The 922,746-nt window shown below is 72.0% G+C and carries 761 protein-coding genes, 9 tRNA genes, 1 other RNA gene, 9 pseudogenes, 3 riboswitches and 2 other annotated features (2 of these 785 only partly in view); of the genes and pseudogenes, 420 read left to right on the top strand and 360 right to left on the bottom strand.

Annotated elements, in window-relative coordinates; translation table 11 throughout:
- Positions 1–494 carry the final stretch of a beta-galactosidase gene (locus OHB01_RS39180; protein ID WP_240971009.1) on the top strand. Its footprint begins 1,504 nt before the window's first position, so only the last 494 of its 1,998 coding nucleotides appear in the window; its start codon lies off the left edge, out of view; the stop codon is at positions 492–494.
- 384 nt (positions 495–878) lie between these two features.
- On the opposite strand, the gene OHB01_RS39175 is transcribed toward OHB01_RS39180, so the two are convergent.
- On the bottom strand, positions 879–1,115 hold the full coding sequence (locus OHB01_RS39175; RefSeq protein WP_142645751.1) for a hypothetical protein: 237 nt from the start codon (positions 1,113–1,115) through the stop codon (positions 879–881).
- A gap of 158 nt (positions 1,116–1,273) precedes the next feature.
- Between OHB01_RS39175 and yicI the strand changes: the two genes are divergently transcribed.
- The 5 genes from yicI (at position 1,274) to OHB01_RS39150 (ending at position 9,732) form a co-directional block, all read left to right on the top strand.
- Positions 1,274–3,556 (top strand): alpha-xylosidase, encoded by a 2,283-nt coding sequence (yicI, locus tag OHB01_RS39170; RefSeq protein WP_328854731.1) that lies wholly within the window; start codon positions 1,274–1,276, stop codon positions 3,554–3,556.
- Positions 3,557–3,576: 20 nt separating this feature from the next.
- Positions 3,577–4,893, top strand: coding sequence for an extracellular solute-binding protein (locus OHB01_RS39165; protein ID WP_142645749.1), 1,317 nt, complete (start codon positions 3,577–3,579; stop codon positions 4,891–4,893).
- 116 nt (positions 4,894–5,009) lie between these two features.
- Positions 5,010–5,924 (top strand): carbohydrate ABC transporter permease, encoded by a 915-nt coding sequence (locus OHB01_RS39160; protein ID WP_142645748.1) that lies wholly within the window; start codon positions 5,010–5,012, stop codon positions 5,922–5,924.
- Positions 5,921–6,760: a carbohydrate ABC transporter permease gene (locus OHB01_RS39155; RefSeq protein ID WP_328710697.1), complete on the top strand. Its 840-nt coding sequence runs from the start codon at positions 5,921–5,923 to the stop codon at positions 6,758–6,760. Before OHB01_RS39160 ends, OHB01_RS39155 begins: the two co-directional genes overlap by 4 nt.
- 41 nt (positions 6,761–6,801) lie before the next feature.
- A complete protein-coding gene (locus OHB01_RS39150) occupies positions 6,802–9,732 on the top strand; it encodes a glycoside hydrolase family 3 C-terminal domain-containing protein (RefSeq protein ID WP_328854730.1) in 2,931 nt (976 codons plus the stop codon).
- Positions 9,733–9,918: 186 nt separating this feature from the next.
- Here the strand turns inward: OHB01_RS39150 and OHB01_RS39145 are convergent, their stop codons facing one another.
- From OHB01_RS39145 to OHB01_RS39135, 3 genes are read right to left on the bottom strand one after another with little or no spacing between them, the layout of a single operon-like run.
- Complete coding sequence (locus OHB01_RS39145) at positions 9,919–11,955, bottom strand: serine/threonine-protein kinase (RefSeq protein WP_328854729.1); 2,037 nt, start codon at positions 11,953–11,955, stop codon at positions 9,919–9,921.
- Between the two features lie 5 nt (positions 11,956–11,960).
- Positions 11,961–13,946: a hypothetical protein gene (locus tag OHB01_RS39140; protein ID WP_328854728.1), complete on the bottom strand. Its 1,986-nt coding sequence runs from the start codon at positions 13,944–13,946 to the stop codon at positions 11,961–11,963.
- 3 nt (positions 13,947–13,949) lie between these two features.
- Positions 13,950–16,061 (bottom strand): protein kinase family protein, encoded by a 2,112-nt coding sequence (locus tag OHB01_RS39135; protein ID WP_328854727.1) that lies wholly within the window; start codon positions 16,059–16,061, stop codon positions 13,950–13,952.
- A 114-nt stretch (positions 16,062–16,175) separates the two neighbouring features.
- Between OHB01_RS39135 and OHB01_RS39130 the strand changes: the two genes are divergently transcribed.
- The gene (locus OHB01_RS39130; RefSeq protein WP_328710692.1) at positions 16,176–17,690 is read left to right on the top strand and encodes a serine/threonine-protein kinase; all 1,515 of its coding nucleotides are present in this window, start codon (positions 16,176–16,178) and stop codon (positions 17,688–17,690) included.
- A gap of 2 nt (positions 17,691–17,692) precedes the next feature.
- Positions 17,693–19,081, top strand: coding sequence for a serine/threonine-protein kinase (locus OHB01_RS39125; protein WP_168065669.1), 1,389 nt, complete (start codon positions 17,693–17,695; stop codon positions 19,079–19,081).
- 408 nt (positions 19,082–19,489) lie between these two features.
- Here OHB01_RS39125 and OHB01_RS39120 read toward each other — a convergent pair whose 3' ends face one another.
- Positions 19,490–20,020, bottom strand: a complete 531-nt coding sequence (locus OHB01_RS39120; protein WP_328854726.1) for a hypothetical protein — start codon at positions 20,018–20,020, stop codon at positions 19,490–19,492.
- Positions 20,021–20,242: 222 nt separating this feature from the next.
- Between OHB01_RS39120 and OHB01_RS39115 the strand changes: the two genes are divergently transcribed.
- Positions 20,243–21,628 carry a hypothetical protein gene (locus tag OHB01_RS39115; protein ID WP_147942834.1) on the top strand — a complete coding sequence of 462 codons (1,386 nt, stop codon included), beginning with the start codon at positions 20,243–20,245 and terminating at the stop codon, positions 21,626–21,628.
- Positions 21,629–21,694: 66 nt separating this feature from the next.
- Positions 21,695–21,949 carry a hypothetical protein gene (locus tag OHB01_RS39110; protein ID WP_142618158.1) on the top strand — a complete coding sequence of 85 codons (255 nt, stop codon included), beginning with the start codon at positions 21,695–21,697 and terminating at the stop codon, positions 21,947–21,949.
- Between the two features lie 170 nt (positions 21,950–22,119).
- Here OHB01_RS39110 and OHB01_RS39105 read toward each other — a convergent pair whose 3' ends face one another.
- On the bottom strand, positions 22,120–22,467 hold the full coding sequence (locus OHB01_RS39105; RefSeq protein WP_142645740.1) for a hypothetical protein: 348 nt from the start codon (positions 22,465–22,467) through the stop codon (positions 22,120–22,122).
- 511 nt (positions 22,468–22,978) lie between these two features.
- On the opposite strand from OHB01_RS39105, the gene OHB01_RS39100 reads away from it, so the two are divergent.
- From OHB01_RS39100 to OHB01_RS39080, 5 genes are all read left to right on the top strand, one after another.
- Positions 22,979–24,190: an ROK family transcriptional regulator gene (locus OHB01_RS39100; protein ID WP_142645739.1), complete on the top strand. Its 1,212-nt coding sequence runs from the start codon at positions 22,979–22,981 to the stop codon at positions 24,188–24,190.
- A 153-nt stretch (positions 24,191–24,343) separates the two neighbouring features.
- Complete coding sequence (locus OHB01_RS39095) at positions 24,344–25,300, top strand: hypothetical protein (RefSeq protein ID WP_328854725.1); 957 nt, start codon at positions 24,344–24,346, stop codon at positions 25,298–25,300.
- Between the two features lie 584 nt (positions 25,301–25,884).
- Complete coding sequence (locus OHB01_RS39090) at positions 25,885–28,722, top strand: glycoside hydrolase family 3 protein (protein WP_328854724.1); 2,838 nt, start codon at positions 25,885–25,887, stop codon at positions 28,720–28,722.
- A complete protein-coding gene (locus OHB01_RS39085; protein WP_142645736.1) occupies positions 28,713–29,720 on the top strand; it encodes a LacI family DNA-binding transcriptional regulator in 1,008 nt (335 codons plus the stop codon). The genes OHB01_RS39090 and OHB01_RS39085 overlap by 10 nt, the downstream gene beginning before the upstream one ends.
- Positions 29,717–31,000, top strand: a complete 1,284-nt coding sequence (locus OHB01_RS39080) for a GH1 family beta-glucosidase (protein ID WP_147942837.1) — start codon at positions 29,717–29,719, stop codon at positions 30,998–31,000. Before OHB01_RS39085 ends, OHB01_RS39080 begins: the two co-directional genes overlap by 4 nt.
- Before the next feature lie 143 nt (positions 31,001–31,143).
- Here OHB01_RS39080 and OHB01_RS39075 read toward each other — a convergent pair whose 3' ends face one another.
- Both OHB01_RS39075 and OHB01_RS39070 read right to left on the bottom strand, forming a co-directional pair.
- The gene (locus OHB01_RS39075) at positions 31,144–32,295 is read right to left on the bottom strand and encodes a low temperature requirement protein A (protein ID WP_328854723.1); all 1,152 of its coding nucleotides are present in this window, start codon (positions 32,293–32,295) and stop codon (positions 31,144–31,146) included.
- Between the two features lie 34 nt (positions 32,296–32,329).
- Positions 32,330–33,388 (bottom strand): isopenicillin N synthase family dioxygenase, encoded by a 1,059-nt coding sequence (locus OHB01_RS39070; RefSeq protein ID WP_142645733.1) that lies wholly within the window; start codon positions 33,386–33,388, stop codon positions 32,330–32,332.
- Positions 33,389–33,603: 215 nt separating this feature from the next.
- Here OHB01_RS39070 and OHB01_RS39065 point away from each other — a divergent pair, with 215 nt between their 5' ends.
- A complete protein-coding gene (locus tag OHB01_RS39065) occupies positions 33,604–34,962 on the top strand; it encodes a sensor histidine kinase (RefSeq protein ID WP_142645732.1) in 1,359 nt (452 codons plus the stop codon).
- A 232-nt stretch (positions 34,963–35,194) separates the two neighbouring features.
- Here OHB01_RS39065 and OHB01_RS39060 read toward each other — a convergent pair whose 3' ends face one another.
- Positions 35,195–35,971 carry a DoxX family protein gene (locus tag OHB01_RS39060; RefSeq protein ID WP_328854722.1) on the bottom strand — a complete coding sequence of 259 codons (777 nt, stop codon included), beginning with the start codon at positions 35,969–35,971 and terminating at the stop codon, positions 35,195–35,197.
- 76 nt (positions 35,972–36,047) lie between these two features.
- A complete protein-coding gene (locus tag OHB01_RS39055; protein WP_328854721.1) occupies positions 36,048–37,637 on the bottom strand; it encodes an MFS transporter in 1,590 nt (529 codons plus the stop codon).
- Between the two features lie 222 nt (positions 37,638–37,859).
- On the opposite strand from OHB01_RS39055, the gene OHB01_RS39050 reads away from it, so the two are divergent.
- The 3 genes from OHB01_RS39050 to OHB01_RS39040 all read left to right on the top strand — a co-directional run bounded on the left by OHB01_RS39050 (position 37,860) and on the right by OHB01_RS39040 (position 44,459).
- The gene (locus tag OHB01_RS39050) at positions 37,860–40,172 is read left to right on the top strand and encodes a hypothetical protein (RefSeq protein ID WP_328854720.1); all 2,313 of its coding nucleotides are present in this window, start codon (positions 37,860–37,862) and stop codon (positions 40,170–40,172) included.
- Positions 40,173–40,295: 123 nt separating this feature from the next.
- Positions 40,296–42,644 carry an AAA family ATPase gene (locus OHB01_RS39045; protein ID WP_328854719.1) on the top strand — a complete coding sequence of 783 codons (2,349 nt, stop codon included), beginning with the start codon at positions 40,296–40,298 and terminating at the stop codon, positions 42,642–42,644.
- A gap of 111 nt (positions 42,645–42,755) precedes the next feature.
- Positions 42,756–44,459, top strand: coding sequence for an ABC transporter family substrate-binding protein (locus OHB01_RS39040; protein WP_328854718.1), 1,704 nt, complete (start codon positions 42,756–42,758; stop codon positions 44,457–44,459).
- Positions 44,460–44,596: 137 nt separating this feature from the next.
- On the opposite strand, the gene OHB01_RS39035 is transcribed toward OHB01_RS39040, so the two are convergent.
- The 3 genes from OHB01_RS39035 to OHB01_RS39025 all read right to left on the bottom strand — a co-directional run bounded on the left by OHB01_RS39035 (position 44,597) and on the right by OHB01_RS39025 (position 47,406).
- Positions 44,597–45,361, bottom strand: coding sequence for a LamB/YcsF family protein (locus OHB01_RS39035; RefSeq protein ID WP_142645728.1), 765 nt, complete (start codon positions 45,359–45,361; stop codon positions 44,597–44,599).
- Positions 45,362–45,423: 62 nt separating this feature from the next.
- A complete protein-coding gene (locus OHB01_RS39030; RefSeq protein WP_142645871.1) occupies positions 45,424–46,926 on the bottom strand; it encodes a hypothetical protein in 1,503 nt (500 codons plus the stop codon).
- Positions 46,927–47,151: 225 nt separating this feature from the next.
- A complete protein-coding gene (locus OHB01_RS39025) occupies positions 47,152–47,406 on the bottom strand; it encodes a hypothetical protein (RefSeq protein ID WP_185948921.1) in 255 nt (84 codons plus the stop codon).
- A gap of 101 nt (positions 47,407–47,507) precedes the next feature.
- On the opposite strand from OHB01_RS39025, the gene OHB01_RS39020 reads away from it, so the two are divergent.
- The 4 genes from OHB01_RS39020 to OHB01_RS39005 all read left to right on the top strand — a co-directional run bounded on the left by OHB01_RS39020 (position 47,508) and on the right by OHB01_RS39005 (position 53,323).
- Positions 47,508–48,074 (top strand): HhH-GPD-type base excision DNA repair protein, encoded by a 567-nt coding sequence (locus tag OHB01_RS39020; protein ID WP_142645727.1) that lies wholly within the window; start codon positions 47,508–47,510, stop codon positions 48,072–48,074.
- A gap of 177 nt (positions 48,075–48,251) precedes the next feature.
- The gene (locus tag OHB01_RS39015) at positions 48,252–50,333 is read left to right on the top strand and encodes a SpoIIE family protein phosphatase (RefSeq protein ID WP_142645726.1); all 2,082 of its coding nucleotides are present in this window, start codon (positions 48,252–48,254) and stop codon (positions 50,331–50,333) included.
- A gap of 218 nt (positions 50,334–50,551) precedes the next feature.
- Positions 50,552–52,240 (top strand): RNA polymerase sigma factor, encoded by a 1,689-nt coding sequence (locus OHB01_RS39010; protein WP_260617124.1) that lies wholly within the window; start codon positions 50,552–50,554, stop codon positions 52,238–52,240.
- A gap of 192 nt (positions 52,241–52,432) precedes the next feature.
- Positions 52,433–53,323 carry a hypothetical protein gene (locus OHB01_RS39005; RefSeq protein ID WP_240971006.1) on the top strand — a complete coding sequence of 297 codons (891 nt, stop codon included), beginning with the start codon at positions 52,433–52,435 and terminating at the stop codon, positions 53,321–53,323.
- Between the two features lies 1 nt (position 53,324).
- Here OHB01_RS39005 and OHB01_RS39000 read toward each other — a convergent pair whose 3' ends face one another.
- Together OHB01_RS39000 and aceE (OHB01_RS38995) are read right to left on the bottom strand one after the other, a co-directional pair.
- Positions 53,325–54,074 carry a YaaA family protein gene (locus OHB01_RS39000; RefSeq protein WP_142645723.1) on the bottom strand — a complete coding sequence of 250 codons (750 nt, stop codon included), beginning with the start codon at positions 54,072–54,074 and terminating at the stop codon, positions 53,325–53,327.
- Between the two features lie 271 nt (positions 54,075–54,345).
- The gene (gene aceE, locus OHB01_RS38995) at positions 54,346–56,802 is read right to left on the bottom strand and encodes a pyruvate dehydrogenase (acetyl-transferring), homodimeric type (protein WP_328854717.1); all 2,457 of its coding nucleotides are present in this window, start codon (positions 56,800–56,802) and stop codon (positions 54,346–54,348) included.
- Positions 56,803–56,873: 71 nt separating this feature from the next.
- Here aceE (OHB01_RS38995) and OHB01_RS38990 point away from each other — a divergent pair, with 71 nt between their 5' ends.
- A complete protein-coding gene (locus OHB01_RS38990) occupies positions 56,874–57,488 on the top strand; it encodes a GntR family transcriptional regulator (RefSeq protein WP_221889870.1) in 615 nt (204 codons plus the stop codon).
- A 43-nt stretch (positions 57,489–57,531) separates the two neighbouring features.
- The gene (locus OHB01_RS38985) at positions 57,532–58,272 is read left to right on the top strand and encodes a GNAT family N-acetyltransferase (RefSeq protein WP_260617122.1); all 741 of its coding nucleotides are present in this window, start codon (positions 57,532–57,534) and stop codon (positions 58,270–58,272) included.
- A 171-nt stretch (positions 58,273–58,443) separates the two neighbouring features.
- On the opposite strand, the gene OHB01_RS38980 is transcribed toward OHB01_RS38985, so the two are convergent.
- Positions 58,444–58,674, bottom strand: a complete 231-nt coding sequence (locus OHB01_RS38980; RefSeq protein ID WP_079312375.1) for a DUF7455 domain-containing protein — start codon at positions 58,672–58,674, stop codon at positions 58,444–58,446.
- Between the two features lie 245 nt (positions 58,675–58,919).
- Here OHB01_RS38980 and OHB01_RS38975 point away from each other — a divergent pair, with 245 nt between their 5' ends.
- A complete protein-coding gene (locus tag OHB01_RS38975) occupies positions 58,920–60,992 on the top strand; it encodes a DNA gyrase/topoisomerase IV subunit B (protein WP_142645720.1) in 2,073 nt (690 codons plus the stop codon).
- 64 nt (positions 60,993–61,056) lie between these two features.
- Here the strand turns inward: OHB01_RS38975 and OHB01_RS38970 are convergent, their stop codons facing one another.
- The 5 genes and pseudogenes from OHB01_RS38970 to OHB01_RS38955 all read right to left on the bottom strand — a co-directional run bounded on the left by OHB01_RS38970 (position 61,057) and on the right by OHB01_RS38955 (position 65,848).
- On the bottom strand, positions 61,057–61,551 hold the full coding sequence (locus OHB01_RS38970) for a beta-class carbonic anhydrase (RefSeq protein WP_142645719.1): 495 nt from the start codon (positions 61,549–61,551) through the stop codon (positions 61,057–61,059).
- Positions 61,552–63,335: 1,784 nt separating this feature from the next.
- A pseudogene (locus tag OHB01_RS40070) lies at positions 63,336–63,605 on the bottom strand (FxsA family protein); the annotation flags it as partial.
- Positions 63,606–63,815: 210 nt separating this feature from the next.
- The gene (locus tag OHB01_RS38965; RefSeq protein WP_142645717.1) at positions 63,816–64,139 is read right to left on the bottom strand and encodes a hypothetical protein; all 324 of its coding nucleotides are present in this window, start codon (positions 64,137–64,139) and stop codon (positions 63,816–63,818) included.
- Positions 64,140–64,154: 15 nt separating this feature from the next.
- Positions 64,155–65,162 (bottom strand): SPFH domain-containing protein, encoded by a 1,008-nt coding sequence (locus OHB01_RS38960; protein ID WP_142645716.1) that lies wholly within the window; start codon positions 65,160–65,162, stop codon positions 64,155–64,157.
- 185 nt (positions 65,163–65,347) lie between these two features.
- Positions 65,348–65,848: a beta-class carbonic anhydrase gene (locus OHB01_RS38955; protein WP_142645715.1), complete on the bottom strand. Its 501-nt coding sequence runs from the start codon at positions 65,846–65,848 to the stop codon at positions 65,348–65,350.
- 139 nt (positions 65,849–65,987) lie between these two features.
- On the opposite strand from OHB01_RS38955, the gene OHB01_RS38950 reads away from it, so the two are divergent.
- Entirely contained in the window at positions 65,988–66,353 is a 366-nt protein-coding gene (locus OHB01_RS38950; RefSeq protein ID WP_142645714.1) for a VOC family protein, read from the top strand.
- 8 nt (positions 66,354–66,361) lie between these two features.
- Here the strand turns inward: OHB01_RS38950 and OHB01_RS38945 are convergent, their stop codons facing one another.
- From OHB01_RS38945 to OHB01_RS38935, 3 genes are all read right to left on the bottom strand, one after another.
- On the bottom strand, positions 66,362–66,640 hold the full coding sequence (locus OHB01_RS38945; protein WP_142645713.1) for a DUF3817 domain-containing protein: 279 nt from the start codon (positions 66,638–66,640) through the stop codon (positions 66,362–66,364).
- 2 nt (positions 66,641–66,642) lie between these two features.
- A complete protein-coding gene (locus tag OHB01_RS38940) occupies positions 66,643–67,137 on the bottom strand; it encodes a hypothetical protein (protein ID WP_328710677.1) in 495 nt (164 codons plus the stop codon).
- A 76-nt stretch (positions 67,138–67,213) separates the two neighbouring features.
- On the bottom strand, positions 67,214–67,390 hold the full coding sequence (locus OHB01_RS38935; RefSeq protein ID WP_328854716.1) for a hypothetical protein: 177 nt from the start codon (positions 67,388–67,390) through the stop codon (positions 67,214–67,216).
- An 86-nt stretch (positions 67,391–67,476) separates the two neighbouring features.
- On the opposite strand from OHB01_RS38935, the gene OHB01_RS38930 reads away from it, so the two are divergent.
- Positions 67,477–68,445 (top strand): GlxA family transcriptional regulator, encoded by a 969-nt coding sequence (locus OHB01_RS38930; protein WP_328854715.1) that lies wholly within the window; start codon positions 67,477–67,479, stop codon positions 68,443–68,445.
- Between the two features lie 172 nt (positions 68,446–68,617).
- Here the strand turns inward: OHB01_RS38930 and OHB01_RS38925 are convergent, their stop codons facing one another.
- Positions 68,618–71,146, bottom strand: coding sequence for a DNA gyrase/topoisomerase IV subunit A (locus OHB01_RS38925; RefSeq protein WP_142645710.1), 2,529 nt, complete (start codon positions 71,144–71,146; stop codon positions 68,618–68,620).
- 221 nt (positions 71,147–71,367) lie between these two features.
- Positions 71,368–71,943, bottom strand: coding sequence for a GNAT family N-acetyltransferase (locus tag OHB01_RS38920; RefSeq protein ID WP_185948920.1), 576 nt, complete (start codon positions 71,941–71,943; stop codon positions 71,368–71,370).
- A gap of 191 nt (positions 71,944–72,134) precedes the next feature.
- Here OHB01_RS38920 and OHB01_RS38915 point away from each other — a divergent pair, with 191 nt between their 5' ends.
- From OHB01_RS38915 to OHB01_RS38905, 3 genes are all read left to right on the top strand, one after another.
- Positions 72,135–72,596 (top strand): ester cyclase, encoded by a 462-nt coding sequence (locus tag OHB01_RS38915; protein WP_168065661.1) that lies wholly within the window; start codon positions 72,135–72,137, stop codon positions 72,594–72,596.
- 64 nt (positions 72,597–72,660) lie between these two features.
- The gene (locus OHB01_RS38910) at positions 72,661–74,772 is read left to right on the top strand and encodes a RecQ family ATP-dependent DNA helicase (protein WP_221889865.1); all 2,112 of its coding nucleotides are present in this window, start codon (positions 72,661–72,663) and stop codon (positions 74,770–74,772) included.
- Between the two features lie 213 nt (positions 74,773–74,985).
- Positions 74,986–75,564 (top strand): hypothetical protein, encoded by a 579-nt coding sequence (locus OHB01_RS38905; RefSeq protein ID WP_142645707.1) that lies wholly within the window; start codon positions 74,986–74,988, stop codon positions 75,562–75,564.
- Positions 75,565–75,673: 109 nt separating this feature from the next.
- Here the strand turns inward: OHB01_RS38905 and OHB01_RS38900 are convergent, their stop codons facing one another.
- Positions 75,674–76,567, bottom strand: coding sequence for a carbohydrate kinase family protein (locus OHB01_RS38900; protein WP_142645706.1), 894 nt, complete (start codon positions 76,565–76,567; stop codon positions 75,674–75,676).
- A 277-nt stretch (positions 76,568–76,844) separates the two neighbouring features.
- On the opposite strand from OHB01_RS38900, the gene OHB01_RS38895 reads away from it, so the two are divergent.
- The 8 genes from OHB01_RS38895 to OHB01_RS38860 all read left to right on the top strand — a co-directional run bounded on the left by OHB01_RS38895 (position 76,845) and on the right by OHB01_RS38860 (position 85,398).
- Complete coding sequence (locus tag OHB01_RS38895) at positions 76,845–79,601, top strand: GNAT family N-acetyltransferase (RefSeq protein ID WP_328854714.1); 2,757 nt, start codon at positions 76,845–76,847, stop codon at positions 79,599–79,601.
- A 110-nt stretch (positions 79,602–79,711) separates the two neighbouring features.
- Positions 79,712–80,305 carry a DUF5998 family protein gene (locus tag OHB01_RS38890; protein WP_142645704.1) on the top strand — a complete coding sequence of 198 codons (594 nt, stop codon included), beginning with the start codon at positions 79,712–79,714 and terminating at the stop codon, positions 80,303–80,305.
- Between the two features lie 87 nt (positions 80,306–80,392).
- Positions 80,393–81,520, top strand: a complete 1,128-nt coding sequence (locus OHB01_RS38885; RefSeq protein ID WP_328855888.1) for a nucleotide pyrophosphatase/phosphodiesterase family protein — start codon at positions 80,393–80,395, stop codon at positions 81,518–81,520.
- Positions 81,521–81,647: 127 nt separating this feature from the next.
- Positions 81,648–82,088 (top strand): MarR family winged helix-turn-helix transcriptional regulator, encoded by a 441-nt coding sequence (locus OHB01_RS38880; RefSeq protein ID WP_142645703.1) that lies wholly within the window; start codon positions 81,648–81,650, stop codon positions 82,086–82,088.
- A gap of 41 nt (positions 82,089–82,129) precedes the next feature.
- Positions 82,130–82,351, top strand: coding sequence for a hypothetical protein (locus OHB01_RS38875; RefSeq protein ID WP_328854713.1), 222 nt, complete (start codon positions 82,130–82,132; stop codon positions 82,349–82,351).
- Complete coding sequence (locus tag OHB01_RS38870) at positions 82,348–83,733, top strand: MFS transporter (protein WP_328854712.1); 1,386 nt, start codon at positions 82,348–82,350, stop codon at positions 83,731–83,733. The genes OHB01_RS38875 and OHB01_RS38870 overlap by 4 nt, the downstream gene beginning before the upstream one ends.
- Before the next feature lie 125 nt (positions 83,734–83,858).
- Positions 83,859–84,443 (top strand): hydrolase, encoded by a 585-nt coding sequence (locus OHB01_RS38865; protein ID WP_328854711.1) that lies wholly within the window; start codon positions 83,859–83,861, stop codon positions 84,441–84,443.
- Between the two features lie 142 nt (positions 84,444–84,585).
- Positions 84,586–85,398 carry a sulfurtransferase gene (locus OHB01_RS38860; RefSeq protein WP_328710674.1) on the top strand — a complete coding sequence of 271 codons (813 nt, stop codon included), beginning with the start codon at positions 84,586–84,588 and terminating at the stop codon, positions 85,396–85,398.
- A 467-nt stretch (positions 85,399–85,865) separates the two neighbouring features.
- On the opposite strand, the gene OHB01_RS38855 is transcribed toward OHB01_RS38860, so the two are convergent.
- Genes OHB01_RS38855 through OHB01_RS38840 form a run of 4 tightly spaced genes read right to left on the bottom strand, consistent with a single transcriptional unit; the run spans position 85,866 to position 90,819 of the window.
- Complete coding sequence (locus OHB01_RS38855) at positions 85,866–88,700, bottom strand: CHAT domain-containing tetratricopeptide repeat protein (RefSeq protein WP_328854710.1); 2,835 nt, start codon at positions 88,698–88,700, stop codon at positions 85,866–85,868.
- Positions 88,697–89,230 carry a hypothetical protein gene (locus OHB01_RS38850; RefSeq protein ID WP_328854709.1) on the bottom strand — a complete coding sequence of 178 codons (534 nt, stop codon included), beginning with the start codon at positions 89,228–89,230 and terminating at the stop codon, positions 88,697–88,699. Before OHB01_RS38850 ends, OHB01_RS38855 begins: the two co-directional genes overlap by 4 nt.
- Positions 89,227–89,754 carry an RNA polymerase sigma factor gene (locus OHB01_RS38845; protein WP_142645697.1) on the bottom strand — a complete coding sequence of 176 codons (528 nt, stop codon included), beginning with the start codon at positions 89,752–89,754 and terminating at the stop codon, positions 89,227–89,229. Before OHB01_RS38845 ends, OHB01_RS38850 begins: the two co-directional genes overlap by 4 nt.
- Positions 89,755–89,799: 45 nt before the next feature.
- The gene (locus OHB01_RS38840) at positions 89,800–90,819 is read right to left on the bottom strand and encodes a S8 family peptidase (RefSeq protein WP_147942858.1); all 1,020 of its coding nucleotides are present in this window, start codon (positions 90,817–90,819) and stop codon (positions 89,800–89,802) included.
- A gap of 192 nt (positions 90,820–91,011) precedes the next feature.
- On the opposite strand from OHB01_RS38840, the gene OHB01_RS38835 reads away from it, so the two are divergent.
- Positions 91,012–91,509: a DUF3145 domain-containing protein gene (locus tag OHB01_RS38835; protein WP_179155579.1), complete on the top strand. Its 498-nt coding sequence runs from the start codon at positions 91,012–91,014 to the stop codon at positions 91,507–91,509.
- A 223-nt stretch (positions 91,510–91,732) separates the two neighbouring features.
- On the opposite strand, the pseudogene OHB01_RS38830 reads toward OHB01_RS38835, so the two are convergent.
- From OHB01_RS38830 to OHB01_RS38780, 11 genes and pseudogenes are all read right to left on the bottom strand, one after another.
- A pseudogene (locus tag OHB01_RS38830) lies at positions 91,733–91,912 on the bottom strand (aldo/keto reductase); the annotation flags it as partial.
- 172 nt (positions 91,913–92,084) lie between these two features.
- Positions 92,085–93,506: an acyl-CoA carboxylase subunit beta gene (locus tag OHB01_RS38825; RefSeq protein WP_142645695.1), complete on the bottom strand. Its 1,422-nt coding sequence runs from the start codon at positions 93,504–93,506 to the stop codon at positions 92,085–92,087.
- 15 nt (positions 93,507–93,521) lie between these two features.
- Positions 93,522–94,754 (bottom strand): beta-ketoacyl-ACP synthase II, encoded by a 1,233-nt coding sequence (fabF, locus tag OHB01_RS38820; protein WP_328854708.1) that lies wholly within the window; start codon positions 94,752–94,754, stop codon positions 93,522–93,524.
- Between the two features lie 99 nt (positions 94,755–94,853).
- Positions 94,854–95,093, bottom strand: a complete 240-nt coding sequence (locus tag OHB01_RS38815) for an acyl carrier protein (RefSeq protein WP_030505676.1) — start codon at positions 95,091–95,093, stop codon at positions 94,854–94,856.
- Between the two features lie 79 nt (positions 95,094–95,172).
- Positions 95,173–96,129 carry a beta-ketoacyl-ACP synthase III gene (locus OHB01_RS38810; protein WP_142645693.1) on the bottom strand — a complete coding sequence of 319 codons (957 nt, stop codon included), beginning with the start codon at positions 96,127–96,129 and terminating at the stop codon, positions 95,173–95,175.
- Positions 96,126–97,022 (bottom strand): ACP S-malonyltransferase, encoded by an 897-nt coding sequence (locus OHB01_RS38805; protein ID WP_142645692.1) that lies wholly within the window; start codon positions 97,020–97,022, stop codon positions 96,126–96,128. Before OHB01_RS38805 ends, OHB01_RS38810 begins: the two co-directional genes overlap by 4 nt.
- A 117-nt stretch (positions 97,023–97,139) precedes the next feature.
- A complete protein-coding gene (locus OHB01_RS38800) occupies positions 97,140–98,342 on the bottom strand; it encodes a PucR family transcriptional regulator (protein WP_142645865.1) in 1,203 nt (400 codons plus the stop codon).
- Positions 98,343–98,598: 256 nt separating this feature from the next.
- Positions 98,599–100,248, bottom strand: a complete 1,650-nt coding sequence (locus OHB01_RS38795) for a DUF2079 domain-containing protein (protein ID WP_168065659.1) — start codon at positions 100,246–100,248, stop codon at positions 98,599–98,601.
- Positions 100,249–100,399: 151 nt separating this feature from the next.
- Complete coding sequence (locus tag OHB01_RS38790) at positions 100,400–100,843, bottom strand: DUF350 domain-containing protein (RefSeq protein WP_142645690.1); 444 nt, start codon at positions 100,841–100,843, stop codon at positions 100,400–100,402.
- Positions 100,844–100,857: 14 nt separating this feature from the next.
- Entirely contained in the window at positions 100,858–102,021 is a 1,164-nt protein-coding gene (locus OHB01_RS38785) for a glutathionylspermidine synthase family protein (protein ID WP_142645689.1), read from the bottom strand.
- 12 nt (positions 102,022–102,033) lie between these two features.
- Positions 102,034–102,435 (bottom strand): hypothetical protein, encoded by a 402-nt coding sequence (locus OHB01_RS38780; protein ID WP_142645864.1) that lies wholly within the window; start codon positions 102,433–102,435, stop codon positions 102,034–102,036.
- A gap of 205 nt (positions 102,436–102,640) precedes the next feature.
- Here OHB01_RS38780 and OHB01_RS38775 point away from each other — a divergent pair, with 205 nt between their 5' ends.
- From OHB01_RS38775 to OHB01_RS38760, 4 genes are all read left to right on the top strand, one after another.
- Positions 102,641–103,657, top strand: a complete 1,017-nt coding sequence (locus tag OHB01_RS38775) for a PHP domain-containing protein (protein WP_221889864.1) — start codon at positions 102,641–102,643, stop codon at positions 103,655–103,657.
- A 69-nt stretch (positions 103,658–103,726) separates the two neighbouring features.
- Entirely contained in the window at positions 103,727–104,185 is a 459-nt protein-coding gene (locus OHB01_RS38770) for a helix-turn-helix transcriptional regulator (RefSeq protein WP_142645687.1), read from the top strand.
- A 97-nt stretch (positions 104,186–104,282) separates the two neighbouring features.
- On the top strand, positions 104,283–104,996 hold the full coding sequence (locus OHB01_RS38765; RefSeq protein ID WP_221889863.1) for a helix-turn-helix transcriptional regulator: 714 nt from the start codon (positions 104,283–104,285) through the stop codon (positions 104,994–104,996).
- Between the two features lie 258 nt (positions 104,997–105,254).
- The gene (locus tag OHB01_RS38760; protein WP_142645685.1) at positions 105,255–105,650 is read left to right on the top strand and encodes a VOC family protein; all 396 of its coding nucleotides are present in this window, start codon (positions 105,255–105,257) and stop codon (positions 105,648–105,650) included.
- A gap of 223 nt (positions 105,651–105,873) precedes the next feature.
- Here OHB01_RS38760 and OHB01_RS38755 read toward each other — a convergent pair whose 3' ends face one another.
- Both OHB01_RS38755 and aceE (OHB01_RS38750) read right to left on the bottom strand, forming a co-directional pair.
- Complete coding sequence (locus OHB01_RS38755) at positions 105,874–107,874, bottom strand: S1 family peptidase (protein WP_260617119.1); 2,001 nt, start codon at positions 107,872–107,874, stop codon at positions 105,874–105,876.
- A gap of 248 nt (positions 107,875–108,122) precedes the next feature.
- Positions 108,123–110,876 carry a pyruvate dehydrogenase (acetyl-transferring), homodimeric type gene (gene aceE / locus OHB01_RS38750; protein ID WP_142645684.1) on the bottom strand — a complete coding sequence of 918 codons (2,754 nt, stop codon included), beginning with the start codon at positions 110,874–110,876 and terminating at the stop codon, positions 108,123–108,125.
- A gap of 566 nt (positions 110,877–111,442) precedes the next feature.
- On the opposite strand from aceE (OHB01_RS38750), the gene OHB01_RS38745 reads away from it, so the two are divergent.
- From OHB01_RS38745 to OHB01_RS38715, 7 genes are all read left to right on the top strand, one after another.
- Positions 111,443–111,637 carry a DUF1918 domain-containing protein gene (locus OHB01_RS38745; protein ID WP_142618036.1) on the top strand — a complete coding sequence of 65 codons (195 nt, stop codon included), beginning with the start codon at positions 111,443–111,445 and terminating at the stop codon, positions 111,635–111,637.
- A gap of 10 nt (positions 111,638–111,647) precedes the next feature.
- A complete protein-coding gene (locus OHB01_RS38740) occupies positions 111,648–112,055 on the top strand; it encodes a secondary thiamine-phosphate synthase enzyme YjbQ (protein WP_142645683.1) in 408 nt (135 codons plus the stop codon).
- Positions 112,056–112,194: 139 nt separating this feature from the next.
- Positions 112,195–112,623, top strand: a complete 429-nt coding sequence (locus tag OHB01_RS38735) for a DUF3052 domain-containing protein (RefSeq protein WP_142645682.1) — start codon at positions 112,195–112,197, stop codon at positions 112,621–112,623.
- Between the two features lie 73 nt (positions 112,624–112,696).
- Complete coding sequence (locus tag OHB01_RS38730; RefSeq protein WP_185948918.1) at positions 112,697–113,152, top strand: peroxiredoxin; 456 nt, start codon at positions 112,697–112,699, stop codon at positions 113,150–113,152.
- Positions 113,153–113,223: 71 nt separating this feature from the next.
- Positions 113,224–113,550 carry a hypothetical protein gene (locus tag OHB01_RS38725; RefSeq protein WP_142645680.1) on the top strand — a complete coding sequence of 109 codons (327 nt, stop codon included), beginning with the start codon at positions 113,224–113,226 and terminating at the stop codon, positions 113,548–113,550.
- Positions 113,547–114,503, top strand: a complete 957-nt coding sequence (locus tag OHB01_RS38720) for an ROK family protein (RefSeq protein ID WP_142645679.1) — start codon at positions 113,547–113,549, stop codon at positions 114,501–114,503. Before OHB01_RS38725 ends, OHB01_RS38720 begins: the two co-directional genes overlap by 4 nt.
- A 15-nt stretch (positions 114,504–114,518) precedes the next feature.
- Positions 114,519–114,590, top strand: a tRNA-Val gene (locus OHB01_RS38715).
- A 286-nt stretch (positions 114,591–114,876) separates the two neighbouring features.
- Here the strand turns inward: OHB01_RS38715 and OHB01_RS38710 are convergent.
- Complete coding sequence (locus tag OHB01_RS38710; RefSeq protein WP_142645678.1) at positions 114,877–115,803, bottom strand: TolB family protein; 927 nt, start codon at positions 115,801–115,803, stop codon at positions 114,877–114,879.
- A gap of 351 nt (positions 115,804–116,154) precedes the next feature.
- On the opposite strand from OHB01_RS38710, the gene OHB01_RS38705 reads away from it, so the two are divergent.
- The 3 genes from OHB01_RS38705 (at position 116,155) to OHB01_RS38695 (ending at position 118,727) form a co-directional block, all read left to right on the top strand.
- On the top strand, positions 116,155–116,277 hold the full coding sequence (locus tag OHB01_RS38705) for a hypothetical protein (protein ID WP_260617117.1): 123 nt from the start codon (positions 116,155–116,157) through the stop codon (positions 116,275–116,277).
- A 132-nt stretch (positions 116,278–116,409) separates the two neighbouring features.
- The gene (locus tag OHB01_RS38700; protein WP_205829865.1) at positions 116,410–116,715 is read left to right on the top strand and encodes a hypothetical protein; all 306 of its coding nucleotides are present in this window, start codon (positions 116,410–116,412) and stop codon (positions 116,713–116,715) included.
- A gap of 299 nt (positions 116,716–117,014) precedes the next feature.
- Positions 117,015–118,727, top strand: a complete 1,713-nt coding sequence (locus OHB01_RS38695; RefSeq protein ID WP_142645677.1) for a hypothetical protein — start codon at positions 117,015–117,017, stop codon at positions 118,725–118,727.
- Positions 118,728–118,916: 189 nt separating this feature from the next.
- Here the strand turns inward: OHB01_RS38695 and OHB01_RS38690 are convergent, their stop codons facing one another.
- The gene (locus tag OHB01_RS38690; RefSeq protein WP_142645676.1) at positions 118,917–119,819 is read right to left on the bottom strand and encodes a VOC family protein; all 903 of its coding nucleotides are present in this window, start codon (positions 119,817–119,819) and stop codon (positions 118,917–118,919) included.
- 438 nt (positions 119,820–120,257) lie between these two features.
- On the opposite strand from OHB01_RS38690, the gene OHB01_RS38685 reads away from it, so the two are divergent.
- From OHB01_RS38685 to OHB01_RS38665, 5 genes are all read left to right on the top strand, one after another.
- The gene (locus OHB01_RS38685; RefSeq protein WP_328854707.1) at positions 120,258–121,466 is read left to right on the top strand and encodes an ArnT family glycosyltransferase; all 1,209 of its coding nucleotides are present in this window, start codon (positions 120,258–120,260) and stop codon (positions 121,464–121,466) included.
- A complete protein-coding gene (locus OHB01_RS38680; RefSeq protein ID WP_169953795.1) occupies positions 121,429–122,733 on the top strand; it encodes an IS256 family transposase in 1,305 nt (434 codons plus the stop codon). Before OHB01_RS38685 ends, OHB01_RS38680 begins: the two co-directional genes overlap by 38 nt.
- Positions 122,734–122,793: 60 nt before the next feature.
- On the top strand, positions 122,794–123,477 hold the full coding sequence (locus tag OHB01_RS38675) for a tetratricopeptide repeat protein (RefSeq protein ID WP_328854706.1): 684 nt from the start codon (positions 122,794–122,796) through the stop codon (positions 123,475–123,477).
- 93 nt (positions 123,478–123,570) lie between these two features.
- A complete protein-coding gene (locus OHB01_RS38670) occupies positions 123,571–124,239 on the top strand; it encodes a HEAT repeat domain-containing protein (protein ID WP_142645674.1) in 669 nt (222 codons plus the stop codon).
- A gap of 6 nt (positions 124,240–124,245) precedes the next feature.
- On the top strand, positions 124,246–125,250 hold the full coding sequence (locus tag OHB01_RS38665; protein WP_142645673.1) for a HEAT repeat domain-containing protein: 1,005 nt from the start codon (positions 124,246–124,248) through the stop codon (positions 125,248–125,250).
- On the opposite strand, the gene OHB01_RS38660 is transcribed toward OHB01_RS38665, so the two are convergent.
- From OHB01_RS38660 to OHB01_RS38650, 3 genes are read right to left on the bottom strand one after another with little or no spacing between them, the layout of a single operon-like run.
- Complete coding sequence (locus tag OHB01_RS38660; RefSeq protein ID WP_142645672.1) at positions 125,228–125,914, bottom strand: hypothetical protein; 687 nt, start codon at positions 125,912–125,914, stop codon at positions 125,228–125,230. The two genes, OHB01_RS38665 and OHB01_RS38660, sit on opposite strands and share 23 nt — an antisense overlap.
- A complete protein-coding gene (locus tag OHB01_RS38655) occupies positions 125,911–127,374 on the bottom strand; it encodes an MFS transporter (protein ID WP_205829864.1) in 1,464 nt (487 codons plus the stop codon). The genes OHB01_RS38660 and OHB01_RS38655 overlap by 4 nt, the downstream gene beginning before the upstream one ends.
- Entirely contained in the window at positions 127,371–127,934 is a 564-nt protein-coding gene (locus OHB01_RS38650; protein ID WP_205829863.1) for a winged helix-turn-helix domain-containing protein, read from the bottom strand. Before OHB01_RS38650 ends, OHB01_RS38655 begins: the two co-directional genes overlap by 4 nt.
- A gap of 187 nt (positions 127,935–128,121) precedes the next feature.
- Here OHB01_RS38650 and OHB01_RS38645 point away from each other — a divergent pair, with 187 nt between their 5' ends.
- The gene (locus OHB01_RS38645) at positions 128,122–128,529 is read left to right on the top strand and encodes an ester cyclase (protein ID WP_240971004.1); all 408 of its coding nucleotides are present in this window, start codon (positions 128,122–128,124) and stop codon (positions 128,527–128,529) included.
- 141 nt (positions 128,530–128,670) lie between these two features.
- Here the strand turns inward: OHB01_RS38645 and pntB are convergent, their stop codons facing one another.
- Complete coding sequence (gene pntB / locus OHB01_RS38640; RefSeq protein WP_142645670.1) at positions 128,671–130,077, bottom strand: Re/Si-specific NAD(P)(+) transhydrogenase subunit beta; 1,407 nt, start codon at positions 130,075–130,077, stop codon at positions 128,671–128,673.
- A gap of 2 nt (positions 130,078–130,079) precedes the next feature.
- Positions 130,080–131,675, bottom strand: coding sequence for a Re/Si-specific NAD(P)(+) transhydrogenase subunit alpha (locus tag OHB01_RS38635; protein WP_142645669.1), 1,596 nt, complete (start codon positions 131,673–131,675; stop codon positions 130,080–130,082).
- A gap of 401 nt (positions 131,676–132,076) precedes the next feature.
- Here OHB01_RS38635 and OHB01_RS38630 point away from each other — a divergent pair, with 401 nt between their 5' ends.
- The 10 genes from OHB01_RS38630 to OHB01_RS38585 all read left to right on the top strand — a co-directional run bounded on the left by OHB01_RS38630 (position 132,077) and on the right by OHB01_RS38585 (position 144,044).
- Entirely contained in the window at positions 132,077–133,318 is a 1,242-nt protein-coding gene (locus OHB01_RS38630; protein WP_328854705.1) for a sensor histidine kinase, read from the top strand.
- Positions 133,315–133,989, top strand: coding sequence for a response regulator (locus OHB01_RS38625; protein ID WP_142645667.1), 675 nt, complete (start codon positions 133,315–133,317; stop codon positions 133,987–133,989). The genes OHB01_RS38630 and OHB01_RS38625 overlap by 4 nt, the downstream gene beginning before the upstream one ends.
- A 537-nt stretch (positions 133,990–134,526) precedes the next feature.
- The gene (locus OHB01_RS38620; protein WP_142645860.1) at positions 134,527–135,327 is read left to right on the top strand and encodes an alpha/beta fold hydrolase; all 801 of its coding nucleotides are present in this window, start codon (positions 134,527–134,529) and stop codon (positions 135,325–135,327) included.
- Positions 135,328–135,377: 50 nt separating this feature from the next.
- On the top strand, positions 135,378–136,490 hold the full coding sequence (locus OHB01_RS38615) for a DUF3500 domain-containing protein (RefSeq protein WP_328854704.1): 1,113 nt from the start codon (positions 135,378–135,380) through the stop codon (positions 136,488–136,490).
- Positions 136,491–136,719: 229 nt separating this feature from the next.
- Positions 136,720–138,528, top strand: a complete 1,809-nt coding sequence (locus tag OHB01_RS38610; protein WP_142645665.1) for a gamma-glutamyltransferase family protein — start codon at positions 136,720–136,722, stop codon at positions 138,526–138,528.
- Positions 138,525–139,409 (top strand): YoaK family protein, encoded by an 885-nt coding sequence (locus tag OHB01_RS38605; protein WP_142645664.1) that lies wholly within the window; start codon positions 138,525–138,527, stop codon positions 139,407–139,409. The genes OHB01_RS38610 and OHB01_RS38605 overlap by 4 nt, the downstream gene beginning before the upstream one ends.
- A complete protein-coding gene (locus OHB01_RS38600; protein WP_142645663.1) occupies positions 139,406–140,806 on the top strand; it encodes an MFS transporter in 1,401 nt (466 codons plus the stop codon). Before OHB01_RS38605 ends, OHB01_RS38600 begins: the two co-directional genes overlap by 4 nt.
- Positions 140,803–142,029: an FAD-dependent monooxygenase gene (locus OHB01_RS38595; RefSeq protein ID WP_142645662.1), complete on the top strand. Its 1,227-nt coding sequence runs from the start codon at positions 140,803–140,805 to the stop codon at positions 142,027–142,029. Before OHB01_RS38600 ends, OHB01_RS38595 begins: the two co-directional genes overlap by 4 nt.
- A 370-nt stretch (positions 142,030–142,399) precedes the next feature.
- Entirely contained in the window at positions 142,400–143,623 is a 1,224-nt protein-coding gene (locus tag OHB01_RS38590) for a hypothetical protein (protein ID WP_260617116.1), read from the top strand.
- Positions 143,624–143,645: 22 nt separating this feature from the next.
- A complete protein-coding gene (locus OHB01_RS38585) occupies positions 143,646–144,044 on the top strand; it encodes a hypothetical protein (protein WP_142645661.1) in 399 nt (132 codons plus the stop codon).
- A 9-nt stretch (positions 144,045–144,053) separates the two neighbouring features.
- Here the strand turns inward: OHB01_RS38585 and OHB01_RS38580 are convergent, their stop codons facing one another.
- The gene (locus OHB01_RS38580; protein WP_142645660.1) at positions 144,054–144,473 is read right to left on the bottom strand and encodes a hypothetical protein; all 420 of its coding nucleotides are present in this window, start codon (positions 144,471–144,473) and stop codon (positions 144,054–144,056) included.
- A 143-nt stretch (positions 144,474–144,616) separates the two neighbouring features.
- Between OHB01_RS38580 and OHB01_RS38575 the strand changes: the two genes are divergently transcribed.
- The 3 genes from OHB01_RS38575 to OHB01_RS38565 are packed head-to-tail and all read left to right on the top strand — an operon-like array spanning position 144,617 to position 147,961.
- On the top strand, positions 144,617–146,644 hold the full coding sequence (locus OHB01_RS38575; RefSeq protein WP_142645659.1) for a sensor histidine kinase: 2,028 nt from the start codon (positions 144,617–144,619) through the stop codon (positions 146,642–146,644).
- Positions 146,641–147,279, top strand: coding sequence for a response regulator (locus tag OHB01_RS38570; protein WP_142645658.1), 639 nt, complete (start codon positions 146,641–146,643; stop codon positions 147,277–147,279). The genes OHB01_RS38575 and OHB01_RS38570 overlap by 4 nt, the downstream gene beginning before the upstream one ends.
- 55 nt (positions 147,280–147,334) lie before the next feature.
- A complete protein-coding gene (locus OHB01_RS38565; protein WP_142645657.1) occupies positions 147,335–147,961 on the top strand; it encodes an FMN-binding negative transcriptional regulator in 627 nt (208 codons plus the stop codon).
- 44 nt (positions 147,962–148,005) lie between these two features.
- Here OHB01_RS38565 and OHB01_RS38560 read toward each other — a convergent pair whose 3' ends face one another.
- Complete coding sequence (locus tag OHB01_RS38560; protein WP_142645656.1) at positions 148,006–148,230, bottom strand: hypothetical protein; 225 nt, start codon at positions 148,228–148,230, stop codon at positions 148,006–148,008.
- Positions 148,231–148,668: 438 nt separating this feature from the next.
- Here OHB01_RS38560 and OHB01_RS38555 point away from each other — a divergent pair, with 438 nt between their 5' ends.
- Positions 148,669–149,763: a winged helix DNA-binding domain-containing protein gene (locus OHB01_RS38555; protein WP_328710647.1), complete on the top strand. Its 1,095-nt coding sequence runs from the start codon at positions 148,669–148,671 to the stop codon at positions 149,761–149,763.
- Between the two features lie 106 nt (positions 149,764–149,869).
- Here OHB01_RS38555 and OHB01_RS38550 read toward each other — a convergent pair whose 3' ends face one another.
- A complete protein-coding gene (locus OHB01_RS38550; protein WP_147943245.1) occupies positions 149,870–150,283 on the bottom strand; it encodes a hypothetical protein in 414 nt (137 codons plus the stop codon).
- A gap of 26 nt (positions 150,284–150,309) precedes the next feature.
- Here OHB01_RS38550 and OHB01_RS38545 point away from each other — a divergent pair, with 26 nt between their 5' ends.
- A complete protein-coding gene (locus OHB01_RS38545) occupies positions 150,310–150,945 on the top strand; it encodes a response regulator transcription factor (protein ID WP_328710646.1) in 636 nt (211 codons plus the stop codon).
- A gap of 261 nt (positions 150,946–151,206) precedes the next feature.
- On the opposite strand, the gene OHB01_RS38540 is transcribed toward OHB01_RS38545, so the two are convergent.
- From OHB01_RS38540 to OHB01_RS38530, 3 genes are all read right to left on the bottom strand, one after another.
- A complete protein-coding gene (locus OHB01_RS38540; protein WP_142645650.1) occupies positions 151,207–152,190 on the bottom strand; it encodes an aldo/keto reductase in 984 nt (327 codons plus the stop codon).
- A gap of 17 nt (positions 152,191–152,207) precedes the next feature.
- The gene (locus OHB01_RS38535; RefSeq protein ID WP_328854703.1) at positions 152,208–153,245 is read right to left on the bottom strand and encodes an NAD-dependent epimerase/dehydratase family protein; all 1,038 of its coding nucleotides are present in this window, start codon (positions 153,243–153,245) and stop codon (positions 152,208–152,210) included.
- Between the two features lie 234 nt (positions 153,246–153,479).
- Positions 153,480–154,301, bottom strand: coding sequence for an alpha/beta hydrolase (locus OHB01_RS38530; protein WP_328854702.1), 822 nt, complete (start codon positions 154,299–154,301; stop codon positions 153,480–153,482).
- A gap of 79 nt (positions 154,302–154,380) precedes the next feature.
- Here OHB01_RS38530 and OHB01_RS38525 point away from each other — a divergent pair, with 79 nt between their 5' ends.
- Positions 154,381–154,842, top strand: coding sequence for a helix-turn-helix domain-containing protein (locus OHB01_RS38525; RefSeq protein ID WP_328854701.1), 462 nt, complete (start codon positions 154,381–154,383; stop codon positions 154,840–154,842).
- Positions 154,843–154,979: 137 nt separating this feature from the next.
- Here the strand turns inward: OHB01_RS38525 and OHB01_RS38520 are convergent, their stop codons facing one another.
- Together OHB01_RS38520 and OHB01_RS38515 are read right to left on the bottom strand one after the other, a co-directional pair.
- Positions 154,980–156,278, bottom strand: coding sequence for an endo-1,4-beta-xylanase (locus OHB01_RS38520; RefSeq protein ID WP_328854700.1), 1,299 nt, complete (start codon positions 156,276–156,278; stop codon positions 154,980–154,982).
- Between the two features lie 157 nt (positions 156,279–156,435).
- Positions 156,436–157,068, bottom strand: a complete 633-nt coding sequence (locus OHB01_RS38515) for a maleylpyruvate isomerase family mycothiol-dependent enzyme (protein WP_142645645.1) — start codon at positions 157,066–157,068, stop codon at positions 156,436–156,438.
- Between the two features lie 144 nt (positions 157,069–157,212).
- Here OHB01_RS38515 and OHB01_RS38510 point away from each other — a divergent pair, with 144 nt between their 5' ends.
- Together OHB01_RS38510 and OHB01_RS38505 are read left to right on the top strand one after the other, a co-directional pair.
- Positions 157,213–157,899 (top strand): TetR/AcrR family transcriptional regulator, encoded by a 687-nt coding sequence (locus OHB01_RS38510; protein WP_328854699.1) that lies wholly within the window; start codon positions 157,213–157,215, stop codon positions 157,897–157,899.
- Entirely contained in the window at positions 157,896–158,939 is a 1,044-nt protein-coding gene (locus tag OHB01_RS38505) for a hypothetical protein (RefSeq protein ID WP_328854698.1), read from the top strand. The genes OHB01_RS38510 and OHB01_RS38505 overlap by 4 nt, the downstream gene beginning before the upstream one ends.
- A gap of 142 nt (positions 158,940–159,081) precedes the next feature.
- Here OHB01_RS38505 and OHB01_RS38500 read toward each other — a convergent pair whose 3' ends face one another.
- Both OHB01_RS38500 and OHB01_RS38495 read right to left on the bottom strand, forming a co-directional pair.
- A complete protein-coding gene (locus OHB01_RS38500; protein ID WP_142645642.1) occupies positions 159,082–160,320 on the bottom strand; it encodes an RNA polymerase sigma factor in 1,239 nt (412 codons plus the stop codon).
- Positions 160,317–160,640, bottom strand: a complete 324-nt coding sequence (locus OHB01_RS38495; RefSeq protein WP_142645641.1) for a YciI family protein — start codon at positions 160,638–160,640, stop codon at positions 160,317–160,319. Before OHB01_RS38495 ends, OHB01_RS38500 begins: the two co-directional genes overlap by 4 nt.
- A gap of 190 nt (positions 160,641–160,830) precedes the next feature.
- On the opposite strand from OHB01_RS38495, the gene OHB01_RS38490 reads away from it, so the two are divergent.
- A complete protein-coding gene (locus tag OHB01_RS38490) occupies positions 160,831–161,601 on the top strand; it encodes a sporulation protein (RefSeq protein WP_260617114.1) in 771 nt (256 codons plus the stop codon).
- A 49-nt stretch (positions 161,602–161,650) separates the two neighbouring features.
- On the opposite strand, the gene OHB01_RS38485 is transcribed toward OHB01_RS38490, so the two are convergent.
- On the bottom strand, positions 161,651–162,703 hold the full coding sequence (locus OHB01_RS38485) for a cation diffusion facilitator family transporter (RefSeq protein ID WP_240971028.1): 1,053 nt from the start codon (positions 162,701–162,703) through the stop codon (positions 161,651–161,653).
- A 21-nt stretch (positions 162,704–162,724) separates the two neighbouring features.
- Between OHB01_RS38485 and OHB01_RS38480 the strand changes: the two genes are divergently transcribed.
- The 3 genes from OHB01_RS38480 (at position 162,725) to OHB01_RS38470 (ending at position 165,592) form a co-directional block, all read left to right on the top strand.
- Entirely contained in the window at positions 162,725–163,057 is a 333-nt protein-coding gene (locus tag OHB01_RS38480; protein WP_328854697.1) for a hypothetical protein, read from the top strand.
- Between the two features lie 365 nt (positions 163,058–163,422).
- Positions 163,423–164,799 carry an FAD-binding oxidoreductase gene (locus OHB01_RS38475; RefSeq protein ID WP_328854696.1) on the top strand — a complete coding sequence of 459 codons (1,377 nt, stop codon included), beginning with the start codon at positions 163,423–163,425 and terminating at the stop codon, positions 164,797–164,799.
- Between the two features lie 10 nt (positions 164,800–164,809).
- Positions 164,810–165,592: a DUF429 domain-containing protein gene (locus tag OHB01_RS38470; protein WP_328854695.1), complete on the top strand. Its 783-nt coding sequence runs from the start codon at positions 164,810–164,812 to the stop codon at positions 165,590–165,592.
- Positions 165,593–165,650: 58 nt separating this feature from the next.
- On the opposite strand, the gene OHB01_RS38465 is transcribed toward OHB01_RS38470, so the two are convergent.
- Positions 165,651–166,406 carry an SRPBCC domain-containing protein gene (locus OHB01_RS38465; protein ID WP_328854694.1) on the bottom strand — a complete coding sequence of 252 codons (756 nt, stop codon included), beginning with the start codon at positions 166,404–166,406 and terminating at the stop codon, positions 165,651–165,653.
- Positions 166,406–167,008: an ArsR/SmtB family transcription factor gene (locus OHB01_RS38460; protein WP_185948917.1), complete on the bottom strand. Its 603-nt coding sequence runs from the start codon at positions 167,006–167,008 to the stop codon at positions 166,406–166,408. The genes OHB01_RS38465 and OHB01_RS38460 overlap by 1 nt, the downstream gene beginning before the upstream one ends.
- Before the next feature lie 185 nt (positions 167,009–167,193).
- Between OHB01_RS38460 and OHB01_RS38455 the strand changes: the two genes are divergently transcribed.
- From OHB01_RS38455 to OHB01_RS38445, 3 genes are all read left to right on the top strand, one after another.
- Complete coding sequence (locus OHB01_RS38455) at positions 167,194–167,811, top strand: hypothetical protein (RefSeq protein WP_142645630.1); 618 nt, start codon at positions 167,194–167,196, stop codon at positions 167,809–167,811.
- 22 nt (positions 167,812–167,833) lie between these two features.
- Positions 167,834–168,118, top strand: coding sequence for a hypothetical protein (locus tag OHB01_RS38450; RefSeq protein WP_147943234.1), 285 nt, complete (start codon positions 167,834–167,836; stop codon positions 168,116–168,118).
- 157 nt (positions 168,119–168,275) lie between these two features.
- Positions 168,276–170,456 (top strand): S8 family serine peptidase, encoded by a 2,181-nt coding sequence (locus OHB01_RS38445; protein ID WP_142645628.1) that lies wholly within the window; start codon positions 168,276–168,278, stop codon positions 170,454–170,456.
- Positions 170,457–170,778: 322 nt separating this feature from the next.
- Here OHB01_RS38445 and OHB01_RS38440 read toward each other — a convergent pair whose 3' ends face one another.
- Positions 170,779–171,048 (bottom strand): DUF1876 domain-containing protein, encoded by a 270-nt coding sequence (locus tag OHB01_RS38440; RefSeq protein WP_142645627.1) that lies wholly within the window; start codon positions 171,046–171,048, stop codon positions 170,779–170,781.
- A 157-nt stretch (positions 171,049–171,205) separates the two neighbouring features.
- Here OHB01_RS38440 and OHB01_RS38435 point away from each other — a divergent pair, with 157 nt between their 5' ends.
- A complete protein-coding gene (locus tag OHB01_RS38435) occupies positions 171,206–172,066 on the top strand; it encodes a universal stress protein (protein WP_142645626.1) in 861 nt (286 codons plus the stop codon).
- Between the two features lie 333 nt (positions 172,067–172,399).
- On the opposite strand, the gene OHB01_RS38430 is transcribed toward OHB01_RS38435, so the two are convergent.
- Positions 172,400–172,831, bottom strand: a complete 432-nt coding sequence (locus OHB01_RS38430) for an Hsp20/alpha crystallin family protein (protein WP_142645625.1) — start codon at positions 172,829–172,831, stop codon at positions 172,400–172,402.
- Positions 172,832–172,932: 101 nt separating this feature from the next.
- Between OHB01_RS38430 and OHB01_RS38425 the strand changes: the two genes are divergently transcribed.
- A complete protein-coding gene (locus OHB01_RS38425) occupies positions 172,933–173,616 on the top strand; it encodes a class I SAM-dependent methyltransferase (protein ID WP_142645624.1) in 684 nt (227 codons plus the stop codon).
- A gap of 40 nt (positions 173,617–173,656) precedes the next feature.
- The gene (locus tag OHB01_RS38420) at positions 173,657–174,055 is read left to right on the top strand and encodes a cupin domain-containing protein (RefSeq protein WP_328854693.1); all 399 of its coding nucleotides are present in this window, start codon (positions 173,657–173,659) and stop codon (positions 174,053–174,055) included.
- Here OHB01_RS38420 and OHB01_RS38415 read toward each other — a convergent pair whose 3' ends face one another.
- Together OHB01_RS38415 and OHB01_RS38410 are read right to left on the bottom strand one after the other, a co-directional pair.
- Positions 174,056–174,598 carry a dephospho-CoA kinase gene (locus tag OHB01_RS38415; RefSeq protein WP_142645622.1) on the bottom strand — a complete coding sequence of 181 codons (543 nt, stop codon included), beginning with the start codon at positions 174,596–174,598 and terminating at the stop codon, positions 174,056–174,058.
- Positions 174,599–174,926: 328 nt separating this feature from the next.
- Positions 174,927–175,217, bottom strand: coding sequence for a hypothetical protein (locus OHB01_RS38410; RefSeq protein ID WP_142645621.1), 291 nt, complete (start codon positions 175,215–175,217; stop codon positions 174,927–174,929).
- 153 nt (positions 175,218–175,370) lie between these two features.
- Here OHB01_RS38410 and ppgK point away from each other — a divergent pair, with 153 nt between their 5' ends.
- The 3 genes from ppgK to hrpA all read left to right on the top strand — a co-directional run bounded on the left by ppgK (position 175,371) and on the right by hrpA (position 180,956).
- Positions 175,371–176,129 carry a polyphosphate--glucose phosphotransferase gene (ppgK, locus tag OHB01_RS38405; protein ID WP_328854692.1) on the top strand — a complete coding sequence of 253 codons (759 nt, stop codon included), beginning with the start codon at positions 175,371–175,373 and terminating at the stop codon, positions 176,127–176,129.
- Positions 176,130–176,330: 201 nt separating this feature from the next.
- Positions 176,331–176,834, top strand: a complete 504-nt coding sequence (locus tag OHB01_RS38400; RefSeq protein WP_142645619.1) for a winged helix-turn-helix domain-containing protein — start codon at positions 176,331–176,333, stop codon at positions 176,832–176,834.
- 72 nt (positions 176,835–176,906) lie between these two features.
- The gene (gene hrpA / locus OHB01_RS38395; RefSeq protein WP_328710635.1) at positions 176,907–180,956 is read left to right on the top strand and encodes an ATP-dependent RNA helicase HrpA; all 4,050 of its coding nucleotides are present in this window, start codon (positions 176,907–176,909) and stop codon (positions 180,954–180,956) included.
- Positions 180,957–181,108: 152 nt separating this feature from the next.
- Here hrpA and OHB01_RS38390 read toward each other — a convergent pair whose 3' ends face one another.
- The gene (locus OHB01_RS38390; RefSeq protein ID WP_328854691.1) at positions 181,109–182,638 is read right to left on the bottom strand and encodes a gamma-glutamyltransferase family protein; all 1,530 of its coding nucleotides are present in this window, start codon (positions 182,636–182,638) and stop codon (positions 181,109–181,111) included.
- A gap of 64 nt (positions 182,639–182,702) precedes the next feature.
- Between OHB01_RS38390 and OHB01_RS38385 the strand changes: the two genes are divergently transcribed.
- Positions 182,703–183,356, top strand: a complete 654-nt coding sequence (locus tag OHB01_RS38385) for an HAD family hydrolase (RefSeq protein ID WP_147943229.1) — start codon at positions 182,703–182,705, stop codon at positions 183,354–183,356.
- A gap of 318 nt (positions 183,357–183,674) precedes the next feature.
- Here the strand turns inward: OHB01_RS38385 and OHB01_RS38380 are convergent, their stop codons facing one another.
- Positions 183,675–184,247 carry a hemerythrin domain-containing protein gene (locus OHB01_RS38380; RefSeq protein ID WP_142645615.1) on the bottom strand — a complete coding sequence of 191 codons (573 nt, stop codon included), beginning with the start codon at positions 184,245–184,247 and terminating at the stop codon, positions 183,675–183,677.
- Between the two features lie 131 nt (positions 184,248–184,378).
- Between OHB01_RS38380 and OHB01_RS38375 the strand changes: the two genes are divergently transcribed.
- On the top strand, positions 184,379–185,440 hold the full coding sequence (locus tag OHB01_RS38375; protein WP_142645614.1) for a LacI family DNA-binding transcriptional regulator: 1,062 nt from the start codon (positions 184,379–184,381) through the stop codon (positions 185,438–185,440).
- On the opposite strand, the gene OHB01_RS38370 is transcribed toward OHB01_RS38375, so the two are convergent.
- Positions 185,424–186,941 carry a serine/threonine-protein kinase gene (locus tag OHB01_RS38370; RefSeq protein ID WP_328854690.1) on the bottom strand — a complete coding sequence of 506 codons (1,518 nt, stop codon included), beginning with the start codon at positions 186,939–186,941 and terminating at the stop codon, positions 185,424–185,426. The two genes, OHB01_RS38375 and OHB01_RS38370, sit on opposite strands and share 17 nt — an antisense overlap.
- Positions 186,942–186,976: 35 nt before the next feature.
- Positions 186,977–188,290, bottom strand: a complete 1,314-nt coding sequence (locus OHB01_RS38365; protein WP_142645612.1) for an SGNH/GDSL hydrolase family protein — start codon at positions 188,288–188,290, stop codon at positions 186,977–186,979.
- A gap of 277 nt (positions 188,291–188,567) precedes the next feature.
- Between OHB01_RS38365 and OHB01_RS38360 the strand changes: the two genes are divergently transcribed.
- Entirely contained in the window at positions 188,568–189,365 is a 798-nt protein-coding gene (locus OHB01_RS38360; RefSeq protein ID WP_142645611.1) for a tyrosine-protein phosphatase, read from the top strand.
- 18 nt (positions 189,366–189,383) lie between these two features.
- Here OHB01_RS38360 and OHB01_RS38355 read toward each other — a convergent pair whose 3' ends face one another.
- Complete coding sequence (locus tag OHB01_RS38355) at positions 189,384–190,169, bottom strand: SDR family oxidoreductase (RefSeq protein ID WP_142645610.1); 786 nt, start codon at positions 190,167–190,169, stop codon at positions 189,384–189,386.
- 101 nt (positions 190,170–190,270) lie between these two features.
- On the opposite strand from OHB01_RS38355, the gene OHB01_RS38350 reads away from it, so the two are divergent.
- Positions 190,271–190,900 (top strand): TetR/AcrR family transcriptional regulator, encoded by a 630-nt coding sequence (locus OHB01_RS38350; RefSeq protein ID WP_328854689.1) that lies wholly within the window; start codon positions 190,271–190,273, stop codon positions 190,898–190,900.
- A gap of 81 nt (positions 190,901–190,981) precedes the next feature.
- On the opposite strand, the gene OHB01_RS38345 is transcribed toward OHB01_RS38350, so the two are convergent.
- Both OHB01_RS38345 and OHB01_RS38340 read right to left on the bottom strand, forming a co-directional pair.
- Complete coding sequence (locus OHB01_RS38345) at positions 190,982–192,088, bottom strand: Gfo/Idh/MocA family oxidoreductase (RefSeq protein WP_142645608.1); 1,107 nt, start codon at positions 192,086–192,088, stop codon at positions 190,982–190,984.
- Positions 192,089–192,135: 47 nt separating this feature from the next.
- The gene (locus OHB01_RS38340; RefSeq protein WP_328854688.1) at positions 192,136–193,041 is read right to left on the bottom strand and encodes a PAC2 family protein; all 906 of its coding nucleotides are present in this window, start codon (positions 193,039–193,041) and stop codon (positions 192,136–192,138) included.
- A 93-nt stretch (positions 193,042–193,134) separates the two neighbouring features.
- Between OHB01_RS38340 and OHB01_RS38335 the strand changes: the two genes are divergently transcribed.
- Together OHB01_RS38335 and OHB01_RS38330 are read left to right on the top strand one after the other, a co-directional pair.
- Positions 193,135–193,536: an ankyrin repeat domain-containing protein gene (locus tag OHB01_RS38335; RefSeq protein ID WP_142645606.1), complete on the top strand. Its 402-nt coding sequence runs from the start codon at positions 193,135–193,137 to the stop codon at positions 193,534–193,536.
- A 168-nt stretch (positions 193,537–193,704) separates the two neighbouring features.
- Positions 193,705–194,598, top strand: coding sequence for a 4-epi-cubebol synthase (locus tag OHB01_RS38330; protein WP_328710632.1), 894 nt, complete (start codon positions 193,705–193,707; stop codon positions 194,596–194,598).
- A gap of 22 nt (positions 194,599–194,620) precedes the next feature.
- Here the strand turns inward: OHB01_RS38330 and OHB01_RS38325 are convergent, their stop codons facing one another.
- Entirely contained in the window at positions 194,621–196,729 is a 2,109-nt protein-coding gene (locus tag OHB01_RS38325; RefSeq protein ID WP_328854687.1) for an ATP-binding protein, read from the bottom strand.
- Between the two features lie 261 nt (positions 196,730–196,990).
- Here OHB01_RS38325 and OHB01_RS38320 point away from each other — a divergent pair, with 261 nt between their 5' ends.
- Positions 196,991–197,158 carry a hypothetical protein gene (locus OHB01_RS38320; RefSeq protein ID WP_167530435.1) on the top strand — a complete coding sequence of 56 codons (168 nt, stop codon included), beginning with the start codon at positions 196,991–196,993 and terminating at the stop codon, positions 197,156–197,158.
- Positions 197,159–197,165: 7 nt separating this feature from the next.
- Here the strand turns inward: OHB01_RS38320 and OHB01_RS38315 are convergent, their stop codons facing one another.
- Positions 197,166–197,660 carry an ATP-binding protein gene (locus tag OHB01_RS38315; protein ID WP_328854686.1) on the bottom strand — a complete coding sequence of 165 codons (495 nt, stop codon included), beginning with the start codon at positions 197,658–197,660 and terminating at the stop codon, positions 197,166–197,168.
- A gap of 4 nt (positions 197,661–197,664) precedes the next feature.
- Positions 197,665–197,859, bottom strand: coding sequence for a DUF5999 family protein (locus tag OHB01_RS38310; protein ID WP_142645856.1), 195 nt, complete (start codon positions 197,857–197,859; stop codon positions 197,665–197,667).
- A 236-nt stretch (positions 197,860–198,095) separates the two neighbouring features.
- Between OHB01_RS38310 and OHB01_RS38305 the strand changes: the two genes are divergently transcribed.
- Positions 198,096–198,467: a response regulator transcription factor gene (locus OHB01_RS38305; RefSeq protein ID WP_328854685.1), complete on the top strand. Its 372-nt coding sequence runs from the start codon at positions 198,096–198,098 to the stop codon at positions 198,465–198,467.
- Positions 198,468–198,570: 103 nt separating this feature from the next.
- On the opposite strand, the gene OHB01_RS38300 is transcribed toward OHB01_RS38305, so the two are convergent.
- On the bottom strand, positions 198,571–199,230 hold the full coding sequence (locus tag OHB01_RS38300; RefSeq protein WP_260617113.1) for a response regulator: 660 nt from the start codon (positions 199,228–199,230) through the stop codon (positions 198,571–198,573).
- A 162-nt stretch (positions 199,231–199,392) separates the two neighbouring features.
- Here OHB01_RS38300 and OHB01_RS38295 point away from each other — a divergent pair, with 162 nt between their 5' ends.
- Positions 199,393–201,210, top strand: a complete 1,818-nt coding sequence (locus OHB01_RS38295) for a DUF4118 domain-containing protein (protein WP_328854684.1) — start codon at positions 199,393–199,395, stop codon at positions 201,208–201,210.
- A gap of 10 nt (positions 201,211–201,220) precedes the next feature.
- Here OHB01_RS38295 and OHB01_RS38290 read toward each other — a convergent pair whose 3' ends face one another.
- The 3 genes from OHB01_RS38290 to OHB01_RS38280 form a co-directional block, all read right to left on the bottom strand.
- On the bottom strand, positions 201,221–202,060 hold the full coding sequence (locus OHB01_RS38290) for a sensor histidine kinase (RefSeq protein WP_168065653.1): 840 nt from the start codon (positions 202,058–202,060) through the stop codon (positions 201,221–201,223).
- A 491-nt stretch (positions 202,061–202,551) separates the two neighbouring features.
- Complete coding sequence (locus OHB01_RS38285; protein WP_315985187.1) at positions 202,552–203,502, bottom strand: ABC transporter permease; 951 nt, start codon at positions 203,500–203,502, stop codon at positions 202,552–202,554.
- Positions 203,499–206,231 carry an alpha/beta fold hydrolase gene (locus OHB01_RS38280; RefSeq protein ID WP_328854683.1) on the bottom strand — a complete coding sequence of 911 codons (2,733 nt, stop codon included), beginning with the start codon at positions 206,229–206,231 and terminating at the stop codon, positions 203,499–203,501. The genes OHB01_RS38285 and OHB01_RS38280 overlap by 4 nt, the downstream gene beginning before the upstream one ends.
- A gap of 164 nt (positions 206,232–206,395) precedes the next feature.
- Between OHB01_RS38280 and OHB01_RS38275 the strand changes: the two genes are divergently transcribed.
- Positions 206,396–207,745 (top strand): hypothetical protein, encoded by a 1,350-nt coding sequence (locus tag OHB01_RS38275; RefSeq protein ID WP_328854682.1) that lies wholly within the window; start codon positions 206,396–206,398, stop codon positions 207,743–207,745.
- Positions 207,746–208,076: 331 nt separating this feature from the next.
- Here the strand turns inward: OHB01_RS38275 and OHB01_RS38270 are convergent, their stop codons facing one another.
- Both OHB01_RS38270 and OHB01_RS38265 read right to left on the bottom strand, forming a co-directional pair.
- Complete coding sequence (locus tag OHB01_RS38270; protein ID WP_328854681.1) at positions 208,077–209,171, bottom strand: copper resistance D family protein; 1,095 nt, start codon at positions 209,169–209,171, stop codon at positions 208,077–208,079.
- Positions 209,168–210,199, bottom strand: a complete 1,032-nt coding sequence (locus OHB01_RS38265) for a copper resistance protein CopC (protein ID WP_328854680.1) — start codon at positions 210,197–210,199, stop codon at positions 209,168–209,170. Before OHB01_RS38265 ends, OHB01_RS38270 begins: the two co-directional genes overlap by 4 nt.
- A gap of 156 nt (positions 210,200–210,355) precedes the next feature.
- On the opposite strand from OHB01_RS38265, the gene OHB01_RS38260 reads away from it, so the two are divergent.
- Positions 210,356–211,669, top strand: a complete 1,314-nt coding sequence (locus OHB01_RS38260; RefSeq protein WP_142645597.1) for a CynX/NimT family MFS transporter — start codon at positions 210,356–210,358, stop codon at positions 211,667–211,669.
- Between the two features lie 161 nt (positions 211,670–211,830).
- Here the strand turns inward: OHB01_RS38260 and OHB01_RS38255 are convergent, their stop codons facing one another.
- From OHB01_RS38255 to OHB01_RS38245, 3 genes are all read right to left on the bottom strand, one after another.
- Entirely contained in the window at positions 211,831–211,956 is a 126-nt protein-coding gene (locus OHB01_RS38255) for a carbohydrate-binding protein (RefSeq protein WP_261985763.1), read from the bottom strand.
- 127 nt (positions 211,957–212,083) lie between these two features.
- Positions 212,084–214,267, bottom strand: a complete 2,184-nt coding sequence (locus tag OHB01_RS38250; RefSeq protein WP_328854679.1) for an alpha/beta fold hydrolase — start codon at positions 214,265–214,267, stop codon at positions 212,084–212,086.
- Between the two features lie 168 nt (positions 214,268–214,435).
- A complete protein-coding gene (locus OHB01_RS38245) occupies positions 214,436–215,446 on the bottom strand; it encodes a LacI family DNA-binding transcriptional regulator (protein WP_079316791.1) in 1,011 nt (336 codons plus the stop codon).
- Between the two features lie 265 nt (positions 215,447–215,711).
- Between OHB01_RS38245 and OHB01_RS38240 the strand changes: the two genes are divergently transcribed.
- From OHB01_RS38240 to OHB01_RS38230, 3 genes are all read left to right on the top strand, one after another.
- A complete protein-coding gene (locus tag OHB01_RS38240; RefSeq protein ID WP_142645595.1) occupies positions 215,712–217,088 on the top strand; it encodes a glycoside hydrolase family 5 protein in 1,377 nt (458 codons plus the stop codon).
- A gap of 22 nt (positions 217,089–217,110) precedes the next feature.
- On the top strand, positions 217,111–220,140 hold the full coding sequence (locus OHB01_RS38235; RefSeq protein WP_328854678.1) for an endo-1,4-beta-xylanase: 3,030 nt from the start codon (positions 217,111–217,113) through the stop codon (positions 220,138–220,140).
- Positions 220,141–220,315: 175 nt separating this feature from the next.
- Entirely contained in the window at positions 220,316–221,884 is a 1,569-nt protein-coding gene (locus tag OHB01_RS38230; RefSeq protein ID WP_328854677.1) for a glycoside hydrolase family 43 protein, read from the top strand.
- Positions 221,885–221,954: 70 nt separating this feature from the next.
- On the opposite strand, the gene OHB01_RS38225 is transcribed toward OHB01_RS38230, so the two are convergent.
- Entirely contained in the window at positions 221,955–222,746 is a 792-nt protein-coding gene (locus tag OHB01_RS38225; protein ID WP_147943215.1) for an SDR family NAD(P)-dependent oxidoreductase, read from the bottom strand.
- Between the two features lie 402 nt (positions 222,747–223,148).
- Between OHB01_RS38225 and OHB01_RS38220 the strand changes: the two genes are divergently transcribed.
- Entirely contained in the window at positions 223,149–224,333 is a 1,185-nt protein-coding gene (locus OHB01_RS38220) for an NAD(P)/FAD-dependent oxidoreductase (RefSeq protein WP_328854676.1), read from the top strand.
- 113 nt (positions 224,334–224,446) lie between these two features.
- Here the strand turns inward: OHB01_RS38220 and OHB01_RS38215 are convergent, their stop codons facing one another.
- Genes OHB01_RS38215 through OHB01_RS38195 form a run of 5 tightly spaced genes read right to left on the bottom strand, consistent with a single transcriptional unit; the run spans position 224,447 to position 230,102 of the window.
- Positions 224,447–225,427, bottom strand: a complete 981-nt coding sequence (locus OHB01_RS38215; protein ID WP_142645590.1) for a phosphatidylserine/phosphatidylglycerophosphate/cardiolipin synthase family protein — start codon at positions 225,425–225,427, stop codon at positions 224,447–224,449.
- Entirely contained in the window at positions 225,424–226,371 is a 948-nt protein-coding gene (locus OHB01_RS38210; RefSeq protein ID WP_168065647.1) for an SCO2521 family protein, read from the bottom strand. The genes OHB01_RS38215 and OHB01_RS38210 overlap by 4 nt, the downstream gene beginning before the upstream one ends.
- Before the next feature lie 26 nt (positions 226,372–226,397).
- Positions 226,398–227,354 carry an SCO2522 family protein gene (locus tag OHB01_RS38205; RefSeq protein ID WP_142645588.1) on the bottom strand — a complete coding sequence of 319 codons (957 nt, stop codon included), beginning with the start codon at positions 227,352–227,354 and terminating at the stop codon, positions 226,398–226,400.
- Positions 227,351–228,265: an SCO2523 family variant P-loop protein gene (locus OHB01_RS38200; RefSeq protein WP_142645587.1), complete on the bottom strand. Its 915-nt coding sequence runs from the start codon at positions 228,263–228,265 to the stop codon at positions 227,351–227,353. Before OHB01_RS38200 ends, OHB01_RS38205 begins: the two co-directional genes overlap by 4 nt.
- Before the next feature lies 1 nt (position 228,266).
- On the bottom strand, positions 228,267–230,102 hold the full coding sequence (locus OHB01_RS38195; RefSeq protein ID WP_142645586.1) for an SCO2524 family protein: 1,836 nt from the start codon (positions 230,100–230,102) through the stop codon (positions 228,267–228,269).
- A gap of 384 nt (positions 230,103–230,486) precedes the next feature.
- Here OHB01_RS38195 and OHB01_RS38190 point away from each other — a divergent pair, with 384 nt between their 5' ends.
- Complete coding sequence (locus OHB01_RS38190; RefSeq protein WP_168065645.1) at positions 230,487–231,452, top strand: 2-hydroxyacid dehydrogenase; 966 nt, start codon at positions 230,487–230,489, stop codon at positions 231,450–231,452.
- A 98-nt stretch (positions 231,453–231,550) separates the two neighbouring features.
- A complete protein-coding gene (locus OHB01_RS38185) occupies positions 231,551–233,221 on the top strand; it encodes a thiamine pyrophosphate-binding protein (protein ID WP_222709490.1) in 1,671 nt (556 codons plus the stop codon).
- A gap of 195 nt (positions 233,222–233,416) precedes the next feature.
- On the opposite strand, the pseudogene OHB01_RS38180 reads toward OHB01_RS38185, so the two are convergent.
- Positions 233,417–234,301: pseudogene (locus OHB01_RS38180) on the bottom strand (MFS transporter); the annotation flags it as partial.
- Between the two features lie 183 nt (positions 234,302–234,484).
- Between OHB01_RS38180 and OHB01_RS38175 the strand changes: the two are divergent.
- Positions 234,485–235,387, top strand: a complete 903-nt coding sequence (locus OHB01_RS38175) for a LysR family transcriptional regulator (protein ID WP_142645583.1) — start codon at positions 234,485–234,487, stop codon at positions 235,385–235,387.
- A 93-nt stretch (positions 235,388–235,480) separates the two neighbouring features.
- Here the strand turns inward: OHB01_RS38175 and OHB01_RS38170 are convergent, their stop codons facing one another.
- The 4 genes from OHB01_RS38170 to OHB01_RS38155 all read right to left on the bottom strand — a co-directional run bounded on the left by OHB01_RS38170 (position 235,481) and on the right by OHB01_RS38155 (position 240,216).
- On the bottom strand, positions 235,481–236,806 hold the full coding sequence (locus OHB01_RS38170) for a HAMP domain-containing sensor histidine kinase (RefSeq protein WP_261985762.1): 1,326 nt from the start codon (positions 236,804–236,806) through the stop codon (positions 235,481–235,483).
- Between the two features lie 229 nt (positions 236,807–237,035).
- Positions 237,036–237,893 carry a GNAT family N-acetyltransferase gene (locus tag OHB01_RS38165; RefSeq protein ID WP_168065643.1) on the bottom strand — a complete coding sequence of 286 codons (858 nt, stop codon included), beginning with the start codon at positions 237,891–237,893 and terminating at the stop codon, positions 237,036–237,038.
- Positions 237,890–239,062: a M20/M25/M40 family metallo-hydrolase gene (locus OHB01_RS38160; protein WP_142645582.1), complete on the bottom strand. Its 1,173-nt coding sequence runs from the start codon at positions 239,060–239,062 to the stop codon at positions 237,890–237,892. Before OHB01_RS38160 ends, OHB01_RS38165 begins: the two co-directional genes overlap by 4 nt.
- A gap of 11 nt (positions 239,063–239,073) precedes the next feature.
- Entirely contained in the window at positions 239,074–240,216 is a 1,143-nt protein-coding gene (locus OHB01_RS38155; protein ID WP_261985761.1) for a dipeptidase, read from the bottom strand.
- Between the two features lie 83 nt (positions 240,217–240,299).
- Between OHB01_RS38155 and OHB01_RS38150 the strand changes: the two genes are divergently transcribed.
- The 7 genes from OHB01_RS38150 to OHB01_RS38120 all read left to right on the top strand — a co-directional run bounded on the left by OHB01_RS38150 (position 240,300) and on the right by OHB01_RS38120 (position 246,623).
- Entirely contained in the window at positions 240,300–241,151 is an 852-nt protein-coding gene (locus OHB01_RS38150; protein WP_142645581.1) for a Nif3-like dinuclear metal center hexameric protein, read from the top strand.
- A gap of 10 nt (positions 241,152–241,161) precedes the next feature.
- A complete protein-coding gene (locus OHB01_RS38145) occupies positions 241,162–241,902 on the top strand; it encodes a zinc ribbon domain-containing protein (protein WP_142645580.1) in 741 nt (246 codons plus the stop codon).
- A gap of 8 nt (positions 241,903–241,910) precedes the next feature.
- Positions 241,911–243,344, top strand: a complete 1,434-nt coding sequence (locus tag OHB01_RS38140) for a bifunctional RNase H/acid phosphatase (protein WP_419197601.1) — start codon at positions 241,911–241,913, stop codon at positions 243,342–243,344.
- Positions 243,345–243,544: 200 nt separating this feature from the next.
- On the top strand, positions 243,545–244,747 hold the full coding sequence (locus OHB01_RS38135) for an erythromycin esterase family protein (RefSeq protein WP_328854674.1): 1,203 nt from the start codon (positions 243,545–243,547) through the stop codon (positions 244,745–244,747).
- An 87-nt stretch (positions 244,748–244,834) separates the two neighbouring features.
- An RNA gene (gene rnpB, locus OHB01_RS38130) (RNase P RNA component class A) lies at positions 244,835–245,227 on the top strand.
- Positions 245,228–245,355: 128 nt separating this feature from the next.
- Positions 245,356–245,811: a hypothetical protein gene (locus tag OHB01_RS38125; protein ID WP_328710618.1), complete on the top strand. Its 456-nt coding sequence runs from the start codon at positions 245,356–245,358 to the stop codon at positions 245,809–245,811.
- A gap of 29 nt (positions 245,812–245,840) precedes the next feature.
- Positions 245,841–246,623, top strand: coding sequence for a DDE-type integrase/transposase/recombinase (locus tag OHB01_RS38120; RefSeq protein WP_328710617.1), 783 nt, complete (start codon positions 245,841–245,843; stop codon positions 246,621–246,623).
- A 665-nt stretch (positions 246,624–247,288) separates the two neighbouring features.
- Here the strand turns inward: OHB01_RS38120 and OHB01_RS38115 are convergent.
- Positions 247,289–248,818 carry an IS1634 family transposase gene (locus OHB01_RS38115; RefSeq protein ID WP_419197557.1) on the bottom strand — a complete coding sequence of 510 codons (1,530 nt, stop codon included), beginning with the start codon at positions 248,816–248,818 and terminating at the stop codon, positions 247,289–247,291.
- Between the two features lie 404 nt (positions 248,819–249,222).
- Here OHB01_RS38115 and OHB01_RS38110 point away from each other — a divergent pair, with 404 nt between their 5' ends.
- The 4 genes and pseudogenes from OHB01_RS38110 to OHB01_RS38100 all read left to right on the top strand — a co-directional run bounded on the left by OHB01_RS38110 (position 249,223) and on the right by OHB01_RS38100 (position 251,746).
- Positions 249,223–249,624 (top strand): hypothetical protein, encoded by a 402-nt coding sequence (locus OHB01_RS38110; RefSeq protein ID WP_328710616.1) that lies wholly within the window; start codon positions 249,223–249,225, stop codon positions 249,622–249,624.
- A gap of 92 nt (positions 249,625–249,716) precedes the next feature.
- Positions 249,717–249,867 (top strand): annotated as a pseudogene (locus OHB01_RS40065) (IS982 family transposase); the annotation flags it as partial.
- A 428-nt stretch (positions 249,868–250,295) separates the two neighbouring features.
- The gene (locus OHB01_RS38105; RefSeq protein ID WP_205829795.1) at positions 250,296–250,853 is read left to right on the top strand and encodes a DinB family protein; all 558 of its coding nucleotides are present in this window, start codon (positions 250,296–250,298) and stop codon (positions 250,851–250,853) included.
- 170 nt (positions 250,854–251,023) lie between these two features.
- Entirely contained in the window at positions 251,024–251,746 is a 723-nt protein-coding gene (locus OHB01_RS38100; protein WP_328854673.1) for a VOC family protein, read from the top strand.
- Positions 251,747–251,807: 61 nt separating this feature from the next.
- Here OHB01_RS38100 and OHB01_RS38095 read toward each other — a convergent pair whose 3' ends face one another.
- From OHB01_RS38095 to OHB01_RS38085, 3 genes are read right to left on the bottom strand one after another with little or no spacing between them, the layout of a single operon-like run.
- Complete coding sequence (locus OHB01_RS38095; RefSeq protein ID WP_328710614.1) at positions 251,808–252,509, bottom strand: response regulator transcription factor; 702 nt, start codon at positions 252,507–252,509, stop codon at positions 251,808–251,810.
- On the bottom strand, positions 252,506–253,843 hold the full coding sequence (locus OHB01_RS38090) for a sensor histidine kinase (protein WP_147942448.1): 1,338 nt from the start codon (positions 253,841–253,843) through the stop codon (positions 252,506–252,508). Before OHB01_RS38090 ends, OHB01_RS38095 begins: the two co-directional genes overlap by 4 nt.
- 6 nt (positions 253,844–253,849) lie before the next feature.
- Entirely contained in the window at positions 253,850–256,117 is a 2,268-nt protein-coding gene (locus OHB01_RS38085) for an MMPL family transporter (RefSeq protein WP_328854672.1), read from the bottom strand.
- 339 nt (positions 256,118–256,456) lie between these two features.
- On the opposite strand from OHB01_RS38085, the gene OHB01_RS38080 reads away from it, so the two are divergent.
- Positions 256,457–257,017: a TOPRIM nucleotidyl transferase/hydrolase domain-containing protein gene (locus tag OHB01_RS38080; RefSeq protein ID WP_328854671.1), complete on the top strand. Its 561-nt coding sequence runs from the start codon at positions 256,457–256,459 to the stop codon at positions 257,015–257,017.
- 120 nt (positions 257,018–257,137) lie between these two features.
- Here the strand turns inward: OHB01_RS38080 and OHB01_RS38075 are convergent, their stop codons facing one another.
- Positions 257,138–257,323, bottom strand: a complete 186-nt coding sequence (locus tag OHB01_RS38075; protein ID WP_147942446.1) for a hypothetical protein — start codon at positions 257,321–257,323, stop codon at positions 257,138–257,140.
- Positions 257,324–257,601: 278 nt separating this feature from the next.
- On the opposite strand from OHB01_RS38075, the gene OHB01_RS38070 reads away from it, so the two are divergent.
- Positions 257,602–258,399: a sensor histidine kinase gene (locus OHB01_RS38070; protein WP_187280536.1), complete on the top strand. Its 798-nt coding sequence runs from the start codon at positions 257,602–257,604 to the stop codon at positions 258,397–258,399.
- Positions 258,400–258,634: 235 nt separating this feature from the next.
- Here OHB01_RS38070 and OHB01_RS38065 read toward each other — a convergent pair whose 3' ends face one another.
- From OHB01_RS38065 to atpB, 3 genes are all read right to left on the bottom strand, one after another.
- Positions 258,635–259,375, bottom strand: a complete 741-nt coding sequence (locus OHB01_RS38065) for a hypothetical protein (protein ID WP_142645527.1) — start codon at positions 259,373–259,375, stop codon at positions 258,635–258,637.
- A gap of 156 nt (positions 259,376–259,531) precedes the next feature.
- The gene (locus OHB01_RS38060) at positions 259,532–259,816 is read right to left on the bottom strand and encodes a YiaA/YiaB family inner membrane protein (RefSeq protein ID WP_142645526.1); all 285 of its coding nucleotides are present in this window, start codon (positions 259,814–259,816) and stop codon (positions 259,532–259,534) included.
- 75 nt (positions 259,817–259,891) lie between these two features.
- A complete protein-coding gene (atpB, locus tag OHB01_RS38055; RefSeq protein ID WP_205829793.1) occupies positions 259,892–260,680 on the bottom strand; it encodes a F0F1 ATP synthase subunit A in 789 nt (262 codons plus the stop codon).
- A gap of 79 nt (positions 260,681–260,759) precedes the next feature.
- On the opposite strand from atpB, the gene OHB01_RS38050 reads away from it, so the two are divergent.
- The gene (locus tag OHB01_RS38050) at positions 260,760–261,566 is read left to right on the top strand and encodes a TetR/AcrR family transcriptional regulator (RefSeq protein WP_205829792.1); all 807 of its coding nucleotides are present in this window, start codon (positions 260,760–260,762) and stop codon (positions 261,564–261,566) included.
- Positions 261,567–261,826: 260 nt separating this feature from the next.
- On the opposite strand, the gene OHB01_RS38045 is transcribed toward OHB01_RS38050, so the two are convergent.
- The 5 genes from OHB01_RS38045 to OHB01_RS38025 all read right to left on the bottom strand — a co-directional run bounded on the left by OHB01_RS38045 (position 261,827) and on the right by OHB01_RS38025 (position 268,918).
- Complete coding sequence (locus tag OHB01_RS38045; RefSeq protein ID WP_328854669.1) at positions 261,827–262,522, bottom strand: type II toxin-antitoxin system PemK/MazF family toxin; 696 nt, start codon at positions 262,520–262,522, stop codon at positions 261,827–261,829.
- Between the two features lie 229 nt (positions 262,523–262,751).
- The gene (locus OHB01_RS38040; protein WP_142645524.1) at positions 262,752–263,762 is read right to left on the bottom strand and encodes an NAD-dependent epimerase/dehydratase family protein; all 1,011 of its coding nucleotides are present in this window, start codon (positions 263,760–263,762) and stop codon (positions 262,752–262,754) included.
- 135 nt (positions 263,763–263,897) lie between these two features.
- Positions 263,898–266,162, bottom strand: a complete 2,265-nt coding sequence (locus tag OHB01_RS38035) for a SulP family inorganic anion transporter (protein ID WP_328854668.1) — start codon at positions 266,160–266,162, stop codon at positions 263,898–263,900.
- A 53-nt stretch (positions 266,163–266,215) separates the two neighbouring features.
- On the bottom strand, positions 266,216–268,189 hold the full coding sequence (locus OHB01_RS38030) for a hypothetical protein (protein WP_328854667.1): 1,974 nt from the start codon (positions 268,187–268,189) through the stop codon (positions 266,216–266,218).
- 183 nt (positions 268,190–268,372) lie between these two features.
- Complete coding sequence (locus OHB01_RS38025) at positions 268,373–268,918, bottom strand: YbhB/YbcL family Raf kinase inhibitor-like protein (RefSeq protein WP_142645521.1); 546 nt, start codon at positions 268,916–268,918, stop codon at positions 268,373–268,375.
- A 178-nt stretch (positions 268,919–269,096) separates the two neighbouring features.
- Here OHB01_RS38025 and OHB01_RS38020 point away from each other — a divergent pair.
- A pseudogene (locus OHB01_RS38020) lies at positions 269,097–269,768 on the top strand (AfsR/SARP family transcriptional regulator); the annotation flags it as partial.
- 1,033 nt (positions 269,769–270,801) lie between these two features.
- On the top strand, positions 270,802–271,068 hold the full coding sequence (locus OHB01_RS38015) for a hypothetical protein (protein WP_328855894.1): 267 nt from the start codon (positions 270,802–270,804) through the stop codon (positions 271,066–271,068).
- Between the two features lie 144 nt (positions 271,069–271,212).
- On the opposite strand, the pseudogene OHB01_RS38010 reads toward OHB01_RS38015, so the two are convergent.
- From OHB01_RS38010 to OHB01_RS37990, 5 genes and pseudogenes are all read right to left on the bottom strand, one after another.
- Positions 271,213–271,800 (bottom strand): annotated as a pseudogene (locus OHB01_RS38010) (ATP-binding cassette domain-containing protein); the annotation flags it as partial.
- A gap of 318 nt (positions 271,801–272,118) precedes the next feature.
- Positions 272,119–273,669 (bottom strand): helix-turn-helix domain-containing protein, encoded by a 1,551-nt coding sequence (locus OHB01_RS38005; RefSeq protein ID WP_328854666.1) that lies wholly within the window; start codon positions 273,667–273,669, stop codon positions 272,119–272,121.
- Positions 273,670–275,268: 1,599 nt separating this feature from the next.
- The gene (gene sepH, locus OHB01_RS38000; RefSeq protein ID WP_328854665.1) at positions 275,269–277,503 is read right to left on the bottom strand and encodes a septation protein SepH; all 2,235 of its coding nucleotides are present in this window, start codon (positions 277,501–277,503) and stop codon (positions 275,269–275,271) included.
- A 500-nt stretch (positions 277,504–278,003) separates the two neighbouring features.
- Positions 278,004–279,296, bottom strand: coding sequence for a D-arabinono-1,4-lactone oxidase (locus tag OHB01_RS37995; protein ID WP_142645519.1), 1,293 nt, complete (start codon positions 279,294–279,296; stop codon positions 278,004–278,006).
- Between the two features lie 150 nt (positions 279,297–279,446).
- Positions 279,447–280,640 carry an MFS transporter gene (locus OHB01_RS37990; RefSeq protein WP_142645518.1) on the bottom strand — a complete coding sequence of 398 codons (1,194 nt, stop codon included), beginning with the start codon at positions 280,638–280,640 and terminating at the stop codon, positions 279,447–279,449.
- 188 nt (positions 280,641–280,828) lie between these two features.
- Here OHB01_RS37990 and OHB01_RS37985 point away from each other — a divergent pair, with 188 nt between their 5' ends.
- Complete coding sequence (locus tag OHB01_RS37985; protein ID WP_260617102.1) at positions 280,829–282,040, top strand: lytic transglycosylase domain-containing protein; 1,212 nt, start codon at positions 280,829–280,831, stop codon at positions 282,038–282,040.
- A 129-nt stretch (positions 282,041–282,169) separates the two neighbouring features.
- Here OHB01_RS37985 and OHB01_RS37980 read toward each other — a convergent pair whose 3' ends face one another.
- Positions 282,170–283,156, bottom strand: a complete 987-nt coding sequence (locus tag OHB01_RS37980; protein WP_328854664.1) for a ferrochelatase — start codon at positions 283,154–283,156, stop codon at positions 282,170–282,172.
- A gap of 86 nt (positions 283,157–283,242) precedes the next feature.
- On the opposite strand from OHB01_RS37980, the gene OHB01_RS37975 reads away from it, so the two are divergent.
- Entirely contained in the window at positions 283,243–285,219 is a 1,977-nt protein-coding gene (locus tag OHB01_RS37975; protein ID WP_328710601.1) for a S9 family peptidase, read from the top strand.
- Between the two features lie 106 nt (positions 285,220–285,325).
- Positions 285,326–286,147 carry an inositol monophosphatase family protein gene (locus OHB01_RS37970; RefSeq protein WP_328710600.1) on the top strand — a complete coding sequence of 274 codons (822 nt, stop codon included), beginning with the start codon at positions 285,326–285,328 and terminating at the stop codon, positions 286,145–286,147.
- Between the two features lie 381 nt (positions 286,148–286,528).
- On the opposite strand, the gene OHB01_RS37965 is transcribed toward OHB01_RS37970, so the two are convergent.
- Positions 286,529–286,693: a hypothetical protein gene (locus OHB01_RS37965; protein WP_167530612.1), complete on the bottom strand. Its 165-nt coding sequence runs from the start codon at positions 286,691–286,693 to the stop codon at positions 286,529–286,531.
- Between the two features lie 241 nt (positions 286,694–286,934).
- Here OHB01_RS37965 and OHB01_RS37960 point away from each other — a divergent pair, with 241 nt between their 5' ends.
- From OHB01_RS37960 to OHB01_RS37940, 5 genes are all read left to right on the top strand, one after another.
- On the top strand, positions 286,935–287,588 hold the full coding sequence (locus OHB01_RS37960; RefSeq protein ID WP_142645514.1) for a response regulator transcription factor: 654 nt from the start codon (positions 286,935–286,937) through the stop codon (positions 287,586–287,588).
- 39 nt (positions 287,589–287,627) lie between these two features.
- The gene (locus OHB01_RS37955; RefSeq protein WP_328854663.1) at positions 287,628–289,112 is read left to right on the top strand and encodes a sensor histidine kinase; all 1,485 of its coding nucleotides are present in this window, start codon (positions 287,628–287,630) and stop codon (positions 289,110–289,112) included.
- A 258-nt stretch (positions 289,113–289,370) separates the two neighbouring features.
- Positions 289,371–289,670, top strand: a complete 300-nt coding sequence (locus tag OHB01_RS37950; protein WP_030505490.1) for a DUF4193 domain-containing protein — start codon at positions 289,371–289,373, stop codon at positions 289,668–289,670.
- A gap of 19 nt (positions 289,671–289,689) precedes the next feature.
- Positions 289,690–290,442 carry a hypothetical protein gene (locus OHB01_RS37945; protein ID WP_260617100.1) on the top strand — a complete coding sequence of 251 codons (753 nt, stop codon included), beginning with the start codon at positions 289,690–289,692 and terminating at the stop codon, positions 290,440–290,442.
- Positions 290,443–290,870: 428 nt separating this feature from the next.
- On the top strand, positions 290,871–292,268 hold the full coding sequence (locus OHB01_RS37940) for an alpha,alpha-trehalose-phosphate synthase (UDP-forming) (RefSeq protein ID WP_142645513.1): 1,398 nt from the start codon (positions 290,871–290,873) through the stop codon (positions 292,266–292,268).
- On the opposite strand, the gene OHB01_RS37935 is transcribed toward OHB01_RS37940, so the two are convergent.
- Positions 292,258–292,575, bottom strand: coding sequence for a DUF4235 domain-containing protein (locus tag OHB01_RS37935; RefSeq protein WP_142645512.1), 318 nt, complete (start codon positions 292,573–292,575; stop codon positions 292,258–292,260). The two genes, OHB01_RS37940 and OHB01_RS37935, sit on opposite strands and share 11 nt — an antisense overlap.
- A gap of 69 nt (positions 292,576–292,644) precedes the next feature.
- Between OHB01_RS37935 and valS the strand changes: the two genes are divergently transcribed.
- From valS to OHB01_RS37905, 6 genes are all read left to right on the top strand, one after another.
- Complete coding sequence (gene valS, locus OHB01_RS37930) at positions 292,645–295,167, top strand: valine--tRNA ligase (RefSeq protein WP_328854662.1); 2,523 nt, start codon at positions 292,645–292,647, stop codon at positions 295,165–295,167.
- Between the two features lie 264 nt (positions 295,168–295,431).
- Positions 295,432–296,760 (top strand): AI-2E family transporter, encoded by a 1,329-nt coding sequence (locus tag OHB01_RS37925; protein WP_328854661.1) that lies wholly within the window; start codon positions 295,432–295,434, stop codon positions 296,758–296,760.
- A 106-nt stretch (positions 296,761–296,866) separates the two neighbouring features.
- The gene (gene dut / locus OHB01_RS37920) at positions 296,867–297,304 is read left to right on the top strand and encodes a dUTP diphosphatase (protein WP_142623350.1); all 438 of its coding nucleotides are present in this window, start codon (positions 296,867–296,869) and stop codon (positions 297,302–297,304) included.
- Between the two features lie 50 nt (positions 297,305–297,354).
- Positions 297,355–298,041 (top strand): DUF3710 domain-containing protein, encoded by a 687-nt coding sequence (locus tag OHB01_RS37915; protein WP_328854660.1) that lies wholly within the window; start codon positions 297,355–297,357, stop codon positions 298,039–298,041.
- A gap of 174 nt (positions 298,042–298,215) precedes the next feature.
- Entirely contained in the window at positions 298,216–298,608 is a 393-nt protein-coding gene (locus OHB01_RS37910) for an OB-fold nucleic acid binding domain-containing protein (protein ID WP_142645508.1), read from the top strand.
- A gap of 16 nt (positions 298,609–298,624) precedes the next feature.
- Complete coding sequence (locus tag OHB01_RS37905) at positions 298,625–299,293, top strand: DUF3159 domain-containing protein (protein WP_142645507.1); 669 nt, start codon at positions 298,625–298,627, stop codon at positions 299,291–299,293.
- Between the two features lie 78 nt (positions 299,294–299,371).
- On the opposite strand, the gene OHB01_RS37900 is transcribed toward OHB01_RS37905, so the two are convergent.
- Together OHB01_RS37900 and OHB01_RS37895 are read right to left on the bottom strand one after the other, a co-directional pair.
- Positions 299,372–300,040 carry a potassium channel family protein gene (locus OHB01_RS37900; RefSeq protein WP_142645506.1) on the bottom strand — a complete coding sequence of 223 codons (669 nt, stop codon included), beginning with the start codon at positions 300,038–300,040 and terminating at the stop codon, positions 299,372–299,374.
- Positions 300,040–300,708: a potassium channel family protein gene (locus tag OHB01_RS37895; RefSeq protein ID WP_142645505.1), complete on the bottom strand. Its 669-nt coding sequence runs from the start codon at positions 300,706–300,708 to the stop codon at positions 300,040–300,042. The genes OHB01_RS37900 and OHB01_RS37895 overlap by 1 nt, the downstream gene beginning before the upstream one ends.
- A 106-nt stretch (positions 300,709–300,814) precedes the next feature.
- Here OHB01_RS37895 and OHB01_RS37890 point away from each other — a divergent pair, with 106 nt between their 5' ends.
- The gene (locus tag OHB01_RS37890) at positions 300,815–302,857 is read left to right on the top strand and encodes an APC family permease (RefSeq protein WP_142645504.1); all 2,043 of its coding nucleotides are present in this window, start codon (positions 300,815–300,817) and stop codon (positions 302,855–302,857) included.
- Positions 302,854–304,122, top strand: a complete 1,269-nt coding sequence (locus OHB01_RS37885) for a class I SAM-dependent RNA methyltransferase (protein ID WP_328854659.1) — start codon at positions 302,854–302,856, stop codon at positions 304,120–304,122. The genes OHB01_RS37890 and OHB01_RS37885 overlap by 4 nt, the downstream gene beginning before the upstream one ends.
- Here OHB01_RS37885 and OHB01_RS37880 read toward each other — a convergent pair.
- On the bottom strand, positions 304,083–304,694 hold the full coding sequence (locus OHB01_RS37880) for a TetR/AcrR family transcriptional regulator (protein WP_328854658.1): 612 nt from the start codon (positions 304,692–304,694) through the stop codon (positions 304,083–304,085). The two genes, OHB01_RS37885 and OHB01_RS37880, sit on opposite strands and share 40 nt — an antisense overlap.
- 119 nt (positions 304,695–304,813) lie before the next feature.
- Here OHB01_RS37880 and OHB01_RS37875 point away from each other — a divergent pair, with 119 nt between their 5' ends.
- The gene (locus OHB01_RS37875; protein WP_328854657.1) at positions 304,814–305,764 is read left to right on the top strand and encodes an NADP-dependent oxidoreductase; all 951 of its coding nucleotides are present in this window, start codon (positions 304,814–304,816) and stop codon (positions 305,762–305,764) included.
- 110 nt (positions 305,765–305,874) lie between these two features.
- Here the strand turns inward: OHB01_RS37875 and OHB01_RS37870 are convergent, their stop codons facing one another.
- Together OHB01_RS37870 and OHB01_RS37865 are read right to left on the bottom strand one after the other, a co-directional pair.
- Entirely contained in the window at positions 305,875–306,573 is a 699-nt protein-coding gene (locus tag OHB01_RS37870) for a TetR/AcrR family transcriptional regulator (protein ID WP_328854656.1), read from the bottom strand.
- A gap of 68 nt (positions 306,574–306,641) precedes the next feature.
- Positions 306,642–307,796 (bottom strand): hypothetical protein, encoded by a 1,155-nt coding sequence (locus OHB01_RS37865; protein ID WP_328854655.1) that lies wholly within the window; start codon positions 307,794–307,796, stop codon positions 306,642–306,644.
- A 92-nt stretch (positions 307,797–307,888) separates the two neighbouring features.
- Here OHB01_RS37865 and OHB01_RS37860 point away from each other — a divergent pair, with 92 nt between their 5' ends.
- The 3 genes from OHB01_RS37860 (at position 307,889) to OHB01_RS37850 (ending at position 313,350) form a co-directional block, all read left to right on the top strand.
- Entirely contained in the window at positions 307,889–308,806 is a 918-nt protein-coding gene (locus tag OHB01_RS37860; RefSeq protein ID WP_142645500.1) for an LLM class F420-dependent oxidoreductase, read from the top strand.
- 315 nt (positions 308,807–309,121) lie between these two features.
- On the top strand, positions 309,122–310,867 hold the full coding sequence (locus tag OHB01_RS37855) for a 3' terminal RNA ribose 2'-O-methyltransferase Hen1 (protein ID WP_328854654.1): 1,746 nt from the start codon (positions 309,122–309,124) through the stop codon (positions 310,865–310,867).
- On the top strand, positions 310,864–313,350 hold the full coding sequence (locus OHB01_RS37850) for a polynucleotide kinase-phosphatase (RefSeq protein WP_328710594.1): 2,487 nt from the start codon (positions 310,864–310,866) through the stop codon (positions 313,348–313,350). The genes OHB01_RS37855 and OHB01_RS37850 overlap by 4 nt, the downstream gene beginning before the upstream one ends.
- Positions 313,351–313,431: 81 nt before the next feature.
- Here the strand turns inward: OHB01_RS37850 and OHB01_RS37845 are convergent, their stop codons facing one another.
- Entirely contained in the window at positions 313,432–314,925 is a 1,494-nt protein-coding gene (locus OHB01_RS37845; RefSeq protein ID WP_142645569.1) for an MDR family MFS transporter, read from the bottom strand.
- A gap of 198 nt (positions 314,926–315,123) precedes the next feature.
- Between OHB01_RS37845 and OHB01_RS37840 the strand changes: the two genes are divergently transcribed.
- A complete protein-coding gene (locus tag OHB01_RS37840) occupies positions 315,124–315,720 on the top strand; it encodes a TetR/AcrR family transcriptional regulator (RefSeq protein ID WP_142645497.1) in 597 nt (198 codons plus the stop codon).
- A gap of 102 nt (positions 315,721–315,822) precedes the next feature.
- On the opposite strand, the gene OHB01_RS37835 is transcribed toward OHB01_RS37840, so the two are convergent.
- Positions 315,823–316,395 carry a TetR/AcrR family transcriptional regulator gene (locus OHB01_RS37835; protein WP_142645496.1) on the bottom strand — a complete coding sequence of 191 codons (573 nt, stop codon included), beginning with the start codon at positions 316,393–316,395 and terminating at the stop codon, positions 315,823–315,825.
- Positions 316,396–316,483: 88 nt separating this feature from the next.
- Here OHB01_RS37835 and OHB01_RS37830 point away from each other — a divergent pair, with 88 nt between their 5' ends.
- Positions 316,484–316,855, top strand: a complete 372-nt coding sequence (locus OHB01_RS37830; RefSeq protein WP_147942427.1) for a DUF4267 domain-containing protein — start codon at positions 316,484–316,486, stop codon at positions 316,853–316,855.
- 74 nt (positions 316,856–316,929) lie between these two features.
- Positions 316,930–317,466, top strand: coding sequence for a G/U mismatch-specific DNA glycosylase (mug, locus tag OHB01_RS37825; protein WP_328710593.1), 537 nt, complete (start codon positions 316,930–316,932; stop codon positions 317,464–317,466).
- A 212-nt stretch (positions 317,467–317,678) separates the two neighbouring features.
- Here the strand turns inward: mug and OHB01_RS37820 are convergent, their stop codons facing one another.
- Positions 317,679–318,617: an alpha/beta hydrolase gene (locus OHB01_RS37820; RefSeq protein ID WP_328854653.1), complete on the bottom strand. Its 939-nt coding sequence runs from the start codon at positions 318,615–318,617 to the stop codon at positions 317,679–317,681.
- Between the two features lie 75 nt (positions 318,618–318,692).
- On the opposite strand from OHB01_RS37820, the gene OHB01_RS37815 reads away from it, so the two are divergent.
- The gene (locus OHB01_RS37815; RefSeq protein WP_142645493.1) at positions 318,693–319,136 is read left to right on the top strand and encodes a MarR family winged helix-turn-helix transcriptional regulator; all 444 of its coding nucleotides are present in this window, start codon (positions 318,693–318,695) and stop codon (positions 319,134–319,136) included.
- 162 nt (positions 319,137–319,298) lie between these two features.
- Here the strand turns inward: OHB01_RS37815 and OHB01_RS37810 are convergent, their stop codons facing one another.
- The 8 genes from OHB01_RS37810 to OHB01_RS37775 all read right to left on the bottom strand — a co-directional run bounded on the left by OHB01_RS37810 (position 319,299) and on the right by OHB01_RS37775 (position 325,433).
- Positions 319,299–319,928 carry a DUF6879 family protein gene (locus OHB01_RS37810; RefSeq protein ID WP_147942424.1) on the bottom strand — a complete coding sequence of 210 codons (630 nt, stop codon included), beginning with the start codon at positions 319,926–319,928 and terminating at the stop codon, positions 319,299–319,301.
- Between the two features lie 104 nt (positions 319,929–320,032).
- Positions 320,033–320,161 carry a hypothetical protein gene (locus tag OHB01_RS37805; RefSeq protein ID WP_260617098.1) on the bottom strand — a complete coding sequence of 43 codons (129 nt, stop codon included), beginning with the start codon at positions 320,159–320,161 and terminating at the stop codon, positions 320,033–320,035.
- An 81-nt stretch (positions 320,162–320,242) separates the two neighbouring features.
- On the bottom strand, positions 320,243–320,881 hold the full coding sequence (locus OHB01_RS37800) for a DUF6879 family protein (protein WP_142645491.1): 639 nt from the start codon (positions 320,879–320,881) through the stop codon (positions 320,243–320,245).
- Entirely contained in the window at positions 320,856–322,070 is a 1,215-nt protein-coding gene (locus tag OHB01_RS37795; protein ID WP_142645490.1) for a hypothetical protein, read from the bottom strand. The genes OHB01_RS37800 and OHB01_RS37795 overlap by 26 nt, the downstream gene beginning before the upstream one ends.
- Positions 322,071–322,576: 506 nt before the next feature.
- Positions 322,577–322,702: a hypothetical protein gene (locus tag OHB01_RS37790; RefSeq protein WP_260617097.1), complete on the bottom strand. Its 126-nt coding sequence runs from the start codon at positions 322,700–322,702 to the stop codon at positions 322,577–322,579.
- Between the two features lie 82 nt (positions 322,703–322,784).
- Positions 322,785–323,894 (bottom strand): ThiF family adenylyltransferase, encoded by a 1,110-nt coding sequence (locus OHB01_RS37785; protein WP_328854652.1) that lies wholly within the window; start codon positions 323,892–323,894, stop codon positions 322,785–322,787.
- A gap of 85 nt (positions 323,895–323,979) precedes the next feature.
- Positions 323,980–324,696 carry a DUF1707 domain-containing protein gene (locus OHB01_RS37780; protein ID WP_328854651.1) on the bottom strand — a complete coding sequence of 239 codons (717 nt, stop codon included), beginning with the start codon at positions 324,694–324,696 and terminating at the stop codon, positions 323,980–323,982.
- Positions 324,697–324,698: 2 nt separating this feature from the next.
- A complete protein-coding gene (locus tag OHB01_RS37775; protein WP_240970910.1) occupies positions 324,699–325,433 on the bottom strand; it encodes a PadR family transcriptional regulator in 735 nt (244 codons plus the stop codon).
- Positions 325,434–325,665: 232 nt separating this feature from the next.
- Between OHB01_RS37775 and OHB01_RS37770 the strand changes: the two genes are divergently transcribed.
- From OHB01_RS37770 to OHB01_RS37760, 3 genes are all read left to right on the top strand, one after another.
- Complete coding sequence (locus OHB01_RS37770) at positions 325,666–326,157, top strand: hypothetical protein (protein ID WP_142645488.1); 492 nt, start codon at positions 325,666–325,668, stop codon at positions 326,155–326,157.
- A gap of 121 nt (positions 326,158–326,278) precedes the next feature.
- Positions 326,279–327,001 (top strand): metal-dependent hydrolase, encoded by a 723-nt coding sequence (locus OHB01_RS37765; RefSeq protein ID WP_328854650.1) that lies wholly within the window; start codon positions 326,279–326,281, stop codon positions 326,999–327,001.
- Positions 327,002–327,289: 288 nt separating this feature from the next.
- Positions 327,290–330,064 (top strand): aconitate hydratase, encoded by a 2,775-nt coding sequence (locus OHB01_RS37760; protein ID WP_142645486.1) that lies wholly within the window; start codon positions 327,290–327,292, stop codon positions 330,062–330,064.
- Positions 330,065–330,236: 172 nt separating this feature from the next.
- Here the strand turns inward: OHB01_RS37760 and OHB01_RS37755 are convergent, their stop codons facing one another.
- Positions 330,237–330,572 (bottom strand): type II toxin-antitoxin system PemK/MazF family toxin, encoded by a 336-nt coding sequence (locus OHB01_RS37755; RefSeq protein WP_328854649.1) that lies wholly within the window; start codon positions 330,570–330,572, stop codon positions 330,237–330,239.
- On the bottom strand, positions 330,553–330,867 hold the full coding sequence (locus tag OHB01_RS37750) for a hypothetical protein (protein ID WP_142645485.1): 315 nt from the start codon (positions 330,865–330,867) through the stop codon (positions 330,553–330,555). Before OHB01_RS37750 ends, OHB01_RS37755 begins: the two co-directional genes overlap by 20 nt.
- Positions 330,868–331,045: 178 nt before the next feature.
- On the opposite strand from OHB01_RS37750, the gene OHB01_RS37745 reads away from it, so the two are divergent.
- The 5 genes from OHB01_RS37745 to OHB01_RS37725 all read left to right on the top strand — a co-directional run bounded on the left by OHB01_RS37745 (position 331,046) and on the right by OHB01_RS37725 (position 337,047).
- The gene (locus OHB01_RS37745; RefSeq protein ID WP_205829786.1) at positions 331,046–331,771 is read left to right on the top strand and encodes a sulfite exporter TauE/SafE family protein; all 726 of its coding nucleotides are present in this window, start codon (positions 331,046–331,048) and stop codon (positions 331,769–331,771) included.
- Positions 331,772–332,407: 636 nt separating this feature from the next.
- Positions 332,408–333,529 carry a sugar ABC transporter substrate-binding protein gene (locus OHB01_RS37740; RefSeq protein ID WP_142645484.1) on the top strand — a complete coding sequence of 374 codons (1,122 nt, stop codon included), beginning with the start codon at positions 332,408–332,410 and terminating at the stop codon, positions 333,527–333,529.
- A gap of 208 nt (positions 333,530–333,737) precedes the next feature.
- On the top strand, positions 333,738–334,514 hold the full coding sequence (locus tag OHB01_RS37735; RefSeq protein WP_030505450.1) for an ATP-binding cassette domain-containing protein: 777 nt from the start codon (positions 333,738–333,740) through the stop codon (positions 334,512–334,514).
- The gene (locus tag OHB01_RS37730; protein WP_142645483.1) at positions 334,511–335,758 is read left to right on the top strand and encodes a sugar ABC transporter permease; all 1,248 of its coding nucleotides are present in this window, start codon (positions 334,511–334,513) and stop codon (positions 335,756–335,758) included. The genes OHB01_RS37735 and OHB01_RS37730 overlap by 4 nt, the downstream gene beginning before the upstream one ends.
- 83 nt (positions 335,759–335,841) lie before the next feature.
- On the top strand, positions 335,842–337,047 hold the full coding sequence (locus OHB01_RS37725; RefSeq protein ID WP_147942419.1) for an ROK family transcriptional regulator: 1,206 nt from the start codon (positions 335,842–335,844) through the stop codon (positions 337,045–337,047).
- A gap of 6 nt (positions 337,048–337,053) precedes the next feature.
- Here the strand turns inward: OHB01_RS37725 and OHB01_RS37720 are convergent, their stop codons facing one another.
- Positions 337,054–337,845: a neutral zinc metallopeptidase gene (locus tag OHB01_RS37720; protein WP_328854648.1), complete on the bottom strand. Its 792-nt coding sequence runs from the start codon at positions 337,843–337,845 to the stop codon at positions 337,054–337,056.
- A gap of 240 nt (positions 337,846–338,085) precedes the next feature.
- On the opposite strand from OHB01_RS37720, the gene dxs reads away from it, so the two are divergent.
- On the top strand, positions 338,086–339,999 hold the full coding sequence (dxs, locus tag OHB01_RS37715) for a 1-deoxy-D-xylulose-5-phosphate synthase (protein WP_147942417.1): 1,914 nt from the start codon (positions 338,086–338,088) through the stop codon (positions 339,997–339,999).
- 66 nt (positions 340,000–340,065) lie between these two features.
- Entirely contained in the window at positions 340,066–341,547 is a 1,482-nt protein-coding gene (locus OHB01_RS37710; protein WP_147942416.1) for an amino acid permease, read from the top strand.
- On the opposite strand, the gene OHB01_RS37705 is transcribed toward OHB01_RS37710, so the two are convergent.
- The gene (locus OHB01_RS37705) at positions 341,513–342,133 is read right to left on the bottom strand and encodes a LysE family translocator (RefSeq protein WP_142645478.1); all 621 of its coding nucleotides are present in this window, start codon (positions 342,131–342,133) and stop codon (positions 341,513–341,515) included. The genes OHB01_RS37710 and OHB01_RS37705 overlap by 35 nt on opposite strands.
- A gap of 494 nt (positions 342,134–342,627) precedes the next feature.
- Between OHB01_RS37705 and OHB01_RS37700 the strand changes: the two genes are divergently transcribed.
- Entirely contained in the window at positions 342,628–344,832 is a 2,205-nt protein-coding gene (locus OHB01_RS37700) for an alpha/beta hydrolase (protein WP_328710585.1), read from the top strand.
- A gap of 150 nt (positions 344,833–344,982) precedes the next feature.
- Here OHB01_RS37700 and OHB01_RS37695 read toward each other — a convergent pair whose 3' ends face one another.
- On the bottom strand, positions 344,983–345,351 hold the full coding sequence (locus OHB01_RS37695; RefSeq protein WP_142645476.1) for a MerR family transcriptional regulator: 369 nt from the start codon (positions 345,349–345,351) through the stop codon (positions 344,983–344,985).
- A gap of 126 nt (positions 345,352–345,477) precedes the next feature.
- On the opposite strand from OHB01_RS37695, the gene OHB01_RS37690 reads away from it, so the two are divergent.
- On the top strand, positions 345,478–346,551 hold the full coding sequence (locus OHB01_RS37690) for an alkene reductase (RefSeq protein ID WP_328710583.1): 1,074 nt from the start codon (positions 345,478–345,480) through the stop codon (positions 346,549–346,551).
- A gap of 196 nt (positions 346,552–346,747) precedes the next feature.
- On the opposite strand, the gene OHB01_RS37685 is transcribed toward OHB01_RS37690, so the two are convergent.
- The 3 genes from OHB01_RS37685 to OHB01_RS37675 form a co-directional block, all read right to left on the bottom strand.
- Positions 346,748–347,080, bottom strand: a complete 333-nt coding sequence (locus OHB01_RS37685) for a DUF6247 family protein (RefSeq protein WP_328854647.1) — start codon at positions 347,078–347,080, stop codon at positions 346,748–346,750.
- 207 nt (positions 347,081–347,287) lie between these two features.
- Positions 347,288–349,393 (bottom strand): 3-hydroxyacyl-CoA dehydrogenase NAD-binding domain-containing protein, encoded by a 2,106-nt coding sequence (locus tag OHB01_RS37680; protein WP_142645474.1) that lies wholly within the window; start codon positions 349,391–349,393, stop codon positions 347,288–347,290.
- Entirely contained in the window at positions 349,390–350,574 is a 1,185-nt protein-coding gene (locus OHB01_RS37675) for a thiolase family protein (RefSeq protein WP_142645473.1), read from the bottom strand. Before OHB01_RS37675 ends, OHB01_RS37680 begins: the two co-directional genes overlap by 4 nt.
- Positions 350,575–350,814: 240 nt before the next feature.
- Between OHB01_RS37675 and OHB01_RS37670 the strand changes: the two genes are divergently transcribed.
- On the top strand, positions 350,815–353,322 hold the full coding sequence (locus OHB01_RS37670; protein WP_187280534.1) for a hypothetical protein: 2,508 nt from the start codon (positions 350,815–350,817) through the stop codon (positions 353,320–353,322).
- A 102-nt stretch (positions 353,323–353,424) separates the two neighbouring features.
- Here OHB01_RS37670 and OHB01_RS37665 read toward each other — a convergent pair whose 3' ends face one another.
- Genes OHB01_RS37665 through OHB01_RS37655 form a run of 3 tightly spaced genes read right to left on the bottom strand, consistent with a single transcriptional unit; the run spans position 353,425 to position 355,636 of the window.
- A complete protein-coding gene (locus OHB01_RS37665) occupies positions 353,425–353,811 on the bottom strand; it encodes a glyoxalase (protein WP_142645471.1) in 387 nt (128 codons plus the stop codon).
- 1 nt (position 353,812) lies between these two features.
- Positions 353,813–355,036 carry an HRDC domain-containing protein gene (locus OHB01_RS37660; RefSeq protein WP_142645470.1) on the bottom strand — a complete coding sequence of 408 codons (1,224 nt, stop codon included), beginning with the start codon at positions 355,034–355,036 and terminating at the stop codon, positions 353,813–353,815.
- 3 nt (positions 355,037–355,039) lie between these two features.
- The gene (locus tag OHB01_RS37655; protein ID WP_142624117.1) at positions 355,040–355,636 is read right to left on the bottom strand and encodes a DUF3000 domain-containing protein; all 597 of its coding nucleotides are present in this window, start codon (positions 355,634–355,636) and stop codon (positions 355,040–355,042) included.
- 567 nt (positions 355,637–356,203) lie between these two features.
- Here OHB01_RS37655 and hemE point away from each other — a divergent pair.
- On the top strand, positions 356,204–357,241 hold the full coding sequence (hemE, locus tag OHB01_RS37650; protein WP_142645469.1) for a uroporphyrinogen decarboxylase: 1,038 nt from the start codon (positions 356,204–356,206) through the stop codon (positions 357,239–357,241).
- A gap of 3 nt (positions 357,242–357,244) precedes the next feature.
- On the opposite strand, the gene OHB01_RS37645 is transcribed toward hemE, so the two are convergent.
- Entirely contained in the window at positions 357,245–358,288 is a 1,044-nt protein-coding gene (locus OHB01_RS37645) for a DUF4349 domain-containing protein (protein ID WP_328854646.1), read from the bottom strand.
- Between the two features lie 248 nt (positions 358,289–358,536).
- Positions 358,537–359,676: a sugar phosphate isomerase/epimerase family protein gene (locus OHB01_RS37640; RefSeq protein WP_142645467.1), complete on the bottom strand. Its 1,140-nt coding sequence runs from the start codon at positions 359,674–359,676 to the stop codon at positions 358,537–358,539.
- A gap of 422 nt (positions 359,677–360,098) precedes the next feature.
- Between OHB01_RS37640 and OHB01_RS37635 the strand changes: the two genes are divergently transcribed.
- Genes OHB01_RS37635 through OHB01_RS37605 form a run of 7 tightly spaced genes read left to right on the top strand, consistent with a single transcriptional unit; the run spans position 360,099 to position 366,685 of the window.
- Positions 360,099–361,241 (top strand): inositol-3-phosphate synthase, encoded by a 1,143-nt coding sequence (locus OHB01_RS37635; protein ID WP_328854645.1) that lies wholly within the window; start codon positions 360,099–360,101, stop codon positions 361,239–361,241.
- Positions 361,238–362,083 (top strand): SCO3242 family prenyltransferase, encoded by an 846-nt coding sequence (locus OHB01_RS37630; protein WP_147942407.1) that lies wholly within the window; start codon positions 361,238–361,240, stop codon positions 362,081–362,083. Before OHB01_RS37635 ends, OHB01_RS37630 begins: the two co-directional genes overlap by 4 nt.
- Positions 362,080–362,934 carry a sugar phosphate isomerase/epimerase family protein gene (locus tag OHB01_RS37625; protein WP_142645464.1) on the top strand — a complete coding sequence of 285 codons (855 nt, stop codon included), beginning with the start codon at positions 362,080–362,082 and terminating at the stop codon, positions 362,932–362,934. The genes OHB01_RS37630 and OHB01_RS37625 overlap by 4 nt, the downstream gene beginning before the upstream one ends.
- Positions 362,894–363,397, top strand: a complete 504-nt coding sequence (locus tag OHB01_RS37620; protein WP_142645463.1) for an EboA domain-containing protein — start codon at positions 362,894–362,896, stop codon at positions 363,395–363,397. The genes OHB01_RS37625 and OHB01_RS37620 overlap by 41 nt, the downstream gene beginning before the upstream one ends.
- Positions 363,398–363,402: 5 nt before the next feature.
- The gene (locus tag OHB01_RS37615) at positions 363,403–364,245 is read left to right on the top strand and encodes a TatD family hydrolase (RefSeq protein WP_142645462.1); all 843 of its coding nucleotides are present in this window, start codon (positions 363,403–363,405) and stop codon (positions 364,243–364,245) included.
- Between the two features lie 2 nt (positions 364,246–364,247).
- A complete protein-coding gene (gene eboE, locus OHB01_RS37610) occupies positions 364,248–365,360 on the top strand; it encodes a metabolite traffic protein EboE (RefSeq protein ID WP_328854644.1) in 1,113 nt (370 codons plus the stop codon).
- Positions 365,360–366,685 (top strand): alkaline phosphatase family protein, encoded by a 1,326-nt coding sequence (locus tag OHB01_RS37605; RefSeq protein WP_147942405.1) that lies wholly within the window; start codon positions 365,360–365,362, stop codon positions 366,683–366,685. Before eboE ends, OHB01_RS37605 begins: the two co-directional genes overlap by 1 nt.
- Before the next feature lie 170 nt (positions 366,686–366,855).
- Here OHB01_RS37605 and OHB01_RS37600 read toward each other — a convergent pair whose 3' ends face one another.
- Complete coding sequence (locus tag OHB01_RS37600; protein ID WP_328710578.1) at positions 366,856–368,034, bottom strand: ROK family transcriptional regulator; 1,179 nt, start codon at positions 368,032–368,034, stop codon at positions 366,856–366,858.
- A 271-nt stretch (positions 368,035–368,305) separates the two neighbouring features.
- Here OHB01_RS37600 and hemG point away from each other — a divergent pair, with 271 nt between their 5' ends.
- The 3 genes from hemG to OHB01_RS37585 all read left to right on the top strand — a co-directional run bounded on the left by hemG (position 368,306) and on the right by OHB01_RS37585 (position 371,452).
- Positions 368,306–369,736, top strand: a complete 1,431-nt coding sequence (gene hemG / locus OHB01_RS37595; protein ID WP_142645458.1) for a protoporphyrinogen oxidase — start codon at positions 368,306–368,308, stop codon at positions 369,734–369,736.
- Between the two features lie 252 nt (positions 369,737–369,988).
- A complete protein-coding gene (hemQ, locus tag OHB01_RS37590; protein WP_142645457.1) occupies positions 369,989–370,690 on the top strand; it encodes a hydrogen peroxide-dependent heme synthase in 702 nt (233 codons plus the stop codon).
- 237 nt (positions 370,691–370,927) lie between these two features.
- Positions 370,928–371,452 carry a hypothetical protein gene (locus tag OHB01_RS37585; protein ID WP_142645456.1) on the top strand — a complete coding sequence of 175 codons (525 nt, stop codon included), beginning with the start codon at positions 370,928–370,930 and terminating at the stop codon, positions 371,450–371,452.
- Positions 371,453–371,455: 3 nt separating this feature from the next.
- Here OHB01_RS37585 and msrB read toward each other — a convergent pair whose 3' ends face one another.
- Positions 371,456–371,857 carry a peptide-methionine (R)-S-oxide reductase MsrB gene (gene msrB / locus OHB01_RS37580; RefSeq protein WP_142645455.1) on the bottom strand — a complete coding sequence of 134 codons (402 nt, stop codon included), beginning with the start codon at positions 371,855–371,857 and terminating at the stop codon, positions 371,456–371,458.
- Positions 371,858–372,267: 410 nt separating this feature from the next.
- Here msrB and ligD (OHB01_RS37575) point away from each other — a divergent pair, with 410 nt between their 5' ends.
- From ligD (OHB01_RS37575) to OHB01_RS37555, 5 genes are all read left to right on the top strand, one after another.
- Positions 372,268–373,263 carry a non-homologous end-joining DNA ligase gene (gene ligD / locus OHB01_RS37575; protein WP_147942403.1) on the top strand — a complete coding sequence of 332 codons (996 nt, stop codon included), beginning with the start codon at positions 372,268–372,270 and terminating at the stop codon, positions 373,261–373,263.
- A gap of 246 nt (positions 373,264–373,509) precedes the next feature.
- On the top strand, positions 373,510–373,677 hold the full coding sequence (locus tag OHB01_RS37570; RefSeq protein ID WP_168065622.1) for a hypothetical protein: 168 nt from the start codon (positions 373,510–373,512) through the stop codon (positions 373,675–373,677).
- Positions 373,678–373,749: 72 nt separating this feature from the next.
- The gene (locus tag OHB01_RS37565; protein ID WP_142645453.1) at positions 373,750–374,031 is read left to right on the top strand and encodes a hypothetical protein; all 282 of its coding nucleotides are present in this window, start codon (positions 373,750–373,752) and stop codon (positions 374,029–374,031) included.
- Between the two features lie 467 nt (positions 374,032–374,498).
- Positions 374,499–374,864, top strand: a complete 366-nt coding sequence (locus OHB01_RS37560) for a DUF2267 domain-containing protein (protein ID WP_142645452.1) — start codon at positions 374,499–374,501, stop codon at positions 374,862–374,864.
- A gap of 164 nt (positions 374,865–375,028) precedes the next feature.
- Positions 375,029–375,904, top strand: a complete 876-nt coding sequence (locus OHB01_RS37555) for a Gfo/Idh/MocA family protein (protein WP_328710575.1) — start codon at positions 375,029–375,031, stop codon at positions 375,902–375,904.
- A 33-nt stretch (positions 375,905–375,937) separates the two neighbouring features.
- On the opposite strand, the gene OHB01_RS37550 is transcribed toward OHB01_RS37555, so the two are convergent.
- Positions 375,938–376,798 (bottom strand): tyrosinase family protein, encoded by an 861-nt coding sequence (locus OHB01_RS37550; RefSeq protein ID WP_328854643.1) that lies wholly within the window; start codon positions 376,796–376,798, stop codon positions 375,938–375,940.
- A 395-nt stretch (positions 376,799–377,193) separates the two neighbouring features.
- Between OHB01_RS37550 and OHB01_RS37545 the strand changes: the two genes are divergently transcribed.
- Together OHB01_RS37545 and OHB01_RS37540 are read left to right on the top strand one after the other, a co-directional pair.
- Positions 377,194–377,931 (top strand): pyrimidine reductase family protein, encoded by a 738-nt coding sequence (locus tag OHB01_RS37545; RefSeq protein WP_185948913.1) that lies wholly within the window; start codon positions 377,194–377,196, stop codon positions 377,929–377,931.
- A 16-nt stretch (positions 377,932–377,947) separates the two neighbouring features.
- Complete coding sequence (locus OHB01_RS37540; RefSeq protein WP_142645562.1) at positions 377,948–379,024, top strand: ATP-dependent DNA ligase; 1,077 nt, start codon at positions 377,948–377,950, stop codon at positions 379,022–379,024.
- A gap of 59 nt (positions 379,025–379,083) precedes the next feature.
- Here OHB01_RS37540 and OHB01_RS37535 read toward each other — a convergent pair whose 3' ends face one another.
- From OHB01_RS37535 to OHB01_RS37510, 6 genes are all read right to left on the bottom strand, one after another.
- Positions 379,084–379,392: an AzlD domain-containing protein gene (locus OHB01_RS37535; RefSeq protein WP_142625312.1), complete on the bottom strand. Its 309-nt coding sequence runs from the start codon at positions 379,390–379,392 to the stop codon at positions 379,084–379,086.
- Complete coding sequence (locus tag OHB01_RS37530; RefSeq protein WP_260617091.1) at positions 379,389–380,258, bottom strand: AzlC family ABC transporter permease; 870 nt, start codon at positions 380,256–380,258, stop codon at positions 379,389–379,391. Before OHB01_RS37530 ends, OHB01_RS37535 begins: the two co-directional genes overlap by 4 nt.
- 102 nt (positions 380,259–380,360) lie before the next feature.
- The gene (gene glgX / locus OHB01_RS37525; protein WP_142645449.1) at positions 380,361–382,481 is read right to left on the bottom strand and encodes a glycogen debranching protein GlgX; all 2,121 of its coding nucleotides are present in this window, start codon (positions 382,479–382,481) and stop codon (positions 380,361–380,363) included.
- Between the two features lie 114 nt (positions 382,482–382,595).
- Positions 382,596–383,024, bottom strand: coding sequence for an OsmC family protein (locus OHB01_RS37520; protein WP_142625310.1), 429 nt, complete (start codon positions 383,022–383,024; stop codon positions 382,596–382,598).
- Between the two features lie 90 nt (positions 383,025–383,114).
- On the bottom strand, positions 383,115–384,725 hold the full coding sequence (locus OHB01_RS37515; RefSeq protein ID WP_142645448.1) for an isovaleryl-CoA dehydrogenase: 1,611 nt from the start codon (positions 384,723–384,725) through the stop codon (positions 383,115–383,117).
- Between the two features lie 111 nt (positions 384,726–384,836).
- Positions 384,837–386,417, bottom strand: a complete 1,581-nt coding sequence (locus OHB01_RS37510) for an ankyrin repeat domain-containing protein (RefSeq protein ID WP_260617089.1) — start codon at positions 386,415–386,417, stop codon at positions 384,837–384,839.
- A gap of 156 nt (positions 386,418–386,573) precedes the next feature.
- Here OHB01_RS37510 and OHB01_RS37505 point away from each other — a divergent pair, with 156 nt between their 5' ends.
- From OHB01_RS37505 to OHB01_RS37495, 3 genes are all read left to right on the top strand, one after another.
- Complete coding sequence (locus OHB01_RS37505; protein ID WP_142645447.1) at positions 386,574–387,266, top strand: DUF1707 SHOCT-like domain-containing protein; 693 nt, start codon at positions 386,574–386,576, stop codon at positions 387,264–387,266.
- Between the two features lie 121 nt (positions 387,267–387,387).
- A complete protein-coding gene (locus OHB01_RS37500; RefSeq protein WP_142645446.1) occupies positions 387,388–387,885 on the top strand; it encodes a SigE family RNA polymerase sigma factor in 498 nt (165 codons plus the stop codon).
- Between the two features lies 1 nt (position 387,886).
- The gene (locus OHB01_RS37495; protein WP_142645445.1) at positions 387,887–388,660 is read left to right on the top strand and encodes a hypothetical protein; all 774 of its coding nucleotides are present in this window, start codon (positions 387,887–387,889) and stop codon (positions 388,658–388,660) included.
- A 41-nt stretch (positions 388,661–388,701) separates the two neighbouring features.
- On the opposite strand, the gene OHB01_RS37490 is transcribed toward OHB01_RS37495, so the two are convergent.
- Positions 388,702–389,175, bottom strand: coding sequence for a GNAT family N-acetyltransferase (locus OHB01_RS37490; protein WP_142645444.1), 474 nt, complete (start codon positions 389,173–389,175; stop codon positions 388,702–388,704).
- Positions 389,176–389,385: 210 nt separating this feature from the next.
- On the opposite strand from OHB01_RS37490, the gene OHB01_RS37485 reads away from it, so the two are divergent.
- Positions 389,386–390,252 carry a hypothetical protein gene (locus OHB01_RS37485; protein ID WP_142645443.1) on the top strand — a complete coding sequence of 289 codons (867 nt, stop codon included), beginning with the start codon at positions 389,386–389,388 and terminating at the stop codon, positions 390,250–390,252.
- Positions 390,253–390,266: 14 nt separating this feature from the next.
- On the opposite strand, the gene OHB01_RS37480 is transcribed toward OHB01_RS37485, so the two are convergent.
- The 5 genes from OHB01_RS37480 to OHB01_RS37460 form a co-directional block, all read right to left on the bottom strand.
- The gene (locus OHB01_RS37480) at positions 390,267–391,013 is read right to left on the bottom strand and encodes a sirohydrochlorin chelatase (RefSeq protein ID WP_260617087.1); all 747 of its coding nucleotides are present in this window, start codon (positions 391,011–391,013) and stop codon (positions 390,267–390,269) included.
- Positions 391,010–391,738: a phosphoadenylyl-sulfate reductase gene (locus OHB01_RS37475; protein ID WP_079314141.1), complete on the bottom strand. Its 729-nt coding sequence runs from the start codon at positions 391,736–391,738 to the stop codon at positions 391,010–391,012. The genes OHB01_RS37480 and OHB01_RS37475 overlap by 4 nt, the downstream gene beginning before the upstream one ends.
- A 65-nt stretch (positions 391,739–391,803) precedes the next feature.
- A complete protein-coding gene (locus OHB01_RS37470) occupies positions 391,804–391,959 on the bottom strand; it encodes an Insertion element protein (protein WP_142563833.1) in 156 nt (51 codons plus the stop codon).
- A gap of 121 nt (positions 391,960–392,080) precedes the next feature.
- Positions 392,081–393,763, bottom strand: coding sequence for a nitrite/sulfite reductase (locus OHB01_RS37465; protein ID WP_142645442.1), 1,683 nt, complete (start codon positions 393,761–393,763; stop codon positions 392,081–392,083).
- 311 nt (positions 393,764–394,074) lie between these two features.
- Entirely contained in the window at positions 394,075–394,209 is a 135-nt protein-coding gene (locus OHB01_RS37460; RefSeq protein ID WP_260617085.1) for a hypothetical protein, read from the bottom strand.
- 305 nt (positions 394,210–394,514) lie between these two features.
- On the opposite strand from OHB01_RS37460, the gene OHB01_RS37455 reads away from it, so the two are divergent.
- From OHB01_RS37455 to OHB01_RS37440, 4 genes are all read left to right on the top strand, one after another.
- On the top strand, positions 394,515–395,429 hold the full coding sequence (locus OHB01_RS37455; RefSeq protein WP_168065618.1) for a YihY/virulence factor BrkB family protein: 915 nt from the start codon (positions 394,515–394,517) through the stop codon (positions 395,427–395,429).
- Positions 395,430–395,531: 102 nt separating this feature from the next.
- Positions 395,532–395,627, top strand: a riboswitch (ZMP/ZTP riboswitch).
- 27 nt (positions 395,628–395,654) lie between these two features.
- Positions 395,655–396,914 (top strand): serine hydroxymethyltransferase, encoded by a 1,260-nt coding sequence (gene glyA / locus OHB01_RS37450; RefSeq protein ID WP_328854642.1) that lies wholly within the window; start codon positions 395,655–395,657, stop codon positions 396,912–396,914.
- A 277-nt stretch (positions 396,915–397,191) separates the two neighbouring features.
- Positions 397,192–398,346 carry a ribosome small subunit-dependent GTPase A gene (gene rsgA / locus OHB01_RS37445; protein WP_142645439.1) on the top strand — a complete coding sequence of 385 codons (1,155 nt, stop codon included), beginning with the start codon at positions 397,192–397,194 and terminating at the stop codon, positions 398,344–398,346.
- Between the two features lie 48 nt (positions 398,347–398,394).
- Positions 398,395–399,066, top strand: a complete 672-nt coding sequence (locus tag OHB01_RS37440; RefSeq protein ID WP_240970979.1) for a phosphoribosyltransferase — start codon at positions 398,395–398,397, stop codon at positions 399,064–399,066.
- Between the two features lie 87 nt (positions 399,067–399,153).
- Here OHB01_RS37440 and OHB01_RS37435 read toward each other — a convergent pair whose 3' ends face one another.
- The 3 genes from OHB01_RS37435 to OHB01_RS37425 form a co-directional block, all read right to left on the bottom strand.
- Positions 399,154–399,468 (bottom strand): WhiB family transcriptional regulator, encoded by a 315-nt coding sequence (locus OHB01_RS37435; protein ID WP_076434697.1) that lies wholly within the window; start codon positions 399,466–399,468, stop codon positions 399,154–399,156.
- 116 nt (positions 399,469–399,584) lie between these two features.
- Positions 399,585–400,490 (bottom strand): sucrase ferredoxin, encoded by a 906-nt coding sequence (locus tag OHB01_RS37430; RefSeq protein WP_142645437.1) that lies wholly within the window; start codon positions 400,488–400,490, stop codon positions 399,585–399,587.
- 379 nt (positions 400,491–400,869) lie between these two features.
- On the bottom strand, positions 400,870–402,381 hold the full coding sequence (locus OHB01_RS37425) for a glycerol-3-phosphate dehydrogenase/oxidase (protein WP_142645436.1): 1,512 nt from the start codon (positions 402,379–402,381) through the stop codon (positions 400,870–400,872).
- Positions 402,382–402,438: 57 nt separating this feature from the next.
- Here OHB01_RS37425 and OHB01_RS37420 point away from each other — a divergent pair, with 57 nt between their 5' ends.
- The 3 genes from OHB01_RS37420 (at position 402,439) to OHB01_RS37410 (ending at position 407,417) form a co-directional block, all read left to right on the top strand.
- A complete protein-coding gene (locus OHB01_RS37420; protein WP_240970908.1) occupies positions 402,439–404,040 on the top strand; it encodes an FAD-binding oxidoreductase in 1,602 nt (533 codons plus the stop codon).
- 19 nt (positions 404,041–404,059) lie between these two features.
- On the top strand, positions 404,060–405,559 hold the full coding sequence (locus tag OHB01_RS37415) for a metallophosphoesterase family protein (protein ID WP_142645435.1): 1,500 nt from the start codon (positions 404,060–404,062) through the stop codon (positions 405,557–405,559).
- A 232-nt stretch (positions 405,560–405,791) separates the two neighbouring features.
- Positions 405,792–407,417: a bifunctional 3'-5' exonuclease/DNA polymerase gene (locus OHB01_RS37410; RefSeq protein WP_142645434.1), complete on the top strand. Its 1,626-nt coding sequence runs from the start codon at positions 405,792–405,794 to the stop codon at positions 407,415–407,417.
- Between the two features lie 25 nt (positions 407,418–407,442).
- On the opposite strand, the gene OHB01_RS37405 is transcribed toward OHB01_RS37410, so the two are convergent.
- The 5 genes from OHB01_RS37405 to OHB01_RS37385 form a co-directional block, all read right to left on the bottom strand.
- Positions 407,443–409,512 (bottom strand): serine/threonine-protein kinase, encoded by a 2,070-nt coding sequence (locus OHB01_RS37405; RefSeq protein ID WP_328854641.1) that lies wholly within the window; start codon positions 409,510–409,512, stop codon positions 407,443–407,445.
- 614 nt (positions 409,513–410,126) lie between these two features.
- A complete protein-coding gene (locus tag OHB01_RS37400) occupies positions 410,127–412,250 on the bottom strand; it encodes a serine/threonine-protein kinase (protein WP_261985646.1) in 2,124 nt (707 codons plus the stop codon).
- Between the two features lie 173 nt (positions 412,251–412,423).
- The gene (locus OHB01_RS37395; RefSeq protein ID WP_328854640.1) at positions 412,424–413,809 is read right to left on the bottom strand and encodes a DUF1116 domain-containing protein; all 1,386 of its coding nucleotides are present in this window, start codon (positions 413,807–413,809) and stop codon (positions 412,424–412,426) included.
- A 34-nt stretch (positions 413,810–413,843) separates the two neighbouring features.
- Positions 413,844–415,265 (bottom strand): FdrA family protein, encoded by a 1,422-nt coding sequence (locus OHB01_RS37390; protein ID WP_328854639.1) that lies wholly within the window; start codon positions 415,263–415,265, stop codon positions 413,844–413,846.
- Positions 415,262–416,167 (bottom strand): DUF2877 domain-containing protein, encoded by a 906-nt coding sequence (locus OHB01_RS37385; protein ID WP_260617079.1) that lies wholly within the window; start codon positions 416,165–416,167, stop codon positions 415,262–415,264. The genes OHB01_RS37390 and OHB01_RS37385 overlap by 4 nt, the downstream gene beginning before the upstream one ends.
- A 483-nt stretch (positions 416,168–416,650) precedes the next feature.
- Between OHB01_RS37385 and OHB01_RS37380 the strand changes: the two genes are divergently transcribed.
- The 6 genes from OHB01_RS37380 to cutA all read left to right on the top strand — a co-directional run bounded on the left by OHB01_RS37380 (position 416,651) and on the right by cutA (position 423,761).
- Entirely contained in the window at positions 416,651–418,228 is a 1,578-nt protein-coding gene (locus OHB01_RS37380; RefSeq protein WP_142645557.1) for a PucR family transcriptional regulator, read from the top strand.
- Between the two features lie 9 nt (positions 418,229–418,237).
- Positions 418,238–418,465: an RNA-binding S4 domain-containing protein gene (locus OHB01_RS37375; RefSeq protein ID WP_167538717.1), complete on the top strand. Its 228-nt coding sequence runs from the start codon at positions 418,238–418,240 to the stop codon at positions 418,463–418,465.
- Between the two features lie 144 nt (positions 418,466–418,609).
- Complete coding sequence (locus OHB01_RS37370; protein ID WP_142645430.1) at positions 418,610–419,992, top strand: uracil-xanthine permease family protein; 1,383 nt, start codon at positions 418,610–418,612, stop codon at positions 419,990–419,992.
- A gap of 27 nt (positions 419,993–420,019) precedes the next feature.
- Positions 420,020–420,895 (top strand): FAD binding domain-containing protein, encoded by an 876-nt coding sequence (locus OHB01_RS37365; protein ID WP_328854638.1) that lies wholly within the window; start codon positions 420,020–420,022, stop codon positions 420,893–420,895.
- Positions 420,892–421,380: a (2Fe-2S)-binding protein gene (locus OHB01_RS37360; protein ID WP_142645428.1), complete on the top strand. Its 489-nt coding sequence runs from the start codon at positions 420,892–420,894 to the stop codon at positions 421,378–421,380. The genes OHB01_RS37365 and OHB01_RS37360 overlap by 4 nt, the downstream gene beginning before the upstream one ends.
- On the top strand, positions 421,377–423,761 hold the full coding sequence (cutA, locus tag OHB01_RS37355) for an aerobic carbon-monoxide dehydrogenase large subunit (protein ID WP_142645427.1): 2,385 nt from the start codon (positions 421,377–421,379) through the stop codon (positions 423,759–423,761). Before OHB01_RS37360 ends, cutA begins: the two co-directional genes overlap by 4 nt.
- Positions 423,762–423,766: 5 nt before the next feature.
- Here cutA and OHB01_RS37350 read toward each other — a convergent pair whose 3' ends face one another.
- Genes OHB01_RS37350 through OHB01_RS37335 form a run of 4 tightly spaced genes read right to left on the bottom strand, consistent with a single transcriptional unit; the run spans position 423,767 to position 426,860 of the window.
- Positions 423,767–424,159: a type II toxin-antitoxin system VapC family toxin gene (locus OHB01_RS37350; RefSeq protein ID WP_142645426.1), complete on the bottom strand. Its 393-nt coding sequence runs from the start codon at positions 424,157–424,159 to the stop codon at positions 423,767–423,769.
- Entirely contained in the window at positions 424,156–424,416 is a 261-nt protein-coding gene (locus OHB01_RS37345) for a type II toxin-antitoxin system VapB family antitoxin (RefSeq protein ID WP_147942388.1), read from the bottom strand. The genes OHB01_RS37350 and OHB01_RS37345 overlap by 4 nt, the downstream gene beginning before the upstream one ends.
- A 57-nt stretch (positions 424,417–424,473) precedes the next feature.
- Entirely contained in the window at positions 424,474–425,385 is a 912-nt protein-coding gene (gene cydB / locus OHB01_RS37340) for a cytochrome d ubiquinol oxidase subunit II (RefSeq protein ID WP_142645424.1), read from the bottom strand.
- An 11-nt stretch (positions 425,386–425,396) separates the two neighbouring features.
- Positions 425,397–426,860 carry a cytochrome ubiquinol oxidase subunit I gene (locus OHB01_RS37335; RefSeq protein ID WP_328854637.1) on the bottom strand — a complete coding sequence of 488 codons (1,464 nt, stop codon included), beginning with the start codon at positions 426,858–426,860 and terminating at the stop codon, positions 425,397–425,399.
- Between the two features lie 509 nt (positions 426,861–427,369).
- On the opposite strand from OHB01_RS37335, the gene OHB01_RS37330 reads away from it, so the two are divergent.
- On the top strand, positions 427,370–428,056 hold the full coding sequence (locus OHB01_RS37330) for an SRPBCC family protein (protein WP_142645422.1): 687 nt from the start codon (positions 427,370–427,372) through the stop codon (positions 428,054–428,056).
- Between the two features lie 192 nt (positions 428,057–428,248).
- On the opposite strand, the gene OHB01_RS37325 is transcribed toward OHB01_RS37330, so the two are convergent.
- Both OHB01_RS37325 and OHB01_RS37320 read right to left on the bottom strand, forming a co-directional pair.
- Positions 428,249–429,436 (bottom strand): FAD-dependent oxidoreductase, encoded by a 1,188-nt coding sequence (locus OHB01_RS37325; RefSeq protein WP_147942384.1) that lies wholly within the window; start codon positions 429,434–429,436, stop codon positions 428,249–428,251.
- Positions 429,437–429,574: 138 nt separating this feature from the next.
- A complete protein-coding gene (locus OHB01_RS37320) occupies positions 429,575–430,222 on the bottom strand; it encodes a PadR family transcriptional regulator (protein ID WP_142645420.1) in 648 nt (215 codons plus the stop codon).
- Between the two features lie 125 nt (positions 430,223–430,347).
- Here OHB01_RS37320 and OHB01_RS37315 point away from each other — a divergent pair, with 125 nt between their 5' ends.
- The 6 genes from OHB01_RS37315 (at position 430,348) to OHB01_RS37290 (ending at position 438,096) form a co-directional block, all read left to right on the top strand.
- Complete coding sequence (locus tag OHB01_RS37315) at positions 430,348–431,010, top strand: DsbA family oxidoreductase (protein WP_328710563.1); 663 nt, start codon at positions 430,348–430,350, stop codon at positions 431,008–431,010.
- A 94-nt stretch (positions 431,011–431,104) separates the two neighbouring features.
- Positions 431,105–433,150, top strand: a complete 2,046-nt coding sequence (locus tag OHB01_RS37310; RefSeq protein ID WP_142645418.1) for a hydantoinase/oxoprolinase family protein — start codon at positions 431,105–431,107, stop codon at positions 433,148–433,150.
- Positions 433,140–434,972, top strand: coding sequence for a hydantoinase B/oxoprolinase family protein (locus OHB01_RS37305; RefSeq protein WP_142645417.1), 1,833 nt, complete (start codon positions 433,140–433,142; stop codon positions 434,970–434,972). Before OHB01_RS37310 ends, OHB01_RS37305 begins: the two co-directional genes overlap by 11 nt.
- Positions 434,973–435,120: 148 nt before the next feature.
- Complete coding sequence (locus tag OHB01_RS37300; protein ID WP_168065612.1) at positions 435,121–435,276, top strand: hypothetical protein; 156 nt, start codon at positions 435,121–435,123, stop codon at positions 435,274–435,276.
- 139 nt (positions 435,277–435,415) lie between these two features.
- The gene (locus tag OHB01_RS37295) at positions 435,416–436,597 is read left to right on the top strand and encodes a CoA transferase (protein WP_328854636.1); all 1,182 of its coding nucleotides are present in this window, start codon (positions 435,416–435,418) and stop codon (positions 436,595–436,597) included.
- The gene (locus tag OHB01_RS37290; protein ID WP_147942380.1) at positions 436,594–438,096 is read left to right on the top strand and encodes a carboxyl transferase domain-containing protein; all 1,503 of its coding nucleotides are present in this window, start codon (positions 436,594–436,596) and stop codon (positions 438,094–438,096) included. The genes OHB01_RS37295 and OHB01_RS37290 overlap by 4 nt, the downstream gene beginning before the upstream one ends.
- Positions 438,097–438,163: 67 nt before the next feature.
- On the opposite strand, the gene OHB01_RS37285 is transcribed toward OHB01_RS37290, so the two are convergent.
- The 6 genes from OHB01_RS37285 to OHB01_RS37260 are packed head-to-tail and all read right to left on the bottom strand — an operon-like array spanning position 438,164 to position 443,059.
- Positions 438,164–438,610, bottom strand: coding sequence for a hypothetical protein (locus OHB01_RS37285; RefSeq protein ID WP_142645414.1), 447 nt, complete (start codon positions 438,608–438,610; stop codon positions 438,164–438,166).
- The gene (locus OHB01_RS37280) at positions 438,607–439,065 is read right to left on the bottom strand and encodes a hypothetical protein (protein ID WP_240970906.1); all 459 of its coding nucleotides are present in this window, start codon (positions 439,063–439,065) and stop codon (positions 438,607–438,609) included. Before OHB01_RS37280 ends, OHB01_RS37285 begins: the two co-directional genes overlap by 4 nt.
- A 10-nt stretch (positions 439,066–439,075) precedes the next feature.
- Positions 439,076–439,867, bottom strand: a complete 792-nt coding sequence (locus OHB01_RS37275) for a carbon-nitrogen hydrolase family protein (RefSeq protein ID WP_328710562.1) — start codon at positions 439,865–439,867, stop codon at positions 439,076–439,078.
- A complete protein-coding gene (locus OHB01_RS37270) occupies positions 439,797–440,852 on the bottom strand; it encodes a DUF418 domain-containing protein (protein WP_142645412.1) in 1,056 nt (351 codons plus the stop codon). Before OHB01_RS37270 ends, OHB01_RS37275 begins: the two co-directional genes overlap by 71 nt.
- Positions 440,853–440,883: 31 nt before the next feature.
- The gene (locus tag OHB01_RS37265) at positions 440,884–441,369 is read right to left on the bottom strand and encodes a hypothetical protein (RefSeq protein ID WP_315985116.1); all 486 of its coding nucleotides are present in this window, start codon (positions 441,367–441,369) and stop codon (positions 440,884–440,886) included.
- Between the two features lie 4 nt (positions 441,370–441,373).
- Entirely contained in the window at positions 441,374–443,059 is a 1,686-nt protein-coding gene (locus OHB01_RS37260) for a RyR domain-containing protein (protein ID WP_328854635.1), read from the bottom strand.
- A gap of 264 nt (positions 443,060–443,323) precedes the next feature.
- Here OHB01_RS37260 and OHB01_RS37255 point away from each other — a divergent pair, with 264 nt between their 5' ends.
- Positions 443,324–444,127 (top strand): alpha/beta fold hydrolase, encoded by an 804-nt coding sequence (locus tag OHB01_RS37255; protein WP_205829782.1) that lies wholly within the window; start codon positions 443,324–443,326, stop codon positions 444,125–444,127.
- An 18-nt stretch (positions 444,128–444,145) separates the two neighbouring features.
- Here OHB01_RS37255 and fxsT read toward each other — a convergent pair whose 3' ends face one another.
- The 3 genes from fxsT to OHB01_RS37240 all read right to left on the bottom strand — a co-directional run bounded on the left by fxsT (position 444,146) and on the right by OHB01_RS37240 (position 452,729).
- Positions 444,146–448,075, bottom strand: a complete 3,930-nt coding sequence (fxsT, locus tag OHB01_RS37250; protein WP_142645409.1) for an FxSxx-COOH system tetratricopeptide repeat protein — start codon at positions 448,073–448,075, stop codon at positions 444,146–444,148.
- A gap of 13 nt (positions 448,076–448,088) precedes the next feature.
- Positions 448,089–450,305, bottom strand: a complete 2,217-nt coding sequence (locus OHB01_RS37245) for an FxsB family cyclophane-forming radical SAM/SPASM peptide maturase (RefSeq protein WP_147942376.1) — start codon at positions 450,303–450,305, stop codon at positions 448,089–448,091.
- Positions 450,306–450,422: 117 nt separating this feature from the next.
- Positions 450,423–452,729 carry a tetratricopeptide repeat protein gene (locus OHB01_RS37240; RefSeq protein ID WP_147942375.1) on the bottom strand — a complete coding sequence of 769 codons (2,307 nt, stop codon included), beginning with the start codon at positions 452,727–452,729 and terminating at the stop codon, positions 450,423–450,425.
- A gap of 504 nt (positions 452,730–453,233) precedes the next feature.
- On the opposite strand from OHB01_RS37240, the gene OHB01_RS37235 reads away from it, so the two are divergent.
- From OHB01_RS37235 to OHB01_RS37225, 3 genes are all read left to right on the top strand, one after another.
- Positions 453,234–454,409: a pyridoxal phosphate-dependent aminotransferase gene (locus OHB01_RS37235; RefSeq protein ID WP_142645406.1), complete on the top strand. Its 1,176-nt coding sequence runs from the start codon at positions 453,234–453,236 to the stop codon at positions 454,407–454,409.
- Between the two features lie 62 nt (positions 454,410–454,471).
- Entirely contained in the window at positions 454,472–454,675 is a 204-nt protein-coding gene (locus tag OHB01_RS37230; protein WP_142645405.1) for a ribbon-helix-helix protein, CopG family, read from the top strand.
- Positions 454,672–455,052 (top strand): type II toxin-antitoxin system death-on-curing family toxin, encoded by a 381-nt coding sequence (locus tag OHB01_RS37225; RefSeq protein ID WP_147942373.1) that lies wholly within the window; start codon positions 454,672–454,674, stop codon positions 455,050–455,052. The genes OHB01_RS37230 and OHB01_RS37225 overlap by 4 nt, the downstream gene beginning before the upstream one ends.
- On the opposite strand, the gene OHB01_RS37220 is transcribed toward OHB01_RS37225, so the two are convergent.
- Positions 455,036–455,677 carry a TMEM175 family protein gene (locus OHB01_RS37220; RefSeq protein ID WP_168065610.1) on the bottom strand — a complete coding sequence of 214 codons (642 nt, stop codon included), beginning with the start codon at positions 455,675–455,677 and terminating at the stop codon, positions 455,036–455,038. The two genes, OHB01_RS37225 and OHB01_RS37220, sit on opposite strands and share 17 nt — an antisense overlap.
- Before the next feature lie 204 nt (positions 455,678–455,881).
- Between OHB01_RS37220 and OHB01_RS37215 the strand changes: the two genes are divergently transcribed.
- From OHB01_RS37215 to OHB01_RS37175, 9 genes are all read left to right on the top strand, one after another.
- Positions 455,882–456,817: a carbamate kinase gene (locus OHB01_RS37215; protein ID WP_261985645.1), complete on the top strand. Its 936-nt coding sequence runs from the start codon at positions 455,882–455,884 to the stop codon at positions 456,815–456,817.
- Positions 456,817–457,923, top strand: a complete 1,107-nt coding sequence (locus tag OHB01_RS37210) for a ring-opening amidohydrolase (RefSeq protein ID WP_147942372.1) — start codon at positions 456,817–456,819, stop codon at positions 457,921–457,923. The genes OHB01_RS37215 and OHB01_RS37210 overlap by 1 nt, the downstream gene beginning before the upstream one ends.
- Before the next feature lie 101 nt (positions 457,924–458,024).
- A complete protein-coding gene (locus OHB01_RS37205) occupies positions 458,025–458,594 on the top strand; it encodes an SseB family protein (RefSeq protein WP_142645401.1) in 570 nt (189 codons plus the stop codon).
- A gap of 388 nt (positions 458,595–458,982) precedes the next feature.
- Positions 458,983–459,693, top strand: coding sequence for a prepilin peptidase (locus tag OHB01_RS37200; RefSeq protein ID WP_147942370.1), 711 nt, complete (start codon positions 458,983–458,985; stop codon positions 459,691–459,693).
- A 92-nt stretch (positions 459,694–459,785) separates the two neighbouring features.
- A complete protein-coding gene (gene aroC, locus OHB01_RS37195) occupies positions 459,786–460,964 on the top strand; it encodes a chorismate synthase (protein ID WP_205829781.1) in 1,179 nt (392 codons plus the stop codon).
- Between the two features lie 23 nt (positions 460,965–460,987).
- Positions 460,988–461,491, top strand: coding sequence for a shikimate kinase (locus tag OHB01_RS37190; protein ID WP_221889855.1), 504 nt, complete (start codon positions 460,988–460,990; stop codon positions 461,489–461,491).
- Positions 461,488–462,564, top strand: coding sequence for a 3-dehydroquinate synthase (gene aroB, locus OHB01_RS37185; RefSeq protein ID WP_147942369.1), 1,077 nt, complete (start codon positions 461,488–461,490; stop codon positions 462,562–462,564). The genes OHB01_RS37190 and aroB overlap by 4 nt, the downstream gene beginning before the upstream one ends.
- Positions 462,561–462,995, top strand: a complete 435-nt coding sequence (aroQ, locus tag OHB01_RS37180; protein WP_079314096.1) for a type II 3-dehydroquinate dehydratase — start codon at positions 462,561–462,563, stop codon at positions 462,993–462,995. Before aroB ends, aroQ begins: the two co-directional genes overlap by 4 nt.
- Positions 462,996–463,009: 14 nt before the next feature.
- Positions 463,010–463,810, top strand: a complete 801-nt coding sequence (locus OHB01_RS37175; protein WP_142645553.1) for an SGNH/GDSL hydrolase family protein — start codon at positions 463,010–463,012, stop codon at positions 463,808–463,810.
- A gap of 40 nt (positions 463,811–463,850) precedes the next feature.
- Here the strand turns inward: OHB01_RS37175 and OHB01_RS37170 are convergent, their stop codons facing one another.
- Positions 463,851–464,105, bottom strand: a complete 255-nt coding sequence (locus OHB01_RS37170) for a hypothetical protein (RefSeq protein ID WP_142645397.1) — start codon at positions 464,103–464,105, stop codon at positions 463,851–463,853.
- Between the two features lie 52 nt (positions 464,106–464,157).
- Positions 464,158–466,254: an ATP-dependent DNA helicase gene (locus tag OHB01_RS37165; RefSeq protein ID WP_142645396.1), complete on the bottom strand. Its 2,097-nt coding sequence runs from the start codon at positions 466,252–466,254 to the stop codon at positions 464,158–464,160.
- 225 nt (positions 466,255–466,479) lie between these two features.
- Between OHB01_RS37165 and OHB01_RS37160 the strand changes: the two genes are divergently transcribed.
- Positions 466,480–467,718, top strand: coding sequence for a hypothetical protein (locus OHB01_RS37160; RefSeq protein ID WP_328854634.1), 1,239 nt, complete (start codon positions 466,480–466,482; stop codon positions 467,716–467,718).
- Between the two features lie 61 nt (positions 467,719–467,779).
- The gene (locus OHB01_RS37155; protein ID WP_142645394.1) at positions 467,780–469,369 is read left to right on the top strand and encodes a Na+/H+ antiporter; all 1,590 of its coding nucleotides are present in this window, start codon (positions 467,780–467,782) and stop codon (positions 469,367–469,369) included.
- Positions 469,370–469,450: 81 nt separating this feature from the next.
- On the opposite strand, the gene OHB01_RS37150 is transcribed toward OHB01_RS37155, so the two are convergent.
- Positions 469,451–469,711, bottom strand: a complete 261-nt coding sequence (locus OHB01_RS37150) for a ubiquitin carboxyl-terminal hydrolase 14 (protein ID WP_142645393.1) — start codon at positions 469,709–469,711, stop codon at positions 469,451–469,453.
- A gap of 152 nt (positions 469,712–469,863) precedes the next feature.
- On the opposite strand from OHB01_RS37150, the gene OHB01_RS37145 reads away from it, so the two are divergent.
- The gene (locus OHB01_RS37145) at positions 469,864–470,664 is read left to right on the top strand and encodes a ferritin-like domain-containing protein (RefSeq protein ID WP_185948912.1); all 801 of its coding nucleotides are present in this window, start codon (positions 469,864–469,866) and stop codon (positions 470,662–470,664) included.
- Positions 470,665–470,669: 5 nt separating this feature from the next.
- Positions 470,670–471,035, top strand: coding sequence for an NAD-glutamate dehydrogenase (locus OHB01_RS37140; protein ID WP_142645392.1), 366 nt, complete (start codon positions 470,670–470,672; stop codon positions 471,033–471,035).
- 27 nt (positions 471,036–471,062) lie between these two features.
- Here OHB01_RS37140 and OHB01_RS37135 read toward each other — a convergent pair whose 3' ends face one another.
- A complete protein-coding gene (locus OHB01_RS37135) occupies positions 471,063–472,535 on the bottom strand; it encodes an MFS transporter (RefSeq protein WP_328854633.1) in 1,473 nt (490 codons plus the stop codon).
- 79 nt (positions 472,536–472,614) lie between these two features.
- Here OHB01_RS37135 and OHB01_RS37130 point away from each other — a divergent pair, with 79 nt between their 5' ends.
- Genes OHB01_RS37130 through OHB01_RS37120 form a run of 3 tightly spaced genes read left to right on the top strand, consistent with a single transcriptional unit; the run spans position 472,615 to position 474,197 of the window.
- Positions 472,615–473,475, top strand: coding sequence for a helix-turn-helix domain-containing protein (locus OHB01_RS37130; protein ID WP_147942365.1), 861 nt, complete (start codon positions 472,615–472,617; stop codon positions 473,473–473,475).
- A gap of 52 nt (positions 473,476–473,527) precedes the next feature.
- A complete protein-coding gene (locus OHB01_RS37125) occupies positions 473,528–473,863 on the top strand; it encodes a YidH family protein (protein ID WP_142645390.1) in 336 nt (111 codons plus the stop codon).
- A gap of 7 nt (positions 473,864–473,870) precedes the next feature.
- On the top strand, positions 473,871–474,197 hold the full coding sequence (locus tag OHB01_RS37120; RefSeq protein WP_142645389.1) for a DUF202 domain-containing protein: 327 nt from the start codon (positions 473,871–473,873) through the stop codon (positions 474,195–474,197).
- Positions 474,198–474,354: 157 nt separating this feature from the next.
- Here the strand turns inward: OHB01_RS37120 and OHB01_RS37115 are convergent, their stop codons facing one another.
- The 3 genes from OHB01_RS37115 to OHB01_RS37105 all read right to left on the bottom strand — a co-directional run bounded on the left by OHB01_RS37115 (position 474,355) and on the right by OHB01_RS37105 (position 477,096).
- On the bottom strand, positions 474,355–475,329 hold the full coding sequence (locus OHB01_RS37115; RefSeq protein WP_328854632.1) for a hypothetical protein: 975 nt from the start codon (positions 475,327–475,329) through the stop codon (positions 474,355–474,357).
- Positions 475,329–475,892, bottom strand: coding sequence for a hypothetical protein (locus OHB01_RS37110; RefSeq protein WP_147942363.1), 564 nt, complete (start codon positions 475,890–475,892; stop codon positions 475,329–475,331). The genes OHB01_RS37115 and OHB01_RS37110 overlap by 1 nt, the downstream gene beginning before the upstream one ends.
- 91 nt (positions 475,893–475,983) lie before the next feature.
- Complete coding sequence (locus OHB01_RS37105; protein WP_142645386.1) at positions 475,984–477,096, bottom strand: ferritin-like domain-containing protein; 1,113 nt, start codon at positions 477,094–477,096, stop codon at positions 475,984–475,986.
- A 105-nt stretch (positions 477,097–477,201) separates the two neighbouring features.
- Between OHB01_RS37105 and OHB01_RS37100 the strand changes: the two genes are divergently transcribed.
- Positions 477,202–477,894: a TetR/AcrR family transcriptional regulator gene (locus OHB01_RS37100; protein ID WP_142645385.1), complete on the top strand. Its 693-nt coding sequence runs from the start codon at positions 477,202–477,204 to the stop codon at positions 477,892–477,894.
- 19 nt (positions 477,895–477,913) lie between these two features.
- Here OHB01_RS37100 and OHB01_RS37095 read toward each other — a convergent pair whose 3' ends face one another.
- The gene (locus OHB01_RS37095) at positions 477,914–478,453 is read right to left on the bottom strand and encodes a transglycosylase SLT domain-containing protein (protein WP_328854631.1); all 540 of its coding nucleotides are present in this window, start codon (positions 478,451–478,453) and stop codon (positions 477,914–477,916) included.
- Positions 478,454–478,771: 318 nt separating this feature from the next.
- Between OHB01_RS37095 and OHB01_RS37090 the strand changes: the two genes are divergently transcribed.
- Positions 478,772–479,260, top strand: a complete 489-nt coding sequence (locus OHB01_RS37090) for a glutathione peroxidase (RefSeq protein WP_142645384.1) — start codon at positions 478,772–478,774, stop codon at positions 479,258–479,260.
- On the opposite strand, the gene OHB01_RS37085 is transcribed toward OHB01_RS37090, so the two are convergent.
- Positions 479,250–480,239 carry a LacI family DNA-binding transcriptional regulator gene (locus tag OHB01_RS37085; RefSeq protein WP_260617063.1) on the bottom strand — a complete coding sequence of 330 codons (990 nt, stop codon included), beginning with the start codon at positions 480,237–480,239 and terminating at the stop codon, positions 479,250–479,252. The genes OHB01_RS37090 and OHB01_RS37085 overlap by 11 nt on opposite strands.
- A 136-nt stretch (positions 480,240–480,375) precedes the next feature.
- Between OHB01_RS37085 and OHB01_RS37080 the strand changes: the two genes are divergently transcribed.
- Complete coding sequence (locus OHB01_RS37080) at positions 480,376–481,596, top strand: ABC transporter ATP-binding protein (RefSeq protein WP_142645382.1); 1,221 nt, start codon at positions 480,376–480,378, stop codon at positions 481,594–481,596.
- 6 nt (positions 481,597–481,602) lie between these two features.
- Here the strand turns inward: OHB01_RS37080 and OHB01_RS37075 are convergent, their stop codons facing one another.
- Positions 481,603–482,751, bottom strand: a complete 1,149-nt coding sequence (locus OHB01_RS37075; RefSeq protein WP_328854630.1) for a hypothetical protein — start codon at positions 482,749–482,751, stop codon at positions 481,603–481,605.
- Complete coding sequence (locus OHB01_RS37070) at positions 482,748–483,872, bottom strand: glycosyltransferase (RefSeq protein ID WP_328854629.1); 1,125 nt, start codon at positions 483,870–483,872, stop codon at positions 482,748–482,750. Before OHB01_RS37070 ends, OHB01_RS37075 begins: the two co-directional genes overlap by 4 nt.
- 211 nt (positions 483,873–484,083) lie before the next feature.
- On the opposite strand from OHB01_RS37070, the gene OHB01_RS37065 reads away from it, so the two are divergent.
- On the top strand, positions 484,084–485,322 hold the full coding sequence (locus OHB01_RS37065) for a nucleotide sugar dehydrogenase (RefSeq protein ID WP_328710551.1): 1,239 nt from the start codon (positions 484,084–484,086) through the stop codon (positions 485,320–485,322).
- 1 nt (position 485,323) lies between these two features.
- Here OHB01_RS37065 and OHB01_RS37060 read toward each other — a convergent pair whose 3' ends face one another.
- Together OHB01_RS37060 and OHB01_RS37055 are read right to left on the bottom strand one after the other, a co-directional pair.
- Positions 485,324–486,073, bottom strand: a complete 750-nt coding sequence (locus tag OHB01_RS37060; protein ID WP_328710550.1) for an SDR family oxidoreductase — start codon at positions 486,071–486,073, stop codon at positions 485,324–485,326.
- Positions 486,074–486,125: 52 nt separating this feature from the next.
- Positions 486,126–486,452: a carboxymuconolactone decarboxylase family protein gene (locus OHB01_RS37055; RefSeq protein ID WP_142645377.1), complete on the bottom strand. Its 327-nt coding sequence runs from the start codon at positions 486,450–486,452 to the stop codon at positions 486,126–486,128.
- Between the two features lie 436 nt (positions 486,453–486,888).
- Between OHB01_RS37055 and OHB01_RS37050 the strand changes: the two genes are divergently transcribed.
- Together OHB01_RS37050 and OHB01_RS37045 are read left to right on the top strand one after the other, a co-directional pair.
- Entirely contained in the window at positions 486,889–487,557 is a 669-nt protein-coding gene (locus OHB01_RS37050; protein WP_142645376.1) for a hypothetical protein, read from the top strand.
- Between the two features lie 13 nt (positions 487,558–487,570).
- Positions 487,571–490,540, top strand: a complete 2,970-nt coding sequence (locus OHB01_RS37045; RefSeq protein ID WP_142645375.1) for an AAA family ATPase — start codon at positions 487,571–487,573, stop codon at positions 490,538–490,540.
- A 264-nt stretch (positions 490,541–490,804) separates the two neighbouring features.
- Here OHB01_RS37045 and OHB01_RS37040 read toward each other — a convergent pair whose 3' ends face one another.
- From OHB01_RS37040 to OHB01_RS37030, 3 genes are all read right to left on the bottom strand, one after another.
- Positions 490,805–492,310, bottom strand: coding sequence for an aldehyde dehydrogenase family protein (locus OHB01_RS37040; protein WP_147942358.1), 1,506 nt, complete (start codon positions 492,308–492,310; stop codon positions 490,805–490,807).
- 38 nt (positions 492,311–492,348) lie between these two features.
- Complete coding sequence (locus tag OHB01_RS37035) at positions 492,349–495,327, bottom strand: helix-turn-helix transcriptional regulator (RefSeq protein ID WP_328710549.1); 2,979 nt, start codon at positions 495,325–495,327, stop codon at positions 492,349–492,351.
- 417 nt (positions 495,328–495,744) lie between these two features.
- Complete coding sequence (locus OHB01_RS37030) at positions 495,745–496,287, bottom strand: DinB family protein (RefSeq protein ID WP_328854628.1); 543 nt, start codon at positions 496,285–496,287, stop codon at positions 495,745–495,747.
- Positions 496,288–496,511: 224 nt separating this feature from the next.
- Here OHB01_RS37030 and OHB01_RS37025 point away from each other — a divergent pair, with 224 nt between their 5' ends.
- The 7 genes from OHB01_RS37025 to OHB01_RS36995 all read left to right on the top strand — a co-directional run bounded on the left by OHB01_RS37025 (position 496,512) and on the right by OHB01_RS36995 (position 506,143).
- Positions 496,512–497,546 carry an SWIM zinc finger family protein gene (locus tag OHB01_RS37025; protein ID WP_328855887.1) on the top strand — a complete coding sequence of 345 codons (1,035 nt, stop codon included), beginning with the start codon at positions 496,512–496,514 and terminating at the stop codon, positions 497,544–497,546.
- Positions 497,543–498,928, top strand: a complete 1,386-nt coding sequence (locus OHB01_RS37020; RefSeq protein ID WP_328854627.1) for a DUF5691 domain-containing protein — start codon at positions 497,543–497,545, stop codon at positions 498,926–498,928. Before OHB01_RS37025 ends, OHB01_RS37020 begins: the two co-directional genes overlap by 4 nt.
- Positions 498,925–499,992: an ATP-binding protein gene (locus OHB01_RS37015; RefSeq protein WP_142645370.1), complete on the top strand. Its 1,068-nt coding sequence runs from the start codon at positions 498,925–498,927 to the stop codon at positions 499,990–499,992. The genes OHB01_RS37020 and OHB01_RS37015 overlap by 4 nt, the downstream gene beginning before the upstream one ends.
- A complete protein-coding gene (locus OHB01_RS37010) occupies positions 499,982–502,522 on the top strand; it encodes a DUF5682 family protein (RefSeq protein ID WP_328854626.1) in 2,541 nt (846 codons plus the stop codon). Before OHB01_RS37015 ends, OHB01_RS37010 begins: the two co-directional genes overlap by 11 nt.
- On the top strand, positions 502,522–503,655 hold the full coding sequence (locus OHB01_RS37005; protein WP_147942355.1) for a VWA domain-containing protein: 1,134 nt from the start codon (positions 502,522–502,524) through the stop codon (positions 503,653–503,655). The genes OHB01_RS37010 and OHB01_RS37005 overlap by 1 nt, the downstream gene beginning before the upstream one ends.
- A gap of 29 nt (positions 503,656–503,684) precedes the next feature.
- Complete coding sequence (locus tag OHB01_RS37000) at positions 503,685–505,040, top strand: MFS transporter (protein WP_328854625.1); 1,356 nt, start codon at positions 503,685–503,687, stop codon at positions 505,038–505,040.
- 107 nt (positions 505,041–505,147) lie between these two features.
- Positions 505,148–506,143 carry an enolase C-terminal domain-like protein gene (locus tag OHB01_RS36995; RefSeq protein WP_142645367.1) on the top strand — a complete coding sequence of 332 codons (996 nt, stop codon included), beginning with the start codon at positions 505,148–505,150 and terminating at the stop codon, positions 506,141–506,143.
- Positions 506,144–506,186: 43 nt separating this feature from the next.
- Here the strand turns inward: OHB01_RS36995 and OHB01_RS36990 are convergent, their stop codons facing one another.
- The gene (locus OHB01_RS36990; protein WP_328710542.1) at positions 506,187–507,713 is read right to left on the bottom strand and encodes an LCP family protein; all 1,527 of its coding nucleotides are present in this window, start codon (positions 507,711–507,713) and stop codon (positions 506,187–506,189) included.
- Between the two features lie 99 nt (positions 507,714–507,812).
- Positions 507,813–509,318: an alpha/beta hydrolase family protein gene (locus OHB01_RS36985; RefSeq protein WP_328854624.1), complete on the bottom strand. Its 1,506-nt coding sequence runs from the start codon at positions 509,316–509,318 to the stop codon at positions 507,813–507,815.
- Positions 509,319–509,445: 127 nt separating this feature from the next.
- On the opposite strand from OHB01_RS36985, the gene OHB01_RS36980 reads away from it, so the two are divergent.
- Together OHB01_RS36980 and OHB01_RS36975 are read left to right on the top strand one after the other, a co-directional pair.
- Positions 509,446–510,546, top strand: coding sequence for an exonuclease SbcCD subunit D (locus OHB01_RS36980; RefSeq protein ID WP_142645364.1), 1,101 nt, complete (start codon positions 509,446–509,448; stop codon positions 510,544–510,546).
- A 115-nt stretch (positions 510,547–510,661) separates the two neighbouring features.
- A complete protein-coding gene (locus OHB01_RS36975; RefSeq protein WP_328854623.1) occupies positions 510,662–514,186 on the top strand; it encodes an AAA family ATPase in 3,525 nt (1,174 codons plus the stop codon).
- A gap of 222 nt (positions 514,187–514,408) precedes the next feature.
- Here the strand turns inward: OHB01_RS36975 and OHB01_RS36970 are convergent, their stop codons facing one another.
- Positions 514,409–515,692: a hydroxyacid-oxoacid transhydrogenase gene (locus OHB01_RS36970; protein WP_221889853.1), complete on the bottom strand. Its 1,284-nt coding sequence runs from the start codon at positions 515,690–515,692 to the stop codon at positions 514,409–514,411.
- An 86-nt stretch (positions 515,693–515,778) separates the two neighbouring features.
- Here OHB01_RS36970 and OHB01_RS36965 point away from each other — a divergent pair, with 86 nt between their 5' ends.
- Positions 515,779–516,561, top strand: a complete 783-nt coding sequence (locus OHB01_RS36965) for a GntR family transcriptional regulator (RefSeq protein ID WP_142645361.1) — start codon at positions 515,779–515,781, stop codon at positions 516,559–516,561.
- Between the two features lie 29 nt (positions 516,562–516,590).
- Here OHB01_RS36965 and OHB01_RS36960 read toward each other — a convergent pair whose 3' ends face one another.
- Both OHB01_RS36960 and OHB01_RS36955 read right to left on the bottom strand, forming a co-directional pair.
- Positions 516,591–516,764 carry a MerR family transcriptional regulator gene (locus OHB01_RS36960; RefSeq protein WP_205829777.1) on the bottom strand — a complete coding sequence of 58 codons (174 nt, stop codon included), beginning with the start codon at positions 516,762–516,764 and terminating at the stop codon, positions 516,591–516,593.
- Between the two features lie 41 nt (positions 516,765–516,805).
- On the bottom strand, positions 516,806–517,516 hold the full coding sequence (locus OHB01_RS36955; protein WP_142645550.1) for a M50 family metallopeptidase: 711 nt from the start codon (positions 517,514–517,516) through the stop codon (positions 516,806–516,808).
- An 84-nt stretch (positions 517,517–517,600) separates the two neighbouring features.
- Here OHB01_RS36955 and OHB01_RS36950 point away from each other — a divergent pair, with 84 nt between their 5' ends.
- Both OHB01_RS36950 and OHB01_RS36945 read left to right on the top strand, forming a co-directional pair.
- Positions 517,601–518,095, top strand: a complete 495-nt coding sequence (locus OHB01_RS36950; protein WP_328854622.1) for a GNAT family N-acetyltransferase — start codon at positions 517,601–517,603, stop codon at positions 518,093–518,095.
- A gap of 201 nt (positions 518,096–518,296) precedes the next feature.
- Positions 518,297–519,388: a magnesium and cobalt transport protein CorA gene (locus OHB01_RS36945; protein WP_328854621.1), complete on the top strand. Its 1,092-nt coding sequence runs from the start codon at positions 518,297–518,299 to the stop codon at positions 519,386–519,388.
- Between the two features lie 114 nt (positions 519,389–519,502).
- Here OHB01_RS36945 and OHB01_RS36940 read toward each other — a convergent pair whose 3' ends face one another.
- On the bottom strand, positions 519,503–520,840 hold the full coding sequence (locus OHB01_RS36940) for a hypothetical protein (RefSeq protein WP_142645359.1): 1,338 nt from the start codon (positions 520,838–520,840) through the stop codon (positions 519,503–519,505).
- 211 nt (positions 520,841–521,051) lie between these two features.
- On the opposite strand from OHB01_RS36940, the gene OHB01_RS36935 reads away from it, so the two are divergent.
- Positions 521,052–523,265 (top strand): thiamine pyrophosphate-dependent enzyme, encoded by a 2,214-nt coding sequence (locus tag OHB01_RS36935; RefSeq protein ID WP_142645358.1) that lies wholly within the window; start codon positions 521,052–521,054, stop codon positions 523,263–523,265.
- A gap of 366 nt (positions 523,266–523,631) precedes the next feature.
- Here the strand turns inward: OHB01_RS36935 and OHB01_RS36930 are convergent, their stop codons facing one another.
- Complete coding sequence (locus tag OHB01_RS36930; RefSeq protein ID WP_328854620.1) at positions 523,632–524,222, bottom strand: TetR/AcrR family transcriptional regulator; 591 nt, start codon at positions 524,220–524,222, stop codon at positions 523,632–523,634.
- A 46-nt stretch (positions 524,223–524,268) separates the two neighbouring features.
- On the opposite strand from OHB01_RS36930, the gene OHB01_RS36925 reads away from it, so the two are divergent.
- From OHB01_RS36925 to OHB01_RS36910, 4 genes are read left to right on the top strand one after another with little or no spacing between them, the layout of a single operon-like run.
- Positions 524,269–525,843, top strand: coding sequence for a carboxyl transferase domain-containing protein (locus tag OHB01_RS36925; RefSeq protein WP_147942348.1), 1,575 nt, complete (start codon positions 524,269–524,271; stop codon positions 525,841–525,843).
- 13 nt (positions 525,844–525,856) lie between these two features.
- On the top strand, positions 525,857–527,827 hold the full coding sequence (locus OHB01_RS36920) for an acetyl/propionyl/methylcrotonyl-CoA carboxylase subunit alpha (protein ID WP_328855886.1): 1,971 nt from the start codon (positions 525,857–525,859) through the stop codon (positions 527,825–527,827).
- Positions 527,827–528,711, top strand: coding sequence for a hydroxymethylglutaryl-CoA lyase (locus OHB01_RS36915; RefSeq protein ID WP_328855885.1), 885 nt, complete (start codon positions 527,827–527,829; stop codon positions 528,709–528,711). The genes OHB01_RS36920 and OHB01_RS36915 overlap by 1 nt, the downstream gene beginning before the upstream one ends.
- A gap of 1 nt (position 528,712) precedes the next feature.
- Positions 528,713–529,861, top strand: coding sequence for an acyl-CoA dehydrogenase family protein (locus OHB01_RS36910; RefSeq protein WP_142645355.1), 1,149 nt, complete (start codon positions 528,713–528,715; stop codon positions 529,859–529,861).
- A gap of 116 nt (positions 529,862–529,977) precedes the next feature.
- On the opposite strand, the gene OHB01_RS36905 is transcribed toward OHB01_RS36910, so the two are convergent.
- Entirely contained in the window at positions 529,978–530,508 is a 531-nt protein-coding gene (locus tag OHB01_RS36905; protein WP_328854619.1) for a GNAT family N-acetyltransferase, read from the bottom strand.
- Between the two features lie 161 nt (positions 530,509–530,669).
- Between OHB01_RS36905 and OHB01_RS36900 the strand changes: the two genes are divergently transcribed.
- Positions 530,670–531,889, top strand: a protein-coding gene (locus OHB01_RS36900) for an IS3 family transposase (RefSeq protein ID WP_328853951.1) whose coding sequence is annotated in 2 segments (ribosomal slippage) — positions 530,670–530,949 and positions 530,949–531,889 — 1,221 coding nt in all. Because the reading frame shifts where the segments join, the coding sequence is not laid out codon by codon here.
- Positions 530,948–531,061, top strand: a sequence feature (AL1L pseudoknot). Its footprint overlaps the gene before it by 114 nt.
- 322 nt (positions 531,890–532,211) lie before the next feature.
- Here OHB01_RS36900 and OHB01_RS36895 read toward each other — a convergent pair.
- The 4 genes from OHB01_RS36895 to OHB01_RS36880 all read right to left on the bottom strand — a co-directional run bounded on the left by OHB01_RS36895 (position 532,212) and on the right by OHB01_RS36880 (position 537,994).
- The gene (locus OHB01_RS36895; RefSeq protein ID WP_328854618.1) at positions 532,212–534,215 is read right to left on the bottom strand and encodes a DUF222 domain-containing protein; all 2,004 of its coding nucleotides are present in this window, start codon (positions 534,213–534,215) and stop codon (positions 532,212–532,214) included.
- Positions 534,194–534,385: a hypothetical protein gene (locus tag OHB01_RS36890; RefSeq protein WP_185948910.1), complete on the bottom strand. Its 192-nt coding sequence runs from the start codon at positions 534,383–534,385 to the stop codon at positions 534,194–534,196. The genes OHB01_RS36895 and OHB01_RS36890 overlap by 22 nt, the downstream gene beginning before the upstream one ends.
- 1,162 nt (positions 534,386–535,547) lie before the next feature.
- Positions 535,548–536,219, bottom strand: a complete 672-nt coding sequence (locus OHB01_RS36885) for a response regulator (protein ID WP_142645352.1) — start codon at positions 536,217–536,219, stop codon at positions 535,548–535,550.
- Entirely contained in the window at positions 536,216–537,994 is a 1,779-nt protein-coding gene (locus tag OHB01_RS36880) for an ATP-binding protein (protein ID WP_142645546.1), read from the bottom strand. Before OHB01_RS36880 ends, OHB01_RS36885 begins: the two co-directional genes overlap by 4 nt.
- Positions 537,995–538,208: 214 nt before the next feature.
- Here OHB01_RS36880 and OHB01_RS36875 point away from each other — a divergent pair, with 214 nt between their 5' ends.
- The gene (locus OHB01_RS36875; RefSeq protein WP_142645351.1) at positions 538,209–539,564 is read left to right on the top strand and encodes a cation:dicarboxylate symporter family transporter; all 1,356 of its coding nucleotides are present in this window, start codon (positions 538,209–538,211) and stop codon (positions 539,562–539,564) included.
- A gap of 57 nt (positions 539,565–539,621) precedes the next feature.
- On the opposite strand, the gene OHB01_RS36870 is transcribed toward OHB01_RS36875, so the two are convergent.
- A complete protein-coding gene (locus OHB01_RS36870) occupies positions 539,622–539,987 on the bottom strand; it encodes a YybH family protein (RefSeq protein ID WP_328710529.1) in 366 nt (121 codons plus the stop codon).
- Between the two features lie 107 nt (positions 539,988–540,094).
- Here OHB01_RS36870 and OHB01_RS36865 point away from each other — a divergent pair, with 107 nt between their 5' ends.
- Both OHB01_RS36865 and OHB01_RS36860 read left to right on the top strand, forming a co-directional pair.
- On the top strand, positions 540,095–540,979 hold the full coding sequence (locus OHB01_RS36865; RefSeq protein ID WP_147944034.1) for a LysR family transcriptional regulator: 885 nt from the start codon (positions 540,095–540,097) through the stop codon (positions 540,977–540,979).
- A 56-nt stretch (positions 540,980–541,035) separates the two neighbouring features.
- Complete coding sequence (locus OHB01_RS36860; protein ID WP_142645348.1) at positions 541,036–541,479, top strand: GNAT family N-acetyltransferase; 444 nt, start codon at positions 541,036–541,038, stop codon at positions 541,477–541,479.
- On the opposite strand, the gene OHB01_RS36855 is transcribed toward OHB01_RS36860, so the two are convergent.
- From OHB01_RS36855 to OHB01_RS36845, 3 genes are read right to left on the bottom strand one after another with little or no spacing between them, the layout of a single operon-like run.
- Positions 541,463–543,595: a hypothetical protein gene (locus OHB01_RS36855; RefSeq protein ID WP_328710528.1), complete on the bottom strand. Its 2,133-nt coding sequence runs from the start codon at positions 543,593–543,595 to the stop codon at positions 541,463–541,465. The two genes, OHB01_RS36860 and OHB01_RS36855, sit on opposite strands and share 17 nt — an antisense overlap.
- A 37-nt stretch (positions 543,596–543,632) precedes the next feature.
- A complete protein-coding gene (locus OHB01_RS36850) occupies positions 543,633–544,571 on the bottom strand; it encodes a carbohydrate kinase family protein (protein WP_142645346.1) in 939 nt (312 codons plus the stop codon).
- Entirely contained in the window at positions 544,568–545,470 is a 903-nt protein-coding gene (locus tag OHB01_RS36845; RefSeq protein ID WP_142645345.1) for a pseudouridine-5'-phosphate glycosidase, read from the bottom strand. Before OHB01_RS36845 ends, OHB01_RS36850 begins: the two co-directional genes overlap by 4 nt.
- Positions 545,471–545,852: 382 nt before the next feature.
- Here OHB01_RS36845 and OHB01_RS36840 point away from each other — a divergent pair, with 382 nt between their 5' ends.
- The 3 genes from OHB01_RS36840 to OHB01_RS36830 are packed head-to-tail and all read left to right on the top strand — an operon-like array spanning position 545,853 to position 549,561.
- Entirely contained in the window at positions 545,853–547,391 is a 1,539-nt protein-coding gene (locus tag OHB01_RS36840; protein ID WP_142645344.1) for a phytoene desaturase family protein, read from the top strand.
- Positions 547,392–547,411: 20 nt separating this feature from the next.
- Positions 547,412–548,131 carry a response regulator transcription factor gene (locus tag OHB01_RS36835; RefSeq protein ID WP_168065602.1) on the top strand — a complete coding sequence of 240 codons (720 nt, stop codon included), beginning with the start codon at positions 547,412–547,414 and terminating at the stop codon, positions 548,129–548,131.
- The gene (locus OHB01_RS36830) at positions 548,128–549,561 is read left to right on the top strand and encodes a sensor histidine kinase (RefSeq protein ID WP_147944032.1); all 1,434 of its coding nucleotides are present in this window, start codon (positions 548,128–548,130) and stop codon (positions 549,559–549,561) included. Before OHB01_RS36835 ends, OHB01_RS36830 begins: the two co-directional genes overlap by 4 nt.
- A 26-nt stretch (positions 549,562–549,587) precedes the next feature.
- Here the strand turns inward: OHB01_RS36830 and OHB01_RS36825 are convergent, their stop codons facing one another.
- Positions 549,588–549,947 (bottom strand): helix-turn-helix domain-containing protein, encoded by a 360-nt coding sequence (locus OHB01_RS36825; RefSeq protein ID WP_142645342.1) that lies wholly within the window; start codon positions 549,945–549,947, stop codon positions 549,588–549,590.
- A 499-nt stretch (positions 549,948–550,446) separates the two neighbouring features.
- Between OHB01_RS36825 and OHB01_RS36820 the strand changes: the two genes are divergently transcribed.
- The 7 genes from OHB01_RS36820 (at position 550,447) to OHB01_RS36790 (ending at position 559,657) form a co-directional block, all read left to right on the top strand.
- Positions 550,447–551,919, top strand: coding sequence for an LVIVD repeat-containing protein (locus tag OHB01_RS36820; RefSeq protein WP_185948909.1), 1,473 nt, complete (start codon positions 550,447–550,449; stop codon positions 551,917–551,919).
- Between the two features lie 133 nt (positions 551,920–552,052).
- Positions 552,053–553,804: a copper resistance CopC/CopD family protein gene (locus OHB01_RS36815; RefSeq protein WP_328854617.1), complete on the top strand. Its 1,752-nt coding sequence runs from the start codon at positions 552,053–552,055 to the stop codon at positions 553,802–553,804.
- 14 nt (positions 553,805–553,818) lie between these two features.
- Positions 553,819–554,571 (top strand): hypothetical protein, encoded by a 753-nt coding sequence (locus tag OHB01_RS36810; RefSeq protein WP_142645340.1) that lies wholly within the window; start codon positions 553,819–553,821, stop codon positions 554,569–554,571.
- Between the two features lie 199 nt (positions 554,572–554,770).
- Entirely contained in the window at positions 554,771–555,529 is a 759-nt protein-coding gene (locus tag OHB01_RS36805) for a YcnI family protein (RefSeq protein WP_147944030.1), read from the top strand.
- A 272-nt stretch (positions 555,530–555,801) separates the two neighbouring features.
- On the top strand, positions 555,802–556,974 hold the full coding sequence (locus OHB01_RS36800; RefSeq protein ID WP_142645338.1) for a bifunctional glycosyltransferase family 2/GtrA family protein: 1,173 nt from the start codon (positions 555,802–555,804) through the stop codon (positions 556,972–556,974).
- Positions 556,971–559,178 (top strand): ArnT family glycosyltransferase, encoded by a 2,208-nt coding sequence (locus tag OHB01_RS36795; protein ID WP_328854616.1) that lies wholly within the window; start codon positions 556,971–556,973, stop codon positions 559,176–559,178. The genes OHB01_RS36800 and OHB01_RS36795 overlap by 4 nt, the downstream gene beginning before the upstream one ends.
- Positions 559,179–559,240: 62 nt before the next feature.
- Positions 559,241–559,657 carry a ferritin-like domain-containing protein gene (locus OHB01_RS36790; RefSeq protein ID WP_142645336.1) on the top strand — a complete coding sequence of 139 codons (417 nt, stop codon included), beginning with the start codon at positions 559,241–559,243 and terminating at the stop codon, positions 559,655–559,657.
- 182 nt (positions 559,658–559,839) lie between these two features.
- On the opposite strand, the gene OHB01_RS36785 is transcribed toward OHB01_RS36790, so the two are convergent.
- The 8 genes and pseudogenes from OHB01_RS36785 to OHB01_RS36750 form a co-directional block, all read right to left on the bottom strand.
- Positions 559,840–560,685: a helix-turn-helix transcriptional regulator gene (locus OHB01_RS36785; RefSeq protein WP_328854615.1), complete on the bottom strand. Its 846-nt coding sequence runs from the start codon at positions 560,683–560,685 to the stop codon at positions 559,840–559,842.
- A gap of 67 nt (positions 560,686–560,752) precedes the next feature.
- The gene (locus OHB01_RS36780) at positions 560,753–560,980 is read right to left on the bottom strand and encodes a hypothetical protein (RefSeq protein ID WP_187280701.1); all 228 of its coding nucleotides are present in this window, start codon (positions 560,978–560,980) and stop codon (positions 560,753–560,755) included.
- Between the two features lie 40 nt (positions 560,981–561,020).
- A complete protein-coding gene (locus tag OHB01_RS36775) occupies positions 561,021–563,018 on the bottom strand; it encodes an acyclic terpene utilization AtuA family protein (RefSeq protein WP_142645333.1) in 1,998 nt (665 codons plus the stop codon).
- Positions 563,019–563,097: 79 nt separating this feature from the next.
- Positions 563,098–563,898: an enoyl-CoA hydratase-related protein gene (locus OHB01_RS36770; RefSeq protein WP_185948908.1), complete on the bottom strand. Its 801-nt coding sequence runs from the start codon at positions 563,896–563,898 to the stop codon at positions 563,098–563,100.
- 524 nt (positions 563,899–564,422) lie between these two features.
- Positions 564,423–566,366, bottom strand: a pseudogene (locus OHB01_RS36765) (acetyl/propionyl/methylcrotonyl-CoA carboxylase subunit alpha); the annotation flags it as partial.
- Positions 566,367–566,448: 82 nt separating this feature from the next.
- The gene (locus OHB01_RS36760; RefSeq protein ID WP_328854613.1) at positions 566,449–568,047 is read right to left on the bottom strand and encodes an acyl-CoA carboxylase subunit beta; all 1,599 of its coding nucleotides are present in this window, start codon (positions 568,045–568,047) and stop codon (positions 566,449–566,451) included.
- A gap of 147 nt (positions 568,048–568,194) precedes the next feature.
- The gene (locus OHB01_RS36755; RefSeq protein WP_328854612.1) at positions 568,195–570,186 is read right to left on the bottom strand and encodes a serine/threonine-protein kinase; all 1,992 of its coding nucleotides are present in this window, start codon (positions 570,184–570,186) and stop codon (positions 568,195–568,197) included.
- 50 nt (positions 570,187–570,236) lie between these two features.
- The gene (locus tag OHB01_RS36750; protein WP_260617056.1) at positions 570,237–571,577 is read right to left on the bottom strand and encodes an FAD-binding oxidoreductase; all 1,341 of its coding nucleotides are present in this window, start codon (positions 571,575–571,577) and stop codon (positions 570,237–570,239) included.
- Between the two features lie 197 nt (positions 571,578–571,774).
- Between OHB01_RS36750 and OHB01_RS36745 the strand changes: the two genes are divergently transcribed.
- Together OHB01_RS36745 and OHB01_RS36740 are read left to right on the top strand one after the other, a co-directional pair.
- The gene (locus OHB01_RS36745) at positions 571,775–574,528 is read left to right on the top strand and encodes an immune inhibitor A domain-containing protein (RefSeq protein WP_142645330.1); all 2,754 of its coding nucleotides are present in this window, start codon (positions 571,775–571,777) and stop codon (positions 574,526–574,528) included.
- Between the two features lie 162 nt (positions 574,529–574,690).
- Positions 574,691–575,620 (top strand): diacylglycerol/lipid kinase family protein, encoded by a 930-nt coding sequence (locus OHB01_RS36740; RefSeq protein WP_142645329.1) that lies wholly within the window; start codon positions 574,691–574,693, stop codon positions 575,618–575,620.
- Between the two features lie 248 nt (positions 575,621–575,868).
- Here OHB01_RS36740 and OHB01_RS36735 read toward each other — a convergent pair whose 3' ends face one another.
- The 5 genes from OHB01_RS36735 to OHB01_RS36715 form a co-directional block, all read right to left on the bottom strand.
- Positions 575,869–576,756 carry an SWIM zinc finger family protein gene (locus tag OHB01_RS36735; RefSeq protein WP_328854611.1) on the bottom strand — a complete coding sequence of 296 codons (888 nt, stop codon included), beginning with the start codon at positions 576,754–576,756 and terminating at the stop codon, positions 575,869–575,871.
- Entirely contained in the window at positions 576,757–579,945 is a 3,189-nt protein-coding gene (locus OHB01_RS36730) for a DEAD/DEAH box helicase (protein WP_328854610.1), read from the bottom strand.
- A gap of 217 nt (positions 579,946–580,162) precedes the next feature.
- Positions 580,163–580,570, bottom strand: a complete 408-nt coding sequence (locus OHB01_RS36725; RefSeq protein ID WP_147944021.1) for a VOC family protein — start codon at positions 580,568–580,570, stop codon at positions 580,163–580,165.
- Complete coding sequence (locus tag OHB01_RS36720; protein ID WP_328710519.1) at positions 580,567–581,007, bottom strand: MarR family transcriptional regulator; 441 nt, start codon at positions 581,005–581,007, stop codon at positions 580,567–580,569. The genes OHB01_RS36725 and OHB01_RS36720 overlap by 4 nt, the downstream gene beginning before the upstream one ends.
- 67 nt (positions 581,008–581,074) lie before the next feature.
- Positions 581,075–581,719 carry a TetR/AcrR family transcriptional regulator gene (locus OHB01_RS36715; protein ID WP_222709591.1) on the bottom strand — a complete coding sequence of 215 codons (645 nt, stop codon included), beginning with the start codon at positions 581,717–581,719 and terminating at the stop codon, positions 581,075–581,077.
- Between the two features lie 90 nt (positions 581,720–581,809).
- On the opposite strand from OHB01_RS36715, the gene OHB01_RS36710 reads away from it, so the two are divergent.
- Entirely contained in the window at positions 581,810–582,958 is a 1,149-nt protein-coding gene (locus tag OHB01_RS36710; RefSeq protein ID WP_142645323.1) for an FAD-dependent monooxygenase, read from the top strand.
- A gap of 54 nt (positions 582,959–583,012) precedes the next feature.
- Here OHB01_RS36710 and OHB01_RS36705 read toward each other — a convergent pair whose 3' ends face one another.
- The 3 genes from OHB01_RS36705 to OHB01_RS36695 all read right to left on the bottom strand — a co-directional run bounded on the left by OHB01_RS36705 (position 583,013) and on the right by OHB01_RS36695 (position 584,865).
- A complete protein-coding gene (locus tag OHB01_RS36705; protein WP_328854609.1) occupies positions 583,013–583,747 on the bottom strand; it encodes a GNAT family N-acetyltransferase in 735 nt (244 codons plus the stop codon).
- Positions 583,748–583,943: 196 nt separating this feature from the next.
- A complete protein-coding gene (locus OHB01_RS36700) occupies positions 583,944–584,273 on the bottom strand; it encodes a GNAT family N-acetyltransferase (protein ID WP_205829774.1) in 330 nt (109 codons plus the stop codon).
- 466 nt (positions 584,274–584,739) lie between these two features.
- Positions 584,740–584,865 (bottom strand): hypothetical protein, encoded by a 126-nt coding sequence (locus tag OHB01_RS36695; RefSeq protein ID WP_260617109.1) that lies wholly within the window; start codon positions 584,863–584,865, stop codon positions 584,740–584,742.
- A gap of 75 nt (positions 584,866–584,940) precedes the next feature.
- On the opposite strand from OHB01_RS36695, the gene OHB01_RS36690 reads away from it, so the two are divergent.
- A complete protein-coding gene (locus OHB01_RS36690; protein ID WP_147944016.1) occupies positions 584,941–585,207 on the top strand; it encodes an MFS transporter in 267 nt (88 codons plus the stop codon).
- 104 nt (positions 585,208–585,311) lie between these two features.
- Entirely contained in the window at positions 585,312–585,575 is a 264-nt protein-coding gene (locus OHB01_RS36685; RefSeq protein WP_142616906.1) for a hypothetical protein, read from the top strand.
- A 154-nt stretch (positions 585,576–585,729) separates the two neighbouring features.
- On the opposite strand, the gene OHB01_RS36680 is transcribed toward OHB01_RS36685, so the two are convergent.
- The 3 genes from OHB01_RS36680 to OHB01_RS36670 all read right to left on the bottom strand — a co-directional run bounded on the left by OHB01_RS36680 (position 585,730) and on the right by OHB01_RS36670 (position 591,258).
- On the bottom strand, positions 585,730–586,131 hold the full coding sequence (locus OHB01_RS36680) for a cellulose binding domain-containing protein (protein ID WP_142645319.1): 402 nt from the start codon (positions 586,129–586,131) through the stop codon (positions 585,730–585,732).
- Between the two features lie 100 nt (positions 586,132–586,231).
- Positions 586,232–588,616: a glycoside hydrolase family 9 protein gene (locus OHB01_RS36675; protein ID WP_328854608.1), complete on the bottom strand. Its 2,385-nt coding sequence runs from the start codon at positions 588,614–588,616 to the stop codon at positions 586,232–586,234.
- A 152-nt stretch (positions 588,617–588,768) separates the two neighbouring features.
- A complete protein-coding gene (locus tag OHB01_RS36670; RefSeq protein ID WP_419197559.1) occupies positions 588,769–591,258 on the bottom strand; it encodes a glycoside hydrolase family 48 protein in 2,490 nt (829 codons plus the stop codon).
- Positions 591,259–591,624: 366 nt separating this feature from the next.
- Here OHB01_RS36670 and OHB01_RS36665 point away from each other — a divergent pair, with 366 nt between their 5' ends.
- Together OHB01_RS36665 and OHB01_RS36660 are read left to right on the top strand one after the other, a co-directional pair.
- The gene (locus tag OHB01_RS36665) at positions 591,625–592,023 is read left to right on the top strand and encodes a phage holin family protein (RefSeq protein WP_142645316.1); all 399 of its coding nucleotides are present in this window, start codon (positions 591,625–591,627) and stop codon (positions 592,021–592,023) included.
- Positions 592,020–593,111 (top strand): DUF3618 domain-containing protein, encoded by a 1,092-nt coding sequence (locus tag OHB01_RS36660; protein ID WP_147944014.1) that lies wholly within the window; start codon positions 592,020–592,022, stop codon positions 593,109–593,111. The genes OHB01_RS36665 and OHB01_RS36660 overlap by 4 nt, the downstream gene beginning before the upstream one ends.
- Before the next feature lie 149 nt (positions 593,112–593,260).
- On the opposite strand, the gene OHB01_RS36655 is transcribed toward OHB01_RS36660, so the two are convergent.
- Entirely contained in the window at positions 593,261–593,827 is a 567-nt protein-coding gene (locus tag OHB01_RS36655; protein ID WP_142645314.1) for a CGNR zinc finger domain-containing protein, read from the bottom strand.
- Positions 593,828–593,916: 89 nt separating this feature from the next.
- Between OHB01_RS36655 and OHB01_RS36650 the strand changes: the two genes are divergently transcribed.
- From OHB01_RS36650 to OHB01_RS36585, 14 genes are all read left to right on the top strand, one after another.
- Positions 593,917–594,429 (top strand): carboxymuconolactone decarboxylase family protein, encoded by a 513-nt coding sequence (locus tag OHB01_RS36650; protein ID WP_205829773.1) that lies wholly within the window; start codon positions 593,917–593,919, stop codon positions 594,427–594,429.
- Positions 594,426–595,331, top strand: coding sequence for a phosphotriesterase family protein (locus tag OHB01_RS36645; protein WP_147944013.1), 906 nt, complete (start codon positions 594,426–594,428; stop codon positions 595,329–595,331). Before OHB01_RS36650 ends, OHB01_RS36645 begins: the two co-directional genes overlap by 4 nt.
- 90 nt (positions 595,332–595,421) lie before the next feature.
- On the top strand, positions 595,422–595,940 hold the full coding sequence (locus OHB01_RS36640) for a MaoC family dehydratase (RefSeq protein ID WP_142645312.1): 519 nt from the start codon (positions 595,422–595,424) through the stop codon (positions 595,938–595,940).
- Positions 595,940–597,100, top strand: a complete 1,161-nt coding sequence (locus OHB01_RS36635; RefSeq protein ID WP_328854606.1) for an acyl-CoA dehydrogenase family protein — start codon at positions 595,940–595,942, stop codon at positions 597,098–597,100. The genes OHB01_RS36640 and OHB01_RS36635 overlap by 1 nt, the downstream gene beginning before the upstream one ends.
- Complete coding sequence (locus OHB01_RS36630; RefSeq protein WP_312845714.1) at positions 597,097–597,531, top strand: HIT family protein; 435 nt, start codon at positions 597,097–597,099, stop codon at positions 597,529–597,531. The genes OHB01_RS36635 and OHB01_RS36630 overlap by 4 nt, the downstream gene beginning before the upstream one ends.
- 25 nt (positions 597,532–597,556) lie before the next feature.
- On the top strand, positions 597,557–598,462 hold the full coding sequence (locus tag OHB01_RS36625; RefSeq protein ID WP_328710514.1) for a haloalkane dehalogenase: 906 nt from the start codon (positions 597,557–597,559) through the stop codon (positions 598,460–598,462).
- Positions 598,463–598,647: 185 nt separating this feature from the next.
- Positions 598,648–599,826: a sensor histidine kinase gene (locus OHB01_RS36620; protein WP_142645309.1), complete on the top strand. Its 1,179-nt coding sequence runs from the start codon at positions 598,648–598,650 to the stop codon at positions 599,824–599,826.
- Between the two features lie 100 nt (positions 599,827–599,926).
- Positions 599,927–600,523 carry a Uma2 family endonuclease gene (locus OHB01_RS36615; RefSeq protein ID WP_142645308.1) on the top strand — a complete coding sequence of 199 codons (597 nt, stop codon included), beginning with the start codon at positions 599,927–599,929 and terminating at the stop codon, positions 600,521–600,523.
- A gap of 110 nt (positions 600,524–600,633) precedes the next feature.
- On the top strand, positions 600,634–601,383 hold the full coding sequence (locus OHB01_RS36610; RefSeq protein ID WP_142645307.1) for a LytR/AlgR family response regulator transcription factor: 750 nt from the start codon (positions 600,634–600,636) through the stop codon (positions 601,381–601,383).
- Between the two features lie 18 nt (positions 601,384–601,401).
- A complete protein-coding gene (locus OHB01_RS36605) occupies positions 601,402–601,836 on the top strand; it encodes a hypothetical protein (protein ID WP_328710513.1) in 435 nt (144 codons plus the stop codon).
- 7 nt (positions 601,837–601,843) lie between these two features.
- On the top strand, positions 601,844–603,358 hold the full coding sequence (locus tag OHB01_RS36600) for a cation acetate symporter (protein WP_312845713.1): 1,515 nt from the start codon (positions 601,844–601,846) through the stop codon (positions 603,356–603,358).
- Positions 603,359–603,553: 195 nt separating this feature from the next.
- Positions 603,554–603,898 (top strand): DUF485 domain-containing protein, encoded by a 345-nt coding sequence (locus OHB01_RS36595; protein WP_185948907.1) that lies wholly within the window; start codon positions 603,554–603,556, stop codon positions 603,896–603,898.
- Positions 603,895–605,505 (top strand): cation acetate symporter, encoded by a 1,611-nt coding sequence (locus OHB01_RS36590; RefSeq protein ID WP_142645305.1) that lies wholly within the window; start codon positions 603,895–603,897, stop codon positions 605,503–605,505. Before OHB01_RS36595 ends, OHB01_RS36590 begins: the two co-directional genes overlap by 4 nt.
- 186 nt (positions 605,506–605,691) lie before the next feature.
- The gene (locus OHB01_RS36585; protein WP_142645304.1) at positions 605,692–606,291 is read left to right on the top strand and encodes a TetR/AcrR family transcriptional regulator; all 600 of its coding nucleotides are present in this window, start codon (positions 605,692–605,694) and stop codon (positions 606,289–606,291) included.
- A gap of 21 nt (positions 606,292–606,312) precedes the next feature.
- Here OHB01_RS36585 and OHB01_RS36580 read toward each other — a convergent pair whose 3' ends face one another.
- From OHB01_RS36580 to OHB01_RS36520, 13 genes are all read right to left on the bottom strand, one after another.
- The gene (locus tag OHB01_RS36580; RefSeq protein WP_142645303.1) at positions 606,313–607,884 is read right to left on the bottom strand and encodes a WS/DGAT/MGAT family O-acyltransferase; all 1,572 of its coding nucleotides are present in this window, start codon (positions 607,882–607,884) and stop codon (positions 606,313–606,315) included.
- A gap of 291 nt (positions 607,885–608,175) precedes the next feature.
- The gene (locus OHB01_RS36575) at positions 608,176–609,255 is read right to left on the bottom strand and encodes an LLM class flavin-dependent oxidoreductase (protein ID WP_142645302.1); all 1,080 of its coding nucleotides are present in this window, start codon (positions 609,253–609,255) and stop codon (positions 608,176–608,178) included.
- Between the two features lie 240 nt (positions 609,256–609,495).
- A complete protein-coding gene (locus OHB01_RS36570; protein WP_142645301.1) occupies positions 609,496–610,836 on the bottom strand; it encodes an NtaA/DmoA family FMN-dependent monooxygenase in 1,341 nt (446 codons plus the stop codon).
- The gene (locus tag OHB01_RS36565; RefSeq protein ID WP_142645300.1) at positions 610,833–611,945 is read right to left on the bottom strand and encodes an LLM class flavin-dependent oxidoreductase; all 1,113 of its coding nucleotides are present in this window, start codon (positions 611,943–611,945) and stop codon (positions 610,833–610,835) included. The genes OHB01_RS36570 and OHB01_RS36565 overlap by 4 nt, the downstream gene beginning before the upstream one ends.
- Before the next feature lies 1 nt (position 611,946).
- A complete protein-coding gene (locus OHB01_RS36560; protein WP_328710510.1) occupies positions 611,947–612,978 on the bottom strand; it encodes an aldo/keto reductase in 1,032 nt (343 codons plus the stop codon).
- A gap of 14 nt (positions 612,979–612,992) precedes the next feature.
- Complete coding sequence (locus tag OHB01_RS36555; RefSeq protein WP_142645298.1) at positions 612,993–614,039, bottom strand: aldo/keto reductase; 1,047 nt, start codon at positions 614,037–614,039, stop codon at positions 612,993–612,995.
- Positions 614,040–614,055: 16 nt separating this feature from the next.
- On the bottom strand, positions 614,056–615,345 hold the full coding sequence (locus OHB01_RS36550; protein WP_205829771.1) for an acyl-CoA dehydrogenase family protein: 1,290 nt from the start codon (positions 615,343–615,345) through the stop codon (positions 614,056–614,058).
- On the bottom strand, positions 615,342–616,364 hold the full coding sequence (locus tag OHB01_RS36545; protein ID WP_328854605.1) for a hypothetical protein: 1,023 nt from the start codon (positions 616,362–616,364) through the stop codon (positions 615,342–615,344). The genes OHB01_RS36550 and OHB01_RS36545 overlap by 4 nt, the downstream gene beginning before the upstream one ends.
- 79 nt (positions 616,365–616,443) lie before the next feature.
- Positions 616,444–617,682, bottom strand: a complete 1,239-nt coding sequence (locus tag OHB01_RS36540) for an LLM class flavin-dependent oxidoreductase (RefSeq protein ID WP_142645296.1) — start codon at positions 617,680–617,682, stop codon at positions 616,444–616,446.
- 10 nt (positions 617,683–617,692) lie between these two features.
- Positions 617,693–619,357, bottom strand: coding sequence for a dipeptide ABC transporter ATP-binding protein (locus tag OHB01_RS36535; RefSeq protein WP_142645295.1), 1,665 nt, complete (start codon positions 619,355–619,357; stop codon positions 617,693–617,695).
- Positions 619,354–620,229: an ABC transporter permease gene (locus tag OHB01_RS36530; RefSeq protein ID WP_142645294.1), complete on the bottom strand. Its 876-nt coding sequence runs from the start codon at positions 620,227–620,229 to the stop codon at positions 619,354–619,356. Before OHB01_RS36530 ends, OHB01_RS36535 begins: the two co-directional genes overlap by 4 nt.
- Positions 620,230–620,248: 19 nt before the next feature.
- Complete coding sequence (locus OHB01_RS36525) at positions 620,249–621,193, bottom strand: ABC transporter permease (protein ID WP_147944003.1); 945 nt, start codon at positions 621,191–621,193, stop codon at positions 620,249–620,251.
- Between the two features lie 64 nt (positions 621,194–621,257).
- A complete protein-coding gene (locus tag OHB01_RS36520; protein WP_147944002.1) occupies positions 621,258–622,973 on the bottom strand; it encodes an ABC transporter substrate-binding protein in 1,716 nt (571 codons plus the stop codon).
- Between the two features lie 398 nt (positions 622,974–623,371).
- Between OHB01_RS36520 and OHB01_RS36515 the strand changes: the two genes are divergently transcribed.
- Complete coding sequence (locus OHB01_RS36515) at positions 623,372–624,442, top strand: LLM class flavin-dependent oxidoreductase (RefSeq protein WP_142645291.1); 1,071 nt, start codon at positions 623,372–623,374, stop codon at positions 624,440–624,442.
- 57 nt (positions 624,443–624,499) lie between these two features.
- Here the strand turns inward: OHB01_RS36515 and OHB01_RS36510 are convergent, their stop codons facing one another.
- Entirely contained in the window at positions 624,500–625,315 is an 816-nt protein-coding gene (locus OHB01_RS36510) for an SAM-dependent methyltransferase (protein ID WP_142645290.1), read from the bottom strand.
- A gap of 235 nt (positions 625,316–625,550) precedes the next feature.
- Here OHB01_RS36510 and OHB01_RS36505 point away from each other — a divergent pair, with 235 nt between their 5' ends.
- Positions 625,551–626,456: a helix-turn-helix domain-containing protein gene (locus OHB01_RS36505; protein ID WP_142645289.1), complete on the top strand. Its 906-nt coding sequence runs from the start codon at positions 625,551–625,553 to the stop codon at positions 626,454–626,456.
- Positions 626,457–626,539: 83 nt separating this feature from the next.
- Here OHB01_RS36505 and polX read toward each other — a convergent pair whose 3' ends face one another.
- The 3 genes from polX to OHB01_RS36490 form a co-directional block, all read right to left on the bottom strand.
- On the bottom strand, positions 626,540–628,225 hold the full coding sequence (gene polX / locus OHB01_RS36500; protein ID WP_142645288.1) for a DNA polymerase/3'-5' exonuclease PolX: 1,686 nt from the start codon (positions 628,223–628,225) through the stop codon (positions 626,540–626,542).
- A 5-nt stretch (positions 628,226–628,230) separates the two neighbouring features.
- On the bottom strand, positions 628,231–629,040 hold the full coding sequence (locus tag OHB01_RS36495) for an alpha/beta hydrolase family protein (protein WP_328854604.1): 810 nt from the start codon (positions 629,038–629,040) through the stop codon (positions 628,231–628,233).
- Positions 629,041–629,230: 190 nt separating this feature from the next.
- Entirely contained in the window at positions 629,231–629,803 is a 573-nt protein-coding gene (locus OHB01_RS36490; protein ID WP_328854603.1) for an N-acetyltransferase, read from the bottom strand.
- A gap of 439 nt (positions 629,804–630,242) precedes the next feature.
- Here OHB01_RS36490 and OHB01_RS36485 point away from each other — a divergent pair, with 439 nt between their 5' ends.
- The gene (locus tag OHB01_RS36485) at positions 630,243–631,076 is read left to right on the top strand and encodes an SAM-dependent methyltransferase (protein WP_142645285.1); all 834 of its coding nucleotides are present in this window, start codon (positions 630,243–630,245) and stop codon (positions 631,074–631,076) included.
- 291 nt (positions 631,077–631,367) lie between these two features.
- Here the strand turns inward: OHB01_RS36485 and OHB01_RS36480 are convergent, their stop codons facing one another.
- The gene (locus OHB01_RS36480) at positions 631,368–632,873 is read right to left on the bottom strand and encodes an endo-1,4-beta-xylanase (RefSeq protein WP_142645284.1); all 1,506 of its coding nucleotides are present in this window, start codon (positions 632,871–632,873) and stop codon (positions 631,368–631,370) included.
- A 644-nt stretch (positions 632,874–633,517) separates the two neighbouring features.
- Between OHB01_RS36480 and OHB01_RS36475 the strand changes: the two genes are divergently transcribed.
- Complete coding sequence (locus OHB01_RS36475; protein ID WP_328854602.1) at positions 633,518–634,816, top strand: TIGR04013 family B12-binding domain/radical SAM domain-containing protein; 1,299 nt, start codon at positions 633,518–633,520, stop codon at positions 634,814–634,816.
- Positions 634,817–634,892: 76 nt separating this feature from the next.
- Here the strand turns inward: OHB01_RS36475 and OHB01_RS36470 are convergent, their stop codons facing one another.
- On the bottom strand, positions 634,893–635,867 hold the full coding sequence (locus tag OHB01_RS36470; RefSeq protein ID WP_147945233.1) for an aldo/keto reductase: 975 nt from the start codon (positions 635,865–635,867) through the stop codon (positions 634,893–634,895).
- A gap of 181 nt (positions 635,868–636,048) precedes the next feature.
- On the opposite strand from OHB01_RS36470, the gene OHB01_RS36465 reads away from it, so the two are divergent.
- The 3 genes from OHB01_RS36465 to OHB01_RS36455 are packed head-to-tail and all read left to right on the top strand — an operon-like array spanning position 636,049 to position 637,453.
- On the top strand, positions 636,049–636,225 hold the full coding sequence (locus tag OHB01_RS36465; protein WP_168065587.1) for a HEAT repeat domain-containing protein: 177 nt from the start codon (positions 636,049–636,051) through the stop codon (positions 636,223–636,225).
- A 27-nt stretch (positions 636,226–636,252) separates the two neighbouring features.
- Positions 636,253–636,627, top strand: coding sequence for a signal peptidase I (locus tag OHB01_RS36460; RefSeq protein ID WP_205829802.1), 375 nt, complete (start codon positions 636,253–636,255; stop codon positions 636,625–636,627).
- A gap of 52 nt (positions 636,628–636,679) precedes the next feature.
- Positions 636,680–637,453: a thioesterase family protein gene (locus OHB01_RS36455; protein ID WP_168065585.1), complete on the top strand. Its 774-nt coding sequence runs from the start codon at positions 636,680–636,682 to the stop codon at positions 637,451–637,453.
- A 12-nt stretch (positions 637,454–637,465) separates the two neighbouring features.
- Here the strand turns inward: OHB01_RS36455 and OHB01_RS36450 are convergent, their stop codons facing one another.
- Together OHB01_RS36450 and OHB01_RS36445 are read right to left on the bottom strand one after the other, a co-directional pair.
- Entirely contained in the window at positions 637,466–638,935 is a 1,470-nt protein-coding gene (locus tag OHB01_RS36450) for a PQQ-dependent sugar dehydrogenase (protein ID WP_142645279.1), read from the bottom strand.
- A 325-nt stretch (positions 638,936–639,260) separates the two neighbouring features.
- The gene (locus tag OHB01_RS36445) at positions 639,261–641,129 is read right to left on the bottom strand and encodes a PQQ-dependent sugar dehydrogenase (RefSeq protein ID WP_328854601.1); all 1,869 of its coding nucleotides are present in this window, start codon (positions 641,127–641,129) and stop codon (positions 639,261–639,263) included.
- A 241-nt stretch (positions 641,130–641,370) separates the two neighbouring features.
- Between OHB01_RS36445 and OHB01_RS36440 the strand changes: the two genes are divergently transcribed.
- Both OHB01_RS36440 and gdhA read left to right on the top strand, forming a co-directional pair.
- Positions 641,371–642,303 (top strand): GNAT family N-acetyltransferase, encoded by a 933-nt coding sequence (locus OHB01_RS36440; protein ID WP_261986030.1) that lies wholly within the window; start codon positions 641,371–641,373, stop codon positions 642,301–642,303.
- A gap of 69 nt (positions 642,304–642,372) precedes the next feature.
- A complete protein-coding gene (gene gdhA / locus OHB01_RS36435; RefSeq protein WP_147945229.1) occupies positions 642,373–643,716 on the top strand; it encodes an NADP-specific glutamate dehydrogenase in 1,344 nt (447 codons plus the stop codon).
- Positions 643,717–643,746: 30 nt separating this feature from the next.
- Here the strand turns inward: gdhA and OHB01_RS36430 are convergent, their stop codons facing one another.
- Complete coding sequence (locus OHB01_RS36430) at positions 643,747–645,138, bottom strand: MFS transporter (protein ID WP_328854600.1); 1,392 nt, start codon at positions 645,136–645,138, stop codon at positions 643,747–643,749.
- 103 nt (positions 645,139–645,241) lie between these two features.
- Between OHB01_RS36430 and OHB01_RS36425 the strand changes: the two genes are divergently transcribed.
- The 4 genes from OHB01_RS36425 (at position 645,242) to OHB01_RS36410 (ending at position 647,659) form a co-directional block, all read left to right on the top strand.
- A complete protein-coding gene (locus OHB01_RS36425) occupies positions 645,242–646,129 on the top strand; it encodes a helix-turn-helix transcriptional regulator (RefSeq protein ID WP_260617050.1) in 888 nt (295 codons plus the stop codon).
- Positions 646,130–646,178: 49 nt separating this feature from the next.
- Positions 646,179–646,541 carry a DUF2203 domain-containing protein gene (locus OHB01_RS36420; RefSeq protein WP_142645276.1) on the top strand — a complete coding sequence of 121 codons (363 nt, stop codon included), beginning with the start codon at positions 646,179–646,181 and terminating at the stop codon, positions 646,539–646,541.
- 115 nt (positions 646,542–646,656) lie between these two features.
- Positions 646,657–647,046 carry a hypothetical protein gene (locus tag OHB01_RS36415; RefSeq protein ID WP_142645275.1) on the top strand — a complete coding sequence of 130 codons (390 nt, stop codon included), beginning with the start codon at positions 646,657–646,659 and terminating at the stop codon, positions 647,044–647,046.
- 1 nt (position 647,047) lies between these two features.
- Positions 647,048–647,659, top strand: a complete 612-nt coding sequence (locus tag OHB01_RS36410) for a TetR family transcriptional regulator (RefSeq protein ID WP_142645274.1) — start codon at positions 647,048–647,050, stop codon at positions 647,657–647,659.
- Here the strand turns inward: OHB01_RS36410 and OHB01_RS36405 are convergent.
- Entirely contained in the window at positions 647,656–648,531 is an 876-nt protein-coding gene (locus OHB01_RS36405; RefSeq protein WP_185948906.1) for a sirohydrochlorin chelatase, read from the bottom strand. The two genes, OHB01_RS36410 and OHB01_RS36405, sit on opposite strands and share 4 nt — an antisense overlap.
- Positions 648,532–648,742: 211 nt before the next feature.
- Between OHB01_RS36405 and OHB01_RS36400 the strand changes: the two genes are divergently transcribed.
- Genes OHB01_RS36400 through OHB01_RS36350 form a run of 11 tightly spaced genes read left to right on the top strand, consistent with a single transcriptional unit; the run spans position 648,743 to position 660,281 of the window.
- Positions 648,743–649,786, top strand: coding sequence for a LacI family DNA-binding transcriptional regulator (locus OHB01_RS36400; RefSeq protein WP_142645273.1), 1,044 nt, complete (start codon positions 648,743–648,745; stop codon positions 649,784–649,786).
- Entirely contained in the window at positions 649,783–650,688 is a 906-nt protein-coding gene (locus OHB01_RS36395; RefSeq protein WP_142645272.1) for a carbohydrate ABC transporter permease, read from the top strand. The genes OHB01_RS36400 and OHB01_RS36395 overlap by 4 nt, the downstream gene beginning before the upstream one ends.
- A 1-nt stretch (position 650,689) precedes the next feature.
- Positions 650,690–651,508 (top strand): carbohydrate ABC transporter permease, encoded by an 819-nt coding sequence (locus OHB01_RS36390; protein ID WP_142645271.1) that lies wholly within the window; start codon positions 650,690–650,692, stop codon positions 651,506–651,508.
- 31 nt (positions 651,509–651,539) lie between these two features.
- Entirely contained in the window at positions 651,540–652,853 is a 1,314-nt protein-coding gene (locus OHB01_RS36385; RefSeq protein ID WP_142645270.1) for an ABC transporter substrate-binding protein, read from the top strand.
- Positions 652,850–653,812 (top strand): ADP-ribosylglycohydrolase family protein, encoded by a 963-nt coding sequence (locus OHB01_RS36380; protein WP_142645269.1) that lies wholly within the window; start codon positions 652,850–652,852, stop codon positions 653,810–653,812. Before OHB01_RS36385 ends, OHB01_RS36380 begins: the two co-directional genes overlap by 4 nt.
- A 6-nt stretch (positions 653,813–653,818) precedes the next feature.
- The gene (locus tag OHB01_RS36375) at positions 653,819–654,832 is read left to right on the top strand and encodes an ADP-ribosylglycohydrolase family protein (protein WP_142645268.1); all 1,014 of its coding nucleotides are present in this window, start codon (positions 653,819–653,821) and stop codon (positions 654,830–654,832) included.
- The gene (locus OHB01_RS36370) at positions 654,829–656,055 is read left to right on the top strand and encodes an ADP-ribosylglycohydrolase family protein (RefSeq protein ID WP_240970896.1); all 1,227 of its coding nucleotides are present in this window, start codon (positions 654,829–654,831) and stop codon (positions 656,053–656,055) included. The genes OHB01_RS36375 and OHB01_RS36370 overlap by 4 nt, the downstream gene beginning before the upstream one ends.
- Positions 656,052–657,416 carry an ADP-ribosylglycohydrolase family protein gene (locus tag OHB01_RS36365; protein ID WP_142645267.1) on the top strand — a complete coding sequence of 455 codons (1,365 nt, stop codon included), beginning with the start codon at positions 656,052–656,054 and terminating at the stop codon, positions 657,414–657,416. The genes OHB01_RS36370 and OHB01_RS36365 overlap by 4 nt, the downstream gene beginning before the upstream one ends.
- Positions 657,413–658,297 carry a ribokinase gene (locus OHB01_RS36360; RefSeq protein ID WP_142645266.1) on the top strand — a complete coding sequence of 295 codons (885 nt, stop codon included), beginning with the start codon at positions 657,413–657,415 and terminating at the stop codon, positions 658,295–658,297. Before OHB01_RS36365 ends, OHB01_RS36360 begins: the two co-directional genes overlap by 4 nt.
- On the top strand, positions 658,294–659,457 hold the full coding sequence (locus OHB01_RS36355; protein WP_142645265.1) for a CaiB/BaiF CoA transferase family protein: 1,164 nt from the start codon (positions 658,294–658,296) through the stop codon (positions 659,455–659,457). The genes OHB01_RS36360 and OHB01_RS36355 overlap by 4 nt, the downstream gene beginning before the upstream one ends.
- The gene (locus tag OHB01_RS36350) at positions 659,457–660,281 is read left to right on the top strand and encodes an HpcH/HpaI aldolase/citrate lyase family protein (protein ID WP_142645264.1); all 825 of its coding nucleotides are present in this window, start codon (positions 659,457–659,459) and stop codon (positions 660,279–660,281) included. The genes OHB01_RS36355 and OHB01_RS36350 overlap by 1 nt, the downstream gene beginning before the upstream one ends.
- Before the next feature lie 73 nt (positions 660,282–660,354).
- Here OHB01_RS36350 and OHB01_RS36345 read toward each other — a convergent pair whose 3' ends face one another.
- Both OHB01_RS36345 and OHB01_RS36340 read right to left on the bottom strand, forming a co-directional pair.
- Positions 660,355–662,511: a VWA domain-containing protein gene (locus OHB01_RS36345; protein ID WP_142645263.1), complete on the bottom strand. Its 2,157-nt coding sequence runs from the start codon at positions 662,509–662,511 to the stop codon at positions 660,355–660,357.
- Between the two features lie 491 nt (positions 662,512–663,002).
- On the bottom strand, positions 663,003–663,731 hold the full coding sequence (locus OHB01_RS36340) for a class I SAM-dependent methyltransferase (protein WP_142645262.1): 729 nt from the start codon (positions 663,729–663,731) through the stop codon (positions 663,003–663,005).
- 89 nt (positions 663,732–663,820) lie between these two features.
- On the opposite strand from OHB01_RS36340, the gene OHB01_RS40060 reads away from it, so the two are divergent.
- The 5 genes from OHB01_RS40060 (at position 663,821) to OHB01_RS36320 (ending at position 667,841) form a co-directional block, all read left to right on the top strand.
- Entirely contained in the window at positions 663,821–663,898 is a 78-nt protein-coding gene (locus OHB01_RS40060) for a putative leader peptide (RefSeq protein ID WP_352239660.1), read from the top strand.
- A 310-nt stretch (positions 663,899–664,208) separates the two neighbouring features.
- Positions 664,209–664,967 (top strand): ABC transporter permease, encoded by a 759-nt coding sequence (locus tag OHB01_RS36335; protein ID WP_261986039.1) that lies wholly within the window; start codon positions 664,209–664,211, stop codon positions 664,965–664,967.
- Between the two features lie 110 nt (positions 664,968–665,077).
- Positions 665,078–666,139, top strand: a complete 1,062-nt coding sequence (locus OHB01_RS36330) for an ABC transporter substrate-binding protein (protein ID WP_142645260.1) — start codon at positions 665,078–665,080, stop codon at positions 666,137–666,139.
- On the top strand, positions 666,123–666,938 hold the full coding sequence (locus OHB01_RS36325) for an ABC transporter ATP-binding protein (protein WP_142645259.1): 816 nt from the start codon (positions 666,123–666,125) through the stop codon (positions 666,936–666,938). The genes OHB01_RS36330 and OHB01_RS36325 overlap by 17 nt, the downstream gene beginning before the upstream one ends.
- Positions 666,939–666,968: 30 nt before the next feature.
- Entirely contained in the window at positions 666,969–667,841 is an 873-nt protein-coding gene (locus tag OHB01_RS36320) for a TauD/TfdA dioxygenase family protein (protein WP_142645258.1), read from the top strand.
- A gap of 30 nt (positions 667,842–667,871) precedes the next feature.
- Here the strand turns inward: OHB01_RS36320 and OHB01_RS36315 are convergent, their stop codons facing one another.
- Complete coding sequence (locus tag OHB01_RS36315; protein ID WP_168065581.1) at positions 667,872–670,724, bottom strand: ATP-binding protein; 2,853 nt, start codon at positions 670,722–670,724, stop codon at positions 667,872–667,874.
- Between the two features lie 1,171 nt (positions 670,725–671,895).
- On the opposite strand from OHB01_RS36315, the gene OHB01_RS36310 reads away from it, so the two are divergent.
- From OHB01_RS36310 to OHB01_RS36300, 3 genes are read left to right on the top strand one after another with little or no spacing between them, the layout of a single operon-like run.
- A complete protein-coding gene (locus tag OHB01_RS36310) occupies positions 671,896–672,861 on the top strand; it encodes a sensor histidine kinase (protein WP_222709762.1) in 966 nt (321 codons plus the stop codon).
- Between the two features lie 2 nt (positions 672,862–672,863).
- Entirely contained in the window at positions 672,864–673,529 is a 666-nt protein-coding gene (locus OHB01_RS36305; protein ID WP_240970894.1) for a hypothetical protein, read from the top strand.
- Positions 673,526–674,242, top strand: a complete 717-nt coding sequence (locus OHB01_RS36300; RefSeq protein ID WP_260617046.1) for a sensor histidine kinase — start codon at positions 673,526–673,528, stop codon at positions 674,240–674,242. The genes OHB01_RS36305 and OHB01_RS36300 overlap by 4 nt, the downstream gene beginning before the upstream one ends.
- A gap of 67 nt (positions 674,243–674,309) precedes the next feature.
- Here the strand turns inward: OHB01_RS36300 and OHB01_RS36295 are convergent, their stop codons facing one another.
- Positions 674,310–675,008: a TetR/AcrR family transcriptional regulator gene (locus OHB01_RS36295; RefSeq protein WP_142645254.1), complete on the bottom strand. Its 699-nt coding sequence runs from the start codon at positions 675,006–675,008 to the stop codon at positions 674,310–674,312.
- A 113-nt stretch (positions 675,009–675,121) separates the two neighbouring features.
- Here OHB01_RS36295 and OHB01_RS36290 point away from each other — a divergent pair, with 113 nt between their 5' ends.
- A complete protein-coding gene (locus OHB01_RS36290) occupies positions 675,122–676,354 on the top strand; it encodes a saccharopine dehydrogenase family protein (RefSeq protein ID WP_142645253.1) in 1,233 nt (410 codons plus the stop codon).
- Here the strand turns inward: OHB01_RS36290 and OHB01_RS36285 are convergent, their stop codons facing one another.
- From OHB01_RS36285 to OHB01_RS36270, 4 genes are all read right to left on the bottom strand, one after another.
- Positions 676,355–677,164 (bottom strand): alpha/beta hydrolase family protein, encoded by an 810-nt coding sequence (locus OHB01_RS36285; protein WP_142645252.1) that lies wholly within the window; start codon positions 677,162–677,164, stop codon positions 676,355–676,357.
- A gap of 93 nt (positions 677,165–677,257) precedes the next feature.
- The gene (locus OHB01_RS36280; RefSeq protein WP_142645251.1) at positions 677,258–679,033 is read right to left on the bottom strand and encodes an FtsX-like permease family protein; all 1,776 of its coding nucleotides are present in this window, start codon (positions 679,031–679,033) and stop codon (positions 677,258–677,260) included.
- A 2-nt stretch (positions 679,034–679,035) separates the two neighbouring features.
- Complete coding sequence (locus OHB01_RS36275; protein WP_240970916.1) at positions 679,036–679,749, bottom strand: ABC transporter ATP-binding protein; 714 nt, start codon at positions 679,747–679,749, stop codon at positions 679,036–679,038.
- Positions 679,750–679,901: 152 nt separating this feature from the next.
- Positions 679,902–680,438, bottom strand: a complete 537-nt coding sequence (locus tag OHB01_RS36270; protein ID WP_142645249.1) for a PadR family transcriptional regulator — start codon at positions 680,436–680,438, stop codon at positions 679,902–679,904.
- A gap of 101 nt (positions 680,439–680,539) precedes the next feature.
- Between OHB01_RS36270 and OHB01_RS40055 the strand changes: the two genes are divergently transcribed.
- On the top strand, positions 680,540–680,854 hold the full coding sequence (locus OHB01_RS40055) for a response regulator transcription factor (protein WP_142645248.1): 315 nt from the start codon (positions 680,540–680,542) through the stop codon (positions 680,852–680,854).
- A 615-nt stretch (positions 680,855–681,469) separates the two neighbouring features.
- Here the strand turns inward: OHB01_RS40055 and OHB01_RS36260 are convergent.
- Positions 681,470–681,703 (bottom strand): hypothetical protein, encoded by a 234-nt coding sequence (locus OHB01_RS36260; RefSeq protein ID WP_328854599.1) that lies wholly within the window; start codon positions 681,701–681,703, stop codon positions 681,470–681,472.
- Between the two features lie 367 nt (positions 681,704–682,070).
- Here OHB01_RS36260 and OHB01_RS36255 point away from each other — a divergent pair, with 367 nt between their 5' ends.
- From OHB01_RS36255 to OHB01_RS36245, 3 genes are all read left to right on the top strand, one after another.
- Complete coding sequence (locus OHB01_RS36255) at positions 682,071–682,238, top strand: hypothetical protein (protein ID WP_328854598.1); 168 nt, start codon at positions 682,071–682,073, stop codon at positions 682,236–682,238.
- Complete coding sequence (locus OHB01_RS36250) at positions 682,217–684,691, top strand: DUF222 domain-containing protein (protein WP_328854597.1); 2,475 nt, start codon at positions 682,217–682,219, stop codon at positions 684,689–684,691. Before OHB01_RS36255 ends, OHB01_RS36250 begins: the two co-directional genes overlap by 22 nt.
- A gap of 509 nt (positions 684,692–685,200) precedes the next feature.
- Positions 685,201–685,419, top strand: coding sequence for a hypothetical protein (locus OHB01_RS36245; RefSeq protein WP_168066320.1), 219 nt, complete (start codon positions 685,201–685,203; stop codon positions 685,417–685,419).
- Between the two features lie 259 nt (positions 685,420–685,678).
- Here the strand turns inward: OHB01_RS36245 and fusA are convergent, their stop codons facing one another.
- On the bottom strand, positions 685,679–687,748 hold the full coding sequence (gene fusA, locus OHB01_RS36240) for an elongation factor G (RefSeq protein ID WP_328854596.1): 2,070 nt from the start codon (positions 687,746–687,748) through the stop codon (positions 685,679–685,681).
- A gap of 665 nt (positions 687,749–688,413) precedes the next feature.
- Here fusA and OHB01_RS36235 point away from each other — a divergent pair.
- Entirely contained in the window at positions 688,414–689,415 is a 1,002-nt protein-coding gene (locus OHB01_RS36235; RefSeq protein WP_142650371.1) for a phosphotransferase enzyme family protein, read from the top strand.
- 308 nt (positions 689,416–689,723) lie between these two features.
- On the top strand, positions 689,724–690,650 hold the full coding sequence (locus OHB01_RS36230) for a sugar phosphate isomerase/epimerase family protein (RefSeq protein ID WP_260617429.1): 927 nt from the start codon (positions 689,724–689,726) through the stop codon (positions 690,648–690,650).
- A gap of 287 nt (positions 690,651–690,937) precedes the next feature.
- Here OHB01_RS36230 and OHB01_RS36225 read toward each other — a convergent pair whose 3' ends face one another.
- The gene (locus OHB01_RS36225; RefSeq protein WP_328710473.1) at positions 690,938–692,374 is read right to left on the bottom strand and encodes a cytochrome; all 1,437 of its coding nucleotides are present in this window, start codon (positions 692,372–692,374) and stop codon (positions 690,938–690,940) included.
- Between the two features lie 132 nt (positions 692,375–692,506).
- Here OHB01_RS36225 and ligD (OHB01_RS36220) point away from each other — a divergent pair, with 132 nt between their 5' ends.
- Complete coding sequence (gene ligD, locus OHB01_RS36220) at positions 692,507–693,715, top strand: non-homologous end-joining DNA ligase (protein WP_142650373.1); 1,209 nt, start codon at positions 692,507–692,509, stop codon at positions 693,713–693,715.
- Here ligD (OHB01_RS36220) and OHB01_RS36215 read toward each other — a convergent pair.
- The 3 genes from OHB01_RS36215 to OHB01_RS36205 form a co-directional block, all read right to left on the bottom strand.
- On the bottom strand, positions 693,700–696,117 hold the full coding sequence (locus OHB01_RS36215) for a GMC oxidoreductase (RefSeq protein ID WP_142650374.1): 2,418 nt from the start codon (positions 696,115–696,117) through the stop codon (positions 693,700–693,702). The two genes, ligD (OHB01_RS36220) and OHB01_RS36215, sit on opposite strands and share 16 nt — an antisense overlap.
- A gap of 36 nt (positions 696,118–696,153) precedes the next feature.
- Complete coding sequence (locus tag OHB01_RS36210) at positions 696,154–697,275, bottom strand: alpha/beta fold hydrolase (RefSeq protein ID WP_142650375.1); 1,122 nt, start codon at positions 697,273–697,275, stop codon at positions 696,154–696,156.
- An 81-nt stretch (positions 697,276–697,356) separates the two neighbouring features.
- Positions 697,357–700,308: a helix-turn-helix transcriptional regulator gene (locus tag OHB01_RS36205; RefSeq protein ID WP_142650376.1), complete on the bottom strand. Its 2,952-nt coding sequence runs from the start codon at positions 700,306–700,308 to the stop codon at positions 697,357–697,359.
- A 230-nt stretch (positions 700,309–700,538) separates the two neighbouring features.
- Here OHB01_RS36205 and OHB01_RS36200 point away from each other — a divergent pair, with 230 nt between their 5' ends.
- The 3 genes from OHB01_RS36200 to OHB01_RS36190 all read left to right on the top strand — a co-directional run bounded on the left by OHB01_RS36200 (position 700,539) and on the right by OHB01_RS36190 (position 704,864).
- Positions 700,539–703,025: a molybdopterin oxidoreductase family protein gene (locus OHB01_RS36200; protein ID WP_328854595.1), complete on the top strand. Its 2,487-nt coding sequence runs from the start codon at positions 700,539–700,541 to the stop codon at positions 703,023–703,025.
- A gap of 115 nt (positions 703,026–703,140) precedes the next feature.
- A complete protein-coding gene (locus OHB01_RS36195) occupies positions 703,141–703,896 on the top strand; it encodes a hypothetical protein (protein ID WP_328710467.1) in 756 nt (251 codons plus the stop codon).
- Between the two features lie 329 nt (positions 703,897–704,225).
- Positions 704,226–704,864, top strand: coding sequence for a TetR/AcrR family transcriptional regulator (locus OHB01_RS36190; protein WP_328710466.1), 639 nt, complete (start codon positions 704,226–704,228; stop codon positions 704,862–704,864).
- A gap of 19 nt (positions 704,865–704,883) precedes the next feature.
- Here OHB01_RS36190 and OHB01_RS36185 read toward each other — a convergent pair whose 3' ends face one another.
- Entirely contained in the window at positions 704,884–706,347 is a 1,464-nt protein-coding gene (locus tag OHB01_RS36185) for an MFS transporter (protein WP_328854594.1), read from the bottom strand.
- 84 nt (positions 706,348–706,431) lie between these two features.
- Between OHB01_RS36185 and OHB01_RS36180 the strand changes: the two genes are divergently transcribed.
- Entirely contained in the window at positions 706,432–706,692 is a 261-nt protein-coding gene (locus tag OHB01_RS36180) for a hypothetical protein (RefSeq protein ID WP_142650381.1), read from the top strand.
- Here the strand turns inward: OHB01_RS36180 and OHB01_RS36175 are convergent.
- Positions 706,663–706,737, bottom strand: a tRNA-Val gene (locus tag OHB01_RS36175). The two genes, OHB01_RS36180 and OHB01_RS36175, sit on opposite strands and share 30 nt — an antisense overlap.
- Positions 706,738–706,762: 25 nt before the next feature.
- Positions 706,763–706,834, bottom strand: a tRNA-Gly gene (locus OHB01_RS36170).
- Positions 706,835–707,020: 186 nt separating this feature from the next.
- Between OHB01_RS36170 and OHB01_RS36165 the strand changes: the two genes are divergently transcribed.
- The 4 genes from OHB01_RS36165 (at position 707,021) to glmS (ending at position 710,591) form a co-directional block, all read left to right on the top strand.
- On the top strand, positions 707,021–707,584 hold the full coding sequence (locus OHB01_RS36165; RefSeq protein WP_142650382.1) for a DJ-1/PfpI family protein: 564 nt from the start codon (positions 707,021–707,023) through the stop codon (positions 707,582–707,584).
- 119 nt (positions 707,585–707,703) lie between these two features.
- Entirely contained in the window at positions 707,704–708,342 is a 639-nt protein-coding gene (locus OHB01_RS36160) for a class I SAM-dependent methyltransferase (protein ID WP_142650383.1), read from the top strand.
- A gap of 147 nt (positions 708,343–708,489) precedes the next feature.
- Complete coding sequence (locus OHB01_RS36155) at positions 708,490–708,765, top strand: hypothetical protein (protein WP_030505148.1); 276 nt, start codon at positions 708,490–708,492, stop codon at positions 708,763–708,765.
- A gap of 8 nt (positions 708,766–708,773) precedes the next feature.
- Positions 708,774–710,591, top strand: a complete 1,818-nt coding sequence (glmS, locus tag OHB01_RS36150; protein WP_142650384.1) for a glutamine--fructose-6-phosphate transaminase (isomerizing) — start codon at positions 708,774–708,776, stop codon at positions 710,589–710,591.
- 52 nt (positions 710,592–710,643) lie between these two features.
- Here the strand turns inward: glmS and OHB01_RS36145 are convergent, their stop codons facing one another.
- Both OHB01_RS36145 and OHB01_RS36140 read right to left on the bottom strand, forming a co-directional pair.
- A complete protein-coding gene (locus OHB01_RS36145) occupies positions 710,644–711,324 on the bottom strand; it encodes an isochorismatase family cysteine hydrolase (RefSeq protein WP_328854593.1) in 681 nt (226 codons plus the stop codon).
- 11 nt (positions 711,325–711,335) lie between these two features.
- A complete protein-coding gene (locus tag OHB01_RS36140; RefSeq protein WP_142650386.1) occupies positions 711,336–712,148 on the bottom strand; it encodes an AraC family transcriptional regulator in 813 nt (270 codons plus the stop codon).
- 340 nt (positions 712,149–712,488) lie between these two features.
- On the opposite strand from OHB01_RS36140, the gene OHB01_RS36135 reads away from it, so the two are divergent.
- From OHB01_RS36135 to OHB01_RS36125, 3 genes are all read left to right on the top strand, one after another.
- Positions 712,489–713,427: a tripartite tricarboxylate transporter substrate-binding protein gene (locus OHB01_RS36135; protein ID WP_142650387.1), complete on the top strand. Its 939-nt coding sequence runs from the start codon at positions 712,489–712,491 to the stop codon at positions 713,425–713,427.
- A 45-nt stretch (positions 713,428–713,472) separates the two neighbouring features.
- Positions 713,473–713,704, top strand: a riboswitch (cobalamin riboswitch).
- A gap of 134 nt (positions 713,705–713,838) precedes the next feature.
- Positions 713,839–716,163: a ribonucleoside-diphosphate reductase subunit alpha gene (locus OHB01_RS36130; RefSeq protein ID WP_142650388.1), complete on the top strand. Its 2,325-nt coding sequence runs from the start codon at positions 713,839–713,841 to the stop codon at positions 716,161–716,163.
- A complete protein-coding gene (locus OHB01_RS36125; protein ID WP_240971885.1) occupies positions 716,160–717,164 on the top strand; it encodes a ribonucleotide-diphosphate reductase subunit beta in 1,005 nt (334 codons plus the stop codon). The genes OHB01_RS36130 and OHB01_RS36125 overlap by 4 nt, the downstream gene beginning before the upstream one ends.
- Positions 717,165–717,309: 145 nt before the next feature.
- Here OHB01_RS36125 and OHB01_RS36120 read toward each other — a convergent pair whose 3' ends face one another.
- Together OHB01_RS36120 and OHB01_RS36115 are read right to left on the bottom strand one after the other, a co-directional pair.
- Positions 717,310–718,887 carry a hypothetical protein gene (locus OHB01_RS36120; protein WP_328710460.1) on the bottom strand — a complete coding sequence of 526 codons (1,578 nt, stop codon included), beginning with the start codon at positions 718,885–718,887 and terminating at the stop codon, positions 717,310–717,312.
- A gap of 334 nt (positions 718,888–719,221) precedes the next feature.
- A complete protein-coding gene (locus OHB01_RS36115; protein WP_328710459.1) occupies positions 719,222–720,493 on the bottom strand; it encodes a DUF5685 family protein in 1,272 nt (423 codons plus the stop codon).
- A gap of 114 nt (positions 720,494–720,607) precedes the next feature.
- Between OHB01_RS36115 and OHB01_RS36110 the strand changes: the two genes are divergently transcribed.
- Together OHB01_RS36110 and OHB01_RS36105 are read left to right on the top strand one after the other, a co-directional pair.
- Complete coding sequence (locus tag OHB01_RS36110) at positions 720,608–721,372, top strand: enoyl-CoA hydratase/isomerase family protein (protein WP_328710458.1); 765 nt, start codon at positions 720,608–720,610, stop codon at positions 721,370–721,372.
- A gap of 131 nt (positions 721,373–721,503) precedes the next feature.
- Complete coding sequence (locus tag OHB01_RS36105; protein ID WP_142650392.1) at positions 721,504–722,007, top strand: hypothetical protein; 504 nt, start codon at positions 721,504–721,506, stop codon at positions 722,005–722,007.
- A gap of 69 nt (positions 722,008–722,076) precedes the next feature.
- Here the strand turns inward: OHB01_RS36105 and OHB01_RS36100 are convergent, their stop codons facing one another.
- Entirely contained in the window at positions 722,077–722,397 is a 321-nt protein-coding gene (locus tag OHB01_RS36100) for a hypothetical protein (RefSeq protein ID WP_328854592.1), read from the bottom strand.
- A gap of 269 nt (positions 722,398–722,666) precedes the next feature.
- Here OHB01_RS36100 and OHB01_RS36095 point away from each other — a divergent pair, with 269 nt between their 5' ends.
- Entirely contained in the window at positions 722,667–727,991 is a 5,325-nt protein-coding gene (locus OHB01_RS36095) for a non-ribosomal peptide synthetase/MFS transporter (protein WP_142650394.1), read from the top strand.
- A gap of 7 nt (positions 727,992–727,998) precedes the next feature.
- Here the strand turns inward: OHB01_RS36095 and OHB01_RS36090 are convergent, their stop codons facing one another.
- Both OHB01_RS36090 and glgC read right to left on the bottom strand, forming a co-directional pair.
- Positions 727,999–728,859: a phosphotransferase enzyme family protein gene (locus OHB01_RS36090; protein WP_142650395.1), complete on the bottom strand. Its 861-nt coding sequence runs from the start codon at positions 728,857–728,859 to the stop codon at positions 727,999–728,001.
- Between the two features lie 25 nt (positions 728,860–728,884).
- Complete coding sequence (gene glgC / locus OHB01_RS36085; RefSeq protein WP_260617430.1) at positions 728,885–730,258, bottom strand: glucose-1-phosphate adenylyltransferase; 1,374 nt, start codon at positions 730,256–730,258, stop codon at positions 728,885–728,887.
- On the opposite strand from glgC, the gene glgA reads away from it, so the two are divergent.
- Entirely contained in the window at positions 730,196–731,386 is a 1,191-nt protein-coding gene (gene glgA, locus OHB01_RS36080) for a glycogen synthase (protein WP_142650396.1), read from the top strand. The two genes, glgC and glgA, sit on opposite strands and share 63 nt — an antisense overlap.
- On the opposite strand, the gene OHB01_RS36075 is transcribed toward glgA, so the two are convergent.
- Positions 731,364–732,404 carry an alcohol dehydrogenase catalytic domain-containing protein gene (locus tag OHB01_RS36075; protein ID WP_142650397.1) on the bottom strand — a complete coding sequence of 347 codons (1,041 nt, stop codon included), beginning with the start codon at positions 732,402–732,404 and terminating at the stop codon, positions 731,364–731,366. The two genes, glgA and OHB01_RS36075, sit on opposite strands and share 23 nt — an antisense overlap.
- 58 nt (positions 732,405–732,462) lie before the next feature.
- Between OHB01_RS36075 and pgeF the strand changes: the two genes are divergently transcribed.
- Positions 732,463–733,152, top strand: a complete 690-nt coding sequence (gene pgeF, locus OHB01_RS36070; protein WP_142650435.1) for a peptidoglycan editing factor PgeF — start codon at positions 732,463–732,465, stop codon at positions 733,150–733,152.
- Between the two features lie 134 nt (positions 733,153–733,286).
- On the opposite strand, the gene OHB01_RS36065 is transcribed toward pgeF, so the two are convergent.
- Positions 733,287–733,745 carry a MarR family winged helix-turn-helix transcriptional regulator gene (locus tag OHB01_RS36065; protein WP_205830802.1) on the bottom strand — a complete coding sequence of 153 codons (459 nt, stop codon included), beginning with the start codon at positions 733,743–733,745 and terminating at the stop codon, positions 733,287–733,289.
- 50 nt (positions 733,746–733,795) lie between these two features.
- Here OHB01_RS36065 and OHB01_RS36060 point away from each other — a divergent pair, with 50 nt between their 5' ends.
- Complete coding sequence (locus OHB01_RS36060; RefSeq protein WP_328854591.1) at positions 733,796–734,188, top strand: VOC family protein; 393 nt, start codon at positions 733,796–733,798, stop codon at positions 734,186–734,188.
- Here the strand turns inward: OHB01_RS36060 and OHB01_RS36055 are convergent.
- Positions 734,182–735,114, bottom strand: a complete 933-nt coding sequence (locus OHB01_RS36055) for a TIGR03564 family F420-dependent LLM class oxidoreductase (protein ID WP_328854590.1) — start codon at positions 735,112–735,114, stop codon at positions 734,182–734,184. The two genes, OHB01_RS36060 and OHB01_RS36055, sit on opposite strands and share 7 nt — an antisense overlap.
- Positions 735,115–735,200: 86 nt before the next feature.
- Here OHB01_RS36055 and OHB01_RS36050 point away from each other — a divergent pair, with 86 nt between their 5' ends.
- From OHB01_RS36050 to OHB01_RS36040, 3 genes are all read left to right on the top strand, one after another.
- Complete coding sequence (locus tag OHB01_RS36050; RefSeq protein WP_142650400.1) at positions 735,201–735,749, top strand: TetR/AcrR family transcriptional regulator; 549 nt, start codon at positions 735,201–735,203, stop codon at positions 735,747–735,749.
- Between the two features lie 216 nt (positions 735,750–735,965).
- Entirely contained in the window at positions 735,966–736,688 is a 723-nt protein-coding gene (locus tag OHB01_RS36045) for a hypothetical protein (protein WP_142650401.1), read from the top strand.
- A 397-nt stretch (positions 736,689–737,085) separates the two neighbouring features.
- On the top strand, positions 737,086–737,853 hold the full coding sequence (locus OHB01_RS36040) for a phosphatase PAP2 family protein (protein WP_142650402.1): 768 nt from the start codon (positions 737,086–737,088) through the stop codon (positions 737,851–737,853).
- 139 nt (positions 737,854–737,992) lie between these two features.
- Here the strand turns inward: OHB01_RS36040 and OHB01_RS36035 are convergent, their stop codons facing one another.
- The 4 genes from OHB01_RS36035 to OHB01_RS36020 form a co-directional block, all read right to left on the bottom strand.
- Positions 737,993–738,700, bottom strand: coding sequence for a hypothetical protein (locus tag OHB01_RS36035; protein WP_205830804.1), 708 nt, complete (start codon positions 738,698–738,700; stop codon positions 737,993–737,995).
- 325 nt (positions 738,701–739,025) lie between these two features.
- A tRNA-Cys gene (locus OHB01_RS36030) sits at positions 739,026–739,096 on the bottom strand.
- Between the two features lie 30 nt (positions 739,097–739,126).
- Positions 739,127–739,198, bottom strand: a tRNA-Gly gene (locus OHB01_RS36025).
- 127 nt (positions 739,199–739,325) lie between these two features.
- Positions 739,326–739,988: an ACT domain-containing protein gene (locus OHB01_RS36020; RefSeq protein WP_142650403.1), complete on the bottom strand. Its 663-nt coding sequence runs from the start codon at positions 739,986–739,988 to the stop codon at positions 739,326–739,328.
- A 102-nt stretch (positions 739,989–740,090) separates the two neighbouring features.
- Between OHB01_RS36020 and dusB the strand changes: the two genes are divergently transcribed.
- From dusB to OHB01_RS36005, 3 genes are read left to right on the top strand one after another with little or no spacing between them, the layout of a single operon-like run.
- Positions 740,091–741,203 (top strand): tRNA dihydrouridine synthase DusB, encoded by a 1,113-nt coding sequence (gene dusB / locus OHB01_RS36015; RefSeq protein ID WP_328854589.1) that lies wholly within the window; start codon positions 740,091–740,093, stop codon positions 741,201–741,203.
- A 34-nt stretch (positions 741,204–741,237) separates the two neighbouring features.
- Positions 741,238–741,864: a heme ABC exporter ATP-binding protein CcmA gene (gene ccmA, locus OHB01_RS36010; RefSeq protein ID WP_328854588.1), complete on the top strand. Its 627-nt coding sequence runs from the start codon at positions 741,238–741,240 to the stop codon at positions 741,862–741,864.
- Positions 741,861–743,381 carry a DUF6297 family protein gene (locus OHB01_RS36005; protein ID WP_328854587.1) on the top strand — a complete coding sequence of 507 codons (1,521 nt, stop codon included), beginning with the start codon at positions 741,861–741,863 and terminating at the stop codon, positions 743,379–743,381. Before ccmA ends, OHB01_RS36005 begins: the two co-directional genes overlap by 4 nt.
- A 13-nt stretch (positions 743,382–743,394) precedes the next feature.
- Here OHB01_RS36005 and OHB01_RS36000 read toward each other — a convergent pair whose 3' ends face one another.
- Complete coding sequence (locus OHB01_RS36000) at positions 743,395–744,273, bottom strand: phosphoribosyltransferase (protein ID WP_328710451.1); 879 nt, start codon at positions 744,271–744,273, stop codon at positions 743,395–743,397.
- Complete coding sequence (locus OHB01_RS35995) at positions 744,263–745,171, bottom strand: DNA-processing protein DprA (protein ID WP_328710450.1); 909 nt, start codon at positions 745,169–745,171, stop codon at positions 744,263–744,265. Before OHB01_RS35995 ends, OHB01_RS36000 begins: the two co-directional genes overlap by 11 nt.
- Positions 745,172–745,321: 150 nt before the next feature.
- On the opposite strand from OHB01_RS35995, the gene OHB01_RS35990 reads away from it, so the two are divergent.
- The gene (locus tag OHB01_RS35990; protein WP_328854586.1) at positions 745,322–745,810 is read left to right on the top strand and encodes a TRAP transporter large permease subunit; all 489 of its coding nucleotides are present in this window, start codon (positions 745,322–745,324) and stop codon (positions 745,808–745,810) included.
- A gap of 38 nt (positions 745,811–745,848) precedes the next feature.
- Here OHB01_RS35990 and OHB01_RS35985 read toward each other — a convergent pair whose 3' ends face one another.
- The gene (locus tag OHB01_RS35985) at positions 745,849–748,350 is read right to left on the bottom strand and encodes a DEAD/DEAH box helicase (RefSeq protein WP_142650440.1); all 2,502 of its coding nucleotides are present in this window, start codon (positions 748,348–748,350) and stop codon (positions 745,849–745,851) included.
- A gap of 137 nt (positions 748,351–748,487) precedes the next feature.
- On the opposite strand from OHB01_RS35985, the gene OHB01_RS35980 reads away from it, so the two are divergent.
- Positions 748,488–749,636 (top strand): sensor histidine kinase, encoded by a 1,149-nt coding sequence (locus tag OHB01_RS35980; RefSeq protein WP_147944094.1) that lies wholly within the window; start codon positions 748,488–748,490, stop codon positions 749,634–749,636.
- A gap of 10 nt (positions 749,637–749,646) precedes the next feature.
- Here OHB01_RS35980 and OHB01_RS35975 read toward each other — a convergent pair whose 3' ends face one another.
- The 3 genes from OHB01_RS35975 to OHB01_RS35965 all read right to left on the bottom strand — a co-directional run bounded on the left by OHB01_RS35975 (position 749,647) and on the right by OHB01_RS35965 (position 751,586).
- Positions 749,647–750,330 (bottom strand): rhomboid family intramembrane serine protease, encoded by a 684-nt coding sequence (locus tag OHB01_RS35975; protein WP_205830806.1) that lies wholly within the window; start codon positions 750,328–750,330, stop codon positions 749,647–749,649.
- Positions 750,331–750,596: 266 nt separating this feature from the next.
- Positions 750,597–750,998: a nitroreductase family deazaflavin-dependent oxidoreductase gene (locus OHB01_RS35970; RefSeq protein ID WP_142650408.1), complete on the bottom strand. Its 402-nt coding sequence runs from the start codon at positions 750,996–750,998 to the stop codon at positions 750,597–750,599.
- 27 nt (positions 750,999–751,025) lie between these two features.
- Positions 751,026–751,586 (bottom strand): TetR/AcrR family transcriptional regulator, encoded by a 561-nt coding sequence (locus tag OHB01_RS35965; protein WP_142650409.1) that lies wholly within the window; start codon positions 751,584–751,586, stop codon positions 751,026–751,028.
- A gap of 104 nt (positions 751,587–751,690) precedes the next feature.
- Here OHB01_RS35965 and OHB01_RS35960 point away from each other — a divergent pair, with 104 nt between their 5' ends.
- A complete protein-coding gene (locus tag OHB01_RS35960) occupies positions 751,691–753,289 on the top strand; it encodes an MDR family MFS transporter (RefSeq protein WP_147944095.1) in 1,599 nt (532 codons plus the stop codon).
- 102 nt (positions 753,290–753,391) lie between these two features.
- On the opposite strand, the gene gndA is transcribed toward OHB01_RS35960, so the two are convergent.
- A complete protein-coding gene (gene gndA, locus OHB01_RS35955; protein ID WP_142650411.1) occupies positions 753,392–754,813 on the bottom strand; it encodes an NADP-dependent phosphogluconate dehydrogenase in 1,422 nt (473 codons plus the stop codon).
- Between the two features lie 125 nt (positions 754,814–754,938).
- Positions 754,939–756,168: a TIGR03118 family protein gene (locus OHB01_RS35950; RefSeq protein WP_328854585.1), complete on the bottom strand. Its 1,230-nt coding sequence runs from the start codon at positions 756,166–756,168 to the stop codon at positions 754,939–754,941.
- A gap of 289 nt (positions 756,169–756,457) precedes the next feature.
- Here OHB01_RS35950 and OHB01_RS35945 point away from each other — a divergent pair, with 289 nt between their 5' ends.
- Positions 756,458–757,333, top strand: coding sequence for a hypothetical protein (locus OHB01_RS35945; protein ID WP_142650413.1), 876 nt, complete (start codon positions 756,458–756,460; stop codon positions 757,331–757,333).
- A 251-nt stretch (positions 757,334–757,584) separates the two neighbouring features.
- On the opposite strand, the gene OHB01_RS35940 is transcribed toward OHB01_RS35945, so the two are convergent.
- The 4 genes from OHB01_RS35940 to OHB01_RS35925 all read right to left on the bottom strand — a co-directional run bounded on the left by OHB01_RS35940 (position 757,585) and on the right by OHB01_RS35925 (position 763,011).
- The gene (locus OHB01_RS35940) at positions 757,585–758,628 is read right to left on the bottom strand and encodes a sulfotransferase family protein (RefSeq protein ID WP_142650414.1); all 1,044 of its coding nucleotides are present in this window, start codon (positions 758,626–758,628) and stop codon (positions 757,585–757,587) included.
- Positions 758,629–758,948: 320 nt separating this feature from the next.
- The gene (locus tag OHB01_RS35935) at positions 758,949–759,467 is read right to left on the bottom strand and encodes an ATP-binding protein (protein WP_240971886.1); all 519 of its coding nucleotides are present in this window, start codon (positions 759,465–759,467) and stop codon (positions 758,949–758,951) included.
- A gap of 138 nt (positions 759,468–759,605) precedes the next feature.
- Positions 759,606–761,132, bottom strand: a complete 1,527-nt coding sequence (locus OHB01_RS35930) for an MFS transporter (RefSeq protein ID WP_328854584.1) — start codon at positions 761,130–761,132, stop codon at positions 759,606–759,608.
- Between the two features lie 616 nt (positions 761,133–761,748).
- Positions 761,749–763,011 carry a hypothetical protein gene (locus tag OHB01_RS35925; protein ID WP_142650416.1) on the bottom strand — a complete coding sequence of 421 codons (1,263 nt, stop codon included), beginning with the start codon at positions 763,009–763,011 and terminating at the stop codon, positions 761,749–761,751.
- A 203-nt stretch (positions 763,012–763,214) separates the two neighbouring features.
- On the opposite strand from OHB01_RS35925, the gene OHB01_RS35920 reads away from it, so the two are divergent.
- Positions 763,215–764,429 (top strand): cytochrome P450, encoded by a 1,215-nt coding sequence (locus OHB01_RS35920; RefSeq protein ID WP_142650417.1) that lies wholly within the window; start codon positions 763,215–763,217, stop codon positions 764,427–764,429.
- Between the two features lie 134 nt (positions 764,430–764,563).
- Here OHB01_RS35920 and OHB01_RS35915 read toward each other — a convergent pair whose 3' ends face one another.
- Complete coding sequence (locus tag OHB01_RS35915; protein WP_328854583.1) at positions 764,564–766,087, bottom strand: LLM class flavin-dependent oxidoreductase; 1,524 nt, start codon at positions 766,085–766,087, stop codon at positions 764,564–764,566.
- A 55-nt stretch (positions 766,088–766,142) separates the two neighbouring features.
- On the opposite strand from OHB01_RS35915, the gene OHB01_RS35910 reads away from it, so the two are divergent.
- Both OHB01_RS35910 and OHB01_RS35905 read left to right on the top strand, forming a co-directional pair.
- Positions 766,143–767,663, top strand: coding sequence for a DNA polymerase beta superfamily protein (locus tag OHB01_RS35910; RefSeq protein ID WP_240971887.1), 1,521 nt, complete (start codon positions 766,143–766,145; stop codon positions 767,661–767,663).
- Between the two features lie 104 nt (positions 767,664–767,767).
- Positions 767,768–768,001 (top strand): hypothetical protein, encoded by a 234-nt coding sequence (locus tag OHB01_RS35905; RefSeq protein WP_142650419.1) that lies wholly within the window; start codon positions 767,768–767,770, stop codon positions 767,999–768,001.
- A gap of 70 nt (positions 768,002–768,071) precedes the next feature.
- Here the strand turns inward: OHB01_RS35905 and OHB01_RS35900 are convergent, their stop codons facing one another.
- The 4 genes from OHB01_RS35900 to OHB01_RS35885 all read right to left on the bottom strand — a co-directional run bounded on the left by OHB01_RS35900 (position 768,072) and on the right by OHB01_RS35885 (position 768,996).
- On the bottom strand, positions 768,072–768,530 hold the full coding sequence (locus OHB01_RS35900) for a DUF5990 family protein (protein ID WP_142650420.1): 459 nt from the start codon (positions 768,528–768,530) through the stop codon (positions 768,072–768,074).
- Positions 768,531–768,736: 206 nt separating this feature from the next.
- Positions 768,737–768,811: transfer RNA gene (locus OHB01_RS35895), tRNA-Val, on the bottom strand.
- Positions 768,812–768,825: 14 nt separating this feature from the next.
- Positions 768,826–768,896: transfer RNA gene (locus OHB01_RS35890), tRNA-Cys, on the bottom strand.
- A 28-nt stretch (positions 768,897–768,924) separates the two neighbouring features.
- Positions 768,925–768,996, bottom strand: a tRNA-Gly gene (locus tag OHB01_RS35885).
- Between the two features lie 150 nt (positions 768,997–769,146).
- On the opposite strand from OHB01_RS35885, the gene OHB01_RS35880 reads away from it, so the two are divergent.
- Positions 769,147–769,959, top strand: coding sequence for an ArsR/SmtB family transcription factor (locus tag OHB01_RS35880; RefSeq protein ID WP_142650421.1), 813 nt, complete (start codon positions 769,147–769,149; stop codon positions 769,957–769,959).
- A gap of 61 nt (positions 769,960–770,020) precedes the next feature.
- Positions 770,021–771,568, top strand: a complete 1,548-nt coding sequence (gene hutH, locus OHB01_RS35875; RefSeq protein ID WP_142650422.1) for a histidine ammonia-lyase — start codon at positions 770,021–770,023, stop codon at positions 771,566–771,568.
- A 73-nt stretch (positions 771,569–771,641) separates the two neighbouring features.
- Here hutH and OHB01_RS35870 read toward each other — a convergent pair whose 3' ends face one another.
- On the bottom strand, positions 771,642–772,502 hold the full coding sequence (locus tag OHB01_RS35870; protein WP_142650423.1) for an NAD(P)-dependent oxidoreductase: 861 nt from the start codon (positions 772,500–772,502) through the stop codon (positions 771,642–771,644).
- Between the two features lie 84 nt (positions 772,503–772,586).
- Here OHB01_RS35870 and OHB01_RS35865 point away from each other — a divergent pair, with 84 nt between their 5' ends.
- The 3 genes from OHB01_RS35865 to OHB01_RS35855 all read left to right on the top strand — a co-directional run bounded on the left by OHB01_RS35865 (position 772,587) and on the right by OHB01_RS35855 (position 775,441).
- Positions 772,587–773,474 (top strand): LysR family transcriptional regulator, encoded by an 888-nt coding sequence (locus tag OHB01_RS35865; protein WP_142650424.1) that lies wholly within the window; start codon positions 772,587–772,589, stop codon positions 773,472–773,474.
- A gap of 95 nt (positions 773,475–773,569) precedes the next feature.
- Entirely contained in the window at positions 773,570–774,595 is a 1,026-nt protein-coding gene (locus OHB01_RS35860) for a chorismate-binding protein (protein WP_142650425.1), read from the top strand.
- Positions 774,596–774,610: 15 nt separating this feature from the next.
- On the top strand, positions 774,611–775,441 hold the full coding sequence (locus OHB01_RS35855) for an aminotransferase class IV (protein ID WP_328854582.1): 831 nt from the start codon (positions 774,611–774,613) through the stop codon (positions 775,439–775,441).
- 4 nt (positions 775,442–775,445) lie between these two features.
- Here the strand turns inward: OHB01_RS35855 and OHB01_RS35850 are convergent, their stop codons facing one another.
- On the bottom strand, positions 775,446–776,825 hold the full coding sequence (locus OHB01_RS35850; RefSeq protein ID WP_221889985.1) for an LVIVD repeat-containing protein: 1,380 nt from the start codon (positions 776,823–776,825) through the stop codon (positions 775,446–775,448).
- Positions 776,826–776,908: 83 nt separating this feature from the next.
- Here OHB01_RS35850 and OHB01_RS35845 point away from each other — a divergent pair, with 83 nt between their 5' ends.
- On the top strand, positions 776,909–777,511 hold the full coding sequence (locus OHB01_RS35845) for a DUF305 domain-containing protein (RefSeq protein ID WP_260617434.1): 603 nt from the start codon (positions 776,909–776,911) through the stop codon (positions 777,509–777,511).
- On the opposite strand, the gene OHB01_RS35840 is transcribed toward OHB01_RS35845, so the two are convergent.
- Positions 777,508–777,924, bottom strand: coding sequence for an SsgA family sporulation/cell division regulator (locus OHB01_RS35840; protein ID WP_036329836.1), 417 nt, complete (start codon positions 777,922–777,924; stop codon positions 777,508–777,510). The genes OHB01_RS35845 and OHB01_RS35840 overlap by 4 nt on opposite strands.
- 465 nt (positions 777,925–778,389) lie before the next feature.
- Between OHB01_RS35840 and OHB01_RS35835 the strand changes: the two genes are divergently transcribed.
- A tRNA-Val gene (locus tag OHB01_RS35835) sits at positions 778,390–778,461 on the top strand.
- 64 nt (positions 778,462–778,525) lie between these two features.
- Here OHB01_RS35835 and OHB01_RS35830 read toward each other — a convergent pair.
- Genes OHB01_RS35830 through OHB01_RS35815 form a run of 4 tightly spaced genes read right to left on the bottom strand, consistent with a single transcriptional unit; the run spans position 778,526 to position 780,933 of the window.
- Entirely contained in the window at positions 778,526–779,206 is a 681-nt protein-coding gene (locus OHB01_RS35830; protein WP_328855884.1) for a site-specific integrase, read from the bottom strand.
- On the bottom strand, positions 779,122–779,799 hold the full coding sequence (locus OHB01_RS35825; protein ID WP_328854581.1) for a hypothetical protein: 678 nt from the start codon (positions 779,797–779,799) through the stop codon (positions 779,122–779,124). Before OHB01_RS35825 ends, OHB01_RS35830 begins: the two co-directional genes overlap by 85 nt.
- A gap of 1 nt (position 779,800) precedes the next feature.
- Entirely contained in the window at positions 779,801–780,043 is a 243-nt protein-coding gene (locus tag OHB01_RS35820; protein WP_142650429.1) for a helix-turn-helix domain-containing protein, read from the bottom strand.
- The gene (locus tag OHB01_RS35815) at positions 780,040–780,933 is read right to left on the bottom strand and encodes a replication initiator (protein ID WP_328854580.1); all 894 of its coding nucleotides are present in this window, start codon (positions 780,931–780,933) and stop codon (positions 780,040–780,042) included. The genes OHB01_RS35820 and OHB01_RS35815 overlap by 4 nt, the downstream gene beginning before the upstream one ends.
- Positions 780,934–781,164: 231 nt before the next feature.
- Here OHB01_RS35815 and OHB01_RS35810 point away from each other — a divergent pair, with 231 nt between their 5' ends.
- The 3 genes from OHB01_RS35810 to OHB01_RS35800 all read left to right on the top strand — a co-directional run bounded on the left by OHB01_RS35810 (position 781,165) and on the right by OHB01_RS35800 (position 785,769).
- Entirely contained in the window at positions 781,165–782,223 is a 1,059-nt protein-coding gene (locus tag OHB01_RS35810; protein ID WP_328854579.1) for an IS110 family transposase, read from the top strand.
- Positions 782,224–782,329: 106 nt separating this feature from the next.
- Positions 782,330–783,552 (top strand): IS3 family transposase gene (locus OHB01_RS35805; RefSeq protein WP_328854578.1). Its coding sequence is split into 2 segments (ribosomal slippage): positions 782,330–782,609 and positions 782,609–783,552, totalling 1,224 coding nucleotides; the frame shifts between segments, so codons are not numbered across the junction.
- Positions 782,608–782,721, top strand: a sequence feature (AL1L pseudoknot). Its footprint overlaps the gene before it by 114 nt.
- Positions 783,553–784,521: 969 nt before the next feature.
- The gene (locus tag OHB01_RS35800) at positions 784,522–785,769 is read left to right on the top strand and encodes an IS256 family transposase (protein WP_419197558.1); all 1,248 of its coding nucleotides are present in this window, start codon (positions 784,522–784,524) and stop codon (positions 785,767–785,769) included.
- A 351-nt stretch (positions 785,770–786,120) separates the two neighbouring features.
- On the opposite strand, the gene OHB01_RS35795 is transcribed toward OHB01_RS35800, so the two are convergent.
- From OHB01_RS35795 to OHB01_RS35755, 9 genes are all read right to left on the bottom strand, one after another.
- Positions 786,121–786,546: a macro domain-containing protein gene (locus tag OHB01_RS35795; protein WP_328854577.1), complete on the bottom strand. Its 426-nt coding sequence runs from the start codon at positions 786,544–786,546 to the stop codon at positions 786,121–786,123.
- Positions 786,536–788,065: an IS1634 family transposase gene (locus tag OHB01_RS35790; protein WP_419197557.1), complete on the bottom strand. Its 1,530-nt coding sequence runs from the start codon at positions 788,063–788,065 to the stop codon at positions 786,536–786,538. The genes OHB01_RS35795 and OHB01_RS35790 overlap by 11 nt, the downstream gene beginning before the upstream one ends.
- A gap of 297 nt (positions 788,066–788,362) precedes the next feature.
- Complete coding sequence (locus tag OHB01_RS35785) at positions 788,363–789,208, bottom strand: macro domain-containing protein (protein ID WP_142652725.1); 846 nt, start codon at positions 789,206–789,208, stop codon at positions 788,363–788,365.
- Positions 789,209–789,244: 36 nt separating this feature from the next.
- A complete protein-coding gene (locus OHB01_RS35780; RefSeq protein ID WP_142652724.1) occupies positions 789,245–789,991 on the bottom strand; it encodes a TIR domain-containing protein in 747 nt (248 codons plus the stop codon).
- Positions 789,939–791,375 carry a hypothetical protein gene (locus OHB01_RS35775; RefSeq protein WP_142652723.1) on the bottom strand — a complete coding sequence of 479 codons (1,437 nt, stop codon included), beginning with the start codon at positions 791,373–791,375 and terminating at the stop codon, positions 789,939–789,941. Before OHB01_RS35775 ends, OHB01_RS35780 begins: the two co-directional genes overlap by 53 nt.
- Positions 791,376–791,857: 482 nt before the next feature.
- On the bottom strand, positions 791,858–792,094 hold the full coding sequence (locus tag OHB01_RS35770; protein ID WP_168066673.1) for a hypothetical protein: 237 nt from the start codon (positions 792,092–792,094) through the stop codon (positions 791,858–791,860).
- Positions 792,095–792,189: 95 nt separating this feature from the next.
- Complete coding sequence (locus tag OHB01_RS35765; protein WP_168066453.1) at positions 792,190–792,336, bottom strand: hypothetical protein; 147 nt, start codon at positions 792,334–792,336, stop codon at positions 792,190–792,192.
- A gap of 18 nt (positions 792,337–792,354) precedes the next feature.
- On the bottom strand, positions 792,355–792,537 hold the full coding sequence (locus OHB01_RS35760; RefSeq protein ID WP_142651218.1) for a hypothetical protein: 183 nt from the start codon (positions 792,535–792,537) through the stop codon (positions 792,355–792,357).
- A gap of 403 nt (positions 792,538–792,940) precedes the next feature.
- On the bottom strand, positions 792,941–794,284 hold the full coding sequence (locus OHB01_RS35755) for an MFS transporter (protein ID WP_240972036.1): 1,344 nt from the start codon (positions 794,282–794,284) through the stop codon (positions 792,941–792,943).
- 358 nt (positions 794,285–794,642) lie between these two features.
- Here OHB01_RS35755 and OHB01_RS35750 point away from each other — a divergent pair, with 358 nt between their 5' ends.
- The 3 genes and pseudogenes from OHB01_RS35750 (at position 794,643) to OHB01_RS35740 (ending at position 797,696) form a co-directional block, all read left to right on the top strand.
- Positions 794,643–795,503, top strand: coding sequence for a class I SAM-dependent methyltransferase (locus OHB01_RS35750; RefSeq protein ID WP_205830986.1), 861 nt, complete (start codon positions 794,643–794,645; stop codon positions 795,501–795,503).
- A 644-nt stretch (positions 795,504–796,147) separates the two neighbouring features.
- Positions 796,148–796,954 (top strand): annotated as a pseudogene (locus OHB01_RS35745) (amino acid permease); the annotation flags it as partial.
- Positions 796,955–796,970: 16 nt separating this feature from the next.
- Positions 796,971–797,696 carry an amino acid permease gene (locus tag OHB01_RS35740; protein ID WP_328855882.1) on the top strand — a complete coding sequence of 242 codons (726 nt, stop codon included), beginning with the start codon at positions 796,971–796,973 and terminating at the stop codon, positions 797,694–797,696.
- Here the strand turns inward: OHB01_RS35740 and OHB01_RS35735 are convergent.
- On the bottom strand, positions 797,628–798,308 hold the full coding sequence (locus OHB01_RS35735; RefSeq protein ID WP_205830985.1) for a TetR/AcrR family transcriptional regulator: 681 nt from the start codon (positions 798,306–798,308) through the stop codon (positions 797,628–797,630). The genes OHB01_RS35740 and OHB01_RS35735 overlap by 69 nt on opposite strands.
- A gap of 160 nt (positions 798,309–798,468) precedes the next feature.
- Here OHB01_RS35735 and OHB01_RS35730 point away from each other — a divergent pair, with 160 nt between their 5' ends.
- From OHB01_RS35730 to atzF, 4 genes are read left to right on the top strand one after another with little or no spacing between them, the layout of a single operon-like run.
- Positions 798,469–799,284 (top strand): urea amidolyase associated protein UAAP1, encoded by an 816-nt coding sequence (locus OHB01_RS35730; protein WP_142651215.1) that lies wholly within the window; start codon positions 798,469–798,471, stop codon positions 799,282–799,284.
- Entirely contained in the window at positions 799,281–799,892 is a 612-nt protein-coding gene (locus tag OHB01_RS35725; RefSeq protein WP_142651214.1) for an urea amidolyase associated protein UAAP2, read from the top strand. Before OHB01_RS35730 ends, OHB01_RS35725 begins: the two co-directional genes overlap by 4 nt.
- A complete protein-coding gene (locus tag OHB01_RS35720; RefSeq protein ID WP_328854576.1) occupies positions 799,889–803,419 on the top strand; it encodes a 5-oxoprolinase/urea amidolyase family protein in 3,531 nt (1,176 codons plus the stop codon). The genes OHB01_RS35725 and OHB01_RS35720 overlap by 4 nt, the downstream gene beginning before the upstream one ends.
- Positions 803,412–805,079: an allophanate hydrolase gene (gene atzF, locus OHB01_RS35715; RefSeq protein WP_328854575.1), complete on the top strand. Its 1,668-nt coding sequence runs from the start codon at positions 803,412–803,414 to the stop codon at positions 805,077–805,079. The genes OHB01_RS35720 and atzF overlap by 8 nt, the downstream gene beginning before the upstream one ends.
- Before the next feature lie 68 nt (positions 805,080–805,147).
- On the opposite strand, the gene OHB01_RS35710 is transcribed toward atzF, so the two are convergent.
- Together OHB01_RS35710 and OHB01_RS35705 are read right to left on the bottom strand one after the other, a co-directional pair.
- Positions 805,148–806,119 carry an alpha/beta hydrolase fold domain-containing protein gene (locus tag OHB01_RS35710; RefSeq protein WP_328854574.1) on the bottom strand — a complete coding sequence of 324 codons (972 nt, stop codon included), beginning with the start codon at positions 806,117–806,119 and terminating at the stop codon, positions 805,148–805,150.
- Between the two features lie 11 nt (positions 806,120–806,130).
- Positions 806,131–806,892, bottom strand: coding sequence for an SDR family NAD(P)-dependent oxidoreductase (locus OHB01_RS35705; protein ID WP_142651210.1), 762 nt, complete (start codon positions 806,890–806,892; stop codon positions 806,131–806,133).
- Positions 806,893–807,008: 116 nt separating this feature from the next.
- On the opposite strand from OHB01_RS35705, the gene OHB01_RS35700 reads away from it, so the two are divergent.
- Together OHB01_RS35700 and OHB01_RS35695 are read left to right on the top strand one after the other, a co-directional pair.
- Positions 807,009–807,575, top strand: coding sequence for a TetR/AcrR family transcriptional regulator (locus OHB01_RS35700; RefSeq protein WP_168066451.1), 567 nt, complete (start codon positions 807,009–807,011; stop codon positions 807,573–807,575).
- Positions 807,576–807,820: 245 nt separating this feature from the next.
- A pseudogene (locus OHB01_RS35695) lies at positions 807,821–808,413 on the top strand (catalase); the annotation flags it as partial.
- Between the two features lie 126 nt (positions 808,414–808,539).
- Here the strand turns inward: OHB01_RS35695 and OHB01_RS35690 are convergent.
- The gene (locus OHB01_RS35690; RefSeq protein ID WP_168066449.1) at positions 808,540–809,376 is read right to left on the bottom strand and encodes a helix-turn-helix transcriptional regulator; all 837 of its coding nucleotides are present in this window, start codon (positions 809,374–809,376) and stop codon (positions 808,540–808,542) included.
- Between the two features lie 74 nt (positions 809,377–809,450).
- On the opposite strand from OHB01_RS35690, the gene OHB01_RS35685 reads away from it, so the two are divergent.
- On the top strand, positions 809,451–810,260 hold the full coding sequence (locus OHB01_RS35685; protein ID WP_328854573.1) for a dienelactone hydrolase family protein: 810 nt from the start codon (positions 809,451–809,453) through the stop codon (positions 810,258–810,260).
- A gap of 127 nt (positions 810,261–810,387) precedes the next feature.
- Positions 810,388–811,692 carry an ammonium transporter gene (locus tag OHB01_RS35680; protein WP_147944715.1) on the top strand — a complete coding sequence of 435 codons (1,305 nt, stop codon included), beginning with the start codon at positions 810,388–810,390 and terminating at the stop codon, positions 811,690–811,692.
- A 109-nt stretch (positions 811,693–811,801) separates the two neighbouring features.
- On the opposite strand, the gene OHB01_RS35675 is transcribed toward OHB01_RS35680, so the two are convergent.
- The 3 genes from OHB01_RS35675 to OHB01_RS35665 form a co-directional block, all read right to left on the bottom strand.
- Positions 811,802–812,983 carry a cytochrome P450 gene (locus OHB01_RS35675; protein WP_328855881.1) on the bottom strand — a complete coding sequence of 394 codons (1,182 nt, stop codon included), beginning with the start codon at positions 812,981–812,983 and terminating at the stop codon, positions 811,802–811,804.
- A 184-nt stretch (positions 812,984–813,167) separates the two neighbouring features.
- Positions 813,168–814,256, bottom strand: a complete 1,089-nt coding sequence (locus OHB01_RS35670; protein ID WP_142651208.1) for a M20 family metallopeptidase — start codon at positions 814,254–814,256, stop codon at positions 813,168–813,170.
- An 18-nt stretch (positions 814,257–814,274) separates the two neighbouring features.
- The gene (locus OHB01_RS35665) at positions 814,275–815,291 is read right to left on the bottom strand and encodes a LacI family DNA-binding transcriptional regulator (RefSeq protein ID WP_142651207.1); all 1,017 of its coding nucleotides are present in this window, start codon (positions 815,289–815,291) and stop codon (positions 814,275–814,277) included.
- 206 nt (positions 815,292–815,497) lie between these two features.
- Between OHB01_RS35665 and OHB01_RS35660 the strand changes: the two genes are divergently transcribed.
- From OHB01_RS35660 to OHB01_RS35600, 13 genes are all read left to right on the top strand, one after another.
- Complete coding sequence (locus OHB01_RS35660) at positions 815,498–816,478, top strand: substrate-binding domain-containing protein (RefSeq protein WP_142651206.1); 981 nt, start codon at positions 815,498–815,500, stop codon at positions 816,476–816,478.
- Between the two features lie 17 nt (positions 816,479–816,495).
- Complete coding sequence (locus OHB01_RS35655) at positions 816,496–817,275, top strand: ATP-binding cassette domain-containing protein (protein WP_168066447.1); 780 nt, start codon at positions 816,496–816,498, stop codon at positions 817,273–817,275.
- Positions 817,272–818,297 carry an ABC transporter permease gene (locus OHB01_RS35650; protein WP_142651205.1) on the top strand — a complete coding sequence of 342 codons (1,026 nt, stop codon included), beginning with the start codon at positions 817,272–817,274 and terminating at the stop codon, positions 818,295–818,297. Before OHB01_RS35655 ends, OHB01_RS35650 begins: the two co-directional genes overlap by 4 nt.
- A gap of 44 nt (positions 818,298–818,341) precedes the next feature.
- Positions 818,342–819,364: a phosphotriesterase family protein gene (locus OHB01_RS35645; protein WP_260617495.1), complete on the top strand. Its 1,023-nt coding sequence runs from the start codon at positions 818,342–818,344 to the stop codon at positions 819,362–819,364.
- A gap of 29 nt (positions 819,365–819,393) precedes the next feature.
- A complete protein-coding gene (locus OHB01_RS35640; protein WP_142651203.1) occupies positions 819,394–820,143 on the top strand; it encodes a glutamine amidotransferase in 750 nt (249 codons plus the stop codon).
- A gap of 1 nt (position 820,144) precedes the next feature.
- The gene (locus tag OHB01_RS35635; RefSeq protein WP_328854572.1) at positions 820,145–821,086 is read left to right on the top strand and encodes a nucleoside hydrolase; all 942 of its coding nucleotides are present in this window, start codon (positions 820,145–820,147) and stop codon (positions 821,084–821,086) included.
- Positions 821,087–821,249: 163 nt separating this feature from the next.
- Entirely contained in the window at positions 821,250–822,191 is a 942-nt protein-coding gene (locus OHB01_RS35630; protein ID WP_147944718.1) for a ribokinase, read from the top strand.
- Positions 822,192–822,341: 150 nt separating this feature from the next.
- Complete coding sequence (locus tag OHB01_RS35625) at positions 822,342–822,812, top strand: lamin tail domain-containing protein (RefSeq protein WP_222709676.1); 471 nt, start codon at positions 822,342–822,344, stop codon at positions 822,810–822,812.
- A gap of 280 nt (positions 822,813–823,092) precedes the next feature.
- Positions 823,093–823,575 (top strand): hypothetical protein, encoded by a 483-nt coding sequence (locus OHB01_RS35620; RefSeq protein ID WP_142651199.1) that lies wholly within the window; start codon positions 823,093–823,095, stop codon positions 823,573–823,575.
- A gap of 496 nt (positions 823,576–824,071) precedes the next feature.
- A complete protein-coding gene (locus OHB01_RS35615) occupies positions 824,072–824,482 on the top strand; it encodes a YchJ family protein (RefSeq protein WP_147944720.1) in 411 nt (136 codons plus the stop codon).
- A 259-nt stretch (positions 824,483–824,741) separates the two neighbouring features.
- The gene (locus OHB01_RS35610; RefSeq protein WP_147944721.1) at positions 824,742–825,131 is read left to right on the top strand and encodes a hypothetical protein; all 390 of its coding nucleotides are present in this window, start codon (positions 824,742–824,744) and stop codon (positions 825,129–825,131) included.
- A 212-nt stretch (positions 825,132–825,343) separates the two neighbouring features.
- Positions 825,344–825,814 carry a hypothetical protein gene (locus OHB01_RS35605; protein WP_147944722.1) on the top strand — a complete coding sequence of 157 codons (471 nt, stop codon included), beginning with the start codon at positions 825,344–825,346 and terminating at the stop codon, positions 825,812–825,814.
- Positions 825,815–825,936: 122 nt separating this feature from the next.
- A complete protein-coding gene (locus tag OHB01_RS35600; RefSeq protein WP_205830983.1) occupies positions 825,937–827,187 on the top strand; it encodes an ROK family transcriptional regulator in 1,251 nt (416 codons plus the stop codon).
- A gap of 96 nt (positions 827,188–827,283) precedes the next feature.
- Here OHB01_RS35600 and OHB01_RS35595 read toward each other — a convergent pair whose 3' ends face one another.
- Positions 827,284–828,102 carry an SAM-dependent methyltransferase gene (locus OHB01_RS35595; protein ID WP_260617494.1) on the bottom strand — a complete coding sequence of 273 codons (819 nt, stop codon included), beginning with the start codon at positions 828,100–828,102 and terminating at the stop codon, positions 827,284–827,286.
- A 163-nt stretch (positions 828,103–828,265) separates the two neighbouring features.
- Between OHB01_RS35595 and OHB01_RS35590 the strand changes: the two genes are divergently transcribed.
- Positions 828,266–828,451 carry a hypothetical protein gene (locus tag OHB01_RS35590; protein WP_142651194.1) on the top strand — a complete coding sequence of 62 codons (186 nt, stop codon included), beginning with the start codon at positions 828,266–828,268 and terminating at the stop codon, positions 828,449–828,451.
- Positions 828,452–828,614: 163 nt separating this feature from the next.
- On the opposite strand, the gene OHB01_RS35585 is transcribed toward OHB01_RS35590, so the two are convergent.
- From OHB01_RS35585 to OHB01_RS35570, 4 genes are all read right to left on the bottom strand, one after another.
- On the bottom strand, positions 828,615–829,196 hold the full coding sequence (locus OHB01_RS35585; RefSeq protein WP_260617493.1) for an ATP-binding cassette domain-containing protein: 582 nt from the start codon (positions 829,194–829,196) through the stop codon (positions 828,615–828,617).
- 66 nt (positions 829,197–829,262) lie between these two features.
- Positions 829,263–830,063, bottom strand: a complete 801-nt coding sequence (locus OHB01_RS35580) for a DeoR/GlpR family DNA-binding transcription regulator (RefSeq protein ID WP_221890004.1) — start codon at positions 830,061–830,063, stop codon at positions 829,263–829,265.
- 426 nt (positions 830,064–830,489) lie between these two features.
- Positions 830,490–832,481, bottom strand: coding sequence for a SpoIIE family protein phosphatase (locus tag OHB01_RS35575; protein WP_142651192.1), 1,992 nt, complete (start codon positions 832,479–832,481; stop codon positions 830,490–830,492).
- A gap of 171 nt (positions 832,482–832,652) precedes the next feature.
- Positions 832,653–833,918: an IS256 family transposase gene (locus OHB01_RS35570; protein ID WP_405396679.1), complete on the bottom strand. Its 1,266-nt coding sequence runs from the start codon at positions 833,916–833,918 to the stop codon at positions 832,653–832,655.
- 194 nt (positions 833,919–834,112) lie between these two features.
- Here OHB01_RS35570 and OHB01_RS35565 point away from each other — a divergent pair, with 194 nt between their 5' ends.
- A complete protein-coding gene (locus OHB01_RS35565) occupies positions 834,113–835,642 on the top strand; it encodes an IS1634 family transposase (RefSeq protein ID WP_419197557.1) in 1,530 nt (509 codons plus the stop codon).
- Here OHB01_RS35565 and OHB01_RS35560 read toward each other — a convergent pair.
- The 4 genes from OHB01_RS35560 to OHB01_RS35545 form a co-directional block, all read right to left on the bottom strand.
- Positions 835,595–835,783 carry a hypothetical protein gene (locus OHB01_RS35560; protein ID WP_328854571.1) on the bottom strand — a complete coding sequence of 63 codons (189 nt, stop codon included), beginning with the start codon at positions 835,781–835,783 and terminating at the stop codon, positions 835,595–835,597. The genes OHB01_RS35565 and OHB01_RS35560 overlap by 48 nt on opposite strands.
- Positions 835,784–835,872: 89 nt before the next feature.
- Entirely contained in the window at positions 835,873–838,035 is a 2,163-nt protein-coding gene (locus OHB01_RS35555) for a glycoside hydrolase domain-containing protein (RefSeq protein ID WP_261985962.1), read from the bottom strand.
- 263 nt (positions 838,036–838,298) lie between these two features.
- On the bottom strand, positions 838,299–840,545 hold the full coding sequence (locus tag OHB01_RS35550) for a glycoside hydrolase family 3 C-terminal domain-containing protein (RefSeq protein ID WP_142651191.1): 2,247 nt from the start codon (positions 840,543–840,545) through the stop codon (positions 838,299–838,301).
- Positions 840,546–840,702: 157 nt separating this feature from the next.
- Positions 840,703–843,060 (bottom strand): glycoside hydrolase family 3 N-terminal domain-containing protein, encoded by a 2,358-nt coding sequence (locus tag OHB01_RS35545; RefSeq protein WP_328854570.1) that lies wholly within the window; start codon positions 843,058–843,060, stop codon positions 840,703–840,705.
- A 322-nt stretch (positions 843,061–843,382) separates the two neighbouring features.
- On the opposite strand from OHB01_RS35545, the gene OHB01_RS35540 reads away from it, so the two are divergent.
- Both OHB01_RS35540 and OHB01_RS35535 read left to right on the top strand, forming a co-directional pair.
- Complete coding sequence (locus OHB01_RS35540) at positions 843,383–844,429, top strand: LacI family DNA-binding transcriptional regulator (protein WP_142651189.1); 1,047 nt, start codon at positions 843,383–843,385, stop codon at positions 844,427–844,429.
- Positions 844,430–844,802: 373 nt separating this feature from the next.
- Positions 844,803–846,062 (top strand): MFS transporter, encoded by a 1,260-nt coding sequence (locus OHB01_RS35535; protein ID WP_142651188.1) that lies wholly within the window; start codon positions 844,803–844,805, stop codon positions 846,060–846,062.
- A 7-nt stretch (positions 846,063–846,069) separates the two neighbouring features.
- Here the strand turns inward: OHB01_RS35535 and OHB01_RS35530 are convergent, their stop codons facing one another.
- Positions 846,070–846,705, bottom strand: coding sequence for a class I SAM-dependent methyltransferase (locus OHB01_RS35530; protein ID WP_142651187.1), 636 nt, complete (start codon positions 846,703–846,705; stop codon positions 846,070–846,072).
- A gap of 264 nt (positions 846,706–846,969) precedes the next feature.
- Between OHB01_RS35530 and OHB01_RS35525 the strand changes: the two genes are divergently transcribed.
- The 4 genes from OHB01_RS35525 (at position 846,970) to OHB01_RS35510 (ending at position 851,623) form a co-directional block, all read left to right on the top strand.
- Positions 846,970–847,803, top strand: a complete 834-nt coding sequence (locus OHB01_RS35525; protein WP_328854569.1) for a peroxiredoxin — start codon at positions 846,970–846,972, stop codon at positions 847,801–847,803.
- Positions 847,804–847,924: 121 nt separating this feature from the next.
- Positions 847,925–849,196 carry a D-arabinono-1,4-lactone oxidase gene (locus OHB01_RS35520; RefSeq protein WP_147944728.1) on the top strand — a complete coding sequence of 424 codons (1,272 nt, stop codon included), beginning with the start codon at positions 847,925–847,927 and terminating at the stop codon, positions 849,194–849,196.
- A gap of 55 nt (positions 849,197–849,251) precedes the next feature.
- The gene (locus tag OHB01_RS35515) at positions 849,252–851,027 is read left to right on the top strand and encodes a glycoside hydrolase family 15 protein (protein WP_328710418.1); all 1,776 of its coding nucleotides are present in this window, start codon (positions 849,252–849,254) and stop codon (positions 851,025–851,027) included.
- Between the two features lie 125 nt (positions 851,028–851,152).
- Positions 851,153–851,623 carry an SPW repeat protein gene (locus OHB01_RS35510; RefSeq protein ID WP_142651183.1) on the top strand — a complete coding sequence of 157 codons (471 nt, stop codon included), beginning with the start codon at positions 851,153–851,155 and terminating at the stop codon, positions 851,621–851,623.
- 86 nt (positions 851,624–851,709) lie between these two features.
- Here the strand turns inward: OHB01_RS35510 and OHB01_RS35505 are convergent, their stop codons facing one another.
- Positions 851,710–852,444: a hypothetical protein gene (locus OHB01_RS35505; protein WP_147944730.1), complete on the bottom strand. Its 735-nt coding sequence runs from the start codon at positions 852,442–852,444 to the stop codon at positions 851,710–851,712.
- 364 nt (positions 852,445–852,808) lie between these two features.
- On the opposite strand from OHB01_RS35505, the gene OHB01_RS35500 reads away from it, so the two are divergent.
- A complete protein-coding gene (locus OHB01_RS35500; RefSeq protein WP_328854568.1) occupies positions 852,809–855,376 on the top strand; it encodes an MXAN_6230/SCO0854 family RING domain-containing protein in 2,568 nt (855 codons plus the stop codon).
- Positions 855,377–855,723: 347 nt separating this feature from the next.
- Complete coding sequence (locus OHB01_RS35495) at positions 855,724–856,452, top strand: GNAT family N-acetyltransferase (protein WP_328854567.1); 729 nt, start codon at positions 855,724–855,726, stop codon at positions 856,450–856,452.
- Positions 856,453–856,513: 61 nt separating this feature from the next.
- On the opposite strand, the gene OHB01_RS35490 is transcribed toward OHB01_RS35495, so the two are convergent.
- A complete protein-coding gene (locus OHB01_RS35490) occupies positions 856,514–856,813 on the bottom strand; it encodes a DUF6295 family protein (protein ID WP_142651174.1) in 300 nt (99 codons plus the stop codon).
- A gap of 12 nt (positions 856,814–856,825) precedes the next feature.
- A complete protein-coding gene (locus OHB01_RS35485; RefSeq protein WP_142651173.1) occupies positions 856,826–857,569 on the bottom strand; it encodes a dienelactone hydrolase family protein in 744 nt (247 codons plus the stop codon).
- Between the two features lie 222 nt (positions 857,570–857,791).
- Here OHB01_RS35485 and OHB01_RS35480 point away from each other — a divergent pair, with 222 nt between their 5' ends.
- The 6 genes from OHB01_RS35480 to OHB01_RS35455 all read left to right on the top strand — a co-directional run bounded on the left by OHB01_RS35480 (position 857,792) and on the right by OHB01_RS35455 (position 866,387).
- Positions 857,792–858,640, top strand: a complete 849-nt coding sequence (locus OHB01_RS35480; RefSeq protein ID WP_147945557.1) for a fumarylacetoacetate hydrolase family protein — start codon at positions 857,792–857,794, stop codon at positions 858,638–858,640.
- 115 nt (positions 858,641–858,755) lie between these two features.
- Positions 858,756–859,493, top strand: coding sequence for an SDR family NAD(P)-dependent oxidoreductase (locus OHB01_RS35475; protein WP_142652751.1), 738 nt, complete (start codon positions 858,756–858,758; stop codon positions 859,491–859,493).
- Positions 859,494–859,657: 164 nt separating this feature from the next.
- Complete coding sequence (locus OHB01_RS35470; RefSeq protein WP_328854566.1) at positions 859,658–860,602, top strand: aldo/keto reductase; 945 nt, start codon at positions 859,658–859,660, stop codon at positions 860,600–860,602.
- Positions 860,603–861,737: 1,135 nt separating this feature from the next.
- Positions 861,738–862,190, top strand: coding sequence for a hypothetical protein (locus OHB01_RS35465; RefSeq protein ID WP_328854565.1), 453 nt, complete (start codon positions 861,738–861,740; stop codon positions 862,188–862,190).
- Complete coding sequence (locus OHB01_RS35460; protein WP_328854564.1) at positions 862,169–864,796, top strand: DUF222 domain-containing protein; 2,628 nt, start codon at positions 862,169–862,171, stop codon at positions 864,794–864,796. The genes OHB01_RS35465 and OHB01_RS35460 overlap by 22 nt, the downstream gene beginning before the upstream one ends.
- A 503-nt stretch (positions 864,797–865,299) precedes the next feature.
- A riboswitch (cyclic di-AMP (ydaO/yuaA leader) is annotated at positions 865,300–865,442 on the top strand.
- Between the two features lie 231 nt (positions 865,443–865,673).
- Positions 865,674–866,387 carry a CHAP domain-containing protein gene (locus OHB01_RS35455; protein WP_147945425.1) on the top strand — a complete coding sequence of 238 codons (714 nt, stop codon included), beginning with the start codon at positions 865,674–865,676 and terminating at the stop codon, positions 866,385–866,387.
- Positions 866,388–866,697: 310 nt separating this feature from the next.
- On the opposite strand, the gene OHB01_RS35450 is transcribed toward OHB01_RS35455, so the two are convergent.
- Positions 866,698–867,345 carry a DUF305 domain-containing protein gene (locus tag OHB01_RS35450; protein WP_328854563.1) on the bottom strand — a complete coding sequence of 216 codons (648 nt, stop codon included), beginning with the start codon at positions 867,343–867,345 and terminating at the stop codon, positions 866,698–866,700.
- A 150-nt stretch (positions 867,346–867,495) separates the two neighbouring features.
- Positions 867,496–868,155 carry a hypothetical protein gene (locus tag OHB01_RS35445; RefSeq protein WP_142648866.1) on the bottom strand — a complete coding sequence of 220 codons (660 nt, stop codon included), beginning with the start codon at positions 868,153–868,155 and terminating at the stop codon, positions 867,496–867,498.
- Positions 868,156–868,498: 343 nt separating this feature from the next.
- Between OHB01_RS35445 and OHB01_RS35440 the strand changes: the two genes are divergently transcribed.
- Positions 868,499–869,293 carry an ArsR/SmtB family transcription factor gene (locus OHB01_RS35440; protein ID WP_142648867.1) on the top strand — a complete coding sequence of 265 codons (795 nt, stop codon included), beginning with the start codon at positions 868,499–868,501 and terminating at the stop codon, positions 869,291–869,293.
- Positions 869,294–869,353: 60 nt separating this feature from the next.
- Here OHB01_RS35440 and OHB01_RS35435 read toward each other — a convergent pair whose 3' ends face one another.
- Positions 869,354–870,637, bottom strand: a complete 1,284-nt coding sequence (locus OHB01_RS35435; RefSeq protein ID WP_328854562.1) for a PHB depolymerase family esterase — start codon at positions 870,635–870,637, stop codon at positions 869,354–869,356.
- Between the two features lie 295 nt (positions 870,638–870,932).
- Here OHB01_RS35435 and OHB01_RS35430 point away from each other — a divergent pair, with 295 nt between their 5' ends.
- Positions 870,933–871,733: an IclR family transcriptional regulator domain-containing protein gene (locus tag OHB01_RS35430; RefSeq protein WP_142648869.1), complete on the top strand. Its 801-nt coding sequence runs from the start codon at positions 870,933–870,935 to the stop codon at positions 871,731–871,733.
- Positions 871,734–871,981: 248 nt separating this feature from the next.
- Here OHB01_RS35430 and OHB01_RS35425 read toward each other — a convergent pair whose 3' ends face one another.
- From OHB01_RS35425 to OHB01_RS35405, 5 genes are all read right to left on the bottom strand, one after another.
- The gene (locus OHB01_RS35425) at positions 871,982–872,947 is read right to left on the bottom strand and encodes a quinone oxidoreductase family protein (protein WP_142648870.1); all 966 of its coding nucleotides are present in this window, start codon (positions 872,945–872,947) and stop codon (positions 871,982–871,984) included.
- Positions 872,948–873,064: 117 nt separating this feature from the next.
- On the bottom strand, positions 873,065–873,424 hold the full coding sequence (locus OHB01_RS35420; RefSeq protein WP_142648871.1) for a hypothetical protein: 360 nt from the start codon (positions 873,422–873,424) through the stop codon (positions 873,065–873,067).
- Entirely contained in the window at positions 873,421–874,284 is an 864-nt protein-coding gene (locus OHB01_RS35415; protein WP_142648872.1) for an extradiol ring-cleavage dioxygenase, read from the bottom strand. The genes OHB01_RS35420 and OHB01_RS35415 overlap by 4 nt, the downstream gene beginning before the upstream one ends.
- Positions 874,285–874,301: 17 nt before the next feature.
- Positions 874,302–875,138: a citryl-CoA lyase gene (locus tag OHB01_RS35410; RefSeq protein WP_142648873.1), complete on the bottom strand. Its 837-nt coding sequence runs from the start codon at positions 875,136–875,138 to the stop codon at positions 874,302–874,304.
- Entirely contained in the window at positions 875,131–876,309 is a 1,179-nt protein-coding gene (locus tag OHB01_RS35405; protein ID WP_142648874.1) for a CaiB/BaiF CoA transferase family protein, read from the bottom strand. The genes OHB01_RS35410 and OHB01_RS35405 overlap by 8 nt, the downstream gene beginning before the upstream one ends.
- Positions 876,310–876,561: 252 nt before the next feature.
- On the opposite strand from OHB01_RS35405, the gene OHB01_RS35400 reads away from it, so the two are divergent.
- The 5 genes from OHB01_RS35400 to OHB01_RS35380 all read left to right on the top strand — a co-directional run bounded on the left by OHB01_RS35400 (position 876,562) and on the right by OHB01_RS35380 (position 887,653).
- Complete coding sequence (locus tag OHB01_RS35400; protein ID WP_142648875.1) at positions 876,562–878,010, top strand: amidohydrolase family protein; 1,449 nt, start codon at positions 876,562–876,564, stop codon at positions 878,008–878,010.
- 81 nt (positions 878,011–878,091) lie between these two features.
- Positions 878,092–878,526 (top strand): group II truncated hemoglobin, encoded by a 435-nt coding sequence (locus tag OHB01_RS35395; RefSeq protein ID WP_142648876.1) that lies wholly within the window; start codon positions 878,092–878,094, stop codon positions 878,524–878,526.
- Between the two features lie 108 nt (positions 878,527–878,634).
- Positions 878,635–879,339 (top strand): 3-oxoacyl-ACP reductase FabG, encoded by a 705-nt coding sequence (gene fabG / locus OHB01_RS35390; RefSeq protein ID WP_142648877.1) that lies wholly within the window; start codon positions 878,635–878,637, stop codon positions 879,337–879,339.
- Between the two features lie 265 nt (positions 879,340–879,604).
- Complete coding sequence (locus OHB01_RS35385) at positions 879,605–886,834, top strand: non-ribosomal peptide synthetase (protein ID WP_328854561.1); 7,230 nt, start codon at positions 879,605–879,607, stop codon at positions 886,832–886,834.
- Between the two features lie 24 nt (positions 886,835–886,858).
- Positions 886,859–887,653: a thioesterase II family protein gene (locus OHB01_RS35380; RefSeq protein ID WP_205830473.1), complete on the top strand. Its 795-nt coding sequence runs from the start codon at positions 886,859–886,861 to the stop codon at positions 887,651–887,653.
- Between the two features lie 58 nt (positions 887,654–887,711).
- On the opposite strand, the gene OHB01_RS35375 is transcribed toward OHB01_RS35380, so the two are convergent.
- A complete protein-coding gene (locus OHB01_RS35375) occupies positions 887,712–888,539 on the bottom strand; it encodes a 4'-phosphopantetheinyl transferase family protein (protein WP_168066083.1) in 828 nt (275 codons plus the stop codon).
- Positions 888,540–888,750: 211 nt separating this feature from the next.
- Between OHB01_RS35375 and OHB01_RS35370 the strand changes: the two genes are divergently transcribed.
- From OHB01_RS35370 to OHB01_RS35340, 7 genes are all read left to right on the top strand, one after another.
- A complete protein-coding gene (locus OHB01_RS35370) occupies positions 888,751–889,563 on the top strand; it encodes an enoyl-CoA hydratase-related protein (RefSeq protein ID WP_142648880.1) in 813 nt (270 codons plus the stop codon).
- Complete coding sequence (gene fabD / locus OHB01_RS35365; protein ID WP_142648881.1) at positions 889,560–891,437, top strand: ACP S-malonyltransferase; 1,878 nt, start codon at positions 889,560–889,562, stop codon at positions 891,435–891,437. Before OHB01_RS35370 ends, fabD (OHB01_RS35365) begins: the two co-directional genes overlap by 4 nt.
- Positions 891,438–891,478: 41 nt before the next feature.
- Positions 891,479–898,366, top strand: coding sequence for a type I polyketide synthase (locus tag OHB01_RS35360; RefSeq protein WP_205830474.1), 6,888 nt, complete (start codon positions 891,479–891,481; stop codon positions 898,364–898,366).
- Between the two features lie 115 nt (positions 898,367–898,481).
- Positions 898,482–900,155 carry an MDR family MFS transporter gene (locus OHB01_RS35355; protein ID WP_142648882.1) on the top strand — a complete coding sequence of 558 codons (1,674 nt, stop codon included), beginning with the start codon at positions 898,482–898,484 and terminating at the stop codon, positions 900,153–900,155.
- 240 nt (positions 900,156–900,395) lie between these two features.
- Positions 900,396–901,295: a DUF6039 family protein gene (locus OHB01_RS35350; protein ID WP_142648883.1), complete on the top strand. Its 900-nt coding sequence runs from the start codon at positions 900,396–900,398 to the stop codon at positions 901,293–901,295.
- 87 nt (positions 901,296–901,382) lie between these two features.
- Entirely contained in the window at positions 901,383–903,710 is a 2,328-nt protein-coding gene (gene fabD / locus OHB01_RS35345; protein WP_328854560.1) for an ACP S-malonyltransferase, read from the top strand.
- A gap of 3 nt (positions 903,711–903,713) precedes the next feature.
- Positions 903,714–904,637: a DUF6039 family protein gene (locus tag OHB01_RS35340; RefSeq protein ID WP_147943990.1), complete on the top strand. Its 924-nt coding sequence runs from the start codon at positions 903,714–903,716 to the stop codon at positions 904,635–904,637.
- A gap of 64 nt (positions 904,638–904,701) precedes the next feature.
- On the opposite strand, the gene OHB01_RS35335 is transcribed toward OHB01_RS35340, so the two are convergent.
- A complete protein-coding gene (locus OHB01_RS35335) occupies positions 904,702–905,070 on the bottom strand; it encodes a VOC family protein (RefSeq protein ID WP_142648886.1) in 369 nt (122 codons plus the stop codon).
- Positions 905,071–905,227: 157 nt separating this feature from the next.
- The gene (locus OHB01_RS35330; RefSeq protein WP_168066085.1) at positions 905,228–905,635 is read right to left on the bottom strand and encodes a DUF3224 domain-containing protein; all 408 of its coding nucleotides are present in this window, start codon (positions 905,633–905,635) and stop codon (positions 905,228–905,230) included.
- Between the two features lie 203 nt (positions 905,636–905,838).
- Between OHB01_RS35330 and OHB01_RS35325 the strand changes: the two genes are divergently transcribed.
- Complete coding sequence (locus tag OHB01_RS35325) at positions 905,839–906,555, top strand: PIG-L deacetylase family protein (RefSeq protein WP_142648888.1); 717 nt, start codon at positions 905,839–905,841, stop codon at positions 906,553–906,555.
- A 254-nt stretch (positions 906,556–906,809) separates the two neighbouring features.
- On the opposite strand, the gene OHB01_RS35320 is transcribed toward OHB01_RS35325, so the two are convergent.
- The gene (locus OHB01_RS35320) at positions 906,810–907,559 is read right to left on the bottom strand and encodes a class I SAM-dependent methyltransferase (protein ID WP_142648889.1); all 750 of its coding nucleotides are present in this window, start codon (positions 907,557–907,559) and stop codon (positions 906,810–906,812) included.
- An 88-nt stretch (positions 907,560–907,647) separates the two neighbouring features.
- The gene (locus OHB01_RS35315) at positions 907,648–909,687 is read right to left on the bottom strand and encodes an alpha/beta fold hydrolase (protein WP_142648890.1); all 2,040 of its coding nucleotides are present in this window, start codon (positions 909,685–909,687) and stop codon (positions 907,648–907,650) included.
- A gap of 208 nt (positions 909,688–909,895) precedes the next feature.
- Here OHB01_RS35315 and OHB01_RS35310 point away from each other — a divergent pair, with 208 nt between their 5' ends.
- From OHB01_RS35310 to OHB01_RS35300, 3 genes are all read left to right on the top strand, one after another.
- Positions 909,896–910,159, top strand: a complete 264-nt coding sequence (locus tag OHB01_RS35310; protein WP_168066087.1) for an acyl carrier protein — start codon at positions 909,896–909,898, stop codon at positions 910,157–910,159.
- Positions 910,160–910,211: 52 nt separating this feature from the next.
- On the top strand, positions 910,212–911,771 hold the full coding sequence (locus tag OHB01_RS35305; protein WP_142648892.1) for an amino acid adenylation domain-containing protein: 1,560 nt from the start codon (positions 910,212–910,214) through the stop codon (positions 911,769–911,771).
- 81 nt (positions 911,772–911,852) lie between these two features.
- Positions 911,853–922,746, top strand: partial view of an SDR family NAD(P)-dependent oxidoreductase gene (locus OHB01_RS35300; RefSeq protein WP_328854559.1) — the 5' portion only. Its footprint extends 10,421 nt past the window's final position; the window shows 10,894 of its 21,315 coding nt (coding positions 1–10,894); it begins with the start codon at positions 911,853–911,855; its stop codon lies off the right edge, out of view.

Here is a 922,746-nt window from a genome sequence, read left to right as displayed (position 1 = left end):
CCGGGGGGCTGCGCGACGTGCTCGGTGTGGCAGTCGAGGAGTTCCACCCGCTCCGCGAACACGAGACCGTCACGCTGCGCTCGCCGGGCTCGCTGGTGCCCGGGGCTACGGGCCGGATCTGGTCCGAGCGCGTACGGCTCGCGGGTGCGGGAGCCGTACGCGAGTTCGCCGACGGGCCCGACGCCGGCCATCCCGCCGTCACCCGGCACGACCTGGGAGCGGGCAGCGCCTGGTATGTGTCCACCGCGCTCGACGGGGAGTCGGGCCTGCGCGACCTCGTCGCGGAGGTGCTCGACCACGCGGGCGTGTCCCGGCCGCGCGGCCTGCCCGACACGCTGGAGCTCGTACGGAGGGGCGACCACCTGTTCCTCATCAACCACGCGGACGCGCCGGTGACGGTCGACGGGGTGACCGGTGCCGGCGTGCTCGACGGCGCCGCGTACGACGGCTCGGCGACGGTGCCGGCCGGAGGCGTCGTGGTCGTCCGCACCTGACGCCCCGGCGTCGTGCCGCACCTGACCTGCGGCACGCTGCCGGGTGACCCGGGGGAGTCCGCTGCCGTCCGCCGGGCTGTACCCCGGATGTCCGGCCACCTCCGCAAGTCAGGCGGCCCGCCAGGAACTTCGGTGTCTGACGGGGCGGTCTCAACAGGCCGGAGGACTACTCGGCGAACAGCTCGTCGGCCGTCGTGATGATGGCGACCTTGCGGGCCCAGGCGTCCAGCCGGTTCATGTCCTCACACCGCTGGACGGTTGCGGATGAGTTCGAGCGGCAGCTCGTGATCGATACCGGGCATGACGGAGACGTTACTGACTGTTGTCTGTCGATTGCCGCGTGTTCTCCAAAATGGCGGTGATTGGCGGCTTTGCTGGGCGGGGTCAGGACTCGGGAACGGCTTCCCACTCGTGGCAGGGGCTGAGCGGGTGGTGCTGGTAGATCACGCCGACGGCGGGGTGAGGCCAGCCGAGGATGACGGTCTCGCGCTCCGTGTGCGGAACCGGCTCGCCGAGGTCGGCGGCGGTGACGGGCTGGCCGCCCGGGCCGCAGACACACTCGGGGCTGCCCTCGTGGTCGATCACGTCGTCGAGCGGCATCACGTGTACGAACCTGTCCATGTCACCTACCTTGACGGGGGATTGCGGTCACATTACCCCAAACAGATACAAACAGGAATAACTTGGACAAATCCGGACTCCTGTCAACCCATTGACGTTTGTTGGGATGGACGGCAAACTAACTCCACAATCGCCGGATGAGCCGATGGAGTGCCGCAATGCCGTACCGTCCCCCATTGATCGCGCGCGAGTTCTTCGTGGCGGATCCTCCAGAGCTTCCGGTGCGCGAGCCGGGCGAGGAGGGCCTGTCCGCGCTGACCAGCGCGGAGGTGGTGGCCTCCGACGGGCAGGGCGTGACGCTCAAGGGCTCCACCACGGCCGAGGAGACGCTCGTCGTGCAGATCACGGTCGCGGGTGAGGGGGTGATCCGGGTGCGTCTGTCGGAGGATCCCGACGCGCGCACCCGGTCTGCCCGCGCGATCTCGATGGTCACCCCCGGTGAGTACGGCGGGGCCGTCGTGGAGGCGAACCACAGCCGTGTGGTGGTCGACGCCGGGTCGCTGCGGGCCGAGGTGCGGCTGAACCCCTGGAGGCTGCGCTTCACCGACCGGGCCGGCCGGACGCTGGTCGAGCAGGACCCGGGCCACCCCGACATCAGCGGCCGGCTGCGCACGCTGCCGTTCGGCCGCTCCTCCGTCGACGGCAAAACCGTCGCCTATCACGAGACGTTCGTGGCCCCGGCCGACGAGGCGTTCGGCGGTTTCGGCGAGTCGTTCACGCCGCTCGACAAGCGCGGCCAGCGCCCGCTCATGTGGAATTTCGACGCGTTCGGCGCCGAGTCGCAGCGCGCGTACAAGAACGTGCCCTTCTACCTGTCCAGCAGGGGGTACGGCATCTGCGTCGACAGCGGCACGCCGGTCGAGTTCGACGTGTGCCAGTCGACGCACAGCGCCGTGCAGATCATCGTGCCCGACGACCTCATCGACTACTACGTGATCGCGGGCCCCACCCCCGCCGAGGTCCTCGACCGGTTCGACGGGCTGACCTGCCGGCCCGAGCTGCCGCCGAAGTGGGCGTTCGGCACCTGGATCTCCTCGGGCTTCTTCCGCGACAGCCAGGAGCGCGTGCTGGAGCGGGCCAGGAAGGTCAGGGAGCGGGGCATTCCATGCGACGTGCTCCACCTCGACTGCTACTGGCAGGCGGACGGGCACTGGTCGGATCTCCAGTGGGACCCCGAGACGTTCCCCGACCCGGCGGGCATGCTGGCCACGCTCAAGGAGCAGGGCTTCAAGGTCTGCCTCTGGATGAACTCCTACATCTCGCACCTCAGCCCGGCCTTCGGGGAGGCGGCGGAGAAGGGCTACTTCCTCAGGCGGCCCGATGGCGAGACGTACGTCGCCGACACCTGGCACGGCTCCTACCCCGCCTGCGGCATCGTGGACTTCACCAACCCGGAGGCGGTGGAGTGGTTCAAGGGTCTGCTGCGCGAGCGCCTGCGTGAGGGCGTGGCGGCGTTCAAGACCGACTTCGCCGAGGGGGTGCCCGCCGACGCCGTGGCCTTCAACGGCATGACCGGCACCGAGCTGCACAACGTCTACACGCTGCTGTTCAACGACATCGTCTCGGACGTGACCCGCGAGGTGAACGGGCACGGCCTGGTCTGGGCCCGTTCGTCCTACCTCGGGGGCCAGCGCCACTCGGCCCAGTGGAGCGGCGACGTCGACACCACCTACTCCGCGATGGGCAGCACGATCAGGGGCGGGCTGTCGCACGGCCTGTCCGGCATCCCCTTCTGGAGCCACGACGCGGGCGGGTTCACCGGCACGCCCAGCCCGGACCTCTACATCCGCTGGTCGCAGTTCGCCGCGCTGTCCCCGCTCGTACGGTTCCACGGCACGACCACCCGGGAGCCCTGGGAGTTTCCGCCGCACGCCGAGCAGGCCGCCATCGAGGCGCTGCGGCTGCGCTACCGGCTCATGCCGTACATCTATTCGGCGGCCGTCACCGCGGCCGAGACGGGCGCGCCGATCCTGCGCGCCCTGTGCGTCGACTATCCGGACGACCCGGTGGCCTGGCAGGCCGACCTGCAGTACCTGCTCGGCACCGACCTGCTCGTCGCCCCGATGACCTCCGCCGACGGCACCCGGAAGGTCTACCTGCCCTCGGGGGTGTGGGTGGACTACTGGACGGGGGAGACCGTCGACGGCGGGCGTTACGTCACGGTGTCGCCGCCGCTCGACCAGATCCCCCTGTTCGTACGGCACGGCTCGCTGATCCCGGTCACCGAGCCGGGCGACACGGTGGCCGACGACCCGCGGGTCTCGCTGCTCGCCTTCGGCCTGCCGGAGCGCGAGAGCCGTACGACGATCAGGGACCTGGACGGGGACACGACGGTCACGGCGGTGCGGGACGGCGACCGGCTGGTCGTCACCGCCGAGGGCCCCAAGCAGATCGACGGCGTCGAGTTCGTCGGCCCCGGCGCCCCGGTCGTCATCAACTAGAAACCCCCTGGAGAAAGACCATGTTCAGAGTAGGCAGGAGCGTGGCGGTGGCGGCGCTGGCCGCGGCCGCGCTCGCGCTCACCGCGTGCGGCGGCTCCTCTTCGGATGGTTCGGGTGGCAGCGGCGGCTCCGCCGAGGGCAGGACCCTCACCCTCTGGCACTACGAGACCGGCAACAGCGCCATGGGCACCGCCTGGGCGCAGGCGATGAAGGACTTCGAGGCCGGCCACCCCGGCGTCAAGGTGAAGTTCGAGGAGAAGGGCTTCGAGCAGATCCAGAAGACCGCGGGCATGGTCCTCAACTCGGACCAGGCCCCGGACATCATGGAATACAACAAGGGCAACGCCACCGCGGGCCTGCTGTCCAAGCAGGGCCTTCTCACCGACCTGACCGAGGAGGCGACCAAGCGCGGCTGGGACAAGCTGCTCAGCCCGTCGCTGCAGACCACCGCGAAGTACGACGACCGCGGCATCATGGGCTCGGGCAAGTGGTTCGGCGTGCCGAACTACGGCGAGTACGTGATGGTCTACTACAACAAGGACATGTTCGATAAGGCGGGCATCAAGGTGCCCACCACGTTCGACGAGTTCACCGCCGCGCTCGACGCGTTCGCGAAGAAGGGCACCACGCCGATCGCCATGGCCGGCGCCGAGTATCCGGCCCAGCAGCTGTTCTACCTGCTCGCGCTGAACAAGGCCGACCGGTCCTGGATCGACTCCTTCCAGCTCTACAAGGGCAAGGTCGACTTCCATGGGCCCCAGTTCACCTACGCCGCGCAGACCTTCTCCGACTGGGTGAACAAGGGCTACATCAGCAAGGACTCGGCCGGCATGAAGGCCGAGGACATGGGTGTGGCGTTCATCGGCGGCAAGTTCCCGATCATGGTGTCGGGCAGCTGGTGGTTCGGCCGTCTCCAGGCGGAGATCAAGGACTTCACGTGGGGCTCGTTCCTGTGGCCCGGCCAGTTCGCCCCGGGATCCAGCGGCAACCTGTGGGTCGTGCCCGAGAAGTCCGAGAACAAGGACCTCGCCTACGACTTCATCGACATCACGATGAAGAAGGAGATCCAGAACCTGCTCGGCAACTCGGGCGGCGTCCCGGTCGCGGCCGACCCGGCGGCGATCACCGACGCGCAGAACAAGGAGCTCATCGAGAACTTCAACAAGCTCTCGACGCAGGACGGCCTGGCCTTCTACCCTGACTGGCCGGCTCCCGGCTACTACGACGTGCTCGTCGCCGGCATCCAGGAACTGATCAACGGCAGCAAGAAGCCCGAGGAGGTCCTGGACGAGATCGCCCAGCCGTACGACGACAACCTGGCCGACATCGGCAACTAGTGACGGGCGGGTCCCGGTGGCCTGAGCACGGCGGGACCCGCTCTCCCCCCGACCCCGGCGGCGGGGCTACCTGACCGGTCTCCGCCGCCGGTCCCCCTCTGGAAAGGTCTGCACACATGGCACCACCCGTCGCGGGCGCGGCCCGCCCGCGCGGGAGGAGCGGCTACTGGCTCTACCTGGTTCCGAGCCTGGTGCTGTTCCTCGCGATCATCGTCGTCCCGTTCCTGATGAACGTGGCGACGAGCTTCACCCGCTGGTCCGGCGTCGGCACCCCGACCTGGATCGGGCTCGACAACTACACGAAGTTGTTCAAGGACGAGCGTTTCTGGGCGTCCTTCGAGCACAACGTCGCACTGATCATCGCGATGGCCGTGGTGCCGACGATCATCGGCCTGGTGCTCGCCGCAGCGCTGTTCGACTACATCGCCAAGCGGTTCGGCGGGCGTACGGCCTCGGCCCTGCGCGCGGCGTTCTACCTGCCGCAGGTGCTGCCCGTCGCGGTGGCCGGCGTCGTGTGGGGCTGGATGCTCCACCCGTCGTACGGCGCGGTGAACGAGATCTTCGGGATCAAGGTCAACTGGCTGGGCGACCCCGACATCGCGCTCGCGACGGTCATGGCGATCATGGTGTGGTTCCAGCTCGGCTACCCGGTCGTCATCTTCATGGCCGGGCTCCAGCGGGTCGATCCCTCCCTCTACGAGGCGGCCGAGATCGACGGCGCCTCGTGGTGGCGCAGGTTCTGGCACATCACGATCCCGCAGATCCGGCCGGAGATCTTCGTGGTGCTGCTGACCTGCACGATCGCGGCGCTCAAGGTGTTCGGACCGATCTTCGTGCTGACCAGGGGAGGCCCCGGCTCCTCGACCATGGTGCCGTCGTACTTCTCCTACCTGAACTTCTTCGAGAAGGTCAACGTCGGCTACGGCTCGGCCATCGCCACCGTGCTCGCCCTGATCATCGTCGTGGTGACCTTCCTCTTCCTGCGGGTCCAGGAAGGCGGCCAGGAGCGTGACCAGGAGAGTGGCTCGTGAACGCCGATCGCACCTTCCGCCAGCCGGGACGATGGGCCGTGCTCGCGGCGCTGGTCGTGCTCGCCGTCGTGATGCTCTTCCCCTTCGTCATCGTCACGCTCAACGCGTTCAAGTCCCCGGCCGAATACTCCGCGAACGGCCCGCTGAGCCTGCCCCACGGGCTCTACCTCGACGGGATCGTCGACTTCTGGAATCGCGTCGACTTCGGCCTGAAGCTCTGGAACAGCTTCCTGATCAGCGGCGTCGTCGCGGTCGCCGCGGTGGTGCTGTCGGTGCTCAACGCGTACGCGCTGGGCATCGGCAGGGTCCGCGGCCGGCTGTGGATCCTCGTGCTGTTCCTGGTCGCCAACACGCTGCCGCAGGAGTCGCTGGTCTACCCGCTCTACTACCTGTCGAAGGAGGTGGGGCTGTACGACTCGAAGCTCGCCGTCATCCTCATCTTCACGGTGATCCAGGCGGCCTTCGGGACCTACCTGCTGTCGTCGGTGCTCGGGCAGTTCCCCCGCGGCATCCTGGAGGCGGCCGAGCTCGACGGCGCGAGCAGGTGGCGCACGCTGTGGGGCATCGTCGTGCCCATCAGCCGCCCGACCCTCTCGGTGCTGCTCATCTTCTTCTTCATCTGGACATGGAACGAGTTCTTCCTGCCGATGGTGTTCCTCATCTCCAACGACAACCAGACCGTGCCGGTCGCCCTGGGCGTCCTGCAGGGCGAGAAGATGATGGACGCCACCACCTCCAGCGCGTCCGCGCTGCTCGGCATCGTCCCCGCCGTGGCCTTCTTCCTCATCTTCCAGCGCACGCTGACCCGTGGCGTCACGGTCGGCGCCATCAAGTAGCACCCCCGAATACACGCGTCACTACCTGACCTGGAGGCGCAATGTCCCATCGCCGTTCGGCGATGCTGTCCGCGTCGGCCGCCCTGGCTCTGGCACTGAGCCTGGGCGCCGGCCCCGCGAGAGCGGCCGGCGACTATCCGTTCCGCGACCCGTCGCTGCCGCTCGCCCAGCGCGTCGACGACCTGCTCAAACGGCTCACGCCGGACGAGAAGGTGGCGATGCTGCACCAGTACGCCCCCGCGATCGACCGCCTCGGCATCAAGCTGTTCAAGACGGGCACCGAGGCGCTGCACGGCGTCGCCTGGTCGACCGACTACACGAACAACGGCGCGGTGGTCACCGCCAAGGGCACCGTCTTCCCCCAGGCGGTCGGCCTGGCCAGCACCTGGGACACCGACCTGATCAAGCGGGTCGGCTCGGCCGTCGGCGACGAGGCCCGCGGCTACCACGCCGAGAACCCCACCGTCTGGGGGCTCAACCTCTGGGCGCCCGTGGTCAACCTGCTGCGCGACCCCCGCTGGGGACGCAACGAGGAGGGCTACTCCGAAGACCCGCTGCTCACCGGCGCCATCTCCGCGGCGTACGGCTCGGGCCTGGAGGGCGACGATCCCGACCACCTGAAGACGGCGCCCACGCTGAAGCACTATCTGGCCAACAACAACGAGGTCACCCGCGACACCTCGTCGTCGGAGCTGCCCCCGCGGGTGAAGCACGAGTATGACGAGGCGGCCTTCAAACCGGCCATCGAGGCCGACGCGGCGACCGGCGTGATGGCGTCGTACAACCTCGTCAACGGCCGGCCCAACACGGTCAACCCCGACCTGAACGACGTGGTCCGCTCCTGGACCGGCCGCACGCTGTTCAACGTCACCGACGCCGGTGCTCCGAACAACCTGGTCAACTCCGAGAAGTACTACGCCACCCAGGCCGAGGCCGACGCCGCGCTGATCAAGGCGGGGCTCGACAGCTTCACCGTGGACGACGCCAACGGCGCGCCGACGGTCGCGGCGGTCAAGGAGGCGCTGTCGAAGGGGCTGCTCACGCAGGCCGACGTCGACAACGCCGTACGGCACCAGCTCGGCATCCGGTTCCGGCTCGGCGAGTTCGACCCCGACGGCGGGCCGTACGGGAAGATCACCAAGGACGTGATCAACAGCCCGGCGAACCGGAAGCTGGCCCGCGAGACCGCGGCCAAGGCGATGGTGCTGCTGAAGAACTCCGGCGGCACGCTGCCGCTGAAGCCGGGCAAGAAGGTCGCCGTGGTCGGCCCGCTGGCGAACGTGCTCTACACCGACTGGTATTCGGGCAGCCTGCCCTACAAGGTGACCCCGCTCGACGGGATCAAGGAGCGGGCGGCGTCGGTGGCGTCTTCGGAGGGCGTCGACCGCATCGCGCTGAAGGACGTCGCGACCGGCAGGTACATCAGCGCCCCCGCGTCCGGCGGTGACCTCAAGGAGAGCGCGACGGCCCTCGGCGACACCGAGCAGTTCGACGCGTTCGACTGGGGTCAGGGCGTGCTGACGCTGCGCAGCGTGGCCAACGGCAAGTACGTCAGCCGGGCCAACTGGGCCACCCTCGCCAACACCGCCGACCAGCCGTCGGGCTGGTTCGTGCAGGAGCAGTTCACGCTCGAGCCGCAGCCGGACGGCACCGTCCTGCTGCGGTACGCCGGCTACGAGACGGCCTACGACTGGTTCGGGCCCGGCAAGTATGTGAAGGCGGAGGCCGACGGCTCGCTCGGCCTGAACACGGCCGACCAGGCCACGCACTACGCCAAGGAGATCGTCTCGCGCGGCGTGGACGACGCCGTCGCCAAGGCCAAGGCCGCCGACGTGGCGGTCGTCGTGGTCGGCAGCATGCCGTTCATCAACGGCCGCGAGGACCACGACCGCACCGACATGAACCTCGCCGAGGGGCAGGAGGCGCTGGTCAAGGCCGTGAAGGCGGCCAACCCCAACACGGTGGTGGTGCTGGAGAACAGTTATCCGACCACCATCAACTGGGAGCAGGACAACGTCCCCGCGATCCTGTGGACCACCCACGCGGGCGCCGAGACCGGGCACGCCCTCGCCGACGTGCTGTACGGCGACGTCAACCCGGCCGGGCGGCTCACCCAGACCTGGTATCGGTCGGCCGACGAGCTGCCGGGCATCCTCGACTACGACATCGTCAAGAAGGACCGGACGTACCTGTACTACAAGGGCAAGCCGCTCTATCCGTTCGGCTACGGCCTGTCGTACACGTCGTTCTCCTACCAGGGCCTCAAGGCCGTCCAGAAGGGCGACGCGTACGAGGTCTCTGTCAAGGTGACCAACACCGGCTCCCGGGCGGGCGACGAGGTCGTGCAGCTCTACACCCACCAGCACCGCTCGCGGGTGAAACAGCCGGTCAAGCAGCTCCGCGCGTTCGAGCGGGTGACGCTGGCGCCGGGGCGGACGAAGACGGTCGCCTTCACCGTCAAGAAGAGCGACCTGGCGCTCTGGGACGTCACGCGCGACAAGTGGACCGTCGAGAACGCCACCCACGACGTGCTCGTGGGGTCGTCCTCGGCGAACATCCGCCAGCGGGCGACGATCAACGTCAAGGGTGAGAACATCCCGCACCGCGACCTGTCGAAGACCACCCGCGCGGTCGACTTCGACGACTACTCGGGCATCCACCTGGTCGACGAGACCAAGGTGCGCGGCGACGCGGTGGCGGGCGCGAACGGCGGCTGGATCGCCTTCAAGGACGTCCAGCTACGCAAGCCCCGCACGGTGACGGCCGGGGTGGCCTCCACGAGCGGCGGGAGCATCGAGGTGCGCCTCGGCTCGCCGACCGGCGCCAAGGTGGCCACGATCCCGGTCGCCGCCACCGGCGGGATCTACAACTGGGCCGCCGCGACCGCTCCCGTCTCCGGCGCGAACGGCGTGAAGGACGTGTATCTGGTGTTCACCGGCGACGTCCGGATCAAGGACCTCGCCCTGAGCTGAGGCTCCCCGCCGAGAACGACGGACGCCCCGGACGACGGACGCCCCGCGTACCTGCGTGGGGCGTCCGTGCCGGTTCAGGGCGCCGGTTCAGGGCACAGGGTGCAGGGTCAGAGTGCAGGGTCAGAGTGCAGGGTCGGAGTGCAGGGCCAGGGCGCCGGGTTCGGAGAGCGCGTTCGGAGAGCGTGTTCAGCCCGGGGTGATGTGCAGGAGCCAGTAGGTGTCCTTCGTGCCCGTGATTTCGGCGAACAGCCGGACCCGCCGGCCGGACAGGTCGACGATGTGGACCCGCCAGGGCGTCGAGCCCTTGTCGAAGACGAGGAGGTGGTCCTCGTTGAACCAGCCCCACAGCGCGCCGTCGGCCGGAAGGGGAAGGCTCGCCCGGCGTCGGCCGGAGTCGGCGTCCACCACGCACGCGCGCCGGTCATCGCCGGGACACAGCGCCGCGAGCAGACGTCCGGAGGGGGAGAAGCCGGCGTCGGCGGTCCAGCGGACGCCGTCGATGGTCCGGCGCGGGGTCCCGTCCAGGTCGTAGACGCGGATGCCGTCCGCCCCGGGGGCCGCCTGCCGGATCACCGCGGACCCGTCGGGCGTCCACCGGTAGACCGGGGCGGCCGCCGCGGGGGCGTTCTTCTCGTCCTCGCCCTCGACCTCGGTGAAGGACACCTTCCTCGCCGGCACGTCGACGACCGCGAAGCCCACCGGCCGGGGATCGCGGTCCGGCTCGGCGGAGACCGTGAGCAGCAGCCGGCGGCTGTCGCGGGACCACTCCGGGGAGCCCGCGAGGAGCGGACGGTCCACCGTGGGGACCGAGAACCGCTCACCGGTCCCGCGGTCGGTGAACAGCACCTGATTGTGCAGGTCCGACACGCGCTGCGGGGTCTGCGCCACCGCCGCGACCAGCCTGCCGTCCGGGGACACGACCGGGTCGAGCAGGCCGTCGAGCTTCTCGTACGCGGCCCGGCCGGGCTCCCGGACGTACGCGGGCTGACTGAACGGACCCGTCTGCACGAGGAACGACGTGACGCGCACCGGGTCGCCGGGCGCCTCGTAGAGCGTGGCCCGCAGCTCCGGCACGGCGACGCGGTCCGCGACCGGCGCGGGCGGGCCGCTCAGGGCGGGACGGGGGCGCGGCGGCGGCACGTCAGGGCGGGTCGCCACGTAGGCCGCCACGCCCGCGCTGAGAACCACTCCCGCGCAGGCGGCCGCGACCGCGCGCCGCACGCTGGTCCGCTTCTCCCCGCCGTCCTTTTCCCCGCCGCGCTGGATTCGGCCGCGCTGGATTCGGCCGCGCTGGATTCGGCCGCCCGGCACGGCGGCCTCGTCCTCCGCGCTCTCCGGACGGCCGGAGGCGGCGTCGGAGCCGCGATGGAGGAGCCCGGCCGTGTCCTCGGCGGGGCGTGCGTCCTCGGCGGGGCGGCCGAGCAACCGGAGCAGTGCCTGCGCCGCGGCCGGACGGGCGGCGGGATCCTTCCGCAGGCACTCGGACGCCACCTCGCGCAGGTCTCCGTCGAGCGCGCCGAGATCGGGCTCCTCCGTCAGCACGCGGCGGATGATCGCGGGGACCGTGTCGTGCCCGAAGGGCGGGACACCGGTGGCGGCGAACACCACGACCCCCGCCCACGCGAACATGTCGGCGGCCGGAGCGGGCGGTGCGCCCCGCAGCTGCTCGGGGGCCATGTAGGCGGGGGTGCCCAGCACTCCCTCGCCGGTGATCTCCACCGCGTTCCCGGGGCCGAACGCGCGGGCGATGCCGAAGTCGATCACCCGCGGGCCGTCGGGGCCCAGCAGCACGTTGGCCGGCTTCAGGTCACGGTGGACGACGCCCGCCCGGTGGATCGCCGCCAGAGCGGTCACCGTGCCGATGGCCAGGCGCCGCAGCTCCTGGCCACGCAACGGACCCCGCTCCGCCACGGCCTGCTGCAGCGTCGGGCCCTCGATGAACTCGCTGACGATGTACGGCAGGCCGTCCGCCGTGCCCACCTGGAGCACCTGGGCCGTGCAGAACGACGCCACCCGGGGCAGCACCTCCGCCTCCCGGCGGAACCTGGCGTCGGCCTCCGGGTCGCCGGTGGCGTGCAGGACCTTCACGGCGACCCGTTCGCCGCGCCCGGACTCCGCGAGGTAGACGACGCCCTGTCCACCGGAGCCGAGCCTGCCCAGGACTCGGTGGCCGCCCACCTCGGACGGATCGCCGGGGCGCGGGGGAGAGACGGCGCCGGGCATGGCGGTCAGCGCGGGGTGAAGGAGAACTGAACCGGCTTGTCCGGACGCTTCCGGGCCTCCGCCAGGACCCTGACCCCCCTGCCCTTGAAATCCGTCACGACCGCACGCACCCGGTCCTCGCCGGCGGGCTCGCTCACGATCAGGTGCTCCTCGTCGTACCAGCCGAGGACGCCGCCGCCCTCGTGACCGGGAACCGTCCTGGCGCGTTCGCCCGTGACGGCGTCCCACAGGCAGACGGCGTTGCGCTTTTCGCACCCCGTGGTGGCGAACAGGCGGCCGGACGGCGAGAACACGTCGCCCGCGCCGACCGAGGGCCCCGTCCAGTGCATGCTGCGCAGCAGCCGCCCGGACAGGTCCCACACCCGGGTGCCGAGGGCCTGCTCGGGTGTGGTGTAGGGGCCGATGACCCCGGCCCCGTCCGGCATCCACCGGAAGTAGCCCACGGCGCGCGCCGACTCCGGCAGCGCCAGGTGCGCCTGGGCGTCCTCGGCGTTGGCCGTCTGGACGAAGCGGGCACGGCGGGTCGCCGGGTCGGCCACGAGGAACCCGGCCGGATAGACCGCGTCCGTGCCCTTGCCGTAGTCGTAGACGGTGAGCAGCAGCCGGGCGCCGTCCCGGGACCACTGGGGGCCCGAGGAGATGTAGGGCGAGCCCAGGCCGGTGACGGTGAACCGTTCGCCGGTCCGCCGATCGGTGAACGCGATGGACTGGCGCTCGGATTCGGCCACGTAGAGCGAGTTCAGCACGGCGAGCCATCTGCCGCCGGGGGACACCTCCGCGAGGACCACGTCGCCGCCGACCGCCGTGAAGCCGCCCTGGGGGAGCCGGGCGTAGGCGAGGTCGGTCCGCCCGTCGGCCGCGGCGTGATAAGAGGTGAGGATCACGGGGTCGGCCGGCTCCTCGTGCAGCGTGAGCCCGGGTGACGCACCGGCGGACACGGCGGACACGGTGGACACGGTGGACGCGGCGGACGCGGCGGACACGGGGGAGGCCGGAGCGGCGCCGGTCACGCCGATCGCATCGGTCGTGGCGGTCGTCGCGGTTGCGGGCGGCTGCCGGGCCTCGCGCGGCGTCAGGGCGTACGCTCCGCCGCCGCACACGAGCGCGATGGCCGTCCCCGCGGCGGCGAGCGTGAGCCACGAACGGCCCGCACGGGACGTGGGCGTCCGGCCGGAGGGTTGCGTGGGCGCTTCCCGCGCCCCTTCCGCGGCCGGCGCGGCCTCGGACAGCTTTTCGGGGATCCACTCGGGGATCTTCTCGGGGATCAGCGTGTCCAGGCCGCCGGAGTGCCCGATCAGGCGAAGCAGGACCTCCTCGGCCCGGGGCCGGGCGCCCGGCTCGGCGGCCAGGCAGTCGGCGACGAGCTGCCGCAGGTCGCCGTCGAGCGGGTCGAGGTTCGCCGCGCCGTGGGCCAGGCGTTCCTCCTCGGTGAAGGGGGCCCGCCCGCTCGCCGCGTACACGACGGTCGCGGCCCAGCCGAACACGTCGGCGGGCGGACCCACCGGATCGCCGGCGGCCTCCTCGGGGGAGCTCCACAGGAGAGGGTTGGGCGCGGCGGAGCCGTCGCAGAGCAGACGGGGACCGTCAGGGCCGAGCACGATCCGGTCGGGCCGCACGTGCCCCGCACGCAGCCCGGCGCGGTGCAGGGCCGCGACCGTGGTCATCGTGGCGATCGCCAGCCGGTGGAGCGCCGGGCCGGAACGCGGGCCCTCGGCGGCGACGTCCTCCTCCAGGGACGGCCCGTCCACGTGCTCGGTCACCACGTAGTCCGGGCCGGAGCCGACCACGAGCGCGGCTCCGACGACGGCGGCTCGCCGCAGCGCCTCCAGCCGCGCCGGGCCGGGACGGGCCGTGGCGGGGAACCGCTTCACCACGACCCGCTCCCCGGAGGGGGACATGGCCGTGTACGTGGCCTCGCCGAGCCGCCCGGTGAGGCGGTAGGGACCGAGCGCGGCCGGGTCGCCCGGACCCGGCGGTGCGACGGTGGGCATCGGTCAGCTCCCTGTGCTGGAGAAGGGGGTGCCGGAGGAGGGGGTGCCGGATAAGGGGGTGTAGGAGAAGATCAGGTCGTCGGTGTCGTCGGCCGGGGCGATCTCGGCGAGCACCCGCTGCTGCCGTCCCCGCTCGTCCATGACGACGACCTCGTGGTTCTTCCGGGTCGGGTCGATCAGGAGAAGGTGCGCGTCGTCATACCAGCCGAGGAACACGGCGCCGGAAAAGAAGATCGCGATCGAGTGCCTGCGGACGCCGGTGGCGGTGTCCCACAGGCACAGGGTGCCGCCGCTCGGGCAGTACGTGACGAAGAGCCGCCCTGAGGGGGAGAAGAGACGGCGGCCGACACCCGGACCCACCCAGGGCAGGTCGCGCGTCTGCCGTCCGGTGAGGTCGCGGAACCGGACACCGTGCCCGGAGCCGGTGGCGTGGCCGACGGCGACTCCCGATCCGTCCGGCAGCCACGCGTAGGAACCCACCCCCTGCTCGTGCTCGTCCTGCGTGTCCACGTACGACGAGGTCCGCGTGGCGGGGTCGAGCACCACGAAGCCCGTGGGGGTGTTCTTTCCGGTCATGACGGACAGCAGGAGCCGGGCGCCGTCACGAGACCAGACGGGCCGGTCGAGCTTCCCGTCCGGGGCCGGCGCGGCGAGGGTGAACCGCTCTCCGCCGCGCTGGTCGCGGAACTCGACGGACCCCTTCTTCGCCAGGACAAGCGCGAGCCAGGCCCCTCCTGGGGAAACGAGCGGCTCGACGTCCGGCGTCTCCAGCTTCTCGAACGCGTCCCCCGTCCGCAGGTAGGTGTCCGGACCGACCCGGTAGCCCGTCATCCGTACGGCGTCCTGAGGGCTCTCGTGCAGCATCATGCGTACGCCGGGCACCTTCAGGCGGGTGGTGGCGGCGGGAGGCGTGGGCGGGTCGGCGGCGGCCGAGACGATCTCGACCGGCGGCGGCGACGTCGTGACCGGGCCGGTCGCGGCGGCCTGGCGCAGCGCGAGCGCGTGGCCGCCGCCGGCCGAGGCGAGGGCGATCACGAGCCCGGCGAGAGCGAGGGCCGGCCGCCTCCACCGGGCCCGTGTGCCTCGCGCGGACCCTGCCGCGAACTCTGCCGCGGACTCTGCCGCGGACCCCGCCGCGGGCCGCTGCGGGGCCGGTGCGGCGTCCGTGCCGCCGGGCTCGCCGCGATCGTCCCCGGACGCGGCGGCGGGAAGCGCCATGCGTGGGCCGCGGTCGACGGGGACGGTGAGCAGGGAATGGCCGACCAGCGTGAGCAGGGCGTCGGAGGCGGTGGGGCGGGCCGCCGGGTCCTTCGCGAGGCACCCGGCGATCAGGCTCCGCAGCGGTTCCTCCAGCGCGGACAGGTCCGGTTCGCCGTGCAGCACCCTGGTGACGACGGCCGCGGGCGAGCCCGCCTCGAACGGCCGGTGTCCCGTGGCGGCGAAGACGACGGCGCCCGCCCAGGCGAACACGTCGGCAGGCGGCCCGGTGGCCCGTCCGGCGAGCTCCTCCGGCGTCAGTCCGTCGAGGTCCACGGGCAGGGTGGCGCCGCGGTCGGCCCCTGGATGGGCCCCTGGATCGGCCCCTGGATCGGCCCTGGCATCAGCGGCGGCGTCGCCGGGAGGGGCGGCCGGTCTCAGCAGCGGGGCGATGCCGGCGCCGGTCACGCGAGGGCCGTCCGGGGTCAGGATCACGGCGTCCGGGCCGAACGCTCCGTGCACGGCTCCGGCTTCGTGGACGGCGACCAGCGCGGTCGCCGTCCCGACGGCGAACCGGTAGAGCGCCGGCTCCGGCAGCGGCCCCCGAGCGGCCACCTCCTCGGACAGCGTGGGCCCGTCAACCGGCTCCGTCACGACGTAGGGCCTGCCCCCGCTGGTGCCGGCGTCGAGGACGGGCACGAGGTGGAAGGCGGGAAGCCGCCGTACGGCGTCCACCGCGAGGAGGAAGGCGTCGGGGTCGCCGAGCGTCACGTCATACAAGGTGACGATCACATGGCCGCCCGCGTCCGCCTCAGCGGAGTAGACCACCGCGTGTGCGGTCTCGGTGATCCGGCCGAGCAGCCGGTAGTCACCGAGCCGCTCCCGATCGTCCGGTCGTAACGGGCTGGTGGCGAGCAACTCGCCCTCCGTTTCGAGGCGGTCCGTCTCTGGAGGCCCCCATTATGCGTCGATCACGGGGCCTGGGAAGGATTTCGTCGGGCGATCAATCACGCTTTCGCTATTCTCCCCCATATGGCCGAATCGCTGAGGGGGACGCTGGCCTCGCGATACCACCTCGTACGCCCGCTGGGCTCCGGTGGCATGGGCACGGTGTGGCTGGCCAGAGACTCCGTGCTCGACCGCGAGGTCGCGATCAAGGAGCTCCGCCTCCCCGAGGGCCTCGGCGAGCGCGAGCGGGCCGAGCTGATCGCCAGGGTCATGCGCGAGGCGGAGGTCACCGCTCGCGTCCGGCATCCCGGGATCGTCGCGCTCCACGACGTGCTCCTCCAGGACGGCAGGCCGTGGATCGTCATGGAGCTGCTGCACGGCCACGATCTCGCCCGGCAGATCACCGCGTACGGGCCGATGCCGTACCGGCAGGTGGCGGACCTCGGCGCCCGCCTGCTCGACGCGCTGTCGGCCACGCACGCCGAGGGCGTGCAGCACCGGGACGTCAAGCCGGGCAACGTCTTCCTCTCCGCCGACGGCCGGGTGCTTCTCACCGACTTCGGCATCGCCCGTCCGGCCGACCAGGCGTCGATCACCGAGGCCGGGCTGATGGTCGGCTCACCGGGATTCATCGCCCCGGAACGGCTCGCGGGTGAGCCGGGCGGCCCGGCCTCCGACCTGTGGTCGCTCGCCGCCACCCTCTACACGGCCGCCGAGGGCGTCGCGCCCTACCAGGGCAGGCATTCCGAGGTGATCCGGGCGACCCTCACCCAGGCTCCCCGTCCGCCGGTGCTCTCGGGACCGCTCGGCCCGGTGCTGCTGTGGATGATGGCGCGCGAACCGGCCGCCCGCCCCGACGCGGCGACCGCGCTCGGGCTGCTGCGGCAGGTGGCCGACGGCGGCGTGCCCGACCTCGACTCCCGGCGCGGCCTGCGAATCGAGGCGCGCAAGCGGACTCCCCGGTGGTGGTACGCCGCCGGGGCCGTCGCCCTGACCGGCGTCGCGGCCGCCGTGGCGGTCGTCGTGCTCTCCGCCGGGCCGGACGAACGGCCGAGCGACCCCGTGCACCGGGTCTCGCCCACCTTCAACGGCGCCGTGGACCTGTGCCGCGCGCTGCCTGCCGGGGAGGTGCGGCGCGTTCTGGGCGCGGCGGCGCAGCCACGGCCGGGCAAGACGAGCTGCCAGTGGACCGTGAAGGGCAGCGGCATCGAACTCAGCGCGGAGACCGACTCCGACACCCCCGAGCCGTGGAAACTCGACACGGCGGCGGCGCAGACGCTGATGGAGGGGCTGCGCAGGCAGTACGCCTCGGGGCCGCGCGACGCGAGCTGGCTCTGGTACGAGATCGGCCTCGACAGCAGGACCCAGGTCATCGAGACGGCGGCACGGGACACACCCGACGTCGCCGACGAGGCGTTCGCCTTCGACCTCACCACCCCCGACGGCAAGGCACAGGCCGCGGGTGTGTACTTCCGGCTCGGCGACCTCGTCCTGCGGCTCCAGTTCGCCGATCTCGACGTGAGCTCCCCGGCCGACCTGCGTGACCGGGCCGTCTCGGCCGCCTCGGCGGCGGCCGAGGGCCTGAGAGAGCTGGCCTGACCGTGGACGTGCTCGCCGGGCGTTACCGCCTCGCCGAACCGCTCGGCGAGGGCGGCGGCGGCACGGTCTGGCGCGCCCACGACGAGCTGCTGCGGCGTGAGGTGGCGATCAAGCAGCTGCACGTCCCGCCGGACCTGGACGAGCGGCAGCGCGCCGACTTCCTCGGCAGAGCCATCGAGGAGGCCCGGGCGGCCGGGCGGCTCACCCACCCGTCCATCGTCACGGTCCACGACGTCGTCGGGCACGCCGGGCAGCCGTGGATCGTCATGGACCTGGTGCCGGGCCGCTCCCTCGACAAGATCATCCGGGAGGACGGGCCGCTCGCGTCCGAGCGCGTGGCCGAGATCGGGCTGGCCGTGCTCGACGCGCTGGAGGCTGCCCACGCCCGGGGCATCCTGCACCGCGACGTCAAACCGGCCAACGTCCTCATCGGGCCGGATGGCCGCGCGCTGCTCACCGACTTCGGGATCGCCGCACCGGTCGGCCGCACCGGGAACTCCTGGCAGAGCTCGGCGGGGTCGCCCAACTACATGTCCCCGGAACGGTTCCGCGACGAGCCGGACGGGCCGCCCTCCGACCTGTGGTCCCTCGGGGCCACGCTCTACACCGCCGTCGAGGGGGAGCCGCCGTTCCACCGCAACATGGCGGCCGCGCTCGTCGCCGCCGTCCTGCTCCACGAGCCCCGGCCCATGACCCGGGCCTCGCGGGTGCTCACGTGGATCGTGCTCGCCCTGCTCGACAAGGACCCGGCGCGTCGCCCGCCGCCCGAGGTCGTACGGCAGGCCCTGCACGCCGCCGCCGCGCCGCCGGCCTCCACGTCGGCACCCGCCGGCCGGCCCGGCGGAATGTGGCGGCTTGTCGCGATCGCCGCGGTGGTGGTCGTCGTCGGCCTCGCGGCGGGACTGGGCGCCTGGTTCCTCGTGTCCGGGAAACAGGGCGGCTCGGGGCGGTTCGACGGCGTCCCCGACGCCTGCCGCAGCCTGACCACGGAGCAGATCCGCGACGTCCTCGGCGCCACGCCGCGTGGGAGACCCGCCGCCGAGGGGCGATGCGAGTGGAAGGAGCACGCCACCGGCCACGACGGGACGATCACGGTCGGATACCGGTTGCCGGCCGACGGGGACGGGGAGGCCGCGGCCTCCCGTGACCTCGCGGCGGAGCGGGCCGCGCGGTGCCCCGCCGCGCGCGACCTGCCCGGGATCGCCGACGAGGCCTTCACCTGCGACTCCTCCGACCCCGCCACCGGGACCACCGGGGCCACGGTCTGGTTCCGCCTCAGCAATCTCATCGTCGAGGTCGCCTACCGGCGCAACGGTGACCCCTCGGTCACCCCCGCCGACCGGCGCACGGCCGAGCGCGCCGCCGAACTCGTCGGCATCGGGCTCGGGTGACCTCCCGCTCAGCATCTGTAGGAGACCCCCATGACCAGCGGTGACGACGCCCCCGTCGAGCCCGGCGCGACGCCTCCCCGGGACGACCGCCCCGGGCAGGGACTGCCGCCGTACCCGCACCCCCAGCCGGGGGTTCCGCCCTACCCGCCCCCGTACGGCCCGCCGCCCGGCTCACAGTCGGGTCCCCAGCCTGGCTCGCAGTCGGGTCCTCAGCCTGGTCCCCAGCCTGGCTCGCAGTCTGGCTCGCAGTCGGGTCCTCAGCCTGGTCCCCAGTCGGGTCCTCAGCCTGCGTCACCGTTCGGCCCGCCGCCTGGTTCACAGCCCGGCTCACCGTTCGGTGCCCCGCCCGGTTATCAGCCGTCCGCCGCACGACCGGGACTCCCGCCCGGCACGCCGGGGGCTCTACCGCTACAGCCCGGTGCGTACGGTCCGCCGCTGCCGGGTGCGTACCCTGCCGGTCCGCAGCAGGGCGCGTATCCCAGTGGGCAGCCGCAGCCGGGCGCGTACCCGGCTGGACCTCAACCGCAGGCGGACGGGTACCCCGGTGGGCAGCAGCCGCCGGGTGGGTATCCGGGAACGCCGCCCGGGTCCCAGCCGCAGCACGGGGGGTACCCCGGTGCGCAGCCGCAGCCGGGCGCGTATCCCAGTGGGCAGCCGCAGCCGGGTGCGTACCCGGCTGGTCCTCAACCGCAGGCGGACGGGTACCCCGGTGGGCAGCAGCCGCCGGGTGGGTATTCCGGTTCGGGGCCTGGTGCGCAGCAGCAGCCGGGCGCGCAGCCGCAGCAGGCCGGGTATCCCGCCCCGGGGCCCTATCCCGGTCCGTCGGCCGGGCCGCAGCCGTACCCGGGTGCTTATCCGGGTGCCGCGCCCGGCGGCGCGCCGCAGCCGGAAGGGTATCCCGGGGCGTCGAGCGGTCAGGGCCTGCCGCAGGCGGGGCATCCGGCCGGGCCGCCTCAGCCCCCGGGTTCGCAGCCGCCCGCGTCGCAGTCGCCCCAGTCTCAATCACCGCAACCGCAGTCGAATCCCTATCCCTATCCGTCCCAGGGCGGGCAGAGTGGCCAGAGCAGCCAGAGCGGGCAGAGTGGACAGGGCGGCCCGCCGTCCGGGCAGCCGGGACAGGGCTGGCAGGCGGCGACGCCGCCTCCGCCCGAGCTGTGGCAGATGCCGACCCAGCCCTCCGCTCCGGCGCGGCGGGGATGGGTGCTGCCGGTGGCGGCGGTCGTCGCCGTACTGGTGGTGGCCGGGGGGACGTTCGCCTTCATGACGATGCGGCAGACGGGGACGACCACCACCAAGGCGGGTGCGACGACGACGGCGGCGGCGACGGCCAGGAATTCGGCCACGGCCGCGCCGGTGGCGGCGACCGCCGACGTGTGCTCGATGCTCGACCCGGACGAGGCCGAGCGCCTCGTGCCGGGAGCCACGATCGACTCCTCGACGAACGACAACCGCGGCGACAGCCTCGTCAGCTACGTCCGCTACACGTGCGGCTGGGTCAACCGGAACATCTCGTACAAGGACCTCATCCGCAGCCGTGAGATCACGGTGAACGTGTCCAAGTACGAGGCGATCGGGACGACCACGGCCGAGAAGTCCGCGCGGATCCAGTTCGACGGAGAGTTCAAGCAGTACAAGTACCAGGAGACCCACTCGGACAAGGAGCACTACTACTCGCCGGTCCAGGAGTACCAGGGCATCGGCGACCAGGCGGCCGCGCAGTACCAGTGGACGCGGGAGGGCGACAAATACTGGTACTCCTTCGGCCAGGGAGTCGGCCGGGTGGGCGACGTGGTCTTCCAGGTGAAGTACGAGGCGAGCCAGAAGAAGAAGGAAGCCGATTTCCTCTCGACGGAGTCCACGCAGTCGATCACCGAGGAGAACGCCCTGCGGGAGGTGAAGGGGCTGCTCGGGCAGCTCGCCAAGTCGGTGACCGCCTGGCGGGCCGGACAGCCGCTGCCCTATCACGCGCGTCCCAAGCCGAGCCCGACGCCGTCGCCCTCGCCCACGAAGATCCCCCTGCCCCGGGCCTGCGTGAGTCTCACGACGCTGGCGGCCACCCTGGTGCCGGACACCGAGGGCGTGGCGGTGCGGAGCAAGGAGGGCAAGTCGAACGTCTCCCAGTGCCAGTGGTGGAACGAGAAGCTGCCGCTCGGCGGAGGCAAGGTCCGGTGGCGCAACCTGCGGGTCGCCATCCACACCTTCTGGGACGAGGAATCCGCCCGCTACTACCTCATCGACCAGCGCTCGAAGACCAAGTTCACGGCGAACAGCCAGATCGGCGGCATCAAGTGGGGCAGGGTCGAGAAGCTGACCGGCTTCGGGCAGGAGGCGTTCGGCCAGGCGATCCGGCAGCGCACCGACACCGCCCAGGGCAACCGGTACGAGATCTACGCCCTGGACGGCAAGAACGTCATCTGGGTGCTGCTGTCCGGCAGTGACCGCCCGGAGAACACACCGATCAACTCGGCCGATTCCGTGCTCATGGACCCGAAGGAGGCGGCCACCGGGGCGAAGTCCGTGGCCAAGGCCCTGCTCGACGCCCTGTGAGGCGGTGTTCGTGCAGATTTAGGCGGGTATTTCCCCCCTCGACCGCGAGTCGACGGGGGGAAAACCATGGCTACATGTGAGGTCTGCGGCAACGACTACGACATGGCCTTCGAAGTGCACAGCCAGGGAGCGGTGCACGTCTTCGACAGCTTCGAATGCGCCATCAGCCGGATGGCGCCCGTGTGCGAGCACTGTGGGTGCCGCATCGTGGGCCACGGCTCGGAGTTCGACGGCCGCTGGTTCTGCTGCGCGCACTGCGCCCGGGAGGCGGGCGCGACCAGGATTGTCGACCGAGAGGTCACGGGCGCCGTCGCACGCTAGGGAGCGTCCGGCGCATGCTGCCCGTCGCGAGCGCGGCGCCGTACGGGCCGCGCGCAGCAGAGCCATGATCTGTGTCAGACACGACCAAGAGCGGCGGGCCGCCCTGACGGTCATGAGGGCCTCCGCGCGGGATCCACTCCCGCCGGAGGCCCTCATGCCGCGCGACACGCTCAGGGCTCGAACCCGACCAGGCGGATGATGAGGAATCCCTCGCCCTCGCGTTTGGGCGGCAGCGTGGTGCCGGGCACGGCCTCGAACACCTCCGGGTGCTCGTCCCTGGTCACCACGCAGAACAGGTCGTCCGACAGGGTCATGCCCAGCGCCATGGCCCGCCTCGCCGCGGCGTGGAAACTGCCACCCGCCTCCAGGTCCGCGGCGACCGTCTCGGCCGCGGGCCGGTCGGGCACCCGGATGCGGGCCACCCGGGCCCGTTCCGGCCGGGCGGAGCGGGCACGGAGATAGTCCTCGATCTCCCACACGAGCAATTCGCCGAGGTAATGCGACATGTCCCTCTTCACGGTGCTCAGGCTCGCCTATGGCGGTTGATTCCCGTTTGCACTCCGGTTGCTCCCCGATTCGCCTCCGGTGCTCGGCTTCCGCGGTTCGCCCCCGGTGTCCGCCCCCGGTGTTCGCCCCCGGTGTCCGCCCTCGGTGTTCGCCTCCGGTGTTCGCCTCCGGTGTCCGCCCTCAGTGCTCGGCTTCCGGGTTCGTGCCGGCGCGGTTCGCCCCTGGTGTTCGACTTCGACACCGGCCGAGAGTCCGCCGGCGCGTCCCTCGTATCACCCGGGCGCTTGCCCCTGGATTCACATAACGCTGCACGGTAGTCTTTTAGTTAGTTCCTTAGCCAAACAAATGTCGGAGGAGTCGAGTGCCACCAGGTTACCCGGGAGGCGCTGGGGCCGGTGGCCGGTGCCAAGCCGGGCGCGGGGCTGCCCGCGCGTCCGTGCGTGCCGCGATTCCAGCCGCCGCTGTCGTGTCAAATTGCTCGCAATTGCGGCATGATGAGCCCGAGCGGGAACGGGGCGGACATTGATCACATCGCACAACGGGCCACAGCCGGCCGACTTCACCGACGTGCGGGCGACCAACCTTGCCGTCGTGCTGCGGTTCGTCCGGGAGAACGCCCCCTGTTCGCGTGCCGACATCGCCGCCTCGACAGGCCTCAACAAGGCCACCGTGTCGAGCCTGGTCGCCGATCTCATCGACCGGCGCCTGCTCCGCGAGACCGGCCTGACCGAGCACCGCGTGGGCCGGCCCGCCACCATGCTCGTCCTGGACGGCTCGCCGTACGCCGCGATCGGCATCGAGGTCAACGTCGACTACATCTCGGCGGTCGCGGTGGACCTCAAGGGCGAGGAGCTCCTGAACTGGCGGCGGTCCTTCCCCGGCGGCACCTCCAGTGCGGGGCAGGCGGTCGTCGCCATGGCGGCGCTCGCCCGGCGGGTCGTCAGCCGCATGACCAAAGAGGCCCGGCAGGTGCTCGGCCTGACCGTGGCCGTGCCCGGCCTGGTCGACGTCAACGGGAACGTGCGGGTCGCCCCCAATCTGGGCTGGCGCGACGCCGATCTGGCGGGCGACCTCACCAAGGCGCTGCGCGACCCCGGCTTCCCCGTGCTCGTGGACAACGACGCCAACCTCGCCGCCCTGGCGGAGCACCGGTTCGGCCCCCACCGCAACGCCGCCAACCTCGTCTACGTGACCGGCGAGGTCGGCGTGGGCGCGGGCATCATCATGGACGGCCGGCTCAGGCGGGGCGGGCAGGGCTACAGCGGCGAGATCGGCCACATCGAGCTCGACCCCGCCGGGCCCACCTGCCGCTGCGGCCGGCGCGGCTGCCTGGAGGCCGTCGCCGGGATCGGCGCGATCCTCGCGCACACCGCGCCCGACGCCTCGCCGTCCGAGCTCGAACTCGAGATCGACGAGGTCGTACGCCGCGCACGCAACGGCGAACAGGACATCCTCGCGCTGCTGGAGAACGTGGGGCGCCACCTTGGCAGGGGAATGGCCGCCGTGGCCAACATGCTCAACCCCGAGGTCGTGATCCTCGGGGGCTACTACGTGCCGCTGGCGCCCTGGCTCGTCGCGTGCGCGGAGGAGGAGATGTACGGCAGGGTGCTCGCCCCCGGCGGGGGAGGCTGCCGCCTTGAGGTGTCCACGCTCGGGTACGGCGCCGCCGCGCTCGGGGCCGCCGCGCGGGTGCTCGACTCGGTCGACTCCGGCCGCCTGCCCGCCCAACGCTGACCCTCACCCCGCCGCCCGCCCGCGCGGGCGGCGCGCCGGGCCGGACCCATGCGCCCGGTGCATTGGTCCTGGCGGCAGGTGTACCGGAATCGAGCGACTGCGAACCCGGCCGGGACGCGAGGCGTCGAACATGCACTGCCGACGAATTGGACCATGATGAACACACGCCCGCTGTCCGCCGCCGCGCTCTGCGCCACGCTCACGGCCGCGCTGGCCACCCCGGCGTTCGCCGCCCCCGCACTGGCCGCTCCCACATCGACTGCCCCAGCCGCTGCTCCGGCCGCCGCCTTCGCCGCGCCCAAGCCCCTCACCGGGGTCGCCGTCTACCTGTCGTACGACACCGGTTTCCCGGTCAGCCGTTACGAGCCCCGCAAGGGCTTCACGAAGCTGGGCGCCATGCCGATGACGGGTCAGTTCTCCGCGTCCCCGGACGGCAGGAAGCTCGCCTGGATAACCGACGCCGGGTACGTGCGGGTCGGCGACGGCCGCAGGGTCACGACCGCGGCCAAGGGCGCCGCGGCCGGGTTCCCGTGTGCCACCCCGGTCTGGTCGCCCGACTCCAGGCGGGTCGCGTACGTGGGGAAGGGCAACTCGGACGCGCGGCCGATCTCGGTCGTCGGTGCCGACGGCAGGGGCCGCAGGAGGGCGGGCACGACCCTCGGGCTGTGCCACCTGGCCTGGTCGGCGAACGGCCGCTACCTCGCGGGGTACGCCGGGACGACCGAGGGCGTCTACCGCCTCGACGTGAAGACCGGCAAGGCGACCAAGGTCAAGGGCGTCGCTCTCGCGAACCACGTGCAGAGCCTGTCTCCCGACGGCTCGAAGGTCGTCGTGGCGCCGTTGTCGAGGAACGCGGCAGGAGGGGACGGTTCCTGGCCGGGGAGCTTCCGTCCGGTCGTGGTCGACGTGGCCACCGGAAAGAAGGTCGCCATCCCGGTGAAGGGCTCGCTCATCGGCGCCTACTACCTGCGGGACGGCCGCCTCGTCGTGCGGGTCGCCGGGCGCACCGCCAACACCCTCGTCGTACTCGACAGGAACGGCAGGCAGGTGCAGCGCCTGACCGAGCCGGCCGCGGCCAGGCGGCAGGCACTGCTGCAGATCGTCGGCTGACGCCCGAGCGTCGGCGGAAAGGGCGGGCGCGGGCCTGCCGGGACTCCGGCCCCGCGCCCGCCTTCGTGTCAGGGCTCGCATACGGCCCGCGCCCGCCGCATGCCCCCGCCGCCCGCCTTCGCGTCAGAACCGCGCATGGCCCCCCGCCCGTCCTCGCCCGCGGCCTGTGCCTGGCTTCGCTCGCAGTTCGCTGTTCGCCTTGGTGCGCGGCCCGGACCCGCCTTCACCTACAGCTCGGACAGCTCGCCGTTCGCTTTGGCCCGCGGCCCGCACCCAGCCTCCGCCTACAGCCCGCCGCCCGGCTCGGCATGCGGCCCACGCCACGGCTCCGCGTACGGCCGGAGGGGGCAGCGGTGTGACATCGACGTGAAACCGGTGCGAACAAGGGTCTTGACCTGAGCCGAGGATGAGGGCACTCTTCCGGATAAGCCCGGATTTACACGCCGGAAACTTGCGGTAACCCTTTCGAAGCGCTTCGACGACGGCGCTTCCCCAACCGAACATGCGGATCCTCGCGACGCCCCTCACGGGCGCGTTTTTCGGCAGGTCATCGAAGCGCTTCGACGCGAAGGGTGAGTCTCCAGATGAACGAACCGGCGAGACACGACCAGGACCCGGCATTCCGGAACCCCGCGCTGTCTCCCGCCGAACGGGTGGACGACCTGCTCGGCCGGCTCACGCTCGACGAGAAGATCGGCCTGTTGCACCAATACCAGGCGCCGGTCGAACGGCTCGGCCTGCGAAGCTTCCGCACCGGCACCGAGGCCCTGCACGGCCTGGCCTGGCACGGCCCGGCGACGGTGTTCCCCCAGGCCGTCGGCCTGGCCAGCACCTGGAACCCGGACCTGGTCCGCCAGGTGGGGGAGGCGACCGGCGACGAGGTCATGGCCTTCCACCACAAGGATCCGCAGAGCGTGGGCCGCAACGTCTGGGCTCCGGTGGTCAACCCGCTGCGCGACCCGCGCTGGGGGCGCAACGAGGAGGGCTACTCCGAGGACCCCTGGCTGACCGGGGTGATGGGCACCGCCTACGCGCGCGGCCTGCGCGGGGGCCAGTCCGTGCTGAAGACCGCGCCCACGCTGAAGCACTTCCTCGGCTACAACAACGAGACCGACCGGTGCGTGACCTCCAGCGTCCTGCCGCCGCGGGTGCTGCACGAATACGAGCTCAAGGCGTTCCGCCCGGCGCTGGAGGCGGGGGCCGCGGTGGCCGTCATGCCGTCGTACAACCTGGTGAACGGCCGGCCTGCCCACCTGTCGCCGCTGATCGCCGACCATCTGCGGACGTGGGCGCCCGACGACATCCTCGTGGTCAGCGACGCGTACGCGCCGGGCAACCTCGCCGGGCTGCAGGGTTACCACAAGGATCTGACGGAGGCGTACGCGCACGCGATCAAGGCCGGGCTGGACAGCTTCACCCAGGACGACGCGGACAGCACCGCCACCCTGGGCCACGTCAGGACCGCGCTCGACCGCGGCCTGCTGACCGAGGCCGACATCGACTCCGCCGCCCGGCACGCGCTGTCGATCCGGGTGCGCCTGGGCGAGTTCGACCCCGCCACGCCGTACGACGACATCACCCACGACGTCGTCAACAGCCCCGAGCACCAGCGGCTCGCGCGGGAGGCCGCCCGCCAGTCGATCACCCTGCTGAAGAACGACGGACTGCTCCCGCTGACGGCCCCGCGTACGGTCGCGGTGATCGGCCCGCTGGCCGACGCGCTGTTCGAAGACTGGTACAGCGGCACGCTGCCCTACCAGGTCACGGCCCTGGCGGGGCTCGCCGAGCGGTGCGAGACCGTCTACTGCGAGGGCGTCGACCGGGTGGCGCTGCGCACCGAGGGCGGGTACGTCGGCGCGTCCGCCGACCCTGCCGGCGGGCCGTTGTACGTCGGGAGCGAGCGCTCCTGCTTCGACGTGTTCGACTGGGGCGGCGGCGCGTACGCGTTCCGGTCGTGCGCCAACGGCCGGCACGTGCAGGCCGGTGAGGGCGGTGTGCTCACCAACGACCAGCCGGGACCGAACGGCTGGGAGGTGCGCCAGACCTTCCGGATCGAGGAGCGGCCGAGGGGCGTGGTGCTGCGCAACATCTCCTCGGGCGACTACGTCACCGTGACCGGCGGCGTCGTGCGCACGACCGACGATCCCGACGCCGCGTCCGTGCTGGCCCTGGAGCCCGTCGAGAGCGGCGCGGCCCGCGCGGCGGAGGCGGCGGCCCGCGCCGACGTCGCGATCGTCGTGCTCGGCGACCACCCGCTGGTGAACGGCCGCGAGACCGAGGACCGCGCGACGCTGGCGCTGCCCGAGCGGCAGGAGGCTCTGCTGAAGGCCGTCCACGCGGCCAACCCGGCGACCGTGCTGGTGGTCTCCAGCGGTTACCCCTTCGCCGTGACCTGGGCGCAGGAGCACCTGCCCGCGATCGTCTGGTCGGCCCACGGCGGCCAGGAGTACGGCCACGCGCTCGCCGATGTGCTGCTCGGCGACGAGGACCCGGGCGGCCGCCTCACCCAGACGTGGTATCGCTCGGCCGCCGAGCTGCCCGACCTGCTCGACTACGACATCATCGCCTCCGACGCCACCTACCTCTACTACCGCGGCCGGCCGCTCTACCCGTTCGGGCACGGCCTGAGCTACACCCGTTTCGCCTACTCCGACCTGGAGCTGTCGTCGGCCGACCTCGCCGAGGGCGACACGCTGACCGTCCGGGTGACCGTGACGAACGCGGGCGGACGCGCGGGGGAGGAGGTCGTGCAGTTCTACACCCACCAGCGGCGCTCCCGGGTGAAGCAGCCCCTGCGCCAGCTCCGCGGCTTCGTCAAGGTGCGGCTCGCGCCGGGCGAGAGCCGTACGGTGTCGGTGGACGTGCCGGTCGGCGACCTCGCCTTCTGGGACGTGACGCGCGGCAGGTTCGTGGTCGAGGAGGCCGCGCACACGGTGCAGGTGGGCGCCTCGTCGGGGGACATCCGGCTGTGCGCGCCGTTCCGGGTGCGCGGCGAGCGCATCCCGCCGCGCGACCTGACCTCGGGGCCACTGGACGCGGCCGATCACGACGAGTACGACGGTGTGGTGCTGTGCGACGCCGCTCTCGACTCCGGCGACGCGGTCCGCTCCACGGGACCGGGGGCGTGGATCGTCTTCAAGGACTGCGACTTCGGTGGGGACTTCGGTGGGGGCTTCGGTGATCAGGGCCCCTCCGCCTGCCTGCTCGCGGTGTCGAGCGACGAGGGCGGCGTGGTCACGCTGCGGCTCGACGATCCTCTGATCGGCGAGGTCGCCGGCGCGGTCAGCGTTCCGCCCACGGCGACCAGGCATGATTTCGTGGAGGTGAGCACCCCTCTGGCGGGAGCCGCGGGAGTGCGCGATCTTTATGTGGTGTACGAGAGCGAGGGGGTCACGGTGAGCGCGTTGGGGTTCTGCCCGTGAGGACCGTGACGATCGCCGATGTCGCCAAGCACGCGGGGGTCGCCGTCAGCACGGTGTCGTACGTGCTGAGCGGCAAGCGGGCGATCTCGGCGGCCACCCGGCAACGCGTCCTGGACAGCGTGCGGGTCCTCGGTTATCACCCCAACGCCGGCGCCCGCGCGCTGGCGAGCAAGCGGGCGAAGGTCATCGCCCTGGTGCTGCCGCTGCGGGCAGGCATGAACCTGCCGGTCCTCATGCAGTTCGCGACCTCCGTCGTCACCACGGCCCGCCAGTACGACCACGACGTGCTGCTCATGACGGCGGACGAAGGGGCCGAGGGGCTGCACCGGGTGGCGGCCAGCGCGCTGGTCGACGGGCTGCTGCTGATGGATGTGGAGATCCACGACCCCCGCGTGCCGCTGCTGCGCAAGCTCGCCGAGCCGGCCGTGCTGATCGGTTTCCCGGCCGACCCCGAAGGGCTGACCTGCGTCGACCTCGACTTCGCCCGCGCCGGGGCGCTGTGCGCCGACCATCTGGCCGACCTCGGCCATCGCGAGATCGCGCTGCTCGGCGCGCCGCGCGTGGTCTACGAGCGCGGCACGGGTTTCGCCGAGCGGACGATGGCGGGTTTCGTCGAGGCGGCCCGGCGGCACGGGATCGAGGCCGACGCGCGCCCCTGCGAGGAGTCGTTCGACGAGGTCCACGCCGCCGTCAAGCTGCTGCTCGACGAGCGGCCGGGCCTGTCCGGGCTCGTCGTGCACAACGAGGCGGCCGCCGGCCACGTGCTGGGGGCGTTGCGGATCCTCGGGAGGCGGGTGCCCGAGGACGTCTCGGTGGTGGCGATCTGCCCGGACGACATCGCCGAGCGGGCCAGCCCAGCGCTGACCTCCGTGCTCATTCCCGCCGAGGACGTCGGCAGGCAGGCGGTCCGGCTGCTCATGGCCAAGCTGGAGGGCCAGGCCGTCCCGGAGTCGACACTCCTCGAACCTCGGCTGACGATTCGCGAAAGTTCACGATGACCTCATTTCCCGACGGCTTCCTGTGGGGGGCCGCGACCGCGTCGTACCAGATCGAAGGAGCGGTCCACGCCGACGGCCGCGTGCCCTCGATCTGGGACACCTTCTCCCACACCCCCGGGATGGTCGCCGACGGCCACACCGGCGACGTGGCCTGTGACCACTACAACCGCTATCTCGAGGACGTCGAGATCATGGCGTGGCTGGGGCTGAAGGCCTACCGGTTCTCGGTGGCCTGGCCGCGCCTGGCCGACCTGAGCTTCTACGACCGCCTCGTCGACGCCCTGCTCGCCAAGGGCATCACGCCGGTCGCGACGCTCTATCACTGGGACCTGCCGCAGACGCTGCAGGACACCGGCGGCTGGACCAACCGCGAGACGGCCTTCCGGTTCGCCGACTACGCCGCCGTCGTGCACCGGCTCCTCGGCGACCGCGTCGGCGTCTGGACGACGCTCAACGAGCCCTGGGTGTCGGCGTTCGTCGGGCACGGGTCCGGCCGGCACGCGCCCGGGGTGACCGACCCGGCCGCCGCGTTCACCGCCGCCCACAACCTGATGCTCGGGCACGGCCTGGCCGTGCAGGCGCTGCGGGCGGGAGGCGCGGAGACCGTCTCGCTGACGCTGAACCTGACGCCGATCCTCGGCGACCCCGAGCCGGCCCGCCTGATCGACGGGCTGGCGAACCGGCTGTTCCTCGACCCCGTGCTGCGCGGCGAGTATCCCGCCGACGTCCTCGCGCACCTGGAACGTTTCACCAAGGTCAACGTGGACGACCTTCCGACGATCGCGCAGCCGATCGACGTGCTCGGCGTCAACTACTACACGGTCAACCGGGTCGTCGCCGATCCCTCGGCCGAGGGGCATCCGGAGTATCCCGGCAGCGAGGGCATCGCCTGGGAGGACCCGCACGGCGAGGTCACCGAGATGGACTGGGAGATCAACCCCGCCGGCCTGGAGGACCTGCTCGTACGGCTGTCGCGCGACTACCCCGGCACGCCCTTGATGATCACGGAGAACGGGGCCGCCGTGCCCGACGGGGTGTCCGACCCCGGCCGGATCTCCTATCTCGACGCCCACTTCCGCGCCGCCCGGGCGGCGATGGACCGGGGCGCCGACCTGCGCGGCTACTTCGTGTGGTCGCTGATGGACAACTTCGAGTGGGCCCGGGGCTACCACAAGCGGTTCGGGCTCGTCCGTGTCGACTACGACACGCTGGAGCGCACGCCGCGCGACAGCGCCCGCTGGTATCGCGAGGTGATCGCCAGGAACGGCCTGGCGGACTGAGACTCTCCCGCCCGGGTGGCACCGGTTCCCCGCCGGATTCCCGCCGGATTCCCGCCGGATTCCCGCCGGTTCCGCACCGGTTCCGCGCCGGTTTCCGCGCCGGTTTCCGCAGCCACCCGGGCGAACCCCCACGACGCGTTCGGCTAGGCCGTGGCGGCTTGCCGCTGCAGGACGTTCTCGACGCAGATCATCGCGATCAGCAGGACGACCAGCACGCCGAGGTGGGCGGCCGACGACCACAGGCCGATCGGGACGGTCGCCGCGGCCAGCAGCACCGCGGCGACCCGTACGGCGGTCCGCGTCGGCCCGAGCACCCGGCGGAACCACAGGTCGCCGAGCAGGAACAGCGCGGTTCCCCCGGCCAGTGCCACGGCGGGGCCGAGGTCCAGGCGGCCGTGACCCACGGCCTTGTGGATCCCGGCCGCGGTCGCGACGATCCCGAGCAGGATCGGGATGTGGGCGTAGAAGTACGCGCCCAGGATGAGCCGGGTCCGCTGGACGACGTCGGCCCGCATCAGCGCGTGTTCGGGCCCGCTCTCGTCGCGTGCGAAGTACACCCACCACAGCGACGCGGTGAGGGCAAGGCCCAGCAGGGCCGCGACGATCAGGGCCGCGCCCGGGTGGCCGTCGGTCGCCCCGATGCCGATCGCCACGATCGACTCGCCCAGCACGATGATGACGAGCAGGCCGTGCCGCTCGACGATGTGCGCCGGGTGCAGGGGGAAGCCCTTCTGCCCGATGAAGATCGGGCTCAGCCAGATCAGCACGAGGGCCGCCGTCCACAGCGCGTAGTTCCACGGCGAATCGACGAACGCGGCGGCGAAGACGAGCGCGGTCGCGGTCAGGTTGAACGGCACGACCCGGGCGATGGCGGCCGTCGCCTGGAGATAGAGCCCGCCGTGGACGAGCACGATGACGAGATAGCCGACGGCGAACGCCACGCCGCTGCCCGAGAAGGCGCGCGGGATGGCCAGAGCCATGATCAGGAACCCGGCCATGCCGCCCAGGATCAGCACCCGCCGGGCCGCGCGCTCCGGCGGCACGGTGTTGGTGAGCCAGGCGTAGCCGGAGTACATCCACCAGAGCAGACCGAAGATCAGGACCGCCTGCACGGTGCCCTGGCCGGTGAACCCCTCTCCGTCCTGCCGGGTGAAGTCGTCCACGAGCAGCGACGTGAGCTGCGTGATCGTGAAGACGAACACGAGGTCGAAGAAGAGCTCGATCGTGGAGACACGCAGCTCGGCATCCGGCGCGGTCGGCTCCACGCGCTCGGCGAACCAGCGGGGGAGAGGCATGGCCAACATTGTGCTGCTTACACCGCTTGTGTGATTACACGTTTTCACGTGCTCCAGAGGACGGCGGCAGCACCCTGCAGCCGAGTCCCGGGAACACCTTGGCGACCTTCGCGGTCAGGTAGTCGCCGTACGTGCCGGTGAAGGCCCGCAGGTCCAGGCCGTCCCATCGGGGGCGGCCCCCCTCGCGGGCGGGCAGCGAGGGCAGCGGCGGCACCTCGCAGTCCCAGCCCGGGTCGAAGAAGAACGGGAAGGAGAGCCGGCTCCGGCCGGTGGCGTTGCGCACGCGGTGCGGAGTCGAGCGATAGAGCCCGCCGGTCAGCTTGTCGAGCATGTCGCCGATGTTGCAGACCAGCGTGCCCGGGATGGGCGGCGCCTCGATCCAGCCACGTGAGGTGTGCACCTGGAGGCCGGGATTGTCGTCCTGGAGCAGCAGCGTCAGCAGGCCGTAGTCGGTGTGCTCGCCGACCCCCCACTCCTCCGGATCGGCGTACGGCGGGGACGGATAGTGGAAGATCCGGAACAGGGTCGTGGGCGTGGCCGTGTAACCGGCGGCGAAGTAGTCCTCGTCGAGCCCCAGGCTCAGCGCCACGCCCCGCATGACCGCCTGCCCCACGTGGGTGAGGGCGTCCATGTACGCGAGCACGGCCGGGCCCAGCTCGGGCACCTCCTCGGGGAAGAGGTTGGGCCCGTGCAGCGGCCGGGGATCGTCGGGTTCGAGTTCGGCGCCGAAATAGAGGCCCTCCTTGAGGTCGGGCCGGCCGGAGGTGAGCTCGCCGCCCACGGGGAAGTAACCGCGCCAGGCCCGCCCGCCCCGGTCCATCGATATGCGCGACTTGTGCTCCTCCGGCAGCCGGAAGAAACGATCCGCTGCGTCCCTGAGCTCGGAGATCAGGGCCTGGGGCACGCCGTGTCCGGTGATGTAGAAGAAACCGCTGTCCAGGCAGGCGGCCTCGATGCGGCGTGCGACCTCGGCGCGCGCGTGGCCTGCTTCGGGGCCGTTCCCTGGGCCGGTCCCGGGGCCGGTTCCGGGGCCGGTCCCTGAGCCGGTGAGGGCGGAGACGTCGATTACCGGCAGTGGTCCAGCGGCGTTCATATCCCATATCCCACCATCCGGAAGGGCCGTCCGGAAGGCTCCTTTACCTGCTTGCCGGTCGTGTTGCGCGGGGAGGCATTTCGACCTGATAGGACCATCTCGTCCAGTTTGTTCCGTTACCAAGTAATAACGCCCCGAAGAGTAGATTTCTTAGGCACGGATAGTTCGCCACGTCGTAAGTGGGCGATCAGGTGGGTTTCGGGGATCGTTGGTCGTTGAGGAATCGCATCGCGCTGTTCACCGGCACGGTGGTCGCCCTGCTGTGCATCGCGTTCTCGTTCGTCCTGGTGTGGTCCCTGCACGTGGCGGCCCGGGACAACCTAGTGCTGAGGGTGACGGCGACGGGCGGGCGGGTCGCCTATCTCGTGGACCACGGACAGGTGGAGAGCGTGCTGCCCCCCAGTGGGCGGGACGAGCCCGTCCAGGTGGTGGACCCGCAGGGCAGGGTGCGTTCTGCGACGCCGGACATGGCCGGAAAGCCGCCCATGGCGAGCTTCCATCCCTCGCCGCCGTCCCGCAAGGCCACGCGCGAGGTCTGCGGCGGCGTCTTCGGCCCGGACCGGTGCTACACCGTGGTCGCGCAGGAGGTCTACAGCAACGGCGGCGACTGGACCGTCTACAGCGCCGCGCCGAGCCAGCCGTTCAACGTGCCGCCGGGCCTGGTGGTCGGTCTGATCGTGGGATCCGCGCTCGTCACGGCCGCCGTCGCGTACGGCACCCAGCGCAGCGTGCAGCGGGCGATGTTGTCGGTGCGGGCCATCAGGGCCGAGCTCGACGAGATCAACGCCTCGGACCTCGGGCGGCGGGTGCCGGTCCCCGAGGCCAAGGGGGACATCCACGACCTCGCGCAGAGCGTCAACTACACGCTCGACCGGCTGGAGGAGACGCTGGAGCAGCAGCGGCGCTTCACCTCCGACGCGTCCCACGAGCTGCGCAGCCCGATCACCGCGATCCGCGCGCAGGTGGAGGACGCGCTGCGCGCCCCGCAGGAGTCCGACCTGCGGGAGATCGGGCCGGCCGTGCTGAAGAGCCTCGACCGGCTCCAGGCGATCGCCTCCGACCTGCTGATGCTGGCCCGTCTCGACGCGGGCGCGCCGTGCGAGCGCGAGCGGCTGGACCTCGGGCAGCTCGTGTCCGCCGAACTGGACGCCCGCCGTCCGCACAAGAGGATCGTCTCGCAGCTGGCCCCCGGCGTGATCGTCCGGGGAGACCGCATCCGGCTGGGCCGCCTGGTCACCAATCTCCTCGACAACGCCGAACGGCACGCAGCCAGCACCGTACGGGTGGAGGTGCGGCGAGAGGACCCGCATGACGGGGACCCACGGTTCCGTTCCGGCGTGGCCGTGCTCGAAGTGCTCGACGACGGCGCGGGGATCGCACAGGACCAGCGGGACCTCGTCTTCCAGCGGTTCACCCGGCTCGACTCGGCCCGCAGCAGGAACGCCGGGGGTGCCGGACTGGGCCTGCCCATCGCCCGGCAGATCGCCGAGAGCCACGGCGGCACGTTGACGATCATGGACAGCCCCCGCGGCGCGCGATTCCTCCTGTGCCTGCCGCTCTCCCAGGAGCCCTGACCGGCCCCGGCCGGGCCCCTCCGCATCTCGTACACGCCGCACGGGAAGACCGGGCCCACTCACCGCACGGAAACGCCGCACCCTTCATCCACGCACGCGGCATGCGGAGGCTCACACGCCGCCTCTCGCACGCCGTATCCACTCGCACGCCGTATCCAAGAGCCGCCGCACGGGCACGCCGCACGCGCGGGCGCGGGGGCCGCGCCTGTGGCCCGTGCCGGGCGACCCGCCGTCAGTGGGCCTCGGCGCGGCTCTCCGTGGTCGTGTCGTCCTCGCGCCGCGTACGCCGCTGCCGGGGCGTGGCCTTCCGCACCGTCGTCGTGGCAGGGGCCTCCTCGCCCGGCGGCTCCGCGGCCGTACTGGTCCCGGACGAGGTGGAGCCCGCACTCGCACCGCTCGCCGAGGGCGGCTCCGGCGACCCGGCCGAGCCGGTGGAGGGGGCGGGCGCGGGCTTCCCTGAAGCGGACCCGGGCCCGGGCCCGGACCCGGACCCGGACGCGGCGGGCCGGGCGGAGGGCTCGTCCGCACCCGGCTCCCCGGGCTGTGGCGGGCGCAGCGCCGCGATGACCGCGTCGGCGGCGAACTCTCCGGCGGCCTCGGCCTCGCGCCGTTTGATGACCACCATGTGGTCGACGGAGATCCGGCCCGCGCCCGTGACGGCCAGCAGCACGGAGGCGGCCCCGAGGGCCACGATCAGTTCGATGTCGCCCCCGGTGAGCGGCAGGCCGCTGTCCCCGGCCGTGATCACGAACACCGCGAGAGCCTCGGCGAACAGCAGGAGCCCGACGGCCGGCACGATGAGGCCCGCGATCAGCAGCGTGCCGCCCACCAGCTCCGTCAGCATGGTCACCGGCGCCCACACATGGGGCAGCGGGGCCTGGAGCGCGGTGAACTGGTCGGCGGTCGCGTTGAGGCCGGCTTCGAGCTTCTGCCAGCCGTTGGCGAAGAAGATCCCGCCGACGCCCATGCGGGCGGCCAGCGAGGCTAAGTCGTGCAGGGTTCTCTTCACGGCTTCTCACTCTGGGGTGGGGGGTGACTTGCCCGGACACTTTCCCGCCGACGCCGCCGTCATGCGTCCGGTCCGCTCAGGTCCGTACGCTGTCGGACTCCTCGGCGTCGGCGCTCGCGGGGGTGGGAACGTGGCGGGGGAGCAGCAGGGCCACCGCCAGCGCGGTGAGCGCGAGCAGCGCCACGCTGACGGCGATGGTGGAGTGCAGGGCGGTGACGAAGGCCGCGCGGGCGGCCTCCAGCAGCGCGGTCCCGGCCGCACCGGTCTCGTCGGCCACGTGCGCGGCCGCGGCCAGCGACTCACGCGCCTGCGCCATGAGCCCGGCCGGGATGCCCGGCACGTTTGCGAGGGAGGGGGCGTACACGATCGTGGTGATCGTCCCGAGGACGGCGATGCCGAGGCCCGCCCCGAGCTCGTAGGCCGTCTCCTCGATCGCGGCGGCGCCGCCGGCCCGCGACTCCGGCACGGTTGCCATGATCGTGTCCGACGCCGCCAGCAGGGCGACCTCGACGCCGAAGCCGATCCCCACGAAGCAGGCAGTCAGCATCACCGCATGCTGCTCGGTGCCCCAGGTCAGCACCGGGGTGAGCGAGAGCGCGGTCAGGGCGAGGCCGCCGCCCACCGTCGCGCGCAGCCCGACGCGCCCCAGCACGTGCGCGGCGGCCAGGCCGCCCGCGATCGCCGCGACCATGAGCGGCAGCATCCGCACGGCGGCCTCCAGGGGCGAAAGCCCCAGCACGAGCTGGAGATACTGCGCCAGCATCAGCTCCAGCCCGACCAGCGCGAAGATGGCCAGCAGCACGCAGCCGACGCCCGTCGCGAAGCCGCGCTGCGCGAACAGGCCGATGTCGAGCAGGGGGAACGCCAGCCGCCGCTGCCGCCGTACGAACCAGACGAGCAGTGCGACGCCGGTCGCGAGCACGGCGAGCGAGAGCCCGCGGCCCAGCGTGTGCCCCGACCCCGCCTCCTTCAGCCCGAACGCGATCGCCAGGATGCCCACGGTGGACAGGGCCGCGCTCAGCGCGTCCCACGGATGGTCGGCCCGCCGCGGTGACGCCGGCAGGATCCGTACGGCGAGCGGCAACGCGATCAGCAGCAGCGGCACGTTGATGAGGAAGACCGCGCCCCACCACAGGTGCTCGACGAGGACCCCGCCGATCAGCGGCCCGACGGCCGCTCCCGCGGCGGCGACGGCGCTCCACACGCCGAGCGCGATCGCCCGCTCGCGCCGGTCGGTGAAGACCTGCCGGATGATCGAGAGCGTCGCCGGCATGATCATCGCGCCGCCGACGCCGAGGAAGGCCCGCGAGACGATGAGCGCGAGCGGGGTCGCGGCGAACGCGGCCGACAGCGAGGCCAGGCCGAACACCACGTAGCCGCCGAGCACCAGGGGCCGCCTGCCATACCTGTCGCCCAGCGTGCCGAACGTCACCAGCAGCGGCGCGACGACCAGCGAGTAGATGTCGATGATCCACAGGAGCTGTACGGACGACGGCTCCAGGGCCGCGGTGAGCGCCGGGACGGCGATGTGCAGCACGGTCGCGTCGACCGCGATCAGGAGCAGGCTGAAGCACAGGAGCACGAGCACCGACCACCGGCTCGCCCTCCGCTCCCGCAGGGCACTGGTGGCGCGGACGGCGGCGGACTCGACCGAAACCATGATCATAGTCCGCTCAGTGCTCCTGCTCCGAGATCCCGGCCAGCTGGAACATGCGTGGCAGCTTAGGCCATGGGAAGCGGATCTCTCAGCCCTTCCGGTGATGTCGGGAACAAATCGCCGGATCCCCATCACCCCAGGTGATCAAGCGGAGCAATCCGCCTCTCTAGAGAGCCATAGGTATATATCCCGCGTCTAGGCAAGAGACCGGCCGCAACGGATCATGCGGTCGTGGGGAGCGATATCGACGGACGCGACACGTCCCCGGTGCCGCCCCCGCTCGACCGCGCCGACGCCCGCGCCTGGTGCGCCGTCGCGGTGGCCCGGCTGTCGTGCGACCAGCCGGAGGCGGCGCTGGAAGCGGCGCGCCAGGCGATCGGCCGCGATCCGCAGGACGAATGGGGGCATCGCCTCGTCGGGGCGGCACTGGAGCGTCTCGGGCGCGACACCGAGGCGGTGGCGGCGGCACGAGAGGCCGTACGGCTCGCGCCCGGCTCCTGGGCGGCGCGGCTGCGGCTCGCGAGCGCGCTGCGGCGGATCCCCGGACGGTGGCGGGAGGCCTGGGCGGAGGCCCGCCGCGCCGTCCGGTTCGCCCCCGACGAGCCCGACCCCCACGTGCTGTGCGGCGACCTCGCGCTGCTGCGCGGTGACCACGACGGGGCCGCCCGGGCGTACGGCGCGGCGCTGCGCAGGCGCCGGGACCACCCGGCGGCGTGGGTGAACCTCGGCCTGGCCCTGCTGCGCTGGCAGCGGCCGCGCGACCACCACGACCCCGCGTGGGAGGCCGACCCCCGCGACACGGGCCGTGCGCGGCGTGCCCTGGAGACCTGGTCGCGGCAGGTGCGGGTGATCCTCGCGGTCGCGACGGCCGGGATCTGCGCGGCCGTTCTGCTGCCGGGCCTTCTCCCCGGCGCGAACGGTCATCCCGGCACGCGGCGCCTCTCCGGTGTGCAGGGCCTCCTCGGCATGCACGGCCTTCCCGGTGTGCAGGGCCTCCTCGGAATGCACGGCCTTCCCGGTGTGCAGGGCCTCCTCGGAATGCACGGCCTTCCCGGTGTGCACGATCTCCCCGGCCCGCACGACCTCCCCGCCATGCGGGGGGACGTGCGCGTCGTCGGCGCGCTGGCGCTCGCCGCCGTCCTCGTGGTCTGCCTCCGGCAGGCCGCGCGCGTCGGCGCCTGGACCTACGTCCCCGGGATGCTCCGGCGCGACCTGCGGCTCTTCATGTCGGTCGCGCTCGGGTTGCTCACCCCGGCGGCGTACCTGGCGGAGCTGGCCACGCTGCCGGAGCCGGGGGCGGCTTCGCTGCACGAAGGGGGCGGCGTCTGGGCCGGGGCGACCGGGCTGGTGCTCCTGAACCCCGTCGTGGCGCTCGCCGTCCGGCTCCTGGCCGAGACGTGGCGGGGGCGCCCGCTCGCCGCGCTGAGGCGGTTCGCCACCGCGCTGCATGTGCCCTCGTCGTCACGCATGCGACCACCCGCCTCATCGGCCATGCCGTCACGCGTGCCACCACCCGCGCAACGACCTGCCTCATCGGCCATGCCGTCACGCGTGCCACCACTCGCGCAACGACCTGCCTCATCGGCCACGCCACCACGCGTGCCCCCGCAAGCGCCGCCACCCGTCCCATCTCGCGTGCCACTACCCGCGCAAGGCTCCGCCTCACCGCCCATGCCGTCGCGGGTGCCGCCGCAAGCGCCGCCACCCGCACAACCACCCGTACGGCCGGCTGGGTCCGGCGTGGCCGATCGGGGGCGGGCGGCGGCGGCCGACCGGGCGGCGGCGCGTGACATCGCCGTCGCGTACTGGATCGTCGCGGCCCGCGCGTGGCAGGCGGCCGCGGTGCTCATGCTCCTGCCTTTCGTGACCACGGTGCCCTTCGCCGCCGTCGCGTGCCTGGCGGTCCCGGTTGGGCTGCTGCACGCGCGCACGACGGGCGCGCCGCGGCCGGACGACCGGTGGCTCGCCACGGCGCTCACCGCCCCGGCCGTCGCCGCCCTCTGCGCCGCCGCGGCGGGCGCGGCGCACGCCCTCATGGGACCCGGCCCCGCCGTCGTGGCCCTGTGGCGCTGTGCGTGGGGCGCGCTGGCGTTCGGCGCGGCGGCCTTCGCGGTGCGTGCCGTACGGGCGTGGTGGCGCGGCGGGCCGGGTCCGTGGCGCGCCTCGCTCGTGCCGTCCGAGTCGCGGGGCGCGCGGATCCCCGGCGACCTGACCCCCTCGGCCGGTCTCAGCGAGGAAGTGCGGCACGCCGCGGCCTACTCCCGGAACGTGGTCCTCGCCTGCACCGGGGCTGACGGCCCGCGCGCGCTCGCGGTGAGCGCCGTGACCTCGGTGAGCCCGGCGGGCGAGTTCCGCCTCATCGCGGGCGACGAGGCGTGGGACGCGGTGCGGCGCGATCCCCGCGTGGTGCTCTTCGTGGGAGACCCGCGATTCTGGGCAGAGGTGCGGGGCGTCGCCGTGCCGGACGACGACGTGCTGCGGGTGACGCCGCGGCAGGTTCTGATGCGCGAGTACCCCGGACGCCACCAGGCCCGCACCCGGTAGCGCGAACCACGCAACTCGGGCGCGCGTCCGGTTCCGGCGACGTGCGTCGTCCACCGCGCCGCTTGGGTCCACCCATTCCGTTCGCACGTGCGGTATAACCGGGGTCGAAGCGGGGAGGCGTCGATGCGGGACTCCGACAGGGCACGGGCGGCGAGCCTCTTAAGCCGGACTGCGGCACGTGATCTGTTCGAACAGGTGCGTTTCCGCTATTTCCAACTTCCGCCGTTCGCGCGGCGCGCGTTGTTCGTCGTGCTGCTCGTCGCCACCATGGGCCTGGCCGCGGCGCTCAACTGGTCGCTGGTGCCCACGTTCATCTACACGTTCCTGGCGCTGTGCTTCCTCGCGCTGGCGCTCAGCTATCCGCGCGCCGCCGCGACCGTGCTCGTGCTCGCCGGGTGGGGCCTGCTGCTGCCGCTGTTCATGGGCGTGTTCGGCGGGCAGTCGATCGCGCCCGGCCTGCTGATGCTGCTGGGCGCGCTGACCGGCGTCGCGGCCCACCTGATCCGGTGGGTCCCGCCGTGGCTGACGACGCTGATGGCACTCGCGCCCGCCGGCGTCGTCGCGCTGTCGCTGTCGCCGCTGTCGCCGTCCGCCGCCCTGTGGGGCGCGTACGGCGTCGTCGCGGCGGTGCTCCTCTATCGCCTGGTGCTGGCCCGCAGGGTGCGCGCGGAGGCGGAGCGGGAGGCGGCGGGCGCGGAGACCCAGGTGCAGGTGCGCGGCAGGGCGGGCGGCCACCAGACCGCCGCGGCCGAGGCCGGCGCCCCGCCGCCCATCACGGTCGAGCAGGCGCTCGCGGAGCTGGAGTCCATGATCGGCATCGAACCGGTCAAGGAGCAGGTGCGCGCCATCGCCGCGTCGATAGAGGCGGCCCGGCTGCGCAGGGAGGCGGGCTACGCCAACGAGCGGCCGATGCGCCACTTCGTGTTCGTCGGCCCTCCCGGCACCGGCAAGACCAGCGTCGCCAGGTCGCTCGCCAAGATCTTCTACGCGTTCGGGCTGCTGGAGACGCCGTTCGTGGTCGAGGCGCAGCGGGCCGACCTCGTGGGGGAATACCTGGGGGCCACGGCGATCAAGACCAACGAGCTGATCGACCGCGCGCTCGGCGGCGTCCTGTTCGTGGACGAGGCGTACAGCCTGATCAACTCGGGCGACGGCCAGCCCGACCGGTTCGGCGCGGAGGCCGTGCAGACGCTGCTCAAGCGGGCCGAGGACGACCGTGACCGGCTCATCGTCATCCTGGCCGGCTACGAGCGGGAGATGAACGACTTCCTCGCGTCCAACCCGGGGCTGTCGAGCCGCTTCGCCACCCGGGTGCGCTTCCCCAGCTACAGTCCGGCGGAGCTGCTGGAGATCACCGAGGCGCTGCAGCAGCGCCGGGGAGACCGGCTCGCCCCGGAGGCCCGTCCCGTGCTGCGCCGGCTGTTCGAGGACGTGGAGCGCCGGGGGCTCGTCGACGACCTCGGCAACGCCCGGTTCGCCCGCAGCCTCGCCGAGGCCGCGGCGCAGGCCCGCGACGTGCGCGTGGTGAGCGCGGGCGGGGCGCCGCGCGGCGAGGACCTGGTCACCACCACCGCCGACGACGTGACCAAGGCGTTCAACGAGATCACCGCACGATACCGCGGCTACCAGGTCACCCCGACCCTGGACGAGGCGCTCGCGGACCTCGACAGGATGGCGGGCCTCGAACCGGTCAAGCGGCAGGTGCACGCGATCACCGCCCAGCTCAAGGTGGCCAGGATGCGCCAGGAGCAGGGCCTGCCGGTCCAGTCGCAGATGCGGCACTTCGTGTTCGTCGGCCCTCCTGGCACCGGCAAGACGACCGTCGCGCGCATCCTCGGCCGGATCTTCTCCGCGCTGGGCCTGCTGGCCCGGCCCGACGTGGTCGAGGCGTCGCGGGCCGACCTGGTCGGCCAGCACCTCGGCGCCACGGCGATCAAGACCAACGAGCTGGTCGACCGGGCGCTCGGCGGGGTGCTGTTCATCGACGAGGCCTACAGCCTGGTCAACACCGGCTATTCGGGGGGCGACGCCTTCGGGGCCGAGGCGGTGCAGACCCTGCTGAAGCGCGCCGAGGACGACCGCGACCGCGTGGTCATCATCCTGGCGGGCTACGAGCGCGAGATGGACGCGTTCCTGGCGACCAACCCCGGCCTGGCCTCCCGGTTCAACCAGCGCGTGTCGTTCCCCTCCTACCGGCCGTCGGAGCTGGCCGAGATCGCGGAGCTGCTGGCCTCCGGCAGCGGCGACAGGTTCGACGCCTCCGCCGCCCGCGACCTCGCCGACGTCTTCGACTGGGTGTGCCGGGAGGGGCTCATCGACGGCCTGGGCAACGGCCGCTTCGCCCGGTCGCTCTACGAGCGGGCCGCGCTGCGGCGCGACGTCCGGCTCGCCGAGCAGGGGTCGGCGAACGCCGCCGAGCTGACGACGATCACCAGCGAGGACGTCCGCAGCGCGGTGGACGAGTTGTCCTGATGCCGTAGGACGTGTCAGGGGAACCCCGCAGACGCGTGTCCCGATGGCCGCGAGCCGTCACTTCCTGCTACTAATCGACTGCGGATGGTAGCCGGAGGATCGGAGAAGCACGTGAGAGCACGATGGCCGGTCGCCCTGGCCACACTGGCCGCTCTGTGGGCCGCCGGTGCCTGCGGCGTGCAGCGGGGGCCCGGTGAACCGGACAACGGGCTCGCCCCCTCCCCGGTCAAGGCGTACGACATCAACCCGATGGCCCGCGACAAGGTCAAGGACGGCGGCACGCTCCGGTGGGGGCTCACCGACTTCCCGACCCAGTGGAACCGCAACCACATCGACGGCGACGGCACCGGAGTCAAGGCGGTGACCGACGCGCTGATGCCCCGCACGTTCCGCTCCGACGAGCGGGGGCGGCTGACGCTCGACACCGACTACGTGACCAACGCGAGGATCACCGCGACCTCTCCCCGGCAGGTCATCACCTATTCCATCAACCCCAAGGCGAAGTGGTCGGACGGCAGGCCGATCACCTGGACCGACTTCGCCGCCCAGTGGAAGGCCATGAGCGGCCACGACCGGGACTACCGGGTCGACTCGACCATCGCGTACGAGAACATCCAGAGCGTGGCCAGAGGGGCGAGCGACCGCGAGGTGGTGGTCACCCTCGCCCAGCCGTTCAACGAGTGGCAGTCGCTGTTCACGCCGCTGTATCCCAGCAGCACCAACGCGACCGCGGCGGCGTTCAACGCCGACTGGATCAACCACATCCCGGTGACCGCGGGGCCGTTCCGCGTCGAGCGTCTCGACGTCAAGGGCAAGACGGTCAGGCTCACCCGCAACCCCGCCTGGTGGGGCAACCGCGCCAAACTGGACGCCATCGAGTTCCGGACCGTGCGCCCCGACCAGATGGTCCACGCGTTCACCAAGGGCGACGTGGACCTCTTCGAGGTGGGCCCGTCCTCCGACGACTACGCGCGGGTCAGGGAGGCGTGGGACGCCGTGATCCGGCAGGCCGCGGGCACCCAGTATCGGCAGTTCACCTTCAACGGGGAGAGCCCGGTCCTGTCCGACGCGCGGGTGCGCGAGGCCGTCGCGGCGGCGATCGACCGCCGCGGCCTCATGCAGGTGGACCTCAAGGGGCTCGGCTGGCCGATCGTGACGCTGGACAACCACTTCCTCATGAACAGCCAGTACGGGTATCAGGCCAACGCCGGACAGATCGGTGCGTATGACCCGAAACGGGCCGGGCAGCTGCTCGACCAGGCGGGCTGGAAGCTGTCGGGCAAGACCCGCGTGAAGAACGGCAAGCCGCTCACGCTGCGCTTCGTCGTGCCCGACGGCATCGTCATGAGCGGCGTCGAGGCAGGCGTCGCCCGGCAGATGCTCGATCGCGTGGGCATCCGGGTCGACGTGCGCAAGGTGTCCTTCAACGACTTCTTCGGCAAGCACCTCATCCCCGGCGACTTCGACATCACCGCATTCGCCTATCCGAGCTCGCCGTTCCCGGTGTCGAGCGCCTTCGACATCTACGCGGACGGCGAGAGGGGCGGCCGGGGCGACGACGTCGAGTGGTACTCCAACCTCGGGCGCAGCGGGAGCAGGCAGATCGACGAGGCCATGTATCGCGCGGGCAGCACGCTCGACCCCGGCAAGGTGCCCGGCCTGCTGAACGAGGCCGACCGGCTGGTCTGGAAGAAGGTCAACGTGCTGCCGCTCTACCAGAGCCCGCAGGGCGTGGCCGTGCGGTCCGCGCTGGCCAACGTCGGGGCCAACGGGTTCTTCGACCTCAGGTACGAGGACATCGGCTACGCCTCCTGAGCGGCGCCCACGGGCCGTCTCCGGGCCGTCTCCGGGCCGCCGGAGGCCCCCGGCGACGCCCAGGAGGCGCCCAGGCGGTGCCCGGGAGGCACATGCGGCGACAGGGGCCCCCAGCCGACGGCACGGGGCCTGGCGGGTCAGATGAACGGCTCCACCGTCACGCCGGCCTCCAGGAGCGCCTTGCGGACGGCGGCGGCGATCCGTACGGCGTCGGGGGTGTCGCCGTGCACGCAGACGGACCGGGCGCCGACGCGCACCTCGCCGCCCTCGATCGTCGTCACCACGCCCTCCGTGGCCATGCGCACGGCGCGGGCCGCGACCTCGTCCGGATCGTGCAGCACCGCCCCCGGCCGCCTCCGGGGCACCAGCGTCCCCTCGGCCGTGTACGCGCGGTCGGCGAAGCACTCGGCCACCGACGGCACGCCATGACGGGCGGCCACCCGCGAGAGGGCCGACCCGGGCAGCGTGAGGATCGGCAGCGCCGCGCCGAAGGCCTCCACGGCGGCCACCACGGCCTCCGCCTGCTCCTCGTCGCGGCAGGCGCGGTTGTAGAGGGCGCCGTGCGGTTTCACGTACGACACCCGCCCGCCCATCGACCTGGCCATGCCGTCCAGGGCGGCGAGCTGATAGAGCACGTCGGAGCACAGCTCCTCCGGATCGATCTCCATCTCCCTGCGGCCGAAGCCGGCCAGGTCGCGATAGGAGACCTGGGCGCCGATCGTCACGCCGCGGTCCACCGCCGCCGCGCAGGTGCGGCGGATGATCAGCGGGTCGCCCGCGTGGAAGCCGCAGGCGATGTTGGCGCTCGTCACCAGGTCGAGCAGGGCCACATCGTCCCCGAGCCGCCAGATCCCGTAACCCTCTCCGAGATCGGCGTTCAGGTCCATCACGCCAGTGGTCATCGCCGTGCCTCCCGCAGCTCGGTGCGGTGTCCATCCTGCCGCAGGGAGAGGGGCCGCCGCCGTCAGGCGGGAGGTTCGTCCGGGATGTCGGCGATGTCGTCGAGCGCGGCGGCCAGCTCGTCCGGATGGTCGCCGATCCGCTCGGCGATCTCGATGAGGACGTGCAGCACGTCGTGCCGGTCGTGCCCGAGGTCGATCAGGCGCTGGGCGGCCTCCCACAGCTGCGGCGGGTCGCCGACCCACAGCCGGCCCGCGATCTCCTCGTGCCAGGCGAGGTGCTCCTCCAGGTCCGTACGGCCGAGCTCGCCGGCGTGGTCGATCTCCAGCAGGATGCGCCGGTCGGCCTCGTCCGCCGGGTTCAGCAGGTCGAGGCTGGTCGAGCCGCGCATGCCCTGCAGCAGGGGGAACGCGAACGCGCGCCGGGCCAGGGCGGACAGGTCGCCGTCGGGCAGCAGCCGCTCCACGAGAGAGCGGTCCAGCCCGAACGTGGTCGGGTCGCGGTAGGCCTCGGTGAAGCGGGCCGTCGCCTCCCAGACCGCGTCGAGCGTCGCCCGCACCCCCTGCTCGGGCAGGCCGATCCGGGGGCCGGCGAAACGCACCCACGCCGACAGCACATGCGGCATCGCGTCCTGCTCCGCCGGGCTGAGCAGGACCTTGCGCGGCAGCCAGTCGAGCAGGAACGTCTCGCACTTCGTCGGGCTCACCCGCATCGGCCGCCCGAAGTCCTGGTCGCAGCCGTAGTCGATGATGTGGTCGGCGCACCGGGAGGCGGCCGACGGGTCCGACAGGTTCTCCGCCGCGTCCGAGGCGAGGAACTCGGCCGCCAGCATCGCCCGGCGGTCGCGGCTGTAGGGCGCCTCGGTGTGCGCGGGGGCGGGCCGCATCCGCCCGGGCGGCAGCGCCTTGATCCGCGCCCGCGCGAAGGCGTGGTAGGCGCTGTAGCTGTCGCTCACGAGCTTGGGGCCGGTGCGGCCGTGCGCGGCGGTCCTGGTGGCCTTCATGGCGAACTCCAGCAGCGCCCGCGCCTGCTGTGGCTCCAGCTCCTCGAACCGCAGCAGCGCGTTGCCCGCGGCCTCCAGCCTGGCCTGTTCGAGCAGCTTGTCGACCTGCGACGACACCCAGGCGTCGCGGGCCATGCCGCCCATGTTGTAGTCGACGACCACGACCAGCGCGTGCCTGTCCTCGCCGTTGTAGGCGAACGTGCACACCACGGTGTCCTGGTCGCCGTACACGTCCCTGGAGACGTAGCAGCCGGTCGGCTTGACGGCCCCGACGCGGTCGGCCCAGCGGGGGCGGGCGACGTCCGACTCCATCAGCGCGAGCGCCGCGCCCTCCGCCTTGGCCGCCTGGCGGGCGGTGCCGAGGTAGGCGACGGAGACGAGCAGGGTGAGCGCGGCCGGCGTGCCGGCCTTGGCCGCGTAGTCCACCAGCCCCTCGCCGAGGATCTGCTCGACGTCGCCGCCGCGCAGCCGCCTGCCCCACCAGGCCCCGAGCATGTCGGAGACCATGAGCTCGGCGTCGAGAGGGCTGCGGACGGCGAGCAGTTCCCTGGCCGCCAGCAGCATCTCCGCGAACACGTCGTCCGGTGGCCGGGTCTCCCGGGGGTCACGTCGGCGCCGGCGACTCACGAGGTCTCGCTCCGCTCGCTCACGGTGACCACCTTCTCGCATTCCCGCCGCGAACGGCATCAGGAACACGGCCCGGTGACTTCCCCGTTATCTGCCGCTCCGGCCGTGCCCGCCGTACGGGTGCGGGTGGGGACGCTCGCTGGGGGACCGCGGCGCGGCGCCTCACCTCCGGGAAGGCGGCGCCGAGTTGACCACGCCCAGGAGGCGTTCCCGGGCGACCCGCTCGACGATCTCCGGAGTGACGTCGAGTCCGAGATGCTCGCCGCAGGCCCAGGTGTCGGCGACGCACCGGGCGACTGCGGACAGGGGGACGGTCAGGAATTCCGCGGCCAGCCGGTGGGTGACGAGTTCCGCCGGTTCACGAAGACCCGGCTCCGGTGTTGGGCCGCCACTGATTCGTGCTGCGAGTACGGGCATGGACTGCATTCCTCGCTGAATGGGGACCTGCCGCCCCTTATTCCACCTCTTTCCCCGGCGGTGTCAACCCTTCGCGGGCCGCCGCGTGGGAAGCTGAATCCATGCGTATCCGGCTCGCCCAGGATCCCGAGGCCGACGAGCTTCTCGGCCGCAGCCCCCTCGCACTGCTCATCGGCATGCTGCTCGATCAACAGGTGCCGCTCGAGCGGGCCTTCGCGGGGCCCCGTACGATCGCCGACCGGCTCGGCAGGGACCTGGACGCGCGTGAGATCGCCTCTTATGATCCTGATCAGTTCGCGGCTCTGCTCGCGGCGACGCCTGCCGTCCACCGCTATCCGAAGGCCATGGCGGCGCGGGTCCAGGCGCTCGCGGCCTATCTGGTCGAGCAATACGATGGCTCGGCCGAGAAGGTGTGGGAGGATGTCCGCGACGGCGCCGGGCTGCTGCGCCGGCTGCTGGCCCTCCCCGGATTCGGCCGGCAGAAGGCCCAGATCTTCCTGGCCCTGCTGGGCAAGCAGTGCGGTGTGCGCCCGGACGGCTGGCGTGAGGCGGCCGGGCCGTACGGCGAGGAGGGGGTGCACCGGTCGGTGGCCGACGTCGTGGACGCCGAGAGCCTGCAACTGGTCCGCGCGACCAAGCAGGAAGCGAAGCGGGCGGCCAAGAAGTAGGCCGGATCCTCCTGCGCGAGACGCCGGTCTTTTGACAGGATGCGTTGACCGCATGGCGGGCGGGGCTTCCGTCCGTGCATGCCGATCGCCCATGATGTAGGGCAGATCTGCGCTACCAATCACAGTTATGGAGATGTGCCTCGTGGGAGACGCTGGCACGCGACGGAGGTGCCGACCATGAGCGCCGAAACCTCCGTGCCCCGGCCCCGGGAGCCCGGTTTGGACATATCAGACTCCGACCTCTTCAGAGGCATGATGTCGGAGGCGCCGTTTGCCTTCGCCTTTTTCAACCCGGATGGTCGTTTCGTCCGGGTCAACTCCACCTTTACCGAGCTGACCGGCCATCCTGTCGAGCTGCATCTTGACCGCCGGCCGTCCGAGTTACTGCCGGCCGACCTGACCACCCTCATCGAGGCGGCGCTGCGCCGGATCGCCGACGAGTCGCTGCCGATCACCGACCAGCGGATCAGGACCCGCGCCGGGAACGGCGACACCCGCCACTGGACGGTGTCGTTCTACCCGATGCGGGGCGACGACGGCGTCGTCGGCACCGCGTTCTTCGGCGTGGACGTGACCGAGCGGCAGCTGAACGAGGAGGTCCTCGAGCGCAGCGAGGAGCGTTACCGCTCGCTGGTGGAGTCGCAGCAGCAGCTCGTGTGGATCACCTCGCCCAGCGGCACGGTCGCCGAGGACGCGCCCCAGTGGCGTGCCATCACCGGCCAGGGCCTGGAGGAGTACCTCGCCCACGGCTGGCTGGACGCCGTGCACCCGGACGACCGTCCCGGCACCGAGGAGGCGTGGCGCGAGGCGCTGCGCGGCCGGACGATGTTCGAGTGGAGCTACCGGGTGCGCACCCGGGCCAGCGGCTACCGGCACTTCGAGGTCCGGGCCGTGCCGATCATCAGGCACGGCCGCGTGGTGGAGTGGGTCGGGGCGAACACCGACGTCACGCCGCAGCGCGAGGCCGAGGAGATGCGCGGCCGCCTCACCGACCAGCTCGGCGCCGCCGCGCTGCGCACCGCCCGTCTCCAAGGCGCGACCGCGCAGCTCGCCGAGGCGCTCACCGTCGAGCAGGTGGTGCAGGTCATCATCGACGTCGGCCGTACGGCCCTCGCCGCCGACCACTCGTCGGTGGCCCTGCTCGACCTCGACCGGGCGACGCTGAAGCTGATCAGCAGCGGCGGCACCCCGGACACCCGGGGCGAGGAGATCGATCTCGCGAACCCCAACGTGATGACGATGGCGGTCAACAGCCGCCGCCCGGTCTTCGCCGAGTCGCCGGAGAGCCTGCGCGCCCAGCTCGTGGACGCCGGCGCCGACGAGGCACAGATCTCCGGGTTCCTCGCGCAGACCGACGAGCGGGCCTGGGTGGGCCTGCCGCTGCTGGCGGCCGGGCGGGCGCTCGGCGCGCTGCGGTTCGCGTTCACCCGGACCCAGAAGATCTCCCAGGAGGACGGCGTCTTCCTGGAGGCCCTCGCCGGTCAGTGCGCCCTGGCGGTCGAGCGGGCCACGCTCTTCGAGCGCGAGCACAAGACCGCCGAGACGCTGCAGCGCAGCCTGCTGCCCGAGCGCCTGCCGGTGGTGCGTGGGCTGACGCTGGCCTACCGCTTCCGCTCCGGCTCCCGGCACGTGCAGGTGGGCGGCGACTGGTACGACGCGTTCGTCCTCCAGGACGGCCGGGTGGCGGCCGTGGTGGGCGACGTCATGGGCAAGGGCGTCAAGGCCGCCGCCGGCATGGGCCGGATCCGCAACGCCATGCGCGCGCTCGCGCTGACCAACCCGCCCCCGGCCGCGGTGCTGACGGGGCTCGACCGCGTTTTCGAGGCCACCGAGGAGGAAGAGCAGGTCACCACCCTGGCGTACATGGTCGTCGAGCCCGGCACCGGGGAGGGCACGCTGGCCCTGGCCGGTCACCCGCCGCCGCTGCTGGTCTCGCCGCAGGGCGTCGGGCTGCTGCACGAGACCGAGCCGGGCACTCCGCTCGGCTGGGCCACGAGCCGCAAGCAGTTCCGGTTCTGCGTGCCGCCGGGTCACACCGCCGTCCTCTACTCGGACGGCCTGGTGGAGAACCGCAAGCGCGGGCTGGACGCCGGACTCAGGGAGCTTTCGTCCGTCGTGGCCGAGGCGCCCCCAGAGGTCCTGATCAGCCCGAATATGCTGCTGGATTTCCTGGTGGACCACATGCTGTCCGGGTATGAACAGGATGATGACGTAACGGTACTCGCGGTCCACGTGCCACCGGCCACGAAGAGTGACTGAATGAATCAGGCATAACGGTTGCTTTCGGGTATCAGTGACCTCCTTCCGTACGCACTAGTGTCTCGGTCGGCCTAGGGTGGAGGAGCAACCGGCGGGACGCGGCCGTATCACGTACCGTGGCGTGCCACAATGGCATGTCGCGGTCTGCGCGACCTCACCACCGGAAAAGAAGAAGCACCTGGGTCCATTCTCGCCATGCGTTCGTTCGAGAGGTGTTCGTGTCGCCTGCAAGTTCGACTCGCTCGAAGCCGTCGGAGCTGAACGAGCCAGTGATTCAGCAGCTCCTCGAGCGTGGGCGCTCGCAGGGTTTCCTCGAGTCCGAGGATGTCCGCAAGGCCTTCGAGGAAGCGGACATCCCGATGTCGCAAGCCGCTGGATTCCTGCGCAGCCTCAGCAAGGAGGGTGTGACCGTCGTGGTGACGGCCGCCGACTCCGCGGCTCCCAAGCGTTCTCGAGGTCAAGCCAAGCGCCGCACCACCGCGCCCGTCAAGAAGACCACCAAATCCGCCGCGGCCAAGGAGTCGCAGCCGGAGACCGTGACCGCCGTGGTGACCGACTCCGCGCCGGCCGCCAAGCCGGCGCCGAAGAAGCCCGCGCCGGCCAAGCCCGCGCCGCCCGCGGCCAAGCCGGCCGCCGCCAAGGCGCCCGCCAAGCCCGCGCCGCCGAAGAAGGCCGCGCCCGCCAAGCCGGAGGCCCCCGCCACGGGTCCCCAGGCCAAGGCGCCCAAGGCCGACTCCAAGCCGAAGTCCGCCGACATCGCCGACGACGAGGACATCGACCTCGAAGGTGACGTCGACATCGAGGACTTCGACATCGAGGTCGAGGACGTCGAGATCGACGCCGAGGTGGAGACCGACGACTCCGACACCGAGGCCGAGGGGGAGGCCGACGGCGACGAGCCCAAGGCCGAGGCGCTCGCCCAGTCCGAGGACGAGGTCCTGATCCTCACCGACGACGATGACGACGCGCCCGTCGCCCAGGTGGCGGCGGCCGGAGCCACCGCCGACCCGGTGAAGGACTACCTCAAGCAGATCGGCAAGGTTCCGCTGCTCAACGCCGAGCAGGAGGTCGAGCTCGCCAAGCGGATCGAGGCCGGCCTGTTCGCCGAGGAGCAGCTCGCCCAGGAGGCCGACAACCTGCCCGTCGACGTCCGCGCCGAGCTGGAGTGGATCGCCGAGGACGGCCACCGCGCCAAGAACCACCTGCTGGAGGCCAACCTCCGGCTCGTGGTCTCGCTGGCCAAGCGCTACACCGGCCGCGGCATGCTGTTCCTGGACCTGATCCAGGAGGGCAACCTGGGCCTGATCCGCGCCGTCGAGAAGTTCGACTACACCAAGGGCTACAAGTTCTCCACGTACGCCACCTGGTGGATCCGGCAGGCGATCACCCGGGCCATGGCCGACCAGGCGCGGACCATCCGCATCCCGGTCCACATGGTCGAGGTGATCAACAAGCTGGCCCGCGTCCAGCGGCAGATGCTGCAGGACCTGGGCCGCGAGCCCACGCCGGAGGAGCTGGCCCGCGAGCTCGACATGACCCCTGAGAAGGTCATCGAGGTGCAGAAGTACGGCCGCGAGCCGATCTCCCTGCACACGCCGCTGGGTGAGGAGGGCGACAGCGAGTTCGGCGACCTCATCGAGGACTCCGAGGCCATCGTCCCGGCCGACGCCGTGAGCTTCACGCTGCTGCAGGAGCAGCTGCACTCCGTTCTCGACACGCTGTCGGAGCGCGAGGCGGGCGTGGTCTCCATGCGGTTCGGCCTCACCGACGGGCAGCCGAAGACCCTCGACGAGATCGGGAAGGTCTACGGCGTGACCCGCGAGCGGATCCGCCAGATCGAGTCCAAGACCATGTCGAAGCTGCGCCACCCCTCCCGTTCGCAGGTGCTGCGCGACTACCTGGACTGACGCACGACTCGATCGTCCCTCCGGCCACGCACCACGGCCGGGGGGACGATCGTGTTTACGCCGACGTAACATCGTGGTAGCGCTGTGGGCACGGCGATGCTCCTAGGCTCGCGCCTCATGGGAGTGATCGAAGTGGATCGGGCGCGTGCTCGGGGGCCACGAGTGATCCCGGACCGCCCTTGGGCGGACACCATGCTCGACGAGGCGGTCGAGGCCGTCTCCCGGGGTGACCTCAGACCGGCGGCGGTGGTCCTCGCGGACAGCAGGGGCGACCCGGAGAAGCGGTCGCTGCGGGTGGAGGCGCTGTCGCGCGCCGTCATCGGCGCGAGCCGGTCGATAGAGGCGTTGATCGCCTACGACCAGGGCAACCCCGACCTCTGGCTGTGGCTCGGCCGGGCCCGCCTGGAGGAGGCCTGGGAACTGCGGCCCGACGTACGGGCCAGGGCGGTGCAGGCGGACCGGCAGCACGCCTACCAGTCGGCGATGGAACGGGCCAGGCAGCCGCTGCTGACGGCGGCGGGCCTCGCGCCGAGTGACCCCGTTCCCTGGGAGTGCCTGATGTGGCTGGCGATCGGGCTCGACCGGCCGCGCGCGGACAAGGACGCGGTCTGGTACGAATGCTCCCGCCGGTGGCCGACGCTGTATTCGGGGGCCCTGGCCCGCCTGATCACCCTGTCGCCCGGCTGGGGCGGCACCGCGGCGGAGATGCTCGCATTCGCCCGCTCGGCCGCCGCGCACGCCCCGGAGGGCAGCCCGCTCCCGGCGCTCGTGCCGCTGGCCCACTTCGAGATCGTCGCCGCCGCCCGCACCCCCATGTCGCGGGGCGGCTGGTTCTCCTTCGAGGCGCAGCGCGACATCGTCTCGGCCGCCGGTCAGTGGGCGGAGCGGCGCCTCGGCGGGGCGCACCCGCGCTCGGTGGAGGCGCACAACGTCTTCGGCGCCGCCTTCTACCTGTCCGACCTCAGGCGTCCGGCGCGGGGGCACCTCGCCAGGACGGGCGGCCGGTTCAGCCGGGTGCCCTGGTCGCACCTCGGCGATCCGGCGCAGCAGTACCGCCGGGCCTGCGCCCGGCTCAACCTCTGACTCACTCGTCCACGATCACGTCGAGGATCCGCGGCTTTCCCCGGCCGGCCGGCGCGGCCGGTTCCACGCGATGCCCGAGGCCGGTCAGCAGGTCGGCGAGATCCCCGGCCGTTCGAGGGCGATCGGGTGTCTCGAGGAGCGCGCGGGCCACGACGCCCCGGGTGGCCTTCGCCATGTGGCTGACGACGGTCCGCTTTCCGGCCGCCTCCCGCAGCACCCGTACGGCCACGCCGCGCTCGCCGGGCTGCCAGGCGGCGGCGTACGTCGCGGAGCGCATGTCCACCACGAGCCCCTTGGTCGCGTCGAGCACCGCGCTGATCGACGGCCGCCAGAACGCGGCCAGGCCGCCCATCGGCGGCAGCCGTACGCCCATGGACAGGCGATAGGGCGGCACGCGGTCGGATGGGCGCAGCAGGCCCCACAGCGCCGAGAACACCACGATCCGCCGGTCGGCCCGCCGCCGGGCCTCGGGGGAGAGGGTGGCCAGGCCGAGATTGTCGTACAGCACGCCCGTGTAGAGGGCGGCGACGGGCAGCGTGCGTGCCGTGGGAAGCGCCAGGTTGCGCTCGATCTCGCCGGCCTGCCCCTCCGACAGGCCGAGCACGTCGCGCGCCTCGGGCGTCCGGCAGAGCGAGACGAGGGCGTCGAGGACCTTCTCGCGCGGGGAGGCGAGTTCGGGGAAGCTGAGCCGGCGGGCGGCGGAGGTGCCCCGCTCGGCCTTCCCCTCCGACGGAGGAAGCAGGATGAGCACGGTTTCGCAGCCTACTGCGCCCCGACCGGAGAGTTTCCCCCGATCGGGGCGCAAGGTCGTGCCTGACAAATCAAGCCCTGCTGCGCGTGGCCCGGGCGGCGCCTCGCTGCGTTCTCGTCCCACCCGCGGAGATCGCTCGCAGGCTCACAATCTCCGCGGGCCCGGGGTCGTCGCCCGTAGCCTCCGGCTACAAGCTCCTCCGCCGCCTTGCGATGCGTCCGCCTGCCCGCTCGTGACGGGCGGCATTTGTCAGACACTCTCCAGGCCCGGCCTACTCCTGGCCGGTCTTGACCGCCTTGAGCACGGCCTCCGCGATCGAGCGGGGGTCCACGCCGAAGTGCTTGCGGACCGACTCGCGGGTGCCCGACAGGCCGAACCCGTCGGTGCCGAGCGAGGTCCAGGGCCGGTCGATCCACGGGCTGATCTGGTCGGGCACCGCGCGCATCCAGTCGCTGACCGCGATCACCGGCCCCTCGGTCCCGGCCAGGGCCTGCCGGATGTACGGCACGCCTTCGGTGGACATGGCGTCGCGGCGCAGCTCGCTCCAGGAGGTGACCGACCACACGTCCACGCCAAGGCCGTACTCCTCACGGAGCAGCCGCTGCGCCTCCAGGGCCCAGTGGATCGCGGTGCCGCTCGCCAGCAGGTGGGCCTGGCCGCCGCCCTCGGAGAACCGGTAGATCCCCCGGAGGATGCCCTCCTCGACGCCCTCGGGCATCGCGGGCTGGGGGAGCGGCTCGTTGTAGACGGTCAGGTAGTAGAACACGTCCTCGCCGTCGGGGCCGTACATGCGCCGGAGCCCCTCACGCACGATCGCCCCCACCTCGTAGGCGAAGGCGGGATCGTAGGCGAGGCACGCCGGGTTGGCGGAGGCGAGCAGATGCGAGTGACCGTCGGCGTGCTGCAGGCCCTCCCCGGTCATCGTGGTCCGGCCGGCGGTGGCGCCGACGAGGAACCCGCGGCCGAGCTGGTCGGCCAGCGCCCACATCTGGTCGCCGGTGCGCTGCCAGCCGAACATCGAGTAGAAGATGTAGAAGGGGATCATGACTTCGCCGTGGGTGGCGTAGCTGGAGGCCGCGGCCGTGAACGACGCCATCGACCCGGCCTCGGTGATGCCCTCCAGGAGGATCTGCCCGTCGGTCGCCTCCTTGTACGCCAGCAGCAGGTCGCGGTCGACGGACTCGTAGCGCTGGCCGAGGGGCGAGTAGATCTTGGCTGTGGGGAACAGCGACTCCATGCCGAAGGTCCGGGCCTCGTCGGGCACGATCGGCACCCAGCGGCGTCCCGTCTCCGGCTCCTTCATCAGGTCCTTGACCAGGCGGACGAAGGCCATCGTCGTGGCCACCGGCTGCTTGGAGCCCTTCTCCAGAGCGCGGAACGGCGTCTCGGACGGGGCCGGCAGCGGATGGTAGGAGACCGTGCGGCGGGGGATCGGCCCGCCCAGCTCGCGGCGCCGCTCGGCGGCGTACCGCGCCTCCGGCGAGTCGGCGCCGGGGTGCACGTAGGGCGGCAGGTCGCCGTCTAGCGCCGAGTCCGGCACCGGCAGGCCGAGCCGGTCGCGCAGCGCGCGGAACTCGTCCTTGCTGAGCTTCTTCATCTGGTGGTTGGCGTTGCGCGCCTCGATGCCCGCGCCGAGGGTCCAGCCCTTGACGGTCTGCACGAGGATCACCGTGGGCGCGCCGCGGTTGTCCAGGGCCCTGCGGTAGGCGGCGTACACCTTCCGCGGCTCGTGGCCGGCCCGGGACCCGCCGACGATGCGCTGCAGGTCCTCGTCCGAGTGCGGCACGTCAATCCCGTGGAACAGCCGCTCCCTGATGTAGGCGCCCGACGACGCGGCGAACGTCTGGAACTGCCCGTCCGGCACCTCGCCCAGCCGGGCCACCAGCTCGTCGGAGGTGAGCAGGCTGTCCCACTCCTGGCCCCACAGCGCCTTGACGACGTGCCAGCCCGCGCCCCGGAAGACGCTTTCGAGCTCCTGCACGATGCGGGTGTTGCCGCGTACGGGTCCGTCGAGCCGCTGCAGGTTGCAGTTGATCACGAACGTGAGGTTGTCGAGCCCTTCACGGGCGGCCAGGGTGAGGGCGGCCGTGGCCTCCGGCTCGTCCATCTCGCCGTCGCCGAGGAAGGCCCATACGTGGCTGTCCGAGGTGTCCTTGATGCCGCGGTTGTGGAGATAGCGGTTGAACCTGGCCTGATAGACCGCGTTGAGGGGGCCGAGGCCCATGGAGACGGTGGGGAACTGCCAGAAGTCCGGCATGGATCGGGGGTGGGGGTACGACGGCAGCCCGCCCTCGGGCTCCCGCCGGAACAGGTCGAGCTGGGCCTCGCTCAGCCTGCCCTCCAGGAAGGCACGCGCGTAGATGCCGGGGGAGGCGTGGCCCTGGAAGTAGACCTGGTCGCGGCCGCCCTGGAAGAAGTGGTTGAAGCCCACCTCGTACAGCCAGGCGGCCGAGGCATAGGTCGCCAGGTGTCCGCCGAGCCCCAGCCGGCTGCCCCTGGTGATCATCGCCGCGGCGTTCCACCGGTCGTACGCGGCGATGCGTTCCTCCATCTCCAGGTCACCGGGGTAGCCGGGCTCCTCGGAGGTGGAGACGGTGTTGATGTAGCGGGTGGTCGTCGCCAGCCGCCTCAGCAGGTAGTCGGCCCGTTCGGGGCCGGCTGCACGGCGGACCGCCTCGAGGGATTCGAGCCACTCGGCGGTCTCCTGCGGATCCAGGTCTTCTACCATGAATCTATTAAATCACCCTATGATCGATCATCGGATGTATCCTGGGCCCTATCATCGGCCTCGTGGAACCCGTGCTGCGGCCGCCGCTTCGCGACCATATCCGGCAAACGGTGCTCGACGGCCTCATCCACGGCCGATGGAAGCCCGGCGACCGTATCATCGAGCGTCGTGTGGCCGCCGAGCTGGGTGTCAGCCAGGCCCCCGTGCGTGAGGCGCTGCGCGAGCTGGAGGCGCTCAGGCTCATCGAGTCGGCGCCCAACAAGGGCGCACGGGTCCGCGGGCTCACCCGGAGCGACCTTCGCGAAGTGTACGAGGTGCGGGCGGGCCTGGAGGAGACGGCCGTCCGGCTGGGCAGGCCCCGCGTGGGGGTGCTGCGTACGCATCTCGGCCGCCTGCGCGACGCGGCGGCCGGCGGTTCCCTGGACGATCAGGTGCGGCACCTCGTGGCCTTCCACCGGGAGATCGTGAAAGCCTCGGGCAACGAGGTGCTGCTGTCGGTGTGGGAGTCGCTCGGCATCGAGGTGTGGTCGCACCTGTCGATCCGCCTGTTCCGGATGAACCTGCACGAGAACGTCGGCCGCCACGAACCTCTGGTGGAGGCGTTCGAGCGGGACGACCCCGAGGTGGGCGTCCTGCTCCGCGAGCACGTGCTCGGCTACGCCCCGCTCGACCCCGGAGGCAGGTAGGGGGTTCGAACCCGGGCAGCGCAGGTCAACTAGGCTGCGGCGGGTGAGTGAGGTGAGCGAGGAGATCGCACGGTTCGACCTCCTGGTCGACGAGGCATGGCCGGCGCCGGGACGGGTCGAGGACGGGGGCTGGGTCTACCGGCACGCGGGCGGTGTGACGAAGCGGGCCAACTCGGTGCTGCCGCTGGGAGAGCGCGCGGATCTGCCGGAGGCGGTCGACCGGGCCGAGCGTTTCTACGCGGGCATCGGACAGCCCTGCGTGTTCTCGGTCGGCATGGGCGCCTCGCCCGGGCTCGACGACGAACTCGGCCGCCGGGGTTATCGGCTCGTGGACCCCACCCTGGTGATGACCAGGCCGATCACCGGCGACGAGGCCGCCGCCGGGGCTCCGGTGGCGGACAGGCCGTCGGAACGGTGGCTGCACACCTGGTGGACCGTGGACGGCGGGCGCCACGACGAGACCGGCGGGGTTCCGGCGCGGACGTGGGGCGAGCGCATCCTCAGCGGGGTGCCCGCCGGGTACGTCCTCCTGGAGGAGGGCGCGGTGGGACGGGCCGTGCCGCAGGGGCGCCGGCTCGGGATCTACTGCATGGCGGTCGAGCCGCACGTCAGGCGGCGCGGGCTGGGCGCGGCCGTGCTGCGCACCCTGCTCGCCTGGGGGCGGCAGCGTGGCGCCGACAGCGCCTACCTGGTGGTGACGGAGGCCAACACCGGCGCCCGCGCGCTCTACGAGCGTGAGGGATTCGCCGTCGCCGGCCGCTACCACTACCGGGTGCGGTCCTGACCCGCGGGCGCCGCCGCCGGGCCCCGGGGGAAGCGGGGAACGGCGGTCGCGCCGGCCGGGCGGCCCGGGCCGAGAGGTTCGTCCGGGCCGATGACGTGGATCGATGATTCATATGGAGACGGCGCGCGGAGCCGACGTCGTCGTCCGCGCTCCGGCACGCCGTCTATGGGGTCAGCGCTCGCCGTCAGGGGCGGTCGCGGGGGATTCACTGAGTCGGGCCGACTCGTCCTGGATCTCAGCACCTTTGTCGCGCAGCACAGCCACGTGCTGACGCCCGTGGTGGGCGCAGAACAGCAACTCCCCACCCACGGGCAGGGTCGCGCGGATGTAGGCCTGAGCACCGCACCGGTCACACCGGTCCAGGGCCGTCAGCGGCTTGATGGGGGCGAGAGCTCCAGTCACGTATCGCCTTTCGGGTCGCCCCACGGTGTGGGGACGTTGGCGTCAGTCACTTGGGACAACATCTAACCGGATACGGGCCTTCCCAATCATGCTCCGAGTACGCCCAGAGCAGAATGATCCGTAAAGTGACCGGGATCACAGCGAAAGTGCCGGTCATAGTGCTGCGCCTGGCAAGCTTGTGCGCGTACAAACATGAGTGGCGTTAAGCTGCGTACGCGTGTTCGATTGATAAGTAGGAGTTGGGTGTGACTGCGGTTCGCGCGGAGACGGGGTACACCGCCCGTCATCTCTCTGTGCTGGAAGGCCTGGAGGCGGTCCGCAAGCGCCCGGGGATGTACATCGGCTCCACGGACACGCGCGGCCTCATGCACTGCCTGTGGGAGATCGTCGACAACTCGGTCGACGAGGCGCTCGGCGGCTACTGCACCCGGATCGAGGTCGAGCTGCACCCCGACGGCTCGATCGAGGTGCGTGACAACGGGCGCGGCATCCCCGTCGACATCGAGCCCAAGAGCGGCCTGGCCGGCGTCGAGCTCGTCTACACGAAGCTCCACGCGGGCGGCAAGTTCGGCGGCGGCTCCTACGGCGCCTCCGGTGGTCTGCACGGTGTCGGCGCCTCGGTGGTCAACGCGCTGTCCTCCCGGGTGGACGTGGAGGTCGACCGCGACGGCAAGGTCCACCAGATCAGCTTCCGCCGGGGCGTGCCCGGCGTGTTCGACGGCGACGGCCCGACCGCCAAGTTCCGCAAGAAGTCCGGCCTGCGCGACGGCGGCCCGGCCCCGCGCCACGCCACCGGCACCCGCGTGCGTTTCTGGGCCGACCGGCAGATCTTCCTGCCCGAGGCGGAGGTCTCGCTCGACGAGATCCACGTGCGGCTGCGCCAGACGGCCTTCCTGGTGCCGGGGCTCACGCTCGTGGTGCGCGACGCCCGCGGCGAGGAACCGGCCGAGGAGACGTTCCGCTTCGACGGCGGCATCAGCGAGTTCACCGAGTTCCTGTCCCGCGACGAGGCCGTGTGCGACGTGCTGCGGCTGCAGGGCGAGGGCCACTTCCACGAGACGGTCCCCGTGCTCGACGAGCAGGGCCACATGACGCCGACGGAGGTCGAGCGGGAGCTCACCGTCGACGTCGCGGTCCGCTGGGGGAAGGGCTACGAGACGACCGTACGCTCGTTCGTGAACGTGATCGCCACGCCCAAGGGCGGCACCCACGTCGCGGGATTCGAGCGGGCTCTGGTCCGCACGATCAACGAGCAGCTCAGGGAGACCCGGCTGCTGAAGAACGGCGACGAGCCGGTGACCAAGGAGGACATCCTCGAAGGGCTGACCGCGGTCGTCACCGTGCGGGTGCCCGAGCCGCAGTTCGAGGGCCAGACCAAGGAGGTGCTCGGCACCTCCGCGGCCAGTCGCATCGTCGCCCATGTGGTCACCCGTGAGCTCAAGGCGCTGTTCGCGAACCCCAAGCGGGGGCAGAAGCAGCAGCTGCGCGCGGTGCTGGAGAAGGTCGTGGCCGCGGCCAAGGCCCGCATCGCCGCCCGCGAGCACCGCGACAACCAGCGGCGCAAGTCGGCCCTGGAAAACTCGGCGCTGCCCGCCAAACTGGTCGACTGCCGCAGCGACGACGTCGACCGCAGCGAGCTGTTCATCGTCGAGGGCGACTCCGCGCTGGGCACGGCCAAGCTCGCCCGCGACTCGGAGTTCCAGGCGCTGCTGCCGATCCGGGGCAAGATCCTGAATGTGCAGAAGGCGTCGGTCGCCGACATGCTCAAGAACGCCGAGTGCGCCGCGATCATCCAGGTGGTCGGCGCGGGGTCCGGCCGTTCGTTCGACATCGAGTCGGCCCGCTACGGCAAGATCATCCTGATGGCCGACGCGGACGTGGACGGCGCGCACATCCGCTGCCTGCTGCTCACGCTCTTCCACCGCTACATGAAGCCGATGGTCGAGGCCGGGCGGGTGTTCGCCGCGGTGCCGCCGCTGCACCGCATCGAGGTCACCAACCCCGGGCGTGGCCAGGACAAGTACATCTACACCTACAGCGACGCCGAGCTGCACAAGGTCCTGCGCGACCTGGAGCGGCGCGGCAAGCGCTGGAAGGACCCCGTGCAGCGTTACAAGGGCCTCGGTGAGATGGACGCCGATCAGCTCGCCGAGACGACCATGGACCCGCGCCACCGCGTCCTGCGCCGCGTGCGGATCGAGGACGTCGAGGACGCCGAGCGCATCTTCAACCTCCTCATGGGCAGCGATGTCGGCCCGCGCCGCGAGTTCATCATCGGCAGCGCCGCCGAGGTGGACCGCGACCACATCGACGCCTGACACATCAGGTCGCCTGGTCGCCGGCCCACCTTCCCCGTGAGGTGTGACGACCGGAGGCCGCCTCTCAGGGCTTGACCTCGCGCAGGCGTCCGGTCTCGACCTCGTAGACGAACCCCCGCACCGAGTCCTTGTGCGGGATGAACGGGTCGGCCGTGATCCTGTTGATCGACTGGATGACGTCCGCGTCGAGGTCGGAGAACGCCTCGGCGGCCCAGTCGGGCTTGATCCCGGTCTCGGCCTCGATGCCCCGGCGGAAGTCGTCGTCGGTGAAGGTCAGCATTCCGCAGTCTGTGTGGTGGATGAGAATGATCTCCCGCGTGCCGAGCAGGCGCTGGCTGATGGCGAGGCTGCGCCGCTCGTCCGCGGTCACCACGCCGCCGGCGTTGCGGATGACGTGGGCGTCGCCCTCGCTGAGCCCGAGCAGGCCGTACACGTTCAGCCGGGCGTCCATGCAGGCGAGGACGGCCACCCCGCGTGCCGGGGGCAGCGGCAGGTGTCCCTTGTCGAAGGCCGCGGCGTATCGCTCGGCGTTGGCGAGGAGCTCGTCGGTGACGCTCATGTGATGCCCCTTCGAATCGTATGAGTCGCTGGGCTCAGCGTTGCCAACTATTCCTACCAAGTCAATAGGTATATGCCGTAGGGGCGCCAGGATCTCCTGTCACGCGTCGAGGTGTCGGTGCCGGAAGGCGTCGTGACGCTCACGTGCGCCGTGGAGCGCCGCTCGCAAGCATGGGTGCTCACCCGCATGGTCGAGCGGACCAACGGTGTGATCGGCGTCGTCGGCCGGCTGGAGTGGAAAGAGGACGGCGTCGGCCCTGGGAAGAGCGCTGACCGGCCGTCACCCCGTCTTGCACTCCGGAGCGGTGGAAACGCCGACACCCCTGCCCGGTCATCGGGAAGGGGTGTCATGGCGCACTCTGGAACTTTCAACCGCACCCGGAAAGACGGCGGCCCCCCGAACTCTCGGGCGACTGATCGGCCCCTGGACATGACGGCTTTACGACATAGGAGCATCGAGAGGCCGCGATCGGCGACGGCCGCGTTCCGCCTCCGGCAACGCCGGTTGCCGCCGGCGCGCCGGCCGAAAGCGCGACCGCTCCGCTCGACAGTCAGGATGCATTGGCGCAGATCGCATAAGGGGCGAGAATCGCATTGAACTGGCTGTTGTTGAAAACCAAGACCTCCCACCCCGTATTTGCGGCGTTCGGCGCGGATGTGACGATAGAGATGGTGCCGTCGCCTGGAGCGAGGGTGCCCACAAGAGTCCTGAATCCGCCGGAAATCACCACTTTTCCGGCGGGGCACATAACTCCCGCGGAATCTATAGATACCGGGTCTGAGGTAAACGCTGCTCCGGTGACGACCTCATAGCCCGAGACTCCCGCCGGGCCTTGCGGGCCTGCTGGGCCTTGCGGGCCTGCTGGGCCCGCTGGACCCTGTGGACCCGCCGGGCCCTGCGGACCTGCCGGACCGACTGGACCTGCCGGACCGACTGGACCTGCCGGGCCCTGCGGACCTGCCGGACCGACTGGACCTGCCGGACCGACTGGACCTGCCGGACCGACTGGACCTGCCGGGCCCTGCGGACCCGCTGCACCTCGATCGCCGTGCGGCCCTGCAGGCCCCTTCGGGCCTGCCGGACCCTGTGGGCCTTGCGACCGTGCCGGCCCCGCGGGTCCCTGCGGACCCGCCACCTGGCTCTGGTGAGGCGCCCCGTCCGTGGTCAAAATCCTGTCCTGCGCGCTCCAGGTCTGCGCCGTCGCGTCAGAGTTCTGCCAGTTGTAGGGGAGCGCCACGGATGTCGTCTCTGTCTTCTGTACCGGCGGCAGCACCTGAGTGAGATCCCGCAGCATGTTCTGGTTCTGGTTCGCGCCCTGACGCTCGTGCTGCCTTTGCTTGTTCTTGCTTTTGTTCTTGTTCTTGTTCTTGTGATTCGGGCCCGGGCGATGAGAGGAGTGAACGGCGGGGCGAAGGTGTCCATGGCGGACTTGAGAGGCTGCCTCACGTGCGGCAGTGGCGGATTCGACGGCGGCGATGTCAACCACGGGTACGGTGCCGGCGGTCAGCACCGTGCCGATTGCGAAACCCCTGAACATGCTGCCGAGCGTGGCCAACGTGATCACCTCTAAATGAGATTCCACCCATAGGTGCGCGATGTCGAAATTTCCCCGGAGAGGCCCGTCGGCCGCAGGCCTCCCGGTGTGGACCATCTTGCATCCATTCATTCGATGCGCCCGTGCCGACACACAGGTGTCACACGCCGCCACCTATTTATTTATCGCTCTATTAATGACAGGTCTTCGGGTTGTCTACTTTATTCAGATAATCCCGTCGCATTCCGGCTTATGCTGAAAGTACGGCATCGAAGAGACCTTCCTCCCGCCGTACGAGGCGAGCGGGCCGTGTCGAGACTCCGCACGGCGATGAGCCCGTCACGCGCGGTCGATGACCTCGCCGGACATCACGCGGCCCCGGCACGCCCGGGTCGGCGAGTGAGCGCACCCGGCGGCGGGTGAGCGGCAGGATCATGAAGAGCCCGAATACGTCGCTAAAGAAGCCGGGCCGGCAGCAGGCGCCACCGGCGACGATCAACGCGCCACCGGAGAGCTCCTTGTCCGGGCATGCGGCCCCGGCTCGATGGCCATGCGCGCCGCCGCCACGCCCACCGGCCCTCGCGGCAGTTACGGCCCTTACGGCTCAGAAGCCGTCAGCCGAGGATGCCGTCGGCGATGTGCCGGGCGACCTCGGACGGTGTGTGACCCTGGTGTCTCCCAGTGCCACCTCCGGTACGCCCGGCGGCCGCACCGTGGCGGGCGTACCGGCTCAGTTGGACTCGATCTCCAGGGTGCTGACCCGGTTGCGGGCCTCCAGCATGCCCTCCCGGTAGCGCTCGTCCCAGGCGGGATCGTCGTCGGGGATGGCCCTGACCGTCTGTCTGGTCAGCTCCACCGGCCCGTTGGGGCCGGGAGCGACCTTGCGTACGACGATCAGGGTCCATCCGTTCTCCATGACCGTGTCGGTCTCCCAGCGGGCCTGCCCGGCCACCTCGCGCCGCGACGCCGGCCTCCCGCCGCGCGCGAGCACCACGAGCAGATATATGAGCACGGCGATGACGATGAGTGTCACCGGAAGGGCGAGCAGGCGCATCGGGGTTGCGGCTTCCTACTTGGTGGGCAGGGCGACGCCTCCAGTATTGCCCGGCGCGTACACCGTGATGCCCTGGGGCAGGGCCTTCAGCTTCTCGATCTCCGCACACGTGGGGCACCTGTTGTAGCCGTCCTGGCGGGCCTTGTTGGCCTCGGCCTCGGCGCGCGCCTGGGCGACCTTCGCCTGCGCCTCGGTGACCTTCGCGAACGCGGCCTGCGCCTGGTTGACCGCCTCCTGGACCTCGGTGGGCAGGGTCACCCGCGAGAGGTTGAAGTGGATGTTGGTCACGAAGTCGGCGCCGAGAGTCGCCTTGAGGTCCTCCGCCAGGCTCGTGTTCACCGCGTTCTGGATCTTGGCGATGTTCGCGTTGTTGCCCTGCTGCGGCAGGCCGGTCTGCTGGGTGCCGCTGTTGTTCTGCACGAGCGCGCAGGAGGAGACCAGCTCGGCGCAGCGGAAGTTGTTGATCTGGGTGCGCAGGTCGTTGTCGATCACGGGACGGATGATCTGGTCGAGGAAGGCCGACCAGCCCTCGTCGCCGTCCCAGGGGTAGTAGGTCCCGCCGTTGGTGCTGCGGAACTTGCGCGTGCCGAACTTGTCGTCGAACGACTTCAGCGTCTCGTGGTCGAGGTTGAGCCCGAAGTAGAGCGTGCCCTCGATGCCCATGTTGACGCCGTCGCTGCTCGGCACGTTGACCACGTCGACGCCGGACTTCTCGCCCTCGCCGGAGTTCGAGGTGATCGTGTAGAACCGCTGCTGCGCCGGATAGCGGTGGATCTGGGACCACCAGCCGATCCAGGTGACTCCGGAACCGGGGTCGATGACCTGGCGGACCTTGTTGTCGTCGAGCGGGCCGCCGTCGCGGACGACCGCCACCTCGCCGCCGCTGGTGCGCTCGAACCCGCTGAAGGCACCGATCAGGGTCGGCGTCCCGACGACGATGAGCGCGAGGATCACCAGGATGGCGATGCGACGGAAGGATCGGCCTGACGTTCCGCCGGAGGCGGAGGATTTGCGGCTGGGCATATGGGGGCTCCTAGGGGGCGCCTCGGGACCGGTTGTGGTGCCGGGGAAAGGCTCACGTGTCGTCGGCCAGGACAACGTAGCAGCGGTGCGCCCTGGTTCCGGTATGGCCGGAAGGAGCGGAGAAGGAGCCCGACCCGGTCACGTACGGCAGGCCGGGCGGCCTGCCGTACGAGGAGGGGTGGGGATCAGAACTCGACGGGCTGGAGCCGTCCGGTGTGCACGTCGTAGATCGCGCCGCCTACGGCGAGGTCGTCGGGCAGGTAGGGGCTGGACGTGATGCGGGTGATGTCGTGCCGCAGCGCGGCCCGCTGGTCGGGGACGGTCTGGAAGTCGAGGCTGCGGGTGTCGACGCCGTAGTCGGCGGCGATGAGGTTGTGCACGTCCTCGTCGGTCGACTTGGACATCCGGCAGTCGGTGTGCGGCATCACCAGCACACGGTCGACGCCGAGCAGATAGACGGCGAGGACCAGGGTCCGCAGCACGTCGTCGGTCACCCGCGCACCCGCGTTGCGCAGGATCTTGGCATCGCCCGCGTTCAGGCCGAGCAGCCCGAGCGGGTCGATTCGGGAGTCCATGCACGTCACCACTGCCAGCCCACGCGCCGCGCGGCCGCTGAGCCCGGAGTGGGTGAACGTGCTCGCGTACTTCTCGTTGGCGGCCAGTAGATCGTCGAAAGCTCCGGTCATGTCACAGATGTTGCCCGATGCCCCTCCGAGCGGTCACGCGGGGGCGGGCTTTCGGGCACTTCCAAACGGCTGGCCATCGCTTGCGACACCGGTATAGGGTTTTCACCGGTGTTATCCGCTGGAGGGAGAAGAGGTCACCATGAGCGGTGTCGCACGTGTGCACTCGGTCGTGCTCGACTGTCCGGAGCCGAAGGCGCTGGCCGGCTTCTACGCCGGGCTGCTCGGCTGGGAGGTCGCCGACGAGGACGAGGACTGGATCATGCTCGCCGGCGACGACCAGACCCGGATCGCCTTCCAGCGGGTTCCCGAGTACGTGCCCCCGGCCTGGCCGTCCGCCGAGCACCCGCAGCAGTTCCACCTCGATCTGAGCGTGGACGACATCGCCGAGGCGGAGAAGCAGGTGCTCGCCCTGGGGGCCGTCAGGCACGAGCACCAGCCGGGCGAGGGCCACTGGACGGTCTTCCTCGACCCGGCCGGGCATCCGTTCTGCCTGATCACCGGGTGAGCCGACGCCTAACCGAAGGAGTCGGCGGCTTTGTCCCGGCGCGTGAGACGCCGCAGGACGAGAAGGCCGCCGATTCCCGGCAGCCAGGCCAGCACCTTGCCGGTCGGGTCGCACTCCGCGTCACGGGCGGCGGCCACGACGACGATCAGGTACGCGCAGCCGTGCAGGGGGCCGACAAGCGAGGAGACGGGCGGCAGGTGCAGGGTGGCCAGATTGGCCAGGAGGACGGCCAGCGACCCCAGCTCAACGGCGGCGGCGGCGCGCAGCGCCGAATGAGGGCGTGACATGGTCAGACTCCCGTGGTCGAGCCGGGCCGGACGATCATCAGCACCGTGACGGCCGCCCACAGCAGGTTGAAGACGCCGGTCAGCATGGCGAGCCGCGCCACCCCGCCGCCGGCGTCGGCGGGTGTGGAGTCCCCGGCGGTGAGCCTGGCGAGGACGGCGTCCTGACGCGGCAGGACCGCCAGGGCCAGGATCGCCGCCGCCGCGCCGGTGAGCAGGACGGACGCGATCACCCACGCGTCGCCCAGCACGCCGAGGCCGCTCGCCGTGGCGAACCCGAAGACCGGTACGGCCAGGCCCGCGACGGCGTAGACCCGGCAGATGCGGTGCAGAATGCGGAGCGCGGCCACGCCGCCGGTCCGGGCGCCCTCGCTCTCGTTGGAGAGGCCACGATTCGACAGGGCACGCGCGGCGGCGGGGAACATGCTCGCCGCGACGGCGACCGGGCCGACCGCGAGGATCGCGGCGAGGACGTGGACGGCCAGGAAGAACGCGGTCATCGTGCCTGGTCCCATATCAGCGGGCGGCGCTCGCACCCGAAGGCGCTGAGCGCGTCGAGCCCTGGGTGGTGACCGGTCACGTGGCGCGCGAACTGGGCCGGCATGGGCATCGCTCCTTGTCGTCGCGGGTGTCGTCGCGGGTGTCGTCGCGGGTGTCGTCGCGGGTGTCGTCGGCGGTGTCGTCGGCGGTGCGGTCACCAACCGTAGGAGTGCGGCCCGGGGCGATCCCATAGGCGAGAACGACAAAAGCCAACGGATTCTCGCCAACGGTTCTCACCGGAGAGTTCGCGTATCAGGCCTGGATGTGGTGGTGGCGGGATCCCGTCTATCGTGGCGATCGTGCACACTGTGGCGATCTTGGCACTGGACCATGTCGTGCCGTTCGATCTGGCGACCCCCATCGAGGTGTTCGGGCGCACCCGCCTGCCGGACGGCCGGAGCCCCTATCGGGTGCGGGTGTGCGGGCCCGCCCCCGAAGTGGAGAGCGACGCGTTCACCCTGCGCGTGCCGTACGGCCTCGACGCGCTGGCCGAGGCCGACACGGTCATCGTCCCCGGCCGCTCCGAGCGGGCCGGGCCGCCTCCGGCCGAGGCGCTTGAGGCGCTGCGCCACGCCGCCTCGCGGGGCACCCGCCTCGCGTCGATCTGCGTCGGCGCGTTCACGCTCGCGGCGGCAGGGCTGCTGGACGGCCTGCGGGCGACCACGCACTGGGCGGCGGCGCCCCTGCTGGCCCGGCGGTTCCCGCTCGTGGACGTGCGGCCGGACGTGCTCTACGTCGACAACGGGCAGGTGCTCACCTCGGCGGGCGCGGCCGCCGGGCTCGACCTGTGCCTGCACATGATCCGGCGCGACCACGGCTCGGCCGTCGCGGCCGACGCGGCCCGCCTGTCGGTGATGCCGCTGGAGCGGGAGGGAGGCCAGGCCCAGTTCATCGTCCACGAGCACCCTCCGGTGCCCAGCGGCTCGGTGCTGGAGCCGGTGCTGGCGTGGATCGAGGACAACCTCGGCCACGACCTGACCCTGCGGGAGATGGCGGCCCGCTGCGGGATGAGCGAGCGGACGTTCAGCAGGCGCTTCCGGCAGCAGACCGGCACCACACCGCTGCAGTGGCTGCTGCGCGCCCGGGTCCGGCGGGCGCAGTATCTGCTGGAGAACACCGACCACGGCATCGAACGCATCGCCACGCAGGCAGGTTTCGGGTCGCCGACGGCGTTCAGGGAGCGGTTCAAGCGGGTCGTGGGGACCACGCCGCAGGCGTACCGCGCCTCGTTCCACTCCTCGTCCCGGGAGAGCCCCGCCGCCACCTGAGCGCCGCGGAAGGGCGCGCGGCGGCGGCGCGGAGCCGTGAAACCGGCCCCGCGCCGCAGGTGTCGCATAGGGCGGCGTGCCGCCTGTGCGGCATGGGGCGGCTCCGCGCCGCCGTGCCACATGGGCGGCGAGGAGCCGCCTGCGCGTCATCGTGGCGGCTCTTGGCCTCCGGTCACTGGGACGGCTCTTCGCCTCCGGTGTCGCCGGTGGTGGCCAGGCCGCCCTCCGTCGCGGCGGCCTCCTCGCCGCCGTCCGCGCCGAGCGCGCCGCCGATCGCGGCGATGGCGTGCACGAGGCGCACCCCGGAGCCGTCACGGCGGCCGAGCTCCTCGGGCAGCGGCACCGGCTTGCCGGTCGAGGAGACGGCCTTGACCGGTGCCGGGCCGGCGTAGGCGAGCAGCAGGACGTCTTCGCCCTTCAGGAAGCGCTGGGCGCGCACGCCACCGGTCGCCCGCCCCTTGGGCGGGAAGTCGGCGTAGTCGGAGACCTTGCCCGCGCCCATCTGCGTGCCGGGCAGGGCGGTGGAGGAGCCGGCGATCGTCACCACACGCGCCTCCCGCGTGGGATCGACCACGCCGAAGAAGACCACCTTCGCGTCGCCGTCGAGGCGTACGCCCGCCATGCCGCCCGCGGGACGTCCCTGGGGCCGTACGACGGAGGCGGGGAAGCGCAGGAGCTGCGCGTCGCTGGTGATGAACACCAGGTCGTGGTCGGCGGAGGTCAGCTCGACGGCGCCGACTACCACGTCGCCGTCCCGCAGCCCGATCACCTCGAACTCGTCGCGGTTGACCGGATATTCGGGCACGACCCGCTTGACCACGCCCTGGCTGGTGCCGAGTGCGAGCCCCGGCCCGTCCGGGTCGAGCGAGCCCAGCCCGACGACCTTCTCGTCCGGTTCGAGGGCGACGTACTCCGACACCGGATGGCCGCCGGCGAGCGAGGGCGGATTGGCCGAGGGCGGCAGTGCGGGCAGGTCGAGCACCGAGACCCGGATCATCCGGCCCTGGGAGGTCACCACGCCCACCTCGCCGCGCACGGTCGAGCGGACCACAGAGACCAGCACGTCGTGCGCCGTCCGGTCGCCCTCGCCGGAGACGGGCGAGGCGTCGGTCGTACGGGCGAGCAGGCCGGTGGACGACAGCAGCACCAGGCAGGGATCGTCGGCCACCTCCAGCGGCACGACGGCGGTCCTGGCCGCCTCCGACGACTCCAGCAGGACCGTGCGGCGCGGCGTGCCGTACGTCTTGGCCACCTCGGCCAGCTCGGACGACACGACCTTGCGCAGCCGGTCGTCAGAGCCGAGGATCTCGTTCAGCTCGGCGATGTCGGCCTGGAGCTGCTCCTTCTCGCGGTCGAGCTCCAGCTTGTCGTAGCGGGTGAGGCGGCGCAGCGGGGTGTCGAGGATGTAGTTGGCCTGGATCTCGCTCAGCTCGAAGGTCTCCATGAGGCGCGTGCGGGCCTGGGCCGTGTCGTCCGAGTCGCGGATCACCCGGATGACCTGGTCGATGTTGAGCAGCGCGATGATCAGGCCGTCGACGAGGTGGAGCCGTTCCTCGCGCTTGCGCAGCCGATAGAGCGACCGCCTGCGCACGACGTCGAGCCGGTGGTCCACGTAGACCGACAGCAGCTCGCGCAGGCCGAGCGTGCGCGGCTGGCCGTCGACGAGCGCGACGTTGTTGATGCCGAAGGTCTCCTCCATCGGCGTCAGCCGATAGAGCTCCTCCAGCACGGCCTCCGGGTTGAAGCCGTTCTTGATCTCGATGACCAGGCGCAGGCCCTTGTGGCGGTCGGTCAGGTCCTTGAGGTCGGCGATGCCGGTGAGCTTCTTCGCGTTCACCAGCTCTTTGATCTTGGTGACGACCCGCTCGGGGCCCACGTTGAACGGCAGCTCGGTGACGACGATGCCCTTGCGGCGCGGCGTGACCTGCTCGATCGTCGCCTTGGCCCGCATCTTGAAGGTGCCGCGGCCGGTCTCGTACGCGTCCCTGATGCCGTTCAGGCCGATGATCGTGCCGCCGGTCGGCAGGTCGGGGCCGGGGACGAAGCGCATGAGCTCGTCGAGCGTCGCGTCCGGCTTCCTGATCAGGTAGCGGGCCGCGGCGATGACCTCGCCGAGGTTGTGCGGGGCCATGTTGGTGGCCATGCCGACCGCGATGCCGGAGGCGCCGTTGACGAGCAGGTTGGGGAACGCCGACGGCATGACCGACGGCTCGGTCTCCTGGCCGTCGTAGTTGGGCTTGAAGTCGACGGTGTCCTCGTCGATCGACTGCACCATGAGCATGGCGGCCGGCGCGAGGCGGGCCTCGGTGTAGCGCATCGCCGCGGGCAGGTCGTCGGGAGAGCCGAAGTTGCCGTGCCCGTCGACCAGCGGCAGGCGCATCGAGAACGGCTGCGCGAGCCGTACGAGCGCGTCGTAGATGGCCGAGTCGCCGTGCGGGTGGAGCTTGCCCATGACCTCGCCGACGACGCGGGAGGACTTGACGTGCCCGCGGTCGGGCCGCAGGCCCATCTCGCTCATGGAGTAGAGGATGCGGCGCTGGACGGGCTTGAGTCCGTCGCGCGCGTCGGGCAGCGCGCGCTGGTAGATCACCGAGTAGGCGTACTCAAGGAAGCTCGTCCGCATCTCCGCGGAGACGTCGATGTCGACGATCCGCTCCTCGAAGTCCTCGTCCGGCGGGGGTGTCGTCGTGCGTCGGGCCATGTCCTGGTTTCCTGCGTGTCGAGGAGCCGGACCCCGGCCGTCGTGACCGGGGAGGGCGAACGGTCGTGGTGAACATCAATAGTGGGCATCGAACATTCTGCCGAGAGTTCACCCTGTTCGCGACTCACCACCATACTGCCGGGCTCGTGCCCGCCGTCCGGCTTCCCCGACGGGACAGCCCTTCCCGGTTTCGGACCGGTCCCGGACCGGTCCTGGACGGGTCAGTCGCGGGGGCCGGCGCCGGGCCAGGGACCGGGCGTCTCGCCCTCGTCCTCGTCGCCGGGCGCGTTCAGCTTCTCGTCGTAGATCCGGAAGCCCCGGGCCTTGTAGTTCGCCAGCGCCGCGGGCCCGTCGAGGGAGCAGGTGTGCACCCACACCCGCCGGGTGGCCTCCCGCTCAGGCCAGCGCCCGGCGAGGTCCCAGGCTCGGGCCGTGGCCTCGCCCAGCAGCCACCCGCCGAGGCCCTGCCCGATCGCGTACGGCAGGAGCCCGAAGTTGGTGATCTCGACCGTGGCGTCGTCCTGGGCCACCAGCTCGGCGTACCCGGCGGGGGTGCCGCGCACCCAGGCCACCCAGGTCTCGACGCCCGGCCGGTCGAGCCAGTCCCTCCACTGCTTCCAGGTCCACGGCAGCCGGTTGGTCCACTGCCAGTCGCCGCCCACGGCCGTGTAGAGGAAGCGGCTGAACTCGGGGCTGGGGACCTCGGCGCGGACGACCTGCGCGGGGATCGCGGGGGTCCGTCCCGGCCGCAGGTCTGCGGGGCTGGTCTGTTCGAGATACCAGGTGGTCACGTCCATAGCGGGACTCATCCAACCACGACGCCCGTCCGGGGCCGGATGCGGCCGCCGGGCCTCGCCCCCGTCCGGGGCCGGAGGTGACGCCCGCGCCTCACTCCAGCTGATGGGGCAAATGGGCGTATATGTACTGTTTATCCAGTTATAGCTGCTTCTTTGGTTCCTCCCCCCGAGAGAATGGAGGTGCTCCCGCGGTGTACGACGTCGTTGACCGGATGCTCGACGCGATGAACGCGCACGACCTGCAGGCGGTGTTGCGGTGCTATGCGCCGGGCGCGGTGGTGATCGGACCGGAGATGGAGGCGGGGGAGCCCGGGGAGATCGGGTCCTACATGCTGCAGATGTGGGAGGGCTTTCCCGACCTGCACTTCACCCGATGGGAGACGATCACACTCGCGGACGCGGTCGCGACGGAGATGACAGCGGCAGGCACGCACACCGGGCCCTATCTGGTCGTCGGGGGCGATCTTCTCGCCCCGACCGGCCGGCGCATCAGCGTACGCGTCTCCTGGTTCTGGCATCTGGAGGACGGCCTCATCCTGAGCCAGCGCTGCTACTACGACCAGCTCGAGATCTATTCGCAGCTCGGCCTGCGGCTGCCCCTGTGCTTCGCGGACGAGGACGCCGGAAGCGGCGCGCCCGCAGAACGCGGTTAGTTTCCCGCCTCGCCTCCCGCGATCACGGCGGAAACGGTCGGCGGGACCTGGTACCAATGGGCGGGTGAGCGAAGAAGAGGTGACGCTGCGGGAAGAGGCCGAGGCCCGGCTGCGGGCGCTCGCCGGCGATCAGGCGCGGCTGCGCGACGACCAGTGGGCCGCCATCAAGGCCCTGGTCATGGACCGCAGGCGGGCGCTGGTCGTGCAGCGCACCGGCTGGGGAAAGTCGGCCGTCTACTTCATCGCGACCGCGCTGCTGCGCGAGCTCGGCGAGGGCCCCACGGTCATCGTCTCCCCGCTCCTGGCGCTGATGCGCAACCAGATCGCCGCCGCCGAGCGGGCCGGCATCCACGCCGAGACGATCAACTCGGCCAACCCCGAAGAGTGGGAGAAGGTCTACGGCCAGGTCGCCGAGGGCGCGGTCGACGTGCTGCTGGTCAGCCCCGAGCGGCTGAACAACCCCGACTTCCGCGACAACGTGCTGCCCGAGCTGGCCGGCAGCGCGGGGCTCCTGGTGATCGACGAGGCCCACTGCATCTCCGACTGGGGCCACGACTTCCGGCCCGACTATCGCAGACTCCGCACTCTGCTGGCCGAGCTGCCGCCGGGCATCCCCGTGCTGGCCACGACGGCCACGGCGAACGCCCGGGTCACCCGCGACGTGGCCGAGCAGCTCGCCGTCACCCAGGAGTGGGACGAGCTGCCCGGCGGCGAGGTGTTCGTCCTGCGCGGCCCCCTGGAGCGCGAGAGCCTCCACCTCAGCGTCGTACGGCTCGGCGGAGCGGACCAGCGGCTCGCCTGGCTGGCCAGGACGCTGCACGAGCTGCCGGGCTCCGGCATCGTCTACACGCTGACCGTCGCCGCGGCCCAGGAGATCGCCGCGTACCTGCGCGAGCAGGGCCACACCGTCGCCGCGTACACCGGGCAGACCGAGCCGGCCGACCGGCTGGCGGCCGAGGAGGACCTGCTCGGCAACCGGGTCAAGGCGCTGGTCGCGACGTCGGCGCTGGGGATGGGCTTCGACAAGCCCGACCTGGGCTTCGTCATCCATGTGGGCGCGCCGGCCTCGCCCGTGGCGTACTACCAGCAGGTGGGCCGTGCCGGGCGTGGCGTGGAGCGGGCCGAGGTCATCCTGCTGCCCGGCCCCGAGGACCGGGAGATCTGGGCCTATTTCGCGTCGCTCGCCTTCCCTCCCGAGGGAGTGGTCAGGGCGACGCTCGACGCGCTGTCCGAGGGGGGAGTGCTGTCCACCGCCGCGCTGGAGACGCGGGTCGACCTCAGCCGGAGCCGCCTGGAGATGATGCTCAAGGTGCTCGACGTGGACGGCGCCGTACGCCGGGTCAAGGGCGGCTGGGAGGCCACCGGCGAGCCGTGGAGCTACGACGCCGAGCGTTACGCCCGGGTGGCCGCCGAGCGCCGCGCGGAGCAGGAGGCCATGCTCGGCTACATCACGACCACCGAATGCCGGGAGCAGTTCCTGCGCCGCCACCTCGACGACGAGTCGGCGACTCCGTGCGGCAGGTGTGACAACTGCACCGGCGCCCACAGGTCCGCCGAGGTGCCGGATGACGCCGTCCGGGCCGCCCAGCAGCGGCTCGCGCGTCCCGGCGTCGAGATCGAGCCGCGCCGCCAGTGGCCCACCGGCCTGCCGGACCTGAAGGGGCGGATCAAGCCCGAGCTGTGCGCCGAGCCCGGCCGCGCGCTCGGCCGTCTGACCGACATCGGTTGGGGCACCCGCCTGCGCGACCTGTTCGCGGCGGGCGACGGGCCCGTCCCCGACGACGTGTTCGCGGCCGTGATCGAGGTGCTGAAGTCGTGGGGATGGGAGCGGCGTCCGGTCGCGGTGGTCGCGATGCCGTCGGGTTCGCGGCCGGCGCTGGTCGGGTCGCTCGCCGAGCGGCTCGCCCAGGTGGGCCGGCTGGAATATCTCGGGACGCTCGGTTATCGCGACGGGTCGCCGGCCGCCCGGCACAACAGCGCCCAGCGGGTGACGGCCATCCGGGGGACGCTCGCGATGCCGCGTGACGTGGCCGCGAGGATCGCGGCGGCGGGTGGGCCGGTGCTGCTGGTGGACGACCGCGTGGACAGCGGATGGACGATGGCCATGGCCGCCGCCCAGGTCAGGCACGCCGGGGCGCCCGCCGTGCTGCCGCTTGCCCTGGCCGTCACCAACTGACCCGTCTCAGCGGCCCCGGACCGGGCACCCCCCGGCCACGACCGGGGCGTCCCTGACGGGCAGGGGCAGTGAGCCGGGACTGGGCCGGGCTCCGGACCTGCGCTCGGGGCCGCACTCGGGGCCGCACTAGGGGCTGCGCTCGGGGGCGGGTCAGGGCGAGGTCAGGGTGGTCACCTCATCCCGGGGCCGGGTTTGATCAACAGACTTGTCGCCATGAAATCACTTGTTGTGGCTCCGGTCCTGGTCGGCGCGTACGGCGTCGCCCGCATCGCCGACGGACTCGACGGGAGCCGCGGGCCCGGCCTGGCCTGGACCGTGGGGCACCTGTGCTTCCTGGCCGCGTTGGTGCTCTTCGTGCAGATCTTCGGGCGGCTCCGGGCGATGGCCGGTGGCGGCGTGGTGGCCACGGCGGGATACGCCGCAGGGCTCATCGGGGCGCTGGCGCTGGCCGCGCAGTTCACGATCGACCTGGTGGTCGGCTTCCTGTCCGCCGATCATGACGCGATGGGGCCGCGCTTCGAGGCCGTCAAGGCGATCCCGGGCGTCGAGCCGGTCGTGTACACCGTCGTCCCGTTGCTGTTCTACGTCGGCATGGTCGTGCTGGTGGCCCGGCTCGCCGCGGGGCGGCGGGTGCCGTGGTGGAGCGCGGTGCTGGTGCTCGTGCAGGCCGTGCTCCCGCTGGTGAGCAAGGACCTGATCCCGCTGGGCGCGGCCCTGCTCCTGCTGGCCTTCGTGCCGCTGCTGCGCCTGCGGCCCGCGCGGCCGGCCGTGGCCGCGCGAAGCCCGTTCTGAGCCTGCTCCCGTACGAACCGCGCCCTGCAGAACAGGGCCTCTGAAACACGGGCCTCACGAAGAAGGCCCTACAGAACAGCGCCCTTTAGAGCCGACGTCAGAGACGGGGTCAGAGGCGGGGGCGGGCGCCGAGGTTGGAGATGCACTTGGCGGCGAGGGCGTTGCCCGCCGCCAGCGCCTCGGCGGCCGGCTTGCCGTCCAGCCAGACCGGCAGGAAACCGGCGGTGAAGGCGTCACCGGCGCCCGTGCCGTCCACGATCCGGTCGACGACCTCGGCGGGCGCCCGGACCGGCTCGGGACGGTTGTTGGAGAACCAGAGCGAGCCCTCGGCGTTGAGCTTGATCACGACCTGGGGGAACCAGGCGGTCAGCACCTTGGCCGCCGCGGCGGGGTCGTCCCTGCCGGTGAGCACCTTGGCCTGGTCGGTGTTGGCGAACAGCAGCTTCGCGCCGTCGGTCCACTCGAGGAAGGGTTCGGCGCCGGTCCGCTCCAGCGGGGCGGAGGAGGCGCAGTCCACCGAGATCGACATGCCGGACCGCCGGGCCATGTCGAGCGCGGCGAGGCCGGCGTCGCGCGAGCCCTCGTTGATCAGCGTGTAGCCCGACATGTGCAGGTGGCCGCCGCCGCCGAACAGGTCGCGCGGCAGGTCCTCGGGGGACAGCGCGGCGTTGGCGCCGGGGTCGGACAGCATGGTCCGCTCGCCCTTGTGGGTGACGAGCACGACGCAGGTGCCGGTCGGCCGCTCGGGGTCCATGACGAGGCGGGCGTCCACGCCGTAGCCCATGAGCTCCATGTCGCGGTTGCGGCCCGTGATGTCGGCGCCGCGGCGGCCGATGAAGGCGACCTCCGAGCCCTCCACGGCGAGCCAGGAGGCGATGTTGGCGCCGGAGCCGCCACCGTGCATGGTCACGACGGCCGGGGTGTCGCTCGCCCTGGCAAGAGGGAATTTCGCGCGAGCGACCGCGTCCGTCATGAGATCGCCCACCACGACGACCCGCGTCATGATGTCACCACCTTGCCAACTGCTTGTGGAGGTGAGCCATGCCCATGGAGGGGTGGCGTCCTCTCCGTGCTGTGAGGCTGACGTCCAGAAACCTAACAGCTTCCAGGGGCGTCGTGGGGTGGAGAGCGGACAGACGGGCACAGTCGATGCACAAGCGTTGCCCAACTTGCCACGTCAGGGCTGGTAGATCCCTTATAGGCGAATCCGGAAAGCGGATCGGTGAGTCGTAAGGAATGTCTCAATCCAGGCGAAGCCGGACGCGGCTAGCCTCGATTGCGTGCACCCTCAGTACCCCGCCCACTGGGAGGCGGACGTCGTGCTGTCCGACGGCGGCACCGCTCACGTCCGCCCGATCAGGCCGGACGACGCCGACATGCTGCGCTCGTTCTACTCGCGCCTGTCCGCGGAGTCCATCTACTTCCGGTACTTCGGGCCGCGCCCCCGCCTGACCGACAAGGACGTGGTCTGGTTCACCAACGTCGACTACGACAACCGGGTCGCCCTCATCGCCACGATCGGCACCGAGATGGTCGCGGTCGTACGGTATGACCGGGTGCAGCCGCGCGACCACGCCGAGGTGGCCTTCCTGGTAGAGGACGCCCACCAGGGCAGGGGCGTGGCCGCGGTGCTGATGGAGCACCTGCGGGCCGCCGCCCGCGAGCGCGGGATCAAGACCTTCATCGCCGACGTGCTGCCGGGCAACCACCGGATGATGGGCCTGTTCCGCCAGGCCGGCTACACGGCGCAGAGCCAGTTCGAGGACGGCGTCGTGCGCATGACGCTCGACCTGTCCAGCACCGAGACCGCGCTGGAGGTCCGGCTCGCCCGCGAGCACCGCGCCGAGGCACGCTCGATCGCCCGCCTGCTGACGCCCGAGTCGGTCGCGGTCATCGGTGCGAGCCGCGAGCCGGGCGGGATCGGCCAGACGGTCCTGCGCAACCTGCTCGCCGCCGACTTCACCGGCCCCGTCTACCCCGTCCACCGGCACGTACGGGCCGTGGCCGGCGTGCGGGCCTACCGCAGCGTGTCGGCCATCGACGGCGAGGTGGACCTCGCGGTGCTGGCGGTCCCCGCCGAGGGCGTGCTCGAACTGGTCGAGGAGTGCGCGGAGAAGGGCGTGAAGGGCCTGGTCGTGGTCTCCTCCGGATTCGGCGAGACCGGGCCCGAGGGCCGGGCCCGCCAGGAGGAGCTGGTCCGCATCGCCCGCGCGTACGGCATCCGGGTGGTCGGGCCCAACTGCCTGGGCATCGCCAACACCGACCCCGCCGTACGGCTCAACGCGACGCTCGCGGCGACCCTGCCGGGGCGGGGGAGGGTCGGGTTCTTCAGCCAGTCGGGCGCGCTCGGCACCGCCCTGCTGCAACGGGTGGCGCAGCGCGGCATGGGCATCTCGACGTTCGTCTCGGCGGGCAACCGGGCCGACGTGTCCGGCAACGACCTCCTCCAATACTGGGAGGAGGACCCGGCGACCGACGTGATCCTGCTCTACCTGGAGTCCATCGGGAACCCGCGCAAGTTCACCCGGCTGGCCCGGCGGATCTCCCGCTCGAAGCCGATCGTGGTGGTCAAGTCGCGCGGCGTCCCCGGCGGGCACCGCGCGCCCGTGCTCGCGCTGCCCGACACCGCGCTGAGCTCGCTGTTCGCGCAGGCCGGGGTCATCCGGGTGGACGACCTGGTCCAGCTCTTCGACGTCGGCCAGCTCCTGGCGCACCAGCCGCTGCCTGCCGGGCCGCGGGTGGGGGTGGTCGGCAACTCCGACGCGCTCACGCTGCTCGCGGAGGAGGCGTGCGCGGACGCCGGCCTGCAGCCGGGCGTGCCGGTGAACCTCGGCGCCCGCGCCGGCGCCGCCGAGTTCGCCGCGGCCCTGCGGAGCGTCCTGCCGCAGGTGGACGCCGCCGTCGCGATCTACATGCCGCCCATCCCAGGAGACTGCCGCGAGGTGGCCGAGGCGCTGCTGGAGGTCGCGCGGGAGTCGGGCAAGCCGGTGCTGGCGACCTTCCAGGGCGCGCTGGGCATGCCGGTCGAGCTGCGGGTGACGGACGGCCCCGGCGACGACTCCCCCCAACGCGGGTCGATCCCGTCGTACCCCGCCCCGGAGGAGGCGGTTCGCGCGCTGGCACACGTCGTGCGGTACGCCCAGTGGCGCAGGCAGCCGCCCGGCACGGTCCCGTCCGCCGAGGGGATCGACACCGCCGCGGCGCGGGAGATCGTCGCCGCCGCCCTGGCAGGCAAGGACGCGGCCGGTGAGGCATCCGGCGGGGGTGGTGCGGCAGGCGAGGGTGCGGTCGGCAGGGGTGCGGCCGGTGAGGGGACGGTCGGCAGGGGTGCGGCCGGTGAGGAGACGGTCGGCAGGGGTGCGGCCGTCGAGGAGCGGGAGATCGACGCGACCGCGCTGCTGGCCTGCTACGGCATCGAGGTCTGGCCCGCGTACGTCGCCGCCGACGCCGAGGAGGCCGTCGCCGCCGCCGAGCGGATCGGCTGGCCCGTGGTGGTCAAGTCGGCCGACCCGGAGGACGCCCGCCGCGCCGGCACCGTCCGCATCGGCCTCACCGAGCCCGCCGGGGTCCGGCAGGTGTACGCCGACCTCGCCGCGCTCCTCGGGCCGGGCACGCCGCTCGCGGTGCAGCGCATGGCGCCGCAGCCCTCGGTGCCCACGGTCGTCGGCGTGACCCAGGACCGCTATTTCGGCGGGGTCGTCACGTTCGGCCTCGGCGAGGTCACCGCCCGGCTGCTCGGCGACCAGGCGTACCGGCTCGCGCCGCTCACCGCCGAGGACGCGGCGGGGCTGGTGCGGTCGGTCCGCGCCGCGCCGTTGCTGTTCGGCGAGTACGGCTACCAGGCGGTGGCCGTGGAGGCGCTGGAGGACCTGCTGGTGCGGGTGGGACTGCTCGCCGACGCCCTGCCCGAGGTGGCCAGGATGGACCTCGACCAGGTCCTCGTAGGCGCGTCCGGGGTGGCCGTGCTGGGGGCGCGGGCCGTCCTGCGGCCCGTCACCGCGCTGCGCCCCGACGTCGGCCCCCGTCGCCTGAGCTGACCGGCGCGATGATCGACGCCTGAGCCGATCGGCCCGGCGTCACGCCGTGGGCGGAAAACCCGTCCCGTCGGGGTGTGAAACAGGTGTCCCTTACAGGGCAGGATGGACCCATGAGGGAAACCCGAGTCTCCGCCGCGGGCTTGCGCGAGGCCATAGATCGCAGCGGCTACTACCCGGATCTGGTGGCCGACGCCGTCGACTCCGCGCTCGGCAACGAGCCGGTCACGGCGTACGTCGTGCATCACGAGGCCACGTTCGACCCGGCGATGGAGGTGCGCAGGCACGTCACGGTCCTGGTCCTTTCGCCCACCCGGCTGCTGGTGTGCCACACCGACGAGCACCCGCCCGCCGAGGGCATGCCCGCCTCGCACGCCTCCACGACGACCGAGGCGGTGAGGCTCAGCCGCATCCAGTCGGTCGCCGTGACCAGAGTCGTGCCCGACCCCGCGGCGTACGCACCGGGCGTTCCCCCGACGGAGGTCACGCTCACGATCGGGTGGGGCGCGATCTCCCACGTCGATCTCGAACCGGCGACCTGCGGCGACGAGAACTGCGAGGCCGACCACGGCTACACCGGCGCGATCACGGCCGACGACCTGTCCCTGCGGGTCAGCGAGGCGGCCGACGGTCCCGAGGCCGTCACCCACGTGCTGACGTTCGCGAAGGCGCTGTCGGAGGCCACCGCCAAGGCGGCGACCACCTGACCGTTCCCCCTTGAGTCCCCCTTGAGCCGACGGGGAGGTGACGTGATCGATCCCCAGCCCTCGGGGGCTCCGCCCGGGGAGCCCACCATGGAGTCGCCGGTCGCGCCCGTGCCGTACGTGCCCGCGTACGGCACGGCCTCCCTGGCCGACCTGCCGGGCTCGCTGCTCGCCTCCCTCGGGCTGCCGACCGGCAACACGCTGGCGCTCGAGCCGGCCTCCCGGGTGTGCCTGTTCCTCGTGGACGGTCTCGGGGCCGAGCTCCTGGCCGCGCACCCCGGTGCCGCGCCGTTCCTCTCGGCCCATCTGCGCCGGACGCTCACGGCCGGCTTCCCCTCCTCGACCACGACCAGCCTGACCACCCTGGGCACCGGCGCCACTCCCGGGGAGCACGGCATGGTCGGCATCCAGATGGCCGTCCCGGGGGAGGGGCGGTTGTTCAACTGCCTGCGCTGGACGGCCCCCGGTCTGCCGATCGACCCGGACGTCTGGCAGCCCGCGCCGACCGTCTACCAACGCATGGCGGCGGCAGGCGTCGAGCCCGTTTACGTGGCGCCCGCGTCGTTCGACGGCACCGGGCTCACCCGCGCCGTCTACCGGGGCATGCGCTACTGGGCCGCCGAGAGCCCGGACGAGCGCGTCGAGGCCGTACGGCACGCGCTGCGCGAGACCGCGTTCGTCACCGTCTATTACGGCGACGTCGATCGCGCGGGGCACGTAAGCGGGTGGGGCGGCCGCGAGTGGCTCGAACAGCTCGCCATCGTGGACCGCATGGCCGAGCGCATCGCCGAGGCGCTGCCGCCGGGCGCGGCGCTGTACGTCACGGCCGACCACGGCATGATCAACGCTGCCGACAAGGTGGACGTGGATCTCCGTCCCGATCTGCTGGAGGGCGTGCTCATGCTGGGCGGGGAGGCCCGCGCCCGCCACGTCTACACCGCTCCGGGCGCGGCCTCCGCGGTGCTGGAGACCTGGCGGGAGGCCCTGCGCGGGCGGGCCTGGGTGGTCACCCGCGAGGAGGCCGTCTCGGCGGGCTGGTTCGGCCGCAGTGTCCGGCGCGAGTGGCTCGGCCGCATCGGCGACGTCGTGGCCGTGCCGTACGGCGAGTGCGTGATCGTGGCCTCGGCCGGGGAGCCGGTGGAGGCTTCCCTGATCGGGTATCACGGCTCGCTGACCCCCGCCGAGCAGAACGTCCCGCTTGTAGAGATTCGCCGCTGACGCTGGTGCGGCCGGGGCGCTGCCGCCCCTGCGAGAGCCGCCGTCGATCCACATGCCCTTTGATCATCAGTCTGGACTGCGCAGTTTTGGGTGTACAGTCTGGACTGTCTTTCTTTGGGAGTGTGCCATGAGCGATGCCGTCTCTGAGGCGGCGGCGCAGGCGGCCGGCGACGTCTGGGTGGCGGTCAGCCGGCTCGTCCGCAGGCTGAGAGAGCTCGACACAGCGGGAGACCTCAGCCCCGGACAGGTCTCCGTGGTGGTGCGGCTGTTCAAGCACGGCCCGGCGTCGGCCAGTGAGCTGGCCGCGGCCGAGCGGGTCAGGCCGCAGTCGATGGCGGCGATCGTCCAGGCACTGGAACGGGCCGGGCTGGTCGAACGCCACCGCGATCCCGAGGACGGCCGGCGTCAGCTCGTCACGCTGACCGAATCGGGGCGCGAGCGCCGCCTGGACGACCGGAGGGCGCGTGAGGCGTGGCTGGCACGGGCGCTGCAGGCACACTGCACCGAGGCGGAGCTGCGCACGATCATCGAGGCGATGGCGCTGCTGGACGCCGTGGCTCAATCGTGACCGGCCCAGTCGTAGCCGGGTCAGCGGTATCCGCGCCAGCGGTGTTCAAGCCGGTCGTGTCCGGGTCGGCGGTGTTCAAGCCGGTCGTGGGCGGGGCCGTTCGTGAACAGGGCACCGTCGTGGTCGGGCCGGAAGTGGCCGGGGCGGTTGTGCCAGCGCCGGTCGTGTCCGGGTCGGCGGTGTCCGAGGCTGAAGGGTCCAGGCCGGTCGCGGTCGGGGCCGTTCGTGAACAGGGCACCGTCGTGATCGGAGTCCGGGCATGACGCGCGTTGCCGCCGTCTTCCGGGTGGGACGCCGATCGGACTCCGGCTTCGACCGCAGGTTGATCGTCCCGATGATCCTGGGCTCGATCCTCAACCCGATCAACTCGTCGATGCTGGCGGTGGCACTCGTGCCGATCGGTCGCTGGTTCCACGCCTCGCCCGCGCAGACGGCGTGGCTGGTGACGGGGCTCTACCTCGCCACAGCGGTCGGCCAGCCGGTCATCGGGCGGCTGGTGGACACCTTCGGCCCGCGGCCGCTCTACCTGACCGGCACGGCACTCGTCGGCGTCGCAGGGCTGCTCGGCGTGCTCGCGCCCACCCTCGGCGTACTGATCGTGTCCCGCGTCCTGCTCGGGATCGGAACCTCCGCCGCCTATCCCGCCTCGATGTTTCTACTGCGGGCCGAGGCCGACCGCACCGGCATGCGAAGTCCCAGCGGCATCCTGGCGGCGCTGTCGATCTCCAACCAGGTCATCGTGGTCATCGGGCCGACCCTGGGCGGCCTGCTCATCGGAGCGGGCGGCTGGCATCTCATCTTCGCCGTCAACGTGCCGCTCTCGGCCGCCTGCCTCGTCCTCGGCGCGCGGCGGCTGCCCCGCGGCTCCTCGGCCGCCCGACGCGGCGGGGGACTGGACGTGCTCGGCATGGCGCTGTTCGCCGGCACGCTCACGGCGTTCATGACGTTCCTGATGAACCCGGCGTGGGACCTCTGGTGGCTGCTCGTGGTCGTCGTGATCGCCGGCACCTGCTTCGCCGTACGGGAACTGCGGACGGCCCAGCCGTTCCTCGACCTGCGGGTGCTGGGCGGCAACCCGCCGCTGCTGGCCACCTACGGCAGGCAGTGGCTGGCCTTCACGACCTCCTACGCCTTCATGTACGGCTTCCCGCAGTGGCTGCAGGACAGCCGGTCGCTCGGCCCCTCGGCCGCCGGGCTGCTGCTTCTGCCCATGTCGGCGACGGCCATCGCCGTGACCGCCCTCACCGGCCGCCGCCCCGAGGTGCGCGGCAAGCTCGCCGTGGGCGCCGCGGCGCAGATCGCCGCCTGTGTCGCGCTGCTGACGGCCGGCTCCGGCAGCCCGATATGGCTGCTGGCGCTGACCGGCGCGTTCGTCGGCGTCTCGCAGGGCCTCAACGGGCTGGCCAACCAGAACGCGCTGTACGCGCAGGCCGACCCGGCCCGCATGGGGTCCTCAGCCGGGCTGCTGCGCACGTTCGGATATCTCGGCGCGCTGAGCGCCTCGGCCTCCAACGCGACCTTCTACCGGGATGGCGCGACCACAACCGGGCTGCACGAGCTGAGCCTGCTTCTGCTGGGCGTCTCGGCGCTGCTGCTGGTCGGCACCCTCGTCGACCGGTCGCTACGGCGCGTCGGCCGCACCTGACCATCCCGGCCCATCCACCAGGGCCCATCCACCAGGGCCCATCCAGCCGGGCCCATCTCATCGGTGCCCATCCCCATCAGCGCCCATATCCCATCAGGGCCATCCATCAGAAAGGGAGCTTTCCCATGCCCGTGACCACGCTCGACCCCAGGACCGCGCTCGTCGTCGTCGACCTCCAGAAGGGCATCTTGGCCATACCCGGCGGCCCGCACTCCACGAGCGACGTGCTCGCCCGGACGGTGCGGCTGGCCGAGGCATTCCGGGCGCGCGACCTGCCGGTCGTCCTGGTGCGCGTCACCGGAGCGGCCGACGGCGCGGACGCCGTCCCGGGACGCACCGACCTGCCGCGCGCCGGGCAGGCCCGGCCCGACGGATGGGACGAGATCGCCGACGACCTGGCCGGGCACCCAGGCGACATCGTCGTCACCAAGCGCAACTGGTCGGCCTTCTACGGCACCGACCTCGACCTGCATCTGCGCCGCCGCCGCGTCACCCAGGTCGTGCTGACCGGAGTCGCCACGAGCATCGGAGTCGAGTCGACCGCGCGTGCCGCCCACGAGCACGGATACAACGTCACCCTGGCGACCGACGCCATGACCGACCTCGACCCGGAGGCCCACCGCAACTGCATCGAGAAGATCTTCCCGCGTCTCGGTGAGACCGGCACGACGGCTGACATTCTCGGCCTGCTCGCCGCGACCGGGTCCTGAGCCGCGCGGCCCCTGCCTGCTTCGCAGCGCGCTCTTCCGCCTTGGCACGTCGGACCCTGCCTGCCGCCGCACGGTGGACGCCGCCGGCTTGGCACAATGGCTGCGGCACCGTCCGGCAGGGGCGCGAAGGCAAGGGGATGGCATGAGCCCGCTGATCACTCCTGAGGAGCTCGCCGCGATCGGCGACGCCTCGATCCTCGACGTTCGCTGGCGGCTGGGCGGGCCGCCCGGCATCGAGGCGTACCACGAGGCGCACATACCCGGCGCGGTCTTCTGCGACCTCGACGCCGACCTCGCAGCCCCGGCCGGGCCCGCCGGACGGCATCCGCTGCCCACGCCGGAGGCGTTCCAGGAGGCGATGCGCCGCCTCGGAGTGTCCGAGGGCCGGCCGGTGGTCGTCTACGACGACGCCGACTCGACGGCGGCGGCCAGGGCCTGGTGGACGCTGCGTTACTTCGGCCACGGCGACGTACGCGTGCTCGACGGCGGGCTGCGGGCCTGGACCCGGGCCGGGCTCCCGTTGACCAAGGACGAGGCTCCCGTCCCGCCGGGCGACTTCACCGCGCGGCCGGGCGGGATGCCGGTGCTCGACGCCGACCAGGCCGCCGCGCTGGCGTCCGACGGCGTGCTGCTCGACGCCAGGGCGGCCGAGCGCTACCGGGGCGAGGTGGAGCCGATCGACCCGGTCGCCGGGCACGTCCCCGGTGCGATCAGCGCCCCGACCTTCGAGAACGTCGAGCCCGGCGGCCGGTTCCACAACAGGGAGTTCCTCCGCGAGCGCTTCAACAGCCTCGGAGCGGTCGAGGGCGTGCCCGTCGGGGCGTACTGCGGATCGGGCGTCACGGCCGCCCACGAGGTGCTCGCGCTGGAGATCGCCGGCCTGCCGGCGGCCCTGTACGTCGGCTCGTGGTCCAACTGGGTCGCCGACTCCAGCAGGCCGGTCGCGACCGGCTGACCTCGGCGCTCGGCTGCAGAGCTGGGCCCCGGTAAGTGTGACCCGGCTGGAGCGCACGCCCCAGAGGGATCGTGTGACCCGGCCATGCTGGGCACGGTTCCAGCACTCGACCCTGGCGCCTGTCCGGGGCTTTGCTCGCGGGGTCGGCTCCGGTGCTTGGCTGGGTGCTCGGCTTCAGCGCTGGACACTGGCGCTCGTGCCGGAGATCGGCTCGCGGGGTCGGCTCCGGTGCTTGGCTTCGGTGCCGGACCCTGGCGATCGTCCCGGAGCTTGGCTCGCGCGCTTGGTTCCGCTGCTCGCCTGGCTGCTCGGCTTCATTGCTGGATCCTGATGCGCGTCCTGGAGCTTCGCTCGCATGGTCGGCTGCGATGTTTGGCTTCGGTGCCGGATACTGGCGATCGTCCCGGAGCCAGCTCATGACGCCTGACTCCGGCACTGGGTCCTGATGCTGGTCCGGTGGCGGGCCGTCAGCTCGTGGCGAGGGGTTCGTCGCCGGCGCCGAAGCAGACGAAGCCTGGCACTGCCGTCTTCTCGGCGGCCTGGGCGAGCGCCTCGGCGGGGGAGCGGCCCTCGGCCAGCAGCGTGTGGAAGAGCGTCATGAGCGTTCGCGCCTCGTCGTCGCGCACCGGCACGACACCGGCCACCACGCACGCGGCGTCCCCGTTGCGGGCGGCGCTGTCGAGGAAGGCGCCGGCGAGGCCCAGCGCCGCGCCGTCCACCGGGGCGTGGGCCATCCCCGCGTCGCAGGCCGACAGCACGACGAGACGCGGGATCCGCCGCGCGGTCAGCAGGTCGTAGGCCATGAGCGGCCCGTCGTCGAGCGTGATCTGCGACAGCATGGGCCCGCGCGGGCTGAACATCCCGTGCGCGGCGATGTGGAGCACGTCGGCCTGCTCGATCGCGCGGAGCACCTCCGCCCTGGTCGCGCCGATGCGCCGCCCTCGAGTGTGCGCGGCGGCGACCATGTCGGCCTCGGCCTCGGCGTGATCGAGCCCCGGCCCCGCGAGCGACAGCACCAGAGGGGCTCCGGCCGGACCTCGGCGTGAGGCGAGCCACGCGGTGGCATCGGCGGTCACCGACACCGGCCTGCCGCGTAGCGAGGGAAGCAGCGGCCAGGGCAGCGTGTACAACGCTCCGGTGGGCACGATCGTCACCGGGCTGCCGGGCGGGCTCCCCGCCAACGACAGGGTGCCTGGACCGGACAGGAGAACGTGGTCGAGCGCGCACAGCTCCCCTGCGAGTCCCTCGCCCACTGACATGGGAAAAGCATCCACGCCGCCCGGCGCATCCCGCAGAGTGCTGCGCCCGTAGTCAAGCGGAGCGTCGGGTGGGGTGTCGCGCCTGGGGCCGGGCGGGGTGTTGCGCCCGGGGCGGGGCAGGGTGTCGAGCAGGGCACGGCGGCGCAGGCCATACCTGATGCGCACGGTCGCCTCCACTGCCGCCTGGTAGCTGCCGAGGAACCGCAGCGTGCATCCCCCTGAGCCGGCCGTGACGGCGAACAGGTCGTCGCCGCGCCGTACGAGCTCCACGAGCAGCCCGGATCCGGCGGGCGGGTCGCCGTGCGGCCCGGACCCGGTCGGCATAAAGCCGTGCAACCTGGACCCGGTCGGCATGCTGCCGTGTAGCAGCGGCGCGGGAACCGGGGCGCCGCGCACGACCGCCCGCCACCGTTCGGCCCATTCGAGCACGGTTCGGGCATCGCCCGTCCGTCGGGCCCGGTCGAGGGCGATCTCCAGGCCGAGCGCGGCAAGGTCCTCGGCCGGCCGTGCCGCGTGCACCCGCAGCTCCGCGTCCCGCGCCGCGTCACGGTCGCGCGGACCGGCCGCGTCACCGATGGGACCTGCCGCGTCACCATGCGGACCGGCGGTGTCGCCGTGCGGACCGGCCTGGTCATCGAGTGGACCGGCGTCGCCGGGGGAGTGCACGGCCTCGATTCCTCGGGCCGCGGCAATCAGGGCCTGATCGAGGTCCCCGTCCAACCGATGCCGCATCGCCACCGCGTGCCAGCGTACGAGCGGGCGGGTGGCGGTGGCGGCGTGGTCGAGCTGGGCGCGGGCCTGCGTGATCGCGCCCAGCCGTACGGCCGCCGCCGCGGCGGTGAGCCGCAGCGCGGCCGAGGCAGCAGGCCATCCGCACACCGCGAGCTCGCCGGCGCAGGCGACCAGATCGGTGACCAGGCTCTCGGCGTCCGACGCCTCGTGCGCGGGTGCGTCCGGTGGTGCGGGTGTCTCCGCGAGGCGGGCGCGCAGGACGACCTCCCTGGCCAGGGGCAGCCAGGCCGTCCTGCCCTGGGCGTCCAGCTCCGCGAGCGCCGTACGCGCCGTCGCCGCGGCCAGCGTGGCGTCCCCGGCGAGGAGCGCGGCCTGGGCGAGCAGCAGCCGTGCGCCGGGCACCGCCGCCTGCGCCCCGGCCGCCACCAGTTCGGGGACGGCCTGTTCGAGCAGCGTGCGTGCCTCACCGGGCAGGCGCGCGGCCAGCAGCGCTTCGGCGAAGTCCGTGCGCATCACCGCGAGCCGTTCAGGAAAGCCGAAGAGGGTCGCCTCGGCCGCCCGGTATCGCGCGAAGGCGGCGGCGATGTCGCCGCGCCGGGCCGCCACGAACGGCAGATTGCCCTCCGCCAGCATCGCGATGTGGTCCAGGCCGGCCGACCTCGCAAGCCGGGCGCACTCCGCGAGATCGGCCTCGGCCTCGGCATACCGCTCACGGTAGGCGTGCGCGAGGCCGCGGTTGAGCAGCCCGCCCGCCCTGAAGTGGGCGTCGTCGCCCAGCAGGCCGATCGCCCGGTCGCAGTGCCGTACGGCCTCCTCGTGCCGTCCCAGCAGGATCAGGGCGACCGACCGCTGCACGCCGAGCCTCGCGAGGTCCGCTCCCGAGAGGTCCCGTTCGGCGAGGTCGGCGAGGCGCAGCCCGCCCTCGGGGTCGCCGAGCTGGGCCCGCACGGTGACGAGCGACATCCGGGCCTGCGCCACCCGGCGTGGAAACCCGCGCCCCGCCGTGATCGCCTCCTCCAGCCGCTCTCCGGCGAGCTCGAGGTCGCCCAGCTCGCGGGCCGCCAGCGCGGTCGCGCGCAGCGCCACCGACGCCGCCTCGCCGTACGCGCCCGCGGGTCCCGGCCACCCGGCCAGGTCCAGTACGGCTCTCGCCTCCACGAGGGCCAGCCGGGGGTCGGTCGCGGAGAGCCGTACGGCAGCCTCGGCCCTGCCGAGCAAATCGACGCCGTGCGGATCGATGGCGTGCGGATCGATGGCGTGCGGATCGACGCCGTGCGGATCTACGTCCAGCGAGTCCCCGGGCGGAGTCATGGGTGCACGTGGATCCAGCGGGTGAAGACGGGCGGGTGGCCGGGCCGGTGGCAGACGACGCTGACCCAGCCAGGCGGCAGGCCGGCCACCGCGAAGTGGCCGCTGCCGGAGGGCGTACGGACCTTGGCGATGTGCGGCGTCCGCACTTCGACCGTGGCATCCGGCCCGGGGGCGGGGGACACCTGACCGGCCACCTCCATACGCCCTCCGGTGACGGTCGTCTCGACGTCGATGACCAGGCCATCGGCACTGAACCGGCGGACACCGGCCTGCGCGGTCCCGGGCCGCGTCGTCTCGCCCTGTGCCGTCTCGGGCTGCGCGCGTTCGGCCTGTGCGTGTTCGTCTTGTGCCGTTCCGGCATCGGCGGCGAAGCGAGCCCCCTGCGGCACGGGAAGGTCGACCGGCCCGGCGGGCACGCCTCCGGGCACCCGCAGGCCGAAGACCGCGCGGGCGGCGGCCGACACGCCTTCCGGCACCGGGTCGGCGCCCGCTCCCATGCGCAGGGCCGCCAGCAGGTATTCCTCCCTCACGATGCGTCCTCCTCTTCCACAAGAGCGCGCAGGCGGGCCATGCATCGGGCCCGGGTGGGGCCGATGCTGCCGATCGGCAGGTTCAGACGGACCGCTATCTGGGCGTACCGCGCCTCGGGGTGGAGCACGTAGAGGCGGATGAGCGACCGGCACGGCTCACCGAGCAGGTCGAGCCTGCGCCACACCTGCCTGCCGAAGTCGGCGTCCACCACCGCAGCGGTCGGGTCGGGCAGTGCCGTGTCGGGCACGTCCAGGTCGGAGACCACCTCCCCGCGTGCCCTGCGGCTGAGCCGGGCGGCCTCGTGCCGGGTCGTGGTGACGAGCCAGGCGCCGATCCGTTCGGGGTCGCGGATCGTGTCCGCGCTCTCCACGAGCCGGAGCCATGCACCCTGTACGGCGTCGGCCGCGTCGGCGGTGCTCAGCCCGAACGCCCGGGCGACCGCCCACATCCTGCCGTCGAATCGGGCGACCAGGTCCTCCCAGGCGGCCTGGTCGATGGTGGCGAAGGAGTTGTCTGTCGTCATCCGTCACTCTGCGCGCTCGGGGGAAAGCGTATGGTGACGAGAACCTTACCGATCCCCGCTCGTCACGACCACCCCGAGATCCGCGACCCGCCTGTCGCCGTCGAGCAGGCGGCGTACGGCCTCCGCCGGCGGCACCTTCCGGCACAGGCGGGCGAGCGCGCCGGTGACGACGGCGGCGGCGAACGAGGTGCCGCTCCAGGTGGCGTAGCCGTGGAAGTCGCCGAACTCGAGGAAGCTGCTCGTCAGCCCGACACCCGGGGCCCAGACGTCCACCCATGGGCCGTACGCGGAGAACTCGGCCCTGTTGTCGCCGTCGAGTGCGCCGACCGCGACCACGCCGGGCAGTGCCGCGGGCCAGAAGGGACGCGACGACGCGGTGTTGCCCGCGCACGCGACGACGGCGGGGAAGCCCGCGAGCGCCTCGGCCAGCCCGAGGGGCGGCGCGTCGTCGAAGGTGTGCCCGCCGAAGGAGAGGTTCACCACGTCGGTCCGGCCGTCGCGCAGCACGGCGAGCGCCCGCAGCAGCGCCGCCTGGTCGCTGACGCCGTCGCTGTCGAGGAGGCGGAGGACGCGCAGCCGTACGCCGGGCGCGTGCCGCAGGATCAGCCCGGCCACGAACGTGCCGTGTCCCGCCTGCCGGTCGCGCACGCCGTCGCCGTCCGCGTCGGGCGTCTCGGCGATGTCGTCGTCGTACCACCGTGCCATCCAGGGGTGCGGCGCCAGGCCGGTGTCGAGGACCGCGGCGACGACCTCGCCCGGCTCACCCGGCTCGTACGGCGGGGCCGCCGCGGGTGCGGGCGGCCCGCCGGGCCCGCCGAAGAACAGCGGCTGGCCGGAAAGGACATGGTTGGGGGAGGCGGCGTGCCCGCGGTCGCGGAGCGTGGCCGTCAGGTCGATCACGTCGGTGCCCGGCGGCAGCCGTACGCGGTGGACCCGGCCGGTGCCCGGAAGGGGCTCGGAGGCCAGTGCCCACCGGGAGACGGCGGTGGGAGAGGAGGTCAGGAGTTCGTCGGGCCGGATCAGGGCGGGCCGTCCGGGGAGGGGTTCGACGAGCCGGCTGCGCATGGGAAAGCCTTTCCGTATTGATTACGGAGCGTGTCCTTCCCGAATTGGTTGGTCGCCAAGCACCAATCGGTATGACCCCCCTCTGGTGCCAGGCTGCAACGGACGGTAGTCTCTCCTACAGTCATCCAACCGTGATCATTCCAAGTATGAGGCCGTTGGGGAAGGCGCACCTCATGCGAATTGGGAGGTCCGGTGGCTGCTGCTCGTGGCGTCCTGTACGTCCACTCGGCTCAGCCTGCGCTGTGCCCGCACATCGAGTGGGCCGTCGCAGGCGTTCTTGGCGTACCCGTCGACCTGACGTGGACCGCCCAGCCCGCCGCGCCCGGGACCCTGCGGGCCCAGGCGGAGTGGGAGGGGCGTCCCGGCACGGCGGCGGCGATCACGTCCTCACTCATGGGCTGGCAGCGCATCCGGTTCGAGATAACCGAGGACGCTTCACCGGGTGTCGACGGCTCCCGGCACGCCTACACGCCGACGCTCGGCGCGTTCACGGCGGTCGTCGGCGCGAACGGGGACATCCTGATCCCCGAAGACCGCCTGCGCAACGTGATGCTGATGGCCGCCCAGGGCCGGGTCGTCCTGGAAGAGGAGCTCGACCGCCTGCTCGGCAAGCAGTGGGACGAGGAACTGGAGTCGTTCCGCTACGCGGGCGAGGGCGCGCCGGTGCGCTGGCTGCACGCGGCCGTCTGATCCTGTGCCACCGCGGTCTCAGCCCTGCGCCGCGGTGGCCTGAATCCTGCGCCGCGGTGGTCTGTTTTGCGCGGATCGTGATAACAACGCGCGGGTGCGCCTTATGAAAACCACATAGAAAGCCGCCTTTTTCGCAGATATACCGGGACTCATCCACGTCCGCACCCCCCGACGCGGACCCGAGGAGGAGCCCATGAGCGTTCTCGCCCGGCGGCTGGTCGTTGGCCACATGCGGGCCGTAGGAGTCGCTGGTGTCGATGTGGGTGACGCCGAGTTCCACGGCCCGGCGTAGCACGGCGAGCGCGGTGGCGTGGTCACGCGGCGGGCCCTACACCCCCGGGCCGGGCAGTTGCATCGCCCCATACCCGAGCCGCCGGCCGGCCGGCCCGTCACCCAGTCGCAGGACGCCGCCGGCGAGGCCGTGAGAACCAGCGGAATCGTCAAGTAGCGGATATCCGCCGCGAGAGAACGCGAAAGCGCCGGTCCCCGCGTTCAGGGACCGGCGCTTCCGGTGCGTCGTCCGAAAGGCGTCCTCAGATAGGCGCCGCCAGAGGGGCGTCGTCAGAGGGGCGTCGTCAGAGGGGGATGTTGCCGTGGGCGCCCCGGGCCGGGGTGGCCTGGGCGAGCACCCGGGCGATCATGCCGCGCGTCTTGGCCGGCTCGATCACCTCGTCGATCACGCCGAGGTCGAGGGCGCGCTGGAGGCCGCCCGCCGTCTTCTCGTGCTCCTCGGCCAGCCGGGCCTCGAGCGCGGAGCGCTCCTCCTCGGGAGCGGCGGCCAGCTCGCGCCGCTTGAGGATGCGCACCGCGGCGACCGCGCCCATGACCGCCACCTGGATGTCCGGCCAGGCGAACACCCGGGTCGCGCCGAGCGAGCGGGAGTTCATCGCGATGTAGGCCCCGCCGTACGCCTTGCGGGTGATGAGCGTGATGCGGGGCACGGACGCCTCGGCGAACGCGTGCAGCAGCTTCGCGCCGCGCCGTACGATCCCGTCGTGCTCCTGGCCGACCCCGGGGAGGTAGCCGGGCACGTCCACGAGCACCACCAGCGGCACCCCGAAGGCATCGCACATCCGGACGAACCGGGCGGCCTTCTCCGCGGAGGCGGAGTCGAGGCAGCCGCCGAGCCGCATGGGGTTGTTGGCGATGACGCCGACCGTGCGGCCGCCGAGGCGGCCCAGGGTGGTGACGATGTTCGGCGCCCACTTGGGGTGCAGCTCCACGCCGGGCTCGTCGAGCAGCCCCTTGACCAGCGGGTGCACGTCGTACGCGCGGCGGGGGTTGTCGGGGAGCAGGGTGCCGAAGTCGACCTCGTCCACGTCGTCGCGCACCCGGCCCTGGTGGCCGAGCAGTACGGCGAGCTGGCGGGCCCGCAGCATCGCCTCGGGCTCGTCCTTGGTGACGACGTGGACGACGCCGCTGCGCTTGCTGTGCGGCTCCGGACCGCCGAGGGAGGCCATGTCGGTCTCCTCGCCGGTCACGCTGCGCACGACGTCCGGACCGGTGACGAAGATGCGGCCGCTGTCGGCGAGGATCACGATGTCGGTCAGGGCGGGGCCGTACGCGCCGCCGCCGGCCACCGGGCCGACCACGACGGAGATCTGGGGGACCAGGCCCGACGCCTTGGTCATGGCGGCGAAGACCCGGCCGACCGCGTGCAGGGACTCGGCACCCTCGGCGAGGCGGGCGCCGCCGGAGTGCCAGAGGCCGATGATCGGCACCCGCTCCCGCACGGCCACGTCGTAGGCGTGGACGATGTGCTCACAGCCCTCCGCGCCCATGGCGCCGCCCTGGACCCGGGCGTCGCTGCAGAACGCGACGACCGGCACGCCTTCGACGCGCCCGGACACCGCCAGCACGCCGCTCTTGTCCTCGGGGGTGATCGGCCGGATCGAGCCCTCGTCGAGCAGGTGGCCCAGGCGCACCAGGGGGTCACGGGGGTCGACGGCGGCGGCGTCGGCGGCGTCGGCCACCGTTCTGCTGTCCAGCACTGTCATTCGAGACTCCCTATGTCAAACCGTCGTGAAGGCCACGGCGACGTTGTGTCCGCCGAACCCGAAGGAGTTGTTGACCGCGGCGATCTGCCCCTCGGGGAGGTCACGCGGCTTGGCGCGCACGATGTCCACGTCGACGCCCTCGTCGAGGTCGTCCAGGTTGATCGTGGGCGGCACCACGCGCTCGGCCAGCGCCTTGATCGTGAACACCGACTCGATGCCGCCGGCGCCGCCGAGCAGGTGCCCGGTCATCGACTTCGTCGACGTGACGAGGGGATGCGATCCGATCGACTTCTGGATGGCCTGCGCCTCGATGACGTCGCCCGCGGGAGTGGAGGTGGCGTGCGCGTTGACGTGAAGGATGTCGCGGCCGGTCAGGTCCGCGTCGGTCAGGGCCTGGGTCATCGCCATCATGACGCCGCGGCCCTCGGGTTCCGGCTGGGTGATGTGGTGCGAGTCGGCGGACATGCCCAGGCCGGCCGCCACCGCGTAGATGCGGGCGCCGCGGGCCACCGCGTGCTCGTACGACTCCAGCACGACCAGGCCGGCGCCCTCGCCGAGGACGAAGCCGTCACGGCCCCGGTCCCAGGGGCGGGAGGCCCGCTCGGGCTCGTCGTTCCTCGTGGACATGGCCCGGGCCGCCGCGAAGGCCGCCATGTTCAGCGGGTGGATCGCGGCCTCCGTGCCGCCGGCGACCACGACGTCAGCCCGGCCCCTGCGGATCATCTCCATGGCGTAGCCGATGGCCTCGGCGCCGGACGCGCAGGCGGAGACGGTGGCGTGGACCCCGGCCATGGCGCCGAGCTCCAGGCCCACCCAGGCCGCCGGGCCGTTCGGCATGAGCATCGGAACGGTGAACGGCGACAGCCGCTGCCAGCCCTTCTCCTTGAAGGTGTCGTAGGCCGACAGCGTGGTGCCGATGCCGCCGATGCCGCTGGACACGCAGACGCCGAGCCGCTCGGAGGGAACCTCGGGGGCCCCCGCGTCCTGCCATGCCTGGCGGGCGGCGATCAGCGCGAACTGCTCACTGCGGTCGAGCCTGCGGGCCTCCGGCCGCGGCAGGACCTCGGCCGGATCGACGGCCGCGGTGCCGGCGAACTTCACCGGAACGGAGTCGACCCAGTCCTCGGTGAGCGGGCGGATGCCCGACCGCCCCTCGAGGAGCGCCGACCAGGTCGATGCGACGTCTCCACCGAGGGGCGTCGTCGCGCCGAGCCCGGTGACTACGACACGTACCCGGTCCTTACTCACTTGTCTGCACTCCTCTTGGTATCGGGGCGTGAAAGGGGGCCGGACGCGCCCTGTCGCCTCGCGGGAGGCGGGGCGGGCACGCCCGTGCGGCCGTGGAACTCAGGCCTGGATGAAGCTGATGACGTCCTTGACGGTCTTGAGGTTCTTGAGCTGGTCGTCGGGGATCTCGACGCCGAACTCGTCCTGGGCCGCGACGGCGATCTCGACCATGGAGAGCGAGTCGATGTCCAGGTCGTCCACGAAGCTCTTCTCCGGGGTGACCTCGTCGGCCGAAATGCCGGTGATCTCGTTGATGATCTTGCCGAGGCCCGCGAGGATCTCCTGCTCGGTCAGTGCCATGTCGCGATTACTCCTTGGATTTGCTGTCTTCCGGTTTCCTGGGTTGCCCCAGCTCTGTACGGCAGGCCGTACAAGTTCCTCAGGGGATCTCGATCACCTGGGAGGCGTAGGTGAGGCCGGCGCCGAAGCCCAGCAGCAGCGCCAGACCGCCCGACTGGACCTCGCCGCGCTCGATCATGCGCGAGAGCGCGAGCGGAATCGACGCGGCGGAGGTGTTGCCGGCGAGCACGATGTCCCTGGCGACGACGGCGTTGTCGGCGCCCAGCTTGCGCGCGATGGACTCGACGATCCGCAGGTTCGCCTGGTGGGGGACGAAGGCGGCCAGGTCGGAGGGGTCCACGCCCGCACGTTCGCAGGCGAGCCTGGCCACCGGGTGAAGCGCGGTGGTGGCCCAGCGGAACACCGTCTGGCCTTCCTGATAGAGGTAGGACCGGCGGTCCTTGACCTGGATGGCCTCGGCCTTGTCACCGGCGCTGCCCCAGGCCACCGGGCCGATGCCGGGCCGGTCGGAGGGGCCCACGACCGCGGCGCCCGCGCCGTCGGCGAAGATCACGGCGGTCGAACGGTCTTCGCTGTCGACCCACTGGCTGAGCTTCTCGCTGCCGACCACCAGCACGTTGGTCGCCGAACCCGACCGCACCGCGTCGGACGCGGCGGCCAGCGCGTAGCAGAAGCCGGCGCAGGCGGCGTTGATGTCGAAGGCGCCGGGGGCGGTGATGCCGAGCCGGTGGGCGACGCGGCCGGCGGCGTTGGGGATGGGGGCCTCGATCGTGCAGGTCGCCACGATCACCAGGTCGATGTCGTCGCTGGACAGGCCGCTGGCCGCGAGGGCCTTGCCACCCGCCTGCACGGCGAGGTCGATCTCGGACTCCTCCGGGCCCGCCACACGGCGTTCCTTGATGCCGACGCGGCTCTGGATCCACTCGTCGTTGGTGTCGAGCCGGGCGGCGAGATCGTCGTTGGTCACGACGTTGGCGGGCTGATAGCCACCGAACGCCAGGATCCTCGCCGCGGGGGCGCCTTGGCCGAGCTTCACTGCAGCACCTCCCGGGCGGTGTCCAGGTTGTCAGGGGTCTTGAGCGCCACGGTCTTCACTCCGGGCAGGGCCCGCCGGGCCAGGCCGGTCAGCGTGCCGCCGGGCAGCAGCTCGATCATGGCGGTGACGCCGCGCTCGGCCATCGTCGCCATGCAGGCGTCCCACCGGACCGGGCTGGCCACCTGGTTCACCAGCCGGTCGAGGAACTCGGCACCGCCGGAGACGGCCGCGCCGTCGGAGTTGGACAGCAGCGTGACCGACGGGTCCGCGGGGGTCAGCGCCGCGGCCTCGGTGCGCAGGTGGTCGACGGCGGGGGCCATGTGGACGGTGTGGAAGGCTCCGGCGACCGCCAGGGGGCGCACCCGCGCCTTCTCCGGCGGCTCGGCCGCGAAGGCCTCCAGCTGCGCCAGCGTGCCGCCCGCGACGATCTGGCCCGCGCCGTTCATGTTGGCGGGGGTCAGTCCGTGCTTGGAGATGGCGGCGAGGACGTCCTCCTCCGCGCCGCCGAGCACCGCGGTCATGCCGGTCTCGGTGACGGCGGCGGCCTTGGCCATCGCCCGGCCGCGCTCGCGCACCAGGGCGAGGGCCTGTTCGGGGGTCAGCACCCCGGCGATCGCGGCCGCGGCGAGCTCGCCGACGCTGTGTCCCGCGACCACGTCGGGCCTGATCCCGAGCGTCTCGAACGACGCCAGGGCGGCGGCCACGAGCAGGGGCTGGGCCACGGCGGTGTCGCGGATCTCATCGGCGCCCGCGGTCGTCCCGTACGCCACGAGGTCGAGCTCCACGATCTCCGACCACGCGGAGATCCGGTCGCGGAACTCGGGTATCTCGAGCCACGGACTGAGGAATCCTGGGGTTTGGGCGCCTTGGCCCGGAGCGACGATGACGAGCACGTACTCAACCCTGCCCTGTAGAGGTTCACCACACTGATGGAGATCCGAACGAACTTTGCCGCTGCCGTGTTGTGGGGTACCTACAGTTTCGGTGTCGAGCAGATTAAGGCACCCGGCTCAGGTTACGGACAGACGCCCGAGTATGAGACCCACCTGGAGGGTGAATGCGGACCGCCCCTCCGTGGGCTGATACCCGGTCAGTTCCGTGATCTTACGTAGACGGTATCGCACGGTGTTCGGATGGACGAACAGCAGCCTGGCCGTCGCCTCAAGCGAGGTCCCCTGCTCCAGGTAGGTCGCGAGCGTGTCGAGCAGCGGGGTCCCGGCGAGCGGTTTGTAGACGTTCTCCACAAGCTGGGCGCGGGCGTCCTCGTCGCCGTCCAGCGCGCGCTCGGCGAGCAGGTCCTCGGCGAGCACCGGGCGCGGGGCGTCGGGCCACCCGGCGGCGGCACGCAGGCCCGCGATGGCGGCGCGGGCCGACCTGGCCGCCGCGTGCAGGTCGGGCACCTCTGGCCCGATCACGACGGGCCCGGGGCCGAAGCGCGCCACCACGCCGCGCGCCGCGTCCTTGACGCCGTCCGCGCCGCCGACGATGACGATGAGCCGGTCGCCCTGCACCCCGGCGAGCAGCTCGTGGCCGAGACGGCGCCCCTTGTCGCGCAGGCCGTCGATGACGCTCTGCGGGTCCTCGTCCGGGGCGTACCCGGCGAAGACGACGACCGGCGCGGAGGTCCAGCCGAGCGCGGCGGCCCACGAGTGCAGCCCGTCGTCGACCTGGCCGCGCACCAGCGCGTCCACGATCAGCGCCTCAAGCCGCGCGTCCCACGAGCCGCGCGCCTCGGCCTCCCTGGCGTACACCTGGGCGGCGGCGAAGGCGACGTCGCGGGTGTAGCGCAGCATCGCGTGCCGCAGCAGCTCCGCGCCGCCGGGCGCGGCCAGCTCCTCGACCTGGGCCTCGACGACCTCGACGACGATGCGGACGAGATCGACCGTCTGCTGGAGCGACACGCTGCGCTTGAGCTCGCGCGGCGCGGTGCCGAAGAACTCGATGCTCGGCGTCGGCCGCCCCTCGCCCGCGTGGCCGAACCACTCGACGAACGCCGCGATCCCGGCCTGCGCCACCAGGCCGACCCACGACCTGTCCTCGGCCGACAGCGCGCGATACCAGGCCAGCCGCTCCTCCATGCGGGCCATCGCGGCCGTTCCGAGGCTGCCCATGGCGCGGTCGAGCCGCCGCGCCGTGTCCTCCCGGATCCTGTCGTCCTCCCGGATTTTGTCGTCCTCGCGGATCCTGTCGTCGTCCCGGACGCCGTCGCTCATCGGCACACCGTCTCCGGCCGTCCGGACGACGTCGTCGTTCTGCCCGTCCGTACGCATCTGCCCGCCGTTCCACGCGCCCCGCTCGCTCACGCCCTCTAGCGTGCCAGGTCATCGCATTGATCGTGCCGTACGGGTGTGTGGGCGGCGTCACCGCAGGTCGGAGCGGCGGGCCGCGGGCTCAGGAGCCGACGCGGCCCAGCGGTCTCGGGCGCCGACGCGGTGCGGCGGTCTCGGGCGCCGATGCGGCGCGGCGGCCTCAGGAGCCGATGCGGTGCAGGACGACGATGTCCTGGCGGTCGAAGCGCAGCTCGTAGCCCTCGGTCAGGTAGCTGTCCACCACGCCGCGCAGGTCGTTGTTGACGGAGGCCACGATCCAGGGCGTGCCCCGCTTCTGGTAGTCCCACCACAGCACGGTCGCCCGGCCGGACAGCCGCGCGCCGAAGTCGTCGCTCGCCTCCACCACCGTGCCTTCGGGGACCATGCTGATGGCCTGCTCCCTGGCCTCCGTACGGGGATCGGGCTGGTAGAAGTCCGGGCTCATCAGGTTGTCGAACGGCCGGTAGGGGACCGTGGTGACCGCGACCGCGAAGACCGCGGCGGCGTAGGCCAGCCGCAGGCCGTGCCCGGGGCGCGGCACCCCGCGCCGCTCCAGCCACCGGATGAGCCGGGCGGCGCCGTCCACCCCGGCCATCAGCAGGACCATGATCACGAACGCGTCGTAATGCCAGCCGGTCGACCACCAGTTGTCGGAGTCGGCGAGCAGCCGTTCGAGGATCAGCGGCAGCGCAGCCAGGAACAGCGGGGACAGCAGGCACAGGAACAGCGCCGGCCACAGCAGCAGGCCCCAGGTGTCCCACTTCGAGTGGTCGTCGAAGAGCATGCCCACGAACTGGAGCGGGTGCGTGACGGCGCTCCACAGCATCTGCGGCAGGTCATCGCCGAGCTTGGAGTAGCGCGTGTAGTAGGCCGGGTTGCCGCCCGCCAGCGGAATCAGGAACTTGCGTACGACCTCGAACACGGCCACGCCGGTGAAGACCAGCCCGGTCCCGAGCCTGCGCTGCCCGGTGAAGAACAGCCAGACGCCGAGGCCCGCCACCATGAGGCCCAGGTCCTCCTTGGTGAGCAGGAGGCCGGCCACCGCGAGCAGCCCCGGCAGCCGCCGCCCGGCGTGCAGCCGCTCGACGGCGATCGCGCTCAGCAGAGGCACGAAGGCCACCTCGTGGAACTCCACCGCCGTCGCCTGCGCGATCGGCCAGGAGATGGCGTACGCCACGGAGACGAGGTAGGCGTGCGGCGTGCCCAGCACGCGGCGGGTGAACTTCCACAGGAACGGGATGGCCAGGGCGAACAGCACGGCCTGCGCGACGAGCAGCGTCTCGGGCCCGTCGTGCAGCCAGTAGAACGGCGCCAGCACGGCCAGGATCGGCGAGAAGTGGTCGGCGAGCTGGATGTAGTCCATGCCGAAGCCGCCGGTGACCCCGCGCAGCGGCACGGTGGGCGCCGAGAAGTGCGAGTATCCGCGCACCGCCTCGTCGAAGATGACCAGGTCGTAGGTGGCCACCTGGAAGTGGGCGAGCCTGAGCAGCGAGAGGGTGCAGTTGAGGGCCGTCGACAGCGCGCAGAGCACGGACAGCGCGATCAGGTGCCGGTTGGACCGCAGGATCCCCGCGGACGGGCCTTGCGGGTCCGCCTCGCCGTCCGGCCGCTCCTGCGGCTCGGCGGTGGCCGTGGCGTCGGGGGTCTCCGCGGGCTCTGTCTCGCCTGCCGCCCGGGTGCCTGCGGCGTCTCCGGGCTCCGCGACGGCCGTTCCGTCCACGGCGGCTGCCTCCAGGGTGTCGTCGGGGTCGCTGCTTTTCCGGGGCGGCTCCTCCGCCGGTCGCCCGGACGCCGTGGTCCCCGTGAACACGAGGAGGAGAGTAGGCCCTACGGGCAGGAACGGTCTATACGGGCGCATCTCCGGAAACTCGCTGCCGCGGCGTACGGCGCTCCCACCTGGGGCTCCTCACGCGCGCCCATGAATCTTTCATGGGCGCGGGGCCGGAGGTCGCCGGCGCCGGTCAGATGACGGCGACGGCCGTGATGAGGCCGATGAAGAAGTGCGTCACGCCGAGGAGGACGGCGGCGGGCTGCAGCGTCGTTTCCTGGACGAGTTCACGCACCGAGATGCCGGCGACCTTGTCGAAGGCCACCATGCCGAGCGTCTGCACGGCGATGCCCACCAGGCCGAACACGAGCGTCGCGAGCAGCCCTTCCTGCAGCGCGCCGCCCGACGACCAGATGGAGGCCGCCACGACGAGCCCAACGCCGGCGACGCTGGAGGCGGCCAGCATCGTGGCGTTGGGATTGCGGTCGGTGCGGATGACCTTGCTGAGCCGCCCGGGCGTCGCCAGGTCGATGACGTAGAACCCGGCGACGAGCAGCAGCACGCCCAGGATGGCGTACGCGAGGATCGCCAGGGCGCCGTGCGCGAGCACGTCGCCGATGGAGGTTGTGGTGTTCACGGGGGCCTTCGCTTTCAGCCGTGGATGCGGTGGGGGACGAAAGAGGACGTGTCGTCGGTGACGAGGCCGGCGGTCTCCCGGATGCCGACTCCGGCCGACTCGTCGTCGACGACCCACGCCCCGAGCACCGGACGCCAGCCGTCGAAGTCCGGCAGCGGCAGGAACTCCTGGTAGACGAAGCCCTCTGTGCCGTAGTCGCCCTCGGTCTCCACCTCGACGCCCGGTGCGGAGATCCGCATCGAGGCGCCCTCGCGGCCGAGCAGCGGCTTGCGTACGTAGCCGGGCCCACCGGCCAGCTCACGGGGACCGTCGAGGTAGGCGGGCAGCAGGTTCGGGTGGCCCGGATAGAGCTCCCAAAGGATCGCCAGCAGGGCCTTGTTGGACAGCAGCATCTTCCACAGCGGCTCGATCCACGTCATCGAGACCTGCTGGGCGAGCGCGTGCGGCGCGAACGGCTCGGCGACGATCCACTCCCAGGGATACAGCTTGCACAGCGTGCGGACGACCCGGTGCTCCATGTCGACGAACCTGTGGTTGAGCGCGTCCCAGCCGATGTCCTCCATGGCGATCGCCGCAGTGACCAGCCCGGCCTGCTCCGCGGTCTCCTGGAGGTAGCCGATGGTCATCGCCTCCTCGCCCGTCTCGTCGGCGCTGGTCCACGCGAAGTGGGCCGGGCCGGTCTGGAGCGTGAGCGACTTCCAGCGGTCGACCAGGCGCTCGTGGATCGAGTTCCACTGGTCGTCTTCCGGATAGACGTCCTTCAGCCAGAACCACTGCACGACGGAGCTCTCGACCAGGCTCGTCGGGGTGTCGGCGTTGTATTCCAGCAGCTTGGCCGGGCCCGTGCCGTCGTACCGCAGGTCGAACCGGCCGAAGACGTGCGGGTCGCGCCGCCGCCACGACTCCGCGACGGCCGCGCGGCAGTGCGGGGGGATGCCGAGGTCGGCGAACCGGCCGGAGGTCACGATGTGGTCGGCCGCCGCCAGGCACATCCGGTGCAGCTCCTCGACCTGCTCCTCCAGCGCCAGGACCTCGTCCATCGTGAAGACGTAGTGGACGCTCTCGTCCCAGTAGGGCCGGGTGAGGCCCTCGGGGTGGGCGGAGCGGTGGAACGCGAGCCCCTGCGACTCGACGAGGGCGGCCCAGTCCTCCCTGGGCGCCGAGCTCAGCCTGCGCACGTGCCGGCCCGCTCAGCCGCCGCCGCCGAAGTGGAAGCCGAAGCCGCCCCGCTGCACGATCCGCCCCGACCGGGTCGTGATGTGGGCGTCGGCCGGCCGTACGGTCGTGCCGCGGTAGACCCGGCTGCCGTTCCGGATGCCGCCGTAGTACCAGCGGTACGCGCCGTGCGAGCCGTAGTAGTGGCTGCGGCCGCCGTCGTCGTCGCAGTAGTCGTCGTCCACGACGAGGTAGGAACCGTCGAGGTTGAGCGTCGAGGTGTCCACGCAGTCGGCGCCGACCTCCTCGTAGTCCTCCTGCGCCGCGCAGAAGCCGACGACGAGGACGGACAGCACGCCCAGGGTGCCGAGCTTGATCGCCGTGGAGGACTTGATGCCGCCGGAGGGCGGCGGTGTCCCCGGCGGCTGCGCGCTCATGGCCATGGGATGGGTCGGCAAGGAGCCGCCGGGTGGCGTCGTGGGTGGGGGGCTCTCCCCGGGCTCTGCCAATCGGGCTCCTGCTGTCGAGATCGGCACACATTATCGTCTGGTTGGACGAACGGGACAGGCAGGTGCCGGGTTCCTGATGCGTCTGTTATCTCCGGCCCGGCTGAGGCTCCGTACGCCGGGTAGCGTGCCGGTTGTGGACCCCGTCGAGGCGCTCAAGCGCATCGCCTTCCTGCTCGAACGGGCCGGCGAGCCGACCTACCGCGTGCGCGCCTTCCGCGGCGCCGCCGCCGCGATCGAGGGCCTGCCCCGGGAGGAGCTCGTACGGCTCGCGCGCACCGGCGGCCTGACCGGCATGCGGGGCATCGGCAAGGTGACGGCCCTGGCCATCACGGAGGCGCTGGACGGCGCCGTGCCGACCTACCTGCGGCGGCTTGAGGACACCAAGGACGTCGACCTGGACGAGGCCGCGCAGGCGCTGCGGTCGGCGCTGCGCGGCGACTTCCACAGCCACTCCGACTGGTCGGACGGCGGATCGCCGATCGAGGAGATGGCCGACGCCGCCCGCGCGCTCGGTCACGAATACCTGGCGCTGACCGACCACTCACCCCGGCTGACCATCGCGAACGGTCTGTCCGCCGACCGGCTGCGGCGTCAGCTCGACGTCGTCGCCGAGCTCAACGAGCGGTACGCGGGGGAGGGCGGCCCGCCGTTCCGGATCCTGACCGGCATCGAGGTGGACATCAACGCCGACGGCTCGCTCGACCAGGAGCCGGAGCTGCTCGGACGGCTCGACGTCGTGGTGGCGAGCGTCCACTCGCTGCTGCGGATGGAGGCCGCGGACATGACCCGGCGGATGGTCACGGCGGTGGCCGACCCCGACGTGGACGTCCTCGGGCACTGCACCGGCCGCGTCGTACGCGGACGCGGGCGGCCTGAGTCGCGGTTCGACGCCGAGGTCGTCTTCGAGGCGTGCCGGAGGTTCGGCGTCGCGGTGGAGATCAACTCCAGGCCCGACCGGCTCGACCCGCCCAAGCGCCTGATGCGGCTGGCGTACGAGATGGGCTGCGAGTTCGCGATCGACTCCGACGCGCACGCGCCCGGCCAGCTCGACTGGCAGCGGTTCGGGTGCGAGCGCGCCGCCCTGTGCGGGATACCGCCCGAACGCATCCGTAACACCCGGTCCTGGGAGGTTGTCGCAGGCATGGGGTGATGGTGCTGTGGCGTCCGAGTGAGGTGTGTTGTGCGGGTTTGGCCGCACTGATCGACGTAGCGTCGAATCATGAAACGCCGCGACGCGCTGGTGAGGGAGCTGGAATCCGCCGGGTGCCTGTCGGCCCGCGAGCTCGCCTCGCGCCTCGGCGTCAGCAAGAGCACCGTCGTGCGCGACGTCGCGAAGCTCCGGGAGGCCGGTGTCCCCATCCGGCTCGACCAGGGCGGGTACGCGCTCGCGGGCCCCGACCTGGTGAAGCGCGCCATCGACAGGGCGCTGCGCGGGCGGCACGTGCTGCGCCTTGAGTACGTCAACAGCAAGGGTGTGCCCACCGTCAGGGACGTCGAGCCGAGCATCTGCCTCGGAGGGCGGGGCGGGCACTGGTATCTGGTGGCGTGGTGCCGGTTACGCGACGACGTCCGCGTCTTCCGGCTCGACCGGATCTCCTGGGCCGAGGTCATGGACGAGCGTTTCCCCGAGCCGGGCCGCGACCGGCTGGCCGAGCTCGCCGAGGCCGTCGGCGGCTGACCGCGCCGTTCGCGCTGACCCACTATGACCTGGATTGATGGGATGCAGTCGAACGCGTCAGCGAGAAATGTCGGTGGGGTGGCCTACCCTCTGCGGCGTGAACCGTACCGACCGGCTCTACGCGATCGTCGAGGACCTGCGGGCGATCTCCCCGCGCTGCCGGTCCGCGCGTGAGCTCGCCCTGCGCTTCGAGGTGAGCTCGCGGACCATCGAGCGGGACATCTCCGCGCTGCAGCAGGCCGGCGTGCCGATCTACGCGGAGGTCGGGCGCAGGGGAGGATACGCGCTGGACAAGAGCATGTCCCTGCCCCCGCTCAACTTCACCCCCGCCGAGGCCGTGGCGGTGGCGATCGCCCTGAGCCGCACAGAACAGCAGCCCTTCGCCGACGAGGCGCGCAGCGCGCTGCGCAAGCTCGTCGCCGCCATGCCCGGCCCCGAGGGGGACCGAGCCCGGCAACTGGCCGCCCGCGTGCAGATCCTCACCGACGACAAGCCGGAGTCCCGCTACACCGGGTCGATCGGCCGGGTCATCGAGGAGGCCCTGCTCAAGGGCGTCGTCCTGCGCATCCACTACGGCGACGCGCAGGGTGTGCTCACGACCAGGGAGGTGGAGCCCGGGGCGTTCGTCGGCGGGCGGAGCGGGTGGTGGTACCTGGTGGCCTGGTGCCGCCTGCGCGACGCCGTCCGCGTCTTCCGGCTCGACCGCATCGTCGAGGCCGTCCTCACCGAGGATCCGGTGCCAGGCCGGCCTTTGGAAGCGTTCGACGCCGGGGTGCCTGACATGATCGCGCGCACACCGGTGCTCGACTGATCGTTTCTTCGAAAAAATGTTCGTGAGTCTTCGGAAACGCCGACAGGGGGGTGTCGCGAGGGAGCGGGAGGCTCTACTCACACGACGACGGGCCGGCCGTGGCCCATCGAGCACCTTCCCCGCTCGTCACGGCCGCCGCCGTCGCACAGGAGAGAGCGCCCGCCACAGAGGGCTACAGCAGGGCGCGACAAGCCGCGACAAGCAGGGCGCGACAAGCAGGGCGCAACTGCAGAGCGCCACGGAAGAAAGAGACCGACGATGACCACTCCCGCCGTCCCCGCCGTCAACACCGTCGCCTGGTTCGAAGTCGCGAGCGACGATCCCGAGGGGGTCCAGCGCTTCTACGGTGACCTGTTCGGCTGGCGGTTCCAGACCGACGAGAACTCGGCCGCCATGGGCATGGACTACCGGCTCATCAGCTACGACGGTGACGACGAGGTGAGCGGCGGCGTGTTCGGCATCCGCGGCGACATGCCCGGTCACGCCATCTTCACCGTGCTCGTGCGGGACGTGGCCGAGACCTGCCGCACCGTGGAAACCCTGGGCGGGAAGGTGCTCAGCCAGGTCGTGGGCAACGAGAGCGGCCCCGATTTCGCCTACCTTCACGACCCGTCCGGCAACCTCTTCGGCATCTTCGCCCCGGCCGGTTCCTGACCGGCCGGAGCGACCCAGGCCGTCCGGACGCCCGCCGGGATCCCCCCCGTGCTTCCCCTGCGGTGCCTTTCCCCCCGGGCCCTTCCCCTCCGGGCCGTCAGGGCGCTCGGACGGCCGTTCCCCACCCCCGCCGGTCGGGTGGGGTCCGCCGGCCGCCCGTTCGAGGTGCCGACACGGGCGGCCGGCCCCGCCGCGTCGCCACACGTGCCGTGGCGGGGCCTCGTCATGCCTCCGGCTGCCGGTTCTGCACCTGCGGGTGCTGCAACTGCCGGTGCTGCAACTGGCGGCGCAGCTCGGCGATCTCCCGCTCCAGGTCGGCGATGTCCGGGGCGCCGGAGCCGGCCTGGCCCTGACCCTGGACTTGGCCCTGGCTCTGGACCTGGCTCTGAACCTGATCTTGGCCCTGGCCCGGTGCGGCCTGCGACCACTGCTGCCCATAGGGCGAGGGAGCTGGACGCACATACCGTGTCGCGCCGTCGAGTCGCTGAAGGTCGTTGCCCGCGTCCGGCCGCTGGGAGTCGTCGCCCATGTCCGGCCGTTGGCGGTCGTAACGCACGCCAGGCCGCTGGGGATCGAAGTCGCGCGAGGGCGGGACCTCGTGGTCTCCGGACGTCCGCCCGGGCCGGTGGCCGTTGGCCGGCGGCAGGCTCTGCGGCTGCCGGCCCTGCGGCAGCAGGTGCCCGTTCACCGGCTGCCGGTCGTAGCCGGCGCCGACCTGCGCCGGGTAGCCACCGCCGCCGTCGGCCTGGAAATACGGCCCGCCGTACGCGGGCGAGGGCGACTGTCCCTGCGCGGAGAAGGCGGTCTTCCTGCGCCTGCGCATCAGGATCAGCAGCAGGAGACCGCCGCCGGCCACGACCAGCGCACCGGCTCCGGCGGCGATCCACAGCCACAACGGCTGCGGGGTCTCGTCCTTGCCGGACGAGATCGCCTGCTGGGAGTCGGTGATGTACTTCGCGACGTACGGGTGACTCGGGAACAGCGCCTGCACCTCGCGGAACTTCGGCAGCGCGTCCTTGTAGTGCCGCTGGAAGAAGTCGTCGAGCGCCTCGTTGTACTTCGTCGTCGTCAGCGACGCGGCGGGCCTGACGTTCTTCTCGTTGAGCTTCTCCTTGATGATCGAGACCGGGAGCACGAAGCTCTCGTTCTCCGACGCCTCGCCGTTCTCGCTCACGGTGCCGGCGATCAGCATGCCGACGACCTTGCCCGCCCGGCTGAAGACGGGACCCCCGGAGTTGCCGTGATAGGAGGGCGCCTGCGTCTGGACGTACGGCACGCCTTCCTGCGTGGTGCGCTTGGCGTTGTACGGCCCCTCGGTCAGCGCCGGGTCGAGCTTCGACTCGACGCTGAACCACGGCGTGTTGGTCACCAGGCCGGGGAAGCCGCTGATGTAGAGCGTGTCGCCGGTCTGCACGTCGGCGTCATCGCCGAGCGGCACGGTCGGCAGGTTCTGCCGGCCGTTGACCTTGAGCAGCGCGAAGTCCTTGCCCGGGTAGCTCTCGCCGACCGACACCAGCTCGGCCGGGACCTCCTTGGCCGTCTTGTCGACGCCGCCGCCGGGCAGGCTCTGCAGGACCGACAGGCTCTTGCGCAGGCCGCGGATCTCCAGGTGGGTGCTGTTGAAGGTGACGTAGATCTGCTGGACGAGCTCGATCATCTCCTTGTCGGCCTCGAAGTTCCGCAGGGCGTTGATCATGTCCTTCGCGTCCTGCTTGTTGAACTTCTCCAGCGCCTGCCGCGCGAAGGTCTGCGACAGCTCCTCGTCGCTCATCTCGACGCAGTGCGCGCCGGTGACCATGTAGCCGTCGGGGGTCACCCACCAGCCCGTGCACATGCCGCCGACCTGAGCCTTGACCGTGCGTTCCGGGCCGACGGGCCGGAGATACCGGTCGACGTCGGCCGCCACGCGCTGGAAGAGGAACTTGGCGATGCTCCGCTCGTCAGAGGGGATCTTGCCGGTGAGCACGGCCCGGGTGGCCTCGTTGGTGAGCTGGTCCCACGCGGCCTCCTTGGCCTGGCTGCTCGGGACGACGACCTCGCCGGAATAGGTGATGCTGGTGAGCTGCACGGCCGGGTGGGTGCGAGCGGCCAGCCGGGTGCCGACGGGGACCTCGTCCACGGTGTCCGCCGAAGCGGGAGCGGCCACGACGAGCAGGGCGAACGCCGCCGTCGCGGCCATTCCCCCGGTCAGTCTGCCGAAGTATTTCCTGAGATTTCCATCCACGGCCGCAAGCGTGATGGAACGTTCTTGTTACCCGCTTGGAGGTGGCTTGGGACCGGCCGGTAACGCACGCCGGGGCCTCATCCGCGCCGCTCAGGCGGGATGAGGCCCCGGACACAGCCCCGCTTCCGGCGCGGGTGAGGGCTCCGGACTCCCGCGTGGGGTGAGGGCTCCGGACTCCCGCGTGGGGTGAGGGCTCCGGAAACGACGGCGGCCCCCGCCGGAGCGGGGGCCGCCGGACGATCCGCGGATCAGACGCCCATCGACTGGGTGTCGTTGGTCTCCGGGGTCTGCTGAGCCGTCACCTCGGTCACGCCGTTCTTGAGGTGATAGCGGGCGACGGCCTCCTGCAGCGTCTCGGCCTTGACCTCGCCGCGCCGCACGAGCTGGGTCAGCACCGCCAGCGTGATCGAGGCCGCGTCCACGTGGAAGTGGCGGCGCAGCGCCGAACGCGTGTCGGACAGGCCGAAGCCGTCGGTGCCGAGCGAGGTCCAGTCGCCGGGCACCCACTGGGCGATCTGGTCCGGGACGGCGCGCATGTAGTCGCTGACGCCGACGAACGGCCCCGGCACACCCGACAGCTTGGTGGTCACGTACGGCACCCGCTGCTCGGCGTCGGGGTTGAGCAGGTTGTGCTCCTCGACGGCCAGGGCGTCCCTGCGCAGCTCACTCCAGGAGGTGGCCGACCAGACCGAGGCCGCCACGCCCCAGTCCTCCGCCAGCATCCGCTGTGCCTCCAGCGCCCACGGGCCGGCGACGCCGGACACCAGGATGTTCGCCTTCGGCCCCTCGCCCGTCGCAGGGGCGTAGAGGTAGAGGCCCTTGAGGATGCCCTCCACGTCCACGTTCTCCGGCTCGGCCGGCTGCGGGTAGGGCTCGTTGTAGACGGTCAGGTAGTAGAAGACGTCTTCGGGGTGCTCCCCGTACATCCTCCGCAGGCCGTCCTTGACGATGTGCGCGATCTCGAACGCCCACGCCGGGTCGTACGCCACGGCGGCGGGGTTGGTCGAGGCGATCAGCGGGGTGTGGCCGTCCTCGTGCTGCAGGCCCTCGCCGTTCAGCGTGGTGCGGCCGGCGGTGGCGCCGAGCAGGAAGCCCCGGCCCATCTGGTCGCCGAGCTGCCACATCTGGTCGGCGGTCCGCTGGAACCCGAACATCGAATAGAAGATGTAGACCGGGATCATGTGCTCGCCGTGGGTGGCGTACGACGTGCCCGCCGCGAGGACCGAGCCCATCGAGCCGGCCTCGCTGATGCCCTCGTGCAGGATCTGACCCTCGGTCGACTCCTTGTAGGACAGCAGCAGCTCGCGGTCGACCGCCTCGTACGTCTGCCCGTGGGGCGAGTAGATCTTGGCGGTCGGGAACATCGCGTCCACACCGAATGTGCGGGCCTCGTCCGGGATGATCGGCACGAACCTGGCGCCGATCTCCTTGTCGCGCATGAGGTCCTTGAGCAGGCGGACGAACGCCATGGTGGTGGCGACGTTCTGCTTGCCGGAGCCCTTGCGCAGGCCCGAGTAGACGGGGTCGCCGGGGAGCTTGAGCGGCTTGGCGCGTACTACTCGCTTCGGCAGGTAGCCGCCGAGCGCCGCCCTGCGCTCCTTCATGTAGGCGATCTCGTCGTTGTTCTCGCCCGGGTGGAAGTACGGCGGGAGGTCGGCCTCGAGGTCCTTGTCGGGGATGGGCAGGTAGAGCCGGTCGCGGAACTCCTTGAGCTCGGCCTTGCTCATCTTCTTCATCTGGTGCGTGGCGTTGCGCGCCTCGAAGTCCTTGCCGAGCGTCCAGCCCTTGATCGTCTGGGCCAGGATGACGGTCGGCTGGCCGACGTGCTCGCGGGCCGCCTTGAACGCGGCGTACACCTTGCGGTAGTCGTGACCGCCGCGCGACAGCTTGCGGATGTCGTCGTCGGTCATGTGCTCGACCATCTTGCGCAGGCGCGGGTCGCCGCCGAAGAAGTGCTCGCGGATGTAGGCGCCCGACTCGACCGAGTAGGTCTGGAACTGGCCATCGGGCGTGGTGTTCATCTGGTTGACCAGCACGCCGTCGACGTCGGCCGCGAGCAGCGGGTCCCAGTCACGGCCCCAGACGACCTTGATGACGTTCCAGCCGGCACCGCGGAAGTACGACTCCAGCTCCTGGATGATCTTCCCGTTGCCGCGTACCGGGCCGTCGAGCCGCTGCAGGTTGCAGTTGATGACGAAGGTGAGGTTGTCGAGCTCCTCGCGGGCCGCGACGCCGATCGCGCCGAGCGACTCGGGCTCGTCCATCTCGCCGTCGCCCAGGAAACACCAGACGTGGCTGCGGCTGGTGTCCTTGATCTTGCGGTTGAGCAGGTAGCGGTTGAACCGCGCCTGGTAGATCGCGCCGATCGGGCCGAGGCCCATGGAGACCGTGGGGAACTCCCAGAAGTCCGGCATGAGCCGGGGGTGCGGGTAGGACGGCAGGCCCTTGATCCCGTGGGACAGCTCCTGGCGGAACGCGTCGAGCTGGGCCGCGTCGAGGCGGCCCTCAAGGAAGGCACGGGCGTAGATGCCCGGGGCCGCGTGGCCCTGGATGAAGACCTGATCGCCCGACTCCCCGTGGTCCTTGCCGCGGAAGAAGTGGTTGAAGCCCACCTCGTAGAGCGAGGCCGCGGACGCGTAGGTGGCGATGTGGCCGCCGACGTTGGTCCGCGCGTTGGCACGGGTCACCATCACCGCCGCGTTCCAGCGGATGTAGGCCCGGATGCGGCGTTCGACGTACTCGTCCCCTGGGAACCAGGGCTCACGCTCCGGTGGGATGGTGTTGATGTAGTCCGTGCTGCGCAGGCCGGGCACGCCGACCTGGTGTTCGCGGGCGCGCTCTAGCAGCCGGAGCATCAGGTAGCGGGCCCGGGTGCGACCCTCGGTCTTGATGACGTTGTCGAGCGATTCGAGCCATTCGCTGGTCTCGCTCGGATCGACATCAGGCAACTGGCTGGGTAGGCCGTCACTGATGATCGAAAAACGCTGGCGTCCGGAAGCCACTGGGTCTCGCCTTCCGAGAATGGACTGTGTCTCGTCGGATCTGTTACGTCTGGGTTGCCTGCTGCGATGCAGTCAGCGCTTGATCGCGGCGTTGCGGTCTTCTTCCATCCTGTCTCGTCCTACCGGAAAGTGCATCTCTACTTCCCGGTAACCGAACCGTCCGCGCTGGCTGCGGGGCAGTTCTTGGCCTAGACCACCGATGGTAGGACGATTTTTACCCACCATCCATTCCTGGCCGCCGCCGGGGGCGCCGCAGGGTCTCAGAGGTCATATCGTGCCTGGTCGGAACCCCCCTACCCGGCCTTGCCGAGCCTTATCCGGAAGGCCCGGCGAAGTCGTCGCGCGGCCGGGATCCCCGACGATTTGTAATCGTCTACGGCACGCTCTCTACTCGTCTGTTTCCAGGTCTGCGGCATGTCGCCCGGGACAAGCGGACGGGGCCGGGCGGTCGTGTGGCGGCCACGTAACGTTTTGGTATGAGTTGTCCCTTCCTCTGAGGAGAGGAGGGTTTCTCCTCTTTCCAGGTGGCGATAGCCGTACCAGGCTCAGGAGAGAGGGGGACCGAGATGCATGCAACGGTAGGGGACCGGCTGGTGGTGCACGGTGCCGTCGTGGGCGACCACGAGAAGCACGGTGTGATCGTCGAGGTCCGCGGCCCGGAGGGCGGCCCGCCGTTCCTGGTGAGATATGAGGACGGGCACGAGGCGCTCGTCTTCCCCGGACCGGACGCCGTCGTCGTCCCAGCTCAGCGCGAATCGTAATATCGCGGATGTGAAATCGACGGTGATCGACGTGCGGACCGGCGCGCGCGAGCGCGTGCACGACATAACGAAGGAGTGCGCCGACTTCGTGCGCGAGTGCGGGGGAGACGGGCTGCTGCACGTCTTCGTCCCGCACGCGACGGCGGGCGTGGCGCTGATCGAGCTCGGCTCCGGGAGCGACGAGGACCTGCTGGCCGCCCTGGGAGACCTGCTGCCGGCGGACGACCGGTGGCGGCATGCGCACGGCTCTCGCGGGCACGGGAGATCGCATGTCATGCCCGCCTTCATTCCGCCGTACGCTACCGTTCCCGTCCTCGCGGGCAGGCTGGCGCTGGGGACCTGGCAGTCGGTCGCCCTGGTCGATCTCAACGTCGACAACCCCGACAGGCGTGTTCGTTTGTCGTTTTTGACCGATTAAGAGATAACGGTGCGGGTCACCCGCCGTGGCGACCGTTGACGACGAAGGGTCGCAGCGTGTGGACTGTGCCGAAGCATGGCTCTCAACGAGCCGGGACAACCGCAAACTGGGCGGGGTCACCCAAGCAGGAGGGATAAACGTGAGCGCGACCGCGGGTCAGGCGCAGGACGAGCGCGGCCTGGCCGAACGACTCGGCCTCAAAGCCGGTCAGGTGGTGCAAGAGGTCGGCTGGGACGAGGACTGCGACGAGGCGCTGCGCGAGTCCATCGAGGAGCTGACCGGCAACGAGCTGGTGGACGAGGACTACGACGACGTCGTCGACGTGGTGCTGCTCTGGTGGCGTGACGGCGACGGCGACCTCTTCGACGCGCTGAGCGACGCGATGACCGCACTCGCCGACGGAGGCCAGATCTGGCTGCTGACCCCCAAGGCGGGGCGCGAGGGCCACGTGGAGCCCAGCGACATCGGCGAGGACGCGGCGACCGCGGGTCTGTCGCAGACGAGCAGCGTGAGCGCCGCCAGGGACTGGTCGGGCACAAGGCTCGTCGCCCCGAAGGCCCGCCGCTGAGTATTGCCCTGCCGTACGGCCCGGGGATGCCGTACGGCAGGATGATGAGCGGACACCTGGGGAGGGACTGCTCATGGCGATAGAGGTCGGGCAGCGGGCTCCGGATTTCGCGCTCAAGGACCAGCACGGAGTCCCCGTGCGCCTGTCCGGCCTGCGGGGAAAAACCGTGATGCTCGTCTTCTATCCCCTGTCCTTCAGCCCCGTCTGCCATGGCGAGCTCGCGGCCATCCGCGACGAGCTCGCCGGCTCCCTGCCTCCGCACGTCCAGGTGCTGGCGGTGTCGGTCGACTCGATGTTCAGCCAGCGTGCCTGGGCCGACCAGGAGGGTTTCACTTTTCCCCTGTTGTCGGATTTCTGGCCCCACGGTGAGGTCGCCCGGGCGTACGGTGTCCTCGATGAGGACAGGGGCCTCGCGCTCCGGGGCACGTTCATCATCGACGGCGAAGGCATCGTGCGCTGGAAGGTCGTCAACCCGATCGGTTCCGCACGCGATCTCGACGAGTACCGCAAGGCGCTCGCGGACATCTGATCGTTTCATTGCCCGCCCCCGGGCACTGACATATCCGACTCCGACTCCGACTCGCCCTTTTGGAGGCCACGATGCCCTGCTACCGGTGCGGGGCCCGGCAGACCGACCCCGTCCGCGGCGCCAGCCCATGGAAGCGCGCGGTGCGCCACGAGGCGCAGGTCCTCGTCTGCCCGGACTGCCAGCGCGTGCACGATCTCGATCTCGACACGTGCGCCTCGTGCGGCTCGATCGCGCTGATCTGCCGCCTGGGGGAGATCGAGTGCCGCTCCTGCGGTGAGGTGCGGCTCGCCCGCGCCGGTGAGCCGCTCGTCACGGCCGGCCCGCCGGGTTCCGCCCGGATGCCCGGCCTCGCCGCGGAGGTGGAGGCGGCCCTCGACCGCGTCCTGGGCCGCTCGTGACGTACGTCGTCGCCCTGGACGTGGGCGGCACCTCCATGAAGGGCGGCCTCGTCACCCGGCGCGGCGAGGTCACCGTCCTCGCCGGGCGTCCCACGGGGCGTGAGGACGGTCCTGACGCGGTCGTGGACGCCGTGCGCGCCTACGTCGGCGAGATCGCCGACCTCGGCCGCTCCCGGTATGGCGCCGAGCCCGCCGGGGTTGGCCTGGCCGTACCGGGCATCGTCACCGCGTCCACCGCCGTCTATTCGGCCAACATCGGCTGGCGCGACGTGCCCGCCGAGGCGTTCACGCCGCCGGGCGTCCCGGCGCGGCTCGGCCACGACGTCCGTACGGGCGGCCTGGCCGAGAGCGTCTTCGGCGCGGGCCGCGACGTCGCCGATTTCCTCTTCCTGCCCATCGGCACCGGCATCGCGGGAGCGGTGGTGCTCCGCGGCGAGCCGTACGGCGGAGCGCATGGGTGGGGCGGCGAGATCGGGCACGCGGCCGTCTGGCCCGCGGGGGAGAAGTGCGCCTGCGGGCAGATCGGCTGCCTGGAGACCTACGCCTCCGCCTCGGCCGTGGCCCGGCGCTTCACCGACCGCTCCGGCCGTACGGCGACAGCGAAGGAGGTCGTCGAACTCGCGGTCGCGGGAGACCCGGTGGCCGCCGAGGTGTTCGGCGAGGCGATCGAGGCCCTGGCCATCGCCCTCGCGTCGTACGTGCTCGTGCTCGACCCGGCCCTGATCGTCATCGGCGGCGGCCTGGCGGAGGCAGGCGCAACCCTGTTCGAGCCGTTGAAGGAGCGGCTCGCCGGTCGGCTGGCCTTCCGCGAGCCCCCGCCCGTACGCCCGGCCGCCCTGGGCACCCGGGCGGGCATGCTGGGCGCGGCCCTACTCGGCTGGCAGGCCGCGGGAGACGGCGACGCGGGCGCCGACTGGTCACTCGATGTGCTGAGAGGCGGGTCGGTGTCGTAAGGTGTAGTCCGGTCCGGGCGGTTAGCTCAGCGGTAGAGCACTCGCCTTACAAGCGAGGGGTCACTGGTTCGAACCCAGTACCGCCCACCTGCGAAAAGAGCCCCGTCTCCCATCAGGGAACACGGGGCTCGTACCATTAACGTGCCATTAGCGAACGCAATCGATCTTGCTCAGTGACCACTCGCCTCAGTCGGTAGGACTTGTGCGATCTTGCCGTTCATGACATTGGCGATCTTGTGGTCTGCCTCAGCGGTGCGGTGCTGGTAGATCATCGCGGCGCGCACACTGTCATGGCCCATGCACGCCAGGTCGCGGAGAGCTGTTTGGCGACCACGTCGACCGCCGCCCGCGCGATGGCTCTCGGATGGGGTCATCACCAGGCGGCGTTCGGGGAGTCGCCCTCGCCGGGGTGCTCATCGGTCTTGATCGGCATCGGCGTGGTCGAACCATTGGCAAGATCGACTCGAAAGCCCCGCCATCGGTGCACGTAGAGCAGGTATTGGCCGGTTCCATCAAGGCTGAAACGGAGGGTGAGCCGCGCGAGAACCTGCGATTTCCCTCTACCGTCGACCGGGATGCGCATTATGGCATGACCGGCCGAGTAGATCAGGGCACTGCCATCGGGGGTGTAGGCCACAGATTCCAGGAATGGCAGGTCGTTGCTCGGTTTGACGAGGCGGGTGGCGGCCAGCAGATCGGATCCCTTCAAGCCGAGGTCGAGGACGCCGATGCCCCAGCCACCGACCACCAGTGCGATCCGCTGACCGTCCGGGGCCCAGGCCAGGCCGGTCACCACGGACACTCGCGTGCTCCAGTCGCGGCGCTGCCCGGTGGCGAGATCGACAACAGAGATCTTCGCTCCACCCGGGATGGAGGCGGCGTAGGCCAGTCTCGTGGCGTCCGGGCTCAGGGCGAGGATGTATCCGGCGCCCAGTGCGTCGCTCTCGAGTCCGGGGACGGGTATCGGGTCGCTCGGCGACCCGTCCTCGGCGAGGTGGACGCGGAAGAATCGGAGAGGAGAGTCCGGCCCGGTCCATCCGGACAGTACAAAGGTGCGGTTGTCGGGTGCCGCGGCTAGAACTTGCCAGGAGGAGCGCACTCCTGCCGGCAGAGGGATGGCGGCCAGGAACTCTCCGGTTGTGGCGTCGTGCACGGCGGGCCGTACCGGAGTGAAGATTGCCGTCTTGGACTTATTCGGAAAGCGTGCGAGTGGAGCCCTCGCGATGACAAAGAATCGCGGTGGGCCGATGATCGGCAGGGGCGAAGAGGTCGCCATCGCCGATGCCAAGGAGGTCGCCATGGGCAGCGGCGTGGGGACGGCTGCGGGGTCTGACGACCGCATGACCGTGGCGGGCGAATCTTCTTTTTACGAGCGATGGCAAGCAATCTCAGAGGTTGCAAGAGAGGGGCCATACCAGCGACCTGGGGCTGCTGTCACGGCACTTCGCCTCTCATGCGGCTGCCTGGCCGAGCGAGCTCAGTCGCTCTCACGGTCCTCACCGACCTTATTTGGGCCGGGCTACGCCCAATGCTTCTGCCTTCGTCTTGCCTGACACCTAGACTGGAGGCACGAGCGCCATGCGCGAGGAGTTGCACTATCTCGTGGACCAGTTGCCGGAGTCGGAGCTACGCCCGGCTCTGGAGTTGATCCGTGGCCGTCTGGACGAGCCTGCCCCCGCGGAGCGTGACCTTCCCGTTCTTCGCGTCGTTCGAGGCTGAGCCGGACCTCGCCGAACGCCATGAGGAGATCCTGCGCTCCGAGATGGGCCGCTGACGTGCTCCTGTGCGACACCGGCGTCCTGCTCGCTGTCGGCAACGCCAAGGACAAGCATCACCAGGCCTGTCTCAAGCCGCCGAAGGAGCGGGTGGCAAGCCGCTGCGGATGTCCTGCGCTTCGGCGAACCCGATGGCGTGGCTGGCAGCCGACGTCATCGCCGCGCGCCTGACCGGTCGCAAGGTTCCCGAGACCACGATCGGCTACGTCCTGCAGTGCGTCAGCATCGGACGCCACGACGGCATCGTCCAGCGCGTGACCCCCGACGACCAGGTCCTGCCCACCGCGTTCACGGGCCGGACCGCCGCCCGCATCAAGGAGATGATCTGCGCGAGCGCGGCCTGGGGCATCTCCCACCCGACCATGATGGCGCCGAGCCGCCGCCGCCACCTCGTGGTCACCGGTGCGGGGGAGACCCGGCCCCTCATCCGGTCGTGACGAAGCAACGGGATTCGCGCTCGGCTTGACAGCGAAATCGCTCGGATACGGAGACTTGTCGTCGGCTCCGGCTACTTCGAGGCGGCCCGTACGTGCGTGTGAATGTGCGCGCCCGGGTTTCCGGAGAAATCGATAGCGAAATCTGCGGTCGTGGAGTCCGATCGGCGTGACGGGACCGTTCGTCGTTTCGCTGTGTCCGGCCGTACGGCAATGCCACACTAAGATCGCATCTTGTGTCTCCGAATAGCTTTTCGCGAATTATCAGGATTTGCGTAGTCGGCCTGGTTCTTGCGGCGGCGGTGACGGGGCTGGTGCTCGGCGACGCCTGGCTCTGGGCCGCCGTCGAATGGACGCCGCCGGCCTATGCGGAGTTCTTCGTACGCGCCGGGTTCGACACCCCGATGATCGTGGTGCTGCTCGTGGCCGCTCTGGTGAAGGCCGCGCTGCTGTGGCTGATCCTGCGCGCCCCCGCGCCGGGACCGCTGGATAGTCAGGCGAAGGCACTGCGCCGGCTGCTCTATCTGGCGGTGGCGTGCACCCTCGTGCCGTGGTACTCGATCGCGCTGCTTCCCGGCGCGGTCGACGCGGCGTTCCAGCTCGCGTTGTGGACCGCGATCAACGTCCTCTACCTGCTCGTCATCCGCTGGCGGTCCCGCATGCTGCGCGCGGTGGCCGGGGTGATGTACGCGGTCGAGCTGATGGGGATGGCCGACGAACTGCTCGACGAACTCGACCTCCCGCGGCTCGGATCGGGCACCATCGTCGAACTGACGTTTCTGGCAGGCGGAGCGGCGGCGATCGCCATCACGGTCGTCGGACAGTGGCGCGACGGCCGGTGGAGCCGCGGCACGCAGGCCGCCGGATGGCTGTCGGTGGGGGTCTGCGCGCTGGCGATCCCGCTCAACGTTCTCCTGGGGAGGATCTCCGGCGGCAGCCTGGCGGCGGTGGTCATCATGGACGCGGCGGCGCTGATCAGCAGCGTGTGGATCGCGGCGACCGCCCGTGAAATGCCCGCCGAGGGCACTCAGACGGACCTGCCGCCCGCGCGGCGGCGCGTGATCCGTGTCGCGGTGGTGGCCGTGGCCGTACTGCCGGTCATCGCAGCGATCCACCCGGAGGCGACCCCGCACCTCACCTACACCGGCTGGTCGGTGGACTGCTATGACCGGCCCGCATTCGGCGATCTGAAACCCTCGGAACGGGACGCCGCGTTCCTGTGCCGGGCGCGGAGCAGGGAGGGCGGAGTGCCGCCCGTGTTCCCGGACAGCGTGTCGGACCAGGAGATCCTCGCGTACGGGCGGATGCTGTGCCATGCGAAGGACCGCGACGAGGAGCACGCGATTCTCACCCGGGCCGGGAGCGCGCGGCCCGCCTGGGGCGCGGACCCGTGGGACCTCGTCTACGTCTGTCCCGAGATCGTCGGCGCGACCCATCCGGAGCTGCTGCGGTCGACCACGGAGATGCAGGAGGCGGACGCCGCCTACGTCGCCGAGCAGAACGCGAGGTGCCGCGACCCGTGGCCCCGGACGAAGGGTGTCGTCCAGGCCACGGCCAACTACTTCCTGTTCGTCGACGGCGATCCCGGCTATCTGGTCTACGACCCCGAAGACGAAGCGGCCGAGGAGACGGCGGAGCAGGCGATGGACAGGGTCTTCGACGACGACGCCGGCATCGGGGTGGCCGGCAGCGCGGTGCTCGTCGGCCATGTCGCGGATGTGGCCGATGTCTGCCTCACGGTGAAGGCCTTCCGCACCCCGCCGCCGCGGCGGACGGCCGGATGGGATCAGGTCAACGAGGTGCCGATCGTCAGCCGCAGCGGCAGGCTCACCGTGCCGGACATAAGCGAGGGCGGAGAGGTGGGCGCGGGTGCCCCGATGCCGAACCTGGCGATCAACGGGAAGGGCCGCTACCGGCTCCGTGTCTACGTGCGGGTCGACGATTCGGAGGAGGAAGAGCACCTGATCGTCGTCTTCCCGGGCACGTCGAGGAAGAGGCTCACGCTGAAGTCGTGAACGGTCGAGGCCCGAGCATGGGCGGCGCCGTTTCCGGTACGGCAGGCCGGGCGTGCGCTGTGCCGTTTCCCGTACGGCAGGCCGGGCGTGCGCTCGAATGCGCCGACGGCCTGCCGTACGGTCTCCTGAACAAGACGCCTGCACCATCTCGCGGGCCGGGGTGCCGGAGCCGACGTCAAGGACTCTTTCTCAGTCGTAGGTGGAGATCTCGATGAGGTTGTGGTCCGGGTCGCGGACGTACAGGCTGGTGATCGGGCCGAGCGCGCCGGTCCTGGGCACCGGACCTTCTTCGATGAGTACGCCCGAAGCGGTCAGATGAGCGGCCACCTGATCCAGGGGCGAGTGGGTGATCAGGCAGAGGTCGGCGCTGCCCGGCACGGGGTGGAGGGCGTGCGGCCGGATCTCGTGCCCGGCCTGGTGCAGGTTGATCTTGCTGGAGCCGAAGACGAGCGCGTGGCGGCCGTCGCCGAAGGTCACCGGCTCCATGCCGAGGGCGTCGCGATAGAAGGCGATGGCGCGGGGGATGTCGGCCACGGTCAGGACCAGGTGATCGAGGCTCGCGATGCGGACGGCGAAGGTCTCCTTGACGGCCTCCCAGGCGACCGGTGGCAGCAGGTCCCGGTTGCGGGCGAAGAACGCGTGCAGCGCGGCTGCGTGCTCGGTGCGGATGTCCGCGTTGTGCCGGGCGACGTCGATCTCGTTCGCGGCCGTGATCAGCATGAACGCCCGGAGCTCGGTGTCGGAGGGGTCGACCGTACGGCCCGTGAAGCGGTCGGCGAAGCGCAGGGCGGGATAGGTGGCCGCGCGGTCGCAGGATGCGTAGAGATATACGAGCGCCTCGGCCGGGGCCCCGATCACCTCGGCCAGCGCGGCGCGATCGGCGAGGCCGAGGAGCGGGTGGTCGAAGCCGTCCGTGCCGTAGGCCGCGTGGCACAGGCCGGCGAGCTGGACCTCTTCCGGCGCGCCCCAGTCCTTGAGCCGGGCGGCGACGCGCCGCAGGTGTTCCAGGAGCGTGCCCCCGGGGTGGGGGAGCCCGGCGGCGCCCTTGGAGGCGAGGAATGCCGTCGAATCCGTGAAGGTATCCGCTGTCATGTTCGCCTTGTATACACCGGCGGGTGAGAGCGGCCCGGGCAGGGGCACTGATGCTTCGGCCTGCTTCCCTGGGCCGAGCACGGAGGCCGAGCACGGAGGCCGAGCACGGAGGCGGGGCACGGAGGCCGGGGCACGGAGGCCGGGGCACGGAAGCGGGGCACAGGGGCGAGCACTGAGCCGGGCACCGAGGGCGCCGCTCTGATCGTTTCAGCGGACGGCCTTGCCGCCCTGGGCAATCTTCCTGGTCAGGCCCCTTGTGCCGGGTGGCGCGGGCCGCCGTCGGTACCGGGTTAGATCAGTGCGGCGTACAGTCCGGGGCGGTCCACGATTTCCGGGAACGCCCGCCTTCTGCCTCGTCGCGGACGCCCGGAAAGCCGGCGTGGGAACGCCGGCGGGACCGGGACGCCCGTCAGCGACGACGCTCACTGGAGGCGTGTGATGACGCCCGCTCGCCCGGCCGTTCGCCGTGGTCCTCGTTACGCGGCCGCACCCGCGAGCGCGATCGGAGCGCGGAACTCTTCCCTGCCGTGGCAGATTCTGTTCCTGATCGTCGCGGGGACGTTCGCCGTGCACGCCAACGGCCTCGGCAACGGCTTCATCTATTTCGACGATCCCGAAGGCGTCGTGGACAACGTCTCCATCCGGGAGTTCAGCGCGGCCAACATCGGCTATTGGTTCACCACGCCGCTGCAGTTCATGTACACGCCGCTGGTGTACGTGTCGTACGCGATCGACTACATGTTCGGCCATGGCGCGATCGGCATGTACCACTTCACGAACCTGATATTGCACCTGGCCAATGTGGTGCTGGTGTTCCTGCTCTTCCGGCGGCTCACCGAGCGCGCTTTCCCGGCCTGTTTCGTCGCGGTGGCCTTCGCGATCCATCCCGTGAACGTCGACACGGTCGCCTGGATCTCGGCCCGCAGCAATCTGCTGGCCACGCTCTTCTCGCTGGCCGCGATCTCGCTCTACGTGCGTTATCTCGAGTCATGGCGATGGCGGCCGCTGGTCTGGTCGGTGGTGCTGTTCGGGCTGGCCGCGCTGTCCAAGTCGACCGCCGTCGCGCTTCCCGTGGTGTTGTTCCTCGTGGACTTCTGGCTGTGCCGCGGGCCGAGCCGGCGTCTGCTCCTGGAGAAACTCCCGTTCTTCGTCATCGCCGCGATCACGGTGCTCGTCGGGCTGGACGTACGGCAGGACGTGGTTCCACAGGGCGGATACACCGTGGTCGACCGGATCCTCCTGACCTGCTCGGCGCTGGTCGACCACCTTGTGCAGTCGGTCTATCCGGTGCACCTGTCGTTCGCCTACGAATACCCCCGCACGCCCTTCCCCTGGTATTTCTCCGTTTTCCCGCTCGTGCTCGCGGCCGGGATCGCCGCCGCGTGGGTGGTGAGGCCGGTGCGCAGAATCCTCGTCTTCGGGCTCGGGTTCTTCGTGGTCACCATCGCGCCGACCCAGGCCGTGCTTCTCATCGACGGATATCACGCGAACCGATATGTGTATCTGCCCTATCTTGGTCTCTTCCTCGTCTTCGGATATCTCGTGGACGCGGTGCTCCGGGGGGACTGTACGGTCTTCGGTGTAACTCCTGATCAAGGAGAACGCATCGATGACTACTGTGATCCAGGCATCGGAAGCGACGAATGACCTGGAGGACGCCGCGGTGGCGCGTAAGAAGCCGCAGGCCTCAGAGCAGGAACTGGTGGCCAAGCTGGTCGAGCAGGCCCGCGCTGATGGCCTGGAGCTGGTCGGCGACAACGGGCTGCTGGGCCGGCTGACCAAGCTGGTGCTGGAGTCCGCCTTGGAAGGCGAACTCACCGACCATCTCGGCTACGACAAGCACGAACGCGGCGCGAGCCAGACGGGCAACGCCCGGAACGGCACCCGTACCAAGACGGTGATCACCGACGTCGGGCCCGTCGAGATCGATGTGCCGCGGGACCGGGACGCCAGCTTCGAGCCGAAGATCGTGGCCAAGCGGCAGCGGCGCCTGTCCGGCGTCGATGAGATGGTCATCTCGCTCGCTGCCAAGGGCCTGACCACGGGCGAGATCTCCGCGCACCTGGCCGAGGTGTACGGCGCGCAGGTATCCAAGCAGACCATCTCCACCATCACCGACAAGGTGATCGAGGGCATGACCGAGTGGCAGAACCGGCCGCTCGACCCCGTCTACCCGGTGGTGTTCATCGACGCGATCCACGTGAAGATCCGCGATGGTCAGGTCGCCAATCGGCCCATCTACGTCGCCCTGGCTGTGACGGTCGACGGCGAACGCGACATCCTCGGCCTGTGGGCCGGTGACGGCGGTGAGGGCGCCAAGTTCTGGCTGCACGTGCTGACCGAGATCAAGAACCGCGGTGCGGGTGATGCGCTGATGGTGGTCTGCGACGGGCTCAAGGGCCTGCCGCAGGCGATCGAGCAGGTCTGGCCCCAGGCGGTGGTGCAGACCTGTGTGGTGCACCTGCTGCGCGCCAGCTTCCGGTACGCCGCCCGCCAGCACTGGGACGCGATCGCCAAAGCGCTGCGGCCTGTTTACACAGCCCCGACCGAGGCGGCGGCGCTGGAGCGGTTCATGGAGTTCGCCGAGGCCTGGGGCAGCCGGTATCCGGCGATCGTGAAGCTGTGGGAGGACGCCTGGGCCGAGTTCGTGCCCTTCCTCAACTTCGATGCCGAGATCCGCCGGGTGATCTGCTCGACGAACGCGATCGAGTCGGTCAACGCCCGCATCCGCCGGGCGGTCAAGGCCCGCGGCCACTTCCCCAACGAGCAGGCCGCGCTCAAGTGCGTCTACATGGCGATCATGAGTCTCGACCCCACGGGCAAGGGCCGCAAACGCTGGGTCACCCGCTGGAAGGCCGCCCTCAACGCCTTCGCCATCACCTTCGAAGGCCGGCTGTCCCCGGCCTCGCGATAGAAGAAATCAGCCGCGAGTTACACCGTTGACTGGACGGACCCGCTCCGGGGGCGTTATCGCGTGCTGCGGGCCGGTGCGATCGGGGTGACGGCGGTGTTCGCGATCCTGTTCGCCACGCTGACCGTCATCAGGAACACGGCCTGGAAGAACACGGAAACCATCATGAGCGACGCCATCGCCAAAGAGCCGGGCATCGCGTTGGCGTACAACAGCCGGGGCATCGCCAGATTCCGCGGCGGAGACTACACGGGCGCCACATCGGATCTGGAACGCACGGTGAAACTCGACCCGGACTTCGTCCTGGCGCACCACTATCTCGGCCTGATCAGGTATTACAACGGCGACTACACCGGGGCACTACGGGAGCTCGACTATGAGGTGTCGCGGCTTCCGACCTTCGCGGTCGCCTACAGCGAGCGCGGCAAGACCAAGATCGCGCTGCGGGACTACTCGGGCGCGTACGCCGACCTTTCCACGGCCCTCACCTATGACCCGCAGCAGGCGGAGGCCTACTACTCCCGGGGAGTGGCCGGGATCGGGCTGGACAAGCCGCAGGAGGCGATATCCGATTTGAACGCGGCGATCGGACTCATGCCCGAATATGCCGACGCCTACTATCAGCGCGGGGTGGCCGAGTCGCGGCTCGGCGATACCGGCGCCGCCTGCGCCGACTGGAACACGGCGGCGTCCCTCGGCAACCCCGACGCGACCACGTCCCTCACCGACAACCACTGCGCCGGTTGACCGTACGGCCACGGGCGGGCTGCGCTTGACCTTGACTCCGCTTGACCTTGACACAGTGACAAGCTTTTCACTGTGGCCGAGGAGGTGGTCGCGATGACCACGCAGGAAGGCGACACGAACACGGTGCGCGTTCTGCACGCGCTTGAGGACGGCGACTCGTCGGTGCGGCTGAAGGCGGTGCTGGCGGTCGGCACGGCCCCGGACCAGAGGCTGGTCGGCAAGCTCATCGAGCGCTGCGCGGTCGAGCCCGATTTCTACGTGCGCGACATGCTCACGTGGGCGCTCACCCGCCATCCGTCATCGGTGACGGTGCCGAAGCTCGTGGACGAGCTGCGCTCGGAGCGCGCGCAGGCGCGCAGCCAGGCGTTGCACACGCTCTCGAAGATCGGGGACCAGAGCGCATGGCCGGCGATCACACGGGCGCTCCTGACCGACACCGACGACGAGGTGGCGCGGAGCGCCTGGCGGGCGGCGGTCGTGCTCGTGCCCGATGGTGAAGAATCCGAACTGGCCGGGGTGCTGGCGACACAGCTCGGACGCGGCGAACGCGAGACGCAGCTGAGCCTGAGCCGTGCCCTGGCCGGGCTCGGCGAGGTGATCAAGCCGATCCTGCGCGAGGCGATGACGAGCCGCGACGAGCGCGTACGCCGGCACGCGATCGCCACGGAACGGCTGCTGCGCGATCCGGACGCGGGATTCGAGTTCGCGATCGAGGAGGCGAAGCGCGTCGCGGTCCTCGGCGCGGCAGGGCAGGAGGAGTGACATGCGGTGTTGATCGGCGAGGTGGCACGGCGGTCGGGGGTCAGCGCCCGGATGCTCCGGCATTACGAGTCGCTCGGCCTGGTGCGGCCGACGGGCCGGAACGAGGCCGGCTATCGGGAGTATTCCAGCGACGACATCGCGCGGATCTTCCACATCGAGAGCCTGCGGTCGTTGGGGCTGTCGCTGCGTGAGGTCGGGCGCGCGCTGGACGATCCCCGATTCACGCCCTCGGAACTCGTCGACGACCTCATCCGCCGTACGCGCGAACGCATCGCGGCCGAGACGGAGCTGCTCACGCGGCTGCGCCGGATCGGCGCCGCCGAGCCCGCCGGTTGGGAGGACGTGCTCCGGATCGTGGCGCTCCTCCAGGCCCTGGGGTCGGAGAGCGCAGGCAAGCGCCAGCAGGCGGCCCTGGCCACGGCCGAAGAGGCTTCGGCGCCCGTGGAGGCGCTGGCCGAGGCGGCGTTGAGCGAGACGGACCCGAACGTCGCCGGTGCCCTGCGCTGGGCCCTGGCGCGATCGGGCGACGACGCGGTGGCGCCGCTCGCGGAGGGCCTCGGCTCACCGGCCGCCGAGGTGCGGAGGCGCGCCGTCCAGTCCCTCGCCGAGATCACGGGAGAGGCGGCGACCGCGCTGCTGCAGGACGCTCTCACGAACTCCGACGCCGAGGTCCGCAGGCGTGTGGCTCTGGCGCTCGGGGCACGCGGGGTGGCCGAAGCGGTGCCGACGCTCATCGACATGATCGTCGAGGGGGTGAACGACGTCGACGCGGCCGACGCGCTGGGCGCGCTGGCGGCCGATCCCGCGCTGACGGATCGGATCGCCACCGGGCTCGTCGGCCGCCTCGCCCAGGGCGGCGTCGAACCGTCCGGACGCCGGCGGCTGACCCAGGCGCTCGCCGACATCCCTGGCGACATCACCTCACGCGCCCTGGCCGAGCTGTCGCACGACGACGACCGGGCCGTCGCACTCACCGCGACCTACCTGCTCACGCTGCGCAGCGGGCAGTGACGTCTGAAGCCGGCATCAACGCCGGGCGTCGCTCCCACGCGCATTGAGGCGCCCGGCAGGGCAGCGTGGCTCCTCTCCGGTCGTCGGAGGCGAAGTGCACGCCGGTGACATCCTCCAGCCACAGGTGCAGCTCGGGCAGGTCTCCCGCCTGCGGGCCGGCGTCGTAGCGGCGCGGCACGATCAGGACGAGTGACCCGGTCAGTCGCTCGCCGGCACGTTCGATCAGCAGGGAGCGGACCTCCCCGGCGGCGACGTCGTAGCCGGTCGCGAGTTCGAGCGCGGCCTCGGCTGTCAGCGGCCTGGCCGAGGGAGTCACGTGCCCTCGGAAGTCTCTGGTGCGCCGGGGCTGCGCTATGGGCGGCGGCAGTGATCGCTCCAGTGGGTGCCCCGCCGCCGCGGCCTGCTCGACCATCCAGCTCCGCCGCTCCGGCCCGAAATCGGCCATCCAGCTGAGGGCCGCGCGGGCACGCCGTTCCCGCCCGATGGACGTGCGGGCGGTCGCGGCGTGGAACAGGGGGAAGGTGTTGTTGTCCCAGACGTCCGCGACCTCGTTGACGGTTCGCCGGTCGTACGTCCGTGCGTCCGCGGACGCCTCCGCGATCTGTACGAGCGACCTGTCCAGCAACGAGCCCAGGGCGCGCAGCGCCGTCCCTCGTCTGATCATTCGCACGGGATATCACGATCGGCCCGACCAGTGCGCAGGGCTGGGCGCAGGGCAGGGTGCAGGGCAGTGTGCAGGACCGGTTCCGCACGACGGCGCCGGGCGGGGAAGTCGCGCAGCGGACGGAGCGGGCTGAGCAACAGGATCGCGACCGACAGGAGCTGGACGACGGCCATCAGGATCATGGTCTCGCGTACGCCGATCGCCTCGCCGAGCAGGCCGCCGAGCAGCCCGCCGAGGGGGATCGCGCCGTAGTTCAGGGCCGAGGTGCTCGCGGTGATCCGCCCGAACATGCCGGCCGGGCAGTAACGCTGGCGGAAGGTGCTCGTCAGGATGTTCGAGGCCACGACGCCCAGACCGGTGCCGAAGCCCGCGGCGGCGAAGAGCGCCAGTCCCGCGCCGCCGGTGCCGATCGGCCCCAGCAGAGCCATCGGCGCGGCGAGCGCCTCGCACATCAGGAATCCCCGCGCCGGTCCGAACCGCGTGGCCACCCGGCCGGACAGCGCGGCGCCGAACAGGCCGCCCGAGCCCGCCACCGCCAGCACCACGCCCACCTGTGCCGCTCCCGCACCGAGATCCCGGGTGAGGAACACGACCTGGATCGACGCGTAGCCCATCAACGCGATGTTGGACGTCGCGCCGAAGGCGGTGAGCGTACGCAGGTATGGATCGTGCACGACGAACCGCAGCCCGTCGCCGATCTCCGTGCGCAGCCGCCGTCGCGCGCCGGTCTCCCGGCGAGCCTCGCGTGTGCGCACCGAACGCAGGCACAGGACGGCGATCGCGAAGCTGACCGCGTCGGCCAGCACGCCGCTGACGGCGCCGAACCACTGCGCGAGCAGCCCGGCCAGCCCGGGACCGGCGATCTGCGCGGCCGACTCGCTGCCCTGGAGCATGGCGTTCGCCTCCAGCAGCCGGTCACGCTCGACCAGGGCGGGCAGGTAGGCCCGGTAGGCGAGGGTGAAGAACACCTTCGCCGCGCCGGCCGTCGTCGCCGCCACGAGCAGGTGGGTCGTGGTCAGCGCGCCGAGCCAGGCCGCGATCGGCACGCCCGCGAACGCCACCATCGACACGGTGTTGCACACCAGCATCACCGGCCGTTTCGGCATCCGGTCGACCCATGCGCCCGCGGGCAGCCCGACCAGCAGCCACGGCAGCCAGGCGGCCGCGGTCAGCAGCCCGACCGCCAGGGGGCTCGCGTGCAGGGTCACCACGGCGACCAGCGGAAGCGCCACGCCGCCGACGGAACCGCCGAGCGTGCTCGTCGTCTCGCCGATCCAGAGCAGCCGGAAGTCGCGCGTGCCCAGCAGGCCGCCGCGTACGGCCGGCGTCGTGGTCACGGGCGGCGTGGTGGATTCGGGCGGCGTCGCGGTCGCGGTCGCGGTGGGTTCGGGCGGTGTGGTGGGTTCGGGCGGTGTGGTGGGTACGGGCGGTGTGGTGGGCACGGGCGGTGTGGTGTTCACGGCCGGCCTGGTACGGCGCGGGCGGTGAGGAAGACCAGCTTGCGTTCCTCCCCGTCGTCGGGGACCTCCCGGTCCGCCAGCGAGGTGAACAGGGCGAGGATCTTCTCCTCCAGCTCGGCGAGCTCGGCGACGGACAGCCTCGCCCAGTGGTCGGTGGTGAACGCCGCTCGCCGCCACGCCTCCGGGTGGCCGTCGCGCTCGGCGAACCACTGCCGGGCGAGCGCGGTCTGCCGCTCAAGCACGAGCGATTCGGCCGCCGCGGCCACGGGATCGTCGGGGAAGTCCGACATCGACCAGCTGATGACGTCGGCTGACCTGCGCCACCAGCGTTCCCGCCGGTCACGCGCGAGCTCGGGCACCTCCTCGACGAGCTCGCTGGCGGCGAGGACCTTGAGGTGATGGCTGATGTTGCCGACGGCCTGCCCGGTCCTGTCGGCCAGCACCGACGCCGTCGAGGGCCCGTCCACCCGCAGGATGTCGAGCAGCCGCCGGCGCAGCGGGTGGGACATCGCGGCCAGCACCTTCGAGTCGCGTACGTCACGCGTGGGGCGATCACTCACCCGCTCACCCTAGTCGCACAAGAGTCGTTGTGCAACAGTTCTTGTGCACCTGTGCGGGTGAGCGGTCTTTGCCAAGGCAAGGCCCTATGGGAACCAGGAGAAAACCACTCTTTGCGTAAATTAAGAACCCGAGATTTCGACGCATCGAGGGTGCCCTATGGCTACTTTTTGGGACCTCAAGCACTGGTTGACCGACGCGATCAACATGCACGACATCCGGGGAATACTCGCCTGCTACAGCCCTGGCGCCGTGTATGTCACGCCGTCAGGCGTGGCGGAGGGCCACGACCAGATCGCCTGGATGTACGAGCAGTTCTTCAGGGCCTTTCCGGACTTCCGCGCGACGGCCTGGTTCGAGCTCGGCGACTGTGAGAACCCCGCCGTCACGGAATGGACCTATACCGGCACCCATGAAGGTCCTCTTATGTTGCCGGACGGACGCGAGATAAGGGGAACAGGCCGTCACATCACCATCCGCGCCACCTGTTCGACCTTCGTCCACGACGACAAGATCGTCACGCACCGCGAATACTTCGACCAGCTGGAGCTCTACAGCCAGCTCGGCTTCGGGCTGACGAAGATCGAGCACGGGTGACCGGGGCCGGGAGGCATCGCCCTCCCGGCCCGGATCGTCGTCCGCCCGCAGGCGGTCCGCGTCGGACGGTCGCAGGTCAGAACGATCGCTGGTCAGGAACGATCGCTGGTCAGGAACGATCGCAGGTCCGGCGGTCGCGGGTCAGAGCGCGGAGACGATCTCCTCGACGCGCTGCCGGGCGTCGCCGAAGAGCATCCTGCTGTTGTCCCGGAAGAACAGGGGGTTCTGCACCCCGGCATACCCCGTGGCCATCGACCGTTTGAAGACGATCACGTGCTCCGCCTCCCACACGCGCAGGATGGGCATCCCGGCGATGGGGCTGTCCGGGTCCTCGACGGCCCCGGGGTTGACGGTGTCGTTGGCGCCGATGACGAGGACGACCGAGGTGGTGGCGAAATCGTCGTTGATCTCGTCCATTTCGAGGACGATGTCGTACGGCACCTTGGCCTCGGCGAGCAGGACGTTCATGTGACCGGGCAGGCGTCCGGCGACCGGGTGGATGCCGAAGCGCACCTCGACGCCGCGCTCCCGCAGCCTGCGGGTCAGCTCGGCGACCGGATACTGCGCCTGCGCGACCGCCATGCCGTACCCGGGGGTGATGACGACCGACTTGGCGTCCTTGAGCAGGTCGGCGGTCTCGACGGCGGTGATCTCCCGGTGCTCGCCGTAGTCACGGTCGCCCGCGGGGCCCGCCTCGATGCCGAAGCCCCCGGCGATCACGGAGATGAACGACCGGTTCATCGCCTGGCACATCACGTACGACAGGTAGGCACCGGACGAGCCGACGAGCGCGCCGGTGACGATCAGCAGGTTGTTGTCGAGCAGGAACCCGGACGCCGCGGCCGCCCACCCGGAGTAGCTGTTGAGCATCGAGACGACGACGGGCATGTCGCCGCCGCCGATGGAGGCGACCAGGTGCCAGCCGAGCAGCAGCGCCACGACGGTCAGGGCGACGAGCAGCCCGAGGTTCGGGGAGGCCACGAAGAGCACGGTCAGCACCGCGAACGCCCCGAGCGCGCCCAGGTTCAGGGAGTTCTTGCCCGGCAGCATCATCGGGCGGGAGTCGATCCGGGCCGACAGCTTGAGGAACGCGACGATCGACCCGGTGAAGGTGAGCGCACCGATGAACACGCCGATGGACACCTCGGCGTGATGGACGCCCAGCAGCGAGCCGGGCAGCTCGGCCCGCGCCCCGCCTCCGTTCTCGACCTCAAGGAAGCCGTTCCAGCCGACGAGCACGGCGGCGAGACCGACGAAGCTGTGCAGGATGGCGATCAGCTCCGGCATCGCGGTCATCTCGACGATGCGGGCCCGCCAGAGCCCGATGGCGGCGCCGATCGCCATCGCGACCAGGAGCAGGACCACCGCGAGGGCCGCGGAGCCGTCCGCGGCGAGGACGACGGTCGCGGCGAGCGCGATGACCATGCCGGAGATGCCCGACACGACCCCGGAGCGCGCGGTCTCGTGCTTGGACAGCCCGGCGAGGCTGAGGATGAACAGCAGGGCGGCGACGATGTAGGCGGCCTGCGCGGCCGTGGAGAGGGTCACGGTCAGCTCCTCGTGAACATGCCGAGCATGCGCCGGGTCACGGCGAAGCCGCCGACGATGTTGATGCTCGCCAGCAGGATGGCGACGAACGACAGGACGGCGACGACCGCGTGGCCCTGGCCGATCTGGAGCAGCGCGCCGACCACGATGATCCCGGAGATGGCGTTGGTGATCGACATCAGCGGCGTGTGCAGCGCGTGGTGGACGTTGCCGATCACGTAGTAGCCGATCACGATCGACAGCACGAAGACGGTGAGGTGCTCGATCAGCGCGTTCGGCGAGAAGGCGGTCAGCAGGAACAGCGCGACGGCGAGGGCGGCGGTGACCAGATGGCGTCGCCGTCCGGGCGGCGACGGCGGTCGCCCGGCGGGAGCCGCGGCCGCTTCCCGCACCGTTCCCCGCCCCGGGGCGGAGGCGTCGGTCGCGGGGGCCGTGGGGGAGGGGGTCGTGGGTGCCGCGCTCACCGGAACGGGCGGTGGCGGCCAGGTCTTCTCGCCGTCGCGGACGACGGTCATAGCGCGCTGCACGACGTCGTCGAAGTCCAGGACGAGCCGGCCGTCCGCGCCGGGGGTGAGCAGCTTCATCAGGTTGACGAGGTTGGTGCCGTAGAGCTGTGACGCCTGCGCCGGCAGCCGTCCCGCGAGGTCGGTGTAGCCGATGATGGTCACGCCGTTCTCGGTGACGACCGCCTCCCCGGGCCGGGTGCCCTCGACGTTCCCGCCCTGCGCGGCGGCCATGTCGACGATGACGCTGCCCGGGCGCATGCGCGCCACGTGCTCGGCGGTGAACAGCCGGGGAGCGGGACGCCCGGGGATCAGGGCGGTGGTGACGACGATGTCCACGTCGGCGGCCTGCTCGGCGTACATCTCGGCGGCGCGGCGGTCGTAGTCGCGCGAGGTCTCCCGGGCGTACCCGTCCGTGCTCGCCGCCTGGACGACCCCGACGTCCAGGAACTCCGCGCCCAGCGACCGCACCTGCTCGGCCACCTCGGGACGGGGGTCGGTCGCCCGCACGATCGCGCCGAGGCTGGCCGCCGTGGCGATGGCCGCCAGCCCCGCCACGCCCGCGCCCGCCACCAGGACCTTGGCCGGGGGGACCTTCCCCGCCGCGGTCACCTGGCCGGTGAAGAGCCGCCCGAACGCGTGCGCCGCCTCGATGACGGCGCGATAACCGGCGATGTTCGCCATCGAGCTCAGCACGTCGAGCGCCTGCGCGCGGGAGACGCGCGGCACGGCGTCCATCGCGAGCACGGTGATCGGCCGTCGCGCGAGCGCGTCCACCAGATCGGGGTTGGCCGCCGGGCCGATCAGGGAGACGAGCGTGGCTCCGTCGTGCAGGGCCGTGATCTCGTCCGCCGTCGGCGCGTTCACCTTGAGCACGATGTCGGCGTCCCACGTCTCCTCACGGCCGGCGATCCGCGCCCCGGCTTCGGTGTACGCGTCGTCGGTGAAGCCCGACCGTCTGCCTGCTCCCGATTCGACGATCACCTCGTAGCCGAGCGAGACCAACTGCGGGACGGTGGCCGGGGTGGCCGCCACCCGGGTCTCGCCCGGCGCCGATTCGGCGACCACGCCCAGGCGTTGTGCTGAGTGACTCATCACGATCCTTTCTGTCGTGCGGGCAGTCGGGTTGGCCGGCCCTGCGGTCGCCGCCGTCCTCCGCTCACTCGTGGGTCGCGGTGATATGGAACGGCGGCATGCCATGCGTCGCCGTACGGGCGGCGGTGAAAGGGATGGATGCGATTTGATGGGAATATCGGGGAAATTGTCCCGACTTTGCGTGGTACGGATCAAGGTGTATCTGCCGGTGGCCGTCCACACGGTATGACGACGATCTCTCGCGCGCAGGCGTTCGTCATCACGGCGCCGCATCGGGTCCTGTCCGGCGCCGCCGGCGAACCCCCGCGCGCCGCCGCCACGCCCGCCGGCGGGGGGCGACGCCGGGTCTGTCCCGCTTTCACATGTGTCCTGACCTCGTGTTAAGCCCCTAGGCTGTCTCCATGACCTCAGTGAAGGAGGGAGGCCCGCACGCGCTGTTGGCGGGGTCGTCCCGCCCGTGGGTTCGGCTGCTGCCTGGGGTTGTGGCGACCGTGTTGTGCGTCTGCCTGCTTCCGGCGACGAGCATCCTCCTCACCAAGTACTACGGACTGATCGCCGTCGCCGGGACCGCGCTGGCCATCGCACAGGTCGCGCCGCTGCTGCTGGCCGTCGTACGGCCGCTGCGAGCCTGGTATGTGATCTTCACGGCCGACGTGGCCGGGGCGCTCGCCCTGCTCACCGTCGACTTCCCGGAACGGCTGCTGTGGCCGTTCCCGTCCGTGGTGATCGTCGGATATGTCGGACTCTGTCTCGCTCTGGGTCTGAGCGAGCGGCGCCGGACGCTGCTGCTGGTGTGGCTGGCCACGGCGGCCGCGAACGTGACGCTGATGTTCTTCGCACCGCACGGCGCCGGCGCCGTGGACCTGTCGTTCACCGCCCTCGGCGGCCTCGCCCTGCTGGTCGCCGTCGCGCTGCGGGAACGGGCCGAGGTGCAGCGCAGGCTGGTCGAGCAGGAGACGATCAGCGAGGCCGAGCGCGCGCGGCGGACGCTGCTGGAGGAGCGGGCCCGGATCGCCCGCGAACTGCACGACGTGGTGGCGCACCACATGTCGGTCATCACGGTGCAGGCGGACAGCGCCGAATATCGCCTCGACCGGCTGCCGCCGGATGTGCGGAAGGAGTTCGCGAACATCGCCTCGACCGCGCGCAACTCGCTCGGCGAGATGCGGCGCCTCCTCGGCGTTCTTCGCAACGAGGAGACGCAGGACGAACTCGCGCCCCAGCCGGGCCTGGCCCAGATCGACCAGCTGGTGGACGCGACCTCGCGGGCGCACGTGCCGGTGGAGTTCACCGCCTGCGACGTGAAGGTCCCCGAGTCGGTGGGCCTGTCCGCGTACCGGATCGTCCAGGAAGCCCTCGCGAACGTCGTGCGGCACGCACCCGGAGCGCACACACAGGTGTCCCTGTCGGTGTCGGAGCCGGCCGAAGGCGAGGACGGCAGGCGGCTGGCCGTCCTGATCGTCAACGGACCGTCGCCTGAGCCGCGCGCCGTACCGCTGGAGCCGAGCGGCACCGGACACGGACTGGTCGGCATGCGCGAGCGGGTGCGGCTCGTCGGCGGCACCCTCGATGCCGGACCACTGCCGGACGGAGGCTTCCGAGTGGCCGCCCGGCTCCCCTTGAACGAAGAGGACTTCACGTGACGATACGAGTCGTCGTCGTCGACGACCAGGCCATGGTGCGGGCCGGCTTCGCGGCACTGCTGGCCGCCCAGAGCGACATCGACGTGGTGGGCGAGGCGTCCGACGGCGCACAGGGCGTCGAAGTGAGCCGGCAGACCCGTCCTGACGTGGTGCTGATGGATGTGCGCATGCCCGTCATGGACGGCCTGGAGGCCACCCGCAGGCTCCTCTCGCCCCCGCCGGGGGTGACCCACCGGCCGCGTGTGCTGATGCTGACCACGTTCGACGTCGACGACTACGTGTACGAGGCGCTGCGGGCGGGCGCGAGCGGCTTCCTGCTGAAGGACGCGCCGCCGGACGACCTCGTCGCGGCGGTCCGCATCGTCGCCAGAGGCGACGCACTGCTCGCGCCGTCCGTGACGCGCCGTCTCATCGCGGACTTCGTCAAGCAGCGTCCCGCGGCCCGCGGCAAGCCCGCGCTGCGGCTGAAAGAGCTGACCGAACGCGAGACCGAGGTGCTGACCCTGGTGGCGCGCGGTTATTCGAACCAGGAGATCGCCCGGGCTCTGGTGCTGGCCGAGCAGACGGTCAAGACGCACGTGAGCCGCGTGCTGACCAAGCTCGACCTGCGCGACCGCGCCCAGGCGGTGGTCTTCGCCTACGAGTCGGGACTGGTGGCTCCCGGCGAGTGACACGGCCGCACCGCCATCCCCTACGGCGGTGGCGCCCGCGAGGCCGTCCCCGGACTCACGTGCCCGCGAGGTCGTCCCCGGACCTACGTGCCCGCAAGGCCCACGTGCCCGCGCGGCCGTCCCCGGACCCATATATCCACGACGGCGCCGGATGGCGGCCGTCCCGCGTGGCTGCCTGAGGTCAGCCCTGCGTGGGTGGGCGCGCGGGCTGACCACCCCTGATTCCGCCCTTCCTGTCTCGCCTGCCCGGTTGTCCCGTTCTTCTCGCCTGCCCGCCTGTCTCGCTTGTGGCGTCCGGCGCCGCGCCGGCGCTGCGGCACACCCGCGACACCCCCTACCGCGGTATCACCTTCGGCTTGGCTCTCAGGTGTGACGCCGGACGCGTGGCCGTCGGCCCAGACTCCTTTCCAGCCGTTGCACCCGCCCCGGGGGTGAAAACGGGGTCCTTTCCTGGCTCGACGCCAGATTTCTGTTGCATATCAGACAAATGTTCGACTTGTGCCACCGACGCCATCCACCAGGAGGTCCGCAGTGACGATGCCCGATGACACGACCGCACCCGCCGACCCGGCCACGTCGATCGTACGGGCGGGTGACCTCGAGGTCGGGATCATCGACAGCGGGTCCGGCGTGCCGCTCGTGCTCGTGCACGGCGGAGAGAGCGACCGCACCCAGTTCACGGCACTGCGTGCCCATCTCGGCCCGGGGATCCGGGTCATCTCGTACGACCAGCGTGACTCGGGAGTGACCGTCAACCCGCCGGTTCTCTACACGATGTCCGACCTCGCCGACGACCTCGTTCACCTGCTGGACGCGCTGGACCTCCCCTCCGCGCACCTGCTGGGCACGTCCTTCGGCGGCGCTGTGGCCCAGCACGTCGCTCTGCGGCATCCCGAGCGGGTCGCCTCCCTCATCCTGGTCGCCACCTCACCGAGCTACTTCTTCGAAGGCGCGGCGATCGACGAGCTGTTGTCCATGACCCACGAGGAACGGCAGCGCTCGGCGGTCGAGTTCTTCTTCACCCCCGAGGGCCGGCCCGCGCAGGGTGGCCGGGTCAATGTGCTCACCAAGCGCAGCCCCGACAAGAACTCCCGCCGTGAGCATGTCATCAGGCAGCACGAGGTCCGGGACCGGCTGGCGGAGATCTCGGTGCCCACCCTCATCGTGCACGGCACGGAGGACCGGCTGGCGCCGTACGCCGGTGCGGTCCTCATGGAGCAGCAGATTCCGAACGCCCAGTTGAAGGCCATCGAGGGTGGACGCCACGCGATCGCGCAGGAGTTCGCCGACAGGATCGCGCTGTGGGTGCGCGAGTTCCTGGGAGTGGACGCGACATGACCACCGCCACCACACCCCCCACACGTACGCAAGCAGGAGGGGATCAAGGCATGACAGACGCAGCGCGCGAGGTCGCGGACCTGATGGCCAAGGCGGCCCGGGAGTGGCTCGACTCCCTGGACGCGGAGCAGCGCCGGCTGGCGGTCGGACCGGCGCCGGGCGCGGGGGAGGCGGCCGAGGCCGAACGCACCACGTGGTACTACACGCCCACCGACCACGGTGGCCTGACGTTCTCCCGGCAGCGTCCCGCCCAGCACCGGATGGTGATGCGGCTGGTCGCGAGCGGACTGTCCGAAGCCGGGTACAACACGGTCGCCACCGTCATCGGCCTGGAGAACGTGCTCGACCGCGTCGAGGACTTCTCGGTGTACTGGGGCAGGGAGCGGTCCCGCGACCCGAACATGTACTACCTGCGGGTCTTCGGGGAGCCCGGCGGGACGGAGCCGTGGGGCTGGCGGTTCGGCGGCCACCACGTCTCGCTCAACTTCCTCGTGGTCGACGGGCGGGTCACCGCCACCACGCCCATGTTCATGGGCGCGGACCCGGCCGCGTCACCCCTGCTCGGCGGCGCGGCCCTGCGCCCGCTGGGAGCACCCGAGGACCTGGCCCGTGAACTGGTCCGCTCCCTGCGGCCGGAGGCGGCCGAGCGCGCCATCCTGCTGCCGCGGCCGCCGTACGACGTCGTGGCGGGCAACAGCCCCCGGGTCGACGACCGGGTGATCACGCGCCGTGAGCTGTGGCAGCCCGACCAGAACGTGCCGGACCGCCCCGACCAGCCGCACACGTTCCTGGACGACGCGGAGCGGCGAGCGGTGTCCCTCACTCCGCCGCTCAAGGGGGTGCCCGCCGCCGAGCTCGACGCCGGGCAGCGTGAGCTGCTGCGCGCCCTGCTCGGCACCTACCTCGGCCGGGTGCAGGACGGCATCTCCCCGCTGTCGCGCTACGACGACCCGGCGCAGCTGGACGCCGTCCACTTCGCCTGGGCCGGCTCGACGGAGCCGGGCGAGCCGCACTACTACCGCCTGCACGGCCCGCGGCTGCTCGTCGAGTGGACCAAGGTCCACCGCGGCGCCAACCACGCCCACGCCGTGTGGCGGGATCCGGAGACCGACTTCGGCGGCGACGTCCTGGCCGCCCACCACGCCGCCCACCACGCGTCCTGAGCCGGCGGCGTCCCGGGCCTGCGGCACACCGGTGCCCTGGTCCGGCGCCCCGGCCCGCCCCCTGACCCGGGCCCCCTGACCCGGGCCTCCTGACCGGCACATGGGCCCCGGCCCTCATGTGACCACCCCGCGCCACCACATGACCCGAGCCCCCGCGCGTCCACGTCGCCACGGGGGCCGGGCCGGCGCGTCCCCCGATCCACCGCGTGCCCCGAACGGAAGGTGACCCATGGCCGGTCAACACCGCGCGCAGACCGATCTCCCTCACCAGACTCGCCCCACGCTGCGCGGATCCTTCGGCATGTCCGCCTCGACCCACTGGCTGGCGTCCGCGACGGCCCAGGCCGTACTCGAACGGGGCGGCAACGCCTTCGACGCGGCCACCGCGGGCGCCTTCGTGCTCCACGTGGCCGAACCCCACCTGAACGGACCCGGCGGTGACCTCGTCGCCGTGCTGGCCACCGCGGAGGACCCCACCCCGCGCGTGCTGGCCGGACAGGGCCACGCCCCGCGCGCCGCCACGATCGAGCACTTCCGCGCCGAAGGGCTCGACCACGTCCCGGGCGCGGGCGCCCTGGCCGCCGCCGTTCCCGGCGCCGTCGACTCCTGGCTCTGGCTGCTCGCCGAGCACGGCACCTGGGAGCTCGCCGACGTCCTGGCCTACGCGATCGAGTACGCCGAACGCGGCGTGCCCGTCGTGCCCCAGCTTGCCCGCGTCCTGGCCACGGTCGAGGACCTCTTCCGCACCCACTGGCCGACGTCGTACGCGCTGTGGATGCCCGAGGGCCGTGTCCCGCAGCCGTACGACAACCTCGTCAACCCCGTCTACGGCCGCACCCTGCGCCGGCTGGTCGCCGAGGGCACCGGCACGACGCGGAGGGCACGGATAGAGGCCGCGCGACGCGCCTGGCGGACCGGGTTCGTGGCCACCGCCGTGGAGGAGGCCGCCGCCGTGCCGCACCGGCACTCGTCGGGCACCGTCCACGCCGGAGTGATCACCGCCGCCGACTTCACCGACTTCGAGCCCCGTCTCGAACCCGCCGTCACCGCGCGCTTCCGGGGGATCACGGTGGCGAAGGCGGGCCTGTGGTCCCAGGGCCCCGTGCTGCTGCAGGCCCTCACCCTGCTCGACCACTTCGATGACTCGCGAATCGATCCGTCGACCGCCGAGGGCGTCCACACCATCATCGAAGCCCTGAAGCTGGCCATGGCCGACCGGGAGGCGTACTACGGGCACCTGGACCCGGCGGACGCCGAGGAGGTGGTGCGCCGGCTGCTGTCCCCGCAGTACAGCGAGGAGCGCGCCGCACTGATCGGCCCGGCCGCCTCCACCGAGTTCAGGCCCGGCGACATCGGCTTCAAACCGTACACACCGCCCCTGGAGACGCGCCGGAACGCCGTGCAGGCCGATGGCGTGGGCGAACCCACCGTGCAGCAGACCGGGCAGACCCGGGGCGACACCTGTCACATCGATGTCGTCGACCGCTGGGGCAACATCATCTCCGCCACGCCGTCCGGAGGCTGGCTCCAGTCCTCCCCGGCCGTGCCCGAGCTCGGTTTCGCGCTGGGCACGCGGCTGCAGATGACCTGGCTCGACCCTGCCGCGCCCTCCCGCCTGGAACCGGGCAGGCGCCCGCGGACGACGCTGACGCCCACCCTGCTGCTGCGCGACGGCGTTCCCGTGGCCGCGCTGGGCACCCCCGGCGGCGACCAGCAGGACCAGTGGCAGCTGCTGTACCTGGTGCGCACCCTCGCTCTGGGCTTCGACCCGCAGCAGGCGATCGACGCACCCGCGTTCCACACCACGGCGGTGCCGAGCTCGTTCTGGCCGCGGACATGGACACCGGGCGGGCTGGTGATCGAGGAACGAGCGGACCCGGCGGTCATCGACGAGCTGCGCCGGCGGGGCCACGACGTGACCGTCTCCGGGCCATGGAGCCAGGGCCGGCTGTCGGTCGTCACCCGTGATCCGGACAGCGGCGTCCTGGGGGCGGCGGCCAACCCGCGCGGCGCCCAGGGATACGCGGTGGGCCGATGACGGGCCGTGCGGCCGGGGCCGGGACGGTGCTGCGACGGGTGTCCCTTCCCGGCCTGATGCTCGCGCTCACCTTCGCGACGGGCGTCGTCGACGCCGTCGGATATCTGCGCCTCGACAGGGTGTTCGCGGGCAACATGACCGGCAACGTCGTCATCCTCGGGATGGCCGCCACGGGCGTGACGGATCTGCCGGTGCTCGGCCCCGCCGTGGCCCTCGTGTGCTTTCTCGCCGGCGCGGCGCTGGCCGGGCGGGTGCTGCGCACCGCCGCCCCGGGCTGGAGCGCCCGGTGCACGGGGCTGCTGACCGGTGTCGCGCTGGTCCTGGTGGCGGTGGCCCTCGTCCTGGTCGCCGTCGGGGCGGATGCCGCGCCCGGCCTGCGCCCGGCGATGGCGGCGGCGCTCGCCCTGGCCATGGGGATGCAGGCGGCGACGGCCCGCCATCTGGCGGTGAAGGACGTCACCACCGTGGTGGTCACCTCCACCCTCACCGGGCTCGCGGCGGACTCCCGGCTGGGCGCGGCCCGCTCCCAGGGTGCACTGCGGCGGGCCGCCGCCGTCATGTGGATCATCCTCGGCGCGGCCGCCGGCGCGGCGCTGTGCCAGGTGAACGAGGGCCTCGCGGTCGCGGTGGCGGCGCTCGTCGTCCTCGCTGTGAGCGGCCTCGGTGATCTCACCACCCGATCCGATTCCCACTTGGCTCCGGCCGCGACCGGACCGGCCGCCTCCCCGGCTCCGGCCGCGACCGGACCGGCCGCCTCCCCGGCGGCCGGTGACGCCTCCACACGGCCGGTCGTGCGCGAAGACAACGGCGTCCCGCGCACGACCGGCATTCAACTCGCCCGGCAGCAAGAAATCCGGCAGCAAGAAAAAGGATGCCAATGACCACACCCCCCTCCGCCTCGCCGGTCCGCATGAGCAGGGCCGCCGTGGCGGCCCTTGGACTGCTGGCCATCTCCGTCGGCTCACTGGAGTCGGTCGTGTCGCCGACGCTGCCGCTCCTGCAACGCGAGCTGAACATGAGCCCGGCCCAAGGGGCGCTGCTCAACATCATGATCCTCATCACGGGTGCGCTCATCACTCCGATCGCCGGCACGTTGGGCGACCGCTACGGCGGCAAGCGGATGCTGATCCGGCTCATGGCCGTGGTCTCGGTGGGAGGCCTGACCTCCGCGCTCGCGCCCAACCTGCCGGTGCTGCTGGTCGGTCAGCTCCTGCAGGGGGTGATGCTGGGCTCGTTGCCCCTGACGTTCATCGTGGTCCGCAAGAACCTGCCGACGGGCGCGGCCAAGGCCGCCATCGGGCTGGTCAGCGGGATGTTCGTGGGCGGCTCGATGGTAGGGCTGCTGGCCGCCGGCCCCGTGGCCGAGTCGCTCTCCCGGCACTGGATGTTCGCGTTGCCGACCTTCGCGATCATCGTATTCACCCTGCTGGTCGGCAAGCTGATGCCCGGCGACGAGCCAAGCGGCTCGCACGGCTCGGGCATCGACTGGCCCGGCCTGCTGCTGCTGAGCGGCACTCTCGCCACCCTCATCCTCGTGCTGGTGCTGGCGCCCCAGGCGGGCTCGGCGCCGGTCGTCTTCGGTGCGCTCGTCGTCGTGCTGGTCGCCTTCGCGGCCGGGTGGGTCGCCGTGGAACGCCGCGCCGTCGCGCCCATGATCGACCTGCGGATGCTGGCACGCCCCATGGTCTGGAAGTCGTGCGTGGTGACGTTCGTGATCTGCCTCGGCACCGCGAACGGGGCCTACCTCGTGCCGCAGCTGCTCGACGTGTCCGGCGACGGTTACGGCTTCGGGGCGTCTCCCACCACCATCGGCCTCGTCCTCCTGCCCGGCGCGGTGGCCGCGACGCTGGCCGGGCCGATCGGCGGGATCGGGGAGCGGCGCTTCGGCCCGCGCACAATGACCATCATCTCGACCGTCATGATGGCTTTCGCCCTGCTCGGCCTGAGCGCCGTGCACGGCGAGATCTGGCACATCGTGGTCGGCAAGGCACTGATCGCGCTCGCCAACGGGCTGTGTGTCACGGCCATGATGACCGGCGTCGCCTCCTATGTCGACGAAGGCGACACCGGCATCGCTACCAGCGTGCTCCTGGTGACCCGCGCCCTGGGCTCGGCCGTCGGCGCCATGCTCGGCGGCGCGCTCCTCACCGCCAATACCGTCGCCGGCTCCGGCGTACCGGCCGAGTCCGGCTTCGTCACCGGCTTCGTCATCGCAGGCATAACCGCGGCGCTGTGCCTGCTCGTCGTCCGTACCATGCACGAAGGAGTCAAGGCATGACCCTCACCGACCAGCCGAACCACGGCCGTGTCACGCCCGCGCGCACCGTCCTGGTCTCCGGAGCCAGCATCGCGGGTCCTACCGTGGCGTACTGGCTCAACCGCTACGGCTACGAGGTCACCGTCGTCGAGAGGGCGCCCGCGCCGCGCAGCGGCGGCTACCCCATCGACATCCGCGGCACCGCCTTGGGCGTCGTCGAGCGCATGGGCCTGCTGCCCCGGCTGCGGGAGGCGCACATCGAGATGGAGCGGATGACCTTCTACGAGGGAGAAGGCGACGTGGTGGCGACCCTGCGCCCGCAGAGCGTCACCGGCGGCGTCGCGGGGCGGGACCTGGAGGTGCGGCGCGGCGACCTGACCGATGCGCTGTACGGGTCGGTCCGTGACGACGTGGAGTTCCTGTTCAACGACTCCATCGTCAGCCTGGACCAGTCCGGCCACGGGGTCGACGTCACCTTCAAGGGGGGCGGCAGCCGCACCTTCGACCTGGTGATCGCCGCGGACGGCATGCACTCGCACACCCGGGAGCTGGTGTTCGGACCGGAGGAGCCGTTCCACCGCTACCTCGGCTACTCCTTCGGCATCCTCTCCATGCCCAACCTCCTCGGTCTCAAGAACGAGGTCGCGATGTGGAACGACCCGGGCAGGGCCGCGGCCTTCTACGCGACCGGTGACGAGGTGAACGCCCTCCTGACCTTCGCCTATCCCGAGACGCCGTTCCACGCCTTCGGCAACCTGCAGGCCCAGCGCGATCTGATCAGCGAGATCTTCGCCGGTGTCGGCTGGGTGGTGCCGGACATGCTGGCCGCGCTGCGGGAGGCGGACGACCTGTTCTTCGACGCGGTCGCCCAGATCCGCGCGCCCCGCTGGTCCAGTGGCCGTGTCGCGCTGGTCGGCGACTCCGCGTTCGCGCCGTCGTTCCTCACCGGGCAGGGCACCAGCCTCGCCCTCGTCGGCGCCTACATGCTCGCGGCCTCCCTCGCGCATGGGGACTACGTGGAGGGCTTCGCCGCCTACGAGCGCGACACCCGTGGTTTCGTCACCGCGAACCAGGACCTGGTCGGTGAGGGCCGCATCACCCTCATGCCGACCACCGCCGAGGACCTGAGGCGGCGCGACGAGAGGCTGCGCAATCTCAGCGAGATGCCGCCCTCGGAGGGGAATCCGGTCCATTCGGCGCTCGTCCTGCCCGAACCCCCGGTCGTGGAACGGCCGTCGCGGTAGGCCATCGCTCCCGCCTCCTCAGCCGCGCCGTCTCCTCCGCCGGGCTGTCTCCCAGCCGGGATGCCGTTCAGCGGGCGCTCGCTTCACCGGGCGCTGCAACTTTCATCCGGGGCGCCGGTCGCTCCGGCTCGTCACGGGTGAAACCCGAGGTCATCGCGGCTCGCGCGGACGGCTCCGGAGCCCGCTCTGGCGCGGCGCCGCGCGTGATTGACATCATTGCCGATCATGGGCGCGGCCGCCCGCCGCGTACGGCCCAGAGGGAGTGACAGCGGTCCGGGAGGCGGGCCCGCTTCGGGGCGGTAAGGCACCGTGCTCCGAAGCGGTGGGGCACCGCGCGGCGATGACCGGCGGGCGCGAGAGGAGACGGCACGTGACGGCTTTCGTCCAGGAAGCTGAGCACGACCCCGAACGCGGGGAGCGACCCGGGCCGGACGAGGAGGCTCCGGGGCAGACGGGTCTCCCCGGCGGCGAGACCGCCGCCGAACCGCTGTGGCGCAGCGCCACCGTCCGCGACGCCCTGCTGCTGTGGGTGGGCACCAGGGCGGGCATGCTCCTCGTGGCGCTCTACGGCGTGCTGATCGTCTCCGGTCAGAACCACGCCCCGCTGCTGGAGCGGTGGAAGTTCTGGGACGTCGACCTGTTCCGGAAGATCGCGCAGTTCGGCTACGACGGCGACCCCAACCTGGAGCCCGACCCGGGGCTGCCGGCGTTCTTCCCCGGCCTGCCGCTGGCGCTGCGGCTGGTGCACCTGGTGGTGGACGACTGGACGCTGGCCGGGCTGATCATCTCCTTCGTCGCCGGTGCGGTGGCCGTCGTGGCGCTGGCCAGGCTCGCCGACCTGGAGGGGCCCGCGGGTGCGGGGCGCTGGGCCGTACTGGCGCTGCTGCTGTGTCCCCCCGCCGTCTTCCTGTTCGCAGGCTATTCCGAGGCGCTCTTCCTCGCCTTCGCGCTGCCCGCCTGGCTGGCGGCCCGCCGCCGCGCCTGGCCGCTGGCCTGTGCCCTGGCCGCCGGGGCGTCCTGCGTACGGATCACCGGCCTGTTCCTGGCCGTCGCGCTGATCGTCGAGTTCGTGGTGAGCCGCATCAGGAGGGACGGCTGGGCGGGCTGGTGGCGGGGGGCCTGGCTGGCGCTGCCGTTCGCGCCGATCCTCGCGTACGCCGCCTACCAGTACTCCCGTACGGGGGACTGGCTGGCCTGGAACAACGCGCAGCTGACCGGGTGGGGACGCAAACCCGTCTGGCCCTGGGAGGCGTTCCGCACCACGTGGGACTCGACCGGCGGTGACGAGGGGTTCGGGCCGATGTTCCGGCTGGAGATCGCGGCGGCCATCGTGGGGGTGCTGCTGCTCGTCTGGCTGCTGGTCACCCGCCGCTGGGCCGAGTTCGTCTACGTCGGGCTGCAGCTGGGCGCGCTGGTGACCTCCACGTTCTACATGTCGATCCCCAGGTCGGCGCTGCTGTGGTGGCCGTTGTGGGTGCTGATCGGCAGGGCGGGCGCCCGACATCGATCCGTGATCATCGTGTACGCCGCGGTGATCGGGCCGCTCATGGTGCCGATGCTGATGTCCTTCCTCAACAGCTCCTGGACCGGCTGAGCCGCCACCCCGCCCTGTCATTGTGGGCTCGACGCACGCCTTCGGCGGGCTGACGGAGACGATGGAGGCGCTCGCCCGGTTCGTACGGCCCGGCGGCCTCGCACTCGTGGGGGAGGGCTACTGGGAACGCCCTCCCGCTCCCGAGGTCGCCGAGGCGATCGGCGAATATCCGGACCTCGCGGGCACGGTGGAGCGCGCCGAGTCCAAGGGATGGCTGACCGTATACGCCCACGTGAGCGACCTGGCGGAATGGGACGAGTACGAGTGGTCGTGGACCGGCACGCTGGCGCGCTGGGCCGCGGACAACCCGGGGCCCGATGGTGAGCAGGCCCTCGCCGTGATGCGGGAGCATCGCGACATGTGGCTCGGCGGCTATCGAGGGAGCCTCGGTTTCGTCACCCTGCTCCTGCGGCGCATCTGACGCCGGGCGTCAGCGGCGCGGCAGCCGTACGAGGTGGAACGCCGCGAGGACCCCGACTCCGAGGTGGGCCGTGACGAGGGCGATCTGGAAGACCCGCTGACCGGTCGTGAGGTCGGCGGCGTAGCCGCCGTCGTAGAAGCCGGACACGAAGGCGAGCACTCCGGCGAGGGCGAGGAGGGCCGAGGCGGGAACGGCGATGCCGCGGCGACGCCGGGTCGCGCCGGCGACGAGCAGGACCTGCGCGATCATCATCGGGATCGGCGCCGACAGCCGGGCCTGTGGCCCGAGGGCGTCGAGCAGGGTCGGGCTGAGGCCCGCGGACAGGGAGATGACCGCGCCGGCGACGTCCATGGCGAGCAGCACGCCCACCCCTGCGACGAGCGCGGTCGAGAGAGCGGCGGGTTTGACGGTGGGGGTGGTGGCGGACATGACCTTCCCTCGAAGAGCGCCGTGGATGAGTGCGGTTCAAGGATCCGGCGGGCGACGTCCTGCCGGCATGAGCCGCCGGTCCCGCGTGGGACGGGACATCTCGTCCCGTGACGACGGGACTCACGGATGGCAACATGCCCCTCATGACGGACAGATCGGTCCGGCGCGCCGCAATGGCGGCGGGCACGCTGCTCGTCCTGGTCATCGGGACGCTGGTCGTCGAGCCCAGGCTGCGGCAGCTCGGTGTGACGGGGATCGTCGAACGGTTCGACGCCTTCCGCGCGGTCGCGGCGCTGTCGTTCGGCGTGCCCGGCCTGTTCGTGGTGGCGCAGCGGCCGGGCAGCCGGGTCGGCTGGGTGATGGTGGCCGTCGGGACGTCCCAGGGGCTCGGGCTCGCCCTCGGGGCGTACGGCCTGCTCGGCATCAACGTCGGTTTCAACGGCGGTGACGGCGACAGCGGCCTGCCGGGGGACGACTGGGCGATGTGGGTGTCCAACTCGCTGTGGGTCCCCGCCTACCTCCTCGTCCCGACGATCTTCCTGCTGATCTTCCCGGACGGCCGCCTGCCGTCCCGCCGCTGGTGGCCCGCGCTCGCCGCGGCGTACGCCGGTATCGGGGTGAACACGCTCGACTGGATGCTCCGTCCGGTGACCTACGAGCAGGTCCCCGGGCTGTTCCCCCAGGGGTACGCCGGTGTGCTGGCCGGGCTCACCGGGGTGCCGGACGCCCTCATGGCGGTGGGCATGGTGTGCACGATCGGCGCGGTGCTCGCCGCGGTCGCCTCACTCGTCTGTCGTTACCGGTCGGCGGGCGAGGAGGTGCGACGCCGCCTCCAATGGGTGCTGGCCGCCGCGCTGCTGACGGTGACCCTGCTCGGCGTCGCTCTGGTCGTGCCGTGGGGGCCGGTCATCGTGACGCTCGCCGCCGTTCCGCTGCCGGTGGCGGTGTCGGTCGCGGTCGTCGCGCACCGCCTGTGGGACCTCGATCTCCTGCTGTCGCGCGCGCTCGCGTTCGGCGCCGTCACCGTGCTCCTGCTCGGCGCGTACGCCCTGGTCGCGGCCACGCTCGGAAACGCGATCGGCGCCGGGGCGTCCGCGTTGATCGTGGCGCTCGCGGTACACCCTCTCTATCTGCGGGCGTCCGCCGCCGCGAACCGCCTCGTGTACGGCGATCGTGAGGACCCGGCGCGTGCGCTGCGCCGGCTCGGCGTGCGGCTCTCGGACGCGGGCGCGCCCGGTGACCTGCTGGAACGGGTGGCCGCGGAGGTCGGGCGGGTCCTGCGTATCCACTACGTGGCCGTCGAGGAGCCGGACGGAATCGTGGCCTCCTGGGGTCGCTTCGGCGGCCCCGACGCGGCGGAGAGCCGCCCTGGTGAGTCCGACACGACCGAGCGTGTTCCGCTTCTCTACCAGGGCGAGCGGGTCGGCACGCTGGTGCTGGGCGAACGGCTGCGCCCCAAGGACCGTGCGCTGCTGGCGCAGCTCGCGCCGCACGTCGCGGTGGCCGTACGGGCGCATCGCCTCGGGGCCGATCTCGAACGCTCGCATGGGCGCCTGCTGGCGGCCCGGCAGGAGGAGCGCGACCGGTTGCTCTACGAGCTCCACGACGGGCTCGGCCCGACCCTGGCGGCCCTCGCGCTGCAGGTGGACCGCGGCCGGCGCCTGGTCGACACCGATCCCGAGGGGGCCAAGCAGGTGATGGAGGAGCTGTCGGGCCGAATCCGCGGCACGGTCGAGAACGTCCGTGCGATCGTCAACGACCTGCGCCCGCCGCCCCTGGACACCCTGGGGCTCACGGGCGCGCTGGCCGAGCTCGGCCGGGGCTTCGCGGGTGACCTCCAGGTCGAGGTGGAGGCCCCGCCCGACCTGCCCGCTCTTCCGCCGCCGGTCGAGCTGGCCGCCTACCGGATCGCGGCCGAGGCCATGACGAACGCCGTACGGCACGCGATGGCGTCCCGGTGCACGGTGAGCCTGCGGGCGGGCGACGCGCCGGGCGTCCTGGAGCTGCGGGTCGACGACGACGGCGTTGGAGTGGGGGCTCCCGTCCGCCACGGGTTCGGCCTCGCCTCCATGCGGCGCCGGTCGGAGGAGCTCAACGGCACCTTCGAGCTGCTCGACCAGGCCGGGGCGGGCACGCACCTGGTCGTACGGCTTCCACTGGCGGTCCGATGATCCGCGTCATGGTGGTGGAGGACCACCCGGTGTTCGCCGAAGGGCTGGTCGCGCTCTTCCGCGACCTGCCCGAGGTGGAGGTCGCGGGAGTGGCGAGCACCGGCGAGGCGGCCGTCGAGCTGGTGGACCAGGTCGCTCCCGATGTCGTCCTGATGGACCTGCACCTGCCGGGTATGAGCGGGATCGAGGCGACCTCCCGCATCACCGCCCGGCATCCCGGCGTGGCCGTGCTGGCCCTGACCATGCTTTCCGACGACGCGTCGATCCTCGCCGCCGTACGGGCCGGCGCCCGCGGCTACCTGCTCAAGGAGGCGACGCCCGCGGACATCGTGCGCTCGCTGGAAGCGGTGGCTTCGGGCCAGGTCGTGTTCGGCGCGGCGACCGGAAACCGGGTGCTGGCCGCTCTCACCGCGCCGGCCGTACGGCCCCGGCCGGTGCCCGAGCTGACGGAACGCGAACTGGAGGTCCTCGACCTCGTCGCCGCCGGTCTCACCAACCACGCCATCGCGCGGCGCCTCTATTTGAGTGAGAAGACTGTGCGCAACCACGTGTCGAACATCTTCGCCAAGCTCGGCGTCTCCGACCGCGCCGCGGCGGTGGCGCGCGCCAGGGACGCCGGCCTCGGCGAGCGGTAGTAGGGCCGGGGACCTGGCCCCTGAGGTGTGCCGCGGCCGTGCGTACAGTGAAGGGGTGTTGATCCACCCCTGGGACGCCGGCACGGACGAGGAGGCGCTGGCCTTCGTCCGCGCGAACGAGTTCGGCCATCTCATCGCGTCCGGACGTGACCGCGACGTGCCTGTGGTCGTGCCGACGCAGTTCCTCCTCGCCGACGCGTCCACGATCCTGCTGCACCTCGCCCGGCCGAACCCCATCTGGCCGGCGATCGAGGAGAACCCCGCCGTGGTCATGGCCGTGGCCGGTGACTGGGCGTACGTCGAGGGAGCGTGGAAGGCGCTGCCCGACGCCGGTGAGGACCCCCGGCTCGGCGTCCCCACGACCTACTACGCGGCCGTCCAGCTGGTCTGCCACGCGGAGATCGTCGACGACCCGGACGGCAAGCTCGGCATCCTGCGTGCCCAGCTCGCCCACCTGGACCACGACCTCGCCGATCCCGCCGAGCATCACCGGCGCCTGCCGGGCATCCGCGGGCTCCGGCTGACCGTCCAGAAGATCAACGGCAAGTTCAAGTTCGGCGGGAACGTGGACGAGGCCCACCGCAGGTACGTCGCGGAACGCCTCGCGGAGCGGGGCGGCCCCGGCGACCGCGCCGCCCGCGACCACCTCCTGCGCCGCCTCGGCCGCGAACACCACCCCTGAGCCGCCGCAACCGGCCCTCGATGGGGAGTCTCAGGCGTCTCCGATCAGGGCGAAGGCGAACGCGAGACGGCGATCCGGCCATCCTCGCGGATCCTGACGTGGGCGCCGCCCTCCGACGTCATCACGATCTCCTCGCCGGACCGCCATTCGAGCGAGCGGGGGCCCCGGGCGCGGTCGGACAGCTCGGGGCCGGAAAGCATGTTGTCGAGGGCGCCGTGCAGCAACCGTTCGGCCGCCCGGCCGGCGACGTCCTTGAGGCTGCCGCTCACCGTCCACCTCCTGCGCGGGCGCGACGTAGCAGAGCAGGCGCTGCTGTGCGGCGTCCTCGAAGAGGGTCGGCTCCGGAGCGGCGGGCAGTCCTGTGAGCTGCCTTGAGGCGACGTACGCGCACGGGGCGAAGACCCTGTCGGACTTCCCTCCGCGGGGCACCCGTATCGCACGGGCTCCCCGAGTGGCCGTTCTGCGCTTGGGCGTCACCGGGCGTTCCACCGCGCTCACGACGAACTCCCAGACGTCCGTCCAGGCGACGGGTTCCACCGGCGGCTCGGCCGCTTTCCCGGCGGTTCTGCGGAACACCACGACTGCCTCCCGATCCCTCCGTCCGTTCGGGGAGCGACAACTCCAGCCCCGAGATCGCGGAGGCGGAGAACCCGCGTGATCGTCCACGAGGTGGGCGACTTGTCGTACCCGGGGTGTAGAAGTGTGGCGTGGCTGCTGAGACGACCTGGGCGCAGGTGCTCGCCTGGAGGCTGAGACGGCAGTTCGTCGAGCCCGCGGGCGGCGCGGACGCGGTGGCGATCGCCCGGCGGCTGTGCGGGGTGCAGGCGCAGGTCGCCTCGTCGGCGGCGCTGGCCGTGGCCGTACGGCACGCGAGCCCGCGTCCGGGAGAGATCGAGGACGCCCTGTGGCGGGACCGCACGCTGGTCAAGACCTGGACGATGCGAGGCACGCTCCATATCCTCCCCGCCGATGAATTCCCCGCCTACCGCGCCGCCCTCGGGGCGCTCCGGTTCTGGGAGAGAGCCTCCTGGCAGCGTGGCCACGGGGTGTCCGCGCGGGAGATCGCGGCTCTCCTGGACGCCGTTCCGCAGGCGTTGTCCGGCCGGTCGCTGACCCGCGAGGAACTGGTCGAGGCGGTCATCGAGGTGACCGGGGACGCCCATCTGCGCGAGGCCCTCACGTCCGGCTGGGGCGCGCTGCTCAAGCCGCTCAGCTTCCTGGGCGAGCTGTGTCACGGCCCGCCGCGCGACCGCAGGGTCACCTTCACCAGCCCGGCCGACTGGCTACCGGGCGGCCGGGAGGAGGCGCTCTCGCCGGAGGAAGGGGGAGTGCGGGTGCTCCGCGCGTTCCTCGGCGCCCACGGCCCGGCCACACCCCAAATGTTCGACGCGTGGCTGTTCCGCGGCCTCACGCCCAAGGCCGTGCTGCGGGGCTGGTTCGGGGAGCTGGAGGGCGAGCTCGCCCAGGTCGAGGTGGAGGGCATGCCCGCCGTGCTGCCGGCGGAGCTGCTCGACGACCTGCTGGCCTGCCCGCCGTCCGAGGGCGTGCATCTGCTACCCGGCTTCGACCAGTTCATCCTGGGCGCGCCGCGCGACCTGGAGCCGCTCCTGCCGAAGTCCGTACGGCCCAAGGTGAGCCGGGCTGCGGGGTGGATCTCGCCTGTGGTGATCCACCGGGGCCGGGTGGCGGGCGTGTGGGAGGCCAAGGAGGGGCGGCCGGTAGTCGAGCTCTTCGAACCGGTGCCGGAGCATCCTCTGGCCGCGGAGACCGACCGCGTCGCGATGCTTCTCGACGGGCTGTAGCCACGGGCGGGGCGCGGCAGGTCAGGCACCTGACCGCGGAGGCCGATCGCCATGCTCCTCGTCGGGCTGCAGCCCACGGCCGGACCGTAGCCGGGGCCGCGGCAGGTCAGGCCACCTCCTTGCGGAGCACGCGGACCACGCCGGCGGCCATGGGCAGGGCGATCCAGAAGACGGCCGACGTGGCGAGCCGGGCTCCCTCGCCCCAGGTCATGTCGCCACTCGCGAGAGGGGCGGCGGTGGTGTTGAGGTCGAGCCACTCGGCGAGGGCGGCACCGGCCGAGCCGAGCCTGCCGACGACGGCCCACAGGACCGGCGTGGACAGGCTGATCACGATCGCGGCGGGCGCGTTGAGGAGCAGCGTGCCGAGGGCGAGGCCCTGCGCGGCGACGAGCACGTTCACGCCGGTCCAGCCGAGCAGCCAGAGCGGCTGGACGTCCCAGTCGGCGGGGCCGCCGCCTACCCGGGCCACGACGGCCGTGACCGGAACCGCGACCAGCATGGCGAGCAGCGAGAGCGCCACCGCCGCGACCAGCGGTGACCCGGCTGGTGATAGTCGATGACGACGCGATGGTGCGGACCGGGCTGCGCCTGATCCTCGGCGGCGAACCCGACCTCGACATCGTCGGGGAGGCCGAGGACGGGCTGCGCGCGATGGACGTGATCCGCGACCTGCGTCCCGACGTGGTGCTGCTGGACGTCCGGATGCCCAACCAGGACGGGCTGACGACCACCGAGCTGCGGCGGGCCAGGCCCGGCCCGCCGCGGATCCTCGTGCTCACGACGTTCGACGCCGACGACATGGTGCTGCGGGCCCTGCGGCTCGGGGCCGACGGCTTCCTGCTGAAGGACACCCCGCCGCCCCGGATGATCGAGGCGGTCCGCGCCGTGGCGAAGGGCGATCCGGTGCTGTCGCCGAGCGTCGCCCGGCAGGTGATCGCCGCGGCGACCGGCGGATCCGGGCCGTTCCTCCCGACGGCGAGAGAGGAGCTGAGCCGGCTCACCGAGCGCGAGCTCGAAGTCGCGGTCGAGGTGGCCCACGGCAGGTCGAACGCCGAGATCGCCGCACGTCTCTACATGAGCGTCGCCACGGTGAAGGCGAACATCACCCGGATCTTCGCCAAGCTCGGCACCGACAACCGCGTCCAGGCGGCCATGAAGGTACGCGACGCCGGTCTCCTGTGACCACACCTCCTCGCCCCAAGGCCGGTCCCCGGGTGGCCCGTCTCCGTGGGGCCCGTCCCCGGGTGGCCCGTCTCCGTGCGGCCCGGCCCGTCTCTGTGCGGACCGTCCCCGGGTGGCCCGTCTCCGTGCGGCCTGTCGCCGCGTAGTTCGGAGCGGTCGCGCCCACCGGCCCCCCTGCGGCGGGCCGTGACGGCCGCGACGGCGCTGGGTGTCGGCCGGGCGCGCGGCCGACACGGCGGCGGCGGGGAAGCCGGGCCGGGGTCAGTCGAGCCAGGCGGGGGGAGAGGGCAGGTGCCGGTCGAGCTCGTTCCACAGGCCGGGCGGGATCGGGGTGGTGGCGAGGCGCAGCGTCTCCTCCATCCGCTCGGGTTCCGAGAGGCCGACGATGGTGGACGCCACCCTGGGGTCGCGCAGCGAGAACTGCAGCGCGGCGGCGGCGAGCGGCACGCCGTGCTCGTCGCACGTCCGTTGCATGGCGCGGACCGACTCCCGGACGGCCTCGGCGGTCTCCCGATAGCAGTAGCGGGGCTGGGCGTCGGGCCCCTTGACCAGCATCCCGCCGCCGTACGGCGCGCCGTTGACGAAGGCGACCCCGCGTTCGAAGGCGTCGTCGAGCAGCGGATCGGCCTCGCGGTTCACCAGCGTCCAGCGGTTGTGGCTGATCACGGCGTCGAACACGCCGGTCGCGACGAAGTCGCGCAACAGTCCGATCGGGCCTGCCGCGATGCCGATGTGGTCGGCGACGCCGGCGTCGCGCAGCGCCACCAGCGCCTCCACCGCCCCGCCGGGGCTCATGGCCTCCTCGAACGTGATGTGGTATTCGGGGTCGTGCAGATAGAGCAGCGGCACGTTGTCGACGCCGAGCCGTTCGAGGCTCTCCTCGGCCGAACGGCGGACGCGCTCGCCGGAGAAGTCACCGGTGTCGGGGTCCGCGTCGACCTTGGTGGCCAGGACGAACCCGTCGGGGACGCCGCCGCGGTCGCGGACCACGGCGCCGATGCGCCGCTCCGCGCTGCCGTTGCCGTAGTTGTTCGAGGTGTCGAGGAAGTTGAACGGCCCGTCGAACACGGCTTCCACCGTGGCCCGCGCACGCTGCTCGCCGACCTCGTATCCGTACAGTCCCGGCATGTTCGCCAGAGGGCTGGTGCCGACGCAGATCGGCGTCACCGCCAGGCCGGTGCGCCCGAACGGCCGGCGCACCGACGGGTCGGGGACCGTCAGGCCGTCGAGCGAGTCGAGGGGCATCAGAGGGTGTCCTTCCGTCACGAGCCGTCGCCCTGACCGGGCGCCAGCCGGGCCACGGCCGCCGAGGCGAGCCGGTGTCCTTCCGCCAGCCGGGCCAGCACCGCGTCGGTCGCGGCGTCGGGCCGGGTCTCCTCCGCGTGGGCGGACCGCCAGGCGTGCAGCCGCCGCGCCCCCTCCGGCCAGGTGACGACCGGCCGGAACGACGGGACGAACCGCCTGATCTTCGTGGTGTCGAACACGGCGGTGTGCTGGAGGTCGCCCATGATCAGGTCGGACCAGAACCATTCGGGCGCGATCCGCGGCAGGAACTCGGCGGGCAGGTGGAGCAGCCGGGCCGGCGTAGCGACCGTCCGCCCGATGACCTCGTAGATCTCGTTCCAGGTCAGCGCCTCGTCGGAGGTGATGTGGAAGTCCTCACCGATCGCCTGCCAGGCGCCGATCAGACCGACGAGGCCGACGGCGAAGTCGTCGGCGTGTGTGAGGGTCCACAGGTTGGTGCCGCCGCCGGGCACCACGATCTCGTCGCCGCGGGCGACCCGGTCCCACGCCGTCCAGTCGCCGGGCAGCGGCGGGTGCGCGTCGTCGTAGGTGTGCGAGGGGCGGACGATCGTCACGGGGAAGTCGCGCTCGTCGTAGGCGCGGCGCAGGACGTCCTCGGCCGCGATCTTGTCGCGGGCGTACGCGAGGTAGGGGTTGCGCCGGGTGGTCGACTCGGTGATCGGCGCCCGCCGCACCGGCTTGTGGTAGATGGACGCGCTGCTGATGTAGACGTACTGGGCGGTATGGCCGTCGAGCAGGTCCACCATCGCCGCCGCGTCCCCGGCCGTGAAGCCGAGGAAGTCGACGACGCAGTCGTACGCGCTCCCGGCCAGCATGCGGCGCAACGCGTCGTGGTCCCGCACGTCGGCGGTGAGCGAGGTGACGCCCTCGGGCAGGGGACGGCGCCGGGCGGTCTGGCCCCGGTTGAGCACGTGGACGTCAAGGCCCCGGCGCACCGACTCGGCCACACAGGCCGAGCTGATCGTTCCGGTGCCACCGATGTAGAGGACCTTCACGCGGACTCCGAGTCGTGTGGCAGTGGCGGGCCGTGCCGCACCCGGGGTGCCGGCCGGCCCGGAAACTTTCGGGAAAATTGTGAAAATTGTCGATTTCCGGGAGCAACTTAGAGCGCGGCGTCATCCAACGTCAAGAGCGTGCGCCACCGGGCAGCCCAGGGCCGGTCCACTTGCCTTTGACGTCCGTACGGAGCCGTCTCGCCACCATTGTGGAGGGACGGCACCTTCCGCCGTTCAACCGGGCAGCAGCTCGCGGATGCGCGCGGCGTACGCACGGGGGTGTGTGGTGTTGCCGTTGTGCCCGCCGGGAAATTCCTTCGCCTCGACCCCGAGGAGCGCGGCGAGCTCCCGCGCGCACCGGTAGTCGAAGACGTGCCGGGGCGTGGTGCGGCCGAAGGCCGGGATGACGCGGACCGGCGTGTCCCTGAGCGCGGCGACGTCCAGCGTGTCGCGGGCGATCGCGGTGAAGTCGTTGCGGATGAAGAAGTCGAAGCCGGCCCGCCGCCGGTCGTCCAGCGCAAGCGGGGTCAGCCCGGGCTCGGTGTCCTGGGCGACGGGGTCGATGCCCAGCACCTCGGCGATCTTTACGACCGTGTCGGCGAGCCCGCGCTCACGGTAGAGGTCCTGCAGCTCCTCCAGCTCGCGTACGTGACGGACGCGTTCGGTGGCGACGGGGAGGAGCGAGGGGACCACCGGCTCGTGCGCGATCAGGGTGGCGAGCCGTTCGGGATGCTCGACGGCCAGGTGCAGCCCGATGGCCGCGCCGAAGCTGCAGCCGAGCATGTGCACCGGCCGGTCGGTCACGGCGGAGAGCAGGCGGTGGACGTCGTCCACGTGGTCGGCCATGGTCGCGCCGCGGCCGGGGTCGTCGAGGCTGCTGCGCGACAGGCCGCGCCGGTCGTAGGTGATGACGCTGTGGTCTCCGGCGAGGTGGCGGACCAGGTCGGCGGTGCGGCCCGCGTCGCCCTCCCCGCTCTGCGAGATGAGGAGCATGGGTCCGGTGCCGTGCACTTCGTAGTAGATGGCGGCGCCGTTCGTGCGGAGCATGCCGTTCATGGGGTCGTCCTCTCGGATCGGATGATCCGGACCATATTCCATCAAATTTGATGCATCAAGTTTGATGTATTGTGAAGCGGTGAACGGAGTCGACCTCTTCCTGCTCGGCAGGACCCTGATGAAGATCGGCGAAGAGGCCATGCCGGTCGGGGACGTCACCCCGTCGAAGGCCGCGCAGGCCGCCAGTGTCCGGACCGTGCTGGTGGTCGTCGCGGACCTGTGCGCCCACCCGGAGACCTCCGTGGGGGAGATCGCGGCCCGCACGGGTCTGCCGCAGAGCGCGGTGTCGGGAGCCGTCACCCGGCTGAAGGAGGCCGGGGCGGTCGTGACGGCCCCCGATCCGGCCGACCGCCGCCGGGTCCTGATCAAGCGGGCGCCCGGGCAGCCGGCGCGCGTGGAGGCGGTGCGGGCGGCCGGGATCGAGGGGCCCCTCGCCGCGGCGCTGGGCACCGACGACCCGGCGCAGGTCGCCGAGGTCGTCGCGGCGCTCGAATTCCTCGCCGGCCGCCTCGCGCCGGGAACGGCCGCCCGCCGTCCCTGACCCCGGAGACCGGGCGGCTTCCACAACGCCCGCCGTCCCTGACGCCGATGGACCGCTTCCGGGCAGGTCACCCGCCCGCCCCGAGAGCGGGCCTTCCGGGGCAGGGCTCAGAGGGACACGGCTCAGAGGGACACGGCTCAGAGGGACACGGAGACGTTGGCGTCTCCGGGCTCGTCCAGCGTGAACGTGACCGTCCGGCCGCCGGCCGTGATCTCGTACTCGCCGAGGAAGCCGTCGAACCGGACCCGGCCGTCCGCGTCGGTGACCATCGTCGTCGGAGACAGCCACCACTCGCCCTTGATGAGCGAGCGCAGCGCGTCGTACGACGGCTTGGGGGTGCCGTCGGCGCGGACGAAGCCGCCCGGCGCGCCGAGCCAGCCGCCGTCCGACAGGCCCCAGTAGGTCATGGCCTCCACGGCCGGGTGGGACAGCAGGGTCTTGTAGTGACGCACGACCTCGTCGGCCTGGCGGGCCTCGCCCTCGGGCGTGGTCGGCCACTCGGGGATCTGGTAGTCGTTCAGGTCCACGATCTCCTCCGGCATGATGTGGCCGGAGACGATCGTCGTCTCGGTGAAGTGGATGGGCAGGCCATACCGCGCGAAGCGGTCGATCGTCGCGAGCGTCTTCTCCTCGCCCCAGTAGCCCTGGTGCATGTGGCTCTGCAGGCCGAGTACGTCGATCTTGATGCCCGCCTCGAGTACGCCCTCGATCAGGCACTCGTACGCCGCGGACATGTCGAAGTCGTTGAGCAGCAGCGTGGCGTGGGGATTGGCCTCGCGGGCCGCGTCGAAGACCATGCGGACCATCGGGATCCGGCCGATCTCCCGGCAGATCCGGGTGATGCCGTTGTCGTACTTGTCGAAGATCGGCATGATGACGACCTCGTTGATGACGTCCCACATGTCGATGACGCCGGCGAAGTCGGTCATTTCGCGCCGGATCCGCTCCACCTGGGCCTTGGCGATCTCGGCGTTCGACAGGTCCATCAGCCAGCCGGCGGTCTCGGTGTGCCAGGCGAGCGGGTGGCCCTTGACGACGACGCCGCGGTCGGCGAACCACCGCGCAGTGGTGAGCAGCCGCTCGGTGTTCGGCCGGCCCCGGACCGGCTCGAACTGTCCCCAGTAGAAGGGCAGCGTGGCGAAGTTGAACAGGTCGAACCACAGGTCGGCGACCTGCTGGGATCCGGCCGCCGGAGCCTCGCCGAGCGACGGCCGCCCGCCGGTGTCCGTGGTGGTCTCGCCGTTGGCCAGGGGAATGAAGTCGAACCCGATGCAGCCGAACAGGAACTTGTGCCGGCGCTGCGCGACGACCACCTCCTGGCCGGCGAGGGGCGCGCCGTTCGCGCTCACGGTGAGAGTGGCACCCGCGGTGCGGTGCTTCCTGATCAGCGGGTCGGGGGCGACGGCTCCGGAGACGGAAGCGGGGTGGGACGACATCGAGCGGCCTCCAGCGATCTCAAGGCGGAGAAGTCCCCTCCGGGAGCCTCTTCGCCCCGGCCGGAGAGGTCTGTGATCCCGAGCACGTTAGCGCTCTTGCCGCTCGAAAGTGCACAGACCGCTCCATCCGATGCGATCAACGGCCGGAGTGGCGCGTTCAGTGGACGAAGTGGGTGAAGCGGGCGGCGGGCTCGCCGCGCAGCCGTCCCTCGGGCAGTCGGCGCCCGCACAGGACCAGCACCAGGTCCTGGGCCGCGCCGGACAACGGGGTGCCCGTTCCGAGCGACCAGTCGACGTCGTCGGCGCGCAGCTCCACGCCGTCCAGGTCGACGCCGAAATATCTGCGGCTCCGCGGGGACAGCGCGTTGTCGAGCAGGACGCGCAGGCGGTCGCCCGGCACCCGCCGGTCGATCCCGAGCGCCACGGTGACGTCCATGCCGTGGATGACGTCGTGCGACAGCGCGCCCGCGTAGCCGCCGCCCGGAGGCCGCCAGGGGTGCTCGGCGTTGTCCCGCAGGCAGGCGGTCAGCTCGCGCGGGCCGAGAGCCGCCGCATCCTGGCGGGCGAGGCGGTCGGCCAGCCGGTCGAAGTTGCCGCGGGCCCTGACGAGACCGGCCACCACGCTCAGCCCGGAGTGCCGGTAGGGCATCGTCATGTGGGCCACCACCTCACGCACCCGCCACCCCGCGCACAGCGAGGGCGCGTCCCAGGACTGCTGCGGCAGCTCGCTCAGCAGGTCGGCCAGTTCGCGGCGTTCGGCCGCGATCTGCCGCCGGATCTCGGTGTCCATTCGTTCGTCGCCTTCCGGTCGTGTCCGTCCGTACGCCCACCCGACGAACGGGCGCGCACCGGATGGACACCTGCCTGCCGTACGCGCATTGATTGCGTGGCACGCATCTTGTGCGTGTCACGCAATCCCTCGTAAGGTCGCCGCGTGAACGACGACGGCATGGACCTTCGGGCCCGCAACAAGCAGGCCACCCGGGAGGCGATCGGCCGGGCCGCGCTGCGCCTGGCCATCGAGCGGGGTCCCCACGGGCTCGCTCTCGTGCGGGTTCACGACATCGCCACGGCGGCGGGCGTGTCGCCCCGCACCTACAACAACTACTTCTCCAGCAGGGAGGAGGCGATCTGCGCCTTCCAGGCCGACCAGTCAAGGCGTGCCGGGCAGGCGCTGCGCGCGCGGCCCGCCGAGGAGCCGCTGGACCAGGCGGTCACCGCGGCCGTGATCGATCTCTACACCGACCCCGAGCCCGACAAGGCGGGCCTTCGGATGATCATGATGACGCCCGAGCTGGAAGGTGAGGCGCTCAAGGCTTTCAGCATGGCGGAGGGGCCGCTCGCCGAGGCGATCGCGGCGCGCACCGGCACCGATCTCGCGCGCGACGTGTATCCCGCCGTCATGGCCGCCGCGGTCACCGGCGCCGTACGCGTGGCCGGACGGCACTGGCTCGAACCGGGGAACACCGAGCCCTTCGCCGCCGTCCTGCGCCGCACCCTGTCCTGCGTCTTCTCCGCCACGCCGCCCGCGCCGCCCGAACCCTCCGCGCCGCCCGAACCCTCCGCGCCGCCCAGGGCCCGCGCGGTCTCTGAACGTCCGGAAAGGAACAACGGAAGATGAACGGCAAGGGCATCAACTTCGACACCGGCTTCGCGGACGCGGCCGCCCGCGCCGCCGGGCGCAGCACCCGGGAGCCGTTCGACCTCGACGTGGTCGAACGGGAGATGCGCGTCATCCGTGAGGATCTGCACTGCACCGCCGTACGGATCACGGGCGGCGACCCCGGACGGCTCAAGGCGGCGGCCACCCGCGCCGCCGCCGCCGGCCTGGACGTCTGGCTGTGCCCGTTCGCCTGCGACATCACCACCGCCGAGCTGCTCGCCGTGATCGCCGACTGCGCCGAGCACGCCGAGCGGCTGCGCCGCGAGGGCGCCGAGGTCGTGCTGGCCACCGGCTCGGAGGTGAGCCTGTTCACCGACGGGTTCCTGCCCGGCGCCACGTTCGCGGACCGGATGCCCCTGCTGGCCCGGCCGGAGACCCTGCGCGAGGCGCTCCCCCTGCTGCCCGGCCGCGTCAACGCCTTCCTCCGTGAGGCGGTCGCGGTCGCCCGCGAGCGGTTCGGCGGCCGGATCGGCTACTGCTCGATTCCTCTCGAACAGGTGGACTGGACGCCCTTCGACGTCATCGCCACCGACGCCGGCTATCGGTCGGCCGCCACCGCGGCCCACTATCGGGACAACATCCGCGCCCTGGTCGCACAGGGAAAGGCGCAGGGCAAGCCGGTGGCGATCACCGAGTTCGGCTGTGTCACCCACCGTGGCGCGGCCGACCTGGGCGAGCGCGGCGACTCGATCGTCGAGTGGGGCAAGGACGGGGCGCCGGCCGGTCTGACCGGCGACCATGTCCGCGACGAGCACGAGCAGGCGGCCTATCTCCGCGAGGTGCTGGGAATCCTCGACGACGAGGGAGTGTACGCCGCCTTCTGGTACACCTTCGCCCGGTATGACCTGCCCCACCGGGACGATCCCCGTACGGACTTCGACATGGCCAGTTGCGGCGTGGTGAAGGTGCTGGAGGACCGCCAGGGCACGGCCTACCCCGGCATGCCCTGGGAACCGAAGGCCGCGTTCGCGGCCCTGGCGGACTGCTACCGAGCCTGACACCTGAGCCTGAGACCTGAGCCTGACACCCGGGTCCGGCACCTGGGCCTGGCGCACGGGCCTGGCGCACGGGCCTAACGCCCGGGCCTGACGCCCGGGCCGTCCAGCCGACGCCGTCAGCCGGCGGCTTCAACCGGCGCGCTCAGCCGAGGGCGGCGAGGCGGCGGGCGAGGTAGCGGCGCTCGGCCTCGGTGGTGGCCAGACCGGCCGCCTCCCGGTAGGCGTCGGCGGCCTCGGCCGTACGGCCCAGGCGGCGCAGCAGGTCGGCGCGGGCGGCGGGCAGCAGGTGATAGCCGGCCAGGGCGCCCGTTTCCCGCAGGGCGTCGACCAGCGCCAGGCCCGCGGCCGGGCCGTACGCCATGCCGACCGCGACGGCGCGGTTCAGCTCCACAACGGGCGAGGGGACCAACCGGGCGAGCCGCTCGTACAGGACGGCGATCTGCGCCCAGTCGGTGTCCTCCGGGCGGGCCGCCGTGGCGTGGCAGGCGGCGATGGCGGCCTGCACCTGGTAGGGGCCGGGCCGCCCCCGTCGCAGCGTGCCGTCCAGCAGGGACACGCCCTCGGCGATCTGGGCGGTGTCCCACCGGCCGCGGTCCTGGTCCTCCAGCACCACCAGGTCGCCGGCCTCGTCGAGGCGGGCGGCGCGGCGCGCGTGGTGCAGCAGCATCAGCGCGAGCAGGCCCGCCGCCTCCGGCTCGTCCGGCATCAGCCGCACCAGCACCCGGGCCAGCCGGATCGCCTCGTCCGCGAGGTCGTGCCGTACGAGGTCGGCGCCGGCCGTCGCCGAGTAGCCCTCGTTGAACAGCAGATAGAGCACGGCGAGCACCGCCGGGAGGCGCTCGGGCAGCAGGTGGGCGGGCGGCACCCGGTAGGGGATGCCCGCATGCCTGATCTTCTGCTTGGCCCGGGCCAGCCGCTTGGCCATCGCCTGCTCCCCCACCAGGAACGCACGCGCGATCTCGGCCGTGCCGAGCCCGGCCAGGGTGCGCAGGGTCAGCGCCACCCTGGCCTCCAGCGCGAGCGCCGGATGGCAGCAGGTGAAGATCAGCCGCAACCGGTCGTCCGGCACGTCCGGCTCGTCGTCGCCGAAGGCGTCGTCACCCGTCCTGAGCACGCCCGCGACCTCCCGTAGCTTGGCCGCGCCGGTGGCCTCGCGGCGTAGCAGGTCAACCGCCCGGTTGCGCGCGGCGGTGGTCAGCCACGCCCCGGGCCTGCGCGGCACGCCGTCGCGCCGCCAGGTGCGCAGGGCCAGCGCGAAGGCGTCCTGCGCGCACTCCTCGGCCAGGTCCCAGTCGCCGGTCCAGCGGATGAGGGTGGCCACGACCTGCCCCCACTCCTCCCGGAAGGCCCGGTCGACGGCGGCCTCGATCGGCGGCGTCACAGGTCGAGGAGCGGCCGGATCTCGATCGTGCCGTACGCCGCGGCGGGATGGGCGGCGGCGATCTCGATGGCCTCGTCCAGGTCGGCGCACTCGATCAGGCAGAATCCGCCGAGCTGCTCCTTGGTCTCGGCGAACGGCCCGTCCGACAGCAGCACCTCGCCCTCGCGCACCCGCAGCGTGGTGGCGTCGCTCGGCGGGCGCAGCCCGGCGCCTCCCCGGAGCACGCCGCGCTCGGCCATCTTCTCCGACCACCCGCCGCACCCGTCGTCGGCGTGCTCCGCCGCCGACTCGTCGCCGCAGATCAGCAGCACGTATTTCATGCGTCCTCCTCGGGGCCGGTATCCCATCATGTCCCCACGACGAACCGACGAACGGCGACGGCCGGAACGGACACCCGAGGGCGGACGTCTTCCTCGGCCTGCTCGCCTCGCGACGGCGTACGTACGGGAACCGGGCGGCCGGGACAGGTCGTTGGCAGCGGTGAACGACCCGCGACCAAGGGAGTGATCGGTGTTCCGCAAGCTGATGGCCGCGCTCGGGGCCGGCGTGGAGGTCGACACGGTGCTGCGCGACCCGCACGTGCGTCCGGGAGAGACCCTGTACGGCGAGGTCCGTTTCAGGGGCGGGTCGTCCGACCACAAGGTGGACGGGATCACCGTCGACTTCACCGCCGTCGTGGAGGTCGAGCGCGGCGACCAGGAACACCACGCGACCTACAGCTTCCTGCGGGCGCCGGTGTCCGGGCCGTTCGAGCTGCGGGCGGGGGAGGCCCGCGCGCTGCCGTTCGCGATCCCGGTGCCGTGGGAGACGCCGGTCAGCGCGGTCGGCGGGCGTCCGTTGCCGGGCATGCGGCTCGGCGTGGCCACCGAGCTGGCGCTCGCGGGCGCGCTCGACAAGGGCGACCTCGACCCGCTGTACGTCAACCCGCTGCCCGCGCAGGACCACCTGCTGGGGGCGCTCGTCCGCATGGGGTTCCACTTCAAGCGGGCCGACCTGGAGCGCGGCACCCTCCGGGGCTCGACCATGCCGTTCTACCAGGAGATCGAGTATCACGCCGGTGCGGAGTGGCGCCGCCACTTCAGCGAGCTGGAGCTGACCTTCATCGCCGGACCGCACTCGATGGACGTGGTCCTGGAAGCCGACAAGAGGGGCGGCTTCCTCACCTCAAGCCACGACGTCTACAACCGCTTCCGCGTCGGGTACGGCGACCACCCCGGCAGGGTGGAGCAGGCGCTGCGCGACGGCCTCACCGCGATGGCCCGGCGCCGCGGCTGGTTCTGACCTCCGTACGGAAAAGCGCCCACCGAACGCCGGGCGTGTCGTGTGCGGGTCAGCCGGCGGGGTGCCGGACGACACCGGCCGGGGAATGGTCGTGCCGGTGACCGTCGAGGCCGGCCGAGGGCTGGTCGTGCCGGTGGCCCCCGAGGCCGGCCGGAGGACGGTCGCGCCGGTGGCCGTCGCCGCCAACGTGGGGTCGATCGTGGCGATGGCCGTCGAGGACGGCGTGGTGGTCCACGCCGTCGTGAGGCAGCGGATCGGCGTGCACGATCGCGGCCGTCAGCCGGGGGACGGCGTGGATCAGGTTGTGCTCGGCCTCGGCCGCGACCCGGTGCGCCTCCACCACCGTGGCGGCCGGATCGACGACGACCTCGCACTCGGCCCTGAGCCGGTGACCGATCCAGCGCAGCCGCACCTGGCCCAGGCCGAGCACGCCGGGCGTGCCCCGCAGGGTCGCCTCGGCGAGGTCCACGAGAGCGGGGTCGACGGCGTCCATCAGCCGCCGGTACACCTCACGCGCCGCCTGCCGCAGCACCATCAGGATCGCGACCGTGATGAGCAGGCCGACGGCGGGGTCGGCCCAGGTCCAGCCGAGGGCCGCTCCTCCGGCTCCGGCGAGGACGGCCAGTGAGGTGAAGCCGTCGGTGCGGGCGTGCAGCCCGTCGGCGACGAGGGCGGCCGAGCCGATCTCACGCCCGACCCGGATGCGGTGGCGGGCGACCAGCTCGTTCCCGGCGAAGCCCACGAGCGCCGCCGCCGCGACGGCCCCCAGGTGGGAGACCTCTCGCGGCTCCAGGAGCCGTCCGATCGCGGCGTACGCGGCGGCGATCGAGGAGGCGGCGATCGTCACGACGATGACGACGCCCGCCAGGTCCTCGGCCCGCCCGTAGCCGTAGGTGTAGCGGCGGGTGGGCGGACGGCGGCCGAGCAGGAACGCGATCCCGAGCGGCACGGCGGTCAGGGCGTCGGCCGCGTTGTGCAGGGTGTCGCCCAGCAGCGCCACCGACCCCGACAGCGCCACCACGGCCGCCTGGACCACCGTGGTCGCGCCGAGACCGGCCAGCGACACCCACAGCGCCCGCATCCCCCGGGCGGACGACTCCATCACCGAATCGATCTTGTCCGCGTGCTCGTGCGAGTGGGGGCGCAGCAGGTGCGCCATCCGTGCACGAAGCGCCGCCGCACCGCGTCCATGCCCATGCCCATGGCCGTGCCCGTGCTCGTGTCCATGCCCATGGCCGTGTCCGTGCTCGTGCTCGTGTCCGTGCTCGTGCTCGTGTCCGTGGCCATGTCCATGCCCGGGGGTGACTTGTCGCCGGCTCATGGCACCCACGATGGCGCGAAAAACCCGTCGCAGCATCTCGACAAGAGCTGGGGCGGCGCAGTTGCGAACACCCCGCACCTGCCGAGCCTCCGGAACTCCTTCACGGTGCTCCGCGTCACGCTGCCGGGCCGGTGATGCCGGCTCCCGCCGGCCGGTGTGCGGCCGCACCTCGCGCAGCAGCAGTGTTCCCCGCGACGTTCCCCGCGACGTTCCCCGCGACGTTCCCCGCGACGTTCCCCGCGACGTTCCCCGCGACGTTCCCCGCGACGTTCCCGGCTACGTTCCCGGCTACGTTCCCGGCGACGCGGCGCACCCCTCCGGCGCTTGTCCGACGGCGGCGGCATCGCCCCAGCATGGGGGTGTCGTCACGAGAATCTCCTTCTGTCTCTAGGCTCTCACCGGCACGTCGCCGAACCCCCGGCCCGGCAGGTGCAAGAGAACACCAAGACGCGGCTGCGACAACTGTCACTGTCACAGCAAGCGACATCAGAAGGACGGACATGCACAGCACCATCGAAGACGCGCTGCGGGGACAGGTCGCCGGCCGGGTCCTGGTCGCGGGACAGGACGGGTTCGAGGAGGAGGCCGCCGGGTTCAACCTCGCCGTGCGCCACCGGCCCGCCGTGATCGTCGCGGCGCGGGACGCCGGCGACGTGGCAGCGGCCGTACGGCTCGCCGCCGCGCACGGGCTGCCCGTGGCCGTGCAGGCGACCGGCCACGGCGCCGTGCAGGCGGCCGACGGCGCGGTCCTGATCAGCACCCGCGCGATGCGCGAGGCCGTGGTGGACCCCTCCGCCCGCACCGCCACGATCGCGGCCGGCTGCACGTGGGGCGAGGTCATCGCCGCCGCCGCGCCGTACGGCCTGGCCCCGGTGTGCGGCTCGGCGACCGGCGTCGGCGTGGTCGGCTTCACGCTCGGCGGCGGCATCGGGCCGATCGCCCGCACTTTCGGGTTCGCGGCCGACCACGTGCGGGAGCTCACCGTCGTCACCGGTGACGGTGTGGTGCGCACCGCCGACGCGGTCCGCGAGCCCGACCTGTTCTGGGCGCTGCGCGGCGGCAAGGCCGGGTTCGGCGTCGTCACCTCGATCACCGTGGACCTGCTGCCGCTCACCGGCCTGTACGGCGGCGGCCTGTTCTACGCGGCCGAGGACGCCGGGCGGGTCCTGCACGCCTACCGTGGCTGGGCCGGCACGCTGCCGGAGACCACCGGCACGTCGGTCGCGCTGCTGCGCCTGCCCCCGCTGCCCGAGCTGCCGCCGCAGCTCAGCGGCAGGTTCGTCGTCCACCTGCGGGTCGCCCACGTGGGGGAGGGACAGGAGGCCGAGGCGCTGCTGGCCCCCATGCGGGCCGTGGCCGAGCCGGTGCTCGACGCCGTCGGGCCCCTGCCGTACACGGCGATCGACTCCATCCACCAGGACCCGACGCAGCCCATGCCGGTCGTGGAGCGGGGCGCGCTGCTGCGCGAGCTGACGGCCGAGACCGTGGACGCGCTGCTCGCGGCCGCCGGCCCGGCCGCGCAGGTTCCGCTCGCCGTGGTCGAGCTGCGCCAGCTCGGCGGCGCGCTCGCCCGTCAGCCCGCGGAGCCCAACGCCGTGGGCGGGCGCGACGCCGCCTTCACGCTGCTGGCCGTCGGCGCGCCGGTGCCGGAGCTGATGGACACGGCCGTCCCCGCGGCCGTACGGGCCGTGATCGAGGCCCTCGCGCCCTGGTCGACCGGCGGCGCACAGATCAACTTCCAGGGCGGCGCGCTGGCTCCCGAGCAGATCTCGCGGGCCTGGCCGGAGGAGACGCTGCGGCGGCTGGCGAAGCTGCGCGAGGTCTACGACCCGGCGAACCTGTTCCGCTTCGGCCACGTCGTCCCCCGGCAGGGCTGAGCATGGTCGTGTGAAGAATGCTCGTGTGCTCGGCGTCGACGCGTGCAGGGCGGGCTGGATCGGGGTGATCCCGCCCGCCGGGGGCGGCGGTGCGGCGCGTGCCTGCTTCGCGCCGCGCATCGCGGACCTGGTCGCCCAGGCCGACGTGGACGGCGAGGTCGCCGTCGTGGCGGTGGACATGCCGATCGGCCTGCCCGACGGTCTCCCCGGCGGACCCGGCGGACCCGGCGGACCCGGCGGACCCGGCGGACCCGGCGGCCCTGGCCCTGGGAGCCGGGGCCGGGGCCGCCGCCGGGCGGACGTGCTGGCGCGGGCGGAGCTCGGCCCCCGGTGGCGGTCGGTGTTCATGACCCCGGCGCGTGCCGCGATCGAGGCGGACGACTACGCCACGGCCGTGGCCGTCAACCGTCGGCTGACCGGCGAGGGCGTCTCCCGCCAGGCGTACGGGCTCAGGGAGAAGCTGCTGGAGGTCGAGCGCTGGGTGCGGGAGACGGGCAGGCGCGTCGTGGAGATCCACCCCGAGCTGAGCTTCGCCCGGCTCGCCGGGGCGCCCCTGCCGCACCCGAAGACGGCGTGGGCGGGCGCCGAACGGCGACGCGAACTGCTGGCATCGGCGGGCGTCGTGCTCGCGGGCGACCTCGGCCCGGCCGGGGCGGCGGCCGGAGTGGACGATGTGCTCGACGCGGGCGCCGCCGCCTGGACGGCCCTGCGGGTGGCGTCCGGGGAGGCGCGGCCGCTGCCCGATCCTCCCGAGGTCTTCTCCGACGGCATCCCCTGCGCCATCTGGGCCTGAGCACGGAGCCGTACGCCGCGCGCCCCAGAGGCGCGGCGTACGGCCGGGCTCACGAGGGTCAGGGGAAGAGCCGGGAAAGCCAGGACCGCCAGGCGGCCTCGACCTGCTCCTGCTCGGCGTCCTCGGCGAAGACATGGTGTCCGAGGACCACCACGTTCCCCCGCTTCGGGCCGGAGTGGATGAACCGGTAGAGCCCGTCGGTGGTCCGCACGCCGAGGAAGCCCGGGAAGCCGGTGTAGTCGACCACCCCGTCCTCCGGCGGCAGCCCGTCCACCGCGAGCCGTACGGGGTCGCCCAGCCGGACCGTGGCAGGCAGGCCCAGCGCGTCCTTGATCGCCGCCCAGGCCGGCTCGCTCTCGGCCGCCTGGGGGCGTGCGGCGGACACGACCGTGACCGGGCGCCCGCGGAAGTAGGTGAGGTATTGGACCAGCTTGTGCAGGTACATGTCCCAGCCGACGCCCATCGCCTCGAACTCGGTCTCCCAGTCGTCGCCGAGGAAGCCGTGCTGCACCAGGCGCAGGACCGTGCTGCCGTGCTCGCGCCCCTCGATGAGATATTCCATCGCCGTGAACGTGCCGTCGGGGTTCTCGTCACTGCGGAACGCGAACCGCTTGCCGGGCTCGTACGAGGTCACGGTGGTGCTCTCGCTGTTGCCGAACATGGTGAACCGGCCGCGGCCGCCCTCGACGGGCTCGATCTCGGTGCGTCCCATGAACCAGGAGTCCACCCCCGGACCGGTGGCGATCGCCTCCCAGACCTGGTCGGGGGTCGCGTCCAGCTCGATTTCCTTGTGCAGCTCGAACTCGTGCGGCACTAGCGCTCCTCGGTGTCGGCCGTCCGGGGGACGGCGGGATGGACGGCGACGACCAGACGGTGCTCGCGCCCGCCTTCGGCCGAGTCGTCGTGATACTTGGTCACGAGCGCGGCCACGGCGGCCGACAGCTCCTCGGCGAACGCGGCGCGGTCGGCGGCGGAGGCGAAGCGCACCCTGCCGTCGATGGCGAACGTCGCGAGCTTCTTGCGTGCCTGGGACGCTCCCACGATCAGCGTGCCCACGTCGCGTACGAGCTGGGCGGCGAGCGCCAGCAGCCACCGCGCCGACAGCCGGTCGGGTGAGCGCGACGGGTCGGGCGCGACCGACGCGAGCGCGGCGGGGGAGATCACGAACGACGCCGCCGTCGCCCGCATGACCCGTTCGTTGACGTTGCCCTTGCGGCGCTCCTCGACCAGCTCGACGAGGCCGTGCCGCTCCAGGGTCTTGAGGTGGTAGTTCACCTTCTGCCTCGGCAGCCCCACCTTGGCCGCCAGCATCGTCGCCGAGTTGGGTTCCGTAAGCTCGGCGAGCAACCGCGCCCGCATCGGATCGAGCGACGCCTCCGCCGCGGCCGGGTCCTCGATCACCGCCACGTCTTTCATGCCCAAAGCATCGCTCCCGACAAACTAATTTGTCAAGGCAAACAGAGATGTCGGCTGGTCGCCGGAGTCCGAGTGCCAAATCGGCCTTATCTACTCATTACGCCTATAACGTTGTGCGACGGATCTGTCACGCGATGTAATCACATCGGCGATGGGTCGGACCTACTGGCTCCGAAGGAGTGAATATGACGTTCACAGCTATGAACCCCACGACCATGGCGACCACGCTGGGGTACGGCGCTCAGCACCAGATCTCGCCCCTGCAGCAGCTCGGCCAGCAGATCCCGGGCATGCAGCACCAGCTGTCGCCGCTCGCGATGCTTCAGCAGCAGGAGGAGCAGATCCTCCCGCAGGAGCACCTCGTGAGCCCGGTGACCTTCTGGACCAAGGTCGCGCGGTGCAGCGTGCGTTACGGCGCTCCCGCGGCCCGCCAGATGCTGGAGGGTGTGCTCTACCAGCACCAGATCCGCGAGCAGATCCAGCAGCAGGTTCAGCAGCAGGTGCTCCCGCCGCAGGTTCTGCAGGCCCTCCAGGCCATCCAGGCCCAGGCCCAGCAGCTCCCGCAGGTTTACGGCCAGCCGTACGCCGCCCAGGCGTACGCGCAGCACCCCGGCCAGCAGGCCCTGCAGCTCGGCATTCAGCCCGTCATGCCCCAGCACCTCCAGGCGGCGTACGGGCAGCAGGTGCCGCTGACCATGCAGCCGCTGTCGCAGGTCTACGGCCAGGGCTACGGCCAGGGTTACGGCCAGCTGCACCAGCAGGCCGCTCAGCAGGTCCCGGTGCCGGCCGGTGCCGCACTCTGATCGGAGGAACACCGTGGAGTCGATGGGTCCCGGGATGGGTCCGGTGACGCCCCCGGCCGTGGGAGTCGCGATGGGGCATCCGGCGCCGGTCGCGCCGCTTCAGGCGCACTGCGCCATGACGCTCCAGCGGCTGTACGGCTGGCTGCAGGCGTCACTCCCGCAGGCGCCCCAGGTCGCGGGGATCGTCCCGCTGCTGGTGCAGGCGGTACAGCTGTACCGGGCCGGGAGGTACGACGCGTGCCTGGCGCAGATCCAGTTCGCGCTCGGCGCCGTCGCCCCCGGACGGCCCATGGTTCCACTGCTGTGACGTGATCACCTCGGTGGCCCGGACCGGTCGGCGGCCGGTCCGGGCCCCCGCCGTCCCGAGACCGGCGAAATGTGATGACAGAGCCTGAACTGCCGTTCGTGCCCCCACGGGGCGCGGCCGGCCACACCAGCCTGAGCTGGGGAGAGTCGAGACGTTTGTGACCAGTAACGACAAGCCCAAGGACGGAAGCGAGGAGCCGCGCCCGGCGTCCCCGCGGGGGCGGCAGGCGTCCCGTCAGGCGCCGCAGCCGGTGGAGCCCCGGCCACGGCGCTACATGGTGGCCGCGCTGCCCCAGCCGCATCCGGCGGCGCCGGGAGCGGCCGTGCCGGCTCTCGACGGCGACACGGTGCGCAGGCTTCTGGAGGACGACCCCGAGGTGCGCGTGTTGCGCCGCCTGCGGGGAACGGCGGGGAACCCGGGGGCTCAGGCTCCCGGGTTCCCCGCTGTGGTCGTGGCGGAGATGACCGCGGAGCACGTCGAGGCACTGCGGCGGCAGTATCCGCAGCTCTACTTCGAACGCGACCGGCTCCTCACCTACAGCGACGTGCCCCAGCCGCCGCGCAGGCGGCGGTCCGCCCCGGCGGTGGTGCCGCCGGGCGTGGAGAGCACGTTCACCTTCCTGGTCAGGGACGCGGACGGCACGCCGCTGCCCGGCGCGAGCATCCTGGTGACCGGGCACGGCTGGCCCGCCCAGACGTCCACGGGGGCCGACGGCCGCGCGGTGATCACGGTGGTCGGGGAGACTCCGGAGTCGATCAACGGGGTGACGGTCCGGCCGCGCTCCGGCTACTGGAGCGTCCACATCGACCGCCCGGCCCTGTCCACGACCCGGGACAACCTGATCGAGCCGGTACGCCTGTCGGAGACCTTCGCCGGGTTCCCCGGCAGGCAGGTCTTCGGCTGGGGCCAGCAGGCGATGAACCTCGACCGCCTGCCGCCCACGCTGCGCGGCGCGGGGGTCAGGATCGCGATCATCGACTCCGGGGCCGACGTACGGCACCCCGACCTGCGCGACCGCGTCCACGCCGGTGTCGACCTCGTCGGCGGCGAGCCGGACGGCTGGTCCGTCGACGCCGCCTACCACGGCTCCCACTGCGCGGCCGTCGTCTCGGGGGCCGACGACGGCCGCGGTGTCGTCGGCTTCGCCGTCGAGGCCGAGGTGCACGTCTGCAAGATCTTCCCGGGCGGGCGGTTCAGCGACCTGATCGAGGCGCTCGACTACTGCGTCGAGCAGCGGATCGACGTCGTCAACCTGAGCCTGGCGAGCAGGCATCATTCGCCGCTCGTCGCCGCGAAGATCGACCAGGCGCGCGAGGCGGGGGTGGCGTGCGTGGTGGCCGCCGGCAACGACGGCGGGCCGGTCGGCTTCCCGGGCATCCTGCCGGGCGTGCTGACCGTCGCGGCCGTCGGCAAGGCGGACGCGTTCCCGCCCGGCACCGCCCACGAGGCCGAGATCCGCGGGCCGGTGACGGGTGACGGCTTCTTCTCGCCGCGCTTCACCTGTCATGGTCCCGAGATCGACGTGTGCGCCCCGGGTGTGGCCGTCCTGTCGGCCGTACCGCCGGACGGGTACGCCGCGCTGGACGGCACCTCCATGGCCGCGCCGCACGTCGCCGGCCTCGCGGCCCTGGTGCTCGCCCACCACGGCGACTTCCGCGGCCCCTTCAGCGGACGGGACGCACGGCGGGTCGACCACCTCTTCCACATCATCAAGTCGAGTTGCGTGCCGCTGAACCTCGGCGACCTCCACCGCACCGGCGCGGGGATGCCGAACGCGCTGCGCGCCCTCGCCCCGGCCCTCGCGCAGATCACGCCGGAGCCGATCGAGGCCGGCACGCTGCTCGGTCAGCTCACCGCCGAGATGACCGGCGCGGGACTGCTCGTGCCGGCGGCCGGGGGACCGGACGGCGAAGCCGGGCACACGGGCCAGGACGGCCAGGCGGGCCCGGGGGCGCAGCCCGGCATGGCCCCGCAGGCCGCGTACGGCGTGGGTGCCTCGCCCAACGGGCCGGTGCCCGGCGGTCTCGTCACCGGGGGCCGGCGCGGGCGCACCACGTCGACCGGCGGCACCTCGTCGTCAACGGGCCGGGGCGGCACGGGAAGCCGGGGCAAGCGCGGGGGGACGGCCGCCGACCGCCCGTACGCCATCGGACCCGGCGGGGGCCGGACGCCTGGCCGCGCGGCGGGCGACGTCCCGGGGCCTCCCCGTACGGCCAACGGCACGCCGGCCGGCGGGACCGGCCCGGCCGGAGGCGAGCAGGCCGCCATGGCCTGGCTGAGGGAGGAGATGCGGGCCGCTGGGCTCCTCGGCGACGACCCGGCCGACCCCGCGGAATGACACACCGAGATGTAAGACGCCGTGCACTGTGACGCCATGTGATGTGACGCCGTGCACTGTGACGCCATGTGATGTGACGCCGTGCACTGTGACGCCATGTGATGTGACGCCGTGCACTGTGACGCCATGTGATGTGACGCCGTGCGGTTTGGCGCCGTGTGATGCGACGCCGTGCACTGCGACGGCGTGGAACGAGGGCATGGGGCGTGGACTCCCGGGGGACTCCGGCGGAGCCCCCGGGTGCCGGCTCTCCGCTACAGGTCCGCTCTCCGGCGGCGTCCTCCGGCAGGCACAGGCCGCCGCCGGAGAGCGGGCCACGGTCTCAGTACGACTCGTAGGCGGGACCGGCGAGCTGCGCCACGTCCTCCGCGCCGTCCCCGATGAGCTTCGCCCCCAGGTCGGCGAGGGCCCGTCCGGCCGCCAGCTCGTCACCGATCTCGGGCACGGGCCGGTCGGCCGGGTTGCGGCGAGCTCGGCCGACGCTCTCGTGGCGTCGTCCCGCGGGCGTGTAGAGCACGGCGGTCGCGGTGGTGACGTCGTCGTTGTCGTCCTCGTTGACGAAGATTTCGACGGTCCAGCGTTTCGATTCCATGTCGGACCACCTCCAGGACTCCAGCATCCCTCTCGGCCGAGTGGCTCCGGCAGCGGCCCCGGGCTGAGGACCTACGACCCTGGAGGGCCATGGCCGCCGGTGGTCACATGGAGAAGGGCTCCAGGCCGGAAGGCCGGTGAGGAAGGAAGGAGCGCCCATGTCCGGCCCGATCATCGTCGGCACCGACGGTTCGCCCGCCGCGACGGCCGCCGTGCGGTGGGCCGCGGACGACGCCGCCCGCCGCGGCTGCCCGCTGCGCTTCGTCTCGGTCGTGGACCACTGGGCCTACGGCATCCCGAAGTTCCCCACCTCGGGCGGCGACCCGCTCACCGCGCACGCCGAGCGGGCGCTGGCCGCCGCCGAGGCCGTGGCCCGCGAACGGCAGCCGGACGTCAAGGTCAGTACGGAGATCATCGAGGGCATCCCCTCCCGCGTCCTGCGGGACAAGGCCAAGGAGGCCGTCGAGATCGTGCTCGGCAGCCGGGGACTGGGCGGCTTCGCCGGCATCGTCCTCGGGTCGGTCAGCACCAACGTCGCCGGGCACGCCCCCTGCCCGGTCGTCGTCGTACGGCCAGGCTGGAGCGGCGAGCGAGGGGAGATCGCGGTGGGCGTGGACGACTCGCCCGAATGCGAGCCCGCCCTGGCGTACGCCTTCGAGCAGGCCAGGGCACAGGGCACCACGCTGCGGGCCGTGCACGCCTGGCACCTGCCCGCCCATCCGCTCGCGCCCGAGATCACCTATGACGTGGAAGAGGTGCGCGAGGCACATCAGCGCGTCACGCGCGAGAAACCGGCGGACCAGCGGAAGCGGTATCCCGACGTGCCGGTGCGTGAGGAGCTCGCCTACGGGCATCCGGTCGACGCGCTCGTCCAGGCGTCACGCGCGGCGGGCCTGCTCGTGGTCGGCTCCCACGGCAGGGGCGCGGTGGGCTCGGCGATGCTCGGCTCGGTCAGCAGGGGAGTGCTGCACCACGCCGAGTGCCCCGTCGCCGTCGTACGGTCCCCGTCTGCGTCCTGAACCGTGCCCTGAACCTGCCCTGAACCTGCCCTGAACCGAACGCGCCGCCGGAGCCGGCCGGCCGTGAAACCGGACGAAGTGAGCCGGAGTGAGCTCTGAGCGGAGCGCGCCGCGCCTCAAAGCAGGCCCATGCATGGCGAGCGGGCGAGCCCTGAGCCGTGGCAGTGCGTGCCGTGCCCGGGTGAGTGAGACGCCTGCGCCCCCCGCGACCGTGCGTGCCGCCCCTTGAAGCGAAGCACGAGAAAGCGAGCGGGCGCCGCCGGGCGAACGTCGAGCGGACGAACCCGGGCCCGCCCGCGCGACGCGGACGGGCCCGGTGTTAGCCGCCTCAGCTCAGCTCTTCTTCTTCCCCGGCATTTCGACGGGGATGCGCTTGCGCTCCTCCTTCTCTTGGGCGAGCCGCACGCTCACCTCGAGGATCCCCTTGTCATAGGTGGCCTTCACGTCGTTCTCGTCCACGTTCGGCGGCAGCATGACCGACCGGGTGAAGGATCCGTACCGGAACTCGGTGCGGTGCGCCTGCCGCTCCTCGTGGCGCCGCTCCGCGTGGATGGTCAGCATGCCGTTCGACACGCTGATCTCCACGTCCTTGTCCGGGTCGATCCCGGGCAGTTCGGCGCGCAGCACGTATCGGCCGTTCTCTACGTAGTCCTCAAGCCGCATCTGCTGTCCGGCCATCGGCCGGAGCGCGGCCAGCGGTGCCTCCAGCAGGTCGAACAGGTCGGGAACGAGACCCCTGGACTCGCGTCTCGTCGGAAGGCTCATGCCTGTCACCTCCGGTCCGGAGAACTCATCATTAACGACATACCCGGAAGAAATCGGACAAATCGCCACGACTGGACCGCCCGTGATGCAGGATGGTGATCATGCCGCCAGAACGCATCTATCAAGGCACCGGCCCCGGTCCGATCACTCCGGACGGGTGCGCCGTCGATTACTACGCGATGCTCACGCCCGACGGCGAACCCGAGATCGTCCACGCCGCGATACCGGAGGGCGCCGCGATCCTCGAACTCGGCGCGGGAGCGGGCCGGATCACCCGCGCCCTGCTCGCGCTCGGTCACGAGGTGGTCGCCGTGGACGAGTCGCCCGAGATGCTCGCGCACATCAACGGGGCGGAGACGGTCCTGTCCCGCATCCAGGACCTGTCCCTGGCCCGGATGTTCGACGTGGTCCTGCTGATGTCGTACGTGATCGACACCGCCGACGACGACCTGTGCCGGGCGTTCCTGCGGACCTGCCGCCGCCACGTCGCCCCGGACGGGTGCGTGATCCTCCAGCGCCAGCCGCCCGAGTGGTACGACACGGTGGAGCCGTCGGAGAGGCGCCGCGACGGACGGGTGATCCGCATGAGGGACGTGAGCCGGCCCGAGCCGGATCTGCTCGCCGCGACGATGGAGTATGTCGTGGGGGACCGGCGGTGGACGCACACGTACGTCAGCAGGCGCCGTACGGACGCCCGGTTCGAGGAATTACTGTGCGAGGCCGGGCTCACGATGGAGGGCTTCCTCCACGGCGACCGGCGATGGGTGCGGGCGGTGGCGGCATGACGCGACCGGCCCGTGGTGAAAGCGGTGAAAGGAGTGCGCGATGAGGTTCGTACGCGAAGGTGACATCAAGACCGTCCGGCCGGGGCCGGAAAGGTTCACCGGCGGCGTGTGGGAGGCCCCGACGCTGGAGGAGGCGGAGCCGGACGGCCTGCGTGCCCAGCGATTCTCCTACGACCCGCAGGCCCGCTCGGGCTGGCACACCCACGACGGGGAGCAGGCGTTGTACGTGCTGTCGGGACGCGGGGTGGTGACGCGCTGGGGCGAGACGACCGGCACGCGCATCGGGCCGGGCGACTGGGTCCACGTGCAGCCGGGCGAGAAGCACTGGCACGGCGCCGTCGACGACGACACGCTGGTGCACATCGCCGTCACGGCGAGCGGCGCGACGCACTGGCACGGGCCGGTGACCGACGAGGAGTATCGCGCCGGCCTCGGCTGATCAGCCGGTGACGATGACGAGGCCGGCCCGGGAGCGCACGTCGTGGCGGGCGTAGTACCGCTCCTCCTGCTCGGCCCAGCGCCGCCAGTGGGGCGCGTACAGTTCACCGTCGCGGGCGAGCGCCCGCGCCCTGCGGATCTCCTCGCCGGCCTCCAGCCACACCAGCCCGCTGAGGTACGGCTCCGCCTCGCGGGCGCCGCAGCCCACGCCCTCGATCACGACCGTGTCCGACTCGGGGAGCTCGTGCCATTCGGCGTACCGGCCCCGCGTCCAGTCGTAGCGCCGCCAGCGTGCCCGGCCCCCTCTGCCCAGGGGACGCAGCACCCACTCCAGCAGGGCGTCCACCCCGGCCTGCAGGCCGTCCCAGCCGTCGTACAGGTCGTCCATGCGGACGACCGGCGCGTCGAGCTCCGTGGCCACGGCGGCGGCCAGCGTCGACTTGCCCGCACCCGAGCGTCCCTCGACGGCCAGGACACGGGTGCCGGCCACGCGGGCGGGCCGCGTGCGCAGCCAGCGCGCGACGGCGGCGGGATCGGGGGTCACGCGCGCCGAGCCTAACGGAGCGTCGGCGTGCCGGATCCCGTCGCCTCCGCGTGCCGGCCGCCTGCTCGCAGGAGCGGTGGCGCGCGCGGCCGGACGCGCGGCTCATTCTCCGAGGCCGCTCAGAAGCCGCTCGGAAGTCGCTCGGAAGTCGCTCGGCTGCCGCTCCAAGGTCGTGGTCGGGATGCCCAGGGCCCGAGCGGGACGCCGGGACCGGCGCGCGGTGCCCGCCGCGGCCACGACACTTCCCGGCGACGCCGGGAGCACGCGAAGCGGCCCGGAGGGACCGGCCGGTCCCTCCGGGCCGCTCGCGGAAACCCTGACCCGGCCGCTACACGCCGGCGCGGGTGGGGCGGCGGATGTCGCTGCTCTGCTCCTGCCACTCGGGGGTCTCCCGCCCCTTCTCCTCGGTCATCTCCTCGATGCGCAGGGCGATTCCGATCGCGAAGAAGGTCGGCGCCCACTCGCCGACGAACAGCGCCCAGCGGTCGGCGCGCTCGATGCCGGCCGCCTCGAATTTGTTCGAGATGATCCAGGAGGCGATCGACATGCCGATCGACCCCATAGCGGCGCCGTACATCACGCTGGAGCGCAGTCCCATTTTGTGGAGTGTGCTGATCATGCGTGTCCCCCTTGTGGTGTTTTGCCCCGATTCGGGGCGTACCCGGCCTGACCTTCCGTAACCCGGCCGGTCCTGCGACGCCGTGCGATACTCGCGACCGCGCATGAGGCGGCGGCGGCCGGGTAGCCGTCCGGCCGTACCAGGAGGGGAGTCATGGAAGTTCTGGGCATCGACATCGGCGGTTCCGGGATCAAGGGCGCCACGGTGGACACGGCCGCCGGTGCGCTCACCCGGGAGCGCCTGCGCATCCCCACGCCGCGGCCCGCCGTGCCGGGGGCCGTCGCCCAGGCCGTACGCGAGATCGTGACGCACTTCGACTGGTCCGGCCCGATGGGCGTCACCTTCCCCGGAGTGGTCCTCGACGGGGTCGTCAGAACGGCGGCCAACGTGGACAGGTCGTGGATCGGCGTGAGGGGCTCTGACCTGTTCGGGAAGCAGGCGGTGGTGCTCAACGACGCGGACGCCGCCGGTGTCGCCGAGATGACCTTCGGCGCGGGGCGGGGCCGGCGCGGGGTCGTGCTCGTGCTGACCTTCGGCACCGGCATCGGCAGCGCGCTCTTCGTGGACGGCGTGCTGGTGCCCAACACCGAGTTCGGCCACATCGAGATCCGTGGCAAGGAGGCCGAGCACCGCGCCTCCGACCGGGTGCGCGAGGAGAAGGACCTGAGCTGGGAGAAGTGGGCCCGGCGCGTGGAGGAGTACCTGCGGCGCATGCGCGACCTGCTGTCGCCCACCCTGATCGTCATCGGTGGCGGCGTGAGCAAGAAGGCCGCCAAGTTCCTGCGGTACATCGACCTCGGGGACACCCCGGTGGTGCCCGCCGTGCTGCGCAACGAGGCCGGGATCATCGGCGCGGCGATGGCCGCGGCGGAGGCGGCGCGCACGCCCGTGGCATCCGCGGGGCATCCCTGAGCATCCCCGGACATTCCTTGAGTGATATAAGTCCCTTATTCCTACCTGGACAGCGGGTAATGTCACTGTCATGATGGCCTCATGAACTCCTCGGGGAGGTTGACCCAGCGCCGGCACATCGACCTGCTGCGCGTCTGCGCCGCCGCCTGTTGACGACCGCGGTCACCACCGTCCGGTACGCCACGAGGCAAGGAGAGGGACATGTCCCACCAGAACGTGATCGACTTTGTGGAACGAAGGCGCGAGCAGGGCCATGAGCCCCCTGATCTCGGGCAGGGGTCCGTACTCGGCGTGCTGCCGGTGCCGGAGACCGGCGCCGCGCTGATGATCGTGGGCTACCTGGTGCCCGCCGGAGTCGCGGCGGAGGCGCCGGAGCAGCCGGCCGCCGTCCTGCAGAGGCGGGCGGCCGCGGCCGAGGAGGACCTGGTCCTCGACCGGGCCGCGCGGGTGGCCCGGGCGGGCGGCGAGGAGATCGAGCTGACCTTCCGGGAGTTCGAGCTGCTCGACTACCTCAGCTCGGCCCCCGGCCGGGTCTACAACCGCCGCCAGCTCATGGCTGCCGTCTGGGACCGGTACGACGACGAGGGCGGCCGTACGGTCGACGTGCACATCCTTCGGCTGCGCCGCAAGCTGGGCCGGCACGCGGGCCGTATCGTGACCGTCCGCAACGTGGGGTACAAGTACCAGCCGGCGCGCCGCCACTGACACCACCCCGGAAGGGCCGCCGGAAAACCGCTGGCAGATCGGCGGGGGGCGTTGCCTATCCTTGAGCATGGAATGAACACGCTCGCCGATCTCCAGGCCCGCCTCCCCGACCTGATGCTGCGCGACCAGCGCAGGCTGCGCCGCCGTCTCGACGGCATGCGCCGGGTCCGCGACCGCGCCGCCCGCCAGTCCGTCGTCCAGGAGATCGCGGGGGACGTGGAGGCCGCGGAACTCCGCGTGGCCGCGCGCCGCGCCGCCGTCCCCGCTATCAGCTATCCACCCGAGCTGCCGGTCAGCCGGCACAAGGACGACCTGCTCACCGCGATCAGGGACCACCAGGTCGTCATCGTCGCCGGCGAGACCGGCTCGGGGAAGACCACCCAGATCCCCAAGATCTGCCTGGAGCTCGGCCGGGGGGTCCACGGGGTCATCGGCCACACCCAGCCGCGCCGCATCGCCGCCCGCACGGTCGCCGAGCGCATCGCCGAGGAGCTGTCGATCGAGCTGGGGGAGGCGGTCGGCTACAAGGTCCGCTTCACCGACCACTCCAGCGACGGGACGCTGGTCAAGCTGATGACCGACGGCATCCTGCTCGCCGAGATGCAGACCGACCCGCTGCTGCTGCAGTACGACACGCTGATCATCGACGAGGCGCACGAACGCAGCCTCAACATCGACTTCATCCTCGGCTATCTCAAGCAGCTCCTCCCCAGACGGCCCGATCTGAAGGTCGTCATCACCTCCGCGACCATCGACCCCGAGCGGTTCGCCCGGCACTTCGCCCAGCCGGGCGGGGAGCCGGCGCCCGTGATCGAGGTGTCCGGGCGCACCTATCCCGTGGAGGTCCGCTACCGCCCGGTCGACGAGGACGACGACCAGACCCAGGCCATCGTCGACGCCGTCGACGAGCTGTGCGCCGAGGGGCCGGGCGACATCCTGGTCTTCCTCAGCGGCGAGCGGGAGATCCGCGACACCGCCGACGCGCTCAAGGGCCGTCCCGAGGAGGTCCTCCCGCTTTACGCGCGGCTGTCGGCCGCCGAGCAGCACCGGGTCTTCCAGCCCCACCGGGGCAGGCGGATCGTGCTGGCCACCAACGTCGCCGAGACCTCGCTGACCGTTCCCGGCATCAAATACGTGGTCGACCCGGGCACGGCGCGGATCTCCCGCTACAGCCACCGGCTGAAGGTCCAGCGGCTGCCGATCGAGCCGATCTCTCAGGCGTCGGCCAACCAGCGCAAGGGCCGCTGTGGCCGTACGTCGGACGGCGTGTGCATCCGGCTCTACTCCGAGGAGGACTTCCTCTCCCGGCCGGAGTTCACCGATCCCGAGATCCTCCGTACGAACCTGGCGAGCGTCATCCTGCAGATGACGTCGCTGGGCCTGGGGGACATCGCGGCGTTCCCGTTCGTGGAGCCGCCGGACAGCCGTCAGGTGAGGGACGGCGTCAACCTGCTGCTCGAACTCGGCGCCCTTGAGGACAAGGGCGCCGACAGGGGCGCGGGCCAGGAGACCGACAGGGGCGACGGCCGGGAGGCGGACAAGGGCACAGGCCGGGAGACGAGGAGGGACGCAGGCCGGGATTCCGGGAAGGGCGCGGCCCGCGATTCCGGGAAGCGGGAGGCGAGGAAGGGCCCGCAGCTCACGCCGCTCGGGCGCAAGCTGGCCCAGCTCCCGGTGGACCCCCGCCTCGCCCGGATGGTGCTGGAGGCCGACAAGAACGGCTGCGCCCGCGAGGTGATGATCATCGCGGCCGCGCTGTCGATCCAGGACCCGCGCGAGCGGCCGGCCGACAAGCAGCAGGCGGCCGACGAGAAGCACCGCCGCTTCGCCGACAAGGAATCGGACTTCCTGACCTATCTCAACCTCTGGAACTACCTGCGCGAAAAGCAGAAGGAGCTGTCGTCGAGCGCGTTCCGGCGGCTGTGCAAGGCCGAGTTCCTCAACTACCTGCGCGTACGCGAGTGGCAGGACATCGACAGCCAGCTCCGCCAGGTGGCCAGGACGCTGAACGTCGTGCCCAACAGCGTTCCCGCCGATCCCCAGCGGATCCACCAGTCGCTGCTGGCCGGCCTGCTGTCGCACATCGGGGTCAAGGACGTCGTCGAGAAGCGCAGGCAGGAGGGCCGCAGGCCGATCACGGAGTACATCGGTGCCCGCAACGCGCGCTTCGCGATTTTCCCCGGCTCGGCCCTGGCCAAGGCGCAGCCGCAGTGGGTGATGTCGGCCGAGCTGGTGGAGACCTCCCGGCTGTGGGCCCGGGTCAACGCCAAGATCGAGCCCGGCTGGATCGAGCCCCTCGCGCAGCACCTGGTCAAACGCACCTACAGCGAGCCGCACTGGGAGAAGGACCAGGCCGCCGTCGTCGCGCTGGAGAAGGTCACGCTGTACGGCGTGCCGATCGTGACCGAGCGGAAGGTCAACTACGGCCGCATCGACCCCGAGCTGAGCCGGGAGCTGTTCATCCGGCACGCGCTGGTCGACGGCGACTGGCGCACCCACCACAAGTTCTTCCACGAGAACCGCAAGCTGCTCGAAGAGGTCGAGCGGCTGGAGGAGAAGGCCCGCCGCCGCGACATCCTCGTGGACGACGAGACGCTGTTCGACTTCTACGACCAGCGGATCCCCGCAGACGTGGTCTCGGGCAGGCACTTCGACAGCTGGTGGAAGAAGGTGTCGCGGGAGACGCCCGACCTGCTGACGTTCTCGCCGGAGATGCTGGTCAACGACAGCGCCGGGGTCAGCGCCAGGGACTACCCCGACGCCTGGCGGCAGAACGGCCAGCGGATGCGGCTGACCTATCGCTTCGAGCCCGGCGCGGTGGAGACGGGCGAGGCCGACGGCGTGACCGTCCACATCCCGCTCGCGGTGCTCAACCAGGTCGACCCGACCGGCTTCGACTGGCAGATCCCCGGCCTGCGCGAGGACCTCGTCACCGCGCTCATCCGGTCGCTGCCGAAGAACCTGCGCCGCAACTTCGTGCCCGCCCCCAACTACGCCAAGGCCGTGCTGGAACGCGTACGGCCCGGGGGCGAGCCGATCCTGGAGGCGCTGGAGCGCGAGCTGCGGGCGCTGACCGGGGTGGAGGTGCCGCGCGACGCGTGGGCCCTCGACCAGCTCCCCGCCCACCTGCGGATCACCTACCGGGTGATCGACGACCGCAAGCGCACGGTGGACGAGGACAAGGACCTGGAGGCGCTCAAGCGGCGGCTCGCGCCGAAGCTGCGCGCCACGCTGTCGAAGGCCGCCGACGACCTCGAACGCGACGGCCTGCACGGCTGGACGATCGGCACGCTGCCGCAGGTGTTCGAGCAGGGCAGGCTGCGGGCCTACCCGGCCCTGGTGGACGAGGGCACGAGCGTCGCGGTCCGGATGTTCGAGACCGTGCGCGAGCGCGACCGGGCCATGTGGGCGGGCACCAGGAGGCTGCTGCTGCTCAACGTGGTCAGCCCGGCCAAGTCCATCCTGCGCACCCTGACCACCGCGCAGAAGCTCGCGCTCAGCCGCAGCCCGCACGGCGGGGCCGCCGCCCTGTTCGACGACTGCACGGCGTGCGCCGCCGACAAGCTCATGGCCCAGGCGGGCGGGCCCGTCTGGGACGAGGCCGGGTTCGAGCGGCTGCGCGACCACGTGCGCGCCTCGCTGTTCGAGACGACCGAGGAGGTCGTCTCCCGGGTGGAGCGCGTGCTGGCGGTCTGGCACGCCGCGCAGAACCGGCTCGGCGCGCTGGGCGGCGGGGCGGCCGACCTCAAGGCCGACATCGCCGACCAGCTCGACGGGCTGGTGCACGACGGGTTCGTCACCGAGACGGGATACGACCGGCTGCCCGACGTGCACCGCTATCTGCGGGCGGTCGAGCGCCGGCTCGACAAGCTCCCCGACGACCCCCGCCGCGACCGCGAGTGGATGCACCGCGTGCACGACATCGAGGACGAGTATCGCGACCTGCTCGACCGGCTGAAGCCCGAGGAGCGGGACGCCGCGGCCGTACGGGACATCCGGTGGATGATCGAGGAGCTGCGGGTGAGCTTCTTCGCCCAGCAGCTCGGCACTCCCACGCCGGTCTCGGAGAAGCGCATCCGCAAGGCCATGCAGCAGGTCGAGTCCGCCGCCCGGGTCGGCTGACCCGGGCGCCGGGCCCCCTGCCGCCGGAACTCGGCGGCAGAGGTGCTCAGCGGCAGGGGCCCCGGCGAAGCGACTGAGCGAGACGACTCAGCGACACCGCTCGCCGACACCGCTCGCCGACACGGTGCGGCGACACGGTGCGGCGATACCGCTCAGCGGCCGAGTGCGGCGCCGATCAGCGCGCGGGGGTCGGCCGCCCCGGCGAGCACGCCCGACGGGAGCCGGTCGATCATGTGGGCGTGGCCGAAGCCGGAGCCCCACTCCACCGGCTCGACCGTGTGCCCGCGCTCGCGCAGGCCGTCGGCCCACGGCGCGCCCTCCTCGACCTCCACGACGGGGGCGGACCGCCAGGTGTCGAAGCCGGTGCCGCTGCCGAGCGCCCAGCGGGGGGCGCCGATCGCCTCGCCGGGCGTCTGGTCGTGGGCGAGCAGCCGGGTGACGAGCTGCAGCAGGATCTGCGGCTGCGCGTCGCCGCCCATCGTGCCGATGACCGTGCGCAGCGCCCCGTCCGGCCGGGTGATCAGCGCCGGGCACAGCGTGTGGGGCGGCCGCCGGCCCGGGCCGTACTCCGCGGGGTGGCCGGGCGTGAGCGAGAAGCCGATGCCGCGGTTGTGCAGGTTGATCCCGGTGTTGGGCTCGAAGAGCAGGCTGCCGAAGCCCGAGGCGTTCGACTGGATGAGCGAGACGCCCATGCCGTCGCCGTCGACTACGCACAGGTACGTCGTGTCGCCCGGCCCGGCGGGAGCGTCGGGCACGGGGGAGCGCCGCTCGGTGTCGATCATCGCGCGGCGCGCGGCGGCCGTGCCGAGCGGCGCGACGGCGGCCTCGTGCAGGACGTCCAGGCGGTCGTGCCCGGCCGCCCTGGCCGCCTCCACCAGCAGATGGGCCCAGCGCGGGTCGGCCGGGTCGGCGGGCCGCTCCAGTTCGGTGAGGATCTCCAGGGCAAGCAGGAGCAGGTAGCCCTGGGAGTTCGGCGGAACGGTCCAGACCCGGTGCCCGAACGCCTCGACGCTCAGCGGCTCCACCCAGTCGGCGTTCGGCCGGGCCAGGTCCTCCTCGGTGTATTCACCGCGGCCCAGCTCCAGCAGGCCCTTGCCGAACTCGCCCTGGTAGAACGCCGCGCGGCCGCCCTCGGCGAGCGCGGTGAGCGCCCTGGCGACGCCGGGCCTGCGGATCACGTCCCCGGCGCGGCGGACGGCCGCGAAGTCCCGGGCTCCGGCCAGCGAGCCGATGAACTCCCCGCCCGGGGCGAGCAGCGGCGAGGCGGGGAAGCCCTCCGTCGCGAGGCGGATCGCGGGGGCCAGCAGGTCGCCGAGCGGCAGGCGGGCCCACCGCTCGTGCAGCGCCAGCCACCCGTCGGCGCAGCCGGGCACCGGCACCGAGCGGATGTCGTACAGGTGGGGCATCCGGTCGAGGCCCTCGGCGCGCAGCCGGTCGGGATCGGCGCCCGAGCCCGCCCGGCCCGAGGCGTTGAGCGCGCTCACGGCGCCGTCGTGGACGAGGGCGAACAGGTCGCCGCCGAGACCGCACATATGGGGGGCGGTGACCGCCAGTACGGCGTTGGCGGCGATGGCCGCATCCACCGCGTTCCCGCCCTTGTCCAGCATGGCGACCCCCGCCGCCGAGGCCAGATGATCGACTGTGCACACCATGCTGTTCAGGGCATACCGAGTCTCGCTCACGTTGGGCGATGTTACGGCACACCGTAGAGTTGCGGCCGTAACAGGACGAAAGGGAGAGGCGGTTATGGTCCGGGCGCTCGTGTTCGACGTGGGAGAGACGCTCATCGACGAGACCCGGATCTGGTCCCGGTGGGCCGACCGGCTGGGCGTGCCGCGCCTGACCTTCATGGGGGTTCTCGGCGGCATGGCCGCGCTCGACCGCAGCCACCGGGAGGCGTTCGAGCTGATCAGGCCGGGGATCGACCTCGACGCCGAGATCGAGGCGTGGCGGCGCGAGGACCCCGACGGGCTGCGCGAGAACTTCGACGCCGAGGACCTCTACCCGGACGTGCGGCACGCCCTGGCGGCCCTGCGAGAGGCAGGCTACGACCTGATCGTCGCGGGCAACCAGCCGCCCCAGGCGTACGACGCGCTGGTCGCGATGGACCTGCCGGTGGACGCGATCCACACCTCGGCGGGATGGGGGGTGGAGAAGCCCGACCCCGGGTTCTTCGCCAAGGTCGCGGCCGTCTGCGGGCATGAGCCGGGGGAGATCCTCTACGTCGGCGACCGTCTCGACAACGACGTCCTGCCGGCCGCGCGTGCCGGGATGCGTACGGCCCTGCTGCGCCGGGGACCCTGGGGCTACCTGCACTCCGAGCGCCCGGACGCCGCCCGGGCCGACCTCGTTGCCGACGGCCTCACCGATCTCGTCCGCCTGGTCCCCACCCTCACCTGACCTCCGAAGCTGCCAGGGTATTCGGGCATGGAGCGGTCCGGCCGATGCTGTCCCAAGGAGGGGGCGGCCGCCGCTGCGGATACTCCGAAAGATCTCCCGAACATGCTCTGTTGTATTACGATCACTTTCCGTGCCCGTTGATGTCGGCAGAAATCAGCTACGCGCGAGCTTCTCCCTCCAGAGAGGTGCCTGGCCTACACGCCGAGCGGTCTCGTCGTCAGCGCGGCCGGCCCCGACCCGAGGTGGGAACCCATGATCGCGGCGCTGTACGCCTGCCTGTGACGGCCGGCCGGGGAACCGGCGGCGCCGCGACCCGGTTCAGCTCTGCGCCTGCTTCTGCTGCTTGACGGCGGAGACCAGCTCGTCCTTGGTCATCCCCGACGCGGCGTCGACGCCCAGCTCCTTGGCCTGGTGCAGCAGCTCGTCCTTCGTCCGCGAGCGCGGCTTGATCGGCGCGGCGAGCACCTCGGCCTTCCGCTTGCTGAACGCCTTGCCGAGCCGCACCCGCTCCTCGAAGGGGACGGCCTTCTCCAGCACCGGGAGGATGTCGTGCTCCTCTTCCTCGACGTGGTGCGTCACCGCCTCGATCAGCTCGTGCAGCAGTGTCTCGAACTCGGGGCTCTCCGGGGCGGTCTCCAGGAGCCGGGAGATCATCTCCTCGGCCTCGTGGTGCTCCTCGGCTCCGTGGTGGACCTCCTCCTTCTCGTCGGGCCGCCGCCTGGCGAGCACGGGGTAGACCTCGTCCTCCTCGCCCTCGCTGTGGGCGATGAACTTCGCCGCCAGCTCCGCGAGGAGAGCCGGCCGGTTCTCCGGCATCTTCCGGAGCCGTTCGAACAGCGACTCCACGTCGCGGTGATCTTCCTTGATCAGGCTGATGACGTCGGTTGCCATGGGTTTCCTCCTGTGCGTGGACGCGCTCGCACTACCCGAGGTCACCGCGCTCACACCGGAGATGCCGAGATGAGCGTTTCGCAGCCGTTCGTACGCGGATGACGGCGGACCGTGTCCCGTAGACTCGGCTCATGATCGAGGGAGGCCGGTCGCGCAGGCTCCGAGGCCCTCGGCGCGGCGACCTCAGCGTCGCCGCGATCGCCGAGCTCGCCGGGGTCTCACCGCCGACGGTCTCGAAGGTGCTGCACGGCCGGACCGGCGTGGGGGAGAGCACCCGGCAGCGGGTGGAGGCGCTCCTGCGCGAGCACGGGTTCCGCAGGCAGGTGCCCGCCGGGTCGGCGTACGGCCTGGAGGTGGTGTGCAGCAACATGCTGGGCTCCATCGCCGTCGAGATCATGCGGGGCGTCGAGCAGGTCGCGGCCACCCGTCAGCTCTTCGTCGGCTTCACCGACGTACGTTCACGAGTCACGGCGGGCCTGCCCTGGGTGGAACCCCTGTTGCTGCGGCAGCCGGTGGGGGTGATCGCCGTCGTCTCCGGATTCACCACCGAGCACCGCGACCTGTTCGAGGCCGCGGGCGTCCCCCTCGTGGCGCTGGACCCCACCGGGGACGTGCATCCCACGCCGTCGGTGGGATCGACCGGCTGGAGCGGCGCGCTCGCGGCCACCCGGCACCTGCTCGACCTGGGGCACCGGCGGATCGGCGTGATCACCGGGCCGGCCGACTTCCTGGCCTCGCGGGCGCGCCTCGACGGCGTCCGCGCCGCCCTGGACACCGCGGGCGTCCCGTTCGACAAACGGCTCATGCGTGACGGGCCGTTCCTGTACGAGTACGGCCGGGACCTCGGGGCGGAGCTGCTGGCCCTGCCCGACCCTCCGACGGCCATCGTGTGCGGCAACGACCTGCAGGCGTTCGGCGTCTACGAGGCCGCCCGGCTCGCCGGTCTGCGCATCCCCGACGACCTCAGCGTCGTCGGGTTCGACGACATCGAGCACTGCGCCTGGGTGGCGCCGCCGTTGACGACGGTACGCCAGCCGTTCTTCGAGATCGGCGCCACCGCCGCGCGGATGGTGCTGGCGCTGGCCGACGGGGAACGGCCGTCCGAGACGCTCGTCGAGCTCGGCACCACCCTCGTGGTGCGCGACAGCACGGCCCCGCCCCGCCGGAACGCCAGGATCAGGAGTCCTTGGTGAGGGTCCCCTCGTAGGCGAACAGGCCGAGGTCGTCGGTGTGGCGATAGGCGAGGGCGTTCCCCCGCCGGGTGAGCACGACGTCGCCGGGGACGCACTTCGGGACGTCCTCCAGCCGGAACGTGAGCGCCGAGCCGGACGCCCCCGTCAGCCGCAGCGTGCCGTCGCAGGAGTTCGCCGGCTCCTTCCATCTGCCGGACGGCTCGCCGGCCTTCAGCTCGATCTCTATGTCGTACTCGCTCGTGAGGAGACCGGCGGTGGGTGCGATGTGCCCCCGCCACTTTCCCTCGAACGCCTGGGGGATGCCCGCGGGCGCGGATGTGGTCGCCGGGTCCGTCCCGCCGCCGTATCCGCCCGCGTCTGTCGTCGTGGCACCGGTCGGCGCCGGGCTCGCCGCCTCCGTGCTCTGGACGTACGAGGGCGCGGTCGGCAGGGGCGTGGGGGACGGCCCGCCGGACATCGCGGCCAGGCGCGGCACCAGCAGCGCGGCGGTGATCCCGAGAGCCACCACGGCGGCGCCGGCCCCGGCCAGGACCCGCAGGCGCGACCCGCCCCGGCCGCCCCCGGGCATGCTGTCCGCCGCTCCGCCTCCGGGGGCGGTATGCGCTCCGGCCGGGCTCGCCGACGGCGAGGTCGCCGAAGTCGGATCGTACGGCTGCGCGGGCCCGCCGGGAGAGACGTTCGCCGCCGCCCCCGTACGCCCCGGGAGGGTCGGGGTGCCGACCAGTTCGAGCAGCAGGTCGCGGGCGGTGGGGCGGACGGCGGGATCCTTGGCGAGGCAGCGTTCGACCAGCGCCCGCAGGGGCGGGGGCACCGGCGTCAGATCGGGGAAGGTCGTCATGATCCGGTGCAGCACGGCGGCGACGTTCCCGGCGCCGAACGCCGCCCTGCCGGAGGCGGCGAAGACGATCGTCGCGCCCCACGCGAACACGTCGGAGGCGGGAGAGGCCGGATGCCCCGCGATCTGCTCGGGCGCCAGGTAGGCCGGGGTGCCCACCGGGCCCGCGGTCATCGTCTCGCTCTCGTCGTGGCGGGCGATGCCGAAGTCGACCACGCGGGGGCCGTCCGGCCCCAGCAGCACGTTGGCCGGCTTGAAGTCGCGGTGCACGATGCCCGCGCCGTGGATCGCCGCCAGCGCGGTCGCCGTCCCCACCGCGAGCCGTTCCAGCTCGCCCCCGCGCAGCGGGCCCGACGCGGCCACCCGCTGCTGCAGCGAGGGGCCGTCGACGAACTCGCTCACGACGTACGGCTCGCGCCCGTCCACCATCGCCGTGATCACCCTGGCGGTGCAGAAGGGGGCGACGCCGCGCAGGACGTCGAGCTCGCGCGCCAGCCGTGCCCGGACGACGGGGTCGAGCCCGGTCTTGAGCACCTTGACCGCGACCGGGGCGCCGTCCGGGGCGTGTCCCAGATAGACGACGCCTTGGCCGCCCTCGCCGAGACGGCCGCTGATACGGAACCCGCCGAGCGTGCGCGGGTCGTCTGGCTCAAGGGGGGCGACCATGGTCACACGGTAGCGACCCCGTGGCCGTTCCGGGATCAGAGCATGCGGAGGTTCACCGCGTCGGCGAGCGCGAGCCGCCCGGCGTCACTGAGGTGCAGGTGGTCACCCGAGTCGTACGGGACGGCGAGCTGCTCGGGGAAGTCGGGGTCGCGTACGGCCCGGTCGAAGTCGAGCACGCCGTCGAACATCTTGCTCGTGCGGATCCACGTGTTCAGCCGCTGCCGGAGCTCCTCGCGCTCCGGGGTCCAGGTGCCGAAACCGTAGAACGGGGTGAGCGTCGCGACCAGCACCTTGACCTTGCGGGCGTGCGCCGCCTGGACCAGCCGCTTGTATCCGTAAACGAGCGGCTTGATCGAGGTGTACTCGCCCCGGGAGATGTCGTTGATCCCCTCGTAGATCACCACCGTGCGCACCCCGGGCTGGCTGAGCGCGTCGCGGTAGAACCGGCTGACCCCGCTCGGGCCGACGTTGGAGTGCAGCAGCCGGTTTCCGGCGATGCCGGCGTTGAGCACGCCCAGCCGCCGCGACTGCGACTGGCGGGCCAGCCGCTGCCGCAGATAGTCGGTCCAGCGGCGGTTGGCGTCGACGGCCTGGCCGGTGCCGTCGGTGATCGAGTCGCCGAACGCGACCACCGAGCCGATCGTGGTCGCGCCCGCCTCGACCGCGATCCGGTCGAGGAAGTACCACTGGGTGCTCGTGTAGGTGAAGCCCTCGCCGCTCTCCTCCGCCGCGAAGTCCCCCGGCTCGGACAGGTAGGTGGTGCTGTAGGCGCGTTCGTGCCCGGTCACGCCCCTGACCGTGCCGGGCAGGTGGAGGCTGACGACCAGGGCCGATCCGCCGGCGACCCGGCCCGGGATCGGATCGCTCCAGACGGCCTGGCCCGGCGGCACCTTGACCGAGGTGCGCTTGCGGAAGGTCACCGGCCGGTTGGTGCCCGCGATGATCTCGGCGCCGTACGCCTGGACGCCCACGTGGACGTCGGCGAACGTCACCGGCGCCGCCCCGAAGAGGTTGGACAGACGCAGGCGCATGCCGGTGCCGCCGACGCTGGCGCGCACGACCATGCGTATGGTCTGCCCGCCGAGGGCCGCGCTGATCCGGTCGGTCGCGGTGGTCCAGGCGCCGACCAGGCGGTGCTGCGCGCGCGAGTCGTCACCGGGCCTCGGCGCGGCCGTACGCCGCGGGGCGGCCGCCGCCGCGAGCCCCCGGACGGCGGAGGGCGTGGCGGTCGCGGTGCGCGCGGCCGTGAGGGACTCCGCGTGGACCGGCGCCATGGGAAGCGCCACGGTCACGCCGCTGACGGCGAGGGCGAGAGCGGCCATGGTCAACCGGTGCGCCGGCCGTGCCATCCGGGATCCTCCATCTGGGTGTCGCTGGGGGCGGTCCGTCGCGGCCACGCTTCCGATCGCTCCGCCGAGCCCGTTGATCGAAAAGCGTCCGCGAGGCCATACATTACGGCTGTTTGGCGATGACCGGGTGAGAAGTTGACCGTCAGGGGTAAGAGTCGGCAGCTCGTCCGCCTTGGACGGGACTTTTAGGTCATTATCGGGATCGATGCGACGGATGGTGCAGATATTCACTCTGCACTCATTCTTCCGTCATAGCGGGCCGGTTAGGCTCGGCTCGATGAATGCATACGAGCGTTGGATCGTTCTGGAAGGCGCGGCGAACGTACGGGACCTCGGCGGCCTGCCCACGGTGGACGGCGGGACCACGGCGCCCGGCCGGATCCTGCGGGCCGACAACCTGCAGGGCCTGACCGACAATGACGTGGCGTTGCTCGTGGGCGACCTCAAGCTGCGGCACGTGGTCGACCTGCGGTCGCACACCGAGGTACGCCTGGAGGGGCCCGGTCCGCTGACCCGCCTGCCGGAGGTCGGCATCCACCACCACAGCCTGTTCGCGGAGGGCGGGCACCTCACCGACGTCGAGGCCGACACGGTCGACGAGCGGGCACTGCCGTGGCAGGGCGAGCGGGCCGAGGAGGACCTGGCCGAGCTCCGCGTGACCGGCTACTACTACGGATATCTGCGGGACCGGCCCGACTCGGTGGTGGCCGCCCTGCGGGTGCTCGCCCGTGACGACGGCATGGCCGTGGTCCACTGCGCGGCGGGCAAGGACCGCACCGGAGTGGTCTGCGCCCTGGCGCTCGCCGTCGCGGGCGCCACCCGGGAGGCGATCATCGAGGACTACGTCGCCACCGGCGAACGGCTGGAGGGCATCCTCGCCCGGCTGCGCGCCAGCCGCACCTACCGCGAGGACCTCGACTCGAAGCCGGCCGACAGCCACCTGCCGCGGCCCGAATACATGGGGCAGTTCCTGGCGACGCTGGACGACCGGTTCGGCGGCCCTCTCGCCTGGCTGCGCGCCCACGGCTGGACCGACGCCGACACCGAGGCCCTGCGCGGCCGGCTGCGCGACTGACAGCCGGCGCGGGCGGGTTCAGACGAGGGTCTCGCCGCCGTCCACGGTGATGACCTGGCCGGTGACGTGGTTGTTGGCCATGAGGAAGACGGCCGTGGCGGCGGCCTCCTCGGCGGTGCCGAAGCGGCCGAGGGGGACGGACGTCCCGGCGGCGGCGACCGCGTCGTCGGAGTCCAGCCCCGGCAGCGAACGCAGGAGCGGGGTGTCGATCCGGCCGTAGCGTACGGCGTTCACGCGCACCCGTGCGGGGGCGAGCTCCACGGCGAGTGCCCTGGTGAGGGTCTCCACGGCGCCGGCGGCCGACAGCGGGACGGTCATCCCGGGAGCGGGGCGGACCACGAGGATGCCCGAGCTGAACGTGAGCGAGCCGCCCGCGGGAAGCCGGGTCGCCGCCGCGCGGGCGACCGTGAAGGCCGTCTGAAGGGAGCCCGAGCCGAGGGTCGTGCGGATGTCGTCGGCCGAGAGGGCGGCCAGCGGGCCGGCGCCGCTGATGCCGCCCGCGGTGACGTACACGTGGTCGACCCGGCCCGCCCGGTCGAACGCCTCCGCGAGGGTCCGCTCGTCGCCGCCGTCACCGGTGACGCCCAGCACGGCGTCGTCCGGGCCCGAGCCTCGCACCCGGGAGGCGGCGGCCTCCAGCCGGTCGGGGTCGCGGCCGACCAGCACGACGCGGGCGCCGATCGACCGCAGCAGGACGGCCGCCGCCAGCCCGATGCCCGAGCTTCCGCCGACGAGGACGACGGTCGCGCCGGAGAGCGCGCCGGGCAGCGGCGACCGTACGGGGATGGGTGTCGCAGTGCTCATGGGAGAGCCTCTCGATGAAATAAACCATCTGGTTGTTTTATTGCCGACCCCGATATTGCCGCTCGTACGGGGCGGAGTCAACCGGATGGTTTAATTCGTCCATGGCCTACGACGCGGAGGACACCAGACGGAGGATCTTCGACGCCGCCATCGCCGAGTTCGCCGAGCACGGGCTGGCCGGGGCCAGGGTGGACCGCATCGCGACGGCCGCCAAGGCCAACAAACAGGCCATCTACCTCTATTACGGCAGCAAGGAGAAGCTGTTCGCCGCCGTCGTGCGGGCGAAGCTGGAGGAGGTCCGCGCCTCCGTCTCCGTCGACCCCGGCGCGGTGGCAGAGTCGGTCGGGCAGATGTTCGACTGGTATCGGGAGCACCCGGAGCTGATCAGGCTGCTGCTGTGGGAGGCGCTGGAGGTGCGCGACGAGCCCGGCGAGAGCGAGCGGGAGCGGCGCGACGCCTTCCGCGAGAAGGCCGGTCAGCTCGCCGACGCGGGCCCGGTCGGCCACCTTCCCGAGGATGCGCGGGTCCGCGCGGCCCAAGATCTGCTGTTCACCGTCATGGGCCTGATCTCGTGGAACTTCGCGGTGCCCCGGATGTGCCGCCTCGTCCTGGACGAGGAGACCGAGGAGGCCGCGTTCGCCCGGCGGCGCGAGACGGTGATCGAGGCCGTCCGCAGGCTCGCCACCGCCCCGCCCGTCCCGGACGCCGCGGCGGCGCGGCCCGCGGAGTGAGCGGGCGCCACTCCCTCCCCAGGCGACTTCGCCTTGCCGGCTGCTATTCCTCCCTGCCGGGTGCTCCTCCCCGGTCGGGTGCTATTCCTCCCGGCCGGGGAGGCCGACCACCTGGCCGCGGGTCGCCGACAGGACGGCGGCCTCCAGCACGGCGATCGCGTCCACGGCGTCGTCCGGCTCGACCGGCGGCGGCGCGCCGTCCCGCAGGCAGGCCACGACTCCCTCATAGAACCGCTGGTAGGCCCCGGGCTCGGTGGGCACCCGGCGGCAGTCGCCCTCGGCTCCGAGCGTGCCCCAGCGCTCCGGGGCCTCCGCGCCCCATCCGGCTCCCGTACCCTCACCCGGGCCGCCGCCTGGGCCGAAGCCGGCGGCGTCCGGCCGCTCGCCCGCCCGCAGGCGTTCCTCCTGGGGGTCCAGGCCCCACTTCACGTAGGACGCGCGGGAGCCGAGCACGCGGAACCTCGGGCCGAGGTCGGCGGCCACCGCGCTCATCCACAGGTGCGACCGGGTCCCGTTCCGGTGGGTCAGCGCCACGAACGCGTCGTCGTCGTTGCGCACCCCGTCCCGCCTGACGTCGGTCTCCGCGTACACGTGGGAGACCGGGCCGAACAACCGCAGCGCCTGGTCCACCAGATGGCTGCCGAGGTCGTAGAGGGTGCCGCCGACATCCTCCGGCCCGCCCGACTCGCGCCAGCCGCCCTTGGGCACCGGCCGCCACCGCTCGAACCGCGACTCGAACCGGTGGACCTCGCCCAGCTCGGGCAGCACGCGGCGCAGCGTCAGGAAGTCGCCGTCCCAGCGCCTGTTCTGGAAGACCGTCAGCATCAGCCCGCGGTCGCGCGCGAGCCGTACGAGGTCGCGGGCCTCCGCGGCGGCGCCGGCCAGCGGCTTGTCCACGACCACGGGAAGCCCGGCCTTGATCGCCTCGGTCGCCAGGGGCACGTGGGTGCGGTTCGGCGACGCGATCACCACGAGATCGCAGTGGTCCCACAGGTCGTCCGCGGCGGGGACGACGGCCGCGCCGGGATGGCCGGCACGGACCCGCTCGGCCCTGGAGGGGTCGCGGGTGACGACGGCGGCGAGGCGCAGCCCCGGCGTGGCGGCGATCAGCGGCGCGTGGAAGAAGGATCCGGCCGGACCGAAACCGACCAGTCCGACGCGGATTTCGGGGAAATCTGAGGGCGGCATGAGGCGCGGGAGTCCTTCGAACGGTTCAAGCGCGGCGGAGGGGCGGCTCAGGCGTCGCCCTCGTCCCGTTCGGCGAGGAACGCCTCGAACTGGGCGGCGAGCTCGTCGCCCGTGGGCATCTTCACCTCCTCGGCCAGCAGGCTCTCCCGTTCGGTGCCCGACTGGAACGCGTCGTACTGCTGCTCCAGGCCGCGGATGGCCCCGGCGAGCTCCTCGGACGCCGCGATCTGCTCCTCGATCTCGACGTTGGTCTTGTCGGCCGCGTCCCTGAGCGTGTCCATGGGGAAGACCAGCCCGGTGCCGCGGGTGACGGCCTCCAGCGCCGCCACGGCGGCCTGCGGATACTCCGCCTGGGCGAGGTAGTGGGGCACGTGGACGGCGTAGCCGAGCGCGTCGTGGCCCTTCGTCCCGAGGCGGAACTCGATGAGCGCGGCGAGGCTCCCCGGCACGCGGACCTTGCCGAAGGGGCTGGTCTGCCCGTTCACGAGGTCGGGGCGGGTGGCGTGGGCCGTCAGGCCGAGCGGCCGGGTGTGCGGGACGCCCATCGGGATGCCGTGGACGGTCACCAGCTTGCCGATGTTGAGCCGGGTCACCAGCATGCCGACGGCCTCGGTGAACAGCTCCCACTCCCGGTCGGGCTCCGGCCCGCTCAGGATGAGGAACGGCGTGCCCGTGACGTCCTTGGTCAGGTAGACGACCAGCTCAGGGGTGTCGTAGTCGCTCCAGTGATCGGTGTCGAAGGTCATCGCCGGGCGGCGGGACCGATAGTCGATCAGCCGGTCCACGTCGAAGGTCGCGATGACCCGGTGCTCCAGTTCGGCGAGGAGGTGCCCCAGGGCGAGCCGTCCGGCGGCGCCGGCGTCGACGAACCCCTCGAAGTGGTAGAGCAGCACCGGATCGGTCAGCTCGGGCAGGTCCCCGTCGAGCCGATAGAGATCCGTGGGGTCGGACACGTGTCCCAGCCTTTCTCACGAAGTCTTTACCTACTGAACCTACGGGACCCCCGGTCGATTCCGGAGGGGTAGCGGCGACCTTACCGTTGGACCATGGGGAACAAGGAGCCGGACCCTGAGATGGAGGAGTTCGCCACCAGGCTCTTCGACCTCGCGAGGTCGGGGCGGACCGAGGCGCTGTGCGCGTACGTCGACGCGGGCGTGCCCGTCGACCTGCGCAACCAGAAGGGCGACACGCTGCTCATGCTGGCGGCCTACCACGGCCACGCCGCCACCGTACGCGCCCTGGTCGAGCGGGGCGCGGACCCCGACCTCGCCAACGACCGCGGGCAGACCCCGCTCGCCGGTGCGGTGTTCAAGAAGGAGCCCGAGGTCGTGCGGGCGCTGCTGGAGCTGGGAGCCGATCGCTACGCCGGGACGCCGTCGGCCGTCGACGCCGCCCGCATGTTCGGCGACGCGGAGATCGTCGCTCTCATCGAGGACTCGTCCGGCTGAATGGATCTGTCTGGTTAGATCTGTATGGCCGGTGTGTCCGTAATTATGGCAAGGCTGGCGCCGATCATCTGGTGGGACCATGCTTGTCGGATGGCTACTGCGAAAGCGGATTCCCTGAGAGGGAGCCCCCTCCGCCTTCCCTCGCTCACCTGCCCCTTCCCGAGTGCGGTGAACCCGCACGTCGACGAGGTGAACCGGGACACTCTGGCCTGGCTGGCCGCCTCCGGCATGATCGCCGACGACGACCAGTTCGAGCGTTTCCGGCTCGCTCGCTACGGATGGCTCGGCGCCCGGACCTACCCGTACGCCTCCCGGGAGCTGTGCCAGCTCGTCACCGACTGGTGCGTGTGGCTGTTCGCGTTCGACGACGCCTACTGTGAGTCGGACCGGCGGGCGGCCGAGATCGCCCGTGCCCTGCCCCAGCTCTACACCGTGGTCGAGGACAACGAGGGTGACGAACCCGTCGAGAACGTCTTCGCCCGCGCACTGCTCGACATCAAGACGCGGATCAGGAGGAACGGCACCCCCGACCAGCTCGACCGGTGGCGGGCGACGGTCAAGGACTACCTGTTCGCCCAGGTCTGGGAGGCCGCCAACCGGGAGGACGACGTCGTCCCGACGATCGACGACTACATCTTCATGCGCCGCAGGACCGGTGCGATGCTCACCGTCTTCGCGCTGATCGACGTGGCCGCGGAGGTCTGCCTCACCACCGACGAGTGGCGGCATCCGGTGGTGCACGAGATGACCGAGCACGCCAACGACGTGGTCGTCTGGGACAACGACCTCATCTCGTACGCCAAGGAGCGGGATGAGGCCAACATCCGCAACAACCTCGTCAGCGTGCTTGTCGGGCACACCGGGTGCACGGTCCAGGAGGCGATGGACCGGATCGGCGCGATGCGCGACGAGGCGGTCGCCGCGATGGCGACGCTCGCCCCGGCCGCCGAGGCGCTCGGCTCGCCCGCCGTCAGCGCGTACGTGCGGGGCCTGCAGTATTGGATCAGCGGCAGCGTGGACTACTCGCTGACCAGCTCCCGGTATTTCGGCGCCTGGCAGTGATCACCGCCGATCGGCGGCCCGGTCAGCCGAGGTGGAAGTCGTCGAGGTCGTCCAGCGCGTACTCGACGAGGTCGCCGAGGCTGAACCGGGTCCCGACGGCGTACGCCTCGTCGTAGGCGGCGTCGCCGATCAGCTTCTTGCACTCCTTGACGCACTGCTCGTGCTCGGTCGTGAAGAACGGCGACCCGAACTGGGGCAGCCCGAAGGTCCGCCAGTTGGCCTGGGCCGCCCCGAGGAGGGTCGCCGTCCGTTCCGGCTCGCCGGCCTCCAGGTTCAGCGTGGCGAGGTTGTCCACGCACAGGACGATCCCGAGCACGTCGTGGAAGTGCCGCTTGATGCGCAGCGCCTCCTTGCACGCCACCAGCGCCTCGTCGCGCCTGCCGGTCGCGCGGTGAACGAGGGAGGAGACATACCAGGCGTAGGACCGCAGCCACAGCTCGCCGCGCTCCTGGCAGACCTGCAGGCAGTCGGCCAGCAGCGTCTCCGCCTCCTCATAGTCGCCCTGCGCGAACAACACCATGGACAGCTCGACGATCGCCGGCAGCAGGCCCGGGTTCAGCTCCCGGCCGCCGCGGTGGAACTCGATCGCGACACCGAGCAGCGCCGTCGCCTTCTTCGCGTCGCCCTGCAGCATGGCCGCGGTGCCCTGCATCTTGGTGGCCAGCAGCACCGCGCCCGAGTCGCCCACGCGCACCGCGTCGGTGCTGCACTGCTCGGCCGCCGAGAGCGCGCCCGCCATGTCGCCCTGGGCGCTGCGGATGTAGGCCAGCACCCACAGGGCCTTGCAGCGCTCCTTGCTGGGCGAGGGACTGGTCTTTAGCGCGCGCTCCAGGTAGACCACGCCCTCGCGGGCGAAGCCGCAGGCCACCCACAGGAACCACAGGGCCGACAGCAGCTCGAGGCCGACGCGTTCCTCACCCGGCGTCGAGAGGCAGTAGTCGAGCGCGACGCGGATGTTGTCGTGCTCCTGGCGCATCCGCGTGTACCAGTGCACCTGGCGCGGCCCCGACCACGAGTGCTCGCTGCGCTCGGCGAGCTGCAGGTAGTAGTCGCGGTGGCGCTGCCGCAGGTCCTGCGTCTCGCCGAGCTTGTCGAGCCACTCGCCGCCGTACTGCCGCAGCGTGTCGATCAGCCGGTAGCGCTGTCCGGCCGGGGTGGGGAAGCTCAGCAGGACCGACTTGTCGACCAGGCCGCCGATCACGTCGAGGACCTGCTCGGCCGGCAGCGCCTCGCCGGCGCAGACGCTGCGGGCCGCGTCGAGGTCGAAGTCGCCGGCGAACACCGACAGCCGCGCCCACAGCAGCCGCTCGGCCGGCTCGCACAGCTCATGGCTCCACCCGATCGCCGCGCGCAGCGTCTGATGCCGCGGCAGCGCCGTACGGCTGGCCCCGGCGAGCAGGCTGAACCGGTCGGCGAGCAGCGCGAGGATCTGCTGGACCGACAGCGTGCGCAGGCGTACGGCGGCCAGCTCGATGGCCAGCGGGATTCCGTCGAGACGGCGGCACAGCTCGGCCACGGCCGAGACGTTGTCCTCGTCCACCACGAAGTCGGGCACGACGGCGGAGGCCCGGATGCCGAACAGCTCGACGGCCTCGTTGGTGAACGGATTCTCCGACGGGTTGTCGCCGGGCACCGTCAGCGGCGGCACGGCGGCCGTGTACTCGCCCGGCGCGTTGAGCGACCGCCTGCTCGTCGCGAGGATGCGCAGGTGCGGCGCGGTGTTGAGCAGGTTCTGGGTGAGCTGGGCGCAGGCGTCGACCAGGTGTTCGCAGGTGTCCAGGATGAGCAGGAGCTCCCGGTCGGCCAGCCATTCGGTGAGGGTGGCCGACCCCTCCCGCGGCGACTGGTCGGCGATGCCCAGCGCGGCCGTGATCGTGTGGTAGACCATCGCGGGGTCCTGCAGCCGGGCCAGGTCGACGTACCAGACGCCGTCCCTGAACTGGCGCCGCACCTGGTGCGCGAGGCGCAGCGCGGTGCGCGACTTGCCGACCCCGCCGATGCCCGTGACGGTGATCAGCCGGTGCTCCTGCAGCTTCTGTCGCAGCGACGCGAGCAGCCGTGTGCGCCCGACGAAGCTCGTCAGCTCCACGGGCAGGTTGCCCTCTTGCCGCCATCCTGCTGGCGTTGCCATGCCGCCTCACGGGGGGTTCGTCCGGCGTGCTCCCTGCTCCCGCATCGTACCTTTGCGTGCGGTTGGCTGTCCGGTGGTACGGGCGTGACGTTTGCCCGGCGATGTGGCGGCGTGATCTCTCTTCGGGGGAAGGAGTCCCAGCGCCGCCCGGCAATCGCCCAAGACTCCCCGTTGTCCGGCTCGCGGGGCTCATGGGGCGCATGGGGCTCAAGCGGCCGGCGCGGCTTCGCGGCTCCGGAAGGAGCCAGTAGCATTGGCTGCGTGAGTGTGCAGCATCCGGATGACATGCGTCCGGTGGACCTCTTCGACGAGGGGCTGCCGGTGCTGCCCGACCAGACGAGCGACGACACCGACCTCGGGTGGGGCGACTGGCGCTCCGACTCCGACGTCTCCCGCCTGCTGGAGGAACGCCCGCCTCACTGGGACTGAGGTCGCGTCAGGACCCCGTCGCCAGCTCGAACCAGACGGCCTTTCCCCTGTTCGTCGGGCGTACGCCCCAGGAGCGGGCCAGGGAATCGACGATCAGCAGCCCCCGGCCGCCCTCGGCGTCGTCCGGTGACTCGCCGCGCGCCCGCACCGGAACGCGGGCCTCGTCCTCGACCTCGCACCGCAGGACGCCGTCCCGCAGCGTGAGCGTGAGGACCGGTTCTCCCCGCCCGTGCAGCAGGGCGTTGGCGACCAGTTCGCTGACGAGGAGTTCGGCCACCTCGGCCACCTCGCCTTCCGTGCATCCCGTCCAGTCCCGCAGCGTGGCGCGGACGAGATCGCGCGCCCGGCACGTGGAGGCCGGGACCGCGGGGAGGCGCCAGGAGGACCGGCGCGTCTGCGGCACGCCGTCGTCGTCCGCGCCGTTCCGCACGGCGCGGGGCCGTTCCCCGGGGAGAGCGCTGAACGGCTGCCGGACCGCGAGGGCGAGCATGGTCGTGCTCATGGGCTCACGCGGCCTGTGCGTAGCGGGCTCGGTGGGGGAGGAGGCTCCGGCCGTCGGGCAGCAGTTCGCCGGTGTCGTCGAACACCACGACGCCGTTGCAGAGCAGCCCCCATCCCTGCTCGGGGTGGAAGGCCACGAGGCGGGCGGCGTCGCGGTCGGGGGCGTACGCGGGCGGACACGGCGGGGTGTGCGGGCACATGCGTGTCACCTCGATCCTTCGCGGGCGGCGGACAGTTCACGAAAAGCCGGTTCGGGCTGGTGACCTCATGAAGCCGACGTTCCCGCTTCACGGCCACCCGCTCGCATTTCACACAATTACGGGCAAAAGTCCTGTTGTCTGCGCTGGAAGCCCCCATTGCGTCTGGATGCCCTCCGGACTTCGGGATGGCGGCTACCTGCAATGACCCGGGCGTGCCCCGATGCGACCCTGGAGATGTGGCCCTGCGGTGTCTCATCGTCGATGACAGCGATCACTTCAAGGAGGCCGCCCGCCGGATGCTGGAGGCGGACGACATCGCTGTCGTGGGCATGGCGGCCACCTCCGCCGAGGCCCTCCGGCGGTTCCGCAGGCTGCGGCCGGATCTCGTGCTGGTCGACATCGACCTGGGCGAGGAGAACGGATTCGACGTGGTCAGGCGGCTCTCGGAAGAGGCAGGGGGCCGTCGCCCCCGGATCATCCTGATCTCCACGTACGACGAGCAGGACTACGCCGACATGATCGCGGCCAGCCCGGCCGTCGCCTTCCTGTCCAAGCCGAGCCTCTCGGGCCGGGCCATCGACGAGATCCTCCGGAAGTCCAGCGCCTGACCGGGCCGCACCGGTCAGGCGGACTCGGTCTCTGGTCGCCGCCGGTGAGTGAGCACTCCCAGCGCCTGGGCCGCTCGGCCGGTCTTTCTCGCTTCGGGCGGCGTCAGCGGGCGTCCAGGAACGTGAGCACGGCGAGCACGCGGCGGTGGTCGTCCTCCGTCTCCGGCAGCCGCATCCTCGACATGATGCTGCGCACGTGCTTTTCCACCGTGCCCTCCGTGATCCACAGTTTGTGCGCGATTCCCGCGTTCGAGCGGCCCTCCGCCATGAGGGCGAGCACCTCGCGCTCACGCTGGGTGAGCTGCTCCAGCGGATCCTGCCGTCGGCGGGCGTTGATCAGTTCCGCCACGAGGCTGGGGTCGACGACCGAGCCGCCGTCGACGATGCGTCTCAGTGACGCGACGAACTCGGACACCGCGGTCACCCGGGTCTTGAGCAGATAGCCGATGCGATGGCCGGCCGCGAGCAGCTCCATCGCCTGATCGACCTCGACGTGCGCCGACAGCAGCAGGATGCCCACCTCGGGGAACTCCGTGCGAATGACCTTGGCCGCCTCGACGCCCTCCGTGGTGTGCCGCGGAGGCATCCGGATGTCGACGATCGCGAGGTCGGGGCGGCAGCGCCGGACGAGGGCGATCAGCTCGGGCGCGTTCCCCGCCTGGCCGGCGACCTCGAACCCCGATCGCTCCAGCAGGCTCGCCATTCCCTCGCGCAACAAAACGTCGTCGTCCGCCAGGACCACTCGTGCCGAGGCCTCGTCCACCGTTCCGCCGCCTTTCAGGCGCGGTCACGCCGCGTAGGGACCGCCTCGATCGTGCCGGCGATCGGGTGGTCCCGCCATCTGCGGCCGACCAGCGCCTATGTGGTACATATGGCCGCGTACCGTTGGGTTATGCGCGCGCGATTGCTGTCATCGCTGCTTCGTATGAGACGTCCGCCTCTGGCGCTGGGCGTCGTCGTCGGAGTCGTATGCGTGACGGCGGAGACGCTTCTGGCCCTCCCGCTGGCCCGGATGGCCTCCACGAGTCCCTTGGGCCTAGTTTATCTCCCTGGAATTCTCCTGGTTTCGTACTTCTGGGGTCTGCCGTTCGGCGTGGTGACCGCGCTGGGGAGTGGTCTGGTCTACGACCTCTTCCTGATCCCCCCGACACACCGGATCACGCTCTTCAACAGCTGGTCGTGGATCGCGCTGGTGGTCTTCCTGGTGGTCGCGCTGCTGGTCAGCGGTGCCGCGGCGCTGCTGCGAGCGCTGCTCCTGGAAGCCGACGAGCGCCGCTGCGAGGCCGACGTCAGCGCCGGCACGGCCCGTCTCCTCCTGCGTGCCGACCATCTGTGCGCGGTGCTGCCGGTCGTGGCCCGGCGTCTGGCCCGGGACCTCGGTCTGCCGTCCCTGGCGGTCAAGTTCGGGCCGGTCGGCGACGACCGGAGCCACACCACGCTGCCCCTCAGCGACGAGGGCACCCGGTTCGGCTCGCTCGTCGTGCCCGCGGATCTGCCGGAGACGACGCTGCGCCGCCTGCGAGAACGCGTGGTGCCCTCGCTGGAGGCGGCGCTGGTGGCGGCGCGTCATCGTGAGGCCGCCGCCTGCGCCCTTGCGGCGAGCCGGGACGAGCTCGCCAGGGTCGCCGAGGAGCAGGCCGCGCTGCGCCGGGTCGCGACACTGGTCGCGCGCGGAGTCCGCCCGACAGAGATCTTCGGCGCGGTCGCCCGTGAGATGGGCCTGATCGTGAACGCGGACCACACGGCGATCGAACGCTACGAGCCTGACCGGACGGTCGTCCTGATGAGCTCCTGGAGCGCGTCGGACGGCGGGCCCCCGCCTCCCGTGGGCCTGCGCCGGCGGCTTCACGAGGAGGGCCTGTCGGCCCTCGTCCTGCGAACCGGGCAACCGGAAATGATCATGGTGGACGAGACCACGGCCGGCGAGCTGGGCAGGTGGGCCAGAGACGAGGAGAACGGCGTCGCGATCGGCGGCCCCATCGTCGTCGAGGGACGCCTGTGGGGCGTGATGATCACCTTCTTCCGTGGCCTGGAGCGGCGACCGGAGGGCGTGGAGGAACGCATGCGGGACTTCACCGAGCTGGTCGTGACGGCCATCTCCAACGCACTGGCCCGCGACGAGCTCGCCGCCTCACGCGCCCGTGTGGTCGCCGCCTCGGACGAGACCCGGCACCGGATCGAACGCGACCTCCACGACGGGGCACAGCTGCGCCTCGTCTCCCTGGGGTTGCAGGTGCGCATGGCCGAGGCCGCCGTGCCGCCGGAGCTGCCTGAGCTGAGGCAGCAACTGTCCCACACGGCCGAGGGCCTGACGTTGGTGCTGGAGGACCTGCGGGAGCTGTCGCGCGGCATCCACCCGGCGATCCTGTCCAAGGGCGGTCTCGGACCCGCGCTGAAAATGCTCGCGCGCCGATCGGCCGTCCCCGTCGACCTGAGAGTGCGCGTCGCGGAACGCCTGCCGGAGCGGGTCGAGGTGGCCGTCTACTACATCGTCTCGGAGTCGCTGACCAACGTGGCCAAGCACGCGCGAGCCTCCCTGGTGGGCGTCGACGTCCAGGCGACGGCCGAAGGCGCCACGGTCGTGATCCGCGACGACGGGGCAGGCGGCGCGGACCCGGCCAAGGGCTCCGGGCTCATCGGTCTCAGCGACCGCGTCCAGGCGCTCGACGGGACCATCGAGATAACCAGCCCGATCGGCCACGGCACCACGCTGACCGCCGTCATCCCGATCCGCGACGGCTGACAGGCGACGGTCACGGCCTCGGGTGTCCATCCGCGGCCGGATGGGCGAGAGGTTCGGCGAGCGGCAGGCGGACGACGAAGCGCGCGCCGCCCTCCGGCGCGTCCTCCACACTGATGGTCCCGCCGTGGGCCCGCACGATCTCGCGTGCGATGGCGAGGCCGAGGCCGGAACCGCCCCGGCTGCGGCATCGGGACTCGTCCAGGCGGGTGAACGGCTCGAAGATCTTCTCCCGATCCGCTTCGGCGATGCCGTCACCGTCATCGGACACCGAGATCTCCGCGTGGGCGCCCTCCTGGCGCACCTCCACCAGCACCTTGCTTCTGGCGTGGCGCTGCGCGTTGTCCAGCAGATTGCCCAGCAGGCGGTGGATCTCGTTGTCGACAGCGTTGATCACCATTCCGGGGACGAGTTGGAACAGCGTCGGCATCCGGGGCGCCCGGCCGGCGACCTGCGTCAGGACCAGCTCGGACAGGTCGGCGAGCTGCGTCCCCTGAGAGGGCTTCGTCCCCGCCTTCTGGAGCGCCAGCAGGTCGGAGACCACCGTCTGGAGGCGGTCCACGTCGCGCAGCGTGTGGACGACGAGCTCGGTGAGATCGGTCTCCTCGGGGTGCAGCCGGGCCTCCTCCAACTGGGCCCGCAGTCCGGCGAGAGGCGTGAGCAGTTCGTGGGACGCGTCGGCCATGAAACGGCGTTGCCGGTCGGCCGCCCGCTTCAGCTCGCTCCTGGCGTCGGCGAGCTCCCTCAGCACGCTCTCGGCGGCGTCGGCCGACAGGGAGATCGCGGTTTCGCCGTGCGAATCGTGGGTGCGGCCGGCCGGGTCGCCGACGGCTGGGTGAACGTGTCGGCACATGACGTTCATCGCGGTGTCGCCGGGTCGGGCGTGACCGCCGTCGCCGTGTGGTGTCCGGAGCGGGGCGGCGGCGCCGGCGCGGGGCGGCGCGGGGACGGTCCCGTCCGCCCGTGCAGGGAGGGCGGCGTGGCGCGGAGGCGCCGGGCCGGCGACATGACCGGTATCCGGAACGACGCGGTTCCCGCTGGTCGTACGACAATCTGCATCAGGCACCTCCGGCTACACAGTCGCGTTCCGCGGCAGCGGCGGTCTCGTACGTCCGTCCGGGGTGCGCCGTGCCCTGTCGGCAGGCCGGCCCGGCGCGGGTGAGGGCGCCGTTGGGGCCTGTCACACCACCATGGCCCAGCCGGCCCAATGCTGTCTGCCGTGGCAGCCGCCATCGTGCCCTGCTGCCAGCCATGCCTGGGCATTCCGGCTAGCTGGAATGCCAGGCCGTACGCCGCCCGCGCGGCCGGAAGGCGGCGGTGAGCCCGGGTGCCGGTCAGGGCCGGTCAGGAGACGACGTCGCGGCGGCGGAAGCGGCGGAAGGCCAGAGCGATGAGGACCACCGAGTAGGTCACGGAGACCGCCACACCCTTGATCATGCCGCTGTAGTCGGGCTCCGGCGCGAGGGCGTCGAGCCACGCGGAGTTCCAGAAGGTCGGAAGGAACTCGCGCAGCGAGCCCAGCGCCTCGACCGCCTGCAGGATGCTGCTGACGATCACCAGGCCGACCGCGCCGCCGACCGCGCCGAGCGGGGAGTCGGTGCCGACCGACAGCAGGAAGGCGACCGCGGCGACCACCAGCTGGCTGACCAGGGCGTAGCCGATGACGATGGCGAACTTGGGCAGCACGTCGGCGGCGGGGATCACCTCGCCGGTTCCCGGCACGGTGATGTCGTTCCACCCGAAGGCCAGTGTGCCGGCGAGCAGGGCCATCAGCGGCAGCGCGGTCACCGCGGCGGCCGAATAGGCCAGCGCCACCACCAGCTTCTGGCGCAGCAGCCGGTCGCGGGGGACCGGCGCGGCCAGCAGGTAGCGCAGCGACGACCAGCTCGCCTCGCTCGCCACCGTGTCACCGCAGAACAGCGCCACGGCGACGACCAGCAGGAAGCTGGCCGACACCGACAGGGCGAACGCCGCGAAGTTGAGCCCGCCCGCCGTGGCCAGGTCCGACAGCCGCAGGCTGTTCTGGCCCCGCCCGGCCGGCCCGAACTGGAACGCCACCACGAGCACCCACGGCAGGGCGAGCAGCACGCCGAACATCGCCATGGTCCGGCGCCGCCGCAGTTGCCGTACGAACTCCACCCGCAGCGGCAGCGTGCGTCCCGGAGCGTAGCCGGGCGCCTGGCCTCCCAGGTCGTCCGCGCGCCGGTCCGATTCGTCCAGGGCGACCGGCGTGGCCCGTCCGCCGCCGGGGACGGGTCCGGTCGGGTCCGGGGCAGGTCGCTTCGCCGGGCTCAACGGCTCTCTCCGATCAGGTCGAGGAACACGTCCTCAAGGCGGGGGCCGGCGCCGTTGGCGGCCGGTGCGGCGCCGAGCAGGTCACCGACCGGCCCGGCCGACACCAGCCGTCCACGGTGCATGACGACCACGTGGGTGCAGGTCTGCTCGACCTCGGCGAGCAGGTGGCTGGAGACGATGACGGTGCGCCCTTGCTCGGCGTACGCCTTGAGCACCCGGCGCATCTCCGCGATCTGCGGCGGGTCGAGGCCGTTGGTCGGCTCGTCCAGCACGAGCAGGTCGGGGAGGCCGAGCATGGCCTGCGCGATGGCCAGGCGCTGGCGCATGCCCTGCGAATAGGTGCGCACCGCGCGCTCCAGGGCCGCGCCGAGCCCGGCGATCTCCAGGGCCTCCTCCATGTGGGCGTCCTGCGGCGGCCGTCCCGTGGCCTGCCAGTAGAGCTCCAGGTTGGCCCGGCCGGACAGGTGCGGCAGGAACCCCGGCCCTTCGACGAACGACCCGAGCCGTGACAGCACCGGCGCCCCCGGCCGCACCCGGGTGCCGAAGATCCGGATCTCGCCCTCGTCGGGGTGGATGAGACCCATCAGCATGCGCATGGTGGTGGTCTTGCCCGCGCCGTTCGGCCCGAGCAGGCCGAGCACCTGGCCCTTCTCGACCCGGAACGAGAGGCCGTCGACGGCCTTCTCGCCGTTGCGGTAGCGCTTGCCCAGCCCGCTGATCACCAAGGGCACCCCGGCCGACTCGGAGTCCGTCACCAGGTCGTCGCCGGCCTCGCCGCGGCGCCTGACCCTGCCGGTCAGCAGGAGCACGGCCGCGACCAGGATCGCGGCGAGTGGCATGGCCCACGTCCACCACGCGGGGCCGGTGGCGGGCGTCCGCAGCGCCGCGTCCACCGGCAGCTCCAGGGTGGGGGAGTCCAGCGCTACCTGATAGACGGCGGGGGCGGCGGGCGTGGCGTATCCGAGGTCGGTGGTGGACACCACCAGCCGCATCCGGTGCCCGGCGTCGAAGCGCCTGTCGATGGCCGGAAGCGTCACGGTGACCGGAGTGCCCGCCTCGCTCGCGGTGACCCGCAGCGGCGAGACCAGGCTCGACGGGAGCACCGGAAGCGACCCTCCGGAGACGTCGTAGAGCTTGGCGAACAGCGTGGCCTCGCCCGTGCCGTACACCTTGATCGTGACGGTCGGGCTGCCGGTGACCTGCGTGGGTTTCGTCAGCGGGGCGGATTCGAAGACGGCCGCCTGACCGGGCATGTCCAGCGCGAGCGACGCGCCGCCGCCGTTGCCGCCGAGCAGCCCGCCGAGGCCGGGGACCGCCGAGATCGAGGACGGCGATCCGCCCGCCGGGTTGGCGATCGGCTGCCGTGGGCCGTTGAGCGTGACCGTGGTGCGCTCCGCGCCCGCCAGGCCGGGGTAGCGGCCCGCGGTGGCGTGGAGGAGCACAGGACGGCGCGTGCCCGGGTCGCGTCCGCCGTCCCTGGTCACGGTGAACGCCGCGGAGTCGCCCGCGCCCGCGGGGGCACCCTTGAGGTAGTGGTCGAACCAGCCGGTCGTGCGGTCGTACAGCCAGTCGGCCTCGCCGTCGCCGCCGTCGTGGCCGCCGTTGAACCAGGCGACCTCGACCGGGGCGCCGGTGGCGGCGACGGCGCGGGCGTTGGCGTCGGCGTGGGAGAGCGGGAACAGCGAGTCGCGCTCACCCTGGAGCAGCAGCGTCGGCACCTTGATCCGGCCGGGCACCGAGATCGGGCTCGACCGCCGGAGGAGATCGACCGCCTCCTTGGTGGCCCGGCCGGTCTCGGCGACCTTCTGGTACATGTCGCAGATCTGCGGCAGGAACCGCCCGCACTGGACCTGCTCGGCCCCCGGGATCCGCCCTGAGTCAGGGCCCCCGGACGCGTCGCCACCCGGCGATGTGGTCGGGCCGGCCGCCGGAGTGGCAGGTGTGGTCGCTCCCGGGCTCTGCGGGGCGTTGTTCTGCCCGGCGGCGTCCTGTCCGGTGTTGCCGCCCGCCGAGCCGGAGCCCGTGACCGCACCCGTGAGCCCGGCCAGGCCTCCCGCGCCGGCGCCGCCGTCCGGGGCCAGCCGTTCGGCGGCGGAGCTGAAGAAGATGCCGGCCCACATCTTCTTGAAGACGCCGTTGAGCGGGCCCTTGCCCGAGGCGTCGGGGAAGAGCGCGTCGGCGAGGTCGTACCAGGTGATCTGCGGGACGATCGCGTCGACGCGGTTGTCGTAGGCCGCGGTCATCAGCGCGATCGCCCCGCCGTACGAGCCGCCGGCGATCCCGACGCGCGGGTCGCCAGGGGCGTCGAGTCGCACTTCAGGTTGTTCGGCGAGCCAGTCGATCAGCTGCCGTACGTCCTTGACCTCGTAGTCGGGGGAGTTGAGTGCGATCTGCCCGGTCGAGCGGCCGAAGCCGCGGGCCGACCAGGTCAGCACTGCGTAGCCCTGCTGCGAGAGCCGCCCCGCCTCCTCGCGCATGCTCTGCTTGCTGCCGCCGAAGCCGTGGGCGAGCAGCACAGCAGGAGCCCTGCCGCCGGAGGCCGGGGGATAGAAGGTGGCGTCGAGATCGACGCGCTGGTCGTCGGCTGGTCCGTCCATGACCGAAATGACCAGGTCACGCCCCTTCACCACGGGGTCGGAGGGCCACAGGGCCCACGTCACGCCTCCGGCCACCAGGATGACCAGCGTGACAACGATCGCGAGGGCACGCCGCCCACCCGGAAACGCCATGTCGCGATGCTACTTGTCTCCGCTGAGAGACCGCTGAGGAGCCGCCCCGCCTGTGGATAACCACCGCTACGGCGCACGCCGACGCGATCCGGGCACGAATCGTGATGATGCATCGGGGTAATCCCTGATTGCGCCCCACCATGGGGAACGGCATCATTTCGCGCGTGAATGGAACGCCGCTCAAGCAGATCCCCGCTCGCGCTATCGAGTGGGCTCTTCCGTACTGGACGCGGGGGGAGGCGGGCAGGCAGACGCCGCAGGACCTCTTCCGGGTGCTCTACCTGGGCTGGCTCGCGGCGTTCGTCCTCAAGGTGCTCGGATCGAGCTGGGACGTGTCGTGGCACTTCAAATGGCTGCGCGACGACCTGGCCCCGCCGCACCTGCTCAACACGGTCGGCACCGTGATCGCCGTGGCGCTGACGATCGTGCACTGGTACACCGGCTACGGGGTGGACCGCACGGCCTCCCGCCTGATCGTGTGGGGCACCGGGGTCTTCCTCATCGCCATCCCGCTCGACCTGATCAACCACCGGGTCAACGGCATCGACATCACCGCGTGGAGCCCCTCCCACGCGCTGCTGTACATCGGCACCGCGCTGATGCTCGCCGGAGCGATCCGCGGCTGGTACCTCGGTTCGGGTCGCTACGCCGAGATCAGCCGCAGACGGCGCACGCTGGTGCTGGGCGGCCTGTTCGCGTTCTTCCTGGAGAACGCGCACTTCCCCGAGCTGCAGCAGGAATACGGCGTGCTGGAGCTGGCGTCCTGGGACCGCGGGCAGCCGTACGCCGAGCCGACGCTGCTCGAGTTCGCGGCCAACCAGATGGGCAGGACCGTCGACCGCGCCATGGTGCTCAAGTTCTCGCTGCCGATCCCGGACATCGTCTACGCGATGTACGCGGGGGTGCTGGGCGTCGCGATCCTGGTCTTCGCCCGTGTCATGGTCGGCCGCCGCTACACCGCCACCGCGATCGCCGGGGTGTACGTCGCCTACCGGTGCCTGATCTGGCCGCTGCTCGTCGGTGGCGGGTTCCCGCCCTCGACCGTCCCGTTCTTCTTCCTGCTCGCCGGGATCGGCGTCGACCTGGCCTTCCTGGTGCCGATCAAGCACATCCGGCCGCTCGTGGGCGCGGCGCTCGCCACCGCCGGTGTGTACGGCGGGCTGTTGGTGCAGGACCGGGTGCTCGAAGCCCCGCCGTACGCGGCGGAGGCCTGGCCGATCGGGCTCGTCGCGCTGGCCGTCGTGTGGTACGCGCTGGAGTGGTTCGCCGGCCGCAGGGGGCTGACGGCCGCCGCCGCGGAGGACCGGACCGCCGCGGAGGACCGGATCGCCGCGGAGAGCCGGACCGCCGGGGATGCTCGCCCCGGGGAGCCGGAGATCACGGCCGAGCCGGGCGCGCCGCGCCCCGCAGGGCCGGAAGCGACGTCTGAGACGACCTCCGCGTCCGCTGCGGTGTCCGAGCAGTCGGACGAGGTGACGCCCGCGTCCGCCGCCGTGTCCAAGCCGACGTCCTGATCATCCCCACCACGCGCTCACCCGCCTCTCCGAGAGCCGCTCCCTTGCCGGGGGGCGGCTCTCGGCGTCTCTGAGGGGGCCCGGCACGGCAATACGGCCAGCGAGCCGGGTGGTGCTGCCCGGCTGGCGGGACGGCAGGGCGGGCAGCCGGCCGGCGCTGGGGGCATGGCGGTGTGGCCCGGTCGGCGGGACGGGCAGGGTGGTGCGGCCTGGGTGCGGCGGTGCGGGACGGGCTGGTGCGGCCCGGCCGATGAGACGGGGCGGGCCGCCGACGGAGCGCGTGGGATCTTGGTGGGTCAGGTGACCGGCCGGGCGCGTGGGTCGTGGTGGGTCAGGCGACCGGGGTCTTGGTCAGCGTCACCGCGACGCCGTACGCGAGGCCCATCACGGTGAGTTCCAGGGCCGCCCAGGCCGCGAACGCGGTCGGGGCCTGACGCGTGATCGCGGGCAGCAGCCGCCAGCGGATGTTGCCCCCCAGCAGCGCGATCAGTGCGGTGAACACCGCCTTGGCGATCACGAGCCGGCCGTACCCTGTGGTGAACAGCGACGCGGGGAAACTCTCGCCAGGCGTGAGCAGAAGCTCCACCAGGCCGTTGAAGAGCCCGGACAGCCCCACGACGACCAGTGCGTACGTCGCCAGCCGGGAGAACCGGGGCAGCGTGCGGGCGAGCAGGTCGCGATGGCGCGGCAGCAGGACGGCGAGCGCGACCAGGCCGCCCACCCAGGCGCAGGCCCCGATGACGTGCAGCTCCATCGAGACCATGCTGAGGTCGTGCCAGTACCAGTTCGAGGCGTGGCCGGTGACCGGGAGCGGCAGCAGCCCGAATCCGGCGACGAGCACCCGCAGCTCGGCGGGCACCTTCTCGCCGAACCGCACCGCGAGCATCCCCACGGCGGCGCTGGCCAGGGCGCACGACGCGCTCACGATCATGCCCTGACCCGCGCCGATGCCGTCTACGTACGCCGCCACGTCGGGAAACGCGCCGGGAGTGACTTCGGCGGCGCTGAGGACGGCCGACACCAGCGCGGCGGCACACCAGACCAGGGAGAACATCACGGCCCAGTGCCGGGCCCTGGCCGCGATCGGCTCGGTCCGGTCCGGGTCGTCGAAGCCGAGGAGCTTGGGGAGCAGGCTGAGCCCGATGGTCGCGGTGGCGGCCAGGTCGAGCACGAGCCGCACGACCGGCAGGCCATACTCCACGATCGTGGAGGGCATGGGCAGCCCCGGCACGTTTCCGGGCAGCGTGAGCCAGGTCGCGATCACGACCGCGAGCAGGGCTCCGGCGGTCAGCCCCGCCGCGGGGATCCGGGCGCGGGCATGCTCGGTGCCGGTGCCGGTGCCGGTGCCGGTGCCGCTTCCGGTGCCGCTTCCGGTGCTGGTGCCGGACCGGCCCGCCGAGACGTGGGGTTCCGAGGTCGTGGTCATGCGGCGCCGCCCGAGGCCGGGGAGCTTCCGGCGCCGGTCCCGGCGGCGGTGGAGCGTCCGGTGGCCGGGCCGTCCGCGCCGGAGTCCGCCGCCGACGTACCGGCCGCCCCCGCCCCTGAGCCGGGCGCGCCCGGCGCCTCAGTGCCCGACGCCTCAGTGCGCGACGGCTCTTCGCCTGAAGGCTCGGCGCTCGACGGCTCTGTGCCGGAAGGGGCTGTGCCCGACGGCTGTCTACCTGACGGCTCGGCGCTCGACGGGGCTGTGCTGGACGGTGCTGTGTTCGACGAGTCCGGGATGCCCGCAGAGGCCGCTCGCGGCGTCCCGGCGGCCGGGGGAGCCGGGATCGTCCCGTCGCGCAGGCGACGGTCGTGCCGTACGAGCACGCGCGTGCACAGCGCCAGCAGGGCCGCGGTGATGGCCAGCAGCCCCCACACCCAGCTTCCGCTGCTCTGGCCGACCGTCCCCGTGCCGGTCGTCCCTGCGCCGGAGTTCGCCGTGCCGGTCGCGGAAGCGGCCGTCGGCGCGGTGACCGCGCCGGGGGCCGCGCCCCCGCCGGTCACGGTGAACTTCACGGCGCCGGTGACCGGGTGACCGTCGTTCGACACGATCCGGTAGCCGATCGCGTAGTCCCCCGACGGTGTGCCCGTGCGTACGCCGATGGAGACGTTCCTGCCGTCGACCGTGATCTCGCCCTGCTCGTAGTGCGCGCCGTCCGGCCCGGTGACGGCCATCCGCGCGAAGTCGCGGCGTACGGCCTGGTCGAAGGTGAGCGTCACGGTGGAGGGCATGGTGCCGAGGACCGCGCCGTCCTTGGGGTCGCTGCCGACGAGCACGTCGTGGGCCTGCGCGGGCGTCGCGATCAGCAGCACCGAGAGCAGGGCCAGCAGCGGCATGGCCAGCACCCGCAGGCGGCGGCGTGGTGCGGCGAGCGCGCCAGTGGGGCCGTGCGGTGCGGCGAGCACCCGTAGACGACGGCGACCGCCGTGCGTAGGTGGGGTGTCCTTGTCCATCCGGGCGACCTGGTCCACCTGCCTTGCCTTCCTTTTTGCCGGGCGCCGACCCAGCCATGGTCCCACTGATCGGGGCCCGCCCATGCCGCGAGGCCACCCGGCGACGGCTGCGGACCGTGCCGGGATGACCGTTTCGAGTGATCTTTCGGGTGGCGTACGCATTTCCCTGATTGAGTGGACGACGGCCGCATCGGCATTCGGCGCCGTGCCGACGTCCTGGCCACCGCCGCTGAGGAGGAGCTGATGACCCCCGACCGGACCGTGGGCGGATCCGGGCGCGACGAGGCGCCAGTGCGGCGCTCGCCGTGGCTGACGATCATCGTCATCTACCTCACCGGCGTGGTGGCGGCGATGAGCTACGGCAAGTTCTCCGCGGTCGGGCCGTCGATGGCCGATGAGCTCGGGCTGTCGCTGTCGCAACTGGGCTGGGCGATCTCGGCGGTGGTCGGGGTGGGCGCCGTCGCCGGGCTGCCGGCCGGCTATCTGGTCCGCCGGTTCGGCGCGGGCAGGTCGCTGATCGCCGCGCTGGCGCTGATGGTGGCGGCGAGCGCGCTGAGCACGGCCGCGGGGAGCTTCGGGTGGTTGCTGGCCGCCCGCGTCGCCGAAGGGGTCGGCTATCTCGTGGTCACCGTCGCCTGCCCGGCGCTGGTCCTCCACCTCGCCGAGGAACGGGACAGGGGATTGGCGCTGTCGATCTGGGCGACGTTCGTCCCGGTGGGCATCGGTGTGAGCACCCTCGTGGGCGGCGTCGCCGGCGAGGCGCTCGGCTGGCGCGGCTGGGTGCTGCTGATCGCGGGGCTGACGGTGCTGATGACGGTGGCCGTCCGGACGCGGCTGCCGCGGACGTCCGCGTCCGAGGCGGCCGCCGGGCCCGTGCCCGGTGCGCGGGCGCTGGCGTGGCCCGCCCTGCTCACCGCGTCTTTCTGCCTGATGGTGCTGGTGACGATGCCGGTGGTCGTGCTGCTGCCCACGCTCCTGATCGACGAGCACGCGAGCTCGGCGGGAGCCGCGGGCGCGCTGACCTCGGCGATCTCGTTCGTCGGCGTCCTCGGCGGGCTGTCGGTGGGAGTCCTGCTCCGGCGGGGCGTGCCGCTCGCCGTGCTCGCCCTGTCAGGGCTGCTGGTCGTGCCGGCCGCCTGGCTCGCCTACGGCGCGGACGCGCCGCTGGCCGCCGCGGCGACCGGCGCGGGGATCGTCTCCCTGGAGAACGGGCTGCTGGGCGCCTTCGCCTTCGCCGCGCTTCCCCTCGTGCTCGAACGCCTCGACCACGCCGACGTGGGCACCGGGATGGTGGCCCAGATGGGCAGCGTGGGCGCGCTCGTCGGGCCTCCGCTGTTCGGCCTCGTCGCCGGGGCCTCCGGGTTCGGCGCGGTCGTGCCGGTCGTCGCCGCCGGCATGCTGGCCTCGGTCGGCGGGATGCTGCTGGTGACCAGGCACGTCGCCCGTCGTGGCCGGGGTCTCGCCACGAAGGGATGCACGAAGGGATGAGCGCGTCGCGGGCGCGCGCGACGCCCGGCGGTCTCCCGATTCGTGATCGGACGAGACCGCCGGGGCGCCGGCTCCGGGCCGCGCCGGTGTCACCGGTCCGGTACGGCCCGGAGGCTGTGCCGTACGCCCGGGCGAGTCGCCTCGGGACGTCCGTACGTGGGTCAGAGCCTGGTCCGGAGGGCGGGGACGCCGGGCGGCTCCCAGCCCGCCAGGGCGGTGTGCGGCTGCCTGCGCCGGCAGGCCGTGCCGCCGTAGGTCACCCGGTCACCCGACGATGATCTCGACAAGCGCACAGCGATGCCTCCGCCGATCCTGCCTCCTGGGTTCTGATCGGAACCTAAGCCGCCGGACCAGCCGCGTCAACGCTCTCTATAAAGAAACTTTCCTTTTAATCGACCCTTAAGGCGGGCTTGATCAAGACAGCAGCCAGCCGTACAGCCAGGCGAGGAGCGCGAGGCCGGTCAAGGCGGGGACGATCCGGGCGGCGGCGGCGTTCAGCCGGAACGCCTCGATGATCGACAGCGCTGTGGAGACCAGGGCCAGCAGGCCATACCAGGCCAGGGCGTGCGGCACCCCGATCGCGAACGACGTCCAGTCGCGGACCCCCGACAGGCTCAGCGCCGACAGCCCACCCAGCGCGACCCCCGCCAGGCCCGCGAGCGCGCTCAGCCCGCCACCGCGCCTGCGCAGCAGGGAGACCAGGCCCGCGACGAGCTGGACGGCCGACACGAGCAGGAACGCCGCGGGGACCGCCAGCGGGATCGGCGACCGCGACAGCCGGTAGGCCGACGACGTGAGGAGCAGGTCGCCCGGACGCACGACGGGGTACGGCGCCGCGCCGGGGTCGCACACGGGCCGCGTCGCGGCCGGGTCGTCGAGGAACGCGGCGATGGTCTGGCGGCCGCAGGCACTCGACAGGAAGACGGCGTGCCCGGCCCCGGCGAACTCGGCGAACCGCGCGCCCGGCACCGCCGACACCGCCTTCTGCGCGGCCTCCGGCGGGGTGGTGGGGTCATACTGGCCGCCCAGGACCAGGACCGGCGGCGTCGCCCCCTCCGACGTGGCGCCTTCCGGCGACGCGCCCTCGGACGGCGTGTCCTCCGGTGCCGCCCCGTCCGATGACGTGTCTTCCGGCGTCGTCTCCTCTGATGATGCTGCCGGTGTCGCTCCGTCCGACGAGGCGGAGTTCGACGAGGCCGGGTTCGACGAGGCCGGGGTGGTGACCGACGTGTGCGAGGTCAGCAGGTCGGGTTCGGTCCGTGCGGCGGGCAGGCCCCAGGCGTCGCAGACCGCCTCGTCGACGACCCCTGTGAACAGCCGGGGGCTCCGCGCGTTCCGGAAGGTGTTGTACGGCGTCTCGTCCTGGCACTGGACGGCGTAGTAGAGGCCCCACTCGTACGAGGTCAGCGCGTCGCCGGCCGCGTCCACCAGAGGCTGCAGCAGCTCGGTGCGCCCGGAGGCGAGCCCGTCCACCAGGGCGGGCACGATCGCGGCCACGTCGGCCTCGTGCAGCGACTCGCCGAGGATCGTCGCGACGTCGTCCCCGTTGAGCTGCACCGTCAGCCGCTCCCGGGTGAGCGGGTCGCGGGTCTCGTACGTCGCGGGGTGCGCGTTGAGCGCCTTCACCACGGCGTCGAACCGGGCGGCGACTCCCAGCTTGGTCATCGTCGCCGAGAGCGCGGCGGACGACTCGTCGTACCAGCGGGAGCCCGAGGGAAGCAGCGAGTCGAGCACGATCCCTCGGGTGCCTTGCGGGTCGCGCTCCGCCGCCAGCAGCATCGGGCGGGTGGAGTAGCTGACGCCGAACAGGTACCAGCCCGGGTAGCCGAGCGCGGCTCGCAGGTCCACGACGTCGGCCGCGATCTCGGAGGTGTTGTAGCCGCGCAGGTCGACGTGCTCGGCCTCCAGGCGCGACTGGCAGGCCATCGCCTGCCGGGCGAGCGGGGCGGTCTCCGCCGACGCGGGCCCGGGCGTGCTCAGGGTGCCCACGACCCCGCGGACGATCTCGGGGCAGCTCAGCCTGGGCTCGGAGTAGCGCCCGCCGCGTTGTTCGAGGACGACCACGTCACGGCCGGGGAACATCCGGGTGAGGAACCCGGTGAGCTGGAGCGAGGCCGATCCCGGCCCGCCGCTCATGTAGACGACGGGGTCGGCCGCCTGGCCCGCGGCCGGTGACGCCCGGTGCACCGCGTAGCCGACCTTGATGGTTCTGCTGTTGGGGACGTCACGCCGCTCGGGGGCGAGAAGATATCCGCAGGTCGTGCCGGACGGCACGGCCACCGGGCAGGGCTGCTCCTCGACCGGCGGCTCCTCCGCCGCTCCGGCCGTCCGCCTGCCGGGATCCGCGGCCGCCAGGGTGGTCAGCCGCTCACCGGGAACGACCGATGCCAGGGTGGTCGACGATGCGCCCGGAACAGCCGACGCCGACGCGTGCTCCGCGCCTCGCTGTGGCGTGGTCCACGCCGAGGCCCGCGCCGTCCCGACCTGCGCCGTCCCGATCTGCGCCGTCCCGACCTGTGCCGTTCCGGCTCGCGCCGTCGCGGCACCGTCGCGGACCGGCGCCGCGAGGGCCGCCGACCCGGAACCTCCCAGAAGCATGAGCGCCGCGGCGAATGCCGTGACGGCCGCTCCACGCGAACTCCGCAACCGTCAGCCCCGTCCCGCGAACCCGGCGATATCCGCAGAAACCTTAGCGTGTTCGTCGGTCATCCCGCCCCCATTCGTCCAAGCCCTCCCATTTTGGACGATCATGGGGGCGTCTCGGCCTCACCGGGGCCGTGCGGTGCTCTCCCGGACCACCAGGTCGGTGGACAGCTCGACGCGGCGGGCCTCGGTGTTCTCGCCCCGGCCCATGGCGAGGACCATCCGCGCCGCCAGCGCGGCCATCTCCTCCAGGGGCTGGCGTACGGTGGTCAGCGGCGGCCACGCGGACCGGGACAGCGGCAGGTCGTCGAAGCCGACCACGCTGAGGTCCTCGGGCACCCGCAGGCCCCGCTGCCGGGCCGCCTCGAACACGCCGAACGCCTGCATGTCGCTGCCGGCGAAGATGGCGGTCGGGGGGTTGTCCAGCGACAGCAGCGCGTGACCGGCGTCGTGGCCCGAGTTGACCAGGAAGTCGCCGTAGCGGATGAGCTCGGGGTCGATGGACACCCCGGCGGTCTCCAGCGCGGCGCGGTAGCCGTCGATCCTGGCCCGGCTGCACAACATGTCGGGCGGTCCGCCGATCATGCCGATCCGGGTGTGGCCGAGGTCGAGAAGGTGGCGCGTGGCCGCGAGGCCGCCGTGCCAGTTGGTCGCGCCGACCGACGCCACGCCGGGCGGCGGCTCGCCCTCGGGGTCGACGACGACGAACGGGATCGATCGGGCGCTGAGCTGGCCCTGCTGGCGCACGGAAAGCCGGGAGCTGACGATGATCACACCGTCGGTGCGCCGCGCCGCGATGCGCTCCAGCCAGTCACGGCCGGGGCCCGCGTGTGTGTGCAGCACGGAGATCACGACGCTCGCGGCGGCCTCGTGCGCGGCCTGTTCGGCCCCGCGCACCAGCTCCATGGCCCACGGGCTCTCGATTTCGGCGAAGACCAGGTCCAGTAAACCGACCGGGCCATCGCCCTGCCCCGTCCTGCGCTGGTAGCCGTGCTTCTGCAGGAGGCGTTCCACCCGCTGACGGGTCTCGGGCGCCACTTCGGGACGGCCGTTGATCACCTTGGACACGGTCGGAACGGAGACTCCGGCCTCCTCCGCTATCTGGGCGATGGTCACCCGCCTCTTCACTGGCATGATGCTGATCGTAGCCGAAACTTTCGGGATACCTGAACCGGTTACCCCTGATAAGACGCCAGACCGCTCTGATCAAGCCGTGAGCGCCCTTGACGCTTAACCTCAGCTTTACTTATTCTCCGGACCACGAAACATTCGGATATTGACCGAAACTTTCAGCACGACTGCCGACGGCGGGTGGCGGGGGAGGAGACGGGGCGGACGCCCTCCGGCCGCGCCGCCCGAACTCGAGGATCCGCCGGTTTCGAGGATTGAGGAGAGCACGATGACGCTGCTGCGCGTGTCCGGATCCCGGCTGGTGGACGAGGCGGGCAACACGGTCAGGCTGCGGGGAACCGGCCTGGGCGGCTGGCTCAACATGGAGAACTTCATCACCGGATATCCGGCCGACGAGTCCTCGATGCGCGCGGCGGTGCGGGGGGTGCTCGGCGAGGACCGCTATGAGATGTTCTTCGACCGTTTCCTGACTTCGTTCTTCACTGAGGCGGATGCCGACCTTCTGCGGGAGGTCGGCGTCAACTGCGTGCGGATCCCGGTGAACTACCGCCACTTCGAGGCGGACGACCGGCCGATGGAGATCAACGAGCGCGGCTTCCGCCACCTCGACCGGGTCATCGGGATTCTCGGGGAGCGGGGCGTCTACAGTGTCATCGACCTGCACGCGCTGCCGGGAGCCCAGAACCAGCACTGGCACTCCGACAACCCCACCCACGTCGCCGCCTTCTGGCAGCACCGGCACTTCCAGGACCGGGCGGTCCACCTGTGGGAGGCGATGGCCGACCGCTACAAGGACAACCCGTGGGTGGCGGGCTACAACCCGATCAACGAGCCGGCCGACCCGAGCGGCCAGGTGGTCGGGCCCTTCTACGACCGGCTGGTCAAGGCGCTGCGCGCCGTCGACCCCGCCCACGTGCTGTTCCTCGACGGGAACACCTACTCGACCGACTTCTCGGTGTTCCGCGAGGTCTACGAGAACACCGTGTTCGTCTGCCACGACTACGCGCTGGCCGGCTTCGCCCACGGCGGGCCGTACCCCGGGTACACGCGCGGCGAGTGGTGCGACCGCGAGGAGCTGGAGCGCGCCTTCGCCCGCCGCACCGCCTTCCAGCGGGAGACCGGCACGCCGATCTGGGTCGGCGAGTTCGGGCCCGTCTACTCCGGCGACCCCCTGGTGGACGAGCAGCGCTACCAGATCCTGCGCGACCAGCTGGAGATCTACGACGCGCACGAGGCCGGGTGGTCCATCTGGACCTACAAGGACGTCGGACTGCAGGGCCTGGTCTGCGCGGGCGGGTCCTACATGGAGCGGTTCGGGCCGTTCATGGCGAAGAAGAAGCGGCTCGGCGCCGACCGGTGGGGCTCCACGATGGAGGAGACGGCGAGCGAGCTGGCGCCGCTGCACCGGTTGATCGACACGGAGTTCCCTTCCTGGGACCCCTACCCGTGGGGCGCCCGCTACCAGACCGACGACCTCGTCCGGCACATCCTGATCGCCCAGGCTCTGCTGCCCGAGTATGCCGAGCTGTTCCGCGGGCTGGACGACGACGAGCTGCTCGCGCTCGCCGACTCTTTCGCCCTGTCCAACTGCACCCGGCGTGAGCCCCTCATCCGGCTTCTCGCCGACAACCTGGCCGCGCGCTAGCGTGGAACGAGGAGACCTCCCGATGCGCAGCCTCCTTCACCGGGCGGCCGCGGTGGTCCTGTGCCTGTTCACGGGATTACCGGCGGTCGCGGCGAGTGCGACAGCCGCTCACGCCGCGGCCGTGCAGGTCGCGAAGTACGACTTCGAAGACGGCACCACCCAGGGATGGGGGCCCAGAGGCGACGGGGTCGAGGTCGGCGCGACCTCGGACGCCGCGCATTCGGGGTCTCGCTCCCTGCTCACCTCCGGCCGCACCGCCACCTGGCATGGGGCGTCCATCACCCCGCCCTTCGAGAAGGGCGTCACGTACCAGGTCACGGCGTACGCCCGGATGGTGAGCGGGGAGCCGCCGAGCACGATCGCCCTGACCATGCAGCGCACACCCGACGGTGGCGAGACCACCTACGAGCGGGTGGCCGCCGCGACCGTCACCGACGGCGGCTGGGCCGAGCTGTCGGGCACCTACGCCTTCAGCGCCGACTCGACCGGCCTGCAGCTCTACGCCGAGAGCTCCGAGGCCACCGCCGCCTACTACATCGACGACATCGTCATCACCTCCGACACCGATCCCACGCGCTCGGGCCTGAGCACCGACTTCGAGACCGGCACGGCGCAGGGCTGGTCGCCGCGCGCCTCGGCGTCCCTGACGGCCACGACCGACGTCGCGCACGGCGGCGCCAACAGTCTCGCGGTGACGAACCGGTCGGACTTCTGGGACGGCCCGGCGATCAGCGTGCTCGGCAAGATGGCCAAGGGGTCGAAGTACACGCTGTCGGCCTGGGTGCGGCTCGGCCCTGACACGTCCTCGGGCAACCTCGGCCTGTCGATCGAGCGCCGGACGAACGGCACCCCCAGCTACGAGCGGGTGGCCGCGCCCAAGGCGATACCGGCGGGGCAGTGGGTGGAGCTCACCGGCACCTACACGCTCGCGTACGATGTGGACTTCCTCAGCGTCTACGTGGAGTCCGACGCCGGCACGTTCCCCTTCTACCTGGACGACTTCGCCCTGACGTACGTCGAGCCCAAGCCGATCCAGACGGACATCCCCTCGGCCAAGGACGAGGTGCCGTTCACGCTGGGCGCCGCGATCTCCCGCGCGCAGACGATCGGCGAACACAGCGACCTGCTGCTCAAGCACTTCAGCGGGGTCACCCCCGGCAACGCCCTCAAGTGGGACGCGACCGAGCCGAGCGAGGGCGAGTTCACCTTCGGCGAGGGCGACTACCTGGTGGACTACGCCGTCGAGCACGGCCTCACGTTCCGCGGCCACACGCTCGCCTGGCACAGCCAGACGCCCGACTGGGTGTTCAAGGACGGCGACCGCGACCTCACCGCCTCGCCGGCGGACAAGGCGCTGCTGCTGACACGGCTGACGAACCACGTGAGGACGCTGGTCGGCCGCTACAAGGGCAAGATCGCGGTCTGGGACGTGGTCAACGAGGTGGTGGACGAGAACCAGCCCGACGGCCTGCGCCGGTCGAAGTGGTTCCAGATCACCGGCCTCGACTTCATCCGCACGGCCTTCCGCGTCGCGCACGAGACCGACCCGGCCGCCAAGCTGTTCATCAACGACTACAACACCGAGTTCCCGCGCAAGCGGGAGGCGCTGTACGCCCTGGTGAAGAAGCTGAAGGCCGAGGGCGTGCCCATCGACGGCGTCGGCCACCAGCTTCACCTCAACATCGAGCAGCCGCCGGCCTCCGAGGTCGAGGCCACCATCGAGAAGTTCGCGACGCTCCACGTGGACCAGCAGATCACCGAGCTGGACGTGAGCGTCTACCCCGACTTCGTCTCCACGTACGACGAGGTGCCGGCCGAGGTGCTCGCCGAGCAGGGCTACCGCTACAAGGAGCTGTTCGACGTCTTCCGCAGGCACAAGAGCCAGATCAGCTCGGTCACGGTCTGGGGTCTGGCCGACGACGACACCTGGCTGTCGACCTTCCCGATCACCCGGCTGAACGCCCCGCTGCTGTTCGACGACGAACTCCAGGCCAAGCCGGCCTACTGGGGCGTCGTGGATCCGGCGAAGCTGCCGCCCCTGGTGCGCAGGCTGGAGGCCCCCGCGGCCAATCCGAAGGTGGACGGCAAGCGCGAGCTCGAATGGGACCTGCTGCCCGACGTTCCCATCGCCCGGGTCGGCGACGTGTCCGCCACGTTCCAGGCCCGCTCGTCGGCCACGAGCCTGTACGTCCTGGCCGAGGTGCGCGACCCGAGCGCCGACCGCGGAGACACGGTGACGTTCACCGTGGGCGGCAGGACGTACACCGTCCGGCGCGAGGACGGCCACCCGCACGGCCCCGACACGGCCGTGGAGAAGACGCCCGGCGGCTACCGGGTGGAGGCGCGGTTCCCGACGGGGCCCCCTGCGGTACCCGGCACCCACGTCACCCACGTCACCGACGTCACCGTGGCGGTCGCGGACGCCTCCGGCGGCTCGCAGACCTCCTGGACGGGCAAGGTCACGTCGACGCCCGCGGTGAAGCTGACCACCGCCCCCAACCGCCGGCCGGTGGTCGACGGAGTCGTCGACCCGGCCTGGGCGCCGGCGCCGGAGATCCGCACCGCCACCTGGATCCAGGGCACGTCGGGGGCGACCGCCCGGGCCCGGGCCCTGTGGAACGGCGACACGCTCTATCTGCTGGCGCAGGTCGCCGACCCCATGCTCAGCGAGGAGTCGGCCAACCCGTGGGAGCAGGACTCCGTCGAGTTCTTCGTGGACCCCGGCAACGACAAGACCAGGGGCTATGGCGACGACGACGGGCAGTACCGGATCGGCTTCTCGGGCAGGACGTCCGTCGGCGGCCCGCTCGACCCCGCCGCCATCGCGGGCAACCTGACGGCCGCCGCCAAGGTCGTCCCCGGCGGCTACGTGATCGAGGCCGCCGTGAAGCTGCCCACGGCCACGCTGCGGGACGGCACGCTGCTCGGCTTCGACGTCCAGGTCAACGACGCCACGGGCGCCGCCAGGACCGGCGCGGTCACCTGGAGCGACGCCACCGGGCAGGGATACCGGGACACGAGCCACTGGGGGGTGCTCCAACTGCGGCACTGAACCTTACAGAGCTCGCACACCTGAGCTCCGGCACGGGACGCAAGCCCGGAGCCCGGCAGACGGGGCCTGGCGCAGGGAGGCCCCGCACTGAAAGGCTCTGGCGCATCGTGCCGGTGCCGGACGGCCCGGTTCCCCGCTCGGGGAACCGGGCCCGTCACGTTCGAGGAAGGGACGAATGATCGACGAAGTCGGCGGGTGGGAGTACCGGAACCCCGTCATCCCCGGGTTCCACCCCGACCCATCGGTGTGCCGGGTGGGCGACGACTACTACCTCGTGACCTCCAGCTTCGAGTGGTTCCCCGGAGTGCCCGTCTTCCACAGCCGCGACCTGGTCAACTGGCGGCAGCTCGGGCACGTGCTCGACCGCCCGTCCCAGCTCGACCTGGACGGCGTGCGCCCCTCGGGGGGCGTCTACGCCGCCACCATCCGCCACCACGACGGCCTCTTCTACGTCGTCACCACCCTGGTGGACGGGCGGGGCAACTTCGTCGTCACCGCCGCCGACCCCGCGGGCCCCTGGAGCGAACCCCGATGGCTGCCGGGCACCCCTGGCATAGACCCCTCGCTGCTGTTCGACGACGACGGCCGGCTCTGGTTCACCGCCACCAGGGAGAAGAAGGCGGCCCGCTACCCCGGCGAGACCGAGGTCTACCTTCTGGAGCTCGACCCGGCCACGCTGGAGCCGCGCGGCGAGGAGCACGTCATCTGGGAGGCCGTCCAGCGGGGCGCCGTGTGGTGCGAGGGACCACACCTGTACAAGATCGGCGGCAGGTACTACCTGCTGACCTCCGAGGGCGGCACGTCGTACGACCACGCGGTCGTGGTGGCCAGGGCCGACCACGTCACCGGGCCGTACCTGCCGAATCCGCGCAACCCGATCCTCACCCACCGGCATCTCGGCCTCGGGCATCCCATCGCGTGCACGGGCCACGCCGACCTGGTGGAGACCCAGAACGGCGAGTGGTGGATGGTGCTGCTGGCCACGCGCCCGTACGGCACGCCGGGCGACCTCGGCCCCGGCAACCTGAGGGGCGACAACCTGGGCAGGGAGACGTTCCTCACCCGGGTCCACTGGGAGGACGGCTGGCCGGTCGCCGCGCAGGTCGAGCCCGTGGCCGTCGCACCGGCGCTGCCCGAGCACCGCTGGCCCGCCGTCCCCGCCTGCGACCACTTCGACGCCGACCGGCTCTCGCCCGTCTGGAACCACCTGCGCACGCCGCGCACGCCCTACTGGAGCCTCGGCGACAGCCGCCTGCGGCTGCGGCTGCGGCCCGAGACATTGGCCCAGCGGGCCAATCCGAGCCTGGTCGTCCGCAGGCAGCAGCACATGGACTTCGCCGTCCACGCCGCGCTCGACTTCCTGCCCGGGGCCGGGGAGTGCGCCGGTCTCGCGCTGGTGCAGAACGACGACCACCACGTGCTGCTCGTGCGCACCGCGCGCGGCCTGGAGCTCGTCCGCAGGAAGGCGGGCGGCGACGACCTGCTCGCCTCCGTACGGGTGCCCGGCCACCGTAGGCTGTATCTCGGCGTGGAGGCGCGCGGGCAGGCCTACCAGGCCAGGTACGCCGTGGCGGCGGGGGAGTGGATCGACCTCGGCGACCCGGTGGACGGCAGGATCCTCAGCAGCGCCGTGGCCGGCGGCTTCACCGGCGCCTACGTCGGCATGTACGCCAGCTCCAACGGCCGTCCCAGCTCCAACGTCGCCGCGTTCGACTGGTTCGAGTATCTGCCGCTCGGCCCGTGAACCGGCCGTACACGGCCGCGGAGACCCGGCCACGACGCGGCGCCTGACGCGGCCGTGTTCCGGCCGCGCTTCAGCGCATGACGCGGCGGAAGGCGGAGCCGGCCGCCCGCACCGCCAGGGCGGGCGAGAGCCGTACGGCCCGCCACGTGGCGCGGGCGGACGCGGGCGCGACGATGAGCGCCTGGTTCCTGGCCACGCCGCGCAGCACGTCGTCGGCGAGCGACTCCACGGGATACAGGCGCCCCTGGGCCCGTACGGCCACCGTGCGGGCGCGCAGCCCGATCTCGGTCTGCGGCAGCCCGGGGTTGGCGTTGTCCAGCAGTGGAGTGTCGGTGAAACCGGGGCAGACCACGCTGACCCGCACGCCGTGCGCCGCCGCCTCGGCCCGCAGCGCGAGCGACAGCCCGACGACGGCGTGCTTGGTGGCCGTGTAGGGCAGCATCATGGGCGCGGGGGTCAGCCCGGCCAGCGACGCGGTGTTGACGATGTGCCCGTAGCCCTGCTCGACCATGAGGGGGTACGCCGCGTGCACGCCGTGGACCACCCCGCGCAGATTCACGTCGATCGTCCGGTTCCAGTGGTCGAGCGTGAACTCCTCGGCACGGCCGCCCACCGCGATGCCGGCGTTGTTGAACAGGAAGTCGAGCCGCCCGTGCTCGGCGGCCACCCCGGTGACGAGGTCCCGCACGGCCTGCGCGTCGGAGACGTCGCACACGACTCCCGCGCAGCCGAGCTCCCCGGCGGCGTCCTCGGCTCCCCGGACGTCGGCGATCGTGACGTGGACGCCGCGCCGTACGAGCCCGGCGGCGACGGCCCGCCCGATCCCCGACGCTCCGCCCGTGACGACGGCGGTCTTCCTCACGCGCTTCCCCTCGCTTGAGCCTTCGGCTCATCCCGGATGCCCATCGACCGCCACGAACGGCGGCTGATCGGTTCATCATGCCCAGATCGCGGCAAAGCTCTCATGCCGCCGAATCGCAGGTATGCGCGGCCGTCTCCGGCCGCCGAAGCAGACCTCGCGCCCGAATTTCACGCCCGAACCGCGCGCCCGAACCTCGCGTACGACCGAGCGGCCCGGGTGCGGATCTTCCTTGCGGAGCGGCAGATCCAATAAGTCGGGAAGGAGAAGCGCGGCGCGATCGGGATCTGCGCGCCGCCAAGATTTTTGCGCGGTAGAGTTCGGCGAGGTCACCCGTGTGTGGCCTTCATGAACGGCCCTCCCTCGCCTACTGTCGAAGCGAGGGGACGGCGAATTGGAGCCCGCGTGCCTGAATCCTGTGACGTCGTGATCATCGGTGGTGGCGTGATCGGCTGCGCGATCGCGCACAGGCTCGCCCAGCGCGGCACGAGCGTGGTCCTCGTGGACGCGGGGCAGCGTCTCGGGCTCGGGGCCTCGGACGGCGCGATGGGCGGCATCCTGACCCAGACGGAGCGCTCCTGCCTCGGCCCGCTCAGCAGCGTCATCAAGCGCAGCCGCGACGCCTACCCGCAGTGGCTGGAGGAGATCCACGCCGCCTCGGGCGTCGAGGTCCCGGTGCTGGACGGCGGTGACATCCAGGTCGCGCTGGACGATGCCGAGATGGAGCGCCTGGAGACCAAGGTGCTGCCGCAGTGGAAGAACTCGCCGTTCGCCGTCGAGCGGCTGACGGCCACCGACGCCAGGAGCCTCGAACCACTGCTGAGCGAGCGCGTCGTCGGCGGATTCCTGCTGCCCGAGGAGCTCGCGCTCGACCCGAGGGTGCTCATGGCCGCCCTGGCGACGGCCGTTCTGTCGGGGAGCACGCCGATCCGGGTGCTCAGCGCGGTGCGCGCCACCGGCCTGCGGACCGGCCCTCGCGGTGTCGAGGTGGAGCTCCACGACGGCCGCCGGGTGTCGGCGGAGCAGGCCGTCGTCGCGGCCGGTCACCTGAGCGGGGTCTTCCTGCCGCGCCACCGCGACCACCTGTTCCCCATAAAGGGCGTGGCCTTCGACGTCCGCCCGCCCGGCGCCGTCACCTACCCGCTGCGCCACCACATCTTCGCGGAGATCACGGAGGACGGCCGGGAGTACTTCCCCTACCTCGTCCCCCGTCACGACGGCAGGGTGGCCGTCGGCGTCACCTACGAGGAGAACGTGGGGGACGTGACGGTGACCACCGCGGCGATCGAGGAGATCCGGCGGGGCGTCGCCGCTCTGATGCCCAAGGCGGCCACCTGGCCCGTCGGCCGGCGTTGGGCCGGACTGCGGCCGGGCAGCGCCGACCACATGCCCATCATCGGCCACGTGGACGACCACGGCCGGGTCGTGGCGGCGACCGGTCACAGCGGCCTCGGCGTGACGCTCGCCCCCGTCACGGCGGAACTGGTGGCGGCCCTGGTCGGCGGCACCGCCGGCGACCGCGAGAAGGAAGTGCTCGCCGTCGTCCGTCCCGACCGCCCCTTCTCGCCCGCGCCGGCTCCGTCCGCGTAAGCGTCGCCCACGCCACTGGTGCCGCCCGCGCGGGCTCCGTCCGCGTAAGCGTCGCCGACGCCACCGGCCCCGCTACGCCGGTCTCGCCCGCCCCCGCGTCGGGTACGTGCCGGCTACGCCGCCGGTGTCGCGGCCTCCCAGAGCTCGGCGAACCGTTCGGCCCGCTCGCGCACCCGCTCCTGGTCCTGTGCGAGAACCGTGCTGTGGATCACCGGGGCGATGCCGTCGCCGACCTGCGGGGCGGGGTTGGACTCGTAGTAGACGACCCCGTCGAACAGGATGAAGTCGGACAGCGAGCCGCGCAGCAGAGGCGGCGCGTCGGAGAGCAGCAGCGTGCGCACCTCGATCCCGACCGTGGTCTGCCACTTCCACACGCGGCGGAACGCCTCGGAGTCGAGCCGCTCGGAACGATCCACCACGAACACGCGGCGCACCCGCGCCCCCCGTTGGACGAGGTCGCGCTGGAGCTTGACGTAGCGCTGCCCGAGGTCGGTGTGCCAGAAGCCGCCCTCGAACTCGGTGTCGCGGGCGTCCACGCTGGTCAGGCTGATGGCGTCGAGACTGACCCGGGCGTTGCGCGCGAGCGCGAGCAGCCAGTCGCGGTCCTCGCCCTCGTACAGCGCGTATCTGCCGTCGGACAGCTCGCCGAGGAACTTCGCCATCCGGGTGACCTCGTGGTGCACCAGGCTCTTGACGAGGTCGGGCATGTCGTCACGGATCTTGGCGGCGTTCTGCACCAGCTCGGCCACACCCCTGGTCTCCAGCGCGGACATCTCCACGACGCCGAACAGCTTGCTCGCCTCGTTGATCTTGGAGAAGCTGTCGGCCACCAGGTTGTGGGTCTTCGTGTGCTGCCTGCGCTGCTCCTGCAGCACGGTTTCGAGCTGGTCGTCCACGTCCGCGAGGAACTGCACGACGAAGACGACGCCGCTGATGAACGTCGCGAGCAGCAGACTCCACAGGTCCTCGTTCGGCCCCTGGATGAGCGCGTTGCTCATCAGATAGCTCACGCCGCCCACGAGCACCGTCACGAGGACCTTGCGCACAACCCTCGGGACGAGCGACGGGGAGGGTTCGGGTGTTGCTCCGGTCACGGTGACCTCCGTCCGGCTTCGGCGGTCGCACTCAGCAGGGCAAGGGTGTTCATCGCGACCTGGTCGCGGACCCGGTCGACCAGGGAACGCCACTGCCGGGTGAACCCCGGCCGCCGCTCCAGGCTCTCCCAGAACGGCGTCAGCCACTCCTCGACCCGGGCGGCGGGCATCCACAGGTGCATGAGGTGGTCGATGGCCGGCGCCAGGCGGGCCACGGCCTGGGCTCCCGGAGTGCCGCCGATCCGCGCCCGCTCGACGATGACCAGCAGCGACGTCAGCAGCCAGTCGTGCGTCGCCAGGTCTTCGCACAGGTCGACCACGGCGGGGGTGAACGGGCCGGGATGCGTCAGGCGCAGCGTCCGCTCCTGCTCTGCGTGCAGGGTGAAGCGGATCGACGGCTCGCCGGTCTCGGCCACCCACCGCAGGCTCGTACGCGGGATCTTGAAGGGGGCCCGCCGGTCCAGCAGCGGGGACTGCTGCACGAGGTCGAGGAAGCGGCCGCTGACGGCGCCCAGGTCGAGGCAGGCGCCATCGGGGCGGCCGGGCATGGTGTCGCCGGTGAACCCTTCGACGAGGTCGGCCGCCTTCACCTTCCCCAGAACCTCCACGACCCCCGGCCGGGCCAGGTAGTGCGACCAGGGGAGCCTGCGGTCGGCCTCCGAGCGCACCACCCGGACGTACGACGACCCCTGGGCCACCCGGCCCCCGGTCACCGCGCAGCGGGACACCACCGTGCCGACGGCCCTGACCCGGGAACGCGACGCGGTGGGCAGGGCGCAGTCCACCCCGGTCAGCCGCTCGGGCGACAGCGCGTGGACGATGGGACGGCGGGAGACGCGCACGGTCTCCCCGGCCATGAGCCCGAGCACCTGACGGCACGTCGACTCGGAGATCTCACCGGAGTTCTGCAGCAGCCCGGTGTGGACCTCCCCCATCACCAGCATCGGGCCGTCCTCACAATCGCAACCCCTCAGACGAAGACGTAGGAAATGCGGTCGACGAGCTCCTCTTCGAGCCGGATTCCCTCGCCCTCGCTCCGGGTTGCGACCTGCCGCAGGACCTCGTCGTCCACGGCGAACTGGCTCAGGATCGTGCGTACGGCCAGCTCGACGGGCAGGAACCGGGGGGAGAGGACGGACAGTGTGGTGTACGCGCTGAACGGCGCGGCCTGGGGGTTGAGCCGGACGACCGCGGGCAGTTCGTCCCAGTCGCGGGGCCAGTCGCCGTCGAGGGCGACCGGCGGGAGGGGCACGCGGCCGTCGCTGCGCAGCAGCCCAAGCCGCAGGAGCTGCCAGACGGCCGCGAGAAAGGGGCAGGACCAGGTGCGCCGCGGCCCCTTCTCGTCCCACAGCTCGACGTCCACGAAGATCGAGTGGCCGCGTTTGGCGTTCTGCGCGGGCGGCTCCCACGGCCGGACCTTCCCCATCGCCTGCATCGGCGCGGTGCGGGGCGAGCGCGAGCCGTTGCACAGCCAGCCCGTCTCCTTGACCGGAGGGCGCGATCCGTCGGTCTCCGGCGGCGGGTCGTCCACGAGCCGGTCCTCCACCAGCCGGGCCAGCTCGACGCCGCCGGACTGGGCGCAGGCCGACTCGCGGGCCAGGTAGTCGATGGTCAGGTCGTGCTCGGCCGCCGCCTCCAGGACCATCGGGACCAGCTCGGCCGGGGTGCTGAAGCGGCTGAAGTAGTCGTCCACGAGAAAGCAGGTGCTCACGCGGGCCCGGCCCCCCGGCACCCGCTCCTGCCACATGGAGCGGACCGTGGCGAGCCACGGCGCGACCCTGCGGAACTGCTCGCGTAGCCGGTCGGGGCCCGCCTCGTAGTCCTCCATGTAGAGGTGCCCGAGCTCGACGGACACGTGGGAGAGAGGTACGGAGGCGATCCTGCGCTCCGCCGCCACCTCGCCGAACGTCGCGTGCACCGGCGTCACAAGCCCTCCCACGCGCTGTCGTCGACGATCTTCTTGGCCAGCTCCTCGAACGCGGTGGCGGTCTCCGCGTTCGCGATCTTGCTGGCCAGCACGTCCTCGTCGGTGATCAGTTGCTCGCGCCACTGGAGGACCGGGTCGAGCGGGATCTTGCCGAGCATGGCCGTACGGCCGACGCCGTGGCGGCCGGCCAGCTCGCGCAGCTCGCTGTCGCACGCGCTCAGCCAGGCCCGCTGCTCGTCGCGCAGCCCGACGAGCTCCGCCGCGTCCGGTTCGAGCACGGCCGTGCGCACGAAGCGGATGCGGTCGCGCAGGTCGTCGGCGTCGTGGCCGAACCGGGTGCCGACGTCGAGCAGCCCGTCGGCGCCGGTGACGAGCCCGTCGGCCGCGATGATGTGCTGGCGCGTCCAGCGGTGGAAGACCAGCCACCGGAACGGGATCGCGGGCATCCGCACGGTCGCCGCGAGAACCAGCTCCGCGGTGAACGACCGGCCCGCGCTGACGTCGATCATGCAGAGGTCGAACTCCTCGTCCAGCCGCCCGAGAAGCTGGACGCAGCGGCCGACGACCTCGTCGGTGAGGGCCGACAGCTCGCCGCCGCCCTCGCTGCCCGGCAGCAGCACGAGCCGCCCCGCGCCGGGCGGGCGGGTGCGCAGCCCCTCACGGTCGGACTCGGCCCACACGTCCACCCGCCGCGGCTGCGGGCACTCGCCCCGCAGGTAGTGGTGCAGGCCGTTCTCCCGGGTGCCGCGGGCCACCGCGCTGACGCTGAAGATGGCCCCCGCGGTCGGCGAGCCGAAGTCGAAGTCGAGATAGCAGACGTCGTTGCCCTGCAGGGCATGGCGATACACGATGTTGGTGCCGGTGACCGAGCGCCCGGTGCCGCCCTTGTCGGAGATCGCGAAGACGAGCATCTCAGATCGCCTCCGACGCGCTGTCGCGGGCGGCGGACAGCCGTTCGAGGCCGAGCAGCGCGTCGTTGATCAGCGCCTGGGCGGTGGCCGGCCGGTCGCTGACGATCGCCCTGGCCCGCTGCAGCGACGCCTGGATCGAGCGCAGCTTGGGCTGGATCGTCTGCCCGCCGGCCAGAGGCCGGGTGACCAGCTCCTGGTCGAGCAGGTGCTCGGCCTCACCGAGCATCTGGAGCGCCAGCTCGACGAGCTGGGGGCTGCGCAGCGGCGGCTCCCCGCTGGAGGACGCGGCGGCGACGAGGAACTCGACGACCCGCTCGCTGAAATACCAGGACGGCTCCTCGTCGCGCGCCTCGATGTCGGCGAAGACGTTGCCCGGCTGGTCCCACAGGCCGGCGGCCGGGCCGTCGGCGTGGCGGCGCAGCATGATGTGCCGCCAGATCTGGTCGGCGAGGGTGAGCAGCCGCTCGCGCATCCGCGTGTTCTGCGCGATGGAGGCGGCCCAGATGGTGCGTTTCAGCAGCGTGATGGCGAAGTCGGAGACGACCCAGAGCAGGTGGGGGCCGAGCGCGTCGCTGCCGTGCAGGTTGATCGGGACGCCGGGGGAGTGCATGAGCACGGGCGGGTCGCCCGCCACCGCCCTGCGGGTGATCCTCGCCCGGATCGCCAGCTCCTCCAGCACGCCGGCCACCCGGCCGAGGTCCACGTCGGCCGCCCGGTTGTTGACCAGGCTCTGCACGACCATGGCGGTGACGCCGAGGCTGTAGTAGTCGGACTCCTTCTCGTCGACCGTCCGCCAGGGGATGTCCTCCAGCGGCCAGGTGCCCCGCCCGAACGTCGCGATGGTGCGCCAGTAGGACTGGGTGAGGTCCCAGCGGCGCTGGATGGCCTGGGCGAGGGTGATCTGGTCGTCGTTGAGCAGGCTCAGGACGCGGGTGCGTTCGGAGAACAGGTCGGCGATGCCGACGAGGGCGTTGACGGTGAAGTACAGGAACGGCGTGTCGGCGGCGACGCCCTTCGGCTGCGGGCCGATGTCGAGCGGCGTGACGACGTCGGGCGCGTCCTTCACGATGCCCCACGTCCAGCCGCACTCGAACAGCAGGTTGTCGTTGTCCAGGTCCACCTGGCTGCCCGAGCCGATCGTCAGGTCGCGCAGGCCGGCCCGCACCGGCTCCAGCGCGCGGCGCAGATCGTCGAGCACGCGGCGCTCGGGCGCGCCGGTCTGGTTCACCGTGCGCAGCAGCGCGCGGCCCGCGGTGGAGCCGGGGTCGAACGCGTTGACCGTGAAGCTGCGCAGCAGGCCCGTCATCGCGGCCGACAGCCGCTTGCTGGCCAGCTCCTCCAGCTCGCGGATCTCACGGCGGATCGCCTCGCGCCGCACGCTCTGCCGGAAGACCTTGAGAAAGCCGAGCGTGCCGAGCGTGAGCGTGACCGACATCGAGAACGAGTCGACGACGTCGAGCTGGAGCTGCTCGGGAGTGACCTTCGCCTCGTCGTCCACCGGCCGGAAGTAGGTGCCGCCGGAGAACAGGGGCCGCCCGTCCTCGGCGGTGTAGGTGCGCAGATACTGGCCGATCACCCGCAGCAGCAGCTTGGGGATCTGCACCGAGTCGCCGAGGGCCACGAGCGCGGCCAGCACGTCGTCGGCCGTCTCGTCCGGAGTGTCCAGGCGGAAGCCCGGCAGTTCGGAGGCCGGATACATGAAGCACAGAAGCTGCTCGGCGTCGGAGATGGAGTTCGACCCGTCGCGGCCGCCCCACGTCCAGACACCGTCCCGGTAGGAGGCGCGCGCTGCCGCCTCCCAAAGCTCCAGAAGCTGCTGTCGCGGCTGGAGTTTCATCCGTGGCCCTCTCTGCGCTGCGCCGTGCGCGCCTTCTCCGTGCTGCCGTGGAGAAAAAGCACGCTCGTGTGGCCGGGCGGGACCGGGGCCGGGGTCCCCAGACCCTCCCTAGGGGTTTCCTTTTCCAATTCAGGTGGAGACGGAACCACCACAACCCTTATACCATTGGATTCCTGCTCCGTCGCCTGGACCATCCGTGGTATTTCGTGCACCGCCTGGTTGTCGTGGTTTCAGAGATACCACAGAGAAAAACAGACATATATGTCCTAAGTCTGAAAGATATTTGAAATGTCCCAAACTGCGGCTCCAAGGGATATAACGGACTATTGTCCCGCGCGGCCGCTGGCGGCGGCCGGAGCGGAGCTGAGGGGTGGGACGGTCCTCGTGACCGGCGCCGGCATCGACCCGGCGCTACTGGAGCCGCTCGCCAGGCAGGGGCTCACGGTGCGGCGGCGCGAGGCGCCGCTGACCGAGGACCTGCTCACGCGAGAGCTCCGGGGAGCGGTCGCCTACCTCCACGGAGGCGAGGAACGCGCGACCGCCCGGGTGCTGCGCGCGGCGCGCGAGACGCTGAAGGTCGTGGCCTTCCTCGGCGTCGGCTACGAGAACTTCGTCGACGTGGCGGCGGCCGACCGGCTGGGCATCGCCGTCACGAACACACGGGGCGCGGCCGTCGATGCGGTCGCGACGTTCACGGTCGCCCAGATCATCAACGCCGCCCTGGACATCCCCCGGCATCTGGGCGAGCGGGTCCCCGGTTGGCAGGGCTCCGACGAACTGCCCCACGAGCTCGCCGCCCGCAGCGTCGGCATCATCGGCATGGGCGCCAACGGCCGGCGGATCGCGGAGATCCTGCGGCGGGGCTTCGGCGTCCGCGTGTCCTACTACAGCCGCACCCGCAGGCCGGACGTCGAAAGCGACCTCGGCATCTCCTGCCTGCCCCTGCTCGACCTGGCCGCGGCCAGCGACATCCTCGTGGTCATGGTGCCGGAGACGGACGAGACCAGGTCGATGATCGACTCGTCGGTGATCGGCCGGATGCCGGAGGGCGCGATCCTCGTCAACACCGCACGCCCGGCCATCGTCAGTCCCGGCGCCCTTTACACCGGCCTGGAGAAGGGCCGCGTCAGCATGGCCGTCTTCGACGGCTTCTACGGCGCGGAATGCGCGGAGGCCGCAGAATTGCGGCGGGATTTTCCCGACCGCCTCCTGGTCACCGGACACATCGCCTCCCACACCGCCGAGACGATGCACCGCATGGTGCGCCAGGCCGTCAAGTCCATTGAGAATGTGCTGACCCGCGGATCGGACGAACACGAGGTGGGAACGCGTCCCCGTCCCCGTTTCTGAAAAATCGGCACGCGGACGGTAGGGCGGCGCGTGGAATGGGAACGCATTTCAGGAAACCACAAGGAAACTCCCTCCACTCTCTCCCCGGGAAGTGATACGTGGACGGCCATGACCCGATGCCCTCTGCGGCGACGATCACGACGCCCACGGGGGCGCGCGCCCTGGTCGAGGCGCTGAGGCTGCACGGCGTCGACACGATCTTCGGCATTCCGGGCACCCACAACCTGGCGATCTACGAGGAGCTCGACCGGTCGGGCGTGCGCTGCGTGACGCCCCGGCACGAGCAGGGCGCGGGATACGCCGCCGACGGATATGCCAGGGTGACCGGCAGGCCGGGCGTCGTCGTCACCACCACGGGACCCGGCGTGGTCAACGCGGCCACGGCCCTCGGGCAGGCCTACTCCGACTCCTCCCCGGTCCTGCTCGTCTCACCGGGCGTCCCCACCGGCCATCCCCGCGACGGCCGCGGCTACCTGCACGAGAGCAGGGACCAGACGCGGGCGATCGACGCGCTGTGCGCCTGGAGCCACCGCGTGACGACCGTGCGGGAGATTCCCGCCGCCGTCGCCCGCGCCTTCGGCCGCTTCACCGAGGGACGGCCCCGGCCGGTGCACATCGAGATCCCCTTCGACCTGCTCGACCTGACGAGCCCGGTCAAGATCGTCCCGCCGTACCGGATCATCCGCCGCGAGCCCGATCCCGCCGCTCTCGACGCGGCGGCCGGGCTGCTGCGCACGGCGCGCCGTCCGGGGTTCGTGCTCGGCGGCGGGGCCCAATGCCCGGGTGAACAGCGCTCGGGTGAGCGGCCCAAGGGCGAGGACGAGCCCCCTGCGGGGCGCCTGGCGATGCGCCTCGCCGAACGGCTGGGCGCGCGGGTCGTGACCACGGTCAACGGCAAGGGCACAGTGCCGGAGAGCCACCTGCTGGCGCTCGGCGCCACGCTGCACCTGGCGGCCGTCCGCCGGTGGCTCGCCGCGTGCGACGTCGTGCTGGCCGTCGGCACCGAGCTGGGCCCCGCCGACCTGTGGGACGACGCCTTCACCCTCTCCGGCCGCCTCGTACGCGTCGACATCGACCCGGGGCAGATGCACGGCGACCACGTGGCAGACGTGGCGATCGTCGCGGACGCGGAGCTCGCCCTGCGCGGGCTGGCCGAACGGCTCGACCGGCAGGGCGCCGTGCCGCGTCCCCGCCGGGAGCCGGAGCCCGGCCCCGGCCACGAGGCGGAGCTCGCGGAGCTCACCCGCAGGTGGTCGGGCCAGCTCGCGGCGCTGCGCCGGGCCCTGCCGCCGGAGAGCGTCGTGGTGGGCGACAACTCGATGTGCGTCTATCACGGCGCGCTCGTCGGCATGCCGATGGACCCGCCCGGGCGGTTCCTGTTCCCCACCGGGTTCGGCACGCTCGGCTTCGCGCTGCCCGCCGCCATCGGCGCCAAGCTCGGCCGGCCGCACCTCCCCGTGGTCGCGCTGGCCGGCGACGGGGCGTTCCAGTTCAGCCTCCAGGAGCTGGCGACGGCGGTGGAGCTGGAGCTGAGCCTGCCGGTCGTCGTCTTCGCCAACGGCGGCTTCGGGGAGATCCGCGAGGAGATGCGGGTGCGGGGCATGCGGCCGATCGCCGTCGACCTGCACGCGCCGGACTTCCCCGCGCTCGCCGTCGCGTACGGCGCGCGGGGTTGTGCCGTGAAGACGCCGGGGGAGCTGGAGGAGGCGGTCACCGAGGCCCTGCGCGTCCCGGTCCCCACGGTGATCGTGGTGCCCGAGGACGACTGACCCGTCACCGAGAGCCGGCGTCGCGAGCGGTCGTACCGCTGCTGCCCCAGATGCCGGCGAAGACGGCGGTGAGCGCGGCAGGACCGCTCCCAGCCACATCACCCCGGAGATCGACAGACCGTCCACGACCCGGCCGCCGGCGAACGAGCCGAGCGCGACGGAGACGTTGAACGCGCCGACGAACAGCGCGGTGCCGAGCTCGCCGCCGCCCGTCCTCATGATCCATAGCTGCAGGGCGACGCCCACGCCGCCGTACCCGAGGCCCCACACGACCAGCATGACCAGAGGAAGGCCGGTCAGCGCGAGCGCGGCGGTGGCCACGGCGATCAGCACGGCCCGCGCGATCAGCACCGGCTTCGGGTTCCTGGCCGCTCGCGCGCCCCCGGCGAAGTTGCCGACCACCGCGGCGGCGCCGTAGACGAGCAGCGCGGTGCTGACGAGCCCGGGACCGGCGTGCGCGGCCTGCTCCAGGTAGGGCCGGACATAGGTGTAGGCGGCGAAGTGCCCGGTGATGATCAGCACGGTGGTGACCAGGACCACCTTGAGCGGTCCCGACCACGCGCCGCGGAAGCCGTCTCCACCCTCTTCTGCGGGCATCGGCGGCAGCACCGCGGCCAGCACCGCGAGCAGGATCAACGCCAGAGCGCCCAGGGCCGCGAACGCCGTGCGCCACCCCGCGTACGAGGCGACCAGCGCCGCCGCGGGGACGCCGAGCACCGACGCCACAGACACCCCGCTCAGGATGACAGAGGTGGCCCTGCCGACCGCCTCCTCGGGCACCAGGCGTGTGCCCAGACCGGCGGCGAAGGCCCAGAAGCCGCCGATGCTCACGCCGGTCAGCACCCGGGCGGCCAGCATGACGGGGAGGCTCGGAGCGAGCGCGCCCGCCAGATTGGCCGCCGCCAGCAGCGCCATCAGGCCGAGCAGCGGGACTCGCCGGTCGAGGCGGCGGGTGCTCAGGGCGATCACGGGGGCGGAGACGGCGGCGACCAGTCCGGGAAGGGAGACCATCAGCCCGGCGGTGCCGTCGGAGACCTTCAAGGAGGAGGCGATCGAGGTCAGCAGCCCGACGGGCAGCATCTCGCTGGTGACGATGGCGAAGGTGCCCATGGCGACGGTGGCGACGGCCGCCCAGCGCGCCCGGATCACGGGAGAGACGACGTTTACGGTCATGCTCCTCAGCCTTGTGATCGGCATTTCCCGGAACAATGACGAGGTTCGAAGGCTTGGTTTAGGTGAGCTAAGCGATCGAGGAGGAGCGAGATGGAGTTCAGGGAGCTGGAGTGCTTCATCGTGCTCAGCGAGGAGCTGCATTTCGCCCGTACCGCCGAGCGGCTGTACCTGTCTCCCGGCCGGGTGAGCCAGCTCATCGGGTCGCTGGAAGGCAGGATCGGCGGCCGGCTGTTCGACCGTACGAGCAGGCGGGTGTGCCTGACCCCCTTGGGTGAGCGCTTCCTCGCCGACCTGCGTCCCGCCTACGAGGGGCTCGCGGAGGCGGTGGCGCGTGCGACGGCCTCGGCCCGGGAGGTGGAGGGCGTGCTGCGGGTCGGGTTCCTGGCCACGCCCACGGAGATCGTCACCCAGAGCGTGGCCGCGTTCGAGCGGACGTATCCCGGCTGCGCGGTGGAGCTGATCGAGGTGCCTCTTTCCGACCCCTTCGGCAAGTTGCGTGAGGGGCGTGTGGACATCGCCTTCACACTGCTGCCACTGGAGGAACCGGACCTGGTGAGCGGGGCCGAGCTGAACCGCTGCCCGGTCGAGCTGGGGCTCTCGGTGCGGCATCCGCTGGCACGGCGCAAGAGCATCGACGCCGAGGAGCTGGCCTCACTCGCGCTGATCGGCCTGGACGAGCCCGCGCCGCGCCGCTGGCGGGAGCATGTGGCGCCCTCCTTCACCCCTTCCGGACGGCCGATTCCCAAGGCCGCGACGGTGGCCACCACGCAGGAGGGCCTGACCCAGGTGGCGTTGAACCGCGGCGGCATGCTGCTCTGCCGGCCGAGTGCGGAGCACCACCGGCGGCCGGACCTCGCGTTCGTGCCGGTCACCGGCCTGCCGCCCTCGACGCTCGGCCTGGCCTGGCTGCGCTCCCGGGAGACGGCGGCCATCCGCGCGTTCGACGACCTCGCGACGGGCCCGGCGCGGTGGCGTGGAACAGTGGCCGCCTAAGAACCTGTGGCCGCCTGAGGAAGCGTGGCCGCCTGAGGAAGCGTGGCCGCCTGAGGGACGCTGGCGCCTGACGGACGGTGGGCGGCTGATCCCTCAGTGGCCGGGGGCGAGCGGGATGCGCGCCACGAAGCGGGCACCTTGGTCGCTGTCCTCGATCGTGAGCGTCCCCTTGTGCGCCTGGGCGATCTGACGGGCGATGGACAGCCCGAGACCGGTGCCTCCGGCGTCCTTCGTACGGGCGGCGTCGAGCCGGGTGAAGCGCTGGAAGACCAGCTCCCGCTGGTCGGGCGGGATGCCCGCGCCGTCGTCGAGCACCTCCAGCACGCCCTTGCCGTCCTCCCGCCGCACGGTCACGGTGATCCGGGACACCGCGTGCCGCTCGGCGTTGTCGAGCAGGTTGTTGAGCAGGCGCGCCAGGGCCAGCCGGTCGCCGATGACGACCACGCGGGGCTCCAGGTGCCGCACCACCTCCACCTTGCGCGACCTGCGGTCGAGCTCGCGGGCGACGAGCGTGCCGAGGTCGACGGGCTCACAGGGGGGCGGCGCGGCCGAGTCGAGCTGGGCGAGCTGGAGCAGGTCGGTCACGAGCGCCTGCAGGCGGTCGCAACTGGCCAGCAGGGCGTGCCCGGTGGCCGGCCAGTCCGCCTCCTCGCTGTGCAGCAACGCCTCCTCGATCTCCGTACGCATCGCGGTCAGCGGGCTGCGCAGATCGTGAGAGGCGTCGGAGGCGAAGCGCCGCTGCCGCTCGACGGCCGCCTCCGCTCGGTCGAGGGTCTGGTTGGCGGTCTCGGCGAGCCGCCGGATCTCGTCGTGATATTTCGGCACCGGCACGCGCTGGCTCAGGTCGGTCGCGGTGATCCTGGCCAGCTTGCTCGTGATCGCCTCCACCGGCATGAGCGCCTTGCGCACGGTCTGGTAGGTGCCGAGCGCGGTGAGCATGATCAGCAGGAGCGAACCGCCGAGCAGCGCAGCCAGCAGCGGGCCGTTGACGTACCACGGCACGGTGTCGTCGGCTGCGTAGATCGTCCACAGGCCGCCGTCGTTGTGGAAGCGGAACGCGACGATGATCATGCACCGGTCCGGGAACGCCGGGGAGTCGCACATCACCTTGCTCGTCTCCGGTGTCGTCAGCTCCGGCCGGAACGCGGCCATGCGCGGGCGGCCGACCAGGGTGTCGCTGCCCGAGACGATCTTGCCGGAGTTGTCGATCACCTGCACGCCGGCCACGCCCGGGTCGAGCAGCACCGGAGGCAGCCGGTCGCGTTTCGCCTGGTAGGCGAGGCGTACGGCGTTGGCGGAGATCTCGTCGATCTTGTAGCGCTCGGCGGTGCCGTGCAGCACGCCGAGGACCAGCAGCACGGCGACGGCGCACAGCAGCGCCATCACCGCGCTCGCCAGCACCGTCAAGCGAATCCGCACCGAGGATCCCCGCCACCTGCTCATCTGATTCCCCCCGGTAATCAGATGATCAATAAGGCCACGTGGCCGCCGCCCGGCGTCACTACCCGGCTCACCTGGCACGTTACCTCCGCCGGTGATCGCCGCCGTGACCGGGACGCCGCCGTCCGATCCGATCCCTACCCAGTCCGGCCCCTCAGCAGCGCCCCGCCGGCGTCACCCGTCTCACCGCGATCTCATCCTGCCCGTCTCACTCTGCGGCGGGGGAGCGCCGCTCGACGACGTAGCAGCCGTCGGCGAAGCCCGTCACCGCGCGGCCCCGCGCCATCAGCCCGCCCAGCACCTCGCGTACGGCGTGCCGCCAGGCCTTGGCCGTCTCCGGGGCGGTGCGGCGCAGGGTCTCCACGTCGGCGGGTGCGGCGACGAGCACGGCCGGGCCGTCCGCGGGCAGGGTCACCGGCCGCCCGTCCCGCTCGGTGAGCACGGCCACCGCGCCGTCCGCGGCAGCGGGCCGGAACGGCAGGCCGTCGCATGCTCGCGCCACCTGTGGATCGCCCAGCCGCCACGCCATGAGGACCCGGTCGGACTCGTCGCCGGCGTTCAGCGCGTCGCCCATCGGGCCGTAGAAGTCGGGCAGGTACTCCTCCGGCAGGGCGGCCAGCTTGGCCAGGTTGAAGTGGGCGTTGCGGCGCACGAGGGGATCGAAGGTCCAGGTGATCCGGCTCAGCCCGCGCTCCACAGCCCAGGCCCGCTGGTGCAGCTTGAGCGCGAAGCCGGCGCCGGGCCGTACGGCGCCCGTCACGTGCGAGTGCAGCGCCTGGCCCGCCGGAGCGGCGAGGAAGGCGACGGCGGCCCCGACGAGGTCCCCGCCGTCGAACGCCCCGGCGACGTATCCGCCCGCGTGCGACAGCGCCCGCATCAGCTCCACCGTGATCGGCGGGTTCCACGGCTCCGGACGCCAGATGTCGTCGAACAGCCGCACCACCCGCTCGAACTCGGCGATCGTGCGCAGCTCGGCGACCCGCAGACCGTGCCGCCCGGCCGCTCGGGCCGCCTGGCCCCACGCGGCGACGGGGTCCCGCGCGGCGACGGGGTCGCACGGGTTCACGTGGTCTCCCCGGCGGCCGGTCTCAGGTCCTGCGGCGCGGTGTCGATGCCGCCGTTGACGGGCCTGCCGTTGACGGGCCCGCCCGACAGCACATACTCGGCCAGCGCCGCGACCAGGCGGGCGCGGGCCGGCATCTCGGCGACCAGCACGTGCTCGTTCGCGGCGTGCGCGCCGCCTCCCACCGCGCCGAGGCCGTCGAGTGTCGGGCAGCCCACCCCGGCGGTGAAGTTGCCGTCCGAGCCGCCGCCGACCGACGCCCCGCGCAGCGGCGCCATGCCCAGCTCGGCGGCGAGCCGTACGGCGACCTCGAAGAGCCCGGCGGAGGCGGCGGGGTCGAGGGGCGGGCGGTTCGGCCCGCCGCGCAGCTCCAGCCGGACGCCCGGGGTGCGCGGGGTCAGCGCGCGCATCAGCTCGTCCACCCGGCGCTGCGCCGCGCGGTCCGGCACGCGGACGTCGACCGCCACCCGGCCCCGGGCCGGCACCGTGTTGGTGCTCGTCCCCGCCGTCAGCATGGTGGGGGTCACCGACGTCGCCCCCGCCCTGGACGACGAGTCGACCTGGGCGGCGATGCCCGCGATGGCCAGCACCTGGTGGGCCAGCTCGACGCCGGCGTTGGCCCCCAGCTCGGGTTCGAGACCGGCGTGCGCGGCCCGGCCGTGCACGGTCAGCTCGTAGCGCGAGATGCCCTTGCGCGCCGTCTTCAGCGCGCCGCCGTCCGCGCTGGCCTCCAGCACGAACGCGGCGGCGCACCGCGACGCGATCGACTCGATCAGCGGGCGGGAGGTCGGCGAGCCGAGCTCCTCGTCGCCGACGACGAGCACGGTCAGCCCGTCGGGGGACGGCAGCGAGGCGACCGCGTGGAAGAGCTGCACGAGACCGGCCTTCATGTCGAACACGCCCGGCCCCCGCGCCACCCCGTCCCGCACCGACCAGGGGTGCTCGCGCAGCGTGCCGATCGGCCAGACCGTGTCGTGGTGGCCGAGCAGCAGGACCCGCGGCCGGCCGAACGACCAGCGCAGATGGGTGACCCCGTCGATGACGAGGGTCTCCGGCTCGGCCCCCAGCAGCCTGCGGCCCAACGCCCCCACGACGCGGGCGCTGCGCGCCACCGCCTCGTGGTCGGTGGAGTAGGACTCGCAGAGCACCAGCTCCTCAAGGTCGGCCAGCATGGCCTCCAGGTTCACGGTCGCGGCCGTTCCGGTTCGGGTCGTTCCCGGCCCTCGACCGGCCCGTCCTGGGCGAGCCCGTGAGCGGGCCTGTCATGGGCGGGGCGGCCCAGCTCGGCGCGGAACAGGCGCATCACGTTGGCGCCCAGGATCTTCTGGATCTCCTCCTCGGAGAATCCCCGCTTGACCAGCGCGTCGGTCACCAGCGGCAGGCCGCGCGGGCCCTCCAGCCCGGGGACGGCGGCGTTGGAGTCGATCCCGGAATAGCTGAAGCCCTCGCAGCACGGCGGGGTGAGGTCCTCGTTCACCTCGCGCATGAAGTCGGGGCCGAGGCCCACGTGGTCGATGCCGGCGACGCCCGCGATGTGCTCGATGTGGTCCACGAGATGGTCGATCGTGGCCGAGCGGGCGTCCTCGGTGAGGAAGGCGGCGAGGAAGTTCACGCACACGACGCCGCCGCCCGCGGCGACGCCCCTGAGCTGCTCGTCCGTGAGGTTCCTGTGATGGTCGCGCAGGGCGCGGGCGGAGGAGTGGGTCGCGATGACGGGCCGGGTCGCGATCTCCAGCACGTGCGCGACGCCCGTGGCGCCCAGGTGCGAGATGTCGAAGAGCATGCCGAGCCGCTCCATCTCGCGCAGCGCCTCGACGCCGTGGCTGGTGAGCCTGGAGCCGGTGCCGTCCTGGCCGCTGCCGTCGGCGAGAGCCGTACGGCCCCAGTGGGCGATCGAGGCGACCCGGACTCCGAGGCGGTGCAGGGTCGGGATCAGCTCGACGCTCTCGTCGATCCCCGGCATGCTCTCCAGCGCGAGCACGAGGGCGATCCTGCCGAGGGCGAGGGCCTCGTCGATCTGCTGCCCGTCGTGGCACAGCGCGACCGCGTCGGGGCTGCCCTCGGCCAGCACGTGGGCGCACTCGATCATCCGCAGGGTCTGGCGCAGCGCGCCCTCCGGGCGGAACTGGCTCTCCACGAACACGGGCAGCACCTGCACGTCGACGCCGCCATCGACGAGCTGCGGGAGCCACCGCTCGCGGAAGAACGAGGCCCACATCGCGGGCGGCCGGGCCGAGACGGCCATGAGCAGGTCGTTGTGGGTCTCGGCCACCACGGACCTGACGTGCAGGCTCTGCTGATCAACGGGCACGGTGTCGACGGGCACGCGGGGAATCCTTCCTGACGGCGGGGTCAATGGGGACGTTACTCTTTCCGGATCGTTCCGCCAGCAGGCTGTAGTGTGCGCGGGTGGAATCGATCTCCTGCACCCTCGCCGAGGTGGTCGAGTGCCTGGAGGCGCTGTACGACCCCTCGTGGGCCGAGTCCTGGGACGCGGTGGGCCTCGTCTGCGGCGACCCGGAGCAGGCCGTACGGAAGGTCCTGTTCGCGGTCGACCCGGTCGCCGTGGTCGTGGACGAGGCCCTCGGCTGGGGGGCCGACCTCGTCGTGACCCACCACCCGCTCTATCTGCGCGGCACCACGAGCGTCGCCGCCACCACCTTCAAGGGCCGGGTCGTGCACCGGCTCATCCGCGGCGGCGCCGCGCTCTACGCCGCGCACACCAACGCCGACGTCGCCGATCCCGGGGTCTCCGACGCGCTCGCGCGGGCCATCGGCCTGACCGGGGATCTGCGGCCCCTCCAGCCCTCCGCCGACGACCCGCGGCGCGGGCTCGGCCGGATCGGCGACCTGCCCGCTCCGATGCCGCTGGGGGAGTTCGCGGCGCTGGCCGCCTCGGGCCTGCCCCGTACGGCGGGGCCGCTGCGGGTCGCGGGAGATCCCGGCAGGCCGGTGCGGACCGTCGCCGTCTGCGGCGGCGCGGGCGACTCCCTGCTGGGCACGGCCAGGGCCGCGGGCGTGGACGTCTTCCTCACGGCCGATCTGCGGCACCACCCGGCGAGCGAGCACATGGAGGCGGACGGGCCCGCGCTGGTCGACGCCTCCCACTGGGCCACCGAATGGCCGTGGCTGGCCGACGCCGCCCGGCGGCTGACGTCAGCGTTGGCGGCCAGGGGCATTACTGTTGAGGCGCGCGTCTCGGACGCCGTCACCGACGCCTGGACGGCGACGACCACCGACTTGGACCCCCGAGCATCTTGAGGGATTTGGGATGAAGGCCGCACCTGAAGCACAGAAGCGTCTGCTCGATCTCGCTGAGCTCGACACCGGACTCGACCGGCTGCGGCACCGCCGCCGCAACCTGCCGGAGCTCGCCGAGATCGACGAGCTGTCCAAGAGGCTGGCCCAGGTCTCCACGCAGATCATCGCCGCCGAGACCGAGGCCGGCGATCTCGCCCGCGACCAGGCCAAGGCCGAGTCGGACGTGGACGCCGTACGCGTCCGGGTCGAGCGCGACCAGAAGCGCCTCGACTCCGGGCAGGTCTCCTCGCCCAAGGACCTGGCGAGCCTCCAGTCCGAGATCGTCTCCCTGCGGCGCAGGCAGTCGGACCTGGAGGAGGTCGTGCTGGAGATCATGGAGCGCCGGGAGGCGGCCGACGCCCGGGTCACCACCCTCAAGGCCGAGCGCGAAGAGGTCACCGGCACGCTGCGCGCCGCCGAGGACCGCAGGGACGCGGCGTTCGCCGAGATCGACAAGGAGGCCGGCGAGCTGACGTCCGGCCGGTCCGCGATCACCGCCGACGTCCCCTCCGACCTGCTCGGGCTCTACGAGAAGATGCGCGAGCAGACCGGCGTCGGCGCCGCCATGCTGCACGGCGGCCGGTGCCTCGGCTGCCGTACGAGCCTGTCGATCGCCGACCTCAACCGGATCCGGGCCGCCGCCCACGACGAGGTGGTCCGCTGCGAGGAGTGCCGCCGGATCCTGGTGCGTACGGCCGAGTCGGGTCTGTGACGGCGGCGATGGGCGCCACCGGGGGGTTCATCGTCGAGGCCGACGGCGGGTCGCGGGGCAACCCGGGCCCGGCCGGATACGGCGCGGTGGTCAAGGACGACGCCGGCCAGGTGCTCGCCGAGGTGGCCGAGTCGATCGGCACCGCGACCAACAACGTGGCCGAATATCGCGGCCTGATCGCCGGGCTCCGGGCGCTGCTCGCGCTCGGCGCCGAGGGCGCGCGGGTCGAGGTGCGGATGGACTCCAAGCTGGTCATCGAGCAGATGGCCGGCCGGTGGAAGGTCAAGCACGAGGGCCTGCGACCGCTCGCCCTGGAGGCGGCGGGCCTGGCCCGGCGGTTCCGGGTGACCTGGACGTGGGTTCCGCGCGAGCGCAACAGCCACGCCGACCGGCTCGCCAACGAGGCGATGGACGCGGCGGCCCGCGGGGAGACCTGGCAGGCGAGCGAGATCACCTCCGCGCCGGGGTCCGCCACTGCCGTCGAGCCGCCTAACACCGACGCGCCCACGCTGTTCGACCCGCCCTCCGCTGGCCCTGGTCCTGCCGCCCCTGGTCCTGCCGCCCCTGGTCCTGCCGCGCCTGCTTCGGGCGCTTCCGCTCCCGCCGTGTCCGCTTCACCCGGCTCCGCCTCGCCCGGCGCTGTTTCGGCCGCGCCTGCTTCGCCCGGCTACGCTTCGACCGGCTCTGCTCTGGCCGGCGCCGGCGGGCGTACGGGGTCTCCCGGCGCGGCCGGTGCGCGGGCCGTCGGCGGAGACGCGGGCACAGCGGCCGGAACCGCCACGTCCCACGACCGGCGCGGGCACGGATGGATGCCGCGCGCCACCCGTGTCGCCACGTCGCTGCTCCTGCTCAGGCACGGACAGACGCCGCTGTCGGTGGAGAAGCGGTTCTCCGGGCTCGGAGACCCGTCGCTCACCCCTACTGGCCTCGCGCAGGCCGAGGCCGCCGCCCTGCGCCTGTCGCGGGAGCCGTACGAGGTCGAGGTGATCGTCACCTCCCCGCTCGCCCGCGCCCGGCAGACGGCCGAGGCGGTCGCCGCCCGTACGGGCCTGCAGGTGCTGGTCGACGACGACCTCCGCGAGACCGACTTCGGCGACTGGGAGGGGCACACGTTCGCGGAGATCCAGCAGCGCTGGCCCCGCGAACTGGCGGCCTGGCTGGCCGACCCCGACGTCGCGCCGCCCGGTGGGGAGAGCTTCGCGTCGACCGCCCGGAGGGTCGAGCAGGCGAGGGACCGCATCGTGAAGGCCCACGAGGGCCGCAGCGTCGTCGTGGTCTCGCACGTGACCCCGATCAAGATGCTGGTCCGCTTCGCGCTGGGCGCTCCGCCCGAGGCCCTGTATCGGATGCACCTCGACCTGGCCTGCCTGTCGGCGATCGACTACTACGCCGACGGCCCGGCCGTCGTACGGGCGCTCAACGACACCGCCCACCTCACCTGACGCCGTCCCGCTCAAGGGGACTGAACGCCGCGGGATCGCACGCTTGAAGCCGTGCCCCCGCGGCGTCGGCGTTTTCCGGCCCGGACGAGCCGTCGCCGTACGTCGAGGGCCTGAAGTCGATAGTTGAGGGTTTTCTCCTCTTATCCTGGCGATTCGCCGGATAAGTCTTCATTCGAGTGTTCAACGATACCGTTGAAGGTATGGATATCGGCATCAAGGACGCCGTTCACGCCGTCGAGGCCGCCTCCGTGATGAGGCTGCTCCCAGGCCGGCCGCGGCTGCTCGCCCTGGGCGAGCCCACTCACGGCGAAGACCTCCTGCTCGACGTACGCAACGAGCTCTTCCGGCAGCTCGTGGAGCAGGAGGGCTACCGGACGATCGGCATCGAGAGCGACTGCCTCATGGGCCTGGTCGTGGACGACTACGTCACCTCGGGCACGGGCAGCCTCGACGAGGTCATGGAACGCGGCTTCAGCCACGGGTGGGGAGCCTCCGCGGCCAACCGGGAGCTGGTGCGCTGGATGCGCGCGTACAACGAGGACAGGCCCGCGTCCGAGCGGCTGCGCTTCGCCGGTCTCGACGGTCCGCTGGAGATCGGCCACGCGGCGAGCCCCCGGCAGGCCCTCACCGCCCTCCACGGCTATCTCGCGGCCCACGTGGACACGGATCTGCTCCCCTGCGACGTGGAGACGCTCGACCGCCTGCTCGGCTCCGACGACCGCTGGGCCAATCCCGCCACGATGATGGATCCGTCCCAGTCGGTGGGGCAGTCGGCCGAGGCCAGGCGGCTTCGACTGCTCGCCGACGATCTCGTCGCGCTGCTCGACGCGGAGACGCCGCAGCTGATCGCCCGATCCTCCCGGGACGACTGGGAGCGGGCACGCCTGTACGGCCGCGCCACCACCGGCCTGCTCCGCTACCACCACTGGATGGCCGACACCTCGCCCGGCCGGATGTCACGGCTGCTGGGCCTGCGGAGCTCGATGATCGCCGCCAACATGCTCGCCGTCGCCGAGCGGGGCCCGGCGCTGGTCCACGCCCACAACGCGCACTTCCAGCGGGACAAGAGCTCGATGCGGATGGGCGACCTGCCGTTCGAGTGGTGGAGCTCGGGCGCGATCGTGAGAGCCCACCTGGGTGAGGAGTTCGCCTTCCTGGCCACGGCCCTCGGCACGATCCGGCACCAGGGCGTGGACGCCCCGCCCCCGGACACCCTCGAAGGGCTCCTCTACACGCTCCCCGACGACGGCTACGTCATCGACGCCCGCCGCCTGGCCGCCGCCCTGGGCGACGCGCGGCCCGCCCCCCGTGTGTCCCCCTGGTTCGGCTATGCCCCGCTCGACCCGGCCCACCTCGCCGCGTACGACGGGCTCGTGTTCGTCAAGGACGTCACCCGCAGCTGACCGCGCGTGCGCCGGGGAAACCCTCACATGATCCTCGGCCGGTCCGGGGAATGTTTCGGCAGCCGCTAGGCTTATCTTCACGGTGGACGAGCCGGCCGGGCGGCCGCGTCAGGGCCTCACGGCCCTGCCGAGGAAGGTCCGGGCTCCACAGGGCAGGGTGGTCGGTAACGCCGACCCGGGGCGACCCGCGGGACAGTGCCACAGAAAACAGACCGCCCCCCTCGCGGGGGTAAGGGTGAAACGGTGGTGTAAGAGACCACCAGCGCCCACGGTGACGTGGGCGGCTCGGTAAACCCCACCCGGAGCAAGGTCAAGAAGGGACGTTCTCCGGAACGTCCCGCGCGCGACGTTCGAGGGCTGCCCGCCCGAGCCGCGCGGGTAGACCGCTTGAGGCCGCCGGCAACGGCGGTCCTAGATGGATGGCCGCCGGTCAGCCTTCACGGCTGATCACAGAACCCGGCCTACAGGCCGACTCGTCCACCTGCCACTCCTCTGCCCTGGGCCGATTCCCGAATCACTCCTGCCCTCTCTGTCAGACTGTTGTGAAACATGGGACGAGAGAGTCCTTTTGATGCGAAGCGGGGCGAGACGGGACGATTGAGACAGTGATGATGACCCTCGCCGACCAGGCTGCCCGGACGGGGCAGGATGGTCAGGTGACAGACAAGCGAGTGAGCCGGCCGGTCCGCCGGACGTTCACCGCCGCCTACAAGGCCCGGATCCTGGCGGCCTACGACGCCCTACCCGAGGGCAGCCCCGAGCGCGGCGCCCTGATGCGCAGAGAACGGCTGTATCACTCGCACATCGAACACTGGAGAAAGCAGCAGGAGAACGGGACGCCGGCCTCCTCGACGGGCAAACCGGCGAGGGACACCGAATCGGAGGAACTGGCCCGGTTGCGGGCCGAGAACAAGAAGCTCAAGGCCGAAGCAGCCAAGCTTGAGGCCAAAAACGACAAACTCAGCAACGATCTCGGGAAGACAAAGACCGCGCTGGACATCGCGGGAAAAGCATTCGCGCTGCTGGACGAGATCTCACGCAGCGCGGACTCCGGCGAGAGCTGATCCGGGTCATCGACGAGCACTTCCCGGCAATGGAGGCGGCCGTCGGCACGACCAAGGCCTGCCAGATCCTCGGCAAGCCCCGCGCCACCCTGTATCGGCAGCGAAATCCCACGCCGCCCCGGCACGGCCCCCGCCGGCCGTTTCATCACCCGGCGGAGTTGTCCGAAGCCGAACGGGCGCAGGTGCTGGCGGTGCTGGACTCGCCCCGGTTCGCCGACAAGTCAGCGGGCCAGGTGTGGGCGATCCTGCTGGACGAGGGCACCTACCTGTGCTCACAGGCCACCATGTACCGGCTGCTGCGCGAACGCGGCCAGTCCGGCGAGCGGCGGGCACAGGCCACCCATCCGGCGAAGAAGAAACCCGAACTGGAGGCCGACGGGCCGAACCAGGTATGGAGCTGGGACATCACCAAACTGAAAGGCCCCGCACGCGGCGTCCACTACCTGCTCTACGTCATCCTCGACATTTTCTCCCGCAAGGTCATCTGGTGGGAGATCTGGCCGACCGAGAACGGCACCCTGGCCAAGGAGTTCATCGAGCGCGCCATCGACGCCAACGGCGCCGTCGCGCCGGAGGCGATCCACGCCGATCGGGGTACCTCGATGACGTCGAACACCGTCACCGGCCTGCTCGCGCAACTCGGAATCGACCAGTCGCACTCACGGCCCCGCGTGTCCAACGACAACCCCTACTCCGAAGCGCAGTTCAAAACCCTTAAATATTGCCCGGCGTTCCCTGGGAGGTTCGGCTCGATCGAAGACGCCCGTATCTTCTGCTGCGTGGGGCACATCGTGGGGCCGCCACACAGGTAAACGCATCCCTGTCACCGTTTGCTTGTGATGATGCGACGTTCATCTGGGGCGGGTAGGCCGCGGTGGGCGTCGGCCATCGCCAGCGGGGCGCGATAAAGCCCCCACAGGGGCCAGCGCTAATGCCGTCGTCAGAGCGTATAGGGGCAGTGGACGTAACCCGGCGGGCACTGGGGAATCAATGAAGTGTGACCGTATGGAGGGGTAGGCGAAAGTCACTAAAAAGATAAGGGCGATCGCGATGGGGACGGTCGTAGGAAGCGGCCGTGCCTTCAGAATCGCAAGCCCGATCCAGCACACGAGCACGACACCGATCACACCTACAGCAAAACCCACCAAAGGCCCTATGCCTATACAAACACTCCCCATGACGCCGTCGCACTCACGGTCGCCGGCAGCCTCTGAAATCTCGTAATCCAACGAGAGTCCCGCCCCCAGGAGCCAGCCCAGTGCCGCCGCGCCGGCGGCCCGAGACAATGAAATGAGCGGCATGCCGGTGATTATAGAAGCGAGCCGCGGATTCTCAATGTGCAGGCCGAACAAGGACGGTGTCAGCTGGCGACGTGAAGGTCGTCGGCTGGGTACGCCGTAACAAGACGATCTCCGAGAGGTGAGGTAGCACCTGGACGCATTCGGCCGCCGTCGCATATCACCTGAGTTGGCTCAATTTAGTGCGCACCTTCGGGGCTGCGGATCCGCTTGAGGGCGTTGCGTAGGTCGGTGGGCAGAGGGTCGGCGGCGGTCAGGACGTGGTTGCCGGCTTGGATTCGGACGGTGCGATAGCGGCGGGCGGTGCGGACGAACTTCTTGATCGACCATCCGGTCCGTGCCTCGATCCACCGGCCGACCGCCAGGGCGGCGAACACGATCGTCAGGTGCGCGTCGATGGACTCGCGTTTGTGGTGGTAGATCGGCCGTGCTTTGAGGTCGTGCTTGCTCATCCGGAAGGACTTTTCGATCTCGAACAGCCGATGGTAGGAGCTGATGACGAACTCGGCGGTGATGGGCGTCCCGTCCGGGCAGGCGGCGAGATTGGTGATGTAGCCCTTGAGCCCGGCCAGGGCCTTGGCCTTGTCCACCAGCTCGGTGTTGACGCTCTTGGTAGCGCCGGACAGCCTGATGAACCGGTTGCGCTTGACCGGCGCCTGCCCGTCGACGGCGCGCTGGGCCTTGGCGACCTGCTCGTCGATGCCGCGCAGGGTGCGCCGGGCCCGCTCTGCCCGGTACTGGTAGTAGATCATCTGGTCGCGGCGGGGCCGGCTCGATCCCGACGGCCAGGGCTGGATGAAGATGTGCCCGTCGGGGATCGGGGTGCCGGGGTGCTCGCGCCGCCACTGCTTGACCACATACGGCACCTCGGGGATCTTCATGCCGAGGATGAACGACAGCCCAGCGGCTTCGATGGCCTGCTTGTTCGCCTCGGAGATCATCCCGGCGTCGGCCACGATCGTGACGTCCGGCAGGTGGTGGGCCGCCATGAACCCTTCGATCACCGGGAGCATGGTGTGGGTCTCGGCCTTGTTGCCCTCGAAGGCGGTCACCATGAGCGGGAACCCGGAGGAGTCGGTGAGCAGCCCGATCGTGATCTGCGGGTCCAGGCGGCGTTCCTTGGAAAAGCCCGGCTCGCGGAACCCATCCCCGGCGTCGGTCTCGAAGTACAAGGTTGACACGTCGTAGAGGACCAGGCTGGCCGGCCCGAGGCGGGTGTGGGCCGCGCATGCACCGGCCAGGGCCTGGCGCCACTGCGGTGCGGCGTAGTCCGGCAGGCGGCGCTTCACCGTGGCATACGACACCGCATCGATCCCGGCCTCGCCGAGCACGCGCAGGCTGTCGTGCTTGCTCGTCGGTTCGATCACCCGCGCGAGCACCAGCTGCCGGAACACCTCATCGCCCCCGGCCGCGGCAGCAAACCCCAGCGTGTCGTAGGCGCGGGACAGCGCGTCCCACAGGTGTTCCATCCGCGAGCTGACGATCTCCAGCGGCCCGCCCGCCATCGGCCCATCGTCCAGCCCCAGGTCCAGTTCCTGCTGGCCGGCGGCCAGCCGCTGACGCGCCACCGCCCTGAGCGTCTCCAACTCGGCGTCGTCGTGCGCCGACCCGATGTGCTCGATCTCCCGCGATCCGCGGCGGGAGGAGTAGACGATCTGCACCGCCCGGGCGCCTGAGGCCGTCTTCACCGTCCGCACGTACGGAGACACGGCCACCAGGGTAGAGACATGATCGATTTAGTGCGCACTTTTCGCCGTTCCCGACGGGGAACCACGAGGTCAACGCCTCGCGCTCAGCGACAATCTTGAAACGTGAGCCAAGTCAGGTATCACGCTGGTGCGGCAGTGGGCCATCCCTCTTACCGCAGGGGTGGCGATAACCGGATACATGGTTTGGTCAGTAGTGGCAAGGAAACTGCGACCGAGCCCTGAGCGACGTAACCGATGAGCACTCCGCGGCCTTGAACGAGGCGTTCACCCGTCCTGCCTTCCGCTCCCGACACATTATGAGCCGGGGCGGCACACCGTGCGGCCGCATCTGTCGGAACCCGGCCGACGTTGCCGAGCCATGTAACCCGAATCATGCCAGGGTGAGAGCCTGTTATAGTGCGAAAATGACGATTTCTACCGCGGGTGGTGTGTCCGACGCCGTCCTGTGGGTCGCAACCGTGGTAGGTGCCGGACTCTTCGTCCTGAGATTCGCGCTGTTGATGCCGACGAAGCGATTCCGATGGCGAATTCCACTGGCGGCGCTGATGGGAATCGTGTTCGTCCTTGCGATCGCCATGATCCAGGACTGGCCGGCCCGTGAGGCCCTCGGCTTCTTGTCCGTGGGATTCTTCACTCTCTTCCTTGCTTCGGTGGGGCAGGGAGCGAGCATCAGGCGATGGGCTACGGTCGCACACGAAAAAGGCGAGCCGGAGACGCTTCAGCCTGGTCAGATGGTGTTCGTCGTGAAGACAGCGGTAATCCTCTGCCTCATGCTGTGGTTCAAATCCATGCTCGTTGCGGGCTGACTCCCCGGACCGATGCCCGACCTAGACGAGTAAGTCCTAAGTCGCCTTTAGGCGGACTGTGGGGAAGGGCGAAGGGTGTCGATGATCCGTTTGTGACGACAGACATCAACACCCTTCGCACCGCACTGTACGTCAAGATCGATGACTGGCTGGGGCGTCCGGCCCGGATCGGACGCCCACCCAAGCTCACCGACGCCGAGCTGCTGACCCTGGCCATCGCCCAAGCCCTGCTCGGCATCCGCTTCGGCTCACTCGCTTGTCTGTCACCTGACCATCCTGCCCCGTCCGGGCAGCCTGGTCGGCGAGGGTCATCGTCACTGTCTCAATCGTCCCGTCTCGCCCCGCTTCGCATCAAAAGGACTCTCTCGTCCCATGTCTTACAACAGTCTGACAGAGAGGGGTCCGAGTGACGAGAGGAAGGACGCCGCCTCGCGCTGCGGGGCTTGCCGATGCTTCGGTCGGTGCGAGGTACGTCCACCGCACCTGGTGGGCTTTCACGGACAACGCATCCTCTGCCTGGGAAAACCTGCTTGAGCTCGTGGACGAAGCGGGGTTTCCCCTGGTGGCGATGCCGACTCCTGGTGACCAAAAGTTCGGGTGGCGTAAATCAGTTGCCGACCGCAGTGTGCGCGCCAATGATTGCGGCCATGGCAACGACGCGACGAGCCGACATGTTCACTGCGGACGGCAAGCCGTCCGACGATGATCCACGTGAGAACGGACCAACGCTGGGCGATGAGCGCACGACGCTGGTCGAAGCCCTGCGTTGTGCGCGCCTCACGTTGGAGATGAAGTGCGAAGGCCTTGATGCCGAGGCCATGGCGCGGCGTTCCGTCGAGCCTTCGACGATGTCGCTCCTGGGGCTGGTGCGACATCTGGCAGAGGGGGAGCGTGCGACGTTCCGGGTGATGATGGCGGGACAGGACGTGCCCCGGCTTTTCACTTCGGACACCGACCGTGACGGCGATTTCGATGGTGCCGTTCCCGACCCGGAGATGGTCGCGGAGGCGTGGGCCGCATGGCGTGCGGAGGTGGACTTCGCCGAGCGCTTCGTAGCCGAGGCGCCCGGTCTCGATATCACCGGCGACGATCCCCTGAACCAGCATGGCAGCGGTGGAGGATCGATGTCGCTGCGCGAGGTGCTGGTCGGAATGATCTGGGAGTACGGCCGCCACATGGGTCACGTCGACCTGCTGCGCGAACGGATCGACGGACGCATAGGCCAGTAACGATCATATGCAGGGCCTGCCCGCGCGGGCCGTCATCGCCGTGAACGGGAACAGTGAACGGCATCAGGGTTGCCGGCCGTAGATATGCTCCTGGAGCATCTCTTCCGTTCCGAGGATATGGTCGACCACCTCCCAATACTCATTCAACCGAAAGGGAGGTCTGGAGCGGGATGGCCTGTCACCTTGTCGCGCTCTGCTTCGACGCGCACGACCCGCTCCGTCTCGCGCGCTTCTGGGCCGGTGTCCTGGGCTGGGAGATGGCCGACGATCCCCGGGAGGGCATCACGCTCCTGCCGGGCGATGACACCGGCTTCCGGATCCGCTTTGTTCCGAGTCAGGAGCAGAAGACCGGCCAGAACCAGGCGCACTTCGATCTGACGAGCACGTCCCTTGAGGACCAGCAGCAGACGGTGGCGAGGGCGCTCGAACTCGGCGCCCGGCACATCGACATCGGCCAGCGGCCGGACGAGGCTCACGTCGTGCTCGCCGACCCGGAGGGCAACGAGTTCTGCGTCATCGGGCCGGACAACCAGTTCCTCGCCGGCTGCGGATTCATCGGGGCGCTGGCGTGCGATGGTTCGCAGGAGGCCGGGTATTTCTGGTGCAAGGCGCTGGGCTGGCCGTTGGTCTGGGATCAGGACCAGGAGACCGCTGTCCGCTCGCCGCACGGCGGCCCGAAGATCACCTGGGGTGGTCCGCCGCTCATGCCGAAGACAGGGAAGGAGCGGCTGCATTTCGACCTCGCTCCACCCGCCGACGGTGATCAGCAGGCGGAGGTCGACCGTCTCATCTCCCTCGGGGCGACGCGCATCGACATCGGTCAGGGCGAGGCCGACTGGGTGGTCATGGCCGATCCCGACGGCCACGAGTTCTGCGTGCTGCCCCCGCAGTAGACTCCGCGGCCCCTACCGCGCAGGAAAAACGGGTACGAACTTCGCCGGACCTGCCCTGCCCTCAGGCGGACCATTCCGGGCTGTCGTCGTCCGCGGTGACCTGCACCAGGCCCGTCTGATAGGCGATGACGACGAGCTGCGCGCGGTCGCGTGCCTGGAGCTTCGTCATGGCCCGCTGTACGTGGGCGCGTACGGTGAACGGGCTGAGGTACATCTGCTCGGCGATTTCCTGGTTGGACAGGCCGGTGGCGACCAGCGCCACCATCTCGCGCTCGCGCGGGGTGAGCTCGGCGAGCCGTTCGGACTGACGGGGCCGACGTGCGGTGTTCTCCGGTGTCGCCAGGAAACGGGCGACCAGGGAGCGGGTCGCGGCCGGGGACAGCAGGGTGTCGCCGGCCGCGATGGTTCGCACCGCGTCCGCCAGGTCCTCGGCCCCGATCCCCTTGCCGATGAAACCGCTGGCCCCTGCGCGCAGCGCCTGCGCGACGTACTCGTCGGTCTCGTACGTGGTGAGGATCAGGATGCGGGAGTCCTGTAGCTCCGGATCGGCACAGATCTGCGCGGTGGCGGTGATCCCGTCCACCCCGGGCATCCGGATGTCCATGACCACCACGTCCGGGCGCAGTTCCCGGGCGAGCCGGACCGCCTCCCGGCCGTCGGCCGCCTCACCGACGACCATGATGTCGTCGGTGCTGTCGAGCAACATCCGGAAGGCTCCGCGCAGCAGGGCCTGATCATCGGCGAGCAGGACGCGCAGCGTCATGCGACGTCCCCGCGCCGTGCGGCGTCGTCCGGCGCCTCACCGCTCGGCAGAGCTTCACCCGCCGGCAGTTCGGCGTCCGCCGTCGATCGAGCGGTCGTCGTCACACCCGTCTGCTCCCGGTCGACCGCGGCGGAACTTCGGGTCGTCTCCCGTGCCGGGCGAGGCAGTTCGGCGACGACACGGAATCCGCCCTCGGGCCGCCTGCCTGCGACAAGCCGGCCGCCGACCGCAGTGACACGTTCGCGTATCCCGATCAGCCCATAGCCGCCCGATCCCGCGGACGGGCCCGGGATCGTGTGGTCCCCCGGCCCGTCGTCGGTGATGGTGAGGGTCACGAGGTCGCGGGTCCAGGCCAGGCCCACCCGGGCCCGGCCGATACCGGCGTGTTTCGTCACGTTGGTCAACGCCTCCTGGATGATCCGGTAGGCGGTGAGGTCCAGGCCCGGCGGCAGTGTCCCCGCCGGCCCCTCCTCGTGCACCGATACCGTGAGGCCCGCACGGCGGAACGACTCGATGAGCGTGGGCAGCTGAGCCAACCCGGGCGCCGGTTCGGCGGGCTGGGCATGGTCCCCCGACTCGCGCAGCAGCCCGACCGTGGCACGCAGCTCGTCCAGCGCCTGGCGTGTCGTCTCCACCAGCTGCCGCAGGCTGGTGCGGGCCTGCTCGGGGCGGCTGTCGAAGAAGTGCGCGGCGACCGTGGCCTGTGCGTTGGCAAGGGTGATCTCGTGGGCCACGAGGTCGTGCAGTTCCCGGGCGATGCGCACCCGTTCCTCGGCCACGCGCCGGCGCGCCTCGCTCTCCCGGCTCTCCTCGGCCCGCAACGCGCGCTCCTCCACCGCCGCCAGGTAGGCACGCCGGTTCTGGGCCGAGTGCCCGAGCACGCCGGCCGCCAGCGGGAAGATGACCGTCGAGCAGGTCCTGGTGACCGTGGACCAGGACAGCGGTTGCAACACCAGCCCCGCTGCCATGAGGAGTGCGGCGGAGATGAGCAGGACCGCGGCCGTCGTACGCCGCTCGGTCCGGACCGCGATCGTGTACGCCGTGATCATGGCGGGGACCACTACCAACGGGGTCAGCATCAGGCCCGCGACCATCGCCAGCACGCTGCACAGCGTGGTGACCACCATGACGGGCAGCGGTGTCCTGTGCCGCAGCGGCAGCGCGGCACAGGACACCACGGCGAGCAGATACGCGGCGATCGGCGGCGCCGTCAGCGACTCGTCGCCCCGCACGACGCTGCCGAGCAGGAAGAGCACGAACGCCGCCGCCGTGATCACCGCCTCCCGCGACCGTTCTGCGCGCGGTCGCGGGAGAAAGCCCTCCAGGGTTGTCATGCCGGCTCAGCATCCACCGACGGGGTTCGGGGTCGCCTCCTTGTCCGGCGCGGTCGTCTGCGGTGACAGGTAAGCGTCCAGCGACCGACCCTCGACATCGACGTTCGGAAGCACGCGTTCCAGCTTACGGGGCAGTTTCCAGGACCGGTCCCCGAAGAGGGCCAGCACGGCCGGGACGATGGCCATGCGAACCACGAAGGCGTCGAAGGCGACCGCGGCGGCCATGCCGAGACCCGTCGTCCGGATGTTGGTCTGGGCGATTCCGATGAACCCGGCGAAAACGCTGATCATGATGACGGCCGCCGCGGTGACGACGCGTCCGCTGTGCCGGAACCCGGTGACGATCGCGTCCTCGCTGGTCGCACCGTGCACGTACTCCTCGCGCATCCGGGAGACGAGGAAGACCTCGTAGTCCATGGCGAGTCCGAACACGACACCGATGACGAAGATCGGGATGATCGACATGACCGGTCCGGTCTGGTCGATGCCGAACAGGCTCGACGCCCAGCCCCATTGGATGACCGCGACGACGACGCCGAACGCCGCACCCACGGACAGCAGGAAGCCGAGGGCCGCCTTGAGGGGCACCAGGATCGAGCGGAAGACCACCAGCAACAGGATCACCGCGAAGCCGATGATCACGGCCAGGTAGATCACGAGTGCACTGTAGATGGACTCGGAGACGTCGACGATCACGGCAGTACGGCCGGTGACCGCGATGGAGGTGTGCGTGTCGTCCTCCACGGCGTCGACGGCGCTGCGGATGTGATGCACCAGGTCCCTGGTCTCGGCCGTGTTCGGAGCGGACGCGGGGATCGCCGTGAGGACGGCCGTGTCCTTCGCCGGGTTGAAGACGGGGGCGCCGACCGAGACGACCCCGTCCACGTCGCGTACGGTCCTGGCGACCGTGTCCGCCGCAGCCTGCGCGTCGGCGGCCCGCGAGGCGTCGACGACCACGGTCAGCGGCCCGTTGAAGCCGGGGCCGAAGCCTTCGGACAGCAGGTCGTAGGCCCGGCGCTGGGTGTTCGTCACCGGCTTGGACTCGTCGCCGGGGATGCCGAGCTCGAGACTGAACGCCGGTATGGCGATCACACCGAGGCCGATCACCCCCACCAGCAGCGCCGCGAGGCGTCGGCGCACCAGGAAGCGGGCCCAGCGGACGGCGATACCGGGCCGCTTTCCGTAAGCCGCGAAGGATCCGGCAGCCGCCGCGCTGGTGACGTCCCTGGCGAACGGTTCGTTCGCGACCGTGCCCCCGATGCCTGCGGACCGGCGGCCCCTGCCGCCGCGACCCACGCCCAGGCTCCTGCGGACCGCGCGAGGCAGCAGCCGGTCGCCGAGGAAGCCGAACAACGCAGGGACCAGGGTCAACGCGATGAGGACGGAGATGAGCACGGTGCCGGCGCTGGCCAGGCCCATCTTGGTGAGCTCGGGGATGCCGACGACGCTCAGTCCGGCCAGGGCGACGAAGACCGTCGCGCCGGCGAAGACGACGGCGGAGCCCGCCGTACCGACCGCGCGGCCTGCGGCCTCGGCCGGCTCCCTGCCCCGAGCACGCTCGTCGCGGAAGCGGGAGGTGATGAACAGCGAGTAGTCGATGCCGACCGCGAGGCCCAGCATGAGCGACAGGATGGAGACGGTGGAGGTCAGGCCCAGGGGCCGAGCCAGGGCGAAGATCCCCATGAGTGAGATGAGCACGCCGACGAGCGCGGTCATCAGCGGCAGGCCTGCCGCGATCACCGAGCCGAGCGTGAGGAACAGCACCACCGCGGCTACGCCGAGGCCGATGAGCTCCGTCGAAGCGCCTGTCTGCGGTTGCGTCAGCAGGGCCGTGCCGCCGAACTCCACGGTCAGCCCCGCGCCCCTGGCCTGATCCGCGGCGGCCTGGAGGGTCTGCTTGGCCTCCTGCGTCAGGTCGTCGGCGCCCACGGTGTAGTTGATCCGGGCGTACGCCATGGTGCCGTCCTTGCTGACGGCACCCGAGCCGAACGGGTCGCTGACCGAATCGACCTGGGCACTTCCCTCCAGCGTGCCGAGCGCCTTCTCGATGGCCGCCTTGTTCGCCCTGGCCGTCACCTGCCGGCCGTCCGATGCCTGGAACACCAGGCGGGCCTCGGCGGCCTCGGGGTTGGTCCCGGGGAACCGCTCCGCCAACAGGTCGAAGGCCTGCTGCGACTCGGTTCCGGGCATGCGGAGGGCCTCGTCCCCCGACGACGGTGCCCGCACACCGAGGAAGCCGACCACGAGGAGGACGCCGACCCACAGGACGCCCACGAGCCGGCGCCTTCGGAAGGCCCATCGCCCGACTCGGTAGAAGAAGACCGCCACCTGTCGTTCACTCCAGACATCGCTAGGCAGGTTGGGATATGCGTGCGATGCACGCGGCTTCCCACACTCGCTCGCGATGTCGGCCCGGACATCGTCTCCAGGACCCGTTCTCCCCTGGTGCACGCGGACCAGCACCGCACGGCTCCTGGTGCAGATGCACTACATGCCGTGCGGCCACGAGTTGTGTGTGCTGACCCCGCGACAGCGCGAACGCGGCGTCCCGGTCCCTTCAGCGCAGGAAAAATGAGTACGAACTTCGCCGGATTCGCTGCGAAGCTGAGCGGTGTGGACGATACGCACACGGTGGTCCTCGTCGAGGGGCTCAGCGACAAGTCGGCCGTCGAGGCGCTGGCCGAGCGCCGGGGCAGGAGCCTCACGGCCGAAGGCATCGAGGTCTTCGCGATGGGCGGTGCCACGAACATCGGCGCGTACGTCGGAAAGTTCGGCCCTTCGGGCCGCGATCTCCGGCTGGCCGGTCTGTGCGACGCCGGGGAGGAGGGCGCCTTCCGGAGGGGGCTCGAGCGCGCCGGCTTCGGGTCCGATCTCACGAGAAGCGATCTGGAGGCGCTCGGATTCTTCGTGTGCGTGGCCGACCTGGAAGACGAGCTGATCCGCGCCCTCGGCACCGCCACGGTCGAACGGGTCGTGGACGCCGAGGGCGAGCTCCGTTCGTTTCGCACGCTGCAGAAGCAGCCCGGCTGGCGCGGGCGCAGCACCCACGACCAGCTCCGCCGGTTCATGGGATCAGGCGGCAGCCGCAAGATCCGCTACGCGAGCCCGCTCGTCGCGGCACTGGAGCCCGATCGCGTGCCGCGACCGCTGGACGCCCTGCTGGCCTACCTGTGAGTCCCCTCACGAACCGGTACGAGGGCTGATCGAGAAGCACGAGCCCACCACCGCGAGCGCAGCGTGGCACGGGAAGCGCATGGAGGCCGCCTGTACGAACGGCGGCGGAATTCCGGCCGTTTACGGATCGCCGGGGATGGGATCGCCCGGGAAGGGAATGAGCCCGTCGCCCCACACCGAATTCCACATAAGCGCCAGCGCCAAGAAAATTCCCCCTCCGATCCCGGCGCCCAGCACGAGAGTCAGCACGACCAGCTTCACCAGCGCGTACGGAAAGCGCCGGGCCGTGCCCTGGGAATACGTCATATCGACAATCCTTCGTCATCGGTCCCGGCCGGTCAATCCTGCTCAATATCAACAGACCCTTGACCCGCGCTGATGCCGGGAGCGAAGACGAGGATGAAATCACAGGTCGATCGTGGTTTCGGGCGGGCTGATTCGCGCTGTCCCGATCCGGCTTCGCCGTCGACGCTCGCGCCGGTCCCGGCCAGAACCGGCTTCGCTGACTTCTTCAAGGGCCTCGGACGGGGATAGGGGAAAGAATAACTCCGGAAAAGCGGTGTATACGGTGATTTTAGATGTTCATGGGGATCGTCACGGACCGGCTCGGGAATGCCGGAGGAGTGACCTCGCTCCGCCACCTCCGTGATTGTCTCGGCGAACTCGATGAGCTGGAGCGCGGCATCAAGCACGGCATCGACAGCATGTGCGGCAAGCTGTATCAGGCCATCGACTGGCAGCGGCGGTTCGGGGCCGAAGTGTCGCACGAGCTGCGTACCCCGATCGCGGGACTGCGGGCACAGTTGGAGGAGGCCCGGCTGCATCCCGCCGAGATCGACGTGAACGGCCTGATCGAACGAGCGCTCAACGACGTGGAACGGCTGCATGCGCTGGTCGACGATCTCTACCTGCTGGCCCAGCTGCACGCCGCCGCGCAGTCGTCCGACCTGGCCATGCTCGACCTCGGCGATCTCGTGCAGAGCGAAGTGGCCCGGCGTACGGACAGGCACGACGTGAAGGTGCAGGCCGTGCGCGGGGCTCTGGTGCGCGGCGTGGACGCGCGGCTCCGCCGAGTGCTGTCCGAACTGCTCGACAACGCGCAGCGGCACGCCAAGTCGGTCGTGTTCGTCCATGTCCGGCGTACGGCCCACGCGGCGGAGCTTGTGGTGGCCGACGACGGCGACGGGATCGACGAGGAGGACCGGGAGCGCGTCTTCGATCGCTTCACCCGCCTCGACGCCGCCCGATCCCGCGACCGCGGCGGGACCGGCCTCGGCCTGGCCATCGTGCGGAACATCGTGAACGGCCACGAGGGCGAGGTGCACGTGGAGCGGTCATCGGCCGGCGGTGCCGCCTTCGTCGTCCGGCTCCCGCCGGCCTGACCGGTCGTCAGCACCACCCCCGCGTGTGTTCAGAAGATGTGGACGTGGCCTCCGGCGATTTCCGCGATGCGAACGGCCGCCTGGAAGGCTGTGCTCATGGGAGTCGTCACCGGCGCCGGGGCCGCGCGCCGCTGAAGACCGGCCCGTTCGAAAGGGAGCCGGCCCGCCGCGCCAAGCGGGTCGGCCCCCGGGCCGGCTGTGTCGCATACCCTCCGGCAGCCCGAGCCGTCCGGGCTCAGGAGAACCGCTCGACGGTCACGGGAATCGGTCCCGCATGGCGCATCGCCGTCGTCAGCCGCCGCAGCAGCGGCCCGAGGACCTGGGCGGACGCGGTCCCCAGGTGGGCCGTGAGATCGAGGCAGCAGGCGACGCCGGGCCCTATGCGGCGCACCTCCCAGGTGAAGACGTCCGGGTCCGCGCGCAGTACGCCAGAGCCGACGATCCGGGTCCCCGGGTCGCCGGCCTCCCCGGCGGGCGTCACCACGTCCGCGAGGAGAGACAGGCGTGGCTCACCGGCGAACAGCACGCGGTAGACCCGCGTGTCGTGGAACCCGTCGGGGACGCTGGGCGGGGTGAGGCGCAGGGGAGGGGAGTCCGGCAGAGGCTGGTGGTCGCGGAACAGAGCCCGCAGCCGCGTCTCGCCGGGCAGTTCGCCCCCGCCGAGACCGTGGTAGGCGGCCTCGGCCTCGGGGCGGCTCACCGCGCGGACCCGGGCGCGCAGGCCGGGATCCTCGCGCATCGCGCGTCCGAAGGCAGCGGAACTCCACCAGTCGCCGGCGGCCGCCGTCCATCCGGCGGTGTCCAGGCCGATGGCCCTGAAGTCGTCGGTGAGCGTGAACTCCTCCACAACGATCGCCTCGGCCGGGGCTTCGTCCCCGTCCGCCGCCGGCGTGATCAGGTAGTAGTCGAGAGCCGCCTGTGCTTCGGCCGCGACGGTGACGGCCGCCCGCCCGCGCTCGCGTATGTCGCCGGTCATGGGCGCACCCTACTGACCTTCGGCCGTCGTCCGTACGGGCCTGGTCGGGCGGCCCGGCGTGCGACGGCGTACGGACGAGCCCGGTGCCTCACCGGAACCGTGCACGCGGGGGAGCGGGGCGGGAATCCCGCCCTCCCCATGTCTGAGTGGCCGCCCTCAGTCGGCACGGAAGGGGTCGTGCTCGGCGAGGAGCTTGTCGAGCCGGGCCTGGTCCACGCGGCTGAGGACGGTCGACTCCTCCTGCCGGTCCCGTACGCACTTGGCCAGCGTGAACGTCGAGGTCACCACGTACATCAGCCCGAGGGCGAGGAAGGAGCGCACCCATGTCGTGACCGGAAGGTAGAGGATGCCGACGGCCAGGCCCGCGACGGAGATCGCGAACGAGAGGATGGCCTGGACGTAGAAGGCGGTCGTCGTCGTGGGTTTCACCGGTTGCGTCATGATGCCATCGTCCGCGGCGTGCGGCTGCCGGACATGAGCGCCGATACTCAGTTACCGGTGAGTACGAGCACCCGCTCAGTGGTCCGGGTGCAGGGCGTTGCCGATGTACATGGCCGCGAGCATGGTGAACAGGAACGCCTGCAGGAACTGGATGAATATCTCCAGGCCGGTCATCACGACGGCCATGGCCACGCCGAGCAGGCCCACCGGGGCCCCGAGTGCCGTGGGCTGCTCGACGAGGAACCAGAATCCGACCGCGCTGAAGAACGCCAGCAGCAGGTGCCCCGCGAACATGTTCGCGAACAGCCGTACGGCATGCGTGAACGGCGCGGTGACGAACACGTAGAGCAGTTCGAGCGGCGCGTAGAGGACCAGGGCGAGCGGCTTCGGCAGGCCAGGCGGGAACATCAGGCTCTTGAGATATCCGCCGACCCCGTGGTGCCGGAAGCCGAGACAGAGCTTGATGACATACACGATCAGGGCGAACACCACAGGGAACGCGATGTGGGCGTTCACCGGGAACTGCACTCCCGGGACCACGCCCAGCAGGTTCCACAGCAGGATCACCGAGAAGAGGCTGAGCAGGAACGGCATCCAGCGCTCGGCGTCCTTGCCCAGGAACGGCCGGGCCACCTGGTCGCGGACGAACAGGTAGCCGTACTCGCCGAGGTGCTGCAGGCCGCGCGGCACGAGGGCCGGCCGCGCGAAGGCCCCCCACGCGAACGCGCACAGCAGGACCACGCCGACCGCGGCCAGCACCACGGGCTTGGTCAGCCAATATGGCGCGCCCGGCCAGAGCGGCGGGAAGTCGAACAGCTCGACACCGGGAGCCCTGAAGTCGTCCCTGGCGAGGATCGCGGGCATGGACAATCCCCTCGATGCGCGGCAAGAAACTGCGTATACCGTACTCACTTTATCGAGGCGAGCCTACATACCGGGTACCGTGTACGCAATAGCGGCGACGACCCGCGAGACCTGCGACGATCCGGGACGACTGACGATGACGGGCCACGAGAACCTGTGGACGCGACCCGAGCGCCCTGCTCGCGGGCCGCGGCCGAGCTTCAGCCGCGCCGCCCTCGCCGATGCGGCGATCCGCATCGCCGACGCCGAGGGACTGGAGGCGATCTCCATGCGGCGGATCGCCGCCGATCTCGGCGCGGGCACGATGTCCCTGTATCGCTACGTGACGAGCAAGGACGAGGTGCTCGACCTCATGGTCGACACCGCGGTGCGGGAGTATCTGCCGGAGGACCAGCAGCCGCCGGATGACTGGGCCGAAGGGCTCCGCCTGCTCGCCTGGCAGGCCCGGCGCACCATGCTCCGCCATCCGTGGCTGGCGCCGCTGGCGGCCGCTCGACCGCAGGTCGGCCCGAACAGCGCACGCCTGATGGAGACCGCTCTCGGCATGCTCGACGGTCTCGGCCTGGGCATCGACGAGATGCTGACCTTCGTCGGCGCGGTCTTCGCGTACGTGAACGGCTACACCCAGGGCGAACTGGCCGAGGCCGAGGCGATGCGGCGGTCGGGGATGACCCTGCAGCAGCGGCTGGCGCAGCACATGTCCTTCGTGCAGTCGCTCATCGCGACCGGTGAGTTTCCCATGCTGGAGCGGATGACGAAGGAGGCCGGCCGGCGACTCCTGGGCGCCGACGACCGCTTCGCGTACGGCCTCGACAGGCTGCTCGACGGCCTGGCCGCCGGGCTGCCACCGCGCGGCGGCGCGGAAGACCCCGCAGGGTCACAGTGACACGGACGGCCGACCCCGGAGGCGGCCACGGTCTCGGACGCGGTTTCGCGATCGAGCGCGGTCGTGAGGGAGAGCGCGGTCGTGAGGGAGAGCGCGGTCGTGAGGGAGAGCGCGGTCGTGAAGGAGAGCGCGGCCTCGGGGCGCGGGGGTCACGGGGCCGGGCGTGGTCCTGAGGCGGCGGGGTCGGTCTCAGGGGGCGGTTTCGGGGGCCGGTTTCGGAGGCGGGCCCGGCCTCGGGGCGAGGCCTGCGGAGGTGCGGCTCAGTTCGGGGTGATCTCGTGGAGGCGGCAGACCTGCCGCCAGATGCGCGCGTCGAGCGTTCCCACCTTGTCCTGGAAGTCGCCGACGGGCACGCGGACCGGGCCGGTGAGGTCGAGGAAGCTGTTGTGGTCGGCGTCCGGGTCCCAGGTGCGGGTGGGGATCTCCACGTGGTCGGAGCGGTCGCTGCGATCCTGGCTTGTGATCTTCAGGACTTCGGCGCCGCCCCGGTGCGTCCTGAGCACCACGCAGGGGCGCACCTTGTGGCCCGGCCCGTCCTCGTAGGGCACGTCGGCCCACCAGATCTCGCCCGGACGCGGATCGGCCTGGGTGACCGCGCCGCCTGCGCTGCGCCCTCCACCCGGACCTCTGCCCGTGCCTCCGCTCGTGCCTCCGCTCGTGCCTCTGTCCGTGCCTCTGCCTGGGCCGCGACCCCGGCCTCCGTCGCGGGCCCCGGAGCCGGTGCCGGTGCCGCGCGTCGTGTGGGGGGCCGGACCGCCGCCGGGCCTGGTGCCCGGCCGCGTGGCCCCGGCCGGGGCACGCCCCCCGGGCGCCGTGGTCCGGCCGGCGCGGCCCGGCGAGGGACGCGAAGAGGGGCGCGGCGCGGACCGCCGCCGCGAGGTCCCCGGCAGGCGCCCGGTCATCCCGAGCACTCCCAACACGACCAGCACGGCCACGATCACACCCACCCAGATCATGGCCGACAGCCTACGGCTCCCCACGACCCCCTCCGCCAGGGGAGTCCACCGCCCCCGCCCGGCGCGCTCGGTTTCGCCTCCGCCCTGGGCGAGCCCGCTCCGGTAGCGGACTCGCCCACCCTCGCCCGGCGCGCTCGGTGTCGCCGTCGCTTCGGCTGAGCCCGCCTGGGCGGTGCGGGCGAGCGCGCGGCCCGGCGCCCACTCCCGCCCGGCCGCAGGGTGGTCGAGGTCAGGAGCGGGCGTCCCAGGCGGCGAGGATGCGGGCCTCCTTGTCCGGGTCGATGCCGTGGCGCATCCGGCCGCCGAAGCTGCGCCGCTCCTCGGGGATGTCCTTCAGCCACTCCCAGGTGTCGCGGACGGTCTCCCGCACCGGCCTGCAGGTGAGACCCGCGGCGATGGCCTTGGCGGAGGAGTGCGTCCACACGCCCGGGTTGTCCGCCTCCGGGGCCCACAGCGGCAGCTCGGTCCACATCTCCACGCCCTGCTCCACCAGGAAGGCGTCGTCGACCCACACCAGCTCCGCGTCCGAGCCGGTGGCCTCCACGCAGTCGTTCAGCCAGTCGCCGTACGTCGTGTTGCCCTGCACCCCGCCCGTCATGTAGCGGCCGGTGGTGCCCTTGGCCGCATGGTCGAGGGCGAACGCCGCGATGTCCCGGGCGTCGATGAGCTGCATCGGGAACGCCGGGTTGCCGGGTGCGAGCACCCGCCCGCCTCGGGAGATGCGGGTGAGCCACCAGGGCAGCCGGCCCACGTTCTCGTGCGGGCCGAGGATCAGGCCGGGCTGGATGACCAGCGCGCCGCCGTCGAAGTGCTGCTCGACCGCCCGCTCGCACCCGGCCTTCAGCACGCCGTAGTCGCCGAACTCGGCGTCCGCGTCCGGCGGGCACTCGTGGCGGGGGAAGGTCTCGTCGACGCCCGGCTTGCCGGGCCAGTCCGGATAGGCGGAGATGCTGGAGATGAACGTGTAGTGCGGAGCGTGCCCCGACAGCGTCCGTACGGACTCCAGGACGACGCGGGGAACGAAGCCGCACACGTCGATCACCGCGTCCCACTGCCTGCCGTCGGCGAGCCGCCGCAGGTCGTCGGTGCTCTCGCGGTCGCCGCGCACCGCTTCCACGCCGGGCAGGTCCGTCCCGCTCCTGCCCCGGTTGAACGTCGTGACCTCATGACCGCGCCGCAGCGCCTCGTCCACGATGGCGCGTCCGAGGAACACCGAACCGCCGATGACCAGAATTTTCATACGGTCAATCCTTGGCCCGCCCGCGTCGCACCTCCGCCCGGTTTCACGGTCGGCGGACATGATCCGCTGACAGCGAAGCCGGGCCGCTCGGCCCGGCCCGGCCCCGCCGTGACTCAGCCGGCGCTTAGCCGGAGCTCAGCCGGTGCGCAGCTCGGGGACCGGCGTGAAGCGTTCCTGCTCCAGCACGTGCACCCGCGCCGCGCCGATGTCGAAGTACAGGCCGGTGAGGTCCAGCTTCCCGGCCTGTACGAGGGTGTCCACGAACGGATGGGTCCGCAGATTGTCGAGCTGCTGGATGACGTTGATCCGGCAGAGCCGGTCGAGCGGCCCGGTGTCGTCGTCATGCGGCTCGGCGGCCACGAACCTGGCCAGGCTCTGCCGTCCGTGCCGCAGCCAGCTCCGCAGCGCGGGCAGGTCGGGCACCTCACCCAGCAGGGCGGCCATCGCGCCGCATCCCGAGTGCCCGCAGACCGTGATCGTGCGTACGCCGAGCACCTTCACGGCGTACTCGATCGTGGCCGCCACCGAGTCGTCGGCCGGGACGGCGCCGGCGCGCGGCACGAGATTGCCGATGTTGCGCAGCGTGAACAGGTCGCCGGGGCCGCTCGCGGTGATGATGTTGGGCACGATGCGCGAGTCGGCGCAGGTGATGAACAGGTGCGACGGCGACTGCTTGCGGGCCATGCGGTGCAGCACCGGGCGGACCATCGGCGCGGTCCTGCGCTGGAACTCCCGTGTCCCCTCCAGCAGATCGGGCACGCCCTGCGGCTCGCAGAGCATGGAGATGTCGTCGTGCTTCCCGCCGTCGGCGCCGATCACCGCGTAGGACCCGGCCGTAGCCAGGGAACGGGAGCGGCGCCGGTAGGCCCAGGGCAGCCACCAGCGGTCGTGCCGGGGTGGAATCCTGGCCGGGAACAGGCGGACGCCGTTGATCGCGGCGGAGTACCACTCGGCGTGCGGCTCGTCCACGTCGATCACGCCGCCGGTGCGTTCGTGCTCAAGCCGCCAGGCGTGCAGCGCCTCGAAGGCGGCGTTGTCCATGAAGTCGAGGTGCAGGTCGAGCTCGACCGCGGCCCCCGCGGGGATGCCGCGCAGCGCCTCGGTCAGCCGGGGCACGCCGAGGAACGTCAGCGACCCGGTGACGACGACCCGCCAGCGCCGCTCGCCCGTGGGCCGTACGTCGACGGAGACCCAGGCCAGGCGGCGCAGGGCGAGCAGGGCGGCCAGCCCGAGGCCGATCGCCACGCCCTCGGCCAGGCCGATCAGCACGACACCGGCCATCGTCACGAAGTAGACCGGCACCTCGCGGTGGTTGTGCAGGTTGCGGACGTGCCCGAGGTTGACCATCTGCACGCCGATGAACAGCAGCAGCGCCGCGAGCGCCTCCAGGGGGATCAGCGCGATCATCCAGGCGAAGAGCGCGGTGAAGAGCAGCACCCACACCCCGTGGAGCACCGAGGACCAGCGGGTGCGGGCGCCCGCCCGCGCGTTGGTGGTCGTGCGTACGACGACGCCCGCCACCGGAAGGCCGCCGAGCGCGCCGGACACCATGTTCGCCACGCCCTGCGCGGTGAGGTCGCGGTCGAGGTTGGCGCGGGGACCGTCGTGCAGGCGGTTGGACGCCACGCAGGTCAGCAGCGACTCGACTCCGGCGAGGAGGGCGACGAGGAGGACGGCTCCCGCGATCGCGTGCCAGTCGCCCTGCGGCATCACAGGTCCCTGAACGGAGGCGAACCCGCCCTGGAGGTCCACCTTCGTCAGATCCCAGCCCGACACCGCGGCCGTCAGCGTGGCGATCATCAGCGCGGCGAGCGGCGCGGGCACGGCGCGCAGCCGGGGGATCCGGCCCCACACGAGCAGGACCCCGATCGTCAGCACGCCGATCATGACGGCGTGCGTGTGGTTGTCGAGGATCTGGGCGGGAAGTTCGAGCACGTTCTCCAGCGCGGAGCGCCGCGGGGAACCGCCGAGCACGATGTGCAGCTGGGACAGCGCGATCACCACGCCGACCCCGGCGAGCATGCCGTGGACGACCGCGGGGGAGACCCCGAGCGCCGCCCGCGCGACCTTCAGCCCGCCGAGCGCGAGCTGGAGCAGGCCGGCCATCACGGTGATGGCGCACGTGGCACGCCAGCCGTAGGTGTGGACCAGCTCGGCGACCACCAGGGACAGACCCGCGGCCGGCCCGCTGACCTGGACGACGGAGCCGCCGAGGGCGCCGGCCACCACGCCGCCGACCACGGCGGCGACGAGCCCGGCCGCCACCGGCGCACCGGACGCCACCGCGACGCCGAGCGACAGCGGCACCGCCACCAGGAAGACCACCAGCGATGCGGGCACGTCATGCCGGAGTACGGACATCCAGTTACCCGGCGTAATCGTCTCGTCACTGATTGTCATGGGCTGACAATAGGTCAGCCGCGGAGACGGTCACCAGGCAGGCAACGGGAATATCACCGGTAGTAGTCGGGATAATCGCTTTCCGGGTCGCGGTGGCGGCTGCCCCGCCGCCGCCCGCTCGCCGAGGTGGGGGCGTCGCCGTAGACCTCGTCGTAGGCGGGCCAGCTTCCGCCGGCGGCCGGCTGCTCGGGCCACGAGGGATGGGTGCCGCCGTATCCCTGCTGTTGCTGCTGGTCGTAGCCGTACTGGCTCTGTCCCGACGGCGCGTCATAGCCCGCCGACTCGTACGGCGAGGCGGTCGCGGAGCCCGGACCGGTCACCGTGTCGGAGGCGTCGATCGTCGCCCAGCCCGTGCTCACCTCGTACGACGGGGTGGAGGGCGCGGCGGGCGACGGCGGCTGCGAGCCGGCCGGGTAGGTGGACGCGTAGCCGTCGTAGGCGGGGGTCTGGTAGGTCTCCGCGTTCGGCCACGAGGACGCGCCGCGCGGCGGCTCCGGGTCGTCGAGCACGTCGCGGGCGTTCGGCCAGGAGGAGGAGCCCGTCGTGGGGGCCGCGGCGACCGGCGGGTAGCTGCCCGCGACCGGCCAGCCGGGGTCGGTGCCGCCGGTCTCGGGGCCGGTCACCGCCGGGTCGGGCGGGTACGACGCCGAGGCGTCGGCCGCGCGGAACGGGCCCGTCGCGGTGCGGGACGCGTCGTAGGCGTCGGACCGAGGGGTCTCGTAGCTCGTCGCCGCCCAGGCGTCGAAGGAGCCACCGGTCGCGCGGGGCGCGGGGTCGGCGAGGGCGTCGGCAGGAGAGGCGGCGGGCGTCGCGGCCTCGAACGCGCCGCTGGTGCGGGCCGGGTCGTACGAGCCGGTGGCGAAGGACCCGGTGGCCGGGATGGAGGAGGACGGCGTGTCGTAGCCGCCCGTCGCACGGACGTCGGAGGAGCCCGCGCCGCCCTGCGTGGCGAACGGCCCGGTGGCCGCGGGCGAGTCGTAGGAGGGAGCCCCGAACGGGCCGGTGCTCGCCGAGATCCCCAGGGGATCGGCGGCCGACTGCGTGCCGTACGAGCCGGTCGCGGGGGTCGAGGGGAACGAGCCCGTGGAGCGCCGGGTGTCGTAGGAGGTGCCCGTCTGACCGGTGTCGCCACCGGCGGCCGAGGCGGCGGCGCGGCGGGCCGCGGCCCGCGACGACCGGCCGGACCTGCTCGGCCTGCGGGTGGACGCGCCCGGCGTGCCCGCGGCGCCCGGCGTGCTGGGCTGGGGCCCCGCGGCGGCGAAGGGATCGCTCGCCGCGGACGCGGCGGCGCCGCTCACGGCGGGGGAGTCGAACGGGCCGGTCGCGCGGTTCGCGTCGAAGGGACCGGTCGTGGGGGAGCCGGCCGGAGCCGCGGACGCGTCGAGCAGGTCGGGCGTCGGCGCGGAGAAGGTGACGGTCTTCTGGTCGGCGATGGCCGAGGCGGGGACGGGAGCGGCGGGACGCGCGGGCTCGTCGGCACCGGCGCGGCGGGGGCGGTTCGGACGGGAGGGCAGGGGAGCCTGCACGGTCGCGGCGTCGGGGTCGGCTCCCCGGACCGTCGCGCCGGGCGCGCCGGTAGGCTCGTCCACCGGCCGGGGGGCGGCCATCTTCGCGGCGATCGTCCCCCCGAAGCCGCCATCGTCGGCGCGTACGCGCGACCAGTAGTCGTCGTCGTAGTCGTCGGCCTCGCCCCACTCGTCCACGCCGCGCTTGCCGCGGGCGGCGGCGGGCTGTTTGCCGCCGCGCTGAGCGGGACGCGCCGCCTGCCGCCCGCCGGGACGGGGGGCGGGACGCGGCGCGGGCTTCTGCTTCTCCGGCTCCTCGAAGGCGTCGAACCCCTTGGGGAAGCTCTCGAAGAACGTCTCCTCGGCGGGCCGCCGGGGCTTGGGGCCCTTGTTCTCGGCCATCGCCTTGATGCGCTCGGCGGAGAGAGCACTCTCCCTGCGGTTCATCGACCGCATGCCCAGCGCCACGACCAGCAGCACGAGAAGCACGACGGCGACAAGACCCGAAATGACCGCAGTCATAGCACCACCCTCAAGGCCATGGCCTTTCTGCGGCGCCGGTGAGATCGCGCGGCCATCGACGCGACCTGCCCCCTCTGGTCACCTGCGCTCAGCAATTGGATCCGATTCTGCTCGACCACAATGACCGTTGTCACACCCTAGGTGAAGATTGGTGTAGCACGACTACCTCCGGTGCTCAGCATGTCACTCGATCGTGTTCGCCGTGAGGCGCCCACGGGCGATGGTGTGACTCGCGATGCCCTCCAGGGTCTCCGCGAGGTCGGCGCCCTGCTTCAGGTCGAGCTTCGCGTTCAGTGCGTAGACAGTGAAACGGTAGCTGCCGTCGGCCCGGCATGGGGGCGCATAGCCCACCTTCCCGCTCGAGTTCCTGCCCTGCCGGGCCCCTCGGGGGACGTCGTTCATGCCCAGCTCGGTCGTCGCGGGGTCGATGTCGAACACCACCCAGTGCACCTCCGGGCCGCTGCGGGGACTGTTGTCGTCGACCACGAGGGCCACCGACTTGGCGCCCGACGTGCCCGACCAGCGGAGAGGCGGGTTGCCCTGCCCCCCCTTACAGGAGTAGTCGTCCGGCAGGGGGGCGCCGTCGCGGAACTGCGGGCTCGACACGTTGATGACGTCGAGGTTCCTCGGCGATCCCCCGCCCAGGATTCCGCAGCCCGACGCGGCCAGCGTGAGAGCCGTCACCGTGACGGCGGCTCGCGTGACCGCTGATTTTCTCGGCGATCCCATGCCCGATGATGCTACGCGGATTGGACAGGTGCCCCGACCGGATCGCGGTGATCCGTACCGATGACCGGCCCGCTGCGAGCCGCTGACCTCTGTGTTTGCCCGAATCGACTCGTACGGGTCGAGGACCGTCAAGTGGGGATGTGCGGCCCTGGGCGCCCTTATCCGCCACAATCTAGGCATGCAGGGGGACACGCCGGGATCGGGCATGAGCTTCGCCGTTCTGGGCCCCCTCGACGTACGGCGCGACGGGCGGCCGATCGAGGTCGGCGGGCGGCGGCTGCGAGCCCTGCTGACGCTCCTGCTGCTGGACGCCGGCCGCACCGTTTCCACCGAGGCGCTCGTGGCGGGGGTGTGGGACGACCGCCCGCCGAGCGGCGTGGGGAACGCCCTGCAGGCGCTGGCGTCCCGGCTGCGGGCCACGGTCGGCCGTGACCTGGTGGCCGGCGGGCCGTCCGGCTATCGCCTGGCCGTCTTCCCCGATCAGGTGGACCTCCATCGGTTCGCCCGCCTGGCGCGGAAGGGCGCCGCGGCGCTGGCCGCGGGCGATCCGGGCCGCGCCGCCGCCCTGCTGCGTGAGGCACTCGGGCTGTGGCGCGGCGCTCCGCTGACCGACCTGCCGTACGCCGAGGTCGAGGTGGCCCGGCTGGAGGAGCTGAGGCAGGCGGCGACGGAGGACAGGATCGAGGCCGAGCCGGCCCTGGGCCGGCACGCGGACCTGGTCTCGGAGCTGCGGCTGCTCGTCACGGCCCATCCGCTCAGGGAACGGCCGTACGGGCAGCTCATGCGTGCTCTTTATGGGGCGGGCCGCCGGGTCGAGGCGCTCGCCGCCTTCGAAGAGGCCCGGTCGGTGTTCGCCGACCGGCTCGGGGCCGACCCCTCGCCCGCGCTGGCCGAGCTCCACCTCGCGATGCTGAGGGGCGAGCCCTCCGGGGAGGACACCCGGCCGCCCCCGGGTCTCACCCCCGCGTTCCAGGGACTTGCCGGGGTGGAGCAGGGGACTTCCCCCGTCGCGCAGGCGCCGCCGCGTGCCGCGCGCCGGGGCAACCTGAGGGCCCGGCTGACCAGCTTCGTCGGCCGGGACGACGAGGTCGGCAGGATCGGCGCGCTCCTCGCCGCCGACCGCCTCGTCACGCTGCTCGGCCCGGGCGGGGCGGGCAAGACGAGGCTGGCGGTGGAGTCGGCCGAGGCGATCGCCTCGCGGGTGCCCGGCGGCGTGTGGCTGGTCGAGCTCGCGCCGGTCAACGACGCGGCGGAGGTGGTGCAGGCCGCCCTCACCGCGCTCGGCCTGCGCGACACCGGCCTGGTGCCCGTGCGCGCCGTGCCCGCCATGCCGGGCGGGCCGGGCGGGGAGGCCGACCCGGTGGCCCGGCTCGTCGCCGCTCTGGCGTCGCGCGACACGCTGCTCGTGCTGGACAACTGCGAGCACGTGGCCGAGCCCGCCGCCGTGCTCGCCGACCGGCTCCTCGCCGAGTGCCCCGGCCTGCGCGTCCTCGCCACCAGCAGGGAGCCGCTCGGCATCACCGGTGAGAGGCTGTGGCCGGTCGGGCCGCTCGGCGCAGACCACGCCGTACGGTTGTTCGCCGAGCGGGCGGCCGCCGTACGGCCCGGCTACCTCGTGGACGGCGAGCGCGACGCCGTCGAGCGCATCTGCCGCGAGCTCGACGGCATGCCGCTCGCCGTCGAACTGGCCGCCGCCCGGCTCCGCACGCTGTCGGCCGGGCAGGTCGCCGAACGGCGCGGCGACCGGTTCCGCCTGCTCACCGCCGGGAGCCGTACGGCGATGCCCCGCCACCAGACGCTCCGCGCGGTCGTGGAGTGGAGCTGGGACCTGCTCGACGCCCGCGAACGCGTCCTCGCGGCGCGGCTGGCGGTGTTCGCGGGCGGTGTTCGCGGGCGGGGCCACGCTGGAGGCCGCCGAGCAGGTCTGCGAGGGCGACGTCGACGTGCTCGGCAGGCTGGTGGACAAGTCGCTGGTCGTGTTCGACGGCGACCGCTACCGCATGCTGGAGACGATCAGGGCGTACGCCGCGGAGCGCCTGGCGGAGTCGGGCGACGAGCGGAACATGATCGGCTGCACGCTGAGGTCGATCAGCTCCATCGGGTTGTGCTTGATCTGCACCAGGCTGCGCCAGGCGAGCGTCGCCGTGTGACGCAGGGCCGCCCCGGCGCCCGGCCGGGAGGACACCGCGACAGCGGGCGTGGCGCGGGTGATCGTGGTCATCGTCTCTCCTCGTCGCTTCGTGCGTCCTGCGGCTCTCGTCGCGACCTCACGCCGCGGCTCCCGTGTCCTGCCCGTCGTCCGCCTCATCCGGGGCCTCGGCACGGTGGCCGGTCAGCGCGAGGTCGCGGACGACGCCCCACAGCTCTGTGCGGTTGCGCGGGTCGAGGCCGGTCGTCGGCTCGTCCAGGAACAGCACCTGGGGACGGCCCACGAGGCTCGCGGCGAGGTCGAGCCGGCGCCGCATGCCGCCCGAGTAGGTCTTGGCCGCCCGGCCGCCCGCGTCGGTGAGAGCGAAGCGGCCGAGCAGGCGGTCGGCCCGCCGCCGTGCCTCCGCTCTCGTGAGGCCCAGCAGGCGGCCGATCATCACCAGGTTCTCTACCCCGGTCAGGGTCTCGTCGACGGCCGCGTACTGCCCGGTCAGCCCGACGAGCGTACGCACCTGGTGCGCCTGCCGGACCACGTCGAACCCCGCCACGTGCGCCCTGCCTCCGTCCGGTCGCACGAGCGTCGCCAGGATCCGCACCGCTGTGGTCTTCCCGGCCCCGTTCGGGCCCAGGACGCCCAGGAGGCGGCCCCGCGGCACCTCCAGGTCCACTCCGTCGAGCGCCCTCGTCTCGCCGTACCGTTTCGTCAGCCCCTCGGCCTGGATCGCATATCCCATGGCGTCTCCTCCGTTCGTGTGCGCCTTCGCTGCGTCTCCGCTGCGTCCTCCACTGTGCGGAGCGGCGCTGACACCTCACTGAGGGCGGCCGCCGGCCGCTGACATATCGCTGACAGCGGCCGGCGGGCCTACGCGAACACGCAGGGGAGGGCAGCGAGGGGGTGCACGGCGTCGCCTTCGCCGCCGAGCTCACGCGGGCACACTCCGAGTCATGCGGGCGCGCTCCGCGCGGGTATGGCCCGAGCCATGCGGGCATGCTCCGCGCGGGTATGGCCCGAGTTCGCGGGCGTGCTCCGAGTCACGCAGGCGCGGCGCGCGTCACGCAGGTACGGGCTGCGCCGTTCCTCGCTTCGTGACCCCAGCGGGAAAGAGAGCGTGAGACGCGCGGTCCGCGCTGGTGCGATGAGCGCGCGTCCACGGGGGGACGGGAACCGGGCGGAAGAGGAACACCTGGTCGCGCTGCCCGGTGCACGACTGCTGGGCGAGCTCGGCGCCGGGGACCACGTCGGGCTCGCCGTACAGCGCTCCGAGGCACAGCCCGCTGTGCAGGGGGCGCAGTGCGAACCCCGCCCCGGCGGGCACCAGCACGAAGCGCTGGTGCCGGGCTCCGGTGCAGTTCTCGGGGGCGACCAGCGCGCCCGGGCCGCGCAGTGCCTCGTCGACCGTGAGGCAGCCGACGCCCTCCTTGGGATGGTGCCACTGGATCTCGTAGGCGCCGCCGGCCGCCCGCAGATAGGTGTCGGGGACGAGATCCTGGCAGGGACGCTGCACGGCCAGTGGCCGGTCGGTCCTCCCGTTGCGTTCGCGTCCCTCCCCGAGGCACAGGTCACGGTCGGCGACGTGCAATGGGACGATGTGATACCACCCGTCGCGCGGGGGGCGCTTGCTTCCGGCCGTCGGGACGGCGAGGGAGGTGGCGGGCGGGGTGTGGTGCTCCTCGGGAGCGGCCGAGGGCCGCGCGTCGCCGCCGGCCCAGGAGATGCGCAGTTGCGCCAGGACCGCGCCCGTGGCGAGGAGCAGGACCGCGGCGACGGCCCCTGCCACGGTGAGCCGCCGCAGCGCCCGTGTCCCCAGCCGTACGGCTGCCGCGTCAGGTCCTGGCGGACCGCCCGCCCCGGCGGGTGCGGCGGGATCGGTCTGGGCTGTGGGATCGACCTCGCCTGCGATGTCGGCCTGTGCCCTGGGACCGGCCTCGCCTGTGGAATCGGCCTGGCCTGCGATGTCGGCCTGAGCCCTGGGACCGGCCTGGGCTCCAGGACTGGCGTCGCCTGGGGAATCGGCCTGGCCTGCGGGGTCCGTCGGAGCGCTGGGATCGGCCCGCCTTGCGCGTTCCGCCTGGCGCGTGGAGTGGGCCCGCGCTGCGGGGCCGGTCCGGCCGGTGGGATCGGCTCGGGCCGTCGAATCGGCCTGGCGGGCGGTTCCGGCCTGGACCGTGTGATCGGCCTGGTCGCGCTCGCCGAGACCGCCGGGGTCGGCGCTGCCGGCCTCGTCGCGCCGGACATCAGGGCGGGGCTGCTCCGGCGGTCCGGTCGGGCGGTTCCGGCCTACGGCCGTGTCGTGCGGATCGGCCGGGGGCACCATGCCTGCGGCCAGCCGTTTCCTGTGCGCCACCCAGCGCGCCGTCTCGGCCTCACCGAGCCCGCAGGCCCGTACGAAGGCCGCCACGAACTCCTCCCTGGGGAGGGTCGTGCGTCCGAGGGCCCCGGCGATCGTGCTGCTGGGCAGCACGTCTCCCGACGCCTTGGCGGCGGCAGTGAGCTGCCGGTAGGTCAGACCGGACCACTGGCGGAGACGGCGCAGCGCGGCGACGAATTCGGCGGCGGAGGCGAGACCGTCCGGCTGGGGAGGCGCGCTGAACGGCCCTGACACGACGATCCTCCCAAGCCACGCTTCGGCGTCGATCCGGGCGAAACACTAACAAAGATCGATGACGCGAGGCAGCCCCCCGAGTAAGCGCGCAGTCCGGAGAGCTGGAGGCGGCCCAGGAGCATGAGCAGGATCCTTGATGTCCTCGTCGGACATGTTCATCCCCGCGGGCGCGGGGCCGACTCTCACGCCATGGCGAAGAACGCCGACGTGCGCTGTTCAGCCCCGCGGGCGCGGGGCCGACGTCGTGGCAGTGAGCGACGCCCGCCCGGACCGGTGTTCATCCCCGCGGGCGCGGGGCCGACGCTCGTCCACCCGTTGAGCCATGTCCGCGGCCGTGTTCATCCCCGCGGGCGCGGGGCCGACACTTGCTGAGCTGCGGCTTGCTCTGTCGTTGTCCCCGGCCGCGCTTGGTCACGTACGGCTTGCTGCCGCCAGTGCCGTGGCCGGTGCCGACGACATGGTCGTGGTAGTGCCGGTAGCCGACGCTGCCGGGCTCGATGGTGCCGCCCGGGCGACGGCCCGGCGCGTGGGTGCACCAGACATGCGGCCTGTTGGCGCTCCGCGGCCGCCACGGGTCGATCGGCGAATCGAGCTTCGCCCCTCGGACGACGATCGACGCGTCGGCCGGCGCCATGGACATGAGGCCGAACGGCTCAGCCGTCCCGTTCTGCCGCAGCCCCTCCTGCCTGGCGACCGTCCGGGTGACGGTGAAAGGCCGCTCCGCCGGCCGACAGGTGCGCGGGCGCCTGCGGCGGTGGCCCCGTGACCGCCGCGTGCGCCGTCCGTGGAAGCGCGACCAGCGTGCGGGCGGTCACGACGGTGGTCGCCGGGATCACGCGTACGCGTGTCCACCGTGATCGTCGACGCAAGGTGAACCTCCATGGGGAAGGCCCCGAGCCCCGGCCGTACTCCGGAAGAGGGGGCGCAATACGGAAGATCCTCGATGGACGGGACACAGGACAAGATCCACGAATGTGCGGAACTGTTCCGGACGCCTCCACGCGGTCCGTGCCGCGTGGGATGCCACGAGGGGCGCGTCCGGTCCCGCCGCGAACCGAGTCTTCCCGGATACGAGTCCTGGGGGCGATGAGGACGCCGCGTGAAGAACATCCGGACCGGAACATGCGCCCGCTCAGGATCGTGAGCAGGGGCCCGGACAGACGGCGGAAGGCCGCTCGGCGAGTTCGCGAACCCGCCGACCGGCCTTCACACGTGGAGTCGTGACCACGCCGGTTCGGTGTGACGGCTCTCGATGTCAAGGAGAAGCGCCACGACCCGCCCGCGCACCAGCAGCAGGCTGTCGCGGATCAACCCCACGTGGGAAGCCCCCGTGTCCTGCGTGGTCAGTGCGCGGAAGCCACCGTGCCCTGTGCGGTCAGTGCGCGGAAGCGGCCGTGTCCTGCGCGCTCAGTACATGGAAGCCACCGTGCCCTGTGCGGTCAGTGCGCGGAAGCGGCCGTGTCCTGCGCGGTCAGTGCGCGGAAGCGGCCGTGTCCTGCGTGGTCAGTACGCGGAAGCGGCCGAGTCCTGCGCGGTCAGTACATGGAAGCCGCCGTGTCCTGCGTGGTCAGTACGCGGAAGCCGCCGGGTCCTGTGCGGTCAGTCCTGCTTGCGCGCCCCGAACATGATCTCGTCCCAGGTCGGCACCGACGCCCGGCGTCCGCGGGACTTGCGGGGCCGCGGGGGAGCCGGCTTCGGCACGGGTGGCGCGGGCGTCTCGGGCTTGGTGTCCTTCGGAGCTTCCTTCTGCGTCTCCTTCGCCCCGTCCTTGGACGCGTCGCCGGTGCGCTGCGCCTTCCGCGCGTCCCCCGCCCGGGGCGCCGGAGCGGCGGCGGGAGCCTGCGCAGCGGGCTGTGCTGCGGGTGTCTGCGGCGCGGGCTGTGCTGCGGGTGCCTGTGCTGCGGGCGCCTGAGCAGCGGGCGCGGCCTCAGCCGCAGGCTGCGCGGGCGGCACGGCCTGTGCCGCTGGAACCTGGGCCGCTGGAACCTGGGCCGCCGGGGCCGCGGGCGTGGTGGCGTCCGCCGCAGGAGCGGCAGGCGCCGGAGTGGGCTTCGGTGTGGGCGCAGCAGTGGGCGCAGCAGTGGGCGCAGAGGCGGACGCCACGGTGCTTTCCGCAGCGCTCTCCGCAGGCGTGCTATCCGCAGGCGTGCTATCCGCGGGCGTGCTCGGCGCGGGCACGCTCGCCGCTGTCGCGTCGGCCGCGGGGCTCGCAGCGGGTTCCTTCGCGGACTCCGCCGGTGGAGCAGGCGCGGGCACGGTGACGGGAACGGCGGCGGCCGCGGACGCTTCGTCCCCCGCGTCGCCCCCGGCCGTGTCCGCGGCCGTGTTCGTGTCGGCAGCCATGACCGGGGCCGGGTCGGCGACCGGCTGCGAGGCAGGCGCGGCGGCCGGTCCCTCGGCCGCTGGCGCGGTCTCCGCAGGTGCGGCGGCCTCCACGGCGGCTTCCATGGCGGCTTCCACGGGAGCTTCCGCAGGGGCCTCTGCAGGGGCCTCTGCAGGGGCCTTCACAGCGGCCTTCACGGTGGCCTCCACGCTCTCGCGAGCGGCGGCGTGGGCCTCGGCGTTCTGGGCGGACGCCACAGCGGCCACGTCGTCCGTGGCCCCGGCGTCCGCCGTCCCCGAACCCACAGTCGGTTCGGCAGAGGTGCTCGTGGTCGTCGTCGCGTCCTCGGGAACCGCCCGCTCCACGGGTGCCGCCGGGGGCGCGGCCTCCTGCGCCTCATGGTGGGACGGCGCAGGAGCGACACCGGCTCCGCCGGTCACGGCGCCCTGCGCCGCATCCGCAGCGGCCTGCGCCGCGGCCTGCCGTCCCGCGATGTCCTGAGCGTCCGTACGGCCCGCGCCGTCCCCGGCGGGCGTACGCGGAGGAGCGGCCTCGGCCGCGGACGAGGTCTGGGCCGGGCTCTCCACCCTGGTCTCGGCGGCGGGCGGCGGGAGTGCCACATCGGGGCTCGCGATGAGCGACTGCGGCAGCCGGAAGGGCACCGGGGTCAGCTCGGGCCGGTACGCCGCGGGCTCGTCCGCGTACGGCTCGGGCCGCTCGGGGCGGCCGGTTTCCGCGCGCAGCGGCGGGCTCAGCCGCGGCGGCGGCACGGGCTCGGGAATCACGGCGGGCTCGGAGCGTACGGCGGGCACGCTGAGACCCGGCTCGTCGCGGCGGGGAGAGGGCTCCACGGGCAGCGGCGGCACCGGGGCGAGCTTGGACGCCAGGCGGGGCATGAAGGGACGCACGGTGGCGTCGTCCCGCTCGGGCTCGACGTATTCGGCGGCCGACAGGCGCATGGCCTCGTCGTCGTTGGGAGTGATGTGGCGGCGGCGCGGGTCGAAGAGCCACTCGGCGTGGCGGGTGTGGCCGTTCCAGACGAAGCCGAGCCGCACGCGCCACAGGTTGTCGTCGCGCTTCGCGGAGTCCCAGTCGATCTCGTCGGCGGGCACGCCGCGCCGGGTGAGCCGCTCGGCGACCAGGTCGCCGAGCGTGGGCCCGGGGGTCGTCTCGCCAGGCATGCGGACCGAGACCCGCTGGGCCTGCTGGGCCATGTATTCGCGTTCCTGGAGCACCGGCCCCTCGAACCAGCGGACTCTCTCCACCGGAATACCGGCGGTGGCCGCGATCTCCTCCGCCGTCTCGCCGGCACGAATGCGCGCCTGGATCTCCTTGGGACGCAACGGGCTCTCCACTTCGATCTCGTACTGGCCGAGACGGGAGAAGTTGCCGCGGACCGCAGCGCGGAGCCGGTCGTCGACGGGCAGCGTGAAGCGCGTGCCCCGCCCGGCCGTCGCCAGGACGAGGTACGTTCCGTCCTCACTTACCGCGACGAGACGGAGCTCCTGCATGCGAGTCCCTTCGTCGTCGTGCTCTGTCTTCCCCCGGACCCTTGAGTCTCTCGCGTGAGCCGGTTGCCTTCCAGCACCGTACCCGGCATGTCCGAACATCGCCTCGCCAGGGGGCGAGGCAGGTGTTGTGACGCCGGTCACATTTTTCGCGTTCACCTTTCCGCAACCTGTCGGTCGTGTGGGAGCGGCAGTCCGTGGACGGCGGCCGTGCCGCCGATCCGGCCCACAAGGCGAGAGCGAGGGTCGTGTCTCCTCAGGTGGTGCGCGCCCACCGCCCGTCCGTACGGCACGGGCGCGGCGCACGGCGACGTGACCGTGCCGTACGCCGTGCGGCCGGACCTGCGGGAGGGTCTCATTCCTGCTTGCTCCCTCGGGTTCGAGTGGCGCGCCGGGCTCAGGTGTGCCCGTGCTCCGCAATGTGCCTGCCCGAGGGCCGGCGCGGGCAACGCGACACGCGGAAGACGCCGGACCGTGGAGAGGGACTTTACGCGGGGATGGGGTCAGCCTTCCCGCGACGCGCCGAGCACCCGGTCGAGGTAATCGTTGGAGAACAGCCCGTCCGGGTCCATTTCGCGGCGGAGTGCGAGGAAATCGCCGAACCGCGGATAGACGCCGCGCAGGTAGTCCGCGTCGCGGGTGTGCAGTTTGCCCCAGTGGGGCCGGCCTCCCAGCCTGACCATGATCTCTTCCACGCCGTCGAAGTACGCCGGGTTGGGCGCCTGGCGGTAGACGTGGCAGGCGACATACGCCGAGGGCCTGCCGTACGCGGTGGAGAGCCATGCGTCCGAGGGCGGCGTGACCCGCACCTCGACCGGGAAGGTGATCGGCCAGCCCGCCCTCTCCACGAGGTCCCGCGTCTCCCGCAGGGCCTGGGCGAGGTGGTTGCGCGGGATGGCGTACTCCATCTCCAGGAATCGGACCTCGCGCACCGACGTGAAGATCTTGTAAGAGGTGTCGACGCACTCCGACGTGCCGAGCACGCGCGCGGAGATCCCGTTGATCGAGGGCACCGCGCCGGGGAAGCGGGCCCCGAGGGCGCAGGCCGCGCCGAACAGCGTGTTCTCCAGGAAGACGTTGTCGAGCCAGCGCTTGAAGGCGGCGGGCGGCCGGGCCGGGCCGGTGTCGCGGTTGTTGCGCTTGACCAGGCAGGTGTCGGTGTGGGGGAGCCAGAAGAAGTCGAGGTGGTCGTCGGCCTCCGTCAGGTCGTCCAGCGTGTCGAGGATCCGGCTGAGCGCCATCGGCTCGCGGCGGTTGCGCAGCAGGAACGCGGGCTCCACCCGGAACGTGACGGCGGTCAGCACGCCCAGCGCGCCGAGGCCGACCCGGGCCGCGTCGAACAGGTCGCCCTCGCGCACGGTCGTCACGGAGCCGTCGGCGAGCACCATCTCCAGCTCGACGACCTGGTCGGCGAGGCCGCCGACGTGCCTGCCGGTGCCGTGGGTCCCGGTCTGGATCGCCCCCGCGGCGGTCTGGGCGGTGATGTCGCCCATGTTGGCCAGGGCCAGGCCGCGCCGGTGGAGCTCCTCGTTGAGCGCGTGGAGCGGGGTGCCCGCGGCGACCTTCACCCACCCGTCGCCCGCGTCGAGGACGCCGGTGAGCGCGCCGGGCCGCAGGAGGATGCCGTCGGTGAGCGCGACCCCGGTGAACGAGTGCCCCGTGCCGGTCATGCGCACCCGCCGGCCCGTCTTCGCTGCGTCCCGTACGGCGTCGGCGACCTCGGCGGCCGACGCGGGGGTGCGGATCTCGGCGGGCCTCACGGACTGGTTGCGCGCCCAGTTGACGAAGGCGTCCATGCTCCTCCTCGCCCCGGCACAGTGCCCAAGGTGAAACTGTGCCCCGGGGGTGAACCGTGCCCCAAGGTGAAACCATGCCCCGGGGCGAAACCGTAGCCCTGAGGTGAACATGAACACTACTCATGAGACGCCCCGCTGCCTACGGGCCGCTCAGTTCGTGTGCTGGTGACGCACCCGGACAAGCGCGGAGCCGGCGAGGCCCACGACCGCCGCGAGCAGCGCGCAGGCGTAGGAGAAGCCGTACGCGTTGGACGCCCCGAACGCGTCGGTCAGCCGTCCGCCCGCCCAGGAGCCCACGGCCACGCCGAGGTTGATCGAGGTGGTGACCCACGCCATGCCCTCGTTGAGCTGGGCCGCCGGGACCATGCGCTCCACCAGCGAGAACCCGGTGATGATGGTGGGCGAGATGGACAGGCCGGCGACGAACAGCGCCAGCGCCATGACCCGCACGTCGCGCATGAGCAGCACCGGTGTGAGCCCGGCGGCGAACAGCGAGAGCCCCCGGACGAACCGGGCGCGCAGGCTGATCTTCCAGTGCCGCGAGCCGTACCACAGGCCGGAGACCGCGCTGCCGCACGCGATCGAGGCGAGCAGCAGACCGGCCGCGCCCTTGCTGCCGTGCTCCTCCGCGAAGGCCACGGTGATGATGTCGACGGAGCCGAACACCGCGCCCATCGCCAGGAACACCGCCGACAGCAGCGCCACGCCCGGGATCGCGATCGGGGACCCGGCCGCCCCCCGGTGCCGTACGGCGGGCGGCTCGGTGCCGCGCATCGCGGCGAAGGCCAGCGTGCCCGACACGGTCAGCACGATCGCGGCGATCAGGCCCGCGTAGGGGTTGATCGCGATCGTGAGCGCGGTCACGAAGGCCGGGCCGCCGACGAAGATCACCTCGTCGGCCACGGACTCGAACGAGAACGCGGTGTGCAGCTTGGCGGGATCGGCGAGCACGTGCGACCAGCGGGCCCGGACCAGCGAGCCGAGCGAGATCCCGGTGGCCCCGGACACCGCACCGGCGGCGTACAGCGTCCACTCGGGCGTCCCGGAGTGGGCGCACAGCATCAGGGTGGTGAGCGAGCAGGCGTGCATCAGCACCAGCGGGACCAGCACCCGCGCCTGGCCGAACCGGTCAACCAGCCGCCCGGTGAGGGGCCCGGCCACGGCGACCGCGATCGAGAAGGTCGCCGCCACCGCCCCCGCCTTCGCGTACGAGCCGGTGATCGCGGTGATCAGCAGGATGACGCCGATGCCGAGCATCGACATGGGCGCCCGGCCGATGAACCCCGCGATGACGAAGCCCTTGACTCCGGGCGTGCCGAACAGCCCCCGATACGGCCCGACCATATTGTGTTTCCCCTTCGGCACTGTGCTCGGCACTGTCGTGCGTGTGCGTCCGGGCCGGCCGTACGACTGCGGCGGCGGCCCCGAGTGGTCCCGGGACACGCGGACGGCGTTTGTCTCCGGTTTGACCATCGCGTACCCGCTTATCATGAGGCAAGTGATTTTTCCGCACCGGGGGTGGAGGGTCTGAGGTGAGGTCGTCCACTCATTCCGCCTCCACACGGCTGCGCCCGATCGTGACCGGCCTCGCGGTCGTGATCTTCACTGTTATGGCCGCGGGCACCGCCTTTCTGGCCACCTGGCCGGGCGACGGCGCACTCGCGGCCGGTGGCGGCCCGGCGGAGAAAGACCGCGCGCGGGGCGGCGATCCCCGTCCCGCCGCGCGGGCGACGGCGCAGAGCCTCGTGCCCGACCGCACGCTGCCGTCGAGCGCGCCCGTCATCGGCGGGCCCGGCGTGCAGGTCACGCTGCCGCACCTGATCGCGATCTCCCCCAAGCAGGTGCCGCAGAGCACGCTGTTGAAGATCGCCAAGCTGCGGCACGTGCAGAAGGTGGCGGTCGCCGACGGCGGCCAGGTGCGCGTGTCCGGCACGGCCCTGCGGCTGCTCGCGGTCGACCCGGCCACGTTCCGGTCGTGGACGCCGAAGAACGTGGCCGACCACCCGGAGGTGTGGAGCGCGCTGGCGCGGGGCGAGCTGGTCGCGGACCCGGCGGCGATCAAACGTCTCGGCATGGTGCTGGGCGCGGAATACCAGATCGACGGCGGCCCCAGGCTGCGCGTGGCGGCCTCGGCCTCGCTCGGGCTGCCCGGCGTGGACGGCCTGGTCAGCCGGGACCTGGGCCGCAGGCTCGGCTTCCCCTCCGGCGTCGTGGTGCTGGTGCACGGCGACGCGGCCAAGGTGAGCGACAAGTCGGTCGCGCGTCTGCTCGGCAAGAGCGCGCAGGTCGTGCGGGTCGGCGCGGCTGCCGTACGGCCGCGGCCGCAGGCGCAGGCGACCCCGGGACATGCCCTGGTGGGACGGCCCACGAGCTACCTGGACCTCTACCAGCGGTCCGCCACCGTCTGCCCCGGCCTGTCGTGGACCGTCCTCGCCGCCATCGGCCAGGTCGAGAGCGGCCACGGCCGCAACAACGGCCCCTCGTCGGCGGGGGCGCTCGGGCCGATGCAGTTCATGCCCGCCACCTGGAAGGCGTACGGCGTGGACGGCGACGGCGACGGCGAGGCGGACATCTGGAGCCCCTACGACGCCGTGCCGTCGGCCGCCAAATACCTGTGCGCCAACGGGGCCGGCGCGGGTGGCGAGAAGCTCAGGAAGGCCGTCTGGTTCTACAACCACTCCTGGGACTACGTGAACAAGGTGCTGTCGCTCGCCGACGCGTACGCCCGCGCGTACGCCTCCTGACGCGCGGGGGACCTGCGGGTCCTGACACGCGGGGGACCTGACGGACCTGCGGGCGGAGGGACCTGACAGCCCCTGCCGGCGGAGGGTCCCGCCGCGGCGGCCGCCACCGGCCGTTCCGTCGTGGAGCCGCTATTGGCCGGGGCGTGCGGCGGGCCGGACGGGGGCGGGGCAGCAGGTCGCCGCGCACGGGGCGGGCTCCGGCTCGGCGAGCAGCTCGGACACCATCGACACGAACCGCGGATGGGTGCCCGCGGTCGAGGCCCTGGTGAGGGCCATGCCGAGCTTCTCGGCCGTGGCCGCCGCCTCCACGTCGAGGTCGTAGACGACCTCCATGTGGTCGGAGACGAACCCGATGGGCACCAGGACGGCCGACGGCACACCCTCGGCGTGCAGCGCCTCCAGGTGGTCGCAGACGTCGGGCTCCAGCCAGGGCACCTGCGGCGGGCCGCTGCGGCTCTGCCAGACCAGGTCCCACGACCGCCCCTCGTCCACCTGCGCGGTCACCAGCTCGGCGGCCCGCCTGAGCTGGGCCTCGTACGCGCCCCCGGTGGGCCCGGCGGTGCGGGCCATGGAGACGGGGATGCTGTGCGCGGTGAACACGAGCCGTGCCTGCTCCCGGACGCCGGCGGGCAGCCGGTCGAGGGCCTGGCGGGTGTGGTCGGCCATCGCCGCGATGAAGCCGGGATGGTCGTAGTAGTGGCGGAGCTTCACGATCTCCGGAGCGCCGGGGACGGCGGCACGGGCACGGGCGATGTCGTCGAGATACTGCCGGCACGACGAGTAGGAGCTGTAGGCCGCGGTGACGAAGGCCGCCGCCTTGCGGACGCCGTCCTCCTTCATCTGCCGGACCGTGTCCTCCAGGAACGGGTGCCAGTTGCGGTTGCCCCAGTAGACCGGCAGGTCGACGTCGAGCGCGGCGATCAGGTCGCGGCACTGCTGGTTGATCGGGCTGACGCCGCCGAACCCCTGGTAGTGCGCCTCGACCTCCAGCAGCCGCTCACGCGGCACGCCCCGGCCGCGCACGACGTTCTCCAGGAACGGCATGACGTCGTCGGGCTTCTCCGGCCCGCCGAAGGAGACGACGAGCAGGGCGTCGTATCCGTTGGTGCTCACCATGCGCCACACCTTACGCGGCGGGTACGACGGTTCCGTGCGCGCCTGACGGCTTGGGTGGTGCGTGCGTCAGAGAGTAGGTTCGAGCGGTGACCCAATTTCCGGACATCCGCGAATACACGGCTCTGCCGCGCGTGAACTCCCTGCGGCTGTCGCCCGACGGGACCCGGCTCGTGTCCGTGGTCCAGTCCCTCAACCCCGACGGCAAGTCGTACGGCACGGCGCTGTGGGAGATCCCCCAGGAGCCCGGGGGCGAGCCCCACCGGCTGACCCGGTCGGCGAAGGGCGAGGCGGGGGCCGAGTTCGCCCCCGACGGGACCCTGTTCTTCGTCTCCCGCAGGCCCGACGAAACGGTGAAGGAGAGCGGCGGCGAGACCGCCGCCCTGTGGCTGCTGCCCGAGCGTGGCGAGCCGGCGCGCGTGGCCACCCGCCCCGGCGGGGTCTCCGCTGTGCGGGCGGCCGGCGGCACGGTCGTCTACGCCTCCGAGGTGCTGCCCGGCGACGAGGCCACCGAGGAGGAGCGCCGCAAGGCCCGCGACGAGGCCGGGGTCAGCGCGATCCTGCACGAGGGCTATCCGGTGCGCTACTGGGACCACGACCTCGGCCCGGCGCAGACCAGGCTCTTCGCCGGCCGCGCCGGGGGCGAGGGCCTGGAGGACGTGCGCGACCTCACGCCGGAGCCCGGCGGCGCGCTGGACGGGCACATGTCGTTCGACGTCACCCCGGACGGCCGCACCGTGATCGCGACCTGGCGGGTTCCGCTGGGGAACGGCGACCTCCGCTGGGACCTCGTCGCGATCGACGCCGAAGACGGATCCCGGCGCACGCTCGCGACGTCCGAGGGGCACGACTTCATGGGGCCGATCAGGGTGTCGCCCGACGGGCGGCACGTCGCCTGCCTGCGGGAGCACCACGGCACCGAGGAGACGCCGATCGCGCTCGACCTGTGGGTGGTCGACCTGGCCACCGGCGAAGGGCGCGCGGTCGCCGAGGAGATCTTCCCCGGCTCTGTCGCGTGGGCGCCCTCCTCGCGGGAGCTGTTCTTCTCCGCCGACCACCGGGGCCGCAGGCCGGTCTTCCACGTCACCTTGGACGGCGACGTCACCAGGCTGACCTCCGACGACGGCGCTTACGCCGAGCTGTGCCCGGCGCCCGACGGTTCGGTCTACGCCCTGCGCGGCGCGATCGACTCGCCGCCGCGTCCGGTGCGCGTGGCCGCCGACGGGTCGGTGACCACGCTGCCCTCGCCCACGCCGCCGCTCGACCTGCCCGGCACGCTGACCGAGGTGACCGCCACGGCCGAGGACGGCACCGAGATCCGGGGCTGGCTGGTCGTCCCCGCGGACGCGACCGCCGAGAACCCGGCGCCGTTCCTGCTGTGGATCCACGGCGGCCCGGTGTCGAGCTGGAACGACTGGAGCTGGCGCTGGAACCCCTGGATCATGGCCAGGCACGGCTACGCCGTGCTGCTGCCCGACCCCTGCATGTCCACGGGCTACGGCCAGGACATGATCCGGCGGGGCTGGGGCGACTGGGGGCCGGTGACTCACGCCGACCTCATGGCGATCACCGACGAGTGCCTCAAGCGGCCGGAGATCGACGAGCAGCGGACGGCGGCGATGGGCGGCTCGTTCGGCGGCTACATGGCCAACTGGGTCGCGGGACACACCGACAGGTTCCGGGCCATCGTGACGCACGCCTCGCTGTGGAACCTCGACCAGTTCGCCGGCACCACCGACGGCGCCAACTTCTGGCAGCGTGAGTTCGGCGCTCCCGGGTCCGCCCGCTACGAGCGGCTGTCGCCCAACCGGTCGCTGGGCGACATCAGGACGCCGATACTGGTGATCCACGGCGACAAGGACTACCGCGTGCCGATCGGCGAGGGCCTGCGGCTGTGGTGGGATCTCCAGCGCTCGGGGGTCGAGTCGAAGTTCCTCTACTTCCCAGACGAGAATCACTGGGTGCTCAAGCCCGGCAACGCGGTCGCCTGGTATGAGACGGTTCTGGCCTTCCTGGCGCAGCACGTCCTGGGCAAGGAGTGGACCCGGCCGCCGTCCCTGGGCTGACCGTTGAATGGCGGTACATCCTGGTTTGGGAGGATGTCACCCGTGCGGCCGGCGCCCCGCGCCGGCCGTTTCGGTGTGAGCACGTACGAGGAGGGGGCAGGCCAGGATGGACCAGCGGGAGGACCGGCATGACCGCGCGCGGGTGGAGGAGCTGCTGGAGCTGGCGACCGGCATAGCCGAGGAGGCCGGTCAGATGCTCCTTGCCAAGCGGCCCGCGCGACCGGAGGTGCTCGCCACCAAGTCGAGCCCCACCGACGTCGTCACGGCGCTCGACCGGGCCGCCGAGGAGCTGATCCGCGGCAGGATCGCCGAGGCCAGGCCGCACGACGCCGTCCTCGGCGAGGAGGGCGGAGACACCCCCGGCGAGGGCGTCGTCCGGTGGGTCGTCGATCCCATCGACGGCACCGTCAACTTCCTGTACGGCCTGCCCGACTGGGCGGTGAGCATCGGCGTGGAAGTGGACGGCGAGATCGTCGCGGGAGTGGTGCACAACGTGCCGCGCGGCGAGGTGTTCACGGCGTCGAAGGGCGGCGGCGCCTGGCTGAGGGGCGAGCGGCTGCGCTGCAACACCGGCGTCCCGCTGGCCAAGGCCCTCGTCGCCACCGGGTTCGGCTACGCGGCCGGCCGGCGCCGGGTGCAGGCCGAGATGCTGGCGCAGGTGCTGCCCCAGGTCAGGGACATCCGGCGCGGCGGCTCGTGCGCGATCGATCTCTGCTCGGTCGCCGCGGGCCGGGTAGACGCCTACTACGAGCGCGGCACCAACTACTGGGACCACGCGGCGGCGGGCCTGATCGCCCAGGAGGCCGGGGCCCGCGTCGCCGGTCTGAAGGGCAAACCGGTCGGCCCGGACATGGCGCTGAGCGCGGCCCCGGGCCTCTTCGAGGAGCTGCACGACCTGCTCGTCCCCCTCGACCCCGAGCGCGACTGACGCGTTCACCCGGGCCGCGCCCTCTTCCCCGGCTACTCCTGCGCCCCGGCTTCTCCTCCGTACGAATGGCGACGCGGGAGCGGACCGGGGGGCGCGGAGCCGTCCGGGCATGGCGCGCGGCGGCCTGCCGGTCGGCCGCCCGGGCCGCTGTTCGATCGCGGCGCTCGATCGCGGAGCTTGATCGCGTTGCTGCCTGGCGCCCGGGCCGGGCTCCGCGCGACGTCCTCGACCGCCGGCGTGAATTCGCGTCGAGTTCGAGAAGGGTTCGAGGAGAGTTCGGGGGAGTTCGGGGGAGTTCGGTGGAGTTCGCGGTGCGTTCGCCCTGGGTACAGGCGAGGGGGCCCGCCTTGCGGCGGGCCCCCTCGTCAGTTTCGGTTCCGGTCAGCGCTGGATGTCGATGCCGTGATCTTCGGCGAGGCGGTGCAGGTCCTCGATCTCGGCGGTGAGGGTGTCGGCGAGGAAGTCGTCCCCGCTCGTGGTGGCCTCTTCAAGACCCTTGTAGGCCTGGTCGAGCCTGGTTTCGATCGTGGTCGTGAACTCGCCCATCTCACCTTCTTTCTCAGGGGGCGAAACGTGTCACGGGGGCTCCGGCACGGATCCTGTGGAGAGGCGCGCCCGTCCCCGGCACACGACAATGGAGGGTGTCACGGGCTTTACCCATGTCCGGAGCGACCGTAAACCTGTGAATTTCTGTGCTCTACGTCACGTAGAGCGCGGGAACCGCTTACCGGCGGCTTACGCCGGATGAGTCCACAATGAGGGGCCTCGTACCAGCTAGGAGGACTTGATGCGCGTGCTTGTGGTGGAGGACGAGCGGGTGCTCGCGGACGCGATCGCCACCGGCCTCCGCCGGGAGGCGATGGCCGTGGACGTCGCCTACGACGGTGCCGCCGCCCTGGAGAAGACCGCCTACATCGACTACGACGTGATCGTGCTCGACCGTGATCTGCCCAAGGTGCACGGCGACGAGGTGGCCCGCCGCCTGGTCGCCCAGCGGTCGGCCTCGCGGATCATCATGCTGACGGCCGCGGGCGACGTGGACGACAAGGTCGAGGGGCTGGAGCTCGGCGCCGACGACTATCTGGCCAAGCCTTTCGTGTTCATGGAGCTCGTGGCCCGGGTGCGCGCGCTCGGCCGCAGGTCCGCGCCGCCGCTGCCGCCCGTGCTCGAACGCGCCGGCATCCGGCTCGACCCCGGCAGGCGGCAGGTGACCAGGGACGGGGCCGAGGTCCACCTCACCAAGAAGGAGTTCGCGGTGCTGGAGGAGCTGATGCGGGCCGAGGGCGCCGTCGTCAGCCAGGAGGACCTGCTCGACAAGGCGTGGGACGAGAACATCGACCCGTTCACCAACGTGGTCAGGGTGACCATGATGACGCTGCGCAAGAAGCTGGGCGATCCACCGGTCATCGAGACCGTGCCCGGCGTCGGATACCGGCTGTGACGACCCGCGCCACCGCCATGTCCCGGGGGAGGGGGCCCTGTGAGCGAACCGCGTGACGCCTCCGAGAGGAGGACGCCCCAGATCCTTCCGCCGCCGGGGGAACCGGACGCCGCCGCGTCCTCGCCGGACGTGCCCCCGCCTGACCTGGCGGCTCCGGACGCGCCGGCTTCGGGTGGTGGCCCGGCCCCGGCGGGTCCCACCCGCCGGATGTCGAGCCCGATGGGCACCGGTCCCTACCGCAGCCAGGTGCCGCCGCCGCCCAGCGGCCCGCCCGCATGGGACGGCCCGCCGCCCCTGGTCGCCCATCCGGTGCAGCGGGGCAACCTGCTCAACGAGATCAGGTCGCTGCAGAACCGCGTCAGCATCCGGTGGCGTCTGACCCTCACGTACGCCGCGCTGGTCTTCGTCGCCGGCGCGCTGCTGGTGATGGTCATGTACGTGCTGATCGGCCAGGCGATCGACATCGGCTGGCAGAGCGTGCCGCAGATCTTCCTGCCGCGCGGGAGCGTGCCGCAGGAGTGGATCGACGAGGCCAACCACCAGTTCGCCCAGTCGCAGGCGGAGGTCACCGCCGTGGCGCGGGCCGAGCTGCTGAAGCGTGCCCTGCTGGCCCTGCTGGGCGTGGGGATCCTGGCGCTGATGCTGGGCTATCTCGTGGCCGACCGGGCGCTGCGGCCCGTCATGAAGATGACGGCGACCGCGCGGAAGCTGTCGGAGACCTCGCTCGCCCACGAGCGCATCGCCCTCCAGGGCCCGGACGACGAGCTGAAGGAGCTGGCCGACACCTTCGACGCGATGCTCACCCGGCTCAACACCGCCTTCGACGCCCAGCGCAGGTTCGTGGACAACGCCTCACACGAGCTGCGGACGCCGCTCGCGATCAACCGTACGGTGCTGGAGGTGGCGCTGTCCGACCCCGAGGCGTCGGAGGATCTCAAAGTGCTCGGACGCACGCTGCTCGGCACCACCGCGCGCAACGAGCGGCTGATCGAGGGCCTGCTGCTGCTCGCCCGCAGCGAGCGTGAGCTGTCGGTGCGAAAGCCCGTGGACGTCCGGGAGGTGGCCAGGACCGCCGTCGAGCAGCTGGCCCCCTTCGCCGAGGAAGAGGGCGTCACGGTCGAGCACGACCTTCACCCGGCGGCCACGACGGGCGACCCCGTTCTCATAGAACGCTGCGTGTCCAACCTCATCGAGAACGGCATCAAGCACAACCTTGGCGAGTCCGGAAAAGTATGGGTCCGGACGGGAATTGTGGACGGGGGTGCCGTTGTTCAGGTCGCGAACACGGGACCACACGTTCCCGCGTACGAGGTGGAGAGCCTGTTCGAGCCGTTCCGGCGGCTGAATGCCGACCGGGTTCAATCCGCCAAGGGCGCGGGTCTCGGCCTGTCCATCGTGCGCGCGATCGTACGCGCGCACGGCGGAACGGTCGCCGCCGTCCCCCGCGACGGGGGTGGTCTCGTGGTGACGGTGCGTCTCTCCGGAGCCGGGGCTTCTCCGGGGACACCACAGTCGGCGCGCTGATGGAGCGTGCACGCCGTACATGTGGTTGGATGTGCCGTCGAACGCGGTGGGGATACCGCCGATACTGTGGTTTTCGCCATATTTGGCTAACCGCAGCCCCAGGTGGGATGCCCCTCGCGTGTCGGGAGGTTCAGTGTTCGTTCAAGCGGGTACCGAATGCACAATTTAGCGGCCCCCGCGGGCACAACACCGGCCTTCCGAGCGTTATCCACGCGCGACACAGGCGCAGGCAGATAGATGAGGGGGATGGAGTAGCAGATGGCTACCGACTACGACAGCCCGCGTAAGACCGACGACGATCTGAACGAGGACAGCCTTCAGGAACTCCAGGCGCGTAGGAGCGACAAGTCGTCGGGCAGCATCGACATCGACGAGACCGATCTGGCCGAGTCGCTGGAGCTGCCGGGGGCGGATCTGTCGAACGAGGAGCTTTCGCTGCGGGTGATTCCTCGGCAGGCCGACGAATTCACCTGCTCGCGGTGCTTCCTGGTGCACCACCGCAGCCAGCTGGCCTCGGAGAAGAACGGCCAGCAGGTCTGCCGCGAGTGCGCCGCCTAGGAGACCCTTGGGAGGGTCCGTGACTTCAGCAGCGGATGAATCGAACAACGAGGTAGCCGACCTTGTCGGCAAACTCGTCGCCCCTGAGGAGACGGACGGGGCCGAGCGGCGTCGGCTGCTCGGCCGCCTCAGCGGGGCCTTGGCAAGGTCCGCCGCGAAGACACGCGAACGCGGCGTCGGCCGGGGGCGATGGCTGGCCGACGTCTTCATGAACATCGCCCCGCGGTTACCGGTCAGGGACTACGAGACGCTGCGGGACCACCATTACGGGCTCACCGGCGAGCAGCTCGCCGACGATCTCGTCCGCACCGCGGCGAAGGCGACGACGGCGGTCGGCGCGGTCGGCGGAGCGCTCGCCGCGGCGGAGTTCGCCGCCCCGCCGCTCCTGCTCTCCGCGCCCGCCCAGATCGTGGCCGAGACGCTGGTCGTCGCGGCCATCGAGGTGAAGCTCCTCGCCGAGCTGCACGAGGTGTACGGCGTGAAGGTCCCCGGCAACGGAACCCAGAGGGCGGCCGCGTTCGCGCTCGCCTGGTCGAAGCAGCGGGGCGTCAACCCCCTCGCCCCCGGCTCGGCCACGATCGCACTCGGGACCGCCGCGAAGACCGCCCTGCGCAACCGCCTGATGCGCACGCTCGGCCGCCATCTCACCACCCTCGGCCCCTTCCTCACCGGCGCCGTGGCCGGCGGGGCGCTGAACCGGGCCGCGACCAGGAAACTCGCCGCCGCGGTGCGCGCGGACCTGCGCCGCCAGCGCACCCTGCCGCCGAGCTGACCGACGCCCCCGAACCGACCGTTCGAGGCCGTTCGAGGCCCCGTACCGACACTCGAGCCCGCGAACCGACACCTCCGACGCACCCGGGCCGACATCCCCGAGGCACCCGGGCCGACATTCCCGAGGCACCCGGGCCGACATTCCCGAGCCCGCGCAATCGACACCCCGGCAGACTTGGGCCGGCACCCCCGGCGCACCTCGCCGCCCGGCGGACGCCCCGGCGTCCGTCCCAATCGGCAGTCTCCGGTCGCCCTGATCTTCCAGATAGAGAAGTGTCACCGATTGGTCTAAACCTCTTGGCGACCCTGTATGAGCTGCATGAGATCATTCTCACAGTGATGGGTGTGGATTGTGCATGTTCTTACGGGTATGGGGGGCACTGGTGACTTTCCGTATGGTGGTCACAGGCGACCACCTGGAGGGGATTCATGCGTGGCACCAGCTCGTTTCTGATCGTCGCGAACCGGCTGCCGGTCGATCGTGTGGGCGAGAACGAATGGCGGCGCAGCCCGGGCGGGCTCGTCACCGCCATCGCGCCCGTCATGCAACGGCGTGACGGGGCCTGGCTCGGCTGGACCGGGGCGGCAGGGGAGGAGCTGAAGCCCTTCGACCACGACGGGATGCACCTGATCCCCATCCCGCTGTCCCAGCTTGAGGTCGAGCTCTACTACGAAGGCTTCTCCAACGCCACGCTGTGGCCGCTCTACCACGACGTCGTCGCCACGCCCGTCTACTCGCGCGTGCTCTGGGACGCCTACCGGGCCGTCAACGAGCGGTTCGCCCGCGCGGCCGCGGACGCCGCCGCGCCGGGCGCGGTCGTGTGGGTGCAGGACTACCAGCTCCAGCTCGTGCCGGCGATGCTGCGCAGGCTGCGGCCCGACCTGAAGATCGGGTTCTTCCTGCACATCCCGTTCCCGCCGGGCGAGCTGTTCTACCAGTTGCCCTGGCGCAACGAGATCCTCGAAGGGCTGCTCGGGGCAGATCTCGTGGGCTTCCAGCGGCCGGGAGGCGCCCACAACTTCCTGCGGCTGTGCCGCCGGCTGCTCGGCCTGCCGCACCTCCGCAACGCGATCCAGCTCGAGGACCGGACGGTCCGCGCCGAGGCGTTCCCGATCTCGGTCGACTTCAGTGAGATGGACCAGCTCGTCCGCGAGCCCCGCATCCAGCAGCGGGCCAAGGAGATCCGGGCCGAGCTGGGCGATCCCGAGCACGTGCTGCTCGGCGTCGACCGGCTCGACTACACCAAGGGCATCGGCCAGCGGCTCAAGGCGTTCGGCGAGCTGCTCGACGACGGCGCGATCAAGCCGGACGAGGCGGTCTTCGTGCAGGTGGCCACGCCCACCCGCGAGCGGGTCGCCGAATACATCCGGCTGCGCAACGACATCGAGCTGAGGGTGGGGCGCATCAACGGCGAGCACGGCGTGCTCGGCCGCATGCCGATCTCGTATCTCCACCAGTCGTACAACAAGGAGGAGCTGGCGGCGCTCTACTGCGCGGCCGACGTCATGGTCGTCACGCCGCTGCGCGACGGCATGAACCTCGTCGCCAAGGAGTACGTCGCCTGCCGCCACGACCTGCGCGGGGCGCTCGTGCTGAGCGAGTTCGCGGGCGCGGCCGACGAGCTGCGCCAGGCGTACATGGTCAATCCGTACGACATCGCCGGCATGAAGCGGGCGATGCTGACGGCGATGCGGGCGACCCCGCACGAGCTGGCGCGCCGGATGCGCTCGCTCAGGCGCAGGGTCGCGACCTACGACGTGGACAGGTGGGCCAGCGACTTCCTGCAGGCCCTGGAGTCGGGGGAGCCTGCCGCCTCTAGGGAGTGATGTCCCGGGCGGCGTCCTTCCAGGAGCGCCACTTCTTCGCCGCCGAGCGCGTGACGACGATTCGCGTGATCTCCATGCCCAGGCCCATCACCACGGCGTACGCGATGGCCTCGCCGAGCCCGATCTCGGGGGAGTCGACGCTCGCCGGCGGCTTCTTGCCGGTCGCCCTCTCCCACGCGAACGCCAGAACCTTGCGCGAGCAGAAGCCGACCGCCAGGCCGAGCAGGCCGCCGACGATCCGCCACTGCATGTCGGGCTTGTCCGTCGCGCTGAGTTCGCGCTCGGCCTCCCGCGCCTTGTCCGCCATGATTCCTCCTCGATAACGACCTTAGTGTCTCCCCGCGGGGTGACGGTCCACGCCATACCATGTGGTGGCATGACCGAACAGCGACTCCACGCAGCCATGCCCGAGAAACCGACACTCGACGGCTTGGAAGCGGTATGGGTAGCGCGCTGGGAGGCCGAGGGCACCTACCGGTTCGACCGGTCCCGGAGCAGGGACGAGGTGTACTCCATCGACACCCCGCCGCCCACCGTCTCCGGGTCCCTTCACGTGGGGCACGTCTTCTCCTACACGCACACGGACACGATCGCCCGCTACCAGCGGATGCGGGGGCGCGAGGTCTTCTACCCGATGGGGTGGGACGATAACGGGCTGCCCACCGAGCGCCGCGTGCAGAACCACTTCGGCGTGCGCTGCGACCCCTCGATGCCGTACGACCCGGACTTCACGCCGCCGGAGAAGCCGGACGCCAAGCGGCAGGTGCCGATCTCGCGCCGCAACTTCATCGAGCTGTGCGAGCGGCTGACCGCCGAGGACGAGAAGGCGTTCGAGGAGCTGTGGCGCCGTCTCGGCCTGTCGGTGGACTGGTCGATGACCTACGCGACCATCGACGCGAACGCCCGGGCGGCGTCCCAGCGGGCGTTCCTGCGCAACCTCGCCCGCGGCGAGGCGTACGTCGCCGAGGCCCCGACCCTGTGGGACGTGACGTTCCGCACGGCCGTCGCCCAGGCCGAGCTGGAGGACCGGGAGTGGCCCGGCGCCTTCCACCGCATCGGGTTCGAGCGGCCCGGCGGGGAGATGGTCTGGATCGAGACCACCCGGCCCGAGCTGATCCCGGCCTGCGTGGCGCTGGTCGCCCATCCCGACGACGAGCGCTACCGGCCGTTGTTCGGCACCACCGTCCGCACCCCGGTCTTCGGGGTCGAGGTGCCGGTCGTGGCGCACCACCTCGCCGAGCCCGACAAGGGCTCCGGCATCGCGATGATCTGCACCTTCGGCGACGTCACCGACGTCACCTGGTGGCGCGAGCTCGACCTGCCCACCCGGCCGGTGATCGGCTGGGACGGCCGCCTGCTCCCCGAGCCGCCGCAGGGCGTGCCGGCCGAGCCGTACGCCGAGCTGGCCGGCAAGACCGTGCACAGTGCGCGCGAGCGCATCGTGGAGATGCTGCGCGAGTCCGGCCACCTGGACGGCGAGCCGCGCAAGATCCAGCGGCCGGTGAAGTTCTACGAGAAAGGCGACCGGCCCCTCGAGATCGTCACCACCCGCCAGTGGTACATCCGCAACGGCGGCAGGGACGCCAAGCTCCGCGCCGAGCTGCTGGAGCGCGGCCGGGAGCTGGAGTGGCACCCGCCGCACATGCGGGTCAGGTACGAGAACTGGGTGGAGGGCCTGGCGGGCGACTGGCTGATCTCCCGCCAGCGGTTCTTCGGCGTGCCGATCCCGGTCTGGTATCCGCTCGACGCCGACGGCGAGCCGGTCTACGAGGCGCCGATCGTCCCGCCCGAGTCGGCGCTGCCGATGGACCCGTCCAGCGACGTGCCGCCCGGCTTCTCGGAGGACCAGCGGGGCAAGCCGCTCGGCTTCGTCGGCGACCCCGACGTCATGGACACCTGGGCGACCTCGTCACTGACTCCGCAGATCGCCGGCGGGTGGGAGCGCGACGACGACCTGTTCCGCCGCGTGTTCCCGATGGACCTGCGGCCCCAGGCCCACGAGATCATCCGCACCTGGCTGTTCTCCACGATCGTGCGGTCGCACCTGGAGCACGGCGGGCTGCCCTGGCGGCACGCGGCGATCTCCGGGTGGATCCTCGACCCCGACCGCAAGAAGATGTCCAAGTCCAAGGGCAACGTGGTCACGCCCATGGGCCTGCTGGAGGAGTACGGCTCCGACGCGGTCCGCTACTGGGCCGCGAACGGGCGTCCCGGCACCGACACGGCCTTCGACACCGGGCAGATCAAGATCGGCCGCCGGCTGGCCATCAAGATCCTCAACGCGTCGAAGTTCGTGCTCGGCTTCCGGTCCGAGGGCGGCGGCGAGGTCACCGAGCCGGTCGACCTGTCCATGCTGGCTTCGCTGGCGGCGGTCGTCGCCGAGGCAGGCGAGGCGTTCGAGGCGTACGACTACACCCGGGCGCTGGAACGGACCGAGCGCTTCTTCTGGTCGTTCTGCGACGACTACGTCGAGCTGGTCAAGGCCCGCGCGTACGACGGGGACGCCTCGGCCGTCGCGGCCCTGCGGCGGGCGCTCGACGTGTTGCTGCGGCTGTTCGCGCCGTTCCTGCCGTTCGTGACCGAGGAGGTCTGGTCGTGGTGGCGGGAGGGCTCGGTGCACCGCGCGCCGTGGCCGTCCCCCGAGGAGCTGCCCGAGGCGCGGCACGGCGATCAGGCGGTGCTGGAGGCCGTGGCGGAGGTGCTGCGCCGGGTGCGGCGGGCCAAGTCCGAGGCGCGGCTGTCGATGCGGGCCGAGGTCGCCCGGCTCACCGTGTCGGGCGCCCAGGCGGACCTCGTCCGGCAGGCCCAGGACGACCTGTGCGCGGCAGGCAACGTCGAGGAGTTCGTCCTCGAATCCGGTGAAGGACCGCTCGACGCGGTCGCCGAGCTGACCTCGTGAGGCCGCCGAGCTGATCGTGTGAGGCCACCGCCGGCCGCCGTCGTCCCTCCGTCGGGACGACGGCGGCCGGCGAAGTTCTGGGACGTTCCAGGACGTTTCCGGGCGTTCCGGCACGTGCCCCGGGGGTTGCGTAGGGTTGAGGGCGAAACGACCGCCAGGCGCGCGTAAAACGGCTGCGCGTCCCGCCCGCCGACATGCCAGTCTGGATCCGTGATCCCGTCTAACCGCAGTACCACCGAGAGAGTCCCGCCGACGCTGGCGACGATGGCCGCGTGGAGCTGGCGGCTGCTGCTGCTCGGCGGGATGATCTACGTCCTGTGGCTGATCATCGACAGAATCAGCTTCGTCGTCATGCCGGTGGTCGTCGCGCTGTTGCTCGCGGCCCTGCTGCACCCGCTGACCCGGCGGCTGCGCGCCACCGGCCTCCGGCCGATCTATGCGACATGGATCACGATGCTGCTCGGCCTGGCGCTGATCGTCGGCATCGGGTTCCTGATCGGCGTGCGGGCGAACGAGGAGTTCCCCCGGCTGGTCCTGCAGATCCAGGTGACCGCGCGTAACGTGCAGGACTGGCTGCTCCACGGGCCGCTCCATCTGAAGGAGGCGCAGATCGCCGACTTCGTGGACCAGCTCAGCAGCCAGATCACCCAATATCGCACCCAGATCACCAGCACGCTGCTGAGCGGCGCCACCGCCGTCGTCGAGGTGCTCACCTCCATCGTGCTGATCCTGTTCGTCACCTTCTTCCTGCTGAAGGACGGCGACCGGATCTGGTCCTGGTTCCTGCGCGCCTTCGGCAGCGCCACGCCGCGCGTCGACGCCGCGGGCCGCGCGGCCTGGGCCACGATCTCCCACTACGTGCACGGCACGGTCGCGGTCGCGGCCATCCACGGGCTCGTGATCGGCGTGGTGCTCGCCGGGATGCAGGTGCCGCTGTGGGCGCCCCTCGCGGTGCTGGTCTTCCTGGCCAGCTTCATCCCGATCGTCGGCATCCTGTTCGCGGGCACCATCGCGACGCTGGTGACCTTCGGCTCCCGGGGCTGGTTCCTGGCACTGATCTTCGTGGGCATCCTCGTGGTCGAGCAGCAGCTGGAGAACCACGTGCTCCAGCCGCTCATCGTGGGCCGGGCCCTGGAGTTCCACCCGCTCGCGATCATCCTTGTCCTCGCGGTCGGCGGCGTGCTCGGCGGCATCGCGGGCGCCGTGGTGGCCGTCCCGCTCACGGCGGTCATCTATCGCGCGCTGCCCGAGCTGCGCCGCGGCCGGCCGCGCGCCATCGAGGCGGCCGAAGGCGGCCCGCCCGGCGCCGGGGAGCCGGGGACCGGAGAACCTGGAACCGGAGAACCGGGTGCCGGGGACGAGCCTGGACCCGAGGGCGTACCCCCGGGCCCGGAATCCGGCGCCGTCGAGTCCGGTGCCGCGGAGAGCGGCGCCACGGAGCCCGGTGCCGCGGAGAGCGGCGCCACGGAGCCCGGTGCCGAGGAGCCCGCGACCTCCCAGCTCGCCGCCTCCGACGAGGGCGGGCGGAAGCAGGAAACGGCGCGCCCGTCATCCGGCACCGGAGAGGCGGTGTCCCCCCAGCGCAACGGGTAGGGTCTTGCCTCATGAGCTGCCCTGCGCCGAACTCCGGACTGCCGAACTCCGGACTGCCGGGCCCGAGACGGGCCGCGGCCGCCGCTCGCGGGATCGAGGCCGCCCGATGAGCGTCGAGATCCTCATCCACCGGCTGGACCCGGATCTTCCGCTCCCGTCGTACGCGCATCCGGGCGATGCCGGGGCCGACCTGTACGCGGCGGAGGACGTGGAACTGCTGCCCGGCGAGCGGGCGGTCGTGCGGACCGGTGTCGCCATCGCGCTGCCGGACGGGTACGCCGCCTTCGTCCATCCGCGTTCGGGCCTGGCGGCCCGGCACGGTGTCACGCTGGTCAACGCGCCGGGCACGATCGACGCCGGCTACCGGGGCGAGATCAAAGTGACGATGATCAATACTGACGCGAAGGACCCGGTGCGGTTCCGGCGCGGCGACCGCATCGCCCAGCTCGTCGTCCAGCGGGTGGAGCGGGCGGCGTTCTACGAGGTCGACCGGTTGCCCGGCTCCGTACGGGGCACGAACGGGTTCGGCTCGACGGGGAGCTGACACCCCGGGGCCCGGGAACACCGGGCCACGATGCGAGGAGAGTGAGAGAAGTGTTGCGACGCCGGCGACGCGCGGAGGAGGAGACCGCACCAGCTTTCGTGCGGGAGGAGAGCCACGCCCCGGCGCGGACGACGGGCCCCTGGGACGCCGCGGACGACTACCCGGAGGCCGAGCGCGTGGACCTGGGGGGCCTGCGCCTGCCCGTAGGTCCCGGATTCGAGATCCAGCTCAGCATGGCGGGCGACCAGGTCGACGGTGTGATCGTCCTGGTCGAGGAGAGCGCCCTGCAGGTGAACGCCTTCGCCGCGCCCAAGCACAGCGGGATCTGGGACGAGGTGCGCGCCGAGCTCGCCCGTGAGGTGGTGGCCGCGGGCGGCTCGGCCGAGGACCGCGACGGCCCGTTCGGGCCCGAGATCGCGGCGGAGGTGCCCGTGCAGAGCCAGGGACAGCCGCAGGGGCGGCAGCCGGTGCGTTACCTCGGCGTCGACGGGCCGCGCTGGTTCCTCCGCGCCGTGATCAGCGGCAGGGCGGCGGTCGACCCGGAGGCGGCGCGGACCCTGGAGGACGTCGTGCGCGGCATCGTCGTCGTGCGCGGCGACGAGCCTATGCCGCCCAAGGAGGCGATCCAGCTCCGGCTGCCCGCCGAGGCCCGGCAGGCCATGGAGGAGCAGCAGGCGTCCCGGCAGCAGGAGTTCCGGCCCTTCGAACGCGGTCCGGAGATCAGCGAGATCCGCTGATATCCGTCCGGGATGTGCCGGTTGACCGAATCGGGAGGCAAGCCCTGCCTGACCGTCCTTCTGGCCTCTGAGCGGCTCACGTATGCTGCGGTGGGAAACGACCGGCCTAGGCTGGAAGCCAGGACGACGATTCCCCGAAGGGGATCGCGAACGAGGAAACTGGGTGAGTGACCGATGGGCACGCCGGAGCCTGCCAAACGCGGCGGACTGCGGGGCTTCTTCCGACGGCTGACCACCAGCCAGGCCGAGCTGGAGGCCGCCGAGCTCCAGGAGGACCTGGAGGAGCAGGGGGCCACTCCCATCGCGCGGTGCGGTGAGCGCCAGCGGACGTGCGTCGCGGGCACGCTGCGCACGGTGACCCTCCGCCCGCGCGGCGGCGCGCCCGCCCTGGAGGCCGAGCTGTACGACGGGTCGGACGTGATCGACCTGGTCTGGCTCGGCCGCCGGAAGATCGCCGGCATCGAGCCGGGCCGGGTGGTGCGGGCCGAGGGGCTGGTCAGCGTCCAGGACGGCCGTAAAGTGATGTTCAATCCCCGCTACGAGCTACGCCCGGCCGGTGGCCCTTGATCTCTCAGGAGACCGTATGAGCACAGCGGACATGACGGCCCCCGCGGCGCACGCCACCGTCGAGGCGGCGGTGCGCGCACAGATGAGCAAGGCGCTGGGCGGCAAACGCGGGATCGTCGAGGCGGCCGTGCCCACACTCGCCTTCACCGGCACGTGGATGGGCACCCACGACCTGAAGACCTCGCTGATCGTCGGCATCGCCTCGGCGGTGGTGCTCCTGCTGGTGCGGATCGCGCAGCGGAGCACGCCGCAGTTCGTGCTCAACAGCCTCGTCGGCATCGGGATCGGCGCGTTCTTCGCGGCCCGCACCGGCGACGCCAAGGACGTGTTCCTGCCGGGGATCCTCTACAACGCGGCCTACGCCGCCGGCATGCTGCTGTCGATCGTGGTCCGCTGGCCGATCGTCGGCTTCCTGATCGGCTCGGTGACCGGCGACCCGACGGCCTGGCACAACGACAGCGCGCTGGTGCGGCTGTGCTCGCGGCTCACGTGGCTGCTCATCCTGCCCTGCCTGCTGCGGGTGGTGATCCAGCTGCCGCTCTACTGGGCCGACCAGGTGACCGCCCTCGGCGTGGCCAAGATCGCCCTGGGCTGGCCGCTGCAGGTCGCGGGGCTCGCCGCGATGGTGTGGGTGCTCGCCCGTGGCCGCACCCCGATCCAGCCGCCGCCGCAGCCGTCCGTCTGACGATCACGCGGAAACGGCTCAGGCCCCGGGCGCACCGCCCGGGGCCTGAGCCGTCCGCGGGTCAGGGACGTCCGCGGGTCAGGGACGTTCGTGTGCCGACAGCAGCTCGGTGAGCTCCTGCTCGACCTCCTGGCTGGCCACGAACAGCAGCTCGTCGCCGGCCTCCAGCGGGTCGTCGGCCGAGGGCACCAGCACCCGGCCCTCCCGCAGGATCGCCACGAGGGCGGAGTCCACGGGCCACGGCACCGAGCCCGCCCGCTGGCCGACCACCGGCGCGTCCTCGGCCAGCGTCAGCTCCACCAGGTTGGCCTGGCCCTGCCGGAAGGTCATCAGGCGCACCAGGTCGCCGACGCTGACCGCCTCCTCGACCAGGGCCGACAGCAGGCGCGGGGTGGAGACGGCGACGTCCACGCCCCACGACTCGTTGAACAGCCATTCGTTCTTGGGGTGGTTGACCCGGGCGACCACCCGAGGCACGCCATATTCGGTCTTGGCGAGCAGCGAGACCACGAGGTTGACCTTGTCGTCGCCGGAGGCGGCGATCACGACCTGGCAGCTGTTCAGCCCGGCCTCGTCCAGCGAGGAGATCTCGCAGGCGTCGGCGAGCAGCCACTCGGCCCGCGGCACGCTGTCGATCTTGATGGCGTGCGGGTCGATGTCGATGAGCAGGACCTCGTGGCCGTTCTCCAGGAGCTCCGCCGCGATGGAGCGGCCGACGGCTCCGGCGCCGGCGATGGTGACGCGCATCAGTGCTCCTCGTCGGACGGCGGGGCGGACAGCGTCTTGTTGATGCGGTCCATGTCGTTCTCGGTGGCGACCAGGTGGAGGATGTCCCCTTCCTGGACGACGGTCGCGTCCTTCGGCACGAGCGCCTCGCCCATGCGGTTGAGGAAGGCCACGCGTGCGCCGGTGACGTTCTCGATCTCCCTGGCCCGGACGCCGATCCAGCCCTGGTGGAAGGCAACCTCGGCCAGGACGACCGTGCCGGTCGGGTCGCGCCAGAGGGGCTCGGCGCCCTCGGGCAGCACCCGGCGCAGGATCTGGTCGGCCGTCCAGCGGACCGTCGCCACGGTGGGGATGCCGAGCCGCTGGTAGACCTCGGCCCGGCGGGGATCGTAGATGCGGGCGACCACGTTGTCCACGCCGAACATCTCGCGGGCCACCCGGGCGGAGATGATGTTGGAGTTGTCGCCGCTGCTCACGGCGACGAAGGAGGCGGCCGAGGCGATGCCGGCCTCTTCGAGAACGTCGCGGTCGAAGCCGATGCCCGTCACCCTGCGGCCGCGGAAGCCCGCCCGCAGCCGACGGAAGGCCTGCGGGTCGCGGTCGATCACGGCGACCGAGTGCCCGTTGTCCTCAAGGATGTGCGCCAGGGTCGAGCCGACCCGTCCGCATCCCATGATCACGATATGCATGCTCCCCCGCCGTGGGTTGTGGCGGTCTCCTAATGGAGACAGTATGTCGCCAGTGCCCCACACCGCATGACTTGGGAGCGGCACCGGGGGACTAGGCTCATCAGACGTGTCCAAGGTGCCAGATCTTGTCAAGCGGCTTCTCGTGGGGCGGGCTCTGCGGAGCACGGCGCTCCACCATCAGCTGCTGCCCAAGCGTGTGGCACTGCCGGTCTTCGCGAGTGATGCCCTGTCCTCGGTGGCGTACGCACCGCAGGAGATCCTGGTCATCCTGTCGATCGGCGGGGTGGGCCTCTACAGCCTCAGCCCGTGGGTCGCCGCGGGCGTCGTCCTCGTCATGCTCACGGTGGTCGCCTCCTACCGCCAGACCGTGCACGCCTATCCCAGCGGCGGCGGCGACTACGAGGTGGCGACGACCAACCTGGGCCCGACCGCGGGACTGACCGTCGCGAGCGCGCTGCTCGTCGACTACGTGCTGACCGTGGCCGTGTCGGTCGCCAACGGCGCCGACTACGTGGGCGCGACGATTCCCTTCGTCGCCGAGCACCGGCCCCTGGTCGCGGTGGCCATCGTCGCGCTGCTGACGGTCATGAACCTGCGCGGCATCCGGGAGTCCGGCGTCGCGTTCGCCGTCCCGACGTACGCGTTCATGATCGCCGTCATCGGGATGGTGGCGTGGGGTCTGTTCCGGCTGGTCGTGCTCGGCGACGAGCTGCGCGCGCCGACCGCGGACTATCACATACTCGGGCAGCAGACCAACCTCGCCGGATTCGCGATGGCGTTCCTGGTGCTGCGCGCCTTCTCGTCGGGATGCGCCGCGCTCACCGGCGTCGAGGCGATCAGCAACGGCGTGCCGGCGTTCCGCAAGCCCAAGAGCAGGAACGCCGCGACGACGCTGCTGATGATGGGCCTCATCGCGGTCGTCATGTTCAGCGGGATCATCTTCCTCGGCCTCAAGTCGGGCGTGAAGCTGACCGACCCGGCCGTCATGGCCACCCACGTCATCATCAACGGCCGCCCGGCCGGGCCCGGCTACTACCAGCAGCCGATCATCGCGCAGGTCGCCTCGGCCGTCTTCGGCCACGGCTCGTTCCTGTTCGTCGTGATCGCCGCGGTGACCGCCCTCATCCTGTTCCTGGCCGCCAACACCGCGTTCAACGGCTTCCCGGTGCTCGGCTCGATCCTCGCCCAGGACCGCTATCTGCCGCGCCAGCTCCACACCCGGGGCGACCGCCTCGCGTTCAGCAACGGCATCGTCATCCTCGCGGCGGGGGCCTGTCTGCTGATCTGGGCGTTCGACGCGGACGTGAGCAAACTGCTCAACCTTTACATCGTCGGTGTGTTCGTCTCGTTCACCCTCAGCCAGATCGGCATGGTCCGGCACTGGACCCGGCTCCTGAAGACCGAGAGCGACCCGCGGGCGCGGTTCCGCATGATGCGCTCCCGGGTGATCAACGGCTTCGGCGCCGTCATGACCGGGCTCGTGCTCGTCGTCGTGCTCGCCACCAAGTTCACGCACGGCGCGTACATCGTCTGCATCGCGATGCCGGTGCTCTTCCTCATGATGAAGGGCATCAGGCGGCACTACGACCGGGTCGCCGCGGAGCTCGCCGCGCCGGAGGGGCACGAGGCCGACGAGTCGCTGCTGCCCGCACGCAACCACGCGATCGTGCTCGTCTCCAAGATCCACAAGCCGACGCTCCGCGCCCTCGCGTACGCCAGGGCGACCCGCCCGTCGACGCTGGAGGCCGTGACCGTCAGCGTGGACGCCGACGAGGCGAACCGGCTCAAGGAGGAGTGGGACCGGCGCGGCATCGCGGTGCCGTTGAAGATCCTCGACTCGCCCTACCGGGAGATCACCGGTCCGGTGCTCGAATACGTGAAGTCGCTGCGGCGGCGCTCGCCGCGCGACGTCGTGACGGTCTACATCCCCGAATACGTGGTCGGCCGCTGGTGGGAACACCTCCTGCACAACCAGAGCGCGCTGCGGCTCAAGGGAAGGCTGCTGTTCAAGCCCGGGGTCATGGTCACGAGCGTGCCGTTCCAGCTCGCCTCCTCCGACCGCCTCAAGCGCCGCAGGGAGCCGTCCGCTCCCGGCGCCTCCCGCCGCTCTTACCAGCCGCCGTCGAAGAACTCGCAGATCAAGGCATGAACGACAGGAAAGAGGCCGACATGGGCGGCGCACGGCTCGAACTGACGGTGGACGCCGTCGCCAACGGCGGCTGGTGCGTGGGCAGGCACGAGGGCCGGGTGGTCTTCGTCCGGCACGCGCTGCCCGGCGAGCGGGTGGTCGCCGAGGTCACCGAGGAGACCGCGCGGTTCCTGCGGGCCGACGCGGTCGAGATCCTGCAGCCGTCGCCCGACCGGGTCACGCCGCCCTGCCCGTTCGCCGGCCCCGGCCGCTGCGGCGGCTGCGACTGGCAGCACGCGTCGCTGGAGGCGCAGCGCAGGCTCAAGGCCGACGTGGTCGCCGAGCAGTTCCGGCGTCTGGCGGGCCTCGACCTCAAGGTCGTGGTCGAGGAGGTGCCGGGTGCGGAGGACGGCCTCGGGTGGCGCACCCGCGTACGGTTCGCCGTGGAGCAGGACGGCACGGCGGGGCTGCGGCGCCACCGGTCGCACGAGATCGAGCACGTCACCGGGTGCCTGATCGCGCACCCCGCCGTCGAGGAGATCGGCGCGGAACGCCTCGGCTGGCGCGGGGCCGCCGCGGTCGAGGTGGTCGCGGCCTCCGGCGGCGACCGCGCCGTGATCGTCGAGCCCGTCCCACGCCGCCGGGCGGACATCCCGGACGTGGACGCCGCGGTCCTGCTCGACGAGGGCAGGCGGGGCACCCGCGCGCTGCGCGGCCGGGCCTCGCTGACCGAGCGGGTGGGCGAGCGCGACTTCCGGGTCACCGCGAGCGGCTTCTGGCAGGTCCACCCGGGCGCGGCGGCCACGCTGCTCGGCGCGGTGCTCGACTTCGGCCGTCCCGAGCCGGGGGAGTGGGCGCTCGACCTCTACTGCGGCGCCGGTCTGTTCGCCGCCGGGCTCGCCGAGGCCGTCGGCCCCGAGGGCGCCGTGCTCGGCATCGAGTCCGAGCCGCAGGCCGCGCAGGACGCCCGGTTCAACCTGCGCGACCTCCCGCAGGCGCAGGTCGAGCGGGGCAGGGTCGAGGAGGCGCTCGACCGGCTCCGGATCGAGCGGGCCGATCTCGTGGTGGCCGACCCGCCCCGCGCCGGTCTCGGCCGTCCCGTGGTCGAACGCGTCGCCGGTCTGGAGGCCTCGCGCGTGGTGTACGTCTCGTGCGACCCGGCCACGCTGGCCAGGGACGTCGCCTGGTTCGCCGGGCTCGGCTATCGCCTGGAGGACCTGCGGGCCTTTGACCAATATCCGATGACTCACCATGTGGAGTGCGTCGCGCTGCTCGTCAGGGACTGATCCGCCGCACGGGCGGGGGCGGCCATGCCGGCCACCAGGAGGTCGGTCAGCCTCCGCACCGCCGCCTCCGTACGTTCGGGCGAGCCCGCGCGCAGGGAGGCGATGGCCGCCAGGCCGATCCGTACGTCCTCGATCGACACCTCGGGACGGACGTGGCCCGCGCTCCGGGCGCGTTCGATGAGCCGCTCCAGCCTCCGGACCTGTGCCCGGCGCTGCCCGGCGATCGCGGCGCCCGCGGGGTGGGAGCCGAGCAGCGCCTGGTTCAACCCGCGGTGCCGCACCTGGCCGTCGGCGAACCGGTGGATGGTCGCGCGCAGCGCCCGCCAGGGGTCGGGATCCTCCAGGGCGGCGCGCATCCGCGCGCGGCACGCCGTCACCTGCTCGGCGAGCACGGCGGTGACGAGGTCCTGCCGCGACGGGAAGTGCCGGTAGACGGTCGCGACGCCGAGGCCGGCCCGCCGGGCGATCTCGTGCACGGGCAGATCGAGCCCGTCCGCCGCGAACGCGGCGCGGGCGACCGCCACGAGATGCCGCCGGTTGTGCTCCGCGTCGGTCCGGGGTTTCCGAGTCAATGTCGTCTGTGCCCCTCTCGCTTCCGGCGATCCGAGACGGTCGCCGCCGTTCGCCCGCCTACCGTGGTCGGCGGCAACTCGGAACAGCCGGAAAGGTGATTATGTTCCCGGACGCGGAAATGTCTGCCGTGCACTTCGACCGGTTCGGTCCTCCCGAGGTCCTCGCCGTGGGAGGGTTCCCCGCTCCGCACGCGGGCCCCGGCGAGGTGCGGATCGCGGTCAGGGCCGCCGGGGTCGCACCGGTCGACCTCGCGCTGCGCGCCGGCACGTCGCCGTCGAGCGCGCGGCTCCCCCTGCCGCACATCCCCGGTGTCGACGCCGCCGGGGTGATCGACGAGGTCGGCGCGGACGTCACCGGGTTCGCCGCCGGGGATGAAGTCTTCGGCGCCGTCGACGTCTCGCGGCTGGGCGGCGCCGCCGCCGAGTTCGCCGTGCTGGCGTTCTGGGCCGCGAAGCCGCCCTCGATGTCGTGGGAGGAGGCCGGCGCCGCCGGCACGAGCGTCGAGACCGCCATCAGGGCGCTCGACAGGCTCGGCGTGGGCACGGGAACGACGCTCCTGGTCGATGGGGCCTCCGGCGGCGTCGGCAGCGTCGCCGTCCAGCTCGCGGTCGCCCGCGGCGCCCGTGTGATCGGCACGGGCCGCCCGGAGAACCACGCCTTTATCGCCGGGCTCGGCGCGGTCCCGGTCGCGTACGGCCCCGGGCTCGCCGGGCGCGTCCGTGATGTCGTGCCCGGAGGGGTCGATCTCGCGCTGGACGTCGCCGGCGCGGGCTCGCTTCGTGAGCTCGTCGCGATCACGGGTGCGCCGGAGTCGGTCCTCACCATCGCCGACTTCACCGGCCCGGAGCTCGGGGTCGCCGTCTCCCGTGGCGAGCTGGGCGGAGAGCCGGACGGACGGCACGGCCTCGTCGTCGCCGCCGCGCTGTCGGCGCAGAGGCGCTTCCGCGTCCCCGTACGGGCGGTGTTCCCCATGGACCGGGCGGCCGAGGCGCACGCGACCGCCGCGCGAGGGCCACGCCGGGGCAAGGTCGTCCTCATGGTCCCTCCCGCCCACGGCGAGCGCGGCTGAGGCAGGGCGGCACGGTCCCGGGGCCGAGGGCCTCGTCGCGGCACTCACCGGCCGGGGCGTACGGAGCTGATCACGCCCTTCGCGCCGGTCCGTCCGCTGGAGCGGTGAGGTCAGCGCAGGCGGGCGATGCCGTCGAGGATGAGGGCGATGCCGCTCAGGAACTGCTCACGGTCGTCGTGCTCGCGCATCTGGCCGGCGATCGCCCGTACGAACGGGTAGGCGTCGGCGTCGAGGTCCTGCCACGCCGCCGCCACGTCGCCGAGGAACTTCTCCCGGCCGACGTCGCCGGGGGCGCCGTGAGCGTCCCGCTCGAAGCGGACGTGCTGGCTGACCGCGCCCAGGATGTAGTGCACCAGGGTGGAAGTCGCGGAGAACCAGGCGGCCTGCGGCACCCCGAGCGCGCGAACCTGCCGTCCGATCCGTTCGAATATCCCTACCGTCACCGGGCCCGACGGCCGCCGTGCGAACTGGGTGGTCAACTGGGTGGCGAGCCAGGCGTGCTCGGCGATCGCGCCGAACAGGCTCAGCGCGGTCGCCCGGATCTCGTCCTCGGGCGCCGGGGAAGCCGGGTCGGTCCTGGCGGCCAGCGCGGCGGCGATCACGATCTCCGTGGCGGCGTCCAGCAGCTCGTCGCGAGTGCCCACGTGGTAGTAGATGGCGCCGGTCCCGGTGGCGAGGCGCTCGGTGAGCGCCCGGACGGTCAGCGCGCCCTCACCGCCGTCGTCGAGCAGCTCGATCGCGCTTGCGATGATCTGCTCTCGCGACAGCACCTGCCTGCGCCGTACGGACTGCCGCGCTCGCGTTGTCATGAGCCGACCCTACGGCTTTTGGAGCGGTGCGCCAAAGTTGGAACAACGCTCTAACTCTGCGTGCGGGATCACCAGGGGCGTACGGGACTGGCGCCGGGCGTGACCTCGGGAAGGGCGGCGCCCGCGCCGGGGACCGGCGGCCGGGCCAGGATCCGCAGGACGTCGTCGGCCGGCCTGGCGCCCCGCAGGGACAGCCAGCCCAGGCCGTTGCGGGCCCGGTAGGCCGCCAGCCGCCCGGCCTCGCCGGGGCCGAGGTCGCCGGCGCCGGACAGGACCGGCGCAAGGCCCATCCGCCGCCACGCCCGGTCGGGCGGCACGTCGAGCGCCGCGGCGATCTGGAGGTGCGCCGCCCGGGCCGCGACGGCCAGGTCGTGGAGGTTCGAGACGCCGGAGGCGACCGGCACGAGCAGGCCGACCGACTCGATCTCCACCCCCTCCTCGCGGGCCGCCCGCAGCATGCTCTGGTCGGCCGGCTCCAGACCATGCCGGGAGGCGGGAAACGTGAACGTGATCCGCAGCGGGCGGCCGCGCGCCCGCGCCTCGCGCTGCAACCGGGCGACGGCGGCGGCGCGGCGGCTGACGGCGGCGGGCCCGGCCGACCCGCCGGCCTCGAAGTCGATGCCGGGAGGATCGAGCGCCGTCACGACGTGGCGGTAGGCCGAGAGCAGCCTGGCCGGGTTCTCGCAGGTGACGGCCAGCTCCTGCCCGTACGGCCCGCCGAACGTCGGCCACACCTCGCCGCCGTCTGCCCGCAGCCGTTCGATTCGGGCGGTGACGGAGCCCCCGCCGCGTGGTCGCGCCCCCGCCCAGTGGGGAGCGCAGCCGCCCGGCCCGGCGACGATGTGACCGATGGTGAACGAGCGCACGCCCGCCCGCAGCAGTTCTGGGCGGGGTTCCCCGGAGGCGTCGAGGAATCCCCGATAAGGGGCCGCGGGCTCGTCGGCGGTGGGAGCGGCGGAGGGCGGGGCCGGCGAGGCGACCGTCTGGCGCGCGGCGACCAGCGTTTCCGGCACCGGGGAGGCCGGAGTCCGCTCACGGGTGGGCGTGGCCGTGACACCGGGCGTGGCCCCGGGCATCATCCCGGGCCCCGCGTTCCAGCCGGGCGGGGCGGCGGGCAGTGCCCACAGCGCCGCACCGGTGCTCGCGACGAGCGCGGTCGACGCCAGGAAGACGAGGGAGCGCGGGGGGCGGCCCGTTTCACGGGAATGACGTGCGGTGTCCACGCTCACCACCCTGAGTTGCGATGCGACCACGTTGCGCACAGGCGGCTCGCACTCTAGCAAGTCGAGGGCGCGGCAGCAGGGATAATGGACAGATGAAACTGAGGATTTTCACCGAACCCCAGCAGGGGGCGAGCTACGACGACCTGCTCACGGTGGCGCAGGCGGCCGAGCGGCTCGGGTTCGACGCGTTTTTCCGGTCTGACCATTATCTCCGGATGGGCGAGGGCGACCCCCTGCCCGGCCCGACCGACGCGTGGATCACTCTGGCCGGTCTCGCCCGGGAGACCTCGCGCATCCGGCTGGGCACGCTGGTGAGCGCCGCGACGTTCCGCCTGCCCGGGCCGCTGGCGATCAGCGTCGCGCAGGTCGACCAGATGAGCGGCGGCCGTGTGGAGCTCGGCCTCGGCACCGGCTGGTTCGAGCAGGAGCACACGGCGTACGGGATCCCCTTCCCGCCCCTGGGCGAGCGGTTCGAGCGCTTCGAGGAGCAGCTCGAGATCGTGACCGGGCTTTGGGCGGCGACCAAGCCGTTCTCCTTCATCGGCGCGCACTACCAGCTGGCCGACTCGCCGGGGCTGCCCAAGCCGGCGCAGCGGCCCCGGCCGCCCATCATCATCGGCGGCGGGGGCGCCAAGCGGACGCCGCGGCTGGTCGCCCGGTTCGCCGACGAGTACAACGTGCCGTTCCACCTTCCCGAGGACACCGCCGCGGCCTTCGACCGGGTCAGGCAGGCGTGCGACGCCGCGGGCCGGGAGACCGTCCTGCTGTCGGCGGCGCAGGTCGTCTGCGTGGGGCGGGACGAGGCGGAGATCGCCCGGCGGGCCGCCAACATCGGCCGCCAGGTCGACGAGCTGCGCGTCAACGGGCTGGCGGGCACGCCGCAGGAGATCGTGGACAAGATCGGCCGGTTCGCCGAGATGGGCGCCGAGCGTCTCTACCTGCAGGTCCTCGACCTGCACGACCTTGAGCACCTGGAGCTGATCGCGGCCGAGGTGCTTCCGCACGTGTGAGTACGGCGCTCGCGCACGTGTGAAAGCGGCGCCGGTGTGTGACACAGGGCCGCGGGGCGTCGGTGACCGTGCTGCCACACGTGTGAGAACGGCGCATGTGTGAGAACGGCGCATGTGTGAGAACGGCGCATGTGTGAGAACGGCGCACGTGTGAGAACGGCGCATGTGTGAGAACGGCGCTGCCGCACGGGAGAACCGTGCTGCCGCATGTGTGAGGGTGGCCGGCCCGCGGGACAGCGCTGCCACACGTGATTGAAGCCGCATGCCAGGAAAAGGCATAGCCGGTCGAAGGGGGCATCCGGCACACTTTGCCGGGTGCTCCTCACGATCTCGACCACTCTGCGGCCCGCGACGGACCTCGGCTTCCTCCTGCACAAGCACCCCGACCGGGTGCAGGAGTTCGAGCGGTCGTTCGGCACGGCGCGGGTCTTCTATCCGGAGGCGAGCGAGGACCGGTGCACCGCGGCGCTGCTGCTGGAGGTCGACCCGGTGCGCCTGGCGCGTTCACGGGGCTCGTCCTCACCCGACTTCTCCCTCGGGCAGTACGTCAACGACCGGCCGTACGCCGCGTCCTCCCTGCTGGCGTCGGCGCTCGCCGACGTGTTCCGTACGGCGCGGACCGGGCGGTGCAACTCCCGCCAGGACCTCGCGGACGGGCCGATCCCCCTGGAGATCCGCCTGCCCGCGCTGCCGTGCCGGGGAGGAGCCGATCTGGCGCACCGGCTGTTCGGGCCGCTGGGCTGGGAGGTCGACGCCGAAGCCGTGCCGCTGGACCCCGGTTTCCCCGCATGGGGCGAGTCCCGCTACGTACGGCTCGCGCTGCGCGGGAACGTGCGCCTGGCCGACGCGCTCAACCACCTGTACGTGCTGCTCCCGGTGCTGGACGACGCCAAGCACTACTGGCTGGCGAGCGACGAGGTCGACAAGCTCGTCCGCGCGGGAGAGGGATGGCTGGCCGGCCACCCGGACAAGGGCCTGATCACCCGCCGCTACCTCGGCCGGCGATGGGCGCTCACCCGCACCGCCTTCGCCCGCCTCGCCGAGCTCGGCGACGACGTGGAGGAGACCCTGGACCCGCCGGTCGAGGAGGAGCCGGGCGCCGAGCCCGCTGCCTTCGCCGCACCGGTCGCCGACGTCGGTGCGACCGGACGGACGGAGCCTGTCATCGCCGAGCCTGTCATCGCCGAGCCTGTCATCGCCGAGCCCGGCAATGCGGAGCTCCCCGTCGCCGGACTTGCCATCATCCGGCCCGCCGACACCGAGCCCGTCGACACCGAGCCCGTCGACACCGAGCCCGTCGACACCGAGCCCGTCGACACCGAGCCCGTCGACACCGAGCCCGACAGCGCGGAGCACCACGAGACCGAGCCCGACGACACGCAGAGCGCGTCCCCGTGCCCGGACGACGAAACCGGTGACGAGACCGGTGACGGGGCGGACGAGGGCCGGGTGCCGCTGAACACGCTGCGCCGGGAGGCCGTCGTGGCGGCGCTGGAGGAGATCGGCGCCCGCACCGTGCTCGACCTCGGCTGCGGCTCGGGGCAGCTGCTCACGGCGCTGCTGGCCAAGCCGTCCTTCACCAGGGTGGCCGGCATGGACGTGTCGGCCCGCGCGCTCGCGACAGCCAATCGCCGTCTGCGCACCGACCGGATGCCGGACGCCAAACGGGCGAGGCTGGAGCTGTTCCAGGGCTCGCTGACCTACACCGACGCGCGCCTGGCCGGATATGACGCCGCGGTGCTGATGGAGGTCGTCGAGCACGTGGACCCGCCGCGGCTGCCCGCGCTCGAACGCGTGGTCTTCGGCACCGCGCGGCCCGCACACGTGATCGTCACCACGCCCAACGTGGAGCACAACGTCAGATACGAGCTGCTCGCGGGGGCACGCCGCCACCCCGACCACCGGTTCGAGTGGAGCCGGGCGGAGTTCGCCGCATGGGTGGCGGGCGTGTGCGAGACGTACGGCTACGCGGCCGATCTGCGGCCGGTGGGCGAGGACGACCCCGAGGTGGGGCCGCCCACCCAGATGGCGGTCTTCAGCAGGAGGGATGAGCGGCCGTGACCGAGATCAGCGTGCCGGAGCTGTCGCTGGTGGTGCTCGTGGGCATCTCCGGGAGCGGCAAGTCGACGTTCGCGGCCCGGCACTTCGCGCCCACACAGGTCGTCTCGTCCGACTTCTGCCGGGGCCTCGTCTCCGACGACGAGAACGACCAGACGGCCACGCCCGAGGCGTTCGAGCTGCTCCACCACATCGTGGGCATCCGCCTGCGCCGTGGCCTGCTCACGGTGGTGGACGCGACCAACGTGCAGTGGGAGGCCCGCAAGAAGCTCATCGAGCTGGCCAGATCCCACGACGTGCTCGCCGACGCGATCGTGCTCGACGTGCCGGAGGAGGTGGCGCGCGCCCGCAACGCGGCCCGTCCCGACCGGGCGTTCGGCCCTCACGTGATCAGCCGGCAGCGCAAGGAGCTGCGCCGGTCGCTCGGCAAGATCTCCAGGGACGGCTTCCGCCGGGTCCACGTCCTGCGCGGCGACGAGATCGACGACGTGACCATCACGTACGAGAAGGCGTGGACCGACAGGACCCACCTCACCGGGCCGTTCGACATCATCGGCGACGTGCACGGCTGCCGGGCGGAGCTGGAGTCCCTGCTGATCAGGCTGGGCTGGCAGGTCGGGCCGGACGGCGCCGTCCACCCCGAGGGGCGTACGGCGGTCTTCGTCGGCGACCTGGTCGACCGCGGCCCGGACACGCCGGGCGTGCTGCGGCTGGTCATGGGCATGGTCGAGGCGGGCACCGCGCTGTGCGTGGCGGGCAACCACGAGCAGAAGCTGGTGCGGGCCCTCGACGGCCGCAAGGTGCGGGTCGCCCACGGCCTGGAGCGGTCGCTTGAGCAGCTCGCCGCCGAGCCGGAGGAGTTCCGCGCGGCGGCCAGGACGTTCATGGACGGTCTCATCAGCCACTATCGCCTCGACGGCGGCAGGCTGGTGGTCGCGCACGCCGGGCTCAAGGAGGCCTACCACGGGCGGGCCTCCGGGCGGGTGCGGGCGTTCGCCCTGTACGGCGACACGACGGGGGAGACCGACGAGTACGGCCTGCCGGTGCGCTATCCCTGGGCGAACGACTACCGGGGCCGGGCCATGGTCGTCTACGGGCACACTCCGGTGCCCGAGCCGGAGTGGGTCAACAACACCATCTGCCTCGACACCGGCGTGGTCTTCGGCGGGCGGCTGACCGCCCTGCGCTATCCCGAGCGCGAGCTCGTTTCGGTGCCGGCCGAGAAGGTCTGGTATGAGCCGGTGCGTCCGCTGGCCGCCGCCACGCCCGCCCGCGACCCCGGCGTGCTGGACATCGGCGACGTGGACGGCACCCGCTTCGTGGAGACGCGGTTCGGCGGCCGGATCAAGGTCGCGGAGGAGAACTCCCGCGCCGCGCTGGAGATCATGAGCCGGTTCGCCGTGGACCCCCGCTGGCTGGTCTACCTGCCGCCGACCATGGCCCCGCCGGAGACCTCGGCGCTGGACGGCTACCTGGAGCACCCGGCCGAGGCGTTCGACGAGTTCGCGCGGGCGGGGGTGACCCGGGTGGTGTGCGAGGAGAAGCACATGGGCTCGCGCGCGATCGCCGTGCTGGCACGGACGCCGGAGGCGGCGGCCCGCCGCTTCGGCGTCGCCGACGGCAGCACGGGCAGCGTCTACACCCGCACCGGGCGGCCCTTCTTCGACGAGCACATGCAGGAGCTGGTCGACCGGCTGCGCGAGGCGGCCGCGCCACTCTGGGATGAGCTGGAGACCGACTGGGTGGTGCTCGACTGCGAGCTGCTGCCGTGGTCGGCCAAGGCGGAGGGACTGATCCGCGACCAGTACGCCTCGGTGGGCGCGGCGGCCCGGGTGGCGCTGCCCGAGGCGGTCGCGGCGCTGGAGATGGCGGCGGGACGTGGCCTGGACGTAGGCGCTCTGCTCGACCGCACCCGCCGCCGTGCCCGCAACGCTGCCCGGTTCCGTGACGCCTATGCCCGATACTGCTGGCCGGTCTCGGGCCTCGACGGCGTACGGCTCGCGCCGTTCCAGATCCTCGCCTGCGAGGGCCGGGCGACGGCGGCGGCGGAGCCGCACGAGTGGCACCTGAAGACGCTCGGCCTGATGGACTCGCCGCTCGTCACGCCGACCCGCCACCTCTTCGTCTCCCTCGACTCGCCCGAGGAGCGGGAGGCGGCGGTCGCGTGGTGGACGGCGCTGACCGAGGCCGGGGGCGAGGGCATGGTGGTCAAGCCCGCCGCCCACCAGGAGGGACGGGTGCAGCCGGGCGTGAAGGTGCGGGGCCGGGAATACCTGCGGATCATCTACGGCCCCGACTACACCGAGTCGCTCGGCGTGCTGCGGCGCAGGTTCACCGGCAGGAAGCGGTCGCTGGCGCTGCGGGAGCACGCGCTCGGCCTGGAGGCGCTGACGCGCCTGGCCGAGGGCGAGCCGCTGTGGCGGATCCACGAGGCGGTCTTCGCCGTGCTCGCGCTGGAGTCCGAGCCGGTCGATCCCCGCCTGTGAGACGGGACGGCCCCCCGGCACGGCTTCCCGCCCACGCTCGGGATCCGTACCCGGGGGCCGGGTTCAGGTGAGGGATCAGGCTCAGCGGGACTCGGCCGCGGCGGGCGCGTCCGCTCCGGGGGCGGCCGGCTCGGCCAGGTCCACGCTGTCGCGCAGCCGTACCTGCGGGAGGAACAGCACGGCGAGGATGCCGACGACCGCGATGCAGGCCGAGATCAGGAAGATGTGGCCGGTGGCGTCGCCGTATGCGGCGCGCACGATGGTGCGGATCGGCTCGGGCAGCGCCCCCATGTTGAGGCTGGCGCCGCCGCTGCTCTGGCCCGCCGGCACCGGGACGCCGGCCTTGGCCAGGCCCGTGGTGATGTTCTCGGTGACCTGGTTCGCCAGCACCGCGCCGAGGACCGAGACGCCGATCGTGCCGCCCAGCGAGCGGAAGAACGTGATCGCGCCGCTCGCGGCGCCCAGCTCGCGCAGCGGCACGGTGTTCTGCACGGCCAGGACGAGGTTCTGCATGGACATGCCGACGCCGGCGCCGACCACCAGCATCCCCGCGCCGACGACGACCAGCGAGGTCTCGTGGTCGACCATCGACAGGGCCGCGAAACCGAGCGCGAGCACGATCGAGCCGGCGAGGATGTACGGCTTGACACGTCCGCTGCGTGACACCATCCGGCCCGAGATCGTGGACGACACGAGCACGCCGAACATCAACGGAATGGTGAGCAGGCCCGCCTCGGTGGGGCTGTAGCCGCGGCCGATCTGGAAGTACTGGCCCAGGAAGACCGCACCGCCGAACATCGCCATGCCGACGGCCAGGCTGGCGAGGATCGCGAGGGCCGGGGTGCGCCGCCGTACGACGTGCAGCGGGACGACCGGCTCGCGGACCACCGACTCCACCCAGACGGCGACGCCCAGCAGCACGACCGACGCGCCGACCATGGCGAAGGTCTGCCAGGAGATCCAGTCGAAGGAGTTGCCGACGAAGGTGACCCAGACGAGCAGGACGCTCACGCCTGCGGCGATGAGCAGCGCGCCGGGGTAGTCGACCGAGGTGCCGGGACGGCGGACCGAGACGATGTCGAGCGTGCGGTGCAGGACGATCAGCGCGATCGCGGTGAACGGGATCGGCAGGAAGAAGCACCACCGCCAGCCCAGCCAGGACGTGTCGGTGATCAGGCCGCCCAGCAGCGGCCCGCCGACCGTGGCCACGGCCATGACCGCGCCGAGGTAGCCGTTGTACTTGCCCCGCTCCTTCGGGCTGATCATCGCGGCGATGATCACCTGGACGAGGATCTGCAGTGCGCCCATGCCCAGGCCCTGAACCGCGCGGAAGGCGATGAGCATCGCCGTGTTCTGGGCGAAGCCACAGGCCAGCGAGGCGACGAGGAAGATGCCGATGGCGATCTCGAGCAGCAGCTTCTTGCTGAACAGGTCGGCGAGCTTGCCCCAGATGGGGGTCGAGGCGGTCGTGGTGAGCAGGGCCGCCGTGACCACCCAGGTGTACTGCGACTGGGTGCCGTTCAGCGAGCCGATGATCTGCGGCAGCGAGACCGACACGACCGTGCTGCTGATCATCGCCAGGAACAGGACGAGGAGCAGGCCGCTCAGCGCTTCGAGTATCTGCCGGTGGCTCTTGGCCCCCGTCTCCGGCAGCGTGGGTGCGCTCACGCGCAGCCTCCAATCGGATGGGTGAGGACAACTGCCTCAAGATTACATGCCCACTGGGCAACTTTGCCTGGTGGGCAATATTTTGGCGGCTAAGCTTGGCCCACGATGGAGACGACGGCGGGGCTGCGCGAACGGAAGAAGGCCGAGACACGGCAGGCGATCCACAAGGCCACGATGCGGCTCGCGGTGGAACGCGGGCTCGACCACGTCACCGTCGACGACATCGTGGAGGCCGCCAACGTCTCGCGCCGCACCTTCTCCAACTACTTCGGCAACAAGGAAGACGCCCTCCTGTACGGCGAGGAGCAGCGCATCCGGTCCCTGGTGCGGGCGGTTCGCGAACGGCCGGCGGAGGAGTCGGGCTGGCAGGCGCTGCGCGGCGCCGTACGCGACGAGCTGGAGGACGTGGGCGAGCCCGAGAGGGAGTGGGCGGTGCGCACCTCGCTGGCCAGGCGCCATCCGGCCCTGCTCGCCCGGCAGCTCGCCAACCATGCCGAGCTGGAACGGGAACTTGTGCAGGCGATCTCCGACCGAGAGGGATCGGGAGAGCCGGGCGCCGACCTCAAGCGCCGCATCATGGCCGCCGCATTCCTCGTCGCGTTGCGCATCGCGACCAACATCTGGATCGAGGAGCAGGAGGCCCGCCCGCTCTCCCAGATCATGGAGCAGGCCCTCGACGAGATAGCGCGGCCCTTCGCCTGAGCCCCGGGCCCCTCCGCTGGACGTGGTTTCCGCTGAGCCCGGACTCTCTATCGGCCCGATGTTCCGCCGGTCCCCGGGCTTCCGCCTGGGCTTCCGCCGGGCTCAGCCGGTGAACCGGGACAGGAACAGCGCGAGCCTGCGCTCGTGGAGCTCGCGCGGGAGCCGGCCGCCCCGCATGAGGGTCACCAGGCCGTGCAGGCCGGCCCAGAAGGTCTCGGTCAGCGCGCCCAGGTCGTCGCCGCGGGCGTGCGGGCGTACGGCCTCGGCCAGCTCGCCGAAGGCCGCCTGCAGGGCGGGCGGGGCCTCGGGAGCGGCCCACGGCAGGGCGACGATCTGGTTGAACATCACGTCGTAGAGCGCCGGGTGCCGGTCGGCGAAGGCGACGTAGGCCGCGCCGACGTCGGCGATGGCACGGTGGGCGTCCGCCGCCGCGGTCCGGGCCGCGCGCAGCTCCACGGCCAGGTCGGCGCAGCCCTCCACGGCGACGGCCGCCATGATCGCGTCCTTGCCCTTGAAGTGGCTGTAGAGCACCGGCTGGCTGTATTCGACCCGCTCGGCCAGCCGCCGGGTCGTCACCGCATCCCATCCCTCGGCCTCGGCCAGTTCGCGGGCCGCCCTGATGATCAGCTTCTCGCGCTCGGCGCGCTCGCGCTCCTTGCGTGACTGGATGGACATGCTCCGAACTCTAGCAGCGCTAGCGAATATGGCACTGCTCTGCTAGCGTCGATTTTGTTCCTAGCGCTGCTAGATCCCGGAGAGAGACATGCTCACCCCCATCGCGTACGGCCTCGCCGTCGTCCTCAACCTGTTCGTCGTGTACATCGGTGCCCGCTTCCTGCTCGTGCCCCAGGCGGCGGCCGCGGGCTACGGCGTCCCGGCCAAGAAGGACGGCGACGGCGCCTATCTGACGATCAAGGGCCTGCGCGACGGGACCTACGGCCTGCTGGGCCTGGCCCTGCTGGCCTTCGGCGGCGCCCGCGCCGAGGCATGGTTCATGCTGGTCGTCGCCCTGCTGCCCCTGGGCGACACGTTGATCGTGCTGCGCAACGGCGGCAGCCGGGCGGTCGCGTTCGGCATCCACTTCGCGACCGCCGTGGTCATCCTGGTCAGCGCCGCCCTGCTTTTCGCCGTCTGACCGGCGACGAGAGCGTCCCCGCGAGCGCCGTCGGCGGGGCGGGCACGGTCGTCCCGCGCGGCTAGCATCACCGCATGGCCCCCACGAAAGCCGACCTGGAGGCGGCGCAGAACGCGACGATCGACGACGTGCTCGGCCCCGGGCTCGACGTGCTGTTCTGCGGGATCAACCCCGGCCTCTACTCGGCCGCGACCGGTCACCACTTCGCGCGGCCGGGCAACCGGTTCTGGCCCGCGCTGCACCTGTCCGGGCTCGTGCCACGCAGGCTCGCGCCGTCCGAGCAGCACCTGCTCCCGTCGTACGGGCTCGGCATCACCAACATCGTGGCCCGGGCGACCGCACGGGCCGACGAGCTGACCCCCGACGAGCTCCGCGAGGGCGGCGCCCGGCTCGAGCGGCTGGTCGCGGAGGTCCGCCCCCGCGTCCTGGCGATAGCGGGGGTGTCGGCCTACCGGGTCGCCTTCGCGCGCCCCGCCGCCCGGATCGGCCCGCAGGAGGAGACGGTCGGCGGGGCGGCGCTGTGGGTGCTGCCCAACCCCAGCGGGCTGAACGCCCACTGGAGGCTGGAGGCCATCGCCGCCGAGATGGCCCGCCTGCGCCCGCCGGCCTGACGGGCTCCACGGCCTGTGCCTGCCGGTCTGACGGGCTCGACGGGCTCGACCACCTGTGCCCGCCATCGGTGTGACGGGCCTGACCGCCGCGGTCGGGGGCGGCCCGCTCGTGGGGCCTTTCCGCCCCGAGGCCGGTGCACCCCTCCGCTCCGTGCCCGATCCCTGTGCCGCGTGCCGGATTTCTGGGCCTCGCGTTTCTGGGCCTCGCGTTTCTATGCCTCGCGCCCGATCCGTACCTTGGCGGCCAGGAAGCCGGCGGCCTCGTCGAGCGCCTCGTCGGCCTCGTCGAGGTGGCCGAAGTGGTTCTGGAAGACGTGCGGCACCTGCGGCCAGACCCGCAGCGTGACCTCCACCTCGTCGGCGGCCGCACGCCCCGCGAGCCGGACGGAGTCGTCCAGCAGGAGCTCGTTCGAGCCGGCCTGCACCAGCAGCGGAGGCAGGCCCCGGAGGTCGGCGAAGACGGGGCTGGCCAGCGGCTGGGTGGCGTCCTGGCCGGCCAGGTAGGGGGTGGCGAACGCCTGGAGCGCCTCCGGCACGAAGATCGGGTCGGCGTCCTTCTTCGTGTGCATGCTCTCCCCGCTGAGGGTCAGGTCGGTCCAGGGGGAGAAGAGGACGGCGCCCGCGGGCTGCGGCAGACCGGCGTCGCGGGCCGCGACCAGGGTCGCGACGACCAGCCCGCCACCCGCCGAGTCACCGGCCAGCACCAGTTCCTCCGGCCGTACGCCTTCGTCGAGCAGTGCCCGATAGGCGGCCAGGCCGTCCTCGACCGCGGCGGGGAAGGGGTGCTCGGGGGCCAGCCGATAGTCGACGGACGTCGCCCGCAACCCCGCACGGCGTACCAACTGGGCGGTGAACCCGGCGTGCGTGCCGGGCGATCCCAGGATGTAGCCGCCGCCGTGGAAGTGGAGCAGCCGCCCGCGCCCGGCGCCGGCGGCCGGGGCCAGGTCGAGCGCGGGACGGCCGCCGAGCTCGGTCTCCCGCACCGTGACGTCGTCGGGCACGGGCCGGGTCAGGGCGAGGGCGAATCCGGCGCGCTGCTCCTCCAGGGTCGGGTTCGGGTGGACGGGGGCGTTGCGGTGCAGGGCGTCGACGGCCTCGCGCTGCTTGCGGGTCATCAGAACCTCCGGGGAGTCGATGGTGAAAGGATGCATTCCGTGGAATGCACGTGTGATCGTAAACCCGATTCCCAAGAAGATGATTCCTTGGAATCGAGATGTTCGGCGGATGTGACCGACATCACTCGCCTGTTCACCGATCTCGTCCGCGTCGAGACCCGGCTGTACAACACGGTGAGCGACCGGCTGCGCGCCGAGCACGGCATCGGCCTGGGGCAGTTCGAGTTCCTGGACATCATCGAAGGCCGTCCCGGCTGCCGGGTGCTCGACATCGTGCGCGAGGTGGGGATCACGGTCGGAGCCGTGAGCAAGGCCGTCGACCGGCTCGAAAGCGCGGGCCTGTGCGTGCGCACGGCGCATCCGGACGACCGGCGGTCATCCGTCCTCAGCCTCACGCCGGAGGGCTCCCGGCTCCTGGCCGCGGCCCGCCCGACCCTGCGGGACGAGCTGGCCGCCCGCACCGCCGCCGTCCCGCCCGCCGAGCTCGCCCGGACCGCCGCCACGCTCGCCACGCTGCGCACGGCGCTGGAGGAGCACGGGCGGGACGGGGCCTGAGTCCTGCCCCGCCCGCTCACCATGCTCCGTCCCCCGGCCCGGCGACCGTCACCTGCCCTGCCGCCCCCGTCGTCGCTTCGTCCTGCCGTCCCCTGCCTGCCGTCCCCTGCCTGCCGTCCCTGCCCCGCCGTCACCTGTCCCGCCGGCGCGGCCGGGCGCGCCTCACGGGTGGCCGGGGCGGGACAGGATCCGCCCGGTGCCCGGCGGCGGCAGCCGTGCCACCTCGCGGTCGTGGAAGGCCACCATGTCCTCGGCGCCGGCGTACAGCTCCGCGACGGCTCGCGTGCAGTCCCCGACCACCCGGGTGTCGGTGATCCGCCGCCCGCCCACATGGGCGCCGATCTCGTCGTAGAGGATCTCGTACATCAGGTCCCTGTCGACGATCAGCAGCTCGGGCAGCGGAGCGCGGGTCTCCAGGCGGCGTACGGACCGGGCGTGCAGCGCCCGCGCCCGCTCGCCCGCCCGCGTGCGCGCCGCGAGCAGCACGATCTCCCACTGCAGGTAGGGCGTCGGCGGCATCTCGACGATCCGCAGCCGGCGCAGCTCCGCCCGGGGCGGCAGGTCGTCGGCGAAGCGCATCTCGGCCATCAGCGAGAGCGACCGGTCCCAGTCACCGCTCATCATGGCGACCCAGCTCGGGGTGTCGGGCTCGTGGAAGTGCTGGGCGCGTTCCAGCTTCCATACGACACCCTCCATCCGGCGCAGGTGGTCGTAGAGCTCGGTCCGGTACTCCACCACGGGAAGCACCTCTCCCGCGGCCTGTCTGACGTGCTCGAACGCTTCTCCGGGCATGAAGTCTCCTTCGGCCAGAAGCCGAATCGCTGGTCGGAGCGCGCCAGGCCCCGGCCCGGATCTGGAAACTGGCGCGCTTGGATCTTCCGCGGACGTCTGGTCAGTCAGTTCCCCGTCGAGTTGCTGCACACGGCCGTCTCCGCCGCGTCCAGCAGCCTGATCGTGATCTGCCTCGTCCTCGCCGTTCCTTCGGTCTCCTGCACCACCTCGGGTTCTGGCTCGGCCGGCTTCATCTCACCCTCCCGTTCGTCGGCGTGGCCGCAAACTCTCCCCCGAGGGCGACACGTCGATCGTTGGCCGCTGCCGATTCAGGGTCAAGGCCCAATCTCCGCGGACTTCTCCGACAGATCGAGCGGGGGCGGCAGCGGGGCCACCTCGCGTTCGAAGAACGGCATCAGGTCCTCGCCCTCGCCGTACAGGGAGGCCAGGGCGGACAGGCAGGGGGCGACGACCGCGGTGTCGGTGATCCGGCGGGCCCCGACGGCGGCCCCGATCTCGTCGTAGCGGACCTCGTACAGCAGGCTCGGGCCGAAGACCACCAGCTCGGGCAGCGGCGCCCGGGTCTCCAGGGGGGCGACCGCCGCCGCTCCGATCACTCTGATCTCCTCGCCCGCCGCCACCCGTACGGCGAAGATCTGCGCCTCCCACCGCAGGTAGGGAGTGAGGGGCAGCTCGACGACACGCAGCCGCCGGAACGGGGCCCGCTCGCGGTACATCGCGGTCAGCGGGGCCCGCATCTCCTCGATGAGCTCGACGGCCTTCGCCCAGTCGCCCGCGTCGGCGGCCCGCCAGCTCGGCACGGCCGGCTCGTGGAAGTGCTGGGCGCGCTCCAGCTTCCACACCACCTCCGACGCGTCGCGGTAGACCTCCTCGAACTCCGCCTGGTAGGCCGCCAACCCCAGGAACTCGCCGTCGGCGGCCCTGACGTCATCGAACACCTCGCTCGGGATCACGGTTCCTCCTCAGCAATCCGGCGGCACGGCGCGCCTTCGGGCCGTGCCTGCGCCACCACGTCGTGGCCCAGAGGACGTGGAACCCGGTGACGACCAGCACCGTGACCACGCCGTCCGCCGCGGCCACCCAGCCGGGCGGGTCGAGAAGTGCGCGCACGGCACCGGCGAGCAGGCCCAGGGTCGCCGGGACCGTCACCGCCGCGGCGAGCCAGAGGCACAGCGCGGTCCCGGCGACGAGCAGTGCGGTGTACGCCCGGACCCACCGGCCCTCGGCCCTGGGCAGCCGGGCGAGCGGATCGGCCGACCGGCGCAGCAGGACCCGGCGGCACACGTGCGCGGCGTACGCGACGGAGTCGCCGTACAGGTTCCGGCAGCCCGTCACGTCCTGCAGGACGAAGTAGAGGTCGGTGCGCATGAACACCAGGAACTGCGCCGACAGCATGACCAGCGCCGTCAGGGCGACGACCGACAGGGCCGGGTGCGGCCCCGTCGTCGCGGTCAGCAGGAGACAGACCGCGCACAGGGCGGCGTCCAGCGCCATGCCCGAGAGGTAGACCGTCAGCCGGACCCGGCGCTCCGCCAGCCAGATGCCCGACACCTCGGTCTGCGCCGTGAGGAACTGCAGACGGGTGCCGAACCTGATGCGCCCCGGCACGCCGGCGGCGCGAGCCGTGCACAGATGGGCCAGCTCGTGCAGGAGGATCAGCAGCCAGCCGGCCGCCGTTTGCCCCAGCAGGACCAGCGTCCCGTGGTCGCTCCAGAGCAGGTCCCGCCAGCCGGGCATCACGCCCGGCCGCAGCAGCGCCACCACCACACCGGCCAGGATCACGGCCGCCAGGGCGGCGTGCAGCACCGGATCGAGCGTCCACCGCACGTGGCGGGGCAGCAGCCGCGGAAAGGTGGGCGGCGGGGGAGCGGGCGCGGGAACGGGGTGGCCGTCCACCGCCGCCACCAGGCCCGCTCGCACCAGGCCGTCGACGAAGCCGCCCACGTTGATCCGGGTCCCGGTCTCCGCGCCGAGCCGGCGCTCCACCTCGGGGACCGTGGCCCCCTCCTGGAACAGGCGGATGACCCGCATGCCCTGCTCGGGCACGGCGATGACGTCCCCGGTCTCCACCCGTCCGACGATCCACTCCGCGCGATCCCGGCGTACGCCGAGGTCGTGCAGGATGACCCGGGTCGCCGTCATGACGAGTGACCTGCGGGGGGCACCGGGGCGGGCGCACGGCCCGCCCCGGTCCTGCCTGACGAATCACATCCCACTGCGTACGGCGCCTCGCCGCGGGTCACCCTTGGTGAACTCCTCGCGGAAACGGATTTTCCGGAGGGACCGAAATCGGTGTCCTTCCCGTGGCGATTCCGTACGCGCTTCCCGTGGTGATTCCGTACGCGCCCGGAATCGCCACAGATCCCGGAACCGCGGCGCAGCCCGGAAGTGCGGCGGATCCCGGGCGTGCAGCCGAGCCCGGAAGTGCGGCGGATCCCGGAAGTGCTGCGGGTCTCGAAACCATCACGGAGACCGGAACCACTGCAGGGCCCGGGGAACCGCTCGCGGAAATCCCGCGCCGGCACGGGCTTTCCGCGGGGCCCGGGAAAGGCGCCCATGGCTCCGTCGCGGCCTCCTCCGCCTCGCGATGCGTCCACCGGGAAACCCGCTCGTGGCGGGCGGCATGCGTCAGGCACCGCCGGACGGCCTCAGGTCGAGTTCCCCTGGCTGAAGGCCGTCGTCTCGATCTTGTCGAGCCTGCGGATCGCGATATCGGCCGCGATCGGCTCGACCTCTTCCTCCGGCTGGGTCTGGTTTTGCTCTTGAGGGGTCATCGGGCACCTTCTGTTGTGGATTTGTGTGGTGCGGACCTCGCGCGAGAAAACACCTAAATGTTCGGATGTTGCACATGATCGGTCAAGTCCTGTTTTGCGACTCGGCCGATGTCCGCTGAATTCCACAGACCGGGCAGCCGGGGCGAGGCGGATGCCGGACCCACACATGCTGGTCGGATGCGATGAGGTTCAGCCCGACGACCGTTCCGATTGCGGGCTCGGGCACTCCGGTGATCAGCGAGATCACCGAATGGGCGACCAGGTGCCCCGACAGGCCGGCCGAGGCGGCGACCACGCCCGGTCCTCCGAGGTCCACCGGAAGGCCCGGCCTGCGGCGACGCGCCTCGCCCGCAGCCAGGCACTCGTAGCAGGCGCCGCGCCCGGGTGCGAAGGTGCCCACGGTGACGAGCGGGCCGTTGTAGCCTCCGCCGACCCAGGGCACGCCGGCCCGCGCGCAGATCCGGTTGGCCCAGATCCGGATGCCCGGCTCCCTCGGCTCGTCGGCGCACAGCGCGAGGACGTCGGCGCCCGCCAGGATCGACAGCAGGTCGGCCTCGCTGCCGATCACCCGCCGCTCGCCCGTGACCTCGATGTCGGAGTTCAGCCGGCGCAACCTGCCGACGGCCACGTCCGCCTTGGCCCGGCCGAGGTCGTCCTCGGTGTAGAGGACCTGACGGTTCAGGTTCGACAGCTCCACCACGTCGGCGTCGACGCAGTGCAGGCGGCCGACGCCGGAGGCGGCGAGGGCCCACGCGGCATGGCTCCCCGTGCCGCCGAGGCCCAGCACCACGACCCGGGCGGCGCGCAGCCGCACCTGCGCGTCCCACCCCTGCCGTCCAGGCACCAGGTCGACCTGCTGGAAGAACGCCCGGCTCCGGTCGTACCGGGTGCGCTCCCGTTCGGTGAGCTCGCCCGGCGCCGGAGCCGCGGCGTCCTCCACGTGCCCCGACGCGATGAGGGCGGCGACGATCCGCGCCGCCTGGGACGCGGAGACGCCGGGCAGGCGACGGCACACGGCCTCCGCGACGTCGTCGGGAGACCGGGTGCCGTCCATCAGGCTGAGCGCGGCCCACGCGCCCCCCGTCGGATCCCTGATCTCGGCGGCCAGCCCGTAGATCTCGCCGCCGATGCGTACCGTTCCGTCCTCGAAGCGGTGTGGCTCGTGCCTCCGCTTGACCCGTGGCAGCAGCACGGCTCCCGGTTCCTCCTCGGCAGGGGGTTGCGTGCGGTCCTACCGAGAAGTCATCACCTGGAGCTCCGATTCGCAATACCCGGAGTCAGTGTCGTGAGTAGGGCCCGTGACGGCGCCGGTGGGTCATGCCCAGCACCGCCCTCACCACCAGGGCGACGAACACGAGCTTGAGCACCAGGAACGGCGGCCACATCGGGCCTGCCATCAGGAGGACGATCGCGGCAACCGGGATGAGGAACATGGCCGGATGCGGACGGCGGTCGTGCCACCGCGGGGCCATGCCCCGTCCCCAGCCGCCCCGTCCCCAGCCGCCCCGTCCCCAGCCGCCCTGTCCCCAGTTGCCCTGGGCCGCGGCCCACTGCGGTCCGCCGGGCCGGAGGGGGCCGTACGGACCGGGGCGGGCGCCCATGGGGGAGCCGGGAAAACCGGGCAGGCCGGCGGACGGGAAGCCCGCGTGCCACGGGCTCCCGGTCCGCGGGCCGCCGCCCGGCGCGCCCCCGGTCCGGGCGTCGCCCGGCCATGCGCCGGGCAGGTCGGCGGTCACCCGCCGGAGGTCCTCGGCCGTACGCGCCGAGAGCGTCGCGTCGAGGCGCTCGTCGAGCTCCTCGCGGGTGATGCGGCCCTGCGCGAACGCGTCGTGCAGCAGCCGCGTCACCTCGTCGCGCTCCCGGTCGCCGATCCGCAGCCCGCCGTGCGCGGGACCGCTCGGCGGGGTGCGGCCCGCCGACCCTGCCCTCGGCGTGCCGCCGTCGTGGCCGGCGTGTGCGCCGCCTGCGGCGGCGGGCTCGTCGGGGGAGACCATCGTCACTCCTCCACAGGGTCGCCGTCGGCGAGGATCTGGTAGAGCCGCCGCCTGGTCTCGGTCAGGACCTGCCGCGCCTGCCTGACCTGCCCCTCGGTGCCCGAGTGGGCGATCTGCACCAGCGCCGACGCCGCCTGCCTGGACAGGTCGAACAGCTCGTGGACGTTGTCGCCGATGTCCGGTGTCATCTCCTCCCAGGGCGCCCGGACCTCGTCACCGTGCTCCTCGACATAGGCGCGGCCGGCCTCGGTGAGCTGGAACGTCTTGCGCCCGTCGGTCTCCTCGGCGCGCACCAGGCCCTCGTCGGTGAGCTGCTGCAGCGCCGGGTAGACCGCGCCCGGGCTGGGCTTCCATCCGCCCTGGCTGCGCTCGGCGATCTCCTGGATGATCTGGTAGCCGTTGCGCGGCTCCTCGGCGAGCAGGGCGAGGATCGCCGCCCGCACGTCACCGCGCTTGGCCTTCCTGCCCCGTCCGAAGCCCCGCGGGCCGAACGGGAAGTTGCCGCCCGCCCACGGCGGCCCGAACGGGCCCGGTCCGAAACCGCCCCACGGGCCGCGCCCCCGCATGCCGCCCCTGTGCCGGTGCTCGTGAGGGCCCCCGCCCTCGTGGTGTTCCTGCTGCCACATGGCCGCCCCCTTCGTGAACGCCTCGCGCATCGCGCGGCGCATCTCGTGTCTCAACCGGTGCTCGAACCCCGTGTGGGTCCCGGGCCCCCCGACCGCGTGTGCCCAACTCATCGCAGTGCCCCCTTCTGGCCGATTCGACTGGCTCACGATCTGTTCTCGATGGCTCAACGATATATCGCGATGCATCTTCCGACAATGCCCGGGTAAGAGTGACATAGCTCACGAGGAAGTTTTTCGAGTACAGGGAACAGGCCCCGAGACCGTAGCGTTATCTCTCACGAAGACGGGATCGTTCTGCTCTGAGAGGGCTGGGGGGTGCTCTTGGAGCGGGACGATCCCGTCTTTGTCATTTCCCGGCCGGCGCCTCGCCGACCGGCCCTGGTGGTGCTTCGGAAGCGGCGGCGCTCGGGAGGCCGGGTCACTCCGGCTCGACGGCGGCACCATGGCCTCGGTCGCGGTGTATGGGGGAGCGGTGTGCGGGGGAGCGGTGCACGGGGGAGACGGAAGCCCCGACGGGTTCTTCGTGAAGCTCGCGGGCTCCGTGGGCACGCTGACCATCACGCCGCCCAGGCCGGGCGTCCACATGCACTGGACCGATTGGGACATCCGGTCCGGCGACGACCGGGTGGCCGTTCCCGACGCGTATCGGACCGTCCCCTTCGACCCGGCGGCCGGACCGGCGGCCAGCGTGGCGGCGTTCTACCAGGAGATCGCCCGGGCGATCGCCGAGGGGCGCCCCGCTCACCCTGACTTCCATGCCGCCGCCCGCCACCACCGGCTGCTCGCGGCGATCGAACGCGCGGCCGAGAGCGGTGGCATCGAGCGCGTCCCGTGACATGACCACGCGCGGCGGCTGCTCGCCGTGGCGGCGATCGGGGCGACACGCATCCGGAGGGGTGGGTGCTTCGCGGAATTTGTCGGTGCTTTGCCGTAGAGTCTCAAGGCGTGATCTTGTCATGATGGGGCACTCGCACGCCCTGAGCGGGGCGGCGGTGTGGCTGGCGGTCGCGCCGGGCCTGGTGGCACTGCCGGACGTGCTCGGGCATCCCGAGCTGGCGACGCTGACGGGGCCGATCCTGAGCCCGCCCGAGCTCGTCGCGGGCGCCGTGGTGTGCGCGGGCGCGGCCATGCTGCCCGATCTCGACCACCCCAGTGCCACGATCGCCCAGACGTTCGGACCGGCGACCTGGCTGATCAGCAAGGGCGTTAACTTCGTGAGCGGCGGGCACCGGCACGCCACCCACTCCCTGCTGTTCAGCGTGCTGGCCGGAGTGGGGGCACACCTGCTCGGCGCCCGCTACGCCATCGGCCGCGACATCCTGGTCGTGCTGATGATCGGCCTGGCCATCCGCGCGGTGGGCATCGGCGTGCCCGGCAAGACGCTCACCTCCGCGATCGTGAACATCGGCCTCACCGCGGCGCTGTTCGTCACCTTCCTGTCGCTCGGGGTCACCTACTCCTGGCTGGGCTTAGCCATCGGGGGCGGCTGCCTGGTGCACGTGATCGGCGACTGCCTGACCGAGCGCGGCTGTCCCGTCTTGTGGCCGATCAAGGGCCGCTGGCTCCTGCCGTGGGACATCGGGATCAAGACCGGCAAGGCGTTCGAGAAACAGCTCCTCGGCCCGGCCCTGTCGATCGTGGTGATCGCGCTGTTCTGCCTGCGTTTGATGCCCGCCTGAGCGGGGACGCCGGACCGCCGGCGTCTATGCCCGGACGCTCCACGGCCGGCGCGGACGCGGGAACTTCCCGAAACCGAAAAATCCACATGATTGCCGACGTCAACAACGATGGCCGTCGGCCTACCCATTAGTAACTTGATGTCGAGATATCTTGAGGGATATCTTGATGTCGAGACATCCGCCGAGCCGCACAGGTTAGGGCAACCTAATTGTCAGGAGTGTCCCGTGCGTGCGGGAGGATGCACACGAAACCTGTGACTATCCCGGAACCCTGGGGAGGCGAACTTCGTGTCCGCGAACAGCTTCGGCAGCCGTGACACGCTGCGCGTCGGTGACGCGTCATACGAGATCTACCGGCTGGACGCCGTCGAGGGGTCGGCGCGCCTCCCGTACAGCCTCAAGATCCTGCTGGAGAACCTGCTCCGCACCGAGGACGGCGCGAACATCACCGCCGACCATATCCGCGCCATCGCGGGCTGGGACCCGAACGCCCAGCCGAGCGTCGAGATCCAGTTCACCCCCGCGCGCGTGATCATGCAGGACTTCACCGGTGTGCCCTGTGTCGTCGACCTCGCCACGATGCGCGAGGCCGTACGCGACCTGGGCGGCGACCCGGCGAAGATCAACCCGCTCGCTCCGGCCGAGATGGTCATCGACCACTCGGTCATCGTGGACTTCTTCGGCCACCCCGACTCCTTCCAGCGCAACGTCGAGCGGGAGTACGAGCGCAACCGCGAGCGCTACCAGTTCCTGCGCTGGGGCCAGACGGCGTTCGACGAGTTCAAGGTCGTCCCGCCGGGCACCGGCATCGTCCACCAGGTCAACATCGAGCACCTGGCCCGCGTCGTCATGACCCGCGACGGCAAGGCGTACCCGGACACCTGCGTGGGCACCGACTCCCACACCACGATGGAGAACGGCATCGGCGTCCTCGGCTGGGGCGTCGGCGGCATCGAGGCCGAGGCCGCGATGCTCGGCCAGCCGATCTCGATGCTGATCCCGCGGGTGGTCGGCTTCAAGCTGACCGGCAAGCTGCCGGCCGGCGCCACCGCGACCGACCTCGTGCTCACGATCACCGAGATGCTGCGCAAGCACGGCGTGGTCGGCAAGTTCGTGGAGTTCTACGGCGAGGGCGTCTCCAGCGTGCCGCTGGCCAACCGCGCCACGATCGGCAACATGAGCCCCGAGTTCGGCTCCACCTGCGCCATCTTCCCGATCGACGGCCAGACCATCGACTACCTCAAGCTCACCGGCCGCTCGCCGGAGCAGGTCGCGCTGGTCGAGGCGTACGCCAAGGAGCAGGGCCTGTGGCTCGACCCCTCGGCGCCCGAGCCCGTCTTCAGCGAGTACATCGAGCTCGACCTGTCGACCGTCGTCCCGTCGATCGCCGGGCCGAAGCGCCCGCAGGACCGCATCCCGCTGGCCGATGCCAAGTCGGCCTGGCGCGCGGCGGTCCGCACGTACGTCCCGGACGACTGCATCGAGGGCCCGGCCGACGAGGCGTCCGCCGAGTCGTTCCCGGCCTCGGACCCTCCGGCTATCGACCACGGCGGGGCGGGCGACGCGCCGCACCCCGTCAAGCGCAACGGCGAGCGGCCGCACCGGCCGACCCCGGTCACGCTGTCGGACGGCACGTCCTTCGAGATCGACCACGGCGTCGTCACGATCGCCGCGATCACGTCCTGCACGAACACCTCCAACCCGTACGTCATGCTCGGCGCGGCCCTGCTGGCGAAGAACGCGGTGGACAAGGGCCTGTCGCGCAAGCCGTGGGTGAAGACCTCGCTCGCCCCGGGCAGCCAGGTCGTCACCGGCTACTTCGAGCGGTCGGGCCTCCAGCCCTACCTCGACAAGCTGGGCTTCAACCTCGTCGGCTACGGCTGCACCACCTGCATCGGCAACTCCGGCCCGCTGGAGCCGGAGATCTCCGCCGCGATCCAGGAGAACGACCTCGCGGTCACCGCCGTGCTGTCGGGCAACCGCAACTTCGAGGGCCGGATCAACCCCGACGTCAAGATGAACTACCTGGCCTCGCCGCCGCTCGTCGTGGCGTACGCGCTGGCCGGGACCATGGACATCGACCTGAACAACGAGCCGCTCGGCGTCGGCGTCGACGGGCAGCCGGTCTTCCTCAAGGACATCTGGCCCGCGCCTGAGGAGGTCGCGGCGGTGGTGTCGGAGTCGATCAGCCAGGACATGTTCAAGCGTGACTACGCCGACGTGTTCAAGGGCGACGAGCACTGGCGGTCGCTGCCGATCCCGACCGGCGACACCTTCCAGTGGGACCCGGAGTCGACGTACGTCCGCAAGGCGCCGTACTTCGACGGCATGCCGGCCAAGCCCGAGCCCGTCACCGACATCCGGGGCGCCCGGGTGCTGGCCAAGCTGGGCGACTCGGTCACCACCGACCACATCTCGCCCGCGGGCTCGATCAAGGCCGACACCCCGGCGGGCCGCTACCTGCGCGAGCACGGCGTCGAGGTCAGGGACTTCAACTCGTACGGCTCCCGCCGCGGCAACCACGAGGTGATGATCCGCGGCACCTTCGCCAACATCCGGCTGCGCAACCTGCTGCTGGACGGCGTGGAGGGCGGCTACACCCGCGACTTCACCAAGGGCGGGGAGCAGGCGTTCATCTACGACGCCTCGCAGAACTACCAGGCCGCCGGCATCCCGCTGGTCGTCCTGGCCGGCAAGGAGTACGGCTCGGGGTCGTCGCGTGACTGGGCGGCCAAGGGCACCGCGCTGCTCGGCGTGCGCGCCGTCATCGCCGAGTCGTACGAGCGCATCCACCGGTCGAACCTGATCGGCATGGGCGTGCTGCCGCTGCAGTTCCCCGAGGGCGAGAGCGCCGAGTCGCTGGGTCTGACCGGCGAGGAGACCTTCGACATCGTAGGTGTCGAGGAGCTCAACGCCGGCTCGACCCCCGCCACCGTCACCGTGCGGGCCGGGGACGTCGAGTTCCAGGCCGTGGTGCGTATCGACACCCCCGGCGAGGCGGACTACTACCGCCACGGCGGCATCATGCAGTACGTCCTGCGCTCCCTGCTCGCCAAGAGCTGAGGGCTCGTCAAGAGCTGACATCTCGGGAGGTCCGGGCCGGCAGTGAGGCTGCCGGCCCGGCACCGCGCCTTGGAACGTGGCCCCGTGCAAGGCGGAAGTCCCCGCCAGGCAGGCGCGCGCTGCCGGCCTCTCGGGGCGCAGAGGGGTACGGAGGCCGCTCCGGGCGGCTCGCCTACGCCCGGATGAGGTGAGTCAGGACGACACGCATCTTCTCGAGTGACGGCTCCTCCACCCAGCCGATCCTCCTGGTCAGGCGCTGCACGGACATGGCGCGGAACTGCTCCACCATCGCCCAGCTCCGCTTGTCCAGGCCCGTGCCGGGGGCGATCTCGATGTGGCTGGGCCAGCCGCGCTCAGTGGTGGTCAGCGGCACGGTGAACACCAGGCCCATCCGCACGTCGTTCATGGCGCGGCCGCTCATGACCACCACCGGCCTCGGCCCGCCCTGTTCCCGGCCCGTGGGCTGACCGTAGTCGGTCAGCCAGAGGTCACCGCGCGTTATCCGCATCGTGCTCCTTCGGTGGCAGGTGGGAGGACCAGTCCTCCGGCTCGAGACCGTCTTGAGCGGCCCGGTCGAAGACGGCTGTCTCCGCCAGGTGGTCGGCCCAGCCCGCGGGGTCCTCTCGCCGGGTCCGCTCGACCGCTGCTCGCAACTCCTCCCAGAATTTCCTGTGTTCATATTCGGCGACGGCGTCGTCGATCACTGCTGTCATGGGTCTGCCTTCCTGCTTTGCGATCGCCGCGAGCTTGTCGCGAGTAAGAGTGCTGACCCGGATCGTCGTGTGGCGTTGCTCGCTCCCCATACGGCGAGGCTACGATCCTGTCTACAAAAAGCGCTATGGCGATGTCGCCACGTAGGAGACTACGAGGGCGTTGATTACTCTCGCGACAACTTTCGATTACTGACGGTGATTGTCTGAGTTATCGGGTCCGGATAACCGGTTGCCGGGCGGCAGCGGGGCGTCGCTAGGGTCCCTGCCCATGGATCACGACGTGGTGTTGCTGCTCATCGGGGGAGTGGCCGTCTTCATCGGGGCGGTCGTACAGGGCGGGGTGGGGTTCGGGCTGGGCCTGGTGGCCGCGCCCCTGATCACGTTGCTCGATCCGTCGGTCATGCCAGGGGCGGTCCAGGTCGTCAACCTGACGATGCCGCTGTTCACGCTGGCCAGGGAGTGGCGCAGGGCCGAGTGGCGGGGAGCGGGGTGGGCCCTGCTGGGCCGGCTGCCGGGCAGCGCGATCGGCGCCCTCGTGGTCGTCTACGTGAGCACGACGACGCTCGGCGTGCTGGTCGGCGTGATGGTGCTGGTCGCGGTCGTGCTGACGGCCCGCGCGGTGTCCGTGCCGCGCAACGGCGCGACGCTGACGGCCGCCGGGTTCCTCTCGGGGATCACCGGCACGGCCACCGGGATCGGCGGGCCGCCGATCGCGCTGGTCTACCAGAGCGCCCGGGGTCCGCAGATCAGGGCCACGCTGGCGCTGTTCTTCTGTGTGAGCGCCGCGCAGTCGCTCGTCATCCTCGCGCTCCTCGGCAGGCTCCCGGGACGCGCCCTGGCCGGTGGGGCGGCGCTGGTGCCGTTCGTCCTGCTCGGTTTCGCGGCCTCCGGGCCGCTGCGGCGTTATCTGGACGGCGGGCGGGTCCGCACGGCCGTCCTGGCCGTGGCCGCCGTCTCCGCCTGCGCGCTGCTCGGGCAGAGCCTCGCCCACTGAACCCACAACAGGGCCCACAACAGGGCCCACAACAGGGCCCACAACCGGGCCCACAACAGGGCCCACGACCGGGCCCACGACCGGGCCGTACGGCAGGCAGGCCCGCGGAGACCACCCGCGGGTCGGTGTGGACGATCGCGTACTCGGTCCAGGCGTTCCCCGCGGCATCGGCGGGGCCCGCGTCCAGCGGCGCCATCGACAGCGCCTGCGTCGCGGGAACCGTGAGGAGCGTCGCCGTTCCCCGCGCTCGCCCTGCCGTCTCGGGGAACAGGTTTCGGCCGAACCGGAAAGGGTCACGGGGTGTCCCTGCCGACGGTAGGAGTCCCAGGGTCACGAACGTGTCACGATCACCTGTGGAACCGGGCGGACCGAAACGTCGCCGGATGTTGATCCTACGTTTCTTCATTGTTACCGCGAACAACAAACGTTACCGTCCTGTGTCTTTCACCACCTGGGCTTTGGGCTTACGTTGTCTCAAACAACATTCCCTGGAGCGGTGAACGCCGTGACCCGGCCCTGCCGTACCGGGTGGCCAAGGTGCCTGCAACCCACAAGATCTGCCCAGACGGCGGGAAGGGGCACCGGCTCGGCCGCACCCCCTCATAGACCCCCAGTCATAGAAAGGACCCACGCATCATGCGCAAGGGGATCCTCAGCATCGGCGCCGCCGCCGCGGCGCTCACCCTCGGTCTCACCGCCTGCGGGGGCGAGAGCGGTGACACCTCCGCGGACGCCAGCGGCGCCCCCTCGGCCGCCGCCGGCGACGCCAAGCCCGGCAAGATCGGCGTCATCCTGCCGGACAGCAAGTCCTCCGCCCGGTGGGAGACCGCCGACCGCAAGTACCTCCAGGAGGCCTTCGACGCCGCGGGCGTGCAGTCGGACATCCAGAACGCCCAGGGCGACAAGACCGCGTTCCAGACGATCGCGGACCAGATGATCACCAACGGCGCGACCGTCCTGATGATCGTCAACCTCGACAGCGGCACCGGCAAGGCCGTGCTGGACAAGGCCAAGTCGCAGGGTGTCGCGACGATCGACTACGACCGCCTCACGCTCGGCGGCAGCGCCTCCTACTACGTGTCGTTCGACAACACGGCGGTCGGCAAGCTGCAGGGCGAGGGCCTGGTCAAGTGCCTGACCGACAAGAAGGCCGACAAGCCGATCGTCGCCGAGCTGAACGGCTCGCCGACCGACAACAACGCGACGCTGTTCAAGCAGGGCTACGACAGCGTGCTGCAGCCGAAGTACGACTCCGGCGAGTACAAGAAGGGCCCGGACCAGTCGGTTCCCGACTGGGACAACACCCAGGCCGGCACGATCTTCGAGCAGATGCTCACCCAGGAGCCGAAGATCGCCGGTGTCCTCGCCGCCAACGACGGTCTCGGCAACGCCGCGATCTCGGTGCTGAAGAAGCAGAAGCTGAACGGCAAGGTCCCGGTCACCGGCCAGGACGCCACCGTGCAGGGCCTGCAGAACATCCTCGCCGGCGACCAGTGCATGACGGTCTACAAGGCCATCAAGAAGGAGGCCGACGCGGCCGCCCAGCTCGCGGTCTCGCTGGCCAAGGGTGAGCAGCCGCAGGTGAGCGGCTCGGTCAAGGACACCGAGGGCAACCGCGACGTCCCGTCCGTGCTGCTGGAGCCCCAGGCCATCTTCTTCGACAACGTCAAGGACGTCGTGGCCGACGGCTTCGTGAGCAAGGACGAGCTGTGCACCGGCGAGTTCGCCGACAAGTGCACCGAGGCCGGCATCAGCTAAGCACCATCCATCCACCGGGTGCGTACGGCGACGCGGACCCCCCTTAGCGGGTGACGTGCTGAGCCGCGACGAGCACCGTGCGGGGCGCCCTGTCCGGACAGGGCACCGTTCCGACCAGGCACAGGGCGCCCCGCACCGCCCGGAGCGACGAGAGGCGGCCCGGACAACGGCGCCGTACCGGCCCCATCGATCTACGGAGTAGCCCATCGTGTCCCAGGGACCGATCCTGGAACTGCGCGGCATCAACAAGAGCTTCGGCCCCGTGCAGGTCCTTCACGACGTCGCCTTCTCGGCCTACCCGGGTGAGGTGACAGCACTCGTCGGCGACAACGGCGCCGGCAAGTCGACGCTGGTCAAGTGCATCGGCGGCATCCACCCGATCGACTCGGGCGAATACTTCTTCGACGGCGAGCGGGTCCACGTGAGCGGGCCCAGGGACGCGGCGGCGCTGGGCGTCGAGATCGTCTACCAGGACCTCGCCCTCTGCGACAACCTCGACATCGTGCAGAACATGTTCCTGGGCCGTGAGCGCCGCAGCGGTCTGGTCCTGGACGAGGACACGATGGAGGAGATGGCGGCCAAGACGCTGGCCGGCCTGTCCGTCCGCACCGTCAAGTCGCTGCGCCAGCACGTCTCCAGCCTGTCCGGCGGTCAGCGGCAGACCGTGGCGATCGCCAAGGCCGTGCTCTGGAACAGCAAGGTCGTCATCCTCGACGAGCCGACCGCCGCCCTCGGCGTCGCGCAGACCGCCCAGGTGCTCGAACTGGTCCGCCGCCTGGCCGACAAGGGTCTCGCGGTGGTGCTCATCTCCCACAACATGAACGACGTCTTCGCCGTGTCCGACCGGATCGCGGCGCTGTACCTGGGACGGATGGCCGCCCAGGTCAAGGCGTCCGAAGTGACCCACGCGCAGATCGTGGAACTGATCACCTCCGGGCGCAGCGGGGAGCTCGGGCTCAAGAACGGCAACGGAGCGGCATCATGACAACCGAAACGCTCCCCAAGCAGGAGAACGCCGAGTCGTCGCTCGGCGTGCACGTCAAGGGCTATCTCGAGCGGATCAAGGGGGGTGAGCTGGGGGCCCTTCCCGCGGTCTTCGGCCTCATCATCCTCTGCGTGGTCTTCTCGGTCCTGCGCCCGGCCTTCCTCTCGGCGGTCAACTTCGCCAACCTCTTCACCCAGGGCGCGGCGGTCGCCGTCATCGCCATGGGCCTGATCTTCGTGCTCCTCCTCGGAGAGATCGACCTGTCCGCCGGTTTCGCGAGCGGCGTCTGCGCGGCGGTGCTCGCCGTGCTGCTCACCCTGCAGGGCTGGCCCTGGTATCTCGCGGTCCTGGCCGCGATGGTCACCGGCGCGGTCATCGGCCTGGTGCTCGGGTCGCTGGTGGCCAAGCTCGGCATCCCGTCCTTCGTGGTCACGCTGGCGGCGTTCCTGGCCTTCCAGGGCGTCGTCCTGCTGCTGGTGAAGGACGGCACCAACATCTCGATCCGCGACGAGACGATCCTCGCGATCGCCAACAAGAACGTCCCGCCGGTCGCCGGATGGGCGGCCCTGATCGTGGGCGTCGTCGCGTACGCCGCGATCCAGCTCCTGCAGGCGCGCCGCCGCGCGGCGCGCGGCCTGGTCGCCACCCCGATCGCGGTCATCGCCGCCCGGGTCGTGACGCTCGCGGTGGTCTCCGGGATCGCGGTGTACGTCCTCAACCTGGAGCGCAGCCGCAACGCGGCGCTCGTGTCGCTCAAGGGCGTGCCGATCGTCGTCCCGCTGATCGTGATCCTGCTGATCGTCTGGACCTTCGTGCTGCGGCGCACGGCGTACGGCCGGCACATCTACGCGGTCGGCGGCAACGCCGAGGCCGCCCGCCGGGCCGGCATCAACGTGGACCGCATCCGCATCTCCGCCTTCGTCATCTGCTCCTTCATGGCCTCGCTCGGCGGCATCATCGCGGCGTCGCGGGCCAACTCGGTCGACCCCAACACCGGCGGCAGCAACGTGCTGCTGTTCGCGGTGGGCGCGGCCGTCATCGGCGGCACCAGCCTCTTCGGCGGCAAGGGCCGGGCGCTCGACGCGCTGCTCGGCGGCGCGGTGGTCGCGGTCATCGAGAACGGCATGGGCCTCATGGGCTACAGCGCCGGCGTCAAGTTCGTCGTGACCGGTTCGGTGCTCCTGCTCGCCGCGGGTGTGGACGCCCTGTCGAGGAAGCGTGCGGCGGCGACCGGCAGAAGATGACGTGATCGGGCCCCGATAAGGTGATCTGCGACCCCTGACCTGGTCAGGTTCCCCCCGACCCCACGGAATCCGAGGCTCCCCCGATGATGCGCGCCGGTCCCTCACAGGAGGAGATCCGCAAGCACAACCTCGGGACGCTGCTGCGGCACGTCCATCTCGGAGGGCCGACGTCGCGGGCCGAGCTGACCTCGCTGATGGGGCTGAACCGGAGCACCATCATGGCGCTCACGGCGGACCTCACGGCGGCGGGCCTCGTCAGGGAGGAACTGCCCAAGGACACCGGCCGGGCCGGACGGCCGTCGCTGGTCGTCCGCCCGGAGACGGCCCGCGTCTACGTCCTGGCCTTCGAGGTGGGCGTCGACCGGCTGGCCGCCGCGCGCATCGGCCTCGGCGGGGTGATCCTCGACCGCCGTGAGGCCGCGCGGGCGCGCGGGGAGTTCGACATGGCGCAGGTCGTGGGGACGCTGGCGGGCTTCGCCCGGCAGATGCGGCGCAGGACGCGCGAGGACACGATCTGCGTCGGCGCGGCGGCGGCGGTCTCCGGGGTGGTCCGCGCCTCCGATGGCGTCGTCAGGATCGGGCCGAACATCGGCGCGTTCGAGGTGCCGCTGGGGGAGGAGCTGACCAAGCGGCTCGCGCTCGGGCTGCCCGTGGCGGTGGGCAACGAGGCGAACCTCGGCGCGCTCGCCGAGCACACCCGCGGCATCGGCGCGGGCTGCCGCGACCTCATCTACCTGCACGGCGACGTGGGCATCGGCGGCGGCATCATCGTGAACGGCCAGCTCCTCGGCGGGTACGGCGGGTATGGCGGCGAGGTGGGCCACATGGTGGTCAACCCCGACGGCCGCCCGTGCGCCTGCGGCTCGCGCGGCTGCCTGGAGGCCGAGGTGGGGGAGCCGGCGCTGATGGAGCACGCCGGACGGTACGGCGAGATGATCGGCAGGGACGCGGTCCGCGCCGTCGTCGACGCCGCCGACCGGGGCGACGTGATGGCCCAGGAGGCCCTCGCCCACGTGGGCAACTGGCTCGGGCTCGGCGTGGCCAGCCTGGTCAACGTCTTCAACCCCGAGATGGTCGTCTTCGGCGGCATCCTGCGGGAGATCTACCTGGGCTCGGCCGCCCAGGTGCGCAGCCGGATCGCCACCGGCACCCTGCGCGCGACCCGGGAGCAGGTGCGGCTGCGCACCTCGGCCCTGGGCGACGACGCGACGCTGATGGGGGCGGCCGAGCTGGCGTTCGCCCAGGTGCTCGCCGACCCCCTCGAAGCGTTGTCCCGGGTCGCCACCTGAACGTGGTCAGGCGACCTTGGAGACGGGAGCACGGAACGTGTCGCACGCCTGAGGGCCGCCACCCGCCCAGCCGCGCTTGAGCCAGTAGCGGATGTTGCGCGTCGTGCCGTGCCACATGTCGCCTTCGTCCGCCGTGAGCCACTCGTCCCAGTCGCGCCGGTCGCGGGCGAGCGAGGACCAGACGCTGCGGACGAAGGCGGCGGAGAAGCAGTCGGCCTGCAGCTCGATCCTGCGGTTGAGGTCGAGGGCCCGCTTTCCGCTCAGCGTGCGGGACCGCCGCTCGAACTCGGCCAGGATGCCGGCGCGGTCCTGCGCGTGGTGGCCGTACTCGTGGGCGACGACCGTGAAGAGCCCGAACCCCCTGGGGTCCGACAGCTCCTCCTTGGAGAGCATGATCCACAACGTCTTGTTCGCGGGGCAGTACAGGCTCGCCGCGTAGCTCGCCATGAACTGGCCGCAGCCCGTGTAGACGCTCTTCGTGATGTACCTCACCCGGGGCGGGGAGAACCGCAGCCCCGCCTGCCGGAACTTCTCGCTCCAGGCCCGGCGGAGGCAGCCGAGCAGGTCGTCCAGGTAGGCCCGGTAGGAGCCGAGGTCGTCGGCCCGCCGGGCCGGCTCGGTGCACGCGGAGGATCGGAACGCGCCCGTGGCGTAGAGCGGGTTCCTCGTCAGCGCTCCCGGCCCGGTGGGCACGGGCCGCGCCGAGGCGCCGGAGGCGTCCGCCGCACCGGTGAGGGGCAGGGCTCCCACCACCGCCGTGACCGCGACGGCGGCCGTGCGGAGGCTTATGCGAATCATCAGTGGGCATCCCAAGCGGACAGAGAGATAGTCAGGAATGTGGCGAATCGCCCGAAGATCCGGCAGCGCGGATGTTCCTTCTAGGGGATCATGAGGGTAGAGCAGGAGGAGGCGACGGGTAAAGCAGGATCGATGCCGGCGCCGGGAAGGTCTTGTGGAGGTTCGGTGCAACCCCTGATCCCCCCGCACCTTCCTCGAACTAGACTCGATCCGTTCGATGGCGAGCGGGAAGGATGAGCGGTGGGGATTCTGGAGACGATCAAGGACCCGCTCGACGTGAAGCGCCTTGAGGCCGGGGAACTGCCCGTGCTGGCGGCGGAGATCCGCGACCTGCTGGTCTCCTCCGTCGCGAAGACCGGCGGTCACCTCGGGCCCAACCTCGGCGTCGTCGAGCTGACCATCGCCCTCCACAGGGTCTTCGACTCGCCGCGCGACCCGATCCTGTTCGACACCGGCCACCAGGCGTACGTGCACAAGATGCTGACCGGCCGGTCCGGCCAGTTCGACATGCTGCGCCAGGAGGGCGGCCTGTCGGGATATCCCAGCCAGGCCGAGTCGGAGCACGACTTCATCGAGAACTCGCACGCCTCCACCGCCCTGTCGTACGCCGACGGGCTGGCCAAGGCGATCACCCTGCGCGGGGAGACCGGCCGCACGGTGGTGGCCGTGATCGGCGACGGCGCGCTCACCGGCGGCATGGCCTGGGAGGCGCTGAACAACATCGCCGGGCGCAAGGACCTGCCGCTGATCATCGTGGTCAACGACAACGGCCGGTCCTACTCGCCGACCATCGGCGGTCTCGCCTCCCACCTGTCGTCGCTGCGGATGAGCCAGGGCTACGAGCACGTGCTCGAACTGGTGAAGAACAACCTCGGCCGGGTGCCCGTGGTCGGCGCGCCGCTGTACGACACGCTGCACGGCATCAAGAAGGGCCTGAAGGACATCCTGACCCCGCAGGTCATGTTCGAGGACCTCGGGCTGAAGTACGTCGGCCCGATCGACGGCCACGATGAGGGGGCGGTGGAGGCCGCGCTGCGCCGCGCCAGGGGCTTCCGCGGGCCCGTCATCGTCCACGTGCTCACCCGCAAGGGCAACGGCTACAGCCACGCGGAGAACCACGACGAGGACTGCTTCCACGGTCCCGGCCCGTTCGACCCGCTGACCGGCGAGGAGCGGCCCAAGCCGCACAGCTGGACCAACGTGTTCAGCGAGGAGATCGTGAAGATCGGCCGTGAGCGGGACGACGTCGTCGCGATCACCGCGGCGATGCTCCACCCGGTCGGCCTGGCGGCGTTCGCCGAGGCGTACCCGGACCGGATCTACGACGTGGGCATCGCCGAGCAGCACGCCCTGACCAGCGCCGCCGGGCTCGCGCTCGGCGGTCTTCACCCCGTCGTGGCCCTCTACGCGACGTTCCTCAACCGGGCCTTCGACCAGCTCCTTATGGACGTGGCGCTGCACCGCCTGCCGGTCACCGTCGTGCTCGACCGCTCGGGCGTGACGGGAGACGACGGCGCCAGCCACAACGGCATGTGGGACCTGTCGATCCTCCAGGTGATCCCCGGGCTCTCGATCGCCGTCCCGCGCGACGGCGCGCGGCTGCGCGAGCTGCTGGCCGAGGCGGTCCGGATCGAGGACGGCCCGACGGTGGTCCGCTACCCCAAGGGCGGCCTGCCCGCGGACGTCGAGGCGGTCGGCAAGCTCGGCGAGATGGACGTGCTCCGCGCCGGCGACGCCGACGTGCTGCTGGTCGCGGTCGGCCCGATGGCCGAGGTCTGCCTGGAGGCCGCGAACCTCCTCGACGCGCAGGGCATCTCCACCACCGTGGTCGACCCCCGCTGGGTGAAGCCGCTCGACGAGGCGCTGGCGCTGGCCGCCGCCGCGCACAAGCTGGTCGTCGTGGTGGAGGACAACGGCCGGGTCGGCGGCGTGGGCGACGCCGTGGCGCGCCTGCTGCGCGACGCCGACGTGGACGTGCCGGTGCGGACCTACGGCATCCCCCAGCGCTTCCTCGACCACGCCAAGCGGGCCAAGATCCTCTCCGATATCGGCCTGACCGGGCAGGACCTCGCCCGCCAGATCACCGAGGCCGTGGCGCGCCGGTCGCAGGTGATGGAGAGCCATCCCGCGCGGCTCGTGCAGCCCACCGATTGACAACCAGGAGTAATACCGGTGTGACCGGGAAGTCTGCAGGTCATCGACGTGATGAGGAGCCTGCGGATGAGCCTTTTCCGGACGAAGCCGGTCGAACAGTCGATTGAGGATGCCGAAGGCGGCGAGCATCGGCTCAGGCGCAGCCTGAGCGCTCTCGACCTCACCGTCTTCGGCATCGGCGTCATCGTGGGCACCGGCATCTTCGTGCTGACCGGTGTGGCGGCGCGCAACACGGCCGGCCCGGCCGTCGCGATCTCCTTCGTGATCGCCGGGATCGTGTGCGCGCTCGCGGCCCTGTGCTACGCCGAGTTCGCCGCCACCGTCCCGGTCGCGGGCTCGGCCTACACCTACGCGTACGCCACGATCGGCGAGTTCCCGGCCTGGATCATCGGCTGGGACCTGATGCTGGAACTGGCACTGGGCGCGGCGGTGGTCGCCTCGGGCTGGTCGGGCTACTTCGCCTCGCTGCTGAAGAACTTCGGCGTCTATCTGCCGCCGTCCATCGCCGGCGACGAGGCCGTCTTCAACATCCCGGCGGCGGTGATCGTGATCCTGCTGACCGGGGTCCTGGTGGCCGGGATCAAGATGTCGGCCCGCTTCAACGGCGCCATGGTCGCGGTCAAGCTGGCCGTCGTGCTCCTCGTGATCATCGCCGGGCTGTTCTTCATCAAGGGTGCCAACTACCAGCCGTTCGTCCCCCCGCCTCACCACATGGCCGCCGGGGAGGGCATGAAGGCCCCGCTCATCCAGGTGCTGTTCGGCGTGCAGCCGGTCGCGTACGGCGTCTTCGGCGTCTTCACCGCCGCGGCCCTGGTGTTCTTCGCCTACATCGGCTTCGACGTCGTGGCGACCGCGGCCGAGGAGACCCGCCGCCCGCAGCGCGACCTGCCCATCGGGATCATCGCCTCGCTGGTCGTCTGCACGATCCTCTACGTGGCGGTCTCGCTCGTGGTCGTCGGCATGCAGCACTATTCGGAGCTCAGCGCGTCTGCCCCGCTCGCGGACGCGTTCCGGTCGGTGGGCCAGCCCTGGATGGCCACGCTGATCAGCATCGGAGCCATCGCCGGGCTCACCACCGTCGTGATGATCCTCATGCTGGGCCAGAGCCGGGTGCTGTTCGCGATGTGCCGTGACAGCCTGCTGCCCCGGTCCCTCGCCAAGGTCCACCCGACGTTCCGCACGCCGTACCGGATCACGATCGTCATCGGCGCGGCCACCGCGGTGCTCGCGGCGCTGATCCCGCTGAGCGCCATCGCGGAGCTGGTGAACATCGGCACGCTGTTCGCCTTCGTGATCGTCGCGGTGGCCGTGATGATCCTCCGCAGGACCCGTCCCGACCTGCCCCGCTCCTTCCGCACCCCGTTCGTGCCGGTGGTGCCCATCCTGTCGGTGCTGGCCTCGGCCTACCTGATGCTCAACCTGCCCGTGGAGACCTGGATCCGGTTCTTCGCCTGGATGGTCGTCGGCGCCGTCGTCTACTTCCTGTACGGCCGGCGCCGCAGCAGGGTGGCCGCTACAACCCCTGGGGAAGCAGTCCTCGAACGGTGAGCACGGCGCCCACGACGGCCAGCAGCGCGCCGCTCGCGCCCAGCAGCAGGCGGTAGCCGCGGGGGGTCAGCCGGTGCCGCCCGGCCCCCACGGCCCCCGCCAGCGCCACCTTGGAACCCACCAGGACCAGATAGAACCCGCCCACGAAGACCAGCGCGTACGCCGGGGCGTGGTCCCACGCCGAGACGAAGATCGGTGAGCCCACCGCGATCCAGAACAGCCACGGGTGGGGGTTGAGCATGTTCACCACCACCCCGCGCAGGATCTCCCGGGCCGAGGAGGGCGCGTCCTCGCCGGGCCGGGGCGGCAGGGCCGTACGGGCCTCGCGCAGCGTCTCCACGCCGAGGTGGACGACGTAGAGCCCGCCTCCGACCGCCAGCACGCGCAGGAGCACCTGCGGCAGCGCCCCGACCGCCGTCACGGCGAGCAGCACCACGGGCAGGTCGGACAGCAGCGGCACGCAGGCCAGGCGCACCCCCGAGCGGAACCCGCCGCGCAGGCTCGCCGTGATGACGAGCGTCAGCAGCGCGCCGGGCGTGACCCCCGCGCCCAGGCCGAGGCTGAGCCCCATCAGCAGTTCCGTCACGCCGCTTACCTCCCGTTTCGTCCGCACGAGAGGCTATCGCCGGTCGCACACCGGAAGCGCGCGGCGGACGAGGTCAGGCCTTGCCGCCGTTCCCTGGTTCGCATTCGCATGGCGCCTGCCGCGGATGGAAATCATGTCGTTTCCGCCGGCGATTCGGGCAGATTTTCAAGCGCTCTGTCGTGGCGGTGGAATGCCGGGGAGCCGCGAGGTCCGGATCTCCGGCGCCGCGGAGGCGCCTGCCGGGTGGTGTCCGCACGGGAGTGACGGCCGGTGTCTTGAGCGGCGGAAACGGTCTTGTGTTTCCAAAATGTATCAATTACCTTGACTTGGTGGAATCGCGGGCTGAAAAGGCGCGCGTCGAAAAGTTTCACATTCCATCAATTGGGTCGAGTCGATGGGCGGGACCGACCACTGCGGGCCATCAAGGGAGTTTCGGCATGGCGTTATTCCAGCGTGGCAGCGCGCGCCCCACGGGCGCCCGCAGACTCTCGGCGGTGATCGCCGCTGGAGTCACGGCGGTCGCGGCGGTGTCACTCACGCCGCGACCGGCGGAGGCGGACACGCCCTGGGTGAGCGTCTCGGACGACGGCTACCTGGCGATCAGCATCCCGGCGGCCGCCGTCGAGGCCAGTGTCGGCCAGGTGTCGGAGCTGGCCGTCGAGGGGAACTTCGGCCCCTCCTTCGCATGGGCGGAGTATGGCCTGACCCGCCGGGGCGACCTCTGGTGGGGAGCACTCGGCCCGCTCAAGCCGGGGCTGTACGCCTACCAGGTCACGGGCGACAACACCAAGAGCCTCAAGGACCCGACGAACAGCACCACCGTGGCGTCCAAGCCCCTGTGGAGCACCTTCCTCGTGCCGGGCGAGTCCGTACGCCTGCTGGCGGACGCGCCGCAGGGACAGGGCGGCCGGGTCGAGACCCTGACCTACCGGGTCAAGAAGGAGGAGCGGTCGGCGCTGGTGTGGACGCCGCCGGGCTACCAGGCGAAGGACCCCAAGGGCCCCAAGGGCGCGGACGGCCCCAAGGGCGCGGACGGCCCCAAGGGCCCGGACGGCCCTAAGGGGCCGAAGGGTCCCGAGGGCCCGAAGGGCTACCCGGTGCTGTTCCTGCAATCCGGCAAGGGACAGAGCGCCACCGACTGGCTCGATCTCGGCCGGGCCAAGCAGATCCTCGACAACCTGTCGGCCCAGAAGGCCATCGAGCCGATGGTGGTGGTGATCAGCGACGGTGACGACGACAAGGACCTGAAGGACCTCGGCAAGGCGGTCGGGGACAGGTATGACGTCCTGCGCGACCCGGCGCACCAGGCGATCGCCGGTGTGGCCGAGGGCGGGACGCTGGCGCTGCGCGCCGCTCTCACCGGGGGGCCGGGTCGGTTCGCCTACGCCGGCTCGTTCTCCGGCCTGCTGACGGACGCCGGGGGGCCGGACGCCCGGGCGATCGGCCACGACCTCAAGCTGCTGCGGCTGTACACCGGGAACGTGACCGATCCCGCGTACAACGCGACCGTCCGCCTGACGAAGGCGCTGGACCATGCCCGGGTCAGGTACGAGTTCGACGGGGTCAACCCCGACGGCGGGGCGAACTGGAACGCCTGGCAGGAGAACCTGATCGACTTCTTGCCGCGGCTGTTCCGCAACGCCCCGGACCACGGTCCGAGCGCCGGTCACGGACCGCTGAAGGGCGAGTTCCATCCGCCCGCGCCCGGCACCACGCCGACGCCGTACGTGTCCGAGGACGGGTTCGTCACGTTCGAGACCACGACGGAGTTCAAGGACGCCGACCACGTCACGGTGTGGGCGAACGACGCTCCCAACGGGAGCTGGCTCCGTATCCCGATGTCCCGCGACGGCGACCGGTGGCGGGTGACCGTGGGTCCGCTGGAGCCGTGGTTCTACTACTACCAGTGGATCGTGGACCGGGTCGCGGCCAAGGACACGTCGAACCCGACCAAGGTGACCTCCGAGCCCAACTGGAGCTCCTTCTTCATCCCCGGTGAGAGGTCGCGCCTGCTCTCGGACGTTCCCGCCGGTCAGGGTGGGAAGGTCGAGAGCCTGACGTACCACAGCAACGTCGTGAACGAGGACCGGACGGCGCTGGTGTGGACCCCGCCCGGCTATGACGCCGAGCGCGCGGAGCCCTATCCCGTTCTCTACCTCCAGCACGGCAGCGGCCAGAGCTACACCGACTGGGTCGAGATGGGACGCGCCAAGCAGATCCTCGACCACGAGTTCCTCGACGGGAAGCTCGTGCCGATGGTGGTCGTGATGGGCAACGGCAACGTGCCCGACTTCGGCAAGGAGCTGCTGGACGACATCGTCCCGGCGGCCCGCGCCCACTACAACGTCTCCGGCGACCCGGCGCAGCAGGCCCTCGCCGGGCTCTCGATGGGCGGCGTGCAGACGCTCGGCGTGCTGAAGGACTATCCGGGCCGGTTCGCGTACGTCGCGGCGTTCTCGGCCTGGTTCGGCGACGGCACCGGCGTCGACGCGGCGGCGATCAACAACGGGACCAAGATGCTGCGCCTGTACGTCGGCGACCAGACCGACTTCGTGCAGCCGTTCTTCCTGGGGTCCCTGCCCACCTTGGACAGCCTCGGCATCCGCTACGAGTTCGACGGGGTCACCCCCGGACCGCACGGCTGGGACGTGTGGCAGAAGAACCTCATCGACCTGGCGCCGCGCCTGTTCAAGCGCTGATCGACCACCGTCGCGGCGCGGTCGCTCCTGCTGCGGGCGACCGCGCCGCGCCCGTTCCACCGCGCCGTGTACGGCACGCAGCGGGAGGGCCGTGGCGGACTCCCGCAGCGGGGAGCGAGCGCGGCGCCCCGTCGCGCTCGCAGAGAGGGATCAGTGACGCACCAGCCGGGCGCGGTGGGCGCGGTTGATATCGATGAGCCGGTCGAGGGCGTCGCGGGCCTGGACGAGCTCGTCGATGTTGCGGTTGATCCGGTCCCGCTCCTGGACCAGCCGCTCGAACGCCTCGTCGGAGTTCCGCTCGCTCGGCGAGTCGACACAGGGGAGCACCTCGGCGATCGTCCGGCTGGACAGCCCCGCGCCGTACATGCGCTGGATGAGCCGCACCCGCTCGACCTCGCCGTCGGTGTAGTGGCGCTGGCCGCTGGGGCTGCGCGTGCTGGTGAGCAGGCCCTGCTCCTCGTAGTAGCGCAGGGAACGGACGCTCACCCCGGCCCGCGCCGCCAGCTCGCCGATTCGCATCGCGCCTCCTTGAGAGAAACCCGGCTCTAACGCTTGCATCTGACGTCAATGTCAGGTCTTAGCGTAGTCGCGTGTCCAGCCGGCGGACGCGTCCCTCTGCAGGAACGTCTGGAAAGGCACGCAGGAATGACGACCCTTTTCGACCGCCACCAGCTTGGTTCGCTGACCCTGCCCAACCGTGTGGTGATGGCCCCGATGACCCGGGTCCGCGCGGCGGCGGGCGGCCTGGCGACACCGTCGATGGCGACCTACTACGCCCAGCGCGCCACCGCCGGGCTCATCGTGACCGAGGGCGTGCAGCCGAGCCTCGTCGGGCAGTCCAACCCCGGCACGCCCGGGCTGCACACCGACGAGCAGGTCGCGTCGTGGCGGCCGGTCACCGACGCGGTCCACACCAACGGCGGCCGCATCTTCGCCCAGCTCATGCACGGAGGCCGCGTCTCCCACCCCGACACCACGGGAACGCAGCCCGTGGGTCCCTCGGCCGTCCCCGCGCCCGGCGAGGTGTTCACCCCGTCGGGGCCCAAGCCGGCGCCCGTGCCGAGGGCGCTGGAGACCGCAGAGGTGCCCGAGCACGCCCTGTCGTACGCGCGGGCCGCCGTCCGGGCGGTCGACGCCGGCTTCGACGGCGTCGAACTGCACGGTGCGAACGGCTATCTCATCTCCCAGTTCCTGTCGAGCACCGCCAACCTGCGCACCGACGCGTACGGCGGGTCGATCGAAGGCCGCATCCGCTTCGCGGTGGAGGCCGTGACGGCGACGGTCGAGGCGGTGGGCGGCGACCGTACGGGCATCCGGCTCTCGCCGGGCGCGGGTCTGTGGGGCGCGGAGGAGCACGACGTCCCCGAGCTGTACGGCGCGCTCCTCGCCGCGCTGGCTCCCCTGAATCTCGCCTACATCCACCTGGAGGCCACCACGGACGAGGACGTGCTGGTCGAGCTGCGCAAGGCCTGGCCCGGCACGCTCATCGTCAACCCGGCCTTCCCGACGGGCCCCCGGAAGACGGACAAGGCGGCGGCCGATCACTGGCTGGGGCTCGGCGCCGACCTGATCAGCTTCGGCCGCGCGTTCATCGCCAACCCCGACCTCGTGGAGCGGCTGCGCCAGGGGCTGCCCATCGCGCCGGACGACAAGGCCACCTGGTATCAGGGCGGCGACGCGGGCTACCTCACTTACCCCGCCTACCACCACGCGGCCTGACCGCGTACGGAACCGCGGCGAGCCGTCGCGCCGATGTGGCGTGACGGCTCGCCGCGCGGTCCCGTGCTCTGCTTCGGAGCTTCTGGAGGTGGCCCACCTCAGCCTCCTCGGAAGCGGTAGAGCGCCTTCCCCCGTAGCAGGCAGACCGTCACCCTCAGCGCGGGCTTCGGCTCGGATCGACGACGAGCTTGAACACCTACACATCGATCCCGCGAGCGGCGAGGATCTCGCGCCATGGCTTCCCCTCGGAGCGGGGTTCCCCGGCGAGGACATGTTCGGCCCGTTCGTGCATCTGCCGGCGGCCTTGGGGATCGCGCACCGAGTCGCAGGCGGAGATCCACCACCGGTGCACGAACGCGTTCAGCGCCCCCAGGTCCAAGCTGACCCTGACCTCGTCGAGCACTGCCTTGAGTCCCGCGTCGAACGCCTCGCGGTCCTGGGGAACGACCAACGCGGCGCGGATGGCCCGCAGGTTCTTCTCGGGCAACGGCGTCTCACGGGACACGAAGTCGTGCGGTTGCGCTGTCATGGCCTGCTCCCTTCCCGCTCATAGAGCGTACAGAGAAGGGCCGACATCTTCCGGGCCGGCGGAGCGGGAAGGCGGAGCCGTCAGGCCGGTGACTGGTGCGGTGGATCACCGGGGCCCCGCGCGACAGGGGCCCCGGTGATCCGCCAGAGCCGGCGAAAGCCGGCTCGCTCAGCCGGTTCAGGACGGTTCAGGCCGATTCAGGCTGGTTCAGGCAGGTACGGAGGCGACGCCGGGCTCCAGGAAGCGGGAGCCGGTGACCTCCGCGGAGATGCCCGTACGGTCGAGATAGGGCGTGATGCCGCCGGTGTGGAACGGCCAGCCGGCGCCCAGGATCATGCACAGGTCGATGTCCTGCGGCGCGGCGACCACGCCCTCGTCGAGCATGAGCCGGATCTCCTGGGCGAGGGCCCGCAGCGCGCGCAGCCGCACCTCCTCGCCCGTGGACGGGGACGAGCCGCCCTCGAACAGCGCGCGCACCTCCGGGTCGATCTGGAAGTCCGCGCCGTAGAGGCCGGGCTTGCCCGCCGCGACCAGCTTGGCGAGGTTCTCCGATACGCCGAACCGGTCGGGGAACGCCGCGTGCATGGTCTCGGCGACGTGCAACGCGACGGCCGGGCCGACGAGCTGGAGCAGCGCGAACGGCGTCATCGGCAGGCCGAGCGAGTCGAGCGCGTGGTCGGCGACCTCCAGCGGGGTGCCCTCGTCGGCCGCCGCCGTGACCTCGCCCATGAAGCGGGTCAGCAGCCGGTTGACGACGAACGCGGGCGCGTCCTTGACCAGCACGCACGACTTCTTCAGCGTCTTGCCGACTGCGAAGGCCGTGGCCAAGGTCGCGTCGTCGGTGGCGGCGCCCCGGACGATCTCCAGCAGCGGCAGCACCGCGACCGGGTTGAAGAAGTGGAAGCCCACGACCCGCTCGGGGTGCCGCAGGCCGGACGCCATGTCGGTGACCGACAGCGACGAGGTGTTGGTGGCGAGCACACAGGTCTCGGAGACGACCTCCTCCACCTCGGCGAAGACCTTCTGCTTCACGGCGAGGTCCTCGAACACCGCCTCGATCACGAAGTCGGCGTCGGCGAAGACGTCCTTCGTCAGCGACCCGGTCACCAGGCCCTTCAGCCGGTTGGCCTGGTCGGCGGAGATCCGGCCCTTGCCGAGCAGCTTGTCGACCTCGGCGTGCACATATCCCACGCCCTTGTCGAGCCGGGCCTGGTCGAGGTCGGTCAGCACGACCGGCACCTCCAGACGGCGGGCGAACAGCAGCGCGAGCTGCGAGGCCATCAGCCCGGCGCCCACCACGCCGACCTTGGTGACCGGGCGGGCGAGCGACTTGTCCGGCGCGCCCGCCGGCCGCTTGGCCCGGCGCTGCACCAGGTCGAAGGCGTACAGCCCGGCCCGCAGCTCGTCGCTCATGAGCAGGTCGGCCAGCGCCTCGTCCTCGGCGGCGAAGCCCTCGTCGCGCGACGCCGTACGGGCCAGGGCCACGAGGTCGAGCGCCCGGTAGGGCGCGGGGGAGGCGCCCCGCAGCTTGAGGTCGACGAGGGTCCTGGCCTGGTCGATCACCGGCGCCCAGTCTTCGGCGGTATGGTCGGCCCGCTCGACGGCGATCTCGCCGCGCAGCACCTGGGCGGCCCACCGCAGTGATTCCTCGATGAAGTCGGCGGGCTCGAACATCGCGTCGGCGACGCCGAGGGCGTACGCGTCCCTGCCCTTGATCATGCGGTTCTGCGACAGCGGGTTCTCGATGATGAGCTTGAGCGCCTTCTCCGGGCCGATCAGGCGGGGGAGGAGCTGGGTGCCGCCCCATCCGGGCACCAGGCCGAGGAAGCACTCCGGCAGCGCGATCGCCGGGACGCCTGACGACACGGTGCGGTAGGTGCAGTGCAGGGCGATTTCCAGCCCGCCGCCCATCGCCGCGCCGTTGACGAACGCGAACGACGGCACGTCCAGCTCGCCGAGGCGGCGGAACACGTGGTGCCCGAGCCGCCCGATGGCGAGCGCCTCCTCGCGGGAGGACACCGCCGCCGCGCCCTTGAGGTCGGCCCCGACGGCGAAGATGAACGGCTTGCCGACGACGCCGACGGCCGCCAGGTCGGAGCGGGCGGCGATCGCGTCGAGCGCGTCGTTCAGCGCGAACAGGCCGTGCGGGCCGAACGTGTTGGGCTTGGTGTGGTCGAGGCCGTTGTCGAGCGTGATCAGGGCCATCGTGCCCGCGCCGTACGGAAGCTCGACGTCGCGCACGAGCGCCTTGGTGACGACCTCGTCGGCGTTCTTGCCCTCCAGGAGGGCCTTGCAGGTCTCGATCGTGCTCATGCGAGGTTCTCCCAGATGACGGTGCCGCCCATGCCCATGCCGACGCACATCGTGGTGATCCCGTAGCGGACGTCCGGACGCTCGGCGAACTCCCGCGACAGATGCGTCATCAGCCGCACGCCCGACGACGCGAGCGGGTGGCCGAACGCGATCGCGCCGCCGTACGGGTTGACCCGGGGGTCGTCGTCGGCGATGCCGAAGTGCTCCAGGAAGGCCAGCACCTGGACGGCGTACGCCTCGTTGATCTCGATCAGGCCGATGTCGCCGATGGACAGCCCGGCCAGGCGCAGCGCGCGCTCGGTGGAGGGGATCGGCCCGATGCCCATGACCTCGGGGTCGACGCCGGCGAAGGCGTACGACACCAGCCGCATGCGCGGGGTGAGGCCGAACTCGCGGGCCACGTCCTCGGCGGCCACGATGCAGCCGGTCGCGCCGTCGTTGATGCCGGAGGCGTTGCCCGCCGTGACCCGCCCGTGCGGCCGGAAGGGGGTCTTCAGCCCGCGCAGGCCCTCCATCGTCGTGCCGGGGCGCGGGGGCTCGTCCACGGTGGCCAGGCCCCAGCCTTCGGCGGCCTTGCGGGTGGCCATCGGCACGAGGTCGCGCTGGATCTTGCCGTCGGCGTACGCCTTGGCGGCCTTCTCCTGGGAGGCGACGGCGAAGGCGTCGGCGCGCTCCTTGGTGATGGACGGATAGCGGTCGTGCAGGTTCTCCGCGGTCATGCCCATGACCAGCGCCGAGCCGTCCACGAGCTGCTCGGACAGGAACCGGGGGTTGGGGTCCACCCCCTCGCCCATGGGGTGGCGGCCCATGTGCTCGACGCCGCCGGCGATGGCCACGTCGTACGCGCCGAAGGAGATGCCGCCCGCCACGGTGGTGACGGCGGTCATCGCGCCGGCGCACATGCGGTCGATGGCGTAGCCGGGGACCGACTTCGGCAGGCCGGCGAGCACCGCCGCGGCCCGGCCGATGGTCAGGCCCTGGTCGCCGATCTGGGTGGTGGCCGCGATGGCGACCTCGTCCACCCGCTCCGGGGGGAGGCCGGGGTTGCGCCGCATCAGCTCGCGGATGACGCGGACTACCAGGTCGTCGGCACGCGTCTCGGCGTACAGGCCCTTCGGGCCCGACTTGCCGAAAGGCGTCCGAACGCCGTCGACGAAGACGACTTCACGGGACGCAGGCACGGGTTCGCTCCTACTTGTCAGTAGCTTCCGGAATCCTATGCTACTGGCCGGTAACCGGTTCTGGCATCGGTGGGCCGGTGGCGTTTGTGAATGATCGTTAATCGGTCGGCAACCGGTGTGAATCAGTACAGGTCTCCGGTGACGATCTCATTCGGGATGCAACCCCTCAAACCCCAAGAATCACTCCTCTAGCTCTCGCAAGCGGATTTCTTGGGGCAATGCACTCGGAGAAAGAACCACATGCGCTCCCCTGTGCGCGCCTGGACCAAGGCGCTCGCCGCGGCCGTCACGGCCGCGACCCTGTCCACACCCCTCATCGCAGGGCCCGCGTACGCAGAGCCGCCCGGCTCGGTCGGGAAGGACGGCACCTGGACCGTCGAACCCGTCGGCGGCGGCCACCGGGTCACACTCCACCTGAACGCGCCCCTGCCGGTCCGCGACGCGGTCCCCGAGCTCGCGGCGGACGGCCGGTCGCTCGGCCCGGCCGAGGAGTCGCCCGACGGCATGACGCTGACCGTCGTCACCCCCGACCCCGCCGTCGCCTCCGCGTCGTCCGTCGACGTGGCCTGGAACGGCGAGGTGCCCGAGGCCGCCGCGGCGGCCGCCAAGACCACGCCCATGCTCGCCGACCCGCCGGCCGATCCGCCCGCCGGTCCGCCCGCCGGTCCGCCCGGCAAGCCTGGCACTCCGCCCGGCAAGCCTGGCACTCCGCCTGGCCCGCCCGGCAACCCCCCGGGCCCGCCCGGCAAGCCGGATCCCGCGCCGGTCGACCCCGCCGCGCCCGGCCCGTACGCCGTGACCCACGGCGAGTACGACTTCGGTGACACCGCGATCACCCTGGAGGGGCTCGGCGGCCGTCCGGCCGAGATCCGGGCGAAGGTCTACCTGCCGGAGGGCGCCCGCGGCAAGCGCCCGCTGGTCGTCTTCCTGCACGGCCGCCACTCGGCCTGCTACAACCCGACGGCCTGGACGTCGTCCAACACCCAGTGGCCCTGCCCGGCGGGGCAGCAGCCGATCGCCAGCTACCAGGGCTACGACGGCCCCGCCGACGTGCTCGCGAGCCACGGCTACGTCGTCGTGTCGGTCAGCGCCAACGGCGTCAACGCCGCCGACAACCCCTACAGCGAGGACCGGGGCGCGCTGGCCCGGGGCGAGGTCGTCATGCGCCACCTCGACCTGCTCGCCGACGCCGACCGGGGCGTGGGCGACGCGAAGCTCGTCAGCCTGTTCAAGGGCCGCCTCGACATGGCCGATGTCGGCCTGATGGGTCACTCGCGCGGAGGCGAGGGCGTCGTCAAGGCCGCGCTGATGAACGCGGGCCGGGCCAAGCCGTACGGGATCAAGGCGGTGCTCCCGCTCGCGCCGACGGACTTCGCACGGGCGACCCTGCCCGGCACGCCGATGGCCGTCATCCTGCCCTACTGCGACGGCGACGTCTCCAACCAGCAGGGCCAGCACTTCTACGACGACTCGCGATACGCCGAGGACGACGACCCCGCCTTCCGCTCCTCGCTGATGGTCATGGGCGCCGACCACAACTTCTTCAACACCGAGTGGACCCCGGGCGTGGCGCACGCGCCGGCGTCCGACGACTGGTCCAACCGCAACGACCCGGTCTGCGGCGGCACCGCGCCGTCGCGGCTGACCGCCGCCGAGCAGTACGCCGTCGGCACCGCGTACATCGCGGGGTTCTTCCGCCTCGTCCAGGGCCGTGAGCAGGGCCTGCTGCCGCTGTTCGACGGCAGCGGCGGCACCACCGCCTCCGCCGGGCGGGCCGTCGTGCACGCCGTCGCCCAGGCGCCCGCGAGCAAGCGCTTCGACGTGGCCTCCTTCACGTCGCTCGCGCCGTCCACGCGGGTCTCCGGCTCGGCAACCGCGGTCATCTGCGCCGGCATGCTCGACCGCTCGCCGCAGAGCGGCCTGCCGTCCTGCGCCTCCACGCTGACCACGTCGCAGGCGCCGTCGTGGACGCCCGCGACGTACGCGAACAACGTCGCCTCGACGCCGGTGCTGCGGTTCTCCTGGAGCGACCCCACGGGCACGGTGACCGTGCCGATCGACAACCGCGACCAGAACGTCTCCCACTACGACGCGCTCACCTTCCGCGTCGCGAGGGACGAGACGGCGACCGGCGACGTGGACCTCGCGGTCACGATCGCCGACAAGCACGGCGCGTCCCGCACCGTCAAGGTGTCCGAGGTGAGCGACGCGCTCACGGCGTTCCCCGGCACGGCCTCGCCGCTGCCCAAGACCTGGCTGCGCACCGTACGCGTCCCGCTGAGCTCGCTCACCGGCCTCAAGCCGCAGCAGATCAGCGAGATCCGGATCTCGGGCGCGAGCGAGAAGGGCGCGGTCTACCTCGCCGATCTCGCGTTCGGCACGGTGGCCGCGGGTGACGCCCGCACCGGCAAGCTGCCGCAGGTGTCGGTGGAGAGCGTCACGGTGGACGAGGGCGACGGCCCTGGCACGGCCACGATGACGGTGCGCCTGTCGGAGAAGAGCCCCACGCCGGTGACGGTCCAGATCCAGGCGATCGCGACCGGCGCCGCCCCGGTGATCGCCTCGGCGGCACAGGAGGTCGTCATCCCGGCCAGGTCGCTGCAGGCGTCCTTCCAGGTGCCCGTCAACGGCGACACCGCGGTGGCGGCCGAGCCGCAGTCCTACCAGGTGGTGGCCTCGGTGCCGGTCAACGCGACGATCGGGAACGGCTTCGCCCGGCTCGTCGTGACCGACGACGACGCGGTCTGATCACGTACGGCTCCCGGGGGCGCGCCGGCCGCGCCTCCGGGAGTCTTCGCGTGCTCACAGCGGTTCGAGGTCACAGCGGTTCGAGGTCACAGGGGTTCGAGGTCACAGGGGTTCGAGGAACTCCAGCCGGTTGCCGACGTTGTCGTGGGCGTAGAAGCGGCGGTGGCCGGGGAAGTGCGGGTCCCAGGAGACCTCGACGCCGGCGGACGTCAGGCGCGCGGCGAGGTCGTCGAGGCCGGTCACCAGGATGCCCGGGTGCGCCTTGCGCGCCGGGCGGAAGTCGCCCTCCACACCGAGGTGGATCTCCAGGGCCCCGGCCCGCACCCACAGGCCCCCGCGCGCGGCGAGCACGGGGGGCTTGCCGATCTCGGTCATCCCGAGCACGCCCACGTAGAAGGCGCGGCAGTCGCCCTCCGCCCCGGGCGGGATGGCGAGCTGGACGTGGTGCAGGCGATAGCCGAAGGAAGAGCCCGCGTCCCCGTCCCGCACGTCACACCTCTCCCTTGATCTCCAGCCGTTCGAGCGCCTTGGTCAGCGGGTGGACGGTCAGGCCGATCTGCCACTCCCGCGCGCCCAGCGAGCGCAGCCGGGCCGCCACGGTCTCCTCGCTGACCGGCGCGGGCGGCTCCCAGGTCAGCCTGCGTACGGCGTCGGGCTGGAGGAGGTTCTCCGTCGGCATGCGGTGCTCGTCGGCGAGCGTGGCGACGACGGCACGCGCCGCCGCGAGCCGCTTGGCGGCGGCCGGGTCGCGGTCGGCCCACCGGTTGGCCGGGGGAGGACCGTCACCGGGCCCCACGGGCTGCGGCAGCGCCGCCTCCGGCATCGTGCGGGCCCGGTTCACCGCCGTCAGCCAGTCGTTGAGGTGGCGGCGCGCGCTGCGGCCGACGAACGGCGTGATCTCGGTGAGGGCCTTCGTCGTACGCGGCTGGTCGAGGGCGGCCTGCACTATCGCCGAGTCCGGCAGCACGCGGCCCGGCGCGAGATCGGCCTCCCGCGCGATCTCGTCGCGCAGCGTCCACAGCTCCCGCACCACGGCGAGCCCGCGCAGCGTGCGCACCCGGTGGATGCCCGAGGTGCGCCGCCAGGGGTCCGTACGCGGGGGATGGGCGGGCGCGGCCAGGATCGACGCGAACTCCTCCAGCGCCCACTCCAGCTTGCCGGCGTCGGCCAGCTCGTCGTGCAGCACGTCGCGCAGCTCGACCAGCACCTCGACGTCGAGCGCGGCGTAGCGCAGCCAGTCTTCCGGCAGCGGGCGGGCCGACCAGTCGGCGGCGGAGTGCCCCTTCTCCAGCCGCAGGCCGAGGACCAGCTCGACCATCGTGCCCAGGCCGACCCGCTCGTAGCCCAGCAGCCGCCCGGCCAGCTCGGTGTCGAACAGCCGCCGCGGGCGGAAGCCGAGCTCGGCCAGGCATGGCAGGTCCTGGTTCGCGGCGTGCAGGACGATCTCGGCGTCGCGTACGGCCTCGTCCAGCGCGGACAGGTCGGGACACTTGATGGGGTCGATCAGCGCGGTGCCCGCGCCGGCCCGGCGCAGCTGCACCAGGTAGGCACGGCCGCTGTAGCGGTATCCGGAGGCACGCTCGGCGTCGACGGCCACCGGCCCCGACCCACGGGCGAAGGCGTCGACGGCGGCCGCGAGTGCGGCGGAGTCCTCGATGACGGGCGGGATTCCCTCGCGCGGCTCCAACAACGGCTGGACTACGGGTTCTGTCACGGGCTAAGGAACTTTCGGATCATCTCGGCGGGCGGGGCGCGGATGCAGCGTGGCGACGTCGGGGGGCAGCGGAGGGATGCCCGCGGCCAGGCACATGAGGTCGCACCACGCGGCGGCGTGCGGCGACAGGTCCTCGTCGAGCGGCGACCAGGAGGCCCGCAGCTCGATCTCCGTGGTGACGGGGTCGTCCGCCTTGCCGCCGAAACCCTCGGAGACGGCGCGGGTGACCGTGCCGCCCACCGCGGCGTACGTCGCGCCGTGGGCGTCGAGCGCCTCGGTGAGCCAGCTCCAGGCCACCGGCCCCAGCAGCGGGTCTGTGGTCATCTCCGGCTCCATGTCGGCGCGTACGTAGGCGACGAGGCGGAACGGTCCCTCCCAGCCGCGCTGCCCCTCGGGGTCGAACAGCATGATCAGGCGGCCGACGGCGAGTTCGTCGTCGTCACGGTACACCGAGGCCCCGACGGCACCGGAATACGGTGCGAGCCGCTGGGGTGCGGGAATGTCCTCCAGCTCGATCTCCGGCCGCACCTCGGCGGGGCGCAGCGTCTCGAGCGCGCGCCGGAAGGCGGCGGGAGGCGCAGGCGGTTCACCGAGGGTCATGACGGAAGAGTAGGTCGGATTCGGGATAGCGCGAAGCAGGGGGGTGGCTGTGGGGGGCATCGGAAGTCGTCAAACCGTCGCCGCCAGTCGGACCGTCACCTGATCGGCCGTACGCGCCGGGGCGTCTCCGAGCACGCGATCCCGGCGGTCGCCGCGGCCGTCCGCGCGGTCTCGCCGCCCCGTCGCGCACGGCGCGCCGCTCGGGCGGGCGGGGCGCGCGGCGTCGCTGCCGGCACAGCGCTCAGTGCGGCGTTCGGGGGAACTCCACATCGAAGTCATCGCTCCGGGGCCTCTCGTCGGATCCACGGTCGTGGCGGTCGCTCGGGACTGATCCGACGTTGGCACGTCCCGGCGACATTTCCCCGCATCGCACTCGGCGTGTCTCGAAAGTGGTATTGGAATCGATGCCGGATGGCTGATTGGCGAACACATTGCCGAGCTGTGAGATGACTCACAGGTGGGGATGGGGTTCACCTTACGCGATCAACGGTCGTCCGCGCGGCGTTCTGGAGTCCCAGGTCATGGGTCCCGGCGTCGGGCGCCGCCAGGGCATGGCAGGCTGGTGCCGTGAAACCCCAGCTCGCCGATTCCGTTTTCATTCGCGCGTGCCGGCGCGAGCCCGTTCCGCACACGCCGGTGTGGTTCATGCGCCAGGCCGGGCGGTCGCTGCCCGAATACCGCAGGGTGCGCGCGGGCGTCGAGATGCTCACCGCCTGCGCCACGCCCGACCTGGTGGTCGAGATCACCATGCAGCCGGTCCGCAGGTACGGCACGGACGCGGCGATCTTCTTCAGCGACATCGTGGTGCCGCTCAAGGCCATCGGCGTCGACCTCGACATCAAGCCGGGCGTCGGCCCGGTCGTCGGGACCCCCATCCGCGACAAGGCGGGCATGGATGTCCTGCGGCCGCTGGAGCCCGACGACGTCCCGTACGTGACGGAGGCGATCGGCGCGCTCACCGGCGAGCTGGGCGGCACCCCGCTGATCGGCTTCGCGGGAGGGCCGTTCACGCTCGCGTCCTACCTGATCGAGGGCGGCCCCTCCAAGAACCACGACCGCACCAAGGCCATGATGTACGGCGAGCCCGAGCTGTGGCACGAGCTGATGGAGCGGCTCGCCACGATCACGCTCGCCTTCCTGCGCGTGCAGGTCGCGGCGGGAGCCTCGGCCGTACAGCTCTTCGACTCGTGGGTGGGCGCGGTCGCGCCGCAGGACTACCGCACCTACGTGCTGCCGCACACCAGCCGGATCTTCGCCGGGCTGGCGGACCTCGGCGTGCCGCGCATCCACTTCGGCGTCGGCACCGGCGAGCTGCTCGGCCTCATGGGCGAGGCCGGGGCCGACGTGGTGGGCGTCGACTGGCGGGTGCCGCTCGACGAGGCCGCGCTGCGCGTCGGCGCGGGCAAGGCCCTGCAGGGCAACCTCGACCCGGCGATCCTGCTCGCGCCCTGGGAGGTCGTCGAGAGGCGGGCCAGGGACGTGCTCGAACGGGGCCGGGTGGCCGAGGGGCATGTGTTCAACCTCGGCCACGGCGTGCTTCCCTCGACCGACCCCGGCCAGCTCACCCGGCTCACCGAGTTCGTCCACGAGTCGTCGGCCCGCTGAGCGCTACCCCGGCGTGCGCTCGGACTCCCGGTCCTGATCCCGGTTCGCGTCCCGGTTCTCGTCACCGTCCTCCTGCGGCCCCGGCGAGCCGGGAGCGGGAGGCACGGCGCCGGGGGGCACCGGACCGGCCGGCGGGGTGGCGCGGGGGCGCAGCCGGCGCATGATCATCCGTACGGCCAGCCACACCACTCCCGCCACGACGAGCCAGGGCAGCAGCGCGCCCAGCACGGTCAGCGCCACCACGGTCGACGTGGTCAGGGTGTCCCACCCGGTGCGCAGCCCGGCGAGGAAGCCGCCCGCGTCGTCCTTCTTCTCGGGCCGGGGCGAGGACTGCGGCCGGGGCAGCAGGGTGAGCGTCACGGTGGCCATGCCGGTCTGCGCCTCCAGGGCCTTCTGCCGGGCCTGCAGCGACTCCAGATCGGCCTCGCGGCTGGAGATCTCCCGTTCGATCTCCAGGATCTCGCCGATCTTGTTCGCCTTCGACAGCAGCGTGCGGAACTGCCCGAGCGCGGCCTCGGCCGACTTCACCCGGCTGGCGACGTCGGCGACCTCCTCGGTGACGTCCTGCGCGTTCTGCCGCACCGACAGGCGTTTGCCGAGATCGCGCCCGAGCTGGGCCAGCACGTCGGCATAGCGCGCCGGGGGCACCTTGAACGTGATCGTCGACTGTTCGCCGCCGGGGATGGTCTCGCTGCGCTCCTCGGCGACGTATCCACCGGCGCCCGTCACGATCGCCTTCGCGCGGTCGGCCGCCGCCGCGACCTTCTCGGCCTCGACGCTGAGCTCGGCCTGATAGATGATCGCCCGGTCGGCCGGGTCGATCCGGGTCTTCTCCAGCCCGCCGCCCCCGCCGTTCCCGCCGCCTGTCGCGGGCGCCCGCTCCTGAGCCGCGCCCCCGGGCGTGATCGCGGCCACGGGGGCCTCCGCGTCCGCTGCGGTGCCGGCGCCGCCGGCCGCGTCGCTCATGGACGTGCCCGAGCCGCCGCATCCCGTCACCAGAAAGGCGACGGCCGCCAGGGCCGCCGCGCCGTACCGGATCTGCCTCATGCCCTTTAATCGGTTCACCGGCGGGGAGGGTTCGACGCCGGCGATCACGATGGCATCACGATGCCGCCGTGGCCGCCGGCGTCTCCGCGGAGGCCGGGTGGGGGGTGTGGTGCCCCGTGAGCCCGGCCGGGCCGGGCCGGACCCACGGGGGGCCTCCTGACCGCGCGGCCGCTCGGCGAGCGCCCTCGCGTCGCGGACGAGCGCGTCGCTCGCGGCAGCGGATGACGGGCCGGGGCGCCCGGCGGGCCTCAGCCGCGGAGCTTGGCGATGTTCTTGTAGCTCAGCTCGGCGTACTGCAGCGACTGCGCCGGGTTGGCCGAGCCGCCGGGCGCGTTGTCCTGCTCGTACATCGGGTTGTGGTAGCCCTTGGCGCCCATCTGCGAGAAGAAGGTCTTGTAGTCGATGTCGCCGGTGCCGAACGGAACCATGTCGTAGCCGTTGGACGTGGCGGTGTTGATCTTGCCGTCCTTGGCGTGGAACAGCGGGAACCGCTTCGTCTGGGCCTGCACGACGCCGAGCGGGTTGAAGACCTGCGTCTGGGTGGAGCCGTCGGGCGCGGTGTAGGTCTTGTACTTGTACTGGGCCACGTGCGCCCAGAAGATGTCCATCTCCAGCCAGACCTTGCCCGGGTCGGTCTGCGTGAGGAAGTACTCGAGGCGGCGGATGCCGGAGGAACGGGTGGGCCTGCCCTGGGCGTCGAGCGGGCCGCTGTCGAGCAGGAAGCTGTAGGCCACGTCGTGGTTGTGGGTGTAGAGCTTGAGGCCGGCCGCGGTGGCGATCTCGCCCAGCGTGTTCCACTTCTCGGCGGCCACGTCCCAGTCGGCCTTGTACGCGCTGCTGGTGGGGTCGTTGCCGGTGCCGACGTGGCCCATGCCGAGGATGTTGGCGATCTCCAGGTGGAGCTTGAAGCGGTCGAGGTCGGCCTGGCTCAGCGGCCAGGAGCCGGGGATGAAGCCGTGGTTGCCCTCGGCCTCCAGGCCGTTGTCGTCCAGCCAGGTGCGCAGCAGGCGGGCGCCCTCGACGGTCTCCAGGTCGGCGCCGCCCTCGGCGTTGGCGTGCTGGCTGTAACCGGCGAACTCCACCTGCTTGTAGCCGATCCGGCTGAGCTCCTCGAACACGGCGCGGAAGCCGGACGGGAGAGTGGTCGACAGCGGGTCGCGTGCGGTGGCGTCGCGCACGGTGTAGAGGATGATGCCCCGCTTGCCGGGCGGCACGAGCACGCCGTTGCCCGCGGCCGCCGCCTGCGCGGCCGACTTCATCGGGCCGGCCGCGGCCACGGCGGCGGCAGCCGCCATGCCGGTCGTGGCCGCGAGGAACCGCCGGCGGTTGAGGCCCAGCCTGCGGCCGAGGGTGCCGGCGGTCTCGATCTCTTCTTCGTACGCGCTCATCGTCGTGCCAACTCCATCTGCGTGAAGAACCCTGATCCCCCCGATGACGCGGCCGTGCCGCGGGTGCCTCCGTTCCCTTCGTCTCACTTCGGCCCCGTGCGACTGTGCGGGGCACCTGGCGAGCAAGTTACGCGACTTTTACCCAATGGGGAAGAAGTTTCGGCATAATCCTTTTGACTTTCGTCATTAAGAGGACAAAGTCGGAGGTTGCGCACGGAATTCGTCAACACAGGGGTCGTCGTGTCCGGGCGTGACGCGGCGGTGAGGGCCGGCGGCCGGGATCCTGTCGCACTGTTCGTAGGCGGGTGACGTAACTTTCCGTCTCCTGTCAGGAAACTTTTGCTTGTCAGTGCCGAAAGATCCCTCTTAGTATCCGAATGTTCCGGGTGATCCTTCATACCCGAGTTGACGGGAGAGTTACAGTGCCCATCGGTGTCTGGCTGGTCGGCGCCCGAGGGTCCGTCGCGACCACGGCGGTGGTCGGGGCGGCGGCGGTTCGGGCGGGAGCGGCTCCGCCCACCGGGTGCGTCATCGAGGCCGCGAACTTCCCCGGGGACTTCACCCCCCTGGGCGACCTGGTGTTCGGTGGTCACGACGTGGTCGCCCTCCCGCTGCGCAAGAGGGCCGAGCTGCTCGCCCAGGCCGGCGTGCTCCCTCCCGCCCTGACGAGCCTGCTCGCCACGGCCCTCGACGCCGCCGAGGCCGAGATCAGGCACGGCTACGTCCCCGGCGAGGAGAGCCAGGCGCAGGCCGCGCGGCGGCTGGCCGCGGACATCGCGGACTTCCGGGAGCGGCATGGCCTGTCCCGCGTCGTCGTGGTGGACGTGTCGTCGACCGAGCCTCCCGCCGAGGTGCCGTACGCCACGCTCGCCGACCTGGACGAGGCGCTCGCGTCCGGACAGGATGTGCTCCCCGCCAGCTCCCTGTACGCCTACGCGGCGTTCACGGCCGGATGCGGCTACGTCGCGTTCACCCCCTCCACCGGCCCGACGCCCCCCGCACTGGACGAGCTGGCCCGGCGGCGCGGCCTGCCGTACGCGGGACGCGACGGCAAGACCGGGGAGACGCTGGTCAAGAGCGCGCTCGCGCCGATGTTCGCCGGCCGCGCGCTGCGGGTCCGCTCGTGGTCGGGGCTCAACCTCCTCGGCGGCGGTGACGGCGCCACGCTGGCCGACCCGGCGGCACGGGAGAGCAAGTCGGCCAGCAAGGCGCGGGCAGTCCCCGCGATCGTGGGCGACGACGTCGAGGGCCTGACGCACATCGACTACGTGGCCGACCTCGGCGAGTGGAAGACCGCCTGGGACCACATCACGTTCGAGGGATTCCTCGGCGTCCGGATGACCATGCAGTTCACCTGGCAGGGATGCGACTCGGCGCTGGCCGCCCCGCTCGTCCTCGATCTCGTGCGGCTCGTCGCGCGGGCCCACGAGGCCGGGCACCGCGGCGTGCTCCCCGAGCTCGGCTACTTCTTCAAGGACCCGCTGGGCGGCGGCGGGCACGACCTGCCCGGCCAGTACGCCCGGCTGGCGGCGTTCGCGCACGAGCTGTCGGAGGGGCGGTCATGAGGGCCTGGCTGGAGCTGGTCCGCGCACCGGCCGCGCTGTCGGTTCCCGGGGACACGCTGGCCGGTGCGGCGGCGGCCGGACGATCGGCCCGGCCCGGCCTCGCCGCCGCGTCTGTGCTGCTCTACTGGGCCGGAATGGCGCTCAACGACTGGTCCGATCGCAAGCTCGACGCCAAGGAGCGGCCGGAACGGCCCATCCCCTCCGGCCGGATCAGCCCGGCGGGCGCCCTCGGCCTCGCCGCCGCCTTGACCGGCGCCGGGGTGGCCACCGCCGCGGTCGCCGGCGGACGGCGCGGGCTCGCGCTCGCGGGCCTGCTCGCCGGCGCGGCCTGGGCCTACGACCTGCGCCTCAAGCACACGGCGGCGGGCCCGGCCGCGATGGCGGCCTGCCGCGTGCTCGACGTTTTGCTCGGGGCGGGCCCGCGCATGCGGGCGGCCGCCCCCATGGCGCTGGCCGTCGGCGCCCACACCTACGGGATCACCCTGCTCGGCCGCGCCGAGGTGGACGGCGCCACCCCCGCGACCATCGCCCAGGCGCTCACCGCCACCGGCGCGTCCGCGGCGCTGGCCGCCGTCGCCTGCCGCGGCGGCGACACCACCGGACGGCTGGGCGCCGCCGCGATGATCGCCGGCTACCTGGCCACCGCGGGAAGGGCCCAGGCGGCGCTGCGCGCCGACCCCGACCCCGAGCAGGTGCGGCAGGCGGTGCGGATGAGCATCCTCGGCCTGATCCCGTTGCAGGCGGCCGCGGTGGCCGGGCGGGGCAGGTTCGCCCAGGCGGCGGCGCTGCTGGCCGCGCTGCCCGCCGGCCGGTGGCTGTCGGCGAAGGTGTCCACGTCGTGACCTCGCTCACCTGGGCCTACTGCACCAACGGCTTCCGCGACCACCCGCTGGACCAGACGCTGGAGGTGCTCGCCGGCCTCGGCTACACCGGCGCGGCGGTCTCGCTCGACCACGGGCACCTCATGCCCGGCGCCTCCCCGGCGGAGGTCGGGCGGATCGCGGCGCTGGCGGGGCGGCTCGGCCTGGCCCTCGCCGTCGAGACGGGCGGCCGTTTCACGCTCGACCCCCGGCGCAAGCACTTCCCGACCCTGCTGCACGACGACGCGGAGCCGCGCGTCCGCTTCCTGGGCGAGGCGATGCGGATCGCGGCCGACCTCGGCGCCCCCGTGGTGCACCTGTGGAGCGGCATCCGGCCGCCCGAGGTGTCCGAGCACGAGGCCTGGGACCGGCTCGTACGGCACTGCGAGCGCCTGCTCGCCGAGGCCGAGACGACAGGCGTCACGCTCGGGTTCGAGCCCGAGCCGGGCATGCTCGTGGCGGACCTCGCCGGATACGAACGGCTGCGCGGCCTGCTCGGCGGCCACCCGAGGTTCGGCCTCACCCTCGACATCGGGCACTGCCGCTGCCTGGAGCCGTACGACGTGCCCGAGTGCGTCGAGCGGGCGCTGCCGCATCTGGTGCACGTGCAGATCGAGGACATGCGGCGGGGCGTCCACGAGCATCTCGAGTTCGGCGAGGGCGAGATCGACTTCCCGCCCGTGCTCGCCGCCCTGGAGGGCTTCGGCGGGCTGGTCGCCGTCGAGCTGGCCAGGCACAGCCACGCGGCGCCCGAGGTGGCGAGAAGGTCGATCGAATTCCTGAGGAGGGCACATGAGCTGGCTGGCGCGGGCCGTAGCCGACGTCGAGCGTGATCCGGAGACCGTCTACGCGCTGTTCCCACGGGCGGCGCGGGAGGGCGGCCCCGGAGCCCGCACCGAGCTGCTGACGGCGCTGGGGAAGGCCCTGCCCGACCCGGCGGCGGCCGTCATGAAGCTCTACTGGCAGGGCGACGCGGGGGAGCGGCTGGAGATCCTGGAGTCGCTTCCGCAGCTCGACCTCGGTCCGGCCGCTCTCCCGCTCGTCCATGACGCCCTGCGGACCAACGACACCCGGCTGGTCGCCGCCGCGCTCGGCCCGTACGGCTCGGCCTGGCTGGACGACCACGCCTTCCGGCAGGGCGTGCTCAAGTGCGTCTTCATGTCCGTCCCGCTCACGTCGGTCGAGGGCCTCGACCGGCGGTTCGACGAGGAGCTGCGGCGCATGCTCGCGGACTTCGCCGCCGAGCGCCGCGCGGCCGGGCGTCCCGTTCCCCCCGACGTTCTCGAGAGGCTCTGACTCCGATGAGGATCTTCGACCCCCACGTCCACATGACGTCCCGCACGACCGACGACTACGAGCGCATGTACGCCGCCGGAGTGCGGGCCGTCGTGGAGCCCGCCTTCTGGCTCGGCCAGCCGCGCACGAACGTCGGCAGCTTCATCGACTACTTCGACGCCCTGCTCGGCTGGGAGCCCTACCGCGCCGCGCAGTACGGCATCCGCCACCACTGCACGCTCGCGCTCAACCCCAAGGAGGCCAACGACCCGCGCTGCGCGGGCGTGCTCGACGAGCTGCCCCGCTATCTGCTGAAGGACTCGGTGGTCGCGGTCGGCGAGGTGGGCTACGACTCGATGACGCCGGAGGAGGACCGCGTCTTCGAGGCCCAGCTCGCGCTCGCCGAGGAGCACGGCCTGCCGGTGCTCGTGCACACGCCGCACCGCGACAAGGCGGCGGGCACCCGGCGCACGCTCGACGTGGTCAAGGGTCTGGACCCCGGCACGGTGCTGGTCGACCACCTCAACGAGCTGACCGTCGGCATGGTCCACGAGGCCGGCTGCTGGATGGGCTTCTCGATCTACCCGGACACGAAGATGGACCCCGAGCGGATGGTGGCGATCCTCAAGGAGTACGGCACCGAGCGGATGATCGTGAACTCCGCCGCCGACTGGGGCCGCAGCGACGTGCTCAAGACCCGCGAGGTCGGCGAGGCCATGCTGGCCGCCGGATTCACCGACGACGACGTCGACCAGGTGCTGTGGCGCAACCCGGTGGCGTTCTACGGCCAGAGCGGGCGCCTGTCGCTGGACGACGTCGAGTCGGGCGGCGACTACGAGGGCAACACGATCCTCCGAGGGACGCGCTGACCATGCGCCTGCTCCATCCCTCGGGATCCGTCGTCCATCTGGCCTACTGCACCAACGTCCACCCCGCCGAGGACCTCGCCGGGATCCACGACCAGCTCTCCGGCGTCGCCGCCCGGGTGCGGGCGCTGACCGGCGCGCCCGTGCTCGGCCTCGGGCTGTGGCTGTCGTCCGGCGCGGCGCGGGCGCTGCGCGCCGACCCCGGCGAGCTGGCGCGGCTGCGTGCCCGGCTGGACGAGCTGGGGCTGGAGGTCGTCACCCTCAACGGCTTCCCCTACCAGGGCTTCCACGACCAGGTCGTGAAACTCCGGGTTTACCGGCCCGACTGGGCGGAGCCGGAGCGGCTCGCCTACACCCTCGACCTGGCCGAGATCCTCACCGCGCTGCTGCCGGACGACGTGACCGAGGGCTCGATCTCGACGCTGCCCCTCGCCTGGCGCACCGGCTGGACGTCCGACAAGGCCGGGGCCGTCGCCGCCAACCTCGACGCGCTCACCAGCGGCCTGCGGGCGCTGGCGGAGCGCACCGGCAAGACGATCCGCGTCGGGTTCGAGCCCGAGCCGGGCTGCATCGTGGAGACCACCCCCCAGGCGGTCGAGCTGCTGGCCGGCACCGACCCCGCGCACCTCGGCGTCTGCCTCGACGCCTGCCACCTCGCCGTCGGCTTCGAGGACGCCGCCGACGCGGCCGGCCTGGGGCTGCCGATCGTGAAGCTCCAGGTCTCCTCCGCCGTCGAGACGCCGCCGGGCGGCCAGCCGGCGCTGGCGGCGTACGAGGAGGAGCGATATCTCCACCAGACGCGCTGCGCGGCCGGATACACCGACGACCTGCCGGAGGCGCTGGCCGGCGGGCTCCCGGCGGACCTGCCGTGGCGCACGCACTTCCACATGCCGCTGCACGCCGCGCCGCCGCCCCCGCTCACCACGACCACTCCCTATCTGGAGGACCTGCTGAAGCGCCTCCTGGCCTCCGCCGACGCCCCCCTCACCCGGCACCTGGAGGTCGAGACCTACACCTGGAGCGTGCTGCCCGGCCCGGTGGATGTCGCCGAGGGCATCGCGGCCGAGCTGGACTGGACCCGGCGGCGGCTCGCCGCACTCGGACTCAAGGAGATCTGATGGCACCCGTCGTCGTCGTGAACGTCGTCGGCCTGACCCCGCGCCTGCTGGCGCACATGCCGAACGTGGCCAAGGTCGGCGCCGCCGCGTCGCTGCGGCCCGTGCTGCCCGCCGTGACCTGCTCGGTGCAGGCGACCCTGCTGACCGGATCGATGCCGCGCGACCACGGCATCGTCGGCAACGGCTGGTACTTCCGGGACCTCGGCGAGGTCTTCCTGTGGCGGCAGCACAACCGGCTGATCCAGGGCGAGCAGCTCTGGGACGCGGTGCCCGGGATCCGCACGGCCAACGTCTGCTGGTGGTACGCCATGGGCGGCTCCAGCGACTTCATCGTCACCCCGCGCCCGATCTACTACGCCGACGGGCGCAAGGAGCCCGACTGCTACACCAGGCCGCCGTCGCTGCACGACGACCTGGTCGCCGAGCTGGGCGAGTTCCCGCTGTTCACCTACTGGGGTCCGACGGCGAGCATCACCTCGTCCAAGTGGATCATCGCGGCCGCCCGCCGGATCCTCGCGAAGGAACGGCCCGACCTGCTCATGGTCTACATCCCGCACCTCGACTACGACCTGCAGCGCTTCGGGCCCGACGCGCCCCAGGCGGTCGCGGCGGCACGGGAGGTGGACGCCGCGCTCGCGCCGCTGTTGCGGGAGGACGCCACCGTGATCGTGCTGTCGGAGTACGGCATCACCAACGCGTCCCGCCCGGTCGACGTCAACCGGGCGCTGCGCCGGGCCGGGCTGCTGGAGGTCTACACCCAGGACGGCATGGAGTATCTCGATCCCTGGGCCTCCCGTGCCTTCGCGGTCGCCGACCACCAGGTCGCCCACGTCTACGTGAACGACCCCGCCGACCTGCCCCGCGCACGGGACGTCGTGGCCGAGCTGCCGGGCGTGGACGAGGTGCTGGGCCAGGAGGGCAAGGCGGCGTACGGCCTCGACCACGAGCGGGCCGGCGACCTGGTCGCCGTGGCGGAGCCGGACGCGTGGTTCACGTACTACTACTGGCTGTCCGACGACCGGGCGCCCGACTTCGCGAAGCTCGTGGAGATCCACCGCAAGCCCGGGTACGACCCGGCGGAGCTGTTCATGGACCCCGACGACCCGTTCGTGAAGCTGCGCGCGGGCGCGGCGCTGGCCCGCAAGAAGATGGGCATGCGCTACAAGATGTCGGTAGTCCCGCTCGACCCCGAGCCGGTGCGCGGCAGCCACGGCCGCCTGCCCGACGCGGCGGCGGACGGACCGGTGCTGCTCGGCCCCTTCGACAAGGACGCCTACGCCGCGACCGAGGTCAAGGGCCTGATCACGCAGCTGCTGAAGGGCTGAGCCGGCGGAAGACGGCCGCCGTCCCCTCTGAGTGGGGCGGCGGCCGTCCCGCGTTCTGACCGGCTCACGCGGGGCGCGCGCTCCGGCGGCGCGTGCTCAACTCGGCGTGCTCAACTCGCACGTGCACCCATGGCGCGTGCCCATCTCACGCGTGCCGACTCGGGGCGTGCCTACTCGGCAGAGAAGACGTGGTCGCTGATCAGCCGGGTCGCCCCGATGATCCCGGCCGTGTCGCCGAGCTCGGACAGCACGATGGGCAGGTTGCCGGTCGCCAGCGGCAGCGAGCGCTGGTAGACGACGCTGCGGATCTCCGCGAGCAACGCGTGGCCCAGACCGGCCACCCCACCCCCGATGATCACCAGGCCGGGGTTGAAGAAGCTCACGAGCGACGCCAGCACCATGCCCACGTGCCGCCCGCCCTCACGGATCATCCGTACGGCGGCGGCGTCTCCCGAGGCCACCGCGGCGGCGACGTCCTCCGCCGTCAGCACGCCTTCCTGCGCGAGCCGTTCGGCCAGGAAGAGGGAGTCGCCCGACTCCGCGGCGGCCCGGGCGTCGCGGGCCAGCGCCGCGCCGCCGAAGTAGGCCTCCAGGCAGCCGGTGTTGCCGCAGGTGCACACCGGGCCGTCGTCGGACACCCGGATGTGGCCGATGTCACCGGCGCTGCCGGTCACCCCGCGGTAGATCTCGCCGTCCACCACGATGCCGCAGCCGATGCCGGTGCCGATCTTCACGAGCAGGAAGTCGCCGACGGCCCTGGCCAGGCCCGCGTGCAGCTCGCCCAGTGCCATGATGTTCACGTCGTTGTCCACGAGCACCGGGCAGCCGAACTCGCGGCTCAGCGTCTCCCGTACGGGGAAGCGGTCCCAGCCCGGCATGATCGGGGGCGAGACCGGCGTCCTGTCGAGGAAGCTCACCGGGCCGGGGACCCCGATCCCGACGCCGTGGATCTCGGTCGTCTCGCCGGTCCGCAGCTTGCCGACCAGTTCAAGGGCCTGCTCCAGCACGGCCTCGGGGCCGTCGCGCACGTCGGCCGGTTTCGACAGGTGGCCGAGCACCTCCAGCTCGCCGTTGGTCACCCCGACGTCGATGGATGTGGCGCCGATGTCGATCCCGACGAACCGCAGGTGTGAGGCGACCCGTACGATGCCCGACCGGCGGCCGCCTCGCGAGGCGGCGAGCCCGCCCGACTCGATGAGGTTCAGCTTGGCGAGCCGGTCGAGCTCGAGTGCGAGCTTCGACGGTGACAGGCGGGCCACCTCGCCGAGTTCGGCGCGTGAACGCGCGCCGTCCTGACGCAGGAGGCGCAGGATCCGCGACTGGTGCGGGTTCTCGGGGCGAGCCGTCATTCGCTTCCGCTCTTCGGTCGGGGACTCGGGATGCCTGTCCAGAAGTGACTGGACTTCTGCTCTTACTACAACAACTTTATTACAGGGAACCGTTACTTTTTGCCCGTCAGGTGAAAAGTTTCTGAGAATCTTGCGTTCCTGTCTGATTTGTCGGTTGGCGTCCGAGGTGTGGCCATACATGCTCCCGCCGAGGTGGCCGGGCGCCCGTTTCCCGGCGGACACGCCCCGCGCCGGTGCGGGACCCGGCCGTACGGGCCGGTAGCTTTTCCCCATGGACGAGATTGCGGGTCGTCATGTGGTCGTCGTCGGCGGGGGCATCGCGGGTCTGGCCGCGGCGCTGCACCTCAACCGGGCCGACGCCGGCCTGCGGGTGACAGTGCTGGAGGCGGCGCCGAGGATCGGCGGCAAGCTGTACGCGTCGCAGGTGGCGGGGATCGAGGTCGACGCGGGCGCCGAGTCGATGCTGGCGCGGCGGCCCGAGGGCAAGGAGCTGGCCCGGCTGGCCGGCCTCGGCGACGACCTGGTGGACCCCGGCACGACCCGGGCCGCCGTCCTGTCGCGCGGTGCGCTGCGCCCGCTGCCCCGGGAGCAGGTGATGGGCGTGCCCTCCGACGTGGTCGCGCTCGCGCGCTCGGGCGTCCTGTCGCCGGCCGGGCTCGCCCGGGTGCCCCTCGACCAGTTCCTGCCACCCACGCTCGTGACCGGGGACGTCTCCGTCGCGGCGTACATCCGGGCCCGGATGGGGAGCGAGGTCGTCGACCGGCTGGTCGAGCCGCTGCTCGGCGGCGTCTACGCGGGCCGGGCCGACATGTTGTCGCTGGACGCGACCATGCCGCGGATCGCCGCCGTCGCCCGCACCGAGCGGTCGCTGCTGCAGGCGGCCCGGAGCATCACGGCCGAGGCCCCCGCGAACGCCGGGCCGGTCTTCACCACGCTCAGGAACGGCATGGGCGCGCTGCCCGCCGCGGTGGCCAAGGAGTCGGGCGCGCAGATCCGCACCGGCGTCACCGTCCGCGACCTGATCAGGACGCCGGACGGCTGGCGGCTGGTGACCGGTCCCACCAGGGACGAGGAGACGATCGACGCCGATGCCGTCGTCCTCGCGGTGCCGGCGCGGCCCGCCTCCCGCCTGCTGCGCCGTGAGGTGCCGAAGGCGGCGGCGGAACTGGCCGCGATCGAGTACGCCAGCATGGCGATCGTGACCCTCGCCTATCCCCGGACGGCGTTCCCCGAGCCGCCGGAGGGCAGCGGCTACCTCGTGCCGCCGGTCGAGGGCAGGCCGGTCAAGGCGGCGACGTTCAGCAGCGTCAAGTGGCCCCACCTCGCCGAGGCCGACCGCAACGTCCTGATCGTGCGGTGCTCGATCGGCCGCCTGGGCGAGGAGCTCGTGCTCCAGCGTGACGACGCCGAGCTGACGGCACTGGCGATGAACGAGATGGCCGAGGTCATGGGCGTGCGGGGGCTGCCGCTCGACACCCGGGTCACCCGCTGGGGCGGCGGGCTCCCGCAGTACGACGTGGGCCACCTCGACCGGGTCGCCCGCGTGCGCGCCGCGATCGCCGGGCAGCCCGGCCTCGCCGTCTGCGGCGCCGCGTACGAGGGCGTCGGCATCCCGGCCTGTATCGCGACCGCGCGCACCGCCGCCAAGCTCGTGCTCGAGCACCTGCGGCAGGCACAGGGGACGACGGCCGCGGACGCCTGACGGGAGGCGGTGATCGTCCGGCGGGCGAGCGGCGAGGACGTCTGAGGGGACCGGCGGGGACGTCCGAGAGGCGGCGGGGACGTCCGAGAGGCGGCGGGGACGTCCGAGAGGCGGCGGGGACGTCCGAGAGGCGGCGGGGACGTCCGAGAGGCGGCGGGGAGGCCCGCCGCCGATGCCTCCGGGCGGTGCCGGCGCGGTTGATCGGCGGCACCCCGAGGCCGGACCGCCGCCCCCTACCGGCAGAATGGAGGCATGACGGAGCCTGCCCCGCGGCCCAAGGCACGCGATCTCAATCTGGTCATTCGCTACACGATGTGGTCGGTCTTCCGGCTGCGCGACCAGCTTCCCGCCGCCCGTGAGGGCGTGGCCGACGAGGTCGAGGAGCTGCTCGCGCAGGCGGCGGGCAAGGACGTGACGACCCGAGGCTGCTACGACGTGGCCGGGTTCCGCGCCGACGCCGACTTCATGTTCTGGTGGCACGCCCCCACGCCCGAAGACCTGCAGGAGACCTACACCCGCTTCCGCCGCACCGCCCTCGGGCGCGCGAGCGAGCCGGTGTGGTCGGCCATGGCCCTGCACCGCCCGGCCGAGTTCAACAAGTCCCACATCCCGGCCTTCCTCGCGGATGAGGAGCCCAAGGGCTTCGTCTGCGTCTACCCCTTCGTACGGTCCCTGGAGTGGTACCTGCTGGAGGACTCCGAGCGGCGCAGGATGCTGGCCGAGCACGGCAAGATGGCGCGCGAGTATCCCGACGTGCGGTCCAACACGGTCGCCTGCTTCGCGCTCAACGACTACGAGTGGATGCTGGCGTTCGAGGCCGACGAGCTGCACCGCATCGTCGACCTGATGCGCCACCTGCGCGGAGCCGAGGCGCGGCGGCACACCAGGGTCGAGATCCCCTTCTACACCGGCACCCGCAAGCCGGTCAGCGAGCTCGTCGCCGCGCTGCCCTAGCCATGCCCTTACAGCCACCCGCCCGGTGCCCCGGGCGGGTGGGCCCTGGCGTGCTGGAGCGACGCAAGGGACATTTAGGTTGATCTCGCGCGAAGCGTCGGAAACGGTCTTGGCGGCCCGAAGTCTTTGCCATACTGTGACGAAGAATCGACGTCTAGGTGAGGCAGAGTGGCTAGCGGGCTGGCACGTTCCAGGGGGCGCCGCCGCAAGAGGCGGGCCCGTTCGCACGTTGTCGAGGTGTCTCTTGGGGTGGCCGCCTTCGCCGTCGGGGCCGTGGCCATCGCCTGGCCGCTGTCGCGTTCCGGCGCGGAGCCGCGGCACGTGGTCGCCGCGCCGGCGCCGCACGCGTCCCCGGCCGGCGAGCTGACCGTCGCCAGCGTCGAAACCGACAAGAAGCCGGCCACCAAGCGGGACAAGAAGGCGGCGGAACAGAAGGCGTCCGGACGGTCGAAATACACCGACACCAAGGCGGAGGCCTACTTCCGCAGCAGGTGGAGCGACAAGACCGCCAAGCGCGTCAAGGACATCCGCACCGAGGGCGGCTACCTGCGCATCTACACGAACCTCCCGGAGAACGCCGGCAACTCCAAGACCGCGATCACGCTGTGCAAACGCGGCCTGGAGTATCTGGCAGAGCGGGGGGAGTCCAACCCCGTCGTGTTCGTCCAGGCGAGGTTCGGCGAGAACGGCAACCCCGTCCTCGCCAACGTCCTCGGCCCGGACGACGACGACTGCCGGGTCACCTACCCCAAGCCGAAATAGGCGTCACTCGCCCGGCTGCAGCGTCAGGCAGACGGAGTTGATGCAGTAGCGGTCGTCGGTCGGCGTGGGATAGCCCTCGCCGTGGAACACGTGCCCGAGGTGCGAGTCGCAGCGGGCGCAGCGGACCTCCACCCGGCGCATGCCGAGCGAGTCGTCCTCGTGCAGGGTCACGGCCTGCGACTCGGACGGCTCGTAGAACGACGGCCAGCCGCAGTGCGACTCGAACTTCGTCTCCGACCGGAACAGCTCCGCCCCGCAGGCGCGACAGGAGTAGACGCCGACCGTCTTGGTGTCGACGTACTCGCCGCTGAACGGGCGCTCGGTCCCCGCCTGCCGGAGGACCCGGTACTCCTCGGGGGAAAGCTGCGCGCGCCACTCGGCGTCGCTCTTGATTACCTTCTCCATGCTCACCACCCTGCCTTCGTGGGCCCCTCGCGGGGATTACGAAGTGGGAAACTCCGCGGACGCCCCGGATCTTCCCCGCACATGTTGACGAGGCGGAGCATCCTTTCCCAGGTCTTCCGGCGTCTTCATTGACGAGGGGGTTGATCGCCGTCACCCGCGCGGGGGCGGTCACCCACACCGCCGTCAGGGCGGCGAGGCACCCGACCCGTGCTGGACGCCGCCGGACGGCGAGAGGAGGCCGCCCGCGGGCGGCCGTCGTGGTCCGTCCCGTCGCGTGCGGCGCAGTCCGAACGCGAGCGCGCCGTACGCGACCACGTGCCTGCGCCGGGAGGGCGCGGCCGTGGGAGCGCCCGGTCCGGCCGCCGTCGGCAGCCCGGGACGGACCCCCTCATCCGGGTAGTGTCACGTGCATGGCTTCGCCGTACATCGAGATAGAGGTGGGTGGCCGCACCGTCAAGGTCACCAATCCGGACAAGGTCTACTTCCCCGAGGCAGGCGCCACCAAGCGCGACCTGGTGGAGTACTACGTGAGCGTGGGGGACGGCGTGCTGCGCGCCCTGCGGGAGCGGCCGACCTACCTCAAGCGGCACCCCGACGGCGTCGGCACCGACGCCATCTACCAGAAGCGGATGCCCCGGCATCCCGACTGGATCGAGACCGTCACGGTGCGCTTCCCCAGCGGGCGTACGGCCGACGCGTTCTGCCCGACCGAGGTGGCGGCCATCGCGTGGTGCGCCAACCTCGGCACCATCGACTTCCACCCGTGGCCCGCCCGCCGCGCCGACCTCGACCACCCCGACGAGCTGCGCATCGACATCGACCCGCAGCCCGGCACGTCGTTCGAGCAGGCCCGTCAGGTGGCCTTCACCGTGAAGGAGATCCTCGACGAGCTCGGTATGACGGGCTTCCCCAAGACCTCGGGCAGCCGCGGCATCCACGTGAACATACGCATCGAGCCGCGCTGGACCTTCACCGAGGTGCGGTACGCCGCGATCGCCTTCGCCCGCGAGGTCGAGCGCCGCTCGGACCTCGCGACGAGCGCCTGGTGGAAGGAGGAGCGGGGGGAGAAGGTCTTCATCGACTACAACCAGAACGCCCGCGACCGCACGGTGGTGGCCGCCTACTCGGTCCGCGCGCGGCCCGACGCCCGGGTCTCGGCCCCCGTGACCTGGGATGAGCTGGCCGGCTGCGACCCGCGCGACTTCGACATCAGAACCATGCCGAAGCGGTTCGCCGAGCTGGGCGACGTGCACCGGGCGATCGACGACCACGCCTTCGGTATCGGCACGCTGCTGGAGTGGTACGACGCCGACGAGCGGGGCGACATGCCCTATCCGCCGAACTACCCCAAGATGCCCGGCGAGCCGAGGCGCGTCCAGCCCAGCAAGGCGAGGCCGTCCGGCTGATCGTGACTCGCCGGGCGGTGTTTTTGTCCCGCTGTCTCTGCTCTTGATCGGCTCTTGCATTCCCGCCCGGTGTCCCTGGAGACGGGTGCGGGGATGGTCCTGGCGAGCGCTCGCCGACGGGGGAGCGGGCGCTCGTCCCCGGGCAAGACCGCGCACGGACGAACCTGGAACACCCGAGCCTCGCCCTCACACCGCTGCCGAGGGCGGGGCCGTTGTGCACACGACCGAGCAGGGGGAGACAACCGCATGTGCCTGAGCTGCGGCTACGGCGAGCCCGACGACGATCGTGGGGATACCGGCCACATCACCTGGACGGATCCGCGGAATGCCTCCGGGGCCGTGGACAACGGCCCGGAGCAGGCCGCCGGCGACATCGGGTCCGGGACGGACGCCCTCGGCACGCCGCCTTCCTGACGCCCGGCCGGTTTCCCCTGTCCGGAACAGCTGGAAGCCGCCGCTAGACCGATATGTATGGAGAGTGACCAAGTGACGACACCGGTCAAGAGGATCACGATGTCCAAGCCGTTCTGCGCCCTCGCGGGCGTCGGGCCGTACGCCCTGGCCAAGGCCGGCGAGGTGTACGAGGACATGGCCCTCCGCGGGCGCAGGATCGTGAGCAGGATGAGCCGGGAGGCCGCGCAGGAGTTCGAGGAGACCGCGCACGAGCTGGAGGGCCTCTCCAGGTCCGCCCGCCAGCAGGAGAGGCAGGAGCGGGAGACCGTCGGTACGGCGACGGGCCGGAGCCGCACCGCGACTACCAGGGCGTAATGTGCGTCCTACGGCGGTCCCGCCCTCTTACCCGAGGGTGGGACCGCACTAGGCGCGCGTTCGCGGGCGCTCGTTCCTCCCCGCGGGCTCTCGGCCGTGAGGCCCGAAGACAGGGGTCATCGGGAAGGTGATGCGGTGGGTGTCGCCGCCCTTCGGACCGCTTGCCTCGACCACTTCGAACGCCAGCTCGCCGTCATCGCCGTTACGGCTGTTCTGGACCAGGATCTCCACCTCGACCGTGCCGACGCATCTCCTCGCCCATGACCTCAGCCCTGATGCGGGCCTTGCCGATCTCGCCTCAGATCACGTCCATCGCGCGTCGCCCCTTGCGAACGGCCAGACCCGAACGGCCAGACCTCGGTGTCGTTTCCGCTCACAAGCCAGAGGTGCCGGGGACCTCGACATGTATCGCTCCAAGCGGTCCGCCTGCTCGGTGTCGGGAGGACACCGGTGGGAATGGAGCCAGGATGGACCACAGGGACTTCTTCGGCAGGGTGGCCGAGCGCAGCGGCCTGTCGCGCGAGGAGGCGGCGGATCTGAGCCGCGCGACACTGGAGCTCCTGGGAGACCGGCTCAGCGCCACGGAGGCTCAGCATCTCGCGTTCGAACTTCCGGAGCCTCTCCGGGAGTCGGTCCACGTCAGTGATTCGATCCAGCGGCTCGGGTTCCGCGAGTTCGTCGTGCTGATCGGCAAACGCACAGGGCTGACCGAGGAGGAGGCGAGGGGAGGGATCCGGGCCGTCCTGCTGACGCTGCGGGACGCTGTTCCGGACGAGACCTTCGACCATGCCATGTCGCAGCTGCCGGCCGAGTTCCAGCAGGCCGCGGAGTAAGCCGTACGGCCGGGGCGGTGCGGTCAGGGCGGTGCGGTCAGGGCGGTGCGGTCAGTGGTGAAAGCTCGCCCCCTCCTAGCCGGCGGTGCGCACGGCGTCCTCCCAGGTCGATTCCCACACCCCTACGCACCCCGGGCCGGGAGGCGGTGCCTACAGTGGACGGTATGGCTATCGCCATCGGCCTCGTCGGTGCGGGCCGCCGGGCGGCGGAGGTGCACGCACCAGCCATCGCGGCGTGTCCAGAAGCGCGCTTCGCGGGCGTGTGGGCGCGATCGCCGGGTCCCACGCAGGCGCTCGCGGCGCAGTACGGCGTGCCGGCGTGCGGCCGCTTCGAGGACCTGCTCGACCACTGCGAGGCGGTGGTGTTCGCCGTGCCGCCTCCCGTCCAGCCCTACCTGGCGGAGGTCGCGGCGGGGCAGGACAAGGCACTGCTCCTGGAACGGCCCGTCGCGGGCGACCTGGCCGGCGCGGAGCGTCTGGCCGAGGCCGCCGGACCCACGGTCTCGCAGCTCGCGCTGCTCTGGCGTTACTCGGCGACGGTCCGCCACTTCCTGACCGACGCGGTTCCGAAGACCTTTCCGAAGGGGGCCAGCGGTCTGGTCGTCACGACAGCTCCGCCCGATCCGCGCCCATGGCGCAGAGGATTGAGCGTGCTGCGCGGGGACCTCGGCCCCGATCTCCTGGATCTCCTCGACGCCGCGCTCGGCCGTGTGATCGGCGTTCACGCGCACGGCCAGCCGACCGGCTGGTTCGGGATGATGTTCGAGCATGAGGGCGGGACCTACAGCGAGGTCTCCATGTACACCTCGCCCGAGCCCGTCAGGGAGCGCGCCGAGATCGAGGTGTTCGGCTCCGGCGGCGTGGCGGCCGTCGACGGCGTGGCCGCCGTCGGCAGGGAGGCCGTCGACACCATGTACCGCGAGTTCGCGGACGCCGCCGGGCACCGCCGGCGGCACGAGCTGGACGCGGCCCGCGGCCTGCACCTTCAGCAGGTGATCGAGGCGGTGGAGAGCGACCTGCTCCACCGTGACGACGACTGAGCGCGCCGCCTGTCGCCGGCCGCCCGGACGAGGTCAGCGCGTGCGCGGCCACACGCCGTCGTAGCGGTAACCCAGCTTCTCGACGTCCAGGACGTTCGCGACCTTCTCGCTGTACCGGGGCAGGCGGCTGGACTCGGTGACGTTCCCGTACGCCGACCGGATCGGGGCACCGGGATGGCGGGTGCGCCATGTGTGCCACAGCAGGTCGCCGAAGCAGGCGATGACCCAATACAAGGGGTCGTTCGGGGCGGAGGGCAGGGCCAGGTCGCCTCCGATGCCCATCTGCACCGCGCCGATGTGAACCTCCATCTGCATGTTGAACACCTGGAAGTCCGGATTTTTCAGCATGTTCACGATGAGATCGGGCGAGGCCCACGCGGGGATCTTCCCGCCGTCGGCGTAGGAACGCCGGAGCGGATGAGGTCGTGGGATTCTGGCCGTCCACCCGGCGAACGCACCGTTGAGCACGGCCTGATCGTGTTTCGCGTCGCCGTTTCCCCCGAAATACTCCTTCGACAGCACCACCGAGCGCTGCGGTGATCGGCTGTCGCGCGTCCAGTCCCAGTACGGCACGGACACGGCCGGATCGATGCGCTGGAGCTCCCGCTCGAAGTGCAGGAGATATCTACGCTGCCACGGCAGGAAGAAGCCGTTGGCGTGGGTGGCCGCGAACTGCTCGGTGTAGGCGTTGACCAGCGCGTCGTAGGTCCCCCGTGCCTTCAGCGTGCGCACCGCCCGGACGAACGCCTCCCACTGCTCCTTGGGCAGGTCGCCGATCCGCCGGCGTACCGTGACCGGGGCCGCGTGCGCCGCCGGGCCGCGCACCCCGAACGCGATCGCCGCCGTTCCCCACACCGCCGACGCCAGCATCTCCCGCCTGCTCGGCCCGCGCATATGTCCGCCCCCCGGATGTCCTCGAATCACATGGCCTGTTGCGACCGGCCGAAAGATTAGAACGGCGAAGCCGCCTGACCGTGAATTTCGCGCCGTGTCGGGGTGCCGGGAGGGGACGAAACGAACATCGGGGGAGTGATCGCCGGGCCAGGAGAGGCGATCACTCGGCGGAGAGCGTGTGGACGAGCCGGGCGACCGGGCGGCGCCGCACCATCCGCGGGCACGGCCACGGGAGCGGGCCCTGGCCGGGCGACCGGGCGGCGCCGCACCGTCCGCGGGCAGGGCCACCGGGACAGCGGGCTCTGGCCGGGGGATCGCCGGCCCGGCCGGTGGCGGCACCCCGGGCACGGGGCGTCGCGGCGGGGTTGTCGGTGCCGTGTGCCACTGTAGGAAGCGTGCGCCGCATCCACCCCTACGCCGAGGACGAGCCGGACATCCCCGCCGCCTACGCCTATCCGCGCGACCACTGGCTGCGCCTCAACATGGTGAGCAGCGCCGACGGCGCGGCCTGGGTCGAGGGCCACTCGGAGGGCCTGTCCGGCCGGGCCGACAAGCGGATCTTCGGAGTGCTGCGCGGCCTGGCCGACGTGGTGCTGGCCGGGGCCGCCACCGTCCGCACGGAGGGATACCGGCCGGCCCGCCCGCGCGAGTCGTGGCGGGCCCTGCGGGAGGGCAGGCCCCCGGCGCCGCCCATCGCCGTCGTCACCCGCCGCCTCGACCTCGACCTCGGCAGTGAGCTGTTCACCGAGGCGGAGCCGTACGCCCGGACGATCGTGATCACGACCGAGTCGGCGCCGAAGGACCGCCGCGAGGAGGCGGCCGCGAGGGCCGACGTCATCGTCGCGGGCGAGGAGACGGTCGATCTCGCGACCGCCGTCGGCGAGCTGCGCGCCCGGGGGCTCGGCCGTGTTCTGTGCGAGGGCGGCCCCCGGGTGAACGCGCAGCTTGCCGCCGCCGGCCTGGTCGACGAGCTGGCGCTGACCGTGAGCCCGCTGCTGACCGGCGGCGACGCGGCGCGCATACTGGACGGCGTCGCATCGCACACGCCGCTGACCCTCGCCCAGGTGCTCGAAGATGACGGCTTCCTCTTCTGCCGATACATCAGGGAGGCGCAGGATGAAGCTTCCGGTTGAGCCGGAGATCCCCGGTCTGGATCTGCCGGTCGTGCCGCCGGTCGCGCCGATGCTCGCCAAGGCCGTCAAGGGGCTGCCGAAGCAGGACGGCACGCTCTTCTACGAGCCGAAGTGGGACGGCTTCCGCTGCATCGTCTTCCGCGACGGCGACGAGGTCTTCCTCGGCAGCAGGAACGAGCGGCCCTTCACGCGCTACTTCCCCGAGCTGGTCGAGGCCATCCGGCAGGAGCTGCCGCCCAAGTGCGTCGTGGACGGCGAGATCGTGCTGATCAGGGGCCAGTCGCTCGACTTCGACGCGTTGCAGCAGCGCATCCATCCCGCGCAGTCCCGGGTGCGGCTGCTGGCCGAGAACACGCCGGCGTCCTTCGTCGCCTTCGATCTGCTCGCCACCGGGACGGAGGACCTCATGGAGGCGCCGTTCTCGGCGCGGAGGGCCCGGCTGGAGGAGATGCTGGCGGGCGCGGGCCGGTCCGTACGGCTCACGCCGGTCACCCGGGACGAGAGCCTGGCCGCCGAGTGGTTCGACGCGTTCGAGGGCGCAGGTCTCGACGGCATCGTCGTCAAGCCGGGCGACCAGCCGTACACGCCGGACAAGCGCGTGATGTTCAAGGTCAAGCACGAGAGGACGGCCGACTGCGTGGTGGCGGGCTACCGCGAGCACAAGTCGGGGCCGATCGTCGGCTCGCTGCTGCTCGGGCTCTACTCGCCGGACGGTCGCCTGCACCACGTGGGCGTCGCCGCGTCCTTCCCGATGAAGCGGCGTGAGGAACTCGTCGAGGAGCTCGCGCCCTACCGGGTGGAGGACCTGAGCGAGCATCCGTGGGGACACTGGGCCGAGGTCGCGACGGGCGGCGCGCAGGGCCAGCGCCTGCCCGGCGCCGTGTCGCGGTGGAATGCCAAGAAGGACCTGTCGTTCATCCCGCTGCGGCCGGAACGTGTGGTCGAGGTGGCCTACGACCACATGGAGGGCGACCGGTTCCGGCACACCGCCCAGTTCCGCCGCTGGCGCCCGGACCGCACGCCCGCGTCCTGCACCTACGAACAGCTCGAACGCCCGGTGAGTTACGACCTCGACAGGATCCTCGCCCGCTGACCCGCCGGGCGGCCGACCCGCTGCCCGCCGGCCGGCCCGACCACAAGTAGCTCTGACTTTCAGCCGGTCAGGGCGCGGACGGCGGCGGTGACGACGACGGCGACCGCGACGACCACCAGGAACGGCGCGCGCAGCAGCAGCGCGACGGCCGCCGCGGCGAGCCCGGCGGCCCGGGCGTCGACCACGAGCGTGCGACCGTCGGCGAAGGTCTGCAGGGCGATCAGCGCGGCCAGCGCCGCGATCGGCACCAGCGCGGCCAGCCTGCGGACGAGGGGCCGTTCCAGCACCGCCGCCGGCACCGAAAGGCCAAGCAGCTTCACGGCGTAACAACCGGCCGCCGTGACGACGATCGCGACCCAGACCATCAGCGTCCTCCTTGGGGCGAACGGCGGGTGAGCAGCCGTGACGCGGCCAGCACGGCGGGCGCGGCGAGCACGGCCACAAGCACCGGCACACCTGCGGGCAGGAACGGCACGCAGGCGAGGGCGAGCACCACGGCCAGCACCGCCACCACCGCCTCCGCATGCCGGGCGAGCGGGTCTCGGGCCGCCTGCGGTGTGCGGGGCGCCTCATCGCGTGGTTCCGCGTGGACACCGGGCCGGGCGCGGCCACGGGGTCCGCCGTCATCGGGCGGTTCGGCAGGGGAAGCGGCGGCGGGCCTGGAGGAGGAACGGCCTCGGAGCATGGGCAGGAGCAGGGCGAGGAAGACGGCCGGACCGGCGGCGTCGAGCCCCCACGCCGTCGGATCGCCCAGCGCGGAGGCGCCCAGCGCGCCCAGGAACGTGGTGATGTTCCACCCGGCGTACAGGCTGACCCCGGTGACCGTGAACCCGAGCCGGGCGAGGCGCCGGTCGGGCTGGGCCAGGGCCACGGCGGAGGTTTCGTCGATCACCCACTGCGCGGCGAGCGGGCGGACCGATCCGGGGAGCCCGAGCAGCTGTGACAGCCGCAGCCCATAGAAGGCGTTGCGGACGCCGAGCAGCAGCGCCCCGGCCGCGGCGGCTAGCGGGTTGCCGCCGCTGCCGAGCGCGCCCACCAGCGCGAACTGGGACGCCCCGGTGAACACGAACAGCGACAGCACGCAGGTCTGGACGACGGTCATCCCCGCACCCGCCGAGGTCACGCCGAACGCGAAGCCCGACAAGCCGACGGCAGTGCCGACCCCGAGGGCGTCCCGTACGACTGCCGCCCGGGGTTTCGGCGGCAGACCGGCCTGCACTGGTGTGGTGGTCACCCGCCAGAGAGTAACGAAGCGTGCAGGTATGTCCCTTATGGGTGGGGGTCAAGACGTGCCGGCGGGGACGGCCGTGTGGCGCGCCCGGGCGGCGGGGAGGGTTCAGGCGCCGGTGGAGACCAGGACCCGCATGGACCGGTCGGCGAGACAGACCTTGGCCTCGGCGGGCAGGATCTCCTCGGCGTACGGATCGTCGCGGAGGTCGTCCTCGGCGGTGTCGAGGACGGGACGCCAGGCGGCCCCCAGCTCCGGCCCCGGGAGGGCGAACGTCAGGTTCTCGTGGTGCGCGTTGATCAGCAGCAGGAACGTCTCGTCCCTGATCCGCTCGCCGCGCGGGCCCGGCTCGCTGATCGCGTCGCCGTTGACGTACACCGCCAGCGACTTGGCGTAGCCCGTGTGCCAGTCGCCGTCGGTCATCTCGGTGCCGGACGGCGTGAGCCAGATGATGTCCCTGCTGCCGTCCCCGGGCGAGTGGCCCTGGAAGAACCGGCGTCGCCGGAAGACGGGATGCGCCCGCCGTAACGCGGCCAGGCGGCGGACGAACTCCAGCAGGTCGCCCTCCTGGCGGATCAGCGACCAGTCGATCCAGGAGGTCTCGTTGTCCTGGCAGTAGGCGTTGTTGTTGCCGTGCTGGGTGCGGCCGAACTCGTCGCCCGCCAGCAGCATCGGCACGCCCTGGGACACGAACAGCGTGGTGAGGAGATTGCGCCGCTGCCGCCGGCGCAGCCGTACGATGCCGGGATCCTCCACCGGGCCCTCGGCGCCGCAGTTCCAGGAGCGGTTGTCGTCCGTGCCGTCGCGGTTGCCCTCGCCGTTGGCCTCGTTGTGCTTGTGGTCGTACGACACGAGGTCGTTGAGCGTGAACCCGTCGTGGGCGGTCACGAAGTTGATGGAGGCGACCGGGCGGCGGCCGCTGCTGGCGTACAGGTCGCTGGAGCCGGCCAGGCGCGAGGCGAACTCGGGCAGCGTCCGGGAGGCGCCGCGCCAGAAGTCCCGCACGGAGTCGCGGTATTTGCCGTTCCACTCGGTCCACAACGGCGGGAAGTTGCCGACCTGGTAGCCGCCGGGGCCGACGTCCCACGGCTCGGCGATCAGCTTGACCTGTGAGATCACCGGGTCCTGCTGGATGAGGTCGAAGAACGCGCTCAGCCGGTCGACGTCGTGCAGCTCCCGGGCCAGCGCGGCGGCGAGGTCGAAGCGGAAGCCGTCCACGTGCATGTCGAGCACCCAGTAGCGCAGCGAGTCCATGATCAGCTGGAGCGCGTGGGGCGAGCGGACGTTCAGCGAGTTGCCGCACCCGGTGTAGTCGAGGTAGTAGCGGCGGTCCTCCTCGCGCAGCCGGTAGTAGGCGACGTTGTCGATGCCGCGGAAGCCCAGCGTGGGGCCCATGTGGTCGCCCTCGGCGGTGTGGTTGTAGACGACGTCGAGGATCACCTCGATCCCCGCGTCGTGCAGGGCCCGCACCATCGCCTTGAACTCCTGGACCTGCTCGCCGCGCTGCCCCGAGCTGGCGTACGCGTTGTGCGGCGCCATGTAGGCGATCGTGTTGTAGCCCCAGTAGTTGGTCAGCCCCCGGGCGACCAGGAAGTGCTCGGGCACGAACTGGTGCACGGGCATGAGCTCGACCGCCGTCACGCCGATCGACAACAGATGGTCGATCACGGCAGGGTGCGCGAGCCCGGCGTAGGTGCCCCGCTGCTCCTCGGGTACGGCGGGATGGCGCATGGTCAGGCCGCGCACGTGCGCCTCGTAGATCACCGTCTCGTGGTACGGCGTGCGGGGCGGCCGGTCGTTGCCCCACTCGAAGAACGGGTTCACGACCACGTTCTTCGGCATGTACGGCGCGGAGTCGTCGGTGTTGAGCCGCGCGGGGTCGGCGAAATGGTAGGAGAAGAGCGACTCGTTCCACCGCACCGAGCCCTCGATCGCCTTGGCGTACGGGTCGAGCAGCAGCTTGGACGGATTGCACCGGTGCCCGTGGTCGGGCCGGTAGGGTCCGTGCACGCGGAAGCCGTACCGCTGGCCGGGCATGATCCCGGGCACGTAGCCGTGCCAGACGAACCCGTCGACCTCGGGCAGGTCGACGCGGGTTTCCTCACCCCTGTCGTCGTACAGGCACAGTTCGACCCGCTCGGCCACCTCTGAGAACACCGAGAAGTTGGTGCCCACACCATCCCAGGTGGCGCCGAGCGGGTAGGGCTCTCCAGGCCAAACCTCGCGCATGTAACCTCATTCTCCACTGCTCGGGCGAATCGTGCACGCGCGACGATCGCTGCTCTCGCACCGGAACGCGGGAGCCCCCGCCGGATCCGGTCCGGCGGGGGCTCCCACTGGTGCTCAGCCGACCAGCTCGGCGTTGAGGGTGATCGTCGTGCCGGCGAGCGCCTTGCTCACCGGGCAGTTCGCCTTGGCGGTCTCGGCGGCCTGCTGGAAGTCCTCGGCGGAGATTCCGGGCACCTGCCCGCGGACGGAGATCACGATGCCGGTGATGCCCTCGCCCGGCTGGAAGGTCACGTCCGCGCGGGTCTCCAGCGACTGCGGCGGCGTGCCGGCCTTGGCCAGCCCCGCGGACAGGGCCATCGAGAAGCACGAGGAGTGAGCGGCGGCGATCAGCTCCTCCGGGCTCGTCTTGCCGTTGGCCGCCTCCGCCCGGGAGGGCCAGGAGACGTCGAAGGTGCCGACCCCGGAGGTGTCGAGCGAAACGGTGCCCGAACCGTCGAGCAGTGCGCCCTTCCACTGCGTCGTCGCGGTACGAGTGGTCGCCATGGCGATATCCCTTCAGTAAGCGGAGCCTATCCACAGTGACCTTAACGCCGCCGGCGACGGGCCGGGCCCGCGGCATGGCCGGTTGCGGGCTCACGCCGGGGCGGCGCGCTCCAGGATCGCCTCCAGGTCGAGGCCGGGGGGCAGCGTGCCGAGGGCGCGTCCCCAGTCACCGGCAAGGCGCGAGGCGCAGAACGCGTCGGCCACCGCGGCGGGGGCGTGCCGTACGAGCAGGGACGCCTGGAGGACCAGCGTCATCTCCTCGGCCACCCGGCGCGCGTCGGCCTCGCCCGCCGCGGCGAGCCTCTTCAGCACCCGCTCGGCCGCGTCGGCGACCCTCCGGTCCTGGGCCAGCGCCACCTCGGCGAAGAACGCCTCGACGGCCTCCGGCTCCCTGGCCATCACCCGCATCAGGTCGAGGGCGGCCACGTTGCCCGAGCCCTCCCAGATGCCGTTCAGCGGCGACTCCCGGAACAGCCGGGGCATCTGCGACTCCTCGACGTACCCGTTGCCGCCCAGGCACTCCAGCGCCTCGGCCGCGTGGACCGGTGCCCGCTTGCACACCCAGTATTTGCCGGCGGCGAGGGCGGCCCGGCGGAACAGGCCCTCGCCCGCGTCGCCCCGGATCGCCCGGTCGGTGGCCCCGGCCAGGCGCATCATGAGCGTGGTCGCGGCCTCCGACTCCAGCGCCAGGTCGGCGAGCACCGAGCGCATCAGCGGCTGCTCGGCCAGCGTCCGGCCGAACGCCCTGCGGTGACGGGCGTGATGAAGCGCCTGCGTCAGGCCGTACCGCATGCCGGCGGCCGAGCCGATCACGCAGTCGAGCCTGGTCATGTTCACCATCTCGATGATGGTCCGGACGCCCCGGCCCTCCTCGCCGACGAGGTAGGCGATCGCGCCCTCGTACTCGACCTCGGCCGAGGCGTTCGACCGGTTGCCGAGCTTGTCCTTAAGCCGCATCAGGCGCATCGCGTTGCGGGTGCCGTCGGGCAGCACGCGGGGGAGCAGGAAGCACGACAGCCCGCCCGGGGCCTGGGCCAGCACCAGGAACACGTCGCACATGGGGGCGGAGTTGAACCACTTGTGGCCGGTCAGGGCGAAGCTCCCGTCGCCCAGCGGCTCGGCCCTGGTGGTGTTGGCCCGCACGTCGGAGCCGCCCTGCTTCTCGGTCATGGCCATCCCGGCCAGCACGCCGCGCTTGTCCTTCGCCGGGCGCAGCCCGAAGTCGTACGTGCGGGAGGCCAGCAGCGGCTCCCACTCCGCGCGCAGCGACGGAGAGTGCCGCAGCGCGGCCACGGCGGCGTACGTCATGGAGACCGGGCAGCCGTGCCCGGCCTCGACCTGCGACCAGGTGAAGAACTTCGCGGCCCTCGCGACGTGCGCACCGGGCCGGGCCGACGTCCAGGGCGCGGCGTGCGCGCCGCTCTCGACCGCGACCGTCATCAGCTCGTGCCAGGCCGGGTGGAACTCGACCTCGTCGATCCTGTTGCCGTAGCGGTCGTGGGTCCACAGGACGGGCGGGTGCTCGTTTGCCAGCCGCCCCCACTCCTGCGCCTTCGCCGAACCGGCCAGCAGGCCGAGCTGGCGCAGCTCCCCGGTCGCCCAGTCCGCCCCCTCCCTGGCGAGCCCCTCCAGCAGCGCCTTGTCGGCCGCGACGTCGTGGCCGGACAGCGGTGGCACCTGGTTGGTCACGTCGTGGGTCACTGGGTCCTCCTGTGGTCAGTGCAGGGACTCGTCCATACCGGGACGTCCACGATGCCGGGACTTCATCTCTAACATCCCGGGCGGCAGGGACAAACACCGGACAACGAACGGTCAAGCGCCCGTAATCTCCAGTCCGAGCTCCTGGGCCGCCTCCAGGGCGAGGTCGCGGGCGTAGTCCTGGTCGGCCCCCGCCTCGCTGAGCACCCGGTGGACGCCCTCGATCGCGCGCCGGTCCCCGCGCCCGGCCAGGCCCCGCGCGGCCTCGGCCACCGTCGTCAGATCGCGGTCGGTCAGCCGGGAGACCAGGGCGTCCCTGATGGGCTCGGTGTCGGCGGGCAGTCCCGCGATGCCCATCGTGGCCCAGTCGCGCACCTCGTCGTCGGCGCACCGGCTCAGCCTGATCAGCGCGGCCAGCCCGTCCTCGTCGTCCGGAGGCAGGACCGCGGCGAGTGCCATGGGATCGTGGACCGTGGGCTCCCGGCCCGGGGTGTTGACGAGCTTGAGCACCTCGGGGAGCGCCCATTCGTCGGTCTGGTGGCCGAACGCGCGGAGCAGCGCCTCGACGACCGCGGGCTCGGTCTCGTGCCGGGCCAGGTCGCGCAGGATCTCCAGGACGCGGTCCTGGTAGGGGTCGTGCGCCGCGTCCGCGCCGAGCCCTGTCTCCGCGCCGAGCCCTGTCTCCCCGGCGGGCCCCGGCTGTCCGTCGAGCCCCGGCCGCCTCCCGAGCGCCGCCTGCCCGCCGACGCCCGTCACGCGGCCGAACTGCGCGAGCGCGTCCACGCCGAACTCCCGCTCCACCGGGTCGTCGCTCTCGCACAGCCGGGCCAGCGCCAGGAACGTCTCCTCGTCGTGGCGGGACTGGAGCGCGTGGACGGCCGCCCACCACGTCTCGTCGTCCTCGTCCAGGTCGCGGTAGGGCAGCACGCGCCTGAGCAGTACGTCCGGGGGCGGACGCAGACCGAGAGCCGCCTCCAGGACCGTCGCGATCGCGGCGTGCCCCTGCTGGCGGCTGATCGAGTAGTCGACGCCGGTGCCACGCGCCTCGACCGCGACCCGCCGGGTGCCGTCCGCGGCGGAGGCGTGGGCCACCAGCACCGTGTGCTCGCCCTCCACCCTCCTGGAGACCTCCTCGCGCAGCACGGCTTCGACGTCCACCGCCGCCAGCCGCGCGGCGATCTCCAGCGGGGTCATGCCGTCCCAGCCCGGCGCGGACGGGTCGGCGCCGTGCTCCAGCAGGGACCAGACGATCCCGTACGCCCCGAAGATCGTGGCCAGCGTCAGCGGGGTGTCGCCGTCGTCGTCGGCCCGGCCGGGATCGGCCCCGGCGTCGAGCAGGATGTCGGCCGACTCCAGGTTGCCGTTGGCCGCGGCCCACAGCAGAGGCGTCCAGCCGCCCTCCTCCGCCGCGTCGGGATCGGCGCCGCCGTCGAGCAGCGCCTGGACGGTCTCGGCATGGTTCCAGCACGCCGCCGCGCAGAGCGGAAGGCCCTCCTCGTGCCCTCCGCTCGGCTGGTCCGGGTCGGCGCCATATTCCAGGAGCAGCCTGACGATGTCGTGGTGACCGCCGACGGCCGCCCGGTAGAGCGGCGTCGTCCCCTGAGCGGGGTTCACGGCGGTGTCCGGGTGCAGCATCGCCGCCACCCGCGCGACGTCCCCTCCCGCTACCGCTTCCAATAACCTGCTGCGGGTCACGATTCCATGCTCACACAGCCTCTTCCGAGCATCGTCCGCAGGGATCGTCTCTCCGGTTCGTCTCCTGGGTCGGTCCCAGGACCGCTCCCAGGATCGGCGCAGGATCGTTCCCAGGGAGGAGGGCGAGCGGGACCGGCCCGGGATACGGTGAAGGGCGTGAACGATCCGGGTGGTATGCGGGCATCCGACGCCGAACGCGAGGCCGTGGTGGAGCAGCTGCGCGTGGCCTCCGCCGAGGGACGGCTGACCCTCGCGGAGCTGACCGAGCGGACCGAGGCCGCCTATCTGGCGCAGACCCACGGAGAGCTCGCCCAGATCACCGCCGACCTGCCGGGAGGCGTTCCCGGGCCCCGGCCCGCCGTACCGGCCGCCCCGCAGGGCAGGACGCGCAAGTGGATCGTCGCGGTGCTGGGCGACGCCAAGAGGACCGGCACATGGCGGATCGACGACGGCATCGGCGCGGTCTCCGTCATGGGCGACGTGGTCCTCGACCTGCGTCAGGCCGAGGTGCGTGGGCGTGAGGTGGACATCGTCGCCGCGTGCGTGATGGGCGACATCAGGATCATCGTGCCGGACGGCGTCGACGTCGAGCTCTCCGGAATCACGATCATGGGGGACAAGAAGGTCCAGGTGATCGAGGCGCCCCGAGGCCGGTCCGCCCCCGTCGTCAGGGTCACGGCGTACGTGCTGATGGGCGACGTGAAGATCATCGGCGACTCGCACGCCGCGCCGGTCAAGCGCGGCTGGTTCGCCTGGAGCGAGTGGTGGCAGGAACGCCGCCAGCGCCCGGGCTTCAGCGGATACGAGATCCACCACCACCACCGACGCCGCCACCGCGGCCTGCACTGATCGAGCCGACTTTCCGGCCCGCGCCGGCCGGATGGCCCCCCGAGGCAACATCGGGACGTTCCCAGGGCGTAGTCATCGGTGACCGTTCACCAAGGGATCACCGAGAACCTGGGGGCCGCACATGCGCGACCGGGCCGACTTCGAGCGCTATGTCGAGCAGCGCTCGGAGCGACTGCTGCGGACGGCCTACCTGCTCTGCCGTGACTGGGCCACCGCCGAGGACCTGCTCCAGACGGCGCTGGCCAAAGCGTGGCTGGCCTGGCGCAGGGTCGGCGAGAACCCCGACCCGTACGTCTACCGCATCCTGACCAACACCCACGCCTCCTGGTGGCGCCGACGCTGGCGCGGCGAGCAGCCGGTCGACGTGCTGCCGGAACCGGCCGTCGGCGACCCGGCCGACCTGCTCGGCTCCCGCGACGCCGTACGGCAGGCCCTCACCTGCCTGCCGCCGAAACAGCGCGCCGTGATCGTGCTGCGTTACTTCGCCGATCTGGGCGACGCCCAGATCGCGGAAATCCTGGGCTGCTCGGCCGCCACCGTTCGAAGTCAGGCGAGCAGGGCGCTGGCCAGGCTGCGTGTCGATTCCGCCGCCCGCTCCGCGATGAGCCTGGAGGGCTGACATGACGATGACCGATAACGACCTGCGTGACCTGCTCGCCCGAGATGCGTCCACGGGGGGAGGCGCGGGCGTCACCCTGGCCGACGTCGACCGGAGGGTGCGGCGCATCCGGCGCCGTCGCGGCGTCGCGGGGGCGGCGGTGGCCGCCGGACTGGCCACTGTGGTGATGGTGGCGACCTCACCGCGTACGATGACGATCTCGCCGGCCGACGCCCCCGACGCCGCCACCGCGGCCGGCCCTTCGCCGACCCAGGATGTGACCTACCTGACGAGCGACCGGGTGCTCCTGGACGAGGAGATCACGGCTGGCGGGCGCAAGGTGCCGTTCAGGGTCGCCGTCCAGGCTGATTCGGTGAACATCCAGGTCGAGTGCCGCACGCCGTCCTACGCGTTCGTCTGGCACGAGGGGGTGCTGGTCGATCAGGGACCCTGTGGAATCCAGGACGACCACGTCGACCACCTGCGCTCCTGGACCGATCAGGATGGGCGGGTGCCGTCAGGACGCGACGAGTTCCATGTGGCGGTGATTCCGCCGGGCAGCGTGGTGGACGGTCATGGTGCGGTCGATGCGGACGACGCCGCGCGCATCGTCGGCGAGACCGGCGAATACCGCACCGACGCCAGGGTGACGATCCGGGAGGCGTTCGCCGTCGTCGGCGCGGGCTCGCCCAGCGTCTGCCAAGGAGACATCGTCATCCGCAGGCCGGACGGGCGGGAGATCCTGTCGTCGGCGTGCGACCAGCCCGGCGAGGAGCCCCCATCCCCGCAGGGTTAGTGCTCTCAGCCGCGCTGTGAGCCACGTCTGGCCGGTGCGGATCACCGGCTGCTGTCGGGCGTCCAGCGAAGCGTCATGTCGGGCAGGTTCTCCATGTTGCGATCACCGTCGCTGGTGTCGAGGACGGTGAAACCGTGGCTCTCGTAGAACGCGCGGGCATCGGTGTTCTGCTGGAAGACGTGCAACGACACCCCGTCGGGGCTGTGCCGCCTGACCTCGTCGAGCAGCAGCGTGCCGACTCCCTGCCGGCGGACGTCCGGGCGCAGATAGAGGTCTTCGAGCATGTCGCCGTCGAGGGCCGCATAGCCGATGATCTCCGCGTCACGCACGGCGACCCACGTGCGACACCGTTTGAGCACGACGTCCTGGACCCACCCGGTCACCTGCTCGTGACTGCGCTTCTGCGGAGGGAGGTAGGGCATGGTCGCCGACCGGGAGGTCATGTGGATCCGCGCGATCACAGCAGCGTCCGCTTCCTCCGCGATTCGGATCAAGGTCCTGCCGTCATCGGTCACGCCGGGAACCTACAAGCCCCGCGAAGACTCGGTCCACCGGTTAACCCCGTGAACACTGCCGGTCACAACACTGAACGAGCACGTCCTGACGCGAACCGGGAAACTCCGTCGAGATCTAATAGCCGACAATCGCCGCCATTTTTGCGAACTCTGTGTAATTGAACGACTGCCGTACGTAATATCTCGGCCATGCCTGGTATTGATCACGAAATGCCGATCGAGCTCATCCGCAACCGGCCGGAGACCGCACTTGAGCTGCTCCGCTGCGTCACCGGGATGCGGGTGCCGCCCTTTGCCGCCGCTCGCGTCGAGGCGGCCGACTGCACCCAGCCGGGACCGATCGAGCACCGAGCCGACTCGGTGGTGGTCGTGCGGGACAAGAACGGAACGGCGCTCCTGGCCGTGATCGTGGAGGTGCAGCTCGGACGGGACGCCGCCAAGAGGTTCAGCTGGCCGGTCTACGTCACGACGTTGCGATCGCAGCACAAGTGCGACGCCGCGCTGCTGGTCATCTGCCCGGACCGGTCGATGGCCCGCTGGTGTGAGAAGGCGATCCGGCTGGGCCCGAACGGCGTCATCGTCCCGCTGCCGATCCACCCCGGCCGCATGCCCCTGATCACCGACCCCGAGCAGGCCCGCGCCTGCCCCGAACTCGCGGTGCTGTCGGCCGTGGCGCACTCCGACGAGGCCGAGAGCGAGCAGGTGCTGGAGGCGATGCTGGCAGGGCTGGAGGCCCTGGATGAGGATCGGGTCAGATTATATTTGAACCACGTGTTCGGCTCGCTACCGGAAGTAACCGCTAAGCGTCTGGAGGAGATGGTGAGCACCATTCAGGACTTCGACTACCTCGGCGAGAAGTACTTCTCCCACTGGGTCGACAAAGGCCGTGAGGAGGGCCGTGAGGAAGGCCGCGCGGAGGGCGAGATCAACTCGATTCTGGCGGTGCTCGACGCCCGTGGTCTGGAGATCTCCGACGAAGCGCGTGAGCGGATCCGCGGGTGTGAGGACCTGAGCCAGCTCGGCATCTGGGTCCGCAGGGCCGCCACCGTCACCTCGGCCGACGACCTTTTCGCCTAGCCTGGGGCGTTCCGTCAGGCGGCCGCGGAGGCGGCGCGTACGGCCTGGGCGTGGCGTTCGAGCAGGAGCGTGACCAGTTCGGGAGCGGGCCCGAGGACGGCGGCCACGGCGTGTGCCCCGGCCTCCAGGGTGTCGCGCTCCACCATGTCGGCGAAGTAGCCGGGAGCCAGCAGGTAGGGCGCCACCACGACCTTCGGGGCGCCCGCGCGCGTCAGCCGTACGACCTCGTCCCGAGGGGTGGGCGCGGCGGCCGAGGCGTAGGCGGCGCTGACCGACCACCAGGGGCGGGTGCGCGCCCACTCGCGGGCGACGGCGGCGATCGTCGCGTTCGCCCGGCGGTCGCTGGAGCCGGCCGAGACGAGCACCACCGCGGTGTCCGGGTCGCCGATCTCCACGCCGGCCTCGGCGAGGCGGCGTTCGAGTGCGCGTACGAGCAGCGGGTGGGGGCCGAGGGTGGGGCCGCAGACGGCCCGCAGCAGCGGCGTACGGCCGGCGGCCTCCCGCAGCGCCGCCGGGATGTCCACCCGGCTGTGGTAGGCGGCGGTGAGCAGCAGGGGGAGCACGACGGCCTCGTCCAGCCCCGACAACGCCTGTGGCAGCGACGGCGTGGCGTGGTCGAGATAGGCGGCGCGGACGTCCAGGCCGGGCCGAGCCTGCCGTACGCCGTCGAGGAGCGCCTCCACGGTCGCGGCGGCGCGCGGGTCGCGGGACCCGTGCGCCACCGCGATCAGCGGTGCGCCTGTGTGCGCGACGGTCGTCACAGGTGGATGCCGCACTCGATCTTGCCGAGGCCGGCCCAGCGGCCGCTGCGCGGGTCCTCGCCCGGCGCCACCCGCCGGGTGCAGGGGGCGCAGCCGATCGAGGGATAGTCGTCGTAGTGCAGCGGGTTGATCAGGACGCCGTTGTCGGCGATGTAGTTGTCGACGTCCTCCTGGGTCCACCGGGCGATGGGGTTGATCTTCACCATCTGCCGCTTGGCGTCCCACTCCACGACCTTGGTGTTCGCCCTGGTGGGCGACTCGTCGCGGCGGATGCCCGACACCCAGGCGAGGTACGGCTCGAGCGCCCGGTTGAGCGGCTCGACCTTGCGCAGGTAGCAGCACAGGTCGGGGTTGCGCCCGTACAGGCGCGGCCCCAGGTCGCGGTCCTGTTCCTCGACGGTCCTGGACGGCTTCACGTTGATCACGTTGACCTGGTAGACCGCCTCGACCGCGTCACGGGTGCCGATGGTCTCGGCGAAGTGGTAACCCGTGTCGATGAACAACACGTCGACGCCGGGCTTGACCCTGCTGACCAGGTCGATCAGCAGGGCGTCGCTCATCGACGAGGTGAGACAGAGGCGGTCGCCGAAGGTGGCCGCGGCCCAACGGATGATCTCCCGGGCGGGCGCGTCCTCAAGGAAGCGCGCCGCGGACTCCACAATGCCCTGGAGATCCAGCGTCACCCGCTGCCGCTCCAGTCCTGCCTCTATCTCCGCCACCGACATCGTTACTCCTCACACGTCGTTCATTGGTTCATTCATCGGGTGATGGGATGAAAAGCCTCTGGGGATTACGAACGCACGCCGAGGCCGAGGAATTTCACCCGGAAGGCGCGGGCGCAGGACCTGCAGTACCAACCGTGGCTTTCTTCCTCGGTCACATAGGGCTCCAGGTCCTCCTCGCCGCAGTACGGGCAGTAGAAGGGCGCGGCGCGCTCGGTGCTCATCGGTTTGCTCCGCTCGCTGGCCTTGAGCGCGTTCCAGGTGACGTCTTCCGTCGTCGCTCACGCGTGCTCGTACCTCGCACGCGTTCGCTCCTCAGTTCAGACGCCACCGCGCCCTCGGCTGTCATTTGAGGTCGGCTTCGTCGGCGCGCTGGACCCACTGGGCGAAGGTCTCGCCGGCGTTCTTCTGCTTCTCGTAGTTGCGGACGACCCGCTCGACGTAGTCGGGCAGATCCTCGGCGGTGGTCTTGAGACCGCGGACCTTGCGGCCGAAGCTCGGGTTGAGACCGACCGAGCCGCCCAGGTGCACCTGGAAGCCTTCGACCTGCTCGCCCTTGTCGTTGACCACAAGCTGGCCCTTGAGGCCGATGTCGGCCACCTGGATGCGGGCGCAGGAGTTCGGGCAGCCGTTGACGTTGATCGTCAGCGGCTCGGCGAAGTCCGGAAGGCGCCGCTCCAGCTCGTCGATCAGGGCCGACGCGGTGGCCTTGGTCTCGACGATCGCGAGCTTGCAGTATTCGATGCCGGTGCAGGCCATCGTCTGGCGGCGGAACGTGGACGGGTTCACCTGGAGATCGGCGGCCTCCAGCTCCGCCACGATCGACTCCACCTTGTCGGGGGCGACGTCGAGGATGACCATCTTCTGCTCGACCGTCGTACGGACCCGGGTGGAGCCGTGCCGCTCGGCGATGTCGGCGATGCGGTGCAGCGTGTCGCCGTCCACCCGGCCCACGCGGGGGGCGAAGCCGACGTAGAAGTTGCCGTCACGCTGGGGGTGCACCCCGACGTGGTCGCGCCGGCCGCCGCGCGGCGCCTCCGGAGCGGGGCCGTCCGGCAGGGCGTACTTCAGGTATTCGGTCTCCAGGACCTCGCGGAACTTCTCCGCGCCCCAGTCGTTGACGAGGAACTTGATGCGCGCCCGGTGACGCAGGCGGCGGTAGCCGTAGTCGCGGAAGATGCCGGCGACCCCGGCCCACACCTCGTGAACCTGCTCGGGCCGGACGAACGCGCCGAGCCGCTTGGCGAACATCGGGTTGGTCGACAGACCGCCGCCCACCCAGACGTCGAAGCCGTGCTCGCCCTGCTCGTTCACCACGCCGACGAACGCCACGTCGTTGATCTCGTGGACGGTGCAGTGGGCCGTGCAGCCGCTGACCGCCGTCTTGAACTTGCGCGGCAGGTTGGAGAACGCCTTGTCGCCGATGTACCGGTCGTAGATCTCGCGGATCTGGGCGGTGCCGTCGATCACCTCGCCGGCGTCGATGCCGGCCAGCGGGCAGCCGAGGATGACGCGGGGAGTGTCGCCGCACGCCTCGGTGGTGGACAGGCCGACCGCCTCCAGCCGCTGCCAGATGTCCGGCACCGACTCGATGTCGATCCAGTGGAGCTGGATGTTCTGCCGGTCGGTGATGTCGGCGGTGCCCCTGGCGTACTCGTTGGAGATGTCGGCGATCACCCGGAGCTGCTCCAGGCTGAGCTGTCCGCCGTCGATGCGGACGCGCAGCATGAAGTAGCGGTCGTCGAGCTCCTCGGGCTCCAGGATCGCCGTCTTGCCGCCGTCGATTCCGGGCTTGCGCTGGGTGTAGAGGCCGAACCAGCGGAACCGGCCGCGCAGGTCGGCGGGGTCGATGGAGTCGAAGCCGCGCTTGGAGTAGATGTCGATGATCCGCTGGCGGACGTTCAGCCCGTCATCGGCCTTCTTGTTCTCCTCGTTCTTGTTCAGCGGCTCACGGTAACCGAGAGCCCACTGACCTTCGCCGCGCGGGCGCTTGTGGTGGCGGTTCGCCGGGCGGGCCGGGGTGCTCATGGGCACACGTCCTTCTCCGAGGCTCGGTCTGAGATCGGGTTTCGGCGGACACCGGCGCAGGCGGCCTCTCACCTCGCCGTCGAGTGTGAGGGCATACGAAAACGACGCCTGGCCGAGCGCCCGGATGGATCAGCGGAGGGGCGACGGTCAGCCGGCGTCGATACAGATCGCGCTACGGACGCGCAGGAGATCGACGTGGCGTCGCACGACGAGCAACGGGTCCGCTGGCATGTCCCAAACGATACCTCTGAGATCCTGGATGTCCAAGTTCGTGTCCAGGATGCGGGATTGTGACGGCAATGTAACGCGGGTCAGCCCTTGCGGACCCAGTTCACCGGAGGTTCGGCCTCGTGCTCCTTCTTGGACGGCTCCTGATGCTGGCAGTCGCACCAGGACCCGCCGCGGCACTCCTTGTGCCGGCGCTCCCTGCACGCTCTGCAGATCATGTCTCCATTGTGAACGCCATGCTGCAGGCCGGGCGATCCGGAGGGGCACGTCGCCGGTCTGGACCGAGGAACGCGTGGGAGCGAAGCGACCAGAGTGCGACGAGGGAATGCCCATGGCGCGCCTCCGGCACGACCGGGTTCTCGCGAGCAGGGGGTGGGGGCCCCTATTCTGGGCGGCGACGATCCGCCCGCAGGTCACGTACTAACCGCTGCGGCAGCGGGTAGAGCCCAGTTCTCATGACCGGTTGGGTGCCATGACCTCCACGGACGCGCCATCGCGCAGGCCGCGGCTTACGCGCAAGGGCATGGCGCTCGCCCGTGCGCGGCTCACGTGGCTGCGTGACACGAACGTCTGGGCCCTGGTCAGGGCGACCACGATGGCGGGCGTCAACTACCGGGTTACCGGCCTCGCGGGCGAGGCGGCGTTCTTCGCGCTGCTGTCGCTGCCGCCGTTCGTGCTCGGGCTGCTGGGTGTCATGGGCCACCTGAGCGGGCTGCTCGGCCCGGCCGCCATCGACGAGATCAGGCGCTGGGTCGTGGACCAGTCCGAGCTGCTGTTCACTGACAACACCGTCCAGCGGGTCGTCAAACCGCTGCTCGCCGACGTGCTGAGCGGCGGACAGGTCTCGCTGATCTCGGTCGGCTTCCTGCTGTCGCTGTGGTCGGGCTCGCGGGCCCTGTTCGTCTACGTGGACCTGATATCCATCGCGTACGGTCTGGGGGAGACCCGGGGGATCATCCGCACCCGGGTCATGTCGTTCTGCCTCTATATCGCGGCGCTGCTGATCGGGCTGGTCGTGATGCCGATCCTGGTCATCGGGCCCACGCTGATGTCCAACGCCCTGCCCAGATATGCCGCGCTCGTGACGATCTTCTATTGGCCCGTGCTCGTGATCGGCTCGGTGCTGATGCTCACGCTGCTCTATCACGTGAGCGTGCCGCACCGCACGCGCTGGTGGCGCGAGGTGCCGGGGGCCGTGCTGGCGCTGCTGATCTGGATCGTGTGCGCCGCGTTCCTGCGCGAGGTGCTCGCCGCCTGGTTCACCCCGCTGTCGATCTACGGCTCGCTCGCGGCGCCGATCGCCGTGCTGCTGTGGCTCTACATCACCGCGCTCGCCGTGCTCATCGGGGCGACGCTGAACGCGGAGCTGGACCGGCTCTGGCCGCTGGGCGGCGCCCCCCGGCACGAGCACCATCACCGCAGGTCCGCCAAGGACTGATCTGCGGCTGTCGCCGGGTGTGCTCCCGGTCTCGGCAGCCGTGCCCCGGGCCGGATCGTGCGCCGCGCACGGCTCTCGTACGGGGCGCGCTCCGATAGGGTTGATAGGCATCGCGACTGGCGCTGGAGCGCCCGATGGGCGCAGGTGGGGCACCACCGGGGAGCGAATCTGCGGAGGCCGTGCGCCTGGGTCGCCGCCGACGTCGACGTGGAGAAGGAAGGCGCAATGGCTGAGAACTCGCTGAACGTCGTCGATCCCGAGATCGCCGAGCTGATCAGGGCGGAGGAGCGGCGGCAGGCCGACACCGTCAAGCTGATCGCGTCAGAGAACTACGTGTCCAGGGCCGTCCTGGAGGCGACCGGAACCGTCCTCACCAACAAATACTCCGAGGGCTACCCGGGCAAGCGTTACTACGAGGGCCAGCAGGTCATCGACCAGATCGAGACGCTGGCGATCGAGCGGGCCAAGTCGGTCTTCGGCGTGAGCCACGCCAACGTCCAGCCCTACTCGGGCTCGCCCGCCAACCTCGCCGTCTATCTGGCGTTCCTGAACCCGGGCGACACCGTGCTCGGGATGGGCCTGCCGTTCGGCGGCCACCTCACCCACGGCTGGTCGGTGTCCGCGACCGGCAAGTGGTTCAACTCGGTCCGCTACGGCGTGCGCCGCGACACCGGCCGCATCGACATGGACGAGGTGCGCGCGCTGGCGCTGGAGCACCGGCCCAAGCTGATCTTCTGCGGCGGCACCGCGATCCCGCGCACGATCGACTTCCCGGCGTTCGCCGAGATCGCCAAGGAGGTCGGCGCGGTGCTCGCGGCCGACATCGCCCACATCGCGGGCCTCGTCGCCGGCGGCGCCCACCCCTCGCCGGTCGGGCACGCGGACGTGATCTCCACGACCACCCACAAGACCCTGCGCGGCCCGCGCGGCGCGATGCTCATGGCGAACACCGACGAGGTCGCCAAGGCGCTCGACAAGGCCGTGTTCCCCGGCCTTCAGGGCGGCCCGCACAACCACACCACCGCCGCCATCGCGGTCGCCCTGCACGAGGCCGCCCTGCCGGAGTTCAAGGCGTACGCCGCGCAGATCGTGAAGAACGCCAAGGCGCTCGCCGACGAGCTGCTCGCCCGCGGGTTCGACCTGGTCTCCGGCGGCACCGACAACCACCTGATCCTGATGGACCTCACGTCCAAGGGCGTCGGGGGCAAGCCGGCCGCGCAGGCCCTCGACCGGGCGGGCCTGGAGACCAACTACAACACCGTGCCCTTCGACCCGCGCAAGCCGTTCGACCCGTCCGGCATCCGCATCGGCACGCCGTCGGTCACCTCCCGCGGGATGGGCGAGGCCGAGATGCGCCAGATCGCCGCGTGGATGGACGAGGTCGTCACCGCCGTCGCCAAGGGCGACGCGGAGGACGTGATCGCACGGGTGCACGGCGAGGTCACCGAGCTGACGAGCCGGTTCCCCGCGCCCGGCCTGTCCTGATCGCCGGAATCGACGAGCGACGGCTCCCCGCGACCTCACGAGGCCGTGGGGAGCCGTTGTTTCGCACCGGCCGGGGACGGATCAAACGGAATAATCGGTTGCGTGAAGCCGCGGGGGCGCTGCTAGGGTTCCCCCATCGCCGCAGCCGTGCGGCCAGGACCAGGGAGGTGAGGACTATGCGGGTCTTCCTGACGACCATGCCGTCCGTCAACTCCCGGGTGCCCGCCTAAGCTCTTCTCGCTGGGACACCCGGTTTCCCGAAGGGTGTTCACCAGCAGTGTTCAACGATCTTTCTCTTCTCGGCTGGCATGACGGGCTCGCGGAGGAGCTTCCCGGCCTGCCAGGCGGAGCCGTCCCCGCGCGTGTGGCGCGGGTCGACCGGGGCGCCGCCGAGGTCATCGCCGCCGACGGAACCCATCAGGCGCGGTTCGGCGCCCGCGTACGCAGGGCCGCGGCGGCCGATCCGCTGGAGCTTCCGTGCGTGGGTGACTGGGTCGCGCTCGCCCGGCTCGATCTGTCCTCGTCCAATGGAGGCCGCTACGAGCTGGCCGAGGTGCTGCCCCGCCGTACGGCCTTCGTCCGGGGCGGCGTGAGCCGCGACTCGCGCGGCGGCCTGTCGGGCGACGGCCAGGGCCAGGTGCTGGCCGCCAACGTCGACGTGGTCTTCGTGGCCGAGCCGTCCATGCACGCTACGCCTCCCGGGGGGCTACGGGGGGTCGTCCCCCCGGGCAAGCACGGTGCCGATCTCGGAAGGATCGAGCGTCTCGTGGCGCTCGCCTGGGAGAGCGGCGCGCGTCCGGTCGTGCTCGTCACAAAGGCCGACCTTTTCGATCAGGGGCTGGACGATCTCCTCGCCGACGTCGCGGCGGCGGCGCCGGGCGTCGACGTCCATCCGGTCTGCTCGCTCACCGGTGACGGCGTCGACCTGGTGCGCGCCCACCTCGGCCCCTCGGGGACCGCGGTGGTCCTCGGCCCGTCGGGTGCGGGCAAGTCCACGCTCGTCAACGCCCTCGCCGGCGCGGAGGTCATGGAGACCCAGCAGGTCAGGGCCGCCGACGGGCGGGGCAGGCACACCACCGTCCACCGGCAGCTCATCCCGCTGCCCGGCGGCGGGCTCGTCATCGACACGCCCGGCATCCGCCGGGTCGGGCTGTACGAGATGAGCGAGGGCGTCGACCTGGTCTTCTCCGACATCGAGGAGCTGGCCGGGGGCTGCCGGTTCTCCGACTGCCGGCACCAGGCGGAACCGGGCTGCGCGGTGCTCGCGGCGGTCGAGTCGGGCGAGCTGCCCGAACGGCGGCTGGAGAGCTGGAACCGGCTCCAGCGCGAGGCCGCCTGGATGGCCCGCCGCACCGACGCCCGGCTGCGCGCCGAGCAGACCCGCAAATGGAAGACCATCCACAAGCAGATGCGGGGCATGAGCCGCCCATAGGCCCGGATGTGTCCCGTTCCGGGCGGGTATGACCGGGACGTGAAGACGATGCGGGTGCGGCTGCCGTACGCCGACCGCGCCGAGGCGGGTGCGCTGCTCGCCGAGATCCTGTGGGACATGAGCCCGCGCGATCCGGTGGTGCTCGCCCTGCCGCGCGGCGGCGTCGCGGTGGCCGTGCCGGTCGCGGAGCGGCTGCGCGCCCCGCTCGACGTCCTGGTGACCCGGAAGATCGGGCATCCGGCCCGGCCCGAGCTCGGAGTGGGCGCGATCGCGGAGGGCGGGCTGCTCGTGCTCGACTACGAGATGCTCGACCGGCTCGGCCTTGATCCGGAGGACGTGGCGGAGGTGGCCCGGCGGGAGCGGCACGAGCTGGCCAGGCGGGTGCGGGCCTACCGGGGAGACCGGCCGCTGCCGGACCTGCGCGGCCGTGACGTGATCGTCGTGGACGACGGCCTGGCGACCGGTGGGACGGCGCGAGCGGCGCTGCGTGCCGTACGGGCGATCCAGGCGGGGCGGGGCCGGGTGACGCTGGCGGTGCCGGTCGCCGCGCCGGAGACGGTGGAGGCGATGCTCGGCGAGGCGGACGCGATCGTCGTGCCGGTCACGCCGGAGAACTTCCGCGCGGTGGGTCAGTGGTATCGGCGGTTCGACCAGCTCACCGATGACGACGTGCTGGGCCTGCTGGCCGAGGCGGGGCGAGGAGGAACGGATGACACCTGAAGGGCGCTCCGCGTGCGCCGTCGCCCAGGTCGGGGGACGGGACGCGAAGCGCCCAGCGGTGACGCGTGTCGGGGAAGGGGAAAATGCTCAGGCGACAGCGCTGATCCCGGCGCTGGCGGCGCGGCGCATACGACGGCGGCGCTCGGAAGCGCGCTCGTCCTCGTTGAGGCCACCCCACGTGCCGTACTTCTCCGGGCGGGAGAGCGCGTAGTCGAGGCACTCCGCTCGCACAGGACACTGAGCGCAGATGGCCTTGGCCTTGCGCTCCCGGATGTCGCGCTCGGGCTGACGCTCGCCGTCAGGACCGAAGAACAGCACCAGGTCCTCTCCCCGGCACGCGGCATCATCCTGCCAACCCCAGCTGGGGCGCGGGCGGGCGAGCTGCCGACGTACCTGAGACATGAGAAACCACCTTTGGTGAGAGGTATTTCAGTGTTTGTGCCGCATTGGACGCTTGTGGCATCCCTTGTGCCAACGCCGGGATAGGCCGTGGTGTTCCCGGCTCCGGGGCGGAGCCCTCAGGTCAACGCCGGCGTGAGCTCGCTCAGCTCGGCCAACCTGTAGGTCGGGATTCCGTCGGCGCAGAGCGATCCGCACGGTGCCGTGAACACCGTGGGTTCGACCACGACCCGAAACCGCGACGTCCCACGCTTCGTCGTGCAGCGCACGACGCAGATCGTGGAGTCGTCAACCGACCGGGAGGATTCCACGGCCACCCCGCCGACCGAGATCTCGCCGGTATGCGCCCGGACGAAGTGCTCGGCGGCCTGCAGTGGCTCAGGGATACCCGCGCGTCCCCGGAAACGGTCGAGGACGACCTCGCCGTGCCGGTACGCGTTTGCCGCCGCGATCGCAGCAGCCTGAGACATGCTGCCGTAGTAAAGCCCGTGTGGCAAGCATACGAGGTTGGCGGCGTATCGATCGCCGCCGACATGTGTGGTTTCCCACACTTCGCCGGGCAGGTTCTCGTCGAGGAACCGCGCCAGCGGGAGTCCGAGACGTGCACAGCACGCGTTGTGCCGACCGTGCGTGCACACCAGGTACATCGGCTCGTTAACCAGTATGCAGGACTCCGGAACCACTCCGTGCACAAGAGCGCCCAGGTCAAGATCGTCGGGGCGCTCCAGGAAGGCCTCGGCGAGCCATGGATCGTCCACCGCGCAGGCGGCGACGTAGACGTGCAGGGGGCCCGTACGGGCCTCGCGGCGGCCGGGCCGGCGGATGAGTTGCGGCCGGATGTCAAGAGCTCTGGCGCGGGAGATCAGCCGGTGGACCTCGTCGGGCAGGCGGCACTCCTCCAGCTCCGCGGCCCAGGGCCCCGCGTGCTCGATCAGCAGCCAGAACCGGCCCTTCTTGGTCGCGCTCGCGAGGATCGGCGCCTCCCCCGTGTGGCAGGCGGCGGGGTGCTCGCACCCGTTGGCCATGCGGTCCCGTCCTTCTCTCGCGTTTCTTAGGTAAGACTAACCTTAACCAATGACGTCGGCGGTCGCAGGAGCGGGCCGGTAAATCCCCGTTAAATCCACAAATGTCGTGATACGGCCCATCTGGGCGGCGCAGCCGAGCACGTGTGAGGCGGGCAGGGGCCGGGCGGCGGGAACGGCGGGGGTGCGGGAAGGGGCCCGTGGCGCAGGGGCGGCACGCTCGTCCCCGAGCGCGTGCGGGTGGCGCTCGGAACGGGCCCGGGGGCTTCGGCGGGGCGAGGGCCGGGTGGCGTTCAGGGCGGTCGGGGGCTTCGGCGGGGCGAGGGCCGGGTGGCGTTCAGGGCGGCCGGGGGCTTCGGCGGGGCGAGGGCCGGGGAGGCACTCAGGAGTAGGCCAGGGCGGCCTCGGCGGCGGGGAGGGCCGCCGCACGGTCCTCGGCCACCAGGCCGATCCTGGTCCGCCGGTCGAGCAGGTCGGCGGCGTCCAGGGCGCCCTCGTGGCGCACCGCCCACACCAGCTCGGCCCGGGTGATCCCCAGCGCCACCGGCTCGGCCAGGTCCGGGTCCTCGCGCATCAGGTCGCGCACCGCCCAGGCCTCCGAGCCGTACCTGCGGGCCAGCCGGTCGGGGGTGCCCGGCCGCACCGGTCCGGCGCCGACGAGGGGCAGCCGCGCCGTACGGCTCGCGCGGGCGTGGGGGCAGGCCGCGTCGACCGCGTCCTCGGCCATTCGCCGGTAGGTGGTGAGCTTTCCGCCCACGACCGTCACGACGCCGTCCGGCGAGCGCAGCACGGCGTGGCGGCGGGACAGGTCGGCGGTGCTTGCGCCCGCAGGGCCGCCGGGCGTGTCCGCCGTGTCGACCAGGGGCCGCAGCCCGGCGAAGGCGCCGGCGACGTCCGAGCGCCGCAGAGGGCGGTCCAGCGCCGTTCCGACGACGTCGAGCAGGAACTTGATGTCGCTCTCGGGCGCCTCGGGGACGTCCGGGATCGGGCCGTCGAGCGGCTCGTCGGTCAGCCCGGCGTAGATCCGCCCGTCGGCCTGGGGGAGCACCAGCGCGAAACGGGCGCGCTCGCCGGGGATCGGCACGTGCAGCCCCACGCGCAGCTCGCCGAGGGCCCCCGGGCGCAGCACAAGATGCGTGCCCCGCGAGGGGCGCAGCGCCACCGACGGCGTCAGTTCTCCGGCCCACACGCCGGTCGCGTTGATCACCGCGCGGGCCCGGATGTCGAACTCCTCGCCGGTCAGCTCGTCGCGCACCCGGGCGCCGTCCCCGGAGAGCGCCAGCGCCCGGCAGCGGGTGAGGATCCGCGCGCCGTGGGCGGCGGCCGTACGCGCCAGTGCGACGACCAGCCGGGCGTCGTCCACGACCCGGCCGTCCCACGACAGCAGCGCCCCGCGCAGGCCCTCCGCCCGCAGGTGCGGGGCGAGCGTGAGCGTCCGCCGGGCGGCGAGCCGGGTGGGGCCGGGCAGCAGGTGCCGCGGCGTGCGCGCGGCGGCCCGCAGCGCGTCGCCCATGCGGTAGCCGGCCATCAGGGTCGCGGCCTGGCCCCGGGAGACGGCCGGCGTCAGCGGCAGCAGGTAGGGGTGGGCGGAGACCAGATGGGGCGCGGTGAAGCGCAGCAGGGCGTCGCGCTCCACCGCGCTCTCCCACGCCACGCCGACCTGCCCGCTCGCCAGATAGCGCAGCCCGCCGTGAATCAGCTTGGAGCTCCACCGGGACGTGCCGAACGCCAGGTCGTGGGCGTCCACGGCGGCCACCGACAGGCCCCGCGAGGCGGCGTCGAGCGCGGCTCCGGCGCCCGTCGCCCCCAGGCCGACCACGAGGACGTCGACGACGTCCGTACGTGCCTCGTCGAGATCCCACCGGCGCCTGGCCGCATTCAGTGAGGAGTTCATGTCCCCTCCACTACTCGCGCATTACTCTTTAGTAACCTACCTGGAGGCGCGACGGCTATGGAAACCCCTCTCACTGCGGCGGAACCCATGCTCTGGTCGGGCTGGGGTGATCCCGCCAAGGCCGCCGAGCTGCCCGCGCCGGTGCGCGACCTGCTCGCGGGACTCCTCGGCGTCCGGGCGCCCGCCACGCCGCCGGCGACGTTCGGCGAGGTGCGGCTGCCGCCGGTCGTGCTGCCGCCGCCCGTCCTGGCCGCGCTGGCCGCGATCGTCGGCGACGAGCACGTGCGGGCCGACGACGACGCCCGAATCCGCCACACCCGGGGCAAGTCCACCCCCGACCTGCTGCTCATGCGCGCGGGTGACGCCTCGGACGCGCCCGACGCCGTCGTGCTCCCCGGCTCGCACGACGAGGTGGCCGCCGTGCTCCGCCTGTGCGCGGAGCATCGGGTGGCCGTGGTGCCGTTCGGCGGGGGCACCTCGGTGGTCGGCGGCCTCGTCGCGGTCCGGCGGGGCTTCGCCGGCGTGGTCGCGCTCGACCTCGCCAGGCTCAACCGGCTCGTCTCCGTCGACCCCGTGTCCATGATCGCCGAGCTGGAGCCGGGCCTGCGCGCGCCGCAGGCCGAGCAGCTCCTCGCCGCGCACGGGCTGACGCTCGGGCACTTCCCCCAGTCGTACGAGTACGCGACGCTGGGCGGCTTCGCGGCGGCCAGGTCCAGCGGGCAGGCCTCGGCCGGATACGGCAGGTTCGACGACATGGTCGCCGGCATGACCGTGGCGACGCCCCGGGGCACCCTGGAGATCGGCCGCGCGCCCCGATCGGCCGCCGGGCCCGACCTGCGCCAGGTGTTCCTGGGCTCCGAAGGCGCCTTCGGAGTGATCACCGCGCTGCGGCTGCGCGTCCGCCGCGCCCCGGCCGTCAGGGCGTACGAGGGCTGGCGGTTCGAGAGCTTCACGGCGGGCACGGCCGCCATGCGGCGGCTCGCGCAGCAGGAGGGACCGCCGCCCACCGTGCTGAGGCTGTCGGACGAGACCGAGACCCTGGTCGGGCTGGCCAAGCCCACCGACCTCGGCGCTTCCGGGCGCGACTCCGGCTGCCTGCTGGTGGCGGGCTTCGAGGGCTCCCCGGGCGACGTGGCCCACCGGCGGGAGCGGGCCGCCGCCGTGCTGGTCGAGGCGGGCGGCGTGCACCTCGGGCCCGAGCCGGGGGAGAAGTGGGCGCAGGGCCGGTTCTCCGCCCCCTACCTGCGCGACTCCCTGCTGGCTGCGGGGGCGACGGTGGAGACGCTGGAGACCGCCTGCTTCTGGTCCAACCTGCCGCGCCTGTACGACGCCGTACGGCTGGCCCTGCTCGGCGGGCTCGGGTCGCCGCTGGTGATGTGCCACATCTCCCACGTCTACGCCACGGGGGCCTCGCTGTACTTCACCGTGGTGACCGCCCAGACCGGCGACCCGCTCGGGCAGTGGGCGGCGGCCAAGCGCGCGGCGAACGAGGCGATCGTGCAGGCGGGCGGCACGATCTCGCACCACCACGGCGTCGGCCGCGACCACCGGGAGGCGTACGCCGCGGAGATCGGCGACCTGGGCGCCGAGATCCTGCGGGGGATCAAGGAACGGCTCGACCCCGCCGGGATCCTCAACCCGGGTGTGCTGATCCCATGAAATTGCCAAGATTGTTCCCATGGTCGATATGGGCGCGGCCGCCGCGCGGGGGAAGCAGGTCTCGTCACGGGTGTCGCAGGCCGGAGCGGGCTGGGACTGCGCGCAGATCGGCACGTTCGACGCGCTGCGCCCCACCCGGAACTCCTTCAGCTGGCTGAACCCCGCGACGCTGTGGCGCTCCCGCAACGAGGTCCTCGCCCAGCTGTTCGGCGACCCCTCGCCGCGGGTGCGCCGCCGCTGGGTGGCGGCCCAGCGCGACCGCGGCGTGGACGAGGACTTCCGCGTCCGGCTCGACCTGGGGGAGGAGTTCTCGTTCCTGGTGCTCGGCGACACCGGCGAGGGCGACGCCTCGCAGTACGCGGTGGTGCCCGGGCTGCTCAAGCTCGGCGCGGACACCGCGTTCGCCGTCATCGCCAGCGACGTGATCTATCCGACCGGCTCGGGCAACGAGTATGGCGACAAGTTCTTCCGGCCCTACAAGGACTATCCGGCCCCGATCTTCGCCGTGCCCGGCAACCACGACTGGTATGACGGGCTCGGCGGCTTCATGCGCGTGTTCTGCGACGCCCACCCTGTGTCCGCCGAGGGCCGGGGATTCCGGTTATCGCCCGGCGGCCTGCGCGGGCTCCTGTGGCGGAAGCCGGAGACGATCGACGAGGACGCCCTCGCCGAGGCCAGGAAGATGCGGCCCAACCCGGGCCCGGCGCTGCCCGGGCCGTACTGGGTGATCGACACCGGCCGCCTGCTGCTCGTCGGCATCGACACCGGCATCAAGGGCACACTCGACCGGGAGCAGGGCGAGTGGCTGCGCCGGGTCTCCGCCGACCCCCGGCCCAAGATCCTGATCACCGGCAAGCCGATCTACGTCAACAACGCCTACCACCCGTGCGAGATCGAGGGCGGCGGCACGGTGGACGACGTGGTCCGGGATCCGGCGCACAACTATGTGGCGGCCATCGGCGGCGACGTGCACAACTACCAGCGCTACCCGGTCCGTGTGGACGGGCGGCTCATCCAGTACGTGGTCTCCGGGGGCGGCGGGGCGTTCATGCACGCCACCCACACGATCCCCCGAGTGGACGCGGGCGGCGTGCACGAGGACGACTTCAAGTGCTATCCCCTGCGCGGCGACTCGCTGTCCTTCTACAGCCTGCTCTACAGCAAGCGGCTGCGCCTGCCCAGGCTGTACATCACGCCGGAGGAGGGCCTGGCCCTGATGTCCCGGCGGATCGGCAACACCCCGCCCAGGCCCACGCCGGGAGCGCCGATCGGCGCGCGGGTGAAGTGGGCGGCCCGGCTGCTCGGCGGCTGGCCCATGCCGTTCCGCCTGCCGGTGGGGCGGATCTTCCATCGGTACATCTCCGAGCTGTCCGACTGGGACACCCCGCCCTTCTTCAAGAGCTTCCTCCACCTGTCGGTCGTCGGGGACACGATCCGGCTGCGCTGCTTCGCCGCGACGGGCTGCCTGCAGCAGGAGGAGGAGCCGCCGTTGGAGGACGAGGTCGAGATCCCCATCTGACCGGCCGGGCGCGACAGGGCGGACGCCGGTCGCCGAACGGCTGGAGGAACGCCGCCCGGGGCGCGCTTGGCGGGCTCGGTCGGGGAACGTCGGCTGGGGGACGGCGCCTGGGTAAGGCCGATGGGGATGGGCTGGGGAGTGCCTGGCGGGCTCGGTCGGGGAAACGTCGGTTGGGCATTGGCCGGGGAACACCGGCTGGGGAAATGTCGGCGGCGCCTGGCACGCTGGTGGGGTGCACGTTGTGGTGGCGGCCGACGCCGAGGGGGGCGGCACTCTGAAGCCCCTCGGCGGGCCGGCGAGCCGGGTCCCCGATCTCGCGGCGGCCGTACGCTCGCTGGAGGCCGCCGAGCGGCCCCGCTGGGTATGGGCCGACGCCCACCGCGTCTACCCGGCGCTCCTGGCCGCCGGGGTACGGCTGTCGCGCTGCCACGACATTGCGTTGACCGAGAACCTGCTGCTGGCGGCCGACGGGCGCTACGGGGAGCCCAGAGGGGTCCAGGCGGCCTACGCGCGCCTGCACGGTCTCCCGGTGCCCGACGACCCGCACGAGGCGTCTGACGCGCATCAGGGAGGCGGGACGCAGGCGAGCCTGTTCGACCCGGCGCCGCCGCGGCACGGCGTGCCCGAGGCCGACATGGTCGCCGAGGTCTTCGAGGACCAGCGCCGCCGTGTCGCGCGTACGCCCGATCCCGGGCGGTTCCGCCTGCTCGCCGCCGCCGAGTCGGCCGGTGCGCTCATCGCCGCGGAGATGGGCCACGACGGCATGCCGTGGCGCGAGGACGTCCACGACGCGCTGCTGACCGACCTGCTCGGGCCCCGCCCCGCCCACGGCATGCGGCCCGCGAAGCTCCAGGCCCTGGCCGACGAGGTGGCGGCCGCCTTCGGCCACGTGGTCAACCCCGACTCCCCGCAGCAGATCGTCAGGGCGTTCAAGACCATGGGGATCGAGATCCCGTCCACCCGCTCCCACGTGCTGAAGACGGTCGACCATCCGGCCGTCGCGCCGCTGCTCGCGTACAAGGAACTGACTCGTCTCTACAGCGCCCACGGCTGGACCTGGGCCGCGCAGTGGGTCAGCGGCGACCGCTTCCGGCCCGAATACGTCGTCGGCGGGGTGGTGAGCGGCCGGTGGGCCACCAGCGGCGGCGGCGCGCTGCAGATCCCCAAGGTCATGCGCAAGGTCGTGGTCGCCGACGACGGCTGGACGCTCGTGGTCGCCGACGCCGCGCAGCTCGAACCCCGGGTGCTGGCCGCGCTGTCCGGCGATCTCGGGCTCGCGCGGGCGGCCGGGGAGATCGACCTGTACGCCGCGCTGGCCCAGGCGTTCGGCGGGGTCCGCGAGTCGGCCAAGATCGCCATGCTGTCCGCGATGTACGGCGGCACCAGCGGCGACGCCTCCAAGCTGCTGGCCGTGATGCGGCAGCGGTTCCCGAAGGCGTACGCGTTCGTGGAGGACGCGGCCCGCGCGGGGGAGGAGGGGCGGCTGGTCCGGTCGTGGCTGGGCCGCACCTGCCCGCCTCCGTCGGACCGGTGGCGGCGGCTGGTGGCCGGTCCCGAGGGGGCGAGGGCGGCCAGGGACCGGGGGAGGTTCACCCGCAACTTCGTCGTGCAGGCGACGGCGGCCGAGTGGGCGCTGACGCTCCTCGCCGTGCTGCGCGGGCTGCTGCCGGACCCGGCGCGGCTGGTGTTCTTCCAGCACGACGAGGTGATGGTGCACTGCCCGCTCGACGTGGCGGGCGAGGTGCGGGAGGCCGTCGGCCGCGCGGCCGACGAGGCGACCCGGCTGCTGTTCGGCGAGACCATGGTCCGCTTCCCGATGGAGGCGGTGGCCGTCACCTGCTACGCCGACGCCAAGTGACGGGCGGAGGCCGGATGGCTCCGGCTCAGGAGGCCGGACGTCGCTTCCTGGTGATGAGAGCGACCACCAGCAGGGTCGGAGCTCCGAAGACGGCGAGGAGCACCAGGAGCGCCACGGCGGCGGCGGAGATGCCCCGGGTGCCGGGGGAGGGCGCGGCTCCGACGCCGAACACGGTGTCGTCGCCGGAGCACGTCACCGTGTAGCTGCCCGCCTTCGGCGGGCGGATCTCGTAGAGCAGCCGCCACTTGGTGTCGCTCGTGGTGAACGGCCGGTAGCTCGCCGCCGGGCGGACGAGCCTGACGTTGCGCCCGCTGCCGTTCTCGACCCGGCAGCGCGGATCGGGCGACGCGTCGGAGACATAGATCGCCGGCTTCAGCGTGGGATTCAGCGTGACGGTCAACGCCGAACCGTCGGAGGAGATCCTCCTCGGCGTGGCGGAGATGCCCATGCCGACCTCGCACACGGCGGCGACGGCCACGAGGAGCACGCAGAGGACCAGCCAGGCACGCGTGGTCCGCCGCAACCAGGCGGGGTATCGCCTCGGCCGCCGTGGTCCCGGCGCGGGAGGCACCTGCGGCGCGTACGGCTGCGCCGGGCGGCGCGCCGAGTAGGGAGCGGCTCCCGCCGGGTGGGGGACGGGTCCCGCCGGGTGGGGAGTGGCTCCCGCGGGGTAGGGGGCCGGGCGCGAATACGGAGGGCCCGGTGCCGGAAAGGCCGCCTGCGGACCGGGCGCGTTCACCGGCGGAGCCGACCCGCCGCCCGCGCGGGGACCTCCGAGCGGGCCGGCCATGTGCGGATGCGGCGTCCCCGGCACCCCAGGCGTTTCCGGCGCCCCAGGCGTTTCCGGGCCCCTCGGCGTCCCCGGGCCGGGCATCCCTCGGCGAGGTCCGTCGAGCATCCCTGGGCCGTACGCAGCCGCGCCGGGTCCGTCGAGCATCCCTGGGCCGTTGATCACCACGCGGGGTGCTGCCGCGCCGGGTCCGCCGGGCGTTCCTGGGCCGGGGGCGACCGCGCCATGCGCCGCCGCGCGGGGTTCGTCCGGTGTTCGTGGGCCGTGCGCCATCGGGCCGGGTCCTGGGCCGTACGCTGCCGCGCCGGGTCCGGCGGGCGTCGCTGGTCCGGGTGCTGCCGCGCCGGGTCCGTCGAACAGCGGCGAGCGCGGCGTCTCCGAGGACGTGGTCAAGGTGCGGGTCGGGGCGACGGCCGGGGCGACGCGCGTACGCACCGCCTGCGCCACGTCCGGGGGGAGCCACCGGCCCTGCTGAATGGGCGAGGCGAAGTCACGGCCGCTGCCGGCGAGCTCGTTCAGCACGGCCGACACGGTCGGCCGCTCCTCGGGTTCCTTGGCCAGGCACCGCGCGACCAGAGGCCGGACCGCGGGCGGCAGCCCATCGAGGGCGGGCTCTTCGTGCACGATCCGATACCACAGCCCCTGCCAGGACCCCTGCCCGAACGGTCCGCTGCCCGTCGCGGCGAACGCGAGCACCAGCCCCAGGCAGAACACGTCGCTCGCCGGTCCGACCCGGGTGCCCTTGAGCTGCTCCGGGGACATGAACCCGGGGGATCCCATGGTGATGCCGGTCTTCGTCAGCGAGCCGCCCTCGGCGGCCAGGGAGATGCCGAAGTCGATGACCCGGGGGCCGTCGTCGGCCAGCAGCACGTTCGACGGCTTGAGGTCGCGGTGGACGACCCCGGCCGCGTGGATCGACTCCAGGGCCTCGGCCAGCCCCGCGGCCAGGGCCAGAACGGACTCCTCCGGCCAGGGCCCGTGCTCGTCCACGGCGTCTTCCAACGACAGTCCGGGCACGTACGCGGTGGCCAGCCATGGCGGCGACCCCTGTGGGTCGGCGTCGACCACGCCGGCCGTGAAGAAGCCGTTGACCTTGCGGGCCGTGGCGATCTCGCGGTCGAACCTGCGGCGGAAGTCCGCGTCGCCGGCCAGCTCGGGCCGCACGACCTTCACCGCGACGGCCCGCCCGCTCCGCGAGCGCCCGAAATACACGCGGCCCATCCCGCCCTCACCCAGGCGTGCCTCGATGCGGAATGGCCCCACCTGCTGCGGATCGTCTTCCCGCAGCGTTTCGAAGGTCCGCACCGGCACTCCTTCGGATCCGGGATCATGCGTCATCGATCAGGCCATTCTCGCCAAAAGCGCGGGAACGTGTGGCAGGGCGACGCCGCACTGCCCGCTCGACGTGGCGAGCGAGGTCCGCGAGGCCGCCGGTCACGCGGCCGGCGAGGTGACCCGGCCGCTGTTCCCCGAGACTACGGTCCGCTTCCTGAGGAGGCGGTGGCCGTCACCCGCCGTCACCCGCTACGCCGACGCTGAGTGACAAGGGGAACCGCACCGACATAGTCACCGCAGGACCCGCGCGGGCGGCCGTGACCTGCACCATCTGCACCGTGGAGGCCGGACGCCCCCGGCGCAGCAGGCGGGGCGTCGCGGCCGGGACCCCGAGGCCGCGAAGAGGGTGGGCAGATGCCCCCGAGGCGGTGAGGAAGGCAGTCGGCGCGCGCGGCCGACGCCTCCCAAAGCGGGGAGGAGCACCGGGAGCGCCACGGCGGCGCGTCGCCGACACCGCCGTGGTCCCCGCATCACGTGCCGGCGCCAGGCCCTGGCACAGGCCCCCCACCGAAGTTCCAGCAGGTCTCGGCGCCAAGGGTCCGACAGCAGATCCGGCGTCGGACCCTTGGCGCCGGGTTCCGGCGTCAGGCGGGGCGGAAGGTGCTCCAGAGGGCCTTCCGTACGGGCGCGGCCGACTCGTTCCAGTCGAAGTCGGGCGAGGCGAACATGATCGCGTAGGCGCGGTCGCCCGCCTCCAGATAGCGGATGACCGCGTGGACGGTGACCTCGCTGTTGTTGGTGTAGGTGTACTCCCAGTCGGCCGCCGGGTAGCGGTAGTCCCCCACCTTGCGAAGCTGGACCTGCGTGTAGTCGGTGAAGCCCTTGATGTCCAGGTTCTGCTCGGCGGACTGCAGCGCCGCCAGGCTGCCGTCGGGGATCCTCTTGATCGTGATGCTCTGCCCGCTGTCCTTCGGGCCCGTGAGCCTGACGACGCCGTCGTCGACCGTGGTGCTCCAATCCTCCGGCACCGCGAGCGACACCCCGCCCTCGGTCACCAGGTGGTAGCCCTCGGGCACGCGTACGGCCGACAGGGGGCGCGCGGTCGGCGTGTTGGAGTCGGGGGGCGCGAGGGTGTGGCCGGACCTGCCGTCCTGCTGGGAGACCACGGCCTCGTCCGGGCCGCTCGGCAGCAGCACGAACACGATCCCGGCGATCACCGCGACCACGGCCACGGCGGCGACGACGAGCAGCAGCTTCGACCGGCCCTCGCCCTGGGCGACCTCGTCGGCCTGTTCCTTGCGCCTGCGCCCCGCCCGGGGGTTGTGCGGACCCGTGGCGTCCTCGATCGGCCCGAAGTCACCGTGAGACGTGGCACCGGGCGACGAGAGACCGGGCGACGAGACGCTCTGTGGTCCGGTGGCCTGCTGCGGCGCCGCGTGCGGTCCCGTCTGGTGGGGTGCCGCGTGCGGCCCGGTCCGGTGCTGCGGCCACGGCGCACCGCCCAGGTCGCCGGGCATGTCGCCCGGCGCGGGCGTCGGCCACATGGCCTCCTTCGGCCGCTCCGGCGCGTGTGTCGAGCCCGAGGGGGACGCCAGCGGGTCGAAGCCCGTGTCGAAAGCGGGGGGCTGCCCGAAGGCGTTCACGGGCCCGAACGCGCCCGGCGGCTCGTACGCGGGGCCGTCCGGCCGCGGCTCCCCTGCGTGGGGCTCGGCCGGACGGGGTGCGGCGCCGGGCGGGACGGCCGCGCCCCCGGGGAGGCTCTCCGCCGTGAGCGGCACGCGGACCGGGCCCGAGGGGGTCTCGATGATGCGCGAGGGCAGCGGCCCCGAGGGGATGTCGAGCGGCGGCAGCAGCCCGGCGGGGGTGGAGTCCTGCGGGGTCGGCACCGACGTCGGCGTGCCCGCCCGGCCCGGCAGCCCGGCGCCGTGGCTGTGCAGCACCCGCTCCAGCATCTCCGCGACCTGCGCGGCCGGAAGGCGGTCGGCCGGGTTCTTGCGCAGCAGGCCCTCGATGACCGGCAGCAGCGCGCCCGCCCGGCGCGGCCGGTTGGGCTCCTGCGTCAGCACCGCGCCGAGCACGGCGACCGCGTCCGGCCCCTCGTAGGGCGGGCGGCCCTCCACGGCGGCGTACAGCGTCGCGCCGAAGGACCACAGGTCGGCGGCGTGGGTGATCGGGCGGCCCTGCAGGCGCTCCGGCGGGATGTAGGCGGGCGAGCCCATGAGCAGCCCGGTCTGGGTGATCGTGACGTCGCCCTCGATGGCGGCGATGCCGAAGTCGGTGAGCACCACGCGGTCGGCGGTGAGCAGCACGTTGCCGGGCTTCACGTCCCGGTGGAGGATGCCGGCCGCGTGGGCGTGCCGCAGCGCGTCGAGCACCCGGATGCCGATCTCGGCGGCCTGCACGACCGGCAGCGGCCCGCTCTGCCGTACGGCCTGCTCCAGGGACCAGGCGCGGACGAGCTCCATCACGATCCAGGGACGCCCGTCCTCCTCGACGACGTCGTGGACGGTGACGATGCCGGGATGGCTGAGCCGGGCGGCCGAGCGCGCCTCGCGCAGCATGCGGCGGTGGGCGGCCTGCGCGCCGGCGTTGTCGAGCCCGAACGGCAGGAGCAGCTCCTTGACCGCGACGTCCCGGTCGAGCAGCACGTCATGGGCGTGCCACACCATCCCCATGCCGCCGCGGCCCACCGGGGACAGCAGCCGATAGCGCCGGCCGACGAGACGTCCCTGCCCTTCGGGGGCGCCTCCCGCGGGGACGCGACCCACAGGTCCGTGACCCTCTGGCATAGGGGGGACCATACCGAGCAGGCGATCTGTCGTCATAGATTAGGTCCCCAATTCACGCTCGTTCCGCAAGATCTTCCGAACGGACCGTGCGAATTGCATCGGATATCTGAGGTTGACGACGATATTACGGTCTGATGACGGTCGTTGGGAATTCACACACCGCACAGCGCGTCGAGCGCGGCCGTGAACGCCTCGGCCGGCGGGCTGACCAGACCCGCGCCGACCTGCCCCGTTCCGGCGATCCTGCCCGCGATGCCGGTGTTCACGACGGGCAGCAGGCCGGTCCTGGCCACGAGCGCGACGTCGATGCCCACGGGCGTGCCGCGGAAGCCCAGCCCCGGGATCTGGTACGCCGGGTGCTCGGCCAGGGTGATCTCGTACATCGACGTCGTGGCCGCCACGGCGTCGGACACCTCGCCGCCGACGAAGCGGACGATCGCCGGGGCCGCCGCCATCGCGAAGCCGCCCAGGCCGGTCGTCTCGGTGATGGTGGAGTCGCCGATGTCGGGGTTGGCGTCGTCCGGGCCGTACCCGCCGAGGTAGAGGCCGTCGGGCACGCCGGCGGGGCCGGTGAACCACCGGTCGCCCAGCCCCGACACCTGTATTCCGAAATCGGTGCCATTGCGGGCCATCGCCACGACCAGGCTCGATCCGGGCACGTCGCGCGCCGCGTCGGCGCTGACTTTCGCCGCCGCCATTCCCGCGTTCAGGAAGAAATGATCATTGCCATTGATGAATCGCAGCACCTCGGCCGCGTGGTCCGGGGCCGCCTCCACGATCGCGGGCGCGATCTCGCGCACCAGCAGGGACGTCGCGGCGCGGTTGCGGTTGTGCAGCTCGTCGCCCATCTGGAGCGCCTGCGCGATGAGCGTGCGCAGGTCGAGAGGGCCGCACCGCTCCAGCGCCGCCGCGAGCACCGGCCCGAGGACCTCGCCCATCCAGCGCAGCCGGTCGATCACCTCGGGCCCGTACGCGCCGTAGCGCAGGACCTTGCCCAGCCCCTCGTTGAGCGAGCAGTAGGCCGTGCCGCCGTGCTCGGCGTCGGCGACCTCCAGCATCCACATGGACGGGCTGACCAGCCCCGCCATCGGGCCGACCGCGCGGTGGTGGTGGCAGGAGTCGAGGGTGATCCCCGCGCCCGAGGCCAGGCGTTCCTCCGCCTCCTCGGGGGTGGCCGCCAGGCCCTCGAACAGCATCGCCCCGACGAGCGCCCCCCGCATCGGGCCGGAGGCGCGCTCCCAGGTGATCGGCGGACCGGCGTGGAAGAACTCCCCGGCCGCCAGGCCGAGGACCTCGCGCGCTGGGCGTACGCCGGTCAGCATGGGCCGTGCCGACAGCATCCTGCCGACGGCGGTCGCGTTGGCGCTCTCACGCCGGGGATCGGCCAGCACCCGCGCGAGGGCCGCCGAGGTGCCCGGCAGCGGAGGCCGCCAGTCGACCTCCCGGCGCGGCACGGCCTGCCGGTCCAGCGCCTCGCCCAGCACCTGCGCGCCGACGGTGATGACGCGCGGCTCGCCGTACAGCATGGAGAGGGTCATCGGGCTCCGATCCGGGTCGGCGCGGACACGCCCGTCACCCGCCCGCGAGGAGACGGGCGTGCCGGGCGGCCGCGGCGTTGGAGGTGAAGACCGCCGCCCCGGCCTCGTTCAGCCGGGCGGCCTGGGCGCGCAGCCCCTGCGGGTCGCCGTCGGTGCCGACGACGGCCACGACCACGTCCACGCCCCTGGCGACCGCGTCGCAGATCGCGGGCGCGAGCCAGGCGGCCGGGTCGGGGTCGGCGCCGTGCCCGAGCACGACGTCCATCAGCACGACGCCGGAGGCGACGCCGCGCAGCGCCTCAAGGCGCAGCGCCGGGTCGATCATGGGATGGGCGCGGCCCCGGGTGTAGGCGTCGTCGCCGAAGTCGGTGAACTCGCCGGTGCCCGCCACGAGGGCCGCCTCCGCGCACAGCGTGCCGCCGGCGTAGAGCCCCCGCAGTGCCCGGCGGTCCGCCGCGCCGCCGCGTGACGCCGCCTGCCGCTCGGCGCCGCTCGTCCCGGCGGTCGCGTCCGCCTGGCGTACGGGTGCGGGCCAGGAAGGCCACTCGGGCACGTCGCGGCCGAGGGCACGCAGCACCTTCTCGGCGGCGGTGGTCAGGTCGTCCTGCCCCGGCCCGAGCAGCGCGGCGACGACTGGCGTCGCCAGGTCGAGGTCGCGTACGGCACGGGCCACCTCGGGGGCGGGGGGCTTGGAGACCAGCACGATCAGCTCGGTCGCAGGGTCGTCGTCGAGGGCGCGCAGCGCCTGCATCGCCGAACGCCCGCCCACCTCGGCGGACAGGTCCCTGCCGCCCACGCCGAGCACGTGGGAGACGCCGACGCCGGCGAGGTCGAGCAGGCTCGTCACCTGCTGGGCGCCGGTCCCCGAGGCGGCCACGACGCCGACGTTCCCGGGGCGCAGGACGTTGGCGAAGCCGAGGCCGGCCCCGCCCACGACCGCGGTGCCGCAGTCCGGGCCCATCACCAGCACGCCCCTGGCCCGCGCCCGGTCCTTGAGCAGGATCTCCTGCTCCACGGGCACGTTGTCACTGAAGATCATCACCGAGAGCCCGGCCTCCACGGCGTCGAGCGCCTCGGCGAAGGCGTGCTCGCCCGGCACGCTCACCAGCACCAGACTCGCCTCGAAGGCACGCGCCGCCGACCAGGTGGTGCGCGGCGGGGCCTCGCCTCGCGGCGTGCCGCCCGGCTGCTCCCGCGCGGCGAGCTGCCGCTCCAGCTCGGCGGAGGCGTCCTCCAGCTCCGCCGGCGAACCGGCCCGGACCGCCACCAGCAGGTCGCCGGGCGTCGCGGGCGGCACCGCGAAACCGAGATCGCGGGCCAGGTCCACGTTGAGCTCGGTCGCCATCGCGACGACGGCGACGGACACTCCGGGCCGTTCGGTGAGCGCCCGGCTCACCCGCATCAGCGTCACGGAGTCGCGGTAGACCCCCGGACGCACCTCGACCAGGTCGTTCAACGGCCCTCCCGATGAGCGAGGACGGCGGACAGGCCGATCTGCACTCCCCACGCCAGGTCGGCTCCCGAGGTGTGGCCGAGGCGGAGCAGGCGGTGCACGGCGGGTTCGAGCGGCTGGCGCCCGGCCACGGCGCGCAGCACCCCGACGACCTCCGGGCTCGCCTCGCCCCTCGCGGCGCAGTGCAGCAGCGTGGCCGAGATGGACGTGGTCCTCGTGCGCGCGTCGTAGGTGACCGCGGCGGCGAGCCAGTCGGCCAGCCACACCGCGCGCGGCACGCCCGCCGCCGCGCCGAGGTGCCGCAGCGCGACCAGCAGCCCGGCGAGCATGTCGTCTCCGCTCGGCGTCAGCCCCGGGCCGAGGCCGATCAGCCGTTCGGCCGCGGTGATGCTCTCCACGAGCGAACCGGCCCGGCAGCCGTGGTCGAGCAGCGCCGGGGCGCCGTCCGGGTCCAGTCCCGGCCGCCGGGGCGAGGCGGCGCGGGTGCGGGCGAGCAGGCCGAGGGCGGGCGCGAGCCGTACGGGATCGGCGGGGCCGAGCGGGGGAGCGGGGTCCCACCAGCGGCGCACGCAGATCGACACGCCGCCGACCTCGACGGAGCCCTCGCCGACCCAGGCGTCGTCGCCCGCCGACACCCCGTCGAGGCGTTCGGGGAGCAGCACGGCGTTGGGCAGGCGGGTGGCCTCGCCCGTCACCACGGCGATCACGTGCGGTTCTGACTCGCTCCTGATCTCCAGGTAGAGCGCGAGGGGGAAGACCGCGAGCACTCTGGCCGGGCGGCGGGGCGCCTCAAGCGCGGGCCGCACGGCGACGCTCGCGGCGCCGCTCATGAAGGTGGGGGCCGCCGGGGGGCGGGACGCGGGCGTCGTCGCCCGCCGCCCTCTCGGGCGCGTGCCAACACTCACCGGACCTCCCGAAGCAGTCGTTGCCGACGCTAAGCCTCGCTCTCCCCCCTCCGTACGGAGAAAGATGCCAACAGTCGGCCGAATGCTTGGCTCTTCCTGCCAGGACCGCCGTCGTGCACAATCGCCCTGAGAGGTCCGCAACCCGTGATCGCGAGCGAACCCGACGCAGCGAGCGGAGTGGTCCGTGAGGTACGAGCGGCCCGCGTAGCGAGCGAGGAGGGGTGAGCGAGCCATAAGCACGAGCGAACCCGACGCAGCGAGCGGAGTGGTCCGTGAGGTACGAGCGGCCCGCGTAGCGAGCGAGGAGGGGTGAGCGAGCCATAAGCACGAGCGAACCCGACGCAGCGAGCGGAGTGGTCCGTGAGGTACGAGCGGCCCGCGTAGCGAGCGAGGAGGGGTGAGCGACCCATGGTCACAGAACGTGCGACCCCGTTGACGGCACTTGCGGAGACGGCATTGCAGAACGACCCGGCCCCGCCCGCCATGCGCCTGGCGAGCACGGGGACGATCCTCCACGGCGTGTCGGTGGGCGAGGTGCTCGGGGTCTCGACGCTGGCGGACGCCCGCCTGATCGCCGGGCGGGGCGGCCTCGGCCGCATCGTGCAGCGCCTCAACGTGATGGAGGTGCCCGACATCCTCGCCTGGGTGAAGCCGCACGAGCTGCTGCTCACCACGGGCTACCCGCTGCGCAACACGCCGCAGTCGCTCGACCGGCTCGTGGCCGACCTGGACGAGCGCGGCCTGGCCGCGCTGGCGATCAAGCTGGGCCGTTACCTGGACGAGCTGCCGGGGGAGATGGTCGAGCAGGCCGACCGGCTGGGCTTCCCGCTGATCCTGCTGCCCAACGACGTGGGTTTCGACGACATCCTCAACCAGGTGCTCACCGACATCCTCAACCGCCAGGCGGCGATCCTCGCCCGTACGGAGGAGGCGCATCGGGCGCTCGTGCAGATCGTGCTGGCCGGGGGCGGGATGCGGGAGGTCACGGCGGAGGTGGCCGGGCTGCTGCAGGTGGCGGTGGGGGCGACCGACGCCGCTGGGCATCTCCTCGCGGCCGCGGGCGATTCGGCGCAGGTGGCGCGGCTGCGGGAGATCAACGCGGCGCTCGCGCGGACGCCGTCGGCCCCGCCCCCGGGCGGCGATGGTCACTACGCGGCGGTGCCCGTCGTCGCGGGCGGCCATCACCACGGGAGGATCGCGGCCTACAGCGCCAACGGCACGCTGACCCCCAGCGACATCAACATCCTGGAGCGCGCCGCGACCGTCGCCGCGCTGGTGATCACCAAGCAGGAGGCGGTCACCGCCGTCGAGAGCAAATATCGCGCCGACTTCCTGCGCGACGTCCTCACGGGCAGGGGCGGGCTGCGGGTGGCCGAGCGAGCCCAGGCGTTCGGCTGGGACCTGGAGCGCCCGGTGAGCGTGCTGGTCGCCGAGATCGACCCGGACGCCGAGGAGCGCCCGGTGCAGGACCGCATGCTGGCGGCGTGGCAGGCGGCGGTGCGCAAGCACGACCCGCGCGGCGCGGTCGCCGGCTTCTCCCACGAGGTGGTGGCGATCGTCGGGGCGGCGGCCGACCCGGCGAAGGTGGCCAGGGACGCGCTCGCCGCCGTCTCCGAGGGCACCTTCTCGACCGGCCTCAGCCGGGTCGCCTCCGGCGTGGACTCCCTGCCCGGCGCGTACGGCCAGGCGCTGAAGGCCGCCAGGGTGGGCCGGCAGCTCCACGGGGCCGGCGCGGTCGCCCACTTCGACGAGCTGGGGGTCTACCGGCTGCTGTCGCTGGTGAACGACACCGACGAGCTGCACGCCTTCGTCCGCGAGACCCTCGGCCCGCTGGCCGGGGACGACGACGCGGAGAACGCCGACCTGCGGCGCACCCTGCAGGCGCTGCTGGAGACGAACCTGAACGTCGCGGAGACCGCGCGCCGCCTGCACTTCCACTACAACACCCTGCGCTACCGGATCGGGAAGCTGGAGCGCATGCTGGGCAACTTCACCGAAGACGCCCATCTGCGGCTCAACCTCACCCTGGCCCTGCACGTGCTGCGCATGAGGGGCATCTAGGCTGGCGGCGTGAACGACGCGAAGGCCCCAGCGATCACCTTCGAGCTGGACGGCGACTACATCCCGCTCTGCGATCTCCTCAAGTTCTGCCAGATCACCGACAGCGGCGGCGCGGCCAAGCACCTCGTCGCGGAGGGCCGGGTGCGCGTCGACGGGCGCGTGGAGCTGCGTAAGGCCTGCAAAATCCGGGCGGGCCAGGTCGTCACCGGCGAGGGATACACGATCCGCGTGGTGTGACGCCCGGGAGCTCACCGGTTTGGCAGATCATGCCCATGTCTGTCGCGCATACCAGTCCTACAGTGCCCCAAACGGTGAACGCCGCGGAGGGACGCCTGCGGGGTGGCCGACCGGCCCACGGCCCGGTGAGCAAGAGGGGCGTATATGGCTTTCAGATGGACGGTGCACGGCAACGGGAAAGGGCTGGCTCCCGGGGAGGTCGTCAAGCCCGATGAGAGGCTGAGCTGGCCGCGCATGGTCGGCATCGGCGCCCAGCACGTGATCGCCATGTTCGGCGCGACCTTCGTCTTCCCCCTCGTGATGGGGCTGGACCCGAACACGGCCGTGATGATGTCGGGTGTCGCGACGATCCTGTTCCTGCTCTTCACCCAGGGGCGGATCCCCAGCTACCTGGGCACGTCGGCGTCGTTCGTCGGCGGCGTGGTGGCGGTGCGGGCGGCGTTCGGCGGCGACACCCCGGGGGCCGACCAGGTGGTGACCGGCGCGATCCTCGTCGCCGGCCTGGTGCTCGCCCTGTGCGGCGTGGCGATCCACGTGCTCGGCGTGCAGATCATCCACCGGATCTTCCCGCCGGTCGTGACCGGCGCCGTGGTCATGCTGATCGGCTTCGGCCTGGCGTACGTCGTGGCCGACGTCTACTGGCCGCAGGACCCGTGGATCGCGCTGATCACGATGGTCGCGACCTTCGTGTTCATCGTGCTGTTCCGCGGCTTCCTCGGCCGGATCGGCGTGCTGCTCGGGCTGGTCTTCGGGTTCGTCGTGTCGTGGCTCGCCGACAAGGTCTTCGGGAACATCACCGCCTACAACGCGGGCACCGGGAAGATCGACACCCATCCCCGGGTGAGCTTCCAGGCCGTCGCCGACGCCGACTGGATCGGGCTGCCGCACTTCCACGCGCCGTCGTTCCAGGCGTCGGCCGTGCTGGTGGTGCTGCCCGCCGTGATCGCCCTGATCGCGGAGAACGTCGGCCACGTCAAGGCCGTGGGCCAGATGACCGGCGCGGACGTCGACCCCCAGATGGGCAAGGCGATCATCGCCGACGGCGTCGGCACCGCGGTCGCGACCGCCGTCGGCGGCTCGCCCACCACGACGTACGCCGAGAACATCGGCGTCATGGCGGCCACCCGGGTCTACTCGACGGCCGCCTACTACATCGCCGCGATCATCGCGATCCTGTTCGGCCTGTGCCCCAAGTTCGGCGCGCTGGTCGCCGCCACGCCCGGCGGCGTGCTCGGCGGCGTCACGGTCATCCTGTACGGCATGATCGGATTGCTCGGCGCGAAGATCTGGGTGGAGAACCGCGTGGACTTCGCCGATCCGGTCAACATGGTGCCGATCGGTGCGGGCATCATCCTCGCGATCGGGCCGGTCACCCACCAGATCACCGGCGACTTCTCGCTCGCCGGGATCGCGCTCGGCACGATCGTGGTGCTCGCCGGCTATCACCTGCTCCGCGCCATCGCGAGCAGACGAGCGAAGGAGGTCACGGGTGGGGAGATCGGGCTCGAACGCGACCCGGCGGTCTGAGCGGCCCGCGCCGCGGGTGCGATCGCGGTGAAACCGCCTCCGTTCGACTACCACGGCCCGGTCACCCTCGGCGAGGCGCTCGACGTCCTCGCCGAGGCCGGGCCCGGCGGGAAGGTGCTGGCGGGCGGCCAGAGCCTGATCCCGCTGCTCAACATGCGCCTGGCCGCGCCCGCCCACATCGTCGACGTCAACCGCGTGCCCGGCCTGGACGGGATCGAGGCCGGGCCTGTGGGCGTACGCGTCGGGGCCCTGGCCCGGCACGCCGCCGTGGAGCGCTCGCCGCAGGCCGCCGCCGTGCTGCCGCTGCTGCGGCAGGCGCTGCGGCTGGTCGCCCATCCCGTGATCCGCAACCGCGGCACGGTGGTGGGCAGCCTCGTGCACGCCGACCCCGCCGCCGAGATGCCCGCCGTGCTCGCGCTGCTCGGCGGGTCCGTACGGCTGGCGAGCCGGGACGGGGAGCGGGAGGTGCCGGCCGCGGAGTTCTTCACCGGCCCGATGGAGTCGGCGGTGCGGCCCGGTGAGCTGGCCGTGTCGGCGTTCTTCCCTGCGCTGCCCCCGCGGTCGGGCACTGCCTTCCACGAGGTGGCCCGGCGGCACGGCGACTACGCGGTGGCCGGGGTGGCCGCCGCCGTCACGCTCGGCGAGGACCTGCGCGTCGCCGCCGCCCGTGTCGCCTGCGTGAGCGTGGGACCGGTCCCCGTCGTCGTGGACGTGACCCCGGCGTGCGGCCCTGGCCCGGCCGCCGGGGCCGACTGGGAGGCGGTGGCGGGAGCCGTACGGGACCGGGTCGATCCGGAGGGCGACATCCACGCGACGGCTGACTACCGGCGGCACCTCACCGGGGTGCTCGCCGCACGGGCGCTGCGGGACGCGGCCTTCGCGGCCCGCGGGGAGGAATCGTGAACGAGACACGCCATCACGTGACGCTGACGGTCAACGGCGTCGTGCGGGAGGCGACGGTGCCGGGGCGGCGGCTGCTGTCCGACTGCCTGCGCCACGACCTCGGCCTCACCGGCACCCACGTGGGCTGCGAGCACGGCGTCTGCGGCGCCTGCACGGTGCTGCTCGACGGAGAGCCGGTGCGGTCGTGCCTGACGTTCGCCGTCACGGCGGACGGCCACGAGATCACGACGGTGGAGGGGCTGGCGCGCGACGGCGAGCCGTCGCCGGTGCAGCGGGCCTTCAGCGAGTGTCACGCCCTGCAGTGCGGGTTCTGCACCCCGGGGTTCCTGTGCACGGTCACCGCGTTCCTGCGCGACAACCCCGTGCCCACCGAGGAGGAGGCGCTGGAGGCCGTGGCGGGCAACCTGTGCCGGTGCACCGGCTACCAGAACATCCTCAAGGCGGTCCACCGCGCCGCCGAGCTGCAGGCGGAGGAGGGCCGGTGACGACGAAGCTGTTCGGCGAGCCGGTCCGGCGGCGCGAGGACGACCGGCTGATCACCGGGCGGGGGCGCTACCTCGACGACCTGGGCGAGGGCGCGCTGGCCGCCGCCTTCGTCAGGTCGCCGCACGCCCACGCGCGGATCCTCGACATCGACGTGTCGGACGCCGTCGACGTCGAGGGACTGGTCGCGATCTACACGTGGGAGGACCTGCCGGGCGCGCTGGCCGAGCCGCTGCCGCTGCTGATCCCGCATCCCGCGCTCACCCACGGCCGTACGGCGTACCCGCTGGCCAGGGAGATCGTGCGGCACGTCGGCGAGCCGGTCGTGATGGTCGTCGCCCGCGATCGCTACCTCGCCGAGGACGCCTGCGCCCTGATCCGGGTCGACTACGAGATCCTCAAGCCGGTCGTCGGCATCGAGGAGGCCGTGCGCGGGGTCCATCTCGTGCACGAGGACGTGCCGGGCAACGTCGGCGCGCACCTCGTGCAGGAGGTGGCGGGACCGGGCGGCGTGACCGCGCGCGAGGCGATCGACGCCGCCCCGCACACGCTGGAGTTCCGCCTCGACATCGAGCGCAGCGCGAGCATGCCCCTGGAGGGGAGGGGCGTGTACGCCCGATGGGACGCCGACGACGAGTCGCTGCGCGTCTACACCTCCACCCAGACGTCCACGAGCGTGCGGATGGCGATCGCGGCCAAGCTCGGGCTGCCGCTGCCCAAGGTGGAGGTGATCGCGCCCGACGTCGGCGGCGGGTTCGGCGTCAAGATCGTCCATCCGTGGCCGGAGGAGGTCCTCGTGCCGTGGGCCGCCCGGCTGCTCGGCCGTGAGGTCAAGTGGACCGAGGACCGGCGTGAGCACTTCATCTCCTCCTCCCACGAGCGCGGCCAGGTCCAGCACGTGCGGGTCGGGTTCGACGACGAGGGGCGCGTCCTCGGGCTGGACGTCGAGATCCTGCACGACCACGGCGCGTACACGCCGTACGGGATCATCGTGCCGATCATCACCTCCACGCAGCTGCTCGGGCCGTACAAGGTGGGGGCCTACCGGGTCGAGTTCTCCTCGATCTACACCAACACCGTCCAGGTCACGCCTTATCGGGGTGCGGGCCGCCCGCAGGGCGTGTACTGCATGGAGCGGACGATGGACCGCATCGCCGCCCATCTCGGCAGGGACCGCACCGAGGTCCGCGCGGCCAACTTCATCCAGCCGGACGAGTTCCCGTACGACCAGGGCCTGACGTTCCAGGACGGACGGCCGCTGATCTACGACAGCGGCGACTATCCCGAGGCGCTGCGCCTGCTCAAGGAGCTGATCGGCTGGGACTCCTTCCCCGAGGAGAAGGCCCGCGCGGCGGCCGAGGGCCGCCGGATCGGCATCGGCGTCGGCTGCTACGTCGAGGGCACCGGCGTCGGGCCGTACGAGGGCGGGCACGTGCAGGTCACCTCCGACGGCCGGGTGCACGTCTCGACCGGGCTGACCTCGCAGGGGCAGGGGCACGAGACCGTGTTCGCGCAGATCGCGGCCGCCGAGCTCGGGGTGCCCATCGAGAAGGTGTCGGTCGTCACCGGCGACACCCGGCGTTTCGGGTACGCCGTGGGCACCTTCGCCTCACGGGCGGCAGTGATGAGCGGCAACGCGATCGCGCTCGCCTGCCGGAAGGTCAGGGAGAAGGCACTGCGGATCGCCGCCGAGGCGCTGGAGGCCGACCCGCGCGACCTGGAGATCACCGACGGGATGGTCCACGTCGCCGGCGTGCCGTCGGCGTCGATCCCGCTGGCGACCGTCGCCGTGCTGTCCAACCCGCTGCGCTACGCCTTCGACGAGGAGGCCAGACGGGCCACGCAGTTCGCCGGTCCCGCCTCCGACGACCGGCCGCCGGTGGCCGAGGGCGAGGAGCCGGGGCTGGAGGGCCGGGACTACTACTCGCCGATCAGGTCCACCTTCGCGGCCGGCATGCACGCGGCCATCGTGGAGACCGACCCCGACACCGCCGAGATCAGGATCCTGCGGTACGCCGTCGTCCACGACTGCGGCAGGCTGATCAACCCGATGATCGTCGAGGGCCAGATCCACGGCGGGGTCGCCCAGGGCGTCGGCGGCGCGCTCTACGAGAAGATGGCCTACGACGAGCACGGCCAGCTGCTGAACGCCTCGTTCATGGACTTCCTGATGCCCTACGCCACCGAGGTGCCGCGCATCGAGACGGCCCACCTGGAGACGCCCTCGCCGCTGAACCCGCTCGGCATCAAGGGCGCGGGGGAGGCCGGGGTCATCCCCGTCTCGGCCGTCATCGCCTCCGCGGTCGAGGACGCCGAGGGCATCACGATCACCCGGATGCCCATCTCCCCCTCCGACCTCTACACCCTGCGCCACGACCGCTGACCCCGTCAGAGCGCCGGAGTCACGTCCGTGTGAACGAAGTCGTCACCCTTGAACAGGAGTGGTTCCCCGCACTCTCTCGCGAGCGCGTAGGAGAAGCAGTCGCCGAAGTTCAGTCCCGCTTTGTGACCGCTCCCCCTGCCGTAGTCCCAGTAGGCCCGGCGCGCGGTCCGGGCCTGCTCAGGCGTGACCGGCATGATCTGCGCCCTCATCCGGGCGAGAAGGTCGTCCAGGAGCCGTGACGCAGCAGGGTCACGCGCACGCTCGACCACCGCGGCCAGCTCGACGTAGGTCCCCGCCGAGATCCGTCGCGTCGGCGCGTCTCTGATGGCTCTGGCCAGGTCGACGGCGTCCGGCTCTCCGTTGATGATCGCGATGATCGCGCTCGTGTCGATGATCACGACGGAAGCCCGGTCTCAGGGTCGTAGAGGAAGTCGCTTGACAGCTCGACCCCACCCACTCGCGAGCGGATCCTCGCGGCAAGGGCGAGGATGTCGTCTGCCATCGCGGCGTCCTCGGTCTGCCGAAGCTTGGCGAGCAGCCGCTCGTGCCTCTCCCGCAGGGCGGAAATGACGGCGGCGGTCTTGCTCTCGCCAGTGAGCGCCCCGATCTCGGCCGCCAATCGCTCGGCCTCGGGATTCTTGATGTTCAAGCTCATGGCCGCCCCTTTCTACCCTGTCTACCTTAGGACTCTACCCTTTCTGCCGTTCCTGGATCAGGAGACTTGGGCCGTGAGGCGCTTGCGGAAGACCCAGTAGGTCCAGGCCTGGTAGGCGATGACGCCCGGCAGGGCGAACAGGCCGATCCAGGTGAGGACGGTCAGCGTGTACGGCGCCGAGGCCGCCTCGGCCAGCGTGAGCCCGGGCAGGGGAGCGGACCACAGCACGCCGAAGACGGTGGCGGTCGTGGCGGCGATCGCCGTCGCGGTCGCGACGAAGGCCCAGCCCTCCCGGCGGCCCCACACCAGCGTCACCCCGGCCGCCAGCGCCGCGGCGGCGAGCAGGGCCGTGCCGAGCGTCCACATCGGCCCCATGCCGGGCACGGACGGCAGCACGGCGAGCGCGACCGGCAGCGCGCCGGCGGCCGCGAGCAGCGCGGCGCGCCGGGCGCGGGCGCGGACCCCGCCGGTCGTCTTGAGCGCCACGAACACCGCGCCGTGCAGCACGGCCACCGACAGCGACAGGGCCCCGCCCAGCATGGTCGCCAGCGCCGTGCCGAACAGCAGGTTGCCGAAGATCGCGCCCCACAGGAACGCCGGGAGCACGCTACCGGTGACGATCCCGGCGTCGCACAGCGCGACCTCGCGCCGGGAGTGGACCTTGCCCCGCCACTCCAGGCCCACCCCACGGAGGATCAGGCCGGTGATGACGAGGAAGACCGGCAGGTAGAAGCTGCTGAGCAGGCCCGAATACCAGGCGGGGAAGGCGGCGAACATCGCCCCGATCGCGGTGATCAGCCACACCTCGTTGCCGTCCCAGACCGGCCCGATGGTGCCGAGCACCTGCCTGCGGTCGGCCTCCGACCGCGACAGCAGCGGCAGCAGCGCCCCCACGCCGAAGTCGAACCCCTCCAGGACGAAGTAACCCGTCCAGAGGAACGCGATCACGATGAACCAGAAGGTCGTCATCTCGTGGCTCCTCAGTACATGAGCGTCGGCGTGAGCCGCGCCTCGTCGGGCCGGGTGGGAACGGTGCCCGAGGGCGCGTTCTCGACCGGCGGCAGCTCCGGGCCCGCCTTGACGTGCCGCACCAGCAGCACGCCCTCGGCCAGCGCCAGCACGCCGTACAGGACCGTGAAGACCGCCAGGGTGATCGCGACCTCGCCGAGCGAGACGCCGGGCGACACGCTCGCGGCCGTCATGAGCTCGCCCTGGACGGTCCACGGCTGGCGGCCGATCTCGCTGAGCAGCCAGCCCGAGATGATCGCGACGATGGGCAGCGGGAGCGCCAGAACGCACAGGCGGGCGAACCAGCCGGGCACCGGCTTCGCCGTTCCGCCGCGCCGGCGCCGCCGGGTCAGCCACAGGCCGAGCACCGACAGGCCGACCGTGGTCATGCCGAAGACGATCATCACGCGGAACGACCAGAACACGACCGGCAGGTTCGGGACGTAGTCGGCCGGTCCGAAGGCCTTCGCATAGCGCGCCTGGATGTCGTCGACGCCCTGGACGGTCGCGCCGGGGTCGTGCGCGGAGAGCAGGCTGAGCAGCCCGGGCACCTCGACGCCGGGCACGATCGAGAACGGCGCCCCGGCGGTGTCGTGGCGCAGGCCCTCCGCCGCGGCGAGCTTCATCGGCTGCTGCTCGTGCAGCAACCGGCCGGACAGGTCGCCGGTGCCGGCGACGACCGCCCCCGCGATCGCCGTCATGACGAGCGCGGCGCGCAGGCTCGTACGCCACATGTCCGGGACGCGGCGCATCGGCACGGTCGCGTTCTGGACGGCCTGGGCGCTCCGGCGGCCGGGCAGCACGCGCAGGCCGCGCTCGCGCAGGATGCGGTAGCCCGCGACGGAGATGACGAACCCGCCCGCCACGACGAACGAGCCGGCGACGACGTGCGGCACCTGGGCGAGGGCAGTCGAGTTGGTCAGCACCGCCCACAGGTCGGTCATCCTGGCCCTGCCGTCCACGACCTCGTAGCCGACCGGGTGCTTCATCCAGGCGTTGGCCGCGAGGATGAAGTACGCCGACAGGTTGGAGCCGATGACGGCGGCCCACAGGCAGGCGAGATGGACGCGCTTGGGCAGCCGGTCCCAGCCGAAGATCCACAGGCCGAGGAACGTCGACTCCAGGAAGAACGCGAGCAGCGCCTCCAGCGCCAGCGGCGCGCCGAACACGTCGCCGACGAAGGTCGAGTATTCGCTCCAGTTCATCCCGAACTGGAACTCCTGGACGATGCCGGTGACCACGCCCATGGCGAAGTTGATCAGGAAGAGCTTGCCGAAGAACTTCGTGAGCCTGAGGTAGTGCTCCTTGCCCGTCCGCAGCCAGGCGGTCTGGAGCCCGGCGACGTAGACGCCCAGCCCGATCGTCAGAGGTACGAAGAGAAAGTGGTAGACGGTGGTGACCCCGAACTGCCACCGTGCCAGGTCAAGCGCGTCCATGTCTCCCTCACGCCAGAGAGCTCTACAGCTTGTAGTTCTATGTTCAGTAGTACTACAAGCTGTAGAGCAATAGGGTTCCGCGGTGTGCGATCTTCGTCACAGCCGGGCGAAGTCCCGCCCCGTTCGCGGTGTCCCCGTCGCCTGCAGTGCCGGCCATGCCGGCCATGCCGGCCGGATCGTCCCGGTCGCCGGGGACTGACGGTCCCGGACCGCCGGGAGCGCCTCCTGGGGAGGCGCGCGATCAAGGATGGGCGAACGAGGGCAAGTGCCGCGTCCGTCGTGCGGGTGATTCCCCCGTACGCCGCGCGGTTGACCATGCGGGGGCCGGCATCGGTGGACGGGCGTACGCGCCGGGGCACTTCTGCGCGGCGACGGCGGAGAACGGCCGATAGCCGGCCGCGCCGCCGGGCATGTGAACTCTGCACGAGCACGACGCCGTGCCGGGGCAGATCTTGCCGTTCTCGCCGAACCGGTGATTCTCTAGGGTGCTCGGCATCGGAGGTGGGCGCATGAAGGTCTCAGGCAGCGCGCTGGTCGCGGTGGAGCGCAAGCGGGTCTGGGACGCCCTCCAGGACCCCGGCGTCCTGGTCAGGACGATCCCCGGTTGCGAGCGCCTGGAGACGATCGGCGAGAACGTGTACGCGATGACGGTGACGGCGGGGGTCGCCTCGATCAAGGGCGTCTACCAGGGCGAGGTGGCGCTGCGCGACCAGGAGGAGCCCGACCGGTTCACGCTCGGCGCGCGCGGTCAGGGCGCGCCCGGCACGGTCGAGGCGACCGTGGCCGTACGGCTCAGCGACGCCGAGGGCGGCACCCGGGTCGACTACGACGCCGACGCCGTCGTCGGCGGCATGATCGGCGGCGTGGGGCAGCGGATGCTCGCCTCGGTCGCGAAGAAGACCGCGGGGGAGTTCTTCTCCGCCGTCGAGCGGCACCTGCTGTCGGTCCCCGTCGCAGGCACGGCCGTCGTCGCGGCGGGGCCGGGAGCGGCGGCCGGTGACGAGCGTGCGGTGGTGCCGGCGGCCGTGACAGGGGAGGCCGCGCCACGCGTGTTCACGCGCGAGGCCGCCCCGGCGGCGCGTCGCCAGGGCGTGCCGGCCTGGACGATGCTCGCGGCGTTCGGCACCGGCGCCGGGGTGGCGCTCGGCAGCGCCGTCATCGGCTGGCTCCTCGGCCGCCGGAGCCGCCGCGGGTAGGCCGCCGCGGGCAAGGGCGGACGCCGCGAGCCGCGGTGGTGTGGCAGACCTGGAAGCGTTCGGCCGCGCGGCGGATGCTCCCGCCCTCCCCGACGACGCAGAGGTGTCGAGGGCTTTCCCGCCGGGGTGCGGTGTGGTCGCCGCACACCGAGCCGGGAAAGTTTTCACCCGCGGCAACCTGGGCGAGCGTGGTCAGCGGACCGGGGAGGCGACGGCGGCGGGCGCGTCCCAGTCGATGCGGTAGCGCTGCTCCGGGCCCACGGTCTTGTCCGGATTCATGACCGTCTTCAGCATCAGCGGCATGAGAAGCGGAATCAGCCTCCGCATGACCGGGCCCGGTGTCTTGGCATGGTTGATCTTGGCGGTGCGCGCCGCCACCTTCTCCACCCGGCTGCGGCGGAGCCGCTCGTACGTGGCGAACGCCCGCGGCACGTCCTCGATGTCCCGCAGGCAGCGGGCGAGCTGGACGGCGCTCTCGATCGCGAGCGACGCGCCCTGCCCCGAGCTGTTCGACGGCGCGTGGGCGGCGTCGCCGACCAGGACCATCCGGTCGCGGTGCCAGCGCGGCACGCTGGGCATGATGTAGAGCGCCCCCGTCACCAGCATCGACGTCACCGGGGTGTGCCGGATGAGGTCACCACCGGGCACGTCGTCGCCGTACGTCTTCCGCAGGGTGCGCATCCACTCCTCGCGCGGCACCTCGCGGGCCTGGGCGAGGGACAGGGGCCGGTCGTAGGGCAGGTTGACGCCCCAGGTGGTGCCGCCCGCGGCGTTGCGCCAGTAGAGGTAGTAGCCGCGCCTGCCGAAGGCGAAGACCGTCGTCTCCGGATCCTCGGGCACCTCGTACGTCGAGACGCCCTCCACGCCGATCATCCCGGTCCACTTCGGGCCGGGCGCGTGCGGGTCGATGAGCCGGCGGACGGTGGAGTGGACGCCGTCGGCGCCGACCAGGACGTCGAACCCGGCCCGGCCGCCGTCGGCGAAGATCGCCGTGGTGCCCTCGACCCCGGTGAGCCGTCTGCCGTACTCGACCGCGACGCCCTGCTTCACGAGCTGGTCGCGCAGCGCCCGGTAGATGTCGGCGCGCCGGACCATGTGCATCGGTCCGACCTCGGACAGGCTGGGCAGCTCCAGGCGCGTGCGGCCGGCGAGCGACATGACCGAGCGCGTGACGGGCTGCGCGGCCGCCCGCACCGCGCCGGCCACACCGACGATCTCCAGCGCCGCCAGGCCGTTGGGGGCGAGGCCGAGTGATCCGCCTGCCTCGTCGGCGCTGGTCGGATAGGCCTCGTAGATGGTGACGTCCATGCCCGCCCTGCGCAGCGCCAGCGCGGTGACCGGGCCGGCGATGCCACCGCCGATGATCGCGACGTGCTTCATTTCTCCTCCTGTCGATTGACGTGCACGCCGAACCGCCATGGGAGGAGACCCGTTATCCTCGATTCGCTGCATCTTCGGGCCACCACATGCCGGTTCGAAGGTCTGCCTGGTGGCGGTGTTGCAGCACCGCCACCAGGACTAAAGGTCAGTGATCTTCTCTTCCGCGAGCTCCTTCATCTCCGCTGACAGCCCGCCGGCCTCGTGGAAGCCCCGCCACTCCGCCAGGCCGGGGAACGTGCCGGAGGTCAGCTCGTCGAGCAGGGCCGCGACCCAGCGCTCTTCCGCCCTGAGCATCGCCAGGTCGTACTCCGTCTCGATGAGGAACAGACGCGGCACCTGCAGGTCGTCACGTTCATGGAACTCCTCCAGCTCGGCGATCCCCCTCCTGATCGCCGAGAGCCGGTCGGTGAGCAGCCCGGCCACGTCGTCCGGGGGGAGCACGGCCATGACCGACAGCCCGGCGCGGAAGCGCGGGAACTCCATCTGGGGGACGCCGAGCAGTTCCCGGGTCCAGTCGACCAGCTCCTCCCGGCCCGCCTCGGTGATCCGGTAAACGGTCCGCTCCGGGCGGCGCCCCTGGCGGCCGCTCTCCAGTTCCTCGATCAGCCCGTGCTTGGCCAGGTTTCCGACGACCGTGTACAGGGATCCCCACTTGATCCCCATGTCGTGCTCTTTGTTCCAGCCGCGCAGGGCCGCCGCCATCTCGTACGGATGCATCGGCCGGTGCGCGAGCGCGGAGAGCACCGCCAGCGCCAGCAGGTTCGCCACCTTGCGCCGCTTCGCCATGGACGATCACCCTCTTGTCCGTTTACTCGCACACGAATATACGGATGCGAGTACGCGGGTCGCAAGGCCGATCGAATCCCCGCCGGCGGGGAATCCACTGCCGGAGGCGCTGGTTGGGACATGTCGTGAAAGTCGAGATCTTCTCCGATGTCGTGTGTCCGTGGTGCTACATCGGTCACCACCGTCTCCATCAGGCCGTACGCCTCTACGAGGGGCCCGTAGAGATCGCCCATCGCCCGTTCCAGCTCGACCCGGACGGGGTCTCCAGCGGTGAGCCGCTGCTGAGCGCGCTGGAGCGCAAGTTCGGCGGCGCCGCCCAGGTGGCGCAGATGACCGGTCACGTCGCGGGCGTGGCGGCGCAGGACGGGCTGAAGCTCCGCTTCGACCGCGCGATCGCCGCCAACACCTTCGAGGCGCACCGGCTGATCGGGCTGGCCGGCCGCGCCGGGCGCGACGCGGACATGACCGACCGGCTCTTCCGGGCGCACTTCACCGACGGCCTCGACGTCGGCGACCCCGCCACGCTGGCCACTCTCGCCGCCGAGGTGGGAGTCGAGGACACGGGCGAGGGAGCCGGCGAGGTGCGCGCGGACCTCGCCCGCGCCCGCGAGCTCGGCATCCGCGCCGTCCCGCTGTTCCTGTTCGAGGAGAAGTTCGCCGTGTCGGGCGCGCAGCCCGTCGAGACGCTCGTGGCCGCCCTGCGTGAGGTCGAGCAGCGTACGGCGCAGGAGAGGGCCGCACGCGTGCCGGGCGGCGACGGCTGCGACGACGGCGCCTGCGCGGTGTAGGCCGCTGGTCCGGGCAGGGTCTGACGACAGGACGGCGATTCTTCGGCAGAGTGCGCCGGTTCTTCCGATCGGCGGCGATCGGTAAACACGGAGCATGTCCAGCGTGCGCATCGGGGTCGACACTGGCGGCACCTTCACCGACGTCGTGCTCGTCGACGAGGAGTCCGGCCGGATCGTCACGACCAAGACTCCCTCGACTCCTGCCAACCCGGCCGACGGGTTCATGGCAGGCGTGCACAAGGTGCTCGAGGCCCACGCGGGGTCCCGCGCCCTCGACGCCGTGTCCGCACTCGTCCACGGCACCACCGTCGCCACCAACCAGTTGCTGGAGGACCGCCCGGACGGCACGTCGCACCTGGGCTTCGTCACCACGGAGGGCTTCGAGTTCGTCCTGGAGATCGCCCGGCAGAGCGTGCCGGACGGGTACGGCAACTCCTACTTCTGGGTCAAGCCGCCGCGGATCGTGCCCGTCCACCGGGTGCGTACGGTCGGGGGGCGGCTCGACCACCTCGGCCGCGAGGTCCGGCCGTTCGACGAGGAGCAGGCCGCGGACGCCGCGCGGTGGTTCAAGGCGCGCGGCGTCACCGCGATCGGGGTGTGCTTCCTGCACTCCTACGCCAACCCGGAGCACGAACGGCGGATGCGCGCGGTGCTGGAGCGCGAGCACCCCGAGGCGGTCGTGTCGCTGTCGAGCGACGTGCTGCGCGAATACCGGGAGTACGAGCGGTCGGTGACCACGCTGGTGGACGCGGCGGTCAAGCCGATCATGCGGCGATACATCGACAACCTGTCGGAGCGGCTGGGCCGGCCGTTCTCGGTCATGAAGAGCAACGGCGGCGTGCTGTCGGCGGCCGAGGTGGTGCACCAGCCGATCACGACCGTGCTGTCCGGTCCGGCGGCGGGGGCGCTCGGCGCGGCGCTTATCGCGAGCACCGCCGGGCACCCGAGCGTCATCACCCTCGACGGCGGCGGCACCTCCACCGACGTGGCCGTCGTGGTGGACGGGGAGCCGTCGCTGACGACCGAGGGCAGCATCGGCCGCTACCCGTGCAAGATCCCGATGATCGACATCGTCACGGTCGGGGCGGGCGGCGGGTCCATCGCCTGGATCTCCCCCGAGGGCACGCTGAAGGTCGGCCCGAGATCGGCGGGTGCGGACCCCGGGCCGATCTGCTACGGCAGGGGCGGCACCGAGGTGACGGTGACCGACGCGCACGTCTTCCTCGGCCGGGTGCCTCCGCACCTGCTCGGCGGCGAGATCCCCCTCGACGTCGCCGCCGCCCGGGCGGGCGTCGAAGCGCTGGCGGGCCGTCTCGGGCTGACCCCGGAGCGCTGCGCCACCGGGATCCTGGAGATCAGCGCGTTCAACCAGTCCAACGCGATCAGGCAGATCACCGTGCAGCGCGGCCTCGACGTGCGGGACTTCCCGATGGTCGCCTTCGGCGGCTCCGGGCCGTTGCTGGCCTGCCGGCTCATCGACGTCCTCGGGCTGCGGGCCGCGATCGTCCCGCCCGATCCCGGGAACGTGTCCGCGTTCGGCCTGCTCACCGTGGACGTGAAGAACGACTACGTCCGCACGTACGTCGCCCGCGACCCCTCGCCCGAGGTGGTCGCCGGAATCCTGGCCGGCCTGGAGGCCGAGGCCGCCGCCGCGCTCGACCGCGAGGGCTTCACCGGGCACGTGTACGCGCGCAGCGCCGACCTGCGCTACTACGGCCAGGCGTACGAGGTGCGGGTGCCCGCCCCCGACGGCCCCGTCGACGCGGCATGGCTCGCCGAGGTCGCCGAGCGGTTCCACGCCGAGCACGAGAGGCTCTACGGGTACGGCTACCGCGACGACCCCCGCCACGCCGTCGAGTGGGTCAACCTGCGGGTGTCCGGCATCGGCCCGATCACCCGGCCGAAGATCGCGCGCAGGCCCCTCCAGGAGGACGAGCCGAGCCCGGTCGCGACCCGCGACGTGTTCTTCGAGCAGTGGGCCAGGACCGTGATCTACCGCCGGGCCGACCTCGGCGCGGGCGCGGTGGTGCGCGGCCCGGCCGTGATCGAGGAGTACGGCTCGACCCTGCCGGTGCATCCCGGCTTCACGGCGACCATGGACGACTACGGCAACCTCGTGGTGGTGAGCGATGACCGGTAGGACCGCCGACCCCGTGCTCGTGGAGATCGTGGAGGGCACGCTCGCCTCGGTCGAGAAGGAGGTCGAGACGGCGATCGCGCGTACGGCGAGGTCGCCGATGATCCGCGACGCCCACGACTTCCGCGCCGGCATCCACGACGTGCGGCTGCGCAAGCTGACCGGGCGGTCCTACTCGGCGCTGGTGCAGCCGGTCGTCCGCGACTTCCCGATCGAGACGATGCGGCCCGGCGACGTGTTCTTCCACAACGACGTCTACCTCTCCGAGGGCGGCATCGGTCACCTGCCCGACCTGTGCGTGACGGTGCCGGTCTTCCACGGCGGCGAGGTCGTCGCGTTCGTCCAGGCGTTCGGCCACCATGACGACATCGGCGGCGCGGTGCCGGGGTCGATGCCGTCGCACGCGCGCAGCGCGTTCGAGGAGGGCCTGATGGTCCCGCCGATCAAGCTGTGGGACCAGGGCGTGCCCAACCGCGCCGCGCTCACCATCATGACCCGCAACTCCCGGATGCCCGACTCGCTGGCCGGGGACCTCGACGCGGAGTGCTCGGCCTGCCTCATGGGCGCCCGGCGGCTCGGCGAGCTGTTCGGCCGGTACGGCCGGGAGGCGGTCGAGGCGTGCTTCGACGCGATCATCGACAAGACGACCGAGACGTTCCGCCGCGAGCTGCTCGCGAAGATCCCCGAGGGTGTGCACGTCTGGGAGGACTACGCCGAGCACGACGGCGTGGACGAGCCGCGCCTGCACGCCCAGCGGATCACGCTCACCGTCGATCATTCGGCGGAGACCCCGCTGACCATCGACTTCACCGGCACCTCGCCCCAGGCGAAGGGGCCGATCAACCACGCCGGCGACTACGCCGACGGCGTCTTCCTGAAGAAGTGGCTGGCGCCGATCCTGCGCAACCTCGCCGACACGCCCGAGCGGATGGCCGAGCTCGACGTCAACGAGGGCGTCGTGCCGCTGATCAAGATGGTCTTCCCGGAGAAGGGCACCCTGCTGACGCCGATCTTCCCCGCGCCCACCAACGCCCGTACGTTCGTGATCCTGCGCCTGCTCGGCGTTCTCGCGGGCGTCCTGGCCAAGGCGACCGGCGGCCGCATGCCCGCCGATCAGGAGACCATCCGCTACACCGGCGTGTACGGCGAATCGGACGACGGGCCCTATCTCATGCGCGAGGTGCTCGGCGGCGGCTCGGGCGGGCGCTGGTACGCCGACGGGGAGGACACCATCCACGTGGTGCCCGACAGCCGCAACATCCCCGTGGAGTTCGCCGAGGCACGCTGGCCGTTCCGGGTCGAGCGGCTGGGGCTGGCCGTGGACAGCGGCGGGCCGGGGGAGTTCCGCGGCGGCCTCGGCTACGACAAGCACATCCGCATGCTCCGCGACGCCTCCTTCATGTCGATCGCCGACCGCTCGATCCTGTCGTGCTGGGGCGTCAACGGCGGCCGGGCGGGCCGCCGCTTCCAGGTCACCGTGGACGGGGTGGAGATGGAGGGCCTGGTCGACGACTTCCCCGTACGCGCCGGGCAGGTCATCCGCATCCGCACCACCGGCGGAGGCGGCTGGGGCTCCCCGTACGACCGGCCCGTGGAGAAGGTGGCCGCCGACGTGCGCGACGGGAAGGTGTCGTTCGAGGGTGCGCGGGAGGACTACGGCGTCGTGCTGACCGGCACCCGCGACGACGTCGTCGTCGACGCCGAGGCGACCGAGCGCCTGCGGGAACGCCTGCGCGAGACCCGCCCCGCAGCCTTCTTCGACCGCGGCCCCGGCTATCCCAAGCTCTCCGGCGGCCTCCCGCACGCGGAGGTGGACACCCTCTGACGCGCCCCCGCGAAAGCGGCTCATTCGCCCATCTCAGCGGAACGGGTACGGGGGCACTGCCGCCCCAGGCTGCCTGGGCGGCGGTGGTTGGGGGCGGTGTCCGTGGGTAGCCGTTCAATAACGGCACAATCGGGATGGTGAGTTACAAATGGCATCTATCGTCCAGCGCATCAGGGAATACCTGCACACCCCCAAGGGGCGCGAGAACGTCGAGAAGGCCAAGACCATGGCGCGTGATCCGCAGAACCGGCAGCGAATGCGCCGCCTGATGGACCAGTGGCGCGGCCATCGCACGCATCACTGACCCGGAACCCCGGGCAGCTCCGTGCCGCCCGGGGCATCGGGAGGCGCGGTCGGGGGCTGTCTTCGGGCGGGGTGATTTGACAGTCTTGCCGGTGGAGACCGAAGGACGTTCTCCTTAGCAACCCCCGTGGAGGCTGGTTGTGCAGGGACCTCTCAGCGGCATCGTCGTCCTCGATCTGTCCCGGGCCCTCGCCGGGCCGCACTGCACGCAGATGCTCGGCGATCTGGGCGCCCATGTGATCAAAGTGGAGCACCCCGCGGGCGACGAGTCGCGCGAGTGGGGCCCCTTCGTCGGCCCGGATCATGCCATATCCACCTACTTTCTCGCGGCCAACCGCAACAAGCGCTCGATCACGGTGGACCTGAAGTCCGGGGAGGGCCGCGCTCTGGTCGAGCGGCTCGTACGGCAGAGCGACGTGCTGGTGGAGAACTTCCGCACCGGCGTGCTCGACCGCCTCGGGTTCCCCGTCGAGCGCCTGCACACGATCAACCCCCGGCTGGTGATCCTGTCCATCACCGGCTTCGGGCACGACGGTCCCGAGGGCGGCAGGCCGGGCTACGACCAGATCGCCCAGGGGGAGGCCGGGCTGATGTCGCTGACCGGGCCCTCGCCCGACGAGCCCTACCGGGTCGGGACCTCGATCGCCGACCTGCTCGCGGGCATCCACGGCGCGTACGGGGTGGTCGCGGCCCTGTACGAACGCGAGCGCACCGGCCGCGGGAGGGTCGTCAGGACGTCTCTGCTGGCGTCGATCGTGGGTGTGCACTCCTATCACGGCACCGCCTGGACCGTCGCGGGCACGGTGCCGAGGGCGGGCGGCAACCACCACACCTCCATCGCCCCGTACGGCGCTTTCACTTGCGCCGACGGCATGATCCAGATCGCGGCGGCCAACGACGGGCAGTGGCGCAAGGTCGCCCAGCTACTGGACATCGATCCCGAAATGCCAAAATATGCGACAAACAGGGATAGGTTCGCGCATCGGGAAGAGCTGATCGCCGAGATGGAGAAGGCGCTGGCGGCCCACGACCGCGAGCACTGGCTCGCGGCGTTGCGCGAGGTCGGCGTGCCCTCGGGCGCGATCCGGTCGATCGACGAGGTGTACGCCTGGGACCAGGTCCGGTCGCAGGGCCTGGTCGTCACCGTCGACCATCCGGTGCTCGGCCCGATCGAGCTGCCCGGCCCGCCGCTACGCTTCGACCGTGACGATCAAGCAGGAACCCCGGCGGCCGGAGAGGGACACGCGGCGCCTCCCGCCCTGGGCCAGGACAACGACGCCGTGCTCGACTGGCTGGCCGAACGGGAGCGGCGTTCGCCATGAGCAACGCTGACGCGGCCAGGCCGGACGCGCGGACGCTGATCGCGCGGGTGCTCGACGCGCACTCGTGGAAGTCGTGGGACGGTCCCCCGCGCGACCGGGCCGAGCCCGGCTCGGACTACGCAGCCGAACTCGTCCGCGCCCGGGCCAGGACGGGGTACGACGAGTCGGTCGTCACCGGAGAGGGCACGCTCGACGGGCGCCGGGTGGCCGTCGTCGCCTGCGAGTTCTCCTTCCTCGGGGGCTCGATCGGGACGGCGGCGGCCGAGCGGCTCGTCCGGGCCGTCGAGAGGGCCACCGCCGAGCGCCTGCCGCTGCTCGCCGCCCCCGCCAGCGGCGGCATCCGCATGCAGGAGGGCGCGCCGGCCTTCGCCCAGATGGTGAAGATCACCGCGGCGGTCGCCGCGCACCGCGCCGCCGGCCTGCCGTACGTCGTCTATCTGCGCCATCCCACGACGGGCGGGGTGCTCGCCTCGTGGGGATCGCTCGGGCACGTGACGGCCGCGGAGCCGGGCGCGCTCATCGGCTTCCTCGGGCCGCGGGTCTTCGAGTCGCTGCACGGCTATCCCTTCCCCAAAGGGGTCCAGGTCGCGGAGAACCTCTACTCCCACGGGCTGGTCGACGCCGTCGTCTCGGCCGAGGACGCGCGGGAGATCGCCATCCGGGTGCTGGCCGTGCTCTGCGCCCCGCGCGAGGGGCTGGACCCCGGCGGGGAACCCGATGAGGCGGCCGAACCCGTGCCGGCGTGGGAGGCCATCACCCGCTCGCGCCGCGACGACCGCCCCGGCGTGCGCGAGCTGCTCAAGTACGGCGCACGCGACGTGACCCCGTTGCACGGCACCGGCGTGGGGGAGCGCGACCCCGGCCTGCTGCTGGCGCTGGCCAGGTTCGGCGCCGCGCCCGCCGTCGTCCTCGGCCAGGACCGGCGGCGGCAGCGGACGGGCAGCACGCTCGGCCCGGCCGGGCTGCGGGTGGCCAGGCGCGGCATGCGCCTGGCCGGCGAACTGGGCCTGCCGCTGGTCACGGTCGTCGACACCGGCGGGGCGGAGCTGTCGAAGGCGGCCGAGGAGAGCGGCCTGGCCGCCGAGATCGCCCGCTGCCTGGCCGACCTCGTCATGCTCGACGCGCCGACCGTGTGCCTGCTGCTGGGGGAGGGCGCGGGCGGCGCCGCGCTGGCGCTGCTCCCGGCCGACCGGGTCGTCAGCGCGCAGCACGCCTGGCTGTCCCCGCTCCCGCCGGAGGGCGCCTCGGCCCTGATGTACCGGACCGTCGATTTCGCCCCGGAGATCGCCGCCGCCCAGGGCGTACGCGCCGCCGACCTGCGGCGGGACGGCATCGTGGACCGGATCGTGCCCGAACGGCCCGATGCGGCGTACGAGCCGGAGGAGTTCTGCCGCAGGGTCGGCCGCACGCTCGAACACGAGATCGCGGGCCTGCTGGACCGCCCGGCGGAGGAGCGGACGGCGGCCCGATTCGCTCGCTATCGGTCGCTCGGCTCCTGAACCGGCCGTCTGAACCGGGCTGTCTGAACGGGCCGTCTGAACCGGTTGTCCCAGCGGGGCGGGGCCCTCACGGGCCCTCGTGACCGTCCGGCCGGTCAACGGTGAGCGGCACCGGCACGCGCTCCACCCGGATCGCGTGGACCTCCTCGCGGGGCACGACCACCTCGTAGGCGCCGTGGTCCACCAGCCAGTAGCCGAGCGCCTCGGCCTTCAGGCCGTTGTGGCCGGTGTAGGCGATGTGCAGGCCGCCCTCCCCGCCGTCGCCGCCGTCGTCCTCGTCCAGCACGAGGCACGGCTCGCCGCCGAACGCCCCGACCGTACGCAGCAGGGTGAGCCGGTCCAGCGCCGCCCGGCTCACCCGCAGCCGCCAGTAGCCGCCCGCGTCGGTGAACCCCTCCTGCGGCGTCTCGCTGAACAGCACGACGTCGTTCCCGCCGGGCCCGACCGCGGCGGCGTAGTCCCGGTCGCGGTAGCGGGCGACGAATCCCAGGCCGACCGGCTCGATGTCGCTCATCGCGCCGGCCGCCAGGTCAGGCCGTCGTATCCGGCGAACGGACGCTCCCCGGCCGCGGTGAGGTGGACGATCTCCGCGCCCGCGGGGACCGGCATGGGCATCGTGTGGAACTGCGGCACCACCTGCTCGCGCGAGGCGGTGAAGCCGTTCCCGGTGAAGGGTGGTGCATCGCTCCAATCACCGCCCATGTGCGGGCCGTACGGGACGACGTAGGTGTCGATGTCCCGCGCGTCCCAGCGCATGATGTACAGCTCGGGCACGTCCGGCGTCAGCTCCGATCCGTCGAAACTCAGGTCGAGGGCCTCGACGAGCGCGGCGGGTGTGGTGAGGCGGTCGCAGTCCTGCACCCGGTACACGTAGCCGGAGATGATCGTGCGACGGCCCGACAGGTACGGCACGAGCAGCCGCGGCGGAACCACCTTCTGCATCCGCGTCCTGCGTCCCGGCTCGCTCATGGGGCCAAGTTTACGATCTGCCGACTCCGAGCCGGCGGTGTTCGAGCGAGGGGAGGGTGGCGCGCGCGGTCTCGGTCCAGGCCGTGTCGATCTCCGCGATCAGCACGCCGGGGCCCGTGCCCAGGTCATGCCGGGCGACGCCCATCGGATCGACGAGCATGCTGCGGCCCACACCGAACCCGTCCGGTATGGCGGGATTGGGGGCTTGACCGACCGCGATGGTCCAGGTTGTGTTCTCGATGGCCCTGGCCCTCACCAGGGTCGTCCAGTGGTCCTCCTTCAGCGGGCCCGAGCCCCAGGCGGCGATCACGGCGAACGTGTCCGCGCCCCGGTCCACCAGCGCGCGGGCCAGCTCGGGGAAGCGGACGTCATAACAGGTGATCAGGCCGATCCTGAGCCCGGCCAGCTCCACGACCTCCGGGACGTCCCCCGGCGCGACCAGCTTCGACTCCTTCGCGCCGAAGGAGTCGAACAGGTGGATCTTCCGGTAGGCCGCGGCGAGCGAGCCGTCCTCCCGCAGGGCGACGGCCGTGTTCCACACCCTGCCGTCCGGGGCGGTCTCGAAGACGCCGGCGATGACGGCCGTGCCGTGCTCGCGCGCGGCCTCGGCCAGGCCGGTGACGAACGGGCCGTCCAGGGGCTGGGCGGTCTCGAGGATCCCCGGGCCGAACCGGGCGAGCGTCGCCTCGGGGAACACGGCGAGGTCCGCCCCCCGCGCCCGTGCGAGGGCGTCACGCACGGTCGAGAGGTTGGTCTCCGGGTCGTGGTCGACGGGAATCTGGCACAGCGCTACGCGGGTCACGGATCACAGTCTGCCCGGTCGCCGCCGTGCCCCACCAGGTGCCTCCGGAGTCGTCCAGGGAGGTGCCCCACCACGTGAGCGTGCGCCACACCCGTTCCAGCGGGCCGTACCGGTGCCGGGCGAGCCACCACCTGCAGAAGACCGCCTGCACGGCCACGGTGACGACGGTGAGCACCACGACGGCGGCACCCGTGTGGTCGGCCTCCAGAAGCGGCATCGCCACCACGATCACCGTCGTGCCCGTCACGTAGTTGGTCAGCGTCATCCTGCCCAGCGCCTCGAACACCGCCGTACGACGGGCGACCAGCAGGAACGCCGTGGCGTACGCCGCCGCGCCGCACAGCGCCGCCGCCTGGTAGACCCCGCCGCCGGGCGGCGCGTGGTTCCACCACCAGGTCAGCCCGGCCGCGAGCAGGGCCGCCGTACCGCACACGGCGCCGAGGAGCGGCCCGCTGCCCAGGCCGTCGGCCCCGCCGAGGCGCCCGGCGCCCCTCCTCGCCTCCCCGCCGGGCGCGGCGGCCAGGCCGAGCAGGAACAGCGCGGTGATCAGCACGTACGGATGGGGGTCGAGCACGGAGGCGACCAGGACGCCGCAGCCCACCAGCAGCACGGCCCCCCGGGGCAGCAGGCTCGCCGGAAGCAACAGGACCACCCCCAGCAGCGCGTACGGCAGCAGCACCTCGCCGGGGTCGATCAGCATGTGCGCCGCGCCCAGGGCCGCGAGCACGGCCAGGCGCCGCAGCATGACGACGCGCGGGCGCCGCGTGCGCAGCCCCGCCGAGCGCAGGAACAGCGCGAAGGACAGCCCGAACAGGAACGCGAACATCGGGTAGAAGCGGCTCTGGAACAGGTTCGTCATCACCCAGTCGATCGAGGTCGGCCCGTGCCGCACCCTCTGCTGCCAGGCGTTGACCAGCATGATCCCGCACACCGCGAACCCGCGCAGCGCGTCGACCCGCCGGATCCTGTCCGCCGCCGCCTTCACCCCGACCGTCCCCTTCGTGCCCGTCTTCGTGTCAGTCCCTCCGCGAGCCGGGCGGCCAGAGCACCAGCACCCGCATCTCCTGCTCGCGGGCGTGCGCGACGACGTCGGCAGTCCCGCCGTACCCGCGCGCCGGCAGCCCGTCCCAGACGGCGAGCAACTCGTCCGCCCGCTCCAGCATGAAGACCGAGGCGGCCATGTACGCCACCGGTTCCGGCCGTTCGAACGGCATCGTGTGCACGTGCCGCGCGAGCGGGAGCAGCTCGTCGTATCCCGCCCGGGCCGCGCGGGGCAGGCTCTCCCGATATCCGGCGGAGGGCACGATCACGTCGAGCTCGCCGCCGGCACGCAGCACCTCGCGGGCGAAGAGCTGGTCGGCCCCCTCCGCCAGGCAGGACAGGCCCACGAGCGGCCGGCCCCGGCCGGCGAGAACGGCCCGAAGGGCGCGGCGGATCCGGACGGCCGTGTCCCTGGGCAGGCCCCGGTGGCCGGTGAACGCGATCGTGGGCACCCCGCTCACTCGCTCAGCCGACCCGTACGATCTGGAAACCCGCGGTGGCCAGGATGCGCGGCAGGTTCCGCACGGTGTCGCGGGCCTTCTCTCTCGCCATGTCCGAGATGTTGTCCCAGCTGTCCAGGTCGGGGTGCCTCCTGCTCTCGTCGTCGCGGACCGGGCCGCGGGTCCATCCGTCGGCGACCAGGTCCCGCAGCCACCGTTCGTGCTCCATCATCGCAAGCTGCTCGATCTCGTAGTCCTTGAAGGCGAAGTGCAGCTCGGGCTCCACGCGGGGAGCGAGGGCGCAGCCGATGCTCGTCAGCTTGCGGCCGATGTCCTCGGCCTGCCGCCGGTTCGCCGCCCGCAGACGGGACGGCAGGCTCTCCCACGGCACCAGCGAGGGGTTGGTCGCCCGCACGTGGCGCCGCGCGGTGTTCTCCACGATGTAGCTCTCGTGGATCGCCCGGGCGAGCGTCTCCACCAGGTCCTCCCCGATGAGTCGTGGGTCGCCGGCCTCCTCGTTGACCGCGAAGACGCGCAGGGCGCCGGACAGCCCCTCCAGCAGATGGACGTCATCGAAGGCCCGGCTGAAGGTGCCGGCCTCCTCGACCCGTACCACGAGCGATCCCGGCCCGCAGTTCCACAGACGCAGCGAGGTGAGCGCGGTCTTGAGCGCGAGGTCCTGGTCGCGATGGCACACGAACACCCGCTGCGGCGGCTCGGACGGCAGCAGCTCTCCCAGCGGCAGGTCGCCGGGCGGCGCGTTGTGCGTGGTCAGCGCGCACGTCTCGGCCACGAACTCGAACCTGCGGCACACGGCCTCGACGGTCTTGGTGGCGTCGGCGTCGATGACCGTCACGGGCAGCGGGTACGGCGCGGGGATCAGCCGCCGCCTGCGCGCCATCTCGACCAGCAGGCTGCGGCCGAAGGCGTCGAGCCCGATGACGACGACAGGCTGCTCGTTCACTATCGGGTGCCGGTCCAGGAGCACCCGGGCGGCGAGCTCGTCCAGGTTGAAGAAGTCGAGACGCAGCCGGGGCCTGCCGGGAAGGCTCAGCCGGCGGGCCCGCAGCGCGGCGCACAGGTCGGGATCGGAGATCAGCGCGTACGCCGACAGGGGCCGCCTGCCGTCGGCTCTGGCCACGCCGTGCGCCGCCAGGGCGATCGCCGTGTTGGCCGAGCTGTCCGGCTCGCAGGCGTACAGGACGGAGGCCCGCTGGATCCCGGCGGCGCGGAGGGTGGCGGGGCTGCGCGCGTCGCCCCTGACGTAGAGCACCCTGCGATCGCCGGTGGCGGCCACCGGAGCCGACCCGATCATCACGATCCGCGTGCTCGTCGCGCGCAGCCGTTCCACCAGGGCCAGCGCCGGCGATCCCGTGCCGCACACGACCACGTGCTCCTTCGACCTGCGCGCCCGCAACCGCCGCAGTTCGGCGGCGAACAGCAGGCGGGCTCCGTCGACGAGGGTGTAGATCGTCACGCCGGGCGCGGCGAAACGCGCGAACTCCAGCAGGCCCGGCAGCGGTTTCGGCTCGTCGAGCGGCGCGGAGTCGAATACGAACAGTTGCAGGTCCCAGTAGAGGAGATCGAGGGGACCCGACGGCAGATTCAGCGTTTTCGCATAGGTCTGAAGGCCGATATATCCGGTCACCAGTGCGGCCACCGCCAGGCCCGCGAATACCGCACGCACCACGTAGCTCGCGGGAAAGGCCATAAATCCTCGTCCTTCGCTGGGCGGCACGTGCCTTTATCGAAAATAACCCGCCAAAAGGGAGCGCTCCAGGGGCCGTCCGGGAAAGGTGTTGCCGTTCCGAGGCCGCCGGGCCCTTTCGCGTCACACCGGTTCGGAGGATCCTGGGCCTGAGATCCTTCGACGATCGACACGGAGGGCCCGGCGTTGACGGACGGGGTGTGGTCGGCGGATCGCGAGCGGCGCCTCGCGGTCGCGCAACGGGGAAAGATCCACGGAGGAAGACCGGTGTTCCTGCTCCACGGGACGCCCGGCAGCAGGATCGGCCCCCTTCCACGTGAAGGACTGCTCTATCGGCTCGGCGTGCGGCTCATCACCTACGACCGCCCGGGGTACGGCGACTCCGACCGGCACGAGGGCCGCAGTGTGGGGGACGTCGCCGCGGACGTGGCCGCCATCGCGGACCACTTCGGGCTGGACCGCTTCGCGGTGGTGGGCCGTTCCGGCGGCGGGCCGCACGCGCTGGCCTGCGCCGCCCTGATCCCTCACCGGGTGACCCGGGCCGCCGTGCTCGTCGGGCTCGCGCCGCGGGAGGCGGAGGGCCTCGACTGGTTCGACGGCATGTCCGAGGGCAACATCGCGGAGTACATGACCGCGATGCAGGGACGGGCGCGGCTCGCGGCGCGGCTCGGCCCGACCGCCGCCGAGATCCGCGAGGACCCCGTACGGCTCGTCAACGCCCTCTACGACGAGCTGCCCGAGCCGGACAGGAGCGTGATCGCGGACGCCGGCATCCGGACGATGCTGGTCCAGAACTACGCGGAGGCCGTGCGCAACTCCGCGTACGGCTGGATCGACGACGCCATGGCCTTCTGCTCGCCATGGGGGTTCGACCCCGCCGACATCAGGGTCCCCACGCTGCTGTGGCACGGCGAGGACGACGTGTTCTCACCGGTCAGCCACTCCCGCTGGCTGGCCGGGCGGATACCTACCGCCACGGTGCGGATCCAGCGGGGCGCGGCGCACTTCCACGCCCTGCACGTGCTGCCCGACCTGCTCGGCTGGCTCGCCAGGGACGAACGGGCGGCCTGATCGGCCTGGCCGCCCGGGTCACCAGGGGAGCGGCTCCAGCTCGCGGTCGACGCGGCGCCAGTCCAGCACCGCCGCGATGACCGGGTGCGCCTCCCCGAGGATCCGGCGGAGCTGGACGAGCAGCGGCTCGCGCAGCACCCGCGCCTCGTCGGTCCGCCTGACGTCGCGGAGGGTGACGGCCAGGTCGGCCTCGCAGATCAGCGTGGTGGGGTGATGGGGGCCGAGCACCGCGCGCAGCCGGTCGAGCGTGTCCCGCTGCAGCTTCTCGGCCTCGGGGTAGTCCTGCAGGTCTCCGAGGGTGTTGGCCACGTTGACACCGCAGGCGAGCGAGAAGGGGTGGTCGGGCCCGACCTTGCGCCGCAACGTCGCGAGGGTCCGGGTGCCCAGCGCCCGGCTCTCGGCGAGCTCCCCCAGGTGCCGCAGGTAGATCGTGATGTTGTTGGCCGCGATCAGGGTGTAGGGGTTGTCCGCGCCCAGCTTGCTTTCGTAGCTGGCCCTGACCTCGGAGGCGAGTTCGTACGCCCGTCGCCTGTCGCCCGACGCGGCGAGGTCGCAGGCGAGGCTCAGCTTGCAGGCGACGGTGTCGGGCGACTCGGGACCGAAGCGCTGGAGACACCGCTCGTAGGTCGTCTCGGTGAGCCGCCGCGCCTCGGCGAGCGCGCCGGTCTCGCGCAGCGACACGGCGAGGCTGCGCGCGGTGTTCAGCGTGTCGGGGAGCTCGGGGCCGGACACCTCGCCGTAGCTGTTCAGCGTCTCGCGCAGCAGGTCGGCCGACTTCGCGTACTCTCCGGCCTCCCGGATGTCCAGAGCGAGGTTCGTCTCGGACAGGAGCGTGAAGGGGTGGGCGGGACCGAGCACCTCGCGGCGCTTGTCCGCGGTCTCCTGGTCGAGCCGGCGCGCGGCGCCGATGTCACCGACGTGCCGCAGGGCGACGGCCAGATTGTTGGCCGCCGCGAGGACGCGCGGGTGGTCGTCGAAGAACAGCTCCTTGGTCCGCGCGTAGGTCTCCTGCTCCATACGCAGCGACTCGCTCAGCTCGCCCAGCGCGCGCAGGTCGGCCGCGAGGCTCCCCGCGGTCTGCAGGGTGTGGGGATGCGGGTCGGGCAGGACCCTGCGCTGGTCTTCGAGGATCGCCCGGTTGAGATCGCACGCCTCGAGGTACCTGCCCTGGGAGCGCAGCACGTTGCCCATGTGGAACCGCAGGTAGAGCGTCTGCCGGTCGTAGTCGCCGAGCTTCCTGATCCACAGCTCCTCCAGGCGGCGGCCGAGGCTCAGCGCCCGGTCGAACTCGCCGCGCCGATACAGGTAGCGCACGCGGTCGATCAGCAGCTGCCGGGTCTCCTCCTCGTCGCACTCCTCGGCGTTGGACGGGGCGAGGTGCGGCCAGATCTCGTCGTAGCGCGGCCAGTTGCCGGGGTCGTCCGTGTCGCCCTCGCGCGGGCGGGCACCCAGGAGGATGCGGTGCACCTCGTGGACGGTGCGCTCGCGCTCGTCGTCGTCCATCTGGTCGCGCAGCACGGCCTGCACCAGCCGGTGCACCTGCACCGAGTTGTTGCGCTGGTCGACCTTGGCGAGGGCGAACCTGTTCAGCTCGCGCACCAGCCGCCCGATCATGATTTTCTCACGCAGCGAGTCGTCGTACCGGACCAGGCAGCGCACGGTCTCGTCGCCGTACAGCATGGACAGCGACACCGGTTCCGCGGCGAAGAACGCGAGCAACTGGAGCAGCCGGACCGCCGCGGGCGACTTTTCCCGCAGTCGCTGGAACGACACGTTCCAGGTGGCGGCGACGGGCGTCGGATAGGTCGTCGGGGAGTCTCCGAGCGCGAGCGTGCGTACGGGCTGCTTCGCGAGCTTGTCGACGTACTCGTCCACGCTCATGCCGGTCTCCTGCAGCCACGCCCCGGCCTGTTCGATGGCGAGCGGCAGGTCGCCGAGCGCGGCCGCCACCCGGTCGGCCTCCTCGTCGCTGAGATCGGCGACCCGGCGCCGCAGGTGCTCCAGGCTCTCCTCCCGGGTGAAGACGTCGATCTCCAGCGGCTTGGCGATCTGCGACCAGGTCTGGCTGCGCGAGGTGATCAGCACGTGGCCGGAGCCGCCGGGCAGGTAGGTCTGCACGTCGTCCGCGCTGTTGGCGTTGTCGAAGATGAGCAGCCAGCGGGCGTACGGCTCGCCCCGCCGTAAGGCGTCCTTGGCCGCGAGCGCCGCCTCCGCCAGGTTGTCGCCGATCCTGATGCCCAGCCGCTCGGCCAGATCGGCCATCGCTCCGTTCAGCAGCTCCGGCTGCTCGGCCGACACCCACCACACGACGTCGTAGTCGCTCATGAAGCGGTGGGCGTACTCGATGGCCAGATGTGTCTTGCCCACGCCGCCGAGGCCGAACAGGGCCTGGGTGCGGCCCTCCTGCACCTGGGTCACCACGGCCTGGCTGCCGCCGACCAACTGGTCCCGCAGCCGCTCCAGCACCTCGCCCCGGCCGGTGAAGGCGGCGTTCCTGGTCGGCAGGTTCAGGATGGCGGGCTGGATGCCGGGATACCGCGGCGTCCCTCCCTGCCCCACGGCCTCGGTGCCCGCCGGGCGGTCGAGGGCGCGCAGCAGCGCGGCGGCCGCGTGCTGCTCGTCCAGCCGGAACAGGTCCAGCGCGGGCGGGTCGGCGTACGTCTGCGGGACCCGGACGTCCGACACGCGGACGGGAAGGAGGTGAGCGGACAGGGTGGCGGGCCCCTCGGCGGCGTGCCAGGTCTCCCGGGCCTGCCGTGAGCGCAGGTAGGCGGGGGACAGCAGCGCGACCGTGCGGCCCGCGGCCTCCGGCGTCCGCGCCTGCCCGCTCTCGTCCTCCTCGCGTTCGCCCCCCTGCGTACGGACCCGCATGCCGGCCTGGGTGAGCACGGCGGCGATCCACTCCGCCCACAACCGGTCCTCGGGGACGTAGCTCAGGCTGACGTCGTTCGACAGCGACGGGCGGCGCCGGACGAACAGCTCCCGGTGACTCAGCCGCAGTTCCTCGTCCAGCGGGGGAAGGGACGAGACCCGGCCTCCGGTGATGACGCCCGTGAGCCGCTCGTAGGCGGCCAGCAGCGAGCCGGGCGAGCCGGGCGCGTCACCGAAGGTCGCCAGGGTCTCCTCGTACGCGTAGAACGGCTTGTAGGGGATCTCGACGGCCCCCCAGTAGCTGCCGGCCTGGTCCTGGCCGAGGTCGCTGGGGAACCCCTCGAACTGGCTGCGGGCGAAGGCCCGGCCCGCGTCGAGCTTCTCCTTCTCCGCGTCGTCCACGCGCATGGGGACCGGCAGGATCCTGATGCGGCGGTCGGGGAACCGTTCGGCGATCTCCGACGCGACCCGCGCGGCCCCCTCGATGCTCTGGTCGCTGAGCGTGAAGCAGGTCACCACGGTGTCGGGGAAGTGGACCGTGCAGATGTCGGCGATGTCGCTCAGGCCGGTGCGGCTGTCGATGAGCACGTAGTCGTAGCCGCGACGCATGTCCACCCGCAGGGCATCGAGGAACTGCCCTCCGCCCAGCCGCTCGTAGAAGTTGTCCCAGTCGAACGTGGACACCAGCGACGAGTAGTCGCGGTTCTGCCGTCCGGCGGGCAGGAAGTCGAGGGAGCCGCCGTCGGGGAAGTGGGGCCACTCGACCGACAGGACGTGCCGCCCCACGTCGGCGTACCGGGTGTGCCAGTCGGCGGGACGCGGCTCGGGGCGGGTCGCCGCCCAGGCGAACTCCTTGATCAGGTCGATCACGCCGGTCGTGCCGCTGATCATGTCTCCGTCGAGGAAGGGCCGGAAGAACTTGTGCAGGCCGGGAGACTCCAGGTCCCAGTCCACGACCAGCACGCGGTGGCCGTTGGAGGCGAGGATCCAGGCCGTGTTGGCCAGCGCCATCGTCCTTCCCGTCCCTCCCTTGTAGGAGTAGAACGTGACGATGTGGCCGTTTCTGAACTGGCTCACTGTCTCCCCTGCTTCACTCCCGCCGCGTCGTGGTGAGTCGGCTGCCGCGAGCGGCGGCTGCGTCGGCCAGTTGCCTGGCGAACCGACGCCCCACAGCGGGGAGCGCCCAGTCGGTGATCTGGCCGATCGTCTCCATCAGCCGCTCGAGTTCCTTCTCACCGAGGAGATCGGCGACAGAAAGGAGCCCGTAGGCATCGCACAGCAGGCGCTCGTGGTTCGCGTCGCCGCCGGCGAGGTCGAGCAGGTCGAGCAGCGCCCCGAGCTGGGCCCGGTGGAAATGCTCGGCGAGCAGCCGGGCCGTCGTCTCGGGGCCGGCGCTCAGCGGCAGGGCGATCGCGCCGTACGCCGCGCGGCTCGTCGCGCCCGTCGCGGACGGAGAGAGGGGCGTCACGACGCGCAGGCCGTCGCGCATGGCGGCCCGCTGATCATCGGTCAGGAGGTCGAGCGCGGCACGGACGACCTCGTCCCATCCGGCGGCGGTCTCGGCGCTGAGCCGGTCCTCGACGGGCAGGCCGTAGCAGTCGCGATAAGGATCGACGTCGTCGAGCAGCAGACGGATCCCGGCGCCGCCGACCAGGCGGACGGGCTCCCAGAGCCCGCTGTCCTCGGAATGCCATCGGCCGCCGACCCTCACGGCGAACGACCCGTCGTGCGCTTCGACATCGGCGCGGTCTTCTCCGGCCGCGCGCATGCGGCCGAGGGCGGGCAGATGAATGAAGTCCTGGACGACCGGCACCGTCACCTTCACGGCCAGACCGGTCCGTACGGCGGCGACCGCGGCGACGGCGGCGAGATGACCCGTGTCGGCGGTGGTGAGCGAGGCGGGATCGACGGCCGCGCAGCGCGCCGCCCAGGCACGGACGTAGGGGTGGCTCAGCAGGTCGTCGACCGCGGCGCGGTCCGCCCGCTCCGCGTCCACGAGGACGGACCAGGACTCCTCGTCGGCGACGACCGTCGCCGTGCGGCGCGCCGCCAGCCGTGCTCTGCTGAGCTGCGGGGCGCGCAGGAGGGCGACGTCGTCAGACGTGACGCTTCCCGACGCCATGGCGTCCACGGTGGCGACCGGCAGCCGGTGGACGGGGGTCGCCGGGCGCCGGCGCTCGTAGGCGACCAGGTGGGAGATCAGCCGGAAGAGGTCGGCGCAGTAAACCGAGGGGTTCGCGAAGCCCGAGCCCGTCCGGTAGCGGTGCGCGTAGAGGCCGCCGCCGCAGCTGGCGACGAGCGGGCAGCGGCGGCACTCCTCGGACAGGGAGTCCAGGCCGCCCTGACGCGCCGCGAAGCCGGGATGCCCCGCGGCCTCGTTCAGCGAGTGACGGAAGACGTCATATCCGGTCGCGGGCGCGCCGTCGAAGGAGGTCTTGAGCGAATCGGCCTGCTCGTAGGAACCGTCGGTCTCGATGACGACGAGGTCGGAGGGCCGCAGGCCGAGCGACTCGGTCTGGCTGTCCCCGCCCGAGGCGGTCAGGATGATCGACTCGAATATCCTGACCGGGACCGGCCTGCCGTCCGCGCGCCACCGGTCGTGCACGGTGATCAGCCAGTCGGCGTAGGCGGTGTCCCGGCCGGCGGGCCGCAGTGGGGGGTTGTCCCACGTTGCGTGCGGCAGCAGGAAGTCGACGCGCGGAGGGCGCAGCGCGACGAGCGCCTCGTATACCGCGATGGGATCGTTGCGGACGTCGATGGTGCACAACAGCCCGGCATAGAGATGCGGGTAATGGTCCCGCAGCAGGGTGATCGCCCGGATGACCTGGTCGTAGCTGCTGCGGCCGTTGGCGTAGAGCCGATGGCGGTCGTTCGCCACGCGGTCGCCGTCGATCGACACGCCGACCTTGACGCCCTCGTCCGTGAACATGTCGCAGAACGCTCGTGACAGGAGCACGCCGTTGGTGTGGATGCGCAGGTCGAGGTTGCAGACACCCTCGACCGCCCGGCGGAGCGTCCGTGCGAAACGCCGGAGCCGCTCGATCCCGGCGAGGAGGGGCTCGCCTCCGTGGAAGACGACGTGCGTCGTCTGGATTCGATGCTCGGCGGCATGCTCTGCGATCCGGTCCGCCGCCCGGACGGCGGTCTCGTCGGACATCACCACCGGCCGTCCCCGCCAGCTGGTGTCGGCGTGTTCGTACACATAGCAGTGGTCGCAGGCCAGATCACACCTGCTCGCCACCTTGAGCACGAACTGGCGGAAGGGCAGGGTGGCTAGAGGCGGCCGCTTGAGTGCCATTGAGTTCATAGCCTCGGTTCTGTGGGCCCGACGGGTTTGGTAATTATTTAACTCGCCCTTGCGACGCCCTCCAGGTTGCGCAGGTATCCAGGACCCTGGTGGAGCGGACCTACTTCGCGGCCGACCCTATGAGGAGTCATTCCCGTCGTCCAGCAGGTGACGGTCCGCCAGGCACTCCTGCACCCCTTTTTCTGCTGCGGTAAAGGACGGGTGATCTTCCCCCAAGACCTGGCGGGCCAGTGCCAGGGACTCTTCGTACAGTTGGAGGGCGGAAGGCACGTCCCCGAGCAGGCGGATGACCCGGGCGAGGTTGTTCATGGAGACGATGCTCGCAGGATGTGTCTCGCCGAGTACCTTGCGTCGCAGTGTGAGGACCTTTTCATGGAGCGCGCGAGCCTTTTCTAAGTCTCCCTGAGCGCGCGAGACCTCCGCCAAATTGTTTATCCAGACAAGATTGTCGGGATGTTCCTCTCCCAGCAACTCGCTCCCGATTCTCACTACTTCCGTGGCAAGAGCATGTGCAGTGGGGAGATCGTGAAGATAGCGGCACACCTTGCCGAGGTTGTTCATTGACATGAGAGTGTGAACGTTACGCTGGCCGAGTGTGCGAAGCCGCGTAGTAACGACTTGCTCGTAGATGCGTCTCGCCTGGAGTAGGTGCTCATCCTGTTCCAGGAGGACACCGCCCAGATCATTCATCGTCTGGATCGTGTCTGGATGATCTTCCCCATAGTCGCGGCGATAAACAGAGAGTGCCTGTTCATAAAGGTCTTTTGCCTCGCTCAACTTTCCAAGGCCGTGGGTCACCTGGGCAAGGCAGTTCGCCAGGCGCAGCAGGCGTGGATCCGTTTCTGAAAGCACCTCTTGGCCGATCCGCCAGGCTCGGCGGCACAACTCTTCGGCCACCGCGTAGTCGCCTTTTCGGAACAGCCGAATGCCAAGCTCGCCGAACAGCTGGGCGGCAAGAACCATTTCTTTTTGACGGAATGTCACCTCTCCGTTCACCAGGTAGGTCCAGACCCGGTCAGCATGGGGAAGCAGTGTGGCGGCGCGGCTCCAACCGTCCGGGTCCCGCTCGTTCACCTGCACGCCCGCCCACAGGAGAGTCAGGGCCGCCTTCAGCCAGCGTGAGACGCTCCAGGACGAGGACGGGTCTCTCCTCGGGGTGAACACCGCTCGCAAGCCGCGCAACCATCGCAGTCCGCGATTTCCGTCGGCCGTGATCCGGTCGCGAAGCACGTCTGAGATCAACTGGTGCACGCGGATATGCTCGGCGGTGGCCGAGGTGAGAAGGGAGGCCTGCAGGAGCGTCGCGATGGCCTCATCGAGGGCCACGACATCGGCGCAGGCGCGCGCGAGCGCACGAGGGAGCACGGACGGACTCATCATGGGCAGGTTTCGAGGAATGTCAGCGGGCGCCATAAACGCGAGAACGCGAAGGAGCTGCATGGCTGCAGGGTTGCGCCGCATCACCCAGTCGAAGGAAAGATCGAGAGTCGCCTCCACGCTGACACGACTGTGGCCCGAGCCCTGTCTAAGCAGACGCGCGCGACTGGAGTCGTACCGCTGCAGGTAGTCGCGGAGCCCGATGCCGGAGTCACGGCAGTAGGCGCCCGCTTGCTCCAGTGCGAGAGGCAGACCCCCGAGCCTCGTCGCCAGTTCCGCGGAGGAGTCCTGGTCGGCGTCTCCGGCACGGTTGCGTAAGAACCGGGCGGCCTCCTCCTGGGGGAACACCTCGAGGAGCAGCGTTTCCGCGAGACGATCGAATTGTGGGTTTCTGGAAGTTATGAGGACCTGCCCGCCTGATGTGACGGGTATCAGATCCAGGAGATCTTCGCAGCTCTTTGCATCGTCGAATATGAGGAGCCATCCCTCTCGCTCGCTCAGCAGGTCGACGACTTTCCTGGCTGTGGACTCGGCAGTGGTGGAAGCCAGGTTCATTTGGCGGCCCAACTCGGCCAGGGAGGAGACCACCGACGTTCGGCTGCCCGCGGACACCCGCCACCCCAGAGTGAGGGACGAGCGCCGGCGGTGTGCGTAAGCGAGAGCGAGTTGCGTTTTCCCGATACCTCCCATGCCGCACAGCAGAAGCGCCCGACCGCTTCCTCGCATCAGTATGGTGCCGATCCTGCGGAACTCCGCTCTGCGATTGCTGAATTCCTTGACGGGTGCTGGAATATTCCATATTTGAGTGTCGGTCTTCGGAGCGACCGTCACCGGGGGAGGTGCATGCTCGGCAGGGGCGCCATGACGTGTGCGCAGCTCCATGACCAGTACGGGAATCGCGAGCAGTATGCAGATGGGCCATGCCAGCCAAAGGTTCGATCGCCAGGAATCGGGAAGGGCGTTCGAGGCGACATTGGTCGCGGTCGGCAGCAGGACGACCGCGATGATTGATGTAGTCAGAACCCAGGAGGTCCGACGACGTGGCAAGACCGGCTCCTTCGAACGTTCTTCCCGGAAGGCGGTCCCACCGCCTTCTTGGCAGGTTACTCGTAGGATGCGTCCATGACGAGGCTTTCAGGCAACTGCGGAGCTACGATGTAGAGGCCGCGGTAGCCAGGTCGCAGCCGGCCACTGCAACCTTCGTCGTCAAAGGTGGTTTGATGCACACCAATCAACTGGTTGAATTGAACGTAACAGTAGACGCTTCAATTGCCTGCCTGTCGGGTAGCTCCTCCAGTGTTATATCGGCGTAGTCGGCGACCGAAGTATGTAGCGTGGGAGTGTCGTTCATGCAACCAGTGCCAATCGTGAGCTGAGGACTTCGGGCACTCGCAATGGACGAGGATGGTAGCAGGATCGCCATGTTCCGAGAAGCTAATTCACCTACGACTATGGGAAGAACGGCAGGCGGTTCCCCGTGTCGGAGGTATTGGCTGTTGAGGCTCGGTGGCATCATTTGTTCGCTTATTGGCTTCCGGATAGAGTAACGGAGTGAGAGAGCCGCTGGTGCGGCGGATGCGGGAGTTCGGGACGACCGTGTTCGCCACGATGACGAAGCTGGCCGTGGAGACGGGATCGATCAACCTGGGTCAGGGTTTCCCCGACACCGACGGGCCGGAGCGCATGCTGCAGCATGCGATCGAGGCCGTGCGGGGCGGTCTCAACCAGTACCCGCCAGGACCGGGCCTCCCAGAGCTGAGGCAGGCGGTCGCCGAGCACCGCAAGCAGTGGTACGGCCTCGCCTACGACCCCGACGGGGAGGTCCTCGTCACCGTCGGCGCCACCGAGGCCATCTCCGCGGCGATCCTCGCGCTCTGCGAGCCGGGCGACGAGGTGGTTCTCTTCGAGCCCTACTACGACTCGTACGCCGCGGCCGTCGCGCTCGCGGGAGCCGTACGCAGGTCGGTCACGCTGCGTGTCGACGCGGGGAGGTTCACCTTCGACCCGGCCGAGCTGGAGGCCGCGATCACGCCCCGCACCCGGGTCATCCTGGTCAACTCGCCGCACAATCCGACCGGCACCGTGTTCACCCGCGAGGAGCTGGAGTGCGTCGCGCGGGTCTGCCAGGAGCACGACCTGATCGCGGTGACCGACGAGGTCTACGAGCATCTCGCCTTCGACGGCGTCGAGCACATTCCGCTCGCCACGCTGCCCGGCATGCGCGAGCGCACGGTCATGATCTCCTCCGCGGGCAAGACCTTCAGCGTCACCGGCTGGAAGACCGGCTGGGTGTGCGCTCCGGCGCCGCTCACCGCCGCCGTGCAGACCGTCAAGCAGTTCCTCACCTTCACCGCGAACGCCCCCTGGCAGGTCGCGGTCGCGTACGCCCTCCGCGAGGAGATGGAGTGGGTCGCGGCCCAGCGGGCGGCCCTGCAGGCCAAGCGGGACCGCCTCATGACGGGCCTGACGGAGGCCGGGTTCGACGTGCTGCGGCCGGCCGGCACCTACTTCGTGCAGACCGACATCCGGCCGCTCGGCTTCGAGGACGGCCTGGAACTGGCCCGCCGGCTGCCCGAGCTGGCGGGAGTGGTGGCCATTCCGACCCAGGTCTTCTACGACCATCCCGAACGGGGGCGCCACTACCTGCGGTTCGCCTTCTGCAAGCGGGACGAGGTCATCGACGAGGCGGTGACCCGCCTGCGCCGCCTCGGCGCGGACGTGGCGTGATAGGCGGAGCGCCGGCTCTCAATTCCGGTGCCGGCGCGACACGGCATCCCCAGGATGCGGGCATGGCCATGACGCTTCGCCTGACCGACGAGCAGACCGAGGCCCTCCGGCGGCTCGCCGAGAAGGAGGGCCGGAGCATGCAGCAGATCGTCGTCGCCGCGGTGGAGGAGTACCTCTCCCGGCATGCCGCCGACGAGGAGGTACATCGCCTCGGTGTCGAGGCGGTGCGCCGCTGGAAGCCGGTGCTCGACCGCCTCGCCCAGTGACCCGCTACCTCTCGGTCGAGCAGGTTCTGGATCTGGCCGAACTGGCCGTTGAGGGCACACCCCAGCTCCGGGATTTCGGCCTGCTCGACTCGGCCGTCCACCGGCCGCGGGCGAGGATGTTCGACCAGGAGGCATACCCCGATCTCCTGGCAAAGGCGGCCGCGCTGCTGCACTCACTGGCGATCAACCGCCCCTTCGTCGACGGGAACAAGCGGGTGGCCTGGGTCTCCACTGTGGTCTTCCTCGCCTACAACGGCGTGGAGGTGGACATGGATGACGACTCGGCCTACGACCTGGTGAGCGCGGTGGCGTCGGGGAAGCTGACCGAGGTCGACGAGATCGCCGACGTGTTGCGCGGCTTCATCGTCTCATCCTGAGCACCCGGACCGTGCCGGCGGCGACGAGCGGGGTAGCCAGCCACAGGAAGGGCACCGCGTCGACCGTCCACGCGCTCGCCGCGGCGGTCAGCAGCCAGTAGATCCCGATGGCCCAGTAGATGAAGGCGTTGGCGCGCAGGCGTTGCACGTCCGCGTCCGGCCGGTGCAGGCGTTGCGCCAGCACCAGGGTGAACAGCGCGCCCTGGGCGAGCAGCAGGATGGCCTCGTTGCCGGCGAACAGGCCCGTCGCCAGGGCCCTGCCGTCGGCCTCGGCCGGCAGCCGGCTGGCGTTGGTCTCGCCGAAGAGCGACGTCGTGTACGGCAGGAAGACCACGAAGAACAGCAGCGGGATGTGCAGCAGGAGAGTCAGCTGGGACACCCGCTCAATCTGGTCGAACAGCGTGTGATGGGCCCGCCACGTGAACCAGAGCATGAGAAAGGCGATGGCGAAGGCCATGAAGGAGCCGACGTGGTCGCCGAAGAACGATCCCAGCCGCCGGAAGTCCTCGCCCTCCGGGCGCGGTAGTTCCAGGGCGAGCAGCGTGATCGCGATCGCGAATATCGCGTCGGCGAAGATACTGACACGTTCATGTGTGAGCCCGGGACGCGCCTGTGCCATCGCCATGCGGATCTCCAACATAAGGGGGGCAGAGGCGAGCATTCTGGCAGAAGCCGCCTGGGACGGGAGCCGGCAAGCGGCGGAGCGGCCATTCACCCGGGAGGCCGCCCGGCTTCTTCGCTGTGGCTTGGTGAAATCTGCCCATGGATGCGGCAGGGGTGGGCGAGACTCGCCAATGAAGGCCCGGATGGGGCTGGATAGTTTCCGGATGTGGGCGGACGCGTACTGATCGCACTGGGCGGCAACGCCATGACGGCTCCCGACGGGAGCGCGTCCCCGGCCGACCAGGAGCGGGCGATCGGCGAGGCGATGGCCCACGTGGCGGCGCTCAGCAGGGCCGGGCACGAGGTGGTGCTCACCCACGGCAACGGCCCCCAGGTCGGCAACCTCCTGCTGAAGAACCAGCTCGCCGCCCACGTCGTGCCGCCCGTGCCGCTCGACTGGTGCGTGGCCCAGACACAGGGCACGATCGGCACGCTCATCATGAACGCCCTGCAGCATGAGCTGGGGCACGCCCGGGTGGCGGCGATCGTCACCCGTACGCTCGTGGACCCGGCCGACCCGGCGTTCCAGGACCCCGTCAAGCCGATCGGGCGGTATTTCGGGGAGGAGGAGGCGCGCCGCTTCGAGGGGCACGGCCAGGCCTGGCGGAGGTTCGACCGCGGATGGCGCCGCGTGGTCGCCTCGCCGCGTCCCGTGGAGATCCTGGACGCCTCCGCCGCCGTCGCGCTCATCGACGCCGGATTCACCGTGGTCGCCGCCGGAGGCGGGGGAGTGCCGGTCGTGCGGCAGGAGGACGGCACGCTGACCGGGATCGAGGCCGTGATCGACAAGGACCTCGCCGCCGCCGTGCTCGCGGTCGCCGTCGGCGCCACCGACCTCGTGATCGCGACCGACGTGCCGAACGCCGCCGTGGACTTCGGCACGCCCCGCGCCCGCCCGATCGGGGAGATCGACGTGGCCGCCCTGCGCGAGTTGCAGGCGGCCGGTCACTTCGCCGGAGGCAGCATGGGACCCAAGGTCGAGGCCGCCCTGCGCTTCGCCGAGGAGACCGGGGGCCGGGCCGTGATCACCTCGCTGCACCACATCGGTGCCGCGCTGTCAGGAAATATCGGTACGAGGGTGTACAGAGGGGTGGAGAGATAGTGCCGGATCCGATCGAGGTACGGAAGGTCCCCATCGAGAGCGTCACCGACGCCTCCGGGCTGGCGAGGCTGATCGACGACGGCGTGATCGAGGCCGACCGCGTGCTTGCCGTGATCGGCAAGACCGAGGGCAACGGCGGCGTGAACGACTACACGCGGATCCTCGCCGACCGGGCCTTCCGCGAGGTGCTGGTGGCGAAGGGCACGCGCACCGCCGAGGAGGTCGCGCAGGTGCCCCTCGTGTGGTCCGGTGGCACCGACGGCGTGCTCAGCCCGCATGCGACGATCTTCGCGACCGTCGACCCGGCCACGGCCGTACGGACCGACGAGCCGCGGGTGAGCGTCGGCGTGGCCATGAGCGAGGTGATCCTCCCCGAGGACATCGGCAGGCCCGCCATGGTCGAGAAGGTGGCCGCCGGGGTGCGCGAGGCCATGAAGATCGCCGGTATCGACGACCCGGCCGACGTCCACTACGTGCAGACGAAGACGCCGCTGCTCACGCTGTCCACGATCACCGACGCCAAGGAGCGCGGCCAGACGGTCGTCACCGAGGACACGCTGAAGTCGATGGACATCTCCAACTCCACCACGGCGCTCGGCATCGCCGTCGCACTCGGGGAGATCGAGACGCCCTCGGCCGAGCAGATCCACAAGGACCTGTCGCTTTACTCGTCGGTCGCCTCGTGCTCCAGCGGCGTCGAGCTCGACCGGGCCCAGATCGTCGTGGTGGGCAACGTACGCGGGATCGGTGGCCGCTACCGCGCCGGCCACTCGGTCATGAAGGACGCCCTGGACACCGACGGGATCTGGGAGGCCATTCGCAGCGCGGGCATCGAGCTGCCCGAGCGGCCGCATCCGAGCGACCTCGGCGACCGGCTGGTCAACCTGTTCATCAAGTGCGAGGCCGACCCGTCGGGCCGCGTACGCGGGCGGCGCAACATCATGCTCGACGACTCCGACGTCCACTGGCACCGCCAGATCAAGGCGACCGTCGGAGGGGTGGCGGCCGGCGTGACCGGAGACCCGGCCGTGTTCGTCTCCGTGGCGGCGGTCCACCAGGGCCCGTCCGGCGGCGGCCCGGTGATCGCCATCGCCGACCTGGGCTGATCCCGCCGCACGGCCTGGCTGTTCCGGCCTCCCGGGCCGGGCTGTCCGGGCGGGGCCGAGCGTGTGCGGCACCGCCAGGGGCGGGCGGTAAGGTCGCAGACATGCCGGTCATTCCGCAGCCGCTGCGCCCCGACGACGACGGCGCCACCGACGCGCCCGTCGCGTCCGCGCTGTCGGCGTTCCAGGCCGGTACGGCGACGGCGGCCGACGTCCTGGCGGCGCTCGCCGGGGCGCGGCTGCTGGTGCCCGTGGTCGCGCTGCTCACCGAGTCGGAAGTGGGGGAGCACGGCCTGCGCCAGGAGAAGGAGAGCGAGATGGCCCTCCCGAAACTGGTCGGCAAGGACGGTCGTGAGGCCGTGCTCGCCTTCACCGGGACCGAGCCGATGCGCAGATGGCGCCCGGACGCCCGGCCGGTGCAGGCCACGGCTCCGCAGGTCTGCCAGGCGGCGCGGCACGAGAGCGCGGCGGCCGTGGTGGTGGACGTGGCCGGGCCGGTCCCGTTCGTGATCGAGGGCGGCATGCTGCAGGCACTCGCCACGGTGGAGGAGGCCAAGAGGGACGCCTCCGCCGTGGACCGCCTCGCCCGCGAGGTGCCGGGCGCCACGGTGGCCCGTCTGGGGACCGCGGAGGACAAGCGCCGCCGCCGCCGCTGGTGGAGCCGCCGCGCCTGAGCGGCGCCGGCGCTGGTGACCGCCGTCGCGCTCGAGCGCTACCGGCGCTCGTTGACCGTCGCCGCGTCTGAGCCCGCCTCGCCTTAGTCCGCGTCGCCTCAGTCCGCGTCGACTTAGTCCGCGTCGGCCGCCGGGTGACCGCCGCCGCGCGTGAGCCCCGTCTCGGCCGCTGGTGAAGCCATCGCCCGCGGACGCCCGGCGCGCTGTTGCGCCGTTGCGCCCGGACCGTCCGCCTGGCCCTGGCCTGATGTCCGGTGACCCGTGACCCGCTGTGGGCGGGGACGAGCCGCCCGGCAGCCGGCCGCCCGGCCGTACACAGGAACGTGGTTGTCCACAGGGGAGTCCGCGGACCGGTCCCGGGCGGCGTACGGGCGTTAGGGTCGGCCGCGTGCCCCTCGTCGTCCTCGCCGCAGCCGTCCTCGGCCTGATCGCCGGTGCGTACGCGCGTGCGGTCGCCGGCGGCTTCGGCCCGGAGCAGGACGCCCGGCGCGAGAGCCGCCGCGCGGAGGCGCGGGCCGCCCTCGCCGCGGCGGCCCGGACCGTGCCGCTGCCCCGCCCGCCGTACGCGGTCGAGGGCGCGACCGCGCTCGCCGCGGCGCTGGTGGCCTGGCGCGTCCACGACGGCTGGGTGCTCGCCGCGTGGTTGTACGCGGTGGCGGTGGGGGCCGCCCTCGCGGAGATCGACCGGAAGACCTGGCGGTTGCCCGACGCGATCACGCTGCCGTCCTACCCGATCGTGCTGGCCCTGCTCGCGCCGTCTGGCCGCCTGCTGCCCGCGGTGGCGTCGGGCTGCGCGCTCGGCGCGGTCTACGCCGTGCTGTGGTTCGCCCGTCCCACGGGCCTCGGGCTCGGCGACGTGAAGCTGGCCGGGCTGATCGGCCTGCTCACCGGCGCGCTCGGCGTGCAGGCCACGGTCGTCGCCGGGATGGCGGGCCAGGTGCTCGGTGCGCTGTACGCCGTGGGGCTGCTCCTGGCCCGCAGGGCCACCCGCACGACCGAGTTCCCGTTCGGCCCGTTCATGCTCGTGGGGGCCCTCGCCGCGGTGGCTCTCACCGGGGTCTTCCCAGGGGTCTTCCCAGGGGTTTTCCCCGGTGGCTAGCACGTGCGGTTTCCGGTCTGGGGGCATCCGCATACGGTCATGGGGGTGTCAGGGGGACGCCGCAGTCGGGTGCACATGGAAGACTTGTCCCCATGCTGCGCTGGTTGACCGCCGGGGAGTCACACGGCCCCGAGCTTCTCGCGATCCTGGAAGGCCTGCCCGCCGGGGTGGAGGTGACCACCGCCGACCTCGCAGAGGCGCTGCGGCGCCGCCGTCTCGGATACGGCCGCGGGGCGCGGATGAAGTTCGAGCAGGACGAGGTGACGATCTCCGGTGGCGTACGGCACGGCCGCACGCTCGGGTCGCCCGTCGCGATCCGCATCGGCAACACCGAGTGGCCGAAGTGGGAGACCGTGATGGCCGCCGACCCGGTCGACCCGGCGGTGCTGGAGGGCCAGGCGCGCAACGCGCCGCGCTCGCGCCCCCGCCCCGGCCACGCGGACCTCGCCGGCATGCAGAAGTACGGCTTCGACGACGCCCGGCCGGTGCTCGACCGGGCCAGCGCGCGGGAGACCGCCGCCCGGGTGGCGCTCGGGCAGGTCGCCCGATCCTTCCTCAAGCAGGCCCTCGGCGTCGACATCGTCAGCCACGTGGTCTCGATCGGCGAGGCGAGCGCGCCCCGCGACGTGCTGCCCGGTCCCGGCGACATGGCGGCGGTGGACGCCGACCCGGTGCGCTGCGTCGACCCGGCCGCGAGCGCGGCGATGGTCGCCGAGATCGACAAGGCGCACAAGGACGGCGACACCCTCGGCGGTGTGGTCGAGGTCGTGGCCTACGGCCTGCCGCCGGGTCTCGGCAGCTACACCCACTGGGACCGGCGTCTCGACGCCCGCCTCGCCGCGGCGCTCATGGGCATCCAGGCGATCAAGGGGGTCGCGGTCGGCGACGGCTTCGAGACCGCCCGCCGCCCCGGCTCCCGGGCCCACGACGAGATCGAGAACACCCCCCAGGGCGTGCGCCGGATCACCAACCGGGCCGGCGGCGTCGAGGGCGGCATGACCAATGGCGAGCCGCTGCGGGTCAGCGCCGCGATGAAGCCGATCTCCACCGTGCCCCGGGCGCTCGCCACGGTCGACGTGCTGACCGGCGAGCCGGCCAAGGCGCACCACGAGCGCTCGGACGTCTGTGCGGTCCCGGCCGCCGCGGTCGTCGCCGAGGCGATGGTGGCGCTGGTGCTCGCGGACGCGGCCGTCGAGAAGTTCGGCGGCGACTCCGTCGAAGAGGTCGCGCGCAACCTGTCGGGCTACCTGTCGTCCCTGGTCATCAAGTAATAGGGTTTGTGATCATGCAATCGGTGTCCCAAGGACCCGCCGCGGTCCTCATCGGCCCGCCCGGCTCGGGCAAGTCCACGGTCGGGCGGCTCCTCGCGGACCGCCTCGGCCTGCCGTTCCGCGACACCGACGCCGACGTCGAGGCCGTCGCCGGCAAGACCGTCAGCGACGTGTTCGTGGAGGACGGCGAGGAGCGGTTCCGCGAGCTGGAGGCGCAGGCCGTACGCGACGCGCTGGAGACGCACTCCGGCGTGCTCGCGCTCGGCGGCGGCGCGATCCTGCACGAGCACACCCAGAAGCTGCTGTCCGGCCACCGGGTCGTGTACCTCCAGGTCGGGCTCGACCAGGCGGTCAAGCGCGTCGGCCTCGCCTCGGCCCGGCCGCTGCTGGTGCTGAACCCGCGCAGCCGGCTCAGGCAGCTGATGGAGCAGCGCCGGCCGATCTACGAGGGCCTCGCCGCGATCACCGTCGCCACCGACGGCCGCGAGCCCGAGGACGTGGTGACCGAGATCGAGGCGGCGCTGTGACCGCGACGCGCATCACCGTGCGGGGCGAGAGCCCGTACGACGTCGTCGTCGGCACCGACGTGCTGGCGGAGCTGCCGGGGCTGCTGGACGCGAAGGTGCGCACGGTCGCCGTGATCCACCCCGCCGGGCTGCCCGAGATCGCCAGGCCGGTGCGCGAGACCCTGGAGGGCGCCGGGTTCGAGGTCGTCGCCCTGCCCGTGCCCGACGGCGAGGACGCCAAGTCCGTCCACGTCGCGGCCGAGCTGTGGTCGGCGTTCGGCCGCTACGGCATCACGCGTTCCGACGCGGTCGTCGGCGTCGGCGGCGGCGCGACCACCGACCTGGCCGGGTTCGCGGCCGCGACGTGGCTGCGCGGCGTCCAGGTCGTGCAGGTGCCGACCACGCTGCTGGCCATGGTCGACGCGGCGGTCGGCGGCAAGACCGGCATCAACACCCCCGAGGGCAAGAACCTGGTCGGGTCCTTCCACCCGCCGAAGGGCGTGCTGTGCGACCTGGCCACGCTGGCGAGCGTGCCGCGCGAGGACTACGTCGCCGGCCTCGCCGAGATCATCAAGGGCGGGTTCATCGCCGACCCCACGATCCTCATGCTGGTCGAGGACGACCCCGCCGCCGCCCGCACTCCCGAAGGCGAGCACACCCGCGAGCTGGTCGAGCGCAAGATCCGGGTGAAGGCCGACGTCGTCGGGGCCGACCTGCGCGAGAGCGGCCTGCGGGAGATCCTCAACTACGGCCACACGCTCGCCCACGCGATCGAGCGGGTCGAGGACTACCGCATCAGGCACGGCGAGGCCGTGGCCATCGGGCTCGTCTACGCGGCGGAACTGTCCCATCTCGACGGCCGCATCGGCCGCGACGTCGTCGACCGCACCCGCTCGATCCTGGAGTCGGTCGGGCTGCCCACCACCTACCGCGCCGACGCCTGGCCGCGGCTGCGCGACCACATGCGGGTGGACAAGAAGGCCAGGGGAGCGGTGCTGCGGTTCGTCGTGCTCGACGACATCGCCAAGCCGGCCCGCCTGGAGAACCCGTCAGAAGAGCTGCTCGAAGCCGCTTACCGGGAGGTCGCCCGATGAGGCAGGTGCTCGTGCTGAACGGGCCCAACCTGGGTCGTCTCGGCAGCCGTGAGCCCGACGTCTACGGCGCGCAGACCTTCGACGACCTGGCGGCCCTGTGCCGCGAGACCGGCCGCGAGCTGGGCCTGTCGGTGGAGGTCAGGCAGACCGACGACGAGGCCGAGCTGGTGAGCTGGATCCACGAGGCGGCCGACAGCAGGACCCCCGTGGTCCTCAACCCCGCCGCCTTCACCCACTATTCGTACGCGCTGCGCGACGCGATCGCGCAGCGTACGGCTCCGCTGGTCGAGGTGCACATCTCCAACCCGAACGCGCGGGAGGAGTTCCGCCACACCTCTGTCGTGGCGGCGGTGGCCACCGGGACGATCGCGGGGTTCGGCATGCGGTCGTACGAGCTCGCGCTGCGCGCGATCGCGGACATGGGCGAGTGACGAAAGAAGGGATCATGGGCTACCGGTCGTTCGTGGCGGTCGGAGACAGCTTCACCGAGGGGCTCAACGACCCCCTCCCGGACGCGCCCCCTCCGGCGCCGGGTGAGGTGGTCCGCTACCGGGGCTGGGCCGACCGGGTCGCCGAGCGGCTCGCCCGGCTCGACCCGGACTTCCGCTACGCCAACCTCGCGGTGCGGGGCAAGCTCATCGACCAGATCGTCGCCGACCAGGTGCCCGTGGCCGTCGAGATGAAGCCTGACCTGATCAGCTTCTGCGCGGGCGGCAACGACCTCATCCGGCCCGGCACCGACCCCGACCAGATGGCCAAGAAGCTGGCCGCCGCCGTACGGACCCTGCGGGCCACCGGCGCCGACGTCGTGCTGTTCACCGGGACCGACCCGCGGGACACCCCGATCATGCGGCAGCTGCGCGGCAAGTTCGCGATCTTCTTCATGCACGTCCGCTCGATCGCCGACCTGTACGGCTGCCACCTGGTGGACATGTGGTCGATGCAGGGGCTGCGGGACTGGCGGGCCTGGAGCGACGACCGGCTGCACATGAACGCCGAGGGCCACCGCCTGGTCGCGGCCCGGGTCCTGCACGTGCTGGGCCTGCCAGGCGAGGACGACTGGCGCAAGACCTGGCCGCCCCGGGAGCGGGTGGACCCGAGGGCCAAGCGCCGCGAGGACATGCAGTGGCTCAAGGAACACTTCGGTCCGTGGATCGGGCGGCGCCTGCGTGGCACCTCCTCCGGCGACGGCCTCGCCCCCAAGCGGCCCGAACTCGGCCCGCTGCCCCCGGCCCCCACGTCCTGATCTCTCTTCCCCGGCCCCGGGGCGCGCGCCGATCCGGCGGTTACCTCGGCGTGCCGGACTGTGCCGTCGCGCGGCGCAGGCCGCGTGCCGTCCACGGCGGGCAGCCCGGATCGCCGTCGGTCTCGACCTTGCCGCCCACACCGGCGAGCGTGCCGGGCGCGTGAGCCTCCTGCTTCCCGCGCCGGATGAGCAGCCACCGGCCGTCTTGCTCCAGGAAGACCTCGACGTTCACGACGAAGGCCGGCCGGCCGCCTTGAGTGAGGCATACCGGCGTGGCAGGGGCGTCAGCGCTCATGCCCCCGCACTCTACGCGGGGGCCTGACGCCCTGCCTGATCTTCGGCCCCGGTCAGGAGCCGGCGGTGAGGCGGCGCAGGGCGTCGCGGACCTTCGCGGGGTCGGTGGTGCGCCAGAAGGGCGGCAGCGAGTTGAGCAGGAAGCCGCTGTAACGGGCTGTGGCGAGCCGCGGGTCGAGAACGGCGACGACGCCCCGGTCGTCCATCGACCGCAGCAGCCGGCCCGCGCCCTGCGCCAGCAGCAGCGCGGCGTGGGTGGCCGCCACCGCCATGAAGCCGTTGCCCCCCGTGGCCGCCACGTGCCGCTGCCGGGCCGAGGCGAGCGGGTCGTCGGGACGCGGGAACGGGATCCTGTCGATGATCACCAAGGTCAGCGATGGGCCCGGCACGTCGACGCCCTGCCACAGGGACAGTGTGCCGAACAGGCAGGTGGCGGGGTCGCCCGCGAACTGCTTGACGAGCTGCGAGGTCGAGTCGTCGCCCTGGCAGAGCAGCGGCACGTCGAGCCGCTCGCGCAGCGCCTCCGTGGCGGCCTTCGCGGCCCGCATCGAGGAGAACAGGCCGAGCGTCCGGCCGCCGGCCGCCTCGATCAGCTCGGCGATCTCGTCGACGTACGCCTCGGGGAGGCCGTCGCGGCCGGGCTGGGGGAGATGCGTGGCGACGTAGAGGATGCCCCGGCGCGGATGGTCGAACGGCGAGCCGACGTCGAGGCCGGTCCACTCCCCGGACCGCAGGCCCCACTGGCGGGACAGGCTGTCGAACGAGCCGCCGAGCGCGAGTGTGGCGCTGGTGAGAACGACGGTGCGGTCGCCGAACAGCTTGTCGCGCAGCATGCCGCCGACCGACAGCGGCGCCACCCGCAGGGTGGGGGGAACGCGCCCGCGCCCCTCCTCCAGCCAGACGACCTCGGCCCGGTGGACCTCCTCGGACCGGGCGTCCGCTCCCCCGCCGCCCCGGGAAGCCGCCGAATCCCGCGAGCCCCCCGAATCCCGCGCGTCCTCCGGATCGCCGGTGTCCTCCGCGTCGTCCCCGGCCCCGTCGCGGCCGGCCGCCGGGCCGAAGGCGTCGAGCATCCGCTGGGCGGTGTCGTGCACCTCGTCGAGCGCCGTGAACGCGGCCTTGCGGAGCCCGGCGTTCTCGGGGTCGTCCTTGTCCTTGTTGCGCGGCCCGAGGGCGGTGATGCAGGCGAAGGCGGCGTCGCGCACCAGCGCGAGCGTCATCCCGAGCGACTGCGGCAGGGTGTCGACGCGGCCGGGCGGGGCGACGGCCAGCAGGGCCCGCAGGTCCTCGCCCGCCTCCTGGAGCCGGTCGGCCACTCCCTGCTCGATGAGCCGCCCGGCCCGGCGGGCGGCGAGGTTCACCGTGCTCTCCGACAGCTCGCCGGTGACCACCGACGTCACCCGGTCGACCAGCTCGTGCGCCTCGTCCACCACGACCACGTCGTGCTCGGGCAGGACGGCGAAGTCCTCCATGGCGTCGATCGCCAGCAGCGCGTGGTTGGTCACCACGACGTCGGCCGCGCCCGCGCGCTCCCGTGCGAGCTCGGCGAAGCACTCGGCGCCGCTGGGGCACCGCTGGGCCCCCAGGCACTCCCGGGCCGTCACGGAGAACTGCCGCCACGCCTGGTCGCTCACCCCGGGCACGATCTCGTCGCGGTCGCCGGTCTCGGTGTCGTTGGCCCACTCCTGGATGCGCTGGACCATCCGGCCGGTGGCGCTGACCTCGCGCGGGTCGAAGAGCTGGTCGTCCTCGTCGTCGGGCATCCCGGCGGCCATCTTGTGGCGGCACAGGTAGTTGCGGCGGCCCTTGAGGATCGCGAACTCGGGACGGTGCGGCAGCAGGCCCTCCAGCGCGTCCGCGAGCCGGGGCAGGTCGCGGTCGACCAGCTGGCGCTGCAACGCGATAGTGGCGGTGGACACCACCACGGCGTCGCCGCTTTCGGCCGCGTGCCTGATCGCGGGCACGAGATAGGCCAGGGACTTGCCGGTGCCGGTGCCGGCCTGCACCGCGAGGTGCTCCTCGCTCTCGATGGCGTCGCGCACCGCCTGCGCCATCTTGACCTGCCCAGGGCGCTCGACCCCGCCGAGCGCGGTCACCGCGGCGGTGAGGAGTTCTTCGACGGGCGGAAGATCGGCACGGTCCTTGGGCACGGAAGAACGCTACCCGGTGTGACCGACATCCTGTGCGTGTCCGCCCCACCACATCCTGGCGTTCCAGGAACTCCCTCCCGGCGCGCATGGCACACTGAGATGTCAGTGCTCTCAAGGTCAACAACGATCTACCCAGTGAGGTCGAAAAGGGAAGAAACGGAAGTTTCGCGAGGGTTCCCGAGATCGAGTGGACGGAAAAGGGCAGGTAAAGGCACTATGTCTGCCATGTCGGAAGTTGTCCCATTGCCCTCGTTCGGCGAGGTGTTCTTCGACGCGCGAGGCCAGGACCGTGTGCTCCGGGTCACGTGGCACGACGGCACGCTGGTGCTGAGCCTGTGGCGGGGCGAGATGTGCACGGCCAGTTTCCGCATGCCCATGAACGACGTGGGACGGCTGATCGACACCCTCGACGAGGGTTTCGCCGAGGCCGGCGGCGAAGAACAGGACGCCGGGACGGGACCGTTCCCACGGCAGGGGGCGCCGGGCCAGGACGGCTACGCCCCCCAGGACGCGTCGTATCCCGCGCACCCGCAGGACCAGGGGCAGGACCCCTATGCGACCCAGGTGCACGACCCGTACGCCATGCAGGTCCACGATCCGTACGCGGGGCGAGGCCAGGACGGCTACGGCGCTCCGGACGGGTACGCGGGGCAGCCCGGTGACGGATACGGGGGCCAGGACCTCTACGGCGCGCCCCAGACCGGGCCGCACGCCGTGTCCCGGGCCCCGTACGGCCAGGGCCGGGACGGCTACGCCGCCGACGAGGGCCACGCCGCCGCACCCGACGGCTACGGCCAGGCCCCGGACGGGTACGGCAGGGCCGGCGACGGCTACGCGCAGGGCGAGGACGGTTACGCCCCACGGGGCCGCCGCGCGTCGCGTGACGCCGGGCGCGACGCCGGCTATCCGGAGCAGGCCGCCCCGTCCGACTACGAGTACCCCGACTATCCGGGAACGGGACAGTACGCCCGCCCGCCGGTGCCGCCGCCCGCCCCGGCCCCCGAGGCCTACCCGGCGCCCGCCGCGCTCGGCCCCAACGACGTGCTCGTCGCCCGGGGCACCCCCACCCAGGACCGCCTCGTCGCGTCCTCTGCGGCCCAGACCGGCCCGCAGCCGGCCTACCGCCCGGCGCCGCAGGCCCCGCAACCCCAGGCCCCGCAACCCCAGGCCCCGCAGCCCGGAGCGGTCGACCCGAGCGACCCCCTCGGCCTCGGCCCGGCCCGGCCGTACGTCAACGAGCAGTACGCGAACGACCAGTATCCGAACGAGCAGTACGCGACCGAACCGCCGCTCTACACCACGGGCGAGCGCCTGCGGCCGGAGCAGTGGCCGGCGGGTCAGGCTCCTGACCAGCACCCCGAGCGCGAGCGCCGAGGGCGGCGCGGCGGGCGGCCCTCCGGGGACTCCCCGATCCCGTGGTCGGACGAGGAGGGAGAGGGCTGGGAGGCGTCGCGCGGGTGGTGAGGACCACGGTTTGAGGGCCACGGTCGGCGGGAGTTCCAGCTGTAAGTAACCTCATCGGTTGATGGACACAGCAACAGCACTGCAGTTCCTCCTGCTCCCGGCCGGCGCCCTCGGCGTCGCAGCCCTGGCTCGATGGCGTGACTGGTCGGCCCCACTGCTCCTGGTGGTGGCGGGCCTGGCCGCGTCCTACGTGCCCGGGGTCCCCGACTACAGCCTCGACCCGCACATCGTCCTGGTGGTCTTCCTGCCGCCGATGCTCTATTCGGCGGCACTCGACAGCTCATATCTGCGGCTGCGCGACGCCGCCAGGCCCGTCGGCCTCCTGGCCGTCGGGCTCGTCCTGGCGACGACGGTGGTGGTCGGCTTCGTCGCGCACGCGATCATCCCCGATCTCCCGCTCGCCGCGGCCTTCGCGCTCGGGGCGATCGTCGCCCCTCCCGACGCCGTGTCGGCGGTCGCCATCGGCCGCAGGCTCGGCCTGCCGCGACGCGCGCTGACCATCCTCGTGGGCGAGAGCCTGTTCAACGACGCCACCGCGCTGACCGCCTACCGGGCCGCGGTGGGCGCGCTGACCGGCGCCGCCGCCGGCCTGCTCGGCATCGGCGGGCAGTTCCTCCTCGCCGCCGGGCTCGGCGTCGTGATCGGCCTCGCCATCGCCTACCTGTCCGGCTTCGTGCTGCGACGGCTCGACGACCCGTTGAGCGCCAACGGGGTCTCGCTGCTCGTGCCGTACGCCGCCTATCTCGCGGCCGAGGCCGTGCACGCCTCCGGTGTGATCGCCGTCGTGATCGTCGGCATCTACCTGGGCCACGAGCTCAGCCGGACGACGTACGGCACGCGGCTGCTGTCGAACGCGGTCTGGAAGGTCGCCGACCTGGTGCTGGAGTCGATCGTGTTCGCCCTGATCGGCCTGCAGCTGCGCCCGATCATCGCCGGGCTGGGCGGCGAGCGGCCAGGGGAGCTGGCGACGTACGCGATCGTGCTGTTCCTGGTGGTCGTCCTCGTGCGGTTCGTGTGGGTGCCGGCCAGCACCTGCCTGCCGCGGATGCTGTCGAAGCGGGTGCGCGCCGAGGAGCCCAGAGCGCCGTCGGTGCAGAACATGGTGCTGACGAGCTGGGCGGGGATGCGCGGGGTGGTGTCGCTGGCCGCGGCCTTCGCCCTCCCCGAGAACTTCCCCCAGCGCAACCTGCTGCTGTTCCTGACGTTCGCGGTCGTCGTGGGCACATTGATCGTCCACGGGCTGTCGTTCCCCTGGCTGATCAGGCGGCTGGGCGTCTCCACCGCCCAGGAGCGGTACGGCGACGACCTCGCGGAGGCGGGTGCCCAGCAGGCCGCCGCGGCCGCGGCCCTGGCGCGGCTGGAGGAGCTCACCGCCGACGGCGTGCTGGACGTCCACCAGGAGGTCGTCGACCAGTTGCGCACCCGCGCCGAGCGCCGGGCCCTGCACGCCTGGGAGCGGCTCGGCGGCGGCACCGGCCCCGAGGGCGAGGAGACGCCCGCCTCGCTCTACCGGCGGCTGCGCCGCGAGATGCTCGCCGCGGAACGTGAGGTGTTCGTGCGGCTGCGCGACGAGCGGCGCATCGACGACGAGGTCCTCCACCGGGTCATGCAGGAGCTCGACTTCGAGGAGGCGGCGCTCGAACGCGGCTGAGCGCGCTCGGACGCGCGGTCCACGCGCCGAGCGCGGTCCGCGGGCTCCCGGTGGCGCGGTCTACTGGCTCGGCGGCGCGGTCTACTGGCCCAGGCGCTGGTCGACGTAGCACCAGCGCCAGTCCTCTCCCGGCTCGAACGAGCGGATCACCGGGTGGCCGGTCTCCTTGAAGTGGGCGGTGGCGTGCTTGCCGGGAGAGGAGTCGCAGCAGCCGATGTGGCCGCACTCCAGGCACTTGCGCAGGTGGACCCATCGCATGCCGCGCTCCAGGCACTCCTGGCAGCCTCCGGGCGTGAGCGGGTCCGGGTCGGCCGTGACGAGCATGTGTTCGCAGTTCCCCATGCCGCAGATGCTACGGCGCGCGATCCCGTGCCCGGCGCCCTCCCCGGCGCCGGGTGCAGGGTGCAGGGTGCAGGGTGCAGGGTGCCGGGTGCGCCGAACCTCCACGAACTCCCCCTCGTGATCTGCACATCGCTTCCGTAGGTTCGGGGACCATGACGACGACGGTCGACACGGGCGACTTCACCGCCTGGTTACACGACTTCGAGGGCGCGGCGCTGCTGCGGCGCACCTGGGGCGACCCCGACTGGGGCGCGGGAGCACGGCTGGAGCCCGCCCTCGTACGGAGCCTCCAGCGGTTCCAGGTCGGCGAGGACGGCGACGGTGCCCGCCTCATGGACAAGGCCCGCCGGGCGGGCGACCCCGTTTACGCGGAGGCGGTCCGCCTGTTCGTGGCCGAGGAGGGCGAGCACGCCCGCCTGCTGGGCCGGCTCCTGGAGGCGGCGGGTGCCGCGACGATCGCCGGTCACTGGACCGACGCGGTCTTCGTACGGCTCCGGCGGCTCCTCGGTCTCCGCATGGAGCTGATGGTCCTGATGCTCGCCGAGGTGGTCGCGCTCGGCTACTACCGCGCGGTGCGCGACGGCGTACGGGACCTGCTCGCCTCGGAGGTCGCGGGCCGGATCCTCGCCGACGAGCTGCGCCACGTGCCCTTCCACCGCGACCGGCTGCGGGCGTCCTTCCGGAGATCCTCACGGCTTTCGCGGGCGATCGCCTCGGCCCTGTGGTGGTCGCTGCTGGCGGGAGTGCTGGCCGTGGTCGTCCTTGATCACGGCGAGGCCCTGCGCGGGACCGGACTGTCCAGGACCGCATTCGCCTGTGAGGTCGCGGGGTACTTCCGCGCGATCGTCGCCGAGGTGATGACGACTGATGGACGCGTGACCAGGGATGGGCGCGGAGGCCCCCATGGGCATGATCGGGTGCCACGGCGGCCGGGCCGCCGTTGGGTAGGGTGATCGGCATGCGACTCCTCCCGTTCGCCGCCGTCTGCGCGGCCGCCGTCCTGTTCGCCTCCGGCTGCGCGAGCGCGGGGAAGGCGCAGACGTGCGCCGATGCGACGCGGCTGGTCAGCCGGACCATCAGCGACATCGGCGCGGTCGTGAACGACCCCGACGCCATGCGCAAGAAGATCGAGGACGGTGCCGCCGACCTGGAGGACATGGCGAACAAGGCCGCCGACACCACGCTCAGGGACGCCCTTCAGGGGCTGGCCGACAGCCTCCAGAAGCTCGATGTCGACGACGCCAACGCGGCGGTGGACGCGGCGCAGAAGGTCGCCACCGACGGCGCGACCTACCTGCGCGAGGTCAGCCAGGCCTGTCTCTGACCCGGCCGCCCGCGCCGCGCCGTCCGCTCAGGCGCGGCCCGCGGGGGCGACCGAGTCCCCTCCCGCCGGGTCCCCTCCGGCCGGGTCTCCTTGCGCAAGGTCCTTCACCGTACGGTCTCCTCCGGCGCGGTTCCTCCGGGCCGGACGGAGCGCCGCCAGCGCCGCACCGGCGAGGGAGACCACGGCGGCGACCAGGACGGCCGAGCGCAGGCCGTCCGAGGTGGCCGCGCGCAGCGCCTCTCCGGTCAGGCCGGCGGTGTCGCGACCGGCCACCGCGACCAGGACGGCCAGGCCCGCGGCGCTGCCCGCCTGCAGCACGGTGGAGGACAGGCCGGAGACCACGCCCTGCTCCTGCGGGGCCGCACCGGTCGAGGCAAGGATGAACATCGCGGAGAACCACACGCCCGCGCCCAGGCCGAAGCCGGCCAGACCGGCCAGCAGGCCGAGGTAGGAGCCGTCGGCCGACAGCCGCCACGCCAGCACCGCCGTTCCGGCCGCGCCCACGGCGACGCCGAAGACCAGGGTGCCGCGCAGCCCGAGGCGCGGGATGAGCCGTTCGGCGGCCAGGTTGCCCACGGTGATCGTGAGGGTGGGCCCGAGGAAGGCCAGGCCCGACGTGATGGCGTCGTAGCCGAGCACGTCCTGGAAGTGCAGCGTGAGGAAGTACGGCACGCACTGCAGGGTCAGGCCGTAGACCAGGATGACCCCGGCGCCGGTGGCCGTGTTCCGGACGGCGAGCAGCCGCGGCGGCAGCAACGGGTCGCGGCCGCGCGCCTCGATCACGAGGAAGGCGGCGAGCAGCCCCGCCGCCGCGACGGCGGACGCCAGGACGCCGGGGGAGCGCCACCCCCACCGGGGGCCCTGCGCGACGGCGAACACGAGTGCCGTGACGCCCGTGGTGCCGGTGAGCGCCCCCGGCAGGTCGATCGCGCCCGGCCGCCGCGGCCCGTCGGGGGTGAGCACGGCGAACGCCGCGGCGGCGCCCACCGCGGTCAGCGGCACGTTCACGAAGAAGACCGCCTTCCAGCCGAACGCGCCGGTGAGGACGCCGCCGAGCAGCGCGCCGAGACTGAGCCCGGCGGCGCCGCACGCCGCCCACACGCTCATCGCCCGGTTGCGGGCCGGTCCTTCCTCGAACATGGTGACGACCAGGGAGAGGGTCGCGGGCATCAGCACCGCACCGCCGAGCCCCTGCAGCGCCCTGGCGCAGATCAGCGGCACAGGAGAGGAGGCCAGCCCCCCGAGCAGCGAGGCGACGCCGTAGAGCAGCAGGCCGGCGACGAACATGCGCCGCCTGCCCAGCCGATCGGACAGGCGGCCCCCGAGCAGCAGGAAGCCGCCGAACGGCACCGCGTAGCCGCTGACCACCCACTGCAGCGCGTACGGGGAGAACCCGGCCTCGTGGGCGATCTGCGGCAGTGCGACGTAGACGACGGTGAAGTCGAGGGCGGTGATCGAGCTGCCCAGTCCGAGCAGCATGAGCGGGAACGCAGATCTCATGCGGGCAGCCTGATCGCGGGCCCGGCACCTCAGCCAGCACCGCGTTCTGACTACTCAGAAGTTGCCTAGGCTTGACGATGTGGATCGAGGGGTCGAGCTGAGCGAGTTCCTCAAGTCCCGCAGGGCGCGCGTGCGGCCGGAGGACGTCGGCCTGCCGTACAGGGCCGACGGGACGCGGCGCGTGCGCGGCCTGCGCCGCGAGGAGCTGGCGCTGGCGGCGGGGGTCAGCGTCAGCCACTACACGCGCCTGGAACAGGGCAACGGCCGGAACGTCTCGGCCGAGGTGCTGGACGCGATCGCCGACACGCTGCGGCTCACCGGGGACGAGCGGGCCTACCTGCACGCGCTGGCCCGCCCGGCGCACCGGGGTCACGACGTCGCGCAGGCGCCGGTCAGGCCGGGGCTGCAGCGGGTCCTGGACTCGCTGGTGCTCACCCCCGCGCTCGTCCTCGGACGGCACGTCAACGTGGTCGCCTGGAACACGCTGGCGGCCGCGGTCTTCGCCGACTTCGCCGCGATGCCGGAAGAGCGCAGGACGATCGGGCACCTGATCTTCCTGGACGAGGGGTTCAGGCGCATGCACGGCGACGGGTGGCCGCGGCTCGCCCGGGAGCACGTGGCCCGGCTCCGCGTGCTGGCCGCGCGCTATCCGCGGAACGCGCAGATCATGGAGCACGTCGACGCGATCTGCCGGCAGAGCCCCGAGTTCGGGCGGCTGTGGCACGAGCATCACGTGGCCGCCGCCACCCACCGCGACTACGTCCTCGATCACCCGGTCGTGGGCGAGCTGCGGCTGTCGGCCGAGCTCGTCGGCCTGCCCGGCGACCCCGAACTGCAGGGGATGGACCTGTTCGCCGCCGAGCCCGGCTCGGAGTCGGAGGACAGGCTGCGGCACCTGGCCGCCACGACGACGCGGACGGCGTCGCCCCACGCACGGTAGAAGTGGCAACCCGGCAAATCTAGGGGAAAAGGGGCAGAAATAGCGTTATCGCATGGAAGAGAACGAACCCGACCCCCGCTTCGTCCTCGCCAACGAGCGCACGTTCCTCACCTGGATCAGCACCTCCCTCGCACTGAGCGCGGGCGGCATCGCCATCGCGGTCGTCCCCGAGGACGTCTTCGTGCCGTGGGTGCGTACGCTGCTCGCCGTCGTGCTCGTGCTGCTGTCCGCCGTGGCGGCGGGCTCGGCCTATCCCCGCTGGCGGCACATCGACCGGGCGCTCCGGCAGGACCGCGCGCTCCCGCCGCCCGCCCTGGCCCCCATGTTCGGGTACGGCGTGGCCGGGGTGGCCGTACTGGCCCTGCTCCTCATCGTCCTGGAACGGTGATCGGCGCGTGAGCGGCGAGCCGAGGCCCGGGCTGCACAGCGAGCGGACCCGGCTGGCCTGGGTCCGCACGGCCGTGACGATGGCGGGCTCGGGCATCGCGGCGGCCGGGATCTCGGTGCGCCAGGATCTGCCCGTTCTCGCCGTCCCCTTCGCGGCGGCCGCGCTGGCCGGGGCGGTGCTGCTGCTGCGCACCGGGATCCGCCACCGCCGCCTGGAACGGGCGCTGCGGCAGGGAAGCCTGGTCGACGGCCGGAGGGACGCCCGCATCGTCTGGGCCGGCGCGCTCGCCGTCGCCGCCGCGGCGCTGATCATGGTGCTCACGATGGCCCTCTGAACACCGCACGTCCCGCGCAGGCGGGCGAGACCGTCCCGCGCGCCACGAGGCGTCATCGCGCCGGGTCGTCGGTGAGGAGAGGGTCTTCCCGGCGGGGATCGTGGCGCGAGCGCGTGAATCCCCCCGGGCGAGGCGGGCGCCCAGGCGGCAGCGGAGGTCAGATCGCCCGCACGGCCTCCATGGTGTGCGGGCGCAGGGCGGTCTCCAGCCGGACGCCGCCGACGGACGTCACCGCCGCCTTGGCCGCGTTCTTCTTCGCCCAGCTCGCCGCCCGTGCGCGCAGGGTCCGGTCGGGAGACAGCAGCGTGTCCGCCATCATGGCGAACAGGTTCGTGCACGCCTTCGATCCGACGCCGAGATCGCAGCGGGCCTTCACGGAGAGCACCTTGTCCGGCGCGTCGTACCAGATGGAGACGGACATGTGGAGACGGGAGGCGTCGCCCGGCCGGCAGATCGTGTTCTTCGTGGCGCCGGTCACCGGGTCGGCCGCCGTGGACGTCGCGCAGGTCCAGGAGCCGGCCCCCTGCAGCCAGTCCACCGCGAGCATGCCGAACGTCACCTTGGGCAGGTAACGCTGCTTTTCCGAGGGGAAACTCCCGGGGAAGGAAGGCGCGCGGTCGTCCGTCACCGGCTCGGTGGTCGCGAGTCCCACGGCCGCGCCCGCGGCCCCGCCCAGGGCCAGCGCCGCGATCAGCACGCCGGCCGTGACCAGCGCGAACACCGCCGTCCCCCGGCGGCGCGGCGCGTCCGGCGGGACCGGGACGGAAGCCGCGGAACCGGGCGGCCCCGCAGGATCGTGCGCCGGTGTCCACGCCTGCGGCCCGGCGGCGTACGGCCGAGCCGCCTGGGGCCCCGGAGGCGGCGGCACGGGGAAGCCCGGTTGCGCCTGTGAGCCCGGGGGCGGCGGCACGGGGAAGCCCGGTTGCGCCTGTGAGCCCGGGGGCGGCGGCACGGGGAAGCCCGGTTGCGCCTGCGGCCCCGGAGGCGGCGGCACGGCGAAGCCCGGTTGCGGGGGAGCGCCCGGAGGCGCGGCCTGCACCGGCTGCTGCACCGGAACCGGCTGCCAGGCGGCGCCGTCCCACCAGAACCTGCCGTCGGGAGAGTACGGCCGGCCGGGGGGTGGAGCCGCCATCAGTGTCTCCGCTTCATCGTCAGCTCGACGGACCGGGTGCCCGGCTTCCGCTCCAGCGTGTACTCCCAGTCGAGCACGTAGGTCACATCCCCGTCGCCCGCGAGCTGCTCGGCCAGCCAGCCGCCGACCTTCTTGGCCGTCGAGGGGTCGTCGCGGTGCGGCAGCGTCGCGAACCACGACATGTAATCCAGCCCGGCCGCCGCCGTGGTGGTGCCGGGGTCGACGATCCTGGCCTCGATCTTGCCGATGTACTCGTAGAAGTCCGTCACCTTGGCGACCCGGAAGAGGTCCGCCTCGAACCGCACCTTGCCGATCTTCAGCTCGCAGGACCAGAGCTGCCTGTTGTCGGCGCAGGTGTGCCCCCGGCCCTGCAGCGCCTCGACCACGGTGCCGATCTTCAACCCGGGAACGCACTCGTGGCCGCAGTATTTCGTGTCCTGTGCGCGATAGCCGGACGCGACGGCGAACCCGCCCGCGCCGGCGAGCAGGAAGAGGACCAGGCCGATCACCCCGATCACGACGCGGCGAGACCCGCGGCCACTCTGCGTCAGCTCCACAGTCACGAAGACGGAGTATGACAAGGATTCCCTGCACAGGTGGACAAAGCCCGCGAATCTCTCCGACGTCCGCGGCCGTGGGGGTCACGAGCCCTGGTCAGTCGTCCGCGGCGGCGATGGTCTCGGCGACCTCCTCCGCCCGTTCCTCCTCCTCGCGGGCGAAGCGCTCCGCGTCGAGCCGCTCGGCGATCTCCTCGTCCTGCCGCATCAGCGCGTCGAGGCTCTGCCCGGCCATCTCGAGCACGCCCATGTCGGCGTACGCCTTCTGGAGGCGGGGGCTCCACAGGCCGATGTCCTTGACGCACGGCACGATCCGGCTGAACAGCAGCGCACGGAACAGCCGCAGATACTCCGACCGGTCCACACACTCCATGGCCTCGGCGGACTCCTGCCGCGACAGCCCCATGGTCTCCCAGATCTCCGCGCCGCGCAGCCGGTCGCGCATGAGGTAGCAGCCCTCGATGACGAAGTCCTCGCGCTCGCGCAACTCGGCCTCGGACAGGTTCCGGTAGTAGTCGCGCAGCGCCATCCGGCCGAACGCCACGTGCCTGGCCTCGTCCTGCATGACGTACGCGAGGATCTGCTTGGGCAGCGGCGTGGTGGCGATGTCGCGCATCACCCCGAACGCGGCCAGGGCCAGGCCCTCGATCAGCACCTGCATGCCGAGGTAGGGCATGTCCCACCGCGAGTCGTTCAGCGTGCTGTCGAGCAGCGCCTTGAGGTGCTCGTTGATGGGGTAGGCGAGCCCGACCTTCTCCTGCAGGAACCGCGCGTACGTCTCGGCGTGCCGCGCCTCGTCCATCGTCTGCGTGGCGGCGTAGAACTTGGAGTCGAGGTCGGGCACCGACTCCACGATCCGGGCCGAGCAGATCATCGCGCCCTGCTCGCCGTGGAGGAACTGGGAGAACTGCCAGGCGGCGTTGTGCCTGCGCACCTCGTCATGCTGCCGGGCGTCCATGCGGTCCCACAGCGGGGAGCCGTAGATGGCGAGCGTGGTGTCGGGGACGCCGAGGACGTTGCAGGGATCGACCTCAAGGTCCCAGTCGATCCGCTTGACGGAGTCCCACTGCTTGTCCTTGCCCTTCTGGTAGAGGGCGAGCATCCGGTCGCGGCCTTCGTCGTACTCCCAGGTGAACCGGGCCGCTCCGGTCATCTCCACGTCCCACGTGGAGAGCTCGGCGGGGATGGTGTAGAGCTCGTGGGTCGACACGGGGGACCTCCCTCGACGTACACCGTACGTATCCCTGCGAGCGTGTCACGTACGCTGTACGTACGTCAATGGACGGAGACCATGTGGCGGCGAGAGGATTCGGTCATGCTCAACCGCACCCGCATCGTGGCCGCCGCCGTGGAGCTCATCGAGAGAGAGGGCGCCGACGCCGTCTCGATGCGCAGGATCGCCGCCGAGCTGGGCGTCGGCGTCATGTCGCTGTACAACCACGTGCCCAGCAAGGCCGCGCTGCTCGACGCGGTCGCCGAGGACGTGCTGTCGCGGATCGGCTTCACCGACGACCCGTCCGCCCACTGGACCGAGCGGGTGCGCATCCAGGCGCGGGCCTTCCGGCGCATCGCCCATCACTATCCCCGGTGCACGATGGTCGTGGTGAGCAGGCAGTTGAACTCGACGGCGGGCCTTCTCCCGGTGGAGCGCGCACTGGCGACCCTGCGCGAGGCGGGCTTCGACAGCCGGGAGGCCGTCCGGATGCTGCGGATGTTCATCGCGTACGTCGTCGGCTCGCTGCTGCGGGAGGTGGGGGTGACCCCCACGTTCGCTCCCGTACGGGGCGGCGCGACGGTCGCCGAGGTGGATCCGGCGCTGTTTCCCGTGCTGAGCGAGCTGCGGTCGCATCTGGACTCTTGCGACCACGACGAGGAGTTCGAGTTCGGCCTGGAACTGCTGGTCCAGGCGATGGCCGTACGGGCCGCGGCGCGGGCGGACGCCCATACCGGCGCCGGGGAGGGCGAGCGCGGCGGCGCGCGGGCCGGTCGTGGAGGCGCCCGGCAGTAGGCCGGGCGCCTCCGCCGGGTCAGTACCAGTTGTGGGACCGGAAGTGGCCCCACGCGCCGCACGGCGAGCCGTATCGGCCCTTGATGTATCGCAGCCCCCACTTGATCTGGGTCTGCGGGTTGAACCGCCAGTCGTTGCCGGCGTAGCCCATCTTGTGACCGGGCAGCGCCTGCGGGATGCCGTAGGCGCCCGAGCCCGGGTTGTAGGCCCGGTGATTCCAGTTGCTCTCCCTGGTCCAGAGGCTGTCGAGGCACTGGAACTGCTCGCCCGACCAGGTGTTGCGGGTGACGAGCCGGAAGGCGTACGCCTTGCTGCGGAGCTTCGCCGGCGCCCGGCGGAACCGCGGCGGCTGTGCCGTCACCGGCGTCTTCCACACTCCGACGTGGATGACGGGCCGCACGCTCTCTCCGGTGCGTGCCGTCTCCCCGGTCTGCGCCGTCTCTCCGGTCCCGGCCTGGGCGGCCCACTCGCCGGCCCAGGCCACTCCGCTTCCGCCACCGGCGACGGTGGCCGCGATGACGGCGGCGACTGTGCTGCGTAGAACGCTGTTGCTGTCCAAATCGGTCCTTGTCGTCGGGTCGCGTGCGGAAGGCGGGCGCGCGTGCGCCCGCCGCGCGGTCGCGCGCCCATGGCGTGGGCGCCGCCGTCCGCTCGGCCCGCACCGGATCATCAAGAGCTTCCGGCGGGCACCGCGACGGGTCCTCACGCGGATTGAAATACGGCCGCCCGCCTCCGCGACGGCATCTGCGGCACGCCGCGGACGGTTCTTTGCCGATCCGCCCCCCAACGCCGACCCTTCCACGAGGCGCGGCTTACCGTGCGCGGCGCGGCACGCCCTGCGGCGAGACCGCACGCGACGCTCGTTTAGGGTGCGGACATGAGCGTTCTCAACATTCCGGTGACCACGATCGACGGCGAGAGCACGACCCTCGGCGATCTGCTCGGCGGCGGGGCCGCCCTGGTGGTCAACGTGGCGTCCAGGTGCGGGCTGACCCCGCAATACGAGGGCCTGGTCGCCCTCCACAAGGCGTACGCCGGGAAGGGGTTCACGGTCGTCGGCGTGCCCTGCAACCAGTTCATGGGCCAGGAGCCCGGCTCGGCGGAGGAGATCAAGGAGTTCTGCTCCACGACGTACGGCGTGGACTTCCCCCTGCTGGAGAAGACCGAGGTCAACGGCCCGGACCGGCACCCCCTGTACGCCGAGCTGACCGCGACCCCCGACACGGAGGGCGAGGCGGGCGACATCCAGTGGAACTTCGAGAAGTTCCTCGTCGCCGCCGACGGCCAGGTGGTCGCCCGGTTCCGCCCCCGCGTGGTCCCCGAGGCCCCGGAGATCGCCGAGGCGATCGAGAAGGTCATCTCCTAGCCGACGCCTTCGGCCCGCAGCTCGCCCGCACGACGAGCTGGGTGGGCAGCGTGACGGCAGGAGGGCGCCTGCCCTGCCGGAACACCAGTTCGGCGGCGCGGTAGCCGATGTCCTGGGCCGGCTGGGAGATCACCGTCAGCGGCGGGGAGCACAGCTCGGCCCAGGGCACGTCGTCGAACATGATGAGCGACACGTCCCTCGGGATGCGCACGTCCAGCTCGCGAGCGGCCAGCACGGCCGCCTCACCGAGCACGTTGCCGCCTGCGATCACCGCCGTGACGTCGGCGCGGTGCTGGAGCAGGCCCGCGGCGGCCGCGTACGCGGAGTCGCGGCTCGACCGGGCGTGCACGACCAGATCCCGGTCGGCCGGCAGGCCCAGCGAGGCGATCGCCGAGGTGAACGCGGCGACCCGCTGCGACTGGCCGTGCCTGCCGAGGTAGGCGATCTTCCGGTGGCCCAGCCCGGCCAGGTATTCCACGGCCGTCAGCACCCCGGCCCGGTCGTCGGGCACCACGCTGGGCACGTCGGCGCGCACCCGCCGGTCGGCGAACACGACGTTGAGCCCGGCGCGCAGCGCGGGCCCCCACATCTCGCCGTCCCCGGACGGCACCGCGATGAGCCGGTCCATGCTCTGCTCGATGAGCGTGCCGATCAGCTCGGCCTCCCGCTCGGGGTCGTCGCCGGTGACCCCCACCGTGACCGGCTCGCCGTACGAGCGGGCGCAGGAGAGCACACCGTCGGCCAGCCGCGCGTAGAAGCTGTCGGTGATGTCGGGGACCAGCAGCCCGATGCCGCCCGTCCGCTGGCGCCTCAGGTTGCGTCCGAGCGCGCTCGGCCGGTAGTCGAGCCGCGCCGCCGCGGCGAGCACCTTCTCGCGGGTCTCCGCGCTCGCCGAGCCGCCCGACAGGACACGGGACACGGTGGCCACCCCGACCCCGGCGGCCTCCGCCACTTCCTTGATGGTTATCCGTCGCTGCACTGGACCACTCATGGAAACGATTCCACCATGGTTCCATGGGTCTTGCTACCGAAATCTTGACAATAGGCGGTATTTCACGGGAGAGTCATGAAAACGTATCCACATCATCTTGGCTCGGGAACGCGAAGGACTGGGGATGGCTTCAATCGTTCTGAACAACGTCGACAAGATCTACGCGGGCGGGGTGAAGGCCGTGAACGGCCTCAACCTGGAGATCAAGGACGGCGAGTTCATGGTGCTGGTCGGCCCGTCGGGTTGTGGCAAGTCCACCGCCCTGCGGATGATCGCCGGCCTGGAGGACATCAGCGGCGGCGAGATCGTCATCGGTGACCGTGTCGTGAACCACCTTCCCCCGAAGGACCGCGACATCGCCATGGTCTTCCAGAACTACGCGCTCTACCCGCACATGACCGTCGAGGAGAACCTCGCCTTCGGCCTCAAGCTGCGCAAGATGTCGAAGCCGGAGATCCAGAAGCGGGTCAACGAGGCCGCCCGCATGCTCGGCCTCGAGCAGTACCTCAAGCGCAAGCCGGCCGCCCTGTCCGGTGGTCAGCGCCAGCGTGTCGCGATGGGCCGCGCCATCGTCCGCGAGCCCCAGGCCTTCCTCATGGACGAGCCGCTGTCCAACCTGGACGCCAAGCTCCGCGTCTCCATGCGCGCCTCGCTGAACCAGCTGCACGAGCGCCTGGGCGTCACCACGGTGTACGTCACCCACGACCAGGTCGAGGCCATGACCCTCGGCGACCGCGTCTGCGTCCTGCGCGACGGCGTGCTCCAGCAGGTGGACACCCCGCAGAACCTGTTCGACGACCCGGTCAACCTGTTCGTCGCGGGCTTCATGGGCTCCCCGGCCATGAACTTCACCTACGCCGAGCTGGTCCGCGACAACGGCGGCGCGGCCGTGGCCTTCGCCGGCTACCGCCTCCCCGTCCCCGACTCGACCTTCGCGGAGAAGCCGGGCCTCGACCGCTACATCGGCCGCAAGATCATCCTCGGCATCCGGCCCTCCGACTTCGAGGACGCCGGTTCGGCCAGCGGCAACAGCGCCGGGTGGGTGCGCATCCCGGTCCGCGCCAACGTCACCGAGGAGCTGGGCTCGGAGATCAACGTCCTGTTCACGATCGACGCCCCGCCGGTCGAGCACAAGGACACCGTGGCCGCCGCCCACGACGGCGACGACGAGGAGACGACGCTGCCGCTGACCGGCGACAAGTCGCTGTGGACCGCGCGTGTCAACGCCCGCAGCCACGTCCGTCCCGGCCAGGAGATCGAGCTCGTCGTCGACACGCACAACCTGCACTTCTTCGACGTCGACTCGGGCCTGTCCATCGGCCACGAGGCCAACATCGGCCGCTGATCCCGGTCACCCCCGCCGCACGACGCGCGGCGGGGGATTTCCGGCCGCGGAGCGCGGGGGCGGCACAGGCCCGCGCGGCCGGTCGTCGCCGGCCGTCATCCGCGACGATGCCCACCTCGCACGCTCGGAATGGTCGTGCCGGAGGCGCGCGGAGTCGAACCCGTGCCGGAGGCGCGCGGAGTCGAACCCGCGCCGGAGGCGCGCCGGGTTGAACGCCTGCCGAGGGCGCGCCGGGTAGCCGCGCCGCAGGCGCGTGAAGAGGCCGTGCCTGAGGGGCGTGCAGCAGAGCACCGCGGCGGCGGTCGCGGCGGTGGCCGTGGCCGCGGCGCCCGCGGGCACCCAGCCGAGCGCGACCGCGAGCCCGGCCGTCCCGGTGCCGGCCGAGACGCCGCACAGCGCGGGCGCCGCCTTCCGCGCCGGTCCGGTCGCCCGGCTCGCGCGCCGGGCCTCCCGGCGGGCGGCGTACGCCCCGGCCCCCACGATGGCGGCCAGCGCCGGCAGCAGCAGCCCGGCCGCGATCACGGCCGTGCCGCGCCCGGCCGTCAGCCCGGCGGCCGTGCAGGTCAGGACGAACCCGGCGAACAGCGACCCGGACGGACCGAGCCGCGCCCTGCCCCGCGCTCTGCCGTACGGGATGGCGCCGAGGCACGCCCCGGTCAGGGCGGCCGGGAGCATCGCGAGTGCCGGGTCGCCCAGCACGAGCGCCGTCACGGAGAGGAACGCGCCGGTGACGGCGGCGACCGCGGCCAGCGCGCCGCCGAGCCGGTCGAGCAGCCCGTACGCGTTGGTCATCGCGACGATCCACATCACGCTGACCGGGCCGTCGAGCCAGTCGCCCGTCAGCGTCACCTGGACGCCGCACAGCACGACACCGCCCGCCGCGAGCGACTCCACGATGAGCCGCGTGACGAGCGGCAGCGCGCCCACGTCGGCGATGAGGCCGAGCAACGCCACGGCCGCGGCGGCCAGCAGGATCGCGCTCACCCACCGGTCCGGCGCGCCGTACGCCGTCATCAGGGCGCCCGCCGTGGCCGCCGCGAGCGCCATCCCGGTCAGGTAGGGCGCCATGCGCCGCACCGGGCGCAGGCACACGGCGGAGAGCAGGCAGGCGACCGCTCCCGCGAGCGCGGGCGCCAGTGCCGGAAAGGGCGTCATCGGCTGCCCACCTCCGATCGCGTCGCGCCGCGCAGCGTCCGATAGAGGGCCTCGGTGTCGGCCACCAGCCGGTCCACGCAGAACGCCCGGCCCGTCCATGTCCGGGCCGACTCGCCCATCCGCCGCGCCAGGCCGGGGTCCACCAGCAGCCGTACGAGGCGGTCGGCGATCTCGTCCGGGTCGGGCTCGGTCAGGAATCCCGTGCGATGGTCCATGACGACCTCGGGAACGCTGCCGACACGCGTGGCCACCACCGGCAGGCCCGCCATGCCGGCCTCCACGAGCGCCAGCGGCGTGCCCTCGCTGTCGGAGGTGAGCAGCACCACGTCGGCCGCGGCGTACACGGTCTCGACGTCGCGCCGCCAGCCGAGCAGCCGGAAGGACTCCCACATCGGCATGACGGCCCGCTCCACCTCCTCCTTCAGCTCACCGCTGCCGCAGACGAGGAACCGGGCGCCGGGCAGCCGGGCCAGCACCGCCTTGGCGACCTCCGCGAGCCGGTCGGGCCGTTTGGTCTTCTTCAGCCTGCCGACGTACGCCACGATCGGCGCGTCCAGCGGGACGCCCAGCGAGGCGCGGGCCTGGGAGCGCTCGGGCAGCGGGGCGAGCTCGACGCCCGGCGGGATGACGACGTACTGCTCGGGCCGGCCGATCCCGGCCGCGAGGAGGTCGTCGCGCACCCGGGCGCCGACCGTGACGAGGCGGTCGGTCATCTTCGCCAGCCGGCGCTCCGTGCGGACGTAGGCGGCCCGCCGCAGGCGGGAGAGCTGTCCGTCGAGGAGGTGGCCGTGATAGCTGTGCACCCGGGCGGCCCCGACCCCCGACAGCCGCACCGCGAGGCGGCCGAGCGCACCCGCCTTGGTGGTCCTGGTGTGCACGATATGTGGCTTGAACTCGCGCATCGCGTTCGTCAGCCGGAACAGGGCCCGATAGTCGTCGGCCGGTTTGATCGCGCGGCCGAGGCCCGGCACCCGGTGGACCGGGATCGTCGCGTCGCGAAGCTGCAGGTGGTCGCCTTCGCCTCCGTCGACGTATCCGGTGTAGAGGCGGTGGTCGAACTCCACCGGGCTGAGCCGCTCGCACAACCCCGTGACCTGGGTGGCGGGACCGCTCACGTTCATCCGGGCGATTATTTCCATGACACGAATCCGGTCGTCCGGTTTCATGCTGGCTCCTCCCTGATCATGTCGGAGAAGCTAGTCCGCGGTCCCACTTCCGATTGGGCTCCCGGACGCCGCCGGAAGAGACTTTTCCCTATCCGTACCCAAGCCTTACAGCCGTCCCGTCCGCCAATCCCGGGGGTGGCGGAGGGATCACTCCTACAGTCGTAGCGTGGCGGAGAAGCTGGTGGTCGTGGGCCAGGGCCCGGCCGGGCTGCCCCTGGCGATGCGCGCCGTGGAGGCGGGATTCCGCGTCGTCGGCCTCGACGAGGACGGGTGGCGGGTCAAGCGGCTCAACGCGGGGGAGCCGTGTGCCGAAGGCGTCGGCGCGGACGCGCTCGCCGCCGCGCACGCCTCCGGCAGGTACGCGGCCAGCGCCGACGCGGACGACGCCACCGGGTTCGACGTCTGCGTGCTCACCTCGCCCGTACGGATGCGGGGCGGCGCGCCCGACCTCGGCCCGCTCGGCTCGGCGGTCCGCCGGATCGCCCCGTTCCTGCGGCCGGGGGCGACCGTGGTGCTGGAGGGCACCGCCTATCCCGGCACCACCGAGGAGTTCGTACGGCCGCTGCTCGAACAGGGGTCGGGGCTGCGCGCGGGGGAGGACTTCCATCTGGGCCACAGCCCGCACCGGGCCGAGCCGGGCAACCCGCGCTGGCGGCTCGGCAACACCCCCAAGGTCGTCTCGGGCGTCGACGCGGCCTCGCTGCGGGCGGTGACGGACTTCTACGGCAGGCTCGTGCGGGAGACCGTCCCGGTCTCCTCGCCCCGGGTGTCGGAGATGTGCGCGCTGCTGGAGACCGCCCGCGCGCACGTCGGCGCGGCCCTGGCGAACGAGCTGTCGATCTTCGCCGCGCAGCTCGGCGTCGACGTGTGGGAGGCGGTCGAGGCCGCCGCCACCACGCCCTTCGGGCACGCCACCCCGGTGCCCTGCCCGGGGATCGAGGATCCCTGCCTGCCGCTCGACGTGACATACCTGCCGTGGGGGATCCGGCGCGGCGTCGGGCGGGGCTTCCGGCTGGTCGAGGCGGCCAACGACGTCAACGCGCACATGCCCGCCCACGTGGTCGACCGGCTCGGCCTCGCGCTGAACCGCAGGTGCCGCTCGATCAGGGGCAGCAGGATCCTGCTGCTGGGGCTTTCGCCCGTCGAGGTCGCCAAGACGCTGTGCCGGCTCGGCGCCCGGGTGCGGGCCGCGGACCCCCGTGCCGACGACCGCTGCCCCGACGATTTCGTCGTACCCGCCGGGGTCGAGGTGGTCGAGCCGGACGCCGCCGAGCTGGCCAGGGCCGACGCGGTCGTCGTGCTCGGCGGGCAGGACTGCTACGACTACGACCTGGTGCAGCGGGCCAGCCGGTTCGTCTTCGACACCCGGGGCCGCTGCCGCGGCCCGAACGTCGAACGGCTGTGACTCAGCGGTAGCGCAGCCTCGCCACGCGGCCGGTCAGGTTGAGCGGCAGGAGCCGGGCGAGCGTCGCGACCGCCTTGTAACGGGCCGACGGGATGCTCACCCACGCCCCGCGCGCCAGGTCGCGCATCGCGTCGGCGGCGACACGGTCGGCCGACAGCCACGCGAAGCGCGGCAGCCCGGACATGTCGAGCTCGGCCCGGTCGTGGAACTCGGTCCGTACGAACCCCGGGCACAGCGCCATGACCCGCACGCCGTGCCGGTTGACGATGTCGGCCGCCGAGGCGCTGTAGTTCACCACCCACGCCTTGCTGGCGCTGTAGGTGCCGCCGGGGAGGAACGCCGCGACCGAGGCCACGTTGATCACGCCGCCCCGCCTCTTCGAGATCATGTACGGCAGGGCCGCCCGGGTCAGCCGCAGCACCGCCTCGCAGTGCAGCCGCAGCATCCGCACCTCGTCCTCCACGGGGGTGTCGAGGAAGCCGCCGTGGTGCCCGAACCCGGCGTTGTTGATCAAAAGGTCGATGCCGGAGGTCAGCCGTCGCTCGGCCGCCGCCATCCCCTCGTCGGTGGCGAGGTCGGCGCGCAGCGGCTCGGCCGGCACGCCGTACCGCTTGTGCAGGGCCTCGGCGGAGGCGGCGAGCCGCTCCTGATCACGGGCCACCAGGACCAGGGAGAATCCGTCGGCGGCCAGGCGGCGCGCGAAGGCGGCGCCGATCCCGGCGGTCGCGCCGGTGATGAGTGCGGTGGGCATGACGGCAGCGTACCCACCATGGAGGTCCCCTCGTCCGGCGCCGGAACGGCGCTCACGCCTCGGAGGTGCGGGCGATGAGCTCCTCCACCTTCGCGCTGAGCCGGGCGGCGCGGGGCCACCCGGCGTACAGGGTGAGGAACACGACCGTCTCGCGCAGCTCGGCCGGGCTCAGCTCGCCCGAGCGCAGGGCGGTCTCGAGGTGCAGCTCCAGCATGTCGTCCATGTCCTGGCCGACGAGCAGGCCGAGCAGCAGCAACCGCCGTTCCCTGACCGTGAGGACCTGCCGGGACCACACCTCGGAGAACATGCGCTCCGCCGTCACTCCGAAGAAGCCGTCCGGCCCCTCGCCGGTGCCGTCCTCTTCGTAGACCTGCTTCATCTGCGCCAGCCCTCCCCACGGTGATTCCTGACGTCATGCATCCAGATGTCGTGTTCGGGGCAGTCAGGTGTTACATCGATCCGCTCATCCGACCCCGGCCGATCTCACTACGCGGGTCTTCCGATTGTCATGTCCCGCGTGGGCAAAGCGGATCCCCCGCGCAGGCCGGGACCGCCGGATGTGCCGGAAACCGCTTTCGCCGGTCGCCCTTCGGGGTACGGCATCAAGGGTGGGTCCGCGGCCGATCGGAGCCGGTGGGGCGAGAGGGTCCGGATAACAGGATGAGCCAAGATCCGAGCAAGATTTGGTCTAGTTTTCCGGCGCGTCGCAGACTTACCGTTGGGAAGGATAGTTGGAAAACGGGCACTACTACCTCGTAGACCCGCAAAGCGGAGGTTGGGCCCTGGTGGAAAGACCGCGGGTAAGGACCGGGGTGGTGGGAACGGTCGTGGGGGCGGCGATGGCCGCCTCTGTGCTGTCCGGCTGTGCCGGCCCCGAATACACCTACGTACGCGACGATACGGGCGGCACCTACTTCAAGGTCCCCGCGTCATGGCGGCAGATCGACCAGAAGACGCTCGACAAGGAACTCTTCGGCGATGCCGACTCCGCCACCGCACAACTCGCGAGGCAGGCGATGTGGACGGCGGCGTTCGACGCCTACGACGAGCCGTCCCTCACGCACCTTGTCCTGGGCTCCGCGGGCAACGACGACAAGCCTTTCGTGTTCGCCAAGGTGCAGAAGCTCAGCGAGGCCGAGCAGAACGCGGCGTCGCTCAATCTGCTGCGTGTCTCCCCTCCGATGCCGGTGCCGCTGACGGAGGAGCAGCAGAAGGAGTTCGAGGCGAGCGGCCTGACGGGGTTCGAGCTGCTCGCCGACGAGGTGCTGCCCATCACGGACGGCGTCCGCGGCGTCCACACCGTCTACAACTACCGCGTGGGAGACACGGTGCAGACGTTCGACAGGACGGCCTACCTGTCGGCGGACGGGACGACGGCGTCCACTCTGCTGATCCGCTGCTCGCCCGCGTGCTACCGCCAGCGGGCCGCCGAGATCGGCACCGTCGTCAAGTCCTTCAAGGTCAAGCACCTCATCAACCCGTGAAGGAGCCCCTCATATGAGTACGGCCCTCCCACCGAAGCACCACGAGGGGCTTCGCGAGCCGGGGTCGGGTCCGGTGGACCGCGACCCGCTCACCAGGAAACGTCTGCCGCTGTGGGACCGGACGAAGTTCCTGATCCTGCTCGCCGTCGCGTTCGGCGTGCTGTACTGGAACGAGATCGCGACGTACGAGGGCATCATCTCCCCTTATGACGCCGCGGTGATGACCGTCCGGAACGCGTCGTGGGTGCTGTGGCTGGCGGGCATCGAGGTGGTCCGGCAGATCCACTTCCTCATCAGCGAGCGCTCGGCCGGCTATCACCGGTTCTGGACGCAGAGGGTCTTCGGCGGCTGGAACCGCTGGTCGCATCGTAGGTTCAACGACTGGAACCGCTACCGCATCTCCCGCGCGATCAAGTGGGCCGTGTGGATCGCGATCATCGCGCTGGTGCTGGGCAAGGTGCAGCAGGTCTCGCCGCTTGAGGCGCTGTACAGCGTGCCGGCCACGGTGTGGGGCTTCCTCCCCATGGTCCTGCAGCTCATGCTGATCATGGTGGTCGCGGTCGGCCAGTTCGTCGCGATCTTCTGGTTCCTGTCGCGGGGCGGCGTCGACGTCTACTACCCCGACGACATCAAGACGCGCTTCTCCGACGTCTGGGGCCAGGACCACGTGGTCGAGCGGGTCAAGGAGAACATCGTCTTCCTGGAGAAGCCGGACGAGATCGAGGCCAGGGGCGGCTACGTGCCCAGCGGCATCCTGCTGTGGGGCCCGCCCGGCACCGGCAAGACGCTCATGGCCGAGGCGGTCGCCGGCTCGACCGGCAAGCCGTACGTGTTCGTCGACCCGGGCGCGTTCATCAACATGTTCTTCGGCGTCGGCGTCCTCAAGGTCAAGTCGCTGTTCCGCAAGCTGCGCAAGCTGGCCCTGCGGTACGGCGGCGTCATCGTGTTCTTCGACGAGGCCGACTCGCTCGGCCGCCGCGGCGCGCTGGCGCAGGGCGGACCCGGCGGCTGGGGCAGGTCGGTCCCGGCGCCGTTCGCCGACTCCGGCTGCAACGGCTTCGCCTACCTCGACCCGCACACCCGTACGGTGCTCGGCCGTCACGCCGCGGGCCCGGCCGCCGAGGCCGCGCCGGCGCGGATGCCGCGCACCGGCGCCTTCGTCAACCGCCTCGTGTACGGCGCGGGCATGGGCGGCGGCGGTGGCGGCATGGGCACGCTGGAGGCGCTGCTCACCGAGATCTCCGGCCTGAAGAAGCCGCGCGGCTTCGTCAACCGCTATGTGCGCAGGCTGCTCGGCATGCGGCCCAAGCCGCCGCCGAAATACCGCATCCTCATCATGATGGCCACCAACCTGCCCGAGGCGCTGGACGACGCCCTGCTGCGGCCCGGCCGCATCGACCGCATCTACAAGGTCGGCTATCCCTCGAAGGCGGGCCGGATCCGCACGTACAAGGGCTACTTCGACAAGGTCAGCCACCAGCTCACCGACGAGCAGATCGACAAGCTCGCCACGATCACGCCGTACGCCACCGGTGCGACCATCAAGGACCTGGTCAACGAGTCGCTGATCACCGCGATCCGGGACGGCCGGGAGACCATCACCTGGTCGGACGTGATGCGGGCCAAGCGGCTCAAGCAGCTCGGGCCGCCCGAGGACGTCGAATACATCGAGCGTGAGCGGCACGCGGTCGCGGTGCACGAGGCGTGCCACGCGGTCGCCGCCTACCGCACCCGCCATCACCTGGAGATCGACCTGGCGACGATCGAGAAGGGCGCCGACTACCTCGGCATGGTGGCCAGCATCAAGCCGGAGGACCAGTTCACCCGGTGGAAGTCGGAGTACGAGGCCGACATCATGGTGTCGCTCGCCTCGCTGGCGGGGGAGCGGATGTTCTTCGGCGAGGACAACTCCTCCGGCGTCTCCGGCGACCTGCAGAGCGCGACCGCGATCACCGGGCTCATGGAGGCCCACTGGGGCATGGGCATCGGGGTGGCGTCGCTGCCGGCGCTGCAGGAGCTCGGCCTGCGCGAGGGCAAGGCGGCCCAGCCGCAGCCGGGAGGCGGCGGCATCGGCTTCACCGGCACTCCGGCGGGCCGGCGCGACGAGATGGTGCCCGACATGCTCCCCGAGCGGATCGAGTTCAACCTCAGCCGGCTGCTGGAGAAGACGGCCGAGCTGCTGCGCGAGAACCGCCGCGAGGTGCTGTCGGTCGCGCACGCGCTGGAGCAGCACAAGACGCTGAACGGCGACGACGTGGTCGCGGTCATCGAGGGCAGGATGGGCCCGCTGATCGACGGCACCGTCTACACCTCCGACGAGTTCTACGAGGAGATCGAGACCTACCACGCGGCCGCGGCGGCGGCCCACAAGGCGCACAGCGAGGTCCCGGTCGAGCTTCCGCTGCCCCGGAGCCGGGTCATCGAGGCGTCGGTCGTGCCGGCGTCCTCGGGCGGCACCGCGCCGGTGCTGGTCGCGCCGCCGCCCAACGGCCTGGCCGGCGGCAACGGGCACACCCCGGCGACGCAGCCGGTCGCCCCGGCGCAGCCGGACTTCGTGCCGTGGAGCGGCTCGCCGCCGCCGGTCGCCCCGGCCCCGCCGTTCGCCCGGTCGTCCGCGGAGCCGTCCCGCGCGTCGTACGGCGCGCTGTGGGCGGTCGTCGGCGTGGTCGTGGCGGTGGTGCTGCTCATGCTCCTGGGCGTGCTGCTGTTCGCCGCGCCGCGGGGCGCGGCCGGCGCGGCGGGCGCCTCCGTCGCGGGCGTGCCCGCGGGCACGGCCGTCCTGCTGGCCGTCGCGCTGGTCGCGGTGATCGGCGGCATCGCGGTCGCGTTCCTGCTGGTCCGCTCACACCAGGCGGGGCGGCGGCGGGCCGAGGAGGCCAGAGACCGGGCCGCCGAACGCGCGCAGTTGCTCGCGGCGGCCATGGACCCCGAGGTCGCGATGCGGCTGCTCGGCTACGACGGCAGGCGAGGCCCGGAGTCCTGAGCCTGAGACGTCCTGGCCGTCCGGCCCTGCGATCCGATCCCCGGTGGGCGCCGCCCGCCGGGGATCGGCGTTTCCGGGACCGCGTCGGCGATCACCCAGATGGTGACCAAGCCGGAGCGCGTGGGCCTGGTGGAGCGCCACCCGGATCCGTTTCCCGTCCGCGCCACGGCCGCCGGTGCCGCGATCGTGGACGGACGGCGCGCCGAGCGCATGGCCCTGAAGAGGCGCCCGGCGAAGGGCCCGCGGGGGCCGTGGTTCTCCGGGTCAGAGGCGGAAGCCCAGATCGGGCGTGATCTCCGCCACGTCCATCTGGGCCTTCTGCAGGCGGCCTGAGTAGTCCCAGTTCATCGCCTGCCAGCGGGTGAACTGGTCGAGCACCCACATGCCGCTCTGCCTGCTGCCGTTGCCCGACCTGCCGTTCCCGCCGAACGGCAGGTGGGCCTCCGCGCCGGAGGTGGAGTTGTTGACGCTGACCATGCCGGCCGACACGCCCTCGCGGAACCGGAACACCGCCTTCGGGTCGGAGGTGTAGATGGACGACGACAGGCCATATCCGGGCCGGTTGGCCAGGTCGATCGCCTCGTCGAGAGTGGCGAACGTCGTCACGCCCACGATCGGACCGAACGTCTCCTCCAGGAACAGCCGGTCATCGGGACGGACGCCGTCCACCACCACGGGGTGGTAGTAGAGGCCCTCGCCGTCCATCCGGCCGACCGGGCCCGGCAGCACGGTGTGGTGCGGCTGGATCCAGCCCAGGTATTCCTCGTAACGCTCGGCGAACTTGTGGTCGAGCAGCGGGCCGTACAGCACGTCGCCGTTCGGGTCGCCGATCTTCGCGTCGCGCACGAGGGCGGTGAACCGGCGCAGGAACTCGTCGTGGACGTCCTCGTGCACGATGACCGTGCCGAGGGAGGTGCACCGCTGACCGGCGGTGCCGAAGCCGGAGAACAGCGCGCCCTCGGCGGCGAGATCGAGATCGGCGTCCGGCATGACGACCATCGGGTTCTTGCCGCCGAGCTCCAGGCAGGGCGACTGCAGGTGCCGCCCGCACAGCTCGCCGACGGCCCGGCCGACCGCGCTCGACCCGGTGAAGCCGACCTTCTGCACGGTGCCCTCGCCGAGCGCGCGGTCGAGTCCCGCGTACGTCTGCTCGCCGTCGGCGAAGACGATGTTGAGCACGCCGTCGGGCAGCCCGGCCGCCGCGAACAGCCGATAGAGCGCGTGCGCGGAGGCCGCGGCGTATTCGGCCGGCTTCCACACCACCGCGTTGCCGCACAGCAGCGCCGGGACCAGATACCACGAGGGGACCGCCACCGGGAAGTTGCCCGCGGTCACGACCGCCGCCACGCCGACCGGGACGCGGAAGGTGAACAGGCTCTTGTCGGGCATCTCCGACGGCACGGTCTGCCCGTAGAGGCGGCGGCCCTCGCCCAGGAAGAAGTCGCAGGTGTCCACGATCTCGCGGACCTCGCCCAGCGCCTCGGCGTACGGCTTGCCGATCTCCTCGGTCACCAGCCGGGCCAGCGCCTCGGTGTTGGCCTCGACCAGGCGGCCGATCGAGGCGATCACCCGGCCGCGCACCGGAGCGGGGACGCGCGCCCACTCCCGCTGGGCGACCGACGCGGCGCGGCTGGCGCCGGCGAAGTCGTCCGCGCCGGCGAGCAGGACGGTCGCCACCGTCTCCGCGGGCCGCGCCGGGTTGACGGACTCGTACGGCGTGCCCGAAGCGAGCTCCTCACCCGCGACGACGGAAACGATCTGCACAGCCACCGCTGACCTCCGGAATTGTTGCTGGTGCCACGCCTTGATTACACAGTATTTCCGTCCGGGGCACCCGGCGACAGGCCCTCCTGGAGGGCGACCGCGGCGGCCTGGGTGCGGCTGGTCACGCCGAGCTTGGCCAGGATGTTCGAGACGTGCACGCTCACCGTCTTCTGCGAGATGAACAGCCGATCGCCGATCTCCCGGTTGGCCAGGCCGGCCGCGACGTGGGCCAGCACCTCCCGCTCACGCGTGGTGAGCGCGGCCAGCCGCCCCGGCTCGCGTGCCGCTCCCGGCGGCTCACCGGCGGCGGTCTCCTGCGCCTCGCCGTCGTGGGCGGACGTGGAGACCGCCGAGGCGTCCGCTGGGGTGACCGTGGGGGTCGCCGTTGGGGTGGCCGCCGTCGGGTCGGGGAATCCGGCCCGTGCCCCGACCGCCCTCAGCGTTTCGAGGAAGGGCCGGGCTCCGAGCGCGGCGGCGACGTGCACCGCGCGCTCCCACTCGACGCGGGCCGCCGCGCGGTCACCCGCCCGCAGCAGGCTCTCGGCCAGCCGCCACCGCGACCGCGCCTCCTCGTAGACGAAGCCGAAGCCGAAGGCTTCGGTGGCACGCCGCCAGACCTCCGGATCCTCCGTGCCGTTGGCGCGGTGCCACTCGGCCTCCGCCCGTGCCAGCCAGGCCACTCCCTCCGGCCCCAGCCGGCCTCGCGGGCCGTTCGGCCCGTTCTCCGCCGCCCACCGTGCCCGGCGCAGCAGGTCGTCGCAGGGCTCGCCGGTCCGGCCGAGGTCGGCCAGCGCCCACAGGCCGGTGGCCGCGATGCGGATCAGGCTGGGATCGAACGGTTCGAGCACCGCGACGATCGCGTTGACGTGGTCGAGCGCGGTGTGCGGGTCGCCGCGCCACAGCGCGTGCTCGGCCGCCATGCCGCGGCCCATGTAGCTGATCAGGTCGTCCGACCAGAAGCGGGACAGCCACCGCAGTCTCTCTTCGGCGCCCGGGCGCCCCCGGCCCACCTCGACGAAGAGGGCGAACGACGACAACTGGGCCTCGGCCCTGGTGCCGACCCGGACGCCGAACCCTCCCGCCAGCCGCTCCGCCGCGTCCCAGTCGCCGTCCGCGTAGTGCACCAGGTAGTTCAGGAAGCGCAGGTCCGTGCCGAACGTGCTCCAGTTGAGCCCGGTCTCCTCGGCCAGCCGTACGCCGTCCTCGGTGATGCGGGCGGCCACAGCGAGGGCGCCGTTCTCGTAATGGATGCGGGCGAGGTTGAAACGCGCCCGCAGGTCGATGGACAGGTCGCCGGAGGGGCGGCGGGTGGCGCGCGTGAGGAGATCGACGGCCTGCTCGACGCTGGTCCCGAACTCCTCCTCGAGCAGGGCGAGCGAGACGAGCGCGCTGGCCTCCGCGTCGCGGGCGCCGGTGGCCTCCGCGACCTCCAGCGCCCTGGCCGCCGTCGCCGCCGCCTCCTTGTCGTGGTACTGCCGGAAGAGCGCGCGGGCGTAGGTGGCCAGAGCCCTGGCCAGCAGCGGACTGTGCGGCGCGGCGTCCACCGCCTCCCGGGCGGCCGCGACCGCCTCGGCCTCGTCGCCGCCCGCGTCCGCCAGGTAATAGGACAGGCGTTCGCCGGTCTCCGCGATCAGGGCCGGGTCGTCGGTCTCATGGCGCAGCCGCCGCACCTGTTCCGCCGCCCGGTGGTAGTCGCCCGCCGCGGCCGCCGCGGCGGCGCCGGCCAGCGCGATCCTCGGCCGGCTCGCCCCGGCCAGCCGTTCGGCCTCCGGCACCTGGTCCCAGACCTCCAGCGCCCGCCCGTAGTGCCGGTGCGCCTCCGCGGGCGCGCCGAGCCCGGCGGCCATCCGCCCGGCCTCCACCGACGCCCGCAGCGCGCCCGGCAGGTCGTGCCCGGCGAGGTGGTGATGGGCCAGCTCGGCGGGGGCGCCGCCGCGTTCGGCGAGCAGCGCGGCGAACGCGGTGTGCAGGCGGGTCCGCTCGCCCGGCAGCAGGTCGTCGTAGACGGCCTCCTGAAGGAGCGCGTGCCGGAAGGTGTAGCCGTCGCTGCCCGCCGTGAGCAGCCGCTGCGAGACGATCTCGCGCAGCGCGTCCTCCAGCGGCAGGTCGCCGAGCCCGGTCGCGTCGCGCAGCAGGTCGTGACCGACCCGGCGGCCGGCCACCGCGGCGACCCGCAGCACCTGGCGGGCGGTGTCGGACAGGGTCTCCACCCGGGCGAGCAGCAGGTCTGCGAGCGTTCCGGGCAGCCGCGCCCGTTCCGCGCCGGCCGCCAGGAGCTCCTCGGCGAAGAACGGGTTGCCGCCGGCGCGCTCGATCACGGTCGTCAGGCCGCGCTCCGCCACCGGCCCCGCGGGGCCCTCACCGTACCGGTCGAGGACGGCGAGATACTCCGCCATGTCGTCGTCGCCGAGCGGCGGCAGCTCGACGGAGGTGACCAGCGGCAGCCGCCGCAGCTCGGCCAGGACCGGGCGCAGCGGGTGGCGGCGGTGGAGGTCGTCCGTACGGTAGGTGCCGACGAGGCACACCCGCTCGCGCTGCAGCATGCGGGTGAGGAAGACCAGCAGGTCGCGGGTCGAGCGGTCGGCCCAGTGCAGGTCCTCGAACACGAACAGCACCGGCTGCCGCCCGGCCACCTCCGACAGCATGTCGAGCACCGACCCGAACAGGCGCTGCTGGGCGAGCCCCCCGGTCGTCGCCTCCGTGGGGCCCGCCTCGTCGCCGGGCAGCAGCCGCCGCAGCGCGGGACGGGCCGTGACGGCCGGACCGACCGGTCCGTCGGCGTCGGCGGCTCCGCGCAGGGCGTCGGCGAGCGGCAGATAGGGCAGGGCGTCGCCGAGCTCGGCGCACTGGCCGGTGAGCGTCACGAAGCCCCGCCGCTGCGCGAGGTCGCACAGCTCGGTCACGATCCGCGTCTTGCCGATCCCCGCGTCGCCGCCCACGAGGGCGACCCCCGCGAGCCCGGCCGCCGCGGAGTCGAGCACGCCCAGGAGCCGATCGAGCTCGGCAGAACGCCCGATCAGCACTCTTTGCGGCGTACGCGCAACCACGCAGGCGAGTATGACACGCGGCCCCGACAAAACCGTGCCCCCGACGTCGGCGCCCACCCGTTCCGGTGGCCGGCCGTGCCGAGGTGCTCGCCCAGCAGCGGCACCGGCCCGGGCCCGCCGTCCGGACCCCCACAGAGGAGAGCCGCGGCCCCGACGTGGAGGAGAAGGCGTATGACGCCCCCCACCCCGAGCTGTTCTTCAAGTCGCTCGGCCGGCGGGTGCGCGGGCACGGGCAGGCGATCGCCGTACGGCCCGACTCGTCCTGGGACGTCCCGGAGCCGGAGCCGGACGTGGTCGTCCGCGCCAACGGCGAGATCGCCGGTCACCACGATCTGCGACGACGTGAGCTCCCGGTCCATCGAGGGCGAGAACCCGCTGTGCCTCCCGCAGCCCTCAATATCCGGTGGCGCCGTCGATCCGCTCGCGGAGCAGGTCGGCGTGCCCGTTGTGGCGGCCGTAGATGCCGATCATGTCCACCAGGATGCGGCGCAGCGAGATCGGCTGCCCGGTGGCGCGGTGGACGCCGGTCTCGTCCAGCGAGTGGGCGGCGACGATCTCACGGGAGCGCGCGCACTCCGCCCGCCACACGGCGAACGCCTCCTCGACGTCTCCGTCCAGATCCTCGAAGTCCTGGTCGGGGTCGTCGTCGGAGTAGTAGAGGAGCGGGACGTCCTCACCGGCGAACTGGATGCGGAACCACCACCGCTCCACGCCCGCGACGTGCCGGAGGATGCCGTGGAGGCTGAGCCCGGACGGCGGCACTCCCTTGTCCGACAGCCGATCGCCGGGGACCCCCGCGCATTTCATCGCGAACGTCTCGCGTTGCCAATCGAGAAAGGCCGTGAGGATCTCCCGCTCGTCGCCGACGAGGGGCGGGGTGGACCGGCGATCGCCGTCCCACTTCTTCGAATAGTTCACCTCGGGTATGTCGTTCACGGGCCCGACTCTGCCAGACGGCTCCGACACTTTCGCCCGGGCGCGGGCCCGTCCGCTCACATGGGGGAGGAAGCGCCAGGCTCTCCGGCACGCCGGGAGCCTTCCGCCCATCCGCTTTCGCGTGGGTGAGAAGGGACGTGCTCCGCCCCGCCGCCGGGCCCGGACCGGCCCCGTTTCGCGGGCGCGGCTAATTGTCGGAGCCCGGGGCTACTGTGCGGCGGGTGATGACACGGTGGGGCCAGGCCGCGACCCGGGACACGGGTGACGCGGGGGTGGACGGCGCCCGTGCCGGCACCGATGCCGAGACCGATGCCGGCGCCGGGGCCGGGGCCGGTGGCCGGGTGGCGGCCGGGCGCAGCCAGGCCGAGCAGCGGGAGAGCAGGGTCGCCGCGGGCCTGTCGGAGCTGGAGCGGTGGCTGGCCGACCAGATCGGGCAGGGGATCGCGCAGGCCCGTCAGACGGGGCCGGCCGACTGGGAGGATCTCGCGAGACGCCTGGTCGACGCGCAGGCGCCGGGTGTGGCGGGGACCGTCACCCGGCTCTCGCGGGTGCTCGGCGCCGAAGACTGGCCGGGCCTGCTGCTCGGGGAGTACGCGCTGCTTCACCTGCTCGCGGTCGCCCATCGCCGTGCCGCCGCGCTGCCCGGGCCGTTGCGGCAGACCGTGCGGGCGCGGGTGGGATTCCCCGTCATGAGGGAGTCGGTCCTGGCCACCCCGGCGGTTCGGGACCACTGGGATGTCGTCGGCTGCCGCGACGAGGAGCAGGACCGGCTGGTCGCCCGTCGCGTGTGGCTGGCCGGACGCACGACGGGCCGTCTGGCGATGGTGCTGTCGTTCGCGCCGGCCGGGCAGCCGCTCGACACGTTTCCGCCGCCCGGCACGACGATCGACGCCGACCTGGCCTTCTATCCGGGGGCCTCGCCCCTGCGCGCCCTGGTGGCCGGGCGGCGGGGCCATGTCGACGCCGGGCCGCCCCCGGGCACAAAGGTCTCCCAGGTGCCCGCGCTGATCGCCGAGGTGCTCGCCGCCGATCCCTGGACCGACTCCTGGCCGCTGGTGCTCGACGGGGCCGTGCCGTGCCCGGACGGCCTCGCGGACGACGAGGGGAACGCACTTCCGCTGCATCCGTCCGCGGGCGTCCCGTGGCGCCTGCTGGCCGTCTCCGGCGGGCGGCCGGTGACGGTCGCCGCCGAGTGGACGCCGCGTGGGCTGCTCCCGCTGACGGTGTGGAACGAGGACGGCGGGGCGGTGCGGTTATGACGCGTGCCGTTTCCGGGCGATGGGAGGCCGGACGGGTCTCGTGGGAGGAGCTGGTCTCCACCGCGCTGGTGGGCGCCGGCCGCCGCGCCGTCCCGCCGGAGAGCCTGTTGGAGCGGGCCGCCGAGCAGGTGGTGCGGATGCGCGCGGGACGGCGGACGGGCAGGGGCAGTCCGCCGGTTCCCGCGCCGGCGGAGACGATGCCTCTCGTACCCGGCGCCGCCGCGGACCGGCTGGCCCGCATGCTCGCGGGGGAGCAGAGCAGGCTGCTGACCGAGTGGCTGGAGACGGCGGCGGCGCGGCGGGTGCGGGTCCCGGCCGAGATGATTCCCGGGCTGCTCGACCTCGGGGCCCGCGACCGGTCGATCCGCGCCTGCCTGGGGGCGGTCACCGGAGCCCGGGGCCGCTGGCTCGCCGGTCTCAACCCGGCATGGGCCTATCTGCTGGCGGAGCCGGCGCACGTGCCGCCCGACGAGGTGTGGGAGCTCGGCACCAGCGGCGACAGGCGTGCCTTCCTGGCCGCCTTGCGGCGCCGTGACCCGGCCGCCGCGCGGGAGCTGCTCGAACGCGGCTGGAGCGCCGAGACGCCGGAAGACCGGGCTGTTTTCGTGACGATCCTCGCCGACGGCCTCGGCATGGCCGACGAACCGTTCCTGGAGGCGGTGCTCGACGACCGGCGCCGCGAGGTGCGGCAGGCCGCCGCCGACCTCCTCACCCGCCTGCCGCGGTCGCGGCTGGCCCTGCGCATGACCGCACGCGCGCGCCGTCTCGTGACCGGGGACGGCTCGCGGCTGCGGGCCGAGCCGCCGCCGGAGTGCGACGGCGAGATGGAGCGCGACGGCGTCAGGGCGCGGCCGCCCGCCGGGATGGAGACGCGGGGCTGGTGGCTCCAGCAGGTGGTGGCGCACACGCCGCTGTCGTTCTGGCCGGATCATCTCGGCATGCCGCCGGACGAGATCGCGGCGGCCCGGATCGGCGACTGGCAGCGTGAGGTCCGCATGGGCTGGACCAGGGCCGCCATCCTGCAGCGGGACGCGACGTGGGCGCGTGCCCTGTTCGAGGCCGAGCCGCTGACCGACCTGCTGGCCGTGCTCCCGCCGGAGGAGCGGTCGCGCCGGGCGGCCGAGCTCGTGGCGGGCCATCCCGTGGACGGCCAGATGGTCATGATGCTGGGCGGCGTGCCGCGGCCGTGGGGGCACCGGCTGGCGAGGGCCGTGCTCAAGAAGATCGTCGAGACCACGCGGACGCAACCGTGGAACGCCGGTGAGCTGATCCGGCTGGCGGGGGAGCGGTTCGACCCCGCGATGCACGAGCACGCCGGGGAGGTCCCCGAGCTGGCCGCGACCCTGCGCTTCCGTTCCGAGATGCTGAAGGAGCTTGAGTGACCGGCATTCTGCGCCCGCACGCGGAGGACCAGTTCGCCGACGAGCTGGCGATCCTCGCGAAGACCGACGACCGGCCGCGCCCACCGGGCTGGCGGCTGTCGCCCTGGGCGGTGACGACCTACGTGCTGGGGGACGGCGGCCAGATCACGCCGAAGTACATCGGCCCGCGCAGGATCGTCGAGGTCGCGGTGGCGACGCTCGCCACCGACAGGGCACTGCTGCTGCTCGGCGTGCCCGGCACGGCCAAGACCTGGTTGTCCGAGCATCTCGCCGCGGCGATCAGCGGCGACTCGACCCTGCTCGTGCAGGGCACGGCCGGCACGGCGGAGGAGGCCGTGCGTTACGGGTGGAACTACGCGCGGCTGCTGTCGGAGGGCCCGTCCCGAGGGGCGCTGACGCCGAGCCCGGTCATGCGGGCCATGGCGGAGGGACGGCTGGCCAGGATCGAGGAGCTGACCCGCATGCCGTCCGACGTCCAGGACGCCCTGATCACCGTGCTGTCCGAGAAGACGCTGCCGATCCCCGAGCTGGGGGAGGAGGTGCAGGCGGCCAAGGGCTTCAACGTCATCGCCACCGCCAACGACCGCGACCGCGGGGTCAACGAGCTGTCGAGCGCGCTGCGCAGGCGGTTCAACACCGTCGTGCTGCCGGTGCCCGCCAGCACGGAGGAGGAGGTCGGCATCGTGGCCCGGCGGGTGGCGCAGCTCGGCCGCGCCCTGGAGCTGCCGGAGACCGTGACCGGTTTGGAGGAGATCCGCCGCGTTGTGACGGTCTTCCGGGAGCTGCGCGCGGGCGTGACCTCCGACGGGCGGACCAAGATCAAGTCGCCAAGCGGCACGCTCAGCACGGCTGAGGCCATCTCGGTCGTCACCAACGGGATCGTGCTCGCCGCCCACTTCGGGGACGGCGTGCTGCGCCCGGCCGACGTCGCGGGCGGCATCGTGGGGGCGGTGGTCCAGGACCCGGTGTCCGACCGCGTGGTCTGGCAGGAATACCTGGAGACGGTCGTCCGCGACCGCGACGACTGGCGTGACTTCTACCGGGCCTGCCGCGATGCCGGCTGAGATCGCCGCCGGCGCCTTCCCCGGCCCGGACGGCGACCGGCGTGGCGGCCGGGGCGGTTCCCGGAGTGGCGACGACCACGACGACCGGGGCCACTCGGGTGGCGGGAGCAGGCCGGAGGATCCGGCGCAGGAGGTGCCGGTGCCGAGGGTGCCGGTGCCGGGGGTGCCGGTGCCGGGGGTGCCGGTGCCGGGGGTGTCGGTGTTGGGGGTGCGGCACCACGGGCCGGGATCGGCCAGGGCCGTGCGCGACGAGCTGAACCGGATCCGGCCCGATCTGGTGCTCGTCGAAGGCCCGCCCGAGGCCGACGCCCTAGTGGCGCTCGCCGCCGATCCCGGCATGCGCCCGCCCGTAGCTCTGCTGGCGTACGTGCCGGGAGAGCCGTCGCGGGCCGCCTTCTGGCCGTTCGCGGAGTTCTCCCCGGAGTGGCAGGCGATCGCCTACGCCGTCAGGGCGGGCGTCGAGGTGCGGTTCTGCGACCTGCCCGCCGCGCACAGCCTCGCGCTCGACGCCGACCCCGTACGCCGCGATCCCATCGGCGAGCTCGCCCGCGCGGCGGGATACGACGACCCGGAGCGGTGGTGGGAGGACCTGGTCGAGCACCGGGGCGAGGCCGGGACGCTCGACGTGGTCGCCGAGGCGATGCGGGCCGCGCGTGAGGGGCACGTCGCGGAGGGCGTCGAGGCCCGGCGCGAGGCGTACATGCGCAGGACGCTGCGGAAGGCGACGCGCGAGGGCTTCACCCGGATCGCGGTGGTCTGCGGGGCCTGGCACCTGCCCGCACTGACCCTGCCCGCACTGACCCTGCCCACGCCGACCCTGCCCACGCCGACTCCGCCTGCACCGACCCTGCCCACGCCGACTCCGCCTGCACCGACCCTGCCCACGCCGACTCCGCCTGCACCGGCCTCGCCTGCACCGGGAGTGCCCGGGGGACATGCCCGGGAGACCGGCCGGACCGCGGGGCCGGGCCCGGGCACGCCGGACGGGCCCGGCGGGCTGCCCTCCGCGGCTGAGGACGAGCGGCTGCTGCGCGGCCTGCCGAAGGTCAGGGTCGAGGTGACCTGGGTGCCGTGGACCCACGGACGGCTCGCCGCCGGCGCGGGCTACGGCGCGGGGGTCGGCGCGCCCGGGTGGTACGAGCACCTGTTCACGGCGCCCGACCACCCCGTGGAGCGCTGGCTGGCCCGCGCCGCCGCGATCCTGCGGGAGGAGGGCCTGCCCGTCTCCTCCGCGCACGTCATCGAGGCCGTACGGCTGGCCGAGGGCCTGGCGGCGCTGCGCGGCAGGCCGCTCGCCGGTCTGTCGGAGGTCACCGACGCGGTCAGGGCGGTGCTGTGCGGCGGCGACGAGCTGCCGGTCGAGCTGGTCCGGCGGCGGATGGTCGTCGGGGAGCGGCTCGGGCGGGTGCCGGACACCACGCCGATGGTGCCGCTGCGGCGTGACCTGCGCGACGAGCAGCGGCGGCTGCGCATGAAGCCCGAGGTCATGGCCGGGGAGCACGACCTCGACCTGCGCAGGCCGCTCGACCTCGGCCGCAGCCGGTTGCTGCACCGGCTCGCCCTGCTGGGCGTGCCCTGGGGGACGCCACGGCAGGCCCGGAGCAAGGGGACGTTCAAGGAGTCGTGGTCGCTGGAGTGGCGTCCGGAGCTCGACGTGGCCCTCATCGAGGCGGCCGTGTGGGGGATCACGGTCGAGGCGGCGGCGACCGCCCGCGTCCGCGACCTCGCGAACGGCGCGGGCCTGCCCGAGCTGGCCGCGCTGGTCGAGCGCTGCCTGCTCGCCCACCTGCCGGACGCGCTGACGTATGTCCTGGGGCGGATAGAGGACCGGGCGGCGCTCGACGGCGAGGTGCGCCACCTCATGGGGGCGCTGCCCGCGCTCGTGCGGGCCCGCCGCTATGGGGACGTGCGCGGCACCGAGGGCCTCGCGGGCGTCACCGAGTCGATGCTCGCGCGGATCTGCGCCGGGCTGTCGCCCGCCCTCACGGGGCTGGACGAGGACGCGGCCCGGGAGATGGCGGCGCTGATGGACGGCGTCCACACGGCCGCCGGGTTGATGGGCGGCGGCCGGTGGCTCGCGACGCTGGCGGGGATCGCCCGGCGCGACGACCTGCCGGGGCTGCTCGACGGCCGGATCGTGCGGATCCTGTTCGACGCCGAGGCGCTGGAGGACGACGTGGCCGCCCGCATGGCGCGGGCGATGTCGTCCGGCGACCTCCCGGCCCGGTCGGCGGCCTGGATGGAGGGCTTCCTGTCCGGGGGCGGCCTGCTGCTCGTCCACGACCCGCGCCTGCTGGCCGTCGTGGACGCCTGGCTCACCGGCCTGTCACCCGAGGCGTTCGTGGACGTGCTGCCGTTGCTGCGGCGCACGTTCGGGGCGTTTCCCGCGCCGGAGCGGCGGATGATCGGCCGCAGGGTCCGCTCCGGCGCGGCGTCCGGTGGCGAGGAGGAGGCCGGGTACGACGACGGGCCGGCCGCGGCGGCCGTACGGACCGTGCGCGAGATCCTGGGACACGCGGGGAGGGCCTGATGGACGGCGAGGAGGAGCGGCTGCGCCGCTGGCGGCTGGTGCTGGGCGGCGCGGCGGAGGGGACGCTCGAAGGCGTGGACGCCCGGATGGACGCCGCCCTCACGGCCCTTTACGACGCGCAGGAGCAACGCGGCGCCGGCCTCGGCGCGTCCGCGCCCCGGGTGGCCCGCTGGCTGGGGGACATCAGGGAGTGCTTCCCCGCGGGTGTCGTGCAGGTCATGCAGAAGGACGCCATCGAGCGGCTCGACCTGACCCGGCTCCTGCTGGAGCCCGAGATGCTGGAGGCCGTCGAGCCCGACGTGCACCTGGTGGGCACGCTGCTGTCGCTGAGCCGGCTGATGCCGGAGCGGGCACGCGAGTCGGCAAGGGCCGTCGTCCGCACGGTCGTGCGGGAGCTGGAGGCCCGGCTGACGCGGCGCACCCTGACGGCCGTCAGCGGCGCGCTCGACCGCTCGGCGAGGACCCACCGGCCCAGGAGGACGGCCGAGGTCGACTGGAACCGTACGATCCGGGCGAACCTGCGCAACTACCTCCCCGAGCGGAGGACCGTCGTGCCGTCCCGGCTGGTCGGGTACGCCCGGGGGCAGCGGGCCGTCCAGCGGGAGGTCGTGCTGGCCGTCGACCAGAGCGGCTCGATGGCCGCATCGGTGGTGTACGCGGGGGTCTTCGCCGCGGTGCTCGCGTCGATGCGCTCGCTCAAGACCTCGTTCGTGGCCTTCGACACGGCCGTGGCCGACCTGACCGATCGGCTGCACGACCCCGTCGAGGTGCTGTTCGGCACCCAGCTCGGCGGCGGCACCGACATCAACCGCGCGGTGGCCTACTGCGAGCGGCTCGTCACCCGGCCGGCCGGCACGATCTTCCTGCTGATCAGCGACCTGTACGAGGGCGGGCCGCGTGAGGAGATGCTGCGCCGGATCGCCGCCATGACCGCCGCCGGGGTCCAGGTGATCGTGCTGCTCGCGCTGTCGGACGAGGGCACGCCGCAGTACGACCACGACAACGCGGCGGCGCTGGCCGCGATGGGCGTGCCGGTCTTCGCCTGCTCGCCGGACGCCTTTCCCGGCCTCATGGCGGCCGCCATAGAGCGCCGGTCGTACGACCAAGGTCGCATTCCCGCGCCCGGACGGTGATATGTAATGTCCGTATCATGTCTTCGGTAATGACCGCTCCAGCCGCCGTCTTCAGCCGGCGCTACCGTGCCCTGAGCGTCGGGATCGTGGCTCTCGTCATGCTCGTGGCGTTCGAATATCTGGCGGTGGCCACCGCGATGCCGCTCATCGGCCGGGAGCTGAACGGCTACCACCTCTACGGCCTGGCGTTCAGCGGCGGCATGGCGGCGAACGTCATCGCCACGGTGGTGGGGGGACGCTGGAGCGACGCCCGGGGGCCGTACCCCGCCCTGTGGACGGGAGTGGCGGGGTTCCTCGCCGGGCTCGCGGTGTCCGGGTTCGCGCCCGACATGGAGGTCTTCCTCGTGGGCCGGTTCCTCCAGGGGCTCGGCGGTGGTCTGTTCAACGTGGCGTTGTACGTCCTGGTCGCCCAGGCGTACCCCTCGGCCATGCACCCGCGGGTGTTCTCCGTGCTGGCCGCGGCGTGGGTGCTGCCGTCCGTGGTCGGCCCGGCCGTCACCGGCTTCGTGGCGGAGACCTGGAGCTGGCGCCTGATCTTCCTGGGCGTGGCGGTGCTGTCGCTCCCCGCCGCGCTGATCATGTATCGGGGACTGCCCGCCGGGGAGGGGCAGCCCAGGGAGGCGATGGGCCGGGCCTTCCTGCCCCGGTTCGCCTGGGGCGTCTGCGCCGCGATCGGCGCGGCGCTGCTGCAGTACGGCAGCGGCGCGGCGGGCGCGGGGATCGTCCTCGCGGTCGCCGGGCTGGCGATCCTCGCGCTGACGCTGCCGAAGCTGCTGCCGAAGGGGACGCTGCGCGCCGCCCGCGGACTGCCCACCGTGATCGCGCTGCGCGGCCTGGCCGCCGGAGCGTTCTTCGCCGCCGAGGTGTTCGTCCCGCTGATGCTGGTGCAGGAGCGGCACCTGAACACGGCCGAGGCCGGGCTCGCGCTCACCGGCGGGGCACTCGCCTGGTCGCTCGGCTCGTGGATCCAGGGCCGCAGGCCCCACGCGCGGGCGATGACCATCCGCCTCGGCGCGACCCTGATCGCCGCCGGCATCTGCGTCACCGCTTTGATCGTGATCCCCGCCACGCCGGCCCTCGTGGTCTTCGGGGGCTGGATCGTGGCGGGCCTGGGCATCGGGATGATCTTCCCGACGTTGTCGGTGCTGGTGCTGGAGCTGTCCGCGCCGGGGGAGGAGGGCCGCAACAGCTCGTCGCTGAGCATCGGAGAGTCGGTCTTCTCCGTCGTCGCCGTCGCGGTCACCGGGGCCGTTTTCGCCGCGTACGGGGGCCGTCCGTGGGTGTACGTGACCTGCCTCGGCCTGCTGGTCGTCATGGCGGGCACGGCCACTCTCGTGGGCGGCCGTTTCGAGCACCGCCGCGAACCGGGCACCATGGAGGTCTAGGGAATCCCGGATATCCCGCCGTAGAGCAGGCCGGCCGGACGTAGCGCCACCGAGGCGCCGCCGGGGCGGCCTTCGGCGGGTCCGGGGGGAGAAGCGAGGGGATCCGAGTGCCGCGTGTCCGGGAGCTGGAGGTCTTCAGGATGACCCTGCCGTACGGCAGGCGTCCGGAGACCGTCCTGGTGAAGATCACGGACTACGGCGGCATGGTCGGGTGGGGCGAGGCCGTCGATCCCGCCGAGGCCGGCCCGCTCGAGCGGGCCCTGCCCGCGCTCATCGGCATCGACTGGGAGCACCCGTCGGAGCTGGGGGAGATCCCCGGCGGCGCGGCCGGAGACATGGCCTGCTGGGACCTGTGGGGCCGCATGAACGGCGTCCCGCTCTCCCACGCCCTCGGCGGCAGCCGCACGTCGCTGATCGCGACCGTCAGGCTGTCGGCGGACCGCTCCCTGGAGAGCATGGTCGCCCGGGTGAACCGGCACGTGTGCGCGGGCTACGGGCACGTGACCCTCGACGTCCACCCCGGCTGGGACGTCGAGCCGCTGCGCGCCGTGCGCGCCGCCTATCCCGGCCTGGCCATCGCGGTGGACGGGCGCGGCGCCTACACGGAGATCGCGCAGCTGGAGGCGCTGGACGCCTACGGGGTGGTGGCCATCGAGCGCCCCTTCAAGGACCTGCTGACCAGCGCCGACCTGCAAGACCGGGTGTCGGCCCAGGTCGCCGTCGAGGTGGCCTCGGTGGCCGAGCTCGACGAGGCGGTGAGCCTCAACGCGGGCCGGGCGCTGCTGCTGCGTCCCGCGAAGTTCGGCTCGCTCGGCGCCGTACGGCTCGCGCACGACCGTGCGGTGGAGGCCGGGTGGGACATCGTCTGCGCCGGCGGCCTCGGGGCGGGGCTGGCCCGGGCCGCGACGGTCGCCGTCGCCAGCCTGCCCGGCTGCTCGCTGCCCAGCGACGTCGCAGAGCCGCCGAAGAGCGCGCAGGTGGTGCTCCCGCCCGTCGGCGCGTCCGGCGGGGTCGTCGCGGTGCCGCTCACCCAGCCGGGTCTCGGGCACACGGTGGACGAGGACCGGGTGCGCCGCATGGCCCGCGCGTCGTTCCGCGTCTGACCCGCGCTCCTGTCTGAGGCGGGCGCGGCCGGGAGAGCCCGGCTCAGCTCGTCATCGCCGCGCTCGGCGCCCCGCAGCCGTCGTCGATCGGGCTCGGCGTTCCCTCGGGCGAGAGCACGGGCGTGGGGGAGGGCGGCGGCGAGTGCCGGTGCCGATGCCGGTGCCGTCCCTGAGCGGACGGGGCGCCGGACGGTGGGGCGGACGGACCGGCCTGGGCGTGCTCGGAGGCGCGGATCGCCTTGGCGGTGAGCAGCCGGATCCGGTCCCAGTCGGGATAGGCGGTGTTGATCAGCGGCGGCACGAACTGCAGGCTGGTGATCGCGGCGTGCTTGACCTTCCAGGCCAGCGGCACCAGGTGTTCCAGCATGGGCCGGGGCACGTCGGTGCTGAGCAGCCTGCGGGTGGCCGCCGCGATCTCGGTGAACCGCGTCAGCACGGTGGCCGGGTCGGCCTGGGAGAGCAGGGCCCCGAGGACGCACCGCTGCCGGTGCATCCGGTCGAAGTCGTCACTGAGGGTGCGGGAGCGCGCGTACCACAACGCCTCGGTGCCGTTCAGCCGCCGGGTGCCCGCCCTGACGACGCCCTCGTCGTGCAGGCCGTAGACGATGTCGCGGTCCACCGACACCACGAGCCCGCCGAGGGCGTCGATCATCTTCGCGAAGCCCCAGATGTTGACCAGGGCGTACCAGTCGATCCGCAGGCCGAGGATGTGGCCGACCGTCTCCTTGAGGACCTCGGCGCCCATGTTCCGCCGCCCGCCGAACAGCTCGGGATGGTCGTCGGCGTACTGCCACACCGAGAACAGCAGGTCCTCTCGCCAGCCGGGGTGATACTCCGGGAGCTGGAAGCCGAAGGGGAAGCGGGCGGCCATGGCGCTGCCCGGGGGGAACCGGACGTGTTCCAGGTTGCGCGGCAGGCCAAGCAGCACGGTGTTGCCGGTGTGCACGTCCACGCTCGCGACGTTGATGCTGTCGGTGCGCATCCCGATCCGGTTGTCGCCCCAGTCGCCCCCGAGCAGGAGCACGTTGACCCGGTCGCGGCCCGCCCACGGGTCCTCCCGGCGTACGACACCGGCGGCCTGGCCGGTCCCGGCCGGCGCGGCGAACAGCGAGTCGAGGGTCTCCTCGGATACGCGCGCATATCGGGCGGCGATCGCGAACGGCACCGCGACGGTGACCGCGAGCACGCCCGCGACCAGGCCGGTGAGGACCTGCCCCCTGCGGGGCAGCCGGCCGGGCCGCAGGACGACGTACGAACGGATGACCAGCCAGAACCAGGCGACGGCACAGGCCCCGAACACCAGCGAGATCTGGCCCAGCCAGCCGAGCGCGCGTCCGGCGAGGCCGGCGTCCGCGCCGAGGGCCACGCACACGACGGCGACGACCACGGTCAGGTAGCCGCCGAGCAGGAGCAGCCCGGTGCGCCACCGGCCCGCGCGCAGGTGCGCCGCCCCGGGCAGCACCGCCGACAGCGCCACCCAGCCGATGAGGGCGGTGGCCGCGGACGCCGGGCGGCCGCGACGCGTCGACGGCCGGGCGCCGTTCCGGGGTGCGAGATCAGGGGTGACCACGCGTCAATTGAAGCGACACGGGCCCCGGAAAACCCGTCGGCGGCACGAGCGGGAACAGTCCATACCGGCATTTGACCGGGACTCGACCTTGAGGCCGGCCTACCAGGGGAAGGCGAACAGCCCGTAGTAGGCGGCGGTCAGCAGCAGCAGCGCGGTCCCGCCGAGCACACCGGCGAGGACGCTCTTCTGCCAGGGCGTCGGCTCCCAGCCGTCCCGCAGGCCGCCGGTCACCGCCGCGAACGTCGTGACCGTCTGCACGAGCATCAGGAGGGCGAGCAGGCGCACGACCAGCCATCCGGCCTGTACGGCGGGCCAGGCGCCGGCCTGGTTGACCGAGAACAGCACGATGAGCGTGATGAACGCCAGGACCGCGGCGAGCTCCCCGAGGCCGGTCCAGGCCATCCTGCGCAGCCGCCGCCGGAGGGCCGGCCACAGTTGCACGGTGGCCTCCATCCTGGCCTGCAGCCGCAGGTCGCGCCCGCGCAGCCGGACGACCATCTCGGTGACCGGCGCCGCGACGTAGCCGACCGCGGCCAGGCAGAGCGTGAGCCACAGGATCGTGCTGTTGCCCCACCACGGCGCGGCAGGCACGTCGGCGGCCTCGAAACGCTGCACCGGCGTCGCCCCCGCGATCGCCACCGAGGGCTTGGCCGTACGCGGCAGGTCCTTCATCCAGTTGGCGAGCGTGGGCAGGTAGTCCGGGACGTACGGCCCGCCGTGGATCCGCATGGCGTGGTCGGCCCCGGCGAGGAAGCGGATCGTGTAGTCGGTGTTGCCGCCCTCGGTCAGGGCGGCGGTGAGCGTCTCGGTGCTCTCCACGAAGGGGATGGACGGGTCGTCGGTGCCGTACAACGCCAGGACGGGCTGGGTGATCCCGCGCAGGGCGGGCACCCCGTCGTACCGCAGGAAGTCGAAGCCGACCCCGCCCATCGCCCGGGTGAGCAGGTCGCGTACGCCGGTCGGCGCGTGCAGGCGCAGCAACTGCTCGTTCAGCGCCCAGGCGACCTGGCGCAGCGGTGAGACGTTCGGGGAGGAGACCAGCACCACGAACGCGGCCTGCGGATCACGCGCGGCGGCGATCGGGACGACCCAGCCGCCCTCGCTGACGCCCCACAGGCCGGCGCGCGCCGGGTCGACGTCGGGCCGTGCGCGCAGCACCCGCAGCATGCGCAGGGCGTCGTCGGCGAGCAGGCCGAAGTCGCGGCTGCGGAAGGAGTAGCCCACCGTCCGCTTGTCGTACGCCAGCGTGACGATGCCCGCGCCGGCCAGCCACTCGGCCTGCTGGGTGAACTCCCCGCCGTCGCCCGACCCCGAGCCCTGCACGAACACCATCGCGGGATGGCGTCCCGGGGACAGGGGCGCCCTGATCGTCGCCTTCAGCGTCTCGTTCTTCGCCGGCACGAGGAGCGTCTCGGTGCGGAACCTGTCGGTGCGGGCGACCGGCCGCACTTCCGCGGCGGGCTGGGGAGGTAAGTCGCGAAACTGGGGCGAAGCGGACAGAGGTGGCGGGTCGAAGGCCGGCGGGGAGAGCAAGTGACCGACCGCGGCGAGTGCCACCATCAGCACACCGGCGATCACTCCGAGAGTGCCCCGGCCGACGTTCATGAGGCCGCTCCCCCATGCGTACTCGTGATACCGAACCCAGGCTAAGTCATTACTCCTTCTTTGCGTCATGCACCAGAGGGGCCGTTGGGGCCGCGTTTGTCGGAGGGACCTGTTAGCTTCCTGCGACATGCGTGTCCTGCACAGCTCCGACTGGCACCTCGGCCGGTCGTTCCACCGGGAGAGCCTGCTCGGCGCCCAGGCGGCGTACGTCGACCACCTGGTCGAGACCGTGCGTGCCGAGCACGTCGACGTCGTCGTGGTCTCCGGCGACGTCTACGACCGCGCCCTGCCTCCCGTCGACGCGGTCGCGCTGTGCAACGAGGCGCTGGCCAGGCTCAAGGCGCTCGGCGTGCACACCGTGCTCATCAGCGGCAACCACGACTCCGCCGTACGGCTGGGATTCGGCGCCGACCTCATGGAGCGGGTGCACCTGCGCACCGACCCCGCCAGGGCCTGGGAGCCGGTGATGATCGAAGACGTGGCGTTCTTCGGCATCCCCTACCTGGAGCCCGAGCTGGTCAAGGGGCCGTGGGAGCTGGCCGAGCGCAGCCACACCGCCGCGATCACGTACGCGATGGACCGGGTGCGGGCGCATCCGGCGGCGCGCAAGGTCGTGCTCGCCCACGCGTTCGTCACCGGGGGAGAGGCCAGCGACAGCGAGCGGGACATCAGCGTCGGCGGGGTCGCGCACGTGCCGGTGAGCGCGTTCTCGGGGGTCGACTACGCGGCGCTCGGGCACCTGCACGGCCGTCAGGTGATGAGCGAGACGGTCCGCTACAGCGGCTCGCCGATCGCCTACTCCTTCTCCGAGGCAGGCCACACCAAGGGCTCCTGGCTGGCCGACCTCGATTCGGGTCTGACGGAGTTCGTCCCCGCCCCGGTGCCCCGGCCGGTGAGCACGGTGCGGGGCCGCATCGACGACCTGCTTACCGACGGCCGCTTCGAGCGCTACGAGGACCACTGGCTGCAGGTGACGCTCACAGACCCGGTGCGTCCGCGCGAGGCGATGGAGCGCCTGCGCCGGCGCTTCCCGCACACGCTGGCGCTCGTCTTCCAGCCGGACGGCGCGTCCGAGGGGCCCGCGGCCCGGGCGAGGATCGCCGGCCGGGCCGAGATCGAGGTGGCGCTCGACTTCGTCCGCGAGGTTCGCGGCGAGCCCGCGGACGACGACGAACGGCGCCTGCTGCAGGAGGCGGTCGAGGCGTGCCGCATCAAGGAGAGCGCGTGAACGGCCGCCCCGCCGCGAGGTACGGCACGGCGGCCGGGCGGGCGAGGCCGTCGTCCGCCGGGCGGGTTGAGGTTCGGGAACGCGGGGGCTTCCCGCGGGCGAGCGAGGAGGTCCGGTGAGGCTGCATCGGCTGCGCATGGTCGCGTTCGGGTCGTTCCCCGGCACCGAGGAGGTCGACTTCGACGCGCTCGGCGAGGCGGGCCTGTTCCTGATCCACGGGCCGACCGGCGCCGGCAAGACGACCGTGCTCGACGCCGTCTGCTACGCCCTGTACGGCAGGGTGCCCGGTCAGCGGGAGAGCGCCCGGAGCCTGCGCTGCGACCACGCGCCGCCCGACCGCGGGCCGTCGGTCACGCTGGAGCTGACGATCCGGGGCAGGCGGCTGCGCATCACCCGTTCGCCCGCCTGGATGCGGCCCAAGCTGCGGGGTTCCGGCCTGGTCGAGGAGAAGGCCAAGGCCCGCGTCGAGGAGCTGACCGAGCCCGGCGGGCAGTGGGTCGTGCGCAGCACCCGCAGCGACGAGGCCGGCGACTTCGTGAACACGCTGACGGGCATGACCGCGGCCCAGTTCTGCCAGGTCGCGATGCTGCCGCAGGGCGAGTTCGCGAAGTTCCTGCGGGCAGGCGGCGAGGAGCGACGTGAGCTGCTGGAACGGCTCTTCTCCGTGCGGGTGTTCAGCGACGTGGAGCGGTGGCTGGCCGACCATCGCACGCGCACGTGGCGGGAGGCGCAGGAGCTCGGCCAGCGGGTCGAGTCGGTGCTCGACCGCATGCGCGGCGCGGCGGGCGACGACCTGCCGCTGCCCGAGGAGGCCGGCGATCCCGCGGCCTGGGCGGGGGAGACGCTCGGCCTCGCCCGCGGCGCGCTCGCCGACGCGGTCACGGCCCGCGCGGCCAGCCAGGAGGCGCTGCTGTCGGCCCGTGCCCGGCTGGAGGAGGGCCGTGCCCTGGCCGACCGGCAGCGCAGGCACGCCGCCGCACTCGCCCGGCGGCAGGAGCTCGACGCGGCGGCGGACGAGCGGTCGGACCTGGAGGCGATGCTCGACGAGGCCGCCCGCGCCGACCGGGTGGCGCCGCTGATCCGGCAGGCCGTCCAGCGGACGGAGACCGCCGCCAAGGCGCGGTGGGTGGCCGCCGACGCCGTGCTCCGCGTGCTCCCCGGCCTCGGTCCGGAGCCCGACGGGGAACCGGACGCGGACCGGCGGGAGGCCACGCGGCAAGGTGCCGTGCGGCTCGACACGGAACGAATCGACACGGAACGAATCGACACGGAACGAATCGAGACCGAGCGAATCGACACGGAGCGAATCGAGACCGAGCTGCCGGATCCGGAGCGGCTGGCCGTGCTGGAGCGGGAGCGGCGCGACGAGATCGCCCGGGTGAGCCAGATCCTCCCGGAGGAGGAGCGCCTGCGGCAGGTGCGAGGCGAGCGCGCCGACGCCGAACGCGCGCTGGCGGAGCTGACCGAGCAGGAGGCGGAGCTGACGCGGCGGCTGGCGGCCCTGCCGGCCGAGCGGCTCGACGTCGAGGAACGGCTCGCCGGGGCGCGTGCGGCGGCGGCGAGCCTGCCGGGCCTGACGGCCGTCAGGGACGCCGCGCTGCGCCTGCGGGAGGTCACCGGGCAGGCCGCGCGGCTGGACGCGGAACTGGCCCGGCTCGCCGATGACGAGGCGCGGGCCCGGGCCGCGCAGGCGGAGCTGCCGGAGCTGCTGGCCGGGGCCGAGGAGCGGCTCAGGGGCCTGCGCGACATGGCCGCGCGCGTCCCCGCGCTGGAGGCCGCCGCGCAGATGGCGGGGGACCGGCTGGAGGCCGCGCGGCTGCGCGACGCCCTGACCGCCCAGCTGGAGGAGGCCGAGCACGACCGGCGCGCCGCCGTCGACCTGGCCCAGGAGCGTCGCGACCGGCTGCAGGAGGTCCGCCAGGCGAGGATCGACGGGATGGCCGCCGAGCTGGCGGCCGGGCTCGTGCCCGGGGCGCCCTGCGCCGTCTGCGGCGCCACCGAACACCCCGGCCCCGCCGCGCCCGCCGCACGGGCCGCGACCGCGGACGACGAGCAGGCGGCGCAGGAGGCGTTCGAGGCCGCCCAGCGGGCGCGCGAGGAGGCGGAGACGACCGTCGCCGCGCTCTCGTCGCGGCTCGGCGACGCCGCGGCGCGTGCGGGGGGCCTGTCCCAGGACGACGCGTCCGCCGCCCTCGCCGACGCCCGCGAGGAGCTGGCGCGGCTGCGCGCGGCCGAGACGGCGGTCGCGGCGGCCGAGGCGGAGGCCGGGCGGCTCGCGGCGGAGCTGGAGTCGGCCCGCGACCGGGCGGCCGAGCTGACCGGGCTGCTGACCGAGACCAGGACCAGGCGGGACGCGCTGCTCGCGGAGGGAGAGCGGCTCGCCGCCGGGCTGGAGGGCGACCTCGCGACGGCGGAGGCGGAGCTGGAACGCGCCCGCTCCCTGGCCGCCGCCGAAGAGGAACTGGCCGCCCAGGCCGCCCGGCTCGCGGCCGAGCTGGAGGAGCTGGGCGCGCGGGCCGCGCGCACCGGTGCGGCGCTCGCCGAGGCCCGCGCGCACCGGGACGGGCTGGAGGCCGGCGAGCGCAGGCTGGCCGAGGTGATCGACGCCGCCCGGGGCGAGGATCCCTCGCTCGCCGCCCGCCTCGACCGGCTGCGTGAGGAGGCGGATCTGCTCAGGGAGGCCGCCGAGGCTGCGGCCACGGCGGCCGCCGCCGATCGCGAGAGCGAGACCGCGCTGGCCGAGGCGGCCAGGGCCGCCCGCGCGGAGGGGTTCGCGAGCGTGGAGCACGCCTCGGCCGCCGTGCGCACGCCGGAGGAACGGGAGGCGATGTCCGAGCGGCTGGGACACCTGGACGCCGAACGGGCCACGGTCGAAGGGCTGCTCGCCGATCCCGAGCTGGTCGCGGCGGCGGCCGAGCCCCCCGCCGACCTGCCGGAGCTGGAAGCCGGTCACGAGCGCGCCGAGCGCGACCACACCGCCCGCACCTCGGCGCACGACCGGGCGAAGGCCAGGCTCGACCAGCTCACGGGGCTCGCCGCCGAACTGGACGCCGCGCTGCGCGCCTACCGGCCCGCAGAGGAACGGCACCGCCTGGCGCGCCGGCTCGCCGAGCTGGCGACCGGCACGTCCGGCGACAACCGGTGGCACATGAGGCTGTCGGCGTACGTGCTGGGCGAGCGCCTCCGCCAGGTCGTCGACGCCGCGAACGAGCGGCTCGACCACATGTCGGGCGGGCGCTATCTGCTGCGGCACGACCTGAACCGGTCCGCGGGCGACCGGGGCCGGTCGGGCGGCGGGCTGGGCCTGCGCGTGCTCGACGCCTGGACCGGTGTGGAACGCGACCCGGCCACGCTCTCCGGCGGCGAGAGCTTCATCACCTCGCTCGCCCTGGCGCTGGGCCTGGCCGACGTGGTGACCGACGAGGCGGGCGGGGCCGAGATCGGCACCCTCTTCGTCGACGAGGGCTTCGGCACGCTCGACGACGAGACGCTCGACGACGTGCTCGACATCCTCGACGGCCTGCGCGAGGGCGGCCGGGCCGTCGGCGTGGTCAGCCACGTCGCCGAGCTCCGGGTGCGCATCCCCGCGCAGCTCCGCGTGGTCAAGGGCCGCTCCGGTTCCACCCTCTCGCACCACTGAGCCCTGTCCGAGAAGTCCTGCCCGAGAAGTCCTGCCCGAGAAGTCCTGCCCGAGAAGCCCCGCCACCGCAGCCCCGCCCAACCGCAGCCCCGCCGCCGGAGCCCATGCCGCGAGGCGACTGTGACAGCTCGCTCGCACGTGAAGCGAGCGTGGGTTGCGCACCGCACCGCAGAGCGACCCCGGAGCCGGCCCGCACCGGACGGCGGCCGATGCGTGGCCCTCTTACCAGAGGGCGAGCGAGCGGGTGAGGATGCGGGCGAGGTCCTCCTCTCGCACGGGCTTGGGGGCGGTGGTGAGCAGCCGCTGCTGCTTCATCGCCCCCTCGACCAGGGCCGGCACGTCGGCCTCCGCGTATCCCACGCCGCCGATGCCGTTCGGGATGCCGACGTCGCGCATGAGCGTGGTCAGCACGCCGGGCAGGAACTCCGACGGCTCGTCCGGCTTCGCCGCCGACGGATCGAGCAGTTCGGCCACGCGCAGGTGCCGCGCCGGGTCCGCGTCGAAGGTGAACCGGAACGCCTCCGGAGCGGTCAGCGCCACGGCCATGCCGTGCGGCACCATCGGCTCGCCGCCGGGGTAGCCGCGCGGGTGGAAGTCCTTCACCCGGCCCGCGATCGGATAGGCGTTGGCGTGCGGGATGTGCACGCCCGCATTGCCGAACCCGAGCCCGGCGAACGTCGCCGCCAGCGCCATCGCGCCCCGCGCCCGCGCGTCGTCGCCGTGCCGTACGGCGGTGCGGAACGAGCCCGCGAGCAGCCGGATCGCCTGCTCCGACCACATGTCCGCCACCGGGTTCGACCCGCAGTAGGGCACGCGCTCCTCGGGCCGCCTGCGCTCGTATGAGGTGTACGGCCGGGCGGTGTAGCTCTCCAGGGCGTGACAGAGGATGTCCATCCCCGCCGCCGCGGTCACCTCGGGCGGCTGCGTCATCGTGAGATCCGGGTCCACGACGGCCAGCACGGGACGGAGCCGGGCGTGGCTGATCCCCGTCTTGACCTTCAGGCCGAGCACGTCGAGCACGCAGATCGTCGTGCTCTCCGAGCCGGTGCCCGTGGTCGTGGGCACCGCGACCAGCGGCTTGAGCGGGCGGGAGGGGGCACGCCCGGCGCCGATCGGCGCGTTGACGTAGTCCATCAGCTCGCCCGGATTCGTCGTCAGCAGGTTGACGGCCTTGGCCGTGTCGATGCTCGATCCGCCGCCGACCGCCACGAAGGCGTCCCAGGGGCCGCTCGCGCGGGCGTGCCCGATCGCCGCGAGCAGGCTCTCGTCCGTGGGCTCGACGTGCACGCCGTCGTACACCTCCGCGTGGATGCCGAACCCGGCGATCTGCTCGGCGATCCGTGCCGGAGCGCCCGTCGCCGCCACGCCCGCGTCGGTCACCACCAGCACGCGGCGCGCGCCGTACTGCCCGAGGTCGAAGCCGATCTCGGCGGACGCGCCGGGGCCGAACTTGAGGGCGGGCGCGCCGTACGTGAAGACGGACTCGGGATTGCTCGGGACGATCACGATCGCTGGCCTTCCATCCGGGGGCTCACGCGGGCAGGGCGTGATGCCGGTTGCGGGGCGTTCCCGATGGGAACCTGGCATGTAGCATGCTGCATGTCAATGCGCCGCCGTACGCGGGCGGGCCCACTCCGGAGGGTGATCAGACGGTGCGAGCGGTCGCCGGCACGTCCAGTCTCACCGAGCAGGTCATCGAGGCGGTCAGGGAGGCCATCCACTCGGGGGAGCTGCGGCCCGGGGAGCTCTATTCGGTCTATCGGCTGGCCGAGCAGCTCAACGTCTCCCGCACCCCCGTACGCGAGGCGATGCTCCGGCTGGCGGAGGCCGGCCTGGTGCGGTTCGAGCGGAGCCGGGGTTTCCGGGTGCTGCGCCGCGATCCCCGGGAGATCGCCGAGGTGTTCCACCTGCGGATGCTGCTGGAGGTGCCGGCGACCAGGCGGGCGGCCCGCGACGCCGGTCCCGGCCTCGCCCGGGCGCTGCGCGAGGAGCTGGAGGCCATGCGCGCCGCCGCGGCCGGACACGACGAGCCGCGCTTCATGCGGCACGACCGGGCGTTCCACGACGCGATCCTCGCCGCGGGGGCCAACCGGCGGCTCGCCGGGGTCGTCGCCGGGCTCAGGGACGCCACGGTGACGCTGGGCGCCTCCACGGTCGACCGCTCCCGCTCGCTGGCGGACGTCGCCGCGGAGCACGAGCCGATCCTCGCCGCCGTCCTCGGCGGCGACCCGGACGCCGCCGCCGCGGCGATGCGCGCCCACGTGGCGCACACCGGCGAGCTCCTGGTGGCCCAGGCCGCGGCCGAGAACGGCCTGCCCGCCGACCCCGCCGACATCGCCCTCATTCGCGACGCAGCAAACGAATCTACAACGTAAAGGGCCGGTCGGCCGCCTTACGAGACAGGTCAGGAAGTGCCGGTCAGCCTGCGGGCCCGGGCGAGGCGGAGGGTGTCGCGCAGGCCGTACTCGCGATAGCCGTTGACCCGTCTCGGCGGCTGGGGCAGCACGCCCTGGTGGTGGTAGTGCCGCACGGTACGGGTGGACACCCCGGCCAGCGCGGCGAGTTCTCCGATCCGCATGGCCTCATTACAGACGTTGACGTCGCGTCAAGGTCAACGGCTCAGAAGGGCAGCCAGCGGGCGGTGAGGAGATAGCCGCCGTAGACGAACGCGGCGGCGGAGACGAGCAGGAACAGCAGCACCCACAGCGTGCCGGGCACGCGGGTCAGCCGGGCGAGCTGGTCGGCGTCGGAGTCCGGGGCACGGCCGAGGCGGCGCTTGGCCTGCAGCTCCAGGATCGGCCGCACCCCGCCGAGCAGCAGGAACCACGCGGCGGCGTACGCGCAGGCCGACTGGATATTGGGCGGCGCGAACCGCGACAGCGCGAAGACCGCGCCGCCCACGGCGAGCAGCGTCACGGCGCCGAAGAAGTTCCTGATCATCAGCAGCATGCAGGTCAGCAGCGCGAGCACGGCCCACAGCAGCATCGTGATCCGGCCGTCGGAGACCAGCCAGGCCGATCCGAGCCCGATCAGCGAGGGCGCGACGTATCCCGCCGCGGCTGTGGCGATCATGCCGGGGCCCGTCGGCCTGCCCCTGGTGAGCGTCACGCCCGAAGTGTCCGAATGAAGGCGGATGCCCCGCAGCTTGCGCCGGGTCAGCACCGCGACCAGCGCGTGGCCCCCCTCGTGCGCGATCGTGATCAGGCCGCGTGAGATGTGCCATGACGCCGGATAGGCGATGACGACGAGAGCGGCGAACCCGGTCAGTACGACCAGCCAGAGCGGGGGCGCGATCTGGACGGCGGTCAGGTGGTTCCACAGGGCGTTCAGGGGGTTCACCCCGAGATCGTACGGCGGCGGCCCGCCGGCCGCGGACCTGTCCACCCGGCCGGCGTTGATCGGTACACTCCGGGCATGTCCACCGCCGAGCGAGCCGTCACCGTCGATCCGGTGGTGCCGGCGGACACGGAGTCCGTCGGGAGCATCCTCGCCGAGTCGTGGGGCGGCCCTCACGTCGCCGTCCACGGCGAACTCATCGACGCGTCCGCGCAGCGGGCGCTCCTCGCGAGGGTGGAGGGGCGGCCCGTGGGACTGCTGACGTACCGGGCGGTGTCGGACGCCGAGTGGGAGATCGTGACACTCGACGCGACGGAGGCAGGGCGGGGTGTCGGGCGGGCGCTGCTGGACGGGGTGCGCGCCGAGGCGGAGCGCGCGGGCGTCAGGCGGCTCTGGCTCGTCACCACGAACGAGAACACCCGCGCCCTGCGCTTCTACCAGCGGTACGGGTTCGACCTGGTGGCGGTCCACCGCGACGCGGTCGAGGCCGCGCGCCGGCTGAAGCCCTCGATCCCCACCCACGCCGACGGCATCCCGATCCGCCACGAACTCGAACTCGAACTGCTCCTCTAGCGCGACGGCCGAGACGGTGTGCGGCCGTCCTCGACGAGCCGCCCGAAGGCCGGGCCCGCCGGGCAGGAACAGCAGGGTCGCCGCGATGACCAGCCGGTCCGCGTGGTCCGCCTGGGTAAGGGCGACGGGGGCGGTTACCTTCTACGTGTGGCTGAGCGGCGTATGCGTGGACTGCGCGGATTGAGTGGATTGGGCGGGCTGATGAGGGCGAAACCGGAGCAGGCTCCCGAGCACTCCATGGATCCCCGCGCGGACCTGGGGGAGCCGTTCCGGCAGAGCGTGGTCGACAACGCCGTGTACATGGACGGCGAGCGTGTGGACTCGCCGCCGTCGCTGGCCGAGGCGATCGCCTCGCTGCGCTCGCGGCCGGGGGCGATGGCGTGGATCGGCCTCTACCGGCCGGAGGAGACCGAGCTGATCAAGGCGGCCGAGGAGTTCGGCCTGCACGAGCTCGCCATCGAGGACGCCATCGTCGCCCACCAGCGGCCCAAGGCCGACCGCTATGGCGACACGCTGTTCGTGGTGCTGCGGGCCGCCCAGTATCTCGACCAGCCCGAGAAGGTCGCCTTCGGCGAGCTGCACGTCTTCGTCGGCCCCGACTTCGTGCTGACCGTACGGCACAGCGAGGCGCCCGACCTGTCCAAGGTGCGCAGGCGCATGGAGTCGGACCCCGACCTGCTCCGGCAGGGGCCGCAGGCCGTGCTGTACGCGATCCTCGACGCGGTGGTGGACGGCTACGCCCCGGTGGTCGCCGGGCTGCAGAACGACATCGACGAGATCGAGGTGCAGGTCTTCGGCGGCGACCCGGCCGCGCCCCGGCGCATCTACAGCCTGTCGCGGGAGGTCATCGAGTTCCAGCGGGCGACCAGCCCGCTGGTCCCGATGCTCGACGGCTTCATCGCCGGCTCGCCCAAATATGGCGTGAACGAGGAGCTGCAGCGCTACCTGCGCGACGTGTCCGACCACGTCATCACGGTCACCGAGCGGGTGGCGGGCTTCCGGCAGATGCTCCAGGACATCCTCGTCGTCAACTCCACGCTCGTCAGCCAGCAGCAGAACGAGGAGATGACCAAGCTCACGGCCGCGAGCATCGCCCAGGGCGACGAGGTCAAGAAGATCTCGGCGTGGGCGGCCATCCTGTTCGCCCCGACGCTGGTCGGCACGATCTACGGGATGAACTTCGACCACATGCCCGAGCTGCACTGGCTGCTCGGATATCCCATGGCGATCATGCTCATGGGCGTCGTCTGCGTCACGCTCTATCTGGTCTTCAAACGCCGCGACTGGCTCTGACCCGGGCGCGTGACCCGGGCGCGTGACTTGGGTGCGCACGCGAACCGGCCCGGGGCGTACGGCACGCCCCGGGCCGGCTCAGTGACCCTTGAACGGATCCTCACGCAGGATCGTCTAGCGCTTCACGCGCACCCAGTCGATCCGGCTCTTGGAGCCGTCGGCCTCGCCGTTGCCGCCGAAGACGACCCTCCAGTAGCCGGACGCCGACGCCGTGGTCTTGCCCCAGAACCTGCCGGTGCTGTTGGTCCACAGCGTCTTGGCGTAGTGCCAGGAGCCGCCGGGCTTCTTGAACCACACGGTCACCTTCTGGTGGCCGTAGCCCTCCCAGGGGTGGTCCCACACCTGGAGCTGGCCGGTGAAGGTGAGGTATCGGTGATACTTCACCGGCTCCGGCGAGGCGTTGAACTGGACGATCCGGGTGTGGGCCTTGGGCGCGGGCGGCGGAGGCGTCGGCCGCGGCACGCGGACCGTCACGTAGTCCGTCGCGCTCGCCGAGTAGCCCGCCCCGGTGGCGCCCTCGAACTCGGCCCGCCACCAGCCGGAGATCCTGGCCCTGACGTCCGCCGAGAAGCGGCCGTTGGAGTCGGTCCAGTCGGTGGTGACGTGCTGCCAGCTGTAACCGCCGGCCGGCTTGAACAGGATCTTCACCTGCCGGCCCGGGTAGCCGCTCCAGCCGGCGAAGCCGGAGATCTCCAGCCTGCCGCGCAGACGCAGCGTCTTACCGGCGTCGACGGGCTCGGGGGAGGCGTCGAAGCCGGTGATCCTGGTGCGGCTGGCCTTGACCTTGACGTCGACCTTGTCGCTGTCGCTCGTCGCGGGCTCGGCGTCGGACGCGCCCTCGAACTCGGCGCGCCACCAGCCGGTCCTGTCGGCCGTCTGGTCGAGCGAGAAGCGGCCGTTGCGGTCGGTCGTCACCGAGCCGACCCGGCTGTAGGAGCCGTCGACCGGCTTGAAGGCGATGTAGACCTTCTGCCCGTCGTACGCCTGCGGGCCGGCGCCGTTCCGGTAGGTCAGCGTGCCCGACAGCTTGATGCGGTCGCCCTTGTCGACGACGTCGGGTGCGGCGTCGAAGTCGAGGTCGGTGGTCCAGTGGACCTGGAACTCCTTGGTCGCGACCCCGCCGCCGGCCCGCACCTGCAACGTCCAGACGCCCGGCTCGTCGCTGAAGGTGAAGCCGTACTTGGCCGTGTAGGCGCCGTAGCCCGCGGGGGCGGGATCGAGCGGGACGGTCCGGCCGTCGCGGTCGACCAGCCTCGCCGCGCCCTTGTCCGGCGCCTTGTAGGTGAAGGTCGCCGTCGTGCCGGCGCCACTGGCGACGACGACGGGGCTGGGGGAGACGGCCAGGTCGCTCGGACCTGCTGCCGTCGCCGCGCCGGCGGTGGCCGGGAGCGCGACGAGGACCGCCCCTCCCAGGGCCACTGCCGCGATCACGGCATGGATGCGTTTCAACATTCCGGTGAACCATCCTTCCGGTGGTCGAACGTTGAACGCGGCATGAGGGTGCCACGTCTTTCGTAATGAGTAGACGGGCGAATACCCTCCGTGGTTTAGCCTTAGAACTTATCGTCATCGATTTGTGTCACAGCACATGATCGATAACCGGTTGTATACGGACTTGTCGCTGTGCGGGACGGAGCGTGCATCCTGCGACATAATCGTCCGTGTGGTGCGCGACGCTGTGGAGACCCATTTCGCCGAGGCCGTCGGGGCGCTGACGCCCGGACCGGCCCGGGACCCGGACCTGCCGGTACGGCCGGGCACGAGCCTGACGGGCACGCGGTGCCGTGAGCTGTTCGCGGTGCAACTGGGCAGCCGTCTCCTCGACGTCGCCGCCCGCGTCATGCGTGAGCGCGACGAGGGCTTCTACACGATCGGGTCGTCGGGGCACGAGGGCAACGCCGCCGTCGCCGCCGCGCTCCGGGTGGACGACCCCGCGCTGCTGCACTACCGGTCCGGCGCCTTCTATCTGACCCGCTCGGCCCAGGCCGGGCGGCTGGCGGAGGAGGGGCTGCGCGACGTCCTGCTCGGTATCGCCGCGTCGTCCGAGGAGCCGATCGCGGGCGGCCGGCACAAGGTGTTCGGCCATCCTGACCTCGCGGTAATCCCGCAGACCTCCACGATCGCCAGCCACCTGCCGCGCGCCGTCGGCGTCGGCTTCGCGATCGAACGGGCGCGCATGCTCGGCCTGCCCTCGCCCTGGCCCGGGGACGCCGTCGCCGTCTGCAGCTTCGGCGACGCCTCGATGAACCACGCCTCCGCGCTTACGGGGCTCAACACCGCCGCGTACGGCCGCTTCCGCGGGCTGCAGATCCCGGTGCTCTTCGTGTGCGAGGACAACGGCCTCGGCATCAGCGTGAAGACGCCGCCGGAGTGGGTCACGCAGGCCCGGCACCCCCTGCTGGAGTATTTCCAGGCCGACGGCTGCGACCTGGCCGAGACCTACGACGTGGCGCGGCGCGCCGTCGAGCACGTGCGCGCCAACCGCGCCCCGGCGTTCCTGCACCTGCGCACCGTGCGCCTGATGGGCCACGCCGGCTCCGACGTGGAGATCGGCTACCGCACCCGCAAGGAGATCGCCGCCGACCTGGAGCGCGACCCCCTCGTCCGTACGGCGCGGCTGCTCGTGGAGGCGGGCCTGGCCGAGCCCGACGAGCTGCTGGCGCGCTACGAGGCCGAGCGCGACCATGTGCTGAAGCTGGCGTCGGAGTGCGCCCGGCGGCCCCGGCTCACGACGGCCGCGGAGGTGATGGCCCCGCTCGCGCCGCGCCGTCCCGAGGCGGTGGCCGGCGAGGTCGTGCGGTCCGCGCCCGCCGAGGCGCGTGAGCGCGCCTTCACCACCCTGCCGGAGCAGGAGGGCAGGCTGACGGTCGCCCAGGCGATCAACCGCGCGCTGGCCGACGCGATGGCGGTGGACCCCGGTGTCCTGGTGTTCGGCGAGGACGTGGCCCGCAAGGGCGGGGTGTACGGCGTGACGCGCGGGCTGCTGCGCAGGTTCGGGGCCGAGCGGGTCTTCGACATGCTCCTGGACGAGCAGGCGATCCTCGGTCTCGCGCTCGGGGCAGGGGTGTCGGGGCTGCTGCCGGTGCCGGAGATCCAGTACCTCGCCTACCTGCACAACGCGCTTGACCAGATTCGTGGCGAGGCGTCGACCATGCAGTTCTTCTCGCAGGGCGCGTATCGCAATCCATTGGTCGTACGAGTCGCCTCATATGCCTATCAAAAGGGCTTTGGGGGACATTTTCACAATGACAACTCAATTGCCGCATTGCGCGATATTCCCGGGGTGATCGTCGCGTCCCCGGCCCGGCCCGACGACGCGGCCGCGATGCTGCGCACCTGCCTGGCCGCCGCCCGCACGGACGGCAGCGTCTGCGTGTTCCTCGAACCCATAGCGCTCTACCACACGCGTGACCTCTTCGAGGAGGGCGACGACGGCTGGCTCGCGCCGTACGCGCCGCCCGCACGCTGGGCCGAGACGCACGTGCCGGTGGGCCGCGCCCGCTCGTACGGCGACGGCCGCGACCTGACCATCGTCACGTACGGCAACGGCCTGCGGATGAGCCTGCGTGCGGCGGTCAGGCTCACGGCGGAGGACATGGGCTGCCGGGTGCTCGACCTGCGGTGGCTGTCGCCGCTGCCGGTCGACGACCTCATGCGCGCGGCCGAGCTGACCGGCCGTGTGCTGATCGCCGACGAGACCCGTCAGAGCGGCGGCGTGTCCGAGAGCGTGATCGCGGCACTCGTCGACAACGGCTTCCGCGGTCCGATCGCCCGGGTGACCTCGCAGGACAGCTTCGTGCCGCTAGGCCCGGCCGCGGGCACCGTACTGCTGTCGGAGTCCGACATCGAACGCGCCGCCCGCAAGCTGCTCGCCTGACGGCGAGCCGAGCGACGCGCTTGGGGGTGAGGCCGATCTGGGCGCGGAACCGCGACCAGAGGCGCTTGCGGCTCCATCCGGTCTCGGCGGCCAGCCGTTCTTTTGATCGTGACGCACACGACCCCGTCGCGGGCGGAGGAGGTGCCGCGATAGCCGGGGACGGATCCGGACCCCTTGGTGAACATGCCGCCGTGGATCCAGACCAGCACCGGCAGGCCGGACCCCGGCGCGTTGTCCGTGCTGTCCGCGTTGTTCGTCATCGTCCCTCCTGCCGCTCCTCACTGCGCGGCCCCTGCCTGGGGCCGTGCCGGACGTCGAGCGTCGCAGGCGCGGGACCTGGGTGTCTTGGAGAAATGTTCCGTCCGGTCAGAGGCGTGCCAGCGCGGCGCGGGCCATGTCGCGGAGCAGGCCGGCCATGGCCTCGGGGGCGAGTTCCCCGGCGCTGCGCGGGGTGGAGTTGAGCAGGCCGAAGACCGCGTGGGTGGCGGCGCGCAGCCGCGCGGGCGGGCACGCGGGGTGCAGCTCGGACAGCACGGTCACCCACTCCTCCACGTAGAGCCGCTGCAGCCGCCGGATGGCCCGGCGGGCCTGTTCCGGCACGTTGTCGAGCTCGCGTTCGTGGACGCGGATGAGCGCGGGATGGGTCAGCGCGAACGCGATGTGCCCGGACAGCAGCGCGTCGAGCGTGGCCTCCGCGGTGTCCGGGTCGGCGGTGGTGGCCAGCCGCGCCCCCTGCTCGCGCAGCCGCTCGCTGATGTCGAGCAGCATCTCGGTGAGCAGCGCCTCCTTGCCGCTGAAGTGCCGGTAGAGCGCCGGTCCCGACACCCCCACGGCCGCACCGATGTCCTCGATGGACACGCCGTGGAAGCCACGCGCCGCGAAGAGGTCCGCGGCAGCCTCCAGGATCTCGGCCCGCCGATTGCGGGTAGGGGTCTTCTCGGTCCTCCCGGTCTTCACGGCACCATGGTAGACGGAGTCTGTTAATGATGACTAACATCCGAGCATGAGCACGAGTGACTGGCCGGTGCTGGAGAGCCGGTGCGACCCGGGCGGCGAGCCGTACAAGCGCAACGCGGAGGCGAACGAACGCCTGGTCGCGGAGTTGCGGGAACGGCTCGCGGCGGCGGCGCGCGGCGGCCCCGAGCGGGCTCGGACCAGGCACGTCCAGCGCGGCAAGCTGCTGCCCAGAGACCGCGTCGACACGCTCCTCGACCCCGGCGGGCGCTTCCTGGAGCTGTCCCCGCTCGCGGCCACCGGCATGTACGACGACCAGGCCCCGGCCGCCGGGATCATCACCGGCGTGGGCCGGGTGAGCGGGCGCGAGGTCGTGATCGTGGCCAACGACGCCACCGTCAAGGGCGGCACGTACTACCCGATCACGGTCAAGAAGCACCTGCGCGCCCAGGAGGTCGCCCTCCACAACCACCTGCCGTGCGTCTACCTGGTCGACTCGGGCGGCGCCTTCCTGCCCAAACAGGACGAGGTGTTCCCCGACCGCGAGCACTTCGGCCGCATCTTCTACAACCAGGCCACCATGTCGGCGCGGGGCATCCCGCAGATCGCGGCCGTGCTCGGCTCCTGCACCGCCGGCGGCGCGTACGTCCCGGCGATGAGCGACGAGGCGGTGATCGTCCGCGGCCAGGGCACGATCTTCCTGGGCGGGCCGCCGCTGGTGAAGGCCGCGACCGGCGAGACCGTCACGGCCGAGGAACTGGGCGGCGGCGAGGTCCACGCCCGCGTCAGCGGCGTCACCGACCACCTCGCCGAAGACGACGCGCACGCCCTCAAGATCGTGCGCGACATCGTGTCGACGCTCGCACCGAAGGGCCCCCGCCCCTGGGACGTCGCCCCCGCCGAACCGCCGCTGCACGACCCGCGCGACCTGTACGGCATCGTCCCCCAGGACACCCGCCGACCGTACGACGTGCGCGAGGTGATCGCCCGGGTGGTCGACGGCAGCCGGTTCCTGGAGTTCAAGGCCGAGTACGGCCCGACCCTCGTCACCGGGTTCGCCCGGATCCACGGGCACCCGGTGGGGATCGTGGCCAACAACGGCATCCTGTTCAGCGAGTCGGCGCTCAAGGGCGCGCACTTCGTCGAGCTGTGCGACCGGCGGTCGATCCCGCTGGTGTTCCTGCAGAACATCAGCGGCTTCATGGTCGGCAAGGCGTACGAGGCCGGGGGCATCGCCAAGCACGGCGCGAAGATGGTGACGGCGGTCGCCTGCGCCCGGGTGCCGAAGTTCACCGTGATCATCGGCGGCTCGTTCGGCGCGGGCAACTACGCGATGGCCGGCCGCGCCTACTCGCCCCGCTTCCTGTGGATGTGGCCGAACGCCCGCATCTCGGTCATGGGCGGCGAGCAGGCCGCCACCGTGCTCACCATGGTCGGCGACGCCGACGCCGACGAGATCCGGGCCCAGTACGAACACCAGGGCAACCCCTACTACTCGACCGCGCGCCTGTGGGACGACGGGGTGATCGACCCGGCGGACACCAGGACCGTCCTCGGCCTGGCGCTCGGCGCCGCCGCGAACGCCCCCCTCGAACCCGTCGGCTACGGCGTCTTCCGGATGTGAGGTCGAGCTCGTGATGTTCACCAGTGTGCTGATCGCCAACCGGGGCGAGATCGCCGTCCGGATCATCCGTACGCTGCGGGCCCTGGGCGTGCGCGCGGTCGCCGTGCACAGCGACGCCGACCGCGATGCCCGCCACGTGCGCGAGGCCGACCTCGCCGTACGGCTCCCGCGCGGCTACCTCGACATCGACGGGATCATCGAGGCGGTCCGGGTGAGCGGTGCCGAGGCCGTCCATCCCGGCTACGGCTTCCTCGCCGAGAACGCCGGGTTCGCCCGGCGCTGCGCGGCCGAGGGCCTGGTGTTCGTCGGCCCGCCCGCCGCGGCCATCGAGGCCATGGGCGACAAGATCCGGGCCAAGGAGACGGTCGCCCGCGCGGGCGTGCCGGTCGTGCCCGGCGGCGCGGAGCCGCACGACGACCTGGCCGAGGTCGCCGCGCGCGTCGGCTTCCCCGTGCTGATCAAGCCGTCCGCGGGCGGGGGCGGCAAGGGCATGCTGCGGGTCGAGTCCGCCGACGCCCTGCCCGCCGCCGTCGAGTCGGCCCGCCGTACGGCGACGGCGGCCTTCGGGGACGGCACCCTGCTGATCGAGCGGTTCGTGGACCGGCCCCGGCACATCGAGATCCAGGTCATGGCCGACGGCCACGGCAACGTCGTCCACCTGGGCGAACGCGAGTGCAGCCTGCAGCGCCGCCACCAGAAGATCGTGGAGGAGGCGCCCTCGCCGCTGCTCGACGAACAGACGCGGGCCCGGATGGGCGCGGCGGCGGTGGAGGCCGCCCGGTCGGTCGGCTACGTCGGCGCCGGGACGGTCGAGTTCATCGTCCCCGGTGACCGGCCCGGCGAGTTCTTCTTCATGGAGATGAACACCCGGCTGCAGGTCGAGCACCCGGTCACCGAGATGGTCACCGGCCTCGACCTGGTCGAGCTGCAACTGCGGATCGCCGCGGGGGAGCCGCTGCCGTTCGGGCAGGACGCGGTGCGCCTGCGCGGCCACGCCGTCGAGGCCCGCGTGTACGCCGAGGACCCGGCCCGCGACTTCCTGCCCACGGGCGGGCGCGTGCTGCGGCTGCGCGAGCCCGCGGGCGAGGGCGTCCGGTTCGATTCCGGGCCGGCCGAGGGCACGGTGGTCGGCAGCGACTACGACCCCATGCTGGCCAAGGCGGTCGCCTGGGCCCCCGATCGGGCGGGCGCGCTCGCGGCCCTCGACCGGGCGCTCGGCTCGACCGTGATCCTCGGGGTCACCACGAACATCGGGTTCCTGCGCGCGCTGCTGGCCGACCCGGAGGTCGCCGCCGGGCGGCTCGACACCGGGCTGGTCGAACGGCGGCTCGGCGGCCTGGTGAGCGGCGAGGTGCCCGACGAGGTGCTCGCCGCCGCCGCGCTCGTCGTCCACTCCGGCTTCGACCGCTCCGGTGTGGTCCGCTCCGCCTCGGGCGACCCGTGGGACGTCGCGGACGGCTGGCGGATCGGGGAACCGGCCTGGACCGTGCACCGGCTCGGGGTGCCCGTACGGGTCCGGGGCGCGGCCGGCGACGCGGAGATCGAAGTTAACGATCGTTCACTTGGCCGGGCCCGGCTGGAGTGGACGGGCACGGATGAGGCGACGGATGAGGCGGCGGTCACCCTCGGCGGCGTCACCCGGAAGTACGCCGTGGCCCGCGACCACGACACGGTGTGGCTCGCCGAGGGCGGCCGGGCATGGTCCGTCACCCGGCACGAACCCGGCGACCCGAAGGACCGGCAGGGCGGGGCGCTCGCCGGCGACGGAGCCGTACGCAGCCCGATGCCGGGGACGGTGCTGCTGGTGAAGGCGGCGGAGGGCGACCGGGTCACCGCCGGGCAGCCGCTGGTCGTCGTGGAGGCGATGAAGATGGAACACACCTTGACGGCGCCGGCCGACGGCGTGCTCGCCGAGCTGCGAGTCCGGCCGGGGCAGACGGTGGAGCTGGACGCGATCGTGGCGAAGGTGACGCCGTGCGAGTGATGATCTACGAGGTCGGCCCGCGCGACGGCCTGCAGAACGAGTCGGCCATCGTTCCCGTCGAGGTCAAGCGCGAGTTCATCGGGCGGCTGGCCGAGGCCGGGCTGACGACCATCGAGGCGACGAGCTTCGTCCACCCCAAGTGGATCCCCCAGCTCGCCGACGCCGCGGAGCTGCTGGAGAGCCTGCCCCGGGTGCCCGGGGTGCGCTACCCGGTGCTCGTCCCCAACGAGCGGGGGCTCGACCGTGCCTTGGAGCAGGGCGTCACCGACATCGCGATCTTCGGCAGCGCCACCGAGTCGTTCGCCCGGCGCAACCTCAACCGGACCGTCGAGTCGCAGTTCGAGATGTTCGCCCCCGTCGTCGAACGGGCCCTCGCCCACGGCATGCGGGTCAGGGCGTACGTCTCGATGTGCTTCGCCGACCCCTGGGAGGGGCCGGTCGCGCCCGAGCAGGTCGCCCGGGTGGGCCGCCGGCTGCTCGACCTCGGCTGCTACGAGCTGTCGCTCGGCGACACGATCGGCGTCGGCACGCCCCGGCACGTCGAGGCGCTGCTCGACGCGTTCGCCGAGGCGGGGGTCGGGACCGACCGGCTGGCCGTCCACTTCCACGACACCTACGGCCAGGCCCTGGCCAACACGCTCACCGCGATCAAGCGGGGGATCACGGTCGTGGACTCCTCCGCGGGCGGCATCGGCGGCTGCCCGTACGCCAAGAGCGCCACCGGCAACCTCGCGACCGAGGACCTGGTGTGGATGCTCGACGGTCTCGGCGTCGAGACCGGGGTGGACGTCAGGTCGCTGACCGCCACCAGCCTCTGGCTCGCCGAGATCCTGGGCCGGCCGAGCCCCTCCCGCGTCGTCCAGGCCCTGGCGAAGGAGATCTGAGATGCTCAACGACGAGCACATCGAGCTGCGCAAGTCGGTCGAGGAGTTCGCCCGCGAGGTGGTGGCCCCCGTCATCGGGGACTACTACGAGCGGTGCGAGTTCCCGTACGAGATCGTCCGCAAGATGGGCGCGATGGGCCTGTTCGGCCTGCCCGTCCCGGAGGAGTACGGCGGCATGGGCGGCGACTACTTCGCGCTGTGCCTCGCCCTGGAGGAGCTGGCCAGGGTCGACTCGTCGGTGGCGATCACCCTGGAGGCGGCGGTCTCGCTGGGCGAGATGCCCATCCTGCGGTTCGGCACGGACGCCCAGAAGGAGCGCTGGCTGCCGAAGATGGCCACGGGGGAGATCCTCGGGGCGTTCGGCCTGACCGAGCCCGGCGGCGGCTCCGACGTGCCGGGCGGCATGCGCACCACGGCCGTCCTCGACGGCGGCGAATGGGTGATCAACGGCTCGAAGGCGTTCATCACCAACTCGGGCACCGACATCACCGGCGTCGTCGCCGTGGCGGCGATCACCGGCCGCCGGGAGGACGGCAGGCCGGAGATCTCCACGATCCTCGTGCCGTCGGGCACGCCCGGCTTCACCGTGTCGAAGAAATACTCCAAGGTCGGGTGGTCGGCCTCCGACACCCGGGAGCTGTCGTTCACCGACTGCCGGGTGCCGGAGGAGAACCTGCTGGGCGAGCGCGGCCGGGGCTACGCGCAGTTCCTCCAGACGCTCGACGAGGGCCGGGTGGCCATCGCCGCGCTGTCGGTCGGCCTCGCCCAGGGCTGCGTGGACGAGTCGCTGCGGTACGTGCGGGAGCGCCGGGCCTTCGGCCACGAAATCGGCCACTACCAGGCCATCCAGTTCAAGATCGCAGACATGGAGGCCCGGGTGCACACCGCCCGCCTGGCCTACTACCACGCCGCCGAGCGCATGCTGGCCGGCCTGCCGTTCAAGAAGGAGGCCGCGATCGCCAAGCTCGTCTCGTCCAACGCGGCGATGGACAACTCCCGCGACGCGACCCAGATCTTCGGCGGCTACGGCTTCATGAACGAGTTCCCCGTCGGCCGTTTCTACCGGGACGCGAAGATCCTGGAGATCGGTGAGGGCACCAGCGAGGTGCAGCGCATGCTCATCGCCCGCGAGCTCGGCCTGCCCGCCTGAACCCCATCCCGCCGTGGCCGGACCACCCGGCCTCGGCGGCTCGCGCGTTGGATTCCTTCCCGCCGTCCCCAGGGACCGGCGGGGAGTCTTCGTCGTCCTGATCGGCTTGGGTCTTGTCAGGTGGCCGGGAGGCGCATGCCGAGCCACTGCTCGGCGTCCCAGGCATGAAACCGCTCGACCTCGCTGAACCCCAGCTTCGCCGCGAGGCGCATCGAGGCGATGTTGGCGCTCTGGGTGGTGAGCACCACCGGCTCGCCGGGAAGTGTGGCATCGAACCAGCCAAGCGCCGCCGCGCATGCCTCGGCGGCGTACCCGTGCCCCCAAGCGGTCGGCAGGAACAGGTAACCGAGATCGGCCTTCCCCACGGCGGCCGGGCGACGGTGCTCGGTCGCTCTCCTGAGCAGGATGTGGCCGATCATCGCCCCGTCGAGCTCGACGACGAAGCTCCCGGGCCACCGCTCGGGCACCTCGGGCAGCTCACGCTCAAGCACGTCACGCGGGCGGGGACCGCCGAGGTAGGTGTGCACCTCCGGCGAGGCGAGCAGCTCGGCGAACGTCGTACGGTCCCGCGCCTCGGGCTCACGGAGCACGAGCCGCTCGGTCCGGATCGGCTCAGGCGGCCAAGGGACATGTCCAAGGTCTGACATGCGCGGCACGCTAACAACCCCGTAGGACGACGTCGAACGCGGGTGGAACGCGATGCCCACCCGGCCGGGCCAGTTGCCCAGGGTAGGGATGAACCACTCCGACTTTCGTGGAGGCCCTGAAGCCAGCATCATCTGCTGGCGGAAGGGAGAATCACGTCACGATGCCAGCCCCGAGGAAGTATCCCCAAGAGCTTCGAGAGCGCGCGGTGCGCATGGTCTTTGAGGTCCGCCGGCAGACCGGCGGTGCCCCCGGCGCGATCGCCCGGGTGGCCGATCAGCTCGGTGTTCACCGCGAGGCATTGCGCGGGTGGGTGCGCCAGGCCGAGATCGACGAGGGGCAGCGGCCGGGCACCTCGACCACCGACGCCCAGCGGATCGCCGAGTTGGAGCGCGAGGTGCGCGAGCTGCGCCGCGCCAACGAGATCCTCAAGGCCGCGGCCGCTTTTTTCGCGGCCGAACTCGACCCCCGGCCGCCCAGGTAGTCGCCTTCATCGACGCTCACCGCGGCGCTTTCGGCGTCGAGCCGATCTGCCAGGTGTTGCAGGTGGCGACGTCGACGTACTACGCGGCCAAGTCCCGTCCGCCCTCAGCCCGGCAGGTGCGGGACGCCCAGCTCATGGCCGAGATCACCACGGTGTGGAACGAGAACTTCGAGGTGTATGGCGTGCGCAAGATGTGGAAGGAGCTCAACCGGCGCGGCACCCGCGTGGCCCGCTGTACCGTGGCCCGGCTGATGAAGCGCCTGGGGCTGGCCGGGGCGGTTCGCGGGGACCACAAGCGACCGACCACGATCCCCGATGCTCTCATTGACCGGCCCGCCGACCTGGTCAAACGCGACTTCACCGCCCCCTCCCCCAACCGGTTGTGGGTCGCCGACCTGACCTACATCCCCACCGCGTCGGGGTTCGTGTACGCGGCGCTGGTGATCGACGCGTTCTCGCGGATGATCGTCGGGTGGCGTCTGGCCGATCATCTGCGCACCGACCTGGCGCTGGACGCCCTGGAGATGGCCATCTGGCGTCGCGGAGACGGACGGCGGCTGGAGGGCCTGGTGCACCACTCCGACCGCGGCTGCCAGTATCTGTCGATTCGCTACACCGAGCGCCTGTCGGGTGCCGGGGCGGTCTGCTCGGTCGGATCTCGAGGGGACAGCTATGACAACGCCCTGGCCGAAAGCACCATCGGGCTGTACAAGACCGAGCTGATCCACCGGCGCGGCCCGTGGAACGGCCTGGACGACGTCGAGATCGCCACCATGGAATGGGTCGACTGGTACAACAACCGGCGCCTCCACAGCGCCTGCAACGACCTTCCACCAGCCGAATTCGAGACCCACTACCGAACCCAAACCGCCCCGGCTATCCTCACCCCAGCCAGCTAACCCGGCCTCCACGAAACTCGGCGCGGTTCAGGATCATGGCGAGCCGGAACGCGGACCCGGTCCGAGCCCACCTGTGAAGCCCCATGCGGCACTACGGCACAGGTGAAGCCCCGGGGGAGCATTGTGGCCCTAGGGAGCAGTGTGAAGCCCCGTCGAGCAGCGTGAAGCCCAGCAGCGCACGGTGAAGCCCAGCGGACAGTGCACCGGCGACCCTCGCGTCCGCCCTCGGCCTGCGGCTTGGAGGGTCATGCACGCAGCCGCCGGGCCGGTCCGTGCGTCGCCCGGGCTTGCCTGCGCATCGCCCACCCCCGTGCCTTCGGCCTTACTCGTGTGGTCGTCGGGTTCTTCCGAGGCGGTGGTAGGTGAAGGCCCAGCGGTCTTCGCCTACGTTGCGGCGGGTGTAGCGGTCGGGGTGCTGGTAGCGGTCGCGGTTGTGAAACTGGCAGGCCGGGCCCAGCAGCTTCAGGTCCGTGAGCCCGCCGGTGCTCCAGTTGTCGGCGTGGTCGATCTGGCACATGGTCGCCGGGAGCGGGCAGCCGTCGATCCAGCAGGTGTCATAGCGGGCGTAGATGGCCCGGCGTTGGGCGGGGGTGGCCAGGCGGACTTTTCGGCCCATGTCGAGGACCTGTCCCTCGGCGTTCATGACGATCCGCACCAACGTGCTGGTGCGGGCGAGGCGGTGCACGCTGGAGACGGGCAGCACCTGCCCGGTCGCCAGCAACAGCCCCGGCACCATCCCCAACGCCCCTCCCAGAGACGCCCCTAGCAGCGTGCTTGCCGACGCTCCCAGCGCCGTCCCCAGCGACGCCCCGGGCATCGTGCCCGCCGACGCACCCCGCGACGCACCCTGCCCTGCTCCAGGTGACGCCCCTTCCGACGTCCCTGGCGTGCCCTGGCCATGCCGGCAGTCCCTCGCAGGCCGAGGCCCGGCGTGGGTGTGATGTGCGGAGGCGTCCTCGGGAGGAGGATCCGGCCACGCCGCCTCCGAAGACGCCGTGTCCCAAGACGCCGTGTCCGAAGGCGCCGTGTCCGAATGCCCTCCACGGTCGGCTGGCCATGCTGCCCCGCGCCGTGTGGTGTGCGGTGCTCCAGACGGGGCCGCAGCGCGGTCGCCGTCGCCGCCTGTGGCGGGCGCGGTCTCGTGGCGCTCGGCAGAGCTGGTGCTGACGGTCTCTCCGCCCTCGGCGGAGGCGGTGCTTGCGGTGTGGTCGCCCTCGGCAACGGCGGTGCTTGCGGTGTCGGACGGCTCGCACTCGCCGGGCCGCCGCTCACCGGCATCCCTACCCGTACCGGCACCTGCCTCGGCAGCGTCGAACTCGTCGGCTTCGGCGGGCGTCGGATCGCCCGTGTCGTCCCGGCCTTCCCCGAAGCCCCCGGCGTCCCGCGCGTTTTCGACATGGTCGGCGGTGTCGTCGGCCTGGCCCGGCTCGTCAGTGCTTCCGGCAGGGTCGGGGACGTAGTCGCTGGGGGCGCTGTCGCCGAGGTCTGCGAAGTGGTCGCTGACCTCGTCGGCGGTGGCCGGGTCGGCGGGGTCTTGGGTGGCCGGGTCGGTGTCTTGGGTGGCCGGGTCGGCGGTGGGGTCGGTGGTTTCTGGGTTGGTGTTGTCGGGGTCGGTGGGGAGGGATTCGGCGCTGACCACGACGAGGAGCTCGGTGACGATCTTCTGCTCCAGCAGGGCGATCAGCGCGTCGGCCTGACGTACCGTCAGCGGGCGGTCATCCCCCTGCGCCCTCAGCTTGGCGTACGCCTGCAACAACGTCATCAACCGGGCGCCGGCCTCACGCGGCAGGTAGAACTCCCCTTCCACGCCGCCGCCCTTGCCCGGGCGGACCCGCAGGAACCGCCTCCCGTAATCGGCCCGCTCGTCGCGTTCTTCCCCATCGGGGTCGAGCACCGCCCGCAGGTGGCGGCCGGCTTTGGCGACTTCCGCCGCCCCCGCTTTGCTGGCCAGGTCCACCAGGATCGGCTCCGCCAGGGTGGCTTGCTCGTCGGTTAGTCCGGCGACGGCGGCGCAGATGGCCTCCACCACCCCCGCCGCCAGCTCCCCTGTGGCGAACTTCTCCCGCACGGTAGGGAGGCGCGGCAGTTCCGCGCCGAGGGTGAGCAGGCGGCCCGCACCGCCCACCGTCATCCCCCCACTGGTGCGTAGCCAGCAGCGGGTGGAGGCATGCCCATGCTGCCTGGCCTGACCTGCTCGGTGGACCCGCCCCACCCGGTCGGCCAGCGCGCTGGTGATCCGATCCCGGGCGAACAGCAACTCCTCCGCCTCGGCCAGGCACACATCCACGTCATCGGGAAGCGGGGTCAGCGCCAGCTCTTGGGCCACCTCACGAACCGACCCCACCACCACCCACGACGACCGCACACGACCCCGACCACGGTCACGACCACGATCACGCCCACCCACACCCTCGGAAGCACCCGCACCTGCGCCCGCACCCGAGCCAGAGCCGCCCGCGCCAGCGCCATCCGCGCTAGCGCCAGAGCCGGAGCCATTCGCACCGGCGGGAGCCGCGTCCTCGGCAGTCTCACGGGCGGCATTCGCGCTAGCGCCGTTCGCGCCACCCACATTCGCACCGGCGAATGCCGCACTCTCGGCGGCCCCGCGCGCGGCGTGCGCGCGAGCACCATCCGCGCCAGCGGCGTCCGCACCGGCGGCAGCCGCACGATCGGCAGCCCCACGGGCGGCACCCGCGTCAGATCCCGCGCTGTCGGCGGTCCAACACACGGCGTTCGCGTCAGCGCCGTCCGTGCCAGCACCGCTTATGCCAGCGGCATCCGCACCGGCGGCAGCCCTACCCGTGGACTCCGCGCCGTCGCTATCTGCCCTGTCGGTATGCGTGCCTGGGGCGTCCGTGCCTGGAGCGTCCGCGCTATCGGTGCCGGGCGCGTCTGCGTGCTGCCGGGGCCCAAACTTGATGATCGGGAAGGGCTCGCGGGCGGACGAGCCGTCGGACGACCACAGTGGGGAATTGGCGATCAGGCGATCCCACCAGCCGTCCCACCACTCACCGTCGACATCGTTCGAATGACTAAGGCGCTCAGGATCGATATCGAACAGATCCATCACACCCTCCTCGTTTTATTCGAACTGTTGTATGGATTATCTCACACTCTGTGAGCGAGTGACAACCGTGCGAAGCGGAGGGTTGGAGCCTCAGCTCAACCCGAGCAAAGTCGTTGGGCGATTTGGTGCGAGCTGCGGCCTCGCTGCGTTTGCCGAGGCGGGCGCTGCCGACGGGCCGCGCGCCGTCAGGGCACGGCCAAGGGCGGGAGGACGGTGAGGTTGAGCGGGGCGGGGGCTGCTGACGGCCTCGACCAGGCGAGGCAGTAGCAGAGTTCCGGGCGGCGGGGGCCGCCGTATCGGGGGACCTGGCGCGTGGTCGTCGGGGCGGATGGTTGATCAGGCGAGGGTGTAGCAGAGTTCCGGGCGGCGGGGGCCGCCGTATCGGGGGAGCTGGCGCGTGGTCGTCGGGGCGGATGGTTGATCAGGCGAGGGTGTAGCAGAGTTCCGGGCGGCGGGGGCCGCCGTATCGGGGGAGCTGGCGCGTGGTCGTCGGGGCGGATGGTTGATCAGGCGAGGGTGTAGCAGAGTTCCGGGCGGCGGGGGCCGCCGTATCGGGGGAGCTGGCGCGTGGTCGTCGGGGCGGATGGTTGATCAGGCGAGGGTGTAGCAGAGTTCCGGGCGGCCGGGGCCGCCGTATCGGGGGACCCGGCGCGCGACGCCGGTGTCGACGAGGTGTTCCAGGTAACGTCGGGCCGTCACCCGGGACACGCCCACGACCGTGCCGACGGCCTGGGCAGACATGCCGTCGGCGGCGTCCCGCAGCGCGCCCGCGACCGCCTCCAGGGTGTCGGCCGTCATCCCCTTCGGCAGGTGGGGGCGGGCGGTCCCGCGCAGGGTGGACAGCGCCCGGTCCACCTCGCCCTGGCCGCTGACCTCGCCCGGCCCGCTGATCGACGACCGGAACGCCGCGTATCGTTCGAGCTTCTCCTGCAGCAGGGCGAAGGTGAAGGGCTTCAGCAGATATTGCACGACCCCGGCGGAGACGGCCGACCTGACCACCGACAAGTCCCGCGCCGAGGTCACGGCGATGACGTCGGAGGGCAGGCCTGCGGCCCGCATGGCCCGGCAGACGTCCAGCCCGTGCATATCCGGCAGGTAGAGGTCGAGCAGCACGAGGTCAACCGGCTCGCGGCGCAGCGCGCGTACGGCCTCGCCGCCCGACCTGGCCACGCCCGCGACGCGGAAGCCGGGCACCCGCTCGACGTACAGGCGGTTGGCCTCGGCGGTCAGCTCCTCGTCCTCCACGATCAGCACCGAGATCACGGCCGGACCTCCGCGCGCCCCGGGCCGCCGCCGGGAACGTCCGCCGCCGCCCGTCCCAGCCCGTCCGCCCGGCGCGGCACGTCCGGCACGTCCGGCACGTCCGGCACGTCCAGCACGTCCGGCCCGTCCGGCCCATCAGACTGACGCGGCAGCGGGAGCCGTACGGTGAACACCGCCCCCTGACCGCCGATGCCCTCGCCGGCGCAGACCTCGATGTCGCCGCCGAGGCGCCGGGCCGCCTGCCCCGCCATCGCGAGGCCGAGCCCCCGGCCGTCCCCCTTCGTGGACCAGCCGCGCCGGAACACGTCACGTACGACGCCGGGGTCGATCCCGGGGCCGCTGTCGGCGACCCTGATCAGGAACGTGCCGTCCTCGGCGCGCAGGTGGACACGGACCCGGGCGGGCGGCGTTCCCTGAACAGCGCCCTGAACAGCGCCCTGAACAGTGCCTTGAACAGCGCCCTGTACGGCGGCGTCGATCGCGTTGTCGATCAGGTTGCCGACGATGGTGACGAGGTCGCGGGCGTCGAGGGCGACGTCGTCGAGCTCGCTGTCCGGGCTGATCACGAGATCGACTCCGCGCTCCGCGGCGGCCGCGCTCTTGCCGAGCAGCAGCGCCGCGAGGACGGGCTCGCGGATCGAGCCCACCACGCGGTCGGTGAGCCGCTGGGCCGCCCGCAGCTCCGCGGTGGCGAACTCCACCGCCTCGTCGGTGCGGCCCAGCTCCACGAGCGCGACGACCGTGTGCAGCCGGTTGGCCGCCTCGTGCGCGGCCGAGCGGAGCGACTCGGCGAAGCCGCGTTCGGCGTCGAGCTGCCCGGCGAGGGCCTGCAGCTCGGTGTGGTCGCGGAGCGTGACCACCGTGCCGAGCGAACGCGCGCCTGACCGCACCACGGCGGCGCTCGCCACCAGCACGCGTTCGCCGGTCAGGTGGATCTCGTCCGACCGGCTCTCCCCGGAGCCGAGCATCTCGGCCAGCGAGGGCGACAGGCCCAGGTCGCCGACGTGCCGTCCCTCCGCGTCCTCGGGCAGGCCGAGCAGGTCGCGGGCGCCGTCGTTGGCGAGGGTCAGCCGGCCGTCCCGGTCGACGAGCAGCAGCCCTTCGCGCACCGCGTGCAGGATCGCGTTGTGGTACTCGTACATGCGGCTCAGCTCCGCCGGGCCCAGCCCGTGCGTCTGACGGCGCAGGCGGGCGCCCACCAGGTAGGCGCCGGCGATGCCCGCCGCCAGGCCGAGCAGGCCGGTGAGGACGGCCGAGCCGAGCTGCCCGCGCATCTCGGCGCTGATCTTCGCCACCGTGATGCCGGCGCTGACCAGTGCCACGACCCGGCCGGTGGCGTCCCGCACGGGGGTGACGGCCCGTACGGACGGCCCCAGCGTGCCGGTGTAGGTCTCGGTGAACGTGCGCCCGGCCAGCGCCGGCGCCGTGGTGCCGAGGAAGTGCCCGCCGATCTGCCGGGGGTTGGGGTGCGTGTATCTGCGGCCCTCGGTGTTCATGATCGTGATGAAGTCGAGCCCGGCCTCCGTGCGCACCCGTTCCGCGTACGGCTGGAGCACGGCCGAGGGATCGGGGTCGTCCAGCGCGTCGAGCACGGTGGGCGCGTCGGCCAGGCTGATCGCCACCGCCTTGCTCGTCCTCGCGGCCTCGTCGTCGAGAAGCTGACGGGTACGGAGGAAACCGAGGAAGGTGGCGCCTGCCACGGTGATCGCGACGACGAGGATCTGCAGCACGAGCACCTGCCGGGCCAGACTCCAGCGTCCGAGCCTGGCGGTCATCGTCGTCACGGCCTCAGCGTCCTCGCTCCCGGTGCGGTCCTGCACGGTCCTGCGCGGTCTGCGCGGATTCACCGCCGCGGCGCGCGCCGGTGAAAACCGCCGTGAACGAAATGTACGCAATAGTGACCCAGGTCACTACCGGGCGCATAGTCACCGACCAGATCGCGTTGTCGCCCGCGTCTGTCGTGGGCCGTATGAGGACGAGGAGGGTCGCGTGACGACCACACCGAACCCGGCACCCCGTGACCGGACCCACTATCTCTACCTGGCGGTGATCGTCGCGGTCCTCCTCGGGATCGCCCTGGGCCTGGTGGCGCCGGACGCCGGGGTGGCGCTGAAACCGCTGGGCACGGCCTTCGTGGCACTGATCAAGATGATGATCAGCCCGATCATCTTCTGCACGATCGTGCTCGGCGTCGGCTCTGTGGCCCAGGCCGCGAAGGTCGGCAAGGTGGGCGGGCTAGCCATCGGCTACTTCCTCGTGATGTCCACGGTGGCGCTGGCCATCGGCCTGCTCGTGGGCAACGTCCTGCACCCCGGCGAGGGGCTCCAGCTGACCGACGAGCTGCGCAAGGCCGCAGAGGAGCAGGCGGCCAAGGGCGGCGAGAGCGACACCACGTCGTTCCTGCTCGGCATCATCCCGGCGACGTTCGTCTCGGCGTTCACCGAGGGCCAGGTGCTCCAGACCCTGCTGGTCGCGCTGCTGACCGGCTTCGCGCTGCAGGCGATGGGGGAGCGGGCGGCGCCCATCCTGCGGGGGCTCGGCCACGTGCAGCGGCTCGTCTTCCGCGTGCTGGCGATGATCATGTGGGCGGCTCCGGTCGGCGCGTTCGGCGCGATGGCCGCGGTGGTCGGCGCGGGCGGTTTCGACGCGCTGCGCAGCCTGGCGCTGCTGATGGGCGGCTTCTACCTGACGTGCCTGCTCTTCGTGGGAGTCGTGCTCGGCACGGTGCTGTGGCTCGGCGCGCGGATCAACCTGCTGTCGCTGCTGCGCTACCTCGGCCGGGAGTTCCTGCTCATCCTGTCCACGTCCTCCTCCGAGTCGGCGCTGCCGCGCCTGATCGCCAAGATGGAGCACCTGGGGGTGAGCCGCGCTGTCGCCGGCATCACGGTGCCGACCGGCTACTCCTTCAACCTCGACGGCACCGCCATCTACCTGACCATGGCGACGCTGTTCGTGGCGCGGGCGACCGGCTTCCCGCTCTCCGCCGGGGAGCAGATCGGGCTGCTGGTCTTCATGATCATCGCGTCCAAGGGGGCGGCGGGGGTCACCGGCGCCGGCCTCGCCACGCTGGCGGGAGGCCTGCAGGCGCACCGGCCGGCTCTCGTGGACGGCGTCGGCCTGATCGTGGGCATCGACCGGTTCATGTCGGAGGCCCGGGCGCTGACCAACTTCGCGGGCAACGCGGTCGCGACCGTCCTGATCGGCTCATGGGTGGGCGACTTCGACCGCTCCCGGGCCGAGGAGGTGCTGGCCGGCCGGGTGCCCTTCGACGAGGCGACGTTCGTGGACGAGGGCCACGCCCCGGCTCCCGGGGCCGAACCCGCCGCCACACCGGTCCACTCCTGATCGCTCCGGCACGCCCCGGGGAGCGCCGCTCCCCGGGGCGTGCCGGCAGCACGTCGCTCAGCGGGACGGCGGCTGGAACTCCGGCTGGTCGAGCACTCGCAGCCAGCTTCCGTCGGGCTGGCGCCGTACGACCTGGGCGCGGGCGCCGGCGCCGTCCCTGGGCGGGGTCGAGGTGAGCGCGATGTCGCCGCTGACCAGCGTCGGAAGGGGCTCCTCGGGCTCGAAGCGGGGGCGGTTCGCCAGCACCTTCTCCCACAGGGCGCGGATCGCCTCCCGGCCGACCGTCACGCTGCCCGGCGGGTAGGCCAGCACGGCGTTCTCCTCGTAGAGCGCCGCCACGCCCGCGGCGTCACCGGCGTTGGACCGCTCGACGAACAGGCGGGTGATGTCCTCCGGCCGCATGGCCTTCTCGTAATCCGGCATCGGTTCCTCCCCGAATCTCGACGGCGAATCTCGTACAGCCTCCACCCTGCCGAGCCGCCTTTCAGAAGTCCAACAGATGGTTCTGCTGGCAACTAGAATCAAAAGTTATGGAGCTGCGCCAGCTGGAGTATTTCGTCGCGGTCGCCGAGGAGCGCAACTTCACCCGCGCCGCCGAGCGGGTGCACATCAGCCAGCCGGGCGTCAGCGCCCAGATCAGGCAGCTCGAACGCGAGCTCGGCGCCGAGCTGTTCGACCGGTCCGCGCGGACCGTCACCCTGACCGTCGCGGGCAAGGCCGCGCTCGACCACGCCCGCGCCGCGCTCGCCGCGGCCGGGGCGCTGGGCCAGGCGGTGGGCGAGGTGACCGGACTCATCCGGGGCAGGCTCACCGTCGGGATGGTCGTCGGCTGCACCGTCACGCCGCTGTTCGACGCACTCGCCGCCTTCCACCGGGCCCATCCCGGGGTCGAGATCGCCCTGCTGGAGGACAACTCCGACCGGCTCGTCGAAGGGGTGCGCTCCGGGGCTCTCGACCTGGCCCTCGCCGGGCTCGCCGCCGCCCCGGACGGCCTGGAGACGCTGACGATCGTCAGCGAGCGGCTCGTCGCCGCCGTCCCTCCGGATCACCCCCTCGCGGGACGGGGCGGCGTCACCCTGAGCGACCTCGCCGCGCACCCGATCGTCTGCATGCCGTACGGCACCGGCCTGCGCACCGTCTTCGACCGCGCCTGCGCGGCCCGGGGTCTCCAGCCGGTGATCGCGCTGCAGGCCGGGGCGGCCGACGCGATCGCCGGCCTCGCGGCCCGCGGGCTCGGCGTCGCCGTCCTCAGCGAGTCGATGGCCGCGGCCTACCGGGACCGGCTCACCGCGCTCACCATCGAAGACGTCGAGACGCCCGCCCTGCTCGCGCTGCTGTGGCGCGGCGGCCAGGGCCCGGCCGTACGCGAGTTCGTACGGCACGCCCGGCGCTCCTTCGCCGTGCCTCCGGCGTGAGAATCGCCGGACTCCGGATTGGACGTATGTGCCCGGGCACTCCTAGAGTCCCTTTCATGACGTCTGGTGATCTCCAGTTCCGGAGGGCCGAGAAGAGCGACGCGGACGAGATCTTCGCGCTCGCCCGCGAGTTCGCGGTGACGTTCCGGCCCGAGCGGGCGCCGTTCGACGCCGCGCTGCCGCAACTCCTGGAGAACGAGGACGCCTTCCTGCTCGTCGCCACCGTTGACGGCACCGTACGCGGCTACCTGCTGGGCTTCACCCACCTCACGCTGTTCGCCAACGGCAGGGTCGCGTGGGTGGAGGAGGCGATGATCGAGAGCGGTTACCGCCGTCTCGGCATCGGGCGGCGGCTCCTTGAGGAGTTCGAGACGTGGGCGCGCTCACGGCAGGCCGGATACGTCGCACTTGCGACCCGGAGGGCCGCCGAGTTCTACGGCGCGCTCGGCTACGAGGTGTCGGCCACCTACTACCGCAAGATGCTCAGACCGAAGACGTGAGCTGGGCGTCCAGGCGGTAGCCGTCCACGGTCACGTAGACCGAGTCGCCGGGCCGCGCGTTCAGCCGCATCAGCACCGGCTGGAGCGAGTCGAACACCGGCTGCCGGTCGCGCCACACCAGCACGACGGCGTTGTCCCCCGGGCCGGTGACCGACAGCAGCGTCCCCGGGCGCATGCCGAGCTGGGCGGCGTACCCCTCCGGGACCGCGACCGGCTCGCCCCGCAGGTGGCCGCTGGTGACGTCGATCCGCTGCCAGCGGCGCGGGTCGGAGGCCGGGCTGGAGGTCGGGCGGGGGTTCGGCACCAGGTGGGGCCGCGGCACGCCCCCGTTCAGATTGCCGCCCAGGTGGTTCCCGTTCTGGTTCCCGTTCTGGTTCCCGTTCTGGTGTCCGTTCAGGTTGCCGTTGAGATTGCCGTTCGTGAGCGCGTTGAGCGCGGCGAGCGCGGTGGCGGCGTCGGGCCCGTTGTTGGCCTGCGAGGGGATCGGGACCCCACCGCGGCCGTGATGGTGCCCGTTCGCGCCCGGCGTACGGCGGGGCAGCGGCGCGGGCCGCGCGGACTGGTCGGGGCCGTGCCGGGTGGGCAGGGGGCCGGGCTCGGCCGGCGAGCTCGCCTGCGGCATGGATTCGAGCCACGCCTTGGCCGAGTGGGCACGGATGCCGAGCTGGCCGAGCAGTTCCACGACGTCGGCGTCCGCCGGCTTGTTCGCCAGCAGCTGGCGGGTCTTCTCCCGCAGCCCCGCGAGGTCGCCGACCACGAGCCAGCCGTCCTGGAGGCGGCGGTCGGGCATCAGCGTCACCAGCACCCGCCACAGCGGCGTGCCGAGGGCCGGCACCTCGATGGGGTGGGACGGGTCGGCCGCGATGAGCTGCTCCTGGGTGGCCGCCGCGCCCAGCCATTCGGTGAGCCCGAACAGGTGGCCGGTGAGCGGCGCGGAGTCGGGGGAGCGCAGCCACAGCAGCACCCGCTCCTCGGCCGCGCGCTGGGCCTGGGAGAGCAGGTCGCGGTCAACGTTGAGGTTGTGCGCCAGCGTGCGCAGGCTCACCGGCTCGGCGGCGAACAGCCGCTCGGCCGCGACGGCCCTGGCGAGCGGGTCCCAGCCGCGGAACAGGCCCTCGATGACCGCGACCATCGGGTGCGCGCTGAGGTCGGCGGGCCGCGCCGCCTCCGGAGCAGGCTGGGCGGCCGGCTGAGCGGCGGGCTGGGCGGGTGGCTGCGCAGGGGCCGCAGGGACCTGCGGGAGCGAGGCTCCGGGCTGCCGGGCGAAGGGCTGGGTGGCGGGCCTGACCGGTCCTGCCGCCGGCGCCGCCCCCGGTACGGTGGGTGGCGGCGGCGTGCCCTGCCCCGGCCGGGCGGGCGCCTGCCCCGGCTGCGGGGGCGTCTGGGCGGGTGCCTGAGCCGGTGCCTGCGCGGCGGCGACCTGGGGGAACGCCTGAGAGGAGGTCCCGGGCACGGCCTGCGGGAAGGGCACGGAGGCGGGGCCGGCGGGCGCCTGCGTCTGGCCCTGACCCGGTGCCTGTGCGGGGGCCGGTGCCTGTGCGGGTGCCTGTGCCTGTGCGGGGGCCTGTGCCTGCGGCTGAGGCGGTGCCGGAGTCTGGACCTGTGCCTGTGCCTGTGCTTGGGCGGCCTGGGCCTGGGGTGCGGCCTCGGCCCCGGCGAGGGCCTCCGCGGACCGCCCGGACGCCAGCTCGCTCTCCAGGCGCCCGAACACCTCCCGGAACACCGTGGTCAGGAGAACCTCGGGCGAGGCCGGGGCGGCCGGGGCCTGGAGGTCGCACGGCGTCAGGCGGCGCAGCCGATACCAGCCGCCGAGGTGGTTGACCACCGTGCGTACGGGGTCGGGCCAGCCGGGCATGGCCGGGTCCACGGTGTGCACCTGGAGCGCCGGAAGCAGGTCGGTGAGGGGCAGGTGGTCCCAGCGCCCGACCGCCAGGCGGGCGAGCCGCTCGCAGAGCCAGTCGACGCCGGTCGCCCGCATCGCGCGGCCGATTCCGACGGAGGCCCACCAGCCGCCGGGCAGGCGCGGGTCGGCCAGCAGCTCGGCCACCTGCTGAGGACGGCTCCAGCGCAGGGCCGGGACCAGGTCGCTCAGGCAGATCGTTGACTCGGCGTCCATCGGTATGACCGCACCCTCCCGAGAGTGACGCATGTTGCTAATGGTGCAGCTTACGCCGCAAACCAGCAATTGGTGTCAATAGGGTAAAGTTCCCAGGATCCGGCCGGGCACCGATCTGCGCGACCGCCGCGGCACCCGTCTCACACCCCTTACGCAGGGCTTCCTCGGGCGTGTCCCCGGCCATGAAGGCGACCAGGAACCCCGCGGCGAACGCGTCTCCCGCGCCCGTCGAGTCGACGACCTCCGCCGTGGGCGCGGCCGCTCTGGCGACTATACGGCCATCGCGGGCCAGCAGGGCACCACCGGCCCCCAGCTTCACCACAGCCGTCCCGTAGTGGGCGCTGAGCGTGCCGGCGGCCGTCTCGGGATCCGCGGCGTCCGCGAGCAGCAGGGCCTCCTCCAGGTTGGGGATCACGATGCTCGCCGGGGCGCTCTCGCGGAGGAACCGCTCGGGCCCGAAGGCGCGCAGCGGCCCGCTGGAGGCCGGATCGACGCTGATGGTGATCCCGCGCCCGGCTGCCTCGCGCATGGCGAGCCGTACGAGCTCCAGGCCCGGCTCGGCGAACATCGTGTACGCCGACACGTGCAGGTGCCCGACCCCGTCGAGGAGGTCCGGGGTCCAGTCGCCGACCCCGATGTGGCCGCTCGCCCCGCGGTTGGTGAGCATGGACCGCTCGCCGGTGGAGTCGACCATCGCGATCACGACGGCCGAGGGCCGTTCCGGGTCGATCCGCAGGTGCGGCCGGACCCCGGCCTTGGTGAGCTGGGCCGCGTGCCACTCGCCGGTGTCGTACCCGGCCCGCGCGAGCAGGCGGGTGTCCGCGCCGAGCCGGGCGGCCCAGGAGGCGGTGTTCGCCCCCGAGCCGCCCGGGTGCAGCGCGATGTCGGCGGGCGTGTCGGTGCCGGTGGCCGCGGGGCCGTCGTGCAGCGCGACGACGTCGGTGACCACGTCGCCGATCACCAGCAGACCGCTCACCCGGCCGCCCAGGCGGCCGCGATCTCCCCGGCCAGGCGGGTGTTGCCGCGTACGGCCGCGAGGTTGGCCTCCAGCGAGGCGCCACCCGTGCCCTCGACCAGGTATTCCAGCAGGAACGGCGTGATGGCCTGCCCGGTGACCCCGCGCTCCTCGGCGGCGCGCAGGCCGTCCGCGAGCACCCGGTCGTGCAGTTCGGGGTCGAGCTGGAGATCGACCGGCACCGGGTTCGCCACGATCAGCGCCGTGTCGAGCCCGCCGAGCGCGTCCTGGGCCCGCATGACGCCGGCGGCCTCCTGCGGCGTCTCGATGCGCCAGTCCACCGGCTCGCCGGAGGTGTGCAGGTAGAAACCGGGGAACTCGTCCGTGCGGTAGCCCACGACGGTGACCTGCTTGGTCTCCAGCCGCTGGAGCGTCGCGGGCACGTCGAGGATCGACTTCACCCCGGCGCACACGACGGTGATCCTCGTGCGGCTGAGCGTGTCGATGTCGGCAGACTCGTCCTGCACCGTGGTCCAGCCGCGGTGGACGCCGCCGAGGCCCCCGGTGGCGAACACCCGCACGCCCGCGCGGGCGGCCAGGAACGAGGTGCCCGAGACGGTCGTGGCGCCGCTGAGCCCGAGCGCGGCGGCCGGGGCGAGGTCGCGGAAGCCGAGCTTGCGCAGGCCCGGCTCGGTCGCGATCCGCTCCAGCCCCTCCTTGTCCAGGCCCACCCGGGGGACGCCGTCCAGCACCGCCACCGTCGCCGGCACGGCCCCCGCCTGCCGGACGATGTCCTCCAGTTCGAGTGCGACCTGGAGGTTGCGGGGCTGGGGAAGCCCGTGGGAGATGATGGTGGACTCCAGGGCGACCACCGGACGGCCGGCGGCCAGCGCCTCGGCGACCTCATCGGAAACGCGCATGTCTCTCCTGTGTTTCCCGCTCACCATCGGGGCGCTCACTTCCGCCTGGCCGTGCCGAAGGCGCGCCGTCGGCGCCTCCCTCGTCGCGCTCGGGTCGCTTCGCTCCCGCGCGCTGCTCGGTCCAGATCGGCGGCGCGCCCCTCCGGATCGCTCGGTGTGTTTCCCGCTTGGGGTTCTCTCGTTGGCGGAAGATTGTCCGCTTCGGCATATTCTGCCCGGGTATCGAGGGGGAACTTGCGATAAGTTGCGGGCGTCCGCCCGGCCTCACCCGTCGCCGGCCCCCCGTCGGCCCTCCGAGACCCTTTCACGCCCGCCGTCACGACCCGCATCCGGCCCCGCCCACTGAGACACCGAGCCACGTACGACCCGGGAGAACGCCTTCATGCCACGCTCGCACTACGACGTCGTCATCGCCGGCGCCGGGCACAACGGCCTCGTCGCCGCGGCCTACCTCGCCCGCGCCGGACGCAGCGTGCTGGTCCTGGAACGCCTCGGCCACGTGGGCGGTCTCGCCGTGTCGGCCCGAGCGTTCCCCGGCGTGGACGCGCGGCTGTCGCGTTACTCCTACCTGGTCAGCCTGCTGCCCACGAAGATCGTGAAGGACCTCGGGCTCCGTCTCGACCTGCGCCGCCGCCGCTTCGCCTCCTACACGCCGGCGGGCGACACCGGTCTGCTCGTGGACAACGAGGACGCCGCGCGCACCGCCGCCTCCTTCGAGGCGGTGACCGGAGGACGGCACGACCTGGCCGCCTGGGAGCGGTTCTACGGGATGACCGCCCATGTGGCCCAGCGGGTCGCGCCGACGCTGCTCGAACCGCTGCGCGGCCGTACGGCACTTCGGGAGGTCGTGGGGGACGACGAGGCGTGGCGCGACCTGTTCGAACGGCCCGTCGGCGAGGTGGTGGACGAGCGGTTCGCCGACGACACCGTGCGCGGGGTCGTCCTCACCGACTCCCTGATCGGCACCTTCGCCGACCCGGCCACCGACCTGCTGGCCAACCGGTGCTTCCTCTACCACGTCATCGGCGACGGCACGGGCGACTGGAACGTCCCGGTCGGCGGCATGGGCGCGGTGACCGCCGAGCTCGCCGAGGTCGCGCGGCGGCACGGCGCCGAGATCCGCACCGGCGCCGAGGTGCTGGCCATCGACCCGGACACGGGAGAGGTCACGTTCGACGACGGCGCGCAGCACGCGGTGACCGCCGGGAAGGTGCTGGCCAACCTGCCGCCCGCCGTGCTCGCCCGCCTGCTCGGGGAGACGCCCGAGCGGCCCGAGGGCGCCCAGCTCAAAATCAACATGGTGCTGTCGCGGCTGCCCCGGCTGCGCGACCCCGCCGTGGACCCCGCCGAGGCGTTCAGCGGCACCTTCCACATCAACGAGACCCGCGACCAGCTCGCCGCGGCGTACGCGCAGGCCGCCGCGGGGAAGGTGCCGGACCTGCCGCCCGCCGAGGTCTACTGCCACTCGCTCACCGACCCCTCGATCCTCGGCCCGGAGCTGCGCGAGGCGGGGGCGCACACGATGACGCTGTTCGGCCTGCACATGCCGGCGCGCCTGTTCGCCGATCCGGCGGCGAAGAAGGAGGCGCTGGCCCGCACGCTCGCCTCGATCGACTCCGTGCTCGCCGAGCCCATCGAGGACTGCCTGCTGCGCGCGCCCTCGGGCGAGCCCTGCCTGGAGGTCAAGACGCCGCTCGACCTGGAGCGCGACGCGGGCCTGCCCGGAGGCCACATCTTCCACCGCGACCTGTCCTGGCCGTACGCCGAGGAGGGCGGCCACGGGGACCGGCCCGCTCAGTGGGGCGTCGAGACGGCGCACGAGCGGGTGCTGCTGTGCGGCGCGGGCGCCCGGCGCGGCGGCGGCGTCAGCGGCATCCCCGGCCACAACGCCGCGATGGCCGTTCTAACGGAACCTTCATGACGCTCGGGTAGCTTGTGCCGGTGCGTGAGGAATCGGCGAAACTGCTGGTAGTGGATGACGAGCCCGCACTCAGGGAGGCGCTGCGCAGCAGCCTGGAGTTCGAGGGCTACGCGGTCGAGACCGCCGCCGACGGGCTCACCGCGCTCGACCTCCTCGACCGCGCCGGGCAGGACGGGAGGACGTACGACGCGGTGCTCCTCGACGTCATGATGCCCCGGCTCGACGGGCTGACGGCCTGCCGGCGGTTGCGCGCCGCGGGCAACCTGCTGCCGGTGCTCATGCTGACCGCCCGCGACGCCGTCGGCGACCGCGTCTCCGGCCTGGACGCCGGGGCGGACGACTACCTCGTCAAGCCGTTCGAGCTCGACGAGCTGCTCGCCCGCGTGCGGGCGCTGCTGCGGCGCGGCGGGCAGTACGTGCGGAACGAGAGCGGCGGCGACGTCCTCGCCTTCGGCGACCTGCGCATGGACACCGTGAGCTGGGAGGTCACCCGGGCCGGCCGCAGGCTCGACCTCACCCGCACCGAGCACCTGCTGCTCGAACTGTTCCTCTCCCACCCACGCCAGGTGCTCACCCGCGAGCAGATCCTGCGGGAGGTGTGGGGCTTCGACTTCGAGCCGTCGTCGAACTCGCTGGACGTGTACGTGATGTACCTGCGGCGCAAGACCGAGGCGGGCGGGCTGCCCCGCGTGATCCACACGGTGCGCGGCGTGGGCTACGTGCTCCGGCCGTCGCCGTGAGACGGCGATCCCTGCGGTCCCGGCTCACGCTGCTGATCGCGGCCGGGGTCGCCCTGGCCGTCGCGGTGGCGGCGGCCGTGTGCTGGCTGCTCGTCCGCAGTGAGATGCGCGGCCAGATCGTCGGTTCGATCACGCACCTGCGGCCGCCGGCGCAGCAGGTCGCGTTCGCGCTGCGGGACTGCGCCGGTCAGGGGCGCAAGGAGGCCCGCCCCCGGCCCGACTGGGACCCCTCGGGGCGTAGCTGGCAGGTCGTGCTGCCGGACGGCTCGGTGTGCGTCGCGTCCGGGTCGGCCCAGGTGACGCCGACGGCACAGGAACGGACGATGGCCGCCTCCGGCGGCACGCCCGTGCTGCGCGACGCGGTCGCCACCGACGGCACCTCCGTGCTCGTCTACACCTTCAGATATGAGCCGCGTCCCGGCGTCCCTCCGGGCGACGTCGCCCAGCTCGCGGAGCCGCCCCTGCGGCCGGGCCCGGTCACGGTGAGCGTGTTCCGCTCCACCGCCGAGATGGACCAGACGCTCCGCATCCTCGCCCTCGTCTTCGGCTCGGTCAGCGTGCTCGGCGTGCTCGGCGCCGCCGTGGCCGGGCTCTGGCTGGCCCGTACGGCACTGCGCCCGGTGGAGCGGCTGACCCGCGCGGTCGAGCACGTCGCCAGGACCGAGGACCTCAGCGTGACGATCCCGGTGGAGGGGGAGGACGAGATCGCCCGCCTCAGCCGGTCGTTCAACACGATGACCGCCGCCCTGTCCAGCTCCCAGGAGCGCCAGCGGCGGCTCGTCGCCGACGCGGGACACGAGCTGCGCACCCCGCTGACGAGCCTGCGTACCAACATCGACCTGCTGCTGCGCAGCGAGAACACCGGCCGCGCCATCGAGCCCTCGGCCAAGCGGCGCCTGCTGGCGAACGTCAAGGAGCAGTTCGAGGAGATGTCGAGCCTCATCGGCGACCTGCTGGAGCTGTCGCGCAAGCCGGAGAGCGGCGAGGGGTCGTCCGACATCGCCCTGCACGAGGTGGTGGCCTCGGCGGTCGAGCGGGCCAGGCGGCGCGGTCCAGGGCTGCGCTTCGACGTCGACCTGGAGCCGTGGCAGGTGCACGGGGACGCCAGGGGCCTGCAGCGGGCCGCGGTGAACGTGCTCGACAACGCCGTGAAGTTCAGCCCGCCCGGGGGCCTGGTGACCGTGCGGCTCAAGGGCGGCGTGCTGACCGTGCGCGACGAGGGCCCCGGCATCCCCGACGACGAGCTGCCGCACGTGTTCGAGCGGTTCTGGCGCTCGCCGTCGGCGCGCAGCCTGCCCGGATCCGGTCTCGGCCTGTCGATCGTGGCCCAGGCCGTACGGGACGCCGGGGGCCGGGTCGCGATCGAGAACGCCCCCGGTGGCGGCACCCTCGCCACCGTCGAGCTCCCCGGCAACCCGCCGGCCGCCTGACGCCGGCACGTACAGCACGCCCCGGCTCATGCCTGCACTCCCGCGCGAGCGGCGTACGCGACCTGGCGGCGCAACCGGACGAGGTCTCCCGGTCCGGCATCGAGGGCGTAACGCTCCATCGCGTTCCGGATGTGCTCGACCTGGGCGTCGTCGATGCACACGGTTCCGCTCCGGGCGGGCTCCTCGCCGATCAGGGTTTGCAGATCGACGTTCAGCGCCTCGCAGAGCGAGTCCGGGGCGGAAAGCCGGTCGGCGCTTCGAACCCCGGCCTCCACCTTGCGCAACCAACTGGTCGAACGGCCAATCCGGTCGGCAAGGATCTGCTGAGTCAGGCCGCGCCGACGCCGCCAGTACGCCACCCGCCGGCCCAGCTCCCGATCGTTCATTCCATCGCCTCAATCCGTCCGCGCCCGGATTCCTTGACGCCTCATGAGCGCCCCGTGCCGGACTTGGTGAATCGCAAATCGCTCCGGGAATAGTCGTGGGGCGTTTGCAAGGGGACAACGGGACTACCCGCGACGCGGGCTGTACAGGAACGGGAACGACCCTCAAACGCACGCTTGATCTGCTCGACACGTAGCGAGCGTCTGCACGAGCCGGGCCGAGCTGACCGCGCCTCTCCGGACCCGAGCGCAGCCGATAGGTCGTCATTGGGCCGCCGCAGCATCGGGGCCGGTTGGTGTGGGCGCGTGAATGCGGGGCTTGACGTGCTCGGCGTGATGTGGTTGGCCTGAAACCAGGGTTTTCTCCGAGTCCCTAAAGATACCCTTCTGAGATCTTTGACTACTGACATCCACTCTCGTGGTGATTAGAGTCAGTTTGATCACGATCTTCGGCGATGCGGCTTACATCCGCTTCGCTGCCCCTCAAGGAGGGTTTGTGAGAGTGAAACCTCTCGTAGCGGCCGCAGCCGCGCTGTTGACCGCGGCAGCGCTGCAGATCCCCGCAGCAGGCTCGGCGTTCGCCGACACACCGTCCGACCAGCGTCCATCCGACAACTCCGCCCATGGTGGGCCGGTCCTGGACGACGTGCACAACGTTCCGACGACCGCCGTCAAGAGCAACGTGACGTTCCTCGACAACGTCAAGGGCGTGAGCGGCTACTCAGGGCTGAACTTCATCAGCTACGACAAGTACGGCTACGACTTCATGTTCGCCAACGGCACCGGCGGCCTGGCCGTCTGGTCGCTGAAGGACCCCGAGCACCCGGCGCTGGTCTCCACCATCACGGCCGCCCAGCTGCGCCAGCCGGGGGACACCCAGGACAGGTTCTGGGAAGGCGAGAACATGACCGTCGACCCGAAGCGCAAGCTGGTCTTCCTCAGCAGGGACCCGCGCGGCTTCGGCGGCACCGTCTCGACCGGCCAGTCCGGCGTCTACATCGTGGACGTGAAGAACCCCTGGCAGCCGAAGGTCGTCGTCTTCCAGCCGGTCGCGGCCGGGCACACGGCCACCTGCATCAACGACTGCTCCTACCTGTGGTCGGTCGGACCGGCCAACACCGGCACGCCGGGCCAGGACCCGTCATGGAAGGGCGTGCCGGTCCGGGTGACCGACATCCGTGACCCCAAGCACCCGAAGACCCTGGATCTGGCGCTCGACCTCGGCCGGTTCGACGGCGTCACCGACTACGTGCACAGTGTCGACGTCGACAAGGACGGCGTCGCCTGGGTCTCCGGCGAGGGCGGCGTCCGCGGTTACTGGACCAAGGGCAACCACTACGACCCGGTGCGGAAGACCAAGCGGGTGGCGACGGCGTACGACCCGATCCCGTACGCGGGCGGTACGGCCATGCCGACCAATCCGCAGGGCACGGAGTTCTTCGACTACTTCGACCACAACGCCTACCACAACACCGAGAAGCTCGGCTCCTTCGACAAGGGCGAGCTGGTCTACGTGACCAACGAGAACATCACCACCTGTTCCCAGGCGGGCGAGTTCAAGATCGTGTCGCTGAAGGGCAGCTACGACGGCGAGGGCTGGAAGTCCACGCCGGACAAGCCGCTCCGGCTCAACCTGGTCAGCCACTGGTCGCCCTGGGGCAAGGAGGGCTCGGCCACCACCGGCAGCTGCTCCGCCCACTGGTTCACCGTCAACGGCAACATCGTGGCGATCGGATGGTACGGCCAGGGCACGCGGTTCCTCGACGTGTCCGACCCGGCCAACCCGACCCAGGTCGGCTACTTCCGGGTCCCGTCCGGCACGGACGTGACCGGCGGCTCGGCGTCGGCCGCGTACTGGCACAACGGCCTGGTCTACGTCGCCGACTACAACCGGGGCGTCGACGTGCTGCGGTTCGACGGCAAGCTGGCGGGCAAGCCGGACAAGAAGATCTGCTGGAACTCCTGCGACAAGTGACCGTCCGAGCCGGAGCCGGTCCGGGCGGGACTCCCCGCTCGGGCAGGCTCCGCCCTGACGGAGTGGAAGGGTGACGGTGCGACGCCGACATCTCACGCGGGAGACGACATACGCCGTGCCCGTCGCGCGACTCGTGGCAGCAGTGCTCCTGCTGGCCGGCGGCCTGGTCGTCGGCCTCCTCCCCGGTGTGGCCGCCCGCCCGGCGTACGCGCACGCCTACCTGCTGGAGAGCTCGCCGGTCGACGGACAGGTGCTGGCCTCGCCCCCGGCCGAGGTGCGGCTCCGCTTCGACGAGGCGGTGAGCCTGAGCGGCCGGTCCATCCAGTTGCTCGACCCCACCGGCAAGGAGCTGGCCATCGGCGCGGCGGGGTTCGCCGACGGAAAGGCCGACACGGCGCGGGCGAGCCTGCCCCGGGACCTGGCCGAGGGAACCTACGTCGTGTCGTGGCGGGTGACGTCCGTGGACTCGCACGTTGTGTCGGGAGCGTTCAGCTTCAGCGTCGGCCACCCGAGCGCGATGGCCGCCGACGTGGAGCAGGACGCCGACCGCGTGGTCCCCGTCGTCGCCGCGATCGGCCGTGGCGTGGCCTACCTCGGTGTGGCCCTCGTCCTCGGCGGCGGGATGTTCGTGGCCGCGCTCTGGCCCGCGGGACGTGGTGACCGGCGCGGCCGGCGCGTCGTCTGGTCGGGGTTCGCCGCGCTGGCCGCAGGCACCGCCGTGGTGCTGCTCGTCCAAGGGCCGTACGCCGACGGCAGGCCGCTGACCGGGGTGTTCGACCCCGGCCTGCTGGGCGCGACGCTGTCCACCCGGCTGGGGTACGCGCTGCTGGCCCGGCTGGTGCTCGTGGCCGTCCTCGGTGTGGTCTTCCTGATCGCGATCCGCCCCTCGGCCGCCGCCGACGCGGAGACGGACGCTCCCGAGCCGGGCGGCGTCGGCCGCAGGATCGCGCTGCCCGTGGTCGCCGTCGGCGCCGTCGCCATGACGCTGACCTGGACGCTCGCGGACCACGCGCAGAGTGGCACGCAGACCTGGCTGGCCGTCCCGGCGACCAGCCTGCACCTGCTCGCCATGTCGCTGTGGCTGGGCGGCCTGGTGACGCTCGCGCTCTGCGTGCTCGCCCCGGCCGGCAAGCGGGACCCCGGGCTGCTCTCCCTGGAGCCCGCGCTCCCGAGGTTCTCCCGGCTCGCGCTGCTGTGCTTCGCGGTGATCGCGGTCACCGGGCTGTACCTGTCGTGGCGTCAGGTGGGAACGTGGGGCGCGCTCGGCGCGACCGGCTTCGGGCGGCTGCTGCTCGTCAAGCTCGCCATCGTGCTCGGGGTGCTGGCGCTCGCCTCCGGATCGCGGCGGTTCGTACAGCGGCGCGACCGCGCCCGCCGTACGCCGCAGGACCCTGCTGCTGCGGTGCGCAGGCTGCGCCGCTCGGTCGCCGGTGAGGTCGTGCTCGGGATCGTCGTCGTGTCCGTCACCGCCGTTCTGGTCGACACTGCCCCGGCCCGCACCAGCTACGCGCCGCCGGTGGACACCACGGTCCCGTTCCCCGCCGCGGTGAACGCGTCCGGCCCGTACGGCGGCCCGTACGGCGGGCTGCGCGGCGGCTCGATCCAGGTGAAGATCGAACCGGCGAGACCGGGCGGCAACACCGCGGACATCTACCTGACCGGACGCGACGGCAGGCTGGTCGCGGTGCCAGAGATCTCCGGCGCGCTCGAATCGCGGGACCGCGGCGTGCCCGCGCTGCCCGTCACGGTGACGGCGGCCGAACCCGGGCACTACGTGGCGGGCTCGATGTCCATCCCCTACCCCGGGGAGTGGGCGTTGCGGCTGGACATCCGCGTTTCCGACTTCGACGAGACACGCGTGCGTGTCCCGTTCACCGCACATTGAAAGGCTGCCGACACATGCGAGGCGCTGACCGTACGGCCCCCGCGTCGCGGGTGGCCCTGGCCGCCGCCGGTGCGATCGCCGCCGGCGTCCTGGCGGGGTGTTCCGGCGGGACACCGGAGCCGGTGACCAAGCCGCCCTACACCGTCGAGACCATCCGTTCCGGCTTCGTCGGCGCCGCCGACCTGGGAAAGGGCGCGGTCGCGTTCGAGGACGAGGACCACGCGTCGCACACCATCTACACGCCGCCGAACAGCATCCCCACCTGCCCGTACGTCCAGCGTGCCGACGACGTGAAGGGTCCGGTGGAAGCGGCCATCGAGCCGGTGGGCGGGAACCCGACCGGGCGGTTCATCGTCGCTCCGCCGAAGGTGGGGCCGCAGACGCTCCCGGTCGTCACGCAGGGCGCGGTGGTCTTCGAGAGCTCCACGCTCGCCGGCAACGCGATGAACGCCGTGACGGCCGAGTCGGCAAAGTGCCCGGCGACGTTCACCATCCTCGGCGGGCCGCCGTCCATCGTGGGCGACTACAGGACCAGCAGCCGGCCTGTGGAGGTGAACGGGTGGCGAGGGTTCGCCCAGCACCTCGTGCACACCCCGCCGGCGGACCTGGGCTCGGACACCTACGACGATCTGGTCACCGTCGTGGTGCACAAGGCGAACGCGGTCCTCTACGTCGGCTACACCCAGATCAAGAAGGTGGGCGACCGGTCCGACACCGAGGAGAAGGTCAAGGACCTGATGACGACGACGCTGGCCCGCCTCGGCTAGCGGATCACCGATGAACGCGACGGTGGGAGTCCCGCCGATGGGAGGAACGTTGAGCGGCAGAGCACTTCGGGCGGGTGTGGCGCCCGCGGCAACGGGCGTCGGCCCCGCGCACCCGGTCGCGGGCGGTGCGGCGGCTGCGCCGGCACGCCCCGGACCGGCCGCAGCCGCGTGCGGCACGGCGTCCCGTACGCCTCGCGGGATGCGGGTGCGGATGCGGGTGCGCGCGCTGCGCCGTACGGCACGCGGGCTGGTCGTCGCGACCGTGGCGGCCTGCCTGGTCGCCGTCCTGCCGGCGGCGGCGTTCGCGCATGTGAAGGTGACCGCGGACGCCGCGGTCCAGGGTGGCTATGCGGCGTTGACGTTCCGGGTCCCCAACGAGCGCGACGACGCGAGCACCACCAAGATCGAGGTGCGGCTCCCGACCGAGTTCCCGCTGGCCTCGGTCTCGGTGAAGCCGCACCCCGGCTGGTCGTACAAGATCGAGAAGACGACTCTGGCCACGCCGATCGAGTCGCACGGCACGAAGATCGGCGAGGTGACCTCGAAGATCACCTGGACCGCGTCGGATGAGGACTCGGGGATCAAGCCGGGTGAGTACGACGAGTTCTCGGTGAGCGCCGGGCCGCTGCCGGAGACCGACCGGCTGACGTTCAAGACGCTCCAGCACTACAGCGACGGCGAAGTGGTGCGCTGGATCCAGGAGAGCTCGGGAGACGACGAGGCGGAGCGGCCCGCGCCGGTGCTCGATCTCACCGCCAAGGGGGCCGCCGCGCCCGGCTCGGCGGCTGGCGCGGCCCCGGCCGCCGGAGCGGAGGCGGCGGCCGGAGCGGAGGCGGCCGCGCCGGAGTCCGGCTCGGACGCGGGGGTGGCGTGGGCGATCGGGCTGTCCGCGGCCTCGCTGGTGATCTGCCTGGGATGCGTTGTGGCGCCCGCCCTGCACCGACGCCGGACAGGCTAGGCGGATGGGCCGGACGAGCCGCGCCCGGAGCCCGCGCAGAGTGCCGCTGTGAGCCGCTGACAGTCGGCCGGGTGGCGGCCTGCGTCGGGACCGCCACCGGCGCAATTCATGTGGCCTTAATGAACGGCTCAGAGCGGTCCCATTCCGGCTCGCGAGCGTGGGCCCATGAGCGAGCGAAGCGAGCGAATCGACAGGCACGGCGCGACTCACGCCGGTGCCACCGGCCTGCCCCCGGTGCGACGCCACTCCCGGCCGTCGGGCGAGGGGACGGCATGAGCACGACGACGGTTTCCGGGCCGGCGGCGGGGGCGTCCCGCAGGACCCGCCTGGTCGAGGTCGTCGTTCCCGTGCACAACGAGGAGCGCGTCCTGGCCGCGAGCGTGGAGCGACTGCACGCCTACCTGAGCGGCGACTTCCCGTACGGCTTCCGCGTGACGATCGCCGACAACGCGAGCACGGACGGCACGTGGACGATCGCCCGGCGGCTGGCCCACGAGCTGCCGGGAGTGCGGGCCGTCCACCTCGACCAGAAGGGCCGGGGCCGGGCGCTGCGGCGGGTGTGGGAGTCCAGCGAGGCCGACGTGGTCGGCTACATGGACGTGGACCTGTCGACCGACCTCGACGCGTTCCTTCCCCTGATCGCACCGTTGATGACCGGCCACAGCGACCTGGCCATCGGGACCCGCCTGTCCCCCTGGTCCAACGTCGTGCGCGGCCCGAAGCGCGAGATCATCTCCAGGGCCTACAACCTGCTGCTGCGCTCGCTCATGGGAGCGCGCTTCTCCGACGCGCAGTGCGGGTTCAAGGCGGCCCGCACCGAGATCGTGCAGGCCCTGCTGCCGACTGTGCAGGACGAGGCGTGGTTCTTCGACACCGAGCTGCTGCTGCTGGCCGAGCAGCACGGGCTGCGCATCCACGAGGTGCCGGTCGACTGGGTTGACGACCCCGACAGCCGGGTGGACATCGTCAGGACGGCGGTCGACGACCTCAAGGGCATGGTGCGGGTCGCCCGGGGGAGTCTCGCGGCCCCGGCAGCCCCGCCATCCCGGGCGTCGGCGCGCACGCAGATCCCCGCCTTCACGGTGATCGGGGCGATCAGCACGGTGGCATACCTGGCGCTGTTCTGGATGCTGCGCTCGGTGCTGCCGCCGGTGGCGGCCAACGCCGTCGCGCTGTTCGTCACCGCCGTCGCCAACACCGCGGCCAACCGCCGCTTCACCTTCGGCGTACGGGGGCGGGCGGGGGCGCTGCGGCACCACCTCGGCGGGCTCGTCGCCTTCGTCGCCGGGCTCGCGCTGACCAGCGCGGGGCTGGTCACGCTGCCCGACGGCGCGCCACGGGCGGCCGAGCTGGCCGCCGTCGTCGTGGCGAACGGCCTGGCCACCCTGCTGCGCTTCCTGCTCCTGCGCACCTGGGTCTTCGCGCCCCGGAAGGACTTCCGATGACCCTCCTCGCCTCCGCGGCGCCGATCGGTCACCGGGCCCCGGCGGACCGTGTGACCCCCGCCCTGCGCTGGGGGAGGTGGGCAGTCCTCGTGCTCGCGGCCGTGCTCTACACGTGGGCGCTCGGCCGCAACGGGTACGCCAACGACTACTACGCCGCCGCGATCTACTCCGGCACGAAGAGCTGGAAGGCGTTCTTCTTCGGCGCACTGGACGCCGGGTCGTACATCACGGTCGACAAGCCGCCCCTCGCGCTGTGGGTGATGGGCCTGTCGGCCCGGATCTTCGGGTTCGGCACGTGGAGCATGCTGCTGCCGCAGGCGGCGGCCGGGGTGGCGTCGGTCGCCCTGGTGCACTCCGCCGTACGGCGGGCGCTGCGTGGGCTGGACGCCCGTGCGGCCGGGGCCGCGGCCCTGCTGGCGGCCCTCGTCATGACGCTGACGCCCATCACCGTGGCCATCAACAGGGACAACAACCCCGACACCGTGCTGGTGCTGCTGCTGGTCGCGGCCGGATGGCTCTGCCTGGAGGCGATCCGCACCGGGCGGCTGCGCACGCTGCTGGGCACCGCCGTGCTGGTGGGCCTCGCCTTCAACACCAAGATGCTCCAGGCCTACCTCGTGCTGCCGGCGTTCGCGCTGACCTACCTCTACGCCGCGCCGGGGGCGTTCGTACGCCGGCTCGGCCGTCTGCCGGCCGCCGGAGCGGTCCTCGTGGTCACCAGCGCGTGGTGGATGGTCGTGGTGGACCGGTGGCCCGCGTCGTCGCGGCCGTACGTCGGCGGCAGCACGGACAACACCGTCTGGGACCTGGTCATCGGCTACAACGGCCTGGGCCGGATCTTCGGCGGCGAGGGCGACGGCGGCGGCCGGGGCAGGCTTCCCGCCGGTGTCCCGGAAGGCGTGACACGTGCCTTCGGCGGCGGTCCCGGTGGTCCCGGCGGTGGCGGCGGCTTCGGCGGCGCGTCCGGCGCGGGCAGGTTGTTCAACGACGTCATGGCCGGGCAGATCTCGTGGCTGCTCCCGTTCGCCGTGGTCGCCCTCGTCTGCGGCCTCGTCCTGGTCGCCGGATCGGCCTTCGGCCCGGCCGTCAGTCCGGCCGTCAGTCCGGCCGTCAGTCCGGCCGGGGGTCCGGCGAGGGACGCAGTGAGGGACACAGTGAGGGACACGGTACGCGCGTCGCTGCTGGTGTGGGGCGGCTGGCTGCTCGTGCACTACGCCGTCTTCAGCTTCTCCAGCGGCACCTTCCACCCGTACTACACGACCGCGATGGCCCCGGCGGTCGCCGCGCTGACCGGCATCGGCGGGGTGCTGATGTGGCGGGCGGCCCGCGCCTCGGCCGCGTGGCGGCTTGTCCTGGCCGCCGCGATCGCCGTGACCGGGGCCTGGTCGTTCGTCGTGCTGCGCCGTACGCCGGAGTTCGTGCCGTGGCTCGCCTGGGCCGTCGCGGGCGGCACGGCGGTCGCGGTGCTCGTCCTGGCGGGCACGGCGCTCGCGGGCCGCGGCACGGCGGGTGGCGGCCCGGCCGGGCGTGGGGGCCGGACGGCCGCGCGGGTCACGGCGGTGGCTCTCGCGGCGGCGGTCGCGGCCGGGCTGGCCGGTCCGGCGGCGTACGCGGTGACGCCGCTGGGTGCGGCGGTGAACGGCACCAACCCCACGGCGGGGCCGTCGCAAGGGTTCGGCCCCCGTGGCGGTCCCGGTGGCGGTCCCGGTGGCGGTCCTGGTGGCGGTCCTGGTGGCTTCGGTGGCCCCGCAGGCTTCGGCAGGTACGGCGGACCGGGTGAGGCCGTGCCCGGCGGAAACCGGCAGGGCGGGCCCGGCATGCGCGGGCCCGGTGGGCAGGTGGACGCCGCGATGGCGGCGTACCTGAAGCGGAACAAGGGGAGCGCCACCTGGCTGGTGGCGGTGGACAGCGCGCAGAGCGCGTCGTCGCTCATCCTGTCCACCGGCGAGCCGGTCATCGCGATGGGCGGGTTCACCGGCTCGGACCCGGCGATGAGCGTGGACAAGCTGCGCCGGTACGTGGCCGAGGGGAAGCTCAAGTACGTCCTGATCGGCGGCGGCTTCGGACGTGGCGCGAGCGCGGACGTCACCGCATGGGTGAAGGCGCACGGCACCCAGGTCGACCCCGCGGAGTACGGCGGCACGTCCACCGGCACGTCCGTCTTCGCGGACGGCGGCGGATCCTCGCTCTACAAGGTGGGCTGACGGCGTTCGGCGGCGTCCACGGCGGGTAGGTGGCGGGCCTTCCGACCGACGAGAGGACTCCCATGGACACGGATGGCTTCATCGCCCTGCTCAACGAGGACCTGGAGAGCGAGTATCGCTCGATCGTCCAGTATGTGCAGCACACGGCCACCATCAAGGGCGCGGAGTATCTGTCGATCATCGAGGAGCTCAGGCAGCACCTCGGTCAGGAGCTCGACCACGCGAGCACGCTGGCCGAGCAGATCGACTTCCTCGGCGGCGTCCCGAGCGTCCGCGTTCCCGAGGTGCCGGTGGCGACCGACGGCGCCGACGCCCTCCGCCTCGACCTGGAGCTGGAGCAGGAGCAGCTGCGCCGCTATCGCGAGCGCGTGGAGCAGGCCCAGGAGCTCGGCCTGAGCGACGTGGCCGAGGCGCTGCGCCCGCTGCTGCAGCAGACGCAGGACCACGTCATGGACCTGCAGACCGCCCTGGGGAAGTGACGGACGGCGGCACGCGGAGTGAGGCGGGACGTCGCGGCTCGGCCCTGGCCGCGACCTCCCGCGTCCGGGCGCCGACGCATGGGCGGCACGGTGGTGCCGCAAGGGCGTGCGGCCCGGTGGTACGGCCCGGTGGTACGGCACGGTCGTGCGTGCGGCACGTGGCATGAAGTCGTGCGGCGAGGTCAGCGCGGGCGGGCGTAGTCGTCGAGGGCGCGGACGATCAGCGCCCTCGCGTCGTCGTGGAAGACCGCCACCTTGCAGAACTCCTCGAACGTCTCCGCGTAGAAGGCGACGTCCTCGGCGTCGCGAAGCAGCAGGTCCCTGGTCATGGTCGCCACCCCGACCAGGCAGTCGTCGTAGATCCAGAACGAGTTCATCAGCGCGGACGGCAACTGCGCCTCGAACGGCAGCAGCCCGAACTCCACGTTCGGCAGCGTGGTCACCGCGATCAGCCGGTCGAGCTGGCCGCGCATCACGTCCGGGGGCGCGAGCCGGTAACGCAGCACCGCCTCGGGCATGACGAACCGGAACCGCCGAGCCGGGTCGTACAGGATCTCCTGACGCCGCATGCGGACGCGGATCGCGTCGTCCACGTCGTCGGTGGGCTCGTGGACCCGCCTGACCTTGCCGAAGGTGTGCCTGGCGTACTCGGTGGTCTGCAGCAGGCCGATCACCACGCCCGGCTCGAACGCCCGGAACAGCCGGGTGCGCGCCTCCAGGTCGCGGACGTCATCCTGCAGCGCGGCCAGGCCGTTCCTGTTCCGCTGCCGCCAGGAGTCGTGCCGCTCCAGCAGGCCGGCCGCCTGCCGGATCAGGTCGTCGATGGTCTGCGGGTCGGCCTCCACGGCCTTTCCCCACGCGGCCACGTCGTCCTCGGTGGCGGTCTGGCGGGCGTTCTCGATGCGCGAGACCTTGGACGGCTGCCAGCGCAGGCGTTCGGCGAGATCCTTCCCGGACAGGCGGGCGTTCTCCCGCAACCGGCGTAGCTGGGCTCCCAGGTCCATGCGGGCCTGATGGAAACCGCTCATGCCCACCTCCGGCCGTGGTGCGGTTCAAGGTAGACCCGGCGCGCCGGATCCTGCCAGAGGGAGGCCTTCAATCGTGATCGGGCAGGACCCGCCGGGCGATCTCCACGAGGAGCTCCCCCGGCACCTCGACCGCCGTCTCGACCGCCGTCTCCCCGTCGAGCACATGGCGCAGGCCGGCGCGGCCCTCGTGGTCCACGACCTCCCGGCCCTGGACGGCTATCGTGCCGCGGCCGGTCTCGTAGAGGGAGGGGCAGGCCCCCGCCTCCGAGGTGGAGCCGAGAAAGCGCAATCGCATGTCCTTCTCTCCCGATCGGCGGCGAACGGCGCAATCCTAGTCATAGCGGAATGGGCACGCATACAGCCCGAAGCCGCTCGCCGAGCGCCTTCGCCTGGGCGTCCAGGAGCGGGCTGGCCGCCACGCCCCGGCCCAGGAGCCCGTGGACGACGAAGTTCAGCGCGTGCAGGTTCGGGAGCGCGAACCGTTCGATCGGCAGGTCGCCGACCTCCGGCAGCAGCTCCCTGAGCCGCTTCACGGTCAGGAACGCCGCGAGCCACGGATAGCGCGCGGGATCGCGCACCCAGACGCCGAGGTTGGCGTCGCCGCCCTTGTCGCCCGAGCGGGCGCCGGCGACCCTGCCGAGCGGCATGACCGGCCCGGCCGCGAGATCCCCGGCGTACGGAGGAACGGTGTCGCCGGGCGTCTCACTGGGCGGCCCGCCCGCCTGCTCGCCCAGCAGCGGACCGGACGGAGGGGTGTGCGGCACCTCGACGCGGACTCCGTCCACGGTCACCACCGGGAGCACGGCCCGCGCGTCGGCCGACGAGGGCCAGTAGACCCCGTAGGGGGAGGCGTCGCCGGGCGGGGTCAGGCCGTAGAAGCCGGGATAGCTCGCCAGGCCGGTCTCCACCACGGCGGAGGAGAACGTCCGCCCCGCCTTGCGCGGATCGGAGTCCATGACCGTGATCCGCAACAGCGCGGTCGCGGCCGCGCCCACACCGTGTGTGGTCACGCTGCCCGTGCGGGGGCTGCCCTCATCTACGGCGCTTGTGCGCGGGTCGCCCGCACCCGCGCCGCCGGTGGTCATGCCGCCCGTGCGGGGCTCGTCCGCACCCGCGCCGCCTTCGCCCGCACCATCCGTGACGCTGCCGCCGGCACCGGCTGTGCCCGCGCCTCCCCTGGCCGGGTGTCCGCCGGTTTCCGGGCCGGGCGCGGCCGAGCCCGCGCCGTCCGCGCCGAGGGGAGTCAGCTCCACGTGGACCTGTTCGAACGACTCGCGGGGGACGCGCGCCCAGATCGCCTCCTGCGCGATGCGGGCTTTGGCGGCGATGTCGAGGCCGGTCAGCACGAGCGTCATCGTGTTGCGGTAGCCGCCGAGGTAGGTGACGGCGACCTTCAGCGTGTCCGGCGGGGGCTCGCCGCGCACGCCCGTGATCCTGACCCGGTCGGGGCACTCCTGCTCCAGCCGTATGGTGTCGAACCTGGCGGTCACGTCGGGCCCGAGATAGCGCGGCGAGGCGATCTCGTACAGCAGTTGCGCGGTCACGGTCCCGGTCGAGACCAGCCCGCCGGTGCCGGGGTGCTTGGTGATCACGCTCGATCCGTCGGCGTACAGCTCGGCGATGGGGAAGCCGCAGTGGGCGAGGTCGGGCACCTCCTCGAAGAAGGCGTAGTTGCCGCCGGTCGCCTGGCAGCCGCACTCGATCACGTGCCCGGCGACGACGGATCCGGCCAGCGCGTCGAGGTCGCCCGGATCCCAGCCGAACCACCACATGCCGGGCCCGGTGACCAGCGCCGCGTCGGTGACCCGCCCGGTCACGACGACATCCGCGCCGTGCTCCAGCGCCACGGCGATCGGCCGGCCGCCGAGGTAGGCGTTGGCGGTGAGCGGAGTCGCGCCCAGGGTCTCACCGGTGTCGATGTTGACCGGCGGCTCGGCGAGCGGCATGAGGTCGTCGCCGGTGACGTGGGCGACGGACGCGCGCAGCCCGAGCCGGTCGGCCAGGGCCGAGACCGCCTCCGCGCACCCGGCCGGGTCGAGGCCGCCCGCGTTGGCGACGACCTTGATGCCTCGGTCGAGGCAGGTGCCGAGGACCTGCTCCATCTGGGTCAGGAACGTACGCGCGTAGCCGGGGCGGCCCTTGAGCCGGTTGCCCGCGAGGATCGACATGGTGAGCTCGGCCAGCCAGTCGCCGGTCAGCACGTCGATCGGCCCGCCCTCGACCATCTCCTCGGCGGCCGACAGCCGGTCGCCGTAGAAGCCGCCGCAGTTCGCGACCCGGATCGGTCCCTGCCGCCCGGCCTGCGCCGTCGTAAGCCCGGCCTTCGATGTCATCCGCCCGCCTCCGGTGTTCTCCGCGCGGCTTTCGCGGGCAGCTGCCGGGCCTTCGGCGTCACCGCCCCGGCCTGCGCCGTCATCGCCCGGCTTCCGGGGACGGCGCGTCGGCGGGAACCCAGGCGGCGGGCCGCTTCTCGGCGAAGGCCCGGATGCCCTCCTGCCCCTCCGCCGAGGTGAAGCGCTCCGCGGACAGCGCGGCCATCGCGCGGAACCCCTCCTCGACCGATAGTTGCGGCACCTCCCGCACGAGCCGCTTGGTGATCGCCAGCGCCTCCGGGCCGCCGCGCAGCAGCATGCCGGTGTAGTGGGCCACGGTCGCGTCCAGGTCCTCTTCGGGCACGGCCCGGGTCAGCAGGCCGATCTCCACCGCACGTCCGGCGCTGAAGACCTCGCCGGTGAGGAAATACTCGGCCGCGGCCCGGGGCTCCAGGCGGCGCAGGCAGGTGACCGCGATCATGGCGGGGACCACCCCGAGCCGCACCTCGGTGAAGGCGAACGACGCGGTCGCCGGGGCGATGGCGAAGTCGCAGGCCGCCACCAGCCCGAGACCGCCCGCTCGTGCCGTGCCGTTCAGGCGGCACACGACCGGCTTCGGGCTCTCCCAGATCCGCAGCATGATGTCGGGAAACGACGCGGTGACCGGCGCCCCTCCGCCGCGCTGCTCCTTCAGGTCGGCGCCCGCGCAGAACACCGGTCCCGTGCCGGTCAGCACGATCACCCGTACGGCGGGCTCGTCGAGCGCCCAGGACAGGGCGTCGTCGAGCTGCCGCAGCAGCCGGGACGACAGGGCGTTGCGGTTGTGCGGGGAGTCGAGCGTGATCGTGGCCACGCCGCCCGCCTGCTCGCGGCGTACCAGCACGTCCTGGGGCTCGCTCACGGCTGCGTCGCCTCCCCGCCCCGATCAGCGTCGATCGGACTGCCGATCGGACTGGGGATCGGACTGCCGATCTCCGGGCCGCCCTGCGTGCCCGGACCGGCGCCCGTCTCGATGCCGGAGGGAACGCCCGTCCCCATGACCGGGCCGGTCGCCGTGCCCGGATGCCCGGCGGTGCCGAATGCCGGATGCGCACCGGTGTCCATCGCACGATGGCTTGCGGCGTCCGTCTCCGGTGGCGCGCCCGTCGCCGAGAACGTCTCCGGTCTCGCCTCCGGGCTCGACTCTGGCCTCGTCTCCGGGAGGCTTTCCGCGCCGGGACGTTCGCCGAGGTCCGGATCCGGGCCCGCATCCATCACGGGGTCGGTCACCCCACCGAACACCGGGCCGGTCGCCGCCCCTGTGTCCGCCCCTGTGTCCGCCCCTGAATCCGTCCCTGTCTCTGTCCCTGTCCCTGCCTCTGGGCCCGGCTCTGCCGGGGGAGCCTCCGTCCGCGGGCCGCCGTCCGGTTCCTGCGGCGGCGACGGCTCGATCACGGCGAGAGGCACGCCCGCCTCGACCTGCGTGCCCGGCGTCACGTGCAGTGCGGCCACCGTGCCCGAGGCGGGAGACACGATCAGGTGCTCCATCTTCATCGCCTCCAGCACGACCACCGGCTGCCCGGTCTCGACCACGTCGCCGGGCTTGACCTCGACGCGCAGGACCGTACCCGGCATGGGGGCGGGCAGCGCCCCCGGCGTCACGCTCGCGGCCGGTTGCGGCAGCCGCTCGACCGGGGTGAGCCGCACCGGTCCGAGCGGGGAGTCGACATGCACCACACCGGGGTGCGCCCCGGGGTAGGCGGCCACCTCGAAGGTGCGCCGCAGGCCCGTGGTCTCCAGCACCACCCGGCCGGGTTCCGCCGCCACGAGCGTGACGTCATCGAAGCCCTCGGCCCGCAGCCCGTCCCTGGTCAGCCGGTAGGCGACTTCCAGCCGCCCGCCGTCCTCGGCGTCGAACGCCACACGTTGCGGCTGGGAGGGAACGTTGCGCCAGCCGCTCGGCAGCCCGCCCAGCACGCCGTCGCGGCGGGCGGCGGCGCGGTTGGCCGCCGCTCCGGCGAGCGCCGCCGCGAGCGCCGACAGCCGTACGGCCTCGGGACCGGCGAGCGGGGCCGGTGCGGGATGCCGGTCGAGGAAACCGGTGTCGAGCGCCCCGGACAGGAAGTCCGGGTGCCGCAGCACTCCCACGAGCAGGTCGCGGTTGGTCGTCAGCCCGTGGATGCGCGCCCGCGCGAGCACGTCCGCCAGCCGCCGGGCAGCTTCCGCCCGGTCGCGGCCGTACGAGACGACCTTGGCGAGCATCGGGTCGTAGTGGACGCCCACCTCGGTGCCGGACGTCACGCCCGAGTCGAGCCGCAGCCGCGCCTCGTGCCCGAACTCGCCGTCCACGCCGGGGATCTCGAAACGGCGCAGCACGCCGCTCTGCGGGCGGCCCTCGGAGTCCTCCGCGTACAGGCGGGCCTCGATCGCGTGACCGACCGGGCTCGGCGGCAGCGCGGCGAGGTGGGCGCCCTCGGCGACCTCGATCTGCAGCCGGACCAGGTCCACGCCGTAGACGCTCTCGGTGACCGGGTGCTCCACCTGGAGGCGGGTGTTCATCTCCAGGAAGAAGAAGCCCTCGTCGGACAGCAGGAACTCGACGGTGCCCGCGCCCTGGTAGCCGATCGCGCGGGCGGCCCGGATCGCCGTGTCGCTCAGCTCGCGGCGCAGCTCGGGGGTGACCGCGGGGGAGGGAGCCTCCTCGATCACCTTCTGGTGGCGGCGCTGGATCGAGCACTCGCGCTCGCCGAGCGCCCAGACCGTGCCGTGGGCGTCGGCGAGGATCTGCACCTCGATGTGGCGGGCGCCCTCCAGCAGGGGCTCGGCGAACAGCGTGCCGTCGCCGAAGGCCGACAGCGCCTCCCGCCGGGCCGACTCGACGGCCCCGGCGAGGCCGGCCGGATCGCGCACCACCCGCATGCCGCGCCCGCCGCCGCCCGCCGACGCCTTGACCAGCACGGGACCGGTCAGCTCCACGGGGGCGTCCGGGGAGAGCGGGATGGTCGGCAGGACCGGCACCCCGGCCTCCTCCATCAGCGCCTTCGCCTCGATCTTCTTGCCCATCGCGGCGACGGCCTCGGGGGAGGGGCCGATCCAGGTCAGCCCGGCCTCCAGCACGGCGCGGGCGAAACCGGCGTTCTCCGACAAAAAGCCATAGCCGGGATGGATCGCGTCGGCGCCCGACCTGCGGGCCGCCTCGACGATCCGCTCCGGGTCGAGGTACGCCAGGGGCGCGCCCAGCCGTACGGCCTGGTCGGCCTCGGCGGTGTGCGGGGCGGACGCGTCGGCGTCGGTGAAGACGGCGACGGTCTCGATTCCCAGCTCGCGGCAGGTGCGGAAGACCCGGCGGGCGATCTCCCCGCGGTTCGCGACCAGCAGTCGCCCGATCATGACCCCTCACCCCCGTCGATCTTCATGAGCATGGTGCCGATGAGCATGGTGCCGATGAGCATGGTGCCAGTGAGCATGCCGGTCACATCCGGAAGACGCCGTAGCCGGCCCGGCCCGGGTCCGGTGCCCCCGCAACCGCCGACAGGCACAGCCCGAGCACCGTACGGGTGTCGCGGGGGTCGATGACCCCGTCGTCGTACAGGCGGCCGGACAGGAAGAACGCCGCCGACTCCGACTCGATCTGCGCCTCGACCGCGGCGCGCATCGCCGCGTCGGCCTCCTCGTCGTACGCCTGCCCCCGCGCCTGCGCGGCGGCCCGGCCCACGATCGACATGACGCCCGCGAGCTGGGCCGGGCCCATGACGGCCGACTTCGCGCTCGGCCAGCTGAACAGGAAGCGGGGGTCGTAGGCCCGCCCGCACATGCCATAGTTGCCCGCGCCGTAGGAGGCGCCCATGACGATCGTGATGTGCGGCACGGTCGAGTTGGCCACCGCGTTGATCATCAGTGCGCCGTGCTTGATGATGCCGCTCTGCTCGTAGTCCCTGCCGACCATGTACCCCGTGGTGTTCTGCAGGAAGACCAGCGGCGTGCGCGTCTGGTTCGCGAGCTGGATGAACTGGGCCGCCTTCTGCGACTCCGCGCCGAACAGCACGCCGCTGGCGTTGGCGAGGACCCCGACCGGGTGGCCGTGGACGCTCGCCCACCCGGTGACCAGGCTCGGCCCGTAGAGCGGCTTGAACTCGTCGAAGTCGCTGCCGTCCACCACCCGGGCCAGGACCTCGCGGGGATCGAAGGGGACCTTCAGGTCCTCCGGCACGATCCCCAGCAGCTCGTCCTCGTCGTACAGCGGCTCCGCGTAACCGGACGCGGGAACGTTCCCGGCCTTGCGCCAGTTGAGCCGCCGCACGATGCGGCGGCCGATCCGCAGCGCGTCGAACTCGTCGGCGGCGAGATGGTCGGCCAGCCCGGAGGTCCGCGCGTGCATCTCCGCGCCGCCCAGCGACTCGTCGTCGGACTCCTCGCCGGTGGCCATCTTCACCAGCGGCGGGCCGCCGAGGAACACCTTGGCCCGCTCCCGCACCATGACGACGTGGTCGCTCAGGCCCGGCACGTACGCGCCGCCCGCGGTGGCGTTGCCGAAGACCAGCGTGATCGTCGGGATCCCCTCGGCCGACAGCCGGGTGAGGTCGCGGAACATCTGGCCGCCGGGGATGAAGATGTCCTTCTGCGACGGCAGGTCCGCGCCGCCCGACTCCACCAGGTTCACGTACGGCATGCGGTTGCGCAGCGCGATCTCGGCGGCGCGCAGGGTCTTGCGCAGCGTCCAGGGATTGGACGCGCCGCCGCGCACGGTCGGGTCGTTGGCGGTGATGACGCACTCGACGCCCTCGATCACCCCGATGCCGGTGACGACGCTCGCGCCGACGGGATACTCGGTGCCCCAGGCCGCCAGCGGCGACAGCTCCAGGAACGGCGAGTCGGGGTCGACGAGCAGTTCGATGCGCTCGCGGGGGAGCAGCTTGCCGCGCTCCCGGTGCCGTTCGACATATTTGGGCCCGCCTCCGGCGACGGCCTTGGCGTGCTCGGCCTCCAGCTCGGCGAGCTTCGCCAGCATGGCCTCGCGCCGCGTGCCGTACTCGCCGCTGGAGGTCTCCAGCCGGCTCACGAGCACCGTCATCGCACCACCGAACCGAGTTCTGTCACCTGATGATCCTCCGTGGTGAGCCGCCGTCACGTCAACGAGCCGGGCCCGGCCTCCTGCCCGGCCCCGGTGGCTTCGGGACCAGGCCGTGTGGGTTCGGGATCAAGCCCTGTGGTTCCGGGATCAGGAGCAGTGCGACCACGCGCTGCTCCAGGAGGCGCTGCCGTAGCCGCCGCCCCAGATGACGCACTTGCTCTTCGCGGCCAGCCGGATCGGGCCGGCATACGTCGTGTAGCTGCCGGAGTCGCTGTTGGACGACCCGTTCTGGACCTTCAGCACCGCGCTCATCTTGATCTTCCCGGGCACGACGTACTTCGACATCGTGATCACACAGTTGTAGCCGTTGGACGCGTTGTAGAGCAGGTATGTCGTCGCCGAGCCGAAGGAGTGCGAGTCGATGACGCTGTAGCCGCTCCCGCACACGCCCGCGGCGGTGTACGGGTTGGGCTTGGGCGCCGCGGTGGTCTTCGCCGCGGTCGGCTTGGGTGCGGCGGTGGTCTTCGTCGCGGTGGGCTTGGGTGCGGCGGTGGTCTTCGTCGCGGTGGGCTTGGGTGCGGCGGTGGTCTTCGCCGGGGCCGGGGTGGTCTGCGCGGGCAGCGGGTTGGTCTGCGTCGGTGTGGTGGCCTTGTGGGTGGGCTTGGCCTGGGCCCGTGCCGTGCGGGAGGGCGACGGCCGCGCCTGGCGGGTGCGCGCCGGGGTGGCGCCCGGCTTCGGCGCCACGGTCTGCCGGTGTGCCGAGGGGCTCGGCGAGGGCTTCCCGCCCTTCGGCCGGGCGGGTTCGGTGACCAGCTCGGACGGCTGCGGGAGGGGCACCTCGACGTCCTGGGACTCGATCACCGCGGGCGTCGCGGTGGGGCCGAGGGCGTCCTCGGACGAGATCTGCTTGGCGGACACCCACGTCGGCACGAGGAAGGCCGCCGCCGCGAGGGCCGACACGCCGACCGCGGCCGCCGTCCACGTCAGCACGGGCCGCCGCGTGGGAGATCCGGGCGGCGTGGGCGCTCCGGCACCCCGCGGCCCGGCAGCGGGCGCGTGAGGTACGGGCGCCTGCGGTGCCTGCGGTCCGGGTGCATGCCCGGGTGCCTGTGGTCCGGGTGCCTGTGGCCCCGGCCCGTGCGGCCCCGGCCCCTGCGGTGCCTGTGGTCCGGGTGCCTGTGGCCCCGGCGCGTGGGGTCCGGGTGCCGGTGCGGGGCCGTGCGGTCCCGGCATGGGGGCGTGCGGTGCGGCGGCCTGCGGTCCCGCCGGGGGCGCCTGCGGCCCGGTCGCGTAGGGTCCCGGCGCCTGCGGTGCGGCGGCCTGCCGTACGGGAACGGTGGGCTGTCCGGTGAGCCGCGCGACCACGTCCTCGGCCGAGGGACGCAGCGCGGGGTCCTTCGACAGGCACGCGGCGACGATGTCGCGCAGGGGTGCCGCGAGGTCGCCCAGGTCGGGCGGCGTGTTCAGGATCCGGGTGATCACCGAGGGGATCGAGTCCGCGCCGAAGGCGGGCCTGCCGGTGGCGGCGAACACCATCGTGACGCCCCAGGCGAACATGTCGGCGGACGCGCCCGCGGTGCCGCCGGAGAGCACCTCGGGGGCCAGGTAGGCGGGCGTGCCGATGGACGCGCCGGTCGCGGTTGACTGGGGCGAGTCGGGCGCCCTGGCCACCCCGAAGTCGATGACGACCGGGCCCTCGGGCCCCATCAGGACGTTGGCCGGCTTGAAGTCGCGATGGGTGATGCCCGCCCGGTGGATGGCGGCCAGCGCCGTCGCCGTGCTGATGGCGAGCCGTTCGAGCGCGGCGCCCCGGCGCGGCCCCTCCCGGTCGACGAGCTGCCGCAGCGAGGGCCCGGACACGAACTCGCTGACGATGAACGGCTGATTGCCGGCGAGGTCGGCGTACAGCACAGGGGCAGTGCAGAAGGGCGCGACCCGCTGCGCCAGCGCGACCTCGCGCAGGAACCGCTCCCGCGCCTCCGGATCGGCCGTCAGACGGGTGTGCAGCAACTTGACCGCGACCTGCTCGCCCGCCGGCCCGCGCCCGAGGAAGACGACTCCCTGGCCGCCTTCACCGAGCCGGTCGACGAGCGTGAACGGGCCCAGGCGGTCGGGATCCCCAGCCTCTAACGCCACCATCGCCCCCGATTACCACGCAACCTGACAATGGCACCAAACGCTACCAGTGGTCAGATGGCCTTACCGGGGTTGAGGATGTTCAAAGGGTCGAACACCTGCTTGATGCCCTGGTGCAGTTCGGCGGCCACCGGGCCGGTTTCGAGGCCGAGCCAGCGCTTTTTCAGCAGGCCGACGCCGTGTTCGCCGGTGAGCGTGCCGCCGAGGTCGAGCGCGGCGCGGAAGACCTCGTCGGCGGCGGCCCACACCTCTTCCGGCGGCTCGGCGAGGCCGCGGTCGAATATGAACACCGGGTGCACGTTGCCGTCCCCCGCGTGGGCGACCGTCGCGATCAGCACGCCGTGCCGTGCCGCGGCCTCCTCGATCGCGGTGATCATCTCGGGGAGCACCGAGCGGGGCACGCACACGTCCTCCACGAGGCACTGGCCCAGCCGCTCCTTGGCGTGGTAGGCCAGGCGCCTGACGCCGATCAGCTCGGCGGCCTCCTCCGGCGTGGACGACACCGCCACGAACGACGCGGCGCCGCACAGCGCGGCCATCTCGTCCGCCGAGCCCTCGGCCTGGGCGATGAGCATCGCCCTGGTGGACGGCTCAAGCCCGATGTTCTTCCAGTCGTCGATGGCCTGCAGCGTCGTGCGGTCCATGAGTTCGAGCATCGACGGCCGGCAGCCCGCGGCGACGATCGCCGAGACGGCCGCCGCGGCGTCGCGCAGCGAGGTGAACTCGGCGGCGATCGTGGCCAGCTCGCCCGGGGCCCGCCGCAGCCGCACGGTCGCGGCCGTGATCACGCCGAGCGTGCCCTCCGAGCCGACGAACAGGCCGGTCAGGTCATATCCGGCCACGCCCTTCATCGTGCGGCGGCCGGTGTTCAGCACCCGCCCGTCCGCCAGCACGACCTCGAGCCCGAGCGTCGAGTCGCGGGTCACGCCGTATTTCACGCACCGCAGCCCGCCCGCGTTGGTCGCCAGGTTGCCGCCGATGGTCGAGATCTCGTACGACGAGGGGTCGGGGGCGTACATCAGGCCGTGCTCGCGGGCCGCCCGGTCGAGGTCGGCGGTGATGACGCCGGGCTCCACGACCGCGATCTCGTCCTGCGGCGACAGCTCGCGGATCGCGGTCATCCGGGCGAGCGACAGGACGACGCAGCCGTCGACGGCCGTCGCCCCGCCGGCGAGCCCGGTGCCCGCGCCGCGCGGGACCACCGGCACGCGGTGCTCGGTCGCCCAGCGCATCGTGGCCACGACGTCGTCGCGGGACCGCGCGAGCACCACGCCGAGCGGCCTGCCCGGCGGCACGAAGGTGCGGTCCCTGGCGTACGAGTCGACGACGTCGGGATCGGTGAGGACTCGCCCGTCCGGCAGCGCCGCGGCGAGCGCGGAAGTCAGCTCGTTCACGTCTGGACTTTACGGCACTGTTCGGTATCAGGTCCCATCCGGAATTATTAACGGTTTTCGGTACAGATCACATTTTGACAACCATGCCGGATCGCTCTTTACCCGGCCTTTACCCCCTCGTTTAAGGTCCCGCATGCGCGCTCATCCCGGCGCGCTGTGCATGGGTGTCCGGGGAACCCGGACGGGAAGGGATCTCGTTGTCCAGAAGAATCCGGCGTCTCGCCGCGATCGTGCCCGCGCTCGGGCTGGCGGCAGGAGGTCTGGCCGCAGCAGGCGCGGCTGCGGCGCCCACGGCGGGCTACCAGCCCTCCGCCAAGGACCACTACATCAACTACGCGCCGCCGCGCGTTCAGGGCGACTTCACCACCACCGAGGAGAAGGTCCCGTCCCAGGGCGTCAAGCGCACCGCCGCGCTGGCGCGGGCGATCGACCACAAGTTCGCGAGCGGCAACCCGGTCGCGGCGCGGGTCCTGGCCAAGCATGAGAAGCAGGCGATCAGGACCGGGAAGAACCCCTTCGACTTCATCTACAAGAAGGCGAAGACGACCCGGACCGCCAAGCTCCTCACGCTGCTGGTCGAGTTCAACGACCAGGCCAACGACGACTTCTCCGGCTGGTCGCACCCGAGGACGATCGACGACGTCGACGACTGCATCACCGAGCCGCCGGGCACCAAGCTGAACGGCCCGCTGCACAACACGATCCCCAACCCCGCCACCGCCGGCGGTGGGGGCAAGGACAACAACTCCATGTGGGTGGCCGACTTCAACACGGCCCATTACAACAACATGCTCTACACCTCCAAGGGGATCACGACCCGGGTCCGTCCGGACCTGAAGGACCCCCGGGACGGCAAGAAGGGCATCGACATCTCCGGTTCGACCCTGAAGAACATGTACGAGGAGATGTCCAAGGGCGCCTACACCGTCACCGGTCAGGCCGTCGGCTGGCTCAAGGTGCCGCACTCCGAGGCGTGGTACGGCGCGGGCAAGTGCCACACCTACCCGCAGGACATGACCGGTCACCCGGACAACCCGCGCGGCCCCGCCCAGCTCGCGATCGACGCGGTCAACGCGCTCGTGCAGTCGAACCCGAACTTCCCGTGGGCCGACTACGACGTCGAGGACACCTCCGACGCCGACGGCGACGGCAACTACGACGAGCCGGACGGCGTCATCGACCACCTCGTGCTGATCCACGCCGGTGAGGACAAGTCCGGTGGCGGCGGCGCCGAGGGCACGTTCTCCCTGTGGGCCCACTCCAGCGACGTGGCCGGCGGATACACGGTGCCGGGCACGAACATCAAGATCTCCAACTACATCCTCCAGCCGGAGGACGCGGGGGTCGGCGTGTTCGCCCACGAGTACGGCCACGACCTCGGCCTGCCGGACCTGTACGACACCACCGGCGCCGGCGACTCCGACGTCGACTTCTGGGACCTGATGTCGAGCGGCTCGCACTCCGGGCCGATCTTCCAGTCGCTGCCCACCCACATGGGCCTGTGGGACAAGTGGGTGCTCGGCTGGGCCAACCCGAAGGTCATCGAGCCGGGCGGCAAGGACCAGCTCCTGGTGGTCGGCCAGACCTCGCGTACGCCCAAGGGCACCGAGGACGGCGTCCGGATCAACCTGCCGGACAAGCAGAACATCATGTCCGTCCCGCACAGCGGGACGAACATGTGGTGGTCCAACAGCGACCAGGACTGGGCCGACAACAAGCTGAGCAGGACCGTCGACGTCCCGGCCGGGTCGGACGCGAAGTTCTGGTGGTGGAGCGACTGGGGCATCGAGACCGACTGGGACTTCGGCTTCTTCGAGATCTCCACGGACGGCGGCGCCACCTGGACCGAGCAGAAGATCTACAACGAGGACGGCAGCCTCGCCACCACCGGTGACGACTACACCGACCCGAACGGCCGCCTGAAGGACTACGGCAACAAGAAGTACGGCCTCACCGGTGAGAGCGGCGGCTGGCACCACCTGTACGTCGACCTCGCGCCGTTCGCTGGCACGTCCGTCCAGATCCGCCTGCGTTACGCCACGGACGCGGCGTCCGTGCAGCGCGGCTGGTTCAACGACGACTTCTCGCTGAACAGCGGCGCCACCGCGGTCTGGACCGACGACGTCGAGGGCGGCGCCAACGGCTGGACGACCACCAAGGGCACGTTCACCGACACCAGCGGCGCCGGCTGGATCATCCACCCCGGTGAGGAGCAGGCGGCGCAGTACTACCTGGCCGAGTGGCGCAACTTCGACGGGTTCGACAAGGGCCTGGAGTACGCCTACGACACGACCTGGCTGCGCGACGGCGCCTGGAAGGTCGAGAAGGTCAAGTACAACGCCCCCGGTCTGCTCGTGTGGTACCGCGACACCTCGGTGTCCAACAACGACGTCTCGGGCCGCACGTTCGACCTGCCGTCGGTGGGCCCGAAGGGCGAGCTGCTCATCGTGGACTCGCACTTCGACCCGCTGCGCCGTACGGGTGCGGCGGCGCAGAAGGACCCGACCGTCCTGAAGAACCTGCCGTCCCGCCCGCAGTCGTCCAACGCGGCGTTCAACTTCGTCGGCACCTACCCGTTCAAGGAGTGCGTCGAGGGCGAGCCGTTCAAGGAGTACTGCACCTCGTTCGGCAAGCAGGCCGCGGTGAAGTCGTTCACGGACGCCAAGGGCTGGTACCCCGGCCTGGAGATCCGCGACGGCAGCCTCTACTACCGCCAGCGTGACTCCTCGGCGGTCGTCCCGTCGAAGGACAACCAGCCGTACACCACCCGGATCGTCCACCCGGACGGCACCCCGGCCAAGGAGCTGTACGGCACCGACATCGGCGGCGCGATCCTCGGCTCCGGCAACCCCGGTGACGAGGGCAAGCAGCTCGGCGTGCAGATCAAGCTGATCAGCCCGCTGCCGGCCAACCTGGCCGCGATCATCCAGGTGACCCCGGCCAAGAAGTAACCACCGCCAGGTGGTCCCCGTGCCCGGCCGCCGTCCGCTCCGGACGGCCGCCGGGCACACTCATGCCGGGGCGCGGCTATGCCGGGAGGGTGGGGTCATGCCGGGCGGGCGCGGTCACGCCGGGCCCGCGCGCCCGGGCGCGGCTGCCCCTAGCATGTGAGCGTGCGGACCAAGGCGGATCACACGGCGGCCATCCACCGGGAGCGGAAGGCCGCGGTCGTGGTGAACACCAAGTCCCGGCGGGGCCGCCGCCACTATGCCGAGGTGCTGCGGCTGCTGAAGGAGCGGGACTTCCGGCTCACCGGCGTCCACCCCGTGACCGACCCCTCACGGCTGCGCGACATCCTGACCCGCGCGCTCGACTCCGGCCCCGATCTGCTCGTCGTGGGCGGCGGCGACGGCACGCTGAGCAGCTCGTTCAGGCACGTGGCGGGCCGCGACATCGCCCTCGGCGTGCTTCCGCTCGGCACCACCAACAACTTCGCCCGCAGCCTGGGCCTGCCGCTCGACCTGCCCGGGGCGATCGGCGTGTTCACCGAGGGCAAGGTGGCCGACATCGACCTCGGCATCTGCGGCGACCGGCCCTTCGCCAACCTCGCGAGCTTCGGCGTCTCGGTCGAGGTGGCGGGCACCGTCAAGCCGTGGCTCAAGCGGATGCTCGGCCGGGCCGCCTACCCGCTGACCGCGATGACGATCCTGCCGAGGCACCGGCCGTTCCGCGCGTACCTGACTGTGGACGGCAAGCGCCACGAGCTGCTGACCCACCAGCTCAACATCGCCAACGGCCGCTTCCACGGCGGCTGGCAGATCGCCAAGGACGTCAGCATCGACAACCGCAAGCTGGTGGCCTATCAGCTCGGCTCGGGCAAGCGGCTGCGCCTGCTCGGGGAGACCCTCGTGCGGGCGACCACCGGCAAGTGGACCAGCCTCGCGGGCGGGCCGTTCGTGACCGGCCAGGAGATACTGCTGGAGACCGACCCGCCGATGGCGGCCGACATCGACGGCGAGGTGAGACTGCGCACCCCGCTCATACTCAGGACCGTCCCGAACGGTGTCCGCGTGATGGTCCCGCAGAGCTTCGAGGACACCTGATCAGTCCGGTCGCGGCGTCGCCAGAGCCAGGCGGAGTCGGTGACAGGGGCGGTGGCGGATCGGCATCCGGCGCAACAGGGCCGAGGACCCTCCCGCTCGGCCGTCTCGTTCTGCGCGGCCGTGAGGGGTTCCCCTCTGCGCGGCTGTGAGGGTTGTTCGGCCGTCTCGTTCTGCGCGGCCGTGAGGGGTTCCCCTCTGCGCGGCTGTGAGGGTTGTTCGGCCGTCTCGTTCTGCGCGGCCGTGAGGGATTACCCGGCCTCCTCGTCTCCCCAGGCGGCGAGGGTCCGGTACGCGGGCCGCAGCAGGTCGAGCAACGGGATGTGCCTGGCCTTGACCTGCGGCGGGTCCAGCGCGCGCAGCAGCAGGTCGGGAGGCGACCCGGGATCGGCCGGCGGGCCGAGGCGGGCCGCCGAGGCGCCGGACTCGTAGAAGTCGCCGATCCGCTCGGCGAACGGGACGTCGGCCACGCCGAGCAGCCCGGATGTCCCGCCTCCCGGTTCTGTCCCGGCGCCTGCCGGCTCTGTCTCGCCTGGAGCCCGCCCGCCGCCGGTGGCGCGGAGGGCGTCGAGCAGCGCCTCCCTGGCCATGCCCCGCCAGGCCAGCACCAGGAAGGGGTCGTCGTCGAACGCCTCGGCCAGCAGGTAGAGCACGGCCGACAGGTGCTTGCACGGGAAGCCCCAGTCGGGGCAGGAGCAGTCCATGTCCAGGCCGCGCTCGCCGGGGAACAGCGGCAGCCCGCACGCCTCGAAGACCTGCTCGATCTCCGGTGGCATCTCCCCGGCCAGCAGCTTGGCCCGGTGGAGGGCCTGCGCGGCCAGCGCATCGACCAGCCCCGCCCACTCCCGCTCGCCGTACGCGGTGATGCGCACGCTCACGTCGTAAGGGGCCGGTCGCGAACCCTGCACCCGGGCCTTCACCAGGCCGGGGCCGAGGTCGAGGCCGAGCACCTGGCCGCGGCGCGCGTACGCGCGGCCCCGGCTCAGCCTGCCCGGGTCGCAGACGCGCTCCAGGATGTCGACGAACCGGCGCGACCACCACTGCTCGCCGATGGTGCCCCGCTTCGAGCGCGCCTTGATGCCGCCCTCGACCCTGATGGGCCGTGCGGCCTCGAACCAGCCGTCCCGACCGACCGGCATTCAGCTCACCGCCTCGGGGGACAGGCGGAACAGCTCGCGCAGCTCCGCCGTGGACAGGGTGGCGATCCAGTCCTCGCCCGTCCCGACGACACTTTGGGCCAGGGCCTTCTTGCGCTCGATCATCTCGTCGATCCGCTCCTCCAGCGTGCCCACGCAGACGAACTTCCTGACCTGCACGTTGCGGGTCTGGCCGATGCGGAACGCCCGGTCGGTCGCCTGGTCCTCCACGGCGGGGTTCCACCACCGGTCCACGTGCACGACGTGGTTGGCGGCGGTGAGGTTGAGGCCGGTGCCGGCGGCCTTGAGCGACAGCAGGAAGATCATCGGCTCGTTCTCGGTCTGGAACCGCTCCACCAGCGCGTCGCGGGTCTTCTTCGGCAGCCCGCCGTGCAGCCACAGCACCGGGCGGTCGAGACGCGCCGCCAGGTAGGGCTGCAGCATCGAGCCGAACTCGGCGTACTGCGTGAAGACCAGCGCCTTGTCGCCCTCGCTGAGGATCTCCTCGGCCAGCTCCTCCAGCCGGGCCAGCTTCCCCGACCTGCCGGACAGCCGGGAGCCGTCCTTGAGCAGATGGGCGGGATGGTTGCAGACCTGCTTGAGCCTGGTCATCGCGGCCAGGACGTTCCCGCGCCGCTCGATGCCCTCGCTGTCGGCGATCCGGCCCATCATGTCCTCGACCACCGCCTGGTAGAGGCTCGCCTGCTCGGGGGTGAGCGTGCACCAGACCTTCATCTCCATCTTGTCCGGGAGGTCGGAGATGATCGTCTTGTCGGTCTTGAGGCGCCGGAGCACGAACGGGCCGGTCGCCCGCTTGAGCGCGGCGGCCGCCGTCTCGTCGCCCCGCCGTTCGATCGGCTCCTGGTAGCGCTCACGGAAGGCCCGCGCCGATCCGAGCAGGCCGGGGTTGCAGAACTCCATGATCGACCACAGCTCGGCCAGATGGTTCTCGACCGGGGTGCCGGTCAGCGCCAGCCGCGTACGCGCCGGGAGCGAGCGCACCGCCTGGGCCTGCCGGGCGGCGGCGTTCTTGACGGCCTGGGCCTCGTCGCAGACGACCCGGGCCCAGGTGAACCCGGCCAGGGTGTCGCGGTCGCGTAACGCCGTGCCGTACGTCGTGAGGACGAGGTCGGCCGCGCCGATCCGCTCGGCCAGCTCCTCGCCGCGCAGGCGGCCCGCGCCGTGATGGAGGTAGACGTCGAGCGAGGGCGCGAAGCGGGCGGCCTCCTTCTGCCAGTTGCTGAGCAGCGACATCGGGCACACCAGCAGCGTCGCCCCGGACCGCTCGCTCGACTCGCGCTCTTTCAGTAGGAGTGACAGCGTCTGGGCGGTTTTGCCCAAGCCCATGTCGTCCGCGAGGACGGCGCCGAGGCCGATCTGGGACATGAAGCTGAGCCAGGCCAGGCCGCGTTCCTGATAGGGCCGCAGCGTGCCGTGGAAGGCGGCCGGGGTCGCGACGGGTTCGAGGCGGCGGTCGGCCTCGCCCGACAGCAGGTCGCCGAGGAGGCCGTCGGCGTCCACCTCGACGAGCGGAAGGTCGTCGTCCCCGCCGTGGACGAGCTCCTGGACGACCTCGCCGATCGTCATCTGACCGGAGCCGCGGCGCTCCACCGCCTTGAGCGCGGCCCCGAGCTGCCGGGCGTCCAGCTCGACCCACTGCCCGCGCAGCCGCACCAGCGGCACCTTGAGCCGGGCCAGCTCGGCCAGCTCCGCCTCGCTGATCGTCTCGTCGCCGACGGCCAGCTCGGCCCGGAAGTCCACGAGCTGCGCCAGCCCGAACCCCTGGTCGGAGGCGGCGCCGGGTCCGGAGCGGGACCGCGTGGTGAGCTTCAGGCCGAGCCGGGTGCGGCCCGCCCACGCGGGCAGTTGCACGCCGAAGCCGGCCGACTGCAGGAGAGGCGCGGCGTGCCGGAGGAAGTGGAAGGCCCCCTCCACGTCGAGGCCGACGTGCGTCGGCCGGGGGCCGCGGAGTGCGTCGTCGATCTTCGGGTAGAGACGGGCCGCCCGGCCCAGCCCGGCGAGCAGCGTCTCGTCCGGCCGTCCCGGCAGCCCGGGCATGCTCTCGCCCGCCCAGACGAGGGGAGCGGGCACGTAGAGGCTCGGGTCCTCCGCCGACTGGAGGGCGAACTCGACCCGCCACGCGCCGGCGCCCGTGGCCTCGCCTCCGGCGCCTCGACGTACGTCACCGGCCAGGCCCCCCGCAGGAGGCGGCGCTGCCCTGCCTCCCGGTCCGGAATACGCGGTGTCCGTCTGCGCGGTGGTGTTCGTCTGCGTGGCGGCCCGCTCGGCTGTCTGACCCGGGTTCGCGCTCGTCTCGTGATCCGGCTGATCCTCGGGCGGGAGGGGCTCGACGAGGCGGAAGCACACCCTGACCGGGCCGTCGAGCTGGTGAGCCGCCCTGAACCAGTCCTCCAACGGCCGGGCCAGCGCCTCCGCCTCTTCCTGGCGGGCGCCGGGGAGGGCAGCCGTGTCCCCGGTGAGCGCCACCGTCCATCGGTCGGCCAAGGGGCCGCGCAGCCCGGGACGGTGCCCGCCGAGCAGGCGCTCCGGCAGCGCCTGCCGTACGGCGGCGTCGGCCAGGCACGCCAGCGCCTCGGCCAGCAATCGGGCGGACGGCCGCTCCTGCCCCACCGCCCGGCAGACCGGCGGCATGGCGGCGGCGAGCTCGCGGAAGCGGTCGGCATGCGCGCCGGTCAGCACCGGCCGCCAGCGCGCCGCGTAACCGCCGGCCTCGGTGACGAGCTGGGGCAGCACCCGGCCACGCCGCACCAGGTCACGGGCGTGGACGGCGACGACCGCGAGATAGCGCAGGGACGGCCCGGCGACGGGTGGCGGTTCGAACGCCTCGGTCAGCAGGCCCAGCGCGGGCCCCGGCTCGACCAGCAGCGCGGGCACCCGCCACGGGCTGATCCTCGGGCGGCGCGCGGTGATCCGCAGGCCCGTCTCCGGAGAGGGGAGGGGACTCGTCGCCGAACTCGGCAGCAGCAGCACGGCGTCGCCGGCCACGGCCTTGCCGGCCGCCTCGGCCGCGGCGTCCCCCCAGCGCGGCAGCTCCGCGGCCAGGACGCTCGCCGGGACGGCGAAGGGATGGGGACGCACCTCGGCACGGGAGACCACAGGCTCCGCGCCGGACGTCTGCTCCGCCCAGAGCACGAGTCTCCCGCCGTCCCAGGCGGCGTGGATCACGACCATGCGGCCTCCTCCGCCCGGCTTCGGGCGGCGTGCATCACGAGCACGCCGTCTCCGTCACCCAGGGCGCGGACCGCCCGCCGCCGCAGGCCGTGTCGAATCACCGGCACACCGTCTCCTCCCGCCAAGTCGGAACGCTAGCAGCGGTGACGGGGCTCCCCGGCCGCTCCGCCGCCGCCTGTGGACAACGCTCCGTTGGGGTCGCGGGTTCGGGAGGGCGTCAGGCGCCGCGGCCTCGCTCGGGCATGGTGGTGTAGTCCGTGAAGCCGACCACGTTGCCCCAGGGATCGGCGACCTCGACGGTCCAGCCGGTCGCGACCGGGAAGGGGTCGGCGAGGGCGGCGACACCCGCCTCCCGCAGGGTTCGCGCGACGGCCCGGGCGTCGGCCACCTCCAGCCACAGCCGCGGCCGCCCGTCGCCGGAACCCGCGGAGACATCGCCGCGGCGTACGAGCAGCCCCGCCGGCTCGCCGCCCAGCCGGAACAGCGCGATGCCGCGCTCGTCCATCCGGAAGGCGAGCGGAAGACCGAGCGTGGTGTAGAACCTCACGGCTTCGTCCAGGTCGCCGATGGTGAACAGGACGTTGTCGACGCCGAGCACCGTGATGCCGTTCTCCGGTGAGGTCATGTGGCGTAATCCTCCAGTCCGAACAGGACGACCGCGTCGTCGAGAGCGGCCGCCAACCGGCGCAGGCGTTCGGCGTCCGCGGGGGCGTGGCGCAGCCGCACCGGACCGGACAGCGGGGCCTCCTCCGCGACGCGGCGGCCCTCCGGCGTCAGGCTCACGATGCGGCGGCGGCGGTCGTCGGGATCAGGGGTCAGCTCCACCAGGCCGCGGGCGGCCAGGCGGTCCAGGAGCTGGCCGATGGTGGCGGGGTGCATGACCAGCCGGTCGCGCAGGTCGGCCAGACGCAACCGCGGCCCCCATTCGGCCACCAGCCGGAGGATCGCCAGTTGCGCCCCGGTAACGCCGAACCGCGCCTCCACCCGCCGGTTGAACGCGGTGATCGCCTGGTCGAGCCGTGTCCAGGACCTGATCGCCGCGACGGCCTCCTCGCTCACCACGCGATTATTATGCGGCACATAATAATTCTGCGACAGCCCCTGCCGGAGGCTCGCCGTCGCCCGGGCGTCACTCGTCGGGCGGGAACCGTACGGCGATGTAGTGGCTCAGCTCGTCCTCGCCGAGCCGGGTTCCGGGGAGGGGTGATCCCGCGTCGGCGCGCAGGCCGTTCAGCATGATCTCGACCACGCGTTCCATGGCCTGCTCGCTGTGCATGCCCGGCGGCGTGTACACGTTCAGGGTCATCAGCAGCGCGACGTCGACGGGACCGATGTCGGCGCGCAGCGCGCCGTCCGCCTGCGCCTGCTCGACCATGCGCAGGACACCGGCGATCACCTGCTGCCGCATCGCGTTCAGGCCGGGGCCGGTGCGCAGTTGCTGGTGCAGATGCGGCTGGAGCTTCGCCGCCAGCACGCCGATCCGCAGGGCGACCGAGCCGCGCAGGAAGCGGCACAACGCGTGCCAGGCGTCCGGCTCCTCGCGCCAGGACGTCTCCACCAGGTCCACCAGGCGGCGGAGGTTCTTCTCGCCCACCGCCCGGAGCAGCGCGTCCCGGTCGGGGAAGCGGCGGTAGAGCGTGCCGACGCCGACGCCGGCGCGGCGGGCGACCTCCTCCAGCGGCACGTCGATGCCCTCTTCCAGGAACAGCTCCTGGGCCGCGGCGATGATCAGGTCCCGGTTGCGGCGCGCGTCGGCGCGCAGCCCCTTCTCCACGGCCACCTCATCAGAAGGATCTGGACGATTTTCCTCCGTTTAGGATACCGTCGCTTATGTGGAGGAAAATCCTCCGGTTAGGGGTGTGTCATGAGCACTGTGCTGATCTCGGGGGCCGGGATCGCGGGGCCGACGCTGGCCTACTGCCTGGCCGGGCACGGATTCCGGGTCACGGTCGTGGAACGCGGGGGACGGCTCCGGTCCAGCGGCAACCCGGTGGACGTCCGGGGGCCGGCCGTCCCCGTCGCGGAACGCATGGGCGTCATGCCCCGGCTGCGCCGGGCCGCCACCGGCACGACGGGGGTCGGCTTCGTCGACGCGGCGGGCAGGCGGGTCGGCCGGATGGACATGCGCGCCGTGCAGCGGCCGGACGAGGTCGAGGTGCCGCGCGGCGACCTCGCGTCGATCCTCTACGAGGCGAGCCGCGACCGCGCCGAGTTCCTCTTCGACGACTCGATCACGGCGCTCGACCAGGACGAGCACGGGGTGGACGTCACCTTCGAGCGCGCCGCGCCCCGCCGCTTCGACCTGGTGATCGGGGCCGACGGCCTGCACTCGGTGACACGGCGCCTCGCGTTCGGCCGGGAGACGGGGACGCCGCAGAGCGGGCTCGTGCGGCACATGGGCCTGTACGTCGCGACGACGCCGCTGCCCGAAGGGGCCGCCGGGGGCGGCCGGGACATCCTCATGCACAACACGCCCGGCAAGGCGGTCGCCGTCAATCCCCGGCCCGCGGGCGCGTTCTTCCTCTACCGGAGCCCCGAGGAGCCCGGCTTCGACCACCGCGACACCGAGCAGCACAAGCGGATGTTGATCGACGCCTTCGCCGGTGTGGCCTGGCGGGCGCCGGAACTGCTCGATCACGTGCGCGCCGCCGACGACCTCTACTTCGACTCGGTCAGCCAGGTGCGCCTGCCCCGCTGGTGGAATGGCCGCGTCGCGCTCCTCGGCGACGCCGCGTCCTGCGTGTCACTGTTCGGGGACGGCTCCACCCTGGCCATGGCGGGGGCGTTCACCCTCGCCGAGGCGCTGGCCGCCCACTCCGGCGATCCCGCGGCGGCCTTCCGCGCGTACGAGGCGGCGCACCGGCGCCTGGTGGACCCCAGGCAGCGCAACGTCGCGCAGGCGTCGGCACTCCTGGTCCCCGCGACGCGAGGCGGCATCGTCGCCAGGAACCTGGCCACCCGCCTGTGGCCCGCCGTGGCCGCCGCCACGCGGCTCAGGCACGCCCTCGCATGATGAGGGGGGTGTGGCGAGCGGCTGATCCTCACTCCGTACAGGTGACAGATGACGCTAGGCGGGGAAGGCGAAGAGGCGGTACTGCGCGACTTCGACGAAACCGAAGCGCCGATACAGCGGCTCACCGGCCGGGCTCGCGGCGAGTGCTGCCAGCCGCGTGCCGCGGTCCTGTCCCGCGCGGAGCGCCGCCGCGGTCAGTGCCGCGCCGATGCCGCGCCGGCGATGCGTGTCCGCGACGTGGACGAGGAAGATCCCGGCCACGTCGTGGGCTGCGATCACTGTGGCCGTCCCGACCACACGGTCCTCGAGAACCGCCGCCAGGCGGACGATGTCCGCGTTGTCCCGGCGTCGCGACTCGATCCGTACGATGCCGGGTTCGAGGTCCGGCGCGATGCCCATGGAAGCGCTGTAGGTGCGTACCAGTTCCGGCAGCCGGTCGTAACCGGTCACCGCCTCGATCCGCAGGCCGGCTGGTTGATCCATCGGATCCACAGCCTGGTCGAGCGATCTGGCCATCACGGGGAGCGTTGGGGGTTCCTGTGCTCCGAGCGTGGTCAGGGCGGACGACGTGCCCGCGGGGCTGTCCGGGCCGATCCACCACCACCAGGGCACTCCCGCGAGCCGGTCCCGTGCGGTGGCAGCGATCTGCTCGACCGCATCCAGGGAGCGGATCCGGACCACTCCGTTGAACTGCGGCTGAGCCAGCCCGCTGCGGAAGTAGTCGAGGTCGCCCTCACCACGGTCCGCCACGCCCCAACCGGTGAGGTACTGGCGGAAGTTGGCGGTCACGCGGGCCATGCTCCCGGGGCGCCACAGGGCTCGCGGGGCACGGCCGCCCGGGGACGCGGCCGCCGCGAGCTGTTCATCGGCTCCGCCTGACACGTTCGTCATGGGTGTCACCTCTGTCTGGAAGCCTCGGGCCTGGGCGGCCGAGGGTGTCTCGTGTCCTGTCCCGGCCGGCTCTCACCGGCAGCCGGCTGCGGTGTCAAGGCACCACGATCCGGTAGTCGGAGACGGGGCGGTATCCGATGCGCTGGTAGACGCTGTTGCTCGTCGCGTCGGCGAGGTCGGTGAAGAGGAGCACGTGTTCCGCGCCGGCGTCGAGAGCCGCCTGGGAAACGGCCGCGGTGACGGCCGAGCCGTGGCCCCGGCCGCGGTGTCCGGGCAGCGTGTAGACGGGAGTGATGCGGGCCGTGCCGGCCACCACCGACGTCATGGCGGCCATGGCCACAGGTTCGTCCCCGACCGTCCACAGCCGCCAGCCGCCCTGGCTCAGCCGCTCGTCGACGAACACGTCGAGATCGGCTCCGAGCAAGCCGGCTTCCGTGACGAAACGGGTGCACCAGTCATGAAGAAGAGCCCGGTCATCGCCGGTCGCCGCCCGCGGCGCCCCCGGCGGTGCGACGTCAGGGCGCACAAGCCGGTCGAGACGGTGGAGGCGCAGGTGCGGTCGGAACGACCCCGCCTCGGAGCGAAGCACTTCGGGGTCGTCCGTGATGAACCAGCTCAAGGGATCGGTCTCCTGCTCGCCAGAGGGCGGGATAGCCATGCACCACGCCGCAGGGGTGGGTCGGGCCTCGTGATAGATGCCGTCAGTAATCTATACGGCCCGACCGAATCACCCCACCGTGGGACAAATCCCTCCTGGCCTGCCGGATGCTACTCGAAGGCGCCGGTCACTCCTCCACGGGCCGCACCGTGGACCTCGCCGCCGACTTCGGGATCGCGCGGGTGCTGAACGCCACCGGCACCGTGTCGAGCGCGGTCGTGGGCACCCCCGCCTACATGGCGCCCGAGCAGATCGCCGGGCAGACGGTCGGTCCCGCCGCCCAGCCGCCCGGGAGATCCTGCTGCGCCTCCTCGGCGCCGGGCACCCCGCCGACACCCTGCTCGCGGAAGGCGCCCACGCCGCCGGCGCTCCCGGTCCCGAGGCCGCTCCGCCGCCGTACGACGGGCGGCCGTCCGACGCCCCGCCGCCGCACATGCTGGCCGGGCCCGTCGTCGCGGGCGCGGTCATCAACGCGCTGTCCTGGCGGTGGATCTTCTTCCTCGCCGTCCCCTTGTTGCTGCTGACGAGCATCCTGTCGGCCGTGCTCCTGCCCTTCGCCGCGGCGTTCGCGGTGCCGCTGTATTTCCAGACGGTCGACGGCATGCCGCCCGGGCAGGCCGGGTGGCTGTCGCCGCACAGGGGGCGGGCATGCTCGTCGCGGTGCTCCTGGCCGGAAGGCTCGACGACGGCTCCCATCTGAGGGGGTGCTGTGAAACAAATGTTGCATATGGGCAATACTTATGCCTCGGGGGGGCAGGGGGGTCTTTCTTAGCGGAGGTCCCTCCGCGACATGAGAGGTGTGCAATGACCGCGACCGCTACCGAGCGCAGTACGACTGACGGGCTTCGTCAGCCCTGGCCGGATGACCGCTACGAGGTCAGGTGCGACAGGGAGAGCCCGTTCACCGGTAGCCGTGACCGTTACCACTACGCCAAGAACGCCGTCGAGTCGGCGAAGGCGCTGGAGCGAGCGGGACTCGCCCGCCGTGTCATGGTCGTCAGGCTGGAGGACGAGACCGTCATCTACGACCGTGTCGGCGACGTGAACCTGCCTCCGGAGTCGTGGTGATCCGGCATGTCGTGATGTGACATGTCCGGCCGCGTCAGGTCCATATAACGCGAGACGACGATCCCCCGGGAATGTGTCCCGGGGGATCGTCGGCGTCCGGATCAACGTGCGTGAGACCCGCCTGCTTGAGAGGGGGCTGTGCAGCGCCCGCAGATCAGGCGGGCGTGCAGGTCACCTCGGGGGCCCTTCCGCCGCCCAGGCGGGCGGCGAAGCCGAAGACGGTCGAGCCGCCGATCGGCAGCTCGCCGTTGTAGGTCTCGTTGCCGAAGGCGTACGACCCGACGGTGCCGATCACCGGGAGGGGCACTGCCCCCCACACCTGGGTGATCACGCTGCCGTCGGTGTAGCGCCACGACACACGCCAGCCCTTGATCGCCCACGAGCCGCTGTTGGTCACCGTGACCTGCCCGAGCGAGACGGCGTCCCGCGTTCCGGGCCACTGGCTGGTGACCGTGTAGACCGCCTTGCAGCCGATCGAGTCCGCGGATGCGGGGGCGGCCGTGATCCCCGCGGTCGCCAGGATGAGGCCTGTCGCGGCGATCGTCCTTCTGATCATCGATCTCTCCCTTGCTCGGCGCTTACGTGGATGCCCGCCTCCCCCAGAGAGGGGTCCGTCTGGGGAAGGCGGGCGACTGGGGCGAGCCCGGGAACGCGGGCTACGCGGGGGTGCAGGTGACGGTCGACGGGGCGGTGCCCGAGCCGTTGCCGGTGAAGCCGAAGTTCGTCGTGGCGCCGGAGCCCAGGTTGCCGTTCCACGACAGGTTCGTCACCGTGACGTTCGATCCGCTCTGGCTGACCGTGCCGCTCCAGAGCTGGGAGATGGTCTGGCCGCTCGGGAACGACCAGGTCACCGTCCAGCCGGAGATGGCCGAGGCGCCGGAGTTGCGTACGGTGATGTCCGCCTGGAAGCCGCCCTGCCACGAGTTGACCAGCGTGTACGTCGCGGTGCACGCCTTGCCGGTCGCCGGCGACGGGCTGGGCGACGGCGACGGGCTGGGCGACGGAGACGGGCTGGGCGACGGCGACGGGGACGGGGACGGGGACGGCGAGGCGGAGGGCGACGGGGACGGGGACGGGGACGGCGACGGCGAGACCGAGGGGCTGGGCGACGGGGACGGCTCGGCCCCGGGCGCATTGCCCCAGATCTTGGTCGATCCCGAGTACAGCGTCATGTTCTGCACCGTCACCGGCGTGGACGGGGTGGTGGACACCCCCGTGTACGACCAGTCGTTCGACGGGTCCCACGAACCGGAGCTGGCGATGCGGAACTGCACCTCACGCCGCGACTCCGACTGTCCCTGCGGAGCGATGACCTGGCCGGAGCAGTCGATCGTGACGTAGTAGACCCTGCCGGAGAACTGCGTCGGGCCGGTCGGCGGCTTGCACTGGTTGTAGTTGGCCGTCAGCGTGATCTGGCTCGGCGTGGTGTCGCCGTCCAGGGTGAAGTAGTAGCGGAACGAGCCGTCGGTCAGGGCGCGGGCGGGCCAGGCCGAGTGGTTGTAGACCAGGGTCTTGATCTCGGTGAAGTTCTGGCCGCTGGCGTTGACCGCCGCCTGGAGGTAGATCTCCGGGCCGTCGGGGGTCTCCGCGACGGGGAAGTTCGACAGCGGGGTGCCGCCGTACTCCTTGTAGAGCCGCACCAGCGCGCTGGTGAAGCCGGCGTTGTAGTCGGTGGCGACCTCGTTCATCGTGTAGTCGGCGCGGCTGTCGGTGTAGGCGTCGTCGGCCGACTTGGGGCCGCCGACGAGCGCGCCGTACAGGATGTGGCGGCTCTGCGCCGGCTCACCGTTCAGGTTGTTGGTCCAGGTGCCGTGCGCGGTGCGGTGGTGCGGGTTGCGCGGCGGGTTGTTCCCGAAGCCGATCTCGTACGACGACTTGCGCGGGTTGTCGCCGAGCGCGTAGTTGATCTGCCGTACGGCGAAGTCGTGGTAGCGGGCCTTGCGCGTGGAGTCGGTGAGCCAGTCGCTGTAGTAGAGCGCGACGAACGCGGTGTTGGCGGCGTAGCGGAGCGATCCCCAGGAGTCGAGCACGGCCTGGCCGCCGGGGGAGTAGTTCACCCGCTGCCCGTTCACGCCGACCGTCCACCAGTCGAGCCACCGGTTCGCGTCGTCGGCGTACTGCTGCTTGCCGGTCAGCTTCGCCAGCAGCACGTAGCAGCCGTACGACTTGTCGTCCCAGGCGATCGTCCACTTGTACGACTTGGTGGTCGACTGCGGCTCGGTGCCGAGGTTGGCGTAGTACGACTCGGCCTTGGCGAGGTAGGAGGAGTCCTGGGTGGCGCGGTAGAGCCAGATGGCCCCCCACACCAGCTCGTCGTTGTAGCCGCTCCAGGACTTGTAGAAGTTCTGCGCGTCGGTGATGCAGTCGCTGTACTTGCCCCGCACGGTGTCGGCGAACGTGTAGAGCTGCTTGGCGTGGGTGAGCAGCTTGTCGGCGTACGACGGGTCGGTGGGCCGGAAGACGATCGAGGAGGCCGCCATCGCGGCCGCCGTCTCACCGGCCAGGTCGGATCCGCCGCACGAGGCGTCGATCTTGTACGAGGGCCTGCTCATCGGCAGCACCTCGGCCGCCCCCCACCAGGCGTGGTCGGCGTTGCCGTTGCCGACCTGGCCGTACAGGACGTTGGAGGAGGGGTGCGCCTTGACGAAGTAGTCGTTGACGAAGCGCAGGCTGTTCATCAGGTAGGTGAGCTGCCCGGACGAGGCGTAGGCGTCGCGGTAGTCCACCGCGCCCCATGCCAGCATCGTCGCGCTGAACGCCATCGGCAGGCCGAACTTGACGTGGTCGCCCGCGTCGTACCAGCCGCCGGTCAGGTCGAGACCGACGTCCTTGCCGTCGTTGAGCGCCGAGTCGCCGCGCCAGGTGACGCGGTTGGTGGACGGCAGTGTGCCGGACTGCTGGGCCTCATAGAAGAAGAGCGACTTCTGCAGCGCCTCGCCGTAGTTGAACGCCGGGGCGGCGGAAGCCGACTGGGGAACGGCGGCCGGGACGACCGCGGTGGAGATGATCAGCGCCGCAAGTGCAGGGAACGTACGCCGCATGGGGATGAGCCTCACAGAGGTGGGGGGTCGGGGGCGCGGCGGCGGGTCAGGCGCCGCCGCGCCCCGGCTTACTCGGTCGTGTCCCGGAGGGACACTTCCTTGGGGTGCGGTGAAGGGTCAGGCGACACCGCACCCCGGCTTACGGGGCGTGCTCAGCCGTTGGGGAAGAGCAGGCCGTACTGTCCGTACGCGGTGGCCACGTCGGTCTGCGCCCAGAAGCGGTGGTAGTGGAAGACCGGAGGGGTGCCGCCGTTCAGGTACGACTGGACCTTCGGCCAGTCCGGGTCGTTCTTGTACCAGGACCGGATGGAGATGAAGGTCGAGTTGCTGTTGATCGGGTCGCCGTTCGGCATCGTGCCGCTCCAGCCGGACGGGACGTAGATCGGGTCGTCCAGGCGGTTGTAGTCGGTCTTGGTCTCCGCGACCGACACGCCCTTGTCGTCCTGGTTGTTCTGCCAGATGCCGTCGAGCAGGGCCTTGGCCGTGCTCTTGGCCTGGGCGTTGCCCGACCTGGCCGCGTAGAACATCAGGGTCTTGGCGTACGAACCGGCCACGCCGATGTCGTCGGTGTAGTCCTGGATGGTCACGTGCAGCCCGGTGTTGGCCGGCGGCATCCCCGAGCCGCTGAAGCTGGCGTCCGGCTGGCCGCTCCAGTGCAGCGTCGACGGGATCTGGAAGGTGCCGTCGGAGTTGATCGTGGTGCCCGACAGCGCCCAGGCGACCCACTTGTCGAGGATGCTCTTGGCGTCGCTGTTGCCCGTGGCGTAGTAGAGCTCGGCCACGCGCTCCATCGACCACGCCTGGAAGCCGAACCACTGGTTGGACGGCGGGTCGTGGTAGACGGGCTGCCAGTCATAGGCCATGCCGAAGAACTTCGGCAGGCTCGACGGCGGGGAGGCGTAGTGGCCCTCCCAGCTGTTGGTCGCGCCACCGGCGATGGCGCCCTCGGCCGACTGCAGCCACTTGTAGAACTGCAGCTGGCGGGTGAGGCTGGTCGACCAGTCGCTGACGGCGGTCGAGCCCTTGGGCTTCAGCGCGTTGACGTTCGACAGCGCCCAGGCCGCCATCGGGTTCTGGTAGCCGCCGTGGTTGTGGCTGGAGCCGATGCGCCAGGCCCATCCGGCCGACGTGTCGTACGCGCCGCCCCAGGCGTAGTACCAGGACAGCAGGTAGTTCGACGAGTTCTTGCCGGTGCCCGCCGGGCAGGAGGTGCTGGTGCAGTTCGGCTGCTTGAAGTACTTGTCGTACATCGCGTAGCGCAGGTAGTCGCCCATCTTGGCGGCGTTGGCCACCGCGGTGGAGATCTGCCCCTGCTTGCCCTGCTCGGTCGCCCAGGTCAGCGCCCAGTAGGCGGCCTGGACGGCGCGGGCGTCGGCGTCCGGCGCGTTGGTGTACTTCCACTGCTTCGCGTACGACGCGTCACCGGTGAACAGGTCGAGGTACCCGTTCGGACCGCCGAATGCGAAGGTGTCGCACGACGGCTGCGGGATGGTCTCGAAGACCGACTCCTCGGGCCCGCGCTGGTAGGTGTTGATGTACGCCGGCTTGGTGGTGCCGTCGCCACAGCGGCCGTAGCCGTAGGTGTTGTCGACGTCCAGCAGCCAGTGCATGCCGTAGATGTCGGACGTGCCGTACGCGCTCTTCAGCTCGTTCGCGATCGGGTCGCTGCCGACGCTGACGCTGCTGTCGAGCCGGGACGGGTACTGGCTGATGTCGTTCCACTCACCCGCGTACGTCGCCGGCTTGCTGGGGTCGTACTTGTCGTTGGTGGGCTGGTCGGCGTGCGACGGGATGATGTACTTCTCCATCGTCGTCCACGCGGTGTTGAACTTCGTCCAGTCACCGGTGATCTTGCCGTACATCGCCTCCAGCCACAGGTAGTAGCTGAACGCCTCGGACGTCGTCTCGTGGCCCTGGTCGGGAGCCTCCACGAGCAGCGTCTCGACCGAGTGGTAAGGCACGCCCTCGGGCGAGAAGTACCCGTTGGCCGGGTCGTGGATCTTGTTGTACATCGTCATGAAGTTGTCGATGTACTCGTTGCCCGTGCCCGGAGTGGGGCTCGCCGATGGGGACGGGGACGCGGACGGCGACACCGACGGCGAGGCGGAGGGGGACGCCGACGGCGAGGCCGACGGGCTCGGCGAGGGCGAGGGCGAGGGAGACGGGCTGGGTGAGGGGCTCGGTGAGGGGCTGGCGGTCGCGCCGCAGGTCACACCGTTGATGGAGAACGAGGTGGGCTTGTTGTTGCTGCCGTTCCACGTTCCCTGGAAACCGATGTTGGTCGTCGTGCCGGTGCCGAGGCTCGCGTTCCACGGCATGTTCGTGGCCGTGACGGTGGCGCCGCTCTGGCTCCAGTTCGCCGACCAGCCGTTCGACAGCTGCTGCCCGTTGGGGAAGTTGAACCGCAGCGTCCAGTTGTTGATCGGATCGCCCAGGTTCTTGATGTCGAGGCTGACGGTGAAACCGCCCGATCCGGAACCCCAGGAGTTGAGCGCGTACTGCACGTCACAGGACACGGCGGCGGACGCAGGAGTCTGCGCCAGCCCGACGAGGAGGCCGCCGGACACGGCGGCGGCCGCCACAAGGGCGATCCGTCTCCGCGATCGTGGGAGCGCTCCCGTACTCAGAGCTCTCGTTCGCATTTGAGGAGGGTCTCCAAAGTGGGTTGGGGGTGGGAGCATCGGGTGAAGAAATGCCAGGTAGCGGATTTCGTGACCGATGCGGGCAAGGGTGGATCTGAACCGATACGATGGGAGCGCTCCCACATCAGGATTGTCGATTGGGCCCCCGGTATGTCAATCACGGGTTGCAATCGCCTCACGCCGTGGCCCGATCGGGCGGTGAGCCGAGGCCCCTTACTGGCCTTTTGCCACCCTCTGGCGGACGTGGCGCTGTTTCATAACTGAAACTTTCACGTGTAACAGCCTGGCCGTTCACCCCGCCGGGGCCCGTGGTTAGGGCTCTCGGCTGCGGGTAGGCGCTTCCCAACCCTGGAAGGGAGGCAGGCCATGACCATCCAGAAGGAGTCGCTTTCAACGGGCGAACTCGTCCGCCGGCTGTCCGAGGACGTCTCCCGGCTGATCCGCGACGAACTGCGCCTGGCGCGGCTGGAAATGACCCGCAAGGGCAAACGCGCGGGAATGGGCGCGGGCCTGCTCGGCGCCGCGGGTCTCATCGCGTTCTACGGCGGAGGCGCCCTCGTGGCCACGGCGATCCTGGCCCTCGCGCTCGTGCTGCCGGCCTGGGCGAGCGCCCTGGTCATCGGCGCCGCGCTGCTGGCGCTCGCCGGACTGCTCGCCCTGGTGGGCAAGGAGCAGGTGTCCCGCGCGACGCCGCCCACTCCCGACGAGGCGATGCGCAGCCTCAAAGCGGACATCGACGTCATGAAGGAGAGTGCGCGCAGATGACCGAGACCGACCCCAAGGCGGCCCGGCCGAAGGCCGGGACCGTGGGTGTGCACAGACAGGACGTGTCAGAGCCGGTCACCGACCCGGAGTCGCTGAACGCCGTACGGCAGGCGCAGCCCGGCCCCGAGCCCGTCGCCGAGGCCCGGGACACCGAGACCAGGGGCGCGGGCGAGCGGAGGAAGGGCCACGACGAGATCGCCGAGGTCCGTCAGGAGATCGAGCGGACCCGCGACGACCTCGGCGACACGATCGAGGCGCTGGCCGCCAAGGCCGACGTGAAGGCACGGGCGCAGCAGCGCGTGCACGCGACCACCGCGGCCGCGCGGGCCAGGGTGGCCGGTGTCACCGGACGCGTGCGCGAGGTCACGCCGGAGCCGCTGCGCGGAGCCGCGGCCAGGGCCGGCGAGCAGGCCAGGCGTCGTCCCGGCGTCGTCGCCGGGGCCGGAGCCATGGCGACGGCGCTGCTGGTGTTTCGCCGGATCTCCCGGAGCCAGGGCCGTACGACGAGGTCCGGCATGGCGAGGTCCGGCATGGCGAGGTCCGGCATCACGAGGTCCGGTATGGCGGGCATGCCGCGGATGCGCGGCGCGGGCGGAGCCCGCATGGGCAGCGGGATGTTCGGCGGGATGTCCGGCGGGATGTTCGGCGCCTCCCGCAGGACCGGGATGACCGGCGGCGGAACGCGGCCGTTCGGTTCCGGCATGTCCGGCACGAAGAGCAGAGCCGGGGCCACGAGCATGTTCGGCCGCGGTGCGCGCCTGTTCGGTGCCAGGGGCAGGGCAGGCACGAGGGGCCTGTTCGGCGCCAGGGGCAGGGCCGGCGGCATGGGCCCGCTCGGCGGCAAGGGCGTGTTCGGCGGGAAGAGGACGCCCGGGGGTATGAGCATGTTCGGCGGGAAGAGGACGCCCGGGGGCATGAGCATGTTCGGCCGCAGGGGGATGTCCGGCGGGCCGGGCCTGTTCGGCCGGAAGAGCGCGCGCGGCGGAACGGGCGTGCTCGGCATGCTCGGCCGGTCCCGCATGTTCGGCGGCCGGCGGCTGTTCCCGCAGCCTCGTCGCTCGGTCATGCGGAGGTTCGCGCATCGATGACCGGCCCGAGGCGGGCCTGAGCGAGGTGCCCGGGGCGTGGCGCGAAGCGCGCCGGGCGCCCGCGCGCCACCAGGGCTCCCCGGGGGTCGGCGAAGACAGGACGCGAAGGCCCGACGCCGAGCCTTGCTCATGCGGCGCCGGGCCGTTTCTCATGACTGGCCGGCGTTGCGGCGGGCGCGGAGCGCGCGGACTCTTCCCCGGCTCGCGCACGCGGGATTCGGGCACCAGCGCCGGCGTCCGGGCGGGTCGATGAAGACGCCCCTGCAGTCACTTTCGGGGCAGCTCTTCAGGGCCAGCCGGTCGGATCCGGTCATCTGGTCCACCGCCTGGCGGGCGATCCGGGCCAGGGCGTGCGCCGTGGTCGCCGGGGGCTCGCGCCGCAGCCGGTCGTCCGCGCTCAGCCGCACCGGATCGTCATGCTCGCCGAGGAAGGCGGCCAGGCCGGCCACGGCGTCCGCCGGCGGCGGCCGTTCCTCGACCGTGGCCAGCGCGAGCGCACGCAGCGTCTCGCGCAGCGCCCACGCGAGGTGCAGGTCGTCCTGGCCGGGTGGCCGGGCGGGGGACAGCTCGCACCGCTCCAGCCACTCCGCCAGGCGGGCGGGGGTGGCCAGCCGTTCCACCGGCGCCGCGCTGAACGTGCGGCCTTTGGTGGCGAGCAGGTTCAACCAGACCGCGCCGCAGTCGAAGCGGAAGGCGAGCTTGTCCTCGGTGGTCACGAAAACAGGGTAACGCTTCAGCCGTTACGTCCAGTACAGTCCTCCATGTAACGCACAAAGCGTTACACCTATCAAAGGAGGATCGGGGCATGACGATGAGGCGGCCGTCTGTGGAGGGACTGACGCGGGCCCGGCTGGACCGTGAGGAGGGCTACCGGCTGCTCGGCCTCCTGCAGGACGAGTCCTACCAGCGGTCCCTTCTGCCGGGGCTTGAGGAGATCGTCCCTGGATTCCCCGACTGGCTGGTCACGGCGCTGTTCGGCGGCACCTATCTGCGTGAGGGGCTGTCGCTGCGCGACCGGCAGCTCGTCAACCTCGCCGCCCTCACCGCCGTCGGTGGCGTCGACCCGCAACTGGCCGGCCATGTGAGGACTTCGCTGCGCGTGGGGATGAACCGGCAGGAGATCCTCGAGGTGTTCGTGCATCTGGCCCCCTACATCGGCGTGCCGAGGGCGCTGGCCGGGCTGCGCGTCGCCGTCGCGGCGTTCGCGGACACGGAGACGGACACGGAGACGGACGCGGACGCGGACACTGAGACGGACGCGGAGACGGACGCGGAGACGGAGACGGACACGGAGAGGGAAGGGGAAGGCGGCCGATGACGGCGGCCGTCAGGACCGTGCTGGGGGACATCCCGCCCGGGGAGCTGGGGGTCTGCGACGCGCACGATCATCTGTTCCTCGCCTCGCCGGCCCTGCCGGGCCAGGAACTGGACGACGCCGAGGCCGCGCTCGCCGAGCTCGACACCTTCGCCGCGCTCGGCGGCCGTGCGGTGGTGCAGTGGACCCCGTGGGGGCTGGGGCGGCGGGCAGAGGAACTGCCGGGCCTGTCCCGGCGGTCCGGCGTGCACCTCGTCTCCGCCACCGGCCTGCACCAGGCGCGGCACTACGACCCGGAGGAGTTACGCCGGGTCCGCAGCGGACTGGCCGGCCTGTTCGTCCGCGAGCTGACCGCCGGTCCCGTGAAAGCGGGCCTGATCAAGGTCGCCGGCGCCTATCACCGGCTCGACGACCACGCGCGGCACGTCATGGCCGCCGCGGCCGAGGCGCACCACGCCACCGGCGCGCCCATCGGCGTCCACCTGGAGGCCGGAACGGCGGCCATGGACGTGCTCGACCTGCTGTGCCGTACGCACGAGGTGCCCGCGCACCACGTGATCCTCGGGCACCTCCACCGGTTCCCGGACCCGCGCGTCCACCGGGAAGCCGCGGAGGCGGGCGCGTACCTGGCGTTCGACGGTCCGTCGCGGGCGCATCACGCCGCCGACTGGCGTCTGCTGGACTGCCTGGAAGCGCTCGCCGCCGCGGGACACTCCCGCCGGATCCTGCTCGGCGGCGACACGGTCACCGCGGCGGCGAGGTCCGGCGCCGACGGACCGGGCATGCCGTTCCTGCTCGGCGGCCTGCGACCGCGGATCGAGCGGGAGCTCGGGCCCGAGGTCGCAGCGGCGATCTTCGTGGAGAACCCGGCCCGGGCGTTCGCGGTCCACTGGCGGCGGCCGTGACTGCGGGCGGATCCGGAACGACGGAGCATGCGGACGGCGTCGCGGGCCGGGCTCACCCCGCGCGGAGCTGATCCAGAATAGTATTCTGGTGTGACGGTCCATGAAGCCCGCATCGGGCGCTACTACGAGGACTTCGTGGTCGGCGACGTCTACCAGCACCCGCTCGGCCGGACGATCAGCGAGGCCGACAACACCTGGTTCACGCTGCTGACGATGAACACCAACCAGAACCACTTCAACGCGCACTTCGCCGCCCGGGCTCCGGTCGGGAAGATCATCGTGAACTCGGGGCTCTCGGTGGCGATCGTGCTCGGGCTGTCGGTCATCGACGTGAGCCAGACGGCGATGATGAACCTCGGCTGGGACGAGATCCGGCTGACCCATCCGGTCTTCGTGGGCGACACCCTGTACGCCGAGTCGATCGTGGTGGACAAGCGCGAGTCGAGGTCACGGCCGTACGCCGGGATCGTCACCTGCCGCACGCGGGGCCTGAACCAGGACGGCGACGAGGTGATGTCGTGGCGGCGCGCGGTGATGGTCTACAAGCGCGACGCGCCCCACGACAAGGGGTATTTCCCGCGTGCCAAGACCGGCCCGATGGAGGCGTAGTGGACTTCGAGCTGAACGAGGACCAGCGGCTGTTCCGGCGGACGCTGCGGGAGTTGGTGGACAAGGAGATCGTCCCCGTCGCCTCCGAGTGGGAGCGCACCGGGCGCTATCCGGAGGAGATCGTCCGGCGGTTCGCGCAAATGGGGCTGTTCGGCATGACCATCCCGGAGGAGTACGGCGGCCTCGACCTCGACCGGGTGTCGTTCGCCCTCGTCTTCGAGGAGATCGCCCGGGGCTGGATGGGCGTGGCGGGAATCCTCGGCTCCCACTCCCTGTCGACCTGGATGATCGCCGAATACGGCACGGACGAGCAGCGCCGCCACTACCTGCCCGGCCTGGCCGGCGGCGCCCGCCGTACGGGGATCGCGCTGACCGAGCCGGGTGCGGGCACCGACCTGCAGGGCATCGCCACCCGGGCGGTCCGCGACGGCGACCACTACGTCGTCACCGGCACCAAGACCTGGATCACCAACGCGCGGCACGCCGACCCGCTGCCCGTGCTGGTGAAGACCTCGATCGAGACGCCCGCCCATCGGGGGATGTCGGTGCTGCTGGTGGACGCCGGCAGCGAGGGCCTGACCGTCAGCCGCGACCTGCCCAAGCTGGGCTACAAGGGCACCGAGACGTGCGAGGTCGTCCTCGACGGCGTACGCGTGCCGGTGTCGCGGCTGCTCGGCGGCGCCGAGGGGCGCGGCATGCAGCAGGTGCTGTCGGCGCTCGAACTCGGCCGTCTCAACATCGCCGCCCGCGCGGTCGGCGTCGCGCAGTGCGCCTACGAGGCGGCCCTCGGCTACGCCCGCGAACGGCACGCGTTCGGGCAGCCGATCGCCGATTTCCAGGCGATCCAGCTCAAGCTGGCCGACATGGCGACCGAGATCCAGGCGGCCAGGCTCATGACGTACTGGGCCGCCGTGCGGTCGGAGGCCGGGCCGGTGCGCAGCGAGGCGGCGATGGCGAAATACTTCGCCTCCGAGGTGGCGCTCAGAGCGACGATGGAGGCGATGCGGATCCACGGCGGCTACGGCTACTCCCAGGAGTTCGTGGTCGAGCGCCTCTATCGGGACGCGCCGCTCATGGCGATCGGGGAGGGCACCAACGACGTGCAGCGGCTGATCATCGCCAGGGCCCTCATCGAGGGCGACGCCACGCTCGGCTGGTGACCGTGGACGGCTGCGTGTTCTGCGAGATCGCGGCGGGCGAGCGGGCCGCCCACATGGTGCTGGACGACGAGGTCGCGGCGGCGTTCCTCGACGTCCGGCCGGTGTTCAAGGGGCACGTGCTCGTCGTGCCGCGCGGCCACGTCGAGACCCTGACGGACCTTCCGGCCGAGGAGATCGGGCCGTTCTTCTCCCGCGTCCAGGCCGTCGCGCGGGCGGTCGAGGCGGGCACGGGCGCGGCCGGCACGTTCGTCGCGATGAACAACCGGATCAGCCAGAGCGTGCCCCACCTGCACGTCCACGTCGTGCCGCGCAACCGCAAGGACGGCCTGCGCGGCTTCTTCTGGCCCCGGGTCAAGTACGACGGCGACGCCGAGATCGAGGACTACGCGGCCCGCATCCGCGCCGCGCTGGACGAATCCCTCCACATGTGAATCTACAACGTAAAGGTGCCCCTTCATGGACTTCCTCCGCACTCCTGACGAACGCTTCGCGGACCTGCCCGACTTCCCGTACGAACCCCGCTATGCCGAGGTGACCGGCGGCGCCCGGATGGCGTACGTCGAGGCGGGCCCGGCGGACGGGCCGCCGGTGCTGCTGCTGCACGGGGAGCCGAGCTGGTCGTTCCTCTACCGGCACGTGATGGCCGTGCTGGCCGAGGCGGGCTGCCGGGCCGTAGCCCCCGACCTCATCGGCTTCGGCCGGTCGGACAAGCCGTCCCGCCCGGAGGACCACACGTACGCCCGGCACGTGGAGTGGGTGCGGTCGCTCGCCTTCGACGCGCTCGGCCTGCGCGGCGTGACGCTGGTCGGCCAGGACTGGGGCGGGCTGATCGGGCTGCGGCTCGTCGCCGAGCACCCTGACCGCTTCGCCAGGGTCGTCGCCGCCAACACCGGCCTGCCGACCGGCGACATCCCGATGCCCGAGGTGTGGCACCGCTTCCGGCAGGCCGTCGAGAAGGCACCCGTGCTCGACATCGCCCGGTTCATCCAGTCGGGGTGCGTCACCGAGCTGCCCGAGCCCGTACGGCGGGCCTACGACGCGCCGTTCCCCTCCGAGGAGTTCAAGGCGGGGCCGCGGGCGATGCCGGGCCTGGTGCCGATCACCCCCGACGACCCGGCCGCGCCCGCCAACCGCGCCGCCTGGCAGACCCTCGTCACGCTCGACCTGCCGTTCCTCGTCGCGTTCTCCGACCGCGACCCCATCACCGGGGGGATGGCGCCGATCCTGAAGAAGTCGATGCCCGGCGCGGCCGGGCTCGACCATCCCGTCATCACCGGCGCCGGTCACTTCCTGCAGGAGGACGCGGGCCGCGAGCTGGGCGAGGCCGTCGCCGCCTTCGTCCGCGCGACGGCCGCACGGTAGGCCCGGCGAGAGGTCCGGCGGAAGGCCCGGCGAGAGGCCCGGCGGAAGGCCCGGCGGAAGGCCCGGCGAAGAGGCCCGGAGAGAGACGCGGCTCAGCGGCGGCCGGGGGCGGTCCGGCGCGCGATGGGGACCGTTCGCCGCCGCGCGAGCGGACGGGCGGCGCGCGCCGGGTAGGCTGCGGCGGCGTGGAACCGGTCGTGACAGTGCTCGTCGTCGCCGTGCTCGTGGCCGTGCCGGCGGTCGTGCTGTGGCGGGTCCTGCGCGGGCGGCGCGACCTCGGCAGCAGCCCCGCCGAGCGCGCGACGTTCGAGACGCTGCACACCGCCTCGCTGGCCGCGCCGCCGCTGCGCGCCGGGCTGACCCAGGCGGGGGCGCTCAAGGCGTCGCGGCACCTGCGCGAACTGCTCGGCTCCCCGGCCATCGCCATCACCAACGGCGAGGAGCTGCTCGTCTACGACGGCGTGGGCGACCACCACGCGGCCGAGGCGTTCGAGCACGCCGCCGAGACGCTGAAAGACGGCCGCACGCAGGTGCTCGCGCTCGACTGCCTGCGCCCCGAGTGCCCGATCAGGCACGCCGTGGTCGTCCCGCTCACCACCGACGACCGGGTCGTCGGCTCGCTCGCGGCGTACGGCGACCACGCCTCGGCCGGGCTGGTGCGGGCGGCGCAGGAGGTCGCGCGGTGGGTCGACTCCCAGCTTGAGCTGGCCGAGCTCGACCGGTCCCGCACGATGCTGATGGAGGCCGAGGTCCGGGCGCTGCGGGCGCAGATCTCGCCGCATTTCATCTACAACTCGCTGACCACCATCGCGTCGTTCGTCCGCACCGACCCCGAGCGGGCCAGGGAACTGCTGCTGGAGTTCGCCGACTTCACCCGCTACTCCTTCCGGCGGCACGGCGACTTCACGACCCTGGCGGAGGAACTGCGCTCGATCGACCGCTATCTCACGCTCGAACGGGCCAGGTTCGGCGACCAGCTCCAGGTCACGTTGCGCATCGCGCCCGAGGTGCTGCCGGTGGCAGTGCCGTTCCTGTGCCTGCAACCGCTGGTCGAGAACGCCGTACGGCACGGCCTGGAGGCCAAGCCGGGCGTCGGCCGCATCACGATCGTCGCCGAGGACGCGGGCGCGGAGTGCGTGATCACCGTGGAGGACGACGGCGTCGGCATGGACCCCGACCGGCTGCGCCGGGTGCTCGCCGGGGAGGACCGCTCGGGCGCGGGCGGCATCGGCGTGGCCAACGTGGACGAGCGGCTGCGTCAGGTGTACGGCGACGAGTACGGCCTCGTGGTGGAGACCGGAGAGGGCGCCGGCACCAAGGTCGCCGTACGCGTCCCCAAATATCACCCCGGCGTCCGGACCTGATCCTTCACGCCCTGACCATTCGGAAAGCTATGCGTATCCCTATGATTACTGTTAGCTTTCACGCCGGTCAGGCCGCCCCTCGCCCGGAGGTTCCACGCCGATGAGTGTGACGATCACGTTCGGCCGGCAGGGGAGCCGGTGTCCGTGGCCCCGGGACGACACGCGCGACCTGCCGGAAGGATTCCGCTACGAGATCGAGGACGGGAACCTCCTGGTCGAGAACTCCCCCGCACCCGAGCACCAGTACGTCGCCTATCGGCTCATGCGCCTGCTGAATGACGCGGCCGAGGACGCCGGGCTGGATCTGATCACCATCGGGCCGGTCGACGTCGACGTCCCGGGGCCGCTGCCCGGCTACCGCAGTCCTCCCGATCTCGTCACCGTGCCGGGCAAGCTGGCCGAGGGCGGCTATGACCTGCTCAAGGGGCACGACACACTGATCGCCACCGAGATCACCGGCAAGGACGCGGTCACCCGCGACATGATCACCAAGCGGCAGGTCTACGCGAGCATCGGCATCCCGTTCTCCTGGGTGGTCCGCCTCGACCAGCCGGAGCCGCGCGTCATCGTCTTCGAGCTCGTCGCGGGGGAGTACCGCGAGCGTCACGTAATGCGGACGGGCGAGCCGGCGACGCTCGACGAGCCGTTCCGGGTGACGCTCGACCCCGGGGCGCTGCTGCGCCGCCGTCCGGGCTGACCCCCGGGCCGGCGCGATCCCAGCCGTGATGCGGTCGTGATGGGGAGGCGTTGACTTCCACACGTTTCGGTCATCACTCTCTAGGGGATCGGTCGGTGAAAGGGGTGATCGTGAGCGGTCTGCGGGTTCTGGCGGTGGACGACGAGCAGCCCGCGCTGGAGGACGTCGCCTACCTGCTGCGCGCCGACCCCCGCATCGGTGACGTGCTCACCGCCCGCGACGGGGCCGCCGCGCTCCGGCTGCTCGACCGCGCCATCGCGGACGGCAGGCCGATCGACGCGGTCTTCCTCGACATCCGCATGCGCGGCCTCGACGGCGTGGTGCTGGGCCGGCTGCTGACCCAGTTCACCCGCCCACCGAAGATCGTTTTCGTGACGGCGTACGAGGACCACGCCGTGGACGCCTTCGAGCTGAAGGCCGAGGACTACCTGCTCAAGCCCGTACGGCCGGAGCGGCTCGCCGAGGCGATCCGCCGGGTGTGCGGCAGCCGGGGCGAGCCGGGGGAAGGGCCGCAGGCGGACACGATCCCGGTCGAGCTGGGCGGCGTCACCCGGTTCGTGGCGAGCACCGAGGTGCGGTACGTCGAGGCGCAGGGCGACTACGCGCGGCTGCACACGGCGACCGGCAGCCACCTGGTGCGCATCCCGCTGGCCACGCTGGAGGAGCGCTGGGCGTCGGCGGGGTTCCTGCGCGTCCACCGCAGTCACCTCGTCGCGGTCAAGCACATCGACGAGCTGCACATCGACTCGGGCAAGTGCGTGGTGCGGGTGGGGGAGACCGAGATCCCGGTGAGCCGCCGCCACACCCGGGAGCTGCGCGACCTGCTCGTCCGCCGGGCCCGCCGGGGCCAGGCCCAGTGAGCGGGCGGTGAGGGCACGATGAGCGGCAAGCCCCGCAGGGCGGCGGCGTCCGGCACGCGCGGACAGGGCGAGGGCGCGGCGACGGGCGGGAAGCCCCGCAGGGTGGTGGTCACCAGCCCGCGCACGGCGGCGGCGCCCAGGCCACGGCACCCGCTCACCCGGGAGATCGACGAGCAGACCCGCCTCGGCGAGGTCTACATGGGCTCCCTGGTGCGCACCCAGTTTCGCCTGGCGTTGTTCGTGTGCAGCCTGCTCGCCTGCGTCGTGGGCGGGCTGCCGCTGCTGTTCCTGCTGGCCCCGGAGCTGCGCGCGGCCGAGCTGCTCGGGCTGCCGCTGCCGTGGGTGGTGCTGGCGGGGCTGATCTATCCGGCGCTCGTCGGGGGCGCCTGGCTGTACGTGCGGCAGGCCGAACGCAACGAACGCGACTTCGCCGACCTCGTGGAGCGCCGATGAAGACCGTGTGCCGGCCGCGGGGAGTGCCGACGAGAACGGCGCACCGGTGAACCAGATCGTCGCGGTCGTCCTGGTGATGCTGGCGACCGTGCTCATCGGCGCGTTCGGCATCCGGGTTTCCCGCACCACGTCGGACTTCTACGTCGCCTCCCGCACGGTCTCGCCCCTGTGGAACGCCTCGGCCATCGGCGGGGAGTATCTGTCGGCGGCATCCTTCCTCGGCGTCGCGGGGCTGATCCTCACCTTCGGCGCGGACATGCTGTGGCTGCCGGTCGGCTGGACCGGCGGCTACCTCGTGCTGCTGGTGCTGGTGTCGGCGCCGCTGCGGCGGTCGGGGGCCTACACGCTGCCCGACTTCGCCGAGGCGCGGCTGGAGTCGATGGCGGTGCGGCGGCTGTCGAGCGTGCTCGTCGTGCTGATCGGCTGGCTCTATCTGATGCCGCAGTTCCAGAGCGCCGGGCTGGTCTTCCGTACGATCACGGGGGCGCCGCCGTGGACGGGGAGCCTGCTGGTGGCGGCGGTGGTCGCGACCAACGTGCTGTCGGGCGGCATGCGGTCGATCACGTTCGTCCAGGCGTTCCAATACTGGCTGAAGCTGACCGCGCTCGCGGTGCCGCTGGTCTTCATGCTGATGGCCTGGTGGTCGGACGGACGGCCGGGGCTCGCCCCGGGGGACGAGTGGGTGCTGCCGCTGCACGGCCAGGAGCATCCGGTCTACGAGACGTACTCGCTGATCCTGGCGACGTTCCTCGGGACGATGGGGCTGCCGCACGTGCTCGTCCGCTTCTACACGAACCCGGACGGGATGGCCGCCCGCCGCACCACGCTCGTCGTGCTGACCCTGCTCGGCGCCTTCTATCTGATGCCCGCCGTGTACGGCTACCTCGGCCACGTCTACGGCATGCCGGAGAGCGACACCGTGGTCATCGCCCTGCCGGGCAGGCTGGTCGGCGGGCCGGTGGGCGAGTTCCTGACGGCGCTGGTGACCGCGGGGGCGTTCGCGGCGTTCCTGTCGACGTCGTCAGGGCTGACGGTGTCGGTCGCCGGGGTGATCGCTCAGGACATGCTGCGCGGCGGGGTGCGCGCGTTCCGGGTCGCGACCCTGCTCGCGGTGCTCGTGCCGTTCGCTCTGGCGGGCGTGGCCCGGTCGCTGCCGGTGGCGACCGTGGTGGGGCTGGCGTTCGCCGTGGCCGCCTCGTCGTTCTGCCCGCTGCTGGTGCTCGGCATCTGGTGGCGCAGGCTGACGACGGCGGGGGCGATGGCCGGCCTGCTGGCCGGGGGAGGGCTGGCCTGCACGGCGGTCGTGGTCACGATCATCGGCGGCCCGCACAGCGGCTGGGCGGGGTCGCTGCTGGCGGAGCCGGCGGCCTGGACGGTGCCCGTGTCGTTCACGGTCATGGTGGTGGTGTCGCTGCTGACGCCGTCGCGGGTGCCGCGTGGCGTGGCGCGCACGATGGTCCGCCTGCACACGCCCGAGACGCTGAACGTCGACCGGGGCGACTGGCGGCCGCGTTTCATGTAGCCGGGCGTTTGCGGTCGCGTTTCATGTAACGCATGGGTGACCGCTCAGCGCGTGCAACCGACCATTCGTCGCAGGGATGCGCCATGTGAACGAGCGGGCGCTACGGCTGGGCGACTCGGCGGCTCCCGGGACTCGTCGCCGCGCAGGGCGCGCTCCTACGTTGAAGTGATCCAGATCACTGCCGAAGGAGATCTTGTGACCGTCCAGCACGATCCATCGGTCTATGAACGTATACAGGCGGGTGAGCAGTTCCAGGAGCTGCGCCGCCGCTACCGGTCCTGGGCGTTCCCCATGACCATCGCCTTCCTGGTGTGGTACCTGCTCTACGTGGTGCTGTCGGGCTTCGCCCGGGACTTCATGGGCGCCAAGTTGTTCGGCAACATCAACGTCGCCCTCGTCTTCGGTGTGCTGCAGTTCGTGTCGACGTTCCTGATCGCGTGGGCGTACTCGCGGCACGCGGAGGCCAAGCTCGACCCGATCGCCGACGAGCTGCGCGGCGGGGCCGAGACCCACGACGAGGTCGGGGAGGGCGCGAAGTGAGTCACGAGACGCTGTCCACGATCCTCTTCGTGATCTTCGTTGCCGGCACACTGGCGATCACGTTCTGGGCCAGCCGCCACACCAAGAGCGCGGCGGACTTCTACGCCGGCGGCCGGTCGTTCAGCGGCCTGCAGAACGGCCTGGCGATCGGCGGCGACTACATGTCGGCCGCGTCGTTCCTCGGCATCGCCGGCATCATCGCGCTGTCGGGCTACGACGGCTTCCTCTACTCCATCGGCTTCCTCGTGGCCTGGCTGGTGGCGCTGCTGCTCGTCGCCGAGCTGATGCGCAACTCCGGCAAGTACACGATGGCCGACGTGCTGGCGTTCCGCATGTCCCCGCGCCCGGTCCGTACGGCGGCCGGTGTGTCCACGATCGTCGTGAGCATCTTCTACCTGCTCGCGCAGATGGTCGGCGCGGGCGCGCTCGTCGGCCTGCTGCTCGGTGTCCACTCCGAGGCCGGCAAGATCTGGACGATCATCTTGGTCGGCCTGCTGATGATCATCTATGTCGTGTTCGGCGGCATGAAGGGCACCACCTGGGTGCAGATCGTCAAGGCCGTCATGCTGATGGTCGGCGCCGCGCTGATCACCCTGCTGGTGCTCGGCAAGTTCGGCTTCAACCTGTCCGGCCTGCTCGGCGACGCCGCCAACGCGAGCGGCAAGGGCGACGCCTTCCTCAAGCCCGGTCTCAAGTACGGCACCGAGGCCCAGGGCGTCTGGGGCAAGATCGACCTGATCAGCCTCGGCCTGGCCCTGGTGCTCGGCACCGCCGGCCTGCCGCACGTCCTCATCCGCTTCTACACCGTGCCGACCGCCAGGGACGCCCGCAAGTCGGTCATGTGGGGCATCGGCATCATCGGCGTGTTCTACCTGCTGACGCTGGTGCTCGGCTTCGGCGCCGCGGCCCTGGTGGGCTCGAAGACGATCGCCGAGGCCGACAAGGCCGGCAACACGGCGGCCCCGCTGCTCGCCCAGCAGGTGGGCCAGGACATCTTCGGCGACGTCGGCGGCACGGTGCTGCTGGCGGTCATCGCGGCGGTCGCGTTCGCCACGATCCTCGCGGTCGTCGCGGGCCTGACCCTCGCGTCGTCCTCCAGCTTCGCCCACGACCTTTACGCGCACGTGTTCAAGCGGGGCGGCGCCACCGAGCGCCAGGAGGTCGTGGTCGCCCGGATCGCCGCGTTCGTGATCGGCGCGGTCGCGATCGCGCTGAGCATCTTCGCCCAGTCGCTCAACGTGGCCTTCCTCGTCTCGCTGGCCTTCGCGGTCGCCGCGTCGGGCAACCTTCCGGCGATCCTCTACAGCCTGTTCTGGAAGAGGTTCAACACGGCGGGCGCGGTCTCGGCCATCTACGGCGGCCTCATCTCCGCCGTGGTGCTGGTGATCTTCTCGCCGGTCGTCTCCGGCGCGCCGACGGCGATGTTCCCCGACGCCGACTTCCACGTGCTCCCGCTGTCGAACCCGGGCATCTTCTCGATCCCGATCGGCTTCCTGTGCGGCTACCTCGGCACGATCCTGAGCAAGGAGTACAACGGCTCGAAGTACGCCGAGATCGAGGTCCGCTCGCTCACCGGCCTCGGTGCCGAGAAGGCCACGAGCCACTGACACCGGTTTCCGGCCACACGTCGCCGGCCCCAGGCGCCGCCTCCCACCGCCGCCGAGGGCCGGTGACCCCGGTGCGCCCGGCCGCGGGCGCTGTGCCACTCGGCACGGGGCTCGCGGCCGGGCGTATGCCTGCCCTGTCCCTCGCGTCATGGTGTTGGGGCACCCACTGTGGTTAAGGTTCGGTCCGTGGACAGCCCTCTCCAGACCGCCAAGGCGTGGTCGCGCTCGCGGAGAAGGAAGCAGCCGCCCGACGGCGACGCCCGCACCCGCATCCTCGACGCCGCCGAGGAACTGTTCGCGGGCGGCGGCTACGAGGCCACGCCCACCGCGCGCATCGCCGAGCTCGCCGGTGTGCCCAAGGGCCTGGTCTTCCATTACTTCCCCCGCAAGATCGACGTGCTGATCTCGCTGGTGGACGAGCGCACCGTGGTGATCGAGGAGGAGGTGGAGGCGGTGCCCGGCGACGCGGCCGGCGCGCTGTCGCGGCTCGCCCGCAGGCTGCCGCTGCACGCGTCCCCCGCGATGCGGCGCATCCTGTTCCGGGAGGCCGACACGCACCTGTCCGTACGGGAGCGCCTGGGCCGCCTGAACACCGAGATCATCCGCCGGGCCAGGTTCGCCCTGGAGCTCGCCCTGCCGGGCGGGCGGGGTGACGCGGCCCGCCTGGAGGCCGCCGCCGCGACCTTCGCCGCGGTCCTGCTCTACCAGGAGAGCATCTGCCTGCTCACCGGCCATCACATCGATCCCGACGCGGTCGCCGAACTGATCGCGGGCGCCCTGCGCTGACCGGGGCCGTGACCCCCGAGGTCAGGCGGGCACCATCTCCCCCTGCTCGTTCCCGGGCCGTACGGCGGAGTCTTCAGCGGGGTCTTCAGCGGGGTCTTCAGCGGGGTCTTCAGCGGAGTCTTCGGGGGAGTCGTCGAGCAGGGCCAGCAGCTCGTCCATCGCCTCGCGCAGGTGACCGATCATGCTCCAGACGTCGGGCAACCGGGCCGGGCAGGCGACGACGCCGAAGTCCAGCCGCCCGTCGTACGACGCGCAGGTGATGCTGATCCCCCCGGTGGCGTCGGTGACCACCGACAGCGGGTGGTAGGCGATCATGCGGGCGCCGCACAGATACAACGGCAGGCGGGGCCCCGGCACGTTCGACACGATGAGGTTGACGCCCGCCCCCGCGACCCCCGCGAGGCGGAACACCACCGGCGTGGCCAGCGCCGCGAAGGCATTCGGCACCATGGCGCACACGTCGTCGAGCCAGGTGCGGTGGGAGACGGCGAAGCGCCGCTTGGCGGCGGCCAGGGCCGAGCGCACCGCCGCCAGGCGTTCCGCGGGAGAGGCGACGTCCGTGGCCAGCGGTGTGATCATCGCGGAGATCCGGTTGCCGACCCAAGCGGCGTCCCGGGACGGGTCGCCCGCCGGCCGCCGCGAGCGCAGCGTCACCGGCACGGCGGCCACCAGTGGCCGGGCGGGCAGCGCGTCGTGGGCGAGCAGCCAGCGCCGCAGCGCCGACGCGCACAGCGTCATCACCACGTCGTTCGGGCCCATGCCGAAGGCCCTGGCCACCCTCCTGATCTCCGCCAGCGGCACGGAGCCGAGGGCGACCTCCCGCTCCGCGGAGATCGGGCCGTTGAACGGCGTGCGCGGCGCGACCAGCGGAGGCGTCGCGGGCAGCGGGCGCGCGTCTCCGGCGATCACGCGGGCGGCCTGGGCCAGGCGCCGGGCGTCGGGCAGCGCCGCCACCACCGGGATCGCGTCCAGGTCGGCCGCCGCGCGGGCGAGCGAGCACAGCGTCTCCACCGGCTGGACGATCGACCGGGTGATCGCGCCGGCGAGCATCGCGAGCGTCCCGGGCACCTGCGGCGACACCGGTGCGGGAGGCGCCTCCACCCGGCGCGGCTGCGGCGACGGGTCGAGCAACGCGGTCAGGATCTCCGAGCCCGACACGCCGTCGATCGCGCAGTGGTGCACCTTCGTGTAGAGCGCGCACCGGCCGCCCTCCAGGCCGTGGATGAGGTGCGCCTCCCACAGCGGCCGGCCGCGGTCGAGCCGCCGCGCGTGGACGCCCGCGACATAGGCGGCCAGTTCGCGTTCCCCGCCGGGCGCCGGGAGCGTGGTCTCGTGCACGTGCGCGTCGAGGTCCACGTCGGGGTCGTCCACCCAGTACGGCCGGTCGAGCCCGAAGGGCACGTCGGCCAGCCGCATCCGCAGCGGCGGGGCGAGGTGCAGCCGCTCGCGCAGCAGGGCGATCAGCGCATCCCTGGTCAGAGCGCCGGAGGGCGAGGCCGACGGGTCGAGTATGGCGACGCCCGCCACGTGGGTCGCGGTGGTCGCCGACTCCACGCTCAGGAACTGCGCGTCGAGTGCCGTCAACTGGCGCATCTCGTCATCCTCCCCGCTCACGCCGCCGCCCGGTCCGCCGTGGGGCCGTTCGCCGGCATCCAGGGATTCGCCGAGACCGGAGCCGGGGCCCCTGGCGCAGGATGAGCGCCCGCACGCGCACCGTGACCATCATCGCCGCGGGGTGTTTCCACCGCGTGTCTCCCGCGTACCGCCGGGGGATGTCCAGCCGAATCCCTGACCTGCGGGAGACGGTCGGCCCCCGGCGGTCCCGCGCGGCGCGCGGGACCGCCGGGCCGCGTCGAGGGGCCGGAGGCGACCGAGCCGCGGGGGTCAGGCCGTCACGAGGGATCGGAGGCGGGGGACGACGTATTCGCCGACGCGGTACGCCTCCTCCAGGTGAGGCCAGCCGGAGAGGACGAACTCGTCGATGCCCACCGCGGCGTACTCGCGCAGCAGCGCGGCGACTTCGTCGTAGGAGCCGACGAGAGCGGTGCCCGCGCCTTCGCGCACCAGGCCCACACCGGCCCACAGCCCCGGGTGGATCTCCAGGTCGCGCGTGCCGCCGTGGTGGAGCTCGACCATGCGGCGCTGCCCCACCGAGTCGTAGCGGGCGAAGCGCCGCTGCGCCTCGGCGATGCGGGCCGGGTCCATGCCGGCGAGCAGGCGCTCGGCCTCCGCCCAGGCGGCGGACGCGGTGTCGCGGGCGATGACGTGCACGCGCAGGCCGTAGCGCAGTTCGCGGCCCTCCGACGCGGCCAGGCCGCGCAGCCGGTCGATCCGCGCCGCTATGGCCTGCGGTGGTTCGCCCCACATGAGCGCGACGTCGGCGCGGCGGGCGGCGACGCGTTCTGCGGCGGGGGAGGCGCCGCCGAAGTAGACGTCCGGCACCGGAGTGATCGGCTCGGCCAGCCCGCCCGCCTCGACCCGGTAGTGCTCGCCGTGGTGGTCGAAGGGCACGCCGTCCCAGGCCAGACGCAGCACCTGGAGGAACTCGTCGGTTCTCGCGTAGCGGGCGTCGTGGTCGAGGAAGTCGCCGTACGCGCGCTGCTCGACCGGGTCGCCGCCCGTGACGACGTTCACCAGCAGCCGCCCGCCGGAGACCTGCTGGAACGCCTGCGCCTGCTGGGCCAGCAGGGTGGGCAGGGTGTAGCCCGTGCGGAACGCGACCAGCGTCTTGAGCCGCTCGGTGTGCTGGGTCAGCGCAGCGCACACGATCCACGGGTCGGGGCAGCCCGCGCCGACCGGGGTGAGCGCGGCCTCGAATCCGGCCTGCTCCGCGGCTGCGGCCACCTGGCTCAGATAGGCGATGGTGGCGGGACGCGCGGTGGGCCGGAAGCTGTCGGTGGTGGTGATGGCGGAGCGGACGTCGTGCCCGTCGCCGGTCGTCGGCAGGAACCAGTGGAAACGCATCAGTTCACCTCGTCAGCGGACGCGGACCGGCGCACGGCCGCCGAAGACGCCTCGCCGGCCGACGCGGAAAACCAGTAAAACCACCTGATTCAGTGGGAAATGTAATGCTCTTCCGATCGCCCGCGCAAACCCGGCACGCCCGGCCCCGGCGTCCGGCCCCCCGCGTCCGGGCCCCGCGCCCGGAGCCGGCACCGTACGGCGGGGCCGCCGTGTGGACGGCCCCGCCGAGAGGGCGCGGCTTCAGGCCGGAACGCCGTCCGTCACGGCCCGCGGCCGGACCGGGAAGCGCAGCCCCAGGCGGCCGCGCAGAGTGGGATGGCTGTACTCCCGCTGGAACAGCCCGCGCTCCTGGAGGATCGGCACCACGAGCCTGGCGAAGCTCTCCAGGTCGACGGCGGTGTCGGCCGGCATGACCGTGAAGCCGTCCGCCGCACCCGCCTCGAACCACGCCTGCAGGTCGTCGGCGACCTGCTCGGCCGAGCCCACCAGCAGCCGGTGTCCCGACCCGCCCGCGCTGCGCTGGACCAGCTCGCGGGGCGTGCGCGGACCCTCCGCGAGCAGCGCCCGCGTGGAGGCGCCGAAGCCCGCGGAGAAGGCGTCGCCGGGGATGGAGCCGGGCAGGTCGCCGACGCCGATCGGGTCGTCGGGACCGAACCCGTCCTCGGGCAGGCCCAGGTTGCGCAGCAGCACCCTCGTCAGCCGCTCGATCGGCAGCGTGGCGTACAGTTCGCGCTCCCGGCGCCGGGCCTCCTCCTCGGTCGCCGCGATGAGCACCACCACGCCGAGGGAGACCTTCACGTCGTCGGGGTGGCGGCCGGCCGCGACCGCGCGGCGGCGGATGTCGTCGCGGAACGCGACGGCCCTGGCCCGGGTCTGCGCCACGGTGAACACGACGTCGGCGAAGCGACCGGCCAGGGCGAGCCCGCCCTCGGAGCCGCCCGCCTGGACGACGACCGGACGGCCCTGCGGCCCCGGGCCGACCGGGAGGGGCCCGGCCACCGAGAAGAACTCGCCCACGTGGTCGATCCGGTGGATGCGGGAGGGGTCGGCGTAACGGCCGCTCTGCTTGTCGGCGACGATCGCGTCCGGCTCCCAGCCGTCCCACAGCCGGGTCACCACGTCGAGGAACTCGTGCGCCCGGCGGTAGCGGGTCTCCTTGCCGGGATGCTCGGCCAGGCCGAAGTTCGCCGCCGCGGCGGGCGTGCCGGTGGTGACGACGTTGACGGCCGCGCGGCCCCTCGTCACGTGGTCGAGCGTCTGGAACCGCCGGGCCAGGTTGTACGGCGAGTTGTACGTCGTCGAGCTGGTGGCGATCACCCCGAGGTGCGTGGTGATCGCCGCCAGGTTGCCCAGGAGCACGAGCGGGTCGAGCCCGGTGCCGGGCGCCTCCTCGATCTCGCCGCCCAGCGCGGGGGCGTCGCCGAGGAAGACCGCGTCGATCTTCGCCTCCTCGGCGATCCGCGCCAGCCGCTGGAAGTGGCCGATGTCCAGGTAGGCCAGCGGGTCGGCGTGCGGCAGCCGCCAGGCGTGCCGGAAGTGGCCGGGCGTCATCAGCGACAGGGCGAGATGGAACCCGCTCATCGCGTGCCGCCCGGGACCGTGACGGGCTGCCGCGCGGGACGCCAGCCGAGCAGGGGGGCCAGCTCTCGCGCGGCGGAGGTGAGCAGCCGGAGGTGTTCGCCGGACTCGGGCACGCCGGGGACGAAGTTCACCAGCAGGTCGGTGACCTGACGCAGCGCCGGATCGGCGGCCAGCTCGGCGGCGAGCGCCTCCGGCGGGCCGAGCAGGGCGTGGTCGGCCTCCAGATACTCCTCGACGCCGAGGTTCGCGACGTCCCTGCGGGAGGACAGCCAGCTCTGCCAGCGCCGGACGCCGGGCGTGACCAGGCGTACGGCCTCCGCCCGGTCGGGGTGGGGATAGACGGCCCGGGAGACCTGCACGCGGGGCGCGCGGCCGGGATCGGGCCATGCCTCCTCGTGGGCCTCCTCGTGGGCCGCGCGGTAGGCCGCGATCCACTCGGCCTGCTGCCGCTGCGCCTCGCGCACGGTGCCGCCGCGCCAGGCGGTGGCGCGGGAGAGCTGCAGCCCGTCGCCGGCGCGTCCGGCGGCGGCGGCCGCCGCGTGAGCCAGTTCGGGGTCACCGGTGGTGGCCTGCCACAGCCGCCGCCGCAGCCCGGGCGCGGGCGGGTGGAGCACCTCGCCGAGGCTGTTGAGCGTCGTCCCCTCCAGCACCTCGTGCAGCCGCGCCACGGAGGCGTCGAAGAGCCGGTGCCGGTCGGCCAGGTCCTTCCCGAACGCCTCCCAGGCGCCCGGGAAGGGACCGGAGCCCACACCCAGTTCGAGGCGGCCGCCGCTGAGCTCGTCGAGCGTCGCCGCGTCCTCGGCGGTCTTGAGAGGGTCCTCCAGCGGGAGCACCAGCACACCGGTGCCCAGCCGGATGCGCGTGGTGTGCTCGGCGATCGCGGCGAGCACGACCAGGGGTGCGGAGACGTGCTCGTTGCCCTGGCGGAAGTGCCGCTGGATGACCCATCCCGAGTCGTAGCCCAGTTCCTCGGCGGCCACGAACAGGTCGATCGCCTCCCGGTAGGCCCGGCCCGGCGGCAGGTCGCCGTCGAGGTGCAGCAGGAAGCCCAGGCGGAAGGGCCGGCCGTCCTCGACGCCGGCCCCGATCGTCGTGGTGAGGTCGCTCACGTCAGAGCCTCAGTCCTGTTCCGTGCACGCCGTGCTCGTCGATCAGCGCCAGCTCCTGCTCGGTGAGCGGCGGGAAGCCGAGCGCCTTGACGTTGTGGTCGAGCTGCGCGGTCGAGCTGGCCCCGATGAGCGCCGAGGTCACCTGCGGCTGCCGCAGCACCCACTGCAGCGCGAGCTGCGCGAGCGACTGACCGCGCTCCCTGGCGATGTCGTTGAGCGCGGCGGCCCGCCGCCGGTAGGTGCCGTCGATGACGTCGGGCGACAGGAACGCGCTGTTGCCGGCCCGCGCGTCCGCGGGGATGCCGGAGAGGTACTTGTCCGTGAGCAGCCCCTGGGCCAGCGGCGAGTAGACGACGAGACCGAACCCGTCCTCGGCGGCCAGCTTGAGCAGGCCGTTGAGCTCGGGGCGGCGGTCGAAGATCGAGTAGCGCGGCTGGTGGACCAGCAGCGGCACCCCCGCCCGGCGCAGCAGCTCGGCCGCCTCGTGGGCCCGCTCCGGAGCGTAGTTCGAGATGCCCACGTACAGCGCCTTGCCCTGCTGCACGGCGCTGACGAGGGCGCCGACGGTCTCCTCCAGCGGCGTCGCAGGGTCGGGGCTGTGGCTGTAGAAGATGTCGACGTGGTCGGTCCCCAGGTCGCGCAGGCTGTGCTCCAGCGAAGTGAGCAGCGACTTGCGCGAGCCGCCCTTCAGATAGGGACTGGGGCCGATCGGGTTGCCGGCCTTGGTCGACAGGATCAGCTCGTCCCGGTACGGGGCGAGCTCCCGCCGCAGCAGCGTGCCGAAGAACTTCTGCGCGGCCCGGTGCGGCGGGCCGTACCTGTCGGCGTTGTCGAAATGGGTGATGCCCAGGTCGAAGGCGTGCAGCACGATCTCGCGCTGGGTCTCGTACGGGCGGTCGAGACCGAAGTTCTGCCACAGCCCGAAGGAGATGGCCGGCAGGTCGAGACCGGAGTTCCCGGCACGCCGGTATTCCACCTTCTCGTAGCGGTCCTCGGCCGCCGCGTAGGTCGTGTCGTAAGCGCCGTAGCTCAAGTCGATGCCCTTTCTCAGTGGTCGGTGCCGTGCGCGCGGGCGCGGCGGAGCGCGGACGGCTGCAGAGACGGGGTGTCGCTGCCGGTGTCGCGCTCGACGAAGTGGGTGCCCGGGGCGACGATCTCGTCGATCCGGTCGAGGACGTCGTCGCTCAGCTCGACGGTGGCCGCCTTGAGGTAGGCGTCCAGGTGCTCGATCGTCCGCGGGCCGATGATCACACTGCTCACCGCCGGATGGTTGAGCGCGAACGCCAGGGCCAGGTCGACCAGGGTGAGGCCGCTGTCCTCGGCGAGCCGGGCCAGCGCGTCGGCGGCGGCGAGCTTGCGCCGGTTGCGTTCGAGGGTGACGTCGAACCGGCCGGGGATGAGGTCGGCGCGCGCCGACTCGGGCTGCTCGCCGCCGACGCGGTACCTGCCCGACAGCCAGCCCGCGGCCAGCGGGCCGTACGTCAGCACGCCGAGGCCGTACTTGCGCGCGACGGGGAACACCTCGCGCTCCGCGCCGCGGACGAGCAGCGAGTATGGCGACTGCTCGGTGTGCGGGGCGACGAGCCCGTGCCGGTCGGCCAGCCACTGCGCCTCGACGAGCTGGTGGGCGGGGAAGACCGAGGTGCCGTAGTAGAGGATCTTGCCCTGGCGGACCAGGTCGTCGAGCGTGCGCAGCGTCTCCAGCAGGTCGGTGCGCGGGTCCGGCCGGTGCGCCTGATAGAGGTCGATGTGGTCGGTGCCGAGCCGGCGCAGGCTGTCCTCGACCGCGCGGACGATCCAGCGGCGCGAGTTGCCCGCGTCCCGGGGGTCGTCCCCGATCTGCCCGTGGAACTTGGTGGCGAGGAAGACCTCGTCGCGGCGGCCCTTGATGGCCTTGCCGACGATCTCCTCCGACACGCCCTGGGCGTAGACGTCGGCGGTGTCGACGGATGTGACGCCGGCGTCGAGGGCGGCCCGGATGATCTTGATGCTCTCGCCCTCCTCCTGCCATCGGCCGAAGTTCATCGTGCCGAGCGTGAGCGGGCTGACCAGGACGCCGGTGCGTCCGAGCGTCCGGTTGGCCTTGTCGGTCATGGTGTCCTCTCGATGTTCAGAAGAGCCCGCTCGTCGGCGGTTCCTCTCCGGTCAGGTGGTAGGCGCCCGCCACGGCCGCCTTCCACTGGCGGGGGTTGTGGTTGGCGACCGTGCGGGCGTTGCGCCAGTGCCGGTCGAATCCGAGGTCGCGGTTGGTGATCGAGCCGCCCGCGACGTCGAAGAGCAGTTCGGCGGCCCGCAGGGCGGCCTCGATGGCGATCACACCGGTCTGCGCCACGGTGACCGCGGCCTCCGCGCCCGCCGCCCGCGCCCGGGAACCGGTCAGGCCGCGCACCCCGTGCACGACCTCGGCCGCCAACAGCACCGCGGAGCGGGCAGCCTGGGCCCGGGCGGCGATCTCGCCGACGGTCTGGCGCACGTAGGGGTCGTCGACGCTCCTGGCCGCCGTGCTGTGTTTGATGGGCCGGGCCTTCTCCCGGACGAACCAGACCGCGTCGTCGAGCGCCGCGGCGGCGATGCCCGCCTCGACCGCGGCCAGGTAGAGCTGCGCGAACGCGCCCAGCCACGGGTTGTCGAGCAGGCTGTTGTCGCGGATCACGACCTCGTCCTCATGCGCCCGCACGTTCACCAGGCGGGTGGTGCCGCTCGCGGTCAGCCGCTGGCCGACCGCGTCGAAGTCGTCGAGCCGCTCCACGCCCTCGCGATCCACCGGAACGGTGAAGCCCAGCACGGTCCCGGACTCGTCCTTGGCCAGGCCGGAGAACCACGAGGCGTACAGGCCGCCCGTCGAGTAGTACTTCTCGCCGTTGATGACGTATCCGCCGCCGTCACGCCGGATGGTGGTGTTGACCGACCCGCTGGCGCCGCCGGTGCGCTCGTTGGAGGTGCCGGCGAACAGGTCGCCGTCGCGCAGCCGCCGCAGGGTCGTCTCCCGGCCGGGCAGGTCCGGCCGGCTCGCCACCTGGTTGGCGGTGAGGAAGCTGCTGCGCAGCGCCTGGGCCACATTGGAGTCGGCGCGGGCGATGGCGATGACCAGGTCGGCCACGTCGCGCACCGACCCGCCCGCGCCGCCGTCCTCCTTCGCGACGCCGATCAGCGTGATCCGCTCGCGGGCGAGCGCCCGCACGTCGTCGAACGCGTACTGGCGGGTGAGCTCGCGCTCGCGCGCGCCCGCGCTCAGGCGCCGCAGGATCGGGGAGACGGCGGCGCGGATGCCGTCCACGGTGTATCCGCTGCCCGCGTGGTCCGCGGCGGCGTGGTCCGTGCCCGCGTGGTCCGCGGCGGTGTGGTCCGCGGCGGTGTGGTCCGCGGCGGTGTGGTCCGCGGCGAGCGGCCGGGGGGTCACGCCGCCACCGCCGCGGGCTCGGGCAGGCCCAGCGCGGCCCGCAGCGTGAGCGGGCGCGGAGAGGCGGGCGCATCGGCGGGGTCGGTCAGCCGAGGCGTCAGCGCCCGGACCGCGGTGACCACCGCGTCGGCGCTTCCGGTGGGCACCAGCTCGAAGCCGTCCAGCCGGTGCTCGCCGGCCCAGTCGCGCAGCTCGCCGGCGAGGGCGGCCGCCGTCGCGGCGCCGCCGGGGCCGAGGTCGTCCCCGGCGATCTCGACGCGGCCGAGCAGCGCCACCTCCTGCCTGGAACGGCCGGCTCGCCGCAGCGCCTCCGTCAGCGCGGCGTCCGCACCGGCGGCCCGCTTCCGGCCCACCACGACGACGTCCGCGGACCGCGCGACCGCCGTCACGTCCAGGACGTCCAGGTCGCCGAGGTCGGCGACGACGACGGGGCGTCCCTGCACGGACGAGGGACCGTCCAGCGGGCCCGCGACGCGGTAGAAGGCACCCTCGTGGCCGATGGGCCGGACGAGGGCGTCGTCGACGACGACGCCCGCCTGCTGGTCGCCGATCAGGGCCGCGCGCGGGAACGACTCCCACAGCCGGGTCAGCACGTGGGCGTACTCGGCCCACCGCGCGGCGGGGCCGGCGGCGCGGGGTGCGGGGGCCGTGGCCCGGCTGACCTCGTCGCCGCCGCCCGCGCGCAGCGCGACACCGGCCAGGCCGCCGGTCGCCCGGTCGAGGGAGAGCACACGGCGCGCGGTGTTGTACGGCGCGTTGTGCGTCGTCGGCACCTCGGCGATGTAGCCGAGACCGTCGTGGAGACCGGCGAGATACGCCGCCACCACGGTCGGATCGAGGGCGTGGCCCGCGGCCACCTCGTCGAGCAGACGTATCGCCGCGATCCCGGCCTCTCGCGTGGCCGCCGCGACGGCGACCGCGCCGGTGAGCGGCACCGGCACCGGCCCCCGCGCCGGTCCTGCGGCCGGCGGGGCGGCCGGTTCACCGACCGCGAGGGCGAGCTGGATGACTGGACTCATGACAAGACCGCCTTCGGTTGTGGGACGGGACGTCGCGGGGCGTTCACAGGGCCGTACAGAGCGCCGTTCACAGCGCCGTTCACAGTGCAGGCTCCAGCGGGCGGAGCTCGTACGGCCCGGCGTCGGGGAGGCCGAGCCCGAGGTGGTCGCGGAGGGTCGTCCCCTCGTAGTCGGTGCGGAACAGGCCGCGCCGCCGCAGCTCGGGCACCACATGGTCGGCGAAGTCGTCGAAGCCCGACGGAAGGACGTCGGGCATCACGTTGAAGCCGTCCGCCGCGCCCGTGCGGAACCACAGCTCGATGTCGTCGGCGATCTGCTCGGGCGTCCCCACGACGATCCGGTGACCGCCGCCGCCGGACAGCTTCTTCAGCAGCCGGCCGAGCGTCGGCCGCTCCGTTTCGATGATCGTCTTGACCACGCGGTAGAAGGTCTGGGAACCACCGGCCTCGTCGGGGGCGACGAGCAGCTCGGGCGGGATCGGCTCGTCGTCGGACAGACCGTCGAGTGAGATGCCGAGCTGGCCGGCGAGCCGGTTCCGGGCGTACTCGCCGGGGAGGATCTCGTCCAGCAGCTCGCGCCGGGCCCGCGCCTCGGCCTCGGTGCCGCCCACGACGGTCGACAGCCCGGGCAGGACCACGACGTCCTCGGGCCGTCGTCCGAACGCGGCCGCCCCCTCGCGGATCTCGGCGCGGAACGCGCGGGCGTGCTCGATGTCCTGGTCGGCGGAGAAGATCACCTCGCCGACCCGCGAGGCGAGCCTGCGGCCGTCGCTGGAGCCGCCGGCCTGCACCACGACCGGCCTGCCCTGCGGGGAGACGAGCGCGGTGCGAGCCGCCCAGGAGGCGACGACCTGCTCGGTGAACTCGGCGGCGCGGCGGTAGCGCAGCGCGTGGCCGGGCTCACTCGTGCGGCCGAAGTTGCGCGCCGCCACGGCTCCCGCCGTGGTCACCACGTTCCAGCCGAAGCGGCCGCCGCTGACGTAGTCGAGGTCGCCGAGACGGCGTGCCAGCTCGACGGGGTCGTTGTAGGACGACGACAGCGTCCCGATCAGGCCGATCCGCTCGGTCTGCGCGGCGATCCGCGCCAGCACCGTCGTCGGCTCCAGGTTGTTGGACGTACGGTGCCTGATCTGCGGGTCGAGCGACGGGCCGTCGGCGAGGAAGACCGCGTCGAGCTTGGCCTGCTCGGCCTTCTTCGCGATCGAGGTGTAGTGCTCGATCGTGTAGCTCGCGGTGCCGTCGGTGCCGGGGAACCGCCATGAGCCCCCGAAGACGCCCGCGTTGAGGATGTTGACGTTGAGGTGCAGTCGGCGTGACACGGCGATCTCCTTAGCGTGCGCCTGCGACGGCGAGCCCGGCTCCCGGGATCGCCTCCAGCAGTTGCCGGGTGTAGTCGTGCCGCGGTGAGCGGAACACCTGCTCGACCGGGCCGGTCTCGACCACGACGCCGTCCTTCATCACCGACACGTCGTCGGCGATCAGGCGTACGACGCCGAGGTCGTGGGTCACGAACACGTAGCTGAGGCCGTACTCGGCCTGCAGGTCCACCAGCAGCCGCAGGATCTGGGCCTGGACCGACACGTCCAGCGCGCTCACCGCCTCGTCGAGCACCAGGATCCCGGGGTTGAGCGCCAGCGCCCTGGCGATCGCCACCCGCTGCCGCTGGCCGCCCGACAACTGCCCCGGCAGCCGGTGCAGGTGCCTTTCGTCCAGCGCCACCGCCTTGAGCAGCTCGGTCACCCGGTCCGTCCGCTCCCGCCTGCCCCGCGCGAGGCCGAAGGCGCGCAGCGGCTCGGCGACGATCTCGCTCACCGTGAACCGCGGGTCGAGGGAGGTGAAGGGGTTCTGGAACACGAACTGCAGATCCCGGCGGATCTCCCGCAGCCGCCTCCGGGACAGTCCGGTCAGCTCCCGGGCGCCCAGGTGCACGGTGCCGCTGTCGGGGGAGGCGAAACCGGCCAGGATGCTCGCCAGCGTCGACTTGCCCGCGCCGGACTCGCCGACGATCGCGTGCGTGGTGCCCTCGCGTACGACCAGGTCGACGCCGTCCAGGGCGCGCAGCTCACGCCGCGGGCCCCGGCCGCGCAGGCGGTAGGTCTTGGTGAGCCCGCGCGCCCGCAGCACCTCACGGCCGGGCAGCGGGCGCGGGCCCGACGCCGGCTCCAGCCGCCCGGCGTGCCGGGCGGGGGCCGCGTCGAGCAGCCGGCGGGTGTAGTCGTCGGCCGCGTTCTCCAGCACCCGGCGGACCGGGCCCTCCTCCACGATCTCGCCGTCGCGCATGACCAGGATGCGGTCGGAGCGGTCGAGCGCGACACCGAGGTCGTGGGTGACCAGGAGGATGCCGATGCCGAGCTCCTCGCGCAGCCGCACGAGGTGATCGAGGATGACCTTCTGGACGGTGACGTCGAGCGCGCTGGTGGGCTCGTCCGCCACGATGATCTTCGGTTTGCCCGCCAGCGCGATCGCGATGAGCGCCCGCTGCTTCATGCCGCCGCTGAGCTCGTGCGGGTATTGGTGGAACACCCGCTCGGCGTCCTTGAGACCGGCCGTGCGCAGGCTGTCCAGCGCGGCCTGCCTGTGGTGCGCGGCATCGCGGGCCTCGGGCTCGTTGAACCGGACCGCCTCGATCACCTGCCGGCCGATCTTCTTGACCGGGTTCAGCGACGTGTTGGGGTCCTGGGGGATGAAGCCCACGTAGTTGCCCCGCACCAGCGCCATGCGCCGGTCGTTCCAGCCCGTCACGTCGACGCCGGAGTAGGCGATCGAACCGGCCCGGATCCGCGCGGACTCCGGCAGCAGGCCGAGCGCGCCCTGGACCAGGGTGGTCTTGCCCGAGCCCGACTCGCCGACGAGCGAGACGAACTCGCCCGGCCCGACGTGCAGGGTGGCGCCGCGTACGGCCGGCGTCCACCGGCGGCGTCCGGTCCGGTAGTCGATCGCGAGACCGGCGATCCGCAGCAGCGGGTCCTGTCTGTCCGCATGTGGGTCGGTCATCGGCGGTGGTCCTTCCGGTAGGAGGTGCTGATGCGGTGGGTGGCGATGACGACGACGGCGAGCGCCGCGCCCGGCAGGATCGAGGCCCAGGGGTGGACCGCGACGTAGTCGCGGCCCTCGGCCACCAGCAGCCCCCATTCCGGCTGCGGCGGAGGCGCCCCGTAGCCGAGGAAGCCGAGCGAGGCGACGGCGAGCACGGCCGTGCCGATCTCCAGCGCCGCCAGCGCGATCACGGAGCTGAGCGAGTTGGGGACGACGTGCCGGAGCATCACGCCCAGCCGGCCGACGCCGAGGCCGTACGCCGCCTTGACGTAGTCCTGGGTCACGACCGAGAGCACCTGGGCTCTCATCACCCGCGCGAACGACGCGATGGAGGAGATGCCGACCGCCAGGGCGATGTTCTGTGTGGAGTAGCCGAGGACCGAGACCACGACCATGGCGAGCAGCAGGCTGGGGATCGCCAGGAACACGTCGATCACCCGCATGACGGCGGTGTCCACGATCCCCCCGGCGAAGCCGGCGATCAGCCCCACGAGGGTGCCGACGCCGAAGGCGATGAGGACGGCGAGCAGGGTCGCGGTCAGCGTCGTCTGCGCGCCGTACACGCTGCGGGCGAACAGGTCGCGGCCCAGCCGGTCGGTGCCGAACCAGTGCTCGGCGCTCGGCGGCAGGAAGCTCGCGGACGCGTCGCCGGTGTAGGGGCCGTACGAGGTGAACAGGCCGGGGACGACCGCCCAGCCGATCACGACCAGCACGACGAGCCACGAGGCCACCAGGATCGGCTGCCGCGCGAGCTCGCCGAGCCGCCTGGCGATCGGGCGGGCGAAGCCGGCCCGGCGGCCCGCCGCGAGCGCGTCGAGTTCGACGGTCATCACTTCCTCCTCACGCGGCTCAGCCGGCGGCGAGCGCGGCCCGCAGCCGCGGGTCGAGCAGCGGATAGATCAGGTCGACGATCAGGTTGATCAGGGCGAAGCCGGCCGCCACGAGCACGACGGTCCCCTGCACGAGCGGGACGTCCAGCGTGTTGATCGCCGCCTGCGTCATCCGGCCGACGCCCTGGCGGGCGAAGACGGTCTCGGTGATGACCGAGCCGGCGATCAGGTTGCCGAACGTGATGCCGGCGATGGTGAGCGCCGGAAGGCCGGCGTTCCGGAAGACGTCGCGGACGATGATGCCGCCGCGGGTGGCCCCCTTCGCCCAGCTCGTCGTGACGTAGCCGGAGCGGAACTCGGTGGCGAAGCTGCGGACGAGGAGCTGCGCGATCGGGCCGGACACCGGGATGGCCAGCGTGATCAGCGGCAGGACGAGGCTCCGCGCGCCCGTGTCGCCGAAGGCGGGGAACCAGCCGAGCCGGAACGAGAAGATCTGCAGCATCAGGATGCCGGACAGGAACACCGGCACCGAGACCGCGCCCGACGGCAGTGCCTCCAGGAGGTCGCGCAGCCAGGCGCGGCGGGCCGAGGTCGCGGCGAGCGCGATCACGAAGGCGATGGCCAGCGCCAGTGCGAGCGCGCCCGCCGCGAGGAGGAGAGTGCTCGGCAGCACGTCGAGGATCGTGGCGACGACCGGCCGCCCCGACTGCACCGAGGTGCCGAAGTCGCCGCTCAGCGCGTGCCCGAGCCGGGCCAGATACTGCAGGATCAGCGGCCTGTCGAAGCCGTAGCTCGCCGCCACCTGCTCGCGGACCTCGGGCGGCACGGTGTTGACCTCGGCGGGGTCGAAGAGCAGGTCCACCGGGTCGGCGGGCAGCACGAACAGCAGGACGAAGGTCAGGGTGAACGCGGCCCAGACCACGAACAGGGCCCGGCCGGTCTTCAGCGCGAGGTAACGCAGCACGACGTTCCTTCCGCGGGAGCGGGCCGCCGGCCGCCGGGCGCAGGGGCGCGGCGGCCGGCGGCCGTCACTTCCCGTTGCTCTTCCACGTGTCCACGAAGTGGTTGCGGGACTGGGCGTCGAAGATGATCCCGTGGACGTAGTCCGCGTGGGCGATCACCTGTGAGGGGTTGTAGACCGGGTTCACCAGCGCGTACTTGTCGAGCAGGAGGTCCTGCGCCGCCTTGGCGTACTGCTTGCGCGTCGCCGGGTCGAGGGTGAGCTCCAGCGCCCCCAGGGTCCGCGTGACCTCGTCCACGTCGATCCCGGGGGAGTCCTTCGTGACGTACGAGCCGTTGCCGAGCGCCGGGCCGTACTGGAGGTTGAGGACCGCGGGGTCGTTGCGCGAGCGGTTGGCCGCGACGATGTTCCAGTCGGTCTTGGCCTTGGTGAGCAGGGCGGTGTAGTCCGGGATCGGGACGACGGTGAGCCGCAGGTCGATGCCGATCTTCTTCAGGTCCTGCTGGATCGACTCGTACGCCGGCTTGTTCGCCACCAGGTTGCTGATGCCGAGCAGCTTGACCACGAGCTTCTTGCCCTCCTTGACCCGGATGCCGTCCGGGCCCTCCTTCCAGCCGGCCTCGTCGAGGAGGCGCCCGGCCTTCTCGGGGTCGTACCTGAGCACGGTGCCGCTGTAGTCCACGTAGCCGGGGACCGAGGGGGCGAGGACCGAGGTCGCCACGGAGTAGGAGTCGGTGAGCACCGTCTTCCTGACCGCCTCGCGGTCCCAGCCGAGCTGGATCGCCCGGCGCACCGCGATGTCGTCGGTCGGGAAGAGCTGGGAGTTGAGGTTGAAGAAGATGGAGGTGCCGGAGACGCCCCGGTAGATGATCTTGAATCCCTGGTCGGCCAGCGGCTTCTCGTCCGTGGTGCCCACGTCGAGCGTGGCGTCGATGGCCCCGGACGTGAGCGAACCGGTCCGGACGCTGGCCTCGGGGATCGTGTTGAACACGATCCTGTCGAGATAGGCCTCGCCCTTGTGCTTCAGCGCCGGCGGCGCCCAGTTGTAGCCCTTGCGCCTGACGAGCACGGTCTTGACCTGCGGCTGCCACGACTCGTACACGAACGGACCGGTGCCGATCACCTTCTTCGGGTCCGTACGCTCCTCCGCGCTGAGCTTCAGCGTCGACAGCGACAGGAAACCGGGCTGCGCGTTGGCGGTGAAGGACGAGGCCTGCAGGAAGCTCGCGAGCGGCTTCTCGAAGCGGACGACGGCGGTGTAGCGGTCCGGGGTCAGCGTCTCGATGTAGCCGGGCAGCAGGATGGCGCCGTTGGGGTTGATGCCCAGCTTCTCGTCGCCGTGCACGTACTGGTCGAAGTTGGCCTTGACCACCTCGGAGTCGAACGGGCTGCCGTCGCTGAAGGTGACGTCCTTGCGCAGGTGGAAGGTGAACTCGGTGAGGTCCTTGTTGTACTCCCAGGACTCCGCCAGCCACGGGGTGATCTCTCCGGTGTCCGGGTCCTGCCAGGTCAGCTTGTCGGTGATGTTGTTGCCGATGAGCGATTCGGCGTAGTTGGTGCCCCACTGCGGGTCGGGGCTGCGCTGGTAGTCGATGAGGGCGAACTGCAGGGTGCCGCCGCGGACGGGGGCGCCGGCGGTGGCGGACCGGCCGGTGGAGGCGTCCCCGCGGGTGAGGGCGAACCCGCCTCCGGCGACCAGGAGGACGGCGACGGCCGCGGCGACCCAGGGCCATCTCTTGCGCCTCGGGGTGGCGCGCTCGATTGCGGTGCGAAGGTCTGACATGAACGTTCCTTGTGCTTGGCGGGGCAAAGTCCAGGCGCCGTACGGGGGCGAGGGGGAGGCGCACCGCTCTGGGTGCGCGGGTGTGGCAGGGCTCGCGGACGATGACGTGGATGACGGTCGCGGCCGCCTGACGCATGGCCGGCGACGTGGGTCAGGGCCGCTGGTGCGGCCCTGACGGCAGACGGGCTTCGCGAAAACCGGCGCGGGCTGTCCCGCGAACGGCGCGAGAGCCGTTCAGCGCTTACAGAGCGCGCCGGCGAAGAAGGCGAAGTCGATCTCGCGCCTGGAGTACCGAAGCAACTCGATCACGAACTACACTTTACCTACTTGAGAACTAGGTTTTTATGTGATCTGGGTCACAGTCACATCCGCCCGCCCACAGGACAGGGAGATCGTCGATGAGCCTGCAGTTCCTCTGGTACATCCCCAACCAGGCCGAGCCCGGTCACCGAGGCGACGACGTCGTCGAGAACCACAACAGCCTGGACACCTTGACCAGCCACGCCAGGGCCCTGGAGGAGCACGGGTGGGGCGGAGCGCTCATCGGCACCGGCTGGGGACGGCCCGACACCTTCACGGTCGCCGCCGCCCTCGCCGCGCGGACCACGACGTTCCAGCCGCTGATCGCGATCCGTCCCGGCTACTGGCATCCGGCCAACTTCGCCTCCGCCGCCGCGACCCTGGACCATCTCACCGGGGGACGGGTGCTGGTCAACGTCGTGTCGGGCAGGGACAACCTCGCCGCGTACGGCGACAGCGAGGGCGACCAGGCCCACCGCTACGCCCGCACCAGGGAGTTCATGCGGATCGTGCGCCGGCTGTGGACCGAGGAGAACGTCACCTATGAGGGCGAGCACTTCTCCGTCACCGGCTCGACCGTGGTGCCGCGGCCGGTGGTCCGGGGCGAACGCCGGCATCCCCGGCTCTACTTCGGCGGCGCCTCGGAGGCCGCGGAGAAAGTGGCCGCCACCGAGGCCGACGTACAGCTCTTCTGGGGTGAGCCGCTCGACGGCATCGCCGAGCGGATCGACCGGCTCAGGCGGCTCAGCGACCGGCTCGGCCGCGAGCACCCGCCGCTGGAGTTCGGGCTGCGCATCACCACGCTGGTGCGGGACACCACCGAGCAGGCCTGGGCCGACGCCGAGGCCAAGGTCGCGCAGATGGCCAAGGGCGCCATCGAACGCGACCCGAACAGGCACGCCGCCGTCGGCCAGCAGCGGCTGCTGGAGCTCGCCGCGCGGGGCGAGGTGCTCGACGACAACCTCTACACCACGCCCGGCAAGTTCGGCGGGGGCGGCGCCGGCACCACCTGGCTGGTCGGCTCGGCCGAGGACGTGGCGAAGTCGCTGCGCAAGTACGAAGCCCTCGGCATCACCCACTTCGTGCTCTCCGACACCCCCTATCTGCCGGAGATCAGGCGCCAGGGCGAGCAGTTGCTCCCTCTGCTGACGGCCGGCCGTGCCGCCTGACGGAGGAACGCGCGGAGGAGATTCGGAGGGGCACGGCCGGCGGCCCGGCCGTGCCCGTCAGGGCTTGCGCGCCAGGCCGCCGAAGCAGGCCACCTCGCGGGGCTCGCCCCACGGGTTGTCCTCCGCCCGCCACCGCGACACCGAGACGATGCCGGGATCGAGCAGCTCGAGGCCGTCGAAGTAGCCCCTGATCAGCTCGGGACTGCGCGGCGTGTAGGGGGTGGCGCCGCTGCCCGCGTTGTAGCCGCCCAGCGCCTTGACGTACGCCGGGTCGGTGTCGGAGCCGTCGTAGAGCGCGAGATAACTGCCGGAGGGCAGGGCGTCCAGCAGCCGGCGCACGATGTCGCGCGCCTCGTCGTAGTCGGCGACCAGGCCGAGGATGCCCATCAGCATGAGCGCGGTCGGCCGCGTGAAGTCGAGCGTCCCGGCCGCCTCCCGCAGGATGCGGCCGGGGTCGCGCACGTCGGCCTCGATGTAGTCGGTCGCCCCCTCGGGGGTGCTGGTCAGCAGCGCCTCGGCGTGCACCAGCACGAGGGGGTCGTTGTCGACGTAGACGATCCGGGACTCCGGGGCCAGCCGCTGGGCGACCTCGTGGGTGTTGTCGACGGTGGGCAGGCCCGTGCCGATGTCGAGGAACTGGCGGATTCCCGCCTCGCGGGCGAGATATCCGACGGTGCGCACGAGCATCTGCCGGGACTGGCGGGTGATGTCCACCATGCCGGGGAAGACGGCGCGGATGCGTTCGCCCGCCTCCCTGTCGACCGGGTAGTGGTCCTTGCCCCCGAGGAAGTAGTTCCAGACGCGGGCCGAGTGCGGCACGCTGCTGTCGATCCTGCGGACGCCGGGGTCGTCGGCGGGAGGAGTGTCGCTCATGGGGACCTCGGAATGGTCGGGACGGGGAGACGACCGCACCCGCGTCGGTGATCTCCGCAGGGTGCCGACAGACGTGCGCCCATCCTTTCCGATCAAGCTCCGGCACGCAACCGCCCGGGGCGCGCCGAAAGCGCCATGACGGCCGCGTTCGCCCCGATAGCATCCCGTCCGGCGGCGGCGTACGGCCGGCGCGGCGAGGGCCATATCGGCGAGGTCCACATCGGGGAGGACAGGGATGATCTCGGCTCGGCCGGAGGACGCGACCCGTCCGGAGGGACGGCCGGTTCAGCCGCGGGGCGGGCCGACGGTGGTGCGCATGATGCTCGGCGCCCAGTTGCGCCGGCTCCGCGAGGCCAGGAACATCAGCCGCGAGCAGGCCGGGCGCGCCATTCGCGCCTCCACGTCGAAGATCTGCCGGCTGGAGCTGGGCCGCACCCCCTTCAAACGGCGCGACGTGACCGACCTGCTCACGCTGTACGGCGTCGTCGACAGCGGGGAACGGGAGACGATGCTGGCGCTCGCCGAGCAGGCCGGCACCCCCGGCTGGTGGCACCAGTACAACGACCTGCTGCCCGGCCGGTTCGAGGTCTACGTCGGGCTGGAGGAGGCGGCGGCCACCATCCGCACGTACGAGGTCCAGTTCGTTCACGACCTGCTGCAGACCGAGGACTACGCGCGCGCGGCGATCCGGCTGCGGCATCGCGGGGCGCCCGAGCCGGACGTCGAGCGCCGCGTCGGCCTGCGCATGCGGCGTCAGCGGCTCCTCGACCAGGCCGGCGGGCCCCGGCTGTGGTCGGTGGTGGACGAGTCGGCGCTGCGCCGTCCCCTGGGCGGGCGGGCCGTGCAGCGCCGCCAGATCGAGCACCTGATCGAGGCCGCCGCGCGCCCGGGCGTCACCCTGCAGGTCCTGCCCTTCCGGGCCGGGGGCCACCCCGCCGTGGGCGGCCCGTTCACCATCCTGCGGTTCGCCGAGCCCGACCTGCCAGACGTCGTCTACCTCGAACAGCTCAGCAGCGCCCTGTATCTAGACAAGCAGGAGGACGTGGACGACTACACCGCCGTGATGAACGACCTCAGCGTGCAGGCCGAGTCGGCCCGCGACACCGTGACGATGCTGCGCGGAATCCTCGCGGATCTGTGAGGGCCGGTATTCGTAAGGGCGGTATTCGCAAGGGCGGTATTCGCAAGGGCGGTATTCGCAAGGGCGGTATTCGTAAGGGCCGGTCAGGCCCTGCCGAGGTGGGCCAGCAGGCGGTCGAGCGGCCAGGTGTTCACCACGTCGTCCGGGGTCAGCCAGGCCCGCTGCGCGATGCCCACGCCGAACCTCTGGTGGGCCAGGTGCGGCACGGCGTGGGAGTCGCTGTCGATGGAGAACTTCACGCCGTGGTGGCGCGCGAGCCGTACGAGGTCGGAGGGCAGGTCGGCCCGGTCGGGGTAGGAGTCGATCTCCATGATCGTGCCGGTCCTCGCGGCGGCGCGGAACACCGCGTCCCAGTCCGCGTCCACCGGCGGCCGCTTGCCGATCTTGCGCGTCGTGGGGTGGCCGATGACGTGGACGTGCGGGTTCTCGCACGCCGCGACGAACCGGCGGGTCATCTCCTCGCGCGACTGGGTGAAGTGCGAGTGCACCGACGCGACGCAGACGTCGAACCCGGCGAGCACCTCGGCCGGCCAGTCCACCGAGCCGTCCGGGGCGATGTTCAGCTCGCTGCCGTGCAGCAATCGCATGTCCGGATATCTCGCCTGCAACTCGGCGATGCGGGCGCGCTGGGCGAGCGCCTTGTCGAGGGTCATCCGCTGCATGACCAGGTCGGGCGCGTGGTCGGTCACCGCGTAGTAGGAGTAGCCGCGCATCGCGGCCGCGGCCACCATGTCCTCCAGCGAGGCGATGCCGTCGGTGAGGTCGGTGTGGGTGTGCAGGTCGCCCCGCAGGTCGTGCAGCTCGACCAGCCGCGGCAGCTCGCCCCGCAGCGCGGCCGCCACCTCGCCGCCGTCCTCGCGCAGCGCCGGGTGCACCCACGCCATGCCGAGCGCCTGGTAGATCTCCTCCTCGGTCTCCGACGCGATGAGGCGGTCGCCGTCGAACAGGCCGTACTCCGACAGCTTCCAGCCCTTCTTGACCGCCATCTCCCGGATGGCGACGTTGTGCTCCTTGCTGCCGGTGAAGTAGATCATCGCCGCGCCCCATGACTCGGCGGGGACGAGCCGCAGGTCCACCTGCAGGCCGCGGTCGGTCCTGACCGAGGTCTTGCGCTCGCCCTTCGCGACGATCTCGGTGACGTACGGCTGCCGCGCGAACAGCTCCATCAGGCCGGGGTCGCCGACGGCGAGGATGTCGATGTCGCCGATCGTCTCGCTCATCCGGCGCAGCGACCCGGCGAAGGCGATCCGGTCGGCCGGCAGCGAGGCGATGACCCGCTCCGCGAGGTCGGCCGCGATGCCGAGGTGGACGCGGTCGCCCGACCGCTCCATGTGCTCGATGCCCCGGAGCAGGTTCTCCTCGGTCTTGGCGCCGAAGCCGCGCACGCCCTTCAGGCGGCCGTCCCGGATCGCGTCGGCCAGCGCGGCGGGGGAGTCGATGCCGAGCTCCTGGAACAGGAACAGCGCCTTCTTCGGGCCGAGCGACGGGACGCGGGTCAGCTTGCGGACCCCCTCGGGCACCTTGCCCCGCAGGTCGTCGAGCTGGCGGAAGCTGCCGCGTGCGAGGAACTCCTCGACCTTCTTGGCGATCGCCTCGCCCACGCCCGGGATCGACCGGACGTCGGTCTCCGCGAGGTCCCCGGGGAATCCCGCGATCGACTTGGCCGCCTTCTGGTAGCTGCGCACCCGGAAGGCGTCCCCGCCGTTCAGCGCGAAAAGCTCGGCGTACTCCTGCAGCGCCGCGGCTGCCTCGTCATTGGCCCGTCCCATGCGTCTCAGCGTAGGCCGTCTCGGGGCAGGAGAAGCGGGAGCGCACGTTCGAACGAACGGATCCAATATGGCCAGGTGTGGGTGCCGTTTCCGTAGAAGTCGGTCGTCACCTTCACCCCGGCCTTCTCCGCGGCCCTGGCGAAGTTCCGGTTCTGCCGCATGATCGCGGCCTCGGTGCCGTCGACCGGCCCGTCCCCGTGGTCGAGCGGGCCGGGCTCGCCGTCGCCGGAGGACGCGTAGAGGCGCACGCCCTTGAGCCGCCCGGCCAGGTCGGCGGGATTGTGCTCCGGCCATTCGCTCGGGTCGCCCCACAGGTCCTCGGTGTCCACGCCGTTGCCTGCCATGAACGACCGATATCCGGAAACGTCGGCACGCGTGTCGAGCACCCCCGAGAACGACGCCGCCGCCTCGAACATGCCCGGATGCCGGGCCGCGTAGACGAACGCGCCGAGGCCGCCCATGGAGAAACCGGCGACCGCACGGCGCGTGCCCACGCCGTATCGCGGCTCGACCAGGCGCGGCACCTCGGTCATGTGGAAGGTCTCCCAGCCGGGGCCGTCGCGCCAGTCGGCGTACCAGCCCATCGGGCCGCCCTCGGGGACGATGACGACGGCGTCGAGGCGAGCGGTCAGCCGGGCGACCTCGCCCGTCCTGAGCCAGTCGAAGGCGCCGCCGGCGCAGCAGCCGTGCAGCAGGTAGAGCGCGCGCCAGCCGGTGGAGCCCGGTTTCCAGGCCGCGGGCTTCACCACCCACACCGAGCGCTCCCCGCCCGCGGCCGGGGAGTCGATCACGAGCCGGTCCGTACGCTCGTCCACGGCCTCCTGCGAGACGACCGTGGCTGTGGCTGTGGCTGTGGCTGTGGCTGTGGCTGTGGCCGTTGCCGCTGCCGGAGGACGGGCGGGCGGTGGCGCCGCGGACTCGGTGGTGCTCTGGCAGCCGGTCACGATGACGACGAGGACGAGCCACGCCACGAATGTCTTCACAAACAGGTGAGTGCCACACCGATCACCCGCCGTCAATGGTGGAGAAGGGCTTGGCGTAGACGAAGGGCCCACGCGGCGGCGGGACCGGCCGCTCGAACACCCGCACCTGGAAGAACTCGCCCCACGCCGGGTCCGGCGCCGTCACGCCGTACGCCTCCGCGGGTTCGAAGCCGAAGCGCGAGTAGTACGCGGGACTGCCGACCAGCCCGACCAGCGGCGCGCCGAGCGCCTCGGCCGCCCCGAGCGCGGCGTGCACGAGAGCGGAGCCGATGCCCCGCCGCTGGTGATCGGGGTGCACGGACAGCGGACCGAGCCCGAGCACGGGCACCGAGCCCACATGGGCCCTCGTGCAGACGACATGACCCGCGATCCCACCGTGTGACGCCGTTGACATCGTCGGCGCTGTCGCCGGTGCGACGAGCGACAGCTCCGGCAGCCAGCCGGAGTCGGTGCGCAGCGCGTCGAGCAACGTCACCTCCATCGGCAGCCCGCCGGGGTGGCCGGAATTGCGGGCCGCTTCGTAGGGCGCGAAGGCGGCGGCGACGACCGCGCGGACGGCCTCGGCGTCGCCGGGGTTCTCCCGTCGGATCAGCATCCGCTCAGCGTCCCGCCCGCCCGCGCGACTCCGCAACGTATTAACGGGCGGGTCCGGCAGCCGGGCGCGAACGGGCCGAGTGGTGATGCCGGCGGGAATGCCGGGCGGACAGCGCGGTTTCGTCCTGTCGGCGCGAATTGCCCGCAAAAGCGGGCATAGGCAATGCCGCCCGCACGCCACTCATATTTGTCCTATACGTGCAAATTGTCGCAAGTTTTGATCTGGCGAGGGCGCGGCCGGCTGTGGACCGTTGCGATTGCGCGGTGATCGGCTGTCCGGCTTGACCTGAATCGCGGTAGACGAATACCGTCTCTACGAAACTTGCATTAAATATTTGGAAAGTTTCGATGGCGGTTCGCGGGCAGTGACCACCGTCTCGTCGTGGCCGTCCGGCCGCCCATGGTCCTCCTGCCGTGAGAGAGCACAGAAAGGATCATAGATGCCACAGCCGACGGACCCCGAGCCGGTCGCCAGGCCCGTCCCGCGAATCAACACCAAGGTCCCGCATCCGGCCCGGATATACGACTATCTGCTGGGCGGCAAGGACAACTACGCGGCGGACCGCGAGGCGGCCGAACACCTTCTGAAGGTTTCCCCGGGCACTCGCGAGGGCGTCCGCGCCCACCGCGCCTTCCTCCGCCGGGGGGTGCGTCATCTCGCCGCCGAGGCCGGCATGACACAGTTCCTCGACATCGGCACGGGCATCCCCACGCAGGGCAACACCCACGAGATCGCGCAGCAGGCCAACCCCGAGGCCCGGGTGGCGTACGTGGACAACGACCCCATCGTCCTGGTGCACGGCCGCGCCCTGCTGACCGGAGGCCCCACGGGGAAGACGTCGGTGATCGAGGCCGACATGCGGCAGCCGGAGACGATCCTGTCCCACCCGGAGGTCCGGGCCGTGATCGACTTCGACCGTCCGGTGGCCGTCATCCTGGCGGGCGTCCTGCACTTCATCACCGACGAGGAGGACCCGTACGGCCTGGTCGAGGCGTTCAAGGCGGCCGTGCCGCCGGGCAGCCGCCTGCTGCTGTCGCACATCACGCTCGACTTCGCGCCGCAGGTGCGCGAGGAGGAGTTCACCAAGCCCTACGACAACAGCACCGCGCCTATGGTGCCGCGTACGCGTGACGAGGTGCTGCGGTTCTTCGAGGGCTGGAAGGTGGAGGATCCGGGCCTGGTCGAGGTGGTGCGCTGGCGGCCGGACGAGTCCCAGGAGCGGATCCCCGGTGGTCACGCCTGGGCCTACGGCGCCCTCGCGGTCAAGCCCTGATCACGGGCGGCCCTGATCCCGGGTGACCTGATCCTGGGGGACCTGATCCTGGGGGACCTGATCCTGGGTGAGAGGAAACGTTCGGGAACACACATGGCCTCCGGTGCGGCGCGCGCACCGGAGGCCATTCCCTGTGAGTGGGGTGCCAGGGGCCGACGGACTCGCGTCGGCGAGTCCGGGCCGGCGGGCCCGGTGCCGCGGCGGCCTGTCGTGGCCGCCGCGGCCGTGGTCCCGGCTCCGGTCATCACGCCTGACACGGGCGATGAGCCGGCCTGGCCGGACCCGTCATGCCTACTGCGTGAAGGTCCACTTCTGGTTGTTGCCGCCCCAGCAGGAGTACAGCTGGATCTGGGTGCCGTTGCCGGTGCCCTGTCCGACGGCGTCCAGGCACAGCCCGGACTGGACGCCCTGGATGGAGCCGTCGGAGTTGAGGCGCCACTTCTGGTTGTCGCCGCCCCAGCAGGAGTAGATCTGGACCTTGACGCCGTTGCCGGTGCCCGCGGCGTCAAGACACTTGTTGCCGTAGACCCGGAGCTCCTGCGAGGAGGTGTAGGTCCACTGCTGGTTGCTGCCGCCGTGGCAGTCCCAGATCTGGAGCTGGACGCCATCGTTGGTGCTGGCGTTCGGCACGTCGAGGCAGCGGCCGGACGCGACGCCCCTGATCTGCCCGTTGCCGCCGCCACCAGGGGTCGGCGAGGTGCCCGGGCTGGGCGAGGTGCCGGGGCTCGGCGAGGTGCCGGGGCTGGGCGAGGTGGTCGGCGTGGCGGAGTTGAGAGCGTTCAGGACCGAGTTGTACGCGGCCTTCTTGTTGCCGTTGCTGTCGAACAGCAGCGGGCTGGTGTTCGCGCCGAGCCACGAGTCGCTGTCACGCACGCCCCACACCGTGATGCCGATGCAGCGGGGGACGGCCAGGCAGTCGTTGACGACGTTGGCGTAGGTCTGGGCCGAGCCGCCCTGGATGTCCAGCTCGGTGATGGCCACGTCCACGCCGAGGGCGGCGAACTGGGAGATGGTGGTGCGGTAGTTGCTGTTGTACGGGCTCTGGCCGTTGAAGTGCGACTGCAGGCCGACACAGTCGATGGGCACGCCACGCGACTTGAAGTCGCGGACCATGTTGTAGACGCCCTGCGTCTTGGCCCAGGTCCAGTTGTCGATGTTGTAGTCGTTGTAGCAGAGCTTGGCGGACGGGTCGGCCGCCCGGGCGGTGCGGAAGGCGACCTCGATCCAGTCGTTGCCGGTGCGCTGCAGGTTGGAGTCGCGGCGGCCGCCGTTGTTGTCGTCGTAGGCCTCGTTGACCACGTCCCAGTAGGGGATCTTGCCCTTGTAGTGGGCCATCACGCCGTTGATGTGGTTGATCATCGCCTGGCGCAGCGCGCTGCCGCTGAGGGACTGCATCCAGCCCGGCTGCTGGGAGTGCCAGGCCAGCGTGTGCCCGCGCACCTGCTTGCCGTTCTGCGTCGCCCAGTTGTAGATCCGGTCGGCGTTGGTGAAGTTGAACTGACCCTGGTTCGGCTCAGTCGCGTCGATCTTCATCTCGTTCTCGGCCGTGATCATGTTGAACTCGCGGTTCGCGATGTTCGTGTAGTTCCCGTCGCCGAGCTTGCCGCTGGCGATGGCGGTGCCGAAGTAGCGGCCGCTCTGCGCGGCCGCCGCGGCCAGCGTGCTCTCCGCCGCGCCGGCGGGAGCCGGCACCGACACCGCCACCGCGGCCGCGGCCGCGGTGAGTACGCCGACAGCGCCGGCGACCAGAGCCCGGCGCAGCCGGGTTCCGGGCGGCGGCACGATGTTTTCGCCCATGTCTGAGCCTCCATAGATCACCTGGGGGAACGCGAGGGGTTCCCGTGAGACCGACGCCGCGCCTCGTCGCTCGAGGGCGCACACCACCGGGGCGTCGTGATCGGCGGCCCCCTGCCGTGCACCACCACTTGGGGCCGGGGACCGCCTCGGAGGATCAGTGTGGAAACCTCGCCGAAACTTGTCAAGGCTTTACCAGAAACTTTCGGACGACCTGCTCATTCCTGGGGTGCGGAATCGGTTAAGCGGTCGGCATCTATGCTTTGAAAGTTTCGGCAGCCTGGTGTGCCAGCCGGGAAGGTTAGATGAAAGTTTCACGACCGGCCTTTCGCCGGTCTCCCGGGTCGCCGCGACAACGCCCAGTTGGGCCGCGCCCGGATCCCGGTGGTGACGCGGCCCGGTATCAAGACCCTTGACAAGGGTTCTCCGTCTCGTATTGGCTCCGCCCCACACCACCTCCACGCACCCTGATGGAGAGGAGAGCCGATCGGAAGAGTCATTGTGAGCGCCCATGGTCACCGGCGACGCGGCCTTCCGCCGCCGGCCCGGTCGTCCGCCGAAAGCCGGAGATGCTCGGCCGGCGCGCGAGTATCGCGCTCGGCGATCACCGGTGCGGGAGAACGGGACGATGGCACTACCCTGCCAGGGTGAGCGTGGAAGTGTCCGTGGTGGTCCGCTATCGCAAGGCCGTGACGTACGGCGTCAACGCGCTGCTCGGCGCGCTCGAAACGGCGAAGGCCGAGTGCGACCTGAGGCTCGGGACCACTCCCGAGGAGACCGCGGAGCACATCGCGGCCAGCCGCGCGGACCGCATCCTGGTCCTGTGGTCGTTCTACTCGCCGGACGCCGAGGCGATGGCGGCCGAGCTGGCCACCGTGCGGGCCCTCGCCGACGACCCCCGCGTCCTGCACATCGCCGGAGGGGTGCACGCCACCGCCGAGCCGCAGCAGGTCATCGACGCCGGCTGGGACCTCGCCGCGATCGGCGAGGGGGAGCCGACGATCGTCGCGCTGGTCGAGGCGCTGCGCGCGGACCGGCCGCTCACCGGCGTGCCCGGGCTGGCGGTGCGCGACGGCGACAGTGTGGCGCTGCGCACGCCACCGGCCCCGCAGTTACCGCTGGACGCCTTCCCGTCCTTCCCCGACCGGCGCCGCCACTTCGGGCCCATCGAGATCACGAGGGGCTGCGCCTACACGTGCCGTTTCTGTCAGACGCCCTTCATGTTCGGCGGCAGGTTCCGGCACCGCAGCGTGGACAGCGTGCGCGAGCACGTCCGCCGGATGGCCGCCCACGGCCTGCGGGACGTCCGTTTCATCACCCCTACCTCACTCTCGTACGGCACGCAGGGGCCGGAGCCGGCGCTGGACGCCGTGGAGGAACTGCTGGCGGGCGTGAAAGAGGAGCTGCCGGCGAACGGGCGGGTGTTCTTCGGCAGTTTCCCCTCGGAGATCCGTCCCGAGCACGTGACGCCGGAGGCGATGCGGCTGCTCAAGCGTTACGTGGCCAACGACAACATCATCATCGGCGCGCAGTCGGGCTCCGACCGCGTGCTGGCCGCGGCAGGTCGCGGTCATGGCAGTGCGCCGGTGCGCGACGCCGTACGGATCGCCGTGGAACACGGCTTCCGCCCGAACGTCGACTTCATCTTCGGGCTGCCCGGCGAGTCGCCGGAGGACCAGGACGCGTCGCTGCGGCTCGCCGCCGACCTCGCCGATCTCGGGGCGCGCATCCACACCCACACGTTCATGCCGCTGCCCGGCACGCCGTGGCGGGACGCCGAGCCCGCGTTCATCCCGCTGGCGACGATGCGTGAGCTGGACCGGCTCGCGCAGCGCGGCGACGCGTACGGGCACTGGCGCAAGCAGGCCGAGCACGCGGCGCGGCTGGCCGAGACGGCCAAGGCCTACCCGCGCCGGGCCCGGCGCCGCCGCACGACCGGCGGCTGAGGAGACCCCGGACCCCCGCCCGCCGGGCCGTTGCCGGGCCCCGGCGAGAGGAGGCCTCGATCGGGGGGTCGCATGGTCAGAACCGCTGCGGCCGGGCCTGGTACGGCTCCTCGAGGAAGGCGATCTCCTCGTCGGTGAGCTTCAGCTCGACCGCGGCGAGGGCGTCGTCCACGTGGTGCTCCTTGGTCGCGCCGACGATCGGAGCGGTGACACCCGGGCGGCTGAGCAGCCACGCGAGGGAGAGGGTCGCGGGGGAGACGCCCCGCTCCTCGGCGGTGCGCGCCACCCGCTCCAGGATCGCCTCGTCGGCGGGACCGCCGTACAGCTGCTCCTGCCTGGCGCCGTCGCCGACCTGCCGCACGGTGTCGGCCTTCCTGCCCGCGCGGGCGAGCAGGCCGCGCGCGAGCGGGCTCCACGGGATGAGGCCCACGCCCTGGTCGACGCACTGCGGGATCATCTCCCGCTCCTCCTCGCGGTGCAGCAGGTTGTAGTGGTTCTGCATCGAGACGAACCGGGTCCAGCCGTGCGTGTCCGCGGTGTGCTGGGCCTTGGCGAACTGCCACGCCCACATGCTGGAGGCGCCGATGTAGCGGGCCTTGCCGGCCTTAACGATGTCGTGGAGCGCCTCCATGGTCTCCTCGATCGGCGTCTCGGCGTCCCAGCGGTGGATTTGGTACAGGTCCACGTAGTCGGTGCCGAGGCGGGCGAGGGAGGCGTCGATGGCCGACATGACGTGCTTGCGGGACAGGCCGTAGTCGTTGCGGCCCTCGCCCATCGGGAAGTAGACCTTGGTGGCCAGCACATAGTCGTCGCGGCGAGCGAAGATCTTGCGCAGCAGCCGCCCGGTGACCTCCTCGCTGACGCCTCCCGAGTAGACGTCGGCGGTGTCGAAGAAGGTCACGCCGCCTTCGGCCGCCTTGCGCACGATGGGCTCGGCCTGCTCCTCGTCCAGGGCCCAGCCGCCCAGCTTGGCCGGGTCGCCGTAGCTCATCATGCCGAGACAGATCCGGCTGACCTTCATGCCGGTGGTGCCAAGTCGTCGATACTCCATGACAGCACCCTATTTGTCCCATCATCGCCCCTGGCGGGACGGGGTGCCCGCCGGACGCCTGGATCGGAGCGTCACCAGCGCAGCGCGGTGCAGTCGACCGGCCGGGGCGAGAGCCGCCGGGCCCGGGTGGTCAGGTCGCGCATCCGGCGGGCGAACTCGCCGGCGGCCGGCCCCTCGTCCCGTGGTACGCGAGCAATGCTGCAGGCTGCTCGACCATCTGCTCGTCGAAGAGGCGCTGGACGAGTTGACCGCCATGCTCGACGACCCGTCGTCCGCCGTACGCAAGAAGGCGGGGTGGTACGCCCCCGGCGGGCCGATTCACCGCAGGACCGCGCCCAGGCCCGTCCGCGGGTCGTGAACGGCTCCGCTAGCGTGCGGGGCTGTGATGGAGAACGTGTACGTGGGGAACGCGCATCTGGACGGGCCCGCCGACCGCGGGTGGCTGCTGGGGCATTTCAAGCCCGTGGGCGATGTGCGGCACAGCGACGAGGTCGAGATCAAGTGGTGTGCGCATCCCCAGGGTGACCGGCGGGCGGAATGGGTCACCGGCGAGCGGCGCACCGCGCTCCTCGTGCTGATCAGCGGGCGTTTCCGCGTCGAGCTGCCCGGGCGGAGCGTGGTGCTGGAGAAACAGGGCGACTACGTGGTGTGGGGCCACGGGGTGGATCACTCCTGGTATGCCGAGGAGGAGTCGGTGGTGCTCACCGTCCGGTGGCCGTCGATCCCGGGATACGCGGTCTCGGGCGCGGGCTCCGAGTAGGACGACTCCGCGGCTGATGGGGCCCGTGGAGCCGTCTCTAGAATCTCGTTCCATGGCGATGTACGTCCCCCTCGGCCAGGGCCGGTATCAGGCGACGGAGCACACCCAGGGACCGTGGGATCCGCGGCAGCAGCACATGGGCCCCGTCACCGCGCTGCTGGTGCACGAGCTCGACCGCCTTCCGGGCCGTTTCCCCGGCCTTCCCCTGGCCCGGCTGGCGGTGGACGTGTTCGCCCCTGTCCCGGTCGCGGAAGTGGAGGTGCGCGCCGAAGTGATCAGGGACGGCAGGCGCGTGCAGTGCCTCGGCGCGTCCGTCACATCCGGCGGGCGTGAGCTGGTCAGGGCGACCGCGTGGCGCATCAGGGAGGCCGAGAGCCCGGCGAACGGTGCCGCACCGCCGCCCGCGCCGGTCCCGCCACCGGCCCAGGCCGACACGGAGTCGTGGATCGCGCGGGGCTTCGGGTATGGCAGGGCCACGGACTGGCGGTTCGTCAAGGGGTCCCCGGACGAGGCCGGGCCCGCGGTCGCGTGGGGCAGGGCGCGGGTGCCGCTCGTCGACGGTGCGGAGATCACGCCGTTGGAACGGCTCGCGATGTTCGCCGACAGCGGCAACGGCATCAGCGGTGTCCTGGACTTCGACGCCTACCTTTTCGCCAACGTGGACCTCGCCATCTCGCTCTTCCGCGCACCGGAGGGGGAGTGGATCTGCCTGGACGCGGCCACGACGATCGGTCCGCGTGGCCGCGGCCTCACCCGCACCACACTGTTCGACCAGTCCGGTGAGGTCGGCACGGCCACGCAGACGCTGTTCGTCGGGCCACGCTGACTCGGGCGGGCGTCACGACGCCGTGCAGGTGACGGGCGCCGGGGTTCCGTTGGCGCCGCCTGTCCAGCTTCCGGTGAAGCCGGCCGTCGTGGCCGCGCCCGGTTCGAGGGAGCCGTTCCAGGACTCGTTGGTGACGGTCACCGTGGATCCCGACTGCGTGTAGCGGCCGCCCCACAGCTGGGTGATGCTCTGGCCGTTGGGGAAGGTGAAGGTGACCGTCCAGGAGGAGATGGGCACGCTTCCGGAATTGCGCACCGTCAGCCCGCCCTGGAAGCCGCCCGGCCACTGGTTGGAGATCTCGTACGCCGCGGAGCACGCGCGCCTACCTGCCGCCGGCGAGGCGCTGGGCGAGACCGTGGGGCTGGGCGAGACCGTGGGGCCGGGTGACGCCGAGGGGCTGGGCGACGACCCGCCCGCGGGCGGCACGCGGATGATGCGGTCGTCGTCGCCGGTGGGGGCACCTCTGCCGTCGCGGTTGCTCGTCGCCACCCAGAGCCAGCCGTCCGGGCCCACGGCCGCGATCCGCAGCCGTCCGTACGTCCCCTGGAACTCGGCCGCCGCGTTGCCCGTCCTGCTGCCGGCGCCGACCGGCAGGGTCCACAACCGCTTGCCGCCCAGGGCCGCGGCGAACAGCGTGCCGTTGGCGTACGCGAGACCGCTCGGGGAGGACTCGGAGGTGCTCCAGGTCTGGATGGGATTGGTGAAGCGCGAGTCGCTGCACACACCCTCGCAGGTCGGCCAGCCGTAGTTGCGGCCCGGCTGGATGTAGTTGATCTCGTCCCAGGTGTTCTGGCCGAACTCCGTGGCGTACAGCCGGCCGTTCTCGTCCCAGGCGATGCCCTGGACGTTGCGGTGGCCGTAGCTGTAAACGCGGGAACCGGAGATCGGGTTGTCCGCAGGGACCGTGCCGTCGGGGCGCATCCGCAGGATCTTGCCGCCCGGGCTGTTGAGGTTCTGGGCGTTGGCGGAGGTGCCGGCGTCTCCCGTGGTCACGTACAGCATGCCGTCCGGGCCGAAGGCGATGCGCCCGCCGTTGTGGAACTGGGCGTGGGGGATGCCGGAGAGGATCACCTGCTGGGTCTGCGGGGCGTTGAGGCGGAACCGGACCACCCGGTTGTCGGACGCGGAGCTGAAGTAGGCGTAGACCCACTGGTCCTGGGCGTAGGTGGGGGAGACCGCGATGCCGAGCAGGCCGCCCTCACCCTGCGGCGCAACGTTCGGGACGGTGACCACCCGCGTCGGGGCCGATCCGGGACGCACCTGGGCGATGGTGGCGGTGTCGCGTTCGGAGACGAGGGCGCTGCCGTCCGGCAGGAAGGCGATGCCCCAGGGGACCTGAAGTCCGGTCGTGGCGACCTGCGCGCGAGTGAAGTCGAACCCGCCGGTCGCCGCGCTCGTGGGGAGCGGCTGGGTCACGACGAGTGCGGCGGCGGTGACGGCGCTGAGGGTGGTCGCGACTGCCGCGGCGAGACGCTTGGGCATCAGGGCTCCAGGTCAGACGTCGGGATCCGGCTCGTGCCCCATCGAACGCGGCGCCTGGGCCCGGTGCAATCACCGTGCGACGAACGGGGCGATCGTTTGCACGTCACGATCCCGCCGTTTCCCCATGACCAGCGTCTTGTGCGTGTGCCACGCATCGGCACGGCGGTCAGGGCCAGGAAAATTTCACGGATCACGAAAGTTTTCCGGCAGCCTCTGCCGCCCACGGCGACCGTGTGCGCGTGTGCGGACCCGTTCGGGCCCGCACACGCGGCTCGTCAGCGCTCGGCTCGTCAGCGCTTGTCTCATCGGGGAGCACGGACAGGGGTCAGGTGGGCGTGCAGGTGACCTCCGGCGCCTCGACGTTGCCATTGGTCCAGCCGATCGCGAACGTCGTCGTCACCGCCGCTCCCGGCATGAGCAGGCCGGTCGAGGCGAAGATCGCCGGGCCTCCCGGCGGAATGCGGCCGTTCGCCGCCAGCACGTAGGTCAGGCCGTTGGGGACCGTGAAGGTGACAATCCACGAGGAGATGGGCAGCGTTCCCGTGTTCCGCACCGTCAGCTCGCCCCAGGGGGGCCTCGCCCACGAGGGGATGAAACGGACGGTCGCCTCGCACGAGCGTGTGCCCGGGGCACTGGGCGACGGCGACGGGCTCGGAGATGGTGAAGGAGACGGCGAGGGACTGGGAGACGGAGAAGGACTGGGAGACGGGGAAGGCGATGGTGAGGGGCTGGGCGTCGGAGAGGGGCACGGTGAGGCACTCGGCGACGGGGTCGGGGTCGGGGAAGGGCTCGGGGAAGGGCTCGGGGAAGGGCTCGGAGAGTCCGATGGTGACGGTGACGGGCTGGACGACGCGGACGCGCTCGGCGACGGGGACGCGCTCGGCGACGGGGACGCCGAGGGGCTGGGAGTCGGCGACGGGCTGGGGGACTCCACCGGCGAAGGAGCAGGCGAGGGGCACGGCCCGCCGGCACCGCCGCCACCGCCTGCACCGCCGGACGGCGAGGGCGACGGGGCCCCCGACGGCGAGGGCGACGGTGACAGCGGGGGCCCGCCCGAGGGCGATGGTGACAGCGGGGGCCCGCCCGAGGGCGACGGGCTCGACGGTGGCCACGCGTCGCCGACGGGCGGGATCCGGATGATCCGGTCGTCGCTGGAGACAGGGGTCCCGCCGCTGTCGTAGTTGCTCGTCGTCACCCAGAGCCAGCCGTCCGGGCCGAGGGCCACGGTGCGCAGCCGCCCGAACCATCCCTGCAGCTCGACCACCGGGGTGCCCACGATGCTGCCGCCCGCGACCGGCACCGCCCACAGCCGCGTGCCGCGCAGGGCCGCGGCGAAGAGCATCCCGTTGGCGTACGCGAGGCCGCTGGGCGACGCCTCGGCCGGGTGCCAGGTCACGAGCGGTTCGCGCACGCGCGGGTCGCCGCAGACGCCCTCGCAGACCGGCCAGCCGTAGTTGCCTCCCGGGACGATGGCGTTGAGCTCGTCCCAGGCGTCCGCGCCGAACTCGGTGGCGTACATCCGGCCGCCGGTGTCCCAGGCGAGGCCCTGCACGTTGCGGTGGCCGTAGCTGTAGACGGGCGAGCCGGAGAACGGGTTGTCCGGTGGGATCGAGCCGTCGGGCCTTATACGCAGGATCTTTCCGGCCAGGTTCCCCGAGCTCTGCGCATAGCCGGGGATTCCGGCGTCGCCGGTGGAGACGTACAGCATGCCGTCGGGGCCGAACGCGATCCGCCCGCCGTTGCCGGTCAGGCCGCGGGGAATGCCGGCGAGGACGACCTGCTGTGCGCTGGGGTTGCTCCAGTGGAACCGGACCACGCGGTTGTCGGAGGAGGTGGAGAAGTAGACGTAGACCGTCTGGTCCTGGACGAAGGCAGGGGACAGGGCGATGCCGAGAAGGCCGCCGTCGCCCGCCGGGTACACGTTCGGGATGATGGTCACCAGGGCGGGGGTGGATCCCGGAGACACCCGCCAGATCCGCGCCGTGGTGCGTTCGGTCACGAGGGCGGTGCGGTCCGGCAGGAAGGCCAGGCCCCACGGGGACCGCAGCCCCGTGACGGCGACCTGCGGCCTGGTGAAGTCGAATCCGCCGGTGACCGCGGCGCCCGCGGGGGCAGGCCGGGTCACGACGAGCGCGGCGGCGGCGGTCATGGCGCAGAGGACGGCCGCGAGTGCCGCGGACAGACGCTTGGGCATCACGTGCTCCCGGGGGAGGGGACGGGGTCCGCATGTCGCTCGTCAACCAGCGAAAGCGTTCGCCGCGCCCCTGGCAATCGCCCGGCGTAGGCCCGCGCGCGGACCCACGCGCCGGCCTGCGCGTTCGTCCGCCGCCGGGGCCCGGGCGAGGAAACTTTCAGGCTTCGCGGCGGTTGGTCTGCCAGGCGTCCCCAATTCAGCGGCAAGCCGGTCACAAGTCCCGATGCGTACAAAAGGCGGCGTGAACGACTACGAGATCCGGCGGCCGGCGGCCGCCGACGCGGCGGCCATCCACGAACTGGTCGCCGAGCACGACATCGACGTGACCGGGAAGCCCGACCGGACACTCGACGACGTCGCCGACACCCTCGGCGAGCTCGACCTGGAGCACGACAGCTGGGTGGTCCGTTCGGGCGGGCGGCTCCTCGGCTGGGGTCACGCGCGGCGCAAGGGCACGAGCGACAACGTGGACGTCGAGGTGCAGGCGCGCGAGCCCGGCGCGGCCGCCCTGGTGTGGGACCTGGTGCTCGGGCGGGCCGGCGACCTCGCCCGCGAGGCCGGGCACGACCACGCCGTCGTGGACGTCAGCGTCTACGAGCAGGACACGGCCATGCGCGAGATGGCCAAGGAGCGCGGCTTCGCGCCCGCGACGGGCTTCCTGCGGATGCGCGCCGACCATGCGGGTGTGCGGCCCCTGTTCCTGCCGGGGGTCACGGTCGAGACCGGCTCGCCCGACGACGAGGGGGTGCTGCGCGCCGCGCACGCCGTCCAGCAGGAGGGCTTCGCCGAGCACTTCGGCTTCGTGCCGAAGGCGTTCGAGGAATGGGCCGACGAGATGGAGGCGTCCAGCGCGAACGACTGGACGCAGCTCTTGCTGGCCCGGGTCCACGGCGAGCCGGCGGCCATGCTGCTCGGCACGAACCACTTCGTGTCCGACGAGAACTGCGGCTACGTCCGCACTCTGGCGGTGCGGCCCGCCTTCCGCGGGCGTGGTCTCGGCCGGCTGCTGCTCACGCGTGCCTTCGAGGCCGACGAGCGGCGCGGGCGGGTGGGCACGATCCTGCACGTCGACGGTGGCAACACCACTCCCGCGCTCGGCCTCTATCGGTCGGCCGGCATGCGCCCGGTGCTCGTCATCGACGTCTGGCGGGCCCTTGTCCGTCCCGGATCTTGAGACCATGTTGCTCACAACTATGAGGGGCCTAGTGTGAAATAGGGAGGAATCGGATAGCAAGGAGAGTTGATGCTGCACGAGAGGCTCGAGGGCGTCTATGACAACGTCCTGCGCCGAAACCCCGGTGAGACCGAGTTCCATCAGGCGGTGCGCGAGGTGCTGGAGAGCATCGGCCCGGTGCTCGGCAAGCACCCCGAGTATGCGGAGCAGAAGATCATCGAGCGGATCTTCGAGCCGGAGCGCCAGATCATCTTCCGGGTGCCCTGGGAGGACGATCGGGGCGAGGTGCACATCAACCGCGGCTTCCGGGTCGAGTTCAACAGCGCGCTCGGGCCCTACAAGGGCGGCCTGCGCTTCCACCCCTCCGTCTATCTCGGCATCATCAAGTTCCTGGCGGTCGAGCAGATCTTCAAGAACAGCCTGACCGGCCTGCCGATCGGCGCGGGCAAGGGCGGCTCGGACTTCGACCCGAAGGGCCGTTCCGACCGGGAGATCATGCGCTTCTGCCAGAGCTTCATGACCGAGCTCTATCGGCACCTGGGCGAGAACACCGACGTGCCTGCGGGGGACATCGGCGTCGGGGGACGGGAGATCGGCTACCTGTTCGGCCAGTACAAGCGCATCACCAACCGGTACGAGTCGGGCGTGATCACCGGCAAGGGCCTGGCGTACGGCGGCGCCCAGGTGCGCACCGAGGCCACCGGCTACGGCTGCGCGTTCTTCGTGGAGGAGATGCTCAAGGCCCGGGGCACGTCGTTCGACGGCAAGCGGACGGTCGTCTCGGGCGCGGGCAACGTCGCCGTCTACGCCATCGAGAAGGTGAGCGAGCTGGGCGGCGTCGTCGTGGCCTGCTCCGACTCCTCCGGCTATGTGGTGGACGAGAAGGGCATCGACCTCGACCTCCTCAAGCAGGTCAAGGAGGTCGAGCGGCGCCGCCTCAGCGCGTACGCCGAGCGCCGCGGCGGCGAGGCGGCGTACGTCGCCGGGCGCAGCGTGTGGGAGGTGCCCTGCGAGGTGGCGCTGCCGTCGGCGACGCAGAACGAGATCACCCGCAAGGACGCCGAGACGCTCGTGCGGGGCGGATGCGTCGCGGTCGGCGAGGGCGCCAACATGCCGACCACGCCCGAGGGCATCCGGGTGTTCCAGGAGGCCGGGGTGGCCTTCGGCCCCGGCAAGGCCGCCAATGCGGGCGGCGTGGCCACCAGCGCCCTTGAGATGCAGCAGAACGCCAGCCGCGACTCGTGGACGTTCGAGTTCTCCGAGCGGCGGCTCCAGGAGATCATGGGCGACATCCACGCCCGCTGCCTGGAGACCGCCGACGCGTACGGCATGCCGGGCGACTACGTGGCCGGTGCGAACATCGACGGCTTCCGGAGGGTCGCGGACGCGATGCTCGCCCTCGGCCTCATCTGAATCTGAGCTTTGGATGTGTCCGCCGGGTGGTCATCCCCGGTCGCGGTGCAGGAGGGGCAGCGCGCACCCGCCCGCGGCCAGGCAGACCGCGGCCAGCCACAGCGAGGTCACCGTGGCGGCGTGCGCCGACGGGGCGAGGCTGAGGAACAGCGTGCCGAAGACGGCCACGCCGACGACCTGGCCGAGCTGGAGCATCATCGCCATCAGGCCGCTGGCGTCGGCCGCGTCGGCGGGCGCGACCCGGGCCAGCGCCACCGCCATGAGCGGGCTGAACGCGCCCGCCATGCCGGCCCCGATGGCCGCGAAGCCGATCTCCAGCAGCGGCTCGCCGTGGCCGCCGCCGGACAGCGCCGCCGCCAGGGCCAGCTCGCCCGCGGCGGCGACGACGGCGGACGCGACGATCACCGGCCGGTGCAGGCGGGCCGGCAGCCGCTTCCAGTTGAGGCTGGTCAGCGCGAAGGCGCCGGCGGCGGGGATGAACAGGCAGCCCGACCGCAGGGCGCTGTCGCCGAGACCGCCCTGGAGGTGGAGGGCCATGGCGAACAGCCAGCCGCCGTAGGCCGCCATCACGAGGAAGATGCCGGACGCGGCGGCGGCCACCCCGGGGGCGCGCAGCAGGCGGCCGGGGACGAGCGGATGCGCCGCGCGCCGCTCCACGACCAGGAACGCGCAGAACGCGAGAACCGACAGGCTCATCGCGATCCACCCCCACAGCGGCCAGTGCTCCTCGTGCCCGAGCACGAGCGGCACGACCAGCAGGCAGACGGCGAGCGACAGGGTGACCAGGCCGGGCACGTCGAGGCCCTGCTCCCGCCGCACGTGCGCGGCGGGCAGCGTCCGGGCGCCGACGGCGAGCAGCGCGAGCCCGATCGGCACGTTGACGAGGAAGACCGGCCGCCAGGCCGTGCCGAACAGGTCCGCGGTCACCAGCAGCCCGCCGAGCACCTGCCCGACGACCGCGCCGGTCGAGATGACCGTGGCGTAGACGCCGAGCGCCCGCCCCCGTGAGGCGCCGTCGAAGGTGACCTGGATCAGGCTGAGCACCTGGGGCACCATCAGGGCGGCTCCCGCGCCCTGCACGAGCCGGAAGGCGATCAGCACGCCGGTCGACGGGGCGAGCCCGCACATCAGCGACGCCGCCGTGAACACGGCGAGCCCGGTGAGGAACAGCCGCCGATAGCCGATCAGGCCCCCGAGGCGCGCCCCGGTGATCAGCAGCATGGCGTACACCACGGTGTATCCGGAGATGACGAGTTGCAGCCCGGAGCCGGTCGCCCCGAGGTCGGTGCGCATCGTGGGCGCGGCGACGTTGACGATGCTGACGTCGAGGACGGCCATGAACTGCCCCGCCAGGATGACGCCGAGCAGCAGGGCGGGCGATGTTCGCCGCGCGGCCGGCGCGCGGGTGGTCACAGTGGTCATGGCGGCAACGATGCCGCCGCCGCGATACCGGTAACGAGAGCCTGCGGATACTGGTACTGACACCACCTGGCAACGCGGTCGCCCGCCCGCGAGGATGGGGAAGGTGACGACGGGGATGCGCACCAGGAACAGCAGGCGTGAGGAGCTCGCGGCCTTCCTGCGGAGCAGGCGCGAGCGGATCAGGCCCGAGGACGTCGGACTGCCGCCCGGCCTGCGCCGCCGTACGCCGGGCCTGCGGCGGGAGGAGGTCGCCCAGCTCGCGGGCGTGGGCGTGACCTGGTACACGTGGCTGGAGCAGGGCCGCCCCATCAACGCGTCCGTGCAGGTGCTCGACGCCGTCGCCCGCACCCTGCGGCTCGACGCGGCGGAACGGGAGCACCTCTACCGGCTGGCGGACCTGCCGGAGATCGCCGATCCGGCGGGCGACGGGGAGGGCCTCGACGCCGAGGTGCACACGATCCTGCGTCAGCTCGACCCGCTGCCCGCGTGCGTCTACAACGGGCGTTACGACCTGCTCGCCTGGAACGCCGCGTACGGCACGCTCTTCGCGTCGGTGGCCGAGCAGCCGCGGCTCGAACGCAACGTCCTGTGGCGGGTGTTCACCCTGCCCGCCTGCTGCTGCCCGCTGGTGAACAAGGACGAGGAGCTCCCGCAGATGGTCGCCACGCTGCGGGCCGCGTTCGGCCGCCACCTGGGAGATCCGGCCTGGACGGGTTTCGTCGCCCGGCTGTCGGCGGCCAGCCCGGAGTTCGCCCGGATGTGGGCGATGCACGAGGTGGCCAGGCCGGGCGTCCGGGTGAAGATGTTCAAACACTCGTCGGTGGGCCTGATCCGCCTCACGTCCACGAGCATGGCGCTGGCGGCGCCGCCGGAGACCCGCGTCGTGGTCTACACGCCGATGGACGAGCAGAGCAGGCAGCGGATCGACTGGCTGGCGGCCCACCCGGAGGTCGCCCACTGCGCGCTGCATGGGACGCCCGCCCGCGGGTGACGCCGCCGCCTGCGAGCCAGGCAGGGGGTGATGCGGTAGCGTCCGGAGGGTGGCGAGGATCTTCACGGTCGACGAGGCCAGGTCGCTGATGCCGGCGGTGCTGGAGCACGCCCGCGCGTTCGTCGCCGTACGCGCCGATCTGGCCGAGCTCACCCACGACCTGCGGCACGCGGGCACCTCACCCCTCGGCGGCCTGCCGGAGGCCAAGGGCCTGGAGGCGCGGATGGACGAGATCCTGACCTGGTTCGACGCCGAGGGCATCGAGATCAAGGGCGTCGCCCCGCTGCTCGTCGACTTCCCCGCCGTGCTCGGTGAGGTGTCCGTACGGCTGTGCTGGCTGGAGGGGGAGATCGCCCTCGGCTGGTATCACCGCAGCGACCTCGGCTTCCCCGGCCGCCGCCCGCTTCCCTGACCTCGCCGCCGCTCCGGTCGCGACGAAGGCCGGTGCCCGGATCAGTCTTCTCCTGCGCCTCTGAAAGCATGCCGGGTCTTGCGCCCTCGTTATCCATGCGAATAATTTTATCCGCGTGGATAACAAACTGGGCTGGCCCGCCGTGCGGACGCTCTTCGTCGCCGTCCTCGTCATCTCGATCGCGACACTCGGCGTGGCCGCCGTTATCGGCGGCGACTGGGTGGTCTGGCTCCGCGGAGCGGCCGTGGCCGCGGCGTCCGTCTGGCTCGTCGCCCTGACGGGTCAGGCCGCGCGTGGCAAGAGAACCGCGTACGTACGCATCCGCTACGTCAGCATCGCCGCGCCCATCGGCATCGTGCTCATCCTGCTCGCGCCCGACAGCGGCTATCCGGTGTGGATGAAGGCGGAGCAGGGCGTGGTCGGCGTCCTGGTCGCCGCCGTCGCACTGATCGTCAACCGGCGTACGGTGCGCGAGGCGTATCCGAAGGATGGCAAGCTGAGGTGACATGAGAAGCCCTGGGACCCGTCAGGCGGCCACCGAGGCGCGCAGAGCTCAGATCGCCTCGGCCGCGATCGCCGTGCTCGCCGAGCGCGGCTACGCGGAGACCACGTTCGAGGCCATCTGCGAGCACGCCGGGCTCAGCAGCAAGAGACTGATCACCTACCACTTCTCCAGCAAGGACCGGCTGTTCGAGGCCGTCGTCCAGCAGGTCGTCGCCGACGCCGCGGCCTTCATGCGGCCGGCGATACAGGCCGCGCACGGAGCCCGTGCTCAACTGGAGGCGTTCATCAGGTCGAACCTCGCCTTCGTCGCCCGCAACCCCGGGCACGTGCGCGCGGTGCAGCAGATCGCCTTCAACAAGGCCCCTGTCGGAGTCGGGGAGAGGGATGCCGCGATCGCCAGGCTCGTGGCCCTGTTCGAGGACGGGCAGCGTACGGGGGCCTTCCGGAGCTTCGACTGCACGGTGATGGGAGCGGCGCTGCGCGCGTCCATCGACGCGATGGCCGAACGGGTCGTCGAGGGCGCCGATCCCGGCGTCTGCGCGGACGAGCTCGCCGAGCTGTTCGACCGTGCGACCCGCGCCGAGGAGTCCGCCGGCGCGGGCGACGGGGGTTAGTCCGACAGGTCGTCGAAGCCGTCGAAACCGCCGAAGGCGGCGCCGTACCGCACGCACACCATGCGGGCCACGGACTCGTGCGCGCCGAGGGGCTCGGCGCACCCGGCGCCGATCGAGTCGGCGGCCGCCGTGATCCGGTCGAGGTCGGTCTCGGGACCGATGACGTACGGCACCATGGCGAGCCGGTTGGCGCCGATGTTGCGCAGGCGCTCGGCGGCGTCGCGCACGCTCGGCTGGCCGTCCAGCGCGGCGGGGACGACGGGCAGCGTCAGGCGGGCGGCCAGCAGGACGGCCGTCGCGTCCGCGCCGCGGGCGGCCTCGTCGCCTCCGGCGGTCGCGACGATGATCCCGTCGACCGGCGAGGAGACGTTGAACAGGCGCATCCGGTCGGCGCGGGCCAGGCCCGCCTCGGCCAGGCGCACGTGCAGGGCCTCGGCCAGCAGCGGATGCGGGCCGAGCGGCTCGGTGATCCGCACCGCGGCCTCGCTCTGCGTCACGGCGTCCCGTACGGCGCGCAGCACGCGCGGATGGGGCCCGGTGACGAGCGGGACGACCACCGCGGCCGGTCCGTCCGCCGGTCGCTGGGCGGCGATGGACGCGAACTCCTTGGTGAGGTCGGCGCCGCCGTCGGCCAGCGAGACGATACGAAGGTCGATCTGCGGGTTGTCGATCCTGACGATGGAGGCGACCTCCATGGCCACGTCACCGCCCGGGCCCACCGGATCGCCGGCCTTGCCCGGCACCGCCAGGACCAGGGCAGGCGCGTCAGGCGGCAGGTCGGCGGGGAGGGGCCGTCTGTGGCGGCCGCCCCCAAACCGCGGAGAGCGCTCTCTGGTGGGGAGCTTCGGCGGGTCCTCGTGACCTTCGTTCACATCGGCGGATTCTAGGGCGAATCTGGTCGAAGAGCAGAACCAACGCGCGGCTTGTTGCGGCTTGGTGATCTAGATGGTTTACACGTTCGTTACTTGACGCTCTCCAGAGGACCCGGTTTGATATGGACTCATCCGGCCGTAAACGTTTACAGATCGCTGTGCGTTACCGGCCAGTAAACGATTACAGGACATTCTCCCAAGTGAGGTTCCGTTGACCGAGGGTCCCACGATCACCACGATCGCGCAACGCGCCGGTGTGTCGATCGCCTCGGTGTCACGTGTGCTTAACGGGCTGCCCACGCGCGAGGACACCGTGCGGCGCGTCATGCGCGCGGCCGACGAACTCGGCTACGTGCCCAACTCGGTCGCCCGCTCGCTCCGCAACCGCCGCACCGACCAGATCGCCTTCGCGATGGCCGACATCGGCAACCCGGTCTACGTGGCGATGGTGCGCGAGATCCAGCCGCTGCTGAAGGCGGCCGGCTACCGGCTCCTGATCCACTCCACCGACGGCGAGACCGACGACGAGCTCGACGTGCTGCGCGGCCTGCGCGAGCGCTACGTCGACGGCCTCATCATCAGCCCGCTGCGCGGCGTCACCCAGGAGCACGTCGAGGCCATCGTCGCCGCGCGCGCCCCCGTCGTCGTCATCGGCGCGCTGCCGGACGACATGCCGGAGGGCGCGCTGGTCGACAACGTGCGCACCGACTCCAGGACCGGTGTGCGGCTCGCGCTCGACCACCTGCACACCATCGGCAGGCGGCGCATCGGCTTCCTCAACGGCCCGCTCGACACCGTTCCCGGCGCCGCCCGCGCCGCCGCCTACCGGGAGGCGCTGGAGGCGCTCGGCCTGCCGTACGACGAGGACCTCGTCGAGGTGGGCGACTTCTACCGCGACAGCGGGGCGCGCGCCGCGCGGGCGCTGCTGTCGCGCGTGCCCGGCGTGGACGCGCTGATGTGCGCCAACGACCTCATCGCGCTCGGCGCGCTCGACGTGCTGCGCGAGCAGGGCAGGGACGTCCCCGGCGACGTGGCGGTGGTCGGCATGGACGACACCGACCTCGCCTCGGTGACCTGGCCGACGCTGACCAGCGTCTCGCTCGGGTCGGCCGAGCGCGGCCGGGCGGCGGCCGGGCTGCTGCTCGACCGGCTGCAGAACGGCCCGCGCGGGCCGCGGGTGGCGGTCGTGCGGCCGAGCCTCACCATCCGGGGCTCCACCACTGTTTCGCAGGCGTCGCCGGGAGGTGCCCGATGACCGCGGTCGCCGAGCGGCCGTACGGCCGCGCCGGAGGCGGGCCACGACGTGGGCTCCTGTCGGGGAGCGGGCTCACACTGCTGCTCCCCGCGCTCGTGCCGGTGCTGCTGTTCAGCGTGGGCCCGCTGGTCTACGGCATCCTGCTGGCCTTCACCGACGCGCGGTCCGGCCGCAACACCGTGACCTCGTTCGTGGGCCTGGAGAACTTCGCCGAGCTGCTGTCGGACGGCGACTTCTGGGAGTCGTTCCGGATCGGCATGGTCTGGGGCGTGTCGGTGACCGTGCTGCAGTTCCTCGCCTCGCTGGGGCTCGCGCTGCTGCTGAACCAGGACCTCCGCCTGCGCGGCGTCGCCCGGGTGCTGGCGGTCGTGCCGTGGGCGATGCCGCCCGTGGTGGTCGGCCTGATGTGGCGGCTCGTCTACCATCCGGACGCGGGCCTGCTCAACGGCCTGTTCGGCTCGAACGTCGACTGGCTGCACGACTTCTCCCTCGCGCTGCCCGCCGTCATCGTCGTGGGGGTCTGGACCGGCATGCCGCAGACCACGGTCGTGCTGCTCGCCGGCCTGCAGAACGTGCCCAGAGAGCTCTACGAGGCGGTCAGCGTCGACGGCGCGGGCACCTGGCGGCGGTTCTGGAACGTCACGCTGCCGCAGCTGCGGCCCGTGATCGTGGCCATCACCTCACTCGACTTCGTGTGGAACATCAACCAGTTCAGCCTGGTCTACGTGCTCACCCAGGGCGGGCCGGGCGGGCGGACGAGGCTGCCCATGCTGTTCGCGTACGAGGAGGCGTTCCGATACGGCTTCTTCGGCTACGCCGCGACGCTCGGCGTGGCGATCACGATCGTCGTGCTGGCCGTGCTCGGCCTGTACCTGTGGCGGCAGGCACGGGAGGGAGCCTGACATGACCCGCGCGCTGAAGTATCTCGCCCTGCTGGGATATGTCGCCTTCCTGTCGTTCCCGCTGCTGTGGCTGCTGTCCACGGCACTGAAGACGCCGCAGGAGATGGCCGCCCTCGATCCCACGTGGATCCCGCGCCGGCCCACGCTGGCCAACTTCGCCGACGCCTTCGCGGAGCAGGACCTGGTCGGCGCGGGGCTGCGCAGCCTCGTCGTCGCCGTCGCCACCGCGCTGATCACGGTGGCGCTCGCGCTGCCCGCGGCGTACGCGCTGGCCCGCTTCCGCGGTGTGGCCGGCAAGATCGCGATCGGCTGGGTGCTGGTCAGCCAGGTCTTCCCGGTCGTTCTGATCATCATCCCGCTGTTCATGGTGCTGCGGCGGCTGGAGCTGGTGAACACCCTCGCCGGGCTCACGGTCGTGCACGTCACGTTCGTCATGCCGTTCGCGCTGTGGATGCTGCGCGGATACGTGCGGGCGGTGCCGCGCGAGCTGGAGGAGGCCGCGTCGGTGGACGGCGCGGGGCGGCTGCGCGCGCTGGCCGCCGTCGTCGCGCCGCTGCTGGCCCCCGGTGTCGTCGCGACGCTGTTGTTCAGCTTCATCTCGTCCTGGAACGAGTTCATGTTCGCCCTCGTGATCCTCAAGGATCCCGAGGTGGAAACCCTTCCGCTGACGCTGGTGCGCTTCGTCGGCCCGGAAGGTGTCGCCCGGCTCGGCCCTCTGGCGGCGGCGTCGCTGCTCGCGACCGTGCCGAGCCTCGTCTTCTTCGCGATCATCCAGCGGCGCCTGCGGTCCGGCCTGATGGCCGGGGCCGTCAAGGGCTGATCCGCATGGCGACCCTTATAAGGAGGTCTCAATGAAGAGATTGGGTGCCGCGCTGGCCGTGGCGGCGGTCGCGCTCGCGGCGGCCGCGTGCGGAAGCGGCGGCGACGGCGGGGACGGCGGCGGTGCCGCGTCCGGGGAGCCGGTGAAGCTGCGCTTCCTCAGCCTGGCCTGGCAGAAGGAGTCGATCGAAGCCAACAAGGAGATCGTCGCCGACTGGAACAAGGCCAACCCGAACATCCAGGTCGAGTACGTCCAGGGGAGCTGGGACAACGTCAACGACCAGCTCGTGACGTCGTTCGAGGCCGGCGACCCGCCGGACGTCATCCACGACGACTCCCCGGCGCTGTCGAGCTTCGCCTCGCGGGGCTTCCTGCTCGACCTCACCGGCAAGATCCCCGCCGAGCTGCAGAGCGACATCCCGCAGGCCGCGTGGGACACGGTCACCTTCTCCGACGGCAAGAGCGGCCAGGGCGTGTACGGCGTGCCGTTCCTGCAGGAGTCGCAGGTGCTCATCGCCAACAAGAAGCTGCTCGACGACGCCGGTGTGCGCATCCCCACCCCGGACTCGCCGTGGACGTGGGACGAGTTCGCCGACGTGTCGAAGAAGCTCACCAAGAAGGGCACGTACGGCGTGGCCTGGCCGATGAAGTCGCCGGTCAACAAGGTGCTCAACCTGGCGCTCAACTTCGGCGGCACGTTCTTCGACACCCAGGACGGCAAGACCACGGTGAAGGTCGGGCCGCAGGAGCGCGAGGTGCTCCAGCGCATCCACGACCAGCTCTACACCGACAAGTCGGCCGACCCGTCGGCGCTGGGCATGGGCACCGCCGACCCGCTGCCGGGCTTCTTCGCCGGCAAGTACGCCATCGTCCCGGCCGGGGTTTACCTGCGCCAGCAGGTCGCCGAGCAGGCACCGGACGGGTTCCAGTGGGTCACGCTGCCGCCGCTTAAGGGTCAGACCTCCCAGCAGGGCGCGGTCTCGCAGACGCTGTCGGTCGCGGCCGACAGCAAGCACCCCGACGAGGCGGTGAAGTTCATCGCGTACTTCCTCAACGGCCCGAACCAGGCGAAGCTGGCCAAGGGCGACTGGCTGCTGCCCACCAGCACGAGCGCCGCGAAGATCTCGGCGCTCACCACGGAGGAGAACGGGTGGGACGTCGCCACCGCCTCGGCCAAGGACCTCGTCGTCGCGCCGTTCCTCAAGGTGAACGGGTTCGACGAGTGGAAGAGCAAGGTGGCCACGCCGGCGATGCAGGAGTACTTCGCCGACAAGATCAGCCTCGACGAGCTGGCCAAGCGGCTCGTCGAGGAGGGGAACAAGGTGCTGGAGCGGTACAGCCGTTGACCTCCGTACGTGACCGCGCCCGGGGTTGTCTGCTCGGCCTCGCCGCCGGCGACGCCCTGGGCGCCCCCGCGGAGAACCTCTCTCCGGAACAGATCGCCGCGCGGTGGGGCGTGCTCACCGAGATCGAGCGCGGCGGCACCGACGACACCGAATACACGATCTTCGCCGCCACCGTGCTCCTGCGCCACGGTCACGCGCTCACCTCAGCGGACGTGGCGCGGGCCTGGCGCGAGGAGATCGTCGCGCGGCTCGACGGGCCGATGCGCGGCGCCGGGTTCTCCGAGCTCGGCACGGTCGAGGCCCTGCGCCGCGGCCTTGAGCCGCCGCTGACCGGCCGGTGGCACGCCCACGGCTGGTCCGACGGCCTGGCCATGCGGGCCGCGCCGTACGGGATCTTCGCGGCGGGCGACCCGGACGAGGCGGCGCGGCTGGCGGAGACCGACGGGCGGGTGAGCCACACCGGCGAGGGGATCCTCGGCGGCCGGGCGGTGGCCGCGGCGGTCGCGGTCGCGATGACCGGCGCCCCGCCCGAGGAGGTGGCCGGGGCGGCGCTGCGGGCGGTGCCGGAGGACTCCTGGACGGCACGCAGCCTGCGCGCCGCGCTCGACGTCGCCGCCCGCACGCCCCGCCCCCTCCTGGCCCGCACGCTCCACGACACGGTCGTGGTCAAGCACTACCCGTGGACCGACCTGGCGCCCGAGGCGGTCGCCCTCGCGTTCGCCGCCTACGTGGCGGGCGGCGGGGAGATCGAGGCGTCGGTCGTTACGGCCGCCAACCTCGGCAGGGACGCCGACACCACCGCCGCCGTCGCAGGCGCTCTCTCCGGGGCGGGCCGCGGTGAGGCGGCGGTGCCCGCCCGCTGGGCCGAGCGCATCGGCCCGGTGGCGGGCCGCTGCCTGCCCGTGGTCGCCGGGCGGGACATCCGCGACGTCGCCGACGAGATCGTGAAAGGAATGTAGGACCACATGCCATCGGGGGACAGGCGGGACGGGCCGCCCAGGCTCGACCGCGTGCGGGGGGCCGTCATCGGCCTCGCCGCCGGCGACGCGGCCGGATGGCCGGCCGCCCGGCACCGGTCCGCGCTGCTGGCCGGCTGGAGCAGGCGGCTGCACCGGGAGCTCGACGCGTTCGCCGAGGAACACCAGGTCACCACGCTGCCGGTGCCGTTCGCGCTGAACCAGCCGGTGGCGCCGCTGGCGGCGGGCCCGTCGGACGACGCCGAGTGGCTGGCCTGGACGGCCCTGACCATCCGGGAGGACCGGGCCGAGGCGTTCGGCCGCCTGGCGGGCCGCGACGACGTCCGGGCGCGCATCTCCGTGTGGGCGGCGCTCGACAACCTCGCGGCGGGCAAGTGCCCGCCCGCCAGCGGCCACGACAACCCCCACCACTTCGACGACGCCGCCGCCGTGCGGGCCGTCGCCTTCGGCGCGGCCGGGCTCGATCCGCTGGAGGACGCGCGCGTCACCAACGCGGAGGACGGCGTGCTCGGCGCGGTCGCGATGGCCCGCGCGGTCGCGGCGCTGACGGACGGCGCCCCGATGGGCGAGGCGGTGGAGGCGGCGCTCGGCGCGCTGCCGCCGGACACGGCGATCGGGCACGCGGCGCGCGAGGCCCTCGCGGCGGCGCGGGCGGCGGGCTCGCCCTTCGCCGCGGTGCCGGCGCTGGACGCCGCCGTGCTCGACCACGTCTACAGCTACGGCGTCGCCGCCGCGCAGACCGTGCCGGTCGCGCTGGCCCTCGCCGACGTCGCCTCCTGCGGGCCGCCGCAGGAGGCGTTCGGCGCGGGCGTCTCGGCGGCGGCCTGCCTCGCCCCGGTCGCCGACTCCGCGCCCGCGCTCACCGGCGCGCTGCTCGGCTGCGCCGCGGGGCACGACGCGCTGCCCGCCGCCTGGCGCGAGCGGGCCCGCGTCCTGGCCGGCTGCTGCCTGCCGGAGCTCGCGGGAACCGACCTGCTGGACATCGCCGGGCGGCTCGCATGACGCCCGGCCACATCACGCGTACGGACAAGGGGGAAGACCGGATGACGCCGCAGGAGGACCTGCCGGATGACGACCTGCTGGCCGATCGCGCCGTGGGGTGTGTGGCGGGCGCCGCGGTGGGCGACGCGCTCGGCGGAGCCACCGAGGGGTGGACGCCCGAGCAGATCCAGGAGCGCTACGGAGGCCGGGTGCGCGGCGTCGTCCCCCCCTTCAACGAGGACTGGCGCAACGCCCGCCCCATCGCGCCCTATCACAAGGGGGACGGCCACGTCACCGACGACACGTTGATGACGCACGCCCTCATCCGGGTGTACGAGCGGGTCGGCGGTCACCTGGACGCCTACGCCGCCGCCGAGCACCTGGTGCCCGAGATGATGGGGGAGAAGCGGTGGATCCCCGAGCTGGAGGCCGAGGCGCTGCCGCTCCACCGGGTGTTCCTCGCCGAGAAGTGGCTCGTGCTGCGGCTGCACTACGGCCACGCCGACCCCCGCGAGGCCGGGGTCGGCAACATCGTCAACTGCGGCGCGGCGATGTACATGGCGCCGGTCGGCGTCGTCAACGCGGGCGACCCCGACGGCGCGTACGCCGAGGCGATCGACCTGGCCGGGGCGCACCAGTCGAGCTACGGCCGTGAGGCGGCGGGCGTGCTGGCGGCGGCGGTCGCCGAGGCGATGCGGCCGGGCGCGACGCCCGACTCGGTCGTCGCGACCTGCCTGCGGCTCGCCCGCGACGGCACCCGGGCCGCCATCGACGCGGTCTGCTCGGCCGCCCGGGGCCTCGGCCACTGGGAGGGCTCCTTCGAGGCCCTGCGCGCGGCGATCCGCCCGTACGACACGGTGGCCGACACCTACCGCGACCAGGGCCTCGGGGCGCGGCGGCCGAGCCGGCTGCACAGCATCGAGGAACTGCCGCTCGCGCTCGCGTTCCTGGTGATGGCCAAGGGCGACTACCGCGAGACGGTGCTCGGCGGCGTCAACTACGGCCGCGACGCCGACTCCATCGCCTCGATGGGCGGGGCCGTCGCCGGGGCGCTCGGCGGGCGGGCCGCCGTCCCCGCCGACTGGCTGGAGCAGGTGGCGACGGCCAGCCGTACGGACCTGGTCGGGCCGGGGCGGGCGATCGCGGCCGTCGCGCGGCGGGTGCACCGGGCCGACCGGGAGCGCCGCCGCGCGCACGAGGCCGCCTTCGACGCCCTGCTCGCGCCGCGGGGAGACGCGCGATGATCCGGCTGACGTGGGTGCAGCCGGAGGACCTCGTGGGCCACGAGCTGAGGCAGGCGGACGAGGACGGCCGGGGAACGCTCCCGGAGGTGGCGGCCGTGCGCGAGCGCTGGCACGCCGCCGGCGGGCACGACGCGCCGCCGAGGGCGGGGGCCTCCGCCGAGCCCGCCCCCGAGGCGCTGCGCGCCCTGGCCGGGGAGCTGCTCGACACGCTCGCGGCGATCCCCTCGCCGCTGCCCGAGCCCTCGGAGCTCGGAGAGATCGTCGCGAGCTGCCCGGACTGGCCCGCCTCCGGCACGCGGACGCGCCCCGAGCCCGGGCGGGTTCTGGGCGCCTGGTGGGGGAGGGCGGCCGGCTGCCTGCTGGGCAAGCCGGTGGAGAAGATCCCCCGCGAGGGGATCAGGGCCATCGCCGAGGCGACCGGCAACTGGCCGATCCGCGGCTGGTTCACCGCGAAGGGGCTGCCGCCGGAGATCGCGGAGCGGTGGCCGTGGAACCGCCGCAGCGCGGCCACCAGCCTCGCCGAGAACATCGACGGCGTGCCCGAGGACGACGACCTCAACTACGCGCTGCTCGCGCTCACCGTGCTGGAACGGCACGGACGGGACTTCACGACCGAGGACGTCGCGAAGACCTGGCTCGACGCGCTGCCCGCCGGGCGGGTCTTCACCGCCGAGCGGGCGGCCTACCGCAACCTGCTCGCGGGTCTCGAAGTCCCCGCGACCGCCGTCCACCGCAACCCGTTCCGCGAGTGGATCGGCGCGTTGATCAGGGCCGACGTGTACGGCTGGGCCAACCCGGGCGATCCGGCGACGGCCGCGGCGCAGGCGTGGCGGGACGCCCGGCTCAGCCACACGGCCAACGGGATCTACGGCGCGATGTTCGCCGCCGCCATGTGCGCGCAGGCGCTCGTGGCCGCCGGAATGGACGAGGTGATCGAGGCCGGGCTCTCGGTCGTGCCGCCCGGCTCGCGCCTGGCCGGGGCCGTACGGCAGGCCGTCGCGGACGCCGCGGCCGAGCCGGACTTCGAGCGGGTCGTCGACCGGCTCTACGCGCGGCACGGCGACCTCCACTGGGTCCACACTGTTAACAACGCGGCGCTGCTGGCGGCGGCGCTCGTTCATGGCGCAGTGCACGGTGCGGGCGACTTCGGCGCGACCGTCGGCGCGGCCGTGGCCGGAGGCTGGGACACCGACTCGGCCGCCGCCACCGCCGGATCGATCGCCGGGGCGCTGGCGGGCGGCGTCCCCGAGCGGTGGATCACCAGGGACCGGCTGGCCAGCAGCCTGCCCGGCTTCGACGGCGTCTCGATCGAGTCGCTCGCCGCCCGCACGCTCGCGCTCTGTGAGGGGGAACGACGATGATCTCGGTGTTCGGCAGCGCCAACATGGACCTGGTGGCGTACGTCGCCCAGGCCCCCAAGCCGGGTGAGACCGTCACGGGCCGGGAGTTCCGCACGATTCCCGGCGGCAAGGGAGCCAACCAGGCGATCGCCGCGGCCCGCGCGGGCGCCGACGTGGCCTTCTTCGGAGCCGTGGGGGACGACGCGTTCGGGCCGGGGCTGCGGGCCGCGCTCGCCGAGGCGGGCGTGGACACCACCGGGCTGCGGGTCGTGCCCGGCCCGTCGGGCGTCGCCCACATCGTCGTGCAGGACGGCGGCGACAACTCGATCATCGTGGTGCCCGGCGCGAACGGCGCGGTCACCGGGCCGGACGGGCGGGACGCGGAGGTCATCGCCCGGTCCGACGCGCTGCTTCTGCAACTGGAGCTGCCGATGGACGCCGTGGTCGCCGCGGCCCACGTGCCCGGCGCGGAGGTGATCCTGACCCCGGCCCCGGCCGTGCCGCTGCCCGCCGAGCTGCTGGAGGCCGTCGACCTCATCGTGCCCAACGAGCACGAGGCGGCGGCCCTCACCGGCCGCGACGACCCCGGCGACGCGCTGGAGGCGCTGCTCGGCCTCGTCCCCGAGGCCGTCGTCACCCTGGGCGCCCGGGGCGCCCTGTACGGCTCGCGCGAGGGCGTCCGCCTGCACGAGCCCGCCGTACCGGTGCGGGCGGTGGACACGACGGCGGCGGGCGACACCTTCGCGGCGGCGCTGGCCGTCGCCAGGACCGAGGGGGCCGATCCGGCGCGGGCGCTGCGCTTCGCCTCGGCCGCCGCGGCGCTGTCGGTGCAGCGGGAGGGCGCCAGCACCTCCATGCCCCACCGCCACGAGATCGACCACCTGATGGAGGAGGGACTGTGACCGGGCCGCTCGACGGCGTGCGCGTCATCGACGCCGCGACGCTGTTCGCCGGGCCGACCGCCGCGATGCTGCTCGGCGACTACGGCGCGGACGTCATCAAGATCGAGCACCCGCGCAGGCCGGACCCGTCGCGCGGGCACGGCCCCGGGGGGCTGTGGTGGAAGATGCTCGGCCGCAACAAGCGGACGATGACCCTCGACCTGTCCACCACTGAGGGGCAGGACCTGCTGGTCCGGCTCGTCGAGGACGCCGACGTGCTCATCGAGAACTTCCGCCCCGGCACGCTGGAGCGCTGGAACCTGTCCTGGGACCGGCTCAGCAAGGCCAACCCCGATCTGGTGCTCGCCAGGGTCACCGGCTTCGGCCAGTTCGGCCCGTACGCCAGACGGCCCGGCTTCGGCACCCTCGCCGAGGCGATGAGCGGGTTCGCCGCGATGACGGGGGAACCGGACGGGCCGCCCACGCTGCCGCCGTTCGGGCTCGCGGACGGCATCTGCGCGCTGGCCACCGCGTTCGCCGTGATGACTGCCCTGCGGTCGGGGCGCGGGCAGGTCGTCGACCTGTCGATCATCGAGCCGATCCTGACCGTGCTCGGCGCCCAGCCCACCATCTACGACCGGCTCGGCGTCGTGCCCCCGCGCACCGGCAACCGCTCGGTCAACAACGCTCCGCGCAACACCTACCGCTGCCGCGACGGCTCGTGGGTCGCGGTCTCGACCTCGGCGCAGAGCATCGCGGAACGCGTGATGCGCCTGGTCGGCCGGCCCGACCTGGTGGACGAGCCGTGGTTCGCCACCGGCGCGGGCCGGGTGGCGCACGTCGGCGAGCTCGACGCGGCCGTCGCGGCCTGGGTCGGCGAGCGGACCCGGGAGGAGGTGCTGCGGGCGTTCGAGGAGGCCGAGGCCGCCGTGGCGCCCATCTACGACGTGCGCGACGTGCTGGCCGACCCGCAGCTGACCGCGCTCGACGCGGTGACGACCGTGGAGGACCCCGAGCTGGGCCCGCTGCGGATGCAGAACGTGATGTTCCGGATGTCGGAGACACCGGGACACATCCGGTGGACCGGCCGCCCGCACGGCGCCGACACCGATGAGATCCTGCGCGGCCTCGGCCTGACCGATGCGCAGATCGAGGCACTGCGGGCCAAGGGAGTGGTGTGATGGACGCTCCTGGTGTCCCGGCCGCGCCCCTGACATGGTTGTACGTGCCCGCCGACCGCCCCGACCGGATCGGCAAGGCCCTGGGCGGCGAGGCCGATATGGTGATCGTCGACCTGGAGGACGCGGTCGCCCCCGAGAACAAGGACGCCGCCCGCGCCGGGGTCGCCGCCCTGCTGGCCACGCCGCGGCCGCGCGTGGAGATCCGGGTCAACGACGTCCGCACACCGTACGGCCAGGCCGACCTGCACGCGCTCGGAACGCTGCTGCGCGGCAGCGGCGGCCTGCGCGTCCCCAAGGTGGAGTCGGCCGACGAGGTCCGCCGGATCGCCGACGCGGTGCCGGGCGTGCCGCTGCGGCTGATCATCGAGTCGGCCCTCGGGCTGGAGCGCGCCTTCGAGATCGCCACCGCTTCACCGGCCGTCGCCGGGATCGGCCTCGGCGAGGCCGATCTGCGCGCCGACCTCGGTGTGACCGACGAGGCGGGCCTGGCCTGGGCGCGGTCCCGCATCGTGGTCGCGGCCCGCGCGGCGGGGCTGCCGGCCCCGGCCCAGTCCGTTTATGCGAACGTCCGCGACCTCGACGGCCTGGCCGCGTCCTGCGCCTCGGGCCGGGCCATGGGATTTCGCGGCAGGGCGGCCATCCACCCCGTCCAGCTTCCGGTGATCGCGGCGGCCTACCACCCGACGGAGGAGGAGATCGCGGCCGCCCTGGAGGTCGTCTCCGCCGCCGACCAGGGCGCGGTGGCCCTCGCCGACGGCCGCTTCGTGGACGAGGCCGTCGTCCGGCAGGCCCGCCGCGTCCTCGCCGACGCCGGCGGGCACTGAGACTCGTGCCGAATCGGCCGGGGCCGGGCGGAGTCACGGCGCTCCGCCCGGCCCCGGGGTCGGTCGGCTCAGGTCACGGGCAGTTGCCGATGTCGCTCTCGGCGGAGGCCAGGACCACGTTGGTCTTGGCCAGGCCGAGGGCGTTGACGGTGACGTGAACCGCGTTGACGGTCAGGCCCTTGTCGGGCGTGGTGAACGGGATCTGCTCGTTGAGGACCAGCTTCACCACGCCGACGTTGATCGTGGTGTTGGGCGCGATGTTCGTCGGCGCCGAGATGACCACCGTGTTGCCGACCTTGAGGGAGGCGATCGTGGTGGTCCCGCTCGATCCGGAGCAGGTGGTGGTGGAGCTGGACTTGATGGCCCCGATGGTGATCACGGGGATGCCGGTGATCCCGATGGAGGTGTCGTCGATGGAGGCGGTGGCCTCCGACTTGCCGGGGAACTCGGTGGTGACGACCTTGGCGCACAGGGCGTGCGCGCTGATCAGCCCGCTGAGGGTGGCGGTGCAGGGGACCGAGGTGCTGCCGGACGACGTGGTGGAGACGGGGCCGGTGTCCGGGGTGCGTGCGATGTTGACCAGTTGCAGGCCGGCCAGGGAGGCGCCGGCGGTCAGGCCGTAGGCCCGTCCGGTCAGCCGCTGCGGCGTGACCTTGACCTCCTCGTCGCTGCACGGCGAGGTGACGGAGTTGTTGTTGGCGTCGCCGCTGTAGGTGGCGGTCCACCGGTAGGTGCCGGCCGCGCCGATGGTCACGTCGCCGGACGCGGCGGTGCCGCTGCCGGACAGGTCGCCGGTGCGGGTGGCGATCGGCGTCTTGCAGTCGGTGTCGCCGGGCGCGTACAGCTGGAATTCGACGGTGCCGGTGGGGTGGAACCCGCCGGAGACCGTGGCGGTGTCGGAGACGGCGCCGCCGGCCGGGACCGACCCCGACGGCGTGGTGGCGATGCCCGGGGTGGCCTTGACGACCTCGACCTCCTCACCGCATTCGGAGGTGACCGGGGTGTTGGCGTCGTCGCCGCTGTAGGAGGCCACCCACCGGTAGGTGCCCACGCCGCCCGCCGGGATGTCGCCGGACGTCGCCGTGCCGCTGTCCGACACCGATCCGGTGCGGGTGGCGATGGGCGTCTCGCACTCGGTGTCGCCGGGTCCGAACAGCTCGAACTTGACGGTGCCCGTCGGGTGGTGGCCGCCGGACAGGGTCGCGGTGTCCGAGACGTTTCCGCCCGCGGGCGTCTCGCCCGACGGCGTCGTGGTGATCTTCGGGGTCGCCTTCGGGACGTGCTCGGTGATCGTTTCGGTGAACCCGGGCGACAGGACGTCGTTGACCAGGAAGTCCACCTTGCAGGTGAGGGTGCTTCCCGGCGCGGCTCCGTCGCCGACGGTGACCTTCTCGGAGAACGCGGCATCCTCGCCGCTGGTCACCGTACGGCTGTCCGGGGTCAGGGAGACCGACAGGTTCGGGTCGCAGTCGCGCAGCTTGTGGGTGACCGTGACCGGCAGGTTGTGCAGGGCCGACAGGATGGTGTCGCTGACCTCCGAGGGGTTGAGGCCGGAGAACAGCTGTCCGTCGGTGGCGTCGGTGATCGCGGCCGCCTGCCCGCTCGAGTTCAGCCCGGCCAGGTCGAAGGCGAGCACGGTGATGTCGGCCGCTTTCAGGGCGCTGATCGCGTCGGCCAGCGAGTGGCCGCCGCTGGGGTCGTGGCTGGGGGCGTCTCCGATCAGCAACACGATCCGGGTGCTGTCCGGCCGGAAGGAGAGCGCTCCCGTGGCGACCTGGTACAGGGCGTTGATGCCGTCTTCGGGGAAGTCGCCTCCGCCCGACGCGGACAGCGAATTGATGCCGGCGGTGACATCGGCCGGGTCGCCGGTGAGATTCTGCGCCACCCGAAATGGAGTCGAGTCCGCCGCGTCCTTGTATTCGGCGACCGCGAACTGGGCGTCCGGCTGTGCCGAGGCGACATTGGAGAAAATGGCGTTCGCGTTGGTCCGCACGTTGGATATGACCCCGCCCATGCTGCCTGTCGTGTCGATCAGGAAAGCGATATCCGGCTTGGGCGGGACGACCGGAGTGGAGACGGTTTTGTCGATCGTCTTCGATTCGCCGCGGGCCAGGTCGAGCGTCACGTCCGCGGGGGTGACCCCGGGCGCGGCGTACGCCGTCCCCACCCCGGCGACCAGCGTCGCAGCGGCCGCGGCCGCGCACACGGCGGCCCGTAATCGTCGCGTCATTATCACGGTGTCGTTCCTTCTGGTGTGGCGTTATGTCATGGGGAATTCGGCTGCCGGCGCGAGTTGATGCCGAATTCCATGAGTTGACGACCTCGCTGATCTGTTCGGCGCTGATCAGCGAGGGGGTGTGGCCACGGACATATGGTGACCGGTCAATGAATAGATGTAAATAGACCCGCTTACGGCAAGTTCCCAGTTGGCCACAATCGGCCACTCTGTGCCGGTGGGAGGCCCTCTGTGCGGGGCGATTCGTCCCGGATTTTTATTCGGATATGCCCGATGAATTGAGTAATGTGTAGTTTGTGACTGCAGAAAAGTGCGGCCGTTTCCACCATTTATCGGCGGGCCCTGCGGCGCTTCGGGTTGTAACGCCCCCGGCGCGCGCCGCTTCAGGTCTGGCGCCGCTTCACGTTGTGCGCTGCTTCACGTTGTGCGCTGCTTCAGGTCGTGCGCTGCTTCAGGTCGTGCGCTGCTTCACGTTGTGCGCTGCTTCAGGTCGTGCGCTGCGCCACGAACACGAACTCGCGGCCCGGGCGGTCGGGGGCGTCCCGCACGTCCAGCACGCGGTAGCCGTTCGCGGCCAGGCTCGTCTCCACCTCGTCCCGGTCGCGGAACCGGAGGGTCGAGTGCGACGTGATCACCTCGCCGTCGGCCAGGAAGGTGTAGGTGTAGCGGAACGACACCAGCGGCAGGCTCACGTCGGTGACGTCGAGGCGCTGCTCCACGGGCCCGGTCTCCGGAAGGTCGAGGACGACCGGACCGGCGCCGGCGGCCCAGTCCTCCCATGCCCGGCGTCCGGGCCGCCTGGTCTCGAACACGAGATATCCCCGCGGGCGGAGCGCGCCGTGGACGCCCCGCAGCGTCCGCGTCCAGTCGTCGTCGGTGAGGAAGACCTGCGCCACGTTGCCCGTCATCACCGCGAGGTCGGCGTCGAACGCCGGGACCGTGGTGGCGTCGCCATGGATCCAGGTGATCCTTCCGGCCCGGTCCTTCGACCTGGCGATCCGCAGCGACGCCTCGGCGGGATCGACGCCCATGACCGTGCGTCCGCTGTCCGCCAGCAGGACCGCCAGGGATCCCGTGCCGCAGCCGACGTCGAGCACGCGCTCCGCGCCCAGCTCGCCGGCGACGGCGAGATAGACGTCGAGATCGTCGCGGTCTCCGTCGAACGCGTCGTAAACGGCGGCCAGACGTGGGTGAGCGAAGATCGGGTCAGGCACCCGGCGACCCTACTCCACCCCGTGAGCCGGCAGCGCGGCGCCACCGTGCGGTGATTGCCATCACCCTACAAATTTGGTAGGAAATATCTGTGTTTACGGCATCGTGGTTGGTCCGGCGTCGGCACGTCGACCTGTGCCGTCTGAACGGCTCGGCCTGTCGCTCCTGAACCGTGCTCCCCGTCCGGTCCCCCGTACGGGCCCCGTCCGGCGTGGTCACCCTCACCGGACGCCCCCCCATCCGTCGCCGCGCCGTGCCCGCCTCGCCTCCCGGCGGTGCGGCGCCCTCCACACGGAGCGACCACTGTGACGTCATCCCCCTCAAGAGCCCCCTCCAGATCCCCCTCGGCGGCTCCCCGTTCGCTCCTTCCCGGCGAGGGAGCGCCCGGCGAGGCAGCGCCTGTCGAAGGGGCGCCTGTCGAAGGGGCGCCCGCCGTCTCCGGTCCGGGCCGGCGAGGGCGCAGCGCCCGCCGGATCGGCGTGCGGGTGCTGTCGCTGCTCGCACTGCTCGCGTTGTGGCAGCTGGCGGCGGTCGCGGCGGGCAATCCGTCGTTCGTCCCCGCGCCCCGGGCCGTGTGGGACCAGCTCGTCCTGCTGTCCACCACGCACGATGGCGTCCGCGGCTACAGCGGTCACCTGCTCGTCGAGCATCTGGCGATCAGCCTGCGCCGCATCCTCATCGGCTCGGCGCTCGGCGTGGTGGCCGGGCTCGCCCTCGGCGTCGTCCTGGGCACCGTGCCGTGGATCCGCCTCGTGGCCGAGCCGGTCGTGACGTTCGTACGGGCACTGCCTCCGCTGGCGTACTTCAGCCTGCTGATCATCTGGTTCGGCATCGACGAGACGCCCAAGCTGTGGCTGCTCGCCATCGCCGCGCTCCCGCCGGTCGCCGTGGCCACCGCCGCGGCCGTCCACGGCGCGCCGACCGGCCTGGTGGAGGCGGCCCGGGCGCTGGGCGCGTCACGACGGGACGTGATCAAGGACGTGGTGCTGCCGGCCGCGCTGCCGGAGATCTTCACCGGTGTCCGGCTGGCCGTCGGGGTCGCGTACTCCTCGGTCGTCGCGGCGGAGACCGTCAACGGCGTGCCGGGCATCGGGGGGATGGTCCGCGACGCCCAGCGCTACCTGCAGACCGACGTCGTGGTGCTCGGGCTGCTCGCGATCGGCCTGTCCGGGCTGCTGATCGACGGCCTGTTGCGCGTCGCGGAGAACCGGCTCATCCCCTGGCGCGGCCGCGTCTGAGCCCCTGTCCGGCACCGTCGATCTCCCTCCAGCCGCACTCCCTTCCACCGCCTCCCTTCCACCGCCTCCCTTCCACCGCCTCCCTCCCACCGCAGAAGGAACCCTCCGCCATGTCACGACCACGCCTCACGCGCCTGCTCTCCGTCGCCCTGGCCGCCGCGACGGCCGCCGTCCTCGCCGCGTGCGGCGACGGCGCGGCCTCCGGCACGAGCGGAGGCGGCGGCGACGCGGCGGACCGCACCATCCGCATCGCCTATCAGGCGTTCCCCAGCGGGGACCTCATCGTGAAGAACAAGGGGTGGCTGGAGCAGGCGCTGCCCGGCTACACCGTCAAGTGGACCAAGTTCGACTCCGGCGCGAGCATCAACACGGCCTTCGTGGCCAAGAGCGTGGACATCGCGGCCATCGGGTCGAGCCCGGTCGCGCGCGGGCTGTCCGCGCCGCTCAACATCCCCTACCAGGTGGCGTTCGTGCTCGACGTGGCCGGTGACAACGAGGCGCTGGTCGCCCGCGACGGCACCGGCATCTCGTCCGTGGAGGGCCTGCGCGGCAGGAAGGTGGCGACGCCGTTCGCCTCGACGTCCCACTACAGCCTGCTCGCCGCGCTCGACAAGGCCGGGGTGCGGGAGTCCGAGGTGAACATCGTCGACCTGGAGCCGCAGGACATCCTGGCGTCCTGGACCCGCGGCGATATCGACGCCGCCTACGTCTGGCTGCCCACGCTCGACGAGATCAAGAAGACCGGCAAGACGATCATCAGCAGCCGGGAGCTGGCGACGGCGGGCAAGCCGACCCTCGACCTGGGCGTGGTGTCCACCGCGTTCGTCCAGGCGCACCCCGACGTGGTGGACGCCTGGCGCAAGGCCGAGGCCAGGGCGCTCGACCTGATCGCGGACGACCCCGACGCCGCGGCCCAGGCGGTGGGCGCGGAGCTCAACATCGGCAAGGACGCGGCCAAGGAGCAGCTCAGCCAGGGCGTCTTCCTCAGGCCGGCCGACCTGTCCTCGCCGGAGTGGCTCGGCACGCCGGACAAGGTCGGCGGCCTGGCGCAGAACCTGGTGAGCGCGGCGCAGTTCCTCAAGGACCAGCAGAAGATCGACGCGGTGCCCGACCTCGCCACGGTTGAACGGGCGATCTACACCAAGGGGCTTCCCGATGTCCTCGCGCCCTGAGGCGGCCGCCGCCCCGGCCGGGACGGGCGAGGAGGCCGCCGCCGTCCACCTGCACGAGGTCGAACACGTCTACGGCGGCCCGGGAGGTCCGGTCGCCGCCCTGGGGCCGATCTCCCTGACCATCCCTCCCGGCGCCTTCCTCGTGCTCGTCGGGGCGTCCGGATGCGGCAAGAGCACGCTGCTGCGCCTCGTCGCGGGCTTCGAGCGGCCGACCTCCGGCACCGTACGGACCGGTGGCGCCGAGCCGGTCCCGGGCGCAGGCGCCGGGATCGTCTTCCAGCAGCCCCGCCTGTTTCCGTGGAAGACCGTGGGCGGCAACGTCGAGCTGGCCCTGCGCTACGCCGGAGTGCCCCGTGCGGAACGTGCCCGCCGGGTGCCCGAACTGCTGGAACGGGTCGGCCTGCACGACGTGGCCGACCGGAGGATCTGGCAGATCTCCGGGGGGCAGCAGCAGCGCGTGGCGATCGCCAGGGCGCTCGCGGGCGACGACCCGCTGCTGCTGCTCGACGAGCCGTTCGCCGCCCTGGACGCGCTCACCCGCGAGCGCCTGCAGGAGGACCTGCGCCGGGTGAGCGCGCAGACCGGCCGGACGTCGGTGTTCGTCACCCACAGCGTCGAGGAGGCCGTTTTCCTCGGCAGCCGCGTCGTCGTGCTCACCCGCCGGCCGGGCCGGATCGCGCTGGACCTTGACGTCACCCTTCCGCGCACCGGGGTGGAACCGGACGAACTACGCGCCCTTCCCGAGTACGCCGCGCTCCGCGCCGAGGTCGGCCACGCCGTACGCGCCGCGGCCGCGTGAAAGCGCCACACCAACGAGGAGGACAGTGAGATGACCACACCGACCGCCGAACGGCTGACCCTGCGGCCTCTCGGACCCCACTTCGGCGCGGAGGTCGAGGGACTGGACCTGGCGACCGCCACCGACGAGGAACTGGCCGCGGTGCGTGCCGCCCTGGTCGATCGGAAGGTGCTCTTCTTCCGCGATCAGCGCCTGGACGACGACGGGCAGGTGGCTCTCGGCCGCCGTCTCGGCGAGCTGACCGCCTCCCACCCGGTGGTCGGAGGCGTCGACGAGGCGCATCCGGAGATCTACGCGCTCGACAGCGCCGACAACGGCTTCGCCGACGTCTGGCACACCGACGTCACGTTCATGCCCCGTCCGCCGCTCGGCTCCATCCTGCGCGCCGTGGTCCTCCCGCCCACCGGCGGCGACACGAGCTGGGCCGACGCCCAGCTCGCGTACGACTCCCTGTCGGAACCCGTCAAGGAACTGGCCGACCGGCTCACCGCGGTCCACGACGGCAACCGCGAGTTCGGTTACTACCTGGCCCAGCGCCGCGGCGGCAAGGGCAACGTCTGGGACGGCGAGCTCGTCACCCGGCTGGAGCCGGTGGAGCACCCCGTGGTACGCGTCCACCCCGAGACCGGCCGCAAGGGGATCTTCGTCAACCCCGGGTTCACGTCCCACATCGTCGGCCTGTCCGAGGCGGAGAGCCGGGCCGTTCTCGACCTGCTGTACGCCCACCTCACCAAGCCCGAGCACATCGTGCGCCACCGCTGGAGGATCGGCGACGTCGCCATGTGGGACAACCGGAGCACCGCCCACTACGCCAACCGCGACTACGGCGACGCGCACCGCGTGATGCACCGCATCACCCTCCGCGGCGACCGCCCCTTCGGACCCGGCCGTACGGACGGGTGACCGGGCGGGGGGAGCGGGCGGGGACGCGGGCTACGCGTCGTGGTCCGGGTGCTCCTCGGCGAAGATGCGGGCGAGCTCGGCCCGGGACGCGATGTCGAGCTTGGCGAAGATCCGGCGAAGATGGGCCGAGACCGTATGCGGAGACAGGAACATCCGGGCGGCGGCCTGGCGGTTGGTCAACCCCTGGGCGATCAGCTCCGCCACCGCGCGTTCGGTGTCGGTGAGGCTGTTCCAGCCGAACTCCTGCTGGTGCGACTGGACCCAGTGACGGCGCCGGACGCCCAGCGCCCGCAGGCGCGCCCGCACGCGGGCCGCGCCCCGGAGGGCGCCGATCCGCTGGTAGCCGTCGTGCGCCTGGTCGAGGCTGTTGATGGCCCGCTCGCGGTCGGCGGAGGCGCCGGTCTTCATGAGCAGGACTCCGAGGTCCTCGGCGGCCGAGGCGCGCTCCCACGTTTGCGGGTGGTTGGCGGCGGCGAAGGCGAGGTCGGCGGGGTCGGCGTGCAGAAGACCGCGAGCGTGCGCGGCCGCGGCGGCGAAGATGGGATAGCCGGGGTTCCTCCGTGCGAGGTGGTCGGCCGTGTCGACGATGGTCTGCGCGTACGCCCGGTTTCTCGTGTCCAGCGCCAGCCGGGTCATGAAGACGGCCGCGAGGGGGGCCGTCATGAGCGTGCGTCGTTGCTGGTCGGTGTCGGTGTAGGTGCCGCGGAGAATGTCCGTGGCCCGATCGAGATCGCCCTGGCTCTCGGCGATCACGGCCTCCACCCACCTTTCCCAGGCCGATCCGAAGAGCATCCCGGCGGTGCCGGGCTCGCACGCGTACCTCTTGATGTACCGGACCGCGGCGTTTATGTCGCCGCGCCGTACGGCGATGTACGCGAGGATCGACAGCCCCACGCGGATGAACCCGTGCGTGCCCATCTCGTCCGCGATCGTCATTCCGGCCTCGGCCTCTGCGACGGCGTCGTCGAGGCGGGCGGCGGCCAGTTTGACGCGGGCGCGGAAGAGCGAGGGCTGCGCGGCCAGCACGGTGACGCCGAGGGTCTCGATCTCCTCCTCGGCCGCCCGGATGGCCAGGTCGGCCGCGTCGAACTGACACAGGCACCGGTGAAGATGACCCAGCAGCAGCCGGGTGTACGGTCGCTGGACGGCCTCCACGGCGCCGCGGTTGCCGATCCGCAGGGCCTCGTCCAGATGCCTGAACGAGTCGTCGACCCGGCCGTCGATCATGGCGCATCGGGAGAGCATCAGCAGGGCGCCCACCACCGCCGTGTCGGAATGCCCGTCCCGGTCGGAGAGGACGGCCTCGGCCCGCCGTTGTCCCTCCGCGACGTCGTTCAGGGTGATGAGCCCCCAGAAGACCGTCCACTCGGCGACGTCGCGAAGGTCACGGGAGATGTCCTCCTCGCGGAGCAGCCCCTCGGCCTGGGACACGGCGTCGGCCGGATGGCCGCTCAGCAGCAGGATGTACGCCAGCGCGCAGCGCAGGCGATGCGCCAGCGCGGAGGGAGCCCTGGCGAGCGCGCGGCGGGCGAGGTCGGCGGCCTCGCCCAGCCGCCCGATGGCCGTCAGGGCGTCGACCACGACGGTGGCCCGGCTCACCCATTCGGGATCGGCGGCATCGGTCAGCTCCAGCGCCCGGGTGGCGAGATCGGCGGCGGCATGCGGCGAGGACCGCAGCACCTCCCGCGCCGCCTGGTCCAGCGCGAGCAGAGCGCACACGTCACCGGGGCCGGCGCTGTGGATGAGGTGCGCGGCGGCGGGAACGGCCGATCCGCCGCGTTTGAGCAGCATCTCTCCCGCCTCGCGGTGCAGGGCCTGCCGGACGGCGGTCGACAGGCCCTCCGTCGCCGCCTCCCACAGGAGGTCGTGCCGGAAGGCCAGCTCGTGCCCGGCGGATCCGACGATGCCCGCCGACATCGCCTCCTCCAGCATGGGCAGCAGATCGCCCGTCGATTCGCCGAGCATCTCGGCCAGGTCCGTCACGGAGAACGAACGGCCCAGGATTCCGGCGACCTGGAGCATGTGCCTGGTCGGCTGGGACAGCTCCTCCAGGCGTTCCCGGGTGACCGCCCGAGCCGACGGCAGCCGCGCCGACGCCAGCCGCACGCGGCCGTCGGCGGTCCGGAACCCGCCCTCGCGCTCGAGCTTCTCGATGAGGTGGACGAGCAGGAAGGGATTGGCGTCCGCTATGCCGGCCAGGGTCAGCACGTCCGGATCGGGCTCCGCCCCGAGGACGTCGGCGACCACCTCGGCCACCGCCGTGTCGTCCAGGGCCCCCAGCCGGACCCGCGCCGCGCCCTCGCGCTCCAGCGCGTTGAACACGCGGTCGAGCCAGGGGATGTCGCCGCCGCCGGTCGTACGGGCCAGCATCCAGACGAGCGGGGAGGAGGCGAAGTCCAGGGTCAGCGACCGCACCGCCAGCATGGTCATGTGGTCGGTCCACTGCAGGTCGTCCAGGGTGAGCAGCACGGGCCCGTGGGCCACCAGCGCCTCCAGCGGTTCCTGCAGCTGCTCGAGCAACTGCAGCCGCCGGTCGGCCGGGCCGGACACGCCGCCGCCGTCGCCGGTGGGAAGGAAGATCTCCCCGAGCGCCGAGGTCAGCGGGGCCAGCGGCATCAACTGCGTCAGCTCGTCCGCGACGCCGCGGACCACCCGGAATCCCCACCTGCCCGCGGTGATGGCGGCCACGTCGAGCAGGCGGCTCTTGCCGACGCCCGGCTGGCCCTCGACCAGCAGAACGCCGCCCCCGCCCACACGTGCCGCCCGGAGCCGGTCGGCGACGAGATCCCACTCCCGGGCACGGCCGCGCCACCCGGGCCAGGACGTCTCCCGGGAACTGGGCCTATACCTCGTATCCAGGACATTCCGGGATAACTTACCCATGAAGCCATAAGACACCCGGCGTACAGGACGTCGCAACAGGCCCATGCGGTTCGCCGTCATCGGGGGCCGGACGCGGCCGAATGGTAGATCTCAGCGCGGTGAGCAGGCGCGTAACCCTACACACATGTGCGATACGAAGAAGCCCGTCCGCGGTTCAGGATCGTATCGGTCGGCTCGCTCTCGCCTATGAGCCGACGCGCAAGCACTTCCTCGACTGAGCGGTACCGAAGAATCATGTGCAGCGGACGACACGCCACGCCCCCCGGCCCTCTCAGGAGCCTGGCATCCCTCGAATTCCTATTTCGAAAGGGTGGCGATGGTGGACCTGAAGAACGATGATTTCCTGATACTGCTGTGGCTGCTGTTCACGCTCTTCACGCTGCTCGCGTGGATGGCCGCCGCAAAGGTCTTCGCGCACGTGCTGACCGGCCGGTCTTCGATGGTCGCCTGGCCCGCGCATGAGACGGGCGACGGTGCGAACCGCGCGAACGCCTCTCGCGCGGAGAACGGCGAACACGGATCCCGGAGGCGGGCTCCCCGCCGCCCCCCGACAGCCGACCGGCAGCAGCACCGGCTCTCCGCGGCCGGCGCCGCAGGCCACGCCTCCGCCGAGCACGCGCACGAGACCTCCGGTCACGCCGGAGCGTCGTCACCCGGCCCGGCGAACCGCGGGAACGACCACCGGCGTCCGGACCGGCGGCCGGACCTGTGGAGGCGCTGGGCGCCCCGCACGATCCGAGGGCAGATGACCGTGCTGGCCACCGCTATGACGCTCCTCACCCTCCTTCCCGTGGGAGGGGGGATGTACGTTCTGGCCAGAGCCAGGACCGTCCCACGGCGGTGTGATCCGTGCGCGACCGCTCTGTCCCACACCGTGGGCCGCTCGCCGGTGTCAGGGAGCGCGGTGCCAGGGAGCACGGTGCCAGGGAGCGCGGTGCCAGGGGGCACGGTGTCAGGGGGCACGGTGTCAGATGTGGTGGCACGGGGCGCCGGCGGCGCCGGCCGGGTCCCCCGCCTGGTCATGGCAGGCTCCATGGGGTCCTCGTCCGCCGCACGGGGGACGCTGTCCCGGACCTCTGCGGGGAGCCCCGGACCACTCACGGGTGCCCCGCGGCCCACGCCGACGTGCACCGCTGTCTTTCCCGCCGATGCCTTTCCCTCCGCGCTCCGGGTGGTCGTCGAGGCGGGGCAGTCGCTGCTGGGCCTCGCGCGGCCCCGTCTCCCGTTGCTCGTGTCGCTGGAGACCACCGAGCTGATCGCCCTGAACGCCTGGATCGCCTGGAAGGTGAGCGGACGGCTGCTACGCCCCCTGGACGGGGTGAGCGCCGAACTGTCCCGGATCGACTTCGCCCACCTGGGCGCGGGCATCTCGGTGCCGAGGAGCGCGCAGGAGATCACCCGGTTGAGCCGGACGATCAACCAGGCTCTGGGGCGGGTGCAGCGGGCCAAGGAGGAACTCGAGGACGTCGCGCGCCGCCAGCGGCAGTTCGCGTCGGACGTCGCCCACGAGCTGCGCACGCCCATCGCCGGGCTGCGGGTGCAGCTCGAAGCGGCGCAGCAGGATCCCGCAGGGGTGCCGTTGCCGGAGCTGCTCGAGACGACGCTGGTCCAGGTGGACCGGCTCGAGACGGTCACCGACGACATCCTGTGCCTCGCTCGCCTGCCCAACTGCGCACCCGCCGAGTGGCGGCAGGTCGATCTCGCGGCCCTGGTCAAGGCCGAGCTCGCGCAGCGTACGGATCGGCGCCCGGTGCGCCTTCGCATCACCCACGGGGCCATCGTCACCGCCGTGCCGAGCCAGATCGGCCGGCTGCTCACCAACCTGCTGAACAACGCGCAGCGCCACACCCGGCGCGTGGTGTGCGTCGAGGTACGGGTCGATCCCGCCGCGGTCGAAATCGCGGTCAGCGACGACGGGCCGGGGATTCCCGAGGCCGACCGTGAGCGGGTGTTCCAGCGTTTCACCCGGTTGGACGACGCCCGTAGGCTCGACAGCCTCGGCACCGGGCTGGGCCTGGCCATCGCCCGCGACATCGCCAAGGCACATCAGGGGACCCTCAGCGTCGAAGAAAGCACAGCCGGCGGGGCGCGATTCGTCCTGCGGCTGCCGCGAGTCCGGCAGCCCGAAACGGGGTGATCATGAAGTTAGAGAACTGTTCGATCCGGGCGCGTCTGGCGGTGTTCGTCAGTATCGTGGTCAGCCTGCTCTGCATCGTGTTCTCCATCGTCTTGTTGTTCGCCCTCAACAAGATGGCCACCGAGAACCTCACCAAAGAGGTGACGGCGGTCGGCGAGCTGACCGCGTACGACGTCGACCACGGTCACATCAACAATCCGCTGCCGCCGATCTCGGCGAACCTGATCCGGCCCGTCCAGGTGGTCAATCCGCAGGGACAAGTGGTCGCCGCGACCCGCGATTTGCAGAACCGGCCGCTCATGGCGCATTTCACGCCGGTAAGCCCCAGGCGGGTGGCGAGCGCCGTGGTCTGCAATTCCGTCTTTCCATCCGGCGGATGCCATGTCGTCGTCGCGCAACAGGTGTATCGCGACGGCGAATGGACCGTGTACAGCGCCGCGCCGGCGCTGCCGTTCTTCGTCTATCCGGGCATGGTGGCCCTGTTGATCGCGGGAACGGTCCTTTTCACCGGGGCGGTCGCGTACGGGGCGCGGCACACCGTCGCCAGCTCGCTCAGACCCGTGGACGCCTCCGGGCCCAGCTCGACCACATCCAGAGCACCAACCCGGGCCGCCGGGTCCCCGTCCCCAAGGTCAAGGACGAGATCTACCGGCTGGCCCGGAGCGTGAACGAGACGCTGGACCGGCTGGAGCACACGCTCGAACAGCAGCGGCGCTTCTGCGCCGACGCGTCCCACGAGCTCCGCACCCCGATCACCGCCATCCGCGTCCAGCTGGAGGACGCCCTCCTGGCGGCCGAGGACGTCGACCTGAGAACGCTGTGCGAGGACGTCCTGCCGAGCGTGGAGCGTCTCCAGGCGATCACCACCGGCCTGCTGACGCTCACCCGGTTCGACGCCGGCGTCCCGAACGCAAGGCACCCGGTCGATCTCTCCGAGCTCGTCGCCCTGGAGCTGAAGAGCCACCAGGGCGACAGGAGGGTCGTTCTCCAGGTGACGCCCGGAGTGATCGTCAACGGCGACCGGCTGCAGTTGCGGCAGCTGATCTGCAACCTGATCCAGAACGCCCAGCGCTACGCGTCGTCCACCGTCACGGTCACGCTCCGGCGAGAGAACGGCGGCCCGCGCTTCGCGAAGGGCGTCGCGGAGCTGGAGATCCTCGACGACGGCGCCGGGATCGCCATCGACCATCGCGAGATGGTGTTCCAGCGCTTCGCGCGGCTCGACAGCGCGCGCAGCAGGGACGCCGGGGGAATCGGCCTGGGCCTCCCCATCGCCCGGCTGATCGCCGAACGCCATGACGGCACGCTGACCATCGCGGACAGCGCGCAAGGCGCCCGTTTCCTGGTCCGCCTTCCCCTGGACTCCCAGGTCGGCGGCTGACGGTGTGGGCCTCTCGGGGACCTGCCGGTGGGCGCAAGGCGAGCACGGCGGGCCCGGCCATCCGACGTCATCTGTGGCTCTCGTGCGCGGCGCTGGCGAGCAGCATGTCGAGCGCGGCGGGGTAGGCGCTGTCGTTCATGTCGGCCACCAGCAGGGGCGCCACCGCCGCGATGTTGGGATGGGTGGCGGGGGACAGGCGGGCGTAGGTCGCCTGCCACATCTCCTCGTCCGCCCGGCGGGCCCGCTCCGGCAGCGCGAGGGACGCCGCGTCAAGCGCGGCGAAGGCCAGCGTCATGTCGATGAACGCGTGGTAGACCCGGACCGCCGCACGGTCGGGGAAACCGGCGCCGCGCAGCAGCCCGAGGATCGCCTCGTCCGCCGCGATCTCGTGCGACTTGCCGCTGATGCGGCTGGCGGTCAGCACCGCGGCCTGGGGGTGTTCGAGGTAGGCCGCGTGGATGCGCAGGCCCAGCTCGCGAAGGTCGGCGCGCCAGTCGCCGGTGGCCTGCCAGCCGTCCATGGCCCGGCCGATGAGCATGTCGCCGATGGCCAGGGTCAGGTCGTCGATGCCGGCGAAGTAGCGGTAGAGCGTGCTCGGGTCGGCGCCCAGGGCGACGCCGAGCCGCCGTACGGACAGTCCGGCGGAGCCGTGCTCGCGCAGCATGCGCAGGGCGGTGCGCACGATCAGGTCCTCGGAGAGGACGACTCCGTTCTTCGTCGGGCGGCGCCGCCGGCGCGCCGACTCGGAAACCACCGGCTTGGGCATGATGCTCCCTTCCTCGGTGGCCACCTTATGCCAACACCATTGACGTTCGATGCGGGGGTGACGTTGGATCGTGGGCACCAAAGGGGTCTTTGTCCTTAAAAGGGAGCTTTGTCATGCGTGTTCTGCTCGTCGGCGCCGGTGGCGTCGGTACGGCGATCACCCGGATCGCGGCCCGCCGGTCCTTCTTCGAGCACATGGTCGTCGCCGACTACGACCTGTCCCGTGCGGAGGCGGCCGTCGCCGCGCTGGGGGAGGCGGGCGCCCGGTTCACCGCCCGGCGGGTGGACGCGGGAGACGAGTCCGCGGTGGCGGCGCTGCTGGCCGAGCACCGCTGCGACGTCCTGCTCAACGCCACCGACCCGCGGTTCGTGATGCCGCTGTTCCGGACGGCGCTGTCTGCCGGGGCGCACTACCTCGACATGGCGATGTCGCTGTCACGGCCGCACCCGGAGCGTCCGTACGAGGCGTGCGGGGTCAAGCTGGGGGACGCCCAGTTCGAGATGGCGGCCGAATGGGAGAAGGCGGGCAGGCTGGCCCTGGTCGGCATCGGGGTGGAGCCGGGGCTGTCGGACGTCTTCGCCCGATACGCCGCCGACGAGCTGTTCGACCACATCGAGGAGATCGGCGTACGCGACGGCGCGAACCTCACCGTCGAGGGGTACGACTTCGCGCCCTCGTTCAGTATCTGGACCACCATCGAGGAGTGCCTCAACCCGCCGGTCGTCTACGAGGCAGGCCGGGGCTGGTTCACCACCCCGCCGTTCAGCGAGCCGGAGGTGTTCGACTTTCCCGAGGGCATCGGCCCGGTCGAGTGCGTCAACGTCGAGCACGAAGAGGTCCTGCTCATGCCCCGCTGGATCGACGCCGAGCGGGTGACCTTCAAATACGGCCTGGGCGAGCGGTTCATCGACACGCTGCGGACCCTTCATCTGGTGGGGCTCGACCGCACCGAGCCCGTCCGCGTCGTCGCCGAGGGCGGCGCCGTCGTCGAGGTGTCCCCGCGCGACGTGGTCGCCGCGTGCCTGCCCGACCCGGCGAGCCTGGGAGACCGCATGCACGGCAAGACGTGCGCCGGCACCTGGGTCAAGGGCACCAAGGACGGCGGCCCGCGCGAGGTCTACCTCTACCACGTGGTCGACAACCAGTGGTCCATGCGTGAGTACGGCTCCCAGGCGGTGGTGTGGCAGACCGCGGTCAACCCGGTCGTCGCCCTCGAACTGATGGCCGGCGGCGTCTGGTCCGGCGCCGGTGTCCTCGGCCCCGAAGCCCTGCCGCCCAGGCCGTTCCTCGACCTGCTCACGGCGTACGGCACCCCGTGGGGCATGCGGGAGCAGCAGGCGGCGTGATCAGCCGCCGAGGTGCCGGTCGAGGAAATCGCGGATGGTCTCGGCGAGTTCGAGGCGGTGGTCGGAGAGGGCGTGATCGGTGTCGAACACGTGGTGCTCCAGGCGCGGCACGGGATAAGCGGTGTAGGCGGCCACCACGGGATCGTGGTGGCGCGCGGCGGGGGTGATGGTGTCGCGCCCGGCCGTGCCGATGAGCAGGACCGGCCGGTCCGCGAGCTTCGGGGTGAGCGAGGACAGGCGCCACGCCTCGCCCGCCGCGATCATCTCGTCCACGAGCGCGGCGCCGCTGGTGCCCTTCAGAGGAAGCAGGTCGTCGCCGAACCCCTCGACGTACGCCGCCCGCAGCGCCGCGTCCTCCCGGCAGGCGGCCGCGACGGAGCCGAAGTCGAACGCCGACACCGACGCGACGGCGCGGACGCCCGGGTCGCCCGCCGCGGTCGTCAGCGCGGCGAAGCCGCCGAAGCTGTGCCCCGCCAGTGCCAGCCGGTCCGGATCGAGGCGGTGCGCGGCGGCGAAACCCGGCTCGCGTACGGCGGCCACGACGCGGGCGGCGTCCTCAAGCGAGGTGGTCCACGACCAGGACCCGCCGACGCCCCAGGACCCGCGGTAGTGGAAGACGAGGGCGGCGTATCCGGCACGGCGCAGGTGCTGGGCCAGGTCGAAGTTGCGCTCGTGCCCGGGGAAGCCGTGCAGCAGCACGACGACCGGATGCGGTCCCGGCCCGGCCGGGAGATGCAGGACGCCCAGCAGGGTCTCGCCGTCGCTGTCGAACGTCACATTGGCGTTGGCCGCCGGGATCTCGGGGGTCATCCGTCCTCGCTTAGATCGAACCGATCGGTACTATCTAAGGCTAGCGGATATACCCGCGGTGCCCGCCGGGCGGGCCGGGCGGGCCGGGGGCCGTCACGCGGTCTCCATGGTGAGGACGCGCCCCGCGGGCTCGCGGGTGTGGATCCACGCGGGCAGCGCGGTCAACGCCGCGACCGCCAGCAGGATGGCGAGCACGGCGGTCAGCAACCAGGACCCCGGGGGAGTGACCGACGTGGCGAAGAACCAGTACAGGCCGAGCCCGGCCGGAACGCCCGCCGCCACCCCGGGCACGGCGGGCAGGAGCTGCGTGACGCAGTGCGCCGCGACGATCTGGCCCGGGGTGGTGCCGAGCGTACGGGTGATGGTCAGGGCGCGCCGGGCCTGCACGGCGGTGCCCCAGCTGAGGAGCACGGTGTTGAGCGTGGACAGCGCCACCAGCGCGAAGGTGACGGCGAGCAGCACCTGGCCGGTCTGGTCGGTCCGCACTTCGAGGGGGCCGAACCGCCTGACGGCGGGGGTCGCGTCGAGCTCGGCGTGGAAGGTGAGCAGCGCGGTGACCATGACGGTCGTGGCGGCCGTGCCGGCGGAGGCCAGGACGGCGCGGCCGGGCCGGCGGGCCAGGAGCCGTACGCCGAGCAGCAGCGAGGTGGGCAGGTAGGCCGTCACGGCGTTCAGGCGCGGACGGCGCGTGAGCGTGTGGGCCGGGTCGGCCAGGTTCTGGACGGTGCTGCCCCGGGCGGCGCGTACGGCGGGGCCGAGCGCACCGGTCACGGCGACCACGACGGCGAGGAAGACCGCGGCGAAGACGGTGACGGAGTCCGGAGGCCCGGCGGTGTCGAGCAGCCCGGCGCTGGGATCGATCAGGTGGGGCGCGGCCAGCGTCCCGGCGGCGAGGCCGAGCGCGGTGGACAGGAAGGTCAGCAGCAGGTGCGGCGCCAGCAGGATGGCGGTGACCGTGCCGGGGCCGGCGCCGACGGCCTTGAGCAGTGCGGCACGCCGGGTGTCGCGGGCGGCGCGTGCGGTGGCGAGCGCGGCGAGGGTGACGAGCGCGGCCGCGGCGAGCAGCCAGCCGCCCACGACCAGGGCCGGCTGCATGTTCCTGATCATGACCGAGTCCGTGCGGAGGACGGTCTGCCAGTTGTGGGTGTTCACCCAGGAGTCGCCCCTGCGGTCGTCGGTGAACACGGTGCGGCTCCACCGGCCGGGATCCGCGGGGTCGGTCAGCTTCAGATGGATCAGGTGGACACCGGCGGTGTGGCCCGCCGCCGCGCGGGCGTCGGCGGTGGTGAGCCAGATCCTGCCGCCGTAGTCGGACGGCCCGGGCCCCTGGGCCCAGTCGCTCCACGGATACACGGGGGTGGACGCGCTGATCGCGATCCCGACGACCGGATAGCCGCGTCCGCGGATGGTGACGTGGTCGCCGACGCGCACACCGAGCGCCTGCGCGAAGCCGCGCTCGATCACCGCGCCGCCGGGACGCACCCAGGTGCCGGCGGTCACCAGCGGCCGGTCCAGGGCGGACGGTTCGCCGTTCCGTCCCTCGACCGAGGAGCGCGCGCTCCGGCCGTGCGCCCGGATCATGGTGTCGAACGCGAAGATCGGCTCGGCCTGCGCGGCCACGCCGGGCGTGTCCGCGAGGCGCCCTGCCAGGCCGGACGGGTCCCTGTCGGTCGTGATGGCGGTGATGTCGGGACCGGCGGTGGCCGCGCGGGTCTTCAGGTACGCCGTGGCCAGGGCGGTGCGGGCCGTCAGCCCCAGGGTCAGGGAGGCGATGGCGAGGGTGACGGCGACCAGGAACACGAGGGCCTCGATGGGGTGGCGGCGCACGTCGTGCAGGATCAGGCGCCAGGTCAGCAGCAGGTGTCCCATGCTCAGTCCTCCCAGCGCAGCAGCGCGCCGAGCCCCGTGCCGCCTGACCCCGTGCCTTGGTGGCTGTGCCGCATGCCGCGGCCGTCGCCGTCCAGGCGGGTGTCGTCCGCCAGCGTCCCGTCCCGCATGGAGATCACGCGGTCGGCGGTGGCGGCGACGCGCTCGTCATGGGTGACCATGACCAGGGTCTGACCGGCGGCGCGCAGCTCGTCGAAGAGCCGGAGAATGTCATGGGTCGCGGCGCTGTCGAGGTTGCCGGTGGGCTCGTCTGCGAGGACGACCAGCGGATCGTTGGCCAGGGCACGGGCGACGGCGACCCGCTGCCGCTGCCCCCCGGACAGCTCGGACGGCAGATGCCGGGCGCGGCCGGCGAGCCCGACCTGCTGCAGCAGTTCCTCGGCGCGGCGGCGGGCGGCCCGCGGCGAGGCGCCGGCGAGCAGCGCGGGCAGCTCGACGTTCTGCGCCGCGCTCAGCTCGTACATCAGGTGATAGGCCTGGAAGACGAACCCCACCGATCGGCGCCGCAGCCGGGCCAGCGCCCGTTCGCTCAGGTGGTCGATGCGCATGCCGCCCAGCCACACCTCGCCCTCGGTGGGCCGGTCGAGCCCGCCGAGGAGCTGGAGCAACGTGGACTTGCCGCAGCCGCTGGGCCCGGTCACGGCGAGCGTCTGCCCGGCGGGAACATCGAGGTCGACCCCGTCGACGGCCCACACCATGCTCTCGTCCTGCCCGTACACGCGGGTCAGGCCGACCGCCCGCAGTGCCGGTCCCGGGGCCTCGGCGGGCCGCCGGCCGGCCGGTCCCGGGCGCGGGCTGTCGCACGTGTCACTCCGCGACGACCGGCCCCTGACCCTTGGCACGACTGTTCTCATCCGTTTCCTCCGCCCTCCCCGCGCCGGGCGGACCAGGTCCGCTCGCACGCCTCCAACCAGCGCAGGTCGGCCTGCAATCGGAGCGCGATGCCCTCCAGAAGCAGCCCGGCCTCCGAATCCGTGTCGTGAGCGAGGGCGGCGCGCTGGGCCTCGGCGAGGCTGCGCATCAGCTCCCGCCGCCGCGCGTCCACGAGCGCGACCGGGTCGGCCAGACCCGACTCCGCGGCGGCCACCAGCTTCAGATGGAACTCCGTCACGTCCGTTCTGGGCCCGGTGCTCTCGGCCATCCACGCGGCCACCCGCTCCTGCCCGGCCGCGGTCAGCGCGTACACCTTGCGCCGCGGGCCGCGCACCGGCGCGTCCTCGCGGTCCTGGACGACCAGGCCCGCCTTCTCCAGCCGCGTGAGCGTCACATAGATCTGCCCCGCGTTGAGCGTGTCTCCCAGCGGTCCGAGCGCGGCCGCCAGCCGTTGACGCAGGTCGTACCCGTGCGACGGCTCCTTGGCCAGCAGCGCCAGCACCACGTCCTGCACGGGCCACCCTCCTCTACGACCCCTCAATAGATAGCGGTTAGCCAAAAGAGCGTCAACCGGTCCCGTACGTTCCGCACCTCGTCCGCGGGACTACGGGACCCTTGACGAGGGGATGCAGCTCGCGGCCCTCGTCGCCGCCGGTCTCGCCTACGCCGCGCCGCCGGGGCGACCTGCTGCGCTCGGTCGAGGATCGCGCCCGCGCCGCCGGGCTCGACGTCACGAGCGTGGGAAACTGTCCACGATCCCCGCTTGTCGCGTTCGGCCTGTCCAACGGCGAGATCGCCGAGCACCTGGTCATCAGCCCGCCGACCGCCAAGACCCATGTCGCCAGGGCCATCGCCAAGCTGGACGTCCGCGACCGGGTGCAGCTCGTCATCCTGGCCTACGAGAGCGGCCTGGTCCGGCCCGGCGGGTGAGAAGTCAGCGGTCAGCGCGTCGTGACCACAGGCTCGACGTTGCAGCACCGGGTCAGGAAGGCGTGACCACGGAATCCGACGCTGCGCTCCCCGGGCCGAAAATCCTGACCGGAGACCGATACCGCAGTGCCAGCCGTCCCGACCCTCCCGCGCCCGACTCTCCGGCCAGGCGTCCCGGCCCGTCCGCGACCCGGCTGCCCGGCCAGGCGTCCCGGCCCGTCCGCGACCCGGCTGCCCGGCCAGGCGTCCCGGCCCGTCCGCGACCCGGCTGCCCGGCCAGGCGTCTCGACCCGTCCGCGACCCGGCTGCCCGGCCAGGCGTCTCGGCCCGTCGCAGCGGCGTACTTCGCCGCAACCCGCGCCTCCCCACCCGCCCGCGACCCGACTGCCCGGCACAGTGCTCCCGCACGACCGCGACGTCCTCCGCGCACAGCGCCCCCGACGTCGCGTGTCGGGAGATCGCCGAGCGCCCGGCCGTCTGCCTGCCGACCGCCGACCGCCGACCGCCGAAACCTACGTCAGGACCGTTGCTGTCCCCGACCTGTGATTCCAAGAGATTGCTAGTTGATCTTGAACTAGCCCCAAGGACGCGAGAGAATTAATACAAGTTTTCGAATCACTCGATGGAGGTGCCATGGATCTGTTCGATATCGATCCTGAGCACCTTCGTCATTCGAACGATGCCGACGGTGAGTGGTGGGACGGCTGGTGGGATCGCCTGATCGCCAATTCCCCACTGTGGTCGTCCGACGGCTCGTCCGCCCGCGAGCCCTTCCCGATCATCAAGTTTGGGCCCCGGCAGCACGCAGACGCGCCCGGCACCGATAGCGCGGACGCTCCAGGCACGCATACCGACAGGGCAGATAGCGACGGCGCGGAGTCCACGGGTAGGGCTGCCGCCGGTGCGGATGCCGCTGGCATGAGCGGTGCTGGCACGGACGGCGCTGGCGCGAACGCCGTGTGTTGGACCGCCGACAGCGCGGGATCTGACGCGGGTGCCGCCCGTGGGGCTGCCGATCGTGCGGCTGCCGCCGGTGCGGACGCCGCTGGCGCGGATGGTGCTCGCGCGAACGCCGCGCGTGGGGCCGCCGAGAGTGCGGCATTCGCCGGTGCGAATGTGGGTGGCGCGAACGGCGCTAGCGCGAATGCCGCCCGTGAGACTGCCGAGGACGCGGCTCCCGCCGGTGCGAATGGCTCCGGCTCTGGCGCTAGCGCGGATGGCGCTGGCACGGGCGGCTCTGGCGCGGGCGGCTCTGGCTCGGGTGCGGGCGCAGGTGCGGGTGCTTCCGGCGGTGTGGGTGGGCGTGATCGTGGTCGTGGTCGTGTGCGGTCGTCGTGGGTGGTGGTGGGGTCGGTTCGTGAGGTGGCCCAAGAGCTGGCGCTGACCCCGCTTCCCGACGATGTGGACATGTGCCTGGCCGAGGCGGAGGAGTTGCTGTTCGCCCGGGATCGGATCACCAGCGCCCTGGCCGACCGGGTAGGGCGGGTCCATCGTGCGGGGCAGGCCAGGCAGCATGGCCATGCCTCCACCCGCTGCTGGTTGCGCACCAGTGGGGGGATGACCGTGGGCGGAGCTGGCCGCTTGCTCACCCTCGGCGCGGAACTACCCCGCCTCCCAGTAGTGCGGGAGAAGTTCGCCACGGGTGAGCTGGCAGCGGGGGTGGTGGAGGCCATCTGCGCCGCCGTCGCCGGACTAACCGACGAGCAGGCCGGCCTGGCGGAGCCGATCCTGGTGGACCTGGCCGGCAAAGCGGGGGCGGCGGAAGTCGCCAAAGCCGGCCGCCACCTGCGGGCGGTGCTCGACCCCGACGGCGAAGAACGCGACGAGCAAGCCGATTACGGGCGGCGGTTCCTGCGGGTCCGCCCGGGCAAGGGCGGCGGCGTGGAAGGAGAGTTCTACCTGCCGCGTGAGGCCGGCGCCCGGTTGATGGCGTTGTTGCAGGCGTACGCCAAGCTGAGGGCACAGGGGGATGACCGCCCGCTGACGGTGCGTCAGGCGGACGCGCTGATCGCCCTGCTGGAGCAGAAGATCGTCACCGAGCTCCTCGTCGTGGTCAGCGCCGAATCCCTCCCCACCGACCCCGAAAACACCAACCCAGAAACCACCGACGACCCATACCCCGACGACCCGGCCACCCAAGACCCCGCCGACCCGGCCACCGACGACACCGACCCGGCCACCCAAGACACCGCCGACCCCGCCGCCGACGACGACGTCAGCGACCACTTCGCAGACCTCGGCGACAGCGCCCCCAGCGACTACGCCCCCGACACCACCGGGACCACTGACGAGCCGAGCCAGGCCGACGACACCGCCGACCATGTCGAAAACGCGCGGGACGCCGAGGGCTTCGAACAAGGCCAGGACCACACCGGCGCCCCTGCACCCGCCGAGGCCGATGACACCAGCGACCACCTCGCGGACCTCAGCGACAGCGCCCCCAGCGGCCACACTCACCACGCGACCGGAAACCCCGAGGCCCCGAACGAGACCGTTGCCACCGGCGACTGCGACGGCGACGCCGAAAGCACCGACTCCGCAACGGGCTCTCCCTATGCGACGAGCGGACTTCGCGACGAGGAGGCTCGCGACTGTGGAGCCGGTGAGCGGCGGCCCGGCGAGTGCGAGCCGCGCGACACCGCAAGCACCGCCGCTGTCGAGAGCGACCACACCGCGAACGCCAACTCCGCCGAAGACGACAACACCACGAGCACCAGCTCTGCCGAGAGCGACGAGACCGCGCCCACCAAGGGCGATTGCTGCGACCGCGCCGCGACTCAGTCTGGAGCACCGCACGCCACGCGGGGCGGCTCCGCATGGCCTGCCGACGGTGGCGCGCATTGGCACACAGCACCTTCGGACACAGCGTCTTCGGGCGGGACGGCTTCGGATGCGCCGCCATCGCAGGCGGCGCACTCACAGGCAGCGCCTACGGAGGTGGCGCCATCGCAGGCGGCGTGGCCGGACCCTCCGCCCGAGGACGCCTCCGTACGTCACACCCACGCCGGGCCTGGGCCTGCGGGGGACTGCCGGCATGGCCACAGCATGTGCCGGTGCGACGGCCAGGGTGCGTGCCGGTGCTGCGGTGAGGCGCGGTGCTCGCGTGCGACGCAGGCGTCGGGGACATCGGGACCGTCGGGAGCGACGCCCGGCGGGCCCGGACCGGAGCGGGAGACACCACCCGGATGGGCATCGGGAACGGCACCGGGAGCCGGGCGTGGGACACCGGGGACGGCGCAAGCAGCGTCGCAAGCAGCGTCGCAAGGAGCCGCACAGGGGGCATCGCGGGGTGCGGCGCAAGGTGGGTCACCGGGATCTCCGGGTGCGTCGGCGGGCGCGATGCCCGGGGCGTTCTTGGGGTCGGCGCTGGGAGCGTCGGCAAGCACGCTGCTGGGGGCGTCTCTGGGAGGGGCGTTGGGGATGGTGCCGCCGGGGTTGTTGCTGGCGACCGGGCAGGTGCTGCCCGTCTCCAGCGTGCACCGCCTCGCCCGCACCAGCACGTTGGTGCGGATCGTCATGAACGCCGAGGGACAGGTCCTCGACATGGGCCGTAAGGTCCGCCTGGCGACTCCTGCCCAGCGCAGGGCGGTGTTCGCCCGGTATGCCACGTGCTGGGTCGACGGCTGCCCGCTCCCGGCGACCATGTGCCAGATCGACCACGCCGACAACTGGAGCAGCGGCGGCCTGACGGACCTGAAGCTCCTCGGTCCGGCCTGCCAGTTCCACAACCGCGACCGCTACCAGCACCCCGAGCGCTACACCCGCCGCAACGTCGGCGAAGACCGCTGGGCCTTCACCTACCACCGCCTCGGACGAGCCCGACGGCTGCAGGAGTGAGGCCGGTGGTACGGGGTGGGCGCCGCGCGGACAGGCCCCGGAGGCTGGGCGAGTAAGACGGGGGCACAAGGAGGGCGACGCGGCACCGGGCGACGCGCGGACAGGCCCCGGCGGCTGCGGGAGTAAGGCGGGAGGCGCCGGGCGGGGTGGACGCGCAGACAGGCCCAGGCAACGCGTAGGACAGGCCCGGGCGACGCACAGGGCATGCCCGGGGGACGCGTGGGCCGGCCCGGCGGCTGCATCCGTTACCACCCGAGCCGAGGGCCGACGCGAGGCACGAGGCAAGGCACGAGGCAAGGCATGAGGCGGCGGCTGCCGGTGCACTGTCCACTGGGCTTCACGATGATCACAGGCATTCACAGCGCGCCGCAGTGCTCGACGGCGCTCCACGTGCTAACAGTGCTTCGCAGCGCACCGCAGGGCTGCGCGATACGGCCAGACGGCCGGGGGGACCGCGGTCGGGGCCGCGCGATACGGGCGGGCGGCTGAGGGGCTGTGGTCAGGGCGTCGTGACCACGGACTCGATGCTGCGGTGCCGTGCGGCGCCGTGCGCGAAATCGGGCACACCCGAGGTCCCGCCCGAGCCGCAACCCAAGGCGCTGCCTCAGCCGCCGCCCGAGGCGTCGCTCGAGATCGCACCTGAGCCGCCGCCCGAGGCCCCGCCCGAGGCGATGGAGCCGCTGGCCGAGGTGCCGCCTTCGCGCAGGTTGTCCAGGAACCGCTGGTAGGCGTACGCGACCGCGTAGGCAGGTGCGTCGGCGTGGGGTCCAGCCTGGGGACACGGACGTACCCCAAGAGGGACGCGAGCTCGTCGAGGTGTGCGCGAGGGCGTGGGCAAGGGGATGGTCACCAGTGTCGTGCCGTCGGCGGCCTCACGGCCCCGTCCGTGCCGAGACGAGGACGGGGCCGGAGCGAGGCAGGGAGCACGGCCGGTGCGGGGCCGCTACGGGGTCGCTACGGGGCCGGTGAGGGCCAAGGGCAGGCTGCCTACCGGGTCAGGCCCGGCACGGGACCGGTCACCTGGGCGTGGCCCGCGGGGCGGCTGGTGAAGGAGCCCCTGCCCTGGGTCCGGCCGCGCAGCCCGGTCGCGTACCCGAACAGCTCGGCCAGCGGCACGGTCGCGGTGACCACGACGGTGCCCGCCCTCGCCGCCGAACCGGTGACCCGGCCGCGCCTGGCCGCGAGGTCGCCCAGCACCCCGCCGACGGCGTCCTCGGGCACGGTGACCGTGACCTCGGCCAGCGGTTCCAGCAGCGCCATCTCACCGGCACGCAACGCCTCCCACAGCGCGAGCCGCCCGGCCGTGTGGAACGCCATCTCCGAGGAGTCCTTCGGGTGGGTCGCGCCGTCGGTCAGCGTGACCCGCAGGCCGGTCACCGGGTGGCCACCGAGCGGGCCCTCGGCGAGAGCGTCCCGGCAGCCGGCCTCGACCGCGCCGACGTACTCGCGCGGCACCCGGCCGCCGGTGACCGTCGACCGGAACTCGAAGCCCGCGTCATGGTCGAGCGGCTCCACGTCGAGCACGACGTGCGCGAACTGCCCGGCGCCGCCGTCCTGCTTGACGTGCCGATAGAGCAGCCCGGACACCCCGCGTACGACGGTCTCCCGGTAGGCGACCCTCGGCCGTCCGACGGCGACGTCGAGCCGGTGGTCGCGGCGGAGCCTCTCCACCGCGACCTCCAGGTGCAGCTCGCCCATGCCCGACAGCACCGTCTGGCCGGTCTCGGGATCGGTGCGGACCGACAGCGAGGGGTCCTCGTCGGCCATCCGGGCCAGCGCGGTCGCGAGCCGGTCGGCGTCGCCGCTCCCGCGCGGCTCGACGGCCACGGAGACCACCGGCGAGGCCGTGACCGGCGGTTCGAGGACCAGCGGTGCCCCGGGAGCACAGAGGGTCGCCCCGGCGCGGGCGGCTTTGATCCCGGCCACCGCGACGATGTCACCGGCCGTGGCGTGGTCCGTCTCGGTGTGCCGGTCGGCCTGCACCCGGAGGATGCGTCCGATCCGCTCGGTGCGGCGGGCGCCGGCGTCCAGCACGACGTCTCCTCTCCTGATCGTCCCCGAATACACGCGCAGGTACGTCAGCCGACCGGTGGGGGCGGCGTGCACCTTGAAGACCAGCCCGGCGAAGGGCGCCGCCGGGTCGGCGGGCCGCTCCTGCCCGGGATCGTCCCCCGCGGCGCGTACGGGCGGCACGTCGGACGGCGCGGGCAGGTAGGCCACGATGGCGTCCAGCAGCGGTTCGACGCCACGGTTGCGGTACGCCGAGCCGCACAGCACCACCACGGCCTCACCACGCAGGGTCAGGTCGCGCAGGGCGGCGGCCAGGGTCGGCGCGGAGATCTCCGGGAGGGCGCAGAACTCCTCCAGCGCCGCCGGATGAAGCTCGGCGACGTTCTCCTCCAGCAGGCGCCGGCGCCGGCGGGCCTCGTCGGCGAGGGCGTCCGGCACCGGGCCTTCGGTGACCGTGTCACGGCCGGTCTCCCACACCAGCGCTCGCACCCGCAGGAGGTCCACCACGCCGGTGAACCCGTCCTCGCGCCCGATGGGCAGCTGGACGACCAGCGGGATGACGCGCAGCCGTTCGCGGATCGACTCGACCGCCGTGTCGAGGTCGGCCCCGGCGCGGTCCATCTTGTTGACGAACGCGATGCGCGGCACGCCGTACCGGTCGGCCTGCCGCCACACCGACTCGCTCTGTGGCTCCACGCCGGCGACGGCGTCGAACACCGCGACCGCGCCGTCGAGCACCCGCAGCGACCGCTCCACCTCGTCGGAGAAGTCCACGTGACCCGGGGTGTCGATCAGGTTGATGCGGTGGCCGTCCCACAGACAGCTCACGGCGGCGGCGAAGATGGTGATCCCACGGTCGCGCTCCAAGGGGTCGAAATCGGTGACGGTGGTGCCCTCGTGCACCTCACCGCGCCGGTGGACGGTGCCGGTGAGGTAGAGGATCCGTTCGGTGACGGTGGTCTTACCCGCGTCGACGTGGGCGAGGATGCCCAGGTTGCGGATGCCGGTCAGCGGTACGAGGTGATTGCGGTTCAGGTCGGCGCGCATGGCCATGCCCTTCGGAAAGGTGCGTACGGTGGCGGGCGCGATTGGCCTGACGAGACGAACCGGCCGGATTCCGGCCGGGCGCGACCCCTGCGGGAGACCCTGCGAGGACCGCCGGGGAGCCAGGCGGACGGCAGGCGGACGGCAGGCGGAGCGGGCACGTGGCACCACCCCGCGAGCCCGCATGCGGCCCCGGCGTTATCGGCACAGTGCGCCCGGCGTTATAGGCACAGTGCGCCCGGCGTTATAGGCACAGTGCGCCCGGCGTTATAGGCACAGTGCGGCCGCAGGCTCCGACCTCAGCAGAGGTCTCAGCGGAGATACGGAAGTCTCAGCAGGGGTGCGAAAGCTCGTCAGGAACGTCCGGTGCGGGCCGCGCGGCGGGCACCGGGGAGCGACGTAGACACCAGGATCACCTCGTGCCGTGACCGGAGGACGACGACCGCGACGCGCTGGCGCATGGTCAACTCCTCTCACTCGGTCAGGGCGCACGCCGCGGCGCGGCGCGCGTGATCACTGGCGAGTGTACGGAAACCGCCCCGGCGCGCAAAGAGTTTTTCGCTCGGGTGTGCGGGGCGGCACGCGGCGCGGGGAGTGCGAGCGACGGGGGAGACATCATCCGGGGGAAGATTTGACGGACACTTCCCGAGGGCCCTTTAGGAGAATGCATGCAGGTCCACGACCTGTCCGCAGGCGGTGACGTCCTCACGCGCGTCGAGGGGGTCGCCCGCCGCGCCCTTCGCCACTACGACGTTTCCCCCGACGCCTCGGTGACGCTGCTCAACGTCTCGGAGAACGCGACCTTCACGGTCGCCGACGGCGGGCGTACGACGATCCTGCGGGTCCACCGGCTCGGCTACCACTCGCCGGAGGCCATCGCGAGCGAGCTCGCCTGGCTCGACGCGCTGCGCGACGAGGCCGGGATCGTCACGCCGCGCGTGCTGCCCGCCCGCGACGGCTCGCGGGTCGTCACCGTCCGGGAACCGGGTGAGCAGCCGCGTCACTGTGTGATGTTCGAGTTCCTTCCCGGCGCGGAGCCGGCCGAGGACCGGCTGGTGGAGGAGTTCGAACGGCTGGGCGCGCTGACCGCCCGCATGCACCGCCACGCCCGCGCCTGGGCGAGGCCGGCGTTCTTCACCCGCTTCCACTGGGACCTCGACGCCGCCTTCGGCCCCGAGGCGCGGTGGGGCAGGTGGCAGGACGGCGTCGGCGTCGACCGGGAGGCGCACACGGTGCTCGCCCGGCTGGAGGCCGAGCTGCGCCGCAGGCTGGAGCGGTTCGGCAAGGGCCCCGACCGGTATGGGCTCATCCACGCCGATCTGCGCCTGGCCAACCTCCTCGTGGACGGCCGGGCGGGCACCAGCGTCATCGACTTCGACGACTGCGGCCTGGGCTGGTATCTCTACGACTTCGGCGCCGCCGTCAGCTTCATCGAGCACCGGCCGGAGGTGCCGCACATGGCGGAGTCGTGGGTGCGCGGCTACCGGTCCGTGCTCGACCTGCCGAAGGAAGACGAGGCCGAGATCTGGACGTTCATCATGTTCCGCCGCCTCCTCCTCGTCGCGTGGATAGGCTCCCATTCGGCCGCCGACATCGCCGGGGAGCTCGGCGCGGGCTACACCGAGGGAAGCTGCGATCTGGCCGAGCGCTACCTCGGCGGATCACTCTGAGAAGTCGCTGTGACCACGCCTGATCGCAGGATGCGCCGAGCGGGTTGTGGTTCAATCGGGCGGACCATGCTCTGTCATGGTTCGTCCCCGAGAAGCGGAGAGGGTGAGCAGGTGTCCCGCGACCCCGATGGCGAGAACGCGGCCGAGGCGGTGCGGCGGGAGGCCCTTCGGCCAATCACGAGCCGACCCACCGCGAGCCGGCCCACCGCGAGCCGGCCCAGCACGAGCGGCGAGCCGCTCGCCGCGCAGCCCCGGCTCGTGCCGGAGGTGACGGGGTGAGGGCGCACACCTCCCCCTGGGAAGTGCGAGTGGCGAGCGCGCCCGTCAACTTCGGCGTCTACCGCCAGGACGGCGCGCCGCTGGGGCCGCAGGAGATGCTCGCGACGATGCACGAGGCCGGGTATGACGGCACCGACTCCGGCCCGATCGGCTACCTGGGCACCACGCGGACCCTTCCCGAACGGCTCGCGGCGCAGGGTCTCGGGCTCGCCGGCGGCTGGGTCGACCTGCGGTACGGCGACCCGGACGGCTTCCGCGAGGACCTGGCCGCGCTCGACGCCGCGCTCGACGTGTTCACCGCCGTCGGCGACGCCGAAGGGGCGGCCGATCCGCGGTTCGCGCCGCGGCCGACGCTCGCCTGCCCCGACCGGCCCGAACGGTTCGCCCGTCCCGGCATGCCGGCCGACCGCAGGCTGTCCCTGCCCGACGGCGACTGGCCCGCGTACGCCCGGAGCATCGACGAGGCGGCGGCCCGCTGCCGCGACCGCGGCCTGGAACCCGTCTTCCACCACCACCTGGGCACCGACGTGGAGACGCCGGAGGAGATCGAACGGCTGCTCGGCTCGACGGACGTCTCGCTGTGCCTGGACACCGGGCATCTGTGGCTGGCCGGGGGCAACCCCGTGGCGGCGATCCGCGACTGGTCCTCGCGCATCCGGCAGGTGCATGTCAAGGACGCCTCCCGGGACGTCCTCGCCCGGGTACGCGCCGGCGGCGGAGACCTGTGGGACCTGGTCGCGGCGGGTGGTTTCCCGCCGCTCGGGCAGGGCGACCTGGACCTGCCCGCCGTACTGGCCGAGCTGCGGCGGTCGGGCTACGAGGGCTGGATCGTGATCGAGCAGGACGTCCCGGCCTTCCACGACTCGGACACCGAGGCCCTCGCGCGTGCGGTCGCCGACCAGCGGGCCAACCGCGCCGCGTTCGGCGAGGCCCTCCGCGCCGCCGGCCTCGCCTGACCGGGCCCGCGCCGGGCGCCCGCCGGGGAAGCAGGGCCCGGCGATGACCCAGCGATGACCCGACGATGATGGCGGGATGACGACCGCCGCGCGTCACGCCGGCTTCGCCGCACGAGAGGCGCACGAGAGGCGCACGAGAGGCCATGGGGCACTGGCCGGCGGTCGAGGGGGAGATGCGCGCCCTGGCCACGCAGACGAACGAGGCCGGCCGAGGTCTCCCTTCCGGACCCGGCCGGCCGGACCCGGTCGGCCGGACCACGGCCCGCGAACCGGTGCGTCCGCGCGGCTCATTGCGAGCCGAGCAGCCTGCCCAGGAAAGCCCGGAGGCGGGACCTCGGGCGCGCGTCGCCCTCGTCGGTCAGACCGCCCGTGCCGCCGCCCGTGCCGCCGCCTGTGCCGCTGTCCTGAGCGCTGTCCTTCGCGGCGGGCGGCGCCGGCTCACCGGCGGATTCAAGCGTGAGGGCGAAGCTCCGGCTGATCTCGTAGTGCACGGGCAGGGCGCTCATCGTGCGGACGAAGGGGGAGACACGCCAGGGAAGCCGCTCGGCCGGTTGCGTGAACCGCAGCGCCGAGAACCGGTCGAGTAGCTGGCGCACCGCGATCGTGCACATCTGGGTGGCCAGCCGCTGGCTCGGGCACCTGTGCGGGCCCGCGCCCCACGCCAGGTGGGCGCGGGTGCTGCGGACCGAGTCGCGGGCGAGCGCGCCGCCGAAGCGGGGGTCGGTGTGCGCGCCCGCGATGGACAGCATCACCGGGTCGCCGGGCGCGATCGTGAAACGGCCCAGCTTCACCTCCGATCTGGCGTAACGGAAGGTCAGGTTGGCCAGCGCCGGGTTGGTAAGGGCGACGCGGTTGACCACCTCCTCTATCGCGCCGATCGACACGCTCTCCCTGAGCCGGGGATTGGTGATCGCCTCGAAGATGACGTTGCAGATCAGGCTGCCGGTGAAGTCGAGGAAACCCGACAGCATCATCAGCTCGCGGGCGAGCTCCTCGTCGGTGAGGTCGGGCTTCGCCTCGATCATGTACGACGGCAGGTCGTCGCCGCGCCGCTGCCGTTTGGCCTGCGCCAGTTCGAGGAGGGCGGCATATAACCGCTGGTAGGCCCCGGCGGAGTCGGGGCCGTTCAGCAGGCGCCACTGGTCCTCTATCATCTCCTCGCCGCGCTCGATCGTGACGCCGAGCAGGTGGTTGGCGACGAGCAACGGGAACGGCCGCCCATACTGGGCGGCGAGATCGGCCTGCCCCGCGGGCCCGCCCTCCGCCAGCACGCCCGCGAGGTCGTCGCAGTGTCTCACCATGGCGCGTTCGAGCCGCTGCGCCTGCTCGCTCCCGGGATCCTGGAACGGCCGGAGTCCCGCGATCCAGGGGCCGCGCAGGGCCCGGTGCCTTTCCCCGTCGTGGAAACCCGAGTTGTCGGCCTGGAGAAGGGCGAGCAGCGGCCAGTCGGCGGGAACGCGCCCCTCCGCGTACGCCCGCCAGTGGTCCACGCGCTTGCTCCACATGTCGCGCGGGTTCTGCATGATGTGCAGCACCTCGTCGTAGCCGATCGCGAACCAGACCGGCACACCGAGGACGTCGATCGGGGCCACCGGGCCATACCTGGCGCGCAGGCGCTCGTGAACGAGCGCGGGATCGGCTTCGTAGTCCTCCGTGAGCAGGGACTCCAGCGGCAGCGAGATGAGCCCTTCCACGGCCGACGGGGACCATCTATCGGAGATCACGGGGTGCCCGCCTTTCCAGCCACATATGCGGTTATGGGCGGCGATCTTAGAGCCTCCGGGCCGCGGATGTCAGCGAACCGGCACGAGACGTGGCTTCCGGGCGGCGGCGGAGCGGCGACGTAGTGTGGCGGCATGACGCTGGAGCTCGACGGCAGGATCGTGAAGATCACGAATCCGGACCGCGTGGTCTTCCCGCGGACCGGGCACACGAAGCTCGACCTGATCTCCTACTACCGCGTGGTCGCCGAGGGGGCGGTGCGCGGCGTGGCCGACCGGCCGGTGATACTCAAGCGCTTCGTGCACGGCGTCGACCAGGAGGCGTTCTTCCAGAAACGGGCGCCCGCCAAGCGCCCCGAGTGGGTGGAGGTCGTCGAGCTGCGCTACCCCTCGGGCCGTACGGCGGACGAGGTGGTGATCCGCGACCTCGCGCACCTGCTGTGGACGGTGAACCTGGGCTGCGTCGACCTCAACCCCCACCCCGTGCGGGCCCACGACCTCGACCATCCCGACGAGCTGCGGATCGATCTCGATCCCGTGCCCGGCGTCGGCTGGGCGGAGATCGTCCGGGTCGCCCTGGTCGCCAGGGACGTGCTGGAGGAGCACGGCCTGACCGCCTGGCCCAAGACGTCGGGTTCGCGCGGGTTCCATGTCTACGCCCGCATCGAGCCGCGCTGGACCTTCCGCGAGGTGCGGCGCGCCGCCGAGGCCGTGGCCAGGGAGGTCGAGCGCCGGGAGCCGGACGTCGCCACCAGCCGGTGGTGGAAGGAGGAGCGGCAGGGCGTCTTCGTGGACTACAACCAGAACGCCCGCGACCACACCGTCGCCTCCGCCTACTCCGTACGGCCGACCGGCCTGGTCTCGGCCCCGCTGACCTGGGACGAGGTGCCCGGGTGCCGGCCGGAGGACTTCACGCTCGCGTCGATGCCCGACCGGTTCGCCGAGACGGGCGACCCGTGGGCCGGGATGGACGAGCGGGCGGGGTCGCTCGACGCCCTGCTGGAGCTGGCCGAGGCCCAGGGGCCGCGGCCGGACAAGCCCGCCGCCTCGCCCAGGCAGGGACGGCGTCAGTCCGTCATGCCGCTCGTCGAGATCGCCAGGGCCGCCACGCGCGACGAGGCGATGGCCGGGCTCGAACGGTGGAAGGCCCGCCACCCCGAGGCGGCTCGCCTGCTCCAGCCGGCCGACGTCCTGGTCGACTCGATGCGCGGGCGCAGCTCCACGTGGACGAGGATCAGGGTCAACCTCCGGCACGTCCCCGAGCCCGACCGCCCCGGTCAGGAGCCCCTCGAGGTCGACTACGACCCCTATGAGTCCTACCGGAGGGATCAGCCGGGGCCGTAGACATCCCACAGCTCGCCGAGGAAGAACCGGCAGAAGCGCGTCACGGCCGCCGCGCCGTCCGGCCCCGCAGTACGGAAGGTCGTGAGCATCCGCACGAGGTCGGACGGCAGGATGCGCAGCGTCCCCGTGGCGACCACCGTGGCGTCCTCGTCCCCGTCCTCCTCGACGTGCCCCTCCAGCAGGCGGGCGTGCAGGGTGGAGGTGTCCAGCCACAGACGGGTCGGCGCGCCCGGCTGGATCTCCTTGCGCCCGGCCAGGGTGCGGGGCCGGTCGTCGGCGTCCCAGAAGTGCAGGCGATAGCACATGCGCCGCTGCTCGGACGTCTCCCCGGGGACGAACAGGTTGAACGAGCCCCGGGCGATCGGCCGCCTGCCCCCGCACATGTCGGCCTCGATCCAGCCCTCCGCCCTGGCCTCGTGCTCGGGTTCGGTGAGGAAACGGTCGATGTCGTCGATGGTGATCGTGAGGCGGAAGGAGAACGGGGACCCGGCCCCGCCCACGCGGGCCGCACGCCGGGCCGGGCCGGGCGTCAGGCGTCCCCGCATCTCCTCCACGAACCACAGCGAAGTCCGGCCCTCGAACACGCTCGGCTCGTCGGCGGGCCCGCCCGCGAAGGTACGGCCGCCGCCGGACACGGCGGCCGGAACCCCGGCCTGCGCCTCCGCCGCCACCTCGATCGGCGGCACGGCTGACACCCGCACGGCCTGGGCCCCCGCCACGGGCGTGGCGCGGGACGTGCGGCCCTCCAGGATCCGGGTGCTCATGCGGTCGGCGAGCGCGGCGATCGTCAGCGACGGGTTGGCGCCGACCGGCCCCGGCAGGGCCGCGCCGTCCGCCACGTACAGGCCCGGGAAGCCGAAGACCTCGCCGTACGCGTCGCAGACCCCCTCGCCCGGATGGCGGCCCATCGGCGCGCCGCCCAGCGGATGCACGGTCATGACCCGCTTGCGCCACCACGGCGGGCTGTCTGCGTACTCCGCGCCGAGCACGTCGCCGATCCTGCGCATGATCGAGCGCAGCCGCTCGTAGTAGTCCTCGCTGGTCTCGCCCTCCCAGTCGACGTCGAGCCGGCCGTCGCGCAGGCGCAGCCTCCCGTCGGGGACGTCGCGGCCCATGCCGAGCAGCGGCAGCGAGGTGCCCGACAGCTCGCCCCGGCCGATGAGGTCGGCGAACTCCGCCGACAGGTTGGTGTCGTGGGTGAGGATGTTGCGCAGCCGCCGCAGCAGGAACCGGGCGATCCGGCCCGGCCTCATGTCCGCGCCCTCGACCAGGTAGTCGACGAACTCGGGATAGCCGCCGTCCTCGATGTAGGCGCCGCGCCCGTCCGCGCCGTCGTCGAGCCGGATCGCGCTGGTGATGACCGGCCCGCGGCTCGCCCGGATGGGCCGGGTCCTGCTCCGGTCGGTGGCCCGCAGCAGGAACGCCAGCATGTCCCCGTTGCCGCAGAAGCGGGTGCCGAGCGTCCCGCTGAGGCCGGGGAAGGCCGCCCGGTTCTTCAGCAGCAGGTAGGACGTGCCGTACGTGCCGGCGGCCAGGACGAGCCGGTCGCAGCTGATCGTGTGCGGCCCGGTCCACCGGGGCGGCCCGTCGGCGTCGTCCACCGCCTCGTCGCCGCGCGGCATGTGCTCGATGTACTGCACGTCGTAGCCGCCGCCCACGCGCGGCCTGATGCGCCGCACCTCGTGCAGCGTGCGCAGGTCGGCGCCGTGGCGCCGGGCGGCCGACAGGTAGGTGTGGTCGAGGCTGTTCTTCGCGCCCTCGTTGCAGCCTAGGTCGCACTCGCCGCACAACCGGCACGTACGGCGTGGCACGCCGTGCAGGTTGCCGTACGCGGGATCGGTGAGCGGCACACCCTGGCAGGGCTGCGCCCCGGGCGACGGCGCGAAGCTGACGGCCAGCGGCGGAAGCCGCCAGTCGAGCCCCAGCTCGGCGGCCGCGTCCCGCATGGCGAGCGTCTTCAGCGTGTCGTCGAAGCCGGCGTGGCTCAGCGGGTAGGGCGAGACGCCGATCATGCGCTCGACCGCGTCGTAGTGCGGTTCGAGATCGGCCCTGGTCACCGGCCACGACTCGTAACCACCGCCGGGCAGCGCCTGCTCGTGGACGAACCAGTCCTCGTCCTTGCGCAGCATCACGTTGGCGTAGATGAGCGAGCCGCCGCCGAGGCCGCTGGCGACCACCGAGTCGCAGTCGGAGAAGCTCCAGATGTCGAACATCCCGTACAGGTTCTCGGCGGGGTCCCAGAAGGCGCGGCCGAGCTGGGCCGGGCCGCGCGGGAAGTCCCCCGGCGCGTACGCCCTGCCGCGCTCCAGCACCACCACCGACAGCCCCGCCTCGGCGAGACGGTAGGCGGCGACCGAGCCGCCGAAACCCGAACCGACCACGACCGCGTCGACGTGTTCCATGAATGATCTCTCAGTAATGGTCTCTCAGCGCCGTGGTCAGCGACCGCTGTGCCGCTTCAGGAAGTCGAGGATGTGCGGGAAGACGTCCCGGTGCGCGTTCCGGCCGATCAGGGGATCGATGTGCCCGTAGCCGGGCAGGACCCGCAGCTCGTGCCGTCCCGGCGCCGCCTTCGACAGGACGCGGTGGCAGACGATGTTGGAGTCGGTGAAGACGTCGTTGTGGTCGCCCGTCAGGAACAGGATGGGCGTGTCGACGTCGGCCGCGTTGACGAGGTAGTCGTCCGGCAGCGCGGCGAACCTCGGGTCGCCGGTGTCGTACTTCACCGCGCGCCCGGCGGCCACCATCTTCCGCACGTGCCGGTAGTAGTGCAGGTCGCAGGCGCCGTTGAGGTCGGCGAGCCGCTCGTGCACGTGCGTGCTCGGCGACAGGTTGCCGTGGCGGTACATCGCAGGCCTGCCGCTGCCCCACATGAAGCTCTGCATGTGGCAGGCGGGCTCCCGGCACTCGGGGTGGAAGTAGGAGACGGCGCGCGCCAGCAGCCACCGCCGCGACAGCGGGGGCGCGTCCTTGAACCGGGGGTCCAGGTAGGGCAGGCCCGTGCCGTACTCCAGCAGCGTGGGGCCGAGGGTCAGCTTGAGCCGGGCCCAGGGGTGCACCCGGGGGGTCAGCGCGACGCTGTTGGCGACCACGCCGGCGATCCCGCTGACGGCCCCGGAGAACAGGCTCATGTGGAAGCTCACCGACCCCAGGCAGTGGGCCACCACGTGGATCCGCCGCGCCCCCACATGGCGGCGGATCTCGCGCAGTGCTGCCGGGTGGTCATACTGGGCGATGTCGTCCAGCGTGTGCCTGCGGGTCTCGATGTTGTACGGAAATCTGTTGCTCATCCGGAAGTCCAGCGCCCACACGTCGCCGAACCCGTTGTCGTGCAGGAACCGGACCAGGTTCGTGTGCTCCGGCATGATGAACATGTCGCTCGACGAGGTCAGTCCGTGCACGAGCAGCACGACGTCGTCCTGCGCCCCCTGCGCCGGCGTGTCGTGACTACGGAACCGGGTGAGCTGTAACCCCAGCTCGTCCTCCGTGGCGAACGGATGGACCGTGACCTCGGCGTTGCGCACGCCGTCGAGCGTGAACCGGGGTATGCGGTGTTCCATTCGATCGCCTTTCTGCCCGGGGCTACGATCCCAGGACCGGCTATAGCGGCGACATCGTGGAAAACCCGTACTTGTCCGCACTCAGCGCGTAAGGGCGGTGGCCACGCCGACCCGGGAGGTCACCTCCAGCTTGGCGAAGATCCGCGACAGGTGCGTTTCCACCGTACGCACGCTGAGGAAGAGCCGCTCGGCGACCTGCTGGTTGGTCAGCCCCTCGGCGACCAGCAGCGCCACCTCCAGCTCCCGGGGCGACAGCCCGAACCTGGCCGCCTCCCCGCTCGCGGCCGTGGTCGCGCCGCCGCCCACCCGTACGCCGAGGCGGCGCAGCTCGCGCTCGGTGCGTGCCTTGAGCGCGCGGGCGCCGCAGGAGTCGAAGATCTCGGCCGCGGCGCGGAGGTTCTCCCTGGCGCGGCTACGGCCGCCGGGCGCTCCGAGATGCGCGAGCCCGGCGGTGAGCAGGGCCCGGCCCGCGTCGAGCCGCCGCTCGCCCGCGGCCAGCGCGCGGGCCGCCTCCTCCGCCGCCGCGGCCGCGGCGGACGGGTCTTCGCGGGACAGCGCGTGCGCGCGGGCGAGCGAGGCGAAGCCGCAGTAGGCCGGCAGCCGCGGTTCCTCCAGGCGTACGGCGAGCGCCGCCCACTGCCCCGCCCGAGCCGCCGCCTCGGCGGCCGCCTCGGTCCCGGTCCCAACGCCGAGCACGGCGCCGGCCACGGCACTCGTCTCCCGGGAGGCGTCCGCGTAGGCGAGCGCCTCGCACGCCTGGAGCAGCGTGCCCGGGTCCACCCGCGGCGAGTCGAACCGGTTGCACGCGTCCAGCACCGCCTCGACGCCCTCGGCGAACCGGCCCGCGTTGACCAGGGCCTGTCCTCGGGCGTAGCGGGCCGTGGCCTCCCAGGTCTCGCCCGCCCCGACGCCGCAGCGTACGGCCTCCTCGCCGGCGCGGATGGCCGCCTCGTCGTCGCCGCTCCACGACTCGGCCAGGCAGAGCTGGGTGAGCGCGAACACGAGCTGCTGGCCGGAGTCGAGCAGCCGGGCGCACTCGACCGACTCCTCGGCGGTGGCCCTGGCCTCCGCCAGGCGGCCCGTCGCCACCAGCGTCTTGGCCCGGCCCGCCAGCAGGTTGGTCAGGATGTAGGTCTGCCCGGTCGACCGCGCGACGGCCGCCGCCCGGTCGAAGTGGCGCAGCGCATCGCCATAGCGGCCCAGGTAGGACTCGGCCCAGCAGAGCCAGGCGATGGCGTCCAGCCACTCGGACAGGTGCTCGTCCGGCGCGTCCGCGAGCAGCTTGCCGGCGATGTCGGCGTAGCGCAGCGCGTCGTCGATGCGGCGCGCGGCGAGGGCGGGCATCGGGCGCAGCGCCGCCACCGCGACCGCGAGCCCGGGCTCCCAGTCGTCGGCGTTGTCGGGCATCAGGTCGAGCACGGCCTGGGCGGCCCGGAAGTCCACCCGCATCATGCTCTCGGCGACCAGGCGCATGCGCATCGGCACCGCGGCGGCCGCCCGGGGGTTGGGCATCCGGCTCAGCTCGTCGAGCAGCAGCGCTCTGGCCTCCTGCGGGCGGTCGAGCTGGCGCTCCATCAGCGCGCAGACCCGGGCCGCGCGGCCCCTGCGGGGGTAGTCGTCGTCGGGCAGCATGCGCAGCAGCTCGCGTGCGGTGTCGCGGCCCTCGGCCAGCCTGCCGCTGATCCCCTGGGCCCAGCTCAGCTCCAGCATCAGCGCGAGCCGTTCCTCCCGGGCCGCGGCGTCGTCCGGCATGAGCCGCAGCGCCGCCTGCAGCCAGTGCGCCGAGGTGGCGGGCGCGTGCGCGGTCACCGCGCGGGCCGCCTCCACCAGCACCTCCACCGCTCGCCGGTCGCCGAACGACCCAGAATGCTCCACGTGGTGGGCCTGTACGGTCGCCGGGGCGCCCAGCTCGGCCAGGTGGGCCGCGATCCTGGCGTGCGCGCCCAGGCGCCAGCCCGCCGCCGCCGACTCGTAGACGGCCCGCCGTACGAGCGGGTGGCGGAAGCGGAACCGGCCGCCCGCGCTGCGGACGATGTCGCGCTCGACCAGTTCGTCGAGCGCGGCCAGCGTGACGGCCGGCGGCACCTCGGCGGCCACGGCGGCGACGGCCGGCTCGAACTCGTCGGCGGCGACCGCGGCGGCCTGGGCCACCAGCAGGGCGCCGGGGGACAGGTCGGCCAGCTCGACCTGGAGCGCGGCGAGCACGGTCGGCGGCAGCTCGGTCACGTCGGTGCCGTCCATCCGGGCCAGCGCCTCGAGATAGAACGGGTTGCCCCCGCTGGCCTCGTACAGGGCCATGCTGCGCCCCCGGCTGACCTGGGGGCCGAGGAACTGCCGGACCTCGGCGGCGCTGAGGGGACCGACCACGACCTCGTGCCCGCGCGGTCCCGCCGCCGCGGCCAGCCTGGCCACGCGGGGGGCGGCCTGGGCCGGGCGGAAGGCCACGGCCATCAGCACCGGACCGGCGGGCGGGTGCCGCACCACGTGGTCGAGGAACTCGATGGTGCCGTCGTCGGCCCAGTGGACGTCGTCGAGCACCAGCAGCAGGCCGGACGGCCCGGCCAGCGCGCCCACCAGGTGCCGTACGGCCCGGTAGAGCCGATAGCGGGCCAGGCCGCTGCGGTCGTCGGCCAGCGCGGGCTCGTCGGCGGCCGGAGCCCCTTCGGCCGCGAGCCCGGGGAAGACGCCGGACAGCAGGGCGGCCTGCCCGGCCCCCACGGCCCTGACGACCTCCTCCCGGCGTGCGTCGAGATGGTCGTCGAGCGCGTCGACCAGGGCGCTGTAGGGAAGCATCTGCTCATACTCGGCGGCGCGTCCCCACAAGGAGGTGAAGCCGTCCGCGCCGGCCATCGCCGCGAGCTCGCCGAGCAGCCGCGTCTTGCCCGCGCCCGGCTCACCGGCCAGCGCGAGGAACTGGAACCCGTCGCGACGGCTCGCGGCCATCGCGCCGCGCAGCGCGGCCAGCGCGTCCCGCCGTCCGACGAGGGGCGTGGACGTGCCCGTGACGACCGGACCGGTCGTGCGTCCGTCCATTCGCACCCCACACGCGAACGCGCGGGCCGCCCCCCGCCAGGCCGCGCCGACATTATCCAGTAAATGCACTTTACAGATCACGGGACCCGTGCAGGGGGCAGGTCCGGCATTGACACCCTATGGAAAGTATTCGAAAAGGAACCGGTCAGTTCGGGCGATTCCGGGATCAGAGGTGCACGGCACCGGGTACGGGACGCCTCGTTCGGGCGTCGTCACCGCGGAGGTGCCAGGTGCTGGACCGCATCGCCGATCCCAGGGGGCGGCGCACGCCGTACGGACCTCCCGACGCGGTGGAACGGCTGGCCGCGGCCCTGCCGAGCCACATGCGCGACGCGCTTCCCCCGGTCATCCGCCTCGGCAGCCCCTGGCCGGTGCGGGTGGACGTGCTGACGGAGGACGGCGCCGCGGAGCCGAGCGCCGAGCGGTGGGTGCCCGCCGTGTCCGCGGCGGGCTCCAACGGCGACGCCCTCGACCTGGCGGTGCGCGGCGGCCGGATCGTGGGGGTGCGCGGCCGGGCCGGCGACCGCGTCAACCACGGCAGGCTCGACCCCCGGGAGTGGCAGGCGTGGCAGCCTCGCGCGGGCCGGCTCACCCGCCCCCTCGTACGCGAGAACGGGCGGCTGGTGGAGACGACGTGGGACGTCGCGATGGAGCGTGTCGTCGCGACGTCGCGGGAACTGCTCGCCCGGCCCGGCGGCTGGGGCCGTCTCGCCTTCCACACCGGCACGCGGCTCTTCCTCGAGGAGCACTACACCCTCGCCGTCATCGGCAAGGCGGGGATCGGCACCCCGCACATGGACGGCGACACCCGCTGGGGCGCGGCGGCCGCCGCGGCCGCGCTCGCGGCGAGCTTCGGCACCGACGGCCAGCCCGGGTCGTACACCGACGTGGACCACTGCGACGCGCTCGCGCTGTGGGGGCACGACTGCGCCGCCACCCATCCCGTGCTGTGGGAGCGCATGCTCGACCGGCGGCTCGGATCCCGGCCGCCCGCCATGATCGTGGTGGGCCCGGAGGGGACGGCGGCGGCCGTGGAGGCCGACGTCCACCTCGCCGTGCGTCCCGGCACCAACGTGGCCCTCCTCAACGGCCTGCTGCACGAACTGATCGCGGGCGGCTGGTACGACGCCGCCTACGTCGCCGCGCACACCGTGGGGTTCGAACGGCTGTGGCGGATCGTCGAGGCGTACCCCGCCAAGCGGGCGGCGGAGATCTGCGCGGTGCCGGTCGCGCAGATCGAGCAGGCCGCCGAGATCCTGGGCGCGGCCGAACGGCTCGTGTCCACCGTGGGCCCCGAGTTCCTGGGCTCCAACCAGGCGACCGCCGCGGCCTGCCAGGTCAACAACGTCCACCTGCTGCGCGGCATGCTCGGCCGGCCGGGGGCCGGGCTGTTCCAGCTCGGCGGTCCCGGATGCGACGCGCTGGTGACGGGCTCGGCCGCGGACCTGCCCGGGCTGCGCAACTGGGCCGACACCGGGCACGTGCGCGAGCTGGCCGACCTGTGGAACGTCGATCCCGCCGTCATCCCGCACTGGGGACCGGCCACGCACGCGACCCAGATCCTCAGGTACGCCGAGGAGGGCTCGATCGGGCTGCTGTGGATCACGGCCTCCGATCCGGCCGCCACGATCCCCGGCTTCGACCGGATCCTCGCGAGGGAGGACCTGTTGGTCGTCGTCCAGGACGCGTACCTGACCGAGACCGCGCGGCTGGCCGACGTGGTGCTCCCCGCGGCGGTCTGGGGCGAGAAGACCGGCACCGTCACCGGCGCCGACCGCACGGTGCACCTGTGCGAGAAGGCGGTCGAGGCGCCGGGGGAGGCCAGGGCCGACCTCGACATCCTGCTCGACTACGCGCGGCGGATGGACCTGCGCGACCGGGACGGCCGGCCGCTCGTGCACTGGACGGACGCCGAGTCGGCGTTCGAGGCGTGGAAGGCGTGCACCAGGGGCCGTCCGTGCGACCACACCGGGATCACCTACGACCGGCTGCGCGCCGGGGGCGTCCAGTGGCCCTGCACGCCGGCCGGCTCCCACGGCGTCGAGCGGCTGTACGCCGGGGGGCGCTTCGCCACCAGGCCGGGGGACTGCCAGACGTTCGGGGCCGACCTTGCCACGGGGGCCGAGCTGGGCGAGGAACGCTACCGCGCGCAGAACCCCGGGGGACGGGCGTTCCTCCACGCCGCGGATTTCGAGCCGTCTCCCGAGGTCGCCGGTGACGAGCATCCGCTGGTCCTCACCGTCCGCAGGGGGCCGCGCCGCGGTCCGGGCCGTCGCGGCGATGCCGTCGCCGGGCCCGAGCCGTTCCCGGCCGGGCCGTGCCTGGAGGTCCACCCCGGCGACGCCGCGCTGCTCGGCATCGAGGACGGCGACCTCGTCCGGGCCGAGTCGCCTCTGGGCGTGCTGGAGGCCGTCGCGCGCCTGTCGGGCGGCGTGCACCGGGGGGTCGTGGTGCTGCCGCTCGACGGGCAGGACGAGGCCCTGGCGCGCGTGGTGGCGGAGCTGACGCTCACCGCGTGGGACCCGGTGTCCCGCAGGCCGCTGCGTACGGCGGTGGCGGTCCGGCTGGTGAAGGCCGGGCGGCGCGGGGAGGCCCCCGTGGGGGAGGGGCTCTACTCGGCCGCCGCCACGCGCCTCGGCCGCGGCGCGAGCACGCGGCCCGAGGTGACGGCCGCGGCCGGTGGAGGGGAGGCGCCGGAGCGATACGAGGAGGTCTGACGTCCGCGATCGCCGGAGATGAGGTGGGTCGGCCTACCGGAAGGAAGCGACGACACATGGCCCTTGCAGGCACACGCACCGCTTGGGGGGACGCCGTCCGCGGATGTGATGAGCGGTGAGCGAGCATCTGGCGCGCTACCTCGAGACGCTGTCCCGCACGCAGCACGCGCTGTCGTCCGGGTTCCGCGCGCTGCGGCGCGGCCACCCCCGCGAGTCCGACCTCTGCGGCGTCTGCGAGCGCCTGGCCGCGCAGTGCCGCGATCACACCGAACGGCTGGAGCCCTTCCTGCACAGGTACCGCTCCGCGGAATCGCGCGATCCGGGTTCCGCCCCGTCGCGGCCCACGGGGCTGGACACGTTCGGCACCGGTGGTTTCGACGCGGGTTTCGATTCAGGGTTCGACGCCGCGGGTTTCGGTACGGGTTCATTCGACGCCGGTGGCTTCGGCAGGGGCGAGTTCGATACCGGCGAGTTCGATACCGGCGGCTTCGCCGCCGGGGCTTTCGACGCCGCGAGTATCGACGCCGCGAGTATCGACGGCGGGGATTTCGAGGCCGCGGGCGCGGAGACCGGAACCGCCCGCCGCCCACGGATGACGCCGGGCTCGCGCGGGGACGGCGGCGGCCTCGCGCTGCTGCGCGAGCTGCACGGGCTGTATCTCCTCGCCACCGAGTGCGACCTGTCGTGGAGCGTGGTCGCACAGGCCGCCCGCGGGCTCAGGGACGACGAGCTGCTCGGCCTCGCCCGCCACTGTGCCCCGGAGACGGCCGTCCAGTTGCTCTGGCTGCGCACCCGGATGCATCAGGCCGCGCCACAGGTTCTCGTCGTGCAATCCGCGAGCCCACAAAAGGGCGACAAAAGCCGTCATTAAGAAGAAATCTAGACAAGCATCGGACTATTTCCGGTTAAATGGTTTGTGTTCGCCCTGGACTAATCGATAGAAGATTATCTCGGCGGCGATGACGGGCAGGGATCCGCCGTGCCCATCGGGATACCGGTGCTCTTGGCGGGGGCGCGCCGGTGGCGGCGGGAATGCTTCGCCGGAAATGGCGAGCGCCGTGCCGCGATTCCTCGGCGGCGCCGGCCGCGTGTCAGCGGCCGGCGCCGCCGCGGATCCAGGCTTCCACGGGCGAGATCGGACCGCGAAACCGCTTTTCCGGCGCGGCGTAGGATGGGGGCCGACTTCACGGGAGGGCCGAGATGGGCGGGGTCGCCGTTCGTGACCAGTCCGGCCATGCCGGCGGAGGCCAGCGCCGGCACGGAGCGGAGTTGCAGCGGGCCATCTTCGACGCGGTCTTCGCCGAGCTGAGCGAGGTCGGCTTCGCCCGGATGACCATGGACAGCGTCGCGCTCGCGGCCCACACGGGCAAGGCGGCGCTCTACCGCCGCTGGGGCAACAAGAAGGAGCTCGTGCTCGACGCGCTCAGCAGCGTGCTGCCGTCGCCGTACGACGTCGAGCTGACCGGGCACGTCCGCGACGACCTGATCGCGCTGCTGTCGTGCATCCGGCGCGCCGCCGACGCGACCCGGGCCGGCGCGTTCCACGCGATGGCCGTGGAGGGCGACGGCGACTGCCGCAAGCTGTTCGACCAGCGGGTCCTGCGGCCCTGCAAGGAACTGATCGCCGAAGTCCTGCGGCAGGGGGCGGCCAGAGGCGAGGTGGCGTCCGAGGCGGCCGATCCGCTGGTGGCCGCGGCCGGCCCGGCCCTGCTCGCCGACCACATCCTCACCGAGGGCACCGCCATCCCCGAAGACCTGGTCGTCTCGGTCGTCGACCGCGTCCTGCTGCCCCTGACGGCGGCAACCGGCGTCAGGGGCGGCGACGCCCCTGGTCAGTAGGCCGGGTCGGTAGGCCGGGTCAGTAGGCACGGTCAGTAGGCCGGACCGGCCTGAAGCCGCCGATGAGGCTGATGACGAGCAGCACGACGCCGAGCATCGCCGCCGCCAGGAACGCGCGAGTGAAGCCGTAGGTGGCCGCGTGCTGCGCCTGGGCCTGCGCGGACAGGCCGGCCACGGGATGGGCGGCGGCGTGGCGTGCCGCTGTGCCCGCGACGGTGACGAGCGCGGCCAGGCCGAGTGCCGTGCCGAGCTGGGAGGTGGTGTTGAGCATGCCCGAGGCGGCGCCCGACTCGGTCGCGGCCACCCGCGCCGTCGCGCCGACGGTCGAGGGAACGTAGATGAGGCCCGCGCCGATGCCGAACAGCACCAGCGGAACGGCGACCCCGGGGAAGTAGCCGCTGGTCTCGTCGAGCCGGCCGAGCCAGAGCAGCCCGGCCGTGACCGCGAGCGCCCCGATGGCGGTCGGGATCGCCGGTCCGGTCTTCGGCAGCAGCGCCGCGGTGCGCTGCGCCGACACGACCAGGACGAGCGAGACGGGCAGGAACGCGAGACCCGCCTGGAGCGGGCCGAATCCGAGCACCTCCTGCAGGAACTGGGTGAGGAAGTAGAACATCCCGCCCATGCTCGCGCCGACCACCAGCATCGCCGCGTACGAACGGAGCCGCAGCGGGTCGCGCAGCAGGTGGAGCGGGGTGATCGGCTGGGGGGCGCGGGACTCGGCCAGCGCGAACAGCGCCAGCGACACCACGGCCACGCCGATCGCGATCGAAGTGACCCGGTCGCCCCAGCCGGCCGAGGCCGCGTTGATCAGCCCGAAGGCCAGGGCGCCCATGCCGGTCGTGGAGGTGAGTGCACCGGGGAGGTCGAACCTGCCGGGCGACCGCTCGGCCTCGCGGACGAACAGCGGTGTGAGGACGAGCACGGCGACGGTGATGGGCACGTTGATGAAAAGGACCCAACGCCAGGAGGCCACGTGGGTGAGGACGCCGCCGACGATGAGCCCGAGCGTGGCCGCCGAGCCGGAAACCGCTCCCCACAACCCGAGGGCGCGGGTGCGTTCGGGCCCTTCGGCGAAGTTGGTCGAGATGAGCGCGAGCGCGGACGGCGAGGCGAGCGCCGCCCCCAGCCCCTGGACGGCCCGCGCCCCGAGCAGCCAGCCCGGGGCCGGGGCGAGCCCGCCGACCAGCGAGGCCACGCCGAACAACGCGACGCCGGTGACGAAGACCCGGCGGCGGCCGACGATGTCCCCCGCCCGCCCGCCGAGCAGGAGCAACCCGCCGAAGGTGACGGTGTAGGCGTTGAGCACCCAGGCCAGGCCCTCGGAGGTGAAGCCGAGCGTGTCGTGGATCTGGGGGAGCGCGATGTTCACGACGGTGACGTCGAGGACCAGCATGAGCTGGCAGAACAGCAGGGCGGTGAGTACGAGGCCGGGCCGGTGCCGGGCCGGGCGGGTGGACCGCGTGTCGGTCGTGGGGGTCGGCAAAGCGGGCTCCAGGGAGCGGCGGGGCGGTCGTTGGGACCCACCGATAGTGAACGTGGACGTCTACTACGCTCACTGTAAGAAGTAGTGAACGCCGACGTCTACAACTCGCCGGACGGCCGGACCTCAGCCGAACCGCGTCGTGAGCGCCGGATGGAGCCTTGGGTGTCCGCCTCGTTCATGTGCGCAGAGGCGATGTCGCCGTCCGGGCGGATCGGCATCCGGCGCGTGCATCGGGCCCACCCGCTGGGGCCGCGCGGCGACGGGAACGAACGCAAAAAGCCGAGCCGCGAAAGCGGCCCGGCCTTTGACGGGATGTGGTGGACGATACTGGGATTGAACCAGTGACCTCTTCCGTGTCAGGGAAGCGCTCTCCCGCTGAGCTAATCGTCCGTGCCCGGATCTCGTCCGGGCTCCGAGCGGAAGACGGGATTCGAACCCGCGACCCTCACCTTGGCAAGGTGATGCTCTACCACTGAGCCACTTCCGCAGCGATCGCTCGGGTTTTTCCCGGCGACGCAGGAATAACTCTAGCGGATCCCGGAGGGTGCCGGTGCCAACTGGCCTCAATCCCGGCGCCCACGCGGCACGTGACCGAAGGAAGCCGAGACGTTGACCCGCGGGCGAGGCCGTGCGCACGATGAGGCGGCAACCGTACGCACGAGGGGGTTACGCCATGGCGAAGGTGCTGATCATCACCGGTGACGCGGCCGAGGACCTCGAGGTGATGTACCCGTACCAGCGGCTTCTGGAGGAGGGCTACGAGGCGCGCATCGCGGCGCCGTCCGCGAAGAAGCTGCAGTTCGTGGTGCACGACTTCGTGGACGGCTTCGACACCTACACCGAGAAGCCGGGCCACACCTGGGCGGCCGACGTCGCCTTCTCCGACGTGAACCCGGACGAGTACGCCGCGCTGGTGATCCCCGGCGGCCGGGCCCCCGAGTACATCCGCGGCGACCGGGACGTCCAGGAGATCGTCCGCCACTTCGCGGACGCCGGAAAGCCGATCGCCGCGCTCTGTCACGGGCCGCTGGTGCTCGCCGCCGCCGGGGTGCTGAAGGGCCGCGAGAGCAGCGCGTACCCCGCCTGCGCGACCGACGTCGAGAACGGCGGCGGCACGTGGGTCGACAGCGAGGCGCACGTCGACCGGAACCTCGTGACCGGGCGGGCCTGGCCGGACCACCCGGCGTGGATGCGTGAGTTCATGAAGGTGCTGCGCGCCGCCGCCCCGGCGGCCTGACCGCCCGCGCCGGCCTGCGGGGGCGGTTCTTCCCGGGTCCGCCCCCGATCGCCCGCGCCGCGCACGCCGCGCGTCCGGAGGTCCGCGCGGGGTGAGCCGAGGCACTAGAGTCACCCGCCATGACCGAATCCGCCCCCTATCTCACCGCGACGGCCCAGGCGTACGACTCCGTCGCCGACCTCTACGCCGATCTCTTCCGGGACTCGCTCGACCGCCTGCCGCTGGACCGCGCGGCGCTGGCCGCGTTCGCCGAGCTCGTACGGACCGACGGGGCAGGGCCCGTCGCCGAACTCGGCTGCGGCCCCGGTTATGTGACGGCGCACCTTCGGAGTCTGGGGCTGGACGCCTTCGGCATCGACCTGTCACCCCGGATGATCGAGCTCGCCCGTGCGGCGCACCCCGGGCTGCGCTTCGAGGTCGGTTCCATGCACGCGCTCGACCTCGCCGACGGCGAGCTGCGCGGCATCCTGTCGTGGTACTCGGTCATCCACACCCCGCCGCGGGAGCTGCCGCCGTACTTCGCCGAGTTCCGCCGTGTGCTGGCCCCCGGCGGCCACCTCCTGCTCGGGTTCTTCGAATCCGAGGGCGATCCGGTGACGGAGTTCGACCACAAGGCGGCGCCGGCGTACCGCTGGCCGATCGACGGCCTCGCCGAGCCGGCGCGCGAGGCGGGCTTCGCCGAGGTGGCACGGATGCTGCGCGAGCCTCTCGACGGCGAGCGGTTCCGCCAGGGCCGCCTGCTGCTGCGCAGGAGCTGAATCCCGGCGGGCGGCCTCGCGGACACTGCCCTGACCGCAACGAGGGGCTGTCATGGCGCCGTTTGGAGCCTTCGCGGAGCTGATCCTGCCCGAAAACGGGCAGGATCCTTGTTAGTCGGTATCGGCGCTGCGTTAGGGTCCTGCTCTGTGTCCACGGCACGGCATCCCTTCGAGGATCTGATCGGTCACCTCACCCGGACCACGTCACTGGGGCCCGGGGAGGCGGCTCGCGTGGTGGCCGACGTCCTGGCGTACTTCGGCGAGCCCGCGGAAGAGTACGTGCGGCGCCGCCACGGCGAACTCAAGTCGAGGGGGCTGACGAACGACCAGATCTTTCCCAGAATCTCCGCCGAGCTCGCGGGAAGGCGTGTCGCGGCACCGGAGCTGACCCTGCGCCAGCTCCGGCGGATCGTTTACGGATAGGAGCGGTTATGTGCGGAATCGTCGCTTATGTCGGGCCAAAGGATGCGGCACCCATCCTGCTCGAAGGTCTCCAGCGACTGGAGTACCGGGGCTACGACTCGGCCGGCCTCGCCGTCGTGAACGCCAAGAGCCTCAAGACGCGCAAGGTCAAGGGCCGGGTCGCCGACCTGGCGGCGGCCGTACCCGCGAAGTTCAAGGGCACGAGCGGCATCGGGCACACCCGCTGGGCCACCCACGGCGCGCCCAGTGACGTGAACGCGCACCCGCACCTCGACCAGGAGCAGCGCGTCGCGGTCGTGCACAACGGCATCATCGAGAACGCCGACGAGCTGCGCCGCCGCCTGGAGGGCGAGGGCGTGAAGTTCGAGAGCGAGACCGACAGCGAGGTGCTCTCGCAGCTCGTCGGGCGCATGGTCAAGGAGACCGACTCGCTGCGCGAGGCCGTCTCACGGGCGCTGAAGAGCGTGGTCGGCACGTACGGCATCGCCGTCATCGACGCGCAGCGTCCCGGCGAGATCGTGGTGGCCCGCAACGGCAGCCCGATCGTGCTCGGCCTCGGCGAGAAGGAGATGTTCGCCGCCTCCGACGTCGCCGCGCTCATCCGCTACACCCGGCAGGTCGTCCACCTGGAGGACGGCGAGCTCGCGGTCATCAAGGCCGACGGGTTCAACACGTTCACCAGCGACGCCAGGGAGACGGCCAAGGAGCCGTTCACGGTCGACTGGGACGCCGGCCACTACGACAACGGCGGCTACGAGCACTACCTGCTCAAGGAGATCTCCGAGCAGCCCGACACGGTCGCCCGCACGCTGCGCGGCCGGATCGACGACCGGTTCCACATCGCCCACCTGGGCGGCCTCAACATGGACGCCCGCGAGACCCGCTCGTTCCGCCGCGTGAAGATCATCGGCTGTGGGTCCGCGTACTACTCCGGGCAGATGGGCGCGCAGCTCATCGAGGAGCTGGCCCGCATCCCCGCCGACGCCGAGCCCGCGTCGGAGTTCCGCTACCGCAGCCCCGTCGTCGAGCCCGACACGCTGTACGTGGCGATCAGCCAGTCGGGGGAGACGTACGACACGCTCGCCGCCGTGCAGGAGCTCAAGCGCAAGGGCGGCCGGGTGCTCGGCATCGTCAACACCGTCGGCAGCGCCATCGCCCGGGAGACCGACGGCGGCATCTACCTGCACGCGGGTCCCGAGGTCTCGGTGGCGTCCACCAAGGCGTTCACCTCGACGGCCGTGGCGTTCGCGCTGCTCGCCCTGCACCTCGGCCGCGTACGCGACCTGTCGCCCGCCGACGGCCGCAGGATCTGCGAGGGCCTGCGCCGGCTGCCCGAGCAGATCAAGGAGATCCTCACGCTGGAGGACCGGATCAGGGATCTGGCGAAGAAGTACGCCGACTCGCCGGGCATGATGTTCGTCGGCCGGGTGCGCGGCTACCCGGTGGCCCGCGAGGGCGCGCAGAAGCTCAAGGAGATCTCCTACGTCCACGCCGAGGCATACCCGGCGAGCGAGCTCAAGCACGGCCCGCTCGCGCTGATCAGCCCCGAGCTGCCGACGGTCGCGATCGTCCCGGACGACGAGCTGCTCGACAAGAACCTCACCACGCTGGGCGAGATCCGGGCCAGGCACGGGCGCATCCTCATGGTCGGCCACCGCACGTCCGAGGCGGCCGACGACTGCATCGTGGTGCCCAAGAACGAGGTCGAGCTCGACCCCATCCTGCTCACGATCCCGCTGCAGCTTTTCGCCTACCACGCGGCCGTCGCCCTGGAGCGCGACGTCGACCGCCCGCGCAACCTCGCCAAGAGCGTGACGGTCGAATAACCGTCCGCACGCCGTACGGCCCACGCCGCGTGCCGGTGCGGGCCGTACGGAGTCAGGCCCGGGACGCCGCGCGCGACCGGACGGCGGCGACGACCTCGCTCGTGTCCAGGCAGGCGATGCCCATCCCCGCCAGCTCGCGGTCCGCGCCGGCGGTCCAGCCGGACAGGGCGTCGCGGACCGCGACGGCGCGCAGGTCGCGCTCGGTCGCGTCGACGAGGGTGGAACGCGGGCAGTTCGGGTAGTTGCACCCGGCGACGACCACGGTGCTCACCGCGCGTTCCGCGAGGTGCTCCAGCAGCGGGGTGCCGTAGAAGGCGCTCCAGCGGGCTTTGTACAGGATGTGCTCGCCCGGGCCGACCTCCTGCGCGCGTCCCGCGAGGAGCAGGTCCGGGTCGAGCTCGCGTTCCGCCGTTCCGCCGGGGAGCCCGCCGGGGAGCAGTCCGGCGGCCAGCTGGGAGCCCGGGGAGTGCGGGTTGACCATGCCGCGCAGCGTCCGGCGGCACAGGTCGGCGTTGCTGCCGTCGGGCAGATAGAGGCGCACGACATGCACGATGGGCCGCCCCGCCTCGCGGAACGCGTGCGTGAGGCGCCGGACCGCGGGCAGCACCTCGGCGGTGCCGGCGATGCCGGCGACGAAGTCGCGCTGCAGGTCGATGGTGAGCAGCGCGCTGCGGGAGAACTCGGGCCCGGTGTATTCGGGCCCGGTGTATTCGTGGCTGGTGTATTCGTCCATGCCCGGCAACGCTAGGCGCGCGAGCCGCGCCGGTCTTGTACGTCGTTGCGCGCGAACCGGCCCGGGGTGGCCGCGAACGTACGGCGGAAATGGCGGTGCAGGTGCGCCTGGTCGTAGAAGCCGCTCTCCGCGGCGGCCCGCGCGATGGTGTGCCCGGCGGTCAGGAGCTGCTGGGCGCAGCGCAGGCGGAGCTGGAGCAGGTAGCCGTGCGGGGTCACGCCGGTCTCGCGGCGGAAGGCGCGCAGCAGCCGGAACCGGGGCAGGCCCGCCACCTGCGCGAGCTCGTCCAGGCTTGGGGTGCGCCGCAGGTCTTCGGCCAGATGCCGCTGCACCTTCGCGACCGGCCCCGCCGGCGTCGTGCGGATGGGCGCCGGGGCGATTCCGCGGCGCGTGTAGCGGGCGAGGATCTCGGTGCACAGCGCCTCGAACTCCTCCTGCGCGGCGAGGGAGGTCTGGTCCCGGCGGCGGTGCAGCCGGATCAGGCGGGCGGCCAGGCGAGGATCGTACGGAGCCGGTGTGGAGAAGGCCGGCCGGTGCCCGGCGAGCTCCGCGAGCAGGTGCTGCGGGATGTAGAAGACCCGGTAGTCCCAGCCCTCGGGGATGCCGGGACGGCCGGCGTGGATGGTGTCGGCGTCGAGGAGGAGCAGGCTGCCCGCGGGCGCGTGCTCGGTGGCGCCGCGATAGCGGACGGCCTCCACCCCGCGCTCGATCGCCGCTATGGCGTACTCGCTGTGCGCGTGCGGAACGAAGTGATGCCTACGGAAGGACGCCGTCATCAGCCGTATGTCGTCGCGGCCGTAACGGTGCTCGACAAGGTCCTCCATGCCTGCCTTTGTATACGACGCCTGTATCCCTGACCGAGCGGGTGTTGCGCACGCGGAACTGCCCGCGCGAGCCAAGCGGGTCGAGGTGATCAAGCCCGACCTGCGTGCCCACTGTCACACCTGCTGTGCCGCACTGGGCAGTCACCATCGCAGCGAGGACGACGGCTTCTTTCCGAGCTCCTGCGGCAGGCGCCTGACCCGCGACCACCGCGGGATCGCCCTCTACCCGGCGAGAACCACCCATCGATCGCCGCAGCCGTAACGTCCGTTATGTGGTGACATGGTGTAGTTACTCATAGTCTGTGCATGTAAGGGACTCTTCGGGGTGGAGGGTGCCGACATGCGACGCCGTACGGTCCTCGCACTGGGAGTCCTGGCCCTCGCGGGCGCATGCGGTGTCCCCGCACCCCCGCGCCGCGGGGAGCTCTCCCTGATGGTCCCGGGCCCGCCCGGCGGGTGCGGGGAGGGCGTCGCCGCCGGGTTCAAGTCGCTCGTGGAAGGGCGTGGCTGGGCCCGGGCCGTACGGATCAGGCGGGAGACCGGTGGCGGCGGGACGGCTCTCGCCGACCTGAACCGGCCGGGGGCCGGCCTGGTGGTCGCCGACTCCGCGCTGCTCGCCGCCTGCGCGCTGGCCCGCGACCCCCTCCTCGTGGCCCGGGCCGTACCGCTCGCGCGGCTGGCGGGGGAGTGGGAGGTGCTGGTCGCCTCGCCCGACTCGGGCTATCGCACGTTCGACCAGTTCGCCGCCGCGCTGCTGCGGAACCCGGGGGCGCACCGGGTCGCGGGCGGCGCCGACCGTGGCCCGGAACACCTGCTGTTCGGCATGACCGCCCGGGGCCTGGGAGCCGACGTCCGCCTGCTCGACTACGTCGCGTTCGGCAGCAGGGCGCAGGCCGTCGCCGCGGTCGTCGACGGGCGGCTCGCGCTCGGGTTCGGCAGCAGGCGCGAGGTCGCCCCCCATGTGCGCGCCGGACGGCTGCGCCCGCTCGCCGTCTCCTCCGCCGAGCGGCTGTCCGGGGTGGACGCGCCGACGCTGTCGGAGTCGGGCGTACGCGTCGTGTTCGCCGACTGGACCGGGCTGATCGCCCCGCGCGGCACGCCCGAGCCGGACGCCCTGCTCGATCTGTGCCGTGCCGTCGCCGGCACGCCGGGCTGGCGGCGCCTGTGCGAGCGCAACGACTGGACGCCGATGTGGCTCGACGGCGACGACTTCCGGCAATGGCTCGCCGGCGAGGCGCGCCGTACGGCCCTGCTCCTCAATGATCTCGGACTCCGCTGAAAAACACAACTTGTGGGGGCGCTTGCGGGAAGGGCCACTAGATGTAGGATCCATCGCGTTGCTGGTTCACCTTGGTGAGGCAAGAGGGAACCCGGTGGAAATCCGGGACTGCCCCGCAGCGGTGAGCGGGAACGACCGCCGTCGGCACAGCACGGTGCTGTGCTCCGAGCACTGGGCGCGAGCGCGCCCGGGAAGCGACGGCCAGTAGGACCGGCAGGGCGCGAGCCCGGCCGGGCGCCCGCGAGTCCGAAGACCTGCCAGCGATGCGCGCGCATGGGCGCGCGCCCCGCGCCGGGCCCCGAGGGCGGGCTCGCCGCATCGTCACGGCACGAATCCCTCTCGTGCGCGTGCGCCGCGGCATGCCTCCCTCCGGTCCGGCCGGGACACGAGACGACGAGGAGAGGGCATCTGATGACGATCACCGACCCGGCCTCCGCTTCCGCGGACCCCGCGTCAGAGGTACGCGGCGGGCCGTGGGCTTCGGCGGGGAACTCCGGACCCTCCACCGGTGCCGTACGGCGGGCATCGGCCGGCCCGGACGGCGGCCCGGACGGCGGCCCGGACGGCGGGTGGGACGCGGCGCAGGTCTGGCAGGCCATCGAGGAGGCGGCGGCCGGGGTCATCGCCGACCCGGAGAACTCGCGCCGGGCGGCCAGGCTGCTGAGCGGGCTGATCGCGGAGGAGGCGGCGGCCGAGGGGGTGCGCACGTTCTCCGAGTCGGTCGCCGCCGCCCACGCCGCCGGGCTGCTTGGCGACGCCGTCGCCGCCTTCGTGGCCGGTGAGGCCGAGGCGCTCGACGCGCTGATCGACCCGGCGGCCGACGACCGGTTCGAATACTTCGGGCTGCGCACGGTCTACGACCGCTACCTGCTGCGCCACCCGGTCACCCGGCGCGTGCTGGAGCGCCCGCAGCACTTCCTGCTGCGCGTCGCCTGCGGGCTGTCGGCCACGGTGGCGGAGGCGGCCGAGCTGTACGGCCTGATGTCCACGCTGGCCTATCTGCCCAGCTCGCCGACGCTGTTCAACTCGGGCGCGCGCCGGCCGCAGCTCTCGTCGTGCTTCCTGCTCGACTCCCCGAGGGACGAGCTGGAGAGCATCTACGAGCGGTACGGCCAGGTGGCCCGGCTGTCGAAGTATTCGGGCGGGATCGGCATCGCCTGGACGCGGGTGCGCTCGCGCGGCTCGCTGATCCGGGGCACCAACGGCCTGTCCAACGGCATCGTGCCGTGGCTGCGCACGCTCGACGCGTCGGTGGCGGCCGTCAATCAGGGCGGCAGGCGCAAGGGCGCGGCCTGCGTCTACCTGGAGACCTGGCACGCCGACATCGAGGAGTTCCTGGAGCTTCGCGACAACACGGGCGAGGAGTCGCGGCGCACGCACAACCTCAACCTGGCCAACTGGGTGCCCGACGAGTTCATGCGCCGGGTCGAGGCGGACGGCACGTGGTCGCTGTTCGACCCCAAGGAGGTCCCCGAGCTGACCGACCTGTGGGGTGAGGCGTTCGACACCCGTTATCGCGAGCTGGAGGCCGCCGGGTGCTACGTCAAGCAGGTGCCGGCCCGCGCCCTCTATGCCCGGATGATGCGCACGCTCGCCCAGACCGGCAACGGCTGGATGACGTTCAAGGACGCCTCCAACCGCGCCTCCAACCAGACCGCGCGGCCCGGCAACGTCATCCACCTGTCCAACCTGTGCACCGAGATCCTGGAGGTCACCAGCGACGGCGAGACCGCCGTGTGCAACCTCGGCTCGGTCAACCTCGCCGCGCACCTGACCCCGGAGGGCGACGCCGTCGACTTCGGCAGGCTCCGCGCCACCGTCCGCACCGCCGTACGGTTCCTGGACCGGACGATCGACCTCGGCTTCTATCCGACGCCCGAGGCGGAGGCGGCCAACCGCAAGTGGCGGCCGGTCGGCCTCGGCGTCATGGGCCTCGCCGACGTGTTCTTCGCGCTGCGCCTGCCGTTCGACTCGCCCGAGGCGCTCGCGCTGTCCACCCGCATCGCCGAGGAGATCGCGCTCGCGGCGTACGGCACCTCGGCCGACCTGGCCGCGGAGCGCGGGCGCCACCCGGCGTACGGGGAGACGCGGGCGGCGGACGGCGTGCTGCACCTCGACCACTATCCGTGCACCCCGGTCCACCCGGAGGAGTGGGCCGCGCTGCGGGCCAGGATCGCGGAGACCGGACTGCGCAACTCCCTGCTGATCGCGATCGCGCCGACGGCCACGATCGCCTCGATCGCGGGCTGCTACGAGTGCGTCGAGCCGCAGGTGTCCAACGTCTTCAAGCGGGAGACGCTGTCGGGGGAGTTCCTCCAGGTCAACCGTTATCTCGTGCGGGACCTCCAGGCCCTCGGCCTGTGGACGCGGTCGATGCGCGACGCGATCAAGCTCAACGACGGCTCGATCCAGGACATCGCCGCCATCCCGGCCGAGCTCAGGACGCTCTACCGCACCGCCTGGGAGCTGCCCCAGAAGGCGCTCATCGACCTGGCCGCCGCGCGGCAGCCGTACGTCGACCAGTCGCAGTCGCTCAACCTCTTCATGGCCGCCCCCACCATCGGCAAGCTCTCGTCGATGTACGCCTACGCCTGGCGGTCGGGCCTGAAGACCACCTACTACCTGCGCTCCCGCCCGGCGACGAGGATCGCCCAGACGACCGTCCCCGCGGTCACGCCGGTGGACGCCGTCGCCTGCTCCCTTGAGAACCCCGAGATCTGCGAGGCTTGCCAATGAGAACGATGCTGCTCGACCCCGGCATGGACCTGACCCTGCGCCCGATGCGCTACCCCGGGTTCTACGAGAGGTATCGCGCGGCGATCAGGAACACCTGGACGGTCGAGGAGGTCGATCTCGCCTCCGACCTCGCCGACCTCGCGACCCTCGACGAGGGGGAGCGCCACCTGATCAACCGGCTCGTGGCGTTCTTCGCGACCGGCGACTCGATCGTGGCCAACAACCTGGTGCTGAACCTCTATCAGCACGTCAACGCCCCCGAGGCGCGGCTGTACCTGAGCAGGCAGCTGTTCGAGGAGGCGGTGCACGTCCAGTTCTACCTGACCCTGCTCGACACCTACCTGCCCGATCACGACGAGCGGGCCAAGGCGTTCGCCGCCGTCGAGCACATCCCGTCGATCCGCGACAAGGCCGAGTTCTGCTTCCGCTGGATCGACTCGATCAGCGAGCTGAACCGGCTGGAGACCCGGGAGGACCGGCGGGCCTTCCTGCTCAACCTGATCTGCTTCGCCGCCTGCATCGAGGGACTGTTCTTCTACGGCGCCTTCGCGTACGTCTACTGGTTCCGCTCGCGGGGGCTGCTCGGCGGTCTCGCGACCGGCACCAACTGGGTGTTCCGCGACGAGTCGATGCACATGGAGTTCGCCTTCGAGGTGGTGGACACCGTACGCCGCGAGGAGCCGGACCTGTTCGACGACGAGCTGGCGGCCCAGGTGACGCGGATGATGGAGGAGGCGGTCGCCGCCGAGCTCGCCTTCGCCCGCGACCTGTGCGGCGACGGGCACGGCGTCATGAGCGCGGACAACATGCGGCGTTACCTGGAGTATGTCGCCGACCGCAGGCTCGCCCGGCTCGGCCTGCCCGTGCGGTACGGCACGGATAACCCCTTCCCGTTCATGGAGTTCCAGGACGTGCAGGAGCTGGCGAACTTCTTCGAGCGCCGTGTCTCGGCCTACCAGGTGGCCGTCGAGGGCGACGTCAGCTTCGACGAGGCCTTCTGATCCGCACGGTTTTCGGCGCCCGGCTCGCCCGGCGCATCCGGATCGGACGGGTGCGCCGGGGTTTCGGCGATACGTCATTCAATCACTTGATTGACTATGCTGTGCCGTACGTCCGGCGCGTCCGGCTCGCCGAACCGACTCCCGTTCAGGGGGCGTTGGACGGCCGCAGGAGCCTGCTCGCGCCGGCGATGAGCGCGGTGGCGAGGATCCAGCCCGCCGCGATCAGTCCGTTCGCCAGCCACTGGGTCCATCCGGCCGGCTCCCAGGCCCCGCGCTGCTCGAACACGCTCACCGGCACCAGCAGGTCGAGCGTGTAGACGAAGGCGTTGAAATGGCGTGACTCGTCCAGGCCGATCTGGTGGGGTGGCCACCGCGTGAAGATCGCCGTGCCCGTCGCGAGGAGCAGCGCGGCCCACAGCCCGGCGAGCCAGGGCCGGTATCCGTACCCGACGAGCCCGTCGAGCAGCCGGCCCCACAGCCGCCCGGGCGGCCGCAGCGTCCGCCGCCGCGCCCGCTGCCTGGCCAGCAGCACCCGGCGCGCGTCCGGCTCGTGGCCGATGCGCCGGCAGTAGGCGGCGAGCTGCTCGTACGGCTGGGGGCGGTAGCCTCCGGGGTCGCGCCGCAGCCAGGAGAGCCGGTCGGCCAGGGTCGCCGGGCCGCGCAGCGACTCGTACGTCAGCCCTTCGAGCCGCACGTGGCCCGGGTAGCTCTCCGGGCGGTCGAACAGCACACCGAAGCGGGAGTAGCCGAGGTTGACCTCGCCCTCGATCGACTCGGGCAGCAGGATGAGCTCGTCCGCCTGCATGTGGCTCAGGTGCAGCGCCCGTCCGGTCGCCCGCAGCACCGCCCCGTGGAACGACAGGACCCCGCGGATATGCGCGCCGCGCAACCGTACGGTGCCGTGGGCGGTGAAGCCCGCGCCGAGCTCGGCCGCGTCGGCCTGCAAATGGTCGGCGTGCACGGCGGGGACGCCGTCCGCGGTGACGACCGCGCCCTGGAGGTAGAGCCCGCTGGCGAACCGGGCGCCGATCAGCCGCAGCCCGCCCGTGGCCCGCATGTTCCGTAAGAAGGCGCTGCCGTCCACGACCAGCCCGCCGGCCCACAGCGCGACCGACTCCCAGGTGCGCGGCTCCTGCGATCCCTCCGGCCCGCTCCAGTGCGCCTGCTCCAGGAGGGACGGCGCCCCGGGCGGCGTGCCCCGGTAGGGATTCTGGCCGGGTGTGCCCAACCGGGCACCGGAGAGCCGGAGCTGCCCGGTCACGTGGGCGTTGTCCAGGCGCACCCCCTCGCGTACGGCCGATCCGTCGAGGTCGAGCAGCCCGTCGATCGTGGCCCGGCTGGCCCGGAAGCGGACGATGTCGCAGCGGCGCAGCCGCACGCCCCTGGTCCTGGCGTCGTTGAACGAGACCGTCCCGGCGATGTGACAGTCGAGCAGGTGGATCTTCGCCTCGATCGTGGCGTCGGACAGGTTGAGATCGCCGATGATCCGGGCCCCGGCGAGCCGGACGCCCGGCACCCGGGCCGAACCGCCGGCGCCCCGGTCGAGCACCAGGGCGGAGATCACCTCCGCCCTGACCACCCGGGAGCGGCCCCACTCGCCGCCCGAGGAGGGATCGGTCTCCCGGCCGTGGCGCAGGTCGACCCAGTCGCCGGAGGGATAGGCGTCCCAGAGCCGGCGCTCGGCGGGGGTGAGCCGGCGGAAAGGGGGGCGCGATCTTCCCATGGGCCGACGATAGCGCCGATCCTCGCAAGGGCCGCCGCGCTGCTCACCTATCTGATGGACCGCCGCCCGGACGGACCAGCTGCCGCCGTACCATGGCGTGAGCTCCGATACCTCTGACCATTCGTCCTTCTCGTCGCCATCCCCTCGTCGGCGGGAATGCTCCTCTCAAAGCCCCGGCGGCAGGCCACGATCAGGTATCGGCCCCGCGCCCGCGGGGATGGTCCCTCCCTGTTCACCGCGACGACCACGACCGGCTTCCACGGCCGCACGAGTCATGCGGTTCCCTACGACCGCCTCCTGGGCACGGACGGCCCGGCCGCGCCCGCGTGAGCCGTCAGGCGCCGCAGTCGCAGCAGCAGCCGTCACCACAGCAGCAGTTGTCCCCGCAGCAGCAATTGTCCCCGCAGCAGCAGCCGTCGCCCGAGCAGCAGTCGGAGCATGACGAGCAGCAGTCGGCGCAGTCACAGCAGTCCGAGCAGTCGGGGCAGTCGCAATCGCCGCACCAGCAGCGCTCGCTCCACGGCGCACCCCGATATTCGCTCCACGGCGGGCGGTAGAGCCCGCAGGTCAGGAAGACCCCCATCCCGGCCAACGCGGTCAGCGCGATCCCCGGGCGGTCGCCGGGACCCCTGGGGGAGCCGCCGGGCGGGGCGTCGGGCGGCGTGGGGGAGGCGTCCCCGGCCGCCATGCGGTGTGTGCCACAGGCGGCGTGGGCACGCGTCCCGAACGCCCGGTCGACGGCACGCCGGGTCTCGTCGCACAGCAGCGCCTCGACCAGGTGCCGCTCCTCCAGTTCGAGGTCGCGTACGGCCAGGCGCAGCCCGTGCAGCGCCTCCTCGCACACGCGCCGGGCCTCGGCGGGCGAGGCGCCGGTCGCGTCAAGCGGGTTGTACGCCCCGCGGGCCCGGTCCTCGGCGAGGTCCTCGACCGCGTCGATCACATGCGCGATCCGGCCGAAGAAACGGCCGGCCTCACGCAGGCTCTCCACGTTGCCCGGCCGGCCGGCGAGCACGGCGGTGTGCGCGAAGGCCGCGGCCACGGCGGTCTCGGTGGGCTCGGTGACGTCGAGCAGGCCGCGCCCGGGGGACGACTCCAGCAGCACCTGGCGGGCGGAGACCTCGGTCAGCACGGCCGTGTCGAAGCCGATCGACTCCGCGCCGCGCCGGGCGGCCGAGGCCCAGGCCGAGGCCATGGCGCGCAGGGGGAGTCCGGCCACGCGCCGGGCCGCGATCCCGTCGCCGTCGGACGCGTGGTCGCGGATCTTGCCCGAGGCGAGGGCCAGCGAGACCACGGCCGCCAGGCGGGCGCCCGGGTCGTCCGACGGCACCACCTCCGCCCGCTGGAAGCCGCGCAGCGCGCAGGGCCCGGCGGTCCGCCGGTTCTGCGACAGGTCCCCCGTCTGTGCCCGTGTCTGGGCCCGTGTCTGGGCCCGCGTCTGTGCTTCGGTCAGGACCGACAGGATGAGGCCGTCGTAGTTGGTCGCCATCCGGGCCGGCTGCCCGTGCCGGTCGCGCAGCGTCAGACAGAGCCCGCACAGGTGCGCGCGCCAGGCCGCGTGGACGGACGGGCAGGAGTGGCGGGCACACGGCCGGAGGATCCCGAACACCGAGAGACTCCTTGGGGGGAAGGCGTACGGGATCGTCCCGCTGCGCGGCGATTATGCCATCACGCGTCGGGACCCCGCTGGCGCAGCGGGACGGGCGAACCGGACAATCGAGAGATGGAAGTTACCGACGGGTTCGACCTGACCCTCGACGAGCACGTCGCCACCCTCACCTTCGACCGGCCCGCCAAGCGCAACGCCGTGACGGCCGCCATGTGGCGGGCGCTGCCGGGCATCCTCGCGGACCTCGCCGCCGACGCGAAGGTACGCGTCCTCGTCCTCACCGGAGCGGGCGGAACTTTCTGTTCCGGTGCCGATATTTCGGAAATTCATGAGCTTGGCGATAACGAGGATGACACCGGTCTCACCGTTGTCGCAGAGCACGCGCTCATGACCTTTCCGAAACCCGTGATCGCGATGATCGAGGGATACTGCGTCGGCGGCGGATGCCAGCTCGCGCTCGCCTGTGATCTGCGCGTCGCGGCGGACGGGGCCCGCTTCGGCGTCACTCCGGCCAAGCTCGGGATCGTCTATCCGCTCAGCTCCACGCGGCGGCTCGCGGAGATCGCCGGACCCGCCACGGCGAAGCTCCTGCTCTTCTCGGCGGAGCTCATCGGCGCAGATCACGCCTTGCGCACCGGCCTCGTCGACGAGGTCTGCCGTCCGGAGGACCTCCGCGAGCGCGTGTACGGCCTGGCGGCCACGATGGCCGGCCGGTCCCGGCTGACGCTGGCGGCGGCCAAGCAGATCATCGACGGCCGGGCCGGGGAGGCCGAGGTGCGCGCCTGGCAGCGGGAGGCCCGGGAGAGTGGCGAAATGGCCGAAGGTGTCCGGGCATATCGGGAGGGGCGTTCCCCTGGATTCTCTTGGGATGCAAAATAGGCATAAACGGGACTCGCAGTGGTAATGACCCTGTGAGGTGTGAGATGTCGCAGAATCTATTCGCCAGGTTCGCTCGCTGGCTGGGACTTGACAGGAATCCGCTTCGGCGCCGGTGCGACCGGGTCGAAGCGGTGGTTCGGCTTGTCGCGGTGCTGGGGATCGTGGCCGCGATCGTGTTCGGCGTGATGCTGGGCATGCGCGAGTACGGCAAGGGCCTGAAGACGGAGGCCGAGCAGGCGCGCACGCGGCATCAGGTCGTCGCCACACTGACGGGCAACGTGACGACGCCCCGGCTGTCGGTGGCCGGAGCGGCGGTCGGGCATGCCCAGGCCACCTGGGTGGCCCCCAACGGCACGGTGAGAGCCGGTGTCATCGAGGTCTCGCCCAACAGGAACGCGGGAGAGACCGTGCGCATCTGGACCGACGACAAGGGCGTGATCACGCCCCGGCCACAGGACCGGGAGACCACGGTGGTCGCCGCGCTGACCGTCGGCACGGGCATCCCGCTGGCCGCGACCGCGATCCTCGCGCTGCTGGTGACCTGCACCCGCCTCCTCAACCAGCGCAGGGCCCGCCGGGTATGGGAGGCCCAGTGGACCGTGGTCGAGCCCATGTGGCGGATCAACGGCCGCTGACCGGACTCACGCCACAGGCTTCACGACTCAGAGCTCGCGACTCAGGGCTCGCGACTCAGGGCTCGCGACTCAGGGCTCAGCGGTTGCCTGAAGAAGGTGCCGACGGGCCCGGCTCCACGTGTCCTCGAACTCGGCCGAGGTCAGCGCGTGGGGCTCGTATCCCTCCCACTCCTGCACAGGACTCTCGGCGGTCAGGCCGTAGGTCGCCTCGTACCGGCTGATCCGCCCCTCCTCATAGGCCTGTTGCCATTCCTCCAGCGACGCCGCGGCGACGGGGACGCCGCTCGGTCCGCTGAGCTCGATCTGGCGGGTCACCCAGCCGCCGGCATCCACCTCGAAGTAGAACCAGATGTCCTCTTCGTCCGAATAGGCGCGGAACCAGTGCGTCATGGCGTCATGGTGCCGCATCCGAGGATCCGGCCGGCCCGATCCACAGGTCTCCGGGGTGAAAGTTTCAGCGACACGGCGTGCGGCGAGCGCTGGTCGTCCCGGAAACCGGACGGACCATCGTCGGCTACGCCCAGGCGCGGTGCCGCCAACGTAAAGTGACGCATAACGTCCAGATGACCAAATGTCGCCTATGTGATTAACGCCGAAACAAAGATCGTTTCACTGCGTGCGTGACTGTCCGCCTGTACGCCATCGAAGGGCCGTGTCACATGTCTGTGGCTGACCTGTCAGACGCCAAGCGAGAACTGCTCCGACGCAGACTGCGGGCCCGCTCCGCACGCGACTCCATTCCCCGGCGCCCGGAGGGCGTCGAACCCCCGATGTCCCCGGCCCAGGAACCGCTGTGGTTCATGGAGCAGTTCACGCCGGGCACCACCACCTACACCCTGGTGCTCGCCGTACGGCTGCCTGAGCCGCTGGACGAGGACCGGCTGGCCCACGCACTGGCCGCGCTGCCGGCCCGGCACGAGGGCCTGCGCCAGCGGTTCACGGCGACCGAGGAGGGCGCGCCCGCCGTCCACGTCGTGGACACGGCGGAGGTGCCGCTGAACCGCACCACGGCGGCCACCGACGAGGAGGCGATCGCGCTCATCGGCGCCGAGACCGCCATCCCGCTCGACCTCGCCGAGGGCCCGCTGCTCAAGTGCGTCGTCGTCAGCAAGGCCGAGGACGAGCACATCGTCGCCCTGCTCGTGCACCACATCGTGGCCGACGGCCAGTCGCTGCACCTGCTCATGCGCGACCTGCTCGCGCTCTGGCACGGCGAGGAGCCGCCCGCGCCCGCCGTACGCTTCGGCGACGTCGCCGTGTGGCAGCGTGCGCGGTCCGTGGACCGCGAGCTGGACTACTGGCGCGGGGAGCTGGCCGGGCTGCCGCGCCTCGAACTCCTCACGGACCGGCCCCGCCCGGCGCTGCAGACACTCGACGGCGCGACCCACGTGCGCCTCCTCCCGCCTGATCTGATGGACGGCGTCGCCGCGCTGAGCCGCGACCACGGCGCGAGCACGTTCATGACCCTGCTGGCCGCCTACCAGGTCCTGCTCTCCCGGCTGACCGGCCAGGACGACTTCGCGGTCGGCGTGCCGGTGGCCGGGCGGAGCAGACCGGAGTTCGAGAACGTTGTGGGCATGTTCGTCAACATGCTGGCGATACGGGCCCGGCTGGACGGCGAGCCGACGTTCGCCGAGCTGCTGGCCCGCACCAGGAGCACGGTCCTCGCCGCGCTCGATCACGAGGAGCTGCCCTTCGCCCAGCTCGTCGAGGCCCTCGGCGTGCCCCGGGACACCAGCAGGCCGCCCCTGATCGACACGATCTGCTCGATGAACGAGTTCTCCCCGGGCGACGGCATCGAGGTCCTCCCGCTGGCCCCCGTGTCGGCCAGGCACGACGTGGAGCTGTACGCCGCGCCCACCGGAGACGGGGGCCTGAACTGCGCGTTCACCTACCGGCCCGAGCTGTTCCGCGAGGACACGATCGCCCGGATGGCCGGGCACCTCGAAGACCTGCTGCGCGCGATCGTGCGCGACCCGCACGTCCCGATCGGCCGGCTGCCGCTGACGGGCGACGACGCGCTGATCGCCGGCTGGAACGCGACCGGCGCGGACTACCCGGACACGGCCACCCTGCACGGCCTGATCGAGGAGCAGGTCGCCCGCACCCCCGAGGCCGTCGCGGTGACCTTCGCCGGGCGGTCGTGGACCTACCGGCAGCTCGACGAGCGCGCCAACCGGATCGCGCACCGCCTCACGGGGCTCGGCGTGCGGCCGGGCGGCCTGGTCGCGGTCTGCGCCGAACGCTCGCTCGACCTGGTCGCCGCCCTGCTCGGCGTGCTCAAGACCGGCGCGGCGTACGTGCCGCTCGACCCCGGCTATCCCGCCGACCGGCTGGCGTTCATGCTGGCGGACTCGGGCGCGCCCGTCGTGCTGACCCAGCAGGACCTGGCCGAACGGCTGGCCACCGGCGGCGCCGTCATCCTGCCGCTCGACCTGGACGCCGTATGGGACGGGCTGCCGGCGACCCCGCCCGAGGCGAGGGGCGAGCCCGGCACGGCCGCGTACATGATCTACACCTCCGGGTCCACCGGCCGGCCGAAGGGCGTGCCCAACAGCCACCGCGGCATCGTCAACCGGCTCGACTGGATGCAGAAACGGTTCCGGCTCACCGACGCCGACGTGGTGCTGCAGAAGACCCCGGCCGGGTTCGACGTCTCGGTGTGGGAGTTCTTCTGGCCGCTGCTCACCGGCGCGCGGCTCGTGCTGGCCGAGCCCGGAGGCCACCGCGACCCGGCCTACCTGCGTGATCTGATCAATGCCGAGCGGGTGACCGTCCTGCACTTCGTGCCGTCCATGCTCGGCGCGTTCCTCGCCGAGGAGGGCGTGGAGACCTGCACCTCGCCGCGCGTCATCGTGTGCAGCGGGGAGGAGCTGCCCGTCGACCTGGCCGAGCGCTGCCTGCGCACGCTCCCGGCCGAGCTGCACAACCTGTACGGCCCCACGGAGGCGGCCATCGACGTCTCCGCCTGGCAGTGCACACTGCCCGCGCTGGCGGGCCGGGCGCGGGTGCCGATCGGCTCGCCCATCCAGAACATCACGCTGCACGTGCTCGACCGCCACGGCGAGCCCGTGCCCGTGGGGGTGCCCGGCGAGCTGTACATCGGCGGCGTGGGCGTCGCGCTCGGCTACCACGCCCGCCCGGAGCTGACCGCCGAGCGCTTCGCCGGAGGCCGCTACCGCACCGGCGACGCGGCCCGCCGGCTGCCGGACGGCACGATCGAGTTCCTGGGCCGCCTCGACGGCCAGGTCAAGCTGCGCGGCCTGCGCATCGAGCTCGGCGAGATCGAGGCCGTGCTCCGCGAGAAGGCCGGGGTGCGGGACGCCGCGGTGATCGTGCGCGAGGACGTGCCCGGCGACCCCCGGCTGGTCGCCTACCTCGTGGGCGACGACGTGCCCGAGCCGGCCCAGGTGCGCGCGGCGATCAGGGGCACGCTGCCGGAATACATGCTGCCGTCGATGTTCGTCGTGCTCGACGCCCTTCCGCTCACGCCGAACGGCAAGCTCGACCGGGCCGCCCTGCCCGTCCCGCAGGCGCAGGCCGACGTGCCGTACGCCGAGCCGGAGACCGAGACCGAGCGGGCCGTCGCGGCAGTCTGGGCCGACGTGCTGGCGGCCGAGCGGGTCGGGGCCGACGACGACTTCTTCGATCTCGGCGGCCACTCGCTGCTCGCCGTCCAGGTCGTCGCGAAGCTCCGCAGGGCCCTGCCCGCCGGGTCGGCGCAGGTCGGGCTGGTGGACATCTTCACCTACCGGACCGTGCGCGAGCTGGCGGCCTACGCCGGATCCGGCGAGGACCGCCCGCGCCCGCTGCTCCAGCGGCTCACCCCGGCGCGTACGGCGAGCGTCACCTACGTGTGCGTGCCGTACGGGTCGGGCAGCGCCGTGGTCTACCAGCCGCTGGCCGACGCCCTGCCGGCGGACCAGGCGCTGTACGCGCTCGCGATCCCGGGCCACGACGTGGGCCTGGACGAGGAGCCGATGGAGTTCGGCGAGCTGGCCGCCCGCGCCACCGAGGAGATCCTCGCCATCGAGGGTCCTCTGGTGATCTACGGCCACTGCGGGGTCGGCGCCGCGCTCGCGGTCGAGCTGGCCACCCGGGTCGAGGCGGCGGGCCGTGAGGTGGACGCCGTCTACGCCGGGGCGATCTTCCCGTTCGCCCGGCCGCGCGGGCTCATGCGGGCGCTGTCGAGAATCGGGGAGTTCGACCGCCTCCGCAGCAGCCAGACCGACATCAACCGCCTCAAGGCCCGCGGCGTGGACCTGGAGGAGCTCGATCCGGGCGTGGCCGACCGCATCATCCGCACGATGCGCCACGACTCGAAGGCCGCGGAGAAATACTTCACCGGGCTGTTCGACGCGCCGGACCGGCCACGGTTACGCGCGCCGATCATCTCGGTGGTCGGCGAGCGCGACCCCGCCACCGACTTCTACACCGAGCGCTACCGCGAGTGGGGCTTCCTCACCGACGTCACCGCGCTGGTCGTCCTGGACGAGGGCGGCCACTACTTCCTGCGCTACCGCGCGGAGGAACTGGCCGCCGCCCTGCGCACCCACACCCACATGGAGGTCTCCGACCGCTCGGCCAACCCCTCGTGGTGGGTGCACGCGGTCTCACGCGGCTCCGACGCGCCCGGCCCGGACGCACCCAAGGTACGGCCCGGCATGGGCCGCTTCCTCACGATCTCCGCCGGGCAGCAGCTCTCGATGATCGGCTCGGCGCTCACCGGGTGGGCCCTGCCGCTGACCGTCCTCATGGACTCCGGTTCGATCGGGCAGTTCTCCACGCTGGCCGTGCTCAACCTGGCCGGGCTGCTGATCTCACCGCTGGCCGGGGCGATCGTCGACCGGGCCGACCGGCGGCGCGTGATGCTGTGGGCCGACTGCGCCTCGGCCGGAATCCAGGCCGTGCTGGCCGCGCTGCTCCTCTTCGGCGACATCCGGATCTGGCAGATCTACCTGCTGATCGTCGCTCTATCGGTGGCGGCGAGCTTCCAGCGGCTGGCCTACCAGTCGGCGGTGCCGCAGCTCGTCCCCAAGCACTACCTCGGCCACGCCATCGGCGTCACCCAGATGACCAACGGCGTCGCGCAGCTCGTCGTCCCCCTCGTCGCGGCCGGGCTGCTGGCCTGGATCGGGCTCGGCGGCATCGTGGCGATCGACGTGGCGAGCTACGCGTTCGCCATCGTCACGGTGCTGCTGGTCCGCTTCCCCGACACGCTGCCCTGGCGGCCGCGCGAGCCGCTGAGCACGGAGATCGCCAAGGGCTTCACGTACACGTGGCACGACCGGGGCCTGCGCTCGACGCTGGTGTTCTTCGCCGTGCTCAACGTGTTCCTGTCGCCGCTGCTCCTGCTGGTCTCGCCGCTGGTGCTGTCCTTCGCCACGCTGAGGGACGTCAGCGTGATCTCGCTGGTGTCGGGGCTCGGCGTGCTGCTCGGCGGGCTGACCATGTCGCTGTGGGGCGGCCCGCGCCGCGGGCGGTTCCGCGGTGTGCTGGCCTTCGCCGTGGCCATCGCGGCGGGCGCCGTCGTCACCGGCCTCGCCCCATCGCTCGTCGTGGTCGGCGCGGGGGCGTTCGCGCTGTCCTACTTCCTCACGCTGATGAACGGCATCTACGTCACGATCGTGCAGATCAAGGTGCCCGCGCGGTTCCACGGGCGGGTCTTCGCGCTCAACACGCTGGTCGCCTGGTCGACGCTGCCCATCGGCATCGGCCTGGTCGCGCCGCTCGGCACCGCGCTGTTCGACCCGCTGCTGGCCCCGGGAGGGGCGCTCGCCTCGACCGTGGGCGCCGTGATCGGGGTGGGCCCCGGCCGTGGGATCGCCTTCCTCTATCTGGTGTGCGCGCTGGGCATGATCCTCGTGGCGGCGGGCGCCCTGCGGGTGAGGCGGCTGGCCCGCCTCGACACCGAGATGCCGGACGCGCCGCCCGACGACCTCGTCGGTGTCGAGGCCATCCGGAGCCGCGCCGCCTCGAACTAGCCGCGAACTAGAGGCGCCGGGTCAGCGCGCCGAGGTTGGCCTCGACCCAGCGGAGCCGGGCGAGCGTGCCGGTGGGCTCGTCTCGCCCGGCTCCGCCGAGGAAGGCCAGATAGCCGCGCACCCAGCCGCCGAAGACCCAGGGCTCCGCAGGGATGTCGCCGCCGGCTTTGCGATAGCCGCTCACGGCGGCGTCGAACCGGTCGAAATCGACGCTCCCGTCGAGGCGGGCCGCCCAGTCGAGGGCCATGCCCGCGGCCTCCTGCTCGGCGACGTACGGACCGGCGGTGTCCCAGTCGATGATCGCCAGGCTGCCGTCGAACCGGAGCAGGGCGTTCTTCGGGTGCAGGTCGCCGTGCGACATGGTCAGGGTGCCCGCGCCGGACGGCCGCGCCGTCGCGGCTTCGAGGCCGGCCGGCCCCCACGCCGGATCCCCGGCCGGGTGGCCGCCGGGGCCGGAGGGGTCCGCCCGGGGTGGTTCCTGGGGAGCGACGGCACGACCGGCCGCGTGGACGGCGGCCACCAGCTCGCCCATCGCGGCCGACAGCTCGGGGCTGAGATCGCCGAGGGCGGGCGCCTTCCCGTCGAGCCAGCGGTGCACCCGCACCGAGCCGTCCCCGATCGGGACGACGTACGCCCCCGTCGCGGGCGACGGGACCGGCTCGGGCACCGGGATGCCCGCCCGCCAGGCCGCGACCTCGATCTCCACGGCGGGCGCGGCCGACGGGGGCAGCCGCTTCACGGCGTACGCGCCGGTGATCGTGTCGAGCCGCCACACCTCGTTGTGGTAGTAGCCGGCCACCCGCAGCCCGCGGGTCACCGCCAGGCCGAGGCCGAACGCGTCACAGACCACGCCGATATCGAGATCCATCCCCGCATTCTGCCCCGCCCGGGGCTCAGCGGTCGACGATCTCGTTCTTCCCGATCACGACCACACCGCTGCGGGTCACCGCGAAACGCTGGCGGTCGTACTCCAGGTCGAAGCCGATCCGGGCGCCGTCGGGGATGACCACGTTCTTGTCGATGATGGCCTTGCGCACGATCGCGCCCCTGCCGATCTTGACCGAGCCCATCAGCACCGAGTCTTCGACGTGCGAGTGGGAGTGCAGCACCACGCCGGGGGACAGGATCGAGCGCACCGCGGTGCCGCCCGACACGATCACCCCGGGCGACACGAGCGACTCCAGCGCGTGCCCCACCCGGTCGCCCTCGTTGTGCACGAACTTCGCCGGCGGCAGCGGGTCGTTGCCGGTGTAGATCGGCCACCGGTCGTTGTAGAGGTTGAAGACCGGCTGCACCGAGATGAGGTCCATGTTGGCCTCGTAGTAGGCGTCGAGCGTGCCCACGTCGCGCCAGTAGCCGCGGTCGCGCTCGGTCGAGCCGGGCACCACGTTGTTCGCGAAGTCGTACACCTCGGCGCCGCCGCTCTTGACGAACATCGGGATGATGTTGCCGCCGAGGTCGTGCCTGCTGCCGGGGTCGAGGGCGTCCTCGCGCAGGGCCTCGATGAGGGCCTGGGTCTTGAAGACGTAGTTGCCCATCGAGGCGAAGATCTGGTCGGGCGCGTCGGGCAGGCCCACCGCGTCCTTCGGCTTCTCGCGGAACGCGACGATCCGGCGGCCGGAGGGGTCGGCCTCGATGACCCCGAACTGGTCGGCCAGTTCGAGGGGCTGGCGGATCGCGGCGACGGTCACGTCCGCGCCCGAGTCGACGTGCTGGTCGACCATCTGGCGGGGATCCATCCGATAGATGTGGTCCGCGCCGAAGACGATCACGTGATCGGGCATCTCGTCGTAGATCAGGTTGAGGTTCTGGAACAGCGCGTCCGCCGATCCGGCGAACCAGCGCGGCCCGAGCCGCTGCTGCGCGGGCACGGGAGTCACGTAGTTGCCGAGCATCGACGACAGCCGCCACGTCCGGGAGATGTGCCGGTCCAGGCTGTGGTTCTTGTACTGCGTCAGCACCACGATCTGCCAGTAGTGCGCGTTGGCCAGGTTCGACAGCACGAAGTCGATGAGCCGGTAGATGCCCCCGAAGGGCACGGCGGGCTTGGCCCGGTCCGCGGTCAGCGGCATGAGCCGCTTGCCTTCACCACCAGCGAGCACGATCGCCAGGACCTTCATAGGCAGGACCTTAACCCGCGAAATGGCTAACAAACACCAGTTACACCGGCAAACAGCGCGGATCGGGACTCTAAGCTCACTCGTATGCGTGTCGATCTGCTGAGCCGCGAGTATCCGCCCGAGGTGTACGGCGGCGCCGGAGTCCATGTCGAATACCTCGCGCGGGAGCTCCGCCGGCTGGCCGACGTGCGCGTCCGCTGCTTCGGCGCTCCGCGCGAGGAGCCCGGCGTGCGGGCCTATCCGGTGCCCGGGGGGCTGTCGGGCGCGAACGCCGCACTCCAGGTGCTCGGGGTCGACGTCGAGATGGCGGCCGGCTGCGAGGGCGCCGACGTCGTGCACAGCCACACCTGGTATGCCAACTTCGCCGGCCATGTCGCCAAGATGCTGTACGGCGTGCCGCACGTGATGACCACGCACAGCCTGGAGCCGCTGCGGCCGTGGAAGGCCGAGCAGCTCGGCGGCGGATACACGCTCTCGTCGTGGGCGGAGCGGACCGCGCTCCACGCCGCCGACGCGATCATCGCGGTGTCCGAGGGCATGCGCCGCGACGTGCTCACCGCATATCCCGAAATATCGCCCGATCGGGTGCGGGTGATCCACAACGGCATCGACACCGAGGAGTACGCGCCGTCCCGGGGCGCCGAGGCCCTGGTGAAGCACGGCATCGACCCGGCCGTGCCGTACGTCGTCTTCGTGGGGCGGATCACCCGGCAGAAGGGCCTGGTGCACCTGCTCCACGCGGCCCGGTCGTTCGACCCGGCGGCGCAGCTCGTGCTGTGCGCGGGCGCGCCCGACACGCCGGAGATCGCCGAGGAGGTCACGGCGCTCGTACGCGAGCTGTCGGCCTCCCGCAAGGGCGTGGTGTGGATCTCCGAGATGCTGCCCAGGCCCGAGGTGATCCAGATCCTCACGCACGCCACCGTGTTCGTGTGCCCGTCGGTGTACGAGCCGATGGGCATCGTGAATCTGGAGGCGATGGCGTGCGAGACCGCCGTCGTGGCGACCGCGACCGGAGGCATCCCCGAGGTCGTCGCCGACGGCGAGACGGGCCTGCTCGTCCCGATCGACCAGGGCGCGGACGGCGAGCCGCACGACCCGGAGGTGTTCGCCGCGGCGCTGGCCGAGCGGGTGAACGCGGTGCTCGGCGACCCGCGCCTGGCCGCCGCGATGGGCGAGGCCGGGCGCGTGCGCGCGATCGAGCACTTCTCCTGGCGGCGGATCGCCGAACGCACTCACGAGCTCTACGCGTCGCTCAGCCGGACGAGCTCGGGATGATCATGGTGACGCCCGGATGCGCGCCCGGCCGGGTCAGCGCGTCCGGCGCGTCGTCCAGGCCGATGGTGCGGGTGACCAGCAGGCCGGGGCGGAGCACGCCGGCCGCGATCAGCTCCAGCATCGGAGGATAGGCGTGGGCGGCCATGCCGTGGCTGCCCACCAGCTCCAGCTCGTGCGCGATGACCCGGCCCATCGGCAGGGACGTCTCCCCGGGGAGCAGGCCCACCTGCACGTGGCGGCCCCGCCTGCGCAGGCCGCCGATCGACGCGGCGCAGGTGGCGGCGGCGCCCAGCGCGTCGAGGGAGACGTCGGCGCCGCCCCCGGTGGCCGTCCTGACCCGCGCGGCGGTCCCCTCGGGACCGTCGCCCGCCAGGACGCACTCGGCCGCGCCGAACCGCTTGGCCAGGTCGAGCGCGCCGGGGGAGACGTCCACCGCGACGACCCGCGCCCCCACGGCCACCCCGATCATCACGGCGGACAGCCCGACCCCCCCGCAGCCGTGCACGGCGAGCCACTGGCCCGCCCGCACCCGCCCCTGCTCGACGACCGCGCGGAACGCGGTGGCGAAGCGGCAGCCCAGGCTCGCCGCCGTCGTGAACGCCATGCCGTCCGGCAGCCGCACGAGGTTCACGTCGGCGTGGCCGATCGCCACCAGCTCGGCGAACGACCCCCAGTGGGTGAAGCCGGGCTGCGTCTGGCGCTCGCACACCTGCTGGTTGCCGGTCGTGCACTCGCGGCAGCTCCCGCAGGCGCAGATGAACGGCACCATCACCCGGTCGCCCGGCCGCCAGTCGCGCACCCCCGGCCCGGCGGACTCGACCACACCCGCCAGCTCGTGCCCCGGCACGTGCGGCAGCACGGTGATGTCCGCGTCGTGGCCCATCCACCCGTGCCAGTCGCTGCGGCACGCCCCGGTCGCCTCGACCCTGATCACGACGCCGTCCGGCGGCGCCACCGGGTCCGCCACCTCGCGCACCTCGGCCCGCCCGCCGAACTCCTCGTACACAACCGCGCGCATGTCACGCTCCTTTCCCGGGTCGTACGCTAATCGGGTGATTGTGATCGATCGGGTGCGGATGGCCTTCACCGACCGGCACGGCGGCGTGAGCACCGGGCCGTACGGCACGCGCAACCTCGGCGGGGCGGTGGGGGACGACCCGGCGGCGGTCGCCGAGAACCGGGCGAAGACGGCCGCGGAGTTCGGGCTCGACCGCGTGGTCTTCATGCGCCAGGTCCACGGGACCGACGTCGCCTACGTGGAGGAGCCGTTCGGGGAGGAGCCGCCCGCGCTGGACGCGGTGTTCACCGACCGTCCCGGGCTCGGCCTGGCGGTCCTGGTCGCCGACTGCGCGCCCGTGCTCGTGGCCGACCCGGTGGCCGGCCTGGTCGGCGGCGCGCACTCCGGGCGGCCGGGCACCGAGGCGGGCGTGGTGCCCGCCCTGGTCGAGGCGATGGCCGCGCGGGGCGCCCGGCCGGAGCGGATGACGGCCGTGATCGGGCCGTCGGCCTGCGGCCTGTGCTACGAGGTGCCGGAGGACCTGTGCGAGCGCGTCGCCGCCCGCGTGCCCGAGACCCGGTCGCGGACCCGGCAGGGCACGCCCGCGCTCGACATCCGGGCCGGGATCGCGGCCCAGCTCGCCCGGGCCGGCGTCGCCGACGTCCGGCACGACGACCGCTGCACGATCGAGACCGCCGGCCTCTACTCCTACCGCCGGGAGCGGCGCACCGGGCGCTTCGCCGGCTACGTCTGGCTCACCGCCCCCTGAGCCGCCCCTGAGCCCGCCCCGCCGCGGCCCCACAGCCGCTTCGCCGCTCGAAGCCGGTCCGCCGCCGCTTCGCCGCGAAGACCGCGCCGCCGTCGGAGACCGTCCGCGACCGCCGCGCGGCCTCCGGAGGGAGCTCAGGCCCGGGCCCGCGGCTCCAGCCCGGCGTACGCCTTCCTGAGCAGCGCGTGGAGGGTCGCCCGCTCGTCCTCGTCCAGGGCGGCCAGCAGGTCGTCGCGCACCTCTGCGGCCTCGCGCAGGGCCGCCTCCAGCGTGGCCCGGCCCTCGGGGCTGACGGCCACCCGGTAGCGCCGCCGGTCGTCGGGGTCGCGCTCGCGCTCCACGAGGCCGAGCGGCACGAGCGTGTCCATCACCGCCACGAGGTCGCTGGGGTCGATGCCCAGCCGGGCGCCGAGCTCGCGCTGGGACGCCGGGCCGAAGTCGCGCAGCGCGGCCAGCACGGCCATGTCCCACAGGCCGATGCCGTGCGCGCGGAGCCGGTCGCCCATGCGGCGCCGTCCGGCGATGCCCACCTTCGAGAGCAGGAACGCGGTGATCCCGAGCAGGGACGGGGGAAGTTGCGGCACGTCGCTCACGGGAGCAGGATAGGACATATCCAATCGTTGGTGCCTACCAAGGGATTCCCATGGACGCTCTCTATCCTCGCGTGCTCGCCTCCCGATTCGCCGAGTGCTTCCGCTTCTACGACGGCCTGCTCACCGAGGTGGCGGGCGCGCGCCTCGCCAAGGGCGCGGAGACCGGTCCGTACGCCAACTGGGACCGGGACGGCGAAGGGGTGCTGGCCCTGCTCGACCGCGAGATGCTCGCCACGGTCATCGGCGTGGACCTCGACGGTGGACACGACGGCATTATGCTGGTCCTCACCGTGGACGACGTCGACAAGGCCGCCGCCGTGGGGGCCGCCGCCGGCGGCCGGATCGTGGCGCCGCCGAGCCCCCGGCCCGAATGGGGGCCGACCTGCCGCACCGCCCACCTGCGCGACCCCGACGGCAACCTGCTGGAGCTCCAGTCCTACTGAGCATCGCCCTGAGCATCGCCACGCGGCCCGCGCAGCGCGCCCAGGAGGCCGAGGGTTCGTGCGCGCTCGTGAGGGTCTCCGAAGAGGCTCACCACGAGTTCGGTCACGCCCGCCTCCGCATAGGCCCGCACGGCCTGCTCGACCGCCGGCTCGTCCCCGGCCACGATCGTCTCCTCCACCCCCGATTTGCCCTGGCGGTCCAGCATCGCCCGGTAGCTGGGCAGGTTGCCGGCGGGTCCGAGGGACTCCGCGACCCGGCGTCGTACGCCCTCGGGGTCGGCGGTCACACTCATGATCAGACCGGCGACGACGCGTGGCCGCGGCCGTCCGGCGGCCGCGGCGGCGCGGGTGACCGCCGGTGTCACATGGCGGGCGATCGTCTCCGGGCCGGTCCAGACGGTCACCGCGCCGTCGGCGAGTTCGCCGGCCATCCGCAGCATGACCGGCCCGAGGGCGGCCAGCAGGACCGGCGGCGGCTCGGCGCCGGGCACCATGACCCGCCCCGCCGCGGTCAGCGTCTCCCCGTGGTAGTCGACCTGCTCGCCCCGCAGCAGCGGCACCAGAGCGGACAGGTATTCGCGGACGTGCCGTGCCGGCCGGTCGTACGACAGGCCGAAGTGGGTCTCGATGAGCGGCCCGTGACTCGGCCCGATGCCGAGCGTGAAGCGGTTGCCGCTGGCGGCCTGGGCGGTGAGCGCCTGCCCGGCGAGCGCCAGGGGATGTCTCGGGTAGGTCTGGGTCACCGCCGTGCCGACGGCGATCCCGGGCACCTCGCGGGCGGCGAGCGCCGCGAGCGTGACGGCGTCCCACGACAGGACCTGACTGAAGTAGGCGCTGTCGAGGCCGGCCCCGGCCGCCTCGCGCACCTGCCCGATCAGCTCGTCCAGGCCCAGGCCGTTCCCTCCGGCGAGCACTCCGAGTCGCATCGCGCCTCCAACGTGAATCGGAAATTCCGCTTCCAGGTGCGCACCCTACAATAAGCTGAACCTCGGATTCCGGTTTGGAGAGACCTGTGCGAGCCGACGCCCGGCGCAACCGCGCGCTCATCGTGGACGCGGCCGCCGGCCTGTTCGCCGCCCGGGGCCCGGAGGTCTCGATGGAGGAGATCGCGCAGGCGGCCGGCCTCGGGGTGGGCACGCTCTACCGTCACTTCCCGGACCGGCGGGCGCTGCTGGAGGAGATCGCGGCCGGCGCGTTGCGGACCCTGCTCGACGTGGCCCGGGACCATGCCGCCCGCCCGGTGAGCCGGTGGGACGCGCTGCTGGCGTGCGTCCGGCGTGGCGCCGACCTCCCACTGGCCCTGACCAAGTCGCTGTCGGACGGCGCCGAGGCCCATCCGGAGCTGGGTCCGCTCGTCCGCGACCTCGACGCCGTGCTCGAAGACCTGGCCGGGGGAGCCCAGCGGGAAGGTGCCGTCCGCGACGACATCACACCGCGCCAGGTCGTCGGGCTGCTCAGCGTCGCCGTGTGCCGCCCCGGTGCCCGGCCCGACGACGCGCTCACCATCGTCATCCTCGACGGACTCCGTACGCGGGTGGCCTCGTGCGAGGTCCGGACCTGACCACAACGCCACAGACGCCACAGACGCCGCCGGCGGCGCGGGCGCTTGCGGGCGGCTTGCGGCGGTTGCGGGCGGCTTGCGGCGGTTGCGGAAAGCCTGCGGCAAGGGATGTGCAGGCGGGCGCGCCTATCACTGAGGTGCACGGACCCGGCGGCGACGGCCGGACCGGGACCGCCGACCAGCACCCTCACCCCCGCAGCAGCACAGGAGACTGTCATGAAGCGCACCCTGCTCGGTCTGGCCGCCGCCACGATCTCCGGTCTGGCCGTCACCGCCCCCGTCACGCTCATGGCCGGCCCGGCCTCCGCCGGCGGCGACTTCGGCCCCAACACCTGCCTGGAGGGCTACGTCTGGCGTGAGGCCCGCACCGGCGACGTCGTCTGCGTCACCCCCGCGACCCGCACGCAGGCCAAGGCCGACAACGCCGTCAAGGCCTCCCGCTGGACCCCCGGCCCGTTCGGCCCGCACACCTGCGTCAACGGGTACGTCTGGCGTGAGGCGTTCAACGGCGACGACGTGTGCGTCACCCCCGCCGTCCGGGCGCAGGCCAAAGCCGACAACGCCAAGGCCGCCGACCGCAGGGTCTCGGCCCGGCTGTGGATCAGCCGTTACACCGTGCCGCCCGTCGACAACGGCGACGGCACCTCCACCCGCACCTCGGTCGACGACATCCCGCGCCTCAAGCTCAACGGCGACCACTACAACTTCGGCCAGGTCAGGCTCTACATCCGCTACAACAGCGGCAGGCTGTACTGGAGCGGCACGGTGAACGCGAGCGCGCACAGCGGCTACGCCGGCGGCAGCTTCGGCAAGAAGACCGGTGTGTTCGACTGCTCCGGTGGCGGCAAGGCGGCCAACGCCTACGCGCAGGCCCAGGACGTCGTGTCCGGCCGCTGGTCGCCCCGGGTTCCCGTACGCGTCGGCTGCGCCGTCCTCTGACGGACGGCCCGCGACGACGGCACAGACCCCAGCACAGACCCCAGCACAGACCCCAGCACAGACCCCGGCACGGACGGCAGCACGGACGGCAGCACGGAGGACCGGCCCGGTCGGGCCGGTCCTCCGGCATGTGACGGGAGACCCCGGGAAAGTCGGTGGATCTTTTTGAGAGGCCTGGCGTTCCAAGCATCATGATCGGGGTAGTCGTGGGCCTGCGGGGGCCGCCGGAGGCCCGCCCGCGACCCGGCCTCCGGCGGTCCTCACTTCCTGATCATGTGAGGGCTGACATGGAGAACCGCGCCAAGCGGCGGTTTGGCGGCCGGCACGGCGGCGAGCAGGCCGGCTCCGGCCACGCCCCGGCCTCGCCGCGGGAGCGGCGGCCGGCCGGGAGCGGCCGATGAACCGGTGGCGCGGGCGGCTCGATCCCGAGCACGCGCCGGGCCTGCGGCCGACGGTGGCGACGGCGGTGCCGGCGCTGATCGCGGTGCCGTTCACGGTGCTGCTGGTCTTCGTCAAGACCGCCTTCGGCCCGCTCACCGAGATCGACCGTGGCGCGGCGTGGCACCTGCACGCCTGTGCGATCGGCAACCCGGGCTTCGCCCGGCTGATGCAGGTGATCAGCGACGTCTTCTCCCCGCTGACCTGGCGGATCGCGGTCGGCGTCGCGGTCGCCTGGCTGGTCTGGCGCGGCGCCTGTCACCTCGCCCTGTGGGCGGCCACCACGATCACGGCCGGCGGCCTGCTCGGCCTCGCCCTGAAGGTCGTCGTCGCGCGGGCCCGGCCCAGCCTGCCGGACCCTGTCGCCGTCGCCCCCGGCGCGGCGTTCCCCTCTGGGCACATGGTCAACGCCACGGTCGGGGCCGGGATCCTGCTGCTGCTCGTCCTGCCCCTCGTACGGGAGCGCGGCCGGGTGCTCGCCTGGACGCTCGCCGTGCTGATCCCCTCGGTGGTCGGCTTCAGCCGGATCGCGCTCGGCGTGCACTGGGTCAGCGACGTGGTGGGCGGGCTGCTGTTCGGTGTGGCGGTGGTGGCCGCCACGGCCGCCGCCTTCGAGACCTGGCGCCGCCGCGACGCGGGCCGCCGCCCGGCCCGGCCGTTACGCGAGGGCGCCGGGCCCGAGGCGAAGCGGGAGATCGCCCCCCGAAGAGGACGATTTGTCCAGTAGTCGTGCCGCGGCGCGCCGGAGAAGCGGGCCGTACGCGGGGCCGCGCTGAGATGACCCGGCGCGTGCTTCGCACGGCCACAGGGCGCACAGCGCGCATGGGCGGCCACCGGCTCGACGGGGAGCCGGTGGCCGCGAGTGGTCAGGCCGAGACGCCGGTGAGACGGCAGGCGTCCGCCCAGCGCGCGGGATCGACCGCCGCGGGTTCGGAGACGGTCCCCGCATCGGATGCGCCGCCGGATCCGGCTCCCGCGGCGGGACGCAGCAGCGCCCAGCAGTCGTCGATCGCGCCGGCCAGCAGGTCGCGCAGCAGCGGATCGGGGTCGGGCACGCACGCCTGCGCGATGCCCCGCACCGCGAGCTGCACCGTGTTGGGCGCGGCATACCTGCGGAAGCCCTTGGGTGAGATCCGCACGCCGCGCCCGAAGGTGTAGGCCCACCGGGCGGCGTCCGGCACCTGGGCCAGCGCGTGCCTGCTGCGCTCGTCCAGGTGGCCGGCGGGGCGGCCCTCCAGCTCGCCGAGCACGTGCTCGCCCGCAAGGATCGAGACCGCCATCGCGAGCTGGCGCTCGTGTGCGACGACCGGCAGCGCGGCCCTGGCCGCGCACAGGGCGATCCGCGCGTCGAGGCGCGGATCGTCGCCCGTCAGGCCGATCACCGACGGGATCAGCTCGGCCAGGCGAGGCCGGGCGGCGTCCGAGGTGTGGTCGTTGACGAGGCGGGCGAGCCCGGCGAGCAGCGGATGTGTGCACGACGGATGGTCGCTCCACCGCTCGCCTGCGAGGTAGGACGCGAACTCCATGAAGCAGGCGCCCTTGCTGGGATTGCGATGCTTTCCACGAGAGAGCATGGGCATCGCTGGAGGCATCTGACCGTGCACGAGCTACTCCACGCTGAATCGCCTGTTGTGTCCCTTTCAGTGTGCGCCCGCCTTCGGACGTTGAGAAGAAGCCTTACCGCGACTTGTCCATCGCGTGCCGGGACGCGTCCGTGACACGGCGGGGATGAGGAGAGCGTCCGCCCGTGCTCGCCCGGTCATGGATCCGGGACAGGGACCGGCCGGGGCCGCCGGGCCCCGGCCGCCGAGCTGCGGCGATTCGCGTCGTGAAGCTCCGAGCACGCCCCGCGTCGAGGCGTCCGGCGCGCCGTATCGCGGCGTCCGGACAGAAAAAAAGAGGTGGAGACGGGATTTGAACCCGTGTACGCGGCTTTGCAGGCCGCTGCCTCGCCTCTCGGCCACTCCACCAGAGCGAGGCCCGCAATCGTGACCTCTCGGAGCGGAAGACGGGATTCGAACCCGCGACCCTCACCTTGGCAAGGTGATGCTCTACCACTGAGCCACTTCCGCGTCCGCCTTGCGGCGACGTGGCTACTGTACCGGGTTTTCGGCTGCGGTGTGTACTCGGAACGGCGCTCCGGTGTCCGGCTCGGAACCGCGCCGTGGCACGCGGCTCGGAACGGCGCCGCGGCGCGGCTCAGAACGGCCGGGCGCTCGGCTTGCGGAACGCGCGGTCGGCGCCCCGCTCGATCGCGGGCAGGGTCAGGAAGATCTCCAGGATCCGGGTGAGCCGGTGCACCTCGTTGCGGTGGAAGTATGGCCCCTCGGCCCTGGCCAGCATCAGCGACAGCGCCAGCGGCGGCAGCGGCGCGACGATCACGTGCAGGCCGGACGGCAGCGTGGCGGCCGTCGGCCGGGGCGGGGTCTCCTCCGGGAACGGGATGTCCTCGGGCGCCCGCCAGCTCGCGTACACGGTCACGCGCGGGTCCTTCTCGGTCGCCGCCGCCGCCCAGTCGGCGCTGAACAGCACCGGCATGGAGTCGATCAGCGTGCCGAGCGCGCGGTCGCCCGCCGTGGTGAGGAACTTCAGGATCTCCAGCTCCGGATAGGTGCCGGGAGCCTCCCTGGTGCTCCAGATGCCGTCGATGCTGACCCCGTCCACGCCCTCCAGTGCCCGTACGAGGTCCTCGCGGGGAGCGGCATCGGGCCAGTAGACGGTGAAGTCGTCGAGGGCGCGCCCGTCACCCCGGTCGAGCACCGTCACCTGTGTGATGTCGGCGCCCGCGGACCCGAGGATCCCGGTCACCTGACTCAGCGAGCCCGGACGGTCCGGCAAGGCGATTCTCAGCCGCAGCAGCATGACGACCTCCCCCACCGATGGTCCAGGTCAGATTATCCGGGGCAAATCCCTCACGTCCACGATCTTGTACGGCTCACAGTCCGCAGCGGGGAGAATGAACAGGTGAAAGTCGGCGCGTTCGAGGTCTGGCCCCCGGTGGTGCTCGCTCCCATGGCGGGCATCACGAACATCGGTTTCCGGACGTTATGCCGGGAGCAGGGCGGCGGCCTGTTCGTGTCCGAGATGATCACCTCGCGCGCGCTGGTCGAGCGGGTGCCGCTGACGTTCCAGATGATCCGGTTCGGCGCGGACGAGTCCCCACGCAGTATCCAGCTCTACGGGGTCGATCCGGCCGTCATCGGCAAGGCCGCCCGGATGATCGCCGAGGAGGACCTGGCCGACCACATCGACCTGAACTTCGGCTGCCCGGTGCCCAAGGTCACCCGCAGGGGCGGCGGGTCGGCCCTGCCGTACAAGCGCAACCTGCTGCGCGCCCTCCTGCGCGAGGCGGTGACCGGCGCCGGGCCGCTGCCGGTCACGATGAAGATGCGCATGGGCATCGACGAGGACCACCTGACCTACGTCGAGGCGGGCCGGATCGCCGTCGAGGAGGGCCTCGCCGCCGTCGCCCTGCACGCCCGTACGGCCCGGCAGCACTACGGCGGCACGGCGCACTGGGACGCGATCAAGCGGCTGAAGGACGCGGTGCCCGAGATCCCGGTGCTCGGCAACGGCGACATCTGGAGCGCGGACGACGCGCTGCGCATGGTCGCGGAGACCGGCTGCGACGGAGTGGTGATCGGCCGGGGCTGCCTGGGGCGGCCGTGGCTGTTCCGCGACCTCGACCTCGCCTTCCGGGGCTCGGCCGAGCGCGTCCGGCCGACCCTGGGACAGGTCGGCGCGATGATGCTGCGCCATGCCGAGCTGTTGTGCGAGGTCATCGGCAGTGAGCCGCACGGCCTCGCCGACTTCCGCAAGCACGTCGGCTGGTATCTCAAGGGCTTCGTCGTCGGAGCCGAGACCCGTCGCGCCCTCACCTCCGTCACCCGGCTGCCGGAGATGGCCGAGCGGGTGGCCGAGCTCGACGCGGACCAGCCGTGGCCGGAGGAGGCCGACGGCCCGCGCGGCAAGAGCGGCGAGCGGTCGAAGGTGTCGCTGCCGCACGGCTGGCTCGACGACCCCGACGACATGACGATCCCCGGCGCCGGAGCCGAAGACCCCACCTCCGGCGGCTGACCACGCCTGTGGCACCTGCGCATAGGCTCTGGGCATGGCGAACGCGATCATCACGGCCCGTGGAGTCGGGCTGGACCTGGGCGGTGTGCCCGTGCTGCGCGACGTCGATCTCACCGCCGCTCCGGGCGAGATCGTCGCGGTCATGGGGGAGAACGGCGTCGGCAAGTCGACGCTGCTGCGCTGCCTGGCCGGTCTGCACCCCTCGCCGCGCGGCGAGATCGACGTGCTCGGCGGGCCCCCGGCGGACCTCCCGGACTTCTGGCGGCGGGTCGTGCAGGCCGGCGACGAACCCGCCTGGTATCCGGGCCTGAGCGTCCGCGAACATCTTGAGCTGATGAGCGCCGTCCACCAGGACGCCCGCCTGATGGTCGACGAGGCGCTGGAGACGTTCGAGCTGACCGCCCGGGCCGATCTCGCCCCGTTGTCGCTGTCCACCGGCCAGCGGCAGCGGCTGTCGCTGGCGATGGCGCTGCTGCGGCCGAGCAGCCTGCTCCTGCTGGACGAGCCGGAGCGCGGCCTGGACGCCGGGTTCAGGCAGCGCCTCGCGGCGATCCTGCGCGGTTACGCCGCCGAGGGCGGCACGGTCGTGATGGCCACCCACGACGAGCTGCTGGCGCGGGAGACGGGAGCCCGTGTGATCACGCTGCGGGCGGCGTCGTGATCCCGGCGACCGCGCGGACGCACCCCGCCTTCGCCTACCTCCGCGCCCGCCGGAGGCGGCCGGCGTCCTGGTCGGACCGCTACACCAGCGTGTTCGTCCTGCTCGTCGCCGCCGCGGTGCTCGGCCACCCGGTCGCGGAGGCGCTCGCCGGGCTGGCCCGTCAGGCCGACCCCGCACGGCTCGGCCCCGGGCTCGCGCTGGTCGCCGCGGCCTACGCGGGATTCCTCGCCCTGGCCCGGGCCCTCGGGCCCGTCGTGCTGCCCGCCGCCGACGCGTCGTGGCTGGTGACGTCGCCGCTGCCCCGCCGGGCCGTGCTCGGCCGTACGGCGCTGCTCCTGCTGGTGGCGGCGGTGCTCGCGGGGGCCGCGCTCGGGCTGACCGCGCTGTGGCTGTTCGGAGCCCCCGGTCAGCTCGGGGTGCGGCTCGCGGCGGCGCTGGTGCTCGGCGCCGCCGCGGGCGCGGGCGGCATGGCCACGGCGGTGCTCGGCCAGCAGTCCCCGGCCGCCGACACCCGGCTGCAGCTCCTGATCGGCGGGGCTCTCTCCGTGGCCGTGCTCGCGGCCGTGCTCGGCGCGGGCCCCGCCCGCCGGATGCTCGCCGCCGTCGCCGAGGCGCCCGCGTCCCTGGGCGCGGCGGTCGCGGGCGTCGCCTCCGTCGTGGCCGCCTTCCTCGTACGGCGGGCCTGGGCGGCGCTCGACCGCATCCCCGCCCACCGGATCCTGGCCTCCTCGACCAGGACGGCGCGGGTGACCTCGGCGGCGACCACCCTTGATCCCGGGATGCTCACCTGGGTCGCGGAGGACGCCCACTGGCGCGGCCGTGCCCTGCGTTCGCGTCCCTGGCCGCGCCTGGTGTCGCGGCTCGGCCCGGCGTCCGCGCCGGCCTGGCAGGAATGGCTGCGGGTGGGCAGGCGGCCCGGCCGCCTGGCGGCGCTGCTCGGCGCCGCGGCCCTGCCCGCCGTCTGCGCGAACGCCACAGGAGGTGGGCTCGGACCGGCCGCCGGGCTGCTGCTGTGCGGGGCGCTGACCGCCGCCGCGATGTGCACGGCGGGGGTCCGGCGCGACGGCGGCGACCCGGCCCTGGCCCGCATGCTGGCCGTGGACGGCAGGGCCGTGATGGCCGCCCGGGCCGTGCTGCCCGCGCTGCTGGCCGCCGCCTGGTCGGCGCTCGCCCTGGGAGTGCTCCAGGCCGTGGGCGAGCTGCCGCCGGGAGCCTGGTGGGCGCTCGGTCCTGCGGCCGCCCCCGCGCTCGCCGCGGGCGCGCTGCGGATGGCCCGGCGGCGTCCCGTCGACCACTCCATGCCGGTCATCGACACCCCGGGCGGCGCGGTGCCCACCGGACCGCTGTTGTGGGCGTTCACCGGCGTGGACCTCGCGCTGGCCGGGTCGCTGCCCGCGCTCGCCGCGCTGGCGTCGCGGCCCGCCTCGGTGGCGCCGTATCTCGCGGCCCAGGCCGGCACCGGGGCCGCGGTGCTCACCGCCTACGTCTTGCGGTCCGCCCGCGGCAGCCGCCCGTGAACCCGGGCCCGGATCACCCCCGGGCCCGCCGCACCGGCTGCCGCGCCGCCGGGTGGTCGCGGTCGCGGTCGCAGACGCAGCAGCGGTCGAAGCCGAAGCGCCGGTCGCCCGACTCCTGCCAGATCCCGGCGCTGTAGGGGTCCGTCGACGCCGGGTTCACCAACCTGGCGATCACGAGGGCCACGACCGCCCTGGCGCCTCGGCCGATGAGCGCGGACGCGGCGCTCTGCACGTGGGCTCCGGACACGAACAGGTCGTCCACCAGCAGCACCCGGGCGCCCTGCACCCCGTCGCCTCGCACCCCGTCACCTTGCACCCTGTCGCCCTGCCCCCTGTCGCCCAGCACCCGGAACGCGGCCGGGTGGGAGTCGCGCGCGGCGAGCACCGGAGCGTACGCGTCCACCGCCTGGAGCAGGAGGGGCCGGTGAAGGCGGGCCCACGCGCCGACCTTGCCGATGACCTTCTCCATGTAGTGGAACGCCTCGATGGGGCGCTCGGTGCGCGTGCTCGGGATCGTGGCCACCGTCGTGAAGGGCCCGCCGGCCAGCCCCTGGAGGCAGGCGGCGTGTTCGCGGAAGAAGTGGGTCAGGGTCGCGGCCAGGAAATCGAGCCGGTTGCGCCGTGCCGTGCCGATGGCGGGTTCTCGCCTGCGCACCAGGACGTCGTACAACTGCGTGTCCTTGATGGTCAGCGAGATCGGCACGACGTGCTCGGTGTGGCCGGTCAGGCGCTCCGTCGTGCGTTTGCAACTGGCGCAGATGGGCCACGGCCGGCCGTCCACGCGGTCGTTCGGCCCGGAATGGCAGATTCGGCAGACACCCGGCCGGGCGGGCGGGACGGCACGGAACAGCGGCAGGAAATCACGAGTGAACGCCTCGGCGTCACCCATCATCAGCAGGTGTTCGTTCGGGGGCCATATCTACGAGATTCACCGCCTGCGCGCACAGGTCGTCAATGTCCTGAACGGCAGTCATGCCTCCCCGTGCGCCCGCTCGCCGCGCCCACGGCTGTTCCTGGTGGAGCCGCTGTGACACGAACACATGCTTGCCGGTGTTCAGCGCCTCCTCGACGTGCCGGGAGGAAGGGCCGCCGTCGGCGCCGTCCACGACGTACAGGCAGTCGGCCAGTCCGCAGGTCACGACGCATGCGTGGTCGGCGGCGCGGCCGCCGGGGGCGGTGCCGGGCCAGCAGGAGGAGACGACCGCGCCGCGCTCGGCTATCCGCCCGGCCACACTGGCGTACTCCCCGAGGGCTGCCGGGCCGCCGACGCCGCCCTCGGGGACGCCCAGGGTCCGTCCACCGGCGGCCGGCGCGGCCCGGTGGACGGCGGCGTCCACCGGAGTGCGGAGAGGCGAGACGACGACCAGTCCGGCCTCGGCCAGGGACCGTGCCGCGTCGGCGGCGTGGCCGGCGTCGCGCTCGGCGATCACGGCGACGGCCCGATGGTCTCCGGATCGGAACCCGCCGCGCACCCAGAGGAACGGCGGCCGGTCGTACGCCCAGAGCAGGTTGCCGGGGTAATCGGCGTCGAGCACGGTGACGAGGCGGACGCCCTCGGCCCGCATGGCGGCGACGAGCTCACGCCCCCACGCGAGGTCGGCGGGCCCGACACGGGCGGCGACGGCGGCGGCGTGCGCCCGGTCGTCCTCGTCCCGGCTCGCGCACCCGCCGTCGAGCAGCTTCAGCGCGCTGCCGGCGTCGAGGATGACGCGTGCGGTGTGGAACCAGGGCGCGCCGTGCGTGGCCCTGGTCAGGGCGAGGACGGCCGCCTGCTCCTGGATCGTGGTCATGCTCATCACCAACTCGGACGTGCTTCCGGCGTGAACGTACGCGCCGCCACCGACATTCGCGGACGGGGATCGTGGTGGTGCTGGCTATCGTGCCGAGACCGGCGGGGCGGCGCGTGGTGTTCCCCGGAACGGGCCATGCCCGATCGGGCTTTGACAGCCGGAGCCCCTCGCGCCGTGCTGGACGCCTCCAGGGCGGGCCGGTTCTTCGCCGCGTTCCGCCGCTCGCGCTCCGCGCCGTGGCGCACGGTCACGCTCGCGGGGTTCCTGCTCGGCACGGTGAGCGGCTCCGGCGTGGCGACGACGGTGAGCGTGGGCAGCGTGGCCTGGCCCATCCTGCGCCGCGCCGGCTACCCGCGCGAGCAGGCCGGGGGAGTGCTGGCGGCGGCCGGCATCGGCGCGATCCTCTCGCCTCCCACGCTGGGCGCGGCGGCGTTCATCATCGCCGAATACCTGCGCGTGAGCTACCTGACCGTGCTCGTCTACGCCACGATCCCGACCGTCCTCTACTACCTGGCGTCTTCCTCGCGATCGAGATGGACGCCCGCAGTGCACGCGTCGGCCAAGGAGATCACCTTGGCCGACGCGCCGAAGACCGACCCCGTGCCGCTCCACGAGGGCGCCAGGAAGTTCTACGGCTGAGCGGGCGCCGTACGCCGCCCCTCAGAGGTGGACGCGGCTCAGAGGCGGGTGAGGCCGGTGACGTGGAGCACGGCGTGGCCCTCCTCGTCGGAGGCGGCCAGGTCGACCTCGGCGCCGATGCCCCAGTCGTGGTCGCCTGCCGGGTCGTCGATGATCTGACGCACCCGCCACAGCTCCTTCTCCTCCTCGATGAGCAGCAGGGCCGGGCCGCGGGCGGCCGGGCCGGTGAGGATCTCGTCGTGCTCCTCGTAGTAGGCGTCGAGGCCCGCGGCCCAGTCGACGTCCGGGTAGAGCTCGACCAGCTCCTCCTCTCGGTCGAGCGCGGCGAGCTCCACCAGCCGGAACATCGCGTTGCGGACCAGCACCCGGAAGGCGCGGGCGTTGGCGGTGACCGGGCGGGTCTTGGTCTCCAGCTCCTCCCCGGCCGCCAGCGCCTCGGCGGGGTTGGCCAGCTTCTCCCACTCGTCGATCAGGCTGGAGTCGACCTGGCGCACCAGCTCGCCGAGCCATTCGATGAGGTCCACCAGGTCGTCGGTCTTCAGGTGCTCGGGCACCGTCTTCGACAGCGTCCGGTAGGCGTCGGCCAGGTAGCGCAGCACCGTGCCCTCCGAGCGGGCCAGCTCGTAGAACTGGATGTACTCGGTGAAGGTCATGGCCCGCTCGTACATGTCGCGCACGATCGTCTTGGGGCTGACGACGTGGTCGCCGACCCACGGGTGGCCGCGCCGGTAGGTCTCGTACGCGCCGAAGAGCAGGTCGGCCAGCGGCATCGGATGGGTGATCTCGGCGAGGCGCTCCATCCGCTCCTCATACTCGATGCCGTCGGCCTTCATCTGCGCGACCGCCTCGGCCCTGGCCTTGTTGAGCTGGGCGTGCAGGATCTGCCGGGGGTCGTCGAGCGTGGACTCGACGATCGAGACCATGTCGAGCGCGTACGTCGGGGAGGCGCGGTCGAGCAGCTCGAAGGAGGCCAGCGCGAAGGTGGACAGCGCCTGGTTGAGCGCGAAGTCCTCCTGGAGGTCGACGGTGAGCCGGGCCATCCGGCCGTGCTCGTCGGGCTCGGCGAGCTTCTCCACGATGCCGCCGGCCAGCAGCGAGCGGTAGATCGCGATGGCGTGGCTGATGTGGCGGCGCTGCGCCTTGCGGTCCTCGTGGTTGTCGGTGAGCAGCCGCTTCATCGCCTGGAAGCAGTCGCCGGGCCGGTTGATGATCGACAGCAGCATGGCGTTGCTGACCTTGAACCGGGAGGTCAGCGGCTCGGGCTCGGCCGTCTGGAGCTTCTCGAACGTGTCCTCGCTCCAGCCGACGAACCCCTCCGGGGGCTTCTTGCGCGCGTAGCCGCGGCGCCGCTTGGGGTCGTCGCCGATCTTCGCCAGCGCCCGCTCGTTCTCGATCACGTGGTCGGGCGCCTGGCAGACGACGTATCCGACCGTGTCGAAACCGGCCCGCCCGGCCCGCCCGGCGATCTGGTGGAACTCCCGCGCCCGCAGCCGCCGCACCTTGGTGCCGTCGAACTTCGACAGCGCCGTGAACAGCACGGTGCGGATCGGGACGTTGACCCCAACGCCGAGCGTGTCGGTGCCGCAGATGACCTTCAGCAGGCCCGCCTGGGCCAGCCGCTCCACCAGGCGGCGGTATTTCGGCAGCATGCCCGCGTGGTGCACGCCGATGCCATGCCGTACGAGCCGGGACAGGGCCCGGCCGAAGCGGGTCGTGAAGCGGAAGTTGCCGATGAGGGCGGCGATGGCCTCCTTCTCGGCCTTGGTGCACATGTTGATGCTCATGAGCGCCTGGGCCCGCTCCATCGCCGCGGCCTGCGTGAAGTGCACGACGTAGACCGGGGCCTGCTGGGTGGACAGCAGCTCCTCCAGCGTCTCGTGCAGGGGAGTGGTGCGGTAGGAGTAGATCAGCGGCACCGGGCGCTCGGCGTGCTTGACCACGCTGGTGGGGCGGCCCGTGCGGCGGGTGAGGTCGGTCTGGAAGCGCTCGACGTCGCCGAGCGTGGCCGACATGAGCACGAACTGCGCCTGCGGCAGCTCCAGCAGCGGCACCTGCCAGGCCCAGCCGCGGTCGGGCTCGGCGTAGAAGTGGAACTCGTCCATGATCACGGTGCCGACGTCGGCGTCCGCTCCGTCGCGCAGCGCGATCTGGGCGAGGATCTCGGCGGTGCAGCAGATGACGGGCGCGTCGGCGTTCACGGTGGCGTCGCCGGTCATCATGCCGACGTTCTCGGTGCCGAACAGCGCGCACAGGTCGAAGAACTTCTCCGACACCAGCGCCTTGATCGGCGCGGTGTAGAAGCTGATCTCGTCGCGGGCCAGCGCCGCGAAGTGCGCCCCTGCCGCGATCAGGCTCTTGCCCGAGCCCGTGGGCGTGGACACGATCACGTTGTTGCCGGAGACGACCTCGATCAGCGCCTCCTCCTGTGCCGGGTAGAGCGTGAGCCCCCGATCGGCGTTCCAGGACGCGAACGCGTCGAACAGCGCGTCCGGGTCGGCTCCGGCTTCTGGGCCGGACGGAAGACGGCGGAGGAGGCTCATGCTGTCGCTCACGCTCTTATCCTGCCCAAGACGCATGACTGTTTCGACCGGCCCGGCGTACGGCAAGGTGTGGCACAGCTACGTCAAAGGGGTGTGGCGCTGCACGAAGCCGCAGGTCAAACCCACAAACTAGCGGTATGGGGGAGAAGTGGGCCGGGCTCGCCGAGCGCCGGGAGGCGGCGGCTGACGTGCTGCTCGCCGTCGCGGTGCTCGCCTTCGGGCTGCCGCCGGTGTTGTTCGGCCACTCCTTCCCGGACCTGCCGTTCCTCGCCGTGCCGTGGTGGGCGCAGGTCGCCGCCGTGTGCGCGGCGGCCCTGTCCATGCTGGTGCGGCGCAGCGTGGCCTGGCCGATGATCGGGGCCACGGTCGCCTGCGCCCTGCTCGCGGGCGAGACCATCCCGCTGATGCTGGCGGCGTACTCGATGACGGCGCAGAACACGGTGCGCCGATGGCCGTGGGTGGCCGCCGCGCTCGCCGGGGTCTACATGCTGGCCGACTGGGCGAGCCCCTACACCGACCGGCTGCCGGTCGCCCTGGCGGTGCGGGCGATCACACTGATCTTCCTGCCCGCGCTGGTGGGCACGTGGGTGTGGCGCTACCGCACGATGATCCGGGAGCTGCGCGCGGGCGTGCGGGCGCGCGAGGAGCGCGCCGCCGCCCAGGAACGCCGCCGCATCGCCGGTGAGCTGCACGACACGGTGACGCACGCGGTGACCGTGATGGTGCTGAACGCCGGGCTCATCCAGGACACCGACGAGCTGGAGGAGATCCGCAAGCTGGCCAGGAACATCGAGGACAAGGGCGTGCGGGCGCTGACCGAGCTGCGCGAGCTGCTCACGGCGCTGCGGCGCAGGGACCTGCCTCCCTCGGCGGAGAGCGTCGAGGGGATACCCCGCCTGGTCGAGGAGAGCAGGGCCACCGGCCTGCGCGTCGCCCTGCACTACGACGTGCCGGAGGAGACGCTGTCGCGGCAGGCCGGTCACGCCTGCTACCGCGTCGTCCAGGAGGGCCTCAACAACGTGCGCAAACACGCGCCCGGGGCAGACGTGCAGGTGGTCTGCGAGGCACACGGCGACGTGCTGAACGTGTCGGTCGTCAACAGCGGCAAGGGCCGGGCGGTGCCGGTCCGGGTGCCCGCCGACGCCGGAGGCGGCTACGGGCTGCCGGGCCTGCGTGAGCGCGTCGCCCAGCTGGGCGGGCGGCTCACGTACGGCCCGACCCGCGAGGGCGGGTTCGCGCTCACCGCCACCATCCCCCTCTACCCGCCCGACCCGTGCGAGGTCTGACCCGTACGCGTCACAGGCCGAGGTCCTCGATCTCCTTGAGCAGGGCCGCCCTGGAGCCGGGAGGGGCGTTCGTGCCGGGGGCCGCGCTCCCGGTCGTGCCCTTGCCGATGTGCTTGGCCTTCCGGTCGCGGAACAGGTAGCCGCCGAGGATGCCGCCGGCGAAACCGAAGACGTGGGCCTGCCAGCCGATGCCCTCGGCGGGCAGCAGGCCGGCGAACTGGTAGGCGAAGCACAGGCCCATGACCAGGCCGATGACGATGTCGATCAGATGCCGGTCGAAGGCTCCGCGTACGAGCACGTACCCGAAGTAGCCGAACACCAGCCCGCTCGCGCCCGCGCCGACCGTGGAGGAGTCGGCGGTGAACCACGAGCCGAGCCCGCTGGCGACGGCGATGAGCGCGGTCACGCCGAGGAAGCGCCGCACGCCCCGGTAGGCGGCGAGGAACCCGAAGATGAACAGCGGCCCGGAATTGCCCTCGATGTGCTCCCAGCTCCAGTGGAGGAGCGGAGCGGACACGATCCCGGGCAGTCGCCCGAGGTCCCACGGCCTGATCCCGTAGCTGTAGCTGAGCGAGTAGGCCGAGGCCCAGTTGGCCACCTGCACGACCCAGATCAGCGCCAGGAAGCCGACCATGACCCAGAATGCCTTGCGGGCCTCGGCGATCATGATTTCGGCGGTGCGGCCGTCGCTCACGGAACCTCCCCCGTCACTGAGGATCACGCGGGAAAGATACCGCCGCCGGCCGCACGAGTCACCGGGTTCGCCGGGAGGGGGCCCCGATGAGCATGACCCCGCACAGCGTCGACGCCCACGAGGGGCCGGTCGAGATCCTCAGCATCTTCGGCCACGACGGGGAGCGCACCCATCTGCACGCCGCCGACGAGACGCCGCGTGCGGACGACGAGGCGAGCCGGGAGCCGGCGGTTCCTGACCACCGGCCGCCCGGCCCGCCCGGCGAACTACACGCGTTCGATGACGACGATCGGGATCTCCCGGTCGGTCTTGGTCGCGTACTCGTCGTACGCGGGCCACGCGGCGGTCATCGTCCGCCACATGTCCGGGCGTTCCTCCGGGGTCGCCGTACGGGCGTGCGCCTTGAACCTGTCTCCCTTGATCTGGAACTCCACCTCGGGATCGGCCTGGAGGTTGCGATACCAGAGCGGGTGCTCGGGCGCACCGCCCTTGGAGGCCACCACCAGATAGGCGTCGCCGTACGGCTGATAGATCAAAGGAGTGCTGCGAGGCAGGCCCGACTTGCGGCCCTTGGTGGTGAGGATGGCCACCGTGGTGCCCTGCCAGTCGTGGCCTTCCTCGCCGTCGGTCTCGATGTAACGCTTGACGTGTTCCTGTCCGAAGAGCATGTCGATCACCTTCCCACGAGAGAGGGATCAACTACCCGAGGCGTCGGCCAATTCCAGTGCGACCTGCAGTCCCGCAGCGGTCCGCTCCTCCTCGGTCGAGGATTCGTCGCGGAGGAAGAACCAGGCCGCGTGCATCGCGAACAGCGCCATCGAGCGCCGCAGCCGGACCGGCAGCGGGTCGTCCGGGCCGCACAGCGCCTGCATCAGCTCGCCCAGGCGCTCTCGCATCAGGTCGACCTGGGCGTGGCCCTGCAACGCCGTCTTGTTGCGGTCCATGAACTGCATGATCTCGTGGTGGCGTCCCTCGGACATCTGCGCCGAGTAGCGGCGGATGAGCTCCCCCCGGGTCTCCGGGGTGCGCGGGTGCCCGTTCGCCCACGCGATCAGCTCGTCCAGCGCCTTGACGCGGTCTTCGATCAGGCTGGCGACGATGTCTTCCTTGGTGCGGAAGTGGTAGTAGAGTGCCGCTTTGGTCACGCCGAGGGCCTCGGCTATCTCCCGGAGCGACGTCGCCTCGTACCCCTGCTCGGTGAAGAGCCTGATCGCGACCTCCTGGATGCGGCTGCGCGTGTCGGTTTGAGCACCCATTCCAACGGTTCCTAATTAACTTGACGGCCGGCAAGTAAGGACAATACCGTGCCTCGGGCACTAGCCTGTCGGCAAGTAAGTAATTTTCTCCAAAGGGGGCACCCATGACGACGGAGACCGCGGCCGCGCCCGGCCGGTCCCGGGAAGTGATGATCGTTTTACCTGGCCTGATGCTGGCGATGATGCTGGCGATGCTGGACAACATGATCGTCGGTACGGCGATGCCGAGGATCGTCGGGGAACTCAACGGCCTGGACTACTTCACCTGGGTCACCACCGCGTACGTGCTCGGCACCACGGTCTCCACGCCGATCTGGGGCAAGCTCGGCGACCTCTATGGGCGCAAGAACATCTTCCTGAGCTCGATCATCATCTTCCTGGTCGGTTCCGCGCTCTGCGGCATGGCGGGCTCGTCGCTGTTCGGCGGCACCGGCGACGGCATGATCGAGCTGATCGCCTTCCGCGCGCTGCAGGGCCTCGGCGCCGGCGGGCTCATCGTGGGCGTGATGTCCATCATCGGTGACCTGGTCCCGCCCCGTGAGCGGGGTCAGTACCAGGGCATCATGGCGGCGATCATGTCGCTGGCCATGATCGCGGGGCCTCTCGTCGGCGGGTTCATCACCGACAACCTCAACTGGCGCTGGGCGTTCTACGTGAACCTGCCGCTCGGCGGCGTGGCGCTGCTCTGGCTGGTGCTCAAGCTGCACCTGCCCAAGCACCGCACCGAGCACCGCATCGACTGGGCCGGCGCGGCCGTCCTCACCGTGGCGATCACGGCGATCGTGCTGATCACCTCGTGGGGTGGTCAGGAGCACGGCTACCCGTGGGGCTCGTGGCAGATTCTGGGGCTGGCCGCCCTGGCGGTCGTCGCGCTGGCGGTGTTCATCCCGATCGAGCGCAAGGCGGCCGAGCCGATTCTGCCGCTGCACGTGTTCGCCAACCGGAACTTCACGCTGATCAACCTGCTCGGCTTCCTGCTCGGCTTCGCGATGTTCGGCGCGATCACCTTCCTGCCGATGTTCCAGCAGATCGTGCAGGGCTCGACGGCCACCAACTCCGGTCTGCTCCTGCTGCCGATGATGGCCTCGTCGATGGTCGTGTCGCTGTTCGTCGGCCGGGCGATCACCAAGACGGGCAAGTACAAGAGCTTCCCGGTGATCGGTGGCGTGATCATGGCCATCGGGATGTGGCTGCTGTCGACGCAGGACGTCCACACCCCCGCCTGGCGGACCGGCGTCTACATCGCCGTCCTCGGCCTCGGCATGGGCTTCCTGATGCAGACGACCATGCTGATCGCGCAGAACAGCGTCGAGCAGAAGGACATCGGCGTCGCCAGCAGCGCCTCGACGTTCTTCCGCTCGATCGGCGGTTCGTTCGGCATCTCGCTGTTCGGCGCCATCTTCAACAGCCGGCTGGTCGACGAGATCAGCGCCAAGCTCGGCCCGCAGGCCGCAGCACTGGCGGGCTCCGGCGGCGGGACGATCGACCGCAAGGTGCTCGACGCTCTCCCGCCGACGATCAAGTCGGGCTTCCTGGAGGCGCTCGCCAACACGATCGGAACGGTCTTCCTGTGGTCGGTCGTGTTCGCCGCGGTCGTCCCGATCATCGCGGCCTTCATCAAGCACGTCCCGCTGCGCAGCGGCGCTCCCGGCGCCGCCCCCGGCGAGAAGGCGGAGCCGATGGCGGCCGCCGCCTTCGAGTGACCCGGCCCGGATGACCCGGCCCGGATGACCTGATCCGGAGCCGATGACGATACGGCGCACGTCCCCGCGCGGACGTGCGCCGTATCGCGTTCTGCGGGCCGGTCAGGCGGGCCGCTCGGCCCGGTCGCCCGACCAGTCGGTGTGGAAGGAGCCCTCCCGGTCGACCCTCCGGTAGGTGTGCGCGCCGAAGAAGTCGCGCAGCCCCTGCAGCAGCGCGGCGGGGAGCCGGTCACGGCGCAGCCCGTCGTAATAGGCCAGCGCCGAGGAGAAGCCCGGCGTGGGCACCCCGATCGTCGCCGCCGTCGCCACGACCCGCCGCCACGACTCCTGGGCGTCCTCCAGGGCCTGGGCGAACGTCGGGTCCACCAGCAGCGTCGGCAGGTTCGGGTCCGCGTCGTACGCCGCCCGGATCCGGTCGAGGAAGCGGGCCCTGATGATGCAGCCGCCGCGCCAGATCGTGGCCATCGCGCCCAGGTTCAGGCTCCAGCCGTACTCCGCGCTCGCGGCGGCCATCTGGTCGAACCCCTGGGCGTACGCCACGATCTTGGAGGCGTACAGCGCCCGCCGCACGTCCTCGACGAGGCCGGAGTCGCCGGCCGTCCCCGAGGGGCCGGTGAGGGAGCGGGCGGCGGCCCGCTGCTCGGGGTGGCCCGACAGCGCCCGGGCGAACACCGCCTCGGCGATTCCGGTGACCGGGACGCCGAGGTCGAGCGCGCTCTGCACGGTCCAGCGGCCGGTGCCCTTCTGCTCGGCCTGGTCCTGCACGACGTCGACGAACGGCTTGCCCGTGGCGGCGTCGGTGTGACCGAGCACCTCGGCGGTGATCTCGATCAGGTACGACTCCAGGTCGCCCCGGTTCCACTCGCGGAAGACGTCGGACAGCTCCTTGGGGCTCAGCCCGAGAGCCTGCCGGAGCAGGTCGTACGACTCCGCGATGAGCTGCATGTCCGCGTATTCGATGCCGTTGTGCACCATCTTGACGAAGTGGCCCGCGCCGTCGGGGCCCACGTGCACGCAGCACGGCACCCCGTCGACCTTCGCCGCGATGTCCTCCAGCAGGGGGCCGAGCGTCTCGTACGCCGCGGCGTCGCCGCCCGGCATGATGCTCGGGCCGTTGAGCGCGCCCTCCTCGCCGCCCGAGATTCCGGTGCCGACGAAGTGGATGCCCCGCTCGCGCAGCGCGGCCTCCCGCCGGCGGGTGTCCAGGTAGTGGGCGTTGCCGCCGTCGATGATCATGTCGCCCGGCTCCATGACGGCGGCGAGCTCCTCGATCACGGCGTCGGTGGGGGCCCCGGCCTTGACCATGATGATCGCCTTGCGTGGCCGTTCGAGGGAGGCCACGAACTCCTCGATCGTGCCCGCCGGCAGGAACGCGCCCTCGTCGCGGTGCTCCTCCATGAAGCGGGTGGTACGGCTCTCCGTGCGGTTGTGCACCGCGACCACGTGACCGTGGTGGGCGAAGTTCCGGGCGAGGTTGCGGCCCATGGTCGCCAGGCCCGTCACTCCGATGTCTGCCTTGTCCATGTCTACAGTCATACCGCTCCCCGGGGTGTGGGATCGGCCGCGGGTGGGCGTGTCCCGGGACCGGTCCGCCGCTCGGCGACGCTCAGTGGTTGATCGGTGCCGATTCACAGCCGCTGAGCGGCCGCTCAGTAGCCGTAGCCGCCTGATGGGTGGGAGTGTGACGGCGCAGGTCTGGCCGAGGTCGTGGACGCCGGCGTGGGCGAGGCGGTGCCCGCGGCCGTGGCCGGGCGGATCAGGCCGAGCAGGCCGTGCCGCGCCCCCGAGATGCCGGCCGAGAACCACACCGCGTCGGCGCCGCCGTTGGCCGCCGTGCCGGGTTCGAGGTCCCACAGCCCCTCGACGGCGATCGCCCTGCCGTCCGCCCCGCGCAGCGGGCCGAGGTAGCGGCCGGTCTTCGGGTTGTACGCGTTGATCCATCCGTCGCCGAAGTTGCCCACCAGCAGCGCACCGGCGTACGCGCCGAACCCGGCGGGGGCGAGCGTCAGCGCCCACGGAGCGTTCAGCGAGCCGCGGGAGGCGAGACGCCGCACGAAGCGGCCGCTCGCGGTGAACTGGCTGACGAACCCGTTGCCCCGGCCCGCCACCGGCCTGCCGGTCGCGGGGTCCCGCTTGGCGTACGCGACGACGACCGAGCTCCCGGCGATCTCGACGTTGAAGGGGGAGTAGTGCGCGGGCAGGAACGGATCGCGGAACGCGCGGCGCGACAGCCGCACCCGCCGGAAGTCGTCGTCGAAGACGTGGACGGCGCCGTGGGAGAAGGACGGCGCGAGCAGGAACGTGCCCCGGTCGGTGGTCATCAGCGCCAGGCCCTTGTAGTCGGCGCCGCGGGTGAACGCGGCGATGACCGCGTTGTGCGGATCGGCCTTGGCGCTCCAGGCGGTGATGGCGCCGCTGGGGCTGGAGAAGATGAACGAGGCGGGCGCGGTGCCGGCCTTGCCCTTGATCGTGAAGGCGTCGCCCGTGTACGCCACCTGGCCGGTGGGGATGCCGCCGGGGATCGCCACCGTGGTGGGTGCCTTCCTGACCGTCCCGGCGCCTCCGGTGTAGACGGTCGCCGTGCCGGTCCCCGCGTTGGACACCCAGAGGGTGGCGCCCATCGCGAGGCCCCAGGGGTTGACCAGCTTGGGATCGGTGAGCGCCGCCCGGCCCGCCACGTCGGAGACCAGGTCGACCCTGGCGAACCGGGCGGGGGTGCGTGCCGTGCTCGCGGACCGGTTCGCCGCGGTGTGGACCTGGTGGCCGGAGCCCTGCCAGGAACGGGAGGCGTGGGGGGACGAAGCGGGGTGGGCCGGTGCGGCTCCGGCCAGCGCCAGCGCGAGCGGCGCGGCGCAGAGCGTGACGATACGTGCCCGCATGGGGCCTCCTGAGAGTGATCAGAACTGTGTCGGCATGCCCTTACGCCCGGAGATACGCCGCCCTCCCGTTCCGGGTTCACCTGACTTTTCCGCAGGTAGCGGGCGCGAGCAGTGGCGGGTCTGCCCTATCCTGACAAAACCCGCAAAGCAAGCGGGTTTTGTATAGACATGGTCGTCCGATGGCGAGGACACTTGGCCTCGCGGCGGGCCGCTGGTAATTCACTACAGCCAAGAAGGGCCGGTGGGAGCCGGCCCCGTCCACCGTCGTCGCTCAGTACGGAGAAGAGACGTGTTCGCACCGAAGCCGGAACGGTCAGTCGTCGCGGTTCCTCCGCCCGGAGACGGGCCAGGATTCTGGGCGGGCGCGCCCAGTGCCGTGGCCAGGGACGGATGGATCTATCTGGCTTACCGGCTGCGCCGGCCGCTCGGTGACGGGCGGGGGTACGCCGTTGAGATCGCCCGCTCGGCCGACGGGGAGCGGTTCGAGAAGCTCCTCACCATCACCAAGGACGAGATGAAGACCGAGTCGCTGGAGCGCCCGACGCTCGTGGTGACGCCGGAGGGCAGGTGGCGCCTCTACCTGAGCTGCGCCACGTACGGCACCAAGCACTGGCGGGTCGAGATGATCGAGGCCGCCGGGCCGGCGGAGTTCGACCCCGCCGACGCGCGGGTGGTGCTGCCCGGCGACCTCAAGACCGGTGTCAAGGACCCCGTGATCCTCCACCACGGCGGCGTGTGGCACCTGTGGGCGTCCTGCCACCCCCTGGAGGACCCCGACGAGGCCGACCAGATGGTGACCGAGTACGCCACCAGCACCGACGGCGTCGAGTGGACCTGGCAGGGGACCGCGCTCGACCGGCGGCCCGGCGAGTGGGACTCGCGTGGTGTGCGGGTGACCGCGGTCACGTTCAGCGGCGGCACCGTCATCGCCTACTACGACGGCCGCGCGTCGGCGGAGGAGAACTACGAGGAGCGCACCGGCGTGGCCATCGGCCCCGGCCCGTCCACGCTCACCGCCACCGGAACCGCCCCCGTCGCCCAGTCGGAGCACGCCGGGGGAGGGCTGCGCTACCTGTCGATCGTGCCCGTGGAGGGGGGCCACCGCCTCTACTACGAGCTGACCCGCGCCGACGGGGCCCACGAACTGCGCACCGAGCTGCACTGACCCTGCTGTACCGGTCCCGCCGCGCTGAGACCCGCCGCACCGGCCTCGCCCCGCTGACCCCGCTGCACCGACCACGCCGCGCTGACCACGCTGCACCGACCACGCTGCACCGACCCCGCCGCGCTGACCACGCTGCACCGACCACGCTGCGCCGACCGCTCCGGCGGGCGGTTGCGACGCCCGCGGGCGGCACCGCCGTGGACAGCTGAGGCGGGAGCGGGCACGGGGGTGACGGCGGCCGAGTCCCGGGGTCACGCCCCCGTGGGATCGCCTCCGGGCGGGCCGTTCATGCCCTGCCGCCGGCCGGCCGGGTCGGAGACGCTCCTGGCGCGGCCGTTGCGGGCCTGCCGCTGGCCGGACGGCCGGGCTCCGACGAGGCCGCCCGACCGCTCACGGGGGCGCAGCCAGTCGCCGAAGTCGTCGCCGGAGTCGCGGCCGAGCACGTCGCGCAGCAGCGCGATGTCGGCGGCGAAGTAGGCGAGCAGCTCCTGGCGCTGCGCCCAGGTGAGCGGCCGCCGGGGCTGGCCGTCGCGCTGCAGCACCCGCTCCAGCGGCGTGGTGAGCCGCTGGCCCAGCACCGGGTCGCCGAGCCGGGCGAGCCGGGCCAGGATGCGGTGCCTGCGGCTGTGCCGCGGATGGGCCGTGACGTTCTCCCTGGGCACCTCGCCGACCAGCCCCTGCTCCACCCCGAGGAACGCGCAGATGCGATCGAGGGTGGCGGCGGGGCGGTCCACCAGATCCCGATAGCGGAAGACCAGCACCTGCTCCCGGGGGAACAGCGTGAACAGGTGCGCGAGCTGCTCGCCGTACCGGCCGAGGCCGACGTAGTGCCAGAACGGCGACCAGCCGTCGGCGATCCGCCGCTTCTCGGCCGCGCACGCCTCGATGACGTCGCCGATCGGCTCCAGCCCGGCCGACCACAGGTGGGTCCAGTTCGAGTGGGCGCGCTCCACCGGGTCGCGCAGCGAGACGATGAGTTTCGCGTCCGGGATCGTCTCCTTGATCCGCCGCTGGGCAGCGCGGTCGTAGAGGTAGAAGGGGGTGGACTCGCCGCGCAGCGCCCCCGGCGGCGCGTCCGCGAACAGCGCCTCGTAGTCGGTGCGCCGCCATACGTGCTCGCGGTAGGTCTCCGCGTCCCCCGGCCCGCCTTTCAGCGGGGGCGGACCGTCGGTGAGGAAGAACTTCGGCTCCTTGACGGAAGACATGAAGAGCCGGGGATGGCGTGCCAGCGCCGCGTGCAGGGCCGTGGTGCCGGCCTTCGGCACCCCGATGACCAGGAAGTCGGGCAGGGCCATGGGAGTCCTCCTACTTTCCCGATTAAATAGGTTGGTATTGCCCCTTCCTTGCCCGGAAAAATCACCCGACGTCGGTGTAGTACCACCGAAACGGGCGCCAATGCCGTGTCACGGCCACCGATCTGAGCGCGCGGCTCCCCGCCCGGCGAACCAGGGCCGCGACCGGGAAGCGCTCGTGAGCTGGGAGGACGGTTCAGCCGGGCACCCAGGGCCGACCGGGACGGTGCGGAGGACCTGTTCCACCCGGGAGTCGCCCCGCGCCGCGGCTTCCCGCCTGTCCACGCCCATGACCGACCGGGAAGCGGTGGGGAGGGCCTGTTTCAGCCGGAGGTCGCGCCGCGCGCCGCGACGGCCGGTCGCACCCGCGCGGCCGGCCGGCGGCGGGTGAGTGCGGCGGCGTGCCGCTCGCCGTCGGACCAGACCTCGAACCACACCTCGTTGCGCCCGGCCTCGCGGACCAGCCCCCACCGGTCGGCCAGCAGGTCCAGCAGCGGCAGGCCCCGGCCGCCCTGGCTCGATCCGTTGGGGAGCGGATGCCCGGCGCACGGCGGCGCGGCCGACCCGTCGTCCTCCACGCAGATCCGCACCCGGTCGGGCAGGCACGAGACGGTGACGGTGAAGGTGCCGCCGTCTCCTGATCGGGAGTGGACGACCGCGTTCGTCGCGATCTCGCTGGTCAGCAGCACGCAGTCGTCGTGCCGCGGATGGCCGCGTCCGAGTGCGGCGGACACGAGCCTGCGCGCCCGCCCCACCTGGTCGCGCCCACCCGCGAGCCGGGCCACGCGGTTCCCCGCGCCGTCCCCCGAGATCTCCATGAGCTCCTCCCAACGCGTGACCATGTGGCCGCCGCAGGAGAGGACGTCCGCCCCCGCGCCCGCGATGTCACGGGAAAGTAGGAGTGTCCTTGCCCCGCTATGCCGGAAAAGCACCCCGCCCCTCGTTCTCGGGCCGGGAGCGGGCGCTCCTGGCTGGACGGGTCACCGTACGCGCGGCCTCTCGGAGGCGGTCGCCGTGGCGACGTCGCGAGGATAGGAGTGCCTGCCGTGGAGCAGGATGACCGCGTTCGCCACCAGGGGCCCGAGCATGATCAGGAAGGTGTACTGCAGGCCCTGCGCGCTCCTGGGGCCGTCCGATCCGAGGAGATCGGCCAGGAATCCGAAGGTCACGGGGGCGACCGCCTCCGCGCCCATCCGGAGGAACGTACGGATGCTCTCCGCGCGCCCCCAGAGCCGGAAGTGGACGACGTCGAGGCGCGCGGCGTCCAGCGGGGGATTGGCGGCGGCGAGACATCCGGCGGCGACGAGGAAGAACGGCAACGCCGTCGCGGTCGACGTCGTCAGCAGAGCCGGGACGAAGAACACGGCGGTGGTCAGGTAGGCGACCGCGGGGACGGTCATGCGCGCGTCGAGGCGACCACGCCGGATCAGGTGGTCGGCGACCCGCCCGCCGCTCAGGACGCCCGCCAGGGCGCCGAGACCGACGAGCAGCGCCGGTCCCGTGACCGCCGCCGCGGCGAGGCCGTACTGCCGGTCGAGGAAGAGCACGCCGAAGCTGCGCAGGCCGGCGAAGAAGAAGTATCCGACCGCGGACGCGATGATCAACACGACGTTCGTGCGTATCCGCAGGACGTAGAGCGCCGCCTCCCACATCGACATCCGCGCGGGGTCGCGCCGCAGGATCAGCGCGAAATCGGGCTCGATGCCGCGGCCCCGCAGGGCGAAGTGCACCGCGTCGCCGCGGCTCGGCGCCGTCTCGTCCCACCCTGCGGCCGGACCTTCCCCTGCGGCCGGACCTTCCCCTGAGCCCGGACCTTCCCCTGAGCCCGGACCTTGCCCTGAGTCCAGACGCTGCCCCGCCGGACGCGGCCGTCCCTGGCCGCCGCGCGCCGGCTCGGGCAGCTTGCGCGCGATCACGATCGTGAGGAGCATCCCGAACACCGCGAGCACGAAGAACGCGGCACGCCACGACAGCAGGTTGGCCAGATTGCCGCCCACCAGCAGGCCGAATCCGACGCCGAGCATCTCCCCGCTGAGGATGAACCCGTAGACACGGGCCCGTTCACCCGGTGGGAAGAAGTCGCCGATGAGGGAGCTGAGCGTGGGACCGGCCGTGGCCGACACCGCGCCCAGCGCCAGCCGCGACAGCAGGAGCCACTGGTACGAATCCGCCAGGCCCCCGGCGAGCATCGCCAGCACCCACAGCACGATGCTGGCGGCCAGGAGCCTGACCCTGCGCACCCGATCGGCCAGTACGCCCACGGGTATGACGGCCAAGGCGGCCGAGGCCGACGACACCGCGGTCAAGGAGCCGAGCTCGGTGTTGCTGATGCCGAGGCTCTCCTTGAGCTCCGGCGCGACCGCCCCCACGGTTCCCTTGTCCGCCGCGTCGAGCGCGAGCACGCCGGCGAGGACGGCGATGATCCGGAAGCGGGCCGGGCCTCCCACGGCACCGATCACCCACCGTGCGGCCCAGGCGACCGCCGCACGCACCAGACCTCCTGGCATCGAGGACATGCTGCTCCCCAGCGGGTTGCCGGAACGCGGGCGGTCGCAGGCAGGCCGATCGTCTCGCCTCTCCTCGTCCACTCCCCGGCCCGGACGAGGGGTCGCACCGGCGCGGAGAACTCTGGTCGCAACCTTTGCCCGGGCTTGTGGCGCGGCATCGAGCGACCCGGGTACCCGCCGCGGCGGGCGGTGCGGACGCGGTAGCGGAGCCCGGCAGCCGAGGCCGGGGCCGGTGACAACGACGGAGCGGGGCCGGTGAGGACGACGGAGCGGGGACCGGGAAGCGACAGGGCGAGGGCGGGAAGTGACAGGGCGAGGGCGGGAAGTGACAGGGCGAGGGCGGGAAGTGACGAGCGGAGGACGGAAAAACCGAGGCGGGGCCTGAAAACGACAGGGCGGCGGGACCGGCTCGTCCGGTCCCGCCGCCCCGTTTATGTCGGTAGCCCCGCGGCGCTCCCCCTCAGGAGCCGTGCGCGGCTTCCTTCGCCGGAAGCCGCCTGTGGCCTCCCTCGTGAGGAGCCGCGTGTGGCTCTCTCCGCCTGGAGTCGTGCGCGGCTTCCCTCGTCAGGAGTCGCGCGTGGCTTCGCGCGTCACAGGAGTCGTGTGGCTTTCCGCGTCAGGAGTCGTGCGCCGCCGATCCTGGGGCGGAGCCGTTCACGACGAGCACGCGTGCGCGCTCGGGCACCTCTATGGCCGGGAACGTGCCGGTGTCGACGATCCCGTGCTCCCGGAACGCCGCCTCGATCAGCGCGTACGCCTGGGGTTCGAGCTTCCACAGCGCCCGCCACTCCTTCGCCACCATGAGCGGGATGCCCACCTCCTGGGCGATGTCGGCGGCCCGGGGGACGTACTTGCGGGCGATCTGCTGGTCCCAGTACTGCCGGGCGGCCCGGAGCTGGGCCGCGCGCTGGGCGGTGTCGACGGGCGGCGCCGGCTCGGCCGGGATGTCCTCTTCCTCGTCGTCGATCAGCTCGGCGATGGTGGGGGCGGTGGGAGCGGGCAGCGCCGGGGGAGCGGGCGGCTCGGGCTCGGGCGCCCAGGGGACCGGCGGAGCGAGGTCGATCAGCGCGGAGGTGTTGTAGAGCGCGCCGATCTGGGACAGCAGGGCTTCCTGCCGCTTCTCGTCCACGGCCAGGCCGGTGTATTCCACGGCCTGGTCCATCGCCTTGTCGAGCTTGGCCATCGCGACGCGCAGCTTGCGGTCGGACGCTCCGGCCTCGCGCAGCGCTCGGACCCGCTTGGCGGCCAGCGCCACCCTGGTCAGCCTGCGGTGGGCGTCCACCTCGCTCGCCGTACGGTCGCTCGCCTCGGCCAGTCCGATCCGGACCAGCACGCGCTCCGGGGTGAGCCGCCAGTTGATGCGGCCCCGGCCGGTGATGCGGACCCGTTCGATGGCCATGCCGCGCTCCCACAGCCAGGCGGCCACGAGCGGGGCGGCGAGACGGAAGACGGCCTCGGCGACGCTGCGGGCGTCCATGCTCGACAGGACGGCCGACAGGGACGTCAGCACCCACACGGCCAGGCCGTCGATGCCGGCCGAGTAGTTCTCCCGCATGTTGCGGCGCGCCCGTACGGCGCTGGTGATGACGGCGACCTCGATGAAGGCGAACAGCAGGAGCCGCAGCGGCCCGTCGAACCCGAGGACGTCGCCGGAGAAGCGCCACATGCCCTGGGCGGAGACGCCCGTGGCGATGCTGGCGGCGACGATGGTGAGAACGTCCTCGGTGGGCCGGCCGGCCGCCCAGCGGCGGAACAGGCGGATCAGGGCGCGCAGGGCGAAGAAGGCAAGGACCAGTAAGACCAAGGAGATGACGCTGATGATGATCGTTTCGACCGGATTGGCCGACACGAAGGCGGTGATTTGGTCAATGGGGGGCATCAGTCACGGTCTCTCGACGTCCGATGGTTTTCCTCGAGATCATCCCAGAATCGCGTCGCCCTTTGGTGCGAAACACGCCTCTCCGTGAACACGCCGTCGCCGCCGGTTCAACGGGAGTGTCGCCGCGGGGGGACATTGACCGGCCGGTGACCGCTACGTACGTTCCAGGCAGCGTGGAGGACAGGCATCGCCCGGAGGCGACGATGACAGAGCAGTCCGGCACCACATGGCCCTGGCCCGATCTTCCGCCCGGCCCTCTCGGAACCCCCTCGCCCGATCTCGCCCGCAGATGCGCGGAAGGCCCCATGGAGCGGGTCACGATGCCGAGCGGGGACCGGGTTCCGATGATCGTCAGGTATGAGGACGTCCGGACCGTGCTCACGTCCCCGGCGAGCAGCCGCAATCTGCGGGCGGCGAACCTGCCCAGGATGGTCGGCGGCACGAGCCTGGAGGACGACCCGGCGGCTCTGATCAACCAGGATGCGCCCGAGCACACCCGCTATCGGCGCATCATGCAGAGCACGTTCACTCCCCGGCAGATCGAGCGCTGGCGGCCCCGCGCTGCGGCCATCGCCGCGGAGCTGCTCGACGCGGCGGGGGAGGAGTTCGATGTGGTCGCCGACTTCGCGCTGCCGCTGCCCGCCCGGGTGATCTGCGAGGTGCTCGGCGTGCCGATGGACCGGTTCGAGCAGTTCCGCGGCTGGACGGAGATGTTCCTGTCCACCTCCGAGGCGAGCACGGAAGCCAGGGCCGAGGGGTTCACCGCGTTCATGGCGTACGCGCGGGACCTGATCGCGGAGCACCGGACCAGGCCGGGCGACGACCTCATCGACCTGCTCGTCTCGGCGCGCGACGGAGAGGACGCGCTGAGCGAGGACGAGCTGACCCACATGGTCTTCACACTGATCATGGCGGGGCACGAGACGACCGCCTCGATGATCATCCGAGGCGTGTTCCGCCTGTTGTGTCATCCTCGGCAGTACGCGGAGCTGGCCGCGCGCCCCGAGCTGCTGGAGGCCGCGGTGGAGGAGATCCTGCGGCACGAGGGTCCGGGCGGAAACGGTCTGCTGCGGCTCGTGACGGAGGACGTCGAGCTGTCCGGCGGCACCGTGCCGGCGGGGAGCGTCGTGCTGCCCAACCCGGCGGCGGCCAACCACGATCCCTCGGTCTTCGACGATCCGTGGCGTTTCGACATCCGGAGATTCGCGGGCTCCACGCCCGATCCGCACCTGGCGTTCGGCCACGGCCCCCACTATTGCCTGGGGGCGAACCTGGCCAGGATGGAGCTGCAGGAAGCGGTCCGCGCCCTGGTCACGCGGCTGCCGGGGCTGCGCCCGCAGGAGGATCTTTCGGGCGTGCGGTGGACCGACGACGGCTTGATCCACCGGCCGCGCCGGCTGCTGGTCAAGGCCGCCTGAACCACGCCTGGATCACGCCGCACGCCTGCCGCGCCGCACGCCGGCCGCGCCGCCCCCTGGTCGGGGGCCCCTGGTCGGGGGGCCGTGGCAGCTTCGAGCACGGCCGAAGTCGGCCACGGCGGGGTGGGCGCCCGTCAGATGTCGAGGTTGAGGCGGGCGATGGGCTCCACGAGCTCCTCTTCCTCGTAGCGCAGGTGCGACAGCAACACGTCGGACAGCAGCTCCACCTGGTCGCGTACGCCGTCGAGCCGGTCGGGGTCCTCGATCATCGCGACGAGGGCGGCGTCCAACTGGGTCAGCACCCCGGCGATGACCTCGTGCTCCTCCTCAAGGCGGGCCACGACCGGCGCCAGCGACTTCTGCGCCGCGGCCAGCATCGGGAACATGTGCTCGTCCTCGATCGTGTGGTGAGTGGTCAGCAGACGGCAGTACGACGCGCAGAACGTGCCGAGTGTCCAGTAGTTCTGTCGCATGGTGAGCTCGTTGATCATGGAGCGGAGCGCGGCGGCATCGGAGCGTCCCGCGGCGACCTGCTCCAGGGCGTCCCTGATCTGGGTCAGCTCTCGCCGCAGGTGGTCGTGGATGAGCACGAGCCGCTGGCCGTTCGCCTGCCGGCGCGGCGGGAGCGCGGAGATGTCGCGCTTGGGCAGCCGCGGCCGGGTGGCCTCGTCGAGCACCGCCCCCGCCTGCGCCCTGTTCGCCTGGGGTGCCTCCGTCTGGGGTGCCTCCGCGATCCCGATCGGGCCCTCGGCGTCCGGCCGCCGCTTCCGGGCGCGCTCCCGCGCCACGGCCTCGCGTACGGCGGGGGCGACCTCCTCGGCGAAGACCTTGAGGTCCCTGTCGTCGTCCACGGCCAGCACGAACACGCTCATTCCGTGGCCGAGCGCGAGCTCGGCGAGCTGCTCGGCCCACACGGTCGGCGGCCCGTCCAGGAACCCACCGCCAGCGGCGCCGGAGAACCGGCCCGCGATGTTGTAGACGCGGCGGATCTCGCCGGGGTCGCGCCCGGCCCGCTCGGCCGCGGCGTCCACGATCTCGCTCATCGCGCCCAGCTCGCCGGGCGCGGCGTACCCGGCCGAGGGCACCCACCCGTCGCCGAGACGCCCGGTCAGCTCAAGCATGCGCCGCTTGTACGCGCCGAGCCACAGCCCGATCGGATGTGGGGGGAACGGCCCCGGCCGTGCGCCCTCCAGCCGGTAGTGTCCGCCGTCGAGCCGTACGCCCTCGTCGCCCGGCGTCCACAGCGCGCGCAGGACCGTGATGGCCTCCTCCAGCGCGTCCACGGCCTCGCCGGGGCTGCGGCGGGGGCCGCCCATGGCGGCGATGCCGTCCCAGAACGCCCCGGAGCCGAGGCCCAGCTCGACCCGGCCTCCGCTCAGGATGTCGAGCGACGCGGCGGCCCTGGCGAGCACCGCCGGCGGGCGCAGCGGCAGGTTCACCACGTCGGGGAACAGCCGCACCCGCTCGGTGCGCCCCGCGAGCGTGGACAGCAGCGTCCAGGTGTCGAGGAACGCGGGCTGATAGGGGTGGTCCTGGATGCCGACGATGTCGAGCCCGATATCGTCGGCCAGCACGGCCTGCCGGACGATCCGGTGATGCCCCGCCGCGTCGGGCGTGAGGAACGCCCCGAACCACAGCTCATGTCCAAAGTCGGCCATTAAATCGCTACCTTTCCGCGTCTCGGACCGGGAGCCTACCTTCGTGAAAGGCGATATGACCCGCACCGTCCCCGGTGGCACCGTCCTGTCGGTCGTCATCGGCTCGCGCGCGTACGGGCTGGACACCGAGGAGTCGGACGTCGACCGGCGGGGCGTGTTCGTGACGCCCACCCCGATGTTCTGGCGGCTCGACAAGCCGCCCGACCATATGGAGGGGCCGCTGCCCGAGCAGTTCTCGTGGGAGGTCGAGCGGTTCTGCGTGCTCGCGCTGGAGGGCAACCCGACCGTGCTGGAGTGCCTGTGGTCGCCGCTGGTGGAGCTGGTCACCCCGGTGGGCGAGCGGCTGCTGGCGCTGCGCCCCGCGTTCCTGTCGGCGAAGGCGCAGCGGGCGTTCGCGGGATCGGCCGAACGGCAGTTCCGCCGTCTCGGGCCGCATGACCCGCCCTTGCCGGGCGGCGACGGCAGGCGGTGGAAGATGGCGATGCACATGATCCGGCTGCTGCTGGGCGCCGTCCATCTGGCCCGGCACGGGGAGCCGCTGATCGAGGTGGGCGCCCACCGCGACCGGCTGCTCGCCGTACGGCGGGGGGAGACGCCCTGGCCCGAGGTGCTGGCGTGGCGTGCGCGGCTGCTCGCCGAGCTGGAGGAACCGGCCGGAAGCGCGCTGCCCGCACGCCCCGACCGGGCGGCCGTCGAGGAGTTCCTGACCGACGTGCGGGGAGGTGCGCCCTGTGACTCCCGGCGTCGCGCAGACGACTCCTGGCGTCGCGGAGGCCGGTTCCATGACCGTGATCGAAGGAGAGAGGCCGTGACCGCCGTCCTGCCGTCCTGGCTACCCGAGGTGGCCGCGGGTGAGCGGCACCCGCTCGCGTTCGCCACCGTGAGCGGCGCGCATCTGTACGGGTTCCCCTCCGTGGACTCGGACGTGGACCTGCGGGGCGTGCACGTGCTGCCGGCCGAGGAGGTCGTCGGCCTGCGCACGGGCGAGGAGACCGTGACCCGCTCGTGGATCCGCGAGGGCGTGGAGGTCGACCTCGTGACCCACGACCTCGCCAAGTTCTGCCGGCTGCTGCTGGGCCGCAACGGCTATGTGCTGGAGCAGCTCCTGTCGCCACTGGTCGTGACCACCTCCCCGCTGCACGAGGAGATGCGCGCCCTCGCGCGGGGCTGCCTCACCCGGCACCACGCCCACCACTACCTCGGGTTCGCGCGCACCCAGCGGCGGCTGTTCGACCGTACGGGGGAGCTGAAGCCGCTGCTCTACGCGTTCCGGGTGCTGCTGACGGGCGTCCATCTCATGCGTACGGGCGAGCTCGTCGCCGATCTCACGCTGCTCCTCGACGGCGGGCCGCCGTACCTGCCCGGCCTGGTGGAGGCCAAGCGGGCGGCCGAGCACGGCGGGATGCCGGACGGCGCGCCCGGCGCGGAACGGCTCGCGGCCGACCTCGACGCGCTCACCGCCCGCCTGGAGGAGGCCCGGGACGCCTCCGCGCTGCCGGACGCCCCCTCGGCCCACGACGCCCTGCACGATCTCGTCGTACGGACCCGGCTCGCCGGACGCCCATCGGGGGACTGAACGGTGAAACAGGACGCGGACACGCGAACAACGCGGGGTCGCGCCCCATACACGGGGACCATCACGGATAATGGGCCAAGCCGCCATCATCCCAGGAGAACGCTTTGACCACTCAATTCGGCAAAGACAACCTCGACCTGGCCGCGAGCGCGGAGGCACTGGCCGACAGCGCGCCCACCGGATCTCTGCGCCACGCCGCCGCCAAGTCCGTCGCGATCACCTTCGCCACCACCCGCGACGCCGCCCAGGCCCGCAGCACTCTGAACGGCATCTCGCCCGACGACGTCCGGCAGGCCGCGCTGGAGATCTTCGAAGAGCTCTCCGCCCGCGCCGACTGATCGGCTCGCCACCCGCCGATCCCCGGCGGCGGCGCGAGGACGCCCTCGTAGGATCGGCGTGCCTGCCTCGCTATGGCGCGGGCGACCAGGCGATGACGGGCGGCCGGACGGCCGCGCACAGGGGACGCCCCTGCGCGTCGGTGAGCCCGAGCCGCCCGACCAGCGTGCCGGAGCCGATCGCGGCCTCGATGAGATCCGGTTCGAGCCGGTCGAGCATGAGCTTGGCCCGGCGGAACATCGTGAAGCCGCCGGCCGCGTCGAGCGTGCCCCAGCACAGGTAGACGAACCGGCCGCCCGGCCTGCCCTGGACGTACGGGCCGCGGATGTCCGCCGCGCCCTCGGCGGTCGTGGTCACCGTGCAGTCGAGCGTCCACTGCGCGGTCGCGGCGTCACCGGGCTGGAGATCGAGGATCTCGCCGGGGCGGTCCCGCCGCTGCACGCCCACGTGAATGCCCGAGTATCCCGGAAACCCGTCGCCCGGCGGGCAGGTGCGGCCGGGCAGATCAGTTGCCTCGATGCGGATGCGCATGCCCGCATCCTCACAGACGCCCCCGACAGAATCCGCCGCCTTCGCCGGGCGCCGTCCGGTTCTCGGCCGCGCCCTGCCGTGCACCCTGCCAAGAGAACCGTGCACCCTGCCAAGTGAACGGGGCCATGGTCTGCCTGCGAGGGATGGCCGCAGCGCGAAGAAGGCCGGTCCCGCGATCTCGGGTCCGGCCTTCGGATGCTGCGTGGTGGTGGGCGATACTGGGATTGAACCAGTGACCTCTTCCGTGTCAGGGAAGCGCTCTCCCGCTGAGCTAATCGCCCTTGGACGAACCAAGAGGTGGAGACGGGATTTGAACCCGTGTACGCGGCTTTGCAGGCCGCTGCCTCGCCTCTCGGCCACTCCACCGTGACAAGCTGCACAGTGTTCAGATCCGAGCGGAAGACGGGATTCGAACCCGCGACCCTCACCTTGGCAAGGTGATGCTCTACCACTGAGCCACTTCCGCGTCCCCGGCTCTGTCCGGCCGGGCTCACGGGGAAGACTTTATCGAATCTCCCGCCGACTCCCCAAATCAACCGCGTTCCCCCTGCTCAGGCCGCGAGTTCGGGCCGATGCTTCGAGCCCCGTCGAACCGTCCCCGCGTTAGCGTCGAAGCATGTCCGTGACACATGACCGCACACGCGCCGCCGCCGGGACCGCGCTGAAGCCCGGCGCTGCCGAGACCGCGCGGAACGCCGAGATCCCGGGGACCGCTGAGGTCCTGGGAGTAGCCGAGGCCGAGGGGGACGCCGACATCGCCCCCGTCGCGGCCCTGATCGCGGACGCCGCCCGGGCCGCCATGCTCACCGCGCTGCTCGACGGCAGGGCGCTGGCGGCGGGGGAGCTGGCAGCGATCGCCGGTGTGAGCGCCCCCACCGCGAGTTCGCACCTGGCCCGGCTCCTCGACGGCGGCCTGGTGACCGTGGTCAAGCAGGGGCGGCATCGCTACTACCGCCTCGCCGGTCCCGACGTCGCCCGCACCCTGGAGGTGCTGGCCCGGATCAGCGGGCGCGTCGCCGTACGGTCCCTGCGGCAGTCGCGGCAGGCCCGGCTGCTGCGTGAGGCGCGCAGCTGCTACGACCACCTGGCCGGCCGCGTCGGGGTCGAACTGTACGACGCGCTGGTGCGCGAGGGGCGTCTGATCGAGGCGGACGGCGGCTGCCTGCTGACCGCGAGCGGCGCGGACGCGCTGGCGGAGCTTGGCGTGGATGTGGAGCGGGTGCGCCGCGCCCGCCGCAGGTTCGCCCCCGACTGCCTCGACTGGCTGGAGCGCCGCCCGCACCTGGGCGGGGCGCTCGGCGCCGCGGTGCTGGACCGGCTCCTGGCGCGGGAATGGCTGGTCCGGGGCACCGTGCCGCGCGCCCTGCGGCTGACCGGCGCGGGGCGGGAGGGACTGGAGAGGATCTTCGGATGTAAGGACCTAAGCTGAGATACGCTGGTTACTCGCTACGCGCAGAGGGCGCGAGCGGCACGACGTGAAAGAGTGGGACATGCGCGACAACGAGGTCGTGGCCGTCGGCCCGGGACCGCTCGCCTTCGACGACGTGGTCCGGGTCGCCAGGTACGGCGCCCAGGTCCGCCTGACCGACGACGCGATCGCCGAGATGTCCGCGTCGCGCGGGCGGGTTGAGGAGCTCGCGGAGTCCGACACCCCGGCCTACGGCGTCTCCACCGGTTTCGGCGCCCTCGCCACCCGCCACATCGACCCCTCGCTGCGCGCCCAGCTCCAGCGCAGCCTCATCCGCTCCCACGCGGCCGGTTCCGGGCCCGAGGTGGAGACCGAGGTCGTGCGGGCGATGATGCTGCTGCGGCTGCGTACGCTCGCCACCGGCCACACCGGCGTACGCCCGGCCACGGCCCGGGTGCTGGAGTCCCTGCTGAACGCCCGGCTCACCCCGGTCGTCCACGAGTACGGCAGCCTCGGCTGCTCGGGCGACCTCGCCCCGCTCTCCCACGTCGCCCTGACGATCATGGGCGAGGGCGTCGTGCGGGACGCCGAGGGACGCCTGCGGCCCGCCGCGGAGGCGCTCAAGGAGCACGGCGTCGAGCCCGTCGAGCTGGCCGCCAAGGAGGGGCTCGCGCTGATCAACGGCACCGACGGCATGCTCGGCATGCTGGTGCTCGCGCTGCACGACCTGTCGCGGCTCCTCACCACCGCCGACATCAGCGCCGCGATGAGCGTGGAGGCGCTGCTCGGCACCGACTACGTGTTCGCGGCCGACCTGCAGGCGCTGCGGCCCCATCCCGGCCAGGCCCTCGCGGCGGCCAACATGCGGACGCTGCTCGCGGACTCGGGCGTGATGGCCTCCCACCGCGACGGCTCCTGCACCCGGGTGCAGGACGCCTACTCGCTGCGCTGCGCCCCCCAGGTCGCCGGCGCCGCCAGGGACACCCTCGCGCACGCGTCGGCCGTCGCGGCCCGCGAGATCGCCAGCGCCATCGACAACCCCGTCGTGCTCGCCGACGGGCGTGTGGAGTCGAACGGCAACTTCCACGGCGCCCCGGTGGCGTACGTCCTGGACTTCCTGGCCATCGCGGTGGCCGACCTCGCGTCGATCGCCGAGCGGCGCACCGACCGCATGCTGGACGTGGCCCGCAGCCACGGCCTCCCGGCGTTCCTCGCCGACGACCCGGGCGTGGACTCCGGGCACATGATCGCGCAGTACACCCAGGCGGCGATCGTGTCCGAGCTCAAGCGGCTGGCGGTGCCGGCCAGTGTGGACTCGATCCCGAGCTCCGCGATGCAGGAGGACCACGTCTCGATGGGCTGGTCGGCGGGCCGCAAGCTGCGCCGCGCCGTCGACGGCCTCACCCGGGTGCTGGCGATCGAACTGCTGACCGCCGCCAGGGCGCTCGACCTACGCGCGCCGCACGTGCCCGCGCCGGGCACCGGCGCGGTCGTGGCGGCGCTGCGCGAGTCTGTCGCGGGGCCGGGGCAGGACCGCTTCCTCGCGCCGGAGATCGAGGCCGTCGTCCGGCTCGTGGAGAGCGGCGCCGTGGTCGCCGCCGCCGAGTCCGCCGTCGGCCCGCTGGACTGAGTCTCCTGGGCTGGGTCGTCTCCTGGGCTGGGTCTCCCGGACCGAGTTCTTCGGGCCGATGCCTCCATGTCGGTCAGGAACGTCCTGATGTGCCGGAACCGCCGGGGGCTTCCGCCGCCCGGGAGGCCGCGAACGGGACGACCGCGGTGAGGTCGTGCCCCGCCAGCCCGGCCGCGACCGCCCCCGCGAGCAGGTCACGGGCGGCGGCGGTCACCGTCTGGTGCATCCCCGGCCCCTCGGTGGCCAGCCGCAGGTCCTTGGCGGCCAGGCCGAGGGCGTACCTCGTCTCGAACGGGCCCGACTCGGCCACCGGCCGCAGCCGCTCCGCGAGCCCCGCCAGCGGCGTCGCCCCGAGGACGTCGAGGAGCGCGGTGCGGCCGACTCCGAGCTCGTCCGCGTAGGCCATCGTCTCCGCCAGCCCCACCTGGGCGGTCACCAGCGCGCTCATCACGGCGAGCTTGGTCGCGGCGCCCGATCCCGGCCCGCCCGCCTCGTGGACCGTCCCGAAGACGCGCAGCACGTCCGACACCCGGGCGAGGTCCGCCGGGCGGCCCCCGGCGAGCACGACCAGCGTTCCCTCGGCGGCCGGGCCCACGCTGCCGAGCACGGGGGCGTCGACCAGGCCCACGCCCTCGGGCAGCAGGCCGCTCAGGCTCCGCACCGCGTCGGGCCCGATCGTGGACATCTCCACCAGCACCGACCCCGGCCGCAGCCCCGGCAGCGCCGCCCGCACGACCTCGGACACCGCGTCCGGATCGCTCAGCATGGTGATCACGATGTCCGCTCCGGTGGCGGCCTCTGCGGCGGAGGGGGCCGCCTCGGCGCCCGGCACGTCCCGTGGCGTACGGTTCCACACGGTCACCTTGTGACCGGCCGCGACGAGGCGGCCGGCCATCGGGACACCCATACGCCCCAAACCAAGAAAAGCAATCATGTCCTGGACACTATTGGAGGAAAAAACCATTCCACCAGCGACTAGATTGCATGGCGACCATTCCCCTCCCTCATGGATCGGAGCATGTTCGACACCGACGCGCTTGTGCTGCTCGACGTCGTGGCCCGTACGGGATCGTTCACGGCCGCCGCGATACAGCTCAACTACACCCAGTCGGCCGTGTCCCGGCGCATCGCGTCCCTGGAGGCCCAGGCGGGCGGCCCGCTGTTCGCACGGCTGCCGCGAGGCGTGCGGCTGACGCCCGCGGGCCGCACGCTCCACCGTTACGCCCGCGAGGTGCTGGAGCGGCTCGGCCGGGCGGGGGAGGAGCTCGCCGCCATCCACAAGGGCAGCGGCGGGCGGCTGCGGGTCGGCGCGTTCGCCACGGCCAACGCCGTGCTGGTCCCCGCCGCTCTGCGCGAGCTGCGGGCCTCCCGCCCGGAGGTGTCGGTCAGCATGGTGGAGGGCCTGAGCACCGCGCTCATGGACGGGCTCGGCCGCGCGGAGATCGACATCGCGGTCGTGAGCGACTACCCCTCCGGGCTGGGCGCGGGTCCCGAGGTCGAGGTCACCCGCCTGATGGAGGACGAGCTGCTCGTCGCCCTCCCCGCCGACCACCCGCAGGCCGGGAAAGACCGGGTGGACCTGCGCGACCTGCGCGACGAGAGCTGGATCGAGGGCGCCCCTCCCGGCACCGTGACCATGCTCGGCGCCGCCTGCGCCCGGGCCGGCTTCGCTCCGAGGGTCGACCTCCGGATCGGGGAGTGGACCGGCAAGCTCGGCTACGTGGCCGCCGGGCTCGGGGTCACGCTGGTGCCCGCCATGGCCGCGCCCGCCGTACGCGGGGACGTGGCGCTGCGGTCGCTCGGCGAGTTCGCGCCGCGCCGCACCGTTTACGCGGCCCTGCCGCGTACGGCTCCGCTCCCCGCCGCCCGCGCGCTGCTCGGCCTGCTGGCCCGCGGAGCGGCCTGAGCGACGGCGTCCGCGTCACGGCATCGGCCGGCCGCCTGTTTCGCGGCGTCCGGCCGGCCGCGCACGGGACGGCCCGGGGGCGCGACAATGGACACGTGTACGACGCGTTCGCCCATATCGGAGGTCACCTGGCCACCGGCCTGCGGGAGGTGACCACCGATCTGGCCGCCCTCGACGGCTCCGGCTGGTGGGCCGTGGTGGTGTCGTACGAGGGGAAGGTCGTCTGCGCGCGCTTCGACGACGTGCGGCGCGCTCCGCTGCCCCGGCCGCGCGGCCCGTGGCGGGGACCCGGCCGCGACGCCTGGGCCACGTCCCTCGACCGGGAGGGATACGAGCGGGGCGTCCAGCGGATCAGGGACTACATCGAGCAGGGGGAGGTCTACCAGGCCAACCTCTGCCGCGTCCTGTCCGCGCCGCTGCCCTCGCCGGACGCGGACCCCCTCGCCCTCGCCGTACGGCTGGCCGAGGGCAACCCCGCGCCGTACGCGGCCGTCGTGGACGTGCCGGGGCTGACGGTCGTGTCGGCCTCGCCGGAGCTGTACCTGTCCAGGCGCGGCGAGGTGATCGAGTCGCGGCCGATCAAGGGCACCGGCGTGACGGCGGACGATCTCCTCGACAAGGACTACGCCGAAAACCTCATGATCGTCGACCTGGTCCGCAACGACCTCGGCCGCGTGGCGGAGGTAGGCTCTGTGACCGTGCCCTCGCTGTTCGCGGTCGAGGAGCACCCCGGGCTCGTGCACCTGGTGTCCACGGTGCGGGCGCGGCTGGACGGCGGCGCCGGCTGGCCGGAGCTGTTCGCCGCCACCTTCCCTCCGGGATCGGTGACCGGAGCGCCGAAGTCGTCGGCGCTGCGGATCATCAACGAGCTCGAACCGGAGCCCCGCGGGCCGTACTGTGGGGCCGTGGGCTGGGTCGACGCCGACCGGCGCGAGGGGGCGCTGGCGGTCGGCATCCGCACCTTCTGGATCGAGCACGACACGATCCGGTTCGGTACGGGCGCGGGCATCACCTGGGGCTCCGACCCCGGGAGGGAATGGCGCGAAACCGAGCTCAAGGCCGCCCGGCTCATCGGCCTCGCTTCCGGAGGACGGTCCGAGGACGGGCCGCGACATCGGTAAGGAACGGAGCAGAGGATGTCTGTACCCATCTGGGTGAACGGGGAGCTGTACGAGCCCGACAAGGCCGTGATCTCGGTGTACGACCACGGGCTGATGGTCGGCGACGGCGTGTTCGAGACCGTCAAGGCGGTGAACGGGGAGTCCTTCGCGCTGACCCGCCACCTCGAGCGGCTGGCGCTGTCGGCCAAGCGCATGGACCTGCCCGAGCCCGATCTCGCCGCGATCGCCGACGGCGTGCGCCGCTGCCTGGAGGCCGCGCCGAAGTGGCCGCTGGCGCGCATCAGGATCACCTACACCAGCGGCCCGGGCCCGCTCGGCTCCGACCGGGGCGCGGCGGGCACGAACGCCATCGTCATCGTGGGCGAGCAGGCGCCGTTCCCCGCCACGGCCGACGTCACCGTCGTGCCCTGGCCCCGCAACGAGCGCGGCGCGCTGGCCGGCGTCAAGAGCACCTCCTACGGCGACAACGCCAAGGCCCTGGCGTACGCCAAGGAGCGCGGCGGCGCCGAGGCGATCTTCGAGAACCTCGCCGGGAACCTGTGCGAGGGCACCGGCAGCAACATCTTCATCGTCACCGGCGGGCGGCTGATCACCCCGACGCTCGCCTCCGGCTGCCTGGCCGGGATCACCCGCGCGCTCACCCTCGAATGGTGCGGCGGCGAGGAGGCCGACGTGCCCCTCTCGGCGCTGTACGAGGCCGAGGAGGCCTTCCTCACCTCCACGACCCGCGACATCCAGCCGATCAGGGCCGTGGACGGGAAGGCGCTGCCGCAGGCGCCCGGACCGGTCACGCTGGCGGCCATGAAGGTCTTCGCCGAGCGTTCGGCCTCCGACCTCGACCCGTGATCGGTCAGTAGGAGTGCTGGCTCTGGGCGTTGAACTCGTCGAGGCGGACGGCCTTGGCGGGGTCGGTGCGGGGATCGTCCAGACGCAGCACGTCGAGGCCCTTGGTGATGTCGCTGGAGTAGATGTAGCCGTTGTAGTAGTAGGCCGACCATGAGCCGCCGAGATGCAGATCCGGCGCCAGCGGCCCGCGCTCGAAGTAGGCGATCTCCTGCGGGTGGGCGGAGTCGGTGAAGTCCCAGACCGAGACTCCGCCCATGTACCAGCCCTGCACCATCACGTCGCGGCCCGGCACGGGCACCAGCGCGCCGTTGTGGGCCACGCAGTTCTCCTCGTCGCTCTGGGCCCGGGGGATCTTGAAGTAGCCCTGCCGGACGAGCTTGCGCTCCGGCGTCAGCGCGTAGATCGCGTCCGCGCCCTTGGTCGCGCTGACCGAGGGCAGGCAGGTGGCGGCCATCCCGCCGCCCAGCTCGTCGCTGAAGACGACCTTCGTGCCGTCGTTGCTGAACGTGGCCGAGTGCCAGATCGAGAAGTTCTTCTCGTCGCGTACGGTCTGCAGCAGCCTGGGGCGCACCGGGTCGGAGATGTCCAGCAGGACGCCGTCGCCGAAGCAGGCGCCCGCGGCCAGGTTCTTCTCCGGGTAGACGGTGATGTCGTGGCAGCCGCCCGCCGAGGTCTCGCCCTGCGGCCTGCCCGCGAACAGCTCCGGCTTGGCCACGACCCGCGCCTTGCCGGGTTCGGCGACGGGAACCTCCACGATCGAGATGTTCTGATGGGGTGGCGGGCAGCCCGTCGTTTCCGACGCCGGGCCGGGGGAGGAGACGTACAGGTAGAGCGTGCCGGCGTCCTCCCCCGGCACGATGGCGTGCGTGTGGGAGCCGCACTCCGTGCGTACGGACTTCAGGTAGCGCGGATGGGTCTTGTCGGAGATGTCGAAGACGCGGATGCCCTCCCACTCTCCCGATGCCGACGGGTCCCCGGCGTCGCTCGCGCAGGTGTCGTCCGTACGGGGCTCGTCCACCGACAGGAACAGCAGGTCGCCGGAGACCGAGATGTCGTTCTGCCCGCCGGGGCACTCGACCCGGGCGACCGCCTTGGGGTGCTCGGGGTCGCCGATGTCGTGCACCGTGAAGCCCTTGTAGTTGCCCACGAACGCGTAGCGGCCCTGGAACGCCATGTCGGTGCCCCAGTCCTCCGGGCCGTCGAACGGCGCCGCCAGGGGGACGTTGGCGACCAGCGTCATGTTGGGGCTGTGCCGGATCTCGTCCCGGCCCGGGATGCCGGTCGGAGCGGCCTGCGGGGACGGCGCGGATTCGCCGGAGGAGCAGGCCGCGGCCAGGAGGAGGGCGGACGCCACCAGCGCGGTCTTCAGCCTCGGTCTGCTCACGTCGCCCCCATGTCGGTGGATCATCGCCCACTATGGAAGTTATGTCGAGCCCGCGGCCGCTGTTGACCGGATTGGTAACGGTTGTGCTGGCAGTTGCGCCGGTGCTGGCGGCCTGCTCGTCCGAGGTCGCCCCGCCGGCGCACGCCGACGCCCCGGTGATCGTCCCCGGCGCTCCCGGGCAGTCCGGGTCCGCCCCGGCCCGCTCACCGGCGCAGGCGGGGCCCGTGGCGGCCGACGTACGGTTCGCCGAGGCGATGATCCCGCACCACCGGCAGGCGCTGGAGATGGCGGGGCTGGCCGCGGCGCGGACCGGCGACCCGCTGGTGACGGCGGTGGCCGAACGCGTGCTGGACGCGCAGCGCCCGGAGATCGCCGTCATGGAGTCGTGGCTGCGGGGCCTCGGCCGCACCGCGCCGCCCGCGCACGACCACGGGCCGGGCGGCTACGGAATGGCCGGCGAGGAGGAGCTCAACCGGCTGCGTACGGCACGCGGGCGCGACTTCGACACGCTGTTCCTCACGCTGATGATCCGGCACCACGAGGGCGCGGTGACCATGGCGGCGCAGGAACTGCGCCGGGGACGCGACCGGGCCATGCGGACGATGGCCCAGGACGTCCTCAGCGGCCAGCAGATCGAGATCGCCCGGATGCGAGGGATCCAGCGGAGGCTGGGGCAGTTGTTCTAGGAGCTCCAGAGCATGTTGGTGAGCTCCTCGTCCAGGTCCATGAAGTCGGTCTCACGACCGGCGGGGACGAGCTCGTAGGTCCGATGCAGGAACTCGGTGAGGGGGGCCAGGGGCACCTCGAACAGGGCCTGGCCGAAGGGCGAGGTGAGGCTGATGTTGAGCGTCCGCTCGCCGTCCGAACGGGCAGGCCAGACCTGTACGTCGCCGTCACCAACGCGCCGCACGATGCCCACGGTCAGCAGCTCGCGGGCGAAGATCCACTCGACCGGCTCGTCATTCCCCACGTGAAACGCCATCCGGATGGCATACGGATCCTCGGCCGTATAACTCAGGCCGGCGAGCAGGGGGACGGTCGTACGGTCGGGGACCACAAGCCGAAGGCCTAGCTCGGCAGAGACGGTGGTGCTGTTCATCGTCAGCCAAACCTTTTCGTCGTCGGGTCCCCTGTCAGGGGCTTTCACTGCGTCTTCACTGTGCGGTCGGGCCTCGCCGGGCGCTCGTGCTACGAGACGAACGAAGAGACCCGTAGGAAAGATTCCGCCTCCAGGCCCTTCTGTAACGCACATCACAGCTTGACATTCGGTCATCTACCAGCTCAAACATCACCAACAGGCTTGTCCTTACCTCTGCTTTGCGTGTCGGCGGGGCCGCGTCGGCGATGCCATTGCGGGCGAATGATCTCAGGTCGTGCGTATAGGTCGAGCATGGAGCATCACGATGCTATGACACCACACCCCCACGCCGGGGACGCTCTGGCGAACCTTTCGAAGGTGTTGACGAAGGCGGGACGATCGAGCCGACCGGGCCGCGCTTTCGCCATCACCCCCTCGAGTGCGGTATGGTTTTCCCCGTCGGCGCCGCGAGGCGCAGACGAACCCGGGCGATTAGCTCAGCGGGAGAGCGCTTCGTTCACACCGAAGAGGTCACTGGTTCGATCCCAGTATCGCCCACACGATCAAGGCCCGTCGGAGTCCACCACTCCAACGGGCCTTTTCGCTGTTCAAAGCTTTGGCGTTAGCTGTTGTCCTCCTCCCGATCTAGGTCAACGGTGCTGGCTGCGTCCGGCTCCCGGGGCCGATCTGGAGCAGGAGTCAGCGAAAAGTCAGCGAACACCGCCCGAGCCCTGCCGTAGCGGTCGCGCGAGGAGTGCGTGTAACGGTTGAGCGTCGTGGACATCTGCTCGTGCCCGAGGAGGCGCGCCACGTCGTTCACGGGGACGCCGTCGGAGACGAGCCAGGTGGCGTAGCAGTGCCGCAGATCGTGGAACCTCAGCCCCTCTGCCGCGTGCTTGGCGACGTGCATCACGGCCTCCCGGTGGGTCGGGAACTCCTGGCGGTGCTCCAGGCCCTCCTTGTCCTGCCAGACGCCGAGGAAGGCACCCGGCCGGACCTCCACCACCTCGCCCAGCAGCCCGGCCCGGACGAGCGACGGGCGCCAGTCCCGAGACCGGAAGAGCGTGCGGCGGAGAGGACCGCCCGCCGCGTTGGTGAACACCTCTCCGACCGGTCCGGTCGGGTAGCGCTCGCGGTGCGCGGCGAGCAGCTCGACGACGAAGGGCGGAAGGGGGACTTCCCGCCGTCCGGCCTTGGACTTGGGATAGGGCTTTTGCGTCACCGTGCCCGCCACCTCGACGGCCACCCGCTCCACCCGTACGGTTCCGGCGTCGAGGTCGACGGCATCCCAGCGCAGGCCCACGCACTCACCCCAGCGGAGGCCGGTGCCGGCGGCCAGGCCGACGAGCGCCCGGTAGCGGCCGGGGACGTGGGGGAGCAGCACGGCCAGGTCCTCACGGCTGATGATCCGGTCGTCGCCCGCCTTGCGCCGCCGCTTGGGCAGCCGTACGCCCTCGCACGGGTTGGCCCGACGATCCGGTCACGTACGGCCGACTTGAGCACGGTCGACAGCAGCCGGTGGCACTCGGCCACGGTCGCGGGGGCGAGGCGCTTGCTCAGGTCGCTGACCCACGTCTGTACCGCGCTGTGGTCGATGCGCCCGAGGGGGACGTCCCGCCAACGCGGCAGCACGTGCGTCCGCATGATCGAGTCGTCGCGGGCAACGGTGGTGATCTCGTGGTTGCGCGACAGCATCCACTTGGTCGCGTACGGGCCGAACTTGGCCTTCCCCGCGTGGGGGTCGACGTAGGTGCCGCGGTTGAGCGAGCTACTGATCTCGGCGAGGAACGCGGTGGCCTCCTTCTTCGTGGCGAAGGTCTTGGACCGCTGGCGGTCGGTGTGGTCGCGCCAGTTGGCCCGGTAGGTGCCCGCCTTGGTCTTCACGATGTGCCCCATCTCAGCGGCGCCCCTCCTCGGTCAGGCCGTCCAGCCAGGCGTGGAACCGCCGCTTGGGGATGATCCACCGGCCGCCCATCCGCAGGGCCGGAATCGTGCCCTCCCGGACGAGGGCGTAGGCGCTGCCCCGCGACAGCGACAGGAGCCGCGCGACCTCCGGCACCGTGTAGACGGCCCGGTCGTCCTCGGCGGCCTGGGCGGCAGGAGCGTCCTGCCGGGGAACGAGCGAGATCACGTTGTTCATGACGAGTTACCTCCTGCTGTGTCGTCAGTGAGCTGCATGGCGAGCGCCGCCTCGCCGGGAGTGATGCCTTGGCCGGCATAGGCCCAGGAGCCGACGACGAGCGTGCTGTCGGGGTCGTAGGGCAGCCGGGCGAAGGTCATGCGCAGGCGGAAGTCGGCCCGGGCCTGGCGCAGCCTGGTCAGGGTGGTCGAGTAGGTGCGGCTCTTGGTGGAGAAGTGGCCGCGGAAGCCGAGCATGTGCGCCCAGTCGCGCAGCCGCAGCCCGGTGAGGCCCGGGTGGGTGTCGGGGTCGCCGAGCGCCCAGGCGGTGCGGATGAGCCGGGCCGCGTGCTCGGAGACGCCCTGTGCGTGGAGCGTGGGCAGGTCCCGCGGCTTGATCCGCCGGTCGAGGGTGCCGGAGTTCTCTGCGGCCTTGGTGGCGTACTTGGCGACGTAGGCCGCCACGGCGCGTTCGGACAGGTGTGGTCCGTCGTGGAGGTCGCCGGGGTCGATGGGCCGTACGTCGACCTGCTCGCCCCACACCAGGTGCCGGGTCGGCTGGCCGAGGTCGGGAGCATCCAGCCGTACGGCCTTGACAGCGGTGCGGATCGCGGCAGTGAGCAGGTCGACGGTGGCCCAGGCCGGAGGCGGGATGACGCCCTCGTCGCTGCGGCCATCAAGCCGCCGCCCGTGCCGGGCGGCGGTGGCGCGGCGCGTCCGGACGCGTCCGGGCGTGCGGCCTCTTCGGGCCGGTCCCGTCCGCGCCGACGCCAGCCGCGCCCGATCCCAGGCAGACGCATGACACCCGCGGGAAGCCGACCGTCGCGACCACGCGGACGCGCCGTAGCGGGCTGCGGTCTTTCTTTGCCTCCGGCGGGGGATCTCCGGCCCCGAGGTGATCAAGGTGCGCAAGCCGAGGTTCGTGGGTGGCTGGGGAGCTTGATCGCCTCGCCCGCCATCGACCCAGGTAAGTCAGCATGAAACGGCCGACTCCGGTTCTGTCCGTAATGGCACTTGGCCGGTGTCGTGGGTCATCCGACGCTGGCAGTGACAAGCATCCCGCGGCGGACGGAGCCAGCAGGCAGAAGGGAGCCGACCGTTATGCCGAGTGTGACATCGGGAGCGGAGTGGATCCATCTAGGGATGGACGTCTCCAAAGACGCGATCGTGGTCGGGGTGTTGCACCCCGGCGAAGAGGTCCCGGTAGTCGACCGGATCTTCAATGACGAGGCGTCGTTGCGCCGGCTGGTCGGGCGGTTCCGGGACCGGTGGCGGCTGGCGGCCTGCTACGAGGCCGGGCCGGGTGGCTATGAGCTGCATCGGCTGCTGACCTCTATGGGGGTGGCCTGTGACGTGGTCGCCCCGTCCTTGATCCCCAAGGGCGCGGGTGAGCGGGTGAAGACCGACCGGCGGGACGCGATCCGCCTGGCCAGGTTGCACCGCGCTGGGGAACTGACCGCGATCCGCGTCCCCACGATCGCCGAAGAGGCAGTCCGGGACCTGGTACGCACCCGGGCTGATCTGCTCGATGACCGCAGACGCGCCCAGCAGCGGATCAACGCGTTCCTGTTGCGGCACGGACGCGTCTGGCGCGGTGGTGTTCGATGGACGAAGATCCATCGCCAGTGGGTGGCGAGCCAGGTGTTCGACGAACCTGCACTGACCGCGACGCTGGCGACCTACCGAGCCGCTCTGATGGCGCGGGAGGCCGAGCTGGCGGCGCTGGAGGCACAGCTGCACGAGCTGGCGCAGTGCGAGCCGCTACACGCGGCGGTGAGCCGGCTCGGCTGCTACCGAGGAATCGCGGAACTGACCGCACTGACGTTGGCCGCCGAGGTGGTGGACTGGCACCGCTTCGCCTCAGCACGGGCGTTCATGAGTTACAGCGGACTGATCCCCACCGAATACTCCAGCGGCGACCGCATCCGCCGTGGCGGTATCACCAAGGCCGGCTCGGAGCCGGTGCGCACCGCGCTGACCGAATCGGCGTGGTCCTACCAGCATCGGCCCACGATCGGCGCCCCGTTACGGCGACGCCAGCAGGACGCCACAGCTGAGACTCTCGCTCGTTCCTGGAAAGCCCAGCAGCGGTTATGCGGCAAGTTCCGGCGCATGGCCAAGGCCGGCAAGTCTCCCGCCGTCACCGTGGTCGCGGTCGCTCGCGAGCTGGCCGGATTCGTGTGGGCGGAGATGACCAGCTGATCATGCCGCCCAACCCGAAGACCAGGTGGCGCACTGAACCACTCCGACTTTCGTGGAGGCCCTGAAGCCAGCATCATCTGCTGGCGGAAGGGAGAATCACGTCACGATGCCAGCCCCGAGGAAGTATCCCCAAGAGCTTCGAGAGCGCGCGGTCCGGATGGTGTTTGAGGTTCGCCGGCAGACCGGCGGTGCCCCCGGCGCGATCGCCCGGGTGGCCGATCAGCTCGGTGTTCACCGCGAGGCGCTGCGCGGGTGGGTGCGCCAGGCCGAGATCGACGAGGGACAGCGTCCCGGCACCTCGACCGCTGATGCGCAGCGGATCGCCGAGCTGGAGCGTGAGGTGCGCGAGCTGCGCCGCGCCAACGAGATCCTCAAGGCCGCGGCCGCTTTTTTCGCGGCCGAACTCGACCCACGGCCGCCCAGGTAGTTGCCTTCATCGACGCTCACCGCGGCGCTTTCGGCGTCGAGCCGATCTGCCAAGTGTTGCAGGTGGCGACGTCGACGTACTACGCGGCCAAGTCCCGCCCGCCCTCCGCGAGGGCGGTGCGGGACGCCCAGCTCATGGCCGAGATCACCACGGTGTGGAACGAGAACTTCGAGGTGTATGGCGTGCGCAAGATGTGGAAAGAGCTCAACCGGCGCGGCACCCGCGTGGCGCGGTGCACCGTGGCCCGGCTGATGAAGCGCCTGGGGCTTGCCGGGGCGGTGCGCGGGGATCACAAGCGGCCCACGACAACGATCTCCGAAGCCCTCACCGAGCGGACCGAAGACCTGGTCAAACGCGACTTCACCGCCCCCGCCCCGAACCGGTTGTGGGTCGCCGACCTGACCTACATCCCCACCGCGTCGGGGTTCGTGTACGCGGCGCTGGTGATCGACGCGTTCTCGCGGATGATCGTCGGGTGGCGTCTGGCCGATCATCTGCGCATCGACCTGGCGCTGGACGCGCTGGAGATGGCCATCTGGCGTCGCGGAGACGGACGGCGGCTGGAAGGGCTGGTGCACCACTCCGACCGCGGCTGCCAGTATCTGTCGATTCGCTACACCGAGCGCCTGTCGGGTGCCGGGGCGGTCTGCTCGGTCGGCTCCCGTGGGGACAGCTATGACAACGCCTTGGCCGAAAGCACCATCGGGCTGTACAAGACCGAGCTGATCCACCGGCGCGGCCCGTGGAACGGCCTGGACGACGTCGAGATCGCCACCATGGAATGGGTCGACTGGTACAACAACCGGCGCCTCCACAGCGCCTGCAACGACCTTCCACCAGCCGAATTCGAGACCCACTACCGAACCCAAACCGCCCCGGCTATCCTCACCCCAGCCAGCTAACCCGGCCTCCACGAAACTCGGCGCGGTTCAGCCTGCGTGGCGTGGGTCCTGGCCCGGATTCGTACCGACCTGCCCGACCGACACACCCCGTCAATCTGCAGGCAGGCCAGGTGGGGGAAGAGGACCGCGAGCAACTCCGAGAACGTCACCCAGCATGATCAGCAACACCCGGCAGCCGAGCGCCAGAAGATCACGAAATTAGTGCCAGAGCCAGTTTTCAGGATCCCCCGACAAGGTGAGCGAGCGATACAGCAGGCCCACGTAACGGAACTCGTCGGCACCCGTTGATCTGGCTCTGCACGCTCTACCCGCGTTCACACCGAAGAGGTCACTGGTTCGATCCCAGTATCGCCCACCACGTTCGTGCAGATCAGGAGGCCGGGCCGCTATCCAGCGGACCGGCCTTTTGCTTTGCCTGAGTGACCACCGTTTCGGTGGCTCGCCGTTCCACGGATCGGTTGCACCATCAGCCCATCCAGTGGAACCAGACGTCGAAGATCGAATAGTGCGGCCCGTCGCCGAGGCTCGTACCGATCTTCAGGCGGGGCAAGGCCGGGTGAAACATTCGCGGTGCCGCACCTGCGACCGTGGTGTCCGATTCTGTCCCGGTCCGGGCAGGAGGCGGTTGGCGAGGCCGAGGCGACGAGCTCGCGGCCAGAAGCCGGTTCTCGCGTTGAAGGAGCGGTTTTTCTGTGCCGGAGGAGAACCTGGGAGATCGCGAGAGGTGGCTTGGTCCTACTCGCGGACCCGGCGAAGCGTGCGGGCGTACGCTTACGGCATGAGCCAGACCATCTCCTTGACCGCGACCGTCACCCCCGACGAAGAGGGTTGGTATGTCGGCGCGCGTTAGCGTCCATGGGAGTGGTGTACGGGTGATCTTTCCCTTGGTGCGACGGGAGAGATCCATGTGACAAGAGACGGCCACTTCGTAATCCTTCGATTCGCACATTCAGACACGAAGGGGATGAAGTGGCCGTCAATGACATTGTGCCCGCTGCCGGGGACTACTTCGACGAGACTCTCGCCGCGGCGAGCCCGGACCTGCTGCGCACGATGATCCGCGAGTTCGCGCAGCGGATGATGGACGCCGAGGTCGAGCAGCTGTGCGGGGCCGGCTACGGCGAGGTCAGCAGCGAGCGGGTCAACTCCCGCAACGGCTACCGCAGCCGGGAGTGGGACACCCGGGCCGGGACCATCGAGCTGGCCATCCCCCGCCTGCGGTCGGGGTCGTACTTCCCGGACTTCCTGCTGGACAAGCGCCGCCGGGCCGAACGGGCGCTGACCAGCGTGGTGGCCACCTCCTACCTGCTGGGTGTGTCCACACGGCGGATGGAAAAACTCGCCGAGTCGATGGGCATCACCAAGCTGTCCAAATCGCAGGTGTCGAAGATGGCCGCCGAGCTGGATGAGCTGGTCGCCTCGTTCCGGTCCCGGCCTTTGGACGGCGGGCCGTACACCTTCGTCTGGATCGACGCGCTCACTCAGAAGGTGCGTGAGGGCGGGCGGACGGTGAACGTGCACTGCCTGATCGCCACCGGTGTCAATGCCGACGGGCAGCGGGAGATCCTCGGCCTGGACGTCGTCTCCTGCGAAGACGGGGCGGGCTGGCTGGCGTTCCTGCGTGGCCTGGTCGCCCGCGGCCTGTCCGGCGTCCTGCTGGTCACCAGCGACTGCCACGCCGGGCTACGTGACGCGATCGCCGCCACGCTGCCCGGCGCCTCCTGGCAGCGCTGCCGCACCCACTTCGCGAGAAACCTGGGCACCTGTGTCCCGAAGACGGCGCAGCCGTGGGTGCACACGATGCTGCGCACCATCTTCGAACAGCCCGACACCGAGTCCGTGCACGCCCAGCACCGGCACGTGGTCGAGGTGCTGGAGGCCAAGTACCCCAAGGCCGCCGACCGGCTGGACGAGGCCCGTGATGACATCCTGGCCTTCACCGCCTTCCCCACGGCCGTCTGGCGGCAGATCTGGTCCAACAACCCCCAAGAGCGGCTGAACAAGGAGATCCGCCGCCGCACCGACGTGGTCGGCATCTTCCCCGACCGGGAGGCCATCGTCCGCCTGGTCGGCGCGGTGCTGGCCGAGCAGAACGACGAGTGGACCGAGCAGCGCCGCTACATGGGCCTGGAGATCCTGGCCGAATGCCGTAAGCACACCCACTCTCAAAATGAGACAAATGATGTTAAAGTGAATATCGAGGCGATTACGGCTTAGAAGTTCGCCGGATTACGAGTGGTCTTCTCATACACCACGATCATGGACGCGGCCCGGCGCCTCGGCAAGCGCGGCGAGCCGCAGCTCGCGCCAAATCGGCCAATCGTCTTCATACAGGACACGTAGTTCGATCACCGCCAAAACCTACAGGCGGCCACGGCACCACCCGCATCATCGGCAGGCGACGAGCGACCTGGGACGGAAGCGCGGCGGCAGCCGGGCGTGGTCGTAAGTTGCCATACGGGCTCAAGCCGCCGCCTGTGCCGGGCGGCGGTAACACGGCGCGTCCGCCCGCGGCCGCGCTACGTATCTCTTGGATCTGTTGCGCTCTGTCAGTCGACTCCTAGTCTTTTACAGTGCCGCAAGGAAAGCCTGCATCTCCAACATGTCCACCGTCTCGATATCATCCGGTCGGATGATCACGGTGAGCTCGCGGCATACCGGACGTACTCGAGATGAGGCAACAAAAGACAAAATAATCACTTTCAGAAGATTCTCGCGATCAAGAGCGTACACTCTTGCCAGCTCCGCACCCATGATGGGTACTGCCACGGCATTGAGTTGGCCCCTAGCCCCGATTGCTGTCCACAGTTTTCCTAAACTCATCCAGAAGTCGTCAATAGAGCATCGAGCCGTCAGATCATTACCCATCCTGCTATATGCCACGCAATAGATCCTCCGCTTGGGTGAACCAATGACGGCGACTGTCCCTATGGCGTACCGCATCAATTTCCCCTGCGGCTTTGTCGTCCTGAGTTGGCTCAATTTAGTGCGCACCTTCGGGGCTGCGGATCCGCTTGAGGGCGTTGCGTAGGTCGGTGGGCAGAGGGTCGGCGGCGGTCAGGACGTGGTTGCCGGCTTGGATTCGGACGGTGCGATAGCGGCGGGCGGTGCGGACGAACTTCTTGATCGACCATCCGGTCCGTGCCTCGATCCACCGGCCGACCGCCAGGGCGGCGAACACGATCGTCAGGTGCGCGTCGATGGACTCGCGTTTGTGGTGGTAGATCGGCCGTGCTTTGAGGTCGTGCTTGCTCATCCGGAAGGACTTTTCGATCTCGAACAGCCGATGGTAGGAGCTGATGACGAACTCGGCGGTGATGGGCGTCCCGTCCGGGCAGGCGGCGAGATTGGTGATGTAGCCCTTGAGCCCGGCCAGGGCCTTGGCCTTGTCCACCAGCTCGGTGTTGACGCTCTTGGTAGCGCCGGACAGCCTGATGAACCGGTTGCGCTTGACCGGCGCCTGCCCGTCGACGGCGCGCTGGGCCTTGGCGACCTGCTCGTCGATGCCGCGCAGGGTGCGCCGGGCCCGCTCTGCCCGGTACTGGTAGTAGATCATCTGGTCGCGGCGGGGCCGGCTCGATCCCGACGGCCAGGGCTGGATGAAGATGTGCCCGTCGGGGATCGGGGTGCCGGGGTGCTCGCGCCGCCACTGCTTGACCACATACGGCACCTCGGGGATCTTCATGCCGAGGATGAACGACAGCCCAGCGGCTTCGATGGCCTGCTTGTTCGCCTCGGAGATCATCCCGGCGTCGGCCACGATCGTGACGTCCGGCAGGTGGTGGGCCGCCATGAACCCTTCGATCACCGGGAGCATGGTGTGGGTCTCGGCCTTGTTGCCCTCGAAGGCGGTCACCATGAGCGGGAACCCGGAGGAGTCGGTGAGCAGCCCGATCGTGATCTGCGGGTCCAGGCGGCGTTCCTTGGAAAAGCCCGGCTCGCGGAACCCATCCCCGGCGTCGGTCTCGAAGTACAAGGTTGACACGTCGTAGAGGACCAGGCTGGCCGGCCCGAGGCGGGTGTGGGCCGCGCATGCACCGGCCAGGGCCTGGCGCCACTGCGGTGCGGCGTAGTCCGGCAGGCGGCGCTTCACCGTGGCATACGACACCGCATCGATCCCGGCCTCGCCGAGCACGCGCAGGCTGTCGTGCTTGCTCGTCGGTTCGATCACCCGCGCGAGCACCAGCTGCCGGAACACCTCATCGCCCCCGGCCGCGGCAGCAAACCCCAGCGTGTCGTAGGCGCGGGACAGCGCGTCCCACAGGTGTTCCATCCGCGAGCTGACGATCTCCAGCGGCCCGCCCGCCATCGGCCCATCGTCCAGCCCCAGGTCCAGTTCCTGCTGGCCGGCGGCCAGCCGCTGACGCGCCACCGCCCTGAGCGTCTCCAACTCGGCGTCGTCGTGCGCCGACCCGATGTGCTCGATCTCCCGCGATCCGCGGCGGGAGGAGTAGACGATCTGCACCGCCCGGGCGCCTGAGGCCGTCTTCACCGTCCGCACGTACGGAGACACGGCCACCAGGGTAGAGACATGATCGATTTAGTGCGCACTTTTCGCCGTTCCCGACGGGGAACCACGAGGTCAACGCCTCGCGCTCAGCGACAATCTTGAAACGTGAGCCAAGTCAGGTCATCGGCAGGCGACGAGCGACCTGGGACGGAAGCGCGGCGGCAGCCGGGCGTGGTCGTAAGTTGCCATACGGGCTCAAGCCGCCGCCTGTGCCGGGCGGCGGTAACACGGCGCGTCCGCCCGCGGCCGCGCTACGTATCTCTTGGATCTGTTGCGCTCTGTCAGTCGACTCCTAGTCTTTTACAGTGCCGCAAGGAAAGCCTGCATCTCCAACATGTCCACCGTCTCGATATCATCCGGTCGGATGATCACGGTGAGCTCGCGGCATACCGGACGTACTCGAGATGAGGCAACAAAAGACAAAATAATCACTTTCAGAAGATTCTCGCGATCAAGAGCGTACACTCTTGCCAGCTCCGCACCCATGATGGGTACTGCCACGGCATTGAGTTGGCCCCTAGCCCCGATTGCTGTCCACAGTTTTCCTAAACTCATCCAGAAGTCGTCAATAGAGCATCGAGCCGTCAGATCATTACCCATCCTGCTATATGCCACGCAATAGATCCTCCGCTTGGGTGAACCAATGACGGCGACTGTCCCTATGGCGTACCGCATCAATTTCCCCTGCGGCTTTGTCGTTTTGGTCTCCACCTTAATAGGTGAGTATTCCGAGAGGGCTCGCGCTAGATCATCATCGAGCCTGCGACGATCGTTCTCGTAGGTTCGCTGTAGCAATTGTCCTTGAAGGCTTGCTCCATTGATTACGATGTCGTCTGTGGTGTCCGTGTCGAATGTGTCACAAAATCCCACAACGATATCAGTGTCCGACTCAAGAATATCGCCGACCCGGATTTCTATGGAAATATCGGGGTAATCGAATGCGCGTCCTGCATGGCGGCGTGGGAACGCCTTGAAGATGGCCCAGGCGAGGCATGCCGCCAGAGATAGCCCCGTCACTAGTCCTGGTTCAGCGAATCGAACGCCAAAGACTTGACCCGCGAACTGAATCGCCCCAGAGATGAGGCCAAAAGCGATGAGGAACTGCGCGAATAAAAGCGTGCGGGCTCTGCGTGTGTTCCACACCATCTTGTTCTTTCTGCCTACGCACAATGATCTAATTTATCACCTGGCGGCGTGGCGCGTATATGCGTCGAGATTCTGGAGATGTTCTGTGTCCGCAAAATCCTCGCCGGTAGCTCTCACCGCGCATCCTGCCGTCTGCAGCCGCTGGCGCAACTTCAATATGCTCGGCACTGAGCCATCAAACTGAATGTAGTTGCGACCGCCTATATCTGAGAAATCTCGTAAGTGTCCCATCTTTATAAGAACCGTTCGCTCTGGGTACAAGCCGAAAGCCATGCCGGCCTCAAACAGAACGTTTGGCCTGGCTTGACACTGCGTGCCGTGCTCGGGATCGGGCCCGCTCCCCTGAAGTGAAGGGTGCAGGCGGACGATGTCGTCCGGGGTCATCAATACCAAGGCGGCTTGGGCGATGGTGAAAGCGGCACGGACAGTGTCGCCCAAATAAGGGCTGGCCATCCCGACTTCTTGCACTATCGACTCCCATTCCAGAGGATGTAGGCCCATCCTGCGGAGCAGGTCAAACATCCTCAACCGTGCCTGCGAGTCGCGTCCGTGGATGACGAACACGGTACGATCAAGGCCTTCGCGAGAATGTCCGGGACCGCGGGTGGATTGCTCGGTGTCGGGATGATGAGCGTAAGTCACGGCTCGAGCCTTCGGTCCGGATGCGACATTTGCCGCATTGATTTGCCCGTGACCACTGATCCAGATTCCTTCATTCTTATTCATTTCCTTACCTTCTTGTTGATCCATCGGCTCTGCCGGATCTACCCATGTGATCGCCATGGCTGATCGCTTGCGCGTTGTTGCCAGCGGCAACGCTGTCCGCCGTAATCGAACTATTTCCCGTCACCATCACCCCGTTGTTCATGATTGTGGTCTGTCGCTGAATCAATTCACCCGTATCAATGTTCCGACTATCAAGGAATTGAACCAGGGAGTCAAAGATCCGCTGCTCGACGACCTTCGTGTACATCTCGCTGTCGAGCTTCTGAAAGTAGCGCTGATAGCGGGAATCGCTTGCCCACTCCCTGATGCTGAAGAAGGCACCATGGTCGAAGTCCTGGCGGTCGACACCTCTTTTGTTCGGCGCGAGTGCTCGACGGTCGTCACGGTATTCGGAGAGGTGAGTGAACCCGCTGACAATTCCAGAGAACGGTCGGAGACAACTAAAGAACAAGCGCATATGGTCACTCACGCTTGAGACCGGCTCGATTTTATCGTATTTGCGAAACGAATCTTGGAGTGGAGTCAGAATTGAATGACTGGCTTCGATGAACAGATTTTTCTTAACCATAACGAAGCGTAGGAATATGGTTAAGGCGAGTTCGCCGTCCCAGCCGAGTAGGCGAATAACCATATACGGGCGCGCTCGTTTGTCTGGTGCCGCTAGGAGTTGATTGAAATGCACCTGGTCGACACCTGGCCGTGGACGCCCGTCGCTTTGAATGAACATGCTGTCATTAGGAACGTCCCGTCCGCTGACGAATACGCGATCCTCTACTGTCAAGCCCAACCACTTCAGTGCCTCTACCTGACTCTTGACATAGGTGCGGATGTCATGGACATCAAATAGCTCTGGAATCGTCCCCTCTATCCGTGGTTTCGTGAGGTCGATTGCAAACGACCAGCCGCCGATCACCTTGCCGTATCCTCGGAATGGCTTGAATCCTTGGTATATGGTGGTGTTTCCGCGTGTTAGATCAGCGATCTGACGCAGGCGGCTGCGCAAGAGAGGACTGCGTGGCTCGGGCGCGGTAGTTGCCGAGAACCTGTCGCGTCGAAGTGCCCCCGTCATCACGCGGTAATAGTGCAGCTTTGAGAGATACAGCACAAGCGAGGAGACGATTGTCGATAAGCCGATTGCCCATGGCAGTAAAGCAAGAGGTTCGAGTGAGACGGTCAATGCAGCACTGATAATTGAACCCAATACCACTAGGGTCAGTGGCAGGTTTACGGCGGTGAGGACGCAGTCCCGGATTGCCCGCCGCCTACGCGCCGCGCATGCATGCCGGAGCACGCCCACGACATCAAGACCCGGGGACATCGCGATGCCACGGCGAGGTTGCCGAATGATGTGGGCAACGAGGTTCTGCGCGAACATAGGGTCTGACTCGGCCGCGCAGCATAAGTATCGGGTTACCTGATAATCGGCTTCTGCGACGTCCACAACGGGGGTGTGGGCTAGAAGATCTTCCTCGGTAAGGCGATCTGAGAAGGTGACTGATGGAGCCTTGTCCGCTGTTGGGACTGCCCAGGGACAATCGGCGCAAGTGTTACCGCCAGGGGTGCGTGATTGGCAGTCGCCGCATCGCATCCCCTGCTCGTTTCCCATCGGGTGCAGTAGTGACCTCGCTTGAGCAGGCAGATTATGGAGCGTTACAGATGTAGTACATATGTCTCTATACACCTCCAAGTCGCCGTCGGCCAGTGTTTGCAGGAAAGCTCGCGACCAGTGGTCCCAAGTTCCTACTGGCAGGTAGCGGGGATGGTTTCGGAAACCGCTTATCAAGGGACATTTGTGCTGCTCAAAGCATTGACTCGAGCTCGGGCAGTCCTCACCGTAAAGATCAGCGGCGGGGAGGGCCGATGACCGGGTCGTCCAAGCCGAGGTCCTCTAGAGCCGCAGGGGTGAGCACAATGCGTAATGCGTCATCGCGGATAGTGACTTCTCGAACGCAACCGTAGGCGGTTCGCTGGTCTGCGGTGACCAGGCAAGTGAGTGTCCAGGCCGAGATCCGCGTCTTGGTCGCCGGCTTCTTCGATGCCACTCATGAAGATCAGCATGAAGCCGCTGCCGTCCTCGTTTTCCGCTATCCCGGCCTGCCGGTAATTTTCGTCGAAGTCTTCGTCGCCGCCGGCGACACGGGCCGTGAATCGGTAGGTCACTACCGGGATATATCAGCCGGATAGTTCGCACGGGTTCCAACCGCGGCCCGCCGGCGCGTGGCGGGCTGCTCATCGCCGGGATCCGGCGGCGGTCGTCAGTGCTTTCCTGACGACGGAGGGAGAAGGGCGACCTGGTAGCGGTCGCGGTAGGCCACCCGTGAGCCCGGGGCGTTCTTGATGCGGATCACCCGTACGGTGTGACCCGCCTCGCGCAGCTCGGCCCAATGGTTCCGGCCGTACACGCGCCAGCCCTCCTCGGTCTACCAGAACCGGACCCGGCGGTTGTTCAGCGGCGGCAGGGGCAGCCCGTTCAGCGAGGAGCACGGACCGCCCGACGCCCACGCCCCGCGCAGCCGCGTGCCCGAGGGCCGCTCGCCGTCGTCGCGGGGGATGTCCGCGTCCACCCAGCTCGTGATCGTGTCCGCCAGGATCCGGTAGAGCATGCCGGCACCTCCCACCCAAGAATGGGCCGAATCGCCGGCGGTGACCAGGGTGCGGAGCCTCAGGCGGAGTACGGGTGCTCGCGGTGGGCCTGGCGCACCAGCCTCCGGGCGATCTCGGGCCAGACGCCCGGCAGCGGTTCGGCGAGTAGGGTCGCAGCCGACTGCACGCTAACCGCTGCGGACGTCGTGAGGACGGTTCCGGCCGATCCCACGGTCGGCGAATATGCCGCGACGGGAACTGTTCGATGCGGCAGACGTTCTTCCGTGCTGTTGGCGAATCGGGTAGATCGCGTCTGCGAACTGGCGCAGCTTCAACCTGGACGCAGCGCGCGACGTACCGACCCCGTGCGGGTGCAGGGCGCAGGGGCGGCGCTCGGTCGGGGAGACGCCCAGGGCGGACGGATCATGCCAGCGCGGGCGCCTGCTCGGCCGGACCGGACGCCACACCGGCGGGGACACGCTGCTGGGCGGGCTCCCGGCCGGGCGGCTCAGGCTCGGGCGGCAACTGAAGGGGAGCCGCATGCGCGAGTGCGGGCCGGGCCGGCGCGCGCCCGCGCAGCCGGGCCAGGGCGAGCCCGGCGGCCACGGTGGCCAGGACCACCACGACACCGGTGACCTGCAAAGTCACGCGGGGGCCCACGATGTCGCAGAGCAGGCCGAGAAGCGGCCCGCCGATGGCCCCCGCGCCCGCGCTGACCACGCCTTGGACGGCGATGACCCGGCCGCGCATGTGGTCGGGGCTGTCCAGCTGGGCGCGGGTCGCGAGGGTGGTGTCGATGATCACAGCGCCGGCGGCGATCGGCAGCATGAGCGCGCCGAAGGCGGCCAGGCCGGGCATGAAGCCGCTGACGCTCTGGCCCACGCCGGTCAGCAGCGCGGTGACGAGCAGCAGGGCCACCGTGAGGCGGGGACGTCCGGCGGCGATCACCCCGCCGATCACCGTGCCGATCGCGAAGATCGTCGACAGCAGCCCGTATCCTCCGGCGCCGGCGGCCAGCGGTCCGGAGCTCATCGCCGCCATGGTGACCTGGTAGTTGCGGCCCAGGCTGCCCAGAATCAGCGCGAGCGCCAGCAGCACCACGAGCCAGGGCGTGCGAAGCACGTAGGACAGGCCGGCGCGCACCCCGCCCCGGTCCGTCTCGGAGTGCAGGAGCCGGTGCATCTCGGAGGCGCGCATGGCGAGGACGGCCACGATGACGGCGGCGAAGCTCAGGGCGTTGACGAGGAACAGGCCGGCCGTGCCGGTGAGTGGGAGAAGGGCCCCGGCCAGGCTCATGCCGAGGATGCGGCCGGCCGAATTGATGATCGATCCCAGCGCGAAGGCGTTCGGCAGGTCCCGCGCGGGGACCACCTCGGCCCCGAATCTGCCGAGGGCCGGGCCGCCGATGGCGTTCACGACGCCGCTCGCGAACACGATGGCGTACACCGGTGCCACGGAGCCGGGGGCGCCCGCGGCGGTGAGCGCGAGGAGAGCGGCGAGCGCCGCCTGAGCCACCTGCGTGGCGAGCACGACCGGGCGGGCGGGGAGCCGGTCGGCCAGGGAGCCGCCCCACAGCCCCAGCAGGAGCGTGGGTGCGGCCTGGAGGACCAGGCTGAGGCCCACGCTGGTCGCCGATCCGGTGGCCGAGAGGATCAGCCAGTTGACACCCAGCACCTGCATCCAGGTGCCAGTGACCGAGACCAGGTCTGCTCCTGCCCAGAGGCGGTAGTTGTGATGGCGAAAAGAGCGCAGCGTCGCCGCAGGCAAGGGCACTCCTTTGTCCTTCGTTGGGGCGATTGTCCGGAATGGCAACACCTCGAGCCGAGAGAAGGATTCCGGTCAGACCGAAAATATGGCGCGGATCACACCCGGAGAAGGTTTGACCAGGCTTCCTCCGGAGGTGGCCCGCCGCCGGCTGGAGAGGGGGACGGTGGCGCCAGGTGCACGGACACATCGTGGGCAGCGGGTTCAGCGTCGACATCACGATCACCGACGCCGGCTGTCCGGTGAACCAGAAGAGCTGCCTGAGTGCTCGACGACATCGTTTCCTTGGAAGATGTCCAGGCGGAGGGCCGCGTCGATCGCCGATCTACGCTCGGGTCTTTGCGCTGGCTAGGCTGAACGCGTGACTGATGCGGGGGGACGGGTCGAGCCGTCCGGGGTGTGGGCCACGGCCGTGGGCGTGGCCCGGGTGAGGGCGATGGAGACGGCACGCGAGCAGCCGCTGTTCCGCGACCCGCTGGCGCAGGCCTTCGCCATGGCCGGTGGGAGAGACCCTGGGGCGCCGCCGCCCCCGCGCGCGGACGAGGCGGCGCAGTGCCGCCGGCTCGGTGTGGCCTTCTCGATCGTCATCCGGACGAAGTTCCTCGACGACCTGCTCGAGCGGGCGGTCGCGTCCGGCGTCCGGCAGGTCGTGCTGCTCGGAGCCGGGATGGACAGCAGGGCCTTCCGGATGGACTGGCCTGAGGGGACCCGGCTGTTCGAGGTCGACACAGCCGAACCGCTGGACTTCAAGGCGTCGGTGCTGCGTCAGGAGCGGGCCGTTCCGCGCTGCGAGCGGATCACCGTCCCGGTCGACCTGCATGAGGACTGGCCCGGCGCCTTGGCCGCGGCCGGGCACGATCCGGCGCAGCCGACGGTGTGGATCGCCGAGGGACTGCTGATCTATCTGCCCGAGGACGCGGTGCAGTCGCTGCTCGAACGGGTCGGCGCGCTGTCCGCCGCAGGCAGCAGGCTGGGTCTGACACTGGGCTCGCGCGGTGTGCTCGAACGCTTCCGCGAGGACGCCACTCCGGGATCGGCGGCATCGATGTGGGTCTGGGAGATGCCGGAAGACCCGGTCGGCTGGCTGCACGGCCTCGGCTGGGAGGCGGAGACCTTCACCCTGCGTGAGCGCGCCGAGGTCTACGGGCGCCCGATGCTCACCCCGCCGCAGCTTGACGAGGGCGCCGGCGGACTGGTCTCGGCGGTGCGCGCGGCGCACTGAGCACTATGGTGCGCGCGGCGCACTGAGCACGATGAAGGCGCACGATGAAGGCGCACGATGAAGGCCGGCCTCACATGTGGCGTCGGCAGAGCCTGTGGCGCATGCTGTCCGGCTCCGCGTGCTCCAGCACTTCCTGGCCATGACGAGTCAGCCGCCACCGGCGCGAGTCCATGAGACAAGGCCTCGCCCGACGTTCAGGTCCAGGCCACCCGGCGGTCATCGCCCGCATGAAGGGTGGAACGTGTATCGAGGCCAAGCGGGGCGGACACTTCGTGTCCGTCATCGGCGGCGACGTCCGGGTGAGGCGCCGCGCGTGCGCTCGCTCGACGCGCTCACCGACGGCTCGCTGCGCGTCGTCGCCGATGGCCGGACGCCGCTCGACCAGCACCTCACGCGCGGCGGGGCGATCGAGTTCACCGTCCCGGCCCGGCCGGGCCGGGTGCGCGCCGAGCTGCGCCTCGGCAACGACCTGCCCGAGCAGGCCCCGCTGTGCGGACCGATCAGGGGATGCCCGCAGCGGGCGAGCGACGGTCGGGCGGTGAGGGATGCGTTACGGCGGATGAACGCGCGCGTGACGCCGGGGAAACGACGGCCCCGTACATATCTGTCAATCGACAGAAATCCCCCCAGCGCCCGGAGCCCCGATGGCCGTCACCGTCCCTTCCTCGCCCCCCACCGACGAGAGCGCCCTGCAGACGTTCGGCTACCGCCAGGAGCTGCACCGCAGCATGGGCAGGTACGCCTCCTTCGCCGCCGGATTCTCCTTCATCTCCGTGCTGACCACGGTCTTCCAGTTCTTCGCGTTCGGGTACGCCTTCGGAGGCCCCGCCTTCTTCTGGACCTGGCCCGTGGTGCTGGCCGGGCAGATCCTGGTCGCCCTCAACTTCGCCGAGCTGGCGGCCCGCTATCCGATCTCCGGCTCCATCTACCAGTGGTCGACGCGGCTCAGCACGGCGGCGTTCGGCTGGTTCGCCGGGTGGATCATGATCCTCGGGCAGATCGTGGTGATCGCGGCGGCGGCGCTCGCCCTCCAGGTCGTGCTGCCCGCGATCTGGCCGGGCTTCCAGCTCGTCGGCGGCGACCCCACGCCCACGACGGCCACCGGTGCGGCCAACGCCGCGATCCTCGGCCTGGTGCTGCTCGCGCTCACCACGACCATCAACGTCGTCGACAACCGCGTTCTCGCCCGGGTCAACGGGATCGGCGTCACCGCCGAGATCATCGGGGCGGTGCTCATCGTGGTGCTGCTGCTCACCCACGCCGAGCACGGCCCCGGCATCACGCTCAGCACCGGCGGGCAAGGCGGAGCCATCGGCGCGCTGCTGGTCGGCTCGTTCACCGCCGCCTACGTCCTCATCGGGTTCGACAGCGCGGGGGAGCTGAGCGAGGAGACCCGCAACCCCCGGCGGGTCGCGCCGCGTACGATCCTGACCGCGCTCACGGCGGCCGGGGTGCTCGGGGGGGCTCATCCTGTTCGCCGGTCTGCTCGCCGCGCCCAGCCTGACCGACGGGAGGCTGGCCTCCGAGGGCCTGTCGTACGTGCTCACCAGCAGGCTGGGCGACTGGGTGGGCAAGCTGCTGCTGGCCGACGTCGTGCTCGCGATCACCGTGGCGACCCTGGCGATCCAGACCGCCGCCACCAGGATGCTGTTCTCCATGTCGCGTGACGGGGCGATGCCCTGGTCGAAGGCGCTGTCCAGGGTCTCGCCCCGCAGCGGGATGCCGACCGGGCCCGCGCTGGTCACCGGGATGGGCGCGGCGGCCATCCTGCTGCTCAACTTCGCCTCTCCGGAGGCGTTCCTGGCCATCGGCACCACCTGCATCGTGCTGCTCTACCTGGCGTACGCGATGGTGACGGGCCCGCTGCTGCTCCAGCGCCTGCGCGGCGGCTGGCGGGGCGGGGCGCCGGCCGGGTTCGCCGAGGACGGCAGCCGACTGTTCAGCATGGGCCGCTGGGGCCTGCCGGTCAACGCGCTGGCCCTCTGCTACGGCCTGGCGATGGCGGTCAACCTGGCGTGGCCGAGGGCCGAGGTGTACGCGCCGATCACCGGCCACTGGTTCTTCCAGTGGTTCACCGTGCTCTTCCTGGCGGCGGTCGTGGCCCTGGGCGCGCTCTACCGGCGGCTACGCCGGCCCGCGGCCCGTGTCGCGCAGGCCGGGCAGATCCCCGTCGGGAACGCCGGCCAGGCGTAGCGCCGCGTCGGCGGTGGCGGCCGCCAGCGTCTCCAGGACGTCGGCGGCCATCTCGCCCGGAGCGTCCCTGCGGATCAGGATGACGCCCTCGATCAGCGCGAACAGCAGATCGGTGCGCAGCGCCCGCTCGGCGGGCGTCAGCGCCGCTCCGGCGGAGGTTTCCGCCAGCAGCCGGCCGTACGTGTCCTTGAGCTCGTCGCGCATGCGGCGGAAGGCGGCGAACCGTTCGGTGTGCACCTCGGGCAGCAGATAGAGCGCGCCCAGGTTGTGGGGGCCCGAGCACAGCAGCCTGGCGTCGCAGTAGCACAGCTCCCACAGCCGCTGCTCCGGCGTGCCGCCGGTGAGAGCGCGGGCGGTCTCCAGCGAGGGCCGCACCGTGCTCTCCAGCAGTTCGGCGAGGATGTCCTCCTTGCCGCCGAAATAGTGGTAGATCGACGCCTGCCTGATCCCGGCCCGCTCGGCCATCGCCCGCGTCGAGGTCGCGGCGTAGCCGTGCGTCGTGAACAACTCCGCCGCCGCCGTCAGGATCTCCTCCCGGGGGCTCAGCTCACTTCGGGGCCGTTCGACGGCTCGCGGCCTGCCGACTCTTCTGACGGTGGAACTGGCACTCACCGGACGATCGTCGCACACCTCCGGACGGGCGCCGCCGCTGTGCGCTTCCGGTAACGGATGGGAAACGTCGCGGCGCGTGAGAGGAAACATGCGCCGCCTAATTTCTGTCACGCGACAGAAATTCGCCCCCGGAACTTCCACCCCCCGAGGAGATCGCGTCATGGCGACCAGCACGACGTACGGCGCGCGCGAGCACGCCCGAGCACAGGAAGGCACCACGAGCGACACCATGCCGGTGCTCCCGGCCTCCGACTGGCCCGCCCCGCCGGACGGCGTCGACCCCGCCGACCTCGTGTGGGCCGAGACCGTCGCCGGGGGCGGCTACACCCACAAGGTGCTGGCCCGGGGCACCGAGCTGCGCCTCACCGACCTCGCCGGCGACGCCTGCGCACACCTGCTGCTCTACGTCGAGGGCCGCCCCTGGGAACGGCTCAACGTCGCCGACACCGTCAAGGTGCTGTGGAACGCCTACATCGGCGAAGGCCACCTGCTGCTGTCGGACCAGGGCCGCGTGCTGGCCTCGATGGTCGCCGACACCTCCGGCCGCCATGACACCATCTGCGGGACCTCCACCCTGCGGCGCAACATCGAGCGGTACGGCGACGGCTCGCCGCAGGGCGCGTCCCCCGCCGGGCGGGAGCTGTTCACGCTGGCCGCCGCCAAGCACGGCCTGCAGCCCCGGGACCTGCCCCCGTCGATCTCCTTCTTCCAGGGGGTCAGGGTCGGCCCCGACGGCGGCCTGATCTTCACCGGCTCGGCCGGGCCCGGCGCGTCGGTCACCCTGCGCGCCGAGATGCCGCTGGTCGTGCTCATCGCCAACACCGCGCACCCCATCGACCCGCGCCCCGCCTACACCTGCACCCCGCTGGAGGTCCTGGCCTGGCGCGCCCGGCCCACCGCACCCGACGACCCCCTGTGGCAGGCGAGCCCCGAAGGCCGCCGCGCCTTCCTCAACACCGCCGAGGTGACCCGATGACCCTCACCGACACGTCCGTGCTCGACGTCACCGTCGCCGCCCGCGCCCCCTGGTCGGCCGTCATCCGCGCCGGGCAGGAGCTGACCATCACCGACCTCGGCGGCAACCAGGCGGTCGACTTCCTGCTGTACGACGCGCACGACACGGCCGTGCGCTACAGCGCCCCCGACACCATCCACGCCCAGGGCAACATCTTCCTCACCACCGGCAGCGTGCTGCTGTCGAACGAGCACACCCCGCTGATGACCGTCGTCGCGGACACCTGCGGCCGCCACGACACCGTCGGCGGCGCCTGCTCCAAGGAGTCCAACACCCTGCGCTACGGGCACCACACCTACTCCCAGCACGCCTGCGTCGAGAACTTCCTCATCGAGGGCAGCCGCCACGGGCTCGGCAAGCGCGACCTGGTCAGCAACATCAACTGGTTCATGAACGTCCCGGTCGAGGCCGACGGCACGCTCGGCATCGTGGACGGCATCTCCGCTCCCGGCCTCGCGGTCACCCTGCGCGCCGAGACCGACGTGCTGGTCCTGGTCTCCAACTGCCCGCAGATCAACAACCCGTGCAACGGCTTCGATCCCACGCCCGTACGGATGACGGTGCGATGAACACCCTCCTCGTCGCCAACCGGGGCGAGATCGCCGTCCGCGTCATCGCCACCGCCCGCCGCCTCGGGCTGCGCACGGTCGCCGTCTACTCCGACGCCGACCGGGGCGCCGCCCACGTCCGCCTGGCCGACCACGCCGTACGGCTCGGCCCCGCTCCGGCCAGGGAGAGCTACCTCGATGCCGACCGGGTGCTGCGGGCCGCCCTGGACAGCGGCGCGGACGCCGTCCACCCCGGTTACGGCTTCCTGTCGGAGGACGCCGCCTTCGCGCGCCGGGTCGAGGCCGCAGGGCTGGCCTTCGTCGGTCCCACTCCCGAGCAGCTCGACCTGTTCGGGGCCAAGCACACCGCCCGCGCCGCCGCCGAGGCGGCCGGGGTGCCCCTGCTCCCCGGCACCGGCCTGCTCCCCGACCTCGACGCGGCCCTGGACGCCGCGAGCGACATCGGCTATCCGGTCATGCTCAAGGCCACCGGCGGAGGCGGCGGCATCGGCATGCGCGCCTGCCGCGACGCCGGCGAGCTGGCCCAGGCGTGGCAGAGCGTCGAGCGTACGGCCGCCGCGAGCTTCGCCTCGGCCGGGCTGTTCCTGGAGCGCCTGGTCGAGGGGGGCCGGCATGTCGAGGTGCAGGTCTTCGGCGACGGCATGGGCAACGTCGTCGCGCTCGGCGACCGCGACTGCTCGCTGCAGCGGCGCCACCAGAAGGTGCTGGAGGAGGCACCCGCGCCCGGCCTGCCGCCGGCCGTGCGGGCCAGGCTCGCGGACAGCGCCGCCGGTCTGTGCGCCTCCGTGCGCTACCGGTCGGCCGGCACCGTCGAGTTCATCTACGACCCCGTGCGCGCCGAGCCGTACTTCCTGGAGGTCAACACCCGTCTCCAGGTGGAGCACCCGGTCACCGAGGCGATCTACGGCGTCGACCTGGTCGAGTGGATGCTGCGCCTGGCCCAGGGCGACGCGGGGCACGTGCACGCCGCCCTGCGCACCCCGCCCGTGGCCGTCGGCCACGCCGTCGAGGCCCGGGTCTACGCCGAGGACCCTAGCCGCGACCACCGGCCCAGCGCGGGCCTGCTCACCCACGTCTCGTTCCCCCCGGGCGTACGGGTCGACGGCTGGGTCGAGACGGGCACCCAGGTGAGCAGCGCCTACGACCCGCTGCTCGCCAAGGTGATCGCGCACGGCGCCGACCGGGAACAGGCACTCGACCGGCTGGCCGCGGCGCTGGCCGAGACCAGGATCGACGGCGTCGAGACCAACGTCGGGCTGCTGCGCGCCGCCGCCGGCGACCCCTCCGTACGGGCGGCAACGCACGGCACCGCCACCCTGGCCGGGCTCGCCGACGGCTCCCGGCGCGTCGAGGTGGTGCGCCCCGGCACGCTCACGACCGTTCAGGACTGGCCGGGACGCGCCGGCTACTGGCAGGTGGGCGTGCCGCCGTCCGGACCGATGGACGACCGCTCCTTCAGATATGGCAACGCCGTCCTCGGCAACGACCCCGGCGCGCCCGGCCTGGAGTGCACGCTGCGGGGCCCGGCGCTGCGCTTCAGCCACGCCGCCACCGTCTGCGTCACCGGCGCGCCCACGCCCGTCACCGTGGACGGCACGCCGGTGCCGCAGTGGGAGCCGGTCACCGTGCCCGCCGGCGGCGTGCTGGACATCGGCGCCGCCGAAGGGCCGGGGCTGCGGGTCTACCTGCTCGTCGCGGGCGGGTTCGACGTGCCCGCCTATCTGGGCAGCGCCGCGACGTTCACGCTCGGCGGGTTCGGCGGCCACGGCGGCCGGGCCCTGCGCGCGGGTGACGTCCTTCACGGGGGCCGCCTCTACGACGGCGGCGCGGACGGTGGTGTAACCCTGGCGGAGCGGCCCGAGTTCGGGCACGCCTGGCGGATCGGCGTGGTCGAGGGCCCGCACGCCAACCCCGAGTTCTTCACCGACGAGGACATCCGCGACTTCTACGCCGCCCAGTGGAAGGTCCACCACAACTCCGCGCGCACCGGCGTCCGCCTGGTCGGCCCCAAACCGCGCTGGGCCCGCCTCGACGGGGGAGAGGCGGGACTGCATCCGTCCAACATCCACGACACCCCCTATTCGGTGGGCGCGGTGGACTACACCGGCGACATGCCGGTCGTGCTCGGCCCCGACGGCCCCTCGCTCGGCGGGTTCGTGTGCCCGGCGACCGTCGTCACCTCGGAACGCTGGAAACTCGGCCAGCTCCGGCCGGGAGACACCGTCACCTTCGTCCCCGTGCCGCCCGCGATCGGCGTCCCCGGCGACGGCGGCGTGCTGCACCGTCTCCCCGAGACCGGCGAGCGGCCCGCCGTCACCTACCGGCGCAGCGGCGACGACAACATCCTCGTCGAGTATGGCCCGATGGAGCTCGACCTGGGCCTGCGCATGCGGGTGCACGCGCTGTCGGAGGCGGTCGCCGCCCGCGACCTGCCTGGTGTCGTCGACCTCACCCCCGGCATCCGGTCGCTTCAGGTCCATCTCGACCCGGCCGTGCTCTCGCAGCGCGACCTGCTGGTCGAACTGCTCCACATCGAGGCCGGTCTGCCGCCCACCGGGGAGCTGGAGGTGCCCAGCCGCGTCGTCCACCTGCCCCTGTCGTGGGACGATCCCGCCACCCGGGAGGCCATCGCCCGCTACATGGCGGGCGTGCGCGACGACGCGCCCTGGTGCCCGTCGAACATCGAGTTCATCCGGCGGGTGAACGGCCTGGAGGACGAGGCCGAGGTCCATCGCATCGTCTTCGACGCCGAATATCTCGTCCTCGGGCTCGGCGACGTCTATCTCGGCGCGCCCGTGGCCACCCCGCTCGATCCCCGGCACCGCCTGGTCACGACCAAGTACAACCCCGCCCGCACCTGGACCGCCGAGAACTCCGTCGGCATCGGCGGCGCGTACCTGTGCATCTACGGCATGGAGGGACCGGGCGGCTACCAGTTCGTCGACCGCACCACGCAGGTGTGGTCGAGCTGGCAGCAGCGCGGCGCGTTCGAGCCCGGCTCGCCCTGGCTGCTGCGCTTCTTCGACCGGATCCGCTGGTATCCGGTGACGGCCGAAGAGCTGCTCGAACTGCGCGCCGACCTGGCGGCCGGGCGCCTCGAACCCAAGATCGAAGAAGGAGTGTTCCGGCTCGCCGACTATCGCCGCTTCCTCGACGAGCACGCCGGCTCCATCGCGGCCTTCCGCGAACGGCAGGCCGCCGCCTTCGCGGCCGAGCGCGCGGCCTGGCAGGCGGCGGGCGAGTTCGACCGCGCGGAGCAGCCACCGGGCCCGGCCGAGACCGAGCTGGACGTCCCGCCGGGCTGCCGGGTGGTGGAGGCGGAGTTCGCCGCGAGCGTCTGGCAGATCGGCGTCACACCCGGCAGGCGGGTCGCCGAGGGGGAACCGCTGATCGTGCTGGAGGCGATGAAGATGGAGTCCGCCGTCCTGGCCCCGGAGGACGGCGTGGTCGAACGCGTCCTGGTCAGGCCCGGCGAGCAGGTCGAGGCGGGCGTCCCGATGGTGGTGCTGAGGAGTGATCGTGGCTGAGACGGCACTGGACCGGGTCCGCAGGGCCTACGCGCGGATCGCCGAGACCGGCCGTCCGGAGATCTGGATCGACCTGCGGCCGCAGGCCGACGTTGAGGACGAGGCCGCCGCCGTGGACGCCCGGGTGGCGGGCGGCGAACCCCTTCCCCTCGCGGGCCGCCTGCTGGCGGTGAAGGGCAACATCGACGTGGCCGGACTGCCGACCACCGCGGGCTGCCCCTCCTACGCCTACCTCCCGGACGCCGACGCCCCCGCCGTGGCCGCCCTGCGCGAGGCCGGCGCGATCGTGCTCGGCACCACCAACCTGGACCAGTTCGCCACCGGGCTCGTGGGCACCCGCAGCCCGTACGGCGCGGTGCGCGCCGCCACGGACCCGGCCCGGATCTCCGGGGGATCCAGCTCGGGCTCGGCGGTCGCCGTCGCACTCGGCCTGGCCGACCTCGCGCTCGGCACCGACACCGCGGGCTCGGGCCGGGTTCCGGCCGCCTTCAACGGCATCGTGGGGATCAAGCCGACCCGTGGCCTGATCTCTGCGGACGGCGTGGTGCCTGCCTGCCGGAGCCTCGACTGCGTCAGCGTCTTCGCCCGCACGCTCCCCGAGGCCCAGCGGGCACTGGCCATGATGACCGGCTCCTCCGCACGGCCCGCGTCCCGTCCGGCCCGCCGTACAGGGCCGTGGCGGGTGGCCGTGCCCGCCACCGCCGATCTCGGCCCGCTGGCCCCGGGCTGGGCCGAGGCGTTCGAGGCGACGGCGGGACGGCTGGCCTGGGCGGGCGTGGAGACCGGCCCGATCGACCCCGGCCCCTTCCTGGAGGCCGCCGCGCTGCTCTACCAGGGGGCGTTCGTCGCCGAGCGCTACACCGCCGTCGGCGCGTTCGTCGAGAAGGGCGGCCCCGACCTGGATCCGGTCGTCGCCTCCATCATCACCGCCGCCCGCGACCTGCCCGCCCACCGCCTGTTCGCCGACCGGGAACGGCTCGCGGAGCTGCGGGAGCGGGCCTTCTCCCTGCTGGGCGACCGCGACGCGCTGCTCCTGCCGGTCACCCCGCGCCATCCCACGCCGGCACAGGTCGCGGCCGACCCCGTCGGCGTCAACAGCGACCTCGGCCGCTTCACCAACTTCGTCAACCTCTTCGACATGTGCGCGCTTGCCATACCGGCCGGGCAGGTGGACGGCCTGCCGTACGGCGTCATGCTCGTCGGCCGGGCCCACGCCGACGACGACCTGGCCGCCATCGCCCGGCTGCTCCAGCCGGTCGTACGGCTCGCGGTGGTCGGCGCGCACCTGTCGGGACAGCCGCTCAACCACGAGCTCACCACGCGCGGCGCCCGCCTGGTGGCCGCCTCCACGACCGCCGCGCGTTATCGGCTGCACGCCCTGGCCACCGACCCGCCCAAACCCGGGCTCGTACGGGTCGCCGAAGGCGGCGCGGCCATCGAGTGCGAGGTGTGGGAGCTGCCCGCCGAAGGGCTGGGCGACATGCTCGCGGCCCTTCCCCGCCCGATGACGTTCGGCCAGGTCGAGCTGGCCGACGGCGCGAACGTGCCGGGCTTCCTCTGCGCCCCCGAAGGGCTGCGGGGCGCGGCCGACATCACCGGGCACGGGGGATGGCGCGCCTACCTCCGGTCACAGGCGGTTCACGGCCGACCGGCACCCTGACGCCGCCGTCAGCATCCGGGAGGCGTGAACTCCCGGGTACGCCTGCGGCCGCCGGGCTCGGAGGCGGCTCAGCCGTGCAGGCTGCGGCGGAGGAAGGCGTGCCACGTCTGCTCGAACGAGCGGGCCAGGGCCGACGTGGCCGCGAAGCGATCCCATGCGTGGAACGCGCGGGCGTAGAGGTGCAGGTCGACCGGCACACCGGCGGCGGTCAGCCGGCGGGCGAAGTCGATGCCCTCGTCGCGCAGCACGTCGAACTGGGCGACGGCGACGAAGGTGTCCGGCAGGCCGGCGAGATCGGTGGCCCGGCCGGGCGCGGAGTAGGGGTGCACGTCGTCCGTGCCCAGCCGGTCGCCCAGGACCGCGGCCCAGGCGAGCCGCATGTCCGTACGGGTGAAGACGACCTCGGAGACGGCCTCGAAGCTCGACGGCGACTCCAGGCGGTCGTCGAGCATCGGGTAGAGCAGGGACAGCGAGCACGGCCGTACGGCGTGCCGATCGCGCACCATGAGCGCGGTGGCCGCGGCGGGCGCTCCGCCGCCGCTGGCACCGGCGAGCCCGATCCGGTGCGGGTCGATCCGGTGCTCGGCGGCGTGCTCGACGAGGTGGGTGTAGGCGAGGTAGCCGTCCTCGGCGGCACCGGGAGCCGGGGTCTCCGGGGCGAGCCGGTAGACGACGGCGGCCAGGACGCGGCCGAGGTCCAGGGCCAGGGCGGTGTGGTAGGCGTCGTCGTCGCGGGCGTTGTCGCCGAGGACCTGGGCGCCGGCGTGGAACCAGACCAGCGCGGGGAGGGCGTGCCCGGCGCCGGCCGGGCGATAGAGGACCACTTCGAGCTCGGTCCGGTCGGCCCGGGGGATGCGCAGCGTCTCGATCGTGACCCGCGGGTCCGCAGGGGCCGGGGCCAGGTGGGCGCGGGCCGCGCGCATCCGCGCGCGCAGGCCAGGGATGTCGGAGAGGTCGAGCAGGGTGCCGTTCGCGGCCTTGGGCATCGCGGCGAACGCGGTGGCGAGCTCCGGGTCGAGCGCGTCGTTGATTCCGGGCATGGGAGGTCCTTTCAGAACAGGGAGGGCTGGCCGCTGCCGGCGGTGATGCCGCCGTCGACGGGCAGGATGACGCCGGTGATGAAACGGGCGTCGTCCGAGGCCAGGAAGCCGACGGCGGCGGCGACGTCGGCCGGGGTGCTGAAGCCGGCGAGCGCCCGGCGCTGGTTGAAGCGTTCGACGAGGTCGGCGTGCTCGGCCGCCAGTTCTTCCGGTCCGGTCAGCGACGGGGCGACGGTGTTCACCCGGATGCCGAAATGGCCGAGGTCGAAGGCGAGCCCGCGGGTGAAGTTCACGACCGCGCCCTTGGCCGCGTTGTAGGCGGTGAGCATGCGGTCGCCGCCGAGGCCGGAGGCCGAGGCGATGTGGACGATGCTGCCGCGGCTGTCCTTCAGGTACGGCAGCGCCGCCTGCGCGCCGAAGAAGCAGCTGTCGACGTCGGTGCTCATGAGGAGCCGCCAGTCCGCCAGTGTCGTGTCCGCGAACTCCTTGCCGAGGCCGACGCCGGCGTTGGAGACCAGGACGTCGATGCCGCCGAACCGGGCGGCGCCGGCGTCGATCATCGCCCGCACCTCGTCCTGGCGGGTGACGTCGGTGGCGACGGGGAGCGCACGGTGGGCGCCGAGCTCGGCCGCGAGGGCCTCCAGCCGGTCCTTGCGCCGCGCGGCGAGCACGACGTTGGCCCCTTCGGCCGCGAACCGCCGTGCGATGCCCTCGCCGATGCCGGAACCGGCTCCGGTGACCACGACCGTCCTGCCGGTGAATCGCTGTTCCACGATGACCTTCTTAACGTCAGTGACTGACGCATTTGCGTCAGTCGCTGACTGTACGATGCGACAGTTACTGACGCAACTTCGTGTCAGTCACTGTCGCCTGTGATAGGGTCACAGCCGTGCCACGGAACGGGGATGAAGTGCGGCTGCGCCTCCAGGAGGCCGCGCTGGAGCTGTATCTGGAGCGTGGCTACGACAAGACCACGACCGGGGACATCGCCGCCCGCGCCGGGGTCACCGAGCGGACCTTCTTCCGCCACTTCGCCGACAAGCGCGAGGTCTTCTTCGACGGCGAGGCCCAGCTGCGCGACCTGCTGACCGGCGCGGTCGCGGCGGTGCCGGCCGGCACCAAGCCGCTGCCCACCCTGCGGGCCGCGTTCCACCAGGCCGTGCCGCTGATCGAACGCAACCTCCCGGTCACCAGGCGGCGGGCGCCGGTCATCGCCGCCACGCCGGCCCTGCAGGAACGGGCACTGGCCAAGAGCGCGGCCCTCGTCGCCGCGCTCACCGAGGCACTCCGCGCCCGCGGCGTCGCCGAGCCGCTCGCGGCCCTGTGCGCCCAGGTGGGCATGGACACCTACGCGGCCGCCATCCGCCGGTGGGGCGCCGACCCCGCCGACGACCTGCACGCCCATCTCGACCGGGCCTTCACCGATCTCCGGCTCGCCGCGAACGCCCTGAAGTAACACCGGGCACGCATGGTGCCGCGGCGGCCGGTCCTCGGGCGGACCGGCGTGTTCGGCTCTCCTACCTGCGGGTACCGCGGCGCGGACGTGCCCGGATCGCTCCATGGAGGATTTCGCCGAATGGATGCCGGCAAGCCCGCCAAGGCCGTCAAGGATGTCGTGGAGAACGCGGCCGAGAAGGTGACCGACCTCCTGACGCCGGACGTTCCCGGGTCGCCGGGCAGCGCCCCGGCGACCGTCGAGGGGACCTGGTCGCCAACAACATCCCGGTGTTCTTCATCCAGGACGGCATCAAGTTCCCCGACGTCATCCACGCGGGCAAGCCGCACCCGGACCGGGAGATCCCCCAGGCGCAGAGCGCCCACGACACGTTCTGGGACTTCGTGTCCCTGCACACCGAGGCGCAGCACCACACCATGTGGAACATGTCCGACCGCGGGATCCCGCGCTCCTACCGGATGATGGAGGGCTTCGGCGTCCACACCTTCCGGCTCGTCGACGAGGCGTCGCCTCCCACGTCGGTCACCTGCCGCCGGGCATCGACGTCACCGACGACCCGCTGCTGCAGACGCGGCTGTTCTCCTACCTCGACACCCAGATCACCCGGCTGGGCGGCCCGAACTTCGCGCAGACCCCGGTCAACCGGGCGCACTGCCCGGTCAACGACATGTTCCGGGACGGCTTCCATCAGCACGCCGTACACGCCGGGGTCGCGCCCTACCGGCCGAACTCGCTGGACGGCGGCAACCCGTTCGTCGCCGGTGACGCCGAGAACGCGTTCACCGACACCCCGGTCGAGGTCGCCAGGGCGAGGAAGATCCGCGCCAACCCCGGTAGTCTCCGGCACACCGGGCGCGGTGTCCGGCGACTCGGCCACGGAGGTCTTCACCGCCGTGCGGCGGCTGATGGCCGCCCACCGGGTCTGGGAACGGTTCCCCGCCTCGGTGGCCTGACGCCGCGGGCACTAACCGGCGGCGATCAGTTCGGCGATCCGCGCCTGGTCGGCGTCCGAGGCGAGGAACGCGACGAGCTTCTGCTCGACGTCGTCGGCGGTGAGCAGCACGACGTGCCGCAGTTCGAGCTCGCCGAGCACCGGATGCCGCAACCGCTTGGTGCCCGAGCTCAGCGGCGCGATGTCGTGCCGCGGCCACCACGCGCGCACCTGCGGGCTGGCGGCCTTGAGCCGGGCGGCCAGCTCCGCGAAAGCGGGGTCGCCGGCATGGCGGGCGGCGGCGGAACGGAAGCGCGCGAGCAGCGCGGACGCCTCCTGCTCCCACTCCACGAAGACGGTGCGCGCGGCCGGGTCGGCGAACATCCACCAGAGCATGTTGCGGTCCTCGGGCGGCAGCACGAGCCAGTCGGTCCACAGCGCACGCGCGGCGCGGTCGGCCGCGAGCACGTCCCAGCGCCGTCCCGTGACGTACGCGGGGCACGGGTCGAGCCGGTCGACGAGCTCCGCGAGAGCGGGGGAGATGCTCTCCCCGCTCGGCGTGGCGGCCGGTGGCGCGGCGTGATGGACGAGCTCGTGCAGGTGCGCACGCTCGGCGGCGTCAAGACGCAGGGCGCCGGCCAGCGCGTCGAGGACCTGACGCGAGGGGCGCACGTCGCGGCCCTGCTCCAGGAAGGCGAGGTAGGTCGGGGAGATCGCGGCGAGCGTGGCGACCTCCTCCCGGCGCAGGCCGGGCGTGCGGCGCCGGGCGCCCGGGGGAAGCCCCACGTCGGCCGGGCTCAGGCGGTCTCTCCGGGAGCGCAGGAAGTCGCCCAGCTCCCTCAGCCGTGCGGGATCGGCGGCATCGGTCATGACGATCCTGATACTGCGGTTACTAGCATGAACGTCCTGTGGTTGCGGCGATGAGGCGACATTAGCGTCGTCGCGTGACCACACGACCTTCGCCTGCCTCCCACCGGATCCTCACCGAGTCGGTCGAGATGACCGTCGCCGACGGGTCGCGGATGGGCGGCTTCCTCGCCCGCCCGGCCGGCCCGGGGCGCTTCCCCGGCGTGGTCGTGGCGATGGAGCTCTTCGGCGTCAGCGCCCACGTACGCGACGTCTGCGAGCGGCTGGCCGCGGACGGATACGTCGCGCTGGCACCGGACCTCTATCACCGCGACGCCCCCATGATCGAACTCCCGCACGACGCGGCGGGCCGCGAGCGCGGCTTCGAACTCCTGCACCGGATGACGCGGGACCACGCGCTGGCCGACGTGCGCGCCGCCGTCGATCACCTGCGTACGCGGGGCTGCGCGCGCGTCGGCATGGCAGGCCTGAGCGTCGGTGGTCATGTGGCCTACCTCGCGGCCACCCGCCTGGACCTCGCGGCGGTGATCGTCGCCTACGGCGGCTGGATCCCGGGCACCGACATCCCCCTCGGCCGCCCGGAGCCGACGCTCGCGCTGACCCCCGGCATCACCGGGCGCGTGCTGGTCCTCGTGGGCGCCGAGGACCACGTCGTGCCGCCGGACCATCGCCGGGCGATCGCGGACGCGCTGCGGGCCGCCGCCGTACGCCACGAGATCGCCGAATATCCGGGCGTCGGTCACGGGTTCCTCTGCGACCGCCGCGACACGTTCGACGCCGCGGCGGCCGGCGACGCCTGGCGGCGCGTGCGGGAGCTGCTGGCCGCGGAACTGGCCGAGCACGGCTCGAAGCACGGCTCGGACGAAGGTCCGGTGAGGAGCCGGTAATGCCCTCGAAATAAGAAACATCACGGTAACACACCCGGAAACGCCGTGAAACGGCCGGCGGTGAGTCTCATGGTGCGCCCGTGGCGGATCCGCCGGACGACCACCCCGAGGAGTGTGAGGCGATGACATGCCGGTGAAGGTAGATGGCGGCGCCACGGCCTGGCTCCTGGCCTGCACCGCGCTCGTCCTGCTGATGACGCCCGGCCTGGCCTTCTTCTACGGCGGGATGGTCAGGGCCAAGAGCGTGCTCAACATGATCATGATGAGCTTCGTCTCGATCGCCCTCGTCACCCTCGTCTGGCTGGCCGCCGGCTACAGCCTGGCGTTCGGCCCCGACATCGGGGGCCTGATCGGCGGCCTCGCCCACGTGGGGCTGCACGACATCACCACCGAGTCGGTCACCGGCCAGGTGCCGACGCTGCTGTTCGCGACCTTCCAGCTCACCTTCGCCGTCATCACCGCGGCCCTGATCAGCGGCGCCATCGCCGACCGGGCCCGCTTCTCGGCCTGGATGGTCTTCGTCCCGGTGTGGGCGCTCGTCGTCTACGCGCCCATCGCGCACTGGGTGTGGGGCCCCGGCGGCTGGATCCAGAGCCTGGGCACGCTCGACTACGCGGGCGGGCTGGTCGTGGAGATCACCTCGGGTGCCTCCGGGCTCGCCATGGCGCTGGTGCTCGGGCCGCGGATCGGGTTCAAGGCCGAGGCCATGCGCCCGCACAACCTGCCCCTGGTGCTGCTCGGCGCCGGGCTGCTGTGGTTCGGCTGGTTCGGGTTCAACGCCGGTTCTGCGCTGGCCGCGAACGGCACCGCCGCCGCCGTCTTCCTCAACACCCTGGCCGCGGGGTGCACCGGCCTGCTGGGCTGGCTGCTGGTGGAGCAGCGCCGCGACGGCCACCCCACCACGTTCGGGGTCGCCTCCGGCGTCGTGGCCGGGCTGGTCGCGATCACCCCGTCGTGCGGCTCGGTCGACGTGCTGGGCGCGCTGGTCATCGGCCTGGCCGCGGGCATGATCTGCTCGCAGGCGGTCGGCTGGAAGTTCCGGCACGGCTACGACGACTCCCTCGACGTGGTCGGCGTGCACCTGGTCGGCGGCGTCGTCGGCACCCTGCTCATCGGGCTGCTGGCCACCCGCACCCTCACCGGCGCCGACGGCCCCCGCGGCCTGCTGTACGGCGGCGGGCTGGCCCAGCTCGGCAAGCAGGCGCTGGCGGTGCCGGTGGTCGCGCTGTACGCCTTCGCGGTCACCTACGGGATCGGCAAGCTGATCCACCGGATCATGGGCTTCCGGGTGAGCGAGGAGGACGAGGTGTCCGGCGTCGACCTGGCGCTGCACGCGGAGACCGCCTATGACCACGGCGTTCTCGACCACGCCGTACGGCTGCGCACCCACCGCCCCGTGCCGGCGCAGCCGGATCCGCGCCCCACGACCTGATCGACCAGGTCCGTCCGCGATCTCGACGGGTGCGGGCGAGAGCCGGCCCTTGGCGTCGGACGCCGGAGGGCCGGCCGCTCGGTGGTGAGCGGAGCGCCTGCCAGGACGCCTACCAGGCGATCGGCATCGTGGTCAGGCCGTGGACGACGGTCATGGAGCGGAACCGGGGCTCGCCCGCCAGCCGCAGGCCGGGGAACCTGCTCAGCAGGGCGGGGAACGCGATGCGCAGCTCCATGCGGGCCAGGGGTGCACCGAGGCAGTGATGGATGCCGTGCCCGAACGCGACGTGCCCGGCGGCATCCCGGAGGATGTCCAGCTCGTCCGGGTTCGAGAAGAGCCCCGGGTCGCGGTTCGCGGCGGGAAGGGAGCAGATGACGGTCTCGCCGGCGCCGATGGTCTGTCCGCCCAGCCGGACCTCGGTCGTGGTGAGCTTGATCGTGCCGGAATGCACGATGCTCAGCCACCGCAGCAGCTCCTCGACGGCGGCGTCCACGCGGTCGGGCTCCTCGCGCAGCAGCGCGAGCTGGTCGGGGTGCCGCAGCAGGGCGAACGTGCCCAGCGACAGCATGTTGGCCGTGGTCTCGTGCCCGGCGAGCAGCAGCAGGCTGCCGATGCCCGAGAGCTCGGCGTCGCTCAGCTCGTCGCCGTGCTCGCGTACGAGCATCCCGAGCAGGTCCTCGCCGGGATCCTTCCGGAACATCTTGATCAGGCTCGCGATGTACGCCCGGGACTCCGCCGCCGCCGCCGCGCGTTCGTCCGGCGACAGGGACACGTCGAGGAGCCGCTTGGACGTGTCCTGGAAGCCGGCCCGGTCGGCGTACGGCACGCCCAGCAGCTCGCAGATCACCAGCGAGGGCACCGGGAGGGCGAAGTCGGTCACCAGATCGGCGGGCGGCCCGCCGCGCTCCATGGCGTCCAGATGGTCGTCGACGATCTGCTGGACCCGGGGCTCCAGCCGCCGCATCCGGCGGACGGTGAACTCGGCCGTGAGCATCCGCCGCAGCCGGGTGTGCTCGGGAGGGTCGGAGCCGAGCAGGTTGCCGGCGCGCATCGCGGCGACCTCCTCCGGGCTCGGCGGCGGCGCGCCCGGCGGCCGGAGCGGCGGCACGAGCGCGTTGCTGTACAGCTCGGGATGGCTCAGCACCGTACGGACGTCCTCGAACCTGGTGACCAGCCAGGCGTCGGAGCCGAAGACGGTGCGGATCTTGGCCACCCCTTCGTCGTTCCGCAGCGCGGAGAGCTCTGGGGCGGGATGGAATCCGTCCCGCCGCATGTGCAGAGGCGGGGACATGTCGCGCACGCGACCTCCTCGGGTGGACCGGAAGCGTGTTGATCACCTTGCCATAAATCCGACCATAACCGTCCGGTGTCCGCCGTGGACGGTCGTGGACACGACTGTGGCGGCCCACGCAGGTGCCCCGGCAGAGCGGCGGCGTCCGATGCCGGACAGCCGGTCACCGGGCCGCTCGCGCCGGTCAGACGAGGCGCGCGAGTGCGGTGCTGTAGATCTCGACGGCCTCCTCGATCCGGTGGACCAGGCAGTACTCGTCGGTGACGTGCGCCTGCTCGGGCTCACCCGGGCCGCAGACGACCGTAGGCGCCCCGCCGCAGGCGACGGCGAGGACCGAGGCGTCGGTGAAATAGCTGGCGGCAGGGTGGTCGCCGGGCGCGCCCGCCCCCGCCTCGACCAGGGTCCGTACGACGGGGTCGTCCGGCTCCGTCCAGATCGCGGGCAGGTCCACGAGCACGTCGAGGGTCGCCTCGTCGCCGAGCGCGGCCTGCAGCCGCTCGCGGAGCCGTCCGTGGTCCTGGCCGGCGACGGTGCGCAGGTCGATGGTCGCGGCGGCCAGATCGGGCACCGAGTTCACGTTGATCCCGCCGCGCACCGTTCCCACGTTCACCGTGGAGGGGCCGAGCCAGGGGTGGTCCGGCACCCCGGGGTCGAACGTCTCGACGGCGCCGATGACGCGGGCGAGCTTGTAGATCGCGTTGTCGCCCAGGTGCGGCATCGAGCCGTGCGCCGTCGTGCCCCGCGTCGTGGCCTCCAGCCACAGGGCGCCCTTGTGCCCGAGCAGCACCCGGTTGGCGGTCGGCTCGGCCACCAGCAGCGCGCGCGACCTGCTCACCAGGCCGGCGGCCACCATGTCCGCCGCGCCCTCGCAGCCGGTCTCCTCGCCCACGGTGAAGACCAACTCCAGCGCGGTCTTCGGCCCGGTGCGGCGCACGTGCCGCTCGGCGGCGACCACCAGTGCGGCGACGCCGGCCTTCATGTCGCTCGAACCGCGCCCGTACAGGCGGTCGCCGTCGATCTCCGCGCCGTGCGGCGCATGCCGCCACGCCTGCCCGCCCAGCGGCACCGTGTCGAGGTGCCCGGTCAGCGTCACCGGTTCGCCCGTCCCCCAGCGGGCGACCAGCCCGGTGCGGCCCGGCGCGTGCTCGTGCGTGCGCACCGCGAAACCGGCGTCCGACAGCCGTCTCGCGAGGGGTTCGGCGACCGCGGCCTCGCCTCCGCCCACCGAGTCGATCCTGATCAGCTCGCGTGTCAGCTCGACCGCATCGTCCACGCGGCCTCCTTCCCTCACTCAGTCCGCGACGCCGGCCGCCACCGGCCGGCTGGTCTGCCGTACGACGAGCCTGGGAGCGATGGCGATGCGCTGCGCGGGCCGGGGGTCGCCGGCCTTGACCTGGCCGAGCAGGCGCACGGCCTCGGCCGCCATCTCCTCCACCGGCTGGCGCACGGTGCTTAGGGGCGGATCGCACATGGTCGCGTGTCCCACGTCGTCGAACCCCACCACTGCCACGTCCCCGGGGACGCGCTTGCCGCCGAACCGCAGCGACCGCACGAGGCCCACGGCGATCTCGTCGTTCGCGCAGACGACGGCGTCCGGCAGCCGCCCGGCGTCGAGCAGCATGCGCCCGGCCTCGACGCCCCATTCGAGGGTGAACTCGCCCAGCAGTGGCGGCAGAACCTCGACGCCGGTCCGCGCGGCGGCGCGTTCGAAACCGCTGAGCCGCAACCGGGCGGAGGAGCTCACCAGCCGGCTCCCGGCGAAGACCACGGAACGGGCCCCGCCCGCGATCACGTGGTCGACCGCGAGGGCCAGCCCGGCCTCGTCGTCCACGCCCACCCAGTCGGCCCCGCCCCCCTCGATGTGGCGGTCGAGCTGCACCAGCGGCACCCGGCGGGCCGCGTCGAGCACCGCGGGGACGCTGGCCTCGATGTCGCACGGGCTGATGATCAGCCCGTCCACGCGCCGGGCCAGCAGGGTCTCCAGCCTGCGCGCCTCGATCTCGGGGCTGTACTGGGACGAGCACAGCAGCAGGTCGGTGCCGGAGTTCTGCAGCTCGCGCTCCACCGCCTCGACGATCGTCGTGAAGAACGGGTTGCCGATGCCCGGCACGACCATGCCGATGGTGCCGGTGGTCTGGTCACGCAGTGCCTTGGCGACCGCGTTCGGCTGGTAACCGAGCTCGCCGGCGGCGCGCGCCACCCGCTCGGCGATCTCGGGCGTGACCTTGCGCCGCCCCGAGAGGGCACGGGAGGCCGAGGCCACGGAGACACCGGCCGCTCGTGCCACGTCGTGAATCGTCACGCCCATCGTGTAATCGATTTCCCTTGATCTTTACCAATGATCGACCTTGCAGCGTCCTGCACTGCCGGGATCACAAGGAACGATAGAGGTTTAGTGAGGAAACTGCATCTTGACGCTGCTTTTTTGACCCCACTAGCATGCCCGAAACTCGGGTAATCGATTACCCAACCGGTGACTCATCTCTGTCCGCCCCCCCGAAAGGTTCCTCTCTCATGGCTCGATCCACGAGGCTCATCCGCCTGACAGCGGCGACGACGATCCTGGCCACCGGCCTCCTGGCGGCGGCGTGTGGCGGCTCGGACGACTCCGGCGCTTCCGGAGGCTCCGGCGGAGACCGGCCGCGGGTCGGACTGGTCCAGATCAACCAGCAGGCGATCTTCTTCAACGAGATGAACGCCGGCGCCCAGCAGGCGGCGAAGGAGGCCAACGTCGATCTCACGATCTTCAACGCCAACGACGACCCGGCCAAGCAGAACGAGGCCATCGACAACTTCGTCCAGCAGCAGTTCGACGCGGTCATCGTGGTCGCCATCGACGTCGAGGGCATCAAGCCCGCCGTGAAGATCGCCAAGGACGCCGGACTGAAGGTCGTCGCCGTCGACGCGATCGTCGACTCGCCCGCCGTCGACACCCAGGTGGGCGTGGACAACGCGGCGGCGGCCCGGCAGGCGGGCGAGTTCGTCAACAAGTGGGCCCAGGCGCAGGGACTGAGCGCGCCGAAGATCGGCGTGGTGGGTGCGCTGAACTCCTTCATCCAGAACATCCGCAAGGACGACTTCAACAAGACCGTCGAGGGCGCCGGCGCGAAGATCGTGCAGACCGTCGACGGGCAGAACAAGCAGGAGACGGCGATGACGGCCGCGGAGAACCTGCTCACCTCCCGCTCCGACATGAACATCGTCTACGCCACCGGCGAGCCGGCCCTGCTCGGCACGGTCGCCGCGGTGAAGTCGCAGAACGCGGCCGACCGGATCAAGGTCTTCGGCTGGGACCTGACCAAGGAGGCCATCGACGGCATCGACGAGGGGTTCGTCGCCGGGGTGGTCCAGCAGGACCCGAAGACCGAGGGCTACGAGGCGGTCAAGGAGGCCAAGGCCCTGATCGGCGGCGCCCAGGCGAAGAAGAACATCGACGTGCCCGTGACGATCGTGACCAAGGACAACGTCGACCCGTACCGCGCCACCTTCAAGTGAGCGGTGAAGAGACTCGCATGACGGACCAAGAGGCGGGGCGCGTCGACCGGGTGGTCATGCGCGACATCCGCAAGCGCTACGGAATGGTCGACGCGCTGCGTGGGGTGACGCTGCGCGTCGGCCCGGGAGAGGTGGTGGGGCTCGTCGGCGACAACGCCGCCGGCAAGTCCACCCTCATGAAGGTGCTGGCCGGCGCCGTCGTGCCGGACTCCGGCGAGATCGTCTTCGACGGCCGGCCGGTCTCCTTCGCCAGCCCCAAGGACGCCCGCGAACTCGGCATCGAGATGGTCTACCAGGACCTCGCGCTCTGCGACGACATCGACGTGGCCGGGAACCTGTTCCTCGGCAGGGAGCCGCGCAGGGCCGGCGGGATGATGCTCGACGTGCGCAAGATGCACGCGGACGCCCGTCGCCACCTCGACGCCCTGAACATCCGGATCCCGCTGACGGACATCCCCGTCGGAGGGCTGTCCGGCGGCCAGCGGCAGGCGGTGGCCATCGCCCGGGCGGTGACGTTCGGCCCGAAACTGCTCATCCTCGACGAGCCGACGGCGGCGCTCGCCGTCGCCGAGGTCGAGACCGTCCTCGAACTGATCAAGACGGTCTCGGCCCAGGACGTCTCGGTGATCCTCATCACGCACCGCCTGCAGGACCTCTTCCGGGTCTGCGACCGGCTGTGCGTCATGTACGAGGGCACGCTCAGGGCCGACCTGGACGCCCGGAGCACCAGCCTCGAACGGCTCGTGTCGGAGATCGTCGCCCACGACGAGGAGGACAAGGAGGGGAGGCGACGGTGACCGCCGCCAAGACCGCCACCGGACCCGGGACCAGCCAGAGGGTCGTCACCACCAGGTCGGCCAGGGCCAGCGCCCACATCGGCCGGCACGCGCAGACGATCGCCATCGCGGCCGTTCTGGTGGCCCTGCTGATCTTCTTCGCGTTCTCCGCCGACCGGTTCGCCACGACCGGCAACATCCTCAACCTGTTGCGGCAGATCGCCCCCACGCTGGTCGTGGCGACCGCGATGACCTTCGTGATCAGCACGTCCGGCATCGACCTGTCGGTCGGGTCCACCGTCGCGCTGTCCGGGTCGCTGCTCGCGATCGTGCTGCAGCACGGGTGGAACCCCACCCTCGCCCTGGTCGCGATCCTCGCGCTCGGCGCGCTGATCGGGTTCGTGAACGGGTGGTTCTCCTCCTATCAGAACATCCCACCGTTCATCGTCACGCTCGCCATGCTGTCGATCATGCGGGGTACGGCGCTGCGCGCCACCGAGGGCTACTCGACCCCCATCGACGGGGACCTCTGGATCGTCCAGATCGGCCAGGGTCGCATCGCCGGGGTGCCGGTCCCGGCCATCCTCGCCGTGGTCGTCGCGCTCGCCGGCTGGCTCGTCCTCACCCGGACGCCGTTCGGCCGCTATGTCATCGGCCTCGGCTCCAACGGCGAGTCGCTGCGCCGCGCCGGTGTGAACACGCGGAAGGTCGGGCTGACCGTCTATGTGCTCACCGGCCTGGCGGCGGCGGTCGCAGGCGTGCTGATCGCCACCCGCCTCAGCTCCGGCTCGTCCAACGCCGGATCCGGCTTCGAGCTGGAGGTAATCACGGCCGTCGTGCTCGGCGGCACCAGCCTCTTCGGCGGCCGGGCGAGCATGCTCGGCACGATCCTCGGCGCGCTCACGCTCGGCGTGATCGCCAACGGCCTGGTGCTGCTGCACGTGTCGCCGTTCTATGTGCAGATCGTCCAGGGCGGCATCCTGCTGCTGGCCATCTTCGCCAACAGCAAGGTGTGGGCGAAGTTCGGGGCGATCCGGAAATGACGTCCCCGGCTCCCCGGCCTCCGGCCGCGACGACTGTGACGACCGTGCTCGGCCCGGTTTCCCCTGACGACCTCGGGATCACGCTCTGCCACGAGCACCTGCGCAACGACGGCGCCCGCGCCTGGCATCCCGCGCCCGAGGGCGACGCCGAGGGGGAGCTGATCGCCCGCGACCCCGTACGGATCGAGTTCCTCGGCAGGCTCCGCAACGACCCGTACCTCTCTCGCGACAACGTGTCGCTGGACGACACGGGGACCGCCATCGAGGAGGTGCGCAGGTTCGCCGGGCGCGGCGGGCGCACGGTGCTCGAAGTGACTCCCGAGGGGATCGGACGGGCGCCCGCCGAGCTGGTCGCGATCGCCCGTGCCACCGGGCTGAACATCGTCATGGGCTGCGGTTTCTACCTCGAGAGGACCCACCCCGCCCGAGTGCGCTCGATGACCGCCGCGGACATCGCCGACGAGATCGAGCGTGACCTGACCGAAGGCGTCGACGGCGTCCGGGCCGGTGTGATCGGCGAGATCGGCGTCTCGCCGGACTTCACCGCCGAGGAGGAGAAAGTGCTGCGCGGCGCGGCCCGGGCGCAGGCCCGCACCGGCGTGCCGCTCTCGGTCCATCTTCCCGGCTGGGTGCGGCACGGCCACCGCGTGCTCGACGTCGTCGCCGAGGAGGGCGGCCTGCTCGCCGGCACGCTGCTCTCGCACCTGAACCCCAGCGGCGCGGACCGCGACTACCAGGTGTCCCTCGCCCTGCGCGGCGCCTACCTCGGCTACGACATGTGCGGCATGGACTATCTCTATCCGGGCGAGGGGCAGTCTCCATGCGACGAGGAGAACGCCGCCGCCGTGGCCTGGCTGGTCCGCGCCGGGCTCGGGCACAAGGTCCTGCTCTCCCAGGACGTGTTCCTGAAGACCATGCTCGTGCGCTACGGCGGCACCGGCTACGCCCACATCCTCACCCACTTCGTGCCGCGCCTGCACCGGCACGGACTGACCGCCGGTGACACCACCCGGCTGCTCGCGGACAACCCGCGCGAGCTCTTCCTCGCCGCCGCGCGCGGCCACTGATCACACACGAACAGAAGGAGACGATTTCCATGACCCGCGTGCTGGTCGCCGGCGAATCGTGGGTGAGCGTGTCGACCCACTACAAGGGCTTCGACTCGTTCACCTCGACGACCTACCACACCGGAATCGATCCGCTGCGGGACGTCCTGGTCGCCGACGGCATCGAGGTCGACCACCTGCCCGCGCACGACGTGCCCGCGCTGTTCCCCGGCACGCCCGAGGCGCTGGCCGCCTACGACGTGATCGTGCTCTCCGACATCGGGGCCAACAGCATCCTGCTGCATCCCGCCACCTGGCTGGCCAGCGAGAAGACCGTCAACCGGCTCGACCTGCTGGCCGGCTGGGTGGAGCAGGGCGGCGGCCTCGCCATGGCGGGCGGCTACCTGAGCTTCCAGGGCTTCGAGGCCAAGGCCGCGTTCGCCGGCACGGCGGTCGAACGGGTGCTCCCCGCCCGGATCTCCCGCTACGACGACCGCGTCGAGGCTCCGCAGGGCGTGCCCGGCCTGCTCGCCGACGAGACGCACCCCATCGTCGCCGGGCTCCCCGCCGAGTGGCCAGACCTGCTCGGTTACAACCGCTTCACGCTGCCCGACGACGCGACGCTGCTCGCGACCGTCGCCGGCGACCCCCTGCTCGCCGTACGGCAGGCCGGGGCGGGCCGGACGCTCGCCTGGGCCTCCGACATCGCGCCGCACTGGTGCCCTGACGAGTTCGTCTCCTGGGACGGCTACCGCACGCTGTTCACCCGGGCGGTCCGCTGGCTCGCGAAGGAGATCTGACATGCCGATCCCGGTGATCCTCGACTGCGACCCCGGGCACGACGACGCCATGGCCATCCTGCTCGCGGTGGCCGACCCGGCGATCGACCTGCGCGCGGTCGCGACGGTCGCGGGCAACCAGACGGTGGAGAAGACCGCGCTCAACGCGCGGCGGATGCTGAGCCTGGCGGGCGTCACCGATGTGCCGGTCGCCGCCGGCTGCGACCGCCCGCTCGCGGCGCCGCTGGAGATCGGCGACTACGTGCACGGGGAGAGCGGCCTGGACGGTCCGGCGTTCGGGGAGCCGAGCGTCCCGCTCGACCCCCGCCACGGTGTGGACCTCATCCACGACACGCTGGCGGCCGCCGGCGAGCCGGTGACCGTGGTGGCCATCGGCCCGCTGACGAACATCGCCACCCTGCTGCGCCGCCACCCCGAAGACCGCGAGCGGATCAGGGAAATCGTGATCATGGGGGGCTCCACGGATCGCGGCAACCACACGCCGTACGCGGAGTTCAACGTCTACGCCGATCCGGAGGCGGCGGCGGAGGTTCTGGACAGCGGCGTGCCGACGACGTGGGTCGGGCTCAACGTCAGCCACCAGGCGCTGGTCACCGCCGACGTGCTCGGCAGGATCGAGGCGCTCGGCACCCCGCTCGCCCGCGTCTGCGTGGAGCTGCTCACGTTCTTCGGCTCCACCTATCACGAGACCTGGGGATTCCCCGCGCCGCCGCTGCACGACCCGATCACCGTGGCGTACCTGATCGATCCCACGGTCATGACGTACGAGCGGGTGGGTCTGCGGATCGAGCTGGACGGCCGGCACACCCGGGGCGCGACCGTGGCCGACCTGCACCGCCGCATGGACTGGGAGCCCAACGCGAACGTCGGGATCGGCCTCGACCGCGACCGGTTCTGGAACCTCATGATCGGCGCCATCGAGGAGCTCGGCCGGGCCTCCTGAGCGTCGCCGCCCACGGCGTACGGCAGGCCGGCCACGCGCGGGGCGCGACCGGACGAGATGGCAGCACACCGCGCCCCGCGCCCCCACACCGCGCCCGCACTCCGCGCCCGCACTCCGCGCGCCGCGCGCCATGCACCTGACAGCTTGAGACAGGAGGAACGCCATGCGACCGAAGGGTGTCGTCGTCGTCGGGAGCATCTCCGCGGACGTCACCGCCTTCGCCCGCCGCCTCCCGCGCCGGGGGGAGACCGTTCTCGGCGACGACGTCACCGTGAACCTCGGAGGGAAGGGCGCCAACCAGGCGGTCGCCGCCGCCCGTGCGGGAGCGCCCACCTGGCTCGTCGGCTGCGTCGGCACGGACCCGTTCGGCGACATCGTGTCGTCGGCGCTGCGCGCCCACGGGGTGACGCTGACGGAGGTCCGCTCCGTAGGCAGCCGTACGGGCATCGCGCACATCAGGGTCGACGCGTCGGGCGAGAACGACATCGTCATGACTCCGCTCGCCAACGCCGATCTCACCGCGGAGATGGTGGACGAGAGCATCCGGGCCGTGCGCGGCAGAGCGGGCGTGCTGCTCCTCCAGCTGGAGATCCCGGCCGAGGTCGCCTGTCACGCGGCGGAGGCGGGTGCACGGGCCGGGCTGACCGTGGTGCTCGATCCCGCGCCCGCCCAGCCGCTGCCCGACCGGGTGTGGCCGCACGTCGCCGTCGTGACCCCCAACGAGAGCGAGGCCGCCGCGCTGACCGGGGTGGAGGTCGTCGACGTCGAGTCCGCCGAGCGGGCCGCGGCCTGGTTCCTCGACCGCGGAGTGCGGCACGCGCTCATCACGCTCGGATCGGCCGGCGCGCTGTCGGTCACCCCCGAGCGCGCCCGGCACTTCCCGGCCTACCCCGTGACGCCCGTGGACACCACCGCCGCGGGTGACGCCTTCACCGGCTCCTTCGGCGCGGCCCTCGCGGCGGGCCTTGATGTCTCCACGGCGATCCGCCGGGGGATGGCCGCCGGAGCCCTGGCGACCACACTGCCCGGCGCCGGCGCCTCCCTGCCCGACCGGAAGGCGGTGGACGAACTGCTCGATGCCATGGGCGAGGAAACCGCTCACTGAGCGCCCCGGTCGCGAAGACGGCGGTGCGCGGCGCGTCGTGGCCTTCACCGGGTCCATCGGATGCCGAACCGAGATGGAACGGTGCAAACGACGTGAGGGGCGGTCCATATGATCAAGTTCGATCGTGTCCCCCCACCCCAGGAGGGTCCTGTGCGTACCCGATCTCTGCTCGCGGCCGCAGCGGTGGCCGTCAGCGTGGCCGCCGTCTCCCAGCCCGCCCACGCGGCGGGTCCCGCCGTACGGATCACGAAGATCTACTACGACTCGCCCGGCTCGCCGGACAACGGGTCGAACAAAAGCCTCAACGGCGAGTACATACAGATCAAGAACACGACGAAGAAGGCCGTCAGCCTCAAGGGCTGGACCGTCCGCGACGACACGAAGCGCTCGGACCACGTCTACACGTTCGGCCGGTTCACTCTCGGAGCCGGGAAGACGGTCACCCTGCGGACCGGCCGGGGGAAGAACACCTCCACCACCCTCTACTGGGGCAGGAGCGGGGGGACGCTCGCGTACATCTGGAACCAGACCAAGGACAAGGCGTTCCTGCGGAACGCCTCCGGCAAGCTGGTCGACTCCTGCGCGTACAACTCCTCGCGGCAGGACTACAAGATCTGCTGACCACGGCCCGGTCGTGACCCGGCCCCCGGCGGAGTGCCGCCGGGGGCGCTTTGTCCGTTCTTGCGCCATGTGAAACATTCAGCGGGTCACGGCGGAATTTCGACCGGGGTCGTCGTCCTCTCTCTCCTGGTCGTGACGGAACGGCGTTCCCAAGGTCCCCGGAAGGGCCGGGTTTAACGCCCGACCGGATCGAGCCCTCGCGATCGCCGCTCTGGATAGGTCCGTGCAAGTCGAAATAGCCTCCGGGCACTCGGCACTCCTGCAACGGATGAGGTGTGAATTGACCGCACGCTCAAGAGGACGCCGCCTCGCGGCGACGTTCGCCATGGCCGGCGGGGCGCTCGCCACCGCGCTCCTGCCGCTCGGCCCCGCGCACGCGGCGTACAGCGCCGACCAGCCTGTCTATCTGCAGTTGGTGAGCAACGACGGCAACGCGACGCAGCTGGCCCTTCTCCAGGGCACGGTGGCGTTCGACGACGGGAACACGAAGTACCGCTACTCGCTGACCCTGTGCTGGCAGCACGCCTACCCCGCGCCCTCGTTCCAGGTCGTCGTCAACGGCACGAGCACGTCCTGGCCGTCCCAGACCGGCTCGACGAGCCTGCCGGGGTGCCAGCAGACGGCCGTCTACAACAGCGAGGTGAACTTCGGCGGCACCGTCCGCAACGTCCGCTTCGACGTGACCGGCGGGTGGTTCGGCAGCAACGGCCAGTACCAGACGCGTACGAAGAGCACCTACACCTACGACAACCCCTACAACTGAGCCGTTTCCGCGACGGATCGGCATGCGCCGGCGGCGGCGCGGACGGCTGAACGGCGAGGTCCCCGGCGTACGGTTCCACCATGAACCCTCGACGCCGGGACCTCGTCGCGATCACAGCCCGCGCCGGCGGCGGTCTCGGTGAACGCGGGCAGTGCCACCACGGTTCCGGTCGCCGCTGTGGCGGTCAGGACACCTGTGGCGATCGCTTTGTACAGTCTCATCAAGCGGGTCTCCTGGACATGAGATCGGGGGTCCCGTGAAGGCGGGCCGGGTGGAGCCGACACTCGGCCCGCCGCCATGTGGAACGCCTGATGGAAGGCGTACGGATGCTTCCGGGTCCTCGCACGGTCGGAAAGGCGCACCGAGGGGCGTCCGTATGGTCCGGGCGAAGAGCCTTGGGCGGCTGGAGAAGGGCACTGCCGACGTCCCGCATGGTCCAGGCGAAGGGGCCGGGACGGCGGAGCGAGCGCTCGGCCGGGGGCGATAACCTCGCGGGGTGAGCCGCACCTCTCGTTCCCGCCGGCCGCGCGCCGGTGAGCCCTGTCCCTGTGGCCTGCCGGCCGTCTACGGCGACTGCTGCGGCCGGTTCCACGCGGGACGGTCCGCGCCGACGGCCGAGGCGCTGATGCGGTCGCGCTTCTCCGCGTTCGCGGTCGAGGACGAGGCATACCTGCTGCGCACCTGGCATCCCTCCACCCGTCCGGGGCGGGTCGATTTCGACTCGGGCATGCGGTGGACCGGGCTGGAGATCGAGGCGGCCACAGGCGGGAGCCCCATCCACACCGACGGCACCGTCACCTTCCGCGCCCGGTACGACTACCGGGGACAGCCCGGCGAGATGCGGGAGCAGAGCCGTTTCGTCCGCCACGAAGGCGCCTGGGTCTATCTCGACGCCGTCGGTGAATGAGCCGCGCGAAGGCCATGCCGAGCCCCGGAAATGCCGCTTTCCGGATTTATGCGAATAGCGGCATTTGAGGGCATAGGTGCCTGATGTCGGGCCGAAAGGCCTAGCGACAAAAAATGCGTCATCATCGATGCCGCGCTTGGCATGGGCGGGGCCGGGGCCATGATGCGGGGTATGAGGTCAACGTTGCTTATGTCCGCGACGAAAGCCCATTGCCGAATGGCCTGGTAGGTAGGTGCGTTCCACGATGTCTCGCCGCTGCATGTCCCGCTCACGGCCGTTCCGGGTCCTGACGGCCCGTCGGCTGACGCTGGCCGTTCTGGTGGCCGCGATCGCGTGGAGCGCCGCTGCCCAGGAGGCGAGCGCGTTCGCGCAGGCCCGGACCCGTGCGCCGATGAGGGCGTACGGGCACGGGGACGGCGGGGGCCAGGTGGCGTCGGGCGGTACGGCCACGGCGCGGCAGTTCAAGTCGGGCAACGGCAGGTTCAACCAGAATCTCAACGGCGTGTTCGCCCCGACCTTCATGATCGGCCAGCAGCAGACCGGCATCACGAACGGCGGGCGCATCAGCACCCAGGGCGCCTTCTGCGGCCCCGGCCCGAGGAAGTGCAACATCCGGCAGAACATGCCCATCACTTCCAATGGATGGTGATCGCCTTTGAATACGCGTGGGCCGTGGATTCCACGAATGCGGGGGCGCGCTGACTGATATGGCAATGATGCCGTAAGACGCCGCGCGGATCGGGCGCGGGAATCCGTCGCGTCACTAGCCTGAGATCTCCTGGGCGAAAGGGCCGCCCGGAGCGTTGTGGCGGTGACTGGCGGGAGCGCGCGATGAAGTGTCAGCGGTACGGCGGGACGGCCATGAGGAAGATCGCTCTCGGTCTCCTCGCCTGCGCGTCGGTCGTTGCGGCGCTGGCCCCCGCGGGCCCTGCCGCCGAGGCCACGCGCACCCCCGGGCGGGAGACGCCGCGCCACCAGGAGGCCGGGCCACAGGAGCCCCGTCCACGAGAGCCCCGGCCGCAGGAGCCCCGGCCGCAGGCATCCGGGCAACGGTCCACGCGGGCCGTCAGGGACGCAATCGAGGCCGGGCTCACCGCGTCGAGCACCACGACCAACCGCGGTACGCAGCAGATCATGATCAACGTCGCGACCGGCGGGACCGGCATCCAGAACGCGATGTGCCGGGGCAACCGGGCGTGCGACATCGCGCAGGCGCTCGGCATGCCCTCGGCGGCGCCCTCACCCACGCCGACCCCGGCCGCGGCCCTGCAAGCCGGGTCCAGGGCGAAAGCGCGCGGCCACGGCGGATCACGGCGAGCGGGGGGCCGGTGAACGCGGGCCTCCGCCGCGGGCGCCTCCGTTGGTAATCTCAAGACGGGAAAGGGGTTCGGCCCTGTCCCTCCCGTCCACGGCCCGCCAACGAGGAACCTCCGAGTCGTCAGGATCTGCGCACCATGTCGAAAGCCGGTCGGTCCCAAGAGGAGATGCGCCGGCGCAACCTCGGCGATCTGCTGCGGCACGTGCACCTGGCCGGGGCGCTCTCCCGCTCCGAGCTGGCCGACCGGATGGGCCTGAACCGCAGCACGATCATGGCGCTGACCGCCGAGCTGTCCGCGGCGGGCCTGGTCAGCGAGGAGCTGCCCGCAGACACCGGCAGGGCGGGCCGCCCGTCGCTGGTGGTCCGCCCGGAGCGTGACCGGGCACACGTGCTGGCCTTCGACGTACGGGTCGACCGCCTGGTCGCGGCCCGCGTGGGACTGGGCGGGGAGATCCTCGACCGCCGGGAGGCCGCCCGGCAGCGTACGGGCGCAGACCTGGAAGACGTCGTCGGCGTGCTCGCGGGCTTCGGCCGCGAGCTGCGGCGCGGCGCCCGCGCGGGCTCGGTGTGCGTCGGGGTCGGCGCGGCCTACTGCGGCATGATCCGGCCCGACGACGGCACGGTGCGATACGGACCCTACGTCGGGTGGGTGGACCAGGCGTTCGGCGTCGAGCTCGGCTCCCGGCTGGGGCTCCCGGTGCTCGTCGGCAACGAGGCCCACCTGGGCGCGCTGGCCGAGCGCGACCGCGGAGTCGGCCGCGGCTTCGACAACCTGGTCTACCTGCACGGCGACGTGGGCGTGGGCGGCGGGATCATCGTCGGCGGCAAGCTGCTCGGCGGCGACGGCGGCTACGGGTGCGAGCTCGGGCACATGGTGGTGAACCCGTACGACGGGCGGCCCTGCATGTGCGGCTCGCGCGGCTGCCTGGAGGCGGAGGTCGGCGAGCACGCCCTGATCGAGGCCGCGGGCCGTTCGGGCGAGCTGAGCGGCCGCGAGGGCGTGCGCGCCGTGGTGGAGGCCGCTGGAGAGGGAGACGCGGCGGCCGGGGAGGCGCTGCACCGGATCGGCGACTGGCTGGGCATCGGCGTCGCCAACCTGATCAACCTCTTCAACCCCGGGATTGTGATCTTCGGAGGGATGCTGCGGGACGTCTACCCGGGCTCGGCGGCGCAGGTCGCGCGCAGGGTGGAGACGAACGCCATGGTGATCTCCCGCGAGCAGGTGCGGCTGCGGGTCTCGGCGCTCGGCGACGACGTCACGCTGGTCGGCGCCGCCGAGCTGGCCTTCTCCAGGCTCCTGGCCAACCCCCTCGACGTGCTCGCGGAGATGCGGCGTCGTACGGCGAGCCACCGCGCGGCCCCCCGGAGGCGAGTGGCCACCCTCTGAGCGCACCACTGCGCGCAGCTCCGGAGCAGGTGGTGGCGCTACAGGAGCGCGGCACCGCAGGGGGTCGTTCCGCTCGAAGACATGCGGACCTGCCGGTCAGGGGCCGGGCACGAGGCCGACTCCGCCGATGATGTCGCCTCCCGGCCTGCCGTTCCACGCGGGCTCCACGGTCTCGGGCCGCCACAGGTGCAGCGGCACGACGCCGGGCTCCAGCACGTCGAGGCCGTCGAAGAAACCGCGGACCTGGTCGGCGGTGCGCGGCACGATGCCGCCCGCGGTGGTCGCGGTGTAGACGTCGCGGCCCCGCCTGACCGCGTCCTCGTCCAGGTCGCCCTGGGTGATGTGGGAGACCACCACGTAGCCGCCCGGGACGAGCGGCTCGCGGAACGCGCCGACGACGCGCGCCGCCTCCGCGTCGTCGGTCACGAAGTGGAGGACGGCCAGCATGATCAGGGCGATCGGCTTGGTGAAGTCGAGGTGGGCCCGGACGCCGGGGTGGCCGAGGACCGACTCCGGTTTGCGCAGGTCGCCGTCGATCACGATCGATCGGGGGTTGTCGGCGAGCAGGGCGCGTGCGTGGGCGAGCACGATCGGGTCGTTGTCGACGTAGACGACCCGGGACTCCGGCGCCTCGGCCTGCGCCACCTGGTGGACGTTCTCCTGCGTCGGCAGCCCGGTGCCGATGTCGAGGAACTGCCGGATGCCCGCGCGCGCCAGGTGCCGTACGGCCCGCATGAGGAAGGCGCGGTTGGTCCGGGCGACGTCGCGGGCGTTGGGCAGGATGGAGATGATCTTCTCGGCCGCCTCGCGGTCGGACGCGAAGTTGTCCTTGCCGCCCAGGTAGTAGTCGTACATCCGGGCCACACTCGGCGTGCCGGGGTCCACCACCCACGCGGGCGCCTGCTCCTCGTGCACGCTCTGTCCTCCACTTGCGGGTCGGTACGCGGCATGGGACGACGTCCATCCTAGAGACGCGAGCGCCGTTTTTGACCATCTGATCCGACAAGCGGCAATGCCGGATGTGCTTATGCAAATGCCCTTCGCTCGGGTAGGGATTGACGAGAGGGGAGGTGACGGCATGGAGCCGCGCGGCGCCCTGGGACTGCGCATGGTGCTGGCCACCTTCGGGCTGGTCGTGTGCGTCTTCATCGCGATCACGGCGTACGCGGCGGGGCTGTTCGTGGCGGCGACCGTCGCGACCGTGCTCGCGATCGTCGCCGCGGCCGACTTCGTCACGATGGTCCGCCGCCGGGCCGGGCGCTGAGGACGCAGATGTGCCGGAGCGCGCCGCGCGGGCGGCGCCCGTGTGGCGCCGCCGGGCCGGGCGCTGAGGACAGGCCCGGGGACAGGCCCGGGGACAGAGCCGGGGACAGCCCCGAGGCGCGGCTACGGCACGCCGGGCGCGCCCCCTTGCCGGCCCCCGGGGCTCAGCCCGCGGCGAGGGCGCCCATGATGCGATCTTCGCTGACCTCGGGCCCGGCCGGCTCGCCCACGACCGCGCCGTCGCGCAGGACCACCACGCTGTCGCAGTTCTCCACCAGCTCCGACACGTCGGAGGAGATCAGCAGGATCGCCGGCCCGTCCACCGCCAGGTCGTCGAGGAGCGAGCGCATGGCCACCTTGGTCGTGATGTCGACACCCCGGCTGGGCTCGTCGAGCAGCAGCACCTTCGGATGCATCGCCAGCCAGCGGGCCGGCAGCACCTTCTGCTGGTTGCCGCCGGACAGCTCCCCGGCCGCCTGCCGGGGTGAGACGGCCTGGATGCCCAGCCGCCGCATGAACGTGTCGACGATCCGGTCGAGGTGCGCGTCGGAGACGATCCCCGCGCGCGACAGGCGGGGGAGCGCGGCCGGCGCGATGGTGTCGCGCACCGACAGGGTCGGCACGATGCCCTCGACCCGGCGGTTCTCCGGCACGAGCCCGACGCCGGCGCGGATCGCGTTCCTGATCGGCCACGTGCCCGCGGGCGCGCCTTGAAAGCTCTTGCACAGACCTGCGGCCTGCGGCACGGTTGCCTCCGCCGTGAATGGTGAGCCCGATAGAAGATAAATCCGTAACGAGGCCGTCACATTCGATCAGATCTGAGCAACGTGCAGGCGGACGCCCTTGCCGCCCAGCTCGTCGAGCACGTCGTGCGGGGCGGCGGCGTCGGTGACCAGATGGTCGATCTGCTCGGCCGAGACGGTCTGCACCATCGCGTCGACGCCGATCTTGGTGTGGTCTGCCAGCACGACCACCTCCTCGGCGGCGGCGGCCAGTGCCCGGTCGACGCAGGCGACCTGCATGTTCGGGGTGGACAGGCCGCGGTCGGCGGTGAGCCCGTTGCCGGAGACGAAGGCCCGGCGCACGCGCAGCCCGGCGAGGGACCGCTCGGCCGCGCTGCCGACGAGGGCGAGTATCGGCCCGCGCAGCGTGCCGCCGGTCAGCATCACCTCGATGCGCGGGGAGTCGGCGAGGGCCTGCGCGACCAGCAGCGAGTTGGTGACCACGGCCAGCTCGGTGTGCCTGCTCAGCCTGCGGGCGAACTCCTGGGTGGTGGTCCCGGGGCCGACGACGATCGCGTCACCATCCTCCACCAGCGACGCGGCCAGGTCGGCGATGGCCGACTTCTCCGCCGAGGAGAGCGTCACCTTCTGGACGTAGCCGGCCTCCCGGTTCTGGTCGCCGGGCAGGGTGGCGCCGCCGTGGTGCCGGTTGAGCAGGCCCTCCGACTCCAGCGCGCGCAGGTCGCGGCGTACGGTGACCTCCGACGACTGCACCGCCTGGGCGAGCTCGCGCAGCGAGACGGCCCCGTTGGCCCGCACCAACTCCAGGATGCGCCGGCGGCGCTCGGCCGCGAACACGGGCCGGCGCCCGTCGCTGTCCCTGTGGACCACGCCCTCACCCTCCGCTGTGATCGGTTCCGGTCATAGTCGACCAGCCACGGCGCGGCACCGCTGACCGGGGATGAACGATTCATCCGATCCCTTGACTGAGTGGGGCCGCCTGTGGTGCTTATTTGAGGACGATACTTGACTCCTGTCCGAATCTGATCGGTTCCGGTCGGAAGGCGCGTTTCCCGTGTGTGTGCCGTGTCCGCGGCTCCGATCTCGACTCTCCCCTCACGCCATGGCAGGTGGTCGCCGGCGCGCCGTGCGGAGCGCATGGTGTCGCCGCCGAAGGCGGCCCGGCTCTCCTCCGGCATGATCCTCGGCATCGGCCTGGAACTTGACGTCCTGTGCGGCTGGACGCGCGGCCGGAACGCCTAGGTGACTCCACCAGTATCGTGCCCCTATTTACCTAATAGCTTTAGGTAACCGGTTTCAGGCGTAGGGTATGCGTACGGCGATGACGGCGACGTCGTCTTTCTGGGCCACGGGCAGCCGGCTGAGCAGCATGTCGCAGAAGGCGTCCAGGGGCGCCTGGGCCAGGGAGGCGGCGGCGCGGCGCAGGCGTTCCAGCCCGACGTCGAGGTGCTCACCCGGCACTTCCACCAGGCCGTCGGTGTAGAGCAGCAGCGTGCTGCCCGGGGGCAGCGTCGCGACGCTGCTCGCGCGTGACATGTCGTAACCCACGCCCACCACGGGATCGACGGCGTCGTCCAGGTAACACGCCCCACCGTCGCGGGTGACGAGCAGGGGCGGCGGGTGACCGGCCACGGAGTAGTGGAGCACCTGCCCGCCGTCGTCGTGCTCCTCCAGACGGGCGAGGACGCAGGTGCCCATGGCCTCGGGGTAGAGGACCTCGGCGGCGACGTTCAATCGCCGCAGGGTGTGTCCGGGAGGCTCCCTCCGGTCGATCGCGAGGCCCCTGAGCGCGTTGCGGATCTGGCTCATGGTGACGGCTGCGCTCAGGTCGTGCCCGGCCATGTCGCCGATGGTCAGGACCAGGGAGCCGTCCGGCAGCAGGAAGGAGTCGTACCAGTCGCCGCCGATCTGCGCAGCGGTGGCGGACGCGGAGTAGCGTGCGGCGATCTCCAGGCCCGGCACCTGCGGTGGGTCCGGCAGCAGGTACCTCTGCAGGGCCAGCGCGACCCGCTGCGTGCGCTGGAATCGCATCGCGTTGCTGAGGTGAGGGTGCGCGTGGTCGAGCATCCGCCCGATGAGCTCGACGGCCATGGCGCCGAGCGGTTCGCGGTCCCCAACGACCACGGCGTGCACGACCGCCGCCACCGCGCCGTCCACAATCACCGGAACCATGACGCAACTGTTGACGCCGGCGACCGACTCGCCGTTGAGCACGACACCGGCCGGCGCGTGCCCCTGGGGAAAGTCCCGGTGCACCGGCCTGCGGGTTGTGATCGCCGCGACGAAGTCGGAGTCGGCGTCGAACACCTCCTGACCCGCCAGGGGAGTCGCGCCCGCCGGCACGATGCCGGCCACGGGCATGGTGACGAAAGGCAGCGAGATCGGCTGCTCCTCGAATTCCGGCAGCACGTAGATGGCGCATCCGTCGGCCAGAAGGGGCACGATCACCTCGGCCAGCGCGCGCAGCACCTCGTCCAGGTTCGCGAGGTTCGCGGTCGCGGCGGCGACCTGGTCGAGCAGCAGCCTGTGCTGTCGCTCCTGCCACTCCTGCTCGATGTCGGCGATGGTGCCGACCCACTCGACTATCTCGCCGTCCTCAATGATCGGTATGCCTTGCACGCGAACATGCCGGTAGTCGCCGCCCGGCGTCCGGACCCGGTAGACCTGGTGAAGAATGTCCTGCCGTTCCACCGCCTCGGCCCACTTCTCGAGGGCGGGCTCACGGTCGTCCGGGCACACCGCGTTCAGCCATCCGTTGCCGCGGTGCTCCTCCCATGGCTGTCCCGTCAGCCGCTGCCAGCCGGCGCTCGGTTCGCTCACTTTGCCGACGGGGTCGGTCACCCATACCGCCTGTGTCTGCAGTCGCACCAGGTTGCGATAGCGCTGCAGGAACCTCCGCTGATCCCCGGCGGCGGGACCGGGGAGCCGCCCGGCGAAGACGCGGTCGGTGACGTCCACGACCACGATCAGCAGACCTTCCTCTCCCTCCCGCATGATCTTCGACATGCCGACCGAGGCGAACCGCAGGCTTCCTCGCCCGCCGTCCTCGAAGGGAAGCGCCTCGACCGTCGCGGGCTCACCCGTTTCCAGCACCTGGTCGAACAGCTCGAAACGGTCGTCCACACAAACGTCGCTCAACACTTCCCTGATCGGCGTTCCTCGCTGGTGAACGCCGACCATCTCCTGATAGGCCCGGTTCACATAAAGGAGCCGGTGATCCGATCCGCCGGTCACCAGCACGCCCACAGGCAGGGCGTCAAAGCCGTCGAGGTCTACGTCCAAGATCATGATCTTCGAACTCCTCCGCGCCGCATTGCCTTTTACAACACAGCAGAACGTAGATCCTTGCTTATTCACTATTCATGAATTGTCTCTGCGGCGCTGTCCGTCGTCCCAGCTTGGCCACCTCTTTCAAGGAGGGCCTGTCCAGCGAACGGTGTAACTCGGCTTCGGTTTGTTCTAGCGGCGGGTTGCTGACAGTCGGCCTTCGAAGGTGATCTCGAAGGCGTTCAGGGCGGCCTTCCACCGGTTCATCCAGCGTTTGCGGCCCTTGCCCGTCGGGTCCAGGCTCATGATGGCCATGTAGACGCACTTGAGCGCGGCCTGCTCGTTGGGGAAGTGGCCGCGGGCCTTGACCGCCCGACGGATCCGGGCGTTGACCGACTCGATCGCGTTCGTCGAGCAGATCACCCGGCGGATCTCCACATCAAAGGACAGGAACGGCACGAACTCCGCCCAGGCGTCCTGCCACAACTTCACGATCGCCGGGTACTTGCCGCCCCAGACCTCGGCGAACTCGGCGAACCGCTCGAGCGCGGCGGCCTCGGTCGGGGCGGTGTAGACCGGCCGCAGCGCCTTGGCGATGGCGTCCCAGTGCTGGCGTGCGGCGTAGCGGAAGGAAGCGCGCAGCAGGTGCACCACGCAGGTCTGCACCACGGTCTGCGGCCAGACCTGCTCGATGGCCTGCGGCAGCCCTTTGAGGCCGTCGCAGACCATCATGAGCACATCGGCGACGCCCCGGTTCTTGATCTCGGTCAGCACGTGCAGCCAGAACTTGGCGCCCTCACCGCCGTCGCCGGCCCACAACCCGAGAATGTCGCGCTCACCGTCGGCGGTGACCGCCAACGCCACATAGATCGGCCGGTTGGCCACCTGCCCATCACGGATCTTGACGTGGATGGCGTCGATGAACACCACCGGGTAGACGGGATCCAGAGGGCGGTTCTGCCACTCGGCCATGCCCTCGATCACCGCGTCGGTGATCGTGGAGATGGTCTGCTTGGACACCTCCGCCCCGTAGACCTCGGCCAGGTGCGCCGAGATCTCCCCGGTGGTCAGGCCCTTGGCGGCCAGCGAGATGACCATCTCATCCACACCCGGCAGCCGCCGCTGCCGCTTGCGCACGATCTTCGGTTCGAAGCTGGCGTCCCGATCCCGAGGCACGTCGATCTCGACCGGCCCGACGTCGGTGATGACCGTCTTGGTCCGGGTGCCGTTACGGGAGTTGCCGCTGCCGCGACCGGCCGGATCATGCTTGTCGTAGCCGAGGTGGTCGGTCAGCTCGCCTTCCAGGGCCGACTCCAAAACCAGCTTGGTCAGCCGGCCCAGCAGCCCGTTCTCCCCGACCAGCTCCAGCCCCTCGGCGCGGGCCTGGCCGACCAGGCGGGCCACCAGCTCACGATCCGACGCCTCATGCTCTTTCCGCGCCACCGCGGTGTCCTCCAGGTCCAGCGCCTCAGACTGCTGGATCACCGTACTCGTCACAGGTGTCTCCTTGATCAGGAGTTACACCGTTGTTTGTACCTGACTTGGCTCACGTTTCAAGATTGTCGCTGAGCGCGAGGCGTTGACCTCGTGGTTCCCCGTCGGGAACGGCGAAAAGTGCGCACTAAATCGATCATGTCTCTACCCTGGTGGCCGTGTCTCCGTACGTGCGGACGGTGAAGACGGCCTCAGGCGCCCGGGCGGTGCAGATCGTCTACTCCTCCCGCCGCGGATCGCGGGAGATCGAGCACATCGGGTCGGCGCACGACGACGCCGAGTTGGAGACGCTCAGGGCGGTGGCGCGTCAGCGGCTGGCCGCCGGCCAGCAGGAACTGGACCTGGGGCTGGACGATGGGCCGATGGCGGGCGGGCCGCTGGAGATCGTCAGCTCGCGGATGGAACACCTGTGGGACGCGCTGTCCCGCGCCTACGACACGCTGGGGTTTGCTGCCGCGGCCGGGGGCGATGAGGTGTTCCGGCAGCTGGTGCTCGCGCGGGTGATCGAACCGACGAGCAAGCACGACAGCCTGCGCGTGCTCGGCGAGGCCGGGATCGATGCGGTGTCGTATGCCACGGTGAAGCGCCGCCTGCCGGACTACGCCGCACCGCAGTGGCGCCAGGCCCTGGCCGGTGCATGCGCGGCCCACACCCGCCTCGGGCCGGCCAGCCTGGTCCTCTACGACGTGTCAACCTTGTACTTCGAGACCGACGCCGGGGATGGGTTCCGCGAGCCGGGCTTTTCCAAGGAACGCCGCCTGGACCCGCAGATCACGATCGGGCTGCTCACCGACTCCTCCGGGTTCCCGCTCATGGTGACCGCCTTCGAGGGCAACAAGGCCGAGACCCACACCATGCTCCCGGTGATCGAAGGGTTCATGGCGGCCCACCACCTGCCGGACGTCACGATCGTGGCCGACGCCGGGATGATCTCCGAGGCGAACAAGCAGGCCATCGAAGCCGCTGGGCTGTCGTTCATCCTCGGCATGAAGATCCCCGAGGTGCCGTATGTGGTCAAGCAGTGGCGGCGCGAGCACCCCGGCACCCCGATCCCCGACGGGCACATCTTCATCCAGCCCTGGCCGTCGGGATCGAGCCGGCCCCGCCGCGACCAGATGATCTACTACCAGTACCGGGCAGAGCGGGCCCGGCGCACCCTGCGCGGCATCGACGAGCAGGTCGCCAAGGCCCAGCGCGCCGTCGACGGGCAGGCGCCGGTCAAGCGCAACCGGTTCATCAGGCTGTCCGGCGCTACCAAGAGCGTCAACACCGAGCTGGTGGACAAGGCCAAGGCCCTGGCCGGGCTCAAGGGCTACATCACCAATCTCGCCGCCTGCCCGGACGGGACGCCCATCACCGCCGAGTTCGTCATCAGCTCCTACCATCGGCTGTTCGAGATCGAAAAGTCCTTCCGGATGAGCAAGCACGACCTCAAAGCACGGCCGATCTACCACCACAAACGCGAGTCCATCGACGCGCACCTGACGATCGTGTTCGCCGCCCTGGCGGTCGGCCGGTGGATCGAGGCACGGACCGGATGGTCGATCAAGAAGTTCGTCCGCACCGCCCGCCGCTATCGCACCGTCCGAATCCAAGCCGGCAACCACGTCCTGACCGCCGCCGACCCTCTGCCCACCGACCTACGCAACGCCCTCAAGCGGATCCGCAGCCCCGAAGGTGCGCACTAAATTGAGCCAACTCAGGTCGGCGCGGGCCTGGCCGACCAGGCGGGCCACCAGCTCACGATCCGACGCCTCATGCTCTTTCCGCGCCACCGCGGTGTCCTCCAGGTCCAGCGCCTCAGACTGCTGGATCACCGTACTCGTCACAGGTGTCTCCTTGATCAGGAGTTACACCGTTGTTTGTACAGTCCCTTCAAGGAAGACGACGCCGTCGATCGTGCCGAGCCGGGTCGGGCCTAGAGGGTGCGGAGGGGCGCGTTGTGCTTCTCGAACACCTTGTAGAGGCCGAGAAGCTCGTGGCCGTACTTCTCGGCGGCGGCGTTGACGCCGTTGTATCGCGCCAGAATCCTGCGGGTGTTGTCATCGCCGGTGGCGAGGCCGGGGCGCGCGACGCCTATCTCGGCGGCTCCCCAGATGTGGACGTACGCCACGGTGGTGATGTTGTACGAAGGGTCCTGCAGCTTCTGCCAGACCGCCCAGAGGTCGGTCTCGTCGGCGGGGTCCAGGATGGCGCCGCTGATGATGCCCTTCTGGATCGCGTGATTGCGGGCTTTGATCGCCGTCGCGGCGAAGATCTGCGCCAGCCCGGTGCTGCAGTCGTTCGTGCCGATCGGGCCGCCGGTGTAGTGACTTCGCACGAGTTTGTCGGCCGCCAGGTCCGCGGGATTCCATTTGCGGATCTCCCACAGGATCGGGGCCTGGATCAGCGCCTTGCGCATCTTCAGACGGCGCGCCAGACCGCTGATCAGCTTGTCGTGGGTCAGCGTGATGTCGAACGCCTTGGTCGTGGTGTTGCAGCCCAGGGTGGCGTTGTCCTTGTCGAACAGATCGCTGCCACCTGCCTCCGGGACGCCGATGCTCGTCAGGTAGTTCCGTACGTCCTGGAGCAGTGCGCCCTTCTTGCTCATGTCGAAGTCGACGTCGAGGCCGGCCGCGACCGTGCCGGGGTCGAATCTGCTCTGACCCTCGTCGAGACCCGAGGCGATGTTGTTGTCAATCTCGATCTTCCCCGCACCCGAGCCGACGGTGATCGTGGCGATCTGGTCGAACGCCCAGTCGGCGGGCATGGGGTAGCCGAGGTTGCCGGAATATCCCGAGGACATGTCGGAGACGAAGCTCGCCGACGTCAGGCCCATGGCACTGACCCGGCTGCAGACGTTGCGGGGTCCGTAGATGCCGACCTTGTAGCCTCTGGCGTGCTCGTTCATCGTGTTCGCGATTCCGCGGAAGTGCGGAATGACATTCGACGTCACCTGATGGTCCAGCGCGTCGAAATCCACGGCGAAATAGATCCGCGTGCCGGATCTGAATCCGTGGCGGCGGGCCCACTCGATCGCGGCGAGTGCGTCGATGACGCCCTGGGCGTACCCGAAGTAATCGACGGATCTACCCGAGGTCTGGTAGATGGGGAAGACGCGCAGGCCCTTCTCGGCCAGCACCGCGAGCTCGCCCGGCTGGATCATCTTGTTCAACGTGGTGTCCGGCACGTTGCACAGGTAGCGGCCCGCGATGCGGTAGCCGGCGGCTTTGAGCGCGTCGGCGCGCGCCGGGGTGATCTCCGTCACGCAGTCGAAGGCGCTGCCTTTACGGGTCGCGTCTCCGGTGGAGACGAGCAGGGAGGCCCAGGTCTGGAAATCCCCCTTGCCGGTGACGGGTAACTTGACGAAAGTCTGAAATCGTCTGACCTGTGTGGACAGCTGGGAATCGAAGGTGCCGGTGAAGGTGACGCCGTCACGCCTGTTGAACACCATCGCAGCGGAGAACAGCCGCACCCAGGGGCCGGAGGAGCCAACGGAGAGGGTGTTGGCCTTGAGACCGGCCTGGGTGGCGGGCCCGAACACTCCGGTGGCCTCGGAATCGCTCATCCCCAGCTCGAACTGGACGGCCAGCATCAATGCCTTCTGGACGTCCCTGGAGAAATATCCGTCACAGGGGACGATGAAGAAGCCGGTGCGATTCACATAGCGAGCGTTCATCCACTGCTGGATCGAGCGGACAACGGGGTTTCCACCGCTGACGACGACGTAAGCGTCCATGTTCAGCAGCGCCTTGAACACCTTCGGCACCACATCGGCGCCCGGATATACGCCGCTCACGCCCGCGTCGGACTTGAGCTTTTGAACGGCGGCGGCGACATGATCATTGAAGATCCCGTCGATTCCTCCGCCGTCATAGCCCTTGCAGTACAACCCCGACTGGATGATCCGGACCAGGTTCGCCGGTGCCCCGGTGCCGGGACCGACGGACGGCCACGTGCTCTGGAGGGTGGACATGGTGGTCGGCCCGAAATTGTCGGACAGCGCGGTGCCGCCCAGCTCGTGTTGCAGGCATCGGGTCAGCGCGCGCATCGTCGACCAGCCGGTTATGCCGTCTTCCGCGACCTTGGTGATGCCGGGCACGTTGCCGTAGATCGAATTGATGAACCGTTGTGCTCGGAGCACCATCTCGTCCATCGCACTCTCCCGTACCGATTCTCGGCCTGATGCGGCACTTATCGAGGTGTGGTGCTACGAGCCCTGCGCCTGAGATGCGGAGGATTATCTGGATCGTCCCTATACGGTGCGATCCTGTCAACGGTTCATTATCGATATTCGGTTGTCACATCCGGAAAGGCGATTTGTCGGTGGCATAAATCCCAAAATGCGCCGGAAATGCCGGCGGCTCAGGCCGCCGGGCCGTCCGACCCGCCCAGGGCGACCAGCTCCCGCAGGGTCGCGTGGGGAATGTCGATGCCGGCGAAGGACAGGAACCGTCCCATCGGCATCGACGAGGCCATCCGCAGCCCGTTCTCGTCGTCCTCCTCGGGCCGGGCGCTCTTCCCGCCGGTGAGCACCCGCAGGAGGGCGGGCCCGGCGAGCGGGTGGGAGAGCCACTCGCCGAGCGTCGAGTCGAGTGAGACCACGGGGACGACGGTGTCACCGCCGAGGCTGATCGTGGTCTCGGCCACGACGGACGAGGCGTTCTCGCCGATCTGGATCGTGTAGTCGCCCGGCGCGACGACCCACCGGCCGAGCCGGACGTCGTAGTAGGCGAACGCCCGCCGGTCGAGGTGGAGCGTGACCAGGCGCGACTCGCCGGGGGCGAGGGAGACCTTCGTGAAGGCCCGCAGCTCCCGGGCGGGCCGCCGTACGGGGCCTGCGGTGGTTGACACGTAGACCTGCACCACGTGCTTGCCCGCCCGGTCGCCGGTGTTGGTCACCCGCACGGTGACGGTCGCCCTGTCGTCGCCCGTGCGGGTGACGGTGAGGCTGTCGGTCGCGAACGTCGTGTAGCTCAGGCCGTGGCCGAAGGGGTAGCGCACGGGCAGCTCGACCGTCTCGTAGTAGCGGTAGCCGACCATGACGCCCTCGCCGTAGCGCACGTGCCCGGCCTCGCCGGGGAAGTTGAGGTAGCTCGGCGTGTCCTGCAGCCGCATCGGGATGCTCTCGGCGAGGCGTCCGGAGGGGTTCACGACGCCGAAGAGGAGGTCGGCGACGGCCGAGCCGCCCGCCTGGCCGAGCAGCCAGCCCTCCAGCACGGCGTCCACGTCGTCGTGCCAGCCCTCCAGGGACACGACGCCGCCGTTGGACAGGACGATCACCGTACGGCGGGCCGCCGCGGCGACCGCGCGGATCAGCTCGACCTGGACGGCCGGCAGGTCGATGGTCTCCCGGTCGAAGCCCTCCGACTCCTCCCGCTCGCCCAGGCCGGCGAAGACGATCGCGACGTCGGCGGACGCCGCGGTCTCGGCCGCCGCCTCGCGAAGCTCCCGCGCGTCGCCCGATCCGTCCAGGGTGAACCCCTGGGCGTAGGCGACGTCCGGGGCGTGGGCGCGGATCGCGTCGAGCGCCGCGTCGACCCGCGTGGCGTTGATGTGGGAGCTGCCGCCGCCCTGGAACCGCGGCTTGGCGGCGAACTCGCCGATCACGGCGATGCGGGCCTCCGCCGAGAGGGGGAGCGTGCCGTTCTCGTTCTTGAGCAGCACGGCGCATTCGGCGGCCAGCTCGCGGGCGAGCGCGTGATGGGCGTCGGCGTCGAACGCGCCGGAGACGCCGCCGTGGCGCCGGGTGAGCGCGACGACGCGGCGCACGCTCGCGTTCACCACGGCCTCGTCGAGCTCGCCCGCGCGGACGGCGTCCACGATGCGCCGGTCGCTCGCGCCGCCGGTGCCCGGCATTTCGAGGTCGAGGCCCGCGGCCAGCGCGGCGACGCGGTCCTGCACCGCGCCCCAGTCGGAGACGACCACGCCGGTGAAGCCCCACTCGCGGCGCAGGACGTCGGTGAGCAGCCACCGGTTCTGCGAGGCGTGCACGCCGTTGACGCGGTTGTAGGAGCACATCACGGTGGCGGGCCTGGCCTGGGTGACCACCCGCTCGAACGCGGGGAAGTAGATCTCACGCAGCGTGCGCTCGTCCACGTCGGCGCTGACCCGCATGCGCTCGGTCTCCTGGTTGTTGGCGGCGAAGTGCTTGACCGACGCGCCGGGACCCTCGGCCTGCAGCGCGTTGACGTGCGCCGCCGCCAGCACGCCCGAGAGCAGGGGGTCTTCCGAGTAGTACTCGAAGTTGCGCCCGCACAGCGGCGAGCGCTTGATGTTCACGCCGGGGCCGAGCACGACCGCCACGCCGAGGGCCCGGCCCTCCCGGCCGACCGCGGCGCCGATCCGCGCGGCCACCTCGGGGTCCCAGCTCGACCCCACCGCGACCGCGGGCGGGAAGCAGGTGGCGGGGATGCTCTCGTTCAGGCCGAGGTGGTCGGAGCCGCCGGCCTCGCGGCGCACGCCGTGCGGTCCGTCGCACAGCGTGATGGACGGAATCCCGGCCTCCTCGAGAGCCTTGGTCGTCCAGAAGTCCCGGCCCGACAGCAGCGAGGCCCTCTGCTCCAGGGTGAGCGCGTTCAGCGTGAGCGCGTCGAGGTCGGTCCGGGCCATCGGGAGCTCCTTTCCTTCACGGGGAGAGTTCAACAGTGTTTCCTGCCCCGGAAGGGAGCAGCGGCGGCGCGGCGGGATCTTCCCGGCGGCGGAGGACAGGCGGACGTGACGGCGCCGCGGCGGGCGGCCGGTCCGCCCGCCGCGGCGCCTGTCACGGTCAGGAGGCCGGTTCCTGCACCCGCGCGTGCGTGGTGAGCCGCCGGGCCCCGCCGAGCACGACGGTGTCGCCGGTCAGCAGGATGTCGGTCCGCAGCGGACGGTCGGCGGCGGACGGACCGGCGGTGAGCGCGATGACGCCCGGCTCGACGATCCTGCGCAGACCGGGATCGGTGTAGGAGAAGGCGTCGGTGGGGACCTCGAAGACCACCTCGCGGGTCTGCCCCGGCGCGAGCGGCACCCGGGCGAAGCCGACGAGCTGCGCGACGGGGCGGGCCACCTGCGCCACCGGGTCGGAGGCGTACAGCTGCACGACCTCCTCCGCCGGCCTGGAGCCGGTGTTGGTGACGGTCACCCGCGCCTCGACCGTGCCGTCCGTGGGGCACCGCTCCGTCGAGGTCGTCAGCCCGTCGTACGCGACGGTCGTGTACGACAGCCCGTGGCCGAAGGGGAAGGCCGGGGTCGGGTCGGACACGGAGATCCCCTCGCTGTGCAGTCCGAGAGGCGGCTGCAGATAGGTGGAGGGGTTGACGAAGGGCGAGCCGGGGATCTGGACGGGCAGGCGGCCCGAGGGCTCGACCCGGCCGCTGAGCACGCCCGCGATCGCCGCGCCGCCCTCCACGCCCGGCAGGAACGCCTGGACCGTGGCGGCGGTGCGCTCGGCGTAGGCGCCGATCGCGTACGGGCGGCCGGACACCACGACGAGCACGGTCGGCGTGCCGGTGGCCAGGACCGCCTCGACCAGTTCCGGCTGCACGCCGGGCAGGGCGAGGTGAGCGGCGTCGCAGCCCTCGCCGGAGGTGCCGTTGCCGAACAGCCCGGCCCGGTCGCCGACGAACAGCAGGGCGAGGTCGGACCGCCCGGCCAGGGCGGCGGCCTCGGCGATGCCCGAGGTGTCGTCGCCCGACACGTCGGCGCCCCGGGCGAAGTCCAGGCCGGCGTCGGGGAACTCGGCCCGCAGGAGGTCGAGGACGGGGGAGACGGGCAGGCCCATGCCGTGGCCGGGGAAACGGCCGAGCACGTGGTTGGGGAAGGCGTAGCAGCCGAGCAGGGTCTGCGGGTCGTCGGCGCACGGGCCGATGACGGCGATGCGGGCGGTCGTCCCGGAGGCCAGCGGCAGCGCGCCGGCAGGGTTGCTCAGCAGCACGACGGAGCGTTCCGCCACCGTGCGGGCAAGGTCGCGGTTGCGAGGGCTGTCCAGGTCGGCCTCGCCGGCGTCCTCCGGCACGAGGGGGCCGTCGTCGAGCAGGCCGAGCTCGATCTTCTGCCGCAGCACCCGGCGTACGGCCTCGTCGACCAGGGCCTCCTCCACGTTGCCGCTGCGCACCTGCTCGACCAGGCGCGAGCCGTAGCCGACCGTCTCGGGCAGCTCGACGTCGATGCCCGCGCGCAGCGCGATCGCACCGGCGTGCGCCTCGTCGGCTGCGACGTGGTGGTTCATGGCGAGGAACGGCACCGCCCAGTAGTCGGCCACGACCGTGCCGTCGAATCCCCACTGGTCGCGCAGCACCCCGCGCAGCAGGGCGGTGCTGGCGGCGACCGGCACGCCGTCGATGTCGGTGTAGGAGTTCATGATGGAGCGGGCGCCGCCCTCGCGGATGGCCGTCTCGAACGGCGGGAGGATGACGTCGGCCATCTCGCGGGGGCCGATGCTGACCGGGGCGTGGTTGCGGCCGGCCCGGGAGGCGGCGTATCCGGCGAAGTGCTTGAGCGTCGCGATGATCCCGGCGTTCTCCAGGCCGCGCACGTAGGCCGCGCCGAGCTGTCCCACCAGGTAGGGGTCCTCGCCGAGCGTCTCCTCGACCCGGCCCCAGCGGTAGTCGCGGACCACGTCGAGGACCGGCGACAGGCCCTGGTGGACGCCGACGGCGCGCAGGTCGTCGCCGATGGCCCGGGCCATCCGCTCCACGAGCCCGGGATCGAAGGTCGCGGCCCAGGCCAGCGGGGTGGGATAGGCGGTCGCGCCGTAGGTGGCGAACCCGGTCAGGCACTCCTCGTGCGCGATGGCGGGGATGCCGAACCGGTTGGCCGCGACCACCTGCTCCTGCAGCTTGCGCAGCCCGGCCGCCCCCTCCGCCGGGCTCACCGGGGCGGTGCCGTACACGCGGGTCAGGTGGCCGACCCCGTCGCGCATCCGGTCGGCGAGGTCCGCGCCGTCCTTCATGAACAGGTCCTGGAGCGGCGCGACGTTGCCACCCGCCGCCTCCGAGCCGGCGGGTGAGATGTCGACCCACACCGATCCGAGCTGGGCGACCTTCTCCTCCAGCGTCATCTCGGCCAGCAGCGCCTCCACGCGCTCGTCGAGAGGCCGGTCGCCGTCCCGCCAGGGCGCGAGCCCCGGCGCGTCTACGAATGTCATGACATCCCTTGCTTGTCGATCCGTCGCGTGGGCCTCGGCCCCGGAAGACGCCGTACGGGACCCAGGTGACGATCGGCCCGGCCGTCTCCGCGTCGCAGCGGAGGCAGACGTCGGTACGCGAGCAACCGCATCGAGCGCCCCCTGCTGATCCGAGCTGTCGTCTGATCCGAGCTGTCGTCTGACTGCGGTCCGAAAGTTTCCGAATCAGGACCGATAGTTTATGTGGACTCTAGGCCGGTGCTCCGGAAGCCGTCAAGGATCCGGCAATGAGACATCCGAAACATTCGGCCGAATGTCCGAAAGTTCGGGCTACACTGCGGCCATGACGACGACCAGGGAGCCGACACCCCCCGACCGCACCCCCTCCCGGCCGCTGACCATCGCCCAGATCGCCGAGCTGGCTGGGGTGTCGCCCGCGACCGTCTCCAAAGTCGTCAACGGCAGGTCGGAGGTCGCCCCCGAGACCCGCGCCCTGGTCGAGGACCTGATCCGCGAGCACGGCTACCGCCGGCAGAAGAAACGCCCCACCGCCGCTCCGCTCATCGAGCTGGTCTTCAACGAGCTGGAGGGCGCGTACGCGATGGAGGTCATCAAGGGGGTCGAGCACGTGGCGCGCGAGCACGGCCTCGCGGTGGTCGTGTCCTCGCTGCAGGAGGACCACCACCCTCCCGCCACGGGCTGGATCGAAGGGGTGATCGGCCGCCGTCCCCACGGCGTGATCGTGGTCTTCTCCGGCCTCACCAAGGCCCAGCACGAGCAGTTCAAAACCCGCGACATCCCCGTGGTGCTGGTCGATCCCACCGGCGACCCCGGGCACGAGCTGCCCTCGGTCGGCGCGGGCAACTGGAGCGGCGGCCTGTCGGCCGCGCGTCACCTGCTCGAGCTGGGACATCGGCGTATCGGGCTCATCACCGGCCCCGCCCACGCTCTCTCCAGCCGCGCCCGGCTCGACGGGTTCCGCGCCGCCATGGACGCCGCCGGCGTGCCGACGGACCCGCAGCTCGTCAGGCAGGGCGACTTCAGCGCCGAGGACGGCCTGGCGCACGCCCGCTCCCTGCTCGCGATGCCCCGGCCCCCGACCGCCGTTTTCGCCTTCAACGACGCGCAGGCCATGGGCGTCTACCAGGCGGCCCACGAGATGGGCCTGCGCATCCCCGACGAGCTGAGCGTGGTCGGCTTCGACGACCTGCCGATGGCGCAGTGGCTCATCCCCGCGCTGACCACGGTGCGCCAGCCGCTGGCCGAGATGGCCGCCGCCGCCACGGCCATGGTCGTCGCCATCGCCCGGGGGGAGTCTCCGGTGCAGAACCGCATCGAGCTCACCACCGGCCTCGTCGTACGCGGCAGCACCGCTCCGCTCGTGGCGTGACATTCGTCACCTGAAGTTTCGGAACACAGACAGAAATTTCGGCGTTGGCGTTCCTTTGCCGGGACGTGGCGCGCGGGGGCGGTCACGCCGGCCGGGTTCGCCGTCCTGCACGGGCGTCGCGCGGAGCGCGTCACCGGGTGGGCCGTTCGGACCGAGGGGCCCCTTCGGGGCAGAAACATTCGGAATTTTACCGAAATCTTTTGGGGGATCGGCATGTTCGGCGAACGTCACGTCGCTCGTTCCGCTGCCGGAGGCGACCCAGGCACGGGAGGTTTCCGGCCTGCTCCTTTCCTGGACTCCGGTCATGGTCACGGTAAGTGATCAGGGTAAAGTACCCAAAATGTTGCATATGCCCAGATCGGCGAGGTAGAGGGTGGCGGGGGTACAAGCAGTTCTGAAGCGTGTCGCCCTCGACACAAGGCCCCTGAGCATCGCCGCGTACCGGCGGCTGCTGGTGGGGCAGGGCGTCTCCTTCATCGGGTTCCAGCTCACCTCGGTGGCCGTGAGCGGGCAGGTGTACAGCATCACGGGGTCGTCCCTGTGGGTCGGCCTGCTCGGGCCGGTGAGCCTCGTGCCGCTCGTCGTCTTCGGCCTGTGGGGCGGCGCGGTCGCCGACGCGATGGACCGCCGCCGGCTCCTGCTGGCCGGCTCGGTGGTGGCCTGGCTGTCCACCGTCGCCCTGCTGCTGCACGCCTGGTCGGGAATCGGCAGCGTCTATCTCATCCTCGCCGTCATCGCCCTGCAGTCGGTCGGCTTCGCCGTCACCTCGGCCACGCGCGGGGCGATCATCCCCCGCATCGTGCCCACCGAGCGGGTTCCCGCGGCCAACACCCTCAACTTCCTGGTCAGCAGCATCGGCACGGTGGTCGGGCCGCTGCTGGCCGGGGTGGTGCTCGCCAAGGGCGGCTACGCCGCCGCGTACCTCATCGACGCGATCCTGTTCGGCGCCGGCTTCTACGCGGCCGTACGGCTGCCGACGCTGACACCCGTCGGTGAGATCTCCCGGCCGGGCCTGCGCTCGGTGGTCGACGGGCTCAAATACGTGGTGAGCAAGCCCGTCGTGTTCATGTCGTTCGTGGTGGACATCATCGCGATGGCGTTCGCGATGCCGAGGGCGCTGTTCCCGGAGATGGCGGCCGAGCGCTTCGGCGGGTCCGCGGTGGCGTTCGGCTGGCTGTCGGCGAGCATCGCCATCGGGGCGGTCGTCGCCGGCGTCTTCTCCGGCTGGGTCGGCCGCGTACGCCGCCAGGGGGTGGCGCTCACGCTCGTGATCGCCCTGTGGGGCGTGACGGTGGCCGCCGCGGCGCTGGCCCAGCCGTTGTGGCTGGTCGTGGCGCTGCTGGCGATCGGCGGGGCGACCGACCTCGCCTCCGCCGTCTGGCGGCAGACGATCCTGCAGACCTACGCGCCCGACGAGATGCGGGGACGCCTGCAGGGGGTGTTCATGGTCGTCGTCGCGGGCGGGCCCCGGCTCGGTGACCTGCGGGCGGGCGCCACCGCCGACGCCTTCGGGCTGGTGCCCTCGTGGGCGGGCGGCGGCCTCGTGTGCGCCCTGCTGGTCCTGGTGACCGGGTTCGGCGTGGCCGCCTTCCGCCGGTACGACGCCATGGCGAGCCGCCCGGACACGGCCTGAGCCCGAGTCAGGGCCGGGCCTCGCCGCGTACGCAGAAGGAGATGGGGCTGCAGGCGCGGCCGGGGAAGACGAAGCGCTCCAGCGACCCCACGGTGAAGCCCGCCGCCTCGACGGCCGTCACGCTGTCGCGGCCCGTGTGGCAGCCGCCGGTCAGGCGCGGCCACACGGTCGCGTCCAGCAGGTCCTGCGTCCTGGCCCAGCCCGTGGACCAGGCGCGGACGTGTTCGAGGAACCGCAGCCGCCCGCCGGGGGCCAGCACGCGGCGGATCTCCCGCAGTCCGGCGACGGGGTCGGGCAGCGAGCACAGCACGAACGACACCACCGCCGCGTCGAACTCCCCGTCGGCGGCCGGGAGCCGGTCGGCCAGGCCGCTGACCAGCTCGATCCGCGCCGGCGCGTCACGGGCCGCCTGACGGGCGGCCGCCCGCAGCCGCGGCTCGGGCTCGACGGCCAGCACACCGGCGACGGACGGCGGATAGTGGACGAAGTTGAGCCCGTTGCCCGCGCCGACCTCGATCACCCGGCCCGACAGCCCCGACACCAGCGCCGCGCGCTGCCCGATCATGCCCTGCCGGTCGAGCACATGGCTGAACCACGTGTAGAAGCGGGCGAAGAGCGGATGGCTGACCTCGGTCGTCGGCATGGCGTCCCCCTGTTCGTTCCTCGTTCATTCCCGCCCGGACCTCGTGGCCCGCGGCATTACCGAATCGGGGTGAAACGGTCGTGGTCGCGGCTGGTCTCCGCGGGTACGGGCACCCATGGACGACGTGGTTGACGATGCGGTTGACGACGAGCTGGAGGACGCGCCGGGCCACGAGGAGAGCGCCGACCGCCCGCCGTGGGCCATACGCGGCGGCATTTCGCGGCGGCCCCGCTCCTGGCGGCGTGACGCGGAAAGGAAGCGACCATGACTTCTGCCGTGACCTCTGCGGTGCCCGCGGCGACACCGTCGGCACCCTCGGCGGCACCCTCGGCGGCACCCTCGGCGGCACCCTCGGCGGCACCCTCGGCGGCACCCTCGGCGGCACCCTCGGCGGGACCCTCGGCCGCGCCCTCGGCGGGACCCTCGGCCGCGCCCTCGGCGGGACCCGGGGCGGAGCCCGCCCGGCTGCCGCTCATCGGCGACAGGGCGCCGGACTTCGAGGCCGAGAGCACCCACGGGCCGGTCCGGCTCGCCGACTACGCCGGGCGGTGGCTGGTGCTGTTCAGCCATCCGGCCGACTTCACCCCGGTGTGCACCACCGAGTTCGTCGCGTTCGCCGAGCTGGCCGACGCGTTCGCCGCCCGCGACGTCGCCCTGCTCGCCAACTCCGTCGACTCCGTGTACAGCCACCTCGCCTGGACGCGGGCGATCGAGGAGAAGTTCGGCGTGAAGATCCCCTTCCCGGTCATCGCCGACCTCGACACGCGGGTGTCCCGGGCGTACGGCATGCTCCACCCGAACATGTCGACGACGGCGGCGGTCCGCGCGGTGTTCGTGATCGACCCGCAGTCGGTCGTCCGCGCGATCCTCTACTACCCGATGAACGCGGGGCGGATGATCCCCGAGATCCTCAGGCTCGTGGACGCGCTGCAGACGTCCGACCGCGACGGCGTCTCCTGCCCGGCCAACTGGCGTCCGGGCGACGACGTGCTGCTGGGCGCGCCGAAGACCCAGGCCGAGGTGGAGGCCAGACTGGCCGACGAGCGGCTCAAGATCGTCGACTGGTACCTCGCCAGCGTCCCCGGCCGCGGCGCCTGACCGCAGGCGCAGGGAGGAGGCGCAGGGCGGAGGCGCAGGGGCGGAGGCGCCGGCCCGTCGCCGGGAAGGTGAACCGCACGCGGGGGAGCGCCTGAGCGTGATGTTCCGGTAGAACTCCCTTGTGACTCAATTGGTGACAAACTGGGCGGGCAACATCACCTTCCGGGCCGCTGAGGTCGAGCGGCCCTCCTCAGTCGAGGAACTGCGCGCCCTGGTGGCGCGCAGCGAGAAGGCCCGCGTGCTGGGCAGCGGACACTCCTTCAACCACATCGCCGACTCCCCGGGCGCGCTGATCTCGCTCGACGCGCTGCCACCGGAGATCGAGATCGACGGCGGGTCGTCCACGGTGCGGGTCGCCGCGAACGTCCGGTACGCCGAGCTGGGCCGCCGTCTGCACGAGAAGGGCTACGCCCTGCCCAACCTCGCGTCGCTGCCGCACATCTCGGTCGCGGGCTCCTGCGCGACCGGCACCCACGGCTCGGGCGACGCCAACGGCGGCCTGGCCACCTCCGTACGAGCGATCGAGATGGTGACCGCGGAGGGCGAGCTCGTCACGCTGAGCCGCGACGCGGACGGCGACCGGTTCGCCGGGGCCGTCGTCGCCCTGGGCGCCCTCGGCGTCGTCGTGGCCATGACGCTCGACGTCGTGCCGTCGTTCGACGTCCGCCAGCGGGTGTTCGAGGGACTGCCGGCCGAGGTGCTGGACGACCGGTTCGACGCCGTCATGTCCGCCGCGTACAGCGTCAGCCTGTTCACCGACTGGCGGACCTCGCGGATCAACCAGGCCTGGGTCAAGGAACGAGTCGGCGCGGACGCCGCCGAGGGCTTTCACGAGCCGGGCGGCGGCTTCTTCGGGGCGGCGCCCGCCGACGGCCCGCGGCACCCCGTGCCCGGCGTGTCGGCGGTGCACTGCACGGCCCAGCTGGGCGTCCCCGGCCCCTGGTTCGAGCGCCTGCCGCACTTCCGGCCCGACTTCACGCCCAGCAGCGGCGAGGAGCTCCAGTCGGAGTACATGGTGCCCCGGCAGCACGCGTCGGCGGCCTTCCGCGCCCTCGACGCGATCCGCGACCGCATCGCGCCGGTCCTGCAGATCTCCGAGATCCGCACGATCGCCGGCGACGACCTGTGGCTGAGCCCGAGCCAGGGCCGCGACACCGTGGCCTTCCACTTCACGTGGATCAAGGACACCGCCGCCGTGACGCCCGTGCTCACCGCGATCGAGGAGCGCCTGGCGCCGTTCGGCGCGCGGCCTCACTGGGGGAAGCTGTTCACCCTCCCCGCGGACGTCCTGCGCACCCGCTACGAGCGCCTGGACGAGTTCGCGGCGCTGGCGCGGCACTACGACCCGCGCGGCGTCTTCGCCAACGAGTTCGTCGAGCGGTACGTCCGCTAGCCGACCGGTTCGTCCCCTCGTGACCGGGTATGTCCGGGGATCACGGGGGACAACGATGCGCATCGAGGACTACGCGCTCATCGGCGACATGCACACGGCCGCCCTGGTCGGCCGCGACGGCTCCGTGGACTGGCTGTGCCTGCCGCGCTTCGACTCCGGAGCCTGCTTCGCGGCGCTCCTGGGCGGCCGCGCGGCGGGCCGCTGGCTGCTGGCCCCGGCGGGCGGGGGAACGTGCACCCGCCGCCGCTACCGCGACGGCACGCTGGTCCTGGAGACGACCTGGGACAGGCCCAGCGGGTGCGTGCGGGTCCTCGACTTCATGCCGCCGCGCGGGGAGGCGCCCGACCTCGTACGGATCGTGGAGGGCGTGCGGGGCCGGGTGGACATGCGCACGGAGCTGCTGCTGCGCTTCGAATACGGCGCGGTGATCCCCTGGGTGCGGCACCGCGAGGGGGAGCTGGCCGTCGTCGCCGGCCCCAACGCCGCCTGGCTCCAGTCGCCCGTCGAGCTCGCCCACGACTCCCGTCTCCGGGGGACGACCGCCTCCTTCGCCGTGTCGGCGGGCGACCGGGTGCCGTTCGTGCTCACCTGGCAGCAGTCGTGGCAGGGCCGGCCGCGGCGGCTGGACGCGGACGAGGAGCTGGCCGCCACCGACCGGCGGTGGAGGCGGTGGCTCGGCCGGTGCCGCTATCACGGGGAGTACGGCGAGGCCGTGGGCAGCAGCCTCCTCGCGCTCAAGGCCCTCACGTACGCCCCCACGGGCGGCGTCGTCGCGGCGGCCACGACCTCGCTGCCGGAGCGGATCGGCGGCCCGCGCAACTGGGACTACCGCTACAGCTGGCTGCGGGACGCGTCGTTCACGCTGCGGGCGCTGATCGGCGCGGGGTACGCGGACGAGGCGACGGCCTGGCGCGACTGGCTGCTGCGGGCCGTCGCCGGGGACCCCGCCGACCTGCAGATCATGTACACGCTCGACGGCAGCAGGCACATGCCCGAGTGGACCGCCGACTGGCTGCAGGGATACGAGGGATCGCGGCCGGTGCGGATCGGCAACGCCGCCTCGGGGCAGTTCCAGCTCGACGTGTACGGCGAGGTGATCGAGTGCCTTTACCAGGCCAGACAGGCGGGCCTGCGGCCGGACGAGGATGTCTGGGACCTGCAGCGCGAGCTCATGGAGTATCTGGAGGGGGCGTGGCGGGAGCCCGACAACGGGCTGTGGGAGGTGCGCGGCCCGCGCCGCGACTTCGTCCATTCCAAGGTCTTCGCCTGGGTGGCGGCCGACCGCATGGTCCGCTCGGTCGAGGCGCAGGGCCTCGACGGTCCCGTCCGCCGGTGGCGCGCCCTGCGTGAGGAGATCCACCGGGACGTGTGCGCGCACGGCTACGACGCCTGCCGCAACACCTTCACCCAGTTCTACGGGTCGAAGGGGCTCGACGCCGCGCTGCTGCTCATTCCCCGGCTCGGCTTCCTGCCCCTGGACGACCCACGTGTGGCGGGCACCGTCGACGCCGTGTGCCGAGAGCTGACGGAGGACGGGCTCGTCCTGCGCTACCGGCCCGAGGCCGACGACGTGGACGGCCTGCCGGGCGGGGAGGGCGTCTTCATCGCCTGCTCCTTCTGGCTCGCCCACGCGCTCGCCCTGATCGGCCGCCGCGAACGGTCGCGGCGCCTGTTCGAGCGCCTGCTGTCCCTGCGCAACGACGTCGGCCTGCTGTCGGAGGAATACGACGTACGCGAGGGACGTCTCACCGGCAACTTCCCCCAGGCGTACAGCCACGTCTCCATCGTGAACACGGCCCGGGCGCTGGCCGGCGCGGGGACATCGGAGTGACAGATGTCGTCCATCTGTTTCCTGCGCATCTCGTGACCTCCCCTTCACCACCTGCGGCGTTGCATGATGCAAGCGAGGGGTCCGGGTCATCGGCCCGGCCCGTCTGGGAGAAGAGGTGACGCGACATGGTGCGACCAGGTCTGGCACACCGCCCGGACGTGACGGAACTGCGCGAGACGTACGACCGCGCGGGATCGACCGTTCCGGCTCAGGTCATGGATGGAGTGACGTTCCTCGCCGGGCTCTACCTTGCCATCTCGCCGTGGATCGTGGGATTCAGCGGTTTCGGCGGTCTGGCGATCAACAACCTGATCGTCGGGCTGACGGTCGCCGCGCTCGCGATGGGCTGCGCGTCCGCCTTCGGCCGCACGTACGGCATGAGCTGGGTGGTGCCGGTGCTCGGCGTCTGGACGATCATCGCTCCGTGGGTGATCAGCGGCCGGCCGGCGACCACGGCGACGATCTGGGACAACGTGGTCACCGGGGCGATCATCTTCCTGTTCGGCCTCGGCGCGCTGGCGTTCGCCGCCAACTACCGGCAGCACGAGCAGGGAGGCACGCGACGGGAGGCAGGCACACCGGGCGGTCAGTGGTAGCCGCCGGCATCGGGCCGGCGAGGAGCGTACCCCGCCGGCCTGTCCATGCCGGCCTGTCCATGCCGGTCGCCCGGCCCCGGGCGGGGTCACCCGCCATGGCAGGCGTCCCCGGGAGACGGGCCCATGGTGAGGAACAGGATGCGGTCCGACTCCAGGCCGAAGGTCTCCCGGCAGGCATCGTGCATCCCCAGCGCGCTGATGGGCGGGGGGTGGTAGTGGCCGGACCTGGTGTTGAAGACGACGGCGGACACACCGTCGTCATCGCCGAACAGGCACAGCTCGCCCGCCGACACGACCGGCGCTCCGCCGGGGGACAGGTGCGGATGGCGTACGCCGTTGAAGTGCGCGCGGGGCCAGGGGAACAAAAGGTCCCGGGCCGGGACGGGCACCGGATGGACCAGGATGTCGTTCCCCGGGGTGAGCACGTACAGATAGTGCTCCTTGAACCTGATGGCCCCGTGTGGCGTGCGGGTCAGCCGCACCACCGCCGGTGCGAGAGCACGCGGCAGGCGGACGGTGTCCGTCTCCTGGAAGAGCAGCAGGGGACGCAGCGGATCGAGGATCTTCACATGCGACGCCGCGTTCGGCCGGTGGCCGGCCCACAACTGCCTCTGGCACAGATCTCTTTGGGACCAGGCCTTTTCCCACGCCTGCCTGCTGCCCGTCGCGGCCGCGCGGCCGACGAATTCGATGAGATACGCGTAGGCCAGTGCCGCGGAAGCCTGGGACCGCGTCGTGTATTCGCGCAGGACGACGTCACGCGCGTGCTCGTACTTCCGCTGCGGGAGGTCCGATCCCGGGTTGGCGCTTTTGTTTCGCATGGAATCCAGGGGTGAGGTCTCCTTCGCCGGCGAGGCCGTGGGCCGGGGCCGGGATGAATCGCGGGGTGGAAACGCCGGCGGTTTCTCTGGAAGAAAGTCTAGGAGATCCGTCTACATTTGGTCTAAATTGTTGATCGCCGCATTATCTAGACGTCCTTTGCGGGGAGGCCGGTGACGCGGCCGGCGGCCGCATAGCGGAAAAACCGGGCGACACGGGATCGGGCTGCGGGCTAGGGTGACAGGCCAAGGGGCGGCTCCGGACGTGCTTCCTTCTCGATCTGTTAATCGCTTAGCGCGTCCACTCTCCGCCCCTTCCCGCTTTCCCGGCGCCTGTCCGATCGCTCGTGCCCCAGGGAGGATGCCCGTGGACCGGCTGGCGGAGCTGCTGCTGCGGCAGCGGCTGGTCACCCCCGACCTGCTCGTTCCCGCCGCCGCGCGGGAGACCGCCGTCCCGGGGCGCGGGGACCGATCGTCCCGCCGGGCCCGGCCTCGCGCCCCCGTCGCGGACGGCGTGATCGCGCTGGAGTCGGACCTGCTCCAGCTCGGGCACGTGCTGAGCGCGCCGCTGCGCGCCCGCCTGGCCGAGCTGGACGCCGCCGAGCTGGGGCACGCGGGCCGCGCGCTCGTCTCCGCCCTGTCGGCCCTGCGGGGCGGGCTCGTCGTGCACACGCCGCTGTTCCGCCGCTTCCCCGAGTCGGTGCCCGCAGACACATCGGAGGTGTTCGTCCGCAGGGTGTTCTCCCTGCTGCTCCAGCGGCCGGAGCAGCCGTGCGTGCTGTGCGGGGAGATCGGCGCCGTCCACCCGGTGTCCCCGTGCGCGCACCTCGTCTGCCGCGCGTGCTGGGACGGCGCCGACTACAGCGCCTGCCCGATCTGCCACCGGCGGATCGACCCCGGTGATCCCTTCCTGCGCCCCGCCGACGACGTCCACGCTCCGGCCGTCACGTGGAACGGCGGGGTGCCCGGCACGCTGACCCTGCTCGGGCTGTGCGACGACCCCGCCGCCCGGGCCCGCGACCTGCTGGGGCCGCTGCTGGCGCGGCAGTCGGCGCCGCGCGCGGAGGACAAGGAGGTCGTCGCCGAGATCGTCGATCGCTTCTGGCCCGGCTCTGCGGGCTGGCTGCCCGAGCGGATCCCCGCCCGCGAGACCCGCGCCGTCGTCCTGGCCGCGGCCGTACGGCACGGCGACCTGGGCCTGCCCGCGCGGCACGCCGACACGGCGACCGACGTGCTGCGGCTGCTCCACGCCCTCATGGGCGGCGATCCCGGGCTGCGCACCCGCCTCCCGCGCCGTACGAGCCTGCCCAGGCCGGTGCGCCGCGCGCTCCTCGCCGTGCTAGACCGGCAGCCGCTGCCGCACCTGATCGAGGACCTGCACCGCTATCCGGTGCAGTGGCGGCAGATGGCAGAGGTGCTGCACCCGCACGAGTTCCACCGGCGGCACCCGGACGCGGCCCTGGCGTTCGCCGTGCTGCGAGGCACCCCGCTGCGCACGGGCACGCCGATGGCGGACGTCCTGCTGGAGCGTGCGGCGCCCCACGGTGACCTGCTGACGTTCGACGGCGTACGGCTGCGCGCCCGCACCTTCGCGGGACGGTTCGAGGCGGCGCTGCGGACCGATCCCCACGAGGCACTCGCCCTGCTCTCGCGCCGGCCGGGGGAGCTGCTGCGGCGCACCGCCGATCTCGCCCGCCGCGTGCCCGCGGCCGATCTCGCCGAGGCCCTGCGCGCCGCCGCGCCGCACGTCTCCCCGGCCGTGCTGATCGCCACGTTGGGCCAGTTGCGTACGCCGCCGGGCGGCACGCGGATGTTCCTGCCGCGCGGGGGAGCGGCCCGGATCTGGACCGAGCCCGACGTCCGCAAGGAGCTCGCCTCCGAGACCGTGGCCGCCCTGTCCGACGTGCTGACCGGGGAGATGCTGCGCCGGGCCGCCGCGCTGCCGCCCGTCGAGACCGCGCTGCTGGACGAGGAGCTGACCGACCTGCTCGCGCCGCAGGCCGAGAGGTCCGCCTCGGCCTCGCTGGTACGGCTGCCGCGCGGGAGCGTGCGTCCTTTGCCGGGCGGCGAGCGCGTCCGGCTGTTCCTGCACTGGGCGCAGCCCGAGAACCACCGGGTCGACCTGGACCTGTCGGTGGCGGTGTTCGACGCGCGGTGGACGTTCACCGGGCTGTGCGACTACACGAGCCTGCGGCTCGGCGGGAGCGCCGCCGTCCACTCCGGCGACCTGACCTCGGCGCCCGAGCCGGAGGGCGCGTCGGAGTTCGTGGACCTCGACACGGCGGCGCTGCGCGCGATCGGCGGCCGATATGTGGTGCCCATCGTGTTCAGCTACAACGACGTGCCGTTCGACGAACTCGTCCGCGGTTTCGCCGGGTTCATGGACGATCCGGACGGCCTGTTCGACCCGCTCGCCGTACGGCAGCGCTTCGACCTGACCGGCCCGGCCAAGATCCTCGTCCCGTTCGTCGCCGACCTCTGGTCGCGCACGATGCGCTGGGTGGACCTCAACGTGTCGGCGTTCGACGGGTTCCACAACGTGTACGGATACGAAGAGCAGCTCGCCCGTCTGGGCGCGGCGGCCGAGGACGCCTATGGTCTCGGCGGGCACGTCACCCTGTGGGAGGTCGCCTGCTGGCACGCCGCCGCCCGCGCCCGCGAGGTCGTCGTACGGCACCGCGACGGCTCCGTGAGCCGGCACACGCGCCGTCCCGGTGAGGACGCCGCCGCCTTCGCGGCGCGCCTCTGGGCGCGGCGGGCGGCCGGGCCCGTCGTGCCGGAAGCGGATCTCGCCATGGTGCTGCGGGACGACGTGCGGGTGAGCGAGGGGGCGCAGGTCTACGCCCTGCACCCCGCCCACCTCGACCCCGCCGTGATCCGCTCGCTCGACGCCGCCGACCTCGTCGGCATGCTCGCCCCCGTGCCACCGGCCTGACCGGAAGCAAATGATTTGCGATTGCGGGAACGCGCGTGGGAAGGTGAGCGCGCTTCACCACGCATTCACAGAAGGAACGAAGCCTATGTTCTCGGCGTCCCGCAGCGGCCGCCGGCGGCACTGACCGGCACGCCTCCCGCGTCACCGGTCCACTGCCCTCCGTCTCACGGCGGCCCCACGTGACGGTGCTCAGTGCACTTTGCTCAGTGCACCTTGCTCAGTGCACCTTGCTCTGTGCACCCTTCTCATCCCTGTTGCGCGCGTTCACCGCCCCGCGCGGCGGGCGAACCGCTCTTGTCATTCGTGAGGTCGATATCACCGTGGGCATCGATGTCCAGAATTTCGCCGTGGCCAACCTGCGCCGCCGTCCCGAAGCCGTCGAAATCGGCGGCTTCGTTCTCGGCGTGGACCCCGGCACCACCAGCCCGTACATCAACTACGCGACACCCCTGCCCGGCGCCCGGCCGGGTGCGCGCGATGTCGCGGCGCTGATCGGCGCGTTCCGAGAGCGCGGGCTCAAGCCCCGTCTCGAGTTCGCGCCGGACGCCGCGCCCGACGTGCGGCCGGCTCTTCAGGAGGCCGGGTTCACGGTCGAGGCGGTGCACGAATACCTCGTCTGCGTTCCGGACACGCTGACGATGCCTATGCCGCCGGCCGCTCTGCCGGTCGAGACGCCGTCCACGGACGATGACTACACGGCGATCGACGCCGCCCTGTCCGAGGCGTTCGGCGGCGAGTTCCCCGCGTCGCCGGAGGGCGCGGCCCGGCTGCGCCGTACGGAGGAGAGCGGCGGCGCGGTCCGGTTCGTCCGGGCGCCCGGCGGGGGCTGCGCCGGGGCGGCCATGTGCTCCGCCCCGGCCGTGGAGACGTCGGAGCTCGCCGGGGTCGGCACCCGTCCCGATTGGCGCGGGCGGGGCATCGCCGGCGCGGTCACCGCCACGCTCGCCGAGACGATGCTCGCCAGGGGAGCACGGTCGGTGTGGCTGGAGTACAGCGGTGAGGGATCGCGCCGGGTCTACGAACGCGTGGGCTTCCGGCCGGGCGGCACCCGCCTCTACATGTCGCTCGAAGCCTGACGCGCGCCGCTCGCGGCTCCCGCTCCGAGAGGGGCGGGAGCCGTACGGCCTGCGGGCGGGATCAGGCGGAAGCGGAGGCGGGGGCGGATCGGCGGGCGGCCGACGCGAGCCCGGGCGGCGCCGCGGCCAGGGCCTTGTGGATGGCCTCCACGAGGGCCAGCGCCCCCTCCTCGGTGAGCTCGATCGCCACCCGGGCCGACGGGCCCTCCGCCGGGTTGGCGAGGTCGATGTTCACCGTGTGTTCCTGGGTCGCGTGGTAGGGGTGGTCGACGTAGACCATGCCGTCGGTGACGGTGAACCAGCCCGACCCGCCCTTGGCGGCGCCGTCGATCCGGAACTTCTCGGTGAGATAGGTGCACATTTCTGGTTCTCCTCAGACGGTGAGGTGGCGGCCGAAGAAACCGAAGACCTTCTTCCAGCCCTCCACCGCCGCGGCGGGCCGGTACGAGGACCGGTCGGTGGCGAAGAACCCGTGGCCGGCATCCGGGAAGATGTGGAACTCGTGTTCCTTACCGAGTTTGTCCAGCTCCGCGGAGAGCACGCCGACCTCCTCCGGCGAAGGGTGCGTGTCGTCCGCGCCGAAGAGCCCGAGCAGCGGGCAGGACAGGTCGCCGGCCTTGGAGATCAGCGGGGCGGCCTGCAGCGCGAATTCGGCGGGCGGCGGGGTGACCACGAAGGCCCCGTAGCAGTCGACGGCCGCGTCGACCTGGAGCGAGCAGGCGGCCAGGAACGTCTGCCGCCCGCCGGAGCAGTAGCCGATGACGCCGACCTTGCCGTTGGCGTGCTCAAGCCCCTTGAGGTAGTCCGCGGCGCCCGCGACGTCGCCGACGAGCTGTTCGTCCGGGACGCCGCCCTTGGCCCGGGCCGCGGCGGCCTGGTCGTCCGGGCTCACGCCCGCGCCCTCCCGGGAGTACAGGTTGGGGCAGACCGCCGCGTAGCCGTGCGCGGCGAACTTCCGGACGATCTCCTTGGTGGCCTCGTCATAGCCGGGCATGTGGTGGATCACCACGACCCCGCCGTGAGGACCGGAGTCGAGCGGCCGGGCCGCGTACGCTTCGAGTTCCGCGCCTTCGTGCCCGGTCACGGCGACCGTGCCGGCCCATATCGCGTGCGTCATTGGACTTCCCTCTCCCTCTTGTCACACCGCCGCCGTGAGATGGCGGTGCAGGGACCCCACCTTAGTAGTTAGCTGAGCTAAGGAAATTCGCCACCTTGAGTGGTCCGATGAATGCGATCGCGCCGGTCGGCGCGGTCGCGCCCGGAGTGTCCGGTCTTTACGAAGAGCTGGCGATTGTGGCACTCTCGACGGGCCGAGACATCGGGTGTATAGGAGGCGATCGTGAAGCTGTTGCGGGTGGGTCCGGTGGGTGAGGAGCGGCCGTGTGTGCTCGCGCCGGACGGGCGGGTGCTGGATGTGTCGTCGGTGACGGGTGATATCGACGGTGTGTTCCTTGCGGGGGGCGGTATCGAGCGGGTGCGGGTGGCGCTGGCGGAGGGCCGGTTGCCGGAGGCGGGGCCGTTCGAGCGGGTGGGGGCGCCGGTGGCCCGGCCGGGCAAGGTGGTGTGTATCGGGTTGAACTATTCCGATCATGCGGAGGAGACGGGGGCGCCGATCCCGGGTGAGCCGGTGGTGTTCATGAAGGCGTCCAACACGGTGGTCGGCCCGGATGACGAGGTGCTGGTGCCGCGCCGGAGTGTGAAGACCGATTACGAGGTCGAGCTGGCGGTGGTTGTGGGTCGCACCGCTCGTTATCTGGATTCTCCGAAGGACGCGGCGGGGGTGATCGCGGGGTATGCGATCGCCAATGATGTGTCGGAGCGGGAGTTCCAGAACGAGCGTGGGGGTCAGTGGGACAAGGGCAAGTCGTGTGAGACGTTCAATCCGCTGGGGCCGTGGCTGGTGACGGCGGATGAGGTGGGTGATCCGCAGGCGCTGGGGTTGCGGTTGTGGGTCAACGGCCGGTTGCGGCAGAACGGCAACACCAAGAACCAGATCTTCGGGGTGTATCACGTGATCTGGTATTTGAGCCAGTTCATGGTGCTGGAGGCGGGTGATGTGGTGAACACCGGGACTCCGGCGGGGGTGGCGCTGGGGCGTGGCCCGCAGGCCTATCTGCGCAAGGGTGATGTGGTGGAGCTGGAGATCGACGGTCTGGGCCGTCAGCGCCAGCGGGTGGGCCAGGCATGAACGAGCGAACCGGTGGGCGAACCGGTGGGCGGAGCGGCGGGCGGAGCGGCGGGCGGAGCGGCGGGCGCGGCGTGTTCGGTTCATGCGGCCCCCGGCTGCGAGGCGTGGGGGTGGCATGAGCGGGGAGTTCGACGGGTTGGTGGCGGTGGTCACCGGTGGGGCGTCGGGCATCGGCCGGGCGGTGGCCGAGGAGCTGTCCGCGCGCGGCGCCCGGGTCGCGGTGCTGGATGTGAAGGGCACCGAGTTCGTCTGTGATGTGACCGACGACGGGGCGGTGCGGGGGGCGGTCGCGGCGGTGGCCGGGCGGTTCGGGCGGATCGATGTGCTGGTGAACAACGCGGGTATCGGGGCGCAGGGCTCGGTGGCCGGCAACGATGATGCCGAGTGGCTGCGGGTGCTGGATGTGAACGTGGTGGGGGTCGCGCGGGTGACCCGGGCGGCGCTGCCGTATCTGCGTGAGTCGCCGTATGCGGCGGTCGTCAATACGTGTTCGATCGCGGCGACGGCGGGGTTGCCGCAGCGGGCGTTGTATTCGGCGTCCAAGGGGGCGGTGCTGGCGTTGACGCGGGCGATGGCGGCCGATCACCTTGGTGAGGGCATCCGGGTCAACTGTGTGACGCCGGGCACGGTGGACACTCCGTGGGTCGGGCGGTTGGTGGATGCCGCGCCGGATCCGCAGGCCGAGCGGGTGGCGTTGGCGGCCCGGCAGCCGCACGGGCGTCTGGTGGCGCCGGAGGAGGTCGCGCATGCGGTGGCGTATCTGGCCAGCCCGCGGGCGGGGTCGACCACCGGGATCGAGTTGCCGGTGGACGGCGGGATGTCCGGTCTGCGCCTGCGGCCGGTGACATCATGACCGCCGACGACACCCGGCCCACCCCGGGGCCAGGGCCGGGACCGGAATCCACGCCCGGGGCAGGGCCGATGCCCGGGGCAGGGCCGATGCCTGGGGCGGGATCGGTGTCTGGGGCGGGGGCAGGGCCGATGCCGGGAGGGGAATCGATGCCCGGGGCGGAAAGGGTGTCTGGGACGGGGTGTGCGGCCGGTGTTCTGGCGGGCAGGCTGGGGCGGTACGGGCTGGGCACGGCCCCCTTGGGCGGGTTGTTCGTGCCGGTGAGCGACGAGCAGGCCGAGCACGCGCTGGATGCCGCCTGGCAGGCGGGGATCCGTTACTTCGACACCGCGCCGCATTACGGCAGCGGGCTGGCCGAGGAGCGTCTGGGGTGTTTCCTGCGTGGCCTGCCCGCTGACGCGGCCGGGCAGGCGGTGGTGTCGACGAAGATCGGCCGGGTGCTGGTGCCGGGCCGGGGCGAGGAGGAGGGCTTCGTCGGCCGGACCGGGTTCGTGCGGGTGCGGGACTACAGCCGCGAGGGGGTGCTGCGCTCGCTGGACGACAGCCTGAAACGGACCGGGCTCGATCGTTTCGATCTGGTGTTCATCCATGACCCCGACGACTACTGGGAGCAGGCCGCCGGTCAGGCCTACCCGGCGCTGGCCGAGCTGCGCGACCAGGGGGTGATCGGCGCGATCGGCGCCGGGATGAACCAGGCGCCGATGCTGACCCGGTTCGTGCGGGAGACCGACCTGGACGCCGTGCTGGTCGCGGGACGCTACACGTTGCTCGACCGCTCCGCCGCCGAGGAACTGCTGCCCGAATGCCAGCGGCGCGGGGTGGCCGTGATCGCCGGTGGGGTGTTCAACAGCGGCATCCTCGCCGGAGGCGCCACCTACGACTACGACGCCGCCCCACCCGCCGTCGTCGAACGCGCACGAGAGCTGGGACGCATCTGCGCCTCCCACGGCGTGCCGCTCCCCGCCGCCGCCCTGCGCTTCCCCCACCGCCACCCCGCCGTCACCACCATCCTGATCGGCGCACGCAGCGCGGAGGAGGTCAGGGAAGACCTCGACCTCGCGGCCACGCCCGTGCCCGAAGAGCTGTGGAGAGAACTGGACTCTGCCCGCTGACCTTGCCCGCCGACCTTGTCGGCTGACTCCGCGGCCTGACCCTGCTGATCGACTCTGTTGATCGACTTTGTTGATGGCCCCCGCACGCCGGCAGCTCCATCGGACTGCAGCAGCAGGTCGCGGCTGCGCTCCTGCTACCCGCGGGCGACGGCGAACAGCCGGCTCATCGCGCCGTGCCGCTTGACCGGCTGGTAGTCCGTCCATCGAGGTTCCGGGGTGGAGGGAGCGGAGCGGAAGGGAACGAGGACCGCAGCGAAGGCCCAGCGGAGCGGGCTTCGTGAGGACCGGAGTTTCCTTGCGGCGCAGTGACCGACTTGCCCAAGATCCGTAGCCACCCAAAAGGCCGCAGGACCCTCCCACTCCGACCGCCCTGCTCAGTCGCGCCAGGAGCCTCGCGCCGTCCGGCCGTCCGGCCGTCCGGGTCCGATCGTCCTGCTCGGTCACGCCAGGTCTCGCGCCGTCCGATCGTTCGGGTCTGACCGTCTTGCTCGGTCGCGCCGGGAGCCTCGCGCCGTCCGGCCGTCCGGCCGTCCGAGTTCGACCGTCCTGCTCGGTCACGCCAGGTCTCGCGCCGTCCGATCGTTCGGGTCTGACCGTCTTGCTCGGTCGCGCCGGGAGCCTCGCGCCGTCCGGCCGTCCGGCCGTCCGAGTTCGACCGTCCTGCTCAGTCGCGCCAGCAGCCTCGCACCGTCCCACCGTCCCGGTTCGACCGCCTCTGTGCCAGGGCGGGACACGTGCCCGTTCTCTGCCTCGGCTGATGGTCCGTCGCTGGTGGTGCGTCCTCATCGCGGCCGGGCTCTCCCACACCCGCTGCGCCGCAAGTCTGTGGCCCCAACTGAACCGGGTCGTCCGGTTGCTAAGAGTGACATGAGCAGGAGATAATTCAAACGGGATTTCGAATCAATCGAGGAGGGTGTGATGGATCTGTTCGACATCGATCCTGAGCGCCTTCACCGTTCGAGCGATATTGACGGTGAGTGGTGGGACCGTCTGATCGCCAATTCGCCGCTGTGGTCATCCGACGGCTCGTCCGCCCGTGATCCCTTCCCGATCATCAACTTCGGGCAGCGGCAGCGCGCCGACGCGCCCGGTGCCACGAGCACAGCCAGCCCGGGCACGCATATCGATGGCGCACATGCCGCGCGTGGGGCTGCCGCTGGCGTGGACGGCGCTGGCGTTGGTGCCGCCCGTGCGGACGCTGTCGGCCTTGACGGCGCTGGCGCAGATGTCGCCAGTGAGGCCGCTGATGGTGCGGACGCTGCTGGCGCGGGCGCGCATGGCGCTGGCGCGGCTGCCGCCCATGAGGGTGGTGCGGACGGCGCTGGCGCGGATACCGCGCGTGGGGCCGCCGCCGGTGCGAATGCCGCTGGCATGGACGGCGCTGGCTTTGGTGCCGCGCGTGGGGATGCTGATGGTGCGGACGCTGCTGGCGCGGATGGTTCTGGCGCGGCCGGCCCGGGTGCGGGTGCGGGTGCTTCCGATGGTGTGGGTGGTCGTGATCGTGGTCGTGACCGTGGTCGGGGTCGTGTGCGGTCGTCGTGGGTGGTGGTGGGGTCGGTTCGTGAGGTGGCCCAAGAGCTGGCGCTGACCCCGCTTCCCGATGACGTGGATGTGTGCCTGGCCGAGGCGGAGGAGTTGCTGTTCGCCCGGGATCGGATCACCTGCGCGCTGGCCGATCGGGTGGGGCGGGTGCATCGTGCGGGGCAGGCCAGGCAGCATGGGCATGCCTCCACCCGGTGTTGGTTGCGCACGAGTGGGGGGATGACGGTGGGGGGTGCGGGCCGCCTGCTCACGTTGGGGGCGGAACTGCCGCGCCTCCCCGTCGTGCGGGAGAAGTTCGCTGCGGGTGAGTTGGCGGCGGGGGTGGTGGAGGCCATCTGCGCCGCTGTGGCCGGACTGACCGACGAGCAGGCCGGCCTGGCGGAGCCGATCTTGGTGGACCTGGCCGGTAAAGCGGGGGCGGCGGAGGTTGCCAAGGCCGGCCGCCATCTGCGGGCGGTGCTGGACCCCGATGGGGATGAGCGGGATGAGCGGGCCGATTACGGGCGGCGGTTCCTGCGGGTCCGCCCGGGCAAGGGCGGCGGCGTGGAAGGGGAGTTCTACCTGCCGCGTGAGGCCGGCGCCCGGTTGATGGCGTTGTTGCAGGCGTACGCCAAGCTGAGGGCACAGGGGGATGACCGCCCGCTGACGGTACGTCAGGCGGACGCGCTGATCGCCCTGCTGGAGCAGAAGATCGCCGCCGAGCTCCTCGTCGTGGTCAGCGCCGAATCCCTCCCCACCGACCCCGAAACCACCGACCCCACCGACGACAACCCACACCCCGCCGACGACACCAGCGACCCGGCCACCCAAGACCCCGACCCGGCCACCCAAGACACCGACCCGGCCACCCAAGACACCGCCGACCCTGCCGCCGACGACGACGTCAGCGACCACTTCGCAGACCTCGGCGACAGCGCCCCCAGCGACTACGCCCCCGACACCACCGGAACCACTGACGAGCCGAGCCAGGCCGACGACACCACCGACCACGTCGAAAACGCGCGGGATGCCGGGGGCTTCGGGGAAGGCCGGGAGGACACGGGCGATCCGACGCCCGGCGAGGCCGACGACCTCGACATCCCGGAGGAGTTCGACACTGCCGAGACCGAGGCGGATGCCGGTGCCGGGAGCGCCGACACCACTGCCGCCCCTGCGCCCGCCGACGCCGACGACGCCGTTTCCGGCGCGATGGCCGACCCCGATGCTTCGGGTGGCACCGATACCCCTGACGGCCCGGACGGGCTCGACATCGCCGAGGCTGCCCCTGCCACCGACCCTGCCGCTGGCTCTGGCGACGCCGCGATCGGACCTCGCGATGAGGAGCCTTGTGACTGGGGAGCCGGTGAGCGCGGGGCCGGTGAGCGGCGGCCCGGCGAGTGCGAGCCGCGCGACACCGCAAGCACCGCCGCTGCTGAGGGCGACCACACCGCGAACGCCGGCTCCGCCGAGGACGACGACACCGTGAGTACCAGCTCTGCCGGGAGCGACGAGACCGCGCCCGCCAAGGGCGATGGGTGGGATCGCGGTGCGGCCCGGTCTGGAGCAACCCATGTCCGGCGGGGTGTGTCAGCATGGCCTGCTCATGGTGGCGGGCATTGGCACACAGCGCCTTCGCACGCTGCCCCTTCGGACACAGTCTCTTCGGACATAGCACCTTCGGACACAGCACCTTCGGACACAGCCCCTTCGGGCGCGACGGCTTCGGTCGCGACGGCTTCGGATGCGCCGCCATCGCAGGCGGCGCACTCGCAGGCAGCGCCTACGGAGGTGGCGCCTTCGGAGGCGGCGTGGCCGGACCCTCCGCCCGAGGACGCCTCCGCACGTCACACCCACGCCGGGCCTGGGCCTGCGGGGGACTGCCGGCATGGCCACAGCCCGTGCCGGTGCGACGGCCAGGGCGCGTGCCGGTGCTGCGGCGAGGCGCGGTGCTCGCGTGCGACGCAGGCGTCGGGGACATCGGGACCGTCGGGAGCGACGCCCGGCGGGCCCGGACCGGAGCGGGAGACACCACCCGGATGGGCATCGGAAACGGCACCGGGAGCCGGGCGAGGGACGCCGGAGACGGCGCAGGAGGCATCGCAAGGAGCCGCACAGGGGGCATCGCGGGGGGCGGCGCAAGGTGGGTCACCGGGATCTCCGGGTGCGTCGGCGGGCGCGATGCCTGGGGCGTTCTTGGGGTCGGCGTTGGGAGCGTCGGCAGGCACGTTGCTGGGTGCGTCGTTGGGGATGGCACCGGGGACCGCGCCGGGGTTGTTGCTGGCGACCGGGCAGGTGCTGCCCGTCTCCAGCGTGCATCGGCTCGCCCGGACCTCGACTCTGGTGCGGATCGTCATGAACGCCGAGGGACAGGTGCTGGACATGGGGCGCAAGGTCCGTCTGGCGACTCCTGCCCAGCGGCGGGCCATCTTCGCCCGGTATGCCACGTGCTGGGTCGACGGCTGCCCGCTGCCGGCGACCATGTGCCAGATCGACCACGCCGACAACTGGAGCACCGGCGGGCTCACGGATCTGAAGCTGCTGGGCCCGGCGTGCCAGTTCCACAACCGCGACCGCTACCAGCACCCCGAGCGCTACACCCGCCGCCAAGTAGGCGAAGACCGCTGGGCCTTCACCTACCACCGCCTCGGACAAGCCCGACGACTACACGAGTAAGGCGGGAGGCAGGCGGTGGAGGACCCACAGGCCGGCCCGGGCGACGCACGGACCGGCCCCGGAGGCTGCGGGCGTGAGGCGTGAGGCGTGAGGCGTGAGGCGTGAGGCGGGAGCGTGGGCGATGCGCAGGGCAGGCCCAGGCTGACGCGCGGACAGACCCGGCGACTACGCGAGCGAGGGGAGCGCCAAGACAGCCGGAAGCCCTCGACCGCGTCGGCACTCGGCCCAGCAGACCCCGCGCCGGCAGACACGCGCGAGCAGGCCCGCGCTGGCAGAGCCGCGCCGGCAGACCCCGCGCCGGCAGACCCGCGCTGGCAGAGCCGCGCCGTACGGCGTGGTGTGGCGCATCTCACCGCGGGCGGCCCGCGACCGTGAGGACCTGCGGAAGCAGGGAACGGCGACAGCCGGGATGATCCCCTTTACAGGCCATTTGGCCGTGTCTTACTTGTTATCTACTAAGCTTCCCGTGTGTCTCGCCGGTGAGCGGTCCTCAACCCGAGGACGACCGGCGACCGCCGAATCCCGGAAGTCATCGATCCCGGGAACCGGGGACCCACGTCTCTTGGGGTGAATCCGGACCATCCGGTAGGGCTACTCCTGGCCCGAACCCGTCAGCTAACCCGGTAGGCGGCCAAGGAGAGGAGAGCGTGGAGTGTCGGCTCCACCTGCCCACCCGGTCCGCGTCGTGTCGCCGGACCACCTGCCCGCCCTGGAACGTCTCCAGGCTTCCGGGGTGATGGCGCGCCCGTGACGGGCTGCCACATCTCCCGTTTCTGATTCCGCCCCGCCGTGGCGTGTCCCCGGACGGTCATGCCGTCATGCCGCACGCCCGCGGGCCGGTTCGTCATGTCTCGAAGCGCGCCATGAGGAGCCCCCGATTTCCACCGATCCGATAGCTCGACAGCTGCTCGACGCCGTACGCCCCGAGCTGGGCTACCGCGAACGAGCCGGGAAACACACCAAGTTCGGCGAGTGGTACGCCGAAAACGTCGCCAAGGACCCCGACTTCAAGGCCGCCCCGTGGTGCGACATGTTCGTCTCCTGGGCGGCCGACCGGGCCGGGGTGCAGGACCATGTCGGCGAGTTCGCGCTGACCACGCGGCACGCCAAGTGGTTCGAGAAGCACCACGCCTGGAGCGACAAGCCCGAGCCGGGCGCCGTGGTCTTCTTCGCCTGGTCAGGGTCCAAGAAGATCCGCGACATCGACCACGTCGGCATCGTCGAGAAGGTCGTCGGCCGGAAGGTCCACACGATCGAGGGCAACGTCGACGGCGTGTGGCTGAAGCGCAAGGTCCGCGACACGAGCACGATCGTCGGGTACGGCCTGCCGCGCAAGGTCAAGGTGACGCCGAAGACGCCGGTGACGATCCAGCCCATGGCGGCCGTGAACGCGAGCGTCCAGAGCGCCGCTGCGCCCGCCACCAGGAACATGGCGGCCACGCAGGGGAAGCCGCTCGACATCGTGTGCTCGCCGGGCGACGCCGTCCTGTCGGCCGGTCTGCTGTTCGCGGTGGTCTCCACCGCCGTGACCGGGATACGGGTCAAGACCGCGGCGGCGTCGTCCGACGGACGGCACCGCAAGCGCGGGTGACCTCCCCCTTCCGGATCTCCCGCCGCTCATAGGGACTCCAGCCCGGGCCTTGGGACCTCCGGCCCGGCCCTGGCGATCTCCGGCCCGGCCCTGGCGATCTCCGGCCCGATCAGGGGAACCTCCGGCCGGTCCGAAACGGCCAGGGCTTCGAACGCCATACTCGACGGCGCCACGCTCGTCGGCGACGTGTTCGACGGCGACGTGTTCGACGGCGCCGTGCTCGCCGCTTCCGCCGTGGCGACTGCCACGGCGAGCACGGCGCCGGTCCGGGCCGTCACGGTGCCCTGACCCGGCATGCTGACCCGGCAGGTCAACCAGGCAGGCCGCTCAGCATGCTCTTCATCTCCTTGATCTCGGCCGACTGGCTGGAGATGATCGACTCCGCCAGCCTACGCGCCGGCTCGTAGCTTCCGCCGCTCAGCTCGTCGCGCGCCATGGTGACGGCGCCTTCGTGGTGCCGGATCATCATCGTGAGGAAGGCCCGGTCGAAGTCCCGTCCGGACAGCCCTTCGAGACGCCGCATGTCCTCGGGGGACATCATCCCGGGCATGGCGTGATGCGTCGGCGCCGGGCTCTCCCCGGGCACCTGTTCGCCCCAGGTCGTGAGCCAGCCGCTCATCGTCCGGATCTCGGGAGCCTGCGCGGCCTCGATCCGCCGGGCGAGCCGCGCGACCCGGGCGTCCGCCGCCCGGTCTTCGGCCAGTCGCCCCATCTCCACCGCCTGCTGATGATGGGGGATCATCATCCGGGCGAACATGACGTCCTGGTCGTTGTGGTCGGCCGTCGTTGTCGGCGGCGTTGTCGGCGGCGGCGTCGGCGTCGGCGTCGGGTCGCTGGGCGCGGTGGGCACACCGGGTGAGGAAGGCGTCGCGGCCGAGGCGGCGGTGCCGTACGCGCCGCCCGTGCCGGCCAGCAGACCGGCTGTCAGCAGGGCGACCGGCAGGACACGTCCGTTCATCGGCCAACACCTCCGTACGTCCCGGCGGCTGGTCGAGGACCGGCGCCGCCCCGCCCGCGGTGCCGGCGGCGGCGCCACCCCCGGTGCGCCGTCGCCGCACGAACCGTGTGGCGAACCTGGTCCTCCTGTCGTACCCGTGGAACGTTCCCGTCAGCCGTTGAACGTGATCCTGAACCGGTAGTTGTCGCCGTAGGTCGAGCCGCGGATGGTGAACGCCGCGCTCCCCGAGCTCACCCGGCCCGAGACCGTGGCCCCGGCGTTGACGGCGTAGAGGAAACGAGACGTGCCGAGATCGCGGCAGGGGACGATGGTCTTCTCGCCGTAGAAATGGTTGAACGTGGCCCCTTCGGCGCGGTGGCTGTCGACCAGCTTGCCGGACCAGGAGGTGCCCGATCGGCTGGTGACCCAGTAGCCCAGCAGGAGTTTCGGGTCGCGTACGTTACCGCCGAGATCGCGGGCCGACGCGGTGACAACGTGGGCGGAGCCGAACTGGAAGGATCCGAGCGCTCCGATGTCGCCCACATAGAACTCCCAGTAGAAGGGGTTGCGTTCGACCCTGCCCGCGGCGGACTTGCGTGGACCGGTGACGAATTTCGCGGCCGCCTTGTATCGGCTGGTGCCGACGAACCGGTGCTCGCCCCAGAGGGGACCTCCGCAGTAGTCGTAGACGTCGACCACCACGGTGGCGGTGCCACGATAGATCCGCAGGGCGGACTGTGCGCCGGCCGCCGGGCCGGACGGGACCACCGCCCCGAGGACCGCGGTCACCGAGACCGCTGCCGCCGCTAATCGGAATTTCCGTGTCTTCATGAGAAATCCCCTCCTTGTCGTGCCGTCGATCCGGAACTCCTCCACGGGCCGGCGGGAACCTCACCGTAAAAGACCGCCGTGGTCTTACCAATGACGTGTGCATACACGGTTGGTAACGCCTTGTGTCGATCCGAAAGTGGCGGCGACATAAATGACGGAGGAGAGTAATGACGGACTGATTCCGGGGCGCGACATACATATCGACCACCGGTCTGTTGCCCTATTCACCCCCATTTGTGGAGCGTTGCGCTCCTGTCCCTGATCATCGGGCGAGGTTGACATGCAGCCGTACGGCTGCCTATCGTTCATGCAGCCAAAGGGCTGCATGTCCGGGATGGGGAAGATGGACGAAGTGTTCAAGGCGCTGGCCGACGCCAGCCGCCGCAGGTTGCTGGACAGCCTGAACGCCCGCAACGGCCAGACGCTGCGCGAACTGTGCGCGGGGCTGGACATGGCGCGGCAGTCGGTCAGCAAGCACCTGGCGGTGCTGGAGGCGGCGAACCTCGTGACCACGGTGTGGCGTGGCCGGGAGAAGCTGCACTACCTCAACGCCGTGCCCATCAACGCCATCGCGGACCGCTGGATGAGCAGGTTCGACCGCGAGCGGGCCCGTGCTCTCGCCGATCTCAAGAACGCATTGGAGCAGGAGCCGATGAGCAACCCCGAGTTCGTCTACACCACCTACATCAAGACCACGCCCGAGCGGCTGTGGCAGGCACTCACCGACCCCGGCTTCACTCGGCGCTACTGGGGACTGTCCTTCGACACCGACTGGCAGACGGGGGCGCCGATGACCTGGCACCAGGGCGGTGTGGCGATCACCGATCCCGAGCAGGTGGTCGTCGAGTCCGACCCCGGCCGCAGGCTCTCCTACACCTGGCACTCCCTCACCCCCGAGTGGGCCGAGGCGGTCGGCCTGGGGGAGGACGTGCTCGCCAAGCTGAAGGGGGAGCGCAGGTCGCGGGTGACGTTCGAGATCGAGCAGATGGGGGAGACGGTCAAGCTGACGGTCGTCCACGACGGCTTCGAACCCGGCAGCACCCTGCGCGAGATGGTCGCCGGGGGCTGGCCCCAGGTGCTGTCCGCGCTCAAGACCCTGCTGGAGACGGGTGAGCCCCTGCCGGCCGTGAGCGTGTGACGCGTGGGCCGCGCCCCGGGCCCCGGCCTATCGGGGAGCGGGGCCCGGGGCGCGGCAGGTTCAGCACTGGCCGTCGGCGAGCACCCAGTAGTCCGGGCCGGTCTGGCGCAGCGCGTGCGTGGTGAAGGTGTTCCACAGGCCCATCGCGTCGTTCGACCCCTTGGCATAGGTGTAGCCGCCCGACTGGTACGCCCGCCCGGCGGTGGTGTGGGCGTAGTTGCTGGCCCGTACGCACGTGCCCGGCGGCGTGGCACTCGGCGAAGGACTCGGCGAAGGACTCGGCGAAGGGCTGGGCGAAAGACCGGCGCTGGGGGACGGGCTGGGCGTGGCGCTCGGCGAGGGGCTGGGCTGCGCGCCGCCGTCAAGGCCGAAGAAACGGGCGTCGTGGTAGGCCGAGCAGATCGTGTCGAGGAAGTACGCCGCGGTGGCCCCGCACTGGTCGGCCGCGCCGCCCGGATCGACCGGCAGGCCGTGGCCCATGCCGCTGATCTCGTAGAGGCGCACGTCGTCGTCGCCGTACACCTTGAGGGTCGTGCCACCGGTGAGCGACCTGGTGGAGGCCGGAGTCTGGGAGACGCCCCGCACGTTCGTCCACTGGTCGCGCAGCTGGGCGCCGTTGGCGGGCACGACCGTGTAGTCGGACTGGCCCTGCCAGACGGCCACTCGCGGGTACGGCCCGGAGTAGCCCGGATAGGCGTTCCGCACCAGGTCACCCCACTGCTGCGGGGTCCTGCTCGTCGGGCCGTACTGGCAGCCGGACGCCTCGAGCAGGCTGCTCGCGCAGCGGTAGGCCAGGCCGGCCCCGATCGATCCGGCGGCGAAGACGTCCGGGTACGTCGCCAGCATGACGGCGGACATCGCCCCGCCCGCCGACAGCCCGGACACGTAGACCCGCGCGGGGTCGGTCCCGTAGTTGGCGACCGCGTACGCCACCATGGCGCGGATGGACGCGGCCTCGCCCTGCCCTCTCGTGGTGTCGCCGGTCTGGAACCAGTTGAAGCAGCTCGACGAGTTGTTGGAGCTGGAGGTCTGCGGCAGCACCAGGGCGAAGCCCCACTGGTCGGCGTACTTGCGCCACCCCGAGTCGGCGAAGTAGCCGCTCGCGTTCTGCGTGCAGCCGTGCAGCAGGACGACGAGCGGACGGCCTGCGGGCAGGTTGTCAGGGCGGTAGGCGTACATCGCCAGGTTGCCGGGGTTGGATCCGAAGGAGCCGACCTGCGTCAGCGAGGCGGCCCGCGCGGGCGGGGGGATCAGGGCCGTGCCGAGCAGGCCGGCGAGGACGAGCAGGAGGGTCGTGAGGGCGAGGGCCGCTCGCGGCGGCCGTACGGGGAAGGACGTGACCATGGGGGCTCCTTGACCTGGCGCACCGATCCTTTCCGCGCACGGTAGGTCGCCGGTGATCCTCCCGACATGGCGGCCGGACACACTTCTCATGGTCCTGTCATGGCGTTGTTAGCGCGCCGCTCGTGCGGACAGAGGTCCGCATGGCGGTCATGCAACGGCCTGTCAACCACCGGCTGGGCGTGTTACGGCGGTGTGACGCTGGTCATCTCTGACCACGCAGAGCGCCGACAGGCGGACAGTCGGCCGTGGGCAGGGTCTAAGGTTGACTCGGCGAGTTCGAGCGGAAGAGGCGTTCATGGCACGAGGCGACACCGGACCTGACTTCATCGAGGCGCTCGCGCGCGGCCTCGATGTCATCAGGGCGTTCCAGCCGGGCCGTCCGGTGATGTCCCTGACCGAGGTGGCGGCGGCGACCGGTCTGGCCCGGCCCACCGCGCGGCGCATCCTGCTCACGCTGCAGGAGCTGGGGTACGCCCGCTCGGCGCAGGGCGGTTTCGCCCTCACCCCGCGGGTGATCGAACTCGGCGTCTCCTACATCCGCTCCATGGGCCTGTGGGAGGTGGCCCGGCCGCACCTGGAACGGCTCGTCGCCCAGACGAACGAGTCGTCGTCGATCGCCCAGCTCGACGGGTCCGACATCGTGTACGTCGCCCGCGTAGCCGTGCCGAAGATCGTCGCGCTGTCGGTGCAGATCGGGACGCGGTTCCCCGCGATGCAGACGTCCCTGGGCAAGGTGCTGCTGGCGGCGCTGCCGCCGGACGAGCTGGAGCGGGTGCTGGCGGAGCCGAGCAGGTCGGGCATCGAGCCGCGCTGGCGGCCCGGTCCGCAGGAGCGCGACGCCGTGCTGCGCGAGGTGCGGGCGAAGGGCTGGGCGCTGACCGACGAGCAGCTCGCGCTCGGGATCCGCTCGGTGGCCGCGCCGCTGCGCGACGGCTCCGGCAACGTCATCGCGGCCGTGAACGTCAACAGCCACGCCGCCGAGACCTCCCTGGAGAAGCTGACCGAGGAGCACCTGCCGCTGCTGCTGAAGACCGCGGGCGCGATCAGCGCCGACTGGGCACTCTACGAGTCCGTGCCCCAGGTCACCGCCTCCTAGGGAACCGCAGTTCACGGCATGGCCGCCGCTTCGCGGTGGCCCGCTGGCCCGGGCTTGCGGGCGTAGACGTACATGACCGGTAGGTCGAAGGCGTCCGGCTCGTTCAGCAGCTCGGCGACCCGAGCGAGGTAGCGCGCCTCGAAGGCGGCCGTCTCCTCCGGGGAGAGCGACGCGACTTCCGAGTAGCGGTGGCGTCCGCCTTCGCATAGCTCACGTTGGCCAGTGGAGTACGTCCTCCACCGGCATCTCTAGGACGCCGGGGCGGGGATGAGGACGATCCGGCCTGAGGCGGTGCCGCTCGCCTGGCGCTCCCAGGCGGCGCCGGCGTCGTCCAGCGGGATCGTCTCGTAGGCGACGGACAGCCGTCCCAGCGCCGCCTGCTCGGCGACGAAGACGATCGAGGCGGCCCGCTGCTCGGGGGTCAGCTCGTTGTTGGTGTATCCCAGCAGCCGCAGCGACCTGCTGCGCAGCGTGGAAGAGTCGATCGGGCAGGTCTCGCCGGCCGAGGAACCCAGGTGGACCCACCGGCCTCCCTGACGCAGCGTGCGGGCCGCGGCGGCCGCCGCCGGGCCGAAGAGCGGGTCGAGCACCAGGTCGGCGGGCCCGTCGCAGGCCTCGGCGAGGCGCGCGGCCAGCGTGGCGACGTCGTCGGTGTCGAGCGCCACCACGGCGTCCGCGCCCGCCTGCCGGGCGCGTTCGCGGGCGGCGGGGGAGCGGGCCCCGGCGATCACCCTGCGGGCCCCGGCGATGCGCGCGATCCGTACGGCGGCCTGCCCGACGACGCCGCCCGCGCCGAGCACCACCACCTGCTCGCCGGGGGTGAGCTCGCCCCGCCACGTCAGCGCCATGTGCGCGGCGACGGCCGAGAGCCCGAGCGCGGCCACCGCGACCGGATCGGCCTGCGGGGGCAGTTCGACGAGGTCTTTCGCGGCCACCGCCGCGAACTGCGCCATGCTCCCGTCGCCCGGGGCCATGCCGGCCGAGGTCGCGAACCACACCGGCCGCCCGCCGGCGACGCCGGCCCCCTGCACCCCCGGCACGTACGGCGTGCGCGGCCTGCCGAAGTAGGACGTGCCGCTCGCGCAGAGCAGGTCGAGCGGCGTGACCGGCGCGGCGCCGACCTCGACCAGGGTCTCGCCGGGCCTGGCCACGGGCACGGGCAGGTCGGCCACCACCGGCGGCCTGCCGGGCTCCACGATCTGTGCCGCCCGCATGTTCCACCTCTCCCTTTCACACATGGCACGTAACACCGGCGAGAGCCGCCGGGCCCGCCCCGCACGGCGTGCCCGGCGTCCCGCCGCCCGGCCCGCCTCGGCGGCGGGCAGGTCCGATCAGGTCGCGATGTCGGGGTACGGCAGCGTCATGTGGGCCAGCCGCCGGGCGTACTCGGTCTGGAAGCCCAGCGGCTCGTGGTCGCGCTCGAACATCGCGATGAACAGCGTGAGCGTGAGGAACGGGTGCGCGCCCAGCTCGAACAGCTTCGGGTAGTCGTGGCCGGCCAGGGCCTCGCGCTCGACGTCCTCGAAGCGCAGCCAGGTCGACGCCTCCCCGCTGTGGCAGTTCAGCAGCCGGTTGGCGTGCTCGGCCTCCCACCACTCCACGGTGCCCCGGGGGTCCTCGCGGTAGCGCTCGACCAGGTCCGGATCGCGGTCGACGGTGAACAGGAACTTGTTCAGCAGATACTTGCTCACGCCACGCCTCCGTTGGGGTACCAGGTGAAGTAGGCCTCCATCGTGTGGAACAGGTCGTAGGTGTCGACGTAGTCGGCCTTGGCGCCCTCGCCGGCCACGCCCATCATCAGCATGAAGTCCATGAAGCCGTGGGTCGCGTTGCCGGGCAGGTGGAGGCTGTCGAGGGTGACCTCCGACAGGCAGCCCTCGATGTCGCCCGAGGAGATCCACTCGACCGCCCTGCGGTCGAACTCGGGGTCGGGCCCGTGCGGCCCGAACTGGCGCGGCCCGCCGAGCTCCAGCGACAGGTGCCCGGTGCCGATCACCGCCACCCGCTTGTCGGCCGGCCACGACTCCACCAGCTCGCGGATCGTACGGCCGAGCTGCACGAACCGCTTCGGCTGCGGCAGCGGCGGGGCGAAGATGTTGGTGTAGACCGGCACGATCGGCAGGTCGTTCTGCGGCCGCAGCGTGATGATCGGGCACGTGATCGAGTGGTCGATCCGCAGCTCGTTGGAGAAGGCCAGATCGAAGCCCGCGTCGAGGCCCTCCCGCAGGATGTACGCCGACAGGTCCTCCTGGCCGGTGAAGAACATCCGGGGCAGGCCGAACTCGCGCTCCTCGTTGTACCAGTTGGCGTCGTAGAAGGGCGCCTTGCCGACGAGGAACTGCGGCATGTTGTCGAGCCAGAGCTGGTGGAAGTGGTCGGAGCCGACCATGACCAGCACGTCGGGCCGCGCCTTCGTCAGCGTCTCGCGGAACGCCTCGACCTTGCGCACCCACTCGTCGGCGAACGGCGGGCGGTCCTCGCCGGTGGCCGTGCTGGCGCGGTAGTAGAACGGATGATGGGTGGACGCGATCACCGCGACCAGTTGGGCCATGCGAACCTCCAGTGGCGTCAGGGGGTGTAGGGCTCCGGCTCGACGGACCGGTTGTTGAGGTCCACCGACAGGAAGATCTCGTTCGCCACCGGACGGCGCAGCTCCTCGGCGAGCTGCCCGATCAGGCCCGCCGTACGGGCGAGCAGGGCGAAGCCGCGCAGCAGTTCGAGCGGCAGGCCGAGGTCGGCGAGCGCCGCGCCGCACACGCCCGCGCCGTTGAGCGGCAGCGTCCTGCCGAGCACCTCGGGATGCACGCGGCCGATCGCGGCGAACAGCGACAGATGCGGCCCGAACAGGTTCTCCTCGGCGGCGATCTCCATCAGCCGCGGTGTGCGGGGGTCGCCCTCCTTGTGCACGTGGTGGCCGAGGCCGGGGATGAACCGCCGCGCCTGCCGCTGGGCCCGTACGGTCTCCAGGGCCAGCGCGTCCCAGCCTGCGTCGTCGGACGGCAGCGGCCCGTCGTGCGCATCCAGCACGTCGTGCAGGAACCGGCCGCAGTCTTCGGTCACGCCGAGGAAGCGCGACCCGCCGCCGAGCAGCCCGGCCGCGAGCGCGCCCTGGATCGAGTCGGGCGCGGACAGGTACGTCAGGCGTGTCACGATCGCGGTCGGGGTGAACCCGTGGTCGGCCAGCGCGGCGAGCACGGCCTCGAACACGCGGGTCTCGCCCGGCGTGGGGCGCCGCTGGGTGGCGAGCCAGAACGCCAGCTCGCCGAACCCGACCTTGCCCATGACGTCCTCGGCGAGGTCGCGGCCGAGCAGGGTGATCGACTTCAGCGAGGACGCGCCCAGCGCTGTCGGATACTGCGCCGTGGGGTACGACGGCCGCTCGATCGTTTCCGGCTCGTCAGACATCGTCGTCCTCCTCAGTCAGCCATTTACGCAGTTGGTCCCCATGCTCGTCCAGCTCAGGAGGCGGCAGCCGATAGGAGGCGGGGGTAGCGGAGAACCGGATCGGGTGGCGGGTCGTCGGGACCGCCCGGTCGCCCTCGCCCACCTCCACGATCGGGTCGAGCCCGAAGCGCTCGGCCATGGCGAACCCGCCGTCGATGGTGTTGATCGGCCCGCACGGCACCCCGGCCGCCACCAGCAGCTCGAACCATTCCAGGGCGCCGCGCGTGGCGAGCCGTTCGACCAGGATGGGCCGCAGCTCCTCGCGGCGCGCGGTGCGGTCGGCCATGCGCGCGAAGCGGGGGTCATCGGCGACCTCCGGGATGCCGAGCACCTCGCACAGCCTGCGGAACTGGCCGTCGTTGCCGGCCGCCACGATGAGGTCGTTGTCGGCGGTGGGCAGCGGCTCGTAGGGGAACACGCTCGGGTGGGCGTTGCCCATGCGGTAGGGGACGACGCCCCCGGCGACGTACGCGGAGCTGTGGTTGACCAGGCCGGTCAGCGCCGAGGACAGCAGGTTGACCTCGACGTGCTGGCCCTGCCCGGTTCTGTCGCGGTGGCGCAGGGCGGCGAGGACGCCGATCGCGGCGTGGTTGCCCGCCATGACGTCGAAGACGGAGATCCCCGCGCGGTACGGCGGCCCGCCGGGGTCGCCGGTGAGGCTCATCAGCCCCGACATCGCCTGCACCATGAGGTCGTAGCCGGGCACGTCGCGGCCCGCTCCGGAGCCGAACCCGCTGATCGAGGCGTACACCACGCCCGGGTTGGCCGCGCTGACGGAGGCGTAGTCGAGGCCGTACTTGGCGAGCCCGCCCGGCTTGAAGTTCTCCACCAGCACGTCGGCGCGGCGGGCCAGCTCCCGGGCCACCTTCGCGTCGCCGGGGTCCCGCAGGTCGAGCGCGATCGACCGCTTGCCCCGGTTCACCCCCAGGTAGTACGTCGACACGTCGCCGCGCACCGGCGGCATCCAGGTGCGGGTGTCGTCCCCCTTGGGTCCCTCGACCTTGACGACCTCGGCGCCCATGTCGGCCAGCAGCATCGTGGCGTACGGCCCGGCCAGGACTCGCGAGAAGTCGGCCACCAGCACGCCGGACAGCGGCCCGCCTCCCCGCTCGGGCGCGGTGTCGTCTGTCATCCGGCTCCCCCTTCTTGCTGTCACAGCAGTGTCCGCTCAACGGACATCGGTCCGTGAGGCCGATTCTGGCATAGGCGGTCCGGTCGTCAAATGCGTCCACCGGTTTGCCGTCGTATGACGATACGGAAACCGATGGTTGACAGTAGGGGCGGTGCTCGCGAAAGTAACAGCGGAAGCAGCGCTGACCGTATAGCGGACAAGTGTTCGTCACTGTTGAGCGCGCTCGGCCAGTGGAAGGTGAGGAGTTCGACGATGAACGAGCCGACCGATTTCGGACCGGACCGGCCGGTGCTGCTGCGCGGCGGCACGGTGCTGCCGATGGACGACGCGCACAGCGTGCTGCCCGGCACCGACGTACTCGTCGTCGGCGACCGGATCGCCGAGGTGGGGCCCGGCCTGCCCGCGCCGGACGGCGCCGTGGTCGTCGACGCCACCGGCGGCATCGTCATGCCCGGCATGATCGACACTCACCGGCACATGTGGCAGACGGCCATGCGCGGTTACGGCGCCGACTGGACGCTGACGCAGTATTTCGTCTGGTACTACCTGGAGTACGGCAAGCTGTGGCGGCCCGAGGACGTCCACGCCGGCAACCTGCTGGCCGCGATCGAGGCGATCGACGCCGGCGTCACCACGGTCGTGGACTGGTCGCACGGGCTGCGGACCGTGGACCACGCCGACGCGGCCGTCGACGCGCTGCAGGCGGTGCCCGGCCGGTTCGTGCTCGCCTACGGCAACATCCAGGCCCCGCCCGCCGAGTGGACCGGCGCGCCGGAGTTCCGCGACTTCATCGGCCGCCGCATCACCGGCGACGACATGCTGGGCTTCCAGATCGCCTTCGACGTCACCGGCGACCCCGCCTTCCCCGAGAAGCCGGCCTTCGAGGTGGCCCGCGACCTCGGCGTACCGGTCACGACCCACGCGGGCGTGTGGGGCGCGACCAGCGACGACGGCATCCGCCTCATGTACGAGAACGGCTTCATGACGCCCGAGACGGTCTACGTCCACGCCGCCTCGCTGTCGGCCGACTCCTACCACCGCATCGCCGCCACCGGCGGTTCGATCTCGGTCTCCACCGAGAGCGAGCAGAGCGCGGGCCAGGGCTACCCGCCCACCTGGGCCATCCGCGCCCACGACATCCCGGTGTCGCTGTCGATGGACACCAGCGTCTGGTGGAGCGGCGACCTGTTCTCGGCGATGCGCACCACACTCGGCGCCGACCGTTCCCGCGAGCACATGGAGGCGCACACCAAGGGTGAGACGGTCACCCACTGCAGCCTGCGCGCCGACCAGGTGGTCGACTGGGCGACACGCGGCGGCGCCCGCGCCATCGGCCGCGGCGACGACCTCGGCAGCATCGAGGCGGGCCGGAAGGCCGACATCGTGCTCATCAAGAACGACGCGTCGCCCGTGTCGTTCCCGCTGCTCAACCCGTACGGACACGTCGCGTTCCAGGCGCAGCGCGGCGACGTGCACACGGTCCTCGTGAACGGCCGCGTGGTGAAGCACGAGCACCGCCTGGTCGGCGTCGACCTCGCCGCGGCGCGGCGCGAGGTGGAGCGGACCGTCGAGTATCTGCGCTCGACGATGGGCGAGGAGGCATGGCAGAAGGGGATGAACCCCGACATCCCCGAGACGAAGATCCTCGACAACCCCTACACGTACACCGACTACCACAGCTCCTCGACGCGCAGCCGCTGATCTCTCGTCCACTTTTGAGCAGAATCGGCGACCGCCCGCCGCCTACCGTGACGCCAGCCCAGGCGTTCCGAGGAGGCTGCGATGACGACGATGTACGAACATGTCGGCGGCGAGGCGGCGCTGCGCAAGTTCGCCGAGCACTTCCATGAATCCGTGCTGCGCGATCCGCTGCTCAAGAAACTGTTCGAGTACGGGTCCGCTCACCACGCCGAGAACCTGACCGCGTTCTTCGTCGAGATGATGGGCGGCCCGAGCCGTTTCAGTGACGAGCTCGGCGGGTTCGAGGCGATCTTCCGGGCCCACCAGGGCCTGAAGATCACCGACGAGCAGCGCGACCGGTTCGTGGAGCTGATGCTGCGGGCGGCGGACGAGGCGGGGTTGCCGGGCGACGCCCGGTTCCGGCAGGCGTTCACCAGGCAGGTGACCCGGGCGGCCGGTTTCTCCACGAAGGTGTCGCACGACGCGCCGGACGCCTATCAGGCCCCGTTCCCCCCGATGGGCCGGTGGGACTGGTGACGGTATGAGCGAGCGTGGCGAGCGAGCCGTCAGGCACAGCGCCCGGCGAGGTGCCGAATCGCGCGCCTCCGGCACTATCGGACTCCGAGCCGGAGGCGAGGGAGTGGCATGAGCCGCTCGGTGCTGGTGACGGGCGGCAACCGCGGCATCGGCCTGGCCATCGCACGGGCGTTCGCGAAGGAGGGCGACCGGGTGGCGGTCACCCATCGAGGCGGCGGCGCGCCGGACGGGTTGTTCGGCGTGCGCTGCGATGTGACCGACGCTGCCGCGGTCGACCGCGCGTTCACCGAGGTGGAGCAGCGGCACGGCCCGGTGGAGGTCCTCGTCGCCAACGCCGGTGTCACCGCCGACATGCTGCTGATGCGGATGGACGAGGCCGCCTTCACCGGCGTCCTCGACACCAACCTCACCGGCGCGTTCCGTGTGGCACGGCGCGCCGTGGGGCCGATGCTGCGCATGCGGCGCGGCCGGATGATCTTCATTTCGTCCGTGAGCGGCCTGTCCGGCGCGGCCGGGCAGGCCAACTACGCGGCGGCCAAGGCCGGGATGGTCGGGCTGGCGCGGTCGCTCGCCCGCGAGCTCGGCTCCCGGGGGATCACCGTCAACGTGGTGGCCCCGGGATACGTCCGCACCGACATGACCGACTCGCTGACGGAGCAGCGGCGGGCCGAGGTGCTCGGGCAGATCGCGCTGCGCCGTACGGCCGTGCCCGAGGAGGTGGCCGGGGTCGTCGTGTTCCTCGCAGGGGAGGCGGCGTCCTACATCACGGGCGCCGTCGTCCCGGTGGACGGCGGCCTCGGCATGGGCCACTGAGCTGAGCCGTCCGCCCCGGCCCGCGGCACCAGCGCGGCCCGCGCCGCCAGGGCCGGCCTGCTCAATCCTGAGCAGCGCACCTATGGGCCCCCGCCTAGCTTTTCGGTACGAACGGGTGGCGGCGGCCCGGCGACGGATGGCACGCCGGCTCTCTGCCGGGTCATCCGCGGACGCCCGCGCCGCGGCGATCGCCGGCGGGCCCCTTCCGCGCGCCCCCCGCCCGGCCCGATCCACCCTCCGACGCCGACACACGACTGGGAGAGCGATGGGACCGACACGGGATATGGTCGCGGAACCGGTGGACGCGCCGGTGGACGCGCCGGTGGACGAGGTCTTGGCGGCGCTGCGGCGGATGCTGGCCGCCGCGCTGCCCACCGGCACCGGCAGGGCGGCGGGCACCGGCAGTGGCCCGGTTCCCCTCGAGGCACCCGCGGACGACATCCCGCTCGCGGTGTACGGGCTGGACTCCATGACGGCGGCCCGTCTCGTGCTGGAGATCAAGGAGGAGCTGGGCGCCGACGTGCCGCTGGAGTGGCTGCGCGACGCGCGGGGCCTGCGCGACCTCGCCGGACGGATCGCCGGGGCGCTGCCCGAGGGCAGCCTGTCGGCGGACGGCCTGCACGAGGACGATCTGGACGATCTGCACGAGGACGATCTGCACGAGGACGATCCGCATGGAAACCAACCGCGCGGGGCCGAACTCCGCGGGCAGCCGTCCCTCGCCACGTTCCGCGAGGGGGCCGCACCTGAGGACCGGTATGCACCGTTCCCGCTGACGCCCATGCAGCAGGCGTACGTCACGGGGTCGCATCCCGACCTCGGGCCAGACCCGGTGGGCTGCCACCTCTACCGCGAGTTCGAGATCGCCGGGCTCGACCCCGACCGGTTGAAGGAGGCGTGGGGACGGGTCGTCGACCACCACGACATGCTGCGGGCCGTGCTGATCGAGGACGGACGACAGCGGGTGATGCCGGAGGCGGGCCCCTGGACGATGCCGGTCCACGAGGTGGCCGACGCCGATCTCGACGACCGAGTGGCCGAGGTCAGGGGGCGTCTGACGCGGCTGCGGCACGAACCGGGCGACTGGCCGCTGTTCGCCGTCGAGGTGACCCGGGCGTGCGACGGCCGGGCCGTCGTCCATCTCGACGTGGACGCGGTGGTGACCGACGGCCGCGGTCTCGACGTGCTGCTGTCCGACTGGTGGCGCGCCTACGTCCGGCCCGGGGACCCGCTGCCCGAACCGCCGGGGGCCGGGCCGAGTGTGCGCGAGTGCGTCGAACGCCTGCGTGCGCACGCCGATACTCCGGCCTACCATGCCGACGTCGACCACTGGCGGCGACGGCTCGCCGACCTGCCCCCGGGCCCTGCCCTGCCCCGTGCCGTCCCGGCCGCTGCGAGTACGGCGCCGGCGGCGGAGGCCGGGGTGCCCGTCCCGGTGCCGTCGGGGGAGCCGCGGCGGCCCCTGGAGGGCGGGCTGGCGGAGGCCGAGTGGCGGACGCTGCGCGAGCGGGCCGCCGCCTGGAACGTGTCGCCGACCGCGCTCGTCCTCACCGTGTTCGCCGAGACCCTGGCATGGGCGGGCGCGCACACGCCGTTCTCACTCGTGCTGACCACCACCGACCGGGTGCGGCTGCCCGCCGCGGCCGACCGGCTGGTGGGCCCGTTCACCTCCAGCCTGGTCTTCCCGGTGCCGGCCCTGGACAGCATGGACCTGGGCGAGGCGGCGCGCGAGGTCCACCGGCTGCTGTGGTCGGATCTCGACCACGCGGCGGTCGGAGGCGTGGAGGTGCTGCGCCGCCTGTGGCGCGGAGCCCCGCCACCCCTGCCCGTCGTGTTCACCAGCATGCTCGGCGCGCGGCCCGAGCCGCCGGGGTTCGGCCGCGACGTCCGCTACGCCGTCACCCGTACGTCCGGTGTCGGGCTCGACCACCAGATGTGGGAACAGGACGGCGAGCTGCGCTTTCGCTGGGACGTGGCGGACGGCCTCAATCCCGGCGTCGAGGCGGTGTTCGCCAGGTTCGCGAACACGCTGCACGCGCTGGCGGCCGAGGACCCCTGCGGCGACCGCGTCCTGCCGCTCAACGACCTGCAGCAGGCCTACTATGTGGCACGGCGGTCCGGAGGGGAGGGCTGCCAGGTCTACCACGCCTTTGAGGTGGCCGATCTCGACGTGGACCGCCTGGAACGGGCGTGGCTGCGCCTGACCGAGGCGTACGAGCCCCTGCGCGCGTCCGTGACCGTTGACGGGCGGCTGCTCGTGCGGTCGAGGGCGCCCCGCCGGTGGCACGTCCCCGTGTCCGGCCTCGACGCCGAGTCGGTCCGTGCGGCGCTGTCCGTGCGGCCGTTCCCGCTCGGGCGGGGGCCGCACGCCGAGATCCAGGTGACGCGCGGCGCCTCCGGCCCGGGGGACGCGGGCACGTTCCCGGCGGGCGGGTCCCCGGCCCCACGTGGGACCACCGGATCCGAGGGGGCGGCCACCGTCCACGTCGCGGTCGACCTGGCCGTGGCCGACGCCCGCAGCATCCATCTTCTGCTGCGCGAGCTGTGGCGGCTGTACGCCGACCCGGCGGCCGTTCCCGCGCCCGCCGCCGACCCCCGCGACCACCGCCCGGCCTCCTCGCCCGAGCAGGTCGCGTACTGGCGTGAACGGCTGGCCGAGCTGCCGCCGGGCCCCGCGCTGCCCTCGCCCGCGGCGGGGGAGGAACGCGGCCGGCGGCGTACGCGGCTGGAGGCGACGCTGCCGGGACGCCGGCGGCTGCAGGAGATCGCCGAGGGCGCCGGGGTGTCGGCCGACGCCGTGATCCTGGCTGCTTTCGGCGAGGCGCTGGCCGCCCGGCTGCCCGGCACGTTCGCGCTCACGGTCGTACGGTGGCCCGGGTGGGCCGAGCCGTGCCGGCCGGGAGAGCACACGGCGCTGAGCTGGATCCCGTACGCCCCGGGGGAGGCACCGCTGCTGGAGCGGGCCCGCGACCACCAGCGTCTCCTCGCGGCCGACGCGGCGGCCGACGGCGCGAGCGGACTGGCCGAGCTGCGCCGGGTCGCCGCCCGGCGCGGCGGTCTGGCCCACCCGGTCGTCTACACGGGTGTGTTCGACCTCGACGGACACCCGCTGCCGCCGGGCGTCGCCGCCGGGGAATGGCGGACGTGCACGCCGGACGTCTCGCTCGACTGCGTGGCCGTCGGCGAGGGCGACCGGCTGCAGATCTGCTGGGACATCGACCCCGGCGGCCTGCCCGAGCGGACGGCCGAGGCGGCGTTCGCCGACTTCCGGGAGCGGCTGGCGGGCCTCGTCGACGAGCGGGAGCGGCCCGGCGGCATGTCCGCCGCCGAACGGCACAAGATCCTCTACGAGTGGAACGACACGGCCCGCGAGTTCCCCGCCGACGGGCCGGTCCACCTGCTGTTCGAACGGCAGGCAAGGAAGCGGCCCGACGCCGTGGCGCTGCGCTGGCGTGGCGGCACGATGACGTACGCCGAGCTCAACCGGCGCGCCAACCGCATTGCCTGGCACCTGCGCGACCGCGGTGTGGGCCCGGAGACCGTGGTCGGCATCTCGATGCGGCGCGGGCCCGACATGGTGGCCGCCGTCTTCGGGGTGCTGAAGGCGGGCGGCGTCTATCTGCCGGTCGAGCCATACCTGCCGAGGGATCGGGCGGCCGTGATGCTCGGCGACGCAGGCGCGGCGCTGGTGCTGTCCACCTCGCAGACCCGGTGTCACGACGCGGGCGTCGAGGTGCTCCCCGTCGACCTCGACCCGGTGCGCGACGACCCGCGCGGCGAGGAGAACCCGCCGCCGGTCACCACCCCGGACAGCACGGCGTACGTCATCTTCACCTCCGGCAGCACGGGTCGGCCGAAGGGCGTCGCCGTGGCCCACCGGCCGGTGCTCAACCTGCTCAACTGGGCCTACCGTGAGTTCGGCTTCGGCCATTCGGACGTCGGGCTGTGCGTGACCTCGCTCGGCTTCGACCTGTCGGTGTTCGACATCCTGGGGCTGCTCGGGCGGGGCGCCGGGCTGTACGTCGCGGACGAGACCGAGCAGCGCGACCCTGCCGAGCTGGCCGACGTGCTGCTGCGGGAGCCGATCACCTTCTGGAACTCGGCGCCGACCACGCTCACCCAGCTCGCCCCGCTGCTCCCCGCGTACGCGGGCCGGCCGGGCACCGGTGACCTGCGGCTGGTGTTCCTGAGCGGCGACTACACCCCCTTGTCCCTGCCCGGGGAGGTCCGGGCGGTGTTCCCCCGGGCGCGCATCGTCAGCCTGGGCGGAGCCACCGAGGCGACCGTGTGGTCCAACTACTTCCCTGTCGAGGACATCGACCCCGCCTGGCGCAGCATCCCGTACGGCAGGCCCATCGACAACAGCCGCTACTACATCCTCGACGAGCACCTCGAACCGTGCCCGGTCGGCGTGGAGGGCGACCTCTATATCGCGGGCGAGTGCCTGAGCCTGGGCTACTACAACCAGCCGGAGCTGACGGCCCAGCGGTTCGTGCCCGACCCGTTCGCGTCCCGGCCGGGCGAGCCGATGTACCGGACCGGTGACCGGGCCTCCTTCTTCCCCGACGGGAACATCTGCTTCCTCGGCCGTGCCGACAACCAGGTCAAGGTCCGGGGGTTCCGGGTCGAGCTGGGCGAGATCGAGCACCGGCTGCGGCAGCACGCGGGGGTCAAGGAGGTCGTGGTGCTGGCCCGGCCCGATCACACGGGCGATCGCAAGCTCGTGGCGTACGTGCAGCCGTCGGGTCCGACCCCGCCGGAGGTCAGGGACCTGCGCGCGTTCGCGGCCGAGACGCTGCCCGAATACATGGTGCCCAACTTCGTCGGGTTCGTGAGCACTTTCCCGGCCACCGCGAACGGCAAGCTCGACCGGGACGCCCTGCCGTGGCCGCTGACCGACGCGCCCGGCCCGGCGCGGGAGTCCGACACCGAGCCGGAGGAACCGGGGAAGACGCCGAGCGAGGCACTGCAGGAGCCGCCGCGGGAGGCACCCCGCGGGCCGGGCGTCGAAGAACTGCGCGACGAGATCGCCGCGCTGTTCGCCGAACGGCTGGGCGTGCCCGCCGTACGACCCGACGACGACCTGTGGGACCAGGGCGCCACGTCGTTCACCATCGTGCAGGTCTCCGGCGAACTGCAGAAGCGGTATCGGCAGCGGGTGCCGGTGGCGACACTCCTGTCGGAGCCCACGGTCGCCGCCATCGCCCGGCACGTCGCGGCCCGGCTCGCGGGCGGAGGGGAGTCCCCCGCGGACGGTGGGCGGGAGACGGATGCGCCCTCGCGAGCCCGCGCCGCCGAGCCGGCCCCTGCCGCGCCGAACGGGTCCACGACCGCGGGCCCGCCGCCGGGCCTTCCGGCCGCGGACGGTGCCGCGAGGTCCGGCGTCCCGCATTCCGAGCCCGCCACGAACGGCGCCGCGCGGCCCGCGACCGGGCTGGACGACGGCGGCGCGGGCGGTGCGCCTGCCGCGGGAAGCGTCGACTTCTTCTCCCCGGAGGAGCGGGCCGCGTTCAAGGCCGGCCGATGGGGTGAGCGGCCCCGGCTGGCGGGGGAGCGCATCGTCCCGCTCGACGCGGCCGAGTTCGCGCCCGAGCACTACGACTGGCGCGGCAGCCACCGTGAGTTCGCCGAGGCGGCGCTGCCGTACGACGACTTCTGCCGTTTCCTCAGCCTGCTGCGCACGTCGGCGCCGGGCGAGCGGGGCCGGCGGCTCTACCCTTCGGCGGGGGACACCTACTCCGTCCAGGTGTATCTGCACGTGCGGCGCGTGGAGGGCGTGGCCGGCGGGCTGTACTACTACCGGCCGGGAGAGCACGCGCTGCAACTGGTCGGGCCGGCGGACGGGATCGGCCGCTCCGCGCACTTCTATTACAACCGGCCCGTCTACGATCGGGCCTGCTTCGAGCTGTACCTGGTCGGGCAGCTCGACGGCATCGCGCCCCTGTACGGCGACGACGCCCCGCGCTATCTGGCCCTGGAGGCCGGATACATGGGCCAGCTCCTGATGATGGGCCAGGCCGCGTGCGGTGTCGGGCTCTGCCCCGTCGGGGCGGTGGCCTTCGAGCCGGTCTGCGAACGGCTGGGCCTGGGCGACGGGCACCGGTTCCTGCAGTCGTTCCTCGGCGGCGTGCCCGCCCGGCCCGTGCCCGCGGTCACCGCCTCCGGGGAGCGGCCGGTGTTCGGCGCCGCCCGCCGCGACCGGCTCGCCGCACCCCTCGTCCCCGCCTCGGACGGGCGGCGCGCGGCGGAGATCGCCGTGGTGGGGGTCGCCGGGCGTTTTCCGGGCGCGGCCGGTCTGGCGGAGTTCTGGCACGGCCTCGTCGAGGGGCGGCAGGCGTTCGGCCCCATGCCGGCCGGCCGGGCCGCCGGCGCCACGGGCCTGACCGGCGGCTTCCTGCCCGACGCTGGCGACTTCGACAGCCTGTTCTTCCACATCTCGCCGGCCGAGGCCCGCACACTCGACCCGCAGTTGCGGATGATGCTGCGGGTCATGTGGGAGTGCCTGGAGAACGCCGGGCACACTCCCGCCTCGCTGCGCCGGGCGGCGCCGCGCATCGGCGTGTTCACCGGCGTGATGTGGCACGACCATCGGCAGGCGGGCGCGGACGCGTGGCGGCGGGGCGAGCCGGCCGCCGTCACCGCCATGGCCTCCGACATCCCCAACCGGGTGTCGCACTTCTTCGACTTCCGCGGGCCGAGCGTCGCCGTCGACACCTCATGCTCGTCGTCGCTGACCGCCCTGCACCTGGCCGTGGAGAGCCTGCGCAGGGACGAGTGCGACGCCGCTCTGGTGGGCGGGGTCAACCTGGTCTGCCACCCCTATCACGCGGAGGTGCTGTCGGCCCTGGGGCTCGTGTCGCCCGGCGGCTCCGCGAGAGCGTTCGACGCCGCCTCCTCGGGGTGGGTGCTCGGAGAGGGGGCGGGAGCCGTCCTGCTGCGCCCGGCAGCGGTGGCGGCGCGGGACCGCGACACGGCTCACGGTGTCGTCGAGGCCACCTGGATCGGCCACTCCGGCCGGAGCGTGCGCTTCGGCGCGCCCAACAGCCCGGCGCTCGCCGACTCGATCCGGCAGGTGCTGCGCCGCGCCGGCCGTACGCCGGAGGAGATCGGGTACGTCGAGTGCGCCGCCGCCGGGGCGAGCGTCGCGGACGCCGCCGAGATCGAGGCACTCGCGGAGGTCTTCGTGGGGACGGCCGCGGGTGACGGGCGCGGCGTGCCGGTGGGCACGGTCAAGCCCAACATCGGCCACCTGGAGTCGGCCGCCGGGATGTCGCAGCTCGCGAAGGTGCTGCTGCAGTTCGCGCACCGGGAGATCGCGCCCACCCTGGCCGGGCGGACCGGCGGGCTGGTGTCCTGGGACGCGCTGCCGCTGCGCCTGGCGGACCGGCGTGAGCCGTGGCCCCCGCGCCGCCCGGGCGAGCCGCTGCGCGCCCTGGTCAACGCGCTCGGCGCCAGCGGGTCCTACGCTCACGTCGTGCTGCGCTCCGCCGGATGACGGACGACGGGAGGAGGTGGTCGCGTGACGATCGCGCAGGCGTACCCGAAGGGGCCGGAGCCGGCGCCGCCGGCATGGCTGAGCAGCGACGCCGGGCGGGAGGACGCGCCGGCCCGGCTGTTCTGCTTCGCCCACGCGGGCGGAGGGGCGGGTTTCTTCCGGCCGTGGCGGCCGCTGCTGCTGCCGCAGGTCGAGGTCTGCCCGGTCGTCCTGCCAGGCCGCGAATGGCGGCTGCGGGAGCGGCCGTACACGCGGATGGAGGAACTCGTCCCCGCCGTCGTGGACGGCCTGCTGCCCTATCTCGACCGGCCGTACGCGCTGATGGGCCACAGCATGGGCTCGGCGGTGGCCTACGAGGTGGCCCGGCGCCTGTCCGTGGGCCCGGCCGCCCCGCCCGCGGGGCTGGTCGTGTCCGGCCGCCGGGCCCCGCACCTGCCCAAACGCCGCGCCGACCTGCACGGCCTGCCGGACGAGGAGTTCGTCGCGGCGGTCGCCCGGTTGAACGGCATCCCCGACCAGGTGCTGCGGCAGCCCGACCTGCTGCGGCTGTTCGTGCCCGGCATGCGGGCCGACTTCACGCTGAACGAGACCTACCGGCCCCTCCCCGGGCCGCCGCTGTCCTGCCCGGTGTCCGGGCTCACGGGGGACGCCGACCCGGAGGTCACGCCCGAGGAGATGCTGGCCTGGCGGGAGGTGACCACCGGCCCCTTCACCCTCCGCGTCTTCGCGGGCGACCATTTCTATCTCAAGGGCGTGCGGCCCGACTTCATCGACGCCCTCAGGACCGACCTGCGGCGCCTGCTGTCCGTGATCTCATGAACGAGCCTGCCGAGCGCCGCGTCTCACAGCACGGGCGGCGTCTCACAGCACGGGCGTCTCATGGAACGGGCGGTGGGGCGGGGTGGACGACGACCGCGCAGGGCAGACCGGGCTCCCGCCGTACGGCGAGGGCGAGAAGGTGGCGCGGGCCGGGCCGCCACTGGGCGAAGCGCCATCGGGCCGGGTCGTCCCGCAGTTGCGGCCCGAACCGGGCCACGTTCCGCCCCTCCACCGCCAAAGGCGCCCCCGCTGGAACGGATGCCGCCCTCTCGACGTCGCACTGGTTCATCGGCAGCGTCATCCCGTATCCGCGTGCCTTGACGTACGCCTCCTTCAGCGTCCAGTAGCGGAAGAACAGGTCGGCCCGGGCGTCGAGGTCGTCGAGCGGGACGAGCCGGGCATACTCGGCGGGTGAGCAGACCCGGCGGCCCAGCCGCAGCGGGTCGGCCCGGCGGTGCACGCGCTCGACGTCCACCCCGCAGGCGGCGCCCAGCGTGACCACACAGGCCACCAGTCCCGCGGTGTGGGAGATGTTGAACCGGAGCGGCCGGTGGGGCGGCTGATCGGCGATCTCCGGCCTGCCGTGGGGCGTGGTCGTGAACCGCCACGCGCCCGCGGCGACGGCGGGCACGCACCAGGTCAGCGCGGCTCGGGCCAGGCCGTGCGCGGCCTCGAACGCCAGCCGGTCGGCCTCCGACCGGAAGCCCGCGGCCCGGTCCCGCTCCCGCGGCGACAGCACCGCGCGGTAGCCGCCGAGAAGCCCGTTCCGATCGAGCCCGTCCGGGTCCGCCATCCACACGTGCGCATCGCCCGCCGCGATCCGCGGCTCCGGCGAGTTCGTTCCGCCCGTGGACGCCGCCGCCCGTTCCGCCGCTCGTCCCCTCACCCGTCCCGTCACCGTCACCGCTCGGCCCGCCTCCGGTTCCGCCTCCGAGCCCGCTGTCCTGTCTCCGTGTCTCCCCGTTCCCCGCCCTGGGGGACGCGTCGCCGCAATCGTCCCCCGGAAGCGGGGACGCGGCCTGCTCAATGGTGAGCAGACGCCGCCTCCGGCCGCCGGTAGAACCGGATCGTCGCCCTCACCGCCGTTGGAGATGACCATGGATTATCGGGGCATTCGCGTCGAGGCGTCCCCCGACACGATGCGGGTGACCCTCGACCGGCCGGACCGGCGCAACGGTCTCGACGCCCGCACGATCGCCGAGATCCGGCACGCCCTGGACGAGGCCGAACGCCGGCCGGACTGCCGGATCGTCGTGCTCGCGGGCCGCCCGGGCGTGTTCTGCACGGGCATGGACCTCGCCGAGGCGGTGGACGCGCCCGAGGGCGACGGCGGCGTGGCGGACTTCCACGCCCTCCTGCGGAGGATCAGCACGACACCCCGGGTCGTGGTGGCGGAGGTCGACGGCCAGGCCGCCGGGGGCGGGGTCGGGCTGGCGGCGGCCTGCGATCTCGTGCTGGCCACGCCCCGCAGCACGTTCAGCCTGCCGGAGGCGCTGTGGGGGCTGCTGCCGTGCGCGGTCCTGCCGTTCCTGGTGCGGCGCACCGGCTTCCAGCCGGCGTACGCGATGACGCTGACCACGAGGCCCGTGCCCGCGGCGGAGGCGCACCGCGACCGGCTGGTCGACGAGGTGTGCGACGACCCGGCCGCCGCGCTCGGCCGCCTGGAGTTCCGGGTGACCAAGGTGGCTACCGAGGCGATCGGGGAGGCCAAACGATACTTCGGCCTGCTCTGGCCCGTGACCGAGGAGGCCGGCCGCGTCGCGGCCGCCGAGTTCGCCCGCCTGATGGCGGCTCCGGCCGTACGGGACCGGATCGCCGCCTTCACCCTGCATCAGCGGATGCCGTGGGAGACCGGCGCGGGGGGTGGGACACGCCCGCTCGCGGACGCGGACGGAAGGAGGGGCACATGAGCGTCGCCTGGATCTTCCCGGGACAGGGGGCGCAGCGCCAGGGCATGGGCGCCGGGCTGCTCGACCGCTATCCGGACATGGTCGCCCGGGCCGACGAGATCATCGGGGTCTCCCTGCGCCGTCTGTGCGCGGGAGACGAGGAGAGGCTCCAGCACGACACGCGCTATGTCCAGCCGGCGCTGTTCGCCGTGGCCGCGCTCGCCCATCGGGCGGCGCTGGAGGAGGGGCCCGCCCCCGCGTACCTCGCGGGGCACAGCCTCGGCGAGCTAGCCGCGCTACACGCCGCCGGATGCTTCGACTTCGAGACCGGCCTGCGGATCGTGCGGCGGCGCGGCGAGCTGATGGCCCGCGCCCGGGGCGGCGGCATGCTCGCCGTCGTCGGGATGCCGATCGAGCGGTTGCGCGAGGTGCTGGCCGAGGAGGGCGCGACCGACGTCGACCTCGCCAACCACAACTCGCCCGACCAGGTCGTGCTGTCGGGCCCGGAGGACTCGGTGCGCGCGCTCGCCGCCGTCCTGCGCGGGGCGGGGGCCGGCAAGTGCGTGTTGCTCAACGTGAGCATCGCCGCGCACTCGCGGTACATGGCGTTCCCCGCCGCGGCGTTCGCCGACTATCTGGGCACGGTGGACTTCGCCCCGCCGCGCGTGCCGGTCATCTCGAACGTGACCGCCCGCCCGCACCGGCCGGAGACCCTGCCCGACCTGCTCGCGCGGCAGGTGCGCAGCCCGGTGCGGTGGTGGGACACCATGGTTTACCTGGCCGAGCGGGGCGTGCGCGACGTCCGCGAGATCGGCCCCGGTCAGGTGCTCACCAAACTGTGGCGCAAGGCCGAAAAACACCTCATCCCGTCCGCGTCCGATTCCGCCGGGCCGGCCGGTGGCGTGTCCATCGGCCGTGCCCCCGGCGGGGAGCCGTACCGCGTCCGGACGGAGCGCCTCGGCGCGGCGACGTTCAGGAGGGACTACGGGACGCGCCTGGCATGCGCGGCGCTGGAGAACGCGAGCGCGGCGGGCTCGGCCGACGAGGTGACCAGGACGGCCCGGCGCGGCGTGCTCGCCTTCCTCGGCGTGGACGGGCTGCCCGCCGGCGACGTCGAGCGCGCCGTTCAGCGCCTGCGTCGCGACCTGGGTCCCGCCGCGCCGTACGGTGTCGCCCTGGACGGCCGCCGTGTGGCGGGCGGCGACGAGGTGGACCAGGGGCGCGTGGGCCTGTTCCTGCGTTATGGCGTGCGCTTCCTGCACGTGACCCTCGGACACCTGACCCAGGCGCCACCCGAGCTGGTGCGCTTCCGCTTCGCCGGGGCCTACCGTGACGCCGCCGGTCTGCCCGTCGCGCCCAACCGGCTCGTCGTGCGGGTGGCGGCGCCCGACCTGGTGGAACGGTTGATGCGGCCCCCGGCGGAGCCGCTCCTGGCCGAGCTGTCGGCCCGGGGGGCGCTCACGCCCGCCGAGGTGGAGGTGGCCCGGGGTCTGCCCGTGAGTGAGGACGTCTGCCTCGACTGCTCGTCCGATGGCCCGGGGCTGGAGGTCCGGCTGCCCGAGGCGCTGCGCCGCCGCGACGAGGCGGTGGCCGCCTGCGGACACCACATCCGGGTCGGGGTGGTGTGCGCGACGCCCGAGGCGGTCGCCGCCGCGTTCGTGCTCGGCGCCGACTTCGTGGTCGCGGCCCCCGGTGGCGCGGACGGCCGCGCATCGGCTCGTTCGCCGTTCCTCGCCGTGGGCGGCCAGGCGGAGGCGGCGCACGTGGGGACAGCGCACGTGGGGACAGCGCACGTGCAGGCGGCGCGGCTCATGGAGGCCGCGGCCGACCTGCTCGGCCGGCGCCTGACGACATTGGTGCTTCCCGGCGCCCGGCCGGTTCCGGCCGGCACGTGACCACATCCGTAGACCGACCGTCGACGCATCTGTGAGGCGAGATGAACCGGACAGAGCCCGAACGGCTCGTGGACCCCTGGGCCACCGGCCGGGGAGCCTCCTGGGCCGCGGACCCGGAGCATGGCCGGGCGGCGCGGCCCGAACCCCGCACGCACGTCGTGGTGCTGTCGGCCGCGAGCGAGGAACACCTCAGCCGCTACGCCCGGCGGCTGCGGGACCATCTGGTCGCGGCGCGCGCCGCCGGCATGGCCCCCTCGCCGGCGGACGTGGCGTTCACCCTGCAGACGGGCCGGGTGGCGATGTCCCATCGGCTGGCGGTGCGCTGCGCCGACCTGGAGACCCTGACCGAGGCCCTGGACGCCATGGCGGCCGGTCGCGACCACCCCGCCCTGAGAACGGCGGTGGCCCCGCCGCCGGGCGCCCCCGGCAGGTCCGCGGCTCTGGCGGCGGGTGCTCCCGGGACGTGCACGGCTCCGGCGGGCCGCGATCCTGCGGGGGCGTCAGGCGCCGGGACGGCGACCGCGAAGGCGGGCCAGGCCACGCCGGGGGCCGACGAGGGAGTGCTCTCCGAGACGGAGGCCGCGTCGGCGTGGCTGGCCGGGCACGACGTTGCGTGGGAGGACTGCTGGCCGGTGCCGGGCGCTCGCGTCCCGCTGCCCACATATCCCTTCGACGGACCCTTCTCCGACCGGTCGCGGGCGGAGACCGCCCAGGCCGTCGCCGGGGACGGGCCCGCCTCCGCTCCCTCCGGTGCTACCTCCGGCGGTGTGGCCCCTCCCGTCAGCGGGGCCGATTCCTGGGGCCGGGCGGATTACCGGGGCGGGGCCGACCCCGGCAGCGCCCCGGCGGACGACCCCCTCCTGCGCGCCCAGGTGGAGGACTATCTCAAGGCGCGGTATGCCGAGGTCTCCGGCATCGCCGTGGACCAGCTGCACGCCTATGTGCCGCTGGAGCACTACGGGCTCACGTCGTACATCGTGGCCCGGCTGAACGACGCGCTGGCGCGTGACCTGGGCGAGGTCTCCCCGACGCTCTTCTTCGAGCACCGCGACCTCGCCGGGGTGGCGGGAGCGCTCCTCGGCCTCGAAGGCCCCTGGCTCGCGGACGAGGCGGCCCGTACGGCGTCCGCCCCTGGGAGGGGACACGAGAACGCCCAAGGCGACACCGGGCCGGCCGAGCCGGACACGGCGGACTGGGCGGCAGAGGACCGAGCGGCAGAGGACCGGGTGTGGCGGCTCCGGGAGGCGCAGGGCGGGGATGCGCGGAAGCGGGATGCCGGGGATGCGCGGGACCGACAGGGAGCGCTCGTGGCGCGCGACGACCGGCGCGAGGAGGGCGAGCGCGACGAGGACGACCGGGCGATCGCCATCGTCGGCATCGCCGGACGGTATCCGCACGCCCCCGACCTCGACCGGTTCTGGGAGAACCTGGTCTCCGGGCGTGACTGCGTCGGACCGCTGCCGGCCGCGCGGCGTCGCCCCGGCTGGCCCGCCGACATCATGTGGGGCGGTTTCCTGGACGAGGTCGACATGTTCGACCCGCTGCTGTTCAACATCACACCCAGGGACGCCGCCCTCATGGACCCGCAGGAGCGGCTGTTCCTCGAAGTGACCTGGGAGGCACTGGAGGACGCCGGCTACCCCCGGCGGCGGCTGCGCGAGCGGCACGGCTCCCGGGTGGCGGTGTACGCGGGCTCGATGTACAACGAGTACCCCTTCTTCGGCGTCGAGCAGACCCTGCGCGGCAACCCCCAGGACTCGGGGTCGGCCATCGGCGGGATCGCCAACCGGGTCTCGTTCCACTTCGACCTGCGCGGGCCCAGCATGACCGTCGACACGATGTGCTCGTCCTCGCTGGTCGCCGTCCACCTGGCCGTGCAGGCGCTGCGCCGGGGCGAGGCCGAGATGGCGATCGCGGGCGCGGTCAACCTGTCCCTGCACCCGAACAAGTTCATCCAGCAGCGCCGCATGAAGCTGACCGCCTCCGACCTGCGCTGCCGCAGCTTCGGGCGGGGCGGTGACGGGTTCGTTCCGTCGGAGGGCGTCGGCGTCGTCGTGTTGAAGCCGCTGCGCCACGCGCTGGAGGACGGCGACCGCGTGCACGCGGTGATCCGCGGCAGCTCCGTCGTCCACATGGGCAGGACCAACGGCTGGATCGTGCCCAACCCCGCGGCGCAGGGCGAGATGGTGCGCGACGCGCTGCGGGACGCGGGAGTCGACCCGGCGACCATCGGTTATCTGGAGGCGCACGGAGCCGGAACGGCGCTGGGCGATCCCATCGAGATCGACGGGCTCATGCGGGCCTTCGGCGACGCCGGCCTTCCCCCCGGCGCCGTCGCGATCGGCTCGGTCAAGTCGTCGATCGGTCATGTGGAGGCCGCCGCGGGCATCGCCGGCCTGACGAAGGTCGTGCTCCAGATGCGGCATCGCACATTCGCGCCGTCCCTGCACGCCGAGGAGCTCAATCCGAAGATCGCCTGGGACCGCGTGCCGTTCCGGGTACAGCGTGAGACAGCGCCCTGGCCGAAGTGTGAGGACGGGTACGGCCGTCCGTTGCCGCGCCGGGCCGGCGTCAGCTCCTTCGGCGCCGGAGGGACGATCGCCCATGTCGTCCTGGAGGAGTACGCGGACATGCCCCAGCGGCCCCGCTTCGCGAACGGGCGGCCGGCCGGACGCCCGCAGGCGCTGGTGCTGTCGGGGCAGGACCCGGACGCCCTGCGGCGGCTGGCGGGTCGCATGGCGGCCTGGCTCCGCGGCGCGGGCGACCGCCACGATCTGGCCGACGTCGCCTACACGCTGCAGGCCGGCCGAGAGCCGCTGCGCGAACGGCTCGCCCTGGTCACGGCGGACCTCCGGGAGGCGGCCGGTCTCCTGGCGCGCGTCGCCGCCGGGGAGGAACCGCCGGGCGTGCTGCGGGGCCGCACCCCCGGCCCGGGGCAGGAGCCGGGACCCGTGCTCCCGCGCGTCCCGGCCCCCGACGCCGGGCACGCTCCGCTCGCGGGGCCGCACTCCGCCTCCTATGCCGCCTCCGATGCCGCGTACGGTCCGGCGTACGCCCCCGGCGAGGACGAGCTGCGGGAGATCGCCGCCCACTGGGTGGGCGGCGGCCGGGTGGACTGGCCGCGCCTGCACGAGCTCCGCGTCCGGCACTCCGGCACCTCCCAGCCCGAGCAGGCCGGACGGGACGCCGGGCGCTTCTCACCGCGCGTCATCGCCCTGCCGTCGTATCCCTTCGCCCGGATGCGCTGCTGGCTGCCCGAGCGGCCGTTCGAGCCCGACGCCGTGACGCCGGTCGCCGCCTCCACCGACGTCCGTCAGACGCCGGGCACGCCGTACGGGCGGGAGACGGGCGAGGGGCCTCGCACGGGCCGGGAGATCCCGCTCTACCGGAAGGAGTGGGTGCCCGCCGGCGCCGCACCCCTCCCCGCGTCCGGCGAGGGGCCGCTGCTGTGCGTCTTCGATGACAGGACCGAGAACGTGGCGCGCGAGCTGGCCCGCGCCGCGGGCCTGGGACGGGTGCTGCTGGTCCGCGAAGGCGCCGCCCGCGCTCACCGCGACTCCGGCCACAACGGAACGGGCACTGTTCCCGGCGACGTCGGCGTGCTCTCCTACGACGACGAGGCGGGCGCGGTCGAGGCCGTCGGCGTGCTGCTGGCCCGGCATCCCGACCTGTCCGGATGGGTGGACCTGTGCGACCTCGACGCCCCGGCGGGGCCGGGACGGTGGCAGGCCAGACTGGCCATGTTGCAGCAACTCGTGTCCTACCGGCACGCCGCCGGTCTACGGGTCGTCCACGTCACCCGGGGGCTGCTCGGCGCGCCAGGCGCTCCCGCCACGCTCGCCGGGGCCCGCATGGCCGGATTCGTCCGCGTGCTCGGCGTGGAGTACGGCAAGGTCCGGGCGACGGTGCTCGACACTGACGTGCCCGCCGCACAGGCGGCCGAGGTCGCCCGGCAGGTGCTGGAGGAGTGGGGCGATCCCGGCCGGTACGGCGAGGTCTGCCACCGCGCGGGACGGCGTCACGAGCCCCGGCTCGTGCCGGTCGAGGCGCCGCACGTGCCGTTGCGGCTCGCGGCGGACGCGCCGTACGTGCTGAGCGGGGCGACCCGGGGCATCGGCGCCCGGATGGCTCGCCACCTGGTCGAACGCGGCGCCCGCCGGATCGCGCTGGTGGGCGCCCGCTCCCTGCCGCCGAGGGAGCGGTGGGACGACCCGTCGCTGACCGAGCCCGCGGCCGCCGCAGTCGCGACGGTGCGCGAGCTGGAGCGCCTCGGCGCCGAGGTCCGGGCGCACACCGGGAAGCTGTCCGACCGGGACGGGCTCGCCGCGTTCCTGCGATCGGTCCGCGGTGCGTGGGGCCCGGTGGCGGGCGTCGTCCACTGCGCGGGGCGGGTCGGCCGGGGCACCCCGGTCTTCGCGCACAAGGGCGCGGTCGAGATGCGGGCCGTGCTGGAACCGAAGGCCGACGGCCTGGAGGCGCTGGCCGAGGTCTGCGAGGCCGACCGGCCCGCGTTCTTCCTCACGTTCTCCTCGGTGTGCGCGGCGGTGCCCCGGCTCGCCGCCGGAGTGGCGGACTACGCCGCCGCCAACGCCTTCATGGACTTCTTCGTGAGCAGCAAGGCCCGTCAGGGCCAGGGTGCGTTCCGCTCGGTCAACTGGCCCATGTGGCACGAGAGCGGGTCGGGACGCGGCGGTCCCAACGTCTGCGAGCCGGTGGGGCTCGGCAGTCTCGGCGACGCGGAGGGGCTGCGCGTGCTGGAGCGCGTGCTGGCCCTGCCCGCCGACGCCCTGCCGGGCGGCGCCTCGGTGCTGCCGTGTCCGCCGTTGCGCGACGTCGCGCCCGATCCCGGCGCCCTGCTGCTGACCGGTACGGCTTCCGCCGCTCCCTGGGACGTCCGGGAGGGGGGCTCCGCCCTCACCGGCGACGTCCCCAGCGGCGCGGGCGCCGGCCTCATCGGCGCGGCCGCCGCCCCGCCCGTGCCGTCCGTGCCGAGCGTGGCGCGGCAGCCGGTGAGCGCGGACGCGACCGGCGGCCGCCCACCCGCGTGGCTGGTGGAGCTCTTCGCGCGCAACGTGGGGCTCCCGGCCGGGGACCTCGATCCCACCGTCGACTTCGCCGAGCTGGGCGTCGAGTCGGTGATGCTGGGCGAGCTGCTCCAGCAGATCGAGGAGCACCTGGGCCGCAGGCTGGAGCCGTCCGTCCTGCTGGACCACTCCACGCTGGAACGCCTCGCCGCCTACCTCGCCCGGTTCGCCCCGGAACCCGGTCCCGATGCGGACTCGGAATCCGGCTCTGGTGCGGTCCCGGAACCCGGCGCGCTTGGGGAACCCGGCCTCGCCTCGCCTCAGGAACCCGTTCCGGGCGCGCTTGCGGAACCCGGCTCCGGCTCGATGCCGGCCGCCGGTCCCGTGACCGTGATGGAACGGGCCGTGCCGTCCGCCGACGCGGGGAGGGACGACGCGACGGCCGGCAAGATCGCGGTGATCGGCATGGCCTGCCGCTTCCCCGGCGCGCCCGACGTGGAGACCTACTGGGCCAACCTGCTGTCGGGACGCTGCTCGGTGGCCGAGGTGCCGGTGTCCCGGTGGGACCATCGGCGGCTGTACAGCCCGGTTCCCGCGCTGGGCAGGTCGCTGAGCAGATGGGGCGGCTTCCTCGACGGGATCGAGGACTTCGACGCGGCCTACTTCGGCATGGGCGACGAGGAGGCGACCTGCCTCGACCCCGGCATCCGGCTGTTCCTGGAGGCCACCGCGACCTGCCTGGCCGACGCCGGCTACACCGGGGCCGAGCTGTGGGGGCGGGACGTCGGCGTGTTCGTCGGCGGACGGATCTCCTCCTACGGCAGGCGGGCCGGGCTGCGCCCCGCGGTGCTGCAGTCGGACCAGAACTTCATCGCGGCCCACGTCGCCCACCACTTCGACTTCCGCGGGCCCAATCTGGTCGTCGACAGCGCCTGCTCGTCCTCGCTGGTCAGCGTGCAGCTCGCGTGCCGAGCCCTGCTCGCCGGCGACGCCGAGGTCGCCGTGGCCGGCGGTGTCGAGGTGCTGCTCGACGAGCAACCCTACCTGGAGTTCAGCGCCGCCCGCGCCATCTCTCCGTCGGGCCGCTGCGCCACCTTCGACGAGCGGGCCGACGGCTTCGTGCCGGGCGAGGGGTGCGGGGCGGTGCTGCTCAAGCCGCTGGCCGCCGCGCTCGCGGACGGTGACCGCGTCCACGCGGTCATCGAGGCCGTGGCCGTGAACAACGACGGCCACACGATGGGTATCACCACGCCGAACCCGGCGGCCCAGGCCGACGTCATCAGGAAGGCGCTGGCGGCGGCGAACCGGCGGGCCGACGAGATCGGCATGGTCGAGGCGCACGGCACCGGGACCCTCATCGGCGACCCGATCGAGCTGCGCGCGCTGACCGACGTGTACCGCGAGACCAGCGACCGGACCGGCTGGTGCGCGATCGGCAGCGTCAAGTCGAACGTCGGCCACCTGCTGAGCGCGGCGGGTGCGGCCGGGCTCATCAAGGTGGTGCTCGCCGTCGAGCACGGCCAGATCCCGCCCACGCTGTTCTGCGAGACCCCCAACCCGCGCTTCGACTTCGACGCCTCGCCGTTCTTCCCGAACACCCGGCTGCGCACCTGGGCGCCGGGGGAGCGGATGCGGGTGGCAGGACTCAGCTCGTTCGGGCTCGGCGGCACCAACGCCCATCTGGTCGCCGCCCAGCTCGACCCGCGGTTGCGCGAGGGGGCTCCGGCGCCCCGCGAGCCGCTGCCCGCGCCGGTGTTCCGGCGCAAGCGGCTGTGGCTCGGCCGGGAGGCCGATCCCACGGTGACGGCGACAGGTCGAACCACCGGGACTGCGGGCAGTGAGGACACCAGTCAGAATGAGGACGGGCTCGTCGCGTCGCTGCTCGAGCTCTCCTTCACCGAGTAGGACCGAGGTCCGCACGGCGGCCTGTCCCGAGAGGTCCTCGCGAGTGAGCGGAGGGCCGGCCCGGGGCGGCGGGCGCAGTCCGCGGACCACGTTCCCTATCAGACGGGAGGAATCGATGAGCACCACAGCCAGCGGCGCACCCCCCGCCGGGCAGGCGCCCCCCGCCCTGTCCGCCGCGCATGTCCGGCTGGCGGTGGCCGGCGTGATGGCCGGCATGCTGCTGTCCGCGCTCGACCAGACCGTGGTGAGCACCGCGCTGCCCCGGATCGTGAGCGACCTGGGCGGCATGGACATGCTCTCGTGGGTGGTCACCGCCTACCTCGTCACATCGATGGTGGTGACCCCGCTGTGGGGCAAGATCTCCGACCTGTACGGCAGGCGGTCGACGTTCATGGCCGCGATCGGGTTGTTCCTGCTCGCCTCGGCGCTGTGCGGCCTGGCGCAGGACGTCGGGCAGCTCATCGCGTTCCGGGCCTTGCAGGGCCTGGGCGGAGGCGGGCTGTTCGCGCTGGCGCTGACCGTCATCGGCGACGTCGTGCCGCCCCGCGAGCGGGGCCGCTACCAGGGGTACTTCGCCGGGGTCTTCGCCCTGGCCAGCCTCGGCGGGCCGCTGCTCGGCGGCTGGCTGGCCGACGGGCCGGGGTGGCGCTGGATCTTCTGGGTGAACGTACCGGTCGGCCTCGTCTCGCTGGCGGTCGTCGCGGCCGTCCTCCGGCTGCCGGTGACCCGCAGGGAACACCACGTCGACTACCTCGGCGCCGCGCTGATCGTCGCCGGTGTCACGGCGCTGCTGCTCTACCTCGACTGGGCCGGTGAGGAGTACGGCTGGGCCGCCCCTGGGTCGCTCGCCCTGCCGGCCGTCTTCGCCGTCGCCGCGGTGCTGTTCGTCGTGGTCGAGCGGCGTGCGGCCGAGCCCGTGATCCCGCTGCGGCTGTTCGGCAACCCGGTCTTCCGAGTGGCGAACGTGTTCGGGTTCCTCGCCGGCGCCGCGATGTTCAGCGGCATCGTGTTCCTGCCGGTATATCTGCAGGTCGTGTCCGGCATGTCGCCCACGACGGCCGGCCTGGCGATGCTGCCGGCGATGTTCGGAATCATCATCGCCACCGCCGTCTCCGGCAACCTCATCACCCGTACCGGCCGCTACAAGATCTTCCCCATGCTCGGTTCCGTGCTGCTGGTGCTGGCGATGTTGCCGCTGTCGCGCCTCGCCGTGGACACGGCGTACTGGTGGGTGGCCGTGCTCTCGTTCGTGTTCGGCGCGGGCACCGGCCTGACCATGCAGCCCGTCCTGACCGCCGTGCAGAACGCCGTCGAGATGCGCGACCTGGGGGCGGCCACCGGCGCGGCCAACTTCTTCCAGCGGATGGGCGCGGCCGTCGGCACGGCGGTGCTCGGCGCGGTCTTCAGCTCCGGCCTGGCCCGCCATCTCGCCGACGAGGCGGGTGGCGTGCGCGTCGCGGCCGACGACGTGCAGGCCATCCAGCGGCTGGCCGAGCCCCTGAAGGGACACGTGCTCGCCGCGTTCGCGCAGGCTCTGGACGACGTCTTCCTCGTCGCCGTGCCCGTGGTCGCGCTCGCGCTGGTCGTGTCGCTCTTCCTCCGCGAGGTGCCGCCCCGGCAGATGCCCCAGCCGGCCGACGGCACCCAGCAGGCGGCGGGCGACAAGCAGCCCGAGCGGCCGGAGCGGCCCCAGGGGCACGAGCAGCCCCGCGGGGGGACGACGCCGAACGGCGACGGCCGGGAACAGGCAGGCGCCGAGCAGGGCGGCCGTGCGAACAGCCCGCGCTGAGCCGCTGCCTTCCCGGCGAGGCCGCCTTCCGGCCGAGCCATCGCCTTCGGATGACCCGTCGCATCTCAGGGGGCCCGATCGACGATCGGGCCCCCTTTCCTTGCGCAACATTGCGCAGACACGCTCTGACCGGCCAAGTAGCGTCTGCCGCAGTTCCCCATCGTCTCCTCCGAACGCGGCGCACGCGCTCGGCGGGCAGATCCGTCAGGCGCGCGCCGATCTTCGAGAAGGGATCGCGCAATGTCAGACACGGCGGTGTCCACCCTCGACGCGGGCCGGATCAGGCCGGCCCAGCACCAGACCTCCGTCCCCGCCGACAAGGTGCTGCACTCGGGCAACTCGGGCTTCATCATCGCCCGCAACGCCCAGCTCAAGTACAGCCACCGGGCCGAGGGCCGCCAGTTCTTCTCCGAGGTCGTCCGTCACATGAACGACTCCGACCTCAACGGGGCCTCCTTCTTCTGCTACGAGGAGGCGTTCGGCACGCAGGACCGCCTCCACTGGCTCATCCACTGGAAGTCGCCCAACGACTACGGCATCAGCCTGGAGATGGTCGACCACGACGAGACCATGATCGACCTTCTCGAGTCCGACCGGGTCAAGGACGACGACGGCGTCGGCGCGTGGGGCCGCCTGATCGTCGAGGGCACGATGCAGGAGAAGATCCTGGTGCCCCAGCACGGCGCCCACCACGAGAACGAGGAGGACGTCCCGAGCGACCTGTGGGTCGACCCGGCCTGGAAGCAGAGCTCCCAGCCGCTGTCGGAGCAGCTCAACTCGGCCAACGCCGAGCTCGTCCTGCACCGGGTCGGCCAGGCCAAGCACGAGTTCCGCAAGGAGGCTCGCTACTTCGCCTTCGCCTGGCAGAACCACGTCAACAAGGTCCTGCCCGGCCGGGTCACGTCGTACCTGTACGAGGAGACCTTCGGCGTGATGGACCAGCTGCACTGGCTGATCCACCTGCGGTCGTTCGAGGACTACCTGACGCTGATGCACCTCGACGACCACGACCCCGACTTCCGCCGGATCCTGGAGAAGGACTTCATCGCGCCCCACCGCGGCGGCGGCACCTGGGCCAGGGCCTTCGTGGACGGCACGCTGCACGACACGCTTCTGGTGCCCTACCAGCTTCCCCGATGACGGCTCCCCGGTGACAGCGGACCAGTCCGGGCTCCGGACGGGCGCGCCGCGCCCGCCGGCACCCGGCGGAGGAGGAAAAGGCTGATCATGCGCGCGTGGCTCTTCCCGGGCCAGGGGTCGCAGCGCAAGGGCATGGGGGAGGGGCTCTTCGACCTCTTCCCCGGCCTGTGCGCCGAGGTCGACGCGATCCTGGGCTACTCGATCCGCGACCTGTGCCTGAAGGACCCCGACGGACGGCTCCGGCAGACGCAGTACGCCCAGCCGGCGCTGTTCGTCGTCAACGCGCTGACCCACCTGGCCCGGCTGCGGGAGGAGCCGGAACCCGACTTCTACGCCGGGCACAGCCTGGGGGAGTTCGACGCGCTGTTCGCCGCCGGCTGCTTCGACCTGGCCACCGGCGTACGGCTGGTCCGGCGCAGGGGCGAGCTGATGGGCCGGGCCGACGGCGGGGTCATGACGGCCGTGCTCGGCCTGCCCGCCGCGACCGTGGCGGCGCTGCTGGAGGAGGCAGGCGTCGCGGACGTCGACGTCGCCAACCACAACTCCGCCGACCAGGTGGTCCTGTCCGGAGCCCCGGAGGGCATGGCCCGGGCCGTCGAGGCCGTCGAACGGGCGGGCGGCGCCCGCTGCGTGCCGCTCAACGTCAGCGCCGCCTTCCACTCGCGGCACATGCGACCGGCGGCCGAGGAGTTTGCGGCGTTCCTACGCGAGGTGGAGTTCGCGCCTCCTCGGGTGCCGGTCGTGGCCAACGTCACCGCCCGGCCGTACCCGCGGGACGGGGTGGCGGACCTGCTTGGCCGGCAGATCGCCAGTCCGGTCCGCTGGTGGGACAGCATGAGCTACCTGTTCCACCGCGGCGTCCGCGAGATCGCCGAGGTCGGCCCGGGCACGGTGCTCACGGGCCTGTGGCGGTCGGCCTGCCGCACCCCGGCCACCGTGACTCCGGTCCCTCAGGCCCCGGCTCCCGTGACGCCGGCCGCCCCCATGACGCCGGCTCATGCGAACCCGGCTCCTACGGCCCCGGCCGCCGAGGCGGACGCGCGGCTCGCGTCGGCGGCCGAGAAGCTGGGCTCCGCCCGGTTCCGTCGCGAGTACGGGCTGCGCTACGCCTACCTCGCCGGCTCGATGTACAAGGGGATCTCCTCCGCCGACCTGGTCGTACGCATGGGCCGCTCGGGTCTGATGGGCTTCTTCGGTGCTGGGGGGCTGTCCCTGGAGCGCACCGAGCAGGCGCTGCTCGACATCCGGCGCCGGCTCGGCTCCGAAGTTCCGTTCGGCATGAACCTCCTCAACGACCTCGACGACCCCGCAAGGGAGGAGCGCACGGTCACCCTGTATCTCAAGCACGACGTGCGCTTCGTCGAGGCCGCGGCGTACCTCGGAGTCACGGCCCCGTTGGTGCGCTTCCGCTTCAGCGGCGCCCACCGGGACGCCCAGGGCAGGCCGGTCGCCGTACGGCGGGTGCTGGCGAAGGTGTCACGCCCGGAGGTGGCCACCGCGTTCATGAGCCCGCCGCCGCAGGCGCTGCTCGACCGGCTGGTGCGGGAGGGCGGGCTCACCCCCGCGGAGGCCGAGGTGGCGCGGGAGCTGCCGGTCGGCGGCGAGGTCTGCGTCGAGGCGGACTCCGGCGGGCACACCGACGCGGGTGTGGCGCTCACGCTGGTCCCCGCCATGCGCCGGCTGCGTGACGAGCTCACGGACCGGTACGGCTATCGCACCCCGATCCTGCTCGGCGCCTCGGGCGGCCTCGGCGCGCCGGAGGCGGTGGCCGCCGCCTTCGTCCTCGGGGCCGACTTCGTGCTGACGGGGTCGGTGAACCAGTGCTCGCCCGAGGCCGGCACCTCCGAGGCCGTCAAGGACCTGCTGGCCGGGCTCGACGTGCAGGACACGGCGTATGCGCCCTCGGGCGACATGTTCGAGCTGGGGGCGCGGGTGCAGGTCGTGCGGAAGGGGACGCTGTTCGCCGCCCGCGCGACCAAGCTGCACCAGCTCTACCAGCGCCACCGGTCGCTGGAGGAGATCGACCCGGCCACGCTGGCGAGCATCGAGCGCACCTTCTTCCGCCGTTCCGTCGAGGAGGTGTGGCGGGAGACCCGCGACCACTACCTGTCCGGCGGGCGGCCCCACGTGGTCGAGAAGGCCGAGCGTGACCCGCGCCACCGGATGGTGCTGGTCTTCAAGTGGTATTTCGCCCACTCCAACCGGCTCGCCCTCGCCGGAGACCCGGCCGAGCGTGCCAACTACCAGATCCACTGCGGCCCGGCGATGGGCGCGTTCAACCGGTTCGTCCGCGGCAGCGAGCTGGAGGACTGGCGCGACCGGCACGTCGACGTCATCGCCGAGCGGCTCATGACCGGCGCCGCCCGATGCCTCGACGGCCGCATCCCCGCAGATCCCACGTCCATGAAGGAGTAGACGGTGTCGAACAGCACCACACAGACGACCGTGCCGCCGGCGCTGCACCAGACCTCGCAGTCCCCGGACCGCGTCCTGCACTCGGGGAACGCGGGCGTGATCGTCGAGAGGGTGGCGCAGATCCGCGGTGGGCGGGGTGGCGCCGCCAGGAAAGCAGCCCGCGAGATCGCCGAGCACATCAACGCCAAGCACGCGGGGACGGCCACGGCCTTCGTCTACGAGGAGACCTTCGGCGTCAGGAACCGGCTTCACTGGCTGCTGCACTTCACGTCGTACGCCGACTACGGCACGCTGCTGGCGATGGGCGGCCCGGGCGGCGACATCCGCGGTGGCGTCTTCGGCGCGCACGAGGCCGACGTCTGGGACGAGCTGTTCGAGGCGGGCAGCGTGCGCGAGACCGTCATGCTCCCGCACCGGTGGGGCATCTTCGGCACCGCCACCGAGGCGATGGCCGCAGACTCCGCGATGAGCCCCATCGTCCCCGGGGAGGGCGGCCTGCCCCGGTTCGACGTACGGCCGGCGCAGGAGCAGACCGCGATGCCGGCGGACAAGACGCTCAACTCGGCCACAGCGGGCGTCGTCATGCGCCGTACGGTCGACTTCGACTACCGCTACCGCGCCGAGGCGCGCGTGTTCGCGCGGACCGTGGCCGAGAACATGAACCTCAACATGGACGGCCTGGCCACGGTCTTCCTGTACGAGGAGTCGTTCGGCCGGATGGACCGCGCGCACTTCCTCATCCACATGCGCTCGCTGGACGTGATGTACCTGCTGATGGGCCTCGACGCGCGCACCGACCCCGACGCCCCGCGCGCCTCGTTCATCCAGGACTGGATCTCGATGGACAAGGGCGGCGGCGCCTGGGACAAGATCATTGTCCAGGGCACCACGCGGGACGTCCTGCTCACCCCGCAGCACTGGGGCTGAGGCGGAACCGGAAGGGGCCACGGCGTCGCCGCCGTGGCCCCTTCCGGTTCCGGGAGAACGAGGTTCAGCCCGTGTACGTGGTGATGCAGAACGGGTGTCCCGCGGGGTCGAGGAGCACCCGCCACTTGTCGCCGCCCGGCTGGAAGTCGGGCTTGGTCGCGCCCAGCTCGAGCAGCTGCTGCTCCGCCTTGTCCAGGTCGGGCACGCTGAAGTCGAGGTGGAACTGCTTGGCCGAGTCGGGCCAGCTGGGCCGTGGGTGGTCCGGCACCCGCTGGAAGCTCAGGCGCACGCCTCCGTCGCTCCCGGCGAGGTAGGTGAAGTTCTCGCTGCTGAACACCACCTCCCAGCCCGTGACCTGGCGATAGAAGTCCGCCAGCGCGGCGGGATCCTGGCAGTCGAGCGAAACCGCGGCGAGAGTGCCGATGGCTGACATGGTGAAGCTCCCTTCGTTCTGGCCTGCTACGCCTCCGGACGAGCCGGACGGGCCCGTTCCGGAGGCGCAGACGGACATATGCTGCGCGGTGGCGTCGCATGACGGCGATTTCACCGGCCGTCAGACGGCGCCGCGATTTCCGATGGTACGCAGCCGATCAGTCGAGCTCGTACTCGAAGGTGAATTCCGCGTGACCGTCCGGACCCACGTTGCCGCTCGTGTAGCGGGCCTCGCCGCGCAGCCCCTTGAGGTCGCCGGTGCCGGAACCCGGCACCACGGTCAGGGTGGCCTCGGCTGTGCCCGGCCGGACGACGCCGTCGAGCCGGAAGACGAAGCTGCCCTGGCGGCCGTCGAGGCTGCCGGTCACCCGTTCAAGGCCCTGGAACGGGCTGGTGCCGTCCGCCTCGGTGAGGACCAGGCACTCCAGTGCGCCGGTGGCCACCAGGTCGCCGGTGTAGTGGTTGACGACGGTGCCCCGCGACAGGACTGGGCCGCTGTCCTGCACGGCGTACGGCTGCGGCTGCCACGGCTCCCATTTCATCGTCCCGGTGGCGGTCTTTCCCATCGGAAACCTCCCGCGTCTCGAATTTCGCTGAATTTCTCGGGTGCGGAACGACGGCACTGTTCTGCGGAACGAAACAATGCTGTTCCGTAGGATCATGCCTGATGGAAGAGGGTTCGTCTGCTCAGGATTGAGCATTTTCGGCGCATTATAAAAGCGGCTTCCGGCCTTTATTGAGAATGGCTTCACGTGCTAATTTAAATGATATGAGCGACGAACTGCAGCCTATGCCCGACGATTGGAGCACGGCACTAGCGGTAGTGGCCCATCCGGACGACATCGAGTTCGGCGCCGCCGGAGCCGTCGCGAGCTGGACCGCCGCCGGGAAGTCCGTGAGCTACCTGCTGCTCACCCGCGGCGAGGCCGGGATCGACGGGATGCCGCCCGAGGAGGCGGCCGCCGTACGGGAGGCCGAGCAGCGCGAGAGCGCGTCGATCGTGGGCGTGGAACAGGTGACCTTCCTCGACCACGCCGACGGCGTCATCGAGTACGGCCTGCCGCTGCGCCGGCGGATCGCCGAGGAGATCAGGCGGCACCGGCCCGAGCTGGTCATCGGCTTCAACCACCACGAGCGGTTCCTCAGCGGCCGCTGGAACCCGCCGGACCACCGCAACACCGGGCGGGCCCTGCTCGACGCCGTGGGCGACGCGGGCAACCGCTGGATCTTCCGCGACCTCGGCCTGGAGCCCTGGGAGGGCGTGCGGCACGTGGCCATCGCCAACTCGCCGCATCCGACCCACGCCGTGGACGTCACCGACTCCATCGACAAGGCCGTGGCCTCCCTGGAGGCGCACCGCGCCTACCTGGCGGGCCTGCGGCCGCCGGTCAGGGACGTGCGCGGCCCGCTGACCGCGATGGCCCGCCAGACGGGCGAGCGGTTCGGCGGCCGGCTCGCGATCGCCTTCGAGCTCATCCCTCGCTGAGCCCGGCGGCGTCCGCCCTCCCGCCCCGGCCCGCGGCTGAGTCCGCCCGGGCCGGGGCCGCTTCCTCACGGCCGGGCTGGAGCCGCGGCCGGTTCGTCACCGGCCGGGCAGGGACCGCGGCTGTTGCTTGGGTCGCGGCCCGGGAGGCGGCCGCGAAAGCCGAAAGGGCACTGGAAGTCGAAAGGGCCGCCCGGAACGGCGTGTGGAGTCCCGCTCCCGCGCAGCTCCGGCTTATGCGGCTTGTCTCGGCGGCCTCAGCCGTGCTTCTCCAAGACCGTGCACATCGAGCGCCAGGTCTGCACCCGCGGCCGCTCGGGGTCGGGGAGCGCACGCAGGCCGGTGACGACCGGGACGACCACGTCCCGCCAGACGTCGCCGGGCACGTGCCACAGGTACGGCGGCACCCGCCGCTCAATGCTCTCGGCCATTTCCGCGGGCGAGGTGGCCTTCTCGTACTCGGCGGCGAAGTGCTGCTCCACCGGCCGCAGGCCCACCGCCTCACCGGCGGACACGAGCCCCTCCGGGGTGTCCGGCCGCGGCGGCTGCAGTGGCGCCAGCCGGTCGAGGGCCTCCACCAGTTCGTCCGGGTCGGCGACGGGGCTGCCGTGCACGGCGGCGAGCCGCCCTCCGGGTCGCAGCACGCGGGCCGCCTCGGCCACGGCGGCGGCCATGTCCCCGACCAGGTGCAGGACGTGGACGAACACGACGTTCGCCACCGCACCCCGGGGCAGGGGGAGCGCCCTGGCGTCCGCCCGCGCCACCCGGCCGGCGAGCCGCTCGTGTGCGCGGCGCAGCATCGGCGCGGAGATGTCCACCCCGATCACGGGATGTCCCAGCTCGCGCAGTCCTGCCGCGACCACGCCGGTGCCGACGCCGACCTCCAGGGTCGTGCCGGCCACCAGGTGCGGGGCCAGGCACGCCGCCGACTGGCGGCCCCGCTCGAGGCCGCCGCGCATCTCGTCGTAGCTGTCGGCGACGCGGTCGAACGACATCGCCTGCGTCATGGGGCGTTCCTCCTCGGTCTCGAACCACTTCCAACCGCGTCGAACCGTCTCGAACCGGTCGCCGGGCTCGCCGGCGCCCTGCGTACGGTCACCGGTCCACCTCACCCGCCAGGCCGGCTGTCGCGTCAGCGCAGGTCATCGCCGCGGGATCGGCCACGAACTCCTCGATCAACCCGGCCAGCACGTCGGCGCGGTCGTACAGGCACTGGTGCGTCGCGCCGCGGAGCTCGACGAAGCGTCCCGAGGGGAAACGCGCCGCCGCGGCGCGCAGCCGCGGCGTGGAGACGATCCGGTCGTGCTCGGCGCCGACGGCCAGGACCGGGACGCGGACCTGCCCGGCCTCGGCCGACACGTCGTCGCCCCAGAAGGCGAGCATCTGAAAGGCGTAGGGCACCAGGGCCTGGGCCGAAAGGAACGGCGCACGGACCTCCTCCCGCAACGCGTCGCTGGTCAGGGCGAGCACCTCATCGGGGCGGGAGGCGGGTGGGTCCTCGCCCCCGAACAGGCGCAGCAACCGCCCCGCCTGTTCCGGCCGTCGCACGAGTGTCCGGCACAGGTAGTCGAGGTTCCGCTCGTACGGGGTGTCGAGACCGTCGTGGCCCCCCTCGGCCCGGAACGAGCCGTTGAGGAACACCATCGAGGCGACCACGTCGGGGCGGCGCACCGCGAACCGGACGGCCTGCTTGGGCCCGGTGCACCAGCCCACGAGGTGGCAGCGCTCGACGCTCTCGTTCTTGAGCACGGCCTCCAGGTCGTCGGCGTGCTCGTTGAGACCGGGCACGGACGCAGGGCCGTCGTCCTCGGGCCCGCGAGGGTCCACGACCAGGACGCGCCGCCGGGCCGACAGCCGGTCGATCAGGGGGTGCCAGAAGGCCGGGCTCTGGCCCAGGGCGTTGAGCAGGACGACCGGCTCGGCTCCGAGTCCCCCTCCGGCCGGAGTTCCTCCGGGTCCCGGCACGGCGGGGGGCACCGCCAGGTGGTAGGTCAGCGGCCGTCCGGCGACGTCGATGGTGGTGCGCACGAGCCGTTCGGGCACCCTCTCCTGACGGTCGCGGGCCGCCTCTTCGGCCGCCTCCTGGGCTCGGCGCACCCGGCGCAGCAGCGCCCGCTGAGCGGGCGGCGCCCACTCGCGCGGTCCCGTCGTCGTCTCCCGGTAGCCGGTCCAGGGCGACGGCTCGGCCAGGAACCCGGTGAGCCGGTCGTGTAGCAGCCGGTCGATCGGATCCAGCTCGGCGGGGTCCTGGACCGGCAGCAGCCGCACCCCGTAGACGTCGCCGATCCGCTGGAGCAGGCCGTCCACGGGCACGACGCCGGAGGCGGCCAGGCGGAACCGGCCGCCCGCCGTCGCCGGATCGTCCACCAGCTCGACCAGCACGCGCGTGACCTCGTCCATCGGCGTCAGCCGTACGACGGACTCCGGGGGGACCAGGCACCGCAGGGGCCGGGTGCCGAAGTAGTCCGGCGCACGGGCGGTGACCTCGTCGACGACAGAGCGCAGGGCGGCCAGGAACCGGTGCAGCCCGGCGGGCACGGGCTCGCCCGGCCGGACGCCCGGCGGCACGACCCCGGCCGTCGCGACCGCGTCGGGGCCGGACTCCGTGCCTGCGGGCGACAGCGCGCCGACGGGGGAGACCGTGCGCACCAGCCGGTGGCCGATCCCGTGCTCCGCGCAGGCGGTGGCGACCTCCTCCTCCACCGTGGTGTGCACACAGGCGACGATGGCGTCCACCGGCCTGGCGGACGTGCCGAGGGGACGGCACAGCTCGTCGGCGGTCACGTGGACGATCCCGGCCGCGCCGAGCACGGGCAGGCGAGCGACGACGCTCCGGGCCAGCGCCGCGTCCGCACGGGCGTCGCGGCCGGGAACCGGCCCGGCGTCCCCCGTGAGGAGCCAGACGACGTCGGCCCGCACATCCTCGGGCAGGTCGCCGGTCGGCCCGGCGTCCACGACCAGCAGCCGCGGATCGCGCGGCCGGTCGTCCGCGGAAGCCGCGCCGCCCGTGGCGGCGGGCGGCCGTCCGGGAGGAGTGACGATCGTCACCCGGCCGGCGCCGCGGGCCAGGAGACGGTCGGCGAGCCGGGCGGCGAGGAGGGCGGACGAACCGCCGAGCAGCACGTCACGAGCCATGCTTTCGATCGTCGCCAGACCGGCCCGCGGCCGTCTGCTCAACTTTGAGCGGCATCGGCCCGGCGCGCCTGCCTAGCATCCGGCGGTACGCGGCGGGCCTGCGCCCCCCAGGCGCCCGGACCGCGTGCGGGCCGCCACACCGCACGCTCGCATGGCGCGCCGCCGTCATAGGCGCGACGTCGATCGAGTGCGAAAGGCGGACCGAACGGTGACCGACCACTGGGACGAGACGTTCGAGAGCGTCCTGCGGCCGTACCTTCCCACGCTGCCGGAGGGCGCCCCGCTCGCACCCGACCTTGTGATGGCGGCCTTCGGCCTGAACTCGGTGGCGACCGTGGGGCTCATCGCGGCGCTGGAGGACGCGTACGGGGTGACGTTCCCCGACGAGGAGCTGGTGCCCGCCAACTTCCGGACGCCGGGGAGCGCGTGGGCGCTGCTGACCCGGCTGCGCGCGACGTCGGGCCGGCCCTGACTCCGGTCGCGGGGCCGCCGGTTGCGGTGCGGTTCGAGCTTCAGGAGGACTGATGACGGAGCGGCTGCTGGACGAATGGTTCCTCGACGGGCTGGCCCGCGATCCCGGCGGCCCGGCTCTGCGGGTGCACGCCGTGACCCTCTCGTACGCGGAGGTGGACCGGCGGGCCCGCGCCTGGGCCGCCGCGCTGACCGAGGGCGGGCGGGCGCCGCGCCGCGTGGGGCTGCTCGCGAACAAGAGCGTCGAGGCGTACATCGGCCTGCTGGCCGCCCTGTACGCCGGAGCCGCGGCCGTGCCGCTCGGCTTGGAGGCGCCGGCCGAGCGCAACGCGGAGATCGCCCGCGCCGCCGGCGTGGACTCCCTGGTCGTGGACGCCGGTGGGGCCGCGCAGGCGGCGCGCGTGGCCGAGGCGGCCGGCGTCCGCGTCGTCCTGGCCTCCGACGCCGTTGACGCCGACACCGGAGCGCCGGCCGGAGTGCCCGTGCGGGTGCCCGGCGACGACGACGCGGACTCCTTCCGGCCGCCGTCGGGCCGCACGCCGCAGGACGTCGCGTACGTGCTGTTCACCTCGGGGTCCACAGGGCGGCCCAAGGGGGTGCCGATCGCGCACCGCAACGTGAGCGCGTTCCTGCGGGCGTCGCTGCCGCGCTACGACGTCGGCCCCGGCGACCGCTTCAGTCAGGTGTACGACCTCACCTTCGACCTGGCGATGTTCGACATCTTCATGGCCTGGGGCAGCGGGGCCTGCTTGTGCGCCCTGACCCGGCTGCAGGCCCTCGACCCGGCCCGGTACGTCCGGTCGTACGGCCTGACCGTCTGGCATGCCACCCCCAGCCTGGTCAACGCGGTGCGGGCCAGGGACGCGCTCGCGCCCGGGTCGCTCGCCGGGCTGCGCTACGCGGTCTTCTGCGGAGAGCCGCTGCCGGTCGAGACCGCACGGGCGATGCGGGCGGCCGCCCCGGACGCCGCCCTCGACAACATCTACGGCCCGACCGAGCTGACGATCGCCTGCACGGCCTACCGCTGGCCCGCGGGCGAGCCGCTCGACTGGGAGGGCGAGACCGTGCCGATCGGCTACCCCAACGACGGCATGGACTTCCTGATGCTCGGCCAGGACGCCGAGCCCGGCCAGCGGACCGGCGAGCTGTGCATGACCGGCCCGCAGATGTTCCGCGGCTACCTCGACCCGGCCAACGACGCGGGCCGGTTCCACCAGGCCGACGGCAGGACGTGGTATCGCACCGGCGACCGGGTCCGGCTCGACGACAAGGCGGGGCTGGTGCACCTGGGCCGGGACGACTCCCAGGTGAAGATCCACGGCTACCGGGTCGAGCTGGCGGAGGTCGAGCACGCGCTGCGCGAGGCCGCGCCCGGCTGCGAGCCGCTGGTGTTCGCGCTGGACGACGAGACCGGGAAGGTCCTGGTCGCGTTCGTGGCCGGTGGAGGCGCCGACACGGCCGCGCTCGCCGCGCGGCTGGCCGACCGGCTGCCGCCGTACATGCTGCCGCGGCACCTGTGGCCGCTGGACGAGATGCCGCTGAGCCGCAACGGCAAGGCCGACCGGGTGGCGCTGCGCGAGCGGGCTCTGCGCCGCCTGGGCGCTCAATCTTGAGCTGAGCCGCCGCCGGACCCGTTCTTACCATCCCCGCGACGTCACGCGCGCTCTGAGCACACCGAGGAGAGGAACGCTTCGATGCCCGAGATCGAGTGTCGCCTGTCGCTGCGGCACGCCGACTTCATCATGCAGAACCACCGGGTGCACGGTGTGTCGGTGATGCCGGGAGTGACCTTCCTCGACATCGTCTACCGCATCCTCATCGCCAAGGGGTTCGACCACCGGCGCGCGGAGCTGCACAACGTGCTGTTCACCGAGGCGGTCGCCACGGCCGACGGCCTCGACCGGGAGATCCGCGTGCTCGTCGGCCCCGAGGAGGACGGCGTGCGCCAGGTGACCGGGGAGAGCCGCCAGGCGGGCGGCGACGACTCGTCCTGGCGGCGGAACTTCTCGGCCGAGCTCCGCTTCGCCGGCGGGCCCGAGCCCGGGCGGCTCGATCTCGCCGCCGTCAGGGCGAGGGCCACGACCCGCCGCGACATCGCCGAGCTGTACGCACAGGCCCGCGGCGAGCGGATCGAGCACGGCGCCCCCATGCGCTGCCGGGGCCCGCTGTTCCAGGGGGACGGCGAACTGCTGGCCGAGCTGGACCTGGAGAGCGCGGGACCCGGCCACGGGAAGGGCTTCCACCTGCACCCGGCGGTACTCGACGCGGCCTCCATCGTGGCCTACGGCCAGCGGCCGTCGCCGGGCGACCCGTTCATTCCCGTCTTCATCGAGCGCTTCCGCGCTCACCGGCCGCTGCGCGGCCGGTGTCACGTCCACGTGCCGTCGCCCGAGGAGTTCGCGACCTCGGGCGACGTGGTCCACAACGACTGCTTCCTGTACGACGAGGAGGGCCTGCTCGTCGCCGAGTTCCGCAAGCTCACCTGCAAGCGGATCCGTCATCCCGAGCTGATCACGAAGCTGGTGGACGGCGAGCCCGTTCAGGCCGTTCAGTCCGGCGAGACGGGCGACCCGGCCGGTGAGATGGCGGGGCGCCTGCGGGAGCTGATCGCCGGCTTGCTCGGCGTGGAGTCCGCGGAGGTCCGGACCGATGCCGGGTTCTACGAGCTCGGGCTCGACTCGGTCGCGATGCTGCGCATCAGCCGCGATCTGGAGGAGGTCGTCGGCAGCAGGCTCTACCCCACCCTGCTGTTCGAGTTCAGCGACATCGACAGCCTGGCCCGCCACCTGGTGGACACGTACGGACCCGTGGCGCGCTCCGGCGGAGAGGACGGCGTCGCGGAAACGGCCGGACGCCCGGCCGCCGCGTCCGGCGAAACCGGGATGACGTGCCTGGCTCCGGTGTGGGCGGCACGCCCGGCCGCGCCGACCGGCGAGCGCGATGACTTCCGTGCCCCCGGTGATGCTGGTGGCCCCGGCGAGCCTGCCGAGCCCGGCGACCTCGTCCTTGTCGGCGGGACCGCGGTCCTGGCCGACGCGCTGCGCGACGGGATCGCCGGCACGGGCCGACGGGTCGTGCACGTGACGGCGGGCGAGGCGTTCGCCGTGATCGACCGCGACACCTGCGAGATGCGTCCCGGCGATCGGGACCAGGCACGCCTGCTGCTCGGCGAGCTGTCCAGGACCGCCGCCGCGCCGAGGACCTATGTCGTCGTCGGCGATCCCGGCGGCACCGCGCATCTCGCCGGTGCGGAGACGGCGGATCGGGACGGGCCCTACCACGCAGTCTGGGCACTGGCCGCGGCGCTCGCCGACCACCGCATCGCCGAGCCGGTCGACGTGCTGTACGTCCACGCAGCCCCAGACGGGGCGGCGCGCCCCGGGGACGCGGCGGTCGGGGCGCTGGCCCGCACCCTGTCGGCCGAGGTCCCGGCGCTGCGCTGCCGCCGGGTGGAGGTGGACGCCGACGAGGGCGACGTCGAGGCCCTCGCCGCCGCGATCGTCACCGAGGCCGCGGCCGGGGCGGACGCCGGCGCAGTGGTGGCGGACGCCCACGGGGAGGTGCTGTATCGCGACGGCGAGCGGTTCGTCCGCGGATACACGCGGGCCCGGCCGGGAGGCGAGCCCCTGCGGTTCCGCGAGGGCGGGGTCTACGTGCTGGCGGGCGGCACGGGCGGAATCGGCGCCCTGCTGGCCGGTCACCTCGCCCGGCGCTGGCGCGCCCGGCTGGCGCTGCTCGGCCGGGGGCCGTTGCGGGCCGGCACGGCCACCCGGATGGCGGCCTGGGAGGAGGCGGGCGCGGAGGTCGTCCATCTCCGGGCCGACATCACCGACGCCTCGCAGACCATGGCAGCCCTGGACAAGGTGCGCGCGCTGTACGGCCGTGTCGACGGTGTCTTCCACTGCGCCGGGCTGGTCCGCGACGCCGTCTTCTTCGCCAAGGACCCGGCGGCGTCGGCGGAGGTCCTGCGGACCAAGATCGACGGCGCGGTCAACCTCGACCGGGCGACGGCGGACGACGACCTGGACATGTTCGTGCTGTTCTCCTCGCTGTCGGCGACCCTGCCGAACCCCGGCCAGTGCGACTACGCGTACGGCAACGCCTTCGTCGAGCACTTCGCCCGGGTGCGGGCCGAGCGGCCCGACCGGTCCGGGCGCACGCTCGCGATCGGCTGGCCCTATTGGGCCGAAGGAGGCATGCGCGTCGCGCCCGAGGCGCTGGAGCGGGCCCGCGCGTCGTCGGGGTTGGCCCCGATGCCCACCGAGGTGGGGCTGCGCACGCTGGAGGAGGCGGGGGCGTACGACGAGGTGACGATCGTCGCCGCCTACGGCGACCCCGCGGTCGTCGGCAGGACCGTCCCGGCCGTCGCACCCCGGGAGTGCGGAGAGCCCGGCGAGCGTGGGGAGTCCGGAGAGCCCGCAGAGCACGGCACGGCCATGCCGGGTGGCGCGCGGACCGGCGCCGCACGAGGGCGGGGAGCCCCCGCCACTGGCACGGTGGGTGGCCGGGCGGGCGCCGCCGGGCGGGACGAACCGGCCCCGATCGCCGTCATCGGCATGGCCGGCCGCTATCCGCAGGCGCGGGACCTGCGCGCCTTCTGGCGCAACCTCGCGGGCGGGCGCGACTGCGTCACGGAGGTGCCGGTCGAGCGCTGGGACCACGAGGAGATCTTCGACGCGCGGCGGGGCACGGCGGGCCGGACGTACGGGCGCTGGGGTGGTTTCGTCGACGGTGTCGACCGCTTCGACCACGCGTTCTTCGGCATCTCACGGCGCGACGCCGAGCGGATGGACCCCCAGGAGCGGCTGTTCCTGATGGTCGGCTGGCACGCCCTGGAGGACGCGGGCTATCCGCCCGTCGCGCTCTCCGGCCTGCCGGTCGGGGTGTTCGTCGGCGTGATGTGGAATCACTACCAGCTCCTCGACTCCGCGGACGACGGCGTACGCCCTATGGCGGTGCACTCGGCCATCGCCAACCGCGTGTCCTACACCTTCGACCTGCACGGCCCGAGCATCGCCCTCGACACGGCCTGTTCGTCCTCGCTCACCGCGCTGCACCTGGCGGTCGAGAGCATCCGCCGGGGCGAGTGCGACCTGGCGCTCGCGGGCGGGGTCAACCTGAGCGTCCACCCGCAGAAATACCTCCAGCTCGCGCAGGGCCAGTTCCTGTCCGACGACGGGCGCTGCCGCGCGTTCGGCCGGGACGGCACCGGCTACGTGCCGGGCGAGGGCGCGGGGGCCGTGCTGCTCAAGCCGCTCGACCGGGCCCTCGCCGACGGCGATCACGTCTACGGGGTCATCCGCGCCTGCGCGGTCAACCACAGCGGCCGGACCAGCGGCTTTACGGTCCCCAGCCCGGCCGCGCAGGCGAGGGTGATCGGCGAGGCCGTCAGGCGGGCCGGGATCGACCCCCGCACCGTGGGGTACGTCGAGGCGCACGGCACCGGCACCTCGCTCGGCGACCCCATCGAGATCGAGGGCCTGCGGCAGGCGTTCGCCGGCGTGGGGCTCGCGCCGGGCGTCCGCTCCGTCGGATCGGTCAAGTCGAACATCGGTCACCTGGAGAGCGCGGCCGGCATCGCGGGCGTCACCAAGGCGCTGCTCCAGCTGCGCCACTCGGCTCTGGCGCCCTCGCTGCACGCCGCCGAGCCGAACCCGCACATCGACGTCGCGAACTCGCCCTTCCGCGTGCAGCAGCGGCTGGAGCGGTGGCCCGAGCCGGAGGGCGGCGGGCCCCGCCGGGCGGGCGTGAGCGCCTTCGGCGCGGGAGGTTCGAACGCCCACGTCATCCTGGAGGAGGCGCCCCGGCCGCCGCGCCGCACCCGCCGCAGGGGGCCGCACCTGTTCGTCCTGTCCGCCCGCACACGGGACGCGCTGGGGGAGTACGCCCGCGCCTACCTCTCCTTCCTGCGTCCCGGCGACGACGGGGAACCGCTGCCCGAGCTCGCCGACCTCGCGTACACGAGCCAGGTCGGCCGGACTCCCATGCCCGTACGGCTGGCCGTGCTGGCGGACGACCTTGAGGACATCCGTACGGCGCTGTCCCGTTTCGCTGACGGCGAGCCCGGAGACGGCGTCCGGTCGTGGACGTCGGCGGAGACCGGAGCCGCGGCGGGATCGGCCATCGAGCCGGCGACCGGTGCGGTCGGCGATGACGGCGTCCACGCGGGCTCCGACCCCGTACGGCTCTTCCGGGCCGGAAGGCTGGCGGAGGTGGCCGCTGCCTGGGCAGGCGGCGCGGACGTGCCCTGGGCCGCGTGCCACCCCCGCCCCGCCCGGCGGGTGCCCATGCTGCCGGGATACCCCTTCGCCGAGGAGCGCTGCTGGCTCGGTGACTGGCGGCGCGGCGGAACCGAAGCGCCGAAGGCGCTCGTGTCCCTCGCTGTCGCGGCCGATGCCCATGCCGCGGACGCCGCCGATGCCTCCGAGGACGGCCCGGCCCGGCGAGCGGTGGCGGCCGGCGGGTCGCGCCCGCTCGCCGTCCACGCGACGCTCCCCGAGGCGACGCCTCCCGAAGAGACGCCGCCCGAAGAGACGCCGCATGAGGAGGCAGCGCCCGAGCAGACAGTGTTTGAGGCGCCGTCCGAGCAGACGGCGCACGTGCCGCGTGAGGAAATCGTCCGGGCCATCGAGGACGCGCTGTGCGAGCAGCTCTACGTCTCCAGGCAGGAGATCGACCCGCGGACTCCGTTCAGCGACATGGGCGTGGACTCGATCACGGCGGAGCTGGTGCGCCAGGAGCTCGGCGAGCGCTTCGGCGTCGAACTCGACTCGGTCGCCGTCTACGACCACCCGACCGTCGAGCGGCTCGCGGACTTCGTCCACGAACTGTGCGCCGCGGGTCCGGTCGCCACCTGTCCCACACCCGAGCCCTCCCCGCAGGCCCCGGAGAACGGCGCGTGGGCGGAGGCCGACGGTGCGGAGGAGCCTTCGCGGCCAAGGGACGGCGCGGCCGTCAGGGAACCGGACGACGACGTGCCTCCGGGCGACCAGACGACCGTGGATGCGTGCGACGGCGGTGCGCCGCCTACCGCCGGTGCGGCAACGGAGCGCGCCGAGTCCGGCGGGGCGGTCCCGGACGGCGGGCTGCGCGGGGACGACATCGCGGTCATCGGCATGTCGGGACGCTTCCCCGGCGCGCCCGACCTGGACGCCTTCTGGGCCGGCCTGGCGGCCGGACGCTGCGCCGTGACGGAGATCCCCCGCGACCGGTGGGACGCCGACGCGTGCTACGACCCCGACCGCACGGTCCCCGGCAAGTCGTGCAGCCGCTGGGCGGCCATGCTCGACGACGTCGACGCGTTCGACGCGGGTTTCTTCGGCGTATCGCCGCTGGAGGCGGAGGTGATGGACCCGCAGCAGCGGCTGTTCCTGGAGGAGGCGTGGAAGGCCTTGGAAGACGCCGGCTACGCCGCTCCCGGCTCGGGCCGGCCGCCGCGCTGCGGGGTTTTCGTGGGCTCGGGCGCGGGCGACTACGCGCGGCTGCTCCAGGAGGAGGGCGTGCTCGACAGCGGGTACGGCTTCCTCGGCACCTCGCCCTCCATCCTCGCGGCCCGCGTCTCGTACCTGCTCGACCTGACCGGGCCCACGATGGCGGTGGACACCGCGTGCTCCTCCTCCCTGGTCGCGATCCATCTGGCCTGTGAGAGCATCCGCACCGGGCAGTGCGAGACGGCGATCGCCGGCGGCGTCGCGCTGATGCTGACCCCGCAGCTCCAGGTGCGCTGCAGCCAGGTGGGCATGTTGTCGCCGACCGGCCGGTGCGCCCCGTTCGCCGCCTCGGCGGACGGCACGGTGCTCGGCGAGGGCATCGGCGTGGTCGTCCTCAAGCGGCTCGACCGCGCGCTGTCCGACGGCGACCACATCCACGGCGTCATCCGGGCGACCGGCGTGAACGGCGACGGCAGGACCAACGGCATCACCGCGCCCAGCGCCACGTCGCAGACCGACCTGCTCACCGCCGTGCACCGCAGAGCCGGGGTCCGCCCCGACGACATCGGGTACGTCGAGGCGCACGGCACCGGCACCCCGCTCGGCGACCCGATCGAGGTGAAGGCGCTCAGCCAGGCGTTCAGGACATGCACCGACCGGGTGGGCTTCTGCGGGATCGGCTCGGTCAAGGCCAACGTCGGCCACACGACGATGGCGGCCGGGGTGGCCGGGCTCATCAAGGTGCTCCTGGCGATGCGGCACGGCAAGCTGCCGCCCGCCGTCCACTTCGACGGGCCCAATCCCCACATCGACTTCGACGGCAGCCCGTTCTACGTCGTACGGGAGCTGACCGACTGGCGGCCGGGCCCGTCCGGCGGCCGGGTCGCGACGGTGAGCAGTTTCGGTTTCAGCGGCACGAACTGTCACATCGTGGTCGCCGAGCCGCCACGGCCGGTGCCACGTGACGGTCACTCCTCGGACGAGGCTCACGTCGTGCCCGTCTCCGCACGGACCGACGAGGCGCTGCGCCGCCGGCTGGCCGACCTGGCCGGCGCGGTCGCCGCGCTGCCCGCGTCGTGCACGCTGGAGGACGTCGCGTACACGCTCGCCGTGGGCCGCCGTCACCTTCCCGTACGGGCCGCCGTCGTCGCTCGCGACCTGCCCGAGCTGGAGGAGCGGCTGCGCGCCCTGCTGCGTACGGGCCGGGCGCCGGGCTCCTTCCTGATCGCCACGCCGGTCGGCGCCGAGCCCGCCGGGGAAGCGGCAGGGGCACCGGCAGACGAAACGGCGGACAAGGCAGCGGGCGAGGCGGAGCGGCTGGCCGCGGCCTACGTAAGGGGGGAGGCCGTCGACTGGGCGCACCGTCACCGCGGCAGGCGGCCCCGCCGTGTGCCGCTGCCGGCCTACCCGTTCGCCCGCGACCGGCACTGGATCGGCGGCCCCCGCTCCGACCGGCCCACCCCGCGGACCGCGCAGGCCATGCCGGAAGGGCGGGCACGGGAGGACGCGTTCGGGCTCGCCGTACCCTGGCTCCTGCGCGACCACCAGGTGAACGGCGAGCCGATCCTGCCCGCCGCCGCGGCAGTGGAGGCCGTGGCCGGCGCCGCCACGCGGAGGGGCTCCACGCCACCGTTCACGCTGTCGTCGGTGCGCTGGCTGCGTCCGCTCGGAGCGGACCACGGGCCCGTCCATGTCGAGCTGGCCGCCGACGGCACGTTCGCGCTGACGGCCGGCGACCCGGCCACCCCGTACGTCACCGGCCGGGTGTCCCCGGCGCACGGCCAGGTCGACACCCTGGACCTGGCCGCCATCCGGGCCCGCTGCCGTGAGCGGCGGACCGCGGACGAGCTGTACAGGACCTTCACCGCGGCGGGAATCGAGTACGGCCCGGCCTTCCGCACCCTCACCGAGGTCCTCCTGGGCCCGGAGGAGGCGCTGGGCACGCTCACCAACGCCCCGGACGGCACGCCGGTCGGGTCCCGGCCGGGCGAGGACCGCTTCACCGTGCACCCGGCGCTGCTCGACGGCGCGCTGCAGACGGCGGCCGCCCTCGTCGCCGACGGCGCGACCGGCCCCGCCGTGCCGTTCTCCGCCGACCTGGTCGACGTCCTCGCGCCGCTCACCGGCCCCGCGTACGCGCACGTCACCCGGGACGGCGAGCACCACTTCACGATCGAGGTGGCCGATCGCGACGGACGCGTCCTGGTGCGGCTGTCCGGTCTCGTCGTACGACCGGTGCCGGATGCCCTGGACGGCATGCTGTACGTGCCGCAATGGCGGGAGGCCGGGCCGCGGGAGCGCGTCCCTGCCGGTGCGGACGCCGACGGCGGGCGGCGGGTGCTGGTCGTCCACACGGAGGAGTCGGCCGCGCTCGCCCGCGCGCTGCTCGCGCTCCACAACGGTGGCCACACCCGGGCACTCCCGCTGGCCGAACTCGATCCGGCGCGGCTCGACCCGCCATACGACCGGGTCTACTACCTGGCTGGTACGCGTCCCGGCGACGCCTCCGGGCATCCCGTCATGCTCGGCCTGTTCCGGCTGATGAAGGCCCTCATCGCGGGGGAGCGTCCCGGGCGGGGGACGCTGACGGTGGTCACCTCGGGCGCGGTGCCGTTCGACGGCATGGAGGGGGGACCGGCCGACGCGGCGGCACGCGCGGAGGCGGCGGGGCTGCTCGGCCTGGCCCGCGCGTTCGGCGCGGAGTATCCGCGGTGGACCGTCACCTGCGTCGACCTGGGCGACGTGCCCGATCCCGGCGCGGCCGCGCGTGCCGTGCGGGCGGAAACGGAGGGCACGCCGATCGTGGTGCGCCGGGGAGACCGCCGCTGGACGCGCACGCTCGTACCGGCCCGGCTTCCCGCCGCCGGCCTGCCGTTCCCGGAGGGCGGGGTGTGCCTCGTCGTGGGCGGGGCGAGCGGCATCGGCTATGAGCTGAGCCGCCACCTCGCCCGTGCCCACGGCGCCCGCCTGGCGTGGATCGGCCGCCGCGAGCGCGACGCGGAGATCGAGCGCCGCATGGCGGAGATCGCCAGCCTGGGCGGCGAGGCGGTGTACGAGAGGGCGGACGTCTGCGATCCCGCCGCCCTGCGCGACGCGGTCGCGCGGGTCCGGCAGCGGTTCGGGCCCGTCGACGGCGCGGTGCACTCGGCCGCCGTGCCGGGGGACCGCACCCTGGCCAACCTCGACGAGGAGACCTTCCTCGCGGCGCTGGCGCCGAAGACCACGGGACTGGTCACCCTGCACGAGGCGCTGCGCGGTGAGCCGCTCCGCTTCCTGGTGCTCTTCTCCTCGGCCGCGACGTTCGTGGACACCCCCGGGCAGGCGGCCTATGCGGCGGCGGGGACCTTCGAGGACGCGTACGGCCTGCACCTGCGGGAGGCGGGGGCGGCCCCGGCCGTGATCGTGAACTGGGGCTACTGGGGGGCCGTCGGCATGGGTGCCGACGATCGGCACAGTCGGCGCTTCGCCGACCTCGACGTGGGCTCCATCGAGCCCGCAGAGGGCATGGCCGCGCTCACGCGGATCGTCGCCGCCGGGGTGCCGCAGGCCCTCGTCGTGAAGGCCGGGCCCGCCGGTCTGGCCGGGTTCGGGATCGAGGGTGTCGCGCCTGGCTCCGGGGGAGACCGGCAGACCTCAGGGGCTCGGGTGGTCGCGGGCGCTCGGCAGGGCGACGGTGCAGCACCGTCGCCGGCCGCCGACGACGGCCGGGTGGCGCCTGCGGCAGGTGGCACGGAGGCGGCCCCGGCGACCGTGACCGGTGGCACGGGTGAGGTCCCGGTGCCGGTGGGCGTGCGACTCGACCGGCAGGCCCGCGACTACGTCAAGCGCGTCTTCGCCGAGGTGCTCAAGTTCCGAGAGGCGGACCTGGGCGAGCGCACCACGTTCGAGAACTTCGGCATCGACTCGCTGATCAGCCTGAACATCATCAACCGGTTCGAGCGCGACCTCGGCCCGCTGCCGTCGACCCTGCTGTTCGAGCAGCTCACGATCGAGCAGCTGGCCCGATACCTCGCCAGGGAGCACGCGGAGCGGCTGAGCGGCGTGATCGCTCTCGAGCATCCTGAGTGGCCCGGGCAGCCGGAGCAGCCGGAGCAGTCCGATCGGCCCGCACTCTCCACGTCCGCCGAGGCTCCCGGCTCCTCCGACCTCCCGGATGCCTTCGGGGCGCCCGCGGCCTCCGGAGCGTCCGTGCTCTCCGCGGCCACGTCCCGCGCGCCCTCGGCTGTCCGTGACGGCGATGCTGACGGCGGCGCGGACGGGGCACGGCCGGTCGATGTGGCGATCATCGGGGTGAGCGGACGCTACCCGGGCTCGCCCGACCTCGCGGCCTTCTGGCGCAACCTGGCCGAGGGCAACGACTGCGTCACCGAGGTGCCCGCGGACCGCTGGGACTGGCGCCCGCACTTCGACCCGCGCCGCGGCCGGCCGCAGCGCACCTACAGCCGGTGGGGCGGGTTCATCGAGGGCGTCGACAAGTTCGACGCCGGGTTCTTCGGCATACTGCCGCGCGACGCGGTGAACATCGACCCGCAGGAACGGCTGTTCCTCGAAACGACCTGGAACCTGCTCGAAGACGCGGGCTACCTGGGCGAGCACACCCGCGAACCGCGCACCGGCGTGTTCGTCGGCATCATGTACGGCACGTACGGCGAGTTGGGGGCCACCCAGTGGCCGCGGGGGCGCCTGTCAGGGGCGCACTCCGCCTACTGGTCGGTGGCCAATCGGGTCTCGTACTTCTTCGACCTGTCCGGGCCCAGCTTCGCGGTCGACTCGGCCTGCTCCTCCTCGCTGACCGCCGTGCACCTGGCGGTGGAGAGCATCCGGCGGGGCGAGTGCCGCATGGCGATCGCGGGCGGCGTGAACCTCATCCTGCACCCCAACCACCACGTGTCCCTGTGCGCGATGAACATGCTGTCGGCCGACGGCGCGTGCAAGGTCTTCGACGCCCGCGCCGATGGATACGTGCCCGGCGAGGGCGTCGGCGCCGTACTGCTGAAGCCGCTCGACCGAGCCCTGGCCGACGGCGACCGGATCTGGGGCGTGATCCGCGGCAGCGCCGTCAACGCGGGGGGAAAGACCGCGGGATTCACCGTCCCCAACCCCAACGCGCAGGCGGAGCTGGTGTCGGAGGCGCTGCGCCGCGCCAGGGTCGATCCCC

Source organism: Microbispora hainanensis, from assembly GCF_036186745.1.
Taxonomy (GTDB): Bacteria; Actinomycetota; Actinomycetes; order Streptosporangiales; family Streptosporangiaceae; genus Microbispora.
The sequence above is the reverse complement of the archived record's forward strand: the minus strand, read 5'-3'. Positions and strand labels throughout refer to the sequence as shown.

Coding starts and splice junctions, on each gene's coding strand:
- OHB01_RS36165 (WP_142650382.1), top strand. CDS start 707,021: ATGGCGAAGGTGCTGATCATCACCGGTGACGCGGCCGAGGACCTCGAG.
- OHB01_RS36870 (WP_328710529.1), bottom strand. CDS start 539,987: ATGCCGGATTACGAGAAGGCCATGCGGCCGGAGGACATCACCCGCCTG.
- OHB01_RS38475 (WP_328854696.1), top strand. CDS start 163,423: ATGCACAGCACCATCGAAGACGCGCTGCGGGGACAGGTCGCCGGCCGG.
- OHB01_RS37440 (WP_240970979.1), top strand. CDS start 398,395: ATGCGGGTGCGGCTGCCGTACGCCGACCGCGCCGAGGCGGGTGCGCTG.
- OHB01_RS37485 (WP_142645443.1), top strand. CDS start 389,386: ATGCCGATCGAGCTCATCCGCAACCGGCCGGAGACCGCACTTGAGCTG.
- OHB01_RS39070 (WP_142645733.1), bottom strand. CDS start 33,388: ATGAACGCCGCTGGACCACTGCCGGTAATCGACGTCTCCGCCCTCACC.
- OHB01_RS38925 (WP_142645710.1), bottom strand. CDS start 71,146: ATGGCCCGACGCACGACGACACCCCCGCCGGACGAGGACTTCGAGGAG.
- OHB01_RS38920 (WP_185948920.1), bottom strand. CDS start 71,943: ATGGACGTGACCACCTGGTATCTCGAACAGACCAGCCCCGCAGACCTG.
- OHB01_RS37495 (WP_142645445.1), top strand. CDS start 387,887: ATGACGATGACCGATAACGACCTGCGTGACCTGCTCGCCCGAGATGCG.
- OHB01_RS38075 (WP_147942446.1), bottom strand. CDS start 257,323: ATGACGTATTCCCAGGGCACGGCCCGGCGCTTTCCGTACGCGCTGGTG.
- OHB01_RS35415 (WP_142648872.1), bottom strand. CDS start 874,284: ATGGCCCAACTGGTCGCGGTGATCGCGTCCACCCATCATCCGTTCTAC.
- OHB01_RS38095 (WP_328710614.1), bottom strand. CDS start 252,509: ATGACGCTGCGCGTCCTGCTCGCCGATGATCAGGCCCTGCTGCGCGGA.
- OHB01_RS37745 (WP_205829786.1), top strand. CDS start 331,046: ATGGATCACGACGTGGTGTTGCTGCTCATCGGGGGAGTGGCCGTCTTC.
- OHB01_RS36365 (WP_142645267.1), top strand. CDS start 656,052: ATGATCCGGCTGACGTGGGTGCAGCCGGAGGACCTCGTGGGCCACGAG.
- OHB01_RS35475 (WP_142652751.1), top strand. CDS start 858,756: ATGAGCGGGGAGTTCGACGGGTTGGTGGCGGTGGTCACCGGTGGGGCG.
- dut (WP_142623350.1), top strand. CDS start 296,867: ATGAGCGTCGAGATCCTCATCCACCGGCTGGACCCGGATCTTCCGCTC.
- OHB01_RS35515 (WP_328710418.1), top strand. CDS start 849,252: ATGCGCATCGAGGACTACGCGCTCATCGGCGACATGCACACGGCCGCC.
- OHB01_RS36605 (WP_328710513.1), top strand. CDS start 601,402: ATGAGCGGCAAGCCCCGCAGGGCGGCGGCGTCCGGCACGCGCGGACAG.
- OHB01_RS38635 (WP_142645669.1), bottom strand. CDS start 131,675: ATGAGTCACTCAGCACAACGCCTGGGCGTGGTCGCCGAATCGGCGCCG.
- OHB01_RS35575 (WP_142651192.1), bottom strand. CDS start 832,481: ATGATCTTGGACGTAGACCTCGACGGCTTTGACGCCCTGCCTGTGGGC.
- OHB01_RS35445 (WP_142648866.1), bottom strand. CDS start 868,155: ATGAAGACACGGAAATTCCGATTAGCGGCGGCAGCGGTCTCGGTGACC.
- OHB01_RS36320 (WP_142645258.1), top strand. CDS start 666,969: ATGACCACACCGACCGCCGAACGGCTGACCCTGCGGCCTCTCGGACCC.
- OHB01_RS36135 (WP_142650387.1), top strand. CDS start 712,489: ATGCGACGCCGTACGGTCCTCGCACTGGGAGTCCTGGCCCTCGCGGGC.
- OHB01_RS37805 (WP_260617098.1), bottom strand. CDS start 320,161: ATGAAGCCGGCCGAGCCAGAACCCGAGGTGGTGCAGGAGACCGAAGGA.
- OHB01_RS36020 (WP_142650403.1), bottom strand. CDS start 739,988: ATGCTGCTGCGGCTGAGAATCGCCTTGCCGGACCGTCCGGGCTCGCTG.
- OHB01_RS38370 (WP_328854690.1), bottom strand. CDS start 186,941: ATGGTCGCCCCCCTTGAGCCAGACGACCCGCGCACGCTCGGCGGGTTC.
- fabD (WP_328854560.1), top strand. CDS start 901,383: ATGCGCGCGTGGCTCTTCCCGGGCCAGGGGTCGCAGCGCAAGGGCATG.
- OHB01_RS36520 (WP_147944002.1), bottom strand. CDS start 622,973: ATGTCAGACCTTCGCACCGCAATCGAGCGCGCCACCCCGAGGCGCAAG.
- OHB01_RS37415 (WP_142645435.1), top strand. CDS start 404,060: ATGGTCGATATGGGCGCGGCCGCCGCGCGGGGGAAGCAGGTCTCGTCA.
- OHB01_RS35780 (WP_142652724.1), bottom strand. CDS start 789,991: ATGGCGATCACATGGGTAGATCCGGCAGAGCCGATGGATCAACAAGAA.
- OHB01_RS36235 (WP_142650371.1), top strand. CDS start 688,414: ATGCAGGTCCACGACCTGTCCGCAGGCGGTGACGTCCTCACGCGCGTC.
- OHB01_RS38365 (WP_142645612.1), bottom strand. CDS start 188,290: ATGGCACGGCCGGCGCACCGGTTGACCATGGCCGCTCTCGCCCTCGCC.
- OHB01_RS37090 (WP_142645384.1), top strand. CDS start 478,772: ATGAGCGTTCTCAACATTCCGGTGACCACGATCGACGGCGAGAGCACG.
- OHB01_RS38270 (WP_328854681.1), bottom strand. CDS start 209,171: ATGACCACGACCTCGGAACCCCACGTCTCGGCGGGCCGGTCCGGCACC.
- OHB01_RS39020 (WP_142645727.1), top strand. CDS start 47,508: ATGCGTATCCGGCTCGCCCAGGATCCCGAGGCCGACGAGCTTCTCGGC.
- OHB01_RS35920 (WP_142650417.1), top strand. CDS start 763,215: ATGACAGAGCAGTCCGGCACCACATGGCCCTGGCCCGATCTTCCGCCC.
- OHB01_RS38890 (WP_142645704.1), top strand. CDS start 79,712: ATGAGGGAAACCCGAGTCTCCGCCGCGGGCTTGCGCGAGGCCATAGAT.
- OHB01_RS36455 (WP_168065585.1), top strand. CDS start 636,680: ATGGCGATGTACGTCCCCCTCGGCCAGGGCCGGTATCAGGCGACGGAG.
- OHB01_RS39015 (WP_142645726.1), top strand. CDS start 48,252: ATGAGCGCCGAAACCTCCGTGCCCCGGCCCCGGGAGCCCGGTTTGGAC.
- OHB01_RS36515 (WP_142645291.1), top strand. CDS start 623,372: ATGAGCCTGCAGTTCCTCTGGTACATCCCCAACCAGGCCGAGCCCGGT.
- OHB01_RS36545 (WP_328854605.1), bottom strand. CDS start 616,364: ATGAGTCCAGTCATCCAGCTCGCCCTCGCGGTCGGTGAACCGGCCGCC.
- OHB01_RS35870 (WP_142650423.1), bottom strand. CDS start 772,502: ATGATTGCTTTTCTTGGTTTGGGGCGTATGGGTGTCCCGATGGCCGGC.
- OHB01_RS35590 (WP_142651194.1), top strand. CDS start 828,266: ATGGAGCCGCGCGGCGCCCTGGGACTGCGCATGGTGCTGGCCACCTTC.
- OHB01_RS36760 (WP_328854613.1), bottom strand. CDS start 568,047: ATGACGGTGCTCGTGAGCCGGCTGGAGACCTCCAGCGGCGAGTACGGC.
- OHB01_RS39045 (WP_328854719.1), top strand. CDS start 40,296: ATGCGGGACTCCGACAGGGCACGGGCGGCGAGCCTCTTAAGCCGGACT.
- OHB01_RS37620 (WP_142645463.1), top strand. CDS start 362,894: ATGAGCTGGCTGGCGCGGGCCGTAGCCGACGTCGAGCGTGATCCGGAG.
- OHB01_RS36535 (WP_142645295.1), bottom strand. CDS start 619,357: ATGACCGACCCACATGCGGACAGACAGGACCCGCTGCTGCGGATCGCC.
- OHB01_RS36280 (WP_142645251.1), bottom strand. CDS start 679,033: ATGGGACACCTGCTGCTGACCTGGCGCCTGATCCTGCACGACGTGCGC.
- OHB01_RS35635 (WP_328854572.1), top strand. CDS start 820,145: ATGCCGATCCCGGTGATCCTCGACTGCGACCCCGGGCACGACGACGCC.
- OHB01_RS36675 (WP_328854608.1), bottom strand. CDS start 588,616: ATGCGGCGTACGTTCCCTGCACTTGCGGCGCTGATCATCTCCACCGCG.
- OHB01_RS38135 (WP_328854674.1), top strand. CDS start 243,545: ATGGATATCGGCATCAAGGACGCCGTTCACGCCGTCGAGGCCGCCTCC.
- OHB01_RS38035 (WP_328854668.1), bottom strand. CDS start 266,162: ATGACAATCAGTGACGAGACGATTACGCCGGGTAACTGGATGTCCGTA.
- OHB01_RS35660 (WP_142651206.1), top strand. CDS start 815,498: ATGGCTCGATCCACGAGGCTCATCCGCCTGACAGCGGCGACGACGATC.
- OHB01_RS38375 (WP_142645614.1), top strand. CDS start 184,379: ATGATCGAGGGAGGCCGGTCGCGCAGGCTCCGAGGCCCTCGGCGCGGC.
- OHB01_RS35430 (WP_142648869.1), top strand. CDS start 870,933: ATGGCACGAGGCGACACCGGACCTGACTTCATCGAGGCGCTCGCGCGC.
- OHB01_RS36460 (WP_205829802.1), top strand. CDS start 636,253: ATGGAGAACGTGTACGTGGGGAACGCGCATCTGGACGGGCCCGCCGAC.
- OHB01_RS37960 (WP_142645514.1), top strand. CDS start 286,935: ATGCGCGTGCTTGTGGTGGAGGACGAGCGGGTGCTCGCGGACGCGATC.
- OHB01_RS38825 (WP_142645695.1), bottom strand. CDS start 93,506: ATGACAGTGCTGGACAGCAGAACGGTGGCCGACGCCGCCGACGCCGCC.
- OHB01_RS38090 (WP_147942448.1), bottom strand. CDS start 253,843: ATGACAACCCTGGAGGGCTTTCTCCCGCGACCGCGCGCAGAACGGTCG.
- OHB01_RS37860 (WP_142645500.1), top strand. CDS start 307,889: ATGAAACTGAGGATTTTCACCGAACCCCAGCAGGGGGCGAGCTACGAC.
- OHB01_RS38195 (WP_142645586.1), bottom strand. CDS start 230,102: ATGAAACTCCAGCCGCGACAGCAGCTTCTGGAGCTTTGGGAGGCGGCA.
- OHB01_RS38380 (WP_142645615.1), bottom strand. CDS start 184,247: ATGGCAACCGACGTCATCAGCCTGATCAAGGAAGATCACCGCGACGTG.
- OHB01_RS35880 (WP_142650421.1), top strand. CDS start 769,147: ATGTCCGTGACACATGACCGCACACGCGCCGCCGCCGGGACCGCGCTG.
- OHB01_RS36430 (WP_328854600.1), bottom strand. CDS start 645,138: ATGACCACTGTGACCACCCGCGCGCCGGCCGCGCGGCGAACATCGCCC.
- OHB01_RS38690 (WP_142645676.1), bottom strand. CDS start 119,819: ATGACAGCGGATACCTTCACGGATTCGACGGCATTCCTCGCCTCCAAG.
- OHB01_RS38605 (WP_142645664.1), top strand. CDS start 138,525: ATGACGGGCCGTGCGGCCGGGGCCGGGACGGTGCTGCGACGGGTGTCC.
- OHB01_RS38815 (WP_030505676.1), bottom strand. CDS start 95,093: ATGGCACTGACCGAGCAGGAGATCCTCGCGGGCCTCGGCAAGATCATC.
- OHB01_RS35785 (WP_142652725.1), bottom strand. CDS start 789,208: ATGGTGTGGAACACACGCAGAGCCCGCACGCTTTTATTCGCGCAGTTC.
- OHB01_RS38660 (WP_142645672.1), bottom strand. CDS start 125,914: ATGATCAGACGAGGGACGGCGCTGCGCGCCCTGGGCTCGTTGCTGGAC.
- cydB (WP_142645424.1), bottom strand. CDS start 425,385: ATGACGACCTTCTGGTTCATCGTGATCGCGTTCCTCTGGACGGGTTAC.
- OHB01_RS38760 (WP_142645685.1), top strand. CDS start 105,255: ATGACCACTCCCGCCGTCCCCGCCGTCAACACCGTCGCCTGGTTCGAA.
- OHB01_RS38945 (WP_142645713.1), bottom strand. CDS start 66,640: ATGTCACGCCCTCATTCGGCGCTGCGCGCCGCCGCCGCCGTTGAGCTG.
- OHB01_RS36725 (WP_147944021.1), bottom strand. CDS start 580,570: ATGACCTCACCGGAGAACGGCATCACGGTGCTCGGCGTCGACAACGTC.
- OHB01_RS38885 (WP_328855888.1), top strand. CDS start 80,393: ATGGAGTCGCCGGTCGCGCCCGTGCCGTACGTGCCCGCGTACGGCACG.
- OHB01_RS38440 (WP_142645627.1), bottom strand. CDS start 171,048: ATGGAATCGAAACGCTGGACCGTCGAAATCTTCGTCAACGAGGACGAC.
- OHB01_RS38970 (WP_142645719.1), bottom strand. CDS start 61,551: ATGAGCGTCACCGACGAGCTCCTCGCCAACGCCGAGCGATACGCCGCG.
- OHB01_RS36795 (WP_328854616.1), top strand. CDS start 556,971: ATGACCCTCCTCGCCTCCGCGGCGCCGATCGGTCACCGGGCCCCGGCG.
- OHB01_RS35980 (WP_147944094.1), top strand. CDS start 748,488: ATGGGGGAGAAGTGGGCCGGGCTCGCCGAGCGCCGGGAGGCGGCGGCT.
- OHB01_RS37765 (WP_328854650.1), top strand. CDS start 326,279: ATGATGGGGCACTCGCACGCCCTGAGCGGGGCGGCGGTGTGGCTGGCG.
- OHB01_RS35425 (WP_142648870.1), bottom strand. CDS start 872,947: ATGCGGGCGGCACAGATCGTGGAGCCCGGCAGGCCGCCGGTGGTGGCC.
- OHB01_RS37820 (WP_328854653.1), bottom strand. CDS start 318,617: ATGCATCCTTTCACCATCGACTCCCCGGAGGTTCTGATGACCCGCAAG.
- OHB01_RS39165 (WP_142645749.1), top strand. CDS start 3,577: ATGTTCAGAGTAGGCAGGAGCGTGGCGGTGGCGGCGCTGGCCGCGGCC.
- OHB01_RS35400 (WP_142648875.1), top strand. CDS start 876,562: ATGAACGAGCCGACCGATTTCGGACCGGACCGGCCGGTGCTGCTGCGC.
- OHB01_RS38040 (WP_142645524.1), bottom strand. CDS start 263,762: ATGAAAATTCTGGTCATCGGCGGTTCGGTGTTCCTCGGACGCGCCATC.
- OHB01_RS36445 (WP_328854601.1), bottom strand. CDS start 641,129: ATGCCCAAGCGTCTGTCCGCGGCACTCGCGGCCGTCCTCTGCGCCATG.
- ligD (WP_142650373.1), top strand. CDS start 692,507: ATGACGCTGGAGCTCGACGGCAGGATCGTGAAGATCACGAATCCGGAC.
- OHB01_RS39175 (WP_142645751.1), bottom strand. CDS start 1,115: ATGGACAGGTTCGTACACGTGATGCCGCTCGACGACGTGATCGACCAC.
- OHB01_RS35435 (WP_328854562.1), bottom strand. CDS start 870,637: ATGGTCACGTCCTTCCCCGTACGGCCGCCGCGAGCGGCCCTCGCCCTC.
- OHB01_RS36710 (WP_142645323.1), top strand. CDS start 581,810: ATGAGCACTGTGCTGATCTCGGGGGCCGGGATCGCGGGGCCGACGCTG.
- OHB01_RS36680 (WP_142645319.1), bottom strand. CDS start 586,131: ATGATCAGAAGGACGATCGCCGCGACAGGCCTCATCCTGGCGACCGCG.
- OHB01_RS36100 (WP_328854592.1), bottom strand. CDS start 722,397: ATGACGCACTGGTTCCGCGCCTATTCGGACGAAGAGGACATCTGGTTC.
- OHB01_RS36040 (WP_142650402.1), top strand. CDS start 737,086: ATGAACCGGTGGCGCGGGCGGCTCGATCCCGAGCACGCGCCGGGCCTG.
- OHB01_RS39005 (WP_240971006.1), top strand. CDS start 52,433: ATGCTCGACGAGGCGGTCGAGGCCGTCTCCCGGGGTGACCTCAGACCG.
- msrB (WP_142645455.1), bottom strand. CDS start 371,857: ATGGAGAAGGTAATCAAGAGCGACGCCGAGTGGCGCGCGCAGCTTTCC.
- OHB01_RS37925 (WP_328854661.1), top strand. CDS start 295,432: ATGGCCGCGTGGAGCTGGCGGCTGCTGCTGCTCGGCGGGATGATCTAC.
- OHB01_RS36000 (WP_328710451.1), bottom strand. CDS start 744,273: ATGATGGGTGACGCCGAGGCGTTCACTCGTGATTTCCTGCCGCTGTTC.
- OHB01_RS36780 (WP_187280701.1), bottom strand. CDS start 560,980: ATGCGATTGCGCTTTCTCGGCTCCACCTCGGAGGCGGGGGCCTGCCCC.
- OHB01_RS36045 (WP_142650401.1), top strand. CDS start 735,966: ATGAAGCGCACCCTGCTCGGTCTGGCCGCCGCCACGATCTCCGGTCTG.
- OHB01_RS36735 (WP_328854611.1), bottom strand. CDS start 576,756: ATGCCGGTCGGTCGGGACGGCTGGTTCGAGGCCGCACGGCCCATCAGG.
- OHB01_RS39160 (WP_142645748.1), top strand. CDS start 5,010: ATGGCACCACCCGTCGCGGGCGCGGCCCGCCCGCGCGGGAGGAGCGGC.
- OHB01_RS35925 (WP_142650416.1), bottom strand. CDS start 763,011: ATGCCCCCCATTGACCAAATCACCGCCTTCGTGTCGGCCAATCCGGTC.
- OHB01_RS36035 (WP_205830804.1), bottom strand. CDS start 738,700: ATGCTCTCTCGTGGAAAGCATCGCAATCCCAGCAAGGGCGCCTGCTTC.
- OHB01_RS38700 (WP_205829865.1), top strand. CDS start 116,410: ATGGCGTGGCTGGCAGCCGACGTCATCGCCGCGCGCCTGACCGGTCGC.
- OHB01_RS36055 (WP_328854590.1), bottom strand. CDS start 735,114: ATGCGACTCGGAGTGCTCGCCGGAGGGAACGGCCTGGGCCTGGACGAG.
- OHB01_RS38210 (WP_168065647.1), bottom strand. CDS start 226,371: ATGCTGGTGATGGGGGAGGTCCACACCGGGCTGCTGCAGAACTCCGGT.
- OHB01_RS37145 (WP_185948912.1), top strand. CDS start 469,864: ATGACGACGACGGTCGACACGGGCGACTTCACCGCCTGGTTACACGAC.
- OHB01_RS36685 (WP_142616906.1), top strand. CDS start 585,312: ATGACCGCGACCGCTACCGAGCGCAGTACGACTGACGGGCTTCGTCAG.
- OHB01_RS36285 (WP_142645252.1), bottom strand. CDS start 677,164: ATGACCCCCGAGATCCCGGCGGCCAACGCCAATGTGACGTTCGACAGC.
- OHB01_RS36730 (WP_328854610.1), bottom strand. CDS start 579,945: ATGGTCGTGATCCACGCCGCCTGGGACGGCGGGAGACTCGTGCTCTGG.
- OHB01_RS36775 (WP_142645333.1), bottom strand. CDS start 563,018: ATGACATCGAAGGCCGGGCTTACGACGGCGCAGGCCGGGCGGCAGGGA.
- OHB01_RS37690 (WP_328710583.1), top strand. CDS start 345,478: ATGACGACCCTTTTCGACCGCCACCAGCTTGGTTCGCTGACCCTGCCC.
- OHB01_RS38610 (WP_142645665.1), top strand. CDS start 136,720: ATGGCCGGTCAACACCGCGCGCAGACCGATCTCCCTCACCAGACTCGC.
- OHB01_RS37730 (WP_142645483.1), top strand. CDS start 334,511: ATGACAACCGAAACGCTCCCCAAGCAGGAGAACGCCGAGTCGTCGCTC.
- OHB01_RS36940 (WP_142645359.1), bottom strand. CDS start 520,840: ATGTTGAAACGCATCCATGCCGTGATCGCGGCAGTGGCCCTGGGAGGG.
- OHB01_RS38335 (WP_142645606.1), top strand. CDS start 193,135: ATGGGGAACAAGGAGCCGGACCCTGAGATGGAGGAGTTCGCCACCAGG.
- OHB01_RS37870 (WP_328854656.1), bottom strand. CDS start 306,573: ATGACAACGCGAGCGCGGCAGTCCGTACGGCGCAGGCAGGTGCTGTCG.
- OHB01_RS38570 (WP_142645658.1), top strand. CDS start 146,641: ATGATCCGCGTCATGGTGGTGGAGGACCACCCGGTGTTCGCCGAAGGG.
- OHB01_RS39140 (WP_328854728.1), bottom strand. CDS start 13,946: ATGCCCACCGTCGCACCGCCGGGTCCGGGCGACCCGGCCGCGCTCGGT.
- OHB01_RS38100 (WP_328854673.1), top strand. CDS start 251,024: ATGGCCTGTCACCTTGTCGCGCTCTGCTTCGACGCGCACGACCCGCTC.
- OHB01_RS38345 (WP_142645608.1), bottom strand. CDS start 192,088: ATGCCGCCCTCAGATTTCCCCGAAATCCGCGTCGGACTGGTCGGTTTC.
- OHB01_RS36370 (WP_240970896.1), top strand. CDS start 654,829: ATGACGCCCGGCCACATCACGCGTACGGACAAGGGGGAAGACCGGATG.
- OHB01_RS35350 (WP_142648883.1), top strand. CDS start 900,396: ATGTCAGACACGGCGGTGTCCACCCTCGACGCGGGCCGGATCAGGCCG.
- OHB01_RS36670 (WP_419197559.1), bottom strand. CDS start 591,258: ATGCGAACGAGAGCTCTGAGTACGGGAGCGCTCCCACGATCGCGGAGA.
- OHB01_RS38245 (WP_079316791.1), bottom strand. CDS start 215,446: ATGCCAGTGAAGAGGCGGGTGACCATCGCCCAGATAGCGGAGGAGGCC.
- OHB01_RS38865 (WP_328854711.1), top strand. CDS start 83,859: ATGCCCGTGACCACGCTCGACCCCAGGACCGCGCTCGTCGTCGTCGAC.
- glgA (WP_142650396.1), top strand. CDS start 730,196: ATGCGTGTCGATCTGCTGAGCCGCGAGTATCCGCCCGAGGTGTACGGC.
- OHB01_RS36060 (WP_328854591.1), top strand. CDS start 733,796: ATGGACGCTCTCTATCCTCGCGTGCTCGCCTCCCGATTCGCCGAGTGC.
- OHB01_RS36325 (WP_142645259.1), top strand. CDS start 666,123: ATGTCCTCGCGCCCTGAGGCGGCCGCCGCCCCGGCCGGGACGGGCGAG.
- OHB01_RS35965 (WP_142650409.1), bottom strand. CDS start 751,586: ATGGGTGCTCAAACCGACACGCGCAGCCGCATCCAGGAGGTCGCGATC.
- atpB (WP_205829793.1), bottom strand. CDS start 260,680: ATGCCCGCGATCCTCGCCAGGGACGACTTCAGGGCTCCCGGTGTCGAG.
- ppgK (WP_328854692.1), top strand. CDS start 175,371: ATGGAAGTTCTGGGCATCGACATCGGCGGTTCCGGGATCAAGGGCGCC.
- OHB01_RS36855 (WP_328710528.1), bottom strand. CDS start 543,595: ATGGACGCCGAGTCAACGATCTGCCTGAGCGACCTGGTCCCGGCCCTG.
- OHB01_RS36290 (WP_142645253.1), top strand. CDS start 675,122: ATGCGTGTTCTGCTCGTCGGCGCCGGTGGCGTCGGTACGGCGATCACC.
- OHB01_RS37560 (WP_142645452.1), top strand. CDS start 374,499: ATGGACCACAGGGACTTCTTCGGCAGGGTGGCCGAGCGCAGCGGCCTG.
- OHB01_RS36260 (WP_328854599.1), bottom strand. CDS start 681,703: ATGCGTGCCTGGAGCGTCCGCGCTATCGGTGCCGGGCGCGTCTGCGTG.
- OHB01_RS37455 (WP_168065618.1), top strand. CDS start 394,515: ATGGCGCTCGCCCGTGCGCGGCTCACGTGGCTGCGTGACACGAACGTC.
- OHB01_RS37755 (WP_328854649.1), bottom strand. CDS start 330,572: ATGCGGATAACGCGCGGTGACCTCTGGCTGACCGACTACGGTCAGCCC.
- OHB01_RS37605 (WP_147942405.1), top strand. CDS start 365,360: ATGGCACCCGTCGTCGTCGTGAACGTCGTCGGCCTGACCCCGCGCCTG.
- OHB01_RS38900 (WP_142645706.1), bottom strand. CDS start 76,567: ATGACGCGGGTCGTCGTGGTGGGCGATCTCATGACGGACGCGGTCGCT.
- OHB01_RS36840 (WP_142645344.1), top strand. CDS start 545,853: ATGCCACGCTCGCACTACGACGTCGTCATCGCCGGCGCCGGGCACAAC.
- valS (WP_328854662.1), top strand. CDS start 292,645: ATGACCGAACAGCGACTCCACGCAGCCATGCCCGAGAAACCGACACTC.
- glgX (WP_142645449.1), bottom strand. CDS start 382,481: ATGCGCGAGGTTTGGCCTGGAGAGCCCTACCCGCTCGGCGCCACCTGG.
- OHB01_RS37630 (WP_147942407.1), top strand. CDS start 361,238: ATGAGGGCCTGGCTGGAGCTGGTCCGCGCACCGGCCGCGCTGTCGGTT.
- OHB01_RS38280 (WP_328854683.1), bottom strand. CDS start 206,231: ATGGCGTTTCCGGGTGGGCGGCGTGCCCTCGCGATCGTTGTCACGCTG.
- OHB01_RS37005 (WP_147942355.1), top strand. CDS start 502,522: ATGGACGGCGAGGAGGAGCGGCTGCGCCGCTGGCGGCTGGTGCTGGGC.
- OHB01_RS36785 (WP_328854615.1), bottom strand. CDS start 560,685: ATGAGCGGTTTCCATCAGGCCCGCATGGACCTGGGAGCCCAGCTACGC.
- OHB01_RS36345 (WP_142645263.1), bottom strand. CDS start 662,511: ATGACGCGACGATTACGGGCCGCCGTGTGCGCGGCCGCGGCCGCTGCG.
- OHB01_RS36920 (WP_328855886.1), top strand. CDS start 525,857: ATGTTCACCAGTGTGCTGATCGCCAACCGGGGCGAGATCGCCGTCCGG.
- OHB01_RS37290 (WP_147942380.1), top strand. CDS start 436,594: ATGAGCAACGCTGACGCGGCCAGGCCGGACGCGCGGACGCTGATCGCG.
- OHB01_RS37055 (WP_142645377.1), bottom strand. CDS start 486,452: ATGAAGCAGGTCTACGAAGAGGACGGCACCGGCGAGGGGCCGGACGGC.
- gdhA (WP_147945229.1), top strand. CDS start 642,373: ATGCTGCACGAGAGGCTCGAGGGCGTCTATGACAACGTCCTGCGCCGA.
- OHB01_RS37080 (WP_142645382.1), top strand. CDS start 480,376: ATGGCTTCAATCGTTCTGAACAACGTCGACAAGATCTACGCGGGCGGG.
- OHB01_RS35865 (WP_142650424.1), top strand. CDS start 772,587: ATGTTCGACACCGACGCGCTTGTGCTGCTCGACGTCGTGGCCCGTACG.
- OHB01_RS36490 (WP_328854603.1), bottom strand. CDS start 629,803: ATGCTGATCCGACGGGAGAACCCCGGCGACGCCGAGGCCGTCCGCGCG.
- polX (WP_142645288.1), bottom strand. CDS start 628,225: ATGGGACGGGCCAATGACGAGGCAGCCGCGGCGCTGCAGGAGTACGCC.
- OHB01_RS38450 (WP_147943234.1), top strand. CDS start 167,834: ATGGGTCCCGGGATGGGTCCGGTGACGCCCCCGGCCGTGGGAGTCGCG.
- OHB01_RS35760 (WP_142651218.1), bottom strand. CDS start 792,537: ATGCTCTACCGGATCCTGGCGGACACGATCACGAGCTGGGTGGACGCG.
- OHB01_RS39095 (WP_328854725.1), top strand. CDS start 24,344: ATGATGAACACACGCCCGCTGTCCGCCGCCGCGCTCTGCGCCACGCTC.
- OHB01_RS37305 (WP_142645417.1), top strand. CDS start 433,140: ATGACCGGTAGGACCGCCGACCCCGTGCTCGTGGAGATCGTGGAGGGC.
- OHB01_RS35305 (WP_142648892.1), top strand. CDS start 910,212: ATGACGGAGCGGCTGCTGGACGAATGGTTCCTCGACGGGCTGGCCCGC.
- OHB01_RS38070 (WP_187280536.1), top strand. CDS start 257,602: ATGGGGATCGTCACGGACCGGCTCGGGAATGCCGGAGGAGTGACCTCG.
- OHB01_RS37670 (WP_187280534.1), top strand. CDS start 350,815: ATGCGCTCCCCTGTGCGCGCCTGGACCAAGGCGCTCGCCGCGGCCGTC.
- OHB01_RS37685 (WP_328854647.1), bottom strand. CDS start 347,080: ATGACAGCGCAACCGCACGACTTCGTGTCCCGTGAGACGCCGTTGCCC.
- OHB01_RS35605 (WP_147944722.1), top strand. CDS start 825,344: ATGAGGAAGATCGCTCTCGGTCTCCTCGCCTGCGCGTCGGTCGTTGCG.
- OHB01_RS37935 (WP_142645512.1), bottom strand. CDS start 292,575: ATGGCGGACAAGGCGCGGGAGGCCGAGCGCGAACTCAGCGCGACGGAC.
- OHB01_RS37100 (WP_142645385.1), top strand. CDS start 477,202: ATGCTCAACCGCACCCGCATCGTGGCCGCCGCCGTGGAGCTCATCGAG.
- OHB01_RS37325 (WP_147942384.1), bottom strand. CDS start 429,436: ATGAAGCACGTCGCGATCATCGGCGGTGGCATCGCCGGCCCGGTCACC.
- OHB01_RS37810 (WP_147942424.1), bottom strand. CDS start 319,928: ATGCCCGGAGAAGCGTTCGAGCACGTCAGACAGGCCGCGGGAGAGGTG.
- OHB01_RS38595 (WP_142645662.1), top strand. CDS start 140,803: ATGACCCTCACCGACCAGCCGAACCACGGCCGTGTCACGCCCGCGCGC.
- OHB01_RS37175 (WP_142645553.1), top strand. CDS start 463,010: ATGGGCTACCGGTCGTTCGTGGCGGTCGGAGACAGCTTCACCGAGGGG.
- OHB01_RS38295 (WP_328854684.1), top strand. CDS start 199,393: ATGAGACGTCCGCCTCTGGCGCTGGGCGTCGTCGTCGGAGTCGTATGC.
- OHB01_RS37070 (WP_328854629.1), bottom strand. CDS start 483,872: ATGAACGTGAGCGGTCCCGCCACCCAGGTCACGGGGTTGTGCGAGCGG.
- OHB01_RS36095 (WP_142650394.1), top strand. CDS start 722,667: ATGTCTGTGGCTGACCTGTCAGACGCCAAGCGAGAACTGCTCCGACGC.
- OHB01_RS37345 (WP_147942388.1), bottom strand. CDS start 424,416: ATGAGCTTGAACATCAAGAATCCCGAGGCCGAGCGATTGGCGGCCGAG.
- OHB01_RS37500 (WP_142645446.1), top strand. CDS start 387,388: ATGCGCGACCGGGCCGACTTCGAGCGCTATGTCGAGCAGCGCTCGGAG.
- OHB01_RS35630 (WP_147944718.1), top strand. CDS start 821,250: ATGCGACCGAAGGGTGTCGTCGTCGTCGGGAGCATCTCCGCGGACGTC.
- OHB01_RS37125 (WP_142645390.1), top strand. CDS start 473,528: ATGGAAGAGAACGAACCCGACCCCCGCTTCGTCCTCGCCAACGAGCGC.
- OHB01_RS39130 (WP_328710692.1), top strand. CDS start 16,176: ATGGCCGAATCGCTGAGGGGGACGCTGGCCTCGCGATACCACCTCGTA.
- OHB01_RS37435 (WP_076434697.1), bottom strand. CDS start 399,468: ATGTCTCAGGTACGTCGGCAGCTCGCCCGCCCGCGCCCCAGCTGGGGT.
- OHB01_RS35720 (WP_328854576.1), top strand. CDS start 799,889: ATGAACACCCTCCTCGTCGCCAACCGGGGCGAGATCGCCGTCCGCGTC.
- OHB01_RS36960 (WP_205829777.1), bottom strand. CDS start 516,764: ATGCGGATCGGAGAACTCGCCGCGCTGGCCGGGGTGTCCACCCGTACC.
- ccmA (WP_328854588.1), top strand. CDS start 741,238: ATGGCGAACGCGATCATCACGGCCCGTGGAGTCGGGCTGGACCTGGGC.
- sepH (WP_328854665.1), bottom strand. CDS start 277,503: ATGCAGGAGCTCCGTCTCGTCGCGGTAAGTGAGGACGGAACGTACCTC.
- OHB01_RS37075 (WP_328854630.1), bottom strand. CDS start 482,751: ATGACGCCCTTTCCGGCACTGGCGCCCGCGCTCGCGGGAGCGGTCGCC.
- OHB01_RS36075 (WP_142650397.1), bottom strand. CDS start 732,404: ATGCGCGCGGTTGTGTACGAGGAGTTCGGCGGGCGGGCCGAGGTGCGC.
- OHB01_RS39090 (WP_328854724.1), top strand. CDS start 25,885: ATGAACGAACCGGCGAGACACGACCAGGACCCGGCATTCCGGAACCCC.
- yicI (WP_328854731.1), top strand. CDS start 1,274: ATGCCGTACCGTCCCCCATTGATCGCGCGCGAGTTCTTCGTGGCGGAT.
- OHB01_RS38235 (WP_328854678.1), top strand. CDS start 217,111: ATGCGCAGCCTCCTTCACCGGGCGGCCGCGGTGGTCCTGTGCCTGTTC.
- OHB01_RS36330 (WP_142645260.1), top strand. CDS start 665,078: ATGTCACGACCACGCCTCACGCGCCTGCTCTCCGTCGCCCTGGCCGCC.
- OHB01_RS35510 (WP_142651183.1), top strand. CDS start 851,153: ATGGTGCGACCAGGTCTGGCACACCGCCCGGACGTGACGGAACTGCGC.
- OHB01_RS36350 (WP_142645264.1), top strand. CDS start 659,457: ATGGACGCTCCTGGTGTCCCGGCCGCGCCCCTGACATGGTTGTACGTG.
- OHB01_RS38045 (WP_328854669.1), bottom strand. CDS start 262,522: ATGATCTGGGTGGGTGTGATCGTGGCCGTGCTGGTCGTGTTGGGAGTG.
- OHB01_RS37025 (WP_328855887.1), top strand. CDS start 496,512: ATGACACGGTGGGGCCAGGCCGCGACCCGGGACACGGGTGACGCGGGG.
- OHB01_RS37140 (WP_142645392.1), top strand. CDS start 470,670: ATGCGACTCCTCCCGTTCGCCGCCGTCTGCGCGGCCGCCGTCCTGTTC.
- OHB01_RS36790 (WP_142645336.1), top strand. CDS start 559,241: ATGGACACGGATGGCTTCATCGCCCTGCTCAACGAGGACCTGGAGAGC.
- OHB01_RS36925 (WP_147942348.1), top strand. CDS start 524,269: ATGAGCACGAGTGACTGGCCGGTGCTGGAGAGCCGGTGCGACCCGGGC.
- OHB01_RS37655 (WP_142624117.1), bottom strand. CDS start 355,636: ATGACCCTCGGTGAACCGCCTGCGCCTCCCGCCGCCTTCCGGCGCGCG.
- OHB01_RS35355 (WP_142648882.1), top strand. CDS start 898,482: ATGAGCACCACAGCCAGCGGCGCACCCCCCGCCGGGCAGGCGCCCCCC.
- OHB01_RS36090 (WP_142650395.1), bottom strand. CDS start 728,859: ATGGATCTCGATATCGGCGTGGTCTGTGACGCGTTCGGCCTCGGCCTG.
- OHB01_RS37550 (WP_328854643.1), bottom strand. CDS start 376,798: ATGCGCGGGCCGAGCAGGCGGGAGATGCTGGCGTCGGCGGTGTGGGGA.
- OHB01_RS37330 (WP_142645422.1), top strand. CDS start 427,370: ATGAAGGTCTCAGGCAGCGCGCTGGTCGCGGTGGAGCGCAAGCGGGTC.
- OHB01_RS38315 (WP_328854686.1), bottom strand. CDS start 197,660: ATGAGCACGACCATGCTCGCCCTCGCGGTCCGGCAGCCGTTCAGCGCT.
- OHB01_RS38580 (WP_142645660.1), bottom strand. CDS start 144,473: ATGTCCGCCACCACCCCCACCGTCAAACCCGCCGCTCTCTCGACCGCG.
- OHB01_RS36130 (WP_142650388.1), top strand. CDS start 713,839: ATGACGATCACCGACCCGGCCTCCGCTTCCGCGGACCCCGCGTCAGAG.
- OHB01_RS37750 (WP_142645485.1), bottom strand. CDS start 330,867: ATGGGGAGCGAGCAACGCCACACGACGATCCGGGTCAGCACTCTTACT.
- OHB01_RS38140 (WP_419197601.1), top strand. CDS start 241,911: ATGGGCGCCACCGGGGGGTTCATCGTCGAGGCCGACGGCGGGTCGCGG.
- OHB01_RS37230 (WP_142645405.1), top strand. CDS start 454,472: ATGGCCATGACGCTTCGCCTGACCGACGAGCAGACCGAGGCCCTCCGG.
- OHB01_RS36950 (WP_328854622.1), top strand. CDS start 517,601: ATGTCCACCGCCGAGCGAGCCGTCACCGTCGATCCGGTGGTGCCGGCG.
- OHB01_RS39075 (WP_328854723.1), bottom strand. CDS start 32,295: ATGCCTCTCCCCCGCTGGTTCGCCGAGCGCGTGGAGCCGACCGCGCCG.
- OHB01_RS36755 (WP_328854612.1), bottom strand. CDS start 570,186: ATGGTGGCGTTAGAGGCTGGGGATCCCGACCGCCTGGGCCCGTTCACG.
- OHB01_RS37980 (WP_328854664.1), bottom strand. CDS start 283,156: ATGGTGAGCACCAACGGATACGACGCCCTGCTCGTCGTCTCCTTCGGC.
- OHB01_RS35825 (WP_328854581.1), bottom strand. CDS start 779,799: ATGGGGCACATCGTGAAGACCAAGGCGGGCACCTACCGGGCCAACTGG.
- OHB01_RS39030 (WP_142645871.1), bottom strand. CDS start 46,926: ATGCTGCTGGCGGCCAGGGAACTGCTCGCCGTCCGCAGCCCTCTCGAC.
- OHB01_RS38145 (WP_142645580.1), top strand. CDS start 241,162: ATGAAGGCCGCACCTGAAGCACAGAAGCGTCTGCTCGATCTCGCTGAG.
- OHB01_RS35385 (WP_328854561.1), top strand. CDS start 879,605: ATGGGACCGACACGGGATATGGTCGCGGAACCGGTGGACGCGCCGGTG.
- pgeF (WP_142650435.1), top strand. CDS start 732,463: ATGGCCTTCACCGACCGGCACGGCGGCGTGAGCACCGGGCCGTACGGC.
- OHB01_RS36890 (WP_185948910.1), bottom strand. CDS start 534,385: ATGGCTCCGGCTCTGGCGCTAGCGCGGATGGCGCTGGCGCGGGCGGCT.
- OHB01_RS39025 (WP_185948921.1), bottom strand. CDS start 47,406: ATGCCCGTACTCGCAGCACGAATCAGTGGCGGCCCAACACCGGAGCCG.
- OHB01_RS35360 (WP_205830474.1), top strand. CDS start 891,479: ATGAACCGGACAGAGCCCGAACGGCTCGTGGACCCCTGGGCCACCGGC.
- OHB01_RS37970 (WP_328710600.1), top strand. CDS start 285,326: ATGGACCAGCGGGAGGACCGGCATGACCGCGCGCGGGTGGAGGAGCTG.
- OHB01_RS35910 (WP_240971887.1), top strand. CDS start 766,143: ATGACCCGCACCGTCCCCGGTGGCACCGTCCTGTCGGTCGTCATCGGC.
- OHB01_RS35315 (WP_142648890.1), bottom strand. CDS start 909,687: ATGGCTCGTGACGTGCTGCTCGGCGGTTCGTCCGCCCTCCTCGCCGCC.
- OHB01_RS35335 (WP_142648886.1), bottom strand. CDS start 905,070: ATGTCAGCCATCGGCACTCTCGCCGCGGTTTCGCTCGACTGCCAGGAT.
- OHB01_RS36575 (WP_142645302.1), bottom strand. CDS start 609,255: ATGCGTTTCCACTGGTTCCTGCCGACGACCGGCGACGGGCACGACGTC.
- OHB01_RS37965 (WP_167530612.1), bottom strand. CDS start 286,693: ATGGGCGAGTTCACGACCACGATCGAAACCAGGCTCGACCAGGCCTAC.
- OHB01_RS36580 (WP_142645303.1), bottom strand. CDS start 607,884: ATGCGCCAGTTGACGGCACTCGACGCGCAGTTCCTGAGCGTGGAGTCG.
- OHB01_RS36385 (WP_142645270.1), top strand. CDS start 651,540: ATGAAGAGATTGGGTGCCGCGCTGGCCGTGGCGGCGGTCGCGCTCGCG.
- OHB01_RS38230 (WP_328854677.1), top strand. CDS start 220,316: ATGATCGACGAAGTCGGCGGGTGGGAGTACCGGAACCCCGTCATCCCC.
- OHB01_RS39080 (WP_147942837.1), top strand. CDS start 29,717: ATGACCTCATTTCCCGACGGCTTCCTGTGGGGGGCCGCGACCGCGTCG.
- OHB01_RS35970 (WP_142650408.1), bottom strand. CDS start 750,998: ATGCTCTTCGGACAGGAACACGTCAAGCGTTACATCGAGACCGACGGC.
- OHB01_RS38965 (WP_142645717.1), bottom strand. CDS start 64,139: ATGCGCCTGCTCGCCCTTCCGGTGACACTCATCGTCATCGCCGTGCTC.
- OHB01_RS37310 (WP_142645418.1), top strand. CDS start 431,105: ATGTCCAGCGTGCGCATCGGGGTCGACACTGGCGGCACCTTCACCGAC.
- OHB01_RS35525 (WP_328854569.1), top strand. CDS start 846,970: ATGACTTCTGCCGTGACCTCTGCGGTGCCCGCGGCGACACCGTCGGCA.
- OHB01_RS38515 (WP_142645645.1), bottom strand. CDS start 157,068: ATGGACACCGAGATCCGGCGGCAGATCGCGGCCGAACGCCGCGAACTG.
- OHB01_RS38175 (WP_142645583.1), top strand. CDS start 234,485: ATGGAGTTCAGGGAGCTGGAGTGCTTCATCGTGCTCAGCGAGGAGCTG.
- OHB01_RS35600 (WP_205830983.1), top strand. CDS start 825,937: ATGTCGAAAGCCGGTCGGTCCCAAGAGGAGATGCGCCGGCGCAACCTC.
- OHB01_RS37470 (WP_142563833.1), bottom strand. CDS start 391,959: ATGAGCACCGAGCGCGCCGCGCCCTTCTACTGCCCGTACTGCGGCGAG.
- OHB01_RS38435 (WP_142645626.1), top strand. CDS start 171,206: ATGTCCGGCCCGATCATCGTCGGCACCGACGGTTCGCCCGCCGCGACG.
- OHB01_RS38845 (WP_142645697.1), bottom strand. CDS start 89,754: ATGACGACAGACAACTCCTTCGCCACCATCGACCAGGCCGCCTGGGAG.
- OHB01_RS38730 (WP_185948918.1), top strand. CDS start 112,697: ATGGCGATAGAGGTCGGGCAGCGGGCTCCGGATTTCGCGCTCAAGGAC.
- OHB01_RS36375 (WP_142645268.1), top strand. CDS start 653,819: ATGCCATCGGGGGACAGGCGGGACGGGCCGCCCAGGCTCGACCGCGTG.
- OHB01_RS39115 (WP_147942834.1), top strand. CDS start 20,243: ATGCCGACCCAGCCCTCCGCTCCGGCGCGGCGGGGATGGGTGCTGCCG.
- OHB01_RS37835 (WP_142645496.1), bottom strand. CDS start 316,395: ATGTCCATCCAGTCACGCAAGGAGCGCGAGCGCGCCGAGCGCGAGAAG.
- OHB01_RS37720 (WP_328854648.1), bottom strand. CDS start 337,845: ATGATTCGCATAAGCCTCCGCACGGCCGCCGTCGCGGTCACGGCGGTG.
- hemQ (WP_142645457.1), top strand. CDS start 369,989: ATGACGGAGCCTGCCCCGCGGCCCAAGGCACGCGATCTCAATCTGGTC.
- OHB01_RS37370 (WP_142645430.1), top strand. CDS start 418,610: ATGGCTTTCAGATGGACGGTGCACGGCAACGGGAAAGGGCTGGCTCCC.
- OHB01_RS37940 (WP_142645513.1), top strand. CDS start 290,871: ATGCGTGGCACCAGCTCGTTTCTGATCGTCGCGAACCGGCTGCCGGTC.
- OHB01_RS37895 (WP_142645505.1), bottom strand. CDS start 300,708: ATGCATATCGTGATCATGGGATGCGGACGGGTCGGCTCGACCCTGGCG.
- OHB01_RS35325 (WP_142648888.1), top strand. CDS start 905,839: ATGAGCGACGAACTGCAGCCTATGCCCGACGATTGGAGCACGGCACTA.
- OHB01_RS36615 (WP_142645308.1), top strand. CDS start 599,927: ATGAGTGTGACGATCACGTTCGGCCGGCAGGGGAGCCGGTGTCCGTGG.
- OHB01_RS38110 (WP_328710616.1), top strand. CDS start 249,223: ATGACGATTTCTACCGCGGGTGGTGTGTCCGACGCCGTCCTGTGGGTC.
- OHB01_RS36965 (WP_142645361.1), top strand. CDS start 515,779: ATGCTGCATGTCAATGCGCCGCCGTACGCGGGCGGGCCCACTCCGGAG.
- OHB01_RS38120 (WP_328710617.1), top strand. CDS start 245,841: ATGGAGGCGGCCGTCGGCACGACCAAGGCCTGCCAGATCCTCGGCAAG.
- OHB01_RS37775 (WP_240970910.1), bottom strand. CDS start 325,433: ATGAGTTGGGCACACGCGGTCGGGGGGCCCGGGACCCACACGGGGTTC.
- OHB01_RS36625 (WP_328710514.1), top strand. CDS start 597,557: ATGGACTTCCTCCGCACTCCTGACGAACGCTTCGCGGACCTGCCCGAC.
- hemG (WP_142645458.1), top strand. CDS start 368,306: ATGGACGAGATTGCGGGTCGTCATGTGGTCGTCGTCGGCGGGGGCATC.
- OHB01_RS35680 (WP_147944715.1), top strand. CDS start 810,388: ATGCCGGTGAAGGTAGATGGCGGCGCCACGGCCTGGCTCCTGGCCTGC.
- OHB01_RS37010 (WP_328854626.1), top strand. CDS start 499,982: ATGCCGGCTGAGATCGCCGCCGGCGCCTTCCCCGGCCCGGACGGCGAC.
- OHB01_RS36210 (WP_142650375.1), bottom strand. CDS start 697,275: ATGGAACACCGCATACCCCGGTTCACGCTCGACGGCGTGCGCAACGCC.
- OHB01_RS35985 (WP_142650440.1), bottom strand. CDS start 748,350: ATGAGCCTCCTCCGCCGTCTTCCGTCCGGCCCAGAAGCCGGAGCCGAC.
- OHB01_RS38505 (WP_328854698.1), top strand. CDS start 157,896: ATGAACGGCAAGGGCATCAACTTCGACACCGGCTTCGCGGACGCGGCC.
- OHB01_RS37000 (WP_328854625.1), top strand. CDS start 503,685: ATGACCGCTCCAGCCGCCGTCTTCAGCCGGCGCTACCGTGCCCTGAGC.
- OHB01_RS35320 (WP_142648889.1), bottom strand. CDS start 907,559: ATGACGCAGGCGATGTCGTTCGACCGCGTCGCCGACAGCTACGACGAG.
- OHB01_RS36810 (WP_142645340.1), top strand. CDS start 553,819: ATGCGAGGCGCTGACCGTACGGCCCCCGCGTCGCGGGTGGCCCTGGCC.
- OHB01_RS38905 (WP_142645707.1), top strand. CDS start 74,986: ATGAAATCACTTGTTGTGGCTCCGGTCCTGGTCGGCGCGTACGGCGTC.
- OHB01_RS38955 (WP_142645715.1), bottom strand. CDS start 65,848: ATGACCGGAGCTTTCGACGATCTACTGGCCGCCAACGAGAAGTACGCG.
- OHB01_RS36665 (WP_142645316.1), top strand. CDS start 591,625: ATGACCATCCAGAAGGAGTCGCTTTCAACGGGCGAACTCGTCCGCCGG.
- OHB01_RS37335 (WP_328854637.1), bottom strand. CDS start 426,860: ATGGACGCGCTTGACCTGGCACGGTGGCAGTTCGGGGTCACCACCGTC.
- OHB01_RS39120 (WP_328854726.1), bottom strand. CDS start 20,020: ATGCCCCGCCTGCGGCAGGCCCTGACCGCTCGACGCCCCGGGATACCC.
- OHB01_RS36825 (WP_142645342.1), bottom strand. CDS start 549,947: ATGAACGATCGGGAGCTGGGCCGGCGGGTGGCGTACTGGCGGCGTCGG.
- OHB01_RS38460 (WP_185948917.1), bottom strand. CDS start 167,008: ATGAAAGACGTGGCGGTGATCGAGGACCCGGCCGCGGCGGAGGCGTCG.
- OHB01_RS37300 (WP_168065612.1), top strand. CDS start 435,121: ATGGCATCTATCGTCCAGCGCATCAGGGAATACCTGCACACCCCCAAG.
- OHB01_RS38250 (WP_328854679.1), bottom strand. CDS start 214,267: ATGCTTCTGGGAGGTTCCGGGTCGGCGGCCCTCGCGGCGCCGGTCCGC.
- OHB01_RS36110 (WP_328710458.1), top strand. CDS start 720,608: ATGGAAGTTACCGACGGGTTCGACCTGACCCTCGACGAGCACGTCGCC.
- OHB01_RS38400 (WP_142645619.1), top strand. CDS start 176,331: ATGTCCCACCAGAACGTGATCGACTTTGTGGAACGAAGGCGCGAGCAG.
- OHB01_RS36650 (WP_205829773.1), top strand. CDS start 593,917: ATGACGATGAGGCGGCCGTCTGTGGAGGGACTGACGCGGGCCCGGCTG.
- OHB01_RS38780 (WP_142645864.1), bottom strand. CDS start 102,435: ATGAGCGCGCAGCCGCCGGGGACACCGCCGCCCTCCGGCGGCATCAAG.
- OHB01_RS37280 (WP_240970906.1), bottom strand. CDS start 439,065: ATGAGCGAGCCGGGACGCAGGACGCGGATGCAGAAGGTGGTTCCGCCG.
- OHB01_RS38680 (WP_169953795.1), top strand. CDS start 121,429: ATGACTACTGTGATCCAGGCATCGGAAGCGACGAATGACCTGGAGGAC.
- OHB01_RS38540 (WP_142645650.1), bottom strand. CDS start 152,190: ATGCCCCTCGACTCGCTCGACGGCCTGACGGTCCCCGACCCGTCGGTG.
- OHB01_RS37395 (WP_328854640.1), bottom strand. CDS start 413,809: ATGACCCTCTCCATGCTGTACGGCGAGCCGCGCGTCATCACCGTCGGC.
- OHB01_RS37790 (WP_260617097.1), bottom strand. CDS start 322,702: ATGACCCCTCAAGAGCAAAACCAGACCCAGCCGGAGGAAGAGGTCGAG.
- OHB01_RS37990 (WP_142645518.1), bottom strand. CDS start 280,640: ATGGTCGGGCCGTATCGGGGGCTGTTCGGCACGCCCGGAGTCAAGGGC.
- OHB01_RS38410 (WP_142645621.1), bottom strand. CDS start 175,217: ATGATCAGCACACTCCACAAAATGGGACTGCGCTCCAGCGTGATGTAC.
- OHB01_RS37950 (WP_030505490.1), top strand. CDS start 289,371: ATGGCTACCGACTACGACAGCCCGCGTAAGACCGACGACGATCTGAAC.
- OHB01_RS36125 (WP_240971885.1), top strand. CDS start 716,160: ATGAGAACGATGCTGCTCGACCCCGGCATGGACCTGACCCTGCGCCCG.
- OHB01_RS38745 (WP_142618036.1), top strand. CDS start 111,443: ATGCATGCAACGGTAGGGGACCGGCTGGTGGTGCACGGTGCCGTCGTG.
- OHB01_RS37725 (WP_147942419.1), top strand. CDS start 335,842: ATGATGCGCGCCGGTCCCTCACAGGAGGAGATCCGCAAGCACAACCTC.
- OHB01_RS35730 (WP_142651215.1), top strand. CDS start 798,469: ATGGCGACCAGCACGACGTACGGCGCGCGCGAGCACGCCCGAGCACAG.
- OHB01_RS35405 (WP_142648874.1), bottom strand. CDS start 876,309: ATGACAGACGACACCGCGCCCGAGCGGGGAGGCGGGCCGCTGTCCGGC.
- OHB01_RS35725 (WP_142651214.1), top strand. CDS start 799,281: ATGACCCTCACCGACACGTCCGTGCTCGACGTCACCGTCGCCGCCCGC.
- OHB01_RS38670 (WP_142645674.1), top strand. CDS start 123,571: ATGACCACGCAGGAAGGCGACACGAACACGGTGCGCGTTCTGCACGCG.
- OHB01_RS38325 (WP_328854687.1), bottom strand. CDS start 196,729: ATGGCAACGCCAGCAGGATGGCGGCAAGAGGGCAACCTGCCCGTGGAG.
- OHB01_RS37425 (WP_142645436.1), bottom strand. CDS start 402,381: ATGAACTCCTCACTGAATGCGGCCAGGCGCCGGTGGGATCTCGACGAG.
- OHB01_RS38060 (WP_142645526.1), bottom strand. CDS start 259,816: ATGACGCAACCGGTGAAACCCACGACGACGACCGCCTTCTACGTCCAG.
- OHB01_RS36480 (WP_142645284.1), bottom strand. CDS start 632,873: ATGGGCGAAAACATCGTGCCGCCGCCCGGAACCCGGCTGCGCCGGGCT.
- OHB01_RS36120 (WP_328710460.1), bottom strand. CDS start 718,887: ATGGGAAGATCGCGCCCCCCTTTCCGCCGGCTCACCCCCGCCGAGCGC.
- OHB01_RS38310 (WP_142645856.1), bottom strand. CDS start 197,859: ATGTGCCCGCACACCCCGCCGTGTCCGCCCGCGTACGCCCCCGACCGC.
- OHB01_RS35935 (WP_240971886.1), bottom strand. CDS start 759,467: ATGGTCACGCGTTGGGAGGAGCTCATGGAGATCTCGGGGGACGGCGCG.
- OHB01_RS38575 (WP_142645659.1), top strand. CDS start 144,617: ATGACGGACAGATCGGTCCGGCGCGCCGCAATGGCGGCGGGCACGCTG.
- OHB01_RS37320 (WP_142645420.1), bottom strand. CDS start 430,222: ATGGCGAAGCGGCGCAAGGTGGCGAACCTGCTGGCGCTGGCGGTGCTC.
- OHB01_RS38385 (WP_147943229.1), top strand. CDS start 182,703: ATGGTCCGGGCGCTCGTGTTCGACGTGGGAGAGACGCTCATCGACGAG.
- OHB01_RS37780 (WP_328854651.1), bottom strand. CDS start 324,696: ATGGTCTCCCCCGACGAGCCCGCCGCCGCAGGCGGCGCACACGCCGGC.
- OHB01_RS35930 (WP_328854584.1), bottom strand. CDS start 761,132: ATGCCAGGAGGTCTGGTGCGTGCGGCGGTCGCCTGGGCCGCACGGTGG.
- OHB01_RS36910 (WP_142645355.1), top strand. CDS start 528,713: ATGCTCAACGACGAGCACATCGAGCTGCGCAAGTCGGTCGAGGAGTTC.
- OHB01_RS37475 (WP_079314141.1), bottom strand. CDS start 391,738: ATGTCGGTGGCGGAGATAGAGGCAGGACTGGAGCGGCAGCGGGTGACG.
- OHB01_RS36255 (WP_328854598.1), top strand. CDS start 682,071: ATGGCGCTGGCACGGGCGGCTCTGGCGCGGGCGGCTCTGGCTCGGGTG.
- OHB01_RS38530 (WP_328854702.1), bottom strand. CDS start 154,301: ATGAACGGCATGCTCCGCACGAACGGCGCCGCCATCTACTACGAAGTG.
- OHB01_RS37740 (WP_142645484.1), top strand. CDS start 332,408: ATGCGCAAGGGGATCCTCAGCATCGGCGCCGCCGCCGCGGCGCTCACC.
- OHB01_RS37710 (WP_147942416.1), top strand. CDS start 340,066: ATGAGCCTTTTCCGGACGAAGCCGGTCGAACAGTCGATTGAGGATGCC.
- OHB01_RS37570 (WP_168065622.1), top strand. CDS start 373,510: ATGTGCCTGAGCTGCGGCTACGGCGAGCCCGACGACGATCGTGGGGAT.
- OHB01_RS36800 (WP_142645338.1), top strand. CDS start 555,802: ATGAGCACGACGACGGTTTCCGGGCCGGCGGCGGGGGCGTCCCGCAGG.
- OHB01_RS37285 (WP_142645414.1), bottom strand. CDS start 438,610: ATGAGCGACATCGAGCCGGTCGGCCTGGGATTCGTCGCCCGCTACCGC.
- OHB01_RS36485 (WP_142645285.1), top strand. CDS start 630,243: ATGCCACAGCCGACGGACCCCGAGCCGGTCGCCAGGCCCGTCCCGCGA.
- OHB01_RS35540 (WP_142651189.1), top strand. CDS start 843,383: ATGACGACGACCAGGGAGCCGACACCCCCCGACCGCACCCCCTCCCGG.
- aceE (WP_328854717.1), bottom strand. CDS start 56,802: ATGGTAGAAGACCTGGATCCGCAGGAGACCGCCGAGTGGCTCGAATCC.
- OHB01_RS36160 (WP_142650383.1), top strand. CDS start 707,704: ATGACCGAATCCGCCCCCTATCTCACCGCGACGGCCCAGGCGTACGAC.
- OHB01_RS37645 (WP_328854646.1), bottom strand. CDS start 358,288: ATGAGGCAGATCCGGTACGGCGCGGCGGCCCTGGCGGCCGTCGCCTTT.
- OHB01_RS37830 (WP_147942427.1), top strand. CDS start 316,484: ATGCTCACCCCCATCGCGTACGGCCTCGCCGTCGTCCTCAACCTGTTC.
- OHB01_RS37680 (WP_142645474.1), bottom strand. CDS start 349,393: ATGAGCACGATCGAGACCTGCAAGGCCCTCCTGGAGGGCAAGAACGCC.
- OHB01_RS37115 (WP_328854632.1), bottom strand. CDS start 475,329: ATGGCGGCTCCACCCCCCGGCCGGCCGTACTCTCCCGACGGCAGGTTC.
- aroC (WP_205829781.1), top strand. CDS start 459,786: ATGCTGCGCTGGTTGACCGCCGGGGAGTCACACGGCCCCGAGCTTCTC.
- OHB01_RS35820 (WP_142650429.1), bottom strand. CDS start 780,043: ATGAACAACGTGATCTCGCTCGTTCCCCGGCAGGACGCTCCTGCCGCC.
- OHB01_RS38240 (WP_142645595.1), top strand. CDS start 215,712: ATGACGCTGCTGCGCGTGTCCGGATCCCGGCTGGTGGACGAGGCGGGC.
- OHB01_RS35640 (WP_142651203.1), top strand. CDS start 819,394: ATGACCCGCGTGCTGGTCGCCGGCGAATCGTGGGTGAGCGTGTCGACC.
- gndA (WP_142650411.1), bottom strand. CDS start 754,813: ATGGACAAGGCAGACATCGGAGTGACGGGCCTGGCGACCATGGGCCGC.
- OHB01_RS37995 (WP_142645519.1), bottom strand. CDS start 279,296: ATGGACGCCTTCGTCAACTGGGCGCGCAACCAGTCCGTGAGGCCCGCC.
- OHB01_RS36295 (WP_142645254.1), bottom strand. CDS start 675,008: ATGCCCAAGCCGGTGGTTTCCGAGTCGGCGCGCCGGCGGCGCCGCCCG.
- OHB01_RS35940 (WP_142650414.1), bottom strand. CDS start 758,628: ATGGCCCTGCCCGACTTCCTGGTCATCGGGGTGCCGAAGGCCGGCACC.
- OHB01_RS38600 (WP_142645663.1), top strand. CDS start 139,406: ATGACCACACCCCCCTCCGCCTCGCCGGTCCGCATGAGCAGGGCCGCC.
- OHB01_RS36645 (WP_147944013.1), top strand. CDS start 594,426: ATGACGGCGGCCGTCAGGACCGTGCTGGGGGACATCCCGCCCGGGGAG.
- OHB01_RS37520 (WP_142625310.1), bottom strand. CDS start 383,024: ATGGCGACCACTCGTACCGCGACGACGCAGTGGAAGGGCGCACTGCTC.
- OHB01_RS37460 (WP_260617085.1), bottom strand. CDS start 394,209: ATGATCTGCAGAGCGTGCAGGGAGCGCCGGCACAAGGAGTGCCGCGGC.
- OHB01_RS37465 (WP_142645442.1), bottom strand. CDS start 393,763: ATGAGCACCCCGGCCCGCCCGGCGAACCGCCACCACAAGCGCCCGCGC.
- OHB01_RS36880 (WP_142645546.1), bottom strand. CDS start 537,994: ATGACCGCCAGGCTCGGACGCTGGAGTCTGGCCCGGCAGGTGCTCGTG.
- OHB01_RS36570 (WP_142645301.1), bottom strand. CDS start 610,836: ATGAGCGGGTTCCATCTCGCCCTGTCGCTGATGACGCCCGGCCACTTC.
- mug (WP_328710593.1), top strand. CDS start 316,930: ATGGCCCCCACGAAAGCCGACCTGGAGGCGGCGCAGAACGCGACGATC.
- OHB01_RS36140 (WP_142650386.1), bottom strand. CDS start 712,148: ATGGAGGACCTTGTCGAGCACCGTTACGGCCGCGACGACATACGGCTG.
- OHB01_RS37905 (WP_142645507.1), top strand. CDS start 298,625: ATGAGCACAGCGGACATGACGGCCCCCGCGGCGCACGCCACCGTCGAG.
- OHB01_RS35855 (WP_328854582.1), top strand. CDS start 774,611: ATGTCTGTACCCATCTGGGTGAACGGGGAGCTGTACGAGCCCGACAAG.
- fusA (WP_328854596.1), bottom strand. CDS start 687,748: ATGCGCGCCGACCTGAACCGCAATCACCTCGTACCGCTGACCGGCATC.
- OHB01_RS38620 (WP_142645860.1), top strand. CDS start 134,527: ATGCCCGATGACACGACCGCACCCGCCGACCCGGCCACGTCGATCGTA.
- OHB01_RS37205 (WP_142645401.1), top strand. CDS start 458,025: ATGCCGGTCATTCCGCAGCCGCTGCGCCCCGACGACGACGGCGCCACC.
- OHB01_RS37640 (WP_142645467.1), bottom strand. CDS start 359,676: ATGAGCGCGTACGAAGAAGAGATCGAGACCGCCGGCACCCTCGGCCGC.
- OHB01_RS38520 (WP_328854700.1), bottom strand. CDS start 156,278: ATGTCGTCCCACCCCGCTTCCGTCTCCGGAGCCGTCGCCCCCGACCCG.
- OHB01_RS36305 (WP_240970894.1), top strand. CDS start 672,864: ATGAAGTTAGAGAACTGTTCGATCCGGGCGCGTCTGGCGGTGTTCGTC.
- OHB01_RS37170 (WP_142645397.1), bottom strand. CDS start 464,105: ATGAGCGCTGACGCCCCTGCCACGCCGGTATGCCTCACTCAAGGCGGC.
- OHB01_RS35465 (WP_328854565.1), top strand. CDS start 861,738: ATGCCGCGCGTGGGGCTGCCGCTGGCGTGGACGGCGCTGGCGTTGGTG.
- OHB01_RS38030 (WP_328854667.1), bottom strand. CDS start 268,189: ATGACTGCGGTCATTTCGGGTCTTGTCGCCGTCGTGCTTCTCGTGCTG.
- OHB01_RS37260 (WP_328854635.1), bottom strand. CDS start 443,059: ATGGCCTTTCCCGCGAGCTACGTGGTGCGTGCGGTATTCGCGGGCCTG.
- OHB01_RS37135 (WP_328854633.1), bottom strand. CDS start 472,535: ATGAGATCTGCGTTCCCGCTCATGCTGCTCGGACTGGGCAGCTCGATC.
- OHB01_RS38105 (WP_205829795.1), top strand. CDS start 250,296: ATGTTCACTGCGGACGGCAAGCCGTCCGACGATGATCCACGTGAGAAC.
- OHB01_RS36275 (WP_240970916.1), bottom strand. CDS start 679,749: ATGGTGTGGGCCGTCGACGGGGTCGACCTCGATGTTCCCGCCGGGCAG.
- OHB01_RS35995 (WP_328710450.1), bottom strand. CDS start 745,171: ATGACCACGATCCAGGAGCAGGCGGCCGTCCTCGCCCTGACCAGGGCC.
- OHB01_RS38125 (WP_328710618.1), top strand. CDS start 245,356: ATGATGACCCTCGCCGACCAGGCTGCCCGGACGGGGCAGGATGGTCAG.
- OHB01_RS37840 (WP_142645497.1), top strand. CDS start 315,124: ATGGAGACGACGGCGGGGCTGCGCGAACGGAAGAAGGCCGAGACACGG.
- OHB01_RS38200 (WP_142645587.1), bottom strand. CDS start 228,265: ATGCTCGTCTTCGCGATCTCCGACAAGGGCGGCACCGGGCGCTCGGTC.
- OHB01_RS36470 (WP_147945233.1), bottom strand. CDS start 635,867: ATGGAGTATCGACGACTTGGCACCACCGGCATGAAGGTCAGCCGGATC.
- OHB01_RS35530 (WP_142651187.1), bottom strand. CDS start 846,705: ATGCCGACGACCGAGGTCAGCCATCCGCTCTTCGCCCGCTTCTACACG.
- OHB01_RS35710 (WP_328854574.1), bottom strand. CDS start 806,119: ATGCCCGGAATCAACGACGCGCTCGACCCGGAGCTCGCCACCGCGTTC.
- OHB01_RS35505 (WP_147944730.1), bottom strand. CDS start 852,444: ATGCGAAACAAAAGCGCCAACCCGGGATCGGACCTCCCGCAGCGGAAG.
- OHB01_RS36390 (WP_142645271.1), top strand. CDS start 650,690: ATGACCCGCGCGCTGAAGTATCTCGCCCTGCTGGGATATGTCGCCTTC.
- OHB01_RS38615 (WP_328854704.1), top strand. CDS start 135,378: ATGACAGACGCAGCGCGCGAGGTCGCGGACCTGATGGCCAAGGCGGCC.
- OHB01_RS37020 (WP_328854627.1), top strand. CDS start 497,543: ATGACGCGTGCCGTTTCCGGGCGATGGGAGGCCGGACGGGTCTCGTGG.
- hutH (WP_142650422.1), top strand. CDS start 770,021: ATGCGCGACAACGAGGTCGTGGCCGTCGGCCCGGGACCGCTCGCCTTC.
- OHB01_RS36805 (WP_147944030.1), top strand. CDS start 554,771: ATGCGGGTGCGGATGCGGGTGCGCGCGCTGCGCCGTACGGCACGCGGG.
- OHB01_RS36945 (WP_328854621.1), top strand. CDS start 518,297: ATGAGGGCGAAACCGGAGCAGGCTCCCGAGCACTCCATGGATCCCCGC.
- OHB01_RS37600 (WP_328710578.1), bottom strand. CDS start 368,034: ATGACGGCTCGCCCCGAGAACCCGCACCAGTCGCGGATCCTGCGCCTC.
- glgC (WP_260617430.1), bottom strand. CDS start 730,258: ATGGACTCCGGCGCCGCCGTACACCTCGGGCGGATACTCGCGGCTCAG.
- OHB01_RS37910 (WP_142645508.1), top strand. CDS start 298,216: ATGGGCACGCCGGAGCCTGCCAAACGCGGCGGACTGCGGGGCTTCTTC.
- OHB01_RS36530 (WP_142645294.1), bottom strand. CDS start 620,229: ATGACCGTCGAACTCGACGCGCTCGCGGCGGGCCGCCGGGCCGGCTTC.
- OHB01_RS38455 (WP_142645630.1), top strand. CDS start 167,194: ATGACGTTCACAGCTATGAACCCCACGACCATGGCGACCACGCTGGGG.
- OHB01_RS36660 (WP_147944014.1), top strand. CDS start 592,020: ATGACCGAGACCGACCCCAAGGCGGCCCGGCCGAAGGCCGGGACCGTG.
- OHB01_RS36410 (WP_142645274.1), top strand. CDS start 647,048: ATGAGAAGCCCTGGGACCCGTCAGGCGGCCACCGAGGCGCGCAGAGCT.
- OHB01_RS35675 (WP_328855881.1), bottom strand. CDS start 812,983: ATGTCCCCGCCTCTGCACATGCGGCGGGACGGATTCCATCCCGCCCCA.
- OHB01_RS38025 (WP_142645521.1), bottom strand. CDS start 268,918: ATGGGATCGCCGAGAAAATCAGCGGTCACGCGAGCCGCCGTCACGGTG.
- OHB01_RS38800 (WP_142645865.1), bottom strand. CDS start 98,342: ATGAGCGACGGCGTCCGGGACGACGACAGGATCCGCGAGGACGACAAA.
- OHB01_RS36860 (WP_142645348.1), top strand. CDS start 541,036: ATGACGTCTGGTGATCTCCAGTTCCGGAGGGCCGAGAAGAGCGACGCG.
- OHB01_RS37555 (WP_328710575.1), top strand. CDS start 375,029: ATGGCTATCGCCATCGGCCTCGTCGGTGCGGGCCGCCGGGCGGCGGAG.
- OHB01_RS38495 (WP_142645641.1), bottom strand. CDS start 160,640: ATGAAATACGTGCTGCTGATCTGCGGCGACGAGTCGGCGGCGGAGCAC.
- OHB01_RS38950 (WP_142645714.1), top strand. CDS start 65,988: ATGAGCGGTGTCGCACGTGTGCACTCGGTCGTGCTCGACTGTCCGGAG.
- OHB01_RS36845 (WP_142645345.1), bottom strand. CDS start 545,470: ATGCGCGTTTCCGATGAGGTCGCCGAGGCGCTGGCCGCCGGCCGTCCG.
- OHB01_RS36690 (WP_147944016.1), top strand. CDS start 584,941: ATGCTGGCCGGGCCCGTCGTCGCGGGCGCGGTCATCAACGCGCTGTCC.
- OHB01_RS38840 (WP_147942858.1), bottom strand. CDS start 90,819: ATGCGCAGCCGGCTCGTCGAACCCCTCCCCGGACGGCCCGCCCTGATC.
- OHB01_RS38630 (WP_328854705.1), top strand. CDS start 132,077: ATGACCTCAGTGAAGGAGGGAGGCCCGCACGCGCTGTTGGCGGGGTCG.
- OHB01_RS35900 (WP_142650420.1), bottom strand. CDS start 768,530: ATGCGCATCCGCATCGAGGCAACTGATCTGCCCGGCCGCACCTGCCCG.
- OHB01_RS35665 (WP_142651207.1), bottom strand. CDS start 815,291: ATGGGCGTGACGATTCACGACGTGGCACGAGCGGCCGGTGTCTCCGTG.
- OHB01_RS37150 (WP_142645393.1), bottom strand. CDS start 469,711: ATGGGGAACTGCGAACACATGCTCGTCACGGCCGACCCGGACCCGCTC.
- OHB01_RS37795 (WP_142645490.1), bottom strand. CDS start 322,070: ATGACGGCGACCCGGGTCATCCTGCACGACCTCGGCGTACGCCGGGAT.
- OHB01_RS39055 (WP_328854721.1), bottom strand. CDS start 37,637: ATGATCATGGTTTCGGTCGAGTCCGCCGCCGTCCGCGCCACCAGTGCC.
- OHB01_RS36145 (WP_328854593.1), bottom strand. CDS start 711,324: ATGGACGAATACACCAGCCACGAATACACCGGGCCCGAATACACCGGG.
- fabD (WP_142648881.1), top strand. CDS start 889,560: ATGAGCGTCGCCTGGATCTTCCCGGGACAGGGGGCGCAGCGCCAGGGC.
- OHB01_RS37060 (WP_328710550.1), bottom strand. CDS start 486,073: ATGCCCACCGCACTCATCACCGGCGCGACCGCCGGGATCGGCGCCGCC.
- OHB01_RS39110 (WP_142618158.1), top strand. CDS start 21,695: ATGGCTACATGTGAGGTCTGCGGCAACGACTACGACATGGCCTTCGAA.
- OHB01_RS38960 (WP_142645716.1), bottom strand. CDS start 65,162: ATGCCCAGCCGCAAATCCTCCGCCTCCGGCGGAACGTCAGGCCGATCC.
- OHB01_RS35610 (WP_147944721.1), top strand. CDS start 824,742: ATGTCCCGCTCACGGCCGTTCCGGGTCCTGACGGCCCGTCGGCTGACG.
- OHB01_RS37380 (WP_142645557.1), top strand. CDS start 416,651: ATGCGCCTGGCGAGCACGGGGACGATCCTCCACGGCGTGTCGGTGGGC.
- OHB01_RS37875 (WP_328854657.1), top strand. CDS start 304,814: ATGTCTGCCGTGCACTTCGACCGGTTCGGTCCTCCCGAGGTCCTCGCC.
- OHB01_RS38350 (WP_328854689.1), top strand. CDS start 190,271: ATGGCCTACGACGCGGAGGACACCAGACGGAGGATCTTCGACGCCGCC.
- OHB01_RS36190 (WP_328710466.1), top strand. CDS start 704,226: ATGGGCGGGGTCGCCGTTCGTGACCAGTCCGGCCATGCCGGCGGAGGC.
- OHB01_RS38710 (WP_142645678.1), bottom strand. CDS start 115,803: ATGGCGACCTCCTTGGCATCGGCGATGGCGACCTCTTCGCCCCTGCCG.
- OHB01_RS39145 (WP_328854729.1), bottom strand. CDS start 11,955: ATGCCCGGCGCCGTCTCTCCCCCGCGCCCCGGCGATCCGTCCGAGGTG.
- OHB01_RS35915 (WP_328854583.1), bottom strand. CDS start 766,087: ATGGCCGACTTTGGACATGAGCTGTGGTTCGGGGCGTTCCTCACGCCC.
- eboE (WP_328854644.1), top strand. CDS start 364,248: ATGCGCCTGCTCCATCCCTCGGGATCCGTCGTCCATCTGGCCTACTGC.
- OHB01_RS35490 (WP_142651174.1), bottom strand. CDS start 856,813: ATGTGCACCTATCTCACCGAGAAGTTCCGGATCGACGGCGCCGCCAAG.
- OHB01_RS38425 (WP_142645624.1), top strand. CDS start 172,933: ATGCCGCCAGAACGCATCTATCAAGGCACCGGCCCCGGTCCGATCACT.
- OHB01_RS37885 (WP_328854659.1), top strand. CDS start 302,854: ATGAACGACAGGAAAGAGGCCGACATGGGCGGCGCACGGCTCGAACTG.
- OHB01_RS37420 (WP_240970908.1), top strand. CDS start 402,439: ATGGAAACCCCTCTCACTGCGGCGGAACCCATGCTCTGGTCGGGCTGG.
- OHB01_RS38940 (WP_328710677.1), bottom strand. CDS start 67,137: ATGACCGCGTTCTTCCTGGCCGTCCACGTCCTCGCCGCGATCCTCGCG.
- OHB01_RS35450 (WP_328854563.1), bottom strand. CDS start 867,345: ATGAACGGACGTGTCCTGCCGGTCGCCCTGCTGACAGCCGGTCTGCTG.
- OHB01_RS36315 (WP_168065581.1), bottom strand. CDS start 670,724: ATGGGTAAGTTATCCCGGAATGTCCTGGATACGAGGTATAGGCCCAGT.
- OHB01_RS35950 (WP_328854585.1), bottom strand. CDS start 756,168: ATGCGGGCACGTATCGTCACGCTCTGCGCCGCGCCGCTCGCGCTGGCG.
- OHB01_RS35545 (WP_328854570.1), bottom strand. CDS start 843,060: ATGACATTCGTAGACGCGCCGGGGCTCGCGCCCTGGCGGGACGGCGAC.
- OHB01_RS36205 (WP_142650376.1), bottom strand. CDS start 700,308: ATGGACGGACGCACGACCGGTCCGGTCGTCACGGGCACGTCCACGCCC.
- OHB01_RS38290 (WP_168065653.1), bottom strand. CDS start 202,060: ATGTGCCGACACGTTCACCCAGCCGTCGGCGACCCGGCCGGCCGCACC.
- OHB01_RS37155 (WP_142645394.1), top strand. CDS start 467,780: ATGGACACAGCAACAGCACTGCAGTTCCTCCTGCTCCCGGCCGGCGCC.
- OHB01_RS36395 (WP_142645272.1), top strand. CDS start 649,783: ATGACCGCGGTCGCCGAGCGGCCGTACGGCCGCGCCGGAGGCGGGCCA.
- glyA (WP_328854642.1), top strand. CDS start 395,655: ATGGCTGAGAACTCGCTGAACGTCGTCGATCCCGAGATCGCCGAGCTG.
- OHB01_RS36905 (WP_328854619.1), bottom strand. CDS start 530,508: ATGTCAGACCTTGGACATGTCCCTTGGCCGCCTGAGCCGATCCGGACC.
- OHB01_RS38685 (WP_328854707.1), top strand. CDS start 120,258: ATGACGCCCGCTCGCCCGGCCGTTCGCCGTGGTCCTCGTTACGCGGCC.
- OHB01_RS35810 (WP_328854579.1), top strand. CDS start 781,165: ATGGACGTCTCCAAAGACGCGATCGTGGTCGGGGTGTTGCACCCCGGC.
- OHB01_RS38420 (WP_328854693.1), top strand. CDS start 173,657: ATGAGGTTCGTACGCGAAGGTGACATCAAGACCGTCCGGCCGGGGCCG.
- OHB01_RS36865 (WP_147944034.1), top strand. CDS start 540,095: ATGGAGCTGCGCCAGCTGGAGTATTTCGTCGCGGTCGCCGAGGAGCGC.
- OHB01_RS37045 (WP_142645375.1), top strand. CDS start 487,571: ATGAGTACGGCCCTCCCACCGAAGCACCACGAGGGGCTTCGCGAGCCG.
- OHB01_RS35840 (WP_036329836.1), bottom strand. CDS start 777,924: ATGAACAGCACCACCGTCTCTGCCGAGCTAGGCCTTCGGCTTGTGGTC.
- OHB01_RS38065 (WP_142645527.1), bottom strand. CDS start 259,375: ATGACCGGCGACATACGCGAGCGCGGGCGGGCGGCCGTCACCGTCGCG.
- OHB01_RS38430 (WP_142645625.1), bottom strand. CDS start 172,831: ATGAGCCTTCCGACGAGACGCGAGTCCAGGGGTCTCGTTCCCGACCTG.
- OHB01_RS36505 (WP_142645289.1), top strand. CDS start 625,551: ATGATCTCGGCTCGGCCGGAGGACGCGACCCGTCCGGAGGGACGGCCG.
- OHB01_RS35410 (WP_142648873.1), bottom strand. CDS start 875,138: ATGTCTGACGAGCCGGAAACGATCGAGCGGCCGTCGTACCCCACGGCG.
- hrpA (WP_328710635.1), top strand. CDS start 176,907: ATGAACACGCTCGCCGATCTCCAGGCCCGCCTCCCCGACCTGATGCTG.
- OHB01_RS36215 (WP_142650374.1), bottom strand. CDS start 696,117: ATGGAACACGTCGACGCGGTCGTGGTCGGTTCGGGTTTCGGCGGCTCG.
- OHB01_RS38160 (WP_142645582.1), bottom strand. CDS start 239,062: ATGCTGGCCGACCTTGAGGAGCTGGTGCTCTGCGAGTCCTACTCCACC.
- OHB01_RS38880 (WP_142645703.1), top strand. CDS start 81,648: ATGAGCGATGCCGTCTCTGAGGCGGCGGCGCAGGCGGCCGGCGACGTC.
- OHB01_RS39035 (WP_142645728.1), bottom strand. CDS start 45,361: ATGACCACTGGCGTGATGGACCTGAACGCCGATCTCGGAGAGGGTTAC.
- OHB01_RS36915 (WP_328855885.1), top strand. CDS start 527,827: ATGATCTACGAGGTCGGCCCGCGCGACGGCCTGCAGAACGAGTCGGCC.
- OHB01_RS36510 (WP_142645290.1), bottom strand. CDS start 625,315: ATGAGCGACACTCCTCCCGCCGACGACCCCGGCGTCCGCAGGATCGAC.
- OHB01_RS38770 (WP_142645687.1), top strand. CDS start 103,727: ATGAAACGCCGCGACGCGCTGGTGAGGGAGCTGGAATCCGCCGGGTGC.
- aroQ (WP_079314096.1), top strand. CDS start 462,561: ATGAGGCAGGTGCTCGTGCTGAACGGGCCCAACCTGGGTCGTCTCGGC.
- OHB01_RS37430 (WP_142645437.1), bottom strand. CDS start 400,490: ATGGCCAACGGGTGCGAGCACCCCGCCGCCTGCCACACGGGGGAGGCG.
- OHB01_RS35485 (WP_142651173.1), bottom strand. CDS start 857,569: ATGACGCACGCGATATGGGCCGGCACGGTCGCCGTGACCGGGCACGAA.
- OHB01_RS36985 (WP_328854624.1), bottom strand. CDS start 509,318: ATGAACGTCGGCCGGGGCACTCTCGGAGTGATCGCCGGTGTGCTGATG.
- OHB01_RS37160 (WP_328854634.1), top strand. CDS start 466,480: ATGTCGGAAGTTGTCCCATTGCCCTCGTTCGGCGAGGTGTTCTTCGAC.
- OHB01_RS38485 (WP_240971028.1), bottom strand. CDS start 162,703: ATGGAGTCGTCCGCCCGGGGGATGCGGGCGCTGTGGGTGTCGCTGGCC.
- OHB01_RS37845 (WP_142645569.1), bottom strand. CDS start 314,925: ATGATCAGCAGCACGGTCGTGTCGGTCTCGCTGCCGCAGATCATCGGC.
- OHB01_RS38355 (WP_142645610.1), bottom strand. CDS start 190,169: ATGAGCACTGCGACACCCATCCCCGTACGGTCGCCGCTGCCCGGCGCG.
- OHB01_RS37695 (WP_142645476.1), bottom strand. CDS start 345,351: ATGCGAATCGGCGAGCTGGCGGCGCGGGCCGGGGTGAGCGTCCGTTCC.
- OHB01_RS35690 (WP_168066449.1), bottom strand. CDS start 809,376: ATGACCGATGCCGCCGATCCCGCACGGCTGAGGGAGCTGGGCGACTTC.
- OHB01_RS36450 (WP_142645279.1), bottom strand. CDS start 638,935: ATGCCCAAGCGTCTCGCCGCGGCAGTCGCGACCACCCTCAGCGCCGTC.
- OHB01_RS38855 (WP_328854710.1), bottom strand. CDS start 88,700: ATGACTCCGCCCGGGGACTCGCTGGACGTAGATCCGCACGGCGTCGAT.
- OHB01_RS35330 (WP_168066085.1), bottom strand. CDS start 905,635: ATGGGAAAGACCGCCACCGGGACGATGAAATGGGAGCCGTGGCAGCCG.
- OHB01_RS36980 (WP_142645364.1), top strand. CDS start 509,446: ATGCGTGTCCTGCACAGCTCCGACTGGCACCTCGGCCGGTCGTTCCAC.
- glmS (WP_142650384.1), top strand. CDS start 708,774: ATGTGCGGAATCGTCGCTTATGTCGGGCCAAAGGATGCGGCACCCATC.
- OHB01_RS35550 (WP_142651191.1), bottom strand. CDS start 840,545: ATGGCCCGGACCGACCTCGACGCGCTCACGCTGAACGCGCTCACCCTG.
- OHB01_RS35960 (WP_147944095.1), top strand. CDS start 751,691: ATGACGACGGAGACCGCGGCCGCGCCCGGCCGGTCCCGGGAAGTGATG.
- OHB01_RS37220 (WP_168065610.1), bottom strand. CDS start 455,677: ATGGCGATGGCACAGGCGCGTCCCGGGCTCACACATGAACGTGTCAGT.
- OHB01_RS37615 (WP_142645462.1), top strand. CDS start 363,403: ATGAGGATCTTCGACCCCCACGTCCACATGACGTCCCGCACGACCGAC.
- OHB01_RS38725 (WP_142645680.1), top strand. CDS start 113,224: ATGCCCTGCTACCGGTGCGGGGCCCGGCAGACCGACCCCGTCCGCGGC.
- ligD (WP_147942403.1), top strand. CDS start 372,268: ATGGCTTCGCCGTACATCGAGATAGAGGTGGGTGGCCGCACCGTCAAG.
- OHB01_RS35655 (WP_168066447.1), top strand. CDS start 816,496: ATGACGGACCAAGAGGCGGGGCGCGTCGACCGGGTGGTCATGCGCGAC.
- OHB01_RS36555 (WP_142645298.1), bottom strand. CDS start 614,039: ATGACCGACAAGGCCAACCGGACGCTCGGACGCACCGGCGTCCTGGTC.
- OHB01_RS35370 (WP_142648880.1), top strand. CDS start 888,751: ATGGATTATCGGGGCATTCGCGTCGAGGCGTCCCCCGACACGATGCGG.
- OHB01_RS39150 (WP_328854730.1), top strand. CDS start 6,802: ATGTCCCATCGCCGTTCGGCGATGCTGTCCGCGTCGGCCGCCCTGGCT.
- OHB01_RS35395 (WP_142648876.1), top strand. CDS start 878,092: ATGACGACGATGTACGAACATGTCGGCGGCGAGGCGGCGCTGCGCAAG.
- OHB01_RS38360 (WP_142645611.1), top strand. CDS start 188,568: ATGAATGCATACGAGCGTTGGATCGTTCTGGAAGGCGCGGCGAACGTA.
- fabG (WP_142648877.1), top strand. CDS start 878,635: ATGAGCCGCTCGGTGCTGGTGACGGGCGGCAACCGCGGCATCGGCCTG.
- OHB01_RS36360 (WP_142645266.1), top strand. CDS start 657,413: ATGATCTCGGTGTTCGGCAGCGCCAACATGGACCTGGTGGCGTACGTC.
- OHB01_RS38870 (WP_328854712.1), top strand. CDS start 82,348: ATGACGCGCGTTGCCGCCGTCTTCCGGGTGGGACGCCGATCGGACTCC.
- OHB01_RS37900 (WP_142645506.1), bottom strand. CDS start 300,040: ATGCGCGTCACCATCGCCGGCGCCGGAGCCGTCGGCCGCTCCATCGCG.
- OHB01_RS37245 (WP_147942376.1), bottom strand. CDS start 450,305: ATGAACTCAATGGCACTCAAGCGGCCGCCTCTAGCCACCCTGCCCTTC.
- OHB01_RS38860 (WP_328710674.1), top strand. CDS start 84,586: ATGAGCCCGCTGATCACTCCTGAGGAGCTCGCCGCGATCGGCGACGCC.
- OHB01_RS35440 (WP_142648867.1), top strand. CDS start 868,499: ATGGACGAAGTGTTCAAGGCGCTGGCCGACGCCAGCCGCCGCAGGTTG.